Annotated in this window: 829 protein-coding genes, 8 tRNA genes, 3 rRNA genes, 5 pseudogenes and 2 riboswitches (2 of these 847 cut by a window edge); of the genes and pseudogenes, 359 read left to right on the top strand and 486 right to left on the bottom strand. The window is 71.3% G+C overall.

Translation table 11 applies throughout. The features are described 5' to 3' along the window. On the top strand, positions 1-896 hold the 3' portion of the coding sequence (locus ACT1U9_RS29625; RefSeq protein ID WP_444535685.1) for an ABC transporter permease. It extends 346 nt beyond the left edge of the window; only the last 896 of its 1,242 coding nucleotides appear in the window; its start codon lies beyond the left edge, outside the window; its stop codon occupies positions 894-896. 53 nt (positions 897-949) lie between these two features. Here the strand turns inward: ACT1U9_RS29625 and cynS are convergent, their stop codons facing one another. Together cynS and ACT1U9_RS29615 are read right to left on the bottom strand one after the other, a co-directional pair. Next, the gene (cynS, locus tag ACT1U9_RS29620) at positions 950-1,420 is read right to left on the bottom strand and encodes a cyanase (protein WP_444535684.1); all 471 of its coding nucleotides are present in this window, start codon (positions 1,418-1,420) and stop codon (positions 950-952) included. A gap of 47 nt (positions 1,421-1,467) precedes the next feature. Further along, entirely contained in the window at positions 1,468-2,082 is a 615-nt protein-coding gene (locus ACT1U9_RS29615) for a carbonic anhydrase (protein ID WP_444535683.1), read from the bottom strand. Positions 2,083-2,206: 124 nt separating this feature from the next. Between ACT1U9_RS29615 and cynR the strand changes: the two genes are divergently transcribed. Then, entirely contained in the window at positions 2,207-3,118 is a 912-nt protein-coding gene (gene cynR, locus ACT1U9_RS29610) for a transcriptional regulator CynR (RefSeq protein WP_444535682.1), read from the top strand. 3 nt (positions 3,119-3,121) lie between these two features. Here the strand turns inward: cynR and pspAB are convergent, their stop codons facing one another. Together pspAB and htpX are read right to left on the bottom strand one after the other, a co-directional pair. Beyond that, positions 3,122-3,712: a PspA-associated protein PspAB gene (pspAB, locus tag ACT1U9_RS29605; protein WP_444535681.1), complete on the bottom strand. Its 591-nt coding sequence runs from the start codon at positions 3,710-3,712 to the stop codon at positions 3,122-3,124. A gap of 79 nt (positions 3,713-3,791) precedes the next feature. After that, entirely contained in the window at positions 3,792-4,697 is a 906-nt protein-coding gene (htpX, locus tag ACT1U9_RS29600) for a zinc metalloprotease HtpX (RefSeq protein ID WP_444535680.1), read from the bottom strand. 272 nt (positions 4,698-4,969) lie between these two features. Here htpX and ACT1U9_RS29595 point away from each other — a divergent pair, with 272 nt between their 5' ends. Next, entirely contained in the window at positions 4,970-6,136 is a 1,167-nt protein-coding gene (locus tag ACT1U9_RS29595; RefSeq protein WP_444535679.1) for an alpha-hydroxy-acid oxidizing protein, read from the top strand. A gap of 34 nt (positions 6,137-6,170) precedes the next feature. On the opposite strand, the gene ACT1U9_RS29590 is transcribed toward ACT1U9_RS29595, so the two are convergent. After that, a complete protein-coding gene (locus ACT1U9_RS29590; protein WP_444535678.1) occupies positions 6,171-9,377 on the bottom strand; it encodes an amidohydrolase family protein in 3,207 nt (1,068 codons plus the stop codon). 162 nt (positions 9,378-9,539) lie between these two features. On the opposite strand from ACT1U9_RS29590, the gene ACT1U9_RS29585 reads away from it, so the two are divergent. Continuing rightward, positions 9,540-10,328, top strand: coding sequence for an alpha/beta fold hydrolase (locus ACT1U9_RS29585; RefSeq protein ID WP_444535677.1), 789 nt, complete (start codon positions 9,540-9,542; stop codon positions 10,326-10,328). A 61-nt stretch (positions 10,329-10,389) separates the two neighbouring features. Here ACT1U9_RS29585 and ACT1U9_RS29580 read toward each other — a convergent pair whose 3' ends face one another. Next, a complete protein-coding gene (locus ACT1U9_RS29580) occupies positions 10,390-11,160 on the bottom strand; it encodes a helix-turn-helix domain-containing protein (protein ID WP_444535676.1) in 771 nt (256 codons plus the stop codon). 530 nt (positions 11,161-11,690) lie between these two features. Between ACT1U9_RS29580 and ACT1U9_RS29575 the strand changes: the two genes are divergently transcribed. Further along, entirely contained in the window at positions 11,691-12,314 is a 624-nt protein-coding gene (locus ACT1U9_RS29575) for a histidine phosphatase family protein (RefSeq protein WP_444535675.1), read from the top strand. 25 nt (positions 12,315-12,339) lie between these two features. On the opposite strand, the gene ACT1U9_RS29570 is transcribed toward ACT1U9_RS29575, so the two are convergent. Then, positions 12,340-13,896 (bottom strand): cellulose binding domain-containing protein, encoded by a 1,557-nt coding sequence (locus ACT1U9_RS29570; RefSeq protein ID WP_444535674.1) that lies wholly within the window; start codon positions 13,894-13,896, stop codon positions 12,340-12,342. A gap of 176 nt (positions 13,897-14,072) precedes the next feature. Between ACT1U9_RS29570 and ACT1U9_RS29565 the strand changes: the two genes are divergently transcribed. Further along, on the top strand, positions 14,073-14,912 hold the full coding sequence (locus ACT1U9_RS29565; RefSeq protein WP_444535673.1) for an SDR family NAD(P)-dependent oxidoreductase: 840 nt from the start codon (positions 14,073-14,075) through the stop codon (positions 14,910-14,912). Positions 14,913-14,937: 25 nt separating this feature from the next. Here ACT1U9_RS29565 and ACT1U9_RS29560 read toward each other — a convergent pair whose 3' ends face one another. From ACT1U9_RS29560 to ACT1U9_RS29535, 6 genes are all read right to left on the bottom strand, one after another. Next, positions 14,938-15,945, bottom strand: coding sequence for a helix-turn-helix transcriptional regulator (locus ACT1U9_RS29560; protein ID WP_444535672.1), 1,008 nt, complete (start codon positions 15,943-15,945; stop codon positions 14,938-14,940). 161 nt (positions 15,946-16,106) lie between these two features. Further along, positions 16,107-16,892, bottom strand: a complete 786-nt coding sequence (locus tag ACT1U9_RS29555) for an ABC transporter permease (protein WP_444535671.1) — start codon at positions 16,890-16,892, stop codon at positions 16,107-16,109. Beyond that, positions 16,889-17,878 carry an ATP-binding cassette domain-containing protein gene (locus ACT1U9_RS29550; RefSeq protein WP_444539285.1) on the bottom strand — a complete coding sequence of 330 codons (990 nt, stop codon included), beginning with the start codon at positions 17,876-17,878 and terminating at the stop codon, positions 16,889-16,891. Before ACT1U9_RS29550 ends, ACT1U9_RS29555 begins: the two co-directional genes overlap by 4 nt. Positions 17,879-17,981: 103 nt before the next feature. Further along, positions 17,982-18,827: a DUF4097 family beta strand repeat-containing protein gene (locus tag ACT1U9_RS29545; RefSeq protein ID WP_444535670.1), complete on the bottom strand. Its 846-nt coding sequence runs from the start codon at positions 18,825-18,827 to the stop codon at positions 17,982-17,984. An 85-nt stretch (positions 18,828-18,912) separates the two neighbouring features. Further along, positions 18,913-19,443 (bottom strand): hypothetical protein, encoded by a 531-nt coding sequence (locus tag ACT1U9_RS29540; protein ID WP_444535669.1) that lies wholly within the window; start codon positions 19,441-19,443, stop codon positions 18,913-18,915. Between the two features lie 221 nt (positions 19,444-19,664). After that, a complete protein-coding gene (locus ACT1U9_RS29535; RefSeq protein ID WP_444535668.1) occupies positions 19,665-21,851 on the bottom strand; it encodes an RICIN domain-containing protein in 2,187 nt (728 codons plus the stop codon). Positions 21,852-22,404: 553 nt separating this feature from the next. Here ACT1U9_RS29535 and ACT1U9_RS29530 point away from each other — a divergent pair. Next, positions 22,405-23,514 (top strand): sugar ABC transporter substrate-binding protein, encoded by a 1,110-nt coding sequence (locus ACT1U9_RS29530; RefSeq protein WP_444535667.1) that lies wholly within the window; start codon positions 22,405-22,407, stop codon positions 23,512-23,514. Between the two features lie 77 nt (positions 23,515-23,591). Here ACT1U9_RS29530 and ACT1U9_RS29525 read toward each other — a convergent pair whose 3' ends face one another. Further along, positions 23,592-24,125, bottom strand: a complete 534-nt coding sequence (locus ACT1U9_RS29525) for a hypothetical protein (protein WP_444535666.1) — start codon at positions 24,123-24,125, stop codon at positions 23,592-23,594. 398 nt (positions 24,126-24,523) lie between these two features. Between ACT1U9_RS29525 and ACT1U9_RS29520 the strand changes: the two genes are divergently transcribed. After that, positions 24,524-25,201, top strand: coding sequence for a pyridoxine/pyridoxamine 5'-phosphate oxidase (locus ACT1U9_RS29520; RefSeq protein ID WP_444535665.1), 678 nt, complete (start codon positions 24,524-24,526; stop codon positions 25,199-25,201). Between the two features lie 23 nt (positions 25,202-25,224). On the opposite strand, the gene ACT1U9_RS29515 is transcribed toward ACT1U9_RS29520, so the two are convergent. The 3 genes from ACT1U9_RS29515 to ACT1U9_RS29505 all read right to left on the bottom strand — a co-directional run bounded on the left by ACT1U9_RS29515 (position 25,225) and on the right by ACT1U9_RS29505 (position 27,575). Then, positions 25,225-25,749, bottom strand: coding sequence for an ATP-binding protein (locus ACT1U9_RS29515; RefSeq protein WP_444535664.1), 525 nt, complete (start codon positions 25,747-25,749; stop codon positions 25,225-25,227). A 72-nt stretch (positions 25,750-25,821) separates the two neighbouring features. After that, positions 25,822-26,172 (bottom strand): VOC family protein, encoded by a 351-nt coding sequence (locus tag ACT1U9_RS29510; protein WP_444535663.1) that lies wholly within the window; start codon positions 26,170-26,172, stop codon positions 25,822-25,824. A gap of 275 nt (positions 26,173-26,447) precedes the next feature. Then, on the bottom strand, positions 26,448-27,575 hold the full coding sequence (locus tag ACT1U9_RS29505) for a DUF5954 family protein (RefSeq protein WP_444535662.1): 1,128 nt from the start codon (positions 27,573-27,575) through the stop codon (positions 26,448-26,450). 270 nt (positions 27,576-27,845) lie between these two features. Here ACT1U9_RS29505 and ACT1U9_RS29500 point away from each other — a divergent pair, with 270 nt between their 5' ends. Continuing rightward, positions 27,846-29,273, top strand: coding sequence for a lipase maturation factor family protein (locus tag ACT1U9_RS29500; protein ID WP_444535661.1), 1,428 nt, complete (start codon positions 27,846-27,848; stop codon positions 29,271-29,273). A 7-nt stretch (positions 29,274-29,280) separates the two neighbouring features. Here the strand turns inward: ACT1U9_RS29500 and ACT1U9_RS29495 are convergent, their stop codons facing one another. Further along, positions 29,281-30,915, bottom strand: a complete 1,635-nt coding sequence (locus tag ACT1U9_RS29495; protein ID WP_444535660.1) for a phospholipase D-like domain-containing protein — start codon at positions 30,913-30,915, stop codon at positions 29,281-29,283. Between the two features lie 187 nt (positions 30,916-31,102). Beyond that, positions 31,103-31,270: a hypothetical protein gene (locus ACT1U9_RS29490; protein ID WP_188277655.1), complete on the bottom strand. Its 168-nt coding sequence runs from the start codon at positions 31,268-31,270 to the stop codon at positions 31,103-31,105. A gap of 153 nt (positions 31,271-31,423) precedes the next feature. Between ACT1U9_RS29490 and ACT1U9_RS29485 the strand changes: the two genes are divergently transcribed. Beyond that, positions 31,424-31,954: an FBP domain-containing protein gene (locus tag ACT1U9_RS29485; RefSeq protein WP_444535659.1), complete on the top strand. Its 531-nt coding sequence runs from the start codon at positions 31,424-31,426 to the stop codon at positions 31,952-31,954. A gap of 188 nt (positions 31,955-32,142) precedes the next feature. Then, positions 32,143-34,011 carry a glycoside hydrolase family 5 protein gene (locus tag ACT1U9_RS29480; protein ID WP_444539284.1) on the top strand — a complete coding sequence of 623 codons (1,869 nt, stop codon included), beginning with the start codon at positions 32,143-32,145 and terminating at the stop codon, positions 34,009-34,011. A 7-nt stretch (positions 34,012-34,018) separates the two neighbouring features. Here the strand turns inward: ACT1U9_RS29480 and ACT1U9_RS29475 are convergent, their stop codons facing one another. The 5 genes and pseudogenes from ACT1U9_RS29475 to rpmG all read right to left on the bottom strand — a co-directional run bounded on the left by ACT1U9_RS29475 (position 34,019) and on the right by rpmG (position 35,961). Next, positions 34,019-34,540, bottom strand: coding sequence for a SixA phosphatase family protein (locus ACT1U9_RS29475; protein ID WP_444535658.1), 522 nt, complete (start codon positions 34,538-34,540; stop codon positions 34,019-34,021). Further along, positions 34,537-35,259, bottom strand: coding sequence for a hypothetical protein (locus tag ACT1U9_RS29470; RefSeq protein WP_444535657.1), 723 nt, complete (start codon positions 35,257-35,259; stop codon positions 34,537-34,539). Before ACT1U9_RS29470 ends, ACT1U9_RS29475 begins: the two co-directional genes overlap by 4 nt. A gap of 85 nt (positions 35,260-35,344) precedes the next feature. After that, positions 35,345-35,581 carry a 30S ribosomal protein S18 gene (rpsR, locus tag ACT1U9_RS29465; protein ID WP_444535656.1) on the bottom strand — a complete coding sequence of 79 codons (237 nt, stop codon included), beginning with the start codon at positions 35,579-35,581 and terminating at the stop codon, positions 35,345-35,347. Positions 35,582-35,614: 33 nt separating this feature from the next. Continuing rightward, a pseudogene (locus tag ACT1U9_RS29460) lies at positions 35,615-35,770 on the bottom strand (cobalamin biosynthesis protein CobW); the annotation flags it as partial. A 26-nt stretch (positions 35,771-35,796) separates the two neighbouring features. Further along, complete coding sequence (gene rpmG, locus ACT1U9_RS29455; protein WP_444535655.1) at positions 35,797-35,961, bottom strand: 50S ribosomal protein L33; 165 nt, start codon at positions 35,959-35,961, stop codon at positions 35,797-35,799. A gap of 85 nt (positions 35,962-36,046) precedes the next feature. On the opposite strand from rpmG, the gene rpmB reads away from it, so the two are divergent. Together rpmB and rpsN are read left to right on the top strand one after the other, a co-directional pair. After that, entirely contained in the window at positions 36,047-36,283 is a 237-nt protein-coding gene (gene rpmB, locus ACT1U9_RS29450; RefSeq protein ID WP_444535654.1) for a 50S ribosomal protein L28, read from the top strand. Then, positions 36,283-36,588 carry a 30S ribosomal protein S14 gene (gene rpsN / locus ACT1U9_RS29445; RefSeq protein WP_444535653.1) on the top strand — a complete coding sequence of 102 codons (306 nt, stop codon included), beginning with the start codon at positions 36,283-36,285 and terminating at the stop codon, positions 36,586-36,588. The genes rpmB and rpsN overlap by 1 nt, the downstream gene beginning before the upstream one ends. Positions 36,589-36,635: 47 nt before the next feature. Here the strand turns inward: rpsN and ACT1U9_RS29440 are convergent, their stop codons facing one another. Beyond that, entirely contained in the window at positions 36,636-37,529 is an 894-nt protein-coding gene (locus ACT1U9_RS29440) for a peptidoglycan-binding domain-containing protein (RefSeq protein WP_444535652.1), read from the bottom strand. Positions 37,530-38,094: 565 nt separating this feature from the next. On the opposite strand from ACT1U9_RS29440, the gene ACT1U9_RS29435 reads away from it, so the two are divergent. Further along, positions 38,095-39,333, top strand: coding sequence for an AMP-binding protein (locus ACT1U9_RS29435; RefSeq protein ID WP_444535651.1), 1,239 nt, complete (start codon positions 38,095-38,097; stop codon positions 39,331-39,333). Here ACT1U9_RS29435 and ACT1U9_RS29430 read toward each other — a convergent pair. Continuing rightward, the gene (locus tag ACT1U9_RS29430; RefSeq protein ID WP_444535650.1) at positions 39,293-40,261 is read right to left on the bottom strand and encodes a helix-turn-helix domain-containing protein; all 969 of its coding nucleotides are present in this window, start codon (positions 40,259-40,261) and stop codon (positions 39,293-39,295) included. The genes ACT1U9_RS29435 and ACT1U9_RS29430 overlap by 41 nt on opposite strands. A 249-nt stretch (positions 40,262-40,510) precedes the next feature. On the opposite strand from ACT1U9_RS29430, the gene ACT1U9_RS29425 reads away from it, so the two are divergent. The 3 genes from ACT1U9_RS29425 (at position 40,511) to ACT1U9_RS29415 (ending at position 42,437) form a co-directional block, all read left to right on the top strand. Continuing rightward, positions 40,511-40,798, top strand: a complete 288-nt coding sequence (locus ACT1U9_RS29425; RefSeq protein ID WP_444535649.1) for a DUF2087 domain-containing protein — start codon at positions 40,511-40,513, stop codon at positions 40,796-40,798. 175 nt (positions 40,799-40,973) lie between these two features. Continuing rightward, positions 40,974-41,807 carry a VOC family protein gene (locus ACT1U9_RS29420; RefSeq protein ID WP_444535648.1) on the top strand — a complete coding sequence of 278 codons (834 nt, stop codon included), beginning with the start codon at positions 40,974-40,976 and terminating at the stop codon, positions 41,805-41,807. A 66-nt stretch (positions 41,808-41,873) separates the two neighbouring features. Next, positions 41,874-42,437 carry a PadR family transcriptional regulator gene (locus ACT1U9_RS29415; protein WP_444535647.1) on the top strand — a complete coding sequence of 188 codons (564 nt, stop codon included), beginning with the start codon at positions 41,874-41,876 and terminating at the stop codon, positions 42,435-42,437. A gap of 16 nt (positions 42,438-42,453) precedes the next feature. Here the strand turns inward: ACT1U9_RS29415 and ACT1U9_RS29410 are convergent, their stop codons facing one another. After that, complete coding sequence (locus tag ACT1U9_RS29410) at positions 42,454-43,677, bottom strand: glycosyltransferase (RefSeq protein WP_444535646.1); 1,224 nt, start codon at positions 43,675-43,677, stop codon at positions 42,454-42,456. Next, a complete protein-coding gene (locus tag ACT1U9_RS29405; RefSeq protein WP_444535645.1) occupies positions 43,640-44,491 on the bottom strand; it encodes a MerR family transcriptional regulator in 852 nt (283 codons plus the stop codon). Before ACT1U9_RS29405 ends, ACT1U9_RS29410 begins: the two co-directional genes overlap by 38 nt. A gap of 145 nt (positions 44,492-44,636) precedes the next feature. Here ACT1U9_RS29405 and ACT1U9_RS29400 point away from each other — a divergent pair, with 145 nt between their 5' ends. After that, positions 44,637-45,041, top strand: a complete 405-nt coding sequence (locus ACT1U9_RS29400) for a MerR family transcriptional regulator (protein WP_444535644.1) — start codon at positions 44,637-44,639, stop codon at positions 45,039-45,041. On the opposite strand, the gene ACT1U9_RS29395 is transcribed toward ACT1U9_RS29400, so the two are convergent. Both ACT1U9_RS29395 and ACT1U9_RS29390 read right to left on the bottom strand, forming a co-directional pair. Next, a complete protein-coding gene (locus ACT1U9_RS29395) occupies positions 44,969-45,412 on the bottom strand; it encodes a signal peptidase I (RefSeq protein WP_444535643.1) in 444 nt (147 codons plus the stop codon). The two genes, ACT1U9_RS29400 and ACT1U9_RS29395, sit on opposite strands and share 73 nt — an antisense overlap. Positions 45,413-45,446: 34 nt before the next feature. Then, positions 45,447-46,256, bottom strand: a complete 810-nt coding sequence (locus ACT1U9_RS29390) for an SDR family NAD(P)-dependent oxidoreductase (RefSeq protein ID WP_444535642.1) — start codon at positions 46,254-46,256, stop codon at positions 45,447-45,449. 283 nt (positions 46,257-46,539) lie between these two features. Between ACT1U9_RS29390 and ACT1U9_RS29385 the strand changes: the two genes are divergently transcribed. From ACT1U9_RS29385 to ACT1U9_RS29335, 11 genes are all read left to right on the top strand, one after another. Further along, positions 46,540-47,616 carry a type III polyketide synthase gene (locus tag ACT1U9_RS29385; protein ID WP_444535641.1) on the top strand — a complete coding sequence of 359 codons (1,077 nt, stop codon included), beginning with the start codon at positions 46,540-46,542 and terminating at the stop codon, positions 47,614-47,616. Between the two features lie 12 nt (positions 47,617-47,628). Next, positions 47,629-48,858 carry a cytochrome P450 gene (locus ACT1U9_RS29380; RefSeq protein ID WP_444535640.1) on the top strand — a complete coding sequence of 410 codons (1,230 nt, stop codon included), beginning with the start codon at positions 47,629-47,631 and terminating at the stop codon, positions 48,856-48,858. A gap of 43 nt (positions 48,859-48,901) precedes the next feature. Next, positions 48,902-49,486 (top strand): cupin domain-containing protein, encoded by a 585-nt coding sequence (locus tag ACT1U9_RS29375; RefSeq protein WP_444535639.1) that lies wholly within the window; start codon positions 48,902-48,904, stop codon positions 49,484-49,486. After that, positions 49,483-50,715: a cytochrome P450 gene (locus ACT1U9_RS29370; RefSeq protein WP_444535638.1), complete on the top strand. Its 1,233-nt coding sequence runs from the start codon at positions 49,483-49,485 to the stop codon at positions 50,713-50,715. Before ACT1U9_RS29375 ends, ACT1U9_RS29370 begins: the two co-directional genes overlap by 4 nt. A 174-nt stretch (positions 50,716-50,889) precedes the next feature. Beyond that, complete coding sequence (locus tag ACT1U9_RS29365) at positions 50,890-52,374, top strand: peptidoglycan D,D-transpeptidase FtsI family protein (RefSeq protein WP_444535637.1); 1,485 nt, start codon at positions 50,890-50,892, stop codon at positions 52,372-52,374. 182 nt (positions 52,375-52,556) lie between these two features. Beyond that, positions 52,557-52,931, top strand: coding sequence for a hypothetical protein (locus ACT1U9_RS29360; protein WP_444535636.1), 375 nt, complete (start codon positions 52,557-52,559; stop codon positions 52,929-52,931). A 184-nt stretch (positions 52,932-53,115) separates the two neighbouring features. Then, positions 53,116-53,757 carry a hypothetical protein gene (locus ACT1U9_RS29355; protein ID WP_444535635.1) on the top strand — a complete coding sequence of 214 codons (642 nt, stop codon included), beginning with the start codon at positions 53,116-53,118 and terminating at the stop codon, positions 53,755-53,757. A 130-nt stretch (positions 53,758-53,887) separates the two neighbouring features. Beyond that, on the top strand, positions 53,888-54,190 hold the full coding sequence (locus ACT1U9_RS29350) for a hypothetical protein (RefSeq protein WP_188277682.1): 303 nt from the start codon (positions 53,888-53,890) through the stop codon (positions 54,188-54,190). A gap of 109 nt (positions 54,191-54,299) precedes the next feature. Then, entirely contained in the window at positions 54,300-54,797 is a 498-nt protein-coding gene (locus ACT1U9_RS29345) for a peptidylprolyl isomerase (RefSeq protein WP_444535634.1), read from the top strand. A 146-nt stretch (positions 54,798-54,943) separates the two neighbouring features. Continuing rightward, entirely contained in the window at positions 54,944-55,420 is a 477-nt protein-coding gene (locus ACT1U9_RS29340) for a hypothetical protein (RefSeq protein ID WP_444535633.1), read from the top strand. Between the two features lie 43 nt (positions 55,421-55,463). Then, a complete protein-coding gene (locus ACT1U9_RS29335) occupies positions 55,464-56,027 on the top strand; it encodes a DUF2165 domain-containing protein (RefSeq protein WP_444535632.1) in 564 nt (187 codons plus the stop codon). A gap of 7 nt (positions 56,028-56,034) precedes the next feature. Here ACT1U9_RS29335 and ACT1U9_RS29330 read toward each other — a convergent pair whose 3' ends face one another. Beyond that, a complete protein-coding gene (locus ACT1U9_RS29330; protein WP_444535631.1) occupies positions 56,035-57,537 on the bottom strand; it encodes an SDR family oxidoreductase in 1,503 nt (500 codons plus the stop codon). Positions 57,538-57,737: 200 nt separating this feature from the next. Here ACT1U9_RS29330 and ACT1U9_RS29325 point away from each other — a divergent pair, with 200 nt between their 5' ends. Next, complete coding sequence (locus ACT1U9_RS29325) at positions 57,738-59,099, top strand: rhodanese-like domain-containing protein (RefSeq protein WP_444535630.1); 1,362 nt, start codon at positions 57,738-57,740, stop codon at positions 59,097-59,099. Beyond that, positions 59,096-59,842 carry a sulfite exporter TauE/SafE family protein gene (locus tag ACT1U9_RS29320; protein WP_444535629.1) on the top strand — a complete coding sequence of 249 codons (747 nt, stop codon included), beginning with the start codon at positions 59,096-59,098 and terminating at the stop codon, positions 59,840-59,842. The genes ACT1U9_RS29325 and ACT1U9_RS29320 overlap by 4 nt, the downstream gene beginning before the upstream one ends. Positions 59,843-59,927: 85 nt before the next feature. Here ACT1U9_RS29320 and ACT1U9_RS29315 read toward each other — a convergent pair whose 3' ends face one another. From ACT1U9_RS29315 to ACT1U9_RS29305, 3 genes are all read right to left on the bottom strand, one after another. Further along, positions 59,928-62,804 (bottom strand): NACHT domain-containing protein, encoded by a 2,877-nt coding sequence (locus tag ACT1U9_RS29315; RefSeq protein ID WP_444535628.1) that lies wholly within the window; start codon positions 62,802-62,804, stop codon positions 59,928-59,930. Between the two features lie 172 nt (positions 62,805-62,976). After that, the gene (locus ACT1U9_RS29310; RefSeq protein ID WP_444535627.1) at positions 62,977-63,342 is read right to left on the bottom strand and encodes a hypothetical protein; all 366 of its coding nucleotides are present in this window, start codon (positions 63,340-63,342) and stop codon (positions 62,977-62,979) included. Between the two features lie 157 nt (positions 63,343-63,499). Next, positions 63,500-63,793, bottom strand: coding sequence for a hypothetical protein (locus ACT1U9_RS29305; RefSeq protein WP_444535626.1), 294 nt, complete (start codon positions 63,791-63,793; stop codon positions 63,500-63,502). 200 nt (positions 63,794-63,993) lie between these two features. Here ACT1U9_RS29305 and ACT1U9_RS29300 point away from each other — a divergent pair, with 200 nt between their 5' ends. After that, positions 63,994-64,185: a hypothetical protein gene (locus ACT1U9_RS29300; protein WP_444535625.1), complete on the top strand. Its 192-nt coding sequence runs from the start codon at positions 63,994-63,996 to the stop codon at positions 64,183-64,185. Positions 64,186-64,192: 7 nt separating this feature from the next. Here the strand turns inward: ACT1U9_RS29300 and ACT1U9_RS29295 are convergent, their stop codons facing one another. Both ACT1U9_RS29295 and ACT1U9_RS29290 read right to left on the bottom strand, forming a co-directional pair. Further along, positions 64,193-65,242, bottom strand: a complete 1,050-nt coding sequence (locus ACT1U9_RS29295) for a PHP domain-containing protein (protein WP_444539283.1) — start codon at positions 65,240-65,242, stop codon at positions 64,193-64,195. 137 nt (positions 65,243-65,379) lie between these two features. Beyond that, positions 65,380-65,838, bottom strand: coding sequence for a subtilase-type protease inhibitor (locus tag ACT1U9_RS29290; RefSeq protein ID WP_444535624.1), 459 nt, complete (start codon positions 65,836-65,838; stop codon positions 65,380-65,382). A 430-nt stretch (positions 65,839-66,268) separates the two neighbouring features. On the opposite strand from ACT1U9_RS29290, the gene ACT1U9_RS29285 reads away from it, so the two are divergent. Further along, positions 66,269-66,478: a hypothetical protein gene (locus ACT1U9_RS29285; RefSeq protein WP_188277695.1), complete on the top strand. Its 210-nt coding sequence runs from the start codon at positions 66,269-66,271 to the stop codon at positions 66,476-66,478. Between the two features lie 27 nt (positions 66,479-66,505). Here ACT1U9_RS29285 and ACT1U9_RS29280 read toward each other — a convergent pair whose 3' ends face one another. From ACT1U9_RS29280 to ACT1U9_RS29245, 8 genes are all read right to left on the bottom strand, one after another. Then, the gene (locus ACT1U9_RS29280) at positions 66,506-66,985 is read right to left on the bottom strand and encodes an ATP-binding protein (protein ID WP_444535623.1); all 480 of its coding nucleotides are present in this window, start codon (positions 66,983-66,985) and stop codon (positions 66,506-66,508) included. A gap of 333 nt (positions 66,986-67,318) precedes the next feature. Next, a complete protein-coding gene (locus ACT1U9_RS29275; protein ID WP_444535622.1) occupies positions 67,319-68,620 on the bottom strand; it encodes a radical SAM protein in 1,302 nt (433 codons plus the stop codon). Between the two features lie 207 nt (positions 68,621-68,827). Next, positions 68,828-69,763, bottom strand: a complete 936-nt coding sequence (gene hemC, locus ACT1U9_RS29270) for a hydroxymethylbilane synthase (protein ID WP_444535621.1) — start codon at positions 69,761-69,763, stop codon at positions 68,828-68,830. A gap of 88 nt (positions 69,764-69,851) precedes the next feature. Beyond that, a complete protein-coding gene (locus ACT1U9_RS29265; protein WP_444535620.1) occupies positions 69,852-70,721 on the bottom strand; it encodes a geranyl diphosphate 2-C-methyltransferase in 870 nt (289 codons plus the stop codon). A 36-nt stretch (positions 70,722-70,757) separates the two neighbouring features. Further along, positions 70,758-71,822 carry a family 2 encapsulin nanocompartment cargo protein terpene cyclase gene (locus ACT1U9_RS29260; protein WP_444535619.1) on the bottom strand — a complete coding sequence of 355 codons (1,065 nt, stop codon included), beginning with the start codon at positions 71,820-71,822 and terminating at the stop codon, positions 70,758-70,760. Further along, positions 71,822-73,249, bottom strand: a complete 1,428-nt coding sequence (locus ACT1U9_RS29255; protein WP_444535618.1) for a family 2B encapsulin nanocompartment shell protein — start codon at positions 73,247-73,249, stop codon at positions 71,822-71,824. The genes ACT1U9_RS29260 and ACT1U9_RS29255 overlap by 1 nt, the downstream gene beginning before the upstream one ends. A 144-nt stretch (positions 73,250-73,393) precedes the next feature. Continuing rightward, positions 73,394-73,759 (bottom strand): SPW repeat protein, encoded by a 366-nt coding sequence (locus tag ACT1U9_RS29250; protein ID WP_444535617.1) that lies wholly within the window; start codon positions 73,757-73,759, stop codon positions 73,394-73,396. A gap of 260 nt (positions 73,760-74,019) precedes the next feature. Next, a complete protein-coding gene (locus tag ACT1U9_RS29245) occupies positions 74,020-74,898 on the bottom strand; it encodes a hypothetical protein (protein ID WP_444535616.1) in 879 nt (292 codons plus the stop codon). A 191-nt stretch (positions 74,899-75,089) separates the two neighbouring features. Between ACT1U9_RS29245 and ACT1U9_RS29240 the strand changes: the two genes are divergently transcribed. The 3 genes from ACT1U9_RS29240 to ACT1U9_RS29230 all read left to right on the top strand — a co-directional run bounded on the left by ACT1U9_RS29240 (position 75,090) and on the right by ACT1U9_RS29230 (position 77,437). Next, positions 75,090-75,611 (top strand): winged helix-turn-helix transcriptional regulator, encoded by a 522-nt coding sequence (locus ACT1U9_RS29240; protein WP_444535615.1) that lies wholly within the window; start codon positions 75,090-75,092, stop codon positions 75,609-75,611. A gap of 52 nt (positions 75,612-75,663) precedes the next feature. Further along, a complete protein-coding gene (locus ACT1U9_RS29235; RefSeq protein ID WP_444535614.1) occupies positions 75,664-76,590 on the top strand; it encodes a ketopantoate reductase family protein in 927 nt (308 codons plus the stop codon). Positions 76,591-76,678: 88 nt separating this feature from the next. Next, entirely contained in the window at positions 76,679-77,437 is a 759-nt protein-coding gene (locus ACT1U9_RS29230; RefSeq protein ID WP_444535613.1) for a thioesterase II family protein, read from the top strand. Between the two features lie 114 nt (positions 77,438-77,551). On the opposite strand, the gene ACT1U9_RS29225 is transcribed toward ACT1U9_RS29230, so the two are convergent. Together ACT1U9_RS29225 and ACT1U9_RS29220 are read right to left on the bottom strand one after the other, a co-directional pair. Beyond that, the gene (locus tag ACT1U9_RS29225; RefSeq protein WP_444539282.1) at positions 77,552-78,229 is read right to left on the bottom strand and encodes a 4'-phosphopantetheinyl transferase family protein; all 678 of its coding nucleotides are present in this window, start codon (positions 78,227-78,229) and stop codon (positions 77,552-77,554) included. A gap of 8 nt (positions 78,230-78,237) precedes the next feature. Further along, positions 78,238-79,080, bottom strand: a complete 843-nt coding sequence (locus ACT1U9_RS29220) for a metallophosphoesterase family protein (protein ID WP_444535612.1) — start codon at positions 79,078-79,080, stop codon at positions 78,238-78,240. Positions 79,081-79,240: 160 nt separating this feature from the next. Here ACT1U9_RS29220 and ACT1U9_RS29215 point away from each other — a divergent pair, with 160 nt between their 5' ends. Next, positions 79,241-80,047 (top strand): hypothetical protein, encoded by an 807-nt coding sequence (locus tag ACT1U9_RS29215; RefSeq protein ID WP_444535611.1) that lies wholly within the window; start codon positions 79,241-79,243, stop codon positions 80,045-80,047. Here the strand turns inward: ACT1U9_RS29215 and ACT1U9_RS29210 are convergent. Beyond that, the gene (locus ACT1U9_RS29210; RefSeq protein ID WP_444535610.1) at positions 80,023-82,119 is read right to left on the bottom strand and encodes a BTAD domain-containing putative transcriptional regulator; all 2,097 of its coding nucleotides are present in this window, start codon (positions 82,117-82,119) and stop codon (positions 80,023-80,025) included. The genes ACT1U9_RS29215 and ACT1U9_RS29210 overlap by 25 nt on opposite strands. Positions 82,120-82,402: 283 nt before the next feature. Between ACT1U9_RS29210 and ACT1U9_RS29205 the strand changes: the two genes are divergently transcribed. Further along, a complete protein-coding gene (locus ACT1U9_RS29205) occupies positions 82,403-84,427 on the top strand; it encodes a histidine kinase (protein WP_444535609.1) in 2,025 nt (674 codons plus the stop codon). Next, entirely contained in the window at positions 84,420-85,112 is a 693-nt protein-coding gene (locus ACT1U9_RS29200; RefSeq protein WP_444535608.1) for a response regulator, read from the top strand. Before ACT1U9_RS29205 ends, ACT1U9_RS29200 begins: the two co-directional genes overlap by 8 nt. A 180-nt stretch (positions 85,113-85,292) precedes the next feature. Here ACT1U9_RS29200 and lanL read toward each other — a convergent pair whose 3' ends face one another. After that, on the bottom strand, positions 85,293-88,079 hold the full coding sequence (gene lanL / locus ACT1U9_RS29195) for a class IV lanthionine synthetase LanL (protein WP_444535607.1): 2,787 nt from the start codon (positions 88,077-88,079) through the stop codon (positions 85,293-85,295). Positions 88,080-88,151: 72 nt separating this feature from the next. Further along, positions 88,152-88,583, bottom strand: a complete 432-nt coding sequence (locus ACT1U9_RS29190) for a hypothetical protein (protein WP_444535606.1) — start codon at positions 88,581-88,583, stop codon at positions 88,152-88,154. Positions 88,584-88,726: 143 nt separating this feature from the next. On the opposite strand from ACT1U9_RS29190, the gene ACT1U9_RS29185 reads away from it, so the two are divergent. Together ACT1U9_RS29185 and ACT1U9_RS29180 are read left to right on the top strand one after the other, a co-directional pair. Then, the gene (locus ACT1U9_RS29185) at positions 88,727-90,793 is read left to right on the top strand and encodes a hypothetical protein (RefSeq protein WP_444535605.1); all 2,067 of its coding nucleotides are present in this window, start codon (positions 88,727-88,729) and stop codon (positions 90,791-90,793) included. Between the two features lie 71 nt (positions 90,794-90,864). Beyond that, positions 90,865-91,698, top strand: coding sequence for a helix-turn-helix transcriptional regulator (locus ACT1U9_RS29180; protein WP_444535604.1), 834 nt, complete (start codon positions 90,865-90,867; stop codon positions 91,696-91,698). 22 nt (positions 91,699-91,720) lie between these two features. On the opposite strand, the gene ACT1U9_RS29175 is transcribed toward ACT1U9_RS29180, so the two are convergent. The 4 genes from ACT1U9_RS29175 to ACT1U9_RS29160 all read right to left on the bottom strand — a co-directional run bounded on the left by ACT1U9_RS29175 (position 91,721) and on the right by ACT1U9_RS29160 (position 94,024). Further along, positions 91,721-92,113 (bottom strand): SsgA family sporulation/cell division regulator, encoded by a 393-nt coding sequence (locus ACT1U9_RS29175; protein WP_444535603.1) that lies wholly within the window; start codon positions 92,111-92,113, stop codon positions 91,721-91,723. Between the two features lie 490 nt (positions 92,114-92,603). Then, positions 92,604-92,852 (bottom strand): DUF397 domain-containing protein, encoded by a 249-nt coding sequence (locus ACT1U9_RS29170; protein WP_444535602.1) that lies wholly within the window; start codon positions 92,850-92,852, stop codon positions 92,604-92,606. Positions 92,853-92,964: 112 nt separating this feature from the next. Next, positions 92,965-93,468, bottom strand: coding sequence for a hypothetical protein (locus ACT1U9_RS29165; RefSeq protein WP_444535601.1), 504 nt, complete (start codon positions 93,466-93,468; stop codon positions 92,965-92,967). Between the two features lie 97 nt (positions 93,469-93,565). Then, on the bottom strand, positions 93,566-94,024 hold the full coding sequence (locus ACT1U9_RS29160; protein WP_444535600.1) for a nuclear transport factor 2 family protein: 459 nt from the start codon (positions 94,022-94,024) through the stop codon (positions 93,566-93,568). 120 nt (positions 94,025-94,144) lie between these two features. Between ACT1U9_RS29160 and ACT1U9_RS29155 the strand changes: the two genes are divergently transcribed. The 4 genes from ACT1U9_RS29155 (at position 94,145) to ACT1U9_RS29140 (ending at position 101,029) form a co-directional block, all read left to right on the top strand. Continuing rightward, entirely contained in the window at positions 94,145-94,702 is a 558-nt protein-coding gene (locus ACT1U9_RS29155; RefSeq protein ID WP_444535599.1) for a TetR/AcrR family transcriptional regulator, read from the top strand. 146 nt (positions 94,703-94,848) lie between these two features. Then, positions 94,849-96,267 carry an alkaline phosphatase family protein gene (locus ACT1U9_RS29150; protein ID WP_444535598.1) on the top strand — a complete coding sequence of 473 codons (1,419 nt, stop codon included), beginning with the start codon at positions 94,849-94,851 and terminating at the stop codon, positions 96,265-96,267. A gap of 107 nt (positions 96,268-96,374) precedes the next feature. Beyond that, entirely contained in the window at positions 96,375-99,824 is a 3,450-nt protein-coding gene (locus ACT1U9_RS29145; protein ID WP_444535597.1) for a LamG-like jellyroll fold domain-containing protein, read from the top strand. A 71-nt stretch (positions 99,825-99,895) separates the two neighbouring features. Beyond that, positions 99,896-101,029 carry a serine hydrolase domain-containing protein gene (locus ACT1U9_RS29140; RefSeq protein ID WP_444535596.1) on the top strand — a complete coding sequence of 378 codons (1,134 nt, stop codon included), beginning with the start codon at positions 99,896-99,898 and terminating at the stop codon, positions 101,027-101,029. A 7-nt stretch (positions 101,030-101,036) separates the two neighbouring features. Here ACT1U9_RS29140 and ACT1U9_RS29135 read toward each other — a convergent pair whose 3' ends face one another. Then, positions 101,037-101,867, bottom strand: a complete 831-nt coding sequence (locus ACT1U9_RS29135; RefSeq protein WP_444535595.1) for an alpha/beta fold hydrolase — start codon at positions 101,865-101,867, stop codon at positions 101,037-101,039. A gap of 125 nt (positions 101,868-101,992) precedes the next feature. On the opposite strand from ACT1U9_RS29135, the gene ACT1U9_RS29130 reads away from it, so the two are divergent. Continuing rightward, positions 101,993-102,598, top strand: a complete 606-nt coding sequence (locus ACT1U9_RS29130; protein WP_444535594.1) for a class I SAM-dependent methyltransferase — start codon at positions 101,993-101,995, stop codon at positions 102,596-102,598. A gap of 4 nt (positions 102,599-102,602) precedes the next feature. Here the strand turns inward: ACT1U9_RS29130 and ACT1U9_RS29125 are convergent, their stop codons facing one another. Beyond that, positions 102,603-103,331, bottom strand: a complete 729-nt coding sequence (locus ACT1U9_RS29125) for a TNT domain-containing protein (RefSeq protein WP_444535593.1) — start codon at positions 103,329-103,331, stop codon at positions 102,603-102,605. A gap of 371 nt (positions 103,332-103,702) precedes the next feature. Here ACT1U9_RS29125 and ACT1U9_RS29120 point away from each other — a divergent pair, with 371 nt between their 5' ends. The 5 genes from ACT1U9_RS29120 (at position 103,703) to ACT1U9_RS29100 (ending at position 109,366) form a co-directional block, all read left to right on the top strand. Further along, positions 103,703-105,058 (top strand): ABC transporter substrate-binding protein, encoded by a 1,356-nt coding sequence (locus ACT1U9_RS29120; RefSeq protein ID WP_444535592.1) that lies wholly within the window; start codon positions 103,703-103,705, stop codon positions 105,056-105,058. Further along, positions 105,055-106,080 carry a carbohydrate ABC transporter permease gene (locus tag ACT1U9_RS29115; protein WP_444535591.1) on the top strand — a complete coding sequence of 342 codons (1,026 nt, stop codon included), beginning with the start codon at positions 105,055-105,057 and terminating at the stop codon, positions 106,078-106,080. Before ACT1U9_RS29120 ends, ACT1U9_RS29115 begins: the two co-directional genes overlap by 4 nt. An 11-nt stretch (positions 106,081-106,091) precedes the next feature. Next, positions 106,092-106,967, top strand: a complete 876-nt coding sequence (locus tag ACT1U9_RS29110) for a carbohydrate ABC transporter permease (RefSeq protein WP_444539281.1) — start codon at positions 106,092-106,094, stop codon at positions 106,965-106,967. A gap of 69 nt (positions 106,968-107,036) precedes the next feature. Next, the gene (locus ACT1U9_RS29105) at positions 107,037-108,017 is read left to right on the top strand and encodes a carbohydrate kinase family protein (protein ID WP_444535590.1); all 981 of its coding nucleotides are present in this window, start codon (positions 107,037-107,039) and stop codon (positions 108,015-108,017) included. A gap of 29 nt (positions 108,018-108,046) precedes the next feature. Continuing rightward, a complete protein-coding gene (locus tag ACT1U9_RS29100) occupies positions 108,047-109,366 on the top strand; it encodes an alpha-glucosidase/alpha-galactosidase (protein ID WP_444539280.1) in 1,320 nt (439 codons plus the stop codon). Positions 109,367-109,374: 8 nt separating this feature from the next. Here the strand turns inward: ACT1U9_RS29100 and ACT1U9_RS29095 are convergent, their stop codons facing one another. Continuing rightward, positions 109,375-110,013, bottom strand: a complete 639-nt coding sequence (locus ACT1U9_RS29095; protein WP_444535589.1) for an NAD(P)-dependent oxidoreductase — start codon at positions 110,011-110,013, stop codon at positions 109,375-109,377. An 89-nt stretch (positions 110,014-110,102) separates the two neighbouring features. Between ACT1U9_RS29095 and ACT1U9_RS29090 the strand changes: the two genes are divergently transcribed. Next, complete coding sequence (locus tag ACT1U9_RS29090) at positions 110,103-110,600, top strand: MarR family winged helix-turn-helix transcriptional regulator (protein ID WP_444535588.1); 498 nt, start codon at positions 110,103-110,105, stop codon at positions 110,598-110,600. 149 nt (positions 110,601-110,749) lie between these two features. Further along, entirely contained in the window at positions 110,750-110,971 is a 222-nt protein-coding gene (locus tag ACT1U9_RS29085; protein WP_444535587.1) for a hypothetical protein, read from the top strand. 18 nt (positions 110,972-110,989) lie between these two features. Here ACT1U9_RS29085 and ACT1U9_RS29080 read toward each other — a convergent pair whose 3' ends face one another. Next, a complete protein-coding gene (locus tag ACT1U9_RS29080; RefSeq protein ID WP_444535586.1) occupies positions 110,990-111,730 on the bottom strand; it encodes an SDR family NAD(P)-dependent oxidoreductase in 741 nt (246 codons plus the stop codon). Between the two features lie 246 nt (positions 111,731-111,976). Here ACT1U9_RS29080 and ACT1U9_RS29075 point away from each other — a divergent pair, with 246 nt between their 5' ends. Together ACT1U9_RS29075 and ACT1U9_RS29070 are read left to right on the top strand one after the other, a co-directional pair. After that, on the top strand, positions 111,977-112,459 hold the full coding sequence (locus ACT1U9_RS29075; protein ID WP_444535585.1) for a DUF2269 family protein: 483 nt from the start codon (positions 111,977-111,979) through the stop codon (positions 112,457-112,459). A gap of 43 nt (positions 112,460-112,502) precedes the next feature. Continuing rightward, positions 112,503-112,619 (top strand): annotated as a pseudogene (locus ACT1U9_RS29070) (nitroreductase family deazaflavin-dependent oxidoreductase); the annotation flags it as partial. Between the two features lie 47 nt (positions 112,620-112,666). Here ACT1U9_RS29070 and ACT1U9_RS29065 read toward each other — a convergent pair. Together ACT1U9_RS29065 and ACT1U9_RS29060 are read right to left on the bottom strand one after the other, a co-directional pair. After that, positions 112,667-112,858 carry a ferredoxin gene (locus ACT1U9_RS29065; RefSeq protein WP_444535584.1) on the bottom strand — a complete coding sequence of 64 codons (192 nt, stop codon included), beginning with the start codon at positions 112,856-112,858 and terminating at the stop codon, positions 112,667-112,669. Between the two features lie 20 nt (positions 112,859-112,878). Beyond that, complete coding sequence (locus ACT1U9_RS29060; RefSeq protein WP_444535583.1) at positions 112,879-114,066, bottom strand: cytochrome P450; 1,188 nt, start codon at positions 114,064-114,066, stop codon at positions 112,879-112,881. 204 nt (positions 114,067-114,270) lie between these two features. Here ACT1U9_RS29060 and ACT1U9_RS29055 point away from each other — a divergent pair, with 204 nt between their 5' ends. From ACT1U9_RS29055 to ACT1U9_RS29040, 4 genes are all read left to right on the top strand, one after another. Beyond that, positions 114,271-114,933: a transcriptional regulator gene (locus ACT1U9_RS29055; RefSeq protein ID WP_444535582.1), complete on the top strand. Its 663-nt coding sequence runs from the start codon at positions 114,271-114,273 to the stop codon at positions 114,931-114,933. Positions 114,934-115,047: 114 nt separating this feature from the next. Next, complete coding sequence (locus ACT1U9_RS29050; protein ID WP_444535581.1) at positions 115,048-116,607, top strand: alpha/beta hydrolase; 1,560 nt, start codon at positions 115,048-115,050, stop codon at positions 116,605-116,607. Between the two features lie 141 nt (positions 116,608-116,748). Beyond that, positions 116,749-117,396, top strand: a complete 648-nt coding sequence (locus tag ACT1U9_RS29045; RefSeq protein WP_444539279.1) for an esterase/lipase family protein — start codon at positions 116,749-116,751, stop codon at positions 117,394-117,396. A gap of 133 nt (positions 117,397-117,529) precedes the next feature. Further along, on the top strand, positions 117,530-118,144 hold the full coding sequence (locus ACT1U9_RS29040; RefSeq protein ID WP_444535580.1) for a histidine phosphatase family protein: 615 nt from the start codon (positions 117,530-117,532) through the stop codon (positions 118,142-118,144). Positions 118,145-118,149: 5 nt separating this feature from the next. Here the strand turns inward: ACT1U9_RS29040 and ACT1U9_RS29035 are convergent, their stop codons facing one another. Next, positions 118,150-118,941 carry an ATP-grasp domain-containing protein gene (locus ACT1U9_RS29035; protein ID WP_444535579.1) on the bottom strand — a complete coding sequence of 264 codons (792 nt, stop codon included), beginning with the start codon at positions 118,939-118,941 and terminating at the stop codon, positions 118,150-118,152. A gap of 28 nt (positions 118,942-118,969) precedes the next feature. After that, complete coding sequence (locus ACT1U9_RS29030; protein WP_444535578.1) at positions 118,970-119,845, bottom strand: ATP-grasp domain-containing protein; 876 nt, start codon at positions 119,843-119,845, stop codon at positions 118,970-118,972. A gap of 199 nt (positions 119,846-120,044) precedes the next feature. Between ACT1U9_RS29030 and ACT1U9_RS29025 the strand changes: the two genes are divergently transcribed. Next, entirely contained in the window at positions 120,045-121,256 is a 1,212-nt protein-coding gene (locus ACT1U9_RS29025; RefSeq protein ID WP_444535577.1) for an MFS transporter, read from the top strand. Positions 121,257-121,404: 148 nt separating this feature from the next. Next, entirely contained in the window at positions 121,405-122,841 is a 1,437-nt protein-coding gene (locus ACT1U9_RS29020; RefSeq protein WP_444535576.1) for a PP2C family protein-serine/threonine phosphatase, read from the top strand. An 81-nt stretch (positions 122,842-122,922) separates the two neighbouring features. Here the strand turns inward: ACT1U9_RS29020 and ACT1U9_RS29015 are convergent, their stop codons facing one another. Continuing rightward, on the bottom strand, positions 122,923-124,416 hold the full coding sequence (locus tag ACT1U9_RS29015) for a DNA-binding protein NsdB (protein ID WP_444535575.1): 1,494 nt from the start codon (positions 124,414-124,416) through the stop codon (positions 122,923-122,925). Positions 124,417-124,651: 235 nt separating this feature from the next. On the opposite strand from ACT1U9_RS29015, the gene ACT1U9_RS29010 reads away from it, so the two are divergent. Beyond that, positions 124,652-125,788: an aminoglycoside phosphotransferase family protein gene (locus ACT1U9_RS29010; RefSeq protein ID WP_444535574.1), complete on the top strand. Its 1,137-nt coding sequence runs from the start codon at positions 124,652-124,654 to the stop codon at positions 125,786-125,788. A gap of 120 nt (positions 125,789-125,908) precedes the next feature. Here ACT1U9_RS29010 and ACT1U9_RS29005 read toward each other — a convergent pair whose 3' ends face one another. The 3 genes from ACT1U9_RS29005 to ACT1U9_RS28995 all read right to left on the bottom strand — a co-directional run bounded on the left by ACT1U9_RS29005 (position 125,909) and on the right by ACT1U9_RS28995 (position 130,830). Then, positions 125,909-127,243 carry an N-acetylmuramoyl-L-alanine amidase gene (locus tag ACT1U9_RS29005; RefSeq protein WP_444535573.1) on the bottom strand — a complete coding sequence of 445 codons (1,335 nt, stop codon included), beginning with the start codon at positions 127,241-127,243 and terminating at the stop codon, positions 125,909-125,911. A 179-nt stretch (positions 127,244-127,422) separates the two neighbouring features. Then, positions 127,423-127,923 (bottom strand): hypothetical protein, encoded by a 501-nt coding sequence (locus ACT1U9_RS29000; RefSeq protein ID WP_444535572.1) that lies wholly within the window; start codon positions 127,921-127,923, stop codon positions 127,423-127,425. Between the two features lie 57 nt (positions 127,924-127,980). Beyond that, entirely contained in the window at positions 127,981-130,830 is a 2,850-nt protein-coding gene (locus ACT1U9_RS28995) for an ATP-binding protein (RefSeq protein WP_444535571.1), read from the bottom strand. A 333-nt stretch (positions 130,831-131,163) separates the two neighbouring features. Between ACT1U9_RS28995 and ACT1U9_RS28990 the strand changes: the two genes are divergently transcribed. Beyond that, complete coding sequence (locus tag ACT1U9_RS28990) at positions 131,164-132,225, top strand: isoafricanol synthase (protein WP_444535570.1); 1,062 nt, start codon at positions 131,164-131,166, stop codon at positions 132,223-132,225. Positions 132,226-132,232: 7 nt separating this feature from the next. On the opposite strand, the gene ACT1U9_RS28985 is transcribed toward ACT1U9_RS28990, so the two are convergent. The 6 genes from ACT1U9_RS28985 to ACT1U9_RS28960 all read right to left on the bottom strand — a co-directional run bounded on the left by ACT1U9_RS28985 (position 132,233) and on the right by ACT1U9_RS28960 (position 137,406). Further along, positions 132,233-132,823, bottom strand: coding sequence for a CGNR zinc finger domain-containing protein (locus tag ACT1U9_RS28985; protein WP_444535569.1), 591 nt, complete (start codon positions 132,821-132,823; stop codon positions 132,233-132,235). Between the two features lie 149 nt (positions 132,824-132,972). Further along, on the bottom strand, positions 132,973-133,212 hold the full coding sequence (locus tag ACT1U9_RS28980; protein WP_188275855.1) for a DUF397 domain-containing protein: 240 nt from the start codon (positions 133,210-133,212) through the stop codon (positions 132,973-132,975). A 115-nt stretch (positions 133,213-133,327) separates the two neighbouring features. Further along, complete coding sequence (locus tag ACT1U9_RS28975) at positions 133,328-134,494, bottom strand: thiolase domain-containing protein (RefSeq protein WP_444535568.1); 1,167 nt, start codon at positions 134,492-134,494, stop codon at positions 133,328-133,330. Next, a complete protein-coding gene (locus ACT1U9_RS28970) occupies positions 134,487-135,548 on the bottom strand; it encodes a thiolase domain-containing protein (RefSeq protein WP_444535567.1) in 1,062 nt (353 codons plus the stop codon). The genes ACT1U9_RS28975 and ACT1U9_RS28970 overlap by 8 nt, the downstream gene beginning before the upstream one ends. Beyond that, the gene (locus tag ACT1U9_RS28965; RefSeq protein ID WP_444535566.1) at positions 135,548-136,492 is read right to left on the bottom strand and encodes a Zn-ribbon domain-containing OB-fold protein; all 945 of its coding nucleotides are present in this window, start codon (positions 136,490-136,492) and stop codon (positions 135,548-135,550) included. The genes ACT1U9_RS28970 and ACT1U9_RS28965 overlap by 1 nt, the downstream gene beginning before the upstream one ends. 113 nt (positions 136,493-136,605) lie before the next feature. After that, positions 136,606-137,406: a crotonase/enoyl-CoA hydratase family protein gene (locus tag ACT1U9_RS28960; protein ID WP_444535565.1), complete on the bottom strand. Its 801-nt coding sequence runs from the start codon at positions 137,404-137,406 to the stop codon at positions 136,606-136,608. A gap of 166 nt (positions 137,407-137,572) precedes the next feature. Here ACT1U9_RS28960 and ACT1U9_RS28955 point away from each other — a divergent pair, with 166 nt between their 5' ends. Further along, positions 137,573-139,195, top strand: a complete 1,623-nt coding sequence (locus tag ACT1U9_RS28955; protein WP_444535564.1) for an acyl-CoA synthetase — start codon at positions 137,573-137,575, stop codon at positions 139,193-139,195. A gap of 21 nt (positions 139,196-139,216) precedes the next feature. Here ACT1U9_RS28955 and ACT1U9_RS28950 read toward each other — a convergent pair. After that, a pseudogene (locus tag ACT1U9_RS28950) lies at positions 139,217-139,885 on the bottom strand (alpha/beta fold hydrolase); the annotation flags it as partial. A 258-nt stretch (positions 139,886-140,143) separates the two neighbouring features. Between ACT1U9_RS28950 and paaK the strand changes: the two are divergent. Further along, positions 140,144-141,448 carry a phenylacetate--CoA ligase PaaK gene (gene paaK / locus ACT1U9_RS28945; protein ID WP_444535563.1) on the top strand — a complete coding sequence of 435 codons (1,305 nt, stop codon included), beginning with the start codon at positions 140,144-140,146 and terminating at the stop codon, positions 141,446-141,448. A gap of 210 nt (positions 141,449-141,658) precedes the next feature. Continuing rightward, positions 141,659-144,034 carry a penicillin acylase family protein gene (locus ACT1U9_RS28940; protein ID WP_444539278.1) on the top strand — a complete coding sequence of 792 codons (2,376 nt, stop codon included), beginning with the start codon at positions 141,659-141,661 and terminating at the stop codon, positions 144,032-144,034. A 44-nt stretch (positions 144,035-144,078) separates the two neighbouring features. Here ACT1U9_RS28940 and ACT1U9_RS28935 read toward each other — a convergent pair whose 3' ends face one another. The 11 genes from ACT1U9_RS28935 to ACT1U9_RS28885 form a co-directional block, all read right to left on the bottom strand. Then, positions 144,079-144,921 (bottom strand): RNA polymerase sigma-70 factor, encoded by an 843-nt coding sequence (locus tag ACT1U9_RS28935; RefSeq protein WP_444535562.1) that lies wholly within the window; start codon positions 144,919-144,921, stop codon positions 144,079-144,081. A 92-nt stretch (positions 144,922-145,013) separates the two neighbouring features. After that, positions 145,014-145,964 (bottom strand): NAD-dependent epimerase/dehydratase family protein, encoded by a 951-nt coding sequence (locus ACT1U9_RS28930; RefSeq protein ID WP_444535561.1) that lies wholly within the window; start codon positions 145,962-145,964, stop codon positions 145,014-145,016. Between the two features lie 120 nt (positions 145,965-146,084). After that, positions 146,085-147,644 carry an acyl-CoA synthetase gene (locus tag ACT1U9_RS28925; RefSeq protein WP_444535560.1) on the bottom strand — a complete coding sequence of 520 codons (1,560 nt, stop codon included), beginning with the start codon at positions 147,642-147,644 and terminating at the stop codon, positions 146,085-146,087. Beyond that, complete coding sequence (locus ACT1U9_RS28920; RefSeq protein ID WP_444535559.1) at positions 147,641-148,750, bottom strand: NAD(P)H-dependent flavin oxidoreductase; 1,110 nt, start codon at positions 148,748-148,750, stop codon at positions 147,641-147,643. The genes ACT1U9_RS28925 and ACT1U9_RS28920 overlap by 4 nt, the downstream gene beginning before the upstream one ends. Before the next feature lie 278 nt (positions 148,751-149,028). After that, the gene (locus ACT1U9_RS28915; RefSeq protein ID WP_444535558.1) at positions 149,029-150,588 is read right to left on the bottom strand and encodes a phytoene desaturase family protein; all 1,560 of its coding nucleotides are present in this window, start codon (positions 150,586-150,588) and stop codon (positions 149,029-149,031) included. 115 nt (positions 150,589-150,703) lie between these two features. Continuing rightward, positions 150,704-152,899: a tetratricopeptide repeat protein gene (locus ACT1U9_RS28910; protein WP_444535557.1), complete on the bottom strand. Its 2,196-nt coding sequence runs from the start codon at positions 152,897-152,899 to the stop codon at positions 150,704-150,706. Between the two features lie 18 nt (positions 152,900-152,917). After that, complete coding sequence (locus ACT1U9_RS28905; RefSeq protein WP_444539277.1) at positions 152,918-153,739, bottom strand: oxygenase MpaB family protein; 822 nt, start codon at positions 153,737-153,739, stop codon at positions 152,918-152,920. A gap of 134 nt (positions 153,740-153,873) precedes the next feature. Further along, positions 153,874-154,164 carry a hypothetical protein gene (locus ACT1U9_RS28900; RefSeq protein ID WP_444535556.1) on the bottom strand — a complete coding sequence of 97 codons (291 nt, stop codon included), beginning with the start codon at positions 154,162-154,164 and terminating at the stop codon, positions 153,874-153,876. A gap of 54 nt (positions 154,165-154,218) precedes the next feature. Continuing rightward, a complete protein-coding gene (locus ACT1U9_RS28895; RefSeq protein WP_444535555.1) occupies positions 154,219-155,397 on the bottom strand; it encodes an acyl-CoA dehydrogenase family protein in 1,179 nt (392 codons plus the stop codon). 243 nt (positions 155,398-155,640) lie between these two features. Next, the gene (locus ACT1U9_RS28890; protein ID WP_444535554.1) at positions 155,641-155,841 is read right to left on the bottom strand and encodes a hypothetical protein; all 201 of its coding nucleotides are present in this window, start codon (positions 155,839-155,841) and stop codon (positions 155,641-155,643) included. A gap of 137 nt (positions 155,842-155,978) precedes the next feature. After that, positions 155,979-157,046, bottom strand: coding sequence for a cytochrome c oxidase assembly protein (locus ACT1U9_RS28885; RefSeq protein WP_444535553.1), 1,068 nt, complete (start codon positions 157,044-157,046; stop codon positions 155,979-155,981). 228 nt (positions 157,047-157,274) lie between these two features. Between ACT1U9_RS28885 and ACT1U9_RS28880 the strand changes: the two genes are divergently transcribed. After that, positions 157,275-158,639 (top strand): CAP domain-containing protein, encoded by a 1,365-nt coding sequence (locus ACT1U9_RS28880; RefSeq protein WP_444535552.1) that lies wholly within the window; start codon positions 157,275-157,277, stop codon positions 158,637-158,639. A 55-nt stretch (positions 158,640-158,694) separates the two neighbouring features. Here the strand turns inward: ACT1U9_RS28880 and ACT1U9_RS28875 are convergent, their stop codons facing one another. Further along, positions 158,695-159,333 carry a TetR/AcrR family transcriptional regulator gene (locus tag ACT1U9_RS28875; RefSeq protein ID WP_444535551.1) on the bottom strand — a complete coding sequence of 213 codons (639 nt, stop codon included), beginning with the start codon at positions 159,331-159,333 and terminating at the stop codon, positions 158,695-158,697. 166 nt (positions 159,334-159,499) lie between these two features. Between ACT1U9_RS28875 and ACT1U9_RS28870 the strand changes: the two genes are divergently transcribed. The 7 genes from ACT1U9_RS28870 (at position 159,500) to meaB (ending at position 168,991) form a co-directional block, all read left to right on the top strand. Continuing rightward, positions 159,500-160,543: a zinc-binding dehydrogenase gene (locus tag ACT1U9_RS28870; RefSeq protein ID WP_444535550.1), complete on the top strand. Its 1,044-nt coding sequence runs from the start codon at positions 159,500-159,502 to the stop codon at positions 160,541-160,543. Positions 160,544-161,001: 458 nt separating this feature from the next. Further along, entirely contained in the window at positions 161,002-161,424 is a 423-nt protein-coding gene (gene melC1, locus ACT1U9_RS28865; RefSeq protein ID WP_444535549.1) for an apotyrosinase chaperone MelC1, read from the top strand. 45 nt (positions 161,425-161,469) lie between these two features. Beyond that, positions 161,470-162,297 carry a tyrosinase MelC2 gene (gene melC2 / locus ACT1U9_RS28860; protein WP_444535548.1) on the top strand — a complete coding sequence of 276 codons (828 nt, stop codon included), beginning with the start codon at positions 161,470-161,472 and terminating at the stop codon, positions 162,295-162,297. An 85-nt stretch (positions 162,298-162,382) separates the two neighbouring features. After that, on the top strand, positions 162,383-163,789 hold the full coding sequence (locus tag ACT1U9_RS28855) for a pyridoxal-phosphate dependent enzyme (protein WP_444535547.1): 1,407 nt from the start codon (positions 162,383-162,385) through the stop codon (positions 163,787-163,789). Between the two features lie 154 nt (positions 163,790-163,943). Further along, positions 163,944-165,794, top strand: a complete 1,851-nt coding sequence (locus tag ACT1U9_RS28850; protein ID WP_444535546.1) for a methylmalonyl-CoA mutase family protein — start codon at positions 163,944-163,946, stop codon at positions 165,792-165,794. After that, positions 165,791-167,995, top strand: a complete 2,205-nt coding sequence (gene scpA, locus ACT1U9_RS28845; protein ID WP_444535545.1) for a methylmalonyl-CoA mutase — start codon at positions 165,791-165,793, stop codon at positions 167,993-167,995. Before ACT1U9_RS28850 ends, scpA begins: the two co-directional genes overlap by 4 nt. Positions 167,996-168,001: 6 nt before the next feature. Beyond that, a complete protein-coding gene (gene meaB / locus ACT1U9_RS28840; protein WP_444535544.1) occupies positions 168,002-168,991 on the top strand; it encodes a methylmalonyl Co-A mutase-associated GTPase MeaB in 990 nt (329 codons plus the stop codon). Positions 168,992-169,148: 157 nt separating this feature from the next. Here meaB and ACT1U9_RS28835 read toward each other — a convergent pair whose 3' ends face one another. Both ACT1U9_RS28835 and ACT1U9_RS28830 read right to left on the bottom strand, forming a co-directional pair. Then, positions 169,149-169,748 carry a sigma-70 family RNA polymerase sigma factor gene (locus tag ACT1U9_RS28835; protein WP_444535543.1) on the bottom strand — a complete coding sequence of 200 codons (600 nt, stop codon included), beginning with the start codon at positions 169,746-169,748 and terminating at the stop codon, positions 169,149-169,151. 147 nt (positions 169,749-169,895) lie between these two features. Continuing rightward, entirely contained in the window at positions 169,896-170,585 is a 690-nt protein-coding gene (locus ACT1U9_RS28830; RefSeq protein WP_444535542.1) for a hypothetical protein, read from the bottom strand. 191 nt (positions 170,586-170,776) lie between these two features. Here ACT1U9_RS28830 and ACT1U9_RS28825 point away from each other — a divergent pair, with 191 nt between their 5' ends. Together ACT1U9_RS28825 and ACT1U9_RS28820 are read left to right on the top strand one after the other, a co-directional pair. Then, positions 170,777-172,009: an MFS transporter gene (locus ACT1U9_RS28825; protein ID WP_444535541.1), complete on the top strand. Its 1,233-nt coding sequence runs from the start codon at positions 170,777-170,779 to the stop codon at positions 172,007-172,009. Next, positions 172,006-172,905, top strand: coding sequence for a sugar ABC transporter permease (locus tag ACT1U9_RS28820; protein WP_444535540.1), 900 nt, complete (start codon positions 172,006-172,008; stop codon positions 172,903-172,905). Before ACT1U9_RS28825 ends, ACT1U9_RS28820 begins: the two co-directional genes overlap by 4 nt. A 19-nt stretch (positions 172,906-172,924) precedes the next feature. Here ACT1U9_RS28820 and ACT1U9_RS28815 read toward each other — a convergent pair whose 3' ends face one another. Beyond that, complete coding sequence (locus ACT1U9_RS28815) at positions 172,925-174,112, bottom strand: acyl-CoA dehydrogenase family protein (protein WP_444535539.1); 1,188 nt, start codon at positions 174,110-174,112, stop codon at positions 172,925-172,927. A 135-nt stretch (positions 174,113-174,247) separates the two neighbouring features. Here ACT1U9_RS28815 and ACT1U9_RS28810 point away from each other — a divergent pair, with 135 nt between their 5' ends. Together ACT1U9_RS28810 and ACT1U9_RS28805 are read left to right on the top strand one after the other, a co-directional pair. Then, complete coding sequence (locus ACT1U9_RS28810) at positions 174,248-176,023, top strand: CoA transferase (RefSeq protein WP_444535538.1); 1,776 nt, start codon at positions 174,248-174,250, stop codon at positions 176,021-176,023. Then, positions 176,020-177,678, top strand: a complete 1,659-nt coding sequence (locus ACT1U9_RS28805; RefSeq protein ID WP_444535537.1) for a class I adenylate-forming enzyme family protein — start codon at positions 176,020-176,022, stop codon at positions 177,676-177,678. Before ACT1U9_RS28810 ends, ACT1U9_RS28805 begins: the two co-directional genes overlap by 4 nt. 128 nt (positions 177,679-177,806) lie before the next feature. Here ACT1U9_RS28805 and ACT1U9_RS28800 read toward each other — a convergent pair whose 3' ends face one another. From ACT1U9_RS28800 to ACT1U9_RS28770, 7 genes are all read right to left on the bottom strand, one after another. After that, positions 177,807-178,613: an ABC transporter substrate-binding protein gene (locus ACT1U9_RS28800; RefSeq protein ID WP_444535536.1), complete on the bottom strand. Its 807-nt coding sequence runs from the start codon at positions 178,611-178,613 to the stop codon at positions 177,807-177,809. After that, on the bottom strand, positions 178,568-179,437 hold the full coding sequence (locus ACT1U9_RS28795; RefSeq protein ID WP_444535535.1) for a metal ABC transporter permease: 870 nt from the start codon (positions 179,435-179,437) through the stop codon (positions 178,568-178,570). Before ACT1U9_RS28795 ends, ACT1U9_RS28800 begins: the two co-directional genes overlap by 46 nt. Further along, positions 179,434-180,069: an ATP-binding cassette domain-containing protein gene (locus tag ACT1U9_RS28790; RefSeq protein ID WP_444535534.1), complete on the bottom strand. Its 636-nt coding sequence runs from the start codon at positions 180,067-180,069 to the stop codon at positions 179,434-179,436. The genes ACT1U9_RS28795 and ACT1U9_RS28790 overlap by 4 nt, the downstream gene beginning before the upstream one ends. A gap of 138 nt (positions 180,070-180,207) precedes the next feature. Then, the gene (locus ACT1U9_RS28785) at positions 180,208-180,999 is read right to left on the bottom strand and encodes a DJ-1/PfpI family protein (RefSeq protein ID WP_444535533.1); all 792 of its coding nucleotides are present in this window, start codon (positions 180,997-180,999) and stop codon (positions 180,208-180,210) included. Positions 181,000-181,102: 103 nt separating this feature from the next. Further along, entirely contained in the window at positions 181,103-181,492 is a 390-nt protein-coding gene (locus ACT1U9_RS28780; RefSeq protein WP_444535532.1) for a luciferase domain-containing protein, read from the bottom strand. A gap of 195 nt (positions 181,493-181,687) precedes the next feature. Then, entirely contained in the window at positions 181,688-182,935 is a 1,248-nt protein-coding gene (locus ACT1U9_RS28775; protein WP_444535531.1) for a flotillin family protein, read from the bottom strand. 82 nt (positions 182,936-183,017) lie between these two features. Beyond that, positions 183,018-183,260 carry a hypothetical protein gene (locus ACT1U9_RS28770; protein WP_444535530.1) on the bottom strand — a complete coding sequence of 81 codons (243 nt, stop codon included), beginning with the start codon at positions 183,258-183,260 and terminating at the stop codon, positions 183,018-183,020. Positions 183,261-183,734: 474 nt separating this feature from the next. Between ACT1U9_RS28770 and ACT1U9_RS28765 the strand changes: the two genes are divergently transcribed. Beyond that, on the top strand, positions 183,735-185,195 hold the full coding sequence (locus ACT1U9_RS28765) for a multicopper oxidase family protein (RefSeq protein ID WP_444535529.1): 1,461 nt from the start codon (positions 183,735-183,737) through the stop codon (positions 185,193-185,195). 228 nt (positions 185,196-185,423) lie between these two features. Here the strand turns inward: ACT1U9_RS28765 and ACT1U9_RS28760 are convergent, their stop codons facing one another. The 4 genes from ACT1U9_RS28760 to ACT1U9_RS28745 all read right to left on the bottom strand — a co-directional run bounded on the left by ACT1U9_RS28760 (position 185,424) and on the right by ACT1U9_RS28745 (position 190,495). Further along, a complete protein-coding gene (locus ACT1U9_RS28760) occupies positions 185,424-186,467 on the bottom strand; it encodes a trypsin-like serine peptidase (protein WP_444535528.1) in 1,044 nt (347 codons plus the stop codon). A 75-nt stretch (positions 186,468-186,542) separates the two neighbouring features. After that, positions 186,543-188,423, bottom strand: a complete 1,881-nt coding sequence (locus ACT1U9_RS28755; protein WP_444535527.1) for a glycoside hydrolase family 9 protein — start codon at positions 188,421-188,423, stop codon at positions 186,543-186,545. Positions 188,424-188,606: 183 nt separating this feature from the next. Beyond that, positions 188,607-189,827: a sensor histidine kinase gene (locus tag ACT1U9_RS28750; protein WP_444535526.1), complete on the bottom strand. Its 1,221-nt coding sequence runs from the start codon at positions 189,825-189,827 to the stop codon at positions 188,607-188,609. Further along, a complete protein-coding gene (locus tag ACT1U9_RS28745; RefSeq protein ID WP_444535525.1) occupies positions 189,824-190,495 on the bottom strand; it encodes a winged helix-turn-helix domain-containing protein in 672 nt (223 codons plus the stop codon). The genes ACT1U9_RS28750 and ACT1U9_RS28745 overlap by 4 nt, the downstream gene beginning before the upstream one ends. A 195-nt stretch (positions 190,496-190,690) precedes the next feature. Here ACT1U9_RS28745 and dhaK point away from each other — a divergent pair, with 195 nt between their 5' ends. From dhaK to ACT1U9_RS28715, 6 genes are all read left to right on the top strand, one after another. Continuing rightward, positions 190,691-191,683, top strand: coding sequence for a dihydroxyacetone kinase subunit DhaK (gene dhaK, locus ACT1U9_RS28740; RefSeq protein WP_444535524.1), 993 nt, complete (start codon positions 190,691-190,693; stop codon positions 191,681-191,683). Positions 191,684-191,715: 32 nt separating this feature from the next. Further along, positions 191,716-192,312 (top strand): dihydroxyacetone kinase subunit DhaL, encoded by a 597-nt coding sequence (gene dhaL, locus ACT1U9_RS28735; RefSeq protein WP_444535523.1) that lies wholly within the window; start codon positions 191,716-191,718, stop codon positions 192,310-192,312. Beyond that, positions 192,309-192,722, top strand: a complete 414-nt coding sequence (locus ACT1U9_RS28730) for a PTS-dependent dihydroxyacetone kinase phosphotransferase subunit DhaM (RefSeq protein ID WP_444535522.1) — start codon at positions 192,309-192,311, stop codon at positions 192,720-192,722. The genes dhaL and ACT1U9_RS28730 overlap by 4 nt, the downstream gene beginning before the upstream one ends. Before the next feature lie 158 nt (positions 192,723-192,880). After that, positions 192,881-194,902, top strand: a complete 2,022-nt coding sequence (locus ACT1U9_RS28725) for an oxidoreductase (RefSeq protein ID WP_444535521.1) — start codon at positions 192,881-192,883, stop codon at positions 194,900-194,902. Between the two features lie 34 nt (positions 194,903-194,936). Further along, positions 194,937-195,473, top strand: coding sequence for a PadR family transcriptional regulator (locus tag ACT1U9_RS28720; protein WP_444535520.1), 537 nt, complete (start codon positions 194,937-194,939; stop codon positions 195,471-195,473). Positions 195,474-195,582: 109 nt separating this feature from the next. After that, positions 195,583-195,975 (top strand): MarR family winged helix-turn-helix transcriptional regulator, encoded by a 393-nt coding sequence (locus tag ACT1U9_RS28715; RefSeq protein WP_444539276.1) that lies wholly within the window; start codon positions 195,583-195,585, stop codon positions 195,973-195,975. Between the two features lie 49 nt (positions 195,976-196,024). Here the strand turns inward: ACT1U9_RS28715 and ACT1U9_RS28710 are convergent, their stop codons facing one another. Both ACT1U9_RS28710 and ACT1U9_RS28705 read right to left on the bottom strand, forming a co-directional pair. Further along, positions 196,025-196,693 carry a response regulator gene (locus ACT1U9_RS28710; RefSeq protein ID WP_444535519.1) on the bottom strand — a complete coding sequence of 223 codons (669 nt, stop codon included), beginning with the start codon at positions 196,691-196,693 and terminating at the stop codon, positions 196,025-196,027. A 36-nt stretch (positions 196,694-196,729) separates the two neighbouring features. Further along, positions 196,730-197,863, bottom strand: coding sequence for a sensor histidine kinase (locus ACT1U9_RS28705; RefSeq protein WP_444535518.1), 1,134 nt, complete (start codon positions 197,861-197,863; stop codon positions 196,730-196,732). Positions 197,864-198,021: 158 nt separating this feature from the next. Here ACT1U9_RS28705 and ACT1U9_RS28700 point away from each other — a divergent pair, with 158 nt between their 5' ends. Continuing rightward, a complete protein-coding gene (locus tag ACT1U9_RS28700; protein ID WP_444535517.1) occupies positions 198,022-198,798 on the top strand; it encodes a GNAT family N-acetyltransferase in 777 nt (258 codons plus the stop codon). A 16-nt stretch (positions 198,799-198,814) separates the two neighbouring features. Here the strand turns inward: ACT1U9_RS28700 and ACT1U9_RS28695 are convergent, their stop codons facing one another. Beyond that, entirely contained in the window at positions 198,815-199,984 is a 1,170-nt protein-coding gene (locus ACT1U9_RS28695) for a phosphodiester glycosidase family protein (protein WP_444535516.1), read from the bottom strand. Between the two features lie 151 nt (positions 199,985-200,135). Here ACT1U9_RS28695 and ACT1U9_RS28690 point away from each other — a divergent pair, with 151 nt between their 5' ends. Continuing rightward, positions 200,136-200,624, top strand: a complete 489-nt coding sequence (locus ACT1U9_RS28690; protein ID WP_444535515.1) for an NUDIX domain-containing protein — start codon at positions 200,136-200,138, stop codon at positions 200,622-200,624. A 55-nt stretch (positions 200,625-200,679) separates the two neighbouring features. On the opposite strand, the gene ACT1U9_RS28685 is transcribed toward ACT1U9_RS28690, so the two are convergent. After that, the gene (locus tag ACT1U9_RS28685; protein WP_444535514.1) at positions 200,680-201,291 is read right to left on the bottom strand and encodes an LAETG motif-containing sortase-dependent surface protein; all 612 of its coding nucleotides are present in this window, start codon (positions 201,289-201,291) and stop codon (positions 200,680-200,682) included. A gap of 174 nt (positions 201,292-201,465) precedes the next feature. Between ACT1U9_RS28685 and ACT1U9_RS28680 the strand changes: the two genes are divergently transcribed. From ACT1U9_RS28680 to ACT1U9_RS28670, 3 genes are all read left to right on the top strand, one after another. After that, positions 201,466-202,647, top strand: a complete 1,182-nt coding sequence (locus ACT1U9_RS28680) for an alpha/beta hydrolase (RefSeq protein WP_444535513.1) — start codon at positions 201,466-201,468, stop codon at positions 202,645-202,647. Positions 202,648-202,972: 325 nt separating this feature from the next. Continuing rightward, positions 202,973-204,373, top strand: coding sequence for a family 2B encapsulin nanocompartment shell protein (locus ACT1U9_RS28675; RefSeq protein WP_444535512.1), 1,401 nt, complete (start codon positions 202,973-202,975; stop codon positions 204,371-204,373). After that, a complete protein-coding gene (locus ACT1U9_RS28670) occupies positions 204,360-205,850 on the top strand; it encodes a SufS family cysteine desulfurase (protein WP_444535511.1) in 1,491 nt (496 codons plus the stop codon). Before ACT1U9_RS28675 ends, ACT1U9_RS28670 begins: the two co-directional genes overlap by 14 nt. A 45-nt stretch (positions 205,851-205,895) precedes the next feature. Here the strand turns inward: ACT1U9_RS28670 and ACT1U9_RS28665 are convergent, their stop codons facing one another. Then, positions 205,896-206,393 (bottom strand): response regulator, encoded by a 498-nt coding sequence (locus ACT1U9_RS28665; RefSeq protein ID WP_444535510.1) that lies wholly within the window; start codon positions 206,391-206,393, stop codon positions 205,896-205,898. A 295-nt stretch (positions 206,394-206,688) separates the two neighbouring features. Here ACT1U9_RS28665 and ACT1U9_RS28660 point away from each other — a divergent pair, with 295 nt between their 5' ends. The 5 genes from ACT1U9_RS28660 to ACT1U9_RS28640 all read left to right on the top strand — a co-directional run bounded on the left by ACT1U9_RS28660 (position 206,689) and on the right by ACT1U9_RS28640 (position 210,536). Then, complete coding sequence (locus ACT1U9_RS28660; RefSeq protein WP_444535509.1) at positions 206,689-207,471, top strand: uracil-DNA glycosylase; 783 nt, start codon at positions 206,689-206,691, stop codon at positions 207,469-207,471. 155 nt (positions 207,472-207,626) lie between these two features. After that, positions 207,627-208,181: a hypothetical protein gene (locus tag ACT1U9_RS28655; RefSeq protein ID WP_444535508.1), complete on the top strand. Its 555-nt coding sequence runs from the start codon at positions 207,627-207,629 to the stop codon at positions 208,179-208,181. A gap of 147 nt (positions 208,182-208,328) precedes the next feature. After that, positions 208,329-209,255 (top strand): NADP-dependent oxidoreductase, encoded by a 927-nt coding sequence (locus tag ACT1U9_RS28650; RefSeq protein WP_444535507.1) that lies wholly within the window; start codon positions 208,329-208,331, stop codon positions 209,253-209,255. Continuing rightward, positions 209,252-209,983, top strand: a complete 732-nt coding sequence (locus ACT1U9_RS28645) for a GNAT family N-acetyltransferase (protein ID WP_444535506.1) — start codon at positions 209,252-209,254, stop codon at positions 209,981-209,983. The genes ACT1U9_RS28650 and ACT1U9_RS28645 overlap by 4 nt, the downstream gene beginning before the upstream one ends. Before the next feature lie 115 nt (positions 209,984-210,098). Next, positions 210,099-210,536 carry an STAS domain-containing protein gene (locus ACT1U9_RS28640; protein ID WP_444535505.1) on the top strand — a complete coding sequence of 146 codons (438 nt, stop codon included), beginning with the start codon at positions 210,099-210,101 and terminating at the stop codon, positions 210,534-210,536. Here the strand turns inward: ACT1U9_RS28640 and ACT1U9_RS28635 are convergent. The 6 genes from ACT1U9_RS28635 to ACT1U9_RS28610 form a co-directional block, all read right to left on the bottom strand. Next, on the bottom strand, positions 210,499-213,543 hold the full coding sequence (locus ACT1U9_RS28635) for an alpha-mannosidase (RefSeq protein WP_444535504.1): 3,045 nt from the start codon (positions 213,541-213,543) through the stop codon (positions 210,499-210,501). The genes ACT1U9_RS28640 and ACT1U9_RS28635 overlap by 38 nt on opposite strands. A gap of 60 nt (positions 213,544-213,603) precedes the next feature. Beyond that, entirely contained in the window at positions 213,604-215,628 is a 2,025-nt protein-coding gene (locus tag ACT1U9_RS28630; protein ID WP_444535503.1) for an endo-beta-N-acetylglucosaminidase, read from the bottom strand. Between the two features lie 115 nt (positions 215,629-215,743). Next, positions 215,744-216,994: a glycoside hydrolase 5 family protein gene (locus ACT1U9_RS28625; protein WP_444535502.1), complete on the bottom strand. Its 1,251-nt coding sequence runs from the start codon at positions 216,992-216,994 to the stop codon at positions 215,744-215,746. 46 nt (positions 216,995-217,040) lie between these two features. Next, a complete protein-coding gene (locus ACT1U9_RS28620) occupies positions 217,041-217,937 on the bottom strand; it encodes a carbohydrate ABC transporter permease (protein ID WP_444535501.1) in 897 nt (298 codons plus the stop codon). After that, the gene (locus tag ACT1U9_RS28615) at positions 217,934-218,905 is read right to left on the bottom strand and encodes a carbohydrate ABC transporter permease (RefSeq protein WP_444535500.1); all 972 of its coding nucleotides are present in this window, start codon (positions 218,903-218,905) and stop codon (positions 217,934-217,936) included. The genes ACT1U9_RS28620 and ACT1U9_RS28615 overlap by 4 nt, the downstream gene beginning before the upstream one ends. A gap of 7 nt (positions 218,906-218,912) precedes the next feature. Then, entirely contained in the window at positions 218,913-220,199 is a 1,287-nt protein-coding gene (locus tag ACT1U9_RS28610; RefSeq protein ID WP_444535499.1) for an extracellular solute-binding protein, read from the bottom strand. 395 nt (positions 220,200-220,594) lie between these two features. Between ACT1U9_RS28610 and ACT1U9_RS28605 the strand changes: the two genes are divergently transcribed. Beyond that, entirely contained in the window at positions 220,595-221,608 is a 1,014-nt protein-coding gene (locus ACT1U9_RS28605) for a LacI family DNA-binding transcriptional regulator (RefSeq protein WP_444539275.1), read from the top strand. On the opposite strand, the gene ACT1U9_RS28600 is transcribed toward ACT1U9_RS28605, so the two are convergent. Continuing rightward, entirely contained in the window at positions 221,595-223,715 is a 2,121-nt protein-coding gene (locus tag ACT1U9_RS28600; protein WP_444535498.1) for a SpoIIE family protein phosphatase, read from the bottom strand. The two genes, ACT1U9_RS28605 and ACT1U9_RS28600, sit on opposite strands and share 14 nt — an antisense overlap. Positions 223,716-224,147: 432 nt before the next feature. Between ACT1U9_RS28600 and ACT1U9_RS28595 the strand changes: the two genes are divergently transcribed. Next, positions 224,148-225,755, top strand: a complete 1,608-nt coding sequence (locus ACT1U9_RS28595) for a phosphodiester glycosidase family protein (RefSeq protein ID WP_444535497.1) — start codon at positions 224,148-224,150, stop codon at positions 225,753-225,755. Positions 225,756-225,800: 45 nt separating this feature from the next. Here ACT1U9_RS28595 and ACT1U9_RS28590 read toward each other — a convergent pair whose 3' ends face one another. Together ACT1U9_RS28590 and ACT1U9_RS28585 are read right to left on the bottom strand one after the other, a co-directional pair. After that, positions 225,801-227,864, bottom strand: coding sequence for a SpoIIE family protein phosphatase (locus tag ACT1U9_RS28590; protein ID WP_444539274.1), 2,064 nt, complete (start codon positions 227,862-227,864; stop codon positions 225,801-225,803). Positions 227,865-228,004: 140 nt separating this feature from the next. Next, positions 228,005-228,910 (bottom strand): phosphatidylinositol-specific phospholipase C, encoded by a 906-nt coding sequence (locus ACT1U9_RS28585; protein WP_444535496.1) that lies wholly within the window; start codon positions 228,908-228,910, stop codon positions 228,005-228,007. A 451-nt stretch (positions 228,911-229,361) separates the two neighbouring features. On the opposite strand from ACT1U9_RS28585, the gene mgtA reads away from it, so the two are divergent. Next, positions 229,362-232,100, top strand: a complete 2,739-nt coding sequence (gene mgtA / locus ACT1U9_RS28580) for a magnesium-translocating P-type ATPase (RefSeq protein ID WP_444535495.1) — start codon at positions 229,362-229,364, stop codon at positions 232,098-232,100. 45 nt (positions 232,101-232,145) lie between these two features. Here the strand turns inward: mgtA and ACT1U9_RS28575 are convergent, their stop codons facing one another. Further along, entirely contained in the window at positions 232,146-233,060 is a 915-nt protein-coding gene (locus tag ACT1U9_RS28575) for an SDR family oxidoreductase (protein ID WP_444535494.1), read from the bottom strand. 67 nt (positions 233,061-233,127) lie between these two features. On the opposite strand from ACT1U9_RS28575, the gene ACT1U9_RS28570 reads away from it, so the two are divergent. Then, complete coding sequence (locus tag ACT1U9_RS28570) at positions 233,128-233,661, top strand: GNAT family N-acetyltransferase (RefSeq protein WP_444535493.1); 534 nt, start codon at positions 233,128-233,130, stop codon at positions 233,659-233,661. Here the strand turns inward: ACT1U9_RS28570 and ACT1U9_RS28565 are convergent. The 4 genes from ACT1U9_RS28565 to ACT1U9_RS28550 all read right to left on the bottom strand — a co-directional run bounded on the left by ACT1U9_RS28565 (position 233,658) and on the right by ACT1U9_RS28550 (position 238,116). Next, entirely contained in the window at positions 233,658-234,872 is a 1,215-nt protein-coding gene (locus ACT1U9_RS28565) for a sensor histidine kinase (protein ID WP_444535492.1), read from the bottom strand. The two genes, ACT1U9_RS28570 and ACT1U9_RS28565, sit on opposite strands and share 4 nt — an antisense overlap. Beyond that, on the bottom strand, positions 234,869-236,605 hold the full coding sequence (locus ACT1U9_RS28560; RefSeq protein WP_444535491.1) for a sodium/solute symporter: 1,737 nt from the start codon (positions 236,603-236,605) through the stop codon (positions 234,869-234,871). The genes ACT1U9_RS28565 and ACT1U9_RS28560 overlap by 4 nt, the downstream gene beginning before the upstream one ends. Before the next feature lie 29 nt (positions 236,606-236,634). Then, on the bottom strand, positions 236,635-236,991 hold the full coding sequence (locus ACT1U9_RS28555) for a hypothetical protein (protein WP_444535490.1): 357 nt from the start codon (positions 236,989-236,991) through the stop codon (positions 236,635-236,637). 75 nt (positions 236,992-237,066) lie between these two features. Next, complete coding sequence (locus ACT1U9_RS28550) at positions 237,067-238,116, bottom strand: PP2C family protein-serine/threonine phosphatase (protein WP_444535489.1); 1,050 nt, start codon at positions 238,114-238,116, stop codon at positions 237,067-237,069. 170 nt (positions 238,117-238,286) lie between these two features. Between ACT1U9_RS28550 and ACT1U9_RS28545 the strand changes: the two genes are divergently transcribed. From ACT1U9_RS28545 to ACT1U9_RS28535, 3 genes are all read left to right on the top strand, one after another. Next, entirely contained in the window at positions 238,287-238,880 is a 594-nt protein-coding gene (locus tag ACT1U9_RS28545; RefSeq protein WP_444535488.1) for a TetR/AcrR family transcriptional regulator, read from the top strand. Beyond that, positions 238,873-239,748 carry an alpha/beta fold hydrolase gene (locus tag ACT1U9_RS28540; protein ID WP_444535487.1) on the top strand — a complete coding sequence of 292 codons (876 nt, stop codon included), beginning with the start codon at positions 238,873-238,875 and terminating at the stop codon, positions 239,746-239,748. The genes ACT1U9_RS28545 and ACT1U9_RS28540 overlap by 8 nt, the downstream gene beginning before the upstream one ends. 103 nt (positions 239,749-239,851) lie before the next feature. Next, the gene (locus ACT1U9_RS28535; RefSeq protein WP_444535486.1) at positions 239,852-242,140 is read left to right on the top strand and encodes a glycosyl hydrolase family 18 protein; all 2,289 of its coding nucleotides are present in this window, start codon (positions 239,852-239,854) and stop codon (positions 242,138-242,140) included. 21 nt (positions 242,141-242,161) lie between these two features. Here the strand turns inward: ACT1U9_RS28535 and ACT1U9_RS28530 are convergent, their stop codons facing one another. After that, positions 242,162-243,685, bottom strand: coding sequence for a beta-ketoacyl-[acyl-carrier-protein] synthase family protein (locus ACT1U9_RS28530; RefSeq protein WP_444535485.1), 1,524 nt, complete (start codon positions 243,683-243,685; stop codon positions 242,162-242,164). Between the two features lie 170 nt (positions 243,686-243,855). Between ACT1U9_RS28530 and ACT1U9_RS28525 the strand changes: the two genes are divergently transcribed. Beyond that, positions 243,856-245,031, top strand: coding sequence for a serine hydrolase domain-containing protein (locus ACT1U9_RS28525; protein ID WP_444535484.1), 1,176 nt, complete (start codon positions 243,856-243,858; stop codon positions 245,029-245,031). A 13-nt stretch (positions 245,032-245,044) separates the two neighbouring features. On the opposite strand, the gene ACT1U9_RS28520 is transcribed toward ACT1U9_RS28525, so the two are convergent. The 3 genes from ACT1U9_RS28520 to ACT1U9_RS28510 form a co-directional block, all read right to left on the bottom strand. After that, positions 245,045-246,094, bottom strand: a complete 1,050-nt coding sequence (locus ACT1U9_RS28520; RefSeq protein ID WP_444535483.1) for a glutathione S-transferase family protein — start codon at positions 246,092-246,094, stop codon at positions 245,045-245,047. A 109-nt stretch (positions 246,095-246,203) separates the two neighbouring features. Beyond that, positions 246,204-247,370 (bottom strand): glycoside hydrolase family 64 protein, encoded by a 1,167-nt coding sequence (locus tag ACT1U9_RS28515; RefSeq protein ID WP_444539273.1) that lies wholly within the window; start codon positions 247,368-247,370, stop codon positions 246,204-246,206. A gap of 217 nt (positions 247,371-247,587) precedes the next feature. After that, on the bottom strand, positions 247,588-249,138 hold the full coding sequence (locus ACT1U9_RS28510) for an FG-GAP-like repeat-containing protein (RefSeq protein ID WP_444535482.1): 1,551 nt from the start codon (positions 249,136-249,138) through the stop codon (positions 247,588-247,590). A gap of 270 nt (positions 249,139-249,408) precedes the next feature. On the opposite strand from ACT1U9_RS28510, the gene ACT1U9_RS28505 reads away from it, so the two are divergent. Next, the gene (locus ACT1U9_RS28505; RefSeq protein ID WP_444535481.1) at positions 249,409-249,906 is read left to right on the top strand and encodes an Asp23/Gls24 family envelope stress response protein; all 498 of its coding nucleotides are present in this window, start codon (positions 249,409-249,411) and stop codon (positions 249,904-249,906) included. A 15-nt stretch (positions 249,907-249,921) separates the two neighbouring features. On the opposite strand, the gene ACT1U9_RS28500 is transcribed toward ACT1U9_RS28505, so the two are convergent. Further along, complete coding sequence (locus tag ACT1U9_RS28500) at positions 249,922-250,902, bottom strand: AsnC family transcriptional regulator (protein WP_444535480.1); 981 nt, start codon at positions 250,900-250,902, stop codon at positions 249,922-249,924. Positions 250,903-251,042: 140 nt separating this feature from the next. Here ACT1U9_RS28500 and ACT1U9_RS28495 point away from each other — a divergent pair, with 140 nt between their 5' ends. Further along, positions 251,043-251,825, top strand: coding sequence for an inositol monophosphatase family protein (locus ACT1U9_RS28495; protein ID WP_444535479.1), 783 nt, complete (start codon positions 251,043-251,045; stop codon positions 251,823-251,825). A 7-nt stretch (positions 251,826-251,832) separates the two neighbouring features. Here ACT1U9_RS28495 and ACT1U9_RS28490 read toward each other — a convergent pair whose 3' ends face one another. The 7 genes from ACT1U9_RS28490 to ACT1U9_RS28460 all read right to left on the bottom strand — a co-directional run bounded on the left by ACT1U9_RS28490 (position 251,833) and on the right by ACT1U9_RS28460 (position 258,020). Then, entirely contained in the window at positions 251,833-253,065 is a 1,233-nt protein-coding gene (locus ACT1U9_RS28490; protein WP_444535478.1) for a cytochrome P450 family protein, read from the bottom strand. After that, a complete protein-coding gene (locus tag ACT1U9_RS28485; RefSeq protein WP_444535477.1) occupies positions 253,062-254,309 on the bottom strand; it encodes a cytochrome P450 in 1,248 nt (415 codons plus the stop codon). Before ACT1U9_RS28485 ends, ACT1U9_RS28490 begins: the two co-directional genes overlap by 4 nt. Continuing rightward, complete coding sequence (locus ACT1U9_RS28480; protein WP_444535476.1) at positions 254,306-254,938, bottom strand: GTP-binding protein; 633 nt, start codon at positions 254,936-254,938, stop codon at positions 254,306-254,308. The genes ACT1U9_RS28485 and ACT1U9_RS28480 overlap by 4 nt, the downstream gene beginning before the upstream one ends. Beyond that, positions 254,913-255,272 (bottom strand): DUF742 domain-containing protein, encoded by a 360-nt coding sequence (locus ACT1U9_RS28475; protein ID WP_444535475.1) that lies wholly within the window; start codon positions 255,270-255,272, stop codon positions 254,913-254,915. Before ACT1U9_RS28475 ends, ACT1U9_RS28480 begins: the two co-directional genes overlap by 26 nt. After that, positions 255,269-255,691, bottom strand: a complete 423-nt coding sequence (locus ACT1U9_RS28470) for a roadblock/LC7 domain-containing protein (protein WP_188275947.1) — start codon at positions 255,689-255,691, stop codon at positions 255,269-255,271. Before ACT1U9_RS28470 ends, ACT1U9_RS28475 begins: the two co-directional genes overlap by 4 nt. Further along, positions 255,688-257,076, bottom strand: coding sequence for an ATP-binding protein (locus tag ACT1U9_RS28465; protein WP_444535474.1), 1,389 nt, complete (start codon positions 257,074-257,076; stop codon positions 255,688-255,690). Before ACT1U9_RS28465 ends, ACT1U9_RS28470 begins: the two co-directional genes overlap by 4 nt. Before the next feature lie 152 nt (positions 257,077-257,228). After that, a complete protein-coding gene (locus ACT1U9_RS28460; protein WP_444535473.1) occupies positions 257,229-258,020 on the bottom strand; it encodes an MgtC/SapB family protein in 792 nt (263 codons plus the stop codon). 109 nt (positions 258,021-258,129) lie between these two features. On the opposite strand from ACT1U9_RS28460, the gene ACT1U9_RS28455 reads away from it, so the two are divergent. Further along, entirely contained in the window at positions 258,130-258,435 is a 306-nt protein-coding gene (locus ACT1U9_RS28455; RefSeq protein ID WP_444535472.1) for a MazG-like family protein, read from the top strand. Positions 258,436-258,474: 39 nt separating this feature from the next. On the opposite strand, the gene pulA is transcribed toward ACT1U9_RS28455, so the two are convergent. The 3 genes and pseudogenes from pulA to ACT1U9_RS28440 form a co-directional block, all read right to left on the bottom strand. Next, entirely contained in the window at positions 258,475-263,844 is a 5,370-nt protein-coding gene (pulA, locus tag ACT1U9_RS28450) for a pullulanase-type alpha-1,6-glucosidase (protein WP_444535471.1), read from the bottom strand. A 145-nt stretch (positions 263,845-263,989) separates the two neighbouring features. Next, positions 263,990-265,393, bottom strand: a pseudogene (locus ACT1U9_RS28445) (alpha-amylase); the annotation flags it as partial. A 289-nt stretch (positions 265,394-265,682) separates the two neighbouring features. Further along, positions 265,683-266,330 (bottom strand): LUD domain-containing protein, encoded by a 648-nt coding sequence (locus ACT1U9_RS28440; RefSeq protein ID WP_223184933.1) that lies wholly within the window; start codon positions 266,328-266,330, stop codon positions 265,683-265,685. A gap of 181 nt (positions 266,331-266,511) precedes the next feature. Here ACT1U9_RS28440 and ACT1U9_RS28435 point away from each other — a divergent pair, with 181 nt between their 5' ends. Beyond that, on the top strand, positions 266,512-267,753 hold the full coding sequence (locus ACT1U9_RS28435) for an ROK family protein (protein ID WP_444535470.1): 1,242 nt from the start codon (positions 266,512-266,514) through the stop codon (positions 267,751-267,753). A gap of 27 nt (positions 267,754-267,780) precedes the next feature. Here ACT1U9_RS28435 and xylA read toward each other — a convergent pair whose 3' ends face one another. Beyond that, a complete protein-coding gene (gene xylA / locus ACT1U9_RS28430; protein ID WP_444535469.1) occupies positions 267,781-268,950 on the bottom strand; it encodes a xylose isomerase in 1,170 nt (389 codons plus the stop codon). 171 nt (positions 268,951-269,121) lie between these two features. On the opposite strand from xylA, the gene xylB reads away from it, so the two are divergent. After that, positions 269,122-270,603 (top strand): xylulokinase, encoded by a 1,482-nt coding sequence (gene xylB / locus ACT1U9_RS28425; protein WP_444535468.1) that lies wholly within the window; start codon positions 269,122-269,124, stop codon positions 270,601-270,603. Between the two features lie 134 nt (positions 270,604-270,737). On the opposite strand, the gene ACT1U9_RS28420 is transcribed toward xylB, so the two are convergent. Continuing rightward, positions 270,738-271,154, bottom strand: coding sequence for an SsgA family sporulation/cell division regulator (locus ACT1U9_RS28420; protein ID WP_444535467.1), 417 nt, complete (start codon positions 271,152-271,154; stop codon positions 270,738-270,740). 311 nt (positions 271,155-271,465) lie between these two features. Between ACT1U9_RS28420 and ACT1U9_RS28415 the strand changes: the two genes are divergently transcribed. The 3 genes from ACT1U9_RS28415 to ACT1U9_RS28405 all read left to right on the top strand — a co-directional run bounded on the left by ACT1U9_RS28415 (position 271,466) and on the right by ACT1U9_RS28405 (position 274,688). Next, a complete protein-coding gene (locus ACT1U9_RS28415) occupies positions 271,466-272,977 on the top strand; it encodes a carotenoid oxygenase family protein (RefSeq protein ID WP_444535466.1) in 1,512 nt (503 codons plus the stop codon). Between the two features lie 119 nt (positions 272,978-273,096). After that, on the top strand, positions 273,097-273,450 hold the full coding sequence (locus ACT1U9_RS28410) for a YciI family protein (RefSeq protein ID WP_444535465.1): 354 nt from the start codon (positions 273,097-273,099) through the stop codon (positions 273,448-273,450). Beyond that, the gene (locus ACT1U9_RS28405; protein WP_444535464.1) at positions 273,447-274,688 is read left to right on the top strand and encodes an RNA polymerase sigma factor; all 1,242 of its coding nucleotides are present in this window, start codon (positions 273,447-273,449) and stop codon (positions 274,686-274,688) included. The genes ACT1U9_RS28410 and ACT1U9_RS28405 overlap by 4 nt, the downstream gene beginning before the upstream one ends. On the opposite strand, the gene ACT1U9_RS28400 is transcribed toward ACT1U9_RS28405, so the two are convergent. Together ACT1U9_RS28400 and ACT1U9_RS28395 are read right to left on the bottom strand one after the other, a co-directional pair. Beyond that, complete coding sequence (locus ACT1U9_RS28400) at positions 274,672-274,857, bottom strand: hypothetical protein (RefSeq protein ID WP_444535463.1); 186 nt, start codon at positions 274,855-274,857, stop codon at positions 274,672-274,674. The two genes, ACT1U9_RS28405 and ACT1U9_RS28400, sit on opposite strands and share 17 nt — an antisense overlap. A 165-nt stretch (positions 274,858-275,022) precedes the next feature. Continuing rightward, complete coding sequence (locus tag ACT1U9_RS28395) at positions 275,023-275,742, bottom strand: class I SAM-dependent methyltransferase (RefSeq protein WP_444535462.1); 720 nt, start codon at positions 275,740-275,742, stop codon at positions 275,023-275,025. 148 nt (positions 275,743-275,890) lie between these two features. Here ACT1U9_RS28395 and ACT1U9_RS28390 point away from each other — a divergent pair, with 148 nt between their 5' ends. Next, on the top strand, positions 275,891-276,310 hold the full coding sequence (locus ACT1U9_RS28390) for a hypothetical protein (RefSeq protein ID WP_444535461.1): 420 nt from the start codon (positions 275,891-275,893) through the stop codon (positions 276,308-276,310). A 28-nt stretch (positions 276,311-276,338) separates the two neighbouring features. On the opposite strand, the gene ACT1U9_RS28385 is transcribed toward ACT1U9_RS28390, so the two are convergent. Continuing rightward, entirely contained in the window at positions 276,339-276,662 is a 324-nt protein-coding gene (locus ACT1U9_RS28385; protein WP_444535460.1) for a putative quinol monooxygenase, read from the bottom strand. 161 nt (positions 276,663-276,823) lie between these two features. Here ACT1U9_RS28385 and ACT1U9_RS28380 point away from each other — a divergent pair, with 161 nt between their 5' ends. Next, positions 276,824-277,600: a putative protein N(5)-glutamine methyltransferase gene (locus ACT1U9_RS28380; RefSeq protein ID WP_444539272.1), complete on the top strand. Its 777-nt coding sequence runs from the start codon at positions 276,824-276,826 to the stop codon at positions 277,598-277,600. Between the two features lie 17 nt (positions 277,601-277,617). Here ACT1U9_RS28380 and ACT1U9_RS28375 read toward each other — a convergent pair whose 3' ends face one another. Both ACT1U9_RS28375 and ACT1U9_RS28370 read right to left on the bottom strand, forming a co-directional pair. Next, positions 277,618-278,289 (bottom strand): DUF6445 family protein, encoded by a 672-nt coding sequence (locus ACT1U9_RS28375; RefSeq protein WP_444535459.1) that lies wholly within the window; start codon positions 278,287-278,289, stop codon positions 277,618-277,620. Between the two features lie 177 nt (positions 278,290-278,466). Then, the gene (locus ACT1U9_RS28370; RefSeq protein WP_444535458.1) at positions 278,467-279,294 is read right to left on the bottom strand and encodes an SAM-dependent methyltransferase; all 828 of its coding nucleotides are present in this window, start codon (positions 279,292-279,294) and stop codon (positions 278,467-278,469) included. Positions 279,295-279,517: 223 nt separating this feature from the next. Between ACT1U9_RS28370 and ACT1U9_RS28365 the strand changes: the two genes are divergently transcribed. Genes ACT1U9_RS28365 through ACT1U9_RS28355 form a run of 3 tightly spaced genes read left to right on the top strand, consistent with a single transcriptional unit; the run spans position 279,518 to position 281,935 of the window. Beyond that, positions 279,518-280,345: a transporter substrate-binding domain-containing protein gene (locus ACT1U9_RS28365; RefSeq protein WP_444535457.1), complete on the top strand. Its 828-nt coding sequence runs from the start codon at positions 279,518-279,520 to the stop codon at positions 280,343-280,345. After that, a complete protein-coding gene (locus ACT1U9_RS28360; protein WP_444535456.1) occupies positions 280,342-281,142 on the top strand; it encodes an amino acid ABC transporter permease in 801 nt (266 codons plus the stop codon). Before ACT1U9_RS28365 ends, ACT1U9_RS28360 begins: the two co-directional genes overlap by 4 nt. Positions 281,143-281,149: 7 nt before the next feature. Next, on the top strand, positions 281,150-281,935 hold the full coding sequence (locus ACT1U9_RS28355; protein ID WP_444535455.1) for an amino acid ABC transporter ATP-binding protein: 786 nt from the start codon (positions 281,150-281,152) through the stop codon (positions 281,933-281,935). Between the two features lie 65 nt (positions 281,936-282,000). Here ACT1U9_RS28355 and ACT1U9_RS28350 read toward each other — a convergent pair whose 3' ends face one another. Continuing rightward, positions 282,001-282,399, bottom strand: a complete 399-nt coding sequence (locus ACT1U9_RS28350) for a hypothetical protein (protein ID WP_444535454.1) — start codon at positions 282,397-282,399, stop codon at positions 282,001-282,003. Positions 282,400-282,446: 47 nt separating this feature from the next. Here ACT1U9_RS28350 and ACT1U9_RS28345 point away from each other — a divergent pair, with 47 nt between their 5' ends. The 3 genes from ACT1U9_RS28345 to ACT1U9_RS28335 are packed head-to-tail and all read left to right on the top strand — an operon-like array spanning position 282,447 to position 286,369. Beyond that, entirely contained in the window at positions 282,447-284,795 is a 2,349-nt protein-coding gene (locus tag ACT1U9_RS28345) for an FHA domain-containing protein (protein ID WP_444539271.1), read from the top strand. A 9-nt stretch (positions 284,796-284,804) separates the two neighbouring features. Beyond that, complete coding sequence (locus ACT1U9_RS28340; RefSeq protein ID WP_444535453.1) at positions 284,805-285,371, top strand: hypothetical protein; 567 nt, start codon at positions 284,805-284,807, stop codon at positions 285,369-285,371. After that, positions 285,371-286,369, top strand: coding sequence for a serine/threonine-protein kinase (locus tag ACT1U9_RS28335; RefSeq protein WP_444535452.1), 999 nt, complete (start codon positions 285,371-285,373; stop codon positions 286,367-286,369). Before ACT1U9_RS28340 ends, ACT1U9_RS28335 begins: the two co-directional genes overlap by 1 nt. 111 nt (positions 286,370-286,480) lie before the next feature. Here ACT1U9_RS28335 and ACT1U9_RS28330 read toward each other — a convergent pair whose 3' ends face one another. Next, positions 286,481-287,791, bottom strand: coding sequence for a streptophobe family protein (locus tag ACT1U9_RS28330; protein ID WP_444535451.1), 1,311 nt, complete (start codon positions 287,789-287,791; stop codon positions 286,481-286,483). Positions 287,792-288,009: 218 nt separating this feature from the next. Between ACT1U9_RS28330 and ACT1U9_RS28325 the strand changes: the two genes are divergently transcribed. From ACT1U9_RS28325 to ACT1U9_RS28315, 3 genes are all read left to right on the top strand, one after another. Next, positions 288,010-289,404, top strand: coding sequence for a DUF6777 domain-containing protein (locus ACT1U9_RS28325; protein WP_444535450.1), 1,395 nt, complete (start codon positions 288,010-288,012; stop codon positions 289,402-289,404). 208 nt (positions 289,405-289,612) lie between these two features. Next, on the top strand, positions 289,613-291,517 hold the full coding sequence (locus ACT1U9_RS28320; RefSeq protein WP_444535449.1) for an ABC transporter ATP-binding protein: 1,905 nt from the start codon (positions 289,613-289,615) through the stop codon (positions 291,515-291,517). A 193-nt stretch (positions 291,518-291,710) separates the two neighbouring features. After that, positions 291,711-293,411: a hypothetical protein gene (locus tag ACT1U9_RS28315; RefSeq protein WP_444539270.1), complete on the top strand. Its 1,701-nt coding sequence runs from the start codon at positions 291,711-291,713 to the stop codon at positions 293,409-293,411. A 112-nt stretch (positions 293,412-293,523) separates the two neighbouring features. Here the strand turns inward: ACT1U9_RS28315 and ACT1U9_RS28310 are convergent, their stop codons facing one another. Next, complete coding sequence (locus tag ACT1U9_RS28310) at positions 293,524-296,004, bottom strand: ATP-binding protein (RefSeq protein ID WP_444535448.1); 2,481 nt, start codon at positions 296,002-296,004, stop codon at positions 293,524-293,526. A 257-nt stretch (positions 296,005-296,261) separates the two neighbouring features. Here ACT1U9_RS28310 and ACT1U9_RS28305 point away from each other — a divergent pair, with 257 nt between their 5' ends. Both ACT1U9_RS28305 and ACT1U9_RS28300 read left to right on the top strand, forming a co-directional pair. Next, positions 296,262-296,768 (top strand): hypothetical protein, encoded by a 507-nt coding sequence (locus ACT1U9_RS28305; protein ID WP_444535447.1) that lies wholly within the window; start codon positions 296,262-296,264, stop codon positions 296,766-296,768. A 154-nt stretch (positions 296,769-296,922) separates the two neighbouring features. Then, complete coding sequence (locus ACT1U9_RS28300; RefSeq protein ID WP_444535446.1) at positions 296,923-298,290, top strand: MFS transporter; 1,368 nt, start codon at positions 296,923-296,925, stop codon at positions 298,288-298,290. Here ACT1U9_RS28300 and ACT1U9_RS28295 read toward each other — a convergent pair. The 4 genes from ACT1U9_RS28295 to lnt (ACT1U9_RS28280) all read right to left on the bottom strand — a co-directional run bounded on the left by ACT1U9_RS28295 (position 298,280) and on the right by lnt (ACT1U9_RS28280) (position 303,266). Next, on the bottom strand, positions 298,280-300,196 hold the full coding sequence (locus ACT1U9_RS28295; protein ID WP_444535445.1) for a helix-turn-helix domain-containing protein: 1,917 nt from the start codon (positions 300,194-300,196) through the stop codon (positions 298,280-298,282). The genes ACT1U9_RS28300 and ACT1U9_RS28295 overlap by 11 nt on opposite strands. A gap of 85 nt (positions 300,197-300,281) precedes the next feature. Next, entirely contained in the window at positions 300,282-301,085 is an 804-nt protein-coding gene (locus tag ACT1U9_RS28290; protein WP_444535444.1) for a 3-hydroxybutyrate dehydrogenase, read from the bottom strand. 56 nt (positions 301,086-301,141) lie between these two features. Continuing rightward, entirely contained in the window at positions 301,142-301,621 is a 480-nt protein-coding gene (locus ACT1U9_RS28285; RefSeq protein WP_444535443.1) for an NUDIX hydrolase, read from the bottom strand. A 10-nt stretch (positions 301,622-301,631) separates the two neighbouring features. Continuing rightward, positions 301,632-303,266 (bottom strand): apolipoprotein N-acyltransferase, encoded by a 1,635-nt coding sequence (lnt, locus tag ACT1U9_RS28280; protein ID WP_444535442.1) that lies wholly within the window; start codon positions 303,264-303,266, stop codon positions 301,632-301,634. A gap of 212 nt (positions 303,267-303,478) precedes the next feature. On the opposite strand from lnt (ACT1U9_RS28280), the gene ACT1U9_RS28275 reads away from it, so the two are divergent. Then, positions 303,479-304,540 carry an O-antigen ligase family protein gene (locus tag ACT1U9_RS28275; RefSeq protein WP_444535441.1) on the top strand — a complete coding sequence of 354 codons (1,062 nt, stop codon included), beginning with the start codon at positions 303,479-303,481 and terminating at the stop codon, positions 304,538-304,540. 100 nt (positions 304,541-304,640) lie between these two features. On the opposite strand, the gene ACT1U9_RS28270 is transcribed toward ACT1U9_RS28275, so the two are convergent. Both ACT1U9_RS28270 and ACT1U9_RS28265 read right to left on the bottom strand, forming a co-directional pair. Beyond that, complete coding sequence (locus ACT1U9_RS28270) at positions 304,641-305,216, bottom strand: hypothetical protein (protein WP_444535440.1); 576 nt, start codon at positions 305,214-305,216, stop codon at positions 304,641-304,643. Positions 305,217-305,263: 47 nt separating this feature from the next. Next, positions 305,264-306,049, bottom strand: a complete 786-nt coding sequence (locus ACT1U9_RS28265) for a glutamate racemase (protein ID WP_444535439.1) — start codon at positions 306,047-306,049, stop codon at positions 305,264-305,266. 58 nt (positions 306,050-306,107) lie between these two features. Between ACT1U9_RS28265 and ACT1U9_RS28260 the strand changes: the two genes are divergently transcribed. Next, entirely contained in the window at positions 306,108-307,283 is a 1,176-nt protein-coding gene (locus ACT1U9_RS28260) for a glycosyltransferase (protein ID WP_444535438.1), read from the top strand. A gap of 58 nt (positions 307,284-307,341) precedes the next feature. Here the strand turns inward: ACT1U9_RS28260 and ACT1U9_RS28255 are convergent, their stop codons facing one another. Continuing rightward, positions 307,342-308,691, bottom strand: coding sequence for a TerD family protein (locus ACT1U9_RS28255; protein WP_444535437.1), 1,350 nt, complete (start codon positions 308,689-308,691; stop codon positions 307,342-307,344). Positions 308,692-308,925: 234 nt separating this feature from the next. Between ACT1U9_RS28255 and ACT1U9_RS28250 the strand changes: the two genes are divergently transcribed. The 4 genes from ACT1U9_RS28250 to ACT1U9_RS28235 all read left to right on the top strand — a co-directional run bounded on the left by ACT1U9_RS28250 (position 308,926) and on the right by ACT1U9_RS28235 (position 313,517). Then, positions 308,926-309,381: a DUF6643 family protein gene (locus tag ACT1U9_RS28250; RefSeq protein ID WP_444535436.1), complete on the top strand. Its 456-nt coding sequence runs from the start codon at positions 308,926-308,928 to the stop codon at positions 309,379-309,381. A 54-nt stretch (positions 309,382-309,435) separates the two neighbouring features. Next, positions 309,436-310,269: an MOSC domain-containing protein gene (locus tag ACT1U9_RS28245; RefSeq protein ID WP_444535435.1), complete on the top strand. Its 834-nt coding sequence runs from the start codon at positions 309,436-309,438 to the stop codon at positions 310,267-310,269. Positions 310,270-310,411: 142 nt separating this feature from the next. Next, positions 310,412-311,020: an Rv1733c family protein gene (locus ACT1U9_RS28240; RefSeq protein ID WP_444535434.1), complete on the top strand. Its 609-nt coding sequence runs from the start codon at positions 310,412-310,414 to the stop codon at positions 311,018-311,020. A gap of 91 nt (positions 311,021-311,111) precedes the next feature. Next, the gene (locus ACT1U9_RS28235) at positions 311,112-313,517 is read left to right on the top strand and encodes a right-handed parallel beta-helix repeat-containing protein (protein ID WP_444535433.1); all 2,406 of its coding nucleotides are present in this window, start codon (positions 311,112-311,114) and stop codon (positions 313,515-313,517) included. A 23-nt stretch (positions 313,518-313,540) separates the two neighbouring features. Here the strand turns inward: ACT1U9_RS28235 and ACT1U9_RS28230 are convergent, their stop codons facing one another. Further along, positions 313,541-315,814, bottom strand: coding sequence for a hypothetical protein (locus tag ACT1U9_RS28230; RefSeq protein WP_444535432.1), 2,274 nt, complete (start codon positions 315,812-315,814; stop codon positions 313,541-313,543). A gap of 252 nt (positions 315,815-316,066) precedes the next feature. Between ACT1U9_RS28230 and ACT1U9_RS28225 the strand changes: the two genes are divergently transcribed. Next, positions 316,067-316,933: a DeoR/GlpR family DNA-binding transcription regulator gene (locus ACT1U9_RS28225; protein ID WP_444535431.1), complete on the top strand. Its 867-nt coding sequence runs from the start codon at positions 316,067-316,069 to the stop codon at positions 316,931-316,933. Positions 316,934-317,081: 148 nt separating this feature from the next. Continuing rightward, positions 317,082-317,576, top strand: coding sequence for an SRPBCC family protein (locus ACT1U9_RS28220; protein WP_444535430.1), 495 nt, complete (start codon positions 317,082-317,084; stop codon positions 317,574-317,576). On the opposite strand, the gene ACT1U9_RS28215 is transcribed toward ACT1U9_RS28220, so the two are convergent. Further along, positions 317,573-318,670, bottom strand: a complete 1,098-nt coding sequence (locus tag ACT1U9_RS28215) for a PLP-dependent cysteine synthase family protein (protein WP_444535429.1) — start codon at positions 318,668-318,670, stop codon at positions 317,573-317,575. The genes ACT1U9_RS28220 and ACT1U9_RS28215 overlap by 4 nt on opposite strands. A 298-nt stretch (positions 318,671-318,968) precedes the next feature. Here ACT1U9_RS28215 and ACT1U9_RS28210 point away from each other — a divergent pair, with 298 nt between their 5' ends. Beyond that, a complete protein-coding gene (locus tag ACT1U9_RS28210) occupies positions 318,969-319,295 on the top strand; it encodes a hypothetical protein (RefSeq protein ID WP_444535428.1) in 327 nt (108 codons plus the stop codon). Between the two features lie 182 nt (positions 319,296-319,477). Then, positions 319,478-320,029, top strand: a complete 552-nt coding sequence (locus ACT1U9_RS28205; protein ID WP_444535427.1) for an ATP-binding protein — start codon at positions 319,478-319,480, stop codon at positions 320,027-320,029. Positions 320,030-320,065: 36 nt separating this feature from the next. Here ACT1U9_RS28205 and ACT1U9_RS28200 read toward each other — a convergent pair whose 3' ends face one another. Continuing rightward, complete coding sequence (locus ACT1U9_RS28200; protein ID WP_444535426.1) at positions 320,066-320,374, bottom strand: SHOCT domain-containing protein; 309 nt, start codon at positions 320,372-320,374, stop codon at positions 320,066-320,068. A 170-nt stretch (positions 320,375-320,544) separates the two neighbouring features. On the opposite strand from ACT1U9_RS28200, the gene ACT1U9_RS28195 reads away from it, so the two are divergent. From ACT1U9_RS28195 to ACT1U9_RS28185, 3 genes are read left to right on the top strand one after another with little or no spacing between them, the layout of a single operon-like run. Further along, positions 320,545-321,123, top strand: coding sequence for a TetR/AcrR family transcriptional regulator (locus ACT1U9_RS28195; protein WP_444535425.1), 579 nt, complete (start codon positions 320,545-320,547; stop codon positions 321,121-321,123). Between the two features lie 28 nt (positions 321,124-321,151). Beyond that, positions 321,152-321,718 (top strand): DUF4865 family protein, encoded by a 567-nt coding sequence (locus tag ACT1U9_RS28190; protein WP_444535424.1) that lies wholly within the window; start codon positions 321,152-321,154, stop codon positions 321,716-321,718. A gap of 8 nt (positions 321,719-321,726) precedes the next feature. After that, positions 321,727-322,608 carry a phosphotriesterase family protein gene (locus tag ACT1U9_RS28185; RefSeq protein WP_444539269.1) on the top strand — a complete coding sequence of 294 codons (882 nt, stop codon included), beginning with the start codon at positions 321,727-321,729 and terminating at the stop codon, positions 322,606-322,608. Positions 322,609-322,623: 15 nt separating this feature from the next. Here the strand turns inward: ACT1U9_RS28185 and ACT1U9_RS28180 are convergent, their stop codons facing one another. Next, entirely contained in the window at positions 322,624-323,838 is a 1,215-nt protein-coding gene (locus tag ACT1U9_RS28180; RefSeq protein ID WP_444535423.1) for an ROK family protein, read from the bottom strand. A gap of 162 nt (positions 323,839-324,000) precedes the next feature. On the opposite strand from ACT1U9_RS28180, the gene ACT1U9_RS28175 reads away from it, so the two are divergent. Together ACT1U9_RS28175 and ACT1U9_RS28170 are read left to right on the top strand one after the other, a co-directional pair. Next, entirely contained in the window at positions 324,001-325,212 is a 1,212-nt protein-coding gene (locus ACT1U9_RS28175) for an MFS transporter (protein ID WP_444535422.1), read from the top strand. A gap of 114 nt (positions 325,213-325,326) precedes the next feature. Continuing rightward, positions 325,327-326,070, top strand: coding sequence for a maleylpyruvate isomerase family mycothiol-dependent enzyme (locus ACT1U9_RS28170; RefSeq protein WP_444535421.1), 744 nt, complete (start codon positions 325,327-325,329; stop codon positions 326,068-326,070). 103 nt (positions 326,071-326,173) lie between these two features. On the opposite strand, the gene ACT1U9_RS28165 is transcribed toward ACT1U9_RS28170, so the two are convergent. After that, entirely contained in the window at positions 326,174-326,575 is a 402-nt protein-coding gene (locus ACT1U9_RS28165) for a MarR family winged helix-turn-helix transcriptional regulator (protein ID WP_444535420.1), read from the bottom strand. Between the two features lie 87 nt (positions 326,576-326,662). Here ACT1U9_RS28165 and ACT1U9_RS28160 point away from each other — a divergent pair, with 87 nt between their 5' ends. After that, positions 326,663-328,144 carry an MFS transporter gene (locus ACT1U9_RS28160; protein ID WP_444535419.1) on the top strand — a complete coding sequence of 494 codons (1,482 nt, stop codon included), beginning with the start codon at positions 326,663-326,665 and terminating at the stop codon, positions 328,142-328,144. A 73-nt stretch (positions 328,145-328,217) separates the two neighbouring features. Next, a complete protein-coding gene (locus ACT1U9_RS28155) occupies positions 328,218-328,520 on the top strand; it encodes a DUF6332 family protein (protein WP_444535418.1) in 303 nt (100 codons plus the stop codon). On the opposite strand, the gene ACT1U9_RS28150 is transcribed toward ACT1U9_RS28155, so the two are convergent. The 3 genes from ACT1U9_RS28150 to ACT1U9_RS28140 are packed head-to-tail and all read right to left on the bottom strand — an operon-like array spanning position 328,481 to position 331,184. Further along, the gene (locus ACT1U9_RS28150; RefSeq protein WP_444535417.1) at positions 328,481-329,146 is read right to left on the bottom strand and encodes a response regulator; all 666 of its coding nucleotides are present in this window, start codon (positions 329,144-329,146) and stop codon (positions 328,481-328,483) included. The genes ACT1U9_RS28155 and ACT1U9_RS28150 overlap by 40 nt on opposite strands. Then, positions 329,143-330,423, bottom strand: coding sequence for a histidine kinase (locus ACT1U9_RS28145; protein ID WP_444535416.1), 1,281 nt, complete (start codon positions 330,421-330,423; stop codon positions 329,143-329,145). The genes ACT1U9_RS28150 and ACT1U9_RS28145 overlap by 4 nt, the downstream gene beginning before the upstream one ends. Positions 330,424-330,482: 59 nt before the next feature. Then, positions 330,483-331,184: a TetR/AcrR family transcriptional regulator gene (locus tag ACT1U9_RS28140; protein WP_444535415.1), complete on the bottom strand. Its 702-nt coding sequence runs from the start codon at positions 331,182-331,184 to the stop codon at positions 330,483-330,485. 189 nt (positions 331,185-331,373) lie between these two features. Here ACT1U9_RS28140 and ACT1U9_RS28135 point away from each other — a divergent pair, with 189 nt between their 5' ends. Continuing rightward, positions 331,374-331,841 carry a nitroreductase family deazaflavin-dependent oxidoreductase gene (locus tag ACT1U9_RS28135; RefSeq protein ID WP_444535414.1) on the top strand — a complete coding sequence of 156 codons (468 nt, stop codon included), beginning with the start codon at positions 331,374-331,376 and terminating at the stop codon, positions 331,839-331,841. A 54-nt stretch (positions 331,842-331,895) separates the two neighbouring features. Here the strand turns inward: ACT1U9_RS28135 and ACT1U9_RS28130 are convergent, their stop codons facing one another. Next, entirely contained in the window at positions 331,896-333,128 is a 1,233-nt protein-coding gene (locus ACT1U9_RS28130; RefSeq protein ID WP_444535413.1) for a geranylgeranyl reductase family protein, read from the bottom strand. A 171-nt stretch (positions 333,129-333,299) separates the two neighbouring features. On the opposite strand from ACT1U9_RS28130, the gene ACT1U9_RS28125 reads away from it, so the two are divergent. Next, the gene (locus ACT1U9_RS28125) at positions 333,300-334,664 is read left to right on the top strand and encodes a dipeptidase (protein WP_444535412.1); all 1,365 of its coding nucleotides are present in this window, start codon (positions 333,300-333,302) and stop codon (positions 334,662-334,664) included. Positions 334,665-334,775: 111 nt separating this feature from the next. Then, positions 334,776-335,456 (top strand): MBL fold metallo-hydrolase, encoded by a 681-nt coding sequence (locus ACT1U9_RS28120; protein WP_444535411.1) that lies wholly within the window; start codon positions 334,776-334,778, stop codon positions 335,454-335,456. A gap of 103 nt (positions 335,457-335,559) precedes the next feature. Here the strand turns inward: ACT1U9_RS28120 and ACT1U9_RS28115 are convergent, their stop codons facing one another. After that, entirely contained in the window at positions 335,560-336,597 is a 1,038-nt protein-coding gene (locus ACT1U9_RS28115) for an NUDIX domain-containing protein (protein WP_444535410.1), read from the bottom strand. Positions 336,598-336,837: 240 nt separating this feature from the next. On the opposite strand from ACT1U9_RS28115, the gene ACT1U9_RS28110 reads away from it, so the two are divergent. Beyond that, positions 336,838-337,014 (top strand): hypothetical protein, encoded by a 177-nt coding sequence (locus tag ACT1U9_RS28110; RefSeq protein ID WP_444535409.1) that lies wholly within the window; start codon positions 336,838-336,840, stop codon positions 337,012-337,014. Positions 337,015-337,051: 37 nt separating this feature from the next. On the opposite strand, the gene ACT1U9_RS28105 is transcribed toward ACT1U9_RS28110, so the two are convergent. Next, positions 337,052-337,426: a hypothetical protein gene (locus ACT1U9_RS28105; RefSeq protein ID WP_444535408.1), complete on the bottom strand. Its 375-nt coding sequence runs from the start codon at positions 337,424-337,426 to the stop codon at positions 337,052-337,054. Positions 337,427-337,460: 34 nt separating this feature from the next. On the opposite strand from ACT1U9_RS28105, the gene ACT1U9_RS28100 reads away from it, so the two are divergent. Then, positions 337,461-337,688: an HAD family hydrolase gene (locus ACT1U9_RS28100; RefSeq protein WP_444535407.1), complete on the top strand. Its 228-nt coding sequence runs from the start codon at positions 337,461-337,463 to the stop codon at positions 337,686-337,688. Positions 337,689-337,745: 57 nt separating this feature from the next. Here ACT1U9_RS28100 and ACT1U9_RS28095 read toward each other — a convergent pair whose 3' ends face one another. From ACT1U9_RS28095 to ACT1U9_RS28080, 4 genes are all read right to left on the bottom strand, one after another. Then, positions 337,746-338,669, bottom strand: coding sequence for a carbohydrate ABC transporter permease (locus ACT1U9_RS28095; RefSeq protein WP_444535406.1), 924 nt, complete (start codon positions 338,667-338,669; stop codon positions 337,746-337,748). Next, the gene (locus ACT1U9_RS28090) at positions 338,666-339,580 is read right to left on the bottom strand and encodes a carbohydrate ABC transporter permease (RefSeq protein ID WP_444535405.1); all 915 of its coding nucleotides are present in this window, start codon (positions 339,578-339,580) and stop codon (positions 338,666-338,668) included. Before ACT1U9_RS28090 ends, ACT1U9_RS28095 begins: the two co-directional genes overlap by 4 nt. Before the next feature lie 55 nt (positions 339,581-339,635). Next, a complete protein-coding gene (locus ACT1U9_RS28085) occupies positions 339,636-340,928 on the bottom strand; it encodes an ABC transporter substrate-binding protein (RefSeq protein ID WP_444535404.1) in 1,293 nt (430 codons plus the stop codon). A gap of 284 nt (positions 340,929-341,212) precedes the next feature. Next, a complete protein-coding gene (locus ACT1U9_RS28080; protein ID WP_444535403.1) occupies positions 341,213-342,175 on the bottom strand; it encodes an ROK family protein in 963 nt (320 codons plus the stop codon). Between the two features lie 192 nt (positions 342,176-342,367). Between ACT1U9_RS28080 and ACT1U9_RS28075 the strand changes: the two genes are divergently transcribed. Continuing rightward, positions 342,368-343,405, top strand: a complete 1,038-nt coding sequence (locus tag ACT1U9_RS28075) for a LacI family DNA-binding transcriptional regulator (RefSeq protein WP_444535402.1) — start codon at positions 342,368-342,370, stop codon at positions 343,403-343,405. A gap of 315 nt (positions 343,406-343,720) precedes the next feature. Here ACT1U9_RS28075 and ACT1U9_RS28070 read toward each other — a convergent pair whose 3' ends face one another. The 6 genes from ACT1U9_RS28070 to ACT1U9_RS28045 form a co-directional block, all read right to left on the bottom strand. After that, positions 343,721-345,262 (bottom strand): serine/threonine-protein kinase, encoded by a 1,542-nt coding sequence (locus ACT1U9_RS28070; RefSeq protein ID WP_444535401.1) that lies wholly within the window; start codon positions 345,260-345,262, stop codon positions 343,721-343,723. Positions 345,263-345,330: 68 nt separating this feature from the next. After that, the gene (locus tag ACT1U9_RS28065) at positions 345,331-346,629 is read right to left on the bottom strand and encodes a DUF6986 family protein (protein WP_444535400.1); all 1,299 of its coding nucleotides are present in this window, start codon (positions 346,627-346,629) and stop codon (positions 345,331-345,333) included. A 158-nt stretch (positions 346,630-346,787) separates the two neighbouring features. Next, positions 346,788-347,750 carry an electron transfer flavoprotein subunit alpha/FixB family protein gene (locus ACT1U9_RS28060; RefSeq protein WP_444535399.1) on the bottom strand — a complete coding sequence of 321 codons (963 nt, stop codon included), beginning with the start codon at positions 347,748-347,750 and terminating at the stop codon, positions 346,788-346,790. Between the two features lie 68 nt (positions 347,751-347,818). After that, positions 347,819-348,604 carry an electron transfer flavoprotein subunit beta/FixA family protein gene (locus ACT1U9_RS28055; RefSeq protein ID WP_444535398.1) on the bottom strand — a complete coding sequence of 262 codons (786 nt, stop codon included), beginning with the start codon at positions 348,602-348,604 and terminating at the stop codon, positions 347,819-347,821. Between the two features lie 238 nt (positions 348,605-348,842). Next, positions 348,843-349,352, bottom strand: coding sequence for a flavin reductase family protein (locus ACT1U9_RS28050; protein ID WP_444535397.1), 510 nt, complete (start codon positions 349,350-349,352; stop codon positions 348,843-348,845). A gap of 207 nt (positions 349,353-349,559) precedes the next feature. Continuing rightward, the gene (locus tag ACT1U9_RS28045) at positions 349,560-349,883 is read right to left on the bottom strand and encodes a TlpA family protein disulfide reductase (RefSeq protein ID WP_444539268.1); all 324 of its coding nucleotides are present in this window, start codon (positions 349,881-349,883) and stop codon (positions 349,560-349,562) included. A gap of 228 nt (positions 349,884-350,111) precedes the next feature. Between ACT1U9_RS28045 and ACT1U9_RS28040 the strand changes: the two genes are divergently transcribed. Beyond that, positions 350,112-350,843 (top strand): lysophospholipid acyltransferase family protein, encoded by a 732-nt coding sequence (locus ACT1U9_RS28040; protein ID WP_444535396.1) that lies wholly within the window; start codon positions 350,112-350,114, stop codon positions 350,841-350,843. A 4-nt stretch (positions 350,844-350,847) separates the two neighbouring features. Here the strand turns inward: ACT1U9_RS28040 and ACT1U9_RS28035 are convergent, their stop codons facing one another. The 5 genes from ACT1U9_RS28035 to ACT1U9_RS28015 all read right to left on the bottom strand — a co-directional run bounded on the left by ACT1U9_RS28035 (position 350,848) and on the right by ACT1U9_RS28015 (position 355,472). Beyond that, a complete protein-coding gene (locus ACT1U9_RS28035; RefSeq protein ID WP_444535395.1) occupies positions 350,848-351,546 on the bottom strand; it encodes a B3/B4 domain-containing protein in 699 nt (232 codons plus the stop codon). Positions 351,547-351,559: 13 nt separating this feature from the next. Then, positions 351,560-352,159 (bottom strand): transglutaminase-like domain-containing protein, encoded by a 600-nt coding sequence (locus ACT1U9_RS28030; RefSeq protein ID WP_444535394.1) that lies wholly within the window; start codon positions 352,157-352,159, stop codon positions 351,560-351,562. A gap of 75 nt (positions 352,160-352,234) precedes the next feature. Continuing rightward, a complete protein-coding gene (locus ACT1U9_RS28025) occupies positions 352,235-353,296 on the bottom strand; it encodes a threonine aldolase family protein (protein WP_444535393.1) in 1,062 nt (353 codons plus the stop codon). Continuing rightward, positions 353,293-354,054, bottom strand: coding sequence for an SDR family NAD(P)-dependent oxidoreductase (locus ACT1U9_RS28020; protein WP_444535392.1), 762 nt, complete (start codon positions 354,052-354,054; stop codon positions 353,293-353,295). The genes ACT1U9_RS28025 and ACT1U9_RS28020 overlap by 4 nt, the downstream gene beginning before the upstream one ends. A 23-nt stretch (positions 354,055-354,077) precedes the next feature. Continuing rightward, positions 354,078-355,472 (bottom strand): DUF6421 family protein, encoded by a 1,395-nt coding sequence (locus ACT1U9_RS28015; RefSeq protein WP_444535391.1) that lies wholly within the window; start codon positions 355,470-355,472, stop codon positions 354,078-354,080. Between the two features lie 288 nt (positions 355,473-355,760). Here ACT1U9_RS28015 and ACT1U9_RS28010 point away from each other — a divergent pair, with 288 nt between their 5' ends. After that, positions 355,761-355,886, top strand: coding sequence for a hypothetical protein (locus ACT1U9_RS28010; protein ID WP_444535390.1), 126 nt, complete (start codon positions 355,761-355,763; stop codon positions 355,884-355,886). A gap of 70 nt (positions 355,887-355,956) precedes the next feature. Continuing rightward, positions 355,957-356,640, top strand: a complete 684-nt coding sequence (locus tag ACT1U9_RS28005; protein ID WP_444535389.1) for a glycerophosphodiester phosphodiesterase — start codon at positions 355,957-355,959, stop codon at positions 356,638-356,640. Positions 356,641-356,664: 24 nt separating this feature from the next. On the opposite strand, the gene ACT1U9_RS28000 is transcribed toward ACT1U9_RS28005, so the two are convergent. Further along, positions 356,665-357,207 carry a GNAT family N-acetyltransferase gene (locus tag ACT1U9_RS28000; protein WP_444535388.1) on the bottom strand — a complete coding sequence of 181 codons (543 nt, stop codon included), beginning with the start codon at positions 357,205-357,207 and terminating at the stop codon, positions 356,665-356,667. Positions 357,208-357,407: 200 nt separating this feature from the next. On the opposite strand from ACT1U9_RS28000, the gene ACT1U9_RS27995 reads away from it, so the two are divergent. The 5 genes from ACT1U9_RS27995 (at position 357,408) to ACT1U9_RS27975 (ending at position 362,064) form a co-directional block, all read left to right on the top strand. Beyond that, a complete protein-coding gene (locus ACT1U9_RS27995; protein WP_444535387.1) occupies positions 357,408-357,986 on the top strand; it encodes a DUF5134 domain-containing protein in 579 nt (192 codons plus the stop codon). 106 nt (positions 357,987-358,092) lie between these two features. Then, positions 358,093-359,028 carry a M56 family metallopeptidase gene (locus ACT1U9_RS27990; RefSeq protein ID WP_444535386.1) on the top strand — a complete coding sequence of 312 codons (936 nt, stop codon included), beginning with the start codon at positions 358,093-358,095 and terminating at the stop codon, positions 359,026-359,028. 84 nt (positions 359,029-359,112) lie between these two features. Then, positions 359,113-359,910 (top strand): HAD family hydrolase, encoded by a 798-nt coding sequence (locus ACT1U9_RS27985; protein WP_444535385.1) that lies wholly within the window; start codon positions 359,113-359,115, stop codon positions 359,908-359,910. Between the two features lie 44 nt (positions 359,911-359,954). Next, a complete protein-coding gene (locus tag ACT1U9_RS27980; protein WP_444535384.1) occupies positions 359,955-360,572 on the top strand; it encodes a TetR/AcrR family transcriptional regulator in 618 nt (205 codons plus the stop codon). A 100-nt stretch (positions 360,573-360,672) separates the two neighbouring features. Continuing rightward, on the top strand, positions 360,673-362,064 hold the full coding sequence (locus ACT1U9_RS27975; RefSeq protein ID WP_444535383.1) for an FAD-dependent oxidoreductase: 1,392 nt from the start codon (positions 360,673-360,675) through the stop codon (positions 362,062-362,064). 4 nt (positions 362,065-362,068) lie between these two features. On the opposite strand, the gene ACT1U9_RS27970 is transcribed toward ACT1U9_RS27975, so the two are convergent. After that, entirely contained in the window at positions 362,069-362,428 is a 360-nt protein-coding gene (locus ACT1U9_RS27970) for an ArsR/SmtB family transcription factor (protein ID WP_444535382.1), read from the bottom strand. 117 nt (positions 362,429-362,545) lie between these two features. Between ACT1U9_RS27970 and ACT1U9_RS27965 the strand changes: the two genes are divergently transcribed. Beyond that, positions 362,546-363,637 (top strand): NADH:flavin oxidoreductase/NADH oxidase, encoded by a 1,092-nt coding sequence (locus tag ACT1U9_RS27965; RefSeq protein WP_444535381.1) that lies wholly within the window; start codon positions 362,546-362,548, stop codon positions 363,635-363,637. Between the two features lie 15 nt (positions 363,638-363,652). On the opposite strand, the gene ACT1U9_RS27960 is transcribed toward ACT1U9_RS27965, so the two are convergent. After that, positions 363,653-365,566 (bottom strand): neutral/alkaline non-lysosomal ceramidase N-terminal domain-containing protein, encoded by a 1,914-nt coding sequence (locus tag ACT1U9_RS27960; protein ID WP_444535380.1) that lies wholly within the window; start codon positions 365,564-365,566, stop codon positions 363,653-363,655. 207 nt (positions 365,567-365,773) lie between these two features. On the opposite strand from ACT1U9_RS27960, the gene ACT1U9_RS27955 reads away from it, so the two are divergent. From ACT1U9_RS27955 to ACT1U9_RS27940, 4 genes are all read left to right on the top strand, one after another. Then, positions 365,774-366,865 carry a WD40/YVTN/BNR-like repeat-containing protein gene (locus ACT1U9_RS27955; protein WP_444535379.1) on the top strand — a complete coding sequence of 364 codons (1,092 nt, stop codon included), beginning with the start codon at positions 365,774-365,776 and terminating at the stop codon, positions 366,863-366,865. Between the two features lie 10 nt (positions 366,866-366,875). Next, a complete protein-coding gene (locus ACT1U9_RS27950) occupies positions 366,876-367,553 on the top strand; it encodes a uracil-DNA glycosylase (protein WP_444535378.1) in 678 nt (225 codons plus the stop codon). Then, the gene (locus ACT1U9_RS27945; RefSeq protein ID WP_444535377.1) at positions 367,550-368,662 is read left to right on the top strand and encodes an N-acetylglucosamine kinase; all 1,113 of its coding nucleotides are present in this window, start codon (positions 367,550-367,552) and stop codon (positions 368,660-368,662) included. Before ACT1U9_RS27950 ends, ACT1U9_RS27945 begins: the two co-directional genes overlap by 4 nt. A gap of 95 nt (positions 368,663-368,757) precedes the next feature. Beyond that, positions 368,758-369,678: a sirohydrochlorin chelatase gene (locus ACT1U9_RS27940; protein ID WP_444535376.1), complete on the top strand. Its 921-nt coding sequence runs from the start codon at positions 368,758-368,760 to the stop codon at positions 369,676-369,678. Positions 369,679-369,738: 60 nt separating this feature from the next. On the opposite strand, the gene ACT1U9_RS27935 is transcribed toward ACT1U9_RS27940, so the two are convergent. Beyond that, positions 369,739-370,782: a lactonase family protein gene (locus tag ACT1U9_RS27935; protein ID WP_444535375.1), complete on the bottom strand. Its 1,044-nt coding sequence runs from the start codon at positions 370,780-370,782 to the stop codon at positions 369,739-369,741. A 115-nt stretch (positions 370,783-370,897) separates the two neighbouring features. Next, a complete protein-coding gene (locus tag ACT1U9_RS27930; RefSeq protein ID WP_444539267.1) occupies positions 370,898-372,412 on the bottom strand; it encodes an FUSC family protein in 1,515 nt (504 codons plus the stop codon). A gap of 279 nt (positions 372,413-372,691) precedes the next feature. Here ACT1U9_RS27930 and ACT1U9_RS27925 point away from each other — a divergent pair, with 279 nt between their 5' ends. The 3 genes from ACT1U9_RS27925 (at position 372,692) to ACT1U9_RS27915 (ending at position 374,398) form a co-directional block, all read left to right on the top strand. Next, positions 372,692-373,171, top strand: a complete 480-nt coding sequence (locus tag ACT1U9_RS27925) for an Lrp/AsnC family transcriptional regulator (protein ID WP_444535374.1) — start codon at positions 372,692-372,694, stop codon at positions 373,169-373,171. An 87-nt stretch (positions 373,172-373,258) separates the two neighbouring features. Next, positions 373,259-373,957, top strand: a complete 699-nt coding sequence (locus ACT1U9_RS27920) for a type 1 glutamine amidotransferase domain-containing protein (RefSeq protein WP_444535373.1) — start codon at positions 373,259-373,261, stop codon at positions 373,955-373,957. A 117-nt stretch (positions 373,958-374,074) separates the two neighbouring features. Then, complete coding sequence (locus ACT1U9_RS27915; RefSeq protein ID WP_444535372.1) at positions 374,075-374,398, top strand: cupin; 324 nt, start codon at positions 374,075-374,077, stop codon at positions 374,396-374,398. 51 nt (positions 374,399-374,449) lie between these two features. On the opposite strand, the gene ACT1U9_RS27910 is transcribed toward ACT1U9_RS27915, so the two are convergent. Then, positions 374,450-375,397: a tellurite resistance/C4-dicarboxylate transporter family protein gene (locus ACT1U9_RS27910; protein ID WP_444535371.1), complete on the bottom strand. Its 948-nt coding sequence runs from the start codon at positions 375,395-375,397 to the stop codon at positions 374,450-374,452. 201 nt (positions 375,398-375,598) lie between these two features. Here ACT1U9_RS27910 and ACT1U9_RS27905 point away from each other — a divergent pair, with 201 nt between their 5' ends. The 5 genes from ACT1U9_RS27905 (at position 375,599) to ACT1U9_RS27885 (ending at position 383,247) form a co-directional block, all read left to right on the top strand. Then, a complete protein-coding gene (locus ACT1U9_RS27905) occupies positions 375,599-376,651 on the top strand; it encodes a chitinase (protein WP_444535370.1) in 1,053 nt (350 codons plus the stop codon). A 369-nt stretch (positions 376,652-377,020) separates the two neighbouring features. Further along, a complete protein-coding gene (locus tag ACT1U9_RS27900; RefSeq protein ID WP_188274702.1) occupies positions 377,021-377,248 on the top strand; it encodes a type A2 lantipeptide in 228 nt (75 codons plus the stop codon). A gap of 74 nt (positions 377,249-377,322) precedes the next feature. Next, positions 377,323-378,129 (top strand): HlyD family efflux transporter periplasmic adaptor subunit, encoded by an 807-nt coding sequence (locus tag ACT1U9_RS27895; protein WP_444535369.1) that lies wholly within the window; start codon positions 377,323-377,325, stop codon positions 378,127-378,129. Then, positions 378,126-380,387 (top strand): NHLP family bacteriocin export ABC transporter peptidase/permease/ATPase subunit, encoded by a 2,262-nt coding sequence (locus ACT1U9_RS27890; RefSeq protein WP_444535368.1) that lies wholly within the window; start codon positions 378,126-378,128, stop codon positions 380,385-380,387. Before ACT1U9_RS27895 ends, ACT1U9_RS27890 begins: the two co-directional genes overlap by 4 nt. A 1-nt stretch (position 380,388) precedes the next feature. Further along, positions 380,389-383,247: an NHLP bacteriocin export ABC transporter permease/ATPase subunit gene (locus ACT1U9_RS27885; RefSeq protein WP_444535367.1), complete on the top strand. Its 2,859-nt coding sequence runs from the start codon at positions 380,389-380,391 to the stop codon at positions 383,245-383,247. Positions 383,248-383,254: 7 nt separating this feature from the next. Here ACT1U9_RS27885 and ACT1U9_RS27880 read toward each other — a convergent pair whose 3' ends face one another. The 5 genes from ACT1U9_RS27880 to ACT1U9_RS27860 form a co-directional block, all read right to left on the bottom strand. Further along, positions 383,255-383,710 carry a DUF3574 domain-containing protein gene (locus ACT1U9_RS27880; protein WP_444535366.1) on the bottom strand — a complete coding sequence of 152 codons (456 nt, stop codon included), beginning with the start codon at positions 383,708-383,710 and terminating at the stop codon, positions 383,255-383,257. A 123-nt stretch (positions 383,711-383,833) separates the two neighbouring features. After that, positions 383,834-384,820, bottom strand: a complete 987-nt coding sequence (locus ACT1U9_RS27875) for a DNA-binding protein (protein ID WP_444535365.1) — start codon at positions 384,818-384,820, stop codon at positions 383,834-383,836. Next, positions 384,817-386,031 (bottom strand): MAB_1171c family putative transporter, encoded by a 1,215-nt coding sequence (locus tag ACT1U9_RS27870; protein ID WP_444535364.1) that lies wholly within the window; start codon positions 386,029-386,031, stop codon positions 384,817-384,819. The genes ACT1U9_RS27875 and ACT1U9_RS27870 overlap by 4 nt, the downstream gene beginning before the upstream one ends. Then, positions 386,028-386,603 carry a toxin gene (locus ACT1U9_RS27865; protein ID WP_444535363.1) on the bottom strand — a complete coding sequence of 192 codons (576 nt, stop codon included), beginning with the start codon at positions 386,601-386,603 and terminating at the stop codon, positions 386,028-386,030. Before ACT1U9_RS27865 ends, ACT1U9_RS27870 begins: the two co-directional genes overlap by 4 nt. Positions 386,604-386,757: 154 nt before the next feature. Then, the gene (locus ACT1U9_RS27860; protein WP_444535362.1) at positions 386,758-387,180 is read right to left on the bottom strand and encodes a secondary thiamine-phosphate synthase enzyme YjbQ; all 423 of its coding nucleotides are present in this window, start codon (positions 387,178-387,180) and stop codon (positions 386,758-386,760) included. Positions 387,181-387,288: 108 nt separating this feature from the next. On the opposite strand from ACT1U9_RS27860, the gene ACT1U9_RS27855 reads away from it, so the two are divergent. Further along, a complete protein-coding gene (locus ACT1U9_RS27855; RefSeq protein ID WP_444535361.1) occupies positions 387,289-388,389 on the top strand; it encodes an NAD(P)-binding domain-containing protein in 1,101 nt (366 codons plus the stop codon). Between the two features lie 106 nt (positions 388,390-388,495). Here ACT1U9_RS27855 and mltG (ACT1U9_RS27850) read toward each other — a convergent pair whose 3' ends face one another. Then, positions 388,496-389,326: an endolytic transglycosylase MltG gene (gene mltG / locus ACT1U9_RS27850; protein ID WP_444535360.1), complete on the bottom strand. Its 831-nt coding sequence runs from the start codon at positions 389,324-389,326 to the stop codon at positions 388,496-388,498. A 60-nt stretch (positions 389,327-389,386) separates the two neighbouring features. Further along, the gene (locus ACT1U9_RS27845; protein ID WP_444535359.1) at positions 389,387-391,198 is read right to left on the bottom strand and encodes an ABC transporter ATP-binding protein; all 1,812 of its coding nucleotides are present in this window, start codon (positions 391,196-391,198) and stop codon (positions 389,387-389,389) included. Positions 391,199-391,347: 149 nt separating this feature from the next. Here ACT1U9_RS27845 and ACT1U9_RS27840 point away from each other — a divergent pair, with 149 nt between their 5' ends. The 3 genes from ACT1U9_RS27840 (at position 391,348) to ACT1U9_RS27830 (ending at position 396,437) form a co-directional block, all read left to right on the top strand. Next, on the top strand, positions 391,348-391,791 hold the full coding sequence (locus ACT1U9_RS27840) for a MarR family winged helix-turn-helix transcriptional regulator (protein WP_188274717.1): 444 nt from the start codon (positions 391,348-391,350) through the stop codon (positions 391,789-391,791). Positions 391,792-391,804: 13 nt separating this feature from the next. After that, a complete protein-coding gene (locus ACT1U9_RS27835) occupies positions 391,805-394,765 on the top strand; it encodes an FAD-binding and (Fe-S)-binding domain-containing protein (protein ID WP_444535358.1) in 2,961 nt (986 codons plus the stop codon). Between the two features lie 250 nt (positions 394,766-395,015). After that, positions 395,016-396,437: a Gfo/Idh/MocA family protein gene (locus ACT1U9_RS27830; RefSeq protein WP_444535357.1), complete on the top strand. Its 1,422-nt coding sequence runs from the start codon at positions 395,016-395,018 to the stop codon at positions 396,435-396,437. A 48-nt stretch (positions 396,438-396,485) separates the two neighbouring features. Here the strand turns inward: ACT1U9_RS27830 and ACT1U9_RS27825 are convergent, their stop codons facing one another. Then, complete coding sequence (locus ACT1U9_RS27825) at positions 396,486-398,099, bottom strand: peptide-N4-asparagine amidase (RefSeq protein WP_444535356.1); 1,614 nt, start codon at positions 398,097-398,099, stop codon at positions 396,486-396,488. Between the two features lie 206 nt (positions 398,100-398,305). Here ACT1U9_RS27825 and ACT1U9_RS27820 point away from each other — a divergent pair, with 206 nt between their 5' ends. The 3 genes from ACT1U9_RS27820 to ACT1U9_RS27810 are packed head-to-tail and all read left to right on the top strand — an operon-like array spanning position 398,306 to position 402,520. Next, on the top strand, positions 398,306-400,168 hold the full coding sequence (locus ACT1U9_RS27820; RefSeq protein ID WP_444535355.1) for an ABC transporter transmembrane domain-containing protein: 1,863 nt from the start codon (positions 398,306-398,308) through the stop codon (positions 400,166-400,168). Beyond that, positions 400,165-401,946 (top strand): ABC transporter ATP-binding protein, encoded by a 1,782-nt coding sequence (locus ACT1U9_RS27815; RefSeq protein WP_444535354.1) that lies wholly within the window; start codon positions 400,165-400,167, stop codon positions 401,944-401,946. Before ACT1U9_RS27820 ends, ACT1U9_RS27815 begins: the two co-directional genes overlap by 4 nt. A gap of 4 nt (positions 401,947-401,950) precedes the next feature. Continuing rightward, positions 401,951-402,520, top strand: coding sequence for a hypothetical protein (locus tag ACT1U9_RS27810; protein ID WP_444535353.1), 570 nt, complete (start codon positions 401,951-401,953; stop codon positions 402,518-402,520). A 14-nt stretch (positions 402,521-402,534) separates the two neighbouring features. Here ACT1U9_RS27810 and ACT1U9_RS27805 read toward each other — a convergent pair whose 3' ends face one another. Next, the gene (locus ACT1U9_RS27805) at positions 402,535-403,326 is read right to left on the bottom strand and encodes a metal-dependent hydrolase (RefSeq protein ID WP_444539266.1); all 792 of its coding nucleotides are present in this window, start codon (positions 403,324-403,326) and stop codon (positions 402,535-402,537) included. Between the two features lie 123 nt (positions 403,327-403,449). Here ACT1U9_RS27805 and ACT1U9_RS27800 point away from each other — a divergent pair, with 123 nt between their 5' ends. Genes ACT1U9_RS27800 through ACT1U9_RS27790 form a run of 3 tightly spaced genes read left to right on the top strand, consistent with a single transcriptional unit; the run spans position 403,450 to position 407,390 of the window. Continuing rightward, positions 403,450-405,963 (top strand): DEAD/DEAH box helicase, encoded by a 2,514-nt coding sequence (locus ACT1U9_RS27800; RefSeq protein ID WP_444535352.1) that lies wholly within the window; start codon positions 403,450-403,452, stop codon positions 405,961-405,963. Positions 405,964-405,991: 28 nt separating this feature from the next. Further along, the gene (locus ACT1U9_RS27795; RefSeq protein WP_444535351.1) at positions 405,992-406,870 is read left to right on the top strand and encodes an acyl-CoA thioesterase; all 879 of its coding nucleotides are present in this window, start codon (positions 405,992-405,994) and stop codon (positions 406,868-406,870) included. Positions 406,871-406,901: 31 nt separating this feature from the next. After that, on the top strand, positions 406,902-407,390 hold the full coding sequence (locus ACT1U9_RS27790; protein WP_444535350.1) for a glutathione peroxidase: 489 nt from the start codon (positions 406,902-406,904) through the stop codon (positions 407,388-407,390). 29 nt (positions 407,391-407,419) lie between these two features. Here the strand turns inward: ACT1U9_RS27790 and ACT1U9_RS27785 are convergent, their stop codons facing one another. Then, positions 407,420-407,641: a hypothetical protein gene (locus ACT1U9_RS27785; protein WP_444535349.1), complete on the bottom strand. Its 222-nt coding sequence runs from the start codon at positions 407,639-407,641 to the stop codon at positions 407,420-407,422. Between the two features lie 117 nt (positions 407,642-407,758). Between ACT1U9_RS27785 and ACT1U9_RS27780 the strand changes: the two genes are divergently transcribed. Beyond that, the gene (locus ACT1U9_RS27780; protein WP_444535348.1) at positions 407,759-408,505 is read left to right on the top strand and encodes a TetR/AcrR family transcriptional regulator; all 747 of its coding nucleotides are present in this window, start codon (positions 407,759-407,761) and stop codon (positions 408,503-408,505) included. A 78-nt stretch (positions 408,506-408,583) separates the two neighbouring features. Here the strand turns inward: ACT1U9_RS27780 and ACT1U9_RS27775 are convergent, their stop codons facing one another. Beyond that, positions 408,584-409,813, bottom strand: a complete 1,230-nt coding sequence (locus tag ACT1U9_RS27775) for an acyl-CoA dehydrogenase family protein (protein ID WP_444535347.1) — start codon at positions 409,811-409,813, stop codon at positions 408,584-408,586. A 185-nt stretch (positions 409,814-409,998) separates the two neighbouring features. Here ACT1U9_RS27775 and ACT1U9_RS27770 point away from each other — a divergent pair, with 185 nt between their 5' ends. Further along, positions 409,999-410,649 carry a TetR family transcriptional regulator gene (locus tag ACT1U9_RS27770; protein ID WP_444535346.1) on the top strand — a complete coding sequence of 217 codons (651 nt, stop codon included), beginning with the start codon at positions 409,999-410,001 and terminating at the stop codon, positions 410,647-410,649. A gap of 119 nt (positions 410,650-410,768) precedes the next feature. Here the strand turns inward: ACT1U9_RS27770 and def are convergent, their stop codons facing one another. Then, positions 410,769-411,323, bottom strand: a complete 555-nt coding sequence (def, locus tag ACT1U9_RS27765; protein ID WP_444535345.1) for a peptide deformylase — start codon at positions 411,321-411,323, stop codon at positions 410,769-410,771. Positions 411,324-411,440: 117 nt separating this feature from the next. Here def and ACT1U9_RS27760 point away from each other — a divergent pair, with 117 nt between their 5' ends. The 7 genes from ACT1U9_RS27760 to ACT1U9_RS27730 all read left to right on the top strand — a co-directional run bounded on the left by ACT1U9_RS27760 (position 411,441) and on the right by ACT1U9_RS27730 (position 417,777). Continuing rightward, positions 411,441-412,679: a MurT ligase domain-containing protein gene (locus ACT1U9_RS27760; protein WP_358836097.1), complete on the top strand. Its 1,239-nt coding sequence runs from the start codon at positions 411,441-411,443 to the stop codon at positions 412,677-412,679. A 22-nt stretch (positions 412,680-412,701) separates the two neighbouring features. Then, positions 412,702-413,430, top strand: a complete 729-nt coding sequence (locus ACT1U9_RS27755) for a type 1 glutamine amidotransferase (RefSeq protein WP_188274730.1) — start codon at positions 412,702-412,704, stop codon at positions 413,428-413,430. 157 nt (positions 413,431-413,587) lie between these two features. Then, positions 413,588-414,613, top strand: coding sequence for a 6-phosphofructokinase (locus ACT1U9_RS27750; protein WP_188274731.1), 1,026 nt, complete (start codon positions 413,588-413,590; stop codon positions 414,611-414,613). Positions 414,614-414,718: 105 nt separating this feature from the next. Then, on the top strand, positions 414,719-415,669 hold the full coding sequence (locus ACT1U9_RS27745; RefSeq protein ID WP_444535344.1) for a cytochrome c oxidase assembly protein: 951 nt from the start codon (positions 414,719-414,721) through the stop codon (positions 415,667-415,669). Positions 415,670-415,765: 96 nt separating this feature from the next. After that, positions 415,766-415,924, top strand: coding sequence for a hypothetical protein (locus tag ACT1U9_RS27740; protein ID WP_188274733.1), 159 nt, complete (start codon positions 415,766-415,768; stop codon positions 415,922-415,924). Between the two features lie 40 nt (positions 415,925-415,964). Then, a complete protein-coding gene (locus ACT1U9_RS27735; protein WP_444535343.1) occupies positions 415,965-416,666 on the top strand; it encodes a lysophospholipid acyltransferase family protein in 702 nt (233 codons plus the stop codon). 64 nt (positions 416,667-416,730) lie between these two features. Then, positions 416,731-417,777, top strand: coding sequence for an NAD-dependent epimerase/dehydratase family protein (locus ACT1U9_RS27730; RefSeq protein ID WP_444535342.1), 1,047 nt, complete (start codon positions 416,731-416,733; stop codon positions 417,775-417,777). Positions 417,778-417,838: 61 nt separating this feature from the next. Here the strand turns inward: ACT1U9_RS27730 and ACT1U9_RS27725 are convergent, their stop codons facing one another. The 8 genes from ACT1U9_RS27725 to ACT1U9_RS27690 form a co-directional block, all read right to left on the bottom strand. After that, on the bottom strand, positions 417,839-419,416 hold the full coding sequence (locus tag ACT1U9_RS27725; RefSeq protein WP_444535341.1) for an alpha/beta hydrolase: 1,578 nt from the start codon (positions 419,414-419,416) through the stop codon (positions 417,839-417,841). A gap of 108 nt (positions 419,417-419,524) precedes the next feature. After that, the gene (locus ACT1U9_RS27720) at positions 419,525-420,319 is read right to left on the bottom strand and encodes an urease accessory protein UreD (protein WP_444535340.1); all 795 of its coding nucleotides are present in this window, start codon (positions 420,317-420,319) and stop codon (positions 419,525-419,527) included. Further along, positions 420,307-420,984: an urease accessory protein UreG gene (ureG, locus tag ACT1U9_RS27715; protein ID WP_444535339.1), complete on the bottom strand. Its 678-nt coding sequence runs from the start codon at positions 420,982-420,984 to the stop codon at positions 420,307-420,309. Before ureG ends, ACT1U9_RS27720 begins: the two co-directional genes overlap by 13 nt. A 222-nt stretch (positions 420,985-421,206) precedes the next feature. Then, the gene (locus tag ACT1U9_RS27710) at positions 421,207-421,881 is read right to left on the bottom strand and encodes an urease accessory protein UreF (protein ID WP_444535338.1); all 675 of its coding nucleotides are present in this window, start codon (positions 421,879-421,881) and stop codon (positions 421,207-421,209) included. A gap of 12 nt (positions 421,882-421,893) precedes the next feature. After that, complete coding sequence (locus ACT1U9_RS27705) at positions 421,894-423,615, bottom strand: urease subunit alpha (protein ID WP_444535337.1); 1,722 nt, start codon at positions 423,613-423,615, stop codon at positions 421,894-421,896. Further along, entirely contained in the window at positions 423,608-423,919 is a 312-nt protein-coding gene (locus ACT1U9_RS27700; RefSeq protein ID WP_188274741.1) for an urease subunit beta, read from the bottom strand. Before ACT1U9_RS27700 ends, ACT1U9_RS27705 begins: the two co-directional genes overlap by 8 nt. A 16-nt stretch (positions 423,920-423,935) precedes the next feature. After that, a complete protein-coding gene (locus tag ACT1U9_RS27695; protein ID WP_444535336.1) occupies positions 423,936-424,238 on the bottom strand; it encodes an urease subunit gamma in 303 nt (100 codons plus the stop codon). A gap of 210 nt (positions 424,239-424,448) precedes the next feature. Next, positions 424,449-424,730, bottom strand: a complete 282-nt coding sequence (locus ACT1U9_RS27690) for a type II toxin-antitoxin system Phd/YefM family antitoxin (RefSeq protein WP_444535335.1) — start codon at positions 424,728-424,730, stop codon at positions 424,449-424,451. A gap of 84 nt (positions 424,731-424,814) precedes the next feature. Here ACT1U9_RS27690 and ACT1U9_RS27685 point away from each other — a divergent pair, with 84 nt between their 5' ends. The 3 genes from ACT1U9_RS27685 to ACT1U9_RS27675 all read left to right on the top strand — a co-directional run bounded on the left by ACT1U9_RS27685 (position 424,815) and on the right by ACT1U9_RS27675 (position 426,738). Next, the gene (locus tag ACT1U9_RS27685; protein WP_444535334.1) at positions 424,815-425,447 is read left to right on the top strand and encodes an ATP-dependent Clp protease proteolytic subunit; all 633 of its coding nucleotides are present in this window, start codon (positions 424,815-424,817) and stop codon (positions 425,445-425,447) included. 5 nt (positions 425,448-425,452) lie between these two features. Further along, positions 425,453-425,758, top strand: a complete 306-nt coding sequence (locus ACT1U9_RS27680; RefSeq protein ID WP_444535333.1) for a hypothetical protein — start codon at positions 425,453-425,455, stop codon at positions 425,756-425,758. A 506-nt stretch (positions 425,759-426,264) separates the two neighbouring features. Continuing rightward, a complete protein-coding gene (locus tag ACT1U9_RS27675) occupies positions 426,265-426,738 on the top strand; it encodes a C40 family peptidase (RefSeq protein ID WP_444535332.1) in 474 nt (157 codons plus the stop codon). A gap of 94 nt (positions 426,739-426,832) precedes the next feature. Here ACT1U9_RS27675 and ACT1U9_RS27670 read toward each other — a convergent pair whose 3' ends face one another. After that, the gene (locus ACT1U9_RS27670; RefSeq protein ID WP_444535331.1) at positions 426,833-427,264 is read right to left on the bottom strand and encodes an ATP-binding protein; all 432 of its coding nucleotides are present in this window, start codon (positions 427,262-427,264) and stop codon (positions 426,833-426,835) included. Between the two features lie 243 nt (positions 427,265-427,507). Between ACT1U9_RS27670 and ACT1U9_RS27665 the strand changes: the two genes are divergently transcribed. Then, entirely contained in the window at positions 427,508-428,365 is an 858-nt protein-coding gene (locus ACT1U9_RS27665; RefSeq protein WP_444535330.1) for a helix-turn-helix domain-containing protein, read from the top strand. A gap of 12 nt (positions 428,366-428,377) precedes the next feature. Continuing rightward, positions 428,378-428,623 carry a DUF397 domain-containing protein gene (locus tag ACT1U9_RS27660; RefSeq protein WP_444535329.1) on the top strand — a complete coding sequence of 82 codons (246 nt, stop codon included), beginning with the start codon at positions 428,378-428,380 and terminating at the stop codon, positions 428,621-428,623. A 104-nt stretch (positions 428,624-428,727) separates the two neighbouring features. Here the strand turns inward: ACT1U9_RS27660 and ACT1U9_RS27655 are convergent, their stop codons facing one another. Beyond that, the gene (locus ACT1U9_RS27655) at positions 428,728-429,870 is read right to left on the bottom strand and encodes an 8-amino-7-oxononanoate synthase (RefSeq protein WP_444535328.1); all 1,143 of its coding nucleotides are present in this window, start codon (positions 429,868-429,870) and stop codon (positions 428,728-428,730) included. A gap of 145 nt (positions 429,871-430,015) precedes the next feature. Between ACT1U9_RS27655 and bioB the strand changes: the two genes are divergently transcribed. The 10 genes from bioB (at position 430,016) to ACT1U9_RS27605 (ending at position 441,089) form a co-directional block, all read left to right on the top strand. Further along, complete coding sequence (gene bioB, locus ACT1U9_RS27650) at positions 430,016-431,233, top strand: biotin synthase BioB (RefSeq protein WP_444535327.1); 1,218 nt, start codon at positions 430,016-430,018, stop codon at positions 431,231-431,233. After that, on the top strand, positions 431,226-432,539 hold the full coding sequence (locus ACT1U9_RS27645) for an adenosylmethionine--8-amino-7-oxononanoate transaminase (protein WP_444535326.1): 1,314 nt from the start codon (positions 431,226-431,228) through the stop codon (positions 432,537-432,539). Before bioB ends, ACT1U9_RS27645 begins: the two co-directional genes overlap by 8 nt. A gap of 1 nt (position 432,540) precedes the next feature. After that, entirely contained in the window at positions 432,541-433,233 is a 693-nt protein-coding gene (bioD, locus tag ACT1U9_RS27640; protein ID WP_444535325.1) for a dethiobiotin synthase, read from the top strand. Beyond that, positions 433,178-433,585 (top strand): VOC family protein, encoded by a 408-nt coding sequence (locus ACT1U9_RS27635; RefSeq protein ID WP_444535324.1) that lies wholly within the window; start codon positions 433,178-433,180, stop codon positions 433,583-433,585. Before bioD ends, ACT1U9_RS27635 begins: the two co-directional genes overlap by 56 nt. A gap of 94 nt (positions 433,586-433,679) precedes the next feature. Then, positions 433,680-434,351, top strand: a complete 672-nt coding sequence (locus ACT1U9_RS27630; RefSeq protein WP_444535323.1) for a class I SAM-dependent methyltransferase — start codon at positions 433,680-433,682, stop codon at positions 434,349-434,351. A gap of 99 nt (positions 434,352-434,450) precedes the next feature. Beyond that, positions 434,451-435,311, top strand: coding sequence for an ABC transporter ATP-binding protein (locus ACT1U9_RS27625; RefSeq protein WP_444535322.1), 861 nt, complete (start codon positions 434,451-434,453; stop codon positions 435,309-435,311). 6 nt (positions 435,312-435,317) lie between these two features. After that, on the top strand, positions 435,318-437,882 hold the full coding sequence (locus ACT1U9_RS27620; protein ID WP_444535321.1) for an ABC transporter permease: 2,565 nt from the start codon (positions 435,318-435,320) through the stop codon (positions 437,880-437,882). A 137-nt stretch (positions 437,883-438,019) separates the two neighbouring features. Beyond that, positions 438,020-438,445: a GNAT family N-acetyltransferase gene (locus tag ACT1U9_RS27615; RefSeq protein ID WP_444535320.1), complete on the top strand. Its 426-nt coding sequence runs from the start codon at positions 438,020-438,022 to the stop codon at positions 438,443-438,445. A gap of 176 nt (positions 438,446-438,621) precedes the next feature. Continuing rightward, complete coding sequence (locus tag ACT1U9_RS27610; RefSeq protein WP_444535319.1) at positions 438,622-440,073, top strand: hemolysin family protein; 1,452 nt, start codon at positions 438,622-438,624, stop codon at positions 440,071-440,073. After that, positions 440,070-441,089: a hemolysin family protein gene (locus tag ACT1U9_RS27605; protein ID WP_444535318.1), complete on the top strand. Its 1,020-nt coding sequence runs from the start codon at positions 440,070-440,072 to the stop codon at positions 441,087-441,089. Before ACT1U9_RS27610 ends, ACT1U9_RS27605 begins: the two co-directional genes overlap by 4 nt. A gap of 75 nt (positions 441,090-441,164) precedes the next feature. Here the strand turns inward: ACT1U9_RS27605 and ACT1U9_RS27600 are convergent, their stop codons facing one another. Next, positions 441,165-441,416, bottom strand: coding sequence for a holin (locus tag ACT1U9_RS27600; protein WP_444535317.1), 252 nt, complete (start codon positions 441,414-441,416; stop codon positions 441,165-441,167). Between the two features lie 246 nt (positions 441,417-441,662). Further along, positions 441,663-442,679, bottom strand: coding sequence for a maleylpyruvate isomerase family mycothiol-dependent enzyme (locus ACT1U9_RS27595; RefSeq protein ID WP_444535316.1), 1,017 nt, complete (start codon positions 442,677-442,679; stop codon positions 441,663-441,665). A 64-nt stretch (positions 442,680-442,743) separates the two neighbouring features. Here ACT1U9_RS27595 and ACT1U9_RS27590 point away from each other — a divergent pair, with 64 nt between their 5' ends. From ACT1U9_RS27590 to mug, 3 genes are all read left to right on the top strand, one after another. Then, the gene (locus tag ACT1U9_RS27590; RefSeq protein ID WP_444535315.1) at positions 442,744-443,544 is read left to right on the top strand and encodes an SGNH/GDSL hydrolase family protein; all 801 of its coding nucleotides are present in this window, start codon (positions 442,744-442,746) and stop codon (positions 443,542-443,544) included. Positions 443,545-443,633: 89 nt separating this feature from the next. Continuing rightward, the gene (gene purB / locus ACT1U9_RS27585) at positions 443,634-445,076 is read left to right on the top strand and encodes an adenylosuccinate lyase (RefSeq protein WP_444535314.1); all 1,443 of its coding nucleotides are present in this window, start codon (positions 443,634-443,636) and stop codon (positions 445,074-445,076) included. Positions 445,077-445,119: 43 nt separating this feature from the next. After that, the gene (mug, locus tag ACT1U9_RS27580) at positions 445,120-445,665 is read left to right on the top strand and encodes a G/U mismatch-specific DNA glycosylase (protein ID WP_444535313.1); all 546 of its coding nucleotides are present in this window, start codon (positions 445,120-445,122) and stop codon (positions 445,663-445,665) included. 49 nt (positions 445,666-445,714) lie between these two features. On the opposite strand, the gene ACT1U9_RS27575 is transcribed toward mug, so the two are convergent. Both ACT1U9_RS27575 and ACT1U9_RS27570 read right to left on the bottom strand, forming a co-directional pair. Continuing rightward, on the bottom strand, positions 445,715-446,110 hold the full coding sequence (locus ACT1U9_RS27575) for a hypothetical protein (protein WP_444535312.1): 396 nt from the start codon (positions 446,108-446,110) through the stop codon (positions 445,715-445,717). Positions 446,111-446,327: 217 nt separating this feature from the next. Then, the gene (locus tag ACT1U9_RS27570) at positions 446,328-446,765 is read right to left on the bottom strand and encodes a hypothetical protein (RefSeq protein WP_444535311.1); all 438 of its coding nucleotides are present in this window, start codon (positions 446,763-446,765) and stop codon (positions 446,328-446,330) included. Positions 446,766-446,811: 46 nt separating this feature from the next. On the opposite strand from ACT1U9_RS27570, the gene ACT1U9_RS27565 reads away from it, so the two are divergent. Both ACT1U9_RS27565 and ACT1U9_RS27560 read left to right on the top strand, forming a co-directional pair. Further along, positions 446,812-447,462 (top strand): response regulator transcription factor, encoded by a 651-nt coding sequence (locus tag ACT1U9_RS27565; RefSeq protein WP_444535310.1) that lies wholly within the window; start codon positions 446,812-446,814, stop codon positions 447,460-447,462. Positions 447,463-447,550: 88 nt separating this feature from the next. Beyond that, the gene (locus ACT1U9_RS27560; protein WP_444535309.1) at positions 447,551-448,708 is read left to right on the top strand and encodes an ROK family transcriptional regulator; all 1,158 of its coding nucleotides are present in this window, start codon (positions 447,551-447,553) and stop codon (positions 448,706-448,708) included. A 250-nt stretch (positions 448,709-448,958) separates the two neighbouring features. Here ACT1U9_RS27560 and ACT1U9_RS27555 read toward each other — a convergent pair whose 3' ends face one another. Together ACT1U9_RS27555 and sigJ are read right to left on the bottom strand one after the other, a co-directional pair. Then, positions 448,959-449,720: a GntR family transcriptional regulator gene (locus ACT1U9_RS27555; RefSeq protein ID WP_444535308.1), complete on the bottom strand. Its 762-nt coding sequence runs from the start codon at positions 449,718-449,720 to the stop codon at positions 448,959-448,961. Positions 449,721-449,988: 268 nt separating this feature from the next. Further along, the gene (gene sigJ, locus ACT1U9_RS27550; protein WP_444535307.1) at positions 449,989-450,885 is read right to left on the bottom strand and encodes an RNA polymerase sigma factor SigJ; all 897 of its coding nucleotides are present in this window, start codon (positions 450,883-450,885) and stop codon (positions 449,989-449,991) included. 201 nt (positions 450,886-451,086) lie between these two features. On the opposite strand from sigJ, the gene ACT1U9_RS27545 reads away from it, so the two are divergent. After that, complete coding sequence (locus ACT1U9_RS27545) at positions 451,087-451,929, top strand: alpha/beta fold hydrolase (RefSeq protein ID WP_444535306.1); 843 nt, start codon at positions 451,087-451,089, stop codon at positions 451,927-451,929. Positions 451,930-452,091: 162 nt separating this feature from the next. Here ACT1U9_RS27545 and ACT1U9_RS27540 read toward each other — a convergent pair whose 3' ends face one another. Next, positions 452,092-452,505: a VOC family protein gene (locus tag ACT1U9_RS27540; RefSeq protein ID WP_444535305.1), complete on the bottom strand. Its 414-nt coding sequence runs from the start codon at positions 452,503-452,505 to the stop codon at positions 452,092-452,094. Between the two features lie 307 nt (positions 452,506-452,812). Between ACT1U9_RS27540 and ACT1U9_RS27535 the strand changes: the two genes are divergently transcribed. Together ACT1U9_RS27535 and ACT1U9_RS27530 are read left to right on the top strand one after the other, a co-directional pair. Then, complete coding sequence (locus ACT1U9_RS27535) at positions 452,813-454,384, top strand: alkaline phosphatase D family protein (RefSeq protein ID WP_444535304.1); 1,572 nt, start codon at positions 452,813-452,815, stop codon at positions 454,382-454,384. Positions 454,385-454,548: 164 nt separating this feature from the next. Further along, entirely contained in the window at positions 454,549-455,979 is a 1,431-nt protein-coding gene (locus ACT1U9_RS27530) for a GNAT family N-acetyltransferase (protein WP_444535303.1), read from the top strand. Here ACT1U9_RS27530 and ACT1U9_RS27525 read toward each other — a convergent pair. Beyond that, a complete protein-coding gene (locus tag ACT1U9_RS27525) occupies positions 455,906-457,120 on the bottom strand; it encodes a trans-sulfuration enzyme family protein (protein ID WP_444535302.1) in 1,215 nt (404 codons plus the stop codon). The genes ACT1U9_RS27530 and ACT1U9_RS27525 overlap by 74 nt on opposite strands. 59 nt (positions 457,121-457,179) lie before the next feature. Between ACT1U9_RS27525 and ACT1U9_RS27520 the strand changes: the two genes are divergently transcribed. Both ACT1U9_RS27520 and ACT1U9_RS27515 read left to right on the top strand, forming a co-directional pair. Next, positions 457,180-457,710, top strand: a complete 531-nt coding sequence (locus tag ACT1U9_RS27520; protein ID WP_444535301.1) for an Lrp/AsnC family transcriptional regulator — start codon at positions 457,180-457,182, stop codon at positions 457,708-457,710. 50 nt (positions 457,711-457,760) lie between these two features. Continuing rightward, a complete protein-coding gene (locus ACT1U9_RS27515) occupies positions 457,761-459,443 on the top strand; it encodes a DUF885 domain-containing protein (RefSeq protein ID WP_444535300.1) in 1,683 nt (560 codons plus the stop codon). A gap of 58 nt (positions 459,444-459,501) precedes the next feature. On the opposite strand, the gene ACT1U9_RS27510 is transcribed toward ACT1U9_RS27515, so the two are convergent. Continuing rightward, a complete protein-coding gene (locus ACT1U9_RS27510) occupies positions 459,502-459,987 on the bottom strand; it encodes a rhodanese-like domain-containing protein (RefSeq protein ID WP_444535299.1) in 486 nt (161 codons plus the stop codon). Positions 459,988-460,081: 94 nt separating this feature from the next. On the opposite strand from ACT1U9_RS27510, the gene ACT1U9_RS27505 reads away from it, so the two are divergent. Continuing rightward, positions 460,082-460,540, top strand: a complete 459-nt coding sequence (locus ACT1U9_RS27505; RefSeq protein ID WP_444535298.1) for an Lrp/AsnC family transcriptional regulator — start codon at positions 460,082-460,084, stop codon at positions 460,538-460,540. Between the two features lie 25 nt (positions 460,541-460,565). On the opposite strand, the gene ACT1U9_RS27500 is transcribed toward ACT1U9_RS27505, so the two are convergent. From ACT1U9_RS27500 to ACT1U9_RS27490, 3 genes are all read right to left on the bottom strand, one after another. Next, positions 460,566-463,577 carry an AAA family ATPase gene (locus ACT1U9_RS27500; protein ID WP_444535297.1) on the bottom strand — a complete coding sequence of 1,004 codons (3,012 nt, stop codon included), beginning with the start codon at positions 463,575-463,577 and terminating at the stop codon, positions 460,566-460,568. Then, complete coding sequence (locus ACT1U9_RS27495) at positions 463,574-464,785, bottom strand: exonuclease SbcCD subunit D (RefSeq protein ID WP_444535296.1); 1,212 nt, start codon at positions 464,783-464,785, stop codon at positions 463,574-463,576. The genes ACT1U9_RS27500 and ACT1U9_RS27495 overlap by 4 nt, the downstream gene beginning before the upstream one ends. A 70-nt stretch (positions 464,786-464,855) precedes the next feature. Next, entirely contained in the window at positions 464,856-465,482 is a 627-nt protein-coding gene (locus tag ACT1U9_RS27490; RefSeq protein ID WP_444535295.1) for a YigZ family protein, read from the bottom strand. Positions 465,483-465,782: 300 nt separating this feature from the next. Here ACT1U9_RS27490 and ACT1U9_RS27485 point away from each other — a divergent pair, with 300 nt between their 5' ends. The 11 genes from ACT1U9_RS27485 to ACT1U9_RS27435 all read left to right on the top strand — a co-directional run bounded on the left by ACT1U9_RS27485 (position 465,783) and on the right by ACT1U9_RS27435 (position 476,532). Further along, positions 465,783-466,433, top strand: a complete 651-nt coding sequence (locus ACT1U9_RS27485) for a hypothetical protein (protein ID WP_444535294.1) — start codon at positions 465,783-465,785, stop codon at positions 466,431-466,433. Next, positions 466,420-468,120, top strand: coding sequence for a GH3 family domain-containing protein (locus tag ACT1U9_RS27480; protein WP_444535293.1), 1,701 nt, complete (start codon positions 466,420-466,422; stop codon positions 468,118-468,120). Before ACT1U9_RS27485 ends, ACT1U9_RS27480 begins: the two co-directional genes overlap by 14 nt. Before the next feature lie 217 nt (positions 468,121-468,337). Continuing rightward, a complete protein-coding gene (locus tag ACT1U9_RS27475; RefSeq protein ID WP_444535292.1) occupies positions 468,338-469,195 on the top strand; it encodes a class I SAM-dependent methyltransferase in 858 nt (285 codons plus the stop codon). 1 nt (position 469,196) lies between these two features. Then, positions 469,197-470,621, top strand: a complete 1,425-nt coding sequence (locus ACT1U9_RS27470; protein WP_444535291.1) for an FAD-dependent oxidoreductase — start codon at positions 469,197-469,199, stop codon at positions 470,619-470,621. Then, positions 470,618-471,781: a hypothetical protein gene (locus tag ACT1U9_RS27465; RefSeq protein ID WP_444535290.1), complete on the top strand. Its 1,164-nt coding sequence runs from the start codon at positions 470,618-470,620 to the stop codon at positions 471,779-471,781. The genes ACT1U9_RS27470 and ACT1U9_RS27465 overlap by 4 nt, the downstream gene beginning before the upstream one ends. Further along, positions 471,772-472,590 carry a DUF6182 family protein gene (locus tag ACT1U9_RS27460; protein ID WP_444535289.1) on the top strand — a complete coding sequence of 273 codons (819 nt, stop codon included), beginning with the start codon at positions 471,772-471,774 and terminating at the stop codon, positions 472,588-472,590. Before ACT1U9_RS27465 ends, ACT1U9_RS27460 begins: the two co-directional genes overlap by 10 nt. Next, positions 472,583-473,227, top strand: coding sequence for a LysR substrate-binding domain-containing protein (locus ACT1U9_RS27455; RefSeq protein WP_444535288.1), 645 nt, complete (start codon positions 472,583-472,585; stop codon positions 473,225-473,227). Before ACT1U9_RS27460 ends, ACT1U9_RS27455 begins: the two co-directional genes overlap by 8 nt. Before the next feature lie 11 nt (positions 473,228-473,238). Continuing rightward, on the top strand, positions 473,239-474,027 hold the full coding sequence (locus ACT1U9_RS27450; RefSeq protein ID WP_444535287.1) for an alpha/beta fold hydrolase: 789 nt from the start codon (positions 473,239-473,241) through the stop codon (positions 474,025-474,027). After that, positions 474,027-474,908, top strand: a complete 882-nt coding sequence (locus ACT1U9_RS27445; protein WP_444535286.1) for a class I SAM-dependent methyltransferase — start codon at positions 474,027-474,029, stop codon at positions 474,906-474,908. The genes ACT1U9_RS27450 and ACT1U9_RS27445 overlap by 1 nt, the downstream gene beginning before the upstream one ends. A 149-nt stretch (positions 474,909-475,057) precedes the next feature. Then, a complete protein-coding gene (locus tag ACT1U9_RS27440; RefSeq protein WP_444535285.1) occupies positions 475,058-475,465 on the top strand; it encodes a CoA-binding protein in 408 nt (135 codons plus the stop codon). Between the two features lie 203 nt (positions 475,466-475,668). Then, positions 475,669-476,532: an alpha/beta fold hydrolase gene (locus tag ACT1U9_RS27435; RefSeq protein ID WP_444535284.1), complete on the top strand. Its 864-nt coding sequence runs from the start codon at positions 475,669-475,671 to the stop codon at positions 476,530-476,532. A gap of 5 nt (positions 476,533-476,537) precedes the next feature. Here the strand turns inward: ACT1U9_RS27435 and fxsT are convergent, their stop codons facing one another. The 4 genes from fxsT to ACT1U9_RS27415 all read right to left on the bottom strand — a co-directional run bounded on the left by fxsT (position 476,538) and on the right by ACT1U9_RS27415 (position 485,393). Beyond that, positions 476,538-480,515, bottom strand: coding sequence for an FxSxx-COOH system tetratricopeptide repeat protein (gene fxsT, locus ACT1U9_RS27430; RefSeq protein WP_444535283.1), 3,978 nt, complete (start codon positions 480,513-480,515; stop codon positions 476,538-476,540). Next, on the bottom strand, positions 480,499-481,857 hold the full coding sequence (locus tag ACT1U9_RS27425) for a TIR-like protein FxsC (protein WP_444535282.1): 1,359 nt from the start codon (positions 481,855-481,857) through the stop codon (positions 480,499-480,501). Before ACT1U9_RS27425 ends, fxsT begins: the two co-directional genes overlap by 17 nt. A 94-nt stretch (positions 481,858-481,951) precedes the next feature. Next, positions 481,952-484,420: an FxsB family cyclophane-forming radical SAM/SPASM peptide maturase gene (locus tag ACT1U9_RS27420; RefSeq protein ID WP_444535281.1), complete on the bottom strand. Its 2,469-nt coding sequence runs from the start codon at positions 484,418-484,420 to the stop codon at positions 481,952-481,954. A gap of 400 nt (positions 484,421-484,820) precedes the next feature. Then, complete coding sequence (locus ACT1U9_RS27415) at positions 484,821-485,393, bottom strand: helix-turn-helix domain-containing protein (protein WP_444535280.1); 573 nt, start codon at positions 485,391-485,393, stop codon at positions 484,821-484,823. A gap of 133 nt (positions 485,394-485,526) precedes the next feature. On the opposite strand from ACT1U9_RS27415, the gene ACT1U9_RS27410 reads away from it, so the two are divergent. Continuing rightward, on the top strand, positions 485,527-486,390 hold the full coding sequence (locus ACT1U9_RS27410; RefSeq protein ID WP_444535279.1) for an EamA family transporter: 864 nt from the start codon (positions 485,527-485,529) through the stop codon (positions 486,388-486,390). A 185-nt stretch (positions 486,391-486,575) separates the two neighbouring features. On the opposite strand, the gene ACT1U9_RS27405 is transcribed toward ACT1U9_RS27410, so the two are convergent. Together ACT1U9_RS27405 and ACT1U9_RS27400 are read right to left on the bottom strand one after the other, a co-directional pair. Continuing rightward, the gene (locus ACT1U9_RS27405; protein WP_444535278.1) at positions 486,576-487,319 is read right to left on the bottom strand and encodes an acyltransferase; all 744 of its coding nucleotides are present in this window, start codon (positions 487,317-487,319) and stop codon (positions 486,576-486,578) included. Between the two features lie 83 nt (positions 487,320-487,402). Then, positions 487,403-487,933: a gamma carbonic anhydrase family protein gene (locus ACT1U9_RS27400; protein ID WP_444535277.1), complete on the bottom strand. Its 531-nt coding sequence runs from the start codon at positions 487,931-487,933 to the stop codon at positions 487,403-487,405. Between the two features lie 95 nt (positions 487,934-488,028). Between ACT1U9_RS27400 and ACT1U9_RS27395 the strand changes: the two genes are divergently transcribed. After that, positions 488,029-488,469 carry an SRPBCC family protein gene (locus ACT1U9_RS27395; protein ID WP_444535276.1) on the top strand — a complete coding sequence of 147 codons (441 nt, stop codon included), beginning with the start codon at positions 488,029-488,031 and terminating at the stop codon, positions 488,467-488,469. 3 nt (positions 488,470-488,472) lie between these two features. On the opposite strand, the gene ACT1U9_RS27390 is transcribed toward ACT1U9_RS27395, so the two are convergent. From ACT1U9_RS27390 to ACT1U9_RS27380, 3 genes are all read right to left on the bottom strand, one after another. Continuing rightward, the gene (locus tag ACT1U9_RS27390; RefSeq protein ID WP_444535275.1) at positions 488,473-489,123 is read right to left on the bottom strand and encodes a DedA family protein; all 651 of its coding nucleotides are present in this window, start codon (positions 489,121-489,123) and stop codon (positions 488,473-488,475) included. Positions 489,124-489,210: 87 nt separating this feature from the next. Beyond that, complete coding sequence (locus tag ACT1U9_RS27385) at positions 489,211-491,676, bottom strand: beta-glucosidase family protein (RefSeq protein ID WP_444535274.1); 2,466 nt, start codon at positions 491,674-491,676, stop codon at positions 489,211-489,213. A 234-nt stretch (positions 491,677-491,910) separates the two neighbouring features. Next, positions 491,911-492,348: a DUF4442 domain-containing protein gene (locus ACT1U9_RS27380; RefSeq protein WP_188273340.1), complete on the bottom strand. Its 438-nt coding sequence runs from the start codon at positions 492,346-492,348 to the stop codon at positions 491,911-491,913. A 110-nt stretch (positions 492,349-492,458) separates the two neighbouring features. On the opposite strand from ACT1U9_RS27380, the gene ACT1U9_RS27375 reads away from it, so the two are divergent. Together ACT1U9_RS27375 and ACT1U9_RS27370 are read left to right on the top strand one after the other, a co-directional pair. After that, positions 492,459-493,523, top strand: coding sequence for a hypothetical protein (locus ACT1U9_RS27375; RefSeq protein ID WP_444535273.1), 1,065 nt, complete (start codon positions 492,459-492,461; stop codon positions 493,521-493,523). Between the two features lie 102 nt (positions 493,524-493,625). Continuing rightward, on the top strand, positions 493,626-494,936 hold the full coding sequence (locus ACT1U9_RS27370) for an MFS transporter (RefSeq protein WP_444535272.1): 1,311 nt from the start codon (positions 493,626-493,628) through the stop codon (positions 494,934-494,936). On the opposite strand, the gene ACT1U9_RS27365 is transcribed toward ACT1U9_RS27370, so the two are convergent. The 3 genes from ACT1U9_RS27365 to tuf form a co-directional block, all read right to left on the bottom strand. Further along, the gene (locus ACT1U9_RS27365; protein WP_444535271.1) at positions 494,898-495,743 is read right to left on the bottom strand and encodes a spermidine synthase; all 846 of its coding nucleotides are present in this window, start codon (positions 495,741-495,743) and stop codon (positions 494,898-494,900) included. The two genes, ACT1U9_RS27370 and ACT1U9_RS27365, sit on opposite strands and share 39 nt — an antisense overlap. Before the next feature lie 28 nt (positions 495,744-495,771). Next, positions 495,772-496,611, bottom strand: coding sequence for a patatin-like phospholipase family protein (locus ACT1U9_RS27360; protein WP_444535270.1), 840 nt, complete (start codon positions 496,609-496,611; stop codon positions 495,772-495,774). 75 nt (positions 496,612-496,686) lie between these two features. Then, positions 496,687-497,856, bottom strand: a complete 1,170-nt coding sequence (tuf, locus tag ACT1U9_RS27355; RefSeq protein ID WP_444535269.1) for an elongation factor Tu — start codon at positions 497,854-497,856, stop codon at positions 496,687-496,689. 409 nt (positions 497,857-498,265) lie between these two features. Between tuf and ACT1U9_RS27350 the strand changes: the two genes are divergently transcribed. Further along, on the top strand, positions 498,266-498,985 hold the full coding sequence (locus ACT1U9_RS27350) for a TVP38/TMEM64 family protein (RefSeq protein WP_444535268.1): 720 nt from the start codon (positions 498,266-498,268) through the stop codon (positions 498,983-498,985). Positions 498,986-498,992: 7 nt separating this feature from the next. Here the strand turns inward: ACT1U9_RS27350 and ACT1U9_RS27345 are convergent, their stop codons facing one another. Then, positions 498,993-499,751: a crotonase/enoyl-CoA hydratase family protein gene (locus tag ACT1U9_RS27345; RefSeq protein WP_444535267.1), complete on the bottom strand. Its 759-nt coding sequence runs from the start codon at positions 499,749-499,751 to the stop codon at positions 498,993-498,995. A 111-nt stretch (positions 499,752-499,862) separates the two neighbouring features. Here ACT1U9_RS27345 and ACT1U9_RS27340 point away from each other — a divergent pair, with 111 nt between their 5' ends. Together ACT1U9_RS27340 and lnt (ACT1U9_RS27335) are read left to right on the top strand one after the other, a co-directional pair. After that, positions 499,863-500,345 carry a nuclear transport factor 2 family protein gene (locus ACT1U9_RS27340; protein WP_444535266.1) on the top strand — a complete coding sequence of 161 codons (483 nt, stop codon included), beginning with the start codon at positions 499,863-499,865 and terminating at the stop codon, positions 500,343-500,345. Positions 500,346-500,456: 111 nt separating this feature from the next. Further along, complete coding sequence (lnt, locus tag ACT1U9_RS27335) at positions 500,457-502,049, top strand: apolipoprotein N-acyltransferase (protein WP_444535265.1); 1,593 nt, start codon at positions 500,457-500,459, stop codon at positions 502,047-502,049. Here the strand turns inward: lnt (ACT1U9_RS27335) and ACT1U9_RS27330 are convergent. After that, positions 501,973-502,878 (bottom strand): Gfo/Idh/MocA family protein, encoded by a 906-nt coding sequence (locus ACT1U9_RS27330; RefSeq protein WP_444535264.1) that lies wholly within the window; start codon positions 502,876-502,878, stop codon positions 501,973-501,975. The genes lnt (ACT1U9_RS27335) and ACT1U9_RS27330 overlap by 77 nt on opposite strands. 142 nt (positions 502,879-503,020) lie before the next feature. On the opposite strand from ACT1U9_RS27330, the gene ACT1U9_RS27325 reads away from it, so the two are divergent. The 3 genes from ACT1U9_RS27325 to ACT1U9_RS27315 all read left to right on the top strand — a co-directional run bounded on the left by ACT1U9_RS27325 (position 503,021) and on the right by ACT1U9_RS27315 (position 504,676). Further along, a complete protein-coding gene (locus tag ACT1U9_RS27325; protein ID WP_444535263.1) occupies positions 503,021-503,542 on the top strand; it encodes a DinB family protein in 522 nt (173 codons plus the stop codon). 107 nt (positions 503,543-503,649) lie between these two features. Next, positions 503,650-504,084 (top strand): hypothetical protein, encoded by a 435-nt coding sequence (locus tag ACT1U9_RS27320; RefSeq protein WP_444535262.1) that lies wholly within the window; start codon positions 503,650-503,652, stop codon positions 504,082-504,084. Positions 504,085-504,202: 118 nt separating this feature from the next. Beyond that, positions 504,203-504,676 (top strand): hypothetical protein, encoded by a 474-nt coding sequence (locus ACT1U9_RS27315; RefSeq protein WP_444539265.1) that lies wholly within the window; start codon positions 504,203-504,205, stop codon positions 504,674-504,676. Between the two features lie 25 nt (positions 504,677-504,701). Here ACT1U9_RS27315 and ung read toward each other — a convergent pair whose 3' ends face one another. The 6 genes from ung to ACT1U9_RS27285 form a co-directional block, all read right to left on the bottom strand. Beyond that, entirely contained in the window at positions 504,702-505,370 is a 669-nt protein-coding gene (gene ung, locus ACT1U9_RS27310; RefSeq protein ID WP_444539264.1) for a uracil-DNA glycosylase, read from the bottom strand. A 121-nt stretch (positions 505,371-505,491) separates the two neighbouring features. Next, positions 505,492-507,036, bottom strand: coding sequence for an ABC transporter substrate-binding protein (locus ACT1U9_RS27305; RefSeq protein ID WP_444539263.1), 1,545 nt, complete (start codon positions 507,034-507,036; stop codon positions 505,492-505,494). Positions 507,037-507,257: 221 nt separating this feature from the next. After that, positions 507,258-508,025, bottom strand: a complete 768-nt coding sequence (locus tag ACT1U9_RS27300; RefSeq protein ID WP_444535261.1) for an SDR family oxidoreductase — start codon at positions 508,023-508,025, stop codon at positions 507,258-507,260. 18 nt (positions 508,026-508,043) lie between these two features. Beyond that, positions 508,044-508,805 (bottom strand): 3-oxoacyl-ACP reductase FabG, encoded by a 762-nt coding sequence (gene fabG / locus ACT1U9_RS27295; protein WP_444535260.1) that lies wholly within the window; start codon positions 508,803-508,805, stop codon positions 508,044-508,046. Positions 508,806-508,941: 136 nt separating this feature from the next. After that, complete coding sequence (locus ACT1U9_RS27290) at positions 508,942-509,325, bottom strand: DUF3037 domain-containing protein (RefSeq protein ID WP_444535259.1); 384 nt, start codon at positions 509,323-509,325, stop codon at positions 508,942-508,944. Beyond that, positions 509,322-510,173, bottom strand: a complete 852-nt coding sequence (locus ACT1U9_RS27285) for a HipA family kinase (RefSeq protein WP_444535258.1) — start codon at positions 510,171-510,173, stop codon at positions 509,322-509,324. Before ACT1U9_RS27285 ends, ACT1U9_RS27290 begins: the two co-directional genes overlap by 4 nt. 62 nt (positions 510,174-510,235) lie before the next feature. Here ACT1U9_RS27285 and ACT1U9_RS27280 point away from each other — a divergent pair, with 62 nt between their 5' ends. Both ACT1U9_RS27280 and ACT1U9_RS27275 read left to right on the top strand, forming a co-directional pair. After that, positions 510,236-512,332 (top strand): prolyl oligopeptidase family serine peptidase, encoded by a 2,097-nt coding sequence (locus tag ACT1U9_RS27280; RefSeq protein WP_444535257.1) that lies wholly within the window; start codon positions 510,236-510,238, stop codon positions 512,330-512,332. Between the two features lie 67 nt (positions 512,333-512,399). Further along, positions 512,400-512,885, top strand: coding sequence for a Rieske (2Fe-2S) protein (locus tag ACT1U9_RS27275; RefSeq protein WP_444535256.1), 486 nt, complete (start codon positions 512,400-512,402; stop codon positions 512,883-512,885). 58 nt (positions 512,886-512,943) lie between these two features. Here the strand turns inward: ACT1U9_RS27275 and ACT1U9_RS27270 are convergent, their stop codons facing one another. After that, positions 512,944-513,594, bottom strand: a complete 651-nt coding sequence (locus tag ACT1U9_RS27270) for a cysteine hydrolase (protein WP_444535255.1) — start codon at positions 513,592-513,594, stop codon at positions 512,944-512,946. An 88-nt stretch (positions 513,595-513,682) separates the two neighbouring features. Between ACT1U9_RS27270 and ACT1U9_RS27265 the strand changes: the two genes are divergently transcribed. After that, a complete protein-coding gene (locus ACT1U9_RS27265; protein ID WP_444535254.1) occupies positions 513,683-514,159 on the top strand; it encodes a pyridoxamine 5'-phosphate oxidase family protein in 477 nt (158 codons plus the stop codon). Between the two features lie 179 nt (positions 514,160-514,338). Here the strand turns inward: ACT1U9_RS27265 and ACT1U9_RS27260 are convergent, their stop codons facing one another. Then, positions 514,339-515,244 carry a LysR family transcriptional regulator gene (locus ACT1U9_RS27260; protein ID WP_444535253.1) on the bottom strand — a complete coding sequence of 302 codons (906 nt, stop codon included), beginning with the start codon at positions 515,242-515,244 and terminating at the stop codon, positions 514,339-514,341. A gap of 75 nt (positions 515,245-515,319) precedes the next feature. Here ACT1U9_RS27260 and ACT1U9_RS27255 point away from each other — a divergent pair, with 75 nt between their 5' ends. Next, on the top strand, positions 515,320-516,273 hold the full coding sequence (locus ACT1U9_RS27255) for a DMT family transporter (RefSeq protein WP_444535252.1): 954 nt from the start codon (positions 515,320-515,322) through the stop codon (positions 516,271-516,273). A gap of 132 nt (positions 516,274-516,405) precedes the next feature. On the opposite strand, the gene ACT1U9_RS27250 is transcribed toward ACT1U9_RS27255, so the two are convergent. After that, positions 516,406-517,737, bottom strand: coding sequence for an aminotransferase class I/II-fold pyridoxal phosphate-dependent enzyme (locus tag ACT1U9_RS27250; protein WP_444535251.1), 1,332 nt, complete (start codon positions 517,735-517,737; stop codon positions 516,406-516,408). 35 nt (positions 517,738-517,772) lie between these two features. Here ACT1U9_RS27250 and ACT1U9_RS27245 point away from each other — a divergent pair, with 35 nt between their 5' ends. After that, a complete protein-coding gene (locus ACT1U9_RS27245) occupies positions 517,773-518,435 on the top strand; it encodes a pyridoxamine 5'-phosphate oxidase family protein (protein WP_444535250.1) in 663 nt (220 codons plus the stop codon). Positions 518,436-518,481: 46 nt separating this feature from the next. Here ACT1U9_RS27245 and ACT1U9_RS27240 read toward each other — a convergent pair whose 3' ends face one another. The 3 genes from ACT1U9_RS27240 to ACT1U9_RS27230 form a co-directional block, all read right to left on the bottom strand. Further along, positions 518,482-519,435 carry a DMT family transporter gene (locus ACT1U9_RS27240; RefSeq protein WP_444535249.1) on the bottom strand — a complete coding sequence of 318 codons (954 nt, stop codon included), beginning with the start codon at positions 519,433-519,435 and terminating at the stop codon, positions 518,482-518,484. A gap of 163 nt (positions 519,436-519,598) precedes the next feature. Next, a complete protein-coding gene (locus ACT1U9_RS27235) occupies positions 519,599-520,585 on the bottom strand; it encodes an EamA family transporter (protein ID WP_444535248.1) in 987 nt (328 codons plus the stop codon). Between the two features lie 31 nt (positions 520,586-520,616). Further along, positions 520,617-521,150 carry a Clp protease N-terminal domain-containing protein gene (locus tag ACT1U9_RS27230; protein WP_444535247.1) on the bottom strand — a complete coding sequence of 178 codons (534 nt, stop codon included), beginning with the start codon at positions 521,148-521,150 and terminating at the stop codon, positions 520,617-520,619. A 232-nt stretch (positions 521,151-521,382) separates the two neighbouring features. Here ACT1U9_RS27230 and ACT1U9_RS27225 point away from each other — a divergent pair, with 232 nt between their 5' ends. Together ACT1U9_RS27225 and ACT1U9_RS27220 are read left to right on the top strand one after the other, a co-directional pair. Then, positions 521,383-521,580, top strand: a complete 198-nt coding sequence (locus ACT1U9_RS27225; RefSeq protein WP_444535246.1) for a hypothetical protein — start codon at positions 521,383-521,385, stop codon at positions 521,578-521,580. Positions 521,581-521,698: 118 nt separating this feature from the next. Then, a complete protein-coding gene (locus tag ACT1U9_RS27220) occupies positions 521,699-522,127 on the top strand; it encodes a type II toxin-antitoxin system Rv0910 family toxin (protein ID WP_444535245.1) in 429 nt (142 codons plus the stop codon). An 84-nt stretch (positions 522,128-522,211) separates the two neighbouring features. On the opposite strand, the gene ACT1U9_RS27215 is transcribed toward ACT1U9_RS27220, so the two are convergent. Then, complete coding sequence (locus ACT1U9_RS27215) at positions 522,212-522,808, bottom strand: PadR family transcriptional regulator (protein ID WP_361425936.1); 597 nt, start codon at positions 522,806-522,808, stop codon at positions 522,212-522,214. 150 nt (positions 522,809-522,958) lie between these two features. Here ACT1U9_RS27215 and ACT1U9_RS27210 point away from each other — a divergent pair, with 150 nt between their 5' ends. Beyond that, the gene (locus ACT1U9_RS27210; protein WP_444535244.1) at positions 522,959-523,774 is read left to right on the top strand and encodes a PhzF family phenazine biosynthesis protein; all 816 of its coding nucleotides are present in this window, start codon (positions 522,959-522,961) and stop codon (positions 523,772-523,774) included. A gap of 100 nt (positions 523,775-523,874) precedes the next feature. Here ACT1U9_RS27210 and ACT1U9_RS27205 read toward each other — a convergent pair whose 3' ends face one another. Next, positions 523,875-524,678 carry a CPBP family intramembrane glutamic endopeptidase gene (locus tag ACT1U9_RS27205; RefSeq protein WP_444535243.1) on the bottom strand — a complete coding sequence of 268 codons (804 nt, stop codon included), beginning with the start codon at positions 524,676-524,678 and terminating at the stop codon, positions 523,875-523,877. A 185-nt stretch (positions 524,679-524,863) separates the two neighbouring features. Here ACT1U9_RS27205 and ACT1U9_RS27200 point away from each other — a divergent pair, with 185 nt between their 5' ends. After that, positions 524,864-526,636: a substrate-binding and VWA domain-containing protein gene (locus ACT1U9_RS27200; protein WP_444535242.1), complete on the top strand. Its 1,773-nt coding sequence runs from the start codon at positions 524,864-524,866 to the stop codon at positions 526,634-526,636. On the opposite strand, the gene ACT1U9_RS27195 is transcribed toward ACT1U9_RS27200, so the two are convergent. Then, entirely contained in the window at positions 526,602-528,152 is a 1,551-nt protein-coding gene (locus tag ACT1U9_RS27195) for a glutamate--cysteine ligase (protein ID WP_444535241.1), read from the bottom strand. The genes ACT1U9_RS27200 and ACT1U9_RS27195 overlap by 35 nt on opposite strands. A 485-nt stretch (positions 528,153-528,637) precedes the next feature. Here ACT1U9_RS27195 and ACT1U9_RS27190 point away from each other — a divergent pair, with 485 nt between their 5' ends. Continuing rightward, positions 528,638-529,225 carry a hypothetical protein gene (locus ACT1U9_RS27190; protein WP_444535240.1) on the top strand — a complete coding sequence of 196 codons (588 nt, stop codon included), beginning with the start codon at positions 528,638-528,640 and terminating at the stop codon, positions 529,223-529,225. A 332-nt stretch (positions 529,226-529,557) separates the two neighbouring features. Next, positions 529,558-529,764, top strand: coding sequence for a DUF5999 family protein (locus tag ACT1U9_RS27185; protein ID WP_067155431.1), 207 nt, complete (start codon positions 529,558-529,560; stop codon positions 529,762-529,764). Positions 529,765-529,911: 147 nt separating this feature from the next. On the opposite strand, the gene gcvP is transcribed toward ACT1U9_RS27185, so the two are convergent. Beyond that, positions 529,912-532,797: an aminomethyl-transferring glycine dehydrogenase gene (gene gcvP / locus ACT1U9_RS27180; protein WP_444535239.1), complete on the bottom strand. Its 2,886-nt coding sequence runs from the start codon at positions 532,795-532,797 to the stop codon at positions 529,912-529,914. 193 nt (positions 532,798-532,990) lie between these two features. After that, positions 532,991-533,088: riboswitch (glycine riboswitch) on the bottom strand. A gap of 113 nt (positions 533,089-533,201) precedes the next feature. On the opposite strand from gcvP, the gene ACT1U9_RS27175 reads away from it, so the two are divergent. Next, complete coding sequence (locus ACT1U9_RS27175) at positions 533,202-533,579, top strand: PRC-barrel domain-containing protein (RefSeq protein ID WP_361433726.1); 378 nt, start codon at positions 533,202-533,204, stop codon at positions 533,577-533,579. Here ACT1U9_RS27175 and ACT1U9_RS27170 read toward each other — a convergent pair. The 13 genes from ACT1U9_RS27170 to ACT1U9_RS27110 all read right to left on the bottom strand — a co-directional run bounded on the left by ACT1U9_RS27170 (position 533,495) and on the right by ACT1U9_RS27110 (position 548,931). After that, positions 533,495-534,961: a DNA polymerase IV gene (locus ACT1U9_RS27170; protein ID WP_444535238.1), complete on the bottom strand. Its 1,467-nt coding sequence runs from the start codon at positions 534,959-534,961 to the stop codon at positions 533,495-533,497. The two genes, ACT1U9_RS27175 and ACT1U9_RS27170, sit on opposite strands and share 85 nt — an antisense overlap. A 68-nt stretch (positions 534,962-535,029) precedes the next feature. Next, positions 535,030-535,662, bottom strand: a complete 633-nt coding sequence (locus tag ACT1U9_RS27165; protein ID WP_444535237.1) for a MerR family transcriptional regulator — start codon at positions 535,660-535,662, stop codon at positions 535,030-535,032. 222 nt (positions 535,663-535,884) lie between these two features. Continuing rightward, entirely contained in the window at positions 535,885-536,358 is a 474-nt protein-coding gene (locus ACT1U9_RS27160; protein ID WP_006123076.1) for a bifunctional nuclease family protein, read from the bottom strand. Positions 536,359-536,411: 53 nt separating this feature from the next. Next, complete coding sequence (ftsR, locus tag ACT1U9_RS27155; protein WP_444535236.1) at positions 536,412-537,155, bottom strand: transcriptional regulator FtsR; 744 nt, start codon at positions 537,153-537,155, stop codon at positions 536,412-536,414. Positions 537,156-537,215: 60 nt separating this feature from the next. Next, complete coding sequence (locus ACT1U9_RS27150) at positions 537,216-538,154, bottom strand: FHA domain-containing protein (protein ID WP_444539262.1); 939 nt, start codon at positions 538,152-538,154, stop codon at positions 537,216-537,218. 82 nt (positions 538,155-538,236) lie between these two features. Beyond that, on the bottom strand, positions 538,237-539,085 hold the full coding sequence (locus tag ACT1U9_RS27145) for a DUF881 domain-containing protein (protein ID WP_444535235.1): 849 nt from the start codon (positions 539,083-539,085) through the stop codon (positions 538,237-538,239). A 5-nt stretch (positions 539,086-539,090) separates the two neighbouring features. Continuing rightward, a complete protein-coding gene (locus ACT1U9_RS27140; RefSeq protein WP_003970459.1) occupies positions 539,091-539,423 on the bottom strand; it encodes a small basic family protein in 333 nt (110 codons plus the stop codon). Next, a complete protein-coding gene (locus ACT1U9_RS27135; protein WP_444535234.1) occupies positions 539,420-540,343 on the bottom strand; it encodes a DUF881 domain-containing protein in 924 nt (307 codons plus the stop codon). Before ACT1U9_RS27135 ends, ACT1U9_RS27140 begins: the two co-directional genes overlap by 4 nt. A 96-nt stretch (positions 540,344-540,439) precedes the next feature. Beyond that, positions 540,440-542,935: a sugar phosphate nucleotidyltransferase gene (locus tag ACT1U9_RS27130; protein WP_444535233.1), complete on the bottom strand. Its 2,496-nt coding sequence runs from the start codon at positions 542,933-542,935 to the stop codon at positions 540,440-540,442. A gap of 113 nt (positions 542,936-543,048) precedes the next feature. Continuing rightward, the gene (locus ACT1U9_RS27125; RefSeq protein WP_444535232.1) at positions 543,049-543,657 is read right to left on the bottom strand and encodes a CDP-alcohol phosphatidyltransferase family protein; all 609 of its coding nucleotides are present in this window, start codon (positions 543,655-543,657) and stop codon (positions 543,049-543,051) included. A gap of 152 nt (positions 543,658-543,809) precedes the next feature. Further along, positions 543,810-543,926, bottom strand: a 5S ribosomal RNA gene (rrf, locus tag ACT1U9_RS27120). Positions 543,927-544,003: 77 nt separating this feature from the next. After that, a 23S ribosomal RNA gene (locus tag ACT1U9_RS27115) occupies positions 544,004-547,125 on the bottom strand. Positions 547,126-547,405: 280 nt separating this feature from the next. Further along, positions 547,406-548,931, bottom strand: a 16S ribosomal RNA gene (locus ACT1U9_RS27110). The 16S, 23S and 5S rRNA genes sit together here, the layout of an rRNA operon. 755 nt (positions 548,932-549,686) lie before the next feature. Between ACT1U9_RS27110 and ACT1U9_RS27105 the strand changes: the two genes are divergently transcribed. Continuing rightward, entirely contained in the window at positions 549,687-550,136 is a 450-nt protein-coding gene (locus tag ACT1U9_RS27105; RefSeq protein WP_444535231.1) for a PTS sugar transporter subunit IIA, read from the top strand. An 81-nt stretch (positions 550,137-550,217) separates the two neighbouring features. After that, positions 550,218-551,888 (top strand): phosphoenolpyruvate--protein phosphotransferase, encoded by a 1,671-nt coding sequence (gene ptsP, locus ACT1U9_RS27100; protein ID WP_444535230.1) that lies wholly within the window; start codon positions 550,218-550,220, stop codon positions 551,886-551,888. 98 nt (positions 551,889-551,986) lie between these two features. Here ptsP and ACT1U9_RS27095 read toward each other — a convergent pair whose 3' ends face one another. Next, the gene (locus tag ACT1U9_RS27095) at positions 551,987-552,943 is read right to left on the bottom strand and encodes a hypothetical protein (RefSeq protein WP_444535229.1); all 957 of its coding nucleotides are present in this window, start codon (positions 552,941-552,943) and stop codon (positions 551,987-551,989) included. A gap of 25 nt (positions 552,944-552,968) precedes the next feature. After that, a complete protein-coding gene (locus ACT1U9_RS27090; RefSeq protein ID WP_444535228.1) occupies positions 552,969-554,243 on the bottom strand; it encodes an MFS transporter in 1,275 nt (424 codons plus the stop codon). 45 nt (positions 554,244-554,288) lie between these two features. On the opposite strand from ACT1U9_RS27090, the gene ACT1U9_RS27085 reads away from it, so the two are divergent. Beyond that, positions 554,289-555,611 carry an aminotransferase class I/II-fold pyridoxal phosphate-dependent enzyme gene (locus tag ACT1U9_RS27085; protein ID WP_444535227.1) on the top strand — a complete coding sequence of 441 codons (1,323 nt, stop codon included), beginning with the start codon at positions 554,289-554,291 and terminating at the stop codon, positions 555,609-555,611. Positions 555,612-555,661: 50 nt separating this feature from the next. Here ACT1U9_RS27085 and ACT1U9_RS27080 read toward each other — a convergent pair whose 3' ends face one another. Continuing rightward, the gene (locus ACT1U9_RS27080) at positions 555,662-557,650 is read right to left on the bottom strand and encodes an acetoacetate--CoA ligase (RefSeq protein WP_444535226.1); all 1,989 of its coding nucleotides are present in this window, start codon (positions 557,648-557,650) and stop codon (positions 555,662-555,664) included. Between the two features lie 218 nt (positions 557,651-557,868). Between ACT1U9_RS27080 and ACT1U9_RS27075 the strand changes: the two genes are divergently transcribed. Further along, a complete protein-coding gene (locus ACT1U9_RS27075; protein ID WP_444535225.1) occupies positions 557,869-560,226 on the top strand; it encodes a glycoside hydrolase family 31 protein in 2,358 nt (785 codons plus the stop codon). On the opposite strand, the gene ACT1U9_RS27070 is transcribed toward ACT1U9_RS27075, so the two are convergent. Beyond that, positions 560,177-560,749, bottom strand: a complete 573-nt coding sequence (locus ACT1U9_RS27070) for an NUDIX domain-containing protein (protein WP_444535224.1) — start codon at positions 560,747-560,749, stop codon at positions 560,177-560,179. The genes ACT1U9_RS27075 and ACT1U9_RS27070 overlap by 50 nt on opposite strands. A gap of 162 nt (positions 560,750-560,911) precedes the next feature. Here ACT1U9_RS27070 and ACT1U9_RS27065 point away from each other — a divergent pair, with 162 nt between their 5' ends. The 4 genes from ACT1U9_RS27065 (at position 560,912) to glpK (ACT1U9_RS27050) (ending at position 565,384) form a co-directional block, all read left to right on the top strand. Then, positions 560,912-561,718, top strand: coding sequence for a M15 family metallopeptidase (locus ACT1U9_RS27065; RefSeq protein ID WP_444535223.1), 807 nt, complete (start codon positions 560,912-560,914; stop codon positions 561,716-561,718). A 90-nt stretch (positions 561,719-561,808) separates the two neighbouring features. Continuing rightward, on the top strand, positions 561,809-562,270 hold the full coding sequence (locus tag ACT1U9_RS27060; protein WP_444535222.1) for a Zn-ribbon domain-containing OB-fold protein: 462 nt from the start codon (positions 561,809-561,811) through the stop codon (positions 562,268-562,270). Continuing rightward, entirely contained in the window at positions 562,267-563,466 is a 1,200-nt protein-coding gene (locus ACT1U9_RS27055) for a lipid-transfer protein (RefSeq protein WP_444535221.1), read from the top strand. The genes ACT1U9_RS27060 and ACT1U9_RS27055 overlap by 4 nt, the downstream gene beginning before the upstream one ends. A 406-nt stretch (positions 563,467-563,872) precedes the next feature. Further along, positions 563,873-565,384, top strand: a complete 1,512-nt coding sequence (gene glpK, locus ACT1U9_RS27050) for a glycerol kinase GlpK (RefSeq protein ID WP_444535220.1) — start codon at positions 563,873-563,875, stop codon at positions 565,382-565,384. A gap of 104 nt (positions 565,385-565,488) precedes the next feature. On the opposite strand, the gene ACT1U9_RS27045 is transcribed toward glpK (ACT1U9_RS27050), so the two are convergent. From ACT1U9_RS27045 to ACT1U9_RS27030, 4 genes are read right to left on the bottom strand one after another with little or no spacing between them, the layout of a single operon-like run. Continuing rightward, a complete protein-coding gene (locus ACT1U9_RS27045; RefSeq protein ID WP_444535219.1) occupies positions 565,489-566,094 on the bottom strand; it encodes a GTP-binding protein in 606 nt (201 codons plus the stop codon). Beyond that, positions 566,075-566,521, bottom strand: a complete 447-nt coding sequence (locus ACT1U9_RS27040) for a DUF742 domain-containing protein (protein WP_444535218.1) — start codon at positions 566,519-566,521, stop codon at positions 566,075-566,077. Before ACT1U9_RS27040 ends, ACT1U9_RS27045 begins: the two co-directional genes overlap by 20 nt. 10 nt (positions 566,522-566,531) lie before the next feature. Then, positions 566,532-566,972 (bottom strand): roadblock/LC7 domain-containing protein, encoded by a 441-nt coding sequence (locus ACT1U9_RS27035; protein ID WP_444535217.1) that lies wholly within the window; start codon positions 566,970-566,972, stop codon positions 566,532-566,534. Further along, positions 566,969-569,692, bottom strand: a complete 2,724-nt coding sequence (locus tag ACT1U9_RS27030; RefSeq protein WP_444535216.1) for a nitrate- and nitrite sensing domain-containing protein — start codon at positions 569,690-569,692, stop codon at positions 566,969-566,971. Before ACT1U9_RS27030 ends, ACT1U9_RS27035 begins: the two co-directional genes overlap by 4 nt. A gap of 340 nt (positions 569,693-570,032) precedes the next feature. Between ACT1U9_RS27030 and ACT1U9_RS27025 the strand changes: the two genes are divergently transcribed. The 7 genes from ACT1U9_RS27025 to ACT1U9_RS26995 all read left to right on the top strand — a co-directional run bounded on the left by ACT1U9_RS27025 (position 570,033) and on the right by ACT1U9_RS26995 (position 580,401). After that, entirely contained in the window at positions 570,033-570,473 is a 441-nt protein-coding gene (locus ACT1U9_RS27025; RefSeq protein ID WP_444535215.1) for a hypothetical protein, read from the top strand. A gap of 175 nt (positions 570,474-570,648) precedes the next feature. Continuing rightward, a complete protein-coding gene (locus ACT1U9_RS27020) occupies positions 570,649-573,114 on the top strand; it encodes a GcvT family protein (RefSeq protein WP_444535214.1) in 2,466 nt (821 codons plus the stop codon). 49 nt (positions 573,115-573,163) lie between these two features. Continuing rightward, positions 573,164-574,372: an N-methyl-L-tryptophan oxidase gene (gene solA, locus ACT1U9_RS27015; RefSeq protein ID WP_444535213.1), complete on the top strand. Its 1,209-nt coding sequence runs from the start codon at positions 573,164-573,166 to the stop codon at positions 574,370-574,372. After that, positions 574,369-575,511, top strand: coding sequence for an aromatic ring-hydroxylating oxygenase subunit alpha (locus ACT1U9_RS27010; protein ID WP_444535212.1), 1,143 nt, complete (start codon positions 574,369-574,371; stop codon positions 575,509-575,511). Before solA ends, ACT1U9_RS27010 begins: the two co-directional genes overlap by 4 nt. A gap of 118 nt (positions 575,512-575,629) precedes the next feature. Continuing rightward, entirely contained in the window at positions 575,630-577,099 is a 1,470-nt protein-coding gene (locus ACT1U9_RS27005) for an aldehyde dehydrogenase family protein (RefSeq protein WP_444535211.1), read from the top strand. Positions 577,100-577,195: 96 nt separating this feature from the next. Beyond that, a complete protein-coding gene (locus ACT1U9_RS27000) occupies positions 577,196-578,791 on the top strand; it encodes an APC family permease (protein WP_444535210.1) in 1,596 nt (531 codons plus the stop codon). A 23-nt stretch (positions 578,792-578,814) separates the two neighbouring features. Further along, positions 578,815-580,401, top strand: a complete 1,587-nt coding sequence (locus ACT1U9_RS26995; RefSeq protein ID WP_444535209.1) for a GMC family oxidoreductase — start codon at positions 578,815-578,817, stop codon at positions 580,399-580,401. A 34-nt stretch (positions 580,402-580,435) separates the two neighbouring features. Here the strand turns inward: ACT1U9_RS26995 and ACT1U9_RS26990 are convergent, their stop codons facing one another. From ACT1U9_RS26990 to ACT1U9_RS26975, 4 genes are all read right to left on the bottom strand, one after another. Then, on the bottom strand, positions 580,436-585,103 hold the full coding sequence (locus tag ACT1U9_RS26990) for a hypothetical protein (RefSeq protein ID WP_444535208.1): 4,668 nt from the start codon (positions 585,101-585,103) through the stop codon (positions 580,436-580,438). A 47-nt stretch (positions 585,104-585,150) separates the two neighbouring features. Continuing rightward, a complete protein-coding gene (locus tag ACT1U9_RS26985; protein ID WP_444539261.1) occupies positions 585,151-585,996 on the bottom strand; it encodes a hypothetical protein in 846 nt (281 codons plus the stop codon). Between the two features lie 490 nt (positions 585,997-586,486). Continuing rightward, positions 586,487-588,010, bottom strand: coding sequence for a hypothetical protein (locus tag ACT1U9_RS26980; RefSeq protein ID WP_444535207.1), 1,524 nt, complete (start codon positions 588,008-588,010; stop codon positions 586,487-586,489). Positions 588,011-588,121: 111 nt separating this feature from the next. Next, positions 588,122-588,826 (bottom strand): GntR family transcriptional regulator, encoded by a 705-nt coding sequence (locus tag ACT1U9_RS26975; RefSeq protein ID WP_444535206.1) that lies wholly within the window; start codon positions 588,824-588,826, stop codon positions 588,122-588,124. 184 nt (positions 588,827-589,010) lie between these two features. On the opposite strand from ACT1U9_RS26975, the gene ACT1U9_RS26970 reads away from it, so the two are divergent. The 5 genes from ACT1U9_RS26970 to ACT1U9_RS26950 are packed head-to-tail and all read left to right on the top strand — an operon-like array spanning position 589,011 to position 593,490. Then, positions 589,011-590,288 (top strand): MFS transporter, encoded by a 1,278-nt coding sequence (locus ACT1U9_RS26970; RefSeq protein ID WP_444535205.1) that lies wholly within the window; start codon positions 589,011-589,013, stop codon positions 590,286-590,288. Further along, entirely contained in the window at positions 590,285-591,151 is an 867-nt protein-coding gene (locus ACT1U9_RS26965; protein WP_444535204.1) for a putative hydro-lyase, read from the top strand. The genes ACT1U9_RS26970 and ACT1U9_RS26965 overlap by 4 nt, the downstream gene beginning before the upstream one ends. Positions 591,152-591,200: 49 nt before the next feature. Further along, positions 591,201-591,965 carry a LamB/YcsF family protein gene (locus tag ACT1U9_RS26960; RefSeq protein WP_444535203.1) on the top strand — a complete coding sequence of 255 codons (765 nt, stop codon included), beginning with the start codon at positions 591,201-591,203 and terminating at the stop codon, positions 591,963-591,965. After that, the gene (pxpB, locus tag ACT1U9_RS26955) at positions 591,962-592,600 is read left to right on the top strand and encodes a 5-oxoprolinase subunit PxpB (protein ID WP_444535202.1); all 639 of its coding nucleotides are present in this window, start codon (positions 591,962-591,964) and stop codon (positions 592,598-592,600) included. Before ACT1U9_RS26960 ends, pxpB begins: the two co-directional genes overlap by 4 nt. Beyond that, positions 592,597-593,490 carry a biotin-dependent carboxyltransferase family protein gene (locus tag ACT1U9_RS26950; RefSeq protein WP_444535201.1) on the top strand — a complete coding sequence of 298 codons (894 nt, stop codon included), beginning with the start codon at positions 592,597-592,599 and terminating at the stop codon, positions 593,488-593,490. Before pxpB ends, ACT1U9_RS26950 begins: the two co-directional genes overlap by 4 nt. On the opposite strand, the gene ACT1U9_RS26945 is transcribed toward ACT1U9_RS26950, so the two are convergent. The 6 genes from ACT1U9_RS26945 to ACT1U9_RS26920 all read right to left on the bottom strand — a co-directional run bounded on the left by ACT1U9_RS26945 (position 593,478) and on the right by ACT1U9_RS26920 (position 602,432). Further along, positions 593,478-597,050 carry a hydantoinase B/oxoprolinase family protein gene (locus ACT1U9_RS26945; protein WP_444535200.1) on the bottom strand — a complete coding sequence of 1,191 codons (3,573 nt, stop codon included), beginning with the start codon at positions 597,048-597,050 and terminating at the stop codon, positions 593,478-593,480. The two genes, ACT1U9_RS26950 and ACT1U9_RS26945, sit on opposite strands and share 13 nt — an antisense overlap. Further along, positions 597,047-597,967: an SGNH/GDSL hydrolase family protein gene (locus ACT1U9_RS26940; protein ID WP_444535199.1), complete on the bottom strand. Its 921-nt coding sequence runs from the start codon at positions 597,965-597,967 to the stop codon at positions 597,047-597,049. The genes ACT1U9_RS26945 and ACT1U9_RS26940 overlap by 4 nt, the downstream gene beginning before the upstream one ends. Beyond that, complete coding sequence (locus ACT1U9_RS26935) at positions 597,964-599,160, bottom strand: glycosyltransferase (RefSeq protein ID WP_444535198.1); 1,197 nt, start codon at positions 599,158-599,160, stop codon at positions 597,964-597,966. The genes ACT1U9_RS26940 and ACT1U9_RS26935 overlap by 4 nt, the downstream gene beginning before the upstream one ends. Continuing rightward, positions 599,157-600,272, bottom strand: coding sequence for a glycosyltransferase family 4 protein (locus tag ACT1U9_RS26930; RefSeq protein WP_444535197.1), 1,116 nt, complete (start codon positions 600,270-600,272; stop codon positions 599,157-599,159). Before ACT1U9_RS26930 ends, ACT1U9_RS26935 begins: the two co-directional genes overlap by 4 nt. A 91-nt stretch (positions 600,273-600,363) precedes the next feature. Beyond that, complete coding sequence (locus tag ACT1U9_RS26925; protein WP_444535196.1) at positions 600,364-601,782, bottom strand: HEAT repeat domain-containing protein; 1,419 nt, start codon at positions 601,780-601,782, stop codon at positions 600,364-600,366. 257 nt (positions 601,783-602,039) lie between these two features. Then, entirely contained in the window at positions 602,040-602,432 is a 393-nt protein-coding gene (locus tag ACT1U9_RS26920; protein ID WP_444535195.1) for an ankyrin repeat domain-containing protein, read from the bottom strand. A gap of 322 nt (positions 602,433-602,754) precedes the next feature. Between ACT1U9_RS26920 and ACT1U9_RS26915 the strand changes: the two genes are divergently transcribed. Together ACT1U9_RS26915 and ACT1U9_RS26910 are read left to right on the top strand one after the other, a co-directional pair. Beyond that, a complete protein-coding gene (locus tag ACT1U9_RS26915; protein WP_188275064.1) occupies positions 602,755-602,949 on the top strand; it encodes a hypothetical protein in 195 nt (64 codons plus the stop codon). 37 nt (positions 602,950-602,986) lie between these two features. Then, a complete protein-coding gene (locus ACT1U9_RS26910) occupies positions 602,987-604,543 on the top strand; it encodes a hypothetical protein (protein WP_444535194.1) in 1,557 nt (518 codons plus the stop codon). 21 nt (positions 604,544-604,564) lie between these two features. Here ACT1U9_RS26910 and ACT1U9_RS26905 read toward each other — a convergent pair whose 3' ends face one another. Continuing rightward, positions 604,565-606,061, bottom strand: a complete 1,497-nt coding sequence (locus ACT1U9_RS26905) for an SCO1417 family MocR-like transcription factor (RefSeq protein ID WP_444535193.1) — start codon at positions 606,059-606,061, stop codon at positions 604,565-604,567. On the opposite strand from ACT1U9_RS26905, the gene yczE reads away from it, so the two are divergent. The 4 genes from yczE (at position 606,060) to ACT1U9_RS26885 (ending at position 609,610) form a co-directional block, all read left to right on the top strand. Next, entirely contained in the window at positions 606,060-606,812 is a 753-nt protein-coding gene (gene yczE / locus ACT1U9_RS26900; RefSeq protein ID WP_444535192.1) for a membrane protein YczE, read from the top strand. The two genes, ACT1U9_RS26905 and yczE, sit on opposite strands and share 2 nt — an antisense overlap. Further along, positions 606,809-607,573 carry a glycerophosphodiester phosphodiesterase gene (locus ACT1U9_RS26895; protein WP_444535191.1) on the top strand — a complete coding sequence of 255 codons (765 nt, stop codon included), beginning with the start codon at positions 606,809-606,811 and terminating at the stop codon, positions 607,571-607,573. Before yczE ends, ACT1U9_RS26895 begins: the two co-directional genes overlap by 4 nt. Before the next feature lie 58 nt (positions 607,574-607,631). Next, entirely contained in the window at positions 607,632-608,981 is a 1,350-nt protein-coding gene (locus ACT1U9_RS26890; RefSeq protein ID WP_444539260.1) for an MFS transporter, read from the top strand. Positions 608,982-609,235: 254 nt separating this feature from the next. Continuing rightward, positions 609,236-609,610: an RNA polymerase-binding protein RbpA gene (locus ACT1U9_RS26885; protein WP_067155573.1), complete on the top strand. Its 375-nt coding sequence runs from the start codon at positions 609,236-609,238 to the stop codon at positions 609,608-609,610. Between the two features lie 174 nt (positions 609,611-609,784). On the opposite strand, the gene fxsA is transcribed toward ACT1U9_RS26885, so the two are convergent. The 4 genes from fxsA to ACT1U9_RS26865 all read right to left on the bottom strand — a co-directional run bounded on the left by fxsA (position 609,785) and on the right by ACT1U9_RS26865 (position 613,782). Beyond that, positions 609,785-610,369, bottom strand: coding sequence for an FxsA family membrane protein (gene fxsA, locus ACT1U9_RS26880; protein WP_444535190.1), 585 nt, complete (start codon positions 610,367-610,369; stop codon positions 609,785-609,787). Positions 610,370-610,470: 101 nt separating this feature from the next. Then, on the bottom strand, positions 610,471-611,238 hold the full coding sequence (locus ACT1U9_RS26875) for a polyprenol monophosphomannose synthase (RefSeq protein ID WP_444535189.1): 768 nt from the start codon (positions 611,236-611,238) through the stop codon (positions 610,471-610,473). A 414-nt stretch (positions 611,239-611,652) separates the two neighbouring features. Next, on the bottom strand, positions 611,653-613,332 hold the full coding sequence (locus tag ACT1U9_RS26870; protein WP_444535188.1) for an amidohydrolase: 1,680 nt from the start codon (positions 613,330-613,332) through the stop codon (positions 611,653-611,655). A 9-nt stretch (positions 613,333-613,341) separates the two neighbouring features. Beyond that, positions 613,342-613,782, bottom strand: coding sequence for an Lrp/AsnC family transcriptional regulator (locus ACT1U9_RS26865; RefSeq protein WP_361428293.1), 441 nt, complete (start codon positions 613,780-613,782; stop codon positions 613,342-613,344). Between the two features lie 202 nt (positions 613,783-613,984). Here ACT1U9_RS26865 and ACT1U9_RS26860 point away from each other — a divergent pair, with 202 nt between their 5' ends. After that, entirely contained in the window at positions 613,985-614,413 is a 429-nt protein-coding gene (locus ACT1U9_RS26860) for a hypothetical protein (protein WP_444535187.1), read from the top strand. A gap of 4 nt (positions 614,414-614,417) precedes the next feature. Here ACT1U9_RS26860 and ACT1U9_RS26855 read toward each other — a convergent pair whose 3' ends face one another. From ACT1U9_RS26855 to ACT1U9_RS26840, 4 genes are all read right to left on the bottom strand, one after another. After that, positions 614,418-615,512 (bottom strand): phosphotransferase family protein, encoded by a 1,095-nt coding sequence (locus ACT1U9_RS26855; RefSeq protein ID WP_444535186.1) that lies wholly within the window; start codon positions 615,510-615,512, stop codon positions 614,418-614,420. A 38-nt stretch (positions 615,513-615,550) separates the two neighbouring features. Then, positions 615,551-616,672, bottom strand: coding sequence for a hypothetical protein (locus ACT1U9_RS26850; RefSeq protein ID WP_444535185.1), 1,122 nt, complete (start codon positions 616,670-616,672; stop codon positions 615,551-615,553). A gap of 99 nt (positions 616,673-616,771) precedes the next feature. Continuing rightward, positions 616,772-617,944 (bottom strand): acyl-CoA dehydrogenase family protein, encoded by a 1,173-nt coding sequence (locus tag ACT1U9_RS26845; protein ID WP_444535184.1) that lies wholly within the window; start codon positions 617,942-617,944, stop codon positions 616,772-616,774. Positions 617,945-618,210: 266 nt separating this feature from the next. Continuing rightward, positions 618,211-618,837 carry a TetR/AcrR family transcriptional regulator gene (locus ACT1U9_RS26840; protein WP_444535183.1) on the bottom strand — a complete coding sequence of 209 codons (627 nt, stop codon included), beginning with the start codon at positions 618,835-618,837 and terminating at the stop codon, positions 618,211-618,213. A 168-nt stretch (positions 618,838-619,005) separates the two neighbouring features. Between ACT1U9_RS26840 and ACT1U9_RS26835 the strand changes: the two genes are divergently transcribed. Genes ACT1U9_RS26835 through ACT1U9_RS26825 form a run of 3 tightly spaced genes read left to right on the top strand, consistent with a single transcriptional unit; the run spans position 619,006 to position 621,372 of the window. Then, a complete protein-coding gene (locus ACT1U9_RS26835; protein ID WP_444539259.1) occupies positions 619,006-619,554 on the top strand; it encodes a DUF6230 family protein in 549 nt (182 codons plus the stop codon). Beyond that, positions 619,545-620,465 carry a DUF6114 domain-containing protein gene (locus ACT1U9_RS26830; protein ID WP_444535182.1) on the top strand — a complete coding sequence of 307 codons (921 nt, stop codon included), beginning with the start codon at positions 619,545-619,547 and terminating at the stop codon, positions 620,463-620,465. Before ACT1U9_RS26835 ends, ACT1U9_RS26830 begins: the two co-directional genes overlap by 10 nt. 19 nt (positions 620,466-620,484) lie before the next feature. After that, a complete protein-coding gene (locus ACT1U9_RS26825; RefSeq protein ID WP_444535181.1) occupies positions 620,485-621,372 on the top strand; it encodes a hypothetical protein in 888 nt (295 codons plus the stop codon). Here ACT1U9_RS26825 and ACT1U9_RS26820 read toward each other — a convergent pair. Together ACT1U9_RS26820 and ACT1U9_RS26815 are read right to left on the bottom strand one after the other, a co-directional pair. Further along, on the bottom strand, positions 621,350-621,514 hold the full coding sequence (locus ACT1U9_RS26820; protein WP_188275079.1) for an SCO1431 family membrane protein: 165 nt from the start codon (positions 621,512-621,514) through the stop codon (positions 621,350-621,352). The two genes, ACT1U9_RS26825 and ACT1U9_RS26820, sit on opposite strands and share 23 nt — an antisense overlap. Before the next feature lie 118 nt (positions 621,515-621,632). Then, positions 621,633-623,009 (bottom strand): peptidase C39 family protein, encoded by a 1,377-nt coding sequence (locus tag ACT1U9_RS26815; protein ID WP_444535180.1) that lies wholly within the window; start codon positions 623,007-623,009, stop codon positions 621,633-621,635. A 176-nt stretch (positions 623,010-623,185) separates the two neighbouring features. Here ACT1U9_RS26815 and ACT1U9_RS26810 point away from each other — a divergent pair, with 176 nt between their 5' ends. Together ACT1U9_RS26810 and ACT1U9_RS26805 are read left to right on the top strand one after the other, a co-directional pair. Continuing rightward, positions 623,186-623,815, top strand: a complete 630-nt coding sequence (locus tag ACT1U9_RS26810; RefSeq protein ID WP_444535179.1) for a uridine kinase family protein — start codon at positions 623,186-623,188, stop codon at positions 623,813-623,815. A 347-nt stretch (positions 623,816-624,162) separates the two neighbouring features. After that, the gene (locus ACT1U9_RS26805) at positions 624,163-626,058 is read left to right on the top strand and encodes an AAA family ATPase (protein ID WP_444539258.1); all 1,896 of its coding nucleotides are present in this window, start codon (positions 624,163-624,165) and stop codon (positions 626,056-626,058) included. A gap of 291 nt (positions 626,059-626,349) precedes the next feature. On the opposite strand, the gene ACT1U9_RS26800 is transcribed toward ACT1U9_RS26805, so the two are convergent. From ACT1U9_RS26800 to ribD, 10 genes are all read right to left on the bottom strand, one after another. Next, on the bottom strand, positions 626,350-627,426 hold the full coding sequence (locus ACT1U9_RS26800) for a hemolysin family protein (protein WP_444535178.1): 1,077 nt from the start codon (positions 627,424-627,426) through the stop codon (positions 626,350-626,352). After that, on the bottom strand, positions 627,423-628,763 hold the full coding sequence (locus ACT1U9_RS26795; protein ID WP_444535177.1) for a hemolysin family protein: 1,341 nt from the start codon (positions 628,761-628,763) through the stop codon (positions 627,423-627,425). The genes ACT1U9_RS26800 and ACT1U9_RS26795 overlap by 4 nt, the downstream gene beginning before the upstream one ends. A 203-nt stretch (positions 628,764-628,966) precedes the next feature. Continuing rightward, complete coding sequence (locus tag ACT1U9_RS26790; protein WP_444539257.1) at positions 628,967-629,422, bottom strand: PH domain-containing protein; 456 nt, start codon at positions 629,420-629,422, stop codon at positions 628,967-628,969. A gap of 38 nt (positions 629,423-629,460) precedes the next feature. Beyond that, positions 629,461-630,309 carry an ATP phosphoribosyltransferase gene (hisG, locus tag ACT1U9_RS26785; RefSeq protein ID WP_188275084.1) on the bottom strand — a complete coding sequence of 283 codons (849 nt, stop codon included), beginning with the start codon at positions 630,307-630,309 and terminating at the stop codon, positions 629,461-629,463. Positions 630,310-630,355: 46 nt separating this feature from the next. After that, entirely contained in the window at positions 630,356-630,637 is a 282-nt protein-coding gene (locus ACT1U9_RS26780) for a phosphoribosyl-ATP diphosphatase (RefSeq protein ID WP_188275085.1), read from the bottom strand. Between the two features lie 35 nt (positions 630,638-630,672). Continuing rightward, a complete protein-coding gene (gene ribH, locus ACT1U9_RS26775) occupies positions 630,673-631,158 on the bottom strand; it encodes a 6,7-dimethyl-8-ribityllumazine synthase (RefSeq protein WP_101387336.1) in 486 nt (161 codons plus the stop codon). Between the two features lie 57 nt (positions 631,159-631,215). After that, positions 631,216-632,505, bottom strand: coding sequence for a bifunctional 3,4-dihydroxy-2-butanone-4-phosphate synthase/GTP cyclohydrolase II (locus ACT1U9_RS26770; RefSeq protein WP_444535176.1), 1,290 nt, complete (start codon positions 632,503-632,505; stop codon positions 631,216-631,218). Continuing rightward, a complete protein-coding gene (locus tag ACT1U9_RS26765) occupies positions 632,502-633,146 on the bottom strand; it encodes a nicotinamide mononucleotide transporter family protein (RefSeq protein WP_444535175.1) in 645 nt (214 codons plus the stop codon). The genes ACT1U9_RS26770 and ACT1U9_RS26765 overlap by 4 nt, the downstream gene beginning before the upstream one ends. Continuing rightward, positions 633,143-633,751 carry a riboflavin synthase gene (locus ACT1U9_RS26760; RefSeq protein ID WP_444539256.1) on the bottom strand — a complete coding sequence of 203 codons (609 nt, stop codon included), beginning with the start codon at positions 633,749-633,751 and terminating at the stop codon, positions 633,143-633,145. The genes ACT1U9_RS26765 and ACT1U9_RS26760 overlap by 4 nt, the downstream gene beginning before the upstream one ends. A 2-nt stretch (positions 633,752-633,753) precedes the next feature. Next, the gene (ribD, locus tag ACT1U9_RS26755) at positions 633,754-634,866 is read right to left on the bottom strand and encodes a bifunctional diaminohydroxyphosphoribosylaminopyrimidine deaminase/5-amino-6-(5-phosphoribosylamino)uracil reductase RibD (protein WP_444535174.1); all 1,113 of its coding nucleotides are present in this window, start codon (positions 634,864-634,866) and stop codon (positions 633,754-633,756) included. Between the two features lie 162 nt (positions 634,867-635,028). Next, a riboswitch (FMN riboswitch) is annotated at positions 635,029-635,159 on the bottom strand. A gap of 291 nt (positions 635,160-635,450) precedes the next feature. Here ribD and ACT1U9_RS26750 point away from each other — a divergent pair. Then, a complete protein-coding gene (locus ACT1U9_RS26750) occupies positions 635,451-637,790 on the top strand; it encodes a chitinase C-terminal domain-containing protein (protein WP_444535173.1) in 2,340 nt (779 codons plus the stop codon). A gap of 155 nt (positions 637,791-637,945) precedes the next feature. Beyond that, complete coding sequence (locus ACT1U9_RS26745) at positions 637,946-639,364, top strand: uracil-xanthine permease family protein (RefSeq protein WP_444535172.1); 1,419 nt, start codon at positions 637,946-637,948, stop codon at positions 639,362-639,364. Here ACT1U9_RS26745 and ACT1U9_RS26740 read toward each other — a convergent pair. After that, positions 639,346-640,443, bottom strand: coding sequence for a glycoside hydrolase family 6 protein (locus ACT1U9_RS26740; RefSeq protein ID WP_444539255.1), 1,098 nt, complete (start codon positions 640,441-640,443; stop codon positions 639,346-639,348). The genes ACT1U9_RS26745 and ACT1U9_RS26740 overlap by 19 nt on opposite strands. A gap of 179 nt (positions 640,444-640,622) precedes the next feature. On the opposite strand from ACT1U9_RS26740, the gene ACT1U9_RS26735 reads away from it, so the two are divergent. Both ACT1U9_RS26735 and ACT1U9_RS26730 read left to right on the top strand, forming a co-directional pair. After that, positions 640,623-641,423, top strand: a complete 801-nt coding sequence (locus tag ACT1U9_RS26735; RefSeq protein ID WP_444535171.1) for a DUF5995 family protein — start codon at positions 640,623-640,625, stop codon at positions 641,421-641,423. Continuing rightward, a complete protein-coding gene (locus tag ACT1U9_RS26730; RefSeq protein WP_444535170.1) occupies positions 641,387-642,316 on the top strand; it encodes an LLM class F420-dependent oxidoreductase in 930 nt (309 codons plus the stop codon). The genes ACT1U9_RS26735 and ACT1U9_RS26730 overlap by 37 nt, the downstream gene beginning before the upstream one ends. A 76-nt stretch (positions 642,317-642,392) precedes the next feature. On the opposite strand, the gene ACT1U9_RS26725 is transcribed toward ACT1U9_RS26730, so the two are convergent. From ACT1U9_RS26725 to ACT1U9_RS26695, 7 genes are all read right to left on the bottom strand, one after another. Next, the gene (locus ACT1U9_RS26725; RefSeq protein ID WP_444535169.1) at positions 642,393-644,087 is read right to left on the bottom strand and encodes a flavin monoamine oxidase family protein; all 1,695 of its coding nucleotides are present in this window, start codon (positions 644,085-644,087) and stop codon (positions 642,393-642,395) included. A 59-nt stretch (positions 644,088-644,146) separates the two neighbouring features. Beyond that, positions 644,147-644,944 (bottom strand): carbon-nitrogen hydrolase family protein, encoded by a 798-nt coding sequence (locus ACT1U9_RS26720; protein ID WP_444535168.1) that lies wholly within the window; start codon positions 644,942-644,944, stop codon positions 644,147-644,149. A 188-nt stretch (positions 644,945-645,132) separates the two neighbouring features. Then, entirely contained in the window at positions 645,133-645,588 is a 456-nt protein-coding gene (locus ACT1U9_RS26715; RefSeq protein ID WP_188275095.1) for an Lrp/AsnC family transcriptional regulator, read from the bottom strand. Positions 645,589-645,598: 10 nt separating this feature from the next. Beyond that, on the bottom strand, positions 645,599-647,083 hold the full coding sequence (locus ACT1U9_RS26710; RefSeq protein WP_444535167.1) for an amino acid permease: 1,485 nt from the start codon (positions 647,081-647,083) through the stop codon (positions 645,599-645,601). 456 nt (positions 647,084-647,539) lie between these two features. Beyond that, complete coding sequence (locus ACT1U9_RS26705) at positions 647,540-648,925, bottom strand: GuaB1 family IMP dehydrogenase-related protein (RefSeq protein ID WP_444539254.1); 1,386 nt, start codon at positions 648,923-648,925, stop codon at positions 647,540-647,542. Positions 648,926-649,120: 195 nt separating this feature from the next. Next, complete coding sequence (locus tag ACT1U9_RS26700) at positions 649,121-649,465, bottom strand: barstar family protein (protein WP_444535166.1); 345 nt, start codon at positions 649,463-649,465, stop codon at positions 649,121-649,123. Continuing rightward, the gene (locus ACT1U9_RS26695) at positions 649,462-649,890 is read right to left on the bottom strand and encodes a ribonuclease domain-containing protein (RefSeq protein WP_444535165.1); all 429 of its coding nucleotides are present in this window, start codon (positions 649,888-649,890) and stop codon (positions 649,462-649,464) included. Before ACT1U9_RS26695 ends, ACT1U9_RS26700 begins: the two co-directional genes overlap by 4 nt. Before the next feature lie 59 nt (positions 649,891-649,949). On the opposite strand from ACT1U9_RS26695, the gene ACT1U9_RS26690 reads away from it, so the two are divergent. The 3 genes from ACT1U9_RS26690 to ACT1U9_RS26680 are packed head-to-tail and all read left to right on the top strand — an operon-like array spanning position 649,950 to position 653,953. Further along, on the top strand, positions 649,950-651,494 hold the full coding sequence (locus ACT1U9_RS26690) for an ATP-dependent DNA ligase (protein ID WP_444535164.1): 1,545 nt from the start codon (positions 649,950-649,952) through the stop codon (positions 651,492-651,494). 5 nt (positions 651,495-651,499) lie between these two features. Continuing rightward, complete coding sequence (locus tag ACT1U9_RS26685; protein ID WP_444535163.1) at positions 651,500-652,828, top strand: glutamine synthetase; 1,329 nt, start codon at positions 651,500-651,502, stop codon at positions 652,826-652,828. After that, positions 652,829-653,953, top strand: a complete 1,125-nt coding sequence (locus ACT1U9_RS26680; protein ID WP_444535162.1) for an amidohydrolase family protein — start codon at positions 652,829-652,831, stop codon at positions 653,951-653,953. Between the two features lie 54 nt (positions 653,954-654,007). Here the strand turns inward: ACT1U9_RS26680 and ACT1U9_RS26675 are convergent, their stop codons facing one another. Together ACT1U9_RS26675 and rpe are read right to left on the bottom strand one after the other, a co-directional pair. Continuing rightward, positions 654,008-655,060: a sugar-binding transcriptional regulator gene (locus ACT1U9_RS26675; protein ID WP_188275103.1), complete on the bottom strand. Its 1,053-nt coding sequence runs from the start codon at positions 655,058-655,060 to the stop codon at positions 654,008-654,010. A 79-nt stretch (positions 655,061-655,139) separates the two neighbouring features. Then, positions 655,140-655,823: a ribulose-phosphate 3-epimerase gene (gene rpe, locus ACT1U9_RS26670; RefSeq protein WP_444535161.1), complete on the bottom strand. Its 684-nt coding sequence runs from the start codon at positions 655,821-655,823 to the stop codon at positions 655,140-655,142. A gap of 180 nt (positions 655,824-656,003) precedes the next feature. On the opposite strand from rpe, the gene ACT1U9_RS26665 reads away from it, so the two are divergent. Then, a complete protein-coding gene (locus ACT1U9_RS26665; RefSeq protein ID WP_444535160.1) occupies positions 656,004-658,187 on the top strand; it encodes an MMPL family transporter in 2,184 nt (727 codons plus the stop codon). Positions 658,188-658,219: 32 nt separating this feature from the next. On the opposite strand, the gene ACT1U9_RS26660 is transcribed toward ACT1U9_RS26665, so the two are convergent. Together ACT1U9_RS26660 and fmt are read right to left on the bottom strand one after the other, a co-directional pair. After that, positions 658,220-659,674, bottom strand: a complete 1,455-nt coding sequence (locus tag ACT1U9_RS26660; RefSeq protein WP_444535159.1) for an RsmB/NOP family class I SAM-dependent RNA methyltransferase — start codon at positions 659,672-659,674, stop codon at positions 658,220-658,222. Positions 659,675-659,772: 98 nt separating this feature from the next. Beyond that, a complete protein-coding gene (gene fmt, locus ACT1U9_RS26655) occupies positions 659,773-660,702 on the bottom strand; it encodes a methionyl-tRNA formyltransferase (RefSeq protein ID WP_444535158.1) in 930 nt (309 codons plus the stop codon). Between the two features lie 325 nt (positions 660,703-661,027). Here fmt and ACT1U9_RS26650 point away from each other — a divergent pair, with 325 nt between their 5' ends. Continuing rightward, positions 661,028-661,558, top strand: coding sequence for a hypothetical protein (locus tag ACT1U9_RS26650; protein WP_188275108.1), 531 nt, complete (start codon positions 661,028-661,030; stop codon positions 661,556-661,558). 154 nt (positions 661,559-661,712) lie between these two features. On the opposite strand, the gene ACT1U9_RS26645 is transcribed toward ACT1U9_RS26650, so the two are convergent. From ACT1U9_RS26645 to pyrR, 14 genes are all read right to left on the bottom strand, one after another. After that, positions 661,713-663,863, bottom strand: a complete 2,151-nt coding sequence (locus ACT1U9_RS26645; protein ID WP_444535157.1) for a primosomal protein N' — start codon at positions 663,861-663,863, stop codon at positions 661,713-661,715. A gap of 117 nt (positions 663,864-663,980) precedes the next feature. Then, positions 663,981-665,189 carry a methionine adenosyltransferase gene (metK, locus tag ACT1U9_RS26640; protein ID WP_444535156.1) on the bottom strand — a complete coding sequence of 403 codons (1,209 nt, stop codon included), beginning with the start codon at positions 665,187-665,189 and terminating at the stop codon, positions 663,981-663,983. A gap of 241 nt (positions 665,190-665,430) precedes the next feature. Next, positions 665,431-666,648 (bottom strand): bifunctional phosphopantothenoylcysteine decarboxylase/phosphopantothenate--cysteine ligase CoaBC, encoded by a 1,218-nt coding sequence (coaBC, locus tag ACT1U9_RS26635; protein ID WP_444535155.1) that lies wholly within the window; start codon positions 666,646-666,648, stop codon positions 665,431-665,433. Between the two features lie 78 nt (positions 666,649-666,726). Continuing rightward, entirely contained in the window at positions 666,727-666,999 is a 273-nt protein-coding gene (rpoZ, locus tag ACT1U9_RS26630) for a DNA-directed RNA polymerase subunit omega (RefSeq protein WP_003970369.1), read from the bottom strand. 27 nt (positions 667,000-667,026) lie between these two features. After that, the gene (gmk, locus tag ACT1U9_RS26625; RefSeq protein ID WP_188275112.1) at positions 667,027-667,620 is read right to left on the bottom strand and encodes a guanylate kinase; all 594 of its coding nucleotides are present in this window, start codon (positions 667,618-667,620) and stop codon (positions 667,027-667,029) included. 38 nt (positions 667,621-667,658) lie between these two features. Then, on the bottom strand, positions 667,659-667,982 hold the full coding sequence (locus tag ACT1U9_RS26620; protein WP_188275113.1) for an integration host factor: 324 nt from the start codon (positions 667,980-667,982) through the stop codon (positions 667,659-667,661). 276 nt (positions 667,983-668,258) lie between these two features. After that, a complete protein-coding gene (gene pyrF / locus ACT1U9_RS26615; RefSeq protein WP_444535154.1) occupies positions 668,259-669,113 on the bottom strand; it encodes an orotidine-5'-phosphate decarboxylase in 855 nt (284 codons plus the stop codon). Further along, positions 669,110-670,219: a quinone-dependent dihydroorotate dehydrogenase gene (locus ACT1U9_RS26610; RefSeq protein WP_444535153.1), complete on the bottom strand. Its 1,110-nt coding sequence runs from the start codon at positions 670,217-670,219 to the stop codon at positions 669,110-669,112. Before ACT1U9_RS26610 ends, pyrF begins: the two co-directional genes overlap by 4 nt. A gap of 56 nt (positions 670,220-670,275) precedes the next feature. Continuing rightward, positions 670,276-673,584: a carbamoyl-phosphate synthase large subunit gene (gene carB, locus ACT1U9_RS26605; RefSeq protein WP_444535152.1), complete on the bottom strand. Its 3,309-nt coding sequence runs from the start codon at positions 673,582-673,584 to the stop codon at positions 670,276-670,278. Further along, the gene (gene carA / locus ACT1U9_RS26600) at positions 673,577-674,719 is read right to left on the bottom strand and encodes a glutamine-hydrolyzing carbamoyl-phosphate synthase small subunit (RefSeq protein ID WP_444535151.1); all 1,143 of its coding nucleotides are present in this window, start codon (positions 674,717-674,719) and stop codon (positions 673,577-673,579) included. Before carA ends, carB begins: the two co-directional genes overlap by 8 nt. Beyond that, the gene (locus ACT1U9_RS26595) at positions 674,716-675,306 is read right to left on the bottom strand and encodes a PH-like domain-containing protein (RefSeq protein ID WP_444535150.1); all 591 of its coding nucleotides are present in this window, start codon (positions 675,304-675,306) and stop codon (positions 674,716-674,718) included. The genes carA and ACT1U9_RS26595 overlap by 4 nt, the downstream gene beginning before the upstream one ends. Then, positions 675,303-676,589 carry a dihydroorotase gene (locus ACT1U9_RS26590; protein ID WP_444535149.1) on the bottom strand — a complete coding sequence of 429 codons (1,287 nt, stop codon included), beginning with the start codon at positions 676,587-676,589 and terminating at the stop codon, positions 675,303-675,305. Before ACT1U9_RS26590 ends, ACT1U9_RS26595 begins: the two co-directional genes overlap by 4 nt. A 2-nt stretch (positions 676,590-676,591) precedes the next feature. Continuing rightward, positions 676,592-677,572 (bottom strand): aspartate carbamoyltransferase catalytic subunit, encoded by a 981-nt coding sequence (locus ACT1U9_RS26585; RefSeq protein ID WP_444535148.1) that lies wholly within the window; start codon positions 677,570-677,572, stop codon positions 676,592-676,594. A 96-nt stretch (positions 677,573-677,668) separates the two neighbouring features. Continuing rightward, positions 677,669-678,244 (bottom strand): bifunctional pyr operon transcriptional regulator/uracil phosphoribosyltransferase PyrR, encoded by a 576-nt coding sequence (gene pyrR / locus ACT1U9_RS26580; protein ID WP_188271513.1) that lies wholly within the window; start codon positions 678,242-678,244, stop codon positions 677,669-677,671. Between the two features lie 227 nt (positions 678,245-678,471). On the opposite strand from pyrR, the gene bldD reads away from it, so the two are divergent. Further along, the gene (gene bldD / locus ACT1U9_RS26575) at positions 678,472-678,972 is read left to right on the top strand and encodes a transcriptional regulator BldD (RefSeq protein ID WP_067155757.1); all 501 of its coding nucleotides are present in this window, start codon (positions 678,472-678,474) and stop codon (positions 678,970-678,972) included. 179 nt (positions 678,973-679,151) lie between these two features. On the opposite strand, the gene nusB is transcribed toward bldD, so the two are convergent. The 14 genes from nusB to ACT1U9_RS26505 all read right to left on the bottom strand — a co-directional run bounded on the left by nusB (position 679,152) and on the right by ACT1U9_RS26505 (position 692,521). Further along, a complete protein-coding gene (gene nusB / locus ACT1U9_RS26570; RefSeq protein ID WP_188271514.1) occupies positions 679,152-679,583 on the bottom strand; it encodes a transcription antitermination factor NusB in 432 nt (143 codons plus the stop codon). A gap of 2 nt (positions 679,584-679,585) precedes the next feature. Next, complete coding sequence (gene efp / locus ACT1U9_RS26565) at positions 679,586-680,152, bottom strand: elongation factor P (RefSeq protein WP_444535147.1); 567 nt, start codon at positions 680,150-680,152, stop codon at positions 679,586-679,588. Between the two features lie 59 nt (positions 680,153-680,211). After that, a complete protein-coding gene (locus ACT1U9_RS26560; RefSeq protein WP_188271516.1) occupies positions 680,212-681,318 on the bottom strand; it encodes an aminopeptidase P family protein in 1,107 nt (368 codons plus the stop codon). 188 nt (positions 681,319-681,506) lie between these two features. Continuing rightward, positions 681,507-682,388, bottom strand: coding sequence for a Pro-rich N-terminal domain-containing protein (locus tag ACT1U9_RS26555; protein ID WP_444535146.1), 882 nt, complete (start codon positions 682,386-682,388; stop codon positions 681,507-681,509). Positions 682,389-682,535: 147 nt separating this feature from the next. Beyond that, a complete protein-coding gene (gene aroQ / locus ACT1U9_RS26550; RefSeq protein ID WP_444535145.1) occupies positions 682,536-682,976 on the bottom strand; it encodes a type II 3-dehydroquinate dehydratase in 441 nt (146 codons plus the stop codon). Further along, positions 682,973-684,121 (bottom strand): 3-dehydroquinate synthase, encoded by a 1,149-nt coding sequence (aroB, locus tag ACT1U9_RS26545; protein ID WP_444535144.1) that lies wholly within the window; start codon positions 684,119-684,121, stop codon positions 682,973-682,975. Before aroB ends, aroQ begins: the two co-directional genes overlap by 4 nt. After that, positions 684,118-684,636 (bottom strand): shikimate kinase, encoded by a 519-nt coding sequence (locus ACT1U9_RS26540; protein ID WP_188271520.1) that lies wholly within the window; start codon positions 684,634-684,636, stop codon positions 684,118-684,120. Before ACT1U9_RS26540 ends, aroB begins: the two co-directional genes overlap by 4 nt. Beyond that, positions 684,633-685,817 carry a chorismate synthase gene (gene aroC, locus ACT1U9_RS26535; RefSeq protein ID WP_444535143.1) on the bottom strand — a complete coding sequence of 395 codons (1,185 nt, stop codon included), beginning with the start codon at positions 685,815-685,817 and terminating at the stop codon, positions 684,633-684,635. Before aroC ends, ACT1U9_RS26540 begins: the two co-directional genes overlap by 4 nt. 143 nt (positions 685,818-685,960) lie before the next feature. Beyond that, positions 685,961-686,797, bottom strand: coding sequence for a shikimate dehydrogenase (locus tag ACT1U9_RS26530; protein WP_444539253.1), 837 nt, complete (start codon positions 686,795-686,797; stop codon positions 685,961-685,963). Positions 686,798-686,802: 5 nt separating this feature from the next. Continuing rightward, positions 686,803-688,530 carry an endolytic transglycosylase MltG gene (gene mltG / locus ACT1U9_RS26525; protein WP_444535142.1) on the bottom strand — a complete coding sequence of 576 codons (1,728 nt, stop codon included), beginning with the start codon at positions 688,528-688,530 and terminating at the stop codon, positions 686,803-686,805. 101 nt (positions 688,531-688,631) lie between these two features. Then, entirely contained in the window at positions 688,632-689,096 is a 465-nt protein-coding gene (ruvX, locus tag ACT1U9_RS26520) for a Holliday junction resolvase RuvX (protein ID WP_444535141.1), read from the bottom strand. Further along, complete coding sequence (gene alaS, locus ACT1U9_RS26515) at positions 689,096-691,765, bottom strand: alanine--tRNA ligase (protein WP_444535140.1); 2,670 nt, start codon at positions 691,763-691,765, stop codon at positions 689,096-689,098. The genes ruvX and alaS overlap by 1 nt, the downstream gene beginning before the upstream one ends. Then, positions 691,765-692,091, bottom strand: a complete 327-nt coding sequence (locus tag ACT1U9_RS26510; RefSeq protein ID WP_188271525.1) for a DUF6167 family protein — start codon at positions 692,089-692,091, stop codon at positions 691,765-691,767. Before ACT1U9_RS26510 ends, alaS begins: the two co-directional genes overlap by 1 nt. A 7-nt stretch (positions 692,092-692,098) precedes the next feature. Then, complete coding sequence (locus ACT1U9_RS26505) at positions 692,099-692,521, bottom strand: DUF948 domain-containing protein (protein ID WP_188271526.1); 423 nt, start codon at positions 692,519-692,521, stop codon at positions 692,099-692,101. 160 nt (positions 692,522-692,681) lie between these two features. Here ACT1U9_RS26505 and ACT1U9_RS26500 point away from each other — a divergent pair, with 160 nt between their 5' ends. After that, positions 692,682-694,832: an ATP-binding protein gene (locus ACT1U9_RS26500; RefSeq protein WP_444535139.1), complete on the top strand. Its 2,151-nt coding sequence runs from the start codon at positions 692,682-692,684 to the stop codon at positions 694,830-694,832. Positions 694,833-694,846: 14 nt separating this feature from the next. Here the strand turns inward: ACT1U9_RS26500 and rpsD are convergent, their stop codons facing one another. After that, positions 694,847-695,461 carry a 30S ribosomal protein S4 gene (gene rpsD / locus ACT1U9_RS26495; RefSeq protein ID WP_400108888.1) on the bottom strand — a complete coding sequence of 205 codons (615 nt, stop codon included), beginning with the start codon at positions 695,459-695,461 and terminating at the stop codon, positions 694,847-694,849. 243 nt (positions 695,462-695,704) lie between these two features. Between rpsD and ACT1U9_RS26490 the strand changes: the two genes are divergently transcribed. Then, positions 695,705-696,391 carry a DUF2470 domain-containing protein gene (locus ACT1U9_RS26490; RefSeq protein WP_444539252.1) on the top strand — a complete coding sequence of 229 codons (687 nt, stop codon included), beginning with the start codon at positions 695,705-695,707 and terminating at the stop codon, positions 696,389-696,391. Between the two features lie 66 nt (positions 696,392-696,457). Here the strand turns inward: ACT1U9_RS26490 and ACT1U9_RS26485 are convergent, their stop codons facing one another. The 4 genes from ACT1U9_RS26485 to ACT1U9_RS26470 form a co-directional block, all read right to left on the bottom strand. Beyond that, positions 696,458-697,810, bottom strand: a complete 1,353-nt coding sequence (locus tag ACT1U9_RS26485) for a replication-associated recombination protein A (RefSeq protein WP_444535138.1) — start codon at positions 697,808-697,810, stop codon at positions 696,458-696,460. A gap of 80 nt (positions 697,811-697,890) precedes the next feature. Further along, positions 697,891-698,532: a vitamin K epoxide reductase family protein gene (locus tag ACT1U9_RS26480; protein ID WP_444535137.1), complete on the bottom strand. Its 642-nt coding sequence runs from the start codon at positions 698,530-698,532 to the stop codon at positions 697,891-697,893. Between the two features lie 189 nt (positions 698,533-698,721). Then, the gene (gene hisS, locus ACT1U9_RS26475; RefSeq protein ID WP_444535136.1) at positions 698,722-699,984 is read right to left on the bottom strand and encodes a histidine--tRNA ligase; all 1,263 of its coding nucleotides are present in this window, start codon (positions 699,982-699,984) and stop codon (positions 698,722-698,724) included. Positions 699,985-699,998: 14 nt separating this feature from the next. Then, on the bottom strand, positions 699,999-700,709 hold the full coding sequence (locus ACT1U9_RS26470) for an MBL fold metallo-hydrolase (protein WP_188271532.1): 711 nt from the start codon (positions 700,707-700,709) through the stop codon (positions 699,999-700,001). 148 nt (positions 700,710-700,857) lie between these two features. Between ACT1U9_RS26470 and ACT1U9_RS26465 the strand changes: the two genes are divergently transcribed. Both ACT1U9_RS26465 and ACT1U9_RS26460 read left to right on the top strand, forming a co-directional pair. Then, positions 700,858-701,643 (top strand): peptidylprolyl isomerase, encoded by a 786-nt coding sequence (locus ACT1U9_RS26465; RefSeq protein ID WP_444535135.1) that lies wholly within the window; start codon positions 700,858-700,860, stop codon positions 701,641-701,643. Positions 701,644-701,818: 175 nt separating this feature from the next. Continuing rightward, positions 701,819-703,048 carry a DUF349 domain-containing protein gene (locus tag ACT1U9_RS26460; protein WP_444535134.1) on the top strand — a complete coding sequence of 410 codons (1,230 nt, stop codon included), beginning with the start codon at positions 701,819-701,821 and terminating at the stop codon, positions 703,046-703,048. A 100-nt stretch (positions 703,049-703,148) separates the two neighbouring features. On the opposite strand, the gene ACT1U9_RS26455 is transcribed toward ACT1U9_RS26460, so the two are convergent. The 18 genes from ACT1U9_RS26455 to pgsA form a co-directional block, all read right to left on the bottom strand. Further along, positions 703,149-704,300: a caspase, EACC1-associated type gene (locus tag ACT1U9_RS26455; RefSeq protein ID WP_444535133.1), complete on the bottom strand. Its 1,152-nt coding sequence runs from the start codon at positions 704,298-704,300 to the stop codon at positions 703,149-703,151. Continuing rightward, positions 704,281-704,733 (bottom strand): effector-associated constant component EACC1, encoded by a 453-nt coding sequence (locus ACT1U9_RS26450; protein ID WP_444535132.1) that lies wholly within the window; start codon positions 704,731-704,733, stop codon positions 704,281-704,283. The genes ACT1U9_RS26455 and ACT1U9_RS26450 overlap by 20 nt, the downstream gene beginning before the upstream one ends. Further along, positions 704,730-706,109 carry a serine/threonine-protein kinase gene (locus tag ACT1U9_RS26445; RefSeq protein ID WP_444535131.1) on the bottom strand — a complete coding sequence of 460 codons (1,380 nt, stop codon included), beginning with the start codon at positions 706,107-706,109 and terminating at the stop codon, positions 704,730-704,732. The genes ACT1U9_RS26450 and ACT1U9_RS26445 overlap by 4 nt, the downstream gene beginning before the upstream one ends. A 90-nt stretch (positions 706,110-706,199) precedes the next feature. Then, the gene (locus ACT1U9_RS26440; RefSeq protein WP_444535130.1) at positions 706,200-708,674 is read right to left on the bottom strand and encodes a RelA/SpoT family protein; all 2,475 of its coding nucleotides are present in this window, start codon (positions 708,672-708,674) and stop codon (positions 706,200-706,202) included. Between the two features lie 194 nt (positions 708,675-708,868). Beyond that, positions 708,869-709,411, bottom strand: a complete 543-nt coding sequence (locus tag ACT1U9_RS26435) for an adenine phosphoribosyltransferase (RefSeq protein ID WP_444535129.1) — start codon at positions 709,409-709,411, stop codon at positions 708,869-708,871. Continuing rightward, positions 709,408-710,517, bottom strand: coding sequence for a protein translocase subunit SecF (gene secF / locus ACT1U9_RS26430; RefSeq protein WP_444535128.1), 1,110 nt, complete (start codon positions 710,515-710,517; stop codon positions 709,408-709,410). The genes ACT1U9_RS26435 and secF overlap by 4 nt, the downstream gene beginning before the upstream one ends. A gap of 1 nt (position 710,518) precedes the next feature. Continuing rightward, the gene (gene secD / locus ACT1U9_RS26425) at positions 710,519-712,279 is read right to left on the bottom strand and encodes a protein translocase subunit SecD (protein ID WP_444535127.1); all 1,761 of its coding nucleotides are present in this window, start codon (positions 712,277-712,279) and stop codon (positions 710,519-710,521) included. Between the two features lie 146 nt (positions 712,280-712,425). Beyond that, the gene (gene yajC / locus ACT1U9_RS26420; RefSeq protein ID WP_444535126.1) at positions 712,426-712,887 is read right to left on the bottom strand and encodes a preprotein translocase subunit YajC; all 462 of its coding nucleotides are present in this window, start codon (positions 712,885-712,887) and stop codon (positions 712,426-712,428) included. 169 nt (positions 712,888-713,056) lie between these two features. Beyond that, positions 713,057-714,130, bottom strand: a complete 1,074-nt coding sequence (gene ruvB / locus ACT1U9_RS26415) for a Holliday junction branch migration DNA helicase RuvB (RefSeq protein WP_444535125.1) — start codon at positions 714,128-714,130, stop codon at positions 713,057-713,059. Between the two features lie 50 nt (positions 714,131-714,180). Then, positions 714,181-714,786 (bottom strand): Holliday junction branch migration protein RuvA, encoded by a 606-nt coding sequence (gene ruvA, locus ACT1U9_RS26410; RefSeq protein ID WP_444535124.1) that lies wholly within the window; start codon positions 714,784-714,786, stop codon positions 714,181-714,183. Continuing rightward, positions 714,783-715,328, bottom strand: coding sequence for a crossover junction endodeoxyribonuclease RuvC (ruvC, locus tag ACT1U9_RS26405; protein WP_444535123.1), 546 nt, complete (start codon positions 715,326-715,328; stop codon positions 714,783-714,785). Before ruvC ends, ruvA begins: the two co-directional genes overlap by 4 nt. Before the next feature lie 137 nt (positions 715,329-715,465). After that, the gene (locus ACT1U9_RS26400) at positions 715,466-716,218 is read right to left on the bottom strand and encodes a YebC/PmpR family DNA-binding transcriptional regulator (RefSeq protein ID WP_444535122.1); all 753 of its coding nucleotides are present in this window, start codon (positions 716,216-716,218) and stop codon (positions 715,466-715,468) included. A gap of 62 nt (positions 716,219-716,280) precedes the next feature. Beyond that, a complete protein-coding gene (gene pdxT / locus ACT1U9_RS26395; protein WP_188271546.1) occupies positions 716,281-716,868 on the bottom strand; it encodes a pyridoxal 5'-phosphate synthase glutaminase subunit PdxT in 588 nt (195 codons plus the stop codon). Positions 716,869-716,887: 19 nt separating this feature from the next. Further along, a complete protein-coding gene (pdxS, locus tag ACT1U9_RS26390; protein WP_188271547.1) occupies positions 716,888-717,802 on the bottom strand; it encodes a pyridoxal 5'-phosphate synthase lyase subunit PdxS in 915 nt (304 codons plus the stop codon). A 122-nt stretch (positions 717,803-717,924) separates the two neighbouring features. Further along, complete coding sequence (locus ACT1U9_RS26385) at positions 717,925-718,470, bottom strand: hypothetical protein (RefSeq protein WP_444535121.1); 546 nt, start codon at positions 718,468-718,470, stop codon at positions 717,925-717,927. 28 nt (positions 718,471-718,498) lie between these two features. Then, positions 718,499-719,659, bottom strand: a complete 1,161-nt coding sequence (locus ACT1U9_RS26380; protein WP_444535120.1) for a glycosyltransferase family 4 protein — start codon at positions 719,657-719,659, stop codon at positions 718,499-718,501. Then, positions 719,656-720,552 (bottom strand): phosphatidylinositol mannoside acyltransferase, encoded by an 897-nt coding sequence (locus tag ACT1U9_RS26375; protein ID WP_444535119.1) that lies wholly within the window; start codon positions 720,550-720,552, stop codon positions 719,656-719,658. Before ACT1U9_RS26375 ends, ACT1U9_RS26380 begins: the two co-directional genes overlap by 4 nt. Beyond that, on the bottom strand, positions 720,549-721,211 hold the full coding sequence (gene pgsA, locus ACT1U9_RS26370; protein WP_444535118.1) for a phosphatidylinositol phosphate synthase: 663 nt from the start codon (positions 721,209-721,211) through the stop codon (positions 720,549-720,551). The genes ACT1U9_RS26375 and pgsA overlap by 4 nt, the downstream gene beginning before the upstream one ends. Before the next feature lie 284 nt (positions 721,212-721,495). Here pgsA and ACT1U9_RS26365 point away from each other — a divergent pair, with 284 nt between their 5' ends. Together ACT1U9_RS26365 and ACT1U9_RS26360 are read left to right on the top strand one after the other, a co-directional pair. Further along, entirely contained in the window at positions 721,496-723,694 is a 2,199-nt protein-coding gene (locus ACT1U9_RS26365; protein ID WP_444535117.1) for an elongation factor G-like protein EF-G2, read from the top strand. A gap of 186 nt (positions 723,695-723,880) precedes the next feature. Continuing rightward, positions 723,881-725,536: a hypothetical protein gene (locus tag ACT1U9_RS26360; RefSeq protein WP_444535116.1), complete on the top strand. Its 1,656-nt coding sequence runs from the start codon at positions 723,881-723,883 to the stop codon at positions 725,534-725,536. A 3-nt stretch (positions 725,537-725,539) separates the two neighbouring features. Here ACT1U9_RS26360 and ACT1U9_RS26355 read toward each other — a convergent pair whose 3' ends face one another. The 4 genes from ACT1U9_RS26355 to ACT1U9_RS26340 all read right to left on the bottom strand — a co-directional run bounded on the left by ACT1U9_RS26355 (position 725,540) and on the right by ACT1U9_RS26340 (position 730,059). Then, on the bottom strand, positions 725,540-726,121 hold the full coding sequence (locus tag ACT1U9_RS26355) for an HIT family protein (protein ID WP_444535115.1): 582 nt from the start codon (positions 726,119-726,121) through the stop codon (positions 725,540-725,542). A 78-nt stretch (positions 726,122-726,199) separates the two neighbouring features. Continuing rightward, positions 726,200-728,176, bottom strand: a complete 1,977-nt coding sequence (thrS, locus tag ACT1U9_RS26350) for a threonine--tRNA ligase (RefSeq protein WP_444535114.1) — start codon at positions 728,174-728,176, stop codon at positions 726,200-726,202. Between the two features lie 120 nt (positions 728,177-728,296). Further along, on the bottom strand, positions 728,297-729,481 hold the full coding sequence (locus ACT1U9_RS26345) for a hypothetical protein (protein WP_444535113.1): 1,185 nt from the start codon (positions 729,479-729,481) through the stop codon (positions 728,297-728,299). Beyond that, positions 729,481-730,059: a DUF4365 domain-containing protein gene (locus tag ACT1U9_RS26340; RefSeq protein WP_444535112.1), complete on the bottom strand. Its 579-nt coding sequence runs from the start codon at positions 730,057-730,059 to the stop codon at positions 729,481-729,483. Before ACT1U9_RS26340 ends, ACT1U9_RS26345 begins: the two co-directional genes overlap by 1 nt. Positions 730,060-730,292: 233 nt before the next feature. Here ACT1U9_RS26340 and ACT1U9_RS26335 point away from each other — a divergent pair, with 233 nt between their 5' ends. Continuing rightward, a complete protein-coding gene (locus ACT1U9_RS26335; RefSeq protein ID WP_444535111.1) occupies positions 730,293-731,018 on the top strand; it encodes a 3'-5' exonuclease in 726 nt (241 codons plus the stop codon). Between the two features lie 75 nt (positions 731,019-731,093). On the opposite strand, the gene ACT1U9_RS26330 is transcribed toward ACT1U9_RS26335, so the two are convergent. The 3 genes from ACT1U9_RS26330 to ACT1U9_RS26320 all read right to left on the bottom strand — a co-directional run bounded on the left by ACT1U9_RS26330 (position 731,094) and on the right by ACT1U9_RS26320 (position 731,836). Continuing rightward, a tRNA-Val gene (locus ACT1U9_RS26330) sits at positions 731,094-731,165 on the bottom strand. Positions 731,166-731,204: 39 nt separating this feature from the next. Then, entirely contained in the window at positions 731,205-731,651 is a 447-nt protein-coding gene (locus ACT1U9_RS26325) for an SRPBCC family protein (RefSeq protein WP_444535110.1), read from the bottom strand. A 113-nt stretch (positions 731,652-731,764) separates the two neighbouring features. Beyond that, positions 731,765-731,836, bottom strand: a tRNA-Val gene (locus ACT1U9_RS26320). Positions 731,837-731,859: 23 nt separating this feature from the next. On the opposite strand from ACT1U9_RS26320, the gene ACT1U9_RS26315 reads away from it, so the two are divergent. The 3 genes from ACT1U9_RS26315 (at position 731,860) to ACT1U9_RS26305 (ending at position 733,377) form a co-directional block, all read left to right on the top strand. After that, positions 731,860-732,030 (top strand): hypothetical protein, encoded by a 171-nt coding sequence (locus ACT1U9_RS26315; protein WP_444535109.1) that lies wholly within the window; start codon positions 731,860-731,862, stop codon positions 732,028-732,030. A 164-nt stretch (positions 732,031-732,194) separates the two neighbouring features. Further along, the gene (locus tag ACT1U9_RS26310) at positions 732,195-732,608 is read left to right on the top strand and encodes an SsgA family sporulation/cell division regulator (RefSeq protein WP_003987206.1); all 414 of its coding nucleotides are present in this window, start codon (positions 732,195-732,197) and stop codon (positions 732,606-732,608) included. A 211-nt stretch (positions 732,609-732,819) separates the two neighbouring features. Continuing rightward, complete coding sequence (locus ACT1U9_RS26305; protein ID WP_444535108.1) at positions 732,820-733,377, top strand: CGNR zinc finger domain-containing protein; 558 nt, start codon at positions 732,820-732,822, stop codon at positions 733,375-733,377. Between the two features lie 28 nt (positions 733,378-733,405). Here ACT1U9_RS26305 and ACT1U9_RS26300 read toward each other — a convergent pair whose 3' ends face one another. Both ACT1U9_RS26300 and ACT1U9_RS26295 read right to left on the bottom strand, forming a co-directional pair. Beyond that, on the bottom strand, positions 733,406-733,585 hold the full coding sequence (locus ACT1U9_RS26300; protein ID WP_444535107.1) for a hypothetical protein: 180 nt from the start codon (positions 733,583-733,585) through the stop codon (positions 733,406-733,408). Positions 733,586-733,956: 371 nt separating this feature from the next. After that, complete coding sequence (locus ACT1U9_RS26295) at positions 733,957-734,406, bottom strand: hypothetical protein (RefSeq protein WP_444535106.1); 450 nt, start codon at positions 734,404-734,406, stop codon at positions 733,957-733,959. 156 nt (positions 734,407-734,562) lie between these two features. Here ACT1U9_RS26295 and ACT1U9_RS26290 point away from each other — a divergent pair, with 156 nt between their 5' ends. After that, a complete protein-coding gene (locus ACT1U9_RS26290; RefSeq protein ID WP_444535105.1) occupies positions 734,563-735,105 on the top strand; it encodes a DsbA family protein in 543 nt (180 codons plus the stop codon). Positions 735,106-735,196: 91 nt separating this feature from the next. Here ACT1U9_RS26290 and ACT1U9_RS26285 read toward each other — a convergent pair whose 3' ends face one another. The 3 genes from ACT1U9_RS26285 to ACT1U9_RS26275 form a co-directional block, all read right to left on the bottom strand. Beyond that, on the bottom strand, positions 735,197-736,033 hold the full coding sequence (locus ACT1U9_RS26285) for a GNAT family N-acetyltransferase (protein WP_444535104.1): 837 nt from the start codon (positions 736,031-736,033) through the stop codon (positions 735,197-735,199). 61 nt (positions 736,034-736,094) lie between these two features. Then, positions 736,095-736,916 (bottom strand): aminotransferase class IV, encoded by an 822-nt coding sequence (locus tag ACT1U9_RS26280; RefSeq protein WP_444535103.1) that lies wholly within the window; start codon positions 736,914-736,916, stop codon positions 736,095-736,097. After that, positions 736,917-737,978, bottom strand: coding sequence for a chorismate-binding protein (locus ACT1U9_RS26275; protein WP_444535102.1), 1,062 nt, complete (start codon positions 737,976-737,978; stop codon positions 736,917-736,919). It lies immediately after the preceding gene. Between the two features lie 212 nt (positions 737,979-738,190). Here ACT1U9_RS26275 and ACT1U9_RS26270 point away from each other — a divergent pair. From ACT1U9_RS26270 to ACT1U9_RS26250, 5 genes are all read left to right on the top strand, one after another. Next, a tRNA-Gly gene (locus ACT1U9_RS26270) sits at positions 738,191-738,263 on the top strand. A 39-nt stretch (positions 738,264-738,302) separates the two neighbouring features. Then, positions 738,303-738,376 (top strand) — tRNA-Cys (locus ACT1U9_RS26265). A gap of 1 nt (position 738,377) precedes the next feature. Then, positions 738,378-738,449 (top strand) — tRNA-Val (locus ACT1U9_RS26260). 47 nt (positions 738,450-738,496) lie between these two features. Beyond that, positions 738,497-738,568: transfer RNA gene (locus ACT1U9_RS26255), tRNA-Val, on the top strand. Between the two features lie 47 nt (positions 738,569-738,615). Further along, a tRNA-Val gene (locus tag ACT1U9_RS26250) sits at positions 738,616-738,687 on the top strand. Between the two features lie 223 nt (positions 738,688-738,910). On the opposite strand, the gene ACT1U9_RS26245 is transcribed toward ACT1U9_RS26250, so the two are convergent. Both ACT1U9_RS26245 and ACT1U9_RS26240 read right to left on the bottom strand, forming a co-directional pair. After that, positions 738,911-739,120: a hypothetical protein gene (locus tag ACT1U9_RS26245; protein ID WP_444535101.1), complete on the bottom strand. Its 210-nt coding sequence runs from the start codon at positions 739,118-739,120 to the stop codon at positions 738,911-738,913. 209 nt (positions 739,121-739,329) lie between these two features. Next, a complete protein-coding gene (locus tag ACT1U9_RS26240) occupies positions 739,330-739,596 on the bottom strand; it encodes a hypothetical protein (RefSeq protein WP_188271569.1) in 267 nt (88 codons plus the stop codon). 201 nt (positions 739,597-739,797) lie between these two features. On the opposite strand from ACT1U9_RS26240, the gene ACT1U9_RS26235 reads away from it, so the two are divergent. Continuing rightward, a complete protein-coding gene (locus ACT1U9_RS26235) occupies positions 739,798-741,012 on the top strand; it encodes a serine/threonine-protein kinase (protein WP_444539251.1) in 1,215 nt (404 codons plus the stop codon). Between the two features lie 19 nt (positions 741,013-741,031). Here the strand turns inward: ACT1U9_RS26235 and ACT1U9_RS26230 are convergent, their stop codons facing one another. The 8 genes from ACT1U9_RS26230 to ACT1U9_RS26195 all read right to left on the bottom strand — a co-directional run bounded on the left by ACT1U9_RS26230 (position 741,032) and on the right by ACT1U9_RS26195 (position 751,865). Next, complete coding sequence (locus tag ACT1U9_RS26230; RefSeq protein ID WP_444535100.1) at positions 741,032-741,847, bottom strand: TrmH family RNA methyltransferase; 816 nt, start codon at positions 741,845-741,847, stop codon at positions 741,032-741,034. An 88-nt stretch (positions 741,848-741,935) separates the two neighbouring features. Beyond that, complete coding sequence (cobA, locus tag ACT1U9_RS26225) at positions 741,936-743,156, bottom strand: uroporphyrinogen-III C-methyltransferase (protein WP_444535099.1); 1,221 nt, start codon at positions 743,154-743,156, stop codon at positions 741,936-741,938. Between the two features lie 132 nt (positions 743,157-743,288). Then, complete coding sequence (cobT, locus tag ACT1U9_RS26220) at positions 743,289-746,729, bottom strand: nicotinate-nucleotide--dimethylbenzimidazole phosphoribosyltransferase (RefSeq protein ID WP_444535098.1); 3,441 nt, start codon at positions 746,727-746,729, stop codon at positions 743,289-743,291. Between the two features lie 337 nt (positions 746,730-747,066). Next, positions 747,067-748,281: a precorrin-6y C5,15-methyltransferase (decarboxylating) subunit CbiE gene (cbiE, locus tag ACT1U9_RS26215; protein WP_444539250.1), complete on the bottom strand. Its 1,215-nt coding sequence runs from the start codon at positions 748,279-748,281 to the stop codon at positions 747,067-747,069. Positions 748,282-748,384: 103 nt separating this feature from the next. Continuing rightward, a complete protein-coding gene (locus ACT1U9_RS26210) occupies positions 748,385-749,029 on the bottom strand; it encodes a GNAT family N-acetyltransferase (RefSeq protein ID WP_444535097.1) in 645 nt (214 codons plus the stop codon). Positions 749,030-749,198: 169 nt separating this feature from the next. Beyond that, positions 749,199-750,062 (bottom strand): MetQ/NlpA family ABC transporter substrate-binding protein, encoded by an 864-nt coding sequence (locus ACT1U9_RS26205; protein ID WP_444535096.1) that lies wholly within the window; start codon positions 750,060-750,062, stop codon positions 749,199-749,201. 70 nt (positions 750,063-750,132) lie between these two features. After that, the gene (locus ACT1U9_RS26200; RefSeq protein WP_188271575.1) at positions 750,133-750,801 is read right to left on the bottom strand and encodes a methionine ABC transporter permease; all 669 of its coding nucleotides are present in this window, start codon (positions 750,799-750,801) and stop codon (positions 750,133-750,135) included. Next, entirely contained in the window at positions 750,798-751,865 is a 1,068-nt protein-coding gene (locus ACT1U9_RS26195) for a methionine ABC transporter ATP-binding protein (RefSeq protein ID WP_444535095.1), read from the bottom strand. The genes ACT1U9_RS26200 and ACT1U9_RS26195 overlap by 4 nt, the downstream gene beginning before the upstream one ends. A gap of 570 nt (positions 751,866-752,435) precedes the next feature. Here ACT1U9_RS26195 and ACT1U9_RS26190 point away from each other — a divergent pair. Together ACT1U9_RS26190 and ACT1U9_RS26185 are read left to right on the top strand one after the other, a co-directional pair. Then, complete coding sequence (locus ACT1U9_RS26190) at positions 752,436-752,795, top strand: hypothetical protein (RefSeq protein WP_444535094.1); 360 nt, start codon at positions 752,436-752,438, stop codon at positions 752,793-752,795. Between the two features lie 2 nt (positions 752,796-752,797). Continuing rightward, complete coding sequence (locus tag ACT1U9_RS26185; RefSeq protein WP_444535093.1) at positions 752,798-753,238, top strand: hypothetical protein; 441 nt, start codon at positions 752,798-752,800, stop codon at positions 753,236-753,238. 7 nt (positions 753,239-753,245) lie between these two features. On the opposite strand, the gene ACT1U9_RS26180 is transcribed toward ACT1U9_RS26185, so the two are convergent. The 3 genes from ACT1U9_RS26180 to ACT1U9_RS26170 form a co-directional block, all read right to left on the bottom strand. Continuing rightward, positions 753,246-753,749, bottom strand: coding sequence for a GNAT family N-acetyltransferase (locus ACT1U9_RS26180; RefSeq protein ID WP_444535092.1), 504 nt, complete (start codon positions 753,747-753,749; stop codon positions 753,246-753,248). A gap of 35 nt (positions 753,750-753,784) precedes the next feature. Then, entirely contained in the window at positions 753,785-754,279 is a 495-nt protein-coding gene (locus ACT1U9_RS26175) for a sigma-70 family RNA polymerase sigma factor (protein WP_188271580.1), read from the bottom strand. Between the two features lie 111 nt (positions 754,280-754,390). Next, on the bottom strand, positions 754,391-755,557 hold the full coding sequence (locus ACT1U9_RS26170) for a glycerophosphodiester phosphodiesterase (RefSeq protein ID WP_444535091.1): 1,167 nt from the start codon (positions 755,555-755,557) through the stop codon (positions 754,391-754,393). A 240-nt stretch (positions 755,558-755,797) separates the two neighbouring features. On the opposite strand from ACT1U9_RS26170, the gene ACT1U9_RS26165 reads away from it, so the two are divergent. Next, positions 755,798-756,472 (top strand): lysophospholipid acyltransferase family protein, encoded by a 675-nt coding sequence (locus ACT1U9_RS26165; protein ID WP_444535090.1) that lies wholly within the window; start codon positions 755,798-755,800, stop codon positions 756,470-756,472. Between the two features lie 102 nt (positions 756,473-756,574). Here ACT1U9_RS26165 and ACT1U9_RS26160 read toward each other — a convergent pair whose 3' ends face one another. Next, positions 756,575-758,119: an MFS transporter gene (locus ACT1U9_RS26160; RefSeq protein WP_444535089.1), complete on the bottom strand. Its 1,545-nt coding sequence runs from the start codon at positions 758,117-758,119 to the stop codon at positions 756,575-756,577. Further along, a complete protein-coding gene (locus ACT1U9_RS26155) occupies positions 758,116-758,667 on the bottom strand; it encodes a TetR/AcrR family transcriptional regulator (protein WP_444535088.1) in 552 nt (183 codons plus the stop codon). The genes ACT1U9_RS26160 and ACT1U9_RS26155 overlap by 4 nt, the downstream gene beginning before the upstream one ends. Positions 758,668-758,781: 114 nt before the next feature. On the opposite strand from ACT1U9_RS26155, the gene ACT1U9_RS26150 reads away from it, so the two are divergent. Further along, on the top strand, positions 758,782-759,288 hold the full coding sequence (locus ACT1U9_RS26150) for a DinB family protein (RefSeq protein ID WP_444535087.1): 507 nt from the start codon (positions 758,782-758,784) through the stop codon (positions 759,286-759,288). 46 nt (positions 759,289-759,334) lie between these two features. Here ACT1U9_RS26150 and lepB read toward each other — a convergent pair whose 3' ends face one another. The 3 genes from lepB to ACT1U9_RS26135 all read right to left on the bottom strand — a co-directional run bounded on the left by lepB (position 759,335) and on the right by ACT1U9_RS26135 (position 763,099). Next, on the bottom strand, positions 759,335-760,258 hold the full coding sequence (gene lepB / locus ACT1U9_RS26145) for a signal peptidase I (protein ID WP_444535086.1): 924 nt from the start codon (positions 760,256-760,258) through the stop codon (positions 759,335-759,337). A gap of 119 nt (positions 760,259-760,377) precedes the next feature. Then, on the bottom strand, positions 760,378-761,805 hold the full coding sequence (gene argH / locus ACT1U9_RS26140) for an argininosuccinate lyase (RefSeq protein ID WP_444535085.1): 1,428 nt from the start codon (positions 761,803-761,805) through the stop codon (positions 760,378-760,380). Positions 761,806-761,905: 100 nt separating this feature from the next. Further along, complete coding sequence (locus tag ACT1U9_RS26135) at positions 761,906-763,099, bottom strand: argininosuccinate synthase (protein ID WP_444535084.1); 1,194 nt, start codon at positions 763,097-763,099, stop codon at positions 761,906-761,908. Positions 763,100-763,306: 207 nt separating this feature from the next. Here ACT1U9_RS26135 and ACT1U9_RS26130 point away from each other — a divergent pair, with 207 nt between their 5' ends. Then, complete coding sequence (locus ACT1U9_RS26130) at positions 763,307-764,020, top strand: L,D-transpeptidase family protein (protein ID WP_444539249.1); 714 nt, start codon at positions 763,307-763,309, stop codon at positions 764,018-764,020. 128 nt (positions 764,021-764,148) lie between these two features. Here ACT1U9_RS26130 and ACT1U9_RS26125 read toward each other — a convergent pair whose 3' ends face one another. From ACT1U9_RS26125 to ACT1U9_RS26100, 6 genes are all read right to left on the bottom strand, one after another. Then, entirely contained in the window at positions 764,149-764,688 is a 540-nt protein-coding gene (locus ACT1U9_RS26125; RefSeq protein ID WP_188271588.1) for an arginine repressor, read from the bottom strand. 7 nt (positions 764,689-764,695) lie between these two features. Continuing rightward, positions 764,696-765,889 carry an acetylornithine transaminase gene (locus tag ACT1U9_RS26120; RefSeq protein ID WP_444535083.1) on the bottom strand — a complete coding sequence of 398 codons (1,194 nt, stop codon included), beginning with the start codon at positions 765,887-765,889 and terminating at the stop codon, positions 764,696-764,698. Next, the gene (argB, locus tag ACT1U9_RS26115) at positions 765,886-766,785 is read right to left on the bottom strand and encodes an acetylglutamate kinase (RefSeq protein WP_444535082.1); all 900 of its coding nucleotides are present in this window, start codon (positions 766,783-766,785) and stop codon (positions 765,886-765,888) included. Before argB ends, ACT1U9_RS26120 begins: the two co-directional genes overlap by 4 nt. Then, positions 766,782-767,942, bottom strand: a complete 1,161-nt coding sequence (argJ, locus tag ACT1U9_RS26110) for a bifunctional glutamate N-acetyltransferase/amino-acid acetyltransferase ArgJ (protein WP_444535081.1) — start codon at positions 767,940-767,942, stop codon at positions 766,782-766,784. The genes argB and argJ overlap by 4 nt, the downstream gene beginning before the upstream one ends. Beyond that, positions 767,939-768,970, bottom strand: coding sequence for an N-acetyl-gamma-glutamyl-phosphate reductase (argC, locus tag ACT1U9_RS26105; protein ID WP_444535080.1), 1,032 nt, complete (start codon positions 768,968-768,970; stop codon positions 767,939-767,941). The genes argJ and argC overlap by 4 nt, the downstream gene beginning before the upstream one ends. Positions 768,971-769,153: 183 nt before the next feature. Next, positions 769,154-769,546: a DUF5997 family protein gene (locus tag ACT1U9_RS26100; RefSeq protein WP_444535079.1), complete on the bottom strand. Its 393-nt coding sequence runs from the start codon at positions 769,544-769,546 to the stop codon at positions 769,154-769,156. A gap of 58 nt (positions 769,547-769,604) precedes the next feature. Between ACT1U9_RS26100 and ACT1U9_RS26095 the strand changes: the two genes are divergently transcribed. Further along, a complete protein-coding gene (locus ACT1U9_RS26095; protein ID WP_444535078.1) occupies positions 769,605-770,357 on the top strand; it encodes a LysR substrate-binding domain-containing protein in 753 nt (250 codons plus the stop codon). Between the two features lie 6 nt (positions 770,358-770,363). Here the strand turns inward: ACT1U9_RS26095 and ACT1U9_RS26090 are convergent, their stop codons facing one another. Genes ACT1U9_RS26090 through ACT1U9_RS26075 form a run of 4 tightly spaced genes read right to left on the bottom strand, consistent with a single transcriptional unit; the run spans position 770,364 to position 774,537 of the window. After that, positions 770,364-771,026, bottom strand: coding sequence for a response regulator (locus ACT1U9_RS26090; protein WP_444535077.1), 663 nt, complete (start codon positions 771,024-771,026; stop codon positions 770,364-770,366). Then, positions 771,023-772,396 carry a sensor histidine kinase gene (locus ACT1U9_RS26085; protein WP_444535076.1) on the bottom strand — a complete coding sequence of 458 codons (1,374 nt, stop codon included), beginning with the start codon at positions 772,394-772,396 and terminating at the stop codon, positions 771,023-771,025. The genes ACT1U9_RS26090 and ACT1U9_RS26085 overlap by 4 nt, the downstream gene beginning before the upstream one ends. Positions 772,397-772,406: 10 nt before the next feature. Continuing rightward, complete coding sequence (locus tag ACT1U9_RS26080; RefSeq protein WP_444535075.1) at positions 772,407-773,570, bottom strand: acyltransferase family protein; 1,164 nt, start codon at positions 773,568-773,570, stop codon at positions 772,407-772,409. Beyond that, the gene (locus ACT1U9_RS26075) at positions 773,563-774,537 is read right to left on the bottom strand and encodes an alpha/beta hydrolase (protein ID WP_444535074.1); all 975 of its coding nucleotides are present in this window, start codon (positions 774,535-774,537) and stop codon (positions 773,563-773,565) included. The genes ACT1U9_RS26080 and ACT1U9_RS26075 overlap by 8 nt, the downstream gene beginning before the upstream one ends. Before the next feature lie 192 nt (positions 774,538-774,729). Here ACT1U9_RS26075 and ACT1U9_RS26070 point away from each other — a divergent pair, with 192 nt between their 5' ends. After that, complete coding sequence (locus tag ACT1U9_RS26070) at positions 774,730-775,287, top strand: sugar O-acetyltransferase (RefSeq protein WP_444535073.1); 558 nt, start codon at positions 774,730-774,732, stop codon at positions 775,285-775,287. Between the two features lie 221 nt (positions 775,288-775,508). On the opposite strand, the gene ACT1U9_RS26065 is transcribed toward ACT1U9_RS26070, so the two are convergent. Together ACT1U9_RS26065 and ACT1U9_RS26060 are read right to left on the bottom strand one after the other, a co-directional pair. Further along, positions 775,509-776,087, bottom strand: a complete 579-nt coding sequence (locus ACT1U9_RS26065; RefSeq protein ID WP_444535072.1) for a histidine phosphatase family protein — start codon at positions 776,085-776,087, stop codon at positions 775,509-775,511. 69 nt (positions 776,088-776,156) lie between these two features. Continuing rightward, positions 776,157-777,605, bottom strand: coding sequence for an aminotransferase-like domain-containing protein (locus tag ACT1U9_RS26060; protein ID WP_444535071.1), 1,449 nt, complete (start codon positions 777,603-777,605; stop codon positions 776,157-776,159). On the opposite strand from ACT1U9_RS26060, the gene ACT1U9_RS26055 reads away from it, so the two are divergent. Both ACT1U9_RS26055 and ACT1U9_RS26050 read left to right on the top strand, forming a co-directional pair. Then, positions 777,604-778,542 carry a DMT family transporter gene (locus tag ACT1U9_RS26055; protein WP_444535070.1) on the top strand — a complete coding sequence of 313 codons (939 nt, stop codon included), beginning with the start codon at positions 777,604-777,606 and terminating at the stop codon, positions 778,540-778,542. The two genes, ACT1U9_RS26060 and ACT1U9_RS26055, sit on opposite strands and share 2 nt — an antisense overlap. Positions 778,543-778,637: 95 nt before the next feature. Continuing rightward, the gene (locus ACT1U9_RS26050) at positions 778,638-778,832 is read left to right on the top strand and encodes a DUF1918 domain-containing protein (protein ID WP_444535069.1); all 195 of its coding nucleotides are present in this window, start codon (positions 778,638-778,640) and stop codon (positions 778,830-778,832) included. Positions 778,833-778,860: 28 nt separating this feature from the next. Here ACT1U9_RS26050 and ACT1U9_RS26045 read toward each other — a convergent pair whose 3' ends face one another. After that, positions 778,861-780,123: a glycoside hydrolase family 10 protein gene (locus ACT1U9_RS26045; protein ID WP_444539248.1), complete on the bottom strand. Its 1,263-nt coding sequence runs from the start codon at positions 780,121-780,123 to the stop codon at positions 778,861-778,863. A 183-nt stretch (positions 780,124-780,306) separates the two neighbouring features. Between ACT1U9_RS26045 and ACT1U9_RS26040 the strand changes: the two genes are divergently transcribed. Further along, positions 780,307-781,167, top strand: a complete 861-nt coding sequence (locus ACT1U9_RS26040) for a 3-hydroxybutyryl-CoA dehydrogenase (RefSeq protein WP_444535068.1) — start codon at positions 780,307-780,309, stop codon at positions 781,165-781,167. A 189-nt stretch (positions 781,168-781,356) separates the two neighbouring features. Further along, positions 781,357-781,614 carry a hypothetical protein gene (locus tag ACT1U9_RS26035; protein WP_444535067.1) on the top strand — a complete coding sequence of 86 codons (258 nt, stop codon included), beginning with the start codon at positions 781,357-781,359 and terminating at the stop codon, positions 781,612-781,614. An 18-nt stretch (positions 781,615-781,632) separates the two neighbouring features. On the opposite strand, the gene ACT1U9_RS26030 is transcribed toward ACT1U9_RS26035, so the two are convergent. The 10 genes from ACT1U9_RS26030 to infC form a co-directional block, all read right to left on the bottom strand. Then, entirely contained in the window at positions 781,633-782,169 is a 537-nt protein-coding gene (locus ACT1U9_RS26030; RefSeq protein ID WP_444535066.1) for an NUDIX domain-containing protein, read from the bottom strand. A 51-nt stretch (positions 782,170-782,220) separates the two neighbouring features. Next, positions 782,221-783,561 (bottom strand): transcriptional regulator, encoded by a 1,341-nt coding sequence (locus ACT1U9_RS26025; RefSeq protein WP_188271605.1) that lies wholly within the window; start codon positions 783,559-783,561, stop codon positions 782,221-782,223. A gap of 252 nt (positions 783,562-783,813) precedes the next feature. Continuing rightward, positions 783,814-784,884: a PP2C family protein-serine/threonine phosphatase gene (locus tag ACT1U9_RS26020; protein ID WP_444535065.1), complete on the bottom strand. Its 1,071-nt coding sequence runs from the start codon at positions 784,882-784,884 to the stop codon at positions 783,814-783,816. A gap of 438 nt (positions 784,885-785,322) precedes the next feature. Next, entirely contained in the window at positions 785,323-787,851 is a 2,529-nt protein-coding gene (pheT, locus tag ACT1U9_RS26015) for a phenylalanine--tRNA ligase subunit beta (protein WP_444535064.1), read from the bottom strand. After that, positions 787,851-788,972, bottom strand: coding sequence for a phenylalanine--tRNA ligase subunit alpha (gene pheS, locus ACT1U9_RS26010; RefSeq protein WP_444535063.1), 1,122 nt, complete (start codon positions 788,970-788,972; stop codon positions 787,851-787,853). Before pheS ends, pheT begins: the two co-directional genes overlap by 1 nt. 160 nt (positions 788,973-789,132) lie before the next feature. Next, positions 789,133-790,257: an ATP-binding protein gene (locus tag ACT1U9_RS26005; protein ID WP_444535062.1), complete on the bottom strand. Its 1,125-nt coding sequence runs from the start codon at positions 790,255-790,257 to the stop codon at positions 789,133-789,135. An 82-nt stretch (positions 790,258-790,339) separates the two neighbouring features. After that, positions 790,340-791,176: a TrmH family RNA methyltransferase gene (locus ACT1U9_RS26000; RefSeq protein ID WP_444535061.1), complete on the bottom strand. Its 837-nt coding sequence runs from the start codon at positions 791,174-791,176 to the stop codon at positions 790,340-790,342. A 198-nt stretch (positions 791,177-791,374) separates the two neighbouring features. Further along, a complete protein-coding gene (gene rplT / locus ACT1U9_RS25995) occupies positions 791,375-791,758 on the bottom strand; it encodes a 50S ribosomal protein L20 (protein ID WP_003970214.1) in 384 nt (127 codons plus the stop codon). Between the two features lie 105 nt (positions 791,759-791,863). Continuing rightward, positions 791,864-792,058, bottom strand: a complete 195-nt coding sequence (gene rpmI / locus ACT1U9_RS25990; RefSeq protein ID WP_030754426.1) for a 50S ribosomal protein L35 — start codon at positions 792,056-792,058, stop codon at positions 791,864-791,866. A 100-nt stretch (positions 792,059-792,158) separates the two neighbouring features. Beyond that, positions 792,159-792,833 carry a translation initiation factor IF-3 gene (gene infC, locus ACT1U9_RS25985; RefSeq protein ID WP_444535060.1) on the bottom strand — a complete coding sequence of 225 codons (675 nt, stop codon included), beginning with the start codon at positions 792,831-792,833 and terminating at the stop codon, positions 792,159-792,161. 339 nt (positions 792,834-793,172) lie between these two features. Here infC and ACT1U9_RS25980 point away from each other — a divergent pair, with 339 nt between their 5' ends. Beyond that, complete coding sequence (locus ACT1U9_RS25980; protein ID WP_188271612.1) at positions 793,173-793,538, top strand: DUF1844 domain-containing protein; 366 nt, start codon at positions 793,173-793,175, stop codon at positions 793,536-793,538. 87 nt (positions 793,539-793,625) lie between these two features. Here ACT1U9_RS25980 and ACT1U9_RS25975 read toward each other — a convergent pair whose 3' ends face one another. Continuing rightward, positions 793,626-794,363, bottom strand: a complete 738-nt coding sequence (locus ACT1U9_RS25975) for an SseB family protein (protein WP_444535059.1) — start codon at positions 794,361-794,363, stop codon at positions 793,626-793,628. A gap of 61 nt (positions 794,364-794,424) precedes the next feature. Between ACT1U9_RS25975 and ACT1U9_RS25970 the strand changes: the two genes are divergently transcribed. Continuing rightward, on the top strand, positions 794,425-795,120 hold the full coding sequence (locus ACT1U9_RS25970; RefSeq protein WP_444535058.1) for a serine hydrolase: 696 nt from the start codon (positions 794,425-794,427) through the stop codon (positions 795,118-795,120). Between the two features lie 25 nt (positions 795,121-795,145). Here the strand turns inward: ACT1U9_RS25970 and mycP are convergent, their stop codons facing one another. Together mycP and ACT1U9_RS25960 are read right to left on the bottom strand one after the other, a co-directional pair. Continuing rightward, complete coding sequence (gene mycP, locus ACT1U9_RS25965; protein ID WP_444535057.1) at positions 795,146-796,330, bottom strand: type VII secretion-associated serine protease mycosin; 1,185 nt, start codon at positions 796,328-796,330, stop codon at positions 795,146-795,148. Then, on the bottom strand, positions 796,327-797,421 hold the full coding sequence (locus tag ACT1U9_RS25960) for a hypothetical protein (protein WP_444535056.1): 1,095 nt from the start codon (positions 797,419-797,421) through the stop codon (positions 796,327-796,329). The genes mycP and ACT1U9_RS25960 overlap by 4 nt, the downstream gene beginning before the upstream one ends. A 294-nt stretch (positions 797,422-797,715) precedes the next feature. Between ACT1U9_RS25960 and ACT1U9_RS25955 the strand changes: the two genes are divergently transcribed. Further along, positions 797,716-798,918: an amino acid deaminase/aldolase gene (locus ACT1U9_RS25955; RefSeq protein ID WP_444535055.1), complete on the top strand. Its 1,203-nt coding sequence runs from the start codon at positions 797,716-797,718 to the stop codon at positions 798,916-798,918. Between the two features lie 10 nt (positions 798,919-798,928). Here the strand turns inward: ACT1U9_RS25955 and ACT1U9_RS25950 are convergent, their stop codons facing one another. The 5 genes from ACT1U9_RS25950 to ACT1U9_RS25930 all read right to left on the bottom strand — a co-directional run bounded on the left by ACT1U9_RS25950 (position 798,929) and on the right by ACT1U9_RS25930 (position 804,812). Next, positions 798,929-799,879, bottom strand: coding sequence for a DUF2510 domain-containing protein (locus ACT1U9_RS25950; protein ID WP_444535054.1), 951 nt, complete (start codon positions 799,877-799,879; stop codon positions 798,929-798,931). Positions 799,880-799,901: 22 nt separating this feature from the next. Then, entirely contained in the window at positions 799,902-801,176 is a 1,275-nt protein-coding gene (locus ACT1U9_RS25945; RefSeq protein ID WP_444535053.1) for a haloacid dehalogenase-like hydrolase, read from the bottom strand. Positions 801,177-801,277: 101 nt separating this feature from the next. Continuing rightward, positions 801,278-802,060, bottom strand: a complete 783-nt coding sequence (locus ACT1U9_RS25940; protein ID WP_444535052.1) for a 3-oxoacyl-ACP reductase — start codon at positions 802,058-802,060, stop codon at positions 801,278-801,280. Continuing rightward, positions 802,057-803,439 carry an aldehyde dehydrogenase family protein gene (locus tag ACT1U9_RS25935; protein WP_444535051.1) on the bottom strand — a complete coding sequence of 461 codons (1,383 nt, stop codon included), beginning with the start codon at positions 803,437-803,439 and terminating at the stop codon, positions 802,057-802,059. Before ACT1U9_RS25935 ends, ACT1U9_RS25940 begins: the two co-directional genes overlap by 4 nt. An 8-nt stretch (positions 803,440-803,447) precedes the next feature. After that, the gene (locus ACT1U9_RS25930) at positions 803,448-804,812 is read right to left on the bottom strand and encodes a glutamine synthetase family protein (protein ID WP_444535050.1); all 1,365 of its coding nucleotides are present in this window, start codon (positions 804,810-804,812) and stop codon (positions 803,448-803,450) included. Positions 804,813-804,890: 78 nt separating this feature from the next. Here ACT1U9_RS25930 and ACT1U9_RS25925 point away from each other — a divergent pair, with 78 nt between their 5' ends. From ACT1U9_RS25925 to ACT1U9_RS25915, 3 genes are all read left to right on the top strand, one after another. After that, positions 804,891-805,616, top strand: a complete 726-nt coding sequence (locus ACT1U9_RS25925; RefSeq protein ID WP_444535049.1) for a FadR/GntR family transcriptional regulator — start codon at positions 804,891-804,893, stop codon at positions 805,614-805,616. Between the two features lie 184 nt (positions 805,617-805,800). Beyond that, on the top strand, positions 805,801-807,255 hold the full coding sequence (gene eat / locus ACT1U9_RS25920) for an ethanolamine permease (protein ID WP_444535048.1): 1,455 nt from the start codon (positions 805,801-805,803) through the stop codon (positions 807,253-807,255). Positions 807,256-807,298: 43 nt separating this feature from the next. Further along, positions 807,299-808,000, top strand: a complete 702-nt coding sequence (locus ACT1U9_RS25915; protein ID WP_444535047.1) for a gamma-glutamyl-gamma-aminobutyrate hydrolase family protein — start codon at positions 807,299-807,301, stop codon at positions 807,998-808,000. Positions 808,001-808,019: 19 nt separating this feature from the next. Here ACT1U9_RS25915 and ACT1U9_RS25910 read toward each other — a convergent pair whose 3' ends face one another. After that, a complete protein-coding gene (locus ACT1U9_RS25910; RefSeq protein ID WP_444535046.1) occupies positions 808,020-808,949 on the bottom strand; it encodes a LysR family transcriptional regulator in 930 nt (309 codons plus the stop codon). A 70-nt stretch (positions 808,950-809,019) separates the two neighbouring features. Here ACT1U9_RS25910 and ACT1U9_RS25905 point away from each other — a divergent pair, with 70 nt between their 5' ends. Then, on the top strand, positions 809,020-810,117 hold the full coding sequence (locus tag ACT1U9_RS25905; RefSeq protein WP_444535045.1) for a TDT family transporter: 1,098 nt from the start codon (positions 809,020-809,022) through the stop codon (positions 810,115-810,117). Here the strand turns inward: ACT1U9_RS25905 and ACT1U9_RS25900 are convergent. The 4 genes from ACT1U9_RS25900 to ACT1U9_RS25885 form a co-directional block, all read right to left on the bottom strand. Then, entirely contained in the window at positions 810,086-810,814 is a 729-nt protein-coding gene (locus ACT1U9_RS25900) for a helical backbone metal receptor (protein WP_444535044.1), read from the bottom strand. The two genes, ACT1U9_RS25905 and ACT1U9_RS25900, sit on opposite strands and share 32 nt — an antisense overlap. Beyond that, positions 810,814-811,365, bottom strand: coding sequence for a helix-turn-helix domain-containing protein (locus ACT1U9_RS25895; protein WP_188271628.1), 552 nt, complete (start codon positions 811,363-811,365; stop codon positions 810,814-810,816). The genes ACT1U9_RS25900 and ACT1U9_RS25895 overlap by 1 nt, the downstream gene beginning before the upstream one ends. 229 nt (positions 811,366-811,594) lie before the next feature. Next, positions 811,595-813,391, bottom strand: coding sequence for an ABC transporter permease/substrate binding protein (locus ACT1U9_RS25890; protein WP_444535043.1), 1,797 nt, complete (start codon positions 813,389-813,391; stop codon positions 811,595-811,597). Continuing rightward, positions 813,384-814,484 carry a quaternary amine ABC transporter ATP-binding protein gene (locus ACT1U9_RS25885; RefSeq protein ID WP_444535042.1) on the bottom strand — a complete coding sequence of 367 codons (1,101 nt, stop codon included), beginning with the start codon at positions 814,482-814,484 and terminating at the stop codon, positions 813,384-813,386. The genes ACT1U9_RS25890 and ACT1U9_RS25885 overlap by 8 nt, the downstream gene beginning before the upstream one ends. A 227-nt stretch (positions 814,485-814,711) precedes the next feature. Between ACT1U9_RS25885 and ACT1U9_RS25880 the strand changes: the two genes are divergently transcribed. Then, positions 814,712-815,620, top strand: coding sequence for a 5'-3' exonuclease (locus tag ACT1U9_RS25880; RefSeq protein ID WP_444539247.1), 909 nt, complete (start codon positions 814,712-814,714; stop codon positions 815,618-815,620). A gap of 82 nt (positions 815,621-815,702) precedes the next feature. Beyond that, on the top strand, positions 815,703-816,548 hold the full coding sequence (locus tag ACT1U9_RS25875; protein ID WP_444535041.1) for a siderophore-interacting protein: 846 nt from the start codon (positions 815,703-815,705) through the stop codon (positions 816,546-816,548). A gap of 164 nt (positions 816,549-816,712) precedes the next feature. Here the strand turns inward: ACT1U9_RS25875 and ACT1U9_RS25870 are convergent, their stop codons facing one another. From ACT1U9_RS25870 to ACT1U9_RS25800, 15 genes are all read right to left on the bottom strand, one after another. After that, on the bottom strand, positions 816,713-817,459 hold the full coding sequence (locus ACT1U9_RS25870) for an ABC transporter permease (protein ID WP_444539246.1): 747 nt from the start codon (positions 817,457-817,459) through the stop codon (positions 816,713-816,715). A gap of 80 nt (positions 817,460-817,539) precedes the next feature. Next, the gene (locus tag ACT1U9_RS25865) at positions 817,540-818,574 is read right to left on the bottom strand and encodes an ATP-binding cassette domain-containing protein (RefSeq protein ID WP_444535040.1); all 1,035 of its coding nucleotides are present in this window, start codon (positions 818,572-818,574) and stop codon (positions 817,540-817,542) included. Between the two features lie 199 nt (positions 818,575-818,773). Next, positions 818,774-819,433, bottom strand: coding sequence for a PadR family transcriptional regulator (locus ACT1U9_RS25860; protein WP_444535039.1), 660 nt, complete (start codon positions 819,431-819,433; stop codon positions 818,774-818,776). A gap of 168 nt (positions 819,434-819,601) precedes the next feature. Further along, a complete protein-coding gene (locus ACT1U9_RS25855) occupies positions 819,602-822,436 on the bottom strand; it encodes a DEAD/DEAH box helicase (protein WP_444535038.1) in 2,835 nt (944 codons plus the stop codon). 45 nt (positions 822,437-822,481) lie between these two features. Continuing rightward, positions 822,482-823,405, bottom strand: a complete 924-nt coding sequence (locus tag ACT1U9_RS25850; protein WP_444535037.1) for a diacylglycerol kinase — start codon at positions 823,403-823,405, stop codon at positions 822,482-822,484. A gap of 61 nt (positions 823,406-823,466) precedes the next feature. Next, entirely contained in the window at positions 823,467-824,423 is a 957-nt protein-coding gene (gene tatC / locus ACT1U9_RS25845) for a twin-arginine translocase subunit TatC (RefSeq protein ID WP_444535036.1), read from the bottom strand. A 64-nt stretch (positions 824,424-824,487) separates the two neighbouring features. Beyond that, positions 824,488-824,769, bottom strand: coding sequence for a Sec-independent protein translocase subunit TatA (gene tatA / locus ACT1U9_RS25840; protein ID WP_444535035.1), 282 nt, complete (start codon positions 824,767-824,769; stop codon positions 824,488-824,490). A gap of 210 nt (positions 824,770-824,979) precedes the next feature. Next, complete coding sequence (locus ACT1U9_RS25835) at positions 824,980-825,177, bottom strand: hypothetical protein (protein ID WP_188271639.1); 198 nt, start codon at positions 825,175-825,177, stop codon at positions 824,980-824,982. A gap of 11 nt (positions 825,178-825,188) precedes the next feature. Next, complete coding sequence (locus tag ACT1U9_RS25830; RefSeq protein WP_444535034.1) at positions 825,189-825,452, bottom strand: hypothetical protein; 264 nt, start codon at positions 825,450-825,452, stop codon at positions 825,189-825,191. 15 nt (positions 825,453-825,467) lie between these two features. Further along, positions 825,468-826,454 carry a helix-turn-helix transcriptional regulator gene (locus tag ACT1U9_RS25825; protein WP_444535033.1) on the bottom strand — a complete coding sequence of 329 codons (987 nt, stop codon included), beginning with the start codon at positions 826,452-826,454 and terminating at the stop codon, positions 825,468-825,470. Positions 826,455-826,468: 14 nt separating this feature from the next. Next, positions 826,469-827,419: a helix-turn-helix transcriptional regulator gene (locus tag ACT1U9_RS25820; protein WP_444535032.1), complete on the bottom strand. Its 951-nt coding sequence runs from the start codon at positions 827,417-827,419 to the stop codon at positions 826,469-826,471. A 137-nt stretch (positions 827,420-827,556) separates the two neighbouring features. Then, complete coding sequence (locus ACT1U9_RS25815; protein WP_444535031.1) at positions 827,557-827,931, bottom strand: FKBP-type peptidyl-prolyl cis-trans isomerase; 375 nt, start codon at positions 827,929-827,931, stop codon at positions 827,557-827,559. 80 nt (positions 827,932-828,011) lie between these two features. Further along, entirely contained in the window at positions 828,012-828,962 is a 951-nt protein-coding gene (locus ACT1U9_RS25810; RefSeq protein ID WP_444535030.1) for an FKBP-type peptidyl-prolyl cis-trans isomerase, read from the bottom strand. Positions 828,963-829,075: 113 nt separating this feature from the next. Continuing rightward, entirely contained in the window at positions 829,076-830,437 is a 1,362-nt protein-coding gene (gene pafA / locus ACT1U9_RS25805; RefSeq protein ID WP_053723508.1) for a Pup--protein ligase, read from the bottom strand. 24 nt (positions 830,438-830,461) lie between these two features. Next, positions 830,462-831,706, bottom strand: a complete 1,245-nt coding sequence (locus ACT1U9_RS25800) for an MFS transporter (protein ID WP_444535029.1) — start codon at positions 831,704-831,706, stop codon at positions 830,462-830,464. Positions 831,707-831,852: 146 nt separating this feature from the next. Between ACT1U9_RS25800 and ACT1U9_RS25795 the strand changes: the two genes are divergently transcribed. After that, positions 831,853-832,857 (top strand): LacI family DNA-binding transcriptional regulator, encoded by a 1,005-nt coding sequence (locus ACT1U9_RS25795; protein ID WP_444535028.1) that lies wholly within the window; start codon positions 831,853-831,855, stop codon positions 832,855-832,857. A gap of 75 nt (positions 832,858-832,932) precedes the next feature. Here the strand turns inward: ACT1U9_RS25795 and prcA are convergent, their stop codons facing one another. The 6 genes and pseudogenes from prcA to arc form a co-directional block, all read right to left on the bottom strand. After that, positions 832,933-833,688, bottom strand: a complete 756-nt coding sequence (prcA, locus tag ACT1U9_RS25790; RefSeq protein ID WP_444535027.1) for a proteasome subunit alpha — start codon at positions 833,686-833,688, stop codon at positions 832,933-832,935. A gap of 63 nt (positions 833,689-833,751) precedes the next feature. Further along, complete coding sequence (prcB, locus tag ACT1U9_RS25785) at positions 833,752-834,597, bottom strand: proteasome subunit beta (RefSeq protein WP_444535026.1); 846 nt, start codon at positions 834,595-834,597, stop codon at positions 833,752-833,754. Further along, positions 834,549-834,746, bottom strand: a pseudogene (locus ACT1U9_RS25780) (endonuclease domain-containing protein); the annotation flags it as partial. The gene prcB and the pseudogene ACT1U9_RS25780, both read right to left, overlap by 49 nt. A gap of 83 nt (positions 834,747-834,829) precedes the next feature. After that, positions 834,830-835,048 carry a ubiquitin-like protein Pup gene (locus tag ACT1U9_RS25775; RefSeq protein ID WP_181794039.1) on the bottom strand — a complete coding sequence of 73 codons (219 nt, stop codon included), beginning with the start codon at positions 835,046-835,048 and terminating at the stop codon, positions 834,830-834,832. A gap of 131 nt (positions 835,049-835,179) precedes the next feature. Beyond that, positions 835,180-836,691 (bottom strand): depupylase/deamidase Dop, encoded by a 1,512-nt coding sequence (gene dop / locus ACT1U9_RS25770; protein ID WP_444535025.1) that lies wholly within the window; start codon positions 836,689-836,691, stop codon positions 835,180-835,182. A 245-nt stretch (positions 836,692-836,936) separates the two neighbouring features. Further along, entirely contained in the window at positions 836,937-838,703 is a 1,767-nt protein-coding gene (arc, locus tag ACT1U9_RS25765) for a proteasome ATPase (RefSeq protein WP_188271649.1), read from the bottom strand. A 275-nt stretch (positions 838,704-838,978) separates the two neighbouring features. On the opposite strand from arc, the gene ACT1U9_RS25760 reads away from it, so the two are divergent. Continuing rightward, positions 838,979-839,257: a ferredoxin gene (locus ACT1U9_RS25760; protein ID WP_444535024.1), complete on the top strand. Its 279-nt coding sequence runs from the start codon at positions 838,979-838,981 to the stop codon at positions 839,255-839,257. A 59-nt stretch (positions 839,258-839,316) separates the two neighbouring features. Here ACT1U9_RS25760 and ACT1U9_RS25755 read toward each other — a convergent pair whose 3' ends face one another. The 3 genes from ACT1U9_RS25755 to ACT1U9_RS25745 all read right to left on the bottom strand — a co-directional run bounded on the left by ACT1U9_RS25755 (position 839,317) and on the right by ACT1U9_RS25745 (position 842,324). Continuing rightward, positions 839,317-839,898 carry a hypothetical protein gene (locus tag ACT1U9_RS25755; RefSeq protein ID WP_444535023.1) on the bottom strand — a complete coding sequence of 194 codons (582 nt, stop codon included), beginning with the start codon at positions 839,896-839,898 and terminating at the stop codon, positions 839,317-839,319. Between the two features lie 210 nt (positions 839,899-840,108). Continuing rightward, positions 840,109-840,996, bottom strand: a complete 888-nt coding sequence (locus ACT1U9_RS25750) for a tRNA (adenine-N1)-methyltransferase (RefSeq protein WP_444535022.1) — start codon at positions 840,994-840,996, stop codon at positions 840,109-840,111. 77 nt (positions 840,997-841,073) lie between these two features. Then, positions 841,074-842,324, bottom strand: coding sequence for a site-2 protease family protein (locus tag ACT1U9_RS25745; RefSeq protein ID WP_444539245.1), 1,251 nt, complete (start codon positions 842,322-842,324; stop codon positions 841,074-841,076). A 102-nt stretch (positions 842,325-842,426) separates the two neighbouring features. Between ACT1U9_RS25745 and ACT1U9_RS25740 the strand changes: the two genes are divergently transcribed. Then, the gene (locus ACT1U9_RS25740) at positions 842,427-843,317 is read left to right on the top strand and encodes a RecB family exonuclease (protein WP_444535021.1); all 891 of its coding nucleotides are present in this window, start codon (positions 842,427-842,429) and stop codon (positions 843,315-843,317) included. Positions 843,318-843,329: 12 nt separating this feature from the next. Next, on the top strand, positions 843,330-844,001 hold the full coding sequence (locus ACT1U9_RS25735) for a response regulator (RefSeq protein ID WP_053723497.1): 672 nt from the start codon (positions 843,330-843,332) through the stop codon (positions 843,999-844,001). A 99-nt stretch (positions 844,002-844,100) separates the two neighbouring features. On the opposite strand, the gene ACT1U9_RS25730 is transcribed toward ACT1U9_RS25735, so the two are convergent. The 4 genes from ACT1U9_RS25730 to metH form a co-directional block, all read right to left on the bottom strand. Then, entirely contained in the window at positions 844,101-845,687 is a 1,587-nt protein-coding gene (locus ACT1U9_RS25730) for an ABC transporter substrate-binding protein (RefSeq protein WP_444535020.1), read from the bottom strand. Positions 845,688-845,804: 117 nt separating this feature from the next. Then, complete coding sequence (locus ACT1U9_RS25725; protein WP_444535019.1) at positions 845,805-847,406, bottom strand: ABC transporter substrate-binding protein; 1,602 nt, start codon at positions 847,404-847,406, stop codon at positions 845,805-845,807. A 502-nt stretch (positions 847,407-847,908) separates the two neighbouring features. Then, positions 847,909-848,610, bottom strand: coding sequence for an HAD family hydrolase (locus ACT1U9_RS25720; protein ID WP_444535018.1), 702 nt, complete (start codon positions 848,608-848,610; stop codon positions 847,909-847,911). 132 nt (positions 848,611-848,742) lie between these two features. Beyond that, positions 848,743-852,255: a methionine synthase gene (gene metH / locus ACT1U9_RS25715; RefSeq protein ID WP_444535017.1), complete on the bottom strand. Its 3,513-nt coding sequence runs from the start codon at positions 852,253-852,255 to the stop codon at positions 848,743-848,745. A gap of 257 nt (positions 852,256-852,512) precedes the next feature. Between metH and ACT1U9_RS25710 the strand changes: the two genes are divergently transcribed. The 5 genes from ACT1U9_RS25710 to ACT1U9_RS25690 all read left to right on the top strand — a co-directional run bounded on the left by ACT1U9_RS25710 (position 852,513) and on the right by ACT1U9_RS25690 (position 858,414). After that, positions 852,513-853,277 (top strand): IclR family transcriptional regulator, encoded by a 765-nt coding sequence (locus ACT1U9_RS25710; RefSeq protein ID WP_444535016.1) that lies wholly within the window; start codon positions 852,513-852,515, stop codon positions 853,275-853,277. Between the two features lie 312 nt (positions 853,278-853,589). Further along, positions 853,590-854,381: an MIP/aquaporin family protein gene (locus tag ACT1U9_RS25705; protein WP_444535015.1), complete on the top strand. Its 792-nt coding sequence runs from the start codon at positions 853,590-853,592 to the stop codon at positions 854,379-854,381. Between the two features lie 47 nt (positions 854,382-854,428). Beyond that, the gene (gene glpK / locus ACT1U9_RS25700; RefSeq protein WP_444535014.1) at positions 854,429-855,976 is read left to right on the top strand and encodes a glycerol kinase GlpK; all 1,548 of its coding nucleotides are present in this window, start codon (positions 854,429-854,431) and stop codon (positions 855,974-855,976) included. A gap of 5 nt (positions 855,977-855,981) precedes the next feature. Next, a complete protein-coding gene (locus tag ACT1U9_RS25695) occupies positions 855,982-857,592 on the top strand; it encodes an FAD-dependent oxidoreductase (protein ID WP_444535013.1) in 1,611 nt (536 codons plus the stop codon). 150 nt (positions 857,593-857,742) lie between these two features. Beyond that, entirely contained in the window at positions 857,743-858,414 is a 672-nt protein-coding gene (locus ACT1U9_RS25690; protein WP_188271662.1) for a FadR/GntR family transcriptional regulator, read from the top strand. Between the two features lie 16 nt (positions 858,415-858,430). Here ACT1U9_RS25690 and ACT1U9_RS25685 read toward each other — a convergent pair whose 3' ends face one another. Genes ACT1U9_RS25685 through ACT1U9_RS25665 form a run of 5 tightly spaced genes read right to left on the bottom strand, consistent with a single transcriptional unit; the run spans position 858,431 to position 864,138 of the window. After that, on the bottom strand, positions 858,431-859,456 hold the full coding sequence (locus ACT1U9_RS25685; RefSeq protein ID WP_444535012.1) for an ABC transporter permease: 1,026 nt from the start codon (positions 859,454-859,456) through the stop codon (positions 858,431-858,433). Then, positions 859,453-860,949 carry a sugar ABC transporter ATP-binding protein gene (locus tag ACT1U9_RS25680; RefSeq protein WP_444535011.1) on the bottom strand — a complete coding sequence of 499 codons (1,497 nt, stop codon included), beginning with the start codon at positions 860,947-860,949 and terminating at the stop codon, positions 859,453-859,455. The genes ACT1U9_RS25685 and ACT1U9_RS25680 overlap by 4 nt, the downstream gene beginning before the upstream one ends. A 2-nt stretch (positions 860,950-860,951) precedes the next feature. Then, positions 860,952-861,983 (bottom strand): sugar ABC transporter substrate-binding protein, encoded by a 1,032-nt coding sequence (locus ACT1U9_RS25675; protein ID WP_444535010.1) that lies wholly within the window; start codon positions 861,981-861,983, stop codon positions 860,952-860,954. A 32-nt stretch (positions 861,984-862,015) separates the two neighbouring features. After that, positions 862,016-862,816 carry an SDR family NAD(P)-dependent oxidoreductase gene (locus tag ACT1U9_RS25670; RefSeq protein WP_444535009.1) on the bottom strand — a complete coding sequence of 267 codons (801 nt, stop codon included), beginning with the start codon at positions 862,814-862,816 and terminating at the stop codon, positions 862,016-862,018. Then, the gene (locus ACT1U9_RS25665; RefSeq protein WP_444535008.1) at positions 862,813-864,138 is read right to left on the bottom strand and encodes an enolase C-terminal domain-like protein; all 1,326 of its coding nucleotides are present in this window, start codon (positions 864,136-864,138) and stop codon (positions 862,813-862,815) included. Before ACT1U9_RS25665 ends, ACT1U9_RS25670 begins: the two co-directional genes overlap by 4 nt. A gap of 349 nt (positions 864,139-864,487) precedes the next feature. Between ACT1U9_RS25665 and ACT1U9_RS25660 the strand changes: the two genes are divergently transcribed. The 3 genes from ACT1U9_RS25660 to ACT1U9_RS25650 all read left to right on the top strand — a co-directional run bounded on the left by ACT1U9_RS25660 (position 864,488) and on the right by ACT1U9_RS25650 (position 868,128). Further along, positions 864,488-865,498: a PAC2 family protein gene (locus ACT1U9_RS25660; protein WP_444535007.1), complete on the top strand. Its 1,011-nt coding sequence runs from the start codon at positions 864,488-864,490 to the stop codon at positions 865,496-865,498. Between the two features lie 253 nt (positions 865,499-865,751). After that, positions 865,752-867,515 carry a S8 family peptidase gene (locus tag ACT1U9_RS25655; RefSeq protein ID WP_444535006.1) on the top strand — a complete coding sequence of 588 codons (1,764 nt, stop codon included), beginning with the start codon at positions 865,752-865,754 and terminating at the stop codon, positions 867,513-867,515. A gap of 82 nt (positions 867,516-867,597) precedes the next feature. Continuing rightward, a complete protein-coding gene (locus ACT1U9_RS25650) occupies positions 867,598-868,128 on the top strand; it encodes a hypothetical protein (protein ID WP_444535005.1) in 531 nt (176 codons plus the stop codon). 78 nt (positions 868,129-868,206) lie between these two features. Here the strand turns inward: ACT1U9_RS25650 and mshC are convergent, their stop codons facing one another. The 4 genes from mshC to ACT1U9_RS25630 all read right to left on the bottom strand — a co-directional run bounded on the left by mshC (position 868,207) and on the right by ACT1U9_RS25630 (position 871,739). Then, on the bottom strand, positions 868,207-869,436 hold the full coding sequence (gene mshC / locus ACT1U9_RS25645; protein ID WP_444535004.1) for a cysteine--1-D-myo-inosityl 2-amino-2-deoxy-alpha-D-glucopyranoside ligase: 1,230 nt from the start codon (positions 869,434-869,436) through the stop codon (positions 868,207-868,209). Between the two features lie 129 nt (positions 869,437-869,565). Beyond that, a complete protein-coding gene (locus ACT1U9_RS25640) occupies positions 869,566-870,405 on the bottom strand; it encodes an SCO1664 family protein (protein WP_444535003.1) in 840 nt (279 codons plus the stop codon). Beyond that, entirely contained in the window at positions 870,369-870,959 is a 591-nt protein-coding gene (locus ACT1U9_RS25635; RefSeq protein ID WP_188271673.1) for a DUF3090 domain-containing protein, read from the bottom strand. Before ACT1U9_RS25635 ends, ACT1U9_RS25640 begins: the two co-directional genes overlap by 37 nt. Before the next feature lie 93 nt (positions 870,960-871,052). Beyond that, entirely contained in the window at positions 871,053-871,739 is a 687-nt protein-coding gene (locus ACT1U9_RS25630; RefSeq protein WP_444535002.1) for a histidine phosphatase family protein, read from the bottom strand. 59 nt (positions 871,740-871,798) lie between these two features. Between ACT1U9_RS25630 and ACT1U9_RS25625 the strand changes: the two genes are divergently transcribed. Next, complete coding sequence (locus ACT1U9_RS25625) at positions 871,799-872,815, top strand: magnesium and cobalt transport protein CorA (protein ID WP_444535001.1); 1,017 nt, start codon at positions 871,799-871,801, stop codon at positions 872,813-872,815. A gap of 21 nt (positions 872,816-872,836) precedes the next feature. On the opposite strand, the gene ACT1U9_RS25620 is transcribed toward ACT1U9_RS25625, so the two are convergent. Next, a complete protein-coding gene (locus ACT1U9_RS25620; RefSeq protein ID WP_444535000.1) occupies positions 872,837-873,625 on the bottom strand; it encodes a ferritin-like domain-containing protein in 789 nt (262 codons plus the stop codon). Positions 873,626-873,874: 249 nt separating this feature from the next. Continuing rightward, on the bottom strand, positions 873,875-874,930 hold the full coding sequence (locus ACT1U9_RS25615; RefSeq protein ID WP_444534999.1) for an LLM class F420-dependent oxidoreductase: 1,056 nt from the start codon (positions 874,928-874,930) through the stop codon (positions 873,875-873,877). A 174-nt stretch (positions 874,931-875,104) separates the two neighbouring features. Between ACT1U9_RS25615 and ACT1U9_RS25610 the strand changes: the two genes are divergently transcribed. Beyond that, positions 875,105-876,088, top strand: coding sequence for an aldo/keto reductase (locus ACT1U9_RS25610; RefSeq protein ID WP_444534998.1), 984 nt, complete (start codon positions 875,105-875,107; stop codon positions 876,086-876,088). Further along, positions 876,085-878,289, top strand: a complete 2,205-nt coding sequence (locus ACT1U9_RS25605) for a helix-hairpin-helix domain-containing protein (protein WP_444534997.1) — start codon at positions 876,085-876,087, stop codon at positions 878,287-878,289. Before ACT1U9_RS25610 ends, ACT1U9_RS25605 begins: the two co-directional genes overlap by 4 nt. Before the next feature lie 46 nt (positions 878,290-878,335). Here the strand turns inward: ACT1U9_RS25605 and ACT1U9_RS25600 are convergent, their stop codons facing one another. After that, the gene (locus ACT1U9_RS25600; RefSeq protein ID WP_444534996.1) at positions 878,336-879,007 is read right to left on the bottom strand and encodes a hypothetical protein; all 672 of its coding nucleotides are present in this window, start codon (positions 879,005-879,007) and stop codon (positions 878,336-878,338) included. 47 nt (positions 879,008-879,054) lie between these two features. On the opposite strand from ACT1U9_RS25600, the gene ACT1U9_RS25595 reads away from it, so the two are divergent. Further along, positions 879,055-879,243: a DUF5703 family protein gene (locus ACT1U9_RS25595; RefSeq protein WP_188275129.1), complete on the top strand. Its 189-nt coding sequence runs from the start codon at positions 879,055-879,057 to the stop codon at positions 879,241-879,243. 158 nt (positions 879,244-879,401) lie between these two features. Here ACT1U9_RS25595 and ACT1U9_RS25590 read toward each other — a convergent pair whose 3' ends face one another. The 3 genes from ACT1U9_RS25590 to ACT1U9_RS25580 all read right to left on the bottom strand — a co-directional run bounded on the left by ACT1U9_RS25590 (position 879,402) and on the right by ACT1U9_RS25580 (position 882,146). Further along, positions 879,402-880,208 carry a chaplin gene (locus tag ACT1U9_RS25590; protein WP_444534995.1) on the bottom strand — a complete coding sequence of 269 codons (807 nt, stop codon included), beginning with the start codon at positions 880,206-880,208 and terminating at the stop codon, positions 879,402-879,404. Between the two features lie 138 nt (positions 880,209-880,346). Beyond that, complete coding sequence (chpH, locus tag ACT1U9_RS25585; protein ID WP_444534994.1) at positions 880,347-880,580, bottom strand: chaplin ChpH; 234 nt, start codon at positions 880,578-880,580, stop codon at positions 880,347-880,349. A gap of 201 nt (positions 880,581-880,781) precedes the next feature. Beyond that, entirely contained in the window at positions 880,782-882,146 is a 1,365-nt protein-coding gene (locus ACT1U9_RS25580; protein ID WP_444534993.1) for a M20/M25/M40 family metallo-hydrolase, read from the bottom strand. Positions 882,147-882,291: 145 nt separating this feature from the next. Here ACT1U9_RS25580 and ACT1U9_RS25575 point away from each other — a divergent pair. Further along, positions 882,292-882,379 (top strand) — tRNA-Leu (locus ACT1U9_RS25575). Positions 882,380-882,467: 88 nt separating this feature from the next. Here the strand turns inward: ACT1U9_RS25575 and ACT1U9_RS25570 are convergent. Together ACT1U9_RS25570 and ACT1U9_RS25565 are read right to left on the bottom strand one after the other, a co-directional pair. After that, positions 882,468-883,745 (bottom strand): tyrosine-type recombinase/integrase, encoded by a 1,278-nt coding sequence (locus tag ACT1U9_RS25570; protein WP_444534992.1) that lies wholly within the window; start codon positions 883,743-883,745, stop codon positions 882,468-882,470. 32 nt (positions 883,746-883,777) lie between these two features. Continuing rightward, positions 883,778-884,341, bottom strand: coding sequence for a hypothetical protein (locus tag ACT1U9_RS25565; RefSeq protein ID WP_444534991.1), 564 nt, complete (start codon positions 884,339-884,341; stop codon positions 883,778-883,780). A gap of 136 nt (positions 884,342-884,477) precedes the next feature. Here ACT1U9_RS25565 and ACT1U9_RS25560 point away from each other — a divergent pair, with 136 nt between their 5' ends. The 4 genes from ACT1U9_RS25560 (at position 884,478) to ACT1U9_RS25545 (ending at position 887,066) form a co-directional block, all read left to right on the top strand. Next, entirely contained in the window at positions 884,478-884,660 is a 183-nt protein-coding gene (locus ACT1U9_RS25560) for a helix-turn-helix domain-containing protein (protein WP_444534990.1), read from the top strand. A gap of 115 nt (positions 884,661-884,775) precedes the next feature. Beyond that, on the top strand, positions 884,776-885,150 hold the full coding sequence (locus ACT1U9_RS25555) for a hypothetical protein (RefSeq protein ID WP_444534989.1): 375 nt from the start codon (positions 884,776-884,778) through the stop codon (positions 885,148-885,150). 804 nt (positions 885,151-885,954) lie between these two features. Next, positions 885,955-886,098, top strand: coding sequence for a hypothetical protein (locus tag ACT1U9_RS25550; protein WP_444534988.1), 144 nt, complete (start codon positions 885,955-885,957; stop codon positions 886,096-886,098). Between the two features lie 134 nt (positions 886,099-886,232). Further along, complete coding sequence (locus ACT1U9_RS25545) at positions 886,233-887,066, top strand: recombinase family protein (RefSeq protein WP_444534987.1); 834 nt, start codon at positions 886,233-886,235, stop codon at positions 887,064-887,066. Positions 887,067-887,087: 21 nt separating this feature from the next. On the opposite strand, the gene ACT1U9_RS25540 is transcribed toward ACT1U9_RS25545, so the two are convergent. The 7 genes from ACT1U9_RS25540 to ACT1U9_RS25510 all read right to left on the bottom strand — a co-directional run bounded on the left by ACT1U9_RS25540 (position 887,088) and on the right by ACT1U9_RS25510 (position 892,115). After that, on the bottom strand, positions 887,088-887,942 hold the full coding sequence (locus ACT1U9_RS25540) for a hypothetical protein (protein ID WP_444534986.1): 855 nt from the start codon (positions 887,940-887,942) through the stop codon (positions 887,088-887,090). Further along, positions 887,923-888,828: an aldo/keto reductase gene (locus ACT1U9_RS25535; RefSeq protein WP_444534985.1), complete on the bottom strand. Its 906-nt coding sequence runs from the start codon at positions 888,826-888,828 to the stop codon at positions 887,923-887,925. Before ACT1U9_RS25535 ends, ACT1U9_RS25540 begins: the two co-directional genes overlap by 20 nt. Continuing rightward, the gene (locus ACT1U9_RS25530; protein WP_444534984.1) at positions 888,825-890,012 is read right to left on the bottom strand and encodes a cupin domain-containing protein; all 1,188 of its coding nucleotides are present in this window, start codon (positions 890,010-890,012) and stop codon (positions 888,825-888,827) included. Before ACT1U9_RS25530 ends, ACT1U9_RS25535 begins: the two co-directional genes overlap by 4 nt. A 14-nt stretch (positions 890,013-890,026) precedes the next feature. Then, on the bottom strand, positions 890,027-890,164 hold the full coding sequence (locus tag ACT1U9_RS25525; RefSeq protein WP_337674316.1) for a hypothetical protein: 138 nt from the start codon (positions 890,162-890,164) through the stop codon (positions 890,027-890,029). A gap of 412 nt (positions 890,165-890,576) precedes the next feature. Next, positions 890,577-891,410, bottom strand: coding sequence for a helix-turn-helix domain-containing protein (locus tag ACT1U9_RS25520; protein WP_444534983.1), 834 nt, complete (start codon positions 891,408-891,410; stop codon positions 890,577-890,579). Further along, complete coding sequence (locus tag ACT1U9_RS25515) at positions 891,407-891,922, bottom strand: DUF6879 family protein (protein ID WP_444534982.1); 516 nt, start codon at positions 891,920-891,922, stop codon at positions 891,407-891,409. Before ACT1U9_RS25515 ends, ACT1U9_RS25520 begins: the two co-directional genes overlap by 4 nt. Beyond that, positions 891,906-892,115, bottom strand: coding sequence for a hypothetical protein (locus ACT1U9_RS25510; protein WP_094794572.1), 210 nt, complete (start codon positions 892,113-892,115; stop codon positions 891,906-891,908). The genes ACT1U9_RS25515 and ACT1U9_RS25510 overlap by 17 nt, the downstream gene beginning before the upstream one ends. A 514-nt stretch (positions 892,116-892,629) precedes the next feature. Between ACT1U9_RS25510 and ACT1U9_RS25505 the strand changes: the two genes are divergently transcribed. From ACT1U9_RS25505 to ACT1U9_RS25490, 4 genes are all read left to right on the top strand, one after another. Next, a complete protein-coding gene (locus ACT1U9_RS25505) occupies positions 892,630-893,577 on the top strand; it encodes a pseudouridine synthase (RefSeq protein WP_444534981.1) in 948 nt (315 codons plus the stop codon). A gap of 71 nt (positions 893,578-893,648) precedes the next feature. Beyond that, positions 893,649-894,596 carry an aldo/keto reductase gene (locus ACT1U9_RS25500; protein WP_444534980.1) on the top strand — a complete coding sequence of 316 codons (948 nt, stop codon included), beginning with the start codon at positions 893,649-893,651 and terminating at the stop codon, positions 894,594-894,596. Between the two features lie 16 nt (positions 894,597-894,612). Next, complete coding sequence (locus ACT1U9_RS25495; protein ID WP_444534979.1) at positions 894,613-894,924, top strand: L-rhamnose mutarotase; 312 nt, start codon at positions 894,613-894,615, stop codon at positions 894,922-894,924. Continuing rightward, on the top strand, positions 894,921-895,778 hold the full coding sequence (locus tag ACT1U9_RS25490; protein WP_444534978.1) for an amidohydrolase family protein: 858 nt from the start codon (positions 894,921-894,923) through the stop codon (positions 895,776-895,778). Before ACT1U9_RS25495 ends, ACT1U9_RS25490 begins: the two co-directional genes overlap by 4 nt. On the opposite strand, the gene ACT1U9_RS25485 is transcribed toward ACT1U9_RS25490, so the two are convergent. The 4 genes from ACT1U9_RS25485 to ACT1U9_RS25470 all read right to left on the bottom strand — a co-directional run bounded on the left by ACT1U9_RS25485 (position 895,762) and on the right by ACT1U9_RS25470 (position 899,970). After that, positions 895,762-896,391, bottom strand: a complete 630-nt coding sequence (locus tag ACT1U9_RS25485) for an MBL fold metallo-hydrolase (RefSeq protein ID WP_444534977.1) — start codon at positions 896,389-896,391, stop codon at positions 895,762-895,764. The genes ACT1U9_RS25490 and ACT1U9_RS25485 overlap by 17 nt on opposite strands. Then, the gene (locus ACT1U9_RS25480) at positions 896,391-897,476 is read right to left on the bottom strand and encodes an S-(hydroxymethyl)mycothiol dehydrogenase (protein WP_444534976.1); all 1,086 of its coding nucleotides are present in this window, start codon (positions 897,474-897,476) and stop codon (positions 896,391-896,393) included. The genes ACT1U9_RS25485 and ACT1U9_RS25480 overlap by 1 nt, the downstream gene beginning before the upstream one ends. Before the next feature lie 137 nt (positions 897,477-897,613). Continuing rightward, positions 897,614-899,068 carry an amino acid permease gene (locus tag ACT1U9_RS25475; RefSeq protein WP_444534975.1) on the bottom strand — a complete coding sequence of 485 codons (1,455 nt, stop codon included), beginning with the start codon at positions 899,066-899,068 and terminating at the stop codon, positions 897,614-897,616. Between the two features lie 200 nt (positions 899,069-899,268). Further along, positions 899,269-899,970: a FadR/GntR family transcriptional regulator gene (locus tag ACT1U9_RS25470; RefSeq protein ID WP_188275140.1), complete on the bottom strand. Its 702-nt coding sequence runs from the start codon at positions 899,968-899,970 to the stop codon at positions 899,269-899,271. A 161-nt stretch (positions 899,971-900,131) separates the two neighbouring features. Between ACT1U9_RS25470 and ACT1U9_RS25465 the strand changes: the two genes are divergently transcribed. Then, entirely contained in the window at positions 900,132-900,641 is a 510-nt protein-coding gene (locus ACT1U9_RS25465; protein WP_444534974.1) for a gluconokinase, read from the top strand. A 26-nt stretch (positions 900,642-900,667) separates the two neighbouring features. Continuing rightward, positions 900,668-902,074, top strand: coding sequence for a GntT/GntP/DsdX family permease (locus tag ACT1U9_RS25460; protein ID WP_444534973.1), 1,407 nt, complete (start codon positions 900,668-900,670; stop codon positions 902,072-902,074). Here ACT1U9_RS25460 and ACT1U9_RS25455 read toward each other — a convergent pair. The 3 genes from ACT1U9_RS25455 to ACT1U9_RS25445 all read right to left on the bottom strand — a co-directional run bounded on the left by ACT1U9_RS25455 (position 902,060) and on the right by ACT1U9_RS25445 (position 904,481). Next, positions 902,060-902,755 carry a cytochrome b/b6 domain-containing protein gene (locus tag ACT1U9_RS25455; RefSeq protein WP_444534972.1) on the bottom strand — a complete coding sequence of 232 codons (696 nt, stop codon included), beginning with the start codon at positions 902,753-902,755 and terminating at the stop codon, positions 902,060-902,062. The genes ACT1U9_RS25460 and ACT1U9_RS25455 overlap by 15 nt on opposite strands. Next, positions 902,697-903,431, bottom strand: a complete 735-nt coding sequence (locus ACT1U9_RS25450) for a molybdopterin-dependent oxidoreductase (protein ID WP_444534971.1) — start codon at positions 903,429-903,431, stop codon at positions 902,697-902,699. The genes ACT1U9_RS25455 and ACT1U9_RS25450 overlap by 59 nt, the downstream gene beginning before the upstream one ends. Positions 903,432-903,509: 78 nt before the next feature. Beyond that, positions 903,510-904,481, bottom strand: a complete 972-nt coding sequence (locus ACT1U9_RS25445) for a hypothetical protein (protein ID WP_444534970.1) — start codon at positions 904,479-904,481, stop codon at positions 903,510-903,512. A 333-nt stretch (positions 904,482-904,814) separates the two neighbouring features. On the opposite strand from ACT1U9_RS25445, the gene ACT1U9_RS25440 reads away from it, so the two are divergent. The 4 genes from ACT1U9_RS25440 to ACT1U9_RS25425 are packed head-to-tail and all read left to right on the top strand — an operon-like array spanning position 904,815 to position 907,005. Further along, positions 904,815-905,708, top strand: a complete 894-nt coding sequence (locus tag ACT1U9_RS25440) for a DMT family transporter (RefSeq protein ID WP_444534969.1) — start codon at positions 904,815-904,817, stop codon at positions 905,706-905,708. 30 nt (positions 905,709-905,738) lie between these two features. Continuing rightward, entirely contained in the window at positions 905,739-906,275 is a 537-nt protein-coding gene (locus tag ACT1U9_RS25435; RefSeq protein WP_444534968.1) for an NUDIX hydrolase, read from the top strand. Between the two features lie 23 nt (positions 906,276-906,298). Beyond that, complete coding sequence (locus tag ACT1U9_RS25430) at positions 906,299-906,691, top strand: YidH family protein (RefSeq protein WP_444534967.1); 393 nt, start codon at positions 906,299-906,301, stop codon at positions 906,689-906,691. Continuing rightward, entirely contained in the window at positions 906,688-907,005 is a 318-nt protein-coding gene (locus ACT1U9_RS25425; protein WP_444534966.1) for a DUF202 domain-containing protein, read from the top strand. Before ACT1U9_RS25430 ends, ACT1U9_RS25425 begins: the two co-directional genes overlap by 4 nt. A 23-nt stretch (positions 907,006-907,028) precedes the next feature. Here ACT1U9_RS25425 and ACT1U9_RS25420 read toward each other — a convergent pair whose 3' ends face one another. Then, the gene (locus tag ACT1U9_RS25420) at positions 907,029-907,958 is read right to left on the bottom strand and encodes an NADP-dependent oxidoreductase (protein WP_444534965.1); all 930 of its coding nucleotides are present in this window, start codon (positions 907,956-907,958) and stop codon (positions 907,029-907,031) included. Positions 907,959-908,064: 106 nt separating this feature from the next. On the opposite strand from ACT1U9_RS25420, the gene ACT1U9_RS25415 reads away from it, so the two are divergent. From ACT1U9_RS25415 to ACT1U9_RS25405, 3 genes are all read left to right on the top strand, one after another. Next, positions 908,065-908,361, top strand: a complete 297-nt coding sequence (locus tag ACT1U9_RS25415; protein ID WP_444534964.1) for a hypothetical protein — start codon at positions 908,065-908,067, stop codon at positions 908,359-908,361. A 198-nt stretch (positions 908,362-908,559) separates the two neighbouring features. Further along, a complete protein-coding gene (locus ACT1U9_RS25410; protein ID WP_444534963.1) occupies positions 908,560-909,585 on the top strand; it encodes a phosphotransferase family protein in 1,026 nt (341 codons plus the stop codon). Positions 909,586-909,594: 9 nt separating this feature from the next. After that, a protein-coding gene (locus ACT1U9_RS25405) for an acyl-CoA dehydrogenase family protein (protein ID WP_444534962.1) crosses the window boundary here: on the top strand, positions 909,595-909,905 show its 5' portion. Its footprint extends 904 nt past the window's final position; 311 of the gene's 1,215 nt are visible here — the first part of the coding sequence; it begins with the start codon at positions 909,595-909,597; its stop codon lies off the right edge, out of view.

The raw sequence follows: 909,905 nt of genomic DNA, 5'->3' as shown, positions 1-909,905 counted from the left end.
AGGAGGTCGGGGCGAGCGGTGACCTCAAGCAGTCCGTCCGCCGCACCGAGAAGATCCCCAAGGACGAGACCGGCGGCATCGCCGTCAAGGCGGCCACCGAGCGGCTGATCGACGTCCTGCGCGGAAAGATGAGCTCCGGCACCTGGCTGAACGCCGCCAACGGACGCTATCCGTCCGTGGTCCTCGGTCATGTCGCCGCCGACCGGCTCGGGATCACCAAGCCCGGGCAGCAAGTATGGATCGGCGACCGCTACTTCACGGTCGTCGGCGTCCTCGACCCGATGCCCCTGGCGCCCGAGATCGAACGCTCGGCGCTGGTCGGCTGGGAGGCGGCGCAGCGGCTGCTCGGCTTCGACGGACATCCGACGGCGGTGTACGAGCGGTCGACGGACGCCTCCGTACGCTCGGTGCACAGGCTGCTCGCCGCGACGGTCGATCCGCAGAACCCGCAGAACGTGGCGGTCAGCGACCCTTCGGCCGCGTTGCAGGCAAAGGCGGCGACCGAGGGCGCGCTGTCCACCCTGCTGCTCGGGCTCGGCGGCATCGCGCTGCTCGTGGGCGGGGTCGGCGTCGCCAACACCATGATCATCTCGGTCCTGGAACGCCGCCACGAGATCGGTCTGCGCCGCTCGCTGGGAGCCACGCGGGGCCAGATCCGTGTCCAGTTCGTCGCCGAGTCCCTGATGCTCTCGGGCCTCGGCGGCCTGGCGGGCATCGGCCTCGGCGCGGCGGCCACGGGGGTGTACGCGTACTCGGGCGGACTGCCCTGGGTGGTCCCCCTGTGGGCGGTCGGGGGCGGTTTCGGCGCGACCTTGGTGATCGGCACCATCGCCGGTCTGTATCCGGCGGTACGGGCGGCACGGCTCTCCCCGACGCTGGCGCTGCACGCGGCGTAGGACAGTGGGCGGCCGGTCGTCACGTACGACCGGCCGCCCCTAGCCGTATCAGGTCAGAACGGCTTGGTCGGCAGGTACTTGCCGTCCAGGGTGATCACCGCGCGCTCGCCGCCCTCGGGGTCGGCGACCTTCTTCACATCGAGCTTGAAGTTGATCGCGCTGATGATGCCGTCGCCGAACTCCTCGTGGACCAGGGCCTTCAGCGTGGTGCCGTAGACCTGGAGCATCTCGTAGAAGCGGTAGATCGTCGGGTCGGTGGGGATGCCGCCGGGGATGGAGCCGCGGGTCGGGATGGTCGCGAGCAGCATCGCGGCATCGTCGTCCAGGCCCAGGAGCTCGGCGACGGCCTTCGCGGCGTCGGCCGGAAGGGCGTGCTGGCCGAGTACGGCGGCGGTGACGAAGGCGACCGACAGACCGGTGACGTCGGCTATCTGCTGCCAGGTGAGGTCCTTGCGCGTCTTGGCCTCGACGGCGGTGGCGGCGAGGGCCTGACGGGCGGTGGGGTCGAACTGGGCGTGCACCATGAGAGGGCTTCCTTTCCAGAGGTGAATCAGGGTTTGGGGAGGGTGGGTCAGGCGGCGAGTACGGTGCCTCGGCCCGTCGCCGGGTCGAGCTCTTCGACCGTGCCGGTGCCGATGTCGTAGACCCAGCCGTGCAGAGTGACCGTGTGCGCGGCGAGGGCGCGGGCGACCGAGGGGTGGGTGGCCAGGTTCGCCAGCTGGGCGAGCACGTTCTGGCGCACCAGCGCGTCCACCGTGTTCGCACCGGACTCGACGGTGGTGGCGCGGGCCTGCGAGGCGTCCGCGTGCCGCAGCCAGGCGTCGACCGTCGGCGCGCCGCTCAGGTCGTGGCCCTCGGCCAGGGCGGTCATCGCACCGCAGGCGGAGTGCCCGCACACCACGATGTCGGACACCCCGAGCACGGCGACCGCGTACTCGATACCGGCCGCGACACCGTGCGGGCCGGGGCCGGGGGTATAGGCGGGGACGAGGTTGCCGACTGCGCGGACGACGAAGAGCTCGCCCGGCTCGCCCTGGGTGATCAGCTCCGGCACGACGCGGGCGTCGGAGCAGCTGATGAACAGCGTCGTGGGCCGGTGGGTGTCGGCCAGGTGGGCGAAGAGCTCCGCCTTGGCCGGAAAGACGTCCCGCCTGAACCGCGCGACACCCTCGGTGAGGTCCTGCATGGTCACTCCCTTCAGTGGCTGTCCGCCCCGTGGGGCTGACGAGATCCACCATGCATGACCTGGATCTATAGTGTCCAAGACGCAATATCCATGACTTCTATCGATGACATCTATAATTGTGGTCATGGCCCTGGAACTCCGTCATCTGCGCTATCTGCTCGCCGTCGCCGAGCACGGCAGCTTCACCCGTGCCGCCGAGGAGCTGCACATCTCCCAGCCCACGCTCTCCCAGCAGATCAAGCAGCTCGAACACACCGTGGGGACTCAGCTCCTCGACCGCACGGGACGGGCCGTCCGGCTCACCGACGCGGGTGGGACGTATGTCCACTACGCCCGCCGCGCCCTGCGGGACCTGGCTGCCGCCGAGCGCGCGGTCCTGGACGTGGCCGACCTCTCGCGCGGCAGCCTGCGCCTGGCGGTGACGCCGACGTTCACCGCGTATCTCACCGGCCCGCTCGTCGCGGAGATCCACAGCCGCCACCCCGGGATCACCCTGGACGTACGGGAGATGACGCAGGACCGCATCGAATCCGGACTGCTGGCCGACGAGCTCGACCTCGGCATCGCCTTCCACGGCGACCACGCGTCCGGCATCGCCGCGACGCCCCTGTTCACCGAAACCCTGAGCCTGGTCGTCGCGGCCGACCGCACGCCGGACGCCGAGCCTCCACTGCCCGCCTCGAATCTGTCGGAACGTCAACTCGCCCTGCTCAGTGGCGACTTCGCCACCCGTACGCACATCGACGCCTACCTCGCCGCCCAGCGGGTGCGGCCGCACATCGCGGTGGAGGCCAATTCCATCCAGGCGCTCACCGAGATCGTCCGGCGCACCCCGCTGGCCACCGTCCTGCCGGACGCGGTCACCCATGACCACCCCCATCTGCGGCCCGTCACCCTCGAACCGCCCCTGCCCGCCCGGACCGTCGCCCTGCTGCGCCGCGAGAGCGCCTACCAGAGCGCGGCCGCGCGCGCCTTCGCCCGGCTCACCCGGTACGTCGTGGACGAGCGCGGCTATCCGCACCCTCGGGACGTATAGCGCTCACGCGTCCAGGCCCGGCGCGCCCCACACCGGGAACCAGCGGGCCAGGTCCTGCTCGATCCGCAGGTCGTCCCCCACCACGGCCTTGATCCGCAGCTCCAGCGCGCTGTCACGCTTCTCGGTGGAGCCGGAGAGCGGGGCGAAGGGGTAGAAGGTGCCGCGCTTGTAGAGGTAGACCAGCGCGAGGGACTGCCCCTCGGCGTCCCGGAAGCCGACCAGGGAGCACAGCAGCTGCGGGCCGAAGCCGCTGTCCTGGAGCGCGGAGTTCACGGCGTGCAGATCACCGACGAGCTCGGGCAGTTCGGCGGGGGTGCGGCGGGAGAGCAGCCAGGTGTAGCCGTACTCGTCGCGGCTGAACTCCACGGGCACATCGTCCCGTTCGGTGTCCGCGTTGAGCAGTGCCTCGACGTCCTGGCGGATCTGGGTGAAGGCGCCGCCCTCGACCGTGGTGAAGCACACCGAGCCCCGCCCGGTCGGCGTGAACCCCGCGCCCGCCTCCAGGGTCAGGGCCGCCGACGGCACCGCGAAGAGCTGGTCGAGGTCGGGGGCGACGGGTTTGGTGCGCCCGAGCAGGATGTCCAGGAAGCCCATACGGATCAGTCGCTCCGTCCTGTGCGGGATGCGTCCCGGGACGCGGATCGGGTCGTGCGTACCGGGTCCGCGCGGCCGCTCACGCCGGGCGGCCCAGCTCGGCGGAGATCCTGGCCAGCCGGTCGAGCCGCACTTCCAGGGTGGGGTGGGTGGAGAAGAAGCGGGAGAGCGAGGCGCCCGCGCCGAGGGCGGGGGCGAAGTAGAAGGCGTTGAACGCGCTGGCCGTGCGCAGGTCCTTGCTGGGGATACGGGCGATGTCGCCGTCCAGCTTGGTCAGCGCCGAGGCGAGCGCGGAGGGCCGGCCGGTGAGCAGGGCGGCGGCCCGGTCGGCGGCCAGCTCCCGGTACCGCGAGAGCGCCCGGATCAGCAGGAAGCTCAGCGCGTACACCGCCGCCGACACCACTATGACGGCCATCAGGATGGCGAACGTGTTCTGGTCGCCCCTGCGGCGGCCGCCGAACATCTGGGAGTAGAACGCGAACCGGACGATCAGCCCGGCGATGACTCCCAGGAACGAGGCGACGGTGATCACCGCGACATCGCGGTGCGCGACATGGGACAGCTCGTGCGCCAGGACCCCTTCCAGCTCCTCGGGCTCCAGGCGGCGCAGCAGGCCGGTGGTCACACAGACCACCGAGTTGTCGGCGTTGCGGCCGGTGGCGAACGCGTTGGGCAGATCGATGTCGGAGACGGCCACCCGGGGCACGGGCATGTCGGCTGTGGCGCACAACCGGTCGACGATGCCGTGGAGTTGGGGGTATTCCTCGCGGGTCACCAGCCGGCCGCGCATGGCGTACAGCGCGATCCGGTCGGAGAACCAGTACTGGCAGAAGAGCGCGACGGCGGCGATGACGACGACCAGGACCGTCGACTTGAGCAGGACCAGGAGCGCGGCGACGAACGCCACGTACAGCAGTCCGAGCAGGAACACCGTGACCAGCATGCGGGCGGTCAGCTGCCGGTCGGGCTGGAAGCGGCTGCGCATGGCCGTCATTCCTCGATCGGGGCGTCGTGGTCCACGGCGGGGGCCGTGCGGCCGCGGACGGGCGTGCCGGGCAGCCGACGACGAATCTTGTCGATCATGATGTCTCCCAGGGGCCCAGGACTCTGCTCTCACTCTCCACCATGCCACTTACGGTGCCCGTAAAGGAGCGTGGCGGCGCCCGGATGACGGGGTAGGAGCTCTGACCGGACGCCGGTCGGCGTACCGTACGGGGCGCCCGTGGCGTAGCGGGTCGCGAGGGGAAAGGCTGCTTGATGAGTCAGTCGTTTGGCTTCTATCAGAACGAGATCTACTTCGAGGGTCTGGGCGGCGTGGTGCCGCGCTTCCCGCTCACCTACGACGAGCTGGAGTCCAGAGCCCGGGCCGCGCTCGCGCCCTCCCTCTGGTCGTACGTGGCGGGCGGCGCGGGGGACGAGCGCACGCAGCGGGTCAATGTGAAGGCCTTCGAGCGCTGGGGGCTGTACCCGAGGATGTTCGTCGGGGCCGACCGGCGCGATCTCTCCGTCGAGCTGTTCGGGATGACGCTGCCGTCACCGCTGTTCATGGCGCCGATCGGGGTCATCGGCCTGTGCGCGCAGGACGGGCACGGCGATCTGGCCACGGCCCGGGCGGCGGCCCGCACCGGTGTCCCGATGGTCGCCTCGACGCTGACCGTCGACCCCCTGGAGGAGGTCGCCGCCGAGTTCGGCCCGACGCCGGGGTTCTTCCAGCTCTACACCCCCACCGACCGCGACCTGGCCCAGAGCCTGGTGCACCGGGCCGAGAAGGCCGGGTTCAAGGCCATCGTGGTCACGCTCGACACCTGGGTCACCGGCTGGCGCCCCCGCGATCTGAGCATCGGCAACTTCCCTCAGCTGCGCGGCCACTGCCTGGCCAACTACACATCGGATCCGGTCTTCCGCGCGCGGCTCGACCGCACCCCCGAGGAGGACCCCCGGGCCGCCGCCCTGCACTGGGTGCAGGTCTTCGGCAACCCGCTGACCTGGGACGATCTCCCGTGGCTGCGCTCGCTCACCTCGCTGCCGCTGATCGTGAAGGGCCTGTGCCACCCCGAGGACGTACGCCGTGCCAGGGACGGCGGGGTGGACGGTATCTACTGCTCCAACCACGGCGGCCGCCAGGCCAACGGCGGGCTGCCCGCTCTCGACGCGCTGCCCGGCGTCGTCGAGGCCGCCGACGGGCTGCCGGTCGTGTTCGACTCCGGCGTCCGCAGCGGCACCGACGTGGTGAAGGCCGTCGCCCTCGGCGCCACGGCCGTGGGCGTCGGCCGCCCGTACGCCTACGGTCTCGCCGTCGGCGGCACGGACGGCCTCGTCCACGTCCTGCGTTCCATCCTCGCCGAGGCCGATCTTCTGATGGCCGTCGACGGCTACCCCACGCTCGCCGACCTCACGCCCGAGGCGCTGGTGCGGCTCACCTGATGCCGGGGGCGGGGCCGGACCCCGCCCCCGCCCGTCAGCTCGACGGGAAATGGGACTCGATGTCGCAGCACCCGTCCCGCCGCATCAACCGCCCCACCGCCAGCCAGTCGTCCGCGGCGGCGGCGCGTCGCGGAGCCGCGGCCGGGTGCGCGAACGAGGCCACCAACTCCTCGGTCACATACGGCACTCCGCCCCTGAGCACCGCCACCGTCCGTACCAGCGTGTCGAAGTCGGTGAACGGGTCGCCGTCCACCACCGCCAGGTCCGCGATCTTGCCCTCCTCCAGCGTGCCCAGGTCCCGGTCGACACCGAAGAGCCGGGCCGGGAGCACGGTCGCCGTGCGCAGGGCCGCCGCCGGGGAGAGCCCGCCCCGGTGCAGTGCGCGCAGGCCGATGTGGAGGGAGAGGCCGACCGGGACGAGCGGTGCGTCCGTGCCGAGCGCGACGATGCCGCCGGCCGCCAGGACCCGGCGGTACACGTCGGTCTCGGTGCGCAGGGTGGCCAGTTGGGCCGGGGTCGGCGCCACGGACGCCGACTGCTTGACCACCGCCACGTCCCACGGCGGCATCACCACGGTGACCCGGGGGTCCTCGGCGAGCTTGGGGTCGGCGCCGATCAGCGGTACGGAGGTGAACGGCGTGGCGATGAGCGAGAAGTCGACGCCCCGCGCGGTGTAGATCTCGACCACGTCCTCGTACGCGCGCCCCGACGCGGTGGTGGCATGGCCGAACTCTGCGCGCTGGGTAGCTTGCAGATGGGTCGTCACATCCTGACCGCTCTGCACACCCGGCGACAGCAGATGGCTGCCGGAGCGTACGCCGAGCCGCTCGTGCGCAAACCTGGCGGCCTCCTCCATCACCCAACTGGGCGCCCGCACATAGGTCTTGACGAAGTCCCAGTCGAGCGCGGCGCCACGTTCGAGGGAGCGCCGCAGCCCGCCCTCGGTGCGGTGGGCGCGGCCCATGCTGTAGGCGACCCGGGAGCCGTCGAGCAGTTCGCCGGTGGTGAGCAGCCGGGGCCCGGCGAGCTCCCCGGCCGCCACCGCCTCGCGGATGCGGGCCTGTTCGTAGGCGAATCCGCCGAGCGAGACGGCGGTGGTGATCCCGTACGTCAGCTGGCCGACGGTCTGCCGCCCGCCGTAGGTGCTCTGCCACGGGTGGGTGTGCGTGTCCCACAGACCCGGGATGACCGTACGGGCCGAGGCGTCGATCAGCCGCTGCGCCCCGCGCCTGCGGTGCGGCTCGACGGACGCGATACGCCCGTCCCGGACGACGATGTCCACGTCGTCGCGCACGCTCTCGCCCGTGCCGTCCCACAGCCGTCCGGCGTGCACCACCGTGTCGTCGGGCGCGGGCCGCCGCCTCTCCAGGGGTACGCGGACGGTACGGGCCGGGCCGCCGTCGACGTCGATGAGCCGCAGCCGGTCGCAGGAGAGATGCAGGAGCGTCTTCGAGTCGCCCGACCAGGAGGGGTGGTCGGCCGGTTCGGTGGTCAGGGTGCGCGGCGGGCCCTGCGGGGTGCCGTCGGGCGCGACGGGCAGCAGGCAGAGGGCGGACTCGACGATCACCGCCATCCAGCGTCCGTCGGGCGACCAGACGGGTCCGGAGTCGTAGCGATCGGAGACAGAGACATGAGGTGCCACCGCGTGCAGCCGGTCGGCGCCGGTCGTGGTGTCGACGACCCGGATGAGGTTGTAGCCCTCGCGGAAGCGCAGGTTGAGCCGGTTGCGGTCGCAGAGCGCGAGGTAGCGGCCGTCCGGCGACCAGCTCGGCCGCCCGGGCAGCCCGCCCCCGCCCATGGCCGACACCAGCACGCGTTCGGTACCCGCCGCCAGGTCCCGTACGACGAGCCGGCCCGACATGTCGAGGCAGGCGAGCCGCTTCCCGTCGGGCGAAAGGGCGGGGTGGACCCGTCCGCCCGTGGCCAACGCCGTTTCCTCTCCCGTGGCCAGATCTCGCCGGTACACACCGAGCAGACCGTCGCGGTCGTCCGCGTACAGCAGGGAATGTCCGTCTCGCGACCAGACCGGCGCGAGCAGATAACGGGTGGGCTCGCCCCGACGAATCCGCTCGGGCCGCCGCCCGCCCGAAGTGTCCGCCAGCCAGAGCGAGTTGAGCGCGGCGAAGGCGACGCGCTTCCCGTCGGGCGAGAGCGCGGGCAGATGGATGCCCCGCACGGGGCGCGCCCGCCCGTCGCCGAGGTCGTACTCCTTGACCCGGTAGCGCGGCCGCTTGACCGGAAGCACGCCCTCGAACTCGACGCGTTCCGTCTCCCCCGGCTTCTCGGGGCGTACGAGGGTGAACCGGCCGTCCACGGTGAGCAGCAGCTCCCCGGCCGCCGTCCAACGCGGCGGCACCGGGGCGACGTCTCCGGCGACCGGGACGGCCTTGCCGTCGACGACGAGGACGCACGAGGCGTTGGGCGCAGCGGTGGTCCGCAGATAGGCGAGGCGCCGCCCGTCCTGCGCGAGCGCCGGGGTCATGACCTGCGCGGCCTCGGTCTCGGTGTGTTCGACAACGACCGGACCTCCCCGGGCCGGGACGGCGGTGACGGTCCGCGCCTCAAGACCGGGCCCGGTCGGCGTGGTGACGGCCCGCGCGCGGACGAACAGGATCCGCTTCCCGTCCGGCGACCAGGTGGGGTCGAAGTCCTCCCACGCACCGTCCTGCAACGGCCCGTCCTGCCCGGCGAGCCCCGTCAATCGGGTCAGTTCGCCGTTCCGCAGATCGAGTACGTGGATACGGTACGGGCCGCCCGTCACCGGGTCGCCGCCGCGCTCGGAGGCGAACGCGATCCGGGTGCCGTCGGGCGACCAGGCCGGACCCCGGTCGTCCCAGGGCCCCTCGGTGCGGCGGCGTACGTCCGACCCGTTCGGGCGCATGGTCCACACGTGATAGCCGCCGCCCTCGTACGCGCCGAAGGCGATCAGCGTGCCGTCCGGGGAGTACGTGGGCCGGTTCGGTTCGATGGCCGCCGGGGTGAGGGGAACGGCCTTGCCGCCACCGCGCGGCAGCGACCACAGCACGCTCTGGATCTCGACGATCAGCCGGTCCCCGGCGGGCGACAGCGTCGCCGAGCCGTTGGTGGTCTCGGTGAAGGTCAGCGCGGGCCCGGTACGCGTCCTGGCCCGGGCCAGTGCCGGGGGCGATCCGATGGCGGTGGCGGCACCGGCCACTCCTGCGGCGGCGAGCAGTTGACGACGGGAGAGGGAGAACGCGGCGGCGCTCCGATCACGATCCATAACGCCTTACGCTGGCGCACCTCACGGCACATCAGCAACCCTGCGATTCAGGCCAAATGGGTCGGCTGCGGATCGTGCTGGGTTGCTCGCGCCCACCGGCCCGCACCCGAAATTCGTCGGCCAACCGCGATGACTTCCACACCCACGCGCGGTCCACCCTTCATGGACGACACCCACACGATCCACTCCAAAGACGGCACCCCCATCGCCTACGACCGGCTCGGCGAGGCGGGCCCGCCCGTGATCCTCATCGGGGGCGCCTTCTGCACGCGCGACACCCACCGCGACCTCGCCCGGCTGCTGGCCCCGGCCTTCACCGTCTTCAACTACGACCGCCGCGGCCGGGGCGGGAGCGGCGACACGCTCCCGTACGCCGTCACCCGCGAGGTCGAGGACCTGGCCGCGCTCATCGGCGAGGCGGGCGGTGCGGCGAGGCTGTACGGGCTCTCCTCGGGCGGCGCGCTGGCGCTGGAGGCGGCGGCGAGCGGGCTGCCGGTGACGGCGGTCGCCGTGTACGAGCCGCCGTTCGCGCTCGCGGCCGAGCGGCGCGCCGGGAACGTCGCGTACGCGGCCCGGCTCCGGGAGCTGCTCGCCGCCGAACTCCGGTCGGACGCCGTGGAGTTGTTCATGACCCGGGTCGGCGCTCCCCCGGAGCAGATCGCCCAGGCGAGGCAGTCGCCGATGTGGCCGGGCATGGAGTCCGTGGCGCACACGCTGGCGTACGACAACGCCGTGCTCGGCGACGCCGCGCTGCCCGTGGAGCGGCTGGCCGCGATCACCGCGCCGGTGCTCGCGATCGCGGGCGGGGCAAGCCCCGAGTGGCTGCGCTCCCCGGCCGCGGCGGTCGCCGAGGCCGTGCCGGACGGCCGCACGCTGACCCTGCCGGGCCAGACGCACCAGTTCTCGGCCGAGGCGCTGGCGCCGGTGCTGACGGAGTTCTTCGACGGGTGACCGCACATCGAGAGGGGTGCCCCGGATCGGTCCGGGCGCACCCCTCGTTCACATACGGTCGTCAGCGGTTGAAGACGCTCGTGCGGCCCCCTTCGACTGCGGCCGTGCCGTCCAGCGCGGTCTGGTTGGCCAGTCCGCACAGCTGCGCGGGGGTCAGGCCCGCCAGCGCCTTGAAGTCACGGTTGAGATGGGCCTGGTCGTAGTAGCCGCACGCGGCCGCGAGTTCGGCGAGCGACGCGTGCGAGCCGTACGGCAGCGTGAGCGCGTGCTGGAAGCGCAGGATGCGCGCCACGGACTGGAGCGGCAGCCCGATCTGCTCCCGGAACAGCACCTGGAGTCTGCGCTCGCCCCGGCCGGTGGCGCCGGCCAGTTCGCCGAGCGTCATCCCGCCGTGCCGTGCGCTGAGTCTGCTCCACGCCTCGGCCACCACGGGCGACGGCACCGGGCCGTCGGCCAACAGCCGTGCCAGGGCGTCGTCGACGACCTCCCAGCGCGCCTCCCAGTCGGGCGCGGCGGCGAGCCGTTCGGTCAGCCGCTGCGTCCACCGCTTGCCCACCAGCTCATCGGGGTGCACGGTCTCGTTCGCCAGGTTGTGCATCGATATGCCGAGACACATATAGGCGCCCAACGGCGTGAAATCCACCTCGACCGCCTGCCCGGCGCCGCGATAGCCGCCGAGGACGGGCGAGGTCCGCAGGCCCCCGACCATCGCGTGCCAGGTTCCGGTTCCGCCCGCGGAACCCTTCTCACCGGCGCCGTACAGATGCAGCGGGTCTCCCCAGCCGACGATCAGCGTCACCGTCGCCGCAGGCAGCGTCAGCCGGGCCGGCATTCCGCCCGGTGTGCGCCTGCCTCGGTATTTGACCACCTGACCCCGCAACCAGTCAGGCGCCGCCCGTTCCACACTCTCCCCTCGCTCTTCGGTATTCAAGGATGCTTTGGCCTCCACCTGCAACCCTCTCCTCACCATGCGCGTGTGCCGCCGACCGGAATCCGGAAAGGCAGTGCGCCTTCTTACAAGACCAGCGGTCGGCCTCGGCAGCAGTCTGTGACGGGAGGGGTGGTCAAGGCCAGGACAGGACAGCGGTCCTGGCTCGTTATCGGCCACCGCACGGCCATTGCCGCATATGCGTATGGCGATTGGCCGAGCGAGCGGGGGGCGCGGCACGGCTTTGGGGGGAGCCGGGCCGTCCCGGTCCGGTTTCCTGCTGTCGCCCGCCCACGGGGGTGGCGGGCGACAGCAGGGAGCCGGACCGGAACCCGCAACTCCTGCGCAGGCGGCGGAGACGGAACCGGACCGGCGGATGCCGACGTCCTTCCGGACATCCGCACGATCATGAACGCCGCCGGAGGACAGCCCACATGGCCACCACAGCCACCCGTTATCTCTATCTCGCGCGGCACGGCGAGGCCACGTCCGACGAGAGCGATCTGACGGACGCCGGTCGTCGGCAGGCCGTGCTGCTCGGCGAGCGGCTCCGGGGCAGCCCGCTCTCGGCGATCTTCCACGGCCCGCTGCCGCGTGCGACCCGGACCGCCCAGCTGATCGCCGACCAACTCGACGGCGTCCCGCTGGAGATGTCGGAGATCGCCGGGGACTACATCCCGTACGTACCGCTCAAGGAAGAGCTGCCGCCCGAGTCGGCCGACGCCATGCTCGACCGGCTGGCGCAGTTCCCGGACGAGGAGCGCGAACGGGGGCGCGAGTTGGCGCCCGCCGCTCTCGCCCGCTTCGCCGGGCCCGTCGACGGGGACGAGCCGCGCCATGAGCTGGTCGTGACCCACAACTTCCTGATCGGCTGGCTCGTCCGCGCCGCGATCGATGCGCCCAAGTGGCGCTGGATGGGGCTGAATCACGCCAACGCGGCGCTGACCGTCATCCGTTACGCGCCCGACCGGCCCGCGTCCGTGGTCTTCTACAACGACATGGGACATCTGCCGTCGGAGCTGCGCTGGACCGGGTTCCCGCCGGAGCTCCGAGTCTGAGACCGGGAGCTCCGGCGGCCGCGCCTCAGCCGGTGTACGCCGCGAAGATCTTCGAGAACTCGTACGGCTGCTGGGTCACATTGGTGCACTTGTAGAGCGGACCGTTGCACGCGTTGGCGTCCCGGGTCTCCTCCCAGAAACCCAGCATGCCCAGATGGTGGCTCTGGGCGAAGGTCACCAACTGCCGGGCGGCGGCCTGGTCGTAGACGCGGCCGTCGTCGTTCTGCCCGAGCATCGGCGTCACGCCGACCATGGCCCACGCCTGCGCGTCGCTCTTCGCCGGATAGAGCGTCTTGAGCTGCGCCTGGGTGCTCTGCGCGGCCTGCACGGCGGCCGTTCCGTAGTCGGTGTCGCGGTAGTAGTCCATCGCCATCACATTGACGATGTCCAGGTCGACGCCCGCGTCCCGGGCCGACTTGACGACATTGAGGCCGTCGTCGGTCAGCCCTTCCGGCAGTACGGGCAGGGTGAGCGAGACCCGCAGGCCCGGGTGGGTCTGCTGGAGTTTCGCGAGCGCCTGGGAGCGGCGCGCGATGGAGGCGGGCTCCGCCACGGCCGAGCCCTCGATGTCGAAGTCGACATAGGTGAGGTGGTAGGCGTCGACGACGGCCGCGTACTCCGTGTACAACGCGTCAGCATCCGTGCAGGCCTGGGCGAGCTCGACGCCGTTGGCGCCGCCGAAGGAGACCTTCACGTCACCGCCGACGGCCCGGACGGCGTCGATCTGGTCCTTGGCCCAACCACTGCGCGGGTCATAGGCGTTGAACCACATGGCCTTGCAGTTGGAGGCGGTCACGAACGCCATGGTGAAGCTGCTGAGCCCGCTCGCGGAGGCCGCCGCCGGCAGGCTCGGGGTGGGCCAGGCGCCCATGTCGACATAGGGCGCGGTGTGGACGGTGCCGGGCGCGGGGCCGCCCGAACCGGAGGTCGTACCGCTGACGGCGGCGCTGTACGCGGAGGTGTTGCCCGCCGCGTCCTTGGCCCGCACCCGGAAGCTGTACGTGGTGGACGGCTGGAGGCCCGTCGCCGTGTACGAGGTGCCGCTCGCGGCGGCCGGGGCGCCGCCGCCCTGCGAGACCTCGTACGACACGGCCCCGGAACCGCCGCTGGAGGCGTTCCAGCGCACGGTGAGCGAGGAGCCCGTGGCCGAGCCGACCGTGACGCCGGTCGGCACCGAGGGCGCCGGGCCACCGGAGCCGGAGTCGCAGGAGCCGCCGTTCAGCGTGCAGTTGGCCGGGGTGCCGCTGCCGGAGACGATGAAGCCGAACGCGGCGGTGGCACCGGCGGCGACCGCGCCGTTGTAGTCGCGGTTGGTGAAGGAGTAGTGGTTGCCGCTCCGGGTGAGCAGCGCGTCCCAGTAGCTGCCGACGGTCGTCCCCGACGGCAGGTCGAAGGAGACGTTCCAGCCGCTGATCGCGGCCGACGAGCCGTTGGTGACGGTGTACTGGGCCTGGTAACCGGTGCCCCAGTCGGAGGTCTTGACGAACGCGGCGGACACTCCGCCCGCCGCGTTCGCCGGTGAAGCGAGAAACAGGATCACCGTTCCGAGCAGGGCCAGGAGAAGGGTGGGGGATCTTCGCATACCGGACTCCTAAAGGTCTGGACCAAAAGTGGTCCGGTATGTGATTAAGTGCCAGACGTCAACGTGTCAAGGCTTCGCGGGAGCGGCAGCCGGTCACAGCCTTCTGTGCGCCACACCTATGATCGGGACGACTGCTGGTCAGCGGGACCGCAGGCGACCACGGAGGCTGAACGGGCATGACTGAGCGGCAAGTTGTCATCGTCACCGGCGGCGGTACGGGCATCGGGGCGGCCACCGCACGGCTGTTGCGCGGCGCCGGGCACCACGTGGTCGTCTCCGGGCGTCGGCCCGAGCCGCTGCGTCGGCTCGCCGAGGAGACCGGGGCCCTGGCGCACCCCTCCGACATCGGCGACCCCGCCGCCGTCCAGGAGCTCGTGGACGCGGCGGTGGACACATACGGCAGGCTCGACGGTGTCGTTCTCAACGCGGGCACCGGGCGCAGCGGAGCCGTGGGCGACACCTCCGTCGAGGACTGGGAGGAGGTCATGCGGATCAACCTCACCGGCCCGTTCCTGCTGCTGCGCAGTGCGCTCCCGCACCTGGTGAAGGCGCGCGGCTCGGTGGTCGCCGTCGCTTCCGTCTCCGCGCTGCGCAACGGGATGGGCAACGCCGCGTACGCCACGTCGAAGGCGGCCCTCGTCCAGATGTGCCGCTCCGTCGCGGTCGACTACGGGCCGGACGGGGTGCGCGCCAACACCGTCTGCCCCAGCTGGGTGCGGACCGAAATGGCCGACCGGCGCATGGCGCGCTTCGCCGAACAGGCGGGTCTCGCGGACGGCGACGCGGGTTCGGCGGACGGCGGCGTCGAGGCGGCGTACGAGGCGGCCACCCGGCTCCTTCCGCTGGGCCGCCCGGGCGAACCGGCCGAAGTCGCCGAGGCCATCGCCTGGTTGCTCTCCCCCGCCGCGTCCTTCGTCAACGGCGCGGTACTCACCGTCGACGGCGGGGTGACGGCACTCGACCCCGGAACGGTGCCGTTCGGGTTCCGCGTGGAGCGCCGCGACACGACCGGCTGAGGCTCGCTCCAGCGGTACGCGGCCGTCAGGCCAAGCCCGTCAGCAGCTCTTCCCGGCTGTTGACACCCGTCTTGCGGTAGATCGCCTTGAGGTGGTCGTTGACGGTGTGCGGGGAGAGGTCGAGGCGGCGGGCGATGTGCTTGGTGGGCAGGCCCTCCAGGACCTCCTCCAGCACGGCCCGCTCCCGGGTGGTGATCCCGTACCAGACCGAGACGGCCGGCAACAGCGTGCGGCCCGGGGCGGGTTGGATCGTGACGGCCACCGCGCCCGCCTCCGGGCCTTCGAGCAGCTGCCCGTGCAGCGCGATCCAGCCGTCGCGGGTCGGGATCCGGCTCAGCGCCTGTCCGCCCGCCCTTCGGGCGAGATGGGCGACGTTCCAGACGGTGGCGGCCAGATCGCCCTCGTCGGTCGTGGTGGCCTCGGGGGCGAGCAGCCGCATCCATTCATGGGCCGAGGGCGTCGCCGAGGTGACCTTGTCGTCGGCGCCGACGACGGCGACGCCGGGCGACAGGCTGTAGCGCGAGGGCCGCAGCGGCATCCCGGCGACGAACCGCCGCAGCGCGGCGGCGAGTGGCTGGGCGAGCGCGTCCGCGTCGGCCGCCTCATCGGCGGAGAACGGCGAACTCCCCTTCTCCCGTACGAGAATGAGCCCGCCCCATGCGACCCGCGCCTGCGTGAGCGCGATCCGCAGCTCACCGCCGAACCCCTCGGGGACGGTGACATTGCCCAGTCGTACGCGATGCCCGTGCCCCACTCTTATCCCGACCCGGGAACCCGCGAGGAGGCGCTCGACGTCGTGGGCCTCGGCGTCGGCCACCGCCATCCGGCGCTCGGACACCTCGTTGTAGCCGTGCTCCTTGGTGAACAGGCAGCTGGCCCGGGCCAGCGGATCCAGCCCGGCCAGCACATATCCGTCGTGCGGCACGAGCCGGCCCAGCTCGTCCGAGAGCGCCCGCCCGAGATCCGGCACGGTCACCGCGTCCGTCGCCTCGCCCAGCAGGGCGCGGCCGATCGTTTCAACTCCCCCGGTCACCACATGAGCGTAGCCCGCGCTCGTCCGCCCACCGGGGTGAATTGCACACCGTCCACGGCCACTTGAGGTCATGCCGGGCCTCCCGCCGCACGTCAGCGCCCCATGCTTCGGATTTCGGACAAGTCGTGGCCGAACTACCGGTAGTTGGTGCACGTGTGCTTTCAGCGCTTGGTGGTGCTGTTGAACAGTGAACGCGACCAGACGTAGCCGACCAGGGTGAGGCCCGCACACCAGGCCAGAGAGATCCAGCCGTTGTTGCCTATCTCCGAGCCGCAGAGCAGTCCGCGCAGCGTCTCGGTCATCGGTGTGAACGGCTGGTTCTCGGCGAACCAGCGCAGGCCCGGCGACATCGAGTCGGCCGGCACGAACGCCGAGCCGAGGAACGGCAGGAACTGGATCAGCAGCGGCTTGTTGCTCGCGGACTCGACGGTCTTGGACTTCAGACCGAGCGCCGCGGCCAGCCAGGTCACCGCGAACGCGATGGCCGCGAGGAGTCCGGCGGCGGCCAGCCACTCCAGTGGGCTCGCGGACGACCGGAACCCGACGGCGAGCGCGACGCCCACCACCAGGACCATGCACACCATCGTCTGCACGACGCTGCCGATGACATGGCCCGTCATGAACGACGACCGGGTGATGTTCATGGTGCGGAAGCGGTTGATGATGCCCTCGGTCATGTCGGAGCAGACCGCGATCGAGGTCGACATCGAACCGGCCGCCACCCCCATGACGATGATGCCGGGCGTCAGATAGTTCACATACGCGTCCCGGCCCCCGCCGCCGATGCCGGCGCCGATCGAGTCACCGAAGGCGTACACGAAGAGCAGCAGCATCAGGATCGGCGTCATCGCGCTGCCGAACCCCACGGCCGGATAGCGGATCGCGTGCTTGAGGTTGCGCCGCAGCATCGTCATCGAGTCGTGCACGGCGTACGTGAGGGTGCTCATCGCAGGGTCTCCTTGACGTGGAGGGAGGTTCCGGTGCCGCCGTCGCCGGTCAGGGCGAGGAACACGTCGTCGAGGTCGGGGGTGTGCATGGAGAAGTCGGCGGCCCGGATGCCGACGGCGTCGAGCCGGTCGAGCAGGGTGCGCAGCGCGTCGAGGCCGCCGTCGCCCGCCACGCGCAGAGCGAGGTTCTCGTCGTCGCGGGCAGCTCCCGGGAAGGCGGCGGCCGCGCGCTCGTACTCGTCGGGGTCGGTGAACCGCAGCCGTACATGGCTGCCGGGGATCCGCGCCTTGAGCTCGTCGGCGGTGCCCTCGGCGACGATCCGGCCGCCGTCGAGGACGGCGATCCGGTCGGCCAACTGGTCGGCCTCGTCGAGGTATTGGGTGGTGAGGAAGACGGTGGTGCCGCCCGCGACCAGCTCGCGCACGATGTCGTACATGGTGCGGCGACTGCGCGGGTCGAGCCCGGTCGTCGGCTCGTCCAGGAAGATCACCTGAGGGTCGCCGACCAGCGTCATGGCGAGGTCGAGACGGCGCCGCATACCGCCGGAGAAGGTCGCGGCCCGCTTGTGCGCGACATCCGCGATGTCGAAGCGCTCAAGCAACGCCTGTGCGCGGAAGCGCCCTTCGCGCTTGCCGAGGCGCAGCAGGTCGGCCATGAGGAGCAGGTTCTCCTCGGCGGTGAGCAGATCGTCGAGCGCGGAGAACTGCCCGGTGACACCGATCGCGGCGCGCACCCCGTCCGGCGACGTGGTGACGTCGTGGCCCGCGACCTGGGCCTGTCCGCCGTCGGCGGCGATGAGCGTGGACAGGATCTGCACGGTGGTGGTCTTGCCGGCGCCGTTGGGCCCGAGCAGCGCGAACACGGACCCGGCCGGGATGCGCAGATCGATGCCGTCGAGCACGGTCTTGTCGCCGTACGACTTGCGCAGACCGATGGTGGAGACGGCGGCGGGCGACTGCGAACCGTCCCGCCGAGGAGTGGGCATGGGCATGACAGAAGAAGGCATGGCGCCCTCCTGGTCGAAGGATGGGAGAGGGACGGGGGCCTGAGGTGAGCACTCAGGCCCGGGCGCGGCGGACGTCGAGGCTTCAGGCGCGGGCGCGGCGGACGTCGATGTTGCCGTAGCGGGTCCGGGCGCGGACCTCGACGGTCTCCTCGGTCTTGTCCGGGGTCTCGGACGAGGTGAGCGTGTTGCGCACCTGCCCGTGGCCGGAGCTGGCTTCGAGCCAGGCGGCGGTGCCCTCGCGGATGCCGATCTCGATGGCGCCGTACGCGGTCTCCAACTGCACGATGCCGCGGGCGACATCGCCGACGCGCAGCGTGCCGTGCGCGGTGGTGGCGGAGACCGAGCCCTCGGCGCACGCGATGTCGATGTCGCCGTTGGCGCCGCTCACCTTCACGTCGCCGGTCGCGGTGCCGATGGTCGTGTTGCCGTGCGAGTTCTTCAGGACGGCGGAGCCGTCGACGCTGCCGACGCGCAGGCTGCCGGAGCTGGTGGTGATCTCGGCCGCGCCCTCGATCCGGTCGACGGTGATCGAGCCGTGGGAGGCGGTCAGCTGGAGCGGCCCGGTGGTGTCGAGGCGGACGTCGCCGGACGAGGTCTTCACATGGACCTCGCCGAGCCGGCCCTCGCCGACCACCTGGGCCCAGGCGCCGGTCATGTCGATCCGTGAGCCCGTGGGCAGTTCGACGGTCACGTCGACGACGCCGCTGGGCCCGACGAGGTAGCGCCCCTTGGGCGTCCTGACGATCAGCTCGCCGCCCGAGTACATGACCTCGGTCTGCTCGGCGGCCCGCACGTCCCTGTCCTTCTTCGGGTCGCGGGGCATCACCTCGACGACGGTGTCGAGGCGGTCGCTCGCGGAGAACTGGATGGAACCGGCGGCCACGTTGGCGGTGACCGAGATGGGCTGAGGAGTGTCGAAAGAAGGCATGACTGTTCCGTCCTCTTGGGTCTTGGGATCGTCCCCGCAGGTGGGACGTGGTGTGGGTGAAGTGAGGCGGTGCGGGCGGGCGCGGCTAGCGCACCCAGCCCGTGAAGCTCTGTCCGATGGTGCGGGTCTTCTCCGCCGTACGTGCGGTACGCGGCGCGGTCCCGCCCTCGACCGCGGCGGACACGGCCCGCACCAGCCACGCGTTGACCGACAGGCCCTCGCGGCTCGCGGCCTCTTCGGCACGCGCCTTGAGGTGGGCCGGAAGGCGCAGATTGACGCGGGCGGTGCCGCCCTCGTCCCCCTCGACGGGCACCTGTGCCGCGAGCGGTTCGACGGGCTCGGCGACCGCTTCTTCCATGGGGCTGCCATGGGCGATCGGCAGCATCACCACGAAGTCGGGGTCGAGCCCGCGCAGCCGTACGTCGACGGAGCCCGGGGCGAGCTCGCGGGTGACCTCATCCATCGCGGCGGAGAGCACATTGAGCATGGTCAGACGAGTCGCCGACTCCAGCGGGGCGGTGAGCCGCTCGGCCAGCTCGCGGGCATCGTCCCCGCCGGCTTCGGCGGCCACCGCGAGTTCGCGGCGGAGAGTGTCGACATACGGCGTGAGGTCCATGACGCCATCATGGCACCACTATGGCGCCATACGCAAGCACTGGCGGCACATCACGTGGGGTACGACTAAGTCTAGCCACTCTGACCTGCAGAAACGCGATGGAATCGACTTGAGCCATCGTGGCACCACAGGCACCCAGGCACCTCCGGACGCAAGAGATGGCACCACGTGGCACCACCTGGCGCCACGTGGTGCCACCCGATGTCCACCCGGGCCCGAGCTCAGGGCCCGGAAACCAGATTCACCACATTCGTACCCGAATTGGCCGTTCCACCCGAGTCGTTGATGACGTGCCCGATCGTCCCCTTACCGCCCAGCGACACGGTCACCATGTCGTGGAAGCGGACGCCCGGCGCGGTCGGCGCCTCGAAGGCGCGATCGGCCACCACCGAGGGGTCGCTGCTGAAGTAGCAGTAGCTGCCCAAGCCCCACGCCTCGTGCCGGGTCACGGAACCGGCCACCTTGTACGCGTCGTAACCGCGCGTCGAGCCGTTCATCCACGCGGCCTGGTTCGGCGGGTCGTACGGCATCTCGTTCTGGAAGAAGTACGTACGTCCGCCGTCCCCGTTCCAGATCACCTGGTGCTGCTGGTAGTGCTCGACGAACAGGCCGTACATCGTCACGTCGCTCCCGTTGACGACCAGACCGTTCGCGGCCGTGTTGCTGTCCCAGCCCACCCCGCTGCCATGGTCGGCGCGCCACAACCACATGTGGTCGCCGATGACGTCCGAGCTGTTCACGACGAGGGTCTGGGTGGCCTTGCCGACGCCCGCGCCGCCGATGCGGAAGAAGACGTCGTGCAGCGAGGTCGGGTCGGCGGTGTGCCGGGCGGTCGAGCCCGCGGCGCCCACCCGCATCAGGAGCGGGGAGTCGACGGGTCCGGCGTCGATGAGCAGTCCGGCGACCTTCACCCCGTCGACGTCGGCGACGTTCATCGCGGTGATCCCGTTGTCCGGGACCAGGGTGGCCAGGCCCAGGCCGAGCACCACGGTGTCCGGGCGGTTCACGTCGATCGTCTGGTCGAGGTGGTACACGCCCGGCGTGAACAGGAGGTTCTTGCCCTGCCCCAGCGCGCCGTTGATGTCCGCCGCCGTGGCGCCGGGCTTGACGATGTAGAACTGGTCGATCGGCAGCGAGCTGCCCGCCGGGGTCCCGTTCGCCCAGGTCGTGCCCTGGGTGTCGGTACGCAGGGCGGGCACGAACACCTTGTACGCGCCCGCGCCGTCCACGTAGAGGAACGGTTTCTCGCGCGTCACGGGGCTCTGCGGCACGGTGGTGTAGGGCGGGTTGGGGAAGGTGTTGGCCGGGGCGTTGGTGTCGCCGACGAAGACCATGTTCCAGTTGGCGCCGTTCCAGCTGCCCCACTGGCTGTTGCGGGAGAGCCACTGCTGCTGCGAACCGGAGCGCACCTGCCCGTCGATTTCGGAGTCGGCGATGAACCCGCCGCTCGACCAGCCGCCGTCGTCCAGCTGAAGGTCGCCGCGCAGATGCATCCGGCGGTACGGGGCCGCCTGGGAGACCGCCCAGCGGTTGCTGCCGCCGTTCGGCGTGACCGACAGGTTCTCGGCGGAGCGCCAGAAGTTCTGGGTGGCGTTGCCCTGGAACCAGTCGGCCTCGGCGTGCACAGCGCCGTTGATGGTCACCGCGTCCGGCGACAGACCGAGGCCGGCCACCTGGGTGTAGAAGCCGACGTTGGCGTCCACGTTGTAGCTGCCCGGCTTGAAGAGCAGGGCATAGCGCTGCGCGCCGAACTGGTTGGTCTCCTGCTGGCCGAAGACCTGGTCGAGTCGGCTCTGGATGGCGGCCGAGGACATCGACGGGTCGAAGACCGAGACGTTGGGCCCGAGGTCCGGGGTGTCGCCGGTGGGCGGCGCGGTGTCGACGGGGCTCACGTCGAACGACTGGGCAGCGCTGCCGTTGCAGGTGTACTGCTGGATGCGCGCGCCGTCGGCGGTGGAGGCGCCGGGCACGTCGAGGCACTTGCCGCTGTGCCGGTTGACGAAGTGGTACGCGCCGCTGGCCTCCCGTACGGGCTGCCACTGCTGGTTGTCGCCGCCGCCGTACGCCCAGAGCTGGACGGGTGCGCTGTCGGCCGTGGAGACATCGGTGACGTCCCACACCTTGGTGGCGTCGTTGCGGTTGTCGACCTGTACGTAGCCGTCGCCGGTGGCCCGGAACTGCCACTGCTGGGCGGCGGTTCCGTTGCAGCCGTACTGCTGGACGGCGGTGCCGTTGGCGGTGCCCGCCGACGCCGCGTCCACGCATTTACCGCTGTGCCGCGCGGACACAGTGACCAGCCCGGTGGGCAGCGCGGCCGCCCCGGCCCTGGGCGCGAAGGTGACACCGGAGGCGAGGGCGGCGGCGAGCGCGCCGACGGCCACCAAGGACGTGGTTCTGGGAATCGTCATGGGCTCCCACCTTTCTTCAGGGCGTGAAGCTAGGACCCCACCATGGACACGTCAAGACTTCAGGCTCCGAACATCTGGCCTGCATCAAAGTCTTCACAACCACCAATAGCCGCACGGGTATTTGATCTCGGACCGCGGAATGCGCGGGGTTGAGGTATAGACCATTCATGCCATGATCAACAATCCGATTCGTTCAATAAATGAACACTTCCAGGCGATCCTTCCCGTTAGTTGTATTCAAGGTGAAGGATCACCACCGCGACCAGACCACATGGGCGCCGGTCGGCGCCGCAACCGCGCGCGAACTGGGGAGTAGCCACTCGACGAGGTGTCAAACTGACGAACCATCAGGAAATATCCGGGCAAACGAAATCCCCCCGCACGACCCTTTCAGCCCGAATTGCCAGGCAGATTTGGGCCGTCGGGCCCGTAACGGATAATTCCGTTGTCATCTCGTTAAGAGCTAACTTCTTGACGCCATCACGAATGGAGGGTTGGCTTCCAGCCACCTCGGCCGATATTTAAGCGGCCATGTCAGGGAGGTTGTTTCTAAGTGAGCACGCGTACCGGCCGTGGAGCGATGACCGTGGGTGTCGTCGCGATGGCCGTCACCCTCGCCGCATGCGGCGGTGGGAGCCAGTCCGGCGACAAGGCCGGCGGAGCCGGCAAGAAGAAGGACCTCAAGATAGGTCTGCTGCTGCCGGAGAAGCAGGCTGCTCGCTACGAGAAGTCGGACAAGCCGCTCATCGAGAAGATGGTCGGCGAGCTGACCAGCAACAAGGGTCAGGTCATCTACGCGAACGCGGAGCAGGACGCGGCGCGGCAGAACCAGCAGGTCGACGACATGATCGCCAAGAAGGTCGACGCGTTGATCATCGACGCCGTGGACTCCAAGAGCATCGGCGGAGCGATCAAGAAGGCCAAGGACGCGGGCATCCCCGTCGTCTCCTTCGACCGCCTCGCGGAGGGCCCGGTCGACGCGTACGTCTCGTTCGACAACGAGGACGTCGGCCACGTCCAGGCCCGTGCCCTGCTGGACAAGCTGGGCGCGAGCGCCAAGGACGGCCAGATCGTCATGATGAACGGCGCCCGCACCGACCCGAACGCGGCCCAGTTCAAGAAGGGCGCGCACACCGAGCTGGACGGGAAGGTGAACATCGGCAAGGAGTACGACACCAAGGACTGGAAGCCGGAGAACGCCGCCGCGAACATGCGGACCGCGATCTCGGCCCTGGGCAAGGACAAGATCATCGGTGTCTACTCGGCCAACGACGGCCTGGCGGGCGGCGTCATCAGCGCGCTCAAGGCCGCCGGCGTCTCCAAGCTCCCGCCGGTCACCGGCCAGGACACGGACCTCGCCGGAGTCCAGCGCATCGTCGCGGGCGAGCAGTACATGAGCGTCTACAAGTCGTACGCGGAGGAGAGCCCGATCGCCGCGCAGATGGCCGTGGCGCTCGCCAAGGGCCAGAGCGTCACGCCGATCGCCAACTCCAAGACCAACAGCCCGACCGCCAGCGACATCCCCACCGCGCTGGTCCCGATCGTGGCCGTGATCAAGGACAACATCCGCTCCACCGTCGTCAGCGACGGCCTCTACACGATCGACGAGATCTGCACGCCGAAGTACAAGGCGGCGTGCAAGGCCGAGGGACTGCTGCAGTAACGCTTCGCCCGACCGTAACGGCCGCTGCCCCGGACTGCGATCGCAGTCCGGGGCAGCGGCCGTACTCGCCTACGGCGTCAGCCGGTGAACGCGGCCCTGGGCGGGCGGCGCAGCCGGGGCTCCGGGCGCGTCGGCCCGGAGGTGCACGGCTCGAAGCCGAAGGTCGCCAGGAGCTCCGCCTGGAAGGAGGCGGGCGCGGTGGCGTAGGCGGGCAGCCCCGCCGCGTCCACCGTGCGCAGCACCGGGTCGAGGACGGCTTCCAGGGCGCCCGGATGGGCGGTGGGAGCTATCCCGACGGCCGCGAGGAGCCAGTGGTCCTCCTCGCCCGGTATGCGGTCCTCATGGTCGCGCGCGGGCACCAGCGCGGGCCGCAGCCCGTGCAGTCGCAACAGGGCCCGATGCTCGTCCTCGTCGATGGAGACACCGGGCGGAATCCACACCGCCGCCGCCTCGGGTGCGCCGGAACCGGTCTCGGCGACCCACACCTTGCCCGTTTCCAGGCCGAAGTGGGCCAGGATGAGGCGGAGTTGGGCCTGTGAGGCCGAGACGAGAGCGGCGGTTTCGGGCGGGAGTCCGTTGTCACCGGAGAGCAGGCGAACGATCGCGTTCACATCCTGCAGGGACGCGCGTCGAGCGGTGACCCTGTGCGCAAAGGTGAGGGCCATAAGCCGTGCCTTTCGCTGTGGTGCGTGAGGACGACAGTGGCCTCACGCACCTCTTTGGCTTCTCTTTACCGAGGCTACCCGCCCAAGGGTAAGGGCTTCGTATGCATCCGGGACCCCCTGGCAGGCAAGGAATTGCGAGCACCGGTAGGAACCGCTCCGCTTGTCGCCCGCGGGCTGGGCGAGGGGCGAGGACGTCCGCCGACGATCCGGTCACGGTCCGCGTCGGAGGAGGTACTCGGGGTCGCGGAGTGGGCCGGCCCGCACCCTGGAGGGGGCACCATGGCCAAACAGACGTCGGTTTCCGTTGATACGTTCGAAGCACGGCGAACGACAAGAGGAGCGCGATGGCTGCGAGCGAGGACACCACCAGCGTACGGACGTGGCTGCGGAGCCTGGACGCCTTCCCCAGCCGTCTGCCGACGTTCGACCCGGCGGCCGCTCCCGCCGAGCCGGTCGAGCTGTTCCTGGCGTGGCTGACCGAGGCGGTGCAGGCGGGCGAGCCCGGCCCGCACGCCATGGCCCTGTCGACGGTGGACGAGCGGGGCGACCCATGGGCGAGGGTGCTGATCCTGAAGAACGTGGACGCGGCGGGCTGGCAGTTCGCCGCACACGCGGCCAGCCCCAAGGGCCGCCACCTGGCCGCACACCCTCGCGCCGCGCTGACCTTCTACTGGCCCGGCCGGGGCCGCCAGATCCGCATCAGGGGCGCGGTGACGACCGGCTCCGCCGACAGCAACGCGGCCGATTTCCTGGCCCGTTCCCCGTCGGCCCGCGCCGAGGGCCTACTGGGCCACCAGAGCCAACACCTCGACACACTCGCCCACCGCGACGAAGCCATCGCGGAGTCAGCACGGCGCGTCGACCAGAACCCCCAGCTCGTGGCCGAAGACTGGACCCTCTACACCCTCGCCCCCGTATCGGTGGAGTTCTGGCAGGCCGCCGAAACCCGCGTCCACACCCGCCTGCGCTACGAACGCGCCCGGGCGGACGCGGAGTGGGAGCGGCATCTGCTGTGGCCGTAGAGGCGGACGACCTCTGGTGGACCTCAACTCTTGACGGCCTCCGCGATCTGCGCGGCGGCCTGGGCGGGCGTGAGGTGTGTGGTGTCGACGACCTCGGCCTCGCCGTGCAGCCACGTGCGGGCTGCCTCGGCATACGGCTCAAGGTATTGGAGACGAAACGGGGAGTTGGGGCCAATGACGGTGTCGCCCGCGATACGCCCACGGAGGGTGTCCTGGTCGGCGTGGAGGACGAAGTGCCGTACTGGAATGGCGTGTTGGGCCAGACCGCTGCTGATCTCCCGCCAGTACTGCTCGACCAGGACGGTCATGGGCATCACCAGGGTGCCGCCGGTGTAGTCGAGTACGCGGCGGGCGGTCTCGACCACGAGCGGCCGCCACGGCGGCCAGTGCTGGAAGTTGTCGGTCCCGGGCAGCCCTGGCGCGATGTCCATGAGCATCTCGCCGACCTTCTCGGCGTCGAACACCCGTGAATCCGGGATGAGTTGCTGCACAAACGCACTGGTCGTCGTCTTGCCTGCGCCGTGGGTTCCGTTGAGCCATACGATCACGGGACCCGATGGTAATCGGTGAGTCGGCGACATGGGCGACCTCGCCCAGCCGAGCGCCTTCTCAGCGCCTGCTCAGAGGCTGTGCGCAACCGGATGCCGCGGCTCATAGAAGGCGAGTTCCGCTCCGCTGGGGAGGCGGATCGCGGCGATTCGGCCCCAGGGGCGGTCGTTCACCGGGCGGACGATCTCCACGCCCTTCGCCGAGAGCTCGGCCAATTGCGCCGCGATGTCGTCGCACATCAGGTACAGCTCGTGTTTGGGTTCGTCGGTCGTGGGGTGGACGGCGAGTTCGGCGGGGGGCAGTTTGAAGATCAGCCAGCCCTCGCCCGCGTCCACCCCCGGAAAGCCCAGCACGTCCCGGATGAAGGCCCGGTCGGCATCGGCGTCCATGCTGTAGAAGATGGCGTGCGTGCCACTGAACATGCTGCCCTCGCTTCGTCGTACTTCCGCATCGGCTGGTCCCGGCATCCTCGCAGTCGGGACGCCGACACCCCGTCGACACGCTCGGTGCGGACGCAAGCCAGCCGCACCCTAGGCGGATCCGGTGTCACGGCAGTGGAGCGGTGCTGGAGCAGCACGGCACCTGGCAGGCCGTTCACCCACCTGCGGGGTACGCCCTGCGAGCGGCCTTCGGCCAGGAGCAAGCACAGCCTCGGCACCCGCCGCCGCGAGGCACACCCGCAGCGGCGGCCCCGGACTCACGACCCCTCCGGCCGCCTCCGACGCTCCTTCGCCTCGGCCACCCGAGCCTGCTCCTGCTCCCACAACCGGGCGAACTCCCGCGCGTCCCCGTCGAGTTCGTGCGGAACGTCCTCGTCCTCCTCCCACAGGCCCTGTTCCTTGAGTTGGCGTACGTGGACCTCGATGGGCGGTTGGGGGTCGAAGTCGGAGGGGCGGGGGCCCTCGGGGCCGTCGGGGCCGATGCGGACCAGGCGTTCGACCCGGGTCACTCGGAGGCGATGACCATCCACCGTAAGCGAGTTGGAGCGTTTGGCGTCCAGGCGGTCCGCCGCCTCCGCGAACACCGCACGCTCGGTCTCGTCGAGTTTGCACGTGAACGGGGCCATCACCCGCAGCCAGGCCGTCAGCGAGTCGCGCGCGCCCTGTGGGGTCGAGTGGGACGCCCCGGGGTCATGGGCGCGCCACTTCCCGTCGTCGCGCTCGGAGACCATGAAGACGGCGGGCAGCAGCACTCCGCCCGGGTAGCGTTCGGCGGCCCGCCAGGCGTCCTCCGTCACCTCCCGGGGCGCACCCGGCGCCGAGCCGACGAAGTGGACCAGGTCCAGGCGGAGGATGCCGTCCGCGAGGCCGGTCCCGGTGTACGGGTCGATCACGAAACCCTTCGTCCGCGACGGCAGGCGGTGGGCCTCTCCGACCTCGGCCGGATCGGGGTCCGAAGGGCGCGGGGGTTCCGGTCCCGCCGACCCCATCCGGATGAAGCGCGAGGCCCGTACGATCCGGAAACGCTCCCCCAGGACGCGAACCTCGTCGATCACCTCCCGGTCCATGCGCCCGGCCGCCGCCAGCCACTTGCGCCGCGCCTTGTCGTCCCCGGCCTCCTCGGCCCCCTTGGCCGCCATCCGGAAGCGATGGCCGAGCGAGTCCCGCGCGCCCTGCGGTGTGTCGGTGCTGTGTTCGCACAGCTCCCAGCCGCCCTGCTCGCACTCGCGCGCGTGGAAGAACTCCGGAACCCCCACGCCCAGGATGTCCGGGTACCGCTGTCTCGCCTGCCATGCCTCCTGTTCGGCGAATGCGGCGATCGGGCCTTCCTGTGGCGTCACACGGAACGTCAGAAAGGCCGGTACTCCGTCTTCGTAGCCGTTCATGTACCGACTGTGCCCGATCCGGCGAGCCGCGCGTGCGGCAACGGGCGAAATGGACGGGCGTACCGTGGACATATGGCCGGGCCATATGTCCACGAGCAGCCCGGGGACGGCTCATGGACGAGCTGGGAGCGCCGCGAGAGCGGGCCGACGGGCGTGCGTGGTGGTGATGCCCTGCGGGAAGCGGGAAAAGCCCGCTGACCCCGAGGCACCCGTCTACGCCGTCCGACCGCTCCGCAGGCACGCGGCGTCACTCAGCGTCACAATGAAACCGTGGAGTGGTTCGTCGCACCCGACTACTGGCTGAGCCGGCTGGTCTTCCAGCGGACGCTCGCCGCGATCTACCTCGTCGCGTTCCTCGGCGCGGCGCTGCAGTTCCGTGCGCTGATCGGGGAGCGGGGCATGCTGCCGGTGCCCTGGTATGTCGAGCGGATGCCGTTCCGGCGGGCGCCGAGCGTGTTCCACTTCCACTACTCGGACCGGTTCTTCGCGGGGTGGGCGTGGACCGGCGTGCTGGTGTCCGTGGGGCTGCTGGCGGGGGTGGACGGCAGGGTGCCGCTGTGGGGCGCGATGCTGTTGTGGCTGCTGCCGTGGGCGCTGTATCTGTCGATCGTGAACGTGGGGCAGACCTGGTACTCGTTCGGCTGGGAGTCACTGCTCCTGGAGGTGGGCTTCCTCGCGGTGTTCCTCGGGAACGACGAGGTGGCGCCGCCGATCGTGGTGCTGTTCCTGATGCGCTGGATTCTGTTCCGGGTGGAGTTCGGGGCCGGGCTCATCAAGATGCGCGGCGACGAGTGCTGGCGCAACCTCACGTGCCTGTACTACCACCATGAGACCCAGCCGATGCCCGGCCCGCTGAGCTGGTTCTTCCACCATCTGCCCAAGCCGTTCCACCGGGTGGAGGTGGCCGCGAACCACGTCACCCAACTCCTCGTACCGGTCCTGCTGTTCACTCCACAGCCCGTCGCCACGGCGGCCGCGTCGCTGATGATCCTCACCCAGCTGTGGCTGATCCTGTCGGGCAACTTCTCCTGGCTGAACTGGACGACGGTCGCCCTGGCCCTGACCGCCGTCGACTTCTCCCCGCTCACCTCGGCCCACCACTTCTCGGGCACACCGATCTGGTACGAGGTCGTGGTGCTGGCCGTCGCCGCGTTCCTGCTGGTGCTGAGTTACCGCCCGGCCCGCAACATGGTCTCGCGCCGCCAGATCATGAACTACTCCTTCGACCCGCTGCACCTGGTCAACACGTACGGCGCGTTCGGCAGTGTCAGCCGGCTGCGGTTCGAGGTGGTCGTCGAGGGCACCGACGATCCGGTGCCGCTCATGGACTCGGAGTGGCGGGAGTACGAGTTCAAGGGGAAGCCCGGCGAACTGCGGTACTGGCCGCGCCAGTTCGCGCCGTACCATCTGCGGCTCGACTGGCTGATGTGGTTCGCCGGGCTCTCACCGGGCTATGCGCGGCCGTGGTTCGGCCCGTTCGTGGAGCGGCTGCTGGAGAACGACCGCGACACTCTGCGGCTGCTGCGCCGCTCCCCGTTCCCGCCGGACAGCCCGCCCCTGTACATCCGGGCCCGGCTCTTCCGCTATCGCTATACGAGTTGGCACGAGCTGAGGACGACGGGTGCGTGCTGGAAACGTACGTACGTACGCGAGTTCCTGCCGCCCACCCGCCTGGAGGGGGTGGACGACAGGATCTGACGTGGGGTCAGGCCTGGCAGATCCCGCGCTCGTAGTCGAACGTGGCGGTCGCCTGCGAGTACTGCCACTGCGGGGCGAGGAGCTTCGCCTGGAGCTGGGCGGCCGCGTCCGGGCTCTCCACCACATAGCCGAAGTCCTGGAGCCACGACGGGTACAGGTTCTTCGAGCCGAGGTAGAAGGCGGAGTTGTCGACGGAGACCAGCTTGTGGTGCTGGGCGTAGGGGTGGCCGTCGGCCCAGGTGGGGTTGGCCGAGCTGCGGAAGGTGGCCAGCTGGAGGCTGGAGCACATCGAGGTGCGGGCCTTGCCCTTGTCGCCGGTGAGCAGGGCGAGGCGGTCGCGCAGGGTGTCGCTGATCTCGTTGAGCGACTTGATCTGCGAGTAGCCGCCGCTGCCGACGGCGCCGCGGTTGGCGGGGTCGCTGACGACGATACGTACCTTCACCCCGGCGGCCATCTTCGCGGCGAGCGCGTCGTACAGCCGGATGTCGTAGCGCGGCAGCGGCGGGCAGGTGGCGTTGAGGTCCTGCTGGGAGATCTCGATGTGGTCGCGCGCGCTCGCGACTAGGGCGCGCAGGGCGCTCTCCTCGGGGTTGACCGTGTCGTAGTCGCGGTCGGCGTTGGTGTTGTCGTGCAGCCCGATCACGCACTTGGTGTCGGCGGCGGTGGGCAGGGTCGGGCGGAACGCCGAGGCGGGGTCCTTGTCCTTGATGCCGACACCGAGGCCGCCGACGGCGATGACGGGGACGTTGCCGTCGACCGGCACGGGCGCCGGGGCGTCCTTGGCCAGCGACGGCATACAGCCGGCGCCGTTGGACGAGGCGAACCAGACGCTGACGATGTTGGACTTGTTCTGGCACGTCCACGACCACAGCGTGTCGAGGTACTTGCCCGCGGACCCGGCGGCGGGTCCCTCAAGGGCGAGGTCGACGTCCGACACCGGGTGCGCGGTGTCGATGTAGTCGTCCTTCCAGCCGTTGATGCCACCGGTGACGACCGACTGGTTGTCGACCACGAGCAGCTTGGAGTGGTTCCACGAGAACGCGGTCTTCGAGGTGGTCATCGACGCCACGTTGAGCGTGATGTTCTCGGCCGCCTTGCCCAGCTTGGCGGTCAGCTCGTCGCGGTACTTCGACGGCACCACGTTCAGGTGGTAGATCGGCGCGGCGCCGACCAGGATGCGGACCCTCAGCTTGTTGCCGGACGCGGCCGAGGCCTTGAGGCCGTCGACGATCGCGTCCTCGAACTCGCCGTTGGGGAACGGCGCGAGGGTGGATATGTCGACCGTGCGCGTCGCCTTGGAGATGTTCTCCGTCATCTTGGCGAGCAGGCGCTTGGTGCCCACGCGGTCGGCGCACTTGTCGTCGCCCCAGCAGCCGGGGGTCTGGAGCAGCCAGTCGGACGGGTCAGCGGCGGAGGCGTCGAGCCGATTGCCCGCGGTGCGCTCCCAGACACTGTTCTCCAGGCCGGGCGAGACCTGGCGCAGGGCCTGTTCCACGGCGTCGAGGTGCGGGGTCGCCGAGGCGGACGGCGTGTCACCTGAGTCCGCGAGGGCGGGGGCCGCGGGCAGTACCGCGAGGACGACCGAGCCGGCCACCAGGTGACCCGCGAGGCGGAAACGACGGCGAAGCTGACGGTGAGCCAATTCTTTTCGCATTCTGGTCGGGCGGGGGCGTCGGGGAACGCCGCGCCGGCGTGCGGGGTGGGTGCGTCGGGGACGTCACCAAGATCAACACGGCGAGATTACCAATCCGGCACAAACGACCCGGCATACCGCTCGTACCGATGGCTGAAAACCAGCGCAATGATCCGCATACGTGGGCCGACCCCCGTCAGTCCCGCTTCGAGCCGCCCCGCTCCTTCTTCGCCGGGCCGGACGGCCGGGCGGGGTGCGGCTCCATTTCGTGCAGCTGGGTGCGGAGCAGCAGGTCGGCGAGGTCGGCGCCCGGCTTACGGGCCTCCGCGCGCAGGGCGTCACAGCCAGGACAGCCGTACTGCATCGCCGTCCGTCCTCTCGCGCGGGGTCATGTGCCGGTGCGGGCAACTCCATCACGCCGACCACCGTGGACCCGTACAGCGAAACGATTCATCACCCCGATGGCCGAGCTCAAATTCGGATGCCCGCCCGACGAGGCCTGTGTACGGTCCACCGAGTGGAGCCTTTGACCGAGAACACCATCCGTTCGTCCTTCGTGAACTGCACGAAGGGCGAGGCACGCCGACTGCGGCTGCCGCTCGACTTCGCCGAGTCGCCCTGGCAGGACCTGGACTTCCTCGGCTGGGTGGACCCGGGTGCGCCGCTGCGCGCGCACCTCGTGATCCCCCGGCCGGACGGACCGCTGGGCATCACTCTGCGGGTGCCCGGCACCGGTCGCACCAGCGCCTTCAAGTCCAGCATCTGCCAGGTGTGCCTGACGGCCCACGCCTCCTCCGGTGTCTCCTTGCTCGCGGCCCCGCTCGCCGGGGCGCGCGGGCGCGAGGGCAACACCGTGGGCATCTACTTCTGCGCCGACCTCGCCTGTTCCCTGTACGTACGGGGCAAGCGCCAGCCGAAGCTGCGCGCGGGACGGCCCAACGAGACGCTCGGGCTCGCCGAGAGGGTCGCGCGGACCATGGAGAACCTGGACGCCTTCGTGGCCAAGGTCGTGGCGACCGCCGACAGCACGCCGACAGCCGGAAGTTGAGCTTCCGTCAGGTTCGGGGGCGCACGGGTCTGGCCGCTTCGCGGACCCGCCGGTAACTTGTCCCTGCCCTCGTCGGCGGCGACCACGCCGAGGGGCTGCTCGTCGGGCGGCCCCCGGCGGGCACGGCCGCCCACGACCAGGCAGGTGACGTGAAGACGTTCGTACGCGCGGTGTGCCGCGCACTTGTGATGGGCCTCGCGCTGACGGGTGTCGCCGTCCCGAGCGCGGCGGCGACCCCCACCCCGTCCGCCGGGACGTGGACCGCTCCCCTGTCCACCCGGGGCCGCTACATCGTGGACGCCGGCGGGAACCGGTTCCGGCTCAGGTCGGCCAACTGGGATGGGGCGCAAGGCTCCTGGACCGGTTCGGGCGATGCGAACGACCCGGCCAACCACCACAGCGGCCAGGACTCGTACGGCATCCCGCTCGGCCTGGACCGGGTGGCCATTCCCTCGCTCCTGGGCGACTTCCACGCCCTGGGCATCAACAGCGTGCGTCTGCCGTTCTCCAACGAGATGATCCACACCACCGCCCCGGTGCCGGACGCCGCCGTTGCCGCCAATCCCGGGCTGCGCGGCAAGACACCCTTGCAGGTGTACGACGCCGTGGTGGCGGCGCTCACCGCCGACGGTTTCGCGGTCGTCCTCAACAACCACACCAACACCACCCGTTGGTGCTGCGGCGTCGACGGCAACGAACGCTGGAACAGCCGCCAGACCACCCGGCAGTGGGCCGACGACTGGGTGTTCATGGCCCGCCACTACCGGGACAACGCCCGCGTGGTGGGCGCCGACCTCTACAACGAGGTGCGCCGCGACATCCTCGACGACCCCAACTGGGGCCTCGGCGACGGCCACGACTGGTTCGCCGCCGCGCAGGAGGCCGGGGACCGCATCCTGAGTGAGGCCAATCCCAACCTCCTCATCATCGTCGAGGGCATCAACTGGACCGGCATCCCCGCCGACGGCCTCCCCCACGGCCGCCCGCTCCTCACCCCCGTACGCACGCTCTCCCACACACTCGTGGTCTCCGGAAAACTCGTCTACTCGGCCCACTTCTACGGCTACACCGGCCCCCACCACAGCGGCGCCACCGGCCTCGGAGAGACCCATGACCCGCGCTACCAGGACCTCACCCCCGACCAACTGGAAGCCGCCCTTCACGACGAGGCGTTCTACGTCTCCGCCGAGAGCGGGCAGCACTTCACCGCGCCCGTGTGGATCAGCGAGTTCGGCGTCGGCTCCGACGAGGGCGGAGCGGCCGCACGCACCTGGTTCTCCCACTTCACCGGCTATCTCGCCACCGCCGACGCGGACTTCGCGTACTGGCCGCTCGTCGGCTGGAGCACGGACAGTCAGGGGCGGCCGGGCGGGGACAGCTGGGCACTGCTCCGTTACGACCGGGACGGCCATCGCTCCGGGATCCTGGACGGCACCGACTGGCGGGCCGACGCGGTGCGCGGGCTGATGACCGCGCCGCAGAGGTCCGGTTACGTCCCACCCGTCCCCGCCTGGCACATGCTCACCACCGATCACGCCGACGCCGTCCAGTCACTGCGCGTGCGGGCCCTGGGCGACTGGGACAGCGGGGCGCGCAAGGCGGTCTGCCCGGACGGCGAACGGCTCATCGGCATCAGCCACACCCAGGGCCGGGGGCTGTGCACCGACACCGCGACCGACGAAGACCTGCGCGCGTCGGGCTCCGACCAGACCGTGGTGCGGGACGAGCGATACGTGCCCCCGGGCGGCGACTGGGCCTCGGGATACAGCAAACTCCAGTGTCCCCAGGGCCAGTTCCTGCTCGGCTACAGCCTGCGGGGAGGCGCGGTCTCCGCCGCGCTGTGCGCGCCCGCCCGCAGGACGCTCGGGAGCGCGTCTCGTACGGTCTGGTTCGACCGGGGCGACAACCGCCCGCCCGGCGGTCCCGGCGGCGACTTCGCGTACGGCAATTACAAGGGGCAGTGCTCCTCCGACGAGTACGCGGCGGGGCTCGCCTACACCAACGCCATCGGCCATTGGGGCCGCCCCGACGCGCTGCTGTGCCGCTCGCTGGTCTGACCTGCGTTCAGGGCCGTTGCCCGCGCGGGACGGCGAAGTCGGTCAGCAGGGCGGTGCCGGGGGCGAGGACCGACCAGGGCCCGCGCCAGGTCAGCACGGCGATGGCCGAGGTGGGGAACTTGGTCTGGGCCCGGTTCAGGGTGTCGCCCAGCGCCTCGCCGGTGAGCAGCAGCGTCAGGTCCTGGACGCCGGGGTTGTGCCCGACGAGGAGCAACGTCCCGATGATGTCGGGGACTTCGCGTACCGCGTCCAAGAGGTCCCGGTCCTCGGCCGCATAGAGGCGGGGGTCGTGGCGGGCGGGAGGCGGGCTGCCCAGTTCGGCGGCCGCGAGCTCCCAGGTCTCGCGGGTGCGGCGGGCGGTGGAACACAGCACGAGGTCGGGCAGACAGTCCGCCGCGCTCAGCCACCGGCCCGCCGCCGGGGCGTCGCGCAGCCCGCGCGGCCCCAGCGGCCGTTCATGGTCGGGCACTCCCTCGGGCCAGGCCGACTTGGCGTGCCGCAGGACCACGAGTCGCCGCAGCGGGCTCATGCCCGCGCCCCGGCGGGCGAGCGGCCGATCTCACGGGTCAGTTCGAGGCCGAGGACACGGTCGAGCCGCGCGAACGTCTCGAACTTCGCACCCGGCGGTACGTCCGCGTCCGCCTCCAGATCGTCGAGGAGCCGCAGCACGGCGGCCGCGTCGAGGCTGTCCTCCAGCGCGGCGCGCGCGGTGCGCACGAGGTCGGCGCAGAGCGGCTTGGACGGGTGGTCGGCCCAGCCCGCCACGGCGCGCCGCCATCGCGCGAGCCGGAGATCCGCCTCGTCAAGGGCTTCAGCCGTGACCTCGACCGGTTCGTGGTACGGGCGACCGAGCAGCACGAGCCGTACGGCGAGCGGGTCCTTGTCGGCGGGGCCGGTCGCGGTCTCGGTCACCGACGCCTCGGCGATCCGCAGACACGCGCCGCCCCCGCCCTCGTACGCCCGGCTGGTCAACTGCACGGCCGGTGGGCCGCCCAGGGCCTCGGCGATCTCCTCGGGGGTGCCGGTGGCGTCGGCCGGACGGATACCGGCGGCACCGGCCGAAGGGACGCGGGGGCCGGTCCACCCGGTGAGAACGGCTCTGCCCCGCAGCTCGACCACCCGGCCCAGCACGTCGGCGGCCAGCAGCACCCGCAGCCCCGTCAACTCACCGGGGCCCTCGCCCACCGGCACATGAGCACAGACCCGCAGCGGCCCTGGTCCGGCGAGATGATCCACGATGCGCAGCACGCCATGAGCCTAGGCGCTCGGCTCGTCGACGGCAGGTCTCGTACACCTGAGGGGCCGAAATTGATCCCGTCGGTCGCATTTCTCCTCAGCGCGAGACGTAAGGGATCAGGGCCATCTCGCGGGCGTTCTTGATCGCGCGGGCGAGTTCGCGCTGTTGCTGTGCGCTGACCCGGGTGACGCGGCGGCTGCGGATCTTGCCCCGGTCGGAGATGAACTTCCGCAGCAGGTCGGTGTCCTTGTAGTCGATGTACGTGATCCCGGCGACGTCCAGCGGGTTGGGGCGCGGGGCGGGCTTCTTGTCGTTGGTTCGGCGCGTGGGCATGGCGTACTCCTGAAGGGTCGGTGGGGGGGGATCTCAGTGGACGGGGTCGAGGAGGCCGTCGCGGTCCAGGCGCGGTGAGGTGAAGGTGAGGTGCTGGGCGCGGCCGCCGTGTGCGGAGTGCCAGTCCACGGCGGCCGCGACGCGGCAGACCGGGGGCACCAGCTCCCAGGCGGCGTCGGGCAGCTCGGCGACCAGGACGACCGGCAGCCGGTAACTCATCGCTCCTCCCGGAAGTCGACGTGCCGGCCGATGACCGGGTCGTACTTGCGGAGAGTCAGGCGGTCGGGGTCGTTTCTGCGGTTCTTGCGGGTGACGTAGGTGTAGCCGGTGCCTGCGGTGGAGCGCAGCTTGATCACCGGGCGCAGTTCGTTGCGTGCCATGTCGAAGACTATACAGAAATGGTTTTCATTACCGTTAAGGTGGTGGCGTACGGAACACCCGTCGCCCAGCGAGGAGGGCTCCCGCATGTCCGCCCACTGCCAACTCACCGGCCGCAAGCCCGGGTTCGGCAACGCCATTTCCCACTCCCACCGCCGCACCCGCAGGAGGTTCGACCCCAACATCCAGCGCAAGCGCTACTGGCTGCCCAGCGAGGGACGCCACGTACGTCTGACCTTGAGCGCCAAGGGCGTGAAGACCGTCGACAGCATCGGCATCGAGCAGGCCGTCGCCCGCATCCGGGCCCGCGGGGAGAAGATCTGATGGCAAAGAAGAGCAAGATCGCGAAGAACGAGCGGCGCCGCGTGGTCGTCGCCCGGTATGCCATACGGCGCGCCGCCCTGAAGGCGATCATCCGGGACCCGCGCAGTTCCCCCGAGGACCGCGCCGCCGCCCAGGGCGAACTGTGCCGCCAGCCCCGCGACGCCAGCGCCACCCGGATCCGCAACCGGGACAGCGTGGACGGCCGCCCGCGTGGCCATCTGCGCACCTTCGGTCTTTCCCGTATCAACGTCCGCGCGCAGGCGCATGCCGGACTGCTGCCGGGGGTGCGCAAGTCGAGTTGGTGACGCCACCGCGTCCCGGTGCACGCCGGGACGCGGTGCACCCGGTCGGATCAGACCACGGTGAAACCGTGGCGGGCGCCGAGCCGGGTGAGGGTGTCACGGCCGGGGATCCCGTCCGCGTCCGCACCCGAGTAGCCGCAACGTTTCTGCCAAGCGGCGTACGCCGTCTTGGTCTTGGTGCCGAAGGAGCCGTCCACCCAGGCGGCGCCGAGCAGCCCCTCCGCGTTGAGGGCGCGCTCCACGATCAGGACGTCCGCCTTGTACGTGGTCCCGCCCTGCGGAAGGCCCGGGTCGCGGTTGGCCGCGGCGATGACGTGCGCCAGCGACACCTGCTTGGACGGGGGCGGCGGCCCGCCGATGAACCAGGGCCAGGAGCCCGGGTCCTCGTGGTCGTTCTCCGGGACCTGCGAGTGGCCGTACCACCCGCCCCGGGTTTCCCATACGTGTTCGTCGCGGTGCGAGCTGAAGTCGACCGGCCGCCCCATCGGCCAGGTGTCGGCCACGCCCCAGGAACGCACCCATGCGTTCAGCCCCGCCCAGCCGGCGCACGGGGTGTCGACGAGCCGGGCGTAGACCGTGCCGCTCACCCGGCAGTACGGGAAGAAGTGCGCCTCGATCTGGATGACCACCGAGCCCGCTCTGTTGGTACGGGTCCCGCCGGGTAAGTCGACGAGGGACTTCGACCGGGAGTTCGCCGGGAAGAACTGGGTGAGCGCGCCGGTGAAGGGCGACCAGAGCAGATGCGGGGCGGACGATTTCCCGTCGGGGTTACGGCCGAACCAGTCCTGGAGGTTCGCGTACGGCACCTGGTCCTGTGGGTTACTGGCGGAGGCGTTCTTGTCCCAGGTGATGTGGGCGATCGCCTTGGCGGGGTAGCCGGAGTCGGTGGGGGCGTGGTCGCCCACGTCGATGCGTTGGGCACCGGGAAGCCAGAGTTCGGGCATGGGGGTCTCCAGAGCTGAGCCCCTGCGGGCGGGGCTCGCGTGTGGGGGGACGAGCCTTGGGGGGGATGACTCGTGTTGGGGATGAGCGCGAGGGGACCGGAGTCGGTCTCTACTCAAAGGTGTTCCCGCCGGTAACAGATCAACTCCCCACCGTTCGAAGGAAGTTGAAACATTCGAACTACGGGAGGCCGCCCCCAACGAGGCGGACCCGCAGACCGCGCCCTTAGGGGCGCGGGGAACTGCGCGAGCAACCCAGCACGGTCCGAGCCGCACCACGCCCCACCAGGTCCGCCATGCCCGCGTGCACGATCCGGCAACGTGCGTGCACGCATCGTCAAGGACATCTCAAGTCGGGCCTCGTTGAATGAGGCACAAGCCGACCAGGAGGGGCAGGCAGTTGAACACCCCATCGCCAGCAGACCACGGATCAGCCCACGCCGACATGTTCGTCCGGGACAACTTACCGCCCGCGTTGCTCCAGCCCGACCTTCTCCTCGGAATGCCCCATCTGCGATTCCCGACGCGGCTCAACTGCGCGTGGGAACTTCTCGACGGAGCCGGGTCGTTGGACCGGTCGAAGCGTCTCGCCGTGCTGTCGCCGCACGGCGTGCGCTGGACGTACGGGCAGCTCACCGCCGAGGTCTCCCGTATCGTCCATGTGCTCACCGAGGACCTGGACCTCGTGCCCGGCAACCGGGTGCTGTTGCGCGGGGCCAACACCCCGATGCTGGCGGCGATCTGGCTCGCGGTCGTCAGAGCGGGCGGGATCGTGGTCGCCGCGCCCACGTCGCTGCGGGGCGAGGCGCTCGCCCATGTGATCGACAAGGCGCGGGTCACCCATGTCCTGTGCGAGTCCGCGCTGCGTTCCGGACTGGCAGCGACGGGCCGCGCGCCCCGGACGATGTACTTCCTCGACGACGAGGCGGGCCCCGACACCAGCACCAGCACCAGCACCAGCACCACGCTGGAGCAGGCCATGGCGACCAAACCGGACTGGTCGCTCCCGGTCGACACCACCGCGACCGACCCCTGTCTGATCGCCTTCACCTCCGGCACCACGGGAACGCCGAGGGCCACGATCCACTCGCACCGCGATGTGATGGCCGCGTGCAACTCCTTCCCCCGGCACGTCCTGCGGGCCACCGGTGACGACCGGTTCATCGGCTCCGCGTCGCTGACATCCACGTACGGGCTCGGCGGGCTGCTTCTCTTCCCGCTGCACGTGGGCGCGACGACGGTGCTCCTCGACGACCCCACGCCGCGCCAACTCGCCCGCTCCATCTCGAAGTTCAAGGCGACCGTGTGCTTCGGCGCCCCGGACGTCTACCGCGCGGTCTGCGCCGAGCGGACCACGTACGACATGTCCTCGCTGCGCGAGTGCGTGTCGGCCGGGGAGCCGCTGCCGACCGAGACCCGCCGCAGTTGGAAGCGGCGCACGGGCAGCGGTCTCGTCGACGGGCTCGGCTCCACCGAGATGTTCCACATCTTCGTCGCGATGCGCGGCGAGGAGGCCTGGACCCGGCCCGGCGCGATGGGCCGGGCCGTGCCCGGCTATCTCATCGCGATCGTCGACGAGTCCGGGCGCCCGCTCCCGCACGGCGAGGTCGGCGCCCTCGCCGTCAAGGGACCCACGGGCTGCCGCTATCTCGACGACGACGAGCACCAGCAGGACTACGTGCGCAACGGCTGGAACTTCACCGGCGACGCCTGCTGGGCCGACGAGTACGGCTTCCTCTACTACCACTCCCGCACGGACGGCCCCCTCAGCGGTTCAGAGCTGCCTCGCGATAGTCACGCGGGCTGATTCCGTACGCGGCCCGGAACGCCCGGCTGAAGTGGGCCGGTTCTATGAAGCCCCAGCGGGCGCCGATGGCGTACACCGGCCGTCGGCGCAGGCCCGGATCGGTCAGGTCCCGGCGGCAGCGTTCGAGCCGCCGGGAGCGGATCCAGGCGGCGATGGTCATGCCGCGCGAGTCGAAGACCTGGTGGAGCTGGCGCAGGGACATCCGGTGCGCGGCCGCGACGGTCGCCGGGGTGAGGGACGGGTCGCTCAGGTGCCGGTCGATGAAGTCGCAGACCTCGACGCGCAGGGCCTGCTTGCGCGACTCCGGCGTCATCTGGTCCTCCACGGCCAGCCGACGCCCCAGCACGGCGGCGAGCAGGTCGATCGTCACCGACGCCAGGGCGGGGATGTCGTCGAAGGCGCACTCGTCCGCGCGGGCGTCGAGGTCGGCGAGCCAGCGCCCGAACACCCCGCCCATCCCGTGGTCCGCGGCGATCGGGGTCGCGGTCACCCGCTGGACCACGTCCCCGGGCAGCGGCAGCCGGGTCCGGGGCAGCTGGACCACGGTCATGGACGAGAGCTCGCCGTCGAACCCGCCCTCGAACGGGCGGCTGCTGTCCACGACCACCAGCTCCCCGGCCCGCAGAACGGCCTCCCGCCCGCCCTGCGAGACCCGGCCGCACCCCGACATGAGGACGTTGACCTGGTACACCTCGGGGTCGTCCTGCCGTATCAGCTTCGGTGTACGGGTGATCTCCACACTCGGGTACGTCAGCGTCGACACCCGTACATCGCCCAGGTCGAGCACGCGCAGCGAGGCGTGGAAGTCCGGCGACGACTCACTGCGCAGCCAGTTGCGTACGTGCGACTGACCGGCCAACTCCGTCCAGAGCGCGAACCGTTCCCTCGCGGGCACGGCCGCGGTACTGAACTCGCTCACCAGCCCCATCTCACACCCCCGCTGTGCCAGACGTCCGACCGGAGCGCGAGCATGGCACAAATGTTCGTACGGCGTCGAGCAAAGCTTGAGCCATCCCGCTCCCCGTTTCCCTTCAACTGTCGCACGGGGCGCGGTATTTCGTGGTCGTCACCGCTCGCCCGCCGCCCCTCGCGCGCATACCGACCGAGCCCCCGGTATCGCCCCCTCCCGGCAAAAATACGTTGCCGGGCCGACAACCGGTACGTCAGGCTTCCGGCCATGTCCGAGAACAGAACCAGCGGTTCCCCAGCGGCGTCACACGGCGTGGCCTCGCTCTTCTCCCATGGGCGCCTGACGGCGATCCCCCGCAAGGCAGCCCGCCGCGAGCAGTTGCTCGCGCACCTCCAGGAGACGCTGTTCGAGCCGGACCGCACGTACACCGAGCGCGAGGTCAACGACGCGCTGCTCACCGTGCACGACGACTACCCGGCGCTGCGCCGCTACCTGATCACAGCGGGCCTGCTGACCCGCACCAGGGACGGCGCCAGCTACCAGCGCGCCGCATAGCCGGGCCAGTGAGCACCGGCTGGGGTATCCCCCGCAGATGCTGACCGAAAGCTACCAATCCACCCCTTTCGTTACGTAACGTAGTCGATAGGGCAAGTGACTGGATGCGGGGCGTCCGTTTTGCGGGAAGATGGTGAGGCAGGAAGCCGTCAAGCGATAGCGATCGGCATCAGCGATGGACAGGACAACCACAGTCCCGGATTCCAAGGCCTCATCGAGTGCGGCGGTGTTCGGGGCGCCGTGCTGGGTGAGTCTCATGGCACGGGACCTCACCCCCGCACTCGACTTCTACGGGGCCGTGTTCGGCTGGACGTTCCGGACCGGACGTCTCGGCGAGCAGTTCCGGGTGGCCCTCGACAACGGCCAGCCGGTGGCAGGCATCGGAGCGCTCGCTCCGGAGCTGCAGGTGGCGGTCGCCTGGACGCCCTACTTCGCGGTCGAGGACGCCGACACGACCGCCGGGCGCATCCGCGAGCGGAGCGCCACGGTCGCCGTGGGCCCGGTCTCCTTCCAGACGGGCCGGGGCGCGCTCGCCGCCGACCGGGACGGCGCCGTGTTCGGCATCTGGCAGGGCAAGCTCGTCGCCGACTGGGAGTCGTGGCGCGACCGGGAGCCCGCGTGGCTGCGGCTGCGCACCCGTAACGCCTTCGAGTCCGCGATCTTCTACGGAGAGGTCCTGGACTGGGCCAACGAGCGGCCGGGCTGCTGCGACGTCCAGTACGAGGCCGACGAGGTCGTGCTGCGACACGCGGGCCACATCGTCGCCCGCCTCAGCTCCGGCGCCCTCGAAGCCGCACCGGACCCCACGCTCCGTCCGCACTGGGAGGTCCACTTCGTCACGGTGGACGTCCCCGCCAAGACGGCGACCGCACGTGCCCACGGCGGCGTGGTGATCGACCAGGGCACCGGCGCCACCGGCCCCTGGGCGACGGTCCGGGACCCCGACGGCGCCACGTTCACGATCAACACCCGGGCCGTGTCCGCACCGCCGCAGGCAGCCCCAAAGTAATCCGAATTAGTCATCAATTTGATTACCCGAATACTCACCTATTAACGCAAGTGATAACTTGGCGCAATGGCATTGCGCAACGCGGTCCTCGCCGCGCTCCTTGAAGGCGAGGCCTCCGGGTACGACCTGGCCAAGGGGTTCGACGCGTCCGTGGCCAACTTCTGGATGGCGACCCCGCAGCAGCTCTACCGCGAGCTCGACCGGATGGAGTCCGACGGTCTGATCGAGGCCCGGGTCGTGCAGCAGGAACGGCGGCCCAACAAGCGGCTGTTCTCCCTCACCGACGCCGGGTACGCGGCGCTTCGGTCGTTCACCGCAGAGCCGCCCAGGCCCAGCGCGATCCGCGATGAACTCCTGATCAAGGTGCAGGCCGTGGACGCGGGCGACGCCGACGCCGTCCGTGCCTCGATCGCCGAACGGCTGGAGTGGGCACGGGCCAAGCTGGCCCGCTACGACCGGCTGCGCGCCCGACTGCTCGACGGGCGCGCCGAGGACGACTTCCTCGCGAGCGCCGAACGCGTCGGCCCGTATCTGACCCTGATGCGGGGCCGTGCGTTCGAGCAGGAGAACATCCGCTGGGCCGAGCAGGCGCTGGCCGTCCTGGAACGGCGCGCGCACCACTTCACGTAGCCACCCCACCAGGGCGTCACCCCGCCAGCCGGGCCACCGCCGACGCCACCCGCCCCGCCCCGTCCTCCCCTGCCATACGGCGGGACAGGTCTCCGGCGGCGCGGGCATGGGCGGGGTCGCTCACGGCCCGGCCGAGTGCGTCGGCGAGGCGCTCGGCGGTCAGGCGTTTGAACGGGATGGCGCACGGGGCCGCGCCCAGGGCGACGAGGCGGGCCGCCCAGAACGGCTGGTCGGCCGTCACCGGCACCGGGACCGCGGGCGCTCCCGCACGCAGGGCCGCCGCCGTCGTGCCCGCTCCGCCGTGGTGGACGACCGCCGCCACTCTGGGGAAGAGCAGGGCGTGCGGGAGTTCGCCGACGGTCAGCACATCGTCGCCGGAGGCGTGCAGTCCGGCCTGGCCCGTCTGGAGGATGCAGCGCAGTCCTGCGGAGCGCAGGGCGCGTACGGCGAGTTCGCCGAGGCGTTCGCCTTCGCCCGCCGCCATGCTGCCGAAGCCGATGAAGACGGGAGGCGGCCCTGAGCGGAGGAAGTCCTCGACTGTGGTGGGGAGTTCGGCGTCCGGGGCGTGGTACGGCCACCAGTTGCCGACCGTTTCCAGGCCCTCGCGCCAGTCGCCCGGCTGCGGCACTACGGCCGGGCTGTAGCCGTGCAGTACGGCCCAACTGGGCTCGGCCCTGCTGCGCACTTCGCCCGGCGTCGCGGCGGGCAGGTCGAGCCGCACTCGCAGGCCCTTGACGGCCTCACTGAAGACACGGTCGACCATCTTCAGCGAGAAGCGTCCCATCGCCCGGTTTCCCCATGCCCCGAGCGATTTGGCGCCCGCGACGACGGGGGCGAACTCCCTTGTCGGGTGCGTCGGTTGAAGATAGACACCGAGGCCGGGTGTCCCGGTGGCCTCGGTGATGTGCCAGCCGAGCGGGGCCGTGGTCGTGGAGAGCAGCATCAGTTCGGTCCCCTGCTCGACGGTGTCGGCCAGCCCGCCGGCCAACTCCTGCACATACGCGCCCGCCGCGCGCATCAGCGCACGCTTCCCGGGCGCGGAACCGTTCCCGGATGCGGCCTTCGCCCGTGGATCGCCGGGCAGCGGCCGGAATTCGAGCCCGGCGGACTTCACGAGCGGGGCGAACGACTCCGGCGCAGCGAGCGCGACATCGTGTCCTTCGTGCCGGAGGTGGGCGCCGAGACCGGTGTACGGAACGACATCACCGTACGATCCGGCAGCGGTGATCAGAATCTTCATGGCTGTCCTCGGGGTGTCCGTCGGACGTGGGATGTCCTTCGGAGGCGGCTTGACGTGCGGCGTTGGCCTCCACGGCGGTACGCAGATACGTGGCGAGGCCGGGCCGTTGCTGTGACGCGGGCACGACGAGTGCGAAGGCGCGGGGGTCCCGGGCGAAGTCGTCGGCGATGCGCCGATGCATCTCGGGCGGGCAGGACGTGAACCACCGCGCGATATGACGGCGGTGATCCTCGGCGAGGTCCATGGCCGCCTCCGACTCGGCGGGACGGTCGTCGTCGAACGCGGCGAGCAACTTCTCGCGCCACGCCGCCGCCTCGGCCATGATCCGCGCCCAGTCCTCCTTGGTGTGGGCGGCGGCGCTGGCCATCGACTGCCGGTGGCCGTCGCTGTCCTGCCACTTGAGCTGCGCCTCCGTGGCGTAACTGAGATCGAAAGCGATCTCCCCGAAGACCTCGAACCGCTCCTGCGGTGTGAGCCGTACGCCGGTCTGCTGCACGGCCATGGCCTGCTCGGCGACGTCCATCATCCGCCGGAGCTTTCCGATCTGCTCGCTCAGCCGCTTGTGGCGGGCGCGCAGTTGGTCCAGGGCGTTGGCCTCGGGGTCCTGAAGGATCGTGGTGATCTCGTCGAGGGAGAACCCGAGCTCCCGGTAGAAGAGGATCTGCTGGAGCCGGGCGAGGTCGGCGTCGCTGTAGAGCCGGTAGCCCGCGGGGCTGCGCTCACTGGGTGTGAGCAGCCCCGCGGTGTCGTAGTGGTGCAGGGTGCGCACGGTGATCCCGGCGAACCCGGAGACCTGGCCGACGGAGTAACTCATCGCGGTGCCTTTCGTCGTGATCCAGCGTGATGCCTCACGTGACGTGAGGGTCAAGCCGATCACACGACGGCGTTATGCTTGAACCATCACATGGATGTGAAGGTTGAGCCGCCCGGAGCCGGGCGACGGGACGTGGGGCGATCGCATGCGTATCGGAGAGTTGTCACAGCGCACCGGCACGCCTCCTCGGCTGCTGCGGTACTACGAGGAGCAGGGCCTGATCGGCGCCGACCGCACGCCGAACGGCTATCGCGAGTACGACGACTCCAATGTGAACCGGGTCCTGCAGATCCGGGGGCTGCTCGACGCGGGGCTGCCGACCAGGATCATCAAGCAGATCCTGCCGTGCCTGGACGAGCCCCTGGCCACCCACTTCTCCGACATGACCCCGGAGACGATCGCGGGCCTGGAACTCCACCGCGACCGCATGACGGCCCGCATCAACTGCCTGACCCGCAACCGCGACGCGGTGGCGCACTACCTCGACGCGCTGGGCCCACGCGGGGCCGGGGCCGGGGACCCCACGGCCGACTCCTCGCCCACCCGATAGCCGGCCACCGACGGCCAGCGCACGGTGAGCACGACGGACTCCTCCTCCGCGTACCAGGAGTGATCCACCCCCCGCCCCCACACGACGTAGTCGCCCTGCTCTCTCAACGTCACATTGCGGCCGGGAAGTTCCACCCGGAAGCGCCCGCTGATCAGCACCAGCAGCGCCGTGCGCTCCTCACCGGTCACCCATCGCGCCCGCTCGTCGCCGCGCGGGTGGACACCCCACTTGATCTCGACGGCCTCGCTGTGCCGGGGATCCCCGGCGTCCTTGAAGTGTCCGAGCAGCCAGCCCCGGTCGAGCGCCGCGTCCTTGCCCGCGTTGCCCACGTACACATCGGCCACATCAGTCACATTCACCACGTCGTTCATGGCATCGGAGCCTAATCGTCCGCGGGAGGGCGCCTCAGATCAGCGTCCTCCCGCCGTCCAGCGGCACGAACGTGCCCGTGATCTTGCTGGACAGGTCGCTGGTCAGGAGGACGACCGCGTCCGCCACGTCCTCCGGCAGGATCGGCTTCGGCAGCGGGGTGACCTCGGCGGTGTGGGTGATGAGGGTGGCCTGGAACGGGCCCGCGTTGGCGTCGGTGGGGACGAAGCCCGGGGCGAGGGTGTTGACGCGGATGTTGTCCGGCGCCAACTCCCTTGCCAGGGACCGGCCTACGGCGTCCTGGGCGCTCTTCGCGGCCGCGATCTCGATGGGTACGGGGTACGGGTTGTGCGTGGTCGACGCGCCGATCAGGACGATCGAGCCGCCGCCCGCCCGGCGCATGCCGGGGACGACGGCATGGCAGCAGGCGAGGGTCGCGTCGAGCTGTGAGGCGACCGCGTCCCGTACCGAGGCGATGCCGTCAGGGGTGTCGATGAAGCACCCGCCCGCAGTCCCGCCCCGCGCCGCCCCGGCTCTCGCGCCGATCCGGTCCGTGCCCACCATCACATTGCAGACCAGGACGTCGATCGGGCCGAGCGCTTCCGTGGCCGTCGCCACCATCGCCCGCACCTGTGCCAGGTCGCTCGCGTCGCCCGCGACCGCGATCGCCCGGCCGTCCGACTTCTCGATGTCGGCGACCACGCGCGCGGCGGCCTCGGCGTTGCGGAGGTAGTTGACCGCCACGGACGCGCCGTGCGCGCCCAGGGCGCGGGCGACGGCCGCACCGATCCCACGGCTCGCACCCGTCACCAGAGCCACCCGGCCCGCCAGCAGTGACGACGACATGACGTCTCCCCCTCGTATCCCTGTGAAGCACCCCATCGCTCGGCGTCCCAAGATCGCACACGTCGGCGCACCCGGGACCCGGCACCGTCGCGGATGCGCCACCCGGCGAATCCGCGACCGTCAAGCGTCACACGCGCCATCCGAATAACACTTTTGTGTACTTCCAGAGGGATCTTGGACTTCCTGCGGCACAGGCCGGGGATGATCATCCACGGCTGTCCGGCAGCCCGCCCGCCCCACGTCACGAGGCCGGTGTCGCCTACCCCTCCAGGATGTTCCGCCCATGGCTGTCTTGTGCCGACCTGCCGTCGCCGTGCCCGAGCATGTGATCACCTCCGAGCAGACGCTCGACCTGGTGCGCACCGTGCACGCCGACCACCCCCAGCTGGCGCTCGCGCTCCGCCTGATCGAGAACACCGGGGTGGCCAAGCGGCATCTGGTGCAGCCGCTGGAGGACACCCTGCGCCACCCGGGGTTCGAGGTGCGGAACACGTTGTACGAGGTGGAGGCCAAGGCTCGGGTGCCGCAGGTCGTACGGCAGGCGCTGGACACCGCGGAGCTCACGGCGCGGGACATCGATCTGATCGTCTATGTGTCCTGCACCGGGTTCATGATGCCGTCCCTGACGGCCTGGCTGATCAACACCATGGGATTCAGGCCGGAGACCCGCCAGGTGCCGATCGCACAGCTCGGCTGCGCCGCGGGCGGCAGCGCGATCAACCGGGCGCACGACTTCTGCACCGCCTACCCCGACGCCAACGTCCTCGTCGTGGCCTGCGAGTTCTGCTCGCTGAGCTATCAGCCGACCGACCTGGGCGTCGGCACGCTGCTCTCCAACGGTTTGTTCGGTGACGCCGTGGCCGCCGCCGTGGTGCGCGGTTCGGGCGGCATCGGGATCCGGCTTGAGCGCAACGGCTCGTATCTGATCCCGCAGACCGAGGACTGGATCGCATACGCGGTCCGCGAGACCGGGTTCCACTTCCTGCTCGACAAACGCGTCCCCGGCACGATGGAGGCGCTGGCGCCCGCCCTCGGACGGCTCGCCGACGAACATGGCTGGAACGCGTCGGACCTGGACTTCTACGTCGTCCACGCGGGCGGCCCGCGCATCCTGGACGACCTCTGCAAATACCTCGGCGTTCCACCGGAGGCGTTCCGCTTCAGCCGGGCCACGCTCACCGAGTACGGGAACATCGCCAGCGCCGTCGTCCTGGACGCGCTGGGCCGCCTGTTCGACGAGGGCGGCGCCGAGCACCGGGCCAAGGGCCTGATCGCCGGGTTCGGGCCCGGTATCACCGCCGAAGTGGCGCTGGGCCACTGGACGTCGACGGCGGCGCCGAAGAAATCCGTAGAGGTATAGGAGGACAGGGCCGTGGAGGAGAAGACCGTGCAGAACGACGCGACCGCAAGTGAGTCGACCGTCCACTTCTGGGCTCCGCCGGATCTGCCCGGCCTGGCCTTCGACCCACTGCTGCACCGGCTGCTGCACGAGGAGCCGGTCGCCCGCGTCCGGCTCCCCAACGGCGAGGGGCATGCCTGGCTGGCGACCCGTTACGACGACGTACGGTTCGTCTCCGTCGATCCCCGCTTCAGCCGGCAGGCCGTCATGGGGCGCTCCGTCACCAGGCTGGCCCCGCACTTCATCCCGATGGCCGGGGCCGTCGGGTTCGCCGATCCGCCGGACCACACCCGGATGCGGCGCGTCGTCGCCAGTGCCTTCACCGCACGCTCCATGCGGCGGCTGCACGAGCACGCGCAAGGCGTGATGGACGGTCTGCTCGACCGGATGGAGCGCAAGGGCGGCCCGCTCGACCTGGTGGCCCACCTCAACCGGCCGTTCCCGCTCGCCATGGTGTGCGCGCTGATGGGCGTGCCCGACGAGGACCAGTCCAAGATGGCGCACTGGTCGGACACCATCATCTCCGCCGGGCGCGGCCGCGAGGCGAGCGAGGAGGCGAAGGCCGAGATGGCCGCGTACTTCCACGATCTGCTGGCCCGGCGCCGGGCCGAGCCGCGCGAGGACCTGGCGGGCGCGCTGGCCGGAGCCGTCGAGGACGGCACGCTCGACCTGGACGAGGCCGTCGGGCTCGCCGTGCTGATCCAGATCGGCGGCGGGCACGCGGTGCGCAACAACAGCGCCAACATGGTGTACGCGCTGCTCACCAAGCCCGCCCACCTCGCCCGGCTGCGCGCCGAGCCCGAACTCCTGCCGCAGGCCGTGGAGGAGCTGCTGCGCTACATCCCGCACCGCAACGCGGTCGGCCTCTCCCGGATCGCCCTCGAAGACGTCGAGGTGGGCGGGGTGCTCATCCCCGAGGGCGACCCCGTATACGTCTCGTATCTCACCGCCAACCGCGACCCGCAGGTCTTCGCCGACCCCGAGCAGCTCGACTTCGACCGCACGCACAACCCGCATGTCGCCTTCGGCCACGGACCGCACTACTGCCCCGGCGCCACGCTGGCCCGGATGGAGTCGGAGATCCTGCTCCGCTCGCTGTGGGACCGCTTCCCGGAGCTGCGGCTCGCCGCGCCCGAGGACGAACTGGTGTGGGAGCGCGGGGCGTTGATCCGGGGACCGAAGGAACTGCCGGTGACGTGGTGACGGATCTGATGATCCGTCAGTACCCATCCGAGAGGAGACAGCCGTGGACGACCTCGATCCTTGTACCCGCCCCATCGACGGCCTGGTGATCCCGCCCGGCGGCGGTCGCACCATCCGGACCGCCGCGCAGCAGGTGACCTTCAAGGTCACCGGTACGCACTCGACCGTCGCCTCCACCTTCGAGGTGGAGGTGCCGCCGGGCTTCGACGTCGGCGCCCACGCCCACAGCCGCAGCGAGGAGCTGTTCTACCTCCTCGAAGGCGAGCTGGACGTGATGGCGTTCGAGCCGAAGGTGCGGACCCGCGACGACTGGCGCGAGTGGGAGTCGCGCTCCGGCGAGCGCCACATCCGGGCGACGGCGGGCACGATGATCCTGGTGCCGCCCGGCTGTCCGCACGCCTTCGCCAACCCGACCGGCCGCCCCGCCCGCATGCTTTTCCAGGCCGCCCCTCCCCCGGACCACGAGCGCTACTTCGAGGAGCTGCTCGAACTCCTCAACAGCGGCGGCGAGATCGACCCGGCCGCCGTGCAGGAGCTGCGCGTACGGTACGACATCGAGCAGCTCACCCCCCTGCGGCACACCCCTCCCGTACAAGCGCCGACGGTGAACGCGAGGGTCACGTCATGACCGAGGACGTACGCACCGACGCGCCCCGCTCCTCCGACGGGGCCACCGAGCACTTCTGGCCGGTGGAGCACCTGGACGCCCTGGAGTTCGACCCGCTGCTGCACCGGCTGCTGCGGGAGGAGCCGGTCGCGCTCGTGCGGATGCGGTTCGGTGAGGGCAGCGCCTGGCTGGTGACGCGGTACCAGGACATCAAGGAGGTCACGTCCGACCCGAGGTTCAGCCGGGCGCTGACCGTCGACCGGCCGGTGACCGGCATGACCCCGCATGTGGTGGCACCCGCCGGGGGCATCGGCCGCACCGATCCGCCCGACCACACCCGGCTGCGGCGACTGCTCGCCCAGACCTTCAACCGCAAGCGGGTCGCCTCGCTGAAGGTGGAGGCCGAGGCGATCGCCGAGGAGCTGGTCGGCGCCATGCTGGCGCAGGGGGCGCCCGCCGATCTCACCGAGTGCGTGACCGGGCCGATGCCGGAGCGGGTGATCGGCAAGCTGCTCGGGGTGCCGGAGGAAGACCTCGGCCGGCTCCAGGCCTGGCGGGCCGTCATCCTCTCCAGCGACCACTCACTGGAGGAGAGCAACGCGGTGAAGGCCGAGATCGCCGGGTACTTCCGCGAGCTCGCCGCACACCGGGTGGACCACCCCGGCGACGATCTGTTCAGCGAGCTGGTCGCGGCCCGGGCCACCGACGAACTCAGCGCCCCCGAGCTGATCTCGCTGGCCGTGATGATCGTGCTGAACGCGCTCGACCAGGTCCGCAACCAGTGCTCCACCATGGTGTACACCCTGCTCACCCACCCCGAGGAGCTGGCGCGGCTGCGGGCGGATCCGGAGCTGCTGCCCATGGCCATCGAGGAGTTGCTGCGGTTCATCCCGCAGCGCAACGGTGTGGGTCTGCCCCGGATCGCCACCGAGGACGTCCGTGTGGGCGATGTGGTGATCCGCGCCGGGGAGGCGGTGTACGTCTCGTATCTCGCCGCCAACCGCGACCCGGAGGTCTTCACCGAGCCGGACCGGTTCGACCTGTCCCGCGACGAGTCGCCCAACCTCGCCTTCGGCCATGGCGCGCACTACTGCCTCGGGGCCGCGCTCACCCGGATGCAGTGCGAGGTCATCCTCGCGACGTTGCTGCGCCGCGCACCGGAGGTACGTCTCGCGGTCGCGCCGGAGCAGGTGCGATGGCGCCGGGGCTCGATCAACCGGGGCCCGGAGACACTGCCGCTCACCTGGTGAGGACGGGCGACGAGCGGACCGGAAGCCGCCCGTCCACGTTGCCTTCGAGCGGCATTTTCTGATATCGGGCAATGTCGAACTAAAGTTCATTTCTTCGCAACCATCCGCATCGGCATTCACATCTTCCCCACAAGGAAGACGCACAGCGATCGCCGGTACGGAGTGAAGACGACGATGAACAAGCCGCTGCGGCATGTGGCCGTATTCTGTGGGGTCCTCATATGCGCCCTGCTCATACGGAGCACCTGGGTCCAGTTCGTCCAGGCCGACGACCTGGACAACGACTCCCACAACACCCGGGTGAAGATCCGCCAGTACGCCCAGCCCAAGGGCGACATCATCGTCGACGGCAAGCCGGTCACGGGCTCGGTCGAGTCCCCGCCCAGCTCGTATCTCAAGTACAAGAGGGTCTACAAGAACGGCCCGATGTACGCCCCCGTCACCGGCTACGCCTCCCAGACCCAGGGCGAGACCTTCCTGGAGTCCATCTACAAGAAGCCGCTGGCCGGTACGGACAACCGGTTCTCCCTCCAGCGGGCGACCGACTTCTTCACCGGGACCAAACCACGCGGCGCGGATGTGCTCACGACCATCAACGCCAAGGCGCAGGAGGCGGCGTACAAGGGGCTGATGGACATCAACGCGCGCGGCGCGGTGGTCGCGCTCGACCCGAAGACCGGCAAGGTCCTGGCCCTCGCCTCCACTCCCTCGTACGACCCGTCGGTCTTCGCGGGCGAGTCCTTCAAGGAGAGCGACAAGTTCACGGCGCTCAACGCCGACAAGAGCAAGCCGCTGGCCAACCGGGCACTGCGGGAGACCTATCCGCCCGGCTCCACCTTCAAGATCCTCACCGCCGCGGCCGCCCTGGAGCACGGCGCGGTCACGGACATCAACGCGAGCTCCGGCGCCGCCTCCCCGTACCGGCTGCCGCTCTCCACGACCACGGTCGGCAGCGAGGCCGGGAACGAGGTGTGCGACAAGGCGTCGATGAAGACCGCCATGCAGCACTCGTGCAACAACGTCTTCCTGGACGCGGCGTCGAAGGTGGGCGCGGACAAGATGCGTGAGACGGCGGAGAAGTTCGGCTTCAACAAGGACGTCTACGACAAGGAACTCGGCGATCTGCTCGCCTCCAAGAGCCTGTACCCCGCCAAGCTCGACAAGCCCGGTGTCGCCCTCACCGGTATGGGCCAGGGCAGCCTGACCAGCACACCGATGCAGATGGCGATGGTGACGGCCGCGCTCGCCAACGACGGCAAGCTGATGCAGCCGTACCTCGTCGACGAGGTGCGCGCCCCCGACCTCTCCACGATCGAGAAGCACCGCCCCAAGGAGATGAGCAAGCCCGTCTCGCCGCAGACCGCGCGCAAGGTGCAGGAGATGATGGAGTTCACCGCCAAGGAGGGCAGCGCCAAGCGCGCCCTGATCGACGGGGTCACGGTCGGCGGCAAGACCGGCACCGCCCAGCGGGGCGTCGACGTCAACAAGGAAGTCCCGTACGGCTGGTTCGTCTCGTACGCGAAGAAGGGCGACGAACCCGCGGTCGCGGTCGCGGTGTTCATCGACCCGACGGCGATGGACATCTCGCGCGAGGACATCTCGGGCGGCAAGCTGGGCGCGCCGATCGCGAAGAAGGTGATGCAGGCGGTGCTCAACTAGGCGTGCGTGACCGGGTGTTCGACGCGTGACGACTACCGCCCAGGTTTACCCCCGATCACCGCGCTGGTTGGACGCGCGCGGCCGTGCGCCCGGCGCACGATAGGGCTCGCGTGGCGCCGACCGGCCACGCCGTTCAGGTCCACGGGAGACCGACCGGATCCACGGATACGAGGGGGAACACCATGCTCGATGTGCGCAGGAGCGCGCTCGCCGGCGCTCTGGTGGCGGTGTGTGCGGTGACGGGGCTCGGCGCCGGACAGGCGTCCGCCGCCGAACGGCCCGCGCTGAGCGGGACGTACAGCGTCGACGCCAACAGCAACGTACGGACCACCCCGCACGTCCGCGCGGGCACGGTCGTCTACACGACGACGGCGAGCCGCCCGATGGACGTCGAGTGCTGGGCGCGCGGGGACTACGTCGACTCGGGCGGGTACCACACCAGCGTCTGGTACGAGGGCTCGGTGTGGACGGGCAGCCGGTACCTCGACGAGGTGTACGTGTGGGGCGGCAACGTGAACACGCCGCACGACCCGCCGGCGGGTCTGCCGCAGTGCTGATCGCACGCGGGAGGTAGACGAGCAGGACAGGCGCGAAACCGCCCGGTACCACCCTCCGGTGGCACCGGGCGGTTTCCATTTCACCGTCCGCGTCCCCCCTTCGTCCCAGTTCGGTGACCGGCGCCCAGATGACCATTGTGTGGCGGTACGTTCACCGTGCGTACCAGACCTTGGGGGACAAACCATGCGCAAGATCCTGCTCGCGACCGCCGCTGCCGCCTGCCTCGCCCTGACCGCCTGCCACAACGACAGCAACGGCAACGCCGCCAAGTCGCCGACGACTCCGCCGTCCACCGCTCCCTCACCGACCACCCCCGCACCCTCGCCCTCGCCCACAGCGCCGGACACGGGCCCTGCCGCCCAGGCCTTCGGCGAGCCGTCCCGGACCGTGGGCGCCAACACCGTCGGCATCCTGGAGATCACGCCGATGTCCGTCGTCTACGTCAAGAAGGGCGGCGGGCAGACAGCGAAGTACGGCACGTTCGCGATCGTCACGATGGACGAGAGGTCGCTCAGCGCCAACCCCGCGAGCGAGACGCTGGTCGCCAAGGGCGGCGGCTGGCACTGGCTCGCCCCCGACGGACGGCGGATCGCCGAGGACTCGGGCAACGCCGCCAAGGTGACCCTGGCCAAGTACCGGCACTCCAACGCCATCGAGCCGGGCGCCCACCAACTCCGTGCCAAGGTCTTCGACCTCACCCCCGCCCAGGCCAAGGGCGGCCGGATCAACTACACCGACGGCACCGCCTCCTCCGACCGCTGGACCGTCCCGGCCAAGGACTCGGGCCCGCAGGTCGCCGACGTCAAGAAGGAGCTGATTCCCTGAGCCCGACCCCCTGGGGAATCCGTCCGCCCGGAAGGAGTCAATCCAACTGCGCGCGCGGTGAGTTGGCTTTCCGGTCCACTTGGCTGGGAATGGCCATATCGTTCCGCTGTGCACCAGCGAGGAGGGGCGTGTGGACAAGGACGAGGAACGCCGGTTGTGGCTCATCGCGCCGGAGATCACCCGGACCACGATCCGCCTGCTGCGAACAGTGGTCGGGCTCGAACCCGCGGAGCGGGTGCCCGAGGAGGCGCTTCGGGTGGCCGACGAGGTACTGGCCGAGCACGGCACCGACGGGCTGCGCGTGCTGCTCATGAGCATCACGGGATGGACGGCGGTCGGCATCGAGACCAACGCCCATCTGACCGGCAAGTCGAACGAGGCCTATCTCGACGAGATGGAGCTGACCTGCCTGGAGGCGAACGCCGACAGCTGATGCCCTGATCCCCGTGGGACCCGGCCTCCGACCGCCCCCGTACCCGGAAACCCGCCCGTACGAGGTGCCCGGAGAGCGGGTTGTCGGTGCAGGATGTCAGGATGGGGGCATGACGACCAAGGTCTACTTCGACATCACCATCAACGACGAGCCCTCCGGGCGGATCGTCTTCAACCTGTTCGACGACGTGGTTCCCAAGACGGCGGAGAACTTCCGCGCGCTCGCCACCGGCGAGAAGGGCTTCGGCTACGCCGGCTCCTCCTTCCACCGCGTCATCCCCGCCTTCATGCTCCAGGGCGGCGACTTCACCCGGGGCAACGGCACCGGTGGCAAGAGCATCTACGGCGAGAAGTTCGCCGACGAGAACTTCAAGCTCAAGCACACCAAGCCGGGTCTGCTGTCCATGGCCAACGCGGGGCCGAACACCAACGGCTCGCAGTTCTTCATCACCACGATCGTGACCGACTGGCTGGACGGCAAGCACGTCGTCTTCGGCGAGGTCGCGGACGAGGACAGCATGGCGCTGGTCAAGAAGATCGAGGGCCTCGGCTCGTCGAGCGGCGCGACCAAGGCGAAGATCACCATCGCCGAGTCCGGCCAGCTCTGACGGACCCCGTGGTGGGCCGCACCCCGTGTGCGGCCCGCCCGGCCACCCCTGATGTCCGGGGTGCGGCCGAACGCATGCGCCATTTCTGCGTGCGCCACCCGAGTGGGCGATCCACATCCCGTGGGATCGATGGTTGACTCGGGATCATGATCGGACGTATCGGACATACGTGTTTCCAGGCCGCCTCGCTCACGGCGGCCGCCGCGCTGCTCGGCCTCGCCGGCGCGCTGCCCGTCGCCGCCGAGCCGGTGCCCGTGCCCGCCACGGCGACCCTTTCCGCGCCCGGTGCGCAGGACCAGGTCGACACGTTCCTGACGGCCTACCGCAACGCGCGCCTCGGCACGACCGAGGACGCGACCCCGGCCGAGGTGCGCGACAAGTACCTCACCAAGGACCTCAACCAGGCGCTCACCACCTGGGCGACCGGCCACCAGGGCGCCGATCCGGTCTTCCGCGCGCCGAACGTCCCGGCTTCCTGGACCCTCAAGCCCACGGGCACGGACGGGTCGCACTTCGTCGTCACCGAGAAGTGGGGCGACGGCACCAGCGCCGATGTCGCCTATACCGTCCGCCCCGGCGACCTGATGATCACCGCGATCGCGGACCCGCCCGCCACCGGCTGATCGGTTCGGGTTTTACCCGGCGGTCCGCCGGGGAGAGTCCGGCATGCCCTCCAGGTCCACGTTCCTGTCCCGCGCCCGCGCGGCGACGCGCAACCGCGCCTCGCTGCCCGCGCTGCCCCTCGCCGCCGCGCTGCTCACCGCAACTGTCGCTCTCTATATGGCACTTGTGGCCTTCGGCAACATCACCGACTTCGACACCAACCGCGCCTTCGTACGGCATGTCCTCGCCATGGACACCACGTTCAAGGACCCGGACCTGATGTGGCGGTCGATCGATTCGACGACTCTTCAGGACATCGCGTACGTACTGATCATCGCCTGGGAGACGGTCGCGGCCCTTGTGCTCGTCGTGGCGTGCGTCGCCTGGGCGCGGGCCCTGCGCCGCTCGGGCGGGTTCGGCCGGGCCCGGCGGCTCAGCACTGCCGGGCTGCTCATGGTGCTGCTGCTCTTCGGCGCCGGGTTCATCGCCATCGGGGGCGAGTGGTTCGCGATGTGGCAGTCGAAGGCGTGGAACGGCCTGGACGCGGCGGCCCGCAACTTCATGCTGGCGGCCTTCGTCCTGATCGTCGTTCATCTTCCTGGCGTCGAGGAACGGCCGCGCAAGTAGGTGCGGCTCAGCCCCTGCCCGCCCGCACCCGCTCGGCGGCCCGGGCGATGTTGCGGGCCATTCCGCCGAACACCACCGCGTGGAACGGCGACACGCTCCACCAGTACAGATGGCCGAGCAGGCCGCGCGGGTGGAACAGGGCGCGCTGGTGGTAGCGGGTGCGGCCGTCCGCGCCCTGGTCCGCGTGCATCTCCAGCCAGGCGAGGCCCGGCAGCCGCATCTCGGCGCGCAGGCGCAGCAGTCGTGGCGGGGTGATCTCCTCGACGCGCCAGAAGTCGAGGGAGTCGCCGACGCGCAGCCGGGCCGCGTCGCGGCGGCCGCGGTGCAGGCCGACGCCGCCGGTCAGCCGGTCGAGCCAGCCGCGTACGGCCCAGGCGAGCGGGAAGGAGTACCAGCCGTTCTCACCGCCGATGCCCTCGATGACCTGCCACAACGCCTCCTGTGAGGTGTCCACGACGATCTCACGGCGGTCCGTGTAGAGGCTGCCGCCCGCCCAGTCGGGGTCGGTGGGCAGCGGGTCGCTGGGCGCACCGGGCAGCGCGGCGGATGACCAGCGGGTGGCGACGTTGGCCTCCTTGATCCGTCTGAGGGCGAGTGCGATCGCCGTGTCGAAGGGGATCGGCGTGCCCGGCGGGTCGGGGACGAAGTGCGCGATGTCGTGCTCGTGGCAGACCACTTCATGGCGCAGCGACTCCGCGAGCGGCCGGGCCAGCGCCCGGGGCACCGGTGTGACCAGGCCGATCCAGTGGCTGGACGGCCTCGGCGGCAGCATCGGCACCCGCAGGATCAACCGGTGCGGCAGCCCCGCGACCTCCGCGTACCGGCGCATCATCTGTTCGTACGTGAAGACCTCGGGGCCGCCGATGTCGAAGGTCCGGTTCACCTCGGCGGGCATCCGGGCGCTGCCCACGAGATAGCGCAGGACGTCCCGTACGGCGATCGGCTGGATCCGGTTGCTCAGCCAGCTCGGGGTGATCATCACCGGTAGCCGTTCGGTCAGATGACGCAGCATTTCGAACGACGCCGATCCGGAGCCGATGATGACGGCGGCACGCAGCACGGTCGCGGGCACTTCGGAGCGCAGGAAGATCTCGCCGACCTCGGCCCGGGAGCGCAGATGCGGTGACAGCTCCCGCTCGGGCACGCCCACGGGCGTGAGGCCGCCCAGGTACACGATCCGCCGCACGCCCGCCTTCGCCGCCCGTTCGGCGACGACGCGGGCGGCCGTGCGGTCCGTCTCCTCGAATCCTCGCCCGGCGCCGAGCGAGTGCACCAGGTAGTACGCCACGTCCACGCCCCGCAGCGCCGCCGCCATCGAAGCGGCGTCGGTGACATCTCCCCGTACGACTTCCACGCGCCCGACCCACGGGTAGTCGCGCAGCTTCTCCGGTGTACGTGCCACACAGCGCACCCGGTACCCCGCGTCCAGGAGCTCGGGCACCAGACGGCCGCCGATGTACCCCGTGGCACCGGTGACCAGGACGAGCCCCGGGGTGCCGTCGCTCTTCATGCCGCCTCCGCCGCTCGCCGTGCCCCCGGCCAACGATCTCCCGCGAGCCCGGCTTTCGTGCGGCGCGACACAGCATGCGTGCGCACCCTGTCCCACACCCGTTTTCGAATTACCCCCTGGGGTACGCGCATTCCCGCGTGCATATGGATACCCCGGGGGGTAATTTTCGGCCGCCGCGACGGAAACGAGAGGAGTACGACGTGTTCTTCATCGACACCATCGAGGTGCCGGGACTCGGCAACCGCGGCTATCTGGCGGGCGGCGCGCACACCGCCGTGGTGATCGACCCGCCGAGGGACGTCGACCGTGTGATCGCGGCCGCCGCCCGGCGGGGTGTACGGGTCGCGTACGTCTGCGAGACGCATGTGCACAACGACTATGTGTCCGGCGGTCTGGAGCTCGCCCGGCTCACCGGGGCCGCCTATCTGGTGCCCGCCGACGCCCGGGTCGCCTTTCGGCGGGTGGCGGTCGAGGACGGCGACCGCGTGGAATTGGATGCGGGGCTCGCGTTGCGTGCGATCGCGACGCCCGGGCACACCCCGCACCACACCGCGTACGTCCTCGAAGCGGCCGGAGAGGCGAGGGCCGCGTTCACCGGGGGGTCGCTGCTGATCGGCACAGTCGGGCGACCCGACCTCGTGGAGCCTCGCCTGACCGGGGAACTGGCCCGCGCGCAGTACACCTCGGCGCACCGGCTCGCCGCCGAACTGCCGGACGAGACCGCCGTGTTGCCCACCCACGGCTTCGGCAGCTTCTGCTCCTCGGCGCCCGCCGACGGCGGCCCGACCACCATCGGCAAGGAACGCGGCAGCAACGAGGCGCTGGTCAAGGACATCGGGACCTTCCTCGCCGGGCTGGCGGCCGGGCTCGACGACGTGCCCGCGTACTACACCCACATGGGCCCGCTGAACGCGGCGGGCCCCGCGCCTGTCGACCTCACCGCGCCGCCGCTCGCGGACGCCGACGAGATCGCGGGGCGGCTGGCCGCCGGGGAGTGGGCGGTGGATCTGCGCGACCGGGCCGCGTTCGCCGAGGGCCATGTCGCGGGCTCCTTCAACTTCGAGGCCGAGGGGCAGCTCGCCACCTATCTGGCGTGGCTGCTGCCGTGGGGCAGGCCGGTCACATTGCTGGCTGCCTCTGTGGGTCAACTCGCCTATTCTCAGCGGGAGTTGGTACGAGTCGGCATCGATCGTCCGGCTGCGGCCGCCATCGGCTCGCCTGCTGACTGGGTGCGGCGCGGGGAGCAGCCGCGCTCGTTCCCGCGCGCCCGTTTCGCCGAACTGGCGGCCGCCGACCGGGACGTGGTCGTCCTCGACGTCCGGCGCGACTCCGAACGAACGACGGGGTACATCGTCGGCTCACTGCACCTTCCCGTGCATCAACTGCGGGACCGGCTCGGGGAGATACCGTCCGGGACCGTATGGGTGCACTGCGCGGGCGGTATGCGGGCCGCCATCGCCGCGTCGCTGGCCGACGCCGGGGGCCGGGAGGTCGTCGCGGTCGACGACGAGTTCGCCGCCGCACGGGAGGCCGGGCTCGCCGTGACCGCCGCACGGGCGTGAGCGCCCTGGTTCTCGCCCTGGCCGCCGGGGCGGTGATCGGCCTCGCGCTCGGCGCGCTCGGAGGCGGCGGCAGTGTGCTCGCGGTGCCCGCGCTGATCTATCTGCTCGGCTTCACCCCGGTCGCGGCCACCACCGCGAGCCTGATCATCGTGACGACGACCTCGGCCACCGCGCTGTACGCGCACGCGCGGGACGGCTGGGTCCGCTGGCGCGGCGGCGGGCTCTTCGCGGCGGCCGGACTCGTCCCGGCGGCGCTGGGCGGCGCGGTCGCGGGCCGGGTGCCGGACGCGGTGCTGACCGGGGCGTTCGCGGTGATCGCGGGAGTGGCGGCGGTGCGGATGCTGCGGCCGCCGGACGCTTCGTACCGGCCGACGCCCGCCGGGTGGCGGCGTACCGTCGGCGCCGGGGCCGGGCTCGGGGCGGTGACCGGGGTACTCGGGGTGGGCGGCGGGTTCCTCGCGGTTCCGGCGCTTGTCTGCGTGGTGGGTCTGCGGATGCGGGCCGCTGTGGGCACCAGTCTGCTGGTCATCACCGTCAACTCGCTGGCCGCGCTGGCGGCTCGGACCGGTACCGCCGCGGGTCTTGACTGGGCGGTGGTCGGGCCGTTCACGGGGGCCGCGGTACTTGGGGCGTGGGACGGGAAGCGGCTCGCCACGAAGGTTTCCGGCGGGACGTTGCAGCGGGTCTTCGCGTATGTACTGCTCGCGGTGGCCGTGTTCATGTTGGTCGACGCGGTCGTATGAACGACCGGAGGCCTGTTGGCTGCGGACCGTGGGTGGCTGGTCGCGCCCACGCGGCGGAGCCGCACAATGACACAGCCCCGCGCCCCTAAAGATCAGCGCGTACCGACAGCGCCAGACGTTCCTGAAGGCGGGCGTGGCGGAACTGGTATACCGCGCCTGCCTGCCGCAGTACGCCCAGTCGGTGCGCCTCCGCCAGGAAGGCCATCAGCCGCCAGGGCAGCGCGCCCCGAGCGCACAGCCACAGGCGGGCCACGCCGAGGCGCCCCCACGCCGACAGCGCGGCCGTGACCACGCCCGTCGGGATCAGGGCGTACGCGCCGATGGTCGCGGCGTCCGGCAGGGCGAGGAGGCGGGGCAGGGCGCCGCCGACGAGAACGGCGGCGAGATAGATCAGCAACGCGCGGGCCAGCGCCGTGCCCCGGTCGGTGGCCAGGCTCGCCGACGGGCTGAGGCTGCGGGTCACGTCGGCCGGCGCGCCCAACCAGCGGTGCAACCCGGCCGCGATACCGGCGACAAGGCCGAGGCCGAGGCCGCCCGCCAGGCCGAAGACGACCGCCGAGCGCAGGATCTGGCCGGGGCTCTGCCGGGTCAGCCACTCGGCCTGCGCGGTGTTCAGCAGGGGTGACAGATCGTACGAGCCGACGGTGCGGCCGTCGGTGAGCCGGACGGTGAAGACCTCGCCGTCCGATCGGTAGTCGTGTGCGGCGATGGTGAGGCGCTGGTCTACGGGCGTGCAGCGGGCCGGTGGTGCGCACAGGTCGAGCTCGCGTACGTCGTCGGGGAGCGCGAACTCGTCCGTACCGGAGTGGTGGACCAGTGTGCCGTGGACCGGGGTCGGCAGGACGACATACGTGTCGCCGTCCGCGCGCAGGCCGTAGCGCGTGCCGTCCGGCGCGTCGGCATACCGCGAACCGTCGGGCGCGTGCGCCACCGGCCCGCTCACCGGGAAGTCGTCGCGCGCACCCGCCCGTACCGCCGCCGAGGCACCTTCGGTCACCGTGAACACGGCCCCCAGCGCCAGACCCGCGAGCAGCCCGGCGGAGAGTCCGTGCGTCATGGCCCGGCCCAGTCGGCGCGCCCGACCGGCGGGGTCGCGCTGTCTCGCCGTCTTGGCCGCCGCATCCCCCGGCTCGCCCCGCGCGACGTACACCGTCAACGCCCCCGCGACGACGGCCGCCAGGGCGACGAGGAGCAGCGATCCGGGCAGGAAGCCGACCCCGACCAGGAGCGCCCCGGCCGCCACGACGAGTCCGGCCAGCGCCCGCCGCGCCCAGCGCCGCAAAGGTCTGCGCCGACGCCGTCTGCGGCCGAAGAACGGCATCGTCGACGGAACCGGTGAGGTCGGGATGGCGATGGCGGCGAGGCCCGTCGCGATCACCAGACCGTAGAGCCCGCCCGCCGCGAGCCAGCCGAGCGCGCGTGGCATCCCCGCGAACGGCACGGTGAGATAGGGGTCTTGGCTCAGCGGCCGGGTCAGCCCGACGACCAGGCTGAGCGGAACCGCGTACAGCAGGGGCAGCAGCCACTTGCGGCGGGGCCGGGTCCCGGCGGCGTATCCCGCGCAGGCACCGGCCACAGTGGCGGCGGTGACGGCCGGGAGCGCGGGGTCGCCGCCGAGCGCCCACAGCGGCAGACACACCGCCTCCGCGAGCAGGCCGAGCAGCAGCAGCGGGCCGAGTCGCGGCAGCGGCCGGGGCAGCGCGGTGTGCAGCTCCCACCAGGCGAGGTCCCGGGTCTGCCGGTGTTCCAGATGGCGGGCGAGGAAGCGCAGCCAGTGCCCGGCCCGGCCCGCGTCCCAGCGGGCGGACCCGGCGAAGGCGGCGGGGACGAAACCGTCGAGCAAATACTCCTCAAGGGCCGTGGGATCGGCGAACTCGGGCCGCCGCACCAGCTCCATCGGGTCGTTGCCCGACTCCCCGTACACGGCTCGCGCCATCGCCACCATCAAGGGCGAGGCCAGCACCTGGCGTACCGGGTCGCCCGGCCGCGACTGGGCGAGCACCGGGTCCCAGGCGGTGGTCCGCTCCCCCGCCGGTCCGCGCAGCGGCCGTGCGGTGAGCCGCAGGAACGCGGCGGCCTCTTCGAAGGCGAGCGGCTGGAGCTCGACGACGGCCGCCGCCGTGAACACATCGCCTTCGGTGACGACTTGGCCGTACACCTGGCTGCGGCAGGTCAGGAGGACCGGACTGCCCTGGTCCAGCTCGGAGTTGAACTGCCGCACGGCCTCCGTCCGCACGGGCGCGGCGAGTTCGTCCAGGCCGTCGAGTACGGGGAGGACGCGGCCGGTGTCCAGAAGTTCCGCCGCCAGTAAGGATCCCGACGGCTGGACGGAGCCGAGCGCCGGGTAGCCGTCGGTGAGGCGGGTGGAGAGCCACGCGTACAGGCTCGTGGTGTCGGGCTGCCAGGTGGAGAGGGGAAAGATCACCGGCACGGGGTCGCCGGTGTTACGGCGCGCCAGGGCGTCCAGGGTGAAGCGGACGGCGAGGACGGTCTTGCCGCTGCCGGGCGCGCCGAGCACCACTAAGCGGCGTGAGGGGACACGGGCGAACACCCGGGTGATGTCGTCCAGTACACCGTCGAGTTCGGCCGCGCCGCCGTGGCGCAGCCCGATGTTCTCGTCGAAGTCCGCGAGCCACGGCGCCGCCGTGGTCCAGCGCACCGGCAGGGGTCGGGGGTCCTGGAGCCTGCGCAGCCGCCACTCCGCCTGCCAGTGCAGCCGCACCGCCTCGGCGAGCGCGTCGGCCGCGTGGTCCAGGTGCTCGGCCGGGGACGGCTCGCCGGGGACCGGGCCGACGCCGACGATCAGTGTGTTGCCGATCAGCCCCACCAGCGAGACGACGAAGCCGAGGACCGAGATCAGCGATCCGGTACTGCTGAGGCTGCGGTCCTGGACGGCGACCGCCACCACCGCCCCGGTGGCGAGCACCGCGCCCGCCCAGATCCCGCGCCGCCAGTACCGCATCACGCGCGCCCCCCGTCCGGGTGCCCCCGTTGGTGCGCTTCATTGTCCCAGGCATCGACCTGTACGGAACCGGGTGCGACGTCGCGTTACTGGACGCAGAACTCGTTCTGCGGCGCTGACGCACCCTCAGGGCGGCGCCCCGGTGTGCGGCCGGGGCGCGCCGTCGACGGTGTCAGGAGGTGCGGACGATCGTCCAGGCGTTGGGGTCGAAGCTCGGGGTCGCGGAGTATCTGCAGCTGCTGGAGTAGTACGTGCTGCTGATCGTCCAGCCCGCGGGCGGGTACGTCGAGGCGCAGGCGTTGACCCGGGTGCCCACCGGGAGGCCGGTGAGCTGCTTCACCGTCTTGTAGTTCGGGTTGAAGTTGCTCGTACCGCATGCGGAGTTGTAGCCCCACTGGGTGTCCACATAGCCGCTCGGGGTCAGCGTGTAGGCGCACATGTTCTGTGTGTCGCCGGGGGCCGCGCTGGCGGGGGCCACCGCGACGGCGGTGGCGGCGGCTGCCGCGAAGGCGAGACAGGCGATGCGGGTCCTGATCACGTGGGTCTCCTCGTCCTGGCATGCGTGGTGCGCCGACGACGTCGGCGTCCTGTCACATGCGACGAGCAATTACTACCGGCACTTTCACCCCTCCTGACAGTCACCTTTCGGTCCCGGGCGAACACATATTCGGCCGCGATCCGGACACCCGCGTCGGCTACTCGACGGCGGGCACCAGACCCGTGAGCGGCGTGACGAGGTCCGTGACCTGATGCAGCTGATTGAGGTCGTTCAGCTTGTTGAGCTGCGAGAGCTGCGCCTTGAGCGTGGGCATCTTGCTCCGCTGGTCCGCCGGTACGGAAGCGGCGGTGAGCCCGTCCAGGGTGCTGATCGGGGAGACGTCGATGGGCTTGATGCCGCCGATCGGGGCGGCGCTCGCCGCCGACACTCCGAGGCCCGAGACTCCGGCGGCGAGGGCGAGGACAGTGGCGATACGTCGTGTTGAGATCACGCTCTGACAACCGGCCGACGCCGCCGATGGACACGGCGTGCCTGCTGTTCGGGTGATTCATTGAACGGCGAACCGTCAACACGTTCGAGATGAACAAGCCCGGTGGCTGTTACACGGCGTACGGATGACCTTGACGGTCGGGCCGTAGCTTCGAAGACGTCGAAGGATCACCGCCCAGCCCTCCCGAAGGATCAGCCGCCATGCGTACCACCTCTCGCGTGCTCCGCACCTCTCTCGTCGCCGCCGGTGTCGCCACGGCGATCGGTCTGTCGCTGACCGGCGCCTTCCCCGAGCCCGGCCCGTCGCACACCTCGGCCATCGCCTCCCTCTCCGACACGGTGCGGGGCACGGTCAAGCACTTCCCCGCCGCCCTCGGCATACCGACCCCGTAAGCGCCCGTCAGCCCGTGCCCGACGCCCGGGCCGGTGTCCTGCCGTGCCGTGTCCACGCCAGCAGTTCCTCCGCCGTCCACGAGGTCACCACCCGCTCGACCGGGACGCCGCACTCCTCGGCCCGGGCGCAGCCGTAGACCTGCCAGTCGAGCTGCCCGGGCGCGTGCGCGTCGGTGTCGAGGGAGAACAGCACCCCGGCGTCGACCGCGCGGCGCAGCAGCCGGCGCGGCGGATCGAGCCGTTCCGGGCGGCTGTTGATCTCGACGGCGGTGCCCGACTCGGCGCAGGCGGCGAAGACCGCGTCCGCGTCGAACGCGGACTCCGGCCGCTTCCCCCGCCCACCGGTGACGAGCCGGCCGGTGCAGTGCCCCAGGATGTTCGCGTACGGATTGCGGACGGCCGCGACCATACGGCGGGTCATCGCGTCGGCGTCCATGCGCAGCTTGGAGTGCACGGAGACGACCACGACGTCGAGTACGTCGAGGAGTTCGTCCTCCTGGTCGAGCGAGCCGTCGTCGAGGATGTCGCACTCGATGCCGGTGAGCAGCCGGAACGGCGCCCAGCGCTTGTTGGCCTCGGCGACCACGGCCAGTTGCTCGCGCAACCGCTCGGGCGAGAGACCGTTCGCGACGGTGAGCCGGGGCGAGTGATCGGTGAGCACGGCCCACTCATGGCCGAGCTCCGCCGCCGTCAGGCCCATCTCCTCGATCGGGCTGCCGCCGTCCGACCAGTCGGAGTGCAGATGGCAGTCGCCGCGCAGCTCCGCACGCAGCCGCTCACCCCCGTCGGCCAGCGAACCGCCTGCGCCATCCTCCTCCAATCGCCGCAGATATCCCGGCAGTTGACCGTCCAGTGCCTCGCACACCACCTGCGCCGTCTTGGGGCCGATCCCCCGTACCGACTCCAACGATCCGGCGGCCACGCGCTTCTCGACCTCGCCGTCCGCCATCCCGGCGACGATCGCGGCCGCCGTACGGAACGCCTTCACACGGTAAGTGGGGGCCTGGGTGCGCTCCAGCAGGAACGCGATCCGCCGCAAGGCCGTCACGGGATCCATCGACACCTCCGACCGCCCTCCATTGTCCGGCACGCCCCTCCCCCTCGCACCATGACGAGCGGCGGGACACCCCTCAGAAAACGGGGTGTCCCGCCGCCGCGTTCACCCGCCCACGGGCGATGAGCCGCGCGCTCAGGTCAGAAGTTGAACACCACGCCCTGGCCCGCGAGCTTCTCGCACGGGTTGCCGAACGTGTGGCGCTCCGAGACGCGCTGGCCCTGCCAGACACCGTCCGCCGTGACCGTCACCGGCTTCCACTCCTTGGTACAGACCCTCGCCGGCTGACCGGCGATGAGCGCGGTGAAGTCGCCATTCATACGGGCGAGTTCCGCGCAGGCACCCTTGGCGTCCGGGTGTGTGCCGGAGGCGCCGGGCGCGCAGCTCAGTGTGACCGCGCGCATGACGGAGGCACCGTCGTCACCCGTGCCCGGCGCCACCGTCAGGACGAGCGCGGACGGCGCGTACAGGCTCATGGGCTTCGCGGTGACAGCCGGGGTGTTGTGCTGATCGGCGCCGGCCGCACCCGGAACGGCGACCGCAGCGCCTGCCAGCGCCAGCGCGGCCACCAGAGTCGTACGCCCAAGCGTCTTACGCATATCGAACACTCCTGTCATTCAGGGATGGAAGAACGAACGTGAGTCTTAACCAGTCCCGGGAGTGCCGCAGAACATCGTGTACGAATCCAGTCACCCTCAGCCACTTGACGATCACTTGAAGTTGCAGGCCAGACCCGGGTAAAGCCTTGACGAGCTGATGGGTGGCCATGGAGAAGAAGGCGCAAAGCCGACTCTACTTTGGTTTCTAAAGTGACCTGAACATTGAATCTTGAATGGGAAGGTTTCAGCTCGATTTCATTCCCATGCAGGGTTGTTACGTAACCGTTCGGGCACTCGCTGAGATCACCTGGACGCCCGTGGGCGACATGCGCGCGCCCGGGACCGGCGTCAGAGTGGGGACGGTGCCGCACACGGCCCGCCCGGCTCGCCCGGCTCCCACGGGTCCTGCCACACGAAGGAGCAGCAGACGATGGAACACCACATCATCGCCGAGATGACCGAGCCCGGGGGCAGCACACTGAAGGAGTGGCACATGGTCCGCGGCGACGCGGACGTGGCCATGTGCGGCCGTGAACTCGACCTGGCGGAGAAGCAGTTGCCCGCCGACGCCTGGGGGACCGAGCAGACGCGGCCGTTCTGCCACACCTGCGGTGCGCTGTATCTGCGCGAGGTCCCCTGACAGGGCCGACGGGCCGACTGTTCGCGACTACGCGATGGCCGCCACGGGCACCCGACGCTCGGTCGAGAGTGTCCGCAGGGGCGGCACGGCGGCCAGGGGCTCCCGGGCGGGCGACTCGACCCGCAGGGTGAACCAGACGACCTTGCCGTCGGCCGTGGCGTGCGTGCCCCAGCTGTCGCTGAGCGACGCCACCATGGTCAGGCCGCGGCCGGGGGCCGCGAGCGGCTCTCCGCCGCCGAGGACCGGGAGCCGGGGGTCGTGGTCGAGTACGGCGGCGGTCAGCCGCCGTCCCGTCCAGCGCAGTTCCAGCGTGCAGCGCTTGTCCTCGGCGTGCCGGTGGACGTTGCCGAGCAGTTCGCACACCCCGAGGCCGACCGGATGGATCAGCGACTCCAGATTCCAGTACCGAAGGTGTGCGGCGACGATCCGGCGGATCTGCGGCACCCGTTCGGGGGCGGCTTCAAGCTCAAGGGTGTACTGACGGTTGATTTCCACGACCACGCCCACGACTGCGCTCCTCATCAGAGCGGCCGGCGGACCGGCCGCGTCCTTGACTGGACAGCCCCGAGAACTCGGAAAGTAGTCAATCGATCACGGAGGGATCGCAACCAGCGTGACCCCATCCGGGTGAATGCGCAACACCGCCCGGGCGGCCTGTCGCGCTCCGGGCATGGAGAAGCCCCGGCTGGACGGGGGAAGCCAGCCGGGGCGGTCCATGGGCGGGCGGTGCGGCGTAGCGCTGCCGCCCTATATGTATGAACGATAAACCATGTCCGGAGGTTCCCGGCCACGGCCCTCTTTTTTTCCAGCCAACCGCTGCTTCGGACGAGCCGCCCGGAATCAGACCGGCAGGCTGTCCATGAACGAGCTCACCGAGAACACCGCCTTCCCGGGACCCGCCGGGCCGTACCCGGGCGGGGAGGTCAGGCCGTACTCCTCCATCGTCGCCCGGTAGGCCTCCAGGAGGCGGATGTGGTACTCCAGGGGAGCGCCCTGCGGGTTGGCCTTGCCGAGCGGGGTGGTGGGCTCGGGGCACCAGGTGGTGAAGCGCGGGGTGATGCCGCGCGACATGAAGAAGCGCAGGCCCTCGACCGTGGAGTCGATGGCCTCGTCGACCGTGGTGAAGCCGAACGGCTCGGCCATCTCCACACCCGCGACGAAGTTGGGGATCACATTGCGCGGCCCGAAGATCTCCGCCGAGTCGAGGATGCGCCGGTGCCACTCGTCACGGCCGACGTACTCCTCCTTGCCCGGGCAGTACAGCTCGAACAACCGCCGGTCCCACACCTCGTAGTTGGGGTGGTAGATCCGTACGCCGTAGTCGTGGAAGCGCTGCACGTCCTCCTTGGGCAGCGCCTGGGCGACGACCTTTCCGGTCCAGCGGCCGGGAAAGCGCTCCTCGATGGCCTTGGCGTACATCCCGTAGAAGTCGGCCTCGTCGCGCCCGCCCACATGTGAGGTGATCGCGCCGCCGGTCAGGGTGTACGCGGTGGACGACTTGGCGGTGTCGTAACGGTCGATGATCTCCAGGGCCTCCAGGACCTCCTCGACCGGCTTGACACCGGTGTAGGGGCGCCCGGCGGCCTTGTGCTGGCGCCAGTTGTGGTTGATGTCGCAGTACTGGCACTCCTGCTTGGCGCCGAAGTACTGGCAGACCCGGAAGACCGTGAGGTAGATCAGGTACCCCCACTGGATGGTCGGGGCCACCTCCATCACGGACTTGCCGTTGGAGAGCTTGTGCCGGTAGTACTCCGGCATCGGCGGCAGACCGACGTCCGAGATCCGCTTCCCGTCCAGATACAGGCCGAGCATCCCGTCCTCGGCGGCCGCGACCCGGTACGGCGACGTCGGGTTGACCCGCACCGACACCACCGTGCGGCGCAGGTCGTAGGGGCCGCCGGTGAGCACGATCTCCTCCGGCGGGCGGCGCAGCGCGGCCTCGCCGAGCTCGGGCAGGGTGCGGTGGTCGAAGGAGAAGATGAAGTACGACTTCGGCTTGACCTCTCCCGACTCGTTGTCGCTGAGGGCCGATTCGTCGAAGGCGATGCCTCCGCGCAGCAGGTCCTCCTTGATGACGGCCTCCCGCGGCACCTGCGGGAATCGCGCCATCAGTGACTCGATCACATCCGTACGGCTGATCATGTGCTGACGTCCTCCGGTCCAGTCGCTGTCACGTTCCACTGAACCTACGTTCTCGCCGGCTTCGCCGATGGACTGGGCATCGACGACGAAGCCGGCGAGTGACGCCATGTTAGTGGCGGGGCGATCTTCGGCGGATCGGTCTGTGGTCGGGTATCGCCTCCGACCATAGGCTTAGTCTCGGTGTTCGAGGTCCGGGCCTTCCTTGTCTCAGTGCGCGATGGAGTCGATGAGTTCACGGGCCCCCTGCCGCAGCAGGGTGACCGCGACCGACGTACCCAGGGTCGCCGGGTCGAGCGGGCCCGCCCACTCATGGGCGTTGAGCACGGTCTTGCCGTCAGGGGTGAACACACAGGCGCGCAGCGAGAGATCGCCGTTGCGGGCGGCTCTGGCGTATCCGGCGATGGGGCTGTTGCAGTGGCCCTGGAGGACGTGCAGGAACATCCGCTCCGCCGTGGCCTCCCGGTGGACGTCGGGGTCGCCGAGGTCGCTGACCAGGTCGATCAGCTCCCGGTCGCCCTCGCGGCACTGCAGCGCGAGGATGCCCGCGCCGATCGGCGGGCACATCACCTCGGCCGACAGGACCTCGGAGATCACATCCGTACGGCCGATGCGTTCGAGCCCGGAGACGGCGAGCAGCAGCGCGTCGGCGTCGCCCCCGGCCAGCTTCTCCAGCCGGCGGTTGGCGTTGCCGCGCATGGGGACACAGCGCAAGTGCGGGTGGGAGGCGGCGAGTTGGGCGATCCGGCGTACGGAGGAGGTACCGATGCGGGTGCCTGCGGGCAGCTCGTCGAGGGTGAGACCGGCGGGGTGGATGAGGGCATCGCGGATGTCGTCGCGTTTGAGGAACGCGGCGAAGACGGTCCCCGCGGGCAGCGGGCGGTCGGCCGGCACGTCCTTGACGCAGTGCACTGCGAGATCGGCCTCGCCCGCGAGCAGCGCGGCGTCGACCTCCTTGGTGAACGCGCCCTTCCCCTCGACCAGGGAGAGGTCCCCCATCCACTTGTCGCCGGTCGTCTTGACCGGGACGACCTCGGTGGCCACATCAGGATGGAGGACGGCGAGTTCGGCCCGCACACGTTCCACTTGCGCGAGCGCCATCGGCGAGTCGCGCGAGACGATCCGGATCAACTCTGCGGTAGACATGCGTCCACGATATGGGGAGCGCCCGGATCTCGCTCACATACCGCTGTGACCTCAGTGCCCTTGTGTCGCAACCGAGTTGGCGCATGGCTCAGACCCGGTCGGCGGCTATCAGAAGATAGTGGAAGCTGCCTTCGCCGTACGCGGTGAGGAACGCCTCCTCGATGCCGGTGGCGACCGGGGACTTCGCCCGCAGTTGCCAGTACGGGACCGTCGCGGCGGTGAGGTCGACGACGTCGATGGGGACCAGGCCGTGCGCGGCCATGGCCTTGAAGTAGGCGCTCCTGGGGTGGATGTTGCAGGTGTAGTGCTCGTCGATGCGGCTGACCGCCTTGGAGCGGCCGCCGGTCACATCATTGGAGCACCCGGTGACGCACACATACCGCCCGCCGCGATCGAGCAGCCGGGAGAGCTCCCCGTAGAGCTCGTGGAGATCCACGTACATGGTGGTCTCATTGGTCCAGGCGCCCCGGAACGAGCCGGTCTCGAAGCCGGTGTCCAGCATGTTGCGGAAGTGGAAGCGCACCCGCTCGTCCACCTCGCGGGCGGCGGCCGCCGCGTTGGCGAAGCCCACCTGGTATTCGGAGATCGTCACGCCGTCCACCCGGCAGCCGAAGCGGCCGTGCGCCATGAGGCTGGTGCCGCCGCGCCCGGAGCCCGCGTCGAGGAGCCGGGCGTCCGGCGCGATGTCGCCGAGGCGGTCGAGCAGCAGCTCGGCCTGCGCGGTCTCCAGGCGGTGCAGCTCGCGGATGATCCTGGCCTCGCGGGTGCGTACGTCGCCGTCGAGTACGGACGGGTCGAACTCGCCGACGCCGTAATGATGGTGGTAGAGACCGTCGACGTCGCCGAGCAGCAGGTTGACCGGATCCTGCTGATGGGTGTCCCAGTACGCGGCCACCGCCTTCTGGTAGTCGGTGCGCAGCACCGGCGGGGCCTGGGTGGTGGACGTGGTTCTGGCCATGGGGAAGTCTCCGTGGGGCGTTGGGTGCGGGGGTGTTCACACGCCGCGGTAGCGGCCACTGGTGGCGTGCCAGGCGCGGTTGCCGCCGAGCCATGCGCGCAGACCCGCCAGGAAGCGGACGAGCTCCGGGGAGGCGCCCGGGACCAGGGCGGCGGCCGCATCCTCGAAGGCGTGCATGAGGTCGTCATGGATCCGGGCGCTGCGCTCCACCGCGTTCGCGAGCGAGCAGCGCTGTTCGGCGGCGAGGACCACGGGCAGGCTGAAGTCCTGGCCGGGTGCGGCGTTCTCCCGCGCCAGCCCGTACAGGTCGTTCACGATCGCGCCGGCCAGCGCGGCGTGCAGGAACGCGCGGCGCACCCGGGGGTCCTCGTAGGTCTCGGCGGGCAGTTGATAGCCCTCGGCGGCGTCGACCAGGGCCAGGCAGCACGCGAAACTGTCGAGCTGACGGTTGACCAGGTACTCCCACACCGTCGGCAGCCGCCCGGAGGTCCGCCACGCGGCCTCCGCGCCGTTGGACTGGAACAGTTGCGACATCTCACGGCAGGCCCTTGCCACTTGGACCGGGGTGGCGCGGGCGAGCAGGCCCTCGCGGGCCGAGCGCAGCCCGGCGAGCACCGGATCGTGCCGTACGGCCCGCTCAAGGCCCAGGGCGTAGGCGGGCGAGAACGGTGGCGGGTCCAGCATCGAGGTGGCGAGGGCGAGGCGCGTGCCGAGGAGTTCCGGTGCCGCGCCGGCGCCCTCGTCGTCGCAGTAGCAGTCGTCCACGGCCCAGGCCGCCACGACGCACCTGCCGATCGCGAGCAGCAGCCCGACGTCGTCGGTGCGGGGGTACACCAGCATCAGCATCCGGCCGAAACCCGCGTCCCGCAGATGGTCGAGGCGCCCGGTGTAGTTCCCGGTCCGCGCCGCCCAGGCGACGAGGCGGTCGTTGACCTCGGCGCCCAGGGCCGGGGCGTCGCGCAGTGGCGGCGGGCAGTGCAGCTCCGGGACGGGTATGCGGGCAGCGGACAGCGGGTGCCTGCGCGCCGCCGAGGTGCCGAGGCCGGTCGGTCCCGTCAGGAACCGTCGCGCGGCGGGCGCCGTCGGGGCCGCTGTGTGCATCACGACGCCTCGGCGTAATGGCCGACTTCGACGTTCTCCAGTACGCCGAGCGCGCTGGGCAGAAGAACCGCTGCCGAATAATAGGCGCTCACCAGATAGGAGATGACGGCCTTCTCGTCGATCCCCATGAAACGGACCGAGAGGCTGGGCTCGTACTCGTCGGGAATTCCCGTCTGGTGCAGCCCTATCACCCCTTCGTCCTCCTCCCCCGTGCGCAGCGCGATGACCGAGCTGGTGAGGGACGGGGATATCTGGATCTTGTTGCAGGGCAGAAAGGGGACTCCGCGCCAGCCGAACACATGGTGGCCGTTGAACTCGACCCCGGGCACGGCGAGTCCGGCACGGGTGCACTCCCTGGCGAACGCGGCGATGGTGCGCCGGTGGGCGAGGAAGAACTTGGTCTTACGGCGCATCGACAGGAGTTCGTCCATGTCGTCCGGGGTGGGCGGGCCGCTCCGGGTGGAGATGCGCTGTTGCCGGTCGGCGTTGTGCAGCAGCCCGAATTCGGGGTTGTTGACGAGCTCGTACTCCTGGCGCTCGCGCAGTGCCTCGACGGTCAGCCGCAGCTGCTGCTCGGTCTGGTCCATCGGCTCGTTGTAGAGGTCGGCCACGCGGGTGTGGACGCGCAGGACGGTCTGGGCGACGCTCAGCGCGTATTCCCGGGGGCTGAGTTCATAGTCGGCGAAGGCGCCCGGCAGGACGAGTTCGCCCTCGTATCCGGACATGACCTCGATATCGGCCTCGCCCCTGCGGTTCATCGGCTCCGCGGGCCGGGAGGTGAATTCCTGGACGTGTGCGCGCAGTTTCGCGGAGCGGTCGGCGATCTGTCGGAATTCCTCGCGCGGCAGCACCATCAGCGTGCAGGGTGTCAGCGCCTTGGCGGTGAACTCCCAGCGGGCCTCTTCGTCGGTGAAGCCGTGCTCGCCGAAGTGGTCGCCGTCCGAGAGCGCCCCCTCTGAGTTCTCGTCTCCGTAGGGGCCCACGCCGAGGATGTCGACCTTGCCGTGGGCGATGACGACGACGCGGTCGGCCTGTTCGCCCACCTGGACGATGATCTCGCCCGCGTCGACGTCCTGTTGCTCGAATCGGTCGGCCAGGCCGGAGAGCACCTTCTCGTCGGGGAACCCGCGCAGCAACGGGAGTTCGGTGAGTTTCTGCGGGATCACATGGACGGTCGTCCCCTGGGAGTCGCACTCCACTTTGCCGTCGCCGACGGTGCACAGACGGCGCCGGTTGACCCGGTACGTACCGCCCGACACCTGCACCCATGGAAGGATCTTCAGCAGCCAGCGGGAGGAGATTCCCTGCATCTGCGGAACGGACTTGGTGGTGTGTGCCAGATTCCGCGCGGCCCGGGTACTCAGACTGGACGGCGCGAGAGGTCCGTTCGGCGAGGCAGGAGGCTGTGACGCCAACGTATCTGCCATGTGCCTCAGCGTCACACAGGCGGACTGCTTCCGCATGTCAGGCAGGGTGAGCGGGGGAACGCGGGACACGGTGCGGGCCCCCGGCCGCGCTCGGGCGCGGGCGGAGGCCCTGGGGAAGGCGGCCGTGCGGGCGGCCGCCGTGGATCAGGTCGCCCTTCTGTTCTTGCTCATCAGGATGCCGCCGGCGACGAGCGCGAGCAGGCAGGTGACGGCACCGGTGATGACGTTGCTCAGGGCTGCTCCGGTACCGGGGTGGCGTGCGACCACCCACGGAGCGACGATCAGCCAGGCGCCCATCAGCAGGGCCACGAAGTTGAGGTCCTGCGACCGCTCGGGAGCGATGGACATGCACAGACCCACCACCGCGAGAGCGATGCCGACGATCAGGTTCGTCAGGGCGAGCGTCGGAAGGGCCGCGGAGAAGTGCACGGTCCAGCCGGAGATCGCCGCGTAGATACCGGCGAGGATCACCAACTCCTCGACCGCCGCCACGCCCCTGGTCTGCAGCATGGCAGCGTATCGGTCGCGCATCTCCGATACGTCGGGGTGCCCGGATATGTCACCTGGTCGGTGAGAGACGTCGGCCATGTGACTCGCCTCCTTCTAGTGCCTGCAAGTCTTTGGCCTGCTGCGACATCCGGTCGCGACTCAAGTGTGCTCTTATCTGGCCTTTATGTGTAGGTTTGCCGGTTATCCGATATGTACAGAAATACTGGGCGTTTCGTGTACGAAAGTGATGATTAGGAACGACCGATTCCGCCCGGACGGATTCAGGCCGTGGCCCCGGCGGTCGCCTCGACCGCCGCCATCGCCCGGCGGTTGCGCCAGCGCAGGAATCTGCGGCGCAGCGCCGCCGGGCCCAGGTCCACGCGCCCGTGCAGCAGGCCGAGCACGATGGCCATGCCGACGGCGATCAAGTGCTCGCGACCCGCCAGATTGGGCTTGTACATCGCCTCGAACAGCATCGAGCCACCGGTCAGCGAGAACACGACGGGGGCCCGGCGGACCACCGAGATATAGGTGAACAGGCCCACCACGGCGGCCGACGGCCCCGTGTCGAGCACCTGCCCGATCTCCGGCGGCAGCCCGAGGCCGCCCAAGGTGCCCGGGCCGAGCGCGATCATCACACGGGCGGCCATGGTCCCGGCCAGCGTGGTGGCGTACGCGATCACCAGCGTGCGCTTGCGGCCGAGGGTGAGCTCCGCGAGCGCGAACCCGAGGAACAGCTGGGTGAGGCCCGCCCAGACCGGCAGGTCCAGGGCCGGGACGAACAGCGAGACGGGGGTGCGCAGCAGGGCCAGCCAGAGCGGCAGATCGGCCTTGACCTCCCCGGTCAGCCGGATGACCACCGAGCCCACATGGGTGGCGGCGAAGGCGTGGAAGACGATCACCGCGACATTGGCGAGGACACCCAGGAAGAGCCCCCCGATCCCCCGGTTCACCAGCTGCTGGACGGGGTCGACGACGATGCCGTGGAACTCTCCGCGCACGGTGCGCGCGACGAAACGTACACAGCGCAGCAGCACGTCGACCCATGCCCGACGACCGTCGCCCGTCGCGGCCGACTCCCCTGTCGCCCCCGCCCCCACGGCGTCGTCCGCGTGGCCGCCTTCGACCCCGTCGCGACGACCGTCGGCAACTTGAAACACTGGCTGATCAACCCCTCGCTCACAGCGCCGGGCAGTCATGTCGAATCGGCGCGTAGCTCCCCACGTACCCCCAGATCGTGCACCAGGTCGAACACGCGCTGCACACGGGGGTCCGGACCACCGTAATCGGGGCACGTCGACCGTTCAAGATTTCAGTTCACTCACCGAACTGTTTCGGCTAGGGTCGACATGTGACCCTGCCCCGCGACTACACCGGCCAGTCCTGTTCGCTCGCCCGCTCGCTCGAAGTGGTCGGCGAGCGCTGGACGCTGCTCATCGTCCGGGACGCGTTCTACGGGGTGCGGCGGTTCGGCGACTTCGCGGCGCACCTCTCGGTGCCGCGTGCCGTGCTCACCGACCGGCTGGCCAACCTGGTCGAGGCGGGCGTGCTCGCGCGCGTGCCGGGGGCCGGGCGGCGCGAGGTGTACGAGCTGACACCGAAGGGCGTGTCGCTGTGGCCGGTCGTACGGGCGCTCACGAGCTGGGGCGACGAGCACTACGCGACGGCCGGCCCGCGCCGCATCTTCCGGCACGCCGCCGACGACGCACCGCTCACGCCCGACGGCCGCTGCACCCGCTGCGACACCGCGGTGGAGGTGCGGGACACCCTCGTCACCCCTGGCCCCGGACTCGGCACGGGCGACGGGGACGACGACGTGGTGTCGCTGGCCCTGCGCCGCCCGCACCGCCTGCTGCAACCCCTGCGCGACTGATTCCCCTTCTGCTTCTTCCGCACGGCTGGAATTCGACGAAAGGTGTACGCACATGAAGATCCTGGTCGTCGGTGCCGGAGCCACCGGAGGCTACTTCGGCGCCCTGCTCGCTCAGGCGGGACGCGATGTCACCTTCCTGGTGCGCCCGCGCCGCGCCGCCGCCCTGCGCGAGCGGGGCCTTCGGCTGACCGGCGCTGGCGGGGACGAGGTGATCACGCCGAACCTCGTCACCGCGGACGAACTCACGGGCCCGTACGACCTGATCCTGCTGTCGGTGAAGTCCACCGCCCTGAAACAGGCCATCGACGACCTCGCCCCGGCGGTCGGCCCCCAGACGGCGATCGTGCCGCTCCTCAACGGCATGCGCCACCTCGACGAGTTGACCGCGCGCTTCGGTACGGGGCCGGTGCTAGGCGGCGTGGCCAAGGTGATCACCACCCTGAACGACGAGGGCGACATCGTGCGCCTGGCACCCCTCGCCGTCCTGACCATCGGCGAGCTGGACGGCTCCGCCTCGCCCCGGACCGAGGCCGTCCGCGCGGTCCTCGCGGACGCGGGCATCGACGCGAGCGTGGCGCCGGACATCCTCGCGTCGATGTGGCACAAGTGGGTCTTCATCACCACGCTGTCCACGGTGACCTGCCTGATGCGCAGCGAGGTCGGCGACGTCAACGCGGTCCCCGGCGGCTCGGAGCTCGGCCCGGCCGTTCTCGCCGAGGGCGCCTCGGTGTCGGCCGCGGCGGGCTACCCCGTGCCCGAGAGCGAACTCGCCACCAGCGCGGCCCTGGTGACCCAGACCGACACGGCCTTCGCGTCCTCCATGTACCGCGATCTCGTATCCGGCTCCCCGACGGAGGTGGAGCACATCTTCGGCGACCTGGTGGCCCGCGCCCGCGCGCTGTCGGTGGGCACGCCGCTCCTTGACCTGGCCACCCTTCATCTCCGGGTGCATCAGCGTCGGGTGGAGGCGAAGCGGTAGGTAGCAGCGGCCAGAGGTCCGGACGACCACCTGTGGGCTCTAGGCTGATCATGAATGCAGTACGTGTACGACGAGAGGGATTGAGAACGTGGCTGGAACGTCCTTGCGCAGCCCCTGGATCCGGCGGTTCCACCCCGCCCCGCAGGCCGCCACCCGGCTGGTCTGCCTCCCGCACGCGGGCGGCTCTGCCACGGCGTACTTCCAGGTCTCCCAGGCGTTGGCACCCGACGTCGACGTGCTGGCGATCCAGTACCCCGGCCGCCAGGACCGGCTCAACGAGCCGTGCATCACGGAGATATCCACCCTGGCGGACCGGATCGTCGACGAGCTGGTCCCGTGGCTGGACCGGCCCGTCACGGTGTTCGGCCACAGCATGGGATCGGCCGTCGCGTACGAGGTCGCGGTGCGGCTTGAGCGGCGGGGCGTCGTTCCGCTCGGACTCTTCGCCTCCGGGCGCCGTGCTCCCTCGGTCCGTCGCGACAGCCGTATCCATCTCGGCAGCGACGAGGACCTGTTGGCGGATCTGAAGCGGCTGAGCGGGACCGACGATCAGGTCTTCGCCCATGAGGCGCTGGTGCGGATGATTTTGCCGGCGTTGCGGGGCGATTACCACGCGCTGGAGACGTACCGGCCCGAGCCCGGGTCGTCTTTGACGTGTCCGATCGTCGCGCTGTCCGGGGACGATGACCCGGTGGTCGATCTCGATGAGGTCGCGCTGTGGGAGCGGCATACGTCGGGTTCGTTCCGTATGCAGGTGTTCGCTGGTGGGCACTTCTTTGTGGACGGGCATCTTCCGGCTATCGCCGGGGAGATTCGCGACCACATCGCTGGCGCGGGCGTTCTTTGAGCTAGGTGTTCGGCTGCGGACCGTGGGGGCTGGTCGCGCCCACGCGGCGGAGCCGCACAATGACACAGCCCCGCGCCCCTAAATGGCACCCCACTACGTACGGACCACCACCCACTACGTCCGCGCCACCACCACCGCCGTCGCCACCAGCCCCGACACGTTGCGCCACTGGCCCGTAAAGCCGTCAAGGCACACGCCGTCCACCACCGGACCCGGCACCTTCAACTCGCCCGTGAACGTGCCGTGTTCGGGGTCCGGGGTGATCACGCAGTCGGTGAAGTCCAGCCAGCGGCCCGTCAGGGGGAACCAGGCCTTGAAGACGCTTTCCTTGGCGCTGAAGAGCATGCGGTCCCAGGCCACGTCCGGGTGGGAGAGGGCGAGGCGGTCGAGGGTCGCACGTTCCTCGGGGAGGGTCACCATGTCGCGTACGCCGTCGGGGACCGGTGCGTTCGGCTCGGCGTCCACGCCCACCGAGGCCACCTGGGAGCTGCGGGCGACGGCCGCCGCTCGGTAGCCGTCGCAGTGGGTCATGCTGCCGACGATGCCGTCCGGCCAGCGCGGGGCGCGGCGGGCCCAGGCCGGGCCCTCGTCCATGGGCACGATGGGGCCCGGGGCGTGGCCGAGCCGGGACAGCGCGGTGCGCGCGCACAGCCGTACCGTCGCGAACTCGCGACGGCGCTTGTCCACCGCCTGTGCCACGATCTCGGCCTCCTGCGGGAACAGGTCGACCGACGGCGGGTCGGCGAACAGTTCCACCACGACCACGTCCGCCGGGAGCAGGCCCTCCAGCAGGCCGCCGCTCACCATCGGGCGGCCGTGACGGGCTCGGGCAGGATGCGGCACAGCCCCTGTGGCGGGGCCGACCGGCTGCCCCACTCCCGGGGGTAGCCGAGCGACACCTCGGTGTGCGCCACCCCGTCGACGTCGATGGTGCGCGGTATGTGCAGATGCCCGTAGACAACCGCGGCCGCCCGGTACCGCACATGCCAGTCGGCGGTGGCCTCGGTTCCGCACCACTGGGCGAACTCCGGGTAGCGCAGGACCCGGGTGGGCCGGCGCACCAGCGGGAAGTGGTTGACCAGCACCGTCGGCAGCGTCGGCTCGATCGCGTCCAGGCGCGAGCGCGTGTACGCGAGCCGGGCCCGGCACCAGGCGTCCCGGCTGGGGTACGGGTCGGGGTGGAGCAGATGCTCGTCGGTGCACACCACGCCCGCACCGTGTGCGGCCGCCAGCGCCTCTTCCTTGGTGTGCGTACCGTCCGGGCGGAAGGTGTAGTCGTAGAGCACGAAGAGCGGCGCGACCACGACCGGCCCGTCCGGGCCCGGCCACTGGAGATAGGGGTCCTCGGGCGTGGCCACCCCGAGATCGCGCAGCCGCTCCACCAGATACCGGTAGCGGTCCTCGCCGCGCAGCTGGACCGGGTCGCGCGGCGGGGTCCACAGTTCGTGGTTGCCCGGTGTCCACACGACGGTCGCGAAGCGCTCGGCGAGCCGTTCCATCGCCCACAGGACGTCGTCGGCCAGCTCGCCCACGTCCCCGGCGACGATCAGCCAGTCGTCGGGCGACTCGGGCCGCAACTCATCCACGATCGCGCGGTTTTCCGCATGGCGGACATGCAGGTCACTGATGGCGAAGAGACTCATGATGGATCACAGCCTACGACGGCCCACGGCGCGGCGGGCCGGGTGGCCGGTTCGCACCCGGCGGCCTATCGGCGTACTCCAGGAGTCCGATAGAGGTTCGGGCGCGGAACATCTGCCCCCAGCCTGCGGAGGTACGCCCATGAGCCGAGGAACGAGCCACGTGTCAGCGGGCAAGACCCGTTTCGACGAGATCTACGACGAGCCCGACCCACGCGCCTACTTCCGCCGGCTCGCGCCACTGGAGTACGAGATTCCGCACCATGCGCAGGAAGTCTTCCGCCGCGATCTGGCCCTCCGGGCGGCGGCGCACGGCCCGGGCGGACCGGTCACGGTGCTCGATCTGTGCTGCTCGTACGGGATCAACGCGGCTCTCCTCAACCACCACCTCACGCTCGCCGAGCTGTACGCGCACTACACCGCACCGGAGGCGGAGCACCTGTCGGTCGCCGAACTCATCGCACGCGACCGGCGGTTCTACGCCTCCCGGCGCCGGGCCGACGCCACTCCCGTCATCGGGCTCGACGCCGCCCGGCACGCCGTCGGCTACGCGCTGGCGGTCGGGCTGCTCGACGAGGCGTACGCCGAGAACCTGGAGGCCCGCCCGCCCAGCGAGCAGCTGCGCGCGGCCATGGCGCGCACCGGACTGATCACGGTCACCGGAGGCATCGGCTACGTCACGCACCGCACCTTCGAGGCCCTGCTCGGCTGCGCGGGCCGGCCGGTGTGGGTGAGCGCCTTCGCCCTGCGGACCTTCTCGTACGAGTCGGTGTGCGCCGCGCTGGCCGCGCACGGTCTGGTCACCGAGTCCGATCCGTCGCGGGCCTATCCGCAGCGGCTGTTCACCGGGCCGGTGGAGCGGGACCACGCCATCGGGCAGACCGTGCTGGCGGGGCACGATCCGATCGGCCTGGAGAGCGCGGGCCGCTATCACGCCCGGCTGTATCAGTCGCGGCCCGCACCGCGCTGACCCGGGCGCGGGAAGGCGGCCGGGGCCACGTCGATCTCCCGCATGCGGTCCGCGTACAGCGCGTAGCGGCGCCGGGCCTCGCCGTGCCGGCCCGCCTCCGCGAGCAGGGCCACCAGGCCCAGGTGGGTCTCCTCGTCGTAGGGGTCGCGTTCCAGGAGCCGCAGCCGGAAGTGGACCTCGGCGTGGTGGTCCTCGCGCTCGGCGGCGGCCGTGGCGAGCCGGACGAGCAGTTCGGTGTGGACGGCCTGGGCCTCCTCGCGCAGGGCGACCGCCCATTCCATGTACGGCTCGTCCTCCAGCACGTCGCCCCGGTAGAGGCGTTCGGCGTCGGCGAGCGCGGCGAAGGCGTGGCCGCCGGAGCGTTCGGCGACCGCGAGGGCGTGCCGGGCCGCCGCGAGGAAGTCCTGGACGTCCACGCGCAGCCGCGCGATGCCGATGACGTGTTTGTCGGCGGCGATGAAGTGGTCCTGTGCGAGGCGGCGTTCCGGGTCGAGCACCAGCCGGACGATCGACAGGGCGACCGAGAGGCGGTTGGCGCACCGGGACGGCTCCTCACCGGGCCACAGCGCCTCCACGACGACCTCGCGGGGCGTGGGCAACCCCCGCCGCGCCACCAGGAGTTTGAGCAGGTCGCGGGCCTTCTTGGACTGCCATTCCTCGGGACCGACCGGGCTGCCGTCCCGCAGCACCTGGAAGCCGCCGAGCACCCGCACGGCGGCGGAGTGACGGCGGGCCGCGGTGGCGCGGTTGAGCAGTCCGGCCGCGTCGGCGGCGGCCTCCGGGATGCCCAACTGGCGCAGCCGGGCGGTTGTTTCACGCTGTCGGGCACCACCTGAGCCCGACAGCCGGGCGCGGGCGAAGGCCGTCCTGGCCGCGGCGACCGGGCGGCGCGCGGCGGTCCACATGGCCTCGGCGTCCTCCAGGAGCCGTTCGCGCGCGCACGGTTCGCGGGTGCACATCGCCTCCAGTTCCAGGAGCTCGGCGAAGACCGTGCGACAGCCCTGGGCGCCGGGCTCGCCTGCCGCCTGCCGTACCGCATCGGCCGCTGTTTCCGGCCGTTCGTCGGCGAGCGCGACCCAGCCGGCCGCGACCAGCGCCCTGATCCGGGTGCGGCCCGCGCACTGGGCGACCGCGCGCCGAGCCAACAGGGCGGCGGCGCGCGGTTCCTCCGCGCCGCGCGCAAGCGCGAGCCCGGTGAGCGCCGCCGCCAGCACCTGACGGTCGCCGCACTGTTCGGCCCGTACCACCGCCTCCTGATAGGCGGCCCGCGCAGGCCCCAGCGCGCCGCGCTCGCGGTGCACATCGCCGAGCCCCAGCAGCGCCTGGGCACCGAGCGCGCCATGCCCCAGCGCCTCGCCGAGCCGCTGGTATCCGGCCAGCGAACGGCCGAACTCGGCTGCCGCGTAGTCGAGTTCGCCCAGCGCCAGGTGGGCTGCGCCGCGCAGGCACTCGGCGGCCAGGCGCAGCTGCGGCAGCTCGGTGCGGTCGGGTCCGGCGGCGGCCGCCGTGAGCGCCGTGTCGAGCGAGGCGAGCACATCGCGGGCGGCGCCCTGCTCGATCCGCTCCTGCGCTGCACCGGCCCTGACCAGCAGGACGAGCGCGGGGTCCCCCGACGCACACGCCGCCTGCTCGGCCAGTTCCCGGTGGTGCTCCGCGACGGCCCCCCGACCGTCGCACGCCGCCACCACGGCGGCCGCCGCGTGCCCGACCGCCTGCGCGCCCGCCTCCGCGCAGTGCCCGAGCGCCCCCACCACGAGCCGGGCCACCGTCTGCGCCCGGCCCGGCTCGCCGTGGGCGCAGAACGCGACGGCCGCCCACGACAGGGCCACGATCTCGTCCGGTGTCGCGGCCCCCGTGAAGTGCGTACGCCGGTGGATCTCCAGCACCCGGGCGGGCTCGCCGAGCAGCTGGTACGTCATGGCCAGCCGCCCCCCCTCGGCCACGTCCAGCATGCCGCCGCCCTGCGATGCCGCCGGGCGGGGCGGCACCCCCAGCTGCCGTGGCGGCCCCGCATGTTCCTCCTCCGTCGCGGCGAACTCCTGGCCGGGTGCTTCCATCTGAGCGGTACTCATCTGTCCCCCTTGCCCCGTCCCGTCGGACGGTGCTCCTTCGCCGTGTGCTCACGGGTGGGGTCCGCCGGCGCGCTGGTCGGGCGCGTGAACCGGAGGTCCGGCTCCCCGTCCCGCCGGACTCCACCGCTTCAGTGTGGGCGGCGGCACCAGCACGGGGAACGCGGGTCGCCTCGCTCCCGTATGGAGGCTGTCCGCCATACGGGCGGTGGGGCAGGCTTTCTGTACAGACGGCCCGGCGCCCCGGGAAAATGGCACAATGCAATCGCCTGGTGAGGGACGGCCGATGCGCGTGCTCGCGGTCTGTGGCGGGCTGGGGTTGCTGTACGGGATACCGGCCGGGGTGTGGATCTCCGCCGCGCAGACGCTGCCGTGGAGCCTGGCGTGCATCCTGCCCGTCTACGTGGCCGGGCTCTCCCTGTCGTGGCACACCCCGCAGCATCCGGTCGCCCGCCGGCTGCTCGCCGCCGGGTCGTTCGGGGCGATCGGCATGGCCGTGCGCTTCACGCTCCAGCTCCCCCCGGCGACCGGCTGGCGCTCCAGCACACCGCATTCCTTCGCCGTCCTCGGCATCGCCCGGATCTTCGACGTACTCGCCGCGATCATGCTCTGCCGACTCCTGGCCCTGCTCCCCGACGGGCACGTTCGCCACCGCTACGAGCGGGTGGTCCTGCGCGCGCTCTGGCTGCTCGTGCCCTATCCCGTGACGATGATGGCGCTGGGTCTTTCGGACTGGCTGCTGCCGCGACTGCTGGTCCAGCCGGAGGCGTGGATGCCGGGTCTGGGCGCGGGCCTTCTGCTCGTACGGTCCCTCCTCGACGCGCGCGAGCAGCGGGCCGGGCGGACGGAACGCACGGACCGGGTGTGGGTGATCGCGCTGATCGCCTTCGTGGTGTTCGCCGCGCGCGGTTCGGCACGGCTGTTCCGGCTGTGGCTGGAAGACCAGGGGCCCGCCTACTTCTTCGGTTCGACGCTGGGGGCGCTGCCGTACATCGTGATCTCGGCGGGCCTGGTGTACGCGGCGTTCCGGCACCGGCTGCCGGGCATGGACTTCGCGATCCGGCGCTCGCTGGTCTACGGGCTGCTGTGGACGCTCATCAGCGCCTGGTATCTGGGGCTGACCACGGCTCTCGGACTCACCGCGGGCCAGTATCTGCCGATCGGCCTCGCGGTCCTGGTGGCGGTGGGAGCGACCATGCTGTTCCAGCCCGTGCACAGGCAGCTCAACCGCCTCGCCGCGCGCCGGGTGTTCGGGGCCAGGCCCTCCAGCTTCGAACTGCTCGTCCAGTGCGGTACGACCCTGGAGCACGCCTACGACCTCAAACGGCTCGGCCCGCAGCTGGCGCTCACCCTGCGGGACGGGCTCGATCTGCGCTGGGTGTGCGTGCGCCTCGGGGCCGACGGGCGTCCGCCGTTCGGCGCCGGGTTCGCGGGCGTGCGGGCGGCGGACGGCGAGCAGCCGTGGGGCGAGGTCCGGCTGCGGTACGGGGACGACGAGCTCGGTGTCATCGAGTACGGGCCGAAGGCGGAGGGCCGGTTCACGCCCGAGGACCAGGACCTGATCGAGACCCTGGCCCGGCAGGCCGCGCTCGCGGTCCACAACGCGCTGCTCACGGCGGAGCTGTCGACCCGGGTCGACGAGGTGCAGCGTCAGGCGTGCGAGCTCGACGCGTCGCGGACCCGGATCGTCCAGGCGCAGGACATCGAACGGCGGCGCATCGAGCGGCAGTTGCACGACGGCATCCAGCAGGAACTGGTCGCCTTGGTGGCCAAATTGGCGCTCGCCCGCAACCAGCTCTGCCGCAATGGTGACACCGTGCACACCACACTCACCGAGCTCCAGGACGACGCCTGCCGGGTCATCGACGACCTGCGCGAGTTCGCGCACGGCATCCACCCGCCCGTACTGACCGACCAGGGGCTCGCCGCCGCCGTGATGTCCAAGGCCCGTCGGCTGCCCCTGCCGGTCACCGTCGAGATCGACCCCTCGGTGTCCTCGGCGCGCTTCGCGCCGGAGATCGAGGAGGCGGCGTTCTTCCTGGTCTCCGAGGCGCTGACCAATGTGCTCAAGCACGCCCGGGCCGACGGGGTGATCATCAAGATCGCCCGTGTCGACGGCTCGCTCCGCCTCGACGTCAGCGACGACGGCATCGGCCTGCCCGCCGCGTCCCGCCTCGGCTCGGGCCTCACCGGGCTGCGCGACCGGATCGAGGCGGTCGGCGGCCGGCTCTCCATCACCGGCCGCCCGGGCGGCGGCACCACGCTCTGCGCCCAGCTCACCGAACGCTCACGAGAGACGGCCCATGCCTGACGCCCCCGCGCGCATGCGCATTGTCATCGCGGAGGACCACTATCTCGTACGGGAGGGAACCCGGCGGCTGTTGGAGGACACCGGCGAAGTCGACGTCATAGCGGCCGTCGGCACGGCCGAGGAACTCCTCGACGCGGTCGACCGGTTCCGGCCGGACGCGGTGATCGCCGACATCCGGATGCCGCCCGAACACCACACCGAGGGCATCACCGCCGCGCACACCATCCGCGCCTCCCACCCGGGCATCGGTGTCGTGGTGCTCTCCCAGCACGCCAACGAGCAGTACGCCTTCGCTCTGTTCCAGCAGGGCACCGACGGTCTCGCGTATCTCCTCAAGGAGCGGATCGGCGAGCTGGAGGAGCTGCTGCGCGCGCTGCGCGAGGTCGCGGCCGGGCGCTCGGTGATCGACCCGCGCATCGTGGAGGTGCTGGTCGGCAGCCATATCCGTACGGCCGACGCACCGCTCGCGCAGCTGACGCGCCGCGAGCTCGACGTACTGCGGCAGATGGCTCAGGGCAAGAACAACCGGAACATCGCCGAGTCGCTTTCGCTCTCCGAGTCCACCATCGAGAAGCACGTCAACTCGACGTTCGCCAAACTCGGCCTGGCCGAGGAGTCCCAGGTGCACCGCCGGGTCACGGCGGTGCTCACCTATCTGCGGTACGGCCCGAACAGGGCGTCCTGACAAGGGGCTTCACGATGGGTCACCGTTGCCGCTCCCGCTCGGCAACGGTGACCGGGGACCGGGTCGTTCAGAAGGTGCTGCAACACGAGCCGGCGGTGGGCGGCGGCCAGGACTCGGAGCCGGGTGCCTCCTCTTCCTCAAGCATCTGAAGAGCGGTCACATCGGATTCCATCACGGTGTTCACCCCCTCTCGGCGTGCTCTCGGGCCGACATCGTGACGATGCCGGAGTGCTGGGCCCGTGTGGCCGTGAGCGCACGCGGCAGCCACAGCCGCGGACCCCCGTGGACGTACCGCAGCAGGAAGGCGAGCGCGCCCGACAGGCCGGTGCCGTAGTCGGCCCACACCTGGGTGCCGCTGTCGTCCGGCAGCAGCGTGCGCCCGCCGCGCCGGACCGTGCGCGCGTGGAGCGCCACCGCGAGTTCCCCGGCCCATGCGCGGTACGCGGGGTCGGCGCAGGCGTCCGCCAGGTCGAGCAGGAACTCGCCGTCCCCGGCCAGGCCGTGGCACTGGGATGTTCCGATGTGCCGGCGCGAGCGGCGCACCGCCACCGCAGCCTGGCGCGCGCACTCCAGGAACTCGGCCTCGCCGGTCTCCTGCCAGACCCGCACCAGGAACGTCCCCACCCCCGAGGAGCCGCTGCACCAGTGCGTCTTGCGCGGGCCGCCTGGCTCCCCGGAGCGCCAGTACGCGGCCCCGTCCGCCACCTCGGCCACGTCGAGCAGCGTCTGGGCCGCCTCCACGGCGAGTTCCTCGTACGCCGGGGTGCCGGTCGCCCGGGCGAGGGCGAGCAGGAACGCGCCGATGCCCGCGACGCCATGGGCGAAGCCGTAGTGGACGACGTCGTCCGGCGTGCCCAGGATCTCGCGCGGCACCGGCCACACCAGCTGCCCCCCGCGCCGGTGCGCCATGGCGGCGAGTGCGGCGCCCGCCTCCTGGGCGCGGTCCAGAAAGCGCCGGTCCCAGGTGGCCTCCCAGAACCTCAGCTGTGTGAGCCCCGCCCCCGCCACCCCATGGCAGACATCGGGGCTCGGCCAGCGGACCGGCACCCGGGCCGCCAGCTCCATGGCATGCCCCAACAGCGTGTCGTCGCCCAGGAGTTGGGCCGCGTCGAGCAGCGCCCAGGCCGTGCCCGAGCGGCCGTAGTGCAGCCCGGGCAAGGTGCGCGGCTCGCGGCCGACCCGGTGGCTGATCCAGTCGGCCGCACCCCGGACCGCGTCGAGCACCGCCGGATCCTCGCCGGTCTCGTACGCGCGCACCAGCACCCCTAGGACGCCCGCCGCACCGTGCTGGACGGCGAACGCGTCCGTCGCGGCGCCGACCGGCCCCGAGGGCCAGAGCCGGTCCGGGCAGCCCGTCTCCATGGTGGCGAGCAGATGGGCGACGCCGTGCGTGATCAGCTCCATCGACTCGGCTTCGGTACTGCCTTCGGACTCCTGCACCATGTCGCCGTGTTCGTCGGCGGCGCGGGCCGTCTCGGCCAGCCGGTCCAGGACCTCGTCGAGGCCGGGGCGCCGGGCCGGGTCCTCGTCGAGCAGGGCGACGACGAGCGGGGCGAGCAGCCGGGCCGCCGTATTGCCCGGGGCCAGCCGGGTGAGCCAGTTCGCCAAACGCTCGGCGTGGGTGCGTCCGCCCGGGTCGTCGGCGGCGAGCAGCGGATCGACCCCGGTGACGAGATGGAAGAGGGTCGCGCCGAAGCTGAAGAGGTCGGACGCGATGCCGGGTGCGGGGCCGTACCCCGGTGCGGTCAGCTGTTCCGGCGCCGCGTATCCGGGGGTGTGGATCCGCCGGGCGGGCTCGCCGGGCCGCGCGAGCATCTCCAGGTCGATCAGATGCACTTCACCGCTGTCGGCGACCATCACATTGTTCGGGTTGAAGTCCCTCAGCACCCAGCCCTCGGCGTGGACGAGCCGCATCAGACAGGCGAGGGCGCGCGCCCGGCGCAGGGCGTCGGCGAGCGGTATCCCCCATCCCTTGTCTTCGTCGAACTCCAGCCTGTCCAGGACCCATTGGCGAAGCGTCACTCCGTCCAGCGCCTCCTGGACCAGGAACAGATCGCGCTGCTGCTCGAAGAGCGCGACCAGGCCCGGCGTGAAGCCGCTCCCGGCGAACGCCTCCAGCATCGCCGCCTCGTGGCGCCGAAGATCCCGGGCGTCCTCGCCGGTCAGGGCGGCGGCCGAGTGCGGGCGCGCCTGTTTGATGATGACCGGCAGGCCGGTGGTCTCGTCGACGCCCCGGAACACCCCGCCCCCGAACGCGTGCCGTATCGCCCCCTGCACCAGATAGCGGCCGTCGAGGAGCACGGCGGCCGGGGCGGGCCGCTCCGGCGGCACCCCGGTGGACTCGCCGTGCGCGAACGGGTCGCGCGGCGCCCACGGCGGCGGCGCGAACCAGGCCCGGCGCCGGTCGGGGACGAGCCGCCCGTCGGGCGCGACCAGCATCGCCCCGAGAGCGCCGTCGTCACCGAGCGCGCGCACTCCGGTGAACACCCCGTACCGGTAGTGCACCAGGCTGTGCGGAAAACACGGCCGGTCGGAGAGGATCGCGGGCCCGGGCAGCCCCAGCGTCGCCTCGTGCAGCTCCTTCGCCAGGTTCCGCAGCCAGGCGTCACCGCCCTCCGGATAGACGGTGAGGAACTTGCCCCCGCCGCCCCGGTCGTACCGGTGGGCGACCAACTCACCGGTACGGCCGACGGTCCCGGCGAACTTGAACCGGCACCCGTGGCGGACGAGCACGGCGGCCGCCCGCGCCAGGACCAGCGGCGCCGACAGCGGCGTGGCCGCGATGTGCAGCTTCCAGCCCTGGACCCGCGACGGCTCGTCGGGAGGCGAGACGAAACACCAGAACTCCCCCTCCCTCACCCGCCATCGACCGGTGGCTGGCCCGCCCCCCGTACGGGCCAGAACCGCTTCCACGATGTCGACGAGCAGCCTGTCGGCCGCCTCGTTGCGCTGCGTCGTGGGTTCCATGAACCCCATCGTGGCCGCGGCTCTGTCGGTTGCCTTGCACCAGTCTTACGGAATGCGAACCGGTCCCGGAGTTCAGAACTCCGCGTCCGTCTTCAGCGTCAGCCGTACGTTCGTGTCGGTGGTTCCGTTGTTGGTCGCGCAGGCGGTGTAGTCGCCCGCGCCCGGGAACGTACCGCTGTCGTCGCGCAGTTCGGCGGCCCAGGCGTTCACCAGTCCGGGCGAGCCGGTGCCGGGCACGGTCGCGCCCTGGAACTGCACCTTGAACTTGGCGCCCTGCCCGGTCGCCTGGCCGTCCGCCCGCACCTTGTGGTTGGCGTGCTGCTGGACACAGCGCTGCTCACCCGGGTGGAGCGTGCCGCCGTAGAACTGGGCGGCGGAAGCCGGTCCGGCCGCCGCGAGCAGCGCGAGCGCGGCCGCCCCGGACGCCACGAACCCGGCCGCGATGCCGAGCCGGACCCGCCGCCCGGTGCCGTTCCTGACCGTCGTCGCCGTGGTGGTGTTCATCTCTGCCCCTCCTGATCTGCTGCGGGAATCCGGTCGAACTCCCGTCGACAGCAAGGACGTTACGGCCGCCGGATATCCGGTTTGCAGACCATTCGCTGTCCGGTTCACGGCCGATTCGCCACCATGACCGCCATACTGGGGACGTGACCGGCCACCAGCTCGGCGGGCGGCTGACCGACCGCTTCGCGGCGGCGCGCGAGCGCGGATTCGTCGGCCGCCGCCAGGAGAGCGCCGTCTTCGAGACACTCCTTGAACGCGGTTCGGGTTCCGTGCTGTACGTCCATGGGCCCGGCGGCATCGGCAAGACGACCCTGCTGCACCACTTCGCCGGGATCGCGACCCGGGCCGGGCGCGGCACCGCGTTCCTGGACGCCCGCGATCTGCTGCTGCCGGGCGGCCGTACGGTGCCGGTGCCCGAGCCGGGTTCCGTGCTGCTGCTCGACTCGGCGGACGGTCTTGCCGAGGAGGTGCTGCGCGACGAGCTGCCCCCGCTGCTGCTCTCCGACATGGTGACCGTGCTCGCCGCGCGCACCGCGCCCCCGCTCGCCTGGCGGGTCGACCCGGCGTGGCACGAGCTGCTGCACACGCTGCCGCTCGGCCCCCTCGATCAGGCGGACAGCAGGCGCCTGTTGCGGCTGCGCGGGATGCGGCAGGCCCAGGAGGAGGACCGCACGCTGGCGTTCGCGCGCGGCCACCCCCTCGCGCTCGCGCTGACCGCCGACGTCCGGGCCCAGGGCGCAGCCGCTCCCCTCTCCCCCGCCGATTCGCCGCACATCGTCCGGGCGCTCCTCGACTGCCTCCTGGAAGCCGTGCCCTCGCCGCTGCACCGCACCGCGCTCGAAGCCTCGGCGCAGGTCCTGGTGACGACCGAGCCACTGCTCGCCGCACTGCTCGATGTGGCGGACGCCCGGCCGCTGTTCGAGTGGCTGCGGACCCTGTCGGCCGTGGAGTACGCGCGGCGCGGCATCCGGCCGCACGATCTGGTGCGGGAGGCACTGGACGCCGAACTGCGCTGGCGCCACCCGGATCTGCACGGCGAGATCCTGCGGCGCGCCGGGGCGTACTACCACCGCCTCTTCGACGACACCGACCTGGCCCGCCAGCGTGCCGTGCTCGCCGACTACGCCTATCTGCACCGCGAAAGCCCCCTGGTCGGGCCGCTGTTGGCGCCCGCCCTTTCGTCCCACGATGTGATGGAGAGGCTGACGGTCTCCGCCACCACGGCCGACGAGGCGGACGGGCTCTGTGCCCTCACCGCGCGGCACGAAGGGGCGGAGTCGGCGGCACTGCTGCGGGCCCGGCTCGACGCGGTGCCCGGGTGCGAGGCGTACACCGTGCACGAGCACACCCGGGATGCAGGACGCCAACTCGCCGGTTTCTACGCGCTGATGTGGCTGACGGCGGACGACCCGGAGGACGCCGCGCACGACCCGGCCGTCCGGGCCGCGCGGGCGTGGCTGGCGGGTCCGGGCGGGCTGCGGGCGGGTGAACAGGCGCTGCTCGTACGGTTCTGGATGAGCGCGGACACGTATCAGAGCGTGTCGCCCGTGCAGACGCTGATCACCCTGCGGCTGACCCATCACTACCTCACCGGCCGCAGGCCCGCCGTGACCCTGCTGCCGTTCGCCGACCCTGAGTTCTGGGCGACGGGGTGCGCGTATGTCGACTTCGCGCGGCTGCCGGAGGCGGACTTCACGGTGGCGGGGACCACGTACGGGATGTTCACGCACGACTGGCGGCGCACGCCGGGGGCCGCCTGGCTGCGGCTGCTCACCGCGCGCGGGGCGACGGACGATCCGCTCTCGGTGCCCGCTCCCGCGCCCGTACAGGGATCCGAACCGCTGGACCGCGCCGCCTTCGAGGCCGGGGTGCGCGACGCGCTGCGGGGGCTGCGCCGGGCGGACGGGCTCGATGACTCGCCGCTGCTCAACACCCGTATCGTGAGCGCCCGTTGCGGTACGGATGCCGGGCCGCGCGAACGGACGGCGGCACTGCGGGAGGCGATCGACGCGGCGGCTTCGGCGCTCGAAGCCTCGGCGGCGGACCGCCGGGCCTTTCGCGCGCTGCACCACACCTACCTCAGGCCCGCCGCGACCCAGCAGCGCGCCGCCGAGCTCCTGGGTCTGCCGATGACCACCTACCGCAGGCATCTCGCGGCGGGCACCGAGCGGGTGACGGCACTGTTGTGGCGGGAGGAGATCGGGGGTTGAGCCGGAGTCCAGGGCACCCTGGTACCGACGGTCCCTGGTTCTCGCTTCCGGGTTCCGCCATTATGTGGATCATGACGACCGACCGCCGCCAGCTCGCCGATTTCCTGCGCCGCTGCCGTGACCGGGTCACCCCGCAGAACGCCGGGCTGCCCGCCGGGCCGCGCCGCCGCACGCCCGGACTGCGGCGGGAAGAGGTCGCCCAGCTCGCCGGGATGTCGGCCGACTACTACATCCGGCTTGAGCAGGCCCGCGGGCCGCAGCCCTCGCCGCAGATGCTCGGCGCGCTCGCCCGCGCGCTGCGGCTGAGTGACGACGAGCGCGACCATCTGTACTTTCTCTCCGGCCACCGGCCGCCCGCCGCGCACTCCTCTGACGGCGAGGTCAGCCCCGGCCTGCTGCATCTGCTCGACCAACTGCCCACCACCCCGGCCGTGGTGCTGAGCGACCTCGGCGACATCCTCGTCCAGAACCGGATGGCCCGGGCGCTGCTCGGCGAGGTCTGCGCGGACTCCGAGCACGGGCGCAACGTGGCGTGGCGCTGGTTCACCGTGCCGGAGGCCCGGGCTCCGTACCCGGAGGAGGAGCACAGCTACTACAGCCATCTGCACGTGGCCGATCTGCGCGCGGCGGCGGCACGTCGCTTCGGCGACGCGGAGTCGGCCCGGCTGATCTCACGGCTGCACGGCGCGAGTCCGGAGTTCACCGAGCTGTGGGAGCTGCACGAGGTCGCGGTGCGGCGGCGCGACCGTGTCCGGGTCCTCCACCCGAAGCTCGGCCCGTTCGACCTGTTCTGCCAGGTGCTGCTCGCCCCCGAGGGCGATCACCGCCTGGTCCTGTTCACCCCGCCGCCGAACAGCACGACGGCGGACCGCCTCGCCATGTTCGGGGCCTCCCCCATGCACTGAGCCCCGTGTCCGAGAGGCGATGTCACCCGGTGCCGTGGTCGTGGCACGGGCACTCCCGGCCGCACCAGCAGCTCCCCTGCACGGGCGTCGCCGCCAGCAGCATCCGTATCACCTCGTCGACGTCGATACCGTCCAACTCGCGTCCCTCCGGGACGAGTTGATACGTACGGGAGAGGAAGTCGGCCACGTCCTCCAGCTCGGCGAGCAGGTCGGCGCTGCCCTCGTCCGAGTGGAGCCGGATCCGTAACCCGCTCTCGCCGTACTGCCATACGCGCACATCGCCCAGGCCCACCGGGCAGCGGGAGCCGAGCCCCTCGGCCACGAGGTCCCGGCCCATGGTCCATGTCGTATGCATGCCATTGCCGCAGACGAATTCCACGGATACCGCGAGCGGGTCCGCGGGGTCGTAAGCCATCAGAGCCTCCACAGGGGTCATGGCATCACCCTCGTGCAGTAGTTCGACATACAGTGGAACGCAGATCTCTTCCATGTCGCCCCCCTTGTCGGGACAGTCACCGGCGGCCGCTCGCCGGGTGTTGTTCGGTATCCGCTTCTATGACGTACTCAACGGCCGTGATAGTGACCGACTTCGCGAACAAATTCGCCCACGGATGTGGAAAGTGTGCGGACGATGACGCAAATTCGTATGCCCTCGGGGATCTCGTACCCCGTACGGGGACGGCCGATCCCCGCACCGCCGGGCGTCGCAACCGCCTGTGACCCCGTCGTCACCGGGGCGCGGGGCACCCGGGCGGGCACTGGGATCTTGTGAGGACGGCTTCACAAGTGGGTGTCCGACGCCACCGATTCGGCCGGAACATTGCGCTCACCAGCACAAGATCAGAACAGCGCATCGCCCGCGGCCGTATGTCGGGGGCGGCCGCGGGCGATGCGAGGGTGCCGGCTCAGCAGAACTTGTCCAGCTGTCCCGCTTTCGCCGCACGGACCATGGCGGCGATCTCGGAGCGGCTGTAGCGGAGCACGGGCGCGTCGGCGTGCTTCGTATGGGTCACCGCGACGCTGTCACCGTCGACGGCGAATCCGACGCAATCCTTGGAGTAGTCGAGGTCACTGAATGACGACTTCTCGAATGCAAGGTGGGGGGCATTCCGGTTGACGTATTCGGCGACCGCGACAAGACGTGAGTGGTCCATGGAAGAGCTCCTTCGTCCATCAGTGGGGGCGCTTCCGACGCTACGAGCCCAAGTCCGAGCATTTCTAGTGCCCTTGACACACAGACACTCGATGCGCTAAATGCACGTGCGGTTACACCAGACCCAGGTTGGCGGCCGGCGAGCCCTGCAGGGTCGGGGCGAGCAGACCGGCGTGCGGCTCGTCGAGGGCCGGCAGCCCGAACAGCTCGGCCTTCGGCGGCGTGAGCGGCGCGCCGAGGATCGCCCCCGGGCTCTCGGCGCGCAGCGGGGACTCCGGCGTCGCGAGGGCGGCCGAGCCGAGATGGTCGTCGGTCAGCGGGTCCTTCAGAGGCGCTTTGAGCAGGGTGGACGGCACCTCGGTGGTGATCGGGAGCGAGGGCAGCACCGGGGACGGCAGCAGGGAGCCGACCACATGCCGGGGGCCGCCGGGCGAGCCGGGCATCGGGATCGGTACGCCGGTGCTCACCGTGGGGGCGTCGAGCGGCAGGGCCGTCTCCAGGCCTTCCAGCGGTACCACCACGGGTACCGACTGTCCGGCGGCGGCGGGCGCGACCGCCGCCGCCGTGGCCATGCACGTCATCATGGCCGCGAGGCCGGCCCGCTTGGTGAGCTTCATGTGTACTTCCATCCCTTTGGGTCCAAGGATTTCCGACGGACACCTACCGCCCTGGAAGAACGACCCGGCTCACCCAACCACTCCAAAATTCCCCTGTTCAGCGGAGCGGAAAGGGCACTCCTCGCTCGGATTCGGGGCGTGTTCCGAAGATCCTCCGATCCGACTGTGCGATGGCCACGTCATTGATGCTCGCCTCGCGGCGCGCCATCAGACCGCGCTCGTCGAACTCCCAGAGTTCATTTCCGTAACTGCGCCACCACTGTCCCGAGGCGTCGCGGCACTCGTACTGGAAACGCACCGCGATGCGGTTGCCCTCGAACGCCCACAGCTCCTTGCGCAGGGCGTAGTCGAGTTCACGGTTCCACTTCGCGGTGAGCATCTCGACGATCTCGGCGCGCCCGGTGACGAAGGTGTCGCGGTTGCGCCAGCGGGAGTCCTCCGTGTACGCGAGCGAGACCTTCTGCGGGTCGCGGGTGTTCCAGGCGTCCTCGGCGGCCTGGACCTTCAGCCGGGCGGTGTCCAGGTCGAACGGGGGCAGGGGCGGGCGGGCATCCATGGCGGCTTCCTTCGGTCCGAGGTTCAGAACGCTTGGGTCGGGGCGGGGAGAACGAGCGTTCTCCCTCGCTTGCGGCTACTCTAGAGAACGGTCGTTCTCATTTCAAGGAGTGGTGGAGTCATGGACAGCGCGGACGCACGGGAGCGGGCACTGGACGCCGCCGAGTCGCTGTTCTACGCCCGGGGCGTGCAAAGCGTCGGCATGGACGAGATCCGGGGCGCCTCCGGGCTCTCCCTCAAGCGCCTGTACGGACTCTTCCCCGCCAAGGACCAGCTGGTCGAGGCGTATCTGGAGCGCCGGGACACCGTCTGGCGCGGCCGCCTCGCCGACCACGTCGAGCGGCATGAGACGCCCGATGAGCGAATCCTGGCCGTCTTCGACCATCTGCACCGCTGGTTCGGCGAACCGGGCTTTCGCGGTTGCGCCTGGATCAACGCGTACGGGGAACTCGGCGCCACTTCGCCGCGCGTGGCCGCCCAGGCCCGCGCCCACAAGCGCGCCTTCCGTACGTACGTGGGCGGCCTGGTCGCCGACGCGGGGCTGCCCGCGAGCTTGGCCGACCATCTGACGCTGCTCGCCGAGGGCGCGATGGTGACCGCCGGGATCTTCGAGAACCGCAAGCCCGCGCTCCAGGCACGCGAGGCGGCGGCCGTACTGCTGCGGGCGGCGCGCGCCTGACCGCCGCATCGTTCCCACTTCCCTCATCCCGTAGGACCGTCACACCTTTGACCGGCGCGCCCGCCGCTCCCCCGGCCCGGCGCACCGGGCCCTTATGGTCGGGCGGGCCCGGGTCCCCCCTTCGGCCGGGCCGGGAGGGAACGTCCATGGCCGAGTTGACGCGACGCAGACTCCTCGGGTCGGCGGTGGGTGGCGCGACCGCGCTCTCGCTGCTGCCGCCCAGCGTGCAGAAGGCCGTGGCGGCCGGGCCGCCGCGCCGGGGGTCCGTCCGCGACATCGAGCACGTCGTGCTGCTGATGCAGGAGAACCGCTCGTTCGACCACTACTTCGGCACGCTCTCCGGCGTACGCGGCTTCGACGACCCACAGGCGCTGAAGCTGCCCGGCGGCCGTTCCGTCTTCTACCAACCGGACGCGGTCAACCCCGACGGCTACACGCTCCCGTTCCACCTGGACACCCACCACTCCAGCGCCCAGGCCATCCCGTCCACCAGCCACGCCTGGTCCGTGCAGCACGAGGCGTGGAACGGCGGGAAGATGGACCAGTGGCTGCCCGCACACCGCAAGGCCGACGGGGTCAACGGTCCCTATGTGATGGGGTATTACACCCGTAAGGACATCCCCTTCCAGTTCGCCCTCGCGGAGGCCTTCACGGTCTGCGACCACTACTTCTGCTCGGTCCTCGGCCCGACCTGGCCGAACCGGCTGTACTGGATGACCGGCACGATCGACCCCGGCGGCACCCTGGGCGGCCCGGTCATCGACAACCTGGCGCCCACGCCGTACCGCTGGACGACGTACGCCGAGCGGCTGCAGGCGGCCGGGGTCAGCTGGAAGGTGTACCAGCAGGACGACGACTACGGCTGCAACATGCTGGAGCGGTTCCAGACCTTCAAGGACGCAAAACCCGGCTCCGACCTGTACGAACGCGGGGTCCGCCCGCAGCCCGAGGGCACCTTCGAGGACGACGCCCGGGCCGACCGGCTGCCCGCGGTCTCCTGGATCATGCCGACGAGCTATCAGTCCGAGCACCCGGACTATCTGCCGGCGGCGGGCGCTGACTTCGTGGCGCGGAAGATCGAGGCCATCGCCGCGAATCCGAAGGTGTGGGCGAAGACCGCGTTCATCCTCAGCTACGACGAGAACGACGGCCTGTTCGACCATGTGGCCCCGCCGACGCCGAGGGCGGGCGCGGCCGACGAGTTCGTCCAGGGTCTGCCCATCGGCGGCGGGTTCCGGGTCCCGACGATCGTCATCTCACCCTGGACCGTGGGTGGTTGGGTGGCGAGCGAGGCGTTCGACCACACCTCGGCGCTCCAGTTCCTGGAGGCGTTCACCGGGGTCGCGGAGCCCAACATCAGCCAGTGGCGTCGGCGCACCTTCGGCGACTTCACCTCGGCCTTCCGCTTCACCCAGGCCCAGCCGCGCCCACCTCAGTTGCCCCAGAACACGGCCGAGCAGCTGGCGGAGGCGAAGAAGGAGGTGGCGACGCTGCCGAAGCCGACGCTGCCAGGCGCCGACCAGACGTTCCCGCGCCAGGAGAAGGGGCAACGGCGGCACGTGTAGACGTGGCTCCTGGATGACGGGCGACGCGCAGATTTCATCTGGCATTCAACGCCAAAACACCCGATATTGGCTGATTCCTGTACCCCGCGATCATCACCATGATCCCCATGTCGTTCACCCCGTACAACTCACCGGCCCCAGGCGGCCCATTGGCCACCCGCCTGGTCACCCGCCGCAGACGGGCGCCGTTCCGCTCCCCCGCCGTCCTGCTCGCTCTCGCCGTCGCGGCCGTCGCCGTCCTGTTCGCCGCGCCCGCCGCGCCCGCGAGCGGCCCGCTCGCGTCCTCGCGCGCCCTCGTCGGCGCCGAGCAGGTACTGTTCCGCTCCGGCGTCGGCGGTTACGGGTGCTACCGGATTCCGGCACTCGTCAAGACCAAGTCCGGGAGCCTGCTGGCGTTCGCCGAGGGGCGCAAGTCGCCCACCTGCGCCGATCGCGGCGACATCGATCTGGTGATGCGCCGCTCCACCAACGACGGCCGCACCTGGGGCCCGGCCCATGTCGTCCTCCAAGGCAGCCCCGACGACCCCACCGCGCCCTACACCCGGGGCAACCCGGCGCCCGTGGTGGACCGCGAGAGCGGCAGCGTGTTCCTGCTGTCCACCTCCAACGAGGCCACCCCGACCGGGCTCCGGCTGCCGTGGGTCCAGCGCAGCGACGACGACGGGGTCAGCTGGAGCACGCCGACGGCCCTGCCGACGTTCAGCGGGGCCAACAACGGCTGGTTCGCCACCGGCCCCTCGCACGGCGTCCAGCTCACCGAGGGCCCGCACGCGGGCCGGCTCGTCGTCGGCGCCCACCAGATCCCGGACTCGGCGACCCGGTACGCGGGCGTCCTGTACTCCGACGACCACGGCGCCACCTGGCAGGCGAGCTCCACGGCCAACTCGTACGCGGCCGGGTCCGTCAAACCGGGCGAGGTCTCGGTGACCGAACTCCCGGGCGGCAGCGTCTACTTGGCGTCCCGCAACGAGATCGGGGGCAGCGCCGACCACCGTACGCGCGCGGTGAGCACCGATGGCGGCACCACCGTCCCCGCCTCCACCGTCGTGCCTAGTCTGATCACCCCGGAGGTCCAGGGCTCCGCTCTGACACTGCGTCAGACCTGTCAGCACACCCCGGGCGACACCATGATCTTCTCGGCGCCGTCGGACCCCTCCGACCGCAAGCTGATGAAGATCCGCTATTCCACCGACCAGGGCACCACGTGGACCGCCGCCCCCAACGGACTCATCAGCAACGACCGCGCCTCCTACTCCGACCTCGCCGAGCTGGACACCGGTGAGATCGGGCTGATCTACGAGGGCGGCCCCACCAACTCCGCCGACGAGATCCGCTTCAACGTGACCACGCCCGGCGCGCTGGGCGTCCCCGGCACCTTCACCGGCAAGGGCTCCCCACAGAAGAGCCCCACGGCCGGCCGCACCAGCCCCGACGCGGGCCCGGACGCCAACGACGCCTATCTGCAAGGCAACGCGACCCTCGGCAGCGGCCGCTTCGGGCAGGGGCTCGTCCTCGACGGGACGGACGACTACACCGATGTGCCGTACGCCAGGACGCTGGACCCGGGCGCGGGCGACTTCACGTACGCGATGTGGTTCAAGTACACGGCCACGACCGCCTCCAAGCAGCAGGCGCTGTTCTGGGCGTACGGGCAGGGGGCGGGCAAGCCGCAGGTGTGGCTGCGCACCCAGCCCGCCGACGACCGGCTCTACGCCTGGGTCCGGGGCGCGAGCGGCGGGGCCCGGCTCACCCTGACCGACCCGTCGGTTGCCGTCGCGTTCGGCGACGACCAGTGGCACCATGTGGCGCTGATCCGAACGGGCGCGCAGATCCGGCTGACCGTGGACGGCACGGTCAGCGCAACGGCGACCGGCGTCGCGGGATCGGTCACCGACGCGCCGCAGAACGGCGTCGAGGGGATCCGTATCGGCGCCAAGTCCGACAGTACGGCGAGCGACGCGTTCGGTGGCTCTGTCGATGAATTCCGCTTCTACCGCACAGCGTTGACGGACCATCAGCTCACTCAAGTGCGGGCCAACGCGACCGCCCTGGACACCGACGCGGCCACCCGCTCGATGGGGGCCCGGCTGCCGTTCCAGGTGATCGACACGGCGGTCGTCCCGGACCGCAGAACGATCACCATCGAGGACGACGTCTCCGGCCACTGCGCGAGCGGCACCCTGCTCGGCGGCGCCCGGACCCTGGTGCCGGGCCGGATCGGTTCGGGCGCGGCGAGCGTCGACAGTGCGCATCCGGGCAGCGAGACCGGCTTCTCTCCGACGCTCGACGTCGGCTCGGGCGACTTCACGTACACGCTCTGGTTCCGGTACGCGGCGAGCTCCACCACCGCCGACCAGGCCCTGGTGTGGGCGTACGGCTCGGGCGCCACCAGCCCTCAGCTGTGGGTGCGCGCGCAGCCCGGGCAGGACCGGCTCTACGCCTGGGTGCGGACCGACACGAACACCGCCGCCGTCGCCCTGCCGGACACCACCTCGACGACCGCGTACGGGGACGGCGCCTGGCATCTGATGACCCTGACGCGGTCGGGCGACAAGGTCACGCTCGGGGTCGACGCCCGCACCCCGGTCACCGTCGGCGGTCTCACCGGGTCGCTCACGCCCGCCCAGGGCAGCGGGCAGCAGGGGGTGCGGGTCGGCTCGAAGCCAGACGGCACCAGCGTCCTCACCGGCGCCGTCGACGAGTTCCGGGTCTACCACCGGGCGCTGACCACGGCCGAGATCGCCTCGGTCGCGGGGTCGGCGGTCGGTTCATCGGGCTCGTACCCGGCCGATCCGCCCGCGCTGTGGTGGTCGTTCGAGAACCAGTACACCGGGGCCAAGGACGTCGTGCGGCCCCCCGCGGGTCCGGCCACGCCGGATTCCACGGTCCACTGCGGCCACGGCTTCGTGCGGGGCGGCGCGGCCACCGTCCCCGGGAAGTTCGGCAACGCGCTCGCCTTCGACGGGGTGGACGACGCGGTCGACCTTCCGTACGGCGCGGCGACCGCTCTCGGCTCGGCGGACTTCACGGTCAGCACCTGGCTCAAGTACTCGGCAACCAGCGGCAGTCCGGACCAGGTCCTCCTCCGGGCGTACGGAACAGGCGCCTCCGAGCGACAGATCCGGCTGCGGGCCCAGCCCTCGCGGGACCGGCTGTACGCGGCCTTCGAGACGGACACCGCGACCACCGTGGTGGCCGCCGTGGACACCTCGGCGGCCGCGGGCTTCGGCGACGGCGCCTGGCACCAGGTCGCCCTGGAGCGCTCCGGCGGACAGCTGCTGCTGATCGTCGACGGCGTGACCCTGGGCAGCTCGGCGGTCCTGGCGGGCTCGGTGACCGTGGGCGACACGTATGCCGTGGACGGCTTCCGGCTCGGCGCCGAGTTCGACGGGACCGAGCCGCTGACGGGGGCGCTCGATGAGTTCCGGATCACCCGCAAGGCGCTGTCGGCCGACGAGCTGACCACACTCCGCACCCGGAACAGCCTGCCGGGGACGGCCACTTCGACGTGGCTGCCGTTCCAGGTGATCACGGGTGCGGAGTTCGCACGTATGTAACCTGGGAGATCACGAAGACGGTGGCCGCACAGTGCGCGGGCGGCCACCTGCGCCACACGGGGAGAAGTGACATGACCGAGGCACCGCCGTCGAACGCCGCCCAGACGAGGGTCCAGGAGATCCTCGACGAACTCACCGCGTCCGGTGAGGAGACCGGCATCCAGGTGGCCGTCCACCTCGACGGCGAACTCGTCGTCGACGCCTGGTCCGGCCTGGCCGACACCAAGTCCGGGCGGCCCATGGACGGCGAGACGCTGGTGCCGTCCTGGTCGACCGGGAAGGGCGTCGCCGCCGCTCTCGTCGCGGTCCTCGTCGACAAGGGTGTCCTCGACTACGACACCCCGATCGCGGCGCACTGGCCGGAGTTCGCGGCCAACGGCAAGGACCGGATCACGCTCGGGCAGCTCCTCTCCCACTCGGCCGGGCTGCCGCAGCTGCCACCCGATCTCACCCCCGAGGAGCTGTTCGACATCCCGGCGGTCGGGGACTGGCTGGCCGGGCAGGCGCCGCTGTGGGAGCCGGGCACCGAAACCGGCTACCACGCCTGGACGTACGGCATCCTGCTCGCGGAGATCCTGCGCCGGGCGACCGGCCGCACCTGCGACGAGCTGCTGCGCGACGAGATCGCGGCGCCGCTCGGGATCGCCGACTCGCTGCTGTTCGCCGTCCCCGACCGGCTCGCGGACCGCCTCGCCACCTGCTACGACGGCGGCTGGGCGGCGCTCCTGGACCGCATCCCCGAGGGCGCGCCCTTCTTCGTCTGCGCGCCCCGGCAGGTGCTCCCGGTGGCCTCGCTCGCGAACCGCCCCGACTACCGCCGCGCCGCACTCCCGGCCAACGGCACGATGACCGCCCGGGCGGCCTCGCGGATGTACGCGGCGCTGGCCTGCGGCGAGATCGACGGCGTACGCCTGCTCTCCGACGCCACCCTCAAGGCGGCCACGACCCCCAGGGCTTCGGGCAAGGACCGCTCGCTCGGCTCCGAACTCCTCAAGGGCTACGGCTTCATGCTGGGCGGCCCGGGTTCCCTGATGCGCTACCCGGCCGGCGCCTTCGGCACCAACGGCTCGGGCGGCACCACGGCCTGCGCCGACCCCGCCCACCGCTTCTCGTTCGCCCTGATCAAGAACCGGATGAACGTGCCGGGCCTCGACGGGCGTGTGCTGGACGAGGCCCGGGTCGCGCTGGGTCTGCCTGCGATCTGAGGACGCTCTACCGGTTCGCGAACTCCCGCAGATCTGCGGTGAGTTGATCGGCGTGGGTGACGAACAGGCCGTGGCCCGCGTCCTCGTACACCAGCAGCGTGCTGCCCGGGATCAGTCGGGCGGCGCGCTCGCCGGTGAGGGCGATCGGGGCCGAGACGTCATGGGTGCCGTGGACGACCAGGACCGGTACGTCGATCTTGGCCAGTTCGGGGGCGACGTTCAGGGTCACGACGAGCTCCCCGAGCGCGTTCCCGGCCCGGGCGGTGGCGCCCGCACAGCGGTCCACCCAGTACTGGACGGCCGCGGGCGAGACCTCGTTGCCGGGGCGGTGCAGGGCGAAGAAGTCGTCCGCGCCGCTCGCGAAGAACGCGGGCCGATCCTTGCGGAAGACCTCGTTCCCGGCCTCGATGAGGGCCGGGTCGACGCCTTCGGGGTGATCGGCCGAGCGCGCGGGCCCGGGTGCCATCCCGGCCACCAGGGCCACGCGCGCCACCCGCCCGCTGCCGTGCAGCGTCAGATAGCGGACGACCTCGGCGGTGCCGATCGAGTGCCCGACCAGGGTGATGTCGCTCAGGTCCAGGTGGTCGACGAGTGCGCCCACATCTCCGGCCAGGGTGTCCAGGTCGAACCCGCCCCACACGTCGTCGGACCGCCCGTGCCCGCGCCGGTCGAACCCGACGCATCGGTACCCCTCGTCGGCCAGCGCGAGCATCTGGAACTCCCACATCTCCGTGCCGAAGTAGGAGCTGTTGACGAAGACGAGGGTGCGCCCGTCACGCGGCCCGTAGTCGACGTAGTGGAGGCGGGTGCCATCGGTGCTGGTCTCGAAGTACGGCATGGCGCTGGGTCCTTCCCCGTCGGTGCTCGCTCACTGCGCTGCTTACGTGATCGATGGTGCGGCAGGGACGGGGAGTTGGTCGATTACCCCGGAGGTCATGGAGGTTGATCGTTTAACCTGACGCCATGACGGAGACCACGACGGGCACCCAGGGGTACGCCGCGGAGGCGGACGCGCTGGCCGTGCAGTACGAGAGCGTGACCTTCGAGGAGGTGCACGGCGAGCTGCTGCACCTCTTCCCGGCCGCGCCCGCGCGGGTGCTGGACATCGGCGCCGGGACCGGGCGGGACGCGGCGGCGCTCGCCCGCCTCGGCCACACCGTGACGGCGGCCGAGCCGACCGCCGAACTGCGCGCCCACGCCGAGCGGTTGCACGCGGACACCGCCGTGTCCTGGCTCGGCGACGCGCTGCCGGAGCTGCCCGGGCTGCGCGCCCGGGGCGAACGGTTCGACCTGATCCTGGTCACTGCGGTCTGGATGCATCTGGACCCTGCCGAGCGCGCCCGGGCGATGCCGAACGTCGCCGAACTCCTCGCACCCGGCGGCACGTTGCTCATGCGGGTACGCAGCGGCCCGGTGCCGCCCGGGCGGCGGATGTTCGAGGTGCCGGACGCCGAGACCGTGGCACTCGCCGAGGCCGCGGGCCTGCGTGTCCTGCACCGGGGCGGCCGCCCGGACCTGCACGGCCGCTCCGGAGTGAGCTGGTCGGAGCTGGGGTTCACCCGGCCCTAGCGAGTCAGCTGCCCGTCACACCCGCGAGCGCGCTCTTCGCCGCCTCCGGGTTGTTCCCGGCCTTCAGATAGCCGTGGTCCAGGAGCCACTTCACATTGAGCTTCTGGCCCGCGCCCGGGTCGACGAACGCCGGGTCGAGCTTGACCTGCTGGCCGCCGCCACGCTGCTCGAACCAGGGGGCGATCCGGCCCTGCCAGACGGTGAAGCTCTTGGTGACCTCGTACGCGTGGTACGCGCACGGGTACGCGGCCTCGCGGGTGATCAGGCTCTGCGGCGGCAGCGCCCGGCGGGCGTAGCTCGCTCCGGCCGGGGCGAGGAAGGCGCCGTACTCGGAACCGAAGCGGTCCAGGTCCTCGCCGACGTGGAGATTGACCGCACGCTTGTCGAGGGTGCCGTCGCGGCGGTTGGCGAAGCCGTCGTTGGGCGGGTACTTCCAGCTGCCCGCCGTGGTGTCCCAGTAGGTGGCGAGGAAGGCGGTCGGGGTGAGGTGGCCGGTGCGGTGGTAGCCGAGGACCAGCGGGCCGACCGGGTCGTCCCAGGGCTTCGGCAGGTTCTGCGGGCCCAGCCGCTCGTCGCCCTCGTACGCGCCCGAGCACGCGGCCGGTGCGGAAAGCGCCTTCTCCGGGAGCGGAGCGGCCTGGGCGGGGGCCGCGCCGAGCAGGGCCGTCGCGGCGAGCGCGACGGCCGAGGTGCCCATGGCCACGAGGACCCGCAGCCTGGGGAAACGTATCATCGGTGATCTCCGAATAGTCATGCGAATTACTGACGAGTCCTCACTTCTAGTGCGCGGGAGATCACTTCGGGATCCGTCGGGGGCAAGTCGGCCGAAAGATCGCCCCGGCTCGGCCGGAAGCGCACTGTTGTGCCCCCGACGTGGTGTGTGGTGCCCGGCGGCACGTCGACAGCGCTTTCCCCGGGGTACTTGACGCGTGTGCGCCGAGGCGCTTTCATCCAGCCAGTGCGGGGCCTACGAGCGGCCCGGCGCTTCGAGTGGTGCGCCCAGCCGGTAGCGGATCCCCGACCAGGTCCGGAGTCCGGCCCGAGTCGCCAGGACGTGTGTCCCGCGTCCGAGGCGGGGCGTACCCGCTAAGGGATGGAACGACCATGCCCGCCGCTTCGGACCGCACCAGTGAGCCCCAGGACTCCCCCGGCCGCCCGCCGCGCCGACGGGTGCTGCGCGCCGGTGCGGCGCTCGCCGCCGGGGCCACCGCCCTCCCGCTCCTCGACGCCTGCGCGGCCACCACCTCGAACGGGATCGGCGCGGACGGCCGCGTCAACATCGAGATGTGGCACGGCCAGAACGAGACCAACGCCAAGGCGATCGAGGCGCTGGCCGCCGACTTCAACCGCTCGCAGTCACGCGTACGGGTGAACGCGAACGGCGGCGGTGTGGTGGCCGACGCCATGCTGCAGAAGGTGACGGCGGCGCTCGCGGCCGGGGCCTATCCCGACATCGCGTACATCTTCGGCTCGGACCTCGCGAGCATCGCACGCAGCCCCAAGGTCGTCGATCTGACCAGCGCGCTGCACGGTGGCTCACCGCCCTGGAACGACTTCTGGCCCTCCGTCAGGGAGGCCGTCACGCTGCACGGCAAGGTACGGGCCGCGCCCTCGCTGCTCGACTCGCTCGCCGTCGCCTGCAACACCACGCTCTTCAGACGCGCCGGCATCCCGCTGCCCCGCGCGGGCTGGACCTGGGCGGAGTTCGTGGCGACGGCCAAGAAGCTCACCGACTCCGGGCACGGGGTATTCGGGACCGGCTGGCCGGGCGCCGGTGACGAGGACACCGTGTGGCGGCTGTGGCCGATGGTGTGGGACCTGGGCGGAGACGTGATCGCCCCCGACGGCAAGAACATCGGCTTCGTGGACTCGGGCAAGCGGGCCCTGGAGACCGTGGCCCAACTGGTCGCCGACAAGAGCGTCTACATCGACCCCAAGCCCGGCAGCGAGCAGATGTACCAGGTGTTCGTCTCCGGCCGGATGGCCATGGTGATCACCGGACCGTGGCAGCTGCCCAACATCCTGGAGTCGAAGCTGCCGTACGACGTGGTCCCCATGCCGACGTACAGCGGCAAGCCGCTCACCATCTCCGGGCCCGACACCTGGACCGTCTTCGACAACGGCAAGGCGCGCGCGAAGGCCGCCGTGGAGTTCGTGCAGTGGCTCATCACCCCCGCGCAGGACGTGCGGTGGGACATAGGGGGCGGCAGTCTGCCGCTGAGCAAGGAGAGCGAGCGCCAGAGCACCTGGCAGCGGCACTCCGCCGACACCGTCGGTCTGCCGGTGTTCACCAAGGCCCTGGAGACCGCCCGGGTGCGGCCCATCCACCCCGCCTATCCGCAGATCTCGCAGGCCACCGGCGAGGCCGTGGTGTCCGTGCTGCTCGGCCGCGCCTCCCCCGCCAAGGCGGTGCGCCAGTGCGCCGACAAGGCCGGCGCGGCCCTGCTGATTCCCCGATGAGGAGGGACCTCGTGCCCCGAGCATCCCGAACGGGCCTGCCCCGTCCGCTCACGGTGGCCCCCGCCGACCGCGAGGCGATGGCCCGACAGCGCGCCCGGCGCCGGCGGGCACGCGGCGAGACGGCCACCGCCTGGGCGTTCATCAGCCCGTCGGTCCTGGTGATCCTGGGTCTGAGCGTGGTGCCGGTGATCTGGTCGCTGCTGCTGTCGTTCCGCGCCGACGACCTGGTCACGCCGGGCCGCTGGGTGGGCCTGGACAACTACCGGGCCCTGTCGAAGGACCCGGGGTTCCGCAAGGCCGTCGAGAACACGCTGACGTACGCGGGAATCTTCGTCCCCGTGAGCCTGGCCGGGGGGCTGGCACTGGCCCTGGCGCTGAACCGGCGGATCCGGTTCGTCGGCGTCTACCGGACGCTGGTCTTCATCCCGTTCGTGGTCTCGGCGGCCGCCCAGGGCGTGCTGTTCTCGTTCATCTTCGACCCGCAGTTCGGCGCGGCCAACTCCGTGCTGCACAAGCTGGGCATCTCGCCGCAGGGCTTCCTCACCGACCCCGGCCAGTCCCTGTACGTGCTGCTGATGATCTCGCTGTGGAGCGGGGTCGGGTTCTGCGTGGTGGTCTTCCTCGCCGCGCTCCAGGACGTACCGACAGAACTCGTCGAGTCGGCGCGCCTCGACGGCGCGAACCGCTGGCAAGTGCTGCGTTACGTCACACTGCCGACGCTCGCGCCGGTCACCGCGTTCCTGGTCCTGTGGCAGCTGATCACCGCGTTGCAGGTCTTCGACCTGGTGTACGTGACGACCAAGGGCGGGCCGCTGGGTTCGACCACGGTCATCGTCTACTTCGTCTGGGAGCAGGCCTTCCGTACGTTCACGGCGGGCTACGGCGCGGCCGCCGCGTATGTCCTGGCGGTCGCCCTGCTCCTCGCGGGCACGGCGGTGACTTTGTACCGCCGCCATCGCGAGCGTACGACCGGCGCGGCCGGAACGCCCGGGCTGCGCGGCGCGGAAGGAGTGGCCCGATGACCGCCTCCACCATGGTCGGCGAGGGCGCGGCGCCTGCGGCGGCCCCGGCCGCGCACACCGCGCGGCGTCGGCGCCGACTGCCGTTCAGCGCCTGGCACTTGCTGCTCGCGCCGCTGTCGATCGGGTTCGCGCTGCCGCTGGTGTGGCTGGTGCTCAGTTCGGTGATGACCAACGCGGAGATCAACCGCTTCCCGCCGGCGCTGTGGCCCGAAGGGATCGACCTCGGGGGCTACCGCTATGTGCTGGGCAACGCGATGTTCCCGCGCTGGTTCGCCAACTCGTGCATCGTCTCGACCGTCGCCGTCGGCGCGAACCTGGTCCTGGGCTCGCTCGGCGGATACGCGTTCGCCCGGATGCGCTTCCGGGGTTCGCGGTCGCTGCTCGTGCTGATGCTGGCGACGATGGTGGTCCCGTTCCAGCTGACGATGATCCCGACGTTCCTGGTGATGAAGTGGCTGGGGCTGATCGACACGCTGGGCGCGCTGATCGTGCCGTCGCTGGTCACCCCGTTCGCGGTGTTCCTCTTCCGGCAGTTCTTCCTGGGGCTGCCCAGGGAGCTGGAGGAGGCGGCCTGGATCGACGGGTGCTCGCGGCTGCGGGTGCTGTTCTCGATCGTGGCACCGCTGGCCCGACCTGCACTGGCGACCGTCGCGGTGCTGACCTTCCTGGCCACCTGGAACGACCTGTCCTGGCCGCTGATCGCCATCAACCACGACACCCAGTACACGCTCCAGCTGGGGCTCACGACCTTCCAGGGGCAGCACCACACGCAGTGGGCGGCGGTGATGGCGGGCAATGTCATCACCGTGCTGCCGGTGCTGCTCGCGTTCCTGTTCGCGCAGAAGACCTTCATCCAGTCGCTGACCTCGAGCGGGCTGAAGGGCTGAGCCGGGGCCGGCCCATCGGACGAACTCGCCGACGACACGTCAACTCACCGATCCAGAAAGCTCTTTGCCATGCCTGCACCCCGCTCCCGCCCTTTCGATCTGCTGGTCGTCGGGGACGCCAATCCGGATGTGGTGCTCGGCCCGGTGCCGCGCGACCTCGCGTACGGGCAGCGCGAACAGCTCGTCGAGCGAGCCGATCTCGTCCTCGGCGGATCCGCCGCGATCACCGCGTGCGGGGCGGCGCGGCTCGGGCTGCGGGTGGCGTTCGCGGGCCGCGTCGGCGACGATCCGGCGGGCGCCTTCGTGCGTACGGCCCTGGCCGCGCGCGGGGTCGACACCTCGGCCCTGACGACCGACCCCGAACTGGCCACCCCGCTCACGGCGGTCCTCACCCACGGCGCCGACCGGGCCATCCTCACCGCGCCGGGGTGTCTGGCCGCGACCGGGCCGCAGGACGTCCCCGACGCGCTGCTCGCCGGAGTCCGACATGTCCACGCGGGCTCGTTCTTCCTGATGCCGCGCCTCGCCCGGTCGCTGGCCACGGTGTTCGCGCGGGCGCGCGAGCTCGGCGCGACCACCTCGCTGGACACCAACGACGACCCGTCCGGGCGCTGGGACCGGGAGCTGATCGACCCGGTCCTGAAGGTGACCGACCAGCTGCTGCCGAACGCCGCCGAGGCGCGCGCCCTGGCGCCGGATGCCGACGGCGTGGCCGAGGCCGCCGCCGAACTGGCCCGGCGCGGACCGGGACTTGTCGTCGTCAAGAACGGCGCCGAGGGCGCGCTCGCCCACGACGGGACCCGGCTTTCGACGGCTCCGGCGGTCCCGGTCGAGCCGCTGGACACCGTCGGCGCCGGGGACAGTTTCGACGCCGGGTTCCTCGCCGCCGTGCTGCGCGGTCTCGCGCTGCCGGACGCGCTCGCCGTCGCGGCGGCCTGCGGCTCACTGTCCACCCGGGGCCGTGGCGGCACCGCGACCCAGCCCACCTGGGACGAGGCCGTCGGCTGCGCCCCTGTCAACCGCCCTACGAACAGCGGGAGTTCCGCATGACCGAGACGACCTACACGAGCGGAGTCGCGATGACCGAACCGGCCGAAGTGAAGATCGCCTTCATGGGCGCGGGCAGCGTCGTGTTCACCCAGGGGCTGCTGGCCGATCTGTTCGCCTTCCCCGAGTTCGCCCGGGCCCGTATCGCCCTGCACGACATCGACCCCGAGCGGCTCGCCACCAGCGAGGCGGCGGCCCGGCACATCGCCGGGGCGCTCAAGGTCGCGCCGATCATCACCGCGCATCCGGACCGGCGCGGTGCGCTCGACGGGGCGCACTTCGTCATCAACACCGTCCAGGTCGGCATGAACGCGGCGACCCGCACCGACTTCGCCGTCCCCGCCCGCTACGGGCTGCGCCAGACCATCGCGGACACGCTCGGGATCGGCGGCATCTTCCGCGCCCTGCGGACCTTCCCCGTACTGCGCGGCATCGCCGAGGACATGGCCGAACTCTGCCCGGACGCCTGGCTGTTGAACTACACCAACCCGATGGCGATGAACCTGCTGTATCTGCACCGGATCGCCCCCCGGCAACGCGCGGTGGGGATGTGCCACTCGGTGTACTGGACGATGCACGATCTCTCGGAGCTGGTCGGTGTGGACTTCTCCGAGGTGTCATATCTGGCCGCCGGGATGAACCACCAGGCATGGGTGCTGCGTTTCGAACGCGACGGCCAGGATCTGCATCCACTGCTCGACGCCGCCATCGAGAAGGACCGCGAACTGCTGCGCCGCGTCCGGGTGGACATGTACCGCAGGCTCGGCCACTACCCCACCGAGACCAGCGAGCACTCCTCCGAGTACGTGCCGTGGTATCTGCACCACGACAGCGAGGTGGAGCGGCTGCGGCTGCCGATCGGCGCGTATCTCGACATCATCGAGGACAACACGGTCAGCTATGAGCGCACCCGCAACGCGCTCGCGGCGGGCCGCCCGCTGCCCGTCGAGGGCACCATGGAGTACGCCCCGCAGATCATCCACAGCATCGTGACGGGCACACCCCGGACGATCTACGGCAACGTCCCCAACCACGGCCTCATCTCGAACCTGCCGGGCGACTCGGTGGTCGAAGTCCCGTGCCTGGTGGACGGGTTGGGCGTGCAGCCGACCCGCGTCGGCGCGCTCCCGCCGCAGTGCGCGGCGCTGAACCGTACGTACGCGAGCGTCACCGACCTGGTGGTCAGGGCCGCGACCGAGGGCGAGCCCCGGCATGTGCGGCACGCGGCCATGACCGACCCGGCGACCGCCGCCACCTTGCCGGTGGAGCGGATCTGGGACCTGTGCGACGACCTCGTACAGGCCCATGGGGAGCTGATCCAGCCCGAGTTGAGGACCCTGCTCGGGCACTGAGGGGCACGTCAGTACCCGACGGTGAACCTGGTGCGGTGGTGCCGGGGGTGCTCGGCCTCGTCGAGGAGTGCCACCGCCAGGTCCTCCATCGAGACGGACGACCGCCCCTCGGCGTCCATCAGCAGTTCGTCGGTGCCGAGGCGGTACGTGCCGGTGCGCTCGCCGGGCTCCAGGAGCGCGGCCGGGCTGAGGTAGGCCCAGTCCACGCCGGTCTCCGCGCGGCAGACCTCCAGCTGCTCGGTGCACGCCTGGGCTATCGGCCGCAGCTCGGCCGGGAAGTCGGGGTCGTCGACGACGGTGGCGCCGCCGGTGCCGGGCACGGTGAGCGTGGCGGCGCCGCCGACGAGCAGCACCCGCACGCCCGTTCCGGCGAGCCCCGCGAGCAGCCCCTTGGTCGCGGTGACGAGGTCGCCCTCGCTGCCGGGCGCGGGACGGGTCGCGGTGATCACCAGGTCCTGCCCGGCGCTCAGTTCGGCCGCGTCCTCGACGTTACGGGCGTCTCCCGTACGCGGCAGGGCGCCCGGGTGGAGTTCGGGGAAGCGGGCCTCGTCGCGGACGACCGCGGTGACCTCGTGCCCCCGCGAGACCGCCTCGGCCACGACACGGCTGCCGACGTTCCCGGCGGCTCCGAAGACGGTGATGCGCATGCTGTCCACTTCCTTCTGCTCATTCGCACTCAATCCCTTAGCGCTAAGAGAAAGTATCTCACCACTAAGAGATTGGCTAGTGTGGAACGGTGACCGATCACGTGGACCTGGTGCTGGAGCAGTGGGGCGCGCGCCGCCCCGACCTCGATGTGTCGCCGATGGCGGTGATCGGGCGGCTGAAACGGCTCACGCGGCTGGTCGAGGCCGAGTTGCGCCGCACCTTCGCGGAACACGACCTCGACCCGGCGTCCTTCGACGTGCTGGCGACCCTGCGCCGCAGCGCGCCGCCGCATCTGCTCACCCCGGCCGAGCTGATGCGGTCGTCGATGGTCACCTCGGGCGCGGTCACCCAGCGGCTGGACCGGCTGGAGGCGCGCGGCCTGGTGACCCGTACGCCGAGCCCGACCGACGGCCGGGTCGTGCAGGTGGCCCTCAGCGACGCAGGCCGAGAACTCATCGACGGGGCGCTGCCCGACCACCTCGCCACCGAGGAGCGGCTGCTCGCGGCCCTGGATCCGGAGCGGCGCGACACGCTCGCCGAGGGGCTGCGCGATCTCCTGGAATCCCTCGGGGACCGGCTCGACTGACACGGCGGCGGCCACGGACCCCGGGGACGGATGGAGTACCGCCGACGGGCGTGGGCACGCGGTGGAGGAGACAGTGGAGGCGGCGCCGGCGGTCGTGCTCCCGGAGCACCGCGCGGGCGCCGCCCGCACCGCACGACAGGAGGCCCCCGATGACCCACCCGCACCCCGACCCCGCCCCGCCGACGCCGGGGCCGACCCCGGGACCGCCCGATCCCGTGCCGCCGACGCCCGGCCCGGCGCCCGGGCCGCCCGCGCCCGGGCCGGGACCGCTGCCCGGGCCGCTGCCGATCCCGGAGCCCGACCCCGTACCGCATCCGCCGGGACCCGACCCCGTGCCCGAGCCGATGCCCTCGCCGGGGCCGATCACCTGAGCCGGGGGCCCGGCGCGACTACATTCCGCCCGCCACCCGCACGACCGTCCCCGTGGCGTACGAGGCGTCGGAGGACAGCAGCCACGAGACGGCTCCGGCGATCTCCTCGGGGCGGCCGGCGCGCCCCATCGGGATGGTGTCGGCGAGCTTGGCAGGGCGCTGCGGATCCTCGTGGAACTCGGTCCAGATGATGCCCGGCGCCACGCAGTTGACGCGGATGCCGTCGGCCGCGACCTCCTTGGCGAGGCCCACGGTCATGGCGTCGACGGCCGCCTTCGTCGCCGCGTAGTGCACATACTGCCCGGGGCTGCCGAGGGTGGCGGCGGCCGAGGAGATGTTGACGATGGCCCCGGCCCCGCGCCCGGCCATGTCGCGTACGGCCCGGCGGGCGCACAGCAGATAGCCGAGCACATTGACGTCGATCGCGCGGCGCATGCCCTGCGCGTCGGCGTCGGCGAGACGGCCGTTGGGGCCGCTGACCCCCGCGTTGTTGACGAGACCGGTGACCGGGCCGAGCTCGGCGGCCACGTCGAAGAGCCGGTCGACCGAGTCCTCGTCGGCCGTGTCGACGCGCACGGCGACAGCGCGTCTGCCCGCCGCGCGGACCTGTTCGGCGACCGCTTCGGCGGCCATGGCGTCGGTGCGGTAGCCGATGACGACGTCATGGCCGTCGGCGGCCAGGCGGGCGCAGACCGCGGCGCCGATGCCTCGGCTGCCGCCGGTGACGACGGTGACGAACTGCTGGTTGAGCTGGTTCAAGGGAAACCTCCGGCGCCGGGCGGGTGATCGCTCCAAGATGATCGCTCCGAGTGGAAGTGATCTTTCGCCATCCTAGGATTCGGCACCGACGGCACGTGGGGCGTCCCGGAATTCACCTCACGCCCTTTGGCGAGAACCCGTTGGATGCTGGCACTCTCGCCGCTTTCTCCCCTTCGTACGGACGGCATAGCGTTCGCCCGGGGCCCCCGGCCGGCGGCCTCGCACCCGTACGAAAGCGCTCGACCCGTGACGAAGTTCCTGCTCACCGTCCATATCCTGTTCGCGATCCTGGCCATCGGGCCGGTCGCGGTGGCCGCCAGCATGTTCCCGCCGACCGCCCGCCGCGCGCTGGCCGCTCCGACGGACGCCCAGGCACTGGCGTCCGTGCGACTGCTGCACCGGATCTGCCGGGTCTACGCGGCCGTGGGCGTCGCGGTGCCGGTCTTCGGATTCGCCACGGCGAAGAACATGGGCATCCTCGGCGACACCTGGATCATCGTCTCGATCGTGCTGACCACGATCGCGGCGGGCGCGCTGATAGCCCTCGTCCTGCCGCGCCAGGACGCGATCCTGACGGAGCTGGAGGCGACGGCCACGGGCGATGGGGAAACGGCCACCGACGTACGCCGGACCATTCAACTGGCCATGTTCACAGGCGTGTTCAACCTCCTCTGGGCCGTCGTCACCGTCCTCATGATCTTGCGGCCGGGATCCACCACAGGCGGGTGACGCCCGCGTTCCCGTACGGCAGGCTGGGAGCCGGCTCACCCCCGAGGAGAAGGCCCGGGTGTGGCCGCGGCTGGTGGAGTTGCACGCGCCCTACGAGGAGTACGACCGGCGGATCGAGCGCGACATTCCCGTGGTACGGCTGCGGCGCACCGACGGCTGAGCGCCGTGCTCCGGCGGTACGGCACACGCACCGTACCGCCGGAGCACTCACTCCGCGATCGCGATGGCCTGCACCGGGCAGGCGCGGGCGGCCTCGCGGACCATGGGGTCGCCGCCGCCGTCCGCGCGGCCGGGCAGCAACTCGCTGAATCCGTCGTCGTCCTGGGTGAACACCTTCGGCGCCGTCAGGGCGCACTGGCCCGACCCGATGCAGACGTCCTTGTCGATGCTGATTTCCATCGAATCACTCTCCCACTCCGCTACCAGGTGACCGGGAGTTCCACCATTCCCTGGAGCGTGTCGCCGGGTTTGAACGGGATGCGGTCGGCGGGCGCCGCGAGGCGCAGATCCGGGAGCCGGGCGAAGAGGGTGCCCAACGCGATCTCCATCTCGGCCCGCGCCAGGTTCTGTCCGAGGCACTGGTGGATACCGAACCCGAACCCCACGTGATGGCGGGCGGAGCGGTGCCAGTCCAGGGTGTCCGGCTCCGGGTAGACCGAGGCATCCCGGTTGATCACGGACGTGGCGAGGATGACGCCCTCACCGGCCCGGATGGTGGTACCGGCCACCTCGATGTCCGACCCGGCCACGCGGAGTATCCCGTCGGCGATGGAGAGGAACCGCATCAGCTCCTCGACCGCCGTCGGCATCAGCGATGGATCGGCCCGCAACTCCGCAAGCCGCTCCGGGTGTTCGAGAAGCGTGAAGGTCCCGAGCGAGAGCATGTTCGCGGTGGTCTCATGGCCCGCGACCAGCAGCAGGACCGCCATCCTGACCAGTTCCATGCGGTCCATGCCGCCCGTGTTCAGCTGGTCGTCGATGAGCTCGTCGAGCAGCCCCTCGCCTCGCGACCGGACCTTGCGGTCGATCAACTCGCCCAGATACGCGTCGAGCAGCTCCCGGGCGTCGTCCGTGTCGGCCGCTTCCGGCCCGCGCAGCAGCCGCCGGGACTGCACCTCGAAGAAGTCGTGGTCGTCGTAGGGAATGCCGAGCAGCGCGCAGATCACCATCGACGGCACGGGCAGCGCGAACGCGGTGACCAGGTCGGCGGGCGGGCCCTTGGCCACCATCGTGTCCAGCAGACCGTCGACAGTCCGCTGGATCATCGGCCGCAGTGCCGCCGTGCGTTTGAGGGTGAAGCCGGGGATGACCTTGCGGCGCTGGGTGTTGTGCTCGGGGTCGTCGACCCCGAGGAGTTCGGTCCGGCGTCGGCGCAGCGCCGTGAACCGCTCCATGGGCAGCGGGAAGCCGGGGTCGAGGCGGTCGGAGGAGAGCCGGGGGTCGACGAGCAGCGCCCGTGCCTCGGCGTGGCCGGTCACGAACCACACTTCCCGGCCGTCGAAGAGCGTCACGCGCGCGACCGGGCCCTCCTGGCGCGCCGGTTCGTATCCGGCGGGCGGGTGATAGGGGCAGGTGCGGTCCTGAGGGAAGGAGACAGATTCGGTCATGGGTGAACCTCGCAAGCGAAGAGTCCGTCTTGCCGATCTCCACTACATGCCCAAGGCAGCTAAGTAGTCTACGCAGAGTTCGGCCGAATCACCCGTGCGGGACGACAGGGTGGAAACCCACCCCATTCGGCTGCTTTGGAGCGCATCGCAGTGAGAGGCTGGGGGCGACCAGTGTGAGCGCGACCGGAACAAAGGGGGCCCCGAATGGCAGGCACGACCCGGGAACTGGTGGAGAGCGTCACGGCGGAGCTCGCGCCGGACAAGGACGCCAACCGGCTGGTCCCGCTGATCGCCTCGGGCAGGGCCCCCCTGACCGCACTGGCCGCGCTCGCCCTTGAGCAGCGCCACATCATCGCCTCCGACCTGCGCGCCTTCTCCTTCCTCGCCGACCGCGCGTCCGGCGCGGCGAACTCGGCGTGCGCGGAGTTCTTCGGCGCGCTCGCGACCGGCGAGACGCTGGCGCTCGACCGGCTCGGCGCGTACGAGAGCGCCTGCGGGCTCGACGCGGACGCCGTCGAGCGGTACGAGCCACTGCCCGGCTGCCAGGCCTACCCGTCGTACGTGGCATGGCTGGCACTGAACGGCGAGCCGCCACTCGTGGCGCTCGCGCTCACCGCCAACTTCGCGGCGTGGGGCGGCTATTGCGCCACCGTGGCCGAGTCGCTGCGCGCCCGCTACGGCTTCTCCGACGAGGCATGCGGCTTCTTCGACTTCTTCGCACAGCCCGCCCCCGACCTCGAACGCCAGGCACTCGCGGCCGTCGCCTCGGGTGTCCGCGGCGAGGCCGACATCGCGTTGGCACGGCGGTACGGCAGGCTCCTCCAGACGTACGAGTCGATGTTCTGGAACACGCTCGCCGAGCGCTGAACACCTGTCCGGTGGTACTAGTGCCACCCCCGATTCGGGTGCCTGCGGGATCGATCGCACCCCGCCCGCCGCAGGAAGATCGATACGTTCGATCGACCCGACGGGGAGTACAACATGAGCAAGTTCAGGAACGCGGCGCGGTGGTCGCTGGCCGCCACGGCCGGGCTCCTCGTGGCGGCGACACTGCCGCTCGCCACGGCCAACGCCTCGACCGCGCGCACGTCCGGCACCACCGCGCAGGTGCCCGACCGCTACCTCAAGCAGAAGCTGGACTGGACGTCGTGCGCGTCCGGCGCGCTGGAGTGCGCGGCCATGTCCGTGCCGCGCGACTGGCACCACGCGGACACCTCTCCCGCGATCACCGTCGAGGTCTCCCGCCACCGCGCGACCGGCACCGGTGCGCGCAAGGGGGTCCTGATGATGGCAGCGGGCGGCCCGGGCGCCTCCGGTCTGAAGCGGCCCGCGGGCCTCGCCAAGGACGAGCCGACGCTGGCGGCCGCGTACGACATCGTCGGCTTCGACCAGCGCGGGGTCGGCGGCAACGGCACCACACCGGTCGTCTGCTCGGACCAGGCCACCGTGGACTCGTTCTTCACCAGCGGCGACCTGCGCGACCGCTCGGACCAGGCGATCCGTCAGACCTTCGAGCGGGCCCGCGCGTTCGTCCGGGACTGCCGGCGCAACTCGGGCGATCTGCTGCCGTACATCACCACCGACCAGGCCACCCGCGACATGGATCTCTACCGCGCGCTGCTGGGCGTCGACAAGATCTCGTACTACGGCCCGTCCTACGCCACCTTCCTCGGCGCGTACTACGCCACCGAGTTCCCCGGCCGGGTCGAGCGCATGGTCCTGGACAGCAACATCGACTTCAGCGGCGACTGGCAGTCGTTCCTCAAGGGGCAGCCGCTCAGCTTCCAGCGCCGCTACGAGCAGGACTTCCTGCCGTGGCTGGCGAAGAACGACGCCACCTACCACCAGGGCCGCACCCCGGCCGAGGCCAAAGCGAGCTACGAGCGGCTGCGCAAGGCGCTGCACGACCACCCGCTCGACCTCGAAGGCACCCTGGTCACCCCCAACCACCTGGACGTGGCCGCGACCGGCGCGATGTACAACGCCAAGGACAACTTCGCGGACTTCGCCACCGCGCTCGAAGTCCTGGAGCACCCCGACGCCGCGCCGGCGCCCGCCCGCAAGGCGATCGCGGACCAGCTCCAGCACCCCATGTACGCCGGTTTCTTCGCCGACTTCTTCTCGGTGACCTGCGGCGACACCCCGTGGGACCGCAGCAGCCGCGACTGGATCCGCGACAGCGCCAAGGCCACGCGTGACTATCCGCTCGCGGGCGCCCGCGAGTTGACGTTCACCTCGATCTGCGCCGCCTGGCCGCACACGTCGGCGCCGCACATCAAGGTCACCGGCAAGAACCTGCCGCCCGTCCTGATGCTCAACTCCACGCACGACCCGGCCACGTACTACGAGGCCGCGGTGCGGGCCCACCGCGCCCTGCCCACCTCCCGGTTGGTGACGGTCGTCGGGGGCGGCGACCACGGCCAGTACCGGAACAAGAACGGGTGCGTGGACACGTTCGTCAACGACTATTTCCTCGACGACAAGATCCCCGCGACGGACACGACCTGTGCGGCCAACCCGCTGCCGATGCCGGGTAGCTGACGGTCCATCACTCCACTATTGCACGCGTCTGGTCATCACCGGCCCCTGGGCTCACCATGCTCCCAGCTACCCGGTCGTAACCACCCCGAGGGGGACGCTGTGCTGTCCATCCGCCGAAGAGTCGTGTCGCTGATGCTGCTGATGGCCGCTGCCGCCGGTCCGGGATTCTCCCCCGGACCGGCGGCAGCGGCCGTTCCGCACAACCCGGTGATCTTCGTGCACGGCTACAACGCCGACCCGGGCGTCTGGGGCTCCCTGCGCGCCGACCTCCGGGCCTCCGGGTACACCGACAGCGAGCTGTTCTCCTGGGGCTACGACACCAGTCAGTCGGTCAACGAGGTGCTGTCCGGCCGGTTCGCCGCCTATGTGGACCAGGTCCGCGCCCAGAGCGGCGCCGCGCGGGTCGACATCGTGGCGCACTCGTTCGGGAGCCTGGTGACGCGCTGGTATGTGAAGTTCGGCGGCGGCACCGCGACCGTCGCCCACTGGGCCTCGCTCGCGGGTCCCAACCACGGCACCTCGACGGCGTGGGCTTGCGCCCTGTGGTCCCAGGCCTGCCGTGACATGACACCGGGCTCGTACGTACAGAGGCTGCTGGCCGACGGGGACGAGACGCCGGGGGCCGTCCAGTACGCGACCTGGTGGTCGAACTGCGACGAGGTGATCAGTCCGGACAGCAGTGTGCTGCTGACGGGCGCGGACAACCATCCGGCGGGCTGCCTCAAGCACAACGACCTGCTGAGCGACAAGGGCGTCTCGCAGGGCGTACGCGACTTCCTCGCCCAGTAGGTCCTGGGTAGCGGCGGTGATCTCCGTCTCGCACCCTCACATGCAGGAATGCGCGCCCGGTCCGGCATGGTTGTCCCCTAGCGGCCCGGCGGGACGAGCCCGACGGGCCGGTCGCGGAGAACGGGAACCACCCATGGGCGAGTTGATCCTGATACGGCACGGCGAGACGGCCTGGACCCTGACCGGGCAGCACACCAGCCACACCGACCTGCCCCTCACCGAGCACGGCGAGGCCCAGGCCCGGGCGGTGGCGCCGCTGCTCGCCGGGCATCGGATCGGGCTCGTCCTGGTCAGCCCGGCGGCCCGGGCCCGGCGCACCGCCGAGCTCGCCGGGCTCACCGACCTGCGGGTGCGGCCCGATCTGAGCGAGTGGGACTACGGCGGCTACGAAGGCGTCACCACCCCGGAGATCCAGCGCACCCACCCCGACTGGAACCTCTGGACGGACGGCGTCGCCGCCGGGCCCGCCGCCCACCCGGGCGAAGAGGCCGAGGAGGTCGGCGAGCGGGCCGACCGGGTGCTCGCCGAGGCACGGGCCGCGCTCGTGTCGTCCGACGACGACGTCGTCCTGGTCGCCCACTCCCACTTCCTGCGCGTGCTCACCGCCCGCTACCTGGGGCTGCCCGCCTCGGCCGGATCGCTGTTCCTGCTGGGCACCGGGGCGGTGTCGCGACTGGGGACGGAACACGACCGGCCGGTGATCACGGCGTGGAACACGACGCTTCCGGTGGATGTGCCGGTCGGCTGAGCCGACTACTTCTTCCCCGCCCGCAGGGCGAGTTCCGCCAGGGCCTCGGGGGCACCCAATTGCCCTCGTACGCCCGGAAAGGCGTTGATGTCCACGATCAGCGGGGCGCCCTCGCCCATGTCGATGATGTCGACTCCGTAGACGTCGAGCGCGAAGACCTCGCCGACCCGCGACGCCAGCTCCGCCCAGCCGGGCGGGAGCTCGGCGAGCGGGAGCGAATGGGTCGGGCCGCGGCCGTCGGGCGAGAGTTCCGAGCGGCGCAGGGCCGCGAAGACCTGCTCGCCGATCACCCAGAGCTTGTGGTCCCAGCCGCTGTTGGGCGTGAACTCCTGGACCACGACCGGTTCGTCCGCCCACTCGGCGGCCAGCGCCTTCAGCTGTACGCGGTCGTCGGCGCGGGCCACCAGGTCATGGCGGCGGCTGTGGTGGCTCTTGACCACCACCGGACCCGCCACGTCCGGATCATCGGCGAGCGCGGCCATCGAGGCGTACGCGCGGGTCGGGGCGAACGGCAGCCCGGCCTGCCCGGCCAGCTCCGCCATCGCGAGGCGGTCCTGGCACAGGGCGGTCGCGGCCGGGGAGTTCAGCACGGCCGCGCCACGCGCCACCAGATCGCGGGCAAGCGCCAGCGCGCGGGGCGTACGCGACTTGAGCAGGTACACATCCGCGAGCGGCCCGGACAGCACGTCCACGGCCGCCGGGTCCACCGCCTCCACTTCGTGGTCGCGGCAGAGCAGCGCGGTGGCCGCGGCGAGCAGCGGATGACCGGGCTCGGGCGTGATCAGAGCGATCCTCATCCGGCCGCTCCGGGCTGCTGCGAGGTCCTCATACCGACGCTCCCGGCTGCTCCGGAATCATGGCGGGCATCGGTGTTCCCGGGGTGTTCTGGCGGCCGTGGCGAGCCAGTTCCAGGATGGCCCGGGCGACCCGCGCCGCCGCGTCCGGGACCTGGCGGAAGCTCGGGAAGTCGTTCACATCGACCACCACCGGCCCGTCGGGACCGAGCAGCACGTCCACGCCGTACAGATCCAGGCCGTACACCGCACCGACCTGCGAGACGGTCGCGGCCACTTCGGCGGGGAGCGCGACCTGGCGCTCGCGCACCGAGTGGTCGGGGTGGAGCGGTGAGCAGCGCTCGGTGGCGTAGAGCTCGCCGCCGACGCAGTACACCTTGAGGTCCACACCCGAGTTGGGCACATACGGCTGGGCCACGAGCATGCCCTGACCGGCCAGCTCCGGCAGCATCGCCACCAGATGGTCAGGCGTCGGCACCAGGCAGACCCCGCGTCCGGCGCTCCCGTCGGCGGGCTTGACCACCAGCGGGTACTCCGACTCGGGTATCTCGGTGAGCAGTTCGGGGACGGCCGCCGCGTAGGTCGCGGGCATCGGCAGTCCCCGGGCGCGCCCGATCGCGGCCGCGAGGGCCTTGTCCCGTACGCCGCGGATGGAGCGCGCGTCGTTGACGGTGGTCAGCCCGACCGAGGCGGCGGCCTCAAGCAGGGTGAGACCGGGGCCGCCGGAAACCGTCTTGAGCACCCAGGCGTCGTGGCTGCCCGCGTTCACCACCTCGGACATGCGCAGCAGGGATCCGCCGGGACGCAGTACGTCCACGCGGTGACCCCAGACGTCGAGTTGGCGGATCACCTCCACCGGCATGCCGTCGTGGCGGTAGTGCTCCTCCACCAGAAAGCAGAGCCTCATCGACCTTCCCCTGTAGCCCCCCGGACGTCCGCCAGTCTGTCTGTCCGGCGAGCTGTGACGACACAGGATGTCATGAACGCGGGCGAACCTCGTTCTCCGCCCGGAACGGGCACCTTTGCAGCTCAGCGCGGCTGCCCGCCGAGAAGATCGCCGCCGGGGCTTGCCCCTCACACTAATGTGAGGGTTTCACCATGGCCGTATGACGACCGCACCACCGGCGCCGACCGCCGCGCCGCTCTCCGTCCGACCCGCCGAGTTGCCGCTGGCCGGGCTGCTCACGCTCTCCGCGACGGCGTTCACCGCCGTGCTGACCGAGCTGCTGCCCGCCGGGCTGCTGCCGCGCATGGGCGCCGGCCTGGGCGTCTCGGAGGGCCGGGTCGGCTTCCTGGTCACGCTCTACGCGGCCGCCTCGTTCCTGTCCGCGATACCGCTCACCGCCCTGCTGCGCGGACTCCCCCGCCGTACCGTCCTGGTCGGCGCGCTCACCGGCCTCGCGCTCGCCGACGCCGTCACCGCCGTCTCCTCCTCGTATGTCCTCACGTGTGCGGCCCGACTGCTCGCCGGGGCCATGGGCGGCACGCTCTGGGCGATGCTCGCGGGGTACGGGGCCCGGCTGGTCCCCGCCGAACGCCGTGGGCGGGCCATCGCGATCGTGCTCGCGGGCATCACGGTCGCGCTCTCGCTCGGCGTTCCGGCAGGTACGGCGCTCGCGGGTGCGGTGGGGTGGCGCGCGAGCTTCGGGGGGCTCGCGTGCCTCGCCGTGCTCCTGACGGTCTGCGCGCTGCGATACGTGCCCGACTTCCCCGGGGAGCCGAGCGGCGGGCGGGTCCCGCTGCGCCGCATCGCCGCCCTGCCGGGTATCCGGACCGTCCTGTCGGTGACTCTGCTGCTGCTCCTGGGCCATCAGGCGATGTACACGTTCCTCGTCCCGTTCGCCGAGAACTGCGGCTTCGGACAGGCGAGTCTGGTCCTGTTCGTCTTCGGCGCGGCCACCGTCGCGGGCATCTGGCTCGCCGGTCTGCTGGTCGACCGCAAGCTCCGCACGACGCTGCTCGGGGCCCTCGCGCTGATCGCCGCCGTCATGGCCGCGCTCGGCGCATTGGGGCATGTGCCAGGGGTTTTGCCGGTCGCGGCGGCCCTGTGGGGCGCGGCCTTCGGGGGTGCGCCGACCCTGATCCAGACGGCGCTGGTCGATGTCTCGGGCCCGGAGCACGCGGACGTGGCGACCTCGCTCCAGGCGACCGTGTACAACGTCGGTATCGCCGCCGGTTCGCTGACCGGAGGGGTGGTCCTGGAGAACGCGGGGGCGGGCGCACTGCCCTGGACCGCGCTGCCGCTCGTGGTCGGTGCCACATTGGTGGTTTGGACCGCGCGCGGGCATGGTTTCCCTGTTCGGCGGCGGGTGCGCTGATCCCGCATGGTCGGCCTCCGGTATATGCCAGAAGCACCACCGTATCGAGTGTTGCCAAATCCCTTACGAGGCATCGCTCGCTGTGCAACAGTCGTTACCGGTCCATCCATTCAGACCTGGCACAGCCGCGCCTGTATCGGAGTACGTCATGCCGTCCCATCTGTTCGCGGACCGACCCAGCCCGCAACCTCCCGAGCGGGACACGGTCGACGCGCTGATCACGCAGACCCGTCGGCTGCGCGGTGGAGTCGACGCGGTGCGCCGGGACGCGCTCGTGGACGACGACGCGCACGGCCGGTGGCAGCGGGCGCTCTGCGATCTCGCGGTCCATCATCTCGACGACCTCGGCACGCACTTGGACCAGCTCAAGGAGGGACTTCCCGAGGCCGGACCGGACGACGAGGCCCAGGAGGAGGACGAGCAGCCCGGGTTCGAGGCCGACGCGCTCCCCGGATCCCTGCTCAGCAGGGTCGGCAGCGCCGAGTGGAACCTGCTGACCGACGAAGTGAGCTGGTCCGAGGAGCTCTTCCAGATATTCGGACGGACGCCCGAGAGCGGAGCCATGTCCCTCGACGAACTCCCGTCGATGGTCTTCGCGGAGGACCAGGGGCTGCTCACCGCGATGGTGACGGACTGTCTGGTGGACGGGAAGCCGATCGACGGCGAGTTCCGCATCGTCCGTACCGACGGACGGGTGCGGACGCTGCACATGATGGGCGAGCCCGTGCTCGACACCGACGGCTGCACCGCGTCGATGTGGGCCGTCCTGCGCGATGTCAGCGAACTGCGGCGCAGCCAGCGCGCCGTACGGGAGTCGCGCGACTCGCTCAAGCGCGAGCGGCACATCGAGCAGACCGAGCACCGGCTCGCGGTCGAGCTCCAGGAGGCCGTGCTGCCGCCGTGGCGCGGCTCCTTGCGGCTCCCGCAGGGCAACCCGGCGGCGCTCGACATCGCCGCGCACTATCTGCCGGCCGCCACCAGCGCGCTGATCGGCGGCGACTGGTACGACGCGCTCGAACTGCCCGACGGCAGGTCGTTACTGACCGTCGGGGATCTCACGGGCCACGGTGTGACCGCGACCGGCGCCATGGCGATGCTGCTCGGCGCGCTGCGCGGCATGGCGGTCGCGGGCATCCGCCCCGGCGACCTGATGAGCCACCTCAACCAGTTGCTCGACCACTCCGTCCAGCCGGCGCTCGGCAGCGCGGTCTGCTGCCAGTACGACCCGGCGACCCGCACCCTGTCGTGGGCGCAGGCGGGACACCCCGCCCCTGTGCTCTTCCGAGACGGGACGGGGTGCGCCCTGACGCCGCCTGATGGGGTGTTGCTCGGCGCGACGTCAGGTGCCGGGTACGGACAGGCCGAGGTGCAGCTCCGTCCCGGCGATCTGCTGGTCCTGCACACCGACGGGCTGACCCGTCGGGGCACCTCGGACGAGTCGGGGTGCCGCAGGCTGTTGGAGCTCGCCGGTCGCCTCGAAACCGTCCGTACCGCCCAGGACGGCGTACGGATGGTGGTCGAGGAGTTCGGCGAGACGGACCGCGAGGACGACGCGTGCGTGCTGGTGGCACGGATCGGTTCGTGAACGCCCGGCGGTCGTGGCGAAGGTAATCGGAATCGAAGGTACGGGTGTCAGGCGCCCATGGCGCCATCCGTCACGCGGGGCTCAGACCTCCATGGTCCTGCCCCGCCGGACCGGGCCCTTCGGCAGGGCCATCTGGATCTCCTCGCGCAGGTCCTGGATCTTCTGGTACCCGGCGTACTGCGCGGTCAGCCGGTACATCTCGCGCAACCGGTCCCAGGTGCGGTGGGACGAGGTCTCCCCCATCGACACCAGGGCCAGGCGGGCGTAGCGGTCCGCCTGTTCCGGGTCGTCGGCGATGAAGCAGGCCGACGCGAGCGAGATGTAGTCGAAGATCTTGGAGCGCTGACGGCCGTTGACCCTCAGCTCCAGCGCCTGCTTGGCATGGCGGGCGGCGATGCCGGCCACGCTGGGGTCGTGCTCGGCGAGCGTACGGAACGCCAGGGCCTGCATGCCGTGGAGGTCCGCCTCGTCGAACATCTGCATCCAACTGGGCGGCGGCACATCGCCCTTGTCCGAGACGAAGAGCTCCTCGGCCTCGCCGAGGGTGCGCCGCATCTGCTGGCCCTGCCCCATCGACGCCTGCGCCCAGGCCTCGATGGTGTGCAGCATCGCGTGCGTACGCGGCAGGGTCTCCTGGCCGGAACCGGACTTGGCCAGCTTCATCAGGTCCAACGCGTCGTCGGGACGGCCCAGATGGACCATCTGGCGCGCCGCGCGGGAGAGCGCTTCGCCGGCGCGCGGGCGGTCGCCGCCCTCGCGGGCCGCGTGCGCGGCGATGACGAAGTACTTCTGGGCGGTGGGTTCGAGGCCGATGTCGTGCGACATCCAGCCGGCCAGTACGGCGAGGTTGGCGGCGACGCCCCACAGGCGCCGCTGGAGATGGTCGGGGTGTCGGTAGGCGAGCATGCCGCCCACCTCGTTGAGCTGGCCCACCACCGCCTTGCGCTGGAGTCCGCCGCCCCGGGACGCGTCCCAGGCGCGGAAGACCTCGACCGAGCGCTCCAGCGCCGCGATCTCCTGCGACCCGATGGGGGCGGCCTCATAGCGGTCGTACCCGGCGGGATCGGCGTGCAGGGGATCGTCGAAGATGGGGGCGTCGGCCGAGAGTACGGGGTCGGTGTGCAGCCAGTCGTGCATGGCGCTGCTGAGTGCGGAGCCTGCGGCGAGCGCGGCGCCCGCGCCCACCAGACCGCGTCGGTTGAGCATGAGGTCCATTCCCGTGAATTCGGTGAGGACCGCCGCCGTCCGTTCGGGCGCCCACGGAAGGCCGTCGGGGTTCTGCTTGGGTCCGACGTCCCGCCGCTTTCCGGCGCGCCCTTGCCGGTCGAAACCGAGGTCCTCGATGGTCACGACACGGCCGAGTCGCTCGGTGAACAGAGCCGCCAGCACCCGCGGCACCGGATCGCGCGGGGACTCCCCCATGTCGATCCAACGCCGCACCCGCGAGGTGTCGGTGGCCAGTTGGGGGTGACCCATCGCGGCCGCCTGCCGGTTCACCAGTCTCGCGAGTTCGCCCTTGGACCAGCCGGCGAGGCCGAAGAGGTCGTTCAGGCGAGTGTTGGGTTGTCCGTTCACGTCAAGCCCCCAGGTTCTCGGCTGAGTTGACAGTAACCCCCTGTCAGATGCGGTGGGACTATTCGCCACGGTTCGCCAGGGCACGCCACATGGTGTGCCACCCGCAGTCGGGTGTCAGGTAAGAAGGCGCCACCCCGCCCCGGCAGGCGGACCCCATTCCCCAGGGTGGGATCAGGGCCACCGGGCCGGGCTGGTGGCAGGCAACTTGTCGGCGCACGAAGGGATCTGTTCGCCCATGTACACAGCATCGTCCTCCGTGTCAGCCCCGCCCCGGCCGCACCGTCACCTGGTGGCGGGTGGCGGACCGTACCTCGACCCCTCCCACGCCGCACCGGCCGCGCTCGGCGCCGGCCGGGGCACGCGCCGCCCGGGGGCGGGCATCCAGCCGCCCAGCGGGAGGATCGACCTCTCCGGCCCCCAGGGCGCGCAGCTGCGGATGGCGATCGCCTCGGTGCACCGGATCTGCCCGGAGTTCAACCCGGTGCAGGTGCTGCGGCGCAGCGGCCGGTCCGTCCTGCTCGTCGGATCCACCGGGCGCGCCACGGCGGTCGCCAAGTGTCTGCTGGACCACTCGCCCGGCTGGGCCGAGCGGTTCAGGCACGAAATAGCGGCATACCGCGCGTTCGTCCGGCACCGCCCACCAGTGCGGGTGCCGCGTCTGATCGCCGCGGACCCGGACAACTGCACGCTGGTGATCGAGCGGATGCCGGGCCGTGCGGCGGCCCTCACCCGGCACCCGGTCGAGGCTCCGCCCCGTGCCGACGTGAGGGCCGCCCTCGGGGCCATCGGGCGGGTCAACGCCTGGCGGCCGCCGGTGGAGATGTTCACGCAGCCGCTGGAGTACGCCTCCCGTATCAACCGCTACCACGAGCTCGGTCTCTTCACCGACCGGGATCTGAGCGATCTGCAGAAGCTGGTGCACGGGCTGGCCCACTCGGGCCGGCCGGTCGCCTGGCAGTTCTCGCACGGCGAGGCGCTGCTGACGAACGTCCTGCTCTCACCGGCGGGTCCGGTGCTCGTCGACTGGGAGCACGCCGGCTGGTATCTGCCGGGGTACGACCTGGCGACGCTGTGGGCGGTGCTCGGGGACGCGCCGGTGGCCCGGCGGCAGATCAGCCAGGCGGCCCAGGCGTCCGGCCCGGCGGCGCGGGACGCGTTCCTGGTGAACCTGATGCTCGTACTGACGCGGGAGATCCGGACGTACGAGACGGCCGTGCAGCGCACCATGCGCGAGTCGACGCCCTCGGGCGCGCTGGCGCAGCAGCCCGGTGTGCCCTCGGCCGGGGAACAGCAGCGGCTGCTGCTGCGCAGGCTGCACGACGACTGCGCCCTCGCGCGTCGGGCCGTGCGTGCGGCGGTCGGGACGCGCTGACCGCCGTGGGACGGGGGCCCGTCCCGTCACCTGCTCAGCGGGACGGGCCCCGGGGAAAAGGAGCGCGCTGCGCGCACGGTGCCGACACACCGTGGGCGCGGCGCGCTGCCGCGTCCGCGCTCAGCGCACCCGCACGATGTCGACGTCGTCGGCCTTCACCATGCCGATCCGGTGCCCGATCTGCACGGTCACGTACTTGGCCCGGCCCGCGAAGTACGTGTGGTCGTACGGCAGGGACGAGTCGATCGTCGGCGCGTAGAAGTAACCGGTGGGCGCCTCGCCGCCGCCCGGGTAGGACTGGCCCGCCTTGATCGTGTACGGGAGCGGGGTGCCCAGGTGCGGGGCGGTGAAGTCCGCCGGGTAGTCGGCCTTGTCGGGGTAGGCGACGCCGTACACCGCCACCTCCGCCCGGCCCGCCTTCGGCCGCACGACATAGCCTGCGGTCGGCGTGGTCACCCGGGCGTGTACGGGCGTCTCGAACCAGGCCTTCTGGCCGTACCACCAGATCGCGGTCCAGCCGGGTCTGCGCTCGGCAACGACGGCCTGCTGGGTGGCGCTGACCTTGCTGCCCCAGTCGTTGGCGCAGTTGGTGCCGGGCTGGCCGGGCGCGTGCAGGCCGGGGTCGGCGAACAGCGGGGCGGTGGCGGAGGGTTCGGTGTGCAGCGGGACGGCGCTGCTGCCCTGCACCGGCAGGTCGACGTTCTTCTCGCAGTCACGGAACGCCTGCTGGTTGGCGCTGAACTTGGGGCTGATGGTGACCAGTTGGCTGCTCGGCCGGGCCGTCGGGTGGGTGGGCTCGCCGAGGATGCTCATGAAGCGGTTCCAGTCCCAGTACGGGCCCGGGTCCCAGTGCATGTTCTTGGTGCCGGCGGCGGTGGTCGGCGGGACGTTCTCATGGCCGAGGATGTGCTGGCGGTCGAGCGGGATGTCGTACTTGGCGGCCAGATACCGCACCAGGGCGGCCGTGGAGCGGTACATCGCGGGCGTGTACCACTTGCTGCCCGCCAGGGCGAAGCCCTCCTGCTCGATGCCGATGGAGTGCGTGTTGACGTACCAGTTCCCGGCCTGCCAGGCGACGTCCTTGGTCTTCACCATCTGCGCCACGTGTCCGTCGGAGGAGCGCACGACGTAGTGGGCGGAGACGGATCTCTTGGGATCCTGGAAGATCCGGAGCGTGGTGGCGTAGTCCTCTTCCGTATCGTGCAGCACGATGTACTTGATGGCGTTGGTGGACGGCCGGTCGGCGATGTCGTAGTTCCCGTACGCCTGTTTGTTGGCCGGATCGCCGTTCTGCTGATACGCGGCCGGGACCCAGTCGCATTTCAGGACGCGGGGGCACTCGGTGGTCGCCCGCTCCTGGGCGCCGGCCGGGGAGGCGGGGGCGAGCAGGGCGAGGCCGAAGGCCCCGGTGGCGGTCAGTGCGAGCGCGAGCCGGGGCCTCTGATGGGACGTCATGACAACCCTTCCTGCCGGGAGTTCACCTCAGGTGCGGTGCGCGCACACTGTGTGACCCCGGGTGAGGGCGCGTCAAGAGTTCGCCCACAAGGGTGCGTTGTGTCAGTGGATCAGACCAGTGAAGGGGGCGGCCGACCTGCGGGTTCGGCCGTACTGGAAGAGTTCTGCGGGGAGCGGCTTCAGCCCTGCTGGAAGAGCTCGGCGGGCAGCGGCTTCAGGAGCGCGTACAGGTCGTCGGTGATCGGCCGGTCCCAGCTGGCGATGGTGACGAGCACATTGTCGCTGCGGTCGAACTGCACACAGGAGATACGGCTCTCGGAGAGCTTGAGCCGGCGCACGATGAGCAGGTTGTCGCCCTGCATCACCGGGATGTCCTCGGAGCCGACGACCTCGATGGGCTCGTCGTTCTCCAGCGCCACCAGGAGCTGGGAGACCTCGAAGGGCACCTGCCCGTCCTCCAGGTCCCGCGCCGGGGAGCCCTCCGGCAGATTGCCGATGACCATGGAGGGGCCGCGGCCGCCGAACAGGTCGTAGCGCAGGAAGACGCCCTGGCAGCTTCCGTCGGGGGCGGGCAGCAGCCCGGCACCGAGATTTCCGGGCCAGTCGCCCGGGTCCATGGCCAGGACATCGAAGTCCGGGCCCGCGGGAGTGGCGGAGCTGCGGCGGCGGAGGAACGACATGCCGCCAATGGTACGTGGCCGGGGCGCCGTGCCGGGCCCCGGCCCACGTGCGGCGGTTCAGTTGGCCGCCGCCCCCGGTTCCGGCCGGTTCTCGGTGTGCCGCAGGAGATCCGGCAGCCCGGCGAGGTCCGTGCCGATCTTGCGGAAGACGCCGGAGAGCAGCAGCTCCACGGCCCGCTCCCGGATGCCCAGCTCCTCGGCGATCCGGGTGTTCGCCCAGCCCCGGGCCGCCCGGTCGGCGGCCGTCTTCTCCTGCGCGGTGAGCGAGTCCGTACCGACGGCGCGCAGCCTCAGCGGCCGCAGGCCCGACGCGGCCAGCTCGTCGCGCGCCCGGCCCGCCAGCCCGTCGGCACCGCAGAGCACCGCGCTCTCCATGCCCCGTACAAGCAGGTCGGCGGCGTCCTGGTGCAGACCCGCACGGGTGAGCGCCGTGCCGTGGTCGACCAGCGCGCAGGCCAGCTCGTACGCGGAGGGCGAGCGCTCCAGATGGTGCACGGCCTCCGCGAGCAGCGCCAGGCTCTGCGCGCCCGTGGTGACCTTGGCCGCGGAGTGCAGGGCCCGGCCGATGGCGCCCGCCGTGCCGAACCGGCGGGCGAGTTCCACGCCCTCCTCCGCCACCGCGAGCGCCTCCACCGGGTCCGTCTGCGCCAGTGACTCGGCGAGCAGCGGCCGCCAGGGGCACCACGCCGGATTGCGCATGCTCCGGCGGTCGAGGCGCCGCCCGACCGCGCGCAGCCGCCGTTCGGCGTCACTACGCAGGCCGCGGGCGAGCAGCAGCTCGGCGTAGACGGTCTCGGAGTCGGGGTAGACCACGGCGTTGGGCACGACCTGGCCGTAGTTGTACCGGTCGGAGAGCTCCTGTGCCTCGTCGATCCGGCCCCGGGCCAGCAGGATCTCGATGAGGATGCCGAGGGCGAACCACTGGGCCGGGATGCGCTGGCCCACCCGGTCGGCGATCCGCAGCCCGCCGTGTACCAGGTCCTCGGCCTCGGCGAGCCGTCCGCGCCGGAAGCGGATGTACCCCAGCAGGGTGAGCCCGAACGACAGGTGGGCGCCGCGCCAGCCCCGGCTCTCGCACTCGGCGATTCCCTTGGTGAACAGCTCGTCGGCGCGGCCGGGCTGGTCGCAGTACATGAAGGTGAGCGCGACCAGGACGGGGACCTCGAAGCCCCAGTTCTCGTCGGTCCAGGAAAGGCCCTCGCCCAGCGCCTCCTCCGCGTACGGCAGTGCGACGGAGGCGGGCTCGCCCCGGACCATCGCGTCCCAGGCCCGCAGCCCCAGGATGTAGCGCTCGGCCATGCCACGGGTGGTGATGTGGTCGGCGAGGCGGGCCAGCCGCCGCGAGCGGGCGGCGGACTCCTCCTCGTCGGCGCGGAACGCGTTCCACATGAACCCCTCGGCCTGCATCCGCAGCCGGGTGCGGGCGCTGGTGGAGTTCCTGGCCTCGGCGGCGACGACCTCGGCCGCCTCGCCCATGCGGTCGGTGTGCGCGAGCGCCTGGGCGAGCCGGTAGGTGATCGCCTCGCGCAGGGCGGGGGCGAGCTCCGGCTCCTCCAGCGCCGCCTGGAGGTGGTTGACCGTGGTGGCGGGCTCGCTTAGCAGCGCCGAGCAGCCGAGCTCGAAGAGCACCTCGGCCCGGTCCTCCAGGCCGGGCGGTTCCCGCAGGGCGCGGGCCAGACAGCGCCGGGCAGCTTCTGGCGCACCGGCGCGCATGCACTCGCGCGCGGCCGCCCTCAGCTGCTGCACCGCCCAGCGGTCGTTGTCCGGATGCATCTCCAGGAGATGCCGGGCGGCGACCGTGGGCCCGAGGCCCGCCTCGGTGACGGAGACGGCGGCCTGTCCGTGCATCGCCACCCGCATCGCGGGCGGGATGGCGCGGTAGACGGCGGTGCCGACCAGTGGGTGGAAGAAGTCGAGGCGGTCGGGATCGCCCTGGCGGGCGGCGAGGATACGGGTGTCGCGCAGCTTCTCGATCGCGTCGACCGACTCCTCGACGCCGAGTCCGGCGACGCTGCTCGCCATGTGCGGGTCGACGGAGGTGCCCAGGATGGCGACGGCCCAGGCCAGTCTGACCGGTGAGGGGCCGAGCCGTTCCAGGCGTTCGACGAGTCCGCTGCCGCGTGCCGAGGAGGCGAGTTCGCGCAGCTCGGCGGCGTTGGCGTAGTGCGGTTTGATGTCCCGCTCGCGGATCTTGGCGATCAGTTCGACCGCCTCGAACGGGTTGCCTCCGGTGAGCGCCCAGCACTCCCGGGAGAACAGGTCGTCGGCGCCGTTCTGCAGCACTTCGTGGACGAGGCGGCTCACCCCGTGCGGGGAGAGCGGCGCCAGGTTGAGCGGCCGCGAGCCGTGCCGTTCGGCCAGCCTGCGGAACTCGCCCGCCTGCGCGGGCAGTTCCTCGGGCCGGTAGGCGACCACGATCAGGATCGGCAGATCGCCGGCCCGCAGCGCGAACGAGCTCAGCCAGGACAGCGACTCGTCGTCCGCCCAGTGCGCGTCGTCGACGATGAGCACGATGGGCGCGTGCTGGACGGCGAACCGGGTCACCAGCCAGTCGAGACCGTCCCGGACGCCCTGCGGGTCGGGCGAGCCGCCGCTGCGGTCGGCGACCAGGCCGACGGCGGGCGCCACGATGTCGTACCAGGTGCCCAGTATCCGCCGGTGTTCCTCCTCCCCGGCGGCCGCGAGCACGGGTTGCACGAGCTGGCGCACGACATGGAAGGCCACGCCCTGCTCCTGCTCGCCGCCCCGGGCCGTCAACAGGGTGCAGCCCCGTGCGGCGGCGGTTCTGCGCAACTCGGCGACCAGGGTGGTCTTGCCGAGACCCGCCGCCCCGGAGATCGCCAGCAGGCCGCCGGATGGAGCGGCCGCCTCGTCGTCGCCTCCCGCGCCGCACAAGTCGTCCAACATGCCTTGAATCAACAGGAGTTCATTGTCCCGCTCAAACAGTCGCCTGCGCGTACCACTGGTCCGCCGGCCTCTGGTGTCCGCCACAACCGTCCCCTTTTGACAGTAGGGCCGAGCCTACGCTTTCGGACACGCACCGTGACACCGATGTGACCGCTTTGCAAAGTCGGCTTGACTAACTTTCTTGGATCTGCTCGGGGTTGACGCGCCCGCGGGGGGCGCACGGCATCGCTCCGCACGCGGCTTGTGGAGTGCCGGTCAGCGGCGCACTATGTGGTTTCCGGACAGCAGCTCCGCCCATGGCTGCTCACACATCGGAGCGCGGAAGGCGGAGCGATGACGTCCCAGGGAACCCCGCGACGGCCCGAGTCGCGCACCGGGCTGGTCGACATCCCCTTCCACGCGCGATGCCATCCACGCCATGCGGTGGCGCGTCAGCACACGCTCGACTGGCTTCACCGGTTCGGGATGCTTTCCGGCCAGCATGCGACGGACGAGTACGACGCGATGGGGCTGGAACGTCTGATGGCGTACTTCTATCCGGATGCCACGGATTCCGATCTCGCGCTTGCGACCGACCTCAATGCCTGGTTCTTCGTCTTCGACGACCAGTTCGACGGGCCGATCGGACGGCAGCCCGACGCCGTCGCCCGGCAGATCGACACCATGCTGCGCACCATGAGCGACCAGGGACCGGCCCCGGGCGACCCGAGCAACCATCTCGCGGACACGCTCGCCCAGTTGTGGCGCCGCCTCAGCGACGGCACCCCGCTGCTGTGGCAGGCGCGCTTCCGCGACCACTGGCGCGACTATCTGACGGCGTACCACTGGGAAGCCCTCAACCGCACCCGTACGGGACTGCCGTCGCTGCCCGGATTCCTGCGAGGGCGCCGCGACTCCATCGGCGTGCAGCCCTGCCTGGACCTCGTCGAGCGCTGCGGCCGCTACACGCTGCCCGTGGAGCTGCACAGCGGCAGCCCGCTCGCCGAGATGCGGTGGATCACCGCCGATGTGGTGATCTTCGTGAACGACATCGTGTCCGTGGACAAGGAGCTGGCCGCCGGGGACGTCAACAACAGCGTCATCATCCTGCACAAGGGCTCCGGCCTGTCGGTGGAGCGCGCCGCCCGCGAGGTCGCCAGGCTCGCCAACTCCCGTGTGGCGCACTTCCAGACGCTCGCGGCCGAGCTGACGTCCGCACTCGCCGTGGCGGGCGTCTCGAACCGGCTGCGCGCGCATGTCGACGACTACGTGGAGGGCATGCGGGCGCTGATGAGCGGCAATCTGGCGTGGTCGCGTACGACGGCGCGCTACAACGAGACGGGCATCGAGGCCGCGACCCGGGGCCAGCGGCCGTGGGCCCACCTCTTCGAGGAGGCGGACGCGCTGGACGCCTGACCGGGCTCTAAGCGGGTACGCGGTGGCGCTGCTGGTGGCGTGCGACCCGGGCGCGGTTGCCGCAGGACGGCTTGCACCACTCCTGGCGCGGGTGCTCCTTGAGGAAGTACCGCACACAGCGCGGGCCGTGGCAGGCCCGCAGCTTCTCGCGGTCGGGCCCGGCCAGGAACTCGACGGCGGCCCGGGCGAGCGCGGCGCACAGCACCGTGACCGCGTCCGGGACCGCGTCGGCGCGGCGCTCCAGGTACGGGTCGGCGCCCTCGGGCCACTCCAGCCGGGGCACGGTGGGCACGGCCGCGGCCGCGCGGTTCACCAGATCGAGGGCCGCCCCGACGGGCGGCAGCCGGTCGGCGTCTGCGGAGCTGGGCGGGCCGGGCCGTACCGCGTGGGCGAGCAGGGCGCGCACGGCGGCCCGCAGCGCGCGCACCGAGGCCAGGGCCACCTCGTCCGCGACGAAGCCCTCGGCGCCGGGCACGGCCGCGTGCTCGCGCACCCAGCGGGTCAGCCCCTCGGCCTCGTCGAGGTCGTCGGCGACGCCCCCGTGTCCGTCGTGCCGGATCGTGAGGGCGAGGTCGAGGACGAGGGAGTGGTCGGCCATGTGTCTCATGGTAACCAGGACCACAATCGTTAGACGCGGGCATGCCCGTCCCCTCCCGTACACACGGGCACGGGGCACGGACGTGCCGGGCCGCACCAATCGACACGGGTGCGCCCGGCTCCTCCTGTCTGCGCTCTCCGCCCCGCCGCTCAGGTCAGGTCGAACTCGCCGTCCCGCGCGTTCAGTACGAAAGCGCGCCACTCGGCCGGGCTGAAGATCAGCGACGGACTGGTGGGGCTGCCGCCGTTGCGCATCGCGATGAACCCCTCGACGAAGGCGATCTGGACGTCCCCCATCCCCTGACTGCTAGACCTCCAGTCGGCGTTGCTGAGATCGAGCTCCGGCTTGTCCCAACCCACAAGGGTCTGCTGGGTGGTGCTCTCGGCCACGTCCCTGCTCCTCCCGGTTCCCTGTCGTCCGGGGCCAGACTAGCGATCGCGTCCGGTCACGGACAGGCCACGGAAGGAGTACCGCGCCGCGCCGGTGTCGACGACCGGACAGGCGCTAGTGATCCGGCTGCTCCGCCCCTACCAGCCACATGGCGAAGAACTGCGAACCGCCGCCGTAGGCGTGTCCCAGCGCCTTGCGCGCCCCGTCGACCTGATGCTCCCCCGCCCGGCCCCGCACCTGGAGGGCCGCCTCGGCGAAGCGGATCATGCCGGAGGCGCCGATGGGGTTGCTGGACAGGACCCCGCCGGAGGGGTTGACGGGCAGATCGCCGTCGAGCCCGGTGACACCGGACTCGGTGAGCTTCCAGCCCTCGCCCTCCGCCGCGAACCCCAGGTTCTCCAGCCACATCGGCTCGTACCAGGAGAACGGCACGTACATCTCGACGGCGTCGATCTCCCGGCGCGGGTCGGCGATCCGGGCCTGGCGGTAGACGTCGGCGGCGCAGTCCTTGCCCGCGCGCGGCGAGACGAAGTCCTTGCCGGCGAACATGGTGGGCTCGCTGCGCATCGCCCCGCCGTGCACCCAGGCGGGCGGATGCGGCGAACGGGCCGCGCCCGTACGGTCGGTGAGGACCATCGCGCACGCCCCGTCCGACGACGGACAGGTCTCCGAGTACCGGATCGGGTCCCAGAGCATCGGCGAGGCCTGGACCTTCTCCAGGGTGATGTCGTGCTCGTGCAGATGCGCGTACGGGTTCAGCAGCGCGTTGCGCCGGTCTTTGTACGCGACGAGCGAGCCGACCGTGTCGGGTGCGCCGGTGCGCCGCATGTACGCGCGCACATGCGGCGCGAAGAAGCCGCCCGCCCCGGCGAGCAGCGGCTGCTGGAAGGGGACCGGCAGCGACAGACCCCACATGGCGTTGGACTCGGACTGCTTCTCGAAGGCGAGGGTCAGCACCGTGCGGTGGACCCGCGCGGCCACCAGGTTGGCGGCGACCAGCGCGGTCGAACCGCCGACCGAGCCCGCGGTGTGCACCCGAAGCATCGGTTTGCCGACCGCGCCGAGCGCGTCGGCGAGGTACAGCTCGGGCATCATCAGCCCCTCGAAGAAGTCGGGGGCCTTGCCGATGACGACGGCGTCGATGTCGGACCACGTCAACTCGGCGTCCTCCAGCGCACGTTGGGCGGCCTCCCGGACCAGCCCCGCGATGGAGACATCACGGCGGGCGGCGACGTGCTTGGTCTGGCCGATCCCGACGACGGCCACGGGCTCCTTAGGCATGGGGGCCCTCTCCTTCCAGGACGGCGACGAGGTTCTGCTGGAGGCACGGCCCGGAGGTGGCATGGGCCAGCGCCCGGTCGGACTCGCCCCGGTGGATCCGGGCGGCCGCCTCACCGATCCGTACGAGGCCCGCGGCCATCACGGGGTTCGCCGCGAGCGCTCCCCCGGACGGGTTGACGCGCACATCGGCGCCGAGCCGCAGCGCCTTGCGCAGTACGACCTCCTGCGAGGTGAAGGGCGCGTGCAACTCGGCCGTGTCCACCGGCCGTTCGAAGGCCCCGGCGCGCTCGGCCGCGAGCCGGGTGGACGGCGAGTCGGTGAGATCGCGCACCCCCAGGGCGTGTGCCTCGATGCGATGGTCCATGCCCCGGATCCAGGCGGGCCGCGCACACAGTCCGCGTGCCACGTCTCCGGCGGCGAGGACCACGGCGGCGGCCCCGTCCCCGACCGGCGGGCAGTCACCGGTACGCAGCGGATGCACGAGATAATCCCCCTGCGGACGCGAACCACGCACCTGTGCATGGGAGTTGGCGGTGGCGTCGGAGCGGCTACGGGCCGCGATCCCGGCGAGCGCGGCCTCGTCCGTGTCGCCCGCGTCGATCAGCGCCTGCGCCTGGAGGGCGGCGAGTGCGACCGAGTCGGGCCACAGGGGCGCGAGGTAGTACGGGTCGAGCTGCCGGGTCAGTACGTCGCGGACTTCGCCGGGCGAGGACTTCCCGTACGCGTAGACGAGCGCGGTGTCCGCCTCGCCGGTGAGGATCTTCACCCAGGCCTCGTAGAGGGCCCAGGCGCCGTCCATCTCGACGTGCGACTCGGCGATCGGCGGCCAGGCGCCCACCCCGTCGAGCGCCATGGTGAACGAGAAGGCCCGGCCCGCGAGATAGTCCGAGGAGCCCGAGCAGGTGAACCCGATGTCACCGGTCTTCAGGCCGGTCGCGTCCAGGACCTGGTGCAGCACCGGCATCAGCATCTCGACCTCGGAGAGCTCGTCCGTGCGGCGCCGATGGTCCGTCTGCGCGAAGGCGACGACGGCGACATCCCTGGCCGGATCCATCAGATCAGCTCCTTGTACGTGTCGTAGTCGGCGTCCGGCTCGCCCGTGGGCCGGTAGTGGTCCGGGTAGCGCCCGCCCTCGCTCCACACCGGCTCGACGCGCAGCCCCATCCGCACCTGGTCGTACGGGATGCCGCCGATCCGCCCGTGCAGCGCGAGGTCGGCGCCGTCGAGCGCGATGTGCGCGTAGACGTACGGCACATCGATGTCGAGGTTCTTCGCCTTGATGTTGACGATGCAGTACGTGGTGACTGTGCCGGCCGGACCCACCTCGACCCGCTCCCCGGTGGCGACCCCGCAAGTGGGGCAGGCCCCCCGGGGCGGCACATACACCTTGCGGCACGAGGGACACCGCTCACCGACCGCACGCTGCTCGGCGAGCGCGTTGATGTACCCGGTCTGGGCACGGCCCGGGCTGTAGATGTAGTCGAGCCGGGCGGGGGCGACGATCTGGGTGACGGGATCGACGAACTCCCCACTGTGCGGCGCGGGTTGGTCCGAAGACTCACTCTCGTACGGGACGAAGCAAGCGATGTCGGTGATCGCGCCACTGCGTTCCGGGGCCCAGCGAACCTTGACCCGCATCCCGGTCCGCACGGCGTCGGGCCCGGGCGCGTCCAGAACGTGCAGCAACGCGGTGTCGGCCCCGTCGAGCCGAACCAGCACCCAGGCGAAGGGGGTATCGAGCGGCTGGTCCCGGCGGGGCGACGGGTTCCAGGCCCAAGTGGTGACGGTCCCGGTGTCGGCGACCTCGACGAGCTCGCGGATCTCCTCAGCGGTGACGGGGTCGTACTCGACGGGCGGGACGAGCGTGCGCCCGTCGCGGGCCTTCACCCCGAGAAGGACGCGCTCACGCAGCCCGGTCAGAAAGGCGCTCTGAACCTGCCCGAGAGAGCGGGTAAAGGGGAACTCGACGACGAGCGGTGCTTTAAGGACTTCAGGCATCGAGGGCGTGCCTCCTTCATCAGTACGGCGCGCCCCCATAAGGGGCGCGGGGAACTGCGCGACCAGCCCACGACGGCCCGCAGCCTCAGAGCGACCCGTGCCAGTGGCAGCGGCTACGCGCGCCGGTAAACAGGCGCACGCTTCTCCGCGAAGGCGCGAGCGCCTTCCTTCGCATCGGCCGTATCGAACACCGGCCAGCCGCGTTTCAACTCGGCCGCGAGCCCGTCGGTCTCCGTCATCTCCGCGCTCTCGTACACCGACGCCTTGACCGCCTCGACGGCCAGCGGGCCGCAGGCGTTGATCTGTTCGGCGATCTCCAGCGCCGTATCGAGCGCGCTGCCGTCGGGCACCACGCGGCCGACGAGCCCGATGTCCCGCGCCTCGGCCGCGCTGTACGGGCGCCCGGTGAGCAGCATCTCCAGGGCGTGCGTACGCGGGATCTGGCGCTGGAGCCGCACGGTCGAGCCGCCTATGGGGAACAGTCCGCGCCGGACCTCGAAGAGCCCGAAGACCGCGCTCTCCCCGGCGACGCGGATGTCGGTGCCCTGAAGGATCTCGGTGCCGCCCGCCACACACGCACCCTCCACCGCCGCGATCACGGGTTTGCGCGGGCGGTGATGGCGGAGCATCGCCTTCCAGTGGAGGTCGGGGTCGGCCTTGAGCCGGTCGCGGTACTGCTCGCCCTCCATCCCCCGGCCCGCGAGCGCCTTGAGGTCCATGCCCGCGCAGAACGCGCCGCCTGCACCAGTGAGGACGACCGAGCGGACCGTGTCGTCGGCGTCGGCCTCCAGCCACCCGTCGTAGAGGCCGACCAGCATGGCGAGCGAGAGCGCGTTCTTGGCCTGCGGCCGGTTGAGGGTGAGTACGAGTGTGGCGCCTTCGCGGCGCACGGCGAGGTGTTCGGTGCCACCCATGGGCGTGCCTCCCGTCATCGGACTGGAACAGGTTGCAGGAGCCGGGGGCCCAGTACAAGAGTTTTCTGACAGTCAGTCAGATTCTTTCGCCGGGGACCCTTCCCAGTTGCGGTCGGCTCTGCTCTGATGACGGCCACACGGGATGACGCCGGGGTCAGGAGGAGCGGTGGAGTACAACCTTGCCGACCTGTTCGAGTCGGTCGTCGACGTGGTCCCCGACCGCGAGGCCCTGCTGTACGTCGACCACCCCGGCACGGGAGCGGAGCGCCGGCTGACCTACACGCAGCTGGACGCGGCGGCCAACCGGATCGCCCACCATCTGCTCGACAGCGGCATCCGCCCGGGCGAACATCTGGGGCTGCACCTCTACAACGGCGTCGAATACCTCCAGACGGTGCTTGGCTGCCTCAAGGCCAGAGTGGTGCCGGTCAACGTCAACTACCGCTATGTGGAAGAGGAATTGGTCTACCTCTACCGCGACGCGGACCTCGCGGCGCTGGTCTTCGACGCCGAGTTCACCGAGCGGGTCGCGGGCGCGCTGCCGCACACCGAGAAGCTGCGCCATCTGATACGGGTCGGGGCGCCGCCCGAGGAGGCGCCCGCGCTCGACGCCGTACCGTTCACCGCGGCCGAGGCGGCCTCGTCCGCCGGGCGCGGCTTCGCGCCCAGATCGCCCGACGACCTCTTCATCATCTACACCGGCGGCACCACCGGCATGCCCAAGGGCGTGATGTGGCGCCAGGAGGACCTGTTCTTCTCCGGGTTGGGCGGCGGCGCGCCGACCGGTGAGCCCATAGGACGGCCGCAGGAGCTGGCCGAGCGGGTCGCGGCGGGCGGCGAGGGCATCACCTTCTTCCCCACTCCCCCGCTGATGCACGGCACTTCCACGCTCACCGCGTTCATCGGCTTCAACTTCGGCCAACGCGTGGTCATCCACCGTAAGTTCGTGCCCGAGGAAGTCCTGCGTACGATCGAAAAAGAACGGGTCACCAGTGTGTCGCTGGTCGGCGACGCGATGCTGCGGCCGCTGATCGACGCACTGAGCGGCCCCATGAAGGGCACCGACTGCTCGTCCGTGTTCAGCGTCTCCTCGTCCGGCGCGATCATGTCGGAGACGGTCCGCGCCCAGTTCAGCGCACTGGTCCCGAACGCGATGCTGCTCAACAACTTCGGCTCGTCGGAGTCCGGCTTCAACGGTACGGCGACCGACGACTCCGGCCCCGACAAGGGGTTCCGGCTGCGCGTCAACTCCCGTACGGCGGTGGTCGACCCGGTCACGTACGAGCCGGTGAAGCCCGGCGAGCCGGGCCGTATCGCCCAGCGCGGTCACGTACCGCTCGGCTACTACAACGACCCGGTCAAAACCGCCGACACGTTCTTCCAGAAGGACGGCGAGCGCTGGGTGCTGCTCGGGGACATGGCGACGGTCGACGAGGAGGGCATCGTCACCGTCCTCGGCCGGGGCTCGCAGTGCATCAACACCGGTGGCGAGAAGGTGTATCCGGAGGAGGTCGAGCAGGCGCTCAAGTCCCATCCGGATGTGTACGACGCGCTGGTCGCCGGGGTGCCGGACGCGAAGTGGGGCAACCATGTGGCGGCGGTGGTGCAGTTGCGCGAGGGCGCCGGGACGCCGTCGCTCGACGACATCCAGAGCCACTGCCGCACCCGGCTCGCGGGCTACAAGGTGCCGCGCCAGCTGGTGATCGCGCCCACCATCCAGCGCTCGCCCAGCGGCAAGGCGGACTACCGGTGGGCCCGGGCGGTGGCGGCGGAGTCGGCGACGGGGTGACGGACCGGCGGAACCGGGTGGTCAGATGCCGAACTCCCGTATCTCCGCCAGGAATTCGTCCGGACGCTCGGCATGGACGGAGTGGCCCGCGTCGATCGTGACGAGCCGGGCGCCGGGGATGCGGGCGGCCATCTCGGCTATCGCCATCTGGTCGATGTGACTGTCCGGACCGCCCGCGACGAGCAGGGTCGGGGTGGTCAGGGTCGCGTAGCCCTCGTACCAGGTGGGATCGGGGTCGTTCAGCTGGGCGTCGATGTCGCCGATGATCGCCCAGTCGAAGGAGAGCTCTCCTTCGGGCCGCTCCACGAACCCGCGCCTCGGCACGATGGGGATCAGCGGCGGGCACTCCTCCAGGACCAGCCGCCCGATCAGCCCGGGCGCGTCCTCGGCGAGCAGCACGCAGGCGGCGGCCCCCATGGAGTGGCCGACGACATCGGCGCCGGCCAGCCCGAGGGCGTCGATGAAGCCGCGCAGATCATCGCGGAACCCCTCGAACGAGTAGCTGCCGGGCCAGTCGCTGAGTCCGTGGCCGCGCAGGTCGCGGGCGTAGACGCGACGCGTCGCCGCGAGCGCTTCGGCGATGCGGGTCCAGTCGGCACCGGTGCCGCCCCGGCCGTGCACGAGGACGACGGGCGGCGCGGACTCCTCGCCCCGGACGCGGTACGCGAGCCGGATCCCCGAGCCGGTCAGCACCCTGCGGACGCCGTCACCGGCCTCGGGCCCGTCGTGCGCGGTCTCGTCATGCGTCGTGAACTCAGGCATACCGGTGATCCTCACAGCCCATGGCGATCTCACCAAGGAATTTCGCCGAGAGCGCGCACGGCGACGCGCGAAGCGGGTTGTCCACAGGTCTTGACGGTCCGGCCGGATGGCTGGATTACTGATTCCGGGAGGATCGACCGAATGATCGGTCGTCCGATTCGTACGGAGTGATGACGGGAGCGGCCCATGGCGGCACCTCTGCTGGACGCGGCGGAACGGCTCAGCAGGCCGGAGCTGGAAGCCCTGCAGCTCGACCGGCTGCGGGCCTCGCTGCGCCATGCGTACGAGCATGTGGGCTTCTACCGGGAGGCGTTCGACAAGGCGGGGATACGGCCCGAGGACTGCCGCTCGCTCGCCGACCTGGCCCGCTTCCCCTTCACCACCAAGGCGGATCTGCGCGACCACTACCCCTTCGGGATGTTCGCCGTCCCCGAGGCACAGATCCGCCGTGTGCACGCCTCCAGCGGGACGACCGGCCGCCCGACCGTCGTCGGCTACACCGAGCGGGATCTGGACACCTGGGCGGACGTGGTGGCCCGCTCGATCCGCGCGGCGGGCGGAAGGCCCGGCCACAAGGTCCATATCGCATACGGATACGGGCTGTTCACGGGCGGTCTGGGGGCGCACTACGGAGCCGAGCGGCTGGGCTGCACGGTGATCCCGGCGTCCGGCGGCATGACGGCACGTCAGGTCCAGTTGATCCAGGACTTCCGCCCCGAGATCATCATGGTCACGCCGTCGTACATGCTGACGCTCCTCGACGAGTTCGAGCGTCAGGGCGTCGATCCCCGGACCACCGCGCTGAAGGTCGGCATCTTCGGGGCCGAGCCGTGGACGGAGGAGATGCGCCGCGAGATCGAGGAGCGGTTCGCCATCGACGCGGTCGACATCTACGGCCTGTCCGAGGTCATGGGGCCGGGCGTGGCGCAGGAGTGCGTGGAGACCAAGGACGGGCTGCACATCTGGGAGGACCACTTCTACCCCGAGATCGTCGACCCGCTCACCGGCGAGGTGCTGCCCGAGGGCGAGCGGGGCGAGCTGGTCTTCACCTCGCTCACCAAGGAGGCCATGCCCGTGATCCGTTACCGGACACGGGACCTGACCCGGCTGCTGCCCGGTACGGCCCGGGTGTTCCGGCGGATGGAGAAGGTGACCGGTCGCAGCGACGACCTGGTGATCCTGCGCGGGGTCAACCTCTTCCCCACCCAGATCGAGGAGATCGTGCTGCGCACACCCGGCGTCGCCCCGCACTTCCAGCTGCGGCTCACCCGGGAGGGCAGGCTGGACGCGCTGACGGTACGGGTGGAGGCGCGCGCGGACACGGCGCCCGAGCAGCGGGAGGCGGCCGCCGCCTCGATCGCCTCGGCGGTCAAGGACGGCATCGGGGTCTCGGTCGGGGTCGAGGTCGTCGACCCGGAGACGATCGAGCGGTCGGTGGGCAAGTTCAAGCGGATCGTCGATCTGCGCAACGGTCCCGCGGCTCACGGCTGAGGATCTTCCCCGGGGGCGGGCGGTGGTGCCGGTCGGCCTGTTGACAGGTGTGCGCTCGGGCTGAATGAGTGGCTGCGGTACGCCGTATGTCATGAGCAACCACCAGTGTCACCCGCCCATTTGGGAGGAACGTTGGCTCTCCGCACGCGCACAGGAACACGTACACGTACACGCACGACGACCCGGGCCAGACGGCTCGCGCTCACCGGGATCGCCCTGTTCACCGTCGCCGCCTCGCTCTCCCCGGCGGCCGCCGCCGAGAACCGTGACCGCGACCGCCACCCCTCGGGCGGCGGCCTGTCCGCCGTCATCCGCTACACCGAGTACGGCATCCCGCACATCGTCGCCAAGGACTACGCCGACCTCGGCTTCGGCACCGGCTACGCCCAGGCGGCCGACCAGGTGTGCACCCTCGCCGACGGGTTCGTCACGGTGCGCGGGGAGCGGTCGCGGTGGTTCGGCGCCGACGGCGAGACCGACGGCTCGCTCTCCTCGGCCAGCAAGAACCTGTCAAGCGACCTGTATTTCAAGGGAGTCAGGGACGCGCACGTCGTCGAGAAGCTGCTCGCGACCCGCGCGCCCGCCGGGCCGAGCGCGCAGTCGAAGGAGCTGATGCGCGGCTGGGCGGCGGGCTACAACGCCTGGCTGAAGCAGAACCGGATCACCGACCCGGCCTGCAAGGGCGCGCGCTGGGTCCGGCCGGTGACGCTCTCCGACGTGGCCGCGCACGGCTTCGCGATCTCGGTGCTCGGCGGGCAGGGGCGCGGCGTCGACGGCATCACGGCCGCGCAGCCACCGACCGCCGCGACCCCCGCGACCGCCCCGGACCCGGCGGGCAGCGCCAAGGCGGCCAGTGAGCTGTTCGCCCCGGACAAGGCCGACATGGGCTCCAACGCGGTCGCGTTCAGCGGCGCCGCCACGGCCAACGGACGCGGGCTGCTGCTCGGCAATCCCCACTACCCCTGGCACGGCGGCCGCCGCTTCTGGCAGATGCAGCAGACCATCCCGGGCGAGCTGAATGTCTCGGGCGGCGCCCTGCTCGGCAGCGCGACGGTGAGCATCGGCTTCAACGACAAGGTGGCCTGGAGCCACACCGTCGCGACCGGCGTCACGCTCAACCTGCACCAGCTCAGCCTCGACCCGGCCGACCCGACCGCGTATCTCGTCGACGGCAAGCCGGAGCACATGACCCGGCGTACGGTGACCGTACCGGTGAAGGGCGGGGCGGCCGTCACCCGTACGCAGTGGTGGACCCGGTACGGGCCGATCGTCAGCAACCTCGGCCCCTCGCTGCCGCTCCCGTGGACCAAGACCACGGCGTTCGCGCTCAACGACCCCAACGCGCTCAATCTGCGCGCCGCCGACACGGGCCTCGGCTTCGCCAAGGCGCGCAGCACCGCCGACATGCTCAAGGCCCTCGGCCGCACCCAGGGTCTGCCGTGGGTGAACACGATCGCCGCCGACTCCTCGGGGCACTCCCTGTTCACCCAGTCCCAGGTGCTCCCGCGCATCACGGACGAGCTGGCCGCGCGCTGCTCGACCCCGCTGGGCAAGGCGCTCTACCCGGCGTCGGGCGTCGCGGTCCTGGACGGCTCGCGCGGTGACTGCGCGCTCGGCTCGGACCCGGACGCCGTGCAGCCCGGAGTGTTCGGGCCCGCCAAAATGCCGGTGCTCAAGGACGCCGCGTACGCCGAGAACTCCAACGACAGCGCCTGGCTGACCAACGCCGACCATCCGCTGACCGGCTTTGAGCGCGTCTTCGGCGCCGTCGGCACGCCCCGCTCGCTGCGTACGCGGGGCGCCATCGAGGACGTCTCGGCGATGGCGGCGAAGGGCGAGCTGACGGTCGCCGATCTCCAGCGGCAGGAGTTCGCCGACCGGGCGCCCGCCGGAAACCTGACGGCCGCCGACACGGCCAAGGCCTGCGCGGCCCTGCCCGGCGGAACGGCAACGAACAGCGGCGGCAAGGCAGTTGATGTCTCCTCGGCGTGCGCGGTGCTGGCCAAGTGGGACCGTACGGTCAACTCCACGAGCCGGGGAGCGCTGCTCTTCGACCGCTACTGGCGCAAGCTGACCGCGACCGTACCGGCGGCCGAGTTGTGGAAGGTACCGTTCTCCGCCGCCGATCCGGTCCGCACGCCGAACACGCTCAACACCGCCTCGCCGGGCGTCGCACGGGCCCTTGCCGACGCCGTGACCGAGCTGCGCGCGGCGGGCATTCCACTGGACTCGGCTCTCGGCGAGCACCAGTACGTCGTACGGAACGGGAAGCGCTTCCCGCTGTCCGGCGGCACCGAAGGGCTCGGCATCTGGAACAAGGTCGAGGGCATCTGGGACCCGACGGCCGGCTACACCGAGGTGTCCACCGGGTCCAGCCACATCCAGGCGATCGGCTGGAACGGCAGCGCCTGCCCCGTGGCCCGCACACTGCTCACGTACTCCCAGTCCGAGAACCCCAACTCCCCGCACTACAGCGACCAGACGAAGCTGTACTCGGCCAAGCGCTGGGTGACGTCCCGCTTCTGCGAGCGGGACATCCTCGCCTCGCCCGCGCTGCGGGTGGTACGGGTGCACGAGCACCGCTGACGAGAGGCGCGGCCCGCCGCCACACGGCGGGCCGCATCGGCCGGTCACACGGGTACGTGGCCGAGCTTGTCGGGGTTGAGCACGGAGTAGATCCCGTGGATGCGGCCGTCGCGCACGTCGAGCGAGGTGAGCTGGGAGCGGTCGTCGAGGGAGGTGTACAACGCGGGCGCGCCGTTGATGTCCAGGATGCGGACCCCTCCGACCTCGTACTTCTTGAGCAGACCGGTGAGGAAGGCGAGGACCTTGGCGCGGCCGAGGACCGGGCGCAGGGCGGCGCGGACCTTGCCGCCGCCGTCGTTCCAGGCGACGACGTCCTCGCTCAGCAGCTCGGTGAGCCCGGCGAGATCGCCGTTCTGGGCCGCCGCCAGGAAGCGCGTGAACAGCTTCTCGTGGTCCTCACCGGCGGGCTTGAAGCGTTCACGCCCGGCGGTCAGATGCTGTCCGGCCCGGCGGAACATCTGGCGGCAGTTGGCGACGGTCACTCCGAGGATGTCGGCGATCTCCTCGTACGGCAGCTCGAACGCCTCGCGCAGCACGAACACGGCTCGCTCCGGCGGCGTCAGACGCTCCATCAGATGCACGGTGGCGAACGCGACCGTGTCGCGGAGCTCGGCCGTGTCCATCGGCCCGAGCGCGTCGGTGGCGACCGGCTCGGGCAGCCAGGGGCCGGTGTACGCCTCACGGGTCACGCGCGCGGAGCGCAGCTGGTCGAGGGCGAGCCGCGAGACCACCTTGATCAGGAACGCGCGGGGCTCCCGGATCTCCTCGTGGTCGACGCCCCGCCAGCGCAGATAGGCGTCCTGGACGACGTCCTCGGCGTCCCACATCGAGCCGAGGAAACGATAGGCGAGCCCGAGCAGCAGCGGCCGGTACCGCTCGAACTCCACGGCGGGATCCCCTCCCCGTTCCGCTGCCGGATTCCCCTGGTGCGCGGGCGCTGCCATCGTGCGTGTCCTCTCCCCTGTACCGGCCATGGGCATCAGATCGCCGCGGCCGCCGGCCCATTCAACTCGACCGCGAAGCCGCCGCGCCACGAAGTGTGACGCGGCCGCCAGTCCAGGCTGAGCTGGGCGCGGGCGTTGTCGGCGCCGCGCAGCCGGGTCATGTACGACACCGCCCAGCCGCCGGCGACGAGCCGCGCGACGAAGGTGGGCAGGCGCTTGGGCGCGGGAGCGCCGAGCAGTCGGGCCAGCTCCGGCACCCAGGTGCTCATGGGGGCCGGATCGTCGTCGACGACGTTGAGGACGCCGGTGACGTTCCGGTCCAGGGCCGCGACCACAGCCGTGGCGGCGTCGTGCGCGTGCGTGAAGGAGAAGACCGCCGGACCGCCGCCGACCAGCGGGAACTTGCCGTCCTTGATCTGACGCGTGAACTGCCCGTCGGTGTCGAACGCCGAGCCCGGACCGTAGAGATGCCCGAAGCGCAGCACCAGACCGCCCGCGTCCTGCGTGCGCAGCTCCAGCTCGCGCAGCGCGTCCAGCGAGCGCCGGAACTGCTTGGGCGGCGCCTGCCACAGCGGGGTGTCCTCGTTGGCGAGCGCGTCGCCGTCCGGGTCGTACGCGAAGGCGACGCTCTGCGAGACGATCCGCCGCACGCCCGCGTTGCGGGCCGCCTCGACGAGATTGCGGGTGCCCTCGGTGCGCAGCCGGTCGGTGAGGGCGAACTCCTTCTGCATTTTACGGGGGTTGAGCTCGGCCGGGATGGCCGTGAGGAGATGGACGACGGCGTCCGGGGCGGCTTCGCGCACCGCCCGGTCGAGGGCTGCGGCGTCGAGGGCGTCGGCGACGACCGCCTTCGCCCCCGCCCGCTCCAGGGCCGCGGCCCGCCCGGTCGAGCGGGACAGGCCGATGACGTCGTGGCCGACCGAGGCGAGCAGCGGCACGAGGGCCCGCCCGATGACTCCGGTGGCTCCGGCGACGAGAACACGCATGGGGTTCCTCCTGATGTCCGTCCCCCGGGCGCGGATTCGCGGCCCCGGGGGTGTGTCGGCATCAGGACGGGCGAGGCCCACCGCGCGTGACACTCGCACGATGTGGCCTGGGTCACAGGGTCACATAGCCCGCTCGTGCCCCTGCCAGTACGGCTCGCGCAGCCGCCGTTTGTAGAGCTTGCCGTTGGGGTCGCGCGGCATCGCGGCGATGAAGTCGACCGACTTGGGCCGCTTGAAGCCCGCGAGCCGCTGTTCGCAGTGGGCGAGTATCGCGGCGGCGAGCGCCGGGCCGGGGTCATGGCCGGGGGCGGGTTCGACGACCGCCTTGACCTCCTCGCCCCAGTCCGGGTGCGGGATGCCGAACACGGCGGCGTCGGCGACGGCCGGATGCGTAAGGAGCTCGGCCTCGATCTCGGCCGGATAGACATTGACCCCGCCCGAGATGATCATGTCGATCTTGCGGTCGCGCAGGAAGAGGTAGCCGTCCTCGTCGAGACAGCCGAGATCCCCCACGGTGAAGAAGTCGCCGATACGGTTCTTCCGCGTCTTGCCCTCGTCCTTGTGGTAGCTGAAGCCGCCGGTCGACATCTTCATGTAGACGGTGCCGAGCTGACCGGCGGGCAGCCGCTCGCCGTCGTCGTCGAAGACCGCCAACTCGCTGATGGGCCACGCCTTGCCGACCGTGCCCGGTTTCTTCAGCCAGTCCTCGGCCGTGGCGAACGCCCCGCCGCCCTCGCTCGCCGCGTAGTACTCCTCCACACAGCTCCCCCACCACTCGATCATCGCCCGCTTGACGTGATCGGGGCACGGGGCCGCGCCATGGATGGCGTGCCGCAGCGAGCTCACGTCGTACCGCGCCCGCACCTCGACGGGCAGCGCGAGCAGCCGGTGGAACTGGGTCGGAACCATGTGGGTGTGCGTACAGCCGTACGCGTCGATCAGGCGCAGCATCTCCTCCGGCGTCCACTTGTCCATCAGGACCAGCGGATGGCCGATGTGCAGCGACGCGCCCGCGAACTGCAGGACGGCCGTGTGGTAGAGCGGCGAGCAGACGAGATGGACGTTGCCGTCGAACGGTTTGATGCCGAAGATGCCCAGGAAGCCGCCGAGATACGACTCCTCGGGGAGCTTTCCGGAGAGCGGGCGCCGGATGCCGCGCGGGCGGCCGGTGGTGCCCGAGGTGTAGTTCATCACCCAGCCCTGCGTGCGGCCGTCGGGCACCGACGCGGGCTGTCCGTCCAGGAGTTGGGCGTACGGGCGGAACCCGGCCACCTCGCCCACGGCATAGCGGTGGCTGCCCGGCAGCCTCGCCTCGTCGGCTGCCGCGGTCGCCGCCTCCGCGAACCGCTCGTGCGCGATCAGCACCTTGGCACCGGAGTCGGCGACGATCCACGCGATCTCGGGCCCGACCAGATGGTGGTTGACGGGGACGAGATAGAAACCGGCCTGGGACGCGGCCAGATACGCGGTGAAGAACTCGACCCCGTTGGGCAGCACGACGGCGAACGCGTCGCCCTTTTCGAGTCCGGCCGCGCGCAGCCCGTGGACCAACTGGTTGACGGCGGCGTGCAGTCGGCCCGCCGTCCAGCCGACCCCGTCCGGGGCCGTCAGCACGACACGGTCCGGGTCGGCGGCGGCCTGTGCCCAGAACCCGTTGGGCGGCTGCTGGTCGGCGGTCATGCCCCACCCCTTCCGGCGATGCGGTTGATACGGTCCACGGCCTGCTCGAAGCCCCGCGTCAGCTCGTCGAAGACCTCCTGCACACTGCGCTCGGAGCTCATCCGCCCGACGATCTGCCCGACCGGCGTACCGAGCAGCGGCCCGACCTCGTACTTCTGGATACGGGACAGCGCCTCGGCGACCAGCAGCCCCTGCAACGGCATCGGCAGGGTGCCGGGGCCGCTCGGGTCGTCCCAGGCGTCGGTCCACTCGGTGCGCAACTGGCGTGCGGGCTTGCCGGTCAGGGCGCGCGAGCGGACGGTGTCGCCGGAGCCCGCCGCGAGGAGCTTCTGGGTGAGCGCGCGGGAGTGCAGATCGGCCTCGGTGGTGGTCAGCCAGAGCGAGCCGAGCCAGACGCCCTGCGCGCCGAGCGCGAGCCCGGCGGCCGCCTGGGCGCCGCTGCCGATACCTCCGGCGGCGAGCACCGGCAACGGACCGACCGCCTCGACGACTTCGGGCACAAGCACCATGGAGGCGATTTCGCCGGTGTGCCCGCCGGCTTCGTAGCCCTGCGCGACGACGATGTCGATGCCCGCGTCGGCGTGGTGGCGCGCGTGCTTGGCGCTGCCCGCGAGGGCCGCGACCAGGACACCGGCGCCATGGGCCCGCTCGACGACGTCGGCGGGCGGCGACCCCAGCGCGTTGGCGAGCAGCTTGATCGGATACTCGAAGGCGACGTCGAGCTGGTTACGGGCGACCTGCTCCATCCACCCCGTGATACGCCACCCGGACGCCTCGCCCTCCGCGAGCTCGGGCACCCCGTGCTTGGCCAGGGTCGCCCGCACGAACTGCCGATGCCCGTCCGGGATCATGGCCTCGACATCGGCCTCGGTAACGCCCTCCACTCTGCGCGCGGGCATCACGACATCGAGCCCGTAGGGCAGTCCGTCGGTGTGGTCCTGCATCCAGTCGAGATCGCGCGCGAGGTCGTCGGGCGCGGTGTAGCGGACCGCGCCGAGCACCCCGAACCCCCCGGCCCGGCTGATCGCGGCGGCCACCGCGGGAAAGGGCGTGAAACCGAAGATGGCGTGCTCGACTCCCAGTCTCCTGCTCAGCTCCGTCTGCATGGGGCGCAGGATGCCGCAGCGGGGGCACCGAGGGAAGAGATTTTCTGATGCTGCGTCAGATTCTTTACGTGGGGTGGAGAGCCGCGGGGTGCGATGCGGTCCCGCGTCACCTAAGGGGCGCGGGGTGCGATGCGGCGCTACGGAGGACCGGTGCGGTTCCGAGTGCCTTTTAGGGGCGTGGGGAACTGCGCGATCAGCCCCCCACCGGGCCGCAGACGAACGACAGTCCCCGGAGGGCTTAGGGAAGGGGCGGGGTGGGGTCAAACCCCCCGGCCGCGCTACAACCCCAGCACCGCCATAGCCGCGTTGTGGCCGGGAATGCCGCTGACCCCACCGCCCCGCACCGCGCCCGCCCCGCAGAGCAGCACATTGGCATGGGCCGTCTCCACACCCCACCGACCGGTGGAAGCGTCCGCGTACGGAAAGGCGAGCGCGCGGTGGAAGATGTTGCCGCCGGGCAGCCGCAGGTCCCGCTCCAGGTCGAGCGGGGTCTTCGCCTCGATGCAGGGCCGCCCCTGCGCGTCGGTGGCCAGGCAGTCGGCGATCGGCTCGGCCAGATGCGCGTCGAGCTGGGCCAGCGTCGCGGCAAGGAGTTCCTCGCGCGTCTTGTCGTGCTGGTCGGCGGCACCGGCGAACAGCCGCGCGGGGGTGTGCAGCCCGAAGAGGGTCAGGGTCTGGTGGCCGCGCGCCGCGAGGTCCGGGCCGAGGATGGAGGGGTCCGTGAGCGAGTGGCAGTAGATCTCGGACGGCGGCGCGGCGGGCAGCTGCCCGGACAGAGCCTGGGCGTACGCGGCCGCCAACTCGCCGTATCCCTCGCCGATGTGGAAGGTCCCGGCGAACGCCTCGCGCGGGTCGACGGAGGTGTCCCGGAGCCGGGGCAGCCGGGTGAGCAGCATGTTCACCTTGAGCTGGGCGCCCTCGGCGGGCGGCGGGGGCGCGTCGCCGGTGAGGGCGGCCAGCGCCTGCGGCGAGGCGTTCACCAGGACGTGCCGGGCCGCGACCGTGCCCTCGCCCGTCCCCGTACGGAAGTCCACCTCGGCCGCGCGCCCGTCCGTACGCAGCGCGGTCGCCTCATGACCGGTGACGATCTCCGCGCCCGCCGCCCGCGCGGCATCGGCGAGCGCGTCCGTGAACGCCCCCATCCCGCCGACCGGAACGTCCCAGTCACCGGTGCCCCCGCCGATCACGTGGTACAGGAAGCAGCGGTTCTGGGCGAGCGAGGGATCGTGGGCGTCGGCGAAGGTGCCGATCAGGGCGTCGGTGAGAACGACTCCCCGTACGAGGTCGTCCGCGAAGCGCTCCTCCACCGCGACCCCGATCGGCTCCTCGAACAGCGCCCGCCAGGCCGCATCGTCACCGACGCGCTCCCGCAGGGCGGCGGCCGTGGGCAGCGGCTCGGTCAGGGTCGGGAAGACCCGCTCGGCGACCCGCCGGGTCATCCCGTAGAACTCCTCCCAAGCCGCGTACTCGGCATCGGAGCCGGTCAGCCGCCGGAACGCCGCGCGGGTGCGCTCCTCGCCGCCGCCGACAAGGAGGCCGGTGGGGCGGCCGTCGCGGACGACGGGTGTGTACGAGGAGACGTTCCGCTTGCGGACGGCGAACCGCAGCCCCAGCTCGTCCACGATCTTCTGCGGCAGCAGCGAGACGAGATACGAGTAGCGCGAGAGCCGGGCGTCGACGCCCTCGAACGGGCGGGTCGAGACGGCCGCGCCGCCTGTGTGGTCGAGGCGCTCCAGGACCAGGACCGACTGTCCGGCGCGGGCGAGATAGGCGGCCGCCACGAGGCCGTTGTGGCCCCCGCCGACGATCACGGTGTCATAGACCTGCTGTGCGGGCATGGCCCTTCCTAGCACGGGGTGATCGGCGGGGGCCAGGGTGCGATCCCGCACTACAGGGCCGTACGTGGCGATCCACGGCGGCCGACGTACGGCCCCGCATCACCGGCGCCCCGCGCTACCCGCGCCCCCCGCTCCGCCGCAGCGCCGCCACCCGGCGGTACAGCTCGACCGCCTCGGGCCCGCGTCCCAGCTGGTCCAGACAGTGCGCCTCGTCGTTCCGGCTGGCCAGGGCGTCCTGGTGGGCAGCGCCCAGGACGCGCTCGCGGGCGTCGGCCACTTGGCGGTAGGCGGTCAGCGCCTCGGGCCAGCGCCCGAGCCAGCCGAGCCCGACGGCGATCTCGCGGCGGCTGACGAGCGTGTCGGGATGGTCGGGGCCGAGGACCCGTTCGCGTACGGCCGCGACCTCCCGCGACTCGGCCAGCGCCTCCTCCCAGCGGGCCAGCCGCCCGAGGTTGACGCCCAGACCGTGCCGGGCGCGCAGTGTCTCGGGGTCGTCGGGCCCGTCGACGCGGGTGCGGTCGTCGACGAGCACGCGGTACAGCTCCAGGGCTTCGGCGCTGCGCCCGAGCCGGCCGAGGCTGATGCCGATCTCGTACCGGGTGGCGAGGGTGTCGCGGTGGTCCGGGCCGAGCACGGCCGTACGCGCCGAGGCGACCTCGCGATAGGTCTGCAACGCCTCGATCCACCGCCCCAACTGGCCGAGCGTGTAAGCGACTTCGTTCCGGCTGACCAAGGTGTCCGGGTGGCCGGGCCCGAGCACCCGGGCCCGGTCCTGCGCCACCTCGCGGGCCATGCGGTACGAGTCCTCCAGGCGCCCCAGACTGCCCAGGTTGAAGGCGAGGTTGTGACGGCAGCGCAGGGTCGCCGGATGGTCGGGGCCCATCGCGCGCTCCCGGTCGGCGAGCACCGACGCGTACACCTGGTGCGCCTCGAAGTGGCGGCCGAGGCGGCCCAGCACGTACGCGGTCTCCTGGCGGGCGTCGAGCGTGGCCGGGTGGTCGGGGCCGAGCGTGCGGGCCCGGGCCTCGGCGACCCGTCCGAACTCGCGCAGGGCGTCGGTCGCGCGCCCGGTCCTGCCGAGGGTGAACGCGACCTCGTACTGGCTGTCCAGGGTGTCGGGGTGGTCGGGGCCGAGCGCGAGTTCGCGTTCGGCGGCGACCGCGCGGTGCACCTCGCCGGCCTCCGCCCAGCGGCCGCTTCGGGCGAGGTCGAGGGCCGCGTTGTGGCGGTCGGTGAGCGCGGCCAGGAGCTCCGGTGGCGGCGGTGGGGGCCGGTCGGGCTCGGGCGGGGCGGGCGGAAGCGCGGTGGTCCACGCACCGGTCAGGCTGGCGTCGAGGTCGGGCGGGGCGGGGTCGGCGCTGCCGGTCGCCTTGTGGCCAGTGGTCATCCCGCGCGTCCAGGACGGCAGCCGGGGCGTACGCGTCACCGGCGGCGCCTCCAGCGCGGCGGCGGCCCGGAACCGCCCGCGTCCCGAGGCGAGCCGACGTGCCAGCTCCCGTGCATCGGCGGGCCGTTGACCCGGTTCCTTGGCCAGGAGATCGAGCACGACCCGCTCGAAGTACTCGGGCAGTTCGGCCCGCCGCCCGCGCGGTGGCTCGGGCGGGGTGTCGCGGTGCCCGACGAGGATCGCCCAGGCGTCGTCGAGGTCGAACGGCGGCGCCCCGGTGGCCAGTTCGTACAGGACGCAACCCAGCGAGTACAGATCGCTGCGGTGGTCGACGGGCGAGCCGCCGATCTGCTCCGGCGACATGTAGTGCGGGGTTCCCATGGCGATGCCGGTGCCGGTGAGCCGGGAGGTGAAGCCGATGTCGGCGCCGAGGCGGGCGATGCCGAAGTCGAGGATCTTCACGGTGCCGTCGCCGAGCCGCATGATGTTGGCGGGCTTCAAGTCCCGGTGGACGATGCCCTGTTCATGGGTGTACGCGAGGGCCGACGCCAGCTGCTCGGCGATGTCCACGACGTCCGCGACCGGCAGCGGATGCCCCTTGTTGTCCTCCAGGAGCTGGCTCAGATTGCGCCCGTCGAGCAGCTCCATGACGAGGTAGAGCCCGCCGTCGTACTCCCCGAAGTCATGGACGACGGTGACGCCGCGGTGCTGGAGCGCGGCCGCGACCCGCGCCTCGCGACGGAACCGCTCGCGCAGCACCCTGGCGAACGACTGCTCGTGCTGCGGACCGAGCGGCTTGAGGCACTTGACGGCGACGCGCCGCCCCAGCGACTCGTCGCGCGACGCCCACACCTCGCCCATCCCGCCGCGCCCGATCAGTTCGAGCAGCCGGTACCGGCCGTGGATCAGCCTGGTGTCCGCCATCGCGCGATGTCGCCCCCGTCACTCCGCTGCGCCCTCCCCGGCTCCGTCCAGTATGGCGGCCTGTCTGCGAAGTTTGTACGGTGAAGGGCGAGTTCCGGGCCCGAGTCGTTCGACGGCCCGCAGAATGTGCTTCGGCGGCAGCTGCCAGCGCAGGGTCGCGGGGATGCACCGCAGCAGCCGCCCGGCGACCCTGAGTCGACGGCTGACCTGCGCGGCCTTGGGCGCGGGTCTCCCGTACAGCGCATGCGCGTACGCGGGCAGCGAGTCATAGGCGAGCCGGGCGACGGGCCGCCAGAGCAGAGCGCGGACGGGCACGAGCAGCGGATGGACGGGCGGCTCCTGCAGGAAGTCGTCCACGTCCCGCGCGTCGGCCCCGGCGGCGAGCATCGGCCGCACATCCGCGAAGTAGGCGTCGAGCTGGGCGGTGGACAGCGGCACGCCGCCCGGTTCCAGCCCGATGAGCCGGGCGGCCTCGCGCTGTTCGTCGACATAGCGATCGGCCTGCGCGTCGCTGAGCGGAAACCCGGAGCGCCGCACGACGTCCAGATAACTGGCGACCTCCGCGCAATGCACCCAGAGCAGCAGCGCGGGATCATCGACCCGGAACCGCTCCCCGGTGACGGGATCGTCCGACTTGAGGAACCCATGGATACGCCTGACCCGAGCCCCGGCACGCTCGGCATCGGCCTTGGTCCCGTACGAGAGGGTCCCCACGAACCGCGCGGTACGCAGCAACCGCCCCCAGGCGTCCTTGCGGAAGTCACTGTTCTGCATGACTCCACGGACGGCACGAGGGTGGAGAGCCTGGAGATAAAGCGCCCGCACCCCGGCGACCCACATCATCGGATCCCCGTGCATCTGCCAGGTCACGGACCGGGGCCCGAAGTACCCGGGATCGCCCTCGACGCCACCCATCTCCGGCCACCTCCTGTACGGCCAGTGTGTCGAGGATTCGGGACCGATACCAGGCCGGGTTACCAAACAGCGGGCGCGCCGGAGTCCTCCAGGAGCTCCGCCACCGAGAATCGGGTGACGAACGACTGCCACGCCCCGTCGACGACGAGGAGGAACGTGTCGCCCTCCCGGAGGAGGCGGCGGCGCTTGGGCCTTCTGGGGTGTTCGGGCGAGTGGTTCCGCGCCCGCCGTTCCAGCTCCGCGAGCGCCTCCGCACGAGAGCCGGAGATGTGCGCCACCACGTACACGTCCCTGTGCTTGTGCTCGCCGTTGCCCACGGTCGTCTCGACGACCAGCCCCCACGTCGGCATGCTCCCCCGCCCCTTCGTGATCGCGTGAGCCTCTACGGTAGGAGACCCACGCGACTACCGCCGCACCCGGGGCATCCCCAACCCGATCCACGAGATGATCTCCCGCTGGATCTCGTTGTTGCCGCCGCCGAAGGTGAAGATCACGGCTGAGCGGTAGCCGCGTTCGAGGTCGCCGCGGAGTACCGCACCCGCCGAGCCCTCCTTCAGGGGGCCCGCCGCGCCGACGACCTCCATGAGCCAGGCGTATGCGTCGCGGCGGGCCTCCGAGCCGTAGACCTTTACGGCGGAGGCGTCCTGGGGGGTGAGGGTGGAGTCCTGGACGGCGTTCACCATCTGCCAGTTGAGGAGTTTCATCGCGTCGAGCTTGGTGTGGGTGCGGGCCAGGCGGCCCCGGACCCAGCCGAGGTCGATGACGCGGCGGCCGTCGGCAAGCTTGGTGTCCATCGCCCAGCGCTGGACGTCGTGCAGGGCGCGGATGGCCATGGTGCCGTGTGCGGCGAGCGTGACGCGCTCGTGGTTGAGCTGATTGGTGATCAGACGCCAGCCCTGGTTCTCCTCGCCGACGCGGCGGGAGGCGGGGACGCGGATGTTCTCGTAGTAGCTCGCGGTGGTGTCGTGCGAGGCGAGGGTGTTGATGACCGTGCAGGAGTAGCCAGGGTCCGAGGTCGGCACGAGGAGCATGGTGATGCCCTTGTGCGGCGGCGCGTCGGGGTCGGTGCGTACCGCGAGCCAGACCCAGTCGGCGGTGTCGCCGTTGGTGGTCCAGATCTTCTGGCCGTTGACGACATAGTCGTCCCCGTCCCGTACCGCCCGGGTCTTGAGGGCGGCCAGGTCCGTCCCGGCGTCCGGCTCGCTGTAGCCGATCGCGAAGTCGATCTCGCCGGAGAGGATCCTCGGCAGGAAGTACGCCTTCTGCTCCGCCGTGCCGAACCGCATCAGCGTCGGGCCGACCGTGTTCAGCGCCATCAGCGGCAGCGGGACCCCGGCCTGGGCGGCCTCGTCGAAGAAGATGAACTGCTCCATGGCGCCGAGCCCGCGCCCGCCGTACTCCTCGGGCCACCCCACCCCCAGCCAGCCGTCCGTGCCGAGGCGGCGCACGGTCTCGCGGTAGAACCGCTTCTGGGCGGCCGGCTCGGCATAGCGGGCGTACGCGTTGTCGGGCACCAGGTCGGCGAAGTAGGCGCGCAGCTCGGCTCGCAACCGCTGCTGCTCAGGCGTGTATTCGAGGTGCACGGCCCCTCCAGGCGTCTCGCTGTCCGTCCCCGTGTCCATCGCGGTCCGCATCCACGGCGGCGAACGCCGAGGCCGCGGAATGGAGGGCACAGTAGAACGTGTTGCAAGAATCTGGAAGGGTCGGCAGACGCGAAAAGCACGGACCCCGGGGCTGCGCGCAGGCGGCAGCTCCCGGGGTCCGGGGCGGATCGGCGGCTCCCGGGATCCGATGCAGGGCACGGCGCCCGGCCTCCGGGGTCCGGGTCAGGGCAGCAGCTTGTCCAGGGCGGCGGGCCCGTCGTCCGCCAGTCGGCGTTCGGCCCACTTCAGGTTCTTGGGCGTGATGTCGCGCCCGGACGCCAGCACCAGGTCCTCGGCGGTGACCTCACCGCCCGACCCGGTGTGCAACAGCGAATCGGGGGTGACCGCCTCCCGCTGGGGTGCGGAATCGGACTGAGCGTTCATGCCGCCTCCTTGTTCGTCCGGCTGGGCTCCATTCTGGTACCCGGTCACGCGGACCGCATCCGCCCCAGAGATGTCACCCGTTCGGCCCAGTCGTACGAGGCGGACGGACCGTCCGCCTCGTACGACCGCGACAGGGCTCAGGGGCGCTGCCGCCGCATGCGCTCGCCTACGACGCCGTTGTCGGACTCCCACCAAGGGCGTACGAGCTCAGTCTCAGCGGGGTCCTCGGCGGCCGGGGCCGTGGTGGCCGCGACGGCCGTGGGCGCCGCCTGGGCGGGCACCAGCTCGGCGTCCAGGCGCCGGTCGAGCGCCGCCGTCTCGGCCCGTTCGGCCCTAAACCACTGAACGAAGATCACCATCAGGAACGGCACCCCGACCAGCTCCGCGATCGTGATCATCGCGCCACCGCCGAGCTGCTGGTCGGCGTGCAGGTCCGGCGCCCAGGCGGGGGCGTGCCGGGTGTACCAGCTGCCCGCGATGACCGAGCCGCTGGTCATCACGACGATGCCCGGCACCGCGTCGATCAGCCCGTCCAGGAAGACGAACGCCGCCCGCATCGGGTGCCCGCACCACTTCGGCAGCAGCTCCTCCTTGGTGAGCAGCGGCAGGACGAAGAGGCTGCCCGCAAGCAGCAGCTGGAGGTACATCAGCTGATGCAGAGCGCCGACACGCAGCGCGGTCTCGAAGTACGGGGTGAAGTAGACGCACAGCTCGGACGCGAGCACCAGCGCCGAGCTGACCAGGGGAAACGCCAGGATGCGGGCCACTTTGCCGGTCATCGCGCGGCGCACGGGACCGGCGGTCCGCTCGGGCAGCGCGCGCAGGGCGAGCGAGAGCGGGTCGCCGAGCGCGAGGCCCAGCGGGGCGATCAGGTCGAGGAGGATGTTCTGCACGGCGGCGGGCCAGAACAGGACCTCGTCGTAGACGGCGAGCGCCGACATGGTGGCGAACATGATCGTGCCGAGACCGAGGACCGCGAAGACGGCGGTACGGGCCACCGACCACTGCTCTCCCCGGCGGCGCAGCCGGAGCACGCCCCAGCCGTACAGCGCGCCGAGCACGACGACGAGCGCGACCGCGGGCAGGTCGAGCTGCCAGTGCGAGGGGAAGTTTCCCCAGGTCAGCTGCGGTAGCTCGGTCGCCGCGACGGACTGCGACGGCGACTGTCCGGCGACGGCTTCGATCAGTTGTTGCGTTCCGGACATTCCGGCCCGGCCTCCTCACCGGCCCGCAGGGCTGACGCGGACCGCGTTCACCGTAGTCCCCGCCGCCGGGCCGCCCGTCGCGGGGTTGCCATGAACCACCCGGCTGCCCGGCAAATCGGGTACGCGCGACACGCCGGAGGCGGGAACCGGGGGCCGCCCCCGCCGCGTTCTCCCCACAGCACGGCGCGACGGCGGATCGCGACGGTGGGGCGTGAACGGGTGGTGTCGATGAGCGAGTTGGTTCCCGGAGGCAATCGGCCGCTCCCGGACGGCGTGCTGACGATCGGTGTCCCGGGACCCTTCGACCTGTCCGTACTGATCACCGACGACACCGGAAAGGTCGGCGGAGACGCCGACTTCGTCTTCTACAACCAGCCGTCGGCGCCGGGCACCCGGCTCACCGACGACGTCATCACGGTCGACCCGCGCCGTCTGCGGGCCGGGGCGAGCCGGATCACCGTGGTCGTCAGCCCGGCCGACCCGGCCACCCCGCTCGGGCGGCTCCCCGTGCCGAGCCTGCGCCTGAGCGGTCCCGGCGGCGAGGTCCTGGCCCGGTTCACCCCGCCGAAGCCGGAGCGGGAAACCGTGCTGCTGCTCGCCGAGATCTACCGGCGCGGCACCGGCTGGAAGGTCCGTGCGCTGGGTCAGGGGTACGCGGACGGGCTCGCCGGGGTGGCCCGTGACTTCGGGGTCGACGTGACCGACGAGGACCCGGCACCTCCCCCGTCCGCCCACGCTCCCACGGTCCAGATGCCCACCGCCCCGATGTCGTCGATCCCGGCCGCCCGACGACCCGGGCCGGACGGGAGCGGCGCAAGCCACGGCTTCGGCGCGCTGGTCAACGCCGAGCGGGCCCGGGCCGGGGCCCCGCCGGTGACGATCGACGCCCGTCTCGTCTCGGCCGCCGAGGCGCACGCCACGACCATGGCCGCCCAGGGCCGCCTCAGCGTCGAGAGTCCCGACGGCGTGTCCGTCTTCCAGCGGGTGACCACCCAGGGGTACGCGTATCTGACCGTCGCCGAACATCTGGTCTCCGGGCCGCGCAACCCGGCCGACTTCCTGACGTACTGCCTCAAGGACCCCCACACCCGCCGCCCGCTGCGCGACGCCGCCTTCACCGACGCGGGGATCGCGAGCGCCACCGACCGGCGTACGGGCGATGTCTACTGGACCGCGCTCTGGGCGAGGCCGCTGAGCGCGGACGGGCTGCGGCGGACGGTGGCGGAGGTGGTCGCGCTGACCAACGGCCACCGCGCCACGGCCGGATTGCGGCCCCTGGCCGACGACACCCGGCTCGCCTCGGCGGCGCAGGCGTACAGCACGGACATGGCCGAGCGCGGGTTCTACTCGCACACCTCGCCCGAGGGCCTTGAGCCATGGGACCGGGCGCGGGCGGCAGGGGCCGCGCACCGGGGCATCGGCGAGAACATCGCGTGCGGGCAGCGCACGGCGGCCGAGGTGGTGGAGGGCTGGATGAACAGCCCCGGCCACCGGGCCAACATCCTCAAACCCGACTTCACCCACATAGGCATCGGCTTCGCGGGCGGGGGCCGCGCGGGCACGTACTGGACCCAGCTGTTCGGCCTGGTCTGAGGCGGAAGGGGCCGGTCAACGGCCACCCAGCCCGGAAGCCCCCACACCAGCCGCCTCAGCCCTGTAGCTCCCGCCCCAGCCCCGCCGCGTCCACCAGCAGCACGGGCCGGTCCAGCGTGCCGAGCAGGCTTACGAAGCTGGACTCCAGGAACCCCGCCAGCTCGTCGCGCGCGTCCGGCTCCTCCAGCGGCCAGCTGGTGACGGCCTCCTCCGCGAACGCCATCCACGCGCGCGAGGCGATGTCGAGCCGGGGCGACGGCGGCAGCCCTATGCGCCGCTGCGCGTCGATCACGTGCCGGGCCACCGCCTCACGTGTCTCCCACAGGATGTCCGCGACCGCGGGATGGCTGCCGGACGCGCCCCGGACCAGGGCGACGTACACCTGGCGGTGCTCCCGTACGTACGCGACGAAGCCGTCGATGAACGACCGCAGCCAGGCGACGGGCGGCAGGGCCGGGTCCGGCTCGACGGCCTCGATGAACCGTGCGCACTCCTTCGCCACCACCGCGCGGTAGAAGTCGCGCTTGGAGTCGAAGTAGTGGAAGAGCAGGCCCCGGGAGATCCCGGCGCGGCGGGCCACCTCGTCCGTGGACAGCTCGTCGAGCGAGCGGTCGGCGAGCATCTCCAGTCCGATGTCGACCAGCTGGGTCCTGCGTTGGTCGGGGGTCAGGCGGGTGATGCGCTTTCCGGACATGCCCGCAGTGTACGAGCGGTCCGCGCCACTGCGCGCCACCCCGGCAAAGCCGACCGGCGAGCCTGTTGACAAGTGCTTAACAGGAGTCGTACAAGGGTCGTACAGATTTGTTGAGCATTGCTTAACAAGCCTTTACGGCCAACAGCGCTTTCCCGAGGAGACCGCCATGCGCACGATGCGTGCCGCCCGCTTCCACCCCGGCTCCGGCAAGCTCGCCGTCGAGGAGGTGCCGGTTCCACGGCCCGGCCCCGGCGAGGCGCTGGTGAAGGTCGCCGCCTGCGGAATCTGCCACTCCGACCTGGGCCTCCTGAACGGCGTCTTCCGCACCGAGCTCCCGGTCATCACCCCCGGTCACGAGGCCTCCGGCACCATCGACGAGCTGGGCGCGCCGACCCCCGGCTGGGAGCGCGGCGACCGGGTCGTGCTGCACGCGGGGCGCGCCTGCGGCAGCTGCACCACATGCGTCTCGGGCGCGGCGCCCGACGACTGCGAGCGCGTACAGATCATGGCGTTCGACTACGACGGCGCCTGGGCGGAGTACGTGGTGGTGCCGGTCGCCGCGCTGGTGAGGGTGCCCGAGTCGATACCGCTGGAGCAGGCCGCCGTCCTGGCCGACGCCGTGTCCACGCCGTACGCGGCGGTCGTCGACACCGCCTCGGTCCGCCCGGCCGAGAGCGTCGGCGTGTGGGGGCTCGGCGGCATCGGTACGCACGCCCTCCAGGCGGCCCGACTGGCCGGGGCCGCCCCCGTCATCGGCCTCGACCCGCTGCCGGCGGCCCGCGAGCGCGCGTTGGAACTGGGCGCGGACCACGCCGTGGACCCGACCGCCGAGGACGCGCTCGACCGGATCGCCGCGCTCACCGGTGGCCGTGGTCTGCGGGTCGCGATCGACGCGGTGGGCCGGGCGAGCACCATCGCCCAGGCCAATCGGGCACTGGGGCACCGCGGCCGGCTTGTCCTGGTCGGCATGTCCATGGACACGGTCGAACTCGGCCCGCTGGCCGCCTTCACCCGCGACCGGCACGCCGTCACGGGCCACCTCGGCTACCGCAAGGAGCACATCCAGCAGCTCGTCGACCTGGTGGCCGCGGGGCGCCTCGACATCAGCCGGTCGGTCAGCGCGCAGCTCCCGCTCACGGAGATAGCCGAGGGGGTGCGCCGTCTTGAGGAGAAGGACGGCAACCCGATCCGGATCGTCATCCGCCCCTGACAACCGTCGGATTCGCACACACCTCCTTCACCGAGACGATCACGCCACAACCCCCGCCCCTCCAGGCTCGAAACCGGCCAGCTTTCGCGCGTGAGCGCGGACACACATTGACCGCATCAGCAACAAACTCTTCACAGAATCGACAACTTCTATGAAGGATCTGCACTTTTGGAGGGCCGGGGAGCGGCGGACAGCAAGATCATCTTCGTTCAACATTGCACTTCGAATCTGGACATGTCCGTATTGCGGCCAACCGGTTGGGCGGCACTTTGCCGTTTCGTTGCCGGGCTGTAGGCATGGGTCAGCACGCTCCCTGACGGGCCCCCGGCCATGACCAAGCCGGACGAAGGCCCGTCAGCGAGGCGTCAACCGCGTTGACAGGGCCGCGAATTCGCCATGCGGGCCCTCAGCCGCGCGGGACCACCATCGAGCAACTGTTGAACCACTGGGGGTTACCCATGTCCCAACTCACCCGCCGCAGCGCGCTGGGCATCACCGCGACCGCGGTCGCCGGCCTCGGCCTGGCCGGCACCGCCTACGCCGCGACGTCGAGCACCCCGGCGCACGGTGTCGTACCCACCGGCGACGAACACAGCGGCCACATGGGCGGCATGGACCACTCGGGCCACGGCACGCCCGCGCCGTTCGACGAGGTCTACCAGGGCCGTCGTATACAGGGCGCGCCCACCATGGGCGGCGAGCACGCCCACCACGGGGGCTACTCCGTCCAGATAGACGGCAAGGAACTGCATGTGATGCGGAACGGCGACGGCACCTGGATCAGTGTCGTCAACCACTACGAGACGTATCCGACGCCGCTCGCCGTGGCTCGCGCCGCCGTGGTGGAGCTGCAGGGCGCAACCCTCGTCCCGCTCGCCTGACCTTCCGTATCGCCCCGCACGGGCACCACTATCTGGAGCATTTCCATGACCGTACGCAAGAACCAGGCGACGCTCACCTCCGACGAGAAGAAGCGTTTCGTCAATGCGATCCTCACGCTGAAGCGCAACGGCAAGTACGACACCTTCGTCACCACGCACAACGCCTTCATCATGAGCGACGGCGATGACACCGACCGCGTCGGCCACCGCTCGCCGTCCTTCCTGCCGTGGCACCGCAGATTCCTCATAGAGTTCGAGCAGGCCCTGCAGTCGGTGGACTCGTCCGTCACGCTGCCGTACTGGGACTGGACGGCCGACCGCACCGCCGCCTCCTCGCTGTGGGCCGCGGACTTCCTCGGCGGCACCGGCCGCAGCCGCGACGGACAGGTGATGGACGGGCCGTTCGCCTCCAGCGGCGGTCAGTGGGCCATCAACGTCCGCGTGGACGGCCGCAACTACCTGCGCCGCGCGCTCGGCGCGGGCGTGCCGCAGCTGCCCACCAAGGCCGAGGTCGACAGCGTCCTCGCCATGTCGACGTATGACGAGACCCCCTGGAACAGCATGTCCACCGGCGGCTTCCGCAACCACCTGGAGGGCTGGCGCGGGGTCAACCTGCACAACCGCGTGCACGTCTGGGTCGGCGGCCAGATGGGCACCGGCGTCTCCCCCAACGACCCGGTCTTCTGGATGCACCACGCGTTCGTCGACAAGCTCTGGGCGCAGTGGCAGGACCGGCACCCCAACTCGCCGTACCTCCCGGCCGCCGGGACACCGAACGTGGTGGACCTGCGCGAGACCATGCGCCCGTGGAACAACGTCACTCCGGCGGACATGCTGGACCACAAGAAGTTCTATACGTTCGACGCGGCCTGACGCGCGCGTGAGTGGCCCCACCGGGTATCCGCCCGGTGGGGCCACTCCCCTACGCGCCGGGCCCGCGCCTCGTAAGCTCACCGGCATGGACGTTCATGAGTCAGTGCTCGAACTCGTCGGCGGCACACCGATGGTGCGGCTGCGCACGCCACAGGGCTCGGCCGCGCTCTACGCCAAGCTCGAATACCTGAGCGCGGGCGGCAGTGTGAAGGACCGCATCGGTCTGCACATGATCGAGCAGGCGGAGCGGGACGGGCTGCTGCGCCCGGGCGCGACCGTCGTCGAGGCGACCTCCGGCAACACCGGGGCCGGGCTCGCCATGGTGGCCGCGGCCAAGGGCTACCGGGCCGTCCTCGTCGTGCCCGACAAGACGAGCGCCGAGAAGATCGCCACGCTGCGCGGGTTCGGCGCCGAGGTGGTCGTGCGGCCGGGCGGGCTGCCCGCGGAGGATCCGGGGAACGTGTTCAACACGGCGGCCCGGATCGCCGAAGAGACGCCGGGCAGCTGGCTCGCCGGGCAGTACGACAACCCGGCCAACCCCGGGGCGCACTACGCGACGACCGGGCCGGAGATCTGGCGGCAGACGGACGGGCGGATCACGCATCTGGTGTCGTGCGTCGGCACCGGCGGAACCATCAGCGGCACCGGCCGCTACCTCAAGGACGTCAGCGGCGGCGCCGTGAAGGTCGTCGGCGCGGACCCGGCGGCCTCCGTGTACTCGGGCGGCGACGGGCGGCCGTACTTCGTCGAGGCGACCGGGCATGTGTGCCATCCGGAGACGGTCGAGGACGTCTGGCCCGAGTCCTATGACCAGGACGTCGTGGACGAGCTGGTCCCGGTCGGCGACCGCGAGGCACTGCTGACGCTGCGTCAACTCGCCCGGGAGCAGGGCCTGATGGTCGGCGGCTCGGCCGGTCTGGCGGTCGCTGCCGCCCTGCGGGTGGCGGCCGGGCTCGGCCCCGAGTCGCTGGTCGTGGTGATCCTGCCGGACTCCGGGCGGCAGTACCTGTCGAAGTACTTCAACGACGCGTGGCTGCTGCGGCTCGGGTTCCTGGACGGCGAGGAGGACGCGGCACGGGCCGGGGACGCGGTGCCGGACTCCGTGCGGGACGTGCCCCTCCCCTATGTGAACCGGCTCAGCACGGTGGCCGAGGCGCTGACCGCGCTGCGGGCACGGCGCGATCTCGGCCTGCCGCCCGTGCTGCCGGCCGGTCCGTGCCCGGTGGGCCCCGACCGTCGGCCGACGATGCCCGAGCTCGCGGGATCCGTTTCCCTCGATGTGCTGGCGGCGGCCGTCGAGCAGGGCGAGGTGGCGCCGGACGCACTCGTACGCGACCACCTCGCCGCACCCCTGCCGCACTTCGGCGCCGGTGAGCGGGCCGACGCCGTCCTCGCCGAATGGGAGGAACGGGACGACGAGGTGGCGGTGGTGCTGTACGACGGCCATGGCATCGGGCTCATCACGCGGGACGACGTACGCAAGCTGCTCTGAGAAGCAGGGCGCCGTGGAGAAACAGGATGCCGTTGGGAAACAGGCGTCGTCGAAATAGGGCATCCACCTGGAAGGATCAAGAGAGTTCCGAAGAGGGCAAGGTCACAGCCCTTCCCCCTCCTGCACCTTTGCGCCACTGCCCTAGCATCTGGGCATGACGGTCCTGCCTGACGACGGGCTTTCTCTGGCCGCCGAGTTCCCTGATGCAACCCATGAGCAGTGGCAGCGCCTCGTGGAAGGCGTGCTGCGCAAATCGGGTAAAGATGTCTCGGGCGCGGCCGCTGAGGAAGCGCTGTCCACCCCCGTGGAGGACGGGCTCACCACCCGGCCCCTGTACACCGCGCGAGACTCCGCGCCCGATGCCGGATATCCGGGCTTCGCCCCCTTTGTCCGGGGAAGCCGGGCCGAGGGCAACGCGGCGGACGGCTGGGGCGTACGACAGCGCCACGCCGATCCGGATCCCGCCGCGGCCAACGCCGCCGTGCTCGCGGACCTGGAGAACGGGGTGACGTCGCTCTGGCTGGCCGTAGGCCGGGGCGGCGTTCCGGTCTCCGGGCTCGCCCGGGCACTCGACGGCGTCTACCTCGACCTCGCACCCGTCGTCCTCGACGCGGGCGCCGAATTCGAGGCGGCCGCACAGGAGTTGCTGCATCTGTACGCCGAGCGGGGCGTCCCCGCCGAGGCGTCGCGCGGCAACCTCGGCGCCGACCCGCTGGGCCACGAGGCCCGTACCGGCGAGGCGATCGAGGCGGCACCCGCCGTGGCACTCGCCCGCCTCTGCGGCGAGCGGTACCCGGGCCTTCGGGCGCTGACCGTGGACGCGCTGCCGTACCACGAGGCGGGCGGCTCGGCCGCGCAGGAACTCGGCGCTTCACTGGCCACCGGCGTCGCGTATTTGCGTGAGCTCACGGCTGCGGGCCTGTCCGTCGAGGACGCCTGCGCGCAGCTGGAGTTCCGTTACGCGGCCACCGCCGACCAGTTCCTGACCATCGCCAAGCTGCGCGCCGCGCGGCGGCTGTGGGCGCGCGTCGCCGAGGCGAGCGGTGCGCCCGCCGCGGGCGCCCAGCGCCAGCACGCGGTGACCTCGCCGGTGATGATGACCCGCCGCGACCCGTGGGTGAACATGCTGCGCACCACGGTGGCCTGCCTGGGCGCCGGGGTCGGCGGCGCGGACGCCGTCACCGTGCTGCCCTTCGACCACTCGCTGGGCCTGCCCGACGGTTTCGCGCGGCGCATCGCCCGCAACACCTCGACGATCCTCCTGGAGGAGTCGCAGCTGGCCCGGGTGATCGACCCGGCGGGCGGCTCCTGGTACGTGGAGCGCCTGACCGCCGAACTCGCCGACTCCGCCTGGGAGTTCTTCCGTACGATCGAGCGCGCGGGCGGTCTGGCGGCGGCCCTGCGCTCCGGTCTGATCGGCGACGAGCTCGCCGCGACCTGGGCCGAGCGGAGCAAGAAGCTGGCGCGCCGGCGCGAACCGGTCACCGGTGTCAGCGAGTTCCCGCATCTCGCCGAGCGTCCCGTCGAGCGCGCGGCGGCCCCCGCCGAGCCGTCGGGCGGACTGCCCCGGGTGCGCCGCGACGAGGCGTACGAGGAACTGCGCGCCCGCTCGGACGCGCACCTCGCCCAGACCGGCGCCCGCCCCCGGGTGTTCCTCGCAGCCCTCGGCCCGGCCGCCGCCCACACCGGACGCGCGACCTTCGCCGCGAACCTGTTCCAGGCCGGTGGCGTCGAGCCGGTCCACGACCCGGTGTCGGTGGACGCGACCACGGCCGGGGAGGCGTTCGCCGCGAGCGGCGCCACCGTGGCCTGTGTGGTCTCCTCCGACGCGCTCTACGAGGAGCAGGCCGAGGCGGTTGCGGCGGCTCTCAAGTCGGCGGGCGCCACGCATGTGTTCCTGGCCGGGCGCGGTGAGTACGCGGGCGTCGACGAGTATGTCTTCGCCGGCTGCGACGCGGTGGCCGTGCTCACCTCCGCCCTCGACCGCCTGGGAGTGGCGTCATGACGATCCCCGACTTCTCGGAGCTGCCGCTGGCGTCGGACGCCGGCGCCGACGGCTCCGACGACCAGTGGCGCACCGCCGTGAAGGAGTCCACCGGCAAGGCCGACGGCGATCTGCTGTGGGAGACCCCGGAGGGCATCGCGGTCAAGCCGCTGTACACCGCGCGGGACCTGGAGGGCCTGGACTTCCTCGGTACGTACCCGGGCGTGGCGCCGTATCTGCGCGGCCCCTACCCGACGATGTACGTCAACCAGCCCTGGACGATCCGGCAGTACGCGGGGTTCTCCACGGCCGAGGAGTCCAATGCCTTCTACCGGCGCAACCTCGCGGCCGGGCAGAAGGGTCTGTCGGTCGCCTTCGACCTGCCGACCCACCGCGGCTACGACAGCGACCACCCGCGCGTCACCGGTGACGTCGGCATGGCCGGTGTCGCCATCGACTCGATCTATGACATGCGCCAGCTGTTCGACGGGATCCCGCTGGACAGGATGACGGTGTCGATGACGATGAACGGGGCCGTGCTGCCCGTTCTCGCGCTCTACATCGTGGCCGCCGAGGAGCAGGGCGTACCGCCCGAGAAGCTGGCCGGGACCATTCAGAACGACATTCTCAAAGAGTTCATGGTCCGCAACACCTACATCTATCCGCCCAAGCCCTCGATGCGGATCATCTCCGACATCTTCGCGTACACCTCGCAGAAGATGCCGCGCTACAACTCGATCTCCATCTCGGGCTATCACATCCAGGAAGCGGGTGCGACGGCCGATCTGGAGCTGGCGTACACGCTCGCGGACGGGGTGGAGTATCTGCGGGCCGGGCAGGAGGCGGGCCTGGACGTCGACGCGTTCGCGCCCCGGCTCTCCTTCTTCTGGGCGATCGGCATGAACTTCTTCATGGAGATCGCCAAGATGCGGGCGGCCCGGCTGCTGTGGGCACGCCTGGTCAAGCAGTTCGACCCGAAGAACACCAAGTCCCTCTCGCTGCGCACCCATTCGCAGACCTCGGGCTGGTCGCTGACCGCGCAGGACGTGTTCAACAACGTCACGCGTACGTGTGTGGAGGCGATGGCCGCGACCCAGGGCCACACCCAGTCGCTGCACACCAACGCGCTCGACGAGGCGCTCGCCCTGCCGACCGACTTCTCGGCCCGGATCGCGCGCAACACCCAGCTGCTCATCCAGCAGGAGTCGGGCACCACGCGGTCCATCGACCCGTGGGGCGGCAGCGCGTACGTCGAGAAGCTGACGTACGACCTGGCGCGGCGGGCCTGGCAGCACATCCAGGAGGTCGAGGCGGCCGGCGGCATGGCGCAGGCCATCGACGCGGGCATCCCGAAGCTGCGCGTCGAGGAGGCGGCCGCCCGCACCCAGGCGCGCATCGACTCGGGGCGCCAGCCGGTGATCGGCGTCAACAAGTACCGGGTCGAGACCGACGAGCAGATCGACGTCCTCAAGGTCGACAACTCCTCGGTGCGCGCCCAGCAGATCGCCAAGCTGCGGCGGCTGCGCGAGGAGCGCGACGAGGCGGCCTGCCAGGCCGCGCTGCACGCGCTCACCGCCTCCGCCGAGCGCGGCCCGGGCCAGGGCCTGGAGGGCAATCTGCTGGCGCTCGCGGTCGACGCGGCCCGGGCGAAGGCCACGGTCGGCGAGATCTCGGACGCCCTGGAGAAGGTGTACGGCCGCCACGCGGGCCAGATCCGTACGATCTCCGGCGTCTACCGCAACGAGGCAGGAGCGTCCCCTTCGGTGGACCGCACACGCGCGCTGGTGGATCGTTTCGACGAGGCGGAAGGCCGACGTCCGCGCATCCTGGTCGCCAAGATGGGCCAGGACGGCCACGACCGCGGCCAGAAGGTGATCGCCACCGCCTTCGCCGACCTCGGCTTCGACGTCGACGTCGGCCCGCTGTTCCAGACGCCGGGCGAGGTGGCCCGGCAGGCGGTCGAGGCGGATGTGCACATCGTGGGTGTGTCGTCGCTCGCCGCCGGTCACCTGACCCTCGTGCCGGCGCTCCGCGAGGAGCTGGCCGCCGAGGGCCGGGAGGACATCATGATCGTGGTGGGCGGTGTCATTCCGCCGCAGGACGTCCCGACGCTCCTTGAGATGGGCGCCGCTGCGGTGTTCCCGCCGGGGACGGTCATCCCGGACGCGGCGTACGACCTGGTGACGCGGCTCGGCGCGGCGCTGGGCCATGACGAGCTGTAGCCGCCCGTGCGCATCGATCTCGACAGCTACGTCAAGGGTGTACTCGACGGGAAGCGGGCGTTCATCGCGCGCGCCATCACCCTCGTCGAGTCCACCCGGCCCGACCACCGCGCGCTCGCCCAGCAGTTGCTCACCGAGTTGCTGCCGCACACGGGCGCCGCGCGGCGGATCGGCATCAGCGGTGTGCCGGGCGTGGGCAAGTCCACCTTCATCGACGCGTTCGGCACCATGCTGACCGGGCTCGGCCACCGGGTGGCGGTGCTCGCCGTCGACCCGTCGTCGACCCGTACCGGCGGCTCCATCCTCGGCGACAAGACGCGGATGGAGCGGCTCGCGGTGGATCCGGCCGCCTTTGTACGGCCCTCGCCGAGCGCGGGCACGCTCGGCGGGGTCGCCAAGGCGACGCGCGAGTCCATGGTCGTGATGGAGGCGGCGGGTTACGACGTCGTCCTGGTGGAGACCGTCGGCGTCGGCCAGTCCGAGACGACGGTGGCCAACATGGTCGACTCGTTCCTGCTGCTGACGCTGGCGCGCACGGGTGACCAGCTCCAGGGCATCAAGAAGGGCGTCCTGGAGCTCGCCGATGTGATCGCCGTGAACAAGGCGGACGGGCCGCATGAGCGCGACGCGCGGTCGGCAGCGCGGGAACTGGCGGGTGCGTTGCGGCTGATGCATCCGGCGGATGCCGCGTGGACTCCGCCGGTGCTCAGTTGCAGCGCGCGCGAGTCTCTTGGGCTCGACACCGTCTGGGAGCGGCTCTCCCAGCACCGGGCGCTGCTCGACTCCACGGGCCGGCTTGCCGCCAAGCGGCGTGATCAGCAGATCGACTGGACTTGGTCGATGGTCCATGACGAGCTGTTGGGTCGGTTGCGGGCCCATCCGGATGTAAGGGCTTTGGCCCCGGCGCTTGAACAGCGTGTTCGGGATGGGGAGTTGACTGCGACGCTGGCGGCGGAGCGGATTCTTGGCGCGTTTCAGGGGGAACGCGGGGTGTAGTGATCGTTTGGCTGCGGACCGTGCTCGGCTGGTCGCGCCCGCGCGGCGGAGCCGCATAATGACACAGCCCCGCGCCCCTGAAAGCTCGCGGGACCGCATCGCGGATCCACAACTCCGCCAAGGCCCGGACCGGCAACGGTCCGGGCCTTTCGCGTGCTCAGGCCACCGCCAGTGCCGAACCCTCCGCGTCACGCAAGCGCTCGATGAGGGCTGCTCGGGCTCGGGCCACTCGGGAGCGGACCGTGCCGACGGGGCAGTTGCTGACGTTGGCCGCGTCCGCGTACGGCAGTCCAACGAGCTGGGTCAGGACGAACGCCTCGCGGCGCTCGTCCGGCAGCGCGGCCAGCAGGTCGGCGAGCGCGACCCCGTCGTCGAAGCCGGGCAGGCCCCGGGGCTGGGCGCGTTCGGCGGCGGACTGCCAGTCGTCGGTGTCCGAGACGCGGGGCCGCGCGGCGGCGTATCGCAGGTTGTCGATCACCGCGCGGCGGGCGATCGAGAGCAGCCAGGTACGGGCGGAGGAGCGGCCCTCGAAGCGATGCAGGCTGCCGAGCGCCCGCAGGAAGGTGTCCTGGGTGAGATCGTCGGCGGCCTGCGGATCGGCGCCGAGGTAGGTGACATAGCGGCGTACGTCGCGGTGCAGCGCGCGTACGAAGTGCTCGACGGCTTCGGGGTCGCCGCTTCGGGCGGCAAGCGCCCAGGCCGTTATCGCCTGGTCCGTCGACTCGTCGCGCGGGCGGCGCGGGGCAGAAGTGATCACCTGATGTCCTTCTGGGAATCCGGGTCCGGACCGGCGCGAAGAGGTGGCGCGGGTCCGGTGAAGGGGTACGGCGGCACACGGGCGTGCGGCCGATGCCCGGGGCACCGGGAGGACAACTCCCAAGGCGCCACGGGGAACCGGCTGTCGTCAGACGACAGCGGTCCCGACGGGCGGACCCCTTGAGGTGATCGCGTGAACGAGGAAGAGCCGGCGCGGCACCCGGGCCGTACGGTCCCGGCGGGCGCGCAGGCGCGGGCGGCTCGGCGGCACCGCACGGAACAGGGCCATCCGCAGCGGGGCGAAGATCCATCCCGCGAAGGCCCGCAGGATCCGGAAAGCGGCCCGCTCGCCGTACGCGAGCCACAGACCGCAGAGCAGCGCGGCGAGCAGGTGGGCGGCGAACATGCCGGTGGAGGACATCCCCGCCATGTCATGCCCCATGGAACCCATGTGACCCATGTGACCCATGGAGTCCATATGCCCCATCGAGCTCATGTGGCCCGGCGACATGTCCATGGGCATGTTCATCGGCATGCCCGGATGCCCCATCGGCATGGACATGGACGCCATCGACGGCCCCGCCGCCTCCTGCGCCACCGAGAACAGTTCGTGCAGCACCGCCTGCGCGACCACCGCGACGGCCACCACCTGACCGAAGCCGCGCTCGCGGCCCGCCAGGCACCACGCCGTACCGCCGGTCGCGACCGTCGCGCAGCCGAGCGCCCACCAGGGCACCGGGGCGCCCGACATGAGGGCGTGCCCGAAGGCCGTGAGCAGCACGCAGAGGGCCGCGAACATCGCGGCCCGCACGGTGCGGCAACAGTCTCCGGCAGTCATGGCGCGCTCATCCTCGCATCCCCCTTCCGCGCCCCGACGGCGGGTGCGTATACGAAATCCGGCGTTTCCCCCCGACACCCTCATGTGATCCAGAGCACATCAACGCACCGGAACCCGGCGGGAGTTCGGGCCGACTCCTGGGAGAGCTCGGGAGATCGCCCGGTGCGACGGACGGGAGCGGAGGGGCGCCGGTGGCAGTGGACCGGAGCGAGGAGAGCAGTCGGCCCACGGGTGCGGTGAGCAGTCGGCCGACCGGCGCGGTGACGGCGCTGCTGACGTGTGCGATGGCGTTCTCGATGCTGCAACTGTTCCTGCTCGGGGCGCTGGGGCCGCGTATCACCGCCGCGCTCGACGTCTCGCCGACCGTCCTCGGGCTCACCACGACCATCGGCTTCGGCGCCGCCGCGCTGCTCTCCCCGCTGGGCGGCCGGGTGGTGGACGCGGTGGGTCCGCGCCGCTGTCTGGTGGCGCTGCTCGTGGTGTCGGCGGTGGCCCTGGGCCTGATCGGTGCGGCGCCGGGGGCCGGGTTCCTGCTGGTGGCGGTCGCGCTCGGCGGACTTCCGCAGGCGCTCGCCAACCCCGCCACCAACAAGGCGATCCTGGCCGCCGTGGCGCCCGCGCGGCGCGGCTCGGTGACCGGGATGAAGCAGTCGGGCGTCCAACTGGGCGCCTTCGCGGCCGGGTTGCCGCTCGCCGCGCTTGCCGGGCTCACCGGGTGGCGGGGCGCGGTCTGGACGGCGGCGGGCGCCGCGCTGGTGGCGGCGGTCTGGGCGGCGCGCGTCCTGCCCGCCGATCCCCCGCCGAAGCCCGCTGCCGCGATCCGGCTGCCGCAGGGCGCGATCGCCTGGCTGACCGCCTTCTCACTGCTCCTCGGCTGCGGCATCGCCTCGGTCAACACCTACCTCGCGCTGTACGGTTCACGGCGGCTCGGCCTCGGCCCGACGGCCGCCGCCGCGCTTGTCGCGGTCCTCGGCGTCGCCGGTATCGTGGGCCGGGTGGGCTGGTCGAAGGTGGCCGGACGCCCGGACCGGGCGGTGTGGCTGCCGGGCGGCCTCGCGGCGGGCGCGGTCGGCGCGGCCCTGCTCCTCGCCGCCTCGGCGTACGCGCACCCCCTGGCGTGGCTCGCGGCGATCACCGTCGGCGTGTTCGCGGTCTCCGCCAACGCGGTCTCGATGGTCCTCGTCATGCAGCGCGCCGAACCGGGCCGCGCCGGACAGGACTCGGCCCTGGTCTCGGCCGGGTTCTTCGCCGGATTCGCGCTCGGCCCGCCCCTGTTCGGCCTGCTGGCGTCGGCCGGACGCTACGGCCCCGGCTGGCTGCTCGTCGCGGCCGAGTTCGCAGGCGCGGGCGCGGTGGCCCTGCTGTGGGCGGTACGCGAGCGCGGTACGGCCGTACGTACGCGAACTGCGGCGGTACGCGGATGAGCGCCCCGGAGTGGGCAGTTCCGGCCTTGGACGCGCTCCTCGGCCGGGTCACGGTCACCGAGGCCCAGGTCGGCGACCGCTTCCCGCTGTACGCCGACCCCGGCACCGGGACCTGGACGACGACGGGGCGCGGCTCGTGGACCGGCGGGTTCTGGGCGGGACTGCTGTGGCTGCGGGCCCGGCGTACGGGTGCGGCCCGCGACCGCGCCGCCGCCAAGGCGTGTACAGCCCGGCTCGCCCGCTGGGTGGACGCGGACACCGCCACACGCGGACTGATCCTCTGGTACGGGACGGCGCTCGCGGACGACGAAGGCTCAGCCGCTCTGCAAAGCCGGGCAGCGCGCGCCTGCCTCGACGCCTTCGACCCGGAACGGGGCATGGTGCCCTGGGGCGCGGCCTTCGGCGGCCCCCGCCTGGCCGTCCGCCCCGACGGCGTACCCGGCATGGTGCCGCTGCTCGCCACGGTCGACAAAGCCGCTGCCGAATCCCATCTGCGACGCCATCTGGAGCTGTGCACCGCACTGACGTGGTCCCGAGGCCGAGCCTGGCTGCTGCTCGGGGTCACCGAGGGGGTGCGCCACCTGGGAATGCGTGAACTGCCGCCTGTCATCGACCAGTTGACGACTTCACGGCTCGTCCCACCGGCCGACGAGGAGCACCCCGACGGACCGCTCGACACCTCCGCCGCCGCCATCACCGCACTCGCCCTCCTCCAGCTCGACCGGACGCGCCAGGCGGTCGAGGTGCTGGACGAGCTCGTCCGCGTACACCTCACCGCCGATGGACGGCTCCTTGACGGGTGTTACGACCTCGACGAAGGCAGCGCCGTCCGGCACGAGCTGATCTGGGGGACGTTCTTCCTGGCGTACGCGCTGGCGACGTTGACCGACGGATAGCGGGCGCTGCCCGGACAGGTCACCCCTCGCCGCGCAGCGCCCTCCGCGCCACCGACGCGATGTGCTGCTCGTCCGGGCCGTCGAGGATGCGGGCCGCGCGGCCGGCGCGGAGCAGGGCGGGCAGGGGCGTGTCCGGGCCGAGTCCGGCGGCGCCGTGCACCTGGATCGCCGCGTCCGCGACCTGCTGGAGCGTCCGGGCGGCCGCGACCTTCGCGAGGCCCACCTCCACATGGGCGTCGAGCCCCGTGTCCACGCGCGCGACCGCCTCGTACAGCAGCGGCCGGGTGGTCCGCAGCGCCAACAGGGCTTCGAATACGTGGAGTTGGACGAGCTGGAGGTCACCGAGACGGCCGCGTGAGCGCGTCCGGGTCGCCGCACGCTCCCGCAGCAGCTCGAACGCGCGCTGGGCCTGGCCGAGCCAGCGCAGACAGCGCAGGGTCCGGCCCAGTTGCAGCCGCTCGCCCGCGACGGCGAGCGCCCCGCCGCGTGCGCCGACCAGGTGATCGGGGCCGACCACGACCTCGTCCAGTTCGATCTCCCACTGTCCACCCGCGCCGAGCATCGGCAGTTCCCGCACCACGCGGAAGCCGGGCGAGCCGGTCGGGACGAGGAGCAGGGACAGCCCCTCGCGGTCCCCCGGTTCGCCGTCGGTGCGGGCGAGTACGGTCACCAGGTCGGCGTCAGCGGCTCCGCTGGTGAACCATTTGCGGCCACTGATATGCCAGTTGCCGTCGGCGTCCTCGCGCGCGTGCGTGGCGGTCAGGGACGGGTCGGTGCCCGGAGTCTCCGGCTCGGTCATGGCGTAGCAGGCCCGCAGCTCCCCGGCGGTGAGCCGTGCGGCGTGGGCCGCGCCGAGCCCGGAAGCGCCGTGCCGCTGAAGCATCAGCGCGTCGAGCAGGGACGCGGAACCGAGGGCCGCCGGGCCATGGTCGCTGGCGCCCTCCGCCTCGGCCACATGCGCGTACGACCGCAGGGGCAGGCCCTGTCCGCCGAGTTCGACAGGGTGCGGCAGCGCCCACAGGCCCCGCGCCCGCGCCTCCTCCTGGAGCGTGCGCAGGGTGACGCGCGCCTCCCGGCCGCCCGCGTCGAGCAACGCCTCCTGCGGCTGCACCCGCTCCCGTACGAACGCGGCGACCCGGTCCCGCAACTCCAGCACGTCCCGCGGACATTCGGGTCCGCCGCGCAGCCGGTCCGCTCGCTCGTCCACCAGTTTCCTCCAGCTTCCGGGAACCCCCTCGAACGGCGGTCCGACTGCTTCTTCCGTGGAACTGGTCGGGGGCGAGCGCCCCCGGGTTCCCGTATCGCACAAGGTCACCCACGAGGTCAGAGAAAGAGGAGAGGCATGGCAGCGACAACAGCCGGCCCTGCCGACGCGGCGAGATCGGCCGCCCGGCGGACCGCCGGGCCGCTCGACGGGCTGCGCGTGAGCACTTCGGGACCGGCCGACGTACTCGTCGCGGAACACCTGCGGCTGCTCGGCGCCGAGACCGCCGGGCCCTCGGACGGAGGACTCACGCTCTCCGGCGCCGAGTTCACCAGCCTCACCGCGCACACCGCATGGGGCTCGGGCATGCTCGTCGACGAGGCCACCGTGCAGGCCGCCACCGGTGTGATGGCCGTGCACGGCCGCCGCGACGGTATCCCGCGCGGCCTCGCGGTCGACTACGTGGCCACCGCCACCGGGTCGCTCACCGTGCAGGGCCTGCTCGCCGGGCTGCTCGCGCAGGCGCGGGGCGCGCAGGTGACCCGGGTGGAGGCCGGCGCCGAGCGGGCCGCGTTGCTGACCGTCTCGCAGTACCTGGCCGCCGCCGGAGCAGAGGAGAGCGAGGCGGCTGAACTGGCCCCCGGCGGGCCGCCGTTCACCTCGCGCGACGGCGTCGTCTTCGAGCTGGAGACCCTGGACCCGGGCGCGTGGGCCGCGTTCTGGCGCGCGCTCGAAGCACCCGAAGAAGCGATACGGCGAGGTTGGCGGCCCTTCCAGTTCCGTTACGCGACCGCCTGCGCGCCCTTCCCGCAGGCCCTGCACGACACCGTGCGGGCGAGCGGCTGGGACCGCGTGCGGCGGGCGGCCTCGGCCTCCGGCGCCGAGGTGTGCCGACTGCACTCGCTCGCCGAACGCGCCGCCGAACACGACGGGGCCGCGCCCTGGACACTGACCTCGTACGAGGCCGCGTACCGCACGACCACGGCCGCCACCACCGCCAGACCGCTCGCCGGATTCACCGTCCTGGAGGCCGGGCGCCGCGTCCAGGCGCCGCTCGCCGCGCATCTGCTCGGGCTGCTCGGGGCCGACGTCGTACGGATCGAGCCGCCGGGCGGCGACCCGCTGCGCGGTATGCCGCCCACCTGCGACGGAGTCTCGGCCCGATGGCTGGCCCTGAACCGGGGAAAGCGTGCCGTCGAGCTCGACATCAAATCCGCAGCCGGACGCCGGGATCTGCTCAACCTCGCATCCGGAGCCGACGTCTTCCTGCACAACTGGGCGCCGGGCAAGGCCGCACAGCTCGGGCTCGACCGGCCTCAGCTGGCCACTGCGAACCCCGCGCTCGTCTACGCGTACACCAGCGGCTGGGCGGACCGATTGCCGGGCGCGCCGATGGGCACCGACTTCATGGTCCAGGCACGCACGGGAGTCGGCGAGGCCGTCAGGCCCGCCGACGAGCCGCCCGCGCCCTCGCTGATGACCCTGCTCGATGTACTGGGCGGGCTGCTCGGTACGGAGGCGATCCTGGCGGGGCTGCTGCTGCGGGAGCGTTCCGGCGATGGCGTACGCGTGGACTCGTCCCTGCTCGGAGCCGCCGACATCCTCACCGCGCCCGCGCGCGAGCGCATCGCGAACGGTCAGGATCCGCGCCGCGCCGCCGGATTCCGCCGCCCGCTGCCGACGCGGGACGGCTGGGTCGCGCCCAGCGATGTCTGCGCCGCCGCGGCTTCGGCGTACGACCTGCGCGAACTGTCCACACCGGACGCGCTGGAGCTGCTGCGCGGCCACGGTCTGAGTGCCGCCGCCGTCACCACCGATCTCGCCGAACTCCCCCGCGACCCCCGGTTCACCGGGGCCATCAGCCGCGACCCGCACGGCGCGCCCGCCGTCCGCGCCCCCTGGAGCTTCCTGTGACCGTCGTCCTGCGCGATCTGCTCCCCGCCCGGCTGCGCCGCTCCTGGGCGGTCGACGGCACCTGCCCCGACCTGGACCTCTACAGCCTCTACCGAGCCCGCCAGACAGCCGATCCGCACCATACGGCAGTCATCGACGCCAAGGGCGAACTCTGCTACACGGCCCTTGAGCGCAAGGCCCGATGTCTGGCCGCCGGGCTCGCCGGGCTCGGTATCCGCGCGGGCGACGTGGTCGGCGTCCAGCTGCCCAGCGGCCGTAACGCCGTGATCGCCGACATCGCGCTGGCCGCGCTCGGCGCCGTCTCCCTGCCGTTCCCGGTCGGGCGGGGCGGGCGCGAGGCGGTGTCGCTGCTCGCACGGTCCGAGGCGGTCGCGGTCATCGCGGCCACCGAGCACCGGGGCAGCCGCCACGCCGCCGACCTGCTCGCCCTGTCCGCCGAACTCCCTTCGCTGCGTACGGTAGTGGCAGCCGGGCCCGGCACCGCACCCCAGGGCGCAGTCGCGTTGGCGGAGTTGACCCGCACGGACCCGCATACCTTCCTCCCGGCCCGGCCCAACCCCGATTCCGCTGCCCGGATCCTGGTGTCGTCGGGTTCGGAGGCCGAGCCCAAGATGGTGGCGTACTCGCACAACGCACTGGCGGGCGGGCGCGGCAACTTCCTCGGCTCACTGCTGCCGGACGGGCGCCCGCCGCGCTGTCTGTTCCTGGTGCCGCTCGCCTCGGCGTTCGGCAGCAGCGGTACGGCGGTGACCCTCGCCCGGCACGGCGGCACCCTCATCGTCCTCGACCACTTCACACCCGAAGCCGCCGTCGACGCGCTCGTCGCCCATGAGCCGACCCATGTCCTCGGCGTGCCGACGATGATCCGCATGATGCTCGACCGTCTCGCCGACACCGGCGCCCCGCGCTTCGCCCCGCCCACCGCCGTGATCGTCGGCGGCTCCCCGCTCGACGAGACCACCGCCGCCGAGGCCCGCCGCGTCTTCGGCTGCCCGGTGGTCAACCTCTACGGCTCGGCCGACGGCGTCAACTGCCATACGTCACTGGACAGTTCGGCCGTACGAGCCGACGGCCCCGGGGTACTGGCGGGCCGCCCGGACCCGCGCGTAGCCGATATCCGCATCGCTGTCCCAGACACGCGTGAGCTTCAGGAGGTACCCCCGGGAACGGTCGGCGAGATCGTGGCCCGCGGCCCGATGTCCCCGCTCTGCTACGTCGCGGCCCCCGACCTGGACGCCCGCTACCGCACCCCCGACGGCTGGGTCCGCACGGGCGACCTCGGCCGACTCGAACCCGACGGCACCCTACGCGTCGTCGGCCGCCTCAAGGACGTGGTGATCCGAGGCGGCGCCAACATCAGCCCCGCCGAGGTGGAACTGGAACTCGCCACCCACCCCCTGATACGTGACGTGGTCTGCGTCGGCGTCCCCGACCCCTTGATGGGCGAACGCCTCGCGGCGTGCGTGGTGGGGCGGGAAGGGGCGGATCCGACGCTGGAGGACCTGTCCGCACATCTGGACGCGCGCGGCCTGGAACGCCGCAAACACCCCGAACACCTGCTACTCGTAACGGAGTTCCCCCTGACCCCGGCGGGCAAGCCGGACCGGGCGAGGCTGAGGGAGCGGTGCGAGAGGGAGCCGGAACCGGCGGTGTGAGAAGGGGGAGCGGGGTGTGGACTGGTTGCCACGCCCACACCCCGCTCATACCTGCGGTCCCGAGCCACCTGCCAAGGGGCGCGGGGAACTGCGCGACCAGCCCCTACGGTCCGCAGCCGAACAGCCGCTCAGCCAGCCATGGCCTGCTTGACATCGGCCGCAGCCTTCCGGTACACACCCAGCAAGTCCATATCCCTGTCCGGATAGTTGACGATCTCGATCTGCTTCGCGCCGGAGTCGGGCAACACCTTCCCCGTGGACATATGCGCATTGTCCAGAACCAGCGCAGGCTTCTTCTTCGACAGCCCGGCCAGCTGCTGCGCGGTCACCGCTTCGGGACCGTACGTACCAACAACATCCGCGCCCGCCAACTTCGCCGACCACGTCGAGAACACCTGCGCGACGACGACGGGCGCCTTCCCTCCAGGCCAAGCGCTCTTGACGTCCTGCTGCAACCTGCCGTACTCCGCATCGAACGACGTCTTCCACTGCGCGGCGGCGGCCTGAGTACCGAACATCTTCCCCAGGCGCACCACTTCGGCCACAGCCTTGTCCGCGTCGTTGTCGAGGTTGACCTCAACCAACTCGGCCTTCGACCCCGCCGCGTCCTTGATCTTCGAGGCGTACGGCTCGAACGGCGCGTACAGCACGAAGTCGGCGCCCGCCACGGCCGCGAGGTCGGACGGCTTGGGGTCGTAGTCGGGCGCGTGGTGCACCGACTGCGGGACGATCACCTTGACGTCCTTGATGCCCGCCGCCTTGGCGAAGGCCCCCTCCCAAGCGGTGGTCGCGACGACCTTCGGTGTACCGCTGCCGCCGCCCTTCCCGGACGGGGAGTCGTCCTTCTTGTCGCTGCCGCACCCGGTCACAGCAAGGACGAGCCCGGCGCTCAGTGCCAGGAGGGAAGGGATACGGACGCGGCGGTACTGCGCCATGAGCTGATTCTCCGTTCGGGGATGAGATGGACGGCGAGGACCACGGCCCCGGCCGTCAGGACAAGCACGGGGCCGGGCGGCAGGTCGAGCCGGAGCGCGACGAGGAACCCCGTCGCGTTGACCGTCAGACCGATGCCCACCGCCCAGGCGGTGATCGAGGTGAGGGAGGCGCCGAGCCGCCGGGCCGCGAGCGCGGGCAGCAGGGTCAGCGCGTCGACGAGCAGGGCACCGGTGAGCTTGATCGCCCCGGCGACCGCGACGGCGACCAGGACCAGGAGCAGCAGGGTCAGCCGGTCGACGCGTACGCCCGCGCTGAGGGCGAGTTCACGGTCGTACAGCAGGAGCGCGAGATCGCGGCGCCGCCACCAGAACAGGGCCGGTACGGCGGCGGCCAGCACGCCGAGGAGCCACAGGTCCGCGCTGCCCACCGAGAGGATCGACCCCCACAGCAGCGCGAACGCGCCCGACGCGTTGACCCCGGAGATCGACAGGACCAGCAGCGCCGCCGCGATCGCGAGGCTCATCAACAGCCCCATCGCGCCGGAAAGGCCGTCCGGGGTACGGGCCAGCGGCGCGACCCCAGCGCCCGCGAGCGCGCACGCGACCAGCGCGCACAGCATCGGGTCGAGCCCGGTCAGCAGTCCGACCGCGATGCCGAGCAGGGCCACGTGCATCATCGCGAACCGTACCGGCATGATGTCGAGCCCGACGATCACGACCCCGACCACCGGAAGCCCGACGGCCGCCAACAGCAGTGCGGCGCCCGCCCGTTGGACCGGTACGAGCTGGAGGAGTTCGCCGAGATCGGCGGCGGCCAGGTTCACGCGACCTCCCGCAGACAGCCCGCGGCCATTTCGAGGACGCGCTCGCAACGGTCGGCGAGCGCACGGTCATGGGTGACGACGACGAGGGTGACCGGCAGGGACAGCAGGACGTCCGCCGCCTCCTCCTGACCGGCGAAGTCCAGCGCGGCGGTGGGCTCGTCGGCGAGCAGCACCCCGGCCCCGGCGGCGACACAGCCGACCGCGCGGGCCAGATACATCCGCTGGAGCTGACCGCCGGAGAGCGTATGCAGCGGGCGGTCGGCCATCGGCCCGACGCCCAGCTTCGCGGCCGCCTCGGCGGCCTCGACGGGCGCGCCGCTGCTGGCCAGCAACTCCCGTGCCAGCAGCGGGAACCGCCCGGTTGCGGGCTTCTGCGGAATCCACGCGCACACCCGACGCCGCCAGGCCCACTCGGCAGCGGTACGGGCGCTCTGCCCGCCGACCAGGATCGTCCCGCCCGCCTGCCGGTGCAGCCCGAGCACGGCCCGTACGAGCGTGGTCTTCCCGGACCCGTTCGTACCGGTGAGCGCCACACGCTCACCGGCAGCGACATCGAGATCCACACCCCGCACGGCCTCGACCCGACCGTGACGGCACGCGACATCACGCATCCGCACATCCAGCCCGCCCATCCCACCTCCTAGTTCACGACAAGGAGTCGGAAGGAAGGGTCAGGTAGTTCCCGACGTTCCGGGCCCCTTCAGGGGCGCGGGGAACTGCGCGCCCAGCCCCTACGGTCCGCAGCCGAACAGCCACACTCCCGCCGCGCGCTAGCGCCCCGCATCCGCCAACAGCTTCAACGCGAGCTTCTGCAGCTCGTCCCCCGCCTTCTCCGGCGACCCCGTGTCGTACGGCGGCTGGGGGTCGTATTCGATGGCGAGCTGCATCGCCTCGGCGATCCGGTCGTCGGACAGCCGGGCGGCGAGATGGAGCCCCATGTCGATGCCCGCCGACACCCCGGCAGCCGTGATGATCTTCCCGCTCTCGACGAACCGCCCGGGGGTGTCGATCGCGCCGAGGTCCTTGAGCGAGGGCCGCGCGGCCCAGTACGTGGTGGCGGGCACGCCTCGCAGCAGTCCGGCGGCGCCGAGGATCAGGGACCCGGTGCACACCGATGTGGTCCACACGGTGTGCCGGTGGATGCGGCGGATCCACTCGTGCACCGCGCTGTCCTTCATCATCGCGACCGCGCCCGGCTCACCGCCGCCGGGGATGAGCAGCACCTCGGCGCGGTCGACATCGCGCAGCGACCGTTCCGCCACAAGCGACAGCTCGCCCGTGTCGGTGAGGACCGGCCCGGCCTCCTTGGCCACCATGGTCACCCGTACATCCGGCACCCGGCAGAGCACTTCGTACGGGCCGATCGCGTCCAGCGCCGTGAAGCCGTCGTAGAGCAGCACGGCGACCCGGATCCGGCGGCGCCCGCCTGCGTGGGTCCCGCCGCGCTCGGCCGCGTGGGCCGGACCGCCCATCCCGACGGTGGCCGCGACCGAGGCGCCCACGCCTCCCGCCACGGCGGTTCGCAGGACCTGACGACGGCTGTGCCCGTGCTCGACGCTCATCCCTCAACACTCCTTACTGCCAAGGCCGTTGCCACCGAGTGGCGGCATATCTCAGCAGTCGGGCCGGGGGCCGGGGTGGTTCCCGCTCTGATTTCCGGAGTTCTCAGAGCGGTCTGTGCCCGTGCGGCAGGAGCCGTCCCATCGCGCGCCGGGCCGCCGGGACAAGGCCGTGCTCGACGGCCGGGGCCGCGCCCGCCGTGACCACGGCGCGCGGCCCTGGGACCGCCGATCCGTACCACTCGCACGGGGCCCCCGGATGCCGCTGCCGCGCGTCGCCATGGGCTTTGAGCGCCACACTGACCAGGCTGAGCAGCAGCTCGACGTCGGCGTCGCAGTCGAGCAGGACCGTGAGCCAGGCGGATCCGGGTGTCACCCGGATCGCGCTGCTGCGCCGCAGCTCCGGCAGCAGCCGTTCTATCGCCGTATGGGTGAGGTGCAGGTCAGCGGCATTGTCCGAGTGGAAGTGCACCACCTCGTACTCAGTCGTGCGCAAGGCTTGCCCAACGGCGCACCGGGGCGGGCCACTTACCAGATTCGGCCATGTCTCCAACTGAGCCATGGCGCGATGGGCCGCGGTCATAACCCCATCCTCGCGCACGATTCACCCGCAGGACACCCCCATCAACCTTCTCGTACGCCGCTTGACCAATCCGTGGCCGTACAAGAGGGGCTCAGGAGGGGGCGCAGCCTAGTCCAACTGCACCGGGCCGTCACCCGTTCCGGCCTGCTGGTCACCCTTGCCCGCCTGCCCCCGGGTCCCTTCCGCCGCGCCCTTACCGGCCGTACCGGGGTAACCGGGCAGCTCAAGGTAGGCACCGGCCTTGGCGGGGCCGTCGCCCTTGTCCTGGCCCTGGCCGGAACCGCTCAGGTTCTGCCGGACCGAGTCGAGGATCGTCAGGCCCTGGCCGACCAGGCCCGCCGCGATCTCGCCGAGGCCGTCGGCGCCGTTCAGTACGTTGACGTTGGCGCCCGCGAGGCCGCCGGCGGCCTCCTTCACGATCTGCGGCAGCTGGTCGATGAGCATCCGGTCGAGCGCGACGCGGTCGTGCGAGGCGGCCGCCGCGGCCTGGATCTTCATCCGCTCGGCCTCGGCCACCGCCAGCACCCGGATCCGCTCGGCCTCGGCCTCGGCGGGCTTGACGATCTCGGCCACCAGCTGCTGCTGGCGCAGCTTCGCCTGGCGAAGGGCCAGTTCGGTCTGGGCGGCGAGGACTTCCTGCTGGGCGTGGGCCTGGGCGAGCGGACCGGCCTGGGCGGCCTTGGCTTGGGCCCGGTCGACCTCGGCCGAGTACTCGGCCTTGACGACGGCGGTCTGGCGGGCGTACTCGGCCTGGTTGCGCGCGGCCTCCTGCTCGGCCTCGACGGAGGCCTGGGTGGCCTGCGCCTGGGCGATCTGGGCCTGGCGCTGGATGGCCGCCTTGTGCGGGGCCGACATCGCGTCGATGTAGCCGGTGTCGCCGTCGTCGATGGACTGGATCTGGAGCGAGTCCACGATCAGTCCGATCTTGGCCATCTCGGCCTTCGAGGTGTCCAGGACCTCGGCGGCCAGCTTCTGGCGCTCCGTCACGATCTCCTCGACGGTCATCGAGCCGATGATCGCCCGCAGGTGACCGGCGAAGATCCGGCCGGTGAGGACCGACATCTGCTCCTGGTCGGAGAGGAAGCGCTGGCCGGCGTTGACGATGCTCTCGTTGTCGTTGCCGACCTTGAAGGCGATCACGGCCCGCACGCTCAGCGCGATGCCCTGGCGTGTCACACAGGTCTCGGTGACCTCGGACTCGCACATGGCGAGGGTGAGGAACCGGGTCTTGCGGAAGACGGGGAGCACGAACTTGCCGTGGCCGGTCACCACCCGGAACGGCGCACCTCCCAGGCCCCGCCTGCCGCCCGAGATCAGCATCGCCTCGTCCGGGGCGGGAACGCGATAACCGAACATCCTTGTCTCCCTCGTGTGTTTTGCTCTGTGACTTACGTGGTGTGCCGGAACAGCCGTACGCGGTGCGGTGGAACCGCCGGTGTCAGTCGGGCTCGATGCCCAGTTCCTGGAGCGGGTCGGCCCATTCGATGACGTCGACCTGACGTATACCGCGCGATTCCACGACGAGGACCTTCGCGCCGCGCGGCAGGGGTTCCTCGGACCAGGCGAGGAAGGTCTCGGAGCCGCCCCGGACACGTACCAGGACCTCGCCGGGGCCCGCGGGGCCCCGCGTGCCGACGATCACTTCCCCCACGCAGCCGATCACGGCATCGTCCTGCTCCATCGCCCGGACCTCCTCCCATCGTCTGGATCCGGACGTGCGTACCGATCCGGACTTCTGACCATAGCTCCCCGACCGCGTACAACCCATCCTCGGGGACCTGACGGACTCTGACGTTCAGATGCCAGAGCTCCTACACAAGTGGCAAGTAATTTGCGAAATCTGACACAACTCTGAAACCAGAGTGGCTTGTTCGGCCAGAGCGCCACCAGGAGACTGGTGGACAAGATCTACTGCGTCGCGCCGGGCCCCACCCCGGAAGGGCGCCGACCACCGACGCACTACCCCGAGGCCGAGCTTCATGAACGAGGTGGGGCTGTTCCCCGGGACTGCCGGCCAGGCGGCGGCGAGCCGACCCACTCGTCGGGCCGCGTGGCGGGCCGGCGGCCGTTGCGGACTTCTCCGCACGCCGCTCGCACGAATACCGCCAGGGCGCCGCGGGGGCGTCCTCAGCATGTCTCGCTGGGAGAGTCTTTGATGATCACACGCAGGAACGCGATGAAGGCCGGTGTCGCGCTCACCGGCGCCGTGGGGGGCGCGGGTCTGCTGATGCCGGCCTTGAGCAGCGCGGCGCAGGCCGACGGCCAGACCACGACCGACATCGACCCCACCACCATCCCCAAGTTCGCCCAGGCGATGCCCGTTCCCGAGGTCACGAAGCCGGACCGGATATCGGGGACGACCGCGTACTACAGCTTTGAGATGCAGGAAGTCCAGACAGAGATCATTCCGGGCAAGCAGACGACGGTCCGCACCTTCGACGGCTACTTCCCCGGCCCCTGGATCAAGGCCTGCTCGGGCCACCGCGTGGTCGTCACCCAGAGCAACAGCCTTCCCACCCCGGCCTCCATCCACCTCCACGGCGGCCACGTCCCGGAGTCCAGCGACGGCACGCCGATGGACCTCATTCAGCCGGGCAACGAGAAGACGTACACGTACCCGAACAACCAGCCCAACGCGAACCTGTGGTTCCACGACCACGCGCACCACATCGAGTCGGAGAACGTCTTCCGCGGGCTGACCGGGTTCTACACGCTGATGGACCTGCCGGAGAAGGCGCTGGGGCTGCCGTCGGGCGCGTACGACATCCCGATCGCGATCCGTGACGCCCGGTTCGACGACAACGGGCAGCTCCTGTACGTGATGAACGACTTCCGCAACCGGAACGTCATCCTCGCCAACGGCAAGGCGTGGCCGTACTTCGACGTCGCGGCGCGCAAGTACCGCTTCCGCCTGTACAACACGTCCAACATGCGGTTCTTCACCCTCAAGCTGTCGGACGGCTCGACCGTCCAGCAGATCGGGACCGACGGCGGCCTCCTGGAGGCGCCGCTGACGACCGACACGATCTCGCTCACCTCGGGCGAGCGCGCGGACATCGTCATCGACTTCTCGAAGTACGCCGAGGGCACCACCATCATCCTCACCAACACCGAGAACGCGCCTCCCGGCAGCCCCGCCTCGCAGGTCATGCAGTTCCGGGTGACCAAGAAGGCCGCGGACTACAGCCGCGTCCCGAGCCGCCTGCGCACGCTGCCCGAGCTGAAGCCGGCCACCGTCAACCGCAACGTTGTGCTGCGCGTCGACGAGACGTCCCCGGACGGCCTCGGCTACATCGACGACAAGATCTACGACGACAAGCGCGTCGACAACACCATCCAGTACGGCGACACGGAGATCTGGACGGTCTCCAACGTCAACCAGCGGGTGCCGCACAACTTCCACATCCACCTGGTGCAGTTCCGGGTGATCGAACGCAATGGTGTGCCGGTGACGTCCGGGCCCGAGTCCGGGCTCAAGGACACGGTCCGGCTGATGCCGGGCGAGAAGGTGAAGGTGCAGGCGACCTTCACCGGCTACCGCGGCAAGTACGTCTACCACTGCCACATGTTCGACCACGCGTCGATGGGCATGATGGCGACGATGGAAGTCGTCTGACGCCCCGGCTCCACCACGACGGGGGCGTGCCGGGACTTCCCGGTGACGCCCCCGCTCGCCCCTTGAACGGCCGCCCCGCGGCCCCGCCCCCTCCTGCCTCCTGCGCCCCCGCCAGGCGGCCCCGAGGGTACCCATGGCGGTGGGCCGCGGCGCGGCCAGGACGGCGGGCGGGCCCGGATGCCCGGTGCCCGCCCGCCGTCCGCCCAACCGCCTCACGTACGTGCGGTGTCAGCCGTACTCCCCGTAGTGCGGGCGCCGGTTGTCCTGGGCGTCCCGGTAGAGCCGGAAGAAGCGGTCGCCGTAGACGGGGCTGTAGGTGATCTGGTTGTAGCGGGGGTCGGACTCGGGCACGTCCGGGCCGCCGCCGTGGAAGCCGCCGACGTTCCCGATGATCTGACCCGTCCCCGCGTCCCAGTCGATGTCGGAGAACCACGGGCCGCCGGAGACACCGCCCCACATCCCCGCGCACACCACCCGCATCTGCCGGTAGCCCGAGAGCCGCCCCGACCGCGCCGGGCACCGCACCGGCAGGTCCTCCGGATTGCGGCCCACCCGGGGGTAGCCCATCATCGTCACGTCCTGCGCGTAACCGGGCGTGCGCACCAGCTTGTTGGCGCCCACCACGTCCTGGATGTTGCGCCCACCGGGTCCCGGCGCGAGCCGCGCGAAGGCGTAGTCCAGGTCGGAGACGGCCGCCTTGGTGTTGCGGACGTACTTGTTGTCCACGTACCAGTCGGTGACCCGGTAGAACTCGTACGGCTGGTCCTCAAGATCGGCCTCCGAGGTGTACTGCGGTACGAAGACGGCCCGGCCGCCCGCGCAGTGACCGGCCGTCAGGACGAGGTTGCGCCCGCCGCTCTCCACCACGCTCGCCGAGCACTTGTGGGCCCGCATCTCCCCGTTCGTCGGGTCCGGGCCGGTGGTGGTGAACAGGACGCCGACGGACGCGAGCCCGGGGATGTGCTCGGCGGTGGGCATACCGGGCACGGCCGCCGGGGGCCCGGGCAGGCCGGTCGTGGTGCCGTTGCCGGGCCGGGCGGGGTCGGTGGCGGTGGCGATCCGGCCGGGCGTCCAGAAGCCGAGCGCGTCCGCGTCCGACCAGTCGCCGTCGCCGGGAGCCCGGTGGTGCGGCTTGATAGGCCCGTCCGCCGCGTGGGCCGTGCCGCCGGCCAGCAGGAGCGCGCCGGACGCGGCCAGGGCGAGACCGAGCCGCGTCCGGGACGTCCTCCGCCGCGGCGCCCGCCGCGACTCCGTACCGTCGTGGAAGATCATGCGGACATGGTGCACGAGCGGTCCGCTTATCTACGGGCGACTCGTGCGGCTCCCCCGGCATGCTCCCCGGACGGATCACATCGCGGTGAGGGCGAACGCCAGCAGCGCGGTGGAGGTGAAGTCGTCGGCCGGTTCCACCGTCTGCCAGGCGCCGACGTGGTCGAGGTAGCGGGCGCCCTTGCCGTCGAAGCGCTTGAAGGTGTCGGTGCCCGACTCGCAGGGGCGCATCGTGTCGAAGGAGTTGAGCTCGCCGAGCTTGGCGGCCGCGTTGGGGCCGTTGACGACCGCGCCGCGCAGGATCTTCCCCTCGCCGGTGAGGCTGCCCGCGAGGTTGGCCACCTGGTGCTCGGGGCAGTGCGGGAAGACCTCGCCGGTGCCGATCATGAAGCTGGTGCCCCAGGCGTTGGCGCCCAGCGCCCAGCCGCGCTGCCTCGCCGCGAACGCGTCGTAGCGGTGGTCGCCGGTCGCCTTCGCGTACAGCCGGGCGGTGGCGGCCAGGCCGAAGGTGTGCGGGACGGCGTCGAAGTCGGTGTAGACCGCGCCCGCCCGGAACGGGTCCTTGGCCGCGCGCTTCTCACCGTCCGTCAGCTGCCGCCGCAGATCACCGGCGGCCTCGTCGGAGGGCGCGAGACGTACGAGGTCGGCGTGGGCCAGAGCGCTGACGTCGGCGACGCCGAGCGTCCCGCGCGCGTCGGAGGAGATGTACTTCCGCGCCCAGTCCCCGGCCTCCCGCTGCCACTTGTCCGCCCGGTCGTCGTCCAACTGCCGTGCGGCAAGGGCGAGTTCAACGGCTCCGAACTCCATGTCGTCCTGCCAGGAGTCCTCCGGGTAGAAGCTGTGCGGGAAGGCGGTGACCAGCTCCCCGCTGTGCTCGGTGTCGGCCTGCCCGTACACCGCCGCCGCCTTTTCCAGCCACTGCCGGGCCCGGTCGGGGTCGCTCTTGGCGTCCGTCTGCGCGGCGAGCGCGAAGGCGGCGGCGACCCGGCCCGCGAGGTTGGGGCTGATCGGCTCGCCGGGCTCGTTCGCCCGGAACACCGGCCGGTGCTTCAGTACGTGGTCGGGGTCGCCCTCGGACGCCTTCAGCGCGTCGTCCGCCTCCGGGAGCCGCCATACGTCGTGGTCGCTGCGGAAGTCCTTGTTGCCCGCACCGATGCCGACCTGGGCATAGAGAGTGCCGGTGCGCCCGTCCCACATTCTGTCGAGCCACGCCAGACCGTGCCGCGCCTCGTCGGCGATGCCCGGCGTATCGGGCAACGCCCGCTGGGCGAGCAGCAGTTGGGCCGTGGAGTACGACGCGGTGTGAGTGAACTTCAGGAAGTCCCCCGCGTCGAACCAGCCGCCCGATGTGTCGACGGGCCCACCGACCCGCCGCAACGGCTCCGTCAGCTCGGTGCCGTCGTCGTTGTAGTGGGGTGTGGCGTAGACGGTCGCCTGACGGTCATTCAGGTGGGCGGGTCTACGGCTCAGCTCGCCGCCCGGCACGACGTCCGCGCCGTCCCGCTGGGCCTGGAAGAAGCGGACGTTGTCGGCCGCCAGGTTCTTCATCAGCTCCTTCGCGGGGGCTATACGAAAGCGCGGCGAGGTGGCGGTGGCGGAGCCGGTCAGCTTCAGTCGGTAGGTGCCGGGTGCGGTGAGCGCGGTCAGATCGAGGGTGCGTACGGAGTCGTACGTCTTGTTCCAGCTGCCGGTACGGGGGCCGGGCGCGCCGCCGAGTACCGTACGGCCGGACTCGTCCAGCACCTCGAAGCGCGCGTTCGCGAGGGCGTCGTCGCGGCCGAGGACGAACGCTTCCTTGTGCTCGCCCGTGATGTAACCGGCCTGGTCGACGCGGATCTCGGCGGAGGGCTGCGCGGCCCCCGTCGAGGGCAGTGCGTACCAGACGGCTCCGGCGCCGAGCGCGACTGCGAGGGTCAGGGATATGGCGCGGGCGCGCGGGACGGGGATTCTCGAAACCATGGCGTCAGCTTGCCGGGGGAATCATGAGGGGACGATGAGGGGCGCTCCGCGGGCAGTGCGGATATTTGGCTGCGGACCGTGCGTGGCTGGTCGCGCCCACGCGGCGGAGCCGCACAATGACACAGCCCCGCGCCCCTGAAAACGGGGCCGGAAGCGCATCGCACTTCCATAGGGCCGCCCAGATCACCGCTCTCGTTCTGGAGCGCCGATCCTCAGCTCGGCCAGCGCGCCTCCGCCCGGCGCGGGCCCCAGGGCGACCGTGCCGCCGTGCAGATCGGCGACCCACCGGACGATCGCCAGGCCGATGCCGTTGCCGCCCGCGCCCGATGTGGCCTCGAAGCCCGGGCCGTGGTCGCGGACCGCGACGCCGCCCGGGTGGACGCGTACCTCGACCGGGGTCGAGCCGCCGTGGCGCAGCGCGTTCTCGACGAGGTTGCGTACGGCCTGCTCAAGGAGGTCGGGGTCGCCCGCGACCACCACGGACTCGGCCGTCACCGCGATGTCCGCGCCCGGCCGGACCTGGCCCACCTCGTCCACCACCTGCTCCACCAACTGGTCGAGCCGGAGCGGCGTCAGCTCCACCTCCTGGGCGCCCGCCTCCACCCGCGCCCGCGTCAGCAGCCCGCCCACCAGGCGGCCCATCCGGTCGACCAGCCGGGCCGACTCCGCCGCGCTGCCCGCCTCCAGGGTCACCCGGAGCGTGGCGAGCGGGGTGCGCAGTTCGTGCGCGGCCTCGGCGAGGAACTGCTCCTGCTGGTCAAGGGCCCGCAGCGCCTCCCGCATGCTGCGGCCGGACAGCAGATGCCCGACGAGGGCGGCGGCCAGCACAAGTCCCGTACCGCCGAGGGCGAGCCAGCGGACCAGTGTCTCGTGGTCGCGTTCGCCGGGGCCCGGGTCGGCGGCGGCCAGGACGGCGGCGCCGATGCTGTCGTCGTCCCAGACGGGCGAGGCGGCCCAGCGCAGGGTGGTGCCGTCCCGGGAGGTCTCGGTCGCGTACACCGTCTCCTGCTGTTCGAGGACCTTGCGCCAGAGCCCGTCGAGGCGGCCCGCGTCGGGCAGTTCCGCCGGGCCGGGGCGCGACCAGCGGACTTCGGGGGCCTTGGACGACTTGGACCCGCTCACGACCGCGAGGGCGCCGGGTTCGCGGGCGAGCGCGTCCTCGGCGAGGGGTTCGAGGTGCAGCGTGCCCTTGTCCATCCAGACCGCGCGGGCGAGACCGTCGGCGCGGCGGGCGATCTCCTTGTCCAGGCCGCCGGCACGCGAACGGCCGTCGATGGAGGAGGCGACGAAGGCCAGGACCACCAGACATACGGCCGTTGTCGCCGCGAACAGCACGGTCAGGCGTCGGCGCAGGCGGACGAGCCGGGCCAGGGCCGGGCGCGTCCTCGTCGGCCGCGCGCTCACTCCGTACCGTTGCCGTCGATCCGGTAGCCGACCCCGCGCACCGTGCCGATCAGCTCGTCGGAGCCGAGCTTGCGGCGCAGCTGGCCGATGACGACGTCGACGACGTTCGACATCGGGTCGCTCATCTCGTCCCAGCAGCTCTCGATCAGCTCGCTGCGGGTGACGACCTCGCCCGCCCGCAGCATCAGCGCCTCCAGTACGGCGAACTCCTTGGCGGTGAGCGTGAGCAGCACCCCGGCGCGCCGCACCCGGCGGCGCGGCAGATCCACCTCCAGGTCGGCGACGCGCAGTTCGGGAAGCCGGGCGGGCCGCACGCGTCGGCACAGGCTGCGTACGCGCGCGGTGAGCTCGGCGAACGCGAACGGTTTGACGAGGTAGTCGTCCGCCCCGTGTTCGAACCCGGCGACCCGGTCGTCGACCGTGCCGAGCGCGGTGAGCAGCAGCACGGGCAGCGTGGATCCGGCGCGGCGCCGCTTTCGTACGAGGTCGAGGGCGTCGCCGTCGGGGAGCCCCCTGTCCGCCACCACGCAGTCGTACGTGTTCACATCGAGCTTGAGCTCGGCCTCGTCGAGCCGCACGGCGAGATCGACGGCGAACCCGGCCGCCCGCAGCCCCTCCACGACGACCGGGCCGAGCTCAGGGTCGTCCTCCACCACCAGCACGCGCATGAAACGGGAGCTTACGTGGGGACTCCGGTCGCGGCGTCCAGGGCGTGGAGGCGGCCGTCGTCGCTGCCTACGCAGACGATGCCGTCGGCCACAGCTGGGGACGCGGCCCCGACACGGTCCGGGCCGCGCGTGAGCCGGGGTCGGTAAGGTCCCGGTCAGCAGCCGCCCGGCTGCGCTTCTCTCCCGGAGGCACGCATGAAGATGCTGATCAACGTGGCCGAGACAGTCGTGGCGGACGCGCTGCGCGGGATGGCGGCCGCCCATCCGGAGCTGACCGTCGACGTGGAGAAACGCGTGATCGTGCGCCGGGACGCGCCCATGGCCGGGAAGGTCGCCCTTGTGTCCGGGGGCGGGTCGGGGCACGAACCGCTGCACGGCGGGTTCGTGGGGCCCGGGATGCTCGCCGCCGCGTGCCCCGGCGAGGTGTTCACCTCGCCCGTGCCGGACCAGATGGTGCGCGCGGCGGCCGCCGTGGACAGCGGGGCCGGGGTGCTGTTCGTCGTCAAGAACTACACCGGTGACGTGCTCAACTTCGAGATGGCCGCCGAACTCGCCGAGGACGAGGGCGTACAGGTCGCCAAGGTGCTGGTCAACGACGATGTCGCGGTCACCGACAGCCTGTACACGGCCGGGCGGCGCGGGACCGGCGCCACCCTGTTCGTGGAGAAGATCGCGGGCGCCCTGGCCGAGGAGGGCGCGCCGCTGGAGCGGGTGGAGGCGATCGCTCGCCGGGTGAACGAGAGTTCACGCAGTTTCGGCGTCGCCCTCAGCGCGTGCAGCACACCCGCCAAGGGGAGCCCTACCTTCGAACTGCCGCCAGGCGAGCTGGAGTTGGGCGTCGGCATCCATGGCGAGCCGGGGCGCGAGCGGCGGCCCATGATGACCTCGCGGGAGATCGCCGACTTCGCGGTGGACGCCGTACTGGAGGACCTCAAGCCGTCGAGTCCCGTACTGCTGCTCGTCAACGGCATGGGGGCGACACCGCTGCTCGAACTGTACGGGTTCAACGCCGAGGTGCACCGGGTGCTGGCCGAGCGGCACGTCCCCGTCGCCCGCACACTCGTCGGCAACTACGTCACCTCGCTCGACATGGCGGGCTGTTCGGTGACGCTCTGCCAGGCCGACGAGGAGCTGCTGCGACTGTGGGACGCGCCGGTCAACACGCCTGCGCTGCGGTGGGGTTGCTGATCCCGATGCCCACGACACCCGAAGGAGGACTTGTGCTCGACACCGCGTTCTTCCGCCGCTGGATGACCGCCACGGCCGCCGCCGTCGACCGGGAGGCGGACCGGCTGACCGAACTGGACTCGGCCATCGGCGACGCCGACCACGGCAGCAATCTGCGGCGCGGCTTCACCGCCGTGGCCGCCGTGCTTGACAAGGACAACCCGGACACGCCCGGGGGCGTACTCACCCTCGCCGGGCGCGAGTTGATCTCCACCGTCGGCGGCGCCTCCGGACCGCTGTACGGGACGCTGCTGCGCCGCACCGGCAAGGCGCTCGGCGACGCGGCCGAGGTCAGCAGGGAACAGCTGGCCCAGGCGCTGGGCGCGGGTGTGGCAGCCGTGGCCCAGCTCGGCGGGGCGGCGGCCGGGGACAAGACGATGCTGGACGCGCTGCTGCCCGCCGTCGACGCGCTCGGCGAGTCGTTCGCGGCGGCGAGCGCGGCGGCCGAAGCGGGAGCGCTCGCGACCGTACCGCTGCAAGCCCGCAAGGGCCGGGCCAGCTATCTCGGCGAGCGGTCCATCGGCCACCAGGACCCGGGCGCGACCTCGTCGGCCCTGCTCATCGGCGCGCTCGTGGAGGCTGCCGGATGAGCGGGGACGGGAAGCTCGTCGGGGTGGTCCTGGTCTCCCACAGCGCCGCGGTCGCGGAAGCCGTGGCCGGGCTTGCGACGGGGCTCGCGGGCGGCGGCACGACCGCCCCGGTCGCCCCTGCGGGCGGCACCCCGGACGGCGGCCTCGGCACCAGCTCCGAGCTGATCGCGCAGGCCGCGGCCGCCGTCGACAGCGGCGCGGGCGTCGCGGTCCTGGTCGACCTCGGCAGTGCTGTGCTCACCGTGAAGGCGCTGCTCGCCGAGGGCGACGAGCTGCCGGAGGGGACGCGGCTGATCGACGCGCCGTTCGTCGAGGGCGCGGTGGCGGCCGTGGTCGCCGCCTCGGCGGGGGCGGACCTGGACGCGGTGGAGGCGGCGGCTGTGGAGGCGTACGGCTACCGGAAGGTCTGACACCGGCACGCTGACGAGGACGGGCCCGGCGGGACTCCCCCGCCGGGCCCGCCTGCGTAAGCCATGTGACCCAGACCCTTTATGCAACTTGTTGCACAAGCGGTCGTCCATGCTCTACAACTGGAGCTGACGACACCGCCGTATCCGGAGGCCCCCCGATGAGCGACTACCCCCACCTGCTGCGCCCCCTCGACCTCGGCTTCACCACCCTGCCCAACCGGGTGCTCATGGGGTCCATGCACATCGGGCTCGAAGAGGCCGAGAACGGGTTCGAGCGGATGGCGGCGTTCTACGCCGAGCGGGCGCGCGGCGGGGTCGCTCTCATGGTCACCGGCGGCATCGCGCCCAACGACGCGGGCCGCCCGTACGAGGGCGGCGCCAAGATCACCACCGAGGCGGAGGCCGCCCAGCACCGCACCGTCACCGACGCCGTGCACGCGGCGGGCGGCCGGATCGCGATGCAGATCCTGCACTTCGGGCGGTACGCCTACCACCAGGACCTGGTCGCGCCGAGCGCGCTCCAGGCGCCGATCAGCCCGTTCGTGCCGCACGCCCTGACCGAGGACGAGGTCGAGCAGACCGTCGAGGACTTCGTGCGCGCCGCCGAGCTCGCCAAGTCCGCCGGGTACGACGGCGTCGAGATCATGGGCTCCGAGGGCTATCTGATCAACGAGTTCGTGGCGGGCGCGGTCAACCAACGCACCGACCGCTGGGGCGGCTCGTACGAGAACCGGATGCGCTTCCCGGTCGAGATCGTCCGCCGTACGCGTGAGCGGGTCGGCGCGGACTTCATCATCATCTACCGGCTCTCCATGCTGGACCTGGTGCCCGGCGGCTCCACCCTCGACGAGGTGATCACGCTCGCCCGCGCCATCGAGGCGGCCGGGGCGACGCTCATCAACACCGGCATCGGCTGGCACGAGGCACGCATCCCGACCATCGCCACCTCGGTGCCGCGCGGCGCGTACACCTGGGTGACCAAGAAGCTGATGGGGTCGGTCTCGATCCCGCTCATCACCAGCAACCGCATCAACACCCCCGAAGTGGCCGAGCAGTTGCTCGCCGAGGGCCGGGCGGACATGGTGTCGATGGCGCGGCCGTTCCTCGCCGACCCCGAGTTCGTCGCCAAGGCGCGGGCGGGGCGGGGCGAGACCATCAACACCTGCATCGGCTGCAACCAGGCCTGTCTGGACCACACCTTCAGCGGCAAGATCACCTCCTGCCTGGTGAACCCGCGCGCCTGCAACGAGACCGAGCTGGTGCTCTCGCCCACCCGGCGCCGCAAGAACCTGGCCGTGGTCGGCGCGGGTCCGGCCGGGCTCGCCTTCGCGGTGTCGGCGGCCGAGCGCGGCCACGCGGTCACCCTCTTCGACGCGGCCGCCGAGGTCGGCGGCCAGCTCAACATCGCCAAGCGGGTCCCCGGCAAGGAGGAGTTCGAGGAGACGCTGCGCTACTACCGCACCCAGCTCGAACTGCGCGGTGTGGACGTCAAGTTGAACACCTCCGTCACGGCCGCCGACCTCGCGGACGGCACGTACGACGAGGTCGTCGTCGCCACCGGCGTCACCCCCCGCACCCCGGAGATCCCCGGCCGCGACCACCCGAGCGTCGTCACCTACCTCGACGTACTGCGCGACGGGGCGCCGGTGGGCGAGCGGGTGGCGATCGTCGGCGCGGGCGGCATCGGCTTCGACGTCGCCGAGTACCTCACCGACGGCGGCGACGCGGCGAGCCTGGACGCCGAGACGTACTTCCGGCAGTGGGGCGTCGACACCACGTACGGCGAGCGCGGCGGACTGCGCGCGCCCGAGCGGCCCAAGCCGCCGCGCACCGTCCACCTCCTCCAGCGCAAGACCTCCAAGGTCGGCGCGGGCCTGGGCAAGACCACCGGCTGGATCCACCGCACCGAGCTGAAGCACCGGGGCGTGACCATGGTGCCGGGCGTGAGCTACGACCTGGTCGACGACGCCGGGCTGCACATCACCGTCGACGGCACCTCCTCCGTACTGCCGGTGGACACCGTCGTCCTGTGCGCCGGCCAGGAGCCGCGCCGCGACCTGTACGAGGAGCTGACGGCGGCCGGGGTCACCGCGCATCTGATCGGCGGCGCGGACGTGGCCGCCGAGCTGGACGCCAAGCGCGCCATCGACCAGGGCACCAGGCTGGCGGCGGCCCTCTGACCGGCGCCGCACGCGGCGAACCTAGGATGCGGTCATGTCCCTCCCGCACGCGATCCTGACCGCCCTGCTCGAAAAGCCCTCGTCGGGGCTTGAGCTGACGCGCCGCTTCGACAAGTCGTTCGGCTTCTTCTGGTCCGCGACGCACCAGCAGATCTACCGCGAGCTGGGCAAGCTGGAGGCGTCCGGGTTCATCCGCGCGCTGCCGTCACAGGCGCCGGCGCGCGGCCAGAAGAAGGAGTACGAGGTCCTGCCCGCGGGCCGTACGGAGCTCGCCGAATGGGCGAGCTCCGGGCAGGAACCCCGTCCGATGCGCGACCCGCTGCTGCTGCGGATGCGGGCGGCGGCGGTCGTCGGCACGGACGGGCTGGACGCCGAGCTGCGCCGCCATCTGACCCTGCACGAGCGCCAGTTGGAGATGTACGAGGGGATCGAGCGGCGGGACTTCCCGCCGGAGCGGGACAGCGAGCAGGACCGGCTGCGGCATCTGGTGCTGCGCGGCGGCATCGAGCTGGAGACGTTCTGGATCCGCTGGCTCACCCAGGCGCTGGACACGGTGGCCGAGCCTGAGTGACGGGCCTGAGCAAGCGGGTCCGCACCATGGCGTTGTATTATGCAACTAGCCAGTGAGAGGACCCGCCGTGCCCAGCCGAGACCAGTCGGTCGCCACCATCCAGCGCGAGATGACCGCGTTCGCCCGCCGCGCCCGGGCCGCCGCCGCGCGGATGCACCCGGAGCTCTCGCTGGTCTCGTTCACCCTGCTCTCCCATCTGGAGGACCAGCAGGGGTGCCGGGCAACTGATCTCGCCGCGTATTACATGCTCGACAAGTCGACTATCAGTCGGCAGATCGCGGCGCTGGAGCGGTTGGCGTTCATCGAGCGCCGGACCGATCCTGCGGACCATCGCATTCAGCTGCTGCATCTCACCCCTGCGGGGACGGCGAAGCTCGCGGAGGCTGCGGAGCTGCGTCAGCAGGCGTTTGATGCGCGCCTCGCCGACTGGGAGGCGGGGGATCTCGAACAGTTCGCGGAGTATTTGTTGCGGTACAACAGCACTGCCAGCAGTTGGAGTTGACGTTTGGCTGCGGGCCGTATGTGGCTGGTCGCGCAGTTCCTCGCGCCCCTTACGGGGCGCTCCCCCCACCCGGCGTTACCAACCCCGACTCGTACGCCAGTACCACCGCCTGGGCCCGGCTCGCCAGGTCCAGTTTGCTCATCGCTCGGTTGAGGTGGGTCTTGACCGTCGCCTCGCTGATGAAGAGCTGGTCGGAGATCTCCACGTTCGACAGGCCGCGTGCGGTGAGTTTGAGGACCTCGGTCTCGCGGGCCGTGAGCGCCGCCAAGTCCGGCGACAGCTGCGGGGTTTCGGCGGGGCGCGCGAACGCCTCCACGAGTCGGCGTGTCACGCTCGGCGCGAAGAGCGTGTCGCCGCCGCCCACCGCCGCCACCGCGTTGAGCAGCCGCTCCGGCCCCGAGTCCTTGAGCAGGAACCCCGAGGCGCCGGCCCGCAGCGCGGAGTACACGTACTCGTCAAGGTCGAACGTGGTGAGGATGAGGATGCGCGGCGCCGGGTCCTCGGCCTCGGCGAGGATCCGCTCGGTGGCGGTGATGCCGCTCATACCGGGCATACGGATGTCCATGAGGATCACATCGGGGCGGGTCGCCGCCGCCTGGGCCACGGCCTCCGCCCCGTCGCTGGCCTCGCCGACGACGTCGACGCCCGCCGCCCGTAGCAGCGCGACCAGACCGGCCCGTACGAGGAACTGGTCGTCGACCACGAGTGCCCTGGTCATGGCAGCGCGTCTTCCCCCTGTGTCATGCGGTCCCGGTCAGGCGGTCGACTGGGCCGAGGTCGGCAGGAGCAGCCGGACCGCGAAGCCTCCCTCGCTTCTCGGGCCGGTGCTGATCGTGCCGCCGTAGAGCTTGGCCCGCTCCCGCATCCCGATCAACCCATGTCCACCACCCGATCGATTTCTGACCGGATTCGCTCCCGTAGTGTCGTTCACGACGGCGAGCGCGACATGGTTCCGCTCGTAACAGACTTCCACCGTCGTCCGTGCGCCGGGCGCGTGTTTCAGGACATTGGTGAGCGCCTCCTGCACCACCCGGTAGGCGCACAGGTCCACGCCGGGTGCGAGCGGCCGGGCCTCGCCCTCGACGCGCAGCTCGACCGGCAGCCCGCCGACCCGTAGCCGCTCCACCATGTCGGAGAGCCGGGACAGGCCCGGCATCGGGTCCGACGGTTCGCCGTCCACGTCCTCCGCGCGCAGGAGGTGCAGCATACGCCGCAGCTCTTCCAGCGCTTCCTGGCTGGTCGCGGAGATGGTGCCGAGCGCCCCGCGCGCGGTGGGCGGATCGGACTCGAAGACGAAACGCGCGAGCCCCGACTGCACGGATATGACCGACATGTGGTGGGCGATGATGTCGTGCAACTCCCGGGCAATACGGCCGCGTTCCTCCGCCACCTCGCGCTTGGCCCGGGCCTCCTGCTCCTTCGCCAGCTGGTCGGCGAGCTTGGTGGAGCGGCGGGCCACCCGGCCGAACCGCCACAGCACGGCGGGCACGGCGAGCGCCTGCACGACGACCGAGGGCATCGCGTCGCTGCCGGTGCGGAACCCGGCGAACACCCACACCGCCGCGAAGACCGCCGTACAGGATATGGAGACCCGGGCGGGCCGGGTCGCGGCCACCGTATACCCCGCGATCAGGGCGCCATAGGAGCCCACGACCGGCCAATTTCCCAGGGAGATGTAGAGCGTCCACATCGCGATGACGAAGGCGCAGACACCCACCGGCGCTCTGGAGCGGAACGCGCACGCCATGTTGATGATCACGGCGAGGGCGTATCCGAGCACGTCGAGCGGCTGCTGCCCCTGCCGGGCCGCCTCCTGGCCCAGGAGCACGGCGACACACGTCTGTGCCAGCGCGATGAACACATCGGCGGCTACTGGGCGGATCCGCATTACCGCAGCCTAATTGCAGGTCAGACGCGTGGCGTCAACCAATGGCGGTGCACGCTCTACCGCAGGGGTTGTAGCCGGACCCGCTCCCTCCGGCGCGCTCCGCCACCGCGGTCCGAAACCCGTTTGTCAGCCGGGTCCCGCGATGTTGAAGTGTGCGAATGGACAACGAAAAGGTGCTGGCCCTGTTCGACCAGCAGATGCGCGAGGGCGCGCGGCCCGAGGGTCCCGGATCCCGGGTCGAGCGGGTGGGCGGCGTGGTGCGGTATATCGGCTCCTACCCGGGCTGGAACGGGGTCATCTGGTCGGACCTCGACGAGGCGGGCGCCGACCACGAAATCGCCGAGCAGGTGCGGTACTTCACCGAGCTCGGCCGCGAGTTCGAGTGGAAGCAGTACGCCCACGACACCCCCGGCGACCTCGGCGAACGGCTCCTGGCGGCCGGGTTCACGCCGGAGCCCACCGAGGCCCTGATGATCGCCGAGAGCGCGGCGCAGGCCGGCGAGGTGGCACTGGCCGAGGGCATCGAGCTGGTGCCGGTGACCGACGAGGCCGGGATCGACCTGATGGCGGCCGTCCACGAGCAGGCGTTCGGCACCGACTCCTCGCGGTTCGCCCGGGCCATGAAGCTCCAGCTCGCCGAGGCGCCCGACACCCTGGTCGCGGTGCTCGCGACGGCGCACGGCGTGCCGGTCTCCGGCGCCCGGATGGAACTGATCCCGGGCACGCAGTTCGCCGGGCTCTGGGGCGGCGGCACCGCCGAGGCCTGGCGCGGCAAGGGCATCTACCGCGCGCTTGTCTCGTACCGCGCCCGTATCGCCGCCGAGCGCGGATACCGCTATCTCCAGGTCGACGCCTCCGACGACAGCCGTCCGATCCTGCACCGCCTGGGCTTCGCGCAGTTGAGCACGACCACTCCGTACAACTACGAGCCGTAGGCCGTACGCGGGCGGTTCAGCGGGCGTAGACGGCGACGAAGTCGCGGGTGGCCTGGTTGTAGTAGCGCTCCGGCGGGTTCTCGAAGTCGAGGATGTTGGTGGGCACCGGGCTGTCCGGGGTGCGGCTGCCGTCGTAGCTCATGAAGGACGGCCAGGCGCGGTTCATGTCGAGCGGCATGGCCCGCACCGCGCCCGCGCGCTCCATGAGTTCGGCGAGCGTACGGGCCGACAGCGCCTGGCCGACGACCATGATGACGTCGCCGTCCGCCGTGACCCCGACCCCGGAGCGCGCCACGTACATCTTGCTCTGGTCGGTGGCACCCCACTTGGAGTCGTCGTCGATGTCCGGGACGACCGAGCCGCCGTCGACCATCAGCTCCAGACACTGCCGCACCCCGACGACATCGGGCGTCATCCGCATGTCCCGGCCCCACACCCCGATCCGGATCGAGCCGTCGCGGTAGAACACCTCGGAGGCGGCGCCGTCGCGGAGCTCCCCGGCGGTTCTGCCGTCGAGGTAGAAGCCGCCACGGGAGCCGCCGTCGGTGACCTTGAAGCCGCCGTTCCAGGACGCCACCAGGCCCGTACGCTCCCCCTTGGGGATGTTCGGCGGTACGGAGAACGCACCGCCCGGCTCGCGCAGTCCGGGGTGCAGCTGGAAGCGGGCGTCCTTGACGCTGACCCATGCGACGGCCGCCTCGTACGAGGTGTGGGCGGAGTCGGGACGGACGTACGTGCCCTGCACGATCGGGCGGCCGTGGGCCTCCACCAGCGGACGCCACACGCCCTCGCCGGGCAGCGCCGGGGCGACCAGCGGCCGCATCGGCGCGCGCAGCGGCAGTCCGCTCCGCGCGGCGGGCGGCGGGAGCGCGGCCGCCTTGCGCATCCGGGCCAGGGACTCCTGCGGCAGCGTGCCGCCGACCTTCGGCGGATCCAGTTCGTACTGCAGGTTCTCCAGCTTGTCGACGACGAAGCCCAGCCGGTGTTCGCGCGCCCAGCCCGCGAGGCGGGCCGCCGTGCTGTCATCACCCGGATAGGTCAGCGCGTCCGACACCGACCAGCCCACCGTCCCTGCGCCCAGCACGCAGACCGCAAGCGTGGACCGGACGGCTATGCGGCGCCGGCTCAGCTGGGGCGGGGTCAGATCCCTGCGGTGCTTCCACGGCAGCAGACGGCGACGGGCCACGGCGCTCCCTCTCCGAGGCGTGTCCCGGGACGACGCCCAACGGACTTCGGACTGGTTCCGGAAAGACACGCGCCCTGAATACGTAGATATCGGGCTCTTGTCTGCTATAACCCGATCGCCCGGAACCTAATCACCGGCCACACTGGTCGCCATGGCCGGGAAACGCAGCGCGGGACTCCTCTGCTATCGCCGTACCGACCTCGGTGTCGAGGTGCTGATCGGGCACATGGGCGGGCCGTTCTGGGCCGGGCGGGACGCCTCGGCCTGGTCGATCCCCAAGGGCGAGTACGAGCCGGAGGAAGCGCCGGAAGCGGCCGCGCTGCGCGAGTTCGAGGAGGAGCTGGGCCTGCCCGCCCCCGAGGGCACGCCGGTGCCGCTCGGCGAGTCCCGGCAGGCCAGCGGCAAGGTGGTGACCGTCTGGGCGGTCGAGGCCGACGTCGACCTCGCCGCCGTGGTGCCCGGCACCTTCACGATGGAGTGGCCACGGGGCTCCGGCACGATGCAGGAGTTCCCCGAGATCGACCGCTTCGCCTGGCTGGCGCCCGACGCGGCGTCACAGAAGCTGGTGGCGGGCCAGCGGGTGTTCCTCGAACGGCTGGCGGCGCTGCTGGACGACGCCGGGGACCGACCGGGAACATGACTGCGCCGGTGTCCGGATCGCGGATCACCGGCGCAGCCGTCACGGGGTGCGTGGCTCAGTGCTCTCCGGTACGGCGCCTGCGCGCGGCCCATACGATGCCGCCGCCCGCGAGCAGTACGGCACCGCCCATCCCGGCGACGAGCGGGGTCGAGCCCGACGAACCGGTCTCGGCCAGGTTGGCGCTCGGCTGGGGCGCCGGGGCCGAGGACGTGGCGGGGCCGGGGGCGGGCTTGCTGGGCTTCGCCGAGGGGGTCGGGCTCGGCTTGGCCGGCGGGGACGGCTTGGTCGACGGCTTGGTGGGCGGAGGGGTGTCGCACACCGGCGCGGTCTTGGTCTCGTCCCGCGAGTACTGGTCCCCGTCGCCCGCCTTCACGACGAGCCGCAGGGTCAACTGCTTCTCGTGGTCGGGGAGTTGCACCTTCTTGTGGAACTCGCCCTTGAACTGCTCGGTGGGCAGCAGGTCCTTGCCGTCCGCCGTGATGGTCACCGTGTTCACGGCCTGCTCGGAGTACCTGGTCAGGTCCACGGTGACCTGGGTGCAGGTCACCTGCCACACCGGGGTGTGCGCCTGGGCGGGCACCGCGGTCAGGCCGACGCCGACGAGACCCACCGCGGCTGCCCCTATGAGCGCTCCCCGACGACGCCCCGTTCCTCTGTTGACGGTCACAAAAATCCTCCACTGTTACCGCACCGCCGGATTGACGGTGCGCGCACAGTACCGCTCCCGCCCCATGGCCGACCGGCTGTCCCGCACATCACTGGCGCCACCTGTCCTGTTCCGGATGGCACAGCCGTGCTATACACGCGCCACCGCCGTCATGCACACCACCAGGGGGACACCATGAGACGAACTTTCTTGCTGCACAGAGCAGTTGGAGCCCTTGCCGTCACGTCCGCGCTCGCCCTGGGCCTGTCGGTCACGGGTGCGTCCGCAGCGGGAAACGAGACCGGATCCGTACGTTCCGCTGCGGCCGGATCCATACGTTCCGCCACGGACCTGCCACCTCTCCCCCAGCCCAACTCCCATGGCCTGACCTTGAAGAGCTGGTCACCCGTCGCCGGGTACGGGGACCGGATGGCCGACGCCACCTTCACCACCGTCGCGATCTTCACCCCGCGCGGCGGCACCCCGTGGATCAACCCGGTACAGGTCCCGGTCAAGGTCAGGATCTACCTCCCGGCCGGATACCGCAGCGATCCGGCCAGGCCGTACCCCGTGCTGTATCTGCTGCACGGCGGTGGCGCCGACTTCCAGCAGTGGTCGCAGTCGGACTCCGGCAACGTGGCCGCCACGCTGGCCGGTTCGGCGTTCGACGGGATCGTGGTGATGCCGGAGGGCGGCCGCGCGGGCTGGTACAGCGACTGGGCCGGGGGCACCGACGGCCACTTCGCCCCGCAGTGGGAGACGTTCCACGTCGAGCAGCTGCTGCCGTGGATCGACGCCAACTTCAATACGGTGAGGGGACGTTCCGGCCGCGCCATCGCCGGTGTCTCCATGGGCGGTTACGGAGCGCTGCGCTACGGCGGGCGCCATCCGGAGCTGTTCTCGGCGGTGGGCGCGTTCTCGGCGGGCACCGACCTCTACCAGGCCAACGCCCAGAAGATCATCGCCGATTCGATGTGGGAGGTGGGCGCCTCGATCGGCTGGACCGGGCTGCTCAACCCCTGGTACCGCGTGGGCGGCGACACCCTCCACCGCATGGAGACGGTGTTCGGCCCGCAGAGCGGCCGGCCCGCCGTCACCCCCGTGAGTCTCGCGCTGCACGACGCGTACAACGGATACGCCGGGAAACTCGCCGTATACGCCGGCGGGGCCGACGGGACCGGTGAAACCGATATCTACGGCTGGAACCACACCCTGCACGAGAACCTCGACAGCCGCGGCGCCCAGCACCGTTTCTGCACCGGACCCGGTGAACACAGCTATCAGTACTGGACCGAAGACCTCAAGGACTTCGTCTCGCTCGTCTACGGAACACCTTTCGCCCAGTGCCCCAATGGCTGGGGATCGCCCACTCCCTAATCGGCCGTCATAAGCCGGACTTTCAGGCGCTCATAGCCTCGCCATTGGGTCATATCACGCCTTTTCGCGGGCAATTGAATTCTCTTCAAAAAGCCCGGAAATGAGGCTCCGACCGCCGCCAGGCCAGTGCTCGCAAGCAGGCGGGCGGCAGAATGACCACTTCCATTTCACTCGCGCATTGCGTGAAGGAACGGTTTCAGGCCGGTCGGGTCCGCGCCCCGTCAATTGGCGTCTTGTGGACCCCCGTCGGGCGAGCAGACGATCGGTCCTCGTTCCTGTGCGACGACCCGGCGCGGTCGCCCCACATGTCTTCGAGGAGGGTCCTATGAGCGTTCCCGTGAACAACCGGCAGAGTCTCGGCACGGACGCGGCACGGCAGCTCGCCACCGCCACCAAGACCACACCGCAGATGCGCGGCATCACCCCGCGCTATCTGCTGCGTGCGCTCCCCTGGGTCGATCTGGAATCCGGTGTCTACCGGGTCAACCGCCGCCGGACCTTCGTACTCGGCGACGACCGGATCGACACCTACACCGACAACGACGGCACCAACCGCGTCGTCCCCGGCGACTTACGCGAGCTGCCCTTCCTGGGCGACGCGGACGACGCGCTCCTGACCGAACTCGCGGGCGCGTTCACCGAGGTCACCTTCGAGTCGGGGCAGGTGCTCGCGCAGAGCGGCGGCCCGGCCGACCGGCTGTGGGTGATCGTGAGCGGCCGCGCCGAGAAGCGCCTGACCGGCCGCTACGGCCAGGACGAACTCCTGGAGGTCGTGGGCGACGGGCAGTTCTTCGACCTGGCGTCCTGGACCAGGTCCGAGCCCATGCCGTACCGCGTCCAGGCGCTCACGCCGGGCGTGGCGCTCGTCGCCGAACGCAGCGCGCTCGCCGCCCTCACCGACCGGGACGCGGGGGTCCGGGCCGCGATGGAGGACTACGCCGCCGGGAACCACATGCCGCCGGGCGGCGAGGTGCCGGTGGACCTCTCCTCCGGACATGTCGGCGAGCCGGATCTGCCCGCCACGTTCGTCGACTACGAGGACGAGCCGCGCGAGTACCACATGACGCTGGCGCAGACCGTGCTGAAGGTCCACAGCCGTGTCGCCGACCTCTACAACGGTCCCATCGACCAGACCCGCGCCCAGCACAACCTCACCATCCAGGCGCTGCGCGAGCGCCAGGAGAACCTGCTCCTGAACCACCCCGAGTTCGGTCTGTTCAACAACGTCTCCGCGGGTCAGCGCGTGCAGGCCCGCACCGGCTCGCCCACCCCGGACGACCTGGACGAGCTGCTGACCCGGGTGTGGAAGCAGCCCGCGTACTTCCTCGCGCACCCCCGGGCGATCGCCGCGTTCGGCCGCGAATGTACCCGGCGGGGGGTGCCCCCGGTCACGGACACCCGGTTCGGCAGCCCGCTGATCACCTGGCGCGGCGTGCCGCTGCTGCCGTCGGACAAGGTCAAGTTCAGCAACGGCGGCAACGGCCACGGCACCACCGAGATCCTGCTGATGCGGATGGGCGAGGCCGAGCAGGGCGTGGTCGGCCTGCGCCCCTCCCACGTCGCGGACGAGGCCGAACCGGGCCTGTCCGTACGGAACATGGGCGTCGACCAGAAGGGCATCACCTCGTATCTGATGACCGCCTACTTCAACACGGCCGTGCTGGTGGAGGACGCCATCGCCGTGCTGCAGAACGTCGAGGTCGGCAACTACCATGACTACTCCTGACGTTGTGCGCCCCGAGGCCGCGGGCCTCGGGATACCGCGCCTGGACACGGCGCGGCCGGAGGCGACGGGGCTCGACATGACCGGCGCGGCCCGCCCGGAAGCCACGGGACTCGGGATGCCGTCTCTCGACACCGCCCGCCCGGAAGCCGCAGCCCCCGGGATGCCGCCCCTGGACACCGCCCGCCCGGAGGCCAGCGGGCTCGACATGGCGGGTCCCGGCGCGGCCCGTCCCGACATGGCGCAACGCCCTGCCATGCCGGGTGTCTTCTCGCCCGAGGCGGCCCGCGCGGACGTGCCGATCCTGCACCGCACGGTCAACGGCCATCCGCTGGTGTGGCTGGACAACGGCGCGACCACACAGAAGCCCCGCCAGGTGATCGAGGCGCTCGGCGCGTACTACGGCGCCGCCAACTCCAACATCCACCGGGGCGCGCACACCATGGCGCGCGAGGCCACCGAGATGTACGAGGCGGGGCGCGCGGCGGTCGCGTCGTTCCTGGGGGCCCCGGCGCCCGAGAGCATCGTGTTCGTGCGGGGCACCACCGAGGCCATCAACCTGGTGGCGCAGACCTGGGGCCGGGACAACCTCGGACCCGGCGACGACATCCTCGTACCGGTCCTGGAGCACCACTCCAACATCGTGCCCTGGCAGCTGATCGCCAAGGAGACCCGGGCGCGGGTGGTCCCCATTCCGCTGACGCCGGAAGGGGAGATCGACCAGACCGCGTACGCCGATCTGCTCTCCTCACGGACCCAGCTGGTCGCCCTGAGCCATGCCTCCAACGTCCTCGGGACGGTCCCGCCGGTCAAGGAGATGACCGCGCTGGCCCATCGGTACGGGGCGAAGGTGCTGGTGGACGGGGCGCAGGCGGTCGCCCACTTCCCGGTGGACGTGCAGGACCTGGACGCGGACTTCTACGCGTTCTCGGGGCACAAGCTGTTCGCCCCGACCGGCATCGGCGCGCTTTACGCCAAGCCGGAGATCCTGGAGTCGATGCGGCCCTATCAGGGCGGCGGCAACATGATCGACTCGGTGGACTTCGGCAAGACCACCTTCGCGCCGGTCCCCCACCGCCTGGAGGCCGGGACCGGCAACATCGGCGGTGTGGTGGGGCTCCTCGCCGCGCTGAACTGGCTGAGCGGCTTCGACCGCAACGCCGTCGCCGCGTACGAGGAAGGGCTGATGGCCTACGCCCAGCAGGCAATGGCCACCGTGCCCGGTCTGGAGCTGGTGGGCGCCGCGCCCGAGCGGATCGCGGTGCTGACGTTCACGCTCGCGGGCCAGGACCCGGGCACCATCGCCGACTGGCTGGACCGCGACGGGATCGCGATTCGCGCGGGCCACCACTGCGCGCAGCCCGCGCTCGCGCACTACGGCCTCGAATCGGCCGCGCGCGCGTCGCTCGCGCTCTACAACACCTCGCAGGAGGTCGACCAACTGGTGGCGTCGCTGCGGCAGTTGCAGCAGGCGGCCTGATCGCCGGACGGCTGACGGGTGCCGGACGTTCTCGTCCGGCACCCGTCAGCCGATGTCCGCCCGCTGGGGCCCGCGATGGGGATGCTGCGGCGGGACCACCGGGGGCAGCTCGGCCCGGGGCGCGCTCAGGGCGTCGACGCGGCGGCGCAGGTTCTGGTTCTCCACATAGAGGTCGGCGAGGACGCGGACCTTGGACCGCACCGCCCAGGGGTCGACCGGCTTCACCAGGAAGTCCGCGACGCCCAAGTGGTACGCGCGGGCCGCGAGGTCGTCGTCGCGGCCGATCCCGGTCACCAGGATGACCGGGAGAGAACGGGTGTGATCGAGCCGCTTAAGGTATTCGACCACTTCGAGGCCGTCCATGTGCGGCATCAGCACATCGAGCAGGATCACGGCGACACCGCCGCGCAGTACGGTCTTCAGGGCTTCGTCGCCGTTGCGCGCGCAGATCACCGGCCGGCCGATGGGACGTAACACACTCTCCATCGCGAAGAGGTTGTCCTCGCGGTCGTCCACCACAAGGATCTTCCACGTACTGTCCACGCCCCAACCACACTCCCCTGCAGCCGGACTTTCACAGTAGTGCGACCGGAGGCGGAGCGGCAGGAGGCCAGGGGTACCTGCCAACGGCATCTGCGCCCCCGCCCGATGGCCCCGGGGGTCCGGCGGCGGTCGTCTACGGGCGTCCGCCAGCGCAAACGGAAGCTTCGCGTACGATCCCTGGCACTCCGGAGCTCGTCCCGTTCGAATTGATTCGGCCGGTTGTCACTCCCCATTTTGGCTCTTCTGCGCTCCTGGTGGACCGGCGCGGCCGACCGGGCCGCCTTAGCGTGAGGGAATGACGAAGGCCCAGAAGACCGCGGGCGCGTCGGCGCGCGTGGACGATCCCGCGTTTCCCGCGCACCGGGCGCCGCACTGCCGCAGCCTCGACGAGCTCGACGCCCAGGTGATCCGCTGCCGGGCCTGCCCGAGGCTGGTGGCGTGGCGCGAGGAGGTCGCCGCCACCAAGCGGGCCGCCTTCCGGGACTGGGAGTACTGGGGACGGCCGGTGCCCGGCTTCGGCCCGCCCGACGCGGCCGTGGCGGTCGTGGGTCTCGCCCCGGCCGCGCACGGCGGCAACCGGACCGGCCGGATGTTCACCGGGGACGCGTCCGGCGACAGCCTCTTCGCCGCGCTGCACGCCGTGGGCCTCGCCTCGCAGGCGGAGTCGGTCGACGCCGACGACGGGCTCGCGCTGCGCGGCGTACGGCTCGCGGCGCCCGTGCACTGCGCGCCGCCGGACAACAAGCCGACTCCCGAGGAGCGCGACACCTGCCGCCCGTGGCTGGCGGCCGAACTGGAGCTACTGAGCCCGACGTTGCGTACGGTCGTGGTGCTCGGCGCGTTCGGCTGGCAGGCGCTGTTCCCGGTGCTGAGCTCGGCGGGCTGGGAGGTCCCGCGCCCCCGGCCGAAGTTCGGGCACGCGGTGCGGGTGACACTGCCCGGCACGGACGAGGGCCGCAACGCCCTGAACGTACTGGGGTGTTACCACCCGAGCCAGCACAACACCAATACGGGACGGCTGACGTTGCCGATGCTCGTGGACGTGTTCCGGGAGGCCGCACGGCTGTCGGACCTATGACGCGCACCGACGACTTTTAGTTGAACATCGACCGGAATTCTGACGCTAAGTGACCGTTTCCGGGGCGGATTTCCCCGCCGGATCGCATCCCGCACGGTGCGGGTGTGTCATGGAAGGGATGGGCAAAAGGGGCGGGAGCGACGAAAGGAGCCGGTATGGGTACCGGACGGATACGTCGAGCGGCCGCCACGACCCTGCTGTCGTGCGGCCTGGCCATAGGCGGTCTCGCCACCACGGCAGCGGCCGCCCCGGCGCACGACGGGGGCGACGGTCACGACCGCAATCACGACACCCAGTGGGCATGGAGCGCCAGCGGCTGGGGGTGGAGCAGCCAGGACAACGGCAGGAGCTGGGACAACCACGACGGCGGACGGGACTGGGGCGGCCACGACCACGGTGGCGACGGACGCCATGACGATGGACGTCACGACGACGGGCGTCATGATGATCATCGGCATGACGACGGCCGCCATGACGACGGACGCGTATTCGGCACGGTGACCTCCCGTATCGAGCTGAACGTCCGCGACAACCCGAGCCTGAACGCCGACGTCGTCGTCGCCCTCAGCCCGGGCAGCACGGACCGGATCGCGTGCAAGACACACGGTTCGAATGTCAACGGAACCTCGACCTGGTACTGGCTGACCGGCGCCCAGGGCTGGGCCACGGCGGCCTTCTTCCAGGCCGACGGCGACGTACCGAACTGCTGAGCACCCCTTGCGGGGACAGGGCCCGGAGGCGACTCCGGGCCCTGTCACGTGTCGCCTGTTTCATTGCCATCGCGTGAACAGCGGGCCCGGTCGGGAATAGCGGTACCCGATTCGACCTTGGAGCTGCTGAGAGCGAGGAGACGGCAGATGCCCAAGGCGTACGCGTACACCCACAACGGTGGGCCCGAGACCGAGGCCTTCATCGAGCGGGACCGGCCCGAGCCCGGCCCCGGCCAGCTGCTGGTCGCGGTCCGCGCGGCCGGGGTGAACCCGGTCGACTGGAAACTGCGCAATGGTTTCCGCAGGCCAGGGGCGCCGGAGACACCGCTGCCCGCCGTGTTCGGCAGTGAGATAGCCGGTGAGGTCGTGGCGCTGGGGCCGGATGTCACGGGCTTCGCGGTCGGGGACGCCGTCTTCGGCAATCCGGTCGGCGGCGGTTACGCGGAGTACGCGCTGCTACCCGCCTCCATAGCCGCGCACAAGCCCGAGGCGCTGTCCTTCGCCGATGCGGCGACACTCCCGGTGGCCGCAGCGACCGCGTACGACGGGCTGCGCCAGCTGGCGCTGCCGACCGGGTCGACGCTGCTGATCACGGGCGTCGGCGGCGGGGTGGGCGTGGCCGCGGCCCAGATCGCCCGGGCCTTCGGCCTGCGAGTCGTGGGCACGGCGAGCGAGGGCAAGAAGGACTTCGTGGAGGCGCTCGGCGCGCTCCACGTCCCCTCGGCCGGTGGCGCTCTCGCCGACCGCGTCCGGGCCGCGGCCCCCGGCGGCACGGTCGACGCGGTCTTCGACCTGGTCGGCGGCGAGGTGCTGGCAGAGGTGGCCGAGCTCGTCGAGGACCGTACGAAGCTGATCACGGCCGCCGACCCGCCGGCGGCACTCAAGCTCGGCGGCTCGCCCGTCCAGCGCGCCCGCACCGCCGAGGTCCTGGACGAGGTGGCGAAGCTCGTGCTCAGCGGGGCGCTGCGCCCGCACGTCACGGCCACCTTCCCGCTCCAGCGCGCGGCCGACGCGCTGCGGACGGTCGAGGACGGCCACGCGCGCGGCAAGGTCGTGATCGAGGTGGGCCGGTGAACGAGTTCACCCCGCACCCCCTCGACAACCCCGCGCGCACCTCGCTGACCGGCCCGCACGCGCACTTCGCCGAGCGCTTCGGGCGGGTGCTGCGGTATCCGCCCGAGGTGACGCCGTGGCTGGCGATCTCCGACGAGCCCGGGCCCGAGGACTGGGCCGATCTGGCCGCGCTGGCCGGGCCCGGCGGGGTGGTTCCGCTGCTCGGGATGGACCATCGGCCGCCGCCCGGCTGGGAGTTGACGTTCGAGGCGGACGGCGTCCAGCTCGTCGACGACGGGGTGCCCGACGCACCCTTCGAGGAGGCGGTCGTGCTCGGCACGGCCGATGTGCCCGAGATGCTGGAACTGGTGGAGCGGACGCAGCCGGGCCCGTTCCTGCCGCGCACCATCGAGCTCGGCACCTATCTCGGCGTACGCAGGGACGGCGCCCTGGTCGCGATGGCCGGGGAGCGGCTGCACCCGCCGGGCTGGACGGAGATCAGCGCGGTCTGCACCGATGACGCATACCGCGGCCAGGGCCTGGGCACCAAGCTGGTCCTCGCGGTCGCCGCGAACATCCGCGCCCGCGGCGAGCGCCCCTTCCTGCACACCGGCGCACGCAACACCAACGCGATCCGGCTGTACGAGTCGCTGGGATTCCGGCTGCGTCGCACCACCCGGTTCATGTCGGCCCGGGTTCCGGAGAACGTACTGGCAACCACGACCGGGCTAGTTCACTCGATCGAGTGATGAAACGGTCGTGTGAATTGTTTCTGCAACTTCCGGGCTCCGCCGAACCCTTAGCGTGCTCCTTGGCCTCCCCAGCCCCCGGTCGCCATATCGCCACGTATGAGGGGGGAATGACGTGCGCTCCGACGAACACATCGACAAAGGTGTACTGGACATCCTGCCTGCGCCCAGACGCCGCATCGGCCAGCCGCTGATGCGTGTGCGTACTGTGCGCGGGGTGACCGTCGCCGAGCTGCGCGGCGAGATCGACATCCACGCGGTGCAGACGCTCCAGCCGCGCCTGGACGTCCTCACGTCACACGATCGGCCCGCGCTCGCGGTCGATCTGTGCCGCATCGAGTTCCTGGACTGCTCGGGCCTGGCACTGCTGGTCCGCAGCCGCCGCCGGGCCGCCGAGCGCGGCGGTTTATGGGCACTGGCCTGCGACCATACGCTCACCCTGCGGATCCTGCGGATCACCTCCCTGGTGGGCACCCTGGGGCCTGCTCCCACGCTGGAGCAGGCCCTGGAGTCGTTCAGCCCCGCGCAGCGGACCGTGTCCACCGCAGAGTGACGAGCTCGAACGGCCGCAGGCTCAACTCGACTGCCCCATCGGCCAGTTCGGGCTGTACGCCCTCGGTCAGCGGCCGCTCCAGCAGGTCGGTCGCGACCACCGCGTCCGCCGCGAAGCCCACGGTGAGCCGGGCGCGGGCCCGGCCGCCGTCCGACTCGTAGAGGCGCACGACCACATCGCCGCTCGCGTCGTCCGCGAGCTTCACCGCGCTGACGACCACCGCGTCGTTGTCGACGGACACCAGCGGCGCCACCTCGGCCCCGCCCGCGACCCGCCGCTCCGGCAGATTGACGCGATAGCCCTCGCGCACCGCGTCCCCGATGCCGGCGCCCGGCACAAGCGCGTGGCGGAAGCGGTGGACGCCCTGGTCGGTCTCCGGGTCGGGGAAGCGCGGGGCGCGCAGCAGCGAGACGCGGACCGTGGTGGTCGTGCCCCGGTCCCCCGCGTCGCGGACCGTACGGGTCACGTCGTGCCCGTACGTCGAGTCGTTGACCAGCGCCACGCCCCAGCCGGGCTCCGCCAGATGCACGAACCGGTGGTTGCACGCCTCGAACTTGGCCGCCTCCCAACTGGTGTTGGTGTGCGTCGGCCGGTGGAAGTGGCCGAACTGGGTCTCCGAGGCGTAGCGCTCGGCGTGGATGTCCAGCGGGAACGCCGCCTTGAGGAACTTCTCCGTCTCGTGCCAGTCGACCTCGGTGTCGATGTCGAGCCGCTTGGCGTCCGGGGCGAGGCTCAGCAGTTGGGTCACCTTGGAGTCGCCGAAGGTGCGCACGATCCGGACCGCCGCCACCCCGCCGTCCTCCACCGCCACGAGCTGGTCGAGGTCCGTCAGATCGGTCACCGTGTTGCGGTAGAACGCGTCCACGTCCCACGCGTCCCACATGTTCGGGAAGTCCGGGTGGATCTGGAGCAGGTTCGCGGCCTGACCGGGGGCGATCGTCTCGCGGGCGGCGGCGATGTCGTACGCGGAGACCACCAGGCCACGGCCGTCGATCTCGACCCGCAGCAGCCCGTTGTTCAGGACGAAGCCGCCGCCCTCGCGCCGCGCCGCCCGGCTCACTCCCTTACGGACGGCCTCGGCCGCCGCGCCCGCCGCCACCGAAGCGCGCGCGTGCGGCGCGGAGTTGAAGACCAGCGTGCGGCCGGGGGTGGGCTCTCCGGCGAGCACGCGCTGCGATCCGTCGATGATCGTGTTCAGCTCCTCGGCGACCGCCGCGTACGTCCGCTCCGCCTCGCGGTGCACCCAGGCGATGGAGGAGCCGGGCAGGATGTCGTGGAACTGATGGAGGAGGACCGTCTTCCAGATGCGGTCCAACTGCTCGTACGGATAAGGGAATCCAGCCCGCACGGCCGCCGTCGCGGCCCACAGCTCGGCCTCGCGCAGCAGGTGCTCGCTGCGGCGGTTGCCCTGCTTGGTCTTCGCCTGGCTGGTCAGGGTGGCGCGGTGCAGCTCCAGATAGAGCTCGCCGACCCACACCGGCGCGTTGGGATACTCCGCCTGCGCCTTGGCGAAGAATTCGGCCGGGCTCTCCCATTCAACGGTCGCCGAGCCCTCCAGGTTCCGCAGCCGGGCCGCCTTCGCGACCATCTCCCGGGTGGTGCCGCCGCCTCCGTCGCCCCAGCCGGTCGGCGCCAGCGAGTGCCGGGCGGCGCCCTTGTCCTTGAAGTTCCGGGCCGCGTGGGCGATCTCGCTGCCCTTCATCGAGCAGTTGTAGGTGTCGACGGGCGGGAAGTGGGTGAAGATCCGGGTGCCGTCGATGCCCTCCCACTGGAAGGTGTGGTGCGGGAACTTGTTGGTCTGGCTCCAGGAGATCTTCTGGGTGAGCAGCCACTTGGCGCCCGCCGCCTTGATGATCTGCGGCAGCCCGGCCGCGAACCCGAAGGTGTCCGGCAGCCACGCCTCGTCGTTCTCGATGCCGAACTCGTCCAGGAAGAACCGCTTCCCGTGCACGAACTGCCGCGCCATCGCCTCCGAACCCGGCATATTGGTGTCCGACTCCACCCACATCCCGCCCGCAGGAACGAACCGCCCCTCGGACACGGCCTTCTTCACGCGCGCGTAGACCTCGGGCCGGTGCTCCTTGATCCAGGCGAACTGCTGCGCCTGCGACATGGTGAAGACGAAGTCCGGCTCGTCCTCCAGGAGCGCGGTCATGTTCGACGTCGTACGGGCCACCTTGCGCACCGTCTCGCGCAGCGGCCACAGCCACGCCGAGTCGATATGGGCATGGCCGACGGCGCTGATGCGGTGGGCGGTCGGGCCCGCAGGCACGGCCAGGACATCGGCGAGCTCGGCGCGGGCCGCGTCCGCGCTCGCGTTGACGTCCTGGAGGTCCACCACGTCCAGCGCGCGGCCGACGGCCCGCAGGATGTCCCAGCGCCGCGCGCCCTCGACGGGCAGCTCGTGCATCAGCTCGCCGAGGACCTCCAGGTCGAGGACGAGCTGCCAGACGCTCTCGTCGAAGACGGCGAGGTCCATCCGGGCCAGCCGGTACTGCGGCTCGCTGCCCGCCGTCTCCTTGTCGCCGAGCGCGGTCGGCACGAAGGGGTGGTAGTCGAGGATGACGGGGTTGGACGCGGCCTCGATGTGCAACCGCACCTCCTCGCCGCCCGCCACGGGCGCCCCGATGCGCACCCACTGGTTGCGCGGGTTGAGGCCCTTCACGGGGGTGCCGTCCGGCCGGTACACGAGGCCCTCGCACTGGAAGCCGGGCATGTTCTCGTCGAATCCGAGATCGAGGATCGCCTCCACGGTCCTCCCGGCCCACCCCTGCGGAATGGTCCCGGTCACCCTGAACCAGCTGGTCCCCCACGGCGCGCCCCACGCGTCCCCGACCGCGATCGGTTCGGGGACGCCGGCCAGCCCCTCGGCGACCGGCACGGGCTCGCCCGGCGCATGCCAGACCGCCACCTGGAGCGGTACGGATTCGGGGTACACGGCGGGGCGGATGCGCTCGTCGAGGACACGCTTGAGGCGGGCTTCGACCAGGTTGCGGTCGTCATGCATGAGGGTCTGCTCCGTTGGGTCGAGGGTCGAGCGGGGTGCAGAGGTGCTGGACTGCGGGGGCTACCAGGGATGGACGACGGAGACGGCTGCGGACGCCGTGCAGAGCTCGCCGACTGCCCGTATCTCGAACCGGGCCGACCGCTCCGCTCCTTGCGGTGTCACACCGGGAACGAAGAAGGCCGTGCCGCACGTTCCCCCTACGAAGCGGCGACTTCCGTCGGGCAGGACGCGATGCAGCTCGTAGTGGCGCACGGCTGCGGGCGCCCGGTCCCACGCGAAGCGCAGCGAGGTGCCCGTGGCGCCGGTCACGGAGTCGGTGACGCGCGCCCAGGCGGGCGCGGCCGGCGGCGTGGCTGCGCCGTCGCGCACGGCGAGGGCACCGAGCCGCCACTTCACGCTGCCCTCGGCGGTGAGTCGCACACCGAGTGAACGGACGGTCCCAGAGAGGGAGTTGAGGCGCAGGGTCGAGGTGGTCCAGCCGCTCCTGCCCGCGCGCAGGGTGCCCGCCGGGAGGTAGGCGTACGGGACGGGATCGCCCGGCCGGGCGGGCTCGCGCAGGGCGACCGCGAGCTCGACCTTGACCGTGCCCTCGTCGGCCCGATGGGTGAGCTCGACGACCGTGGACTTCGACAGCGGCAGCCGGGTCGCGTACAGCTCGATCGTGGCCGGGGCATCGAAGTCGCCGTCGACCAGGAGACTGGATCCGCCGCGCCACGCGTCGGCGAAGTCGAAGGCGACAGCGGGCCGCCGACCACCCGTGCGCACAACCCAGCGCCGACCGGGAAGCCGGTCCTGGAGCCCGAGATGGTTCCACTCGGCCGTCGAGGTGACCCGGCCACCCTCGTACCAGCGCAGTCCGTGCCCGGTGTTGAACGAAGTGGCGAACGGCAGCCGGTCGACGGTGGCCCGGTCCGCCACGACCGTCGCCGGGGCGCGCCACCCATCTGCGTCAGGCTTCGACGGGTCGAGGGAGTGCCCTGTCCAGAACCGATCGTCGGCTGCATGGAACTGCGCCGGAGTACGGCCCGCGGGCAACTGGTTGCGGGTCCACTCGGGCCGGTAGAGGCCGTACGAGACGATGTGCGCCCGGTCCTTGGGGACGATGGCGTCCCAGTCCACCGAGGTGTTCCACCCATTGGCCTCGACGTCGACGCCCGCCCACAGCTCGTAACGACTGCGGCCGAGCCGCTCCGCGAGGTCGCCCGAGGTCGCGAGCGTGGCGCGCGACCAGCGGAAGTCCACGAACATCGAGTCGGCGCTCGCGAAGAACTCCTTGTTCTCGTCGTCCAGTTCACCCTGCCAGCCGACCTCGCCGCCGGTCGTCATCGCGTCGTACCAGGTGATCCGGAGCCGGGCCGCCTTCGCCCGCGCCTTGAGGTCCCGTACGAACGCGAGCATGTCGGCACCCAGTTCGGCGTCGCCGCCGTCGGTCTCGGCATTGAGGAACCACCCGTCGAAGCCGTACGCGATGGCGGCCTCGACCAGCTTGGCGGCCAGCGGAAACCGCCCGAGCGAGTCGCGCCGCACCAGGTCACGGGTCCATCGCAGATCACCGCCCCAGGCGGTAGGCGGCAGAAAGACGGTACCGAGGACAGGCACGCCATTGCGGTGGGCGGCGTCCACGATCGGCGCGTTGGGCGCCAGGATCAGCCCCTCCCCCGCCGACCCGCCCCAGAAGACCAGCTCGTCGAGGTACGCCCAGTGGCTGAGCGCGTAGTAGTCGGCGCCGGCCGCCCCCTGGGACGGGTTGCCCGCCGTGTGATCGAAGGACACCAACGACTGGATACGGGCCTGACCCCTGCGAGCGGTCCGGTTCACCGGGACGGGGGTGAACCGCGCGGCGAGCGGCACGGAGGCGCGATTGAAGGCAAGGTCTTTGTCGTCCTCGACCCGCCACGACTTGAGACTCCGCCAGGTGATGCCGGGCCCCGGCGTCCCGGAGGGGAGCGAGTCGGGATACCAGTAGGAGGCGTAGGGCTGAAGGTCAACGGCCGCAGCGCGAGCGGCAGATGCGGGGAGGACGACGGCGGCGGCGGTCCCCGCCCCGGCGAGAACGACGGCGCGACGGGTTGGGTGCTGCTTCATGGCGATCTCCGTTTCGGCTCGACCTATCGAAGTGGGGCGACAAACCAGGGGCGCGGGGAACTGCGCGACCAGCCACGCACGATCCGCAGACGAATATCCGAACCCGCCGAGCGCGTCAGCTCACCGCATCCGGGAACACGACCTCCCCAATCCCCCGCGACGCCAAGTACGACTTGTCATCCACGCGACCAGCAAGAACAACAGCAGGCCGCACCCCATCGGCAACAAGCCGAGCGAACGCCTCGAAAACGGGCCCCCCGGGCGCACACACAGACCGCCGAGGCGCACCAACCTCGTCCCCCACGTCAACGACAAGCGCCGTAGTACGCACCGCAGGCGCACGCACCCGCCCCCGCCACGCCTCAGCGAGCCGCGCCACCACCGCACCCGCAGGTTTGACCAGCCCGCCACTGGTCAACAACCCGAGGCTGTACTCCAGTTCAGGAAAGTCCGCGAGCGACCGATCCACGTCATGCGAGCACCACCAAGTGACCCCCCACAGATCCGCGCAGTCCAGCGCGTTGACCACGGTCGCCTCGGTGAAGGCGGCCGCGTGCCCCGCCGGGATCAGCGGCGCGGGCGCCCCGACCTCCTGGAGCCACACCGGCCGGTGCGGATCGTCGGCCCACGCCTTCGACAGCTCGACGAGATACGCGGCGTGGTGCTCGGTCGCGACACCGGTGCGGCCGTGCGCCTGCGCGGTGCCGTTGAACACCCACGAGTGCACGGCGGTCATCGCGCCGAGCCGCGCCGCGTGCGCGGGGGTGAAGGGCTGGTCGTCCTGGTACCACGACGCGTCGTACTCGGCGTGCACATGAGGCCGACCGGGCGCGCCCTCCTCGCACGCGCCGAGCAGCCGCCGCAGCCACGCCTCGGCCTGCGCGGACGTGATGCGGTCGGGGTCGGGGTGCGGCCCGGAGGCGAACTGGTTGACCTCGTTGCCCAGCGTCATCCCGATGAAGTTGGGCCGGTCGGCGAGCGCGCCGGCGAGCGTACGCAGATACGCGGCCTGCGCCTCGACCACCTCGGGGTCGGTGAAGAGGTTGCGCCGGTGCCAGGTCTGCGTCCACGCGGGCAGGAAGTCGAAGCTCGACAGATGGCCCTGGATCCCGTCGACGTTGACGTCGAGGCCGCGCTCGGCCGCCACGTCCGCGAGCGCGACCAGCTGCTCGACCGCGCGCGGCCGGATCAGCGTGCGGTTGGGCTGGAAGTAGGGCCACACGGGAAAGACCCGGATGTGGTCGAGGCCGAGCGCCGCGATCGCGTCGAGGTCGGCGCGGACCGCGTCGAGGTCGAAGTCGAGCCAGTGGTGGAACCACCCCTGGCTGGGCGTGTAGTTGGCGCCGAAGCGCACGGCAGAAGGCATGCGGTTCCGTTCTGTGGGCGTGCGGTGGGACCTGGCGGCGGAGTGCTCAGCCCTTGACGGCGCCCTCGCCGACACCGCGGAAGAAGTAACGCTGCAAGGCGGCGAAGAGCACGATGAGCGGGGCCACCGCGATGACCGTGCCCGCCGCGACCAGCCGTTCGTCGTTGGCGAAGGTGCCGTGCAGATAGTTCAGGCCGATGGTCAGGGTGAAGCGGTCCGGGTCGCTGAGGACGATGAGCGGCCACAGGAAGTCGTCCCAGGCGCCCATGAAAGCGAAGATGGCGACCACGGCGAGGGTGCCCTTGACGGCGGGCAGCGCGATCAGCAGATACCGCTGCCACGCGTTGGCGCCGTCGACGTACGCCGCTTCCTCCACCTCGTACGGGAGGTTGAGGAAGGCGTTGCGCATCAGCAGGACGTTCATGGCGCCGATGGAGCCCGGCAGCAGCACCGCGATCAGGGTGTTGTTGAGGCCGAGGTCCCGCATGGTGGTGAACTGGGCGATGATGATGCCCTCGACGGGGACCAGCATCGCCAGGATGAAGGCGAGGGTGGCCGCGCGGCGGCCCCGGAAGCGCATCCTGGCCAGCGCGTATCCCGCGAGCGAGGCGCCGACGCAGTTGGTGACCACATTGGCCGAGGCGACTTTCAGCGAGTTCAGCGCGTAGTCCCAGACCGGGATGGTGTCGGCCACGCGCGCGTAGTTGTGGAGAGTGGGCTGCCCGGGCAGGAACTTCGGCGGGGAGCTGAAGATGTCCTCGTGCGGGCCCTTGAGCGAGGTGGACAGCTCCCACAGGAACGGGCCCACGGTGAGCGCGAGGACCGCGAGGAGCAGGACGTAACGCACTACGAGCTGCCAGACGGGGATCCGCCGCCCCTCGGCGTCGGTGACACCCTTGCGCGGCGCCCTGGTCCGGTTCCCGGTGTCGGAAGGAGTGCTCACGCCCCCTCCTTCCGGTCCGCGCGCAGCACGAGCAGCATCAGGACGACGGTGACGACGAAGACGACGACGGAGATGGCCGAGGCGTAGCCGACCCGGCCGGTGAGGCCGGTGCCGACACGCTGCACCAGCATCACCAGGGTGGTGTCCTCGCCCGCCGGTCCACCCGTGGGACCGGCGATCAGATAGACCTCGGAGAACACCTTGAAGGCGGAGACCGAGGAGAGCGCGGCGACCAGGACCATGGTCGAGCGGACGGCCGGGACGGTGACGGTGAAGAACCGCCGTACGGCCCCGGCCCCGTCGACCGCGGCGGCCTCGTGCAGCTCGCGCGGCACATTGGCCAGCGCGGCCAAGTAAATGATCATGTAGTAGCCGAGGCCCTTCCAGACCGTGACGGCCATCGCGCTGCACAGCAGCAGCCACTGGTCGCTGAGGAAGCCGACCTTGCCGACGCCCACCGCCTCCAGGACCGAGTTGATCAGCCCCCGGTCGTCCAGCATCCACACCCAGATCAGGCCGACCACGACGATGGACGCCACGACCGGGGTGAAGAACGCCGCCCGGAAGAAGATGATCCCGGGGATCTGCCGCTGGACGAGCAGCGCCAGGAGCAGCGGCAGGACGACGAGGGCCGGGACGACGCCGAGGACGTACAGCGTGCTGTTGCGCAGGCCCGTCCAGAACATGTCGTCGTGCCACAGCTCACGGAAGTTGGCGAGGCCGACGTAGTGGCCGGGCACCAGGGTGCGGCGGTCGGTGAAGGCGTTGGCGACGGTGCTGATGAACGGGTACAGGCTGAACACGCCGACGATCACGAGGCCGGGCGCCGCGAACAGCCAGGGGCTGGTGGGGAGATGGCGCCGGATGGAGCGGCCGGGCCGGCGGGCGCCGGAGCGAAGACGTACGGCTGCCGGGCCCGCCACGAGCGGGCCGGACGGGTTCGCCTCGGAGGCGGTGGGGCTCTTCATGAACGGCTCAGCTCTGCTTCAGCAGCCGGTCGCAGGCCTTGACAGCGTTGTCAAGCGCTTCTTTGGGGCTCTCCTTGCCCTGGAGCGCCTTGGCCACCTCGTTGCGCAGCGCGGTCTTCATCTGGTCGCTGAACAGCACCGGCGTGTAATTGACCGCCGTCTTCAGGGACTTGGCGGCGGCGATCCGCACCCGCGTCTCGTCGGTGCCGTCCTCCTTGGTGAAGTACGGGTCGTCGAGCGAGCCCGCGGTGCTGGGGAAGATGGCGACCTTCTTGGCGAACCCCATCTGCCGGGTCGCGTCGGTGACGAAGTGGGCGAAGGCGACGGCGGCGGGCTTCTCCTTGGACTTGGCGTTGACCATGACGCCCATGACGTACATGTTGGCCTTGCCGGTGCTGCTGATCTGGTCGGTGATCCCGATGTTCTTGTAGAGCGTCGGGGCCTGCTTCTTGAAGTTGGCGAGGTCGAGCGCGCTGCCCGGGTTCAGGGCGACCGACTCGGTGAGGAACTTGTGCCCGGACGACTCGGGGGTCGCGGTCAGCGCCTGCGAGTCGAGCGCCTTGGCGTCGTACAACTCCTTGTAGTGGGTGAGGAGTTCGACCCCCTTGGCATCGTTGAACGCGAAGCCGTCACCCGTCTTGTTCATCAGCTCCACGCCGTAGCGGCCGAAGTCCTCGATGGTCGGGACGTTGGCGAAGGTGGCGATCTTGCCGTTGCTCTGCTGCGCCATCTTCATCCCGGCCGCGAAGACCTCGTCGTACGTCTTCGGCGGTTCGTCGGCGTCCAGACCGGCGTCCTTGAAGAGCCGCTTGTTGTAGAAGAGCGGGCCGGTGTTCAGATACCAGGGGAAGGCGTACGTGCCCTCCAAGCCGGGCACCTGGTGGCTCTGCCAGGCGCCGGGCAGATACTCCTTGCGGTAGTCGGCGGCGGCCTTGTCGAGGTCGAGCGCGAGACCGGCCTTGGCGAGCGGGGCCACCAGGTCCGGCGAGACGTTGACGACGTCGGGCAGCGTGCCGCCGGCCGCGTCGGCGCTGAGCTTGTCGGGGTATCCGTCCGCGGGCCGGTCGACCCACTTGACCTCCGTGCCGGGGTACTTCTTGCGGAAGTCCGCGATCACACCGTTGAAGTAGTCCTTGAAGTTGGCCTGGAGGTTCCAGGTCTGGAAGGTGATCTTCCCTTCGACCTTGCCGGACGCGTCGGACGAACCGGAGTCGGAGTCGCTGGAGCAGGCGCTCAGCGGCAGGACGGTGGCGAGGACGGCGGCAGCGGCGACTGCCCTGCGGGAGATGCGCACGGTGTACGGCTCCTTTGCTCGGACCAGACATGCGAGTGCTCGGACCAGCGGTGCGGGCATGAGCGACCGGGCCGGCACCGGGGGTCGGGGGGCGCCCCCCGTAAAGGCACGGCACCGGCCGCTCACATCGGCAGACTTTGCGGTGCGAATCTTCAAAAAGTCAATAGGCAGCCCCAGTTGGATGCTGTATGTGCAGGTCAGCGTTGTACTCAAAGCCAGTTGCGGCGATCTACTAATGCGCTTTAGAGTCATGGAGCTCAAGCGCTTTAGTACGCCGGGGCATTCACCGGTCGCAGACGGCCGGATCCACCGGGAAAGGGGCACGGGTGACACACAGCCCGCCGTCCGGCAAGGACACGTCGGTGGGCCGGCGCACTCCCGCGCGCCGCCCGACCATGAAGGACATCGCCCAGCGGGCCGGGGTGTCGGAGAGCGCGGTGTCGTTCGCGCTCAACGACCGGCCGGGCGTCTCGGAGGTCACCCGCGACCGCGTCCGCCGGGTCGCCGAGCAGCTGGGCTGGCGGCCGAGCACGGCGGCCCGCGCGCTGTCGGGCGAGGGCTCGGCGACGGTCGGGCTGGTGGTGGCGCGCCCGGCCGCGACGCTCGGCGTGGACTCGTTCTTCCTCCAGTTGATCTCGGGCATCCAGGAAGTGCTGGCGGAGCGTCAACTCGGCCTGCTCTTCCAGGTGGTGGAGGATGTCCGGGCCGAGTGCGCGGTGTACCGGCGGTGGTGGGCCGAGCACCGGGTGGACGGGGTCCTGGTGGTGGACCCGCGCACCGACGACCCGCGCCCTGAGCTCCTGGACGAGCTCGGGCTGCCCGGTGTCGTCATCGGCGGACTGCCCGACGCCCACCCGAATCTCTCCCAGGTGCGCGCGGACGACACCGGGGCGATGGCGGCGGTCGTGGGACGGCTGTACGCCCTCGGGCACCGGCGGATCGTGCACATCGCGGGTCTGGAGTCGCTGGCCCACACCGACCGCCGTATCCGCTCGCTGCGCGCCGAGGCCGACCGGCGCGGCCTGACCGGGGTGCGCTCGGTGACCACGGACTACTCGGACACGGAAGGCGCCGCCGTGACCCGCCGGGTGCTCACCGGGGACACGCCGCCGACCGCGCTCGTCTACGACAACGACGTGATGGCGGCGGCGGGCGCGGCCGTCGCGGCCGGGCTCGGCTTCTCCGTGCCGCACGATGTGTCGATCGTGTCCTGGGAGGACTCGGTGCTGTGCCGCATGGTCCACCCGTGGCTGACCGCGCTCTCCCGGGACACCGTCGCGTTCGGGCGGCTGGCCGCGCGGGAGTTGACCGCGCTGCTCGACGGCGGCGCCGCCCGGTCGGTGCCCATGCCGCTGCCCCGCCTGATCGAGCGCGAGAGCACCGCTCCCCCGCCGCTCACCGGGGCCTGAGCAGCAGCAGCGCCACGTCGTCGCCGCGCTCGCGGGCCTCGGCCACATGGCGTACGAGCGCGTCGGCCACCTCCTCCAGGGGGCGGCTTCCGACGGTGGCCAGCCGGTCGGCGACGGCGGCCAGCGACTCGTCGAGGTCGACGCCCGGGATCTCGATCAGGCCGTCGGTGTACAGCGCGAGGACCGACCCGGGCGCCAGCGGCACCTCGGTGGTCGGGTAGACCGCGCCCGCCTCGATGCCGAGCAGCGGCCCGCCCGCGAGGTCGAGCACCCGCACCCGGCCGTCCGGGGTCCGCAGCAGCGGCTGCGGATGCCCGGCCCGGGCGAGCAGGGCGCGCCCGCGCGCGGTGTCCAGGTGCAGATAGATGCAGCTGGCGAAGCGCTCGGCGGCGAGGTCGACCAGGAGCCGGTTGGTGGACTCCATGACCCGGCCGGGGCTCTGTCCGACGGCGGTGTAGGCGCGTACAGCGGTACGCACCTGGCCCATCAGGCCCGCCGCGGTGACGTTGTGGCCCTGGACGTCCCCGATGACGGCGGCGGCCGCGGTGCCGACCGGCAGCAGGTCGTAGAAGTCGCCGCCGATGTCCATGCCCTGGGTGCCCGGCAGATAGCGGGCCGCGACCTCCAGGCCGGGCAGCTCGGGCAGGGTGTGCGGCAGCAGGGCTTCCTGGAGGCCGTGGGCGAGCTGGTGCTTGGCGTCGTACAGCAGGGCCCGCTCCAGGGCCTGGGCGATGAGCCCGCCCACGCTGGTCAGCACCGCGCGCTCCTCGGCGGAGAACGTGCGCTGCTCGGCGAAGCCCAGGACGCAGGTGCCCACCGGGCGGCCGGAGGCGATCAGCGGCAGATAGGCCCAGGCGGCCATGCCGTCGGGGGTCGCGTAGCGGCTGGGGTAGAGGCGTTCCAGCTGGCGCTGCGACTCGAAGAAGGCGGGCACCCCGGTGAGCAGGGCGCGGGTGCCCGGGGTGCGGGCGCTCAGCGGCATGCCGTCGAACCGCTCGACGACCGAGGGGTCCTCGTAGCCGCGCTGGCCGAGGACATGCAGGCGCCCGCCGGAGGAGCCCAGCATCACCAGGGTCCGGCTGCCGACGGCCGGCATGATCTCGCCGGCCACCAGGTCGATCACGTCCTGCACGCCGACGGCCTCGGTCAGGGCGCTGGCCAGGCTCAGGATGTGCGAGATGGTCACGAGCCGCCCCGGGCCGTCCCCGGAGTCGCGCGGCGGGCGGCCCGGGTGGGGCGCGGCGCGGGCCCGGGTGATGCGCACGCTCAGGCCCGTGGTGCTCGGGTAGAGCCGGAAGGAGAGCCAGTCGCCGGGCGGGCGCAGCGCCACGAACCAGGTGATCCGCTGGCTGAGCAGCGCCGCCCGGTAGCTGTCCTCGTACATCGGGTCGTCGAGCCACGGCAGCGCGGTCCAGGGGGTCGCCCCGAGCAGCCGCTCGGCCGGGACGCCGAGCAGATCGCCCGCCGCCTGGTTGGCGTAGCCGATCCGCCCGTCGAGATCGAGCGCGCACAGCCCGTACGGGAGGCGCGCGGCCATCCGTGCGGCCTCGGCGGCGACGTTCTCGCCCAGCTCGGTCTCCTGGAGGCGGACGCCGGAACCGGGCAGCACCGGGCGGCCCTGCGCCACCGCCCACTCCATGTACTCGGCCAGCCGGTCGCAGGCCGCCGCGAGGCGTTCGCGCTCGCGGCCGGAGAGGTCGGGCGGGTGCGAGCCGGGCCAGGTCACATAGACCGCCCCGTACACGGTCTCCGCGCTCGCCACGGGCAGGGCGGCCAGGGCGAACGGATAGGGCAGCACGACGGCGATCCGGGGGTAGCGCCCGGCCATCTCGTCCTCGCCGCCCACCCACACCAGACGCCGCTCACGGACCGCGTCGGCGACCGGGATGGGGGCGGCGAGCCCGACCCGCTCCCAGGGCGCGGCGAAGACCCGGGGCAGCCCGGCCATCGCATTCATGACCAGCACGTTCTCGCCGGGATCGAGCACATAGACGGCGCCGGAGTGGGCCTGGACGTCGTCGAGCATCCCGGTGAGCACCCGGGAGAGCACCGCCTGGTGCGGGGGCGCGCGACCGGCCGGGGGGCCGGGCGCATCCCGGTCGGACATGGCCGACCACCTCCTCCACGGCCCCGCGACACCTCTGCTCCAGGCTCCCCCTCGCGGGGCCCGCGCGCACGGCGAGAGCGCCGGGCGGCCGGACACGGCGCGGCGGACGGCAGCCGACCGGGCGAAAGCGCGACGACACGGACGGCGTTTCGCGTGGAAGATCCGCCCGACTCCGTTATGAATCGGACGAAATATCTGACAGATCATCCGATCACCTGGATGGGGCCGATGAGACGAATGCCCCGGCGGGGGGCACAGCAGCCCTTCTCCGTACCGGAGTTGACTATCCGTCCACCCCACTACTTCTGGCCTCCCGGCTCGTTCACCCATCAGTGAGAGTCACTTCACGTGGGCAGCGTGTGACGTATCAGCACAAGTCATGTCCACACCATCTAATTTTCGACGCACCTTCCCACCCATGAAGGAAGCCTCATGCGCCGAACCACCCTCGCCGCCGCGTTGTCAGCCGCCGTCGCCCTGACCACCGCGGTCGCCCTGCCCGCCGCCGAGGCCACGCCCCACAGCGTCCTTCGGCCCGCCTCCGTATCCGCCGCCCAGCCGTTCCTGCCGCCGCTGCCGACGACCGCACCGCCGGTCACCCGGACCCTGAGCCCCGGCGTCACGCTCACCGCGCTCACCTTCGGCAGGAAGAACGCGGCCGACTACTGGACCGCGCATGTCTTCCTGCCCGCGGACCCCGGCGGTCCGGTCGGGAAGGCCACCACCGAGCTCGGCCCCAAGGACACCGCGGACCAGGTCGCGGACGCCCTGCGGCAGAAGGGGTTCGCCCCGCGCGTCGAAGAGGTCCGCTCGCCCGCCTACGCCGACCTGGCGGCGGGCACGCTCGGCTGGACGGTGCGCATCGGCGCCTACGCCGAACGCGCCGACGCCACCGCCGAGCTCGCGAAGGTGAAGGCCGCCGGGTTCGTCGGCGACACGCGCTACACCGGGCAGGACGGCACGGACACCAACGCGCCCGAGAAGGTCCACGTCATAAGAGTGGACTTCCGCAAGTTCCACGGCAGCGTGGGCACCGAGTTCGGGCCCACGCTGCACGGCACCGAGCCCGCCACCGAGCTGATCTCCCTGGCACACGCGGTCGCGGGCATCAACGGCCAGTGGTTCTACAACGACGCGCCGGGCGGGTTCTACGTCAAGGACGGCAAGGTCCTCGGCAGCGCCACCCAGGGCCGCGGCGCCATCATCGCCACCAAGGGCGGCCGTTCGGTCCGCGTCGACACGCTCACCGCGCACATGTCGATGCGTACGTCCCGGGGCGCCATCCAGGAGCTGGACGGCGTCAACCGCTTCCCCGGCGACGTCTGGAACTGCGGTGGGGACAGCGACGACATCCCGACCGACAAGCCGCAGCACGACTTCGAGTGCACCGACCCGAACGAGTTCATCGAGTTCACCCCCGAGTGGGGCACCCCGCCCACCGGCACCGGCGCCGAGGTCGTCGTCGACTCCCACGGCGAGGTCACCGCGGTCAACCACTCGCGCGGGGCGGCGGTCCCGCCCGGCGGCTCCACCGTCCAGGCCATCGGCGACAGCGCCGACTGGCTGGTCAAGAAGGTGCGGGTGGGCGATCAGATCGACATCAGCACCCGGGTCAGGGACGGCTACGGCCGCCCCGTCCCGCTCACCCGCGACACCCAGATCATGCAGGTCGGCCCGACGCTGGTGCGCAAGGGCAAGGTGTCGGTCAACGCGATGGGCGACGGGATCATCAGGTTCGGCTCCGACCACACCTTCACGTACGACTGGACCAACCGCGCCAATCCGCGCTCGATGATCGGCGTCGACGGCGACGGGCGGCTGATGCTGGTGGTCGTCGACGGGCGCCAGGCGGGCTACAGCGAGGGGCTGAGCATCGCGCGGACCGCCGACCTGATGCACCAGCTCGGCGCGCGCGAGGCGCTCAACCTCGACGGCGGCGGCTCCAGCGTGATGGTCACGGCGGCCGACGGGATCATCAACCGCCCGTCCGACTCCTCGGGCGAGCGCTCGCTCGGCAACGCCTGGGTCATCAAGCCCTGAGCACTCCAGCGTACGGCCCGTGCTCCGGCGCGGGCCGTACGCTCTTCAGTCCTCCGGGGGTTCCTCCGGCGGCACCACGGGCGGCTCGGTGAACAGGTCGATCCTGGCGCCCTCCTCGATCCTGCTGCCCTCGGGGACGAACTCGCACCACACCGCCTTGCCGTCGCCCCTGGGCTCCACGCCCCAGCGCGACGACACCGCCTCGATCAGCATCAGACCGCGCCCGGAAGTGGCCGCCTCGCCCGGGGTGCGGCGGCGCGGGCGGACGCTGGAGCGGTCCTTGACCCACAGCCGTACGCGCCGCACCGGCTGCGGCAGCACCTCCAGGGTGAGGACCGCGCCGCCCTCGGTGTGCAGCAGGACGTTGCCGAGGAGCTCACCGGCCGCCAGTTCCACGTCGTCGACGAGTTCGGCGAAGCCCCAGTCCTCCAGGGCGCGGCGCAGGGCCACCCGGGACTCGGCCAGGCCCTCCGGGTCGGCCTGGTGGATGTACTGGTGGATGCGGGGCGCCTGCGGGGTGCCCGGGTCCGGCGCCCGGCGCAACACGAGGAGGGCGACGTCGTCGCCGGTGCCCCAGCGCTCCCAGAGGCTGGCGGAGAGATGGTCGGCCAGCGCGTCCGGCGACTCCGGCCCCGCCCGGACGGCCGCCTCCAGCGCGTCCATCCCGGCCGTGATGTCCAGACCCGGCTCCTCGACGAGCCCGTCCGTGCACAGCACCAGCATTTCCCCGGGCACCAGGTCGAGCCGGGTCTCCGGGAACTCCTCGTCGTCGAACTCGGTGGCGAGCCCGAGCGGCAGACCGCCGCGCAGATTGGGGCGGCCGACCCGGCCGTCGGTGTGCCGGATGAACGGCCCCAAGTGGCCCGCGCGCACGGCCCGTACACCGCCGGATTCCAGGTCCACCTGCGCGTACGTACAGGTCGCGAAGCGTTCGGTGTCGAGTTCGGCGAGGAAGCGCGAGGCCCGGGCGAGGACGGTCGCGGGCGGGTGGCCCTCACCGGCGTAGGCGCGCAGCGCGATCCGCAGCTGGCCCATGATGGCGGCGGCGTGGGTGTCATGGCCCTGGACGTCGCCGACGACGACCCCGACCCGGCCCCTGGGCAGCGCGATCACGTCGTACCAGTCGCCGCCGACCTCCCGGCCGCCCCAGGCCGCGTGGTAGCGCACCGCGATCTCGGCGCCGGTGAACGCGGGCACATGGCGCGGCAGCATCGACGCCTGGAGGCCGGTGGCGAACTCGCGCTCCTGGTCGAAGAGGATGGCCCGCTGGAGCGACTGGGCGACGATGCCCGCCAGGCCCAGGCACAGGTTGCGGTCCTCGGCCGAGAAGTCGCTGCGCCCCCGGAAGAACAGGGCGAGGCCGCCGACCGGCCGGGCCTGGGCGATCAGCGGCAGGAACGCCGCCGCGTCCACTTCGAGGCTCTGTATGTACGGGGCCAGGCGCGGGAAGGTGTCACCGAGCTCCGCGAGCGAGGTCACGAACCGGGCCTGGCCGGTCAGCACGGCCTCGGCGAGCGGCAGCGAGTCGTCGAGCCGGTGCAGCGACAGCTCCTCCAGCGCCTGCATCGAGTCACCGGCCGCCGCGATCACCTTCAGCACACCGCCCTCGACCAGGCCGAGGACGAGCCCGTCGGCGCCGAAGCGCTCCATTCCGCCGGTGCCGGTGAGCACCGCCGCGACATCGTCGACGGTCACCGCCTTGGACAGGGCCTCCGTGGTGCCCTGGACCATGCCGGTGATACGCCTGCGGCCCGCTTCCAGCGGGCTGATCACGGTGAACTCGGTGAGCTCGGTCGAGGCGTTGCGGACGATCCCGATGACGCGGTACGCGGTCCCGCGCTCGTCCCGCAGGATCCGGCCGCGCACATGGGTCCACTGCCGGTGCCCGTTGCGCCGCCGCACCTGGAAGTACGCGCCGTACGAGGAGCGCCCGGTCTGCATGGCCTCGTCGATCACCGCGGCGATCCGGACGCCCTCCTCGGGCGGGACGCGGGTGGAGACGGTCCCGGGGAGGTTGTCGTACTCCTCGGGCCGAAGGTCGAAGACGGCAAGACCGGCGTCGTCGAACTCCAGGGTCCCGGCGTCCAGGTCCCAGTCGAAGCTGCCCATGCGGTTGAGGGCCAGCCTCTCGCCCGGCCCGATCCTCCGTCGGTCGCGTCCAGCCACTGCGTCAGCTTATCTTCGCGGGTTTTTCCTCCGCATCACGGAGGAGCGCCCCGGACGCCGATCGCGGCGGGTGCGCGGCACAGTCACCCGTTCGGCCGCGATGAGCGGGCGGCGGGTGCCGGGTTGTGCCGCAGCACCGCGTCGATCAGACCCGAGGCCGCCTCCGGGAAGTCCATCGGGACGATGCCGAGGCCGGTTGTGCCGGTGAGCGCCGAACCGTTCAGAAAGCCGCGGACCTGCGGGTTGAGCCGGTCCGCGTTCCACTCGGGCGGCAGTCCGGCCGCCGTGCTGACATAGTTGATGTAGAGCTTGCCGGGCTGGTCGGCGGCCTTGCGGAACTGGGCCTCGATCTTGGGGTACTTGCCGAAGGGCTCGGCGTTGTAGTCGTCCTGGATGTCGAAGAGCGCCGGATCGCCGTAACGTACGCCCGGCAGACCGCCGTTGTCGGCGAGCAGCACGACCTTGCCCCGGGCCTCGCCGAGCGTCGGCAGGGTGGAGTCGAGCCGGAACAGCGGCCGCCAGCCCTTCTGGTCGAGGTAGATGTCGAAGATCCGGCGGAACTCGGTGTCGCTCTCCGTCGAGTACTCCTGCTTCACGCGCATCAGGACGGTCTCGGTGGGGTGCGCCGCGAGGAAGTCCCGGCAGGCGGTGAGGACATCGCCGAACATCAGGTTCTGGTAGAAGGCGGCGTGGTGGATGGCGAAGGAGTCGCCGGTGACCCGGCAGCGTACGTCCAGGAAGCGGATCCCGGCGCCGAGCTGATCGGCGATGACCGCGTTCTGGCACTTCACCCAGAGCCCGCCGAACCGCGCGCCCGAGTCGTGCGTGCCCGGAATCGTCAGCTGGCGCAAGGGAGTCGAGCCGCTGATGCCCGCCATCCAGTCACTGACGCTCACAGAGCGCGCGGTGGCCGGCGCGGCGCCCGCGTAGGCCAGCAGTCCGGCGGCCGGAAGCACGGCCGCGCCCTTGAGAAATCCCCGCCGGTCCATGCCCACGCTCCCCCTGCCGCTCGGCGGCCTCGGTCGGCACATCAGTGCGTCGCATGGAAGCACAGACGGCCCGAGGACGACAGGCATCGCGCGGCACGGATTACCGGCCGGTAGTCCCGGCGCGTCCTTCATCCATGCTACTTTCGTGAAGACGCAAATAAGGATCCGCACCCTGCGGAACCGGCGTCCTTGCCATGCCCGTGCGAGCCGAGGAGGTGTTCGGGATGAGTCCCGACCGAAGTCCTCGCCGCACCGCGCCGACCGGCTGACCTTCCGACGCCTTCGGGCTGACAGCCGCCCTTTCTCGGCATCTCCCTTGCGGCGCGCGGCGCTCTCCCGCCGCGCCTATACCCAAGTACGCCCATGTCATCGCGTACGCACGCTCATTCCTCACCACTCCATGTGACCGCACGGATGCGTCCTGCCGTCATGCTCGGAGGGAGATTTCGTCATGACCATGCTTACCCCGGAGAAGATCGCTCCGCCGGGCCGGGGCACCCCCGGCCGTCGCGAGCGCAAGGCCGCCGAGCTGGAGGCCCGCACCCGGGCCGTCGGCGCGCGGCTCGCCGCCCTCAGCGCACACCCCGCCGCCCGGGTCCTCAAGGACCTCGACGCCGACCGTACGGGTCTGGGCCACGCGGACGTCCTGGAACGCCAGGAGCGGTTCGGCGCCAATGTCGTCGCCCATGAGAAGACCCCGGGCTGGGCGTCCCAGCTGGCCAGGGCGTACGCGAACCCGTTCATCGCCGTCCTGGTGTTCCTGGCGGCCGTCATGTACTGGCAGGACCCGGCGGACCCCGGTGTCGTCATCCTCTCCGTGATGGTGGGGGTCAGCGGGCTGCTGCGGTTCTGGCAGGAGTACCGCTCGGGCCGGGCGGCGGACGCCCTCAAGAAGCTGGTGACCACCACCACCGCCGTGCAGCGCAGGGCCGGTCGGGCCGCGCAGCCGACCACCGTCGAGGTGCCGATGGACCAGGTGGTCCCCGGTGACATCGTGAAGCTGGCGGCCGGCGACCTCATACCGGCCGACCTGCGGATCATCTCGGCCAAGGACCTGATGGTCTCTCAGGCCGCCCTGTCCGGCGAGTCGTTGCCGGTCGCCAAGGCCGACACCCGTACGAACGACCAGGGCCAGCACGCCACTTCCGACCCCGTCGACGCCGACAACCTCTGCCTGATGGGCACGTCGGTGACCTCCGGGACCGCCACCGGTGTGGTCGTGGCCACCGGCGCGGACACCTACTTCGGCTCGATGGCCGGTTCGCTGGCCGGTGAGCGGCCGCAGACCAACTTCGACAACGGCGTACGCAAGGTCAGCTTTCTGCTGATCCGCTTCATGCTGGTGATGGTCCCGGTCGTGTTCGCGATCAACGGCGTCACCAAGGGCGACTGGAACGAGGCGTTCCTCTTCGCCGTCGCGGTCGCCGTCGGGCTCACCCCCGAGATGCTGCCGATGGTCGTCTCCGCCAACCTGGCGCGCGGCGCGGTCGCGATGTCCAAGCGCAAGGTCGTCGTCAAGCGGCTCAACGCGATCCAGAACCTGGGCGCGATGGACGTGCTGTGCACCGACAAGACCGGCACGCTCACCGAGGACCGGATCGTCCTCGACCGCTACCTCGACGTGCACGGCGACGACGACAACGAGGTCCTGGAGTACGGCTATCTCAACGCCCACTTCCAGACCGGTCTGAAGAACCTGATGGACCAGGCGGTCATCGACCGCGTCAACGAGGCCGAGGAGGTTGTCGTCGACGCCCGGTTCACCCTGGTCGACGAGATCCCCTTCGACTTCGCCCGGCGCCGGATGTCCGTGGTCCTCAACCGCAACAGCTTCCTGGACACCGACAGCCTCATCGGCACCAACGCCCGGCCCGAGCACGTCATGGTCACCAAGGGCGCGGTCGAGGAAGTGCTCGGCCTGTGCACCCACATGATGGACCGGGGCGAGCGCGTCGCCCTCACCGACCAACTGCACTGGCACGTCACGCGGATCGCCGAGAACAACAACCGCGAGGGGCTGCGCGTCCTGGCCGTCGCCACCCGCGCCCTGCCCGAGCCGCGCGACACGTACAGCGTCGCGGACGAGGCGGAGCTCACCCTCATCGGCTACCTGGCCTTCCTCGACCCGCCGAAGGCGGACGCGGCGGCCGCCCTGCGGGGGCTTGCCGACAAGGGCATCGCGGTGAAGGTCGTCACCGGCGACAACGAACTGGTCGCGGCGCGGGTCTGCGCCGAGGTCGGTCTGGAGGTCGGCGAGGTCGTCACCGGCTCGGTCATCGACACGCTCGACGATCGGGAACTGCGTGAACTGGCCGCCCGCACCACGCTGTTCGCGAAGGTCAACCCGGTCCAGAAGGCCAGCGTCGTGCGCGCGCTCCAGGCGGAGGGCCACACGGTCGGCTTCCTCGGCGACGGCATCAACGACGCCGCCGCGCTGCGCGACGCCGATGTGGGCATCTCGGTCGACACCGCCGTCGACATCGCCAAGGAGTCGGCGGACATCATCCTGCTTGAGAAGGACCTGACGGTTCTGGAGCAGGGCGTCGTGCAGGGCCGCACCACCTTCGGCAACACCATCAAGTACATCAAGATGACGGCGTCGTCGAACTTCGGCAATGTCTTCTCGGTCCTGGTGGCGAGCGCCTTCATCCCCTTCCAGCCGATGCTGGCGATCCATCTCCTGGTCCAGAACCTGGTGTACGACATCGCCCAGCTGGCCACGCCGTGGGACCGGATGGACGAGGAGTACCTGCGCAAGCCGCGTAACTGGGACGCCAAGGGCATCGGCCGGTTCATGGTGACGATCGGGCCGATCAGCTCGGTCTTCGACATCACCACGTTCCTGGTGATGTGGAACGTGTTCGGCGCCGACAGCGAGGCGCACCAGAGCCTGTTCCAGTCCGGCTGGTTCGTCGAGGGCCTGCTCTCGCAGACGCTGATCGTCCACATGATCCGCACCCGCAAGATCCCCTTCATCCAGTCCCGCGCCTCCTGGCCGGTGATGGTGATGACGGTCCTGGCGGTGGCGACCGGGCTCTTCCTGCCCTTCTCGCCGCTGGCGGACAGCCTGGGCTTCACGGCCCTGCCGATGAGCTACTTCCCGAACCTCTTCGGCACGCTGCTCGCGTACTGCGCGCTCACGCAGCTGGTGAAGACGTGGTACATCCGGAAGTTCAACACCTGGCTGTAGCAGGCGAGTCGAGGGCCCTCTCCGTTACGCGGAGGGGGCCCTCCGCTACTCGACCGCCGGCCAGACGTCCGGCCGTGAGCCGTCGAGGTCGGTGAAGCCGTACTCGCGGGCGAGTTCGGCGGAGGTGACCGAGCGCTGGTTCCAGCGGGCGCGGTGGCGGTCGGCGGCCAGGGCGGCGACGGCCCGGCCGACGAACCGGGGCGACTCGGAGAGGGCGAAGCCGGGCGGGGCGGCCGCCTCGCGCCAGTTCTCCTCGGTGACGCCGAACGCGTCGAGCATCATCTCCGAGCGCAGCCAGCCCGGCGTGATCGCCACGGCCGTCCCCCCGTACGGCTTGAGCTCATGGCCCTGGGAGAACGCGAGCCGGTTCACCGCGACCTTGGCCAGGTCGTAGAAGACGGAGAGCCGGTAGCGGGAGGCGTTGTACTCGGTGGTGCCGTCGGTCACCTCGACCAGCAGACCGCCGGGCTGCCCGATCAGCAGCGGCAGCAGGTGGTGGGAGGTGATGAGGTGGGTGTCGACGGCGAGCCGGAGCAGACGCAGACCGGCGTCGAGGTCGTGCTCCCAGACGGGGGTGTTCCAGTCGGCCGGGCCGCCCTTGAGGAGTTCGCCGCCCCAGATGTCGTTGACCAGCACGTCGAGCCGGCCGTACTCGTCGGAGATCCGCCCGGCCAGGGCCCGCACCTGGACCGGGTCCAGGTGGTCGACGGCGACGGCCACACCGGTGCCGCCGAGTCGGGTGACGAGTTCGGCGGTCTCCTCGACGGTCTCGGGGCGGTCGTAGTCGGACGGCATCGGGTTCGTACGGCTGCTGCGGCCGGTGCACAGGACCGTGGCGCCCGCCTCGCCGAGGGCGGCCGCGATGCCGCGTCCGGCGCCCCGGGTCGCCCCGGCCACCACCGCCACCCGTCCGTGCAGCGGCCGTCGTCCGTTTGTCGCGCCCACCGGTCGGTCGTCCACGCTCGGAGTGTGCCAGCCGGGCGGGCGCCGATTACCGATCCGGGCGCGTATTCGACAGGATGGGCGCATGACCGAGATCCACACCCCCCGTCTGCTCCTGCGCCGCTGGGACGAGGACGACCTCATCGCCATGGCCGACATCAACGCGGACCCCGCTGTCATGCAGTGGACCGGCGACGGCTCGGTACGCGATCTGGAGCAGACCGCCGACGACATCGAGCGCTGGGAGGAGGAGTGGGACGAGGAGGGCTTCGGGCTCTTCGCCGTCGAACTCCTCGGCTCGGGCGAGCTCGCCGGGTTCACCGGTCTGACCCTGCCCACCTCCCTGCCCGAGCTCATGCCCACCACGGGCATCTGCTGGCGCCTTGGACGGCAGTTCTGGGGGCAGGGGTACGCGTCGGAGGCCGCGCACGCGTCGCTGGAGTTCGCGCTCCAGGACCGGGGGCTCGACCGGGTCGTCGGCGTCGCCCGGGTGGGCGACACCGCCTCCGCGAACGTGCTGCGCAAGCTCGGCATGGCCCCGGAGCGCACGATGACGCACCCGGAGTACGGCCATGACCTGGCGGTGCACTCGATCGACCTCACGGAGTACGAGGGTTAATTCTCGCCGGGCCCCGGCGCCGGGTGGACGCCCGGCTGGTACTTGGGGAGTCGGACCGTGATCTTCATTCCGGCCCCCACCGCCGTCTCGATGACCAGGCCGTGCCCGTCTCCGTACACCTGGCGCAGCCGGTCGTCGACGTTGGACAGGCCGATGCCGCCGGACGCGCCCGCCTCGCCCGCGAGGATGCGGCGCAGCCGGTCGGGGTCCATCCCGACGCCGTTGTCCTCGATGACGACCAGCGCCTCGGACCCGGCGTCCCGCGCGGTGATGTCGATATGGCTCCGGTCCTGCGGAGCGGCGCTGCCCTCCAGGCCGTGTTTGACCGCGTTCTCGACGAGCGGTTGCAGACACAGGAACGGCAGCGTCACGGGCAGCACCTCGGGGGCGATCTGGAGCGTCACCGAAAGGCGCTCGCCGAACCGGGCGCGGACCAGCGCCAGGTACTGGTCGATGGCGTGCAGTTCCTCGGCGAGCGTGGTGAAGTCGCCGTGCCTGCGGAACGAGTAGCGGGTGAAGTCGGCGAATTCCAGGAGCAGTTCACGCGCCCGGTCCGGATCGGTGCGGACGAACGAGGCGATCACGGCCAGCGAGTTGAAGATGAAGTGCGGGGAGATCTGCGCCCGCAGCGCCCTGATCTCGGCCTCGATCAGCCGGGTGCGGGAGCGGTCGAGGTCGGCGAGTTCCAGCTGGACCGAGACCCACCGGGCGACTTCGGCAACCGCCCGCACCAGCACGGCGGACTCGCGCGGCGCGCAGGCGACGAGCGCGCCGTGCACGCGGTCGTCGACGGTGAGCGGGGCGACGACCGCCCAGCGCAGGGCGCAGCCGTCGTCGTCGCAGCGGATACGGAACGCCTCGCCCCGGCCGCTCTCGCGGATCCGGGCGAGCCGCTCCAGAATTTCGGCGCTGTGGTGCTCCCCCGCCCCGTCCCAGGTCAGCACGGTATTGCGGTCGGTGAGGCAGAGCGCGTCCGTGCCGAGCAGGGTGCGCAGGCCGCGCGCGGCCCGGCGGGCGGTGTCGTGGGTGAGCCCGGCCCGCAGCGGGGGCGCGGCCAGGGACGCGGTGTGCAGGGTCTGGAAGGTGGCGTGCTCGACCGGGGTGCCGAGGTCCCCGAGCCCGGGCCGACGCGCGGTGCGCCGCCCGGCCCAGAACCCGACGGCGACCAGCGGGAGCGCCGCCGCGGACATCCCGGCCAGGAACCCGATCACGGCTGCGCCTCCCGGGGTGCGGGGCCGCCGTACAACGCTTCCGGCAGATGGAAGCGGGCCAGTATCGCGGCCGTGCCGGGCGGGATACGGCCCGGGGTGGCGAGCGAGACGAGCACCATCGTCAGAAAGCCGAGCGGCACCGACCAGAGCGCGGGCCAGGCGAGCAGCGCGCGCAGTGGCCCGCCGCCGGGCAGTCCCGCCATGGTGGCCGTGACCGCGCACAGCGCCGAGCCGCCGCCCATGACCATTCCGGCGACCGCGCCCGGCGGGGTGAGCCCGCGCCACCAGATGCCGAGCACGAGCAGCGGGCAGAACGAGGACGCGGAGACTGCGAACGCCAGGCCCACCGCGTCGGCCACCGGCAGCTTCGCCGTTCCGCTCGCCGCGAGCGGTACGGCGACGGCGAGCACGGTGGCCAGGCGGAAGTGCCGCACTCCCCGGTGGCGTACTCCCCAGTGCCGTACTCCCCGTGCGGGCAGCACGTCCTGGGTGAGGACGCCCGCCACCGCCATGGTCAGCCCGGACGCGGTGGACAGGAACGCCGCGAACGCGCCGCCCGCCAGCAGCGCCCCGAGCAGATTCCCGCCGACCCCGCCGATCACCAGATGCGGCAGGACGAGCACGGCCGCGTCGGCCTGTCCGGTGAGGGTGAGCTCGGGCGCGTACAGCCTGCCGAGTGCGCCGTAGACGGGCGGAAGCAGGTAGAAGGCGCCGATCAGGCCGAGCACGACGACAGTGGTGCGGCGGGCGGCGACACCGTGCGGGCTGGTGTAGAAGCGGACCACCACATGCGGCAGTCCCATGGTGCCGAGGAAGGTGGCGACGATCAGGCCGTACGTGGCGTACAGCGGGCGCTCCGGACGCGCGTGGGCGGGCCGGGCGTCCGCGTCGGTGGTCGGGACCGGGTCTCCGGTGGCGAACACCAGGCGGGTGCCGCGCTCCACGCGATGGGTCCCGGCGGGCAGCAGGATCCGCTCGGCGCTGCGGCGGGTGCCGTCGACCGTGCCGGTCGCGGTGACGGTGAGCGGACGGGCGAGCCGCATGTCGAGGGTGTCGTCGACGCGTACGGTCCGCTGCTCGCGGAAGGCGGGCGGCTCGTCGAACGCGACGCGCGGGGTGCCGTCGCTGTGCCAGGCGAGCAGCAGGAAGAGCGCGGGCACCAGGAGCGCGGTGAGTTTGAGCCAGTACTGGAAGGCCTGCACGAAGGTGACGCTGCGCATGCCGCCCGCGGCCACGGTGGCGACGACGACCACCGCGACGAGCACCCCGCCGAACCAGCGCGGCGCGCCCGTGAGCACCTTCAGGGTCAGCCCAGCGCCCTGGAGTTGGGGCAGCAGATAGAGCCAGCCCACGCCGACGACGAGGGCCGCCGCGAACCGCCGTACGGAACGCGATTCGAGCCGGGCCTCGGCGAAGTCGGGCAGGGTGTACGCGCCGGAGCGGCGCAGCGGGGCCGCGACGAACACGAGGAGCACGAGATAGCCCGCCGTGTAGCCGACGGGGTACCAGAGCATGTCGGGGCCCTGGACGAGGACGAGGCCCGCGATGCCGAGGAACGAGGCGGCGGAGAGGTATTCGCCGCTGATCGCGGCCGCGTTGAGGCGGGGTCCGACCGTGCGCGAGGCCACGTAGAAGTCGGAGGTGGTGCGGGAGACCCGCAGGCCGAGCGCGCCGACGAGGACGGTGGCGACGACCACGAGCGCCACGGCCGGTACGGCGTAGTTCTGGTTCACGGCTCACGTTCCTCGGCGGCCGGGCGCGGTCAGCGGTCCTCGACGAGGCGCGCGAAGTCCCGCTCGTTGCGCTCGGCGCGCCGTACGTACCAGCGGCCGAGCAGCACGAGCGGCGCGTAGACGCCGAAGCCGAGCACGCCCCACACCAGCCCCGGGTCGTCCCGCCGCGCGGCGAACACCAGCGGCAGCGGCCCGACGAGCAGCACCAGAACGGCGAACACCGCGAGTCCGGTGAGGAGTTGACTGCGCATCAGGGAGCGCACATAGGTGTGGCCGAGAGTGGTCTGCTCGTCGATCTCGGTACGGGGACGGTAGCCGCCGGCCGTGCGGGCCCGCCGGGGCACCCCGGTGACGACTTCACGGCGTTCCGCCGGATCCTGCGGCACGGCTGCCCCCTCAGACTCTCCGACGCCAAAAGTCCCCTCGCCGCCAGAGACTAGTCGCGGTGGCGCAACGTGAGACTAGTCGCGGTAGCGCAGGAGCAGCATGGCCGCGTCGTCGAGGAGCGGGCCGCCGGTGTGCAGCATCAGGTCCTGGCGCAGCAGGGCGAGCGCGGTCTCCGGGTCGGGGTGGTCGAGCAGTTGGGTGCGCTGGTGCAGCGGATAGAAGGCGCCCGCGCGGTCGCGTGCCTCGGTGACGCCGTCGGTGTAGAGGAGGAGCTGGTCGCCGGGACCGAAGTCGACGTGGTGCGGCTGGGGCCCCTCGCCCGGCAGCAGCCCCAGTCCCAGCGGCAGGGCGTACTGGGGCGGTTCGGGGAAGCCGACCTCGCCGTCCGCGCGCAGCAGCACCGGCAGCGGATGCCCGTAGTTGAGCAGCACCGCGCCCCGTTCCGGGGTGAGCTCGGCGATGAGCGCGGTGACGAACTTCTCGCCGCGCAACGAGCGTTCGGCCGCGCGCTCGACCCGCTCGCCGACGCCTTTGAGGTCGGGTTCATCGTGCGCGGCCTCCCGGAAGGCGCCTAGGACGGCGGCCGCGGTCTCCACCGCCTCCAGGCCCTTGCCCTGGACGTCCCCGATGATCACCCGCACGCCCTCCGGCGCCGCGACCACTTCGTACAGATCGCCACCGATCCTCGCCTCGGCGACCGCCGAGGTGTACGAGACGGCCGCCCGCAGATGTCCGGCGCTGCGCGGCACCGGGCGCAGCAGGACCCGCTGGGCGACCTCGGCGATGGACCGCACACTGGCGAGCTCCCGCTCGCGCCGCTGACGCATCACGGCCGCGACCACGCCCGCGATGGTCACCCCGACGACGGAGGCGAGCGCGGCGAAGCCCCGGCGCTCCTGGAACAGCCCGTTGTACAGCCCGAGCCCACAGCCCACGAGCAGGGCCACCGCACCGACCGCCACCGTCCGCCGCCAGCCGCCCACCAGGCCCGCGAAGGCCGGGCCGAGCGAGACGAGGGCGAGCAGCCCGATGCCGGGCCCGGCCGCGACGTCGACGAACGCGACCACCGCCATGACGGCGTACGGCAGGACCAGGAGCACGCCCGTGCCCGATCTTCGCGCCATGCCGCCTCACCCCTCCCGGTACGGAGAGCCGCCGTGCCCTCTCAGTCCCCGGTGACACGCGTTCCGAATCACCCCGACCACTTGTCGGATGACCCGCACATCCATACCTATGTATATTAGGAATGAACCTAGGAGCCCTAGGAAACGATGCATTGCGGAGGGGCGGGCGCATGGCGCGTGCGGGACTGACGGCCGACCGGGTCACGGCGGCCGCCGCGGACCTGGCCGACGAGATCGGCTTCGAGAAGGTCACCCTGTCGGCCGTGGCACGCCACTTCGGGGTCAAGGACGCGAGCCTGTACTCACACGTCCGGAACGTGCGGGAGCTGCGGACCCGGGTGGCGCTGCTGGCGGGCGGCGAGATGATCGACAGGATCGCCGTCGCGGTGGCGGGCCGGTCCGGCGAGGACGCGCTGTTCGCGTTCGCCGACGCGTACCGCGCGTACGCCGTCGAGCACCCCGGGCGGTACGCGGCGACCCAGATCAGCATCGACCCCGAGGCCGCCGCCGGATCGGCCGCGCTGCGCCGGACCGCCGAGATCACGTACGGGATGCTGCGCGGCTACGGTCTCGCCGAGCCGGACCTCACGGACGCCGTACGCCTGCTGCGCAGCACCTTCCACGGCTTCAGCACGATCGCCGCCCAGGGCGGCTTCAACCACGCGCGGGACGTGGAGACTTCGTGGCGGCGGGCCGTCGCCGCGCTGCACATCGCGCTCGAACACTGGCCTTCACCGGCCGGAGGGGGAAACGACCATGCCTGAGCTGCGCGTACCCGACGCGACCCTGCACTACGAGATACGCGGCACCGGTCCCGTACTCCTGATGATCCCGGGCGGCGGCGGGGACACCGGCACCTTCGACATCGTGGGCGCGTACCTCGCGGACCGGTTCACCGTGGTCGCCGTCGACCCGCGCGGCAAGTCCCGCAGCGCGCCGCACGAGCAGGGCCTGGACCAGCGCGTCGAGGTCCACAGCGACGACATGCGCCGCCTGCTCGACGAAGTCTCCCCGGGCGGGCCCGCGTTCGTGTTCGGCACCAGCTCGGGCGCGATCACCGCGCTCGACCTGCTGGCCCGACACCCGCAGCGGCTGCGCCGCGTCGTCGCCCACGAGCCGCCGACGCTGGGCCTGCTCCCCGACGCTGACCGCTGGCACACGGCCTTCGCCGAGGTCGTCGACGCGTTCCGCCGCGACGGCCTGGGCGCGGCCATGGCCGTACTCGGCGCCGCAGCGGGCGAGGAGACCCCCGACGAGCCGGACACCCCCGGCGCACCCGAGCCCGACCCCGACCGGATGCGGCGCACGATCGCGAACATGCCGCAGTTCGTGGAACGCGAACTGCGGCAGTTCAGCGGCCATATGCCGGACCTGACTGCACTGGCAACGCACGCCGACCGCCTGATCCCGGCCGCCGGAATCGCCTCCCGCGGCCTGCTGTTGGCCCGCCCGGCGACGGTACTCGCCGAGCGATTCGGCACTGACGTCGTCGAATTCCCGGGCGGGCACGTCGGGTTGAGCACGCATCCAGTGAGGTTCGCGGAGACGCTGCGGCAAGCGCTGTGTTCCGGCGCACCTACAAGGGGCGCGGGGAACTGCGCGACCAGCCAAGCACGGTCCGCAGCCGAATAACCCCGGAAAGGGTCTGGACCAACCCGTTGACCGATTGGTCCAGACCTTCTACCGTGCGCAGCAATCCACCCTGCCCCATCCCCCACGGCACCAGGGAGGAACCATGTACATACCGCTGCGCCGAAGACTCCTCGCACTGCTCGGCGCCGTACTGCTGCCCGCCGCAGTCCTCACGGGCCTCACCGCAACGCCCGCACAAGCGGCCGGCGGACTCACCGCCTCCTTCACCACCCAGGACAACGGCTCCTGGTGGAAGGGGACATACATCATCCACAACACCACCGCCTCCCCCATCACCGGCTGGACCCTGGAGTTCGACCTCCCCACCGGCGTCACCATCAGCGGCCACTACAACGGCGACGCGACCGTCAGCGGCCGCCACGTGACCGTGAAGAACGCGTACTACAACGCCACGGTCCCGGCCAACTCGACGACGGAGCCGTACAGTTACTGGTTCGTGGCGAGCGGCCCGATAGGCACCCCCACCGCCTGCACGGTCAACGGCGACAAGTGCGACGGCACCCCCGATGTGCCGCCCTCGGCACCCGGCACACCCACGGTCACTTCGGTCACCGCACACACCGTCTCGCTCGGCTGGACCGCCGCGACCGCGGGCGACTACCCGGTCGCCTCGTACGACGTCCTGAACGGCGGCGGCACGGTCGTGGCCACCGCGAGCGCCACCTCGGCCACCGTCTCCGGGCTCACCCCGGCCACCGCGTACAACTTCACCGTGCGCGCCAGGGACACCCGGGGCAACACCGGACCGCGGAGCGCGGCGGTCAGCGCGACGACCACCGACCCGGCGTCCGACCCGGTCCCGCCGACCGCGCCCACCAACTTGCGCTCCACGGGCCGGAGTTCGACGAGTGTGAGCCTCGCCTGGGACGCGTCGACCGACAACGTGGGCGTGGTGGCGTACGACGTGTATCGCGATGGCACGCTGTCCCAGACCGTCCCGGGCACGACGCTCGCGGCGACCGTCGGCGGGCTGACCCCGGCCACGTCGTACACCTTCATCGTGAGGGCCCGCGACGCGGCGGACAACGCGTCGGCCGCTTCCGGCGCCCTCGCCGTCACCACCGACGACCAGGCGGGCAGCGGAAAATATCTGAGGGTCGGCTACTTCGCGCAGTGGGGCATCTACGGGCGCCAGTACTTCGTGAAGAACCTCGACACCTCGGGTTCGGCCGCGAAGCTGGACGTCGTCAACTACGCCTTCGAGAACCTCGATCCGGTCAATCTGACCTGCTTGGCCGGGGTCACCCAGGGCGTCGGGGCCAATCCGCAGGACCCCGACCAGGGCACCGGCGCGGGCGACGCGGACGCCGACTACGGCCGGGCGTTCAGCGCCGACCAGTCCGTCGACGGGGTCGCCGACGACGGATACGCCAAACTCCGGGGCAACTTCAACCAGTTGAAGAAACTGAAGGCCAAGTACCCGAACCTCAAGGTCGTCGTCTCGCTCGGCGGCTGGACGTACTCCAAGTTCTTCACCGACGCGGCCGCCACCGACGCCTCGCGCAAGAAGTTCGTCTCGTCCTGCGTGGACGTATGGATCAAGGGCAATCTGCCCGTCTACAACGGCGCGGGCGGCCCCGCCACCGGTGCCGGGATCTTCGACGGCATCGACCTCGACTGGGAGTGGCCCGGCTCGCCCGACGGCCACGCGGGCAACCACTACTCCACGGCCGACAAAGCCAATCTCGCCCTGCTGCTCGCCGAGTTCCGCAAGCAGCTCGACGAGGTCGGCGGCTCGCACAAGCTGCTCACCGCGTTCACCCCGGCCGACCCGGCCAAGATCGCGCAGGGCTGGGACCTCACCAAGGTCTTCTCCTCACTCGACTTCGCCAATGTGCAGGGGTACGACTTCCACGGCGCCGGAAGCGACAACTCCTGGGAGCCGAACCGCACCGGCCACCAGGCGAACCTCTACCCCGACGCCCAGGACCCGTACGCCACGCACTTCAGCGTGGACGCGGCCGTGCACGCGTATCTGGACGCGGGGGTCAACCCCCGCAAGATCACTGTGGGGTTCCCGTTCTACGGGCGCGGCTGGCAGAGCGTCGCCGACGGCGGGGCGCACGGCGCGTGGCAGTCCGCCAACGGGGCCGCGCCCGGCCAGTTCCCCGAGGAGGCGGGGGTGCGCGGCTACAACAACCTGATCACCGGTGTGCCGGGCCTCACCGTCTACCACGACGAGCAGTCCGTCTCGACGTACGCGTACACCGGGTCGGGCGGACAATGGTGGACCTTCGACGACGCCTGGTCGATCGGTCAGAAGACGGCCTATCTCAAGTCCAAGGGGCTGCTGGGCGCCATGGTGTGGGAGATGTCGGGCGACACTCCGGGTGGCACGTTGATGAGCGCGCTGGCCGGGGGTCTCGGCTGATCCTCGCCGCAATGCCCCAGCTCACCCGATGGCGCGGAACGCGAGCACGGCGTTGTGCCCGCCGAACCCGAACGAGTCGCTGAGCGCGATGTCGCCGTCGAGCGGCAGCGAGCGCGGGCAGCGCCGCACGACGTCGAGGGCGATCCCGTCCTCGACGTCGTCGCATCCGGCCGTGGGCGGAACGAGCCCGTCCCGCAGCGCCAGTACGGTCGCGATGGCCTCCACTCCGCCGGCGCCGCCCTGGAGGTGGCCGAGCGCGCCCTTGTTCGCGGTGACCGGGACGTCGGGGGCGTGGGCGCCGAGGACCCTGCCGAGGGCGCGGGCTTCGGCGCGGTCGCCCTCGACGGTGGCCGTGGCGTGGGCGTTGACGTGCACGACGTCCGCCGCCGTGGCGTCCGCGTCGGCGAGGGCCGCCCGCAGCGCGGCCTCGATGCCCCGGCCGCTCGGTTCGGGCGCCACCATGTGGAAGGCGTCGGCGGACAGACCCCACCCGGCGGCCTCGCAGTAGATGTGCGCGCCACGCGCTCTGGCGTGTTCCTCGGCCTCCAGGACGAGTACGCCGGCACCCTCTCCGAGCACGAATCCGTCGCGGTTCTTGTCGAACGGGCGGGAGGCGGACGCCGGTTCATCGTTGCGAGTGGAAACGGCCCGCATCGCCGCGAAGGACGCCAGGATCGCCGGGACGATCACCGCCTCCGCGCCGCCGGTCACCATCAGGTCGACATGTCCGGCACGGATGCGGTCGATGGCGTGCCCGATCGCCTCGGTACCGGAGGCGCAGGCCGAGACCAGCGTGCTGGCCTCGCCCCGGATGTCGAGGTCCATGGAGATCTGGGCGGCGCAGGAGGACGGCACGGTCATCGGCGCGGTGAACGGCGACACCCCGCGCGGACCCCGCTCCGCGAGGCGACGCTGGCCGTCGACGAGCACCGGCGCACCGCCGATGATCGTCCCCATCGACACTCCGGTCCGGGTGGGCAACAGCCCGCTGGCACGAGTGCCCTCAAGATCCAGACCGGCGTCCCGCCAGGCCTCGCGCGCGGCCACCACGGCCAGTTGCGCGGACCGGTTCATCCGCCGCGCCACCGTCCTGGGCAGCAACTGAGCCGGGTCGACGGCGGCCACGGCGGCGAGCCGCACCGGCAGCCCGTCGAACTCCTCGCCCGTCACCACACCCACCGCCGACCGCCCCGACAGCAGGCCCTGCCACAGTCCGGGCACATCGGGTCCGAGCGGGGTGAGCGCGCCGAGCCCGGTCACCACGACCCGCCGCCGGCCCGGACCCGGGCCGTCCGGCTTGGGGAGCTGTGAAGGGTCGACCCGGACCGTGCGCACCACCTGCCGCGCCCGCCGGGAAACAAGGCGCTCCTGGTCCGGGCCGCCGTGCACGGGGCGCAGCACGAGCCGGGTGCGGGCCTCGCTGGCGGGCGCGGTGCGCATCACCACATGCCAGCTGTCGACGCCGGTGGCGATCACGTCGCCGGGTACGAGTTCCCCCGTCGTGAGGAGACAGCACTCCCCGCCCATCACCTGGTCTTCGCTCATCGCCGCTTCCTGAGTTAGCACGTGTGAACGCTTCAAGGTCAACATGCCCAGTGTAGAGAGTCGATAAATCGACCTGCCGATATCGCCCCGCATCCGCCGCACCAGGTGGCCGCACGCATGGCGCGGACGCGCTCTTCCCCGCAGTCCGACCAGTCGGTACGGTTCGCCGCATGCCCTCTACGACTGAGCCCGTGCCGCCGGTCCACGGCCACTGCGACCCCCGCTTCTCGGCGGTCCGCACCGCCTTCGAGGAGAACTTCCGCGACCGCGCCGAGCTGGGCGCGGCGGTCACCGTCCTCGTCGACGGCGAGAGCGTCGTCGACCTGTGGGCGGGCTGGGCCGACGCCGCCCGCACCCGCCCCTGGGAGCGGGACACCGTGGTCAATGTGTGGTCCACCACGAAGGGGGTGACCGCGCTCTGCGCCCATCTGCTGGCCGACCGGGGACTGCTCGACCTGGACGCGCCGGTCGCCGCGTACTGGCCCGAGTTCGCGGCCACGGGCAAGGAGTCCGTACGCGTACGCCATCTGCTCGCGCATCGCGCGGGCCTCGCCGGGCTGCGCGAGCCGCACACCCTCGCGCAGCTCTACGACTGGGAGCTGACCACCGCGCGCCTCGCCGCGACCGAGCCCTGGTGGGAGCCGGGCACCCGGTCCGGGTATCACGCCTTCACCTACGGCTATCTGGTCGGTGAAGTGGTCCGGCGGGTCACCGGACTGCTGCCCGGCGCGTTTCTGCAGCAGGAGATCACCGGGCCGCTCGGCATCGACTTCACGGTCGGGCTGGACGAGAAGGAGGCCGGGCGCGCTGCCGAGCTGGTCCAGCCGCCGATCTCCGACAACAGTGAACTGGCCGCGCTGTTCGCCAAGTTGGAGCCGGTGGCCGAGGCCGCGCTCGGCAATCCGTTCGTGGGGGCCGCCGACGCCAACAGCCCCGAGTGGCGGGCCGCCGAGATCCCGGCGGCCAACGGCCACGGCACCGCCCGCGCGGTCGCAGCGCTCTACGGGATCCTCGCGCGCGGCGGCCGCTGCGGCGAGCGGCAGGTCATCTCGCCCGAGGCCGCCGAGCGGGTCCGCGAGGGCCAGGGCCGCTGCCGCGACCTGGTGACCGGCGCGGGGTTCCCGCACGAGACGGAGCTCGGCCTCGGCCTCTGGCTGAGCGGCGCCAACGGCTCGTACGGCCCGAACCCGCGCGCGGTCGGGCACGACGGCTTCGGCGGCTCCTGCGGCCTCGCCGACCCGGAGGCCGGGATCTCCCTCGGCTATGTCATGAACCGCATGGGCTGGCACATCGCCGACGACCCGCGCAAGATGGCGCTGATCGACGCGGTGTACAGCGCGCTCTGACGTATGCGATGACTCAAGGGCGGCCCGCCGCCGGGACCGCCTCGCCGCGCCCCACCGGCCCGGGCGCGGTGCCGTCGCCGAACGGCCTGCCGCCCAGCTCCGCGCGGTGATGGGGCGTCAGCCACCCTGAGAGGTCCGGGCCTGCGGGCACGATGCCGGTCGGGTTGATGCTGGAGTGCACGAGGTAGTAGTGCCGTTTGATGTGGTCGAAGTCGACCGTGTCGCCGAACCCCGGAGTCTGGAAGAGGTCACGGGCGTACGCCCAGAGCACCCGGTCCTCCGTCAGCTTGGACCGGTTGCACTTGAAGTGGCCGTGGTAGACGGCGTCGAACCGTACGAGCGTGGTGAACAGGCGGATGTCCGCCTCGGTGATGGTGTCGCCGACCAGATAGCGGCGCCCGGCGAGCCGTTCGGAGAGCAGGCCGAGCCGGCGGAACACATCGCCGTAGGCGTCCTCGTACTCGTCCTGCTCGATGGCGAAACCGGCCCGGTACACCCCGTTGTTGACGTCCCGGTAGACGCCCGCCATGACCTCGTCGATCTCGTCGCGCAGCCGCTCGGGGTAGAGGTCGGGGGCCCCGTCGCGGTGCAGCGCGCGCCACTCGGTGGCCAGGTCCAGGGTGATCCGCTGGAAGTCGTTGGTGACCAGCTTCCCGCTGGGCACGTCCACGATCGCGGGGACGCTGACGCCTCCGGAATAGCCGTGCTCACGGGCTTCGTACGCCTCACTGAGGTAGCGGATGCCCAGGACCGGGTCGCGGCCGTCCGGATACAGCGTGAAGCGCCAGCTGCGGTCGTCCTGGATGGGGTCGGCGACCGACAGCGACAGCGCGTCCTCCAGGCCGAGCAGCCGCCGGGAGACCAGGGCGCGGCTCGCCCAGGGGCAGGCCCGGCTGACGACCAGCCGGTAGCGGCCGTGCTCGACGGGCCAGCCGTCGCGCCCGTCGGCGGTGATGCGGTCGGCGAAGTGGCTCCGGGAGCGCGTGAAGCGCTTCGTCCCGTATCCCGCGTTGCCGCAGGTGCCCTCGAAACCCGCTGTGTCGCTGTCGTCGGGGCGGCTCATCCCCGTCTCCTTCCCGCTGGACTCGCGTACATCCTGCGAGCCTTCCCCGCGAGCGGGGTTCGCCCCGCGGAATGAGCCGCCCGGTGGAACCGCTGTCCCCCGTCAGGCCCTAGCTGAGCGGGTCGAGGGTGACGTACGCCTGCTGCGGATTGCCGTCGTTGACCAGCGACTCGTGGTGGCCGACGTCGTCGAAGGCGAACGCGTACGCCTTCGCGTCGGCCATCCGCGCATGGATCTCACGGGCGTACTGGTTGGTCACCGTGTCCTGGTAGAAGTTCGCGGCGCTCGGGTCCGGCTGGTTGGGGTTGACCAGCAGCGTGGAGCGGTTGTAGCCCGCGCAGAGCGTGCGGGAGACCGGTCCCCGTACGAGGTCGTTGGGCGCGTCGAGGAGCTTGTAGCAGCCGAAGACGCTGTCGGCGTCGGGCTTGTGGAAGCTGGTGACGACCGCGCCCGCGCTGTTGGTGAAGTTCATGGTGGTGCCAGAGACACGGCCGGAGTACTTGGTGTTCGGCTGGTCCGCGAAGGGCGTGACGGTCAGCGTCGAGGTGCTGTACTTCTGCCAGACCCGGTTGATGTAGTCGTCCATGACGGTGTTCGCGAGCGCGCCGGTCTCGATGCCGTGGCCGGGGGACAGCGCGCGCAGGATCGTTCCGTCGGACCTGGTCTGGATCAGCTTGCCCCAGCCGCCGGGCTTCGCCTTGAGCGCGCTGAACAGACCGCTGTAACCGCCGGGCTTGAGATGGCCGGTGGACGCGGTGGTGCCGTCGGCGCGTTTGACGCCCACGGCGTAGGGGGCCGAGAACATATCGACCTGTGTGCTGTTGAGCCACAGTCCGGAGTCGTTGAGTGTGTACTCGGACCAGTTGAAGAGGATGTTCCGGTTGGGGTCGCCGGGGTTCTGCACCGCGGGCTGCACCAGACCGCCGGTGGTCAGCTTGAAGACCAGCTTCTGGCCGTAGCTGAAGTAGATCCGGCCCGAGAACTTGGGTATCCGGATCGTCGTCGAGTGCCCGGTGGCCGGTCCCGCGATCGAGGCGTCGGGGGCCGGGGTGGGCGGGTTGCCCCCGGCGGGCCAGGGATGGAAGGTGCCGTTCGCGTCGGCCCAGCCCTGCTGTCCGGTCGAGAGCAGCGTTCCGAGGTTGTAGATGTAGACCGGTTCGCCGCGCCCGGAGTTGTTGGTGAAGGTGAGCGGAATGGTCGAGGGCACCGCGGCCGTGGTGGGGGCGGCGGCGCCGGTGGCCGTGCCGGCCGCCGCGACGAGCACGGCGGCGACCAGGGGTGCCAGCAGCTTCTTCTGTGGAGACACGCTCCAACTCCTCATCAGATTCGGTGGGTTCCGTGGGGGAGGCACCGCAAGGAGGAATCACCCCCTCCGACCCGTGAGAGCGCTCTCAGAATCGTGGCCGGGAGGGGGTGTGTCAATGAGCGTGCGTCAAATTCCTTGAGGGAGAAGGAGAGTTGGGTGCGGTACTGCGTTCACTTCCTGTGCCGAGTTACGGGATGTGTACGCCCCCGATGACCCGGCCCCGGTCCACCCAGCCACCGTGGCCGTCGCCGCCCGCCCAGGCGTGGACGGAGGCGGCGTTGGTCGCCGGGTCGGCCAGGACGTAGTCGGCGTTGCCGTCGCCGGTGACGTCGGCGAGGGAGACGCGCGCGGCGTCGGTGGTGAAGCCGGTGGTCGTGTTGCCCAGGTCGACCCAGCTGCCCCGGCCGTCGCCGCCCCGATTGAGGAAGCTGCGGACGGCGCCGTTCGCCGTGATCACGTTGTAGTCGGGGCGGCCGTCGTCGTCGAGGTCGGCGAAGCGCACCCGGCTCGCGTCGGCGGTCACGCCGGTGGCGACCCGGCCCCAGTCCAGCCAGCCGCCGTGGCCGTCGCCGCCCCGGTTGAGCTTGACCCGTACCTCGCCGGTGGCGCCGATCGTCACATAGTCGGTGCGGCCGTCGCCGTCGAAGTCCGCGAACACCACACGGCTCGCGTCGGCCGTCGTCCCGGCGGTCACGATGCCGAGCGGCTTCCAGCCGCCGTGGCCGTCTCCGCCCCGGTTGAGATAGACGCGTACGGCGCCGCTCGGGTCCAGGACGAGGGCGTCGGCGCGGCCGTCGCCGTCGAAGTCGGCGAACCGCAGCCGGGCCGGGTCGTTGGTGACGCCGTGCAGGACCCGGCCGAGCGACTTCCAGCCGCCCCGGCCGTCGCCGCCCCGGTTGAGGCGCACGGAGACCGAGCCCTTGGAGTCGACGGTCACGTAGTCCATCCTCCGGTCGCCGTCGAAGTCGGCCCAGCGCACCTTGCCCGTGCCGCCCGCCTCGGTACCGGCGCCGAGCGCGGGTCCGCCGGACTCCCAGCCCTCGCGCCACACGGCGTTGAGCGGCTGGTAGAACGCCCAGGCCATCCGCAGGAACCCGGCGTCGTTGGGGTGGAGCTGGTCGGTGAACTGGGCCTGGGTGAGCGCGGGCGGCTCCACATAGCGGAACTTCTGCCCCTCCTGCCGCTCCGTCTCCTCCAGCTCCTTGGCCCGTACGTTGAACGCCTTGGCGGGCTCCTCCAGGCCGCTGGTGGTCGGGATGAGGCCCATCACCAGGACGGTGACGCCCGGCTTGTCCGCGTAGATCCGGTCGACCAGGGCGGCGAGGCGGTCGGGTGCGTGCGGCAGGTCGATGCCGCGGGCGATGTCGTTGATCCCGATGTGCAGCAGGACGACGTCGGGCCGGGCGCCGGCCATCCAGCCGTCGATGCCCGCGGTGAGCTGGTCGATGACGTAACCGCTGTGGCCCTCGTTGGAGAAGTCGGGGAGGCTGCCGGACGCCTTGGAACCGACGAACCGTACGGAGTACCGCTTTTCGAGGTTCAGGATCTTGTACAGCGGCCGCCGGTACGAGGAGAGGGTGGGGCTGCCGCCGCCCCAGGTGATCGAGTCGCCGAGCGGCATCACACGCAGTACGGGAGTGCCCTTCTGCGTCGCGGCCGAGGGGCTCGCGGGCAGCGCCGCCAGGGAGAACGCGCCGACGAGTGCGAACAGAGAGCTGGCCAACCGGATACGTCTCATGTTTCCTCCAGTCGGGAAGGCGCCTGCGGCGCCCTCTCTTGACGGGGCATCAGTTGCCACGGCGGCTCGTGCGAGCACCACCGTCTCGCGTGTTCTTGTACAGCAGGAGAACCCGGCCGGTGCGGCTGACGGCGCCCGTCTTGACGCAGGTTGCACAAAGGAACGCCCCCTTGCCCGCATGACGCGCCGCGCGCACGGTACTTGCAGGACGAGAACGCGCGGATCTCGCGCCCTGCCCATTCACCCCAGGCGTCTAGGAGGTGGCTTCGTATGACGGAGCCGATCAGCCCGACCGTTGAGAAACCCGACACCGACGAATACCGCACGGGCACAACCGGCACCACCCTGCAGACCGCGCGCAGCGGTGCCGGTCAGCCACCCGCGACCCGGGGCCGCACGACCATCGCGGGCGGCGTGGTGGAGAAGATCGCCGGGCTCGCGGCGCGCGAGGTGCCGGGCATCCACGCGCTGGGCGGCGGATTCGCCCGCACCATCGGCGCGATGCGCGACCGGGTGCCGCGCTCGCGGGCCGCGGTGAGCCGGGGCGTGAAGGTCGAGGTCGGCGAGCGGCAGACCGCGATCGACCTGGACGTCGTGGTGGAGTACGGCGTGAGCATCACCGCGGTCGCGGCCGAGGTGCGGGAGAACGTGATCGCGGCGGTGGAGCGGATGACCGGCCTTGAGGTCGTCGAGGTCAACATCTCGGTCGACGACGTCCATCTGCCGGACGACGGCGGGTCCGAGGGCGGCGAGGTCCGCGTGCAGTAGCGGCGTCCGCCGCTGTTACACGTCCGGGGCCGCCGAGGTGGCACGGTGGTCCCGGACGCGGCGCCCGATCACCGTGGGGGAGCCCGGGCGCTTGACGGACTGGCCGACGATCACCGTGTCCATCCGGCTGATGCCGAGGCCGCTCAGATCGTCCGAAACGAATCGGTAGAGCGCCGCCAGATCGCGCACCCAGACGGCCGCGTGCAGATTGAACGGGCCGGTCGTCGCGAACGCGCCGTGCACGGCGGGATGGGCGGCCAGCGCGCGGCCCGCCGCGTCGAGGCGGTCCGGGGGCACTTCGAGCATCACATTGGCGTCGATGGCGAGCCCCAACAGCCGTACGTCGACGGCCACTTGGGTGAGCAGTCGGCCTTCTGCGACGAGCCGGGCGATACGGCGCCGGACCGTGGACTCCGGCTGCCCGGTCCGGGCAGCGACCGTCGCGGCGGCCGCGCGGGCGTCGGCGGTGAGCTCGGCGAGGACGGCACGGTCCAGTTCGTCGTACGCGGGGCCGTCGGCCGGGGTGGACCGGGGCGGGGTGAGCGCGGCCCGTTCGGCGGCGCTCAGCACGTCGTGGCGCCACTCGAACGCGTAACGGAAGGCGTGCAGCACGGTCGCCGCGTTGACCGAGGTGACGGCCTGGGTGGCGGGCAACTGACCGAAGAGCAGCGGATCGCGCGAGCCGGGCTCGGTGCGGGCCACCGCCCCGATCTCGTCGCCGGACGCGCTGACGTCGATGAACGGCACGTCCGGGCGGGCCGCGAGCGCCGCCGTGATCGTGTCGAGCTTGCCCCGGAGCACCTTGATGCGGAGCAGCACCGCACCGATGGTGTCCGGCACGGCGGGCAGCGCGACGACCCGTACCGCGCCGTCCGCCATGAGCGCGCGCCAACGCCGCCCCACCGTGCGGGCGCTGATCCCCAACACCTCACCCGCCCGTTCGGCGCCGAGGCGGCCGTCGCACTGGAGGGCCGCGATCAGCCGCTGATCATGCAAGTCGAGTACCTGAACCGCTGAATTCGACGCCATAAAGTGCATCATCGCTCATTCTCGCGGCCATGAGCACCCGTACCGCTCCCCGCCCACCCACCATGGAGACATCAACCCGACACCATGCCCCCCAACAGGAGCCCTCCATGCCGTACGCACACCTGCTCGCGCCGATGACCGACGCCGCCGTGGAGGCGGGCGAGTTGCTGCTCTCGGCGGAGCGCCCGGCGCGGGCCACGACGTTCGAGGAGTTCAAGTCGGCGTTCATGACGGCCGAGGCTCCTCTGGTGGCCGCGCTGCGGCCGCGTCTGGAGGCGGCGCGGCCGGGGGTGGCATGGGCCGACGAGATGGACACCGTGCTGCCGCGCGAGGGCGAGGTGTGGGTGGTCGACGCGATCGACGGGGCGGTGCAGTTCCTCCAGGACATGCCGCAGTACTGCGTGAGCATCACGCTCGTACGCGACCGAGTGCCGGTGGCGGCGGTGCTCCACTGCCCGCGCCTCGGCGAGACCTACCAGGCGGCCGCCGGGCACGGGGCCACCCGCGACGGAGTGCCGCTCGCCCCGTCCGGGAAGCGGGAGTTGGCGGCGGCGGTCGTGGCGACCAGCACTCCCCCGTTCGTCGCCACACAGCCGGGCGTCGCCGAGGCGGCGGGGCGCTCGTACACCGCCGTCGCCCCGGCCGTCGCCGCCGTGCGCAACCTCGGCCCGACCACCTGGCAGATCGCCGACACCGCGGCCGGACGCCTGGACGCCTTCTGGCAGTTCGGCCGCGACGACACCAATCTGCTGCCGGGCGCGCTGCTCGCCCAGGAGGCGGGCGCGCTGGTCACGGACGCGGCGGGTCAGCCATGGCAGGCGGGCGCGACCGGCTTCCTGGCCGCACCGGCCGCGCTCCACGCCCAGCTCCTGCCCCTGCTCCAGAGCTGATGTCGCGTCAGTCGCCGAGCTCTACCGGGATCTCCTGGTAGCCGAACGCGATGAACGACGGGACCTGGCTCAACTCGTCTGCCTTGGTGGCGAGTCGGAGGTCCGGGTAGCGGTCGAAGAGGGCCGGAAGGGCCGTCAGGGCCTCCATCCGGGCCAACGGGGCGCCGATGCAGCGGTGGACGCCGATGCCGAAGGCCAGGTGGTCGTCGGCGGCGCGGGTCGCGTCGAAGGCGCCGGCGTCCTCGCCGTAGTGGGCCGGGTCGTGACCGGCGGCGGCGTACGTGGTGACGATGGCGTCGCCCGCCGGGATGGTGACCCCGTCGATGGTGATGTCGGTGACGGCGAACCGCAGCGGCAGCGTGGCGATGGACGGGTGGACCCGCAGCACCTCGTCGACCACCTGGTCCCAGCTGATCTCCCCGGCCCGTACGGCAGCGAGCTGGTCGGGGTGTTCGAGGAGGTCGACGACGGCGTTGCCGATGAGGTTGACGGTCGTCTCGAAGCCCGCGCCGATGACGAGCAGCAGGGTGTAGACGAGCTCCTCGTTGCTGAGCCGGTCGCCGTCCTCGTCCCGTACCTTGATCAGCTCGGTGGTCATGTCGTCGCCGGGCACCTCGCTCTTGAACGCGATGAGCGAGGGCAGCACCGTGGCGATCTGCCGCTGGACGGACTCGCCGTGCTCGGGGCTGGGGTCGGAGGTGTCCATGATGTCGGCGATCAGCTTGGCCATGTCCTTGACCAAGTAGCCGGGCACACCGAAGAGTTCGCAGATCAGCCGCATCGGCAGCGGGTGGGCGTAACCGGCCTTGAGGTCGACCGGGTTCCCGGACGCGGCCTCCTGGGCCAGGCCGTCGAGGAGTTCGGCGGTGATCTGCTCCACCCGGGCGCGCATCGCCTCGGTGCGCCGGGCCGTGAAGCTGGGGGCGACGAGCTTGCGCAGCCGGGTGTGGTCGGCGCCGTACGTGGAGAGCATGTTGATCACGCCGACCCAGCCCAGGATCCAGCCCCAGTCGGGGTGTTCGCCGAGCTCCGGCCAGAGCGCCCAGTGACGGCGCGGGTCCTTGCTGACCTGGGGGTCGAGGATCAGCTTCTTGAGGGTGTCGTACCGCGTGGGCGCCCAGGCGGGGATGCCTCCGGGCAGCTCGACGGGGACCACCGGGCCCAGGGCGCGCAGCCGGGCGCTCTCGGCCGGGATGTCGGCGCCGAACGGGTCGAGGGGCACACGCGTGGACGAGGTCATGCTCGGTCTCCTGGCTGGTCGGGGGTGCGCGGGGTGAAGCGGACGGGCAGCGCCGTCAGGGAGCGGTGGAACGGTCCGGGGCGCCAGGTCAGGCGCTCGCGCGGGGTGGTCGGGTCGAGGTCCGGGAGCCACTGGGTGAGGCGTTCGATGGCCTCGGTCGCGATCAGCAGGGTGTGCTGCTTGACCGGGCAGCCGTGGTTCCCGGCCGACCAGGACAGGTGCGAGGCGTCGTGCCGGTGGTGGGCCCCGGCGAACTCCCGCTCGGCGAAGTGGCCGAGCGCGCCGAAGGAGACGACCACGGGCACGGCGGCCTGGACCCAGACGCCGTGGAAGCTCAGCGACTCGCGGGCGAAGTGGATGCCGTAGTTGGACAGCGGCGTCTCGTAGCGCAGCACCTCGGCGACGGCGTCCGCGACCGGGCGCGAGCCACTGGTGAGGGTGGAGTAGTAGGCGGGGTTGCCGAGGATGCGCGACAGGGCGTTGGAGACGAGGTTGGCGGTCGGCTCGTGGCCCGCGCCGAGGGTGAGGAACACCTGCCAGGTGACCTCCTCGGGGGTGAGGGCCGCCGGGTGGTCGAGGAGCCGGCTGGTCAGGTCCTCGCCGCGCTGCGCGCTCTTGGCGGCGACGAGTTCGAGGACGTAACGGCCGTACTCCATCTCGCCGTTGGCCGCCTGGGCGCCGCCCTCCATCATCTGGCCGAGCGCGTCGTTGAGGCGGCCGCTCTCGCTGTCGGGCAGGCCGAAGAGGTTGTTGAAGATCAGCGCCATCAGGGGGCGGGCGAAGTCGGCGACGAGGTCGGCGCTTCCGGCCGGGCCGAACCGGCCGACCAGGATGTCCACGGCCCGGTGCACCCGCTCGCGCAGGTCGTGCGGCTCCACCAGGTCGAAGGCGTCGAGCAGGGTGCGCCGGTAGCGGATGTGCGCGTCGCCGTCGGCGAACAGCGCGTTGGGCCGCCAGCGCATCATGCCGAGGATCGGCGAGTCCTCGGCGACGGTGGACTCCCAGGGCCTGGGGTCGTGCGACCAGGTGTCCGGGTCGTGCAGCAGGTCGAGGGCCGCGCGCCGGTCGGTGACCACGTACGCGGGGACGCCCGGGGCGAGTTCGGCCCAGCCGATCGGGCCCTGCGCCCGCAGCGCCGCGTAGTAGGCGTGCGGGTCGGCGGCGAAGCCCTCCTCCCAGAGCCGCACCGGCGCGGAGAGCGAGAAGGCGGCTGCGGGGGCGGGGTATGCGGGGTGGGCGTTCACCGGGTCTCCGGACGGTTGCGGGCGATCAGGTGCTGGACGAGGGCGAGCAGCGCGTCGATGGAGGAGTTGGTGTCGCGGGCGTCGCAGATCACCATCGGGGTGCCGGGCTCCAGATCGAGCGAGCGGCGCAGCTGTTCCTCGGTGTAGGGGCGGGAGTCGGGGAAGGTGTTGAGGGCGACCGCGTACGGCAGTCCGGTCTCCTCGACCAGGCCGAGCACGTCGAAGGAGTCGTCGATACGTCGGGTGTCGACCAGGACGAGCGCGCCGAGCGCGCCGTAGGCGATGTCCGCCCACAGCGAGCGGAACCGTTCCTGCCCGGGGGTGCCGAAGAGGTAGAGCACCACTCCCCCGCCCAGGCTGATCCGGCCGAAGTCGATGGCGACGGTGGTGGTGGTCTTGTCCCGTACGCCGGCGAGGTCGTCCACCGCGACGGACGCCTCGCTCAGATGCTCCTCGGTGTGCAGCGGGCGGATCTCGGAGACCGAGTCGATCAGCGTGGTCTTGCCCACCCCGAAGGGGCCCGCGACGATGATCTTCACCAACTCGCGGGCGGTGTCGGGCAGATGGATCCCGGCGGCCCCCCTCGCACCGGTGGAGCCGGGACTACTGCTTGAGGGCGCGGAGGCCATCGGCCACTCTCTTCAAGAGGTCGGGGGCGGGCAGGGCGGCGGCGGGGACCGGCGGGCGGGCGCTCACCAGACCCTGGTCGACGAGGTCGGCGGCGAGCACGCGCACGGCGGAGACCGGGAGTTCGAGCAGGGCCGCGGTCTCCACCACGGTGAGCGACCCGCCGTCCAGGACGTCGAGCAGGGCGTGCTGGGCGGCGGGCAGCCCGGCGGGCTCGGGCCCGCCCCCGCCGGTCAGCACCGAGAGCCGCTCCAGACTGTTGCGGCTCGGCCGGGCGACGCCGCCGGTGGACAGATAGGCGGGGACCAGCGGACGGCCGCCGCTACGGGCGGTCATGCCTGGACGGCGCCGTCGGCTCCGCGGGGCGCGGCCGCCATGGTCTTCTCGCCGAGCCGGGCCACCTGGGAGTGGACGCGGTGGGCGAGCAGGTCGAGCCGGACCTCCGGGTCGCCGTAGGCGGCCACACAGGTGCCGTGCGCGGTGGGCGCGACCAGGATGTAGCCGTGGTCGGACTCGATGACGACCTGGCGGATCCGGGCGTCGTCCTGGTCGGCGAAGGCGGCCGCGGCGGTGCGGCAGGCGCCCTGCACGGTGCTCATGATGGCGGCGGTGCGCTCGGCGGAGGCCTGCGAGAGCGCCTTGGTGTAGCCGGAGACGAGGCCGTCCCGGGTGAGCAGGACGGCGGCCCGCACATGCGGGATCTCCAGGATCGCGTCGAGCACCCACGCCGTCTCGCCGGTGGTTCCGCTGTTCATCGCGGTTCGTTCCCTTCGGTGGGGGCGGCGGAGCGGGCCGCGGCGGTGCCGGACTGCAGCGCGCCGAGCGCGGCGGCGGACTCCTCGGGGGTGCGGGCGGGGGCCGGGGCGGCCTCGGCGGGCAGCGCGACGGCCCGGCTGCGGCGCCGCCGCTGGGGCAGCGCGTCACCGTCGGGCGCGCTCTCGTGGGTGATCGCGCCGCTTGCGTACGGGGCGGGTTCGGGGGTGTACGGGGCCGCGTGGGCCGGGGCGGGCGGGAGCGCGGGGTGCGCGGCGGCCTGCGCCTCGGCCTGGCGCGTCGAGCGCGGGGCGGCCGCGGCGGGCGGGCGCTCGGCCGGGTCGATCCGGCTCAGCAGATGGTTCTTGACCAGCAGCACCGCGCGCACTCCGCCGTACGGCGAGGGCGAGGACAGGTCCACGGAGAGGTCGAACTGCCGGGTGAGCTGGCCGATCGCGGCCAGGCCCATCCGGGGCGGATCGCCCAGCTCGGAAAGGAGGATCGGGTCGGTCCCGGCCACCATCCGCTGCGCGTAGGCACGTTCGTCGGCGTTCATGCCGACCCCGGCGTCGTCGACGGTGACCGAGACGCCGTGGTGGGCGCGCTCCAGGTTCACCACGACCTCGGTGTCGGGCGCGGAGTGGCGCAGCGCGTTGTCGAGCAGTTCGGCGACGATGATCGCGACGGGCTCGACGGCGTGCGAGACGAGCGCGGCGCCCGGCTCCAGATGGTTGTGGACGCGGACCCGGTGGTAGCCGACGAGCCGGGACTGGCCGCCGGTCACCGCGTCCACCAGGTGCGACTCCTCACGGGCGAGCCCGACCCAGGCGCCGCAGACGACTGCGGTGACCTGGGCGCGGCGCAGCGACTGCTCGTTCTCGTGGTCGAGTTCGAAGAGCGTCTGGGCGAGCTCGGGGTCGTCGTAGCGCCGCTGGAGGCCGCGCAGTTGGTCCTGGAGGCGGTAGAGCCCGGCCTGGATCTCACGGGTGGCGCCGCGCATGCCCGCACGGGCGGCGGCGTCGACGCGCTTGCGTTCCTGGGTCACGGCGGCGAGGACGCCTGCGAGCACACCGTCCAGGCCCGCGCCGAGTTCGGTGCCCGCCACATCGGGGTGGAGCGGGCCCGGCACCTGCACATGCGGATGCGCGGCCCGCGTCGCCTCGGCCGCCACGCGCCGCTCGCCGAGATGCGCGACCTCGGCGGCGTACGCCCGGGAGACCCGGCCCACTTCGCCGCGCGCGCCCTCCACCTGGGAGCGCAGCGAGGCCATCTCCTCCTGCTGGCGGGCCTCCCGGCGCCGGGAGCGCAGCAGCCCGCCCCCCAGAACGAACGCGGACAGGGTCCCGGCCGCCAGGCCTCCGGCGGCCAGGTCCGGTATCTCAATCATCTAATGGACCTTCAGGGGGGATCAGAAGGAGGGCATGCGCACGCGCGCCCCGGGAGGCGAACGTGCCCAGTACACACTGTCATTGACCGGTCCCGCACTGTTTTACATGAAGATCGCTTCGAAAGCTGAACGCGGGGGTCCGATTTTGTTCATTAGGGGTGGTTGAAGAAGTTGCGGACCCGGTAGCGGCGGCGCCGGGACTCGCCGGGGTACTCGTCGTCGTCGTTGTCGTCGGGGTGGTGCAGCACGGTCCAGCTCACCGCCGATACGGCAGGTTCCAACGACAGCCTGCTCACCGCCTCTTCGAGCATGCTGTCGTCGCGGCGCTCGGTGGTGAGCTCGGCGGCCACGGTGACCTTGCCCGGGGTGTCGGCGTCCTGGCTGAGCACCGAGCGCAGCCGGAAGCCCGGCCGGGACAGGGCCTGCACGGCGAGCGTGCGCACATGCGCCTCCTCCGGCTCGGCGCACACCACCTCGAACAGATAGTCCGTGCCGATCTCGACCCCGCCGTGCGGCTCACGGTCCAGGCGTCGGCCCAGCGGCCGCAGCAGCAGGTTCGCCCCGACCACCCCGGTCGTCCCGAGCGCGGCCACCCCGTAAAGCCCGGCCCCCGCGAGCGCGCCGACCGCCGCCGAACACCACAGGGTGGCGGCGGTGTTCAAACCGCGTACGCTCAGCCCGTCACGCATGATCACACCGGCGCCGAGGAAACCGATGCCGGAGACGATCTGCGCGGCCACCCGCGAGCCGTCGTAGCCGGTGCTGCTGGTCGCGCCCGCGAAGCCGTAGATCGAGAGCAGCACGAAGAGCGCGGAGCCCGCCGCCACCAGCGCGTTGGTCCGCAGGCCCGCCATCCGGGCCCGCCACTGGCGCTCCAGGCCGATGATCGCGCCGTAGCCCAGACCGGCCCCGATGTTGGCCGCCGTATGCCACTCGTTGAGCATGTTCCGTACCCCTCGCCGTCGCGCCGTCCCTCTCCTATCGGCGGCTCGGGGCGCGGTGTTGAACGGGGTTAGGCTGGCCGGGCGGGGGCCGTAGGCACGGAGGGGAAGCTTGGAGATCCGGAGCGCTCAGGAGCAGGCCTGGGAGAACAAGATCGACAAGGGGTTCAACGTCACGGACGTGCCCCTGGAGTTCGGTCTGCTGAGCGCCGAGGTGGGCGAGGCGTTCACCGCCTGGCGCAAACGGCTGCCGGACTTCGGCGAGGAACTGGCCGACGTCTTCCTCTATCTGGTGGCGCTCGCCGAGATGAACGGCGTCGACCTCGACGACGAGGTCGCCCGCAAACTGGAGAAGAACCGCCGCCGACGGTACGAACGCGACGAGCGGGGCGTGCTGATCCGGGTCACGGAAGGCTGAGACGGGCCGTCCGGGGAGGACGGCCCGTCTCTTGCGGGACTACCGCTGCGCGAACACGGCGACCGTGCGCGCGGGGACGGTGAAGGTGCCCGAACCCGCCTCGTACGACGAGGACTTGACCGTCGGATCGGCGCCCGACGACTGGACCGGGTGCAGGGCGTACGCCTTGCCCGCCAGGTCCGCCACCCGCTGGGTCTGGCGGTCCGGGGTCGCGTTGAAGACGACGACCAGGCCGCCGAGCCGCATGGTGATCACACCCGGCGTCTCGTCCTTGCCCGACAGCGGGAACGAGAGCGCGGTCTGCACCTCGGCGGCGGTGGCGAGGCGGAACGCCGGGTCCGTCGTACGGATCCTCAGCAGATCCTGGTACGCGGCGGAAGCGCCGTTGATCTGCGGGCAGCCGACGGTGAGCGTGGACGCCGTCAACAGGGCCTTGGCGTAAGCCCACTTGGACTTGTTGTCCGCCGCCTGCGGCAGGCCCCGGCCGAAGCCGTTGCCGTCCTTGCAGTTCCAGTGGATCGCGTTGAACCAGTCGCCGCTGTCGAAGGAGTTGCGGTCCAGGGACTTTGAGCGCAGCAGATCCGTACCGGCCTGGGAGAGCGCCGGACCCTGCGAGAGCGCGGCCGTCGCGAGGGCGAGCACCTGCATACGGGCCCGGTCGGCCGGCGACGTCGACCGCGGCAGCTTGAAGGCCAGCGCGTCGTACAGCGACTCGTTGTCGTGCGCGTCGGTGTAGGCGAGCGCGTCGCCGGGGGCGGCGGCGTATCCGGCCGGTGCGCCGTTGTAGTCGACGTCCGCACCCTTGACCGTACGGCCCGAGGTGTCGGTGAAGGTGTACGCGGCCAGGCTGCCGGAGAGGCCGACCTTGATCAGGTCCTGGTAGTGCAGCAGCCGGGCCCGCTGCTCGGTCGGAGTGCCGTTGGCCGCCGAGGAGTTGGGGTCGGTGTACAGGCCCGAGGCGAAGCCCTGGACGCCCGGGTCCTCGTCGAAGGGGCCGCCGCCGCGCACCGCGTCCCGCGCCCGGTCCGAGAAGGTCGCGATGCCGGTGCCCGCCATGTTCTTCTGGGTGGCCTGGACGAACCGCGCGTCGTCGGCGACCTCCCCGAAGTTCCAGCCCTCCCCGTACAGCACGATCTTCTTGCCGTCCACGCCGTCCTTGGCCGGGGTCAGCGCGTCGAGCGCCTTGCGGACGGCCAGGATGTTGGCCTTGGGGTGATGGCCCATCAGATCGAAGCGGAAGCCGTCGACCTTGTACTGCTTGGCCCAGGTGACCACCGAGTCCACGACGAGCTTGCCCATCATGGCGTTCTCGGGCGCGGTGTTGGCGCAGCAGGTGGAGGTGGCCACCGTGCCGTCCGCGAGGAGTCGTTGGTAGTAGCCGGGCACGATCTTGTCGAGGATCGAGTGGTCGGCCTGGCCGCCGGCGGTGGTGTGGTTGTAGACCACGTCCATCACCGTGCGCAGCCCGGCCCCGTTCAGGCCCTGCACCATCTGCCGGAACTCGACCGTGCGCCGCGTCCCCTCGGGGTCACTGGCGTACGAACCCTCGGGCACGGTGTAGTGCAGCGGGTCGTAACCCCAGTTGTACGCGTCCTTCGCGGCGCTCTTCGCCACACACGCCTGCTGCTCGGCCGAGTCCGGCGCGTACACCTTCAAGTCACAGGCGGGCACGGCCTGGTCGGACTTCTTCTCGGGGATCGTGGCGATGTCGAAGGCGGGCAGGAGGTGGACGTACGAGGTGCCGGAGCGGGCGAGCTGGGCAAGGTGCTTCATGCCGTCCGAGCCTGTGTCCGTGAACGCCAGGTACTGGCCCGGGTGGCGGGAGGTGGGATCCGCGATGGAGAAGTCGCGGATGTGCAGCTCCTGGATCTGCGCGGCGCGCAGCGGCACGGCGGCGGGCTTGCGCAGCGTGGCCCACCCCTTGGGCGCGAGCTTCGGGTCGGCGAGGTCGACCACCAGGCTGCGGGCCGAGTCGGTGGTGAGCGCGGTCGAGTACGGGTCGGTGACCACGTTGGTGACGACCTTCTGGACGCTGGGCGCCCACACCGTCACCGCGTACCGGTACGGCTTGCCCGCCCAGCTCTTGGGGCCGGTGACCGACCAGACGCCGGAGCTGTTGTCGCGGTGCATCGCGACCGTACGGCCGCCCAGATCGAGCGCGACCTTCTGGGCGGTAGGGGCCCAGAGCGACAGGGTGGGACGGCCGGCGCGGAACACCGGGCCGAGTGCGGCCTTGGTCGCCGCCGGGCTGTACACGTCGTCGAGGACGCCCTGGGTCTGGACGCCGGTGGCCGCGAGCAGCGCGCCGTTGTCGAGGCGCTGGGTGGCGACGATCTGGCCGGTGAGGGCCTGGGTGACGCGGGCGCGGTCGCGCGGGTCGACCGTGAACGCCGCGTACTTCTTGAGCTGCGGGAACTTGGCCTTCTGGGCGTCGGTGAGGCCGCCCTTGACGGGGACGAGCCGCAGCCAGCGTCCGTCGCCGGTGAGGGTGCCGTCCTTCACGGCGAGACCGCCGTTCGGCGCGTACACCAGTTGGTAGCTCGCCGCCGTGGCACCGGTGTCCCAGGCGACGGCGTCACGGTCGATCCACTGCGCCTTGGCCTTGGTGAGGTCGAGGTCGGCGTCGGAGCCCGCGACCGAGGGCAGCAGATACTTCTCGACACCGTCCAGGAGCCATACCTCGTGCCCGTACGTCGAGAAGTCCAGGGAACGGTCGGTGGCGAACTCCTTGGTGTCGCCCTTGTGGACGATGTAACTCAGGCTGCTCGCCCCGTCCTTGAGCGGTACCTCGAAGACCGCGCCGAAGGCGTCGGTGCGCACGGGCTTGAGCGGGTTCGACCAGTCGGTGGGCGAGGCGGCACCGGTCCAGGTGTGGATGCCCCAGCCGGTGTAGTCGCCGTCGGCGCGGTGGTAGTGGACGACAGCCTTGGCGGTGTCCTGCGGCGGGTGGGCACCGGCGGGCGGTGTGGTCGCCATCCCGTCCTTGCCCTGCTCGACCCAGACCTCGCCGGTCCTGGAGAGGTCGATGGTGCGGTCGGCGGCGACGTCCTTGGTGCCGTTCTTGTCGACCACGAGGAAGCCGACGGTGGACGCGCCCGGCTTGAGCTTGACGTACGCGAAGGCGCCGTAGGCGTCCCGGCCCACGAAGTCATGGCCTGCGGGCCAGGTGGTGGACTCGCCGTCGGCGAGGTCGCCCCAGGCGTACAGGCGCCAGTCGGCGTAGTCGCCTGCGGGGCGCTTGTAGTGGACGACGGCGTAGTCACGGCTGGCGGCGGTGGGGACGGGGTCGACGGCGGGCGTGCCGCTGGTCGTGGTGGCGGTGGCGCTCGCGGTGTGCCCGGCCGAATCGACCACAACTGCCTTGTAGCGCAAGGGCGTTCCGGCGGCAACTGTGCCGGGGAGGTGCTGGGGCACCTTGTACGGGGCGTGGTCGGCCGACCCGAGCACCTGCCACTTGGCGTTGCCGACCTGGGCGGCGAAGACCACACGGTTCAGCTGACCGCCGTCGACGTCCGCCGCGATCTCGACATCACCGGTGGCACCGGCGGCCGGGGCCCGCAGGGTGAGCGAGGGCTTCGCGGCGGGGGCGGCAAGGGGCTTGGTCGCCTTGTAGACGACGGCGGAGAGGGCGGGCACGCGTACGGTGATCCGCTGGTCGGCGGAAGTGGTGGCCGTGTCAGTAGCCCCGTAGATGCCGTGGAATGCGGTGTTCGCGGAGCCGGTCGCGAACTCGGCGCTCTTCGCCTCGGTCGCGTTGTTGACCGCGACGACGTACTCGGTGCCGCTCTTCGCATCGGTGCGGGAGAACGCGTAGACGCCCTTGCCGGAGGCCGCGTACCGCTCGGTCTGCACACCGTCGGCGAGCGCCGGGTTCTCCTTGCGGAGCTTGGAGAGAGCAGCGATCTCCTTGTAGAGAGGGTGCTCCGGATCGAAAGCACTGCTCGCGTGCGTACGGGTCGTGCCGATCTCGGTGTCGGCGAGATAGTCGGGGACCTTGGAGGCGAACATGGTCTGGCGGGCGTCCTTGTCGCCGCCCGGGCCCGTGAAGCCCTGCTCGTCGCCGTAGTAGACCACCGGGTTGCCCCGGCTGAGGAACATCAGCTCGTGGGCCAGCTCGTCGCGCCGCAGCAGCTCCGCACCGTCCGCCTTCGGGTTGTCCTGGAGGAGGAACGAGCCGATGCGGCCCATGTCGTGGTTGCCGAGGAAGGTCACCTGCTCATAGGCGTTGGCCTTGTCGGTGGTGTAGCGGTAGTCCTGGCCGAGGACCGCCGACAGGTCCCCCGCCGAACCGCCCTGCGAGGCGTAGCCGCGCATCGCCTGCTGGAGCGGGAAGTCCAGCGTCGCGTCCAGCCTGCCCCTGGTGACATACGGGGAGGTGATGGCCGGGTCCCCGGAGTACACCTCGCCGTAGAGGAAGAAGTTCGGGCGCCCGTGCCGCGCCGCGTACGCGTCCAGGGCCGTCACCCACTGCGTCCAGAAGTCCATGTCGACGTGCTTGACCGTGTCCACGCGGAACCCGTCGACGCCGAACTCGCCGACCCACTTCTCGTAGATCCGCTCCATGCCGCTGACGACCTCGGGCCGTTCGGTCCACAGGTCGTCGAGCCCGGCGAAGTCGCCATACTCCGCGCTCTCGCCCGCGAACGTCGAGTCGCCCCGGTTGTGGTACATCGTCGGGTCGTTGAGCCAGGCCGGCACCTTCGCGTTCTTCTCGGCGGCCGGGACCACCGGGGTGTACGGGAAGGAGGCGGCGTTCACCTTCGGGATGCCCGCGCGGTCGTCGAAGGGGCGGCCCTCGGTGTCCAGATACGGGTAGGCGCCCTTGGAGCGGTAGCCGTACTGCTTCTCGGCGTAGTCGACGGTGTCGGCCGTGTGGTTGGTGATGACGTCGAAGAAGACCTTCATGCCCTTGGCGTGCGCCCGGTCGATCAGGTGGGCGAGCTCGGCGTTGGTGCCGAAGTGCGGGTCGACCTGGGTGAAGTCGGTGATCCAGTAGCCGTGGTAGCCGGCCGAGGCGTCCTTGCCCGTGCCCTGCACCGGCTTGTTCTTGAAGATCGGGGCGAGCCAGATGGCCGTCGTCCCGAGCCCTTTGATGTAGTCGAGCCGCTGGGTGACCCCCTTGAGGTCCCCGCCCTGGTAGAAGCCCCTGTCGGTGGGGTCGTACCCGGTCTGCAGCCGCGAACCGGTAAGCCCGCCACGGTCGTTGGAGGTGTCCCCGTTGGCGAACCGGTCCGGCAGCAGGAAGTAGAACTGCTCCCGTGTCGCGTCATGGCGGGCGGGCTCGGCGGCCAGCCGTGCGTCACTCGGCGGCGCCGGTGGCCGTGGCGCGGCGGAGACGGGCAGCGCGGGAACGAGCGCCGCGCACAGGGCGGCCGCGAGCGCGACCGCGGTTCTGCGCAGGGGGATCACCGGGGACTCCTCGGTCGTACGTGGATGGGTGCGGGGGCCGTTGGGCTGCCCGGCGCCGACAGTGCGGGCGCCGGGCAGCCCGGCCGTGGGGGCTCAGCCGCGCGAGGTGTTCGTCGCGGTGTCCCTGGCAGTGTTCGTGGCGCTAACAGGTCCTCGCGCCCACGTGCAGCGCGAGCGCGGTGTCCGGGGCGAGGGTCGCGGTGAACTGCCCGGAGCCGTCGACGGTGACCGGCTTCCCGCTCTGGACGTCGCAGTAGCCGCCCGCCGCGAGCGAGGTCTGGAAGGTCCGGGTGAGCGACGAGCCCTCGTGGTTGATCGCCACGAACGCCTTGTCGCCCCGGCCGAACGCGATCGCGTTGTTGCCGTCGTCCCACCAGTTGCTCACCGCCGCCCCGCTCGCGGTGTTGCGGAACTTCACCATGGACCGGATCTCGGGCCAGGCGTGCTGGCACTTCCAGCCGTCCTGGTAACAGGCGTTCATCTGGCCGTTGTCGGGCGGCCCCGCGTCCGTGCTGCTGAACTCGTAGCCGGAGTGGACGTCCGGCGAGCCGTACGGCCAGGCCAGCATGAAGACATGCGCGAGCGTGTACTTGGCGCCGTCCCGGTAGTTGAGGGTCTGGCCGCCGCGCTCGGTGTCGTGGTTGTCGACGAACACCGACGCCTGGCCGCTGGGCATATAGCCCCAGCCCTCGCCGTAGTTCTTCAGATACGCGAGCTTCTCGTTGTTGAACACCCGCTTGAGGTCCCAGGAGTAACGGAACTCCTGCGCGTCGCCGGTGCCGAGGTACTCGGTCGGCTGCACCGCTTCGCCCGCGCCGTAGATCGTCTCCTGCTTCCAGTAGACGCCCGGCTCGGTCAGCCGGGACTTGATGTTGGCGAGGTCGTCGGCGGGGATGTGCTTGGCCGCGTCGATACGGAAGCCGTCGACGCCGAGCGAGAGCAGGTCGTTGAGGTACCCGGCGATGGTCTTGCGGACGTACTCCTCGCCGGTGTCGAGGTCCGCCAGGTTCACCAGCTCGCAGTGCTGGACGTTCCAGCGGTCCTGGTAGTTGGTGACCGGCGAGGTGCAGTCGTCCATGTCGGCCGCCGAGTAGGTGCCCGGATAGTCGTACTTGGTGAAGGACGAACCGGCCGAGCCGATGCCCGACGCGTTGGTCATGTGGTTGATCACCGAGTCGGCGACCACCTTGACGCCCGCCGCGTGGCAGGTGTTCACCATGGCCTGGAACGCGGCCCGGTCGCCGAGACGGCTGCCGATCTTGTAGCTGACGGGCTGGTAGGCGGTCCACCACGGGTCGCCCTGTATACGTTCCTGGGGCGGCGAGACCTGGACGTATCCATAGCCGTCCGGGCCGAGTTCATCGGTGCACGCCTTGGCGACGGAGGCGAAGTTCCACTCGAACAGGACGGCGGTCACGTCCTTGGGCCCGGGCGCCGCCGCCCGGGCCCCGGGAGAGCCGACGACGAGCCCGCCGGCCGCCCCGACCAGGGCGATTGCGGCGGCGAGTGGTCTACGGGTGCGGGGGGTGCTGCGGGTCCGACCGTCCATGGGGGGATCCTCCGTGCGGGACGCGGGTGACGGAGCGGTTGCTGAATGTTCTTGCTGAAACAACCGGCAACAGGTTGCGGTCGAGACCGTAAAGCGGCCAACAGCTTTCGGTCAACCCCTTGGACACCACCTCGACATATGGCGGAAACCTCGCTCCCCGTCGCCCGCAAAAGCCTCCGCAAGATATTGCAGCCATGCGCCAAGCAAGAGCCGCCGCACGGTGACGGTCCGTACGGCGGCTCGGGCGGTCTTCAGGGGCCGTTGGCCAACGGCCCTCGGCCAGGAGGGCTCAGAAGCCGATCGCCTCGCGGACGAGGACGACCGTGCTGCGGAACGGGATGACCTCGCGGCCGTTGATGAGGATCTTGGCGAGAACACTGCGCTGGCCCATCACGGTCTGGGCGCGGACGTCCTCCTTGGGCAGCGAGTACGTCTCCAGGCGGCGCAGTGCGGTGTCCAGGTCGGCGACGACCTTCTGTGCACCGACGACCCAGATCGTCTTGCCCGCACCGAACGCGTACGCGCCGAGCTGGCTGCCACTGGCCGAGCCGGTGACCAGGCGCCCGTCCTCGGTGACGGCGTGCACGCTGCCCACGACCACGTCGGGCGCGGAGCGCGAGGTGCGCACGTCGTCGCGGCGGGCGCCGCGCTGGTCCCAGTCGGCCTGCTCGGCGCGCATGCTCTTGAAGCGGCCCGACTCGTCGATGTCCGCCTGGATGCCGGAGAGCCGCAGGGTCTCGCTCGTCGCCGCGAAGACCGACTTGTCGGTGGGCAGGGCCTCGTTCACGAGCTTGCGGGCGTCGGCCGCCGTGTCCACTATGTGCACCGCAAAGCCGTTGCCGCGCAGGGCCTCGGCCGCCCGCTCGACGCTCTCGGCGCTCGCCGGGACCGCGAAGGTCTCGTCGGCCGGCAGCGTCTGGATGGTCTTCTCACTCATGGTCATGCCCTTCACAAGAGATATCGCCGCCCCGCGCACCGGTCGCGCCGGGCGGCCCCGTGTCCGACCTCCCCGATCGGACTCCGCGTCAAAAACTAGCGACCGGGACGCGAGTCGCGTTCGAGTGGCGCCGGATCGGTCAACTGCGGCGCTTGTCCGATCGCATAGGCTCGGCCACGAGATGAAGAGCAATCCCACTCCGCTGGCGCCCAAGGCCGACAAGGACACCGTGCGGCGGCACAACCTCAGCCTGGTGCTCCGGGCGGTCCACGACGAGGGCGAGACGACCCGGGCCGCCGTCGCGGCACGGGTGGGACTGACCCGGGCCGCCGTATCGTCGCTGGTGGAGCAGTTGCTGGAGAGCGGCTGCCTGACCGAGTCGGGCAAGACGTTCAGCGGACAGGCCGGGCGGCCGGGCACCGTACTCAAGCCCGCGCGGACCGGACCCGCCGGAGCCGGGGTCGAGATCAACGTCGACTACGTCACCGTCTGCGTTGTCGACCTGGCCGGAACTGATCGAGTGCGGCTCACCGAACATCTGGACAACCGGGGCGCCGCCCCCGCCGAGGTGCTGGCCCGCGCGGCCGGGATCGCCTCACGCGCCCTGGACTCGGCCCACGAACAGGAGCTGCGCCCGGCCGGGGTGACGCTCGCGCTGCCGGGCCTGGTGACCGCCGGTAAGGTCCGCCAGGCGCCCAACCTGGGCTGGAACAAGGTGCCCGCGCAGGACCTGTTCGCGCAGGCGCTCACGCAACTGCGCCCCGGCACACGCGCGCTGCCGGTGCGTTCCGAGAACGAGGCCAACCTCGCGGCCCTCGCGGAGCTCTGGTTCGGCGGCCGGGACGAAGCCCGTACGTTCCTGTACGTATCCGGCGAGATCGGGGTCGGCGGCGCGCTGGTGCTCGACGGTGAACTCCTGCGCGGCGCCCATGGCTTCGCCGGGGAGATCGGCCATGTGCCGCTCGACCCGGCCGGACCCCCGTGCCGCTGCGGCGCGCGCGGCTGCCTGGAGCAGTACGCGGGCCAGCTCGCGCTGCTGCGTACGGCGGGCATCGACGAGAACTCCGGTGCGGCGGGCGTCGCCGAACTGGAGCGCCGGGCCCGCGCGGGCGACGAGCGCGCGGTCGCGGCCGTCTCCACGGCCGGGCTGATGCTGGGCCGGGTGCTCTCCGGCGCGGTCAACCTCCTGGACCCGGAGGCCGTCGTGCTCGGCGGGATCTACCGCCCGCTGCTGCCCTGGCTGTCGGCCCCGGCCGACGCCGAACTGGCCGAACGCGTGGTGTCGGGCCTCTGGCCCCGGGACAGCGGCAGGCTGCGCGCGTCATCGGCGGCGGGGGACGCGGCTCGGGGCGCGGCGGCGCTGGTCGTCGAGGACGTACTGGACGACCCGGCGGGGTGGGCGCGGGAGGAGTCGGCGGGCTGAGCTGATCCTGCGTACGCCCAACAGGGCTCAGCGCGTGCCCAGCAAGTGGTCCAGCGCCAGCTGGTCGAGGCGCTCGAACGCCATGCCGCGTGCCCCCGCCGCCTCCGCGTCGAAGTCCTCGAAGGCCGACCGGTCCGCGAGCAGCCCGGCGAGGCCGTCCGGAGCCGTCGGGCGGGCGAGGCCGTCGAGGCGGGCCGCGCGCAGTGCCTCCCGTACCACCGGGTCGGCGCGGAAGGCGGCGGCGCGCTCGCGCAGGATCAGATACGTACGCATGTTGCCCGCGGCCGACGCCCATACCCCGTCGGCGTCCTCCGTGCGCGGCGGCTTGAAGTCGAAGTGGCGCGGGCCCTCGTAGCCCGCCGACTCCAGCAGGTCGACCACCCAGAACGCGTCCCGCACGTTCCCCGCCCCGAACCGCAGGTCCTGGTCGTACTTGATGCCGGACTGGCCGTTGAGGTCGATGTGGAAGAGCTTGCCCGCCCACAGCGCCTGGGCGATGCCGTGGGTGAAGTTGAGCCCGGCCATCTGCTCGTGCCCTGTCTCCGGGTTCACTCCGACCAGTTCGGGGCGCTCAAGGCGCTCGATGAAGGCGAGCGCGTGCCCGACGGTCGGCAGCAGGATGTCCCCGCGCGGCTCGTTCGGCTTGGGCTCGACGGCGAACCGCAGGTCGTACCCCTGGCTCACCACGTACTCGCCCAGCAGGTCGAACGCTTCCTTCAGCCGGTCGAGCGCGACCCGCACGTCCTTCGCCGCCCCGGACTCCGCGCCTTCCCGGCCGCCCCATGCCACGTACACCCGCGCGCCCAGCTCGACGGCGAGGTCGATGTTGCGGAGGGTCTTGCGCAGCGCGAACCGGCGTACCTCCCGGTCGTTGGCGGTGAAGGCGCCGTCCTTGAAGACGGGGTGCGTGAAGAGGTTTGTGGTGGCCATCGGGACCGTGAGCCCGGTGGCGTCGAGCGCGTGCCGGAAGCGCTTGACGTGCGCGTCCCGCTCGGCCTCGGACGAGCCGAACGGGATGAGGTCGTCGTCGTGGAAGGTCACGCCGTACGCCCCGAGGTCCGCGAGCCGGTGGACCGTCTCCACCGGGTCGAGGGGCGCGCGGGTCGCGTCGCCGAACGGGTCGCGCCCCTGCCAGCCCACGGTCCACAGGCCGAAGGTGAACTTGTCCTCGGGGGTGGGGGTGAAGCGTTCCGTCATTGTCCTGGCCACCTCGGTACGCTATTTGTTTTCTAGCATGACGAATATGACATGATCGCGGCGGCTTCCGGAAGCCCGGGCGTTCACCTAATTTGTTTCTGCCGCGCGCAAATGAGGCCCGAGGGTCGCTCGTGGCCGTTGCTCGGGATCCGTCGAGGAAGGGGTGCCCGTATGCCGCCGGGCCCGGTCGTCATCGGGGTGGACAGCTCCACGCAGTCCACGAAAGCGCTGTTCGTCGACGCGGACACCGGGCGCACGCTCGCCGTGGGCCGCGCCCCGCACCGGGTCGACGGCACGGCAGGGGCCCGCGAGAGCGACCCCGAGGAGTGGTGGCGTGCGCTGTGCGAAGCTGTCGGGGCCGGGCTGAAGGAGTCGGGCGTGCCCGCCTCGGCCGTCGTCGGCATCGCGGTCGCCGGACAGCAGCACGGCCTGGTCGTCCTCGACCGGGGCGGACGGCCGCTGCGCCCGGCCCTGCTCTGGAACGACACCCGCTCCGCCCCGCAGGCCGCCGCCCTCACCGAAGCGCTCGGCGGACCCTCGGCGTGGACGGCCCGCACGGGTTCCGTCCCGGTCGCCGCCGTGACCGCCGCGAAGTGGCGTTGGCTGTACGAGAACGAGCCCGCGACCGCCGCCGCCGCGGCCGGGGTGCGGCTCCCCCACGACTTCCTCACCGAGCGGCTTGCGGGCGTCGCCGTCACCGACCCCGGGGACGCGTCGGGCACGGGGTGGTACTCGACGGCGATCGGCGCCTATGACACCGAGTTGCTTCAACTCATCGGTCTGGATGGCGAGTTGCTGCCGCGGGTCGCGGCGACCGGTTCGACCCGTGTCGGATCGCTGACGGCCACCGCCGCCTCGGCACTCGGCCTCCCCGCAGGGATCGCGGTCGCCGCCGGGACCGGGGACAACATGGCCGCCGCCGTCGGGCTCGGCCTGGGCGGCACCGGGCTGCTCGACCATCCCGTCCTCAGCCTCGGCACGTCCGGGACGGTGTTCGCGGCGACGCGCACGCGTCCTGCATCGGTAGGGCTCTCCGGTTTCGCCGCCACGGACGGCACCTACTTGCCGCTCGCCTGCACCCTGAACTGCACTCTTGCAGTGGACAAGGTTGCCTCGCTGCTCGGCCTCGACCGCGATGACGCGGTGCCGGGTGGTGAGGCGGTGTTCCTGCCCTATCTCGACGGTGAGCGCACGCCCGATCTGCCGACCGCCGCCGGGCTGCTCACGGGGTTGCGGCATGCCACCTCGGGGCGTCAGCTGCTCGGGGCCGCGTACGAGGGTGCCGTGTTCACCGCGCTGCGCGCGCTCGACGACCTGCTGCGCGTGTGCGGGCTCGACCCCTTCGACCCGGGCGTCGCGACCCGTCCGCTGCGGTTGATCGGTGGGGGTGCGCGGGGGCGTACGTGGGTCGAGACCGTGCGGCGGCTTTCGGGGCGGCCTCTGATCGTGCCCCGGGTCGCCGAGCCGGTCGCGCTTGGCGCCGCCGCGCTTGCCTTGGCGGCGGCGACGGGTGGGGATGCGGTGGGTTTCGCGAGCGGGTGGGGTGCGGGGGCTGGTCGTGCGCTGGACCCCGTGCGGCGTGATGCGTCGACGTGGTCACGGATCGCCACGGTCCTGGACCACGCCACGCCTTCGCTGCTCGGCGGGCAGTAGGAGCCTTGCTGTTCGGCTGCGGATCGTGCGTGGTTGGTCGCGCAGTTCCCCGCGCCCCTAAATGCGTCCGGCACCCATAGGGGCGCGGGCAACTGCGCGAGCGGCCCAGCACGGTCCGCAGACGTCGTTCCAGGTCAGCGGGTCTCTCGCAGCAGCTCCGCCAGCGCGCTGTCCATGTCCAGGTCCGCGTCCTCGACGTCGGCGGGGACGGCCGCGTACGTCAGGAACAGGAAGCTTCGTAGCGTCGCCGTTTCGAATTCCAGGAGTGCCCGGCCGTCCGGGGAGCTCAGTTCGACCATGGTGCGGGTGCGGCTGGTCGGCCAGAGGTGGACGTCGCCCGCGCCGACCTCGTCGCGCAGGCCCCCGTCGAGCAGATTGCGGGCGAAGACCCAGGTCACGCCCTCGTCGTGGAGGGAGACCTCGGGTGGGAACAGCATGGCGACCGCCAGTGGGTCGGCCGCGCTGTAGCTGAGGGTCACCGAGATGGTGACCGGGTGGGGCGCATCGGTGACGAGGCGGGCCAGGACGGACTGTTCGACGGTGGGTGACATCGGCTCGCTCCTTGCTGACCGGCGCTGCGGTTCCGGCTCCTTCGCCCGTACGGCCTCGGCAGACGGCCCGTGGGACGGACCCCGGCTTCCCGATCTGTGACTCGCATCACATCATCTCAATAGTCACACAATCAACACCTGGCCTTGGAATTCATGCGGAAAACCTGGACGGATTTCCGGGGGCGAACACGGCGCTTCGGGGGTCTGGCACCACCCCCGTCCGGGGTCCAGACCTCCTGACCCGGCCCCCGCTCACGGCGGACGATCGTCGGCGACAGATCGGTACGGACGACGGAGCAGGGGGCCCGGCCATGGGTGATCACAGTCGGCGGAACGTGTTGCGCGGCGCGGCGGGCGCGGCCGCAGGGGGATTTCTGGTCGCGAGCGGTGGCGTGGCGGGCGCGGTCCCGCGCGGAGGACAGACCGCCCCGGTCCGCACGGCCGCCGCGTCCCAGCCCTTCCTCCACGGCCCCTTCGCCCCCGTCACCGAGGAGCTCACCGCGTTCGGCCTCCCCGTCACCGGCCGCATCCCCCGCTCCCTGAACGGGCGTTACCTGCGCACCGGCCCCAATGTGCTCGGCCTGGAGGACCCCCGGGCGCACCACTGGATGCTCGGGGACGGCATGGTCCACGGGGTGCGGCTGCGGGACGGGCGGGCCGAGTGGTACCGCAACCGCTGGGTGCGGTCGGCCGCCGTCGCCAAGAAGCTCGGCGAGCCATACCAAGGGCCCGTCCCCGAGGACGACTTCGCCTGCAACACGCACGTCATCCCGTACAAGGGACGCATCCTCGCACTCCAGGAGAGCGGGCCGCTGCCGTACGAACTCGACGGCGAGCTCAACACCGTGCGCCCGTACGACTTCCGCTCCACCCTGAGCGGCGCGTTCACGGCGCACACCAAGTACGACGCGCGCGCCGACGAACTGCACGCCATCGCGTACTACCCCACCTGGGACCACGTACGTCATCTGGTCGTCGACCGGACCGGACGGGTCGCCCGGACGACGCGGATCCCTGTGGCCGACAGCCCGATGATGCACGACTTCGCGCTGACCGAACGGCATGTGGTCGTCTTCGACTTCCCGGTCACCTTCGACGCGGCGGCGGCCGCGTCGGGCGCGCCCGTTCCGTACGTGTGGAACGACCGGCACCCGGCGCGCGTCGGTGTGCTGCCGCGCGCGGGCGGGAGTGTGCAATGGTTCGAGGTCGGGCCCGCCTTCTACTCGCACACGCTCAACGCGTACGACGAAGGGGACACGGTCGTCGTCGACCTCACCACCTTCCCGGCGCCGTTCTTCGTCGGCGGCAAGGGCTCCGACGGGCCCACCGCGCTCGGGACCGCCTCCCTGGACCGCTGGACGGTCGACCTGACGCACGGCCGGGTCCGCACCCGGCGGCTCGACGACCGGCCGCAGGAGTTCCCCCGGGTCAACGAGGCGCTGGTGTCCCGGCGCCACCGGTACGGGTACACGGCGGCCGCCGCCGCGATGTCCACGGCATATCTGACGGCCGATGGCGTTCCCCCGGACCGCTCCTTCGGCAACGCCCTGGTCAAACACGATCTGCTGCGCGGCACTTCACAGCTGCACCGGCTCCCCCGCGACGCCGCCGTCGGCGAGGCCGTCTTCGTCCCGGCGCACGACGGCCCGGCGGCCGCCGAGGACGACGGATACGCGCTGGCGTATGTCCACAACCCGGAGCGCGGGGCCGCCGACCTGCTGATTCTGGCGGCCCAGGACTTCGCCGGGCGACCGCTCGCCCGTATCCATCTGCCGGGACGGGTGCCGCTGGGGTTCCATGGCAGCTGGGTCGCGGACGCCTGAAAGCCGGAGGCGGAAAAAGTTCACGGCCCGGCCGTGTTCCGTGTCGATCCCGGGGAGCGCCGTTCGTATAGAGGGTGAGAGACCGGCAAGGCGCCGGTCGTGCGGCCGAGGAGGACACCATGCAGCGGTATCTGCTCAGCGTCATGCAGCCCGAGGGAACGCCGCCGGCGCCCGAGGTCCTGGCAGGGATCATGCGGAACGTGGAGAGCTTCCACGACGAGCTCAAGGCGGCCGGTGCGTGGGTGTTCGCCGGGGGACTCCACTCCCCCGCCACGGCCACCGTGCTGCGGGTCAAGGACGGCGACGTGCTGATGACGGACGGCCCGTACGCGGAGAGCAAGGAGTATCTGGGCGGGCTGTGCATCGTCAGCGCGCCGGATCTGGACGCCGCGCTGCGCTGGGGCCGCAAGGCCGCCGAGGCGACGACGCTGCCGATCGAGGTGCGGCCGTTCATGGGCGGGGCCGGGGAGTGACGACCGGCACGCCGCCGGGCCCGTCCGTCGAGGGCGTCTTCCGGGCCGAGTACGGCCGCGCGGTCGCCGTCCTGGTCCGTGTCTTCGGCGACATCGACATCGCCGAGGAGGCGGTCCAGGACGCGTTCACCACCGCGCTGGAGCGGTGGCCGGTGGCCGGGGTGCCGCCGAGCCCGGCCGGGTGGATCATCACCACCGCCCGCAACCGGGCCATCGACCGCCTGCGCCGGGAGGCCTCCCGGGCCGACCGGCAGGCGCGGGCGGCCCTGCTCCGGGCCGGGCGGGCCGAGGACGAGGAGCCCGAGGAGGGACCCGTGCGCGACGAACGGCTCCGGCTGATCTTCACCTGCTGCCACCCCGCCCTCGCCACCGGCGCCCGCGTCGCCCTCACCCTGCGGCTGCTCGGCGGCCTGACCACGGCCGAGATCGCCCGGGCGTTCCTGGTGCCGGAGCCGACGATGGCCCAGCGGCTCGTCCGGGCCAAGGCGAAGATCCGGGACGCCGGGATCCCGTATCGCGTGCCGTACGAAGCGGATCTTCCGGAGCGGCTGCGAGCGGTCCTCGCCGTGATCTACCTGATCTTCAACGAGGGATACAGCGCCGGTTCGGGCGACCGGCTCGTACGGGAGGACCTGTGCGCGGAGGCGATCCGGCTCGGGCGGCTGCTCGCCGAGCTGATGCCGGACGAGGAGGAGGTCCTGGGGCTGCTCGCGCTGATGCTGCTCGTCGAGTCGCGCCGGGCCGCCCGCGCGAGCCCGGACGGGGAGCTGGTGCTCCTGTCCGACCAGGACCGCACGCTGTGGGACGCGGCTCTCATCGCCGAAGGGCAGGGGCTCGTCCGCGCGTGTCTGCGCCGCGACCGGCCGGGCCCGTACCAGATCCAGGCGGCGATCCACGCCGTGCACAGCGACGCGCCGACGGCCGCCGCCACCGACTGGGGTCAGATCCTGCGGCTCTACGACCAGTTGCTCGCGCTCGCGCCGAGCCCGGTCGTCGCGCTCAACCGCGCGGTCGCCGTGGCCGAGACCGAGGGCCCCGCCGAGGCGCTGGCGCTCGTGGACGGCCTTGACCTGGACGGCTATTACGTCTTCCACGCCGTACGCGCGGATCTGCTGCGGCGGCTCGGCCGCAGTACTCAGGCGGCGCGGGCGTACGAGGAGGCGATGGCCCGTACCGACAACGCGGCCGAGCGCGCGTTCCTCGCCGGGCGCCGGGACGGGCTCAGCCCAGCTGGCTGAGCATGCCGACGACCGAGTTGACCGCGCTGTGCAGCGACGGCGCGGCGGCGGTGTCGGCGAAGTAGAAACCGAATCCCGCGCAGATCAGCGCGTGGGAGAGCTTGGTGCCGCCTTTGCGCCAGAGGAAGAAGGCGGCTGCGGCGAGCGGCAGCATCAGAGGAAAGTGCACGGAGGGCAAGGGTGTTCACCTCGTGACCCCGAGTCTGTCGAGCACCGGACCGCCGCGGCACACGCCGGCCCGGTGGAAAGCACCTCCGTCACGCTACGACCGATGCTCACCCGACGCCACCGATGCGGTCACCGGGTGTCATTGCCGCAGGTGACACGCCCCCGATCACACGGCCGTGGCGACCACCAGACGGCAGCGCGGGGTGCCGTCCGCGCGGCGCCCCACCTCCGGCAGCTCACGCAGCTCCACAGAGAACCCCCCGCGGATCAGCTCCTCGCGGACCGCGGAGAGCTTGAAGTCCCGGTAGTACATGACGAATTGGGGCCGCCACACCGCGTTCCGCACCCGCATCGCCGAGTCGAAGGCGAGCAGTGCCCAGTAACCCGCCGAGCCGGGGCGGGGCGGCGCCGCGATCGGGAACGCGAACCGGCCGCCGGGCCGCAGCACCGAGCGGACCTGGGCGAACAGGCCCGGCCGCTCCCGGGGCAGGAAGTGCCCGAACGCGCCGAAGCTGACGACGAGGTCGAAGGCCGCCGAGAACGGGAGCGCGCGGGCATCGGCCCGCACCCAGTCCGTACGACCGGCGACGTCGGCACGGGCCCGGCCCACCTCAAGCATCCCCGCACTGAAGTCGACCCCCACGACCCGCTCGCGGCACACCTGCCGCAGCACGTCCAGGCCCGCACCCGTGCCGCAGCACAGGTCGAGCCCGTAGTCGACGGGGCCGAGCTCACTCAGCGCATGCGCGACGGCGTCCAGAACGACATCGGGCGTCCGGTACGGAGTGAGGTCGAACTTCGGCGCCAGCAGGTCGTAGCCGTGCTCGACCGACGACAGCGCCTGAACGGCGAGTTCACGGACGGTGGGGCCCTGGGGAGCGAACATCGCCCTCAGCATAGGGGCGGTACACAGCGAGCCTGGTCAGCGCGGGGGCGCGACGCCACCGGTCGCCGAATCCGCGTATCCATGGATAACCTCGGAAAAGGTTACGAATTGGCCTATTGGGGAGTCGGCCGAGACGGGAGAAACCATCGTGAAATCCACTCTGAGCAACCGCTGTGCCCGGATGGCAGCAGTGGGTGCCCTGTCCTTCGCCCTGGTGGCCGGTGGAGCCACGGGAATCGCGACCGCCGCCACGCCCAAACCGACGCCGAGCGGCAGCAAGCACGCCTCGGCGGCGACGAGTTCGCTGACCATCAGGGCCAGCAAGACCGACGTCAAGGTGGGCGACACGGTCACCTTCACCGGCCGGTCGAAGGGCCTGGCCATAGGCAGCAAGGTCGTGCTCCAGCACAAGAACAAGGGCAAGTGGACGACCCTGCAGCCCAGCACCACCATCAAGCAGGGCAGCAGTTACTCACTGGACCACAAGTTCACCGCCAAGGCCAAGGAAGAGCTGCGGGTCATGGACGGCACGACCACGTCGCCGACGGTGACCGTCACCGTGAAGTGACGGCCACCGCACTCCGGCGACGCCGGAACTAGCCGATCTTCAGCTCACCCATCTCGCTCCATCCCGCCGCACCCTCGATCGTCGTGCTGACGATGTCGGGAGTGCGGCGCAGGAGCGGGCGCATCGTCTCCATGGCGGCCCTGAAGTGGTCGGAGTCCACATGGGCCTCGCCCGCGCCGTCCTGGAACGCCTCGACGAGGACGTACGTGTTCGGGTCCTCCAGGCTGCGGGACCACTCGTACCAGAGGTTGCCCGGCTCGGCCCGGGTCGCGCTGGTGAAGTCCGCGACGTGCTGGGGCCACTCCTCGGCGTACTCGGGCTTCACGGCGAACTTGACGCAAATAAAGATCATCCAGACATTCTAAGCAGGCGCGTGCATAAGCGTTGCCTAAGCGTCGCCGTGCCGTACAGGCGTGGCCCGTGCGTGGTTAATCGCTCGGCGCTGCGCATAGGCCGGGGGTACTGTTGCCGCCGCCAAGCAGTCCTCCGCCCGCCGAACCCCAGGTGAGACCCATTACCGCACTTCCCCACTCCGCCGTCGTCACGCGGCTGCGCGCCGCCGGCTGTGTCTTCGCCGAGGACGAGGCGGAACTGCTGCTGTCGACCGCACGTACCCCGGCCGAGCTCGACGCCATGGTGCGGCGCCGGGCCGAGGGGCTGCCGCTCGAACACGTCCTGGGCTGGGCGGAGTTCCGGGGGGTGCGGGTCGAGGTGGACCCGGGGGTGTTCGTGCCCCGGCGGCGTACAGAATTCCTGGTCGAGCAGGCCGTGGCGCGCGCCGGGCCGGGCGCGGTCGTGGTCGATCTGTGCTGCGGCTCGGGCGCGTTGGGCGCGGCGCTCGTCGCGGGGATCGGGCGCGCCGAACTGCACGCGGCGGACATCGATCCGGTGGCCGTGGCCTGCGCCCGGCGCAACGTCGGCGCCGCCGGGGGCCACGTCTACGAGGGCGACCTCTTCGCGCCGCTGCCCGCCGCACTGCGCGGCCGGGTGGACATCCTGCTCGCCAATGTCCCGTACGTACCGACCGAGGAGATCGAACTGCTCCCCTCGGAGGCACGCGTCCATGAGGCGCGGGTCGCGCTCGACGGCGGCGGCGACGGGCTCGACGTGCTGCGGCGGGTCACCGCCGAGGCGGCCGGGTGGCTGGCGCCGGGCGGGCATCTGCTCTTCGAGACGAGCGAGCGCCAGGTGCCGACCGCCGTCGAGACGGTGACCCGGGGCGGCCTGGTGCCGCGCGTGACGACCTGCGACGAGCTGTACGCCACGGTCGTCATCGCGACCAGACCCTGAAATCCGTCAGCGCAGGCTCACGCCATCCAGAAGAAGACCGCCGTCATCCGGCTGTCCTCCATGGTGCTCCCCCAGTAATTGGTCGCGCTGTGGATCATGTTGGCGCTGTACAGGAGCAGCCGGTTGTACTTGTGCGCGACGCGGACGTCCTCGGTGAAGGAGTTCGGCGGCACGAACCGGGTGCCGAGCGCCTCGGCCAGGTTGTTGTGCGGGGCCGCCACCTGGTTGCCGCCGAGGACGCCGCCGGGCAGGCTCTGCCGGAAGAAACTCGTACCGCAGTCCTTCGGCACATCGGGGTTGAGATAGAGCACCGCGGCGTACCGGCACAGCGCCCGTGAGTCGGTGTGCGGGCGCTGCTCGCTCTCGTCCTTGCCGACGACCTGGACGCAGTTGTGGTTGAGGGTGGCGCCGCCCGGTGCCTGCTGGAGCCAGAGCTCGCGGGCACCGGTCGACTTCCTCACCAGCCGCTCCACCCGGCCGAGTTCGGCGGGTTCCAGACCGGGCATGGTGCGCATGCCGGGCCAGGTCTCGGGCTTGCGGGGGTATCCCTCGACCCAGTCGTCCTTGGCCAGACAGCGCGCGCGGACCTCGTCGACATTGGGCAGGACGTCGTCGAGGACCCAATAGTCCCGGCCGAGCGTGGGTTTGCGATAGGGGAGCACCGGGAGTGCGGAAGGGTTGGGGGGCATATCGCCGAACCTACTTCCGTAACCCCCGGTCGCCGTGCGCGACTTGGTCAACCTTGCGTCAAGGGGCGGCGAAACACTTCCCGTGACGAATGGCGCATTGCGGGGACTTCCTCATGGGAGGTCCCCGCAATGGCAAAGGCAGCACCAATTCCCCGCCAGGAGCGGGCCCGGAGAGGGTCAGGCCTTGCGGCCGACGCCGCCGAACATGGCCACCTCGTCCGGCTCCGGCGCCGACGTGTCCTCGGGCCGCCACCGCGAGCACGAGACGACACCCGGCTCCAGGATCTCCAGGCCGTCGAAGAAGCGGGCGGTCTGCTCCGGGGTGCGCTGGGTGAGCTTGGGCGTGCCGTGCTCGTTCCAGAACGCCACGGCCTCGTCGACGTCCGGCATGTCCGGGTGGGTGACGGTGTGCGAGAGCACCAGGAAGCTGCCGGGGGCGAGCGCGTCCATCAGGTTGCGCACCAGGCCGTACGCCTGCTCGTCGTCCCCGATGAAGATGACGACGCCGAGCAGCATCAGCGCGACCGGCTGGCTCAAGTCCAGGGTCTTGGCGGCGTGTTCCAGGATGGAGTCCACGTCGCGCAGATCCGCGTCGAGGTAGTCGGTGCGGCCCTCGGGCGTGCTGGTCAGCAGGGCGCGGGCGTGCGCGAGCACCAGCGGGTCGTTGTCGACGTAGACGATCCGGGACTCCGGCGCGATCCGCTGGGCCACCTCATGGGTGTTGTCGGCGGTGGGCAGACCGGTGCCGATGTCGAGGAACTGGCGGATGCCCCGGTCGGCGACGAGGTGGCGCACGGCGCGGCCGAGGAAGAGCCGGTCGGCGCGGGCGTAGTCGCCGATGCCCGGGTGGAGCTCGCGGATCTGGTCGCCGACCGCCCGGTCGACCTCGTAGTTGTCCTTGCCGCCCAGCCAGTAGTTCCAGATCCGGGCGGTGTGCGGCTGGGCGGTGTTGATCCTGCTCCGGACGTGCTCGGGAGCATCGAGGTGTGCCGGGTTGTCGGTCACGGGCGTCGTCTCCTGGGGGCCTGGTGGACTGTCAATGATCAGCCTAGATGGCCAAGTTGAGCCGTGTCGCCGATACCCCTCCCCCGCCTGCCCGAACTCCGGGTGTACGGATGACGTCATCGGCGCGCCTGCCGGGTTCCCGGGCGAAGTGACCCCCAGTCTCATACGATCATGGCTGAACGGTTCCGCTCCTCAGCCACCCCCGTATCCATGGAGGTCAACCGTGACCAGGACGGCTCACCGTATCCGTACATCCGCCACCGCCACAGCAGCCGCGGCAGTGCTGTTCGCGGTCGCCGGCTGCTCTTCGTCGGGCGGCGGCTCCGGGGAGGCCGCGGGCGGTGTTCCGGTGGTCAAGAAGGGCAAGCTGACCACCTGCACCCATCTGCCGTATCCGCCCTTCCAGTCGGAGCAGAACGGCAAGGTCGTGGGGTTCGACGTGTCCCTCATCGACCTCGTGGCCAAGAACCTCAAGGTCGAACAGAAGATCCTCGACACTCCGTTCGAGAACTTCAAGACCGGCGCCTTCCTCAACTCGGGCCAGTGCGACCTCGCCGCCGCCGGTATGACCATCACCGACGAGCGCAAGAAGAACGTCGACTTCTCCATGCCCTACTTCGACGCCACCCAGGCGCTGCTCGCCACCAAGAAGAGCGGGGTCACCTCGCTCGCCGACCTCAAGGCCAAGGGCAAGAAGCTCGGCGCCCAGGCCGAGACCACCGGCGAGAGCTACGCCAAGGGCAAGGGCTTCAACCCGGTCGCCTTCGAGAGCTCGGACGCGGTGCTCAACGGGCTGCGCACCGGCCAGGTCGACGCCGTCATCATCGACTACCCGGTCGTCCAGGGCTGGCTCAAGAACAAGGCCAACGCCGACGAGTTCGCGCTCGGCGAGAACATCTCGACCGGTGAGCAGTACGGCTTCTCGGTCAAGAAGGGCAACACCAAGCTGCTCGACGCCATCAACAAGGCCATCACGGACGCCAAGGCGGACGGCACGTACAACAAGCTGTACGAGGAGTGGATCGGCCCGCTTCCCAAGGCCCGGTCGTGACGTCCCGCCTGACGAGGCGTCAGCGCAGGCGCGTCTCGCAGGGCATCCAGTACGCCGTCTTCCTCGGCGTGCTGATCACCATCGGTGTGCTGGCCGACTGGGGCAGGCTGCAGAACCAGTTCGCGCAGCCGGACCTCATCCGCAAGCTCTTCCCGGACATCATCACCACCGCCCTGCGCAACACCGTCGTCTACACCCTCTCCGGTTTCGTCTTCGGCCTGGTGCTCGGTCTGGTGGTCGCGCTGATGCGGCTGTCGTCGGTGGCGCCCTACCGCTGGGTCGCGAGCATCTACATCGAGCTGTTCCGGGGACTGCCCGCCCTGCTGATCTTCATCTTCGTGGGGGTGGCGGTCCCGCTGGCGTTCCCCGGCACGGAGATCCCCGGCGGTACGTACGGAAAGGTCGCCCTCGGACTCGGTCTGGTCGCCGCCGCCTATATGGCCGAGACGATCCGGGCGGGCATCCAGGCGGTGCCCAAGGGCCAGATGGAGGCGGCCCGCTCGCTGGGGTTCTCGCACGCGCGGGCCATGGTCTCGGTGATCATCCCGCAGGCGTTCCGTATCGTCATCCCGCCGCTGACCAACGAACTGGTGCTGCTCTTCAAGGACTCCTCGCTCGTGCTGTTCCTCGGGGTCACCCTGGAGGAGCGGGAGCTCACCAAGTACGGCCGCGACCTGGCCAGCGAGAGCGCCAACTCGACCCCGATCCTGGTCGCCGGGCTGTGCTACCTGATAGTGACCGTGCCCCTGAGCTTCGTGGTGCGCCGCCTAGAGGCCCGCGCCGACCGGGCGAGGTGAGGAAGCGATGCCACAGAACGAGATCGAGATCCGCGGGCTGCGCAAGTCGTTCGGCGACAACGAGGTGCTGCGCGGCATCGACCTGGAGGTCGCCCGGGGCGAGGTGGTGTGCGTCATCGGCCCCTCCGGCTCCGGCAAGTCGACGCTGCTGCGGTGCGTCAACCTGCTGGAGGAGCCGAGCGCGGGCCAGGTGTACGTGGGCGGCACCGAGGTCACCGACCTGGACGTCGACATCGACGCGGTGCGCCGCCGTATCGGCATGGTCTTCCAGCAGTTCAACCTCTTCCCGCACATCACGGTCACCGAGAACCTGATCCTGCCGCAGCGCCGGGTGCTGCGCCGGGACAAGGTGAAGGCGGCGGCCGTCGCCCGGGAGAACCTGGACCGGGTGGGGCTCGCCGAGAAGGCCGACGCGTATCCGGCGCAGCTCTCCGGCGGCCAGCAGCAGCGGGTCGCCATCGCCCGGGCGCTCGCCATGGGCCCCGAGGTGATGCTCTTCGACGAGCCGACCTCGGCGCTCGACCCGGAGCTCGTCGGCGATGTCCTCGCGGTGATGCGGGTGCTTGCGGGCGAGGGCATGACGATGATGGTCGTCACCCATGAGATGAGCTTCGCCCGCGAGGTCGCCGACCGGGTGGTGTTCATGGACGGCGGCGTGATCGTCGAGCAGGGCCCGGCGGCGCAGGTGGTCGGCGCCCCGCGCGAGGAGCGGACCAGGAACTTCCTCAACCGCATCCTCGACCCGTCGGCCGCGGACCGGCCGACGTCGCATCTGCCCCCGGAGGACAGCTGATCTGCGATACGTGAGCGGCGCCCGCCCCGGCGGTCCGGGGGCGGGCGCCGCCCGCTGTCGCCGGGTCAGGACCCGGCGACAGCGTCCGCCATGGCGACCGAGACCAGCGTGAAGAGCCGGGCGTTCTGATACAGCGTCAGATTGCGGTCCTTGGCGACCCGCGCGGTCGTGTCGAGCGGCTGCCCCGGCGGCTTGAAGGTGCCGTTGGCGTCATTGGCCCAGAACCAGGCGGCCGCCCCTTCGAAACCGAACCCGTAGTTGATCGCCTTGAGGTACGGGTCGGAGGCCATGGTGTGCCGGCGCAGCTGGTACGAGCTCTCCGCGTCGTAGATCGCGGTGTTCATCATGGCGGCGGCCCGGGTGATCGGGCCGGGTGCGCCACCGGCGGTGCGGAACGCGCCGAGCAGCACGTCGTTCCCGTACTGCACGGGGTCGCCGGTGCAGTGCAGGGGCCGCCACCGCAAGGCGCGAAAAGGGGTGGATCGGTAGAATTCACCCCATGGGTCACCCCATGGGAGAGCGGTCGGCCGTACCGACGGCGCCCGAACTCGTCCTGGAGACCGACACCGGCTCCACGGTGATGAGTCCGAGCCGGGACTATCACGTCGGGCGCGACCCCCTCAGCGAGATCGTCATCGACGACGCGCGCGTGTCCTGGCACCACGCCGTACTGCGCGCCGAGGCAGGCCACTGGACCGTCGAGGACGAGGACAGCACCAACGGAACGTACGCCGACGGCCGGCGCGTCCACGCGTGGGACGTCGGCCCGGGCAGCGAGATCCGGTTCGGCAGCCCCGCCGACGGCCCGCGCGCCGTCCTGGTGGGCCGCGCACCGCCCGTCCACGCCCCGGAGCGGCTTTCGGCCGTCTCCATGCCATCCGCGACGGGCGCCTTCCGGCAGCCGACGTCGGTGCGCCCGCTGCCCGCCAAGACCGTACGGATCGGCCGCGCCGTCGACAACGACCTCGTCGTCGACGACCTGGTGGTCTCGCGTCGGCACGCGGAACTGCGCGCGCACCCGGACGGCGGCTACGAGATCGTCGACCTCGGCAGCCACAACGGCACCTTCCTCAACGGCCAGCCCGTCGCCCGCGCCCGGGTCGCGCCGGGCGACATCGTCGGCGTCGGCCACTCGGCGTTCTGCCTGGTCGGCGACGAGCTCCAGGAATATGTGGACACCGGCGAGGTCTCGCTCGATGTGCAGGACCTGACGGTCGCCGTGGACCGGGGCCGTAAGACCTTGCTCGACAACGTGTCGTTCCCGGTCGGCGAGAAGTGCCTGCTCGCCGTCGTCGGCCCCAGCGGCGCCGGAAAGTCGACCCTGCTGAACGCCCTGACCGGCCAGCGGCCCGCCGACCGGGGCACGGTCCTCTACGACGGCCGCGACCTCTACCGCGACTACGCGGAGCTGCGCCAGCGCATCGGCCTCGTCCCGCAGGACGACATCCTGCACGCCCAGCTGACCGTCCGCCGGGCGCTTGGCTACGCCGCCGAACTGCGCTTTCCGCAGGACACCGCCAAGGCCGAGCGCCGCGCCCGGGTCGACCAGGTCATCGGCGAACTCGGCCTGGAGCAGCGCGCGGCCCAGCCCATCCACAGCCTCTCCGGCGGCCAGCGCAAACGCGTCAGCGTCGCCCTGGAACTGCTCACCAAGCCGTCCCTGCTCTTCCTGGACGAGCCCACCTCCGGCCTCGACCCCGGCATGGACCGCTCGGTGATGCACATGCTGCGAGGGCTCGCGGACGACGGCCGTACGGTCATCGTGGTCACGCACAGTGTCCTCAGCCTCGACGTCTGCGACCGGCTGCTGGTGCTCGCGCCCGGCGGCCGGATCGCGTACTACGGGCCGCCGCGCGAGACCCTGCCGTTCTTCGGCTTCGCCGAGTGGCCGGAGGCGTTCGAGGCCTTCGAGCGGGACCGCGACCGCGACTGGGCGGGCGAGTACGACGGCTCGCCGCTGCACCGGCGTTACGTCGTCGCCGCCAGCGCCCAGCCGCACCTCGACGGGGCCGTGCCCGCCCGGACCGTGGGACCGCCGCCGAAGGCCCAGAGCTGGGGCGCCCAGCTGCGCACTCTCGTACGCCGGTACGCGGCCGCGCTCGGCGCCGACCGGACGTTCCTCGCCATCATGATCGCGCTGCCCTTCGTGATGGGCGCCATGGCGAGAGCGCTGGCGGGCGGCGAGCTGACCCGCGAGACCGCGATGAACGCGCTGCTCATCCTGTGTGTCGGCGGTGTGCTCACGGGAGCCGCCAACGCGGTACGGGAGCTGGTCAAGGAGCGGGTGATCTATCAGCGCGAACGGGCGGTCGGCCTGTCCAGATCGGCGTATCTGATGTCCAAGGTGGTGGTCCTGGGGACGGTCACCGTGCTCCAGGCCGTCGTCCTGACCCTGGTCGGCCTGTTCGGCGTACGGCTCAACGCACCCAGCGGCAAGGGCGTGCTCATGCCGCCGCTGGTGGAGATCACGGCGGCGGTGGCCCTGCTGGCGTTCACGGCGATGATGCTCGGCCTGCTCGTCTCGGCCCTGGTGCGCAAGGAAGAGGTCACGATGCCGCTGCTGGTGCTGCTCGCCATCGTCCAAGTGGTCTTCTGCGGCGCGCTGTTGAAGCTCCACGGCGTGCCGGGCATCGAGCAGCTGGCGTGGCTGGTGCCGTCGCGCTGGGCGCTGGGCGCGATGGCGGGCACGATCGGGCTGGCCAGGATCCTGCCGGGCGACCTGACCGGCGACCCGCTGTTCCAACACGACACGGGCGTGTGGCTGCTCAACATGGGCATGCTGGTGGCCCTTTCCGTACTGTTCGGCTTCGCGGTCGCGCGCCTGCTGCGGCGCCACGAGCCGTCCGTGATGCGGAAGTAGGCGGCCACGATGACCGCTCCGGTCGACTTCCGCCCCACGCACGTCGTCCCGCCCGGCGGGCTCTCGGCCTGGGAGAGCCCGGACCCGGGGCGCCCCACGGTTCCGCTGGACGCGCTGCTGCCCGTACGGCTGGCCGAGCGGCACGGCGACTGGGCGCGGATCGTGTGCGCCAACGACTGGTCGGCGTGGGTGGACGGCCGCCTCCTGGTCGCCGTCCCGCAGGATCCGCCGGTCCCGGGTGCGCCCCTGGCCCGTACGGCGGACCCGCGACCGCTCCTCGCCCGGGCCCAGGACATGATGATCCGCTACCGCAGCGCGGCGGAGGAGCTGGCCGCGGGCCGCCTCGACGGCGAGTCGTTCCGGCAGCACACCCAGGGACTGCGGGTCGGCATGATCGTCGACGGCGAGGCGGTGTGGCTGTACGACGCGGAGCACGAGCGGTGGGTGTACTGCGACGGGACGCGGCTCAGCACGTATGCGACGACGGGACGGCCATCGGGGACTGGTGAGTCGTCTCCCGACTCCGCCGTGGGCCCGACCGACGCCACCCGGATCGTCGGGCCCGGTGACGTGTGATGGCTCCCGACGGTGTGTACACCGGGCGGCCCTCCGACCTCATCGGGCGGAAGATCGCCGGGTACCGGGTCGAGGCGGAGATCGGGCGCGGCGGGATGGCCGTGGTCTACCGGGCCCGTGACCTGCGGCTCGACCGCACGGTCGCGCTGAAGCTGCTCGCACCCGAACTGGCCCGCAACGACACGTTCCGGCAGCGCTTCACGCACGAGTCACGGGTGGCCGCCGCGATCGACCATCCGCACATCGTGCCGATCTTCGAGGCGGGCGAGACGGATGGCGTGCTGTACATCGCCATGCGATACGTCTCGGGGCGCGACCTGCGCGCGCTGCTCGACCAGGAGGGCCCGCTGCCGCTGCCGACGGCGGCCCGTATCGCGGCGCAGGTGGCGTCGGCGCTCGACGCGGCGCATGCGCACGACCTCGTCCACCGGGACGTCAAACCCGGCAACATCCTGGTGGCCCCGGGCACCGACAGCGAGCACCCCGAGCACGTCTACCTCACCGACTTCGGGCTGACCAAGAAGTCGCTGTCGCTGACCGGGTTCACTACGGTCGGCCAGTTCGTCGGCACGCTCGATTATGTGGCCCCGGAGCAGATCTCCGGGCGTCCGGTGGACGGCCGTTGCGATGTGTACAGCCTCGCGTGCGTGGTGTACGAGATGTTGGCGGGGGCGCCGCCGTTCCGGCGGGACGACGACATGGCGCTGCTGTGGGCGCATCAGTACGATCGGCCGCCGGCGCTCACCGAGAGCCGTCCGCAGCTCGCGGGGGCGGTGGATGGGGTCATGGCCAAGGCGCTGGCCAAGCTGCCGGAGGATCGGTACGGGTCTTGTCTTGCGTTCGTCTCTGCGTTGCGGGCCGCTGCCGTCGGCTCTGCGGGCGGGGGCCATGCGCCGACCCAGGTCGATCTTCGGGTCGTTGCTGCGCCGGAGGCTGTGGAGCCGCCGCCTCAGCCTCCGGAGTGGGCTCGGGCTGTGTTTATCGCGCCCCGGCACTGAGTGCGCCGCTGGTCGTTTGGGTGCGGGTTGTGTGTGGCTTGTCGCGCAGTTCCCCGCGCCCCTGAATCGCGCTGCCAGACGTTGAGCCCGGGCCGACCACGCGCCGTGCGCCTAGAGGGTGCTGCCCGACGTTGGGGCCTCGTCGACCACTGGGGCCACCTCACCTCTCCGGCGTACGCCTCTCGCCAGCAGGCTCCCCAGGAAGCCCGCCACCAACCCCCACATCACCGCGAGACCCATCGCTCGCCACACGTGGGGCTGTAGGGACACCTGGCCCGCGAGGCCGCCGCCGATGTCGCCGATTCCCAGCAGGGACAGGCCGTAGTGGGCGGAGATCCGGGACAGGAGGCAGACGGCGAGGACGGTGAGGGCGAGGGCGATCGCCAGGTGCAGGGCGTGTTGCCAGGAGCGTACGTAGGCCGGGGAGCGGGCGGCCATCAGGAATCCCGCGCCCAGGACCAGCAGCGCGGCCACCACGAGCAGCCACCACACCCGGCCGTCGTGGTCGGCCAGGGTGCGCAGGTTCAGGGTGGAGAGGTCCGGCGTACGCAGCACCTCGTCCAGGACGTGCGGCATGGGCAGTCCGAACGGGCCGTCCACCCGGCCCTCCCACGAGGCGCCGAGCCCGAGGGTGAGCGCGAGCCAGACGAGGTTCGGCAGGCCGAGCAGGATCACGGCGAACGTCTCGGCCGTGTGCCCCCTGGCCACGGCGACGATGAGGCCGACCACCAACCCGATCAGGACATAGGCCAGGAGCAGGGCGACCATCGCGAAGGCGGCCGGGCGTACCGACTCCTGGAAACGCAGCAGTTGGGCGGGGAGCGGGGCCTTGCGCGAGACCAGCAGGGCCAGGAAGAGCAGGCCCGCGAGCCAGCACAGCCCGAAGAACAGCGTGGGCCACACCTCGGCCTCGAACCCGACCTTGGGCGTGGCGCCGAGGAGGTCGCCGATGTCGCCGATGGTGCCACCGAGCCCGATCGCGAACCGGTGGCGGGCCAGGAACGACAGGCCGAGCAGCGCGAGCAGCCACAGCACGGCGACCCGGGCGGCCCAGAGGGCCAGCTCGCGGGCGCCCGCGACGGCCCGGTGCCGCAGGGGCCGCAGGAATCCGGCGGCGATCACCAGCGCGCCGACGAGCGTGACCGAGAGCGGCAGCACGGTCAGCCCGGCGTGCGTATCGGCGAGCACACCGGCGTCGCCCTTGACGGCGACGGAACCGCCAACCGCCATCACCAGGACCGCCCCCACGACCTGCGGGAACGCATTGTCGGGCAGATCCCCCGCACCGGCCGCGAGCAGGCCGAGCGCGGCGACGACCGCCATGGCGACCAGCCCGCCGAGCACCGCCACGAACGCCTCGCCCCAGCCGTGGCGGGCGCGTCCTGGCTTCGCGGACGTATCCGGCGGTGTCTCCTGGCTCACGTCTGTCACGCTAAGCAGCCGCGGCGAGTACCGCCCGTCATGGAGGGCCGACCGCGTCGGCTTGCGGGCGCGGCGGGCCCGGTACACACAATGGGCAGGCCGAGGACGAACCGGATGTCATACGTGATTCCCCCCGCCGTCGTACGGAGGCGTCCCGTTCGTCCCTGTGGCGCGCGCCCCGCGTCCCCGCAGGGCCCCCGACCTGGGAAGAAGAGCTCGTGAGCGACGACGAACCGCCCCCGTCCGGCCGCCCCACCGGCCCCCCGTCCGGCCCCCTCTCCGACCCGTCCCGCCCGGGCCCGACCACAGGCCCACCGAGCGGCCCGGGCGAGGGCGACACCAGCGGGGGCGCCCACGACGACGGCGGCCACGACGACACGATCGCGGCCGACACGGGCGGCGGGACGTACGGCCCGGGCGGCCGAGGCGGACCAGGCGGACCTGGTGGCCCAGGCACCGGCCCCGGCGGCCCGGACCGGGGCTCGGGCGAAGGCCCAGGCGGCCCGGACGGCCCAGGAGGTCCCGGTGGCCCCACCGGCCCAGGCGAAGGCGAAGGCGAAGGCGAAGGCGAAGGCGAAGGCGAAGGCCCCCCGAACCGTGGCGCGGGCGACGCCCGCCCCTGGTGGCACTCCGCCCCCCGAATCGCCCTGATGACCGCCGCAGCAGTAGCCGCCGTAGCGCTGATCATCGTCTTCACCCGCCCCGGCGGCTCCGGCGGCGGCAAGGGGGCCAACAGCGAGGTCTTCCTCCAGGCGGCGGGCAAGGACGGCCCGGAGCCCTTCACACCCTCCACGGCACGGACCGGTTCACCGCCCCCGAGCCCCCCGTCCCTGCCCAACTCGTCCACGTCGGCGTCCGCCAACGTGACGCGCGGCGTGGACGGTTCGGCGCCGGGTCTCTACGGCGGTACGCGGAACGTGGCGAGCTGCGACGTCGAGAAGCAGATCACCGCGCTCGGGACGGACCCGGCGAAGACCAAGGCGTTCGCCTCCGTCCTCGGCATCGGCCCGGACGACGTACCCCGCTACCTCCGCGCACTCACTCCCGTACAGCTCCGCGTCGACACCCGGGTGACCAACCACGGCTACCGCGACGGCTCCCCCACCGCCTACCAGGCCGTACTCCAGGCGGGCACCGCCGTCCTCGTGGACGACCGGGGCGTGCCCCGGGTGCGCTGCGCCTGCGGCAATCCGCTGACCCCGCCGATCGCCCAACTGGGCACGCCCAAGCCGACGGGCGACTCCTGGCCGGCGTACCGCCCGTCGAACGTCGCCGTGGTCGCGCCCTCGACCCAAGTGGTCGATGTCTTCGTGATGTTCGACCCGGACCACGACGAATGGTTCCAGCGCCACAAGGGCGACAAGGGCGGCGGCGACAAGAAGACCACGCCGCCCTCGCAGACGTACGAGTCGCCGAGCGCGCCTCCGCCGTGCTCCCCCTACCCGTCGTCGTCGACCGGCACCCCCACACTGTGCGCGCCGACGACCGCGACACCGTCACCGTCCCCGGAGTCCAACTCCCCATCCACGCAAGCGCCTTCGGCCTCACCCGGGGCATCGACGCCGTACGCTCCCGCGACAACACCGCCGGCTTCCGCTCCCGGAGGTTACTGACCCTCAGCTGCCCGCCCGGCAATCCCCGGATCGGAGTACCCAACCCCACACGAGTGATTCGAACTACGGATGACCGGCACGCTGCCCAGTCCTCCCAAGCATCATGCCCCGAAAGTCGAACTTCCGATCGAGAACTGGCCGTTACGCCACGCTGATCAGCAGCGTTAGGCAGGTGTCACGTTCCGCGAGAGCCGACCGAGGAGCCGTCATGCAGCCGTCCCGCAGCGCCGCCGAGACCGACCGCAGTTCGAACAGCGCACCACCGGAGCCGCCCCCGCCCACCGAGATCACCTTCTCGGGCTCGTTCGGGAAGAACCCGCTCGGGGAGGCGTCGTTCCGCCATATGTGTTCCCGGCTGCCGTCCGTCCTCGGTCAGACGTGCCGGATGGCGTGGCGGATCGACCGGGGCGCGGTGGTCCTGCTGGTGGTCTGCCAGGCGGTGACAGGCCTCGCGGCGGCGCTGCTGCTCGGCGCGACAGCGCGCGCGATGCGGCCGATCCTGGGCGACGGCCGGGCGGCCGACCGGCTCGACGCCGCGTTACCGGCCCTGGTCGTCATCGCGCTCGCAGTGGCCGTCGCGCGCGTGACCTCCGCCCTCTCCTCGTACGCGGACGGCAGGATCACCCCGCCGCTGACAACGGCCGCCGACGCCGCCATGGTCGAGGCGGTGTGCCGGGTGGAGGCGTCCGCGTACGGCGAGGAGGGGTTCGCCGACCGGCAGGAGGCCGCCGAAATGGGCGTGATGCGGACCAACTTGATGGTGAAGGACGCCCAGCATTTCATGGCGGCCGTCATCCGCATGACCGCCGCCGCAGGCGTCCTCACCGTGCTGCATCCCCTGATGCTGGGCCTGCTCGTACTCGCCGTACTGCCCGCCGGGGCGGGCGCGGTCATGTCGGCGCGGGTCGACTACGAGACGCACTACGCCAATGTGGGCGACCGCAATGTGCGCGGCATGATGCGCTGGTGGGCGACCACGCCCAAACTCGCCGACGAGGTGCGGGCCAACGGCATGACCGGCTATCTGATGTTCTGGTACCGGTCCCTGTCCGAACGCATCGACCGCCGCACCCTCGCCATGGCGCCCCGGCTGCTGCGTATCTCCCTGGCCACCTCGGCCCTCGGCGGCGCCTTCCTCCTCGCCACCTGGGCCACCCTCGCGTGGCTGGCCGTGACCGGCCGGGTCGGTCTCGGTGTGGCCGCGACCGCCGTCGTCGCCGTACAGAGCTCGCTGGCGGCGCTGTCGCAGGTGGTCACCTACGGCGCCGCGATGTTCCACACCAGTCTGTACCTCGCCGACATGCGCTCGTTCCTCGACTTCGCGACCGAACGCGCCCCGAAACGCGGCGAGTTGGCCGCACCGGAGCAACCGAAGGAGATCCGGCTCGACGAGGTCGTCTACCAGTACCCCAACAAGGCGACCCCCGCCGTGAACCGGGTCTCACTCACTCTGCGGCGCGGCGAGGTCGTCGCGGTGGTCGGCGAGAACGGCTCGGGCAAGTCCACCCTGACCCGGCTCATCACCGGCCTGTACCTCGCCGACAAGGGCCGGGTGGTGTGGGACGGGGTCGACGTGGCCGCCGCCGACCCGGAGACGGTGTGGCGGCGCACCGGGCTCGTCCCGCAGTTCTTCGGCCAGTGGCCGCTGGCCGTGCGGGAGAACATCACGCTCGGCCAGCCCCGCACCAACCACGACGACCCGGTCTGGGACGCCGTCGACGCGGTCGGGATGCGCGAGGCGGTGGAGGAACTGCCGCGCGGCCTGGACACGTTGCTGGCCCGCGAGCTGTGGGGCGGCAGCGAGCTCTCCGGCGGGCAGTGGCAGCGCATCGCGTGCTCGCGCGCGCTGTACCGCCGTCCGCCGGTCCTGATCCTGGACGAGCCGACGTCGGAGATGGACGCGCGCGGTGAGCACCGGATGTTCAGTGTCCTCAAGGGCATCGCGCGCGACCGCATCACGATCGTCGTGACGCACCGCATCGAGAACACCCGGATGGCGGACCGCATCGTGGTGATGGAACGCGGCCGGATCACCGAGCAGGGCACGTACGAGGATCTGCTGCACTCCGGCGGCCTGTTCAGCGAGTTGCACGCGCTGTCCCAGGACCGCTAGCGCGGCGGCGGGGGCCGCCCGGCCAGTCCGGGCGGCCCCCGGTACCGTAGATCCCTCCGACCGCACCACCACCCGATCCCTGAAGGGTTGTCACCCCATCCGATGTGCGCTAAGCCGACGATGAGCCGCGAGCCGCGAGCCGCGAGCCGCGCGGGGCTTTGGGGCGGGCTGCGCGTAGCGTTTCGGGGTGGCCATGCACGCTAGCCAGCCCCTTCGCGTACCCGTCGGGGATGACGCCCACCGCTGGAGCACGTTTCGCGGCGAGAAGACGCTCGTCGTAGCCGCGCGCACGGTCACCTCGACCGTACGCGTACTGGAGTGCCTGCCCGCCCTGCTGCGCGGCGACGAGAAAGTGACCGTCGTCTTCGCGTACGACCCCACGTCCGCCTTCAACGACGGCGTCCTCGACCTCCTGCACGACGCCGGATGCCGGGTCATGCCCTGGTCGCAGCTGAGCGCGGTCTCGCCCGACCTCATCGTCTCCGCCAGCGAGAACATCGAGGTCCCGGACGGCGACTGCCCGGTCCTGGTCCTGCCGCACGGCATCGGGTTCCAGAAGTTCGTGCCGGATTCGCGTTCCGCGCGCGAGCGGCTGTCGGGCGTCGTGCCGGACCCGCTGCTCGAAGCGGGCCGCGCCTGGCTGGCCGTCTCGCACCCCGGCCAGGAGGAGCAGCTGCTCGCCGCGCACCCGAAGGCGTCAGGGCACACCCTGCTCGTCGGCGACCCCTGCTTCGACGAACTCCGCGCGGGCCTCGACGACGCCGAGGCGTACCGCCGAGCACTGGGAGTCGCGGACGGGCAGCGGCTGGTGGTGGTGAGCTCCACCTGGGGCGCCACGTCACTACTCGGTGGACTCCCCCACCTGCCTGCCCGACTCCTGGCCGAACTGCCCTGCGACGAGTACCGCGTGGCCGCGATCCTCCACCCCAACATCTGGTCCGGCCACGGCGCCTGGCAGATCCGTACGCTCCAGGCCGCCGCCCTCGACGCCGGGCTGATGCTCATCTCCCCGGTGCACGCGTGGCGCTCCGCGCTGCTCGCCGCGTCGGTGGTGATCGGCGACCATGGTTCGGTCACGCTGTACGGGGCCGCGCTCGGCAAACCGGTACTGCTCGGCGCGTTCGGGGAGGACGCCGTACCGGGCACGGCCGTCACCGACCTCGGCCGCAGCGCGCCCCGCCTCGACCCGCACGGCGATCTGCGCGGCCAGATCGAGGAGACCCTGCGTACGCACACTTCAGGTCGGTACGCGGAGATCGCCGACCGCGCGTTCGCCGCCCCCGGGGAGGCGCTGACCCGGCTGCGGACCTGCATGTACCAGCTCATGGGGCAGCCGGAACCCACGGACACCCCGCCGCCGGTGCTCGCCCCGCCCCTGCCGGACCCGGTGGGGGCGGCGGTCACGTCTTGGGTGGTCACCACATCGATGACCGCGTCGGTTGCGGGGCGCCCGGCCATGACGCTGCGGCGGCGCCCCGCCGCCGTCTCCGACGACGTCGGGGAGGCGCCGGACACGTACGTCCATCTCGCCTGCGACGTCCAGGAGCGCGACGGGCGCCTCACGGAGAGCGCGTCGGTCTTGGTCCGGCAGCCCCCGACGGACACGGCGTCGGCCGCCGTGCGCTGGGTGCGCGACACGCTCGACCGTTTCCCCGGCAGCCTGTTGGCCGCGGCCCCGGTGCGCGGCGGCACCACTGTGGTGGGGTTGCGGGACGGGCGGATGGTGGAGGCCACGGCCACCGGCTCGCTCGGCGACCCGGGCCTGACGGCCGCCGTCGTCTACACCTGCCTGCGGGCCGAACTCTCCCTGGACGACGCGGTGGTGACGCTGCGGATCGGGGACGTACGCGAGGAGGATGTGGTGGTGCGGCTACGGCCGGAGCCTTCTTGCTGACAACTCGGTCTGCGGGCCGGAGCCCTCATGCTGACGACTCTGGCTGCTTTACGGTCCCCGGGGCGAGGGCTCGTAAAGCAGCTCGCGCGCCTCAACCGCACCCCGTCCGCGCTCACCCCGCGTCGTCGAGCCCCGCCACCCGCTCCCGCAGCGCCTGCGCCTCCGGGTTGCCGTGCGACTCGTAGATCTCCAGAGCCCTGGCCAGATGAGCGCGGACGACCGACGGCTCCTGGCCCGTCCGTTCCTCGATCGCGGCCAGCGCCACCAGCGCCTGCGCCTCGTAGTGGTCCGCCTTCTGCTCATGCAGCGCGGCGGCCGCCTCGGTCAGGGCCGCGATCGCCCGGTCGGTGTCGCCAAGGTGGTCATGGGCGAAGGCGAGGGCGATCGTCGCGCGCGCCGCCATCCTCGCGTCGCGGCAGTCGAGCAGCGCCCGGTGCGCACCGCGCAGGGTCTCCAGAGCCAAGGCGTGCTCGCCGTGCGCGTCCTGGGCGCAGCCCAGGAAGTACGACGCGATGGCCGCACCGCGCAACTCATCCGCCCCCGTGTTGAGTTCGAGGGAACGCCGGTACGCCGCCATCGCGCGGTCGAGGTCGAAGCGCTCCCAGTACCGGCCCAGGAACTCCTGCACCGAGGCGCACACCCTCGCGTTCCCCGACACCTCGGCGCAGGCGACCGCCGCCTCCAGCTGGGCGCGCGCCGCGTCGTACTCACCGAGGTCCATCAGCGGCCGCGACAGCAGACTGCGCAGCCGCGCCTCGGCCGCGGGCTCCATGCACGCGGCCGCCGCCTCTGCCCCCAGCTCCAGGGACTCCTTCCAGGACGCCAGGTGCCTATGGTGGAGGAACAGCACGGTGTACGCCTCGGCCAGCGGCCACACCAGATCGGCGAGGCCGTGCCGCGCCCCGGCCCGCACCATGTCGAGGATGTTGTGGCGCTCGGCCTCCAGCCAGTCCAGCGGATCCGGTCCACCCTCGCCCGCGAACGGATCGGGTGCGTCACGCAGCAGCGCACCCAGCTCGGCCACCCGCAGCCGGTCCTCCCGGATCGCCCGGTCGGCGAAGGCGGCGAGTGCCAGATAGTGCCTCAACACCCGCCGTACCAGGTCCAGTTGGATCCCGTCCGCCTCCTCTCGCGCGGCACACCGGCGCGCATGCAGACGTACGAGACCGTGGAAGCGGTAGCGGCCGTCCTCCGGTTCCACGTCGAGGAGGCGCAGCTCTTCCAATGTGTCGAGCTGCACGCGGGCAGCCGCCGTGGTGATGTCGGCGGCGACCGCCGCTGTGCCCGCGTCGAAGGTGCGGGCGGGCAGGAGCGACAGCAGGCGGTACATCCGGGCCGCTTCCGGAGCGAGCTCGCGATACGTGAGATCGAAGACAGCGGCCACCGAACGCTCCTCCCTGACGGATGACGCGGACCCCACGGTCATTTCCGTCAACGGGTCGGGCACATCGGCCAGTTCACGGGCGAGCCGCGCCATGGTCAGCCCCGGCGTGGTGACCAGCCGAGCCGCCAGCACACTGAGCGCCACCGGCAACCCGCCGCACAGCTCGACAAGCCGCTCGGCGGCCGACCGTTCCGCCTCCACCGCGTCGGCCCCGCACGTACCGGCGAGCAGATGCAGTCCGCCCTCCGCGTCCAACGGCTCAAGGGGCAGCAACTTGGCGCCCTCCACGGCGAGTTCACCGAGCCGGGCGTTGCTCGTGGCCAGCAGCACACTCCCCCGACCCTTGGGGATCAGCGATCTGACCTGCGCGGGGTGGCTCACATTGTCGAGCACGACCAGCATCCGACGGCTCGCCGAGTGCGTACGGAACCGTGCGATACGGGCGTCCATGGCCTGCGGGATCGCGGACTCGTCGACGCCGATGGAGACGAGGCAGCTGCGCACGGCATCGGAGACGTCCCCGCCGCCGGACAGCCCGCCCAACGGGGCGAAGTCGACATAGATCTGGCCGTCGGGGAACAGATCCCGTCCGCGTTCCGCCCAATGACAGACCATCGACGTCTTGCCCACGCCCCGCATCCCGTAGACGAGCCCCAAGCGCACTCTCGCGGAGGTGTCATTCCGCTCGGCCCCGAACCAGTCATCGAGGGCCGCGATGTCCTTCGTACGGTTGATGAAGTCGACGACCAGGGGCGGGACTTCGTCCGGTGTGACGTCCGGTCCGGGCGACGGCTGCGGTTGTACGTGGAAGGTGATGCCGCCGTGAATCTGCGCGGCCTGCACGCTCGGCCCGTGCACCACCCCCGACAGCTCGTTGCGCACGCCGCGCGACGAAGCGCCGAGCTCGCCCAGCAACTCCCGCAACTCCTGCGCGGCGGTGGGATCCGCCCGCAGCATCCGACGGATCCGCAGCCGCCACTGCTCCTCGATGTCGGCGGCCCCCTCGTCATCCCCCGCCGCACGAGCGGCCAGCAACTCCTCGCGCGATGCCTGCAACTCATCGACCAGCCGACCCGTGTCGTCGTCCCCGCCGCCCCGGCTGAACACCCGAGCCAGCCGCCCCCGGGCCTGCGTCCAGGCGTCCGACACCATGAGCGTCACCATCGTCGTCGCCCCCGACACGGCAAGCGCCGTCAGCTCAGCTTCCATGGCTCCCCCACACCCGAGTGAATCACCGATGCCACGGTAGAGAGCGGGGGGCTGGTTCGGTAGTCGACGCTCTGCCTGATGGGGGGCGAGTTCGATCGATCTGCGGGGCGGCGGTGACTGACCCTATGGCTCTCAAGCCTGCTCCTCGCGTTCGGCCTCACTGGCCACGGTGCAAACCGTCTTGCCCGAGACAGCGTTCAGCGATGTCGCAAATATCCATGTGTGGTGTGCCGGTAGCGCCGGATACGTTGCCCCTCATGAACGTGACGTTCACCAAGCTCGGTGGCCGCCGCTATCTCATGACGGTCGTCCGCGAGCACGGCCCGGAACTGGCGCCACGGCAGGGCCCTGGCTATCACGACCACCTGCCGCATGACGCCGTCCACTTCCTGGTCGAGGCCGAGGCGCGGCTGTCCGGTGGTGCCTTCGGGCGGATCGCCGCCGGGCGCAACAACATCTTCTGGCCGACCGACCCGGCGGCGCGCAAGCGCCAGGCGCGTCATGAAGCGAAGCGCCCGCCGAGTGCGGCCGAGCACGCCGATATGGCCCGTTCCGAGGAACTGGCCTCCGTGTGCCAGCCGCTGTGGGAGTTGAGGGCGGGCCACCTTGCCGAGCCGCCGTCGTGGTTCTCCCGGGTGGATCCCGCCGTCCTCAAGTCGCCTGTGGTGGAGCGCATACTGGCGCGCTTGGACGAGTTCGCCGCGAGCTGGCACGCACTCCCGACGGGCGGCAGCGTCACCCTGTCCTGGCCGGCGCACGCCTGACGCACGTTTCCAGGATCCCGGCCCCTAGTCATGGTTGCCGCACGCACACTGCACCCTCGAAGTGTGGTGTCCCACTACATGTCCGCTTGACCAGCGCGTTTCTACGGTGTGGCGACACGTAACCGTCCCCGCCGAACCGCCGGAAGTGGTGACCATGGCCGCCCCAGCCCCCGCTCCCCCACGCCCCACCAACCTCCCCCGTATCGTCGCCGCCAGTCTCATCGGCACGACCATCGAGTGGTACGACTTTTTCCTGTACGGATCCGCCGCCGCGCTGGTCTTCAACAAGTTGTTCTTTCCCGGGTCCGACCCGCTCGTCGGGACGCTGCTCTCCTTCCTGACGTACGCCGTGGGGTTCGCCGCCCGGCCGTTGGGTGCCCTGGTGTTCGGGCACTTCGGGGATCGGATCGGGCGTAAGAAGCTGCTCGTGCTGAGTCTGCTCATGATGGGCGGGGCGACCTTCTCGATCGGTCTTCTGCCGACGCACGCCACTGTCGGCTCCGCCGCGCCCGTGCTGCTCACCGCGTTGCGGCTGGTGCAGGGGTTTGCGCTCGGGGGTGAGTGGGGCGGGGCCGTGCTGCTGGTGTCGGAGCACGGGGACGCTCGGCGGCGCGGGTTCTGGGCCTCGTGGCCGCAGACCGGCGCGCCCGCCGGGCAGTTGCTCGCGACCGGGGTGCTCTCGGCTCTCACCGCGCTCCTTTCCGACGACGCGTTCCTCTCCTGGGGGTGGCGTGTCCCGTTCCTGCTGTCCGGCGTCCTGGTGATGGTCGGTCTGTGGATACGTCTCTCTGTCGATGAATCACCTGTGTTCAAGGCCGCGTTGGCCCGCGCCAAGGCACGCGAAGTCGTCGAAGCCGACGGTGTCGCCGAAAAGCTGCCGCTCGTCGCCGTACTGCGCGACCACTGGCGTGATGTCCTGGTCGCGATGGGCGCGCGCATGGCGGAGAACATCAGCTACTACGTGATCACCGCCTTCATCCTGGTGTACGCGACGACGTCGGCCGGGATGGCCAAGCAGACCGCGCTCAACGCCGTATTGATCGCCTCCGCCGTGCACTTCGCCGTGATTCCCGCGTGGGGCGCGCTCTCCGACCGGATCGGGCGGCGGCCCGTCTATCTGATCGGCGCGGTCGGTGTCGGTGCCTGGATGTTCCCCTTCTTCTCGTTGATCGACACGGCGGACTTCGGGAACCTGGTCCTCGCCGTCACCGTCGGACTGGTCTTCCACGGCGCCATGTACGCGCCCCAAGCGGCCTTCTTCACCGAGATGTTCGCGACCCGGATGCGGTACTCGGGGGCGTCCATCGGCGCCCAGTTCGCCTCGGTCGCCGCCGGCGCGCCCGCGCCGCTCATCGCCACCGCCCTCCTCTCCGACTACGACAGCTCGACCCCCATCGCGCTCTATGTGATCGCGGCCGCCGTCCTCACAGTGATCGCCATCGCCTTCGCCCACGAGACCCGCCACCGCGACCTCGACGACATCGAACGCGCGGACCGCGCCCAGGACTCGGTCAGCGTCTGACCGCCGTCGACATCGCGTGCAGCCGCAACGCCAGCTGGATCTCCAGTGCTCGGGCCGGACACTGCCAGTCCGGCCCGAGCAACCGGCCTATTCGCTCCAGGCGTTGGGCCACCGTGTTCACATGGACGTGCAGGTCGTCCTTGGTGCGCGCCGGGCTCATCCCGCTCGCGAAGTACGCGTCGAGGGTGCGCACCAGGTCGGTGCCGCGCCTTTCGTCGTACGTCACGACCTCGCCGATGGTGCGGTCGACGAAGCTGTCGATGTCGCGGGTGTCCGCGAGGAGCAGGCCGAGGAAGCCCAGGTCCGGGGCGGCCGCGCCCTCGCCGGACCGCCCCAGCAGCCGCAGCGCCTCCAGGCACCGGCGCGCTTCCCCGTACGCCTCGGAGACCGAGCCGGGGCGCGCGGCGGGCGCCTCGACCGGGGCCGACGCGCCGACGGTGACGGGTTCGCGCAGGGCCGCGCCGAGTTGCTTCGCCAGCTGACGGGCGACGTCGGCCGGGGTGTCGGCCGGGCCGAGCGGCAGCAGCAGGACCGTGCCGCCGTCGCGGGCGGCGGCCAGGCCGTGCCGGGTCGCCGCCAGATGCGCGGCGGCCGAGCCCATGCGCTGCCGGTCGGCGGTCTGCCGCTCCGCCGTACCGTCCTCGGGCCCTTCCATGCGGGCGGCGAGGACGACGTGCGGGGCGTCCAAGTCGGCCCGCAGCCGCGCCGCGCGGTCCCGCAGCAGTCGGGGGTCGCGGCCCGGTGTGTCCAGCAGGTCGTCCAGGAGCTCACCGCGCACGCGCTGTTCGGCCTCGCCCGCCGAGCGCCGGGCGAGCAGCAGCAGCGAGGTGACCATCGCGGCCCGCTCCAGGGTGCGGCGGTCGACCGGGTCGAGCCCGGGGTGGCCGCGCAGCACGAGCGCGCCCAGCAGTTCGCCGCCGGCCGAGACCGTGGCCACCCAGTCCCGGCCGTTCCGTATCGCATGGCCGTCCGTGCCCGTCAGGTCGAGCGCGGTGAAGGCCGGTGAGTCGGCGTCAGCGAACTCGACTGCGCCGTCGAGGACTTCGGAGACCGCCCTCGCCACATCGTGGACGCCCCCGCCGCGCAGTACGAGTTCGGTGAGCCGGTCGTGGACCTCGGAGGCGCGCTCCAGGACCGCGCTGTGGTCCCGGATGATCTCGTTGGCCCGCTCCAGCTCGGCCAGGGCCGATCGGGTCTCGGCGAGGAGGTTGGCGGTGTCGATGGCGACGGCGGCGTGGGCGGCGAACGAGCCGAGGAGGGCGATCTCCTCGCGGGCGAAGACCCGGCTGTGCCGGTCGGCGGCGAAGAGCACGCCGATCACACTGCTCCCCAGCATCAGCGGTACGCCGAGGATCGCGACCAGCCCCTCGTCCCGTACGCCCGTGTCGATGGCCCGGGTGTGCCGGAAGCGCTCGTCGTCGAAGTAGCTCGATGTGACGTACGGGCGGGCGGTCTGGGCGACGAGCCCGCCCAGGCCCTCGCCCATGCCGAGCCGCAGCTGCTGGAAGCGGGCGGCCACCGAGCCTTCGGTGACCCGCATATAAGTGTCGCCCGCCACCGGGTCGTTGAGGCTCAGATACGCGACCTCCGTACCCAGCAGGGACCGTGCGCGCTGCACGATCGCCCGCAGCACCGCGTCCAGATCGCGCAGCCCCGCGAGGTCGTGGGCGGTCTCGAACAGTGCGGAGAGCTCGGCCTCCCTGCGCCGTCTGCCCTCCAGGTCGGCGCGGACCCGCAGGGCGAGCTGCCTGGCGGACTCCAGGGCGGCCAGCGCCTCGGGTCCGGCGCCGTCGGCGCGCGCCAGGAGCGCCGGCCGGTCGTACGCCTCGGCCGCCGCGCCGCGCGCCAGAAGCTCCAGGTAGGGGACTTCGGCGTACTCGGTGAACTGCGGGTGATCGTGGGACATGTTCACAGGGATACCTGCCGTACGGGCCACCGCGCCAGGCCTGTGGAAAAGTGTTGGCAGGGGCCGGTCACGTCGCGGATGTGCGTCAGTGGGCGGTCCAGCCGCCGTCGAGGGCGAGCGAGGTCCCGGTGATGAACGACGCCTGCGGGGTGCAGAGATAGGCGACCGCCTCGGCGACCTCGGACGGCTCCACGAGACGTTTTAGCGCGGAGTCCTTCAGTAGCACCTCGGCCAGGACGCGTTCCTCGGGGATGCCGTGGGCGGCCGCCTGGTCGGCGATCTGCTGCTCGACGAGAGCGGTGCGGACATAGCCGGGGCTGACGCAGTTCGAGGTCACCCTGTGCGCGGCGCCTTCCAGAGCGGCGGTCTTGGAGAGCCCTTCGAGGCCGTGCTTGGCCGATACGTAGGCCGACTTGTACGCGGAGGCCCGCAGTCCGTGCACCGAGGAGATGTTGACGATGCGCCCCCAGCTCTGCCCGTACATGTGCGGCAGCGCCCCTCTGATCAGCCGGAACGGCGCCTCCAGCATCACCGTGAGCACGGTGTGGAACATCTCGGGCGGGAACTCCTCGATGGGGCGCACCAGTTGCAGCCCGGCGTTGTTCACCAGGATGTCCGTGCCGGTGGCGGCCTGTTCGGCCGCCTCCAGGTCGGTCAGGTCCAGGACCAGCGGCTCGATGGATCCGGCGAGGCCGGTGTCCGCCGCGGCCAGGGCGTCGAGGCCCGCGGCGTCCCGGTCGACGGCCCGCACCTTGGCGCCGGCGACGGCCAGGCGCAGGGCGCAGGCCCGGCCGATGCCGCCGGCGGCTCCGGTGACGAGCGCGGTGCGGCCGCCCAGGTCGAGGGCGACGGGTGCGGGGACGGGACCAGGTGTGGTGGGCGTGGTCATGTTTCCGACCCTAGGCAGTGCGCCCGCCCACCACCCATGTGGTCCGCACCCACACTTCAGTGCTCGGTCATAGGCGCGAACCATGTCGGTCCATCGGCCAGCGCCTGTTTGATGCGGAAGAGGGCGAACTCCTGGAGCTCCGGCAGCGCGTCGACCGGGAACCAGCCGACCTCCAGGGACTCCTCGTCGTTGACGCGTGCCTCGCCGCCGACGGCCCGGCAGCGTAGACAGATGTCCATGAACTGACAGTTGTCGCCGTTGGGATAGGTGACCGGCGGCAGCGCATCGACCAGGATCACCTTCTCGACCACGCACCGCACGGCGGTCTCCTCGTACACCTCGCGCACGGCGGTCTCGGCGGGCTGTTCGCCGGGCTCCGGGATCCCGCCGATGATCGACCACTCGCCGGAGTCGACGCGTCGGCCGAGCAGTACGCGGCCCTCGTCGTCGAAGACGACGGCGCTGACGCCGGGCAGGAACAGGAGTTGGTGTCCGGCCGTGGCCCGGATCGCGCGGATGAACTCAGGTGTCGCCATGGCCCCGACCCTAACGAGACTCCGCCGCGACGTCCTGTGCGTCACGACGCGCGCGTACCGTGCGGTTCACCGCCCAGCCGAGGCCCGCCGCTGCCAGCGCCACCAGCGCCCACTCGGGCGCGGTGCCGAGCCTCGTCGCCGGGGTCTCGGAGGAGCGCAGCGGCACCTTGGCGACGAGCGACGCGGGCGTGAACATCGCCGTCTTCTGGACCACCTTGCCGTCGGGCATGATCACGGCGCTGACACCGCTGGTGACGGGCACCGTGACGGCCCGGCTGTGCTCGACGGCCCGCACGCGCGACATGGCGAGCTGCTGGTAGGTCATCTCGCTGCGGTCGAAGGTCGCGTTGTTGCTCGGTACCGAGATCATCTGGGCGCCGTGGGTGACGGTGTCGCGCACGGCCCAGTCGAACGCGGCCTCGTAGCAGGTGGCGATGCCCACCTTGGTGCCCGCCATGTCGAAGACGCCCGGTTCGATGCCCCTGCTGAAGTCCTGGCGGACCATGGAGACATAGCCGGGGCTGAACATCTTGATGAAGCCGCGCAGCGGGATGTACTCGCCGAAGGGCTGGATCTGCCGCTTGTCGTAGGTGGCGCCGGGTCCCGTCTTCGGGTCCCACAGGACCTGCTCGTTGAAGAGGCTGCCGTCGCTGCGCTGGACGACCGCGCCCACCGAGATGGGCGCGCCGATCATCTTGGCGGCGTGGTCGATGTCGTTGTAGGCCTGTGCGTCGGTGTACGGGTCGACGTCCGAGGAGTTCTCCGGCCACAGGACGAAGTCGGGCTTGGCGGCCTTGCCCTGCTTGACCTTCTCGGCCAGGCGCAGGGTCTCGCGTACGTGGTATTCGAGCACGGCGCGGCGCTGCTCGTTGAAGCCGAGGCCCAGGCGGGGCACATTGCCCTGGATCACCGCGACGGTGGCCGTGCCGTTCTCGGCCGCGTCGCTGACCAGCGGGGTCGCGGCGAAGGCGGCGCCGACAGGCGCGACCAGGGCGAGCAGCGCGCCGGCTGCGGCCCCCGTGCGCAGGACGCCGGTGGCGCGCAGGCGCAGGGCGTGGCGGACGGTCTCGTACAGGCCGAAGCCGCAGAGCACCACGGCGAAGCCGAGCACCGGCGTACCGCCGAGGGCGGCCAGCGGCAGGAACGCGCCGTCCGCCTGGCCGAAGGCCAGCTTGCCCCAGGGGAAGCCGCCGAACGGCATACGCGCGCGTGCCGCCTCGGAGGCGATCCACATCGCCGCGCCCCACAGCGGCCACCCGGGCAGCCGGGAGACCACCGCGATCCCGGCGCCTGCGGCGGCGACCCCGATGGCCTCGATGGCCGCGAGGGCCAGCCACGGGCCGGGCCCGACCTCCACGCCCGTCCACACCAGCAGCGGCAGCAGGAAGCCGAGGCCGAAGAGGTAGCCGAGGCCGAATCCGGCCTTCCAGGTACGGCCGCGCAGACACCAGCCGAGCAGCGCGAACGCGGGTACCGCCAGCCACCACAGGGGCCGGGGCGGGAAGCTCAGATACAGGAGCACACCGGACAGCGCGGCCGTCGCGGGCCGTACGAGCCGGTGCAGCAGCCGACGGCCGCGCGAGGCGGCGGCGGGCTGCGGTTCGAGCTGCTCTGGCTCGGCTGTGGGGGTGGTGGTCGTGCTCACCCGGCGGAGTCTACGGCCGCGGGCTGTGGGTGCGGCAGCCCGATTCGTACAGTAACCGTCCTTATTCGTACGATCACCGCTTTCGGGGTCCTGCGATCGCCGGTGCTCACTCGGCGAAACGGCGGCGCTGGAACGTTTCTGCACATCTGTACCCACACCACGCTCCGCGCCGTTACGGTGTGCGCCAGTGGTTGGAGCGTCGGGGGGCGGGGATGAGCGCACGGGAAGGCCGGTCCGCCGCACCCGAACGCGCGGGCGGGGTCGATCTCGTCGGCGTCCTGGTGCTCGGCGCCTGCGCGGGCTGGTCGCTGGTGTCGGCGGCGGGGCGCGAGGCCCGGCCCGAGGGAGTACTGCTCGCGGTGCTCGCGGTCGCCGCCGGGTACGCGCTGGGCCGTATCAGCGGCAGCCTGGTGCCGGTCGCGGCCGCGACGGCCGCCGCGCTCGTAGGGCTTGTCCTGGCACTCGCGTCGCGGGACGGGGTCCCGGGCGCCACCGTCGACCCCTTGCCGGGCCACATAGGCGTCTCGGCGGCGCTCCCGGTGCTCGCCGCCGGTGGGGCCTGCTGCGCTGCCTGGGCGGCCCGTACGGCGGCGGTCCGGCTCGCCCTGCGGCTGCTGGCGGTCGGATGCGCGGGCGTGGCGCTCGCTCTCGGCTCGGTGGCGGGGTGCGCGGCGGCGCTCGGCGTGCTGCTCTGCTCGCTGGCGGCGGCCCGGATGCGCCGCCGGGCGGTCGGTCTCGCGGGGCTCGCGGCGGTCACCGCGCTGGTGGCGGTGGGGTCGGTGGCGGTGGCCGAGGACGCGCTGCCCAGCGGGCTCACCGTCTCGCTGCAGGGCCAGCTGACGCCGGAGCGCGTACTGCTGTGGCGGGACGCGGTGGAACTCGCCGAGGAGCATCCCGTGCGGGGCACCGGGCCGGACCGGTTCGGCGGCCTCAGCCCCGTCGCCCAGCGATCGGCGCTGACCGCGGGGAAGCCGCACTCCGCGCTGTTGCAGCAGGCATCGGAGCAGGGCGTGGTCGGCGCGGGACTGCTGGGCGCCGCGTACGGCTGGATGCTCTACGGGCTGTGGCGCTCACCCCGCAGCACCACGGTGGTCCTCACGGCTGGCGCGGCGCTGACCGCGCTGGCGGCGTTCGCCTGTGTGGGCAACGCGCTGAGCTTCACTCCGGTGACGATGGGCGCGGGTCTGCTGGCCGGACTGGCCACCGCCCGGCCAGCAGGGGACGGACAGCCGGAGGTGGAACGGGAGGCCGAAGCGCACCCCACGCGCGCGTAGGCTTCGGGGAAGTTCGCTGCTTCGCCCACCCCTCGTCCGGCACACTCCACGCGCGCGTAGGAGTCGGCGGAACCACAACGAGGGGGCCGCGAGCCCCGTATCAGGCCTCGGCCGGCTTGGACGTGCTCAGGAGGCGCAGGCGGGCACGGATCACGCGGACCGCCGCCTCGGCGTCGTCCACCGTGACGGTGAAGACGCGGCCGTCGCCGAGACGGAGGACGACGCCCTCGCCCCGGCGCACCACGACGGCGGTGCCCTTCTCGGGGCGCCAGCGATAGCCCCATCCGCCCCACTGGCGCGGGGTGACGCGCGGCGCGAAGTCCGCGCCGACCACATCGCCGAGGGGGATACGGCGGCGCGGCAGGCCGATGTGGCCGCAGCGCACTTCGAGGGAGTCGTCGTCGACCTTGACGGCCACATGGACGAAGGCGAGGGTCCCGTAGATCACCAGGAGACCGGCGGCGACACAGCCGATCACCGACATGAGCAGGGGAGCGATGCCGGACGTCCACGTGGAGTCGACCGCCAGCTCGATACCGAGGGCGATACAGGCAGCGCCGCCCGCCGCGAGCAGCCACTGGACACGGTTGGTCGCGCGACCGGTCCAGATCGCCGGCGGAGTGGCCGCCTCGGCACCGCTTTCCTGCGCCGGGGGCTCGGGGGGCAGATCCCTCATGCTTAGCAGACTACTCAGAATCCACTGGACCGGCAGCCACCCCACGCTCAGTGAGCGGTGCTGACCGCCTGCAGCAGAAGGCCTTCCTCGTAGCCGAGCGCGGGCTCGGGCAGCGCGGCGACACGGCCGCTGAGCAGCACGGTCACGCTGCCCGTCGGCGCGGCGTCGGGGGCCGGCTCGATGCCGGCGCGGCGCAGTGCCTGGGCAGCGACCGCGGACGCGCTGCCGTAGAGCTCGGGCGCGGGCGAGCCGGGCCGGGTGACCGCCGTACGGATCCGTTCGGCGACCAGTTCGTAATGGGTACAGCCCAGGACGACGGCCCTTACATCCGAGGGGGTGCGCTCGGCGGCGGCCGCGATGGCCAGCTCGATCGCGGCCTCGTCGCCGTGCTCCAGTGCGTCGGCGAGTCCGGGACAGGGGACCTCGGTCACCTCGACGCCGTCGGCGAAGTCACCGATCAGCCCACGCTGGTACGGACTGCCGGTGGTGGCGGGCGTCGCCCAGATGGCGACGGGGCCGCCGCCCGAGGCGGCCGGCTTGATCGCCGGTACGGTCCCGATCACCGGGATCCGGGGCTCCAGTTCGGCGCGCAGAGCCACCAGGGCGTGCACGGAGGCGGTGTTGCAGGCGACGATCAGCGCGTCCGGCCGGTGCTCGGCGGCGGCGCGCGCCACGGCGAGAGCGCGCGCGGTGATCTCCTCGGGGGTGTGCGGGCCCCACGGCATGGTGTCCGGGGCCGAGGAGAGAACCAGGTCGGCGTCGGGCCGCATCCGGCGTACCGCGGCGGCCGCCGCCAGCAGGCCGATTCCCGAGTCCATGAGCGCGATCTTCACCCGGTCACCATAGTCGACCGCCCTTGCGCACCGGCTCAGGTGGTGCAGACTGCGGCGGATGAGCGCCCTCGCATGGATCGCCTCGGTGTCACTGGCCTGCTGGCTCTGGCTGCTGCTCGGGCAGGGGTTCTTCTGGCGCACCGACCAGCGTCTGCCAGCCCGTTCCGCCCCGCCCGACTGGCCGGATGTCGCCATCGTCGTCCCGGCCAGGGACGAGGCCGAGGTGCTGCCGCGCAGCCTGCCCACACTGCTCGCCCAGGACTATCCGGGCCGGGCCGAGATCTTCCTGGTGGACGACGGCAGTTCGGACGGCACCGGCGAGCTGGCCCGGGCGCTGGCCGCACGCGAGGACTGCGCGCTGCCGCTGACCGTGATCGCGCCCGGTGAGCCGGGGCCCGGCTGGACCGGGAAGCTGTGGGCGCTGCGCGAGGGGATCGCGGTGGCCCGCACCCGGGATCCGGAGTATCTGCTGCTCACGGACGCCGACATCGCCCATGAGCCGGACAGTCTGCGGGAGTTGGTGGCCGCGGCCCGCTCCCAGCGGCTCGACCTGGTGTCGCAGATGGCGCGGCTGCGGGTCGCGAGCGGCTGGGAGCGGCTGGTGGTGCCCGCCTTCGTGTACTTCTTCGCGCAGCTCTATCCGTTCCGCTGGATCAACACCCCGGGGGCGCGTACGGCGGCCGCGGCGGGCGGCTGCGTCCTGCTGCGCACCGAGGCGGCCGAGCGGGCGCGCATTCCGGAGTCGGTGCGCCAGGCGGTCATCGACGATGTGTCGGTGGCGCGCGCGGTGCGGCGCTCGGGCGGCCGGATCTGGCTGGGGCTCGCCGAGCGCGTCGACAGTGTGCGCCCGTATCCGCGCCTCGCGGACCTGTGGCGGATGGTCTCGCGCAGCGCGTACGCCCAGCTGCGGCACAACCCCTTGCTGCTGCTCGGTACGGTCGCGGGGCTCGCGCTGATCTATCTCGTGCCCCCGGTCACGCTCTTCGCCGGGCTGCTGCGGGACGACGCGGTGGCGGGCTGGGCGGGCGCGCTCGCGTGGCTGGTGATGGCCGGGACGTACGTACCGATGCTGCGCTACTACCGCCAGTCGCTGCTGCTCGCCCCGCTGCTGCCGTTCACCGCGCTGCTGTATCTGCTGATGACGGTGGACTCGGCGGTGCAGCACTACCGGGGGCGCGGGGCGGCGTGGAAGGGGCGCACTTATGCGCGGCCGGAGGCGTCGCCGGATCAGTGAGCCGGGCCAGTGCGCCGAGCAACCGACCTGAGTCGCCCGAACCACGCCCACGCGCGCGTCATTTGCGACCAGGTGTCCAGTTCATGCCCCAGCCGTACGCCTGGTCTATGGTCCGCTGCGGGCTGACCCCGCGCGCGGGCACCAGATAGCGGGCCTCGCGCTGGACGACGAGGTCTCCCCCGGTGTTGGTGATCAGCGCGAGCGCGCAGACCGTGGACGGCACGGTGCACTCGTCGAGGGAGAAGTCGATCGCCGCGCCGTGCTGGGGCTGGAGGGTGACCGTGGCGTGCAGATCGGCGAAGCTGCGCGCGCCTTCGTAGATGGTGACGAAGATGAGCAGGCGGCGGAACTGGTCCTTGTGGTCGAGGTTGACCGTCAGGTTCTCACCGGATGAAACGGCTCCGGTGCGGTCGTCGCCGTCGAGGTGGATGTACGGGGGCCGGTTGAGCGAGCCGAAGGCGTTGCCCAGGGCCTGGACGACTCCCTTGCGGCCGTCGGCGAGCTCATAGAGGGCGCAAAGGTCGAGATCGAGGTCGGTGTGGTTGGCGACGGCCCGGCCCAGCTTGGCGCCCCAGCCGCTGAACTGCTTGCGCACCTGCCAGTTGAGGTTGACCCGCAGGGCCCCGGACCCGCCGCCCTGCTTGGCGAGTGAGACCGTGGGCGCAGCCTTGGTCAGCGTCACTTTGCTCAGGCGTACAGGGGCGGGCGGCGCGGCCGGGGGCGGCGGGGCGGCCGCCGTGAAGGCGGGGACGGTCGGCGCGGGCGCGGGCTGTACGGGCGGCGCATAAACAGGCGGCGTGGTCACCACCGGCGCCACGGCCGGGACGGGCGGCGAAGGCGGAGACGGCATGGCTGGCGCCGCGGCCGGCTTGTCGACCGTGATCCCGAAGTCCGTTGCCAGCCCTTCGAGTCCGGAGCCGTACCCCTGCCCCACCGCCCGGAACTTCCAGGCGCCCTGGCGCCGGTACAGCTCCCCGAGGATGAACGCCGTCTCGACGGTCGCGTCCGTGCTGTCGAAGCGGGCCAGTTCCGCGCCGCCCTCCGCGTCGAGCACCCGGACGCACAGTCCGGGGACGCGGCCAAACGTTCCTCCGTCGGCGGAGGCCGCGAGCACCACCCGCTCCACGTCGGGCTCCACGCGCGCGAGGTCGACGTACAGCGTGTCCGTCACACCCTCGGGGGAGGTCCGCTTGCCCTCGTGGCGTACGGCGCCGGAGGCGTGCGCGGGCTGGTTGTAGAAGACGAAGTCCGCGTCCGAGCGGACCTTTCCGGTGGCCGCCGCGATCAGCAGCGCCGAGGCGTCCGCGTCCGGCACCCCTGGACCCGAACGCCAGGCCAATTCGACGCGTACGCTCCGCGCCGGCACAGGAACATTGGACCCCTTAAGCATGGACATGCTCGCCCCCATCGCGACTCCGGGTGCCGAAAAGGACTTTCCGCACCGCCAACCTAACCCCCGGCGGACGTTCCGGCACCCGGCGGTAACCCCTCCCGAGCTCGGCCTTTACACGATTCGTACGCTCCTGGGCGACCGATTTTCCCAGATTCGCTCGCATTGGGGATGGGCGGTCACTCCGAACCCGTGAAACAACCCTCTTATCGGGCTCCCCAACGACCACATCGTGGGCTTAACTTATGTGCCATGACCTCCCCCCGCTCCACCTATGGCGGCGGTTACTACTCCGCGCCGTCCTTCCCGGACACCCCCATCTACGACTCCCTCGTCGCAGAACGGGGTACGCCTCAGATCGCCCCGATCCGAGTGCCTTCCATGTACGACACCGGCAGCAGCAACTATCTGCCGGCGCTTCCGGCCGCGCTTCCCGCCCTGCCCGCCGGTCCCTCGCAGCAGCCCGCGTACGCCTCCTCGTACGGCTACCAGCAGGCGCCGCAGCCGATGCCGCTGCAGCAGGCGCCCGCGCCGTACATCCCGCAGCAGGTCGGCGTCCCGCGCGGCTACCCGGCCCCGCAGGCCCAGCAGCAGCGCCCGATGGCGCCCACCGGCTACGAGGCGATGCGTCCGGCGGCTCCCCGCCCGGCGCCCGCGCCCTCGCCGTACGACGGCTACAACCAGCCGTACCAGAACACGGGGTACTGAGCCGCCCCTTCCGCCGTTCGACCGGATGTCCGAGGCGGCTGGCAAGATTGGTTCATGGAGAGCCGAGTTCAGCCAGTCGTCCGCGATATCCACATCTACCCAGTCAAGTCGGTCGGGGGGTTCCGGCTGGACGAGGTGGAGGTCGAGCCGTGGGGTCCGGCCGGTGACCGTCGCTGGATGGTCGTCGACGCGGACGGGAAGGCCGTCACCCAACGCGAGCAGGCGCGGCTCGCATTGGCCGCCGCCGGCACACTGCCGGACGGCGGCATCCGGCTGTCCGCGCCCGGCCAGGAGGACCTGACGGTCTCCGTGCCCGAGCCGATCGGCGCGAGCGGGGTCAGCCTCTTCGGCAAGAAGGTCAAGGCGATACCGGCGGCCGACGCCGCACACGAGTGGTTCAGCGACTACCTCGGGGCACAGGTGCGGCTGGTCCACCTCGACGATCCCGCGACGCGGCGGCCGATCGACCCGGACTTCGCGCTCCCGGGCGAGACGGTGAGCTTCGCCGACGGCTTTCCGCTGCTGGTGACGACGCTCGCCTCGCTGGACGCGCTCAACTCGCTGATCGCGCAGGGCGACCGGCCGCAGGAGGGCCCGCTTCCGATGAACCGGTTCCGCCCCAACGTCGTCGTGGACGGCACCGACGCCTGGGCCGAGGACGACTGGTCGCGGATCGCGATCGGCGAGCTCGCCTTCCGGGTCGCCAAGCCCTGCGGCCGCTGTGTCATCACCACGACCGACCAGTCGTCCGCCGAGCGCGGCCGCGAGCCGCTGCGCACGCTGGGCCGCCACCGCCGCTTCGGCACGAAGCTGGTCTTCGGGCAGAACATCGTCCCCGAGCGGCCCGGCGTCATTCGCACCGGTGATCCCGTGCGCGTTCTCGCATAGCGGGCGCGGCTGCGGGAACTCGTGGGGGCAGTGGACGCGTTGTGTGGGAGGGGGCGCGGGTGACGTTGCTCTCTCTTGGTCCCGCCCGTGCGTACGCAGTGCCGTTCGGGGCCAGGACGGAAGCGGAAGGGGGTGTGATTCAGTGCGATCCGCAGTGGGGGTGTGGCGTTGGCGGAAGAACCCCTTACGCCGCCGTACGGATCTCGTGGAGGCGTGGGTGGCGCTGACCGCCCTGGTGTTGGCGGTGCTGGCCATGCCGGTGCTCGGCAGTGTGTGCGGGGTGATGAGCGACCGTGCGCTGCACCGCACGGTCGTCAGGGAGCAGCGCACGCGCCACGCGACGACGGCCGTGGTGGTCCGCGAGACGCACGACCACAGCACGGCGTCCGACTTCGACGGCCTGGGCGGCGGCCGCGAGGGCCGGGTACGGGTGGTGGCCAACTGGACGGCGTACGACGGAAGTGCGCACACCGGCACGGTCTCGGCGCCCCGGCGCTCGGTGCCGCCGGGCACCACCTTCCGTATATGGACCGACGACAAGGGCATGCGCACCAGCCGCCCGCTGGACGCCGCAACGGCGCACGCTCACGCGGTCTTCGCCGGGCTGGGCGCGGCCCTGGCGGCGGCCGGTCTCGTCGAGGGCATACGAAGGCTGGTCGTATGGCGCCTGGTGCGACGGCGGTACGCCCGTCTCGACCGCGCCTGGGCCCGATGCGGTCCGGACTGGGGCCGCACGGGAGCAGGCAGCTGACCGGTCAACTCACCGGCCCCGCGCGCGCTACGGTGGACCATCAGTCGCACGTACAGCGTTCGCACGCACGAGGTGGGGGCACAGCAGCGCCATGGCTCAGGGCACGGTCCAGGTAACCCACACCGGCACGTCGAGGTGGCGGCGCCGCACCGGCGAGTACGCCTCGCTCGCCGCTGCCCTGGAGGCCGCCGCGGACGGCGACGTCCTCACGGTCGCGCCCGGCACGTACCGGGAGAACCTGGTGCTGCGACGGGCCATAACGTTGCGCGGCCCCGAGGGGTCCGCCGGGTCGGTCCGGATCGCCCCTGTCGACGGCGTGCCGCTCACCGTGCGCGCCTCCGCCACCGTCCAGGACCTGCAGTTGGAGGGCCAGGACGCGGCGGCGCCCGCGCTGTTGATCGAGGACGGCGCGCCCGAGCTGTGCGACCTTCGGGTGGTCACGCGCTCGGCGGTCGGCATCGAGGTGCGCGGCGCGGCCCGCCCCACGGTGCGCCGCTGTGTCGTGGACAACCCGGGCGGCGTCGGCATCGGCGTACTGGACGGCGCGGGCGGGCTGTTCGAGGAGTGCGAGGTGGTCGCGGCCGGCCAGTCGGGTGTCTCGGTGCGCGCCGGGGCCCACCCGCGTCTGGAGCGCTGCCGGATCCACCACGCCTGCGGCGCGGGCCTGTCGGTGACCGGTGAGGGCAGCGGTCTGGAGGCGCTGGGCTGCGAGGTGTACGAGATCAAGGGCGCCGGGGTGCAGATCGCCGCGCGCGCCACCGCCCACCTCACCGACTGCACGGTCCACCGCACCTCGGCGGACGGCGTCACGCTGGACACCGACGCCGTGCTGACCCTGGCCGACTGCGCCATCCACGACATCCCCGAGAACGGGGTGGATCTGCGGTCCCGTTCAGTGCTGACGCTGACCCGCTCGGCGGTGCGCAACTTCGGCCGCAACGGACTGTCGGTATGGGACCCGGGGACCCGGGTGGACGCCAACCAGTGCGAGATCCACGACAGTACGGGCGACTACCCGGCGGTCTGGGTGAGCGACGGCGCGACCGTGGTCCTGGAGGCGTGCCGGGTGCACGACGTGCCGGACGCGCTGTTCGTCCTGGACCGGGGCTCGCGGGCCGATGTCGTCGACAGCGACATCTCGCAGGTGCGCAACACCGCGGTCTCGGTGAGCGACGGCGCGACCGCCCAGCTCGACGACTGCCGTATCCGCGAGGCTTCCACGGGTGCCTGGTTCCGCGACCACGGCAGCGGCGGCACCCTCGCCAACTGCACCATCGACGCGGCGCAGACCGGCGTGATCGTCACCAAGGGCGCCGACCCGAGGATCGAGCGCTGCACGGTCACCACCCCCGCCGAGGCCGGTTTCTATGTCTCCGCCGAGGGCCGGGGCACCTTCCACGGCTGCCGGGTGACCGGCAGCGGCGGCTACGGCTTCCATGTCGTCGACGGCTGCCGTACGACGCTGACGCGCTGCCGTACCGAGCGCTGCGCGCGCGGTGGCTACGAGTTCGGCGAGGACGGGCCGGTCGTCGAGGACTGCACCAGCGACGAGAGCGGTGTGCGCTCGGCCGCGCACGAGCCACCCGCCCCGCAGACCGCCACCCAGACGATGGGGCTGCTCTCCACCGTCCCCGGCCCGCGCCCGACCGGGACCGCGCCCGTCGAGGTGAGCGGCGCCGACCCAGCCCGTACCTCGCAGGCGGTCCTCGGTGAACTCGACGCGCTGGTGGGCCTGGAGAGCGTCAAGCGCGAGGTGCGGGCGCTCACCGACATGATCGAGGTGGGCCGCAAGCGGCAGCAGGCGGGGCTCAAGGCGGCCTCGGTCCGCCGCCACCTCGTCTTCACCGGCTCCCCCGGCACCGGCAAGACCACGGTGGCCCGGCTCTACGGCGAGATCCTGGCCTCGCTCGGGGTGCTGGAGCGCGGGCATCTGGTCGAGGTGTCCCGGGTCGACCTCGTGGGCGAGCACATCGGGTCGACGGCGATCCGCACCCAGGAGGCGTTCGACCGGGCGCGCGGCGGGGTGCTCTTCATCGACGAGGCGTACGCCCTGTCCCCCGAGGACTCGGGGCGGGACTTCGGGCGGGAGGCGATCGACACCCTGGTGAAGCTGATGGAGGACCACCGCGAAGCGGTGGTGGTGATCGTCGCCGGGTACACGGCGGAGATGGAGCGGTTCCTGCGGGTCAACCCCGGGGTGGCGTCCCGTTTCTCACGGACCATCACCTTCAGCGACTACGTTCCGGAGGAGCTGCTGCGGATCGTGGAGCAGCAGGCCGAGGAGCACGAGTACCGCCTGGGAGACGGGTCTTCGGAGGCGCTGCTGAAGTACTTCACGGCGCTGCCCAAGGGCCCGGCGTTCGGCAACGGACGCACCGCGCGCCAGACCTTCGAGTCGATGGTGGAGCGGCACGCCGGACGGGTCGCCCAGCTCGCGGAGGCGAACACCGACGACCTCACCCTTCTCTATCCGGACGATCTGCCCGAACTCCCTTAAGAAACAAGCTCTATGACAGTTCGTCAGCGTTGACGTGGCAGCGCCGGAGCCAGTTCGTCCAGCAGTGCCGTGCGTTCCTCGGCGAAGGCCGGGTCGGCCTGGTAGTCGGAGTGCGCCAGGATCGGCGCGGGCAGTGGCTGGCCCTGCGTGCGGCCGAAGGCGACCGGGTCGAGCAGCGGGCCCCGGTCCACGTCCGTGCCGGGCAGCACCGGGCCGCCGATCGGGTCGGTGGCCCGCCACAGATTGCGCCAGCAGTGCAGTTCACGGTGGAGGGCGGTCAGCTCCGAGGGTCCGAAGTACGCCGGGAACCAGCGCCCGTACAGCCGCTCAAGAGGTGAGCCGTAGGTGAGCAGCGCGACCCGCTGCCGGGTGTGGGCGGGCAACTGCCACACGGCGGCCGCCGACAGGACGCTGCCCTGGGAGTGCCCGGAGATGACCAGGCGCCCGCCGGTCCGCTCGGTCCAGGTGTTCATCCGCCACGCGAGGTCCGGCACGGCCCGCTCGGCGTAGCAGGGCGGGGCGAACGGGTGGGCCGCGCGCGGCCAGAACGTACCGACGTCCCAGAGGATGCCGATGGTGCGCCGGGCCGAGGCGTCCTTGTAGGCGCGGCGCCCCCAGGTGACGAAGAGCAGGAACCCGAGGCCGGTGAACCAGGAGCCGAGCGCCTGGACCGCGTCGGCGGCCGAGGCGATCACCGCGGGCAAACCCGACGCGGCCCGGCCGGGGACCTCGCCGGTGGTCCAGGAGCCGGTCAGCGCGCCCGCGCCGAGCAGCAGGGTGGCGGTGGCCACAATGCCGAGGAAGGCGGGTGCGCGGTCGGTGAGCCGGGCCATCGCGCGGGCGGTGGCGATCTGCCGGGAGCGGGCGGTGTCGGGGGGTTCGCCCGGGTAGTCGCCACCCGGCAGGGTTCGTTCCTCGGCGCGCGCGGTGCACCACGTGCGAACGGCGAAGTACGCCACGGCGGGCAGCAGGAGGGCGAGCAGGGCGGGGATCGCCGAGGCCTGCCAGGTGAGCAGGGGTGGTGGGCCCGCGAAGACGTCCCGGGCGGCGCCGGGGGTGCCGGAGCGGTCAAGCCAGTCGGCGACGCGCTGGGCGACACCGCCGGTCATCACCCCGCCGAGCGCGCACGCGAGGAGGGCGACAGCGGGCCCGCCGAGTCCGAGGAGGGCGGTACGGGCGTCGTGCGTGCGGCGCCGCAGGACGAGCGCGGCCGCCACCAGGGCGAGGACGAGCACGCCCTGGGCGAGGGCGATGATGCCGAAGATGCGGTCGCCGGGCAGCGTGGAGTGCGAGACCCAGCCGGGCCGGCTCCAGGACGCGTATCCCAGGGACAGGGCGAGCAGTGCGAGGGCGGCGGCGGGCAGGCCGGTGATGACGGCACGGTCCAGTTTCTCGTCGAGCACGGACTCGCTGCGGCCCCGGCCACACACGACCCAGAGCACAACTACCCCCGCTGCAACGACAGTTGCGGCGAGAAACCAGCCGACGGCCGCGAGCGGGGCGCTGCCGCCCGCGCGGTCATGGCGAACAGCGGCGCCGGTGACAGCGGCGGCGACCGTGAGGAACCCGGCGGCGGTGTGCGCGGCGCGCAGGCGGGCCACAAGACGCCGCCCGTACCAGAAGCCGGGGCGGCTCAGGGCGGGCCGGAGCCGAGGTTCGCCCCTGTCCCCGGCGGCCGTGAGCGGCTGCTGTGACTCGTACGCGCTCCAGGTGCGGTTGGACAGATACCAGAGCAGACCGGTGAGCGCGGCGGGCACCAGTGAGGCGAGCGCCAGGCGGCGGCCGGGCTGGCTCCACCAGCCGTGCCGCGCGGCGGAGAGGAAGCCGAGCCAGGACTTCCCGTCGGCGCAGCGCGCCACGCCCGCGCACTGCCAGGCCGCCAGATCCAGCGCGACTTCGCAGGCGGCCGCGGTGAGCAGCACGGTCAGGCTGAGCGCGACGAGCCGCGCGAGCACCCCGTACAGCCGGACCGTGCGCTCGTCGCCCCGGGCCGGTGGGCGCATCCAGTGGGCGAGGTTGACCACCATGAACGGCAGGAGCAGCAGCCACAGCGCGCGGGCGCCGTTGCCGGAGGTCAGATTGGACCAGCAGTACGCCTCGCGGACGGGCCGGCCGACAGGGTGCTCGTCGGCGTCGACGTCCTCGGCGCGGCGGTATATGGCGGCGGTCTCGTCACCGGTGACCCGGACCGTACGCGGGTCGTCGAGCATGGACTGCGGGGTGGCGCCGCCGACGCCGTGCACCAGCAGTTCGAGCGCGGGTCCGCCGTCGCCGGCGGCCGGTGTGGCACGGGACACTTCTGTGACTCGCTCTCATGATGGGAGGATCTGCGGCGGGACACGGCGTCGGCGGTGCGCGGATCACGGATCATGCGGGTCGTGCGGTCGTGCGGGCTTCAGGATCTCGGATCCGGGGCGGGAGTGCGGTGTCCTCACGGAATCTCCCCGTGACAGGATTCGGGTGCTGTACGACGACAGGTACAGCGGATGCGCACCGGCAGACGTGTGCACGGCGGATGTGTACGGCGACGTGGAAGGACCGACCCGGCAGTGAGCGACAATCAGAATCTGCTCGCGGAGCAGCGTCGCGCCCTGATCCTCGACGAGGTCAGACGGCGTGGCGGTGTCCGGGTCAACGAACTCACCCGGAAGCTCAACGTCTCCGACATGACGGTGCGCCGCGACCTCGACGCGCTGGCCCGCCAGGGCGTCATCGAGAAGGTGCACGGCGGCGCCGTGCCGGTGGTGGAGGCCTCCACGCACGAGCCCGGGTTCGAAGCCAAGTCGGGCCTTGAGCTCAACGCCAAGGAGGACATCGCGCGCGCGGCGGCGGCGATGGCCGTGCCGGGCAGCGCCATCGCGCTCTCCGGCGGTACGACGACGTACGCGCTGGCCCACCGGCTGCTCGACGTTCCGGATCTGACGGTGGTGACCAACTCGGTACGGGTCGCCGACGTCTTCCACTCGGCGCAGCGCGCGGCGGGTGGCGTCGGGGTCCGGCCGGGGGCGGCGACCGTGGTGCTGACCGGCGGCGTACGCACCCCGTCCGACTCGCTGGTGGGACCGGTCGCCGACCAGGCGATCCGCTCGCTCCACTTCGACGTGCTCTTCCTCGGGGTGCACGGCATCTCGGTGGAGGCCGGGCTCTCCACGCCCAACCTCGCGGAGGCGGAAACCAACCGCCGGTTCGTACGGTCCGCGCGGCGGGTCGTGGTGGTGGCGGACCACACCAAGTGGGGGACGGTGGGGCTGAGTTCGTTCGCCTCGCTCGACGAGGTGCACACGCTCGTCACGGACGCGGGCCTCTCGGACGCCGCGCGCGAGGAGATGGCCGAGCATCTGCCGGGCCTGGTGGTGGCGGGCGAGAACGACGCGGACGCGGAGATCGAGGAGCAGCGCCCCGCCGAAGACATGTGACGGGCCGTCGGCGGAGTCCGGCGAAAGGCGTCTGGCAGACCGCTCCGGACCCCCGCCGACGGCATCTGACGGACCGCCAGCTATGGTGTGAGCGCTCGTTGTTGCTCGCTCGTGCCTGTCGACACCGACCCGCTGGAGGTGCGGCCCAATGGCTCGCCGACTCCGCCCCGTGGAGCTCGACTTCGTCGAGTCCGCCCCGTTGCGCCTGGTCTTCGCCGCCGAAGTGTCCGCCCCGGCGGACGCCGTCTACCGGGCCCTTGCCGTCGAGACCGAGACCTGGCCCGAGTGGTTCGCGGCCGTCACGCACTCCCGGCCCACCGACGGCGGCCGCCAGATCCGGCTGCGCGGCGGCACCCGGTTCGAGGAGACGGTGATGGCCGCCGAGCCCGCCACGCGCTACGCCTACCGGGTCGACGTCACCAACGCCCCCGGCCCGCATGCCCTGTTGGAGGAGTGGCGGCTCACCCCGACCGCCGCCGGCACCCGGGTGCAGTGGACGTTCGCGGCGGCCGGGGGCGCGCCGTTCCGGTTCGTCCTGCGCATCGGAAGGGCGGGCCTGGGCCGCGCGTTCCGCGACGCGGTGACCACCCTCGACCGACGGCTGGCCGCATCCAACCCCAGGCCCGGCGCCGAACCGTCCTAGTCCGGCCACACTCCATTGGCCAGGAACGCCTCGATCGTGGCGGTGTACGGCGCGATGTCCAGGCCCTGTTCGGCCAGCCAGGCGTCCGAGTAGTACTTGTCGAGATAGCGGTCGCCCGGGTCGCAGAGCAGGGTGACGACGCTGCCGGTGCGCCCGGCGGCCACCATCTCGGAGACGATCTTCAGCGCGGACCACAGGCCGGTACCGGTGGAGCCGCCCGCCTTGCGGCCGATCGCCAGCTCAAGGGCGCGCACGGCCGCGACGCTCGCCGCGTCCGGGACCTTCATCATCCGGTCGATGGCGCCGGGCAGGAAGCTCGGCTCCATCCGGGGCCGGCCGATGCCCTCGATGCGCGAGCCGCAGTCGCTGGAGGCGAGCGCGTCGCCGCGCGTCCAGCCGTCGAAGAAACAGGAGTTCTCCGGGTCCGGCACGCAGATGCGCGTGTCGTACTGCATGTAGTGCACATAGCGGGCGATGGTCGCCGAGGTGCCGCCGGTGCCCGCGGTGGCGACGATCCAGGCGGGCTCGGGGTAGCGCTCCAGCTTGAGCTGCTGGTAGATCGATTCTGCGATGTTGTTGTTGCCGCGCCAGTCGGTGGCACGCTCGGCGTACGTGAACTGGTCCATGTAGTGGCCGCCGGTCTCCAGGGCGAGGGCCGCGGCCTCCTCGTACATCTTGCGCGAGTCGTCCACGAAGTGGCACTGGCCGCCGTGGAATTCGATCAGGCGGCACTTCTCGGCGCTGGTGGTGCGCGGCATGACGGCGATGAACGGCACACCGATGAGCCCCGCGAAGTACGCCTCGGACACGGCGGTCGAGCCGCTGGACGCCTCGATGACCGGCTTGCCGGGGCGGATCCAGCCGTTGCACAGCCCGTACAGGAAGAGCGAGCGGGCCAGGCGGTGCTTGAGGCTGCCGGTGGGGTGGGTGGACTCGTCCTTGAGGTACAGGTCGATCCCCCACCGCTCGGGCAGCGGGAAGCGGAGCAGATGCGTGTCGGCGGAGCGGTTGGCGTCGGCCTGCACCTTGCGCACGGCCTCCTTGAGCCACGCCCGATAGGCCGCGTCGCTGCGGTCCACGTCGATGGTCTCCATGCCGTTCCTCCATGTCTCGCGGGCCCCGGGAACGGGAATGACCCGAGGGGAAATACCGTGAGCGAGCCCGGTGGGCGGCTCACCGAAGTCGGCTGGAAATGCACGGCTCCGTCACTTGACAATACCGCCCCCACCTGCACAAACATTCCCTTTGAGGATCCATAGGGGTGGCTTGTGGGACGCCGGTGAAGCGGCGCACGGCGGCGGGTGACGGCCGATCCTCCGCGCGCCCTGGTGCGTACGGCCGACGTTGTGCAGACTGCCCAGCAGGATCAGGTACGAAGGGGGCACAGCGGCCATGACCGAGCCGGAGTTCAGCGCCAGGGGTGTGCGGATCGAGCGGTGGACGCGTTCGCTGACGCGAGCGGGCCAGGTCCTGATCAAGGACGGCCGACTCGCGCTGCTCACCAGCAACGGCCGGGAGATCGACAGCGCGCCGCTGCGCGCGGTGACCGCGGGCAAGCCCCGGCTGCCGTGGGGCGCCAAGGCTGACCGGACGGTGGCGAAGCTCAACGGCCACCGCTACCGGCTGACCATGGGGCAGCAGAGCGGCAGGCCGCGCGGTGCGGAACTCGCCCAGCGGTTCCTCCAGGCGGTGCGCCCGGCGGGCGGGCCGCGCGGCTGAAGGGACTGCCGGGACGCGAGGTGCGTCGCGACTGAACAGAACCACTGGGACGCGAGTTGCGGAGTGCCACCCCCTGCGCCACCCTGGTCTCACATCACTCAGGGTTCACCGGCGGTCACGCTGCGATCCAGCCCGCCGGACCAGACAGGCTTCTTCCGGACCTCAATCGGGGAGTCGCAGCCGTGATCAGCCAGCCAAGCAGGCATTGCACGGTGGAGCTCCAAGCCCTGCCGTCGCGGATCGGGCAAGTTCGCAGAATCGTTTCTGCGCAGTTGCGTTACTGGCATCTCGATCCATTGATAGACCAGGCGGCGCTCGGTGTCACCGAGCTGCTGACCAATGTCCACCGGCACGCCCAGCCGGACAAGATCTGCACCGTCGAGATCGAGCTGCTGCTCGACCGGCTCACGGTGTCGGTCCACGACCACGACCCGCGGCTGCCCGCCGTACGGGACGCCGACCCCCTCGCCACCAACGGCCGCGGCCTTGCTCTGATCGCGGCGGTCAGCGAGAGCTGGGGGGTGCGCCCGCACGGCGATTCGGGCAAGACCGTGTGGTTCACGCTCCCCGCGTCGCCCACGGTGGCGGCGCTGCCTCCCCTGCCGGCGTACAAGGCGAAGACCGCCGCCGCCAAGGCGGGCGGGCCCTGTCTGCACAAACGGCCCGCCGCCGCGCGCGCCGACGGCCGATCCGGCCATCCACGCACCCCCGCCCGGTCGCCCGTGGCGGGCTGACCGGGCGGGGACACCTCCCTCGACCTGGGGCGGCGGTCACTCCGCCCCGCTCTTGTCCCGACTGCCGAACTCCGCGTCCAGGACGGAGAGCCGGCGCCAGTACTCGTCCTCGTCGATCTCACCGGCGGCGAACCGCCGGCCGAGCACGGCGAGCGGCGAGTGCTCGTCGACGCGCGGGCGGTCGCCGTAGGGCCGACGGTCCTCGAAGGGCGGCCGCCACGGGCCGCGCCGCCCGCGCCACGCCGTGCGGCGCAGCACCGTCACGACCGTGAAGATCACGGCCGCCCACACGAGCGGGAAGAACAGGATCCAGGGTCCGGGCCCGTCGTATGCCAGCGTGTTCATCGCCGTTCAACTCCTCGGTAGCGACTGGTCTCGCACGCTCTCGTTCTCGTGCTGCTTCGAGAGTCCCGCCGAGGGGTGGTCCGGGTCGTCGTACAGCCAGCGGCTCTTGACGTACCTCCCCGGGAGTAGACCGGCACATAAGAACTGCTCTGGATTCTGTACCTACTAGTATGTACAGTACGGGCATGAGCACACCCGAGCGTCTGATCGAGGCCACCCGGGAGCTGCTGTGGGAGCGGGGCTACGTCGGCACCAGCCCCAAGGCCATCCAGCAGCAGGCGGGCGCGGGCCAGGGCAGCATGTACCACCACTTCACGGGCAAGCCCGATCTGGCGCTCGCCGCGATCCGGCGCACCGCCGAGGAGCTGCGGGCCGCCGCCGAGGCCCAGTTGGGGGCCGAGGGCACGGCGTACGAGCGCATCCGCGGCTATCTGCTGCGCGAGCGCGACGTCCTGCGCGGCTGCCCGGTGGGCCGCCTCACGATGGACCCGGACATCATCGCCAGCGACGAACTGCGCGCGCCCGTAACGGAGACGATCGACTGGCTGCGCGGGCGGCTCGCGCAGATCGTCCAAGAGGGCGTGGACGCGGGTGAGTTCAGGAATTCACTCGTCCCGGACGAGATCGCGGCGACCGTGGTGGCGACGCTCCAGGGCGGCTATGTCCTGGCCCGCGCGTCCGGCTCGCCCGCCGCGTTCGACGCGGGCGTCCGGGGCCTGCTCGCCCTGCTCGCGCCCCACACCGCCTGACCGTTTCGTACGACTCCAGGAGTACGTCATGCACGCCATGCAGTACGAGATCGTCCTGCCCGCCGACTACGACATGGACACCATCCGCACCCGGGTCGCCGCCCGGGGCCATCTGCTCGACGACTTCCCCGGGCTCGGCCTCAAGGCGTATCTGATGCGCGAACGCGGCGCGGACTCCCCCGTGAACTCGTACGCGCCCTTCTACCTCTGGAACACCCCCGAGGGCATGAACTCCTTCCTCTGGAGCCCGCCCTTCCAGGGTGTCGTGGACAGCTTCGGACGGCCCGAGGTCCGGCACTGGACGGTCCTGTCGTACGAGGAGAACGCGCCCGGCACGCTCCCGGCGTCCGCGACACGCCTGCGCGTTCCGGTGCCGGACGGCATACCTCCGGCGGACTTCGTGGCCGAATCGCTGGACCGGACGCCCGCCCCGGGCGCGGTGGCGAGCGCCGTCGTGATCGACCCCAGCCGCTGGGAGCTGGTGCACCTCACGCTCTGGGAGGGGGAGGCGCCGCGAGGTCCGGGCGACCGGTTCGAGGTGCTGCACCTGTCGGCACCGGAGCGCGCCAAGATGGCGGCGGGGAGGCAGTGGTGAGCGAGGCGATGATCCGTACGGTGCGGGGCGATGTGCCCGCGACGGACCTCGGTGTCGTGGACTCCCACGACCATCTCTTCATCCGCAGCCCGCTGTTGCCGGGCAAGGAGCTGGACGACGTCCGGGACGCGGGCACGAGGCTGGCCGCGTTCCGTGATCTCGGCGGCGGCACGGTGATCCAATGGACGCCGCACGGAATGGGCCGCAAGGCGGACCAACTCCCGGCGCTGTCATCCCGGTTGGGCGTCCATATCGTCGCCGCCACGGGCCTGCACCAGGCGGCCCACTACTCCCCCGAGTCACTCGCGGCGCTGCGCGGCTCGCTGGCCGGACTGTTCGTACGGGAGATCACCGAGGGCATCCACGGTACGGGCGTCCGGGCGGGCCTGATCAAGGTCGCGGGTGGGTTCCACGGTCTGGACGAGCACGCCCGGCTCACGATGCGCGCGGCCGCCAAGGCCCATCGGCGCACGGGCGCGGCCATCGCCGTACACCTGGAGCTCGGGACCGGCGCACTCGATGTACTCGACCTGCTCTGCGGCGAGTTGGAGGTCGCCCCCGACCGGGTGATCCTCGGCCACCTCAACCGCTCCCCCGACTTCACGGCCCACCGCCAGGCCGCCGAAGCAGGCGCGTACCTCGCCCTCGACGGCCCCTCCCGCACCAACCACGCCACGGACTGGCGCATGCCGGACGCACTCAAGGCCTTGGCGGACGCGGGCTACGCGGACCGCCTGCTACTGGGCGGCGACACGGTCACTCCCGACACCCCGGGCATGCCGCACCTGCTGCGCAGGGTCCGCCCGAGACTCGAACTCACCCTGGGCAAGGAGCTGGTGGACCAGATCCTGATCGGGAACCCACCGGGGGCGTTCAGGTTGCGGCGGTAGGGGGGGCGGGCGCCCTCAGCCCAACGCCGCCAGCGGGTCGTCAAGGACCGGCTGCCAGGCCAGCTCCGCCGCGCCGACCAGGCTGTTGTGGTCGAGGGAGCAGGCCAGGATCGGGACGCCGCCGCTGCGGCCCCAGAGGCTGCGGTCGGCCACTACCGCGCGGAGGCGGTCCGGGTCGGCTTCCAGGAGGGCCTTGTGGAGGCCGCCGAGGATGATGCGGTCGGGGTTGAGGATGTTGACGAGGCCCGCGAGGCCGAGGCCCAGGCGGTCGATCAACTCCTCGGCGGCGCGGCGGACGGACACGTCGTCGTACTCCGTGCGCAGGAGTTCACGGGACTGTTCGAGGAGGGAGACCTCGGGGCCGGGGTCGCGGCCCGCCGTCGAGAGGAAGGCGAGCGGGTCGGTCTCGACGTCCAGGCAGCCTCGGCCGCCGCAGTAGCAGGGGCGGCCCTCGGGGTTGACCGTGAGGTGGCCGACCTCCAGGGCGAGGCCCGAACTCCCGGTGTGCAGACGGCCGTCGAGGACGAGCGCGCCGCCGACGCCCCGGTGTCCGGTGGCGACGCAGAGCAGATGCGCGGCGCCCCGCCCGGCGCCGTGGCGGTGTTCGGCGAGGGCCGCGAGGTTGACGTCGTTGCCGGTGAAGGCGGGGCCCTCGATGCCCGCCGCCCGTACCTGCTCGGCGAAGATCTCGCGGACCGGGGCCCCGGCCGGCCAGGCCAGGTGCAGCGGGTTGAGCGCGGTGCCGTCGGGCTCGGCGACCGCCGACGGCACCGCGAGTCCGGCGCCGACACAGCGCAGCCCGCTGCCGCGCAGCAGTTCGGCGCCCGCCGCCACGACTTCGCCGAGCACCTGGGCCGGGTCGGCGGAGACGGTGACGCAGCCGGGCGCGGTGGCGACCGTACGGCCGCCCAGGCCCACGAGCGCGGCGCGGAATCCGTCGGCGTGCACCTGTGCGGCGAGGGCGACGGGGCCGGAGTCGTTGACCGCGAGGCGGTGCGAGGGGCGGCCCTGGGATCCGGCGGCCGCGGCGGGACGTGAGTCGACCTGGATGAGTCCGAGCGCTTCGAGTTCGGCGGCGACCGCTCCGGCCGTGGCGCGGGTGACACCCAACTCGGCGGTGAGGACGGCGCGGGTGGGCGCGCGGCCGGTGTGGACCAGTTCGAGCGCGGGGCCGAGTGCCCCACGGCCCCTGTCCAGCCTCGTCTTGGTGTGCGTCGCCTTGCCGTTCATGGGGGCGAGTCTCCCATGATCCAGGACGGAGGCCGCCCTTCCGGCCGTTGCCCCGGTCACACATCGGCCGACACGCAAAGCCGAGCATGCGGCCCGGTGGCCGGATCCCGGCGCGCGTCATCCGGGTTGTCCCCGGACCCCGCCGCCCCCTATCCTGAGTTTGTGCCGCTACTAAACAAAGTCCGGACGGCCGCCTCGGGGGGACCTGGCGCGGAGACCGCCACACCCTCCCTGACCCGCCTCCGCACCGCCGTGACCGTGTTCTTCGCCCTCGACGGATTCCTCTTCGCCGGCTGGGTGGTCCGGATTCCGGCCATCAAGCAGCAGACCGGCGCCTCGACCGGTGACCTCGGCCTCGCCCTGCTCGGCGTCTCGGCGGGAGCCGTGGTGACGATGGTTCTCACCGGACGGCTCTGCCGCCGCTTCGGCAGCCACCCGGTCACCGTCGCGTGCGCCGCGCTGATGGCGCTGGCCATCGCGCTGCCGGCGCAGACCCACTCCGCGCTCGCGCTCGGCTCGGTGCTGCTGCTCTTCGGCGCCGCGTACGGCGGTATCAACGTGGCCATGAACAGCGCGGCCGTCGACCTGGTCGCCGCGCTGCGGCGCCCGGTGATGCCGGGCTTCCACGCCGCGTACAGCCTCGGCGGCATGTTCGGCGCGGGCGTCGGCGCGCTGGTCGCGGGCAGCCTCTCCCCCGCCGCGCACCTGTTCGCGCTCACCGGGTTCGGCCTGCTGGTGACCGCCGTCGCGGGGCCGGTACTGCTGCGCCACCCGGCACCGGCGCACGCCGCCACCCCGCACGCCCAGGGGCGCCGCCCGGACGGCCGCGCCCGGCGCCTGGTGCTGCTGTTCGGCGTGATCGCGCTGTGCACGGCGTACGGGGAAGGGGCCATGGCCGACTGGGGCGCGCTCCATCTGGAGCAGGACCTCGACGCCGCACCCGGGATCGCCGCCATCGGCTACTCCCTCTTCGCCCTGGCCATGACGGCGGGCCGGCTCAGCGGCACCACCCTGCTCGAACGGCTCGGCCAGACCCGCACCTTGGTCGCGGGCGGCACGACGGCCGCGGCCGGAATGCTGCTCGGCGCCCTCGCCCCGACCCTCTGGCTCGCGCTCGCCGGTTTCGCGGTGATGGGCCTCGGCCTCGCCAACATCTTCCCGGTCGCGGTGGCCCGCGCGGGCGCGCTGGCCGGACCCGGCGGGGTCGCCGCCGCGTCGACACTCGGCTACGGCGGCATGCTCATCGGCCCGCCCGCCATCGGCTTCCTGACCCAGTGGTCGTCGCTGCCGATCGCGCTGACGACGGTCGCCATGCTGTCGGCGACGGCCGCGCTCATCGGATACGGCTCGCGGCACGCGACGGCCGGGGTGTGACGAGCAAGCCGTACTCAGGGGCTACTTGACGGAGCATCACACTATGTACGCCACGTGACGGGGAGCACTCCGCCAAGCAGGCCGCCGCACCCGCCCCGCTGGCAGAATTCCGACATGAACACCGCAGAACTCATCGACATCCTCGGCCGCGAGGGCCGGTTGCTGGCCGATGCCGCCGCCTCGGCCGGCCCGGACGCCGCCGTCCCCACCTGCCCCGACTGGCAGGTACGGGACCTGGTGCGGCACACGGGAACAGTGCATCGCTGGGCCACGACCTTCGTCGCCGAGGGCCGTACCGAGTTCCACCCCGCCCCCGAGGAGCCGGACCTCGACGGCGCCGAACTCTTCGACTGGTTCCGCGAGGGCCACGGCGCACTCGTCGACGCGCTTGCCAAGGCTCCCGAGGATCTTGAGTGCTGGCACTTCATGCCCGCGCCGTCGCCGCTGGCGTTCTGGGCCCGTCGCCAGGCGCACGAGACGACGATCCACCGGGTGGACGCCGAGTCCGCGCGGGGCGGTGAACTCACCCTTCCGACCCCGGAGTTCGCCGCCGACGGCATCGATGAGCTGCTGTGCCAGTTCCATGCCAGGGAGAAGAGCCAGGTGCGCACGCGCACCCCGCAGGTGCTGCGCGTACAGCCGACGGACACGGACGCGGTGTGGACCGTGCATCTGTCGGACGGGGTGCCGCGCACCGTCCGGGACGACGACGGCGCCGCCGACTGCGAGCTGAGCGGCACGGCGTACGAGCTGTATCTGACCCTGTGGAACCGTAGGCCGCTCTCATCCGTTGCCCTTGCGGGCGACGCGTCGCTCGCCGAACTGTGGCGCGACAGCTCGGCCATCGTCATGCGGTAGCAGCCGCGAGTGGTCGTACGACCACCAAAAGGGCCGGTCCACCAGCAGCTGTCAGGAGGGCCGGTCCATCGGCACCCAGCGCATGGACCGGTCCACGAACGACTTACGCGGCCCGCTCCGCCAACATCCGGGCCAGTACCGCCCGCTGCAACGGCCGCACCTCGGCATGCCGCGCCCGGCCCGCGTCCGTGATCGCGACCCGGACGCCCCGCCGGTCCTCGCTGCACATCCCGCGCGTCACCAGGCCCACCTTCTCCAGCCTGCCGATCAGGCGGGAGAGCGCGCTCTGGCTGAGATGGACGCGCGCGGAGAGCTCCTGCACGCGGTAGGCCTCGCAGCCGTCCTCCGCGCACCCTTCCACGAGGACGTCGAGCACCTCGAAGTCGCTCGCGCCGATCCCGTACTGATGCAGCTCGCGATCGAGCTCGCACGTCGTGCGCGCGTGCACCGCGAGGATGCCGCGCCACTCGTCCACGAGCATGCGCTCGGACTTCTTGGCCGCCATGTCCGCACGTTAGCAGAGAAGACGGCCTTTGTTGCATCGGAATTAAATGCATTTGCATCTCATGCATATGCATGTACTGTCCTCCGCATGACCACTCCGCTCAACGCCCCGTCCACCCAAGAGCGTTGGAGTCCCCGACTGTGGGGAACCCTCCTGGTGCTCTGCGCCGCGATGTTCCTGGACGCCCTCGACGTCTCCATGGTCGGCGTCGCACTGCCCTCGATCGCCACCGATCTGCACCTCACCACCTCGACGCTCCAGTGGATCGTCAGCGGCTACATCCTGGGTTACGGCGGCCTGCTGCTGCTCGGCGGACGCGCCGCCGATCTGATGGGCCGCCGCCAGGTCTTCCTCATCGCGCTCGGCGTCTTCGCACTCGCCTCCCTACTCGGCGGACTCGTCGACTCCGGGCCGCTGCTTATCGCCAGCCGTTTCATCAAGGGCCTCAGCGCGGCGTTCACCGCGCCCGCCGGACTCTCGATCATCACCACCACGTTCAAGGAGGGCCCGCAGCGCAACCGCGCGCTCTCCATCTACACCACCTGCGCCGCCACCGGCTTCTCCATGGGTCTGGTCCTGTCCGGTCTGCTCACCGAGCTGAGCTGGCGCTGGACCATGCTGCTCCCCGCCCCGGTCGCGCTGATCGCCCTGTTCGCGGGCCTCAAGCTCATCCCGCGCAGCGGCCGCCCCGAGGGCAAGCGCCACTACGACGTACCGGGCGCCGTCACCGGCACCGGCTCGATGCTGCTCCTCGTCTACACCGTCGTCCAGGCACCCGAGGTCGGCTGGGCCTCCGCCCGTACGCTCCTGTCGTTCCTCGCCGTCGCCGTACTGCTGACCGTGTTCGTCCGCATCGAGCAGCGCACCGCGAGCCCGCTCATCCGGCTCGGCGTGCTCCGCTCCGGCGCCCAGGTGCGCACCCAGCTGGGCGCGGCCGCGTTCTTCGGCTCGTACGTCGGATTCCAGTTCATGGTCACCCAGTACATGCAGTCGGTCCTTGAGTGGACCGCGCTGCAGACCGCGCTCGCCTTCCTGCCCGCCGGTGTGCTCGTCGCGCTCTCCTCGGTGGGGATCGGCTCGATCGTGGACCGCTTCGGTACGCCGAGGATCCTCGCCGTCGGCTTCGCGTCGCTGGTCGTGGCGTACGCGCTGTTCCTGCGCATCAGCCTGACTCCGCAGTACGCGGCCGTCATCCTGCCGTCGATGCTGCTGCTCGGCGCGGCCTGCGCGCTCGTCTTCCCCTCGCTCAACATCCAGGCCACCACCGGCGTGGACGACAGCGAGCAGGGCATGGTCTCGGGGCTGCTCAACACCTCGATCCAGGTGGGCGGCGCGATCTTCCTGGCCGTGGTGACCGCCGTGATCACCGCGGGCCACAAGGGCGACTCGCCGCAGGCCATGCTGGACAGTTTCCGGCCGGGTCTGTGGGTCGTCACCGGCATCGCGTTCGCCGGACTCCTCATCACCCTGACCGGTCTGCGCACCCGGCCCGACCGCCCGACGCTGGTCGTCGCGGCCTCGGACGCGGTCGCGGCCCAGGAGCCCGCGAAGGTCGCCGTCCGCGACTGACGCGCCCACGGGGGGAGATGCGGCCGACGGGTGCTTCTTGCCCGTCGGCCGCATCTGTGCGGACACTTCTCCCATGGGGAATCGGAGCCGGGCCGACCGCGATGCCGTCACCGTCGAGATCGGCTACGCCGTGGTGACCGCCCTGTTGGGGGCGTTCCTCGCGTTCGGCGCCGTCGCCGGACCCGTCTTCACCTTCGAACTGCGCCATCCCGCCCGGGGGTTACTGCTCCTCGCGGGCACGGCCGCCGCCGTCCTCGTCTTCGTCAGCCGGACCGTACACGTGCTGTGGCGCTTCTCGTACGCGGGTGAGAACCGCCGGGGAGAGAGCCGCCCGAATCAGCCGAGCCAGCCCGGCCGGACCAGGCCCGACTCATAGGCGAGCACGACCAGTTGGGCCCGGTCGCGGGCGCCGAGCTTGACCATGGTGCGGCTCACATGGGTCTTGGCGGTGAGCGGGCTGACGACCAGGCGGCGCGCGATCTCGTCGTTGGACAGCCCCATTCCGACCAGCGCCATCACCTCGCGCTCCCGCTCGGTCAGATGGCTCAGACTTTCGGCCGTGGCCGGCTCCTTGGAGCGGGCCGCGAACTCGGCGATCAGCCGCCGGGTCACCCCCGGCGAGAGCAGCGCGTCCCCGCCCACCACCGCCCGTACCGCACGCAGCAGTTCCTCCGGCTCGGTGTCCTTGACCAGGAACCCGGAGGCACCGGCCCGGATCGCCTCGAAGACGTACTCGTCGAGCTCGAACGTGGTGAGCATGACCACCTTCACCGCCGCGAGCTCCTCGTCGCCGGTGATGAGGCGGGTGGCGGCGAGCCCGTCGAGCCGGGGCATCCGGATGTCCATCAGCACGACGTCGGGCCGCAGTTCGCGCACCCGGCCCACCGCCTCCTCGCCGTCGGCGGCCTCGCCCGCCACCTCGATGTCCGGCTGGGCATCCAGCAGCGCCCGGAACCCGGCCCGGACCAGCGACTGGTCGTCGGCGAGCAGTACGCGGATCACGGTGTCTCCCTGGGTGCGGTGCGGGTGAGCGGGAGCCGGGCGACCACCCGGAAGCCGCCGTCCGGGCGCGGGCCCGCCTCGATGGTGCCCCCGAGCGCGGCGGCCCGCTCGCGCATGCCGATCAGCCCGTTCCCGCTGCCGCCCGCGTCGCCCGGCGTTGCGGGTCCGTCGTCGTCGACGCGCAGTTCGAGCGCGCCCGGCGTGTATCCGACCAGGACCCGGGCGGTACGGGAGCCGGAGTGGCGCACCACATTGGTCAGCGCCTCCTGGACGATACGGAACGCGGCCAGATCGGCGCCCGGCGGCAGGTTCTTGCGTACGCCGGTGGTCTCGGTCTCGACGGTGAGCCCGGCGGCCGCGGCCTGTTCGACGAGTTCGGGCAAGCGGTCCAGGCCGGGCGCGGGCGAGCGGGGGGCGTCGCCCGGGGTGCGCAGGGTATCCAGGACCTGGCGGACCTCGCCGAGCGCCTCCTTGCTGGCCGACTTGATGGTGGTCAGCGCGGTGCGCGCCTGCTCCGGGTCGGAGTCGAGCAGCGCGAGGCCCACGCCCGCCTGGACGTTGATGACCGAGATGCTGTGCGCGAGCACATCGTGCAGCTCCTGGGCGATCCGCAGCCGCTCCTCGTCGGCGCGCCGCCGGTTCGCGGCCGCCCGCTCGGCCCCCGCCCTGGCCCACTGCTCACGTCGTACGCGCATGAGCTCGGCGACCGCCAGGACCGCCAACACCCAGGCGGTGACGACGAGTTCCTGCCCCCAGGGCGCGGCCCGGTCGCCCTGCGGGGGCAGCCAGCGGTAGAGCCAGTGGGCGACGAGGAGATGGCCGAGCCAGAGCATCCCGACCGCCGCCCAGGCGGCCCGGCGCTGCCCGGCGACGATCGCCGCGAAGCAGCCGACGGCCACCGCGATCAGGATCGGCCCGTACGGGTAACCGGCGCCCAGATAGAGCATGGTGGCGCCCGCCGTGCCGAAGACGGCGAGCACGGGGTGGCGGCGGCGCAGCAGGAGCACCGCGCAGGCCGCGACGATGAGCAGCCGCGCGAAGAGGTCGAGCGCGGCGCGGTCGGGCTGGTCGTGCGCGGCGAAGCCGGAGCCTCCCAGGACGAACAAGGTCAGCAGGACGGTCGACACCCACGGCAGCCGGGAGCGCCCATCGGCCCCCACTCCACCACCCGGGCCCCAGGCCCGCGCGCCCCCGAACCGCGCCCAGGGCGGCACCGCCTCCCGGGGCCGGGCCGGGGCACCGCAGCGGGCGGGGCGCGGTGGCTGCTGCTGTTCCATACCGGCCACGCTAGCCCCGGGCGGCGGGCGCGGGCGTCAGCCCGGCGTGGTGATCACGGCTACTCCCCGGGGAGTACCAAGCCGACCGTGGCCGCGAGCCCGGCGGCCGCGTGCGCGAAGAACGCGTCCCGCTCCTCGACGATCCGGTGGAACTGGCCGAACAGCTCGAACGAGATCAGCCCGAACAGCTGCGACCAGGCCGCCACCAGCGCGACGGCGATGGCCGGGGGCAGCTCGGGGGCGAACTCCTCGGCCATCCGCTCCGCCTCCGCCCGCAGCTCGGGCGCGAGCCGGGGCACGGCGACGCCCCGGCCCCGGTGGGCGTCGCTCACGATCGAGATCAGCACGAACCCGACCCGGCCGGCGGGGGCGATCGTGGTCTGGGGGGCGGTGTAGCCGGGGACGGGCGAGCCGTAGATCAGCGCGTACTCATAGGGGTGGGCGAGCGCCCAGCCACGCACGGCCCGGCAGACGGCGACCCAGCGCTGAGCGGGCGACTCCTCGGGATCCGCTTTGGCGAGGGCGCGCTCGGCTGCTTCACCCACCGCGTCGTAGGCGTCGACGATGAGCGCGGTCAGCAGGTCGTCGCGGCTGGGGAAGTAGCGGTAGAGGGCGGAGGACACCATGCCGAGCTCGCGGGCGACGGCGCGCAGCGAGAGCTTCGCCGCGCCCTCGGCGGCGAGCTGTTTTCTCGCCTCGTCCTTGATCGCGGCGGTGATCTCGGTACGTGCGCGGGCTCGGGCGCCCTTGACGGTGCTCATGGGGGCATTCTGCCATCGGCGAGAGCGGTGCCCAAGAACGAGAGCATTGATCCGGCCAGAGACTCCCGCACAAATTCGAGAGCACTGCTCTTGCTTTGGATCACCGATCCCGTGCACACTGCTCTCAAGCGAGAGCACCGCTCTCGAAATGCCGAGAGAGCACCGCTCTCCAAACCTCAGGGGTTCCCCATGTCGTCGCAGCCGATGCCGTCGCAGCCGTACTACCTCAAGGGCAGCAGCTTCACCGTCCGGATGAACAGCGCCATCGGCTGGCTCGCCCGCCACGGCCTCAGCCTGGCCGGCACCGCCGAGCTCTCCGTACGCGGCCGCAAGAGCGGCAAGATGCAGCGCGTGCCGGTCAACCCGCACACGTACGAGGGCGCGCAGTACCTCATCTCGGCGCGCGGGCACTCGCAGTGGGTGCGCAACATGCGGGCGGCGGGCGGCGGCGAGCTGCGGGTGGGCCGCAAGGTCCGCGCCTTCACGGCCGTGGAGATGTCGGACAGCGAGAAGACCGCCGTCCTGCGCACCTACCTGGAGCGCTGGGGGTGGGAGGTGAACCAGTACTTCCAGGGCGTCACCGCGAAGTCGAGCGACGACGAACTGCTCGCCGCCGCGCCCGACCACCCGGTCTTCCGCATCACCGTCGACGCCTGAACGGGGCCCGGCCTCCCGGGCCCGGGCCCGCGTCCGGCCTTCCTACGAGGCCCGCTACGAGCTGCGGCGGTCCACCGCGTCCAGCACACGCCGCGCCATCGGATGCGTACGCACCAGACCTGCCAGCGTCGTCGATCCCCGGGTGATGTCGGCGAAGGCCTTCCACGCCGGGCGGAAGCCGGTGATCGCGGCGTGCATCATCGCCGGGCGCTTCTCGAAGAGCGTCAGCATCCGGCGGCCCACGCCCATCTCCACGCCGAGGCCCGCCTTGATGGCGAAGGCGTAGTTCAGCGCCTGGCGCCGGGCGTCCACCGCGTCCTGCGACTCCGCGATGCGCACCGCCCACTCGCCCGCGAGCCGCCCCGAGCGCAGCGCGAACGAGATGCCCTCGCGGGTCCACGGCTCCAGCAGCCCCGCCGCGTCCCCGCACACCAGCACCCGGCCGCGCGAGAGCGGCGAGTCGTCGCTGCGGCACCGGGTCAGATGCCCGGACGAGACGGCGGGCTCGAATCCGGCCAGGCCGAGCCGGGCGATGAAGTCCTCCAGATACCGCTTGGTCCCGGCGCCCTCGCCGCGCGCGGAGATCACGCCGACCGTGAGCGTGTCGCCCTTGGGGAAGACCCAGCCGTAACTCCCGGGAATCGGGCCCCAGTCGATGAGCACCCGGCCCGCCCAGTCCTCGGCGACCGTCGCGGGCACCGGGATCTCGGCCTCCAGGCCCAGGTCGACCTGGTCGAGCTTGACGCCGACATGGGCCCCTATCCGGCTGGCGCTGCCGTCCGCGCCGACGACCGCGCGCGCGAGGACGGTCTCGCCGCCGGCCAGCACCACCGCGACCGTGCGCCGGTCGGGGACGGCCGAGCCGTGCTGCTCGACCCGCTGGACGGTGACCTGGGTGCGCAGCTCGGCACCCGCCTTCTGGGCCGCCTCGACCAGTCCGGCGTCGAACTCCGGCCGGTTGATGAGCCCGAAGAGCATCTGCTTGGAGCGGCGCGTACGCGTGAGGCGGCCGTTCAGCGAGAACGTGACCGCGTGCACCCGCTCCTTGAGGGGCAGTTCGAACCCGGGCGGCAGCGCGTCCCGCGAGGGTCCGATGATGCCGCCGCCGCAGGTCTTGTAGCGGGGCAGCTCGGCCTTCTCCAGGAGGAGCACCCGACGGCCCGCGACGGCCGCCGCGTAGGCCGCCGAGGCGCCCGCGGGCCCGGCGCCGACCACGACGACATCCCATACGGGCGCCGTCCCCGGCTCGCCGTGCTGCGTCCCGGCATCTGCGTTCTCGCTGCTCACGATGTGCTTCTGCTCCCGATCCGACCCGTGGCCAAGCTGATGACCGCATCCTACGGCGCGGTAGGTCCCGCTCGACCGTGTGGGAGGATCGGCCATACCTTCGTAGTACATACACGTGCGCGTACATACGCGTTCACGTACCTCAACGTCGCACCCACGAGGAGCGTGCCCATGACCGCGAATCCGATCGCCGAGACCGTCGCCTCTCTCATGCCCCGCGCACAGGCGGAGCTCACGGAACTGGTGGCGTTCCATTCGGTGGCGGACGAGGCAGTGGCGCCCAGGAGCGAGTGCGAGGCGGCCGCCGCCTGGGTCGCCGGGGCGCTGCGCGCAGAGGGCTTCCAGGACGTGGCCCTGCTCGACACCCCTGACGGGTCCCAGTCGGTGTACGGCTTCCTGCCCGGCCCGGCCGACGCGCCGACCGTTCTGCTGTACGCGCACTACGACGTACAGCCGATGCTGGACGAGTCCGCCTGGCTGAGCCCGCCGTTCGAGCTGACCGAGCGCGACGGCCGCTGGTACGGGCGCGGCGCCGCGGACTGCAAGGGCGGCTTCATCATGCACCTGCTGGCGCTGCGCGCGCTGAAGGCCAACGGCGGCGTCCCGGTCTCGGTGAAGGTCATCGTCGAGGGCTCGGAGGAGCAGGGCACGGGCGGTCTGGAGCGGTACGCCGAGGAGCACCCCGACCTGCTCACCGCCGACGCCATCGTCATCGGCGACACCGGCAACTTCCGCGTCGGCCTGCCCACGGTCACCGCGACCCTGCGCGGTATGACGATGATCCGGGTCAGCATCGAGACGCTCGAAGGCAACCTGCACTCGGGCCAGTTCGGCGGCGCGGCGCCCGACGCGCTGGCCGCGCTGATCCGCGTACTGGACTCGCTGCGGGACGAGAACGGGCAGACGGTCGTCGACGGCCTCGCCGCCGACTCGGCGTGGGACGGACTCCAGTACCCGGAGGCCGAGTTCCGCAAGGACGCCAAGGTCCTCGACGGGGTGGAGCTGCCCGGCACCGGCACGGTCGCCGACCGTATCTGGGCGCGTCCGGCCGTCACGGTGGTCGGCATCGACTGCCACCCGGTGGCGGGCGCGACCCCGTCCATCCCGGCGAGCGCGCGGGCGCAGATCAGCCTGCGGGTGCCGCCGGGCGTGGACGCGACCGAGGCCACCAAGCTGCTGTACGCACACATCGAGAAGAACGTGCCGTGGAACGCGCGGGTCTCCTTCGAGCAGGTCGGCCAGGGCCAGGCGTTCCGCGCGGACATCACCAGCCCGGCGTACACCTCGATGGCCGAGGCCATGCGGATCGCCTACCCGGGCGAGGAGATGCAGTCCTCCGGCATGGGCGGCTCGATCCCGCTCTGCAACACCCTCGCCGCGCTCTACCCGCAGGCCGAGATCCTGCTGATCGGGCTGAGCGAGCCGGAGGCGCAGATCCACGCGGTGAACGAGAGCGTGTCGCCGCAGGAGCTGGAGCGCCTTTCGGTCGCCGAGGCGCACTTCCTGGTCAACTACGCGCACTCGAAGCAGTCCTGACGGTTGGTCATGAATCCGCCCGGAGCGTGACGACCCCGCTCACGCTCTGGGCGGAATCGCGCAGAGCGTAGATCCACGCCGGGTGCGACGGGCGCGACGTACGTTCGCCGCATGGATCTCGTACGAGTGACGTCGCATCTGCACATGTTCCGCTTCCCGACCGGCCAGGCGTATCTGTGGCAGGACGGGGACGAGTTGACGCTGGTGGACGCGGGTGACGTGAATGCCGCCGCGCCCATCGAGGAGGCGATTGGCGGCCTCGGGCTCGACCCGGCCGCGATCCGCCGGATCGTGATCACGCACGGCCACAACGACCATTACGGGGCGGCCGGCGAGCTGGCCGAGCGGTACGGGGCCGAGGTGATCGCCCATCGGCTGGACGCGCCGGTGATCCGGGGCGAGCGGCCGAGGGCGGACCCGGTTCTGCTGGACTGGGAACTTCCGCTGTGGGAACACGCGTTGACGGTGCCGGAGGCACCGTCGACCAGGATCGACCGCGAGGTCGAGGACGGGGATGTGCTCGACTTCGGCGGCGGCGCGGTCGTGGTCCACTCCCCCGGCCACACCGACGGCTCGATCGGCATCCATCTCCCGCGCCACGGCGTGCTGTTCACGGGCGACTGCGTGGCCGGGGTGGGCCAGGTGATGCTGGGCGTCTTCAACGTGGACCGGGCCCAGGCCCAGACCTCGTTCCGGCGCCTCGCCGCCCTCGCCCCATCCGTGGCGTGCTTCGGTCACGGGGACCCGCTGACGACGGACACGGCGAAGGTACTGACGGAGGCGTCTGCCTGACCGGGCGCGCGGGTGCCGGCGGAGGAGTCCCGGGGCGACCGCCTGACGCGGGGCGCGCGGGTCCGCCTAACCGAGGCCCGCCCCCACCCGACGCCTTCCCGCCTCACCCCACCGGCACCCCCGCCTCCAGGTTGAACACCGTCGACTTCTCGCGGGCCCGCAGCGCCCAGCGGAGCCGTTCGTAGCGGGCGGGCGGCAGCAGATCGGCGGCCTCCTCCTCGCCGACGAACCGCCAGCCGCGCAGCTCCGGGCCCGGCAGTTGCACTTGCCCGGCGTCGGCGTGGTCGAGCCGTCCCCCGTCGAAGAGCATCCGAAGACCGCCGTATCTGGGCGGCGTCGGCGGCTCCCAGTCGACGACGAGGAGGCGCGGCACCCGGTCGAGCCGTATGCCGATCTCCTCCTCGACCTCGCGCATGCCCGCGCGGGCGGGCGCCTCGCCGCGTTCGACGACGCCCCCGGGGAACTCCCAGCCCGGCTTGTACGTCGGGTCCACCAGGAGCACCCGGTCGCTCTCGTCGAAGAGCAGCACCCCGGCGGCGAGGGTCTCGGCCGTGGGTTCCGGCGTCTGGACGATCTCGCATTCGCGGGCCGCTCCGCTGCGTACGGCCTCGGCGATGAGCTCGGCGGTGCGGCGCGGGGTGAGGGCGCCGTTGTCGACGACGTGGGCGTCCTCGGTGAGCCAGCCGAGGGCCGCGCGATAGGGCGCGATGTGCTCGTACGCCCACTGGCGGCAGCGCTCGCTGGCTTCAGGGTCGTCGGGCACTTCGACACGGGCGGCGATCCGGTTGCGCAGGATCGTTTCCTCAAGCGTAAGAAGCACATGCCGTACGGATATACGGCGGGAGGCGAGCCCGCCGAAGATCTCATCGCGGTACTCCTGCCGCAGCAGCGACATGGGCACCACGAGGACCCCGCCGACCTCGGCGAGCAGCGCGGCCGCGCCGTCGACCACGAGGCGGCGCCAGATCGGCAGGTCCTGGTAGTCGCTGACCTCGGCGAGTCGTTTCTGCGGCAGCAGATGCCGCAGCGCGCCGCCGATCACCTCGGGGTCGTACAAGGTGCTGTTCGGGATCAGGTCGACCAGTTCGCGCGCGGTGCTGGTCTTGCCCGCGCCGAACGCACCGTTGATCCAGACGATCACGGTTCCCCCTCTTCCGTAGCCCCCAGTGGATTGCCCGCAACAGAGTGCCACGGAAACCCCCGGGGGGAACCGGGCGCCCTGATCTTGCCCACAACTGTGGCGATGCCGTTGCACGTTGAACGCGCCGTTCCGGCCGCGCGGCGCGTCCTTCTTGGTGGAGCACCGGCCACGGGGGGCCGTAACGCAGGCGGTGGGGACATCGTTGTGCGAGTGCCGGAAGAGATCGAGGGGGTGCGACGAATGCGTCGTACAGTGCTGGAACGCTTTCCCGCCGGCGGCCCGCGCGGCAGCTGGCCCGCCGAGGAGTTCGCCCGGGACCGCCGTGACGAGGGCGTCGCGGCGGAGGTCGTGATGGACCTGGAGTCGGACGCGTTCCTGGTCGTGGTGCGCCAGTACGTACCGGAGGCGGTGGGCTGAGCCACGCGCCCGACTACCGGCAGGGCATCGAGGGGCATCAGGCGAGTCGCGGTGTTACCTCCGCCGCGCCCCACTCCATGGCCTTCTCGACACGCTCGGCCGCGACAGGCAGCCACAGGGTGCAGTCGGTGAGTCCTGCCTCGGCAAGGCGACCAAGGTCGTCGACGACGCTCGCTGCGGTGGGCTCAGCTCCACCGAGCGGCCGCCCGGGTGGCGGAACCACAGCGGGAACGCCGGGCGGAGTGAGGAACACAGCCGAAGCGAGCGTCAGGCGGTCCGCGTCTTCGGTGCCGCCGAGGTCACGCAGGCGGTCGCGGACACCGGTGACCTCCGCGGCGCCGACACCGCTGCCGTACCAGCCGTCGCCGAACCGCAGCGCACGGCGCAACGCGGCGTCGCTCCGTTCGGGCACGCAATACGAGGAGGCCGACGAGCGCGCCGACCTGGTGCGGCTGGCCCTGGAACGGGCCGAGGTGCAGGCTGCCGACGCGGTCCTCATCGGCGACACACCTGCGCACGTGGCAGGGGCTCACGCACACGGCGTACGGGCCGTGGCCGTCGCCACCGGCAGGAGCAGTGAGCGGGAACTGCGCGAGGCCGGGGCGGACTTGGTGCTGCCCGATCTCTGCGACACCGAGGCGGTGGTGGCCGCAGTGCACGGCTGGGCTGGCTGACCGGGCGGTTCGATGCCCCGCCCGAGCCACCTGACTCCAAGTCCCCGCAGCCCAGCACTACCCCTTACTGGACCCCAACGTAAGCCCCGCAATGAAGTGCCGCTGCAGCAGCAAGAACACCACCAGCGTCGGCAGCGCCACAATCACCGACCCCGCCGCCAGCAAGTTGTAGTCCGTGAAGAACTGGCCCCGCAGGTTGTTCAGGGCCGAGGTGATGGGGAGTTTGTCGCCGTCCGACATGAAGACCAGGGCCCACAGGAAGTCGTTGTACATCCAGGTGAACTGGAGCGTGGCCAGGGCTGCCAGGGCCGGGCGGCACAGGGGGAGGGTGATGCGCCAGTACTGGGTCCAGACGCCCGCGCCGTCGACGATCGCCGCCTCCAGGATCTCCTGCGGCAGCGTCCGCATGAAATTGGCCAGGACGAAGACGCAGAAGCCGATCTGGAAGCCGATGTGGACGACGATGACGGCCCAGTACGAGTCGAACATCGTCATCGAGTCGGACATCCAGTACGGCAGCGGGATGCGGTTGAACAGTACGTACAGCGGGGTCACGATGACCTGTTGGGGCAGCAGGTTGCCCGCCGTGAACAGCATCAGGAGCACGATGCCGCCGCGCAGCTTCAGGCGGGAGACCGCGAACGCCACGAACGACGCCAGGAACAGCGTCACCAGCACACCCGGCACCGCGATGATCAGTGTGTTGACGAAGTACTTCGTCATGCCGGAGTCGGTGAATGCCTGTTTGTAGTACGTGAACGACAGGTGTTTGGGGAGGGAGAAGTAGCCGTCCTTCGATGTTTCGTCGTATGGGCGCAGCGACGCGTACACCGCCAGCAGCAGCGGCGCCAGGAACGCCAGCGAGACCGTCATCAGGAACGCGTGCACGCCCAGGCGGCCGGGGCGGACGCGGCGGCGCCGGGACGGGGGCGGCACCGGCGGGGCGGTGGCGGGGGCCACGGGTGCGGTGTCCACGGTCATCTGCTCTTCTCCCCTCGGATCTCCTGGACCAGGTACGTCACGACGAACCCGAGGGAGACGGTCAGCAGCACGACGGCGATCGCGGAGCCGAAGCCGATGCGGCTGGCCTCGCCGATGATGTTGTCGGTCACGAGCACGGACAGCACTTCGAGGCCGTTGCGGCCGTGGTTGACCGCGTACACGATGTCGAAGGCGCGCAGCGACTCGATGACGGTGATCACGCCGACGATCACATTGACCGGGCGCAGGGTCGGTAGTACCACCCTGAAGAACGTCTGCGCCTCGCTCGCCCCGTCGATCGCCGCTGCCTCTTTGAGCGTGGGGTCCACCGCCTTCAGGCCCGCCAAGTACAGGATCATGACGTAACCCGTGTGCCGCCAGGCCGCCGCCAGCAGGATCATCCAGATGTTGAGGTGCGGATCGCCCAGCCAGTCGGTCGGGTTCTGCTTGTCGCCGATCATCGCGTTCAACGCGCCCTGGTCGCGCGAGAAGACGAGTTGCGCGATGAAGCCGACGACGGCGAGCGACAGGACGACCGGCATGTAGAGCGTCGACTGGTAGAAGCGGCTGAAGCGGACGCCCCGGTCGATCAGTACGGCGAGCAGCAGCCCGAACGGGACGGCGACCAGGCCGAGGAAGGCCAGCCACAGCAGGTTGTGGCGGACCGCCGGCCAGAACGGCGGGTAGTTGGTGAAGATGTTCGTGTAGTTCTGCGTGCCGACCCATTTGATGTCGCCGATCCCGTCCCAGCTGGTGAAGGAGAGGACGACGGACGCGAGGGTCGGGCCCCACACGATGGCGAGGTCGAGCAGGACGGGTATGCCGAGCAGCACGCCGAGGACGACGAGGTCACGGGCGGTGAACCGCCGCGGCCCTCGTCGTCCGGCGCGCCGTGCGGAGATGAGCGACACGGCTGAGTACTCCAAGTCGGGGCAGGGACAGGCCAGTTGACGCACACCCGGCGTATCAGTCCGCGGCGAAGATCGTCTTTCGCTGCCGCTCGATGTCGTTGACCAGCCCGTCCACGTCGTTCGGGTTGCCGATGAACCGCTGGAGTGCCGGGATCATCACGGTGGAGGAGAAGTCCGGCCGGGTGTCGCGGTCCATGAACTGCGAGATCTGCTTGGCGCCGGAGATCAGCCCGACGGACTTCTTCTGGAGCGCGCTGTACTTGGTCGTGTCCGCCCCTCTGTTGACCGCGATGTTGTTGGGGTCACTGGCGAGGTAGGTGTCCTCGGCCTTCGGGGTGGCGAGCCACTTCAGGAGGTCCTTGGCGCTCTCCATGCTCTTGGCGTTCTTCAGGCTCTTCGCGTTCTTGGCGAGCAGGAACCCGTCGATGGGCGCCTCGACCGCGTCCTGGCCGTGCTCCGGGTTGATGACGGGGAACGGAAAGAAGTCGACGTCGTCCTGCTCGGACACCGGAAACTGCTGCCCCACGTGCGGCAGTCCGAAGACCGCCATGCCCGTCTCCTTCTTCTGCAGGCTCTGCGCGGCCTCCTGCCAGGTGCGGCCGTTGGCGCCCTTCTGGCAGTACGGAAGGATTCTGCGCCAGGTGTCGAAGACGTCCTTGACCCGCTTGTCCGTCCACGACTCCTTGCCCGCCATCAGATCGCGGTGGAAGTCGTAACCGTTGCTGCGCATGTTGATGTAGTCGAAGGTGCCCATGACGGGCCAGCCGTCCTTGTCGCAGAACGCGATCGGTACGAGCTTGTCCTTCTGCATCTGCTTGGCGAGCGCGACGTAGTCGTCGAGCGTCTTGGGCGCCTGGTAACCGTGTTGCTGGAAGACGCTTTTGCGGTGGAACACAGCCCATGGGTAGTAGTAGTACGGCGTGAGGTACTGCTTGCCGTCCTCACCCGTCGACTGCGCCTTCAGCGCCGGGGAGAAGCCCTGGAAGCCCTGCCACAGGTCGCTGATGTCGTGCAGCAGCCCCTTCTTGGCGAAGAACTGCATACGGTTCCCGGCGAACCACATGAAGACCTCGTCGGGCTTGCCCTGGAGATAGCGGTTGATGTTCTCCTGGAAGGTGTTGTGGTCCACGGTGTTGACCTTCACCGTGCGGCCTTCCTTGGACTGCTGCTCGTACGCCTTGAAGGCGTCCGCGAAGGCCTTCTTCGGCACCGCGTCCGAGGAGTTGGAGCCCATCCGGATCGTCTTGCTGTCACCGCCGGGTCCGCTGGAGCAGGCGGCGAGCAGCGAGGGGAGCGTGACCGCCCCGGCGCCGATCGCCGCACCGCGCAGGAGACTTCGCCGTGACATCCGATGTCCCGCGACGCTCCCGGGCACAGCAGGACCTCTGAACGATGACTGCGCCATGTCCCCCTCCTTGGGGTGCAACCCAACACAACCGAACGCGTGGCTTGGATCACACCCCCAAGTGAGGGCGCCGTCAAGGGTTTTGACGCGACACCGGGTAACCGTTACCAGTTCTATTCCAACAGACTCCAACAAGCTCTACCGCAAACGCGCGTCGCCAGCGAGCGCAGCACGAAGTGCGTCTCATCGGCTCAACTGCCGTGAATCCGGCGGAAGGTGATGAGACATCACCTTCCCGCCCGCACCGCCCGGCGAGCAGTCGTCGGAGCGCTGACGGCCGCGGCGGCCGCGCCCACCAGACCCGCGTCCGTACCCATCAGCGCGGGGGCGACCTTGAGGCCCTGGACGAAGGACAGCGTGGCGTAGTCGTGCAGGGCCCGGCGCAGCGGGGCGAAGAGGATGTCGCCCGCGCCCGCCACTCCCCCGCCGATCACCGCGATCTCGATCTCCGTCAGGGTCGCGGTCGCCGCGATGCCCGCGGCCAGCGCCTGGGCGGCCCGCTCGAACGAGGCGAGCGCGACCGGATGCCCGGCGCGCGCGGCCTCGGCCACGGCGGCGGCCGAGGCGTCGCCGTCGGGGCCCGGGGTCCAGCCGCCCGCCAGGGCGCGGCGGGCGATGTTCGGGCCGCTGGCGATCCGCTCCACGCAGCCGCGCGCCCCGCACGGACACGCGTCCCCGTCCAGGTCGACGCTGATGTGACCGATGTGGCCCGCGTTGCCGGTGGGTCCGGGGTGCAGTCGGCCGTTGAGGACGAGACCGCCGCCCACGCCCGTGGAGACGACCATGCACAGCGCGTTGTCGTAGCCGCGGGCCGCGCCCAGCCAGTGCTCGGCCGCGGTCATCGCGACACCGTCGCCGACCAGCTCGACGGGGAGCCCCCCGGTCGCCGCCCGTACCCGCTCGACCAGCGGAAACCCACGCCAGCCGGGGATGTTGACCGGGCTGACGGTCCCGTTGGAGGCGTCGACCGGGCCCGCGCTGCCGATGCCGACGGAGGTGACCCGCGCCCACAGCGCGGATCCGGCCAGCTCGGCGAGCACCTCGTCGACAGCACGCGCCACCGTCTCGCCGTCCTCCTGCGCGGGGGTCGGCCGCTGCGTCCGTACGAGCAGACGGCCACCGGCGTCCACCAGCGCTCCGGCGATCTTGGTTCCGCCGATGTCGAGCGCGGCGACGAGGTCGGTGTGCATCGGTGTCGGATCTCCTGGTGGGCGCGGGTACGAAGCTAGTCGGATCAACAGTCTCCATTCACCTGACAACGTTGTCCAGGGCCTATGCTCGACGCCACACGGCGATCCCCCGCGATCCGCTCCGCACACCACCCGTAACCCCCCGTATCCCTCGCACCCCTCGATCCTCCCGACGACGACAGGACACCGCACGTGGCCGAGACCACCCGCCACCATGAGCCCCGTTACGGCATCCGGCCCACCATGAAGGATGTCGCCTCGCGCGCCGGTGTGGGGCTGAAAACGGTATCCCGGGTCGTGAACGGCGAGGCCGGGGTCACCCCGGACACCGAGCGGCGCGTCCAGGAGGCGATCGAGGCGCTGGGGTTCCGCCGCAACGACAGCGCGCGCGTGCTGCGCAAGGGCCGCACCGCGTCCATCGGGCTCGTCCTCGAAGACCTCGCCGACCCGTTCTACGGGCCGCTCAGCCGCGCGATCGAGGAGGTCGCGCGGGCGCACGGGGCGCTGCTGATCAACGGCTCCAGCGCCGAGGACGCCGAACGCGAGCAGGAGCTGGTGCTCGCCTTCTGCGCGCGCCGCGTCGACGGGCTCATCGTCATTCCGGCGGGCGGCGACCACCGCTATCTGGAGCCCGAGATAAAGGCCGGGGTCGCGACGGTCTTCGTCGACCGTCCCGCCGGGCAGATCGAGGCGGACGCGGTGCTCTCCGACAGCTTCGGGGGTGCGCGCGAGGGCGTCGCGCATCTGGTCGCGCACGGGCACCGGCGGATCGGGTTCATCGGTGACCAGCCGCGTATCCACACCGCGACCGAGCGGCTGCGGGGGTATCGGGCGGCGATGGAGGAAGCGGGGCTCGTCGTCGACGACGCGTGGGTCGCGCTCGGCTCGACCGATCCCGAGCGGGTGCGGTCGGCCGTCGAGGCGATGCTCAGCGGGCCGTCGCCGGTCACCGCGATCTTCGCGGGGAACAACCGGGTGACGGTGACGGTGGTACGTACGCTGGCCGGGCGTTCGCGGCCGGTCGCGTTCGTCGGGTTCGACGACATCGAGCTCGCCGATCTGCTGGGGATCACGGTGATCTCGCAGGATGCGGCGGCGCTTGGGCGTGTTGCGGCGGAGCGGTTGTTTCGGCGGCTCGACGGGGTCGATGAGGCGCCCGCTCGGGTGGTCGTGCCTACCGCGCTGATCGCGCGGGGGTCCGGGGAGATTGCGCCGCCCGGCGATCTCTGAGTGCGGGGCGCTCCGCGGGGTGCTGGTCCTTCGGCTGCGGACCGTGCCGCGCTCCGTTGGAGTGCCCGGCATTCGGCTGCGGACCGTGCGTGGCTTGTCGCGCAGTTCCCCGCGCCCCTAAGAGCCTGTCTTTGAACCCCCGCCTGCGCCCCGACGCCCGGTGCGCACGCTCGCCGTGCGGTGTCCCAGGACAGGTGGCTCCGCCACATGACCTGGCACACCGCACGCCGATCGCACGCACCGACCGCCGCTGCGCCCGCCTTCCGGGCGGACGACGGGGGTTCAAAGACAGGCTCTAAAGGCGGCACCTCCACGTCAGCAGATCTTTAGTCCCGGCACCGGGTGGTTGTTGGTGCCGCCCTTTATGTAGACCACGCTGACGTAGACGTTGTTGTTGCCGTTGTCGTCGTCCGTCTTTGCCCAGTACGTGTTGGTCCACTTGCCGTATGTCTCGCGGCGGCCCAAGTCGGCCTGGCAGAAGAAGTAGTTGGTGCCCGCGCGCAGCGTGCCCGCCGCGCCGCCGTCGTGGCGGTAGCTCTTCGCGGTGCGCCACACCTGGCAGTTGTACCTGCCGCCGCCGATGGGCTCGCACGCGGAGGCGGGGCTGCCCGATGGCTTCTTGCTCGGTTCCACGGTGCTTTTCTTGTGCTCTTTCTTGCCCGCAGGGTGGGTGCTGGTCGCGGTGGACGGGTGGGCGCCGCCGTCCCAGGCGCGGCCCGTGCCGTCATCGGCGGTCGACCCCGGGCTCGGGCTGGTCGCCGAGCCGACGGCCTGCTGATGGGTGCCCTTGTCGTCGCCCGTGCCGACCAGCGCGTACGTCACCCCGGCGCCCGCGAGCACGACGGCCGCCGCGCCCGCCGCCACCATCGCCCGCGCGCGTCCCCGCTTGGGGGCGGGCGGTGCGGGCAACGGTGCGACCACCGGGCCGAAGCCCTCGGGGCGGTGCGGCAGTACGTCTCGTACGGTCGCCTCCCGCGGCGGGGCGGCGGGCGCGCCCAGCGGCTGCGTCACGGCCGGGGCGTGGCCCTCGGCCACCGCCGACAACAGGCGCGCGGCAGTCTCCGCGTCGGGGCGCTGGGCCGGGTCCTTGTGCATGAGTTGGCGCAGTACGGTCCCGAGCGGCCCCGCCCGGACCGGCTCGGGCAGCGGCTCCACCACGATGGCGTTCAGCGTCGACCAGGTGGAGGTTCGGCGGAACGGCGAGGAGCCCTCCACCGCCGCGTACAGCGTGGCGCCGAGCGCCCACACGTCCGAGGCGGGGCCCGGATCCTGGCCCTTGGCCCGCTCGGGCGCCAAGTAGTCGAGGGAGCCGACCAGTTCACCGCTGCGGGTCAGATGCGTGGCCGAGCCGTCTCCGGGGTCGTCCATGGCGGCGATGCCGAAGTCGGTGAGCACCACCCGGCCGCCGCGCTCCAGCAGGATGTTGCCGGGCTTCACATCTCGGTGCAGTACGCCGACGCGGTGGGCGGCGGCCAGCGCTTCGAGGACGCAGGCTCCGATGACGGCGGCCTCGCGCGCGTCGAGCGTGCCGCGCTCGCCCAGTACGCCGTCGAGCGAGGGGCCCTCGACGAGCTCCATCACGATGACCGGGCGGCCGTCGTGTTCGGTGACGTCATGGACGGCGATGACCGAAGGGTGCCGCACGCGCGCGGCCGCGCGTGCCTCGCGCTGCATGCGCAGCCGCAGGTCGCCGAGTTCGGGCCCCGAGGCGTCGCTGTACGTCCGCAGTTCCTTGACCGCGACCTCGCGGCCGAGCACCTCGTCGACGGCGCGCCAGACGACGCCCATGCCGCCCCGGCCCAGCTGTTCGACGAGCCGGTAGCGGCCCGCGAGCCGGTCGTTCTCCCCCGATGACACCGCTGCCCCGTTCCGTGTGGCGGTTGTGGTCGCGTACAGACTACGGGGCAGCGGTGACAGCGCTCGGGCTACGGGGTGGTGACGGTGAGGGCCGCGCGGCGCGGGGAGGCGAAGCCGTCGAGGTCGGCGCGGGTGAGGCCGGTGAGGCGGGCGACCTCCTCGTTGTCGAGGGCGCCGCAGTCCAGGCCGCGCAGCAGGAAACCGCTGAGCGCCTTGGCGGTCGCGGGCTCGTCCATGACGTCGCCGCCCGCCTTCGCCACATACGCGGCGAGCCGCGCCGCGGCCTGCTCCAGGCCCTCGCGGTAGAACGCGTAGACGGCCGCGTAACGGGTCGGCAGATGGCCCGGGTGCATGTCCCAGCCCTGGTAGTACGCGCGGGCCAGGGCGCGCCGGGTGAGGCCGTAGTGGAGCCGCCAGGCCTCGTGGACGTGCGCGGTGGAGCCGATGGGCAGCACGTTGGTGGAGCCGTCCGAGACCCGTACGCCGGTGCCCGCCGCCGCGACCTGCATCACGGCCTTGGCGTGGTCGGCGGCCGGGTGGTCGCTGGCCTGGTAGGCGGCGGAGACGCCCACGCACGCGCTGTAGTCGAAGGTGCCGTAGTGCAGGCCGGTCGCGCGGCCCTGCGCGGCGTCGATCATCTTGGCCACGGCGGCGGTGCCGTCGGCGGCCAGGATGGACTGGCTGGTCTCGATCTGGATCTCGAACCCGAGGCGCCCGGCGGGCAGGCCGTGCGCCTTCTCGAAGGCCTCCAGGAGCCGTACGAACGCGCTGACCTGCTCGGGGTAGGTCACCTTCGGCAGGGTCAGGACGAGCCCGTCGGGCAGGCCGCCGTGCTCCATGAGGCCGGTGAGGAAGACGTCCGTGGTGCGGATGCCCCGGTCGCGTACGGCCGCTTCCATGCACTTCATACGGATGCCCATGTACGGGGCCGCCGTGCCGTTCGCGTACGCCTCGTGGATCAGGCGGGCCGCGCGGGCGGCGGTCGCGTCCTCCTCGGCGTCCGGGCGCGGGCCGTAGCCGTCCTCGAAGTCGACGCGCAGGTCTTCGATCGGCTCGCGCTCCAGCTTGGCGCGCACCCGGTCGTAGACGGGGGCGGCGAGCTCGTCGGCGATGCCGAGCACCTCGGCGAAGGAGGCGGCGGCCGGGGCGTGCTCGTCCAGGGCGGCCAGCGCCTGGTCGCCCCAGGTGCGGATGGTGGCGGCGTCGAAGACGTCACCCGGTACGTAGACGGTGTGCACGGGCTGGCGGGTGCCGGGGTCTCCCGGGTAGCGGCGGGCGAGCTCCTCGTCCACGGCCACCAGCGAGGCGCTGATCTCCTCGCTGACGCCGCCGGCGAGGCTCGTCGCCACCTTCTCCTGCTGACCCATCCTGCACCCTCCGCGTTCAGGTTTCCACGTGGCGGAATCAATGCTCCGCATAGCAGAATTTAGTAACGGGGTACCTCTGCCGTCAATGGTTGCCCAAAACGGCCGGGGGCCGCGCGGTGAAGATCACCACGCGGCCCCCGGTCGAGCGAACGGGCAGGTCAGCCCTTGCGCGCCTTGACCTCGTCGGTCAGCTGCGGGACGACGTCGAACAGGTCGCCGACCACGCCGTAGTCGACCAGGTCGAAGATCGGGGCCTCGGAGTCCTTGTTGATGGCCACGATGGTCTTCGAGGTCTGCATGCCCGCGCGGTGCTGGATCGCACCGGAGATGCCGGACGCGATGTACAGCTGCGGCGAGACCGACTTGCCGGTCTGGCCGACCTGGTTGGAGTGCGGGTACCAGCCGGCGTCGACGGCGGCGCGGGAGGCGCCGACGGCGGCACCGAGCGAGTCGGCCAGCGCCTCGATGATCGCGAAGTTCTCGGCGCCGTTGACGCCGCGGCCGCCGGAGACCACGATCGCGGCCTCGGTCAGCTCGGGGCGGCCGGTCGACTCGCGCGGGGTGCGGGCGACGACCTTGGTGCCGGTGGCCTGCGCGGAGAAGGTGACCGACAGGGCCTCGACGGCGCCCGCGGCCGGGGCGGCCTCCACGGCGGCCGAGTTCGGCTTGACCGTGATGACCGGGGTGCCCTTGGAGACACGGGACTTGGTGGTGAAGGAGGCGGCGAACGCGGACTGCGTCGCGACCGGGCCCTCGTCACCGGCCTCCAGGTCGACGGCGTCGGTGATGATGCCGGAGCCGATGCGCAGCGCCAGGCGGGCCGCGATCTCCTTGCCCTCGGCGGAGGACGGCACGAGCACGGCGGCCGGGGACACGGCCTCGTACGCGGCCTGCAGCGCGTCGACCTTGGGGACGACGAGGTACTCGGCGAACTCGGGGGCGTCGACGGTCAGGACGCGGGTGGCGCCGTGCTCGGCGAGCACGGGCGCGGTGGCCTCGGCGCCGGCACCGACGGCGACGGCGACGGGCTCGCCGATGCGGCGGGCGAGCGTCAGCAGCTCCAGGGTGGGCTTGCGGACGGCGCCGTCCACGTGGTCGACGTAGACGAGAACTTCAGCCATGGGACTCAATCTCCTGCGAAGTACGAAGAATCTGGGGGCAGTTGGGCTCTACGAGCTGTCGACGAGCCTTAGATGAACTTCTGGCTCGCGAGGAACTCGGCCAGCTGCTTGCCGCCCTCGCCCTCGTCCTTGACGATCGTGCCGGCGGTGCGGGCCGGACGCTCGGCGGCCGAGTCGACCAGGGTCCAGGAGCCTTCGAGACCGACCTCGTCGGCCTCGATCTCCAGGTCTTCCAGGTCCAGCGACTCCACCGGCTTCTTCTTGGCGGCCATGATGCCCTTGAAGGACGGGTAGCGGGCCTCGCCCGACTGGTCCGTCACGGAGATGACGGCCGGCAGGGACGCCTCCAGCTGCTCCGACGCGGAGTCGCCGTCGCGGCGGCCCTTGACGGTGCCGTCCTCGACCGAGACCTCGGAGAGCAGCGTGACCTGCGGAACGTTCAGACGCTCGGCGAGCAGGGCCGGCAGCACGCCCATGGTGCCGTCGGTCGACGCCATGCCGCAGACGACCAGGTCGTAACCGGTCTTCTCGATGGCCTTGGCGAGCACCAGCGAGGTGCCGATGACGTCGGTGCCGTGCAGGTCGTCGTCCTCGACGTGGACGGCCTTGTCGGCGCCCATGGAAAGCGCCTTGCGCAGCGCGTCCTTGGCGTCCTCGGGGCCGACGGTCAGCACGGTGATCTCCGCGTCGTCCGCCTCGTCGGCGATCTGCAGTGCCTGCTCGACCGCGTACTCGTCGAGCTCCGAAAGGAGGCCGTCGACGTCGTCGCGGTCGACGGTCAGGTCATCGGCGAAGTGCCGGTCGCCGGTGGCGTCGGGCACGTACTTCACACAGACAACGATCCTCAAGCTCACGCCGGCTCTCCTACTGCATCGTCATTTCTGGGCTGCCTTGTTGCACGCAGCATAGGCGCCTGATGGGGCGGTTTCCGGTCGGGGCGACCGACGCTCCGAACGAAATATTACTCGCCAGTACACCCACTGTGTTCCCAGTAAGCAAGCGCTTTGAACTGTGACGTTTACAACGCTGAGTAACCGGCGAGTACGGAGACTTTTCGGCCCTCGCGGACGTTGAGTCGCTCCCGGAGCGAGGTCAGTCCCGCAGCCCGTTGAAGCGGCCCTGATGGTAGAGGAGCGGGCGGCCGGCGCCCGCGGGCTCGCCGACGACCGCCTGGCCGACCACGATGCGGTGGTCCCCGGCCGGGATGCGGGCCACCACGCGGCACACCAGCCACGCCAGCACCCCGTCGAGGACGGGCACGCCCTCGGGGCCCGGTTGCCAGCGGGTGGGAGCGCCGAAGCGGTCGGCGCCGCTGCGCGCGAAGGTCGCGGCCAGCTCTTCCTGGTGCTCGCCGAGTATGTGGACGCCGATGTGCTCGGTCTCGGCGACCACGGGCCAGCTGGAGGAGGCGGTGCCGATGCCGAAGGAGAGCAACGGGGGCTCGGCGGCGACCGAGTTCAGGGAGGTGGCGGTGAAGCCGACGGGCCGGCCGTCACGCTGCGCGGTGATCACCGCGACGCCCGCGGCGTGCTGGCGGAAGACAGCGCGGAAGAGCTGGGGGGAGGCGAGGCGTACGGTGCCGAGCTCGGGCGAAGCCGTCATGGAGTTGTCCTTCTGCGGTCGGTGCGAGGGGGCCGGAAGATGCTCAGCGGCCCGGACAGCGCGCACTTGCGGTGCGGACGAGGTCCACATGGACGCGCCCGTGGAGAAGGATTCGGATCGGCACATCGTCAGACTGACGATTGCGGACGGGCGCAGTCAAGTGCGTTCTACGATGTGGGAGATCCGTCACGGGACGCTCCACGCAGCTCACACCGCCTTTCCCAGCGCGGCGATCACATCGGCGCGACGCGGCTGCCCGGACGCCCGGCGCACGATCCTGCCCTCGCGGTCGAGGACCAGGACGGTGGGCGTGGCCCGGATGCCGAGGTCCCGTACGAGCGCGAGATGGTCCTCGGCGTCGATCTCCACATGCTCGACCCCCTCCACCATGGCGGCAACTTCCGCCAGAGTGCGCCGAGTTGCCCGGCAGGGCTGGCAGAACGCGGTGGAGAACTGCACCAGGGTGGCCCGCTCGCCCAGCTCCCGGCCCAACTCCCCCGCTCCGAGCCTCGGCTCGTCCTCGCGCACCACGGCCTCTCCCCTTACTTCGATGTCCGGCCGGTACAGCGCCCGGGACCGGCCGGAAGATTCCCTCACGGCCCCGACCTGGGCGTACGTGATGAGAATCTCCCTCGCACAAGGCCCCAGGACTGGCCAGCACGGCGCGTATCGGGCACGATCTGCCCAATGCCGAAAACCTACGGCTGCGTAACTTCCACCGGGAGAACCCTCCCCCGGGATCAGAAGGGCCTCCCCCAGATGGCAGAACTCGTGTATCGGCCGGTCGTCGGCGCCGCCCTGACCATGTTCAAGGCGCTCGACCTGAAGATCGACACGCAGGGTTCGGAGAACATCCCCCGCACGGGCGGGGCGGTGCTCGTCAGCAACCACATCAGCTATCTGGACTTCATCTTCACCGGTCTCGCCGCGCTGCCGCAGAAGCGTCTGGTGCGCTTCATGGCCAAGGAGTCGGTGTTCCGGCACAAGATCTCGGGCCCGCTGATGCGGGGCATGAAGCACATCCCGGTGGACCGCAAGCAGGGCGAGTCCGCGTACGCGCACGCCCTGGCCTCGCTGCGCTCCGGTGAGATCGTCGGCGTCTTCCCCGAGGCGACCATCTCGCAGTCGTTCACGCTCAAGAGCTTCAAGTCGGGTGCGGCCCGGCTCGCCCAGGAGGCGGGCGTCCCGCTGATCCCGATGGCGCTGTGGGGCACCCAGCGGGTGTGGACCAAGGGCCGCCCGCGCAACTTCAAGCGCAGCCACATCCCCGTCACCATCCGGGTCGGCGAGCCGGTGGAGGCCCCCGCCGACCAGTACGCGGGCGCCATCACCCGTCGGCTGCGCGAGCGGTGCCAGGAGCTCCTGGAAGCCGCCCAGCGCGCCTATCCGGTACGCCCGAAGGACGCCGCCGACACCTGGTGGATCCCGGCGCACCTCGGCGGCACCGCACCCACGCCCGAAGAGGTCCGCGAGCGCGAGGCCAGCCGCTGAATCGTCACGCCCCGACGCCCACCGGGGCGTGCACGGTGATGCGCGCACCGGGACTGGCCTTCTCCAGGAACTCGGCGAGCTCGGCTCCCGCCGCCTGAAGATCGCAGTGCGGCGCCATCCCCTCCAGCAGGAAGAGCGCACTGGTCGACTCCTCGGTCAGCCGGGTGCGCACCCCCTGGCGCCAGTTCCAGCGACGGCAGGTCACGCCCTCGTCGTCGCACCACACCACCTCGCCCGCGTCCGGGTGCTCGATCACCGTCTCGCCGCCCGCGACCGTGGGGAACGGCTCGTCGCCGACGGCTCGCACCAGCCGCATCGACCCCTTGATCAGATCGGCGTCCTCGCCGCCGACCGGGATGAGATGCGCGACGCTGATCGCGTTGTAGACATCGACGAGCCGGTTGACGCGCGGCAGCCCGCCGTCGGCGAGCGCGCGCTTGGCCAGCGCCTCGGCGGAGTTGCGTGTACGGGACGGCTTGGCGCCGAACGCGGTGTACGCGGCGCGCCAGGCGACCATGTGCGGGTCCTCGTGCGGGGCGAGGCCGCCGAGCCGCTCGCGCAGCCGCCGTGCGGCCTCGTCCAGCAGCGCCGAACTCACCGCGTCACTGGGGCCGTTGACGAGTTCGCGGGCCTCGACGGCGACATGGGTGAAGCCCGGCGCGAGCGCGCGGACCTCGTCGGACACGGTGAGCGTGAGCGTCATGATCGGTCGTGCCTCACAGTTCGGTCGGGAGCGTCCGCCAGAGATACGGACGGTCAGGCGCGGCCTTCAGGGCGGCCAGCACCACGGGATGTGGTACATCATAGAGTACCTGGTAGTCCACCTCACTGAACTCTGGACGAGCCTTCCAGGCCAGCCGCTCCTCCCCCAGGGAGAACTGGGCGTCGACTCCGGGCTTGTTCCCGCGCACGTCCTGCCGTGCCCACTCCCGCTCACCGGGCAGCTTCACGGCGACCAGGCCATGAATGGCGGGGTTCGAGCCGTCGTCGTCCGCGAGCCGCTGATAGCAGAGGGCGGCCGGAATCCCCTCGGCCCGCAGCAGCGCGGCATAGGCGTGCGACTTGGCGTAGCAGATACCGGTGCCCTGCTCCAGGACATCGGAGGCCCGCCAGGTGACGCGCATATCGCCCGAGTCCTGGGAGTGCGGGATGGTGTCGCGGATGAATTCATAGGCGAGCTTGGCGTATGAGTATACGTCAGGGACATCGGACGCGAGCTTCGCCGCGAGGGTGCGTACGAGCGGATGGTCATGGTCGATGACCTCGTCCGCTACAAGATAGGCCGCGAGTTCAGGGTTCTGCTGGGTGAGTCGCATGGCACGGGAGCGTACGAAAGCGGCCGACCGTAAGTCAATGACTTTACGGTCGGCCGCATATATATTCAGTTACCCCTAGCGCGACATCTCCTCCTTGAGCGCCGCCAGGAAGCCGTCCACGTCGTCCTCGGTGGTGTCGTACGAGCACATCCAGCGGACGTCGCCGGCCGCCTCGTCCCAGAAGTAGAAGCGGTAGCGCTTCTGCAGCCGCTCACTGACGTCGTGCGGAAGGCGCGCGAAGACCGCGTTCGCCTGGACCGGGTAGAGGATCTCGACGCCGCCGACCGCACTGACGCCGTCGGCGAGCCGCCGGGCCATCGCGTTGGCGTGGCGTGCGTTGCGCAGCCACAGGTCCTTGGCGAGCAGCGCCTCCAACTGCACCGATACGAAACGCATCTTGGAGGCGAGCTGCATCGACATCTTGCGGATGTGCTTCATCCGGCGCACCGCGTCCGGGTTGAGCACGACGACGGCCTCGCCGAACATCATCCCGTTCTTGGTCCCGCCGTACGAGAGCACATCGACGCCCACCGCGTTGGTGAACGCCCGCATCGGTACGTCGAGCGAAGCCGCGGCGTTGGCCAGCCGGGCGCCGTCGAGATGGACCTTCATGCCCAGTTGGTGGGCGTGGTCGCAGATCGCGCGGATCTCGTCGGGCGTGTAGACCGTGCCCAGTTCGGTGTTCTGGGCGAGCGAGACGACCTGCGGCATCGCCCGGTGCTCGTCGTCCCAGCCCCAGGCCTGCCGGTCGATGAGCTCGGGGGTGAGCTTCCCGTCCGGCGTGGGCACGGTGAGCAGCTTCAGGCCCGCCATGCGCTCGGGAGCGCCGCCCTCGTCCACGTTGATGTGCGCGGTCTCGGCGCACACCACCGAACCCCAGCGGTCGGTCAGCGCCTGGAGGGCCACCACGTTGGCGCCCGTGCCGTTGAAGACCGGGAACGCCTGCGCGTCGGCGCCGAAGTGGCTGTGGATGACCCGCTGGAGGTGGTCGGTGTACTCGTCCTCGCCGTAGGAGATCTGGTGACCTCCGTTGGCGAGGGCCATCGCGGCCAGGATCTCGGGGTGCACACCGGCGTAGTTGTCGCTGGCGAAGCCGCGCACCTCGGGGTCGTGGTGGCGGCGCGCGTCCGTCCTCACGGCTTCGGGGTCAGCCACAGACGCTGTCCGTTCACTTCCGCGGCGGGCTTGTTCCAGACCCCGGCGATCTCCCCGGCGAGTTCCTTGACGTCGGTGAAGCCCGCGAACTTCGCGTTCGGGCGCTCCTCGCGCATCGCGTCGTGCACCAGCGCCTTGATCACCAGGATGACGGCGGCGGCGCTCGGCCCTTCCTCGCCGCCCGCCTTGCGGAAGGCGTCGGCGAGCGCGAGCGTCCACGCCTCGGCGGCCGCCTTGCCCGCGTTGTACGCGGCGTTGTTGGCGGTCGGCTTGTGCGCGCCGGACTGGCTCACCAGCACATAGCGGCCGCGGTCGCTGCGCATCAGTCCCTCGTGGAAGGCGAGCGAGGTGTGCTGAACCGTCTTGATCAGCAGCTTCTCCAGGAGCTCCCAGTCGGCGAGGTCCGTCTCGGCGAAGGACGCGCTGCCGCGCCAGCCGCCGACGAGGTGGACCAGGCCGTCGATGCGGCCGAACTCCTTCTCCGTGCGCGCCGCCCACTCGCGGGTCGCGTCCAGATCGAGCAGGTCGACGGTGTCGCCCACCACGGTCGCCCCGCCGTGCGCGTAACGCGCCGCGTCCACGGCCTCCGCAAGGCGTGCCGCGTCCGCGTCGGACGCCACCACGACGGCACCCGCCTCGGCGAGCCTGAGCAGGGCGGCGCGGCCCGCCGGACCCGCCGCCCCGGCCACCGCGATCACGGCGCCGCTGAGCGGGCCGTTGCCATTCCCATTGCCGTTCATGATCGTCTCCTCCGCACGAGCGCTCACGCGGCGGCTCGCTCGGCACTCGCCGCGGTGATTCCCTTGGTGGAGGCAATCACGTCCTTCAGCTTCTTGGCGAGGGCCTCATAGAACATGCTCAGGGGAAACTCGTCCGCAAGCACGTCGTCGACGAGTTTGCGCGGCGGCTGCGAGAGGTCCAGGGCGTCCGGGCCCTTGGCCCAGCGGGATCCCGGGTGCGGCGCGAGATAGGTCGAGACCAGGTCGTACGCGGCGAACCAGTGCACCAGCTTCGGGCGGTCGATGCCGTCCCGGTAGAGCTTCTCGATCTCGGCGCAGAGCTGGTTGGTGACGGCCGGGGCCTGCTCCCAGTCGATGTGCAGCTTGTTGTCGGTCCAGCGCACCACGTCGTGCTTGTGCAGGTACGCGAAGAGGAGCTGGCCGCCGAGGCCGTCGTAGTTGCGCACGCGGTCGCCGGAGACGGGGAAGCGGAACATCCGGTCGAAGAGCACCGCGTACTGCACATCACGGCCGTGCTGGTTGCCCTCGGCCTCCAGCTTCACGGCCTCCTTGAAGGCGGTGAGGTCGCAGCGCAGCTCCTCCAGGCCGTACATCCAGAACGGCTGGCGCTGCTTGATCATGAACGGGTCGAACGGCAGGTCGCCGTGGCTGTGCGTGCGGTCGTGGATCATGTCCCAGAGCACGAACGCCTTCTCGCAGCGCTCCTGGTCACCGACCATCTCGGCGATGTCCTCGGGCAGTTGGACGCCGAGGAGGTCGACCGCGGCCTCGGTCACGCGGCGGAAGCGCGCGGCCTCGCGGTCGCAGAAGATGCCGCCCCAGGTGAAGCGCTCGGGCGCCTCGCGCACGGCGATGGTCTCCGGGAAGAGGACCGCCGAGTTGGTGTCGTACCCGGCGGTGAAGTCCTCGAAGGCGATGCCGCAGAACAGCGGGTTGTCGTAGCGCGTGGCCTCAAGATCGGCCAGCCACTCGGGCCACACCATGCGCAGCAGGACCGCTTCGAGGTTGCGGTCCGGGTTGCCGTTCTGCGTGTACATGGGGAAGACGACCAGGCGCTGCAGGCCGTCGGCGCGGTCCGCGGCCGGGTGGAAGGCCAGCAGCGAGTCCAGGAAGTCCGGCACGTCGAAGGCGTCGTCGGCCCACTTGCGCAGGTCCGCGACGAGCGCACCGTGATACGCGGCGTCGTGCGGCAGCAGCGGCGAAAGCTCCTCGACCGCACCGACGATCCGCTCGACCACGGCCTCGGCGGCCGCGCGGGTGGGCGCGCCCTCGGCGTCGAAGTCGATGGATCCGTCCTTGGACTGCCAGGGCCGGATCTCCTCGACGGAACGCTTGAGCACGGACCAGGCAGGGTGCTCGACCACCGGTCGGTCGGCGATGGCGCCGGCGACCACGTCCTGCACAAGAATTTCCGTCATGTCACTTCCTCCACGGGAGAACCTCGCGTTAAGACACCGTATCCGTGTTCGGTTCACCGGCTCAAGAGGGATATCGGGAAATTATCCTGCACACCTTCACGTGGGCCGCTGTTCTTCCTGCCATCGGCACCCGAGGCGCACGCTTCTATCACGGCGCGGACGTAGTGCCAACCCCGTCAAGCTCCGGGGGACTCGCCCACCCCCGGGTGACACCTCTGGCTGCGGGACACCCCGGACGGGTAGGACGGGAAAGTCCCTCCAGTCCCCCGAGTGCGGAGGCGTAACCCCATGAGTACCCGCGCCGTCCTTGTCGCAGCCCTCATCACCGGACTCGTCCTGGGCATCGCGGCCACCCGGGGAAACGACTCCGCCGCCCCGCGCGAGCCGGGGTCCAACGTGCGGGCGGGCCGTTAGGCTGCGGCACTGCCGCGTGGGCACGGGACCGCCCGCGCGCGATCCGCCGTCGACGGAAGCGAGGCCTGTCTTGACGTTCCTCACCATCGGTCATCGCGGGGTCATGGGTGTCGAGCCGGAGAACACCCTGCGTTCGTTCGTCCGCGCCGAACGCGCGGGCATGGACGCCATCGAACTCGATCTGCATCTGAGCAAGGACGGCGCCCTCGTCGTGCTGCACGACGCGGATGTGGACCGCACCACGGACGGGACGGGCCCGGTCGCCGAGAAGACGGTCGCCGAGCTGCGCGAGCTGGACGCCGGTCAGGGCGAGCGCATCCCGCTCTTCGAGGAGGTCCTGGACGCGGTCGGCTCACCGCTCCAGGCCGAGATCAAGGATGTGGCGGCCGCCGTCGAGCTGGCGCGCGTCATCCACGCGCGCGACCTCGTCGGCCGCGTCACGGTGTCGTCGTTCCACGACGAGGCGCTGGCCCGGATGGTGTCGCTGGTGCCGGGCGTACGGACGGTACTGATCGCGAGCCGGTGGGAGGACGACCTCACCGACCGGGCCAGGGCGGTGGGCGCGCACGCGCTGTCACTGGACATCCGCCACCTCACGCTGGCGGCCGTCGAGCGCGCACACGCCGAGTCCTTGCAGGTGATCGGCTGGGTGGTGAACACCCAGGACCATCTGCGACTGGTGCGCGCGCTCGGTCTGGACGGCGCGACGACGGACTGCCCGGAGATCCGCCGCACCGGCCGCTTCACCGCCTGAACCGGCCGGGGGCCGGGCGGTCGGTCAGGCCAACTCCTTGACCAGCAGCTCGAATTCGAGGTCCGCGCGCTGCGGGATGCCGAAGCGGTCGTCGCCGTACGGGAAGGGCGTCATCCTTCCGGTACGGCGGTAGCCGCGCCGCTCGTACCAGGCGATCAGCTCGTCCCGTACGGAGATCACCGTCATGTGCATCTCGGTGACGCCCCACGCCTCGCGCGCGGTGCGCTCCGCCTCGGCGATGATCTCCTTGCCGAGGCCGCTGCCCTGGAGCTCGGGGCGGACCGCGAACATGCCGAAGTAGGCGGCGTCGCCCCGGTGTTCGAGCTGGCAGCAGGCGACGATACGGCCGTCCAGCTCCACGGTGAGCAGTCGGCTGCCCGGGCTGTGGATCACCTGGCGCACGCCCTCGGGGTCGGTGCGCTGCCCTTCGAGGATGTCCGCCTCGGTGGTCCAGCCGGCCCGGCTGGAGTCCCCGCGATAGGCCGACTCGATGAGCGGTACCAGCTCCTCGACATCGGCTTCGGTGGCGTCCCGGTAGCTCAGCTCTCCGGCGCGGGTGGTGTCCATGGCGAACCTTCTCCCAACTGCATCAATACGTCGTACGTCACGGGGGCACCACGAGCGTATCCCTCTCCCCCGCACCCCTTTGGACGGCTCCGGATCGCGGACGTGCGCTCCCCCCATGTGCCCTTGCGCCCGCGTGCGCGGCGCCTCGCATGGGCATCGACTCCTCGGCAGGGCCACACGTCGAGCGGGGAGGTGGGGCCATGCACGGATCCGCGCTGTCCAGCTGGCTGCTCGTGGCGGTGTGCGCGGCGGCGGGCGCGTACTGCCTGATGCGGTTGCGCAGCGACTGCGAGCGGGCGCGCAGTGCGGCCGGCGGCGAGGCCGTGATGGGCTTCGGCATGGCCGCGATGGCCGTCCCGGCGGCCTTCGCGACGCCGCCGTCCTGGCTGTTCGCCGCCTACGCCGCGGTCTTCGGCGTCGCGGCCCTGCGCGCGGGCTGGCTGATCCTCGCAACGACCGCGAAGTCCGCCGGAACACATCATCTGCACCACGCCGTCGGCTCGCTCGCCATGGTCTACATGGCGCTGGCCATGAGCGCGCCCGGCGGCCACACCTCGCACCACGACCACGCAGGCCCCGCCGGGGGCATTCCGCTCGTCACCGGGGCGCTGCTCGTCTACTACGTGGGATACGTGCTCACCACGGGAGCGCGACTGCTGCCGGCGGCGGGACCGGCCCGTGAGGGCGCGGCGATCGCCTGGGGCGCGCGGCCCGAACTCACCCTGGCCTGCCGGTTGTCGATGGGAATCGCGATGCTCGCCATGCTCATCGCACTCTGAAACCCAGCCGCGCGCCTTGGTCGATGATCGTGATCAAAACGTGGCGTGCGTCACTTGGCGCACGAGGTCATACCTATGGGCAGGGCCCCGCTCATAGGCTGAGGCCATGATGGTCTCCCTCGCGCTGCTGGCGCTCGGCGTCGTGTCCGCCGTGGTGGCCCCGCGGCTGTTCGCGCGCGCCCACTGGGCCGAGCGCGAGCCGGTGGTGGCGCTGTGGGTCTGGCAGTGCGTGGTGGCGGCGGTGCTGCTCTGCTTCGCGCTCGCGATGGTCTTCAGCGCGGCGGCGGCCTGGCAGACGGTACGGGGGCAGGTGTTCGCCCCGGCCCCGCGCGCGGTGGTCGACGCGTACGCGCTCGGCCCGTACGGCCCGTGGTCGGCGGCGCTCGCGGTGCTGCTGTTCTGCGGCGGCGCCTGGAGTGCGGCGATGCTCACCCGGGAGATCCGCGAGGCCCGTGCCCGGCGCCGGGCACGCCGCTCCGAACTGCTCGTCCGCGCGCCCCTGCTGCCCGGCGAGGAGCCCGGCGGAGCGCCGCTGGTGGTCCTGGAGGCGCAGCGCCCGGACGCCTGGTGGCTGCCCGGGCCGACGCACCAACTGGTTATCACCACGGCGGCACTTCGCCGCCTGAAGGGCCGTCAGCTCGATGCCGTGCTCGCCCATGAGCAGGGCCACGCGCGCGCCCGGCACGACTGGCTGCTGCACTGCTCGGCCGCGCTGGCCAACGGCTTCCCCAAGATCCCGGTGTTCGCCGCGTTCCGGGACGAGATGCACCGCCTCGTCGAACTGGCCGCGGACGACGTGGCGTCGCGGCGCTACGGGCGGCTGACGATCGCGCTCGCGCTGGTCGAACTCAACGAGGACCGTGGGCTGTTCGGCCCCTGCCCGGCTCCGCACGGCCAGGTCCCGCAGCGCGTGAAGCGTCTGCTGGGCGGCGCCCCCCGGCTCCCCGCGGGCCACCGCCTCCGCCTCACGGCGGCGGCCGCGCTGGTCCCGGTCGTCCCGCTCCTGGTGGCCTTCGTCCCGGGCCTGCGCGCGCTGGGCTAGCCGTCCGTACGTCGTCGACGACGCGAACCTCCCGAGTCCGACAGGGCTTGATCCGGCCGGGCCGCGCGGGGAAGGATCGCGACCATGGCGATCGAGGGTGTGCTGTTCGACTTCTCCGGGACACTGCTGCGCGTCGAGTCGACCCATGAGTGGCTGTCCGCCACTCTTGACGAGTCCGGGATCGCGGCGCCAGAGGAACAAGTGACGCTCTGGGCACGGCAGTTAAAGGAGGTTGGCGCGCTGCCGGGCGGCAGCAACCCCCTTCGCGTACCGCCGCATCTGACCGAGCTGTGGGCGACCCGCGACCAGAGCTCCGCGCTGCACCGGGCCGCGTACACGGGCCTGGCGCGGGAGGTGACATTGTCAGATCCGCAGTTGTACACCGCGCTCTACGACCGGCACATGACACCGGCCGCGTGGCACCCGTACCCCGACACGAAGGCGGTCCTGACGGGGCTGCGGGAGCGGGGCGTCAAGGTGGCCGTGGTCAGCAACATCGGCTGGGATCTGCGGCCGGTCTTCCGTACGCACGGCCTGGACGGCCTGGTGGACGCCTATGTGCTGTCGTACGAGCACGGGGTCCAGAAGCCGGACGCGCGGCTGTTCCGGGCGGCCTGCGAGGCCGTCGGGTGCGATCCGGGCGAGGTGCTGATGGTCGGCGACGACCGCCGGGCGGACGGCGGTGCGGCGGCTCTCGGCTGTGCGGTGCACTTCGTCGACCATCTGCCGGTCGGAGAACGGCCCGCGGGGCTCACGCCCGTACTGGACCTCGTCGACCAGGGCAGATTCGGGCCGCCCTTTCTGGGTGATCCCCCGCGTCACCCAGAAAGGGCAGCAAATCCGCAGGCCAGAACCCCCGGGAGGGGTTCCCGCATACGGTGACCTGAGTATATTGGCTCAGAGCCAGTCAACGCAGGAGTTACAGCATGTCCCCGCGAAGCGCATCGGTCAATGAAGAGTTGCGCCGACGTTCCCGTGAACGGCTGCTCCAGGCGACAGTCGAGCTGGTTGCGGAGCGCGGCTACGAGGCGACCACCCTCGGCGACATCGCCGACCGGGCCGGGTCGGCCCGCGGTCTGGTCTCGTACTACTTCCCGGGCAAGCGCCAACTGCTCCAGTCGGCGGTCCACCGGGTCATGCACCTGGCCCTGAACGCGGGGCTTGAGCAGGAACCGCACACCGACGACGGCCGCGAGCGCCTGGCCCGGGCCATCGACGCCATACTGGCCCTCACGTACGTGCACCCCGTCCTGATGCGGGCCCATATGGCCGGCATCCTCCAGGCCGAGGGGTTCGTGCAGTGCCCCGAGCAGCAACGGTTGTCCTGGCTGCTGCGGGACACCATGGAGCGCTACGGTTCTCAGGACGTGGAGGCCGACTATCCGATGCTCCGCGCGCTGCTGATGGGCGCGGTCTTCGCGGCACTGCTGCCCGGAGCGCCCATGGAGGTGCCCCGGCTGCGCGCCGAGCTGTTCCAGCGGTTCGGGCTCGACTGGGAGCTCGGGAACCCGCCGCCGCAGGGGAAACCGCTCCCCGTGCCGTGACGCCCGCGGCGAAACCGTTCGCCGTCCCCTGACGCCGCGCGCGCACCGGTGCGATGCTGGAGTCCCTGGTGGGTTCCACCCGCGGAAGGGAGCTCCCTTCGTGCTGCGTATCGCCGTCGTCGGTTCCGGGCCGAGCGGGGTCTACACCGCCCAGTCACTTCTCACCCAGAGCACGGTGCCCGGGCTGCGGGTCGATGTCCTGGACCGGCTGCCCTGTCCGTACGGCCTGGTGCGGTACGGGGTGGCGCCCGACCACGAGAAGATCAAGTCGCTCCAGAACAATCTGCGGGCCGTCCTGGAGGACGAGCGGATCACGTTCCTCGGCCATGTCCAGATCGGGCCCGGCGGCATCGCGCCCGAAGCACTCCTCGGTCTCTACCACGCGGTGGTGTACTGCGTGGGCGCGGCCGCCGACCGTCGGCTCGGGATTCCGGGCGAGGACCTGCCGGGCAGCTGCTCGGCCACCGACTTCGTCTCCTGGTACAGCGCCCACCCGGACGCCGAGGGCAACGGCTTCTCCCCTGCCTGGCTCGACGCGCGCGCGGCGGTCGTGATCGGCGCGGGCAATGTGGCCGTCGACGTCGCCCGGATCCTCTCGCGCGGCGCCGACGAGCTGCGGCCCACCGACGTACCGCACGCGGCCCTGGACGCGCTGGCCGCCGGACGGGTGCGCGCGGTGCACATGACCGCCCGGCGCGGCCCCTCGCAGGCGAAGTTCACCACCAAGGAACTGCGCGAACTCGGGGCGCTGCCGGGCGCCGAGGTGAGCGTGGAAGGCGCCGAACTGGCCCTGGATCCCGGCTACTTGGACCCGTCCGCGCTGCCAGCCGCCGTCCGCCGCAATGTGGAGGTGCTGCGCGGGTGGGCCGGGGGCCGCGAGCCGCGCGAGGTGGAGCGTCTGCTGCGGCTGCGGTTCTTCCTGCGCCCCGTGGAGATCCTGGAGCGGGACGGGCGAGTGGGCGGCGTCCGGTTCGAGCGGACGATGCCGGACGGGTCCGGTGGCGTGCGCGGCACCGGCTCGTACGAGGACATCGAGGCCCAGCTGGTCCTGCGGGCCGTCGGCTACCTGGGGGTCCCGCTCGCCGGGCTGCCGTTCGACCCGTCGAGCGGAACGGTTCCGCACGCGGCGGGCCGCGTGCTGCGCGACGGGGTGCCCTCGCCCGGCGAGTACGTGGCCGGCTGGATCAAGCGCGGCCCGACCGGCGTGATCGGCACCAACCGCCCGTGCGCCAAGGAGACAGTGACCTCGCTCCTGGAGGACGCCCCCGCGCTCGCCCTGCGCCCGGTCCAGGGCGAACCTCTGGACTCCCTGAGGGAGTCGGGGCTGCGACCGGTGGAGTGGCGCGGCTGGCTGGACATCGAGCGCGCGGAGGCGGAGCTTGGGCGGTCCCTCGGCCGGGGTTCGGTGAAGATCCCGGACTGGGACGGGCTGTTGACGGCGGGGCTGGGGGCGACGTCTGTGGATGAGCGGTTGGGGCAGGTGCCGGGCTAGCCGTCTACGCGGTGTCGCCGCCCACCCGGGCCGCCTGTCGGGCCGCCGCGTCCAGGACGCTGTCGAGCAGGCCCGGGAAGAGCGCTTCCAGGTCCTCTCGGCGCAGGCCGTTCATCTTGGCGGTGCCCCGGTAGACCTGCTGGATGACGCCGTTCTCGCGCAGCACGCGGAAGTGGTGCGTCGTCGTCGACTTCGTGACGGGCAGCTCGAAGCACGAGCAGGAGAGCTCGTCGTCGCCGGCCGCCGCCAGGTCGCGGACCACGCACAGCCGGATCGGGTCGGAGAGCGCGTGCAGCACCCCCTCCAGACGGATCTCCTCGCGCGCCGGGTGGTCGAGTTCACGCTTGCTCGTTGCTGTGGACACGGTCCCATTGTACGAGAGTCATCGTAGTTTGACATTCCTCGTACTACGATGGGTATCGTACGAGGCGTACCCGGCGCCGCCCTCCCGGCGCCGCGGCCGTCCTGAATGGAGTCTGCCGTGTCTGCTGCGAGTGCCCTGTTCGAGCCCTACACCCTGCGGTCGCTGACCTTCCCGAACCGGGTCTGGATGGCCCCGATGTGCCAGTACAGCGCCGAGTCCTTCGGCCCGAACGCGGGCGTGGCGACCGACTGGCACCTCGCCCACTACGGGGCCCGCGCGGCCGGCGGCACCGGCCTGATCCTCATGGAGGCGACCGCCGTCAGCCCCGAGGGCCGCATCTCCCCCTCAGACCTCGGCATCTGGAACGACACCCAGGTCGAGGCGCTGCGCCGGATCATCGCGTCCATGGAGAGCCAGGGAACGGTCCCGGGAATCCAGATCGCCCACGCCGGGCGAAAGGCTTCGACGGACCGCCCCTGGCAGGGCGGCGCGCCGCTCGCCCCCGGCAGCGAGGAGGGCTGGCAGCCGCTCGGCCCGAGCCCGGTCGCCTTCGGCCCGGACCACACGGTACCGGCGGAGCTGACGGTCGATCAGATACGGGAGATCGTCGGCCAGTTCGCCGACGCCGCCCGGCGCGCACTGGACGCGGGGTTCAAGGTCGTCGAGATCCACGGCGCCCATGGCTATCTGATCGGCGAGTTCCTCTCGCCGCACTCCAACACGCGTACCGACGCGTACGGCGGCTCGTTCGAGAACCGCGTCCGGTTCGCGCTCGAAGTCGCCGACGCCGTACGGGCGGTGTGGCCCGAGGAGCTGCCGCTGTTCTTCCGGATCTCGGCCACGGACTGGCTGGACGAGGGCGGCTGGACGGCCGACGAGACCGTCCGCCTCGCCGCGCTGCTCAAGCAGCACGGCGTGGACCTGCTCGATGTATCGACCGGCGGCAACGTGGCGGGCGTGCGCATTCCGGTGGCGCCCAACTACCAGGTCCCGTTCGCGACCCGGGTGCGCAACGAGAGCGAGCTGCCCGTCGCCGCCGTCGGCCTGATCACCGAGCCCGCCCAGGCCGAGAAAATCCTCGCCAACGGCGAGGCGGACGCGGTCCTGCTCGGCCGCGAACTCCTGCGCAACCCGTCCTGGGCCCGCGAGGCGGCCCGCGAACTGGGCGGCGAGGTGCACGTCCCGAACCAGTACTCCTGGGCGATCTGACACCGACCGCCGCGTTCAGTCGATGGCGAAGGGCTCGCTCACTCCGGTGAACGGGCCCTTCGCCGTGTCCCCGTGATACGCGAGCCGGTAGCGGCCGGGCGGGGTCGCGGGCGGTGCGGTCCAGGTCACGGTGGCGATCGACGTCGAGCCGCCGGAGCGGGACCAGCGGAAGGTCGTCGACCAGTCGCCGTCATCCGCTATGCGCTTCCAGCCGTCGGCCTTCCGGTGCTCGACGGACAAGTAAGTTCCGTTCCTGCGCAGGTCGTTGCCCGGGTGGGCGGCCACGAACGAGGCCGTGGCGCGGCGGCCGATCAGGGCGAAGGAGAGCACGTCGCCGAAGGCGCGGCCGGGGTGCGGCGCGTCCGAGGTTTGGTGGCGGTGCCGCCTGCGTACGGGCACGGGCGGCTCGGGAACCCCTCGGTCGACGGGTACGCCGTCACGTAGGGCGGTGGCGAGCGCGGCCATGGTCTGGCAGAGCGCGGGCAGCTCCCAGCGCCCGAAGAGCGTGCTGCCGCCCTCGTACTCCTGGGCGTCGTACTCCTCGGGCGTCGTCACGTAGTGGATGTAGCCGTTGCTGTATCCGGCGACGAGGACGTTCTCCAGGGGCGCGCCGAGGATCGCGGCGGCGGTACGGCGCAGTCGGAGACCGGCGACGATGGTGACCTCGCCGGGGATCCCGATGAGGAACAGCGGCCCGATGCGCAGGAGTTGGACGGGCGCGCGCTCCTGAACCATGGGCCGGACCCGGTTGACGGGCCCGGCGGGCAGGGCCAGCGCCTTGGGGTGCTGCGCGTCGCGCAGCCCCGGCGCGAGCGGGTAGAGGAGCCGCCGTGAGAGCGCGTCCCAGAGGGGGTTGGCGCCTGGCCGGAATCCCTTGAAGCCGGGGCCGTCGACCCACGCGCCCGCGAACGCCGCCGCGCCGCCGACGGGAGACGAGGTCCGGTGCGTACGGCCGTCTCCGGTGTACTCGGGGCGCACCTCGACGGCCGACAAGTGCACGTACGTAGTACGTGTGTCGATGCCGCCGGACATCTCGGTGCCGTGCAGCGCCGCCGCGGCCTCGTACTGGCGGGTGCCGATCACCCGGGTGTTCTCGAACTGGTCGCCGGTCGGGCCGCTGCCCGGCGACAGGCCCAGGTTGGGCGACATGTCACCCGCGTTGGTCTGGGCGAAGGCGGTCACCAGCTCCGGCGTGCCGTCCGCGAGGTAGTCGGCTCCGGCCACCAGGCGCTCCCAGTGGTACGCCGCGTAACCCTTGTTGTCCGCGCTGATCAGGCGGTTGCGGTTGGTCATGCTGGTGTTGTGGGTGGCGAACCAGTTGACGGCGCCCACGAGTTGGCCGTCCCGTTCCAGGGTGAGCAGCGTGGTCTGGGGGTCGACGGCCGCCGGGAAGTACGCGCGGTCGGCGGCGGGGTTGCGCGCGAAGGCTCGGTGGGAGCGGTTGACGCTGGCGCCGGTCAGCTCGCCGTGCGCGAGGCGCAGCACGGTCGGCGCCAGGTCCGCGATCGCCGCGTGCGCCGCCTCGGTGATCCCGTCGGTGATCGCGGCGAACGTACGCTCCCGGAAGCCCCCGGTGTTGCTGTTGTACAGCTCGTGGTGGAAGTAGCCGCCGGGGCCGCAGTGGGTGTGGGTCGCGGTGAGCATGACGTTGGACGCGTCGTACCCCTCGGGCAGCCGCGGCAGCACCTCCCGTACGACGCTGTCGGCCATCAGCGGCAGCTCGCACACCACAAGGAGCACCCGGTGACCCGCTGCCCGGTCCACGAAGGCGAAGGCGCGGGCGCGCTGGCGGGTGTGGATCCCGGCGCTCTGCTGGGCCGCCTTGCCGTACCCGAGCATGCCGCACTCGGCGGCCTCACCGGTGATGTCGGCGATGCCGCGCCCGGCCAGGAAGGCGGGGGCGGCCGGGCCGGTCGTTCCGTACGTCATCGTCGCTCCGCTCTCGTCGGGCCCGTACGGGGTGACTCGTACCGGTGACGCATACCAGTGACTCGTACGGGTGAAAAGGGCGCCGGGGCGTGGAAGCGACCGGTCCACACCCTCCGACCTGCGCGGATGCCGTCTGCGGGGGCCGCTGTCAGTGGTGGGGTGCAGACTGGCCACTATCCGGAACAACGGCGTTTTGGAGGGGTCGGGATGACCGACGTTCTGCTCACCGTAGGGACACGCAAGGGACTCTTCGTCGGCCGCAGGCACGGCGGCGGCAGCTGGGAGTTCGACGGTCCGCACTTCAATGCCCAGGCGGTCTACTCGATCGCCATCGACACCCGGCGAGCGGTCCCCCGGCTGCTCGTCGGCGGGGACAGCGCGCACTGGGGACCTTCCGTGTTCCACTCGGACGACCTGGGCAAGACCTGGGTCGAGCCACCTGAACCGGCCGTGAAATTCCCCGAGTTCACAGGGCGCTCCCTGGAGCGGGTATGGCAGCTGCACCCGGCGGGCCCGGAGGCGCCCGACGTGGTGTACGCGGGGACGGAACCGGCCGCGCTGTTCCGCTCCGAGGACGGCGGCGTGAGCTTCGAGCTGGTGCGGCCGCTGTGGGAGCACCCGACGCGCTCGCAGTGGGTGCCGGGCGGCGGCGGTGAGGGGCTGCACACCATCGTCACGGACCCCCGGGACGCGCGGGCGGTGACGGTCGCGGTCTCCACGGCCGGGGTGTTCCGCACCCGGGACGGCGGCGAGAGCTGGGCGCCCGCCAACAAGGGCGTCTCCGCGGTGTTCCTGCCGGACCAGCACCCCGAGTTCGGCCAGTGCGTGCACAAGATCGCCCAGGACCCGGCCGACCCGGACCGGCTGTATCTGCAGAACCACTGGGGGGTCTACCGCAGCGACGACGGCGGGGGCGAGTGGCAGGACATCGGCGACGGACTGCCCTCCACCTTCGGGTTCGCGGCCGCGACGCATCCGCGCCGCCCGGACACGGCGTATCTCTTCCCCATCACGGCCGACTCCGACCGGGTCCCGGCCGGGAACAAGTGCCGGGTCTACCGGACCGAGGACGCGGGTCGCAGCTGGGATCCCCTGACGGCGGGGCTGCCTCCCGAGGCGCACTACGGGACGGTGCTGCGCGACGCGCTGTGCACGGATGACGCCGACCCGGCCGGGGTGTACTTCGGCAACCGCAACGGCGAGCTGTACGCGAGCGCCGACGACGGGGACAGCTGGCACCTGCTCGCCTCGCATCTGCCGGACGTGCTCTGCGTACGGGCGGCGGTGATCCGCCAGTAGAGTGACGGCCGTGGCAGCACGACCGTTGAAAGAGATCGTCGAGCCCGGCTGGGCGGACGCTCTGGAGCCCGTAGCCGGACGGATCGCCTCGATGGGCGACTTCCTCCGTCAGGAGATCGCCCAGGGGAACACCTATCTTCCCGCCGGACAGCATGTGCTGCGGGCGTTCCAGCAGCCGTTCCACGAGGTACGGGTCCTGATCGTGGGGCAGGACCCGTATCCGACGCCCGGCCACGCCGTGGGGCTCTCGTTCTCGGTGGCCCCCGAGGTGCGGCCGCTGCCCGGCAGCCTGGAGAACATCTTCCGCGAGATGCACACCGACCTGGGCCTGCCCAGGCCCTCCAACGGGGACCTGACGCCCTGGACCCAGCAGGGCGTCCTGCTGCTCAACAGGGCGCTGACCACGGCGCCGCGCAAGCCCGCCGCACACCGGGGCAAGGGCTGGGAGGAGGTGACCGAGCAGGCCATCCGCGCGCTGGTCGCGCGCGGGACACCGCTGGTCTCGGTGCTGTGGGGCCGGGACGCCCGCAATCTGCGGCCGCTGCTCGGTGAGCTGCCGGCGATCGAGTCCGCGCATCCATCGCCCATGTCAGCGGACCGGGGCTTCTTCGGGTCGCGGCCGTTCAGCCGCGCCAACGACCTCCTGGCCCGCCAGGGCGCGCAGCCGGTCGACTGGCGTCTGCCGTGACCTCCGGCGCCGGCGCCTGGGTGCTCGGGGTCGACTCGGGCGGGTCCGGGGTGCGCTTCGCCCTCGGCCGGTCCGAACCGGGCTCCCCGACCGAGGTGTTGGCATCGGCGGAGCCGGTACGGACCGGCCCCGCCGGGATCGACGCCGGGCGGCTCCTTGCCCAACTGCTGCCCGCAGCCCGGGAGTTGCTGGCGCGGACCAGGGCCGAGCGGGTGGCGGCGGTGGCCGTGGGCGCCGCCGGGATGGCCTCGCTCGGCGACGACCTGCGGGCCCGGCTGCCCTCGGCCCTCGCCGAATCCCTCGGCGTGACGCGCCTCGCGCTGGCCGCCGACGCCGTGACGGCGTACGCGGGGGCGCTCGGGCAGCGGCCCGGCGCGGTGGTCGCGGCGGGCACCGGGATGATCGCGCTGGGCACGGATCTGACGGGGTGGCGGCGGGCCGACGGCTGGGGGCATCTGCTCGGCGACTGCGGCGGCGGCGCGTGGATCGGCCGCGCGGGCCTGGAAGCGGCCCTGCGCAGCCATGACGGCAGGCCCGGCGGGTCGGCGGCGCTGCGCGAGCGCGTGGAGGCACTGTTCGGCCCGGCCCCGGAGCTGCCGGGGCTGCTGTACCCGCGCACCGACCGGCCGGCGGTGCTCGCGTCCTTCGCCCCCGAAGTGGCCCGCTGCGCACCGTCCGACCCGGTCGCGGCCGCGATCCTGCGCCAGGCGGCCCGCCACATCGCCGAGGCGGCGGCCGCAGTGTGCCCGGACGGGGTGCGCGGGGGCGGGGAGCCGAGCGCCGACTCGTCCACCGGCGGCGTCACCAGCGGCGCGGGCGATGCCGGTTCGCACGTTTCCGGCAGCCTCCCTTCCAGCCACGCGAGCCCGGGCGAGACCGTGAGCGAATGCGAAGTCGCGCTCACCGGTGGGCTGTTCAAGATCGGTGATCCGCTGCTCGTCCCCGTACGAGAAGAGCTCGCCGCGCTGTTGCCGCGCGCGCGGCAAGTCGACGCGGCGGGGGATCCGCTCGCCGGAGCGGTGCTGATCGCCGCCGCGCTGGCCCGTGGCGAGCTGCGACTGCCGCACGACCCCCGCATGTTGTGCGTCACGACAGAGCAGGACACTTGAGGGCAATATCACTGACCGGATAAATGCGGACAGATACCGCTCACCTGCCCCCTACCCGAACAGCCGCGCCCGCAAAGCCAGTAGCATGCGGCGCCATGAGCTCCCCCACTGGGCCCGCATCCGGCCTGCCTGTACGAATGCCGCGACCCCGCCAGCCAGGGCGGCACCGCCGCCCGGAACCGGTGGTCGCTCCCGAGGGCGCGCCCGCCCTCGTTCTCGCCGTTCCCGGTACTCCTTCCCCGGCCGTGCGCTCGCTGGCCGAGGAAGTCATCAGCATCGCGCGCTCCGAGCTGCCCGGCCTCGACGCCCGGATCGGCTACCTGGACAGCGCCGACCACGAGTACCCCACGCTCGACGCCGTGCTCGCGCACACCGCCGCCGAGCGCACCGCCCGCTTCGAGCAGGCCCGTGCCGCCGGTCAGGACGTCACCGCGCCCGACGGCCCCGTCGCCGTCGTCGTGCCGCTGCTCGCGGGCCCCGACAGCGCGCTGATCCGCCGCGTGCGCCAGGCCGTCATGGACAGCCGCGCCGCCGCCGAGCTGACCGACGTCCTCGGCCCGCACCCGCTGCTCGCCGAGGCGCTGCACGTACGCCTCTCCGAGGCCGGTCTGGCCCGCGCCGACCGCGCCCGGCTGTTCACGGTCGCGACCGCCGCCGACGGCATCATCCTGGCGACGGTCGGTGGCGACGAGGCCGTGCAGGCCGCCGGGATCACCGGCATGCTGCTGGCCGCCCGCCTGGCCGTGCCCGTGATGGCCGCCGCGCTCGACCAGGAGGGCTCCATCGCCGCCATGGCCGACCAGCTGCGCGGCTCCGGCTCGATGCAGCTCGCGGTCGCCCCGTACCTGATCGGTCCCGAGGTCGCCGACGGTCTGCTCGACGCGGCCGCCAAGGAGGCCGACTGCCAGGCCGCCGACCCGCTGGGCGCCTACCCGGCCATCGGCAAGCTGGTGCTCTCGCAGTACGCGGCGGCGCTCGGCATCACGCCGCAGCCGCAGGGCTCCCCGGTGCACTGACGCACGCACCACATGAAGGGCCCGCACCGGACGAACGGTGCGGGCCCTCATGCATTCGCCTCAGCCGAAAATCACGCACGAGGCCGCGGGCGCCGCGACCGAACCGGCCCGGCGCGGGATGCCGCTCTCCTCGTAGAGGTCGAACCAGGTGACGTCGCCGGAACGCTCGTTGGCGGCGTAGAGGCGGCGGCCCGAAGGGTCGAGGGCGAGGTCGCGCGGCCAGTGGCCGCCGCAGTCCACCGTGGCCACCAGCGCGGCGCGCTCGCCGTCCGGGTCCAGGGCGAGCGTGGCGATCGAGTCGTAGCCCCGGTTCGCGACCCACAGGAAGCGCCCGTCGGGCGCCACGACGACCTCGGACGGGTACGTCCGGTCCGCCACCCCCTCCTGGACCACCCGGGTCTCCCCCAGCGGCTCCAGGACCCCTCGGACGGCGTCCCAGCGGCAGACGACAACGGTGGGCGCCAGCTCGTTCAGTACGTACGCGTGGCGGCCGTCGGGATGGAACGCCAGGTGGCGGGGGCCGGAGCCGGGGCGCAGCGCGCACTCGCCGTGCGGCCGCAGGACGCCCGTCACCGGGTCGAGCGCGCAGACGCGCACGGAATCGGTCCCGAGGTCCACGCTCACCAGCCAGCGCCCGCTCGGATCGGGCAGCACCTGATGCGCGTGCGGGCCCTTCTGGCGCTCGGGGTCCGGCCCGGAACCCTGGTGCTTCAGTACGTACGCGGCGGGGCCCAGGCGGCCGTCCGGGCGCACCGGGAGCGTGGTGACGCTCCCCGACGTGTAGTTGGCGGTCGCGAGGTGGCTCGCGAACAGGGCGAGGTGGGTCGGGGCGGCGCCGTCCACCGGCACCGGATCGCCGAGCGGGACCGGGGTGCCGCCGGTGACGTCGAACGCGGCGGCCGTGCCGTGCTCGCTCTCGCCGACCGCGTACAGCACGGTGGCGTCGGCCGACAGGGCCAGGAACGACGGGTCGGCCAGGGCGTCGGTGGCGCCGAGCGGGGTGAGCGCGCCCGTCCCCGCGTCCACGGCGGCGACGGTGATCCCCCGTCCGCCCGCCGTGGTGAACGACCCGATGAATGCCCGCCCGGCGCTGCTCTCGGCCACCCTGCTTCCCCTCTCGCGCGACTGTGCGCACCGGGGCCGCGCCCGGCGCTGATGGCCGCGACGGTAGCAGGCGGTCTAGACCAACTCCGCGAGGCGGGCGGCCGGTCGGTGCGGGTCAGCCCGTGAGGGCCGGGGCGCGCGTCGGGGTGCGCAGGGGCGTGGCGAGGTCGGCGAGCGCCCGCTCCAGGTCGTGCAGATGCGCGAGGGCGGCCTCGGCGGCGTGGTGGTGCTTGGCGGGTGCGGGGTCGGCCTGAGTGGCAGCCACCGGCACCTCGCCCGTGACCGCCGCCGGGGTGACCAGCGCCTCCACCGCCGCCTCGACGCGGCGGCAGGCCGCCGTCAGGCGGGCGTCGTGGGAGGCGGCCGGGTCGGCGGCGACGGCGGTCAGGCCGCGCACCTGGCGGGCGCAGTCGTCGAGCAGCGCGATGATCTGGCGGGCACGCGACTTGCGGCCCTTGAACGGGCTGAGCGGGTGGACCAGCGGGGCCAGCGAGAGGCGGACCCGCCCGAGCAGCAGCTCCAGCTCGGCCGCGTGCGGCGTCGGGTCGGCGCTGTCGTCCCCGGCGAGCCGGCGGGTCGCGGCGCTGGTGCAGCCGCGTACGCAGTGCAGGGCGCGCTCGATCCAGGCGTCCGTCGCCGCGTGCGTGGTGACCGGCAGGACGAGCCCGACGGCCGCGGCGGCACCGAGCGCACCCACCGCGGTCTCCTCGAAGCGCAGCACGAGCAGCCCGGGGTGCAGCACGCCGAGCAGCCCGTAGAGCAGTCCGGCCATGACGGTGACGAAGAACATCATCCAGGAGTACGACACCGGAGCCGTGTAGAAGATCCCGAAGACGCAGACGGCGACGCCGAGCGCGGTGGGCGCGGGCGCGCCGTGCAGGGGCAGCGCGACGACCAGGCCCGCGGCGATGCCCACGACCGTGCCGAGCACCCGCCGGAAGCCCCGGACCAGGGTCTCGCCGCGCGACGCGGTGTTCACGAAGATCCACCAGGCGGTGCCGACGGCCCAGTACCAGCGCTGCTCGGAGAGCATCTGGCCCACGCCCAGCGCGATGGCGCAGGCCACCGTCGCCTGGAAGGCCTGGCGGGTGGTGGGGCGGGCGAGTCCCCGGCCGGTGAGCGGGGCCGGGGCGGCGGGCGGCGGCATGTGCCGCTCGAAGCACCAGAGTCCGAAGCGGACCAGGGCCGAGGCCGCGATCGCCAGCGCGATGGCCCCGTACAGCTCGGGCAGCTGTGCCGGGACGGCGTGCAGGAACTGCGTCGTGAAGAACATCATGAAGCCGAACACGCCCAGCGCGTGGCCGCGCGGGCCCCAGCGCCTGGCGTAGACGCCCGCGAAGACCACGGCCAGCCAGGCCGCGTCGCGCAGCAGCGGCACGCCGTGCAGCGCGGTGGCCAGGGCGAGGACCGGGAATCCGACGGCCGGGAGCAGCGCGGTGCTGACCGCCTGACCTCGGACGGTGGGGTCGGCGACGGTGAAGAGGGCGAGCAGCGCCGCCAGGCCACCGGTGATGGAGGCGGGCAGGGACATGCCGCACAGCTCGGCGGCGGTGACCGCCAGAGTGATGCCGAGTACGGCACGCGCGGAGACCCTCAGTCGCACAAGCCCCGGATCCGGAGCCACAAACATCCTCTTCACGGCGGTCGCCGCGCCCCCCTTCGCTGAGAAAGCCGTCCGCTCGGGCCGCGCCCGCAGGGGCGCGCGTCGACGGACATGGCAAAGGCGCCGCGTCCGGGACCGGCGTCGTCGCCGCCCGGCGCTGTGCGGCGCCGTCTATTTGCTACGTACAACTTGCTACGCACAAGAGGAAAGCATCCGCAGTGACACTGGCTCAACTGCTCTCCTTTCGACTGAGCCATTGGTACAGTTGAATCGCGTATAACAGGACCACGAAGGGGCCAACGGACCATGGCGGTGGACGCGCTCGACACCCGCATCCTGCGGCTCCTCATCGAGCAGCCGCGCACGAGCGTGCGGGAGTACGCGCGTCAGCTCGGCATCGCGCGGGGCACCCTCCAGGCGCGGCTCGACCGCCTTGAACGGGACGGCGTGATCACCGGAACCGGGCCGTTTCTCTCCCCCGCGGCCCTCGGCCACCCGGTCCTCGCCTTCGTCCACGTCGAGGTCACCCAGGGACATCTGGACGAGGTCGGCGACGCGCTGGCGGCCGTGCCGGAGATCGTCGAGGCGTTCTCGATCACCGGTGGCGGTGACCTGCTGACCCGGGTCGTGGCCCGCGACGCCGGTCACCTGGAGGACGTGATCCAGCGTCTGATCCAACTGCCGGGCGTGGTGCGCACCCGCACCGAGGTGGCCCTGCGCGAACGGGTCCCGCACCGGCTGCTGCCGCTGGTGGAGGCGGTGGGGCGGGACGCGGGCACGGCATAGCGCGGCGTCCTGAATGGCCGCCGTCCGGCCACGGGGCTACGTTCGAGGGCATCGGCACGACTGCGACCACCCCGGAGAACATCTGCCATGGCAAAGATCCTTTTCGTGATGACCGGCGCCGACCAGTGGACGCTCGCCGACGGCACCAAGCATCCGACCGGCTTCTGGGCCGAGGAGGCCGTCGCCCCGTACGAGGCGTTCACCGGAGCGGGCCACGAGATCACGGTCGCCACGCCCGGCGGGGTCGTGCCGCCCGTCGACAAGGGCAGCCTCGCGCCCGAGGTCAACGGCGGCCAGGAGAACGCCGACCGGGTCGCGAAGGTCCTCGCCTCGATGGACGAGCTCCGGCACCCGGTCAAGCTGGCCGAGGTCGAACTCGACGCGTACGACGCGGTGTTCTACCCCGGCGGCCACGGCCCGATGGAGGACCTGGCGGTCGACCCCGACTCCGGCAAGCTGCTCATCGACGCGCTCGGCTCCGGCAAGCCGCTCGGTGTGGTCTGCCACGCCCCGGCCGCGCTCCTCGCCGCCACCCGTGCGGACGGCTCCAACGCGTTCGCGGGCTACCGCCTCACGGGCTTCACCAACGCCGAGGAGACGCAGGCGGGCCTCGCGGACAAGGCGAAGTGGCTGCTCCAGGACCGTCTGGAGGCGGCGGGCACCGACTTCCGCGAGCGCGAGCCGTGGACCCCGCACGTGGTCGTCGACCGCAACCTGGTCACCGGCCAGAACCCGGGCTCGGCCGCGCCGCTCGCCGCCGAGATGCTCAAGATGCCGGGTTCCTGACCCGGCCGAGTTGCGTACCGCGCAGGAGCCGGAAGGCTGGAGAGCGTTCGAAGGCCGGGAAACGTCCGTACGTACGGACGCGGACCCGGCCGTCCGACTCAGCGAGGGGACACACCCATGCAGGACCTCGCGGCGCTCGCCGGGGAGCATCTGACCAAGGCACGCCTCGCCTCGCACGGCCGCAGCGCCCATCTGATCGTCCACGACGGCGCGCTGCGGCAGAGCGTGATCGCCCTGACCTCGGGCTCGGCGCTCGACGAGCACAGCGCCCCACTGGCGTCCAGCCTCCAGGTGCTGAGCGGCCATGTGCGGCTGACGTCGAACAGCGGCAACAAGGAGCTGAAGGCCGGGCAGCTCTGCGAGATCCCCAAGGAACGGCACGGGCTGCTCGCTCTGGAGGACTCGGCGGTACTGCTGACGGCGGTCACGGCCGTGATGTAGGCGTACGGAGACGGCTGCGGCCGACGCCACCTCACCCGGGCACCGAAGCCGTCACCGAGCCGCCCCGACCCCCACCCCCCGTACCGCGACGAACACCGCCACCGTCACCGCCCACGCCGCCACCGCGACCCACAGCAGCACCTCCCCCGGTGTGCGCAGCGCCCCGATGCGCGCCGCCACGCCCGTGGAGAGCGCCGCCACGGCGGTCATCCCGAGGGGGAACACGGTCGCCCAGCGCCGTACGTCGTAGTGCGGCCGTGGCCGGACCACCTCGGCCGTCAGCAGGATGGCGTACGCGGCGAAAGCTAGCCCGAGCAGGACAAGGGTGGCCGTACGCAGCACGTGGTGCGCGGTGCCGGTCCACAGCGGGGACGCGGTGAGCTTCGATCCGGCCAGCGCCGAGATCGCCAACGCGCCCCCCGCGATCCACTGGTCGCCCGCCCCCGTCCACACCTGCCGTACGTCGAACCGGACCAGCGCCTCCAGATAGAGCAGCACCCCGAGGCAGAAGAGGACGAGCGCCGCCCACCCGAGCCAGTCGCCGCGCCCCGCCGCCGCGAGGTTCGCCGCGAGGACCGCGAGCGCCTGGGTGGCGACGCACACCAGGAAGACCCCGCCGGGCATCCGGCGCCGCCAGTGCCGTACGACTCCGTAGAGCAGAACGGGCCACAACGCGGCGGCCAGGGCGAGGAGGACGGCGGCGGCGGGCTGCCAGCCGAGCAGCGAGAGGCGGGCGCCGAGCACGGCGGTCGCCGCGACGGCGGTGAGCGCGGGCGGAGTGTCGGCCTCCGCCTCCCAGCGGGGGCGGTCGCGCAGGAACCGTACGGTGAACCGGACGGCGAGCAGCAGCCACACCGCCGAGGCCAGCGCCAGCGCGATCCTGGAGAGGGTCTCGTGGCCGATGAGGTGCAGGCCGACCGAGACGATGCCGGTCGCCATCACGGCGGCGCCCGCCGCTGCGGGGAGGTCGGCCCACCAGTGGCCGGAAGGACGGTTCACCGTGTCATCGGTACGCGGCGACCGCCGGGGCCGCCACCCGGGTGCGCCAATGGGGGCATTCCGGGCACCCCGCACCCTCGGCCGGACACCCCGACTCCCGCTTGGTCCAGACCTATTGACGAAAGGTCTGGACCTCCTTACGGTGTGGCGCAACCGGACCCCGTACGTCTCCAGGTTCCCCACGACCCAGGAGGTACCGCCATGCTCGGTCGGACATTACGTCTGCTGGGGGCCGGCCTCGCGCTGGCCTGCGCCGCGCAGTTGCCCGCCGTTGCGGCCGACGCCGCACCCTCGGCCGACACCTGCGCGGTGAAATCGAAGCCCGCGGGCAAGGTGCTCCAGGGCTACTGGGAGAACTGGGACGGCTCGTCCAACGGCGTCCACCCGCCGTTCGGCTGGACCCCGATCACCGACTCCCGGATCCCCGGCCACGGCTACAACGTCATCAACACGGCCTTCCCGGTGATCCTTTCGGACGGCACCGTCCTCTGGGAGGACGGGATGGACTCCACCGTGAAAGTCCCCACACCGGCCGAGATGTGCCAGGCCAAGGCCGCCGGGCAGACGATCCTGCTCTCCATCGGCGGCGCCGCTGCCGGGATCGACCTCAGCTCCAGCGCGGTGGCCGACCGGTTCGTGGCGACCGTGGTGCCGATCCTCAAGGCGTACAACTTCGACGGCATCGACATCGACATCGAGACCGGCCTCGTCGGCAGCGGCTCGATCACCGAGCTGTCGGCCTCGCAGACCAACCTCGTCCGCATCATCGACGGCGTGCTCGCCCAGATGCCGTCGGACTTCGGCCTGACCATGGCCCCGGAGACGGCGTACGTGACCGGCGGCAGTGTGGCGTACGGCTCGATCTGGGGCGCGTATCTGCCGATCGTGAAGAAGTACGCGGACAACGGCCGGCTGTGGTGGCTGAACATGCAGTACTACAACGGCAACATGTACGGCTGCTCCGGCGACTCCTACTCCGCCGGCACCGTCGAGGGCTTCACCGCACAGACGGACTGCCTCGACAGGGGGCTCGTCGTCCAGGGCACCACGATCCGGGTCCCCTACGACCAGCAGGTCCCGGGCCTGCCCGCCCAGCCGGGCGCCGGGGGTGGCTATATGCCGCCGGACCTGGTCTCGCAGGCGTGGCAGTACTACGGCGGCGGCCTGAAGGGCCTGATGACCTGGTCGATCAACTGGGACGGGTCGAAGGGCTGGACCTTCGGCGACAACGTGAAGGCGCTGCAAGGGCGTTGACAGCCCGGCACGCACTCCGGAATCCCACCTTCCGAAAACCTGCACACCGCGTGCGCAGACCGGTCACCGCACTCCTGTTCTCACCCTGGTCCGTACCAGTCGGTGAGGGCCTTAACAGCCGGAGTGTCCCAGTTGAGCAATTGGATATCCGGGGACGAGGAATTCATGAAGTGAAGCTCGTGAAGAAGCTGCCCCCAAGTGATGAACACCTCTGCACGCGGCGGTAATAAGCACGGCGGATAACCCCTGATCAGGGCCGGTGGGGATTGGCTGTGTACGCCGTCGGCATGCTTTGATCCTGCCCCATACGGAGGCCCCGCCAACGGGCTCTCCGTAGTGAATTCCCCCCGAATGAAGGGCAGTTTCCCCATGAACATCACCCCGCAGGTCGAGACCCGCGAGATCTCCGACGCCGACCTCGACAACGTGTCCGGCGGCCTCGTCGGCACCGCGCTCGGCAACGTGACCGGCACCGCCGACTCGCTCCTCCCGGTCTCGGGCATCGTGGGCTCGGTCACGGGTCTCGTGCAGTCGACGACCGGTGTGAACGTCGGCGCGGTCACCGGCATCGCCTCCGGCCTCACCGCCGGTCTCTGAGACGCCGTGTGAGCCCCGGAACCCGCTCGGTTCCGGGGCTCCCCGCATCGTTACGCAGGTAAGGGCAGCGTCCCGTGCAATTTCGTCAACAGGCCCTGTCCAAGCTGCAGTCACCGGAGGATCTCGACCTGCCGGTGCGTTTCGCGCGCCCGCAGGGCCGTCTCGTCCTCCTCGTCACCGTGGCCGTGATGGCCGCCGCCTGCTTCTGGGCGCTGACCGGCTCGGTCTCCGCCACCGTGAGCGCACCCGGCATCCTCACGCACGCGCAGGGCAGTTACGTCCTGCAGAGCCCGTACGCGGGCCAGGTCACCGGGGTGCTCGCCAAGGAGGGCCAGAGCCTTTCCGCCGGAGCCCCGCTGCTCACCGTCCGTACGGAACGCGGCGACCGGATCGTGCGCGCCATCGCCTCGGGCCGTCTCACGGCGCTGAAGGCCACCATCGGCGCGGTGGTCGCCACCGGCGCGGACGTGGCGAGCGTGGAACGGATCGGCTCCAGCGACGACCCCCTGATGGCGATGCTGTACGTATCGGGCGACGCGGGCGCCTCCGTCCCGGTGGGCGCCAAGGTGGACCTCAGCGTCCAGTCCGTACCGTCCGGGCAGTTCGGCGTGGTGCGCGGACACGTGGCCGCCGTCGGCAGAACGTCCCAGACCCGTGAGCAGATCGCCGCCTTCCTCGGCGACGCCCAGCTCGGCGAGCAGTTCTCGCAGCACGGCAGGCCGGTCGCGGTCCTGGTGCGCCTCGATCGCTCGGCCGCCACCAGGTCCGGCTACGCGTGGTCGTCGGCGCAGGGCCCGCCGTACGCGATCGACTCCATGACCCCGGCCGACGGCACCGTCCATCTGGCCGACCAGCGCCCGATCGATTGGCTGCTCCCGTGACCGCCCCGCACACCGCACCTCCACAACTGCCGCCGCCCGGGCGGCGCCGCCGCGACAACCCGCCACCGGACAGGCGCCGTTCGCGGTCGGCGCCCAAGGCGAAGAAGACCAAGACGGTACGCACCCCCACCATCCTGCAGATGGAGGCGCTGGAGTGCGGCGCGGCCTCGCTCGCCATGGTGCTCGGCCACCACGGCAGGCATGTGCCGCTGGAGGAGCTGCGCATCGCCTGCGGCGTCTCACGCGACGGCTCCCGGGCCAGCAACGTCCTCAAGGCGGCCCGTAGTTACGGCCTCACGGCCAAGGGCATGCAGATGGAGACGGCCGCGCTGGCCGAGGTCCAGGGCCCCGCCATCCTCTTCTGGGAGTTCAACCACTACGTCGTGTACGACGGCCCGGGCCGTCGGCTCGGACGGCGTGGCGTGTACATCAACGACCCCGACAAGGGCCGCCGTTTCGTGCCCGCCGAGGACTTCGACACCAGCTTCACCGGTGTCGTCCTGGTCCTCGAACCGGGCGAATCGTTCCGGCGCGGTGGGAAACGGCCCGGCGTGCTGGCCGCGCTGCCCGCCCGGCTGCGCGGCACCACCGGCACGATGCTCGCCGCGCTCCTCGCCAGCCTGCTCCTGGTGGCCGTCGGCGCGACGCTGCCCGCGCTGAGCCGTACGTATATCGACATGTTCCTGATCGGCGACCAAACGTCGCTGCTCGGTGTGCTGTTCGCGGCGATGGGGACCATGGTGGCGCTCACCGCCGTGCTGACCTGGCTCCAACAGGCGAACCTGCTACGGGGACGCGTCATCTCGTCCACGCTGGGCGGCGCCCGCTTCTTCCGGCATCTGCTCAGACTGCCGGTCACCTTCTTCGCGCAGCGCAGCCCGGCCGATCTCGTCCAGCGGCTCCAGTCCAACGACGCGGTGGCCGAGACCCTGGCCCGCGATCTCACCGCCGCCGCCGTGGACGGGGTCGTGGTGCTGCTCTACGCGTTCGTGCTGTGGAGCTACGATCCCCAGCTCACCGTCATCGGCATAGGCATCGCCCTGCTCAACGTGGTCGCGATGCGCATCGTCGTACGGCTGCGGGCCACCCGTACGCAGAAGCTGCGGGCCGACAGCGCGCGGCTGACCAACACCTCGTACACCGGCCTGCAGTTGATCGAGACGATGAAGGCGACCGGCGGCGAGGACGGGTACTTCCGGCGCTGGGCGGGGCAGCACGCGACCACGCTGGAGGAGCAGCAGCGGCTCGGGGTGCCGAGCGCGTGGCTGGGGGTCGTCGCACCGCTGCTCGCCACGCTCAACAGTGCGCTGATCCTGTGGATCGGCGGGCTGCGGGCGGTCGAGGGGCATCTCTCGATCGGTCTGCTGGTCGCCTTCCAGGCGCTGGTGACCCGCTTCACCGCGCCGGTCACCCGGCTCAACTCGGTGGCCGGGCGGGTCCAGGACTTCGCGGCCGACGTCGCCCGGCTGAAAGACGTCGAGAACTTCCCGGTGGACGCGCTGTACTCGCGCGGCGAGGTGGCCGAGAGCACCCGCAGGCTCAAGGGCCATGTGACGCTTGAGGACGTCACCTTCGGCTACAGCCCGCTGGACGCCCCCCTGCTCACCGGATTCTCGCTCTCCGTGGGACCGGGGCAGCAGGTGGCGCTGGTCGGCGGCTCGGGCAGCGGCAAGTCGACGGTGTCCAGGCTGATTTCGGGGCTCTACGCGCCCTGGGAGGGCACGATCCGTATAGACGGGCAGCGCCTGGAGGACATCGCGCGCGGCGCGCTCGCCGCGTCGGTCTCCTTCGTCGACCAGGACGTCTTCCTCTTCGAGGGGACGGTCCGGGACAACGTGGCGCTGTGGGACCCGTCGGTCCCCGACGACGCCGTGGTGGCCGCGCTCCAGGACGCGGCGCTGTACGAGGTGGTCGCCCGGCGCCCCGGCGGCATCCACAGCCGGGTCGAGCAGGACGGCCGCAACTTCTCCGGCGGGCAGCGCCAGCGCCTGGAGATCGCCCGTGCGCTGGTGCGCCGCCCCAGCATCCTGGTGCTCGACGAGGTCACCAGCGCCCTGGACGCGCAGACCGAGCAGGTCATCATCGACAATCTGCGCCGCCGTGGCTGCGCCTGCGTGGTGATCGCCCACCGGCTGAGCACGGTCCGCGACAGCGACGAGATCGTCGTCCTCGACCACGGAACCGTCGTGGAACGCGGCCGCCACGAGGACCTGGTGGCCGCCGGGGGCCCGTACGCCGAGCTGGTCAAGGAGCATTGAGGTGACATCCGTCCACCACCTCCCGAACGCCGGCGCGGCCGGGCCCGACGCGGTCATCGGCGCTCTCGGCGGCCTCGGCCGGCACATCGACTGCACCGGACTGCGCGGCCTCGCCCTCGAAGGCCCGCAGGTGCTGTGGCTCGTCATGGACGGCGCCCTGGACCTGTTCGCGGTCGACGCGGTGGAGCAGGGCCACTGGCACTTCCTGGGCCGCCTCGAACCGGGCACGCTGCTCCTGGGCCCCGTCGAGGGCCCGCGCCACACACTCATCGGCCGCCCGCTGCGCGAATGCGTCCTGCGCCGGATCCCGCTGCGCGAGCTCTATCGCCCGTACGACACGGAGTACGGCGCGTACGAGGGCCAGTACCCCAGTCAGTACGACACCGGCGACGCCGCCCTCAGCCTCCTTGAGCACGCCTTCTCGCTCGGCGTCGGGCGCGGCCAGCGCGTGTTGTTCGAGGCCCCGCTCGACGGGCGTACGACGGTCGACGAGACGGTGGCCGACGACGACGTGCTGTGGCTGCCGATGTCCCCGGGCAGCGTCCAGTACGGCGCCGCGTTCAGCGCGGAGGCGGCCGGTGACCTGCTCGTCGACGGCGCGCTGTGGCAGGGCATGGTCAACCGGCAGTACCGTCTGCTGTCCGCCCTCGACCGCTGGATCGAGCGCCTTGAGCGCGCCCACGAGGACCGGGCGGCGGCCGGGATCAAGGCGGGCGAGGCCGTCCGCGACGAGGCCGACCGGGCTCTGGTCACCTCCATCGGCCGCCCCGGTAAAGCGAGTTCGGCCAAGACGGCGGCCGGGGACGACGCCACATACGCAGCATGTCGACTGGTGGCCGAGGCTTCCGGGATCACCCTCACCGAGCCGTCGCGCGGCGGCGCGGTGAGCGAGCGGATCGACCCGGTCGAGCAGGTCGCGGTCGGCTCGCGCGTCCGCACCCGTCCGGTCCGCCTCGACGGGCGCTGGTGGCGCGAGAACGCCGGACCCCTGGTGGGACACCGCGCCGCGAGCGGAGCCCCGGTCGCGCTGCTCTGGCGCCGGGGCGGATACGAGGCGGTCAACGCGGTGACCGGCCGACGCACCCGGGTCGACGACACCAACGCCGACGAGTTCGAGCCGCGGGCGGTCATGTTCTACCGTCCGCTTCCCGAGAAGCCGTTGAGCACCTGGCGACTGCTCCGATTCAGCCTGCGCGGCACCCGCGCCGACCTGCGCAATCTGATCCTCGCCGGGCTGGTGACGGTCGGGCTCGGCGCGCTGGTGCCGCTGGCGACGGGGCAGGTGCTCGGCGTCCTCGTACCCCGGGCCGAGAGCGGCCTGATCGTGCAGGTCTCGCTGGCGGTCATGGTCGCGGGGATCGTGGCGGCGGCCTTCACCCTGCTCCAGAACCTCACCATCCTGCGAATGGAAGGACGCATAGAGAGCACACTCCAACCGGCGGTGTGGGACCGACTGCTACGCCTCCCAACAAAATTCTTCGCCGAACGCTCCACCGGTGAGCTGGCGAGCGCGGCGATGGGGGTCAGCGCGATCCGCCGGGTGCTCTCGGGCATCACCCCGGTCGTCGTCCAGTCGGTCACGATCGGCGTGGTCAACCTCGTGCTGCTGCTCTGCTTCAGCGTCCCGCTGGCGCTGACGGCGATGGCGATGCTGCTCGTCATCGCAGGCGTGTTCCTGGCGCTGGGGATGTGGGAGCTGCGCTGGCAGCGCCGACTGGTCGCGCTCGGCAACAAGCTCAACAACCAGGCGTTCCAAACCCTGCGCGGGTTGCCGAAGCTGCGGGTCGCCGCCGCGGAGAGCTTCGCGTACGCGGCGTGGGCGCGGGAGTTCGCCCGCAGCCGCGAGCTCCAGCAGCGCGCGGACCGCATCAAGAACGTGACGACGGTGCTCAACGCGGTGTATCTGCCGCTGTGTTCGCTGATCGTGTTCGTCCTGTTGGCAGGCCCGGCGCGAGGTTCCCTCTCGGCGGGCGCCTTCCTGACCTTCAACACCTCGGTGACGATGCTGCTGACGGCGGTCACCCAGCTGACCGGCGCGTTCCTGTCGGCCGCCGCGGCGCTGCCGATGTACGAGCAGATCAAGCCGGTACTCGACGAGGCCCCCGAGACCCACGGCACCAGCACGCAACCAGGCGCCCTGACGGGCGAGATCGAGGCGCGCGGCCTGTCCTTCCGCTACGGCGAAGACGGCCCGCTGGTGCTCGACGAAGTTTCTCTGAAGGTCCGGCCGGGTGAGTTCGTGGCGATAGTAGGCCCCAGCGGCTGCGGCAAGTCGACACTGCTGCGCCTGCTGATCGGCTTCGACAAACCGGTCTCGGGCAGCGTCCTGTACGACGGCCAGGACCTGTCGGCACTGGACCCGGCGGCCGTGCGCCGCCAGTGCGGAGTCGTCCTGCAGAACGCCCAGCCGCTGACCGGCTCGATCCTCGACTGCGTCTGCGGCGCGGAGGTGTTCAGCCAGGAGGAGGTGTGGCAGGCCATCGCGATGGCGGGCCTGGCCGAGGACGTCCAGCGGATGCCGATGGGCCTGCACACCATGATCGCCGGCGGCGGCGCGGTCTCCGGCGGCCAGCGCCAGCGCCTGATGATCGCCCAGGCCCTCGTCCGCCGCCCCCGCGTCCTCTTCTTCGACGAGGCGACGAGCGCGCTCGACAACGAGACCCAGCGCGTGGTCATCGAAAGCACCCGCGCGCTGGCCGCCACCCGCGTGATAATCGCCCACCGCCTCTCCACGGTCCTGGACGCGGACCGCGTACTGGTGATGTCAGAGGGCCGAGTGATCCAGGAGGGGCCGCCTGGGGAACTATTGGCGGATACGGGTGGGGCGCTGCATGAGCTGGTGCGGCGGCAGTTGCGGTGACCGTCTGTCAGAAATCCGCCTGAGCCCAAACATCCGCCCGACCGACCGACTCCAAGGCATACTTCGTGCAGTACAGATGCCGGATGTACTCGATCGCCGGGTCGTGAACACGGAACTCCCCCACCGGATACAGCACCGTCAGCTCGTACGAGCGCTCGTGGTTGATGCTGCCGTTCTTGTCGCGCCACTGGCCGCGGCCCTCCTGGATGGTCAGGCCGGAGGGGAAGCGGGGGGTGATCACGTCGGCTACGAACTTCATGAACTCGTCGTCGGGGATGGGGGGTTGGCCGCCGTGGCGGCCGGAGCCGAAGTAGAGGTGGGTGGCGATGTACGGGCTGCCGTGGCCACCGACGGGCCGCGAGGCCGAGGGGGCGGCTGTCCCGTAGGCGACGTCCGACGTGGGGCCCTGGGTGACGAAGAGGAGCGCGACCGCCACGAGGGCGGCGGCCGCGGGCGTCGACAACCGTATGTGCAGCATGGTGTCCCTGTCTGTTGGTGTGGTCCTGGTGGGGGTGTTGCTCAGTGGCGTGACGCCGACCTGGCTGTGGCTGTGGCTGTCAGCGGCCTGACGCCGACCTCGTACGCGTTACGGGGAGCCCGGCACGCACTTCAGCAAGTACGCTGCCGCGTCCCGCAGGTTCGCGGGGGCGGTGGTGCGTTCCAACAGCTGAGCGGCCGTCCTGCCCAGCGTCTGCGTCGTGCGTACCGAACCGATCGCGCCCGCGCGCGGCGCGATGTCCGCGATCAGGTCCTCCGCCTCGGACCATGCCCCGGATCCGACCAGCGCGGCGAGCAGTTCGGCGGTGAACAGGTGCCGGTAGGACGGGCCGGGGGCCGTGGCCGCCTCGTGGAGGAGGGGGACGGCCGTGTCCCATTCGCGCAAGCGGGCGTACACCCAGCCACGGTGGCCGAGCAGTTCGATCTCGTCGATCCACCAGGCCCAGTGCGGGTCGTCGGCCGAGACGCCGTCCAGGAAGCGGCTCCGGGCGCGGGAGATGAGGTCCACGGCCTCGCGGCGGCCGCCCAGCAGCGCGCTCGCGTGCGCCTGCCTCACCAGGACGAGGCTGCTGACTCTGGCGGGGAGCGGCCTCGGACCGGCGACGCGGGAGGCGGTCTCCAGTGCGCGCCTCGGGCGGCCGGTGTGGGCGTCCAGCATGCTGTCGTTCAGGAGCACGAGACGGGCCATGCCGCGGTCGCCGCAGAGTTCGGCGAGCGCCAGCGCTCGGGCGTTCATGTGGTGGGCGCGGCCGTAGAAGCCCGCGTCGAAGAGGACCCAGCCGATGACCTCGCACAGTTCGGCGAGGGCGGCCAGGAGGTCGCTCTTGCAGTCGCGCAGCCGGGCGGGGTCGGCGGTCAGTTGTGGAATGTTCCGCAGCGCCTCGCGTACGGCCGGTACGGCGGCCGTCGCCCCGTACTCGGCGTCGATCGACACGAGCCGCTGGACGGTGCCCAGGGCCAGCGGGATCAGCGCGCCCGGGTCGGCGTCGGGAGCCGTTGCGGGACGCGGTCGAGCCGTCGACGCCGTGGCCGGGCGCGGCCGAGTCTTCGAAGCCCTGGCGGACCGTACGGTCATGAGCTGAGCTGCGCGTTGGTGCGCCGGGGCCGGGCCTGTGCGAGGGCGGTGAACGACGACGCCACCTCGGTCAGCCACTCGACCTCGTCGCGGAAGTCGTCGTACGGCGGCCGTGCGGGGATGTCGGACGCGTCGGCCCGCTCGGCCCGTTCCTCGGCCGGAATGCTCAGCACGGCACGCACCTGCAACGCCTCGCCGAGCGGCGAGGTGGGGTCGTCGGGCAGGTCCAGGGAGCGGGCCTCACGGGAGAAGTCTGCCAGGGACAGCGTGGTGCGCAGCATCAGCTGGCCGTCGCGGATCTCGATGACGCGGCGGTAGAGGCTGTAGTGCGGATCGCGGGGCGGGATGAGGTCGCGCGGCCAGCACCGGGGCGGATCGAGGGCGATGTCGGGCGAGGCCTGGTACAGCGCCCACCACAGGGGACGCAGCCGCAGATACGAGCGGTAGCTGCGTAGCCAGCCCAGCGCGCGGGTGAGGTGGATGCCCCAGGACGGAATCGTCCACCCCAGGATCTGGAGCAGGGCGCCGACGCTGCCGCAGGTCCACTGGATGGGGTCGAGCGCGGAGGCGTCGAAGTGCAGCCGGGTGCCGGCGATCTGGATGCTGCGCGTGACGCAGTAGACCATGATCAGGCTCGCGCCGACGGTCACCGTACGCATACCGAACCGCAGCCATTGCCGGTTGGCCATCTTGGTGAAGCGCAACGACAGCCGTACGGTCTCGAATTGACCGATGCCGCAGATCAGGAGATAGAAGGACATGTACAGGGCGTAGTGGCCGTCCTGAATGCTGAGCAGGATCGTCGATGTGGCCGATTTCGACTTGGCGAACGGGGTCGCCACGAACGACGCCACGAAGAGCACGGCCAGCGCGACGCCGAAGAACAGCATCCGCCGCCGGGCCCTGAGCGGGGCCTCTTCGGGGGGCGAGGACCAGTAGACGAGAACCACTTGCTGGGCGGCGGTCAGGACGACCACCGCCACCTGCACGATCAGCGACGTGATGTTGGGGCGGCCGAAAAGCGCGGAGATGTGCAACCGCAGAACGTCGAGGTCGACCAGGAAACTGATCCCGGAGCAGAGGAAATACGTGCACAGCGCCCACAGCGCCGGGTCGTTCCTTCTGCGCAGGAGATCCGGAAGGCGATAGGCGAAAGCCGCGAGCCCGCCGATGGCACAGGTCCACGACAGGAATCCATAGAAGTCGTTCATCCGTGATCCGGTTTGCCGACGCCGTTCTCGATACGCGCGACGACCTCCGCGGCCTCCGCCGGGACGCCCCAGGCGGGTTCGAGCCATCGCTTCGTGGCCCTGGCCAGGATCAACGAGGCCATCATCTCGGCCTCCTGCTCCTCGTCGTCGCTGTAGCGGGAGCGCATCAGCATGCTCTGGACGACGCCCGGGTCGACGTCCGAGAACAGCGGACCGGTTCCGCTCTCCTCGAATTTCACCGAGCCGCGGTGCTGAAAGGCGATATGGGCCAGTTCATGCGCGATGATGTGTTCCTTGTGCGACGCCGAGGCCGCCTTCTCGTACGCGATGATGTCGAAGTCGTCCATTTTCAGCCAGAGGCCGAAGAGATGACGTTCCGGGAACGGCATCGGAATCAGATGGATGGGGCGCTCGTTCTGCGCACTCAGATAGCGGTGGAGTTCATCGATGCCGCAGCCGTGCTCCATACCCCACTGGGCGAGCAGAGCCTCACACGTCTGGCGAACCTTTTTCAGGCGACGCCTGCGCCGACGGTCCTCCGGCGACGGCAACGCGGAATCGGACACCTTCATCCCCGGCCCTGACCTCGCTGATTCAACACGCCCACGATTCAGGGGTCCCGAACCCCGAGCAGACAACGCGGCCATGATGCCACACGGTCAACTGGCAGACGATTGGCGCGAGTTCGCCCGGTGTACGCGTTGGCGAGAATTCGCCCCTCGCATATCAGCCCAGAAAGCTCAGCCTTACCTGCCGCTGCGGGTTGTCCTTGTTCGTGTCGACCAGACACACCGACTGCCACGTCCCCAGCTCCAGCCGCCCGGCCACGACCGGAAGCGTGGCGTGCGGCGGGACGAGGGCCGGCAGCACATGGTCGCGGCCGTGGCCGGGGCTGCCGTGCCGGTGCTGCCAGCGGTCGTCGGCCGGAAGGAGCGTGTGCAGCGCCGCCAGCAGGTCGTCGTCACTGCCCGCACCCGTCTCCAGAACGGCGATGCCGGCCGTTGCGTGCGGGACGAACACATTCAGGAGCCCGTCCCGGCCACGAGCCGCCTCCTGGAGGAACCGCTCGCAGTCGCGGGTCAGATCGATGACGGTCTCAGAGCTTCCGGTGGTGACACGGAGTACTTGGGTGGTGAAGGCGTCGGGCATGCCTCCATCCTGCCGCCCGGTCCCGGGTGGCGCGCTACGGGTACGGCGCACGTACGACCCGGGTAGCGCCCGGGGAAGATCTGCGCCCGCCCCTTGGTTAGTGGAACCGTGAACGACTTCGTGGCGCAGGAAGCGCGGGACGTGGACGTGGTGGTCATCGGTGCCGGACAGGCGGGCCTGTCCGGGGCCTACCACCTGCGCCGGGCGGGCCTTGAGCCGGACCGCGACTTCGTGGTCCTCGACCACGCGCCCCGGCCCGGCGGCGCCTGGCAGTTCCGCTGGCCGTCCCTCACGTACGGCAAGGTGCACGGAATGCACGCGCTGCCCGGCATGGAGCTGACCGGCGCGGATCCGGCGCGGCCCTCCTCGGCGGTGATCTCGGAGTACTTCGCGCGCTACGAGGACACCTTTGGGCTCCGGGTCCACCGGCCTGTGGACGTGAACGCGGTACGGGAGGGCGAGCGGGGGCGGCTGCTCGTCGAGACCTCCGAGGGGACGTACGCCACGCGCGCGCTGCTGAACGCGACCGGCACCTGGGACCGGCCGTTCTGGCCCCGCTACCCCGGCCAGGAGACGTTCCGGGGGCGCCAGCTGCATACCGCGAATTATCCGGGACCGGAAGAGTTCGCAGGTCAGCGTGTTGTGGTGGTGGGTGGCGGGGCCTCGGGCACCCAGCATCTGATGGAGATCGCGGAGTACGCGGCCTCGACGACCTGGGTGACACGGCGGCCCCCTGTGTATCGCGAAGGCCCCTTCACCGAGGAGCTGGGGCGGGCGGCGGTCGCCATGGTCGAGGAGCGCGTACGGCTCGGGTTGCCACCGAGGAGTGTCGTGTCGGTGACGGGGCTGCCGCTGAACGACGCGATTGTCGCGGCGCGGGCGAAGGGCGTGCTCGATCGGTTGCCCATGTTCGACCGGATCACCCCGGGTGGGGTGGTCTGGGACGACGGGCGGTCGGTGGACGCGGACGTCATCCTTTGGGCCACTGGGTTTCGGCCCGTGATCGACCATCTGGCGCCGTTGAAGTTGCGTACGGCGGGTGGGGGTATTCAGATCGACGGCACTCGTGCGGTGCGGGATGCTCGGGTCCATCTGGTGGGGTATGGACCCTCGGCTTCTACGATCGGAGCGAACCGCGCTGGGCGCGCGGCTGTTCGGGAGATCCGGATGTTGCTCGGGCGGACGCCAGCGGCGGCGGATGCGGGGTGACCCCTGCGTTGTGCTCCGCGCATGGCGTTTAGTGCAGTCTGCGGGCCGTCCTGGGCTTGTCGCGCAGTTCCCCGCGCCCCTGAAAAACGGCGGGGACGGGGTGGAGCTAACCCGTGGGCTTGCTCCGGGCCTTGTTGAACTCCCTTACGTTCCGCTGCTGTTCCGCGTAGTTGCTTGTGAAGCGCGTGTCGCCCGGGGCCACCGTGACGAAATAGAGCCAGTCCCCCGGTGGCGGTGCGATCGCCGCGTTCAGGGCCTGTTGGCCCGGGTTGTCGATCGGGGTCGGGGGCAGGCCGTCGCGCGCGTACGTGTTGTACGGGCTGTCGGTCCTGGTGTCGGCGCGGGTGGTGGACAGGGTGGAGCGGTTCAGGGCGTAGTTGAGCGTCGAGTCCATCTGCAGCGGCATGCCCTTGGCCAGCCGGTTGTAGATGACCCGGGAGACCTTGCCCATGTCGGCCGTGGTGTCGGCCTCGGCCTGCACGATGCTGGCGACGACCACAGTCTGATAGACCGTCATCTTGTTGCGCCCGGCACCGGCCGCGATGTGGTCCTTGCCGAAGCGTTTGTTGGCGGTGCTCACCATGTAGGCGAGCAGTCCGGTCGGGGTCGTCTTCTTGGTCACCGGGTAGGTGGCCGGGAAGAGATAGCCCTCGGGGTTGCCGTTGGCGTCGGACGGGAGTTCAAGGCCGGCCGACGACGCCGCCTGGCGGGTGGTGCCCGGGGCCACTCCGAGGCGCTTGTCGACCGCCGCGTACACCTGTCCGGCCCGCCAGCCCTCCGGGATGACCAGGGACTTCACCTTGCCGCCGGTCTCCCGCAGCACCAGGACGAGCACCACGGCGCCCGCCACGAGCGTCAGGGCGAGTGCGGCCAGCAGCAGTCGACCTCGGCGGGTCAGCCGGGTCCGGGTCCCGGCACTACGCGTGGACTCCGTCATACAGGCACGGTATCCCGGTCCCCCCGGCCCGGGCGGGACCGTCGCCCGCCCGGCCCACCGTCATGAGGCGACCGGTGCCAGACGGGCGTCGCGGCGGACCAGGGCCGCGTACCGGCCGTCCTGTTCGAGCAGTTGCTCGTGGGTCCCGCGCTCGGCTATGCGGCCACTGTCGAGGACCACGATCTGGTCGGCGTCGCGGACGGTGGAGAGCCGGTGCGCGATGGTGAGCGTGGTGCGACCCACCGAGAGCGCGTCTATGGCCTGCTGCACCGCGTGCTCGGTACGGGTGTCCAGCGCGCTGGTCGCCTCGTCGAGGATGAGCACGGGCGGGTCGCGCAGAATCGTCCGGGCGATGGCGAGCCGTTGCTTCTCGCCGCCGGAGAACCGGTAGCCGCGCTCGCCGACCAGGGTGTCGTAGCCGTCGGGCAGGGACGCGATGTGGTCGTGGATCTGGGCCGCACGCGCGGCCGCCTCCAGCTCCTCGTCGGTGGCGTCCGGCTTGGCGAAGCGCAGGTTGTCGGCGACGGAGGCGTGGAAGAGGTAGGTCTCCTGCGAGACGACGCCGACCGCGCGCGCGAGGGTGTCGAAGTCGAGGTCGCGCACATCGACCCCGTCCAGGGTGACCCGGCCGCCCGTCACGTCGTACAGGCGCGGCACCAGATAGCTGAGCGTGGACTTGCCGGAGCCGGTCGGGCCGACGACGGCGAGGCTGGCGCCGGCGGGCACGGTCACGTCGACCGCGCTCAGGGTCGGGCCGCTCTTCTCGTCGTATGCGAAGTCGACCGATTCGAAGCGGACTTCGCCGCGGATCTTCTCCAGCCGGACCGGGTGCTCGGGCTCGGTGATGTCGACCGGCAGGTCGAGGTATTCGAAGATGCGCTGGAAGAGCGCGAGCGAGGTCTGCATCTGGACGCCGGTGCTCAGCAGGCTCACGGCGGGCCGGAACAGGCCCTGCTGGAGCGAGACGAAGGCGACCAGCGTGCCGATGGAGATCGAGGGCCCGCCCTGCTGGAGGGTGAGGCCCGCGGCCCAGTAGATGAAGGCGGGCATGGCGGCCATGACGATGCCGATGGTCGACATCCGCCACCGCCCGGCCATGCTGGAGCGCACTTCGAGGTCGACGAGTCGCTCGGACTCGGCCGCGAAGGACTTCGTGAGCGAGTCCGAGCGGCCCATGGTACGGCCGAGCAGGATGCCGCTGACCGAAAGCGACTCGGTGACCTCGGCGGCCATCGCGGCCATCTGCTTCTGCCGCTGGGTCGTGATCTTCTTGCGCTCGCGCCCGACCTTGCGGCTGATCCAGACGAAGACCGGGAGCAGCAAGAGTGAGACGGCCGTGAGGCGCCAGTCGAGGGCCAGCATGGCGACGACGGTGGCTATGACGGCGGTGAGGTTGGAGACGAGCGAGGTCGCGGTGGAGGTCACGGTCGCCTGCATGCCGCCGATGTCGTTGGCGATGCGCGACTGGACCTCGCCGGTCCGCGTCCTGGTGAAGAAGGCGAGCGGCATCCGCTGGAGCTGCGCGTAGACCCCGGTGCGCAGATCGTGCATGACGCGCTGGCCGACGGTCGTCGAGATCAGCGTCTGTAGGACGCCGAAGACGCTGTTGACGACGGCGGTGAGAATCATGCCCAGGGCGAGCAGGCTCAGCAGCCCGGTGCGGTTCTGCGGAATGGCGACGTCCAGGATCTCGCGCAGCAGGAACGGCGAGGCGACCGAGACGAGCGAGGACGCGCCGACCAGCAGGCCCACGATGGCGAGCCGGCCACGGTAGGGGCGGAAAAGCCCGAGGATGCGCCGCGTCTGCCCGGGCGGCTGCTCGCGGACGCGGTCACGGGACGGGGGTGTCCAAGAGGATTCTTCGGGGTGCATGAGCTCCTTCGACAAGGGGTGAGGCGACAGGACGGCGCCGATCGCGAGGTCGTTCCGGCCACCGCGACGACGCCACTGACAAGACTTTGCAGAGCATAGCTCATTGTTACCTATACTCACAATGCACAAGGTCCTGATATTGTTCCCGCATGAGCACTACCGACGCCGACGGCATGCTGGCCGAACAGCTGCTCCGGCTCACGCGCAGACTGCACCGCATCCAGAAACAGCACTTGGAGCCGGTCGGCATCACCCCCGCCCAGTCCCGGCTCCTGCGCATGGTGGCGCACCACGAGCAGCCGCCCCGCATGGCCGATCTCGCCGCCCGTCTGGAGGTGGTCCCGCGCGCCGTGACCAGCCTGGTCGACGGGCTGGAGGAGAGTGGGAACGTGCGCCGGGTCCCCGACCCGAGCAACCGCCGGGTGGTGCGGATCGAGCTCACCGACACCGGCCGGCAGACGCTGCGTGCGCTGCGCGGCGCACGCCGGGGCGCGGCCGAGGAGATCCTGGCGCCCCTGACCGCCGACGAGCGCGAGGTGCTCGGCGGTCTGCTGTCCGCTCTGGTCGACGGAGTGCCGGAGCGCCGCTGCTGAATGGATTCGCCGCATGCCGCTCCTGGAGCCGACGCCGCAAGCACTGCGACCCCCGGGGCTGCGCGCCCCCTCCCCCGACCGGGTCCCGGACCGGCTGGCGGGCGGCACACCGGAGCCGCTGCGCGGCGAGCTGACCGCGCTGCTCGGCGCCGACAAGGTGCTGTGGAAGATCTCCGATCTGGTGCGCTACGCGTCGGACGCCAGCCCGTACCGCTTCGTCCCCCAGGTCGTGGTCGTCGCCGAGGACATCGACGACGTCTCGGCGGTGCTCTCGTACGCGCACGGCAAGGGCCGTGAAGTGGTCTTCCGCGCGGCCGGGACCAGCCTGAACGGGCAGGCGCAGGGCGAGGACATCCTGGTCGACGTGCGCCGCCACTGGGCCGGCATCCAGGTCCTGGACGGCGGCGCCCGCGCCCGGATCCGGCCCGGCACCACGGTCGCCCGGGCCAACGCGGCGCTCGCCCGGCACGGGCGCGTCCTCGGCCCCGATCCGGCGAGCGCGCTGGCCTGCACCATCGGCGGGGTCGTCGCCAACAACGCCTCCGGCATGACAGCGGGCACCACCCGCAACTCGTACCGGACACTCGCCTCGCTCACTTTCGTCCTGCCGAGCGGCACGGTCGTCGACACCGCCGACCCCCGCGCCGACGAGGATCTGGAGCACGCCGAACCCCGGCTCTGCGCGGGCCTGTTGGCGCTCAAGGCGGAGATCGAGGCGGACCCGGAACTCACCGCCCGCATCCGGGCCAAGTACGAGATCAAGAACACCAACGGCTACCGGCTCGACGCCTTCCTGGACGGCTCGACGCCGGTGGAGATCCTGCGCGGCCTGATGGTCGGCTCCGAGGGCACGTTCGGCTTCATCTCCGAGACCGTCTTCGACACCGTGCCGCTTGAGCGCGAGCTCTGTACGGCGCTGCTCTTCTTCCCCACGCTCCCGGCCGCGGCGGCCGCCGTGCCGCTCTTCAACCGGGCGGGCGCGCTCGCCGTCGAGCTGATCGACGGCAACACCCTGCGCGCCTCGGTCAGTGTCGAGGGCGTGCCGGCGGACTGGGCAGCCCTCCCCGGGGAAACGGCCGCGCTGCTCGTGGAGTTCCGTGCCGCCGACGAAGAAGGCCGTGCGGCGTACGAGCGGGCGGCGGCCGAGGTGCTCGCCGGGCTCGAACTGGTCGCGCCCGTCGCCTCGGTGACCAATGAGTTCACCCGTGACGCGCGGACGATCGCCGGGTACTGGAAGGCCCGCAAGGCGTTCGTGGCGGCGGTGGGCGGCGCCCGCCCGGCCGGGACGACGCTGATCACCGAGGACTTCGCGGTGCCCCCGGCCCGGCTCGCCGAGGCCTGCGAGGCACTGCTCGCACTCCAGGAGGAGCACGGCTTCGACGCCGCCGTCGCCGGGCACGCGGCCCACGGCAACCTGCACTTCCTGCTCGCCTTCGACGCCTCCAGAGAAGACGACGTGGCCCGCTACGCCGCGTTCATGGACGCCTTCTGCCGGCTGACGGTGGAGCGCTTCGACGGCTCGCTCAAAGCCGAACACGCCACCGGCCGCAACATCGCGCCGTTCCTGGAGCTGGAGTGGGGCCCGCAGGCCACCGAGCTGATGTGGCGGACCAAGCAGGTCATCGACCCGGACGGGGTGCTCGCGCCCCGGATCGTCCTCGACCGCGACCCGCAGGCCCATCTGCGCGGCCTCAAGACCATCCCGAGGATCGAGGCGATCGGCGACCCCTGCATCGAGTGCGGGTTCTGCGAGCCGACCTGCCCCAGCCGCGATCTGACCACCACGCCCCGCCAACGCATCGTGCTGCGGCGGGAGATGACCCGGCAGAGCGCCGGCTCGCCCGTCGAGGAGGCGCTGCTCGGCGCGTACGGCTATGACGCCGTGGACACCTGCGCGGGCGACTCGACCTGTGCGCTCGACTGCCCGGTGGGCATCGACACCGGCGCCCTGATGCGGGAGTTGCGCCATCGGCGGCACAGCGCGCGCGAGGAGCGCGCCGCGGCCCTGGCCGCCCGTCACTTCAAGGCCGTCGAGGCCTCGGCGCGCCTCGCGGTCGCGGCGGCGCGTACGATCGGCGACCGGCTCGGCGACCGCGCCCTCGCGCGCGCGACGGGCCTCGCCCGCAAGGCCGTCCGCCCCGATCTCGTCCCCGAGTGGCTGCCGGAGATCCCGGGCGCGGCCGCCCGCGCCCTGCCGCGTACGCGACGGGTGGGCGCGGTGGCCGTCTACTACCCCGCGTGCGTCAACCGGATCTTCGGCGAACCCGAAGGCCACCGGGGCCCGTCGCTGCCGCAGGCCCTGGTGGCGCTCGCCACGCGCGCGGAGCGGCCCGTATGGATCCCCGACGATGTGCCGGGCACCTGCTGCGCCACCATCTGGCACTCGAAGGGCTACGCCGAGGGCAACGCGGTGATGGCCAACCGGATCGTCGAGGCCGCCTGGGGCTGGACCGCGGGCGGCACGCTTCCGCTGGTCGTCGACGCCTCGTCCTGCACCCTCGGCATCGCGCGCGAGGTGGTGCCGTATCTCACCGACGACAACCGGGAGTTGCATGCGGCAATGAAGGTCGTCGACTCGGTGGTGTGGGCCGCCGAGGAGCTGCTGCCCCGGCTCACCGTGCTGCGCAGGGCCCGCTCGGCGGTGCTCCATCCGACCTGTTCCATGCGGCATTTGGGCGACGAGCCGCAGCTGCGGGCCGTCGCCGAGGCGTGCGCCGACGAGGTCGTGGTGCCGCACGACGCCGGGTGCTGCGCCTTCGCGGGCGACCGGGGGATGCTCCACCAGGAGCTCACTGCGTCGGCCACCGCGCGCGAGGCCGGGGAGCTGAGTGGCCGTCACTTCGAGGCGTATCTCTCGGCCAATCGCATGTGCGAGCTCGGCATGGAGCGGGCGACCGGCCACGGCTATGTCTCCGTACTCCTGGAGCTCGAACGGGCCACCAGGCCGGGGCCGGAGTACCTGCGCCGCACCTGAGCCGACGCACTTCTGACGTATCGTCAGTGACCCGGCCGCGCCGTTCCCTCACGCCTCCCACGCCCCGGACGGATCCGGACGTACCGTGACGTCGTGCAGCGGTGTATCTCCCCAGGGCTGCCCCTGGCGTCGACAGGCCCCCTTGCGCGGCAGCAGCCCCAACAACCATGGTCCTTACCGAGGTTCGTGTAACGCCGCGCAGAAATCAGCTCCCTCATTCAGGAGACTCGCTCTCTTCCCAGGAGACTCGATGAACGACGCAGCACCGCACAACCACGACATCAGCCGGCGCACCGTCCTGGGCGCCGCGGGGGCCGCGGGCGCAGGGCTCGGGATCGGCGGCCTGGGCGCGGGCAGCGCCGCCGCCTCGGAGCACACGGGCGTCCCGGCTCAGGCCCACGAGGCGCCCGCGCCGAAGCGCCAGGGCCGGTCCATGATCGGCGTCCCGTTCCAGCGGCGCTCCACGGTTCGGGTCGGCCTCATCGGGCTCGGCAACCGCGGCGGCAGCATGATCGACCTGTATCTCGACGTGCCCGGCGTACGGGTCGTGGCGCTCTGCGACCCGGTGAAGGCCAAGACCCAGAGCGCCGCCGCGAAGGTGACCGCCGCCGGACAGCCCGCGCCCGCGCTCTACATGAACGGCGAGCACGACTACGAACACCTGCTCAGACGCGGCGACATCGACTTCGTGCACATCGCCACGCCCTGGGACTCGCACTTCGAGATCACCAAGGCCGCGCTCCTCGCGGGCGTCCACGCGGGCGTGGAGTGTCCCGCCTCGATGCACCTCGATCAGCTGTGGGAGCTCGTCGACCTCTCCGAGCGCACCAGACGCCACTGCATGCAGTTGGAGAACTGCTGTTACGGCAGAAACGAGATGCGTGTGCTGCGGATGGCGCACGCAGGCAAGTTCGGCCAACTGCTGCACGGCGCGGGCGCGTACATCCACGATCTGCGCGGCCTGATGTTCGACCCGAAGTACTACGAGGGCCCCTGGCGGCGGCTGTGGCACACGCGGATGCGCGGCGACCTCTACCCGACCCATGGCTTCGGCCCGGTCGCCAACTACATGGACGTCAACCGCGGCGACCGCGTGGTGTCCATCGTCAGCGTCGGCTCGCCCACGCTCGGACTCGCCGAGTACCGCGCCGCCCATATGCCGGCGGGCGACCCGAGCTACAAGGAGTCGTACATCGAGAGCGACCGCACGATCAGCCTGGTCCAGACGGCGAAGGGCCGCGTCATCCGGCTCGAACACGATGTGTCGACGCCCCACCCGTACAGCCGGATCAACAGCCTCGGCGGCACCAAGGGCCTCTTCGAGGACTATCCGGAGCGGATCTATATCGAGCCGGACCAGCACGACGACAACTGGGGCGACTTCTCGAAGTACACGGAGTGGGACCACTGGCTCTGGAAGGAGCACGCCAACCCGCCCGGCGGCCACGGCGGCATGGACTACATGCTGGTGTTCCGGCTGATGCAGTGCATCCGGCTCGGCCTGGTCCCGGACTTCGACGTGTACGACGCCGCCACCTGGTCGGCGCCCGTGCCGCTCAGCAACCAGTCGCTCAAGGCGAAGGGCATGCCCCAGCAGATCCCCGACTTCACCCGGGGCGAGTGGCACAAGTCCCGCCCCGGGATGGACTCCGAGAAGCCCGAGGAAGCCTGAGAGACGGGGCCCGCCCTCATACGGAACGGGCCCCGCACAGCAATCCGCTCAGCAGCGCCGCAGGTCCTCGATGAGCGTGCCCTGGGCGGTCTTCAGGCTCCGGTCGTAGCAGCCGTCCGAGCCGTAGAGGCGGTAGCGCTCGGCGGAGGTGCCGGTGGCGTGCCGCTGGTCGCGCGGCACGTTCATCGTCCAGGAGGCGTCGCCCCGGTAGGTGTCGTCGAGGTGCGACCAGGCGGTGACGTGCCCACCGCGCGCGGTGGCCGTCTCCGCCCGGTCCCCGAGGGTGATCACCGTGCGCAGCCGGTTGTCCGTGCCGATGGTCGTGGTGCCGTCCATCGTGTACGTCCGGTCGACGCGGGCCGTCACCGCCGGGCCGCGCCCGTGCGTGGTGACCGCGCTGTCGTCGGTCCAACTCCCCTTCAGGCCATCGGTGTTCTCCCCCTCGATCCACCGGTGAACCGATTCGGCGGCGACGCTCCGGGCGACCGTGGTCGTGACGCGGCCGTGCGAGGTGTTCAGATACCCGGCGGTCGTCAGCCGGTGGCCCGCCGTGGCGTCGAGGCGGAGTTCCGTGCCCGGTGTGTACGTGGTGGACGCGGCCGGGGCGCCCTCGTCGTGGCGGGTGAGCGCGCCGGTGACGACCTCGCTGCCCTTGTCCTGCCACACAAGGACGTTCGTCGGCGTCGACCAGCCCGACTGCCCCTCGGGCACGCCCGCGACGGACACCTCGACGCGGTGCGCACGGCCGTCGTTCAGGAGCGCCGCGTACGGCGTCAGGTCGTACTCGATCGGCCGTACGTCGAAGGCGTGGGGCGCCGGGACGACGTACCAGAGGAAGGGGTTGGACCAGCCGCCGGTCCATACGTTCGGGAACGGGGCGGCTATTCCGGCGAGTTGGCCGTCGACCTTGATCTGCACCTCGCGGTTGGGGCCCGCGGGCGCCTTGCAGGAGTACGGCGCGGGCTCCGGCACGGCGAGGTACCAGAACTCCTCGCAGCCGCCGCCCGACCCGGTCGCGTACACCTCGGCGACGATCCGCTCGGAGTTGCGCGGGGTGGTGAGCTGGGTGCCGTCGAGCGGGAGCACCTTGTCGGGGGCCGGGGCGGGCTTGGCGCGGCCCTCGGCGGCATAGAACGTCAGCGTGACCTTGACGTCGATGACACCCGTGTACGTGCTGTCGACGACGTTGCCGATCAGCATCTCGACGGGCTGCGCGGAGCGGAACGTGTCGCTGTAGCGGGTGACGTCCTTCTCCACGTTCCAGGCGATGCCGTCCGGCGACGGCTCCGGCGTGGAGGTGCGCAGCACCTCGACCCCGCCGACGTGGAGGTAGCCGAGGCGGTCGTACTGACGGCCCTTGACCTTGCCGTCGAGCCGCAGCACCACCTTGCTCCACCGGTCGCCGCACCCCTTGGGGGGCGCGTAGGAGCCCTTGTAGGGCGTGAAGTCGCGGAACTGCGCCTCGGCGAGGGTGACTTGGCAGGACGTGGTGTGCGGGGTCGTGACCGGCGGCGCGGCGGTGACCGGGTCGTGCCAGCCGGTTCCGAACTCGGCGGGCGGCACGGGCGGCTGTACGGCCGCCGTCGCCGGTCCGGCGCCCAGCAGCGTCCCCGCCGCGAGCACCGCACCGCCGATCATGGACATGATCCTCAGTCGTCTCATGCGTCAGGAGTGAAGCGTGAGAGGGGCCCTCGGCGCCAGAGGTGAACTGCGGACCTTGGCGCGTTCCGGTCCCGCGGACCGGAAAATCGATTGCTTCCGGGTGCCCGAAAAGGCGAACCTTGATCGGAATCAGCCGCTCATCCGGCCACCCTCACCGAACTCATTCCGCGGCTCATGAGGCCGCTCTTTACGATCCTTGGGACGTCATGCAGATTCGCGATCTTCCTTATACGGATCCAGGCGAACCGGACGTCCGCTCGGGTCCCCGGTTCCTGCTCTGGCTGGGCCGCAATCAGCTCGCGGGGCAGCTCAAATCCATGGCCTGGGGGCTGCTGCACCAGTGCGGCATCGCCGGGCTGCCGCTCGGCGTGGGCGTGGCCGTACAGGCCGTCGTCGACCGCTCCGGGACGCGTCTGGCGCTCGCGGGCGGCCTGATCGCGCTGCTCGCCGCGGCCATCGCCATCGGCGACACCATGCTGCACCGCACGGCCGTCACCAACTGGATCACGGCCGCCGCCCGCGTCCAGCAGCTGCTCGCCCGCAAGACCGCCGAGCTCGGTTCGGTGCTCACGCACCGGGTCGCCGCGGGCGAGGTCGTCGCGGTCTCCACGGGTGACGTGGAGAAGATCGGCTGGTTCGTGGAGGCCCTGTCGCGGTTCGCGGCAGCCGCCACCACGCTGGTGATCGTCTGCGTCGCGCTCGTCTTCTACCAGCCCGCGCTCGGCGTCGTGGTGGCGATCGGCGTGCCGGTACTGGCCCTGGCCGTACTGCCGCTGCTGCCGCGCGCCACCCAGCGGGCGGACATCCAGCGCGAAAAGGCGGGCCGGGCCACCGAGTTGGCCTCGGACACCGTGGCCGGGCTGCGCGTGCTGCGCGGCATCGGCGGCGAGGAGCTGTTCCTCGGCCGCTACCGCGAGGCCTCCCAGGAGGTCCGCAAGGCCGCCGTGCGCAGCGCCCGCATGTGGTCGCTGATCTCCGCGCTGCAGGTGCTGCTCCCGGGGATCCTGCTGATCACGGTGGTCTGCTACGGGGCGGTGCTGGCCCGCGACGGCCGGATCGCGGTCGGCGAACTGGTCACCGTCTACAGCGCGGTGACGCTGATGCTCTTCCCGCTGAGCCACTTCGAGGAGATCGCCATGGCGTACTCCTTCTCGCGGCCCTCCGCCAAGCGCGCCGCGCGCGTGCTGGCGCTCCAGCGGGTCGCGCGGCCGTCCGGGACGGACACGGGGGTGTCGTCCGGGGCGGTGGCGCAAGCGGTGGAGGAGCCGTCCGGGACGGCTACGGGGGTGTCGTCCCGGACGACCGCGATCCCCTCCGGGGATCTGTACGACCCGGCGACCGGGCTGCTCGCGCCGAAGGGCCGGTTCACGGCCGTCGTGTGCGGCGACCCGGACGCGGCGGGACGGCTCGCCGACCGTCTGGGCGGTCATGCCGCCGAGGCGGGCGGGAAGCCGTCCGTGCTGCTCGGCGGGGTCGCGCTCGACGAGCTGCCGCTCGACGGGGCGCGTACCGCGGTCCTGGTCCAGGACAAGGACCCGGTGCTGCTCTCGGGCACGCTCCGCGAGCTGCTCGACGTGCCGTCGTCCGGGCAGGTAACGGCCGACGAGGCGCTGACGGCGGCGCAGTGCGCCGACGTCCTGGACGCGCTGGCGCAGGCGTCGGTGGACACCGGCGGCGACCCGATGCGGACCCGGATCACCGAGCGCGGCCGGTCGCTCTCCGGCGGACAGCGCCAACGCCTGGCCCTGGCACGGTCGTTGGTGACCGACCCGGAGGTGCTGGTCCTGGACGAGCCGACCTCGGCGGTCGACTCGCACACCGAGGCGCGGGTCTCGGCGGGCGTCAAGCGACTGCGGACCGGCCGTACGACGGTCGTGTTCTCGTCGTCGCCGCTCCTGCTGGACCTGGCCGAGCGCGTGGTGTTCGTGCACGACGGCGAGGTGGCGTCGGTGGGCGTGCACCGCGAACTGCTGCACACCGACGACCGCTACCGGGCGGTCGTGACCCGAGAGACGGACGAGTCGGCGCAGGCCGAGAAGACACTGGAGAAGTGGGAGGAGACGGCATGATCGGCGTGGCGGCACCCGTATACGACCCGGCGGCCCCGGAGTCGGCAACGACCCTGCCCGTCGGCACCCCGGCGACGGTGCGCGCTTACGTACGTGAGCTGATGCGGCGTCACCGCAAGGCGTTCGCGCTGCTCGTCGGGGTCAACGCGGTCGCCGTGATCGCCTCGATGGTCGGCCCGTATCTGCTCGGCTCGATCGTCGAGGACCTCTCGCACGACGTGCGGGAGCTCCATCTGGAGCGCACCGCCGCCCTGTTCGCGGGCGCGCTGCTCGTGCAGACCGTGTTCACCCGGATGGTGCGGCTGCGCGGGAGCATGCTCGGCGAGGAGATGCTGGCCGATCTGCGCGAGGACTTCCTGGTGCGGTCGGTCGCGCTGCCGCCGGGCGTCCTGGAGCGCGCGGGCACCGGCGACCTGCTGTCGCGGATCACCACGGACATCGACCGGCTGGCGGAGGCGATGCGGGAGGCCGTGCCGCAGCTGGCCATCGGTGTGGTGTGGACGCTGCTGCTGATCGGCGCGCTCGGGGTCACCGCGCCGCCGCTGGCGCTCGCGGTGCTGGTCGCGGCTCCGCTCCTTGTGGTGGGCTGCCGCTGGTACTTCAAGCGGGCGCCCTCGGCGTACCGCTCGGAGGCGGCCGGTTACGCGGCGGTCGCGGCCGTGCTCGCCGAGACCGTCGACGCGGGCCGCACCATCGAGGCGCACCGCCTCGGCGCCCGCCGCGTCGAGCTGTCCAATCAGCGGGTCAAGGAGTGGACCGCCTGGGAGCGGTACACGCTGTGGCTGCGGTCGGTCTTCTTCCCGGTCATCAACCTCACGCACACCACGATCCTGCTGGCGGTCCTGATGATCGGCGGCACGTTCGTCCTCAACGACTGGATGACGGCAGGGCAGTTGACCACGGGCTCGCTGCTCGCCCTAATGATGGTCGAGCCGGTCGGCCTCATCCTGCGCTGGTACGACGAGTTGCAGGTGGCCCAGGTCTCGCTGGCCCGGCTCGTCGGCGTCCGCGACATCGAGCCGGACGCGGGCGACGCCGGGGTGCGGCCGGACGGCCGCGACGTCGAGGCCGACGACGTACGGTTCGGCTACCGCGAGGGCGTCGACGTGCTGCACGAGGTGTCGCTCTCCGTGGCACCGGGCACCCGGCTCGCCCTGGTCGGGCCGTCCGGAGCCGGCAAGTCCACGCTCGGCCGACTGCTCGCGGGGATCTACGCCCCGCGCGAGGGCCGGGTCACGCTCGGCGCGGCCGAGCTGTCCCGGATGCCGGCGGAACGGGTGCGCGAGCATGTGGCCCTGGTCAACCAGGAACACCATGTGTTCGTGGGCTCGCTGCGGGACAACCTGCTGCTTGCGAGGACCGGCGCCCAGGACGCCGAGCTGTGGGCGGCGCTCGGCGCGGTCGACGCCGACGACTGGGCGCGGGCGCTTGACGACGGCCTCGCCACCGAGGTCGGCTCGGGCGGGCTCGCGCTCACCCCGGCCCAGGCCCAGCAGATAGCGCTGGCCCGGCTGGTGCTCGCGGACCCGCACACGCTGGTCCTGGACGAGGCGACCTCGCTGCTCGACCCGCGTGCCGCCCGCCACCTGGAGCGCTCACTGGCCCGGGTGCTCGACGGCCGCACGGTCGTCGCGATCGCGCACCGGCTGCACACCGCGCACGACGCGGACGTCATCGCGGTGGTCGAGAACGGCCGCATCAGCGAGCTCGGCAGCCATGACGCCCTGGTCGCGGCGGACGGCGCGTACGCGGCGCTGTGGCGCTCCTGGCACGGGTGAGGGCATGGCACGCAGAAGCAAGCGGCGTCCGTACGTCGACGCCTTCGTCGAGTTCGGCCGCACCGGCCGCCTCGGCGCGCTGCACGGCGGGGCCTCCCTGACGGAGGTCGCCGCCGTGCACGGCACGCCGTGGACCGGCGGTCGGGTGTACGACAAGCGGCGGTGGCCGCACTGGTTCGGCTACGGGGACGTGTCGCTGTGCGTGTGCGGCTGCCGCCGGATCGAGATGATCATTGTGCCGACCTGGCACCGCAAGTGCCTGGTCCCCGGGGACCGGCCGGACCGGCTGCGCCGGGTGCCGCCGCTCACGTACGGGATGATCGTGCCCGCGCTGGATGCGGCGGGTGTCGAGTGGCGCTTGGACGAGTACCCGGGCCTGCCGCAGCGCACGGTGGTCACCGAGCCGGACGGCGGCCGGATCGAGTTCGTCTTCGCCACCGAGAAGTACTGCCACGAGGCCCGACAGGACATCCCGCTGCGCACCCCGGTGCTCAACAAGATCGTGGCCGCCGCCGCGCCGCACGAGTGCCCGCCGATCCCGCCGGGCACCCCGGACGACGGCTGGGGGTCGTGAGCGGAACCCTGGGACTAGATGAAGTCCAGGGCTCCGGCCGCGCCGATGCCGCCGAGCACCATGAACGCCGGCATCAGCACCTTCAGCTCCACCCAGCTCCCGGCCCGGAACCGCATCGCCTTCGGCGGGCCCAGCGGGTACCAGCGCTTGCGGCCGAGCGGGATCGGCCACAGGATCGGGCAGCCCGAGACGGTCAGGGCGTCGCCGATGTCGTGGACGAGCGCGCCGAGCACGATCGGCAGACCGAGCCACAGATACTCCTGGCCGGAGCCGCTGAAGAGCCAGTCCGAGCCGTTGCCCGGCTTGTCGAGGACCCCGGCCATGATCCAGGCACCGGCCGCGCCGAGCAGCCACACCAGGACGTCGCTGGACATCCGGGCGGCCCGCCACAGCAGGCCCTCCACCGCCAGCACCACATGGACGAAGAGGATGCCGAGCACCGCCCAGCGGCCGCCGAACATCGCCGCCGCCGAGGCGCCCGCCCCGATCAGGACCGCCCACAGCCAGGTGTGGGTGAGCGTGCGGTGGCCGCCGTTGCGACGCGGGTCGCCGGGGCCCCGGGTCGCCTTGTAGACGGCGTGCGAGAGGTCGTCGACGATGCCGCACAGCGCCCGGGAGACCGGGCCGAAGGCGCGCGATATGGTCGCGGACTTGTGGTCGAGGTCGGGCGCGAGCGCCGCCCCGGCGCTGATCAGCGCGCCGACGACGAGCACCGGCCAGGGCATGGCGTGCCCCGCGGCCGCGGTGGCGGCCCCCACCCCCAGCCAGGCTGCCGCTCCTGACAGTGAGTGCGCAGGTCCCATCATGACCGTGCCCCGCCCCATTTCCTGTTGTCCCATGGCCGAGTTGAGAGGGCAGCCTATCGTTCATGATCTTCTTGCCCCTCCTCCGGTTCCCTCTTACGCGGTGAAGCCAGGCAAGATGGGGGCGTGACCCTTATCGATCAGCTGCCGCCGAGTGCCGACCCCGATGCCCTTTTCGAGGCCTTCTCCACCTGGGCCGAGGAGCGGGGTATCTCCCTGTACCCGGCCCAGGAGGAGGCGCTGATCGAGGTGGTCTCGGGCGCGAACGTGATCCTGTCGACGCCCACCGGATCGGGAAAGAGCCTGGTGGCGGCGGGTGCGCACTTCGCGGCGCTGGCCCGGGACGAGGTCACGTTCTACACCGCGCCGATCAAGGCGCTGGTCTCGGAGAAGTTCTTCGACCTCTGCAAGCTCTTCGGCACCGAGAACGTCGGCATGCTGACCGGCGACGCCTCCGTGAACGCGGACGCGCCCGTCATCTGCTGCACCGCCGAGGTCCTCGCCTCCATCGCGCTGCGCGACGGCAAGCACGCCGACATCGGCCAGGTCGTGATGGACGAGTTCCACTTCTACGCCGAGGCGGACCGCGGCTGGGCCTGGCAGATCCCGATCCTGGAGCTCCCCCAGGCGCAGTTCGTCCTGATGTCGGCCACCCTCGGCGACGTCTCGATGTTCGAGAAGGACCTGACGCGCCGCACCGGCCGCGAGACCGCGGTGGTCCGCTCGGCGACCCGCCCGGTCCCGCTCTCGTACGAGTACGTGACGACGCCGATCACCGAGACCCTGACCGAGCTCCTGGAGACCCGGCAGTCGCCGGTCTACATCGTGCACTTCACCCAGGCCCAGGCGGTCGAGCGGGCGCAGTCGCTGATGTCGATCAACATGTGCACGCGCGAGGAGAAGGACGCGATCGCCGACCTGATCGGCAACTTCCGCTTCACCACCAAGTTCGGCCAGAACCTCTCCCGTTACGTACGCCACGGCATCGGTGTGCACCACGCGGGCATGCTGCCCAAGTACCGCCGCCTCGTCGAGAAGCTGGCGCAGGCGGGCCTGTTGAAGGTGATCTGCGGTACGGACACCCTCGGCGTCGGCGTCAACGTGCCCATCCGTACGGTGCTGTTCACCGCGCTGACCAAGTACGACGGCAACCGCGTGCGCACCCTGCGCGCCCGTGAGTTCCACCAGATCGCGGGCCGGGCCGGGCGGGCCGGGTTCGACACCGCCGGGTTCGTGGTCGCCCAGGCGCCCGAGCACGTCATCGAGAACGAGAAGGCGCTCGCCAAGGCGGGCGACGACCCGAAGAAGCGCCGCAAGGTGGTCCGCAAGAAGGCTCCCGAGGGCTTCGTCGCCTGGTCGGACACCACCTTCGAGAAGCTGATCGGCGCCGAGCCCGAGCCGCTGACCTCGCGTTTCCGGGTCACCAACATCATGCTGCTCTCGGTGATCGCCCGGCCTGGCAACGCCTTCGAGGCCATGCGCCGCCTCCTGGAGGACAACCACGAGCCGCGCAAGGCGCAGCTGCGCCACATCCGCCGCGCCATCGCCATCTACCGCTCGCTGCTCGACGGCGGTGTGGTGGAGCAGCTGGACACCCCGGACGCCGAGGGCCGCACCATCCGCCTCACCGTCGACCTCCAGCAGGACTTCGCGCTCAACCAGCCGCTCTCCACGTTCGCGCTCGCTGCCTTCGACCTGCTCGACCCCGAGTCGCCCTCGTACGCGCTCGACATGGTCTCGGTCGTCGAGTCGACCCTTGACGACCCGCGCCAGATCCTCGCCGCCATGCAGAACAAGGCGCGCGGCGAGGCCGTCGGGCAGATGAAGGCGGACGGCGTCGAGTACGAGGAGCGCATGGAGCGGCTCCAGGACATCTCGTACCCGAAGCCGCTGGAAGAGCTGCTGTGGCACGCGTACAACGTCTACAAGAAGTCGCACCCGTGGGTCGGCGACCACCCGGTCTCGCCGAAGTCCGTCATCCGTGACATGTACGAACGGGCGCTCACCTTCACGGAGTTCACCTCCTGGTACGAGCTGGCGCGCACCGAGGGCATCGTCCTGCGCTATCTGGCGAGCGCGTACAAGGCGCTCGACCACACCATCCCGGACGACCTGAAGACCGAGGACCTGGAAGACCTCATCGCCTGGCTCGGCGAGATGGTCCGCCAGGTCGACTCCAGCCTCCTCGACGAGTGGGAGCAGCTGGCCAACCCGGAGATCGAGACCGCCGAGCAGGCCCAGGAGAAGGCCGACGAGGTCAAGCCGGTCACCGCGAACGCCCGCGCCTTCCGCGTCCTGGTCCGCAACGCGATGTTCCGCCGCGTGGAGCTGGCCGCGCTCGACAACGTGGACGCACTCGGTGAGATGGACGCCGAGTCCGGCTGGGACGCGGACGCCTGGGGCGAGGCGATGGACAAGTACTGGGACGAGTACGAGGACCTGGGCACCGGCCCCGACGCGCGCGGCCCCAAGCTGCTCGCGATCGAGGAGGACGCGGCGCACGGCCTGTGGCGCGTCCGGCAGACCTTCGCCGACCCGAACGGCGACCATGACTGGGGAATCAGCGCGGAGATCGACCTCGCGGCCTCCGACGAGGAAGGCCGCGCGGTGGTCCGCGTCACCGATGTAGGCCAGCTCTGACCGTCCGCTTCGAGAGGACCGCGACGCCATGACCAACCCCGCCGAGAGACTCGTCGATCTGCTCGACCTGGAGCAGATCGAGGTCAACATCTTCCGCGGCCGCAGCCCGCAGGAGTCCCTGCAGCGCGTCTTCGGCGGCCAGGTGGCCGGCCAGGCGCTGGTCGCGGCCGGGCGCACGACGGACGGCGAGCGCCCGGTGCACTCGCTGCACGCCTACTTCCTGCGCCCCGGCCACCCCGGCGTCCCCATCGTCTACCAGGTCGAACGGGTGCGGGACGGCCGGTCGTTCACCACCCGCCGGGTCACGGCGGTCCAGGAGGGCCGCACGATCTTCAATCTGACGGCCTCCTTCCACCAGCCGGAGCCCGGCAGCATCGAGCACCAGCTGCCGCCGCGCCTGGACTTCCCGGAGCCGGAGTCGCTGCCGACGGTTTCCGACGAGATCCGCGAGCACCTGGGGGCGCTGCCCGAGGCCCTGGAGCGGATGGCGCGCCGCCAGCCCTTCGACATCCGGTACGTGGACCGGCTGCGCTGGACCCCGGACGAGATCAAGGACGCGGATCCGCGCAGCGCGGTCTGGATGCGCGCGGTCGGCCCACTGGGCGACGACCCGCTGGTGCACACCTGCGCGCTGACGTACGCGTCTGACATGACGCTCCTGGACGCCGTGCGCATCCCGGTGGAGCCGCTGTGGGGGCCGCGCGGCTTCGACCTGGCCTCGCTCGACCACGCGATGTGGTTCCACCGCCCGTTCCGGGCCGACGAATGGTTCCTGTACGACCAGGAGTCCCCCATCGCGACCGGCGGCCGGGGCCTGGCCCGCGGCCGCATCTACGACCGCGAGGGCCGCCTCCTGGTGTCGGTGGTCCAGGAGGGCCTGTTCCGCCCGCTGTCCATCCAAGTTTGATCAACTCGCTTACTGCCATGAGGAGTTACGCATGTCCCTGTACGACATCCCGCTGCGCACCCTGACCGGCGAGCCCACCTCGCTCGCCGACTACAAGGGCAAGGCGGTGCTGGTCGTGAACGTGGCGTCCAAGTGCGGTCTGACCCCGCAGTACGCCGGTCTGGAGCGCCTGCAGAAGCAGTACGGCGAGCGCGGCTTCACCGTGCTCGGCGTGCCCTGCAACCAGTTCCTCGGCCAGGAGCCGGGCACCGCCGAAGAGATCCAGACCTTCTGCTCGACGACGTACGGAGTGACGTTCCCGCTCCTGGAGAAGACGGACGTCAACGGCGACGACCGCCACCCGCTGTACGCCCGGCTGACCGAGGTCGCGGACGCGGAGGGCGCGGCCGGGGACATCCAGTGGAACTTCGAGAAGTTCCTGATCTCGCCGTCCGGCGAGGTCGTCTCCCGGATCCGTCCGGCCACCGAGCCGGAGGCCCCGGAGCTCGTCGCGGCGATCGAGGCGCTGCTCGCGGTCTGAGGCGCGTACGTACCGGGTCGGCGTGGGCGTCAGCCCCGCCGGCCCAGCGCTTTCGCGCGGCTGTGGGCGTAGCCGCCGATCAGGACGCCGACCGCGACCAGCGCCAGGTGGGCGAGCAACCGGCCCGGGAAGCCGCCCGGGACCCAGCCGAGCAGACCGGTGTTGTCGTGGTTCACCAGGATGCGAAAGGCGCCCTGCGCGAAGACGACCATCAGCACCGCCCCCACGATCTGCAACGCGTCGTACTTCATGCGAATCCTCCCGCTCCACTCACCTGGCCATTGATACGAACGTATCAGCGCGGATGTGAGGATTTCCTGGCCAGAGACGGCTTACGTCACACAATTTTCCGGCGTACGGTCAGTTGCATGCGTGACGAAAAGGAAGGCCGCTGCCAGGTGTGCGGGGCCGCGATCGCCCCGGCCGGGCGGGGGCGGCCGCCCGTCTACTGCTCGCGGAGCTGCCAGGCACGGGCGTACCGCGCCCGCAAGCGGCCGCCTTTGCCGGAGCCCGAGCCGCGGGCGCCCGGGGAACAGGCCGGGCGGCGACGGCAGATCGCGGCGGCGGTGTGGCGCATCGCGGCGGGGCGGGGGCTGCACGAGGCGAGCATGCGGGAGGTCGCGGCGGAGGCGGGGGTGTCCCTGCGGTCGGTGCAGTACCACTTCGGCGGCAAGCACCAACTCCTGGTCGGCGCACTGCAGTTGCTGCACCGCGAGAACGAGCTGCGGGCCCGGGGCCGTATCATGTACGACCCCTCCGACCAGCGGGCGCTGCTCAGGGCGGTCCTGGAGGAGTTCCTGCCGCTCGACGACGAACGGCGCCTGGCGCTGCGGTGCTTCGCGGCGTACTACGCGCGCAGCCTCACCGATCCGGCCCTGGCCGCGGTGTTCCTGAGCGCCGAGCACCCGCTGGAGGACCTGGTGGCCGGGATCATCGCCCAGGCCCAGTCCGACGGCGCCTGCCCGCCCGCCCTCGACGCCCGCCACGAGGCGGATCTGCTGGTGTCGGGGGCGGTGGGACTGGGCGCGGACATGCTCCACGAACGGCGCGATACGGCCGAGGTGGTGGCCACGCTGGAGTACCACCTCGACCGGATCTTCACGGTGGCGCGCTGAGCGCTCCGCATGGGGGATCGTCTGCGGGCCGGTGGGGGCTGGTCGCGCAGTTCCCCGCGCCCCTTTCGGGGCTCGGACTCAGCGGATCGGCATGCCCGACAACGTGCGGGCGATCACCAGGCGCTGGATCTCGCTGGTGCCCTCAAAGATTGTATAAATCGCCGCATCCCGGTGCATGCGCTCGACCGGGTACTCGCGGGTGTAGCCGTTGCCGCCGAGGATCTGGATCGCCTGGGCGGTGACCTTCTTGGCGGTCTCGCTCGCGTACAGCTTGGACATCGAGCCCTCGGCCGAGGTGAACGGCTTGCCCGCGGTGGCCATCCAGGAGGCGCGCCACACCAGGAGGCGGGCCGCGTCGATCTGGGTGCGCATGTCGGCGAGCTGGAAGGCGACGCCCTGGTTGTCGATGATCGGGCGGCCGAACTGCTCGCGGCCCTTGGCGTATTCGAGCGCGTAGTCGTACGCGGCCCGGGCGGTGCCGACCGCCATCGCGCCGACGGCCGGGCGGGAGGCCTCGAAGGTGGCCATCGCCGCGTTCTTGACGCGCTCGCCGCCGCCCGCCCTGGCCTTCTCGTGGGCCCGCGCCAGGCGCTCGTCGAGCTTCTGCTTGCCGCCGAGCAGACAGTGGCCGGGGACGCGCACGTCCTTCAGGACCACCTCGGCGGTGTGCGAGGCGCGGATGCCGTGCTTCTTGAACTTCTGCCCCTGGGACAGACCCCGGGTGTTCGGCGGGACGATGAACGAGGCGTGCCCCTTGGAGCCGAGCTCGGGGTCGACGACCGCGACGACGACGTGGACGTTGGCTATGCCGCCGTTGGTGGCCCAGGTCTTGGTGCCGTTGAGGACCCACTCGTCCTTGGCCTCGTCGTAGACGGCCTTCGTACGCATCGAGGCGACGTCGGAGCCCGCGTCCGGCTCGGACGAGCAGAAGGCGGCCACCTTCACGTCGTCGACGTCGCCGTACATCTGCGGGATCCAGGTGCCGATCTGCTCCTCGGTGCCGTTGGCGAGCACGCCGACGGCGGCCAGGCCCGTCCCGACGATCGACAGGGCGATGCCCGCGTCGCCCCAGAACAGCTCCTCCATCGCGACCGGGATACCGAGGCCGGTCGGGTCGAAGAACTGCTGGGCGTAGAAGTCCAGGGAGTAGATTCCGACCTTGGCGGCCTCCTGGATCACCGGCCAGGGCGTCTCCTCGCGCTCGTCCCACTCGGCGGCGGCGGGCCGGATGACGTCCTTGGCGAATCCGTGCAGCCAGTCCTGGACCTGCCTCTGGTCGTCGTTGAGTTCCATCGTGAACTCGGCCATGTCGTCTCCACCACTCCCTGTGCCACGAGCAAGCGTTACTTGCGGTAACAGCAGTATGTTACCGGTCGGTAGAACATGTCAACCAGCCGTTCACCACTCAGCGGACGACCTGGTCGGGGTGTTACGTTGCGCAGGCATCGCGCAAGACCGAAAACGCACAACGCAGTACGGGCGGGGAGACAGCCATGGACACCACCAACCAGGCCGAGCAGCAGCGGACGTCGGCCGAAACCCGCCGGCGCGAACTGCTGGAGGCGGCGGACCGGGTGGTACTCCGGGACGGGCCCAAGGCGTCGATGAACGCGATCGCGGCGGAGGCGGGGATCACCAAGCCGATCCTGTACCGCCACTTCGGCGACAAGGGCGGGCTGTACCGGGCGCTCGCCCAGCGCCACACCGACGCGCTGCTCTCCGCGCTGCGGGCGGCCCTGGACGCGCCGGCCGAGCGCCGGGAGCGGGTGGAGGCGACGCTCGACACCTACCTCGTGGCGATCGAGGCGCGGCCGCAGGTGTACCGGTTCCTGATGCACCCGGCGGAGGAGTCCGGTTCGGGCGAGCAGCCCGGGTTCGACGTGGGGCGGCACTCGGCGCCGCTGCTGCGGCGGATGGGCGAGGAACTGGGCGTCGTGATCGCCGAGCGGATCGACCTCGGGCCCGGGAGCGAGGCGCTCGCGCGGGTGTGGGGGCACGGGATCGTCGGCATGATGCACGCGGCGGGCGACTGGTGGCTGGGCGAACGCCCCTGCTCGCGCGCGGAGTTGGTCCGCGGCCTGGCGGACCTGCTGTGGGGGCGGCTGGCAGCGGCGGGCGACCGCGCGGGCGGCCCGGGGTTCTAGAAGGCTGCGGATCGTGCTGGGTTGCTCGCGCAGTTCCCCGCGCCCCTTATTGGGCCCTTCGGGCCCTCCTAGGGGCCCACCGGCGGTCAGCCCACAACCCCGGCCGCCCGCCCAGGGCTTCAGGTGACGGGTGGGGTGGGGGACAAACCCGCCTTGGCGGCCGCGCGGAGCAGCCGGCGGTGGCGCCAACCCGTCAAGCGGTCCGCGTACATCAACCCCTCCAGGTGGTCCACCTCGTGCTGGAGGCAGCGGGCGAAGAAGCCGGTGCCGAGCACACGCAGCGGCTCGCCGGACACCGACACCCCCTCCACCACCGCCTCGTCGTACCGCTCCGTACCGGCCTCAAGACCCGGCAGGGACAGGCAGCCCTCGGAGCCCCGCACCACGACCCCGTCCGTCGACACCAGACGCGGGTTGACGATGTGTCCGAGATGCCGGACGTCCTCGTCGTCGGGGCAGTCGTAGACGAACACCCGCAGCCCCACCCCGATCTGATTCGCCGCGAGCCCCACCCCCTGCGCCGCGTACATCGTCGCGAACATGTCCTCGACCAGCCGGCCGAGGGACGGACCGAAGTCGGTGACGGGCTCGCACGGGGCGTGCAGGACCGGGTCGCCGAGGAGAGACATCTCTCGTACGGTGCCGGAACTGCCGGGAATCGGACGGTGGCGCATGGCCGCAAGCGTACGTTCCGGGCCACCCCGAGCCGTCCGCGTGGTGGCGCGGTTCGGGCCGCTGTCCGGATCTCGATAGGCTGAGGTCCGACCCAGGCGCAAGGAGGATCAAGGACGATGGCAGGCAACGCGGAGCCGCTGTCACCGCGGGCCAAGCTCGCCGTGACGGCGGGCAAGGCCGCTGCGGCGGTGTCGCGCGCGGCGGGGCGGGGCAGTGGATCGGTGATCGGCGGCCGGGTGGCGCTCAAGCTGGACCCCGATCTGCTGGGGCGGCTGGCGAACCACCTGGACGTGGTCCTGGTCTCGGCGACGAACGGCAAGACGACGACGACCCGGCTCATCGCCGAGGCACTGCGGGCCAGCGGCCCGGTGGTGTCGAACGCGCTGGGCGCCAATATGCCCGCGGGCATCACCTCGGCGCTGGCGGGCGGCTCGGACGCCCGCTTCGGCGTGATCGAGGTGGACGAGAAGTACCTCTCGGGGGTGGCGCGGGATGTGACGCCCAAGGCGATCGCGCTGCTCAACCTGAGCCGCGACCAGCTCGACCGGGCCGCCGAGACCCGGATGCTCGCCGAGAAGTGGCGCGAGGGACTCCAGGGCACCAAGGCCGTGGTGATCGCCAACGCCGACGACCCGCTGGTCGTCTGGGCGGCGTCCTCCTCCCCCAATGTGGTGTGGGTGGCGGCCGGCCAGGAGTGGAAGGACGACGCCTGGTCGTGCCCCGCCTGCGGCGGTGTGATGCAGCGCCCCGGCGACGACTGGTTCTGCGGTGAGTGCGGCTTCCGCCGCCCCGCCCCGAGCTGGGTGCTCAGCGGCGACTACGTCCTGGACCCGCACGGTTCGGCCTGGCCGATCCACCTCCAGCTGCCCGGCCGCGCCAACAAGGCCAACGCCGCCACCTCCGCCGCGGTCGCCGCGGTGTTCGGGGTGCCGCCGCAGGTCGCCCTGGAGCGGATGTACCAGGTGCAGGCGGTCGCGGGACGCTATGACGTCGTCTCCTTCCAGGGCCGTGAGCTGCGGCTGCTGCTCGCGAAGAACCCGGCGGGCTGGCTCGAAACGTTTTCCCTGATCGACCCGCCGCCGACGCCGGTGATCCTCTCGGTCAACGCCCGGGGCGCGGACGGCACGGACACCTCGTGGCTGTGGGACGTCGACTACACCCGGCTCGCCGGTCACCCGATCTTCGTGATCGGCGACCGCAAGCTGGACCTGGCGGTCCGCCTGGAGGTCGCGAACCTGGACTTCCGGGTCTGCGAGAGCCTGGCGGAGTGCGTACAGCTGGCGCCGCCCGGGCAGATCGAGCTGATCGCCAACTACACCGCCTTCCAGGACGTGCGCCGCACGGTCGGCAACTGAGACCCCCGAAGGAGAAGCGAGCATGAGCGACAACAGCCTGCGCCTCGTGTGGGTCTACCCCGACCTGCTGAGCACCTACGGCGACCAGGGCAACGCGCTGGTCGTGGAGCGCCGGGCCCGTCAGCGCGGCCTCGATGTGGCGCGCGTCGACGTCCGCAGCGACCAGCCGGTGCCGTCGTCCGGCGACATCTACCTGATCGGCGGCGGCGAGGACCGGCCGCAGCGGCTGGCGGCCGAGCGGCTGCGCCGCGACGGCGGGCTCCAGCGCGCCGCCGCCAACGGCGCGATCATCTTCTCGGTCTGCGCCGGGTACCAGATCCTCGGCCACGAGTTCATCAACGACCTCGGTGAGCGCGAGCCCGGCCTCGGCCTGCTCGATGTGGTCTCCACCCGGGGCGAGGGCGAGCGCTGCGTCGGCGACGTCCTCGGCGACATCGACGAGCGCCTCGGCCTGCCCCAGCTCACCGGGTTCGAGAACCACCAGGGCGTCACCCATCTCGGCCCCACCGCCCGCCCGTTCGCGCGGGTGCGCCTGGGCCGGGGCAACGGCACCGGTGACGGCACCGAGGGCGCGTACAACGAGACGGTCTTCGGCACGTACATGCACGGTCCCGTGCTTGCGCGCAACCCTCAGATCGCGGACCTGCTGCTGAAGCTGGCCCTCGATGTGAACGCGCTGCCGCCGACCGACGACCGCTGGTACGAGGCGCTGCGCGCCGAGCGCATCGCCTCGGCGACCCAGCCCGCCTGACCCGACGCCGCTCCCCGGAGCGGCGTCGGACGTTTCCACGACGTCCATCAGTCGGACGTCTGATTCGGCCCCGTCACCCTGCGCCGGTAGGGTGGCGGGGATCCAACCGGACGACGTGGTCCGGTCGTCGGCCCACGTTGCAAAGGTTTTCCGGGCAATGCGAATTGGTGTGCTCACCTCCGGCGGCGACTGCCCCGGCCTGAACGCCGTCATCCGTTCCGTCGTGCACCGCGCGGTGGTCGACCACGGCGACGAGGTCATCGGCTTCCACGACGGCTGGAAGGGTCTTCTGGAGGCCGACTACCGCAAGCTCGACCTCGACGCGGTCGGCGGCATCCTCGCGCTCGGCGGCACGATCCTCGGCTCGTCCCGGGTCCAGCCCGCGCATCTGCGCGACGGAGTCGAGCGCGCCAAGGGCCATGTCGCCGAGCTCGGCCTCGACGCGATCATCCCGATCGGCGGCGAGGGCACGCTCAAGGCCGCCCATCTGCTCTCCGAGGCGGGCCTGCCGATCGTCGGCGTGCCGAAGACCATCGACAACGACATCGCCTCGACCGATGTCACCTTCGGCTTCGACACGGCCGTCGGGGTCGCCACCGACGCGCTCGACCGACTCAAGACGACCGCCGAGTCCCACCAGCGCGTCCTGATCGTCGAGGTCATGGGCCGTCACACCGGCTGGATCGCGCTGCACTCCGGCATGGCCGCCGGCGCCCACGCGATCGTCGTGCCGGAGCGCCCCTTCGACATCGACGAGCTGACCGAGCTGGTCGGCCGCCGCTTCTCGGCGGGCAAGAAGTTCGCGATCGTGGTGGTCGCCGAGGGCGCCAAGCCGCGCGAGGGCTCGATGAGCTTCGACGTGGGCGGCACCGACATCTACGGCCACGAGCGGTTCGCGGGCGTCGCCAGCCAGCTCTCCGTCGAGCTGGAGCGGCGTCTCAACAAGGAGGCCCGCGCGGTCATCCTCGGCCACGTCCAGCGCGGCGGCACCCCGACCGCGTACGACCGCGTCCTGGCCACCCGGTTCGGCTGGCACGCCGTCGAGGCCGTGCACCGCCGCGAGTTCGGCATGCTGACCGCGCTGCGCGGCACCGACATCACCATGGTGCCGCTGGGCGAGGCGACGGCGACGCTCAAGACGGTCCCGGCCGAGCGCTACGCCGAGGCGGAGTGCGTGCTCTGACGTACGGGTAGTTTCACACGCAACGAGCCGCCCCCGGTCGCACCAGCGACCGGGGGCGGTTCTACTCTGGGTCCGGACAACCGGTACGAAATCAGGAGTCAGCGGATGGATCACAGCGGGCACGGCATGACCATGGATCTGCCGCCGTTCACGCTGGCGCGGGGTATGGAGTGGTCCGCGGACCCGTTCTTCCTGATCGGCTGCGTGCTCGGGCTCGGTCTGTACGGCTACGCGGTCGTGCGGTTGCGCAGGCGCGGCGACAGCTGGCCGGTCAGCCGGATGATCTTCTGGACGCTCGGTGTCCTGAGCATCGCCCTGGTGATGTGCACCAAGCTGAACGACTACGGCATGGTCATGTTCAGCGTCCATATGGTCCAGCACATGGTCATCAGCATGCTCTCGCCGATCCTGCTGCTCCTGGGCGCGCCGATCACGCTGACGCTGCGGGCGCTGCCGGTCGCGGGCCGGGGCCGCAAGGGCCCGCGCGAGCTGCTGCTCGCGCTGCTGCACAGCCGGTACATGAAGGTCATCACGCACCCCGCGTTCACGATCCCGCTGTTCATCGCGAGCCTGTACGCGCTCTACTTCTCGCCGCTGTTCGACTTCCTGATGGAGTCGAAGACCGGCCACATCGCGATGATGGTGCACTTCCTCGCCGTCGGTCTGGTCTTCTTCTGGCCGATCATGGGCGTCGACCCGGGCCCGCACCGCCCCGGCTACATCATGCGGATGCTGGAGCTCTTCGCGGGCATGCCGTTCCACGCCTTCTTCGGCATCGCGCTGATGATGGCGACCCAGCCGATGATCGGCACGTACAAGAACCCGCCCGCCTCGCTCAACATCGACGCACTCTCCGACCAGGAGGCGGCCGGCGGCATCGCCTGGGCCTTCAGCGAGATCCCGTCCGTGGTCGTCCTGATCGCGCTGGTCTTCCAGTGGTACGCGACCGAGAAGCGCGAGGCCAAGCGCCAGGACCGGGCCGCCGACCGCAACGGCGACAAGGAGCTGGCGGCGTACAACGCCTATCTCGCCTCGCTCAACGCACGCGGGCAGTAACCGCTCGTACGCCGCCCGTGCGCGCGTCTGGCGCCCAGGGCGTTCCCGGGGCGACCATGGACTTCCACGGCAGCGGCCGGTCGGAAGGGGACGCCCATGCCCGGCACGACGAAGGCGATGGTGGTGCTCACCGTCGTGGCGCTGGTGGTGATCACTGCCTACACGGTGGCGCTCGGCAGCAGCGGCTGGCTCTGGTTCGGCTGGGTGGTCCTCGGCCTGTCCACGGTCGGCATGGCGGCTTCGCGCAGCGCCTGAACGGCGGCCCGGCGGGCGGGCCGAGTGAGGAGCCGGTGCGTTGCTGTACTACGTGCTCAAGTACGTCCTGCTCGGGCCGCTGCTGAGGCTGCTGTTCCGGCCGAGGATCGAGGGCCTGGAGCACATTCCGCCGGACGGCCCCGCGATCGTGGCGGGCAACCATCTGTCGTTCTCGGACCACTTCCTGATGCCGGTGATGCTGAAGCGCCGCATCACCTTCCTCGCCAAGCAGGAGTACTTCACGGGCCCCGGCATCAAGGGCCGCCTCACCGCCGCGTTCTTCCGCGCGATCGGTCAGATCCCGGTCGACCGCTCCGGCAAGGAGGCCGGGCAGGCCGCGATCCGCGAAGGTCTGGGCGTGCTGGCGAAGGACGAGCTCCTGGGCATCTACCCGGAGGGCACCCGCTCGCACGACGGACGCCTCTACAAGGGCAAGGTCGGGGTCGCCGTGATGGCGCTCAGGGCGCAGGTCCCGGTGATCCCGTGCGCGATGGTCGGCACGTTCGAGATCCAGCCGCCCGGCCAGGTGATGCCGAAGATCCGCCGGGTCACCATCCGCTTCGGCGAGCCGCTGGACTTCTCCCGCTACCTCGGGATGGAGAACGAGAAGGCGGTGCTGCGGGCCGTCACCGACGAGCTGATGTACAAGATCCTGGACCTCTCCGGGCAGGAGTACGTGGACCGGTACGCGGCCGACGTGAAGGCCGAGGAGGCCGGAAAGTTCCCCAGGATCCTCGGCTGACAGCGGATCCGCCCACGGCGCAAACGGCTGGTCGCCGAGATCGTGCGGTCGTAGCGTCCCGTCCATGGACACGGGAGACAAGGGAACGGCGTTCGTCGTAGGGGCCACGGGACAGATCGGGCGGGCCGCCGTGCGCGCGCTCGCCGAGGACGGCTGGCAGGTGCGGGCCGCCTCGCGCGGCGGCGGGAGTGATGCCGGCTGGCCGGACGGGGTGGAGGCGGTCACGCTCGACCGCGACGCGGACGGGGCGCTGGCCACCGCGCTGGGCGACGGCGTCGACGTCCTGGTCGACATGGTCGCGTACGGCCGCGACCACGCCCGCCAGCTGACCGGACTCAAGGACCGGATCGGCTCCGCGGTGGTCATCTCCACCGGCGCGCTCTACGAGGACGACCAGGGCCACAGCTTCGACACCCAGGACGAACCGGGCAAACAGCTGCACTATCCGGTCCCGTTGCCGGAGACCCACCGTACGGTCGCGCCCGGCGACGCCACGTACGCGACCCGGAAGGTGCTCCTGGAGCGGGAGTTGCTGGCTTCCGGGCTGCCGACGACGCTGCTGCGGGCCGGTGCGATCCACGGGCCGCACTCGCGCTTTCCCCGCGAGTTCTACTTCGTGCAGCGGGCGCTGGACCGTCGGCCCGTGCGGATCCTGGCGTACGGCGGACGCAACCGGTTCCATCCGGTGCATGTCTCCAACCTGGCCGAGATGATCCGCCTGGCGGCGCTCCGGCCCGGCGCGCGGGTGCTCAACGCCGGGGATCCCGAGGTGCCGACGGTCGCCGGGATCAGCGCAGCGATCGACGAGGTGACGGGCGTACGCAGCGAGCTGGTGACGGTGGAGGGACCGGCGCCGGTGGGCACGGTCGGGCTCACACCGTGGAGCCTGGAACATCCGATGGTGTACGACATGTCCGCCGCCGAGCGGGAGTTGGGCTACCGGGCGGTGACCGGGTACGAGCAGTCGCTGCCGGGGACGGTCGCGTGGCTGGTGGACCAGGTGCGCGAGCGCGACTGGCGCAGCGCGTTCCCCAGGATGGTGGAGCTGTACGGCGCGGTGGACCCGTTCGACTACGCGGCCGAGGACGCGTGGCTGGCGGGACGCGGGTAGCGAAAGGGGCGGCCGGAGTTCCGGCCGCCCCTTCTCACTGCTTCTTACCGCTGATTCGCCGTTACGGCTTCGGCGTGGCGTGCGGGGTGCACGTCACATCGGCGGCGTCGACCTTGCCGGTGAGGAAGTAGGCGTCCACCCGCGAGTTGATGCAGGGGTTGACCAGACCGGTCACACCGTGCGAACCGGCGTCCTTCTCGGTGATCAGACGCGATCCCTTGAAGCGCTGGTGCAGCGAGACGGCGCCCTGGTACGGCGTGGCCGCGTCCCGGGTGCTCTGGACGATCATGACCGGCGGCAGGCCCTTGCCGGTCTTGACCTCGACCGGCGTCTGCTGCGGAGCCTGCCAGGTGGCGCACGGCAGGTTCATCCAGGCGTTCGCCCAGGTCATGAACGGGTTGGTCTTGTTGAGCCGGGTGTTGTCCCGGTCCCACTTCTTCCAGCTGGTGGGCCACTTGGCGTCGGCGCACTCCACGGCCGTGTAGACCGCGTTGCCGTTCTCGGAGCTGATGTTGCCCGCGATGTCCGACATATCGGCACCGGCGGCCGCGATCAGCGCCTTGCTGTCACCCGCGACGTGCTGGCTCCACGCCTTGGCGACGGGCGCCCACGACGAGTCGTAGTACGGGGCCTTCTGGAAGTACCCGATGAGCTCGGCCGGGCCGACCACACCACCGATGGGGCTCTTCTTGGCCGCGGCGCGCAGCTTGACCCACTGCTGCTCGACCTTGGCCGCCGTGTCGCCCAGGTGGTACGTGGCGTCGTTCTTGGCGACCCAGTTCTCCCAGTCGTTCCAGCGGCCCTGGAAGGCGATGTCCTGGTTCAGGTTGGCCTGGTACCAGATGTTGTCGCGCGACGGGTCGACGACGCTGTCCACCAGCATGCGGCGCACATGCGACGGGAAGAGCGTGCCGTAGACCGCGCCCAGGTAGGTGCCGTAGGAGACGCCCAGGTAGTTGAGCTTCTTCTCACCGAGCGCGGCACGGATGACATCCAGGTCGCGGGCGGTGTTCGGGGTGGTCATGAACGGCAGCATCCAGCCGCTGCGCTCGGCGCACCCGTCCGCGTACTCGGCGGCGAGCTTGCGCTGGGCACGCTTGTCGGCCTCGCTGCCGGGCACCGGGTCGGCCTTCGGCGTCTTGACGAACTCCTGCGGATCCATGCAGGAGATCGGCGTCGAGTGGCCCACACCGCGCGGGTCGAAGCCCACGAAGTCGTACGCCTTCGCGGTGTTGGCCCACAGCGGGTTCTTGCCGGTCACCCGGGTCGGGAACCGCATTCCGGAGGCACCGGGGCCACCGGGGTTGTAGACCAGGGCGCCCTGGCGCTCGGCCGGGGTGCCGGTCGAGGCGATCCGGTCCACGGCGAGCTTGATCTGCTGGCCGTACGGGTGGGCGTAGTCGAGCGGGACGCTGACGTAGCCGCACTGGATCGGCTTGGCGAAGCCCCAGTCGGCCGGGCAGTCGGTCCAGTCGATGCCCTTCTTGGCGGCCCGCTCGGCGGCGAGCTGCACGCCGCGCGCCTCGGACGTGCCGTGGTGACGGCTCTCGGCGGTGGCCGCCGGTGCCGCGATCGCGCCGGCTATGAGCGTGCCCGCGATCAGAGTGCCGGCCGAACCGAGCACTGCGGTGCGTCTCAAGTGGTTCCTCCCCCTGCTGCTGTGCGCCACCTGTGGCAGCGCTTTTTGTGGTCTCGGGGGATCCTCGCGCCTGTGACCTTGTCCGGAACAGGTCGTACTGGCGTTTCTTTACCGAACCGATAGACGGGACGCCGGGTCCCGCTGAGCGGTCAGGACCTCATTCAGCACGCGATCGAGTACGCGCCGGAGCAGCCGGGCGTCCGGCGCGAGGGCGGTCACCAGGAAGGCGGGACCGACCAGCGGCGTGAGCACGGCGTTCTCGCCGAGCACCCGGGCCTCGGCGGGCTTGTCCGCCAACTCCGGGTCCACGACGAGCAGTTGCCCGGCCGCGCGATGGCCGCCGAGCACCGCCCCGCCGTCCCATCCTCCGGGCGCGCCGGGCCCGTACGCGAGTTCCTGGTCGAGCAGCGGGCGGCCCGCCAGGTGGACGGTGAGGCGGGTGGCGAGCGTACCGGGGTCCTCGCCGTGGCGTCCGAGGATCTGCTCCTCGCGCAGCACGAGGCGCGCGCCCGGCGCGAGCTCGACACGGGTGCGCATCCGCAGATCGCTACCCCGGGCGGAGATGAGCTGCTCGGGCAGCCAGTGCAACTCGGCATCCTGACGAACCGTCAGACGTACGTCGTAATGAGCCCGCTCCTCACCCCTCCCGGGCAGGGCGATGGTGGCGGCGGCCGAGTCCACGGTGAGCCGCGCGCCGTCCATCACCTCGGCCTCGACGGCGATGTGGTCGCCGCCGAGCGGGGCGCTCATCGCGCCGACGACGGTGACGCGATGGCGGTCCGGGGTCCCCCGGGTGCGGCGCAGCGCGAGCGGCCCCTCCCCCGTCAGGACCGGCAGACCCTCGGGGGTGGCGACGATCCGGGCGGTGGCGCGCACCCCCGCGCCGGTGGTCAGCCCTGCCATGCGGCGAGCCGCTCCCGTACCCACTCGGCGACCGCGTCCACACCGTCGTCGGACCTCAACGACTGGAAGACGACGGGCAGTTCGGCCCGCTGCTCCTTGGCGTCCCGGGCCATCCGCTCCAGGTCGGAGCCGACGTACGGGGCGAGGTCGGTCTTGTTGACGACGAGCAGGTCGGCGGTGGTGACACCGGGCCCGCCCTTGCGCGGGATGTCGTCGCCGCCCGCCACGTCGATGACGAAGATCTGCGCGTCGACGAGGCCCTTGGAGAAGGTGGCGGTGAGGTTGTCGCCGCCGGACTCGACCAGGATCAGATCGAGCGGCCCGACCGCGTCCTCCAGATCCTCGACGGCTTCGAGGTTGGCGGAGATGTCGTCCCGGATCGCGGTGTGCGGGCAGGCCCCGGTCTCCACGGCCTGGATCCGCTCGGGCGGCAGCACCGCGTTGCGCAACAGGAACTCGGCGTCCTCGCGGGTGTAGATGTCATTGGTGACGACGGCGAGCGAGAACTGCTCGCGCAGGGCGCGGCAGAGCGCGGCGACGGTGGCGGTCTTCCCGGACCCGACGGGCCCACCGAGCCCGACGCGCAACGCACGCCGCGTCCCGTCGGGCCGATGGGCATCGGCGCTGATGGCGGCGGGGCCGGATGGGGAGTGATCGAGATGCATAAGGCGGCTCCACTTTCGGTTCGCCGGGCGACTTCGGTCATTTCAGCCCGCCCGGGGCACTTCAGCCCGTGGGGGTCCCCCCTGGACGAAGTCCTTGGGGGAGTTTGAGGACGAGCCCGTCAAGGGCGACAAAGGGGGGTCCGGGGGCAAAGCCCCCGGCAACGGCGCCCCACCCCCACCAGCCCCCGGCAGGGTTTCGGGAAGGGGCGGGGTGGAGGAAAGCTAGGACGCGAACAGCCGCACCGCCCAAGCCGCATGCGCCTCAGCCATGACATCGAGCAGCGGCGCAGAGGCGGCAGGCAACACCCCCACCCCCTCCACAGCGGCCAGGGCCGCCGACTTCGCGGCCTGCGAGGCCACGACATCCAGCTCGGGCGCCAGCCCCGCGAGCACACGAGTCGCATCGAACGGATCAAGACTCAACAACCGCACCACCGCGGTCGCGGGCCCACTCACACACTCGTACGCCACACAGTGCGCCGCATCCTCCGCCCCCAGCCCCGCCGCCCGAGCGGCAAGCCCGAGCACGATCGGCTGATGCGCCCCACGCGGCCGGGCCGAAGCGAGCGCGGCCAACTCCTCGCTCGGCCAGGTGGCCCGGGCCGCCCGCATCATCTGCCGCCCGAGCCGACGCGCGGTCGCCCGCAGCGCGGGAGACGGCGTACGCGCGTCGGCGGCGTCGTCGAGGGCGAGCGGATCGAGACCGAGAGCCGCCGCCGCGGCGAGCGAGGCGGACACCAGACCCGCCGTGTGCAGCCGCCCCCGGCAGAACTCCGCCAGAGAGGCCGCGTCCCGGACGCGCCCCGCCTTCACGGCGGGTTCGGCCCCGCCCGAGTGGGCGTGGCCGCCCGCCGGGAAGCGGCCGTCGGCCAGGACGAGCAGAGCTGCGCGAGACATAGACAGCTGCTCTCAGAAGAGGAAGTACCGCTGGGCCATGGGCAGTTCGGCGGCGGGTGCGGGTTCGACCACGTTGCCGTCGATGGTCACCGTGAAGGTGTCCGGGTCGACCCTGACGTCCGGCAGTGCGTCGTTCTCGCGCATGTCGGCCTTGCCCACCCGCCGGGTGTTCTTGATGGCGACGAACTCCTTGTCCAGGCCGAGCCGTTCGGGCAGTCCGTCGTCGAGGGCCGCCTGGGACACGAAGTTGAGCGAGTTGGCCGCGGGCGCCTTGCCGTACGCGCCGAACATCGGGCGCGGCAGGATCGGCTGCGGAGTGGGGATGGACGCGTTGGCGTCGCCCATCTGCGCGTACGCGATCTGGCCGCCCTTGATGACGAGCTGCGGCTTGACGCCGAAGAACGCGGGCTCCCACAGCACCAGGTCGGCCAGCTTGCCCGGCTCGACCGAGCCGATCTCGCCGTCGAGGCCCTGCGCGACCGCCGGGTTGATCGTGTACTTGGCGACATAGCGACGCGCCCGGTGGTTGTCGGCCCGTCCGTCACCGGCGAGCGCGCCCCGGCGCACCTTCATGACGTGCGCGGTCTGCCACGTACGCATGATGACCTCGCCGATCCGCCCCATCGCCTGGGAGTCGGAGGACAGGATCGAGATGGCGCCCAGGTCGTGCAGGATGTCCTCGGCCGCTATGGTCGACGGCCGGATGCGGGACTCGGCGAACGACAGGTCCTCCGGCACGGCCGGGTTGAGGTGGTGACAGACCATCAGCATGTCGAGGTGTTCCTCGATGGTGTTGACGGTGTGCGGCCGGGTCGGGTTGGTCGAGCTGGGCAGGACGTACGGCTCGGACACCACGGTGATGATGTCGGGCGCGTGCCCGCCGCCCGCGCCCTCGGTGTGGTACGCGTGGATGGAGCGGCCCGCGATGGCGGCGAGGGTGTCGCCGACGAAGCCCGCTTCGTTCAACGTGTCGGTGTGGATGGCGAGTTGGGCGCCGGTCTCGTCGCAGACGCTCAGACAGGCGTCGATGACGGCCGGGGTCGCACCCCAGTCCTCATGGATCTTGAACCCGAGGGCGCCGCCGCGCAGTTGGGAGTGCATCGCCTCGCGCGACATGGTGTTGCCCTTGCCGAGCAGACCGATGTTGACGGGCGCGTTCTCCAGCGCCGCGAACATCCGGGCGAGGTGCCAGGGGCCGGGCGTGATGGTGGTCGCCTTGGTGCCCTCGGCGGGGCCGGTGCCGCCGCCGACGAGGGTGGTGATGCCCGAGGAGAGCGCCTGGTCGATCAGGGTCGGCGAGATGAAGTGGACATGGGTGTCCACCGCGCCGGCCGTGAGGATCTTCCCGTTCCCGGCGATGATCTCGGTCTCGGGGCCGATGACCAGGTCGGGGTGGACCCCGTCCATGGTGTCGGGGTTGCCGGCCTTGCCGATCGCGGTGATGCGGCCGTCCCGGATGCCGATGTCGGCCTTGACGATCCCCCAGTGGTCGAGGACGACGGCGCCGGTGACAACGGTGTCGGGTGCGCCTTCGGCGCGGGTGGTGCGGGCCTGGCCCATCGACTCGCGGATCACCTTGCCGCCGCCGAACACCGCCTCGTCGCCGGAGCGTCCGGGCCCGCCGCAGCGGTCCTCCTCGATCTCCACCAGCAGATCGGTGTCGGCGAGCCGGATGCGGTCGCCGGTGGTGGGGCCGAACAGGTCGGCGTACACGGCACGGTTGAGCTCAGCCATCGAGAGGACCTCCGATCTCGCCGCGCAGCCCGGGCACGACCCGGCGTCCCGTGAAGGGGACGAGTTCGACGTCCACGGGGATACCGGGTTCGAAGCGCACGGCGGTGCCCGCGGCGATGTTCAGCCGCAGCCCGCGGGCGGCGGCGCGGTCGAAGTCCAGGCCGGGGTTGGCCTCGGCGAAGTGGTAGTGCGAGCCGACCTGTACGGGCCGGTCGGCGGCGTTGAGGACGGTCATCCGGGTGACCTCGCGGCCCTCGTTGAGGGCGACGGGCTCGTCCGCGAAGAGGATCTCTCCTGGGATCATCGGCTCCGCTCCCCCGTCAGACGATCGGCTCGTGCACGGTGACGAGCTTGGTGCCGTCCGGGAAGGTCGCCTCGACCTGGACGTCGTGGATCATCTCCGGGATGCCGGGCATGACCTCCTCGCGGGTGAGCACCTTGCGTCCGGACGCCATGAGTTCGGCGACCGTACGGCCGTCGCGGGCGCCTTCGAGGATGTGCGAGGTGATCAGCGCGACGGACTCGGGGTGATTGAGCTTCACCCCGCGCGCCCGGCGCTTCTCCGCGACGTCCGCGGCGACATGGATGAGCAGTCGTTCCTGCTCGTGCGGCGTCAGTTGCACGCTTTCCACCTCACTGTCGTGCCCCGAGCGGGTGACTCCCGCCTCGACGCTGCGGGACCCTATCCGAGTTCAACACTCTGTTGACCTGGGGTTCCCTGCTCCGCAGCGAGGCATTGCACGTTACGGCGGAAGTTTTTCCGGCTCGTTAACTGACGCTTTGCATATTCATGGCCAATGCATCCATCGTCGGCTCCGGCGATCCGGAAGCCTTCAGTCACCCGCCGGCGGCCGCCGGTGCTCGGCGGCGATGCCGAACCGGCGCCGTTCGCCGGGAGCGGACGCGACCTGGCGCACCGACGACACCGAGCTGATCACCCGCTCCTCGTCCGGCTCCGTCGCACCTTCGAGTCGTTCCAGGTCAGCGGCGGACACCAGGGCGACAAGCGGCTTGCCGTGCCGGGTCACGACGACGCGCTCCCCGCCGTACACCACGCGGTTGATCAGCTCGGCGAGCTCAGCTCGGGCTTGCGTCACCGGAATCTCATAGGCCATGCTCCCCATCATAACGGCCTGTACGTCCTGTACATTTTTTACAGAGACACCGGGTCATGAGTCCGGTACGAGATGAGGTACGTCATGCACGGCCCAGTCGCCCGCTATGTCCTGCCCGAGTTCACCGAGCGCAGCTCGAACGGGGTACGCACCCTCGACCCCTACTCCAAGCTGCTCGAAGAGCGCATCGTCTTCCTCGGCACCCCCGTCGACGACACCACCGCCAACGATGTGATGGCCCAGTTCATGCATCTGGAGCACGCGGACCCCGACCGCGACATCTCGCTCTACATCAACTCCCCCGGCGGCTCGCTCAGCGCGATGTCGGCGATCTACGACACGCTCCAGTTCGTCACCTGCGACGTGGAGACGGTCTGCATGGGCCAGGCCGCCTCCGCCGCCGCGGTGCTGCTCGCCGCGGGCACGCCGGGCAAGCGGCTGGCGCTGCCGGGTGCGCGGGTGCTCATCCATCAGCCGTCCGTCGAGGAGCCGTTGCGGGGTCAACCGTCCGACCTGGAGATCTACGCGGCCGAACTCCAGCGCGGGCGCGCGATGTTGACCGAGCTGCTCGCCAAGCACACCGGCCGGACCTTCGAGCAGGTGAGCGCCGACATCGAGCGGGACACCATCCTGGACGCCAGGGGCGCCGCCGCGTACGGCCTGGTCGACCATGTCGTCTCCAGCCGCAAGAACTCCCGTACGGACTCGGGGAGGTAGAGCTCGTGGTGCCCGAACTGCCGCCGCTGCCCGCGCTCACGCGCGCGGAGGGCGAGTTCATCGACACATATCTCGACGCCCTGGACCAGTTGGGCCGGATCAACCCCGCCCGGCACTCGGACACCTACGGTGCGCTGCGGGCCGCGCAGGCGCTCGTGGGGCGGGCGGTGGCACTGAGGGACGCGTTGACGACGATGCATCTGCGCGGCGAGAGCCAGTTGCACTCCGAGACGCTGGCGCGGGCCCTGCGGGTGCTCGACGGGGAGCGCCGGGCGGGTCGTGTCACGGTGCCGCCGCCCCCGACGAGTTGACGTCGGAGCAGCGCCCGGACGGCACCTTCGTTGGTACGAGTCGGTGTCCCACGTTCGGACCATCGGATGGTCCGAACGACGTATCAGTTCCCTTGCGCCATATGGGCAGACACTTGGCGGAACCTGTCATTCCGACGCTGGTACGGGGCTGGTCGGACCCCCTGCGGAAAGCTTCAAAACATCCGCGTCCACCCGAACGGGTCAGTCGTGAGGAGCCTCACAAAACGCCGTTTCGGCTCGGAAATCCGACACTTCGTGGGTCAAGATCCCTTCCGACGACAAGCCCCCGCCACCGAGGCGGGGCGGTCCGGGCGGACGCCGAGTCCTGCCGCCGTACCCGGATGACTGGTCGACTGATGGATCGGCAGGAGTGGAGGACCCGAGCAGTGCGGGCCGACCGGGCAACCGGAAGGCCCTTGGGGTGAAGCCGCGCGAGCGGCCGGGCATCTTCGCCAGTCCGAACCCGACAGGTCATCCTTCGCAGGCGGTTTGACGAAGGGTCGCGCATGTCTGCGCAGAATCACGTCCCGTCCCTGCTGACTCGTGTCGGCGCGGTCTCCGCGCTCACTCTGGCCGCCGTGGGCGGCACCTTGCTGGCGCCGGGCGCCACGAGTGAGGCCAGCGCCGCGACACTCGCGACGAAGGCGCTCAATGTCGCCGCGTCGAAGAAGGGATCGCCCTACCAGTACGGAGCCAGCGGCCCGTACCGGTTCGACTGCTCGGGGCTCACCGTCTACTCGTACAAGCAGGCGGGCAAGAAGCTGCCGCGCACCACGCAGCAGCAGTACAACAGCACACGCCACATCTCGTCGTCCTCGCGTCAGCGCGGTGACCTGGTGTTCTTCCACTCCGGCTCGAACGTCTACCACGTGGGGATCTACGCCGGCGAGGGGAAGATCTGGCACTCCCCCAAGACCGGGTCCGTGGTCCGGCTGGAGAAGATCTGGTCCAGCAGCGTCTGGTATGGCCGCGTGCGCTGACAGTGGCCCGTACGGGGCGGTGAGCGCGGGCGCCCGCGCTCACCGCCTTCGCCCGGCGGCCGGCCCCGGCTCCGGGCGTTCGGTTCCGGACCGCTCAGCTCTGGACGGGGGCCGTCCACGGCAGAGCGATCCAGACGGTCTTGCCGCCCTCGGGCGTCGGCGTCACCGACAGACGCCCCCCGCACTCGGCGGCCAGCCAGCGAATGATCACCATGCCCCGCCCGTTGTCCTGCTGGACGGCGGCGGGAAGACGTTTCGGCCAGCGTGGATGGCTGTCGGTCACGCCGATGTGCAACTGCTCGTCGCACTCAAGACGCATGTCCACGGTGAATGTGGGCGACTGGCCGAAAGTGTGCTGTACGGCATTGGTCGCGAGTTCGGAGACGATCAGGCGGATCGTATCGGCGGTTTCGCCGTCCGACGCGAGCCCCCACTCGGCGAGTACGCCGGCGACATATTTACGGGCGGCGGAGACCGAGGCGGGATCGCTCGGCAGAGTGACGGTTGATTCCTGGTGGTCTGCCATGGCGACGCTGTCCCTTTCCCACCCGGGCCGGCCTGCTTGACTCGCGGCGAGCGGACAAACGCGAGGACGGCCCGGACATGTGCTTCGCGCCAGAGTGCCACTCATCGTGCCGTTGGATGCGCCGATCCACCAAGATATGCATATATCTGTCGCTCAAAGCGGTGAACTCTGCGACGAAGGACCGTATTTGGGCGCCACACTTGCCCATCGCCCGAATCGCCGCCGGGTGGGAGGAGACCCAAGATGTGGCACGGTCCCGCGGTACGCCGCCGCAAGCTCGGTGAGGAGCTGCGGCGGCTGCGCGTCGCGGCCGCCCTCACCAGCGCCGAGGTGGCCCGGCAACTCGGCTGGCACCAGTCCAAGGTGAGCCGGATCGAGACCGGCCGCAGCGGTGTGAAGCCGGCCGACGTGGCCCGGCTGCTCGAACTGTACGGCGTCGACGACCCCCGCCTGCGCGCCCTGCTCGCAGCGCTCGCGGGCTCGGCCGACGGGCGCGCGGACCAGTGGTGGCAGGCCTATCGTGGGCTGTTGCCGCCGCAGTACCGGGACTTCATCAGCCTGGAGTCGCAGGCGTCGGCCGCACGCACCCTGGAGACGTCGGTGGTGCCGGGGCTGCTCCAGACGCCCGAGTACGCCCGCGCGGTGACCCGGGCCGCGCTCCACGGGCTCGACGCGGCACGGGTGGACTCACTGGTCCAGGTGCGCCTCGCGCGTCAGGAGGTGCTGCGGGCGGATCCGCCGCTGCGGCTGAGCGCGGTGGTCGACGAGGCGGCGCTGCGACGCGAGGTGGGCGGGGCGGCCGCGATGCGACGGCAGTTGCGGTATCTCGTGGACATGGCGCAACTGCCGCAAGTGCGGCTCCGGGTGCTGCCTTTCAGCAGCGGTGGCCATATCTGCCTCACCGGGCCTTTCGTTATCTTCTCCTTTCCGCACATTTCTGATCTGGACGTGGTTGTTATCGACCACTTGACGAGTAGCCTCTATCTCGAACGGAAAGAAGACCTTGAGGCGTACGGCGCCGCGTTCCACACGGTCGAGGCGCAGGCCCTTTCGTACAAGGAATCGTTGAATCTCATCGCCGGGCTCGCTGACGGCGCGTAAGGGAGGCATGTGATGCCCGAACCCCCCGCGCATGTACCTTCCAGCACTTCTCTGAACGGCGCGCAGTGGCGGCGCAGCAGCCGCAGTGTAGGAATGAACAATTGCGTCGAGACAGCACCAATCGACGCCGCGACGCTGGCCGTCCGTGACTCCAAGCGGACCACCGGACCCGCGCTGCTCTTCGGAACGCGGGCCTGGCACGGTTTTCTTGCGGGTCTGTCCACCGGGCTCGACGAGGCGCCCGACAGCAGGAGTTGAGTACGTGAACGGGGGAACGGGGGACTAGGGCCTGTCCGGTGGATCTGGCCTGGGACGCGAGGGTGTGGCACGCACCGAAGGCGGCCAGATCCACCGGACAGACCCTAGGCGGTGGGCGCGGTCCGCAGGATCGTGTCCACCGCCCACTCGATCTGACTCTGCGTCAGATCGGCTCGGGCGGTCAGCCGCAGCCGGGAGATGCCGTCCGGCACCGACGGCGGGCGGAAGCACCCGACCACGAGCCCGGCGGCCCGGCAGTCGGCCGCCCAGCCCACCGCCGCCTCCGGCGAGGGTGCCCGCACCGACACCACGGCCGCGTCCGGACGTACCGCCGTCAGACCCGCGGCCGTCAGCCGTCCGTGCAGCTCGGCCGCCACTTCGCGGGCCCGGCCCGCCCGTTCGGGCTCGCCGCGCAGCAGCCGCAGCGCCGCCAGGGCGCCGCCGACGGCGGCGGGCGCGAGGCCGGTGTCGAAGATGAACGTACGGGCCGCGTTGACCAGGTGCTGGATGACCTTGGCCGGGCCGAGGACGGCGCCGCCCTGGCTGCCGAGCGACTTGGACAGGGTGAGGGTGGCGACCACGTCGTCCGCGCCCGCGAGAGACGCCCCGTGCAGCGCGCCGCGTCCGCCCTCACCCAGGACGCCGAGGCCATGGGCGTCGTCCACCATCAGGGCGGCGCCGAACTCTCGGCAGGCGCCGATGAGTTGGTGCAGCGGGGCGGCGTCGCCGTCCACCGAGAAGACCGAGTCGCTGACGACGAGCGCGCGCCCGCCGTGCGCCTCCAGCGTCTTGCGCACGGCCTCCGGGTCGGCGTGCGGGACCACGGCGGTCTCCGCGCGCGCGAGGCGGCAGCCGTCGACGATCGAGGCGTGGTTGGCCGCGTCGGACACGATCAGCGCGTCGCGCTCGCCCAGCGCGGTCAGCGCCGCGAGGTTGGCCGCGTAACCGGAGGAGAAGACCAGCGCCGCCTCGAAGCCGCAGAACTCGGCGAGCTCCGCTTCGAACTCCGCGTGCAGCGCGGTGGTGCCGGTGACCAGGCGGGAGCCGGTGGCCCCGGCGCCCCAGCGGCGCGCGGCGGCCGCCGCACCCTCGGTCACCGCCGGGTGCCGGGTCAGCCCCAGGTAGTCGTTGCTCGCCAGGTCCAGCAGATCCTGGTCGGCGGTACGCGGCCGGAGCACCCGGACCAGACCGGCGCGCTCGCGCCGCTCGGTCGCTCCGTCGATCCAGTCGAATGGCACTCGGGGCATGGTGAAGATCCCTTTTGTAGGCAGCGCACAGACCCTATTCCGCCGCAACCGAGGTCAGGGTGTGGCAATACACACACCTTCCAAGGGCGCAGTTGTACGATCCCTCCTTGGCTGGAAGCGGTGTCTTGGGCAAGGATCTGGTCCCATGGATCTGCTGAACACGCTGGTGGACAAGGGGCTGCGGCGCGAGCTGCCCAGCCGCGAAGAGGCGCTCGCCGTACTGGCGACCTCCGACGAGGAACTGCTCGATGTGGTGGCCGCGGCCGGCAAGGTGCGCCGCCAGTGGTTCGGGCGCCGGGTGAAGCTGAACTACCTGGTGAACCTGAAGTCCGGGCTGTGCCCCGAGGACTGTTCGTACTGCTCGCAGCGGCTCGGCTCCAAGGCCGAGATCCTGAAGTACACCTGGCTCAAGCCCGACGAGGCGTCCAAGGCCGCCGCCGCGGGTGTCGCGGGCGGCGCGAAGCGGGTCTGCCTGGTGGCCAGCGGCCGCGGCCCGACCGACCGTGACGTGGACCGCGTCTCGCAGACCATCGAGGCGATCAAGGAGCAGAACGAGGGCGTCGAGGTGTGCGCCTGCCTCGGTCTGCTCTCCGACGGCCAGGCCGAGCGGCTGCGCGCGGCGGGCGCCGACGCGTACAACCACAACCTCAACACGTCCGAGGGGACGTACGGGGACATCACGACCACGCACACCTACGCCGACCGTGTGGACACCGTGCAGAAGGCGCACGGGGCCGGGCTCTCCGCCTGCTCGGGTCTGATCGCGGGCATGGGCGAGAGCGACGAGGACCTCGTCGACGTGGTCTTCGCGCTGCGCGAGCTCGACCCGGACTCGGTGCCGGTCAACTTCCTCATCCCGTTCGAGGGCACGCCGCTGGCCAAGGAGTGGAACCTCACCCCGCAGCGCTGCCTGCGCATCCTCGCCATGGTGCGGTTCGTCTGCCCGGACGTCGAGGTGCGTCTGGCGGGCGGGCGCGAGGTGCATCTGCGCTCGATGCAGCCGCTGGCCCTGAACCTGGTCAACTCGATCTTCCTCGGCGACTACCTCACCAGCGAGGGCCAGGAGGGCAAGGCCGACCTGGAGATGATCGCGGACGCCGGTTTCGAGGTGGAGGGCGCGGGCACCACGACGCTGCCCGAGCACCGCGCCGACGCGCTCGCCGACGCCGGCTGCGGCTCGCACGCCCAGAGCGGCTGCGGTTCGCACGAGGCCGGTGCGTGCGGCTCGCACGAGGGCGGCGGCTGCGGCCCGTGCGGCGAGAGCGCGCCGGTGGCCGCTGCCGCCGAGGTCCCCGAGGCGCGTACGGACCTGGTCGCGGTGCGCCGCCGCGGCGCGGGCACGGATCTGGCCCCCAATGCCTGATCGGACGCCTTCGTACGACGTCGCCGAGCTGCGGGCGCTGGACCGCGCACACGTCTGGCACCCCTACGGCCCGATGCCGGGCCGTCAGGAGCCGCTGGTCGTGGAGTCCGCGTCCGGGGTCCGGCTGCGGCTGGCCGAGGAAACCCACGGACAGCGCGAGCTCGTCGACGGCATGGCCTCCTGGTGGTCGGCACTGCACGGCTACAACCACCCGGTCCTCAACGCGGCCGCGCACAGCCAGCTGGACCGGATGAGCCATGTGATGTTCGGCGGGCTCACCCACGAGCCCGCCGTCCGGCTCGCCGTGAAGCTCGTCGAGATCACCCCCGAGCCGCTTCGGCACGTCTTCCTGAGCGACTCGGGCTCGATCTCGGTCGAGGTCGCCATCAAGATGTGCCTGCAGTACTGGAAGTCGGTCGGCAAGCCCGCCAAGCAGCGGCTGCTGACCTGGCGCGGCGGCTACCACGGCGACACCTGGCAGCCGATGTCGGTGTGCGACCCCGACGGCGGCATGCACTCGCTGTGGTCGGGCCGGCTGCCGGAACAGGTCTTCGCGGACGCGCCGCCGACCGGCTACGACGCGGGGCCCGACGAGGCGTACGTACGCCATGTGCGGGACCTGATCGCCGAGCACGCCGATGAAGTGGCGGCGGTGATCGTCGAGCCGGTGGTGCAGAACGCGGGCGGGATGCGGTTCCACACCCCCGCGTATCTGCGGGTGCTGCGCGAGGCGTGCGACGAGCACGGCGTGCTGCTGGTGTTCGACGAGATCGCCACCGGCTTCGGCCGCACCGGAACGCTCTTCGCCTCCGAGCACGCGGGCGTCTCCCCCGATGTGCTGTGCGTCGGCAAGGCGATGACCGGCGGCTATATGACGATGGCCGCCACGCTGTGCACCACCGAGGTCGCCCAGGGCATCTCCTCGGGCGAGGTCCCGGTCCTGGCGCACGGCCCGACCTACATGGGCAACCCGCTCGCCGCGTCCGTCGCCTGCGCCTCCATCGACCTGCTGCTCTCGCAGGACTGGCAGGGCGAGCTGAAGCGGCTGGAGAACGGGCTGCGCGAGGGTCTGGGCGAGCACGCCGGGCTGCCCGGCGTGAAGGACGTACGCGTCCTCGGCGGCATCGGTGTGGTCCAGCTCGACCACGAGGTGGACGTGGCGGCGGCGACGCGGGCGGCGGTGCGGGAGGGCGTCTGGCTGCGCCCGTTCCGCGACCTCGTCTACACGATGCCGCCCTATGTGACCGACGACGCGGATCTGGCGCGCATCTGCCGAGCGGTGGGCGCGGCGGCTCGGGAGGGCTGAGATGACGGTACTGGTCGTGAGCGGTACGGGCACGGAGATCGGCAAGACGGTCGTCACGGCGGCCGTCGCCGCCCTCGCGCGCGCCGCAGGGCGCAGCGTCGCCGTCCTCAAGCCGGCCCAGACCGGGGTCGCCCCCGGCGAGGACGGCGATGTGGCGGAGGTGCGGCGCCTCGCGGGCGACGACATCACCGGGACGGAACTCGCCCGGTTCCCCGAGCCGTTGGCCCCCGATACCGCCGCACGCCGGGCCGGGCTCACCCAGGTGCGCCCGGTCGACGTCGCCGAGGCGGCCGAGAAGCTGGCAGCCGAGCACGATCTGGTCCTGGTGGAGGGCGCGGGCGGGCTGCTCGTCCGCTACGACGACGAGGGCGGCACGCTCGCGGACGCGGCGCGTCTGCTCGGCGCACCCGTCCTGGTCGTCGCCCCGGCCGGACTCGGCACCCTCAACATGACGGCGCTCACCGCCGAGGCACTTGAGGCCCGGGGCCTGGCGTGCGCGGGCGTGGTCGTCGGCAGCTGGCCCGCCGAGCCGGACCTGGCATCGCGCTGCAACCTGGCGGACCTGCCCAAGGCGGCGGGCTCGCCCCTGGTCGGCCTGGTGCCGGAGGGGGCCGGGCGGCTGTCCGGCCCCGACTTCCGTGCGGCGGCGCCGAGTTGGCTCGGCCCGGAGCTCGGCGGCGACTGGAGTCTGTGATGGCGGTTTACGGGCACGGCTGCGCCAGATCGTCGTCGACTGCGCCGCCCCGGACCGCCTCGCGCGGTTCTGGGCGGCGCTGCTCGGCGGCACACCGGTGGTACGGGACGCGGGCTGGACGTATCTCGACGCGCCCGGCACTCCGCGGCTCGCCTTCCAGCGGGTGCCGCAGCCCAAGGCGGGCAAGAACCGGCTCCATCTCGACCTCACGGTGCAGGACGTCGCCCGCGCCCGGGCCGCCGCAGTGCGCCTGGGCGCCACGGCGGTGGGGACGACGGTGACCGATGCCCAGGGCTCCTTCCAGATCATGCGCGACCCGGAGGGGAACGAGTTCTGCTTCGTGGGCGGGTGACGGCTTCGTGAGCGGGTGACGGCCGGGCGGGGCGGGGACAATCCCGGTGACCGCCTCCGCCCGTCCGCCACCCGTCCGCTGGGAGGGTCCCCCCATGGAGCAGCGTGCCAAGATCGCCCCGGACGCCGTGCACCACCCGCTGTTCGCCCGGTTCTACGCCCGGTTCAGCGAGCTGGCCGACCGGCGTGGCGACGTCGCCGCATACCGCCGCGACCTGCTCGCCGGGCTCAGCGGCCGCGTCATCGAGATCGGCGCGGGCACCGGCCTCAACTTCCCGCACTATCCGGCCGCCGTGGCCGAGGTGGTCGCCATCGAACCCGAACGCGCGCTGCGCATGCACGCGGTCCGGGCGGCGCTGCGCGCCGACGTGCCGGTGGACGTGGTGCCCGGGGCCGCCGAGGCGCTGCCCGTGAAGAGCGAGGCGTTCGACGCGGCCGTGGTGTCGCTGGTGCTGTGTTCCGTACGCGATGTGCCGCGTTCGCTCGCCGAGATCCGCCGCGTGCTGCGCCCCGGTGGCGAGCTGCGCTTCTTCGAACACGGGCTGGCCGAGGGGCGCGTGGCCTCGGCGGTCCAGCGCGCGGCGGACCGGACGCTGTGGCCGCTCCTCTTCGGCGGCTGCCACACCGCACGCGATCCCCTGGTGGCGATCGAGGCCGCGGGCTTCGCGCTGGTCGAGTTCCAACGGCTGCGCCTGCCCGCGAGAGGGCCGTGGCACCCCGCCTCGCCCTGTGTGCTGGGCACGGCCCGGCGCCCGGATCCGGACTGATCTCCCCCTTCCGCCGGATGGCCCCGCTGTCTGCGCGGCTCTACGCTCGTATGCCGTACGGGAGTCCGGCCCAGCAGTGCCACGACCCGGGAGGCGGCCTTGTCGACAGCTGCGAGTGAAGGGGTCGCCGCCCGGGCGCGGGCGCTGACCAAGGCGTACGGCACGGGCGAGACGACGGTCCTGGCGCTCGACTCGGTCGACGTGGACATCGCGCGCGGCCGGTTCACCGCGGTCATGGGCCCCTCCGGCTCGGGCAAGTCCACGCTGATGCACTGTCTGGCCGGGCTCGACTCGGTCTCGGCGGGCCAGGTGTGGCTCGGCGACACCGAGATCACCGGGCTGAAGGACCGCGAGCTGACCCGGCTGCGGCGCGACCGGATCGGCTTTATGTTCCAGGCGTTCAACCTGCTGCCGACGCTCACGGCCGCCGAGAACATCACGCTGCCGATGGACATCGCCGGGCGCAAACCCGACCGGGAGTGGCTGGAGCAGGTCATCGACACGCTCGGGCTGCGCGACCGGCTCAAGCACCGGCCCGCGCAGCTCTCCGGCGGCCAGCAGCAGCGGGTGGCGTGCGCCCGGGCACTGGCCTCCCGACCGGAGCTGATCTTCGCGGACGAGCCGACCGGCAACTTGGACTCGCGGGCGGGCGCCGAGGTCCTGACGTTTCTGCGGGAGGCCGTGGACCGGCTTTCGCAGACGGTCGTGATGGTCACGCATGACCCGGTCGCGGCGGGCGGGGCCGATCTGGTGCTGTTCCTGGCGGACGGGCGGATCGTCGACGAGATGCCCCGGCCGACGGCGGAGGCGGTCCTGGACCGGCTACGGATGTTCTCGGGCGGGCCCGGAACCACCTCCGGCGAATCCGGAACCACTTCCGGCGGACCCGGATCGACGGGAGCGGCCGACGCCGGCGATCCCGACACCCGCCCCGGCTTCGACTCGTTGCGCAAGGGCTGAGCGGCCGTGCTGAAGGCGACCCTGCGCAGCTTCCTCGCCCACAAGGGACGGCTGCTGCTGTCCGCGCTCGCGGTGATCCTCTCGGTGGCGTTCGTCGCCGGTTCGCTGATCTTCTCGGACACCGTGGCCCGTACCTTCGACCGGCTCTTCGCCTCGACGTCCGCCGATGTGACGCTGGCTCCGGCCAAGGAGTTCGACGAACAGGTCTCGTCCGGTGTGACCCGTACGGTCCCGGCGTCGCTCGCGGACCGGATCGCGTCCGTCGACGGAGTGGCCGGTACCCACATCGACGCCGAGGTCCAGAACATCACCGTCGTGGACTCCGCGAACAAGTCGGTCGGCCCGACCAGCGGCGCCCCCACCATCGCCACCAACTGGTACGTCACCAAGCGCAGTCCGGTGAAGCTGACGAGTGGTCATGAACCGCACGGCCCGGGCGAGGCGCTGCTCGACAAGGACACCGCCGACAAGAAGCACGTGCACATCGGCGACTCACTGACCGTGCTGGCCCAGCCCGGCTCCTTCAAGGTCCAGGTCGTCGGCATCGCCACCTTCACCACCACCAACCCCGGCGCGGCGCTGGTCTTCGTGGACACCCCGACCGCGCAGACCAGGCTGCTCGGCAAGGCGGACGCCGCCAGCGCCATCTCGGTCGACGCGGCCCGGGGCGTCTCCGACGAGGTCCTGAAACAGCGCGTCGCCGCCGCCGTCGGCCCCTCGTACGACCTCAAGACCGCGGCGCAGCAGGCGAAGTCGGCCACCGACCAGCTCGGCGGATTCCTCGACGTCATCAAGTACGTGATGCTGGGCTTCGCCGGGGTCGCGACGCTCGTCGGCATCTTCCTCATCGTCAACACCTTCTCCATGCTGATCGCCCAACGCACCCGGGAACTGGGCCTGTTGCGGGCGCTGGGCGCGGACCGGCGCCAGGTGCGGCGGTCGGTGCTGCTCGAAGCGCTGCTGCTCGGCCTCGTCGGCTCCACGCTGGGACTCGCGGCCGGGATCGGTCTCGCCACCGGGCTCATGGCCCTGATGGGCCTGCTCGGGATGAAGCTCAGGGCCACCGAGATGGTGATCGGCTGGGGCACCCCGGTGGCGGCGTACGCGGTCGGCGTCGGCGTGACATTCGTCGCCGCGTATCTGCCCGCCCGCCGGGCCGCCCGGGTCTCGCCGATGGCGGCCCTCGTGGACGCCGAAGTGTCCGGTATCGGGCGGCCGTTGCGGGTACGGGCCGTGGTCGGCACGCTGCTCGCGGCGGCCGGTGCGGCGGCGATCGCCGGGTGCGCCGCGGCCAAGAAGACCGCGACCGCCTCCTCGCTGCTCGGACTCGGCGTCCTGCTCACCCTGATCGCGGCCGTGGTGGCGGGTCCGCTGCTGGTACGGCCGGTGATCCGGGTCCTCGGTGCCGCCTTCCCGCGTCTGTACGGCCCGGTGGGCCGGATGAGCCAGCGCAACGCCCTGCGCAACCCGCGCCGCACGGGCGCCACCGCGTCCGCGCTGATGGTGGGGATCGCCCTGGTCGCCGGACTCTCGGTGGCCAGCGCGTCGATGACCAAGTCGTTCGACCAGGAGATCGACCGGACGCTGGGCGCCGACTTCGTCGTACAGAACCGCAGCTTCCAGCCGTTCCCGCAGGAGATCACCGCCAAGGTGCGGGCCGTGAAGGGTGTGGACACGGTCGTACGCCAGCGGTACGCACCCGTGCGCCTCACCCTGCCCGACGGCAAAACCCCCCGTACGACGGCGTCCGGCTACGACCCGCAACTCGACGACGTCGCCCATCTCACCTATGCGTCGGGCGGCTCGGCCGAGGCACTGGCCCCGGGCAATCTGGCGATGGACCGCGGCTACGCGCGCGACCATCACATCCGCCTCGGCGACTCGCTGCCCGTCACGTTCTCGACCGGCAGCCGGGCGAAGCTGAAGGTGGCGGCGCTGACCAACATGGACACGTCGGGCGGATTCGGCGTGGAGGGCGGGGTGTTCATGGGGCTCGCCACCGTGGAGCGCTATCTTCCGGGCGGTCAGGACGCGGCGGTGTTCGTCAACGCCGCGAGCGGCACCAACCCCGAGCAGCTGCGGGCCTCCCTGGAGAAGGCCCTCGACCCGTATCCGCAGGTGCAGGTGCGCAACCAGGCGGACTACAAGAAACTGATCCGCGATCAGATCGCCGTGATGCTCTACCTCGTGTACGCGCTGCTCGGCCTCGCGATCGTCATCGCGGTCCTCGGCGTGGTCAACACGCTCGCCCTGTCGGTGGTCGAGCGGACCCGGGAGATCGGACTGCTGCGCGCCATCGGGCTCTCGCGGGTCCAGCTGCGCCGCATGATCCGGCTGGAATCCGTGGTGATCGCGGTGTTCGGGGCGCTGCTCGGGCTCGTTCTGGGCCTGGTGTGGGGCGTGGGCATCCAGCAGGTGCTCGCACTGCAGGGCCTGAAGGCGTTCGCCGTGCCGTGGACGACGGTGATCGCGGTGGCGGTGGGCGCTGCGGCCGTGGGCCTGCTGGCGGCCCTGCTTCCGGCGCTGCGGGCGTCGCGGATGAATGTGCTGGCGGCGATCGCGCACGAGTAGGGGGCGGCGCGCCTTTCCGTGAGGCGCGCGCTGTGGGAGGCGTGCGCTTTCCCGGGGCGCGCTTCGTGGCAGGCGCGCGCTTCCCACATCCTGAAATCGGGTCGCCCGGGGCGCGGCGGCGGTGATGGGATGCCGGCATGGACGATCTTCGGATACGTACGGCGGGCCCCGACGACCTCGACGCGGTCCTCGCGTTCTGGAAGACGGCCGCCGAGGGCACCAGCATCAGCGACGACCGCGACGGCGTCGAGCGCCTGGTCACCCGCGACCCGCAGGCCCTGATCCTGGCCGAGCGCGACGGTGAGCTGGTCGGCACGGTGATCGCGGGCTTCGACGGCTGGCGCTGCCATCTGTACCGGCTCGCGGTCCACCCGGACCACCGCCGGCGCGGCATCGGCGGCGCGCTCCTGGACGCGGCCCACGAGCGTTTCGTACGCCTGGGAGGGCGGCGCGGAGACGCCATGGTCCTGGACCGCAACGAGCAGGCGCATCACGCCTGGCGCGCGGCCGGGTACGCGCCGGAGCCGCAGTGGTCCCGCTGGGTCAGGCCACTGGGTGACTGAACCGGCCTGCACCGGGCACCCCACTTTGCCAGTGCTTTACCATGGGTGGACCATCCCACGACTGAAAGGTGTGAGCGTCCGCCCATGGGCGAGCCTCCCAGTACCCGTCCCCGTACCGGTACACGACATCGCGCGATCCTCCTGGCCCTGTCCGATCATGGGACGGAGGTGAACCGATGACCGAAGTGCTTCTGCTCCTGGTGGCCGTCCTCCTTTCGCTGGCCTGCGGGGCCTTCGTGGCGGCCGAGTTCTCGCTCACCACCGTCGAGCGCAGCGAGCTGGAGCGGGCCGTCGAGCGCGGCGAGCGGGGTGCGGGCAGCGCCCTCAAGGCCGTGCGCAGCCTCACCTTCCAGCTCTCCGGCGCACAGCTCGGCATCACCGTCACCAATCTGGTCATCGGCATGCTCGCCGAGCCCTCGATCGCCAAGCTGATCAGCGGCCCCCTCGGCTCCCTCGGCCTGTCCGGCGCCACCGCCCACTCGGTCGCGCTGGTCCTCGGCACCGCCCTGTCGACCGTCTTCCTGATGGTCGTCGGCGAGCTCGTCCCCAAGAACTGGGCCATCTCCGCGCCGCTGACCGTGGCGAAGGTCGTCGCGACGCCGCAGCGCGTCTTCAGCGCGGCCTTCCGCCCGTTCATCAGCCACCTCAACAACACCGCCAACCACATGGTGCGCCGTCTGGGCCTGGAGCCCGCCGAGGAGCTGGCCTCCGCCCGCACCCCGCAGGAGCTGGTCGCGCTGGCCCGCCACTCCGCCAAGGCGGGCGCGCTTGAGGCGGACACCGCCGAGCTCTTCGTGCGTACGCTCAACCTGGCGGAGCTCGACGCCGAGAACGTGATGACCCCGCGCGTACAGGTCACCGCGCTTGAGGTGCACGCCACCGCCGAGGACGTCGCCAACGCCACGCGCGCGACGGGCCTGTCCCGCTTCCCGGTCTACCGGGGCAGCCTCGACACGGTCGTCGGCATCGCCCACATCAAGGACGTCCTCGCCATACCCGCCGAGCAGCGGCCCCGCCACCCGGTGACCGAGCTGCTGCGCGAGCCCCTGCTCGTACCGGAGACGCTGACCGTGGACCGGCTCCTCGACCAGCTGTACGGGCGGCGGACCATGGCCGTCGTCATCGACGAGTACGGCGGCACCGCGGGCGTCGTGACCCTGGAGGACATCGTCGAGGAAGTCGTCGGCGAGGTACGCGACGAACACGACCCGCACGAGACGTCCGACCTGGCCCGCACCGGCGAGGACGCCGACGGCCGCCCGCTCTACTCGGCCGACGGCGCCGCCCGCACCGACCAGCTGGAGACCATCGGACTGCGCGTCCCCGAGGGCCCGTACGAGACGCTCGCGGGCCTGATCGCGACCGTGCTCGGGCGGATCCCGACGGCAGGCGACAGCGTGGAGCTGGCCGGCTGGCGCCTCGACGTGCTCGACGCGTCGGGCCGCCGCGCCGCGCGCGTACACCTGCACGCACCGCTGCACGCGGAGGAAGACGAAGACGGCGACGAGGGCACCGGACGTCGTGGCCGGGGCGCCGGGCACCACGGCAAGGGAGCCGGACGCCATGGCAAGGGCAGCGCCCGCGACGGCAAGGGCAGCGGGCGCCGTGACAAGGGGGCCGGCCGATGACCGTCATCCAGTTGATCATCGGTCTGGCGACCCTGGTCGTCAACGCCTTCTTCGTCGGCGCCGAGTTCGCGCTGATCTCCGTGCGCCGCAGCCAGATCGAACCGCTCGCCGAGCAGGGCAACCGCCGTGCGCGCAGCGTGATCTGGGGTCTGGAACATGTGTCGGCGCTGATGGCCGCGGCCCAGCTGGGCATCACGCTGTGCACCCTGGTGCTCGGTGTGGTCGCCGAGCCCGCCATCGAGCATCTGCTTGAGCCGGTGTTCCACCTGGTCGGGATGCCCGAGGGCGCGGTGCGGCCGGTCTCGTTCTTCATCGCGCTCGCGGTGGCCACCTATCTCCACATGCTGCTCGGCGAGATGGTGCCGAAGAACATCGCGCTCGCCGAACCGGCCAGGACCGCGCTGCTCCTCGGGCCGCCGCTGGTGACGCTGGCGCGGGCGCTGCGCCCGGTGATCTTCGCGATCAACGCCTTCGCCAACACCCTGCTGAAGCTGCTGCGCGTCGAGACCAAGGGCGAGGTCGCCGCGACCTTCTCGGACGACGAGCTGGCCCGGATGGTCACGGACGCGGGCGACGCCGGTCTGCTCGACGACCGCGCCGCCGAGCGGCTGCACGACGCCCTTGAACTGGGGCGACGGCCGGTACGGGACGTGGTGGTCCCGCTGGAGCAGGTCGTCCACACCCCGGCGGGCACGACCCCGGAGGAGCTGGAGCGGCTGGCCGCGCTCTCGGGTTTCTCCCGCTTCCCGGTCGTCGACCCCGGCAACCGCATCCTCGGCTATCTGCACGTCAAGGACGCGCTGGACGCGGCACCGCGCGATGTGGCGTTCCCGGCGACGGCGCAGCGGCCGATCGCCCGGGTCAAGGCCTCGACCCCGCTGGACGACGTCCTGACCGCGATGCGCCGCAGCCGTACGCACCTCGCGGCGGTACTCGACGACGACGGCCGCCTGGCCGGCCTGGTCACGATGGAGGACGTCCTGCGCGAGCTGGTGGGTCGTCCGGAAGGGGCGTAGGTCTACGGGGTGTGGGACTGCTGTTGCGCGTGAAGCCGGGGCGCCATGTGAGGCGCCCCGGCGGCGGGACGCCGCTTAGGCAACGTTCTTGGCAGGCGCGTCGGTTCCCGTGGTCTCGGTGAGGCCCGGGCCCGGCCGCCCCACCCCCGCCGAGCCGACCGCCATCAGTATGGAGAGCAGCGTCGCCATGCCCGCGGTCGCGAGCGCCGCCTTCCAGTCGACGTCGAGCAGATTGGTCGCCCCCGCCGTCAGCACCGCGGCGAGCGACTGGGCGAAGGTGCGGATGGCCCGCTCGGCGGTGGCCTTCCAGAAGGCTTTGGTGAACATCGATCGCTCGCTCTCTCGTCGCGTCGGCAGGTGGTGCGGTGATCAGTCAACCAAGTGGGGCAGCGAAACCGTGAGTTGAGGTGCTCCTGGCATACCGCGGAACGCGCCACGCGGACAGGGGCCCTGCGGCAGCCGGGCCGCATCGATACGACACCCGGGATCCACCGTCCGCGAGGATGGCCTGAATTCGCCGTCGCGCCACAGGACATGGCAGGTCGGCAGAGGCCGCCCGAGGCCCACCGGACGTCAGAACGCCATCGCCGCCAGCCACGCGTCGAGCAGTTCACGGTCGCCCGCGACCGTGAACTCCGCGTCGCCGGGCGCCCGTCGGCCGTACACCAGGAGCAGCAGGTCACCCGAGGCGCCCTCGACGCTCACCGTGGCCTCGCCGCGCGCGGTGTTCTCCCAGCAGAAGCCGCCTTCACCGCCGAGGACGACCGTCCAGGCGGCGCCGGTGTCGGTGGCCCGCAGTCGCAGCGAGGCGCCGTCGCGGCCGAGCGCGGCGACGCGTTCGGCGATCCAGTCGAGGCACGGCAGGTTCTCCAGGAACTCCTCGATGCCGTCGCCCGCCGTACACGCCTCGATGCGCGGCACCCGTCCCAACGCGAGCTCCGCGTCCGCGAGATGCACCACGGCCTCGAAGAGCAGCCGCCGGGCGTAGAAGCGCACATGCTGGTCGGCGCCGTACGACCACATCGGCGTCTCGGGATCGGCCGCGCGCAGCACCCGCAGCGACTCCTCGACCCCCGCCGCCAGCCACTCGGGGTACTCCTCCGCCTCGTCCGGCACCTCCATCGGCACGTCCCGCACCCAGACGCTCTCGGTGACCCGGTGGCGTACGAGATGGGCCGCCCAGCGGTGCGCGACGGCGTGGTGACGGGTGAGGTCGGCGATGGTCCAGCCCGGACAGGTCGGCACCGGCGTCGCCGGATCGACCGCGCGCACGGTCTCGACGAACCGCCGCACGTTCACCCGGAGCGCGTCGCAGTACAGCTCGTGCTGGTCCTCGTCGAGCCCGAAGCCGTCGCCGACCTTGAGGAGGTCGTCGCGCCAGGGCCCCTCGGGCTCGCGCAGCGCGGCCGCCCGGAACAGCGCGGAAAGCCGCCGCCGGTCCGCCGGAGCGAGCCGGTCCAGGATGTACGCGCTGCCTTCCAGCCACTTCACGGCGGTGTCGGGGTCGAGTACGTCGTCGTCGCAGGTGTCCACCGCGGTCACCAGGCCCGCGAGCGCCTCCGCCAGCGCCTGCTCGAGTGCCTCGCTCATCGGCTTCCCTTCACTGTCTCCACCCGGACCGCGCGACACTACCGCGCGGTACGATCGCTCCGCCATGGAGATGCATGCCAGCTACACAAGCTTTGTCGCGGTCGGCGATTCCTTTACCGAGGGCATGTCCGACCTGATGCCCGACGGCTCGTACCGCGGCTGGGCGGATCTGCTCGCCGCCCGTCTCGCCGCCCGGACGCCCGACTTCCGGTACGCCAACCTCGCGGTGCGCGGAAAGCTCATCGGCCAGATCGTCGACGAGCAGGTCGCCCCCGCGGCCGCGATGCGGGCCGACGTGGTGACCCTGGTCGGCGGCCTCAACGACGCCCTGCGCCCCAAGGTCGACATGGGCCGGGTGCGCGGACTGCTCACCGAGGCCGTCGAGAAGCTGACGCCGTCGTGCGGCCAACTCGTCCTCATGCGCAGCCCCGGCCGCAACGGCCCCGTGATGGAACGCTTCCGGCCGCGTATGGAAGAGCTCTTCGCGCACATCGACCAACTCGCCGCCGAACACGGCGCGTTGGTCGTCGACCTGTACGGCGCCCCGGTGCTCGGCGACCCCCGCATGTGGGACGTCGACCGACTCCATCTGACCGCCGAGGGCCACCGCCGGGTCTGCGAGGCGGTCTGGCAGACACTGGGACTCCCGGCCGAAACCGACTGGCTCGCCCCGCTCCCGCCCGCCCCGCAGCCGCGCTGGGCGACCCGCCGCGTGGCCGACGCACGCTTCGCCCGGCAGCATCTGGTGCCCTGGATCGGCCGCCGCCTCACCGGCCGCTCCTCGGGCGACGGCCGCCCCGCCAAACGCCCCGAGCTCCTGCCGTACGAGACGACCCCGCCGGCCGATCCGGCCCCGCAGCCATAGAGGTGCGACCGGCGCCGGACGCTCTCGTAGCAATCCACAAACCGGACCGGGGCACTGGCCTGCAGAAATCACCAGTAGAATCCGGACACGTGACTGCTGTGTCTGCGAAGCCTCGCATCCCCAATGTCCTGGCCGGCCGCTACGCCTCCACGGAGCTGGCCGTCCTCTGGTCCCCCGAGCAGAAGGTGAAGCTGGAGCGTCAGCTCTGGCTCGCCGTGCTGCGCGCGCAGAAGGACCTCGGGATCGAGGTGCCGGACGCCGCTCTCGCCGACTACGAGCGCGTACTCGACCAGGTCGACCTCGCCTCGATCGCCGAGCGCGAGAAGGTCACCCGGCACGACGTGAAGGCGCGGATCGAGGAGTTCAACGCCCTCGCCGGCCACGAGCAGGTCCACAAGGGAATGACCTCCCGCGACCTGACCGAGAACGTCGAGCAGCTGCAGATCCGCCTCTCCCTTGAGCTGATGCGCGACCGCACGGTGGCCGTCCTCGCCCGCCTCGGCAAGCTCTCCGGCGAGTACGCCGAGCTGGTCATGGCAGGCCGCTCCCACAACGTGGCCGCGCAGGCCACCACCCTGGGCAAGCGCTTCGCCACCGCCGCCGACGAGCTCCTGGTCGCCTACGGCCGCCTGGAGGAGCTGCTCGGCCGCTACCCGCTGCGCGGCATCAAGGGCCCGGTCGGCACCGCCCAGGACATGCTCGACCTGCTCGGCGGCGACGCCGCCAAGCTCGCCGACCTCGAACAGCGCATCGCCGGTCACCTCGGCTTCGCGCACGCCTTCACCTCCGTCGGCCAGGTCTACCCGCGCTCCCTCGACTACGAGGTCGTCACCTCGCTGGTCCAGCTCGCCGCCGCTCCTTCCTCGGTCGCCAAGACGATCCGCCTGATGGCCGGCCATGAACTGGTCACCGAAGGCTTCAAGCCCGGCCAGGTCGGCTCGTCCGCGATGCCGCACAAGATGAACACCCGCTCCTGCGAGCGCGTCAACGGCCTGATGGTCATCCTGCGCGGATACGCCTCGATGACCGCCGAGCTGGCCGGCGACCAGTGGAACGAGGGCGACGTCTCCTGCTCCGTCGTACGCCGGGTGGCCCTGCCCGACGCCTTCTTCGCCTTCGACGGCCTCCTGGAGACCTTCCTCACCGTGCTCGACGAGTTCGGCGCCTTCCCCGCCGTCGTCGCCCGTGAACTCGACCGCTACCTCCCCTTCCTCGCCACCACCAAGGTCCTCATGGCCGCGGTACGCGCCGGGGTCGGCCGGGAAGCCGCGCACGAGGTCATCAAGGAGCACGCCGTCGCCTCGGCACTGGCCATGCGCGAGCAGGGCGCCGAGCGCAACGAACTGCTCGACAAGCTGGCCGCCGACGACCGCATGCCGCTCGACCGCGCCCAGCTCGACGCGCTCATGGCCGACAAGCTGTCCTTCACCGGCGCCGCCGGCGACCAGGTGGCGGCCGTCGTCTCCCGTATCGAGGAGATCGTCAAGCAGCACCCGGCCGCCGCCGGATACACCCCCGGCTCGATCCTCTGACCCGGACCACGGACCGAGCCGACGGGACCGACGGGACGCCCCGATGACTCCCGAGGAACTCCAGGCCGCCCGCGACCACGTCATCCCCGACGTGGTCGCCGGCGGCCTATCCGTACTCTTCTGCGGCATCAACCCGAGCCTGATGTCCGGCGCAACCGGCCACCACTTCGCCCGCCCCGGCAACCGCTTCTGGCCCGTCCTGCATCTCTCGGGCTTCACCCCGCGCCAGCTGAAACCCTGGGAACAGGGCGAGTTGCTGACCTACGGCCTCGGCATCACCAACGTCGTCGCCCGCGCCACCGCCCGCGCCGACGAGCTCACCCCCGACGAGTTCCACGAAGGCGGCCGCGTCCTCACAGCGAAGGTCGAACACCTCCGCCCCCGCTTCCTCGCCGTCGTCGGCATCACCGCCTACCGCACCGCCTTCGACCGCAAGGCCGTGATCGGCCCCCAGGACCGCACCATCGGCGAGACCCGCATCTGGGCCCTCCCCAACCCCAGCGGCCTCAACGCCCACTGGACGGCCCGCACCATGGCCGACGAGTACGCGAAGCTACGGCTGGCGGCAGAGTCGGAGTCTCAGGGCTAGTCGAGCCTGGAAGGGTGCTGCCGCGAGAGGGGGACGACGCATGCGGCTGCTACCTTGCGCTCTGCGGCCCCCGCCGCTTCAGCAGGATGTCGGTGTCCATCGCATAGCTCTGCGTCCAGGTGCGCCCCACGTCCGACTTCCAGGTGACATGGGCCGTCGAGATCGCTTCATCCACCTTCACCCGGTCCACGGCCATCGACCGCTCGCCGTCCCGTACATCGCCCCGCCTCAGATCCTGAGCCTTGACCGACACCGGCTCCGTCGCCACCACACTCTCCGCCTCACCCGCCGCCCGCACGAGCACGGCCGCGAACTCCCGAGCCTGTGCGGGACTGAAGTCGGCGGCCAACTGACCGCCCGCGATCCGGCTCACCCGAACCACGCCATCCGCCACGACGGACACCTCCGTCGTACCGCCGCCCTGCTCCGCCACCGCGTACGCCATCACCATCTCCTCACCCGCCGACGAGCGACGGCGACGAACCAGGACGTTACGCCACGGTGGCCACCCACCCCGCTCGCCCATCCGCCGCCCGGCGAACGACTCGCCGGACCCCTCGCCGGTCAGCCGCTACGGGCCATCCTCGGCCCGCCCGCCAGTCCGGCCCCGCCAGCCCGCGCAGTCGGCCCGCCTGACCGGCTGGGTCCGCAGCGCCCCCCGACTACGGCGGATCGATCTCGGTAACCACGGCCATCAGCTGGAACTCCAGCTCGGTGTCCCACTGCGAGACCCCGACGGCGACCCAACGGCCGTCCACCCGCCACAGGTGGAGATACGAGACGCTGTTGCTCAGCCCGTCCCATGGCTCCGCTATCTCCTCTCCCTCCATGCTCCGGGTCAGCACGCTCCAGAGACTGAACATCCGCGCCGCACCCCAGCGATCGCTGAGCCGCTCCGCGAGCGCCTCGCACTCCGCCTCGTACTGCTCCTCCGCTTCAAGGCGCCTGCTGCCGTCGTCGTCCCAGAGCTCCTCGCTGGTGCTGAGCTCCGCCACGTGGTAGCCGGGTCCGCTGGTGATGGTCCCCGCCCTGCCGCGCTCCGCCGGAAAGTCGCGGGCGCGCAGCAGGTCGATGACTTCGAGATGCCGTGCGGTGGTCATGCGGTCAGTAAACCCGTTGCCACTGACAATTGGCCTCCAGTCAGGCGTGCTGCCGGCTGTCCTGCTGGTGCCCTGTCAGGCATCCCGCCGCCGCAACGCCGACCAGCCCGCCCCGACGGCCAGCGCCACCCACCCCGCGAGCACCGCCATTCCGCTCCATGCCCCAAGCGGCCCCTCCGAGTTGAGGAGCAGGACCTGCTGCCCCGCCCGGTCCGGCAGGAAGTCGACGGCGCAGCAGGGCCGCGAGTCCGGCCGCCAGGAGGCTGGTCAACACGAGGTCGAGGGAGCAACCGACACCACGTTCGAGAACGACGAGTACGTCTACGAGGCGCTGCGGGCCGGTGCCGACGGGTTTCTGCTGAAGCGGGCCCGGCCCTCGGAGATCGTGCACGCGGTGCCGCTGGTGGCGGAGGGCGAGTCGCTGTTGTTCCCGGCGGCGGTGCGCTCGCTCGCCGCCGAGTACGGCAACCGTGACGCGCGGGCGGCGCTGGACCGGGCCGCCCTCACCGAGCGTGAGGCGGCGGTGCTGAAACTGATGGCGCGAGGGCTGTCCAACGCGGGGATCGCCGCCCGGCTCATCGTCGGGACAGAGACGGTGAAGACGCATGTGAGCGCCGTGCTGGCCAAGTTGGGAGCGCGGGACCGGACCCAGGCGGTGATCGCGGCGTATGAGTCGGGATTCGTGGCTCCGAGCTGATGCGTCTCCGTGACCACCCGCCACTCGCCGTATACCTGACCAGCGAGTACGATCCGGCAGACACGCGTACGAGCTGGGAGGACACACGTTGGGGCGGCTGACCGGCGGGGATCCCTCTCTGCTGCGGCGGATCAATTCCGCGGTGGTGCTCCATGCGCTGCGTGGGGCGGAATCCCCCACTTTGACCGACCTGACCCGGATCACCGGCCTGTCGCGGCCGACGGTCGAGGGTGTGGTCGAGGGACTCATGGAGGGCGGGCTCGTCGTCGAGTCGGCTCCGGAGGAGGGCGAGGCTCGCCGTCAGGGACGGCCCGCGCGCCGGTTCCGGTTCCGGGCCGAGGCGGGGCATCTGCTGGGTATCGAGATCGGCCCGCACCGGGTGGCCGCGCTGCTGTCGGGGCTCGACGGGCGGATCGTCGGCGCCGGGACGCGTGAGGTGTCGGAGACGGCGTCGGCCGACGAGCGGCTGGAGCGGGTGCGTACGACGGTCGCGGATCTGCTGCGGCGGGCCGGGGTGGCGCGCAGTTCGCTGCGGGCGGTCGGGGTCGGCAGCCCGGGCATCGTCGAGGCGGACGGCACCGTGCGGCTCGGGACGGCGCTGCCCGACTGGACCGGTCTGCCGCTCGGTGAGCGGCTGCGGCGCTCGTTCCGCTGTCCGGTGCTGGTCGAGAACGACGCCAACGCGGCGGCCGTGGCCGAGCACTGGAAGGGCGCGGCGACCGACTCGGACGACATCGTGTTCGTGCTGGCCGGGCTGAGTCCGGGGGCCGGGTCGCTGATAGGCGGTCGGCTGCACCGGGGGTTCGGTGGCGCGGCGGGCGAGATCGGCGCGCTGCATCTGCTCGGCCGTGATGTGACACCGGAGAAGCTGCTCTCGACGACCGAGGAGCCGCTGCACCCGCTGGACGAGCAGGCGGTCGCCGATGTGTTCGCGCTGGCCAAGCGCGGCGACATCGGTGCCCAGGAGGCAGTGGAGCGGTTCATCCAGCGGCTGGTCCACGATGTGGCGGCGCTGGTGCTGGCGCTGGATCCGGAGCTGGTCGTCGTGGGTGGCTGGGCTGCCGGGATCGACGGCGTGCTCGACCCGCTGCGCCAGGAGCTGGCCCGGTACTGCCTGCGGCCGCCGCGCGTGGCCCTGTCGATGCTCGGCGAGGCGGCGGTGGCGACGGGTGCGTTGCGGCTGGCGCTCGACCATGTCGAGGAGCAGTTGTTCGCGGTCGAGGGCACGGTGACGGCCCGCCGCTGAGCGGGAGGCGGGAGGATCCCGTGGAAAACCGAGCAGTGGAGCCCGGGAGACACGCGGGCCCGTCGCGAAGCACATCGGCTCATCACTGAGTGAGTGGGACCGGCGGGGCCCGAGCGCTGAGCGGCTGGATCCTCGGAAGCCGAGCGGTGCTGGACGGCTGGGCTTCCGAAACCCGAGCGGTGATGCCCCCGGTAGCACGCAGGCCCGCCGCTATGTGGGCGGCGGGCCGTACGGCAAGCGGGAGCGGGGCTCAGGAGGCCTGGCGTTGGCCCTCATGGCTGATGTGCAGGTCGCCCGAGTCGCCGAAGGTGAGGCGGCAGGTGTCGGCGCGGTAGGTGGCCACCGAGACGGCGGCGGTCCGGCCGAGGGCGAAGTAGCGCGTGGTCACGACGAGGACGGGCGCGCCGGGCAGCCGGTCGAGCTCCTTGGCGTCGTCGGCGCGGGCCGAGCCGAGCTCGACGGCGCGGTCCTGACCCTCCAGGTCGAGACGCTGCAGTTCGCGCAGGACGCCGCGCGCGCGGGCCGGTCCGGAGGGCGCGTCGATCGCGCTGAGGTCAGGCACGGACGACGCGGGTACGTACAGCAGCTCGGCGGCGACGGGCTGGCCGTGGGTCGTACGGATCCGGCGGACCGTGTGCATCTCCTCGGCGGACTCGGCGTCGAAGAGCCGGGCCGCCGCGAGCGGCGGAGCGGTGACAGTGCAGTCGACGGCCTGCCAGGCATCGCCAGCCGAGCCCGGCCAGTCGTGGCGCGCGGTGGAAACCGAGACGCCCATGCGCGGCGGGGCGACGGTCGTGCCGACGCCACGGCGGCGCTGGAGGCGGCCTTCGAGTTCCAGCTGCTCCAGAGCCTGGCGGAGCGTGGCGCGCGCGACGCCGAAACGAGCGGCCAGTTCACGCTCGTTGGGCAGGATCTCGCCCACCGCGAAGTCCGAGTCGAGCGCCTCGCTCAGCACGGTCTTGAGGTGCCAGTACTTCGGCTCCGGCACCGTTTCCAACTGCGTGGTCCCCACCCTGTCCTCCGCAATCGCCGTGCCCCGGCGGCTTTTCTGCGCCCTTGTTTATTAAAGGTTCCTGCACTAACTCTGCGACCATAGGGCGACCCACCCCCTTGGTCAAGACCAATCCTCGTTCCGTTACGGAACGAATCCGACCTCTGGCGCAGAGCGTTCACACGACGTTCGCGGTCCCGTGAGCAGTGCGCAGCAAACGGCCCCGCACCCGTGCGGACGCGGGGCCGGGGCTCGCCGAGACCCATGGGGTCAGGGGGGGCCAAGGAGGCTATTCAGCGGCACCTTCGGGAATGAGCGCGGCCATTTTGTCCGGGTTGAGCACGACATAGACGCACTGGATCAGCCCGTCCGCGACATCCAGTTGCAGCACGCTGTCCGGTTTGCCGCCGGACAGACCGAGCACCGCCGGGCCGCCGTTGATCTCGGTGATGCGGAAGCCACCCTCGGGCGCCCCGTCCTGCGACACCGCGTACAGGAAGCGTCCGACCTTGTCGGCGGTCTCGATGATGCGCATGGGGGCCTGGGCCTTGCCGCCGCTGTCGCCGATGAACCGTACGTCCGGGGCGAGAAGGGAGATCATCGAATCCAGGTCGCCGCCGCCGGCCGCGGCCAGGAACCGATCCGTGAGATGGCGGCGCTGGACGGGGTCGACGTCGTAGCGGGGCTTGCGCTCGTCGACGCGGCGGCGGGCGCGCCCCGCGAGTTGGCGCACGGCGGGCTCGGTGCGGTCGAGTACGGCGGCGATCTCCGCGAACGGGAAGCCGAACGCCTCGCGCAGCACGAACACGGCCCGTTCCAGGGGCGACAGCGATTCGAGGACGACCAGAACGGCGAGCGAGACCGAGTCGGCCAGCATGGCCTGTTCGAGAGTGTCGGGTACGACAGGCCCGAAGTCGGTGGCGATCAGCTCGGGCAGCCAGGGGCCGACATACGCCTCGCGGCGTGACTGGATCCGGCGCAGCCGGTCCAGGGCGAGCCGGGCGGTGATCCGTACGAGAAAGGCGCGCGGGTCGCGCACGTCGTCGCGGTCCTGCGCCGACCAGCGCAGCCATGCCTCCTGCACCACGTCCTCGGCATCGCTCACGCGGCCGAGCATGCGGTAGGCCACGCCCGTCAGGACGGACCGGTGGCCTTCGAAGATGTCGGCGTCAGAGGAGGCAGTCACCGCCCCATCCCAGCCGACCGGCCAACGGCTGTCCAGGCAAAAACGCTGAACTGTTCGATTCCCGGTGACCCTTACGACGCCGGGCGTCGCCCCCTTGAACTCCAAGCTACCGAAGGGTAATTGTTGTTGACAGGGTGTCTACCGTCGCCCCGGGTCCACCGTCGACCTCGGGGCGCCACGTCCACGACCGGGAGCAGCAGCATGGCCGAAGAGGTCTCCTTCACGATCGACTCCCCCAGGGGCAGCCGCACCGTCACCATCGCCTATCGGCGGGCCGGTGCCGGTGAACCGCTGCTCCTGCTGCACGGTATCGGCCACCACCGCCAGGCCTGGGACCCGGTGTTCGACGTGCTGGCCGCCGAACGGGACGTCATAGCCGTCGATCTGCCGGGGTTCGGCGAGTCCCCCGCGCTGCCGGACGGCGTCGCGTACGACCTGGCGACGGTCGTCCCGACGCTGGGCGCGCTCTGCACGGAACTCGGCGTCGACCGGCCGCATGTCGCGGGCAACTCGCTCGGCGGGCTGCTGGCACTGGAGTTGGGGCGCGAGAAGCTGGTGCGTTCGGTGACGGCCCTGTCCCCCGCCGGTTTCTGGACGCAGGGCGAGCGCCGGTACGCCTTCGCGACGCTCACCACGATGCGGCGCACGGCCAAGCTGCTGCCGCTGCCGGTAATCGAGCGCATGTCCCGTACCGCCGCCGGGCGTACGGCGCTGACCAGCACCATCTACGCGCGCCCCGGGCGCCGTTCGCCGGAGGCCGTCGTCGCCGAGACGCTGGCGCTGCGGGAGGCGACCGGGTTCGCCGACACCCTGGCCGCCGGGGTCGCGGTCCGGTTCACCGACGATGTGCCCGGTATCCCGGTGACCGTGGCCTGGGGCAGCAAGGACCGGCTGCTGCTGCGGCGCCAGGGGGTGCGGGCGAAGCAGACCATTCCGGGGGCGCGGCTGGTGCGGCTGCCGGGGTGCGGTCATGTGCCTATGAACGACGATCCTGCTCGGGTCGCGCGCGTGATCCTTGACACGAGTCGCGTTGGTGCGGCCTGAAGGGGCGGTTGTTCGGCTGCGGACCGTCGTGGGCTGGTCGCGCAGTTCCCCGCGCCCTTTTAGGGGATGGTGGCCCGGGGGCCGCAGGGGCGTCGCGTCTGGTCGCGTCCACGCGTCGGAGCCGCAACTGTCACAGCCCGCACCCCTATGGGGCCCGGAAGCTCAGGAGTTGCTCCAACCCCGCATACACAGCACCAACCGGTACCCATCCGGGTCCTCGACGGTGACGCCCCACTCGTTCCAGTACGGGTTCGGCGACTGCACCCGCCTGCCCCCGTGTGCCACAAGACGCGCCACCAGCTCCTCCGGAACCTCCTCGTCCACGTAAACGACGAGGAGGTCTTCTTCCGTCGGCCGGGGCTCGACGGGGGCGGCGGGCTCGTGGACCAGCTCCAGGTGCCAGTCGGCGTCCGGCCAGCCGACCATCAGCAGGGCGTGCTCGCCGGGCGCCGTGCTCTCGGCGTCGTGCCGCCATACGACGTTCAGGCCCAGGCCCTCGACCCAGAAACGTTCCGCCGCGGTCAGGTCGCGGGACGGGCGGGCGATGCGGATGTGGGAACGGCCTCCGACAGGCATGACGGGCCCCTGTGCTTTCTCTGTTGGCGCCGCCGCGCCGGTTCGCGCGGCGGGGCCGCCGTTCGGCGGCCCGTACGGCAACGTACTCAACGAAGATCACCGGGTCGATGGTTCCTTCGTCGCAGGCCGCTGGTCCTACGCCGTCCGGTTCTGCGCCCCCACGCCCGCCCCTGCGCCCCCGCCCCGTCGCTCCCGCTGTTCACCTGTGGTTCGCGCCCGCGCCGCAGCCGGGCAGTAGGCATGGCGGGGACCGACACACCGGGATCACCCGTCCCTGCCGTACCCGACCGCCCCTGGAGGCGCCCCGATGCCGTACCGTCCGCGGATCTCCTCGCCCAACCGCCGTACCGTACTGAAGGGTTCGCTCGCCGCGTCGGCGGGATTCGCCGGGCTCCCGGCGGCGCCCGCGCTGGCGCTGTCCGGGCGGCCGAGCGCCGGGTGGGGCGTGCAGGCGGGCGACATCACGGCGTCGTCCGGGCTCATCTGGGTCCGCTCCGACCGGCCCGCCCGGATGCTGGTGGAGACGTCCGCCACCGAATCGTTCCGGCGGGCGCGCAGTTGGGTGGGGCCGGTGGTCGGTCCCGGCACCGACTTCACCGGGACGACGCAGCTGCGGGGCCTGCCGCCCGGCGAGCAGATCCACTACCGGGTCACGCTCGCCGACCCGGACGACCCGCGCCGTACGGGCAAGCCCGTGTCCGGCACGTTCCGCACCGCGCCCGCCTCGCGCCACCGCGACGTACGGTTCCTGTGGTCGGGCGACATCGCCGGGCAGGGCTGGGGCATCAACCCCGACCTCGGCGGCTTTCGTGTCTACGACGAGATGCGCCTGCTGAACCCGGACTTCTTTCTCTCCAGCGGAGACAACATCTACGCGGACGGGGTGATCCTGCCCAGCGTGACGCTCCCGGACGGGCGGGTCTGGCGGAACGTCACCACCGAGGAGAAGTCCAAGGTCGCCGAGACCCTGGCCGAGTACCGGGGCAACTTCCGCTACAACCTGCTCGACGACAACGTACGGCGGTTCAACGCGCAGGTCCCCTCGATCGTGCAGTGGGACGACCATGAAGTGCGCAACAACTGGTACCCCGGGCAGATCCTGGACGACGCCCGCTACACCGAGAAGAACATCGACGTCCTGGCGGCGCGTTCGCTGCGCGCCTTCAGTGAGTACTTCCCGGTCTCCACGCTGCGGCCCGGCAGCCGTGAGGGCCGGGTGCAGCGGGTGGTGCGGCACGGTCCGCTGCTCGATGTGTTCGTGCTCGACATGCGGACGTACCGGAACGCCAACTCGCCCGGCCGGCAGGCGGACGACACGGTCGGCATCCTCGGCGCCGAGCAACTGGAGTGGCTGAAGCGGGAACTGGGGCGCTCGCGCGCGGTGTGGAAGGTGATCGCCGCCGATATGCCGCTCGGTCTGGTGGTCACCGACGGTCCCACGGACTTCGAGGCCGTGGCGCAGGGCGACCCGGGCGCACCGCTCGGCCGCGAGCTCCAGATCGCCGAGCTGCTGCGGTTCATCAAGCACCGCAGGATCACCGGCACCCTGTGGCTGACCGCCGATGTGCACTACACGGCGGCCCAGCACTACGCGCCGGAGCGGGCCGCGTTCAAGGACTTCGCGCCATTCTGGGAGTTCGTGTCCGGGCCGCTCGCCGCGGGCGGCTTCCCGGCGAACCAGCTGGACGGCACGTTCGGCCCCGACCAGGTGTTCGTGCACGCGCCGGCCCGGGCCAACGCCTCGCCGATCGAGGCCCCGCCGAACTTCGGCGAGATCGAGATCGACGGCGGCAGCGGCGAGCTGACGGTACGGCTGCGCGCCGAGGGCGGGTCGGTGCTGTTCACCAAGGTCCTGAAGCCCGGGCTGGTGGGGCAGTGATCTGACATGGGGCCGTTACCTCGTACGGTGGTTACGCAGCCGGCGCCCGGCCTTCACGGCGTCTCATCCCGTAAGAAATAGTCCCAAAATCACCAGAACCACGCTTAACCCATCAGTCACAAAGCGTTCGTGATCACGCAACACCGCTCGGTCACAGTGAGGGCATGACCGATATGCCTGAGCGCAATGTCCCCACTGACCCCAACAGCACCCACCGCCACCACTGGCGACGGGACATGACCGAGCTGGCCGCGCTGTTCACGGCCGTGGCCGTGGCCGACGGACTCGCGAATCTGGTCGCGCACGGGCCGGACGGCCCCTTCCTGCTGGTCGCCTCCGCCGTCGCGCTGGTGGCCTCGGCGGCGTTCCACACCTGGTGGGCCCGGCGCCACAGCCACGCGCCCCCGGGCGAGGCCGCCATCGATACGGGCGCGGCGCCCGCCACCACCGGCGCCGCGCCCACCGTCCACGCCGGGGCGGACGCGCCGGCGCGCGAGAGCCAGCTGTGGCGGATGCGCACCACCGTGCGGGACGAGCCGGGCAGCCTGGCTTCGCTGTGCATCGCGCTCGCCCACAACCGGGTGGACATCCTGACCCTCCAGACGCATCCGCTGGCCGACGGCACCGTGGACGAGTTCCTGCTGCGGGCGCCCGCCGACCTGCCCGCCGCCCAGCTCACCCGCGAGATCGCGGCGGCGGGCGGACACGACACCTGGCTGGAGCGCGCCGACGCGCACGACCTGGTGGACACGCCGACCCGGGTGCTCTCGCTCGCCACCCGCACCGCCCTCGACGCGGCGGAACTGCCGCTCGCACTGCGCCAGTTGCTGGGCCGGTGCAGCATCCACTCGCTGCCCGCCGTGTCCGTGACGGGCCGCCCGACCGGTGAGAGCGCGCCGGTGGAGGGCGTACTCGAAGCGACCACCATGCGGCTGCGCGATCCCCGCGGCGGGGTCATCACCATCGAGCGGCCCCATCTCCCGTTCACCCCGACCGAGTTCGCGCGGGCGCGCGCCCTCGTCGAGCTGGACGCGCGCCTCGGTCCCCGCATCCCGCGCAGCCAGGACGTGCTCACCCTGCCCGAGGGCAACGAGATCACCGTCCGCCGCGCCGGTCAGGACGATGTCGAGGCCGCGAAGGCGATGCACGAGCGCTGCTCGGACCGCACGCTGAGCATGCGCTACCACGGCCCGGTGGGCGACGCCGACCGCTACATCAACCATCTGCTGAGCCCGCGCTACGGCCGTACGCTGGCCGTGCAGACCGCCTCGGGGCGGCTCGTCGCCCTCGGCCATCTGCTGTGGGACGGCGACGAGACCGAGGTGGCGCTGCTCGTCGAGGACTCCTGGCAGCGCCGGGGCATCGGCTCCGAGCTCCTGGGCCGACTGGTCGCGCTGGCCACGGAGGCGGGCTGCGAGAGCGTGTACGCCGTGACCCAGTCGTCCAACACCGCGATGGTGGCGGCCATGCGCGGTCTCGGACTGCCCCTCGACTACCAGATCGAGGAGGGCACGCTGGTGGTCACCGCCCGGCTGCCGAGGACTCCCATGCCGGCACGACCGTCGCTCGGCTCCCTGGAGCAGGCGGAGCGCTGAGCGCCCGGTCCAGGTCGCGCCACAGGTCCTCGACGTCCTCCAGGCCGACCGACATGCGCAGCAGCCGGTCGCTGACACCGGCGGAGCGCCGGTCCGTCTCGGCCACGATGCGGTGGCTGATGGAGGCGGGGTGCTGGATGAGGGTGTCGACGCTGCCGAGGCTGACGGCGGGGGTGATCAGGCGGACGCCCGCGATGACGCGGTGCGGGTCGCCGTACACCTCGAAGGAGATCATCGCGCCGCCCACCGACGGATGATGGACCCGGGCGACGCGCGGGTCGGCGGTCAGCCTGCGGACCAGTTCCGCGGCGCTCGCCGACGCCGCGCGGATCCGTACGGGAAGCGTCGCCAGCCCTCTGAGCAGCAGATATCCCGCGAGCGGATGCAGTACGGCGCCGGTGGCGAACCGCACCTGGCGCAGCCGCCGGGCGAACTCCTCGTCGCAGGCGACGACGCCGCCCATCACGTCTCCGTGTCCGCCCAGGTACTTGGTCGCGCTGTGCAGCACGATCCGTGCGCCCTGGGTCAGCGGCCGCTGGAGCACCGGGGTGGCGAAGGTGTTGTCGACGAGCAGCGGGACCGTGCCGCAGGCGTGTGCGAGGGCCCGGATGTCGACCTCGGCGAGCGTGGGATTGGCCGGGGTCTCGACGATCACCAGGCCGGTGCCGGGCCGGATCGCGTCGGCGACGCCGGCCGGGTCGACCCAGGTCACCTCCGTACCGAGGAGCCCGGCGTCGAGAAGGTGGTCACTGCATCCGTACAGCGGCCGGACCGCGATCACGTGCCGCAGGCCCTCGGCGGCCCGGGCGAGCAGGACCGCGGTGAGCGCGGCCATGCCGCTGGCGAAGGCGACGGCGCTCTCGGCGTCTTCCAGCCGTGCGAGCGCTGTCTCGAAACGGCCTACGGTCGGGTTGTCGAGCCGGGCGTATACCGGCGGCCCGTCGGGCAGGACGCCGGTGGCCGCGAAGGCGTCGATACGGGCCGCCTCGCCCGCACTGTCGTACGAGGGGTAGGTCGTGGAGAGGTCGATCGGCGGGGCGTGCAGTCCGAGTCCGGCGAGGTCGTCGCGGCCGGCGTGCACGGCTTCGGTGGCGAGGGCGCGGGGTGCGGCCGGGCCACGGTCCTGCGTGTCGGTGTCCATGGCGGCACTGTGACCTCATGACCGGAATTGATCGGTGGACTCCGTGCTACGTTCGGCCAATGGCGGATTCTGTCGCACTGGACCCGGTGGATCTGGACATTCTGCGCCTGTTGCAGAACGACGCCCGGACCACGTACCGAGATCTGGCGGCGCAGGTGGGTGTGGCGCCCTCCACCTGCCTCGACCGGGTCGCCCGGCTGCGCCGCTCCGGCGTCATCCTGGGCCATCAGCTCCGGCTCGACCCGGCCAAAATGGGCCGTGGCCTGGAAGCACTCCTCTCCGTACAGGTACGACCACATCGGCGTGAACTGATCGGCCCGTTCGTGGAGCGGATCCGGGCGCTGCCGGAGTCCCGCGCCCTGTTCCATCTCACCGGCCCGGACGACTACCTGGTCCACGTGGCCGTGGCGGACACGGCCGATCTCCAGCGGCTGGTGCTCGACGAGTTCACCTCGCGGCGCGAAGTCGCCCGGGTGGAGACCCGGCTGGTCTTCCAGCACTGGGAGTGCGGCCCTCTGCTGCCTCCCTCGTCGACATCTCCGTCAACTTCCGCTTCGTCCCCTCTCTCCTCTTCCGCCCCCGGTGGCTGAAGGTCGACAGTGGGTGACGCGGAGCCCGTGGGCGTACCAGGATGTGGTCCATGCCAGACACTTCCAGCAGCGTGCTGCCCCGCCAGGTCGCCGACGCGTACGTCGACGCACTCATCGAACTCGACCCCATCACCGGTACGTATCTGGGCGTAAGCAAGAGTTCCCGTCTGCTTCCGGACTTCACCCCCACCGGGCAGGAGGCGCAGGCCGCGCTCGCCCGCGCCACGCTCGCGCGGCTCGACGCGGCCGAGCTGCTGCCGGGCGCGGACTCCGACTCCGAGCGGCGCTGCGCCAGACTGCTGCGGGAGCGCCTGTCGTCCGAACTCGGCGTCCACGAGGCGCAGGAGGGCCTGCGCCTGGTCAGCAATCTGCGCTCGCCGGCCCACGCGGTCCGCCAGGTGTTCACCATGATGCCGGTCGCCGACGACGAGGACTGGGCGGCGGTCGCGGCCCGGCTGAGGGCCGTCCCGGCCGCGCTGGAGGGCTACCGCGTCTCGCTGGAGACGGGCCTGGACCGCAAGCTGTACGCGGGCCCGCGCGCCACCGAGACGTTCATCGGGCAGCTCACCGAGTGGATCGGCACGGACCACAACTGGTTCGAGGACTTCGTCGCGCCCGGCCCTCAGGGCCTGCGCGACGAGCTCGACGCCGCCGCGCGCGTGGCGGGCGAGGCGCTGGTCGCGCTGCGCACCTGGCTGAGCGAGGTGTACGCGCCCGCGATCGCGGGGGCGCCGGACACCGTGGGCCGCGAGCGGTACGCGCGCTGGGTGCGGTACTTCAACGGCACGACCCTGGACCTGGACGAGGCGTACGCGTACGGCTGGTCCGAATACCACCGCATCCTCGGCGAGATGAAGACCGAGGCGGAGAAGATCCTGCCGGGCGCGGGCCCTTGGGAGGCGCTGGCCCACCTCGACGTGCACGGCGTCCACATCGAGGGCGTCGACGAGGTCCGCGACTGGCTCCAGGCTTTGATGGACGAGGCGATCGAGGCCCTTGACGGCACGCACTTCGAACTCGCCGAGCGGGTACGGAAGGTGGAGTCGCACATCGCGCCGCCCGGCAGCGCGGCCGCGCCCTACTACACCGGCCCGTCCGAGGACTTCTCGCGCCCGGGCCGCACCTGGCTGCCCACCATGGGCGAGACCCGCTTCCCGGTGTACGACCTGGTCTCCACCTGGTACCACGAGGGCGTCCCGGGCCACCATCTGCAGATCGCGCAGTGGCGGCACGTCGCCGACCGGCTCTCCCGCTACCAGGCGACCATCGGCACGGTCAGCGCCAACGCCGAGGGCTGGGCCCTGTACGCGGAGCGGCTGATGGACGAGCTCGGCTTCCTGCCCGACCCGGAGCGGCGGATCGGGTATCTGGACGCGCAGATGATGCGGGCGTGCCGGGTCATCGTCGACATCGGCATGCACCTGGAGCTGGAGATTCCGGACCACTCGCCGTTCCATCCCGGCGAGCGGTGGACGCCGGAGCTGGCACAGGAGTTCTTCGGCAGCCACAGCGGGCGTCCGGCCGACTTCGTGGAGAGCGAGCTGACCCGCTACCTGTCCATGCCCGCGCAGGCGATCGGCTACAAACTGGGCGAGCGGGCCTGGCTGTTGGGCCGTGAGAACGCCAAGAAGCACCACGGGGACGCCTTCGACGCCCGTGCCTGGCACATGGCGGCGCTCTCCCAGGGGCCGCTGGGCCTGGACGACCTGGTGGACGAGCTGTCCAAGCTCTGACGCCGATGCGGTGGTGGGCCGCTCCCGGCCCACCACCGTGTCCGCCCGCGCCCGCCGGTCAGCAGCCGCAGTTCTCCGAGTCGACGGGCGCGGTCAGCGGGTCGGCGTCGCGCTTCTCGCGGCCCTCCCAGGTCTCGAACTCGAAGCCCTCACGCACCCAGTACTCGAAGCCGCCGAGCATCTCCTTGACCTGGAAGCCGAGTTCGGCGAGCGCCAGTGCGGCGCGGGTGGCGCCGTTGCAGCCGGGGCCCCAGCAGTAGGTGACCACGGGCACCGACTTGTCCAGAATCTGCTCGGCCTGCTCGGCGATCAGCGCGGTCGGCAGGTGGACGGCGCCGGGGACATGGCCCTGGTCCCAGGACTCGGTGGAGCGCGAGTCGAGCACGACGAAGCCCGGGTCACCGCCCGCGGCCAGGGCGGACGCCACGTCGGAGACATCGGCGTGGAAGACCAGGCTGGCGCGGAAGTACGCGGCGGCATCGGCGGGAGCGGCCGGGGCGACGCGGAGAACGGAGTTGGTGGCGGCGAGCTGCGTTGTTGTCATGGCCAGAAATCTACGGCCATCGCTCCGCCGCGAGAAGGTGCGATCCCCGGAACATCTCTTGATTCGCCGGTGATTTCACGGTTGTCTGGCAACCATGACCGAGTATTCCCCTGACGCCACGGACTGGCGCATCCTGGACGCCCTCCAGCAGGACGGCCGCGCCAGCTTCGCCGAGCTGGCCCGCACCGTCGCCATGTCCCCGAGCGCCGTCACGGAACGGGTGCGCCGCCTCGAAGAGGCGGGGGTGATCTCGGGCTACACGGCGGTCGTCGACCAGGAGCGGCTCGGCCGCTCGATCCTCGCCTTCGTACGGCTGCGGTATCCCAACGGCAACTACAAGCCGTTCCACGATCTTCTGGAGACGACCACCGAGATCATGGAAGCGCACCATGTCACGGGCGACGACTGCTTCGTGATCAAGGTCGCGGCGCGGTCGATGAACCATCTGGAGGAGATCTCCGGGAAGATCGGCACGCTGGGCTCGGTGACGACGAGCGTGGTCTACTCGTCGCCACTCCCCCGGCGCGCGATCAGCATCCCGTCGACGGGCTGACCTGCACGCGGGACCGGCGGGCCACTCAGCCCGGTATCCCGGCCGAGCGGTGGCGCACCTGTGAGCCGTCGCGCCCCTTGACGATCTCCAGTTGGGTGGGGATGCGGCGGCGCAGGTCGCCCACGTGGCTGACGATGCCGACGCTGCGTTCCCGCTCGCGCAGCGAGTCCAGTACGTCCAGGACCTCGTCGAGGGCCTGGTCGTCCAGGCTGCCGAAGCCCTCGTCGATGAAGAGCGTGTCCAGGCGTACGCCACCGGCCTCGTCGGTGACCACATCGGCGAGGCCGAGGGCGAGCGCCAGAGAGGCGAAGAACGTCTCGCCGCCGGAGAGCGTGGCGGTGTCCCGCTCGCGGCCGGTCCAGGCGTCGACGACATGCAGCCCGAGCCCGGAGCGGCCGCGTCCGCCCTTGGCGTCGGAGTGCACCAGCGTGTAGCGCCCGCCCGACATCCGGCCGAGCCGGGCCGTCGCGGCGGCGGCCACCTGCTCAAGCCGCGCGGCCAGTACGTACGACTCAAGGCGCATCTTGCGTTCGTTGTCGGCGGAGGTGCCCGCCGCGAGCCCGGCGAGCCGCGCCACCCGGTCGTACTCGATACGCAGCGGTCCCATCCGGCGCGTCTCCTCGGCGGCCCGGCGGCCGAGGGTGGCGAGCTCGTCGCAGCGGGCGCGCGCGGCGGCGAGCGCCGAGGCGGCCTCGCGCAGGGCGCGGGCCACGCGCGCGTGGGCGGCCTCGGCCTGTTCGGTCCGCGCGGGCGGGCGGGCCGCCGCCGCGACGGTGGCGGGCTCGGCGAGCCGGTCGGCGACGGCGGCCTCCTCGCGCTGCCAGTCGTCGAGCCGGTGCTGGAGCTCGCTCTGCTGCCGCTCGTCCAGGAAGGCGGCGGCCGCGGCCCGGGGGGTGTCGAACCCCGCCCGGAAGGCCGCTTCCGACAGCCGTCCGTCCGCGTCCTTGAGGCGCTGCGCGCTCGCCTCGACCTCGCGTACGTCGGTCGCGGCCGCTGCGAGGAGTCCGGCGCGGTGCTCCAGGAGCGCCGCCTGCTCGGCGACGCTGCCCGCCTCGCCCCTGGCCTGCGCCAACTCCTTTTCCAGGGCGCCCTGTTCCCGGTCGAGGAGTTCGCGCTGGGCCATGAGGGCCGATGCGCGGTTGGTGGCCTGCTGCTGTTCGGTGCGCCGCCGGCCGTGCTCGCGCTCCGCGCTCTCGAACGCCTCGCGGGCGGCGTGCAGCCCGGCGGCGAGCGAGCGGACCTCGCCGTACTCGGCGTCCAACTGCCGCACCTCGTCGGCGAGCTCCGCAAGCGCCGCCACGCCCGCCTCCGCGCGCTTCGCCGCGTAATGCTCGCGGACCGAGGCGAGCGCGCGCTCGGCGTCGGCGCGGGCCGCGTCGGCGCCCCGGTACGCCTGCTGCGCGGCCTCCTCCGTCGTACGGTCCACTTGACCGGCGCCCACGCGCGCGGGGGCGGGGTGTTCGGGCGAGCCGCAGACGGCGCACGCCTCTCCGTCGCGCAGCCCGGCGGCGAGCTCGGCCGCGATGCCGCGCAGCCGCTCCTCGCGCAGTTCGAGCCAGTGCTCATGGGCCGCGTTGGCCCGTTCGCGGGCAGCGCTCTGCTGCGCCTCGGCGGCGTTCAGACGGCCTTCGAGCGTGTCCCGGTCGCGGGCTGCGGCCAGTCGGCGCCGGGCCGGGTCGAGCTGTCCGGCGAGCTGTTCCGCGCGCGTGGCGGCCAGGTGGGCCGCCTCCACGCACTCCTGGTGGCGCAGGCGCTTGGCGTCCCAGGAGGCGAGCCAGGCGCCCGCCTCCAGGAGCAGTTCGTCGTCGGCCCTGGCCTGGCGGTCGAGGTCGGCGCGTTCGGCGGTGATCTCGGCACTTCGGCGCTCGGCCCGGCGGGCGGAGTCGAGCGCGCCGAGATCTTCGCGCATCTTCCGTTCGAGCGCGGCCAGTTGCTCGGCTCCGGCCTCGGCGAGGTCGGGGGGCAGCTGGGCCCGGGAGCGCTCGCGTGCACCGCTCGCCGCGTGGTGCTCGCGCTCGGCCTGCTCCCGCAGCGCGAGGGCGGGCGCCACGAGGTCGGCCTTACGGGCCTGCTCCAGGCGGTCGCGTACGGCATCGCGCCGGGGCGCGGCGGCGGCCAGCTCGTCGGCGCGGCGGCGGGCGTCGGCGTAGCCGCGCTGGAGTTCGGCGAGGCGGCGCTCGTCGTCCAGGGCGGTGCGCGCGGCCGCCTCACGGCTCTCGGCCGCGGCCAGCGCCGAGTCGGCGACGGCGAGCCGTTCACGGGCCCCTACGCGCGCGACGGCGGCCCAGGCGAGGACATCCTCGGCGAGCCCCGGCTCGCCCGGGCGGCTGTCGGGCAGCGGCCACTCGCGCGCGTCGGCGCTGTCCCCGGCGGCCTGCGCCATGCGCTGGGCGAGGGCGAGCAGCCGCTCGTCACCGCCCCGCACCTGCTGTTCCGCGGCCCGGCGCAGCTCGGCCAGGCGCTCCTCGACGGCCGCGAACCTGCCGGTGTCGAAGAGGCGCCCCAGGAGCTTGCCGCGCGCCTCGGCGTCCGAGCGCAGGAACTTGGCGAAGTCCCCCTGCGGCAAGAGCACCACCTGGCAGAACTGCTCTCGGCTCATCCCGATGAGCTGCCCGATCTCCTCCCCCACCTCCTGGTGGGAGCGGCTCAGCGCCTGCCAGCCGTCCTGGCCGTCGTACTCGCGCAGCCAGGTCTGCGCTTTCTCGACGGTGAAGCCGGTGCCGCGCTTCTTGGGGCGGTTCTGCTGCGGCCGCCGGGTGATCTCCAACCGCCGTCCGCCGACGGTGAGTTCGAGCAGCACCTCGGTGACGCTGTCCGGCGCCGCGTGGTCGCTGCGCAGCGTCGCGCTAGGGCTCTGGCGCGCCCCGGGCACGGCTCCGTACAGGGCGTAGCAGACGGCGTCGAGCACGGAGGTCTTGCCCGCGCCGGTGGCGCCGTGGAGCAGGAAGAGTCCGGCGTCGGAGAGCGCGTCGAAGTCGACTTCCTGGGTGGCGCCGAAGGGGCCGAACGCGGTGACGCGCAGCCGGTGGAGCCTCATCGTCCGGCCTCCTGTCCGGCGTCGGCCACACCCGTGCGTACGCGCGCGTGGTCCAGCGTCAGCGCCTCCTCGACCCGTACGTCGTCGAAGGCGCCGCGCAGCACCGTCCGCTCGTGCTCGTCGGGGCCGCTGCCGCCGCGCACATGGGCGACGAAGTCCTCCGCGATCTCCTGGTCGGTGCGGCCCTGGAGGCGTCGCGCGTACGAGGCGAGCGGGTCCTCGGGGGCGCGGTCCGGCTCGAAGACGAGGCTGAGGGTGTGCGGGAAGCGGGCGGCGAGGCGGGCCATCGCGTCGTCGGGGCGCACCGGGTCGGTCAGCGTCGCCTCGACCCACGCCTCCTCATGGCGCTCAAGCGCCGGGTCCTCCAGCAGGTCGTCCAGCCGCCCCCGAATGCGGGCCAGCGCGCGCGGTACGGGGCAGTCGATCCGCTCGGCGGTGACGGCGCCGTCGGCGGCGAGGTCGACGAGCCACATCGACTTGCGGTGGGTGGTCTCGGAGAACGAGTACGCGAGCGGGGAGCCCGAGTAGCGCACGCGCTCGGTGATGCTCTGGCTGCCGTGCAGATGCCCGAGCGCCACATAGTCGACGCCGGCGAAGACTCCGGCCGGGACGGCGGCGACCCCGCCGACCGTGATGTCCCGCTCGCTGTCGCTCGGCTCCCCGCCCGCCACGAAGGCGTGCGCGAGGACGACGGAACGGGTGCCCGGCGCGCGGGCGGCGAGGTCGGCCCGGACGCGCTCCATGGCGGCGCTCAGCACCTGCTCGTGCCCGGCCTTCGCGGTCTTGAACTCGTCCCGGACCAGGGCCGGTTCGAGGTACGGCAGCCCGTAGAACGCCACGTCCCCGTCCGCGTCGGCCAGCAGCACCGGGGTGGCGCACCCCGCCGGGTCGGTGCGCAGATGGATACCGGCGCGCTCGATGAGACCCGCGCCGACGCCGAGGCGCCGGGCCGAGTCATGGTTCCCGGAGATCATCACCGTGGGCACGCCCGCGTCGGCGAGGCGGTGGATGGCCCGGTCGAAGAGCTCCACGGCCGCGAGCGGCGGCACGGCCCGGTCGTAGACATCGCCCGCCACCAGCACCGCGTCCACGGCGAACTCGCGCGCCGTCGCCACCAGGTGGTCGAGGAACGCGGCCTGGGCGTCGAGCAGGCTCACCCGGTGGAACGACCGTCCCAGGTGCCAGTCCGACGTATGCAGGAATCTCATGATCCCCGAGGGTAACGGTGGGGTCGGACATCCCGGGCGGCAACTGCCTTACCGGTACGGCGCAGAGCTGTCACGCGTCCCCGTACGCCTCTCCGCCGAGCTCCAGCGTCGCGGTGCCCGCGGTGGTGTCGGCGAGCCAGGCGCGCAGGGCGTCCACGTCCGCCTCGGGGATGCCGATCTCGATCGTCACGGCCTCCGCGTAGCGCACCTCGCGCACGGCGCGGCCGGTGGCCCTCAGATCGTTCTCCAGCTTGCCCGCGCGCTGGTGGTCGACCGTGACGGTGGCCAGGCGGAAGCGTTGGCGCACCACGGTGCCGAGCGCGTCCAGGGCCTCGCCGACCACGCCCCCGTAGGCGCGGATGAGGCCGCCCGCGCCGAGCTTCACACCGCCGTAGTAGCGGGTGACGACGGCGACGGCGTAGCGCACCTCGCGGCGGGTGAGCATCTGGAGCATGGGGACTCCGGCGGTGCCGCCGGGTTCGCCGTCGTCGCTGGCCTTCTGCACGGAGGCGTCGGCGCCGATGACATAGGCGAAGCAGTTGTGGGTCGCCGTCGGGTGCTCCTTGCGCACGCGCGCGATGAACTCCTGCGCCTCCTGTTCGGTGGCGGCGGGCGCGAGCGCGCAGATGAACCGCGATCGGTTGATCTCGGTCTCGTGCACGCCCTCGCGGGCGATCGTCCGGTACTGCTCCTGCATACGGCCACCCTATGCGGTGCCGCGCACCCGCCCGCCCGGCTCACGGGCCACGCGCGCGTAGCGGCCGTAAGGGTGCGGGATCGGCGGTCCACCGGGAGTCGCAAGGTGATGCGTATCACGCACTTCAGGACGAAAGCTTCTGGATCGCCTCGCCGGGATGACCGTCGGACGGCTGTCACATGAACCCCCACCTGCGGCTCCCCCTTGATCCTCAACTCTCGCTATAGCAAGAGGCGACAGGCTGCGGGGAGGAGTCGTGTCACAGCAGAGAGTGCGCCGGTTCACAAGGAGCAGCCCTATATGTCACCACATCTGCCGTTATTCACCGTCCTCCTGGGAGGCGATTACGCGGGCAAGTCATCGGCGATGTCCCGGCTCGCGGCCGACCCGGAGCCGGTGCGGGTCGTCTCGGTCGACGACCGGTTCCTGGAGGCCCGGCACACGCTGATCGGACGGCTGCGGCGCGATGTGGTCAAGACCGTCGCCGCGCCCGACGGCGCCTACTCACCGGACTTCATGGCCAGCATGCTCCAGACGGCGGTGGTACATCTGCGCGACCAGCTCCTGACCGCGGCGGAGAGCGCCGACGGACGGCCGCTCGTCGTGGACTCGTACTACTACAAGATCCTTGCGAAGTGCCGTCTCGCGGGGGTGCGCGAGAACCCCATGTACGACTGGTGGCGCTCCTTCCCGCAGCCCTCCCGTGTCGTCTACCTGAAGGTCTCGCCGCGCGAGGCCTGGCTGCGCAGCCGCCGGGGGACGCGGCTCAACTCGCTTGAGTACTACGGCGACCGGCCGGACCGGGCCTCCTTCGAGCGCTACCAGAGCGACCTGGACAAACTGCTCTGGGACGAGATCAGCCACCTTCCCGTCACGGTGATCGAGCAGCACCACTCGGCCGAGCGCACCGCCGAAGTCGTACGGGAGGCGGTCCGTCATGACCACACCTGACCCGCGCCGGGACGACACCTCGTGGGCGAACCCGGAGCGCGTACGCCGCTACCACGCGCGCGTGCTCGGCGAGCGGGCCCGGCTGCGCGCCGCGTTCGCGGACGCGGCCGGCCACCAGCAGCGCACGCTCACCGACCTGCTGGCCTTCAACGCGGACACCGAGTACGGCCGCGCCCACGGCTTCGGCCAAATCCGCACCCTCGACGACTTCCGCAAGGCCGTCCCCGTACAGGACTACTCCGCCCTCGCGCCCTGGATCGAGCGGGCCGCGGCGGGCGAGGAGAACGTCCTCACCGCGGACCGGCCCGCCGTGTTCTTCACCAGCAGCGGCAGCACCGGCGCGCACAAGAAGATCCCGGTCACCCCGCGCTTCATGCGGACGACGTTCTTCCCGTTCTACTACGCGGCGTGGGCGCCCCTGATCGAGCACTTCCCCGATGTCCTCGCGCGCCCGGACGCGGTGCTCAACCTGAAGCACGACCCGCTGGCCGCGCCCCCCACGACCGCCTCCGGCAGCCCCCATGTGGGCGCCAGCCAGGTCGACTTCGGCACGCGGTTCGGCGAGCCGCTGTCCGCCGAGCCCGGCACCGGCGCGCCCTGGGCGACCCTGCCCGTGCCCGTGGCGGCGGGCGAGCACCTGGAGAAGATGTATCTGCGGCTGCGCATGGCCGTGGAGAGCGATGTGCGCTGCGTCATCGGGATCAACCCGGCGATGGTCGCGGCCCTTCCCTACCAGCTGGACCTGTGGTGGCCCCGGATCGTCAAGGAGGTCCACGACGGCACGGTGGGCGGGCTGCCGCACGGCGCCCCCAACCCGGCGCGCGCCGCGGAACTCCAGCGGCTGGCCGATCGTTTCGGAAGAGTACGCCCAGCCCATATCTGGCCGAACATGCGCGCCTTGTTCTGCTGGACCACCGGGCTCGCCTCGCTGTATCTGCCCAGGCTGCGCGAGGAGTTCGGGGCCGGGGTGACCGCGCTGCCCGCGCCGGTCGCCGCGTCCGAGGGGCCGGTGGGGGTGGCTCTCGACCGCCATCCGTCGGCCGGCAGCCTGGTGGTGACCGCGTCGGTGTACGAGTTCGCCGACGCCGACGCCGACCTCGCGCCGGACACCGCGACGCTCGGGCCCGACGAGCTCGAACCGGGCCGCGACTACCACGTGATCTTCAGCCATGTGGGCGGGCTCTACCGCTACAGCGTGGGCGATGTGGTGCGCGTGGTGGACCGTGAGGACGGCGTGCCGCGCGTCGAATACACCGGCCGCAGCACGCTCTCCGACGCGGCCGGGGAGCGGCTGCGGGACGCCCAGGTGATCCGGGCGCTCGGCGAGGCTCTGGCGGCCGGCGGGCTGGAACTGCGCAACGCGGCGTGCCGGGTGCGGGACGCCGAACAGGGCGCCCCCGCCTACGAATTCGCCGTGGCCCCGCAGACCCCGTGGAGCGACGACGAGTCCCGGCGGTTCCTGCCGCGCCTGGACGACGCGCTCGGCCGGGAGTCGGCCGGGTACCGCCGGGCCCGTGCCGAGCACCGGCTCGGCGCGCCCACCCTGGTACGGCTGCGGCCGGACGCGTTCCTGCGCGACTGGCAGGCGGCCGTCGCCACCGGCATCCGCCCCACCCAGGTCAAGGACCGGCTGCTCCGCCAGGACCCGACCCAATGGCACCGCCTCACCGACGGGGCCGGTGCCTGACCGACGCCACTCGGGTGCACGGCCGGATTACCCGACCGGCCGTCCCCCGACCGGCGGTCCTGGGCCCGCCGGTCCCTTCCAACGGCACGCGCGCGTGGGCTACGAACGTCCTCCACGCGCGCGGCCGTCGCACTCCCCGAACGCCGTACCCGACTCCGCCGCACTCCCGCCCCCACCGTCCGATCGCCATCCGACCGACCGAAGGAGACGAGCCCGCGTGACCGAACTGCTCGACGCCGTCGAACGCACCGCCCTGCTCACCGCCGCCCTGCGCGCCGCGGAGACACGCCGGCCCGACCGCATCTACCAGGATCCGTACGCGGACGCCCTGTGCGGCGACATCGGGCCCGAACTGCTCTGCCAGATCCGGGCGGCGACGTTCCCCGCGGACTCCACCCGTACGCTCCCCAGCACCCCCGACTACAACGCGATCCGCACCCGGTTCTTCGACGACTACCTCCAGGAGGCAGCACGTGAGCCCGGGATGCGGCAGATCGTGCTGGCCCCGGCCGGCATGGACTCGCGCGCGTACCGCCTCGACTGGCCCGAGGGGCTGCGCTACTTCGAGATCGACCGGCCCGCCGTCCTCGCGTACAAGGAAAGCCGCCTTGAGGGGATCACGCCGCTGCCCGACCACCGCACGGTGGCCGTCGACCTGACCTCGCCCGACTGGGAAGACGACCTCAAGGCGGCCGGATACGACCCGTCGCTGCCCTCCACCTGGCTGCTCGAAGGGCTGCTGTACTACATCCCCGAACCGGACACCCACCGCATCCTGAGCCGGGTCGCCGCCCTCTCGGCGCCGGGCAGCCGGATCGCCGCCGATCTGGTCAACGCCGCCGCTCTGACGCTGCCTCATATGCGCGGTCTGCTGGACATCTTCGCGGGCTGGGGCTGCCCCTGGCTGTTCGGGACGGACGAGCCCGAAGCGCTCTTCGACGGCCACGGCTTCTCCGTCGAGGCGCTCCAACCCGGCGAACCCAGGGCCGACTTCGGCCGCTGGCCGGACCCCGTACCGCCCCGGGACGTCGAGAACGTGCGCCGGGTGTTCTTCCTCCACGGTCGGCGGCGCTGACATGGCCAACGCGTTGGTCGTGGGAGGCAGCGTCGCGGGCCTGGCGGCCGCGCTCGCCCTCGCCGGGTCCGGCCGCAAGGTCGTCGTCCTGGAGCGCTCGGCCCCGCCGCCCCGGGGCGCGATGGCCGATCTGCACAACCGCTGGCAGCGCCCGACCGTGCCGCAGGCCCAGCAGTCGCACACGCTGACCTCGCTCGGGGTGCAGACGCTGCGCACGCGCGCGCCCGAGGTCCTGGAGCGGCTGCTGGCGTCCGGTGCCCCGCTGTTCGACCTCACGCGCGCGTTGCCGCCGGGAGCCACCGACCGGGGCCGCGAGGTCGGCGACGACGACCTGGTCGCGGTCGGCTGCCGCCGCACCACCCTCGAACTCGTCCTGTACCGGACGGTCGAGGCGCTGCCGCAGGTCGAGATCCGGCACGGCACGACCGTGCGCGGACTGCGGCTCGACCCCGAAAAGCGTTCCGTACGCGGTGTGGTGACCGCCAACGGCGCGCATCTGTCGGCCGACGTGGTCGTGGACGCCACCGGCCGGCGCGCGGCCTCCCGCACCTGGCTCGCCGACGCCGGGGTGGGCCTGGGCAACGATCTGACCACGCCGTCCGGCCTGCGCGGCTTCACCCGGTTCTACCGGCTCAGAGGCAGCTCGCTGCCCGGACCGCTCACCCGGGGCCACGCCGCCGGGGACATCTGGGACCACTACGCGGGCGTGCTCCACCCCGGCGACGCGGGCACCTTCGCGATCGCCCTGGGCACCCTGCCCGGCGACCTCGAACTGGACCGGCTGCGGCACCCGGCCGTCTTCACCGCCCTCGCCCGCGCGACACCGGGTCTGTCGGCGTGGCTCGACGACAGCGTCAGTGAACCGCTCTCCGGCGTCCATGTGATCACCGGCCCGGCCAACGCCCTGCGCGCCGCCGCCGTACGGCCCTCCGTGGCGGGTCTGTTCCCGGTCGGCGACGCGGCCTGTGTCACCAACCCGCTCTTCGGACGCGGTATGTCGCTGGCGCTCGCCCAGGCCTTCGGCCTCGCCGACGCGCTCGCGGCACACCCGGCGACGGAGCGGCCGGAGGCGGCGGCCCGGTTCGCGGACACCCTGCTGCGCCCGTGGTACGAGCACGCCGCCGGAAGCGACCGCGAGCGGATCGGCCAGTGGAGCGCCGCCGTGCACGGGCGCCCCCAGCCGCCCGCCGACCCCGGCTGCCCGAGCGGCCAGATCCGCGCGGCCGCCGCGCACGACGGCATGGTGTGGCGGGGGTTGATGCGGGTCCTGATGGGGCTGAGGACTCCGGACGAGGTGTTCGGGGACGAGAAGTTCCACCACCGGGTCGCCCACGCACCGCGCGGCACCACACCCTCGGGCACCGCGCCGCTGCCCCGCCAGGAGCTCCTGAGGGCCCTCGACGCGGCCGAGGAGGTCCAGCCGTGACCACACCCGCCCTCGCCCCCTCCCCGCGCCCCCGGCAGGCCGCCAGCACATGCCGCCGGGTCCTGCTCGCCCCGGTCACGATCACTCCGTCCAAGCCGCTCGGCCCGTCCCACCTCAAGGGGCTGTTCTGGACGGACGTGATGTACCGGGCGACCGGCGCACTCGCCGAGGTCGACTACCGCTTCAGCCACACCACGTACCACCTCACCGAACAGACCCTGGCCTTCTGGGAGTTCCTGGACCGCACCCAGGGCGACACGGACTACTCGGGGCTGTCCGAGGACGACATCGGCATGCTCTACGTCCGTCACCGCGCGGCCCGGGAACAGGCTCCGGCCGCCGCGCTGCGCCCGTACGCCGACGCCGTCGAGCACCACGGCTGGGTGCACCCGGCCGCCACCCGGGTGCTTGAGCTGTGGCGGGCGCAGTACGCCCGTCTCGGTCTGCACGACCCCGGGCTCCTCGCGCACCAGCCGCCGGGCCTCGGCCTGGAGGAGATGCTGGACCACCTGCGCGCGCGTGGCCTGTGTCTGGACCACCGCGACCTGGGCGGCCCGGTCTACCTCGATCTGACCCGCCACGGGCTCCCGCTGCGCCGGATCGTCACCGCCGACGGCCGCCCCAACTACCTCGCCTGCGCACTGCGCGAACTCCTGCCGCTCGCGCCCGAGTACGACGAGGTGGTGTTCCTGTACGACCCCGACCTCGACCCCGACTACCAGTTGCTCGCCCGCGTGCTCGCACCCCTGGGGCCGACCGTGCACCGGGTTCCGGTCGGCCGGGTGCCGGTCGACGGCGAGATCCGTTCGGCGCGCAAGGGCGGCTGGCGGGGGCAGGACGCGGCCGCGCTCCTGGACGCGACCGCCGGGCACGACGAGGCGGCGACCCGACTCGGCATGCGGCTCTACTTCATCGCCACGCTGGGCCCGGGCCAGGGCCAGTCCCATCGGCCGGACCTGCTGGGCCAGTGCCTCAAGCGCGCCGAACGTCTGCTGGCCGGCGCCCCGCCGACCGCAGAGGACGGCCTGCCCGAGCGGCTGGGTGTCCACCGCCGCGACCACGTGTACGTGGACCCGTACCGGCTCACGACCAGTCTGCTGGCCCGGCACCGCGCCGCGCCCGCCCGCGATCTCCTCTCGGCGGTGTTCCTGTGCCCCTGACCCAGCGACGACTGCACGACGAGGCGTACCGGCGACTGCGGGACGTCCGGCCCGAACTCGCCACTCCGGCGGGCGAGTCGGACCTCGCCGCCCTGTTGCGGGCGCGGGCCGAGGCGGTCGAGCGGCCGGGGGCGGACGCCGTCCAGGCGGTGGCGGTCCTGCGCGGCTTCGACCCCGCGGCCTGGGTCCGGGACGCGACCGCGTTCGCGCTCGGGCTCGCGCCGGACACCGCGGCAGCCTGGCGGCGCTCATTCACCCGAACGGTGTACCTGGCCGGGAACCCGGAGAACCTGCTGGGCCGTTACTCCTTCGACCACCTGGCCGAGGACGGGTCGGTCGGCTGGTGCGGACCGGCACCGGCCGCGAACAGCGCGGGGCTGCGCCGCCTGCTCAAGCTGTTCCTGTCCACGGCCCCGTTCCCGGTCGGCCCCCCGACCACGATCACCGTGCCGCCGCCACACGGGGCCGCGGCACGAGGCCCCGCGTCACGCGGGTCCGCGGCACACGGACCGGCGCCTCACGGTCCTGCGTCACACGGCCCCGCGCCGAGGGCCGCCGTGCACCGCGATCTGTACGTCGCGGCGTCCGGCGTGCCCGTGCCCGAGGCGCTGGTCCACCTCAACCACCTGGTGGTCGAGGCGGCCCTGGACGGGCTGATCGGGCCGGGCGACCGGCTGACCCTGCGGTCCGTCCCGAGCCTGACCGGGGCGGTCACACCGTTCGCCGCGCTCCGTGTCGACGTCGACCGCGCCCATCCGCACCAGCTCCGCGCGTTCGCCGCGCTGACCGAGGAGACTCCCGATGTCTGACCCGTCCACCCGCAGCGCCCCCGGCGCACCGCCCGTTCGCTTCGGCATCCACGGCTCGCCCCACCTCGCCTCCACCGTGGTGCGCGCGGCGGGCCGCGACGGGAGCGACGTACAGATGGTCGGATACGACGTCGAGGACCCGTTCCGGGGGCTGCGGGCCAAGGAGCTCGACGTCATGATCGTCAAGTACGGGCTGCGCGAGCCGGATCTGGCGGTGAGCCGTCCGGTGGCGTACGACCCGCGTGCCGCGATCGTCGGCGCCCACCACCCGCTCGCCACGCGCGCGTCGGTGTCGGTGGAGGAGCTGGCCGACTACGACGCGTTCCGCTGCCCCGGCGCCTTCCCCGCCTATGTGTGGGACGAGGTGGTCCCGCCTCGGACCCCGGGAGGCCGCGCCATACGGCGGCGGTACGACATGGGCACGGTGCAGGGCCTGATGGAGCTGCTGGCCGGGACCGACGCCGTACACATTTCGTTCCAGTCGCTCGACACCATCACGCCGCCGCACATCAAGGTGGTCCCGATCGCGGATCTGCCGCCCGCGCCGGTGGCGCTGGCGTGGCTTCGGGAGCCCGAACCATCGGGACATGTAAGGCAGTTCATCACGGACGCGGAGAACGGGAGCACGGCGCGATGACGACGCAGGCGATGACACAAGCGACAGCGGGCGGCGTCCCCGTGGTGCTGCTGCACGCGCTCTCCCTCGACTCCACGATGTGGGACGCGCAGCGGTACGCACTGGAGCGGCGCGGGCATCCCGTGATCGCCCCCGACCAACGCGGCTTCGGCACATCCCCGCTCGGCGACGGGCCGCCGTCGCTCGACACGGTCGCCGACGACCTGGCCCGGGAGCTGGACCGGCGGGGCGTCGACCGCGCCGTGCTGGTCGGGGTGTCCATGGGTGGCTATGTCGCGATGGAGTTCCTGCGCCGACACCCCGGGCGGGCTCTCGGTCTCGCGCTGATGTCCACGCGCGCGGAGGCGGACGACGAGGCGGCGCGGGCGGGGCGGGAGGGCTTCGCCGCGCTGATGGCGGATCCGGCGAAGGCCCGGGCGTTCATCGAGTCGACGGCGCCCCGGCTGGTGGGCGCCACCACGCACGCCGAACGGCCGCAGGTGGTGGCCCGGTTGCGTGCCGTACTGGCCGGGGTCTCCCCCGTCTCGCTGGCCTGGGCCCAGCAGGCGATCGCGGCGCGCGTCGACGCCACGGACGTACTGCGGGCCGCCGACATACCGGCCGTGGTGATCACCGGCGCGGAGGACCAGCTGGTCTCGTCGGCGGACGCGCGCGCGATGGTCGAGGCCCTGCCCCGGGGACGCCACTCGGTCATCCCGGGCTCAGGCCATCTGCCGCCACTGGAGGTCCCGGCGGCGACCCTGGCCGAGCTGGACACCCTCATAAGCGAAGTGGTCGCCGAACGGGAGGAGGCACGCTGATGCTGACGGACGACCACCGGGCCTGGGGGTTCACCTCCTCCACCGGGCTCGGCTTCACCCACCACACCATCGTCGACGCCCACTTCGACGCCTGCCGGGACGCGTATCTGGGGCTACTCGGACAGGCGGGGATCCAGCCGGGCGCGCACGTCCTGGACGCGGGCTGTGGCGGCGGGGACTTCCTGCCGTGGCTGGCCGATCTCGTCGGGCCCGAGGGCCGAGTCTCGGCCGTCGACCTGGCCGAGGAGAACGCCGCCCTGGCCACCGAACGCCTGACGCGGTGGTCCCCGGCATGTCCGGTGGAGGTGCGCCGCGCCGATCTCCTCGAACTCCCCTACCCGGACGACTCGTTCGACGCCGTGTGGTGCGCGAACACCGTCCAGTATCTGGGCGACGCCGAACTGGCCCTCGCCCTGCGGGAGATGCGGCGGGTGGTCCGGCCGGGCGGGACGGTGGCGGTGAAGGACCTGGACGCGCATCTGATCACCGCCCGGCCCATCGATCCGTACCTCTTCGCGGACTTCTTCCGCGCGGCCGGACGGACCCCGGGCTACGCGGCCCAGCTGCTGCGCACCCGGGACCTCTACCGCCATCTCAAGGCAGCGGGGCTGACGGGGGTGCGGCAACAGACCGTCCTCATCGAGCACTTCGCCCCGCTCACCCCGCAGGCCCGGGCGTTCTACGCGCCCACCTGCGCGCAGCTCGCCGGGCAGGCCCTGGAGCTGGGCCTGAGCGAACAGTGGCGGCGCTTCGTGGACCCGGACGCGGCGGACCATCCGCTCGACTCGCCCGACGGGTACATCAGCGAGGGCAATGTGCTGGCGGTCGGGACGGTTCCGGGCGACGGGACCGTGCCGGGTGACGGGACCGCCCCCCGCTGAAGGACCGTTCCCGGTGGCAGGAAATGTGCCCGGTGTCGGGGAATTCCAAGACCATCCTGTTCGTTCCCAGGGAGAGGAGAGCATCCAGACGCAAGAACATCCAGACCACCAGACCAGCTGATGGACCCGAAGTCCGCAGGAGGCACGGCGTGAACAGCGAGCAGGAGACGATCCACCGGGTCCTCACCCAGAGCGGGGACACCTGGGCGATCGTGGGGCTGTCCTCGAACGAGCGGCGGGCCGCGCACGGGGTCGCGGACGTGCTCCAGCGGTACGGGAAGCGGATCGTGCCCGTACATCCCAAGGCCGAGACGGTGCACGGGGAGCAGGGCTATCCGTCGCTGGACGCGATTCCGTTCAAGGTCGACGTCGTGGACGTCTTCGTGAACAGCGAGCTGGCCGGGGACATAGCGGACCAGGCCGTCGCGGTCGGCGCCAAGGCCGTCTGGTTCCAGCTCGGGGTCATCGACGACGCGGCGTACGAGCGGACGCGGGCGGCCGGGCTCGACGTGGTCATGGACCGGTGCCCCGCGATCGAGATACCCCGGCTCGGCTGAGCCCTCGGCCGCGCCACACCTCCGTCACTGCCACACATCCACCGCCGCCACGCCTCGGCCCCGGCCGCGCGTCGGTCGCCTCCCAGACGCAGAACTCCCGCGATACGGAACACCCGGAACCGGTAGCCGCTGTACCGGCCGCGTTCCGTACGCGCATACTGGCGCCAGCCGCAGCCTGCGAACGGACGCACGGGAGGCGCTCCTTGCACAAGGTGATACGCACCCCGGACGGCCGCAAGCTGGCCGTCGAGACCCGTGGGCACCCTCTGGGCAGGGCGGTCTTCCTGCTGCACGGCACACCCGGAAGCCGACACGGCCCGGCCCCGCGCAGCACCGTCCTGTACCGGATGGGTGTCCGGCTGATCACCTTTGACCGGCCGGGATACGGGGACTCAGACCGTCGGCCCGGACGTCGGGTGGTGGACGCGGCCGACGACGTGGCGGCGATCGCCGACGCGCTGGGCATCGACCAGTTCGCCGTGGTGGGCCGCTCGGGCGGGGCGCCGCATGCGCTGGGGTGCGCCGCGCGGCTGCCGGACCGTGCGGCCAGGGCGGTGGCGCTCGTTCCGCTCGCGCCGCGCGATGCGGACGGGCTCGACTGGTTCGAGGGCATGACCGAGGACAACGTGCGCGCGTATACGATCGCGGCGGGCGGGCCCGAGGCCGTGACCGCCGCGCTGGAGGTGCGGGCCGAGGCGATACGGGCCGACCCTCGGGCCACCGTTGCCGCGATGCACGGCATGGTGCCGGAGCCGGATCGCGGGGTGCTGACCGACGCTGCGATCAGAGCGCTGCTGGTGCGCAACTTCGCGGAGGGGCTGCGCACTTCGACCGATGGATGGGTCGACGATGTGCTGGCGCTCAGCTCGCCGTGGCGCTTTCGGCCCGAGGACATCCGGGTGCCGGTACTGCTGTGGCACGGGGCGCAGGATGTTTTCGCGCCCGCGTTGCACACGCATTGGCTGGCCGAGCGGATCCCTGGGGCGCGGTTCGAAGTGCCTCCGGACGCCGCCCACTTCGGTGCACTGGAGGTGTTCACCCGGGCCCTTCGGTGGGCGCGGTGGTGACCCGGCTAGACCGGCTGGATCTCGATGTCCCGGTCCAGCCGTCGCCACGCCCTCGCCGCCTCCGCTATCGGGTGGTCCACGCCCAGTTGCTCCGCGGCCGGTTCCAGGACCGTGGCGCGCAGGCGGGCGGCCTCCTCGCCCCGGCCTGCCGCTCGTAGGGTGACCGCCAGGTTGGAGCGGCAGATCAGGACGTCGGGGTGGCGGGGGCCGTGGGTGTCCAGCAAACGGTCCAGTACGGCTCGCTCCCAGCGTTCGGCGAGGTCGGGGCAGCTCAGATCGCCGTACACATTGGCCAGGTTGACGCCCGCCGCGTACACGAAGGGGTGCTCCGGGCCGAGTGCGCCCTCCAGTGCCGCGCGGACCTTCTCGGCGGCGTCGGCCGCCGCCTGCGCGCCCTCGGTCGCCCGCTGGTAGACGACCACGTTGTCCCGGCAGGCCAGCGTGTGGGGGTGGTGCTCGCCCAGCTTCTGGCGGTAGCCGTCCAGCATCCGGCAGGCGAGGTCCAGGGCCCGGCCCGGATCGCCGACGGCCGCGTGGTCGGCGGCGAGGTTGAGGCCGCAGGCCAGGGTGTCGGGCGCGGTGGGCCCGTACCGCTCGTAGAGGCGCTCGTACGACTTCGTCGTGATACGGATCGCCTCGTGCGGGTGGCCGGCGCGGCGCAGGGAGACCGCGAGGCTCTTCGCGGTGCGCAGCACCTCGGGCGCGCGCGGGTCGAGGACGCGGCGCAGCCCGTCGAGGACTTCGCGCAGTACCTGCACGGACGCCGCGTACTCGCCGTTCTCCCGCAGGTCCGTCGCGAGGTGGCCGGTGGTGGCGAGGGTGAAGGGGTGGTCGTCGCCGAGCAGCAGGGCGAGGCCCTCGACGGTCCGCTCGTCGAGCCGCCGCGCGGCCTCGCTGTTGCCGGTGAGCCGGTAGTCGATGGCGAGGTTGTTCGCCGCCATCAGGGTGCGCCGGTGGTCCTCGCCGAAGAGCCGGCGCATCCCCTGGTAGATCCATAGATCGCGGTCGAGCGCCTCGGCGAAGCGGCCGACGGCGCGCAGGTCGGCGGCGAGGCTGCCGGTGACGATCAGGACGCTGGGGTGGTCGTCGGCCGGATGGTCCGCGTGGAAGTGCTGCCGCTGGCGCTCCAGGGTGTCCTCGTCCAGCTCAAGGGCCTCCTGGTACATCCCCTGCGCCCGCAGCGCGTTGGCGAGCTCGAAACGGATGCTGAGGGTCTGGAGGTCGTTGTCGCCGAGCCGCCGGGTCCAGAGGTCGTCGAGCTGGACGCCGAGGGTGCGGGCGCTCTCCAGTTCGCCGCGCTTGAGCAGGTAGCGGATCCGGTCGACCATCAGCTGGCGCACGCCCTCCTCGTCGCAGTCGGCGACGCCCGACGCGCTCAGATGCGGCCAGATCAGCTCGAACTCGGGCCAGCTCCTGGGGTCGCTGACCGGGTCGTCGCGGCCGACGCCCTCGGTGGGCCGCGCCTGGGCGAGCACGCGGTGCACCACGTGTTTGGCATCCGTCTGCTGCTGGGGGTTGAGTCCGGCCCGTACGGCGGCCTGGACCAGGCGGTGCACCTGGATGCTGCTGTCGGCGGGGTCCACCTTGGCGAGGGCGAACCGGTTCAGCGTCTGGATGACGCGGCCCAGCATGTACCGCTCGCGCAGGTCCGGGTCGTACGGAAGGAGCGCGTCGACCATCACGTCGCTACCGATGAGCCGCATCGAGACCGAGTCGGCCGAGAAGAACGACAGCAGCTCCAACAGCCTTACGGCGGACCGGGATTCCTCGCGCAGCCTGCTGATGGAGATGGCCCAGGTCGCGCTGATGCGATGGCCGTAGTCCTCGGGTGTGCCGAGCGAGAGGACTTGCGTGCTCTGCTCCCTGAGCTGTTCCAGGTACGCGTCGACGGGTGTCGCGGTCTCGGCCAGCCAGGCCGCCGCCACCTCCACCGCCAGCGGCAGATCGCCGACGGCGGCGGCGACCTGGTCCCCGTCCGCGCGGGGCAGCCCCGCGACCCGCCAGGTCAGATGCTCGACGCTCTCGGCCCGGGTGAAGACCTCGACCTCGATGTTCTCGGCCCGGGCGGACGCGGGTTTGCTGCGGCAGGTGGCGATGACGTGCCCGTACACCCGGCCCGGCAGCGGGGCGACGCTCGGCGGCAGCCGGCGCAGCGCCGAGTCGGGGTCCTCCACATTGTCGAAGATCAGCAGCCAGCGCGGATAGCGCTCGCCGCTCCACAGCTCCTGGAGCGCCGCGAGGGCCGCCACGCCGACCACGTCGCCGGCCTTGAGGTCCATCTCCACGGCGAGTTGGGCGAGCGAGGCCACCACGCGGTCGGGCCGCTCGGCCTCGACCCACCACACCAGGTCGTAGTCGGCCCGGAACCGGTGCGCGTACTCCAGGGCCACCTGGGTCTTGCCGACGCCGCCGAGGCCGTGCAGGACCTGGACGCGGCGCTGGGTGGAGCGGCTGTCGCCGCGCAGCTGGTCGCGCATCCGGTCGAGCAGGGCGGTGCGGCCGGTGAACCAGCTGTTGCGCGGCCGTATGTTGGAGATCCGGGGCGCGGTGCCGGGAAAGCGCGGCCGGTCGGGGCCGGTCGGCAGAGCGGGTATCGCCTCGGTCCGCTCCAGGGCGCCGAGCAGCGCGGCCGCCGCCCGGGTCTCGTCGACGCGCACCAGGTCGACCGGGCCCCGGCTGCCCGGCGGCGGGGTCAGGCGGACGTCGCCGACGCGCACCGGGAGCATCCTGCGGCGCCCGCCCGAGCGGTCCTGGGCTGAGCCGCCGTCCCACAGGCCGCGCCCCTCGCGGGACTTGAGGTAGGCGGCGGACGCGATGTGCAGGACGCGGTAGGCGCCCTCCTTGGCGAACTCCTCCTCGATCCGGGCCGGTTGAGGGGTGCGGGCGTCGGCGGCCACCGGGTGGAACCCGGCCGCTTCGAGTACGGAGGCGATCCAGTCCACCCACATCCGGTCCTCGGAGACATGGCTCAGCACGATGTTCACCGGCGACTTGGGGCGGCGCCGGGTGAAGGCGCCGACATGCGCGGTCCGCAGCGACTCGTCGATCGGCGGCAGCCCGTTGACCTGGCCGTGGGTGAGCACCGAGGTCAGCCGCTCGCAGGCGGCGAGCACGGAGCTGGCGACGCCCGGCGGGTCGCCGAAGGTGGCCAGGACCTCCTCGTACGCGTAGAACGGCCGGTACGGGATCTCGACGGTGCCCCAGTAGGCGCCCGCGCCCTCGATGCCGAGGCCGGTGGGGAAGCCCGCGAACGCCTCTCTGGCCAGCGCCCGCCCGGCGTCCGCCTTCTCCTTCTCGCCGTCGTCGATGCGGGTCGGCACCGGCAGGATGCGGATGTTCCGCTCGCCGTAGCGCTCCTCGATGTCGCGGGCGACGGCGGAGGCGCCCTCGATGCTCTGGTCGCTCAGGGTGAAGCAGACGACGAGGACCTGGGGCATCTGGACCGTACAGATGTCGGCGATGTCGCTGAGGCCCGTCCTGCTGTCGATGAGGGTGTAGTCGTAGCGGGCGCGCATGTCGGCGCGCATGGCGTCGAAGAACTGGCCGCCGCCGGAGTGCTCGTAGAAGTGGTCCCAGTCCATCCGGCCGACCACCGAGGCGTAGTCGCGGTTGCGGCGGCCCGCGGAGAGGAAGTCCAGGCTGCCGCCGCCGGGGAAGGACCAGTCGAGGGAGACGGCGTGCGGGCGCACGCGCGCGTAGCCGCGGTACCAGTCGGGGTCCCGGTCGGCGGCGGGGCGGCGCACCTCCTCCTGGTACTCGGTGATCAGGTTGATGAGCCCCGGCGTCGCCTCCAGGGCGCGCAGATCGAGGAAGGGGTGGAAGAAGCGGTGCAGTCCGGGCGCTTCGAGGTCCCAGTCGACGGCGAGCACGCGATGACCGTTGGCCGCCAGGATCCAGGCGCAGTTGGCGAGCGCCATGGTCCGCCCGGTGCCGCCCTTGTACGAGTAGAACGTGATGACGGTCCCGTCACGGTTCTCGGCCATCTGAGGGGCCCTCCACCCGGTCGGCCTTGCTCTGGTCGGCGGCTCGCCGCTCGCGCCGCTCCTCGGCCTCCTGGGACCGCCCGTATCCGACTCCGCGCGGCAGGACCCGGGGAAGCGGTGTGCCCGGCCCGGGCGTCGCGTCCGTGCGGCCGGCGCTCTCGTAGTGCCTGACAGCCGACCGTACCGCCCGGGGCAGCTCCTGGCTGAAGGCTTCCAGAGTAGGCAGCCCGCCGCCGCGCGTCAGGTGTCCTTCGCTGTCCCAGGCGCGCGCGGCCAGCACGTCGTCGGCGGTGTCGCGCAACTCGCCTTCGTGCAGCCGCGATTCGGGGTCCACCCGGTTCCAGGGGATCATCACGCTGATCCAGGGCCGAGGTTCGGCCGAAAACCGCCGTACCAGGTCCCGGTGGCGGGCCGAGCCGAGCGCCCAGCGGTCGAGCAGCAGCAGCCCGGGGGCTTCGGGCGGCCCCGGGCTCAGTATCCGCTCGGCGTTCTCGTCGAACTCCCCCAGCACGACCGAGTAGTTGAGGTTGCTGACGAGGTCGGCGGTGTGGCTGGCCAGGGGTCTGGCGGACATCGGGTGGTACGGGTTCCAGTCCTGCGGCCGGGAGCCGTAGCAGTCGGGGCCGCGCCCGGGCGGCAGACCGTCGCGCGAGCACGCGAGGACCGTGACCTCAAGCTGTCGCCCGGGCCCGGGGGCGGAGCCGAACGCGGAGGTCAGCGTGGCGTAGTCCTGGTAGGGGTCCCCGTCCGCGATCCGGGTCTGCTCGGCGACGCTGACGACGCGCTTGGCCAGCCGGTAGACGGCGTGTTCATAGTGGTCGCGCAGATAGTTGAGCTTGATCATCCCGTAGAAGCCCTCGTCCGCGTACTCGTCGCCGAAGTCGGCGTGGTCGAACCTCAACCTGCGGGCGGGCTCAGGCAGTTGGTGCGGCAGTACGGGGGTCCACAGCGCGGGGATGATCGCCGGGGGTGTGCGGCGCTCGCTGCGCGACTGGTGCAGGGTGTCGCGGCCCGCGAACGCGAACCACTCCCGGCCGCACTGCTCGCTCAGGAAGTAGCGCGGCGAGTAGAGCGGCACGAAGACCCGGCAGAGCGCCAGGGCCTCGGTGATCTGCCCCTGCCAGTCCTCGCCGGGGCGTACGTGCTGGTCCATGAAGCCCGCGGGCACCCCGGCCGGGAGCGCGGTCAGCTGCATCACATGCGCGGACAGGTCACGGAAGAAACGCTGCACCCACAAGTCGGGGTCCCTGTCCCGGGGGTCGTTCTTGGGGGTGTGCGCATAGCTCAGGAAGAAGTACGGCCTCGGCTCGCACCCCCTGCCCCCAGCGGCTTCGTGCGGCACCGCTCCCTCCCGGTCCGAGTGGGTGGGCTCTCAGTGTAGAAAGCCGACGATCCACGGCGGAACCGCCTGTACGCGCCGAATCGACGGCTCCCGGTCAAGCGCGCGGCGCGTTGCGGGCGCGCCAGGCGTCGCGGTGGCGCCGGGCGGCGTCCGTCGCGCCGGTCAGCGCCCGGGGCGGCACCTGTTCGGCCCGCCAGGCGGCCGCCGTCTCGCCCATCGCGGCGACGAAACGCTTGCCGGGCGCGGTGAGCGAGCCGCTGCGGGCGAGCGTGTCGATGGCGTCGGTGGTCTGCCGGCGCCAGCGCGCGAACTCCGTCTGCGCCCGGTCGCGCGCCGCCGGCCCCTCGGCGGTGGAGCGGCGCACCCGCCAGAAGTCGGTGACGGCGAGGTGCGCGTAGGCGCCTTGCAGCAGCCCGCCCAGGGGCCTCGGGTCATCGCGCCAGGGGGCGTAGTAGCGGCTGTGGTCCTCGGGGTCGTACAGGTCGCAGACGTCGAGCACCGCGCTCAGCTTGACGTGCTGGAACTCATGGACGATCAGCAGGGCGAGCAGGCCCGGGTCGGACGGGCGGGCCGCCGCGACCGCCCCGAAGGCGTCCCGGCAGGTGGCACTGGTGTCGCAGCCGAGCCGGGGGGTGAGCGGGGTGATGACCCGCAGTCCGGCGGCGACTCCGGGTGCGTACGCGGTGAGTTGAAGCTGTATCAGGGACCAGGCGGCGGCGAGCCCCTGGGCCCAGGCGCGCGCCCCCGGCGCCGGGAGCCGGTCCGCCACGGGCCACTCGTAGCGGTCGCGCAGCGGGTCGGTGTCCTCCAGGGCGACCGTCCAGCCGTCCGCCTCGAAGAGCCTGACGGGCTGCCAGTACGGGGTGCGTCCGTCGAGCCCCTCGCCCCAGCCCATCCGCAGCCGCTGACCGCCGGACCGTACCGTGAACCCATAGGACTCGGCGGTCACTTCGGCCTCCTCGGCGCCGCCCGGCAGCAGGGCGCGGCCGATGCCGGGCAGCCGCAGGGTGCCGGCTCGCAGCGGGACGGTGACGGCGTCGGCGCGGCGGGCGCGCAGCGCGGCCGCCGCCGCGAGCTCGGCGAGTCCGGTGGCGGGCGTGCCCCGGGCGTCGTCGCCGAGAACACGCAGCGCCCATGACCGGAAGTAGGGGTGCGCGAGCGCTGCCTCAAGGGCCTGCGGCGCGTCCGCGTCCAGGTCGACGAGGAGCTCCCAGGCGGCCATCGCCCGTCGGTCCGAGTCCCGGACGCGGCCGCCGACGGCGGCGAGCAGGTCCCGGTTGAGGTCGAGCTGTGCGAGGGCCAGGCGCCGGACGGTCGCGGCGCCGCCGAACCCGGCCGCCAGCTCGTCGAAGTCGCCCGGTTCCAGAGGGTGTTCGGCCATCTCGACGGCTTCCCCGACCGCCGCGTGAGCGGTCGCCTCGTGCGGACGGGTGTGTGCGTCCTCAGGTATCTGCTCGTACGTACGGATGCGGGTGATCAGGGCCAGCAGGTCCGGGCAGAACACGGACGGGTTGTCGAAGCCGTTCGCGGTGCGGTAGCGGTGGGCGTAGAGGCCGCCGCCGCAGGACTCGGCCACCGGACACGCGGTGCACTGGGCGCACAGCGACTCGATGCCCTTCTGCCGGGCCAGCATTCCGGGATGGCGCAGGACGTCGTCCAGCGAGTGCTCGAAGACGTTCAGTCCGGTGGCCGGGGCGCCGTCGTACGACGTCTTGAGGCTGTCCGCCTGCTCGTAGGTGCCGTCGGTCTCGATCACGACGAGGTCTGCGGGGGCGAGGCCGAGCGATTCGGTGAGGCTGCTTCCGCCGCGCAGGGTGCGGTGCACGGACGCGAAGGTCCGCACCGGGACCGGTCGGCCCGCCGCGTCCCAGCGCCGGTACACGGTGTCGAGCCAGTCGGCGTACGGGGTGGGGCGTCCGGCGGGGCGCGGCGGCGGGGTGTCCCACGTGGCGTGCGGCAGCAGGAAGTCGATGTGCGGCGGATCGAGGGCGAGAAGCGCGTCGTAGACGGCGACGGGGTCGTTCTCGATGTCGATGGTGCAGAGCAGCCCGGCGAACAGCTCTCGGTAGCGGGGTCGGCTCAGCAGGGCGACCGCGTCGAGGACCTTGGTGTAGCTGCTGCGGCCGTCGGCGTAGCGGCGGTGGCGGTCGTTGGACTCGCGGTCGCCGTCCAGGGAGATGCCGACGCGGACGCCGAGTTCGCGGAAGAGCTCGCAGAACTCCTCGTCGAGCAGGACCCCGTTGGTGTGGATACGCAGATCCAGGGCGCTGATCCCGTCCAGGGCGCGGCCCAGTTCCTCGGCGGCGCGGCGCAGCAGGACCGGTCCGGCGAGCAGCGGTTCGCCGCCGTGCAGGACGACATGGACGGTGGGCAGCCGGTGGAGGAGGGCGTGTTCGGCGATCCTGGCCGCCGCGGCGGCCAGGATCGCCTGCGACACCGCTCTGGGCCGGCCGCGCCAGCTGGTGTCGGCGTGCTCGTAGACATAGCAGTGGTCACAGGCGAGGTCGCAGCGGCTGTGCGTTTTCAGCACAACCTGCGACAACGCCGGCAAAGGCCGGTCCACGGCGGATGCCCGGCGCTAGAGCGACGACTGGAAGGCGGCGACCCGTACCGTCGAGCCGTCGTCGGCCGCCATCAGTCTCCGTACGCCGACCGGCAGTTCGCCGGCGCGTGCCTTGACCGCCTGCACTTGCAGCTGCGACCGCTCGCGTCCCTGCCGGTCGATCCTGGGACAGGGCCTTTCGGCGGCCGTGACGAGGTGTTCCAGGGGAGCCCCCTCAGTCAGGTGTGCGGAGGATCGAGGGCGGATGCCCTCTCCGCACATACTTTTCCCCGCTCAGTGCGAAGAATCGCACAGCAGTCCGTGCAGCAGTACAACCCCTTTACGGGGACGGCTTGTTCGAGCCACCGCACGAGGTGTCCGTGGTCGACCCCCCGGCCACACCAACACCACGACCCACGTCTCAACGCTCGAACGGGACCGAGATCGCCATGGTCATCTCGACCGGTTCCGTGCCGTCGTTACGGTACGTGTGGGGCGCGTTGGCCTCGAAGGACGCCGAGTGGCCCGACGGGACGGGGTGGTCGGTGCCGTCCACGACCAGGGTCAGGGTGCCCTCGGTGACATGGATCAGCTCGATCGTGCCCGCCGGGTGCGGGTCGGAGGCGCTGCCGTCACCCGGCATCAGATGCCACTTCCACATCTCCAGCGGACCGGGCGCCTCCGTGCCCGCGAGGAGCGTGGAGTAGCTGCCCCGCTCGGTGGACCAGAGCCGGACGGCCTGGTCCGGCGGAACGATCCGCACGCTGGGACCGCTCTCGTAGTCGAGCAGCGTCGTGATGCTCACGCCGAGCGCGTCGGCGATCTTCACCACGGTGCCGACGCTGGGGTTGGTGCGCGCCTGCTCGATCTGGATGAGCATGCCGCGGCTCACCCCGGCGCGGGTCGCGAGCGCTTCCAGGGTGAAGCCGCGCTCGCTGCGCCAGTGCTTGACGTTGCGGGCCAGGGACTGGGTCAGCAGGTCGAGGTCCGACACATTCCGTCCATCGTGTGGGCCGCGGTGGCGGCCGATCAATCCCGCCATCCAATATTCTGGATGACAGGTCTAATATATTGCACTACGGTGCGGTGCACCCCACCGTTCACCGCACTGTACTGCGAGGCCCCCCATGACAGCACTGTTCGCCCTGGCCACCAGCCTCCTGTGGGGGCTGGCCGACTTCGGCGGCGGGCTGCTCACCCGACGCATCCCCGCGCTGACCGTGGTCGTCGTCTCGCAGTGCATCGCCGTCGCGGTGCTCGGCGCGATCGTGGTGGCGACCGGCGGCTGGCACCAGGCGGACCACCGGCTCTGGTTCGCGGTGGCGGCGGGCGTGGTCGGCCCGGTCGCGATGCTCAGTTTCTACAAGGCGCTGGCGCTCGGCCCGATGGGCGTGGTCTCCCCGCTCGGCTCGCTCGGCGTGGCCGTGCCGGTCGGCGTCGGCCTGGTGCTCGGCGAGCGCCCCGGCGTCCTCCAGTTCGCCGGGATCGCGGTCGCCGTGGCGGGTGTCGTGATGGCGGGCGGCCCGCAGTTCCGGGGCGCGCCGGTGCAGCGGCAGGCGATCGTGCTCACGCTGCTCGCCGCGTTCGGGTTCGGGGCGGTGATGGCGCTGATCGCCGAGGCGTCGACCACCGTCACCGGGCTGTTCCTCGCGCTGTTCGTGCAGCGCGTCACGAATGTCGCCGTCGGCGGTGCGGCGTTGTACGTGTCCTTGAAGCGCGGCGGGGAGGCGCTGCCCTCGGGCGGGATTGGCGTCGTGCGGGCGGCGCTGCCCGCGCTCGCGTTCGTGGGGCTCGCCGATGTGGCCGCGAACGGTACGTACGCGATGGCCGCGCGGATGGGGCCGGTCACCGTCGCGGCCGTCCTCGCCTCGCTGTATCCGGTGGTCACTGCGCTGGCCGCGCGGGGAGTTCTCAAGGAGCGGCTGCGCGGGGTGCAGGCCGCGGGGGCGGGCATTGCGTTGGTGGGGACGTTGTTGTTGGCGGCGGGGTGACGGCCACGTGGTGGGGTGCGGAGTGCGTTTCCGGGTGCGGTGTCGTCGTTCGGCTGCGGACCGTGCGTGGCTGGTCGCGCAGTTCCCCGCGCCCTTTAAGTGACCCGGGACCGCATCACCCCCGCGCCCCTTAGGTGACCCGGGAACGTTAAGTGACCCGGGACCGTGTCGGACCCCCACACCCCCTACACCTCGTCCGGTGTCAACTCCGCGACCGCCAGGAGCTGTTCGGGCGTCACGCCCTCCGGGATCGGGATCGGGGTCGGGGTGCGCAGTGGGGGCTGCCAGCCGTTCTGGTCGTCCCAGGTGCGTACGACCCTGGCGGGGGCGCCCGCCACCACCGCGTGGTCCGGGACCTCGCCCCGGACGACCGCGCCCGCCGCCACGACCACGTTGCGGCCGAGCCGGGCGCCCGGCAGCACCACGGCGCCCGTGCCGAGCCAGCAGCCCGGGCCGATCTCCACCGGCTCCATGCGCGGCCACTGCTTGCCGACGGGCTGGTGCGGGTCGTCGTAGCTGTGGTTGGTCGAGGTGATGTAGACGTACGGGCCGCAGTACGTGTTGGAGCCGATGGTCACCGTGGTGTCCGCGATGACATGGCTGCCCCGGCCGAGCACCACGCCGTCGCCGAGCCGCAGTATCGGCTCGGCGCCGAGGTCGAGGCCCGGCATCATCCCGGCCGTGAGCGTGACCTGTTCGCCGATGATGCAGTGGTCGCCGAGCTCGATCCAGGGCTCGCCGAACACCGTGCCCTGGGGGAACGCGAGCCGGGTGCCGTGGCCGATGCGGCCGAAACGCAGCCGCCCGGGGTGTTCGGCGGTGACCGCGCCCGCGTTCTGGACCCACTGCCAGCCGCGCTGGACCGCGCCCGCGACGGTGCGGCGCCGCCAGGCGCTCAGGGATGAGAACGTGTTTCTGTTCTTGGGCACCCGCACACGGTACTCACCGGCGACTGCGCTGATCAGCGGCCGGACCTGTGATCTTCCGCTCAGCCACGCCCGTCCTCCTGGCCTCAGCTCCCGTGCGCTTCCCGGTGATCCCGTGCCAACCCGAGGTACATCGCCGCGTTGACCTTGATGCCCTCGCGCTCCTCCTCGGTCAGCTCCCGGCGGACCTTGGCCGGGACGCCCGCGACCAGCGAGCCGGGCGGGACGACCATGTTCTGCGGCACCAGTGCCTGCGCGGCGACCAGCGAACCCGCGCCGATCACGGCCCCGTTGAGCACGGTGGCGCCCATGCCGACCAGCACGTCGTCCTCGACGGTGCAGCCGTGCAGCACGGCGTTGTGCCCCACCGAGACGCGCTCGCCGACGGTGACCGGGAAGCCGGGGTCGACGTGGACCGTGCAGTTGTCCTGAATGTTGCTGTCGGCGCCGAGCACGATCGGGCCGCAGTCGGCCCGCAGCACCGTGTGGTACCAGACGCTCGCCCCGGCGGCCAGGGTCACCTCGCCCAGCACCACGGCGGTGGGTGCGGTGAACGCCGCCGGATCGATCTGCGGCTTCTTGCCGCCCACGCCCACGACCAACGCCCGCTCTGCCATGCGCCACTCCTTCGTACGGATCTCATCGCACCCAGGGGGCACGGTAGGCGACGGCGCTGCGGGGCGTGCGCGCGGGTGGTCCGTACGATCGTCGAATGGCACTCTTCCGGATCGAGAGGCGTACAGAGCTGAGCTGCGGCGAGGCCTGGCGGCGGCTTACCGACTGGCCCCGCCACTCGGGGAGCGTGCCGCTGACCCGGATCAGCGTCGCCACCCCGCCGCCGACCGGCGTCGGCACGGTCTTCGTGGCGCGGACCGGCATTGGACGCCTGGCGTTCGAGGACCCCATGGAGGTCGTGGTGTGGGAGCCGCCGCAGGCGCAGCGGCCGGGGCGCTGCCGGTTGGAGAAGCGCGGGCGTGTCGTCATCGGCTGGGCCGAGATCGAGGTGCGCCCCGGTCCGTCGGGGACCGGGGCGCGGCTCGTCTGGCGCGAGGATCTACGGGTGCGCGGACTGCCGCGCGCGCTCCACGCGCTGATCGCCCCGGCGGGGCGGCTCGTCTTCGGGCGGGCGCTGACCGTGATCCTGAAGAACTGACGGTCAGTCGGCGGCCGGCACGTTCTCGGCAGGGGCCGACTCGACCTCGGCCGACGCCTTCTTGGCACGGTTCTTGACGACCAGCATCGAGACCACGCCGAAGACCGCCGCGAGCCCGAGGCCGACGTACGAGAAGTTCTTCAGATACGACTCGGCGACCGTGCCGATGTAGTAGATGGCGGCCGTGGTGCCGCCCGCCCAGCAGATGCCGCCGAGCAGGTTGGCGATGAAGAACTTCCAGTACGGCATGTGCAGCACGCCCGCCAGCGGCCCCGCGAAGATCCGCAGCAGCGCGATGAAGCGGCCCACGAACACCGCCCACATGCCCCACTTCTGGAAGGACTTCTCCGCCATGGCGACATGGCCTTCGCTGAAGTGCTTGGGGAACTTGGCGGCGAGCCAGGCGAGCAGCGGTCTGCCGCCCTTGCGGCCGATCGCGTAGCCGATCGAGTCGCCGACGACCGCGCCGATGACGGCGGCGGCGCCGAGGATCACCGGGTTGATGTGTCCCTGCTGGGAGGCCAGCAGCGCCGAGCTGACGAGGACGATCTCGCCCGGCAGCGGAATGCCGAGGCTCTCCAAGCCGATGACCAGCCCCACCAGGAGATAGACACTGACGGCGGGGATGTTCTCCAGCCACTCCTGGATGTGCAACGCCCGTTTCCTCCCGATAGCGACGGGCTGACGCCCGGCGTGCGCCCCCCTTGGCGCACGTCGGGAAGCCTACCCGCTCGGGTCCGCTCACCGACGGCCCGCGACGCGCACCTCCCCGTACCCCGTGAGCTTGAGGTCGCGCGCCGAGGCGCCCACCTCGATACGGCGGCGCCCGGTTCCGAGCACCCAGCCGTGCCGCGCCGGGTCCCAGGACGAGAGCGAGCGGGGCGCGATGCGGACCGTGATCCGGCGCGAGTCGCCCGGGTCCAACTCCAGACGCCGGTAGCCCGCGAGCGCGCGCTCCACCTGGTCGAGCCGCAGCTCCGGCGAGGGCCCGACGTAGACCTGGGCGACCTCGATGCCGGTGCGCCGCCCGGTGTTGCGGACGGTGAAGCCCACCACCAGTCCCCCGTGCTCGGCCCGCACCTCCAGATCGTCGTACGCGAACGTCGTGTACGAAAGCCCGTGGCCGAAGGGGAACAGCGGCTCCACACCTTCCGCGTCGTACCAGCGGTAGCCGAGGTGGATGCCCTCCGAGTACTCCTCGACACCGTCGACGCCCGGGTAGCGGCGCGGGTCCCCCGCCACCGGGTGGCGCTCGTCGGAGACCGGGAACGACTGGGTGAGGCGGCCGCCCGGGTCGCAGTCGCCGAAGAGCACGGCGGCGGTGGCGGCCGCGCCCTCCTGGCCCGGGTAGTACATCTGGAGCACGGCGGCCGTCCGCTCCAGCCACGGCATCGTGGTGCTGGAGGAGGTGTTGAGGACCACGGTGGTACGGGAGTTGACGGCGGCCACCGCGTCGATGAGCGCGTTCTGGTGGCCGGGCAGGGCCAGGGTGGTGCGGTCGGCGCCCTCGGTCGCGTCCTCGTACGCGAAGAGCACGACGCTCGCGGCCGCGCGCGCCACGCGTACCGCCTCGGCGACATCGGCGGCGCGGGTCGCCCCGGTGATCCGGCGCAGCCGGAAGAGCTGCCCGTCGGCGCCGCCCTTCGCGGTGATCTTCAGGGTGTGCGGCCCGGCCGCCAGCCGCAGGGTGGCCCGCCGCACGGCAAGCCCGTCGGGGGCCGCGCTGACCAGGCCACCCGCGAAGTACTCGCCGTAGCCCGGGGCGAGCGGGAAGAGGTCGGTGCCGTCGAGCAGGACGACGGGGCGTTCGCGACCGGAGTAGTGGATGACCAGCGTCCACTCGTCGGCCTCGGCGACGGTGAGCGTTCCGTCGTACGTCCAGGTCGTCCCGGCCGCCACGTGCTGGCCCTCGAAGTCGGCGCCGGGCGAGACGGCGGTGGCGGGCAGGGCGCGGCCGAACAGGTCCTCGCCGAGCGCGTACCGCACGCGCGCACCCTCGCCCGCCCGTGCGGTGATCGCGTCCAGCGGGCTCTGCGCCCGGTCCGGCACCACATGGGCGCTGCCCCCGCCGCTGACGAACGGGAGCGCGCCGGTCGGGCCGATGACGGCGAGCGAGCGGGCGGCCGCACCGGTCAGTGGCAGGGCGCGGTCCTCGTTGCGCAGCAGGGTCGCGCCCGCCTCGGCGACCTTCAGGGCGGTACGGGCCCCGGCCGCCGCATCGCGCGCTGGCCGGGGCGGGGCGCTGCCGTCGAGCAGCCCGAAGCGGTCCATGACGGACAGGACGCGGCGCACCGAGCGGTCGACCAGCGCCTCGGGAACGCTGCCGTCCCGGACGGCCCGCTTCAGCGCCGCGCCGAAGTAGGCGTCGTTCGGCATCTCCATGTCGAGCCCGGCACCGATCGCGGCGGCCGTGGAGTGCGCGGCGAACCAGTCCGTCATCACCCAGCCCTCGAAGCCCCAGGCATCCCGCAGCACCCCGGTGAGCAGACTCGCGTTCTCGCAGGCGAACGTGCCGTTGACCTTGTTGTACGAGCCCATCACCGCGCCGGTACGGGCGGCGATCGCGGCCTCGAAGCCGCGCAGCTCCGTCTCGTGCAAGGTCTGCTCACCGGCCCGCACATCGATCGACATGCGGTCCTTCTCCTGGTTGTTGAGGGCGAAGTGCTTGACCGTGGCGATCAGTCCCTGCCCCTGGATGCCGCACACTTCTTCGGCGACCAGGTCGGCCGCGAGCAGCGGGTCCTCGGAGAAGGTCTCGAAGTTGCGGCCCGCGTACGGGGTGCGGATCAGGTTGACCATCGGCGAGAGCAGCACGTCCTGGCCGAGCGCGCGGCCCTCGCGGCCGATGACCTCGCCGTACTCCCGGGCGAGCGCGGGGTCGAAGGCCGAGGCGAGCATCACGGGCGCGGGCAGGGCGGTGGCGTGCCGGGTGACCCGGACCCCGGCGGGGCCGTCGGCGAGGCGCAGGGGCGGGACGCCGAGGCGGGGGACGCCCGGGAGGTAGCCGGCCTGGCCGAGGCTGTGCGGGTCGTCGGCGCCGTGCAGGAGGGTGAGCTTCTCGTCGAGGGTGAGGCGGCTCAGCAACGCCTCGACGCGGTGGCCGGACGCGTGGGCGGGCCGGGCGCTCCAGCCGGTGGCGGCCGCGGCGACCGTGACGGCGCCGCCGAGCAGCCACAGGGCGGACCGCCGGGAAACGGTGTCGGACATGACCGTCACTCCTCTACATGCGGGCACGACGAGATGACACGTGCGAACGAGCGGACGTGCTTCGACTTGTGAACCCACCATGCGGCACAACAGTGTTGACACACCGTCAGGCGTCACGTGTTGTCCGAGAAAGCTAGGACCGCCCCCTGAAGGAGTCAATAAGTTGAACAAGAAACAGCCCCGGCCCCGAGCGCGTCAGCACTCGGGGCCGGGGCAGGTCCGGACGCGGGTCCGTCAGGCGTTGGGCCGCAGGGTCCACACCACGGTCATCTCGCCGGTGACCGCGCCGTCCTCGCGCTGGATGGCGATGGCGACGGGGAACTCCGGGCGCTGCCCGGCGTCCAGCTCCGCGACGACGTCGGCGATCGGGCGGCCCAGCGTCGCGGTGGCGGTGACCACGCCCATCGCGAGCTTCTTGTAGCCGATTTCCGCCTTGACGGCGAGCGGCACGGCACGGTGCATCTGGTCGCCGAAGGCCGCGATCACGATCGCGCCGCTGGCGGACTCGGCGAGCGTGAACATCGCGCCGGCGTGCGGTCCGCCCACGTGGTTGTGGTAGTCGGCCTGGTCGGGCAGGCGGACCACGGCCCGCTCCGGGGTGGTCTCCAGGAACTCCAGGTTCAGGGTCCTGGCCATGGGAACGGTGGCGGCGAGCATCTCGCCGACGGACATCTGATCAGCGCTCATGGAGGGCGATGTTACCCGCGAGTAGTAGACCTTGGCCATCCCCCCACAGGGGCGGACGTAGCAGGAGTGACGTGGCCCCTCTATGGTTACTCGCCATGTGGCAAGGACAGCAGCCGCCCGGGGGCGAGCAGAATCCGCAGGACCCTAACCAGAACCCGTATCAGCAGCCGGGGTACCAAGCACCCAACCCGTACCAGCAGCCGACGCAGCCGGGGTACCAGGCTCCGGCCGGCGGCTACCAGCAGCCGGGTTACCCGCAGCAGCCCAACCCGTACCAGCAGCCGACGGTGCCGCAGTACCCCGTCGCGGCCCCGCCCGGACCGCCGATGCCGGGCCAGGACGGGGGCGGGAACAAGAAGAAGACGACCCTCATCGCGATCGTCGCCGCGAGCGCGGTCGTGATCGCGGCCGTCGTCACCGGCGTCGTGGTCATGAAGGACGACGGCAAGAAGGACGACAAGGCCGACAACAAGCCGACCAATCGCGCCGCGCCGCAGCAGTCCGCGTCGCCCGGCGCCCCCACCGACAACCCGCGCGGCGGCTCCACCGTGGAGGAGAAGCCGACCATCGAGGGGTGGAAGGTCATCACCAACCCCAAGTGGGGCACGTCCTTCGACGTCCCGGCGGACTGGGACTTCAAGGGGCCGGGCTGGACCGGTGGCTTCGAGGACCACAAGGACCCGACCGGCAAGCCGCTGATCGTGCAGTCGGCGCCCGCGTACTACAAGCCCAAGTGGTGCTCGGAGGACTCCAACCACGACGGCAACCTTGAGTACACCGATCTCGCGGGCACCGGCACCAAGGGCGCCGACGGCGCCAAGAACACCGACGAGGTCGCCGACAACCAGGTGCCCTGGTGGGTGTACGGCGCGTACACGCAGCCGGACAAGAAGATCATCAAGACCGTCAAGGCGGTCCCGTACACCACCAAGTCGGGCATCACCGGCAGCGTCGCGCGTGCCTCGGCGACCGGGGTCAAGAAGACCGGCAAGTGCTCCACCGACGGCCAGGCGATCGTCTTCGGCTTCAAGAACGCCAAGGGCGACTTCGTGGCCTGGAACCTGTACGCGGCCACCGGCGTCAACGGCGCGGTCTCCGAAGAAACGATCCAGAAGATCCTCAGCACCGTCCGTCTGGCGAGCACGGCGCCCACCGGCTGATCCGCAGCACCGACCGCGGAATCGGCCGGTTCCGAGCGCGGTAGCACCCCCGGTACCGCAATCGGTTTGGCACTTCGAGGCGGCGGCGGCGATAGTCCACACGTGACATCTGCCGCCGCCGCTTCCCGTTTCCGCCGTCCCACCTGGGCGGGCCGCAACTACTCCTTGCTCACCGCCGCCGCGATCGTGACCAACCTGGGCAGCCAGGGCGCGCTCATCGCCTCGGCGTTCGCGGTGCTGCAGTCGGGCGGCGACGGCGGCGACGTGGGTCTGGTGGCGGCGGCCCGTACCGTGCCGCTCGTCCTCTTCCTGCTCGTCGGCGGCGCGTTGGCGGACCGGATACCCCGGCACCGGGTGATGGTCGCCGCCAACACCCTCAACTTCCTCTCCCAGGGCGCCTTCGCGCTGCTCGTTCTGGGCGGCACCCCCGCGCTCTGGCAGATGATGCTGCTCAGCGGGCTCGGCGGAGTGGGGCAGGCGTTCTTCAGCCCGGCATCCGAAGGCATGCTGCTCTCCAGCGTCGAGGGCGAGCAGGCCGGACGCGCCTTCGCGCTCTACCGGATGGCGATGCAGGGCGCCGGGATCGGCGGCGCGGCCCTCGGCGGCGCGCTCATCGCCGCGGTCGGCCCCGGCTGGGTCCTGGCCGTCGACGCCGCCGCGTTCGCGGTCGCAGGCGCGCTGCGCGCCTTCATCGACGTGAGCGACGTCCCGGCCCGCGCGCCCGGCGGCGGCATCCTCGCCGATCTGCGCGACGGTTGGCAGGAGTTCATCGGCCGCCCCTGGCTCTGGGCGATCGTGGCGCAGTTCTCCCTCGTCAACGCCGTGGTGGTGGCCGCCGACGCGGTGTACGGGCCGCTGGTCGCCCGGGACCATCTGGGCGGGCCGGGGCCGTGGGGCCTGGCGCTCGCCGCGTTCGGCGCGGGCACGGTCGGCGGGGCGCTGGTGATGATGCGCTGGAAGCCGCGCCGGCTGCTGTTCGTCGGCACGCTCTGCGTCTTCCCGCTCGCCCTGCCGTCCGCCGCGCTCGCGGTGCCCGCGCCGATCGGGGTGCTGGTCGCGGTGATGTTCGTGACCGGTGTGTCGATCGAGGTGTTCGGCGTCTCCTGGATGACCGCCATGCACCAGGAGATCCCCGAGGAGAAGCTGTCCCGGGTCTCCGCGTACGACTGGCTGGGCTCGCTCGCCATGGTGCCGCTGGCCACCGCTCTCGCCGGCCCGGCCGAGAGCGCGTTCGGCCGGACGTCCGCGCTGTGGGGCTGTGCGGTGGTGATCGTGGTCCTGACGGCCGCGGTGCTGCTTGTCCCGGACGTACGCAATCTGGTGCGCCGCACCACGCCGGTGGCGTCCGGGAGGCCTTCGGACGCGGCTGCCGACTCAGCCGATGCCGAACGCCCCGTCGGGGGGCTCGGGTGACGGCTGCGCCTCGGCGTCCGGTACCGGCACCGCGGCACCGATGAACCGCCGCAGCGCGTCGCCGTGTTCGACCCGCGCCGGGAACGCGTCCCCGGCGGTCAGCCGCGCGAGCTCCGCGATCGGCAGCGGCCGCTGCGAGGCGAGCAGCACCACGTTCCCGAACCGCCGCCCGCGCAGCACCGCAGGCTCCGCGATCAGCGCGACCTCGGCGAACACCGCCCGGAAATTGGCGAGTTGGGAGCGCAGGAAGGCGAACGGCGCGCCGTCGGCGAGGTTGGCCGCATAGAGCCCGCCGGGCTTCAGCACCCGCTCGGCGACCCGCGCGTACTCGACCGAGGTGAGGTGCGCGGGCACCCGGGACCCGCCGAACACATCGGCGACCAGCAGATCGACCGAGTGGGCGGGCGCCTTCTCGGCCCAGCCGCGCGCGTCCGCCGCGTGCACCCGGATGCCGCAGCCGTCGGGCAGCGGCAGATGCTCGCCGACGAGCCCGATCAGCCCCCGGTCCGCCTCCACCACGTCCTGGCGCGAGCCGGGCCGGGTGGCCGCCACATAGCGGGGCAGGGTGAGCGCGCCGCCTCCGAGGTGCAGGACGTCCAGCGGAGCGCCCTCCTCCCCCGCGCGGTCGACGACATGGGCGAGCCTGCGGGCGTACTCGAACTCGATGTACGTCGGGTCGTCGAGGTCGACGTACGACTGGGGCGCCCCGTTCACCGTGAGCAGCCAGGCCCGCTCCCGGTCCACGTCGGGCATCAGCTTGGCGGTGCCCCAGTCCACTGTCCGGCTGACCGGTATCGGCTCGTTCACCGTCCCATTGTGCGTCAGCAGATGGTCGCTAGGACCACAGCTCGGCCACCGCCGCCGCGTGGGCTGCGGCCTGCGCGCGACCGGCTCGGGCGGCCGGGGCGCGGCGGGACGGTTCGAGGGAGTTGCGGCCGAACGACCTGCGGGCGGCCGCGTCGGGCGTGATGAGCTGGACGCGCGCGCCCGCCGCGATCAGCTTCGCCACCTGGGTGCGGGGCGAGTCCAGCGGGCCGCCGCCCATCGCCAGCGGGGCAAGGACCACCACCCGGTCGTACCCGGCGGCGAGCTGGGCGTTGGCCGGGGAGTGCACGCCCCCGTCGATCCACCGGCGGCCCTCCACGCCGACGGTCGGCCACACTCCGGGCACCGCGCAGCTGGCGGCGACCGCGTCGACCAGCTCCACCCCGCTCTCCCGGTCGAAGATCCGCAGCTCACCGCTGTCCGCCGCGACCGCCGTGATCCGCAGCCGCCGCCGGGGCCACTCGTGGGACACGAGCCGCCCCGCGATCACCGCGCGCCGCTCGGCCTCGCCCGGTGTGTCGGCGGCGAGCGCCATCCGGCCGAGCTTGCGCCCGTACTCCTCGGGCGTACGGGAGGTCAGCGCCGCGCGGGCGAAACGGAACACCGTGGCGGGGCCGAGGTGGGCCGGGATCTCGCCGTCGGGGCGGGCGAGCTGGCGCTCGTACAGCGCGGGCAGGCCGATGCGACCCGAGGTGATCTGCGCGGCGACCACCGAGCCCGCCGAACTGCCGACGACGAGCTCCGCGCCGCTCACGTCGGCGCCCGCCTCGGCGAGCCCGTAGAGCATGCCGATCTCCCAGCCGACGCCGGTGATTCCGCCCGCGCCGAGCACGAGTGCCGTGTCTCCCATACCGCAGAGTCTGACGGAGCGCGCGGAGCCCGCCTCCTTCGGGGTACCGAAGAAGACGGGCCCGCTGTTGCTCGCTCAGAGCACCTCGGTGACCGTGCCCGCGCCGACCGTGCGGCCGCCCTCGCGGATGGCGAAGCCGAGACCCGGCTCCAGCGGGATGTCCCGGCCCAGCTCGACGGTCATGGTGACCGTGTCGCCGGGGCGCGCGACAGCCGTCTCGCCGAGGTCGACGTCGCCGACCACGTCCGCGGTACGGAGGTAGAACTGCGGGCGGTAGCCGGTGGCGACCGGGGTGGTGCGCCCGCCCTCGCGCGCCGACAGGACGTACACCTGCGCCGTGAACCGCCGGCTCGCCGTGGTGGTGCCCGGCGCCGCCACCACATGGCCGCGCCGCACCGCGTCACGGGGCACCCCGCGCAGCAGCAGCGCCACGTTGTCCCCGGCCTCGGCGGACTCCATCGGCTTGCCGAAGGTCTCCAGACCCGTGACGACGCTCTCGACGTCCGCGCCGAGGACCTCGACGCGGTCGCCGACCTTGACCGTGCCGCGCTCGACCGCGCCGGTGACGACGGTGCCCCGGCCGGTGATGGTCAGGACGTTCTCCACCGGCAGCAGGAACGGCGCGTCGGTGTAGCGGACCGGCATCGGCACATAGGTGTCGACCGCGTCGAGCAGCGCCTCGATGGCCGCCGTCCAGCGCGGGTCGCCCTCCAGGGCCTTCAGCCCGGAGACGCGGACGACCGGCACCGAGTCGCCCCCGTACCCGTGCGCCGAGAGCAGGTCGCGGACCTCCAGCTCGACCAGGTCGGTCAGCTCCTCGTCACCCGCGTCCGCCTTGTTGAGCGCGACCACGATGTGGTCGACGCCGACTTGGCGGGCGAGCAGCACGTGCTCGGCGGTCTGCGGCATGATCCCGTCGAGCGCCGAGACGACGAGGATCGCCCCGTCCAGCTGGGCGGCGCCGGTGACCATGTTCTTTACGTAGTCGGCGTGACCCGGCATGTCGACATGGGCGTAGTGGCGGGTGTCGGTCTCGTACTCGACGTGCGCGATGTTGATGGTGATGCCCCGCGCCGCCTCCTCCGGCGCCCGGTCGATCCGGTCGAAGGGGACGAACGTGCCGGTGCCGCGCTCGGCGAGCACCTTGGTGATGGCGGCGGTCAACGTGGTCTTGCCGTGGTCGACATGGCCCATGGTGCCGATGTTCAGATGGGGCTTGGTGCGTACGTATGCCGTCTTGGGCATGGCTGTGTCCCTCGGGATGCTGATGGCTCGAAGCCGCGACGGGACCCCTGAGTCCGACCGACCCTCCCCCTGCGGGGTCCGCCGGTCTCTCCGGGAAGGGTCAGCTTCGGGCGCCGTCGAGGGGCGCTGCGGCAGCGATGAACGCTGCGGCGGCTGCGACTGCCGCCGCCGCGAGGGCAGCCTTCGGCGCGTCCGCGACTGCGGACGGCGCTGCGAGGAAGGCGTGCCGGAACATGTGGCCGATCATGCCCCGGCGGGCGGGGCGGCGTCGAATGGTTTTCCCCGGTGGGGAGTTGGGATGGCACCCCGCCGCGTGGGGCCGTGGGGGCTCCGGGTGTTCACCTCGCCGTCCGGCCCGGTGCGACACCCGTTACGGCGATCACACACCCCTGTCGGTTAGTCTCCCCGGATGCTCGACGACCCCGTCGCCCGCCCGTCCGCCGGGCTCGCCGTGCGCTGCACCAGGGCCCTGCTCTCGCCCTGGTCCCGGCTCGCCCTGCTGGTCCTGGTGCTCGCGGCGGCCGCCACGACCGTGCTGCTGCTCCAGCCGCAGCGGCTGCTCGCCACGGGCTGGCCGCCGCAGCTCAGCGGCGGCGCGGCGGTCGTGCTTTTCGGTGTGGCATACGGGCTGTGCACCGCGGCGTTCGTGCCGCGCCCCCTGCTGAACCTCGCGGCGGGCGCCCTCTTCGGCTCGTCGGCGGGCCTCGCCTCGGCGCTCGCCGGGACGGTGCTGGGCGCCGGGATCTCGTTCGGGCTCGGCCGGGCGCTCGGCCAGGACGCGCTGCGGCCGCTGCTGCGGGGCCGCTGGCTGACGGCGGCGGACGGCCAGCTGAGCCGGCACGGCTTCCGCTCGATGCTGGCGATCCGGCTCTTCCCGGGCGTCCCGTTCGCCGCGGCCAACTACTGCGCGGCCGTCTCGCGGATGGGCTGGCTGCCGTTCCTGCTGGCCACGGGGCTCGGCTCGATCCCCAACACCGCTGCGTACGTGGTCGCGGGCAGCCGCGCCGCGTCCCCGAGTTCGCCGGTGTTCCTGATCGCGATGGGATTCATCGCGGTGACCGGCGTGGGCGCGGCGGTCCTGGCCTGGTTCAAGCGCCACCGCCTGTCGGGGAAGCCGACGGACGGCTGAGCCGGGGTCAGCCGAAGGAGCCGTGCCGCCCCTCCCCCGACGCGAACCGCGCCACCCCCTCGGCCGCCGCCTTCAGTGACCGTACGCCGTGGGCGAGTTCGTTGCGCAGGGCCTCCGGCTCGCCCATGCCCTCCTGTTCCAGCATCGAGAGGCGGTCCTCGCGCAGGCACAGCTGCGGGAACGCGGCGATCTCGGCCGCCAGTGCCTCGGCCGCCGCCCGGGCCGTCCCGGTCGCCACCACCCGGTCGGCGAGGCCGATGGCCAGCGCCTCGGCGGCGTCCACCGGGCGGCCGGTCAGGACCAGGTCCATCGCGCGCCCCGCGCCGATCAGCCGGGGCAGCCGTACCGTACCGCCGTCGATCAGCGGGACGCCCCAGCGGCGGCAGAAGACGCCGAACACCGCGTCCTGTTCGGCCACCCGCAGATCGCACCAGAGCGCGAGCTCCAGACCGCCCGCCACCGCGTGGCCCGCGACCGCCGCGATCACCGGCTTGGAGAGCCGCATACGGGTCGGGCCCATCGGGCCGTCGCCCTCGTCGGTGACCACGTTGCCGCTCCCGGTGCCGAAGGCCTTGAGGTCCGCGCCGGCGCAGAACGTGCCGCCCTCGCCCCAGAGCACGGCGACCGCCGCCTCCTCGTCGGCCTCGAAGGCCCGGAAGGCGTCGGCAAGCGCGCGGGCGGTGGGGCCGTCGACGGCGTTGCGCGCACTGGGGCGCGAGAGCACCACGGTCGTGACGGGGCCATTGCGTTCACTGCGTACGGTCATGGCGCCCACGGGTAGCACGTACGTTCCGCCGCCCACAAGAGCCACCCCGCCACCGCGGCCGGGCCCGTCGGCACTCTTGGCCTGTCGCCCCCGCTGCCCGAGACTGACCCGATGACCCAGCGTGTGGAACTCGCGACCGTGATGGACCGGCTCGCCATCGACGAACTCATCACCGGCTACGCGGCGGCCGTCGACGACGCCGACTGGGCCGCGTACGGGGCGCTGTTCACCCCCGACGGACGCGCCGACTACCGCGCGGCGGGCGGCACCGAGGGCCCAGCCGCCGACGTGGCGGCGTGGCTCGCGGAGACCATGCGGCTCTTCCCCGTCCGCCAGCACCTGATCGTGAACCGGCTGCTGACCCTCCAGGACCTGGGCGGCTACCCGGGCGACCGGGCGCGCGTGCGGGCCGACTACATCAACCCGATGTGCTTCGGCCCGGGCGCCAACGGCGACGGCGGACCGGCCGGGCCCAACTTCGTCTCCGGCGGCCGGTACGCCTTCTCCCTGCGGCGTACGGAACCCGGCTGGCGCATCGACGCGGTGACCGTCCAGGAGAAGTGGCGGCATGTGTCGGGGGCGCTCGGCACCTGACCCGCACATGTGAAACGCGGATCGGGGCAGACACCCGGAAAGCACACTGAAGACGCACACTGGGGGCGGACACGCGAAAAGCACCGCTCAGGGTGGTCGAGGAGGCGCGGCATGCGGATTCCGGTCGGGCTGCGGCATCCGCTCGCGGGGCTGCGCCGCCGCGTGAGGGTCTCGCGGTGGTGGCGCGGCGCCGCCGCCCTGCTCGCCGGGGCGCTCCCGGCGCTCGCGTTCCCCGCGCCGAGCCTGTGGTGGTTCGCGTATGTCGCGCTCGTGCCGTGGCTGCTGCTCATCCGCTCGGCCCGCGACGGACGGCGGGCGGCCGTGGACGGCTGGCTGGGCGGGACCGGGTTCATGATGGCGGTCCACCACTGGCTGATGCCGAGCCTGAACATGTTCATCGTCGTCCTCGCCGCGCTGCTCGGGCTGCTGTGGGCGCCCTGGGGTGCGATGGCGCGGTCGCTGCTGCGGGGCAGGGTGTCCACCGGCCGCGCGCTCGCCGCGCTCGCGGTGCTGCCGTCGGGCTGGCTGATGGTCGAACTGGTGCGGTCCTGGCAGGGGTTGGGCGGCCCGTGGGGGCTCCTCGGGTCCAGTCAGTGGCAGGTGGTGCCCGCGCTGCGGCTCGCCTCGGTCGGCGGGGTCTGGCTGGTGAGCCTGTTCGTGGTGGCCGCGAATGTCGCGGTGACGGTCCTGGTGGTGGCGCCCCAGGCCCGTACGCCCGCGGCGGCCGCGGTGCTGGCCGGGGCGGTGGCCACCGGGGCGGTGTGGCTGTGGGCGCCGCACACCGAACGGGCGGGCCGGGTGCGGGTCGCCGTCGTCCAGCCGGGCGTCTACGAGAACGGCGACGCCCGCTTCGCCCGCAGCGAGGCGCTGACCCGGTCGCTGGTGGGCAAGGACGTCGGGCTCGTGGTGTGGGGCGAGAGCAGCGTCGGCACGGACCTGACGGCCCGGCCCGATCTCGCGGCCCGGATCGCCACGCTGTCCCGGGCGGTGGGCGCCGACATCCTGGTCAACGTGGACGCGCGCCGCGCCGACCGGCCCGGGATCTTCAAGAGCACGGTCCTGGTCGGGCCGGACGGGCCGACCGGTGACCGCTACGACAAGATGCGCCTGGTCCCGTTCGGCGAGTACATCCCGGCCCGCTCCCTGCTCGGCTGGGCCACCTCGGTGGGCAAGGCGGCGGGCGAGGACCGGCGCCGGGGCACGACACCGGTGGTGATGACGCTCCCGGACGGGCTGCGGGTCGGCCCGGTCATCTGCTTCGAGTCGGCGTTCCCCGACATGAGCCGCCATCTGGTGCGCGACGGCGCCCAGTTGATCGTCGCCCAGTCGTCGACGTCGTCCTTCCAGCACAGCTGGGCGCCCGCGCAGCACGCCTCACTCGCCGCCCTGCGGGCCGCCGAGACGGGCCGCCCGGCCGTGCACGCCACGCTGACCGGGATCAGCGCGGCGTACGGGCCGGACGGCGAGCGCATCGGCCACTGGCTGGGCACCGACCGCAGCGCCACGGCCCTCTACGACATGCCGCTGGCGCACGGCTCCACGCTGTACGACCGGTTCGGCGACTGGGCGGTGTACTCGGCCCTGGCCGTCCTCGCCCTCTACTGCGCCGCCGAGGGGCGGCGCTCGCTCAGGAGGCCTGCTCCAGAGCCTCCCGTACCACTCGCTCGCACAGCTCATGAGTCGCCAGCGCGTCGCGTGCGCTGAGCAGCTTTCCGGCCCGTACGGCGTCGAGGAAGGAGTGCACCGACTGCTCGATGCCGCGCTGGCGGGCCACCGGCACCCAGTCGCCGCGCCGGCGCAGGGTCGGCTGGCCCTTGTGGTCGACGATCTCGGCGAGGTTGAGCACCTGCCGCTTGGTGTCCTGCCCGGAGACCTCCAGGATCTCCTCGGTGGAGCCGTTCATCCGGTTCATGGTGCCGATCGCGGTGAAGCCGTCGCCGGAGAGCTGGAGGACGACGTGCTCCATCAGGCCCTCGCGGACCCGGGCCCGTACCACCGTGTGCTCGACGGGACCCGGCGCCAGGAAGCGCAGGGTGTCGACGACATGGATGAAGTCGTCGAGGACCATGGTGCGCGGGTCCTCGGGCAGGCCGACGCGGTTCTTCTGCATCAGGATGAGCTCGCGCGGATGCTCGGCGCACTGAGCGTAGCCGGGCGCGAGGCGCCGGTTGAACCCGACGGTGAGGCTCACCCCGCGCTCCTCGGCGAGCTCCACCAGCCGCTCGGAGTCGGCGAGTTCATACGCCATCGGCTTGTCCACGTACGTCGGGACGCCCGCCTCCAGGAGCCGGGTGACGATCGCCGGATGCACGGCGGTCGGCGCGTGCACGAAGGCCGCGTCCAGGCCCTGCGCGATCAGCGCGTCGAGCTCGGTGTGGCGCCGCTCGGCGGGAATGTGGTGGGTGTCCGCGACGCGCGCGAGGGTGGCGGGGGTGCGGGTCTGCAGATGCAGCTCCGTGCCGGGGAGTGTGGTCAGGACCGGCAGATAGGCCTTCTGTGCGATGTCCCCGAGTCCGATGCAGCCGACCTTCACGAAGTCTCCTGTCGCCGTCCGACGTCACGCTTGCTTGCCTGATCAGCATACGTGTGCCGGGCATACCGCCCGATGGACGGCCGGATCCGCCCGGGCCCTAAACCCCTGGCGGCCGCGTCGCCCATCCGTGAGGATGACCGCCATGACGACGACTCAGACGCCCGACCGCCATGAACCCGCCCTCGACGCCGCCGAACTGCCCATGCTCGTGGGGTGGCTCGACTACCACCGCGAGACGCTGGCCCTGAAGTGTTCCGGGCTCACCGACGAACAGCTCAGGACGGCCTCGATGCCGCCCTCCACGCTGACCCTGATGGGCCTGGTACGGCACATGGCCGAGGTCGAGCAGCACTGGTTCAGCAATGTCTTCGGCGGCGACAACGGCAAGGCGCACTTCTACACCGACGAGGACCCGGACGGCGACTTCCACCCCGGGCCCGCCGACACCATGGAGGTGGCGCTGGCCACCTGGCAGGGCGAGATCGACAAGGCCCGCGCCCACGCCGCCGGCCACTCCCTCGACACCCTGAGCAAGGGCACCGCCCGCCGCGGGCAGCACTTCAACCTGCGCTGGATCTACACGCACATGATCGAGGAGTACGCGCGCCACAACGGCCACGCCGACCTGCTGCGCGAGGGCGTCGACGGCACGACCGGCGACTGACCGCCGTCACGCCCGAAGGAGCCGTCAGCTGATCGCCGTCACTCGTGCGGGCCAATCCGGGCCCGCACCCTCCCCCAACGGGCCCCGCAACCACCAGAGTTGAGCGGGTGCACCGAACACGAAACGCAGCGAGGCTCCTGGTCGGCGTGGCCGCCCTGACGGTATCCGGGTGCGTCACCGTCGAGCGCGGACCCGGCGAACGGCCACCGGCGCCGCCTCCTCCCCGGCTCACCAGCGAGCGCGCCGACCGCAGAGTGGCGCCGCAGATCGTCCAGGCTCCGGCCCGCGAGGCCCTGGACACGGCGCTGCCGCCGATGCCCTCACCCCGGGCCTCGACCCCGGCTCCCGCACCGGCCCCGCGCCGCCCCGACCGGGTGCCCCACCCCCGCCCGCGCCCCACGGCCCACCGGGCCGCTCCCCCGCCCGCCCCGGCACCACCGCCGGTCACCACCGACGACGTCTGCGCCATGGGCAGGTCGCTGGGCGGCTGGACCCCGGACAGCCCCGCGTCCCGTATCTGCGACGAGGCGTACGGGAAGTGACGGGAGACAAGGGGAAGTAGCGAGACATACGGGAAGTCGTGAGATGAGCCCGATTGTCAGTGGGTGCGGTTAGCGTCGCTCTGATCGGATGCGTACGAACAGGTCGGCGGAGGACGCGGTGACGGAGCAGCAGGAGACGTCGGAGGACGTCGTCATGACCCGGATCGGGCAGGCGCTGATGCTCCTGCACGGCGGCGACCGCGAGGAGGCCCGCAACCGCCTGGGCGCCATCTGGGCGGAGATCGGCGAGCACGGCGACCCACTGCACCGCTGCACGCTGGCGCACTACATGGCGGACGCGCAGGACGACGCGGGCGACGAACTCGCCTGGGATCTGCGGGCGTTGGCGGCCGCCGACGGCCTGAGCCAGGACCGGCTCGACGAGCACCACGCGTCGCTGGCGGTCAAGGCCCTGTACCCCTCGCTCCACCTCAACCTGGCGGCCGACTATGTGAAGCTGCACCGCCCGGACGCCGCCCGCATCCATCTGGAGCGGGCGCACGCGGCCCTGGACGCGCTCGCGAACGACGCGTACGGGAACGGCATCCGGGCCGCGCTCGACCGCCTGGAGCGGCAGCTGGAGGGCGCGTAGAGGCGCCCTCCGGCGGCCGCCCGGGTCAGCCCAGGTCGGGGATGCGCCAGTCGATCGCCGCGTGGCCCTGGGCCGCGACCGCCGCGTCGATCTGGGTGAAGGGCTTCGAGCCGAAGAACTTCTTGGCCGACAGCGGCGAGGGGTGGGCGCCCTTCACCACGGTGTGGCGCTCCTCGTCGATCAGGGGGAGCTTCTTCTGCGCGTAGTTCCCCCACAGCACGAAGACGGCCGGGTCGGGGCGCTCGGCGACCGCGCGGATCACCGCGTCGGTGAACTTCTCCCAGCCCTTGTTCTTGTGGGAGTTGGCCTCGCCCGCGCGGACGGTGAGCACCGCGTTGAGCAGCAGGACGCCCTGCTCGGCCCACGGCATCAGATAGCCGTTGTCCGGCACCGGGTGCCCGAGCTCCTCCTTCATCTCCTTGTAGATGTTGCGCAGCGAGGGCGGGGTCTTCACGCCCGGCCGCACCGAGAAGCACAGGCCGTGCCCCTGGCCCTCGCCGTGGTACGGGTCCTGGCCGAGGACCAGGACCTTCACCTTGTCGTACGGAGTCGCGTCCAGAGCGGCGAAGACCTCCTCGCGGGGCGGGTAGACGGGACCCTTCGCCCGCTCCTCCTCGACGAACTCGGCGAGCTCCTTGAAGTAGGGCTTCTGAAGCTCCTCGCCGAGGACGCCGCGCCAGGACTCGGGCAGCATGGCGATGTCGGTCACGTCAACAACCTCCGTGGGACGTACGGTTCCCGCACTCTTCGGTGCGGATTCCCGAACCTACCGGCCCCCACTGACAACGCCCCCGCCGCCCACCTCCGCAAGGCCTCTACCAGCTGGTCTTGCGGTGCAGCTCCCACATGCACATGACGGTCTGCGGGTCGATCGCGCGCTCGCCGCCGGCGATGTCGTCGCTGGCCGCGACATAGAGCTTGCCCTGCCACAGCGGCAGCAGCCGCACGTCGTCGACCAGGATGTCCTGGGCGCGCTCGAACTTCTTGCTGACCGCGCCCCGGTCGGACACCTCACGGGTCTGGGGGATCAGCTGGTTGACGATCTCCTTGGGCTCGTACGGTGTGCCGACGGCGTTCTCCTTGCCCACGAAGGGCGCGATGAAGTTGTCGGGGTCCGGGAAGTCCGGGAACCAGCCACGCCCGAAGATGGGGTACTCACCGGCCTGCATGCCCTGCGTGTACGTCTTCCAGGGGCGGCTCTGCAGCGTCACCGTGAACAGCCCCGAGGCCTCCAGCTGCCGCTTGAGCTCGGCGAACTCCAGCGCGGTCGAGGAGCCGTAGCGGTCGGTGGTGTACCAGAGGGTCAGCGGCACCGGGTCGGTGATCCCGGCCTTGCGCAGGATCGCCTTCGCCTTGGGGGCGCTCGGGGCGCCGAAGGTGTCGAAGAAGCTCACGGTGTGCCCGGCGACACCCTTGGGCACCATCGAGTACAGCGGTTCGGCGGTGCCCTTGTAGACCTTGGCCACCAGCGCGTCCCGGTCGACGAGCTGGGCGATCGCCTTGCGTACGGCGGGGTTGGCGGCGGCCGGGTCCTTGGGATTGAAGACCAGGAAGCGGATCTCGGTGCCGACGGTCTCGACCAGTTGGAGCGGCTTGCCCGCGGCCTTCTGGTTCTGGACGTCCAGGACCTCGTCGGCGGTCAGACCCCGGTAGGTGACGTCGATCTGCTTCTTCTTGAGGGACTCCACCATGGCGGAGGAGTCCTTGAAGTACCGGATCGAGACGGCGTCGTTCTTGAGCTGCGCGAACCCCTGGTAGTGCGGGTTCTTCTTGAGGTCGGCCCGGTCGCCCGCGTGGTAGGACTCCAGGGTGTACGGGCCGGAGCCGGTGAGCCCGCCGTCGTCGCGCACCGCGTCAGCGGGGTACGCCTTGGGGTCCACGATCGACATCGCGGGCGCGCCCAGGACGTACGGGAAGGTCGCGTCCGACTTGTTCAGATGGAAGGTGACCGTCCGCCCGTCCTCGGCGGTGACCTTGTCCAGGCTGGTGAGCAGACCCTTGGGGCCCGCCTTCACATTGATCTTCACAATGCGGTCGATGGAGTACTTGACGGCCGCCGCGTCGAGTTTGTCGCCGTTGGAGAACTGCAGGTCCTTGCGGAGTGTGCACTGGTACGTACGGCTGTCGGGGTCCTTGAACTCGCAGGCCTCGGCCGCGTCCGGCTGGGGTGTGTTGCTGCCGGTGGGGAAGGAGAGCAGGGTCTGGAAGACGTTGCGGTACAGCTCCCAGGAGCCGTCCCAGGAGGCGGCCGGGTCGAGCGTGCTCGGCTCGCTGACCGTGCCGACCTTGATCGTCTGCTGGGTGTTCGAACTGCCCCCCGAGAGCAGTCCGCAGCCGCCCGTCAGGGCCACCGACGACATGGACGCAAGGGCCGCGGTGGTGCGCAGGCATATGGTCCGGTTGAACACGTGCACGCTCCTCGTTCAGCCATGGATCGGCAGACCATACCGCAGCGCCCCGCCCGGTCAACTGAGCGACCAGACGGGGCACTTGGGGTCATTTAGGAGCAAACCGGTTCACTACTCGCCGGTACCAAGATCAGCGTACCCGGCAGGTGATCAACGAACCCCGCTGTTGACGATCAGTGGACCCCGACGTTCAGGAACAGCCCGCCGTCGACCAACAGGGTCTGCCCGGTGATCCACTCCGACTGGTCGGAGGTGAGGAAGGCGGCCGCTCCCCCGATGTCGGACGGCACCCCGAGGCGGCCCATCGGGTAGGCCGCGGCGGCCTCCTCCTCGCGGCCCTCGTAGAGCGCCTGGGCGAACTTGGTCTTGATCACCGCCGGGGCGATCGAGTTGACCCGCACCCCGGGCGCGAACTCGTGCGCCAGCTGGAGGGTCAGGTTGACCATGGCCGCCTTGCTCATGCCGTACGCGCCGATGAAGGGCGAGGCGGAGACGCCGGCGATGGAGGCGATGTTCACGATCGCGCCGCCGTTCGCCTGCTGCCAGGCCTTCCACGTCTGCTGGGCGAAGCCGAGCGCGGAGATCACATTGGTCTCGAAGACCTTGCGGGCCACATTGAGGTCGAGCTCGGCGATCGGGCCGAAGACCGGGTTGGTGCCGGCGTTGTTGACGAGGAAGTCGACCCGGCCGAACGCCTCCATCGCGCGCGCCACGGCGGCGGCCTGGTGGGCCTCGTCGTGGGCCTTGCCGGCGACGCCGATGACGCGGTCCGGGCCGAGCCTGTCGACGGCCTCCTTGAGGGCGTCCTCGTTGCGGCCGGTGATGCAGACGCGGTCGCCGCGCGCGACCAGCGCCTCGGCGATGCCGTAGCCGATGCCCCGGCTGGCGCCGGTGACCAGGGCCGCCTTGCCGGAGAGCTCGGGGAGCTGAGTGTCAGTCATGTTCGTATGTCCTCGGCCTTAGTTGAGCGGTCCGCCGGCCACGTACAGCACCTGGCCCGAGACGAAGCCCGCGTCGTCACCGGTGAAGAAGGCGATGGCGTTGGCGATGTCCTCGGGCTTGCCGACGCGCGCCACCGGGATCTGGGTGGCGGCCGCGGCCTGGAAGTCCTCGAAGCCCATGCCGACCCGGGCGGCGGTCTGCGCGGTCATCTCGGTGACGATGAAGCCGGGGGCGACCGCGTTGGCGGTGACGCCGAACTTGCCGAGCTCGATGGCGAGGGTCTTGGTGAAGCCCTGCAGACCGGCCTTGACGGCGGAGTAGTTCGCCTGGCCGCGGTTGCCGAGCGCGGAGGACGAGGAGAGCGAGACGATACGGCCCCAGCCCGCGTCCACCATGTGCTTCTGGACGGCCTTCGCCATCAGGAACGCGCCCTTGAGGTGCACGTTCATGACCATGTCCCAGTCGGACTCGCTCATCTTGAAGAGCAGGTTGTCCCGGAGCACGCCCGCGTTGTTGACGAGGATGGTGGGCGCCCCGAGCTCGGCGGCGACGCGCGCCACGGCGGCCTCCACCTGGGCGCTGTCGGAGACGTCGCAGCCGACGGCGATGGCCCGGCCGCCCGCCGAGGTGATCTTCTCGACGGTGTCCTTGCAGGCCGCCTCGTCGAGGTCGAGTACGGCGACCGCGCGGCCCTCGGCCGCGAGCCGGACGGCGGTCGCGGCGCCGATGCCCCGGGCCGCCCCGGTCACGATGGCTACGCGCTGCTCGGTGGTGGACATGCTGTTCTCCTCGCCCTGGGGATCCGCGGTTCCTCGTCCCTGAGCAACCGCTTAGTAGCTTCAGCAGTCGAGACGCTAGAAGCCCTGGCACTCGGTGTCAACGGCCCACGGATCCCCCACGGCAAGGTCACACCCGTCAGCGCACCAGCAGGTCGAGCAGCCGGTCGGTCTCGGCCGCCGGGTCGGCGGTCAGGCCGGTGTGCACCGGGCCGGGCTGGACGACGGTGGAGCGCGGCGCGATCAGCCAGCGAAAGCGCCGCCCCGCGTCGTCGCGCGCCGCCTGCCCGGCCGCCTCGCCGCCGTGGCAGACCCCCTCCACGGCCTTGAGCGCCGCCCGTACCCCGACGACGTCCGCGTTGGGGTCGAGCGCCCTCAGCTTGGCCTCGTCCAGATGCGTACGGGCCGCCACGAACGACTGCGCGCGGCAGTAGACCAGCACCCCGGCGTTGAAGCACTCCCCGCGCTCGACGCGTGGCACCACGCGCAGCAGCGCGTACTCGAAGACATGGCGGTCGTTCACTGGCCGTCCTTCTTGCTGTTCTTGGTGGGGTGCGGCCAGGGGGTGAGGTGGTCGGTGAGCCAGCCGGGCGCCTGCGACGGGCGGTCCTTAGTGGGCGCCTCCAGCGTGATCCGCTCATGGATGTCACGGGCGCGGGAGAGCAGCGGCGCAACATACGCGCGGCGCAGCGCGCCGGTCGTCTCGAAGCCCGGCTCGTCCACCAGCCACTCGTCGGGCACCAGGGCGGTGACCTCGGTCAGCAACTCCTCGGTGACCAGTGGCGCCAACTCGGCGGCAGCGGTGGCGACATCGGGCCCGAAGGGGGCGAGCGCGTGGTCGGAGGCGTTGTACGGCTTGGCCGCCGAGGCCTGCGCGCCCGGCCAGTTGTGGTGCCAGATCATCGTGGCGCCGTGGTCGATGAGCCACAGATCGCCGTGCCAGACCAGCATGTTAGGGTTCCGCCACGACCGGTCGACGTTGTTGATCAACGCGTCGAACCAGACGACCCGGCCCGCCTCGGCGGCACTCACCTCATAGGCGAGCGGGTCGAACCCGATCGATCCGGGCAGATAGTCCATTCCGAGATTCAGCCCGCCGCTCGCCTTCAGCAGCTCCTGCACCTCCTGGTCCGGCTCCGAGAGCCCGATGACCGGGTCCAGCTGAATGGTGACCAGCTCGGGGACCCGCAGCCCGAGCCGCCTGGCCAGTTCACCGCAGATCACCTCCGCGACGAGGGTCTTGCGCCCCTGCCCCGCGCCGGTGAACTTCATGACGTAGGTGCCGAGATCGTCGGCTTCGACGATGCCCGGGAGCGAGCCGCCCTCACGCAGCGGCGTGACATAGCGGGTCGCTGTGACTTCATTGAGCATCCGTCCAGGCTACTGGGGCGGATGGGACTGTTCGATCACTTATTCACGAGGGGACGTCAGCCATGTCAGCACCGCACACCACCGAGAAGGACACGACCACCGAGGACCTGCCGCTCCAGTTCGCCCGCACCAAACGCTTCTCGCTCGGTGTGCCCAAGCAGTTCACGGCCTCCCCCGACGGCGAGCGCGTCCTGTTCGTCCGCACCGCCGACGGACGCTCCCCGGTGAGCTCGCTGTGGCTCCACGAGAGCGGCGAGGAGCGGATACTCGTCGACCCGCTGACGCTCGCCGGGGCCGACGACGACGTCCCCGAGGCGGAGCTGATCCGCCGCGAGCGGGCCCGCGAGACGAGCGCCGGGATCGTCGCGTACGCCACCGACGCGGCCGTCCGCACGGTCGTCTTCGCCCTCTCGGGCGCGCTCTGGCTCGCCGGAACGGACGGCTCCGCCCCGCGCCCGCTCCCCACTGCGGGCCCGGCCGTCGACCCGCGCCTGTCCCCCGACGGCACGCTCGTCTCGTACGTGACCGGCGGCGCCCTGCACGTCGTACACGCCGACGGCACGGGTGAGCGCCAACTGGCCGCGCCGGAAGGCCCGGAGGTGACCTACGGGCTCGCCGACCACGCCTCGGCCGAGTCGATCCACCGCGAGGCCAGCTCCTGGTGGTCGCCGGACGGCAGCGCGCTGCTGGTCGTACGGGCCGACAGCGCGCCGGTGCAGCGCTGGTACCTCAGCGACCCGGCGAACCCGACGAAGGCCCCGCGCACGATGGCGTACCCGGCGGCGGGCACGGCCAACGCGGAGGTGTCGCTGCACCTCGTCCGCGTCGACGGCACCCGGATCCCGGTCCGGTTGCCCCGCGCGGCGGACCTCGACACGCACCCGGCGGGCGCCTGGACCGACCCGGCCTTCGAATACATCGTCGAGGGCGGCTGGGACGCGGGCGGCGCGTTCGCCACCGTACAGACCAGGGACCAGCGCACGGCGTACCGGCTCGGCATCGACGCGGAGACCGGCGAGGTGGAGCTGACAGACCGTCAACACGACGATGCCTGGCTGGAGTTCCTGCCGGGTGCGACCCGGCTCGCCCGCTCCGGTCTCGTACTCGGCGACGGTCTTCCCGCCGCTCTGGACGTACGCGCGGTGCTCGGCACGGTCGGCGGGACGATCTACTTCACGGCGAGCGACGAGCCCACCGAGACGCATGTCTGGACCTACGCACCGGAATCAGGCTACGCCCGGCTCACCGAGGAGCCCGGTGTGCACACGGCGGCCCTCGGGGGCGACACCGTCGTCCTGGACAGCCGCACGCTCGACGGGCAGACCGTCACCGTGCTGCGCGACGGCAAGCCCGCCGGTCGGATCGAGGTGCTCGCCGAACAGCCGCTGGTGACGCCCCGGCCCGAATTCCTGGTCCTGGGCGAGCGCGAACTGCGCACCTCGCTCTATCTGCCCTCGTGGCACAAGGCGGGCTCGGCGAAACTCCCGGTCGTCGTCCACTCGTACGCGGGTCCCGGCGCCCAGACCGTCCAGCGCGGCAACGGCTGGCAGCACGCGGTGAACCAGTGGTTCGCCGAGCAGGGGTTCGCGGTCCTGTCCATCGACGGGCGCGGCACCCCCGGGCGCGGCGTGGAGTGGCGCAAGGCCGTCCACGGCGACCAGTTGACGCCGGTCCTGGAGGACCAGGCCGACGCGGTGCGGGCGGCCGTCGAGCGGTTCCCGGACCTCGACGGGGACCGGGTGGGCATCCGGGGCTGGTCGTTCGGCGGCTATCTGGCGGCGGCCGCCGTGCTGCACCGGCCGGACGTCTTCCACGCGGCCGTCGCAGGTGCGGCCCCGACCGATCTCACGCTCTACGACACCCACTGGAAGGAGCGGTTCCTCGGCCACCCGGACGTCCTGCCGCAGAACTACGAGCGCTGCTCGCTGGTGGCGCACGCCCACAAGCTGACCCGGCCGTTGCTGCTCGTCCAGGGAATGGCCGACGACAATGTGGTGCCCGCACACATGCTGCGGTTCTCGCAGGCGCTGGTCACGGCGGGACGGCTGCACAGTGTGCTCCCGCTGCCGGGCGAGACCCATCTGGTCACCAAGGAAGGTGTGGCCGACAGACTGCTCTGGCTGAACGTCGAATTCCTGAAGAAGTCCTTGAACGCCTGAACACCGGGCGGGGCAGGGCCGTATCCCTTCACGCAGCCCCGTGTAGCAAGGTGAAGGGAAAGCCAGTATGACGACCCAACCGCTTGTGTCCGAGCCGAGCCCTGCCCGCCGTACCGTCGTCGCGGTGGTGGGCGCGGCCGGGCTGGCCGCCGCGCTGACCGCGTGCGGCAGTTCGGACAAGTCCAGTGATGCCGCCCCGCCCTCCGGCAACGGGGGTACCGGAGGGACGGGCGGCACCGCCGGGGGCGACACCGGGTCGGCCGGCGGCGGGGTGCTGGCGAAGACCGCCGACATCCCGCAGGGCGGCGGCAAGGTCTTCCCGGACCAGGGCGTGGTGGTGACCCAGCCGACGGCGGGCACCTTCAAGGCGTTCTCCGCCACCTGCACCCATCAGGGCTGCACGGTGAAGGACGTCGTCGGCGGCACCATCAACTGCCCGTGCCACGGCAGCAAGTACGACCCGGCGACCGGGAGCGTGAAGGCGGGCCCGGCACCCCGCCCGCTCCCGGCGAAGAAGATCACGGTGGAGGGGGGCGCGATCAAGCTCGCTTGAGCTCAGGCGCTCAGTGCCGGGCGTCGGGGCGCAGGCGCGGGGGTTCAAAGGCAGGCTCTCAGGCCCGCCCGGCCCTGCGCGGCCCTTTCCAGCAGGCGACGATGTCGTCCGTGGTGGCGACCGTAGCGACCAGGGCCAGCGTGTTGCGGATCATCGCGGGGGTGTACTCGGCAGGCACCCCCGCGATCGCGTCGGCCGGAACCACCGCCGTATAGCCGAGGTTGACCGCGTCGAAGACGGCGTTGGGGATCGCCACATTGGCCGAGACGCCGGTGACGATCAGGGTGCGGCAGCCGAGGTTGCGCAGCAGCGCGTCGACGTCGGTCCCGGCGATCGGCGAGAGCCCGTGCAGCCTGCGCACCACGATGTCCTCGTCCGCCACCTCGATGCCCTCGACGATCCGTACCGCCGTCGAGCCGGAGTGCTGCTGTACGGGCAGTCGTTCGGCGGCTCGGAAGAGCCGGGCGTTGCGGGACGCCCCGCGCCCGTCCGGCCGCCGCTCGGCCACCGCGTGCAGCACCTGTACGCCCGTCTCATGGGCGACCGCGACCAGCCGCGCGATGTTGTGGAGGGCGCCCGACGACCGTGCCACCTTGGCGAGTTCGGGCAGCGCGCTGTCGACGCCGACGACTCCCCGCTGACACTCGACGGTCATCAACACCGTCGACGCGGGGTCCAGCTGCTCGGCCAGATGTTCGTGGGTCGCCATGGCGCGGGAGGCTAACGGCCATTGCGCGAGGGGGGAAGAGCGCGCATGATTTCTGACGACCTATCAGACACCATGGTGGGAGCCACAGATGGCCGCAGTCCAACGCCGGGGCCGCCGGATCATGATGACGGACGGGGAACGGGACGCGTTCCTCGCCGAACAGCGCACCTGCCGCGTCGCCACCGTGGCCCCCGACGGCCACCCGCACGTGGGCGCACTCTGGTACGCCTGGGACGGCACCTCGCTGTGGCTCTACTCGATCACCCGCAGCCTGCGCTGGTCCCAGCTGCGCAAGGACCCCCGGATCGCGGTGGTGGTGGACGCGGGCGAGTCGTACGGAGAACTGCGCGGCGTGGAACTGCGCGGCAAGGCCGTCCCAATCGGCGAATCCCCCCGCACCGGCGAGCCATGCCCGGAACTGGAAGCTCCCGAGCGCCAGTTCGCCCGCAAGAACTTCGGCCTGGAAGAAATGCCCCACGACGGCCGCCACGCCTGGCTACGCCTGACCCCGGAGGCGATCGTGTCGTGGGACTTCAGGAAGCTGGGGGGAGCGTTCGACGCTTGAGGAGCGATGCCTTTCCAACCCCTCCGGCGGTCATCTATTCAGCCCCTCCGGCGTTTGAGAAGCGGGCGCCCGGGGGCAGAGCCCCCGGCAACGGCGATCAACCCCCACCAGGCCGCCCGCCCAGGGCTTCCGGGAAGGGGCGGGGAGGGGCAAAAGGCCCGCCGCAGGCGCAACCCACCTCAACCAGCAACCGCCGCCCCCGCCAGGGCCAACGCATCCACCGCCGCCCGAATGGACGGCCGCCGATCGGCATCGGCACGCCACACCGCGTACACATGCCGCCGCATCGCACCACGCACCGGCACCAGCCGAACCCCCGCAGGAACCGGCCCCCGCCCGAGCCGAGGCGCCACGCTCACCCCCAGCCCCGCCGACACCAGCATGAGCTGCGTCGCATGCTCCCGCGCAACATGCCCGATCCGAGGCTCGACCCCCTTCCCCCGCAACGTGAACGCCAGCCACTCATGACAGAACTCCCCCTCGGGCCAAGTGATCCACTCGTCCTCGGCGAACTCCTCCAGATCCACCGCCTCCCTCCCCGCGAGCCGATGCCCGACAGGCATCGCCACATCGGCGAGGTCATCCAGCAGCGACCGCTTGGCCAGACCATCCGGCAGCGGCAACGGCTTGTTGTTCCAGTCGAGGACGACCGCCAGATCGAGATCACCGAGGATCACCCCCCGTACGGAATCCTCGGCCTCCAACTCATCGGAGCGGACGGCAAGTTGGGGATGCTCAGCGCGCAGAGACGTCAGCGCGGCCGGGAACAGCCCGCGTGCGGCGGTGGCGAACCCCGCGATGCGCAGCTCGCCGACGACCTGCCCGCGCTGCGCCTCCAGATCGGCCTGGGCGACCTGGACCTGGGAGAGGATCCGGGCCGCGTGCTCGGCGAGCAGCCGCCCCGCGTCGGTGAGCCGTACGCCCCGGCCGTTCTTGGCGAGCAGCGGCTGTCCCGCCTCCCGCTCCAGCTTCGCCAGCTGCTGGGAGACGGCCGAGGTCGTGACGTGCAGATTGTCGGCGGCGCCACCCACCGAGCCATGGCGGGCCACCGCGTCGAGGGTCCGCAGGCGCTCCAGGTTCAACATATAAGCAACACTAACCGATCCCATCAACATCTTCTCGCTTGTGCTACGAGGTTGAAGGGTTCAAGGTTGGGTGTCATGAGCACCGTCACCTCATCCAGATCATCCAGATCCCTGTCGACCCCCTCCCCCACCCTGCGCCGCCCCTCGCTGGACTGGCGCGTCCGGTTCGCGGTGCTCTCGCTGATCTGGGGGTTCAGCTTTCTCCTGATCAAGGTCGGCACCGACGGCTACGCGCCGTTCCAAGTCACCTTCGGGCGGCTCTTCTTCGGCACGGCGGTGCTCGCCGTAGCGATGATCATCAAGCGGGAACGACTGCCACACGGCGCACGCACCTGGTTCCACCTGACCGTCGCGGCACTGCTCCTGAACGCCCTGCCGTTCTCGCTGTTCGCCTACTCCGAGCTGACGATCCCGTCGACGCTGGCCGGGATCTGCAACGCCACCTCACCGCTGTGGGGCATGGCCCTGTCACTGGTGGCGCTCTCGGAGGACCGCCCGAGCAGACGCCGCGTCGCGGGCCTCGGCCTCGGCTTCCTCGGGGTGCTCACGGTCCTGGGCGCCTGGCAGGGCTTCCACGGCCTGGACCCGGCCGGCACGGCGATGGCCCTGCTCGCCTCGCTCTGCTACCCGATCGGCTGGATCTACGTCCGCCGTACGCTGGCGGGCAGCAGCCACTCCAACCTCTCCCTCATCGGCTCCCAACTGGGCGTGGCGACCCTCCAACTGGCCCTGGTCACCCCCCTGTTCGCAGGTTTCCCGACCTCGTTCCACCCGGTCTCGCTACTCGCCATCGCAGCCCTGGGCGCCTTGGGCACGGGCCTCGCCCTGCTGATCCAGTACGGCCTGGTCAAGGAGGTCGGCCCGACGACGGCCCAGATGGTCACGTACTTCATCCCGGTCATCGCCACCGCAGCGGGCGTCCTGGTCCTGGGCGAATCCCTGAGCTGGAACACGCCGGTGGGAGCGGCAATAGTCCTGGCAGGAGCGGCACTGACACAGAGCCGCACTCCCAAGGCACGCACTCGCTAAAGGTGCGTCCGGGGCCACTTAAGGAGCGCGGGGGCTGGCCGCCCGATACGCCCCCGGGCACTTAAGGGGCGCGGGGAACTGCGCGACCAGCCCAGCACGGTCCGCAGCCAAACAACCCCGCCGCGAGCGCAGCTAGTCGTACCGCCGCCCCGGCAAAGACCCCATGGCAGCAGCCACAGCATCGGCCGCAGCCCCGACGTCGGCCGGGGCGAGCGACGAAACGGTCAGCCGAATCCCCGGCGGCGCCGAAAGCCGAAAGCGCGCCCCCGGCGCCACGGCCCACCCCGCGTGCAACAGCCGCGCCACCACCGCCGTCTCGTCCCGCACCGGCACCCACACACTGAACCCACTGCGGCCGTGCGCCTCGACACCCCGCCGCCGCAACGCCCGTACGAGCGTGTCGCGCCGCTCCCCGTAGGAGCGGGCCACCCGCGCGGAGTCGACAACACCCGAGGTCCACAGATGGACGACGGTCCGCTGGAGCAGCCGGCTGACCCACCCGGGCCCGAGCCGCTGGCGCCCCCGCACCCGGTCCATCGTCACCGCGTCCCCGGTGAGCACGGCGAGCCGCAGGTCCGGCCCGTACGCCTTGGCCACCGACCGTACGAACGCCCAGTGTTCGGCGACCGGTGAGAGCGGGGCGAGCGGCACGTCGACCATGCCGTGGCCGTGGTCGTCCTCGATCAGCAGGACACCGGGGTGACGCGCCACGACCTCGCGCAGCGCACGCGCACGGGCCGGACCGACGGCCGCGCCGGTCGGGTTCTGCGCCCGACAGGTGACGACCAGCGCCCGCGCCCCACCCGCCAGCGCGCTCTCGACGGCCTCGGGCAGCGGACCCTCGTCGTCCAGCGCCATCGGCACCGGCCGCAGCCCGAGCGCCGGAACGAGGTCGAGCAGCGCACCCCAGCCCGGGTCCTCGATGGCGACCGCGTCGCCCGGCCGCAGATGCGCGGCGAGGACGCGTTCGATCGCGTCGAGCGAGCCGGAGAAGACACCGATGGGCCCGTCGGGAACGGCGTCGGCGTCCAGCGCCGCGCGGGCGAGCCGGGCCAGCTCGGGGTCGACCGGGTCCTCGCCGTACAGCGCGGGATGCTCGGCGTGGTCGCGCGCGGCGGCCGCGAGCGCGTCGGCGAGCGGCGGCAGCAGCGCCGGGTCCGGGTTGCCGTCACCGATGTCGCGCACCCCGGCGGGCACGTCGATCCGCTGGACATCGCGCGTGGTGCTGGCGGGTCGCGGCCGCACCCGGCTGCCCCGGCGGCCCGAGGTCTCGATCACTCCACGGTCGCGCAGCAGCCGGTACGCGGCCGCGACCGTATTGGGATTCACTCCGAGATCCGTCGCCAACTCCCGCAGGGGCGGCAGCAGTTGGCCCGGTTCCAGCTCTCCGGTGCCCACCGCGCGCTCCACATCGGCGGCGATCTCCGATGCGCGACGGCCCACAATCCGATACTCTCCTAGCACAAACAATATTATGCACTAGTGCAATGGAGAGCGCAATGTCGGAGACCGCTTCCTACGAGCCCACCGGGCGCACCGTCCCCACCCGCTCGCGCGAGCGGGCCTCGTACGACCGCGAGGTGGTGCACTCGATACTCGACGAGGGGTACGTCTGCCACCTCGGCTTCGTCCGCGACGGCGCCCCGGTCGTGCTGCCGACGCTCTACGGCAGGATCGGCGAGCGGCTGTATGTGCACGGCTCGACGGGTTCGCGGCCGCTGCGCATGACCGGCCAGGCCGACCCCGGGCTCCCGGTCTGCCTCACCGTCACCCACGTCGACGGCCTGGTGCTTGCCCGCTCGGCCTTCCACCACTCCCTCAACTACCGCTCGGTCGTGGTCCACGGCATCGCGCACCAGGTCACCGACCCCGAGGAGCGGCGCGTCGCGCTCGACGCGCTGGTCGACCAGGTGGTGCCCGGCCGGTCGTACGACTCGCGCCCGGCCAACGCCAAGGAGCTCGCGGCGACTTCGGTGATCCGTCTCGACCTGGACGAGGTGTCCGCGAAGATCCGCACCGGCGGCCCCAACGACGAGCCCGAGGACGGCGGCCTGCCGCACTGGACCGGTGTCGTACCGCTGACGCAGACGTACGGAGTCCCGGTCCCGGCCGACGACCTCGACCCGTCCGTGGCGCTGCCCGACTACCTCGCCGCGCTCTGACACCGAACGGGGGCTTCCGGAACACCTTCCGGAAGCCCCCGTTCGGTCAGGCCGCGACCGGCTCCCGCCGGGCCCGCGCCGCGAGCCGCGCCTCGGCCCCGGCGAGCCCGACCACGGCGACCAGCAGCAACAAGGTGCCCAGGACCGTGGCCGTACTCAGCCGTTCACCCAGTACCGACACCGCGAGCAGCGCCGCGCTCACCGGTTCCAGCAGCATGATCACGGAGACGGTGGTGGCCCGGACGACGGCCGCTCCCGCGAAGTAGAGCGCGTACGCCAGCGCCGTGGGCACCGCCGCCACGTACAACAGCAGCCACACCACCCGGACCGGGTCGGCCGAGTGCGGCATCAGCCCTTCCGCACCCGCCAGCGGCAGCAGCGCCACCGACGCCACGGCGAACGCCCAGGCGGTGGTGGCGGAGGGGTCGATCGCCGCGCCATCGCGGCCGAGCCACCGGGTGAGCAGGGTGATCCCCGCGTAACCGGCCGCCGAAAGCAGTGCGAGCAGCACCCCGGCGGGGCGGACGGTGCCGCCGCCGTTGCCGAGGACGAGGACCGCGAGCCCGGCGAGCGCCCCGGCCACGGCGGTCAGCCCGGCGCCGCCGATGCGCTCGCCCATGGTGAGCCGTGCGCCGAGCGCGATCAGCACGGGACCGGCGCCGAGGGTGACCACCGTCGCGACCGCGAGGCCGGTCGAGGCGACGGCAGCGAAGTAGGCGCTCTGGAAGACCGTCAGACCGATGCCGTTGCCGAGGATGCGCAACAGCCGCCTGCCGCGCGGTTCGACGACGGCCGGGGACTTACGGCGGCGCAGCGCACGCGCGCCGAGCAGCAGCACCAGGCCGCCGACGCAGCGCCAGAAGGAAAGGGCGAGCGGGCCCATGTCGCTGGCTCCGAAGACCAGCGCGGCGGCGCCGCCCGCGGTGCCCCAGGCGACACCGGCGAAGACGAGATAGAGCAGGCCACGCCCGACGGGCAGGCCGGAGGAAGGGTTCGACACGTACGTACTCCGAAGAGGAAGACGGGAAAAGGTCGCATGCCTGGAGTACGCGGGCAGCGACGAGCCGCTCGGGGACTGCCCGAGCCCGGTCTTCGTCGGGGAGGTGGCCGCCCGCGCTTACGCGGCGGGAGGCGGCAGTACGGTCGAATGCATGATCGGCACTTTACGGGGCGGTCGAGCCCGCCGACAACCGACCTTCTTCGGCGGGCACCGGTTCCCCACCGGCCACCGGTCCTGACGCTTCCTTCGGCGCCGAGGACTGCGCGATGAACGCGCCGACCAGGACCACCGCACCGCCCGCGATCTGCGGCGCGGCAAGGTGCTCGCCGAGCAGCACCCACGCGAGGACGGTCGCGATGACCGCCTCAAGACAGGCGACCACGCCCGCGACCTGCGGCGACAGCTTGCGCACCGAGATCACCCCGGTGACGTACGCGATCACGGTCGCGATCAGCACGATCCAGCCGAGCAGCAGGGCCGCGGGCACCTGGGTGCCGTTCATGTCGGCGCTGCCGCCGAGCACCGACCAGTCCATGTTCCAGGGGCGGGCGACCAAGGTGAGCAGGACGGATCCGATGAGCAGTCCGTACGCGATGACGCCGAGCGGGTCGGGTGCGTCGGCCGCGTCGCCGCCCTGGTCGGAGAGGACGAAGTAGCCGACCTGGCAGCAGGCGGCGCCGAGCGCGAGCAGCAGGCCGAGGACGTCGAAGCTCAGCCCGGACCAGATCTGGACGACACAGGCAAGCCCGCCGACGGCGAGGACCACACCGACGGCCGCGGCCCGCGTCACCGGCCTGCGCTGGACGAACCGGACCCAGCCGAGGACGAGCGCGGGCGCCAGGTACTCCACGAGGAGCGCGACACCGACGGGGATGCGGGAGATGGCCGCGAAGTAGCAGGCCTGCACTCCGGCGACGGCCAGCAGGCCGAACCCCACGAGCAGTGCGGGACGCCGCAGCAGCAGGCTCCGATGGCGCCAGGCGACCGGCAGCATCACGAGGGCCGCGCCGGTCACCCGCAGCCACACCACGTGCAGCGGGTCGAGGCCGGCCTCGATCAGCGGCTTGGCCGCGACACCTGAACCACCGAATGAGAACGCCGAGGCCAGGGCCAGTCCCAGGCCGACGTTTCTCCCCTGAGACGCCTGCATCGGCACATCATGACAGGAGAAGTCAGCACCGTCACCCCTGTGACACCTGTCGAGACAGCGGCTCCTCGTCGAGCCTCGCGCACAGGGTGTCCGCGTCGGCTCCGGCGTGCTCCAGGACCTCGACGGCACGGCACGCGGGGTCGGCCGCGAGGGCCGCGAGCAGGTCGGTGCCGCGCACCCGCGACTGCCCCCGGGCGGCCGCGCGGGCGAGGGCGCACTCCATCGCGGTGACCGCCGACGGCGACCAGCCGGGCTGGGTGAGCAGCGGGATCGCCCCCGAGTCCTCCACCGAGCCCTGCCAGCGCAGCCCGTATCCGATCGAGCGCTGGACGAGGTAGCCGAGCACCCGGGCGACCTGCGGCCCACCGTCGAAGGCCGCCCGCACCTCGGGGTCGGTCTCCATCAGCGAGTGCAGCAGATGGGCCGTGTCGATCTGCCGGTCGCCGTCGCGCAGCGCCCGCCTGCGGGCACCCGCGACCACCGAAGCCATCTCGTCGGTGAGGCGGGCTTCGAGATCCGGGGCGGCGGGGACCGGGGCCGGTATCCGCGGGAGGGGGAGGTGCACCCTCCTACCCCATCAGGCACGGACGCCCGGAACATCCCCGCGCAGAAGCATTCCGCATCCCACGTTGGGTGGGGGTGGCTGACCGGGTTCTCCTCCTTCTGGATGAGATTTGCGGTTTTACCCCTCGGGGGCGCACACGGCCCGGCGTACGCCCTGCGAGCAACCACACCGCCGCCGCACACGTCCCCTCCCGTACGACACAGCCGCCACGGCAAGCGCGGGAGGGGGCCCGATGTGCTGGATGGTCGCCCTGCTCGCCGAGGACGGGATGCAGTACGTGTACCGCGTGTACGCCCCGGGCGACGCCCTGCGCGGCGATCTGTTCTGGGCCGCGTTCCACTGCCACGACGAGTCGTCGCGCCCGCGCGCGTGCGACCTCTTCGACTCGGCGCAGATATGGGCGTTGGCGGTCGACGGTTCGGTGATCTGACACCAGATGGATCTGACGGTCCATCAGTATTGAGTATTGCCGTCACCCCGGCTACGTTCCGCGACACGCTCTCAACGCGTGTTCACGATTCGCGTTCCCGACTCGAAGGGGTGGTCGCATGGCCGAGGTCGGCGCCGAGGCGCGCCTGAAGGCTCCGGCGGAGAAGGTCTGGGCCCGGTTGACAGACTTCACCGCGTACGGCGAGTGGAACGCCACCCACACCGACTTCCCCCAGGGCGGCCCCGAGAAGCTGGAGCTCGGTGCCACCTACACCGAGAACATGAAGCTCATGGGCTTCCCCGCCGAAGTCACCTGGACCGTGGACGAGTTCGAGGCGGGCCGCCTCCTCGGCATCAAGGGCAAGGGCCCGATGGGGGTGAGCGTCGGCAACCGCTACACGCTCACACCCGACGGCGACGCGACCGTCGTCCGTATCGAGGGCGAGTTCACCGGCGCTGCCGTCTCGCTGATGGCGGGCAAGCTCAAGGACTCGGCGACGGCCGCGCTGACCGAATCGCTGCGCAAGCTCGCCGCCCTGGTGACCTGACCCCCTCAGTACGCACGGGAAAGCCCGCACATACGGAAAAGCCCCGCGACCTCACGGTCGCGGGGCTTTCGGCGGCCGGCGGGGTCAGTCCTCGTCGGCCAGGATCAGATACAGCTTCTTACGGGCGTCGTTGATGACCCCGAGCGCCTTCTGGCGCTGCTCGGCGGTGCCGGTCTTCCAGACCTGGCCGAACGCCTCCATCAGACCGAAACCAGCCTGCCGGATCTCGTTCATGCTCTCCCAGTCGACTCCGCGCCCGGCCTCTTCCCACGGGGCCTCGGACCCCGATTCGGCCTCGGTGCGCCCGGAGTCGGTCAGCGTGAACAGCTTCTTGCCGCCCTCGCTCTCACTGGTGATCAGGCCCTCGTCCTCCAGCAACTGGAGGGTCGGGTAGACCGAGCCGGGGCTGGGCTTCCAGGCCCCGCCGCTGCGCTCGCCGATCTCCTGGATCATCTCGTAACCGTGCATCGGCCGGTCCTTGAGGAGGGCCAGGATCGACGCGCGGACATCCCCGCGCCGGGCCCTTCCCCGCGGACCGCCCCGACCGCCGCGGCCGGGCCCGAACGGTCCGCCGCCGAAGCCGGGACCGAAGGGACCGAACGCGGCACGCCGCCCCTCGAAGTCGCCCCGACCGCGATGGTCGGGTCCGTGCTGTCCGCACCCATGTCCATGTGAACGCATCGCTACGCTCCTTCCATCGTTGATCTGTCGCGATGCCTCAACGATATATCGGGACTGTTCTTTCGACAAGTCCTTTCGGGAACCTCTTCGGGCCAGACATCCCGGATTGGCCTTGGCCTGCTGGTTTGTCCGAGCCGTACGGTCCAGGGCATGCGGATTCGAATCGTCGACGCCTTCACCGATCGCGCCTTCGCCGGGAACCCGGCCGGGGTGCTGCTCCTCGACTCCTTCCCGGACGACGCCTGGCTCCAGGACGTCGCCCGGGAGGTCAACCTCTCCGAGACCGCGTTCGCGCACCCCCTGCCGCCCGGCGGCGAGGCCGACTGGGCACTGCGCTGGTTCACCCCGGCGACCGAGGTCGGCATGTGCGGGCACGCCACCCTGGCCACCGCCCATGTGCTGCGTACGACGGGGGCAGCGACCGGCACCGTACGGTTCGCGGCCCGGTGCGGCATCCTCACGGCCACCACCCACGAGGACGGGTCGATCACGCTCGACTTCCCGACCTCGCCGCTCACCCCGGTGAAGATCCCGGACGGGCTCGGCGAGGCGCTGGGCGCGGAGCCGGTCTCGGCGCACGACACGTCCGAGCACATCGGCGACCTGGTCGTCGAGCTCGCGGACGAGCAGACGGTGCGCGGCCTCACCCCCGACTTCAAGGCGCTGATCGCGCACTCCGCGCGCGGCATCATCGCCACGGCCGCGGCCGACGACCCGTCCCAGGGCTACGACTTCGTCTCGCGCGGCTTCTTCCCGGGTGTCGGGATCGACGAGGACCCGGTGACCGGCAGCGCCCACACGGCGCTCGCGCCCTTCTGGTCGCCGCGCCTGGGCCGCACGGAACTGACCGGCCTCCAGGCATCCGCCCGCTCCGGGCTCGTCCGCGTGTCCCTGCGGGGCGAGCGCACCCTGCTGACCGGCACGGCGGTCACCGTCATCGACGGCGAGCTGCTGACGGCACCCTGACGGGCGGGGGCTCCGAGCCCGTCCTCAACTACGCGGTCCGGTAAGGGGCGTTCACCATTGCGGTGCGCCCCTTACGCACGCTCCACGCGTGCGTGGCCGTTCACAGCGTCGGCAGCCAGCTCACCTTCCCCGCGAGCAGCGCGTACCCCACGAACGCCCCGATATCGAGCAGCGAATGGGCCACCACGAGCGGCCCGACCCGCTGCCAGCGGCGGTAGAGCAGTACGAAGACCACACCCATCGCCATATTGCCGAGGAAGCCGCCGATGCCCTGGTAGAGGTGGTACGAGCCGCGCAGGACCGAGCTCGCGGCGAGCACGGCGAGCGGGCTCCACCCCAACTGGCCGAGCCGGCGCAGCAGATACCCGACGACGATCACCTCCTCCAGGACGGCGTTCTGCACCGCCGACAGGACGAGCACCGGGTACTTCCACCACACGTCCGGCAGCGACTCCGGGACGACCGTCAGATTGCCGCCGACCGCCCGCGCCACCAGATAGAAGCCGAGCCCCGCACTGCCGATCCCGGCGGCGACGAGCGCGCCCCAGCCGAGGTCCGGCCACGGCCGCCGGCGGTCGAACCCGAGGACCCGCAGCCCGCCCGCGCCCTCGCGCAGCAGCAGATGCGCGACGAGCGCCACAGGCACCAGCGCGGTCGCGATGCCGAAGAGCTGCCAGGCGAGATCGAGCCAGGGCCGCCCGGGTGCGTACGAGGTGTTGAGTTTGGCCGCCTGCTCCTTCAGACCGCCGGGTTTGGTCACCGATCCCACAAAACTGATCAGCGCCGACACACCGCTCGCGCCGAGCGAGAGCGCCAGAACCAGCACCGTCTCGGACCGCAAGATCCGCGGTGACACCCCTTCCCCGGGAAGAGAATCAGCCACGCGCCCCGCCTCCACCTGCACACCTGCCTCCAGTTGACCGAACCCGTCCCACGCCCACCACTGCCCCGCTAGGGTCTCGAATGAAAGTACGAAGATCGCGCGCGACAGGCCGGGGGCGGGCACCATTTCGGTGGCGCGGTCCCCCTTTTTCCCTTCTACGGGATTCACGTTTTCCTTGTTCAGGGTTCAAGGAGGGCACCACCGCCATGGGACGTCACAGCTTGCCCGACGACCACTCCGCAGCGGGAACCAGGGCCCGTCCGGCCGTCGGCCGCCGCCGTACCGTGGTGGTCGCCACCCTGCTGGTCCTGGCCGTGGCGGGCGGCGCTGCCGTCGCCGTCGACAGCGGACTGCTCTCCTTCGGCGACTCGTGCCGGGACTCCGCCGTACGGCTCGATCTCGTCGCCTCCCCCGACATCGCCCCGGCCGTCCGGTCGATCGCCGACCACGCGCGCGAGGACAAGGTCACCTCCGACGGCTCCTGCATCGACGTCCGGGTCACCGCCCGCGAGTCGTACCAGGTGTCCGACGCGCTCGCCGCCGGGCGCGCCCCCGACTTCGCGGTGTGGATACCCGACGCGGCGATGTGGGTCGACCGTGCCAAGGACGGCGGCGACAGCATCCCCGTTGCCACGGCGGGCCATGTCGCCGCCTCGCCGGTCGCGCTCGCCATGGTGAAGCCCGCCGCGAACTCGCTCGGCTGGCCCGCGAAGACCTACACCTGGGCCGAACTGGCCGCGGCCGCCAGCCAGTCGCGGAAGCTGCGCCTGGGCGCCGCGGACCCGGCCCGCTCGGCCGCCGGGCTCCTCGCCCTCAGCAGCATCGGCCGGTCCGAGGCCCGGCAGGGCTCCGACGGTGGCACGCAGACCGCGGCGCTGGCCAGACTTCTTTCCCGGCGCACCTCGAACAGCGACTCCCAGGTCGCCGCCACGCTGGAGCAGGGCGATTCGGGCGCCGGGCGCGGCAACCAGGCCGTCGTCCTCTCCGAGCAGGCGGCGTTCACGTACAACAGCGGTCCGGGATCCGGCCGACGGCTCGCACTCTTCTACCCGAAGGACGGGACGCCGCTGCTCGACTACCCGTACACCATCGTCCGCGAGAGCGAGCTGAGCACCGACGAGAGCCGGGCCGCGATGCGGTTCATGACGCTGCTCGGCGCGCCCGGCTCGCTGCGCACGCTGGCGCGCAGCGGCTTCCGCGCGCCGGGCGAGGAGGTGGCGGACGCCATGGTGCGCACGGCGGGCGGCAGTTCACCGCAGCCGTACGCCACGTCCACGGCCGACGCGCCCTCGGCCAAGGAGCTGGAGCAGGCGCTGGGCATGTGGACGATCACCGTGCAGAACGCCCGGATCACCACCGTCGTCGACGCCTCGGGCTCGATGGCCGCGCCGGTGCCCGGTACCGGTGGCACCTCCCGGATGGACGTCACCAAGGCGTCGCTGCTCCAGGCGCTCGCGCAGTTCACGCCCGAGGACGAGATCGGACTGTGGGAGTTCGCGACCCGACTGGACGGGTCGCGCGCCTACCGCACGCTGGTCCCGACCGCCCGGCTCGGCGAGCGGGCCAAGGGCGGCGGCACCCAGCGCGACCGGCTGGCCGCCGCCTTCGCCGCGCTCCAGCCGGTGCCGGACGGGGCGACCGGTCTGTACGAGACGGCGCTCGCCGCGTACCGGGAGGCGACCAGGACGTATCGCCCCGGGAAGTTCAACGCGCTGGTGATCCTCACGGACGGCGCCAACGAGGACCCGGGCGGCATCTCGCGCGGCGAACTCGTCGCGCAGTTGCAGAAACTCTCCGACCCCGCCAGACCGGTGCCGATGATCGCCATCGCGGTGGGCCCGGACGCCGACAAGGACGCGGTGACGGAGATCGCCCGGGCCACCGGCGGCGCGGGCTACCAGGTCAGCGACCCGGCCGAGATCCAAGGCGTGATCCTCAAGGCCATCATGACGGTGGGCCGGGGCGGGGCGAAGGGGTGACGCCCGGCGGGCACGGGCCCGGGCAGCCGGCCGGCCAGGTGTGGACCGGCTCGCCCTGGTGCATCAGCTCGGTGTAGCGGCGGGTGGTGGTGGCGAGCGCGTCCTGGCGCCCGAGGCCCGCTTCTAGGGCGCGGTGGTACGTGTCGACCTGCCAGGACGCCCCGTTGACCCGGCGCCGGCAGCGCTCCTCGATGACGCCGAGGTAGCGGTCCCGGTCGGCCGGCTCGACTCCCCACGCGTCGAGACCGGAGTACGCGAGGGGCAGCAGCTCGTCCCGTACGAGCTTGACGGCCGGTACGCGCGCGACGCCGCCGGCCCGACGCGGCACCGGCCACAGCAGCTCCGCGTCGATGCCCAGCCGACAGGCCGTCTCGAAGTTGGCGGCGGCCACCGCGAACGGCAGCCGGGTCCACACGGGCCTGCTGTCCTCGGCGAGGGCGCGCACCAGCCCGTAGTAGAAGGCCGCGTTGGCGATGACGTCGGTGACGGTGGGCCCGGCGGGCAGCACCCGGTTCTCCACCCGAAGATGCGGCACCCCGTCCGCGATCCCGTACACCGGACGGTTCCAGCGGTAGATCGTCCCGTTGTGCAGCACGAGTTCCTGGAGCCGGGGCACCCCGCCCCCGGCCAGCACCCGCAGCGGCTCCTCCTCGTCGCAGATGGGCAGCAGCGGCGGGAAGAAGCGCAGGTTCTCCTCGAAGAGCTCGTACGCGGAGCTCACCCAGCGCTCGCCGAACCAGGTCCTCGGACGCACCCCCTGGGCGCGCAGTTCCGGCGGCCGGGTGTCGGTGGCCTGCTCGAACAGCGGTGGCCGCGACTCGCGCCACAGCTCGCGGCCGAACAGGAAGGGCGCGTTGGCGCCCACCGCGATCTGCACGGCGGCGACGGCCTGCGCCGCGTTCCACACGGCCGCGAACCGGGCCGGGGTGACCTGGAGGTGCAGTTGCACAGAGGTGCAGGCGGCCTCCGGAGTGATCGAGGTGGAGGTGCAGACGAGGCGTTCGACGCCCTCGATGTCGAGGGTGAAATCCTCGCCGCGGGCCGCCACTATCTGATCGTTGAGCAGCACATAGCGGTCCACGTTGGAAAGGTTGGCGGAGACCAGGTCCCGCTGCGTGATCGTCGGGAGAATTCCGATCATCACGATCCCGGCGCCGACCTCGCCTGCTTTGCGCTCGGCGTACCCGAGGCCGGTGCGCAGCTCCTCGGAGAGCTGATCGAAAACCCGGCCGCCGAGCCGGTGCGGAGCGATATTGACTTCAAGATTGAACATGCCGAGTTCGGTCTGGAAATCCTTGCTGGCTATCCGTTCGAGAACTTCGGCGTTCATCATCCGGGGCATGCCGTCCGGGCCCGCGAGATTCAGTTCGATCTCCAGGCCCATCAGATTCCTCGGACGGTCGAACCTCCGTTCCGCCAGGAGCCGCCCCAGCCCCTCCAGGCACTGCTGGAGCTTCTGCCGGTACGCGTGCCGATCGGACAGGTCGAACTCGCCCGCCACGACCTTCTCACCCATCGAAGCGTCCCTCCTCGAATGGGCAGCCGGCACGGCCGGCCGCGTGCGTCACGGTCGATAATGCCCAGGCTGGCTGATCCATAACGCCCCATGACAGGGGGCCGGTTGGTAAGCTGGTACGAACCGGCCTCGGGCACATGCATTCGGCATACAGCAACGTGCTATTGCCACGGATTCGGCAATGGTGAAAAACACCGACGGGTTTCGGCCGACCGCCGCAGTTGCACCTTTCCAGGCCAGCGGCGTATCCCGTTCTGAAATCGGGAGATAAGCCGCATCAGCGGGTCCGGATACCGACTTGCCGGTAATGCTGACGACCGCTAGCCGAAACACGCCCTGAACACGTGTCGTATAAACTCCGCAAACGAGGCAGAGAGTTGGCGCCCCGGCCACTGTCCCCCGGCCCCCCTCTGACCCCGCACGCAGACAGCGCCGTCCGCACTGCCCACGCTCCACCGTGTCTCCGAAGTGAGAGGCGACCCACCATGCCGCTGCATGTCCCCCCGGCTCCCGCGCCCGCCCTGCGCAGCGTCCTCGCGGCACTCGGTTCCCCCACCGCCGTCCGCGCGGCCCGCACCCCGGCCCTGCGCTCGGCGCAGGGACCGCTCACCCCCGAACTCCCGCTCCCCGTCCACGTCCTGGACCGCATCACCCCGAGCGCCCGCGCCCCGCGCAGCCGCCTGGCCGGCTGGCGCTTCCTCATCAGCGACGCGGACCGCGCGGTCGCCGCGGCGGACACCATGCTCACCCCGGACGGCTGGGCCTTCTCGCACTTCTTCGAAGGCCCCTACATCGCTTCCACCCAGCACGCGCTGCGTCAGGCCGAGGCCCTGCCACGGGACTTCGAGCCCCGGCTGCTCTCCGTGCCGGAGCTGTACATGCTCACCCTGTGGCTGCGCCGCGACATCGGCTCCGACCCCGCCGACGGCGCCCCCGACCCGGCCGATCTGCTGGTGCCGCTCGCACCCGCGCCGCCCGGCATCTGCGCCCACCGGCCGCGCCGGGTCTCCGAGCTGCTGCCGGTCATGACCCTGCGCCTCACACCCGCGCCCCTGCTGAGCCAGCCGGTCTGACCTGCCTCGGTCGTCACACCCGAAACCCGCAGCGCCCCGGATCCCGCCACGCGGCCCGGGGCGCTGTATTGTGCGCCCGGCGCGTCCTCCGTACGGGCTAGCCCGTCCCGGCCACGCCGAACCACCCGAAGGGACAGGGCAGTTGAGTTGAACCGGCCGCACGAGTGATGCGTCAATATGCAGTAGGAAGTGGTGCCGCGAAATCCCTGCGGATTGACGCCCGTGGGGCAACACTGGGAGCGGACCGACCGACTTACCAACGGGGGGCGGCCATGAACACCGCATCGAGCCGCAGGACACTCAACTCTACGACGCAGCGAAAGAACCCATCCATGTGCCAGCACCAGCCAGCCTGCCCGACAGCCGACTCCGCCGACCGGGAGGCCGCGCAGCTCGTGGCGCACCACCCGGAACAGGGCTGGAGCCTGCTGTGCAACGGCGTCCTGATCTTCGAGGACACCGGTGAGCTGCTGCCGGACGGGCGGATCATCGCCCCGCACCGGGCACTGACCGCCGGGCAGGTGGCGAAGGCCGCATAGCGCGGCAGCGCGGGCGCGGGCTCGTGGTGCGCACCGGCGAACGGCACGGCACGGGGAAACACCTGCACAGCACGACAAAAAAGGGGCCGGCCCGGGGAATCACCCCCGAACCGGCCCCGACGTATGTCAGCCGTGGACGGCCCTACGTCAGTTGTCGTACTCGTCCAGCGGCGGGCAGGAGCAGACCAGGTTGCGGTCGCCGAAGGCGCCGTCGATCCGGCGCACCGGCGGCCAGTACTTGTCGGCGGCCGAGACACCGGCCGGGAAGACGGCCTCGTCGCGGCTGTACGCGTGGTTCCACTCGCCACCGAGGGCCGCCGCCGTGTGCGGGGCGTTGGCCAGCGGGTTGTCGTCGGCCGGCCACTCGCCGGAGGCGACCTTCTCGATCTCGGCACGGATCGCGATCATCGTCTCGCAGAACCGGTCGAGTTCGATCAGGTCCTCGGACTCGGTCGGCTCGATCATCAGCGTGCCGGCCACCGGGAACGACATCGTCGGCGCGTGGAAGCCGTAGTCGATCAGACGCTTGGCGATGTCGTCGACGCTGACACCGGTCGCCTTCGACAGCGGCCGCAGGTCCACGATGCACTCGTGCGCCACCAGGCCGTTGGGGCCGGTGTAGAGCACCGGGTAGTGCGGCTCCAGGCGCTTGGCGATGTAGTTGGCCGCGAGCACCGCGACCTGCGTCGCGCGCTTGAGGCCCTCGCCACCCATCAGACGCACGTACGCCCAGGAGATCGGCAGGATGCCGGCCGAGCCCCACGGGGCGGCCGAGATCGGGCCGACACCCGTCTCCGGACCGGCGGTCGGCTGGAGCGGGTGGTTGGGCAGATACGGCGCGAGGTGCGCGCGCACACCGACCGGGCCGACGCCCGGGCCGCCGCCGCCGTGCGGGATGCAGAACGTCTTGTGCAGGTTGAGGTGCGAGACGTCGCCGCCGAACTTGCCCGGCTTGGCGAGGCCCACCAGCGCGTTGAGGTTGGCGCCGTCGACGTAGACCTGGCCGCCCGCGTCGTGCACCTCGCCGCAGATGTCCGCGACGTGCTCCTCGAACACACCGTGCGTGGACGGGTAGGTGATCATCAGCACCGAGAGCTCGTCGCGGTACTGCTCGATCTTGGCGCGCAGGTCGGCGATGTCGACCTCGCCGTCGTCGGCGGTCTTCACCACGACGACCTTCATACCGGCCATCACGGCGCTGGCGGCGTTGGTGCCGTGCGCGGAGGACGGGATGAGGCAGACCGTGCGCTGCTCGTCGCCGTTGGCACGGTGGTAGGCGCGGACCGCGAGCAGACCCGCGAGCTCGCCCTGCGAACCGGCGTTGGGCTGGATGGACACCGCGTCGTACCCGGTGACCTCGGCCAGGCGCTCCTCCAGCTCGTGGATGAGCGTGAGGTAGCCACCGGCCTGCTCGATGGGCGCGAAGGGGTGGATCTGCCCGAACTCGGGCCAGGTCACCGGCTCCATCTCGGTGGTCGCGTTCAGCTTCATGGTGCAGGAGCCGAGCGGGATCATGCCGCGGTCCAGCGCGTAGTCGCGGTCGGCGAGCTTGCGCAGGTAGCGCAGCATCGCGGTCTCGGAACGGTGCTGGTGGAAGACCGGGTGGGTGAGGAACTCGTCGGTGCGCAGCAGCGCGGCCGGCAGCGTGTCGGCGGCCGCGGCGTCCAGCGCCTCGATGTCGCCCTCGGCGCCGAACGCGGCCCAGACGGCGGCGACGCGGTCGCGGTCGGTGGTCTCGTCGCAGGCGATCGAGACGGTGTCGGCGTCGACCAGGTGCAGGTTGACCCCGCCCTCACGGGCGGCGGCGACGGCCTCGGCGGCCTTGCCGGGCACGCGGACGGTCAGCGTGTCGAAGTACGAGCCGTGCACGACCTCGACACCGGCGGCACGCAGCCCCTCGGCGAGGATCACCGCGTAGCGGTGGGTGCGCCGGGCGATCTGCCGCAGGCCGTCGGGGCCGTGGTAGACCGCGTACATCCCGGCCATGACGGCGAGCAGGACCTGCGCGGTGCAGATGTTGCTGGTGGCCTTCTCGCGGCGGATGTGCTGCTCGCGGGTCTGCAGGGCCAGGCGGTACGCCTTGTTGCCGTCCGCGTCGACGGAGACACCGACCAGGCGGCCGGGCAGGCTGCGGGCGAACTTCTCCTGGACCGCCATGTAACCGGCGTGCGGGCCGCCGAAGCCCATCGGGACGCCGAAGCGCTGGGTGGTGCCCACCGCGATGTCCGCGCCGAGCTCGCCGGGCGAGGTCAGCAGGGTCAGGGCGAGCAGGTCGGCGGCGACGGTGACGATCGCGCCCAGCTCGTGGGCCGCGTCGATGACGGGCTTGAGGTCGCGGACCTCGCCGGAGGCGCCCGGGTACTGGAGCAGCACGCCGAAGACACCGCGCTCGGCGATCTCGGCCGGGATGCCGTCGCTCAGGTCGGCGACGACGACCTCGACACCGGTCGGCTCGGCGCGCGTCTGTATGACGGCGACGGTCTGCGGCAGCGTGTCCGCGTCGACCAGGTAGACGCCGCCCTTGACCTTGCCGACCCGGCGGGACAGCGCCAGCGCCTCGGCGGCGGCGGTGCCCTCGTCCAGCAGCGAGGCGCCGGAGGTCGGCAGCCCGGTGAGGTCGGCGACGACGGTCTGGAAGTTGAGGAGCGCCTCCAGACGGCCCTGCGAGATCTCCGGCTGGTACGGCGTGTACGCGGTGTACCAGGCCGGGTTCTCCATGACGTTGCGGAGGATCACCGGCGGCGTGAAGGTGCCGTAGTAGCCCAGGCCGATCATCGGGGCCAGGACCTGGTTGCGGTCGGCCAGCGTGCGCAGCTCGGCCAGGACCTCGGCCTCGGTGCGGGCGCCGGGCAGGCCCAGCGCCTCGGCGCTCTTGATCACGTCCGGCACCGCGGCGGCGGTCAGCTCGTCGAGCGAGCCGTAGCCGACCTGCGCGAGCATCTTCGCCTGGGCCTCTGCGTCGGGCCCGATGTGACGCTGCTCGAAGGGGATGCCACGCTCGAGCTCGGTGAGCGGCATGCGGTTGGCGGTCATTACGGAGGCCTCCTGGTCAGCACGACCTGCGAGGGGCACCACGGCGCGGGTGCCCGGACGGCCTCCCCCTCTGTCATCTCAACCTGAGAGCTTCACCGGGGCGCGTGGGGGCGACCCGGCTTTCACCGTCGGTGAGGGTGAGGTGCGCGCGGGCCTGTGCCCGTACGTCCCCCGCCCTGCTTTCCAGAGTGACCTCGTCCGCGCGGTACGTGTGCCTGAGAGATTCCGGGGAGGATTTGCTCCTTCGGCGCCTTCGGAGATCGTTCCGAAGGACTCTCCCGCACGGGGTCAGCAGCCATCGCCAGCGTACCAGCGAGTCCCGGCCCTGATCCTTCGAGTGGCCGACGCCCGCGATGTGCACTTTCGTAGTGGTTAACGAGCAGTTGCGACCAGTTGGAGGGACCGTGCAGACCGATATCGATCCCCGCAGCCTGATCGGCCGCAAGGCGTTCGACCGCAATGGCACCAAGATCGGCACCGTGGACGAGGTCTACCTCGACGACGCCACCGGGGTGCCCGAGTGGGCAGCCGTGCGCACCGGCCTCTTCAGCCGGGACGCGTTCGTCCCGCTGGAGCCCAGCAGCCTCGTCGACGAGGCCCTCCACATCCCCTACGACCGCGCGCTGATCAAGGAGGCCCCCGACTTCGGCGTCGGCCGCCATCTCTCGCCCGAACAGGAGCTGCAGCTCTACCACCACTACGGTCTGGACATCGCCGCCCCCGATCCGCCCGCGGGTCCCGACCGCGACTTCGGGAGGCTCGCCGGCGACGACGACGCCTGATCCACCCCGTCCTCCCCCTCCGGCCCCTCCGGCGCCGCCACCAGCGGCAGCGGCTCGGAGGGCGCAAGGGCGGGGTCGTCCACCATGAACGTCCGTACGCGCCCGGGCGCCGTCGAGGCGGGTGTCTCGAACCGGACGGTCACCCGCCCCACCCCGCTGCCCTGCACCCACCCGGGCCCGAACTCGGCGTGCCGCACATCGTGCCCGGCGACCCAGCGGCGCTCGGCCGGGTCCTCGGGCTCGGCCTGCTCGGCGACGGCCGTATCCGCCTCGTCCGCCACCGCGGGCTCCTCCTGCCCCGCCTGCTCACCGGCGGCCTGCGCGAACAGGTCCTCCTGCGTGAAGTCCGCGAGGCCGCTCACACCCACCCCCAGAAGCCGCACACCGCCCGTGGTGTCCACGGAATCGAGCAGGCGGCCCGCCGCCTCACGGACCACCGCCGGGTCGTCCGTGGGGCCTCTGAGCGTCTCGGAGCGGGTCAGGGTCGAGAAGTCGTACCGCCTGACCTTGAGCACGATCGTGCGGCCCGAGTGCCCGGACGCCCGCAGGCGCTGCACACACCGGTCGGCGAGGCGGCCCACTTCGTTCATCACCCGCACCCGGTCGTGCAGATCCACGTCGAAGGTGTCCTCGACCGAAACCGATTTGGTGTCCCGCTCGGCCACCACCGGCCGGTCGTCGAGGCCCAGCGCCATGCGGTGCAGCGACGCCCCGTGCGCCTTCCCCAGGAGCCGTACGAGCTCGTCCTCGCCCGCCTCGGCCAGATCCGCGACCGTGGTCATCCCGGCCCGCCGCAGATGCTCGCCAGTGGCGGGCCCGACGCCCGGCAGGGTCCTGACCGGCATCGGCGCCAGGAGCTCGCGCTCGGTGCCCGGTTCTATGAGCACCAGGCCGTCCGGCTTCGCCTCCTCCGAGGCGATCTTCGCCAGCATCTTGGACCCGGCGAGCCCCACCGATCCCGTAAGGCCCGTCACCGCCCTGATGTCCGCGCGCAGCCGCTCACCGGCCTCCCGCGCCGATGCGGCGTCCCACGCGACTCCCCCGGCCTCCAGGTCCACGAAGGCCTCGTCCAGGCTCAGCGGCTCGACCAACGGCGACAGACGGCCCAGAAGCTCCATCACCTGCTCGCTGATCGAGCGGTAGAAGTTGAAGCGCGGCACCAGATAGGCACCGTTCGGACACAGCCGTCGGGCCTGGGCCATCGGCATCGCCGACCGCGCCCCGAACCGCCGCGCCTCGTACGACGCGGTGGCCACCACACCGCGCGGGCCGAGGCCGCCGACGATCACCGGTTTTCCGCGCAGGCTGGGCTTCGACGCCTGCTCTGCGGCGGCGTAGAAGGCATCCATGTCCAGATGCAGAATGGTCGGCGCGGCTCTCACATCACCGATGCTGCCTCACGCCACTGACAATCGGCCCCCGACGGCCCCGCGCCCGGTCCCGTGCCTGCTCAGACCGCCCGGTTACGGCGCCGGGCCAGCTCGTCGGCGGGGTTGTGCCCGACCAGGGTCTCGCCGGTGTCGACGCGCTCGCCGTGCAACTGCGACAGGGCCGCCTCGACGTCCCGCCACACCACACCGACCGCGATGCCGAAGACGCCCTGGCCGCCCTGGAGCAGATCCACGACTTCGTCGGGCGAGGAGCACTCGTACACGGTGGCCCCGTCGCTCATCAGCGTCATCCGCTCCAGATCGCGGAAGCCGCGCTCGCGCAGGTGCTGGACGGCGGTGCGGATGTTCTGCAGCGCGACACCGGTGTCGAGGAAGCGCTTGACGATCTTCAGGACGACGACGTCCTTGAAGCTGTAGAGCCGCTGGGTGCCCGATCCGTACGCCGGACGCACACTGGGCTCGACCAGGCCGGTGCGGGCCCAGTAGTCGAGCTGCCGGTAGGTGATCCCCGCCGCCGCGCACGCGGTCGGCCCCCGGTATCCGACGGTCTCGGTGCCGGTGTCGGCCACGATGTCGTCCATGGGGTGTCCGCTGCTCGGGCCCGGCCGAGAGCTCGGGGGAGGGTACGGCCCGCTCTCCCCCGGACTGCGTCCGGGAGCCTCCCCTGCCGTACTGTCGCCGCTGCTTCTCACGCCGACCCTCCGTCCTAGAACTGCCCTCACGACGGTAGGCAGTCACTCGGGGTGCGTCAACGATCGCCACACTCGGCACGCCGAGTGATAATCACCCTGAGAGTGGTTTCGCGTACCCCTCTTCGGGGAAAGGCTACTCGAATGCGCCGGAGCCGCCCGGCGCGTAAAGCCGTTGGCGCGTACGGCTCATCGGCTTCCTGGAGCCCATCGGCCGCGTACGGCTCACTGGCTGTTGGTGCCGAAGTCCTCGGGCGAGATCTGGTCGAGGAACTCGCGGAACTTCTCCACTTCGTCCTCCTGCTCGTCCGGGATGGCGATCCCCGCGTCGTCGAGCACCCCGTCACTGCCGTAGATCGGCGTTCCGGTGCGCAGGGCCAGCGCTATGGCGTCGGACGGACGCGCGCTCACCTCGACGCCGCTGGCGAAGACCAGCTCCGCGTAGAAGACACCTTCGCGCAGGTCCGTGATGCGGACCTCGGTCAGCTCCTGGCCCACGGCCTCCAGCACGTCCTTGAAAAGGTCGTGCGTCAGCGGCCGCGCCGGAGCCATCCCCTGCTGGGCGAAGGCGATCGCGGTCGCCTCCCCTGGACCGATCCAGATGGGGAGGTACCGATCGCCTCCCACTTCACGCAGGAGCACGATCGGTTGGTTGGAGGGCATTTCCACCCGGACACCCACGACGTCGAGCTCGTTCACACAGCAACCCTAGGACGTGCCCGGCAGGTTTGGGTAGTCGGGCACCCCCGAGGTCAGTGCAGCCGGACCCCGAGAGCGGTCTGGACCAGGGCCGCGTGCAGCCGTACGGACAGCGCCGCCAGCTCCTTGACGGTCGCCTCCGCATGGGCCCTGGTCTGCGGGTTGCGGTGCCGCCGCAAGGGTGCGACCACCTGTTCGACCAGTCCGGCCTCGCGGTCGGCGGCGGCCTTCATGGCGCGAAGATGACGCGGTTCAAGACCGAATCGGCCGAGATCCGCCACCAGCCGGGCCACATTCACCGACTCCGCGTCGTAGCCGCCCTCGGGACCGGCCGAGATGAGCCCGTACGACTCCCAGTCGGCCAGCTCCTCCTCGGTGATCTCGGCGGCCACCAGCAGCTCCGCACGGCCCAACCGGGCCGCCGTGGGGCGGTCCGGGTCGGGATCGACCACACCGTCCAGGAGCTCGCGCGAGCCGGCGGGAGCGGGCAGCGCGGGCTGCTCGCCCCGGCTCAGCGCCTCCAGATGCTCCCGGATGACCTTCAGCGGAAGATAGTGGTCCCGCTGCATCCGCAGGACCTGGGCGAGCCGCTCGACGTCCTCGGGGCTGAACTTGCGATACCCCGACGGCGTGCGCCGCGGCTCGACAAGGCCTTCGGACTCCAGAAACCGGATCTTGGAGATGGTGACTTCGGGAAATTCGTCACGCAGCTGGTTCAGGACGGTGCCGATGCTCATCAGCCGGTCGCCCGCGGCGGCGGTGCCGTGACCGGCACCGCCCGTCGATGTATGCAGCATGGGCCTTCCCTGGATGGGTCTTCCCCCCTGAGGTCCCCCCGGACCGAGTCCGGGAGAGGGTCAGACCGCGCGCTGGCTCGCGTAGAACACCAGCCGGTACTTGCCGATCTGCACCTCGTCGCCGTTGGACAGGGTGATCGAGTCGATCCGCTCCCGGTTCACATACGTGCCGTTGAGGCTGCCGACGTCCGAGACCGTGAAACGGCCGTCCGAGCCCCGGCGGAACTCCACATGGCGCCGCGACACCGTCACGTCGTCCAGGAAGATGTCGCTCTGCGGATGCCGACCCGCCGTCGTCAGCTCGCCGTCCAGCAGGAAGCGGCTGCCCGAGTTCGGCCCGCGCCGCACCACCAGCAGGGCGGAGCCCATCGGCAGCGCGTCCACCGCGGCCTGCGCCTCCGGCGACAGCGACGGCAGCGCCGTCTGGCCCGTCACCTCGGAGTCGTACGCCTCAAGTCCGGAGATGGAAATGGTCGACGTGGTCTCCGCGGCCCGCTCCGGAACCGCGCCCGCCCGCAGCGGAGCGCCGCAGTTGGAGCAGAATCGGCTCGCCGCGGCATTGCTGTGCCCGCACCTCGTACACACCGGCATGGACGGATCCTCCTGACCCGGCTGGACCGCGTGGGAGCTGGTCGCATACGGGTCAGGAACAAACCCTCCACCCGTACTTGATGGTTCCCCGAAACCTATGCGGCCGGGACCGGCAGGGTCAACAGAAGACGCGCCCGGACCGCCCGGAATGTCACCACCGTGCGCGCCGACCTCGTCGCGGAACAGCGGACGCCCGCCACCCTGCTCATCAGGCCCTCCAGAGCCCTGAGCACGGTGCCTGGCGGCGCCGCCGCCGTCCCGGCGTGCGCTCTTGCCGAACAACTTCGCAAACAACTTCACGGGCGATTCCCCTTGACCGAAACAGACCCGCCCGTGGGGCAGGACGAACCCACATTCAACACACCGGCCGACCCGGACATCCTCACAACGTCCGTATCCGCCAAACAGTTTCCACCACGCACCACGAGTTGGGTGCGCCGACCCCCCGCAAGCTCATGCCCTTGTACGACAGCTCGCATGCGGCCCCGCGTCACCGCGAGGTCGACCGAGCGTAGTCAGGCCGCTTCGCCGGTCGCAAGGCATCCACAACGATCTTCTCCGAACGGACCACAGTGGCCGTGGCCTGCTCCTTCTCCAGAGTCTGCACCACACCACCAGGGATGTTGAGCGCGGGTTCGAGATCCTGTGGCTTCCCGATCACCTTGAAACGGTACGGCGCGCTCACCTTCACACCGTCCACCGCGATCCCGCCGTCGGCGTCCGAGAAGTACGTGTTGGCGACGACTCGTACGTCGTTGATCTGGATCGCCTCCGCGCCCGCGGCCCGCAGTTCCTGGATCGTGTCGAGCAGTTTGTCCGCCTCGACCGCCTTCTTCGGATCGCTGATGGTCAGCGTGATGCCGGGACCCTGTGCAGCGACCGTACCGGCCAAGATGCCCAGCTGACGCTCCTTCTCCAGGGTCTGCTTGCGCGCCTCGGCCGCCTGGTTGGAACTTGTCTCCAGCTCCGTGCGTTGGCCTTCCAGACGAGTCTTCTCGTCCTCAAGGCGTTTCGTACGGGAGTCGAGTTCGTCCAGGATCCGCACCAGGTCTTCCTGGCGGGCGCCGCGCAGGGCGCTGTTGTCGCTGTTGGAGCGGACCTGGATGGCCAGACCCAGACCGAGCACGAACAGCAGCAGGGCGACGACCAGTTGGGCCCGGGTCACCCGGGGCGGCCAGAGCCCGGCGGCCAGCCGCTGGCGGCCGGTCAACTGCGGCGCGCCCTCGGCGGCCGGGGCGGGCTCGGCCGCGGTGGGCGCGGGCTCGGCCGGGGCGGGCTTCGGCGCGGCCGGTTCCGGCTCGGGAGCCTTGTCGGGCTCGGGCGTGTCGTCGCTGCTCATCGGCCTCACGCCCGGAAGACATGCCGGCGGATGGCCGCGGCGTTGGAGAAGATGCGGATGCCGAGCACGACGACCACGCCGGTCGACAGCTGCGCGCCCACGCCCAACTTGTCACCCAGGAACACGATCAGCGCCGCCACCACGACGTTCGACAGGAAGGACACCACGAAGACCTTGTCGACGAAGATGCCGTCGAGCATGGCCCGCAGACCGCCGAAGACCGCGTCGAGCGCGGCGACGACGGCGATGGGCAGATACGGCTCGACCACCGCGGGCACCTCGGGCCGGACCAAAAGTCCGACCACGACTCCCACGACGAGGCCAAGTACGGCGATCACGATGTGCCTTTCCTTGTGGCGGCCGCGCCTGGGCCGGCGCCCGTGGTCTGCGGCTGTGCGGTACGTACGATCAGGCTCGGCGCGGCCGGCAGGCGCACCTCGCCCTGGTCCGAAATGCTGGAGCGGATGCCGTAGTTCTCCTGGAGCACATGGAGATACTGACCGTCGGCACTGTCCTGGAAGGCGGTGCTGAGCTTCTTCCCGTCGCCCACGGCGAGCACCGTGTACGGCGGCACCAGCGGCCGGTTGTCGACCAGTATGGCGTCGCCCGCGGCCCGGATCGCCGAAAGGGCGGTCAGCCGCTGCCCGTTGATGGCGACGGCCTCGGCGCCGGACTGCCACAGGCCGTTGACGATCCGCTGCATGTCCCGGTCGCGCACCCGGCCGGTGTCCGCGAAGGTGGTGTTCTCGCGCGGCCCGCCACCGCCGCCCGTCTCCGTGTTCTTGGCGTCGTCGACGACCAGCTTCACGCCCGGCCCGTGCACCTCGGTGGCGCCCGAGAGCAGCGCGACCAGTTCGGCCTGGTCACCGCCGTGCTTCTCCAGGGCCTTGCGCTGCCGCTCACCGACCTGGTCGCGCAGCGTGTTCACCTGCTTCTGCAGGTCGTCCGCCGCCTTGGTCTCGGCCTCCACGCGGCCGATCAGCTCCTGGCGCTCCTTGGCGACCACGGGTGCTGTTATCCGCGCCTGCGCGGCGCCGATGGTGACCACGACGGCCGCGAGCACCAGACCCGCGGCGAGCCCGAGCTTGGCGCGCAGCGGCCGGGGCATGCCCTCGTCGCCCTCGGCCTTGCGCCGGGCGGTCGCCTCCGCGTAGCCCTCGTCCAGCGCATGGTCCATCACATTGGTCAGCAGCGACATGGACGCGTCGGGGCGAGAGGGTGGAGCGGGGGTGCTCCGAACGGGGGGCTGCTGCGACATGCCGCACATCGTCGCACGTCGGCGCCCCGGCCGCCGAATGGCCCCACCGGTGCACCGGACGGCGTCCCACGACCCCGCCCGGCACCGGCTACTACCTCAGTGACCTGCGCTGTCGACGATCGCCGACCACTCGTCGAGCAGTGCCTGCGCGGAGGCGTCGTCGGGGCCCTCGGCCCACAGATGAGTGACCGCCTCGGCCGGGTCGGGCAGCACCATCACCCAGCGGCCGTCGGCCTCCACGACCCGTACGCCGTCGGTCGTGTCCACCGACCGGTCCCCGGCGGCCTCCACGACCCGCCGCATGACCATGCCCTTGACCGCCCACGGCGTCGCCAGGTCGCGCCGCAGCACATGCGCCCGGGGTATCCGCGAGTCGATCTGACTGAGCGTCAGCTGGGTGCGCGCGACCAGACCGATGAGCCGTACGAACGCGGCGGCCCCGTCGAAGACACTGCTGAACTCGGGAATGATGAATCCGCCGCGCCCATCCCCGCCGAAGATCGTCGACTCCTCGCGGCCGACCCGGGTCAGATCGTCGGGCGAGGTCGTCGTCCACTCCACCTGCGTACCGTGGTACGCCGCGACCTGCTCGGCGATACGGGTCGTGGTCACCGGCAGCGCCACCCGCCCGCTGCGCCGCTCGGCCGCGACCAGATCCAGCATGACAAGCAGCGCCCGGTCGTCCTCCACGATCCGCCCGCGCTCGTCGACCAGCGACAGCTTCTCCCCCACCGGGTCGAACCGCACCCCGAACGCGGCTCGCGCCGACGCCACGATCTCACCGAGCCGCACCAGACCGGCCCGCCGGCCGTCGGCCGTCTCGGTCGGCCGCGACTCGTCGAGCCCGGGGTTGATGGTCAGCGAATCCACCTGGAGCCGCCCGAGCAGACTCGGCAGCACAAGCCCCGCGCTCCCGTTGGAGGCATCGACGACGACCTTCAGCCCGGCCTCCGTGACCCCGGTCGTATCGACCTTGCGCAGCAGGGACCCGGTGTACGAGTCGAAGACGCTGGACGGGAACTGCAGATCACCGATCTCGCCCGGGAACGCCCGCCGGTACTCCTGACGTGCGTACACCCGGTCCAGCTTGCGCTGACCGGCCTGCGAGAGATCCGCGCCCCGCTCGTCGAAGAACATGATGTCCACCGAGTCCGGCACACCGGGCGAGGTCCGCAGCATGATCCCGCCGGCGCTGCCCCGCGCGGTCTGCTGCCTGGCCACCGGCAGCGGTACGTTCTCCAGATCCCGTACGTCGATGGCACTGGCCTGCAGCGCCGAGATCACCGCCCGCTTCAGCGCCCGCGCGCCACGCGAGTGGTCGCGCGCGGTGGTGACGGTCGACCCCTTCTTCAGGGTCGTGGCGTACGCACCGGCCAGCCGCACGGCGACCTCCGGGGTGATCTCGACATTGAGGATGCCGGAGACACCGCGCGCCCCGAAGAGATGGGCCTGACCGCGCGACTCCCAGATCACCGAGGTGTTGACGAAGGCACCCGCCTCGATGGTCTTGAAGGGGTAGACGCGAACGTTGCCCTGGACAATGGATTCCTCACCGACCAGGCACTCGTCCCCGATGACGGCGCCGTCCTCGATCCGCGCCGCCCGCATGATGTCGGTGTTCTTGCCGATCACACAGCCGCGCAGATTGCTGTGCTGCCCGATGTAGACGTTGTCGTGGACGACGGCCTTGTGCAGGAACGCCCCGGTCTTCACGACGACGTTCGACCCGATGACCGTGTGCTCACGGATCTCTACGTCGGCCTCGACCTTCGCGTAGTCACCGATGTAGAGCGGCCCCCGCAGGACCGCGTCGGGATGCACCTCGGCGCCCTCGGCGACCCAGACGCCGGGAGAGATCTCGAATCCGTCGATGTCGACGTCGACCTTGCCTTCGAGCACGTCGGCCTGCGCCTTGACGTAGCTCTCGTGTGTGCCGACGTCCTCCCAGTAGCCCTCGGCGACATAGCCGTAGATCGGCTTGCCCTCCTTCATCAGCTGAGGGAAGACGTCACCGGACCAGTCGACGGGCACATCGGCTTCGACGTAGTCGAATACCTCCGGCTCCATCACATAGATGCCGGTGTTCACCGTGTCCGAGAAGACCTGCCCCCAGGTCGGCTTCTCCAGGAACCGCTCGACCTTTCCCTCTTCGTCGACGATGGTGATGCCGAATTCCAGCGGGTTGGGTACGCGGGTCAGGCACACCGTGACCAGCGCGCCCTTCTCCTTGTGGAAGCTGATGAGATCCGACAGGTCGAAGTCGGTGAGGGCGTCGCCCGAGATCACCAGAAAGGCATCGTCCTTGAGGGCTTCCTCGGCGTTCTTCACGCTGCCGGCGGTGCCGAGGGGCTTCTCCTCATTGGCATAGGTGAGCTCCATCCCGAGCTCTTCACCGTCGCCGAAATAGTTCTTGACGAGCGAGGCGAGGAACTGCACGGTTACGACGGTCTCATTGAGCCCATGCCGCTTGAGCAGCCTCAGCACATGCTCCATGATCGGCCGGTTGGCCACCGGCAGGAGCGGCTTGGGCATGCTAGAGGTCATGGGGCGAAGGCGGGTACCTTCGCCACCGGCCATCACGACGGCCTTCATGTCGGAAGCGTCCTCCTTGACGAGACGACGGTCTAGCCGACTGCACCCGTCCGGGTGGGCCCCCTGGCATCATGCGCGGTTCCGTCGACTCCGACGGAACCGCTTCGACGAGCTCAATCGGCCGCTGGGTCCGCCTTGACGAGCCGGCGGACCTGAACCACGTAGAGGATTCCTGCCCACCAATACAGCGTTGTACCCCATCCGGCGAACGCCCATCCGAAAATCGCCGCCAGATCGGCGAGCCACCCACTTCCGTCGCTCAGCAGAAGCAACGGGAAGGCGTACATGAGGTTGAACGTAGCGGCCTTACCGAGGAAGTTCACCTGCGGCGGCGGATAGCCGTGCTTGCGGAGGATTCCCACCATCACCAGAAGCATCAGCTCCCGGGCCAAAAGGGCAGCAGTCAACCAAATCGGCAGGATCCCCCGCCAGGTGAGACCGACGAGCGTGGAAAGGATGTACAGCCGGTCGGCCGCCGGATCGAGCAGCCGGCCAAGGCTGCTGATCTGGTTCCACCGCCGGGCGAGCTTCCCGTCCAGGTAGTCGCTGACACCGCTGAGCGCCAGGATGAGCAATGCCCAGCCATCGCTCTTCGGCCCGCCGAACTCGGGGCGGAGGATCAGCCACAGGAACACGGGTACGCCGACGAGACGCGCCATGCTGAGGATGTTGGGGATGGTGAGCACCCGGTCCGTCTGAACGCGAGTCTCCTGGACCTCCACCCGGGGGCCTCCTGTGAACGTGCCAACGATGCCTCATGACCTTACCGGCAGGGAGGAGGGGTGGGTGCACAGGGGTATGGGTCGGATAAGGTCCTGAACGCAAAAATGCCTCAGTCCCCGACCAAAACGGTCGGGGACTGAGGCTAAAAATTGTTCGGCGGCGTCCTACTCTCCCACAGGGTCCCCCCTGCAGTACCATCGGCGCTGAAAGGCTTAGCTTCCGGGTTCGGAATGTAACCGGGCGTTTCCCTAACGCTATGACCACCGAAACACTATGAAATTAACGAAGCTGGCATTGACACAGCTGTTCGTTATTTCAGAACTAACACAGTGGACGCGAGCAACTGAGGACAAGCCCTCGGCCTATTAGTACCAGTCAGCTCCACCCCTTACGAGGCTTCCACATCTGGCCTATCAACCCAGTCGTCTACTGGGAGCCTTACCCTCTCAAGGAGGTGGGAATACTCATCTCGAAGCAGGCTTCCCGCTTAGATGCTTTCAGCGGTTATCCCTCCCGAACGTAGCCAACCAGCCATGCCCTTGGCAGGACAACTGGCACACCAGAGGTTCGTCCGTCCCGGTCCTCTCGTACTAGGGACAGCCCTTCTCAATATTCCTACGCGCACAGCGGATAGGGACCGAACTGTCTCACGACGTTCTAAACCCAGCTCGCGTACCGCTTTAATGGGCGAACAGCCCAACCCTTGGGACCGACTCCAGCCCCAGGATGCGACGAGCCGACATCGAGGTGCCAAACCATCCCGTCGATATGGACTCTTGGGGAAGATCAGCCTGTTATCCCCGGGGTACCTTTTATCCGTTGAGCGACGGCGCTTCCACAAGCCACCGCCGGATCACTAGTCCCGACTTTCGTCCCTGCTCGACCCGTCGGTCTCACAGTCAAGCTCCCTTGTGCACTTACACTCAACACCTGATTGCCAACCAGGCTGAGGGAACCTTTGGGCGCCTCCGTTACTCTTTAGGAGGCAACCGCCCCAGTTAAACTACCCATCAGACACTGTCCCTGATCCGGATCACGGACCCAGGTTAGACATCCAGCACGACCAGAGTGGTATTTCAACGACGACTCCACAACCACTGGCGTGGCTGCTTCACAGTCTCCCACCTATCCTACACAAGCCGAACCGAACACCAATATCAAACTGTAGTAAAGGTCCCGGGGTCTTTCCGTCCTGCTGCGCGAAACGAGCATCTTTACTCGTAGTGCAATTTCACCGGGCCTATGGTTGAGACAGTCGAGAAGTCGTTACGCCATTCGTGCAGGTCGGAACTTACCCGACAAGGAATTTCGCTACCTTAGGATGGTTATAGTTACCACCGCCGTTTACTGGCGCTTAAGTTCTCAGCTTCGCCACACCGAAATGTGACTAACCGGTCCCCTTAACGTTCCAGCACCGGGCAGGCGTCAGTCCGTATACATCGCCTTACGGCTTCGCACGGACCTGTGTTTTTAGTAAACAGTCGCTTCTCGCTGGTCTCTGCGGCCACCCCCAGCTCAGAGTGCAAGACTCATCACCGGTGATGGCCCCCCTTCTCCCGAAGTTACGGGGGCATTTTGCCGAGTTCCTTAACCATAGTTCACCCGAACGCCTCGGTATTCTCTACCTGACCACCTGAGTCGGTTTAGGGTACGGGCCGCCATGAAACTCGCTAGAGGCTTTTCTCGACAGCATAGGATCATCCACTTCACCACAATCGGCTCGGCATCAGGTCTCAGGCTTCATGCTGTCCGGATTTGCCTAGACAGCGCCCTACACCCTTACCCCGGGACTACCACCGCCCGGGCTGGACTACCTTCCTGCGTCACCCCATCGCTTACCTACTACAAGTCTGGTTCGTCGGCTCCACCACTTTCCTTTCCCCGAAGGGTCCGGAACGGCTTCACGGACTTAGCATCGCCTGATTCGATATTGGGCGTTTCAAAGCGGGTACCGGAATATCAACCGGTTGTCCATCGACTACGCCTGTCGGCCTCGCCTTAGGTCCCGACTTACCCTGGGCAGATCAGCTTGACCCAGGAACCCTTAGTCAATCGGCGCACACGTTTCTCACGTGTGTATCGCTACTCATGCCTGCATTCTCACTCGTGAACCGTCCACAACTAGCTTCCGCTGCTGCTTCACCCGGCACACGACGCTCCCCTACCCATCACAGTCCCCGTTGGGGGTATGTACTGCAATGACACGACTTCGGCGGTACGCTTGAGCCCCGCTACATTGTCGGCGCGGAATCACTTGACCAGTGAGCTATTACGCACTCTTTCAAGGGTGGCTGCTTCTAAGCCAACCTCCTGGTTGTCTCTGCGACTCCACATCCTTTCCCACTTAGCGTACGCTTAGGGGCCTTAGTCGATGCTCTGGGCTGTTTCCCTCTCGACCATGGAGCTTATCCCCCACAGTCTCACTGCCGCGCTCTCACTTACCGGCATTCGGAGTTTGGCTAAGGTCAGTAACCCGGTAGGGCCCATCGCCTATCCAGTGCTCTACCTCCGGCAAGAAACACACGACGCTGCACCTAAATGCATTTCGGGGAGAACCAGCTATCACGGAGTTTGATTGGCCTTTCACCCCTAACCACAGGTCATCCCCCAGGTTTTCAACCCTGGTGGGTTCGGTCCTCCACGAAGTCTTACCTCCGCTTCAACCTGCCCATGGCTAGATCACTCCGCTTCGGGTCTAGAGCGTGCAACTCAAACGCCCTGTTCGGACTCGCTTTCGCTACGGCTTCCCCACACGGGTTAACCTCGCTACACACCGCTAACTCGCAGGCTCATTCTTCAAAAGGCACGCAGTCACGACATACGTGCAAGCACGTATGCGACGCTCCCACGGCTTGTAGGCACACGGTTTCAGGTACTATTTCACTCCGCTCCCGCGGTACTTTTCACCATTCCCTCACGGTACTATCCGCTATCGGTCACCAGGGAATATTTAGGCTTAGCGGGTGGTCCCGCCAGATTCACACGGGATTTCTCGGGCCCCGTGCTACTTGGGTGTCTCTCAAACGAGCCGTCAATGTTTCAGCTACGGGGGTCTTACCCTCTACGCCGGACCTTTCGCATGTCCTTCGCCTACATCAACGGTTTCTGACTCGTCTCACAGCCGGCAGACTGTGAAAGAGAGATCCCACAACCCCCACGACGCAACCCCTGCCGGGTCTCACACGTCGTAGGTTTGGCCTCATCCGGTTTCGCTCGCCACTACTCCCGGAATCACGGTTGTTTTCTCTTCCTGAGGGTACTGAGATGTTTCACTTCCCCTCGTTCCCTCCACATGCCCTATGTGTTCAGGCATGGGTGACAGCCCATGACGACTGCCGGGTTTCCCCATTCGGAAACCCCCGGATCAAAGCCTGGTTGACGGCTCCCCGGGGACTATCGTGGCCTCCCACGTCCTTCATCGGTTCCTGGTGCCAAGGCATCCACCGTGCGCCCTTAAAAACTTGGCCACAGATGCTCGCGTCCACTGTGCAGTTCTCAAACAACGACCAGCCACCCATCACCCCACCAACAAGTAGTGAGTGCACTGGGGCCGGCAACTGAAGACTTTGGCCTTACCGGCCGCACCTTCAGACACCCAACAGCGTGCCCGGCCTCAACCCCTGGTCTGTTCTGTTCCACGCCGAAGCAGTACTGGGAACAACCAGGTGATGATGCCGAATAGTCAACGTTCCACCCATGAGCTGACCGTGCAGAACATTTGCCTGCAATCGGTACTGTGCTCCTTAGAAAGGAGGTGATCCAGCCGCACCTTCCGGTACGGCTACCTTGTTACGACTTCGTCCCAATCGCCAGTCCCACCTTCGACAGCTCCCTCCCACAAGGGGTTGGGCCACCGGCTTCGGGTGTTACCGACTTTCGTGACGTGACGGGCGGTGTGTACAAGGCCCGGGAACGTATTCACCGCAGCAATGCTGATCTGCGATTACTAGCAACTCCGACTTCATGGGGTCGAGTTGCAGACCCCAATCCGAACTGAGACCGGCTTTTTGAGATTCGCTCCGCCTCACGGCATCGCAGCTCATTGTACCGGCCATTGTAGCACGTGTGCAGCCCAAGACATAAGGGGCATGATGACTTGACGTCGTCCCCACCTTCCTCCGAGTTGACCCCGGCAGTCTCCTGTGAGTCCCCATCACCCCGAAGGGCATGCTGGCAACACAGAACAAGGGTTGCGCTCGTTGCGGGACTTAACCCAACATCTCACGACACGAGCTGACGACAGCCATGCACCACCTGTATACCGACCACAAGGGGGGCACTATCTCTAATGCTTTCCGGTATATGTCAAGCCTTGGTAAGGTTCTTCGCGTTGCGTCGAATTAAGCCACATGCTCCGCTGCTTGTGCGGGCCCCCGTCAATTCCTTTGAGTTTTAGCCTTGCGGCCGTACTCCCCAGGCGGGGAACTTAATGCGTTAGCTGCGGCACCGACGACGTGGAATGTCGCCAACACCTAGTTCCCAACGTTTACGGCGTGGACTACCAGGGTATCTAATCCTGTTCGCTCCCCACGCTTTCGCTCCTCAGCGTCAGTAATGGCCCAGAGATCCGCCTTCGCCACCGGTGTTCCTCCTGATATCTGCGCATTTCACCGCTACACCAGGAATTCCGATCTCCCCTACCACACTCTAGCTAGCCCGTATCGAATGCAGACCCGGGGTTAAGCCCCGGGCTTTCACATCCGACGTGACAAGCCGCCTACGAGCTCTTTACGCCCAATAATTCCGGACAACGCTTGCGCCCTACGTATTACCGCGGCTGCTGGCACGTAGTTAGCCGGCGCTTCTTCTGCAGGTACCGTCACTTGCGCTTCTTCCCTGCTGAAAGAGGTTTACAACCCGAAGGCCGTCATCCCTCACGCGGCGTCGCTGCATCAGGCTTTCGCCCATTGTGCAATATTCCCCACTGCTGCCTCCCGTAGGAGTCTGGGCCGTGTCTCAGTCCCAGTGTGGCCGGTCGCCCTCTCAGGCCGGCTACCCGTCGTCGCCTTGGTAGGCCATTACCCCACCAACAAGCTGATAGGCCGCGGGCTCATCCTTCACCGCCGGAGCTTTCCACCCGGAAGCATGCGCTTCCAGGTCGTATCCGGTATTAGACCCCGTTTCCAGGGCTTGTCCCAGAGTGAAGGGCAGATTGCCCACGTGTTACTCACCCGTTCGCCACTAATCCACCCCGAAGGGCTTCATCGTTCGACTTGCATGTGTTAAGCACGCCGCCAGCGTTCGTCCTGAGCCAGGATCAAACTCTCCATGAATGTTTACCGGTAATCCGGTGCACACACACGAAAGAGCGGAACAACCCGGTCGGAATATGACCAGTTGTCCTCAGCGTCCTCGCTGTGTTGTTGCCACCCGCAAGCGGATGGACTTTTCAAAGGAACCTCCAACCCACCATCACTGGCAGGCCGGGGTTGTCAATCTGGCGTTGACTTTTGGCACGCTGTTGAGTTCTCAAGGTACGGACGCTTCCTTTGTTCCCGTTTCCGGGCCCTCCGGGCGCTTCCTTCGTTTCCGACTCTATCAGACTCTTTCGCGTCCGATTCCCGTGTCGGCGGGATTTACTTTCCGGGGTTTTCGCTTTCGCGCTTTCCCTTTCCGGCGGCTCCGACTCTATCAGTGCTTTTCCGTCTCCCTGACCACTTCGATTTGCGACGCACGGCAGTACCGGCACAGCAATCGACGCTCAGGTCAAGATCAGGTTCAGCAATGAAGATCAAGAAGATGAGGAGCCTGCCCGCTGATCCGCATTCACGTGAAGTTCACGTTTGGCGACTGAGCGGGACTTAGGACAGTACAGGCCCCGGCGTGGTCCGGGCAAATCGACGCAGGGTCTATGGTCTAGTCCACTAGTGCACCGGTCTAGTCCAGTAGTCTCCGTCCGAGGGAAGCCCGGGCTGCGTTCATACCAGGCGAAACCGGACTTCCTATGACTTACCCTTCTGAACAGTACGCCGGGTCACTGCAGGTAGTGGCCGCGACACGAAGAAGCCCCACCCCTGGGAGGCCATCCATGACCACCGTGACGTCCCCGCTCGCCGGGCGTGCCATCGGACTCGCGGCAGTGCCCGATCCGGTGTTCTCCGGCGCAATGGTGGGCCCCGGTACCGCCATCGACCCCGTGCGTGAGCCCTCGGAGGCGGTTTCCCCCGTCGACGGCGTCATCGTCTCCCTGCACCCGCACGCCTTCGTGGTCGTCGACGACCAGGGCCACGGTGTGCTGACGCACCTCGGTATCGACACCGTTCAGCTCAACGGCGAGGGCTTCGAGCTGCTCGTCAACAAGGGCGACACCGTGACGCGCGGCCAGGCCGTCGTGCGGTGGGACCCCGCCGCCGTCGAAGCCGCCGGAAAGTCCCCCATCTGCCCCATCGTGGCGCTCGAAGCCACCGCGGACTCCCTCTCCGGTGTCGTCGAAAGCGGCGACGTGAAGGCCGGCGACACGCTGTTCGGCTGGCAGTGACGTCTGCGCCGCGGCGACGGCGCGCTGGACGGACAACCACTGCGGCGGCACTGACCGCCGCGACTATCGGAGACGGGTGAGATGGAGACAACGCTGCGAGGCGTCGGCGTGAGCCACGGTGTGGCGATCGGCGAGGTACGGCATATGGGCACGGCGGTCCTGGAGCCGCCGGCCAAGCAGATTCCGGCGGAGGAGGCGGAGCGCGAACAGGGGCGTGCCCGCAAGGCCGTCGAGGCTGTGGCCGCCGACCTGAACGCGCGCGGGAACCTGGCGGGCGGCGAGGCGCAGGCCGTCCTTGAGGCCCAGGCGATGATCGCCCAGGACCCCGAGCTGATCGCCGACGTCGACCGGCGCATCGCCGTCGGCAGCACCGCCGAGCGGGGCATCTACGACGCGTTCTCGCACTACCGCGAGCTCCTCGCGGGCGCCGGCGAGTACATGGCCGGGCGTGTGGCGGACCTCGACGACGTACGGAACCGCATCGTGGCGCGCCTGCTGGGCGTGCCGATGCCGGGCGTTCCGGACAGCGACGAGCCGTATGTACTGATCGCGCGCGACCTGGCTCCCGCCGACACGGCGCTGCTCGACCCCGCGCTCGTGCTCGGGTTCGTGACCGAGGAGGGCGGGCCGACCAGCCACAGCGCGATCCTGGCGCGGGCGCTCGGCGTTCCCGCGATCGTGGCGCTGCCGGGCGCCGGTGAGCTCGCCGAGGGCACGCTGGTCGCCGTCGACGGCAGCACCGGGGAGATCTTCGTCGACCCGAGCGAGGAGAAGCGGGCCGAGCTGGAGCGGGCCGCCGCCGAGCGCAAGGCCGCGCTGGCCGCCTCCTCCGGACCGGGTGCCACCTCGGACGGGCACAAGGTGCCGCTGCTCGCCAACGTCGGTGGTCCCGCCGACGTCCCGGCCGCGGTGGAGGCGGGCGCCGAGGGCGTCGGTCTCTTCCGTACCGAGTTCCTCTTCCTCGACGACTCCGCGAAGGCGCCGTCGGAGGAGAAGCAGATCGAGGCGTACCGCAAGGTTCTGGAGGCGTTCCCCGAGGGCCGTGTGGTCGTGCGGGTGCTGGACGCGGGCGCGGACAAGCCGCTCGACTTCCTGACCCCGGCCGACGAGCCGAACCCGGCGCTGGGAGTGCGCGGCCTGCGGTCGCTGCTCGACCACCCGGACGTGCTGCGTACCCAGCTGACCGCGCTGGCCAAGGCCGCCGAGGGGCTTCCGGTGTATCTGGAGATCATGGCGCCGATGGTCGCCGACCGTACGGACGCGAAGGCGTTCGCGGACGCGTGCCGGGAGGCCGGGCTGCGGGCGAAGTTCGGCGCGATGGTGGAGATTCCCTCCGCCGCGCTCCGCGCGCGCTCGATCCTCCAGGAGGTCGAGTTCCTGTCGCTGGGCACCAACGACCTGGCCCAGTACACCTTCGCGGCCGACCGGCAGGTCGGTGCGGTGTCGCGGCTCCAGGATCCGTGGCAGCCGGCGCTGCTCGACCTGGTCGCCCTGTCCGCCGAGGCCGCCAAGGCCGAGGGCAAGAGCTGTGGTGTCTGTGGTGAGGCCGCCTCCGATCCGCTGCTCGCCTGTGTGCTGACCGGTCTCGGTGTGACCAGCCTGTCGATGGGTGCCGCCTCCATTCCTTACGTACGCGCGACGCTGGCGAAGTACACGCTCGCCCAGTGCGAGCGTGCGGCCGCCGCCGCGCGTGCAGCCGACACGGCCGACGAGGCCCGTGTGGCGGCGCAGGCGGTGCTGTCCGGGGAGTGACCCGGTCCGCCGCCTGAGTGCGGTGTCCGGGTGGGAGGGGCTTCCCGTCGCTGATGCGGCGGGGAGCCCCTTTCGCGTGCCGGGTCCCGGCGTGCCCGTCAGTGGTGGGTGTCCGGTTGGTCGAAGGGGAAGCCCGGGCGGTAGTCCACGCCGGGCTCGGGCGAGACCGGGTCGCCGGTGTCGGCATCGGTGCAGTAGGCGCTGAACACCTCCCCGGCGGTCAGCGGGAGCAGGCTGCCCTCGTGGAGCCGCCACCCGTGGACGCGGTCGGGGGCCTCGGGTGCGGTCGTCCGCAGGACGAGCCCGCCGGGGCTGTGCTGGGCGATGCCCGCGGCGAGAACGGTGACGAACTCGGCGACGTCCGACTCGTCGAGCAGCGCCGGGCCGCCGTCGCGGTGCTCCGCGTGGAGCACCGCGATGAGCTGTTCCTGCTCGGCCTGGACGCTGCAGACAAGGTGGTGCAGGCCGGGGCCTGCTGCCTGGAGCAGGTTCGTCAGGAGCGCCGAGGCCCGTTCGAAGGCGGAGCGGCCGATGTCCTGTCCGCACTGTGCACACTCCCCCAGTTCGGTGAGCAGGAGTGTCGCGTAGTCCCAAGTCGCCTGGCGTACCGCTTTGTTGATGAGTGCGGGGACCAGGCTGTCGATCGGTTGTCCTTCGTAGCGGACGCGGGCGCCGCCGGTCGCGATCTCGGCGGTGAAGCGGGTGCGGCTGTCCGCGCTGTCCGGGTCGAGGCCCGTCAGGGTGCAGAACTCGGTGAACTCATCCGGGTCGAAGAGGGCAACCGTGGTGTGCAGGCCCTGGGCGGCCCGGGCTCTGAGCAGGCCCTCGACCTGGTGGAGATAGACGGTGTGGTCGTCGAAGGCGAAGGACCGGTACCGGGTCATCACTTCGAAGTCGTAGGCGTCGGCGAGCACTCCGATGGTGCTCGGTGCCTCCCGGCACAGTGTCCGCCGCATGGCTCTGGCCGTGTGGGGCGGGCGGGAGCCGTGGGGTGTCCTGGAGCGGGTCGTGGTCGTCGGGCCGCCGGAATTCCTGGAGTTATGCCTGTGCGCCATGATTTTTCCCCCTGAGCGCTGTCGATCAGTGCTCACTCACCGTAACCGGGGGCACTGACAACGCCGGTCGGGGCAGTCGGTCGCGGACCAGTCGGTGCTGAATTCCGCAGGTCACGGCGATGACGGCGCCGAAGGCCGTCCAGCCGAGCGGGCCGGTGGCGATCGCGGCGGTGACGGCGAGCGGCCCCAGGCTGCGCTGCGCGGACTGGGCCAGGCCGTGCACACCGAGGTAGGTGCCCTGGGCGTCGCCGGGGGCCAGGGCGATCGAGAGTTCCCAGGAGACGGTGGCGTGGATCATCTCGGCCAGGGTGAAGGCGGCCGTGGCCACGATGAGGAAGATGCTCGCGGGCACGGCTCCGCCGACCGCCGACGCCGCCATGGTGACTCCCGCCGCGGCGAACACGGCGGAGAGCGGGAAGAGCAGGCGGTGTGCCGCCCGGGTGGTCGCGCCGAACTTGGCCAGGGGTACCTGGAGTCCCACCACCATCACGTTGTTGAGCACCATCAGGAGCGGTACGAGGCCGTGCGGCGCGTCCGTGGCGTGCACGGTCCACAGGGGCAGGCCGACCTTGAAGACGGCGTCGTCCATGAAGAGGATCGCCTCGGTGGCCACGTACGCGAGGTAGGTGCGGTCCCGCCACGGCCCGGTCGGTCGCGCCGCGGGCGCCGGGTCGCCGGACTTGGCGACCGTGCGGGACGGCGAGGGCGGTTCCGCGCAGCGCGCGGTGATCAGCGCGGCGCCGACGAAGGAGAGGGCGTCTCCGGTGAGGAGCCACTGGTAGACGGCGGTGCTGCCCATGGCGAGTGCGGCCGCTGCGGCGAGGCCGCCGACCGCCCAGCCGGCGTTGGCGAGGGTGCGGCTGACGGCCTGGTAGCGGACGCGGTCGGGACCGGCGACGCGGGCCGCGTACAGCTTGGTGAGCACATTGGCGGAGCGGTCGCCGAAGCTGCCGACGGCCGAGTAGACCAGCAGCAGCGCGTAGTTGTCGGTGGTGAGCAGCGCGGCCGAGGCGAGGGCCCGCAGGAGCTGGAAGACGATCAGTACGCGGGAGAGCGGCAGCCGGTCGGCGAGGCGGCCTCCGATGGGGGCGCCCGCGATGCCGACGGCACCGGCCGCCGCGACCAGGGTGCCGACCTGGGCGATGGACAGCCCTGCCACATAGGTGAAGTACAGGACCGAGACGGCTGCCCACAGACCGCTGCCGGTCCGGTCGACGAACGCGACCCAGAGCATCAGGCGGCCGTCGCGGCCTCCCGGTACGCGTTCCCACAGGGCCGCACGTCGGCTGCGCAATGTCACTGCTCCCCCTTGACGTCATTTATGTATTGATACATAATTCAGTACGTGGCAGAACAATATGCGATCACGGGTACATCAGCCAAGGGCATTGCCGCGTCCGTCGAACGAGGCGTCGCCGACGGCGGGTTGGGCCCGGGGGACGCGCTCCCTCCGGTTCGCCGGCTCGCCGACGACCTCGGGGTGAGCCCGGGGACGGTCGCGACCGCGTACAAGGAGCTGCGCCAGCGCGGGGTGATCGTCACGCGCGGCCGGGGCGGGACCGTGATCGCCGCCGCGCCTTCGGTGGCCTCCAGGCGCCCGCCGAAGGTGCCGGAAGGGCTGCGGGATCTGGCGGGCGGCCACCCCGACCCGGCGTTCCTGCCCGAACTGCCCGCGCCGGTACGGATGTCGGCGGGGGCGCGCTCGCACCGGTCGACGCCACGGCTGCCGCTGCTGGAGCAGCGCGTCCAGGAGTGGCTGGGCGCCGACGGGGTGCCCGCCGAGTCGGTGACGTTCGCCCATGGCTCGCTGGACTGTGTGGCGCGGCTGCTCACCACCGAGCTGCGCCCCGGGGACGCGGTGGCCATGGAGGACCCCGGATATCACCATCTGCTGGACCTGGTGCAGGTGATGGGGCTGCGTACGGTGCCGGTCGCCGTCGACGACGAGGGGATGCGGCCCGCCGCTCTGCGCGAGGCGCTGCGGTCGGGGGCCCGGGCCGTCGTGTGCAGCCCGCGCGCGCAGAATCCGTACGGCGGCTGCTTCTCGGAGCGGCGCAGGGACGAACTGGTGGAGGTCCTGGCGCAGGCGCCCGATGTGCTCGTGATCGAGAACGACCACGCCGCGGACATCGCGGGGGCACCGTTGCACTCGCTGACGGTCGGCGGGCGGTTGGCGCGCTGGGCGCATGTGCGGACCGTGACGAAGTACCTGGGGACGGACCTGCGGTGGGCGGCCGCGGCGTGCGATCCGGCGACGCTGGCCCGCCACGACGGACGGCTGCTGCTGACCTCGGGATGGGTCAGCCATCTCCTTCAGGGCACGGTCCTCGGCCTGCTGACCGACCGGATGGCCCAGGAACTGGTGGCACGCGCGCGTGAGACCTACGCGCAGCGGCGCAGCGCTCTGGTGGACGAGCTCGGGCGGCGCGGGATCGCCGCGCACGGGGCCAGCGGGATGAACGTGTGGGTGCCGGTGCGGGACGAGTCCGCGGTGGTGAACGGGCTGCGCTCGCGCGGCTGGTGGGTGGCCGCCGGGGCGCGCTTCCGGATCGCCACGGAACCGGGCGTACGGATCACCGCGGCGGAGCTGAAGACGACGGAAGCGGCGCTCCTGGCCTCGGACTTCGCGGACACGCTGGGCGAGTCCGAGGCCACGTACGGGGGCTGAGAGCGGGCCCGGCAGGCCTGTGAGTGCCGCCTGGAGGTCCCGGACAGGCCTCAGCCGTGCTTGCGGGCCACCGCTTCGTAGAAGCGGAGGAGGTCGAGGTTGTCGACCGAGCCCGGGTTGACCGCCTTCTCCAGCGGCGTGCCCTGGAGCAGCCGCTTGACCGGGACCTCGATGCGCTTGCCCGTCAGGGTGTGCGGGACGCCCGGGGCCTCGATGATCTCGTCGGGGACATGGCGCGGGGAGAGCTCCTCCCGGATCGCCTGCTTGATCTTGGTGCGCAGGGCGTCGTCCAGTACGGCCCCTTCGGCGAGATGGACGAAGAGCGGCATCCAGTAGCCGCCGTCCGGCTCCTCCAGGCCGATGACCAGGGATTCGCGGATCTCGGGGAGGCGTTCGACCACTTCGTAGATGTCGGCCGAACCCATGCGCACGCCCTGGCGGTTGAGCGTGGAGTCGGAGCGGCCATGGATGATCACCGAGCCGTGGCCGGTGATGGTGATCCAGTCGCCGTGGCGCCAGACGCCGGGGAACATCTCGAAGTAGCTGTCGCGGTAGCGGCTGCCGTCCGGGTCGTTCCAGAAGCGGATCGGCATGGAGGGCATCGGGTTCACCACGACGAGTTCGCCGACCTCGCCGACGACCGGCTTGCCCTGGGGGTCCCAGGCCTGGAGGTCGGTGCCCAGGCAGGCGGCCTGGAGCTCGCCGATGTGCACGGGCAGGGTCGGCACCGCTCCCGCGAAGCAGGAGCACACATCGGTGCCGCCGCTGACCGAGGCGATCCACAGGTCGTCGCGGACCTCGTCGTGGAGCCAGCGGAAGCCGTCGGGCGGCAGCGGGGAGCCGGTGGTGGCGACGCACTTCACGCGCGCGAGGTCGTAGTCGCGGGCCGGGTGCACCCCGGCCTTGCGGCAGGCCATCACATACGCGGCCGACGTCCCGAAGAGCGTGGCCCCGGTCCGCTCGGCGATGCCCCACTGGGCGCCGGTCTCCGGGTAGCCCGGGCTGCCGTCGTACAGGACGACCGTCGTTCCGGTGAGCAGTCCGGAGACGAGGAAGTTCCACATCATCCAGCCGGTCGAGGTGTACCAGAAGAACCGGTCCTCGGGGCCGAGGTCGCAGTGCAGTCCGAGCTGCTTGAAGTGCTCCAGGAGAATGCCGCCCTGGGACTGGACGATCGCCTTGGGCAGGCCCGTGGTGCCCGAGGAATAAAGAACCCAGAGCGGGTGGTCGAAGGGAACTTGCTCGAAGACCGGCTCGTTGTCACTCTCAGTGAGCGAAGACCATTCGAGAGTTCCTTGGGGGGCAGCGGTGCCGAGAAGGGGAATGTGGACGACAGCGCGCAGGGTGGGCAGTTCGCGGCGAAGTTCGGCGACGACGTCGGTGCGGTCGTGCTCCTTGCCGCCGTAGCGATAGCCGTCGACGGTGAACAGGACGACGGGTTCGACCTGCTGGAAGCGGTCCAGGACGCTGCGCGCGCCGAAGTCGGGGGCGCAGGAGGTCCAGACGGCGCCGACGGCGGCGGTGGCGAGCAGCGCGGTGACGGCCTGCGGGATGTTCGGCAGATAGCCGCTGACGCGGTCCCCGGGCCGTACGCCCAGGGCGCGCAGTTCGGCGGCGAGCGAGCCGACCTGGCGGCGCAGCTCTGCCCAGCTGGTGGCGACCGGTTCGTGCGACTCGTCGACGTGCAGGAGGGCCGCGTCGTCGGCGCGGGCCGGGTCCTCGGCGGTGCGCAGGGCGTGCTCGGCGTAGTTGAGGGTCGCGCCGGGGAACCACTGGGCGCCGGGCATCGAGCGGTCGGCGAGGACCGTCTCGTACGGCGTCGAGAAGCGCACGTCGAACCAGTCGGCGACGGCCTTCCAGAACGTGTCGAGTTCGGCGACCGACCAGCGGTGCAGTGCCTGGTAGCCGCCCTCGGCGGGTGCGCCGTAGCGCTCGGCCGCCCAGGTCTGGAAGGCGGTGATCCGCGCGCCGGAGATGCGGTCGGGGCCCGGCTGCCACAGGGGCTCGGGCTGCGGCGCGGCGTTCGCTGGTGAGGTCATGGGTCGGCTCCCGGGCTGGTACGCGTCGTGTGCGTGCGTCGCGCGCACACGCGTAGGGGTGTGCGCGTGCGGCGGCTCACAGGGACGATGCCATGTGATCGTCTTCCGCACCAGGGTGGGCCACCCATAGTCCGGCGGCTGACAATGTGGCGACACCACGGGTGAACGGAAGTTGAACGGAGCACACAGGTCGTCGGCCGAATGGCAGGGTGAGCCGCATGGACGGCAATGACCTGGTGCGCTCGGTGAAGGCGGTCGGCTCGGTGCAGGGGCGGCGGGCGGTCCGCTCGGCGCTGCGACGCCGCCGGGCGGACGCCCAGGGGCTGCCGCCGCGCGGTCCCGAGCGGGCCCGGGTGCCGGGCCAGGTGCAGGATGCGGAGCCCCGGCCGGGCGGCGGGGTGGTGCGGTTCGCGCGCTCCGAGCTTGAGGTGCGGGTGGCGGCGGGCGGCGCCGTGTTCTGGGGCTGGGACGGCGCCGGGCCCGAACCCTCGTACGCGCTCGTGGGGCCGCCGCCCGAGCCCGATGCCCGCGCGGTCCTGGAGCCGGACACGGACGGCGGCTGGCGGGTGGTCTCCGAGCGGGTGATGGTGGCGGTCTCCCGGCACGGGGCCGTGGAGGTCCGCACCCCCGGCGGGGTGGTGCTGCGCCGTGAGCTGCCGCCCCGGTGGTGGGACCCGGTCGGCGGTGGTCCGGCGCGCTGGGCGCAGCGCTACGAAGTCGCCGCGGACGCGCGCGTGTTCGGGCTGGGCGGGCGCGCCGACGGCCCCCGGCTGCGCGACGGGTCGTACCGCCTGTGGAACACCGATCCGCGCGGCGGCTTCGCGCCCGGTGACGACCCGCTGTACATCACCATGCCGGTGCAGCTGGTGGTCGCCGACGCCGGGACCCATCTGGCGTTCTACGACAACACCTGGGACGGCCGGGTCCAGTTGCGCGAGGGCGAGGAGGGGCTGGGTTCCGGGCACGACCGGCTCGGCACCGGTGAGGTGCGCATGGAGGGCGGGCCGCTGCGCTGCTGGGTGGTCGTCGGCACCCCCGCGCGCGTGCTCCAGGGCTGGACGGCCCTCACGGGCGCGCCCGCGCTGCCGCCGTCCTGGGCGCTCGGCCCGCAGCACGCCCGCTGGGGCTTCGGCAGCGAGGCCGAGGTCCGGCGGATCGTGGCCGGGTACCGCGAGCGCGACCTGCCCCTGTCGGCGCTGCATCTCGACATCGACCACTACGACGCGCACCAGGTGTTCACGGTCGACCGCGAGAACTTCCCCGAACTGCCGCGCCTGGCCAAGGACCTCGCCGAGGACGGCGTACGGCTGGTGTCGATCGTGGACCCGGCGGTGAAGGCGGAGCGCGGCAACGCGGTGTACGAGAGCGGTCTCGCGGCCGGGGCCTTCGTGAAGGACGCGCGCGGGCAGGAGGTGCGGGGGGTGGTGTGGCCGGGCGAGTGCGCCTTTCCCGACTTCACGGATCCCCGCGCCCGCAAATGGTGGGGCGGGCTCTACCAGGAGCGGCTCGACCAGGGCTTCGCCGGGGTGTGGCACGACATGAACGAGCCGACGTCGTTCGCGCCGTTCGGCGACACGACGCTGCCCCGTTCGGCCCGGCACGCCCTGGAGGGCGGGGGCGGCGACCACCGCGAGGCGCACAACGTGTACGGCCTCACCATGGCGCGGGCCGGCTACGAGGGGCTGCGCGGGCTGCGCCCCGACGAGCGGCCCTTCCTATTCAGCCGCTCCGGCTGGGCGGGGATGCAGCGCTACGGCGGCACCTGGTCCGGCGATGTGACCACGGGCTGGCCGGGGCTGCGGGCCTCGCTCTCGCTGGTCCTCGGACTCGGGCTGTGCGGCGTGCCGTACTCGGGACCGGACGTGGGCGGGTTCACCGGGAGCCCGTCGCCCGAGCTGTATCTGCGCTGGTTCCAGCTGGCGGCCCGGCTGCCGTTCTTCCGTACGCACTCGGCGATCTCGGCGGGACGCCGGGAGCCGTGGGAGTTCGGTCCGCAGGTCCTGGAGCACGCGCGCGTGGCGCTCGCCGAACGGGAGCGGCTGCGCCCGTACTTCATGACGCTGGCGCAGCTGGCCCGGCTGACCGGGGCTCCCTACGCCCGGCCGGTGTGGTGGGGCACGCCGGGCGACCGGGCGCTGCGGGACTGCGAGGACGCCTTCCTGCTGGGCGACGCGTTGCTGGTGGCACCGGTGTTGGAGCGGGGCATGGACCGGCGGGCGGTGCGGCTGCCGCGCGGCCGCTGGTACGACACGGCGACCGAGGAGCCCTACGAAGGCCCCTGCCAGGTGCTCCTCGACGCGCCGCTCTCCCGTATCCCCGTGCTCGCCCGGGCGGGTTCGGTGATCCCGGTGTGCGGCGCGGGCGGTGCGGTGGAGCTGGAGGTCTGGGCGCCGGCGGCCGGGCGCACCGGCGGCGGCATCGTCGTACGGGACGCGGGCGACGGCTGGGCGCAGCCGGTGGTGGAGCGTTTCACCACCCGGGCGGCGGGCGACCGGGTGGTGGTGGAGCGGATCGCGGACGGGCGCGCTACGCGGGATCTTGGCTATGCGGTACGGGTGCGCGGCCGTACGCGCTGAGCGGGTGGCGGCCCTCGAACCACGCCCGTACGGCCTGGGTGTGCAGCGGGAACGCGAGCTCCGCGGGCTCGTGCAGCACCTGGCGGCCGAAGGTCTCCTCGGTCGGCACGTCCGGCGGGAGACCGGCCGCGTCCCGTACCGGCAGCAGGCCGAAGAGGAGGACGTGGTGCGGGGAGCTGAGCGCGTCGGCGAGGCGGACATCGGCGGCGGACGCTTCGATTCCGGTCTCTTCGCGGAGCTCGCGGACGACCGCGTCCTGCCACAGTTCGCCGTCGTCCACGAAGCCACCGGGCAGGGCGAGTTCGCCGATGTGGGGCGCTATCGCGCGCGTGATGACGACAAGCCCCGTACCGCGCGCGTCCGTCACGGGTTGCAGGGCCAGGGCGACCGGCAGCGGGTTGCGGTACGCGGTGTCGCCGCAGGCCGCGCAGGTGCGGGGCCAGGCGGCGGACAGTACGGGATACGGCGAGCCGCACGCGGCGCAGTGCGAGTCCCTGACAGGCTGTTTCGAGGTCCCGGTCACGCGCGGACTGTAACCGATGACCTCACGCTCGGACGGATGGCCTCATGCGCGGGCTCTGACGACGGCCACGCGCGCGTGCCGCGACCGACACTCTTCGGCCATAGATCACATTGCCCCAACTCCCCCTTTCTTCCCTCCCATTGACTGCTGAATGGTGTGCGCATGACACTTCGTACGACCGTGCGCGGCCTGGTCGCCGCTGCCGTCGCCCTGCTCGCCGTGACCGTCCCGGCGCCGATCTCGTACGCGACACCCGAACCCAAGGCGCCCGCCGAGTTCGTGGCACTGGCCACCGTCGACCCGACGATCATCCAGGAGCTGCGGTACATCACCCCGCACAACTTCGTGGGCGAACCGATCAACGGCTACCGCCAGCCGGTGTGCATCCTGACCCGCGCGGCGGCGCGGGCGCTGCACCGGGCGCAGCTGAAGCTGCTCACCGAGGGCTACTCCCTGAAGGTGTACGACTGCTACCGGCCGCAGCGGGCCGTCGACCAGTTCGTCAGCTGGGCCAAGGATCTCGACGACCACAAGATGAAGGCCGAGTTCTATCCCCTTGTCGACAAGTCGCGACTGTTCGACGACGGGTACATCGCGGCCAAGTCCGGGCACAGCAGGGGCAGTTCGGTGGACCTCACGGTCGTCAGGCTGCCCGCGTGGCCGACGCCGCCGTACCGTCCCGGTCAGCCGCTCGTGCCGTGCTTCGCGCCGAAGGGCGAGCGGTTCCCCGACAACTCGCTCGACATGGGCACCGGCTTCGACTGCTTCGACACCCTCTCGCACACCGACGACCCGCGCATCCAGGGCGTCCAGCGCGCCAACCGCCAGTTCCTGAAGGGCGTGCTCCAGGCCCAGGGGTTCGTGGGCATTCCCCAGGAGTGGTGGCACTTCACCTTCCAGCCGGAGCCGTTCCCGGACACGTACTTCAACTTCCCCGTGGCGTGGCGCTCGGTGGCCGGCCACCACTGAGCGGGGCCGGTCGGCGACAGCCCCTCCCGGAGTGCGGCCACCCGTGCCACACTTCTGACGTTCCGTCAGATACAAGTATCGGGAGGGGCCTTGACGCGCACACGCACACCCGCAGTGGCGGGCTGGTTCACCGAGGTGCGGGACGAGGCGCGGGATCAGGAGTTCCGGTTGCTCGGCACCCGGTGCTCCGCCTGCGCCTCGGTGTTCTTCCCGCCCGAGGACGTCCTGTGCCGCAACCCCGCCTGTTCCGGCGGCGAGCTGACCCAGGTGCCGCTCTCGCCGCGCGGACGCGTCTGGTCGTACACCGACGGCCGCTACCGGCCGCCCGCGCCCTACGCGTCCGACCCCGAGGCCCCCTGGCAGCCGTACACCCTGGTCGCCGTGGAGCTGGCGGCCGAGCGCATGGTCGTCCTCGGACAGGCCGTGCCGGGCGTCACCCCCGCCGATCTCGCGGTGGGGATGGAGGTCGAGGTGGTGCCGGGCGTGCTCAATGAGGACGCCGACACCACCTGGACCACCTGGCACTGGCGGCCCGTGGAGGCGGCGAAATGAGCGGCGCAGCACAGGACATCGCGGTCATCGGGGCCGGAATGCACCCCTGGGGCAAGTGGGGCCGCTCCTTCGTCGAGTACGGGACGGTCGCCGCCCGGGCCGCGCTCGCGGACGCCGGACTCGGCTGGACGGACATCCAGTCCGTGGTCGGCGCGGACACCGTGCGCGGCGGCTACCCCGGGTATGTGGCGGGCGCGACCTTCGCGCGGGCGCTCGGCTGGCAGGGCGCGCGCGTGACGAGCGTGTACGCGGCCTGTGCGTCCGGGGCGCAGGCGATCAACGCGGCCCGCGCGCAGATCCTCGCGGGCATGGCCGAGGTGGTCCTGGTCGTCGGGGCGGACGCCGCGCCCAAAGGTTTCTTCGCCCCGGCCGGAGGCGACCGGCCGGACGACCCGGACTGGCAGCGCTTCCGCGTCCTGGGCGCCACCAACCCGGCGTACTTCGGGCTCTACGCCCGCCGACGCATGGCCCTGCACGGCGACACGCTCGACGACTTCGCGCAGGTCAAGGTGAAGAACGCGGCGGCGGGCGCGCTCAACCCGTACGCCCGTTTCCGTAAAGCCGTCACCGTCGAGGAGGTCGCCGCCTCGGCCGTGGTCGCCGATCCGCTGCGGCTGCTCGACATCTGCGCCACCTCCGACGGGGCGGCCGCGCTGGTGCTGTGCAGCATGGCCTACGCGCGCGTGCACGGGGTCAAGGATCCGGTCCGGATCCGGGCCGTCTCCACGGTCACCCCCACCTACCCGAACACCGTGCTCGACCTGCCCGACATCGCCACCGACTCGGCCGTCGCGGTGGACCCCTCGCCGAACTCCTTCCGCGCCTCCATCGCGCGCGCCGCCTACGAGGAGGCGGGCGTCGGGCCCGAGGACCTGTCGCTCGCGGAGGTGTACGACCTGTCCACCGCCCTGGAGCTGGAGTGGTACGAGGATCTGGGGCTGTGCGGCGCCGGTGAGGGCGCGAAGCTGGTACGGGAGGGTGCGACCGCGCTCGGCGGTCGCGTTCCGGTCAATGTGAGCGGGGGGCTCGCATCGTTCGGCGAGGCGGTGCCCGCGCAGGCCATCGCGCAGGTCTGCGAGCTCACCCGGCAGCTGCGCGGCACGGCGGGCGAGCGGCAGATCGAGGGGGCGCGGACCGGGATCACCGCCAACCAGGGCCTGTTCGGGCACGGCTCGTCGGTGATCGCGGTGCGCTGAGCGGGCGGGCCCGCAGCCCGTACCGGAGCGGGCCGCGCCCCGACCGCCCGCGCCGTCCGCCGTGTACCCCAACACCCGTTGCTGTCGGCCACCTTGACGCTCCATCACGGCCGGTGAACACTTCCCGTTGTCTCTCGGCATCGCCGCTCCGCGGCTCCCGGCCGCGCCGTCGTACGCGGTCGCCGGGCCACTCCCCCACGGGCGATTCCGCCGGACGAGCACGCTCGTCACGGAAGCCGGGCGGGGGCCCGTACCCCGCCCCCGGCTTCGTGGCCATGGGAGAGCACGCACCCTGCACGGCGGACCGGGGTCCTGCCCCGGGCGAGGGCATAGGAGCAGCCATGAGCGACCCGGACATCGTTCTCGGTGGCGGCTGCTGTTGCGGCATTTCGACCCAGGAGTAGCCATGACGGACAAGTTCGTCGCAGCGATCGACCAGGGCACCACGTCGAGCCGCTGCATCATCTTCGACCAGGCGGGCGCCATCGTCGCCGTCGACCAGCGCGAGCACCGGCAGATCTTCCCCAAGCCCGGCTGGGTCGAGCACGACGCCACCGAGATCTGGTCCAAGGTGCAGGCCGTCGTGGCGGGCGCGCTCGCCAAGGCCGGGATGCGGGCGGAACAGCTCAGCGCGCTGGGCATCACCAACCAGCGCGAGACGACCGTGCTGTGGGACCGGGCGACCGGCAAGCCGGTGCACAACGCGATCGTCTGGCAGGACACCCGGACCTCCGCGCTCTGCGAGCGACTGGGCGGCACGGACGGCCAGGACCGTTTCCGTGACACCACCGGACTGCCGCTGGCCAGTTACTTCTCCGGTCCCAAGGCGGCCTGGCTGCTGGACAACGTGCCCGGTCTGCGGGCCCGCGCCGAGCGCGGCGAGATCGCGTTCGGCACCATCGACTCCTGGCTGATCTGGAATCTGACCGGCGGCACGGACGGCGGGGTGCACGTCACCGATGTCACCAACGCCTCGCGGACCCTGCTGATGGACCTGGAATCGCTCCAGTGGGACGCCTCGATCCTGGCGGCGATGAACGTGCCGGAGGTCATGCTTCCGCAGATCAGGTCGTCGGCCGAGGTGTACGGAACGGCCGTCGGGCAGCTTGCCGGAGTGCCGGTGGCGTCCGCGCTCGGCGACCAGCAGGCAGCGGTCTTCGGGCAGGCCTGCTACGACACGGGCACGGCCAAGAACACGTACGGGACCGGCAGTTTCCTGCTGCTCAACACCGGCAACCGGCCCGTGCCCTCCAAGAACGGGCTCATCACCACGGTCGGCTACAAGATCGGCGAACAGGCCCCGGTCTACTGCCTCGAAGGCTCGATCGCGATCACCGGAGCGCTGGTCCAGTGGTTCCGGGACCAGCTCGGCATCATCCGCAGCGCCGCCGAGATCGAGACCCTGGCGGCGAGCGTCGACGACAACGGCGGCGCGTACATCGTGCCCGCCTTCTCCGGCCTGTACGCGCCCTATTGGCGCTCCGACGCGCGCGGGGTCATCACGGGCCTGACCCGCTACGTCACCAAGGCGCATCTGGCCCGCGCGGTCCTGGAGGCCACCAGCTGGCAGACGCGCGAGGTGGTGGACGCGATGTACCAGGACTCCGGGGTGCGCATCACCACGCTCAAGGTCGACGGCGGTATGACGGTCAACCGGCTGCTGATGCAGCATCAGGCGGATGTGCTCGGCGTACCGGTGATCCGGCCGAAGGTGTCCGAGACGACCTGCCTCGGCGCCGCCTACGCGGCCGGGCTCGCCACCGGCGTCTGGTCCGACCTCGACGAGCTCAAGGCGCACTGGCAGCAGGACGTCCAGTGGGTGCCCGCCCTGGATCCGGAGCTGCGCGAGCGCGAGTACGACAACTGGCGCAAGGCCGTGGAGCGCAGCCTCGGCTGGCACGAGGAGGACACCGAATAACCGCCCCGTACCAGCGGAATAACCCCTCCCACAAGGCGCACGGCCCGTACCCCAGTCGGTGGGGGCACGGGCCGTGTCTCACCCGGCGTACGCGAGGAACCGCATCAGATCGGGACCGGGCGGCGCCGCCGCTCCGAGTGGACCATCGCGTGCTCGACGACCGCGACCAGGACGTCCTTGACGGCCTCGCGGTCGCGCGCGTCCGTCATCATCAGCGGAACGTCGGGGTCCAGGTCGAGCGCGGAGCGGACCGCGTCGGCGGGGTAACGGGCGGCGTCGTCGAAGCAGTTGACGGCGACCGTGAACGGCAGCTGACGCCGCTCGAAGTAGTCGATCGCGGCGAAGCTGTCCTCCAGACGCCGGGTGTCCGCGAGGACGACGGCGCCCAGGGCGCCCTGCGCCAGCTCGTCCCACAGGAACCAGAAGCGGTCCTGGCCGGGTGTGCCGAACAAATAGAGGACCAGGTCCTCGCGGAGCGTGATGCGCCCGAAGTCCATCGCCACGGTGGTGGTGCTCTTGGCCTCCACACCCTCGACGTCGTCGACGGGCCGCCCGGCCTCGCTGAGCCGCTCCTCGGTGCGCAGCGGCCGGATCTCGCTGACCGCGCCCACCAGAGTGGTCTTGCCGACGCCGAAGCCGCCCGCCACCAGGATCTTGAGCGTCACCGGATCGACGGGCCGCTTTCTGCGGCTAGAGCGCCCGAAGGCCATTGATCACCTCGCGGAGAAGGGACTCGTCCGGCAGCTCGGCCGGCGGGACGGGTCGGGAGACGTGCACCAGCTGGTCCTGGACGAGATCGCCGACCAGGACGCGTACGACCCCCACGGGGAGGTCGAGTCCGGCGGCGAGCTCGGCGATGGACTGCGGGGTGCCGACGCAGCGTTCGACGATCTCGACGTGCTCGGGCGACAGCGAATGGTCGCGCCGGGGGTCGTCGGCGGCCGGTTCCGGCACCACCACCGCGATCAGATCGAGGCGGTGCTGCCCGGCGCTGCTGGTCCGGCCGCGGGTCATCGCGTAGGGACGCACCACCGGTCCGGCGTCGTCGTCGAACCAGTGGTGCGGCGCGGGCGGCGACTGCTGGGGCAGCCGGTCGGGCTGCTGCGGGTCCGCACCCCGCTGGTCTGCTTCGCTCATGCCGTCCCGCTCACCCGGCGGTGGGCAGGCCGGTCCGTGGTGCCGTGGTGAGGTGGACCCCTACGCGCTTGACCATCAGGGTCATCTCGTACGCCACCTGGCCGACGTCGGAGTCGGCGTCGGAGAGAACGGCCAGACAACTGCCGTCGCCCGCCGCCGTGACGAAGAGGAACGCCTCGTCGAGCTCCACGACGGTCTGGCGGACCGAGCCCACCTCGAAGTGGCGGCCGACGCCCTTGGCCAGGCTGTGGAACCCGGAGGCGACGGCCGCCATGTGCTCGCCGTCCTCGCGCGTCAGATCCCGCGAGGTGCCGGTGGGCAGGCCGTCGCTGGAGAGCACGAGCGCCTTGCGGATGGAGCCGACCCGGTCGACCAACTCGTCAAGCAGCCAGTTGAGCTCCCCGGCGCCCTTCCCCATGGCGTCGTGTGCTGCGGACTTCGGTGCGGTCATCGACCGTCCCCCTCCGGTGTGTTACGTCGTACTGAGTCGCCGCGGGCCGTCTCGGGCCCGTCGGCTGTGGTCTCCGCGCCGGTCAACGCGTTCTGCCGACGCCCGCGCTGCCAGCCGCGCTGCATCGACGCCATACGGTTGCGCACTTGTTCCGCATCGCGCTCGGGCTGCGGTGGAGCACCCGGGTCGCTCCGCCCGGGCCGGGCCGCGGGAGCGGCGGAGGTCTCTTTCAGCTGGGGTGCCAGGCTGGCCTGCCGCACCCGCCGGGGCAGGGCGTCGCCCGCGGGCGGGGCCGGGTCGGGGGCCGGGCGCCGCAGCGGCCCGGGCGCGGGCGCCGGCATCAGACCGCTGGCCCGCAGCGCGTCCGCGCGCCCCTGCCCCGGCACCAGACCGGTCGGGCGTACGGGCTCGGCCGCCGGGGCGGGATGGGCCCGGCCGTCCTGGTCGTCGACCCGGCGCCCGTGGTCGCTGACCAGGGTCGGCGCGGGCGGACGGCGGCGCGGCAGCGGGACCGGGCCGTCGGGACGGGGCGCGGCGCTCTCGTCGGCGCTCTGGTCATGCTGCTGGTGCTGCTCGTACGGCTGGTGGGCAGCGTCGGCCGACAGGCGGCGCGGGGCGCCGAGGAGGCCGGTGTGCGCGTGGGCGTCGGTCTCCAACGGGTCGACCGGCGCCTCCAGTTCGACCGGCCCGTCGAGCACCGCGCGGTCGGGCACGCCCGCCGGCAGCGGGGAGAGCGCGCGCGGCCCGCCGTCCCGCTCGCGGCGTCCGGAGCCGTTGCCACCGGCCGCCTTGCGGTCGAGGCGGAAGCCGGTGCCGTTGGTGTCGGGCGCGTCGGTGAGCAGGGCCGCCGGAATGAACACGACCGCCGTGGTGCCGCCGTACGGGGACTGCTGGAGCGATACGCGCACGTTCTGGCGCTGGGCGAGCCGGCTGACCACGAACAGGCCGAGCCGGTCGGTGTCGGAGAGCTCGAACTCGGGGGTCTCGGCGAGCCGCAGATTGGCGTCGAGGAGCGCTTCGGGGGCCATGCCGAGGCCCCGGTCGTGGATCTCCAGGGTGAAGCCGTTGGCGACCCGCTCGCCGTGCACCTGGACGGCGGTGTGCGGGGGCGAGAACACCGTGGCGTTCTCCAGGAGTTCGGCCACCAGGTGGGTGAGGTCGGCGACGGCCGGGCCGCCCACCCCGAGCCGGGGCAGCCTGCGGACCTCGATGCGCTCGTAGTCCTCGACCTCGGCGACCGCCGCCCGCACCACGTCCATCAGCTGGACGGGCTTGCGCCACTGGCGGGAGGGGGCGGCGCCGGAGAGGATCACCAGGCCCTCGGCGTGGCGGCGCATACGGGTGGTCAGATGGTCGAGCCGGAACAGGTCGGCGAGCTCGTCGGTGTCCTCGGTGCGGCGCTCCATGGTGTCCAGGAGCGTGAGCTGGCGGTGGAGCAGGACCTGGTTGCGGCGGGCGAGGTTGACGAAGACCTCGGCGACCCCGCGCCGCATGTCGGCCTGTTTGACGGCGGCTTCGACGGCGGCGCGCTGAAGGGTGTTGAGGGCCTGGCCGACCTGGCCGACCTCGTCCTTCTCGTAGTCGAGGCGCGGCGCCTCGGTCTCGACGTCGACCTGTTCCCCGGCGGCGAGGCGGCGCATCACGCTCGGCAGGCGCACCCCGGACACCTCGTGCGCCTCCTTGCGGAGCCGGGTGAGGTCGCGGACCAGCTCGCGGCCGATGCGTACGGAGAGGAAGAGCGAGAAGACCAGGGCGAGGAAGCCGAGGACGCCCGCGACGCCCGCCTTGATCAGGACGTTGAAGGCGACCGGGTGGACGCGGTCGCGGTAGCGGTCGTCGGCGTCCGAGACGGCCTTGGTGAGCCGGGTGAGCATCGGGGTGGCGATCGCCTGCCAGCGGCCCAGGTCGACCCGCGGGTTCTTGGTGGGGCCCGCGGTGATGATGCTCTGCTCCGCGGCGACCAACTGCTCGGCTCCGGCGTCGTGCCACAGCCGTACGAAGATGTCGTTCTCGCCCGCGGGCAGGTTCTCCAGGCTGGTCTCGTACAGAAGCGTGCGGTTGGCCACCAGGTTGACCACCTGGCGCAGTTCGTTCCAGGTGAACTGGGGCGACCCGGCCAGCGAGGAGGCGACCAGAGCGTCCTCGCGCGCCACCATCTCGCGCGCCCGGGCCAGGCCCACGACCGCGCGGCCCTGCTTGTCCATGTCCACGTTCTCCAGCGCGTGGAGATTGGTCAGGAAGGTGTAGCAGGGGTCGATGACGCTGCTGTAGGCGTCCAACGCCTGGGCGCGGTTGACGGTTCCCCGGTCGACCGACTGGCGCAGCGCGCCGATGCCGTCGAACTCCTCGATCACGGTCTTCAGCCGCGCCTTGGCGGCGGACCGCAGATCGCCGCGCACCTGGGAGTCGTTGGCGGCGGAACGAATCTTCTCGACGGCGGCGTCGGTGTCACGGCGGCGGCTCTGCAGCGCGGCGAGCGCGTCCGAGGCGCGCTGGTCGGCCAGGTACACCATCGTCTGACGGCGCTCCTGCTGGATGACCTGGACCGTGTCCTCCATCGGGGAGCCGACCTTGTCCACGATGTACGAGACGTTCAGCAGCTCGTTGGCCTCGCGGCCGGTGATGTAGGTGGTGAATCCCCACAGGGCGGTGAGGGAGACGAGCGGCACCAGCAGCAACGCCACGATCTTCCTGCGGATGGACTTCCCGCGAAAGCGCATGGCCTCCCCCAGATCAACCGTCAACAAACGGCGCGAGCCTACTACTGCCACACAGACAACTCGAAGGCACGTCCGGACGATTTTCGGCCGCCCTCACAGGAGTTGATCACGGGTTGTCCAGCTATTCCGTGAGATGACCTACCCGCTGTGGCCGAAGACGCCCGCCCCGCCCGTACTTCGCCCACCTGCCCGGATGGCTGGAATTATGCGTTCCAGGCAAATCCGGGGAATCTTCCGGGAGTTCCGTTCGTCCTTCTGTGCGGGGGTTGTTACGGGGATGTTCGGACCCGCGCGCAATCGGTAGGCATCCGAGGCGCCGGGGGTGGGGAGATGAGTATCCATGGGCACTGAAGGCATGAGTGCGGATGGTAGGTGGGCGGGTGTTGATGAGCCGGCGCCTCTGTGGGTGGAGGAGCCCGCGATCCGGCCGCGCCTGCCCGACCCGATCAGGACCGCCGCCGTACGTGCGGTACTGATCGTCGCGGTCACCCTGATCCAGGCCGTGATCGCGTTCCTGTGCACGCTGGCCGACTCCTGGCTGGCCTTCCCGATGGTCCTGAGCAGCGTGGCGAGCACGGTGGTGGCGACCTGGGCGGTCCTGGACGTCTGGGTCACCCGCCAGGTGTGGAACCAGCGCAACGGCGTGGTGTCGGTGCCGAGCAGCACCGCGCGCCAACTGCGCCGTGAGCGCCGCCGGGTGCGGCGCACCACCCGGGCCGCCGAGCGCGGCAGGACCGGACGAATAGGCCGACGCGAGACGGGCGGGCTGTCCCGGGCATAGGCACGTCTCACACTGCCTGACACCCCATCACCACACCTTCAAGCCAAAGGAGTTCGCATGCCGCAAAGCGCCCTGGCGCGCGACTGATCCGACCCTCTTGACGCTCCTGAGAGGCGTCCCCAGGATGTCTCACACCGCGCAACCGGGCAGTACAGCGCAACAGGAGGGTGAGGCCGTGTCCCAGGAGGTCCGCACCACCTCGGCACCCGACCCGGGCCGTGCGCGCGTGGTCGTCATCGGCGCCGGAATCGTGGGGTGTGCGCTCGCCGACGAGCTCACCGCGCGGGGCTGGTCGCACGTCACCGTACTGGAGCAGGGTCCGCTGCCCGCGCCGGGCGGCTCCACCTCGCACGCGCCCGGTCTGGTCTTCCAGACCAACGCGTCGAAGACGATGACGGAGTTCGCCGCGTACACGGTGCGCACCTTCCGTGACCTCGACGTGGCGGGCGAGCCCTGTTTCCGGCCGGTGGGCGGTCTGGAGGTCGCCACCACACCGGAGCGCTGGGCCGATCTGCACCGCAAGGTGGGGCTCGCCGCCTCCTGGGGTGTACGGGGCGAACTGCTCACCACACGCCAGTGCGCGGCGCTGTGGCCGCTGCTCGCCGAGGACAAGGTGCTGGGCGGCTTCCACACGCCCGACGACGGTCTCGCCGACGCGGTGCTCGCCTCCCGGGCATTGCAGGCGCGCGCGGCCGCCCGGGGTGCGCGGTTCCTGGAACGGCACACCGTCACGGGTATCGAGCGGGTCGACGGCCGGGTGACCGGCGTCGTCACCGACCGGGGCACGTTCCCGGCCGATCTCGTCGTCTCGGCGGCCGGGTTCTGGGGGCCGGTGATCGGGCGGCTCGCCGGGGTGGCCGTGCCGCTGCTGCCGCTCGCCCATCAGTACGCGACCACGTCCGTGCTGCCCGCCCTCGGCGCACGGTCCGCCGCCGCGCTGCCGATCCTGCGCCATCAGGACCGGGACCTGTACTTCCGTACGCATGTGGACGCGGAGGGCGTGCGGCTGGGGATCGGCTCGTATGCCCATCGGCCGCTGCCGGTCGATCCGTTCACGGTGCCGGCGTACGACGACGCGCCCGTGATGCCGTCGTCGCTCGCGTTCACGCCGGACGACTTCGCGCCGAGTTGGGCGGACGCGGCGGCGCTGTTGCCGGGCCTTGCCCAGGGTGCGGTGGCGGACGGGTTCAACGGGGTCTTCTCGTTCACGCCGGACGGGATGCCCCTGCTCGGCGAGGCGCGGGAGTTGGGCGGGTTCTGGCTGGCGGAGGCGGTGTGGGTGACGCACTCGGCGGGGGTGGCGCGGGCCGTCGCCGAGTGGATGACGCACGGACGGCCGGGCATCGATGTGCATGCGTGCGACATCCGGCGCTTCGAGGACGTCCAGCTCACCCCGGGCTACGTGGAGGAACGCGCGGCCCGCAGTTTCGTCGAGGTGTACGACGTCATCCATCCGCTCCAGCCGATCCACCGCCCGCGCCCGCTGCGGACCAGCCCCTTCCATCCGCGCCAGCAGGAGCTCGGGGCGTACTTCCTCGAAGGCGGCGGCTGGGAGCGGCCGCACTGGTACGAGACGAACGCGCCGTTGGTCGACGGGTTGGACATACCCGTGCGCGACGCCTGGTCGGCGCGGTACTGGTCGCCGATCGCGGCGGCCGAGGCGAAGGCGACGCGCGAGCGGGTCGCGCTGTACGACATGACGCCGCTGCGGCGCCTGGAGGTGACGGGTCCCGGCGCGCTCGCCTTCCTCCAGCGGATGACCACCAACCAGCTGGACCGCAAGCCGGGTTCGGTGACGTACACACTGCTGCTCGATGAGGCGGCCGGTATCCGCTCCGATCTGACCGTGGCGCGCCTGGCCCCGGACCGCTTCCAGATCGGCGCCAACTCCCCCGCCGACGCCGACTGGCTGCGCGAGCACGCGCCCGACTCGGTCACCGTCCGGGACATCACCTCGGGCACCTGCTGCATCGGCGTCTGGGGCCCGCTCGCCCGGGAGTTGGTCCAGCCGCTGACCAGGGACGACTTCTCGCACACCGCCTTCGGCTACTTCCGTGCGAAGGAGACTGTGATCGGGCATGTCCCGGTCACCGCGCTGCGGCTGAGCTACGTCGGCGAGCTCGGCTGGGAGCTGTACACCGGCGCCGATCTGGGGCTTCGGCTGTGGGACACGCTCTGGGAGGCGGGGCAGCGGCTCGATGTGATCGCGGCGGGCCGCAGCGCCTTCGAGTCGCTGCGCCTTGAGAAGGGCTACCGCGCCTGGGGCCGCGACATGACGGCCGAGCACACTCCGTACGAGGCGGGGCTCGGCTTCGCGGTGCGGCCCGGCAAGGGCGGGTTCATCGGACGGGACGCGCTGGGCGAGCCCGGTCGGGTGCGGCGCAGGCTCACCTGTCTGACCCTCGACTCCCGCTCGGCGGTGGTCCTCGGCAGCGAGCCCGTGCTCGTCGACGGCGCGCCCGCCGGATATGTGACCAGCGCCGCCTACGGCTACACGATCGGCCGGTGCGTCGCCTACGCCTGGCTGCCCGTGCTCGCGCCGGGCACCCCGGTCCACATCGAGTACTTCGGCGAGAAGGTCGCGGCGACCGTCGCCGAAGAGCCGCTGTTCGACCCGCGGATGGCCCACCTCATGCGATGACGGGCGTCATGGGGTGGGCCCGGCCGGTATCGACCCTCCGGGAGGAAACATGGCTCCGACGTACGACGTGATCGTTCTCGGCCTCGGCGGCATGGGCTCGGCCGCCGCCCATCAACTCGCCGCGCGCGGGGTGCGCGTGCTTGGTCTGGAGCGGTTCGGGCCGGTCCATGCGCATGGCTCCAGCCACGGCGGTTCGCGGATCACCCGGCAGTCCTACTTCGAGGACCCGGCGTATGTCCCGCTGCTGTTGCGGGCGTACGAGCTGTACGAGCGGCTTGAGCGGGACACCGGGCGCGAGATCGCGCTGCTGTGCGGCGGGATGATGGTGGGCCGCCCCGAGTGCCGTACGGTCGCGGGTGCGCTGCGCTCGGCCCGCCGGTGGGACCTGCCGCACGAGATGCTGGACGCCCGCGAGATCCGGCGCCGTTTCCCGACGATGAACCCGGCAGACGACGAGGTCGCGCTCTACGAGGCACGGGCCGGGCTGCTGCGGCCGGAGAACACGGTGGGCGCCCACCTCCAACTCGCCGCCAAGGCGGGCGCCGAGCTGCGTTTCGAGGAGCCGGTGACCCGCTGGGAGGAGCTGCCGGGCGGCCGGGGCGTGCGGGTGCACACGGCCGAGAACACCTACACGGGCGGCCAGTTGGTCATCTGCCCGGGCGCCTGGGCACCGGATCTGCTGAGCGATCTGGGGGTGCCGATCACGGTCGAGCGGCAGGTCACGTACTGGTTCGGGCCCGAGGGCGGCGTCGAGCCGTTCCTGCCGGACCGGCATCCGGTCTTCATCTGGGAGGACGCGGACGGGGTCCAGGTGTATGGATTCCCGGCCGTCGACGGGGCGGACGGCGGGGTCAAGGTCGCGTTCTTCCGCAAGGGCGGCGTGCCCTGTACGCCCGGGACCATCGACCGTACGGTCTCGGCGGCCGAGGTCGAGGCGATGGCCGCAGCGATGCGCCGGGTGACACCCTCGCTGCCGGAAACGTTCCTGCGGGCCGTGACCTGCATGTACTCCACCACCCCGGACGAGCACTTCGTCATCGCGCGGCACCCCGCGCACCCGGAGACGGTCACGGTGGCCTGCGGATTCTCCGGCCATGGTTTCAAGTTCGTGCCCGTGGTCGGCGAGATCGCCGCCGACCTGGCGCTCGACGGCACCACACCCCATCCCATCGAGCTCTTCGACCCGCGCAGGTTCGGCGGCGAAGGACAGGCGCATGCGGGCTCGGCCCAGCCTCGGTCGAGAGGAGCCGCGCGATGACCTCCGAGGCCACCGAGATCGGCCCCAGCCTGCTGCGGACCCTGCCCGGCCGCTACTACTGCGACCCCGTCGTCTTCGCCCGCGAGCAGGAGCACGTCTTCGAGTCGCTGTGGTTCTGCGCGGTGCGCGCGGCCGAGCTGGAGCGGCCGGGAGCCTTCCGCACGGTCCAGGTGGGCCGCGAGAGCGTCCTGGTGGTGCGCACCCGGCAGGGCGCGCTGCGGGCGTTCCTCAATGTGTGCCGCCACCGGGGCGCCCGGGTGTGCGTCGAGGAGAGCGGCACGGTGCGGCGCACCTTCCAGTGCCCTTATCACGCGTGGACGTACGACCTCGATGGCCGCCTCGTCGCGGCGCCGAATCTGGTGCGGATGCCGGACGTGGACCGCGAGGAGCGCGGACTGCTGCGGGTCGCGCTGCGCGAATGGCTCGGTTACGCATGGGTGTGCCTGGCCGAGGAGCCGCCGTCGTTCGAGGACACGGTGATCGGCGCGGCCACCGAGCGCCTGGGCGATCCGGAGGCCGTGGAGCGCTACCGGACCGGCGAACTGGCGCTCGGCCGCCGGATCTCGTACGACGTACGCGCCAACTGGAAGCTGATCGTCGAGAACTTCATGGAGTGCTACCACTGCGCGACCATCCACCCCGAACTCACCCATGTGCTGCCGGAGTTCGCGAAGGGGTTCGCCGCGCAGTACTACGTGGGCCACGGCGCCGAGTTCGCGCGGGGTGCCGAAGGTTTCACCGTCGACGGCAGCGCGGGTTTCGGTCGCCTGTCCGGCCTCGTGGACGCACAGGACCGCCGTTACTACGCGATCACCGTGAAACCGCAGGTCTTCGTGAATCTGGTGCCCGACCATGTGATCGTCCTGCGGATGTTCCCGGCCGCCGTCGACCACACAGTGATCGAATGTGACTGGCTGTATGCACCGGAGGTCGTCGCGTCCGGCGCCGACGTCTCCCGGTCCGTCGAGCTGTTCCACCGCGTCAACGCCCAGGACTTCGCGGCGTGCGAGCGCACCCAGCCCGCCATGGACTCCCGGGCCTACCGGCACGGCGGCGTCCTGGTCCCCAGCGAGCACCACATCCGCGCCTTCCACGACTGGGTCCTGGGGCGCCTGGGTCCCGAAGCGGACGGGCCCTGAAGCGGAACGCATGCTTCCTGACCTGCACCGTTCCTGAACTGTCGGAATCGTCACATGTCTGAAGTGTGAATCCCTGGGTAGCGGCGCAACTGTCCGTGATCGGAAGTCAAGGAGCGTCATGCCTGAACTGTTCATCGGCGGCCGGTGGAGTGCCGCCGTCGACGGGGAGACCCGCGAGATCCGCTGTCCTGCGGACGGATCGCCGGTCGCCGTCGTCGACGAGGGTGGTCCCAAGGACGCGGCGGCCGCGGTGCTCGCCGCCCGCGAGGCCTTCGACCAGGGTCCCTGGCCCCGGTCGGCGGTCGCCGAGCGGGCCGCGCTGCTGCTGCGCGTCGCCGATCTCATCGAGCGCGACGCGGCCGCACTGGCCCGCGCGGAGTCGCTGGACACCGGCAAGCGGCTGGTCGAGTCGGAGTACGACATGGCCGACATCGCCAACTGCTTCCGCCACTTCGGCACGCTGGTCGCCTCGCAGGACCCCGGCCGGGTCGTCGACACCGGCAACCCGGAGACCGACAGCCGTACGGTCGTCGAGCCGGTCGGGGTCTGTGCGCTGATCACGCCGTGGAACTACCCGCTGCTGCAGACCGCGTGGAAGGTCGCGCCCGCCATCGGCGCGGGCAACACCTTCGTCCTCAAGCCCAGTGAGCTCACCCCGCACACCGCGATCATGCTGATGCGGCTGCTCACCGAGGCCGGACTGCCGGACGGCGTGGGCAATCTCGTCCTCGGCACCGGCCCCGCGGTCGGCGCGCCCCTCACCGAGGACGAGCGTGTGGACCTGGTGTCGTTCACCGGCGGACTCGCCACCGGGCGCCGTGTGATGGCGTCGGCGGCGGCCACCGTGAAGCGGACCGCGCTCGAACTCGGCGGCAAGAACCCCAACATCGTCTTCGCCGACGCCGACTTCGAGGCGGCCGTCGACTACGCCCTGACCGCGGTGTTCCTGCACTCCGGGCAGGTCTGCTCGGCGGGCGCGCGGCTCCTGGTCGAGGACTCGCTGCACGACCGCTTCGTCGACGAAGTGGTGCGCCGGGCGCGGGAGATCCCGCTGGGCGGCCCCTTCGACGAGCACGCCAGGACCGGCCCGCTGATCTCGGCAGGCCATCTGGCCAAGGTCGAGGCGTATGTGGCGGCCGGGATCGCCGAGGGCGCGGTACTGCGCTGCGGCGGCACGCGCCCGGACGACCCGGCGCTGGCCAACGGCCATTACTACCTGCCGACCGTCCTGGACGAGTGCACGGCCGCGATGTCCGTCGTACGCGACGAGTCGTTCGGGCCGGTGCTCACCGTGGAGCGGTTCCGCGACGAGGACGAGGCCCTTCGGCTGGCCAACGACACGATCTACGGGCTGGCCGGCGCCGTGTGGACGAGCGACGAGGCACGCGCGCGACGCGTCGCGGCCCGGCTGCGCGCGGGCACGGTGTGGATCAACGACTTCCACCCGTACGTCCCCCAGGCCGAGTGGGGCGGGATGAAGCAGTCCGGTACCGGGCGTGAGCTCGGACTCGCCGGGCTCGCCGAGTACCAGGAGATCAAGCACATCTGGCGCAACACCGATCCGCGCCCGCAGCGCTGGTTCGAGTGAACGGCCCCCGCCCCGGCGGCCGTTGGACCCACTCGCCGGAACCCCACCCTCCCCTGCCCTCCCCTCTACGCGACCCTGTACGAGGAGTGATCCCCCGTGACCGCTACCACACCCCCGCCCCCGTCCCCCTCCCCAGCCCCGGCGGGCGCCGACGCGGATGACGCCGCGCTCGCCGAACTCGGGTACAAGCCGGGCCTCAAGCGCACCCTCGGCAACTTCCACACCTTCGCCGCCGGGATCAGCTACATCTCGATCCTGACCGGCACGTTCCAGATGTTCTACTTCGGCGTCAGCCTCGGCGGACCCGCGTACTGGTGGTCCTGGCCGATGGTGTTCATCGGCCAGCTCATGGTGGCGCTCTGCTTCTGCGAGCTCGCCGCCCGCTATCCGGTGGCCGGTTCCGTCTACAACTGGGCCAAGAACCTGGGCGGTCCCCATGTCGGCTGGCTGGCCGGCTGGATGATGACGCTGGCGAGCATGGTCTCGCTGGCGGCCGTCGCCCTGGCGCTTCAGCTGACGCTGCCTCAGATCTCGTCGTGGTTCCAGTTCGTGGGCGACGGCAGCGGCAAGTACGACGCGGCCGCCAACGCCGTCGTGCTCGCCTGTGTGCTGATCCTCTTCACCACGCTGGTCAACGCCTTCGGCGTCAAGCTGATGGCCCGGATCAACACGGCGGGCGTCTTCATCGAGCTGGTCGCCGCGGTGATCCTGGTGATCCTGCTGGCCGCGCACATCACCCGGGGCCCGAGCGCCATCGTGGAGACGCACGGCATCGGGGCCGGCCAGAACCTGGGTTACTTCGGCGCGTTCCTCACCGCCTCGCTCGCCTCCGCGTACGTCATGTACGGCTTCGACACCGCCTCCTCGCTCGGCGAGGAAGCGCTCGACCCGAGCCGCAACGCACCGCGCGCCATCCTGCGGGCCCTGATCGCCTCGTTCGTCATCGGCGGTCTGATCCTGCTCTGCGCACTGCTCGCCACCCCCGACCTGAGCGCGCCGGAACTGTCCGTCGACGGGCTCCAGTACGTGGTCCTGAGCACGCTGGGCCACACCATGGGCCAGGCGCTGCTGTGGTGCGTGGTGATCGCGGTCGTCGTCTGCGAGCTCGCCGTGCACACTGCGGGCATCCGGCTGATGTTCGCGATGGCCCGCGACAACAACCTGCCCGGCGGCAGCCGGCTCGCCAAGATCAGCCCGCGCTTCCAGACCCCGATCGCGCCCGCCGTGGTCTGCGGTCTCGTCGCCATCGCGATCCTGCTGGTCAACATCAAGCAGCCGCAGATCTTCTCGGTGGTCACCAGCATCGCGATCATCATGATCTACATCGCGTATCTGCTGGTCACCATGCCCATGCTGGTGCGCCGGCTGCGCGGTACCTGGCAGCCCGCACCTGGGCGCTTCTCGCTCGGCCGCTTCGGGCTCCCGGTCAACATCCTCGCGGTCCTGTGGGGCCTGGGCATGACCGTCAACCTGCTGTGGCCGCGCGCCGCCGTCTACAACGCGGCGGCCCCGTACCACTGGTATCTGCGCTGGGGCGGGGTGCTGTTCGTCAGCGCCGTCACCGTGGGCGGCTTCGCCTACTACTGGTTCGTCCAGCGCCACCGTACGGGCGTCCTCGCCGACCACGCCGCCGAGCAGCAGAACACCGATCCCTCCAGCACCACCGGCAACACCGCCGCCGCCACCGGCTGAACGTCACAAGGAGCAGAACACTCATGAACGAGGCCAACACGGTCAACGCCATCGAGAACACCGACGAGTTCGACTATGTGGTCGTGGGCGGCGGCACGGCGGGAAACGTTGTCGCGGCCCGGCTCAGCGAGGACCCGTCGGTGACCGTCTGCGTCCTGGAGGCCGGTCCCTCCGACGTCGGCGACGACAACGTCCTGCGCCTGGAGCGCTGGATGGGACTGCTTGAGTCCGGTTACGACTGGGACTACCCGGTCGAGCCGCAGGAGCGCGGCAACAGCATGATGCGCCACGCGCGCGCCAAGGTGCTCGGCGGCTGCTCCTCGCACAACTCCTGCATAGCCTTCTGGGCACCCGCCGAGGACCTGAACGGCTGGGCGCAGGCGGGCTGTACGGGCTGGGGCGCCGAGGAGACGTTCCCGCTCTACCAGCGCCTGGAGAACAACGACGCGCCCGGCGAGCACCACGGCCGCAGCGGCCCGGTGAAGCTGCGCACCATCAAGGGCGAGGACCCGTGCGGCAGCGCGCTGCTCGACGCCTGCGCGCAGAACGGCATCCCCACCACGCCGTTCAACTCCGGCCGTACGGTGATCCGGGGCGCCAACTGGTTCCAGATCAACTCGGACGAGAACAACATCCGCCAGTCGTCCTCGGTCGCCTATCTCCACCCCATCCTCGGCAAGCGCCCCAACCTGGTGGTACGCACCGGGATCCGGGCCAAGAAGCTGGTGATCGGCGAGGACATGCGCTGCACCGGCGTCGAGTACCTGGACCCGGACCTGGTGCACACCCGTACCGTCTCCGCGCGGCGCGAGGTCGTCGTCAGCTGCGGCTCGATCGACACCCCCAAGCTGCTGATGCTCTCCGGCATCGGCCCGGCCGACCATCTGCGCGAAGTGGGCGTGCACACCCTGGTGCACTCCCCCGGCGTCGGCGAGAACCTTCAGGACCACCCCGAGGGCGTGATCATGTGGGACGCGAAGCGGCCCATGCCGACCCGCTCCAACCAGTGGTGGGAGATCGGGATCTTCGCGGACACCGAGCCGGGTCTGGACCGGCCGGACCTGATGTTCCACTACGGCTCGGTGCCGTTCGACATGAACACGGCCCGCCACGGCTACCCGACCAGCGAGAACGCGTTCTGCCTCACCCCCAACGTCACCCGCGCCAAGTCGCGCGGCACGGTCCGGCTGCGCACCCGCGACTACCGCGACAAGCCGATGGTCGACCCACGCTACTTCACCCATGAGCACGATGTACGGGTGATGACGTACGGGCTGAAGCTCGCCCGCGAGATCGCGGCGCAGCCCGCGCTCGCGGACTGGGCGGGCGCGGAGCTGGCGCCCGGCCCGGACGTGCGCACCGACGACGAGCTCTTCGAGTACATCTGCACCACGCACAACACCGTCTACCACCCGGCGTGCACGGTGAAGATGGGCGCCGACGACGACGCCATGGCGCCCCTGGACGCCCGGCTGCGCGTCAAGGGTGTACGCGGACTGCGCGTCGCCGACGGTTCGGTGATGCCGGAGCTGGTCACCGTCAACCCGTGCATCACGACGATGATGATCGGCGAGAAGTGCGCCGACATGATCAAGGCGGACGCCAGCTAAGAGGGATGGGGGCGCGTGACGCGCCCCCATCCGGTTACGCCGGCTTCTTGAACATCCGCGTCGCGGTGATCTCGCCGTGCACGGTCTCCCCGGCCGGGTCCTGCTGCGGCAGGCCCGGCCGCAGGTGTTCCTCGACGCTGATGTACTTCAGCCCGGCCCGCAGGTCCGCGTCATTGCGGAGCCGGATGACCAGCGGGAACTCCGCGAGCGCCGTGGTGTCGAACAGGCCCGTGGTGTACAGCAGCTGGACGCCGAGCGCGTCCGACACGGCCCGCTGGAGCTCCAGGAGATACGTGGCGTTGGCGCGGCCGATCGGGTTGTCGAGGAAGAGCGTGCCCGCGTGGCGGTGCTTGTCGCGGCCCCGGTCGTTGCTGCGCAGCGCGGCCATCGTGCAGTACAGCGCGATCGCGGCGGTGAGCAGCTGCCCGCCGGAGAACACATCGCCCATCTGCCCGACGGGGACGCGCTCGGCCCGCAGCACCGCGTCGGGCTTGAGGATCTCCACGGCGATGCCACGCGGTTCGAGCGCGGCCTGAACTCCGCGCAGCAGCAGGGACATTCCGTCCCGGCGCAGGTCGGAGTTCTTCTTGACGGCCGCGCGGGTCGCCTCGTCGATGACCTCGCCGAGGCGTTCGGTGAGCGTCGCCTGGTCGGGCTCGTCGAAGCGGATCCGCAGGAACTCCTGGCCGGACCACTCGCCAAGGCCCTCCGGCAGCTGCGAGAGCCGCTGGGCCGAGCGCAGGGTCGTCAGCGCCGACTCGACGAGCCCGCGCAGGCGGTCCACGATCGAGTCCCGGTTGCGCTCCAGCTGCGCCAACTCGTCGGTGAGGACGCGCAGTCGGGGCGCGAAGGCCGCCGCCCACGCCGCCGCATGCTCGGGCAGCGCGGCCGCGGGCAGCTCCCGGATCTGCTGGCGGGCGGGGGTGCGCACCTGCTCGTACCGGGTGGCGTTGGCATGACGTACGAGCACGTCCGAGGCTTCGCGGACGGCGGCCTCGGCACCCGACAGATCGGCGGCGCAGCCGCGCAGCGAGCGGCGGGCCTCGGCCGCCGACTGACGGGCCTCGGCGAGGTCGCCCGGGAACAGCTCGGGCGTCTGCTCCTCCTCGTCCTGCTGGTGGTCGCGGAGCAGATCGCGCAGAAGCGCTGCCGTCTCGTCGAAGCCGCCCGCCGCGTCCTCGGCGGCCCGGTGGGACGCCAGGAGCTCGGCGTGCGCGGCGCGCGAGGTCTCCAACGCTTCGGTGCGCGCGGCCAGTTCACCGGTCGCGGTGCGCAGCAGGGCCTGCGCCTGCTCGGCGTCGCCGGGCACCTGGTCCTCGGGCAGCTCAGTGTGCGCCTCGCCGTCCTCGGGGGCCAGCCGCTCGGCCTCGCCGCGCAGCCGCCCCAGCTGCTCGCTCGCCGTGGACGCACGCGTCTCAAGCAGCTGTACGAGGGATTCGGCGCGGGCCGCGGCCGCCTGGCGGGACGGGCCGTCGGCGCCGTCCGTGCCCTCCAGGAGCTGGGCGGCGCGGGTGCGGACCTTGTTGGTGAGCCGGTCGAGCTCGGCGAGCGCCGCGCTCTCGTCGCTCTCCGCGCGCGCCTGCTCGGCGCGCAGATCGGCGCCGACGCCGACCTTCTCGTACAGCTGAGAGGCCGCGCGGTAGGCCTCGCGCAGGGCGGGCAGCGCGGCCTTGGGGGCGTCGCCGTCCGGCTCCGGCAGGTTCTCCGGCGCGCCCGCGATCTCGGCACGCTCGGCCCGCAGCGCGCGGGCGGTGCGGTGGGCGTCGTCGGCGGCGCGCTGGGCGGCGCGGCGGTCCTCGTCGGCGGCCCGGGCCCGGTCGAGCGAGGTCTGGGCGCGGGCCTCGGACTCGGCCGCCTCATCGGCGAGTTCGCGCAGCTTGGCCTGCCAGCCGGCGCGCTCGCGCAGCCGGAAGGCGAGCCCGGCGAGCGCGTCGGCGGCGCGCCGCGCGCGCTGGGCCGCGTCCTGGCGCTCGTCGCGCACCTTGGCCGCGTCGGCGGCGGCCTCGTCGGCCTCCGCCCGTGCCGTACGGGCCTCGGCGAGCTCGGCGGCCGCTGCCGTGGCGGCCTCGCGGGCCGTCCGCGCGGCCGTGGCCAGCTCGGCGAGCATCCCGGGCGGGCAGTCGGCGCGCCACGACCCGATGCGCGCGGCGAGCCCCCGGTCGCCCGCCAGACGCGCGGCGAGCGTACGGATCTCCTCGTCACGCGCGCCCGCGCGGGCGCGCAGCGCCTGCCGCTCCTCGTCGGCGGCGTGCTCGTCGTGCATGGCCGGGTTCGGCGGTACGAGGAAGACGCCGCTCTCCTCGCCCTCGCCGCCCTGACGCGGTACGGGGGCGAGCAACGCGGCGGCGGTGCCGACGGCGACGGCGGAGCGGGGCAGCAGCGCGGCTCCGGCCAGCACCTCACGGGCCCGTACGTGCGAGGCGGGATCGGTGATGACCACACCGTCGACGAGCTCGGGCCGGGCCGCGAGCACGGAGGCGTGGTCGGCGGGGTCGACGGCCTGGGCGAGATAGCGCCAGCCGGGCAGCGCCGGAATGCCGTGCTCGCCCAGGTACTCGACGGTGGCGAGCACATCGGGGCCGGGCGGCAGCAGTCCGCCGTCGCCGAGCGCGCCCAGGATGCGCGAATCGTCGGCGGCGGCGGTCCGCAGCTCGAAGAGCTGCCGCTCGGCCGAGGTGATGTTCTGGTCGAGCAGCTGGCGCAGGTCGTCGGCCTGACGGTCCAACTCTTCGGCGCTCAGCGGGGTTTCGCGGGGGCCCGACAGGGGAACCGTGTCGGCGCCCTGCACGGCCGCGCGGACGGCGTCGGCCGCGTACATCGTTCCCTGGCGCGGCAGCGGAACGCCCGCCACCGGCGCCGACGGCAGGCCGAGGAGCTCGGCGAGGCGTTCGTCGGCGGCGATCGACTCGGCGGCGCGGTGCTCGGCGTCGTACGCGTTCCCGGCGGCCTCGGCCGCGTCCTCGGCGCGGGCGGCGGCCAGTTCGGCGCGGGCCTCGGTGGCGGTCGCCTCGCGCGCATGGTCGGCGGTGGCGCGGGCGCGCTCGCGGGCCGTGTCCCAGGCCGCGACCGCGGTCTTCTCGGCGTCGCTGGCGGCGAGGGCCGCCCTGGCCGGGTCGGCGTCCGGCGCGCTGTCGTCCAGCCAGCCCGCCCGGACCGCCTCGGCCGTCTCCTGCTCGACCTCGGCGAGGCGCTGGCGCAGATGCCCGGCCTCGCTGCGGGCGCGCTGGGCCTCGGTGGCGGCGGCCGTGGCATCGCGGTGGGCGGCCTCGCTCGCCTCCTGGAGGGCCGCGGAGCGCTCCTCCTCCTCGGCCGCGACGCGCTCGCCGTCCTCGGCTGCCGTGTGCAGCGCCCGTACGAGATCGGCGGCGGCGGTGGCGCGGGCGGCGAGCGCCGGGGCGGCGTCGCGCTCGGCCTCGCGGATCGCGACGGCCACGCGCGCGGAGCGGTCGGCGGCCGCCTTGTGCCGCAGCACCGCCTCGGCGGCCTGCCAGGCCGAGTGCAGCGTACGGGCGTCGGCCAGCTCGCGGCGCTGCGCGGTGGCGGCCTTCTCGGCCACCGCGAGCGCCAACGAGGCGTGCCGGTAGGCGAGTTCGGAGGCGATCAGGGCGCTGCGGCCGCGCGCCTGCTCGGCCTCGGTGACGGTGTGCGCGGCGGCGGTGACCCGGTTCGCGAGGTCACCGGCGCGGCCGCGCTCCTCGGCGGCGCGCGCGGAGAGGCGGCGCGCCAGCGTACGGGTGCGGCGTTCGGAGGCGGCGTGGATCTCGCGCGTACGGGAGCGGGTCTCGGCGGCCTCCACGATCCGGGTCAGCAGATCGACGGAACCGGCCGTGAAGTCGCGCTCGGCGGTGAGCTCGGCGCGGCGGCCCAGCTTGTTGCCGAAGCCGCTGACCAGGTCGGCGAGGCCGTCCGTGTCGCGGGTGTCGGTGACGGCGCGCAGCAGCAGGTCGGTGAAGTCGGAGTCCTTCTTGACCGCGAAGAGACCGGCCGCCTCGCCCTCGTCGGCGTTCATCTCGCGCTGGTAGCGGAAGAGTTCGGGGTCCAGGCCCAGGTCGCCCAGGTGCTCGTTCCAGCGGTCGTGGATCTCCTCCCAGACCACGTCGAGGTGCGGATACGCCTTGCCCGCCTCGGTGACCGCGTCGCGGAAGCCCTTCATGGTGCGGCGCCTGCCCTGGGCGCCGGACGCGCCCTCGACGGGCGGGCGGACGGCGGAGGACTCGGCGACCGGCAGCGAGTCGAGGCTGAGCCCCGGTCCCGGCCGGAACGAGTACCAGGCCTCGGCGAACTTGCGCGGGTCGTTGGAGACCTGGCGCCCGCGCCACTCGCTCACCTTGCCGACCACGACCAGCTCACCGGTGAGCGTGTGCTGCCATTCCAGGGCGACATGGCCGCAGTCGTCGGCGAGCAGGAACTTGCGCAGCACGCCGGAGCTTGCGCCGCCGAGGGTGTTGCGGTGGCCGGGCAGCATCACCGAGAAGATCAGCTTGAGCAGGACGGACTTGCCGCCGCCGTTCTCCAGGAAGAGCACGCCGGCGGGCGCGGGGCGGCGCGGCGGGCCGACCGGCTCGTCCTCGAAGAACTCCGCCTGCGTCGGCGCCGGCTGGGGCACGGGCGCGCCCACACCGCGCAGGTCCAGCACGGTGTCGGCGTAACGCGCACCGGCGGGACCGATGGAGTAGAGGCGGACCCGGGACAGCTCGTACATGGCGGACTCTCGTAGATGTGGCGGGTGGAGTGGGGGTGCGGTGCCGGTCAGGCGTGGAACGGGAGCCCGGCGTCGGCGGCCAGTTCCAGGTCGTCGGCGTCGGGCGGCGGCAGCAGGGTGGCGCTGCCGTCGCTGACCGCGACGACGCCGAGCTCCAGGAGCTCGGTGAGCGCGGCGCTGCCCGCCATGTCGCGGACCTGGAGCTGATAGCGCGCGGTCGTACGGTACGCGCCGCCCGCGTCGTCGCCGGTCCGCTGGAGGAAGCCGGAGTCGGTGAGGAACGCGACGGCCTTGGCGACGATGCCGGTGGTCGATCCTGCGAGGCGCCGGGCGTCCTTGGTGGCGCCGGTGGAGCTGCGCCGGGCGTAGATCCGCCAGGCGGCCTCAAGACCCGGGGCGTCGGTCTCGGGGTCGGTGTTCTCGCCCTGCTCCTCGGCGCGCTCTTCGAGCCGGCGGCAGGCCTGCCGTACGAACGCGTCCACGCCGTTGACCGTGATCCGCCCGATGTAGCCGTCGTCGGCCAGGTCCTCGGGGCGGGGGAAGGCCATGGCGGCGACCGCGAGGTGGGCGAGGCCGTGCAGGAAGCGGTCCGCGGCGTCGGTGGCGGCGCGGCGGGCGTAGTCGCCCATGCGGACGGCGAAGACGGAGTCCTCGGCGGCGGTCACGGCCATGCCGGCGCGGGGGGAGACTTCGAGGACGACGAGGCCGAGGCCGGCGGCGACCGCGTCCGCGAGTCTGGCGAACGCCGGGTCCTCGCGGTGTCTGCGCAGCAGTTCGGCGTACTCGGCGTCGCGGGCGGGGAGGAGCTTGGGCTGGAGCCCGAACGCGACGAGCCGGGCGGCGTCGGCGGCGTCCGCCGGGGTGATCCGCCGCTCCCCGGCGTCCCCGGGCACGTCGACGCCACCCTCGCCCGCCTCGGGCTCACGCTCGGCGTGCTGGTCGATCACTGGGGGTCTCCTTGGTACGGGTGGTACGACGTGCTGGCGCCTGCGGCGGGCGTTTTCCCCACCCCGCCCCTTCCCGAAAGCTCTGGGCGAACGGCCGGGTTCTTCGGCTGCGGGTTCTTCGACTGCGGACCGGTGGGGGCTGGTCGCGCAGTTCCCCGCGCCCCTGGGTATTGAGGGGCGCGGGGCTGTGACATTTGCGGCTCCGCCGCGTGGGCACGAGCAACCCAGCACGATCCGCAGACAAACGAGCTCCGGGGCGCAGCCCCACTGCCCACCCACCCCAGCCGGGGTCGGGGGCGGAGCCCCGAGGCGGGGTGCAGGGGCCGCAGGCCCCGCGAAAGGGGTCCGGGGGCGAAGCCCCCGGGAACGCCCCTCCGTTCCCCTTCCCCCCCACCGACCCCCGGAGGGTTCAGGGAAGGGGTGGGGTGGGGAAAACTCACGCTGCCTCCCTCGCCGCCGCCATGCCCGCCGCGTCGAGACGGGCCATTCCCACGATCAGGTCCGCCCCGCCGAACTCCGGGTCGTCCAGCTGCGTGCCGTCGTCCACTGCGAACAGCAGGCGCTCCTCGCCCTGGCGGTACGCCGTGCCCACCGGCGGGCTCGCCGCGTGGACCGCGAGCAGGGCGACCAGGTAGGGCAGGTCGGGGTCCAGACCGCGCGCCTCGGCCAGCAGGCCCGAGAGGCGGCGCGGCGCGTCGTGCTCCAGGTCGAGCAGCTCCATCGCCGCCGCCAGCTGCTCCTCGCTGAAGCGGCTGTCGTCGGGCGTGGCGATCAGATCGGGCTCCGGCATCTCCGCACCCAGGTGCTCCCGCTCTATCGGCGGCGTGAGGAGTATGTCGACGAGGTCGGCCACCCGCACCGAGACCGGCGTGCGCAACCCCGTCCCGTACGCGAAGAACGCGTCCGTCACCCGCGTCGCGGACTCGACCGGCAGCGGCAGCAGCGGGGCGACCAGCTGCCCGTACAGGTCGAGGCCCGAACGCGCGGCCGGGCGCGCGAACGCCTGGCGGTCCTGCTCGGCACGGAACAGCGGCCCGGCCTCAAGGAGGCGCGACTGGAGCTGCGTATGGCGCCGGATGCAGTCCTTGACGATGTCGACGAGCTCGGCGGCCCGCCGCTTGTTCTCGGGCTCCTCCGCCTCGTCCCGCGCCTTGCGGATGTTGGTGAGGATCGCGTTCTCATGCCGGTAGCGGTCGGCGACGTGGTCAAGCGCTTCGGCGATCATGTCCGGGACCGCGTTCAGCCAGTCGACCGCGCGGACGTTGCGCCGGGTCGCCTCCAGAGTGCGGCGCAGCGTCTCCGCGTACTGCACGGTCCGGTAGCGCGCCTGCTCGGCGGCGAGCTGCGCGTCCGCGAGGCGACCGCGGCTGATCAGCACCTCCAGCTTCACCTCGGCGGCGATCTGGGCGCTGGTCACATCGGTGTCGAGCGCGCCCACCAGCACATTGACGGCCTCGTCCGTCGTGCGGAGGTAGACGCTGCCCCCGTAGCCGGGGACCTCCTCGATCAGCTTGAAGTCGTAGTCCCGGCGCACATACGCGCCGTCCTGGCCGAACGTCCCGTACACCGCGCGGAAGCCGCGGTCCACGCTGCCGACGTTGATCAGGTTCTCCAGGACCCAGCGCGCCACCCGCTCGTGCTCGGCGGCGGGGCGGCCGGGGGCCTGGGCCGCGACGCGCGGGATCAGCCTGGCCACTATCTGCTCGTGGTCGGCGCCCGTGTCGAAGTCCATGTTCAGCGTGACGAGGTCGATCGAGGCGAGCGCGACCTCCGCCATCGCGTACACCGAGAACTCACCCGCGAGGTTCGCCTTGCGCACGTCCAGGTCGTGCAGCGGCGCGGTGCAGGCGAGCGCGCGCAGCCTGCGCGCCAGCCCCTCGTCGGCGGCCGGGCCCGGTGCGGGGCGCGGCCCCGCGCTGAGCTGGGGCGGAACGGGTTCCGTCGAGGCAGGCGAAGTCACGCTGCACAGATTAGGTCCTCGCACTGACAACGGTCGAAACGGCGCAGATACGACCGCCCGGCGGCGCCCCGACCACCTGCCCGGCGGCCCCTCCCACCACCTGCCCGCCGCCTAATCCCCGTCCGTCACCAACCCCGCGTACGCCTCCACCAACTGCCGCCGGGAGTCGTCGAGATAGTCGGCGAGCAACCGGACCGCCCCCGTCCGCTCCCCCGCCCGCAGCGCTTCCAGAATCTCCCGATTACGTACGAGATAGGGCTGATGGAGCCGTTTCGGGTCGTCCACCACATGGAAGGCGAGCCGCAGTTCGGCCAGGACTCCGCGCATCAGCTCGTCCGTGCGCGCGCTGCCCGCGAGGCCGACCAGTTCGCGATGGAAGTGGATGTTGGCGGTGGAGACGCCCTTCCAGTCGTGCGCCCGGGACGCCCGCTCCCCGCTCGCCACCGCCGCCGCCAGCGCGTCGAGCGCGTACGGGGGGCGGCCGAGGCCCTGCACGACCGCGCACTCGACCAGCCGTCTGGTGCGGTAGATGTCCTCGACGTCGTCGACGGCCAGGATCCGTACGAACACCCCGCGGTTGAGCTCATGGACGAGCAGCCGCTCATGGGTCAGCAGCCGGAACGCCTCGCGCAAGGTGTTGCGCGAGACGCCGAGGGCCTTGCCGATGGCGTCCTCCGCGAGGCGTTCGCCCGGCGGGAAGTAGCCCTCGGCGATACGGCTGCGCAGGATGTCCGCGACCCGCTCGGCCGTACTGGTGCGGCCGAGCAGCGGGCGGTCCGCCGCCAGCCCGCCGACCTCGGAGTCCGTCGTTGCCACGGCATCCTCACTCCCTCGCCGGCCTCCCGGCGACACGCGGCCTCCATCGTAGAAGGCGGGCACGGAAGGCAGAACGTCTCGACATGAGTCTTGTCGGATTGTTCAACGATCCTCTAACTTGGGCGTCACCGCACACACCCGCCCGCTCTCGACCGCACCCTCCCCCCTCTCCTGCGAGGTGCAGATGAGCACGACCCAGGCACAGCCGAAACAGGGTGAACTCCCCGACAGCACCGGCCCGTTCGGATGGCTGCGGGCGCTCGGCCCACGTGGCCGCCGCGCCTTCGGCGGCGCGTTCGGCGGCTACGCCCTCGACTCCTACGACTACTTCACGCTGCCGCTGAGCATGGTCGCGATCGGCGCGTACTTCGGCCTCGACCACGGCCAGACCGGACTGCTCACCACGGTGACGCTGGTGGTCTCGGCGGTGGGCGGCGCGCTGGCGGGCATCCTCGCCGACCGGATCGGCCGGGTGAAGGCCCTGATGATCACGGTGATCACCTACGCCGTGTTCACCGTCGCCTGCGGCTTCGCGCCCTCGTACGAGACGCTGATGGTCTTCCGCGCCCTCCAGGGCTTCGGGTTCGGCGGCGAGTGGGCGGTCGGCGCGATCCTGGTCGCCGAGTACGCCTCGGCCAAGGAGCGCGGCCGTACCCTCGGCGCCGTGCAGAGCGCCTGGGCGGCGGGCTGGGCGCTCGCGGTCATCGTCTACACGCTGGTCTTCCACTACCTGGATGCGGACATCGCCTGGCGCGTGATGTTCTGGACGGGCGCGCTGCCCGCCCTTCTGGTGATCTACATCCGGCGCAGCGTCACCGACGCCCCCGAGGCCTCCGAGAAGCGCGCCGCCAGCACCGAACGCGGCTCCTTCACCGCCATCTTCAAGAAGGACCTGCTGCGCACCACGCTCTTCGCGACGCTGCTCTCGACCGGCGTCCAGGGCGGCTACTACACGCTGGCCACCTGGGTGCCGACCTATCTGAAGAGCGACCGGGGGCTCACGGTCGTCGGCACCGGCGGCTATCTGTCGTTCCTGATCTCCGGCGCCTTCCTCGGCTATCTCACCGGCGGTGTGCTCTCCGACCGGCTCGGCCGCAAGCGCAACATCCAGCTCTTCGCGGTGCTCTCGGCGATCTGCATTCTGGTATACACGCACATCCCGTCCGGCGCGAACACCCTCCTCCTGGTGCTCGGCTTCCCGCTCGGCTTCTGTATGTCCGCGATCTTCAGCGGCTTCGGCTCGTTCCTGAGCGAGCTCTACCCGACGGCGGTACGCGGCACCGGCCAGGGCTTCACGTACAACAGCGGCCGGGCCGTGGGCGCGTTCCTGCCCACCTTCGTGGGCTACCTCTCCGACAGCTGGGGCGTGGGCGGCGCGCTGGCCTTCGGCGCGATCGGCTACGCGATCGCCGTGGTGGCCCTGTTCGGACTGCCCGAGACCCGTGGACGGGAGCTGGCATGACCGCCGCCGAGCCTTTGACGCCTTCCGCCGCCCACGCGCGCGTGGAGTCGCCCGCGTCCCACGCGCGCGTGGAGACCGCTCCCGACCCCTCCACCGTCACCCCGCGCGACGCGCGCGCGTACTTCCGTACGGGGCTCGGCGGACCGACCTCCGGTTGGGCGCCCGGCTACGCCCAGGCGAACCTGATCGCCGTACCGGCCGACTGGGCCGAGGACGTCCGGCTGTTCTGCGCACGCAACCCGCAGCCCTGCCCGGTCCTCGACGTCGTCGAGGCGGGCGGCTGGACGACGCCGCTCGCCGAGGGCGCCGACCTCCGTACCGATCTGCCGCGCTACCGCGTGTGGGAGGACGGCGAACTGGTCGCGGAGCCCACCGACGCGCGTGCGTTCTGGCGGGACGACCTGGTCAGCTTTCTGATCGGGTGCAGCTTCACCTTCGAGTCCCAACTCGCCGCCGAGGGCGTGCCGTTGCGCCATGTCGAGCAGGGGAGCAACGTCTCGATGTACGTCACCAACCGCCCCTGCCGACCCGCCGGGCGGCTCAGCGGGCCCCTGGTGGTCTCGATGCGGCCCGTTCCCGCGCGCCTTGTGGACACGGCTCGCCGGGTCAGCCGGGCGATGCCCGCGGTGCACGGCGCGCCCGTGCACGCCGGGAATCCGGCGGGGCTCGGCATCGCGGATCTGTCCCGGCCGGACTTCGGCGATCCGGTACGCGCGGAGCCCGGGGACGTGCCGGTGTTCTGGGCCTGCGGGGTGACCCCGCAGGCCGCCGTGATGGCCTCCCGGCCGCCCTTCGCCCTCACCCACGCACCGGGCCGGATGTTCCTCACCGACGTCCCGGACAGCCGGTACCGCACGGGCTGAACCCCACGTAACCCCTTGCAGACTTGCCGAACAGGAGACACCCCCGACCATGACCTCGGCGCCGATCGACCTCAACGCCGACCTCGGTGAAGGCTTCGGCCGCTGGCGGCTGACCGATGACGAGCAGTTGCTGTCCGTCGTCACCAGCGCCAATGTGGCCTGCGGCTTCCACGCGGGCGACGCGGTCACCATGCGGCGCGTCTGCGCACTCGCCGCCGAGCGCGGGGTGCGGATCGGCGCACAGGTCTCGTACCGCGATCTGGCCGGGTTCGGGCGGCGGGCGATGGATGTGCCGCCGGACGAACTGGCCGCCGAAGTCGCCTACCAGATCGGCGCGTTGGAGGTCTTCGCGCGGGCGGCCGGGAGCCGGGTGGCGTATGTGAAGCCGCACGGCGCGCTCTACAACCGTGTCGTCCACGACGAGGAGCAGGCGGCGGCCGTCGTCGAGGGGGTGCGCCTTGCGGGCGAGAAGCTGCCCGTCCTCGGGCTGCCGGGCTCCCGGCTGCTCGCGCTGGCCGCGGAGGCTCAACTTCCGGTGGTCTCCGAGGCGTTCGCGGACCGGGCGTACACCGCGCACGGCACGCTCGTGCCGCGCGGGGGCGACGGCGCGGTCGTCAGCGACCCGGACGCGGTGGTCGAGCGGTCCGTCGCCATGGCCCGGTCCGGGACGGTCCTCGCCCGGAGCGGCGAGACGGTCGCGGTACGCGCGCGTTCGCTCTGTCTGCACGGCGACACCCCGGGCGCGGTCGGCCTCGCGCGACGCGTGCGTGAACGTCTTGAGGGCGCGGGCGTGCGCGTGGAGGCGTTCGCATGAGTGCGGCACCACGGCTGCGGACGCTGCCGGTCGGCGACCGCGCGCTGCTCGTCGAGCTCGACAGCGGCGAGGAGGCCGAGGCGTTCCACGCCGAGCTGCTGCGCCGCCGCGCCGCCGGAACGCTGCCGCCCGTACGGGAGATCGTCCCGGCGGCCCGCACGGTCCTGCTCGACGGCCTGGAGGACCCGGGGCGCCTCGCGGCCCTGCTGCCCGGCTGGGAGATCCCGCGGCCGCGTACGGACGTCGGCGCGGCCGTGGAGATCCCGGTCCGCTACGACGGCCCCGATCTGGCCGACGTAGCGGCCCTGTGGGGCGTCTCGTCGGAGGCGGCCGTACGGATCCACAGCGCGGCCGAGTTCCGGGTGGCGTTCTGCGGGTTCGCGCCCGGCTTCGGCTATCTGACGGGGCTCCCGGAGCGGTACGCGGTGCCGCGCCGGGCCACCCCGCGCACCGCCGTCCCGGCGGGCTCGGTGGCGCTGGCGGGCCCGTACACGGGTGTCTACCCGCGCTCCTCGCCCGGCGGCTGGCAGCTCGTGGGCAGCACGGACGCCGTGCTCTGGGACCCGGCCGCCGAGCCCGCCGCGCTTCTCTCGCCCGGCACCCGGGTGCGCTTCGTCCCGCTGGAGCGGCCGTGACGGACCGGGCGCTGGGTGTCGTACGGGCCGGGGCGCTCACCTGCGTCCAGGACGAGGGGCGGTACGGCTACGCGCACCTCGGGGTGCCGCGTTCGGGGGCGCTCGACCTGCCCGCGAGCCGCCTCGCCAACCGTCTGGCCGGGAACCCGCCGGACGCCGCCGTCCTGGAGACCACCCTCAACGGCTGTGCGGTGCGCCCGCGTTGTGACGTCACGGTCGCGGTGACGGGGGCACCCTGCCCGGTCACCGTCGACGGGCGGCCGGTGCCGTGGGGCGCGGCGGTGCGCGTACCGGCGGGGGCCGTGCTCGATGTGGGTCCGGCCGTTCGCGGTGTGCGCTCCTATGTGGCGTTCTGCGGCGGGATCGAGGTCGAGCCCGTCCTCGGCAGCCGCTCCACCGATCTGCTCTCGGGGCTCGGCCCGGCGCCGCTCGCGTACGGCCAGGTACTGCCGCTGGGCCGCCTTGTCGGCCACTACGCGCGCGTGGACGCCGCGCCCGCCCCGGGGCCGCCGTCCGAGCTGGTGCTGCGAACGCTGCCCGGCCCGCGTCTGGACTGGTTCACTCCGGACGCCCTCGCCACGCTCGCCACCGGCCGCTACCGCGTCTCGTCGGCGAGCAACCGCATCGGCCTGCGCACCGAGGGACCGGCGCTGCGGCGTGCGGTCCACGGTGAGCTGCCCAGCGAGGGCATGGTGTGGGGCGCGGTCCAAGTGCCGCCGGACGGGCGGCCGGTGGTGTTCCTGGCCGACCATCCGACGACCGGCGGCTATCCGGTGCTGGGCGTGGTGGCCGGGCCGGATCTCGCCGCCGCCGCGCAGGCCGCGCCGGGCACACCGGTGCGGTTCGTGCCCGTGCGCCGCTCTGCGGTACGGGGCCGTCAGGAGCCGTAGCCGCCGCCCCCGGGAGTGCGGACGACCAGGACGTCGTCGGGGCCGACCTCCACCGTGTCCACCCCGCCCAGCTCCTCTGTGCGGCCGTCCGCGCGCTCCACCAGGTTGGCGCCGCGCTCCCCCGGCCCGCCGCCCGCCATGCCGTACGGCGGGACGCGGCGGTGTCCGGTCAGCAGGGCGACCGTCATCGGCTCCAGGAAGCGGATCCTGCGCTCCACGCCGCAGCCGCCCGTCCACCGGCCCCGGCCGCCGCTTCCCTCGCGTACACGGAACGCGTCGACGCGGACCGGATAGCGCCATTCGAGGATCTCGGGGTCGGTGAGGCGCGAATTGGTCATATGGGTCTGTACGGCGTCCGCGCCGTCGAATCCGTCGCCCGCGCCGGAGCCGCTGGCCACCGTCTCGTAGTACTGCACCCGGTCGTTGCCGAAGGTGATGTTGTTCATCGTGCCCGAGCCCTCGGCCTGGATCCCGAGCGCCGCGTACAGGGCGCCCGTTACGGCCTGCGAGGTCTCCACGTTCCCGGCGACGGTCGCCGCCGGGTGCACGGGCGCCAGCATCGAGCCCTCGGGCACCCGCACGTCCAGCGGCTTCAGACAGCCGCTGTTGAGCGGGATGTCGTCGTCGACCAGCGTCCTGAAGACGTACAGGACCGCCGCCGTCACCACCGACTTGGGCGCGTTGAAGTTGCCGGGCTGCTGGGGCGAGGTGCCGTCGAAGTCCAGTACGGCGCTGCGGCTCTCGCGGTCCACGGTGACCGCGACCTTGATGACCGCGCCGCTGTCCGTCTCGTACGCGTACGAGCCGTCTTCGAGCTCGGCGACGATCCGCCGCACGGACTCCTCGGCATTGCGCTGCACATGGCCCATGTAAGCGCGGACGACGTCGAGCCCGAACTCCTCGGTCATGCGCCGCAGTTCGGCGATGCCCTTCTCGTTGGCGGCGATCTGGGCACGCAGATCGGCGAGGTTGGTGTCGGGGTCGCGCGAGGGGTGGGCGGCGCCGGTCAGCAGCTCCCGCGTCTCGGCCTCGCGCAGGCGCCCGTCCCGGACGAGCAGCCAGTTGTCGAAGAGCACGCCCTCCTCGTCGACGGTACGGCTGAAGGCGGGCATGGAGCCGGGGGTGATGCCGCCGATCTCGGCGTGGTGGCCGCGCGAGGCGACCAGGAACCGCAGCTCCTCGGCCTCGAAGACCGGGGTCACCACGGTGACATCGGGCAGATGGGTGCCGCCGTGGTACGGGTCGTTGATCGCATACACATCGCCCGGCCGCATGGCGCCCTCGTTGCGGCGCAGCACCTCCTTGATGGAGTCGCCCATCGACCCCAAGTGGACCGGAATGTGGGGGGCGTTGGCGATCAGATTGCCCTCGGCGTCGAAGAGCGCGCAGGAGAAGTCGAGGCGTTCCTTGATGTTGACGGAGTGGGCGGTGTTCTCCAGGCGTACGCCCATCTGCTCGGCGATCGCCATGAAGAGGTTGTTGAAGACCTCCAGCATCACCGGGTCGACGTCCGTGCCGACGGCGGTGCGTCCCGGGCGCGGGCGCACCCGGGTGAGCAGCAGATGGCCGAGCTCGCCGACGGTGGCCCGCCAGCCGTCGTCGACCACGGTGGTGGCGTCGGCCTCGGCGAGGATCGCGGGGCCGTCCACGGCGTCGCCGGGCCGCAGGTCCGCGCGCCGGTGCAGCGGGGTCGGGCGCCACTCGCCCGCGACGAACATGTCGACGTGCGCGGGCGGCCCGGCGGCGCCCTCGCGCGCGTAGGCGTCGGCCTCATGGGCGCCGTGCGGTCCGGCGACGCCGACGGCCTCCACCGACACCGCCTCGACGACCAACGGTTTGTCCATGGTGAAGGCGTACCGCGCATGGTGGTCGCGCTCGAACGCCTCCTTCATGGCGGGTGCCTCGTCCAGCGCGACCGGCAGGCTCGCGTCCGTCCCGGCGTAGCGCAGCAGTACGCGCGCGTGGGTGGTGATCGCGTCGTCGGGGATGCTGTCGGCGCGCAGCTCGGCCCGGGTGCGCGCGGCCAGTTCGTCGCAGAGCTCGTGGACGCGATCGGCGGCCGCCTCGTCCAGCGGCGCCTCGACGGACTGCTCGCGCATCGCCGTGGCGTCGGCCAGTCCGATGCCGTACGCGGACAGGACACCGGCCAGCGGCGGTACGAGGACGGTGTCGATGGACAGCGCGTCGGCGACCCCGCACGCGTGCTGGCCGCCCGCGCCGCCGAAGCTGGTCAGCGCGTAGCGGGTGACGTCGTGGCCGCGCTGTACGGAGATCTTCTTGACCGCGTTCGCCATGTTCAGGACGGCGATCTCCAGGAATCCGGCGGCGACCTCCTCCGGTGTTCGGCCGCCGATCCTCTCAGCGAGCGCGCCGAACCGTTCCCGCACCACCTCCGCGTCCAGCCGCTGGCCCCCGTCGGGACCGAACACCGCCGGGAAATGGGCGGGTTGGACGCGGCCGAGCATCACATTGGCGTCGGTGACGGTGAGCGGGCCGCCGCGCCGGTAGCAGGCGGGGCCGGGGACCGCGCCCGCCGAGTCGGGGCCGACCCGCAGCCGCTGGCCGTCGAAGTGCAGCACCGAGCCGCCGCCGGCCGCGACAGTGTGGATGTTCATCATCGGGGCGCGCATCCGCACCCCGGCGACCTGGGTGCCGAACTCGCGCTCGAACTCGCCCGCGTAGTGCGACACATCAGTGGAGGTGCCGCCCATGTCGAAGCCGATCACGCGCGCGTGGCCGGCCTGCCCGGACGTACGCGCCATGCCGACCACGCCTCCCGCTGGTCCGGAGAGCACGGCGTCCTTGCCCCGGAAGTGCGCGGCCTCCCGCAGCCCTCCGTTGGACTGCATGAACATCAGCCGTACGCCGTCGAGTTCCTTGGCCACCTCGTCGACATAGCGACGCAGGATCGGCGAGAGATAGGCGTCGACCACGGTGGTGTCGCCGCGCGGCACCAGTTTGATCAGCGGGCTCACCTCGTGCGAGCAGCTGACCTGGGTGAAGCCGAGCGCGCGGGCGGCCTCGGCGACGGCCTCCTCGTGGGCGGGGTGGCGGTAGCCGTGCATCAGGACGACGGCGGCGCTGCGAAAGCCCTCCGCGTGGGCGGCGCGCAGCCGTTCGGTGACGTCCGCGAGGTCGAGCGGGCGCACGGTCCGCCCCTGCGCGTCCACCCGCTCGGCCACCTCGACGACCCGCTCGTACACCGCCTCCGGCAGCACGATGTGCCGCTCGAACAGGCGCGGGCGGTTCTGGTACGCGATCCGCAGCGCGTCCCGGAAGCCCTCGGTGACGACCAGGACGGTGGGCTCGCCGCGCCGCTCCAGAAGGGCGTTGGTGGCGACGGTGGTGCCCATCTTGACCACGGAGATCCGCTCGGCCGGGACCGGGTCGTCGTGGCCCACGCCGAGCAGCAGCCTGATCCCGGCGACGGCCGCGTCCCGGTAGCGCTCCGGGTCGTGGGAGAGGAGCTTGCGGCTGACCAGGCGCCCGTCGGGCCGTCTGCCCACCACGTCGGTGAAGGTGCCGCCACGGTCGATCCAGAACTCCCAGCGCCCTGTCATCCCCCCATTCTGGCAAGGGGGACGGCTCCCGGGGGCTCTGGCGCGCGGTCCTGCCGGGCGCACGCGACGGTGGCGAGGGCCGCGGACAGCGCTTCGGCGGCGCGCGCGTCGAGGTGTGCGCCGGTGCCGCGTGCGGCGTGGCGCAGCTCGGCCCCGGCCAGGCCCAGGAGTTCGGGCAGCAGATCCGTGGAGCGCCGGGCCAGCCAGGCCGTCCCGGCCGTGGCCAGCCACAGCAGCGAGGCGGAGGTGCCGGGCGGCGGGCGGTCCGGCTCGGCCGAGGGCGGCCCGCCGGGTGCGACCCCGCGCTCGGCGAGCAGGGCGTGGCAGCGGACCGCGATCAGCCGGTGGCCGCGCTCGCCCGGGTGCAGCCGGTCCGCGCCCCACAGCGAGCGGTCGGCGACCCAGGCGTGCTCGGCCAGATGCAGATGCGCGGCCCCGTACCGCGCGGAGAGCGCGTGCACCACGGCGTTGACGGCCCGCTGGCGGCGGGCCAGCGGGCGGGCGAGCGGCCCGGGCAGCGCGAGCATCGCGCCCGGGTCGGGCAGACAGGCCGTGAGCAGCACGGCACCCTGCGTGGTGAGGTCGCCGTACACCGCGTCGAGCCGGGCGGCGATGCGGTGGATGTCGAAGGACCGGCGCAGGGTGTCGTTGACGCCGACCATGACGGACGCCAGGTCGGGCGCGAACTCCCGCGCGCGTGGCGCCTGTTCCGCCGCCACGTCCCGGGTGAGCGCCCCGCTGACGGCGAAGTTCCGGAACTCGCACCCGTCCCCGGCGAGCAGCGCGGCCCATCCGCGCCACCCGCCGGGGACGGGGTCGCCGACGCCCTCGGTGAGCGAGTCCCCGAGCGCCGCGAACCGCAGGGGGCGTACGGCGGGCACGGCGACGGACGGCTGGGCCGCGTGTACGGCTGTCACGCCGCCACACCCGGCGGCCGAACCGGAACAACCCGCTCCACGCAAGCCCGCGCCACAAGCGCCCGCGCCCCCACCACCGCGTCATGCGCCCCCAGGAACGCCGCCACCGACGCCTCCCACCCGAAGAGTTCCGCACGCGCGCGTGCCGCCGCCCGGCGGGCGCCCTCCGGACGGGCCAGCACCTCCAGGACGGCCTCGGCGAACGCCGCCCCCGTGTCGGCCGCGGCCTCGCCCGCCGCCCCCACCACCTCGGGCAGCGCCGAGGACCGGCTGCACACCACCGGCGTCCCGCCCGCCAGCGCCTCCAGGGCGGCCAGACCGAACGTTTCGGCAGGGCCGGGCGCCAGACACACATCGGCCGCCGACTGCAGATCGGCGAGCCGCGCCCGGTCGCGTACATGCCCCAGGAACTCCACCGGCAGCCCCTCGGCCCGCGCCCGCCGCTCCAGACCGCCCGCCAGCGGCCCGTCCCCGGCCACCACAAGGGCCGCCCGCACACCTCGGCGACGCAGCTCGGCGAGGGCGTCCAAAGCGGTGCCGGGCCGCTTCTCGACCGAGAGGCGCGAACAGAGCACCAGCAGGACGCGCTCCCCGCGCGCGTAGCGCTCGCGCAGCGCGAGCGAGCGCCGCCCGGGCCGACAGCGCACCAGGTCGACGCCGAGCGGCGCCCGCACCACATTGCCCGCGCCGATCCGCGCGAACTCGCGACCGGCCCACTCGGTGGTGCACACGATCCGCGAATAGGCCCAGGCGGAGCGCCTGTTGAGCCGGTCGGCGGCGCCGCGCGCGACCGCCTCCGAAACACCCCAGGTCCGCAGCACGCCTTCCGCCGTCTCGTGCGAGACCATCACCGACGGCACCCGCGCCCGCCGCGCCCACTCGCCGGTCCAGCGCAGCGTCGTACGATCCGACACCTCGATCCGGTCGGGCGCCAGCGCCTCCAGGACGCGCCTCACCCGGCGACGGTCGGCGAGCACCCGGTAGCCGCCGGTGCCGGGCAGCACCACACCCGGCAGGGTGATCACCCGTCCCTGGTCGGTGAGTTCGTCGCGCGCGTGGGCGCCGGGCACGATCAGCACGGGTTCATGACCGGCGGCGAGATAGCCCCGGCCGAGCTCGTGCAGCGCCGTGCGCAGCCCGCCCGACGCGGGCGTCACGAAGTTCGCCAGGCGGACGATCCGCAGCCCGCTCATGCCGCCACCGCCGTACGGTCGCACAGCACATCGGCGTAGTGGTCGAGCAGTTGGTCGCCGACGGCCGCCCAGGTGCGGCCCGCCACCGCCGCACGGCCGGCCCGTCCGTACGCGCCACGCACCTCGGGATCGGCAAGGCGCAGCACGGCGTCGCGGAGCGCGTCCGCGTCGCGGGGTGCGACGAGCAGCCCGGTGCGCCCGTGTTCCACCAGGTCGAGCGGCCCGCCGGCCGCCGGGGCGATCACCGCGACCCCGCTCGCCATGGCCTCCTGCACGGTCTGGCAGAACGTCTCGTACGGGCCGGTGTGCGCGAAGACGTCCAGCGAGGCGAAGACGCGGGCGAGTTCGTCGCCGGTGCGCCGGCCCAGGAACAGCGCCCCGGGCAGTGCGCCGCGCAGCGCCGCCGCGCTCGGCCCGTCGCCGGTGACGATCACGCGTACCCCGGGCAGCCGGCAGACCCCGGCGAGCAGTTCGACGTGCTTCTCGGCCGCGAGCCGGCCCACGTATCCGACGATCAGCTCGCCGCCGGGCGCGAGTTCACGGCGCAGTGCCTCGTCGCGCAGCTCTGGCCGGAATCTTTCGGTGTCGACGCCGCGCGGCCACAGCCGGACCCGCTGCACGCCGTGGTCGGCCAGATCGCGGGCGGCGGCCGTGGAAGGGGCGAGGGTGCGGTCGGCGGCGCCGTGGACGGCCCGCAGCCGCCGCCAGGCGGTGTTCTCGCCGGTGCCCATGTACGTACGGGCGTAGCCGGCCAGGTCGGTCTGGTAGACGGCGACGGCGGGTACCCCGAGCCGGGTCGCCGCCGCCATCCCGCGCACCCCGAGCACGAACGGGCTTGCCAGATGGACGAGTTCGGCCCGGTGCGCGGCGATCGCGGCCGCCACCCGGCGGCTCGGCAGAGCCACCCTGACCTGCGGATATCCGGGCAGCGGCAGGGAGGGGACGCGGATGACGGGACAGGGGGCGGCGCTGTCGTCCCCGGCCGCGACGGCCGGGGCTATGACGAGCGGTTCATGACCGCGGGCGGCGAGGTGCCGGGCGGTCTGCAGGGCGCAGTGGGCGACGCCGTTGACATCGGGCGGGAAGGATTCGGTGACGATGACGACACGCATACCCGTGTTTTCGTCGGCGCCGGGGTGGCCCCGCCGTCTTCGATCTTTCCGCCCGGGGAACGTCCCATGAGCGTTTCGGACAGCGTGTCTTTCAGACAGCCGGCATGTCCGGACCCATCCGGTTGTGGATCGCGTCCTGTACCTCGGCCTCCTCGGCCGGGTCGTCCGCGAGCCGTCGCAGCCGCTCCGCCACGCGCGCGTCGACGAGCTCGGCGTGCTGGGCGGCCACTTCTCTGGTGGTCTCCTCGCAGTCCCACAGGCACTCGACGGCGAAGCCGGCGGCGAAGGAGGGATCGGTGGCGGCGAGCGCGCGGGCGGTGCGGCCGCGCAGCTGGGAGGAGGCGGTCTCGCGGTAGACGTGCCTCAGTACGGGTGCGGCGCAGCCGATGCCGAGGCGCTCCGCGCCGTCGACGAGGGGGCGCAGCAGGGGCGCGTCGGGTCCTTCGGAGCGCACGCACTCGCGCAGTGCGCCGAGCACGAGCTGGGCGTCGTCGGCCTCGCCCCGGCAGGCAAGGACGCCTGCGGCGGCGGCCCCGAGCGCGTCGGGCCGGTGCACCCAGCCGCGCGCGCGGTCGACGGCCTCGGGCCCGCACATCCGCTCGAAGGCCTGAACAGCGGCTTCGGCGACGGTCGGTGAGCCGGCGCTCACGGCGGCCTCGACCAGATCCAGGACGCGGGCGTCGCGCGACTCGGCGAGATAGTGCAGGGCGGCGCAGCGGGCGCCGTCCGAGCCGGTGCCGGCCGCTTCGACGATCTCCTCGCGGTCGTCGGGTCCGGCCACCGCGCCCAGGCAGCGGGCGGCGGGCAGCGACAGGTCGGCGCCGCGCTCGCGGCCCTCCTCGGCCCACTGCAGGACCGCCGCGACGCTCCAGCCGGGGCGGGGCCCGGACGGCCGCATCTGGCGCTGCCATCGGTCGAAGGACCCGGCTTCCTGGGCGGCGCGCACGCGCGCGCCCACCGCGTCCCGCATGTCCTCGGCCCACAGCCGCCAGGGCCGGGGCTCGAAGGCGTCGCGGACGGTGGCGGCGAGTTCGGCGTCGCCCTCGGGGGTGCCGGGGAAGCGGGCGAGCACGGAGTCGGCGAGGGCGCGCAGCCCGGCGTCGTCGTCGCGCAGCGCGAGCTCGTCGAGCGCCCAGCCCCAGTTGGCGCCGTGCACGGCGTACCGGCGCAGCAGCAGCAGCGCGTCGTCCCTGCCGTAGGAGGCGAGGTGGCCGAGGACCGCGAGGGCGAGCCCGGTGCGGTGCTCGTCGCCGTCCAGGACGTCCTCGGTGCTGAACAGATGGGCCTCGATCTCGTCGAGTCCGCCGTCGAGATCCAGGTAGAGGCGCGCGTAGTACAGGGAGCGGTTCTCCACCTGCCAGTCGTGGCGGGGGTCGCTCAGTACACAGTGGTTCAGGGCCGCCAGGGCTTCTGGGCGCGGGGCGGCGAGCGCGTGCAGGGTGCCGTCGCCGCGGCCCCTCTGCAGCAGGCCGAGCAGCGTACCGCTCGGCGCTATGACTGGATCGAACATGGAAATAGCCTCACATCAAGCTGTCGACGCAACCGGGATTCGTGCCGTGCCCTAGTAGGCCGCGCGCCAACATGTTCGGCCGTCCGTCGTCTTCCGCTTGTTGTGGACCATCTTCCTGCCTCTCGTCGTGGCCCCCGATGTAAGGACCCTGCCCCGGATGTAGGGGCTCGTCGTCATGATGACCCAGGCATTTCGCCACCGCGACCACATTTACGAGCCCCTCTCACCAGGTACGCAGGGGGCACCCGGCGCAAACCTCAGCGTTCGCCGAAGAGTGCGAGCAGTTCCGTCTTGCCGAACATGCGTGCGGTGTCGAGCGCGGACGGCGTCCCGGCGGAAGGATCAGCTCCGCCTGCGAGCAGGGCCTCGATCACCGCCTGTTCGCCCTTGAAGACCGCACCCGCGAGCGGGGTCTGGCCGCGGTCGTTGGGGCGGTCGGCCTCGGCGCCGCGCGCGAGCAGCGCGGACACCGCCTCCGCGCGCCCGTGGTAGGCGGCGAGCATGACGAGCGTGTCGCCCTTCTCGTTGGTGAGGTCGGGCGAGACCCCGGCGTCGACGTACGCGGCGAGCGCCTCGCTGTCGCCCCGGCGCGCCAGATCGAAGATCTTGGTCGCCAGCTCGACCACCTCGGGATCGAGGGCATCGCTCATCGGACGGACCGCCTTTCACACCGCTGAGCCGCCGCTCGCGACGCCGGTGACCTGGCCCGTACGGCACCGACGCCGTACGAGTGAATCGACAGGGTACTGCCCGCCGGGGCACATGACCCGGCCAGCCCGGGGCAGAGCTCACCGCGAGTGACACCCGCTCGCCCGGCGGCCGCACAGTGTCCCGCTCCCGACCCCGTTCCGTATCCGCCACTCCAGTGAAAATCGCAGAATTTCACTCGATTGCAGCTTTTATCACATAGATACTTCCTGTGATCCTGGAAGAACTCATGGTGACTGTCCCCATCTACCAGGAGAACTCCTCATGATCCTGTCCATCTCCGGCGTCGTCCTGCTGGGCATCATCACCTTCCTCTTCTTCAAGAAGGACGGCCTGAAGCCGTCGCACGCCCTGGTCTGCTCGCTCTTCGGCTTCTACCTCGCGGGCACGGCCATCGCCCCGAGCATCAAGGCCGGGGGCCAGAGCCTCGCGAGCCTGCTGGGCGGGATCAAGTTCTGACCTGCCGCAGTCCCCATCACCCCCACAGGAGACCGACGTGGCCCGGCGACCGCTTCCCCGCATTCTGAGCAGCACCAGCGTCCCGATCGCCCGCAGCCGCGAGATCGCGCGCACGGCCGCCGACAGCGCCACCGACGTCCTCCATCCGCTCATCACGATCAGCCGCGGCCTGCGGCGGATCGCCGCGGGACTGCGGGGCCGGTGGGCCGCCACGCCCAAGGAACGGCGTGGTCCCGCGCTGTTCCTGGTGGCGGCCGTCGTCCTGGTGGTCGCGCTCATCCCGTACGGGCCGCTGCTCGCCCTGATCACGGTGATGGCCGCGGCCGCCTGGCAGGGCCGCGAACGCACCCCGGTGAAGACCGGGCCCGACGACGCGGAGCTGGGCCGCCTGAAGGCCCTCTACGAGGCCCTGGTGCCCTACTTCTCGGTACCGGAGGACCCCAGTCCGCTCTTCGCCCACGGCGGGGAGTGGACGACGGCCTTCAGTGAGTACGCGTTCGACGACGCGGGCCGGATCACCTGCCTCCTGATCCGCTACCCCGCGTACTTCATGGACGGCGAGCCCGAATGCCGCGCCCGGATCGAGCAGCTGCTGCACGCCAAGTCGGGACGCGGCCGGGAGTACCGCTTCGAGTGGGACGAGGAGGGCAACCAGCTGGTCATGCGCGTCCTGGACGCGCTCTCCACCTCGATCGCCGCCCAGCACTTCGTCGTCGGCCCCGGCGAGACGGTCCTCGGCTTCACCGACGCCGACGCGGTGCAGCGGACCGTGCCGGTCGTCGACGGCGAGGGCGGGCGGGACGCGCCGCCGGTCGTCTGGCGCACCGGCCCGCGCTCCACCGAACCGCATCTGCTCGCCGTGGGCGAACCGGGCAGCGGCACCACGACGTTGCTGCGCTCCATCGCCCTCCAAGCGCTCCAGCACGGTGACGTACTCGTCGTGGAGGGCAGCGGCACCGGCGAGTACGCGTGTCTGACCGGGCGTACGGGAGTGCTCGCCGTGGAGTGCGGGCTCGCGGGGGCGCTCGCCACCCTGGAGTGGGCCGCGCACGAGACCGAGCGCCGGCTCATCTCCGCCAACCGCGCCCGCCAGGCGGGCCATCCGACCCCCGACGACATCAAGCGGCCGCTGTGGATCCTGCTCGACCGGCCCAGCGTCTTCGGCCACCTCGCGGCCGCCGACGGCCGCCCCGACCCGCAGCAGTTGCTCCAGACCCCGCTGCGGCACGGGCGCGCGGCGGGTGTGACGGTGGTGGTCGCGGAGCAGTTCGACAGCCTGGAGGCGCTGTCCGAGCCGGTACGCACGCACACGCGCGCGCGGGTCGTGCTCGGCCCGTGCACCACGGACCGCGCCGAGTCGGTGCTCGGCGCGCCTCCGCACACCACACCGACCGCGGCCGTGCCGCCCGGCCGCGGCTACGCCCGCCTCGGCACCGGCCCGGTCCTGCGCCTCCAGGTCCCGGCGACCCCGGACCCGTACGACGACGCGACCAGCGAGGCACACCGCCAGGCCGTCCTGGAGCTGCTGCCGGGGCGCGATGTGCCGGTGGAGGCGGTACCCCGCGAGCAGGAGGCGGTGCCGGCGGAGGGCTGAGACACCCTCCGCCCCACGGGCCTAGGCCACGAACGTACGGGGCGACTCGCCCCCGTTGCTCGCGCCCTTCTCCACCAGCCGCGCCGCCGCCGCGAGCCGCGCGGCCGCTTCGTCGGCGACCGGCCCGCTCACCGTGAACGGCAGCCGTACATACCCCTCGAAGGCACCGTCGACGCCGAACCGGGGGCCGGACGGGACGCGTACGCCGACCCGCTCCCCCACCTCCGCGAGGCGCGAGCCCGACACGCCTCCCGTACGCACCCAGAGCGTGAGGCCGCCCACCGGCACGTCGAACTCCCACTCCGGCAGCTCCCGGCGCACCGCCGCGACCAGCGCGTCACGGTTCTCCCGGGCCTGGGTGCGGCGCAGGTCGACCGCCTGCTCCCAACCGCCCGTCGCCATCAGCCAGTTGACGGCGAGCTGTTCCAGGACGGGCGTGCCCAGGTCGGCGTAGGCGCGGGCGGCGACCAGGGAGCGGATGACGTCGGGGGCCGCGCGCACCCAGCCGATGCGCATCCCCGCCCAGAACGCCTTGCTCGCCGAGCCGACGGTCAGCACGGTCGAGCCCGCCGGGTCGAACGCGCAGACCGGGCGCGGCATGTCGACCTCGTCCAGCCACAGCTCCGACATGGTCTCGTCGACGACGAGCACCGTGCCGGCCGAGCGGGCCGCGTCGACGAGCGCGCGGCGCTGGTCCTCGTCGGCGAGCGCCCCGGTCGGGTTGTGGAAGTCGGCGACGACGTAGGCGAGCCGGGGCGCGGAGTCGCGCAGCACCTGGCGCCAGCGGGGCAGGTCCCAGCCGCGCAGCCCCTCGGCCATGGCGACCGGCACCAGACGGGCCCCGGCCTCGCGCATCAGCTGGAGGATGTTGGCGTACGAGGGCGACTCGACGGCGATCCGCTCGCCGCGCCCGGCGAAGAGATGGCAGATCGCGTCGATGGCGCCCATAGCACCGGTGGTGACCATGATCTGCTCGGGCATCGTCGGGATGCCGCGCGCGGTGTAGCGGTCCGCGAGCATCTGGCGCAGCGCGGGCAGCCCGGCCGGGTAGTCGCCGTGCGTGTGCGCGTACGGCGGCAGCTCCTCCAGGGCGCCCTGGACCGCGCGGGTCAGCCACGGCTCGGGCGCGGGCAGCGCCGCGCAGCCCAGGTCGATCATGGAGCCCAGTGACTCCGGCGGCAGCGGTTCCAGGCCGCGCGCGGGCAGCGGATTGCCCGCCGGGACCGCGGTCCAGCTGCCCGCGCCCCGGCGGGACTCCAGGAACCCCTCCGAGCGCAGCGCCTCATAGGCGGCGGCGACGGTGGTGCGGCTCACCGAGAGCGCGAGCGCGAGTTCGCGCTCGGCGGGCAGCCTCGCGGCCACCGGAACCCGTCCTTCCAGGACCAGGAGCCGGATCCCGTCCGCGAGTGCCCGGTAGGCGGGCGGCTTGCGCGTGCCCGCTCCCGCCGGGCGGGGCTGCTGTGCGTTGAGCTGACGGGCGAGCTGTGCCGGCCCGACCGCCGAGGTCCACTGCGCCATGGAAGTCAGTCCACCTTCCCCGAATTGGCCATGGTTGGGATGGGTTTCCCAGCCACAGAGTGTCACGAGTCGGTCCACCACCACCAGACAGGGGGGCATTCACGTGTCCACGCATCTCACCCGGAGACTGCTTCAGCTCTACGTCGGCCTGGCGCTGTACGGCATCAGCGCCGCGCTGCTGGTGCGCAGCGGACTCGGGCTCGAACCGTGGGGCGTGCTGAACCAGGGGGTCGCCGAGCGCGCCGGGCTCAGCATGGGGACCGTCTCGATCATCATCGGCGCGCTCGTCCTGCTGCTCTGGATCCCGATCCGGCAGCGGCCCGGCCTCGGCACGGTCTCCAATGTGTTCGCCATCGGCCTCTCGATGGACGCCACCCTGTCCCTCGTACCGGACATGCACGGCCTGCCCGCCGAGATCTCCATGATGGTCGCGGGCATCGTCCTGAACGGCGGCGCGACCGGTCTGTACATCGCGGCCCGGTTCGGACCCGGCCCGCGCGACGGTCTGATGACCGGGCTGCACCGGGCGACGGGCGGCTCCATCCGTCTGGTGCGTACCTCGATCGAGGTCGTCGTCGTGGCGACCGGCTTCCTGCTCGGCGGCACGGTCGGCGTCGGCACGGTCGCCTACGCCCTGGCCATCGGCCCGCTCGCCCAGTTCTCCCTGCGCCTGTTCGCCGTCCCCGAGCAGCCCGCGGAACCGGTCGCCGTCATGGCGCCGACACCGGAGCGGGCGATACTGCCCGGGTGACTCGCGTACGCCACCCCTACCTTGACCACCCGACGCCGATCCCCTTCGCCCACCGGGGCGGGGCGGCGGACGGCATCGAGAACACCGCCGCCGCCTTCGCACGGGCGGCGGCGGCCGGTTTCCGCTACTTCGAGACCGATGTGCACACCACGGTCGACGGCCGCCTCGTCGCCTTCCACGACGCCACCCTGGACCGGGTGACCGACGCGGTCGGCAGGATCGCCGATCTGCCGTGGGCCGAGGTGAGCCAGGCACGGGTGGCGGGCCGCGAGCCGCTGCCGCTCTTCGAGGACCTGCTCGACGCGTTCCCGGACGCCCGCTGGAACGTCGACCTGAAGGCCGGGTCCGCGCTCGTCCCGCTGATCGAGCTGATCCGCCGGACCGACTCCTGGGACCGGGTGTGCGTGGGCTCCTTCTCGGAGGCGCGGGTCGCCCGTGCACAGGAGCTGGCGGGCCCGCGCCTGGCGACCTCGTACGGGGTACGAGGGGTGACCGCCCTGCGGCTGCGCTCCTTCGGAGTGCCCGCGCCGCTGCGGCGGGGCGCGGTGTGCGCGCAGGTGCCCGAGTCCCAGAACGGGATCAAGGTGGTCGACCGGCGCTTCGTACGGACCGCGCACGCCCTGGGCCTGCAGGTACACGTATGGACAATCAATGATCCCGATCGGATGACGAAACTCCTGGATCTCGGAGTCGATGGCATCATGACCGATCATCTGGAGACGCTGCGCACGGTACTGACCGACCGGGGAGTCGGGTTCTGACACCCCGCGCGCGCCCGACGGGGACAAGTGAGAGGGCGCGGGCTTGACCGCCGAGACCATGGGCCGGGCCGCCGAGGCGGCGCCGGACACCGACCGCCGCCGCGAGCAACGCGGCTGGTACTTCTACGACTTCGCGTGCTCGGTCTACTCCACGACCGTACTGACCGTGTTCCTCGGTCCGTATCTCACCGCGATCGCCAAGGACGCCGCCGACGCGGACGGCTTCGTCCACCCGCTGGGCGTCCCGGTCCGCGCCGGATCGCTGTTCGCGTACGCGGTGTCGGCCTCGGTGATCCTCGCCGTGGTGCTGATGCCGGTGGTGGGCGCCGCCGCGGACCGTACGGGCCGCAAGAAGCCGCTGCTCGCGGCGGCCGCGTACACCGGGGCCGCCGCGACCACGGGCATGTTCTTCCTCGACGGCCACCGCTATCTGCTCGGCGCGGTGCTGCTGATCGTCGCCAATGCCTCGCTCTCGGTCTCGATGGTGCTCTACAACGCCTATCTGCCGCAGATCGCCGGGCCCGAGGAGCGCGACCAGGTCTCCTCGCGCGGCTGGGCCTTCGGCTACACGGCCGGCGCCTCCGTCCTGGTACTCAACCTGATCCTCTACTCGGGTCACGACAGCTTCGGGCTCTCCGAGGGCGCGGCCGTACGGATCTGTCTCGCCTCGGCGGGGCTGTGGTGGGGCGCCTTCACGCTCGTACCGCTGCGGACGCTGCGCGACCGGGGCGTGCCCGCCGGGCACACGCCTGCCGAGGGCCGGGTCGGCGCCGGGTGGCGGCAGCTGATCTCGACGCTGCGCGACATGCGCGCGCGTCCGCTGACGCTGGCCTTCCTCTTCGCGTATCTGATCTACAACGACGGCGTGCAGACGGTGATCTCGCAGGCCTCTCTCTACGGCTCCGAGGAGCTGGGGCTCGGCCAGAACACGCTGATCGTCGCGGTGCTGCTGGTGCAGGTGCTCGCGGTGGCGGGGGCGCTCGGGATGGGCCGCCTCGCCCAGACGTACGGCGCCAAGCGCACGATCATGGGCTCGCTCGCGGTGTGGGCGGTCATCCTGGGCACCGGCTTCTTCCTGCCCGCGCACTCCCCCGTGCTCTTCTTCCTTCTGGCGGGAGCCATCGGGACCGTGCTCGGCGGCAGCCAGGCGCTGTCGCGGTCGCTTTTCTCACACCTGGTGCCCAGCGGCAAGGAGGCCGAATACTTCTCGGCCTACGAGATGAGCGACCGTGGACTGAGCTGGCTGGGGCCACTGGTGTTCGGCCTCGCGTACCAGCTGACCGGGAGCTACCGGGATGCGATCATCTCTCTCGTACTGTTCTTCGGCGTCGGTTTCGTCCTGCTCGCCCGGGTGCCGGTGCGGGCCGCCATCGAGGCCGCCGGGAACCCCGTTCCGGCGCGGATTTAGACGTTGAAGTGAAAGGCCGGTAGTGTACGCCTTTGGCCTGCCAGGCGGACCGTTACTGCGTGCTCAAGTAGTGAAGACGCTGGGTGACATCTGCTGCCAGATGTGACAAACCGGGCACTGGTGGGTACAACAAGGGGCGGCACGACGGCGACACATGACCCACAACGGGAATCTTTAACGCCGACCGGACGTTGACCGGATGACGACGACAGCGACACCTGTCCTGTGGGCGACAAGCCCGGGAGGCACGATTCATGAGTGAGCGAGCTCTTCGCGGCACGCGCCTCGTGGTGACCAGCTACGAGACCGACCGCGGCATCGATCTGGCCCCGCGCCAGGCGGTGGAGTACGCATGCGAGAACGGACATCGATTCGAGATGCCGTTCTCGGTGGAGGCGGACATCCCGCCGGAGTGGGAGTGCAAGGCGTGTGGCGCCATGGCACTCCTGGTGGACGGCGAAGGTCCCGAGGAGAAGAAGGGCAAGCCCGCGCGTACGCACTGGGACATGCTCATGGAGCGGCGCACGCGTGAGGAGCTGGAGGAGGTTCTGGCCGAGAGGCTGGAGGTTCTCCGTTCCGGCGCGATGAACATTGCCGTGCATCCGCGCGACAGCCGTAAGTCCGCGTAGGCGCGCAAGCGCTCCGGCGGACCTGTGAGTTGAGGGCCGGCCACACCGTTTCGGTGTGGTCGGCCCTCAGCGTTTTTCTGAGGCCGTCGGCCGACGTGCTCCCGGGCCCGTCGGCCGACGTGCTCCCGGGGCCGTCGGCCGACGTGTTTCAGAGCGTCGGCCGACGTACGTGTCTCAGGGTGTCAGCGGCGGGCGGGAGCCCTGGTCGTGGCGGTCGCCGGGGGACGCGGGGCCGGCGTCCTCGCGGATCACCTCACCCTGCACCACCTTGCCGTCCGGCTGGTGAATACGGGCCTGCGTGAAAGCGTCGCCGAGGCTTCCGGGAGCGGCCATGCGCATCCGCTTCTCCAGCGAGCGCTCGGCGAACCGGCCGACCGCCTTGCGCACCGGCGGGACCAGGCAGAGCAGCCCCAGCACATCGGACATCAGGCCAGGCACGATCAGGAGCAGGCCGCCCAGCATGGTGAGCGCGTTGCCCTCGCTCGCGCCGCGCGGCCCGGGGCCCGGCGCCCCGAACTGCTGCTGCTGGAGCTGCTCGGTGAGGCTGCTGAAGGCGCGGCGCCCGGCCCGCTTGATCACGTATCCGCCGAGCACGGCGCCGCCGACCAGCAGGGCGAGGACCGTCAGGCCGCCGGCGGCGCTCGCCACCATCATCAGCAGCCAGATCTCCACGAGGAGCCAGGCGGCGATCCCCAGCGGGACCAGGGTGCGGGCGCGGGACCGCTTGGGCGCGGTCGGGGGCGGTGTGCCGGTCATCATGCTCCCAGTGTGCCTGGGAGCATGACAGGACGGCGTAAAGGGGGGATGAGGGCCCGGGGATCAAAGCCCCCGCAGGCGCCCGGTGGGCTCGCAGCCCGGGGTCAGGAAGGCTTGCGGCCCAGGAGCTTGTTGGCGCGGGAGCCGACGCCCCACGCGGTGACCCGCCACAGCGCCTCGACGACGATGTCGTTGCTCATCTTGGAGTCGCCGTACTCGCGCTCCATGAAGGTGATCGGCACCTCGACCACGTGGTACCCGGCCGCGACGGCCCGGCGGGCCAGGTCGACCTGGAAGCAGTAGCCCTGCGAGGCGACCTCGTCGAGCCCGAGGCCCTCAAGCGTCTCGCGCCGGAAGGCCCGGAAGCCGCCGGTGACGTCGCGGATCGGGACGCCCAGGAGCAGCCGGGAGTACGTGGAGCCGCCGCGCGAGAGGAACTCGCGGGACTTGGGCCAGTTCACCACCCGGCCGCCCGGCACCCAGCGCGAGCCGAGGACCAGGTCGGCGCCCTTGAGCGCGGTGAGCAGCCGGGGCAGCTCCTCGGGCTGGTGCGAGCCGTCGGCGTCCATCTCCACGAGGACGCCGTAGCCCTTGTCCAGGCCCCAGCGGAAGCCCGCGAGGTAGGCGGCGCCCAGGCCCTCCTTGCCCTTGCGGTGGAGGACGTGGACGTGATCATCCGTGCCGGCCAGCTCGTCGGCGATCTTGCCGGTGCCGTCGGGGCTGTTGTCGTCGGCGATCAGGACGTGGGCCTCGGGGACCGACTCTCTGACGCGGGAGACGATCGGCTTGATGTTCTCCGCCTCGTTGTAGGTCGGGATGATCACCAAGGCTCTGCCGAGCGGGCCGTATCGCCTCTGACCGCCGTCGTTCACTGCTGCCCCTTATTGTCCGTACGCAGGGCACCACCATAGCGAGCGGTCCGGGTGGCGGTGCACCGCGAGGTCCCGGGGTGTCGGAATGGGGGCCCGGCGCCCTTCGGGCCGGCCTGGGACCCGCTGGCTGCGGGTCGAACTGGAGCCGTTGTCTACTGAACGTCCGGGCCCCATCCGGGTCGCACCCTCCCCCGCGCTCCCGGGGGAGCAGGGGGGATCCCCCGAGCGGCAGAAACCTTCTGCCGACCGGACGTCCTGTGGTGGACCCGGCCGAACCTACCGGCCGGTGGCCGCTTCCTGTCAACAGTCGTGCGACCTGCGGTGTCGAGGGAAACCCCCAGGTCAGTACGGAGGATCCGCAGGTGGCGACGGCGCCGGGAGGGCAGCCTGTCGGCCGTACGAATCGCCCTTACGTCACTCGTTCGGCCGGACGAAGACCGTTTGTCCGAACACCACCGTGCGCAGACAGACGGGCAGCTCCGCGCCCGGCGTGAGGTCCGGCAGACCCGGGGTGCCCGAGCGCGGGTCGGTCGACCAGCGCGCCACCCGGTCGTCGGGCGCCTGCACCACGAGCTCGTCCGTGCGCCACACCGCGTAGTCGGCGGGCGCGCCCGGGACCAGGGTGCCCGCGTCGTCCCGGCCGACCGCGCGCCAGCCGCCCCGGGTGTGGGCGGTGAAAGCGGCGCGGACCGAGACGCGGTGCTCGGGGGTGCGGTGGAAGGCCGCCGCGCGCACGGTGCCCCAGGGGTCGAGCGGGGTGACCGGCGAGTCGGAGCCGAAGGCGAGCGGCACCCCGGCACGCAGCAGGGCTGCGTACGGGTTGAGGGTGCGGGCCCGCTCGGCGCCCAGGCGCTGGGCGTACATGCCGTCCTCGCCGCCCCACAGCGCGTCGAAGGCGGGCTGTACGGAGGCGGTGAGGCCGAGCTCGGCGAAGGCGGCGACCGTCTCGGGGGTGAGCATCTCGGCGTGCTCGACGCGGTGCCGGGCGGCCCGCACGCGCGCCAGGCCCACCTTCGCGGCGGCCGCGCGCACGCCCTCGACGACGGCGGTGACGGCCGCGTCCCCGATGGCGTGGAACCCGGCCTGGAGCCCCGCCTCGGTGCAGGCGGCCACATGGGCGGCCACGTCGGCCGCGTCCAGGTGGGCGGTGCCGGTGTGGGCGGCGTCCGCGTACTGGGTGTGCAGGCAGGCGGTGTGCGAGCCGAGGGCGCCGTCGACGAACAGGTCGCCGGCCGCGCCGATCGCGCCGAGTTCCCGGATACGGTCGGCGTCCTTGGGGCCGGTGACGCGGTCGGCCCAGTAGCCGAAGACGCGAGGGCCCGCCTCGTCCCGGGCGAGCTTCAGGAGCGCGGTGAAGTCGTCCTCGTCGGAGATCTCGGGGCCGCCGCACTCGTGGACGGTGCCGATGCCGAGCGAGGCCGCCCGGGCCAGCGCGGCCCGCTGCGCCTCCTCGCGCTGGCGCGGGGTGACGGCGGCGTGCGCCGCGGCCCGTACCGCGTGGTGGGCGGCGGCGGTCAGCGGGGCGTCCGGGTGGAAGCCGTCGAGGGCGGTGACGCCCGGGACGCGGTCGAGCAGCGCGGTGCTGGCGACGGCCGAGTGGACGTCGATGCGCGGCAGGTACAGCGGGCGCCCGCCGGTGGCCTCGTCGAGCTCGGCGCGGCTGGGCGGCGTCTGCTCGGGCCAGCGCGCGGAGTCCCAGCCGTGGCCGAGCAGTACGTCGTCGTCGGGCCGCGAGACGGCGTACGCCCGTACCGCCGCCAGTGCCTCGGTGCGGGTGCGGGCCGACGACAGGTCCAGGCCCGTGAGCGCCAGGCCGGTGGCCGTGGTGTGCACATGCGCGTCGGTGAACGCCGGGGTGACCAGGGCCCCTTCGAGGTCGATCACCTCGTCGACGCCGGACGCGAAGGCGTCGGCCGCGCCCTCCGAGCCGACCCAGGCGACATGCCCGCGCTCGACGACCATGGCGGTGGCGAACGGATCGGCCGGGCTGTGGACGTCCCCGCCGCGCAGCAGCACGGTGCGGTGTTCGCCCTCACGGTCGGGCAGCGGGGCGACGGTTCGGGCCGGCAGGGCGGCGGCGCTCTCGGAACTCATGGGAACAGCCTAGATACGCGGCGGCCGTGCCTCGTACGGGGTCGAGAGAACCACGGTCGTCCGGGTGGAGACTCCGGCCAGGGTGCGGATGCGGGTGAGCAGGTGCTCCAGCTCCAGGGGGGTCGCGACGCGCACCTTGAGGATGTAGTTCTCGTCGCCCGCGACGCTGTGGCACGCCTCCAGTTCCGGCACGCCCGCCAGGCGGTCCGCGATGTCGTCGGGCGCGCTCGGGTCGAACGGCTTGACCGAGATGAACGCGGTCAGCGGCAGCCCCACCGCCTCCGGGTCGACGACGGCCGCGTAGCCGCGGATGACTCCGCGCTGCTCCAGGCGGCGTACCCGCTGGTGCACCGCCGAGGTGGACAGGCCCGTGGCCTTGCCCAGGTCGGTGTAGCTCATCCGCCCGTCCTTGACGAGCAGATCCACGATCTGACGGTCCAGCTCCTCCATACGGATCAACCTATTCCCCCAGGTCCCCTCCGGCACAGTCGGCGACAACCGGAAGGGGCACCTGCGGGCGGCATGTGACGAATACCACAGGGCTGTGAGGGGCTGCGGCGGGGTCGGGCGGTTACGGCGGGGGCATGGCGGGAATTGCTTGCTGTGGTCGCGGCGACGGCACCAAGCCGGCCCACCCGAGGGGGAGAACCCAATGCAGAACATGAAGCGCGGCGGACGTGTGTCGGATGAACGCACCGGTCCGGAGCCCGTCGATCCCACCGTCGAGGACGACCTCGACGACGAGGTGACGGCGGACGCCTACGACACCTTCGAGATGTACCGGGTGATCTGCCCGGACTGCGCGCAGCCGATCGCGCTGCTTGCGGACGAGACCGTCCTGCCGGAGCACGCGCTGTGCCCGAGCCCGTGGAACCCCTTCGTCCTCACCGTGTGCGCCGGGACCGGCCGCGCCGCCGCGCAGAGCCGGCCCGCGGACACCTCCCTGGACGTGCAGGAGCAGGACACCGCGCTGCTCCTGACGCTCCCCCAGAGCTTGGACTGGCGCACCCAGCCGTTCTCCCACGTCGGCGGCCCGGGCTCGCGCCCGCTGCGCGTCCCGGGGATGCGGCGCGCCGCCTGACACCTCACTCCCAGTACGTTCCGCGCACCATCGCCTCCAGGCTCGCCCGGTGCAGGATCAGTGCGTCCGGGTCCTCGGGGACCCGGACCTCGCCGAAGTGCAGCTGGCGGTAGGCGATCCTGAGCATCACGATCGCGTGCCGCAGCGCGGCGTAGAGCGTGTGGAACTCCATCGCGCGCGGGGTGTGCCCGGTCAGCTCGGCGTAGCGCGCCTCGATGTCGGCGCGCCGCAGGAAGTCCGGCAGCCCCGACTGGCCGAAACTCACCGTCAGATCCTGGAAGAAGCGGTGCAGATAGACGGTCCAGCCGAGGTCGAGCTCGCGCGGGCCGAACGCCGCCATCTCCCAGTCGAGTACGGCCGCGGGCTCGAAGCCGTCGTAGACGATGTTCCCGATCCGCGCGTCGCCCCAGCAGAGCACTGCGGGGCCCTCGTCGACGGGCCAGTGTGCGTCGAGCCAGGAGAAGGCGGACTCGATGAGCGGGGATCCGGACAATCCCTCAACTACCCATGCGTAGTACGCCCGTTGAGAGGCGACATGACGTCGCAGTGGTGAGCCGTCGCCCTCCGGGAGCAGGAAGGCGGCCGCCTCCGCCGGGATCTGGTCGTGCAGCCGGGCGAGGACATCGACCGTGGCGTCCTGGAGGCGCGCCCGCTCGGCGTCGCTCGCGGAGTGCAGCCAGTTCCCCTCGTACGTGTACGGCATGACGTCGGGCGGCACGCGCCCCTCCGCGCGCTCCATCACGAAGAACGGCGCACCCAGCGCCGTGGGGTCCTCTTCCAGCCACAGCACCCTCGGCACCGGGACATCACTGTGTTCGGCGACCAGCCGCATCACCCGGTGCTGGCGGGCCATGTCGTAGACGGGGAAGACGGTGTACGCGGCCGGGTCGGCGGCCAGCCGCAGGGCGCAGCCGCGCACCGGCGCACGCGGGTGGTCGAGCCCGAAGAGCAGGGTCTCGCTCGACATGCCGTTGGAGGACGGGACATGGACGTCGATGACCTTGGCTCCGGGCAGTTTGGCGTCGAGCCAGCCGGTGAGCCTGCGGCCGAGCGCGTCGGGGTCGCGCGTGGTGGTGCGGGGGCGTGGCGCCGTGGCCATGGCGTTTCCCTTCTCGGGGAGGGCGGGACCGTACGGGCTCAGGGCGCGACGGACGTGAAGTCCGTGAAGCCGCTGGGGTCGTGGCGGCCGAAGCTGCCGTGCTCGAAGATGCCGTAGCCGGTCCGCCCCTCCAGCGTGAAGCGGGCGGCGTGGTCGGTGACTCCGTAGGCCGCCATGGGGTGGGCGGCCGGGTCGGAGAGGTCGTAGACCCGCCGGTCGGTCCAGGCCCGGCCCTGCCAGGTGCCGTGCTGCCAGTCGTCGGCGGGCGGATATCCGGCGCCGACCGCGAGCGGGGACGAGGTGAGGACCTCGACGCCGAGTTCGAGGGGCTTGCCGGCGGCGTCGGTGAGATGGACGGCCGCGCGTTCGGGGTGGCGGGTGCCCGGGCGGTACGCGATGTCGGCCCGGGGCCAGCCGAGTTGGGCGTCGGGGTGGCCGTCGCGGACGAGTACGGCCTCGTTGAGGGCGCGGTAGCCGTCGGCGTCCTCCTGGGTGATCACCATCAGGAAGCGGTCGTCGAAGCGGACCGGGACCCAGAGCCAGTGGAACCCCTCGGGCCGGTACTCCTCGCCCCGCCCCGCCTCCTCGCCCGGGATCGGCCGCACCCCCCAGCTGCGGTCCCGGGTGCCGGTCCACTTCCCCGAGGCGACGGGTATCTCCTCGCCCCCGACCCGGATCACCCCGTCGCAGCGGCCCGCCTGCACGAACCGCCGCCCTTCCAGGGTGAGCCGGTCGCCCCGGCGCTGGACGTGGTGCGGCTCCCACACGGCCGGGAAGCCGGCCTGCCAGGTGATCTCGTACGAGAGCGAGTCCGGGTCGGCCGGATCGGCCGCGCAGTGCAGGGTGAGGCGGCGCAGCGGCTCGTCGACGGTGATGCGCAGCGGGCCGACCGAGAGGTCCATCCGGTCGTCGCCGAGCGCGTCCGAGGCGCGTACGGCGTGCAGCCGCTCGCCCAGGCGCAAGGTCGCGTAGGCGTCGATGACCCCGGTGTTGGGGTAGACGCCGAGCCCGGCGATCAGCAGGGCGCGGCCGTGGTGGTCGAAGACGTGGAAGATGCAGCGGTCGTAGGCGTTGCGGTCGCCGGTGGCGACGTGTTTCAGCGAGAGCGGGACCTGGTGGATCGGGTATTCGTCGAGTGCGATCGGACGGTCCTGGGACACGGCAAACCTCCTGGACGACAGGAAGGTGACGGTACGTCAGAAGCCGTGAAAATCCAGCCCCTTGGACCGGTCGACCCATGCCGACCGGTCCCTGGGGCGTCAGCGGGTCTCGGGCCCCGCGAGGTGGCGGGCGATGACCATGCGCTGGATCTGGTTGGTGCCCTCGACGATCTGGAGGACCTTGGCCTCGCGCATCAGGCGCTCGACCGGGAAGTCGGCGGTGTAGCCGTAGCCGCCGAGCACCTGGACGGCGTCGGTGGTGACCTTCATCGCCGCGTCCGTGCAGAACAGCTTGGCCATCGCGGCCTGCCGCGAGAACGGCCGTCCGGCGTCGCGCAGCCGCGCCGCCGCCAGATACAGCGCCCGGCCCGCCTCGATCTGGGTGGCCATGTCCGCGAGCATGAACCGCAGGCCCTGGAAGTCGGCGATCGGCCGGCCGAACTGCTGCCGTCCGGTCGCGTACGACAGCGCCTCGTCGAGGGCGGCCTGGGCGACGCCGACGGCGCAGGCGGCGATCCCGAGGCGGCCCGAGTCGAGCGCGGAGAGCGCGATCGCGAAGCCCTGGCCCTCCTCACCGATGCGGCGGCTGTCCGGCACCCGTACGCCGTCGAAGTGCAGCTGGGCGGTGGGCGAGCCCTTCATGCCCATCTTCTTCTCGGGCGCGGCGGCCGTCAGGCCCTCGGCGTCGCCGGGGACCAGGAAGGCCGTGATGCCCTTGGAGCCCTCGGCGCCGGTGCGGGCGAGCACGGTGTAGAAGTCGGCGATGCCGCCGTGCGTGATCCAGGCCTTGGTGCCGGTGATCACCCAGTCGTCGCCGTCTCTGACGGCTTTGGTGCGCAGCGAGGCCGCGTCGGAGCCGGAGGACGGCTCGGAGAGGCAGTAGGCGCCGAGCAGGCCGCCGCCGAGCATGGCGGGCAGATGGTCGGCCTGCTGCTGCTTGGTGCCGTAACCCGCCAGCGCGTGGCAGGCCAGCGAGTGCACGCTGACGCCGAGGCCGACGGTCAGCCGCGCGGCGGCGAGCTCTTCGAGGACCTGGAGGTACACCTCGTACGGCTGGTCCCCGCCGCCGAACTCGGAGTCGTACGGGAGACCGAGCAGCCCGGACTCGGAGAGCAGCGAGAAGACCTCGCGCGGAAAGGCACCGGCGTCCTCCTGCTCGGCGGCGTGCGGAGCGATCTCCCGCTGGACTATGTCGCGTACGAGCGCGACGAGGTCGCGGGCCTCCTCGGTGGGCAGCTGTCGGTCCACCGGCTGCGGGGCGCGGTCGGGCATGGCGGCGCTCTCCTCCCTGTCGGGCGCTTCGGCGGTCGCGCGCGCAGGGTGTGGCGGCGCCGCCGGGTGACTCTGCCGATCAGCCGATACCTACCCTCCCGGATCACGGAAGCCGCAGGTTGGTGGCCGTGGCGCTGTGAGTATGCCCGATCGGACGCGTCCCGTCACGGGGTCCAAGATCACGGTTGAGCATGGGCCGAACGGGGGAACGGCGAGTCCCACGGGGCGACCGGCCGGGTGGCCCGGCCGCCCCGTCCCCGCCGTGGCTAGCCCGGCTCGGGCGACGGGCAGGTGGGCTCGAACTCTCCGATCGTGTCCAGTGTCTGCCGCAGCATCCGCACCAGCAGCTCCCGCACGGTCTCGCGAGCGGGCTCAAGGGATCCCAGCCACTCCAAGGTCACGCTCTCCACACACCCCATCCAGCCGAGCAGCGCGAGCCGCGCGACCACGGGGATGTCCCGTCTGCCGTAGGCGCCCTCGGCGATGGTGGCGATCAGCTCCGCGCGCACGGCGTCGCGTATCGCCTGCACCTCGGCGTCGAAGCCGACGCCGCCGGTGACGATCGTCCGGTACGCGGCCTGATGGTGCTCGGCGTAGAGCAGATACCCCTCCATCGTGCGCCGGACGCGGTCCGCGCGCGGCAGCTCGGTGTCGCTCGCGGCCCGGGCGACCAGGTCGGCCACCGAGTCCTCGACGATGGCCAGGTAATAGCCGCGTTTACTTTTGAAGTAGTAGTAGATCAGGCCCTTGGCGACCCCCGCGTGCTTGGCGATGTCGTCCATCGACAAGGCGTCGTACGAGGTGTCGGCGAACAACTTCCGGCCCGTTGCGATGAGTTCGGAGCGACGGACCTGGGATCTCTCGGTCGCGCCTCGCTGTTGACTATTATTCAAATTCGGCCCTAGTCTCCAACTGCCACAGGATCTCCGCAGTATGGCAGACCTGCGCACGCACTCCCCCTGCACCGCTGGACGACGGACGTACGGGAGGATCAAGTGAGGGCAGACAGGCGGCCGTTGGCCGAGGGTAGAACCGCCTGGAAGAAGACCGCGCTCGTCGCGATGCCGGCGGTTCTCGCCGTCGGGATCATGGCGAATGTGATGGCCGAGGGCGCGCTCGCCGCCTCGTTCGCGGTCTCCGGCACCAGCTTCCAGGTGTCGTCGGGGAAGCTGACCAGCCAGGGCCTCGCCTCGTACGTACAGACCGACAGATCCGTCGACGGCAAGGGCCACCCGGTGGCGCTGCTCGGCATCGGTGACGCCAAACTCAGTGACATCTGCCAGTCCGCCCAGGTCAAGACCCCGCTCGGCACGGTCGTGTTCAAGCTGACGGCGGGCGGCGACGCGGGCGAGGTGACCGCGAGCAATCTGGTCATCGACGGCGAGGACCTGGTCGGGGACGCCCGCTTCGGCACCGCCGAGATCGGCCGGGACGCCTCGGCGCTCGACCAGGTGCCCGGCGTCCACGGCGAGAAGGGGAAGTTCGGCCTCCAGGCCGGGGACATCGAGGTCGCCGGGGTGCGCTCGCACGCCTGGTCCGCGACCGGCGGGAACTTCCGGCTGAAGGGCATGCGGGTCGCTGTGAGCATCGGCGGGAAGCAGTGCTTCTGAGCGAGGGGTGGCTGGAGAGGCGGCTGCCGCTGCCGGACGCCCGCCGCCTCGCCCGACGCTGGCGCCGCACCCGCCCCTTCTGGGCCGGGCTGCTGCTGATCCTCGGCGGCGCGGAACTGCTGCTTGTGCCGCTGTCCCCGCTGACGATCCTGGTCAGCCTGGGGCTCGGCGGGATCGCGGCCATCGGCATCGGGCTCGCGCTGATCGTCGCCGGACTCTTCCTGTGGTTCCTGCCGCACACCCGGCACTATGTGTCGATCAACGCGCTGCTCCTGTCGGTACTCTCGTTCGTCGCGACCAACCTGGGCGGGTTCCTGGTCGGGATGGGGCTCGGCATCATCGGCAGCGCCATGGGGTTCGCGTGGACGCCGGTGCGCGAGCCGGAGATACCGGACGCGGTGGAGGCGCGCGGCACACGTACGCTCGCGGCCGCGCTGCCGGTGGCGCTGCTGATGACCCTCGGCGCCCCGGCCACCGCACGCCAGTCGCCCGCGCCCGGCACGGTCGAGGTGCCGCGCGTCACGCCGACGGTGACCACGACCCTGTTCGCACCGAACGGCTTCCTGCTCGCCGGGGTGCGCACGGTGCCGAGCGCGGGCGGCCCGGTCAAGGTGATGGTCCTGAAGATGAACTCGGCCTCACTCACCGACTACCGCCTGAGCACCCACGACGGCCATGACGAACTCGCCCTGGGCGCCGACTCGTTGGACCTCAGTGGCGATGTGACGCTCTACCTGACCAAGTTCAGCGGCTGCCTGGAAGGCGTCCTCTGCCTCACCTTCACCCCGGACAAGCTGCCGGTGCCGCCGGTCGTACCGCCCTTCGTCTTCATGACGAACGTGCGCGCCGAACAGGCCCTGGTCACCTCGGACTTGATCGTCGCGGGCGCGCTCAAGCTGGCGGCGTCATAGGAAACGGAGAGGAGGCGCGATGATCCAGATCCAGGCGGCCCTCTTCTGGGCGTACGGAACGGGCGCGGCCTTCGCCGTCTCGGCGGGCCGCCAGCTCCAGTGGTGGGAGCGCTCGGTGTACGGCGAAGGGGTCCGCACCCGCAGCCGCGCCGCCAACCCGTATCTCGCACTCACCCTGCTGTACGCGGCGGTGCTGCTCGTCCCGAGCGGACTGTTCATGATGTGGCACAACCCGTCCTGGGCGACCATGCAGGTGGCCGCCGACCACGGTGACCTATGGGCGGGGTTCGTGCTCTTCTACGCGGGCGGCATCGTCGTCGCCACCCTGCTCGGATTCCTCGCGGCCCAGCTCCTGGTCCTGGTCGGCGCGGGCTACTGGGCCTACCTCCAGAGCGTCGGCGGGCACTTCCTGCTGTTCGGGACGCTGATCCACGGCTGGGACGGCAACGGCTACCGCAGAACGCTCACCACGAGCGTGCGTGCCTATGCCGACTGGCCGCAGGACAGCGTGGTCAACAATGTGCTGCGCTTCGCGACCTCGGGGACGTTCCTCGCGCTGCTCGTCCTCGGCTCGGCGGTGCTCGGCACCCTGTTCCTGACCGAGATCGGCTGGCTGATCGAGGGCTGGCAGCTGCCGGGCGCCGACGAGGACCGCAAGGTGCCCCGGGTGGTGGCCGTGGGCATCGCGGCCGCCGGGGTCTACGGCCTGCCGTTCGCGGGCGCGCTGGGCGCGAGCCTTCTCGTACATCTGACGGGATGGGCGGTGGGCCTGCCCGTCTTCGCGGTGCTCGCGGGTGTGACCCTGCTCACCCGGCGCTCGCCGGTGCGCCGGCTCTACGGCCTGGTGGGCGTCCCGGGCCGGCACTGGAAGGCCGGCCTCCAGGTCACAGCAGCCCGACCTGGGTGACCAGCATCGCGAGCACGACGACGAGGGTCCAGCCGAGCACGTGCTCAAGGAGGCGGGGGCCGTCGTCCTGGGGGCCGCCGGTACGGGCCCTCAGCTCGGCCAGGGCGCGCGGGTCGTCGGCGGTGGTCGCGTGCAGGGTCATGGGAACTCACTCGGTCGTCGAGAGCGGACGGTCCCCCCGGGTGACCGTCTCAGAGTGCCAGCGGATGCGGCCCCGGCGGTAGAGACGTTGGTCACGCCCCCGGGGCCGCACTCCCAGCTCAGGTCCGTACGCCCACCGAGGCGAGCGCCCTGCGGATGTGCTCGCCGGGGTGCGCGGGCCAGTACAGATAACAGACGCCGCCGGTGCCCGAGACGACCTTGCCGCTCGCGTTGTACCGCTTGGTCCGCAGCCAGATGTTCTCCCACTCGCGCCGCAGATAGACACGGCGCACGGCCGGGTCGTTCGGCGAGGCCGGGTCGTTGGCGATCACGTCGCCGCCCGGCGTAAAGCCGATGACCGTCATCAGATGGCCGGAGGTGCCGTAACCGGCGCCGGTGAGCTCGGTCTTGAGGAACGACTGCGACGTTATGGCGGCGACGCCCGCCCGGATCAGCCTCTCCAGGTCGTTCAGCGAGCCGAGCCGCGTCACGACGGCGCTCATGTCGCGGTACGTCGTGGCGTACGCGGCGTTGAACGGCCAGTTGCCGCAGCCCTGGTACTGGTAGTCGTACGTGAACCGGGCCGCCTGGCAGACCTGGGGGTCGGCGAAGGAGGGGTCGACCCAGGCGAGGTCGGCCGGGGTGGGCTTGCGGCCCCAGTACTCGATGATCATCTGCGAGGAGGTGGGGCTGCACCAGGCCTCGCCGCCGTTGTCGTACTGCGGGTACTGGCCCTTGTGGATCTCCTGCGAGTAGCGCGGCACGATCAGCTCGCCCGCGTGCGTCGGGGTGGAGGCGGGCACGGTGAAGCGGTCCGGGATGTCCGAGGCCATCGCGCCGAGCCGCCACACCGTCGGGGTGAGGCGGGTGCCGGGGGTGCGGTAGAGGGTGAGGCGCAGCCGGTAGGCGGCCAGGCGCAGCCCGCTCGCCGCGTTGTCGATGGAGAACGTGTCCGTGTAGATCGTGCTCTTGCCGTCGCTCTGGCCGTCCACCGAGGTCCGCCGGATGTCGGCGTCGCTGTCACCCGCCGTCCAGCGGCCCATGACGTACGCGGGGGTCGCGGTGGAGTCGGAGTACGTGCCGAGCAGCTCGACCTGGAGCCAGGTGCCGGCCGGGGTGTGCGCGTTCCAGTGCGCGATGACCTCGGTGGCCGGGACGGCCGAGCGGTGCACCGGCGAGGTCCAGGTGGCGTACTCCCAGGTGGCCGTCTTCTTGGTGTGCGGGTCGGTGTAGTCGGTGCGGCCCGCCGGGCGGGCGATGACCAGGCCGGGACGGCGGCCCGGCACGGCCCGCGCGCCCTCCTCCTCACCGGAGCGCCAGTCGGGGTACGAGGTCCAGGCGCGGTTGTCCACCAGCGAGGGGATGCCTTTCGAGGGGCGGCTCGCGGCGGGCCGCGCGGCCTGCGGGGCGGCGGCCGCCGAGGCCGGGACGGCCGTGCCCGCGGCCGCCGCCAGCGCGGCGGCCAGGACGGTTCTGCGCGGGGTGGAACTGGTCATGATCGGGACCCCCAGTCGGAAGGATGGGGCGGTGGGCGCACGACAGTGGGCCAACTATCGCGGGTCCCGGCCGACTTCTGCCAGTGACGCGCACCGCGCCGCACCACCAATATGGGTCTGGACCACTGGCGTGACCTGCGGCGCCGATGTGGATCCAGGGATCTAGGGTGGAGGGCATGGCAGAACTCGACGCGATCGCGGCCCTGGTGCGCGCCTCGGCTCCCTCCTGCGGGCCGGTCCGGCTGATCGGTGTCGACGGCCACGCGGGTTCCGGCAAGTCGACCTTCGCCGCGCGGCTCGCGGCGGCGCTCGGCGGGGCGCCGGTGGTGCATCTGGACGACCTCGCCACGCACGAGGAGTTCTTCGCCTGGACGCATCGGCTGCGCGAGCAGGTGCTCGACCCCTACGCACGAGGGGAGGCCGGGCGGCTCGCCGTATACGACTGGAATGTGCGCCGCTTCGGGGAGCCCGCCGCCCTGGAGCCCGCGCCGGTGGTGATCATCGAGGGCGTGGGGGCGGGCCGGCGGGCGGTGCGGCCGTGGCTGGCGCTGCTCGTGTGGATGGAAATGGCCGCCGAGGCGTCCTGGGAACGCGGACGCCGAAGGGACGGAACGGCTCTTTCCGGCTTCTGGGACGAGTGGACGGCGGCGGAGATGCGCCATTTCACCGCGGATCCATCCCGTCCGTATGCCGATGTGCTGGTACGTCAGGGTCAGGTGGGGTATGAGTGGCACCAGAGGCGCGATTCCGCACCCACCGCACACCGTTCCGTCACGGACCGTGATGACCTCCCCCCACCCCGCTGAACCGTCGTAAAACCGCCCCTCCCAGAGGCTCAACTCCGCTTGACCCAAGGGCCGTACAGGTCTTACGTTCTGAATGTGCGGCTTTCCGGAGCCGCCGCAGACGCGAAGCCCCCGGTTGTTCCCCCGTGATCGGGGGCTTCGTTCTGCCATTCCAGCGTCTTGATCGCACCGCGTCGACGCTTTTCGCTCACCCTCGGTCACCGGCCACGTCGTGCTGCCGCTCCCCTCTCCGCACCCTTCGGTCCGGGGCCCCCTCGCGGGTACGATGCACCTGGTGCGGTCAATTCCCGTCAATTCCCTTCTGTGAATTGGCGGTTCAGCACGGGGGCACGGTGGTGGGGGACGTGATGGACTTCGGCACGCAGGGCTCGCACGCCCCGGCCGATCTCGCCTGGCTGCGGGGCATCGACGCGTACACCATGGGCGCGTATCCGCAGGCCGAGGAGGAGTTCCGGACCGCGGTGCGGATGGACCCGGGGATGGTGGACGGCTGGCTGGGACTGCATGCGCTGCGGGTGGACACCACCACGGCGCTGCTGCGCATGTACCGCCATCGAGAACGTTTCGGCGAACAGCGCGCCCGGCACCGACGGACCCTCAACTCCTGGTACTGGCTGGGCTGGTGGGTCCAGCCGGTCCTGGAGAGCCCGCGCGATCTGCTGCTCGCGCACGCCTCGCACTGGCTGGACGGGCGCCATGTGCCCGAACTGGACCGCGCACTGGCCGGTCTGCCGCCGGTCGACGCCGACCCCCAGGTCCGCTTCCTGCACGCGTGCCGCGCCTATCTCGTCAAGGACTGGGACCAACTGGTGCGCCACACCGAGCCGTTGCTCGGTGATCCGCTGCTGGGGATCGAGGCCGGGCTCTTCGGCGGGATGGCGCGGGTACGGCTTGAGATGTTCGGGCAGGCCGAGCCGCTGCTCTCGGCGGCCCTGATGCGCTGCCGCAGCGAACAGCCGCAGCGCAAGGAGCTGCGGTACTGGCTGGCCCGGGCCCATGAGGGCACCGGCCGCTCGGCCGCCGCGCTGCCGCTGTACCGGGCTGTGCACCGGGTCGACCCGGCGTTCATGGACACGTCGGCGCGGCTGGCCGCGATCACCGAGTCGGACGGCCTCGACGGCGCGTACGGCCCCGACGACCCGGCCGATCTCGCGGCCGTCTCGCTGGCAGGGCTCGGCCAGGACAGCATCGCCGACGGCGGCCCGGTCGAGAGCGAGGCGGCGCCGGGGCTCGAACCGCCGGAGGGCCGCGAGGTGCGGGTGCCGCTCGGGGGTCCGGCCGGGGTGCCGCCCCGCCCCGACGGTGTACGGGAGAAGCCGGGCATCCCGGCACAGGCCGGGCCGCCGCCGGTCCCGACCGGCCCGACGGACTCGACACTGCTCGCCCAGGCCCTTGCCGAGCTGGAGCGGATGGTGGGCCTTGAACCGGTCAAGCGCCAGGTGAAGGCGCTGTCGGCGCAGCTCAACATGGCACGGCTACGGGTCCGGCAGGGTCTGCCCGTACAGCCGCCGAAACGTCACTTTGTCTTCTCCGGCCCCTCCGGCACCGGCAAGACCACGGTCGCGCGCATTCTGGGCCGGGTGTTCTACGCCCTCGGCCTGCTCGGCGGCGACCATCTGGTGGAGGCTCAACGGGCCGATCTGGTGGGCGAGTTCCTGGGCCAGACGGCAGTCAAGGCGAACGACCTGATCGACTCGGCGCTCGGTGGCGTGCTCTTCGTGGACGAAGCGTACAGCCTGTCCAACTCCGGCTACAGCAAGGGCGACGCGTACGGCGACGAGGCGCTTCAGGTGCTCCTGAAGCGGGCCGAGGACAACCGCGACCACCTGGTGGTGATCCTCGCGGGCTACCCCGAGGGGATGGACCGCCTCCTCGCCGCCAACCCCGGCCTGTCGTCCCGCTTCACCACCCGCGTGGACTTCCCTTCCTACCGTCCGCTCGAACTGACCGCGATCGGTGAGGTGCTGGCGGCGGAGAACGGGGATGTGTGGGACGAGGAAGCCCTTGACGAGCTGCGCTCGATCAGCGGGCACGTGGTCGACCAGGGGTGGATCGACGAGCTGGGCAACGGCCGCTTCCTGCGCACCCTGTACGAGAAGAGCTGCGCGTACCGTGACCTACGCCTGTCGATGTACCCGACGACCCCGGGCCGCGACGACCTGTCGACCCTCCGCCTCCCGGACCTGATGCAGGCGTACGGGGAGGTACTGTCGGGCCGCGGCGGCCCGGTGGACCCGCTGTAGTGGCCCCACCCCGCCCCTCCCCGAAAGCCCTTGGCGGGCGGCCGGGTTCGTCGGCTGCCGGCCGGTGGGGGCTGAGCGCGCAGTTCCCCGCGCCCCTGACTGCCTAGGGGCGCGGGGAACTGCGCGAGCAACCCAGCACGATCCGCAGACAAACGGGGTCCGGGGTGCAGGGGCCGCAGGGGCCGCAGGCCCCGCCCAGGGGTCCGGGGGCCCGCCCCCGGGAGAACCCCCTTCCCCCTCCCCGCCCCCGGCAGGGTTCAGGGAAGGGGTGGGGTGGGGCAAAACCCCCGGTCAGCCCGCCAGCGCCTGTTCCGCCGGGTCCTTCCTCGGCTGGATCGGGAACATCCGGTGGGACGGGTCGCGGACCTCTCCGACCAGCATCTCCAGGACGTCCTCCAGGGCCACCAGACCAAGGACCCGCCCCGACGCATCCGCCACCTGCGCAAGGTGCGCCGCAGCCCGCCGCATCACCGTGAGCGCGTCATCCAACGGCAGCTCCGCCCGCAGCGTGGCCAGCGGCCGCCACACGTGCTGCGGCACCGCGCGCTCCCGGTCCTCCAGGTCCAGTACGTCCTTGACGTGCAGGAACCCCATGAAGGCACCGCTCTCCGCACACACCGGGAAGCGCGAGTACCCCGTACGGACCGTCAGCTCCTCCACCTCCCGCGGCGTGACCGAGCACCCGACCGTGACCAGCGACCCCCGGTCCAGGAGCACATCCGTCACCGGACGGCTGCCCAGCTCCAGCGCGTCCTCCAGACGCTCCTGCTCCTGCGGGCCGAGCAGACCCGCCTGACCGGAGTCCTCCACCAGACGGTTCAGCTGCTCGCTGGTGAACACGGCCTCCACCTCGTCCTTCGGCTCCACCCGGAACGCCCGCAGCACCAGACGCGCGCACGCGCCGAGCGCCACCGTCACCGGACGGCAGACCCGGGCGAAGGCGACCAGACCCGGGCTGAACCAGAGCGCGGTCTTCTCGGGCGCCGCCATGGCCAGGTTCTTGGGGACCATCTCGCCGATGACGAGGTGCAGGAAGACGACGAGCGCCAGCGCGATCGCGTAACCCAGCGGATGGACCAGACCGTCGGGGACCTGCGCCGCGTGGAACACCGGCTCCAGGAGCTTGGCCACCGTGGGCTCGGCCACCGCGCCGAGCGTCAACGAGCAGACGGTGATGCCGAATTGGGCCGCCGCCATCATGCGCGGCAGATTCTCCAGACCGTGCAGCACCTGCCGGGCCCGCGCAGACGTCGCGGCGAGCGGTTCGATCTGGCTGCGGCGCACGGAGACGAGGGCGAACTCGGCCCCTACGAAGAAGCCGTTCGCCAGCACGAGAAGCAGGGCGAACAGGAGTTGCAGCAAGCTCATCGCACGGCCTCCGCCACACTCTTGACGTCGGCCGTACGCACGAACCGCACCCGCTCCGCCCGGTACCGCTCGACCTGGCGGACCTGGATCCGCCAGCCGGGCAGTTCGGCGCGGTCACCGGGGACGGGGATGCGGCCCAGGAGATCGGCGACGAGTCCGGCCACGGTCTCGTACGGGCCGTCCGGCGCGTCCAGACCTATGCGCCGCAGGGTCAGCACCCGGCAGCTGCCGTCGGCCTCCCACGCCTGGCGGCCGTCCTCGCCGGCCACCACGGCGAGTTCGGGCGGGGTCTCGCCCTCGGCGTCGTGCTCGTCGCGCACCTCGCCGACGAGCTCCTCGACGATGTCCTCCAGGGTGACGACCCCGGCCGTGCCGCCGTACTCGTCGACGACGACGGCTATCGGCTGCTCGCTGCGCAGCCGCTCAAGGAGCTGCTGCACCGGCAGCGTCTCCGGAACCAGCAGCGGCGGCACGGCGATCCGCGCGGCCGGGGTGCGCAGCCGGTCCTGCGGCGGGACCGCGAGCGCGTCCTTGAGGTGGACCATGCCGACCACCTCGTCGATCCGCTCCCGGTAGACGGGGAAGCGGGACAGACCCGTGGCCCGGGTGAGGTTGAGGACGTCGGCGGCGGTCGCGGACGTCTGCAGCGCGCTGACCTTCACGCGCGGCGTCATCACGTTCTCGGCCGTCAGTCGGCCGAGCGCGAGCGTACGGACGAACAGGTCGGCCGTGTCCTGCTCGATCGCCCCGGCGCGCGCCGAGTGGCGGGCCAGGGAGACCAGTTCGCCGGGGGTGCGGGCGGAGGCCAGCTCGTCGGCGGGCTCCACGCCGAGCGCCCGTACGAGACGGTTGGCGACGGTGTTGAGCAGGGAGATCACCGGCCGGAAGAGACGGGAGAAACGGCTCTGCGGGCCGGCGACGAAGCGCGCGACCTGGAGCGGCCGCGAGACCGCCCAGTTCTTCGGCACCAGTTCGCCGATCACCATCTGGACGGCGGAGGCGAGCAGCATGCCGACGACGACGCTCACCCCGGGCACCACGCCGTCCGGCAGTCCGGTCGCGGCGAGCGGCCCGTCGAGCAGTCCGGCGAGCGCGGGCTCGGCGAGCATGCCGACGACGAGCGAGGTGATGGTGATGCCGAGCTGGGTGCCCGAGAGCTGGAAGGAGAGCTCGCGCAGGGCGTTGACCACGGTGCCGGCGCGGCGGTCGCCGTCGGCGGCGGCCTGCTCGGCGTCCGGCCGTTCGACCGTGACCAGGCCGAACTCGGCGGCCACGAAGAAGCCGTTGGCGAGGATCAGAAGGAATGCCGCGGCGAGCAGCAGAAGCGGGATGGTCATGCCGCCGCCTCGTACGAGGGGGCGGCGCAGGTACTACCGGACGATCCGTCCATTGCTGGAGGGAGTCACTCCTCGGGTCGCTGGTGCCCCGTCGGCCGATCGTGCTGCCAGTGCGCGGGGCGGGGCGCGATGGGCGCCACCGTCACCAGGGTAGCCATTGAGATCGTCGCCGCAATGCTTGCCCCGGTGCGCAATGCGGCGGGTCAGCCGTCCTGGCGGGTGCCGTGGGAGTCGGCGAGGGCGCGCAGCGCGCGGGCGTCGCGTATGGCCTGCTCCTTGGCGATGCCGGGCTGGATGCCGAGCGCGGGCAGGCTGGTGCCGTCGCTGAGGTCCAGGAAGACCCAGGGGTCGCCGGGGCGCAGGTTCACGCGCAGGATCTCCGCCCAGGCGAGCCGCCGCGTACGGGTGAGGTTGACGACCGTGACGCCCGTGTCGTCGGCGACGACCTTGGGCCGGCTCAGCAGCGCGAGCACCGCGAAGAACATCGCCGCGGTGAACACGAAGCTGGCCCGCTCGCCCCCGCTCATGTTCTCCAGGAGCAGGGCGACTCCGGTGAGCACCGCGAACATCACGGTGCCGACGGTCAGCAGGACGGCCCGGGTGCGGGTCGGCCGGAACGTGACCGGGAGAACGGGGAGTTGGGGCGCGGGGGCGGACACGGGGTACGTCACTTCCGTACGGGGGTGGAAAAGGTCGGTCAGAGACGGCAGGCGTGGATGGCCGTGGTGAGGATGGCCCGGGCGCCCAGCTCGTACAGATCGTCCATGATCCGCTGGGCCTCCTTGGCCGGGACCATGGCGCGCACCGCGACCCAGCCCTCGTTGTGCAGCGGCGAGACGGTCGGCGACTCCAGGCCCGGGGTGAGGGCGACGGCCCGCTCCAGGTGCTCGGCACGGCAGTCGTAGTCCATCATCACGTAGCTGCGGGCCACCAGGACACCCTGGAGGCGGCGCAGGAACTGCTGCACCTTGGGCTCTTCGATGTCCGCGCCGGTGCGCCGGATGACGACGGCCTCGGACTTCATGATCGGCTCGCCGATCACTTCGAGGCCCGCGTTGCGCAGCGAGGTGCCGGTCTCGACGACGTCCGCGATGACGTGGGCGACGCCCAGCTCGATGGCGGTCTCGACGGCCCCGTCCAGGTGCACGACGGAGGCGTCGACGCCGCTGTCCTTGAGGTGCTGGGCGACGATTCCCTCGTACGAGGTGGCGATCGTCATCCCGTCGAAGTCGCCGACGCCCTTGGCCGTGCCCGGCTTGGTGGCGTAGCGGAAGGTCGAGCGGGCGAAGCCGAGCGGCAGGATCTCCTCCGCGTCGGCGCCGGAGTCGAGCAGCAGGTCGCGGCCGGTGATGCCGATGTCCAGGCGGCCGGAGCTGACGTAGATCGCGATGTCGCGGGGGCGCAGATAGAAGAACTCGACCTCGTTCTCGGGGTCGACCAGGACGAGTTCCTTGGACTCCTTGCGCATCTGGTAGCCGGCCTCATGGAGCATCGCCGACGCAGGTCCGGACAGTGAACCCTTGTTGGGGACGGCGATGCGCAGCATGAGGTCAGCTTCCTTCTACGTAACGGAGTGGGATGTTCGGGTGTGCTCAGAGGTGGGCGTAGACGTCGTCGAGGGAGATCCCGCGCGCGACCATCATCACCTGGACGTGGTACAGCAGCTGGGAGATCTCCTCGGCGGCGGCGTCCTTGCTCTCGTACTCGGCGGCCATCCAGACCTCGGCGGCCTCCTCGACGACCTTCTTGCCGATGGCATGCACACCCTTGTCCACCAGCTCGGCGGTGCGGGAGGTGGACGGGTCGCCGTTGGCGGCCTTGAGCTGGAGCTCGGTGAAGAGCTCTTCGAAACTCTTGGAGGGTTTGTTCGCCATGATGCTTCTTAGGGTAAGGGGTGAGTCCCGGCCACTCAGCGCCAGGGTTCGCTGACGGTGCGCAGCGTGGCGGCCGTGGCGACGGCGGCGGTGACCGCTTCGTGCCCCTTGTCCTCGTTCGACCCTTCGAGGCCGGCCCGGTCCAGGGCCTGCTCCTCGGTGTCGCAGGTCAGCACGCCGAACCCGACGGGTACGCCGGTGTCGATGCTGACCTGGGTGAGACCGTTGGTCACACCCTGGCACACGTAGTCGAAGTGCGGGGTACCGCCCCTGATGACGACGCCGAGCGCGACGACCGCATCGTACCCGCGCCCCGCCAGCACCTTGGCCACGACCGGCAGCTCGAAGCTGCCGGGGACGCGCAGCAGCGTCGGCTCGTCGATGCCGAGCTCGTGCAGCGCGCGCAGGGCGCCGTCGACGAGTCCGTCCATCACCTTCTCGTGCCACTGCGCCGCGATCACGGCGACCCGGAGGTCTGCGCAGTTGCGTACGGACAGTTCGGGTGCGCCCTTGCCACTCACGTGCTTGTCTCCTCGGTGCTTCGGTGCTCGTTCTCGTCGGTGTCTTGCGTGCTGTGCTTACTGGTTGCCGCAGGCCGACGCGGTCGCGTCCAGCCAGGGCAGGTCATGGCCCATCCGGTCCCGCTTGGTGCGCAGATAGCGCAGATTGTGCTCGCCCGCCTGGACCGGCATCGGCTCGCGGCCGCTGACCTTGAGGCCGTGCCGCACCAGGGCGGTGGTCTTGTCGGGGTTGTTGGTCATCAGGCGCAGGCTGCGCACGCCCAGGTTCTGCAGGATCTGCGCGCCGGCCGCGTAGTCGCGGGCGTCGGCGGGCAGCCCGAGCTCCAGGTTGGCGTCCAGCGTGTCGCGGCCCTGCTCCTGGAGTTCGTACGCGCGGAGCTTGGAGAGCAGGCCGATGCCGCGCCCCTCGTGGCCGCGCAGATAGACGACGACGCCGCGGCCCGTCTCGGTGATGCGCTCCATGGAGGCCTGCAGCTGGGGGCCGCAGTCGCAGCGCTGCGAGTGGAAGATGTCGCCGGTCAGGCACTCGGAGTGGACGCGTACGAGCACGTCCTCGCCGTCGCCGATCTCGCCGTGGACCAGGGCCACGTGCTCGACGCCGTCGACGGTGGAGCGGTAGCCGAAGGCGGTGAACTCGCCGAAGGAGGTGGGCAGATGGACCTCGGCCTCGCGGCGCACGGTCGGCTCGGCGGAGCGGCGGTAGGCGATCAGGTCCTCGATGGAGATGATCGTCAGACCGTGCTTGCGGGCGAACGGGATGAGCTCGGGCAGCCGCAGCATCACGCCGTCCTCGCCCGCGATCTCCACGATCGCGCCGGCCGGGGCGAGCCCCGCGAGCCGGGCGAGGTCGACGGCGGCCTCGGTGTGGCCGTTGCGCACCAGCACACCGCCGGGCTTGGCCCGCAGCGGGAAGATGTGCCCGGGGCGCACGAAGTCCCCGGCGTCCGAGCGCCCGTCGGCGAGCAGGCGCAGCGTGGTGGCGCGGTCGGCGGCGGAGATGCCGGTGGAGACGCCGTGCGCGGCGGACGCGTCGACCGAGACGGTGAACGCGGTCTTCATCGACTCGGTGTTGTGGTCGACCATCTGGGGCAGCTGGAGCCGGTCGAGCGCCTCGCCCTCCATGGGCGCGCAGATCAGACCGCGGCACTCGCTCATCATGAAGGCGACGATCTCGGGGGTGGCCTTCTCGGCCGCGATGACGAGGTCGCCCTCGTTCTCGCGGTCCTCGTCGTCGACGACCACCACGGGCCGCCCGGCGGCGATGTCGCGGATGGCCTGCTCGACCGGGTCGAGGGACAGGTCCTCACGGTTGTCGGTGGAGTACCAGGTGGGTGTCGTGGCGCTCATGCCGCCGCTCCTTCCAGGACGGGCTGCGTACTCGTACGGGTGCGCAGCCACCAGTCGCGCAGTCCCCACAGGACGATCGCGCCGTAGATGACGTAGACGAAGCCGGAGAAGGCGAAGCCGTTGGCGAAGTTGAGCGGTACGCCCACCGCGTCCACCAGCAGCCAGGCGAGCCAGAACTCGACCATGCCGCGCGCCTGCGCGTACATGGCGACGATCGTGCCGACGAAGATGTACGCGTCGGGCCACGGGTCCCACGACAGCGTCGGGAACGCGGTGAACAGGTAGCCGACCGTGAGGGTGCCGAGCGCCGCGCCCGCGACGAGCAGTACGCGCTCGCGCCAGGTGGCGAAGCGCACCGCGATGGACCCGTCCTGGCCCTGCCGCTTGCCGCCGTTCCACTGGTACCAGCCCCACAGCGCGACCACGATGACCACCAGCTGCTTGCCGGCGCTGCCGGAGAGGTGGGCCGTGCTGAACGCCGCCAGCAGGATGACGCCGGAGAGGAACTGGGCGGGCCAGGTCCATATGGAGCGCCGCCAGCCGAGTGCGAGGGCGGCCAGACCGATCGTGTTGCCGATCATGTCGGACCACATGATGTGCTGGTCGAAGGCGGTGAAGGCCTCGGAGTTGAGCCAGTTCACTTGGGGTCCTCCTGGCCGCGTGCGCCGAGCAGGCGCTCGACGTACTTGGCGATCACGTCGACCTCCAGGTTGACCGGGTCGCCGGGCTGCTTCAGGCCGAGCGTGGTCAGCGCGAGGGTGGTCGGGATGAGGCTGATGGTGAAGTAGTCGGGGCCCGCGTCGACGACCGTGAGGCTGACGCCGTCGACGGTGATCGAGCCCTTCTCGACGACATAGCGGGTGAGCTCCGGCGGCAGCGAGACCTTGACGATCTCCCAGTTCTCGGACGGCGTGCGCGAGAGAATGGTGCCGGTGCCGTCGACGTGGCCCTGGACGATGTGTCCGCCGAGGCGGCCGCCGACGGCCATCGGCCGCTCCAGGTTGACCCGGGAGCCGACTTCGAGCGCGCCGAGGCTGGAGCGCTTGAGCGTCTCCTCCATCACATCGGCGGTGAACTCGCCGTCGCCGAACTCCACGACGGTCAGACAGACACCGTTGACGGCGATCGAGTCGCCGTGCCCGGCGCCCTCGGTGACGACGGGGCCGCGCAGACGGAAGCGGGAGGAGTCGCCGAGCTTCTCGACGGCGGTGACCTCACCCAGCTCTTCGACGATTCCGGTGAACACGCTCATCGCTCCTTGGCAGTGGACGTAACGGCAGTGGCAGATACGGGAGTTGCGGTGATACGGAGATCCGCTCCGATGCGGACGGTCTCGGTCAGTTCGAGCCGCAGCGCGTCGGTGAGGGTGGTGATGTGGGACCCGGCCAGGGCCGCCGGGCCCGCGCCGAGCAGGACGGGGGCGAGATAGCCGACGACCTTGTCGACCGCACCCGCGGCGACGAAGGCCCCGGCCAGGGTCGGCCCGCCCTCCAGGAGTACGGACCGCACGCCGCGCCCGTGCAGGGCGGCGAGCAGTGCGGGGATGTCCAGTCCGGTGGCGGCGCGGGGCAGCCGTACGACATCGACGTCCGCGAGGTGGCCGGTGTCGGCGTCCTCGGCGACCGCGATGAGGGTCGGTGCCGCGTCGTCGAGGACCCGGGCGCCGGGCCGTACGGCCTTGGCCTCGGTGTCGACGACGACCCGCAGCGGCTGGACCGCGCCCTCGACGCCGCGCACCGCGAGGTGGGGGTCGTCGGTGCGGGCGGTGCCGGAGCCGACGATCACCGCGTCGGCCTCGGCGCGCAGCCGGTGGACGTCGGCGCGGGACTCGGCCGAGGTGATCCAGCGGCTGGTGCCGTCCTGGGCCGCGATCCGCCCGTCGAGGGTGGCCGCGTACTTCCACAGGACATGGGGACGGCCGAGGCGTACGGAGGTGAGCCAGGCGGCGTTGCCCGCCTCGGCCTCCTCGGTGAGCAGACCCTGCTCGACCTGGACGCCGGCCGCCCTCAGGGTGTCCGCACCGCCGGTGGCCTGCGGGTTCGGGTCGCCGACCGCGTACACGACACGGCTGACACCGGCCTCGATCAGCGCCTGGGCGCAGGGGCCGGTGCGACCGGTGTGGTTGCAGGGTTCGAGAGTGACGTACGCGGTGCCGCCCCGGGCGCGCTCGCCCGCGTCGGCGAGTGCGTGGACCTCGGCGTGCGGGCCGCCCGCTCTGCGGTGGAATCCCTCGCCGACGACGGCGCCGGAGGCGTCGGTGATGACGCACCCGACGACCGGGTTGGGGCTGGTGGAGCCGAGTCCGCGCGCGGCGAGCCCAATGGCTCGGCGCATGGCGTCTGCGTCGGCTGCGGTGGCCACCGGGTCCTCCTGCCTCTTCGGGCACGGACTCCGGGGCCTGTCGATGACGACAGAGAGCGGGAAATGGACCGTGAATACAGCTCACGCATGGCCGAAGGACACCGATCGCCACGGAGGACGAAACGGAACAACGGCCGACGTGACCCTTTACAGGTCCGCCCGCCGCGCACTGCCTCCCATCCGGACTTTCACCGTCGGTCCAGGAATTCCACCTGGTCAACCGGCCACTGGATGCGGCCGGGTCGCGGACTATTACCGCCGGTTCGGAATTACACCGACCCCGGAGTGCGCTGCTGCTGGTACAGGGTCAGTGTGCCACGACTGATCGTCGGCCATACGAGCGAACCTCTGTGGCCTGAGTCACAGCGCATAGCGGAGCGTCACCCTCCACCCTCGGGCCCCTTCCGTGAGACCTCCCCAAGCATCCCGGCCATTGGTCCGTACCTATTGACCCCACTGGTCTAGTCCTCTTAACCTCTGCGTCACCTCCGAGGTGAGGCCCGCCGGTGTGCGCACACCGGGGCCGCCGCACGACCGCCCTCTGTTCGCTGTGCTTCGCCGACCTCCCCCAGGAGGAACAGATCGTGCCGTCCCCCACACGTGCGAGAGCCACACTGCTCACGACCGGTGCCGCCGTCGCCGGGCTGCTGCTCTCCTCGCTCGCCACCGGCGTCTCGCACGCCGCCGACAACGAGTCCTGTCGCCCCGACGGGCTCTACAAGACGCCCGGCGTCGACGTCCCGTACTGCTCGGTGTACGACACCGACGGCCGCGAGAGGATGGGCGCCGACCATCAGCGCCGGGTCATCGGGTACTTCACCGGATGGCGCACCGGCCAGGACGGGACCCCCGCCTATCTCGCCTCGGACATTCCGTGGGACAAGGTCACCCACATCAACTACGCCTTCGCGCACATCGGTTCCGACAACAAGATCTCGGTCGGCTCCGACAGCGAGAAGAACGCGGCGACCGGAATGACCTGGCCCGGTGTCGCGGGCGCCGAGATGGACCCCGCGCTCCCCTACAAGGGCCATTTCAATCTGCTGAACAAATTCAAGAAGCAGCACCCGAACGTGAAGACCCTGATCTCCGTGGGCGGTTGGGCCGAGACCGGCGGATACTTCGGTGACGACGGCAAGCGCGTCGGCTCCGGCGGCTTCTATTCCATGGCCACCAACGCCGACGGCTCGGTGAACCAGCCGGGCATCGACACCTTCGCGGACTCGGCCGTCGCGTTCATCAAGAAGTACGGGTTCAACGGCGTCGACATCGACTACGAATACCCGACGACCATGAAGGACGCGGGCAACCCGCTGGACTGGTCGCTCTCCAACGCCCGCCGTGCGGGCCTGGTCAAGGGCTATGCGGCGCTGATGAAGTCGCTGCGCGAGAAGCTGGACCGCGCGGGAGCGGCCGACGGCAGGCACTATCTGCTCTCCGTCGCCGCACCCTCGTCCGGCTATCTGCTGCGCGGCATGGAGACCTTCCAGGTCCAGAAGTACCTGGACTACGTCAACATCATGTCGTACGACCTGCACGGCGCCTGGAACGAATACGTGGGCCCGAACGCCTCGCTCTTCGACGACGGAAAAGACGCGGAACTCGCGGCGGCGGGTGTGTATTCCACCTCCCAGTACGGTGGAACCGGCTATCTGAACGCGGACTGGGCGTACCACTATTTCCGCGGCTCGATGCCCGCCGGACGTATCAACATGGGCCTGCCGTACTACACCCGCGGATTCCAGAACGTGAGCGGCGGGACCAACGGACTGTGGGGCAAGGCGGCCACGACCACCTGCCCGGCGGGCTCGGGGCTCACCAAATGCGGTGACGGCGCAACCGGTATCGACAACCTCTGGCACGACCTCGACGCCAACGGCAAGGAGGCCCCGGCGGGCTCCAACCCGATGTGGCACGCCAAGAACCTGGAGAAGGGCGTGGTCGGCGACTACGTCACCAAGTTCGGCTTGCCCGCCGACACCAAGCTGACCGGCACGTACGTCCGCAACTACGACTCGACGCTGGTCGCGCCCTGGCTGTGGAACGACCAGAAGAAGGTGTTCCTCTCCACCGAGGACGAGCAGTCGGTGAACGCCAAGGCCGATTACGTGGTGAACAAGGGCATCGGCGGCACCATGGTGTGGGAGCTCGCGGGCGACTACCAGTACAACGCGGCCAAGGGCCAGTACGAGCCGGGCTCGACGCTGACGAGTGCGATGTACGACAAGTTCAAGTCGGCGACCCCGTACGGCGCCAAGCGCTCCACGATCACCCTGCCCACCCAGGCGCTCGACATCGGTGTGGACTTCGGCCAGTTCCCGCTCGGCGACTCCAACTACCCGATCAGCCCCAAGGTGACGATCACCAACAACACCACGGCGACGCTGCCGGGCGGCACGGAGTTCCAGTTCGACTACGGGACCTCGGCCCCGGCGAACGCCAAGGACCAGTCCGGCTTCGGCACGACGATCGTGCGCAGCGACCACACCGGCAGCAACGCGGGCGGCCTGAAGGGCGACTACAACCGTGTCTCGCTGAAGCTCCCGGCCTGGCAGACACTGGCGCCCGGCGCCTCGGTGACGCTGGACTTCGTCTACTACCTGCCGGTCTCCACGCCCTCCAACTGGACGGTGAGCTTCGGCGGCCAGACATACGCGCTGGCCGGTGACTTCACGCGGGGCGCGACACTGGTGGACCCGGGCACGGCGTCCCCGTCGCCGACGCCGACCCCCACGCCGACTCCGACCCCCACTCCGTCGGGCGGTACGTGCACGGCACCTGCCTGGTCGGCGACGGCCGAGTACGGTGGCGCCACGACCGTCTCGTACAAGTCCCACACCTGGAAGTCGAAGTGGTGGACAAAGGGCGACGAGCCCGGCACCACCGGCGACTGGGGCGTCTGGCAGGACCTGGGAGCCTGCTGATTCCCCGCCCCCCGAGCGCCCGGCGGCGCAAAACGGCCCTTGCCGCCGCCGGGCTCCCCCATCCGGCTTGCCCGCCCAGGATTCACGGAGGGGACCTCCGGTCGCACTAAAATTGCTCTGATTCTTCTCGGTACGGAACGAACTGGAGCAAATTCATGGGCCTCGGCGTGCGCTGGACCCTGCACGGTGACGGGCGGACCCCCGCCCCGGGTGCCGTCGTACGCCCGGACGAGCGGCTTTCGTGGCCGCGGACCATCGGGCTCGGCGCGCAGCACGTGGTGGCCATGTTCGGAGCGTCGTTCGTGGCGCCGGTCCTCATGGGTCTGGACCCCAACCTCGCGATCATGATGTCCGGTGTCGCCACGGTCATCTTCCTGCTCGCGACCCAGGGCCGGGTGCCCAGCTATCTCGGCTGCTCCCTCTCCTTCGTCGGCGTCGCGGCCGCGATCCGGGCCACAGGCGGCACCAGCGCCACCGTCACCGGCGCGGTCCTCGTCGTCGGCGCCGTGCTGTTCGTGGCGGGCCTGGCGGTACGGCGGTTCGGCGCGCGGATCATCCACGCCGCGATGCCGCCGATCGTGACCGGCGCGGTGGTCATGCTGATCGGCTTCAACCTGGCGCCGGTCACCGCGGCCACCTACTGGCCGCAGGACCAGTGGACGGCGCTGCTCGTGATGCTCTTCACGGGCCTGGCCGTCGTCTGTCTGCGCGGCTTCTGGTCCCGCGTCGCGATCTTCCTCGGCCTGCTCTTCGGCTACGGCATCTCCTGGCTCTTCGACCGGGTCTTCGGCAAGATCCACTCGGTGCCGGGCGCGGGCCCGGCCACCGACCACTGGCGCCTGGACCTCTCGGGCGTCGGCAAGGCCGAGTGGATCGGGCTGCCGTCCTTCCACGCCCCTGGCTTCCAGTGGTCCGCGATCCTGGTCGCGCTGCCCGTGGTGATCGCGCTGGTCGCCGAGAACGCCGGACACGTCAAGGCCGTCGGCGAGATGACCGGCGACAACCTCGACGACAAGCTGGGCACCGCGATCGCCGCCGACGGCGCCGCCTCGATGCTCTCCACCGCCGTCGGCGGCCCGCCCAACACCACGTACTCCGAGAACATCGGCGTCATGGCCGCCACCCGCGTCTACTCGACGGCCGCCTACTGGGCCGCCGCCGGCTTCGCGCTGCTCTTCGGCATCTGCCCCAAGTTCGGCGCGATCGTCGCCGCGATCCCGGGCGGCGTCCTCGGCGGCATCACCGTCATCCTGTACGGCATGATCGGCCTCCTCGGCGCCCAGATCTGGATCAACGCCAAGGTCGATCTGAGCAATCCGCTCAACCTGGTCCCGGCCGCCGCGGGCATCATCATCGGCATCGGCGGCGTCACCCTGAAGTTCACCGACAACTTCCAGCTCAGCGGGATCGCGCTCGGCACCATCGTGGTCATCACCGGCTACCACGTGCTGCGCGCCCTGGCCCCGGCCCATATGAAGGAGCAGGAGCCGCTGCTCGACGAGGGCACGTCGTCGTACGACGAAGACTCCGAAGCCATGGCCGGGACCGAAGCGGCTCAGCGCGCCAAGTCGTAGGCGTAGTCGGGGCTGAAGGTGCCCGCCGCGCCCCGGCAGCCGTCGGACTCGCCGGGCAGCTTCACCCACAGATACGCGTCGATCCGCTCCTCGCCGGTGTCCGTCGTCGGGGCGCGCCCCAGCGCCCGGCCGGCCGGGTCGCACCACTGGCCGTCGGGCGGCGCGCCCCGGCCGTTGCGGCTGGTGTCGATCACCGCGCCCAGCCGGGAAGGACCGCCCAGCGCGGCCAGCACCCGCCGGGCGAACGCCACTTCGTCGGCCGTGGCGCGGAAGTTGGACACATTGGTGAAGATGCCGTCGCTGCTGGTGGCCGCACCGGCCGCGCGCAGCAGGGCGGCCATCTCCTCGGCGTCGTGCCATCCGGAGTGGCCCGCGTCGAAGTACACCCTGGCGCGGGGGTCGGCCGCGTGGATGCTGCGCCCCGCACCGGCCAGCGAGGCGAAGCGGGCGGTGCGGTCACCGTCCGAGAGGCAGTCGGACTGGGCGATCGCGTCCGGTTCCAGGATGACGATGACCGGTGAACGACCGAGCCCCGCCGAGAAGTTCCGGATCCATCCGTCGTACGCGTTGAGATCCGGCGCCCCGCCCTGCGACGCACCGCCGCAGTCCCGGCCGGGGATCGCGTACGGCACGAGCACCGGCACCCGGCCCTCACCGGCCGCCGCCGACGTCACCTGGCGCACCTCCCCGGTGATCTGGTCCGGGTCGTACTCGGTGAACCAGACCGCGGCGGGCCGGTCCGCGATCCGCCGCTCGATCAACGGCCGCCTCGGGTCGTCCGGATGGTCCCGGATCCAGTCGAGCACCTGCGAGTCGGGCGAGCGGTAGAGCGCGGCCGAGACGGCCTCCGGCGGCTGCGTCGGGGAGGGCTTCGGAGAAGGGGACGACGCCGGGGTGCGCGAGGGACTCGGCGCACGGGACGCGCGCGTGGGGGACGGCGTGGGCACGGCGGGCAGCGGCGCGAGCGAGGGCGACCTGGTCACCTGCGGCCGCGCCGATACGCCGCCACCGTCTCCGAGCGCCGAGACCGCGCCCGACACGGCGCCGACCGCCGCGACCGCGAAGGCGAACCCCACCATGGCGTTGCGGCGCGCCGCCCGGCGCCGGGCGGTGCGGCGTCTGCGCGCGCGTGTGTCCGGCGTCCCGGTCACCGTGAACTCCCCTCCCCCGCAGGTGCGATGGCCCCACGTTCACCCGTTCCGGGGAAGCCCCGGGCCCGGCGGCGTCCGGCCAAGCGTAGGGCTGGGACGCTGCCCTCATGGCGCAGATCGAACAGTTGGCAGGTGGGACGGGGCTCCTGGCCGGTGGCACGGGCCTCGCCGGGCCGTCGGTGAACGTCTCGGTGGACACCGTGGTGGCACGGATGCGGGCGCTGCGCGCGAGCCTGCCGCCCAAGGACGGGCTCGCCGTCTTCAACCGGGTCTATCTGGCGGTCACCGAGGAGATCGGCCGGGGCGTCACCCGGGGCGCGTTCGCCGACCCCCGGGCCACCGCGACGCTGGACGTGCTGTTCGCCGGGCGGTATCTGCGGGCGGTCGACACGGTGGCGACGGGGCTGCGTCCGCCCGCCTGCTGGCGGCCGCTGTTCCAGTACCGCCGCCACCCGGGCGTACGCCCGCTCCAGTTCGCGCTCTGCGGCATCAACGCCCACATCGGGCACGACCTGGCGCTCGCCGTCGTCGACAGCTGCCACCGCCTCGCCTGTGAACCGGCCGACCTGGAGGACGACTTCGACCGGGTGGGCGACCTGCTCGTGGCGCTTGAGGAGCAGGTGCGCGAGGAGCTGATGCCGGGGCCCGACCTGCTGGAGGTCGCGGACCCGCTGACCCATCTGCTGGCGTCCTGGAGCCTGGAGCGGGCCCGGGACGCGGCCTGGTCGTCGGCGCGGTTACTGTGGAGACTGCGGGAACTTCCGGACCTGTCCCGGGAGTTCAGGGAGAGGATGGACGCGGGTGTCGGCCTGGTGGGGCGGTGCCTGCTGACGCCCCACGTTGGTCCTTCTTCCGTACGAGGAGTTCTCCCATGGCAATCCGGCTCGGGCTCGGCATCCCGCAGATGAGGCAGTACGACATCGGCCGTGACATCCCGGCTGTGGCGCGCGCCGCCGAGGAGACGGGCTACGAGAGCCTGTGGGTCTTCGAGCGGGTGATCTTCCCGACCCCGGCGACCCAGGGGTTGTACGGGATACCGGGCCTGGCCTGGCCGGACGGCTACCGTTCGGTGGCCGACCCGCTGGTCTGCCTCGCGCTCGCCGCCGCGGCCACCGAGCGGGCCCGGCTCGGCACCAGCGTGCTGGTGGCGCCGCTGCACATCCCGTTCCAGCTGGCCCGCTCGCTCGCCACCCTGGACGCGGCCAGCGGCGGCCGGGTGGTCGCGGGGATCGGCACGGGCTGGTCGCACGACGAGTACGCGGCGGCGTCCGTGGCGCCGTTCGAGAAGCGCGGCAAGGTGCTCGACGAGACGCTTGATGTGTTCGCGGCCGTGTGGGGCGCGGACCCGGTCTCGTACGAGGGCGAGTTGACGACCATCGCCCCCTCCGAGGTCGGCCCCAAGCCGGCCCGGCCGATCCCGGTGTATCTGCCGGCGGGCAGCCCGAAGGCGGCCCGCCGTCTGATCGACCGGGCGGACGGCTGGATGCCGGGCGCCTTGGGAGCCGCGCAGCTCGCCGAGGAGTGGACCGTGATCCAGGCCCTGGCCGCCGAGCGCGGCCGCGAGCGCCCGGTCGAGGTGTGCGTGCGGGTCAACGCCCGCCATATGCCGAAGCCGTACGACGGCGCCGACCGCCCGCCCTTCACCGGCAGCACGGCCCAGATAGTCGAGGACCTGGTGGCCCATGCGCACGACGGCATAGGCGAGTTCCTGATCGACCTCCAGGCCACGCCCCGCGACGCGGAGGAGCTGAAGGACGTGGCGGCGGAGGTCTACGCGCAGGTGCGCGCGGCGGGGCTGTAGCCCGGAGCGAGCGGGACGGCGAAGGGCCCGGGGGCAACAGCCCCCGGGCCCTCAAGTCCCGTATCGCGCCCCGGAATCAGTCCTCCGGCAGCTCGACCGGCGCGATCTCGTCGTACACGTCGCCCGGACCGGGGTTGGTGCCGTCCGTGCCGCCGCCGAGGTGGTGCATGACGCCCCACACCGCGTTCAGCGCCGTCTGCACCGCGCCCTCGGCCCAGCCGGCCGTCCAGGAGATGTCGTCGCCCGCGAGGAAGATGCCCCGCTTGTCCTCGGGCAGCGTGTCCTGCATGAAGTGCGTGAACAGGCGTCGCTGGTAGCGGTAGTGGCCCGGCAGGTTCGCCTTGAACGCGCCCATGAAGTAGGGCTCGTTCTCCCACGACACGGTCACCGGGTTGCCGATGATGTGCTTCCGGATGTCGACCTTCGGGTAGATCTCGCCGAGCGACTTGAGCATGACCTCCATGCGCTCGTTCGCCGACAGCGGCAGCCACTTCAGGCTGTCGTCGCACCAGGTGTAGGACAGGCAGATGACGGCGGGCTTGTCCGGCCCGTTGTCGAGCAGATACGTGCCACGGGTCATCCGGTCGGTGAGCGTCATCGACATGACGTCACGGCCCGTCTCCTCGTCCTTGTCCAGCCAGAACGGCCGGTCAACGGGGACGAACAGCTTCGAGGACTCCATGTAGTGGGTGCGCTCGATCGCCGTCCAGTGGTCGATCGGGAAGAGCGAGTCATCGCACTCGATCTTCGAGAGCAGCATCCAGGACTGGGCGGTGAAGATCGCGGCCCGGTACGTACGGATGTCGCCGGACGCGTCCGTGACGGTGATCCGGTTGCCCGCGGTGCGGTGCAGCCGGGTCACGGCGGGCTTCGGCGCGCCCTCGTGCAGCGAGGAGAGCGAGGTGCCCTGCGCCCAGTGCACGATCTTCTCCGGCTCGCGCTCCCACAGCCGCAGCGGCAGCTGCTGGGAGCCGCCGACGATGCCGCGGTGGTGGTCGTCGGCCTCGGTGTAGACGACCCGCAGGATCTCAAGGATGGAGTTGGGGAAGTCGGTGTCCCAGCCGCCGGTGCCGAAGCCGACCTGGCCGAAGATCTCGCGGGCCCGGAAGGACTTGAACGCCTCGGACTCGCAGAGGAAGCCGTAGAACGTCTGGTTGTCCAGCTTCTCGACGAGCTTCGCCCAGATCTCGCGGATGCGCGGGACATCGCGCTCGCGCATGGCGGTGTTCATGTCCGAGAAGTCGGCGCCCTCGTCCAGGCACGCGTTCCACGCGGCGGCGACGTCGCGGTAGACCTGCGGCAGGTCGGCGATCGTCTCGGCGTAGTGCGACTCGCCCTTGAGGTCGACGACGGTCGAGGGGGTCGCCTCGGCCAGCGGGTTCGGGAACGGCTCGGTGACCAGGCCGACGAGGTCGATGTAGTGCTGGAGCGCCGTGGAGGACGGCGGGAAGCGCATCGCGCCCATCTCGGCGGTCAGCTCGTCGGTGCCGGTGCCCTCGAAGCCGACGGTGCGCAGCCGTCCGCCGATCTGGTCGGCCTCGTACACGACGGGCTTGAGGCCCATCTTCATCAGCTCGTACGCCGAGATGATGCCGGAGAGCCCGCCGCCGATGACGGCGACCTCGGTGCCGTGCTCGGTCGCGGGTATCTGGCCGAGCCCGGCCGGGTGGGCCAGGAAGTCGTCGTACGCGTAGGGGAAGTCCGGACCGAACATGGTGATCGGCGGCTGGCCGTCGGTGTGCGGGACGGCAGTGGGCACCGTGGACGTCATGGGGTACGGACTCCTTGCGCAGGACGAAGGGGGGTGGGGGGCGGCCGGAGGGGTCCGGGTCAGACGAGGGAGGTGTAGAGGCCCGGGCGGCGGTCGCGCAGATACGGGTTGTTCGCGCGCGAGGCGGCCAGGAAGTCGGGGTCGGCCTCACCGATCACGAGCTCGGCCTCGCGGCCCGCACGGGCCCGGGCCGTTCCGTCGGGGCCGGCCAGACAGCTCAGCCCGACGAACTCGAACTCGCCCTCGGGGCCGGTCCGGTTGACGTACGCGATGTACATCTGGTTCTCGAAGGCGCGCACCGGGACCAGGGATTCGGCGACGAACTGGAAGGGGTGCATCTGCGCGGTGGGCACCAGGAGGAGGTCGGTGCCGGCCAGCGCGTGCGCGCGGACGTTCTCGGGGAACTCCACGTCGTAGCAGATCATCATCCCGAGCCGCAGCCCGCCGAGCTCGGCCTGGACGACCTGCGTCTCGCCCGGCGTGAACCACTCCTGCTCGAAGCAGCCGAAGAGATGGGTCTTGCGGTAGTTGGCCAGGCGCGTGCCGTCGGGGCCGATGAGCTGCGCGGAGTTGTAGACGGTCTCGCCGTCGCGCTCCGGGTAGCCGTAGACGACCCCGAGCCCGTGGCGCACGGCGATCTCGGCGACGGCCTGGGCGCCGGGCCCGTCGGCGGCCTCGGCCAGCTTGGGCACGTCGTCCCCGATGGCGTAGCCGGTCAGGAACATCTCCGCGCAGACGAGCAGCCCCGCACCGGCGGCCGCGGCCTTGCCCGCGGCCTCGTCCAGCACCCTCAGGTTCGCGGGGACGTCACCGGGACGGCCGGAGCTCTGGAGCAGGGCGGTGCGCAGCGGGGGCATGGCAGTCCTCGGAGGCGAAAGTGGTTGAAGGTGTCACGTAGACGGTACGTTCCGCCGTTCGACCCCGACAAGGCACGACTGTTGCGCGCCGGAGGATGATTCGTTGCGCGTCCGGGGCCCAGGGCGGCGATTCGTTGCGCGGCCCTGACGCGGCCTTGACGCCCCTTACGCCTTCAAGATCAGCAGGATCAGGCGGGCGAGCCCGAGGAGAAGCGCCTGAGCAGGGGCGAGAGCACCAGGACCGACTTGGTGCGCTCCACATACGGCTCGCCCGCGATCCGCTCCAGCACCCGCTCGAAGTGGCGCATGTCGGAGGCGAAGACCTGGACGATCGCGTCCGCCTCACCGGTGACGGTGGAGGCGGACGCGACCTCGGGGTACCGCTCGAGCCCGCGCTTGATGGACTCGGGCGAGGTGTTGCGACGGCAGTAGATCTCGATGAAGCCCTCGGTCTCCCAGCCGAGCGCCGCCGGGTCCACCCGGACGGTGAATCCGGTGATGGCCCCTTCGGCGCGCAGCCGGTCCACGCGCCGCTTCACGGCGGGCGCGGACAGCCCGATCAGCGAGCCGATGTCGGCGTAGGAGCGGCGGGCGTCTTCAGCGAGCGCGTGGACGATGCGCTCGTCGAGGTCATTGAGTCGCACTGCGGGTGGATCACTTCTCTGCGGATACGGTGTCCGAGGCCGTGGCCAGTCGGGAGCGGCGGATGCCGTATCCGAAGTAGATCACGAGACCGGCGGCCATCCAGTATCCGAAGTACTGCCATGTGATGCCGGAGAGGTTCCACATGAGGTAGCCGCAGGTGGCGAAGCCGAGGATGGGGACGACCCAGCCGAGGGGCACCCGGAAGGTGCGCGGCATGTCGGGGCGCGTACAGCGCAGGACGATGACCGCGATGTTGACCAGCGCGAAGGCGAAGAGCGTGCCGATGCTGGTGGCGTCCGCGAGGTTGCCGAGCGGCACGGCGGCGGCGAGCACACCGCAGAACAGCGAGACGACGACCGTGTTGGCGACCGGCGTGCCGCTGCGCGGGTTGACCTTGGCGAACACCTTGGGGACCAGACCGTCGCGGGACATCGCGAAGAGGATGCGGGTCTGGCCGTACAGCACGGTCAGGACGACGCTGGCGATGGCGATCACGGCGCAGGCCGCGAGCAGCGTGGCCCAGAACGAGTGGCCGGTGACGTCCTTCATGATTCCGGCGAGCGCCGCCTCGGAGCCCTCGAACTGCTTCCAGGGGCGGGCGCCGACCGCGACGAAGGCGACGAGGACGTACAGCGCGGTGACGATGACCAGCGAGAGCATGATCGCGCGCGGCAGGTCCCTCTTGGGGTTCTTCGCCTCTTCACCGGCCGTGGAGGCCGCGTCGAAGCCGATGTAGGAGAAGAACAGCGTGGAGGCGGCGCCGCTGACGCCGGCCCGGCCGAGCGGCATGAAGTCGGAGTAGTTGCCCGACTTGAAGCCCATGAAGCCGATCACGCAGAAGAGCACCAGGGCGGCGATCTTCACACCGACCATGATCGTGTTGGCGCGTGCCGACTCGCGGGCGCCGCCGAGCAGCAGGCCCATCGCGAGGACGACGACGAGCAGGGCCGGCAGGTTGAATATCCCGCCGTCGCCGGGGGGCGCGGACAGCGCGTCGGGGATGGTGACGCCGATCGTGCCGTCCAGGAACTCGTTGAGGTACTGCCCCCAGCCGACGGCCACCGCCGCCACCGAGACGCCGTACTCCAGGATCAGACACCAGCCGCAGATCCAGGCGACGAGTTCGCCGAGCGTTGCGTAAGCGTACGAGTAGGAGGAGCCCGCGACGGGGATGGAGCCCGCGAGCTCGGCGTAGGACAGGGCGGAGAAGAGCGCCGTGAGGCCGGCGAGCACGAAGGAGATCGTGACGGCGGGTCCGGCCTTGGGGACGGCCTCGCCGAGGACGACGAAGATGCCGGTACCGAGCGTGGCGCCGATGCTGATCATCGTGAGCTGCCACATGCCGAGGGTGCGGCGCAGGGTGCCGCCCTCGCCCTTGCCACCCTCGGCGACCAGGAGTTCTACCGGCTTGCGCCGCAACAGCGGATTGCTGGGCCGCCGCGCCCCCGTGGCCGGTTCCGCTGCGGTGGGGGGCGCTGTGCCGTGGTCCAACACTTCAGTGGGCTCCTTGTCGCTGCCTGGGGACAGCGACGACCGCGACGTTCCGGCCTTCGCGCACGAAGGGGCAAATCGGGCATGACGGAAGCACACCGTGGGCCGGTACCGCCGAGCAGGCGGTCGCCGCCACTCCACGTCTCGCGAGAACCATACGAGGTTCCGCTTCTCAGTCGTAATGCAGCAACCTTGCGCATCGGTGAATGATCATTGCGCACAAGGGCGACGCATGGGTGTTTGTTGCGCATCAGCGTTCGATCCATGCGTCAAGGGGCTTTGCCCTGGGGCTTCGTCAGTAGCGGTTACAGGGGCCCTGAGGGCTCGTATGGGAATGGCCCCCCGCGCAAAGCGCGGGGGGCCATTCCTCAGGGGCGCGGGGCTGTGACATTTGCGGCTCCGCCGCGTGGGCGCGACCAGCCACAACGGGCCAGCCGACGAACAACCGCCCCCGGAGCGCTAGCTCCAGCTGGCGTGCAGAGGCTTACCCTCCGCGTAACCAGCCGCAGACTGGATACCGACGACGGCCTTCTCCTCGAACTCGGCCAGCGAGCTTGCGCCGGCGTACGTACAAGACGACCGCACGCCCGCGATGATCGAGTCGATCAGGTCCTCGACGCCCGGACGGGTCGGGTCGAGGAACATCCGCGAGGTGGAGATGCCCTCCTCGAAGAGCGCCTTGCGGGCGCGGTCGTACGCCGACTCGTCGCTGGTGCGGTTGCGCACCGCGCGGGCCGAGGCCATGCCGAACGACTCCTTGTACAGGTGACCCTCGGCGGACTGCTGGAGGTCGCCCGGGGACTCGTACGTACCGGCGAACCAGGAGCCGATCATGACGTTGGAGGCACCGGCGGCGAGCGCCATGGCGACGTCGCGCGGGTGGCGCACACCACCGTCGGCCCAGACGTGCTTGCCGTACTTCTTCGCCTCGGCGGCGCACTCCAGGACGGCGGAGAACTGCGGGCGGCCGACGCCCGTCATCATCCGGGTGGTGCACATGGCGCCGGGGCCCACGCCGACCTTGATGATGTCGGCGCCCGCCTCGATGAGGTCCTTGACGCCCTCGGCGGCGACGATGTTGCCCGCGACGATCGGGACCTGGGGGTCCAGGCCGCGGACGGCCTTGATCGCGGAGATCATCGACTCCTGGTGGCCGTGCGCGGTGTCCACCACGATGGTGTCGGCGCCGGCGTCCAGGAGCTGCTTGGCCTTGCCCGCGACGTCGCCGTTGATGCCGACGGCGGCGGCGATGCGCAGCTTGCCGTTGGCGTCGGTGGCCGGGGTGTACAGGGTCGCGCGCAGGGCGCCCTTGCGGGTGAGGATGCCGGCCAGGCGGCCGTCCTTGTCCACGGCCGGGGCGTAGCGGCGGTTGGCGTTGTCGAGCTTGTTGAACGCCTCGCGCGGGTCGATGTCCGCGTCGAGCAGCAGCAGGTCCTTGGACATGACCTCGGAGAGCTGCGTGAAGCGGTCGACGCCGGTCAGGTCCTCGTCGGTGACGACGCCGACGGGCCGGTGGTCGCCGTCGACGACGACGCCCGCGTTGTGGGCGCGCTTGGGCAGCAGCACCAGCGCGTCGGCGACGGTCTGCGTCGGGGCGAGGACGATCGGGGTGTCGAGCACGTGGTGGCGCGTCTTGACCCAGGTGATGACGTCGGTGACGACCTCGATCGGAATGTCCTGCGGGATGACGACGAGCCCGCCGCGGCGGGCCACGGTCTCGGCCATGCGGCGGCCCGCGATCGCCGTCATGTTGGCGACGACGAGCGGGATCGTGGTGCCCGTGCCGTCGGGCGAGGAGAGGTCCACGCCCTGGCGGGAACCGACCGCGGAGCGGCTCGGCACCATGAACACATCGTCGTACGTCAGGTCGTACGGCGGCTTGATGTCGTTGAGGAAACGCACGTGCAGAACATCCCAGTCGATCGGAGTTACCCCAGGCATTTCAGCCGGGGCCAAACGCACGTACTTCATTGTCCCATGTCGACACGATTGCGCTGCCCGGGCCGATCGTCCAGGACTCGGGCAGGGCCCCTGGTGCGATCATCCGAAGGCGCCGAGCGCGAGCACCACGGCGAGGGTGCCGTCGCCGCCCGTGACGGCCGCCTCGGCCAGCACCTCGCGCGCGGTCAGCCACTCGTCCGGCCGCGCCTTCTCGTAGTCCTGCCAGCCGGTCACGACCAGCAGCCGGCCGGGCTGGGCGGGGCCCCAGTCGGGGTCGCCCAGGCAGTCGGCGAGGGCGTCCCAGTTGCGGCCGAACCACTCCGGCAGCCGCAGCGCGCGGGCGCAGCGGTCCATGAAGCCCGCCTTGTCGCCGACCCCGGCGAGGTCGAGGATGTCGACCTGCCAACCGCTGGCCCGTACGCCGTCGAACGCGTCGGCCGTCATCGCAGCACCGCCTTGAACGTCTTGTAGTGGTCGCCGGTGTAGTAGATCTCGCCACTCTGGCCGCTGATGAGGCGCCGGGTGCCCCGGTCGCGCGACTTGGGGGTGATGACCGTGTACTCGTGGTAGTAGCCGCGCTTCTGCTGCGGCAGGGCCTTCTCGAAGTTACCGAAGACGGTGCCGTCCTTGGCGTACGGGAACGGGCCGCCCTTGTCGATCAGGGTCAGGGTCTGCTGCGCCTCGGGCGGCAGCTGCGCGGCGCGGACCGTGGCCATGCCCTTGACCCAGCCGGGTGTGGCGGCGGTGCTGGAGGCGGTGGTTCCGGACGGTTTCACGTCGTGTTTGGACTTGCCGCCGCATCCGGTGAGCAGCAGCGCCAGACACGCAAGCAGGACGGGGACGGTCGTTCGGGCGTACCTGGTGAGCATGCGCACGATGGTCCCATCGCGGGACTGCGGACGCGAACGCGCCGGGTGACGATGGGGACATGCTCCTCGCCGACGTGGCCAGAACCTCCCGGGAGATCGCGGCGACGTCCTCCCGTACGGAGAAGTCCGCCCTGCTCGCCGGGCTGTTCCGGAACACCGCGCCCGACGAGGCGGCGCTGGTGGTCACCTATCTCGCCGGACGGCTGCCGCAGCGCCGCACGGGGCTCGGCTGGAGCACGCTCAAGGACCGCCCGCCGCCCGCCGGTTCCCCCACTCTGACGGTCCGCGAGGTCGACGCGACCCTGGACCGCGTCTCGGCCGTGGCCGGAAAGGGCGCGCAGGGCGAACGCGGGCGGCTGGCCCGGGAGCTGATGGCCGCCGCCACCGAGGACGAGCAGCGCTTCCTGTTCGGCCTGATCACCGGCGAGGTCCGCCAGGGCGCCCTGGACGCGGCGGCCGTCGACGGGCTCGCCGAGGCGACCGGCGCCCCGGCGGCGGACGTGCGGCGCGCGGTGATGCTGGGCGGTTCGCTGGGCACGGTCGCCGAGGCACTGCTCGGCGGCGGCGCCTCCGCTCTTGCCGCGTTCCGGCTCGATGTGGGCCGTCCCGTGCTGCCGATGCTGGCGCAGACCGCCAAGGACGTGGACGACGCGCTCGACCGGCTCGGCCCGTGCGCGGTGGAGGAGAAGCTGGACGGTATCCGGGTCCAGGTGCACCGCGACGGCGACGAGGTGCACGTCTTCACCCGTACGCTGGACGAGATCACCGACCGGCTGCCCGAAGTGGTGTCCGCCGCACGGGAGTTGACGGCTCGGCGGGCGATCCTGGACGGCGAGGTGATCGCGCTCGACCCCGAGGGGCGGCCGCGCCAGTTCCAGGACATCGCGGGCCGGGTGGGCTCCCGGCTCGACGTGGCGGGCGCGCAGGCCCAGCTGCCGCTGTTTCCGGTCTTCTTCGACCTGCTGTCCGTCGACGGCCGCGACCTGCTCGATCTGTCGGTACGCGAGCGCGGCGCCGAGCTCGCCCGCGTGACGCCCGAGCCCCGGCGCGTACGCCGGGTCACGGTCGAGGATCCAGACGATCCCCAACAGCGCGAAGCGGCACGGGAGTTCGCGGCCCTCACCCTTGAGCGAGGTCACGAGGGCGTGGTCGTGAAGGAGCTGGACTCGGCGTACAGCGCGGGCCGGCGGGGTGCGGCCTGGCTGAAGGTGAAGCCGGTGCACACCCTCGACCTGGTGGTGCTCGCCGCCGAGTGGGGGCACGGGCGGCGCACCGGAACGCTCTCCAACCTGCATCTGGGCGCGCGCCGCCCGGACGGCTCGTTCGCCATGCTGGGCAAGACTTTCAAGGGCCTGACCGATGCCCTGCTGGCCTGGCAGACGACACGGCTGCGGGAGTTGACGGTGGCCGAGGAGCCGTGGGGTGTGCGGGTTCGGCCGGAACTCGTCGTCGAGATCGCCTTCGACGGGGTGCAGAGATCGTCCCGCTACCCGGAGGGGGTGACACTGAGGTTCGCGCGGGTAGTGCGCTATCGCGAGGACAAGAAGGCCTCGGACGCCGACACGGTCGCGGCAGTGGTCGCGCTGCGCGCCGGGAGGGATTGAATCAGGTGCGGTCGCAACAGACACGGGAACACGAGCAGCGGGCACGGCAGGAGGCGGCACGGCTGGGCGCCGAGGGGGTCCGGGCGGTCGCGCTGACCTTCGTGGACAACGCGGGCATCGCCCGGGTGAAGGCCGTGCCGACGGCCCGTCTCGCCGCCGCCGTCGCGCGCGGGGTCGGCGCCTCGCCGTGCTTCGACGTCTTCCTGGTGGACGACTCGGCCACCGCGAGCCGGGACAGCGGCGGCCCGGACGGCGATCTGCGGCTCTTCCCGGACCTGGACCGGCTGACCGTGCTCGCCGCGCAGCCCGGCTGGGCGTGGGCGCCGGTGGACCGCTACGACCAGGCGGGCGCCGAACACCCGGGCTGCCAGCGGCTGTTCGCCCGCCGGATGGCCGAGCGGGCCGCCGAGCGGGGCATCTCGCTGCGGATGGGTTTTGAGACGGAGTGGACGGTCTCGCCGACCCTCGGAGGTCCGGCGTACGGGATGGCGCGGCTCGTGGAGCGGTCCGCGTATATGAACGATGTGGTCGCCGCACTGGTGGAGCAGGGTGTCAATGTGCTCCAGATCCATCCCGAGTACAACGAGGGCCAGTTCGAGGTGTCGGTGGCGCCCAGCGACCCGGTGGGCGCGGCGGATCTGGCAGTGCTGGTGCGCGAGACGATCCGCGCGGTGTCCGTACGGCATGAACTCACCCCGTACTTCGGCCCGATCGTCACCGCGGGCGGCGTCGGCAACGGCGGCCACCTCCACCTCAGCCTGTGGCAGGACGGCCGCAACCTGTGCCGGGGCGGCGACGGCCCGTTCGCCATGACCGCCACCAGCGAGGCGTTCCTGGCGGGCATCCTGACGGCCCTGCCCGCCCTCCTCGCCGTCGGCGCCCCCTCCCCCGCCAGCTATCTGCGCCTGGAACCCTCCCACTGGGCCGGCGCGTTCCAATGCTGGGGCCTGGAGAACCGGGAGGCCGCCCTCCGCTTCATCGCGGGCGCCCCCGACGACCCGGACGCCGCCAACGCCGAGGTCAAGTGCTTCGACCCGGCCGCCAATCCGTACCTCGTGGTCGGCGCGACGATCGCGGCGGGCCTGGCGGGCCTGGACGCCAAGGCGTCGCTGCCCGAGCCGGTCTCGGGCGACCCGGCGCACGACAGCGGCCAGCAGCGCCTGCCCGCCTCCCTGCCGGAAGCGCTCGCCCACTTCACCTCCTCGGACCTGCTGCGCGAGGCCATGGGCAGCAGACTCTTCGAGGCGTTCGCGGCCGTGCGGCACGCGGAGGCGGCCCTGTTCGAGGGCAAGTCCCCGCAGGAGATCGCGGACGCGACGCGGGGACGGTACTGAATGGCCCACGAGACGCCCGGGGAGACCGTGGCGGGCACGCTCCTGGACCAGCACTGCCACGGGGTACTGCGCACCGACCCGGACCTGGGTGCCTTCGAGGCGTTCCTGACCGAGGCGGACGCGCCCGCCGCGCCCGGCACCAGCTTCTTCGACACCCAGCTGGGCTTCGCGGTGCGCCGCTGGTGCCCGCCGCTGCTGGGCCTTGAGCCGCACAGCTCGCCGGAGCGCTATCTGGCCCGGCGGCGCGAGCTCGGCGCCCCGGAGGCGACCCGGCTGCTGCTCGGCGGCAGCGGCATCGGCGGCTACCTCATGGACACCGGACTGCCGGGCGACCTGACGACCCCGGGCGAGCTCGCCGAGCTCAGCGGCGCACCGGTGCACGAGATCGTCCGCCTTGAGCTGCTGGCCGAGCGGGTGGCCAACACGGCCCGGGACGCCGACCGCTTCCTCGCGGAGCTGGCGGCGGCGATCCGCTCGGCGGCGACGCAGGCCGTCGGCTTCAAGTCGATCGCGGCCTACCGGTACGGCCTGGATCTCGCCCCCGAGCCGCCCGCGCTGGCCGATGTGCGCGACGCCGCCGCGAAATGGCTGAAAAAACGTCCGGCGGGCGGCCGTCTGACCGATCCGGTGCTGCTGCGCCATCTGCTGTGGTCGGCGGTGCACACCCGGCTGCCGCTCCAGCTGCACACCGGTTTCGGCGACCCGGACCTACGGCTGGAGCGCTGCGACCCGCTGCTCCTGACCGACTTCATCCGCGCCTCGCGCGCGTCCGGCACCCCGCTGATCCTGCTGCACGGCTACCCGTACCACCGCAACGCAGCCTATCTCGCCCATATCTACCCGCATGTGTACGCGGACATGGGCCTCACCCTCAGCCACACGGGTGCCCGGGCCGGGGCCGTACTGGCCGAGATGCTGGAGCTCACCCCGTTCGGCAAGCTCCTGTTCTCCACCGACGCGTACGGGCTCCCCGAGCTGTACGTGGTCGGCGCCCGCCTCTTCCGGGAGGGCCTGGACGAACTGCTGGCCTCGTGGACGGCGTCGGGTGCGTGGTCGCGGGGCGACGCGGCCCGGGTGGAACGGCTGATCGCGGCGGACAACTCCCGCCGGGTGTACGGGATTTGACCGGTCTCGTACACGGGGCGTCCCGGGGCGACGGGCCCCGGGCGCCCTTCGGGCTCAGTCCCCGTCCGGGTCCGCCCGGTCGAGGGCGGGGCGGGGCTGCGGCCCCGTCTCGTGCAGCAGGAAGTCCGCCGCGGCCGTGTCCGTGACCAGGCTGGTCACCAGGCCGGACCGGAGCACCGCGTCGATCGCCGACGCCTTGCGCTGGCCCCCGGCGATCGCCACGACCTCGGGGATCCGGCGCAGCCGGTCCGCCTCGACGGTGATGCAGCGCTCCCCGAGGTCGCGGCCGACCCGGCGGCCGTCGGCGTCGAAGAGGTGCGCGGACATCTCGGCCGCGACGCCGAGCGAGGCGTAGTGCGCCCGCTCCTCGTCGGTCAGCATGTCGTGCACCGTCGAGATGCCCGGCTCCCACGACCCGATCGAGACCGCGGCGACCGTCACCTTGTCGAAGTACTCGAAGGCCCGCGCGATCCCGGTCTGGTTGCGCAGCGCGGCCGCGGTGGCCGCGTCCGGCAGCAGCATGGGCGCGTAGATCGGGTGGGCGTCACCGCCGGAGACCTGGGCGGCGCGCCGTACGGCCTCGACCGAGCCGCGCTCGGCGGTGCCCGCGTCGTACACACCGGTGAGCTGCACGACCGTGCACGGGGGCAGCCGGTCCAGGGCCGCCGCCATGTGGATGGTGGACCGGCCCCAGGCCAGGCCCAGCACATCGCCCTCGCTGACCAGCTCGCCGAGCAGGTCGGCGGCCACCTCGCCCAGGTTCTCCGGGTCCGGCGACGACTCGTCCTCGCCGGCCTCCGGGGACTCGACGACGACCGCGTGCCGCAGCCCGTACCGGGCGCGCAGCGCGTCCGAGCGCTCCGCGTCCAGCTCGGCCGGGACACGGATCTCGATCCGGACCAGGTCGCGCTCCAGGGCGGTCTCCAGGACCCGGGCCACCTTGAAGCGGCTGACGCCGAACTCCTCGGCGATCTGGATCTTGGATTTGCCCTCCAGGTAGAAGCGGCGGGCCATGGCCGCCGCCTGCACCAGCTCCGCGGGTCCCATCCGCAGGGCTGACCGACCCGCCGACATTGCAGACACCGCGATCTCCTCACTGCTGTTCACACTCTGGACTCGCTGTTCATCCTGTCAGATCCAACGGTCCTTGATCAGCCCCGTAGGGCCGCGTTCACCGAGCCGTGGCTCAGTGGCCGCATGCCCATGGGGCGCTCGCCGTGCTCTGTTCCGCCATGTTGCGCAGGGTACGCACCGCCTCGGCGGGGTCCTTGGCTCCGTATACGGCCGAGCCCGCGACGAAGACGTCCGCGCCCGCCTCCGCGCACCGCTCGATGGTGGTGGCCGAGACGCCGCCGTCGACCTGGAGCCACAGTTCGAGGCCGTGCTTGGAGATCAGCTCCCGGGTGCGGCGGATCTTCGGCAGCATGATGTCCAGGAACGGCTGACCGCCGAATCCGGGCTCCACCGTCATGATCAGCAGCATGTCCAGCTCGGGCAGCAGGTCCTCGTACGGCTCGATGGGCGTGGCGGGCTTGAGCGCCATGGACGCCCGTGCCCCCTTCGCCCGGATCTCCCGCGCCAGCCGTACGGGCGCGGCGGCGGCCTCGGCGTGGAAGGTGACCGATCCGGCCCCCGCCTCTACGTACTGCGGGGCCCATCGATCCGGGTCCTCGATCATCAGATGGCAGTCCAGCGGGGTCTCCGTCGCCCGGCTGAGGGATTCCACGACCGGCACGCCGAGCGTGAGGTTCGGCACGAAGTGGTTGTCCATGACGTCCACGTGCAGCCAGTCGGCGCCTTCGACGGCCTTGGCCTCCTCGGCGAGGCGCGCGAAGTCGGCGGAGAGAATGCTGGGGTTGATCTGAGCCATGCCCCAAGCCTGCCATGCCTCGCACCACTTGCCTGCCACGGTACGGATTCGGGGCCGCCGACCTGTCCGACGTACACCTGTCCTACGACTCGCCGGACCGGGACGCTCCGTGCAATCCTGGTGATTCAGGCCATCTCGGGAGCGGCACCCCGCGCCGAACGCGGGGCCATGGGGGACGTGATGTCCGACGCGCGCACTCGCCAGAACCGTGAGCAGGAACGCCCCGGAGCGACCGGGCAGGGCCCGGGCCCGCGCGGGGTGGCATGGCTGGTCTGCGGACGCCGTACCAAATGGCTCGTCCTGATCCTGTGGCTGATCGTCGTCGCGGTCGCCTTCCCGCTGGCCCAGAAGCTCAGCGACGCCCAGGACAACGACGCCACCTCATGGCTGCCGGGCAGCGCCGAGTCCACCCAAGTCTTCGACTCCGCAAAGGCGTTCAGGCCCGAGGAGGTCCCGGCGATCGTCGTGTACGCGCGCGACGGCGGCCTCACCTTCGCCGACAAGCGGAAGATCGGCGCGGACGCGACGGCGATGCGCGCGCTGAGCGCGGACGGGATCCAGGGCGCCCGCGTCCAGGGCCCGCAGTTCGACGCCAAGGCGACGGCCGCGCAGATCCTCGTGCCGATCAAGCTGGACAAGAACGGCTGGAACCACATCGCGGACGCCGTCGACAAAGTACGTGACCGGTCGGGCACCACGCAGAACGGGCTCCAGGTGCACATCACCGGCCCGGGCGGCGTCTCGGCCGACTTCGCCAAGGCCTTCTCCGGCATCGACTCGACCCTGCTCTTCTCGGCCCTGTCCGTGGTCGTGGTGATGCTCCTGATCACGTACCGCAGTCCGACGCTGATCCTGGTGCCGGTGATCTCGGTGGTCTGGGCGCTCTCCGCCGCGCAGGCGCTGATCTATCTGCTGGCCCGGCACGCGGGCCTGACCGTCAACGGGCAGAGCGCGGGCATCCTGACCGTGCTCGTCTTCGGCGCGGGCACCGACTACGCGCTGCTGCTCGTCTCCCGCTACCGCGAGGAACTGCGCCGCCACCAGGACCGCCATGAGGCGATGGCGCTGGCCCTGCACCGGGCCGGGCCCGCGGTCCTGGCCAGCGGCGCCACCGTGATCCTCGGCATGCTGGTGCTGATGACGGCCGAGATGAACTCCACCAAGGGGCTCGGACCGGTCGCCGCCATCGGCGTCGGCGTGGCACTGCTCGCCATGCTCACGCTCTTCCCGGCCCTCCTGGTGATCTTCGGCCGCTGGATCTTCTGGCCGGCCCGGCCCGTGTACGGCTCCCCCGACCCGACGGCCCACGGCGTCTGGGCCCGGGTGGGCGGCCGGATCGCGGCCCGCCCGCGCACGGTCTGGGTGACCGCCGCCGTGATCCTCGCGGCCCTCTCCTTCGGCCTGCTCCAGCTGAAGGCGAACGGTCTGAGCAACGCGGACTCCTTCACCGGCAAGCCCGACTCGATCGTCGGCCAGGAGGTGCAGGCCGCCCACTTCCCGGCGGGCAGCGGGGACCCGCTGGTGATCGTCGCCTCGTCGGACAAGGCGGCGGACGTCGGCCGCGTCGTCGCCGCCACCCCGGGCGTGGTGCCCACCTCGATCGGTACGCCCCCGGGCACCGCCGCCGAACACGACGGCAAGGTCCTGCTCGAAGCCACCATGACCGCGCGCCCGGACAGCTCGGCCGCGCACCAGACCGTCGTACGGGTACGGGACGCGGTCCACGCGGTGCCGGGCGCCGACGCCAAGGTGGGTGGCGGCACGGCCTCCGTCCTGGACATGGAGAAAGCCACCACGCACGACAACAAGCTGGTCATCCCGCTGGTCCTCGTGGTGGTGCTGTGCGTCCTCGGCATCCTGCTGCGGGCGCTGGTGGCGCCGCTGCTGCTCATCGTGACGGTGGTGCTGTCGTTCGCGGCGGCGCTCGGCGTCAGCGCGCTCGCCTTCCGCCATGTCTTCGACTACGCGGGCGAGTCCACCGACTTCCCGCTGTTCGTCTTCGTCTTCCTGGTGGCCCTCGGCATCGACTACAACATCTTCCTGTCCACCCGCATCCGCGAGGAAGCCGCCCGCCAGGGCACCCGCCCGGGCGTCGTCACCGGCCTGGCCGCCACCGGCGCCGTGATCACCTCGGCCGGTCTGGTCCTGGCGGGCACCTTCGCGGTCCTGGGCACGCTGCCGATGACGGGCTTCGCGGAGATCGGCTTCGCGGTGGCGCTCGGCGTCCTGCTCGACACGTTCGTGGTCCGCTCGATCCTGGTGACGTCGCTGTTCCTGGACGTGGGGCGGAAGGTGTGGTGGCCGCACCGGCTGTCGCACGAGCGCGAGGAGGTGGCGGTGGCCCCGGACCGGACCACCGCCTGAGCGGCGCGTCTTCTGTCAGCCCGTGCGGCTGGTCAGGCCGTACGACGCAGCAGCGCCAGATACATCGCGTCGGTCCCGTGCATGTGCGGCCACAGCTGGACGTCGGGCCCGTCGCCGAGGCCCGCGACACCGGGCATCAGCGGCCGCACGTCGATCCACTCGGCCTCCACGGGCGCGCCGCCCCGCCCCTTGAGCACGTCCTCCACCACGATCCGCGTCTCGGCGAGGTGCGGCGAGCAGGTCGCGTAACCGACCACGCCGCCCACCCGCACCGCCGACAGCGCCTCCCGCAGCAGCCCGCGCTGGAGCGGCGCGAAGCCGTCCAGGTCCTCCGGGCGGCGGCGCCAGCGGGCCTCGGGACGGCGGCGCAGGGCGCCGAGGCCCGAGCACGGCACATCCATCAGGACGCGGTCGAACGAGCCCGGCAGCCACGGCGGCCGGGTGCCGTCGGCCGCGATGACCTGGTACGGGCCGGGGTTCCCGGCCAGCGCGCGCTCCACCAGCCGGGCGCGGTGGGGCTGCTTCTCGGAGGCGAGCAGCGCGGCGCCGCGCTCGGCGGCCAGCGCGCCGAGCAGGGCGGCCTTGCCGCCGGGCCCCGCACACCCGTCCAGCCAGCGCTCGTCCCGTCCCTCGATGGGAGCGTTCGCGAGTGCGACGGCGACCAGCTGGCTACCCTCGTCCTGCACACCGGCCCGCCCGTCCTTGACGGCGTCGAGGGCGCCCGGCTCACCGCCCTCGGCCATCCGTACCGCGTACGGGGACCAGCGGCCGGGCAGGCCGCCGCCCTCACCCAGCGCGTCCATGAGCTCATCGGTGGTGGACCGGCCGGGGCGCGCGACCAGGGTCACCTCGGGCCGCTCGTTGTCCGCCTCAAGCAGGTCCTCGATACCGGCGCGACCGCCGCCAAGGGCGTCCCACAGCGCCGAGACGACCCATCGCGGATGCGAATGGACGATGGCGAGATGGTCCTCGGCGTCCTCGTCGTAGGGCGGCGCGACCTTCTCCAGCCAGGCGTCCAGATCGTTCGCCGCGATCTTGCGCAGTACGGCGTTGACGAACCGGGCCCGGCCGTCGCCGAGCACCACGCGCGCGAGCTCGACGCTGGCGGAGACCGCCGCGTGACTCGGAATACGGGTGCCGAGCAACTGGTGCGCGCCGAGTGCGAGCACGTCGAGCACCGGCGGGTCGACCTCGCGCAGCGGCCGGTCGATGCACTCGGCGATGATCGCGTCGTAGGTGCCCTGGCGGCGCAGCGTGCCGTAGACGAGCTCGGTCGCGAGCGCCGCGTCGCGACCGTCGAAGTTCCCGCCCTCGCGCGCCTTGCGCAGCAGCGGCGGCAGTACGAGGTTGGCGTACGCGTCCCGCTCGTCCACCGCGCGCAGCGCCTCGAAGGCGAGGATGCGGACGGGGTCCTTCTTGGGGCGGCGGTACGGCTTGCCGCCGCCCTTGCCGTTGTTCTGGGGACGGCTGCGCGGCTGATCGTTCACGTGAAAGGTGCTCCGCTGGTCAGATGGTGCGAACCCGACCAGCGTACGACTGTTGACCGCGCGCCCCCACCCGGGTCGCACCCCCGATGCGGCGTGGGTCAGCCGACGTGCTCGCCGGGCGCGATGCGCACGCCGCGCGCCCAGTCCGCGCCCTTCATCGGCTTCTTGCCCTGCGGCTGCACCCAGAGCAGCTCGACGGCGTGCGAGCCGGTGCCGACGTACACATTGTTCTTACCGGCGGACAGCTCACCGGGCGCCAGGTCCGTACGGTCCGCGACCGGCACCGCCTGGACCAGCTTCAGACGCTCGCCCCGGAACACCGTCCAGGCGCCGGGGGCCGGGGTGCAGCCGCGCACGACCCGGTCGACCCGCAGCGCGGGCGCGGACCAGTCGATCTGCGCGTCCTCGACGGTGATCTTCGGGGCGAGCGTGATGCCGTCGGCGGGCTGCGGAACGGCCTTGAGCGTGCCGTCCTCGATGCCGTCCATGGTCGCGGCGAGCAGCCCGGAGCCCGCGAAGGCGAGCCGGGTCAGCAGATCGCCGCTGGTGTCGGTGGGGCGTACGACCTCGGTGACCGTCCCGTACAGCGGACCCGAGTCGAGGCCCTGCTCGATCAGGAACGTCGAGGCGCCGGTGATCTCGTCGCCCGCCATCAGCGAGTGCTGCACGGGGGCGGCACCGCGCCAGGCGGGGAGCAGCGAGAAGTGCAGATTGACCCAGCCGTGGGCCGGGATGTCGAGCGCGACCTTCGGGAGCAGCGCCCCGTACGCGACGACCGGGCAGCAGTCCGGGGCGATCTCGCGCAGCCGCGCCAGGAACTCCTCGTCACGCGGCTTCACCGGCTTCAGCACCTCGATGCCGGCCTCCTCCGCGCGCTGGGCGACGGGGCTGGCCACCAGGCGCCGGCCGCGCCCGGCGGGAGCGTCGGGCCGGGTCACCACGGCGGCGACCTCGTGCCGGCCGGAGGCGATCAGGGCGTCCAGGGCGGGGACGGCGACCTCGGGGGTGCCTGCGAAGACGAGCTTCACTGCGGGATACCTCGCTTTGTAGAGAGCGCCGCCAGTCTATGGGGTGTCAGGCCCGTGGGCCCGATCCGGTGGTGGGTCCGGGGACGAGCCGAGGAGGGGTCCGACGGCGGGTCGGATGACGGGTCGTGCAGTGGGTCTGACGGTGGGTCGCGTGGCGGGTCGGACGGTGGGGGCGTACGAAGCGTCGCGCGCCCTCTGCATATGCCCATACGCCCCCGCAGCGTGACCACAACACCAGGTGGCGCGTTGGTCAAGAGAGATTGACCGAAACGGGCCGCGCTGCGGCCCATCCCTTTTCAACAACGCCGGTTCGAGAGGCTTGTTCATGGCCGACCACGCAACCCACGACGCCCAGGCACGGGCCAGTCTGCACCTGTTGGTGCGGGACATCGAGCGGGTCCGCCGGCAGGTGGACGCGCTGCGCACCCTCACCGCGCAGCTCGGCAACGTCTACCGCCCGCGCCGCTCCGGCCCCTCCACGGGCTTCGTCGTGTACGGGCGCGCGCCCGCCCCGACCGTCCGGCTCGCCCAGGAGCTGCGGGACAGCGTCGAGACCCTGGTGACCGCCGCGGTCGACTTCGACCGCTCCCTGGGCTTCTCGTGGGACGCGGTGGGCTCGGCGCTCGGGGTCACCAAGCAGGCGGTGCACCGGCGTTACGGGGCACGGCGCGCCGCGGCCCAGGCCGCCGAGGCCGAACGTCCCGCCGAGGCGACCGTGCCGCGCGCCCTGCCGGTCCCTGCCGGGGTCCCCGCGGTGCCCGCCGCGCGCTCGATGCCGCCCCAGCCGACGGCGACTTCACAGTCGCTCCGCGAGGAGGCCCGCGCCACGGCGTTCCCCGGCCCGCGCAACGGTTGACCCACCCCTTTCCGTGCCCCTGTCGTACGTGCCGTACGCCGGGGGCACCCGTCTGTGCGGTAGCGGTCGTACGTAGGTGAGGACGGGGCGTGGCGGGGCACGCGAAGGTGGGCCCGGGGCACCTGAGGGCGGGCCGACCGCCAACCGGCACCGCTCAGCCGATGTCCGGCGGATCCACCCTGATCCGCACCGGATCGCCGCCCCCGCGCGCGAGGCGGCCCGCCTGGGCGGTCTTCAGGGCTGCGGCCAGGGCCGAGCCGCTGCCCGGGGGCACCCGCAGCAACGCCCTTTCCCAGACCTCGCCGACCGGCGGGGCGCCGGGGCGCCGCACCCGGCCCGGCTCGGTCGCGGGCACCGGGACCGGCCCCAACACCTCGGCGTCGGGCGGCAGTTGGGCACTGGCCAGATACGCCTCCACGGCCTCCGGACGGCCCGTCACCTCGGCCATCCGGGAGACCGGCGGGAAGCCCAGCTCGGCCCGTTCGGCGAGCTCGCGCAACGCGTGGCCGACCGGGTCCCAGCGGACCAGGGCCTGGACGGGCCGCAGGGTCGGCTCGGCGACGACGACCACCGTGCCGCCCTCCTCCTGCCCGCGCACCAGCGACGCCGCCCCGATCCAGCGCCGCAGCGCCTCCTCCCCGGCCCGCAGATCGGGCCGCCCGAGCATCGCCCAGCCGTCGAGCAGCAGGGCCGCCGCGTAACCGCCCTCGGCGACCGGCTCGGCGCCGGGTGTGGAGACGACAAGCGCGGGCCGTCCGGGCACGCTGTCCAGCACATGGTCGCGCCCCGACGTACGCACCGGCACCGCCGGGAACGCCCGCCCCAGCTCCTCCGCCGTACGCCGGGCGCCCACCACGCTCGCGCGCAGCCGTATGCCGCCGCACTCCGAGCAGTGCCAGTCGGGCTCGCCCCGCCCGCACCACCCGCACGTCAAGTCCCGCTCGTCCGGCGCCTCCAAGGGCCCCGAACAGTGCCTGCACCGCGCGGGCGCACGGCACCGCTCACAGGCCAGCCGGGGCACGTACCCCCGCCGGGGCACCTGTACGAGCACCGGCCCGTGCTTGAGCCCTTCCCGAACGGCCTGCCAGGCGAGGCTGGGCAGCCGCGCGGCGCGCGCCGCCTCGTCCCGGGCCAGCTCGCCGTCGCCGACGGTCCGCACCAAAGGCGCGGCGGCCCTTATGGTGGCGCGGTCGGCGACCAGCGGCGCCGCCCAGCCGCTCTCGACGAGCTGGGCGGCCTCGACCGTACAGCTCGTACTCCCCAGCAGGAACGCGCACTTGTCGTGGGCGGACCGCAGCTCAAGGACCTCTCGTACGTGCGGGAAGGGCGCGTGGTCGTCGCTGTGGCTGGAGTCGCCGTCCTCCCAGACGACCACCAGGCCGAGGTTCTCGACCGGCGCGAACATCGCGGCCCGCGTCCCCACCACGGCCCGCACCGAGCCCCGGCGCACGGCCAGCCACTGCCGGTAACGCTTCTCGGGCCCCGACTCGGCGGTCAGCAGCGCATGCCGCCCCTCGCCGAGCAGCGCGGTCAGCGCGGCGTCGACCCGCCCGGCACTGCGCCCGTCGGGCACCACGACCAGCGCACCCCGCCCACCCGACAGGGTCGCCGCGACGGCCCGCGCGATCTCCTCGGCCCACGCGGGCCCGGGCAACGCGGTCCACACGGCCCGGGGCACCCCTCCGGCAGCGAGCGCCCGCAAGAACGCAGCCCCGTTCCCATACCGCCCCCACGACCCGGCGTCCGGCACCGGGGGCGCCTGCGGCGCCGGGGGTGACGGCTTGCTCTCCGCCCTCCCATTGCGCGGCGGCACGGCAAGCTGCAGCACATCGGCCAGGCTGCCCGCGTACCGGTCGGCCACGGCCCGGGCGAGCGCCAGCATCGCGGGGCTGAGCACCGGCTCCGGCGAGACCACCCCGGCCAGCGCGGCGAGCGGCCCCGAGTAGTCGGACTCGGCCACCCGCTCGACCAGGAACCCGTCGATCAGCCCACCGCCCTCGCGACGCCCGTCCCGTACGTTCCGCGACCCGGCCCCGAACCGCACCCGCACCCGCACCCCCGGCCGCGCGTCGGCGTCGAGCTCCTTCGGCACGGCGTAGTCGAAGAACCTGTCGAGGTGCACCCCACCCTTGTCCACCACGACCCGGGCAACAGGCAGCACCTCGGCCAGCGCGGCCCCCCGCCAGGTCCGCGGCTTGGCCTTGGGCACCTTGGCCTTGCGCACGGTCTCCCGAATGAGCGCAAGCTGCTCCGCCCCACCGCCCCCCACGGCGCCCCCACCCGGCTTCTCGTTCTCGCTGCTCACGTCCAAATTCCTACCAGACGTCACTGACAGCGGCGGTCGCCGAGCGGGCCGGGCGAATGCACGGCAGCCCCGGACCACCAGGTCCGGGGCTGCCGTACAGGCGGATGACCTACAGGCCTACAGGCCCGCTGCCGCGCGCAGCGCGTCGACGCGGTCCGTGCGCTCCCAGGTGAAGTCGGGGAGCTCGCGGCCGAAGTGGCCGTAGGCGGCCGTCTGGGCGTAGATCGGGCGGAGCAGGTCGAGGTCGCGGATGATCGCGGCCGGGCGGAGGTCGAAGACCTCGGCGATGGCGGTCTCGATCTTGTCCGTGTCGACTGTGGCGGTGCCGAAGGTCTCGACGAAGAGACCGACCGGCTCGGCCTTGCCGATCGCGTACGCGACCTGGACCTCGCAGCGGGCCGCGAGGCCGGCGGCGACGACGTTCTTGGCGACCCAGCGCATCGCGTACGCGGCCGAGCGGTCGACCTTGGACGGGTCCTTGCCCGAGAAGGCGCCGCCGCCGTGGCGGGCCATGCCGCCGTACGTGTCGATGATGATCTTGCGGCCGGTCAGCCCCGCGTCGCCCATCGGGCCGCCGATCTCGAAGCGGCCGGTCGGGTTCACCAGCAGGCGGTAGCCGTCGGTGTCCAGCTTGATGCCGTCCTCGACGAGCTGCTTCAGGACGTGCTCGACGACGAACTCGCGGATGTCGGGCGCGAGCAGCGAATCGAGGTCGATGTCCGAAGCGTGCTGCGAGGAGACGACGACCGTGTCGAGGCGGACGGCCTTGTCGCCGTCGTACTCGATGGTGACCTGGGTCTTGCCGTCGGGACGCAGGTACGGGATCGTCCCGTTCTTGCGGACCTCGGACAGGCGGCGCGACAGGCGGTGCGCCAGGTGGATCGGGAGCGGCATCAGCTCGGGCGTCTCGTCGCACGCGTAGCCGAACATCAGGCCCTGGTCGCCCGCGCCCTGCTTGTCGAGCTCGTCCTCGTCGCCCTCGACCCGCTTCTCGTACGCGGTGTCGACACCCTGCGCGATGTCCGGGGACTGCGCGCCGATGGAGACCGAGACGCCGCAGGACGCGCCGTCGAAGCCCTTCTTCGACGAGTCGTAGCCGATCTCAAGGATCTTGTCGCGGACGAGCTGGGCGATCGGCGCGTACGCCTTGGTCGTGACCTCGCCCGCCACGTGGACCAGGCCCGTGGTGATCAGGGTCTCCACGGCGACCCGGGAGGTCGGGTCCTCGCGCAGAAGCGCGTCGAGGATCGTGTCGCTGATCTGGTCAGCGATCTTGTCGGGGTGACCCTCGGTCACAGACTCCGAGGTGAACAGACGACGGGACACAACGCTCCCTGGGGTTGCAGCGGCTGCTGGCTGATCATGGGTGGGACGGGCCGGGAGCTGCGCCCGGCGTCGTTCCACCACCAGTTTATCGGTCGGTACCGGTCGACGGACCACTTGTCTCGCACAATGAAAGCTCTGTGACCTGCGACACCGCATTCTGCAGTACGAAGATCTGCCCTCACCAGAGGCTCCGGCACCTGATTTTGGCGGGTTTCGGGCGCCCGGAGGGGCGAACGTGGATTTACGCGAAACGCGGCACGACGAGATCCCACACCACGTCCGCCAGCATTTCCTTCGGGCCGTACGGAACGGGGGTCTCGGAGCCGTCGGCGGCCAGGACGACCGCCTCGTTCTCCTCCGAGCCGAACGTCTTGCGCTCCCCCACCTCATTGACAACCAGCAGGTCACAGCCCTTTCGCTGCAACTTCCGGCGTCCGTTGGCGAGCACGTCGTCGGTCTCGGCGGCGAAGCCGACGACCACCTGCCCGGGGCGCGGCCGGTCGCCGGAAAGCTCGGCGAGAACGTCGGGATTACGCACGAGGGTGAGCGGCGCGGGCTCCTCGCCGTCCTTTTTCTTGATCTTCCCGGCGGCGTACGACTCGGGCCGGAAGTCGGCCACGGCGGCGGCCATGACCACCGCGTCCGCGTCGGACGCGGCCTTCAGAACCGCCTCCCGCAGTTGAACGGCGGTCCCCACATGGACCACGTCCGCGCCCGCCGGATCGGGCAGCCCGGTGTTGGCCTCGATCAGCGTGACCCGGGCGCCACGGGCGACGGCGGTGCGCGCCAGGGCGTACCCCTGCTTTCCGGAGGAACGGTTCCCCAGATAGCGGACCGGGTCCAGCGGCTCGCGCGTGCCGCCCGCGCTGACCACCACATGGCGGCCCTCCAGGTCCCGCTCGCCGGTCCCCCGGGCAAGGACCCGGCGGCAGACCTCGAAGATCTCGGCGGGCTCGGGGAGCCGTCCCTTGCCGGTGTCGACGCCGGTGAGGCGGCCGACGGCGGGCTCGATGACGACCGCGCCCCGGCGGCGCAGCGTCGCCACGTTCTCCTGGGTCGCGGGGTGCTCCCACATCTCGGTGTGCATCGCGGGCGCGAAGATCACCGGACAGCGGGCGGTGAGCAGGGTGTTGGTGAGCAGGTCGTCGGCGAGGCCGTGGGCGGCCTTGGCCAGCATGTCGGCGGTGGCCGGGGCCACCACCACCAGGTCGGCCGCCTGGCCGATCCGTACGTGCGGGACCTGGTGGACGTCGTCCCAGACCTCGGTGGACACGGGGTGCCCGGAGAGCGCCGACCAAGTGGCGGCCCCCACGAAGTGCAGCGCCGACGCGGTCGGCACCACCCGGGTGTCGTGCCCGGACTCGGTCAGCCGGCGCAGCAGCTCGCACGCCTTGTAGGCGGCGATCCCGCCGCTGACCCCCAGAACGACCTTCGGCTTGTCCACCGCGTCTCCCCGCATTCGGATACGTACTCCCCAATGACACACCACAGGCCCGGCAGTCGCGCTGCCGGGCCTGTGGTCACACGTACGGAGGCCTTACTGGGCCGGGCCCTCGATGGCCTCGGAGGTCAGCAGACCCGCGTTGATCTCGCGAAGCGCGATCGAGAGCGGCTTCTCGTGGACGTGGGTGTCCACCAGCGGGCCGACGTACTCCAGCAGGCCCTCGCCGAGCTGCGAGTAGTACGCGTTGATCTGGCGCGCGCGCTTGGCGGCGTAGATCACGAGGCTGTACTTCGAGTCGGTTGCTTCAAGCAGCTCATCAATCGGCGGGTTGATGATGCCCTCGGGCGTGGTGATGGAAGAGGACACTCTCTGCCTTCCGAAGGGGATTAAAGATCAAAGAACTTTCATCAAGGCTAGCAGCTCACGAGCTACATCCTCGACGGAGGTATTGACCAGGGTCGTATCGAACTCGGCCTCGGCGGCCAGTTCGACCTTCGCGGCGGCGAGCCGGCGCTCGATCACGTCGGGCGCCTCGGTCCCCCGGCCGGTGAGCCGGCGGACCAGCTCGTCCCAGCTCGGCGGGGCCAGGAAGACGAGCAGCGCCTCCGGCATCGACTCGCGCACCAGCCGGGCGCCCTGGAGGTCGATCTCCAGGAGAACCGGCTCCCCGGCCTCCAGACGCTCAAGAACGGCGCGGCGCGGCGTGCCGTAGCGGTTGCCCGCGAATTCGGCCCACTCAAGAAGTTCGCCGTTGGCGACCATCTTGTCGAATTCCTCGTCGTCCACGAAGAAATAGTGGACGCCGTGCCGCTCGCCGGGGCGCGGCTTGCGGGTCGTCGCCGACACCGAGAGCCAGACCTCGGGGTGGACCTTGCGCATATGAGCGACGACCGTGCTCTTGCCGACCCCTGACGGGCCGGAGAGCACGGTCAGCCGCGGACGTGCGTCCGGGGGTACGGGGGATGACCCCCGGGGTGCTACTGCCATGCAGCGATTATTCCAGCTTCCCGGGGGTGCCCGGAACGTCAGGCCCCGGCGCCGCCGAACTCGCGCTCAAGGGATGCGATCTGGTTGGAGCCGAGACCCCGCACTCGGCGGCTCTCGGAGATCCCCAGCCGCTCCATGATCTGCTTGGCGCGGACCTTGCCCACGCCCGGCAGGGACTCCAGGAGCGCGGAGACCTTCATCTTGCCGATGACGTCGTTCTTCTGTCCCTGCTGGATGACCTCGTGGAGGGAGGCACCGGAGTGCTTGAGTCGATTCTTGACCTCGGCCCGCTCCCGGCGAGCCGCGGCGGCCTTTTCGAGCGCGGCTGCGCGCTGTTCAGGGGTAAGGGGCGGAAGAGCCACGCCTACGTCACCTCGGATGTCGAACTGTCGGATACGGACCGGTGAGGAACCTAGTCGCCCCACACCAGGCGAGCAACGAGCGACGCACAACGCCCGTTCGCTCGTCGCTGCTCTCGTCGGAGACTAGCGGCCTAGACCGCTCCAGTCAGCGAGAACAAGCGAAAAGTCCTGGTCAGCCTCTGCCGACCAGGACATTCGCGACATAACACCCGGGTTTTGGGTAAGGAATGCGTCAACATTCGACGCCCGAGTCCGAATGCCGGACCCGAAGGACCGTCAGGCCGAGGCCACGGCGGTGCGGATCTCGTCCGCGAAAAGGGCCGCGGACTCGCGCAGGGCGCCGGCGTCGGGACCGTGACGCAGAACACCCCGGCTCACGTTCGGGACGACATTGCGGACGGCCGCGCCGAACACCGCCGGAAGGTCGGAGGCCTTGGCGCCCTGCACCCCGATGCCCGGAGCGAGCAGCGGGCCGTTGATGTCCAGGTCGAAAGTCGACAAGTCGCCAAGGGTCGCCCCGACCACCGCGCCGAACGAGCCCATCGGGACCGCGCCCGCGTTCTCGTCCGCCAGGTGCGCCAGCATCGTCGCGCCGATCGTGCGGCCGTCCTCGCGCACCGCGCGCTGGACCTCCGCGCCCTCCGGGTTGGAGGTGAGGGCGAGCACGAAGAGCCCGGCGCCGCTCTCGCGGGCCAGCTCCACGGCGGGCTTGAGCGAGCCGTAACCGAGGTAGGGCGAGACGGTGAGCGCGTCCGAGAACAGCGGCGAGCCCGGCCGCAGGAACGTCTCGGCGTACGCGGCCATCGTGGAGCCGATGTCGCCGCGCTTGGCGTCCATCAGAACCAGCGTGCCGGCCGCGCGGGCGTCCGCGACGGTCCTCTCCAGGACCGCGATGCCCCGCGAGCCGAACCGCTCGAAGAAGGCGGCCTGTGGCTTGAAGACGGCGACGTGGTCGGCCAGCGCCTCGACGACCGTCCGCGAGAACCGCTCCAGGCCCGCGACGTCGTCGTTCAGACCCCAGTCGGCGAGCAGCGAGGCGTGCGGGTCGATGCCGACGCAGAGCGGCCCGCGCTCGTCCATCGCGCGGCGCAGGCGCGCGCCGAAGGGCTCCAAGGTGCTGCTGGTGCTCATGCGTTCGCCTTTCGGGTGTCGGCGCCGACGGCCTCGGCGAGGGTGGCGTACGGGGAGGCGGCGAGCCGGGCCGCGAGGCCCTTGTGGACCGCCCGGCCCCAGAAGGGGCCCTCGTAGATGAACGCGCTGTACCCCTGGACCAGGGTGGCCCCGGCGAGGATCCGCTGCCAGGCGTCCTCGGCGCTCTCCACGCCGCCGACGCCCACCAGGGTGATCCGGTCGCCCACGCGCGCGTAGAGGCGGCTCAGGACCACCAGGGAGCGCTCCTTGAGGGGCGCGCCGGACAGCCCGCCGGTCTCCTTCACCAGCGCCGGGTCCGAGGTCAGGCCGAGGCCCTCGCGCGCGATGGTGGTGTTGGTGGCGATGATGCCGTCCAGACCGAGCTCGACCGCCAGGTCCGCGACCGCGTCCACGTCCTCGTCCGCGAGGTCGGGGGCGATCTTGACGAGCAGCGGCACCCGCCGCGTGGTCACCGTGCGGTCGGCGGCCTCGCGCACGGCCGTGAGCAGCGGCCGCAGCGACTCGGTCGCCTGGAGGTTGCGCAGCCCCGGCGTGTTCGGCGAGGAGACGTTCACGACCAGGTAGTCGGCGTACGCGGCCAGGCGCTCGGTCGACTTCACGTAGTCGGCGGCGGCCTCCGCCTCCGGTACGACCTTGGTCTTGCCGATGTTGACGCCGACCGTCGTACGGAAGACGGCCTTGCGGGCCGCCAGGCGCTCGGCCACGGCCGCCGAACCCTCGTTGTTGAAGCCCATGCGGTTGATCAGCGCGCGGTCCGGCACAAGGCGGAACAGCCGCTTCTTGGGGTTGCCCGGCTGGGCCTCCCCCGTGACGGTGCCGATCTCGATGTGGTCGAAGCCGAGCATCGCCATGCCGTCGATCGCCACGGCGTTCTTGTCGAAGCCCGCGGCGAGGCCGAACGGGCCGTGCATGCGCAGCCCGAACGCCTCGGTGCGCAGCTCCTTGTAGCGGGGCGCCAGCGCGGCCGCGACGAACGTGCGCAGCACGGGGACGCGGGCCGCCAGACGGATCCAGCGGAAGGCCATGTGGTGGGCCTGCTCCGGGTCCATCCGCTTGAAGACGAGATTGAAGAACAGCTTGTACATGTCGGTGTCCTCATGCGGAGGGGGACACCGTTTCCGGTGTCCCCCTCGGGCGGTTGCTAGTCGCGGGCCGCGGTCAGGTGTTCCGCGTGTTCCTGGAGCGAACGGACGCCCACGTCACCGTGGTTGAGCGCGTCGATGCCCTGGACGGCTGCTGCGAGTGCCTGGACGGTGGTCAGACACGGTACGGAGCGGGCCACCGCCGCGGTGCGGATTTCGTAGCCGTCGAGGCGGCCGCCGGTGCCGTAGGGGGTGTTGACGATGAGGTCGACCTGGCCGTCGTGGATGAGCTGGACGATGGTCTTCTCGCCGTTCGGGCCTTCGCCTTCGGACTGCTTGCGTACGACGGTGGCGTTGATGCCGTTGCGCTTGAGGACTTCGGCGGTGCCGGAGGTGGCGAGGAGTTCGAAGCCGTGGGCGACGAGTTCGCGGGCGGGGAAGATCATGGTGCGCTTGTCGCGGTTGGCGACCGAGATGAAGGCGCGTCCCTTGGTCGGCAGCGGACCGTAGGCGCCGGCCTGGGACTTGGCGTAGGCGGTGCCGAAGACGGTGTCGATGCCCATGACTTCGCCGGTGGAGCGCATCTCCGGGCCGAGGACGGTGTCGACGCCGCGGCCGTGGACGTCGCGGAAGCGGCTCCAGGGCATGACGGCTTCCTTGACGGAGATCGGCGCGTCCAGCGGCAGCGTCCCGCCGTCACCGTTCTTCGGGAGCAGACCCTCTTCGCGCAGCTCGGCGATGGTGGCGCCGAGGCTGATGCGGGCGGCGGCCTTGGCGAGCGGGACGGCGGTGGCCTTGGAGGTGAAGGGGACCGTGCGGGAGGCGCGGGGGTTGGCTTCCAGGACGTAGAGGATGTCCCCGGCCATCGCGAACTGGATGTTGATCAGACCCCGGACGCCAACGCCCTTGGCGATGGCCTCCGTTGAGGCCCGCAGGCGCTTGATGTCGTGCCCGCCCAGGGTGATGGGGGGCAGGGCGCAGGCGGAGTCACCGGAGTGGATACCGGCCTCCTCGATGTGCTCCATGACGCCGCCGAGGTAGAGCTCGGTCCCGTCGTAGAGGGCGTCCACGTCGATCTCGATCGCGTCGTCCAGGAAGCGGTCCACCAGCACGGGGCGGGTCGGGGAAATCTCCGTCGACTCGGCGATGTAGGAGGACAGTCGCTCCTCGTCGTAGACGATCTCCATACCGCGTCCACCCAGCACGTAGGAGGGCCGGACCAGGACGGGGTAGCCGATCTCGTCGGCGATGGCCTTCGCGTCCGCGAAGGTGGTGGCGGTGCCGTGCTTGGGCGCCGGCAGCCCCGCCTCCGCCAGCACGCGGCCGAAGGCGCCGCGGTCCTCGGCGGCGTGGATCGCCTCCGGCGAGGTGCCCACGACGGGGACGCCGTTGTCCTTCAGTGCTTGCGACAGGCCGAGGGGGGTCTGGCCGCCGAGCTGCACGATCACACCCGCCACCGGGCCCGCGAGGGTCTCGGCGTGGACGATCTCCAGCACGTCTTCGAGGGTGAGGGGCTCGAAGTAGAGACGGTCGGAGGTGTCGTAGTCGGTGGAGACGGTCTCCGGGTTGCAGTTGACCATCACCGTCTCAAAACCCGCATCGCTGAGCGCGAAGGAGGCGTGGACGCACGAGTAGTCGAACTCGATGCCCTGACCGATCCGGTTCGGCCCGGAGCCGAGAATGATCACTGCGGGCTTCTCACGCGGGGCGACTTCGGACTCCTCGTCGTAGGAGGAGTAGAAGTACGGGGTCTTCGCCGCGAACTCCGCCGCACACGTATCGACGGTCTTGTAGACGGGGCGCACGCCCAGGGCGTGGCGGACCTCGCGCACCACGTCCTCGCGCAGGCCCCGGATCTCGGCGATCTGGGCGTCGGAGAAGCCGTGCCGCTTCGCTTCCGCGAGCAGGTCGACGTCCAGACGCTCAGCACCGGCCAGCTCGTCCGCGATCTCCTTGATCAGGAACAGCTGGTCCACGAACCACGGATCGATCTTCGTCGCGTCGAAGACCTCGTCGGGGGTGGCACCGGCACGGATCGCCTGCATGACCGTGTTGATCCGCCCGTCGGTGGGACGGACGGCCTCGGCCAGCAGCTCGGCCTTGTCGCCGACGGGGCCGGTGAAGGCGAACTGCGAGCCCTTCTTCTCCAAAGACCGCAGCGCCTTCTGCAGGGCCTCGGTGAAGTTCCGGCCGATCGCCATCGCCTCACCCACCGACTTCATCGTCGTCGTCAGCGTCGAATCAGCGGACGGGAACTTCTCGAACGCGAACCGCGGGGCCTTCACCACGACATAGTCGAGGGTCGGCTCGAACGAGGCCGGGGTCTTCTCCGTGATGTCGTTCGGCACCTCATCGAGCGTGTAGCCGATGGCGAGCTTCGCCGCGATCTTCGCGATCGGGAAACCCGTCGCCTTCGACGCCAAAGCGGAGGACCGCGACACACGCGGGTTCATCTCGATCACGATGACGCGGCCGTCGACCGGGTCGATCGCGAACTGGATGTTGCAGCCACCCGTATCCACACCGACCTCGCGGATGATCGCAATACCGATGTCCCGCAGCCGCTGGTACTCGCGGTCGGTGAGCGTCATCGCCGGGGCCACCGTGATCGAGTCACCGGTGTGCACACCCATCGGGTCGAAGTTCTCGATCGAGCAGACGACCACGACGTTGTCACTCTTGTCGCGCATCAGCTCCAGCTCGTACTCCTTCCACCCCAGGATCGACTCCTCCAGCAGCACCTCGGTGGTCGGCGACAAAGTGAGACCCTGCCCGGCGATACGGCGCAGCTCGTCCTCGTCGTGCGCGAAGCCGGAACCGGCGCCGCCCATCGTGAACGAGGGGCGGACCACGACGGGGTAGCCGCCGAGGGTGTCCACACCGGCGATCACCTCGTCCATCGTGTGGCAGATCACCGAGCGAGCGGACTCGCCGTAACCGATCTTCGCCTTGACGGCCTCGACCACACCCTTGAACAGGTCCCGGTCCTCACCCTTGTTGATCGCCTCGACGTTCGCGCCGATCAACTCCACGCCGTACTTCTCCAGCACACCGTTCTCATGCATGGAGATCGCCGTGTTCAACGCCGTCTGACCACCCAGCGTCGGCAGCAGCGCGTCCGGGCGCTCCTTCGCGATGATCTTCTCCACGAACTCCGGCGTGATCGGCTCCACGTACGTGGCGTCGGCGATCTCCGGGTCGGTCATGATCGTCGCCGGATTCGAGTTCACCAGGATGACGCGCAGGCCCTCGGCCTTGAGGATGCGGCAGGCCTGGGTGCCGGAGTAGTCGAACTCGGCGGCCTGACCGATGACGATCGGGCCGGAGCCGATGACCAGGACGGACTGGATATCGGAGCGCTTAGGCACGCTGGCCCTCCATCAGGGAAACGAAGCGGTCGAACAGGTACGCGGCATCGTGCGGGCCGGCGGCCGCCTCGGGGTGGTACTGGACGCTGAAGGCCGGCTGGTCGAGCAGCTGGAGGCCTTCGACGACCTGGTCGTTCAGACAGACGTGGGAGACCTCGGCACGCCCGTACGGCGTGTCGGAGACCTTGTCGAGCGGGGCGTCGACGGCGAAGCCGTGGTTGTGCGCGGTGACCTCGACCTTGCCGGTCGTACGGTCCTGCACCGGCTGGTTGATGCCGCGGTGGCCGTACTTCAGCTTGTACGTGCCGAAGCCGAGCGCGCGGCCCAGGATCTGGTTGCCGAAGCAGATGCCGAAGAGCGGGGTCTTGCGCTCCAGGACCGCCTTCATGACGGCCACCGGGCCGTCGGCGGTGGACGGGTCGCCGGGGCCGTTGGAGAAGAACACGCCGTCCGGGTCGACCGCGTACACGTCCTCGACGGTGGCGGTCGCGGGCAGCACGTGCACCTCGATGCCGCGCTCGGCCATCCGGTGCGGGGTCATGCCCTTGATGCCGAGGTCGACGGCGGCGACGGTGAACTTCTTCTCGCCGATCGCGGGGACGACGTACGTCTCCTTGGTGGCGACCTCGGCGGAGAGGTCCGCGCCCTGCATCTCGGGCGCCTGGCGCACCTCGGCGAGCATCGTGCCCTCGTCGGGCAGCGCGTTGCCGGAGAAGATGCCGACGCGCATCGCGCCGCGCTCGCGCAGATGGCGGGTGAGCGCGCGGGTGTCGATGCCGGAGATCCCGACGACGCCCTGGTGACGCAGCTCCTCGTCCAGCGAGCGCTGGGCGCGCCAGTTGGACGGGATGCGGGCGGGGTCGCGGACGACGTAACCGGCGACCCAGATCCGCTGCGACTCGGGGTCCTCGTCGTTGACGCCGGTGTTGCCGACGTGCGGCGCGGTCATCACGACGACCTGGCGGTGGTACGACGGGTCGGTCAGCGTCTCCTGGTAGCCGGTCATACCGGTGGAGAACACGGCCTCGCCGAACGTCACCCCCGTGGCCCCGTAGGCGCGGCCGCGGAACGTGCGGCCGTCCTCCAGGACGAGTACTGCGGGAACCTTTGTGGCTCCCCGGGTGGAGGTCGTCATCGTGCGGCGCCTTCCGTCGTGGTGGTGGGGTGGTTCATGGAGTTGATGGCCTCGATCCAGGCGGCGTGCTCGGACGCCTGGTCGGACCGGAAGCCCGAGTCGATCAGCTTGTCGCCGTGGGCCCAGGTGACGACCAGCAGGCCGCCCTCCGGGAGCACCTTTCCGGCGATCGCCTTCTCGGACCTGGCCTCGCGCAGTGCCTCGGCCGGGATGAAGAAGTCGTTCGCTCCGGGCCGTACGACGTGTACGCCCTCGGCCGACAGGGTGAGCTCGGCCTTGCTGCGGACGCCCAGACCGTGCGCGACGATCCGGTCGAGCCACTGCCCGGCCGTGGTGGAGCCGTGGTAGCGGCCGCTCATGCTCAGTGTCGCCGGGCCGGTCGCCTTGGGCACGGCGGGCAGCTCCGGCAGGTCCGACTGGAGGGTGCCGCGCCACTTCCAGCCCTGGCGCATCAGCCAGTACACGAAGCCCACGAAGATCAGCACGCCGACGACCCAGGCGATCCGGGCCCCCCAGTGCGTCACTTCGGCCGACTTCTGCTCGGCGGCCAGCGTCGATACCCCGAGATTGAAGAGTGCAGGTGTCATGCCAGCTTCCCGTCCACGACCGTCGCCCTGCCCCGCAGGAAGGTGTGGGTGACGCGCCCCGGCAGCTCACGGCCCTCGTACGGGGTGTTGCGGCTGCGGGAGGCGAAGCCCGCGGGGTTCACGGGACCACGGTATGCCGGATCGACCAGCGTGAGGTTGGCGGGCTCGCCTGCCGAGACGGGGCGGCCGTGGTCCTCGGCGCCGCCGATCCGCGCGGGCTTGACCGACATGCGCTCGGCGACGCCCGCCCAGTCGAGCAGGCCCGAGTCGACCATGGTGTGCTGCACGACCGAGAGCGCGGTCTCCAGGCCGACCATGCCCATGGCGGCCGCGGCCCACTCGCAGTCCTTGTCCTCGTGCGGGTGCGGGGCGTGGTCGGTGGCGACGATGTCGATCGTGCCGTCGGCCAGCGCCTCGCGCAGCGCCATCACGTCGGCCTCGGTGCGCAGCGGCGGGTTCACCTTGTAGACCGGGTTGTACGAGCGGACCAGCTCGTCGGTGAGGAGCAGGTGGTGCGGGGTGACCTCGGCGGTGACGTCGATGCCGCGCGACTTGGCCCAGCGCACGATCTCGACCGAACCGGCGGTGGAGAGGTGGCAGATGTGGACGCGGGAGCCGACGTGCTCGGCGAGCAGCACATCGCGCGCGATGATCGACTCCTCGGCGACGGCGGGCCAGCCGCCGAGCCCGAGCTCGGCCGAGACGACGCCCTCGTTCATCTGGGCGCCCTCGGTCAGCCGGGGCTCCTGGGCGTGCTGGGCGACGACGCCGCCGAACGCCTTCACGTACTCCAGGGCGCGGCGCATGATCACGGCGTCGTCGACGCACTTGCCGTCGTCGGAGAAGACGGTGACCCCGGCGGCCGAGTCGTGCATGGCGCCGAGCTCGGCGAGCTGCTTGCCCTCCAGGCCGACGGTGACGGCGCCGATGGGCTGAACATCGCAGTAGCCGTGCTCGCGGCCGAGGCGCCAGACCTGCTCGACGACGCCCGCGGTGTCGGCGACCGGGAAGGTGTTGGCCATGGCGAAGACGGAGGTGAACCCGCCGCGCGCGGCGGCCTGGGTGCCGGTCAGGACCGTCTCGGAGTCCTCACGGCCCGGCTCGCGCAGATGGGTGTGCAGGTCGACGAGACCGGGGAGCAGGATCTGGCCGTCGGCCTCGATGACCGTCGCGTCCTGAGCGTCGATGCCGGTGCCGACCTGGGCGATCGTCTCGCCGTCGATCAGGACGTCCTGGACTTCGCCGCCGAGTACCTTCGCGCCACGGATAAGGATCTTGCTCATGATTACTTCGTCTCCTCGGTACGGGCGTGACTGACGGCGGACTCGTTGCCGCCCAGAAGCAGGTACAGGACGGCCATCCGGGTGTGCACACCGTTGGCGACCTGCTCGACGACGGTGCAGCGGTCGGAGTCGGCGACCTCGGCGGTGATCTCCATGCCGCGGACCATCGGGCCGGGGTGCATCACGATGCCGTGCTCGGGCATCTTGGCCATGCGCTCGCCGTCGAGCCCGTACCGCCGCGAGTACTCGCGCTCGGTCGGGAAGAAGGCGGCGTTCATGCGCTCGCGCTGCACACGAAGCATCATCACCGCGTCGGACTTCGGCAGCACGCTGTCGAGGTCGTAGCTGACGTCGCAGGTCCAGTGGTCGACGCCGACGGGCAGCAGGGTGGGCGGGGCCACCAGGGTGACCTCGGCGCCCAGCGTGTGCAGCAGGTCGACGTTGGAGCGGGCCACCCGGCTGTGCAGCACGTCGCCGACGATCGTGATGCGCTTGCCGGCCAGGTCCTGGCCGAGCCCGGCGTCCCGGCCGACCAGGCGGCGGCGCATGGTGAAGGCGTCGAGCAGGGCCTGGGTGGGGTGCTGGTGGGTGCCGTCGCCCGCGTTGATGACGGCCGCGTCGATCCAGTCGGAGGTGGCGAGCCGGTAGGGCGCGCCGGAGGCGCCGTGGCGGATGACGACGGCGTCCACGCCCATCGCCTCCAGCGTCTGCGCGGTGTCCTTCAGGGACTCGCCCTTGGAGACCGAGGAGCCCTTGGCGGTGAAGTTGATGACGTCCGCGGACAGCCGCTTCTCGGCGGCCTCGAACGAGATCCGGGTGCGGGTGGAGTCCTCGAAGAAGAGGTTGACGACGGTACGGCCGCGCAGGGTGGGGAGCTTCTTTATCGGCCGGTCGGCGACCCGGGCCATCTCTTCGGCGGTGTCGAGGATGAGCACGGCGTCGTCGCGGGTGAGGTCGGCGGCCGAGATGAGGTGACGCTTCATCTGGGTTCTTCTCCAGGATCGTGGAGGTCTGGGCATGCGGGCGCGCAGAAGTGCCGTACGGGACGGTGCGACCCGTACTCCGTACGGAAGGTGGCTTTACTGCTCGCCGGCCGGAGCGGCCTGCTTGGCACCGAGCAGCACGGCGTCGCGGCCGTCCTCCTCGGCGAGCAGGACCTTGACCGTCTCCCGCAGCGACGTCGGGAGGTTCTTGCCGACGTAGTCGGCGCGGATCGGAAGTTCGCGGTGGCCGCGGTCGACGAGGACCGCGAGCTGCACGGCGCGCGGACGGCCGATGTCGTTCAGCGCGTCGAGGGCCGCGCGGATGGTGCGGCCGGAGAAGAGCACGTCGTCGACGAGGACGACCAGGCGGCCGTCGACACCGTCACCGGGGATCTCGGTGCGGGCCAGCGCGCGCGGCGGGTGCATGCGCAGGTCGTCCCGGTACATGGTGATGTCGAGGGAGCCCACCGGGATCTTGCCTTCGGTGATCTCTTCGAGCTTGTCGGCCAGCCTGCGGGCCAGGAAGACGCCCCGGGTGGGAATGCCGAGGAGCACCACATCGTCGGCGCCCTTGGCGCGTTCGACGATCTCGTGGGCGATGCGGGTCAGTACCCGCGCGATGTCGGGGCCCTCGAGCACGGGGCGCGCCGCATCGGTCTGGTGCGTGTCCATAGGAAACGGACCTCCTTCTCCGCCTCACGGGACGGACCTTAAAGGACGTCGGAATTACTCCGTCCACGGTACCAGGGCATTCCCCGGTCCTCACACGGGGTCGTCACCCGTCTGGGGTGGGGGTATGGACCATTCGGCTTGACGCAGCCAAGTAACGCTGCGTAACCTCACAGTGAGTTACCGCCACGCGGCGGAGCCGAAAAGTGTTCCAGCGTCCGGGGAGCTATATGTCCAGCGAATACGCAAAACAGCTCGGGGCCAAGCTCCGCGCCATCCGCACCCAGCAGGGCCTCTCCCTCCACGGCGTGGAGGAGAAGTCCCAGGGCCGCTGGAAGGCCGTCGTGGTCGGGTCGTACGAGCGCGGCGACCGTGCCGTGACCGTCCAGCGCCTCGCCGAGCTGGCGGACTTCTACGGGGTCCCGGTCCAGGAGCTGCTTCCGGGCACCACGCCCGGCGGCGCGGCCGAGCCGCCGCCGAAGCTCGTCCTCGACCTTGAGCGTCTTGCCCACGTCCCGCCGGAGAAGGCGGGCCCGCTGCAGAGGTACGCGGCGACGATCCAGTCCCAGCGGGGTGACTACAACGGCAAGGTGCTGTCGATCCGTCAGGACGACCTGCGCACCCTGGCGGTCATCTACGACCAGTCGCCCTCGGTTCTCACCGAGCAGCTGATCAGCTGGGGCGTCCTCGACGCGGACGCGCGCCGCGCGGTCGCCCACGAGGACAACTGACACGCTGACGCCTCAGCAGAAACGTGCCGCCGGGCCGGCCCGATCCCCCAGGGAGCGGGCCGGCCCGGCGGCGTTTTCATGCGACCTCATGGATCATGCCCGCGCTCGTCTCCGGGTACGGCGAAGGGCCCGCCGTACGTGCGTACGGCGGGCCCTTCGGGTGCCGGGTGAGCCGAGGCTCAGGCGTCCCGGCGAAGACTCGGCTTGAGCTCCTTGAAGCGGGCCAGCAGCCCGTTCACGAAGGCCGGGGAGTCGTCCGTGGAGAACTCCTTCGCCAGCTGCACCGCCTCGTCGATCACGACGGCGTCCGGCGTCTCGTCCATCCACACCAGCTCGTACGTGCCGAGCCGCAGGATGTTCCGGTCGACGACCGGCATGCGGTCGAGCGTCCAGTCGACGGCGTACGTGGAGATCAGGTCGTCGATCCGCGCGACATGCTGCGCGTACCCCTCGACGAGCTCCATCGTGTACTCGTTGACCGGCGGCTGACGGTCGTCGGACCGAGAGTGGCGCACCCAGTCCGCGAGGACCGTCTGCACGGACTCACCGCGCTGGTCGGCCTCGAAGAGGATCTGGAAGGCGCGCTTGCGCGCCTTGTTCCGGGCAGCCACGGTTAGCTGTTCACCCGGCCGAGGTAGTCGCTGCTGCGGGTGTCGACCTTGACCTTCTCACCGGTGGTGATGAAGAGCGGGACCTGGATCTGGTAGCCGGTCTCCAGGGTGGCGGGCTTGGTGCCACCGGTGGAGCGGTCGCCCTGGACACCCGGCTCGGTCTCCTGGATGACGAGCTCGACGGCGGCCGGGAGCTCGACGTAGAGCACCTCGCCCTCGTGCTGCGCCACGGAGGCGGTGAAGCCCTCGATCAGGAAGTTGGCGGCGTCACCGACGTTCTTGCGGTCGATGTGCAGCTGGTCGTACGTCTCCATGTCCATGAAGACGAAGTACTCGCCGTCCATGTAGGAGAACTGCATGTCGCGGCGGTCGATGGTGGCCGTCTCGACCTTCGTACCGGCGTTGAAGGTCTTGTCGACGACCTTGCCGGAGAGCACGTGCTTGAGCTTGGTGCGCACGAAGGCCGGGCCCTTGCCGGGCTTGACGTGCTGGAACTCGACGACGGACCAGAGCTGGCCCCCGTCGAGCTTGAGCACCATGCCGTTCTTGAGGTCGTTCGTGGAAGCCACGGTTGCGGAATCTCCTGGACTGAAGCTGGTGGGACCGAGGGTGCGCGTTCACAGCGGTGCTAGAGCGCGAGCAGTTCCTTGGTCGTAATGGTGAGTAGCTCTGGCCCGCCGTCCGCCTCGGGACGGACGACGAGCGTGTCATCGATTCGGACACCACCCCGGCCCGGGAGGTGGACCCCCGGTTCGACGGTGACCGGCACGCAAGCGTCCAGTTTACCCATGGCTCCAGGTGCGAGCTGCGGGTCCTCGTCGATTTCGAGGCCCACGCCGTGTCCGGTGCACGCTCCCAGGCCCTCCGCGTGCCCCGCCGCGTCCAGCACCTGACGTGCCGCGCGGTCCACCGCCCGGTACTCCGCGCCCGGCGCCAGCGCCTCCCGGCCGGCCCGCTGAGCGGCGAAGACGACCTCGTAGAGCTCGATCTGCCAGTCGGCCGGGGTCGTCCCGATGACGAACGTACGGCCGATCTCGCAGCGGTAGCCGCGATACGTGGCGCCCAGGCACACGGAGAGGAAGTCACCCTCCTCGACGCGGCGGTCCGAGGGGCGGTGGCCGCCCCGGCCGGAGTTGGGGCCGGTGCCGACGGAGGTGGTGAAGGCCGGGCCGTCGGCGCCGTGGTCGACGAGGCGGCGCTCCAGCTCCAGGGCGAGATGGCGTTCGGTGCGGCCCACCAGGATCGACTCCAGGAGCTCGCCGAGCGCCTGGTCGGTGATCTCGGCGGCGATCCGCAGACAGGCGATCTCCTCCTCGTCCTTGACGAGCCGCCGCTGCTCCACCGCTCCCCCGAGGTCGCCCAGGAGCAGCCGGGGCGCGACCGAGCCGAGCGCGCGGTGGCGGACCACGGTCAGGTCGTGCTCCTCGACGCTCAGCGAGTCGGCGCCGGACGTCTGGGCGAGGTCGGCTGCGGCCACCGCCGGGTCGCCCGAGGGGGTGGGCAGCACGGTGACCCGTAGATGCTCGTCGAGCCGGCCCTCCACGAGGTCGCCGGTGGGCGTGCGGGGGCACAGCAGTACGTCCTCGGCGGGGCCGAGCAGTAGTACGGCTCGGGGCGGGGCGCCGCCCGCGAGATAGCGGACGTTCGCCGAGCGGGAGACCAGCGCGGCGGCGCTCCCCGCGGCCGCGCAGCGGTCGCGTAGCCATGCGCGGCGGGCCGCGTACACCTCTGACATGCGTCGAGCGTATTTGGGGGGCGGGGGGGTTGGCCGCTTCTGCTCGTCCGACCGGGGGCCGGGCTTTGACTGCGGGCCGTCTTGGGCTGGTCGCGCCCGCGCGGCGGAGCCGCGAAATGTCACAGCCCCGCGCCCCTAAACGGCCCTCCGGGCCTCGTCCTCAAACGCCGGACGGGCTTTTTATGCCCCTACCAGCTCGGCGGGCTCGCGATCGCCCTCGCCAATACGTCGTCCAGGAGGCGGGCCGTTGTCGGGACGTCGTATTGGGAATTGTCGATGATGGGGAGGCCCGAGCCGTACCAGCCCGCCATGCGGCCGTGGATTCCGGCGACCTCCTCGTCGCAGAGGCGGCGGTTGCCGGAGCGCTCCGCGTTGCGTTCCAGGACGATGTCCAGGCCCGGCAGGAGGACGACCGGGAGCAGGCCGGGGCCGACGTGGCGCTTCCAACCGCCGAGGCCGACGACCGGGCGGTCCGGGAAGACCGCGTCGTCGAGGATGCAGGAGATGCCGTTGGCCAGGAAGTTGCGCGCGGCAAAACCGCAGGTGCGGCGGGCCAGGCGGTACTGCGCCTCGGAGTGGTCGTTCCACCCCGCCTGTGGATCCGCGAAACCCGCGCAGACCCATTCGCGTACGTCGTCGAGGCTTATGTGCGCGGTGGGGACGCGGCGGTGCTGGGCCCAGTAGCGGGCGACCGTGGTCTTGCCCGCGCCCGCCGGGCCTATGAGCAGTACGGCGAGCGTGGTGACCCCGGTGCCGCCCGGTGCCTGCGGCAGCGGGACGGGCCCGCCCGGCGGCAGCGTGACGTGCCCGGTGGTTTCCCGGGAGGGCGGCGCGGGCGCGTGGTGGGGCGCCGGGGCGTGCCAGCCCGGTGCGGGCGGGGGCGGTGGTGCCTGTGGTGCGGGCTGCGGTGGGCCGGGGAACGGGGGCGGCGGGGGCGGCTGGGCACCCTGGACCGGGGACGGCGGGGCGTCGTGGACCGTCGGCTGGTGGGCGCCGAGGGCCCAGTCGGCGCCCGGTCCGTGCCCCGGGGCGTGAGGCGGCGGAAGCGGAGCCCCCGCTTCGTGCTGCATCCGGTGCCACTCCGTCTCGTACAGGCAACTGGTGCTGGTCCGGGCGCTCCCCCGCGGCCCGAGGGACCCCCATGGCGTCCCGGTCCAGAACCGTACCTTCCCCGGCCGTCGCAGTGTGAACGGCCGGGGCGCGGCGAAGGTGCCCGCTCAGCCGCCGAGTTCGTCGGCGAGCGCGCGCAGTGCCAGGCGGTACGAGCCGATGCCGAAGCCCGCGACGGTGCCGCTGGCGACGGCCGCCACCACGGAAGTGTGACGGAACTCCTCACGCGTGTACGGGTTCGAGATGTGCACCTCGATGAGCGGGGCGGTGCGCTGGGCGGCCGCGTCCCGCATTCCGTACGAATAGTGGGTGAACGCGCCCGGGTTGAGAACGACCGGAATCTTTCCGTCGGCCGCTTCGTGCAGCCAGCGGATCATGTCGCCCTCTTCGTTGGTCTCGCGGACCTCGACGTCGAAGCCGAGCTCCTTGCCCAGCGACTCGCAGACCTCCACGAGACCCGCGTACGTCGTCGCCCCGTAGACGTCCGGCTCGCGCGAGCCCAGGCGGCCCAGGTTGGGGCCGTTCAGCACGAACACCCGGCGGCTCACGCCGACACCTCCCCGTACGCGGCGAGCAGCACCGCCGGGTCCGGGCCTTCCAGGACCGTCGGCTTGGCGAGGCCGTCGAGGACGATGAAGCGCAGCAGGTTGCCCCGCGACTTCTTGTCCAGCTTCATGTTCTCGACCAGCTTGGGCCACTGGTCGCCGCGGTAGGTGAGCGGCAGGCCCACCGACTCCAGGATCGAACGGTGCCGGTCGGCCGTGGCGTCGTCCAGGCGCCCGGCCAGGCGGCCGAGTTCGGCCGCGAAGACCATGCCGACCGAGACGGCCGCGCCGTGGCGCCACTTGTAGCGCTCGTTCTTCTCGATGGCATGCGCGAGGGTGTGCCCGTAGTTCAGGATCTCGCGCAGCCCCGACTCCTTGAGGTCGCTGGAGACGACGTCGGCCTTCACCTGGATCGCGCGCTCGATGAGCTCGGCCGTGTGCGGGCCCTCGGGGGTGCGGGCGCCCGCCGGGTCGGCCTCGACCAGGTCGAGGATGACCGGGTCGGCGATGAAGCCCGCCTTGATGACCTCGGCCATGCCGGACACGTAGTCGTGGACCGGCAGCGAGTCGAGCGCGGCGAGGTCGCACAGCACGCCGACGGGCGGGTGGAAGGCGCCCACCAGGTTCTTGCCCTCGGCCGTGTTGATGCCGGTCTTGCCGCCGACGGCCGCGTCGACCATGCCGAGCACGGTGGTCGGGACCGAGACCCAGCGCACCCCGCGCAGCCAGGTCGCGGCGACGAAGCCCGCGAGGTCGGTGGTGGCGCCGCCGCCGACGCCGACGACGGCGTCGGTGCGGGTGAACCCGGACTGGCCGAGCGCCTTCCAGCAGTAGGCGGCGACCTCGTAGGTCTTGGCCTCCTCGGCGTTGGGCACCTGGATGGCGATGGCCTCGTAGCCCTGGGCGGCCAGGTCCTCGCGGATGGCGTCGCCGGTGCCGGCCAGCGCCTCCGGGTGGATGACGGCGACCTTGAGGTTGTCACTGCGGCGCGCAGCGCCTCCGTTGAGGGTGGTGGTGGGCGACGGGCGGGACTTGGTGCCGATCAGGCCGGGGAGTTCGGCGAGGAGGTTGCGGCCGACCAGCACGTCGTACGGGTCCGCCCCGGCGCTGCCGCCGACGTGGATCCGGGTGGGTGCCTGCTCGCTCATGCGGTTTTCAGCTCCAGTGCGTCGAGGACCGCCTGGGCGACCTCTTCGGGGGTGCGGTCGTCGGTCGCGACGACGACCCGGGCGACTTCGGTGTACAGATGGCGCCGGGCGTCCATCAGCTCGCGCCACTGGCGGCGCGGGTTGACCGCGAGGAGCGGGCGGGCGGTGTTGAGGCCGACCCGCTTCACCGCCTCCTCGACGTCCATCGACAGATAGACGACCGGCCGGCCGGCGAGCAGCGCGCGCGTGGAGGCGTCCAGGATCGCGCCGCCGCCGAGGGCGAGTACGCCCGTGTGCTCGGCGACGGCGGCACGGACCGCCTCCCGCTCCAGCTCACGGAAGTGCGCCTCGCCCTCGTCGACGAAGATGTCGGCGATCTGGCGGCCCTCGGCGGCCACGATGTCGGCGTCGGTGTCCCGGTAGGGCGCGCCGAGCCGCTCGGCGAGCAGCGCGCCCACGGTGGACTTCCCGGAGCCCATCGGGCCGATCAGGACGACCAGCGGACCGGTGCTCACCGGATCTGCAGGTTGTCGAGGTAGGACCGGACGTTACGACGGGTCTCGGGGACGCTGTCGCCGCCGAACTTCTCGGCGACCGCGTCCGCGAGGACGAGCGCGACCATGGCCTCGGCCACGATGCCCGCGGCGGGGACGGCACACACGTCGGAGCGCTGGTGGTGGGCCTTGGCGGCCTCGCCGGTGGCGACGTCGATGGTCGCGAGCGCGCGCGGCACGGTCGCGATCGGCTTCATCGCGGCCCGTACGCGCAGCAGCTCACCGGTGGTCAGACCACCCTCGGTGCCACCCGCGCGGCCCGAGGTGCGCTTGACGCCCTCGGCCGTCCGCACGATCTCGTCGTGGGCCTTGGAGCCCGGCACGCGCGCGAGGTCGAAGCCGTCGCCGACCTCGACGCCCTTGATCGCCTGGATGCCCATGAGGGCGGCGGCGAGACGGGCGTCCAGCCTGCGGTCCCAGTGGACGTGCGAGCCGAGGCCGACGGGCACGCCGTACGCCAGGACCTCGACCACACCGCCGAGGGTGTCGCCGTCCTTGTGGGCCTGGTCGATCTCGGCGACCATCGCCTTCGACGCGTCCGCGTCCAGGCAGCGCACCGGGTCGGCGTCCAGCTTCTCGACGTCGGCGAGGGTCGGGTAGACGCCGTACGGCGCCTTCGCGGCGGCCAGCTCGACCACGTGCGAGACGATCTCGATCCCGGCCGTCTCCTTCAGGTAGGAGCGGGCGACCGCGCCGAGCGCCACACGCGCGGCGGTCTCGCGGGCGCTGGCGCGCTCCAGGATCGGACGCGCCTCGTCGAAGCCGTACTTCTGCATACCCGCCAGATCCGCGTGTCCCGGGCGGGGACGCGTCAGCGGGGCGTTGCGGGCGAGGTCGGCGAGGATCTCGGGGTCCACGGGGTCGGCCGACATGACCTGCTCCCACTTGGGCCACTCGGTGTTGCCCACCATGATCGCGATCGGCGAGCCCATGGAGAGGCCGTGGCGGACACCGCCCAGGAACGTGACCTCGTCACGCTCGAACTTCATCCGCGCGCCGCGCCCATAGCCCAGGCGCCGCCGGGCCAGGTGGTCGGCCACCATCTCCGTGGTGATCGGCACGCCGGCGGGAAGGCCCTCCAGCGTCGCGACAAGTGCGGGACCGTGGGACTCCCCGGCGGTCAGCCAGCGCAACCTGCTCAACGGTGCTCCTCATGCTCGCGCGTTCGGTACTACGGCGCGGCCGGGTGCGCGGCCCTGGCCCGCCACCACTGATCCTCCCACGTCCGCGATGGTGAGCCGGGACCCGGTCCAGGAAGCGGACGCAGAATCCGTTGGCCGGACGCTCAGCGGGCGGTGAGCGCCGCCTCGCCCGCCGCGCGCATGACGTCCAGCGGCGCCTTCGCCACGCCCGTCATCTGCTCGATCTGGAGGACCGCCTGGTGGACCAGGAGGTCGAGGCCGCCGACGACCGGAGCGCCGCGCTCGGCCCAGGCGGCCGCGAGCGCGGTCGGCCACGGGTCGTACAGGACGTCGAAGAGCGTTCCCGGGCGCTCGGGGACGGCCGCCGCGAGCGCGTCGGTGGTGCCCGCCGGGGTGGTGGCGATCACGAGCGGCGCCTCGAAGGCCCCGGCCGCGTCCGCCCAGTCCGCGGTCCGGACGGCGACGCCGAGGCGCTCGCCCCAGCCGCGCATCTCGTCCGCGCGGGCCGCGCTGCGGACGTACGCGGTGACCTCACCCGTACAGATACGGGCGAGGGCGGCCAGCGCCGAGGACGCGGTGGCGCCCGCGCCGAGGACGGCGGCCGAGGTGACCCGCTCGACGCCGCGCTCGCGCAGCGCGGCCAGCATGCCGGGGATGTCGGTGTTGTCGCCGTAGCGGCGCCCGTCGCGGGTGAGGACGACGGTGTTCACCGCCTCCACCGAGGAGGCGGTGTCGCTGATGCCGTCGAGCAGCGGGATGATCGCCCGCTTCAGCGGCATCGTGAGCGAGAGCCCGGCCCAGGAACTGTCGAGCCCGTCGATGAATCCGGGAAGAGCGGCCTCGTCCACCTCGAAACGGTCGTACGACCAGTGGGTGAGGCCGAGTTCCCGATAGGCGGCGCGGTGCAGTACCGGGGAGAGCGAGTGGGCGATGGGCGACCCCAGTACGGCCGCCCGTCGCGCACCGCTCTCCTGGCTCACGGAACTCACTGGCCGGATTTCCCCTGTTCGTACTTCTTGCGGTTCTGGTTCTGCTCTTCGTTGGTGACCGCGAACAGCGTCTCGTTCTCGGTGACCGAGACGAAGTAGTACCACGGGCCCGGCGTCGGGTTGAGCGCCGAATGCAGCGCGGAATCACCGGGGTTGCCGATCGGACCGGGCGGCAGACCGTGGATGTAGTACGTGTTGTACGGGTGGTGGAAGTCCCGCAGGTTCTTGACCGCACCTGTGTCCAGGGTCGATTCGCTCTTGGCGTAGTTGACCGTGGAGTCGAAGTCGAGCAGGCCGTAGGTCTCGGTGTTGCCGGGCTTCAGACGGTTGTAGACGACCCGCGCGACCTTGTCGAAGTCGTGCTTGTACTTGCCTTCCGCCTGGACGAGGCTCGCGACCGTGATCACCTGGAGCGGCGACTTCAGGCCGAGCTTGACGGACATGCCCTTCAGGTCGACCTTGGCGTACTCGCTGTTGGCACGCGAGACCATCTTGCGCAGGATGTCCTCGGGCTTGGCACCCTTGGCGACCGGGTAGCTGGCCGGGTAGAGGAACCCTTCCAGCGGATCCTGGATCTCCTTGTTGTCGTTCGCCCAGTCGGGCAGCCCGAGATTCTTCGCCTGCGCCTTCGCGACGTCCTTGGTCGTGCCCGGCTTGAGTTCGAGGCGCTTGTCGATCTGCTCGTAGACCCAGGCGTTCCGCTTGCCTTCGGGAATGATGAAGTTGCTGCGGCTGGCCGGGTTCAGCATGGCCGCGACCGCGTTCGCCGCCGACATTCCCTTGTTGAGCGTGTAGACGCCCGCCTGAATGGTCTTGCCCTTGGGGTTGTCGTTCTGCGCGGAGACGAACGCGCCCTGGCTCTTGACCACTCCGGCCTTCGTCAGAATGCTGCCGATTTCATATCCGCCGGCCCCCTGGGGGATTTCCACCTGAATCGGGGTGGAGCCGGTCCCGACATAGTCGGGAGCCGTGCCGAATTTCTTCTGCCAGAACTGGTAGCCGAAATACCCGGCGCCGCCGACGCCGAGGGAGAAGACGACGACGAGCACCAGACAGGCGCGCCCGCTCTTGCCCTTCTTCTTCCCCTTGCCCTTGCCGCCCTTGCCCCGCCGGGAGCGCGGCTCGTCCTCGTCGGCGTCGCTGTCGGCGCCGTCGGTGAAGAAAGGATGCGTCTCCTTCTCCGGCTCCGGTTCGGCCTCCGGCTCCTCCGGCGTCCACTCGGGCGCCTGCTCCGGCACCGTCTGACGCTGGTTCGGCGGCTGCGGCGGCGGATACGCCTCGGGCGTGCCGTAGTAGTCCTGCGTCTCGGCGCCGTAACCGGTGTAGCCGTCCGGCTGCTGCCCGGCGTAGGGCATGGCCGCCTGCTGGCCGGTGTCCCATCCCGCGTTGTACTGAGCCTGCTGTACGTACTGCTCCTGCGGGTAACCCTGCTGGGGCTGCCCGCCGTACTGCTGCTGCGACTGCTGCGGGTGCTGGTTCTGCTGGTGCACCTGCTGCTGGTGCTGCTGCTGCGCGTACGGGTCCTGCGGGTGCTGGGCCTGCTGCGGGTGCTGCTGGTACTGCGGATGCTGCGGCTGCTGCTGCGCGTACTGCTGATGCGCCTGCTGGTCGCCGTACGGAGCCTGACCGGAGGCAGCCTGCTGCGCTCCCCATCCCTGGTCCCCGTACAGAGGATCCTCGGGATGCCACGGTTCGGAGCCTGCGCCCCGGCCATACTCAGTCATCGGTCCCCTAGAGCCGCGAGGCATCCGGACGGTCCGCCTCTTCCGCTGTGCGGCAGCTGTTCGAATGTCGCCGCATCGCGCGGAACGTTACCGTATCGCGATCAGATAACCACTTCGACGCCCTCGCCAGGCGGTCTGCCTGACACCCGTTCGGCCTCAAGCGCGGTCTGAAGAATGATCACTGCGGCCGCCTGATCGATGACCGACCGGCCCTTTTTCGACTTCACGCCGGAGGCGCGCAGTCCCTGAGTGGCCGTCACCGTCGTCATCCGCTCGTCGACGAGCCGGACCGGAATCGGCGCGATGCCCTTCGCGAGTTCGTGGGCGAATTTGCGGACCTTGACGGCCGCCGGGCCCTCGCCCCCGCTGAGGGAGCGAGGCAGCCCCACGACCACCTCGATCGGCTCGTACTCCTCGACGAGCCGGCGCAACCGCCGGTGGGCGGCCGGGACATCACGTCCCGGCACGGTCTCCACCGGCGTGGCGAGCACCCCGTCGGGGTCGCACGAGGCGACCCCGATCCGGGCGTCCCCGACGTCGATCGCGAGGCGGCGTCCCCGTCGCATCAGGCCGTCTCGGCGACGAGGCGCTCGACGGCGGCCATGGCGTCGCCGACCGCGTCCGGGTTCTGACCGCCGCCCTGGGCGACGTCCGGCTTGCCGCCGCCACCGCCGCCGAGGGTCTTGGCAGCGGTACGGACCAGGTCACCGGCCTTGAGACCGCGCTCGCGGGCGGCCTCGTTGGTGGCGATGACGGTCAGCGGGCGGCCGTTGGCGGTGGTGAAAAGCGCCACAACCACCGGGCGGTCGCCCGGAATGCGGCCGCGCACGTCGAGGACGAGCTTGCGCAGGTCGTCGGCGGAGGTGCCGTCCGGCACCTGCCCGATGGCCAGGGCCACGCCCCGGACGTCCTTGGCGCCCTCGGCGAGCCCGCCGGCGGCGGCCAGGACCTTCTCGGCGCGGAACTTCTCGATCTCCTTCTCGGCGTCCTTCAGCTTGCCGAGCATGGTGGAGATCTTCTCCGGCAGCTCCTCGGGGCGGCCCTTGACCAGCTCCTGGAGCTGGGCGACGACCGTGTGCTCACGGGCGAGGAAGTTGTACGCGTCCACGCCGACCAGGGCCTCGATGCGGCGCACACCGGAGCCGATCGAGGACTCGCCGAGCAGCTTCACCAGGCCCAGCTGGGCGGTGTTGCCGACGTGCGTACCGCCGCAGAGCTCCTTGGAGAAGTCGCCGATGGTGACCACGCGCACGCGCTCGCCGTACTTCTCGCCGAACTCGGCGATGGCGCCCTGCTTCTTGGCCTCGTCGATCGACATGACCTCGGCCTGGACGTCCAGTTCGCGCGAGAGGACCTCGTTGATCTTCTGCTCGACGTCGGTGAGGACCGTGCCGGGAACGGCGGCGGGCGAGCCGAAGTCGAAGCGGAAGCGGCCCGGCGAGTTCTCCGAACCGGCCTGGGCGGCCGTCGGGCCGAGCGCGTCGCGCAGGGCCTGGTGGGTCAGGTGCGTGGCGGAGTGGGCGCGGGCGATGGCGCGGCGGCGCTTGATGTCGATGGTGGCGTAGGCCGAGGCACCGAGCGTGACCTCGCCGACCTGGACGACGCCCTTGTGCACGTGGACGCCCGGGACCGGCTCCTGCACATCGCGGATCTCGATGACCGCGCCCGTGTCGAGCTTGATGCGGCCCTGGTCGGCGAGCTGGCCGCCGCCCTCGGCGTAGAACGGGGTGCGGTCCAGGACGACCTCGACCTCGTCGCCCTCGGAGGCGGCGGGCGAGGGCACGCCGTCGACGAGCAGGCCGACGACCGTCGACTCGTTCTCGGTGAGCGTGTAGCCGGTGAAGTCGGTCTCGCCCGAGTTGTCGGCCACCTCGCGGTAGGCGGACAGGTCGGCGTGGCCGGTCTTCTTGGCCTTGGCGTCGGCCTTGGCCCGCTCCCGCTGCTCCTTCATCAGGCGGCGGAAGCCGTCCTCGTCCACGGAGAGGCCCTGCTCGGCGGCCATCTCCAGGGTGAGGTCGATCGGGAAGCCCCAGGTGTCGTGGAGCAGGAAGGCCTTCTCGCCGGCCAGGACCGTGCCGCCGGCGGCCTTGGTCTCGGTGACGGCGGTGTCCAGGATGTTGGTGCCGCCCTTGAGGGCCTTGAGGAAGGCGGCCTCTTCGGCGAGCGCGACCGTCTCGATGCGCTTGCGGTCGGTGATGAGCTCCGGGTACTGCTGGCCCATCGTGGTGATCACGACGTCGATCAGGTCCTGGACGACCGGGCCGGTGGCGCCCATGAGGCGCATGTTGCGGATGGCGCGGCGCATGATGCGGCGCAGGACGTAGCCGCGGCCCTCGTTGCCGGGGGTGACGCCGTCGCCGATGAGCATCGTGGACGTACGGATGTGGTCGGCGACCACACGCAGCGAGACGTCCGTGTGGTGCGCGGCGCCGTAGCGGACACCCGTCAGCTCGGTGGCCTTGTCCATGACCACGCGCAGGGTGTCGGTCTCGTACATGTTCTGTACGCCCTGAAGGATCATGGCGAGGCGTTCGAGACCCAGACCGGTGTCGATGTTCTTCGACGGCAGGTCGCCGAGGATCGGGAAGTCCTCCTTGCCGTCGCCCGCACCGCGCTCGTACTGCATGAAGACCAGGTTCCAGATCTCCACGTACCGCTCGTCGTTGACGGCCGGGCCGCCCTCGACGCCGAACTCGGGGCCGCGGTCGTAGTTGATCTCGGAGCAGGGGCCGCACGGGCCCGGGACGCCCATGGACCAGAAGTTGTCCTTCTTGCCCAGGCGCTGGATGCGCTCGGCGGGGACGCCGATCTTGTCGCGCCAGATGGCCTCGGCCTCGTCGTCGTCGAGGTAGACCGTGATCCAGAGCTTCTCCGGCTCCAGGCCGTAACCGCCCTTGTCCTGCGGCGAGGTGAGCAGCTCCCAGGCGTACCGGATGGCACCTTCCTTGAAGTAGTCGCCGAAGGAGAAGTTGCCGCACATCTGGAAGAACGTGCCGTGGCGGGTGGTCTTGCCGACCTCTTCGATGTCCGGGGTACGGACGCACTTCTGCACGCTGGTCAGCGTGGCCGCCGGGGGCTTGACCTCACCCAGGAAGTAGGGCTTGAACGGCACCATGCCCGCGGGGACCAGGAGCAGAGTCGGGTCGTCCGCGATGAGCGACGCCGAAGGGACGACGGTGTGCCCGCGCTCCTCGAAGAAGCTCAGCCAGCGGCGGCGGATTTCAGCCGACTCCATCAGTGGTCCTCATTCCGGTTGTACGAGATCGTCTTGTACTGCTGCTTGGGGTGGTCGAGTGCCGCGAGGCGGCGCTGCGCCGGGAGTTCATGCACGTTGGACGCGTTGAGCCCCAGCGCGTCGTTGAGTTCCGACTCGCGCTGGACCATGCCGGCCTTCACGTCGAGCGCGAAGTCCTTCAGCTTGTGGCCCGCCTCGATCGCCTTGTCGGCGGTGCGCGCGGCCAGGGACTCCGGGGTGAGCTGCTTCAGCTTCCGGTTGACCTTGGTGGTGGCCCACACACCGGCTGCGGCGCCCGCGGTGAACCAGAACGTACGGCGGAACATCGCAGCGTCAGCCCTTTCGCTTGCTCCGCCGCGCGGACGGCAGAGTCCGCCCGACGATCACCGTGCGAGGCGGCTCGGCGGGCCCGGTTTTCCGTCCGATGGCCCGGCGCACCCCGTACCCGAAGGCCGCGACCTTCACCAGCGGGCCGCCGAAGGTCGAGGCGACCGTGGTGGAGAGCGCCGACGCGTTGGAGGTGACCTCCTGGACGTCCGAGGCGATGGCGTCGACCCGGTCCAGCTGGGTCTGCGCCGAGCGCACCGCCGAGGAGGCGTCCGCGAGCAGCGGGACGGCCTGTTCGGTCACGTCCGCCACCAGCTTGGTGGTCGCCTTCAGCGTCTGGGCCAGCCTCACGAGGACTACGGCGAGGAAGGACACCAGGATCGCCCAGAAGACGGCCACCAGGATCCCGGCCACCTCTCCACCGGACACTTCGCACCGCTCCCTGCGCATCGACCGTCGGACAAGAAAAGTTGTCCCCCGACCCTATCGCGCCGAGGGTCTTGCCCCCTACCGCATTAGGGCCTTACGGAAGCGGAGTCGAGCAGGCCGATTGTACGCAGTGCATACCCTTGAGTACTCTGCGTGTCCCATGCGCTCCAATCTGCCATCGGAGCTGAACGGCTTCGTCGGGCGAGAACGTGAACTGGCCGCCCTGCACGGGCTGCTGGCCGAGGCGCGGCTGACCACCGTGGTCGGGGTCGGCGGCGTCGGGAAGACCCGCCTGGCGCTGCGCGCGGCTGCCGCCGCGGCCGCGCAGGAACGCTACTGCGACGGGGTGTGGCTGGCGGACCTGTCCACGGTGACCGACCCGGACCTGCTCGACCACGCGGTCGTCGAGGCCCTGGGACTCACCGACCACACCACCCGCCCGCCGCGCCGCACCCTCCTGGACCACCTCGCCGAGCGCGCCCCGCTGCTCGTCCTGGACGGCTTCGAGCAGCTGGTGGACGCCTGCGCGGAGCTGGTGTGCGAGCTGCTGCGCCGCTCCCCCGGCCTTCGTGTGCTCGCCGCCGGACGGCTGCCGTTACGTGTGGACGGCGAGCGGCTGCTCGCGCTGGCCCCGATGGACGACGAGGACGCGGTGGCGCTCTTCACCGACCGCGCCCACGGCTCGGCGCTCACCGACGAGCGGACGGCCGCCGTACGGGAGGTGTGCCGGCGCCTCGACGGGATCCCGCTCGCCCTGGAACTGGCGGCCGGACGTCTGGGCGCGCTCTCCATCGGGCAGGTGCTGCACCGCCTGGACGACCGCTTCCGCCTGCTGACCTGCGGCGGACGCGGAACGGTGGCCCGCCATCAGACGCTGCGCACCACCATCGGCTGGAGCCATGAGCTGTGCACCGGGCCCCAGCGGCTGCTGTGGGCCCGGCTCTCGGTGTTCGCCGGGCAGTTCGACCTGGAGGCCGTCGAGTACATCTGCGTCGGCCCGGACCTGCCGCCCGAGGACGTGCTCGACGTACTCCAGCAGCTCCTCGACCACTCGCTGGTGGTGCGCGAGGACGGCCCGGCGGGCGTGCGCTACCGGATGCTCGACACCGTACGGGAGTACGGCGCCGAGTGGCTGACGGCGACCGGCGACGCCGACCGGCTGCGCCGGCGCCACCGCGACTGGTATCTCGGGCTCGCCACCTGGTGCGAGCTGGACTGGTTCAGCCCGCGCCAGGCCGAGGTCGCGGTGCGGGTGGAGGCCGAACTGCCCAATCTGCGGGCCGCGTTGGACTACTCGCTCGACTCGGAGCGGGACACGCATCTGGCCCAGTACCTGGCCGGGACGCTCTGGTTCTGCTGGGTCGGCTGCGGGCGGCTGGCCGAGGGACGGCACTGGCTGGGCCTGGTCCTGGAGGCCGGGGGCGGCGACCACGACGGCGCCCGGCTCAAGGCGCTGTGGGTGCTCGGCTATGTCTCGGTGCTGCGCGGCGACTCGGTGGCGGCGATCGCGGCGCTGCACGAGTGCCGTGAGGACGCCGAGCGCACCGGCGACGCGGTGGCCCGGGCATACGCGGTGCACCGGACCGGCTGTCTGGCCCTGGTCTGCGACGACATGCCGCGCGCCGAGGAACTGCTGCGCGCGGCGCTCGCGCAGTACGAGGAGATCGGCGAGCTCAACAGCAATGTGCTGATGGCGCGGGTGGAGCTCGCGATGGCGGTGGCCTTCCGGGGCCATCTCGACGAGGCCGTCGTGATGTGCGAGCACGTGGTCGAGATCTGCGCGGAGCACGGCGAGCGCTGGGCCCTCGCGTACGCGCTGTACGTCCTCGGGTATGCGGCCTGGCACGCCAAGGACCTCGGCGGGGCCCGGCGGCTGCTGACCGAGTGCCTGGAGATCGACCACGCCTTCCACGACCTGCTGGGCACGGTCCTGGCCCTTGAACTGCTCGCGTTGGTAGCGGTGGACGGCGGCGATCCGGCGCAGGCGGCGGTGCTCCAGGGGGCGGCCGAGGGGATCTGGCCGTCGGTGGGGCTGCCGCTGTTCGGCTCCGCGTCCTTCAACGCCGCGCATGTGCTCTGCGAGCAGCGGGCGCGCGAGCGGCTGGGGGACGGTGCGTACGAGACGTTCCGGCAGCGGGGCAGGGGGCTCGACCTGGACGAGGCGGTGGCGCGGGCGCTGACCGGCTCGGGCGGCGAGGACCCCGTACCGGAGACGCCGGCGCCACCCGGACAGGCGCTACAAACGCGGAAGCCCGCCGCCTCCCGCTCCGTGCGGAGCGAGGGGACGGCGGGCCGAAGCGCGGAGCGCTGAATACTGCGCCTGACTCAGCGGGCGTAGTACTCGACGACGAGCTGCTCGTCGCAGATGACCGGGATTTCCTTGCGGTTCGGGTCACGGTCCAGGCGGAAGGCCAGGGCCTTCAGGTTCACCTGGAGGTAGCGCGGGGTCTCGCCCTCGCCGGCGTAGCCACCCTCGCGGGCAACCTGGAAGGGGTGCTTCGCACGGCTGCGCTCGCGGACGGTGACGACGTCGTCCGGACGGACACGGAACGACGGCTTGTCGACCTTGCCACCGTTGACCTCGATGTGGCCGTGGACGACCATCTGGCGGGCCTGGTAGATGGTGCGGGCGATGCCCGAACGCAGGACCAGGGCGTCGAGGCGACGCTCAAGCTCGACGACCAGCGCCTCGCCCGTCTTGCCCTCGGCCTTCTTGGCGCGGTCGTAGGCACGCGCCATCTGACGCTCAGAGATGTCGTACTGGGCGCGCAGACGCTGCTTCTCCAGCAGACGGACCTTGTAGTCCGAGTTCTGCTTGCGGCCACGGCCGTGCTCGCCCGGCGGGTACGGACGGGCCTCGAAGTACTTGACGGCCTTCGGCGTCAGCGCGATGCCGAGCGCACGAGACTTCTTGACCTTGGGACGCGACTGGTTAGGCACGTTCTCCAAACCTCCATGGTTGGGTTAGGTTAGGCTCACCTTACTCAAGGAGATCGTATGTCTCGTCCGGGGAACACCAGTCACATCACGGACAGCACGAAGAAGGCCGAACCCGCAGAAGGGGTCGGCTCCACCGGCCCGCACAAGGGGGCCGGTACCGGTGCGCAGCATGCCACCGGTCACGTGACGGAGGTCCGATCAGATCGTGGTCAGCCGCGTCCCAGCGGACTTGAAATCGCGCGGATGCCGTCAGCAGCCGAGCGCACACGAACTCTCGTACATAGTACCTGCTCGTCAGTGCTGCTCATCACCGGTCTCGACGGCGCCCGTCCGGAGCAGCTGACGCCCAGGCTGTGCAACGTGGGTCCGGACGGTGATCTGTTCCTGCTCTTCCCCGCCGACTCCCCGGCCGTACGGGCCGCCACCCACGCCCACGACGACGAGCTCTCGGCCGTCCTGGAGCTCACCGATGTGGCACCGGTATCGGTCCCCCACCGTATCCGGGGCCGCGCCTGGATCACCGGCTGGCTGACCCGCGTCCCGGGCCTGGCCCCGCCCGGCAGCATGACGCTCCGCCTGGAGGTCAACGAGGCGTACGTGGACGACCTGTGGGGCGCGACCTCGGTCGCGCCCGAGGACTTCGCGGCCGCCGAACCGGATCCGCTGGCCTCCCACGAGACGGAGCTCCTGCAGCATCTGCACGCGTCCCACGGGGAACAGGTGCGCTCGTTGTGCGGCCTGGTGGAAAAGGGGCCGGGCGGGATGAAGTCGGTCACGCCGCTGGCGCTCGACCGGTTCGGGCTGCGCGTGCGCTTCCAGGACCACGCCGGGCACTGCTTCGACGCGCGCTTCGAGTTCCCGGAGCCAGTGACGGACCTCACGGGACTGCGGCGCGCGATGCGGCGGCTGTTCGAGGCGGCGGAGGGCTGAGGACGGCAGGGCGGGCGCGGGTCGCCGTCGGCCGGGCGGGGTGCCCGTGCCGCTGCTCCCGGACGGCTACTCCGCCCGCCCCAGCCGCTCCCTGACCTTCTCCACCACGTCCGCGTACCGCGCCTCCGCCCCGTACCGCGTCGGCTCGTAGTAGCGCTTTCCGGCCACCGCGTCCGGGGCGTACTGCTGGGCCGCGATCGCGCCCGGCACGTCGTGCGGGTACACATACCCCTGGGCGTGGCCGAGCTTGGCCGCGCCCTTGTAGTGGCCGTCGCGCAGATGCGGCGGAACGGGGCCGGCCAGGCCCGCCCGGACGTCCGCCATCGCCGCGAAGATCGCGTTCGTCGCCGCGTTGGACTTCGGCGCGAGAGCCAGGGCGATGGTGGCGTGGCTGAGGGTGAGGGCCGCCTCCGGGAAGCCGATCAGCGCGACCGCCTGGGCGGCGGCGACGGCGGTGGGCAGCGCCGTCGGATCCGCGAGGCCGATGTCCTCGCTCGCCGAGATCATCAGGCGGCGCGCGATGAACCGGGGGTCCTCGCCCGCCTCGATCATCCGCGCCAGATAGTGCAGCGCCGCGTCCACATCGGAGCCCCGGATGGACTTGATCAGGGCGCTCGCCACGTCGTAGTGCTGGTCGCCGTCCTTGTCGTACTTCACCGCCGCCCGGTCGACCGTCTCCTCGACGGTCTGGAGCGTGACCTCCTTCTCGCCCTTCGCGAGCGCCGAACCGGCCGCCGCCTCCAGGGCGGTGAGCGCGCGGCGGGCGTCGCCGCCCGCGATGCGCAGCAGATGCGCCTCGGCGTCCTCGGGGAGCGTCACCGCGCCGCCGAGCCCGCGCTCCTCGGTGACCGCCCGGCGCAGAAGATCGCGCAGGTCGTCGTCGGTGAGCGGTTCGAGGGTGAGCAGCAGGGAGCGCGAGAGCAGGGGGGAGATCACCGAGAAGTACGGGTTCTCGGTCGTCGCCGCGATCAAGGTCACCCAGCGGTTCTCCACCGCCGGGAGCAGCGAGTCCTGCTGGGCCTTGGAGAAGCGGTGGATCTCGTCGAGGAAGAGGACGGTCTCCTTGCCGAATCCGCCGATCGCCCGGCGGGCCCCGTCGATGACGGCCCGTACTTCCTTCACGCCCGCGGTGATCGCGGAGAGCTCGACGAAGCGCTTGTTGGTCGCCTTGGACACCACGTACGCGAGGGTCGTCTTGCCGATGCCGGGCGGGCCCCACAGGATCACGGACGAGGGGCCGGCGGGACCGCCGCTGCCCTCCCCCACCAGGCGCCGCAGCGGCGAGCCGGGCTTGAGCAGATGCTGCTGCCCGACCACCTCGTCGAGGGTGCGCGGGCGCATCCGGACGGCCAGAGGGCTGCCCGCCGGGTCTTTCTCCTGGCGGTCCTCTGCGGCTGCGGTGAACAGGTCGGGCTCCACGTCGAGAACCCTAAGCCACGGCACTGACAACGCGGTCAGCGCAGGCAGAACACCTGGTCAGCAGGGTCGTACGCAGACGGTCAGCTCGTCCAGAAGTCCCACCAGCGGGTCAGGATCAGCATCCCGATGATCCCGACGTGCAGCACCGGCAGCACCCAGGTGAACTCGCCGAAGAAGCCCTTCAGCCAGTTCGGCGCGGGCAGGAAGCCGTGGCGGACGTTGAACGACGTGACGTACCAGAACATGAAGATCGTCGCGACCCACGCCAGGCAGCACCACAGGCACAGCGCGTTGATCCGGTACAGCGACTCGAACTGCAGCCAGGAGCAGAACCCGACGCCGAAGAGCGTGCCCGCGTTGAAGGTCAGCCAGTACCAGCGCGGGAAGCGGGCCCGGGTGAGCAGGCTCACGCCGACGCAGATGACGATCCCGTACGCCACCAGACCCAGCATCGGGTTGGGGAACCCGAAGGCCGACGCCTGGGCGCTCTTCATGATGTTGCCGCAGGACACGACCGGGTTGAGGCTGCACCCCGGCGTGAAGTTCGGGTTCTCAAGCAGCTTGAACTTGTCGATCGTGATGACCCAGGCCGCGAGCAGTCCGGCGGCCCCCGTGATCACCAGGAGCCAGGCGAACGAGCGGCTCCCGCCGACGCCGCGCGGGCCGTCCGCCCCGTCGGGGCCGGAGGAGACACTGTCCTTGGCTGTCGTCGTCTTGCTCATCACGCCGATCCGTCAGTCGAGTCATGGGCCTGAAGGGGCCTGGGGGTGGGGCTCATTGTGCCGTACACACGCACGTGCCCACCGTTCGTTCGACATAAGGGCGTACGCGCAGGACCGGAGTTGACGGTTCGGGAAACGGGAGACGGGCCGGACAGCCCTGGCTGTCCGGCCCGTCCATCGCACGGGTGGTTACGCGAGTCGTTCGCGCATCGTCTCCACGACGCTCGCCAGCGGCACCGCCGTCTGGTCGCCGGACTCCATGTCCTTGAGCTGCACGACACCTTCGGCGAGGTCGCGCTCGCCCGCGACGATCGCGTACTGCGCACCGCTGCGATTGGCCGACTTCATGGCCGACTTGACGCCCTTGCCGCCGAACGCGAAGTCGGTGGCGATGCCCGCCTTGCGCAGCTCGACCACCACACCGAAGAGGACCCGCCGGGCCTCCTCGCCGAGCGGCACCGCGAAGACGCTGGTGGCGGACGGGATGTCGAGCGTGACGCCCTCGGCCTCCAGCGCCAGGACCGTGCGGTCGACGCCGAGCGCCCAGCCCACCGACGGCAGCGCGGGGCCGCCGATCATCTCGGAGAGGCCGTCGTAGCGGCCGCCGCCGCCCACCGCGGACTGCGAGCCCAGACCGTCGTGGACGAACTCGAAGGTCGTCCGGGTGTAGTAGTCGAGGCCGCGCACCAGCTTCGGGTCGTCCTCGTACACCACGCCCTGGGCGTTCAGCAGCTCGCGGACCTCCTCGTGGTACGCCTTGCAGCCGTCGCACAGGTAGTCGCGAAGGAGCGGCGCGCCCACCAGCTGCTGCTGCACCGCGTCCCGCTTGTCGTCGAGGACGCGCAGCGGGTTGATCTCGGCGCGGCGCAGGGTGTCCTCGTCGAGGTCGAGGCCGCGCAGGAAGTCCTGGAGGGCGGCCCGGTAGACCGGACGGCACTCCTGGTCGCCCAGCGAGTTCAGCAGGATGCGGAAGTTGCGCAGGCCGAGCGAGCGGTACGCGTCGTTGGCCAGGATGATCAGCTCGGCGTCGAGCGCCGGGTCCTCGGCGCCGATCGCCTCGGCGCCGACCTGCGAGAAGTGCCGGTAGCGGCCCTTCTGCGGGCGCTCGTAGCGGTAGTACGAGCCCGAGTACCAGAGCTTGACCGGCAGGTTGCCCGCCTTGTGCAGATTGGCCTCAAGGGCCGCACGCAGCACGGAGGCGGTGCCCTCGGGGCGCAGGGCGAGCCTGTCGCCGCCCTTGGTCTCGAAGGCGTACATCTCCTTGCTCACGATGTCGGTGGACTCGCCGACACCGCGCGCGAAGAGCTCCACGTTCTCGAAGCCCGGGGTCTCGACATAGCCATAGCCGGAGTTGCGCAGCGGCGCCGCGATCGCCTCGCGGACCGCCAGGTAGGTCGCGCTGTTGGGCGGCAGCAGGTCGTACGTGCCCTTGGGGGCCTGGAAGGTACTCATGGGGAAGCTTCTCGTCACATTCCTCGTCGGGGAGAGGCGATGCCCTCTCCGAGGCCGGCGGCCACCTGCCGCAGATACGGGTTGGTGGCGCGCTCCTGGCCGATGGTGGTCTGGGAGCCGTGGCCGGACAGCACCACGGTCGAGTCGTCGAGCGGCAGGCACACACGGCCCAGCGATTCGAGCAACTCGGCGTGGCTGCCGCCGGGCAGGTCGGTGCGTCCGACGGAGCCGGCGAAGAGCAGGTCGCCCGAGAACAGGATCGGAGGAATGTCCTCCGCCTCGGGCAGCCCGAACGTCACCGACCCCTTGGTATGGCCGGGCGCGTGCGACACGGTGAGCTCCATACCGGCGAGCTGCAGCGTCGCGCCGTCGGACAGCTCCTTGACGTCGTCCGGTTCGCCGATGGTCAGCTCGCCCATGATCTGGGCGCCGAAGGAGCGGCCCAGCGCCTTCTCCGGGTCGCTCATCATGTACCGGTCCGAGGGGTGGATCCACGCGGGCACGTCGTGCGCCCCGCACACCGGGACGACCGAGGCGCAGTGGTCGATGTGGCCATGGGTGAGGACGACGGCGACGGGCTTGAGCCGATGCTTCCGGAGCGCGTCCTCGACTCCCTGGGCCGCCTGGTGGCCCGGGTCGATGATCACGCACTCCTCGCCGGCGGCGGGGGCGACCAGGTAGCAGTTGGTCCCCCAGGCCCCGGCGGGGAACCCGGCAATGAGCACGATCGTCCTCAGTTTCTCGTACGACGGGTGATTGCGGCTGTTCAGAGCCTACCGGCGCTGCTCCCGTCACAGCGAACCCATATACGGTACGGGCACAGTCCGCGCGTACACGCGTCCGTACCCCCTACACCGCACAAGGAGACCACCGGTGGTCAGCAGCGAACAGCGCCGGCGCCAGCTCGCCCGGGAGAAGTTCGAGCGTCAGCAGCAGCGCCGCGAGACGGCCCGCCGCAAGGCCAAGCGCCGCAACACCGTCATCGCGGCCGCCCTCGCGGTGGTCGTCGCGGCGGGCGGGGCGGCCTTCGCCACGGGCGCCTTCTCCAGTGACGACAAGAAGTCGGACGCCGCCGCGCCCTCCGACGCCCCGACGCCCTCGGCGAGCAAGGAGTCCGCGCCCGAGCCGAAGATGGCGATCGACCAGAAGGCCGCGTACACCATGTCGCTGAAGTCCAGCGCCGGTGACATCGCCATCACGATGGACGCGGCGAAGACGCCGCACACCGTCAACTCGTTCAAGTCCCTCGCCGACAAGGGCTACTTCACCAACACGAAGTGTCACCGCCTCACCACGCAGGGCATCTACGTGCTCCAGTGCGGCGACCCCAAGGGCGACGGCACCGGCGGCCCCGGCTACACGATCCCGGACGAGAACCTGACGGGCCTCGGCAAGGCGGGCGCGGACGGCACGGTCACCTACCCGGCGGGCACGGTCGCCATGGCCAACACCGGCCAGCCGCACACCGGCGGCAGCCAGTTCTTCCTCGTCTACAAGGACAGCAAACTCCCGCCCACCTACACGCCGTTCGGCACGATGGACGCGGCGGGCCTGAAGGCCGTCGAGGACGTGGCGAAGGCCGGGGTCACCGGCGGCGGCGCGGACGGCGCTCCCAAGACGCCCGTCACCATCGCCAAGGCCACCGTCAACAAGGACTGACCCGCGGAATTCGGCCGCGCTGAGTGCGGACAGCCGGGCGGCGAGTCGCCTAGATTGGCGTTGTGCAGCGCGGTGACAAACGCGTTGTGGAGGGCGGGCGAGGCCCGTCCCGGAAACTGTGGACGATGCCACGAGGGCCGAACCCCTCGCGTCGGCATCATGTGGAGGAGGCGCTGTGAGCAGCGACCCGTGGGGCCGCGTCGATGAGACGGGCACCGTGTATGTGCGTACAGCCGAGGGCGAAGTCGTCGTCGGATCGTGGCAGGCGGGGACTCCCGAGGAGGCCCTGGCCTACTTCGAGCGCAAATACGAGGGCCTGGTTGTCGAGATCGGCCTCCTCGAACGACGGGTGAAGACCACCGACCTGTCGGCGAAGGACGCGCAGACCGCGATCGACCATCTGCGCACGCAGGTGGACGAGCATCACGCGGTCGGCGACCTGGCGGCACTCGGCAAGCGGCTCGACAAGCTCGTCGAGACCGTGGAGTCGCGCCGCGAGGAGCGCAAGGTCCAGAAGGCCAAGCAGACCGACGAGGCCAAGCACGCCAAGGAGGCGCTGGTCGCCGAGGCCGAGGAGCTGGCGCAGAGCGAGCAGTGGCGCTCGGCGGGCGAGCGGCTGCGGGCGCTCGTGGACACCTGGAAGGGCCTGCCCCGGCTCGACCGGAAGTCCGACGACGAGCTGTGGCACCGCTTCTCGCACGCCCGCTCGGCGTTCTCCAAGCGCCGCAAGGCGCACTTCGCGTCGCTGGACGCGCAGCGCGAGGACGCCCGCAAGGTCAAGGAGAAGCTGGTCGTCGAGGCCGAGGCGCTGTCGTCGTCGACGGACTGGGGCACCACGGCCGCCCGCTACCGCGAGCTGATGGCGGACTGGAAGGCGGCGGGCCGCGCCCAGCGCGAGGCCGAGGACGAGCTGTGGAACCGCTTCCGCGGCGCCCAGGACGTCTTCTTCGCCGCGCGCGGCGAGGTCTTCGCGGAGCGTGACGCCGAGCAGACCGAGAACCTGAAGCTCAAGGAGGAGCTGGCCGTCGAGGCCGAGAAGCTCGTCCCGGTGTCCGACCTGAAGGCGGCCCGCGCCACCTTCCGGGGCATCAACGAGCGCTGGGAGGCGATCGGCCACGTACCGCGTGACGCGCGTCCCAAGGTCGAGGGCCGCATGCACGCCGTGGAGCGGGCGCTGCAGGAGGCCGAGGAGTCGGAGTGGCGCCGCACCAACCCGGAGGCACGCGCGCGTGCCGCGGGTCTGACGGGCCAGCTCCAGTCGGCGGTCGACAAGCTGCGCGGCCAGATCGACGCGGCCCGCGCGGCCGGCAACAACGCCAAGGCCGACAAGCTCGCCAAGGAGCTCGAAGGCCGCCAGGCGCTGCTCGACCAGGCGTTGAAGGGTCTGGAGGAGTTCGGCGGCTGACGCCGTCGACTGCGACGAGGGTGTACGTATGAGGGCCCGGCCGTGACATCACGGCCGGGCCCTCGGCGTCCGTGACCTCGCTGCGCCTGCCGTGACTCGCTTACGCGGCCGGGCCCGGCCCTCTGCTCCCCCGCTCCAGGGTGTCGAGCGCGTGCCGCAGCACATCGCAGGCCTGGCTGTGGTTTCCGGCCGACTGCAACAGCTCGGCGAGGCGGCGGCAGACCGTCAGGGCTTCGGGGCCGAACCTCTTGTGGGTGAGGTGGAACGCGCTTTCCAGGACCTCGATCGCCTGGTCGTCCAGGCCCGACTCGGTGAGCAGTTCGGCAAGTTCGAGATGGACGATGACGCCGTCGCCCTCCGCGTCGGGCACCCGGTCCTGCCGGATCATCCGCAGCACCGGCAGCGCGTCCCTGCCGCGCCCCACCGATCTGAGCAGCCGGGCCAGCTGGAGCCCCGAGGAGATCATCGCGGCCTCGACCTCGGCGTCCATCACGGGCCCGGCCGGGGCGCCCGGCTCGGCCTTGGCGCGGTTGCGCACCAGCGGGAGGCGCCCCACGTCGTTCTCCTGGCTGCGCTGCGGGCGCGGCCGGTTCCGGGCGCCGAGCCGGGCGTCCACGGCCCGGTAGACGGTCTCCAGGTCCAGGGTCTCCGGCGCGTCCGGCAGCCCCTGGCTCAGGACGTGCAGCAGCTCGCCGGTGAAGGCGGTGTGCCGCTCCCCGTCGGGGGCGAGCGCCACATGGTCCTTCGGGGAGGCGGTGAGGACGTACGCGCCCTCTATTCCGGCCTGTGCGGCAAGGGCGTTGGGGCTGGTGAGGGTGCGGGCCGCGCGGCCGCTGAAGCAGCAGTCGAGCACGACGATCTTGCGCCGGGCCGGGGAGGCGAGGATCGCGGCCCGCAGATGCCGGTACTCGACCGCCGTGTACCCGGCGCCTTCGCGCGAGCCGGTCAGAGCCACGTACAGGTCCGCCGACTCGGAGTCCCGCAGCCCGTGACCGCAGTAGTAGACCAGCAGCGTGTCCCGCGCCCGCTCGCCGGCCGCGTACACCGGGTCGAGGAGGGCGGCCGGGGTCTCCGGCTCGGCCACCGTCAGGGTGTGCGCCTCCGGCAGCCCCCAGATCGTGGAGTCCCGCAGGACCGTCGCCAGTTCCGTGAGGTTGGCTTCCACGGCGGGCAGTTGGGGCAGATGCACATAGCCGGCGGTGCCGATCAGTACGGCGGCCGACGCCGAGGGGTCAGGCAGATCCGCCGTCACCGGACCGCTCCTCACCGGCCAGCAGTGCGGTGATCTGCGCGATGGTGGCCGGGTCGGCCCCGTCGATCTCGATCTCCACCCCGTCCCTGCGTACGACGACGCGCGGGGAGGCGCGGCGGGCGGTGCGCCACTGGTCGACGGCGAGCGCCAGTTGGCCCGCCGAGAGGCCGCCGCTGACCACCAGCGAGATGACGTCGAGCACGGCGCCCATGTGCTCGGGGTCGGCGGGCGCCGAGCTGGCGAGCGTGCCGTGCGCGGCGCGGCGCACCTCGTCGTCCGCGTGGAGCCACTTCAGCAGGGAACGCAGTTCCGCCTCGGGGTCGGCGGTGCCGCGCACCCGGATCTCGATCTTCGACACCGGTTCCTCGGTTCCCTTCAGCCATCGGTCGTACGGGTGCGCGCTCGTGCGCAGCCCTGGTGCGGGCCGCGTCATTCGAGCTCGCGTGCTTCGCGTGCGGCGAGCACGGGGGTCACCACCGCGGACACCTCCGCGAACTTGGCCACTGCCTCGGGGCCCGCGCCGAGCCGGGCCAGGCACACGCCCTGCCAGTACACGCAGGCCAGCGTGGTGGGGTGGTCGGGTCCGAAGGAGGCGCGGCTGACCTCGGCGACCGTGCTCAGCAGCCCGATGGCCTCCTCCAGCGAGCCGCGCAGCACCAGGTTGACGGCCTCGCGCTGACGGGCCTCGGCGACGGACGGGGTCATCGCGCGCAGGATCTGGTTCCTGGTGGCACCGCTGAGGGCCAGCCCCGTGTAGGTGGCGTCGTGCCGCTCGGGGACGGCCGAGGGCTGCGGGGACGCGTGGGAACCAGGCTGCTGGATGGCGCCGGTCCCGGTGCTCTGAGGCGCGGGCGGCCCGGCCTGGGGCTGAGGCGGCTGGACAGGGACGCCCCACAGCACGGGCGGTCCGACGGTCGGGGCCTGGGCGGCGGCGGGCGGCCCGAAGTCCCGTACGGCCCGTCTGCGCAGGTGTCCGGTGACCGCGTCCTCGATCAGCTCGCCGGCGTTGGGCGGGCAGCGCAGCCGCTCCAGCGTCTGCGCCGCGGTGGGGCGGGCGGCCGGGTCCTTGGCCATCAGGTCGGCGACCAGGTCGGCGAGGTCGTCCGGTATGCCCGGCATGCCCTTCAGGGGAAGCGGGGACTCATGGAGGATCTTGTAAATGACCGCCACCATCGTCTCACCGCCGTAGGGCTGGATCCCGGAGAGCATCTCGTACACGCAGACACCGAGGGCGTACAGATCCGTGTGAGTCGCGGGGGTGTCTCCGACCACTGCTTCCGGCGCCATGTACGACGGCGTGCCCACCACCATCCCCGTCATGGTCTGCCGGGAGGTGTCGAGCAGGTGGGCGATGCCGAAGTCCTGGAGGACGACCCGGCCTTGTCGGGTCAGATGCACATTGCCGGGCTTGACGTCCCGGTGCAGGATGCCCGCCTCGTGCACGGCGTTGAGCCCCGCGCACACACCGCTGGCGATGGCCCGTACGAGGGCGTGCGGCAGCCGGGACTCCGCGATGAGGGTGCGCAGGTCCACGCCCTCCAGGAGCTCCATGACGAGGAAGGGCGCGTCGCCATGGAGGCCCACGTCATGGACGATGACCGTGTTGGGGTGGGTGATCCGGGCCAGGGCGCGCGCCTCGCGGTCGAAGCGGTCGCGCATCTCGGGACCGGCGAGGTCGGAGCGGATCATCTTCAGGGCCACGCGCCGCCCGAGCGCGGTGTCCAGGGCCTCGTACACCTCGCCCATGCCGCCGGAGCCGAGCCGCGTGCGCAGCTCGTACCGCCGGTCGATCACGGTCGGCCCGGCCATGTCACCCCCTGTGCCCGAATCCCCCGATCATCGCTCTCAACTCCCCTGTCGAGCAAGGGAATCGGGCAAGTCGGGGGATCCGGAAGGGCGTTACGGCCTGCGCGCCGAGGTCACCCGGTACACGTCGTACACACCCTCCACTCCGCGCACGGCCTTCAGGACGTGTCCGAGGTGCTTGGGGTCGCCCATCTCGAAGGTGAAGCGCGAGGTGGCCACCCGGTCGCGGGACGTCTGCACGGCCGCCGACAGGATGTTGACGTGCTGGTCCGAGAGGACCCGGGTGACGTCCGACAGGAGCCGGGAGCGGTCGAGCGCCTCGACCTGGATGGCGACCAGGAAGACCGAGGACTGGGTGGGCGCCCACTCGACCTCCAGGATCCGCTCCGGCTGCTGCGAGAGCGAGTCCACGTTGACGCAGTCCGCGCGGTGCACCGAGACGCCGCTGCCGCGGGTCACGAAGCCGATGATCGGGTCGCCGGGGACAGGCGTACAGCAGCGGGCCAGCTTGACCCACACGTCCTCGACGCCCTTGACCACCACGCCCGGGTCGGCGTTGGCGCGGCGCTTGCTGCGGCCGCGCGAGGGCGGCGCCGACTCGGCGATGTCCTCGTTGGCGGCCTCCTCGCCGCCGAGCGCCTGCACCAGCTTCTGCACGACGCCTTGAGCGGCGACATGGCCCTCGCCGATCGCCGCGTACAGCGACGAGATGTCGGGGTAGCGCATCTCGTGGGCGAGGGTGACCAGGGAGTCGCCGGTGAGGATCCGCTGGATCGGCAGGTTCTGCTTGCGCATGGCGCGCGCGATGGCGTCCTTGCCCTGCTCGATCGCCTCGTCGCGGCGCTCCTTGGAGAACCAGCCGCGGATCTTGTTGCGGGCGCGCGGCGACTTGACGAAGCCCAGCCAGTCGCGCGAGGGTCCGGCGCCGGCCGCCTTGGAGGTGAAGACCTCCACCAAGTCACCGTTGTCCAGGGTCGATTCGAGCGGCACGAGCCGTCCGTTGACCCGTGCGCCTATCGTGCGGTGGCCGACCTCGGTGTGCACCGCGTACGCGAAGTCGACGGGCGTGGCACCCGCCGGGAGCGCTATGACGTCGCCCTTGGGGGTGAAGACGAAGACCTCGTTGCGCGAGAGGTCGAAGCGCAGGGACTCCAGGAACTCGCTGGGGTCCTCGGTCTCCTTCTGCCAGTCGAGCAACTGGCGCAGCCACGCCATGTCGTTGATGTGGTCGTCCTTGCCGGCCTTCTTCGGTACGTCGGTACGCACCTTGGAGGCACCGGCGACGGCCTCCTGCTTGTACTTCCAGTGCGCGGCGATGCCGTACTCGGCGCGGCGGTGCATGTCGAACGTACGGATCTGGAGCTCGACGGGCTTGCCGTTGGGGCCGATGACCGTCGTGTGCAGCGACTGGTACATGTTGAACTTCGGCATCGCGATGTAGTCCTTGAACCGGCCGGGGACCGGGTTCCATCGCGCGTGCACCGTGCCGAGCGCCGCGTAGCAGTCGCGGACGGTGTCGACCAGGACACGGATGCCCACCAGGTCGTAGATCTCCGCGAAGTCACGGCCGCGGACGATCATCTTCTGGTAGACGCTGTAGTAGTGCTTGGGCCGGCCGGTGACGGTCGCCTTGATGCGGGCGGCGCGCAGGTCGGACTGGACCTCGTCGGTCACTATGGCCAGGTACTCGTCACGCTTCGGTGCCCGCTCGGCCACCAGCCGTACGATCTCGTCGTACATCTTGGGGTAGAGGATCGCGAAGGCGAGGTCCTCCAGCTCCCACTTGATGGTGTTCATGCCAAGCCGGTGCGCCAGCGGGGCGTAGATCTCCAGCGTCTCGCGGGCCTTCTTCTCCTGCTTCTCCCGCTTGAGGTAACGCATGGTGCGCATGTTGTGCAGGCGGTCGGCGAGCTTGATGACCAGGACGCGCGGGTCCTTGGCCATGGCGACGACCATCTTGCGCACGGTCTCGGCCTGGGCCGCGTCGCCGAACTGCACGCGGTCCAGCTTGGTGACGCCGTCGACGAGCAGGGCGACCTGGTCGCCGAAGTCGCGGCGCAGGGTGTCCAGGCCGTACTCGGTGTCCTCGACGGTGTCGTGCAGCAGCCCCGCCATCAGCGTCGCCGGGTCCATGCCCAGCTCGGCGAGGATCGTGGTGACGGCGAGCGGGTGCGTGATGTACGGGTCGCCGCTCTTGCGCTTCTGGCCGCGGTGCCAGCGCTCGGCGACCTGGTAGGCCTTCTCGACCTGGCGCAGCGTCGCGGTCTCGATCTTCGGGTCGTTGCTGCGCACTATCCGCAGCAGCGGCTCCAGGACCGGGTTGTACGCGGAGGAGCGCTGCACACCGAGCCGGGCGAGGCGGGCGCGGACCCGGTTCGAGGAGCCGCCCGAGCGCGAGACGGGGCCCGCGGGCGGCGTGGGCTTGGGGGCCGGGGCCGCGGCGAGGGGCCGCTGGGGCGCGGGCTTGGGCTCCACCGCGGGCTGCTGGGGCGCGGCGGGGGCCGCCGTGGCCTGCTCGGCCTGCTGGTCGGGCCGCTCGGCGGAGAGTGGCTGGGCCTCGTCTGGCAAGAGCGCTCCTCTGGGGTCCCCCCGGACGCGGTCTGGGGGAGGATCCGGGTCCCCCGGTCAGGCCCGGAAAGGCCATGGTATCGATCCTGGGCGGCCGGTTCGTGTCGGGCGGCTGTGACTGCCCGTATCCGGGAAACACGAGAGGCGGGTGCCGGATTCCTCCGGCACCCGCCTCTTGGTGTTCGCTGCCCTGGTCAGAGCGTGATGAGAGCCTCCAGCGGGGCCCCGCGCAAGGCGGGTTCCAGCCGGTTCCGCCCGGCCAGGAAGCCCAGCTCCATGAGCACCGCGACGCCGGCCACCTCGGCTCCGGCCCGCCGGATCAGCTCAAGCGAGGCCTCGGCGGTGCCGCCGGTGGCGAGGACGTCGTCGATGACCATGACGCGGTCGCCCGCGGCCAGGTCCTCGGCGTGCACCTCGATCTCGGCGGTGCCGTACTCCAGCTCGTACGCCTGCGAGAGCGTCGCTCCGGGGAGCTTGCCCGCCTTGCGCACGGGGATGAAGCCGATACCGGCGCGGACGGCGACCGGGGCCGCCAGGATGAAGCCGCGCGCCTCCAGGCCGACGATCTTCGTCGCGCCGTGCCGTACGCACAGCTCGGCGAGCGCGTCGGTCAGGGCCGTGAACGCCGCCGGGTCCGCGAGCAGCGGCGTGATGTCCTTGAACAGCACACCGGGCTTGGGGTAGTCCGGTACGTCACGGATGCGGCTGAGCAGCAGTTCCTGGGTGGAGACCGTCATCGCCGCTTCCCCCGGTTGTTGCGGGAGGGCTGGCGGCGCTGGCCGACGACGGCGCCCGCGGTCTCGGCCGCGTCCTCGGCGTCCTCGCCCGCCTGCTCCACCGCGTCCTGCGGCTCGTCGTCGCTCTCGCCCTTGGCGGCGGCCGCCGCCCGCTTGGCGAGCACCCGCTTCTTGAGGGCCTGCATCTGCGGCTCGCGCTCCTTGAAGTCGGCGACGAGCGGCGTGGCGATGAAGATCGACGAGTACGCACCGGCCGCGAGGCCGACGAACAGCGACAGCGAGATGTCGTTCAGCATGCCGGCGCCCAGGACGCCGCCACCGATGAACAGCAGGCCCGCCACCGGCAGCAGCGCGACGACCGTGGTGTTGATGGAACGCACCAGGGTGCCGTTGAGGCTCTTGTTCGCCATCTCGCTGTAGGTGATGCGGGTCTGCTTGGTGATGCCCTTGCCGCCCTCCTTGAGACCGTCGAAGACGACGACGGTGTCGTAGAGGGAGTAGCCGAGGATCGTCAGCAGACCGATCACGGTGCCCGGGGTGACCTCGAAGCCGACCAGTGCGTACACACCGACGGTGATCGTGAGGTCGTGGATCAGCGCGATCAGGGCCGCGAGCGCCATGCGCCACTCGAAGGCGATCGCCAGGTAGATCACCACGAGGATCATGAACACGATCAGGCCGGTCCACGCCTTGTTGGCGATCTCGTCGCCCCAGCTGGGGCCGACCAGGTCCGCGTTGATGTCCTCGGCCGGGACCTTGAGGTCCTTGGCGAGCGCGGTCTTGATCTGGTCCGACTTCGCGGTGTCGATGTCGGTGATCTGGATGCGCAGACCCTTGTTGCCGAGCTTCTGGACGATCGCGTCGTGGCCGGAGGCCGACTTCGCGTAGCTCTCCGCCTGGCTGACCGAGACGCTGGTCTTCGGGGTGGTGAAGACGGCACCGCCCTTGAACTCGATGCCCATCACCAGACCCCGCACCGCCAGGCCCAGGATGGCCGTGATGGTGATCAGGATCGAGATTCCGTACCAGATCTTCCGCTTGCCGACGAAGTCGTAGCCGACCTCACCGCGGTAGAGCCGGGCGCCGAGATGACCGAGTCGCGACATCTCACGCCTCCTTCGGGTCGGTGGGGGCGGAGGAGGTGCGGCGCGCGCGGCGCAGCGGCGGCTTGGCGCCGAGCCGCTTGGGGTCCAGACCGGACCACGGGTGGCCGCTCGCGAAGAACTTCTTGCGCGCGAGGAGCGTCATCACCGGCTTGGTGAACAGGAACACCACGACGATGTCGAGCAGGGTCGTCAGACCCAGCGTGAACGCGAAGCCCTGGACCTTGCCGACGGTCACGATGAACAGCACCGCGGCCGCGAGGAACGACACGAAGTCGGAGACCATGATCGTGCGCCGGGCGCGCGGCCAGGCCCGCTCGACGGCCGGACGCAGCGTGCGGCCCTCGCGGATCTCGTCCCTTATGCGTTCGAAGTAGACGATGAACGAGTCGGCGGTGATACCGATGGCGACGATGGCACCACAGACCGCCGGCAGGTTCAGCGCGAAGCCGATGGCCGGGCCGAGCAGCGACATCAGTACGTACGTGAGGATCGCGGAGACCGCGAGGCTCATGATCGCGACGAGCGCGAGGCCGCGGTAGTAGATCACCAGGTAGATGATGACCAGCGCCAGGCCGATGGCACCGGCGATCAGACCGGCGTGCAGCTGGTCGGCGCCGAGCGCGGCGGTCACGGTGGTGACGCTCTGCTCCACGAAGGAGAGCGGGAGCGCGCCGTACGACAGCACGTTGGCCAGGTCGGTGGCCGAGCGCTGGGTGAAGCTGCCGGAGATCTCGGCGCTGCCGCTCAGCGTGGTGCTGACGGACGGGGCCGAGACGACCTGGCCGTCGAGCGCGATCGCGAACTGGTTCTGCGGCGACTGCTGCTTGGAGAGCTTGCCGGTGATCGTCTGGAACTTCTTCGAGCCCTTGCCCGTGAAGTCCATCTGGACGATCCACATGCCGCGCTGCTGGTCGATGACCGCCTTGGCCTTCTTGACGTCCGTACCGTCGACCTCGGCCGGGCCGAGGATGTACTTGGCGTCACCGGTCTGGCTGCAGGCCACGACCATGTCGGTGGCCTTGGTGCCGAACGCGGCCTTGCTGCGGGACTCCTTGGTGGAGCAGTCCAGGGCCTCGAACTGCTTCTGGATCTTGGCAGCGGCGGCCTGGTCGCTCGCCGACGGGGGCGGCGTCGCGGAGCCGGGCGGGGTCGCCGGCGTCGTCGGCGTGGCCTTCGGGCTGGGCTTGGCGTCCGCCTTCAGCGCGTCGGTGACCGCGCGGCCCTGGGGCGTCGGCTTCGCGTCCGGGGTGGCCTTCGGCGTCGAGGACGGCTTCTTGTCGCCGTTCTTGTCCGGGCTCTTGCTCCCCGACGGGCTCGGCGAGGTGCTGGGCGCGGGCTGCTTCTGCGCGGTGCCGGCGGCCTCCGTCAGGACGGGCCGGAAGTAGAGCTTGGCGGTGGTGCCGACCTGCTGGCGGGCCTGCTCCGAGTTCGTCCCCTTGGGGATGTTGACGATGATGTTGCTGGAGCCCTGGGTCTGGACCTCGGCCTCGGAGACGCCGAGTCCATTGACACGGCGGTTCATGATCGAGACCGCGGTGTCCATGTTGGCCTTGTTGATGGCCTTCTCCTGGCCCGGCTCCGCCTTGGCCTTGAGGGTGATGCTCGTGCCGCCGGCGAGGTCGATGCCGAGGCGCGGCGTGTTGTGGCCGGAGGCGAACATGCCGCCCGCGAGGGCCACCATGGCGATCAGGAACAGGACCAGGGTGCGCCCCGGCCTGCCCTGGGCCCCCGCCGGCCTTCGGCCCTTCTTCGGTGCTGCCACCTTGTCGTTTCTCCCTGTCCAACCGCCCCGCGCTCGGGTGTGCGCCTGGGCGGCCACGAAGTGTTGTGGGGACGTCCCCCGTAGAAGTCGTCAGCTCCGCCAGAGCCGCCCGGCGCGGGTACGCACCGAGCGGTCACCGCGAGTGACTACTTCGCGCCCGACTCGCCGTCCGCCTTGCCGTTCTTGGGCTCGGCGGCGTCGTCCGCCTCGTCCTTCTTGCCCAGGTCGATCTTGGCGTCCTGCGCGGCGTCGGCCGCGTCGTCCGCGCCCTCCGTCAGCGACGAGGCGTCGTCCGGCACGACGGGGAGATCGGACGCCTCGTCCGTGTCGCCGTGCACGATGCGGTTGTACTCCTCGTCGGAGAGCACCGCGCCGATCGCGTTCTTCGCGTAGACGGCGTGGACGCCGGGCGCCACCTCCAGAAGCACCGTGTCGTCGCCGAGCTCCTTCACCGTGGCGTACATGCCGCCGATCGTGCGGACACCGGTGCCGGGCTGCATCTCACTGCGCATGGAGGCTGCCTGCTGCTGCTTCTTCTTCGCCGAGCGGGTCATGAGGAACATGGCCCCGATGAGGACGATGAAGGGGAGAAGGGTCACGAGACTCACGGGACGAACTTCCTTCGCACGACCGCGCAAGGAGTGCGGCCTGATCTGGGGGTGGGTATGCCGCCCGGTAAATGTAAGGGCGGCATCGGCGGAGTCTAAGCGAGTCCGCACAGCTGGAACAACGCCCAGCATCCCACCCGGGTTCCTCCCGGCGCACCCACCCGCGCCGTCACGGCCGGAAGAGCCCCTGTTGTCCGCTTCCCGCGGCACCGCCCTGCTGCGGCGGTACGAGGCCCAGGTGCTCCCATGCGGCGGGCGTCGCCACGCGCCCGCGCGGGGTCCGGGCGAGCAGCCCCTCCCGTACGAGGAAGGGCTCGGCCACCTCCTCGACGGTCTCGCGCTCCTCCCCCACCGCGACCGCCAGGGTCGACAGGCCCACCGGGCCGCCGCCGAACAGCTTGAGCAGGGCCTGGAGCACCGCCCGGTCGAGCCGGTCCAGGCCCCGGCTGTCCACCTCGTACACCCGAAGGGCTGCCGCCGCGATCTCCTGGGTGATGACGCCGTCGGCCTTGACCTGGGCGTAGTCGCGCACCCGGCGCAGCAGCCGGTTGGCGATACGGGGCGTGCCGCGCGAGCGGCCGGCGATCTCGCCCGCGCCCGCCGGGTCGATCTCGACGTCGAGCAGGCGGGCCGAGCGGTGCACCACGCGCTCCAGCTCGGCGGCGTCGTAGAACTCCATGTGCGCGGTGAAGCCGAAGCGGTCGCGCAGCGGGGGCGGCAGCAGCCCCGCGCGCGTGGTGGCGCCGACCAGGGTGAAGGGGGGCAGCTCCAGCGGAATGGCGGTGGCGCCGGGGCCCTTGCCGACGATCACGTCGACCCGGAAGTCCTCCATCGCCATGTACAGCATTTCCTCGGCCGGGCGCGACATCCGGTGGATCTCGTCGAGGAAGAGGACTTCACCCTCCTGGAGGGAGGAGAGGATCGCGGCGAGGTCGCCCGCGTGCTGGATGGCCGGGCCGCTGGTGATCCGGATCGGGGCGCCCATCTCGGCCGCGATGATCATCGAGAGCGTGGTCTTGCCGAGGCCGGGAGCACCGGAGAGCAGGACGTGGTCGGCGGTGGCGCCGCGCGCGCGGGCGGCCCGCAGCACCAGGTCGAGCTGTTCGCGGACCTTCTCCTGGCCGACGAACTCGTCGAGGTCCTTGGGGCGCAGGGCGGCCTCGACGGCCTGGTCCTCGCCGTCGGCCACCGGCCCGACCAGCCTCGGGTCGGCGGTCTCGGCTGCGGTCTCGTCCCAGTTCATCAGTGCCGGTCTCTCGTAGGTTCTCGTCGGGTCGGTCGGCGTCGGCGCGGTCAGCGGGCCCGGTTGAGGGTCTGCAGCGCGGCCTTCAGGAGCGCTCCGACGTTGGGGCTCGCCTCCGCCTCGGCCTGCGGGGCGACGGCGGCGACCGCCTCGTCGGCCTCGCGGGTCGCGTAGCCGAGGCCGATCAGGGCCGCGTGCAGCTGGTCGCGCCAGCCCTGGGTGACCGGGGCGCCGACGGACGGGGCGCTGCCGACGGGCGCGCCGAGCCGGTCCTTCAGTTCGATGAGGAGCTTCTGGGCGCCCTTCTTGCCGATGCCGGGCACGGCGGTCAGCGCCTTCTCGTCACCGGAGGCGAACGCCCGGCGCAGCGCGTCCGGCGTGTGCACCGAAAGGACGGCCTGGGCGAGCCGGGGGCCCACACCATTGGCGGTCTGCAGCAGCTCGAAGACCTGCTTCTCGTCGTCGTCCGCGAAGCCGTACAGGGTCAGCGAGTCCTCCCGTACGACCAGGGAGGTGGCGAGCTTGGCGTGCTGGCCGAGGCGCAGGGTGGCCAGGGTGTTGGGCGTGCACTGCAGGGCCATGCCGACGCCGCCGACCTCGACCACCGCGGCGTCGGGGGCGAGGGCGGCGACCGGGCCGCTGACGAAGGCGATCATCGGGTGACCTTCCTTACGGAGAGTTGGGCACGGCGGGCCTGCTCGTGCGCCTGTTGCAGGCGGTTGACGGCGGGGGCGCGCCAGATGTGGCAGATGGCGAGGGCGAGCGCGTCGGCCGCGTCGGCCGGCTTCGGCGGGGCGTCGAGCCGCAGCAGCCGGGTCACCATCGCGCCGACCTGCGCCTTGTCGGCGCGGCCGCTGCCGGTGACGGCGGCCTTGACCTCGCTGGGGGTGTGCAGCGCGACGGGGATGCCGCGGCGGGAGGCGCAGAGCATGGCGACGGCGCTCGCCTGCGCGGTGCCCATCACCGTACGCACGTTGTGCTGGCTGAACACCCGCTCCACGGCGACGAACTCGGGGCGGTGCTCATCCAGCCACCGCTCCATGCCCTGCTCGATGGCGACCAGGCGGTGGCCCAACTCGGCGTCCGCCGGGGTGCGCACGACGCCGACGCCGAGCATCGTCAGCGGGCGGCCCGCCACGCCCTCGACGACGCCGACACCGCACCGGGTCAGCCCCGGGTCCACGCCCAGTACCCGCACCCCGCCCCCCCTTCGATCGTTCAATCGCTTGCTCGTGCAGGCTATCGGGTGCCACTGACAACGGGAGCCACCGACAGCGCGACGGGCCGACGGGAGGTGTCCCGTCGGCCCGTCGCGTACTGCTGTCTGACTGTGCGTCAGGCGTCGACCTTCTCCATGACCTCGTCCGAGACGTCGAAGTTGGCGAAGACGTTCTGCACGTCGTCGCTGTCCTCCAGGGCGTCGATCAGCTTGAAGATCTTGCGCGCGCCCTCTTCGTCCAGCTCGACCTGCATGGTCGGGACGAAGTTCGAGTCGGCCGAGTCGTAGTCGATGCCGGCGTCCTGGAGCGCGGTGCGGACCGCGACCAGGTCGGTGGCCTCGGAGATGATCTCGAAGGACTCGCCGAGGTCGTTGACCTCCTCCGCGCCCGCTTCCAGGACGGCGTCCAGGACGTCGTCCTCGGAGAGCTCGCCCTTGGGCAGGACGATGACGCCCTTGCGGTTGAAGAGGTACGAGACCGAACCCGGGTCGGCCATGTTGCCGCCGTTGCGGGTCATCGCGACACGTACGTCCGAGGCGGCACGGTTGCGGTTGTCGGTGAGGCACTCGATGAGCACCGCGACACCGTTCGGGCCGTAACCCTCGTACATGATCGTCTCGTAGTCGGCGCCGCCCGCCTCAAGACCGGCACCGCGCTTGAGCGCGGAGTCGATGTTCTTGTTGGGCACCGACTGCTTCTTCGCCTTCTGCACGGCGTCGAAGAGGGTCGGGTTGCCGTCGATGTCGGCGCCGCCGGTGCGGGCCGCGACCTCGATGTTCTTGATCAGCTTCGCGAAGAGTTTGCCGCGCTTGGCGTCGATCACGGCCTTCTTGTGCTTCGTCGTAGCCCATTTAGAGTGGCCGGACATCTGCCTGTCTCCTTCGCGTAACCAATTCTGCGTCGTTCGGCAGAGATCCTACCGGGATCGGCTCAGTGGGCGTCGCGCACCATGTCCACGAACAGCCCGTGCATGCGGTGGTCGCCGGTCAGCTCGGGGTGGAACGAGGTCGCGAGGGCGTTGCCCTGGCGCACCGCGACGATGTGACCGCCGTGCTCGGCGAGGACCTCGGTCTGCGCGCCCACCGACTCGACCCAGGGCGCCCGGATGAAGACACCGTCGACGGGGCCGACCCCGGAGACCTCGACGGTCGCCTCGAAGGACTCGTTCTGGCGCCCGAAGGCGTTGCGGCGCACGATCATGTCGATGCCGCCGATCGTCTCCTGGCCCGAACGCGGGTCGAGGATCTTGTCGGCGAGCATGATCAGTCCGGCGCAGGTGCCGTAGACGGGCATGCCGTCCGCCACGCGCGCGCGAAGCGGCTCCATCAGGCCGAACAGGACCGCGAGCTTGGAGATGGTGGTGGACTCGCCGCCGGGGATGACCAGGCCGTCCACCTCGGCGAGCTCCTCGGGGCGCCTCACCGGCCTGGCCACGGCGTCCGCCGCGGCCAGGGCGATCAGGTGCTCCCGTACGTCGCCCTGGAGGGCCAGGACGCCTATGACGGGTGTGTTGCTCATGTCCTTCGGTACCTGTGCCTTACCAGCCGCGGTTGGCGTAGCGCTCGGCCTCGGGGAGGGTGTCGCAGTTGATGCCGACCATGGCCTCGCCCAGGTTGCGGGACGCGTCCGCGATGATCTTCGGGTCGTCGTAGAAGGTGGTGGCCTTCACGATGGCGGCGGCGCGCTTGGCCGGGTCGCCCGACTTGAAGATGCCGGAGCCGACGAAGACGCCCTCGGCGCCGAGCTGGCGCATCAGCGCGGCGTCGGCCGGGGTGGCCACGCCACCGGCGGAGAACAGCACCACCGGGAGCTTGCCGAGCTCGGCGACCTCCTTGACCAGCTCGTACGGGGCGCGCAGGTCCTTGGCGGCGGCGAACAGCTCGTTGTTGTCGAAGCCGCGCAGCTTGGCGATCTCGTTCTTGATCTGGCGCAGGTGGCGGACGGCCTCGACGACGTTGCCGGTGCCGGCCTCGCCCTTGGAACGGATCATGGCCGCGCCCTCGGCGATACGGCGCAGGGCCTCGCCCAGGTTGGTGGCGCCGCAGACGAAGGGGGTGGTGAACGCCCACTTGTCGGAGTGGTTGACCTCGTCGGCCGGGGTCAGGACCTCGGACTCGTCGATGTAGTCGACACCGAGCGACTGCAGGACCTGGGCCTCGACGAAGTGGCCGATACGGGACTTGGCCATGACGGGGATGGAGACGGCCTCGATGATCTCTTCGATCATGTTCGGGTCGGACATCCGGGCCACGCCGCCGTCCTTGCGGATGTCGGCCGGGACCCGCTCCAGGGCCATGACCGCCACGGCGCCCGCGTCCTCGGCGATCTTCGCCTGCTCGGCGTTGACCACGTCCATGATCACACCGCCCTTGAGCTGCTCGGCCATGCCGCGCTTCACGCGCGCGGTGCCGGTCTCGGGGGTCTGGGCGCTGCTGGAGAGGGTGCTGGACACGGGACCTCGCTGGAGTGAAGAAGGGGGTTCTCTACTGCCCAGAGGGTGTCTTCGCGGACCAGTCCACAGCAAGGGCCAATGTGGAGGCGGTGGATCGTTTTGAGGCCTGTCCTGTTTTACGGTTACGAGCCCGGGCGGTCGGCCAGGGCCGTCGGGGGCTCGTCGTCCATCTCGAAGGCCAGCGGGAACGGCGCGTGCCCGGCCAGGCGGAACCAGCGGACCTTGCGGTGCCTGCGCAGGGCCCGTGCGGCGCGTACGGCGTCGTTGTGGAAGCGGCGGGCCATCGGGACGCGGCGTACCGCCTGGGCCAGCTCCTCCGCCGCGTCCACGCCGCCGGGGGCCTCGCGGACCGCCTCGACCTGGGCCTGCTCGCCGAACACGGCCCGCAGCGCCTGGCTCAGCTCGCTCTCGGCGACCTCGCGCTGCTCCTCCTCGGCCTGGCGGGCCGCGTGCGCCGCCTCGTACAGGACGATCGACGCGGCGGGGTCCAGTACGCCGGAGGTGGCCAGCTCCTGGGTGACCGAGGCGCGGCGCAGAAGCTGCGCGTCCAGGGCGGCGCGGGCGGCGTCGATACGGGTGTGCAGACGGTCCAGACGCCCGGCGGTCCAGCTGAGGTAGAGGCCGATCGCGATGAGGGCGACGACGGTCCAGATGAGGGTTACGGTCACGGGCCGCAAGGCTAGCCCAGCCGCGTCCTCAGTCCCGCGCCAACCCGAACCGCGCCCGCAGGCCCGGGCGCTCGTCCGTGGCCACCGATGCCGCGCCGTCCGTCACCGTCTCGTACACCGCCAGGATGTCCGCGCCGACCGTCGACCAGTCGAAGCGGCGGACGTGGGCGGAGCCGCGCGCGCCGAGTTCGGCCCGGCGGGCCGGGTCGGCCAGCAGGCGCAGGGCCGACGCGGCCAGCGCGTCCGCGTCCTCGTTGGCGAAGAGTTCGCCCGCGTTGCCCTGGTCCAGGACCTGCGCGAACGCGTCCAGGTCGCTCGCCAGGACCGCCGCGCCCGCCGACAGCGCCTCGACCAGGATGATGCCGAAGCTCTCGCCGCCGGTGTTGGGCGCCACGTACACATCGACGCTGCTCAGGAAGCGCGCCTTGTCCTCGTCGCTCACCATGCCGAGGAATTCCACCCGGGAGCGCAGCTCGGCGGGCAGGGAGGCCACCGCCTCCTGCTCGTCGCCCCGGCCCGCGACCAGGAGGCGGGTCTCAGGGCGCTCCGAAAGGATCTTCGGCAGCGCCTTCATCAGGACCGGCAGGCCCTTCCTCGGCTCGTCGATGCGGCCGATGAAGCCGAGCGTGTCGCCCTGCCACTCGGGGCGGGGCTCGGCCTTGGCGAAGAAGTCGACGTCGACGCCGTTGGGGATCACCACCGCGTCGCCGCCCAGGTGCTCCACGAGCGTGCGCCGCGCGTACTCGCTCACCGCGATCCGCGCGCTGATCTTCTCCAGGGCGGGCTGGAGGATCGGGTAGGCCGCGATCATCGCCCGCGAGCGCGGGTTGGAGGTGTGGAACGTGGCCACGATCGGGCCCTGCGCCGCCCAGCAGCTCAGCAGGCCCAGCGAGGGCGAGGCGGGCTCATGGATGTGGATGACGTCGAACGTGCCCTCGTGCAGCCACCGCCGCACCCGCGCGGCCGACAGGAAGCCGAAGTTCAGCCGCGCCACCGAGCCGTTGTAGGGCACCGGCACGGCCCGGCCCGCCGAGACCACGTACGGGGGCAGCGGCGTCTCGTCGTCGGCGGGGGCGAGCACGGAGACCTCGTGGCCGCGCCGGATCAGATGCTCGGCCAGGTCCCTGATGTGGAACTGGACGCCGCCCGGCACGTCCCAGGAGTACGGGCAGACGATGCCGATCCTCACGACCGGCGCTCCTCGAGGTCGGCGAGCCACAGGCGCTGGAGCATGTGCCAGTCCTCCGGGTGTTCGGCGATACCGGTGGCGAAGGCGTCGGCCAGCGCCTGGGTCATCACGGACGTCTTCTCCGCGCGCGTGCCCGTCTCGGGCACGTCGATCGGCGGGTGCACCCGGCCCTGCATGACGGGCGACTCGTCGTACCAGAGGGTCACCGGCAGCAGCAGCGCGCCGGTCTGCTGGGCCAGCAGGGCGGGACCGGCGGGCATCCGCGCGGTGTCCCCGAAGAACTTCACCTCGACGCCGGACGCCGACAGGTCGCGGTCGGCGACCAGGCAGACCAGACCGCCGTCGCGCAGCCGCCTCGCGAGCGTGCCGAAGGCCTGGCCGCCGGTGTGAGGCAGGACCTCCATGCCCAGGCTCTCGCGGTAGGCGACGAACCGGTCGTACAGCGTCTCGGGCTTGAGCCGCTCGGCGACCGTGGTGAACGGCGTCTCCAGCTTGGTGGTGACCCAGGCGCCCGCCAGGTCGTAGTTGCCCATGTGGGGCAGCGCCAGGACCACGCCCTTGCCGGAGGCCAGGGCGTCGGTGAGGTGGTGCAGGCCCTGCGGCTCGAAACCGGTCCTCATCCGGTCCTTGCTCCAGGCCGGCAGCCGGAACGACTCCATCCAGTACCGCATGTAGGAGCGCATCCCGGCCTGCGACAGCTCGGCGAGCCGCTCGGGGGTGGCGTCGGGCACCACGCGCGCGAGGTTGGATTCGAGCCGCAGCACGCTCTTGCCGCGCCGCTTCCACACCGTGTCCGCGATCCGCCGGCCCAGGCCCGTGGCCATGGGTTCGGGGAGCTTCTTGACGGAGGCCCAGGCGAGCCCGTAGAGCGAGTCCGTCAGCCGCTCCCTCATGAAGCGGCCCCGCCGGTACGGGCCGCCTCGGCGTCGGCCTCCGCGGACTCGCGGCGCACCGTCACCACCCGCTGGATCAGCGTGATCAGACTGCCCACCGCCACGATCCACAGCGCGATCGGCAGCAGGATCTGGATGCCCGGGACACCGAACTTGTGCAGCCCGGCGAGACCGGCCGCGACCAGCGAGATCACCAGGCGTTCGGCCCGCTCGATCAGTCCGTTGACGGCGACCGGCAGCCCGATCGACTCACCGCGCGCCTTGGTGTACGAGACGACCTGGCCGCTGGCGAGACAGAAGATCGCGACCGCGCACAGGGCGTTGTTGTCGCCGCTGCCCGCGTACCAGAGCGCGAAGCCGCCGAAGATCGCGCCGTCCGCGACACGGTCAAGCGTCGAGTCGAGGAACGCGCCCCAGCGGCTGGAGATCCCCGCCTGGCGGGCCATGTTGCCGTCGACCAGGTCGGAGAAGACGAACAGGGTGATGACGATCGTGCCCCAGAAGAACTCTCCACGGGGGAAGAAGACCAGCGCACCCGCCATCACTCCGGCCGTGCCGAGCAGGGTCACGGCATCCGGGCTCACCCCCCGGCGGAGCAGAAACGCGGCGAACGGCGTGAGGACACGCGTGAAGAATGCACGCGCGTACTTGTTCAGCATGGCCTTCCCGACGGTCGGTGTGGCCGCGCGGCCCTGCTGGCCACCGGCTGGCCCATCGTAGCCAGGCCCGGACGGCTCCACCGCCGCGCACCCTCGACCGGCCCGCGTTCCCGTACGACGTATGGACGCACAGTGACCGGAGTGGAACGCTGGAAAGACCGCGGGCGACGCGAAGCCGCCCCGGCCGGGGACGTTCACGGCCGGGGACCGGGGGAGGATCCGCGCGGCCGCGCCCTTTCACCACCTCACCGTGCAAGAAACGGAAGCCATACGGGAGGAACGGCATGGGCGACAAGGCGAGTGCACATCCCGGAGCCGCCGGCAGGGCAGCTACGGCCGACCACCCCTCATCCGTACGGAATGTGGTGCTGGTCGGCCACAGCGGATCCGGGAAGACGACATTGGTGGAAGCGCTCGCGCTGACGGCGGGGGCCGTCAACCGCGCGGGCCGGGTCGAGGACGGCGGGACCGTCTCCGACTACGACGAGATCGAGCACCGCCAGCAGCGGTCGGTCCAGCTCTCGTTGGTCCCGGTCGAATGGGCCGGATGCAAGATCAATATTCTGGACACCCCCGGATACGCCGACTTCGTGGGGGAACTCAGGGCCGGTCTGCGGGCAGCGGACGCGGCCCTTTTCGTCGTCTCCGCCTCCGACGGCGTGGACGGCGCGACCAGAATGGTGTGGGAGGAGTGCGCCGCGGTCGGCATGCCGCGGGCCATCGTGATCACCCATCTGGAGGCGGCCCGCGCGGACTTCTCCGAGATGACCCGGGTGTGCGCCGAGGCGTTCGGCGGCGACGACCCCGACGCCGTACTCCCGCTCTACCTGCCGCTGCACGGACCGGCCGGACCCGACGGGCACGCACCGGTCACCGGCCTCATCGGGCTCCTCACACAGCGCGTGTTCGACTACGCCTCCGGTGAGCGCAAGGAGGCCGAGCCCGGCCCCGAGCAGCTCCCGCTCGTCGAGGAGGCCCGCAACCGGCTGATCGAGGGCATCATCGCCGAGTCCGAGGACGAGACCCTCATGGACCGCTACCTCGGCGGCGCCGAGATCGACCTGAAAACGCTGATCGACGACCTGGAACGAGCGGTCGCCCGCGGCACCTTCCACCCGGTCCTCGCCGCCGCACCGGCCGCCGAGGGCGCCCGCCAGGGCATCGGCACCGTCGAACTCCTGGAACTGATCATCGGCGGCTTCCCGACCCCGCTGGAGCGCGCTGCACCCGACGTCACCACCCCGCAGGGCGGCGCGCGCCCCGCGCCCGTCTGCGCGCCCGAGGGCCCGCTGGTCGCCGAGGTCATCAAGACCTCCTCCGACCCGTACGTGGGCCGCGTGAGCCTGGTACGCGTCTTCTCCGGCACCCTGCGCCCCGACGAGACCGTCCATGTCTCCGGGCACGGGATGACCGACCGGGGCCACGAGGACCACGATGTCGACGAACGCGTCGGCGCGCTCTCCTCCCCCTTCGGCAAACAGCAGCGCACCCTCACGCACTGCGTCGCGGGCGACATCGCGTGCGTGGCCAAACTGGTCCGCGCCGAGACCGGGGACACCCTCTCCGGCAAGGACGACCCGCTGCTCATGGCGCCCTGGGACATGCCCGACCCGCTGCTGCCGCTCGCCATCGAGGCCCACAGCAAGGCCGACGAGGACAAGCTCTCCCAAGGGCTCTCCCGGCTGGTCGCCGAGGACCCGACGATGCGCCTGGAACAGAACCCGCACACCCACCAGCTCGTTCTGTGGTGCCTGGGCGAGGCCCACAAGGACGTCGCCCTGGAACGGCTGCGCAGCCGCTACGGCGTCCAGGTCGACGTCGTCGCGCACAAGGTCTCGCTGCGCGAGACGTTCGGCGACACCGCCACCGGGCGCGGGCGCCACGTCAAGCAGTCCGGCGGTCACGGCCAGTACGCGATCTGCGAGATCGAGGTGCAGCCGCTGCCGCCCGGCTCCGGCATCGAGTTCGTGGACAAGGTCGTCGGCGGCTCGGTCCCCCGCCAGTTCATCCCCTCCGTCGAGAAGGGCGTACGCGCCCAGGCGGCCAAGGGCGTCGCCGCCGGCTACCCGCTCGTCGACGTACGGATCACCCTGCTCGACGGCAAGGCCCACTCCGTGGACTCCTCCGACGCCGCCTTCCAGACGGCCGGGGCACTGGCACTGCGGGAAGCCGCCGCGGACGTACGCATCCACCTCCTGGAACCGGTCGCCGAGCTCCAGGTGCTGGTCCCCGACGACTACGTCGGGCCGGTCATGAGCGATCTGTCCGGCCGCCGGGGCCGCGTCGTCGGCACCGAACAGGCCGGGCCCGGACGCACCCTGGTGCGGGCCGAGGTGCCCGAGATCGAGATCGGGCGGTACGCGGTCGACCTGCGCTCCGTCTCGCACGGCACCGGACGCTTCGACCGCGCGTACGCCCGGCACGAACCCATGCCGCCACAGCTGGCCGACAAAATCCGCGAAACACCCGAAAAGACAGCATAGGGAAGGCAATTGACGGACCGTCGGAACTGCCGCACCGCCCAACTTCCTTACGGCGGGCGGCATTCCGACGTCCCCTGACGCGCGGGGACCGACCCCGATACGCTGAGGTCCCAGCTCAGCAGGTGTGCGGGGAACGGCAGTCGGGAAGAGGCCGCAGAGCAACAGAGTGCGGCGATGGGGGCGGCAGTGGCGGACGAACCATTCGATTTCTCACCCGGGGCCCAGGTCCCGCTGCAGGGCTCGGCGGGCCAGACGGCCGCGACCCAGGCCCTGGCCTCGGCGGCGTACCGGGACAGCCCCGTCGCCGACATACTCAAGGCCAACAACGAATGGCACGAGTCGGCCGTCACCAAACCCCGACTCTCGCTCTTCGAACCCAACCTCGGCGAGGCCTTCTCCCGGGCCGTACAGTCCCGCATGCTCGGCGCCACCCGCAAAGCGCTCATCCAGTCGTTCGGCACCGAACCCCAGACCGTCGTCGAGCACTGCCTCGCCGCCATCCGCATCCGCAAGGAACGCGACACCAAACTCACCCTCATCACCGGCGTCTTCGGCGTGCTCTTCCTGCCCGGACTGCTCCTCTGGCTCGGCGTGTTCCAGCTGCGCCGCACCCTCGCCGGCGCCAAGGACCGCCGCGTCGGCGCGCTCGGCAACCTGCTGCTCATCGCGTTCGCCGTGCTCGCCGTGGTCTTCCTGGTCAAACTGCCCTTCGGCGGGATCCTCGCGATCTATCTGCGCGCGATGATGGTCATGCCCGTCCTCGGCTGGTTCTGGGCCAAGTGGATCTGCGAATCCACCGCCAAGGACCTGCGCGACCGCTGGAGCGGCCTGCTCTCCGGCGGCGGCGTCGGCGCCAAGATCCCCGAAGCCGTACCCAAGAACCCGCACGAGACCGCCGCCGAACAGCTCCGCCAGAACCTCGCCAAACTCACCGCCGAACAGCAGAGCAACGCCGTCTTCTACGCCGGCCCCAAGGGCATACTCGGCATGGGCACCCGCTGGGGCAGCTGGCAGCTCGCCGAGGAACTCGTCCCCAAGGACCCCGGCAAGGAGATCCACGGCTTCCGCAGCTGGGACGTCATACGGTCCATCCAGGACCGGCTGCGCCTGCTTGAGCGCGGCCCCCTGCACACCGGCGGCTTCCCCAAACCCTCCGTCAACAACTGGGTCGTCTCCCCCGTCGGCGAGAACGCCAAGGACGTTTCCCGGCCCACCGGTCAGGACGTCGACAACTTCCAGGTCCGCCAGCACGAAGTCCAGCGGATCTGCAACGAGCAGCAGTTCGGCAGCGGCAACCGCCACTACCTCGGCGTCCAGTTCACCCTCTGGGACGGCCAGCTGGTCATCACCATGATGATCACCGTGACCGTGCTCCACGAGACCCTGCGCATCGAGGTCACCGGACACGCCCTCGGCCCGGTCCACTCCCTCTTCACCACCAAGCCCTCCCCCAAGACCAAGGAGGTCGACAAGACCTTCAAGTTCTGGGAGAAGCGGACCGTCCAGCTCCCGCTGGTCGAGCCGCGCGAAGTCGTCCGCCTCGCCGCCCGCGCCCCGCTCACCTGGTACCCGCCGCTCCTGGACTACCTCGGCGGCAAACTGGTGCTGCCCGAGCCCTTCGGCCTGCGGCACGCCTGGGCCGACAGGCCCTGGCGCCACCGCTTCATGGCCGACGACGCGATGCGCGCGGCCACACCCGTACTGCGGGTGGTGCACGCGGCCGCGATGAAGGTCCTGGACGAGAACGGCGTGGACACCGCGCGCTTCACCAGCCGCGCGGTGATGCTGAGCGGCGCGGTACAGGACCCGGCACCGCGCAAGGCCGACTCGTACGACGCGTAACGGCTATGCCTGGTCCGACGCCTGGCCCGTCTGCGGCCAGGCGTCGGCCAGCATCTTGCGGGTGTCGCCCAGGAGTTGGGGCAGGATCTTGGTGTGCCCGACCACCGGCATGAAATTGGTGTCGCCGCCCCAGCGGGGCACGATGTGCTGGTGGAGGTGGGCGGCGATGCCCGCGCCTGCGACCGTTCCCTGGTTCATGCCGATGTTGAAACCGTGCGCCCCGGAAGCCGTCCGCAGCGCCTTCATGGCGTGCTTGGTGAGCTCCGCCAGCTCGATGGTCTCGGCGGCGTCCAGATCTGTGTAGTCGGCGACGTGCCGGTAGGGCACGACCATCATGTGCCCGCCGTTGTAGGGGTACAGATTCAGCACGGCGTACACGTACTGACCTCGGGCGACGATGAGCCCGTCCTCGTCGGACTTGGCCGGGATCGAGCAGAAGGGACAGCCGTCGCCGGCGTCCGGGCCGGTCGGCTTGTTCTCACCCTGGATGTACGCCATCCGGTGGGGCGTCCACAGGCGCTGGAACGCGTCCTGGACACCGACCCCGATCTGCTGTTCCGGCTCACTCGTCATGTTGTGCAGCATATGACTTCACGCTGGAGGGACGACAAAGGCCCCCGGGAAACCCGGGGGCCCTGACGCCCCGCTCGCGCGGGGAACACCTCACACCTGTACGCGGCGCTCCACCACGTCGACGAGCTTGGCGATCGCCTCGTCGCGCGCGATGCCGTTCTCCTGCGAACCGTCGCGGTAACGGAAGGAGACCGTGCCCGCCGCCATGTCCTCGTCGCCGACGATGATCATGAACGGCACCTTGAGCTTCTGGTGGTTGCGGATCTTCTTCTGCATCCGGTCCGAGGACGCGTCCACCTCGACCCGCAGGCCCTTCTTCTTCGCCTCGGCGGCGAACTCCTGGAGGTACTCGATGTGGGCGTCGCCGATCGGGATGCCGACCGCCTGGACCGGGGCCAGCCACGCCGGGAACGCACCCGCGTAGTGCTCAAGAAGCACCGCGAAGAAGCGCTCGATGGAGCCGAACAGCGCGCGGTGGATCATGACCGGCCGCTGCTTGGTGCCGTCGGGGCCGGTGTACTCCAGGTCGAAGCGCTCCGGCAGGTTGAAGTCGAGCTGCACGGTCGACATCTGCCAGGTACGGCCGATGGCGTCGCGCGCCTGGACGGAGATCTTCGGGCCGTAGAAGGCCGCGCCACCCGGGTCCGCGACCAATTCGAGCCCCTGCTTCTCGGCCACCTCGCGCAGCGTCTCGGTGGCCTCCTCCCAGATCTCGTCCGAGCCGACGAACTTCTCCGGGTCCTTGGTGGAGAGCTCCAGGTAGAAATCGTTCAGACCGTAGTCGCGCAGCAGGTTCAGGACGAAGGTGAGCGTCTTGTCGAGCTCCTCCGCCATCTGCTCCTTGGTGCAGTAGATGTGCGCGTCGTCCTGGGTGAAGCCACGGGCACGGGTCAGGCCGTGCACGACGCCGGACTTCTCGTACCGGTAGACGGTGCCGAACTCGAACAACCTCAGCGGCAGCTCGCGGTACGAACGCCCGCGCGCGTCGAAGATCAGGTTGTGCATCGGGCAGTTCATGGGCTTCAGGTAGTAGTCCACGCCCTCGTCGAGCTGCATGGGCGGGTACATGCCGTCGGCGTACCAGTCCAGGTGGCCCGACTGCTCGAAAAGCTTCCCCTTGGTCGCGTGCGGGGTGTAGACGAACTCGTAGCCCTCCTCCTCGTGGCGGCGGCGCGAGTAGTCCTCCATGACCCGGCGGATGATGCCGCCCTTGGGGTGGAAGACCGCGAGGCCCGAACCGATCTGCTCCGGGATGGAGAACAGGTCCAGCTCGTTGCCCAGCTTGCGGTGGTCGCGCTTCTCCGCCTCCGCGAGGAAGTCAAGGTGCGCCTTGAGCTCGTCCTTGGACGGCCACGCGGTGCCGTAGATGCGCTGGAGCATGGGGTTCTTCTCGCTGCCCCGCCAGTACGCGGCCGCGTTGCGCATCAGCTTGAACGCCGGGATGTTGCGAGTGGTGGGCAGGTGGGGACCGCGGCAGAGGTCCTTCCAGCACAGGTCACCGGTCTTGGCGTCCAGGTTGTCGTAGATGGTCAGCTCGCCGCCGCCCACCTCGACGTCCGCGCCGTCCTCGCTCGAAGCCGAGCCCTTGAGGCCGATGAGCTCCAGCTTGTACGGCTCGTCCGCGAGCTCCACGCGCGCGGCCTCGTCGGTGACCACTCGGCGGGAGAACTTCTGCCCCCGCTTCTGGATCTCCTGCATCTTCTTCTCGATGGCCTTCAGGTCCTCCGGGGTGAAGGGCCGGGCCACGTCGAAGTCGTAGTAGAAGCCGTCCCGCACCGGCGGGCCGATGCCCAGCTTGGCCTCCGGGAAGAGCTCCTGGACGGCCTGGGCCATGACGTGCGCGGTGGAGTGGCGCAGGATGTTGAGGCCGTCCTCGGAGGAGATCTCGACGGGCTCGACCTCCTCGCCGTCCTTCACCTCGTACGCGAGGTCCTTCAGCTCGCCGGCCACGCGGGCCGCGACGATGGTGCGCTCACCGGCGAAGAGCTCGGCGGCCGTAGTGCCCGTCGTCACCACGCGCTCTTCCCGCTCGGAATCGCGTTGGATGATCACACGGACGTCTGACACCGGTCTCTCCTGCCTGAAGGGGTACGCACGCTCGTACTGCGGACGCGGTACGAATCCTACCGAGCCGCCGGGGTCGCCCGCGAAACGGTTTACCGGGCCGGGGCCCGATGGCGTCCCCCTTCAGTCCTCCCCCGCGCACGCCTCCTCGAAGAAGTCCAGGTTCTCCTGGAGCGACTTCATCAGGCGGTCCCGTTCCGCGTCGTCCACCTGGACCGGGACCACACCCGTCGCCCCGGCCAGGCGCCTAAAGCCGCCCCGGCTCTCCAGGCGCCCCACCACCCGCACCGGCAGGCCGACGAGATGGGCGTGGCCCGCGATGCGGTAGGCCTCCTCGTCGAGCTCGACGCGTACGTACGGGATCTCGGCGCCCGCGAGCACCCGCAGCCGGACCGTGCCGGGTCCCCGGGGGCCGGAGCGGCGCAGTCGGACCACCGCGCCGGTGACGCGGACCGGTACGGCGGGCTCGTCGCTGAGGTAGCGGGCTCCGGCCTCGCGCAGGGCGGGCAGGTCGCCGGGGGAGAACTCCACGGGTTCGGGACGCGGGGCGCAGCCTGCCGGGACGCCTGCCGCCGGTGCCCATTCCAGGGCGACGCGGACTCCTTCCGAGCCCTGGACCAGGGAGATCACGGCTTCGGTGAGTTCGCGGCTGGCTCCGGCGCCGACAGCGGTGTCGAACGCTTCCATGCCGCCGGTGGTGCGCAGGTAGTCGACGGCTTCGCGGACCGCGTGCAGTGCCTCGTAGAGCCGGACGACGGCCGCGCGGCCGGTCTCCACGGGGACGAACGCGGTGAGCCGTCCGCCGGGTGCGGGGTCGACGAGGACGCCGGTGAGGGTGGCGAGGGCCTGGCTGCGGTGGCGGGCGCCGTAGTACCCGGCGCGGCCGCGTGCGGCGAGGGCGCCCGCGAGGAGCATGCGGTGGGCGGCGCCGCGCAGCTGTTCCTGTTCGGTCCAGGCCGTGGCGCCGGAGGGGCCGAGCGGGGTGTCGCGCCACCAGCGGACCTCGTCGCTGGGGACGGCGAGCGAGACGAGTACTTCGCGGGCGGAGGGCGCGCCGGAGCGGGCGAGGGCAGTGAGCGCTTCGCCGAGCAGGTCCTCGCTGTCGGGGAAGTCGCGGCTCTCGGGCACCAGGAGGCTGGTGCCGGATCCGCCGCCGGGCGGTGTCCAGCGCGCGTACCGTCCGGCGGCGCCGCCGCGCCGCTGCCAGCCGTGGCGGTGGAGCAGCACGCCGAGCACGGCCGGGTCCACCTGGGCCGGCACCGGTTCGACGGCGTCGGGTCCGCCGAGCTCCCCGCTGGACAGACGCATCAGGGCCTCCCTCCCACCCCGACCCGGGTCATGATCTCGCAGAGCGCGTGATCGTCGAAGATCCGCGAGGTCGGTATCCGCACGTTGGTCCTGCGCCGGCCGGTCACCGGGTGGCCGGCCAGATTGGTCCAGTAGCAGCAGTGCCGCAGCGCGAGCCGGTCGTGGCCCGCGCGCAGCCACTCGTCCCGGCTTCTGGGCACGAGCATCACGACCAGGATCTTGTGCACCGAGACGGGTGTGCGGGCCAGCTTCACCAGGTGGTCGTTGTCGAGGGTGAAGGAGAAGGCCCCGCCCGGGGGGTGCGGCGGTATCTGGTACGTGCACTTGAGCTGCACCTTGATCGTGACTTCGTCGTCGACCGTGTGGCCGGGAGCGCTGTGGCTCACGTGCCAGTCGATTCCGTTGTCCGGAAAGGGCTGCGAGAGCGAGCAGCCCGCGGCGGCCGCCACCGCGTGGAGATAGCCGACCTGGAGGGTCTCCATGCAGGCCGTGGTGGCGAGTGAGCCGCGCGGCGGCGCGATCCGCTCGGGCAGCAGAGTGCTCTCCGGCAGGGCCGGATCGGGCTGCGCGAGCGCCATGGCCGTCGTACGCCTTCCGGACTTGTGCCGACGCTTTCCGGACTGTGCCGAACGTGCCGGACTTTGCCGATCCTTGCCCGTCCTTGCCGATCGGGTCCCCCGCGACGGTCCGTCAACTCGCGGGCCCGTCACCTGTGTTGTTGCCGGGGGGCGTACGTCGCAAACAGCCCGGGTATCACGGAATCGGGCAGGGGACGCACGCCATCTGCCAAGGGCACAAAAGGAGTTGCACCATGACGTGCTGGTACGAAGGCCCCTTGGCCGCTTTCGACACCGAGACGACCGGCGTGGATGTGGAGCGGGACCGCATGGTGTCGGCCGCCCTTGTGGTCCAGGACGGGCCCGCCGCACGGCCCCGGGTGAGCCGCTGGCTGGTGAATCCGGGCATACCCGTGCCGGAGGGAGCGACCGCCGTGCACGGGCTGACCGATGAGCATCTGCGGCTGAACGGGCGGTGGCCCGCGCCGGTGATGGAGGAGGTGGCGAGGGCGCTGGCCGAGCAGTGCGCGGCGGGGCGGCCGCTGGTGGTGATGAACGCGCCGTTCGATCTGACGCTCCTGGACCGGGAGTTGCGCCGCCACCGCGCGTCGTCGCTGGCGCGCTATCTGGACGGGGCGCCGCTGTGCGTGCTGGATCCGCGCGTCCTGGACAAGCATCTGGACCGCTACCGCAAGGGCCGTCGCACGCTCACCGATCTGTGCGCGCACTACGAGGTGGTCCTGGAGGGCGCGCACGACGCGGCGGCGGACGCGCTGGCGGCGCTTGAGGTCGTACGGGCGGTGGGGCGCCGGTTCGCGGCCCGCCTGGAGCGGCTGACGCCGGCGGAGATCCACACACTGCAGACGGGCTGGCACGCGGCCCAGGCGCGGGGGTTGCAGGCGTGGTTCACGCGCAACGGCACTCCGGAGCCGGTCGACCCGGCGTGGCCGCTGCGGCCGGAGCTGCCTGCGGCGGCCTGAGGTCGCAGGGGCGGGGAAACACCGTCAACACAGCGGAAAGGCCGGTCCGTCGACGACGGACCGGCCTCTTCCCGGTGGGCGATACTGGGTTCGAACCAGTGACCTCTTCGGTGTGAACGAAGCGCTCTCCCACTGAGCTAATCGCCCGGGAACGGGTTGAACCATACAGGCCCGGGCGCCCTGGGTTCAAACTCCGTTCAGGACGGCCGTGAGCCCGCGCCGCCCGGACCGCATCATCGCCGCGTGGTTGGCGCGGAAGACCGGCCGCCCGGGGACCGCGAGGCACCGCATCAGCTGCTTGCGCACCTCGACCTCCTGCTCGTAGAGCGCGCGGGTGCCGCCGCCGTACGGGCTGAGCGTCCAGCGGGCCCAGCCGTCGAGGTCGCCGCTCATCGCCACCTCCAGGACCCCGGCCATCGGGTCGCGGCGCCGCTCGCTGGCGGTGACGACGAGTTCGTACGGCAGGAAGGAACGGAAGCGGGCGGTGCCGGTGCGCTCGTCGACGGCGGTGACCTCGCGGACCTGAGGCCACCAGCGCGGGTACTCCTCGGCGCGCTCCAGGACGGCGAACACGGCGGCGGGCGCGGCGGGCAGCTGCCAGACGTTGCGGAAGCGGTAGTGGCTCCAGTCCATGGCTCAAGTCTGCGCCGGGGAACGGGAGACGAGCAGGGGTCGTGGCGTGATCCGGACCGGGGAACGCCGAAGGCCCGGAGATCGGTTTCGATCTCCGGGCCTTCGGTCCGGGGTGGGCGATACTGGGTTCGAACCAGTGACCTCTTCGGTGTGAACGAAGCGCTCTCCCACTGAGCTAATCGCCCGGGCGCACCGCAAACATTACCGCATGTCAGCGGGGCGTTTGACCACGCTCGGCGCCCTGCCGGGCCACTCGTCGATCCTCCACGGCCCGACGGGCTCGAACGTACGAAGGCAGACCGCGGCGAGCGCCTTCTCGGCCGGCACGACCCGTTCGTCACTCCCCGTATTCACGCGCTCCGACCTGCCCACCGCGTGAGCTCACCAGAATGGCCGCATAACCGAAAGTAATACTCGGCCGTACGAGCTACCTGAAGCGCCGCAAAACGGCCAGAGGGGTTTACAACGGCATCGTAGGTGGCATGTCGATTTCGCCGACGTGCGAATCCCCGAGCGCACACTGAGCGAAAGGCCCTGGCGCTTATGAACACCACGGTCAGCTGCGAGCTGCACCTGCGCCTCGTTGTGTCGAGCGAGTCCTCACTGCCTGTACCCGCGGGCCTGCGGTATGACACGGCCGATCCCTACGCCGTGCACGCCACCTTCCACACCGGAGCCGAGGAGACCGTCGAGTGGGTGTTCGCCCGCGACCTTCTCGCCGAGGGCCTGCACCGGCCCACCGGCACCGGAGACGTCAGAGTCTGGCCGTCGCGCAGTCACGGCCAGGGCGTCGTCTGCATCGCCCTCAGCTCCCCGGAAGGAGAGGCCCTGCTCGAAGCCCCGGCGCGGGCTCTGGAGTCGTTCCTCAAGCGGACCGACGCCGCGGTGCCACCGGGCACCGAGCACCGTCACTTCGATCTCGACACGGAGCTCTCGCACATCCTGGCGGAGAACTGAGCCAGACCGAGAGCCGTACGGCGCCGTCCGACTCGGGGAGACGGCACCGCGCGGACAACCGCATAGGCACGCCCACCTCATGGGCACCCCACCGGCGCCCGTCCCGCGCACACCCGCGCGGGACGGGCGCCGGTGCGCCGCGCGCGCGAGCCGCTAGAGTCGGCCAGCATCGGCGGGCACCGGCCCCCCGCAGCAGGCCAGGGAGCGAATCGTGCTGATCCCTCACGACACCCGGATCGCCCTCGACATGGTGGTCGATCTGGTGAACACCGCACCGGAGAGCGAGGAGCTCGACCGCCTCGCCGACGTGGAGGCGCTGTACGGCTTCGTACGGGACCACGACGTCAGCGGGGTGGGGACGCTCACCGCGCGCGATCTCGCGGGCGTACAGACCGTACGCAGCCGTTTCGCGGGGGTTTTCGAGGCACCCGACGCCCACACGGCGGCCATGCTGGTCAACGAGATCGTGGCGGAGGCGGGCACCACGCCGCAGCTCACCGACCACGACGGCTACGACTGGCATGTGCACTACTTCGCGCCCGGCGCCTCGATCGGGGACCATCTGGCCGCGGACGGCGGGATGGCGCTGGCGTTCATCGTGGTGGCGGGCGAGCAGGAGCGGCTGCGCCGCTGCGAGGCGCCGGACTGCGGCCGGGCCTTCGTGGACCTGTCCCGCAACCGCTCGCGCCGCTACTGCGACAGCCGCACCTGCGGCAACCGGCTGCATGTGGCCGCGTACCGGGCCCGGCGCAAGGAAGCCGCGGGCTGATCCGGTTCGAGCCATCGCGTACGGCCGGTCACAGCAGATACAGGTCGTGCAGCGCCGCCATCAGCAGCAGGCAGCCGATCACCCCGAGGAAGATCATCAGGGGTGGCTGGGAGAGGGCGAAGAGGCAGCCGCGCGACTCGTCGGCGGGGAGCTCGGCATGCGGCTCGTCGGGCGGGGCGGGGACCTGCCCCGGGGAAGTGTCCAGCATCTCGGGGTGATGATGGACCAGCCGGAGCACGCCCGGGGGCCAACACGCCCACATCGGACGGGAGTTACTTCGATCTTGCCCGCCCGGACGCGCCGGTCCCGCGCCCCGGCGCGCGCCTCGTGCGCCCGGCCGCTCACGACGCGGAACGAAAAGGAAAACGGGTTCCGGGAACGGACCCGGAATCGGACTTGAGAGCGCTCCCACCGGTGTCCGGAATTCGCTCCAACTCGAATTCCGCATAGGGGAATTCACAGCCGCCGGAATTTCCCGTGGCGACGGGGTCCGGAGCCGGTTACGGCAAGTTACGGAGTGTCAGATTCCGACGCTCTTTCAGATTCCGTACGCCGCTCCACATGGGGTTCCGTATGGCGTCAGATGCCGTGCTTCTTCAAGATGGCCTCGATGTCGCTGAAGTCCTCCCCGCCGCCCGCCTTGCCCTTCGCCTTCGGCTGGGGCTGTGCGGCGGCACGGCGGCCGGCGCCGAGGGAGGGCGCGGAGGCCGCGGGGGCGATGGCGTCGGCGCCGCGCGCCCCGGTCACCTCGCGCCCCTTCTCCTCTCCTCCGACCCTGCGGCGCTCCACGAACCGCGTGATCGAGAAGAGCCCCCAGGCGATGCCGAGCAGGGCGAAGCCCGCCCAGACGGTCGGCTTGAAGACGATGCCGGACACCCATCCCACGATCCCGGTCATGACCAGGGCCACGGGGACCAGCGAGTAGGCGGCGATCCGCGTGGCCGACAGGAAGCGCTTGCGGTACGCCGTGACGGCGGCGATGCCCAGTCCGGCCGCGGACGCGGCGGAGCAGACGGTCTCGGCAAGCATCCGGTTCCTCCAGACATGGGGGTTGTGGCCCTTCCATCCTGCACCGGACCCGGCCGTTGCGGCCACGATCCTTTCGGGACATCAGGGAGATCTCCGGGACGCATCCTCCCCAGGTCCCGGTTGGGGCGTACGGGAGCGGACTGGGAGACTGGCCCCATGAGCGAGACCACCCCCGAGTCCAGCCCCGCGTCCACGCCCGGCTCCCCCGCCGCGCCCGTCGTCCTCGACGTCTGGTGCGAGCTCCAGTGCCCCGACTGCCACACCGCCCTGGACGACGTCCGCGCGCTGCGCGAGCAGTACGGCGACCGGCTCGACATCCGGCTGCGGCACTTCCCGCTGGAGAAGCACAAGCACGCGTACGCCGCCGCGCAGGCCGCGGAGGAGGCGTTCGAGCAGGGGCAGGGGTGGCCGTACGTCGAGGCCGTGCTCGCCCGCACGGAAGCGCTGGGCGCGGGGGGAGAGCGCGTGCTGCTCGATGTCGCGGGTGAACTCGGGCTTGATGTCGAGGAGTTCGACACCGCGCTGATCGACGGGCGGCATCTGTTGATCGTTGACGCCGACGTCGCCGAGGGCAAGGCGATCGGCGTCACCGGGACGCCCACGTACGTCATCGATGGTGAGCGGCTCGATGGCGGGAAGAGCCAAGCGGGCCTTCGGACCCGTATTACCGAGATCGCGGACCGAGTCCTCGGCTCGTAGCGCTCCGCGAGCGGGGCGCGTTTTCGTCTGCGGGCCGTCTTGGGCTGGTCGCGCAGTTCCCCGCGCCCCTGAAAACCATGGGGCACCCCACTCAGAGCAGCTGCTTCCCCCTGTTGTACTCCGTCGGCTCGTACCCCAGGGACTCGTACAGCCTCAGCGCCTTGGTGTTGTCGGCGAAGACGTGGAGGGCCAGGACCGGTAGGCCGTCGGTCACCGTGAGGCGTTCGGCGAGGAGCATCAGGGCGCGGCCGTGGCCCCGGCCTCGGTGCTCCTCCGCCACCGCCACGTCGTAGATGTACGCGCCGGGGCCGGTGTCCAGCTCCTTGCGGGCGAGCCAGAGGTGGCCCACCACGGCCTCTTCGCTGAGCAGCACCTGGAGGTGCGTGCCGGGGGTCGCGAGGCCGGTGGGGAGGTTCTTGCGGTGGTCGGCCTCGGCCTTGGCCCGGGCCTGGTCGGGCGCCATGCCCCGGGCGATCCAACCGCCGGCGTAGTTCTGCTGCTCGGCGTGGTGCCAGACCGTGTACTCGGCCTCGGTCATCGGGCGCGCGCTCACCCCGGCGGGCAGCGCGGGTGGCTCGGCCGGGAGGCGCTTGGCCATGTTGCGGCTGCGGTCGGTGTAGCCGAGGGCCGTGGACAGGCGCAGGGCCGCCGTGGCGCCCGCGGGCACCGACGCGTACACCTGGGCGCAGCCCCAGCCCCGCAGCACCTCCTCGGCGGCGAGCGCGGCGACGGTCCCCCGGCCGCGGCCCCGGTCTCTTTCGTCGATCGACAGCCCGCTGATCACTCCCACGGCGGAGCCGAACCCGGCGTGGGTGGCGACCGTGATGGTGCCGACGCGGCGGCTGTTGACGCAGACGTCGTACGTACGGGAAGTGGCGCCGTCGGCGCCCTGCTGGAGCGGCCCGGTCGGCCGAATGGTCGTGGTCATCAAGGCCGTTGTACCTGCCGGGCCGCCGCACGTCACCGGGTTTGACCGGTACTCGCCGGGTCTACGGGTCCAGGTCGGACGCCGCCCGCTCGTCGAAGACCCGCATCGCCTTGGCGGTGACCGGTCCCGGCGTGCCGGTCAGCTCGCGGCCGTCGACGCGGTGCACGGCCTGGATGTCGCGGAGCGTGGAGGTCAGGAAGACCTCGTCGGCGCGCTCCAGGACGTCCAGGGGCAGCTCGCTCTCCTGGGCGCCGGTCCACTCCACGACCAGCTCGCGGGTGATCCCGGCGAGGCAGCCGGAGGCGAGCGGCGGGGTGTGCAGTTCGCCGTCGAGCACGACGAAGACATTGGAGCCGGTGCCCTCGCAGAGCGCGCCGACGGTGTTGCCGAAGAGCGCCTCGGTCGCGCCGCGCTCATGGGCCCTGGCCAGTGCGACGACGTTCTCGGCGTACGAGGTGGTCTTGAGCCCGGCGACGGCGCTGCGCTCGTTGCGCGTCCAGGGGACGGTGATGACGGCGGTGGTGTCGGGGCGCCGCTTGCTCTCGCCGAGGGCGACGACCAGCGTGGGGCCCGAGTCTCCCCGGTCGGAGCCGAGCGGGGAGAGGCCGCCGGTGTAGGTGATCCGCAGCCGGCCGAGCGCGACCGGGTTGGCGTCGACGACGGCGGCGCACGCGCGGCGGACCTCGTCGAGGTCGGGGTCGGGCAGCCCGAGGCCGCGGGCCGAGCGGGTCATCCGGGCGAGGTGGCGGGTGAGCGCGAACGTGCGCCCCTGCTCCGCCTTCACCGTCTCGAAGATGCCGTCGCCCACGGTCATCCCGTGGTCGAGCACGGACACCTGTGCGGCGTCGGCGTCCCGCAGCCCGCCGTTCACCCAGATCTGCATTTACGCGGTCCTCCCACTCTGCGTGTACGCGCCGGACGCATACGAGCCCGACGCTACCGCGAGCAGCCGGGCCGCCTTCAGCTCGGTCTCGGCCCACTCCCCCTCGGGGTCGGAGCCCCAGGTGATGCCCGCTCCCGTACCGAACCGCAGCACGCCTTCGGCGCGGTCGATCCAGAACGTGCGTATACCGACGGCGAGCTCGCCGGTGCGCCGGTCGGCGTCCACCCAGCCGATGCCGCCGCAGTAGGGGCCGCGCGGGGCCGTCTCCAGGGCCTCGATGATCCGCAGCGCGCTGGACTTGGGCGCGCCGGTGACCGAGCCGGGCGGGAAGGCCGCCGCCAGGAGCTCGCGCCAGCCCGCGTCCTCGCGCAGCTCTCCCCGTACGGTCGAGACGAGGTGGACCAGGCCCGGGTGGGGCTCCACGGCGCAGAGCGCGGGGACGGTGACCGAGCCGGAGGCGCAGACCTGGCCGAGGTCGTTGCGGACCAGGTCCACGATCATCACGTTCTCGGCGTAGTCCTTCGCCAGGAGGTCGGCCTCGGTGCGGCCGGTCCCCTTGATGGGTCCGGACTCCACGGTCCGTCCCGTACGCCGCAGGAAGAGCTCGGGCGAGGCGGTGGCGATCTCGACGCCGTGCGCGGGCAGCCGGATCGTTCCGGCATAGGGGGCGGGGTTGCCCCGGGCGAGCAGTGCGGTGAGGGCGTCGACGTCGGCGGCGGCCGGATCGGGCAGCGCGGCGGTCAGGACGCGGCAGAGGTTCGCCTGGTAGACCTCGCCGGCCGCGATGTGCTCGCGGATGCGGTGGACGCCCGCGATGTACGCGGCGCGGTCGAGCGATGACGTCCAGTCGTCGGGGGCGGGCCCGCGCCAGGCGCCCGGGACGGGGGCCGGCACGGGATCGGGCCGTACGTCCCCGAAGCGGGCGCAGACGAGGCCGCCCTCGAAGTCGGCGGCGACGGCCCAGAAGCCCGCGGAGTCCAGGGCCTCCGGGTCGCTGGTCACATCGCGGAGATCGGTGGCGAGAAGCCCGCCGAAACGGGCCAGAGGAGCGAGGTCGTGCACGGTTGTGAGTCTAGGGGCGCCGCGGTGGCGCCGCCGTGGAGCGGGTCGTACCGGGCGCGGACCAGGGACGACGTCGGCGCCGGACCGGCCACGACGAGGGTGGCGGACCGGGCACACCGCAGCACGCTGCACAAACGCGTTTTTGTACTGGCCCGGGAATCCGCTAGAGTTCAACACGTCGCCGGGACGCGCAAGCGAAACGGAAACGACAAGCGGACGTGGCTCAGTTGGTAGAGCATCACCTTGCCAAGGTGAGGGTCGCGAGTTCGAATCTCGTCGTCCGCTCGATGTGGGGGATCTTCCCGAACCCCCATCTTCACTCCTGGTGGAGTGGCCGAGAGGCGAGGCAACGGCCTGCAAAGCCGTCTACACGGGTTCAAATCCCGTCTCCACCTCCAAGCGCGATTAGCTCAGCGGGAGAGCGCTTCCCTGACACGGAAGAGGTCACTGGTTCAATCCCAGTATCGCGCACGCAGTAACAACGAGTAACACCGGTCCTGTATGGTTCAGGACATCCCGCGCGATTAGCTCAGCGGGAGAGCGCTTCCCTGACACGGAAGAGGTCACTGGTTCAATCCCAGTATCGCGCACGCAGTAACAACGAGTAACACCGGTCCTGTATGGTTCAGGACATCCCGCGCGATTAGCTCAGCGGGAGAGCGCTTCCCTGACACGGAAGAGGTCACTGGTTCAATCCCAGTATCGCGCACCGCCCGGAGCCCCCGGCCTTCTCGAAGGCCGGGGGCTCCGTCGTCGCCACCTCTGCTCATGACGCTTCGGCCCATCGTCCGCGCGTACAAAAGGCGTTGCCCGGTCGGCTCCCCAGCCGACCGGGCAACGCCTTTCTGCCGTCCGCCGCACCCCCGTCCCCACGGGGCTGAAATGGCCGGATGTCCCCGACCCGGTCCGCTCTACCGGGTCCGGGGCGCCGCTCAGCGCCCCAGCATCACGCCCACGGACGACGCCTGTGCGACCACCGCGTCCCAGCCGCCGAAGACGACTGTGAGCAGGGCCGCCAGGGGAAGGGCCATGGCCGTCGCCACCAACGGGTGGCGCGGACCGGACCGGCTGGCGCCGAACGCTGCGGCATACGCCTTGCGTCCCTGCGTGCGGAGAACCGTCCGCGTTGCCGTGTCCGCCATGGTCCCTCTCCTGTCGTATCGACAGCGGCGGGCGTCTGACCTCGGGGGACGAGTGCTGCGCCCGCCGCTTGACTTCAACATTAGGGAAGCGGCGGGCACCGGGCGTCATGCCCTCGTACCGATTGCCGGGCCTCCCAGGGGATGAGTGGGCCCCTTGTCGCGTACTCCCCTGGGTGGAGACAGCCCTAGGACCGTCCTTAGGGCCGGGACTAGGACTTGGGCTCCTCGCGAGGTGAGCGGGGCTCCGCCTCCGACGCGTCCTGCCTCGGGACGGGCTGTTCGACCAGGGCCAGGACCCGGGTCGCCATGAAGCGCGCGGTGCGCACGACCGTGCCGCTGCGGGTGACTTCGCTCACTTCCACCACCCCTCTGCGGACCGCTGTTTCCACCCTGCGGCCCGCCCGGCTTGCCACCACTTCGTACGTACGAGTCGTGTCACCCGCGTCCACGACTATCTCCACTCGGTCACCCTTCACCGAATCAATCCCCCTTCTGCGACAGACCGTTGAGATCTCGCCAGGGTCAGCGAGCGCCGCGCCGGGGCTCTCTGACCACTCTTCAAGTTTCCCACCGGGCACTGACAATCGATCGGTCCACGAGGGCGCGGCCTATGAGCACACCGGCCCGGGGGTACGTAAGCTGTGCCACGTCAACAGGACCGGGCAGCGGGGATGAACATGGCGATGATGCGGCTCCGGCGCGAGGATCCGCGTGTCGTCGGCTCGTTCCGGCTCCACCGGCGCCTCGGCGCGGGTGGCATGGGTGTCGTCTACCTCGGCTCCGACCGGCGCGGCCAGCGCGTCGCGCTGAAGGTGATCCGCCCGGACCTCGCCGAGGACCAGGAGTTCCGCTCGCGCTTCGCCCGCGAGGTGTCGGCGGCCCGGCGCATCCGCGGCGGCTGCACGGCCCGGCTCGTCGCGGCCGATCTGGAGGCGGACCGCCCCTGGTTCGCGACCCAGTACGTGCCGGGGCCCTCGCTGCACGACAAGGTCGCCGAGGAGGGCCCGCTGGCGGCGGCCGAGACGGCCGCGATCGGCGCCGCGCTCTCCGAGGGCCTGGTGGCGGTGCACGAGGCCGGTGTGGTGCACCGCGACCTCAAGCCGTCCAACATCCTGCTCTCCCCCAAGGGCCCGCGGATCATCGACTTCGGTATCGCCTGGGCGACCGGCGCCTCCACGCTGACCCATGTCGGCACGGCGGTGGGCTCGCCGGGGTTCCTGGCGCCCGAGCAGGTGCGCGGGGCCATGGTCACGCCCGCCACCGACGTCTTCTCGCTGGGCGCGACGCTGGCGTACGCGGCGATGGGCGACTCGCCCTTCGGGCACGGCAGTTCGGAGGTCATGCTCTACCGCGTGGTCCACGAGGAGCCGCAGCTGCACGGGGTGCCGGACGCGCTGGCGCCGCTGGTGCGGGCCTGCCTCGCGAAGGACCCGGAGGAGCGCCCCAGCACCCTCCAACTGTCCATGCGGCTCAAGGAGATCGCGGCCCGGGAGGCGCAGGGCGGCCTGGACGCGCGCCCGCCGGCCCAGCGCGACCGCTCCGAGGCGGACCGTCCGACCGGGCGGCTCGGCGAGCGGTACGAGCACGACGAGCGCACCCAGCGCTACACCGAGACCGGCCGCTCCACCGGCGCCGGGCAGCGGGCGCAGGCACCGCGCGCGTCGGCGCCCCGCACCGGCGGCTCCCGCCCGCCCGCGCCGCGCGGCGCCAACCGCTCCTCGGGCAGCCGCACCAACGGGACCAACGGCCGCCCCGGCACCCGTCCGGGCGCCCGCACGGGCACGGGCAGACTGCGGCCCGCCAACCCCCGGCTGCTGCGCCAGCGCCTCATCGTGTTCTTCGTGGTCACGCTGATCGTGGCGCTGGGCATCGCGGCGGCCCAGCAGCTGTAGCGGCGTTACGCGAGGGGCTTTACGCGGGGCGGCCCGTCGCCACGGCGTAGAAGGCCACGGCGGCGGCCGCGCCCACATTGAGCGAGTCGACGCCGTGGGCCATCGGGATGCGGACCCATTCGTCGGCGGCGACCAGCGCCTGCCGGGAGAGCCCGTCGCCCTCGGCGCCGAGCATCAGGGCCACCTTGTCGAGCTTGTGCGGCGCGACCTCGTTGATGGCCGAGGCCTTCTCGTCCGGGGTGAGGGCGAGCAGCCGGAAGCCCGCCTCGCGTACCGTCGCCAGGCTCTTGGGCCAGGACTCAAGACGCGCGTACGGGACGGAGAAGACCGCGCCCATGGAGACCTTCACCGAGCGGCGGTAGAGCGGGTCGGCGCAGTCGGGCGAGAGCAGCACGGCGTCCATGCCGAGGGCGGCGGCGCTGCGGAAGATCGCGCCGATGTTGGTGTGGTCGTTCACGGCTTCCATCACCGCGACCCGGCGGCTCGTCGCCAGGATCTCCTCGGCCGTCGGCAGCGGCTTGCGCTGCATCGAGGCGAGGGCGCCGCGGTGCACGTGGTAGCCGGTGACGCGCTCGGCGAGGTCGGGGCTCACCGCGTAGACGGGCGCCGGGAGTTCGTCGATGACGTCGCGCATGACGTCGACCCACTTGGCGGAGAGCAGCATGGACCGCATCTCGTAACCGGCGTCCTTGGCCCGTCGGATGACCTTCTCGCCCTCGGCGATGAACAGGCCCTCGGCGGGCTCGCGCCTGCGCCGCAGCTCGACGTCGGTCAGGCCCGTGTAGTCGCGCAGGCGCGGGTCGTCGGGGTCGTCGATGGTGATGAGATCAGCCACAGGGTGATACTGCCTTGTCCTGGGTGTGGTGCCAACGGCTGGGACCGAGATCCGTTACCGCCGGTTACATGGTTCGGGGCGACCGAGCCTAGCTGGCGGCGCCGACGGTCACGACCTCGCCGATGACGATGACGGCCGGCGGACGCACGTCCTCGGTCACCACAGTCTCCCCCACCGTCGCGAGCGTCGCGTCCACCCGGCGCTGGGCGGCCGTGGTGCCCTCCTGGACCAGGGCCACGGGGGTCTCGGGGTTCTTGCCGTGCGCGATCAGGGTCCGCGCGATCGCGCCGATCTTGTCGACGCCCATCAGGATCACCAGCGTGCCGCGCAGCTTCGCCAGCGCCGGCCAGTCCACCAGGGACCGCTCGTCGTCGGGCGCCACATGGCCGCTGACCACGGTGAACTCATGGGCCACACCCCGGTGCGTGACCGGGATCCCGGCCGCGCCCGGCACCGAGATGGAACTGGAGATGCCGGGCACGACCGTGCAGGGGATGCCCGCCTCGGCGAGCGCGTTCAGCTCCTCCATGCCGCGTCCGAAGACGTACGGGTCGCCGCCCTTGAGCCGGACGACCGCCTTGCCCGCCTTGGCGTGCTCGATCAGCGCGTTGTTGATGGCCTCCTGGGCCATGAAACGGCCGTACGGGATCTTCGCGGCGTCGATCACCTCGACGTGCGGCGGGAGTTCGTCGAGCAGGTCGCGGGGGCCGAGCCGGTCCGCGATGACGACGTCGGCCTCGGCGAGCAGGCGGCGCCCGCGCACCGTGATCAGGTCGGGGTCGCCGGGGCCGCCGCCTACGAGGGCGACGCCGGGGGTACGGGTGCGGTGGTGCGGGGCGACCAGGGTGCCGTCGCGCAGCCCCTCGACCACCGCGTCGCGGACGGCGGCGGTGCGGCGGGGGTCGGGGGCGCCGCCGGTGAGCACGGCGACGGTGACGCCCTCGCTGCGGCCGGTGGCCGGGGTCCAGGCGGTGGCCCGGCTCGCGTCGTCGGAGCGTACGCACCAGACGCGGTGGCGCTCGGCCTCGGCGGACGCCCGCTCGTTGGCGGCCGTGTCGCTGCTGGCGATCAGGGCGTACCAGGCGTCGGCGAGGTCGCCGTCCTCGTACGCACGGCGGTGCCAGGTGATCTCGCCGGTGTCCGCCATCGCCTCCACGGAGGGGGTGGCGTCCGGGGAGACCAGGACGATGTCGGCACCGGCCGCGATCAGCGCGGGGAGGCGGCGCTGCGCCACCTGGCCGCCGCCGACGACTACTACGCGGCGGCCGGTGAGGCGGAGTCCTACGGGGTAGGCAGGGTGTTCGGCCATGGCGGGTGGCTCCTGGTGCGGCGGCGTCGAAGGCCGGGGCGTCGCCCCGGACCCCATTGTCTGCGGACCGTCGTCCGGTGCGCCCCCCGTTCCGTACTGCGGAACAAGCGGGCACACCGGGTACGACAGTGGCTACTTCTCGGTAACTCCGGCCGAGTCGAAGGTCGCGACCTCGTGCATCGCGCGGGCCGCGCTCTGGACCAGGGGGAGGGCGAGCAGGGCGCCCGTGCCCTCGCCGAGGCGCAGGTCCAGGTCGACCAGCGGGCGCAGGCCGAGCTTGTTGAGGGCCGCCACGTGGCCGGGCTCGGCGCTGCGGTGGCCCGCGATGCACGCCGCCAGGGCCTCGGGCGCGATGGCCCGGGCGACCAGGGCCGCGGCCCCGGCCGAGACGCCGTCCAGGATCACCGGCGTACGCAGCGACGCGCCGCCGAGGATGAAGCCGACCATGGCCGCGTGCTCCAGGCCGCCGATCCCGGCGAGGACGCCGATCGGGTCGGCCGGGTCGGGGCTGTGCAGCTCCAGGGCGCGGCGGACCACGTCGACCTTGCGGGCGTGCGTCTCGTCGTTGATGCCGGTGCCGCGGCCGGTGACCTCGGCCGGGTCGACGCCCGTGTACAGGGAGATCAGGGCGGCCGACACGGTGGTGTTGGCGATGCCCATCTCGCCCGTGAGGAGCGCCTTGTTGCCCGCCGCCACCAGGTCGCGGGCGGTCTCGATGCCGACCTCGACGGCCGCGACGACCTCCTCGCGGGTCATGGCGGGACCGGTCGTCATGTCGCCGGTGCCGGGGCGCACCTTGCGGGGCAGCAGGCCCGGGGTGGCCGGGAGTTCGCTGGCCACGCCCACGTCGATGACGCAGACCTCGGCGCCGACCTGGTTGGCGAACGCGTTGCAGACCGCGCCGCCGCCCAGGAAGTTGGCGACCATCTGGCCGGTGACCTCCTGCGGCCAGGGGGTGACGCCCTGGGCGTGCACACCGTGGTCGCCCGCGAAGATCGCGACGGCCGCGGGCTCCGGGATCGGCGGCGGGCACTTGCGGGACAGGCCGCTGAGCTGCGCGGAGATGATCTCCAGCATGCCGAGCGCGCCGGCCGGCTTGGTCATCCGCTTCTGCCGCTCCCACGCCTCGCCGAGCGCCTTGGCGTCCAGCGGGCGGATGTTGGCGACGGTCTCCTGGAGCAGGTCGTGCGGGTCCTCGCCGGGCAGCGCACGACGGCCGTACGTCTCCTCGTGGACCACCCACGACAGCGGACGGCGCTTGGACCAGCCCGCCTGCATCAGCTCGGGCTCCTCCGGGAACTCGTCCACGTACCCCACGCAGAGGTAGGCGACGACCTCCAGGTGCTCGGGCAGGCCGAGCGCGCGGACCATCTCGCGCTCGTCGAAGAACGAGACCCAGCCGACGCCCAGACCCTCGGCGCGGGCGGCGAGCCAGAGGTTCTCGACGGCGAGCGCCGAGGAGTACGGGGCCATCTGCGGCTGGGTGTAACGGCCGAGGGTGTGGCGGCCGCCGCGCGTCGGGTCGGCGGTGACCACGATGTTCACCGGGGTGTCGAGGATGGCCTCGATCTTCAGTTCCTTGAACTGCTTGGCCCGGCCCTTGGGCAGCGACTTCGCGTACGCGTCGCGCTGGCGCTGGGCGAGCTCGTGCATGGTGCGACGGGTCTCCGCCGAGCGGATGACCACGAAGTCCCAGGGCTGCGAGTGGCCGACGCTGGGCGCGGTGTGGGCCGCCTCCAGGACGCGCAGCAGCACCTCGTGCGGGATGGGGTCGCTGCGGAAGCCGTTGCGGATGTCGCGCCGCTCGCGCATCACGCGCAGCACGGCCTCGCGCTCGGCGTCGGCGTAACCGGGGGCGGGAGCGCCCGCGTCACCGTCGGCCTGCGGGTCCGCCACGACCTCAAGGGGCTCGGCCTGCTCGGACGCGACGGCGGCCGGGGCGATCTCCTCGGCCACGTCGTCGTCCTCGTCGTCGTCGATGAACACGGGGGCGGGGGTGACCTGCTCCGGAACCTCGGCCACCAGCGGCTCGGGCTCGTCCGTCACGAGTACGGGAGCGGGCACGGCCTCCGGAACGGCCGGGGCCGCCTCGGGCTGCTGCTCCGGTACGGACTCGGACCGGGGTACGGGGACGACGGGGGTCGCGGCGACGGGCTCGGCCTGTTCCTGAGCCTCGACGACCGGCTCGGCCACAACGGCCTCGGCCACCTCGGCCGGCTCGGCAGCCACGGGCTCCACCACGATCGGCTGCGCGGGAACGGCCTCGGCGACCGGCTCCGGAGCGGCCTCGGGCACGACGGCCGGGGCGACGACGGGCTCGGCCACCGGCTCGACGGCGATGGGGGCGGCAGGCTCGACGGGCTCGGCCTCGACACGTACGGGCTCAACTGCCGCCGCTTCCACGGCAACCGGGGCCTCGACGACCGGAGCCACGGGCTCGGGCGCGGCCTCGGCAGGCGGCTCCGCCGACGCGGCGACCACGACGGGCTCGGCCACAACAGGCTCGGCCACGGGCACGGAAGCGGGTACGGACACCGGCGCGGGCTCGGCGGCCACCGGCACGGCGACCGGCTCCACCGGCGACGGCGCGAGGTGCGGCCCGGTCGGGACCGAACCCTCGACCGGCACGAACTGACCGATGGCGGGCGCCGGTACGGGCGGCACGGGCGCGACCGGGGCGACCGGCTGCACGGGCGCGACGGGCGACGGCTGCTCCACGGAAGCGGAGGCGGGGACGGCGTGCGCGGGCACTCCGACCGCCGCGAGTTCTTCCGGGACGACCGTTTCTGCAGGGGTGACCGGGGCGTTCGGAGCCTGCTGGGGCACGGGCTGCGGCTGGGGCACCTGTGACTGCGCCTCCACCTGCTGCACCTCAAGCGGCTGCTGCACCTCAAGCGGCTGGGGCTCGGGCTGGACCTCCGCCTGCTGCGCCTCGTGCTGCGGCGGGAGCGGCTGGGCCGCCACCTGCTCCTGCACCGGCTCCTGCGGCGGCAGGGACTCCCACGGCGTCGCGCCCTGCGGACCGAGCTCGCCCAGCGGCGGCACGGCCGCGCCCGCCTCCTGCGGCACGTCCAGGTATTCGGGACCGGTGGTCGCAGGGCCAGGCGTGCGGACCGGCGCCGGGTTCACCGGGGCGCCCGCGGCGGGACCCCGGTCGGCCAGCGACCGTACGACACCGCCGGTGGCGTCCGGGACCGGCGGGCCCATGTGCAGCGGGCGGCGCGGGGGCGCGGCGGCGGGCGGCATGCGCACGCCGCTCAGGTCCACCGAGCCCGAGTCACGGCCACCGGCCTCGTGGGCGCCCGGCTCGGCGGGCTGCGGCGGCACGGGGGCCGCGGTCGTCGACGGCGCCGGTACGGCGGCGGCGAGCGGGGCCGGGGCGGCCTGCGGGTCGATCCAGGCGCCCTGGGCGCCCGGCATCAGGAGCAGGTCGTCGTCGTCCGCGCCGATCGCCGAACCGTCGGTGGGGTCGAGGAAGGTGTACGCGCCGGGTGCGGGGACGCCCGGCTGCTCCACCATGCCCGCGTCCCTGTGAGGCAGTCCCTCGCCCGGGACCTGGCCGGTGTCAGTCATGCGTACCCCTCGCCCATCTGTAAGTGCTTCCTCGGCCTGCGCCCGGGAACCGCCCGCGCACGGCGCGTCCCGCACCCGTCGACAAGAACGAGTGGGCACGCCACGCGGTGCGAACGGCACGCGAACACACAGCATTCTCGCGGGAGATCGCCGAGCTGGCGCCCTGTCTCGGCCACGGAACGTGTGGGGTGCGCCACGTTGCGCTTCCCCGGGATCCGACGTACCGCGACAGAGCCCCAAACGGGTTCCCCATTCCGGACATTGACGAACGTAGCGCCTAACGGCCCGGTGCGGTACAACAGTCGGCCAGCCTACCCCGGACGACACGCCGAAGAGATCACGGGGACCTTTCTCCACGCCGCCCGGAGAGCAGGAAAGCGACCGAGCGTTCGCGCTCCGACCAGACGCTCGTGTCCAGTTCCACGGACTGCAGGAGCGCGCACTCCACCTCGTAACCGCCCTCCGCGAGGGCCGCTCCGATCGCCTCGGCCTCGTCGCGGGTGGCGGCGTGCGCCACGATCCGCCCGGGCCGCCGGTCGGCGCAGGCGGAGACGACCGCCGCTCCCCCGCCGCCGATCCGTACGACATCGGGCTCGGGCAGCGACTCCAGTACGTGCGGGGCGCGGCCCGCGACCACATGGAGCTGCACGCCGAAGCGCCGCGCCAGGGCCTCGGTGCGGGCGCAGGCGGCCGTGTCGGCGTCGACGGCGATGACGGCGGCGCCGAACCGGGCGGCCTCGGCGGCGAGCGCGCCGCTGCCGCAGCCGATGTCCCAGACGAGGTCGCCGGTGCGCGGGCCGAGCCGGGCCAGCTGGGCGGCGCGCAGATCGGCCGACTCGCCCGCGCCGAGCTCGCCGTACTCGTGCGCGGGCAGCGCCCAGCCCCGGACGGACTGCGGGTGGGCCGGGTCGCGCCCGGCGATCCAGCCGGGGCCGGCCACAGGGTGGCCGCTGCCGCCGATGACGATGACCAGATTGGGGTCGCGCCAGGTGTGGTCGGCGACCTTGTCGGAGGTGAGGACGGTGACCTGTTCGCGCTCGCTGCCCAGCTCCTCGCAGATGACGAAGGTGCGGTGGACGCCGTCGAGGAGCAGCGCGAGCTCGGCGGGTCCGGCGCCCGGCGAGGTGAGGACGGCGACCTTGGGGTGCGCCCGGCACACGTTGACGGCGCGGCGCAGCGTGCGGCGGTGGGCGACCACGACCTGGGCGTCGTCCCACGGCATCCCGGCCCGGGCGAAGGCGGCGGCGACGGCCGAGACCGCGGGCACCACCTCGACCTCCAGGCCGTGCTCGGGGGCGCGCAGGGTGCGCACGACGCCGAAGAACCCGGGGTCACCGTCGGCCAGGACGACGGCGCTGCCGCGGTGTCCGGCGATCCGGCGGGCGGCGAGGTCGACGCTGCCGAGGCGGATCCGTTCGGCGCGCGGCGGCACTTCGGGCAGCGCCAGGTGGTGGGCGGCGCCGGCCACCAGGGTGGCGGCGGACAGCGCGGCCCCGGCCGCTGCGGTGAGCGGCGAGCCGTCCCAGCCGATCACCGTGACGCGGTCGGCCATCGTCGTCAGTCTCCAGGAGTCGTCGCAGGTCGGGGCGGCCTCGATGGGCCGGACCACGGTGAGAGTACCTGCTGTGGCGGGGCCGGGCGCCCCGGCGGCCGGGTCAGTTCCAGTCGGCGAACGAGGCGTATCCGGCGTCCGCGAGCTGGTCGGCGACGCCTTCCAGGTCCTCGGGGAGCAGGCTCCACACGATCATGTCGGTGCGGATGTCGGCCCAGCCGCCGTCCGCCGTCTGGGTCCGCGCTATGCAGGCGTTGCGCAGCACGCCCTCGCTGATGCAGCCGATCTTCTGCGCGACCTGCTGGGAGGCGGTGTTGTCGGCGGCGGTGCGCAGCTCCATGCGCTCGAACTTCTGGTCGCGGAAGAGCCATTGGGCGGTGGCGAGCGCCGCCTCGCAGGCGTAGCCCTCGCCGCGGGCCCAGGGGGCGATGACGTACGAGATCTGGGCGGAGCGCACCCGCCAGTCGGTCTCGTCGAGCTGGACGATGCCGACCAGGCGCTGGGTGAGGAACTCGGTGACGGCGAAGTCGATGCCGCGTCCGGCGCGAAGCTGGGCCGGGGCGTACTCGGTGACCCAGGTGCGGGCGGCCGCCTCCGTGTAGGGCTGGGGCACCGTGGTCCAGGTGGCGACGAGTTCGTCGTTCATCATCGCGGCAAGGTCGGGGATGTCGTCCTCGTCCATTGGGCGCAGCACGAGCCGGTCGGTGCTGATGGAGATGTCCGGGAAGACCGGGGTCGGGCTAGTCATGTTCCGCTCCATGCCGGGGGGGACGGTCGTCAGGCCGTAAAGGCACAGCATGCAGCATCGGGCCGAGGACGTGCATGGCCGGGGGACGGCTGTGCCGTGAACGCCGGGGCCCCGCGCACCTGGTGGTGTGCGGGGCCCCGGCGTCAACGCGGCAAGTGCCGGGCGGGCGTCAGGACTTGACGGCACCGAAGGCCGGGATGACCGAGCCGTGGTACTTGTCCTGGATGAACTTCTTGACCTCGTCGGAGTTCAGGAGCTTCGCGAGCTTCTGGATCCGCGGGTCGGCCTCGTTGCCCTTCTTGACGGCGAGGAAGTTGGCGTACGGGTTGCCGTCCGCCTTCTCCAGGACGAGGGCGTCCTGGGACGGGTTGAGCTTCGCCTCGATGGCGTAGTTGCCGTTGATGACCGCGGCGTCGACGTCGTTCAGGGCGCGGGGCAGCGTGGCGGCCTCGATCTCCTTGAACTTCAGGCCCTTGGCGTCCTTGATGTCGGAGAGCTTGGCGGAGGAGGTGACGCCGTCCTTCAGCGTGATCAGGCCCTGGGAGGCGAGCAGCTGGAGCGCGCGGCCCTCGTTGGTGGTGTCGTTCGGGACCGCGACGGTCTTGCCGGAGGTGAGGTCCTTGGCGGACTTCACCTTGTGGGAGTAGAGGCCCAGCGGCTCCAGCTCGACGTTGACGACGGGCACGATGGTGGTGCCGTTCTTCTTGTTGAAGTCGTCGAGGTACGGCTTGTGCTGGAAGAAGTTGGCGTCGACCTGGCCCTGCTGGGTGGCGGTGTTCGGCAGGACGTAGTCCGTGAACTCCTTCACCTCCAGCTTCAGTCCGGCCTTCTCCGCGAGGTTCTTCTTCACGAAGTTGAGGATGTCGGCGTGCGGCGTCGGGGACGCGGCGACGACCAGCGTCGCCGAGGGGTCGGCCGAAGCACCCTTGGCGGACGACGACTTGGGGTCGGAGGACGTGCCGCAGGCGGTGAGGCCGAGAGCGAGCGCGGCGGTGGCGGCAGCGGCCGCGGCGAGCTTGATGTTCTTACGCACGAAAAGTGCCTCTTTCTGGTGGTGCGGGTGTCGCCCGGACAAGGAGTTCGGGCCGCTTTGGGGGGAAAGTTCAGGAGGTACGGCCCCGACGGGCGAGGAGGCGTACGGCACCGTCGCCGATCAGCTGGATCACCGTGACGATGGCGATCAGCAGGACGACGGTGATGAGCATGAACTGGGTCTCGAAGCGCTGGAAGCCGTAGGTGATGGCCTTGGAGCCGAGGCCTTCGCCGCCGACCGCGCCGGCCATCGCCGAGTAGCTGACCAGCGTGATCACGGTGGTGGTGAGCCCGGCGATCAGCGAGGGCAGCGCCTGCGGGAGCAGCACCTTGCCGACGATGGTCGGCACACCGCCGCCCATCGACTGGACGGCCTCGACGAGCCCGTGGTCGACCTCGCGGATCGCGGTCTCGACGAGCCGCGCGAAGAACGGGATGGCGCCGACGGCGAGCGGCACGATCATCGCGGTCGGGCCGATGAAGGTGCCGACCACCCAGGTGGTGAAGGGGATGAGCGCGATCAGCAGGATGATGAACGGCAGCGAGCGGCCGATGTTCACGATCACGCCGATGACCTTGTTCACCGGCCGGTTCTGCAGCAGCCCGCCCTTGTCGGTGAGGACGAGCAGCACCCCGAGCGGCAGGCCGCCCGCGACGGTGACGAGGGTGGACCACAGCACCATGTACAGGGTGTCGACGGTTCCCTGGGACAGCAGCGGCTGCATCTCGGACCAGCTCACTTGGCACCTTCCTTGACCGCGGCGGCGGCCTGCGCCTGCGCCGGGATGTCTGCTGTGTCTTCACCCTCGACCACGTCCACCTGGAGCCCCTGCTCGCGCAGGAATCCGACCGGGACGACGTTCTCCTCGTACCGTCCGGGCAGCTCGATGCGCATCCGGCCGATCTGGCGTCCGCCGACGGTGTCCATGGCGGCACCGAGGATCGAGATGTCGATGTTGTACGTACGGGACAGCTGGGAGATGACCGGCTGGGTGGCCGTCTCGCCGTGGAAGGTGACGTCGACGACGGTCCGCTCGGGGCCGGTGGCGGCTCCGGTGACCGGGAACAGTTCGGCGGCGAGCTCGGAGCCGGGGGTGGCGAGCAGTTCGCCGACGGTGCCGGACTCGACGATCCGCCCGCGCTTCATCAGCGCGGCCGAGTCGCAGACGGTCTTGACGACGTCCATCTCGTGCGTGATGAGCAGCACGGTCAGGCCGAGCTGCTGGTTGAGGTCGCGCAGCAGCTGGAGGATCGAGCGGGTGGTCTCCGGGTCGAGCGCGCTGGTCGCCTCGTCGGAGAGCAGCACCTTGGGGTCGCCGGCGAGCGCCCGGGCGATGCCGACGCGCTGCTTCTGGCCGCCGGAGAGCTGGGAGGGGTACGCCTTCGCCTTGTCGGCGAGGCCCACCAGGTCGAGCAGTTCCAGCGCCTTGCGCGAGCGCTCCTTGCCGGAGACGCCGAGGATTTCGAGCGGCAGCTCGATGTTGTCCTGGACGGTGCGCGCGGAGAGCAGGTTGAAGTGCTGGAAGACCATGCCGATACGGCTGCGGGCCTGGCGCAGCTCCTTGCCGGCGCGGCGGCTGCGTCCGGCGAGCGCGGTGAGGTCGACGCCGTCGACGGTCACGGTGCCGCTCGTCGGCCGCTCCAGGAGGTTGACGCAGCGGATGAGGGAGGATTTTCCGGCGCCGCTCTGGCCGATGACGCCGAAGACCTCGCCCTCGCGGACGTGGAGATCGACGCCGTCCAGGGCGGTGACCTCACGGCCGCGCGACTGGTAGACCTTGGTGAGGCCCGTAGTGGTGATCACAGGATTTCCGTCACTGTCGAGTGCGCGGCGCGGTGTCCGCCGGGCACGGTGCATTCGTGTTCGGGACGCGTCACAGCCACATCGGTGGTAACCGGGAGGCATGGCGTGCGCGGGCATGGCTCATGGGTCTCGCTTCGGGGCGCGAGGCTCAGGCGGGGGCCCTCAGAAGGCGCACATTCGACACATACAACGAGCACCGGGCGTGTTCATCGCCTCGGTCGCAAGGGTGCGGCTGCTCGTCGTGGTCATGCATGAAGTAAAGCAGAAGGAGCGAACGACGGATCAAGGCTGTCCGGATAGCGGACAGCATTCGCCCGTCATACGGACGTTTCACGGGCGCCCGACGGACGGCGGAAACACCCCGGACACCCCCCCTCTCCCCCGCCTGGCCTGGGGTGATGTGAGCGGCAGCGGCTTCCCGGCGATGGCCACCGCGTACTACCGGGCGGCGGCGCCCTGTGGTCAAGACCACGGTGGCCGGATCCCGCCTGTCGGTCCGGCCGGATCGCGTTCCCCGGTCTGCCCGGGCCGCGCGCAGCGGGCGCTTCGGCCCGTAATACGCTCGTTCTCATGCTTGACGCCCTGACGGTCGCGGTCGCCGCCGCCGCGCTCGCCCTCGCCGCCTGGTGCGGCTTCGCCGCCTACCGGGACCAGCCCACCAAGGACTGGCACTTCATCGGCATGGCCGTCGTCTCCGTGCTGGCCCTGGCCCAGCTGGTGATCGGCCTGGTGCAGCTCGGCCGCGGCGAGCGGCCCGACCAGGGCATGGCGATCTTCATCGCCTATCTGGTCGGCTCGTTCGCGGCGGTCCCGGCGGCCGGTCTGCTCTCGCTGAGCGAGCGGACCAAGTGGGGCTCCGTGACGGTCTCGGCCGGCGCGGTGGTGCTCGCGGTTCTCGAAGTGCGTCTCTACGACATCTGGGGAGGGTGACCGTGGCCGAGTCCACCACCGAGTCCACCGGGCGCGACGAATCCGCGCCGAAGAAGCTGGGCAGCGGCCCCGGCCGCGTACTGGTCTGGTTCTACGGGGTGTTCACCGTCGCCGCCGCCTCCCGCTCGATCGTCCAGATGATCCAGGACTTCGGCAAGGCGCCGCTGGCCTATGTGCTCTCGGCCGTCGCCGCCGTGGTCTACGCGTTCATCACGTACTCGCTGGTGCGCGGCGGCGAGGGGTTCCGGCGGGCGGCGCTGGTGTGCTGCGCCGCCGAGCTGGTGTTCGTGCTGACCGTGGGCACCTGGACGCTGGCGGACAAGTCCGCCTTCCCGGATGCCACGGTCTGGTCGGACTACGGCGTGGGCTATCTCTTCATCCCGGTGATCCTGCCGGTCCTCGGCATGATGTGGCTGCGCCGGAACCGGGACGCGAACGTCTGAGGACCGGTTACGCGCTGGCCATGAACTCCGTGGCCGCCGCCTCCTTCTCCAGGGTGACCATCGACAGCTTCGCGGTCAGCGCCTCGGTGGAGACGGGCGCGTAACCGTGCCTGCGGTAGAGCCGCAGGTTCGACTCGCTGCGGTGGCCGGTCAGGAGCTGGAAGCGCTTGGCGGACAGCTCGCCCGCGAAGTGCCCCTCTATGGCGGCGAGCAGCCGGCTGCCCAGACCGTGGCCCTGCATCCGGGGGTGCACCATCAGCTTGTCGATCCGGCCGGTGCCCGCCGCGTCCACGCTGCCGCGCACCGAGGCGACCACCTCGTCGCCGAGCCGCGCCACCAGCGCGTAGCCTCTGCCGAGCTCGGCCCGCAGACCGTCGAGGGTCTGGGTGAGCGGCTCGATCGAGTAGTCGCCGTACAGCTCCGCCTCGCTCTGGTAGCAGAGGTACTGAAGCTTGAGGATCTGCTCGCAGTCGCCGTCACGCGCCGCAGAGATGGTCACGCTCATGCCCATGTGTGCATGCCTTCCGCTACCTGTCCGCCGGTTGTCTAACGCTCCTTTCCCCGCAGTTCAGGAGCCGCAACCTCCGCCGCCAGCATTCTGCGCAGGCATCCCAGGCAACGGGAACGCATCGGCCCTAGACTCCCCTGTGAGATATCCAACTCCCCTGCGATTTCCCGGTAAGTGAGGTCGCTGGGCGAAAGAAGTGCGGTCAGCAGACGCGGGCAGTTTCCCGGCGTTCTGGCCACGGCCGTTCGCAGCACACGGCTCAGCTCCTCGCTGAGAACCCGGCGTTCCGGGCCGGTTTCGGGGTCGGCGGCGGGCTCGGCGACGAACGGCTGTTCGTGCCGGGCGCGGCGCCGGGCCCGGCGCACTTCCGCCCGGACGGCCCAACGGACATAGGGGACGGGATCAGCCGGATGGCGCTCCAGCAGGCGCACCCAGACGTCCTGTTCGAGGTCGGCCGGATCGACACCGGCGCCCGGAGCCTCCGCGGCGGCCTCGGCGGCCAGCAGCGGGCTCAGCACTTTGACGAGGTCCATGCCGGGCGGGACGCGGCCGCCGTCCGGGACGGTTTCGACGACGGCCGCATCTCACCCGTACGTGAAGTTCCGTATACGGGCGGGGCTGGTGAATACGGGCGGTGCCCGGGACTACCGGCCGGCGCGGAAGTCGGCGGCGGCGAGCAGCGCGGTGTCCGCGTTGTCGGAGAAGACCGCGTCGATACCGGTCGCGTAGTACGTCTTGAACGCCCCGAAGGCGTCGCCGTACGCGTTGGGGTCCGTGCCGCGCTGGAAGTCGGCGGGCAGGAAGGTGTTCTCGTTGCGCATGGTGTACGGGTGCAGGACCAGCCCGTGCGCATGGGCGTCCTCGACCAGCGTGGTCGGCTTGGTCAGCCTCCCCTTCGCGTCCTTGGGGATGATCAGGTCGAGCGTGGGGCCGATGCCCTGGGCGTAGGAGGCGATCCACTTCAGGCCCTCGGGCTTGACCAGGTCGTCGACCGTACGGGGGTCGCCGCTGGTCACGAAGTCCCAGGGGCGGGTGCCGGTGCCGGAGAGCAGCACCACCGACGGCGTGTCGACCAGCTTCGCCAGCCGCTGGATGCTGCTGGGCTCGAACGACTCCAGGAACTGCGGGGAGTCGGCGCGGTGGCGCCCGTAGCGGCGCAGCAGCCTGGCGACCCGGTCCTCCAGGGGCAGGCCGATGGAGCGGAAGTAGGTGGGGTGCTTGGTCTCGGAGTGCAGCCAGATCCGGCGGCCCAGGCGCCGCCCCTCGCGCTCGGCCCAGCGCAGCACCTCCTCGAAGGTGGGCACGTCCCAGCGGCCGTCGTACATCGTGTTGCGCTGGCGGTTGGCGGGCAGCCGCTCCTTGGCCCGCAGGGTCTTGAGCTCGGCGAGCGTGAAGTCCTCGGTGAACCAGCCGGTGACGGCCGTGCCGTCGATCGTCTTGGTGGCCTTGCGGGACGCGAACTCGGGGCGGGCGGCGACATCGGTGGTGCCCGAGATGTCGTTCTCATGACGGCACACCAGATGCCCGTCCTTGGTGGGCACGAGGTCCTGCTCGATGACGTGCGCGCCGAGGTCGAGGGCGTGCTGGTACGAGCCGAGCGTGTGCTCGGGGCGGTAACCGGCGGTGCCCCGGTGCCCGATGACGTACGGGACCGGCAGGTCCTTGTACGAGCCGTGGCGGCCCGCCGCGCCCTCGCTCTCCCGGGGCTGCGCGCTCGCGGCCCCGGCCGGAAGACCGGCGGCAGCCGTGCCCAGAACCGCCGCGCCGAGCACGGTGCGCCGCCCGGGGCTCATCCGCTCACCCTGTGTCATGAACGCTCCTTCGCATACGTGTCCACTTGATCACGAGTTCGTTGGAGCCTAGGCGGCCGCGCCTTAAGGAGGGGAGCCCCGGGAGCCAAGCGGGGCGGAACGTGACGGAAACACACGTCAACATCGCGTATCCACTCCATGAACCCGATGTGCGATCAGCGCTGACCCGCGAGTATCGTCCTCACCTGCGGCGGACCTCATTCCGCTCGGACCCGTCAGCCCACGACCCCGGAGGAAGCGTTGTCCCGACTCGCGCTCATCAAGGCAGTGCTCGGACCGATCATGCGCCTGATGTTCCGCCCGAAGGTGGAAGGCGTCGAGAACATCCCCGGGACGGGTCCGGTCATCCTCGCGGGCAACCACCTGACCTTCATCGACTCGATGATCATGCCGGTGTGCCTGGACCGTCCGGTGTACTTCATCGGCAAGGACGAGTACGTCACGGGCAAGGGCTTCAAGGGCCGCCTGATGGCGTGGTTCTTCACCGGCGTCGGCATGATCCCGGTGAACCGCGACGGCGGCCACGGCGGTGTCGCAGCCCTCATGACGGGCCGTCAGGTCCTGGAGGACGGCAAGGTCTTCAGCATCTACCCCGAGGGCACCCGCTCCCCCGACGGCCGCCTCTACCGGGGCCGTACCGGCATCGCCCGGCTGACCCTGATGACCGGCGCGCCGGTGGTGCCGTTCGCGATGATCGGCACGGACAAGATCCAGCCGAGCGGCGCGGGGTTGCCGCGGCCCGGCAAGGTGACGGTCCGCTTCGGCGAGCCGATGGAGTTCTCGCGGTACGAGGGGATGGACCGCGACCGGTATGTGCTGCGGGCGGTCACCGACTCGGTGATGGCGGAGGTCATGCGGCTGTCCGGGCAGGAGTACGTGGACATGTACGCGACCAAGGCCAAGGAGGCCGCGTAAGCGGCCACTTAGGGGCGCGGGGAACTGCGCGAGCAACCCAGCACGGCCCGCAGCCGAAGGCTCAGAAGAGTCCTTCGACTGCGGGCCATCGCCCTTTAGGGGTTACGGGTGCTCCAGGCCCTCCTCCAGCTTCTGGCCCCGCAGCAGGAACCACGCAGCCACCGCCGTCGCGAACAGCACCGCGCTGCCCACGGCCGCCGCCGTCTGGAAGCCGTCAGTGAACGCATCCCGGGCTGCGGACAGCAGCGGGGTTGCCTGCTCCGGCGGGATCTTCGCCGCCGCCTCCACCGCGCCGCCCAGCGAGTCGTGGGACGCCTCCGAGACACCTGCCGGAAGCGCCTCCGGGACCGTGAAGCCCCGGTAGATGCCGGTGACCACCGAGCCCAGGAGCGCGATGCCAAGGGCCGCGCCGAGCTCGTACGCCGTCTCGGAGACCGCCGACGCCGCACCTGCCTGCTCCTTCGGCACGCTCGACAGGATGACGTCGGCGGTGACGGTGAAGGCGAGCCCCGCGCCCAGGCCGCCGACGAACAGCGCGAGCCCGAGCGCCACGACGCCGGTGTCGGCCGATATCGCCATACAGGCCGCCAGCGCCGCGCCGACCGCCGCCAGGCCGACCGCCACCGCGCTGCGCACGGAGGCCCGGCGTGCCACGTAACCCGCCGCGAGCCCCGCGCCCACCGCGCCCACCGCGGCGGGCAGTTCGATGAGTCCGGCCTCCAACGGCGAGCGCACCTGGACCAGTTGGAGGAACTGGGAGAGGAAGAAGACCAGGCCGGACAGGCCGAGGATGGTCAGCAGATCGGCCAGGACCGCGCCGGAGAAGCCCCGGTGGTGGAAGAGCCGCATGTCGAGCAGCGGCGATTCCAGGGTGAGCTGGCGGCGTACGAACCAGGCGAGCGCCAGCACGCCGACGACCGCCACCCCGAGGATGTCCCAGCGGAAGCCGTTGACCGCCGCCTCCTTCACCGCGTACACGATCGAGACCATGCCGACGAGCGAGAGCAGGACGCTGACCAGGTCCCACGGGCCCGGGTTGGGGTCGCGCGACTCGGGGAGGAGCTTGATGCCGACGAGGACGAGCACCGCCATCACCGGCAGGTTGATCAGGAAGACCGAGCCCCACCAGAAGTTCTCAAGGAGGAAGCCGCCGACGACCGGTCCGACAGCGGCGCCCGCCGAAGCCGCAGCGCCCCAGATGCCGACGGCGAGGCTGCGCTCCTTGGGGTCGTGGAAGATGTTGCGGATCAGCGCGAGGGTGGACGGCATGAGGGTCGCGCCCGCGACGCCGAGGAGCGCCCGCGCCGCGATCATCATCTCCGGGCTGGAGGCGTACGCGTTGAGCACCGAGACCGCGCCGAACGCCACGGCGCCGCAGAGCAGCAGCCGCTTGCGGCCGATGCGGTCGCCCAGGCTGCCCATGGAGACGAGCAGACCGGCGATGACGAACGAGTAGACGTCGCCGATCCACAGCAGCTGCGGGCCGGACGGCTTCAGGTCCTCGCTGAGGAACGGGGTGGCCAGGCCGAGGACGGTCGCATCCACCGCGACCAGGAGGACCGCCAGCACGAGCACGGCGAGCGCGAGCCAGCGGCCGGGATGTCGGGTGTCGTGGGCGGTCTCGGCCCGTCGGTCGGTGCTGGTCATTTCTCCACGCTCCGTCGCGCTCCGCCGAGCAGCAACTCGACGATCATGTACTGGAAGTCCTTGGCGGCGACCCGGCCGTCCTGCACGGCCCAGGCGCCGGTGCCGATCAGCCCGTACAGGGCCTCGGTGAGCCAGGCCGGGGTGAGGTCGATGCGGAACTCGCCCTGCTCCTGGCCGCGCCTGAAGAGCGCGGAGACGCGCGCGTCCAGGCGGGCCCAGCCCTCGTTCATCGCGTCGCCCTCGAAGAGCTGGTTCTCGGTGACCAGGAAGGCGAGCAGCCCGGCGCCGGGCTCCACCTCGGCGATCAGGCGCCGCAGCCCGTCGGCGGCGAGGCCCTCGTCGAGCCGGGCGGCGTCGAGGGCGGCCTCGAACTGCTCGATGCCACGGTTCTCCAGCGCCCTGACCAGCGCGTCGCGCCCGGCGAAGTGGCGGTGCAGGGTGGCCCGCCCGATGCCGGCGGCCCGGGCCACCTCGTCCATCGTGGCGGTCGATTTACGGGAGAGCAGGGCGGCTGCGGTACGCAGCACCTGCTCGCGATCCACGGTCATGAGACAACCATAGACCGAATGAGACGTCGATGTCTCATTCGAATTACTGTCGACTCATCAGCTGTTGCTCACTAGCCTGGCGTCGACCCGTCCCATCCACGAGAGGAAACAGCAATGGCCGTCGAACGCGTCGCAGGGCCCCTGACCGGCAACGAGCGCGAGACGCTGCGGGGGTTCCTCGACTTCCACCGCGCCACGCTCGCCATGAAGTGCGAGGGCCTGACCGACGACGAGCTGCGCAGCAGGTCGATGCCGCCGTCGACGCTCTCGCTGCTCGGTCTGGTGCGGCACATGGCGGAAGTGGAGCGCACCTGGTTCCGCAAGGTCGTGGCCGGCGAGGACATCCCGCTGGTCTACTCGGACGTGAACGACTACCAGGTGGCGTACGACGCGAGCAAGGCCACTCGGGAGGACGCCTTCGCGAAGTGGCAGGCCGAGGTCGAGGAGTCGCGCCGGATCGAGCGCGAGGCCGAATCGATGGACACGGTCGTCCACGCGGCCCGCTGGGGCGCCGATGTGTCACTGCGCCTCGTCATGATGCACGTAACCCTTGAGTACGCACGGCACAACGGCCACGCCGACTTCCTGCGGGAGGGGATCGACGGGGTGGTCGGGGCATAGCGAAAAGGGGCCCCGAGGGGCCCCTTACCGTATGGAACTCGCCGGATCAGCGCGCGAGTCGGCGGCGCCTGCGCACCAGCACGATCGGCAGCGCGCCCAGCAGGCCGAGCGCGGCGGGCGCCGCGGCCGCGGCGTGGCCGATGCCCGACTGGCCGAAGGTGCCCGGCACGCTCAGGGTGTTCAGCCGGTCGAGCGGCCAGGCGATCACCAGCGCGCGTCCGACCACCTTGTCGACCGGGACGGAACCGCCGCCGGGCTGGTCCTGGTGGTAGCGGGAGTCCGCCGAGTTCTGCCGGTGGTCGCCCATGACCCAGATGCGGCCCTTGGGCACGGTGATCTTGAACTGGCCGTCCTGGTCCGTGCTGCACGCGGTGTTCCCGGCGAAGACGTACGGCTCGTCGAGCGCCTTGCCGTTGACCTTCAGGGGGCCCGCGCCCTTGCACTCGACCGTGTCGCCGCCGACCGCCACGACCCGCTTGATCAGGTCCTTCTCCTCGGCGGACGGCATCAGCCCGACGAAGCTGAGCGCCTTCTGCACCGCGTTGGGCTGCGGGGTCGGCTCGCCCTGGAGCCAGTTGTTCGGGTCGTGGAAGACGACGACCTCGCCGCGCTCGGGCTCGGAGCCGAACCACGGCGTCAGCTTGTCCACCAGGACCCGGTCACCGCGCTGCAAGGTGTTCTGCATCGAGTCGGACGGGATCGAGAACGCCTGCACCAGGAACGTCTTGATCAGCAGCGCGAGGACGAGTGCGATACCGATGAGCAGCGGCAGTTCCTTCCAGAAGGAACGCTGCTTCTTGTCCTTGGCCTCGTCGGGTGCCGGGGATCCCTCGGACCCCATGGGCTCCTTGGGTTCCTGAAGGCCCTCGGGCCCCTCGAAACCCTGGGGCCGGCCGAGCCCTTCGGGTCCCTGGTGAGGCCGCTCGGCCTCGCCGTGTCCTTCTTGCGCGCCGACCGCCACGTCCCCCACGTCCACTCCCTCACCGCCGAAGGGACCATGGTCGCACGAAACGGGCGCCGCTGATCGACATGGCGGCGCACACCATCCGTACGGGGCACACGCGGCGCGTACACCCCGTACGGGCGGAATCAGCGCTTGGCCGTGGCCCAGGCGTGCTGGACGGCCAAGTCGGCCTCGACCTCGATGAGTTGCGCGACGACGGCCGAGGGGGCCGTGCCGCCGCGCCCGTTGCGGGACGCCAGCGCGCCGGGGACGTTCAGGACACTCCGGACGTCCGGCGTCAGATGCTCGGAGATCCCGGCGAACTGCTCGTCCGTCAGCTCGTCCAGCTCGATGCCCTGGGCCTCGCAGACCTTGACGCACTCCCCCGCGACCTCGTGCGCGACCCGGAACGGCACACCCTGCTTGACCAGCCACTCCGCGATGTCGGTGGCGAGCGAGAAGCCCGCCGGGGCCAGCTCCTCCATACGCTCGCGGTTGACCGTGAGCGTCGCCATCATGCCGGTGAAGGCGGGCAGCAGCACCTCCAGCTGGTCGCAGGAGTCGAAGACCGGCTCCTTGTCCTCCTGGAGGTCGCGGTTGTACGCGAGCGGCAGCGCCTTCAGGGTCGCCATCAGGCCCGTCAGATTGCCGATCAGGCGGCCCGACTTGCCGCGCGCCAGCTCCGCGATGTCCGGGTTCTTCTTCTGCGGCATGATCGAGGAGCCGGTGGAGAAGGCGTCGTGCAGGGTCACGAAGGAGAACTCCTTCGTGTTCCAGATGATGATCTCCTCCGCGATCCGCGAGAGGTTGACGCCGATCATCGCGGTGATGAAGGCGAACTCGGCGACGAAGTCGCGCGAGGCCGTGCCGTCGATGGAGTTGGCCGCGCTGCCGTGCTCGAAGCCGAGGTCCTTCGCCACCGCCTCCGGGTCCAGGCCGAGGGAGGAGCCCGCAAGGGCGCCCGAGCCGTACGGGGAGACCGCCGTGCGCTCGTCCCACTGCCGCAGCCGCTCGGCGTCCCGGGACAGGGACTGCACATGGGCGAGAACGTGGTGGGCGAAGAGGACCGGCTGGGCGTGCTGGAGGTGGGTGCGGCCGGGCATGGCGACGTCCGCGTGCGCCTTGGCGAGGCCGACGAGCGCGTCCTGGAGCTCGGCAATCAGGCCGCCGATGATCCGGGCGTGGTCGCGCAGATACATCCGGAAGAGCGTGGCCACCTGGTCGTTGCGGGACCGGCCGGCCCGCAGCTTGCCGCCGAGGTCGGGGCCTAGGCGCTCAAGAAGGCCGCGCTCCAGGGCGGTGTGCACGTCCTCGTCGGCGATGGTGCCGACGAAGGAGCCGTCGGCGACATCGGCTTCGAGCAGGTCCAGGCCCGCGATCATCCGCTGGAGCTCGTCGGCCGTGAGCAGGCCCGCCTTGTGGAGCACGCGCGCGTGGGCACGCGATCCGGCGATGTCGTACGGCGCGAGCCGCCAGTCGAAGTGGACCGACGCGGACAGCTTCGCCAGCGCCTCGGCGGGTCCGTCGGCGAACCGGCCGCCCCAGAGCCGGACGTCACCGTTGTTGCTGCTCACAGCTGCTGCTCCTCACAAGGCTGGATGTATCGGAGGGTGGATATGCCACCGCCTCCCCGCCGCGGAGGAACGGGGAGGCGGCACGTACAACGAGTCGTCGTTACGCGAGGTCGCGCCTGGCGGCGATCTTCGACGAGAGGCCGAAGATCTCGATGAAGCCCTGCGCCTTGGACTGGTCGAAGGTGTCGCCCGAGTCGTAGGTGGCGAGGTTGAAGTCGTACAGCGACTCCTCGGACTTCCGGCCGGTGACCACGGCGCGGCCGCCGTGCAGGGTCATCCGGATGTCACCGGTGACGTGCTGGTTGGCCTCGTTGATGAAGCCGTCCAGGGCGCGCTTGAGCGGGGAGAACCACAGGCCGTCGTAGACCATCTCGCCCCAGCGCTGCTCGACCTGCCGCTTGTAGCGGGCCAGTTCGCGCTCGACGGTGACGTTCTCCAGCTCCTGGTGGGCGGTGATCAGCGCGATCGCGCCCGGCGCCTCGTACACCTCACGGGACTTGATGCCGACGAGCCGGTCCTCGACCATGTCGATCCGGCCGATGCCCTGGGCACCCGCCCGCAGGTTCAGCTGCTGGATCGCCTGGAGCACCGTGACGGGCTTGCCGTCGATGGCGACCGGGACGCCCTCCTTGAAGGAGATGACGACCTCGTCGGCCTCGCGCGGCTCGGCCGGGTTCGAGGTGTACTCGTAGATGTCCTCGATCGGCGCGTTCCAGATGTCCTCCAGGAAGCCGGTCTCGACGGCCCGCCCGAAGACGTTCTGGTCGATCGAGTACGGCGACTTCTTGGTGGTGGCGATGGGGAGGTTCTTCGCCTCGCAGAAGGCGATCGCCTTGTCCCGGGTCATCGCGTAGTCACGGACCGGGGCGATGCACTTCAGGTCCGGCCCTAGCGCCGCGATACCGGCCTCGAAACGCACCTGGTCGTTGCCCTTGCCGGTGCAGCCGTGGGCCACGATGCCGGCGTTGTGCTTCTTGGCGGCGGCCACCAGGTGCTTGACGATGGTCGGCCGCGACAGGGCCGAGACCAGCGGGTAGCGGTCCATGTAGAGGGCGTTGGCCTTGATCGCCGGGAGGCAGTACTCGTCGGCGAACTCGTCCTTCGCGTCCGCGACCTCGGCCTCGACGGCACCGCAGGCGAGCGCGCGCTTGCGGATGACGTCCAGGTCCTCGCCGCCCTGGCCGACGTCCACGGCAACGGCGATGACCTCGGCGCCCGTCTCCTCGGCGATCCAGCCGATGGCGACGGAGGTGTCCAGACCGCCCGAGTAGGCGAGTACGACGCGCTCGGTCACGGGTTTCTCCTTACGGTGCATTCGGTGATGGGTATAACTATGCAGTCGACCGTATGTTTTGTCAATGTGGGAGGAGGGAGTGGTTCCGGAAGGGATCCGGGGCAGCGGAAATGCCGGTCGGACGGACCACCGGGCCACGCGGCCGGGGTAACGCTTCGGCCCCCTGAGAGGACGTCAGCGGGCGGGCCGCGTACGGTCTCCGCCATGATGCGTACCGCTCTCGCGCTGAGCGCTGCCCTGCTCGCGCTCGCGACCCCGGCCGCCACGGCCGACTCCGCCCACCCGTTCCCCTCCACTCACCTGCCCCACCGCATGGCGGACACCGGCGGCGGCACCCAGCTGATCACCGCCGAGGCCGCGTCCCCGGGCTCCACCACGGGCCGGGTGACCTGGTGGACCAAGCGCGGCCCGCTGTGGGTGCTGTCGGGCTGGACCGAGGCGCGGTTCGGCGCGAACGGGCTGGTCGAGGGCGGTTCCCGTAAGCAGGGCACCAGCACGACGCCGACCGGTCTGTACGACCTGCCGTACGCGTTCGGCACCGAGTCCGCGCCCTACGGGACCCGCTACAGCTACCGCCACGCCACGGACAAGTCCTGGTGGTGCGAGGACAACGCCTCCAAGGCGTACAACCGCTGGGTGGAGGGCCTGCCGGGCGACTGCCGCGCGAGCGAGTCGGAGCGGATCACGGCGTTCGCTCAGCAGTACTCGCACGCCCTGGTGATCGGCTTCAACTACGACCAGCCGGTGCGGGGCCGTGGCGCGGGGATCTTCCTGCACGTCAACGGCCGCGGTTCGACGGCCGGTTGCGTATCGGTCCCGCCGTACGCGATGGAACGCATCCTCGCCTGGGCGGACCCGGCCAAGCACCCCCACATCGCGATCGGCACGGCGTCGGGACCGACGGCGATCACGCGGTACTAGACGCTCCGCTGGAAGCGGGGAATTTCGGCTGCGGACCGTGCGTGGCTGGTCGCGCAGTTCCCCGCGCCCCTAAAAACAGGGAAGGGGCGAGCGCCGGATTTCCGTGCGCCCGCCCCTTCCCCGTCGACCTACCTGTCGTTCTGTGCCAGCCGCAGCAGATGGTCCGCCAGGGCCTGGCCGCCGCTCGGGTCGCGGCTGATCAGCATCAGGGTGTCGTCACCCGCGATCGTGCCCAGGATGTCGTGGAGTTCTGCCTGGTCGATGGCCGAGGCGAGGAACTGGGCCGCGCCCGGGGGCGTACGCAGGACCACCAGGTTGGCCGAGGCCTCCGCGGAGATCAGGAGCTCCGCGGAGAGCCGGCGCATCCGCTCCTCCTTGGCCGACTCGCCGAGCGGCGCCTTGGGAGTGCGGAAGCCGCCCTCGCTGGGCACCGCGTAGATCAGCTCGCCGCCGGTGTTGCGGATCTTCACCGCGCCCAGCTCGTCGAGGTCGCGGGAGAGCGTCGCCTGGGTGACGCTCAGCCCGTCGTCCGCGAGCAGCTTGGCCAGCTGGCTCTGGGACCGCACCGGCTGCCGGTTGAGGATGTCCACGATCCGGCGGTGGCGGGCGGTGCGGGTCTGCGGTACGGCGGGGCCGCCCGGCTCGAAGTCCTGCGCCTCGTCGGTCATCGTCGTCTCATTCTCCGGATCGTTCGTCCCCGTTGGTCACCGCGTCGAGGATGCCGGGCAGCGCCCGGAGGAACGCGTCCACCTCCGCGTCACCGATGATCAGCGGCGGCATGAGCCGTACGACATCGGGGGCGGGCGCGTTGACCAGGAAGCCTGCATCCTGAGCCGCCTGCTGCACCTGGGCAGCCACGGGCTCGGTGAGCACGATACCCAGCAGCAGGCCCGCACCACGGACATGGGAGACCAACGGGTGCGCCAGCGCCTCGATTCCGCCGCTCAGCCGCTCGCCGCCGCGGCGCACTCCGGCGAGGAATCCGTCGGCCGCCAGCGTGTCCAGGACGGCGAGTCCGGCCGCGCACGCCACCGGGTTCCCGCCGAACGTCGTGCCGTGCTGGCCGGGCTTGAGCAGCTCGGCGGCCCGGCCGAAGGCGACGGTCGCGCCGATGGGCAGCCCGCCGCCCAGGCCCTTGGCCAGGGTGACGAGATCGGGCTCGACGCCCTCGTGGCGCTGGTACTCGAACCACGCGCCGGTCCGCCCGATGCCGGTCTGCACCTCGTCGAGGACGAGCAGCGTGCCGGTCGCCGCGGTGATCTCCCTGGCGGCCCGCAGATAGCCCTCGGGGGGCACCACGACGCCGTTCTCGCCCTGGATGGGCTCGATGATCACCAGCGCGGTCTCCTCGGTCACCGCGGCCCGCAGCGCCTCGGCGTCCCCGTACGGCACATGCGTGACATCGCCGGGCAGTGGCTTGAACGGTTCCTGCTTCTTCGGCTGGCCGGTCAGCGCGAGCGCGCCCATGGTCCGGCCGTGGAAGCCGCCGTGGGTGGCGACCATGTGGGTACGCCCGGTCAGCCGCCCGATCTTGAACGCGCCCTCGTTGGCCTCGGCGCCCGAGTTGCAGAAGTAGACCCGGCCCGGCCGCCCGAAGAGCTCGATCAGCCGCTCGGCGAGCGCCACCGGCGGCTCCGAGATGAACAGGTTGGAGACATGGCCGAGCGAGGCGATCTGCCGCGACACGGCCTCGACGACGGCCGGGTGGGCGTGGCCGAGCGCGTTCACCGCGATGCCGCCGACGAAGTCGGTGTACGCGGTGCCGTCCGCGTCCCAGACGGTGGCGCCCTCGCCGCGTACGAGCGCGAGCTTCGGCGTGCCGTAGTTGTCCGCCATCACCTGCTGCCAGCGCTGTGCGAGGCCGCTCATGATTCCCCCTGTCCGTCCGGCACGACCATCGTGCCGATGCCGTCGTTGGTGAAGATCTCCAGAAGGATGGAGTGCTGGACCCGGCCGTCGATCACGCGCGCGGTGGTGACGCCGTTGCGCACCGCGAACAGACAGCCCTCCATCTTCGGCACCATCCCGCTGGAGAGGTCGGGCAGCAGCCGTTCCAGCTGGCTGGCGGTGAGCCTGCTGATGACCTCGTCGCTGTGCGGCCAGTCCTCGTACAGCCCCTCGACGTCGGTCAGGACCATCAGGGTCTCGGCGCCCAGCGCAGCCGCAAGTGCCGCAGCCGCCGTATCAGCATTGACGTTGTAGACATGTCCGTCGTCCTGGGAGCGGGCGATCGAGGAGATGACCGGGATCCGGCCGTCCGCGAGCAGCGCCTCGATGGCGCCGGTGTCGATCGCGGTGATCTGCCCGACCCGGCCGATGTCGACGAGCTCGCCGTCGATCTCGGGCCGGTGCTGGGTGGCGGTTATCGTGTGCGCGTCCTCGCCGGTCATACCGACGGCGAGCGGGCCGTGCTGGTTGAGCAGTCCGACGAGCTCGCGCTGGACCTGCCCGGCGAGCACCATCCGTACGACGTCCATCGCCTCGGGGGTCGTGACCCGCAGCCCGGCCTTGAACTCGCTGACCAGGCCGTGCTTGTCGAGCTGGGCGCTGATCTGGGGGCCGCCGCCGTGCACCACTACGGGCTTGAGGCCGGCGTGCCGCAGGAAGACGACGTCCTGGGCGAAGGCTGCCTTCAGCTCCTCGTCGACCATGGCGTTGCCGCCGAACTTGATGACGACGGTCTTGCCGTGGTGCCGGGTCAGCCAGGGCAGCGCCTCGATGAGGATCTGCGCCTTCGGGAGCGCGGTGTGCTTACGAGTGCTCATGAGCTGTACGCGCTGTTCTCGTGGACGTAGTCGGCGGTCAGGTCGTTGGACCAGATGACGACGGGCCCGGCGGATCCGGCGGCGAGGTCGGCGGTGATCTTGATCTCCCGGTAGCGCATGTCGACGAGGTCGCGGTCGTCGCCGACCGAGCCGTTCCTGCAGACCCAGACGCCGTTGATGGCGACGTTCAGCTTGTCCGGGGCGAAGGCGGCCTTCGTGGTGCCGATGGCGGACAGGACCCGGCCCCAGTTGGGGTCCTCACCGTGCAGGGCGCACTTGAGGAGGTTGTTCCGGGCGATGGAACGGCCGACCTCGACGGCGTCCTCCTCGCTGGCCGCGTTGACGACCTCGATCCGGATGTCCTTGCTGGCGCCCTCGGCGTCGCCGATGAGCTGCCGGGCGAGGTCGTCGCAGACCGTGCGTACGGCCTCGGCGAACTCCCCGTATTCCGGGGCGACTTCGGAGGCTCCCGAGGCGAGCAGCAGCACCGTGTCGTTGGTGGACATGCAGCCGTCGGAGTCGACCCGGTCGAAGGTGGTCCGGGTGGCGTCGCGCAGGGCGCGGTCCAGGACCGGCGCGTCCAGGTCGGCGTCGGTGGTGACGACGACGAGCATGGTGGCGAGACCGGGAGCGAGCATTCCGGCACCCTTGGCCATGCCGCCGACGGTCCAGCCGTCTTCGTGGGCGACGACGGACGTCTTGTGCACGGTGTCGGTGGTCTTGATGGCGATGGCGGCCTTCTCGCCGCCGTGGGGGGAGAGTTCGGCCGCGGCCTTCTCGATGCCGGGCAGGAGCCTGTCCATCGGCAGCAGTACGCCGATGAGTCCGGTCGAGGCGACCGCGACCTCCCCGGCACTGTGCCCCTCCAGCACCTCGGCGGCCTTCTCGGCGGTGGCGTGGGTGTCCTGGAAGCCCTTGGGGCCCGTACAGGCGTTGGCGCCACCGGAGTTGAGGACGACGGCGGAGACCTCGCCGCCCTTGAGGACCTGCTCGGACCACAGGACGGGGGCGGCCTTGACGCGGTTGGAGGTGAAGACGCCCGCGGCGGCGCGGCGCGGCCCGGTGTTGACCACGAGGGCCAGGTCCGGGTTGCCGTTCTCCTTGATCCCGGCGGCGATGCCCGCCGCCGTGAACCCCTTGGCTGCCGTCACGCTCACGGCGCAACTCCGATCGTGGTCAGGCCCGTGGTCTCGTCGAGCCCTAGGGCGATGTTCATGCTCTGCACCGCGGCGCCCGCGGTGCCCTTGGTGAGGTTGTCGATGGCGCTCACCACGACGATCCGGTGCGCGCTCTCGTCGTACGCGACCTGGATGTGCACGGCGTTGGAGCCGTATACGGAGGCGGTGGCGGGCCACTGCCCCTCGGGGAGCAGATGGACGAACGGCTCGTCCGCGTACGCCTTCTGGTACGCCGCCCGTACGGACTCCCCGGTGACCCCCGGCTTCGCCTTGGCGGAGCAGGTGGCGAGGATGCCGCGGGGCATGGGGGCGAGGGTCGGCGTGAACGAGACGGTGACGCGCTCCCCGGCGGCGGCGCTCAGGTTCTGGATCATCTCGGGCGTGTGGCGGTGCCCGCCGCCGACGCCGTACGGGGACATCGACCCCATCACCTCGCTGCCGAGCAGATGCGCCTTGGGCGCCTTGCCCGCGCCGGAGGTGCCGGAGGCCGCGACGATCACCGCCTCGGGCTCGGCGAGGCCGCTCTCGTACGCGGGGAAGAGGGCGAGCGAGACGGCGGTGGGGTAGCAGCCGGGCACCGCGATACGCCGGGCACCGGCGAGCGCGGCCCGCCCGCCGGGCAGCTCGGGCAGCCCGTACGGCCAGGTCCCCGCGTGCGCGGACCCGTAGAACTTCTCCCACTCCCCCGCGTCCTTCAGCCGGAAGTCGGCGCCCATGTCGACGACGAGCACGTCGTCGCCCAGCCGCTCGGCGACGGCGGCGGACTGCCCGTGGGGCAGGGCCAGGAAGACGACGTCGTGGCCGCGCGCGAGCACGTCGGGGTCGGTCGGCTCCAGGACGCGTCCGGCGAGCGGCAGCAGATGCGGCTGCACCGCGCCGAGCCGCTGCCCGGCGTTGGAGTGCCCGGTCAGGGCGCCGATCTCGACGTCGGGGTGCCCGACGAGCAGCCGCAACAGCTCCCCACCCGCATACCCACTAGCCCCGGCCACTGCCGCCCGTACCGCCATCGAAGCCTCCTCGTCGATGGCATGACTATACGGGTCTATGCAGTTTTATGCAAAGGTCATCGCGAGGACCGGCGCACAGCCGGGACGCGGACAGGCTCGGGTGCGGGGCGATGGCCTTGGCCACTAACGACACGACCCGCGCCACCGAAGGGGCGCGGGTCGTGTCGGGGTTCTGGAGGCTACTCAGCCGTTCTTGGCCGCGCGCTCCGCGTTCCGCTTCTTGATGCGGACCGTCTCCGCGCGCACCTCCGACTGGGTGGCGCGCTCCTTCTGGAGCCACTCGGGGCTCTCCTGCTTGAGGGCCTCGATCTGGTCGGTGGTGAGGGGCTCGGTGACCCCGCCCCGGGCCAGGCCCGCGATGGAGATGCCGAGCTTCTCCGCGACCACCGGGCGGGGGTGCGGGCCGGTGCGGCGCAGCTCCTGGAGCCACTGGGGCGGGTCGGCCTGGAGCGCACTCAGCTCGTTGCGCGAGACGACACCCTCCTGGAACTCCGCGGGGGTGGCTTCGAGGTACACACCCAGCTTCTTCGCCGCGGTGGCGGGCTTCATCGTCTGGGTGGTCTTGTGCGACGTCATGGTGTCAAGGGTAGCGAGCGTGTGCGATGCCGCCGACCACGACCGGTAACCTGGCGGAGTGACAGGCTCCCAGGTTCCCCCCTCTTTCCGGCTCGCCTACGTCCCTGGCGTGACGCCGACGAAGTGGGTGCGCATCTGGAACGAGCGGCTGCCCGACATCCCGCTGACCCTGGTCGCCGTGCCCGCGGCCGAGGCGTTCGAGCTGCTGCGCGGCGGCGGCGCCGACGCCGGTTTCGTCCGGCTGCCGGTCGACCGTACGGACCTGAGCGCGATCCCCCTCTACACCGAGACGACCGTCGTGGTGATCCCCAAGGACCACGCGATGGCCGCCGTCGAGGAGGTCCCGGCCGAGGAGCTGGCCGACGAGGTCGTGCTGCATCCGCTCGACGACACCCTCGACTGGGAGCGTCCGCCGGGGCAGCCCGCGTTCGAGCGCCCGGCCACCACGGCGGACGCCGTGGAGCTGGTGGCGGCGGGCATCGGGCTCCTCGTGGTGCCGCAGTCGCTCGCCCGGCTGCACCACCGCAAGGACCTCACGTACCGGACGATCACGGGCACCCCGGAGTCGCGTATCGCCCTGTCGTGGCCCGAGGACAAGACCACCGACCTGGTGGAGGACTTCATCGGGATCGTCCGGGGGCGGACCGTCAACAGCTCCCGGGGCCGCAAGCCCGCCCCGGAGCAGTCCAAGGCGAAGCCCCCGGCCAAGCGCAAGCCCGCGCCGGGGAAGTCCGGCGGCAAGCCCGTCGGCAAGAAGCCCGCGAAGGGCGCCAAGGGCGCAAAGCCCGGCAAGCCCCGCGGACGCCGGTAGTCCCCCTCAGTACCCCGTCGGCCGCACCAGCCCCGTCTCGTACGCGAAAACCGCCGCCTGCGTCCGGTCCCGCAGGTTCAGTTTCACCAGCATCCGGCTGACATGCGTCTTCACCGTCTGCTCCGCCACCAGCAGCCGCGCCGCGATCTCCGCGTTGGACAGGCCCTGGGCGATCAGGGACAGGACCTCCGTCTCGCGTTCGGTCAGGGCGCCGACGCGGTCCTTGAGCGGGGCGCGGGGGCCTGCCGTCGTCCGGGAGAACTCGGCTATCAGGCGCTTGGTGATGTTCGGGGCGAGTAGCGCGTCCCCGGCCGCCACCACCCGTACCGCCTGGGCGAGTTCGGCGGCCGAGGCGTCCTTGAGGAGGAAGCCGGAGGCGCCCGCGCGAAGCGCGTCGTACACGTACTCGTCCAGGTCGAACGTCGTCAGGATCAGCACCTTGACCGAGGATTCGGCGGTCACCCGGCCGGTCGCCTCGATGCCGCCGACGCCGGGCATGCGGATGTCCATCAGGACGACGTCCGGGGCGAGTTCGGCGACCTTGGCCACCGCGTCGAGGCCGTCGACGGCCTGGCCGACGACCTCGATGTCGGGCTCGGCGTTGAGCAGTACCGTGAAGCCCTGACGGACCATCATCTGGTCGTCGGCGATCAGGACGCGGATGGTCATGCGTGACCCTTCAGGGGAAGCGCGGCGGTGACTTCGTAACCGCCGTCGGGGGTGGCGCCGGCGGCCAGTTCGCCCCCCAGCATGGCAGTGCGCTCGCGCATGCCGAGCAGCCCGTGCCCGGCTCCCGGTGAGGGCGCGACCGGCCGGTCGGGTGCGGTGTTGGCGACCCGGACCACCAACTCGGCGCTCTGGTGGGCGAGTTCGACCCGTACGGCCGAGCCGGGCGCGTGCCGCATCGCGTTGCTCAGCGCCTCCTGGACGATACGGAACGCGGACAGCTCGACGCCGGGCGAGAGCGGCCGGGGTGTGCCGGTGCGGTCGACGGTGACGGTGAGCCCGGCGCCCCGGACGTTGGCCACCAGCTCGTCGAGCCGGTCGAGGGAGGGCTGCGGGGCGTGGGGAGCGCCCTCGGGATCCTCGGAGCGGAGCACGCCGAGTACGCGGCGCAGTTCGGTCAGTGCCTCGACGGCGTTCTGCCGTATGCCGGCCAGGTTCTCCTTCAGCTCGTCGGAGGGGTTCTCGACGAGGTGCGGGGCGACCTGGGCCTGGATGGAGATGACCGACATGTGGTGGGCGACGACGTCGTGGAGCTCGCGGGCGATCCGGTTGCGCTCCTCCAGGAGGGTGCGCCGGGCGCGTTCCTCGGCGGTCACCTCCTCCTGGACGACCAGCTCCTTGCGGGCCACCCGGCGGCCGCGCAGGGCCGCGCCGAGCAGGGTGGCGGCGGCCAGGACGCCGACCGCGAGGCCGAAGTCGATGTTGTACTGCGCGGTGAAGGCGAGGGCGACGAGCCCGGTGGCCGAGCTGATCAGGAGCGCCGACACGGCGGCCCGGGGCCGGACCCGCAGGGCGAGCAGGAAGAGCACCATGGCCTGCATCGCGACACCGGCCGACGTCCACGGGTAGTCCGGGCCGGGGCCGAAGAGCGGGCCGAGCGACCCCGAGGGAACCGGCGGCACGGGGCGCCCGGTGGGATCCCACGGGCCCCCGGGCTGCGGCGTCGGCATGATGATCCGCCCGTCCGCCGCCCGCGCCGCGAACAGCATGACCGCGGTCACCGCCCACCAGGCGGGCACCGGGCGGTACAGCGCGGCGACGACCGCGACCGCTTGGACGCCCCCGAGCAGGATGCCGAGGTTCAGACCGAGGTTGTAGCCGATGTCGTACTGACGGACGTCGAAGACCATCGTCGTGGCCGCGAAGACGACGAGGACCATCAGCGACACCGGCCGCCAGACCGGATACCCCGGCTCGCCCACCCGTGGCACCGGGTCGGACTTCATCCGCCACAGGTCCTCGCGCAGGGCCTCCGGCACCCCGCGCAGCGCGGCCGCGATCCGCCGCCCCGTCACCCTCCCCGTAAGGTCCACAAGATCAACCCTAGGCACTGTGCACCGCCTTCATCCGCGCAGGGTGACCTTCGCGGACCACGACGGTACGGCTGCCGCGCCTGCTGTGCTCGTACGTGTGGAACGCCGCCCAGCACACCATGAGCGCGGCCGCGAACACCGGCAGCCAGGCGAGGCGGGCCAGCACCCAGCCGGTGCCGTCGGGCACGGTGTGCAGACCGGGCAGCACACCGCCCGCGAACAGGGCGGTCGCGGTGACCGCCATCATCGCGGTCTGGTGCCAGAGGAAGATCGTCATGGCGTTGAGGTTGACCAGCGCCACCGCCGCCCACAGCGCCGGGCGGCGCAGCAGCTTACGCAGCGGTCCGCGCACCAGGAGCGCGAGGCCGCACTGGGCGAGGCCGAAGGTGACGGCGGCGAGGGTGGGCGGGTTGAGGTTGGAGATCGGGGCGCCGGGGACGCCGACCATCGACGCGGGGTAGCCCGCGAACAGGACGAGCAGCACGGTGGTGGCCGCGCCCCCGATGAGCAGCACCCAGCCGGTCGTCCGGCTGGTCAGTCCGCCCCGCGCCCAGGCGGCGCCCAGGCAGTACGGGACCAGCCAGCCGGCCGCCACGTTGATCCAGCCGGTCCAGGCGGCGCCGCCGTAGCCGAAGCGGTAGAGGTCGACGTAGAGGACGACCGCGAGCGGCCACAGCGGGTGCACCTTGGCGACCAGCGGGGTCGCCGCCGTCAGGGCTGTGAAGACCAGCAGGAACCAGAGCGGCGAGAGCACCAGTTTGACCAGGGTGTGCACGGTGTCGATGCCGACGCCGCCGATGAGCATCGCGCCGACCACCACCGACCACACCGCGAGGACGGCCGCGACGGGACGGAAGAACCTGGTGAGGCGGGCGCCCAGCCACCGCCGATACGTCGTGCCCCGGGCCCGGGCGCAGGCGTAGCTCTGCGCGCCCATCTGCCCGCCGACCAGGAAGAAGACGGCGAGGGTCTGGAACACCCAGGAGACCGGGATGAATTGGGGCAGATGTTGCAGCGGGCTCGCGGCGCGGACCGTGCCGCTGTCGGCGACCAGCGCGGTCACCAGCCAGTGGCCGAGGACCACACCGAGGATGGCGAGCGCGCGCAGGGCGTCGACCGCGCGGTCGCGGTCGGGCGGGGTGGCGGCGTCGATCCGCCGGACGAAGTCACGCATGGCTCTCCTTGGTGGGACGCTCGCCGGAGGCGATCAGGGCGATGTTGCGCAGGGATGTGGAGCCGGGTCTCAGGTAGTCGCTGTGGCCGCCGGGGCCCGCGTCGAAGACGTGGGCCCCGAAGTCCTTCGACACCGGGTCGGCGCCGAACCCGACGGTGGTGAACAGGAGCGGGAGGCGCAGATGGGGTACGTCGGCGATCCAGTCGCCGCTCCCCCGCCCCGCCCAGACGGCCGCTTTCGTGTGCAGATGGCCGACGTCGGGGACGCCGGTGCCCGGGCTGCCGTACAGGACGACGGCGGCGACCGGCAGGTCCGGGGCGGCCCGGGCGCAGACGACCGTGCCGTAGGAGTGGCAGAGCAGCGAGATCCGGGCGGAGGGTTTCGCGGCCACCAACTGCCGTACGAACTCCCGGAGTCGGGGGGCCGCGCTGTCGGCGCGGCCGGATGTCAGCGCCTCGGGGCTGAACGTGGCCGGGGTCGCGTAACCGAGCCAGGCGACGACGGCGGCCCGCCCGCCCATCTGCCGCTGGAGCGCCTCGGCTCCCGCCCGCAGCCGCCCGTACGTGTCGAGGCTGGTGTCCGAGCCCGGCACCAGGACCGCGACGCGGTCGGCGTGCGCGAGGTCGCCGAACACCTCGGCGGTGCGGCCGCCGTCACGTCCGTCGAAGGCGAGGAAGTGCCGGTCCGGCGCCTCCATCACGTGCAGCTCGGCGGCGCGCTTGCGGTCGCCGTGGTCCTCGGCCATCCGCTCGGCCGCCTCGATGCCCGCGCGGTTGACGGCGTAGCGCGCGTCGAGCGCGGCGGGGGTCGCGGCCGTCAGCGGGACGCGGGCGGCGGCGACGGGCGCCGGGGCCGGTACGGCGGCGGGACGCGCCACGCCCGACAGCGGCACCGCGACCGACGCGACGACGAGCGCGGCGAGCAGGGTGCGGGTCGGGCGGCTGCGGCCGCTGAGGCGGAACGCCATGGAGGCTGGTCCTTCCGTACCGGGTGTCCTGGTGTCTTCCGGTACCGAAGCTATGGATCACGTGCCGTCGCCCGCGTCCCGCCTGGGAGGGCATCTGCCGTGTAGCTCTCAGGTACTACGGGTTGCGGGTGGGACCCAACGGCCGTCCTGGGGTGGTGACATGCTGCGTCGTGAGACGACGGAGGGATGCCCATGGGCGAGAACAAGCGGCGCATGCTGGCCGGTGAGTGGTACCTGCCGGACGACCCCGATCTGCAACGGGACACCGAGCGGCGGGTGCGGCTGTGCGCCGCGTACAACGCGGCGGCTGCGGCCGCGCCCGGCGAGCGGTACAAGTTGCTCGCCGAGCTGCTTGGCTCGGTGGACGAGTCCGTACGTGTCCGGGCGCCGTTCCACTGCGACTTCGGGTACAACATCAGCATCGGGGCGGGGACGTTCGTGAACTTCGGGGCGGTGTTTCTCGATACGGGGCGGATCACGGTCGGCGCGGATGTTCAGATCGGCCCCAACGTCCAACTCCTCACGCCCAGCCATGAGTTGGATGCGGCTCGGCGGCGGGCCGGGTGGGAACGGGCTTCGCCGGTGACAATCGGGGACAACGTGTGGCTCGGGGGTGGGGTGATTGTCTGTCCCGGGGTGACTATCGGGGCGAACACTGTTGTGGGGGCCGGGTCCGTGGTCACCCGGGATCTGCCTGGGGGTGTGCTGGCTGTGGGGAACCCGGCGAGGGTTGTGCGGGAGTTGAGCTGAACGCGGTTTGTCTGCGGACCGTGGAGGGCTGGTCGCGCAGTTCCCCGCGCCCCTGAAAACCCGGGGCGCAGCCACTTCGCCAGCCGAGGGGCGCAACCAGGTGCGCACAGCCGCTCCTTGGCTGAGCGGGCCTGTGGGGATTCGACACGGTCCGGAGCAACTCAAGGGGCGCGGGGAACTGCGCGGCCAGCCCCCACGGTCCGCAGCCGAATCAACGCGCCCTACGAACCCGCCAGGCTCGGCAGGCTCAGATGCCAGCGACGGGCGCCGCCCGTCAAAGTGACGGTGGACAGGGGGCGGACCTCGACGTTCCAGTACGCGGACGGCGGCGCCTTCAGGGCGTACACCAGCGCCGCCCGTACGACCGCCGGTTCCGCGACCGCCACCATCGAGCCGTCCGACGCGGGCCGCGTATCCAGCCAGCCTCCTATCCGGGCGATGAAGGTGAACAACGGCTCGCCGCCGTGCGGGGCCGAGCGCGGGTCCGCGAGCCAGGCGTCGACCGCGGCCGGGTCATGGGCCGCGACCTCGGCCAGGGTGTGGCCGCGCCAGCGGCCCATGTCGCAGTCGCGCAGCGCGGGCTGCGCCATGGGGGCGTACCCCAGGGCCTCGCCGGTGGCCCGGCTGCGGGCGGTCGGCGAGCAGTAGCGCAGTTCGGCCGCGCCGAGCGGGACCAGGGCGGGCGCGGCGAGGCGCACCTCGTCCCAGCCGGACCCGTCGAGCGGGCGGTCGTCGTCGAAGCGCTCGGCCAGCAGCGCCGAGCTGCGTGCGGCCGTGACCAGCGTGAGCCGGACAGTCATGGCCGAGATCGTGCGACCAGACGGGCCGATGGGTCAAGGGGTTGCGGGAGGTGGAGGTGTTGCGGCAGGTCAGGGCGTTGTCGTCGCTCTCGTCTCCCCGTATGCCGTGCGCAGCCTTCGTACTCCCTCCGCGATCTCCGATCGGCCCGCTACTCCCGCGAAGCTCAGGCGGAGGTGGGGGGCGGGGGGTTCGGCGCTGAAGTAGGGGCGGCCGGGGGCCACGGCCACGCCTGCGCGGAGGGCCGCGGCCGTAAGGGCGGACTCGGGGGTGCCGTCGGGCAGGCGGAGCCAGACGTGGTAGCCGCCGAACGGGAGGTGCGGCAGGTCCACCTCGGGCAGGTGCTCGGCCAGTGCCGCCGCCATGGCCTGGCGGCGGGCCGCCAGTTCGGCCGAGACGGAGCGCAGATGGCGGGGCCAGGCCGGGGAGCCGACCAGTTCCAGGGCCGCCTCCTGGAGCGGGCGCGGCACGAAGAAGCTGTCGACGACCTGGATCGCGCGCAGCCGTTCCAGGACCGGGCCGCGCGCGGCGAGCGCGCCGACGCGCAGACTCGGCGAGGTCGCCTTGGTGAGCGAGCAGACATGGACGACCACGCCGTCCGGGTCGTCGGCGGCCAGCGGCGCGGGCAGCGGCCCGGCGTCCGCGTGGACGAGCCGTCGCGCGAAGTCGTCCTCGACCACGAACGCCCCGAACTCCCGCGCGATGCCGAGCACTTCGGCCCGCCGCGCCGGGGAGAGCACCGCACCCGTCGGGTTCTGGAAGAGCGGCTGGCAGACCAGTACGCGGGCCCCGGTGGCCCGGAACGCGGCCGCGAGCAGATCGGGCCGCATCCCGTCGGTGTCCACCGGCACCGGCACCGGCCGCAGCCCCGAGGCGCGGGCGACCGCCAGCATGCCGGGGTAGGTGGGCGACTCCACCAGTACGGCCGCACCCGGCGGCGCGAGCGCGCGCAGCGCGGTGGTGAGCGCGGACTGGCCGCCGGCGCAGATCAGCACCTCGGCCGCGGTGACCGCACCGCCGATCTCCCGCGCGAACCAGGCCCGCAGCTCGGTCAGGCCGTCGACCGGCGGCCGCCCCCACGCACCCGGGCGGCGCCCGGCCCGGGCCAGGGCGGCGGCCATCGCGCGCTCGGGTTGCAGCCCGGGGGCGAGGTAGCCGCCGTTGAACTCGATCACGCCGGTCGACGGGGCCGCGAGCGTGACCAGGACCCCGGCGGCGTCGACCGCGCGCGGCACCAGCTCGGTGGCGCCCTCGGCGCTGAGCGCGACTTCCTGCCAGGAGGTGTCGCCGGGGCGGGACGTACGTTCGCGGGGCTCGGCGCGGAAGACTCCGGCGCCGGGCCGGGTGACGACCAGGCCCTCGGCGGCGAGCTGCGCCAGCGCCCGCGAGACGGTCACCGGGGAGACCCGGTACCGCTCGACGAGCGCCCGGCTCGACGGCAGCTTTCCACCTACGGAGTAGCGGTCGAGCTCATCTTTGAGGGATTTCGCCAGTTCGGCCACACTGCTACGCTCTTGCATGACAGCACAGGATAGCGCTACCGCCCCAACCTCGATAGCAGTTGCCGACCACCCGGCAGACCGTTCGCCCGCCCCGGCCACCTCCCGTAACGGCTCGCTGCTCGCCGGGCTCGGTGTCGTCACCTTCTCGCTGACCTTCCCCGCCACCGCATGGGGTCTGGAGAGCTTCGGGCCGTGGTCGCTCGTGACCGTCCGCTGTCTGCTCGCCGGACTGCTCGCGGGCACGTTCTTGCTGGTGGGACGGGTGTCACTGCCCGAGCGCAGGCACTGGGCCGGGCTCGCCGTGGTCGCCGCCGGAGTGGTCGTCGGCTTCCCGCTGCTCACCACGCTGGCCCTGCAGACCTCGACGACCTCGCACGCGGCCGTAGTCGTTGGCCTGCTGCCGCTGACCACGGCCGCGCTCTCCGCCGTGCGCACCAAGCGGCGCCCGTCCCGCGCGTTCTGGGCGGCCGCGCTCGCCGGGGCCGGGGTCGTGGTCGCCTTCACGATCGGGCAGAGCGGTGGCGCCCTGTCCACCGGCGACCTCTACCTCTTCGGCGCGCTGCTCATCTGCGCGGCCGGATACACCGAGGGCGGCCGACTGGCCCGGCTGATGCCGGGGTGGCAGGTGATCGGCTGGGCGCTGATCCTCACGCTGCCGCTCGCCGCCGTGGGCGCGGCCTTCGCGCTCGCCGCCGAGCCCGTCCACCTCACCGCGCACGGCGTGGCCGGGGTCCTGTGGGTCGCGGCCGGGTCGCAGTTCTTCGGCCTGTACGTCTGGTACCGGGGCATGGCCGCCATCGGTGTCCCCCGGGCGAGCCAGCTCCAGCTGGCGCAGCCGCTGCTGACCCTTGTCTGGGCGGTCCTGCTGCTCGGCGAGCACCTCTCCCCCGCCGCACCACTGGCCGCCGCCGGGGTCCTGGTCTGCATCGCGGTCACCCAGCGCGCGGCCGCGTGAGACCCGTACGAAACCGGCCAACACAGGCCCCGGACAGCCCCCGGATGGCTCTGCACAACGGGCTCAACTCGGGCCCTCGCCCTTAGAATGAGGACATGCGAGCGAGTGTGGGCGACCGGCTGCTGGTCCACGGCAGGACCGTCGGACAGCACGACCGGAGCGCGGAAGTGATCGAGGTACTGGGCCCCGAGGGGACACCGCCCTACCGGGTGCGCTTCGAGGACGGGCACGAGACGCTGATGTCCCCGGGCCCCGACACCGTCGTACGCCACCTGACGAACGAGGAGTAGCGGCCCCGGAGCCGGGGACGGTCCCACGTCAGGTGTGCACCCTGCCCGGGTAGTGGTCCGCGATCACGCGTGCCATCGCGCCGATCCGGTCCTCGGCCACGTCCTTCGCCGAGAAGAAGCAGTGGCCCTGCACCGAGCGGTACTTGCGCGCGAGCGTGAGGTGCCGGGACAGTTCGGCCGGGTCCTGCCAGGCGGCGGGCTGCGCCGGATCGCCCGCCTTGTACAGGGCCTCGCCGATGACGAGACCGGTGCCGCTGCCCCGCGCGACCGCATCCCACCAGGCCACGAGCTTGGCGTAGTCGGCGGCGCGGAAGCCGATGTTCCAGTACACCTGCGGGCAGATGTAGTCGATCCAGTGCTCGCGGACCCATTTCCTGGTGTCGGCGTGCAGATCGTCATAGGTCTGGACGCCCGCCGTGGTGGGCGAGCCCAGCGGGTCGGTCGCCGCGTTGCGCCACACCGCGAACGGGCTGATCCCGAACTTCACCCGCTTGTTGACCGCCTTGATCCGCGCGGCCGTCTCCCGTACCAGCTTGTCGATGTTGTCGCGCCGCCAGGCGTCGCGGTCCGGGAAGCCCGCGCCGTAGCGGGCGTACGCGTCGTCGTCCGCGAAGCTCTGGCCCGCCACCGGGTACGGATAGAAGTAGTCGTCCCAGTGCACCGCGTCCACCGCGTACTTGGAGACCGCGTCCAGCATCGCGTCCTGCACGAACCGGCGGACCTCCGGCATCCCGGGGTTGTAGTAGAGCCGTCCGCCGTACGCCACGACCCAGTCGGGGTGCACACGTGCGGGGTGGGTGGGGACGAGGCGCGAGGGGTCGGTGTGGTTGGCCACGCGGTACGGGTTGAACCAGGCGTGCAGCTCCAGGCCGCGCCGGTGCGCCTCGCGGACGGCGGTGCCCAGCGGGTCCCAGCCGGGGTCCTGGCCCTGGGTGCCGGTGAGGTACTGGGCCCAGGGCTCGTACGGGGACGGCCACAGGGCGTCGGCGGTGGGGCGGACCTGGAGGACCACCACATTGAGCCGGTCCGCGACCGCCCGGTCGAGGTGGACCAGGAGCTCGTCGCGCTGCTCGACCGCGGAGAGCCCGGGTCTGGAGGGCCAGTCGAGGTTGGACACCGTGGCCAGCCACACACCCCGGAACTCACGCACCCTCGGCGGGTTCCACGGCCGGGCCGCCGCGGGGGCCTGCTGCGGCCCCCTCGCCTCGGCCGCACCCACCGTGACCAGGCCGTTCACCGCCCCCGCCGTCCCGGCCACCACAGTGCCCGCCAACAGTCCCCGCCGAGTGATCCGTCCCACTTCACGACCTCCGCGTCGCAACGAATGTCCGGTGTTGCGCACAGCATGCCCGCCCCACCCCGTGATCCATACGCAGGCGCGGAGTAACGTCGTGCGCTGGGACGGGCGCCGGAATCATACGGGGGACCCGCCGGGAAGTTTCGTAGAGCGATTCGTAGAAGCGAAAGGCACGATGTGACCGACATCGAACGCGTCGGAGTGGTGGGCTGCGGCCAGATGGGGGCCGGCATCGCGGAGGTCTGCGCCCGCAGCGGCCTGGACGTGAAGGTCGCCGAGACCACCGGCGAGGCCCTGGAGATCGGCCGTACCCGGCTGCACAACTCCCTTTCGAAGGCCGCCGAGCGCGGCAAGATCACCGAGGCCGAGCGCGACGAGGCGCTGGCCCGGCTCAGCTTCACCACGGACCTGGGCGAGTTCGCCGACCGTGACCTCGTCATCGAGGCCGTCGTCGAGAACGAGCAGGTCAAGACCGAGATCTTCCAGGTCCTGGACCAGGTGGTGACCCGCCCGGACGCGATCCTCGCCTCCAACACCTCCTCCATCCCGCTGGTGAAGCTGGCGGTCGCCACCTCGCGGCCCGACCAGGTCATCGGCATCCACTTCTTCAACCCGGCGCCGGTGCAGAAGCTCGTCGAGCTGATCCCCGCGCTGACCACCTCCGAGGGCACCATCTCGCGCGCCCAGGCCGTGGTGGAGAAGATCCTCGGCAAGCACGCGATCCGCGCCCAGGACCGCTCGGGCTTCGTGGTCAACGCGCTCCTCATCCCGTATCTGCTCTCCGCGATCCGGATGTTCGAGTCGGGCATCGCCAGCCGTGAGGACATCGACAACGGCATGGAGCTCGGCTGCGCCCACCCGATGGGCCCGCTCAAGCTGTCCGACCTCATCGGTCTGGACACCGTGGCCTCGGTGGCGGACTCGATGTACGACGAGTTCAAGGAGCCGCTGTACGCGGCGCCTCCGCTGTTGCAGCGCATGGTGGACGCGGGGCGCCTGGGCCGTAAGACGGGGTCCGGTTTCTACTCGTACGCCTGAGTACGTCCGTAAGCCCTGATGCCGGGCCCGGTTCCTCTGTGTGAGGGCCGGGCCCGTCGCGTTCACACCGGGTGTGCACGGCGAGCCCGCATATGCGCGTCGCACACTCTCCCGCCCCTGGAACAGGGCGAGTTGACTCCGTGACGAAAAGTCAATGGCACCCTCCCACAACGACGAAGGAGCCTCGCCGTGCCGAGCGACCCCGGCCGTCCGATGGCCGTCGACGAACTGTCCGAGTTACGCCGCTCCCTGGAAGTGGGTCTGGCCCGTATCGACGGGCAGCTGACCCTGCTCACCCACCGGGACGACCAGAGCGACCGCGAACTGACCGAACTGGGCGTACGGGTGGCGTCCCTGGAGCACACGAGGTGGCCGCTGCCCGCGATCACGGCGCTCACCGCCCTCGGCGCACTGACCGTGGCGGTGTGGCAGGCGCTGGGGCGGTGAACGGGTGACGGCGATCGACTAGCCGTCGCCGAGCCGCATATGGTGGAGCATCAGGAGTCCGGCCGCCATGTTGGCGGCCGGGACCTCACCGCGGGCGATCATGTCCGGTACCAGCTTGAGCGGTATCCACTCGCGCCGTGACGACTCGAAGTCGTCCTCCGGGTAGCCGATGTACTCGGCCGTTTCCGACCAGTACAGATGGTGGCGGGCGTCGATGAGCCCGTTGGCGGGCTCGACGGTGATCAGATGGCGCAGCGGGCCCGGCCGCCACCCGGTCTCCTCCTCCATCTCGCGGGCGGCCGCGGCCTCGATGTCCTCGCCGTCCTCGACGACGCCGGCGGCCAGCTCCCAGCCCCAGCTGTCGGTGATGAACCGGTGCCGCCACAGCAGCAGGACCTCGTTGGCCTCGTTGACGGCGGTCGCGACGGCGACCGGGCGCAGCCGGATGAGGAAGTGGTCGAGGTGCCGCCCGTCCGGCAGGGCGACGTCGGCGAGATTGACCCGGAACCAGCGGTTCTCGTACACAGTTTGCTCACTCAGATTCGTCCACTGCACGTTTTTGCCACCTTCCGACAAGAGGATGGCAACATCGCAGCAGGCACACGCTCACAGGGGAACGCGCAGTGCCCCGTCGATCAGCTCGGCGGCTTCATCGGCGCCGGCGCAACCGCTCTCGACCAGATGCTCGCGTACGACGCGCAGCCGGTCGCGAAGGCGCTGCGACTCCATCCCCCGGGCCCGCTCGGCCATTTCGACCGCCGTCGCGACGGCCCGGTCCGCCTCGCCCTGCCTCAGCTCGATCTGCGCGAGCATCGCCAGGCGGTGCACCCTGCCCCGGTCGTGCGAGGGGGCGTGCGCCGCAAGGCCCGCCTGCTCGCGCGCGGCCGGCAGATCGCCGAGCCGCAGCAGGGCCTCCGCCACCTGGACGTTGACCAGGCCCGGCTGGACGTAGCCGGTCTCGGCGGGCTCGTACTTCGGCCGGATGCGCTCGGCCGCGCGCTCGGCGCCCCGGATCGAGGAGAGCGCGCTGCGCCCGTCGCCGAGGTGCGCGTACGCCTTGGCCTGCATCGCGTGCAGATCGGCGGCGAGCGCCGGAGTGAGCTGATGGCCCGCCGCCCGCAGCGCCGCCTCCGCGAAGGCGACCGCCTGGCGGTAGTCCCGCATGAACAGCGACTGGTTGACGAGCAGGGCGATGACATAGGCGCCGAGCCCCCGGTCCCCGCTGGCCTTCGCCAGGCGCAGCGCCTGGTGGAAGTAGCGCTGGGCGAGGCCCTGGGCATTGGAGTCGTACGCGCAGATCCCGGCGATCGCGACCAGTCCCCCGGTCGCGCGGTGCAGCTGGCGGCCGGTCGCGTCGGTGTAGCAGCCGCGCAGCAGCGGCGCGGTCTCGGAGTTGAGGAAGCCGACGATGCGCGAGCGGGTGGCGATGCCCCCGGCCTTGCGGTACATCAGCTCGTAGTGCGCGCGGGCCGCCCGCAGCATCTCGATGTCGGAGTCGCCGACCGCGGTCTGGCCGTGCCGGGACACATCGGTGTCCTCCGGCGGGTTCTCCCACTCCCACACCGGCATCACGGCCGGGGTGCCAGTGACGGCCGGCGCGCCCAATATGTGCGGGCGCTGCTGCTCGTCCGAGCGCCACAGCGCGGTGGCGCGCTCCACGAACCCGGCGAGCGGCGAGCCCACCGGCGCGACCGGCTCGCCCGGCACCCCGAGGCCGATGTCGTCGAGGGTGACCGGCCGGTGCAGCCGGGCCGCGAGCACCTCGCAGATCAGATCGGGCACCTGGCCGCGCGGCCGCTGCCCCTTCAACCACCGGGCCACGGCGGTGTGTTCGTACTTCAGCGCGAGCCCTCGGGCGCGCCCTGCCTGGTTCACATGGGCGGCCAGACCGGCGTTGGAGATGCCGGCCTCGTCGACCAGCGCGTCGAGCAGGGTATTGGGCTGCATCAGGCCCTCCGTTGGCTCGGACCCAGCGTAAAGGAGGCGCGTTCACACGGGGTGTGAAGGGAGTACTCGCATTTATGCGCCGCGCACTCTGCCGCGGGGGGCGGGCTGCCGGTTGACTGAACTGCCTCTCCACAGAGGCGTGTCGGGCCGCCGGCTCCCCCTCGTACAGTGCGGCGGCCCGCTCCCGGCGCCGCCGGTCCTGCCGAACTGCCCGTCACTCCGCGGCAGGGCCGACGGCGCCTCATCTCCGCCTCAGCGCCGTGCCCGCACGGCCGGTACGGCTCCGGGCTGTGCGGGCACGCGCACCCGGTCGTTGCGCAGCACCATCAGCGCCACATCGTCGGCGAGGTGTCCGCCGGTGTGCCGCAACAGCTCCCGCTGTACGCAGTGGATCACTGCTGCGGGGGACAGCGGGGTGTCCAGGGCCGCCCGGGCGAGTACTTCCTGCAGCCGGAAGAACCGCCCGGAGCGGTCCCTGGCGTCTTCGGCGCCGTCGGTGTGCAGGCACAGCGCCTCGCCGGGCAGCAGCCGGGTGCACAGGCGCGCGGGCAGCTCGGCCGGGAGCGGGAACGGGCCGAGCGGCGGCAGCGGATCGCCGGGCAGCAGCGGTTCGGCGCCGCCGCACAGCCGATGGGGCCAGGGATGGCCGCAGTTGAGGGCGAACACCCGGCCGTCGGGCCGGATCTCCAGGAGCAGTGCGGTGACGAACTCCTCGGCGAGCGGACTGTCGGGCTCGTCCGCGCGGTTCGCGGGGTGCTCGGCGCGGGCCCGCTCGCGCAGATGGCGCTGGAGCGCGCGCTCCAGGCGGCGCAGCACCCCGCCGAGTTCGGGCTCGTCGTGGACGGCCTCGCGGAAGCTGCCGAGGACGGCGGCGACCGCGCCGAGCGCGCCGAGACCGTGGCCGCGCACATCGCCTATGACGACCCGCACCCCGTACTGCGTGGCCATCGCCTCGTAGAGGTCGCCGCCGACGGTCGCGCCCGCGCGGCCCGCGCAGAGCTGCGCGGCGGCCACGGTCAGACCGTCGATACGGGGCGGCGGCGGGCGCAGCAGCACCCGCTGGGCGGCGTCCGCGACCTCCTGCACCAGGCGCAACTCCCGTGCCGCGCTTGACCGTACGGCGTGCAGCAGGAAGACGAGGGCGATCAGGAAGGCGGCACAGGTGGCGATCCGCAGGCTCATCGAGTCGTCGGTGGCCAGCGGGCAGGTGAGCTCCCAGAAGACGACCAGGACCAGCCACAGGACCGACAGCGTCAGGGCGAGCCCGCGGCCCGTGGCCAGGGCTCTGGCACAGACCGCCGCCCAACTCCCGGTACGGATCATGCCGTCGGCCCCCCTAGGGCCTGTCCGGTGGATCCTGCCTGGGACGCGGGGGTCTGGCACGCACATCCGCCGCGTTGTCGTCGGTTGCCATGGCTCCGCCATGCCGCCCTCCTCCGCCTTGCAGCTGCACGCACCAGACCCCCGCTCACCAGCACCGAAACGGCATCCGGAACCGCCGGCGGCCAGATCCACCGGACAGGCCCTAGGCCTCTGCGCCCCATCGCCCTCCGCCTGGCCTTCAAGGCCGGGTTGATTCTTTCGACGGTCCGCCCCTTTTTGCGTATATCGGCCCCTGTTCTCACCCGAACGAGTGAGAAGGTTCCGGTTAGCTGAAGAAAGGATTCCGGTTCGCCTAAGAATGCGAGGCAGCAGCCCGGGACAACGCGAAGGGCGCACCCGGAGAACCGGATGCGCCCTTCGATCGTCCTGCCCCGCGGGTTACGCCCCGCGCAGCACCACGCCGGTGTGCTCGGCCGCGAGGGCCACCGCCGCGTCGCGGGCGGCCGAGGCCTCCTCGACGGTCAGCGTGCGGTCGGCGGCGCGGAAGCGCAGCGCGTACGCCAGCGACTTCTTGCCCTCGCCGACCTGCTCGCCGGTGTAGACGTCGAACAGCCGGATGGACTCGAGGAGTTCACCCGCGCCACCGCGCAGGAAGTACTCCACGACACCCGCCGGGACCTCCGCGTCGACGACCAGCGCCACGTCCTGGGTGGCCACCGGGAAGGTGGAGATGCGCGGGGCCACCAGGGCGCCCTCCCCCGCCTTCGCCAGCGCGTCCAGGTCGAGCTCCATCGCGCAGGTGCGCTCCGGCAGGCTCAGCGCCTTGACCACGCGCGGGTGCAGCTCGCCCGCGTGACCGATGACGACGATCTCGCTGTCGATGACGACGGCGAGCTCGGCGCAGCGGCCCGGGTGCCAGGGGCCGTACTGGCCGTTCTGGACGATGAGTTCGGCACCGGCCTCGCGGGCCAGGGTCCGGGCGGCCTCGACCGCGTCGGCCCAGTCCGCCGGGCGGCCCTTGCCCCACCAGCCGGCCTGCTCGCGCGCACCGGCGAGGACGACGGCGGCGTGCCGGGGCTGCGCGGGCAGCACCGCGTCGAGCGCCGCGATCTCCTCGTCGGTGGGACGGCGGTCGACGGGCAGCACGGCGGCGACGCCCTGCTGCTCGCCCGGCAGGAAGACCAGACCGGTCTCGAAGAGCGCCAGGTCGTGGCTGCCGCGGCCGTCGTTGCGGCGCAGCGTGGCGAGCAGGCCCGGCAGCAGCGTGGTGCGCAGCGCCGGCTCCTCGTCGTTGAGCGGGTTGACCAGCTTCACGACACGGCGGGCCGGGTCGTCCTTCTCCAGGGCCAGCTGGTCGAAGACCTGCTCGGAGACGAACGGGTAGGCCAGCGCCTCGACGTAGCCCGCCCCGGCCAGCGCGCGGCCGGCCCGGCGGTGCAGCCGCTGGCGCTCGGTGAGCCCGCGCCCGGCGGGCGGCTTCGGCAGGGTGGAGGGCAGGTTCTCGTAACCCTCCAGCCGGATGACCTCTTCGGCGAGGTCGTTCGGCTCGGTGAGGTCGGGACGCCAGGACGGCACGGTGACGACGAGCTCGTCCTGCCCGTACACGTCGCAGCCGATCTCCTGGAGGCGGCGCACCACGGTCTCGCGGCCGTAGTCGACGCCCGCCACGCGGTCCGGGTGGTCGGCCGGGACGGAGACGGTGCGCGGCGCGGAGGGCGCGATGACCTCGGTGACACCGGCCTCGGCGGTCCCGCCGGCGAGCAGCACCAGCAGGTCGACGGTCCGCTGGGCGGCCGCGGAGGCGGCCTGCGGGTCGACGCCGCGCTCGAAGCGCTTGGACGCCTCGGAGGTCAGCTTGTGGCGGCGCGCGGTGCGGGCGATGGCGACCGCGTCGAAGTGCGCGGCCTCGATGACCACCTCGGTGGTGCCCCTGACCTGTCCGGTCTCGGGGTCCGTGACCGAGTCGGCGATCTCCGTGTTGGCGCCGCCCATCACACCGGCCAGGCCGATCGGGCCGCGGTTGTCGGTGATGACGAGGTCGGCGGCGTCCAGCTTGCGCTTGGCGCCGTCGAGGGTGGTGATCACCTCGCCGGGCTCGGCACGGCGCACGCCGATGGGGCCGTCGACCAGGCTGCGGTCGTAGGCGTGCAGCGGCTGGCCGAGCTCGATCATCACGTAGTTGGTGACGTCGACGGCGAGCGAGATCGGCCGCATGCCGGCCTTCTGCAGCCGGCGCTGGAGCCAGATCGGCGAGCGGGCCTCGGGGTCGAGGCCGACGACGGTGCGCGCGGTGAAGCGGTCGCAGCCGATCGGGTCGGCGATCTTCACCTGGTAGCCGTACGAGTTGGGCGCGGGCACGTCGAGCAGCGCCGGGTCGCGCAGCGGCAGGCCGTACGCGATGGCGGTCTCGCGGGCCACACCGCGCAGCGACAGGCAGTCGCCGCGGTTGGCGGTGACCGCGATGTCCAGGACCTCGTCGACGAGCTCCAGGAGCGCGATGGCGTCGGAGCCGGCCTCGTGCTCGGGCGGCAGGACGATGATGCCGCCGCTGCCGTCGTCACCCATGCCCAGCTCGTCGCCGGAGCAGATCATGCCGTGCGAGGTCTTGCCGTACGTCTGGCGCGCGGCGATCGCGAAGTCACCGGGCAGGACCGCGCCGGGGAGCACCACGACGACCTTGTCGCCGACCTGGAAGTTGCGCGCGCCGCAGACGATCTCCTGCGGCTCGCCGGTGCCGTTGGCCGTGCCGACGTCGACGGTGCAGAAGCGGATGGGCTTCTTGAAGCCCTCCAGCTCCTCGATGGTCAGCACCTGGCCGACGACCAGGGGGCCCTTGAGCCCGGCGCCGAGCTGCTCGACGGTCTCGACCTCAAGACCGGCGGACACGAGCTTGGCCTGGACGTCCCGGCCGGTCTCCGTCGCCGGCAGGTCGACGTACTCCCGCAGCCAAGAAAGCGGGACCCGCATCAGATCTCCATCCCGAACGGCCGGGTGAACCGGACGTCACCCTCGACCATGTCTCGCATGTCTTCGACGTTGTGGCGGAACATCAGCAGGCGTTCGATGCCGAAGCCGAAGGCGAATCCGCTGTACTTCTCGGGGTCGACACCGCAGGCGACGAGCACCTTCGGGTTGACCATGCCGCAGCCGCCGAGCTCGATCCAGCCCTCGCTGGAGCAGGTGCGGCAGGGGCGGTCGGGGTTGCCCACCGACTCGCCGCGGCAGACGTAGCACACCATGTCCATCTCGGCGGACGGCTCGGTGAACGGGAAGAAGTTCGGCCGCAGCCGGGTCTTCATGTCCTGCCCGAAGAGCGACTGGACCATGTGGTCCAGGGTGCCCTTGAGGTCCGCCATGGTCAGGCCCTCGTCCACGGCGAGCAGCTCGACCTGGTTGAAGACCGGGGTGTGCGTGGCGTCCAGCTCGTCCGTGCGGTAGACGCGGCCGGGGCAGATCACGTAGACCGGCGGCTCGCGGTCGATGAGCGAGCGGATCTGCACGGGCGAGGTGTGCGTGCGCAGCACGACGCCGGACTCGGTGCCGCCCTCGGGGCCCTGCACGAAGAACGTGTCGGCCTCGCCGCGGGCCGGGTGGTCCGGGCCGATGTTGAGCGCGTCGAAGTTAAACCACTCGGCCTCGACCTGCGGGCCCTCGGCCACCTCGTAGCCCATGGCCACGAAGATGTCCTCGATGCGCTCGGAGAGCGTGGTGAGCGGGTGGCGGGCGCCGGCCGGTACACGGTCGTACGGCAGCGTGACGTCCACCGCCTCCTCGACCAGGACGCGCGCGTCGCGCTCGGCCTCCAGCTCGGCCTGGCGGGCGGCCAGGGCCTTGCTGACGGCGCCGCGGGCCATGCCCACGAGCTTGCCGGCCGCGGCCTTGGCCTGCGGCGGCAGGGCGCCGATCTCGCGGTTGGCGAGCGACAGGGGCGAGGTGCCACCGGTGTGCGCGGTCTTCGCGTGTGCGAGCGCTTCGAGGTCACCGGCCGCGGCGAAGGCGGCGAGCGCCTCGTCCCGCATGCGCTCGATCTCTTCCGGTTTCAGTGCCTCGACCTCAACAGGGTCGTACGACTTATTGGGTGCCGACATCTCTTCCCGTACTTCCGATTGGCTTGGCTGGGGGTCCCGCCACCGCGACAGCGACTCGGCCGCGCGATATCGCGCGCGATGACACGGACACGAACGCGCCAAAGGTCGAGTCTAACGGGGTGCGGGAAGACGGATGCGCCCGTGGGCGGCCCGGTGGCTGCTACTGGAGGTAGGCCGGGGCGCCGACGGGCAGGATAAATCGGAACTCGGCGCCGCCGCCGGAGCCCCGGCCGACCGCGATCGTCCCGCCGTGCGCCTCGACGATGCCCTTGACGATGTAGAGGCCCAGGCCCGTCCCGCCGCGTTTGCTCCCCCGCCAGAAGCGGGTGAAGACACGGCCCATCGACTCCTCGGGGATGCCGGGGCCTTCGTCGCTCACGGTGACGGCCGTTCCCTTCTCGTCGTGCTCCTCGATACGGACCGGGGCGGGTCCCACCTCGATGGTGACGGTTCCCTCGCCGTGGCGCACCGCGTTTTCCAGCAGGTTGCCCAGTACCTGATCGATCTTGTCCGGATCCGCCCACAGATCGGGCAGCGGGCGCTGGATGCGGACCAGGAAGCGGTCGGGGGCCTGCCCGGAGGCGACATGCGCCTGGATGTGCCGGCCGACGGCGGCCGCGACGTCCACGGGCTGGCGGCGCACCTCAAGGCGGCCGGAGTCGATCCGGGAGATGTCGAGGAGTTCGGCGATCAGCCGGGTGACGCGGTTGGCGTCGGCGTCGACGGTCTCCAGCATCAGCCGCTTCTGGTCGTCCGTGAACCGCTCCCACTTGGCGAGCAGCGTCGCGGTGAACCCCTTGACCGAGGTCAGCGGCGAGCGCAGCTCATGGGCGACGGTGGCGATCAGCTCGGCGTGGCTGCGCTCGGTGCGCCGGCGCGCCTCGGTGGAGCGCAGGCTCACCACCACGCGCCGCACCGGCCCGGTGGGGTGCTCGCGCACGTACCGCGCGGACACCAGCACCTCGCGGCCGCCCGGCAGCAGCAGGTTGCGCTCGGGCTGGCCGACGCGGATGGCGAGTCCGCCGTACGGGTCGGTCAGCTGCCACCAGCGGCGGCCCTTGAGGTCTTCGAGCGGGAGCGCGCGCTCCAGCTGTACGCCGAGCGCGTCGCGTTTGGGGACCGCGGTGATCCTGGCGGCGGCCGCGTTGAAGCAGATGACGCGGCCCGTCTCGTCGGCGACGACGAGTCCGTCGGGCAGGTCTTCGGGGTCTATCCCCAGGGCGTCCGGGCTACCGGAAGGGCACACCAGGGCATTCTCGCCGATGGTCCTCACGCCGACAGCCATCCCCGTATCCCACCTCTCCGAAGCACACAGTGGGCCCCCGAGCCCGTCACACTACTAGCTACAGGTGACGGTGCGGACCCCCTCAGCGAGGAGTACGGGTGCGCTGGGCCCGCGCCGAGGCGTACAGGCACACCGCGGCGGCCGTCGCCAGGTTGAGGCTCTCGGCCTTCCCGTGGATCGGCACGCGCACCACGGCGTCCGCGAGCGCCCGGGTCTCCTCGGGCAGCCCCCAGGCCTCGTTGCCGAAGATCCAGGCGGTGGGGCCGCCCATGGTGCCCGCGTCGAGCTCGTCGTCGAGGTCGTCCTGGCCCGCCCCGTCGGCGGCGAGGATGCGCACACCGGCGTCCCGCAGCCCCCGTACCGCCTGCTCCACCGGGACGCCCACGGCGACCGGCAGATGGAAGAGCGAACCGACCGAGGCACGCACCGACTTGGGGTTGTAGAGGTCCACGGAGGCGTCAGTGAGGACGACCGCGTCGGCGCCCGCGGCGTCCGCGCAGCGCAGCACGGTGCCCGCGTTGCCGGGGTCGCGCACATGCGCGAGGACGGCGACCAGCTTGGGCCGCGCCTTGAGGATGTCCTCGAACGGCGAGTCCAGGAAGCGGCAGACGCCGACCAGGCCCTGCGGGGTGACGGTCTGCGAGACCTCGGCGAGCACCTCGTCGTCCGCGTAGTGCACCTTGGCCCCGGCGTCGCGGGCGGCGGCCACGATGTCCGCGTACCGCTCGGCGGCCTCGACGGTGGTGAACAGCTCGGTCAGCGTCGCCTCGCCGCCGGACCGGTGCTCGACGGCCTCCCGGACGGCCTGCGGCCCCTCGGCGATGAACCGGCGCTCCTTGCCGCGGAAGTTGCGCCGCGCAAGCCGCTTGGCGGCGGCGACGCGCGGGGAACGCGGGGAGATCAGCTCGGGGGTGGGCATGTGCGGTCTCTCTACGAGGGGGGGCGGGGCCGTGGGCGGCCCGGAGGGGCGCTTCCAGGGGCGCGGGGAACTGCGCGAGCAACCCAGCACGGTCCGCAGCCAGAAGCGGGGCCCCGGGGGGGCAGGACCGCCGGAACGCGCAGACCCGCAGGCCAAAGGCCTGCGGGTCCGGGTCCGGCTCAACAAGCCGTCAGGCGCTTACGCGGCCTTCGGGGCGTTGACGTCGCTCGGGAGCGCCTTCTGGGCGACCTCGACGAGCGCGGCGAACGCGTTGGCGTCGTTGACCGCGAGCTCGGCCAGGATCTTGCGGTCCACCTCGATGTTGGCGGCCTTCAGACCCTGGATGAGGCGGTTGTACGTCATGCCGTTCTGGCGGGCAGCGGCGTTGATGCGCTGGATCCACAGCTGACGGAAGTCGCCCTTGCGCTTCTTGCGGTCGTTGTAGTTGTAGACCAGCGAGTGGGTGACCTGCTCCTTGGCCTTGCGGTACAGGCGCGAGCGCTGACCGCGGTAGCCGGAGGCCGCTTCCAGGATCGCCCGGCGCTTCTTGTGGGCGTTGACTGCCCGCTTGACGCGTGCCACTTGTTAACTCCTTGTAGCGGGGCCGTGGTGGGTGATCACACGGCCCGAATTCGAATAGGTCCCGGTCTCGACGTTCCGCCCCCGGTCACCGGAGGCGGAGCAACGTCACTTGCCGAGAAGCTTCTTGATCTTCTTGGCGTCGCCCGGGGCCATCTCGGCGTTGCCGGTGAGGCGACGCGTCAGCTTGGACGACTTGTGCTCGAGCAGGTGGCGCTTGCCGGCACGCTCACGGAGCACCTTGCCGGAGCCGGTGATCTTGAAGCGCTTGCTGGCACCGCTGTGCGACTTGTTCTTCGGCATAGCGCCGTTATCTCCTCGTCAGTGGCGCTCCCAGCCGGTCCGGGGACCGGCGCACGGGAGCGTCATATGTATCGGTTGTCCTGGGCCGGCGGCCCGGGAATCAGGCCTCGGCGGGTTCCTCGGCCGACGCCTCGACGACGGGCTCCTCGACGGAGCCGTCCTCGTCGGCGACGGGCTGACCCTGGCGCTCCGCCTTGCGGGCGGCCTGCGCCTCGCGGGCTTCGGCCATAGCCTCGGTCTTCTTCTTGTGCGGACCGAGGACCATGATCATGTTTCGGCCGTCCTGCTTCGGGTTCGACTCGACGAACCCGAGGTCCTGGACGTCCTCCGCGAGACGCTGCAGCAGTCGGTAGCCGAGTTCCGGCCGGGACTGCTCGCGACCACGGAACATGATCGTGATCTTGACCTTGTCGCCCTGCTTGAGGAACCGGACGACGTGACCCTTCTTGGTGTCATAGTCGTGCGGGTCGATCTTCGGCCGGAGCTTCATCTCCTTGATGACCGTGTGCGCCTGGTTCTTGCGCGCCTCACGGGCCTTCATGGCCGACTCGTACTTGAACTTCCCGTAGTCCATGAGCTTGCACACGGGCGGACGGGCGTTCGCCGCGACCTCGACCAGGTCCAGGTCGTACTCCTGTGCGAGCTCCAGGGCCTTGGCAAGCGGAACAATCCCGACCTGCTCGCCGCTGGGACCGACAAGTCGCACTTCGGGAACGCGAATCCGGTCGTTGATGCGGGGCTCGGCGCTGATGGATCCTCCTCGGTAGCACCACACGCCTGTCTGGCAGACAAACGCGTACTTTCACTCGGGACCAACCATCGCGGCACATGAAAAATGCCCCGGACGGGACACAGGCGGGGCTCCAAGACAACCGGAACACCGCCGCGGTCAACCGCGGGGCGCACATCGGACGGCTCCATCGTCCGTACGGAACGATGGCTACCGTCTGACCGGGTGACCCGCCGTCCCTGGGGGCGGTCGGGTGGGAGATCGGAGCCTCCACTTGTGGGCCGGGCACATGGGAGTACCTGGCCGGTCGTTACACAAGGTTAGCAGGCCCCCGGCACGGGGGCCAATCGTGCGCACAGCACCGCAGCGCCTATCGTGTGGGGCATGAGTGAGACCTCCCCCCAGTCCCCCCAGACCACCGACTTCGACACCATGACCCGCGACATCGCGGAGGTCCCGGCCGTCGAGGTGATCGTGACGGTCGCCGTGAACCTGATGAGCGCCGCCGCGGTGAAGCTCGGTCTGACGGAGGAGGGCGACGAGCACAAGGACCTGGACGAGGCCCGCAAGCTCGTGCACGCGCTGGCCGGTCTGCTCGACGCCAGCACCACCGAGGTCAGCTCCTTCCACGCCGCCCCGCTGCGCGACGGCCTGAAGTCGCTCCAGCTCGCCTTCCGCGAGGCGTCCCTCGTCCCGGACGAGCCGGGCCAGGGCCCGGGCGAGAAGTACACGGGCCCGGTCTACGGCTAGTCCGACCCCTTCTTACGACGCGAAGCGCCCCCGGAATCCCGTTCCGGGGGCGCTTTCCGTTGCTCAAGTGCCGTTGCCCAGCCGCCGTCAGCGCGTGAACAGCGGCTCGTTCGGGGGCGGGGCCTGGGCCGGGAGCAGGGCGAGGTCGAGGCCCCGGACCAGGCGGGCGCGCAGCACCTCGTCGGCGGCGAGCAGATCGACGACCCGGCGCGCGGCCTCGGCCGGCACCGCGCCCTCGGCGAGCACGAGCACGAGGGTGCCGTCGGCGCTGCCCGGGCCGAGGTGGGCGCGCAGGACGGCCGGCTCGGCGGCGACGGCCTTGCGCACGGCCTCGGTCACCGCCGGGTCGTCCAGCGGGTCGGTGCTGGTGCGCCCCTCGGCGAGCGCCAGCAGGGCCGAGCCCTTCAGTTCGTACGCGACCGGGCCCGCGAGGTCGAGGACGACCGTGTCGGCCTGCTCGTGCGCGGCGGCCTGGAGGGCCTGGTGCAGCGGTACGGCGACGGGCCGGGCCGCCGGGTCCCAGAGCGCGAGCGAGGCGGTCGAGGTGAACGCGGGCAGCGCCTTGCGGTCGCCCGCCCGGAGCGTGGGCACCGCCATGTCGCTGGTCTTCTCGCGCCGCAGCCCGTTCTCGTCGGTCTCCACCTCGCCGAGGACGGCGACGATGGGCACGAGGAGCCGCGCGCCCTTCAGTGCGGCGAGCACGCGCGACTCGGCGGCGGCGTCGCCCTTCGCCCCGGCCCAGGCGGCCAGCGCCGCCGTGAGTTCGGGGTCGGCGGTGCCGTCGTCGTCGGAGAAACCGGGGTCCGGGATGTTCTTGAGCTCCACGCCACGAGCCTAACCGGGGCGCGCACCCGCTCCCGCCGGGCCCGGCCCGTAACCTCGCCGGATGGATCTGGACGCGGTGGCGCCGGCGGCTTGCGGGGGTTCGCTCTCGGTCGGTGTGTACGACCTGACGAGCGGCGCGGGCGCGGTGTACGGCGGCGAGGGGCGTACGTACGACACGGCGAGCGTCGTCAAGGTCGACATCCTCGCGGCTGTGTTCCTGCGGGCCCAGGACTCGTCCCGATCGCTGTCCGCGAGCGAATGGGATCGGGCGGCCGCGATGATCGAGCGGAGCGACAACGACGCGGCGACCGCGCTGTGGCGGCTGATCGGCGGCGCGCCCGGGCTTGACGCGGCGAACCGGCGACTGGGACTGACGGAGACGACCGGGGCGGCGGCGTGGGGGCTGACGCAGACCACGGTCCGGGATCAACTGGCGCTGCTGAAGGCGGTGTTCGGGGCGGATTCGGCGCTGGACGCGGGCTCGCGGGGGCGGCTTGCCACCCTGATGAGCCGTACGGTCGCCGGTCAGGACTGGGGCGTCTCGGCGGCGGGCACCGCGTGGGCCCTGAAGAACGGGTGGCTGCCCCGGACCGCGACGGGGCTGTGGGTCGTCAACAGCATCGGCCGCGTGACGGCCCCGGACGGCCGCGCGTATCTCGTGGCGGTCCTGTCGGACGGGCACGCGACGAAGGAGGCGGGGGTGTCGGCGGTGGAGGACGCGGCGCGGGCGGCGGTACGGGCGATGCCGGGGTCTTAGCGCGGCAGCGTGGCGAGGAGGCCCCTCACCTTGGGACCCTCGTGCGACTGCCGCGCCAGAAGGTGATCGAGGCGGCGAGCAGGAGGACGCCCGCGCCCGCCGCGAGCGCGGCCAGCCAGTCGCTCCGGTGGTCGGGCGCGCTGGGCTTGTCGGGGCCCGGGCCGAAGTAGGTGCTGCGGTTCGCGCGCTCGGCCGAGGTGTTCGTCCGTACGTCCGGCTTGAGGCGGGCGCCCGCGGCGAGCGCGGCCGCCGGGTCGACCATGCCGTATCCCCGGGAGTCGTCGCGTCCGCCTTGGGGCGCGTTGCGGGCGGTGTCCGCGAGGAGGGTCTTGATCTGCGCCGGGGAGAGTCCGGGGTGGGCCGAGCGGATCAGGGCGACGGCGCCGGAGACGAAGGCGGAGGCGGCGCTGGTGCCCCAGCCCTCGTAGTACTTGCGGTCCGGGTCCGCTATCACCACGTCGACACCGGGCGCGGAGACGGTGGCGTACCAGCGGCGGGTGGAGAAGGCGGCGTGCGTGCCGTAGCGGTCGACGGCCGCGACCGCGATGACGCCCGGGTAGGCGGCGGGGTAGGAGACGTGGTCGCCCTGCTCGCCGCCGTTTCCGGCGGAGGCGACGACGACGGCGCCCCGGGCGAGGGCGTACTGGATCGCGGCGTCCTCGGCGGGTTCGGGGTGCGCGGAGGCACTGTCGTCGCCGAGGGAGAGGTTGATGACGTCGGCGCCGTGGTCGGTGGCCCAGCGGATGCCCTCGGCGAGCGCGCCGCCACGGGTCTCGCGGGCCTTCTTGCGGGCCGGGTCGGACGATTCGAGGATCACCCGGACCGGCAGGATCTTGGCCTCGGGGGCGATGCCGAGCACGCCGTCCTGCCGGCCGGGGCCGTGTCCGTGGCCCGCGATGATCCCGGCCATGGCGGTTCCGTGCCGCGCCCAGTCGCGACTGCCCCGGCCGGCCCCGAACCCGATGAGGTCGTTGCCGGGCAGGACCGATCCGGCGAGGTCGGGCTGGGTGGCGTCGACGCCGGTGTCGAGCACGGCGACGGTGATGCCCTTGCCCTTGGTCGTACGCCAGGCCTCCTGCGTATGCATCGCGGCCAGCTCCCACTGCCGGTCCCGGATGGTGTCCGCCTGCGCGGGGGCGGCGGGGAGCAGCAGCGCGAGGATGGCGGCGCAGACGAGTGCGGCGGCGCGGGCGCGGCGGGGCTTGGTCATCGCTGCTTCTTCGTTCCGGTGGCGGCGGTCTTGCGCAGGGTCCGTTCCACCCGGTCGGCGATGCCCTTGGCGTCGTGGGTGAGCCCGGCCTCGACGGGGGCGTCGGTGGCACCGTCGGCGACGGCGCGGTCGGCGGGCTGCGGGTCGGTGACGGTACGGGCGTCGGCGAAGCCGGTGACGGAGTAGACGACGACGGGGGCGTCGGTGAGGACGCGTACGGTCCAGCTCGCCCGCTGCTTGTCGCCGAAACCGGCGGCGGGCGTGCCCTTGACCGGGTACGGGCGCGGCATCAGGTCGGTGCGGTCGCCCAGCGACTCGTCGCCGAACCGGGTGCGCAGCGCGGCCATCGCGGTGGCGTCGGCCTCGGTGAACACCAGCCCGACGGTGGTGACGGCGCTGGACGTGGCGTCGGTGTACGTGGCCCGCAACAGCCGTACGCAGCCGACCGGTTGGAGCACCTTGAGCAGCAGCGGGTCGAGCGCGCCCGCGCAGCCGCCGTCGGGCGCGACCCCGACCCGGGTCCAGACCCGGTCGGCGCCGCCGGGCCCCGCCCCGTTCCCGCTGATGGTGGGCGGGAAGAGGGTGTCCACGGGCACGTTGTGCCATAGGTCGCGGGCGGCGGTGTACCCGGTACGGGAGTCCCCGTCCCCGGATCCGCTCCCGATCCAGCTCCCGGCCGCGGCCCCGCCGATGAGCCCGAGGCCCAGCACGAGGCATATGGCGGCCGCGACGACCCGTCCGGCCCGGCGGTGGCGCGCAGGCTCAACACCGGGCGCGCCTTGGTCCCCGCCGACGGGTATCAAGGGCGGGATGTCGGGTATGGGGGGCGGGGACGCAGGCGGTGGCGTGGGCATGGCCGCCGTCGCGGGCACACCATCGCCGGACGGCACGGCGGGCGCCGCCATCGGGCGCGGCCCGGGCACGTACGCCGGAGGCCCGGCGGGCAGCCTCGGCGGGATGGACACGGGCGCGGCCGGACCGGCCGCCGGTGTCGCCACCGGCTTCGGCGGAACGGCAGGACGCGACGGCGTCGCCAGGGCGGCGTCCAGCAGATCGATGGCGGAACGGCGCTCGGCGGGGGGCGCGGGCACGGGCCGACCACCGGTCGGCGAAGCCGCTGGCGCCGTCTCGCCACGGGGCCGGGCCGCCGCACCCTCGTCCGGGGTCGGTGTCGTCGGGGGCCGTTGCGCGTCCGTGGTCAATGGCCCCCCTCGTACCCTTCGTGCCTGCGCTGCGGATCGGCTTGGCCGGCAGGGCCGTTCGTTGCCGCGTTGGCGATACTTTACGGGCTGGGCAGGCCGGGCAGGGCGCGGGACCGGACGGGCGGGGGATCTGCCCCGATCGTCCCCCTACCCCCGGGTAGGACGTTCTGGCAGGCTCTGCCCATGACTCCGCGCGCAGCCGACCGGGCCCGCTACGACCGGGCCACCGCAGCTCTCGACGCCCCGCTCGCGCTCGTGGACCTGGAGGCGTTCGACGCCAACGCCGACGACCTCGTCCGGCGCTCCGGCGGCAAGCCGATCCGGGTCGCCAGCAAGTCCGTACGCTGCCGGGCCCTGCTCGAACGGGTGCTGGCGCGCGACGGGTTCGCCGGGATCATGTCGTTCACGCTCGCCGAGTCGATCTGGCTGGCCCGGGCCGGGTTCGAGGACGTCCTGCTGGCCTATCCGTCCGCCGACCGGGAGCGGTTCACCGAGCTGACCGGCGACCCCAAGCTCGCGGCCGCGATCACCGTCATGGTCGACGACCCGGCCCAGCTCGACCTCATCGACCGGGCCCGGGAGCGCCACGACCTCGTGGTCCGCGTCTGCGTCGAGCTGGACACTTCGCTCCACTTGCTCGGCGGGCGCGTACGCGTCGGCGCCCGCCGCTCGCCGCTGCGCGACCCCGCGCAACTCGCCGACCTGGCCCGCTCCATCGACCGCCGTCCCGGCTTCCGGCTGGTGGGGATCATGGCGTACGAGGGTCATGTCGCCGGGGTGGGCGACGCCATCGCGGGGCGGCCGGTGCGGTCGCGGGCGATCCGGCTGATGCAAAGCGCCGCGCGCAAGGAACTGGCGGCGCGCCGGGCCGAGGTGGTGCGGGCCGTGCGGGCCGTCGTGCCGGATCTGGAGTTCGTCAACGGGGGCGGAACGGGAAGCGTCCAGCACACCGCCGCCGAGGACGCCGTCACCGAGATCGCCGCCGGTTCCGGGTTGTACGTGCCGCGCCTGTTCGACAACTACACGTCGTTCACCGGGCGGCCCGCCGCCCTCTTCGCCCAGCCGGTGGTGCGCCGCCCGGGCGTCGGGGTGGTGACCGTGCTCGGCGGCGGCTACCCCGCGTCGGGCGCGGCGGGCGTGGACCGGCTGCCGGTTCCGTATCTGCCGGAAGGGCTCCGCTACGACCCGCAGGAGGGGGCCGGAGAGGTGCAGACGCCGCTGCTCGGCTCGGCCGCCGACGATCTGCTGATCGGCGACAAGGTGTGGTTCCGGCACGCCAAGGCGGGTGAACTGTGCGAGCGGTTCGACGAGTTGCACCTGGTGGAGGGCGACCGCGTCACCGCGGCCGTGCCCACGTACCGGGGCGAGGGCCGCACCTTCCTCTGACACCGGACGATCACGGCGCCGGGGGCGCCACGCTGCTGCCGACTCCGCCGTTCTGCGTTCCCCCGATGACCCGGATGCCCTCGGTGATCCGGTCCATGCCGGTGGGCGGCACGGCGCCCGCCCCCGCGTCGAAGGCGAACCGGACGATGATCATCGACTCGCTGCCGACGCTGGACGGAAACGCCAGCGACTCCACGTAACCCCCGGCCCCCGCACCGGTCTTGACGCTCCACCGGACCAGATAGCCGGTGCGCCCGGCGACCACCACGGACGCGGAGCGCACCTCGCGGTGCGAGACCATCCCACCGTAGTGGCGGCTGCCGAGGATGTCCTTGTCGTACGCGTCGTCGGCCGCGTCCGTGATGTCGTGCTTCGCGATGGCCTCGGCCGTCTTGAGGTCGGTCGCGGTGGCGGTGCGGCTGGTGACGATGGCGTGGTGGCAGAACTGGCCCTTGTCACCGGGGCAGTCGAAGGTCTCCTTGGTCCACATCGTGGGGTAGCCCCCGACCGTGGAGTCGGGCTTCTCCCAGCCGGACATGACCGGCAGGGTGATGCCGTTGAGCTGGTCGACCAGGACGCCCGGGTCGTCCGTGGGCGACGCGCTCGGGGCCGGAACCGTGCTCTGCCCGTGCGAGGTGGCCGCCTGCGTCGGCTGGTCCGGCGCCGCGACGGCCGCCGGGCCGCTGTCGTCCTTGCGGAGCAGCGCGACCCCGGCGACGATCGCCGCGACAAGGACCACCGCGGCCACGACCACCGCGACGACCCGGCCCCGCCCCGGCGGCCGCTCCCCCACGGGCGGCAGCGGAACCGTGACCGCGGCCGGTGGCGCGGGCGGCACCACCGGCACCATCGGCTGCCCCGCGGCTCTGGTGTACCCGGTCCATGCGGTCCCGTCCCACCAGCGCTCGATGGCGGGACTGCCCGGATCCGGGTACCAGCCGGGCGGCGTCGTCATGCTCATCGGGCCACCCTATGGGGGCGGTTCAGCCCCCGTACACCGTGTCCTGCTGGTCGGCCACGACCGTGCCGTCGCCCCGGCGGACGGGGGCGGGGGTGCCGTCGTGGTCCGTGTACGCGGTGGTGGAGCACGGGTAGGCGGCGCTCTTGCGGCCCTTGGGCTGGATGAACATCGGGTTCACGATCCAGCGGCCGTCGTTGTTGTCGTACGCGCGGCACATCAGCTCGTTCTTGTTGCGGTTCAGGACGAGCCGCAGCGCGGTCGCGTCCCGCAGGAACGACACATCGGTGTCGGAGTCGCCCGCCGCGAACACCTGGCGCCGCGAGGCGGGTTGGACCTTCTCGGCGGCCGCGCCGCGCACCCCGAAGATCTCCTGGTTGATCCAGCACCGCTTGCCGTCGATGTACGTGATCATCCCGTCCTCGCCGTCGGCTACCGTGCCGCAGCCCTTGATGTGCGGGGTGATCCGGCCGTGCGAGGTGACGCTGCGGATGCCGATGGCGTGGTCCTTGGCGACGCCCACGCCGCCCACCCACTCGTCGACGACCGTCTCGGGCGACGCCGAGGTGATCCAGACGTCGAACCCGGCCTTCTGGAACGTACGGATGAGATCGCGCTGCTGGTCGTAGTAGCGCACCCAGCCGGTCACCTTGGCCGTGCCGACCTGCTGCTCGGTGCCGATGGGGGCGGCCAGGTTCTCGGCGCGGGCGGCGCGCGCGAACGCCTTGATGTCGGCGGTGCGCCAGCCGTTCATCAGCTGGGCGAGCCAGGCGTACTGCGGCTCGATCCGGCGGCGGTCGAAGCCGGTGAAGGCGGTGGCGCCCTTGGTGGTCGTGCCCTCGCCGTAGACCGTGCGTATCTCGTCGGCGCAGCGGGTGTCGGTGGCCGTGGGCAGGGTGGCGCCGCCGGACGGGCAGGCGGCGGCGAGCGCGGTGGCGGCCTGGTCGGTGAGGTAGCGGCTGGTGGTGTGCCAGTCGCCGTGCTGCGGGCGGCGGATCTTGGAGTGGCGCAGCATCCAGTACATCGTGGCGTCGCCGACGTCGTTCTTGACGACGGTGTTGTCCCAGTCGAAGACCGCGACGGGCCCCAGCCCCTTGGCCGCGCCCGCGCCCTTGCCGCACTTGCCGTAGCTGTCGATCAGCTCCTGGAGCCGGGCCTGGTTCTGCCCGTACCAGCCCTGCGAGACGGTCAGCGTGGGGCACGCGCCCGTGTGCGCCTGGGCGGTGGGGGCGGCGGCGAAGGCACTCCCCGCGATCGCCAGAGCGGCGGCCGCGGCCTGCCAACGACGTGCATTGCGCATGAACACTCCTGTCACCAACGGAAGATCGGTGGAACGCTAGACACGACAGCCGGGCGTCGTGCGACGCCCGGCTGTCTGAGGGGTGGAGTAAAGGTGAACGGCTAGAGCGGCGTCACGTACGCGCCCGAGATACCGCCGTCGACCAGGAAGTCCGTCGCGTTGACGAACGACGAGTCGTCACTGGCGAGGAACGCTACGGCGGCGGCGATCTCCTCGGCCTGGGCGAAGCGGCCGAGCGGGATGTGCACCAGGCGGCGCGCGGCCCGCTCGGGGTCCTTCGCGAACAGCTCCTGGAGCAGCGGGGTGTTGACCGGCCCCGGGCACAGCGCGTTGACCCGGATGCCCTCGCGGGCGAACTGCACACCCAGCTCACGGGACATCGCGAGCACGCCGCCCTTGGACGCGGTGTACGAGATCTGCGAGGTCGCGGCGCCCATCCGGGCCACGAACGACGCCGTGTTGATGATCGAGCCGCGGCGCTGCTCGCGCATGTACGGGATGGCGGCCTTGCAGCACAGGTAGACCGAGGTGAGGTTGACGTCCTGGACGCGCTTCCACGCCTCAAGCCCGGTCTCCAGGATCGAGTCGTCGTCGGGCGGCGAGATGCCCGCGTTGTTGAAGGCGATGTCCACGCTGCCGTAGGTGTCGTACGCGGCCTTGAAGAGGGCGTCGACCTGCTCGGCGTCGGTGACGTCGACGCGTACGGCCAGTCCCCCGACCTCGTCCGCGGCCTTCTTGGCGGCGGCCTCGTCGATGTCGCCGCACACCACGTGGGCGCCCTCGGAGGCGAGGCGGCGGGCGGTGGCGAGGCCGATGCCGCTGCCGGCTCCGGTGATCACGGCGGTGCGGCCGACGAGCCGGCGGCAGATGCTTTCCTGGGTCACAGTGCGGGGCCTTCCGTGCTGATGAAGACGTTCTTGGTTTCGGTGAAGGCGGCCAGCGCGTCCGGACCGAGCTCACGGCCCAGGCCCGACTGCTTGTAGCCGCCGAAGGGGGTCCAGTAGCGCACGCTGGAGTGCGAGTTGACGGAGAGGTTGCCCGCCGCGACCGCACCGGACACCCGCAGGGCGCGGCCCACGTCACGGGTCCAGACGGAGCCGGACAGGCCGTATTCGGTGGCGTTGGCCAGGCGTACGGCGTCCGCCTCGTCCTCGAACGGAAGCACCACGGCGACCGGCCCGAAGACCTCCTCGGCCGCGACCGGCGCGTGCGGGGCGACCCCCGTCAGGACGGTCGGCGGGAACCAGAAGCCGGGGCCGTCGGGCGCGCTGCCCCGGATGCCGTCCATGCCGCCGTCGACGTACGCGCGTACGCGCTCCAGCTGGGCCTTGGAGATCAGCGGGCCCATCTGGGTCTTCTCGTCGGCCGGGTCGCCGACGACGACGGACTCGATGCCGGGGGCGAGCAGTTCGAGGAACCGGTCGTAGACGGAGCGCTGGACCAGGATGCGGGTGCGGGCGCAGCAGTCCTGGCCGCTGTTGTCGAGGAACGACATGGGCGCGGCCGCGGCGGCCGCCTCGATGTCGGCGTCCGCGAAGACGATGTTGGCGCTCTTGCCGCCGAGTTCGAGGGTGAGCCTCTTCACCCGGTCCGCGCACTTGGCCATGATCTGCTTGCCGACCCGGGTGGAGCCGGTGAAGACGATCTTGGCGACACCGGGGTGCTCGACGAGGGCCGCGCCCGCGACGGCGCCCGCGCCCGGGAGCACCTGGAACAGATCCTCGGGCAGACCCGCCGCCACCGCGAGCCCGGCGAGGCGCAGGGCGGTGAGCGGGGTGGTCTCGGCGGGCTTGAGGATCACCGCGTTCCCGGCCGCGAGCGCCGGGGCCATGCCCCAGGCGGCGATCGGCATCGGGAAGTTCCAGGGCGCGATGACGCCGACGACGCCCAGCGGTTCGAGGATGGTGATGTCGAGGCCGCCCGGAACCGGGATCTGGCGTCCCGTCAGGCGCTCCACTCCCCCGGCCGCGTAGTCCAGCAGATCGCGGACGTTGCCGGCCTCCCAGCGGGCGTTGCCGACCGTGTGCCCGGCTTCGCGGACCTCCAACTGGGCGAGTTCTTCGAGGTGTTCGTCGACCGCGACGGCGAAGCGGCGCAGCAGCCGGGCGCGGTCGGCCGGGGCGAGTGCGGCCCACTTCTGCTGCGCCCGCGCGGCCCGTACGACCGCCGCGTCCACGTCTTCGGCACTGGCACCGGGGACGGTCGCGATGACCTCCTCCGTCGCCGGGTTGAGCACCTGGTGCTCGTACGGTTCATCGGACAACGGGGGCCTCACAGGCGTTCGAAGGAGCGGCGGAGCTCCCAGTCGGTCACCGCGGCGTCGTAGGCGTCCAGCTCGACGCGCGCCATGTTGCGGTAGTGCGCGACCACCTCGTCCCCGAAGGCGGCCTTGGCGATGGGGCTGTTCTCCCACAGCTCGGCGGCCTCGCGCAGGGTGGTCGGGACGTGCTCGTACTCCGACGTGTACGCGTTCCCGGCGCAGGCGTCCGGCAGTTCGAGCTGCTGCTCGACGCCGTAGAGACCGGCCGCGACAAGTCCGGCGACCGCCAGATGGGGGTTGACGTCACCGCCCGGCAGCCGGTTCTCGAACCGAAGCGAGCGGCCATGCCCGACCACCCGCAGCGCACAGGTGCGGTTGTCGTAGCCCCAGGCGACGGCGGTGGGCGCGAACGAACCCGGCTGGAAGCGCTTGTACGAGTTGATGTTCGGCGCGTACAGGAGGGAGAAGTCCCGCAGCGCGGCCAGCTGTCCGGCCAGGAAGTGGCGCATCAGCGGGGACATGCCCCCCGGGCCGTCGCCCGGCATGACATTGCGACCGTCCTCGTCGGCGAGCGAGAGGTGGATGTGGCAGGAGTTGCCCTCGCGCTCGTTGTACTTGGCCATGAACGTGAGCGAGACGCCCTCCTGGGAGGCGATCTCCTTGGCGCCGGTCTTGTAGATCGCGTGCTGGTCGCAGGTGACCAGGGCCTCGTCGTAGCGGAAGACGATCTCGTGCTGGCCCGGGTTGCACTCGCCCTTGGCGGACTCGACGGTCAGGCCCGCGCCCGCCATGTCGTTGCGGATGCGGCGCAGCAGCGGCTCGATCCGGCCGGTGCCGAGCACCGAGTAGTCGATGTTGTACTGATTGGCCGGGGTCAGCCCCCGGTAGTCCGCGTTCCAGGCCTGCTCATAGGTGTCCCGGAAGACGATGAACTCCAGCTCGGTGCCGACCTGGGCGCTCAGGCCGAGCTCGGCGAGCCGGTCGAGCTGGCGGCGCAGGATCTGGCGCGGGGCGGCGACGACGGGCGCGCCGTCCTCCCAGCCGAGGTCCGCGATGAGCATGGCCGTGCCGTCGTTCCAGGGGACGCGGCGCAGGGTGGAGAGGTCGGGGAGCATGGCGAAGTCGCCGTAGCCGCGCTCCCAGGACGACATCTCATAGCCGTCGACGGTGTTCATCTCGGTGTCGACGGCGAGGAGGTAGTTGCAGCCCTCGGTGCCATGGGCGACGACCTCGTCGAGGAAGAAACGTGCGGCGAACCGCTTGCCCTGGAGCCGCCCTTGCATATCGGGGAAGGCCAGGACCACAGTGTCGATCTCGCCGCTCTCGACGAGCGCGCGCAGCGCGTCGATGTCGAGCGGGGGTGTGCGGTCTGCCACGGGAAAAGCCTCCTTCGGTCAGCCGAGAACCCATAAGGTATTGCCGAGAACCATTGCTTGGGAAGGGGGTGCGGCCAGATGTCGCAGCCGGATTTCGAGGACCGGCTCGCCCCGGTGCTGCGGACCGTACGGGCCGGCAACGGCTTCGAGGAGGCGCTGGAGCAGATCCTCCAGGTCGTCCGGCTCGGTCTGGTGCCGGCCGGTGAACGGCTGCCGTCGGAGCGGGAGTTGGCCGAGCGCCTCGGCATCAGCCGGGTCACGCTGCGCGAGGTCCTGAAGGTCCTCACCGACCAGGGCCTGGTGGAGTCGCGGCGCGGCCGGTACGGCGGCACGTTCGTGCTGCCGCGCGCCTCCTCGACCGGCGAGGACGAGCTGCGGCGGCGGATCGCGGAGGTCGACGTGGAGGACGTGCTGCGCTTCCGCGAGGTCCTGGAGGTGGGCGCGGCCGGGCTCTGCGCCGCGCACGGGCTCACCGACGAGCAGGCCGACCGGCTGCGGGACGCCCTGGCCCGCACCCATGACGCGCCGCTCACCGACTACCGCCGCGCCGACACCCTGCTCCACCTCACGCTCGCCGAGCTGTCCGGCTCGCCCACGCTCACCGCGCGCTACGCCGCCGTGCGGGCCACCGTGAACGACCTCCTGGACTGCATTCCGCTGCTCGTACGCAACTTGGAGCACTCCCAGCGGCAGCACACCGCGCTTGTCGAGGCGGTGCTCGACGGGGACGCGGATGGGGCGCGGGAGATGATGCGGGAGCATTGTGCGGGTACCGCTGCGCTCCTGCGGGGCTTCTTGACGTAGCGCGCCATTGGACATGGGGGATCTTTCAGCTGCGGACCGTGCCGGGTTGCTCGCGCAGTTCCCCGCGCCCCTATGGGGCGCACCCGTTTACCTCGACGTAACGCCAGGGTCTTGATTTACTGCCGCCTCCCCGCAAAGGTATGGCCCCAGTCCATTGACCCCATCCCCCGTCGGGAGCCGCGTCATGACCATGGAGTCCACGGAATCCGCCGAGACCCGCGCCGCCGAACCGGCGGACGACTATCTGGAGCGCAGGACGCTGCGCCGAGGCAGTGCCGGCTGGCTGCTGCTGACCGGGCTCGGCGTGGCGTACGTCGTCTCCGGCGACTACTCCGGCTGGAACTTCGGCCTGGCCCAGGGCGGTTTCGGCGGCCTCGCGATCGCCATGGCCCTGATGGGCCTCATGTACGTCTGCATGGTCTTCTCGCTCGCCGAGCTCTCCTCCGTCCTGCCCACGGCGGGCGGCGGCTACGGCTTCGCGCGGCGCGCGCTCGGCCCCTGGGGCGGCTTCCTCACCGGTACGGCCATCCTCATCGAGTACGTGCTGGCCCCGGCCGCGATCTCCATCTTCATCGGCGACTACGTCGAATCGCTGGGTCTGTTCGGCCTGACCTCCAGCTGGCCGGTCTACCTCGCCTGCTTCGCCGTCTTCATCGGCATCCATCTGTGGGGCGTCGGTGAGGCGCTGCGCTTCAGCTTCGTGGTGACCGGGGTCGCGGTGGCCGCGCTGCTGGTCTTCGCCGTCGGCGCGTTCATGGACTTCGACGCGTCCCGGCTCGACGACATCGCGGTGCACAAGGACGCGGTCGGCGCGAGCTCCTGGCTGCCGATGGGCGTGATGGGGATCTGGGCGGCGTTCCCGTTCGGCATGTGGTTCTTCCTCGGCGTCGAGGGCGTACCGCTGGCGGCCGAGGAGACCCGCGACCCTGCCCGTACGCTCCCGAAGGCGATCCGCTGGTCCATGGGCATCCTGGTCGTCCTCGCCCTGCTCACCTTCTTCGCCTCGGCAGGCGCGCGCGGCTCGGCCGCGATCCAGGACGCGGGCAACCCGCTGGTCGAGGCGCTGCAACCGCACGGCAAGGCCACCGCGCTGAGCCGGATCGTCAACTACGCCGGACTCGCGGGCCTGGTGGCGTCGTTCTTCTCGCTGATCTACGCGGGCTCGCGCCAGCTCTTCGCGCTTTCCCGGGCCGGGTATCTGCCGCGCTTCCTGTCGCTGACCAGCCGCCGCAAGGCGCCGTACCTGGGTCTGCTCGTGCCCGGCGCGATCGCCTTCTCGCTGGCGGCCGCGACCGGCGACGGGGCGCGGATGCTGAACGCCGCCGTCTTCGGCGCCACCGTCTCGTACGCACTGATGTCCCTCTCGCACATCGTGCTGCGCCGCCGTGAGCCGCATCTGGAGCGCCCGTACCGTACGCCGGGAGGAGCGCTGACCTCGTCGGCCGCGCTCGTCCTCGCGTGTGCGGCGCTGGTCGCCACGTTCCTGGTGGACGTGACGGCGGCGCTGATCGCGCTGGGGGTGTACGCGGTCGCCGTCGCCTACTTCGGCCTCTACAGCCGTAAGCACCTGGTGGCCAGGGCACCCGAGGAGGAGTTCGCGGCGCTCGCGGCGGCGGAGGCCGAGCTGGAGCGCGAGTGAGTGTCCATTCAGCAGCACTCGTCTCAAGGAGAGGGAGAACGCGGTGGGACGGCCACTGATCGGTGTGAGCACATATCTGGAGAGCTCGGTGCGCTGGAGCGTATGGGACTGGCCCGCCGCGCTGCTGCCCGCGTACTACCCGCGCCTGGTGCGGGCGGCGGGCGGCCTCACCGCGATGCTCCCGCCGGACGGCCCGGACGCGGCGGCCCAGGTGGTGGCGCGTCTCGACGGCCTGGTGATCGCGGGTGGGCCGGACGTCGAGCCCGTACGGTACGGGGCCGACCGCGATGCCAGGACCGGGCCGCCCGCGCCGGAGCGGGACGCGTGGGAACTCGCCCTGATCGAGGCCGCGTTGGCGTCCGGGACACCGCTGCTCGGCATCTGCCGGGGGATGCAGCTGCTGAACGTCGCCCTCGGCGGCACGCTGATGCAGCACCTGGACGGCCACACCGGCGGGACGGGCGTCATCGACCGCCACACCGTGCGCCCCGTGCCCGGGACGCTCTACGCCGGGATCGAGCCGGGCGAGACGTCCGTACCGACCTACCACCACCAGGCGGTGGACCGCCTCGCGGACGGCCTGGTGGTGTCGGCGCTCGCCGGGGACGGCACCGCCGAGGCGGTCGAACTCCCGGGCGCCGCCTGGGTGTTGGGCGTGCAGTGGCACCCGGAGCTGGGCGAGGACACGAAGGTGATGGAGGCGCTGGTGGCGGCGGCGCGGACGAGAGCCGACTGCCCCGCGTAAGGCTCAGTGGGCCAGGGTCTCAGTGGGCCCGCGTCAGCGACAGCAGGTCGCGGGCCGGGCCCGTGGGGCGGTGGCCCGTGCGCCACACCGCGCGCAGGTCACGGCTCAGCCGTACGCCCTCCAGCGGGATCCGTGCCAGGCGCCGGCTCGCCAGCTCCTCGCCGAGGGCGAGTTCGCTGAGCACCGACGGGCCCGCGCCGCTGACCACCGCCGCCTTCACGGCCGTGGTGGAGGCGAGTTCGAGCAGCGGCGACGCCGGCCCACCGGCAGCGGCGAGCGCCGCGTCCAGGACCTGACGGGTGCCGGAGCCCTCCTCGCGCAGGATCAGCGGGGCGGCGGCCAGTTCGGCGGCGGTGAGCGGGGTGCGGCGGCGGGCCCACGGGTGGGAGGGCGCCGCGACCACCACCAGACGGTCGTGGCCGATCACCGCCCCGTCGAGCCCGCTCGGCACCGACAGGCCCTCCACGAACCCCAGATCGGCCTCGCCCGCCAGCAGCCGCTCGGCCACCAGCGCCGAGTTCCCGGCGTGCAGCGAGACCGCCGTGCCCGGGCGCTCGGCGCGCAGCGCGATCAGCCACCCCGGCAGCAGGTACTCGGCGATGGTCATGCTCGCGGCGACCCGCAGCCGGGAGTCGCGGCGCCCGCGCAGCGCCTGGGCGCCCGCGTCGAACGCCTCGGCCGCCTCCACCACCCGCCGCGCCCAGTCCGTCACCAGGACGCCCTCGGCGGTCAGCTTCGACCCGCGCGGCGAGCGGTCCACCAGGGCCACCCCGAGCCGGCGCTCCATCGCGCGGATGCGGCTGCTCGCGGCGGGCTGGGTGATGCCGAGGTCGCGCGCGGCCCGCCCGAGGCTGCCGTGCCGGGCGACCGCGAGCAGCAGTTCCAGGGCGCCCAGATCGGGCACCCGCCGGAACACGGGACCGGACTCCTCAGCGCTCGCCATACTCATAAACCCAGCTTATGGCCTCATAGAAAGATCCGGTCTGGCGGGCCTCCGCAAGCAGGGCGAAGGTGGACACATGGTCACCCTTATCCACTCGCGCACACAGGCACCGGCGACCCCGCTGTCCGCACTGCGCCACCTCGGTCCCAACTGGTACGCCGCCGTCATGGGCACGGCGATCATCGCCAACGCGGGCGCCGGACTCCCGTTCCACATCCCGGGGCTGACCGTGATCTGGGCCCTGTCGCTGACCATGCTGGTGGTGCTCGCCATCGCCCGGGCCGCCCACTGGGTCCACCACCGCGACCAGGCCCGCGCCCACCTCATGGACCCCGGCGTGGCCCCGTTCTACGGCTGTATGTCGATGGCGTTCCTGGCCGTCGGCATCGGCACCCTCGTCGTCGGCAAGGACGTCATCGGCCAGGACGCGGCCGTCACGCTCGCCTGGATCCTGTACGGCATAGGCACCCTGACCGGGCTCGCGGTCGCCGTGGGCATCCCGTATCTGATGGTCGTGCGCCACAAGGTCCCCTCCGGCACCGCCTCGCCGGTGTGGCTGCTCCCCGTGGTCGCCCCCATGGTCTCGGCGACCCTCGGCGCGCTCCTGGTCCCCCACCTGCCCACCGGCCAGCCCCGGGAGGCGATGCTGCTCGCCTCGTACGCGATGTTCGGCATGAGCCTGCTCGCCACCATGGTGATGCTGCCGCTGGTCTTCTCGCGGCTCGTCCACGAGGGCCCCCTGCCGCTCGCGCTGACCCCGGCCCTGTTCCTGGTCCTCGGCCCCCTCGGCCAGTCGACCACCGCCGTCAACAAGCTGGCGGACGTGGCCACGGGGGCGATCGACGCCCCGTACGCCAACGGCCTGAGCGTGTTCGCCGTCGTCTACGGCGTGCCGGTGATCGGCTTCGCTCTGATGTGGCTGGCGCTCGCCGTCGCGATGGTGGTCCGCGCGGCCCGCGCCGGAATGCCCTTCGCGATGACCTGGTGGGCCTTCACCTTCCCCGTCGGCACCTGCGTGACCGGCGCCGAGGGCCTGGCCCGCCACACCGGCCTGGCCGCCTTCGACTGGCTCTCCGTCGGCCTGTACGCACTGCTCGCGTCGGCCTGGCTGGTGGCGGGCTTCCACACCGTTCGGGGCCTGGTCAGCGGCAGGCTGCTCGCAGCGCCCCGATAAGTGCGGCCGGGGCCTCGGCCAGCGAGGGCCCGTACCAGGTGAGCAGCCGGCCGTCCACGAGGGCGGCCGGCAGCGCCGGGAACGCCTCCGGGCCGTCGTCGGGCGTGAAGCGGTACGGCTCGTCGGGCAGGACCACCAAGTCGGCCCCGGCGGCGTTGAGTTCGTCGACGGGGATGCGCGGATAGCGCTCGGCGTGGTCCGCGTACACATTGCGGACGCCGAGCCGGGACAGCAGATCGCCCGCGAAGGTGTCGCGGCCGAGCACCATCCAGGGGCGGCGCCAGATCGGCACGACGGCCGTCAGTGGCTGGCCAAAGGACGCGCTCACATCCCACTCCCGGCGGGCCTCGTCGAGCCAGCTCGGACGTGCGAGACCGCACCCCTCGACCAGGACCCGGGCCAGCTCGGTGAACGCCTGCTCCAAGTCGCGTACTTCGGTGACCAGGACCTCAAGCCCCGCCGCACGCAGGGCCGCGAGGTCCTGTTCGCGGTTCTCCTCCTCGTTGGCGATCACCAGGTCGGGGCGGAGCGCGACGATCGCGGGGACGTCGGGGTTCTTGGTGCCGCCTACGCGTACGGCGTCGAGAGCGGCCGGATGCGTACACCAGTCGGTCGCGCCGACGACGAGCCCGGGGGCCGTGACCGCCACCGCCTCGGTGAGCGAGGGCACCAGCGAGACCACCCGGGGCGGGGTCATCAGTGCCGGGTCTCCTCGATGGCCTCGATGTGGTCGGCCACCGCCACCAGCAGGATCCGGGTGCCGGGCACGGCCGCGCGCCAGCGGTGGCGGACCCCGCCGGACAGGCACAGCGTGTCGCCGCGCTCAAGACGGTAGGCCCGGCCCTCCGCCTCCACCTCGGCGGCGCCGTCGGCCACGTACATCAACTCGTCGTTGCGGTGCTGGAACTCGCGGGCGGTGTCGTGCTCGCCGGTGAACTCCATCGCGTGCAGCTGGTGGTGACCGCGCAGCAGCTGGCGCACCCCGCCCTCGCCGTCCCCGTCGGCGCGCGCGACCTCGACGGTACGGGCGGTGTCCGCCGCGTCGTAGAGCTCGGGGACGGTGGTGCCGAGCGCGTCCGCCACGCGCGCGAGGGAGCGGGCACTGGGGCGGGCGCGCTCGTTCTCGATCTGGCTCAGGAACGGCACCGAGAGGCCGCTGCGCTCCGCGACCGCGGCGAGGGTGAGCCCCAGCCTGCGGCGCAGCCGCCGCACGGCCACGCCCACCCGAAGAGTTTCCTTGTCGTCCATCTCTCCGGCTCCTCCCCGTCACCATGGCTCACTCGGCCGCCGCGCTGCCTGCACCCTACGCAGCTTCGGCGTCCGGGGGCACCATCGTGCGGAAGAAGAGTGCCCTCGGGTAAAGCCCTGCACACCTTGCGACAACGGGGCCCCGCCGGTACAGCGGCGGGGCCCCGTTGCGGGCGAGGACGGCTGAAACCATTCGCCCTTTCGCGTGTCAACGCGCGCGTGGCAGGTGTCAGCCCTTCACGGGCGTCCACTTGTCGGCCAGGCCCGGGTTCTCCTTGAGCCAGGCGCGGACGGCCTCCTGCTCCTTGCCCTTGCCGGTCGACTGGATCTTCGCCTCAAGACCGGTGAGCTGCTGCTCCGTCATCTTGAAGTTCTTCAGCCAGGCGCCGACCTCCGGGTTGTCGGCCCCGAAGCCCTTGCGGGCCAGGGTGTGCACACCGTCGCCCTTGCCCCAGCTGCCCTTGGGGTCCTTGAGCTTCTTGAGGTCGTACGTGCTGTACGCCCAGTGCGGCGACCAGAGCGTGACGACGACCGGCTCCTTCTTGGCGTACGCGCGCTTGAGCTCGGCGAGCATCGACGGCGTCGAGCCGTCGACGACCTTGTACTCACCGTCCAGGCCGTACTCCTTGAGGACCTTGTCCTTGAGCAGCCCCATCATTCCGGCGCTCGGCTCGATGCCGATGATCCGCCCCTTGAACTGGCCGGACTTGCCCTTGAGGTCGTCGAGCGAGTCGATGCCCTTCATGTACGAGGGCACGGTCAGCTCCAGCGAGGTCGGGCCGTACCAGGAGCCCAGGTCCTCCAGCTTGTCGTGGTACTTCTGCCAGTACGTGGCATGGGTGACCGGCAGCCAGGAGTCGGTCTCGAAGTCGATCTGGCCGCCCGCCATACCGGTGTACAGCGCGCCCGCCTCGTACTGCTTGGTGTCGACCTTGTAGCCGCGCCGCTCCAGCAGCTCCTTCCAGAGGAAGGTGGAGGCGATGCCCTCGTCCCACGGGATGTAGCCCATGGAGACCTTCTTGCCCTTGCCGACGTTCTCGGCGCCGGAGGCGGTGGTCGTGGAGGACGAGCCGAACATGCCCATGCCGCCCGCGACCAGCGCGAGGACGACCACGCCGACGACCGCGACGGCGGGCTGCGGACGGTGGTTCCACAGCTTGGCGCCGGAGGTACGGGCCTTGGCCAGCGCGCGGCGGCCCACCGGCGAGACGGCGCGGCCGAGCGCGCCGGTCATCCGGTCGAGGTACATGGCGAGGACGACGATGGAGATGCCCGCCTCGAAGCCGAGCCCGATGTCGACGTTGCCGATGGCGCGGTAGACCGCACCGCCGAGCCCGCCGCCGCCGACCATGCCCGCGATGACGACCATGGACAGGCCCAGCATGATGACCTGGTTGACGCCCGCCATGATGGTGGGAAGCGCCAGCGGGAGCTGCACCCTGAGCAGGGTGTTGCGCGGGGTGGTGCCGAACGCCTCGGCCGCCTCGACCAGTTCGGGGTCGACCTGGCGGATGCCGAGCTCCGTCATCCGTACGCCCGGGGGCAGCGAGAAGACGATGGTGGCGATGATGCCGGGGACGACGCCGACGCCGAAGAAGATGATGCCGGGGATCAGATAGACCATCGCGGGCATCGTCTGCATGAAGTCGAGCACCGGCCGGCTGATCGCGCTCACGGTCTTGGACCGGGACGACCAGATGCCCAGCGGGATGGCGAGTGCCAGCGTCACGACGGTGGCGACGAGCACCAGCGACAGCGTCGACATGGCCTCGTCCCACAGCTCGATCGAGTCGATCAGCGCGAACCCGCCGAAGGCGAGCACACCGGCGACCAGACCGCGCAGCCACCAGGCGACGACGGCGAGGATGCCCGCGAAGAGCAGCGGCTGCGGCGCGGACAGGACCGCGTCGATGCCGTCGTACATACCGTTGACGACCTTGGTGATGGCGTCGAACAGCCAGGAGAGATGGTTCTGCAGAAACGTGACGGCGCTGTCGACCCAGTCGCCGAGGGGAAGCCTAGGCACGGGCCACCTCCTGCGCCGAGCAGGCCATGGGCCCGCGTTCGTCGTCGCCGAGGAACGCGATCAGGCGCTCCTGCGGTACGACGCCGAGCAGCGCACCGTCGGCGCCCTTGACGGAGACGGCGTGCGGCACCCGGGCCGCGACGGCGCACAGGTCGGCCACCGAGGTGTCCAGGGTGACGCTCTCGCAGTCGCACTCCCCGGCGTCCGCGCGCTCCGGCTCGGTCATCACCGACACGGCGGTGAGCACCCGGGAGCGGTCGACGTCCTGGATGAACGAGGCCACGTAGTCGTTGGCAGGGGTGAGGAGGATGTCCTCGGCGGTGCCGAGCTGGACGATCCGCCCGTCGCGCATCACCGCGATGTTGTCGCCGAGCCGCATGGCCTCGTTGAGGTCGTGGGTGATGAAGACGATGGTCTTCTTGAGGCGCTTCTGCAGTTCGAGCAGTTGGTCCTGCATGTCGCGGCGGATCAGCGGGTCGAGCGCGCTGAACGACTCGTCCATCAGGAGCAGATCGGCGTCGGTGGCGAGCGCGCGGGCCAGGCCCACGCGCTGCTGCATACCGCCGGAGAGCTCGTCGGGCCAGGAGTCGCCCCAGCCGGCCAGCCCGGTGAGCTCCAGGGCCTCGGCGGCGCGCTTCTCGCGCTCGGCGCGCGGGACGCCCTGGACCTCCAGGCCGTACGCGGCGTTCTCCAGGACACTGCGGTGCGGGAAGAGCGCGAAGTGCTGGAAGACCATGCTGATCTTGGTCGAGCGTACGGTGCGCAGCTCGCTCGCGGACAGGCTGGTCAGGTCCTGGCCGTCGAAGAGGACTCGGCCCGAGGTGGGCTCGATGAGCGCGTTGAGCATCCGCAGGAGGGTGGACTTCCCGGATCCCGAGAGTCCCATGACCACGAAGATCTGGCCGGGCTCCACCGTGAACGAGGCGTCGATCACCGCCGCGGTCGTCCCGGCCGCGCGCAGCTCGTCGCGGTCGGCACCGCCTGCGAGCTTGCGCACCGCTTCGTCGGGTCGTCTGCCGAACACTTTGTAGAGCTGCTCGGCTTGCAGCCTGGACACATACACCTCACGGGTAGAACGGAAAACGGCCCGCATCCCCCGCGCGCGGGCCGTGGAGCGGTACGGAATCGGTCCGTGTCCTGATGCAGTAGTTGAAACTGACACCTAGGGCCACTCCAGCGCCGCGCCTGCCCGGCTTTACCTGGAGCAAACGCAAAGGTGATCCAGTTCACTGCGCGAGGGGGTTGCCGACAGCGGCGTGGGCGGCTTCAGAGGTGACTGTCAGTGGGGTGCGGCATCATCGGGGTGTGACGCGACGCCTGATGCTCCTCGACACCGCTTCCCTGTACTTCCGGGCCTATTTCGGGGTCCCCGACACCGTCCGGGCCCCGGACGGCACCCCGGTCAACGCCGTGCGCGGCCTGCTCGACTTCATCACCCGCCTGGTCCAGGACCACCACCCGGACGATCTGGTGGCCTGCATGGACGCGGACTGGCGCCCGCACTGGCGGGTCGAGCTGATCCCCTCCTACAAGGCGCACCGGGTGGCGACCGAGACGGGCGAGGGCGTCCCGGACGAGGAGGAGGTCCCGGACACGCTCGCGCCGCAGGTCCCGGTGATCGAGGCGGTCCTGGACGCGCTGGGTATCGCCCGGGTCGGCGTCGCGGGCTACGAGGCGGACGACGTGATCGGCACCCTGTCGGCGGCGGCCCCCGGCCCGGTCGACATCGTCACGGGCGACCGCGACCTGTTCCAGCTGGTCGACGACAAGCGCGGGGTGCGCGTGCTCTACCCCCGCAAGGGCGTCGGCGACTGCGACCTGATCGACGACGAACTCATCCGTACGAAGTACGGAGTGCGGGCCGATCAGTACGCGGACTTCGCGGCCCTGCGCGGCGACGCCAGCGACGGCCTGCCGGGCGTCAAGGGCATCGGCGAGAAGACGGCGGCGCAGCTGATCTCGGAGTACGGCGACCTGGCGGGCGTGCGCCGGGCGGCCGGGGACCGCACCTCCAAGCTGACGCCCGCCAAGCGCAAGGGCATCATCGAGGCCGCCGACTACCTGGACGTGGCGCCGAAGGTGGTTCGGGTGGCCCTGGACGTGCCGCTGCCCGACTTCGACCCGGCCCTGCCGGACGAGGCGCTGCACCCGGAGACCCTCGACCAGCTGGCCGAGCGCTGGGGCCTGGGCAGCTCACTGCCCCGTCTGCTCACCACCCTGCGGCCGTGACACGTATATCGCTTGAGCGAGGTGCTAACTTAGGTAAACCTAAGAAGATATGAACAGCAGAGCTGAAACAGGGGAGAGCACTGTGGCAGAACGAGCGGCCCGCAAGGCACCACGGGCCCATGAGGCGCGCGTGGTGCGCACGGAGTGGATCAGCGAGCACATGATCCGCATCGTTCTCGGGGGCGCGGGCGGCGGCGGTTTCACCGTGGGCGAGCACACCGACCACTACGTCAAGCTGCTCTTCCCGGCCGAGGGCGTGACCTACCCCGAACCGTTCGACATGGAGCGGATCCGCGCCGAGTTCCCGCGCGAGCAGTGGCCCAGCCAGCGCACGTACACGGTACGGACGTGGGACGCCGAGCGCGACGAGCTGACCGTCGACTTCGTGGTCCACGGCGACGAGGGCCTGGCCGGTCCGTGGGCCGCCCGCGCCCAGGTCGGCGATGTGATCCGGTTCGTCGGCCCGGGCGGCGGCTACGCCCCGGACCCGGCGGCCGACTGGCACCTCCTGGTGGGCGACGAGAGCGCCCTCCCGGCGATCGCCGCCGCCCTTGAGCGGATCCCGGCCGGCGCCCTGGTCCACGCCTTCGTGGAGGTCGCGGGCCCGCAGGACGAGCAGGAGATCCGGACCCCGGACGGGGTGTCGGTGACCTGGCTGCACCGGGGCGAGACCGCGGTGGGCGACCAACTGATAGCAGCGGTGCGGGAGTTGGCGTTCCCCGAGGGCGACGTCCACGCCTTCGTCCACGGCGAGGCGGGCTTCGTCAAGGACCTCCGCCGCCACCTCCGCCTCGACCGCCAGATCCCCCGCGACCGCCTCTCCATCTCGGGCTACTGGCGCCTCGGCCAGGACGACGACGCATGGCGAGCGGTCAAGCGCGAGTGGAACGAGCAGGTCGAGCGCGAGCAGGAGCAGGCGGCGGCCTGACACTTCCGGGTGCGGGGCCGAGGCCCCGCACCCGACGGGCTGAGCGCGCCAGTGGCAGTCCGCTACGGTTCCTGGTCACTCAAGGGGCGCGGGGCTGTCACATTTGCGGCTCCGCCGCGCAGGCGCGACCAGCCCACCACGGTCCGCACCCGACCAACCGGCCCCTAGACGGACTTCTGATACGACCGAAACGTCCGAGTCGACAGCCACACAGCAGCAACGGCCAGGGCCAGCAACGCCCCACCCCGTCCAAGGACGAGCCCCCAGTCCGGGTCGGCGGACGAGGCCGAACGCCCCACCGCGATACCCCAGTTGAGCGGATTGAAGTCGGCGATGTGCCGCATCCACCCCGGCATCTGCGACGGCGCCATGAACGCCGAGGACAAGAACGTCAGCGGCAGCAGCAGGAACGTATTGATCCCGATGATCGACTCCCGCTCCCGCACCAGCATCCCCAACGCGTTGGAGAGCGCGCCGAACACCGTACCGACGAGGATCGCCCCGACGGTCAGGATGACCATCCCGACGAACCCCCCGGGATAGTGCGCCCCACCGATCCGCCCGAGCAGCAGGATGATGACCGACTGCACGGCGATGCTGATGCCGTTCTGCGCGACATTGGCATTCATCAGCGCGCTACGGCTGACCGGCGTGGTCAGGAACCGGTTGAGCGTGCCCCGCTCGATCTCCTCCAGCGTGCCCATACCGGCCCACATGCTGGACCCGAGCGCGCTCATCACCACGATGCCCGGGACGAGGTAGTCCAGATACGTCGTCGTACCGAACCCACCGAGCTCGACAATCTTCTTGAACAGGCTCCCGAACAGGAACAGCCAGATCACCGGCTGGATCAGCGTGATGAGCAGATACGCGGGCTGCCGCACGATCGCCATCAGCTGACGCTGCGTCATGAACCAGGTATGGGCGAGGGTCTGGGCGAGGCTTCCCGAGGAGGCCCGCGAGGACGCGGCCAGGGGAGCGGTCTGTGTGCTCATCGGGCATCTCCGGCGGTGACGAGGGCGGCAGCGGAGGCGGACGCGTCGGCGGAGGCCGCGGCCTCGGCTTCGGAGAAACGGCGTCCGGCGTACCGCAGATAGACGTCGTCGAGGGAGGGCCGGGCGACGGTGGCCGACGCGACGGCCGCCCCGGCCCGCTCCAGCGCGCCGAGCAGCGCGGGCACGGCGGCGGCGCCGTCGTCGGCGCGGGCGCTGACCCGGCGTCCGTCGATCAGGATCTCGTGCACACCCGGCAGCCCGCCGAGCGCGTCGCGCAGCAGCCGACCGGAACCGCCGCCCACCGCCTCGCGCAGCTCCAAGTGCACGGCATCCCCGCGCAGTTCGCCCTTGAGCTCGTCGGGGGTGCCTTCCACTACCACCCTGCCCCGGTCGACGATGGCGATGCGCTCGGCGAGCCGGTCGGCCTCTTCGAGGTAGTGGGTGGTGAGCAGGATCGTCAGCCCCTCGTCCCCGGCGAGCCGGGAGATCTCCTCCCACATGGCGGTGCGGGCCTCGGGGTCGAGCCCGGTGGTCGGCTCGTCCAGGAACAGGACCTCGGGCCGATGGACGAGCCCGAGCGCCACGTCGAGGCGGCGCTGCATCCCACCCGAGTAGCCCTTGACGACGCGCTGGGCGGCGTCGGCGAGGTCGAACCGTTCGAGCAGCTCGTCCACGCGCCGGGTCAGGGCCGCGCCCCGAAGCCCGTACAACCGGCCCTGGAGCCGCAGGTTCTCGCGTCCGGTGGCGACCGGGTCGGCCCCGGACCGCTGGGCGACGACCCCGATCGCGCGCCGCACCCGGTCGGGGTGGCGCAGCACATCGTGTCCGGCGACGGTCGCGGTGCCTGAGTCGGGGCGGGCGAGGGTGGTGAGGATCTTGACGGTGGTGGACTTGCCGGCGCCGTTCGGCCCGAGCAGCCCGAAGACCGTACCGGCCTCGACGGCGATCTCCATCCCGCTGAGCGCGGTGACGTCACCGGGATACGTCTTGACGAGGTTGCGCGCCTGGACCGCGGGCGCTTGTGTGTTCATGACGGGGGCTCTCCTGTGGTGAGCGTGGGGTCGGGTACGACGGACCGATCCACGTGAGAGCGCCGGGCTATCCTTGGTGTGCCGCACCTCGATCGCCTGGCCTGCCACGTTGTGGGCCCGGTCCGGGGTTCGAACCCCGGTGGATGCTGCTGCAACAGCGTTCGCCGGGGTTTTCTTTTTTGTTCTCCTCGCGCGTCAGCTACTCGCGGGAGTGGTCCTCATCCTCCAATTCCCGCCATTCGGCGGGGACTTCACCGGTCGCGTGCCACTGGCGCCAGCCCGCGACGCCGCTGAGCGTGCCGTCCGCGATCTCCTTGCGGAACCCGCGGACCCACTCGGTCTCGGCCTCGGTCATATGGAGCTGGTACTCGGTCTCCACCAGGAAGATCCGGGGCAGCGTCTCGCTCAGCTTGCCCAGGACCGCCCGGGTCGCGGCGGCCCGTACCTCCAGCGTGCTCAGACGCTGGTCGAGCAGTTCCATGACCTCGTCGGGCGGCAGCACCCCCAGGAGGGAGAGCGCCGTCTCGAAGATCGGGAACTCGTGCACCGGCACGGAGATGATGTCGGCCATCCAGTCGGCCATCTCCTCGCGCCCGGCCGCGGTGAGCGCGTACAGCGTCCGCTCGGGCCGGTTGCCCTGCCGCTGCACCTCGGCGACCTCGACGAAGCCGTGCTTTTCGAGGTTCTGGACGACGGTGTACAGCGATCCGTAATTGATCTTGATGCTGTACTCCTTGCCGCGTCGGCGCAGAGTCTGGGCGATCTCGTACGGGTGCATGGCCGCGCGCTCCGAGAGCAGCACCATCACGGCCAGCGCCAGCGGATTGCGGAGCTTGCGCCGTCCGGTCGCCACAGCCATCACCTCGCCTCCGAATACTCGTCAACGAACATATCGCGAGTTGGATCGTCCGTCAACCACGACATATCGCGTCGTGGGTCCAGGCGCGCGCTCACAACGCGTACACAACAAGGTGGCCCCCGCCGGACGCATCCGACGGGGGCCACCCGTTACGTACACCTGCCTGCGTCAGCCCACCGAGCTGTACGCCACCACTCCCCTGAGCAGCCCGTCGACCGCCTTGCGGGCGTTCTTGGCGACCGTGCTGCCCGCCGAGGTGCCCGGGGCGGCCGCCGCGATCTGGCCCAGTACGTCGATGACCTGCTTGCACCAGCGCACGAAGTCGCCCGCGGGCATCTCCGCCTCGCGCAGCACCTCGTCCAGGCCCTGGCCCGAGGCCCACTGGAAGGCCGCCCAGGCGAAGCCGAGGTCGGGCTCGCGCTGGCCGACACCCTCCGCCTGGTTGATCTTGTGGTCCTCCTCCAGCGCGTCGAGGCGGCCCCAGATGCGGACCATCTCGCCGAGCGCCGCCTTGGCCGCGCCGGAGGGCAGCTTGGGCGCCACCGCGTCGTCTGCCTGGCGGGCCTCGAACACCAACGCCGAGACGCACGCGGCCAGTTCGGCCGGGCTCAGGCCCTCCCAGACGCCGGCGCGCAGGCACTCGCTGGCCAGCAGGTCCAGTTCGCCGTAGAGCCGGGCGAGGCGGCGGCCGTGCTCGGTGACCTCGTCGTCGCGCAGATAGTCCAGCTCGGTGAGGAGCGCCACGATCCGGTCGAAGGTGCGGGCGATGGTGTTCGTCCGCCCCTCGATGCGCCGCTCCAGCTGCTGGGTGTCGCGCTTGAGCCGGTAGTAGCGCTCGGCCCAGCGCGCGTGGTCCTCGCGCTCGTCGCAGCCGTGGCACGGGTGCGCCCGCAACTCCGCGCGCAGCCGCGCGATCTCGCGGTCGTCGGCGGCCTCGGCGCGGCCCCTGCGGTGCCGCTCGGGCACGATGTGGCCCGCCTTGGTGCGCAGCGCGGAGGCGAGGTCGCGACGCGACTGCGGGGAGCGCGCGTTGAACGACTTCGGGATGCGCATCCGCTCGACCGCTTCCACCGGCACCGGGAAGTCGATGGAGGCGAGCCGCTTGACCTGCCGCTCCGAGGTCAGCACCAGCGGGCGCGGCCCGTCGTGCTGGTCGAAGCCGCGGTGGCCGTTGGAGCGCCCGGCCGGGATGCCCGGGTCGAGCACCAGCGCGAGCCCGGCGAACTTGCCGGTCGGCACATGGATCACATCGCCGGGCTTCAGCTTCTCCAGCGAGGCGGCGGCTGCGGCCCGCCGCTGGTGGGCGCCCTGCTTGGCGAGCTCCGTCTCGCGGTCCTTGAGGTCACGGCGCAGGCGCGCGTACTCCTCGAAGTTCCCCAAGTGGCAGCTCATACCCTCCTGGTAGCCCTCCAGGCCCTCCTCGTTGCGCTGCACCTGACGGGAGATGCCGACGACGGACTTGTCCGCCTGGAACTGCGCGAAGGAGGTCTCAAGGAGCTCGCGCGAGCGGTGCCGCCCGAACTGCTCGACCAGGTTCACCGCCATGTTGTACGACGGCTTGAAGCTGGAGCGCAGCGGATACGTACGGGTGCCGGCCAGGCCCGCGAGCGCGCCCGGGTCCATACCGCGCTGCCACAGCACCACGGCGTGGCCCTCGACGTCGATGCCGCGCCGCCCGGCCCGGCCGGTGAGCTGGGTGTACTCGCCGGGCGTGATGTCGGCGTGCTGTTCGCCGTTCCACTTGACGAGCTTCTCCAGGATCACGGTCCTAGCGGGCATGTTGATGCCCAGCGCCAGCGTCTCGGTGGCGAACACGGCCTTCACCAGGCCCCGTACGAACAGCTCCTCCACGACCTCCTTGAAGGTCGGCAGCATGCCCGCGTGGTGGGCCGCGATGCCGCGCTCCAGGCCCTCCAGCCACTCGTAGTACCCGAGGACGTGCAGGTCCTCGCCGGGGATGGAGGCGGTGCGCTCCTCGACGATCTCGCGCACCTTGTGGCGCGCCTCCTCGTCGTTGAGCCGAAGGCCCGCGTACATGCACTGCTGGACGGCGGCCTCGCAGCCCGCCCGGCTGAAGATGAAGGTGATCGCGGGCAACAGGCCCTCGGCGTCGAGCCGTTCGATGACCTCGGGGCGGCCCGGCGTCCAGATCCGGGAGCGCTGGCGCCGCTCGCGCTCGCGGTCGGCCTCGCGGACCATCTTGCCGCGTCTGCGGTCGCGCGGGTTGTACGTCTTCTGGTTCTCCATCCGGGCCATGCGCAGCAGGTCCGGGTTGACCTCGCGCCGGGCGCCGCCGCGGCCGCCGTGGTCGGTGGACTCCTCGAAGAGGTCGTACATCCGCCGCCCGGCCAGCACGTGCTGCCACAGCGGAACGGGGCGCTCCTCGGCGACGATCACTTCGGTGTCGCCCCGGACCGTGTCCAGCCAGTCGCCGAACTCCTCGGCGTTGGAGACGGTCGCCGAAAGCGAGACCAGCGTCACCGACTCGGGCAGGTGGATGATCACCTCTTCCCAGACGGCGCCCCGGAAGCGGTCGGAGAGGTAGTGCACCTCGTCCATGACCACATGGCCGAGGCCGAGCAGCGACTGGGAGCCCGCGTAGAGCATGTTGCGGAGGACCTCGGTGGTCATCACGACCACCGGCGCCTCCGAGTTGACGCTGTTGTCGCCGGTGAGCAGGCCGACCTTGTCCGCGCCGTACCGCTTGACCAGGTCCGCGTACTTCTGGTTGGAGAGCGCCTTGATGGGCGTGGTGTAGAAGCACTTGCGGCCCTGGCTCAGGGCCAGGTGGACGGCGAACTCGCCGACGATGGTCTTGCCGGAGCCGGTCGGGGCGGCCACGAGCACACCCTTTCCGGCTTCGAGTGCCTGGCAGGCCTCGATCTGGAAGGGGTCCAGATCGAAGTCGTACAGGTCGCGGAAGGGTGCGAGCGCGGTGGCCTGCTCGGCGGCGCGGAGCCGGGCAGCTGCGTACGCTTCGGCTGGTGAGAGGTCCTCTGTCATCTTGTCTTCGAGCCTACCCGCCCCCTCTGACAGAGGTCTCGATCTTTATCCGGGAGCGGTCCCGGCCTGCGGTTCCTGTACGGGGGCCAGTACCCGCACCGCACCGCGCACACACTCGGCGGTCAGCGGCAGGCCTCCGAGCGGCTCCCCGTCCGCGTATCCGGTGACCTGCGGGGCGTCGAGCGTGATCGAGGCCGCCCGGTAGGTGGTGACCTTCGGGTGGCTCAGGTGCGTGCCCTTGTAGACCTTCGGGAAGACCTTGACCAGGGTGGCGCGCGAGCAGTCGCCGACGACGGTGATGTCGAAGAGCCCGTCGTCCATGACCGCGTCCGCGCAGATGCGCATACCGCCGCCGTACGACGACCCGTTGCCGACCGCGACGAGCGTCGCCTCGATCTCGCGGACCTCGCCGCCGTCGAGCGTGACGCGGTACGGGATGGGCTTGAAGGCCGCGAGTTCGGCGACCATCGCCAGGTCGTACTTGAAGCGGCCGGTGGGCCAGCGCATCCGGTTGCCCCGGTCGTTGACCCGGGAGTCGAAGCCGGAGGCGAGGACGGTCCCGAACCAGGAGTTCCCGGCCCGACCGAGGTCGATGTCGCGGATCTCGGCGCCCTTGAGGGCGTCGGCGGCGAGCCGGCCGGCCGCCGCCGGTTCGCGGATCGGCAGCCCGAGCGCGCGGGCGAAGTCGTTGCCGGTGCCCACCGCGACCACGCCGAGCGGGGTGCGGGTGCCCGCGACGGCTTGCAGGGCCAGGTTGACCATGCCGTCGCCGCCGACGGCTATGAGGGCTCCGGTGCCGCCCGCGACGGCCTCGCGGGCGCGGCGCAGCGCGTCGTGCGCGTCCTCGCCGAGCACCGTGCGCACGGAGAATCCCGCGGCCCGCAACGCGGAAGCGGCCGGCTGCGCGGCGTGCGCGCCCCGGCCGCGTCCCGCGGTGGGATTGACGAACAGAGTGATCTCGCTGGTCACTGAGGGTCCCCCCGGACAGAGTCGGACGGAAGGACCCTACAAGACGCCGTCCTGCGCAAGATCAGGTGATGTCGTCGTACCCGTTGACCCTGTTGTTGGAGCGGCCGCCGTCGGCCTGCTCGGGCAGCGCCGGTGTGGTCACCGGCTCGATCTCGCCGACGTCCTCGGGCGTGAGGTCGAGCTCGGAGGCCTCGTCGTCGGCGGGCCCGGAGTCCCGGCGCTCCTGGCGTCGCTTGTCGTTGAGGATCGCGATGCCGACGGCCACGAAGTAGAGCAGCACGATCGGGGCCGCGAGCGACAGCATCGACACCGGGTCGACGGTCGGGGTCGCGAACGCCGCGAAGATCGTGACGCCCATGATCATGCCGCGCCACCAGCCCAGCATCCGGCGGCCGGTGAGCACTCCGCCGAAGTTGAGCATGATCAGGAAGAGCGGCAGCTCGAAGGAGAGGCCGAAGACGACGATCATCCGCAGCACGAGGTCGATGAGCTCGTTCAGCGGGAGCAGGTTCAGCGCGCCGTCGGGGGTGAACTCCAGGAGCACCTTCGCCGCGGCGGGCAGTACGTGGTAGGAGAACCAGCCACCGGCGACGAAGAGCGGGAAGCCCGCCGCGACGAAGCCGAGCGAGTACTTCTTCTCGTTCTTGTGCAGGCCCGGGGCGACGAACGCCCAGAGCTGGTAGAGCCAGATCGGGCTGGCCGCGACCACGCCCGCCACCAGCGACGTCTTGATCATCAACGTGAACGGCGACATCAGGCCGGACATCGTGACGTTGCCGCAGTGGTCCTTGCTGTCCTTCTTCGCGAGCGCGTCGAAGGCTTCCTTGCAGCCGACGGACTCCCTGACCGGCTTGATGATCAGGTCGACGATGTCCTTGTAGTAGAACGCCGCCACCACGGCGCAGACAAGGATCGCGAGAACCGCCTTCGCGAGCCGGTTGCGCAGCTCACGGAGGTGGTCCGAGAGAGGCATCCGCCCCTCCGGGTCCCTCTGCTGTTTGCGGGCAGACTTCAGCAACCCACGTCCTCATCTCGTGCGGCAGGCCACCCCTTGGTGAGGAGCGCCTGCTGGGGCCCAGGTGTCAGCGGGTGGAGTCGGTCGGCTCGGTGACGGGACGCGAGCTGCTGACGTCGCCGGGGGCCGACTGGATGGTGCGCTGGACCGGCGGCTGCTCGCCCGGGTGCGGCGGGTCGGCGGGGGCGGTCTGCTGGCCGTCCGACTTCATCGCCTTGGCCTCGCTCTTGAGGATGCGGGCGGACTTGCCGAGCGACCGAGCCATGTCCGGAAGCTTCTTCGCGCCGAACAGCAGGACGACGACCACGAGGATGAGAATGATCTCGGGGGCTCCGAGCCTTCCGAACATAACCTTTTACCTTCTCACCGAGGCGACATGGGGTGGGGCTGCGTATGACGGCCGGACTGATGTCCGACCGGTTGCGTACAGCGATCGTAACGCGCAGGGGTTAACGCTGGGCAATCCCCGTGCGTACTCCCGTACACGGCCCACTGCCTCGCTCCGTGGCCCGCGCATTGAAGCGTACCCAACCGCACGGACGGACAGGAGTACGCACCGTCAGCGCAAGGTCTCCGAGGTGGCCGAGAGTTCAACTGCGGCGCGCTCCAGGTCCTCGGCGGCGCTGTTGATCTTCCGTGTGGTGTCGGCCACTTGACGGCCGAGCCGCTGCGCCTCGACGAAGACCTTGATCGCGAGGACGCCGAGGACGGCGATGGTGAGGAACCCGAGGGCGATGGCGGTCATCGGCCAGAACATGAACACAGACCCTAGACGGTGGAGTGGAGGCGGAGGGTGCGCACGCCGCCGCCGGTGAGCAGTTCGACGATGCGCTCACCGGCCGGTTTACGCACGGCCGAGCCGCACTCGGGGCAGGTGAAGGAGTAGAAGGTGGTGCGGCGGCTGGCGCCGATCGCGAGGCGCAGGGCGCCCGCGGCCAGCTCGAAGCGGGCGCGGCAGTCGGGGCAGGCGGCCTTGAAGAGGACCGACTGGACCGCCGACACCTGACGCGAAATACCGGGCATTACCGACATGGTCCGCTCCTCTCCTCAGCTCTGTCCGTCGTACGCGCTCGGTCCCTCGTACGCCGCGAGCGCCGCCCGGGCCGCGCTGCGCGCACTGTGCGCCAGCTCGTCCGGCGCCACGATCCGGCCGTCCGGGCCGAGCCGCAGCGCGAGTCGGCGCAGCGACGCCGGGTCCGGCGTGCGCAGCGTGATCCGCAGGCCCCCGTCCCCCAGCTCCTCGGCACTGTCGTGCGGGTAGTACTCGGCGACCCAGCGCCCGCCGGGCCCGACCTCGACGATCACCTCGGGGTCCTCGGCGGACGGCTGCACAAGGCCCTCCGACAGATCGCGCAGCTCCAGCTCGGGCGGCGCGGCCGGTTCGTCGAGCAGTCGGATTTCGGCCACCCGGTCCAGACGGAAGGTGCGCCGGGCCTCCGAGGTCCGGCACCACGCCTCCATATAGGTGTGGCCGACGGCGAAGAGCCGGATCGGGTCGACCTCGCGCTCGGTGAGCTCGTCGCGCGCGGGCGAGTAGTAGCGCAGCCACAGCCTGCGCCGCTCCGAGATCGCCCGGTCGACGTCCGCGAAGACCCCGCCCTCCGACTCGAAGGTCACCGAGAGCCGGGAGCTGGCGCCCGCCGCCTCCCCGGCCGCCGCCTCCAGCTTGGCGGTGGCGCGCAGCAGGGCCTGCCGGTCGCCCTCGCGCAGCCCCGGCAGCGTCGCGACCGCGCGGGCGGCGACCAGGAGCGCGGTCGCCTCGTCGGCGGCGATCCGCAGCGGCTCGGCCGCCTCGGCGCCCAGAGCGCCGGGATTGCGCCACCAGATGCGGTCGCCGTCGGTGTCGATGTCGAGCAGGTCGCCGCCGCGGAAGCTGGTGCCGCACATGGGCAGCACGTCGAGGTCCGAGATCAGCTCGTCCTCGGTGATCCCGAAGGCGCGGGCGACATCGGCGACGTGCGCCCCGGGCCGCTCGCGCAGATATGTGACGAGCGACAGCATGCGGCGCGTCTGGTCGATGGCGTTGGCAGCCATGTCGTAGGTCCCCCTCAGCCCTTGGCCACGGCGCGCAGCCGCTCCACCACGTCGGCCCGCAGATCCGCGGGCTCCAGCACGACCACATCGGGGCCGAACTCCACGAGCCAGGCGTCCAGCCCGTGCCCGTACGGAATCTCCAACTCGTCCCACCCGTCGCCGAGTTCGCGCGTCGAGGTGGCCCGCGAGCGCAGCGGGTAGCCGGCCCCGGCGCGCAGCCTGATCCGCGCGGAGCGGGTGGCGGTCTCGCCCGCCCAGCTCTCCACGGTCTCGCGCACGGTCACCACGTCCGGCACCGGCGCGGTGAAGGCCGCGGCCCGCGAACGCACCTTTCCGGTGATCCGGGAGAGCCGGAAGACCCGCTCGGCGCCCCGGTCGCGGTCCCAGCCCGCCAGATACCAATGGCCCCGCCAGCACTCAAGCGTCCACGGCTCGACATGGCGCGCCTCGGGGCGTACGGCGGTGGCCTTGCGGTACTCGAAGACGACCGGGCGGCGGTCGCGGCAGGCCAGCATCAATGGCTCGAAAGCGGCCTCGTGGACCGGGATGCGTGGCTCGATCGCGCTGTGCTCATACGGATTGTCGGCTTCCGGCATTCCGGCGGCGCGCAGCTTCTGCAGTGCGCCGCTGGCCGCGCCCGCGAGCCGGGCCTGCTGCCAGACCCGGGCGGCCAGCCCCAGGGCGGCGGCCTCCTCCGCGTCGAGCTGTACGGGCGGCAGCCGGTTGGAGTCGCGGCGGGCCAGATAGCCGGTCTCGCCGTCCAGGTTCTCCACCGTCTCGATGACCAGGCCGAGTTCGCGCAGATCGTCCTTGTCGCGCTCGAACATCCGGTTGAAGGAGTCGTCGTTCCCGGCTTCCAGATAGGCCTCAATGGAACCGCGCAGCTCGCGCTTGCTGAGCGGACGGCGCGTCCCCAGCAGACACAGCGCCAGGTTCATCAGCCGCTCGGCCTTGGCAATCGCCATCGACGCCCTTCGCCTCTTCTCGTATCCGCGGAGCGGCACCGCTGCTCCCGACCGTTGACCGTACCGTCCCGGGGTGTCGTGGCAAAAGCCGAGGGCCCATGCCAGACGGCATGGGCCCTCGGTGTGATCGGGTGTGATCAGACAGCGATCAGGTCGCAGACGAAGATAAGCGTCTCGCCCGGCGCGATCAGGCCACCGCCGGCGCCGCGCTCCCCGTAGGCCAGGTGCGCGGGAATCGTGAGGCGGCGGCGACCGCCGACCTTCATGCCCTGGATGCCCTTGTCCCAGCCCTGGATGACCTGGCCGGCACCGAGCTGGAACTGCAGCGGGTTGCCGCGGTTCCAGGAGGCGTCGAACTCCTCGCCGGTGGAGAAGGCCACACCGACGTAGTGGACCTTCACATAGTCGCCGGCCTTGGCCTCGGCGCCGTCACCCTCCCAGATCTCCTTGATCTCAAGGTCCGCCGGCGGCTCGCCCTCAGGGAAGTCGATCTCGGGCTTGTCGATGCTCACTGAACTGCTCCTCTTGACTACGTACAGGGCAACCCGGACAGTCTTACATCTTCACCGTCAGGTCTTGGCCAACGCCTCGATCAGGTCTTGGCGAGGATGTCGATCGAGAAGACCATGGTCGAGTTGGCCGGGATGCCCGACTGCTCCTTGTCGCCCAGACCCTGGTCCGGCGGGATCACCAGCATGATCCGGCTGCCGACCTTCTTGCCGATCAGACCGGCCTTGAGGCCCTTGAGGGTGAGGTTCGGCAGCGCGAACGTCTGGGTCTTGCCCTGGTCGTAGGTGCTGTCGAACTTCTTGCTGTCCTTCCACAGGAAGCCCTCGTACGCGAGCACCAGGCTGTCCGTGTCCTTCACCACGTCCCCGTCGCCCTCCAGGACGTAGTTGGAGACGAGCTTCTTGGGCGCGTCGCCCTTGGGGATGGTCAGCGAGGGCGCCTTGCCGTCGGTGTTGGTGCCCACCTTCGGCAGGCTGGTGTCGTCCTGCGCGACCTCCTTGCCCTTGGCGGCGGTCGGGATCGTGGTCGACTTCACGATGTCGACGACGAAGACCAGCGTCGCGTTGGGCTTGATGTCGCCCTGGCCCTGGGCGCCATAACCGAGCTCCGGCGGAATGCCGATCTCCACACGGCTGCCGACCTTCTGGCCCTCCAGGCCCTGGTCCCAGCCCTTGATGACCTGGCCGGCGCCGAGCGTGAGCGTGAACGGCTCCTTCCGGTCGAAGCTGTTGTCGAACGGCTTGTCCGAATCCCAGGCCTGGCCCAGGTAATTCACGGAGACGGCGTCGTTCTTCTTGAGCGGCGCGCCCTTGCCCTCGCTGATGACATTCACCTTGAGGGACTTGGTCGGGGTGCCGTCGCCCTTGGAGAGCGTCGGCTTCTCCCCGAACTTGGCGCCCGCGGTGATGGCGGGCAACCCGTTCTTCATCGAAGCGGAGTCGGAGGTGGAGTCGGAGCCCTTGTTGTCGCTTCCACACGCGGCTGTCGCAAGCAACAGCAGGGGGACGGCGAGCAGGCCGGCAAGTCGGCGCACGTGTTCCTCAGATCTCAGACGGCACAGTAGTTTGCCCGCCACTCTAAAGCGTGCGACGGGCCCCGTACGAGGAACGTACGGGGCCCGTGTTCGCGTTGCTCGGTCGCATTCGGTCACATACCGGCGATGAGCTTCTCCACCCGGTCGTCGACGGAACGGAAGGGGTCCTTGCACAGAACAGTGCGCTGCGCCTGGTCGTTGAGCTTCAGATGCACCCAGTCGACCGTGAAGTCCCGGCGCTGCTCCTGCGCCCGGCGGATGAAGTCGCCGCGCAGCCGGGCCCGAGTGGTCTGCGGGGGCACGGACTTGCCCTCGAAGATCTTCAGGTCGTTGCAGATCCGGGCCGCCTGCCCCTTCCTCTCCAGGAGGTAGTACAGCCCGCGCCGGCGGTGGATGTCGTGGTACGCGAGGTCTATCTGGGCGACCCGCGGATGCGACATGGTCATGTTGTTCTTCGCCCGGTACCGCTCGATGAGCTTGTACTTCATCACCCAGTCGATCTCGGTGCCGATCCGGTCGAGGTCCTCGGCCTCGATCGCGTCGAGGGTGCGGCCCCACAGCTCCAGGACCTGGTCGACGGTGCCGGTGCGGATGCCGCGGCGCTCCACGAAGTCCACGGCCTTCTCGTAGTACTCGCGCTGCACCTCAAGGGCGGAGGCCTCGCGGCCGCTGGCCAGGCGCACCTTGCGCTGGCCGGTGATGTCGTGCGAGACCTCGCGGATGGCCCGGATCGGGTTCTCCAGGGTGAGGTCGCGCATCACCGTGCCCGCCTCGATCATGCGCAGCACCAGGTCGGTGGCGCCGACCTTGAGCAGCATGGTCGTCTCGGACATGTTGGAGTCGCCGACGATCACATGCAGGCGCCGGTAGCGCTCGGCGTCCGCGTGCGGCTCGTCCCGGGTGTTGATGATCGGACGGGAGCGGGTCGTCGCGGAGCTGACGCCCTCCCAGATGTGCTCCGCGCGCTGGCTGACGCAGTAGACCGCGCCACGCGGGGTCTGCAGGACTTTGCCCGCGCCGCAGATCAGCTGACGGGTGACCAGGAACGGGATGAGAATGTCCGCGAGCCGGGAGAACTCACCATGACGTGCCACGAGATAGTTCTCATGGCAACCGTAGGAGTTTCCCGCCGAATCGGTGTTGTTCTTGAAGAGATAGACGTCGCCCGCGATTCCCTCCTCGTGCAGGCGGCGCTCGGCGTCGACGAGCAGGCCTTCGAGAATGCGCTCGCCCGCCTTGTCGTGGGTGACCAGCTCGGTCACGTTGTCGCACTCGGGTGTTGCGTATTCCGGATGCGAACCCACGTCGAGGTAGAGGCGGGCGCCGTTCCGCAGGAAGACGTTGCTGCTGCGGCCCCATGACACAACACGGCGGAAGAGGTAGCGCGCCACTTCGTCAGGAGACAGTCGGCGCTGTCCCCTGAACGTGCACGTGACGCCGTACTCGTTCTCCAGCCCGAAAATGCGGCGGTCCATGACTGAACATTACGCCCGATGCCCTCAGCTGAAACCGGGTTCGACAGCACGGGTTGGATCATTTTCGGCAACGCCCACGACGCTTTGTGTACGCCCGTCAGCTGCGAGGACCCGCTGGGTCGCGAGCAGTACGAGCAGGGCGGCCGCCCCGCCCGCGCCCGCGACGGCGAAGCTCGCGGCGGTGCCGCCGAGTTCGACGGCGGGCCCGGCCACCGCCGTACCGAGCGCGGTGCCGACGCCGAACGCCGTCACCAGCCAGGAGAACGCCTCGGTCACGGTGCCGCGCGGGGCGTGCCGGTCCACCACGATGAACGCGCAGGCGATGCACGGTGCGAGGAAGACGCCGGAGAGCATCGCGAGCGCCGCCATCGCCACAACGCCCGGCACCAGCATCAGCGGCAGATACCCCACAGCGAGCAGCGCGACGAGCGATTTCAGCCGTTTCTCGGGAGTTCCCGACCACTGACGTGCCCCGTACACGAGACCGCCGAGCAGCGCGCCCAGACCGTTGGCCGCCATCAGCCAGCCGTAGATCGCGTCCCGGCCGTGGTCGTCGGCGTAGGCGGACGAGGCCACGATGATCGCGCCGAGCGCGAGCCCGACGAAGAAGAACGACCCGAGGAGCGCGAGCAGCCCCTTGGAGCGCAGTGCGCCCAGCCAGTGCGCCTCGCGCGGGGCCGAGCGCCAGGCGCGGGACGGCTCCGACAGGACCACCGAGAGCGCGCCGAGCACGCCCAGCGCGTTGATCGCCAGCAGGGCGGTCGCGGGCGACCAGAGGGCGATGCCGAGGGTGACCAGCAGCGGGCCGACCGTGAACATCACCTCCTGGGCTATCGCGTCCATCGCGTACGCGGTGTGGACCTGCTCCTCACGGGTCAGGACGCTGGGCCACAGCGCCCGCAGACCGCCCTCCAGGGGCGGGGTGCAGAACCCCGCGACCAGCATCGCGGCATACGCCACCGCGACCGGCTCGATGCCGACGAACGCGAGCCCGGCCATGCCGAGCGCGCTGGCCAGCGACGCCGGAAGCATCACCCTGGGCTGCCCGTACAGGTCGACGGCCCGCCCGAGCAGCGGCTGCCCGGCCGCCGTCGCGAGCCCGTACACCGCCGTCAGCGCGCCCGCGAGCGAGTAGCTGCCGCCCTCGGCGCGCACGAACAGGACCACCGCGATGGCGGCGGTGGCGTTGGGCAGCCGCCCCGTCAGTGTCCCGACGAGCAGCCGGGCGGCGTGCCGCGTCCGGAGGATCTCCAGATATCCCGCCGCCATGATCGCCCTTCGGTTGGATTAGTTGTACGTATAACGTTCGGGGTCATACGTACCATGGCCACATCCCCGGGGTCCACCCCGGAACACTGGGGGATCGGGTCCGGCCCGGACCGGTCAGCAACGTACGACAGCCCCCGGAGGCATCCGTGAGTACCCAGCCGACCAGCCGGGACGTCGCCCGCGCGGCAGGGGTCTCGCAGGCCACCGTCTCCCTCGTCCTCGGCGACAAATGGCGCGGCCGCGTCTCCGAACGCACCGCGGGGCTGGTCCGCGAGGCCGCCCGCGAACTCGGCTACCGGCCCAACCTCGCCGCCCGCAGCCTGCGCCTGGGCCGCACCAGGACGGCGCTCCTGGTGGTCCCCGCGCTCACCAACGAGTTCTTCGCCCGCGTGTACTCCGGCGCCGCCCGCGTCGCCGCCGAACACGACTTCGGCGTCGTGCTCTACCCCTCCCCCGACGGCATCGGCCGCGCCCGCGACCCCTTCGACTCCGCCCGGGCCGCCCTCGACGGCGTCATCGCCTCCTCCATGGCCGCCGACGCGCTCGCCGCCCTCCAGGGCACCGGCCTGCCCCTGGTCATGCTGGACAGCGACCCCGCCGAACCCGGCCCCGCCGCCCGCGTCAACCTCGACATCGCCGACGGCATACGGCAGGTGACGGGCCATCTGCTGGGCCTCGGCCACCGCCGCTTCGTCCATCTCGCCTCGGCGGTCGACTCCTGGACCTTCGCCGTACGCGCCCGGGCCCTCAGCGAGGCCCTGCGCCACTCCCCCGACGCCGAGGTCCGCACCGTCCCCTCCGCACTCGCCGTCGACGCCGCCCGCCAAGCCGCCGAACAGGCCCTCACCGCACCCGGCCCCCGGCCCACCGCGCTCATCTGCGACGACGACATCCTCGCCGCCGGCGCCTGCAAGGCCGCCCGCCGGCTCGGACTGCGCATCCCCGACGACATCTCGGTGGCCGGATTCGACGACCTCGCCCTCGCCACCGCGCTCGAACCCGAACTCACCACCGTCCAACTCCCCGCCGAACAGGTCGGGGAGCGGGGCATGGCCGCACTGCTCGCCGTGCTCGAAGGCCGCGAGCCGGAGACGGGCGACCTGCCGGTCAGCCTCGTCGTACGCGGCTCCACGGCCCCGCCCGCGCCCTGAGCGCAAAAGGCCCGCGCCCCGCCGTACGAAACGGCAGGGCGCGGGCCCCTACGTCAACAGCGAGCCGGAGAAGGCCTATTCGTCGTTCTCCTCGTTGTCCGACGGCACCTCGGTCGGCTCGGCGCTCGCCTCCTCGGTCTGCAGCAGCCGGGACAGCTGGCGGCCCACGATGCGCTTGAACTTCCGCTGCTGCGGCCGCGTACGGTCGAGGACCGCGACCTCAAGGCGCTCCGCGGGGATCTCCCGCTCGGCCCCGTTGGTCTGGTTCGACAGCGCCTGCACGGCCAGCTTCAACGCCTCCGCCAACGACATGCCGTCGCGGTGGCGCTGGTCCAGGAACGTGCCGATCTGCTCCGCGTTGCCGCCGACCGCGACCGAGCCGTGCTCGTCCACGATCGAGCCGTCGTGCGGCAGCCGGTAGATCTGGTCCTCCTCCGGCGTACCCCCGACCTCGGCGACGACCAGCTCCACCTCGTACGGCTTCTCGCCGACGCTGGAGAAGATGGTGCCCAGCGTCTGGGCGTAGACGTTGGCCAGACCGCGGGCCGTCACATCGTCACGGTCGTAGGTGTATCCACGCAGGTCCGCGTAGCGCACACCGCCGATCCGCAGGTTCTCGTACTCGTTGTACTTGCCGGCGGCCGCGAAGCCGATCCGGTCGTAGATCTCGCTGAACTTGTGCAGCGCGCGGGACGGGTTCTCACCGACGAAGACAATGCCGTCGGCGTACTGCAGCACGACCAGGCTGCGGCCGCGCGCGATGCCCTTGCGGGCGTACTCGGCACGGTCGGCCATGGCCTGCTGGGGTGAGACATAGAACGGCGTCGACACCGGCTATCCGTACCTTTCTGTCAGTGGCGGGGTCGTCATCAGGGGGCCTCGGTCTCCGGGGCCTCAGAGCAGCGCGGCACGCGGGCCGTCGGGCTGCTCCAGACGACGCTCCAGGATCGAGCGGGCGATCTCGGAGGACTCCGCATCGGTCAGCCGCCGGAAGCCCTCGTCGCTGATGACGGTGACGATCGGATAGATCCGGCGGGCCACATCGGGACCACCGGTCGCCGAGTCGTCGTCCGCCGCGTCATAGAGCGCCTGGACCACCAGGGTGGTGGTCTGCTGCTCGGTCAGATCGTCGCGGTAGAGCTTCTTCATGGAGCCCCGGGCGAAGATCGACCCGGAGCCGGTGGCGGCGAAGCCGTGCTCCTCGGAACGGCCGCCGGTGACGTCGTACGAGAAGATCCGGCCCTTCTCGCGGTCCACGTCGTACCCCGCGAAGAGCGGGACCACGGCCAGGCCCTGCATGGCCATGCCGAGGTTGCTGCGAATCATGGTGGAGAGCCGGTTGGCCTTGCCCTCCAGCGAGAGGGTGGCGCCCTCGACCTTCTCGAAGTGCTCCAGCTCCAGTTGGAAGAGCTTGACCATCTCCACGGCGAGACCGGCGGTGCCGGCGATGCCGACCGCCGAGTACTCGTCGGCCGGGAAGACCTTCTCGATGTCGCGCTGGGCGATCATGTTGCCCATCGTCGCCCGGCGGTCACCGGCGAGCACGACGCCGCCGGGGAACGTGGCGGCGACGATGGTGGTGCCGTGCGGGGCCTCCACATGCCCCTGCACCGGCGGCAGGCTCCGCTTGCCGGGCAGCATCTCCGGCGAGTGCTCGGACAGGAAGTCCATGAACGAGGACGAGCCCGGCGTCAGGAAGGCAGCTGGTAGACGCCCTGTGCCACGAGTGTTGGCTTCCACGAGTTTCCCTCCAGGTAGGCGGCAGCCCGACGAACTGTGTCGGGATCGTCTCCCAACTTGCCGATGGCCGAATTGCAGTTGAAGCACCGTACGCCAGGGACCTTACCCGTCCCGTGGCGGTGATCCACATGAACGGCGAGGGCAGAAAGGCGGGTTGGGCACGCCGGGTGCCGCCCTTCGGAAGGGAACCGTCGTTCCCTCACACACACCCCCCGCCGTTCACATGCGTGGACTACTGTCCACCCTTCTGAACGAAGGAGCGCACGAAGTCCTCCGCGTTCTCCTCCAGGACGTCGTCGATCTCGTCCAGCACCGAGTCGACATCGTCGGACAGCTTCTCGTGCCGTTCCTTCAGATCGTCCGAAGCCTGCGCGTCCTGGGCCTGCTCCTCGACCTCCTCGGTCGAGCGCGTGGCCTTCTGCTGTCCGCCGCCGGTGTCCTTGGTCGCCATCTACCTCACCCCGCTCGGTTCGATGTCCTTGATCAGACCCTACAAGCAGGGTCTGACATCGGCCCCGCACTTGGTGGAACGTGCGGGGCCTACCTCTGTGTTTCCCACGCCGCCGAGTTTTCAGCCGCCGCTCAGCCGCCCGACAGCACCCGGACCAGATCCTCGGCCGTCCGGCACCGGTCAAGGAGCTCCTTGACGTGATTACGCGTTCCGCGAAGCGGTTCCAGGGTTGGGACGCGCTGGAGCGAGTCGCGGCCGGGCAGGTCGAAGATCACCGAGTCCCAGGAGGCCGCGGCCACGTCGTCCGCGTACTGCTCGAGGCAGCGGCCGCGGAAGTACGCCCTGGTGTCCTCCGGAGGCTTCGTACCGGCCTCCAGGACCGCCGGCTCGTCGAGCAGGCGCTTCATCTTGCCGCGGGCCGCCAGGCGGTTGTAGAGGCCCTTCTCGGCCCGTACGTCGGCGTACTGGAGGTCGACGAGGTGCAGGCGCGCCGCGTCCCAGTCGAGGCCGTCGCGGCGGCGGTAGCCCTCCATCAGCTCCCGCTTGGCGATCCAGTCGAGCTCCCCGGCCAGGCTCATCGGGTCGGTCTCCAGACGGCCCAGGACGTCCTCCCAGCGGACCAGGACGTCCTTGGTCTGGTCGTCGGCGTCGGCCCCGAACCGCTCCTCCACGTATTTGCGCGCGAGCTCGAAGTACTCCATCTGGAGTTGTACGGCGGTCAGCGTGCGGCCGCTGCGCAGCGTGACGAGGTGGCGCAGGTCGGGGTCGTGGGAGACCTGGTGGAGGGTGCGTACGGGCTGGTCGACGGCGAGGTCGACGTTGATGAAGCCGTCCTCGATCATGGACAGGACGAGCGCCGTCGTGCCCAGTTTCAGGTACGTGGAGATCTCCGAGAGGTTCGCGTCGCCGATGATCACGTGCAGGCGGCGGTACTTCTCGGCGTCGGCGTGCGGCTCGTCCCGGGTGTTGATGATGGGCCGCTTCAGGGTGGTCTCCAGGCCCACCTCGACCTCGAAGTAGTCGGCGCGCTGGCTGATCTGGAAGCCGTGCTCATGGCCGTCCTGGCCGATGCCGACGCGTCCGGCGCCGGTGATGACCTGGCGCGAGACGAAGAACGGGGTGAGGTGGCGCACGATGTCCGAGAACGGGGTCTCCCGCTTCATCAGGTAGTTCTCGTGCGTCCCGTAAGAGGCGCCCTTGTTGTCGGTGTTGTTCTTGTAGAGGTGGATCGGCTGGGCGCCGGGCAGTTGGGCGGCGCGTTCGGCCGCCTCGGCCATGATGCGCTCGCCCGCTTTGTCCCAGAGCACCGCGTCGCGCGGGTTGGTGACTTCCGGTGAGCTGTACTCGGGGTGGGCGTGGTCGACGTAGAGCCGTGCCCCGTTGGTGAGGATGACGTTGGCGAGGCCGATGTCCTCGTCGGTGAGCTGGCTGGAGTCGGCGGCCTCGCGGGCGAGGTCGAAGCCGCGGGCGTCCCGCAGCGGGTTCTCCTCCTCGAAGTCCCAGCGGGCGCGGCGCGCCCGGTGCATCGCCGCCGCGTAGGCGTTGACGATCTGGGACGAGGTGAGCATGGCATTGGCATTGGGGTGGCCGGGGACGGAGATGCCGTACTCCGTCTCGATGCCCATTACTCGCCGTACGGTCATGCGGCCCTCCTTGCCCGGCGGCGCTCCCCTCCGGGAGCGGCGCTCAAGTACCGCTGTTTCTCCGGTGCGTGTGCGGTGCCCGTCCCCGCACTGCGCGACTCGGCGGTACGGAAGAGCCTAGAACGCCTTTGCGCTGGTGGGGAGATCAATTCCGTCATTGCTCTTGGTCTGTCTGTGGCCTGTTTTTGGCCGGAAAAGCAGTCGGCTGCGGATGCCCGGTCGGGCACCCGCAGCCGCCCTGTGTTCTACAGGTACTGACCGGTGTTGGCCACCGTGTCGATGGAGCGTCCGGTGTCCGCGCCCTGCTTTCCGGTGACAAGGGTGCGGATGAACACGATCCGTTCGCCCTTCTTTCCGGAGATACGGGCCCAGTCGTCGGGGTTGGTGGTGTTGGGCAGGTCCTCGTTCTCCTTGAACTCGTCCACGCAGGCCTGGAGGAGGTGGGAGACGCGGATGCCCTTCTGGTTCTGGTCGAGGAAGGCCTTGATGGCCATCTTCTTGGCCCGGTCCACGATGTTCTGGATCATGGCGCCGGAGTTGAAGTCCTTGAAGTACAGGACTTCCTTGTCGCCGTTGGCGTAGGTGACTTCGAGGAAGCGGTTTTCTTCCGTTTCCGCGTACATCTGCTCGACGACGGACTGGATCATCGCGTGTGCCGCGGCGTCCTTGGAGCCGCTGTGCTCGGACAGGTCGTCCGCGTGCAGCGGCAGCGAGGCGGTGAGGTACTTGGCGAAGATGTCCCTCGCCGCCTCCGCGTCCGGGCGCTCGATCTTGATCTTCACATCGAGCCGGCCGGGGCGCAGGATGGCCGGGTCGATCATGTCCTCGCGGTTGGAGGCGCCGATGACGATGACGTTCTCCAGGCCCTCCACACCGTCGATCTCGGCGAGCAGCTGGGGGACGATGGTGTTCTCCACGTCCGAGCTGACGCCGGATCCGCGGGTGCGGAAGAGCGATTCCATCTCGTCGAAGAAGACGATGACGGGGGTGCCCTCGCTCGCCTTCTCCCGGGCACGCTGGAAGACGAGGCGGATGTGCCGCTCGGTCTCGCCGACGTACTTGTTGAGGAGCTCGGGGCCCTTGATGTTGAGGAAGTAGCTCTTCCCCGCGGGCTGGCCGGTCACCTCGGCGACCTTCTTGGCCAGCGAGTTGGCGACGGCCTTCGCGATCAGCGTCTTGCCGCAGCCGGGCGGGCCGTAGAGCAGGATGCCCTTGGGCGGCCGCAGTTCGTGTTCCTTGAAGAGGTCGGGATAGAGGTACGGGAGCTCGACCGCGTCGCGGATCATCTCGATCTGGCCGCCGAGGCCGCCGATCTTGTCGTAGTCGACGTCCGGGACCTCTTCGAGGACCAGTTCCTCGACCTCGCTCTTGGGGACCACTTCGTAGACGTAGCCGGAGCGCGGTTCGAGCAGGAGGGCGTCGCCGGGGCGGATGGTGATGTCCAGGAGCGGCTCGGCGAGCCTCACCACCCGTTCCTCGTCGGTGTGCCCGACCACCAGGGCGCGCTCGCCGTCCTCAAGGATCTCCTTGAGGGTGACGATGTCCCCGGCGCGCTCGAACTCCATGGCCTCGACCACGTTGAGCGCTTCGTTGAGCATGACTTCCTGGCCGCGCCTGAGCTCGTCGAGCTCGACGCTGGGGCTGACGTTCACCCGGAGCTTGCGGCCCCCGGTGAAGATGTCGGCGGTGCCGTCCTCGTTGGACTGCAGGAAGACACCGAAGCCGGCCGGCGGCTGCGCGAGCCGGTCGACCTCCTCCTTGAGGGCCACGATCTGGTCCCGGGCCTCGCGGAGGGTGTTGGCGAGCCGCTCGTTCTGCGCGGACACGCCCGCCAGGTTGGTCTGCAGCTCGACGATCCGCTCTTCGAGAATCCTCGTATGACGCGGAGAGTCGGCGAGCTTGCGTCGCAGGACGGCGATTTCCTGCTCTAGATAGGCAACCTGGCCGGCTGGGTCCTCAGACCCCCGCCCCGGCCGGATGCCGCGGTTGATGTCGTCGTCGTGGGCTGCCACGGTCCTCACCTCCTCCAAGGGGAGCTGGACGCTTCCTGACCCTACCTGGGCGGGTGGTGATTGAAACCCCTAGATCACAAAGACTGCGGGGTGTGTCCGATCTTCACCCTTGCGCTCTCCCTCACGCCAGGGGAATACCCACCCATCAACATCGGAAAGCGGGCGGTTGTATCGTCGAGTCGGTCAACACCCGTCAGGACTGGTGCCGATTGCTCGGCGGTCCCCCGGGTGGGACACCTGAAAGAACACAGCACCGCGCAGGAACGGCAGGCGACATGAACGACGCTCTTGAGGTCTGGATCGACCAGGAGCTCTGCACCGGCGACGGGATCTGTGTCCAGTACGCGCCCGAGGTCTTCGAGCTGGACATCGACGGGCTGGCCTATGTGAAGAGCGCCGACGACGAGCTGTTGCAGGAACCGGGGGCGGTGACCCCGGTGCCGCTGCCGCTGTTCCAGGACGTCGTGGACTCCGCGAAGGAGTGTCCGGGCGACTGCATTCACGTACGACGGGTTTCGGACAGGGTCGAGGTGTACGGACCCGACGCCGACTGAGACGGCTGCCTACGCGCGCCGGGACCGTATGCGACTAATCCGGGACAGTACGTGACGGATCAGGCACCCAGCGCCTGGGACTGGATGCTGCGGACGAACTTCCCGCCCTGCCAGCGCCACTTGGCCTGCTGCTCCTGGTCGGGGCAGCAGCGCGGCACGCTCGGTGACGAGTAGCCGTACAGGGTGGCCGTGACGGCTCCCTCGCGGATGGCCAGCGCCGAGACGGTGAGCTTCTCGCGGGGGTCGGTCAGGGTGGCCACCAGGCGCGGCGGGGCGCCTTTGACGGCGGGCCGCGTCAGTACGTAGACGCCGCTGGGCGGGGTGCCCGAGCCCGCGTCGCAGTGGACGACCGCCACGGTCTCCGGGATGCCGTCGCCGTCGAGGTCGCCGGAGGCCTGCGCGGCGATCTTGATTCCCACCGGCCCGCACTGGAGCGGGAAGACGACCGCCGAGGCGTCCGGGGCGGGCGCGGACTGCACGACCGCTCCGGCGGCCGGTGCCGGTGTCTGGGACGCCTTGGCGGCGTCCGGTTGCAGCCAGCCGGCCAGGGCCACGACCCCGGCCATCGCGGCGGCCGTGGCCAGCCAGTGCACCGGGCGGGCGTGGGTGTGCGCGAGCTCGGGGACGGCGGCAGTCTGCACGCGGGAGGTCTCCTGTGAAGGGCGGCGCGGGTGTGGGGGTGGCCAGCATCGTGCCACACGTCACAGCAAGGCGGAACAGCGGGGTCCGGAGGTTGTGTGCCGCTTCGGCGCAGCCGTACCCACACATCCAACGGAAAAGCGCCGCCGCCGAGTTCCCGGTTTCGTACGGGAACTCGGCGGCGGCGCCGATGCGTTGAGCTGACGGGCTCGTCAGTCCTTGTTGGGGCCCTCGTAGTCGTCGCCGTAGGCGCCCTTGGCGGGGCGGCGGCGGCGCAGCGGGGGCTCGACGCCGTCCGCCAGGCGGCGGGCGGTGACGAGGAAGCCGGTGTGGCCGATCATCCGGTGGTCGGGGCGCACGGCCAGGCCCTCGACGTGCCAGTTGCGGATCATCGACTCCCACGGCTGCGGCTCGGCGAAGCAGCCGATCTCGCGGATCGCCTCGACGGTGCGCGAGAGCTGGGTGGTGGTGGCCACGTAGCAGCAGAGGATGCCGCCGGGCACCAGCGCCTTGGAGACGGCGTCCAGGCACTCCCAGGGGGCGAGCATGTCCAGGACGACGCGGTCGACATCGGTGTCCGACAGGTTGTCCTGGAGGTCGCCGACGGTGAGCTGCCAGGCGGGGTGCGGCTCGCCGAAGTAGCGCTCCACGTTCTGCTGGGCGATCTCGGCGAAGTCCGCGCGGCGCTCGTAGGAGTGGAGCATGCCGTGGTCGCCGATGGCGCGCAGCAGGAAGGCGCTGAGCGAGCCGGAGCCCACGCCCGCCTCGACGACGCGCGCGCCGGCGAAGATGTCGGCGAAGGCCAGGATCTGCCCCGCGTCCTTGGGGTAGACCACGGCGGCGCCGCGGGGCATGGACAGGACGTAGTCGGGGAGCAGCGGGCGCAGCGCGAGGTACGCGACGTTCCCGGTGGTACGGACAACACTGCCCTCGGGAGCGCCGATCAGCTCGTCGTGCGGGAAGGAACCCTTGTGGGTGTGGAAGTTCTTCCCGGCTTCGAGCGTGAACGTGTAGTGGCGTCCCTTGGGGTCGGTGAGCTGGACCTGGTCCCCGACCTTGAAGGGCCCGCGACGGCGGGCGGCACCGGTCGGTTCGGACATACGACCAGAGTACCGGCCCTGTTGAGCGGGGTGCGCCACGGCCGTACCCGTTCGGTACGGCGGCGGTGGAGCGGGTCCTACGCGGTGGGCCGTGCCATGGCCGCGACGAACGCCTTCTCGACGTCGGCGGCCGACAGTACGCCGTAGATCTCGCCGGTCTCCTCGACCACCAGGTACTCGGTGGCCGGGGTGGCGCGGAGCTTGTCGAGCAGCGGCTCACCGGCGAGCTCGGCGGGCACCCGCATCCCGTCCGTGAGGTCCTGGGCGAGGCCGCTGACCGCGACCCAGGGGCGGCGGTGCTCGGGCACGCCGACGATGGCGGCCTCGCGCACCAGGCCGGTGGGGTCGCCGTGGCCGTCGACGACGACCAGGGCGCGCGCACCCGCCTCGTTGGCGCGGCGCAGCGCCTCGGAGAGCGGGGTGCTGGACTCGACGGGGACGGCGCGGCGGGTGAGGTTGCGGGCCCGCAGCTCCGGCAGGTGTTCGCGCAGCCGGGCCATGCGCAGGCTGTTGCCCGCGCCGGTCCAGATGATCGCGGCGAGGATGGCGGCGAGCAGCGCGTCGGTGACGGTGTCCATGCCGTCGACCTCTTCGGGCGCGTTGCCGAGGACGCCGGTCTGGGTGAGCAGCGGGAGGCCGATGAGGACGGTGACGGCGAGCGCGCGGCCGACCCAGGCGGCGGCGACGGTGCCGCTCATCGGCTTGCCCGTGATCTTCCACACGACGGCGCGGAGCATCCGGCCGCCGTCCAGCGGCAGCCCGGGCAGCAGGTTGAAGCCCGCGACGATCAGGTTGGAGATCATCAGCCCGGCGAGCAGCACACCGGGGACGGTGCCGGGCTCGACGGCGAGCATCCCCAGGTAGAACAGCCCGGCCAGCACCAGCGAGAGCAGCGGGCCGACGAAGGCGAGCACGAACTCGCGGCCCGGGGTCTCGGTCTCCTTCTCGATCTCGGAGACACCGCCGAAGAACTGGAGCTGGATGCGGCGCACCGGCAGTTTGAAGCGCAGCGCGGCGACCGTGTGCGCGAGCTCGTGGACGAGTACGGAGGCGTAGAAGGCGACCGCGAAGAAGAGCGACACCAGGTAGCGGGCGGCGCCGAGTTCGGGCAGGACGCGGTCGAGCTGGCCGCCGAAGACCCAGGTGATGAGGGCGGCGACCAGGAACCAGCTGGGTGCGACGTAGACCGGCACGCCGAAGGGGCGCCCCATGAGGATCCCGCCGCCCGGTTCGCGGCCACGGGGCGACTTGCCGCCGTCGGGCGCGGCGCCGGGACTGCCGTCCTCCGCGCCGGACTGCGGCCTCTTGCGCTCGCCGCTCTCGTCCACGGTGTCCCTTCGTAGGTGCTCTGTCACGATCATGCAGTGTGAGGGGGTCCGTCGTCGATGGTATTCCGCTCGCTGTCAGTGGCGGGTCGTAGGGTCTGTGTCATGACTACGAGCACCGAGGGGGCCGCGGCGGACCGCCGGCCCGTGTCGTTGTCGCCGTCGCGGGCGAACGACTTCATGCAGTGCCCCTTGCTGTACCGGTTCCGGGTGATCGACAAACTCCCGGAGAAGCCCAGCGAGGCGGCGACGCGCGGCACGCTGGTGCACGCGGTGCTTGAGCGCCTGTTCGACGATCCTGCGGCGGAGCGGACGGCTCCGCGCGCGAAGGCGATGATTCCCGGCCAGTGGGACCGGCTCCTGGAGTCCAAGCCGGAGCTGACCGAGCTCTTCGCCGAGGACGCGGACGGCGAGCGGCTCACGAAGTGGCTGGCGGAGGCCGAGCGCCTGGTGGAGCGCTGGTTCTCGCTGGAGGATCCGACCCGGCTCGAACCGGTGGAGCGGGAGTTCTTCGTCGAGACGGAGCTGGAGTCCGGGCTGCGGCTGCGCGGGGTGATCGACCGGGTAGACGTGGCGCCGACCGGCGAGGTCCGGATCGTCGACTACAAGACGGGCAAGGCCCCGCGTCCGGAGTACGCGGAGGGCGCGCTGTTCCAGATGAAGTTCTACGCGCTGGTGGTGTGGCGGCTGAAAAACGTGCTGCCGCGCCGCCTTCAGCTGGTCTATCTCGGCAGCGGTGACGTGGTCACGTACGACCCGGTCGAGGCGGATCTGCACCAGGTGGAGCGCAAGCTGCACGCGCTGTGGGAGGCCATCCGGCTCGCGACCGAGACGGGCGACTGGCGGCCGCGTCCCACGAAGCTCTGCGGCTGGTGCGACCATCAGGCGGTCTGTCCGGAATTCGGGGGGACTCCCCCGGTCTATCCGCTCCCGGTGCTCCCAGCAGGGGTGGCGCAGGATGAGCAGGGCAGAATGGACCCGGTCCAGCAATCCTGATGAGGAGTACCCGTGGCGATCCGCGTCCTACTGGTCGACGACCAGCCGCTGCTGCGCACCGGCTTCCGGATGATCCTGGAGGCCGAGCAGGACATCGCGGTGGTGGGCGAGGCCGGTGACGGTCTGCAGGCCCTCGACCAGGTGCGGGCGCTGCAGCCCGATGTGGTGCTCATGGACATCCGGATGCCCCGGATGGACGGGGTCGAGGCGACCCGGCAGATCAGCGGCCCGGGCAAGGACGGCCCGGCGAAGGTGCTGGTCCTGACCACGTTCGACCTCGACGAGTACGTGGTGGAGGCGCTGAAGGCGGGCGCCAGCGGCTTCCTGCTGAAGGACGCGCCGGCCAACGAGCTGGTGCAGGCGATCCGGGTGGTCGCGGCGGGCGAGGCGATGCTGGCCCCGTCGATCACGCGCCGTCTGCTCGACAAGTACGCGGACCACCTTCCGTCCGGCGAGGAGCCGGTCCCGGACACGCTGCACACGCTGACCGACCGCGAGGTGGAAGTCCTCAAGCTGGTCGCGCGCGGGCTCTCCAACGCGGAGATCGCCGCGGACCTGTTCGTGAGCGAGACGACGGTGAAGACGCACGTCGGGCACGTACTGACGAAGCTGGGCCTGCGCGACCGGGTGCAGGCGGCGGTGTACGCGTACGAGAGCGGGCTTGTGCGACCGGGAGCGCAGTAACGGGGGCTCCGCCCCCGCACCCCCTCGGGGCTCCGCCCCGGAGCCCGGTCCGGAGGCGCCGGACGGGCTGGATTTCCTCCCGTCCGGCGCCCCTTTTCCCTACGCCTTGCTGATCTCCCAGAACCGGAAGACGGTCGACGGGTCGAGCGTCCACTCCAGGCCCACCACGCCCTCGTGGGCGACCGCGTACTGCTTGCCCTGCCACAGCGGCAGGATCGGCAGGTCGTTGGCGACCATGTCCTGGAGGCGGTTGAAGTCGGCCTCGGTGGCCGAGCGGTCCGTCGTGGCGGCCGTCGACGGGATGATCTCTTCGGTGATCGTCTTGTTCGTGTAGTGGTTCGACAGGACGTTGTCCTTGCCGAAGAACGGCGAGGTGAAGTTGTCCGGATCCGGGTAGTCGGGGATCCAGCCCTTCACGTACACGCCGTACTTGCCCGCCTCGACGTCCTTCTCGTACTGCTTGAACTCGACGGACTTCACATCGGCCTCGAACAGCCCGCTGTCGTTGAGCTGCTTGGCGATGGCCTTCATCTCGTCGTCGGTGCCCGGGCCGTAGCGGATCGGCGTGGACCACAGGGTGAGCTTCACCTTGGAGGTGATGCCCGCCTTGTGCAGGACCTGCTTGGCCTTGGCGGGCTGGGGGCTGCCGCCGTACATGTCGAACAGGGACGTGCTGTGGGCGGTGATGCCCGACGGGATGATCGAGTAGAGCGGCGTCGCCGTCTCCTTGTAGATGTCCCGCACCAGGGCCTCGCGGTCGACGAGGTAGGCCATCGCCTTGCGCACCGCGGGCTTCGAGGCGACCGGGTCGTTCATGTTGAAGACCAGGTGCTGGACCTCGGCGCTGGTGCCCTCGACGACCTTGATGCCCTTCTTGTCGGACACGCTGGACGCCTGGAGGTCGGCGATGTCCTTCGCGGTGAGACCGCGGTAGGCGAGGTCGATGTCGCCCTTCTTCAGGGCGGCCGCCAGCTCCTTCTGCTTGCCGTGGTAGAGCTTCAGCGTCATGCCGGAGTTCTTGACCTTGGCGGTGCCCTTGTAGCCGGAGTTGACCGAGAACGAGGCCTGGTTGTCACCGAAGGCGTCGAGCTTGTAGACGCCCGAGCCGATCGCCTTGCCGTCGGTGCGCAGCTTGTCCGTCGGGTACACGGCGTGGTCGACGATCGAACCGGCGCCGGAGGCGATCTTGCTGGGGAAGTTGGCGTCCGGGACCTTGAGGTGGAAGACCACGGTCTGCGGGTCCGGGGTGTCGATCTTCCCGAGGGTGGAGAGCAGCGGCGCCGGACCGTTGGCGTCGTTGATGCGCAGCACCCGCTCGAACGAGAACTTGACGTCCTCGGAGGTCAGCGCGTGGCCGTTGGTGAACTTCAGGCCGTCGCGCAGGGTGCAGCGGAAGACCTGGGAGCCGCCCTTGTCGAAGGAGCAGCGGTCGGCGGCCTCGGGCTGCGGGGTGGCGCTGCCCTTCGGGAAGCTGAGCAGCGACTGGAAGACGTTGTTGAACAGCAGCCAGGAGCCCGGGTCGTAGCCGGAGGCCGGGTCGGTGGCCAGGATGTCGTCCGACATTCCCATGACCACCGACTGGCCGTTCCCGGACGAGGACCCGTCCTCGGAGCCGCAGCCGCTGAGGAGACCGGCCGCCAGCCCCGCCGCCAGGGGTGCCGTCAGCCATCGGTTCCGTATCTTCACGTGCAAGTGCCTCACAGTCATGGTCCGGCCGGGGCCCGGGGGGTGTGGTCCCCCGGGCCTGTGCGGCCTCACTGATATCGCTTGCCGGCACGTGAATGTCGCGGCCGGGTCCTGCGGTTACTTCACGCCGCGGCCGAGCTCCCAGAGCTGGAGGTCGGACGAGGAGTTGACGGCCCACTCGGTGCCGGTGATGTCACTGCGGGCGGCGACGTACTGCTTGCCCTGCCACAGCGGCAGCACCGGGACGTCGTTGGCGACGATGTCCTGGATCTTCTCGAACGGCTTGGCGGCCTGGTTGCGGTCGGCCGCGACGCGGGACTCGGGGATCAGGGTGTTGCGGACCTCGACGTTGGCGTACGGCGAGTTGAGGAAGTTGTCGCGGCCGAGGAAGGGCGCGACGTAGTTGTCCGGGTCCGGGAAGTCGGGGAACCAGCCGAGACCGTAGACGGCGTAGTCGCCGGCCTTCTGGGCCGGGCGGTACTTGGGCCAGTCGGTCGCCTTGAGGGTGGTGGCGAACAGGCCGGTGGCGTTCAGCTGGTCCCGCAGGATCGTGAACTCCTTGGCGGTACCCGGGCCGTAGTGGTCACCCGTGTAGTTGAGCGTCAGCTTGACCGGGGTGGAGACGCCGGCGGCCCTCAGGATGGACGCGGCCTTCTGCTTGCTGGGCTCGCCGTACTTGTTGAAGAACGAGTTGGTGTGCCCGGCGATCGAGGTCGGGATCAGCGAGTACAGCGGCTCGGCGGTCGCCCCGTACACCTTGGAGGCCAGCGCGCCGCGGTCGACGACGGCGGCCATCGCCTGGCGGACGGCCTTGTTCTTCACCGACGGGTCGTTGGTGTTGAAGCCCAGGTAGCGGATCTCCAGGCCCGGCATCTCGACCAGGTTGACGTTCTTGGGCGGGGTGACCGAGTACTTCTGGATCTGCTCCGGCGACATGGAGCGGGTCATCATGTCGATCTTGCCGGCTTCGAGCTCGGCGCCCATCGAGTCGGCGTCTGGGAACGAGCGCAGCTCGACCTTGCTGTTGTCGACCTTCAAGTCCCCCTTGTAGTTGGGGTTCTTGCTGAAGACGGCCTTGACGACCTGGTCGCCCTTGTACTCGGCCTTGAGGGTGTACGGGCCGGAGCCGTCCACCTCGAAGCCGGGGCGGAGCTTCTTCGCCGGGTACTTGTCCTTCTGGACGATCGCGGCGGCGGGCGTCGCGAGCTTGTACGGGAAGGTGGCGTCCGGCGTCTTCAGATGGAAGACGATCTCGTCGTCGCCCTTGGTCTCCATCGTGTCGATGTTTTCGAGGAGCGCGACGGGGCCGTTGCCGTCCTTGATGTTCAGGACGCGCTGGATCGAGTAGTGGACGTCGGCGGCGGTCACCTTGGAGCCGTCGGCGAACTGGAGGCCGCTGCGCAGCTTGCAGCGGTAGCTCTCGTTCTCCTTGTCGGTGAACGCGCAGCTCTGGGCGGCGTCCGGGACCGGCTCGCCGCCGCCGCGCGGCACGTGGACCAGCATCTGCACGGTCTGGCGCAGCACGTTCCAGGCGCCGGTGTCGTACGCGTAGGCGGGGTCGAAGGGAGCGGGCGCGTCCTTGGTGGTCACGAACTGGTCCGTGGTGCCCACGACGATGGCCTTGCCGCCGTCACCCCCACTACCTGCCCCGCCACAAGCGGCGAGTACGGGGGCGAGCAGGCCCACTACGGCCGGCAGCACCAAAGTCTTGCGGTTCATCCTGGACGTTCTCCCTATGTGTCCGGCACTGGGGTACAGCGGTGTACGGAAGACTCCGCCGCGGCCGCCCGGTCGGGGCGGGGGCGATCGGGCCGGTACGTACGATCGGACCTGCGCGCCCGGCGGCTGATGGGTGCCGGGGCAGTTGAGGGTGCGGCGAAGTTCTCGCGACGAGATTAGTGGGCGGGCCGGGAAATGCCGTACTGGGCCTGCTCCATTCACTCCCCGCGCAGTGGCCGGAAAAAGCGGCCGCTGATATCGAAGCCGGGGGAATCTTTCGTACAGGAGATCACCAAATGGGACACAAGGGCGCCTCCGGTGGGCCCGGAGACGCCCTTGAGGGGGGTCACTGACGACGGATCAGGTGATGAACGTCACCTGGTTGACAGGCGCGTACCCGTCGTGAATTCAACCGCCGCCGTGCATGCGCGAGGTCACGGAAAAGGCACGGGCGGATGCGATGAGTTTCGGTTCGATTCACAGGGCACGCTGTGTGTCCGGATCAGTTCATCCTGGTGATCAGCGTGCGCAGAAAAGCGAGATCGACCTGTTCGAGGGAATCGACGACGACCCGGCCCGAGGCGGGCTCGATGGGCGCCACGGAAGGCACCGCCACCACCCGGCAGCCGGCCGCCTCGGCGGCCGCCACACCGGTCGCGGTGTCCTCGACGACCGCGCATCTGGTGGGGTCGGCGCCGAGCCCGGAGGCGGCGAGCAGATACGGCTCGGGGTGCGGCTTGGTGCGCACGACCTCGTCACCGGCGACGGTGAGCGCGAAGTTGCCGGGGCCCAGCGAGTGGACGATCCGGTCGATGATCCGCCGGTGCGAGGCGGAGACCAGCGCGGTCGGCACGGAGTGCGCGGCGAGCTCCCCGAGGAGCCGGGCGGCCCCCGGCATCAGCGGCACGCCACGGCTGATACGGGCCTCGAAACGGTCGTTGAGCAGCACGCTCAGCTCGGGGACCGTGATATCGGCGCCGGTCGCCTCGATGAGGAACCCGGCGCTGCGGCTCATGGGCCCGCCCACCACGATGTCGCGCCAGCTCTCCTGGAGCGGATGGCCGAGCGCCGCGAAGACCTCCACCTCCGCGTCCCACCAGAACCCCTCGGTGTCCACCAGGGTGCCGTCCATGTCGAGGAAGACGGCCTGCAGAGCGGAGCCTTCGGTCGTACGCGAACCGGGCGCGGGAACCGTGGTGGTCATCCGGGCACACCTCCTGGAGGGACGAGAAGGCCGGTTCCCAGGGTGGGGGAACCGGCCTGCACTGGACCGACCAGTGTACGTCCCGGCCTCGAAAAGCGCTCGTGAGAAAGCTCGCGGTTGCCCGTGGGCGCTCTACCGGGCGTTGAAGTACTTCGCCTCGGGGTGGTGGATCACGATCGCGTCCGTGGACTGCTCGGGGTGGAGCTGGAACTCCTCGGAGAGGTGGACGCCGATGCGCTCCGGCTGGAGGAGTTCGGCGATCTTCGCGCGGTCCTCCAGGTCGGGGCAGGCGCCGTAGCCGAGCGAGAAGCGCGCGCCCCGGTACTTCAGGGCGAACATGTCCTCCACGTCGGCCGGGTCCTCGCCCGCGAAGCCGAGCTCGCTGCGTACGCGCGCGTGCCAGTACTCGGCCAGCGCCTCGGCCAACTGCACGGACAGGCCGTGCAGTTCGAGGTAGTCGCGGTAGGAGTTGGCCTCGAACAGCTCGGCCGTGGCCTCGCCGATCTTCGAGCCGACGGTGACCACCTGGAGCCCGACCACGTCGGTCTCGCCGGACTCCTCCGGGCGGAAGAAGTCCGCCAGGCACAGGCGCCGGCCGCGGCGCTGGCGCGGGAAGGTGAAGCGGGTGCGCTCGGAACCGTCCTCGTTCAGGATGATCAGGTCGTCGCCCTTGGAGACGCACGGGAAGTAGCCGTGCACGACGGCCGCCTCCAGCAGGTTGCGCGTGTGCAGCTGCTCCAGCCAGCCGCGCAGCCGGGGCCGGCCCTCGGTCTCCGCCAGCTCCTCGTAGCTCGGCCCGTCACCGGCCCGGTTCTGCTTGAGGCCCCACTGGCCCTTGAAGAGGGCGCCCTCGTCGAGCCAGGACGCGTACTCCTTGAGGCCGATGCCCTTGACCACCCGGGTGCCCCAGAACGGCGGCTCGGGGACGCGGTTGTCGACGGCCACGTCGGAGCGGACCGCGCCCTCGGGCTCGTCGGCCTCGGGCAGGGCCGCCGTCCGCTTGGCGACGCGGCGCTGCTTGAGCTCCGGCAGGGTTGCGCCGGGCACGCCGCGCTTGACCGCGACGAGGGCGTCCATCAGGCGCAGGCCCTCGAACGCGTCCCGGGCGTAGCGGACTTCGCCCTCGTAGATCTCGTGCAGGTCCTGCTCGACGTACGCGCGCGTGAGGGCGGCGCCGCCGAGGATCACCGGGTACTGGGCGGCCAGCTTGCGCTGGTTCAGCTCCTCCAGGTTCTCCTTCATGATCACGGTCGACTTCACCAGCAGGCCGGACATGCCGATCACATCGGCCCGGTGCTCCTCGGCGGCCTCCAGGATCGCGGAGACGGGCTGCTTGATGCCGAGGTTGACGACGTTGTAGCCGTTGTTGGAGAGGATGATGTCGACGAGGTTCTTGCCGATGTCGTGGACGTCGCCGCGCACGGTGGCCAGCACGATGGTGCCCTTGCCCTCCGCGTCGGACTTCTCCATGTGCGGCTCCAGATGGGCCACGGCGGTCTTCATGACCTCGGCGGACTGCAGCACGAACGGCAGCTGCATCTGGCCGGAGCCGAAGAGCTCGCCGACGACCTTCATGCCTTCGAGCAGGGTGTCGTTGACGATGTCGAGCGCCGGGCGGGTCTCAAGGGCCTCGTCGAGGTCGGCCTCCAGGCCGTTCTTCTCGCCGTCGATGATGCGGCGCTGCAGCCGCTCGTCCAGCGGCAGCGCGAGCAGTTCCTCGGCCTTGCCCGCCTTCATCGACTTGGTGCTGACGCCCTCGAACAGCTCCATGAGCCGCTGGAGCGGGTCGTAACCCTCGGAGCGCTTGTCGTACACGAGGTCGAGCGCGACCTTGACCTGCTCCTCGTCCAGGCGCGCGATCGGCAGGATCTTGGAGGCGTGCACGATCGCCGAGTCGAGCCCGGCCTTGACGCACTCGTCCAGGAACACCGAGTTGAGGACGACCCGGGCGGCCGGGTTGAGGCCGAAGGAGATGTTGGACAGGCCGAGCGTGGTCTGGACGTCCGGGTGGCGGCGCTTGAGCTCGCGGATCGCCTCGATGGTGGCGATGCCGTCGCCGCGCGACTCCTCCTGGCCGGTGCAGATGGTGAAGGTGAGGCAGTCGATGAGGATGTCCGACTCGTGCACGCCCCAGTTGCCGGTGAGGTCGTCGATCAGCCGCTCGGCGATGGCGACCTTGTTCTCGACGGTACGGGCCTGGCCCTCCTCGTCGATGGTCAGCGCGATCAGCGCCGCGCCGTGCTCGACGGCGAGCGCGGTGACCTTGGCGAACCGGGACTCGGGTCCGTCGCCGTCCTCGTAGTTGACGGAGTTGATGACCGCGCGCCCGCCCAGCTTCTCCAGACCGGCCTGGAGGACGTTGACCTCGGTGGAGTCGAGGACGATCGGCAGGGTGGAGGCGGTGGCGAAGCGGCCGGCCAGCTCCTCCATGTCGGCGACGCCGTCGCGGCCCACGTAGTCGACGCAGAGGTCGAGCATGTGGGCGCCCTCGCGGATCTGGTCGCGGGCCATCTCCACACAGTCGTCCCAGCGGCCCTCCAGCATGGCCTCGCGGAACTTCTTGGATCCGTTGGCGTTGGTGCGCTCGCCGATCGCCATGTACGAGGTGTCCTGGCGGAACGGCACGGTCTGGTAGAGGGAGGCGGCGCCCGGCTCGGGGCGCGGGTCGCGCGCGGTGGGGGCTACACCGCGGACCCGCTCGACCACCTGGCGCAGATGCTCCGGCGTCGTACCGCAGCAGCCGCCCACCAGCGAGAGGCCGTACTCGCGGACGAACGTCTCCTGGGCGTCGGCGAGTTCCGGCGCGGAGAGCGGGTAGTGCGCGCCGTCCTTGCCGAGCACGGGCAGACCGGCGTTGGGCATGCAGGACAGCGGAACGCGGGAGTTGCGGGCGAGGTAGCGCAGGTGCTCGCTCATCTCGGCCGGGCCCGTGGCGCAGTTGAGGCCGATCATGTCGATGCCCAGCGGCTCCAGCGCGGTCAGGGCCGCGCCGATCTCGGAGCCGAGCAGCATGGTGCCGGTGGTCTCGACGGTGACCGAGCAGATCAGCGGGACGCGGTAGCCGGCCACGTCCATCGCGCGCTGGGCGCCGAGGATGGCGGACTTGGTCTGGAGCAGGTCCTGGGTGGTCTCCACCAGGAGCGCGTCGGCGCCGCCCGCGAGCATGCCCTCGGCGTTCTGCTGGTAGGCGTCGCGCAGCAGGGTGTACGGGGCGTGGCCGAGGGTGGGGAGCTTGGTGCCGGGGCCCATGGAGCCGAGCACCCAGCGCTGCTGCCCGGTGGAGGCGGTGAACTCGTCGGCGACCTCGCGGGCGATCCGGGCGCCCGCCTCGGACAGCTCGTACACGCGCTCCGGGATGTCGTACTCACCGAGGGCCGAGAAGTTCGCGCCGAAGGTGTTCGTCTCGACGCAGTCGACGCCGACCGCGAAGTACTCCTGGTGCACCGACCGCACGATGTCGGGGCGGGTGATGTTCAGGATCTCGTTGCAGCCCTCAAGGTCCTGGAAGTCCTCCAGGGTCGGGTCCTGGGCCTGGAGCATGGTGCCCATGGCTCCGTCGGCCACCACCACACGGGTGGCGAGCGCTTCGCGGAGCGCGTCGGCGCGGGTCCGGCTGTCAGCGGAAGGGGTCGGCAACGAGGCCATGGATGTGCTCCCTGGAGTGCGACGGCTGTCGGCTTTGCGGCATCCAAAGGGAGGCCGCACCCGGCCAGCGTAACCGGGGGCGGCTCGGGAGGGCACAGGTGTCCCACGGGCCGGACGGGCGCGTCGCCACCGCGCACTGTCGGCCAGTGGCTGTCCGGAACTGCCCTGCTATTGCCGATCACGGTGACAGGGGGTCGGCAACGGCCGATACTGTTCAGCATTGTCGAACTCAACGTTCCGAAGTGGGAGGAAGCGCGATGGCGCGGAACATCCAGTCGCTCGAACGGGCGGCCGCCATGCTGCGGCTGCTCGCGGGCGGCGAGCGGCGGCTCGGCCTGTCCGAGGTGGCCTCCGCGCTCGGCCTGGCGAAGGGCACCGCGCACGGCATCCTGCGGACCCTCCAGGCGGAGGGGTTCGTCGAGCAGGACCCGGCGTCCGGCCGCTACCAGCTCGGCGCCGAGCTGCTGCGCCTGGGCAACAGCTATCTGGACGTCCACGAACTGCGGGCACGCGCCCTGGTGTGGACCGACGACCTGGCGCGCTCCAGCGGCGAGAGCGTGTACGTGGGGGTCCTGCACCAGCAGGGCGTGCTGATCATGCACCACGTCTTCAGGCCCGACGACAGCCGGCAGGTCCTCGAAGTCGGGGCCATGCAGCCGCTGCACTCCACCGCGCTCGGCAAGGTCCTCTCCGCGTACGACCCGGTCGCGCACACGGAAGCCGTCGACGGCGAGCGCACCGCGTTCACGCCCCGGACCGTGACCGGGCCCGCGGACTTCGAGGAGCTGCTCGACCTGATCCGCGCGCGCGGCTGGGCCGACGACATGGAGGAGACCTGGGACGGGGTGGCCTCGGTCGCCGCGCCCATCTTCGACCGGCGGCGGATGCCGGTGGGCGCCGTCGGCGTCACCGGGGCCGTGGAGCGGGTGTGCAAGGCGGGCGAGGTCCGCTCGGACCTGGTGGCTGCGGTGCGCGACTGCGCCCGCTCGGTCTCCCGCGACCTGGGCGCCGGGCGCTTCTGAGGAGTCCGCGCGCCCTGCGGAAACCCGCCCGGCGCGCCTGACCAGCCGCTTCGCCGACTGGCTGAAACATAACGATCAATGTGGCCGGAACATACCGGGTGGTAACGATCGGGATACCGGCCACAGAACCCTTGACGTCGACTTAACCCCGGAGCAACACTGCCGTTCATCGGTCGGCATTGTCGAACACCTAACGGCAATACGAGTTAGAGTGTGACAACGCCAAGGGCCGCCAAGCCCTCGACGTGAGGGCGCGGACCACCGGATTTCCGGGGTTCGGCTTCCCCTGGACGAAGGACAAAGGAGTCGCGGGTGTCCAGCTCCGACATCTTCATCGGCGAGACCATCGGTACCGCCGTACTCATCCTGCTGGGCGGTGGCGTGTGCGCCGCCGTCACACTGAAGAGCTCCAAGGCACGCAACGCGGGCTGGCTCGCCATCACCTTCGGGTGGGGCTTCGCGGTGCTCACCGGCGCCTACATCTCCGCCCCGCTCTCGGGTGCGCACCTCAACCCGGCGGTGACGCTCGGCCTCGCCATCAAGGGCGGCACCGAGTGGAGCGATGTGCCCACCTACCTCGCGGGACAGCTGCTCGGCGCGATGATCGGCGCCACCCTGGTCTGGCTGACCTACTACGGCCAGTTCCAGGCGCACCTGACCGACCCGGAGATCGTCGGCGACCCGGCGGACAAGCCGGTCGAAGGCCCGCACAACGGCGCGTCCCACGCGGGCCCGGTGCTCGGGATCTTCTCGACCGGCCCCGAGATCCGCAACGCGATACAGAACCTCACCACCGAGATCATCGGCACGGCCGTGCTGGTCCTGGCCATCCTGACCCAGGGCCTGAACGGCGACGGCAAGGGCCTCGGCGTCATCGGCGTCCTGATCACGTCGCTGGTCGTCGTCGGCATCGGCCTCTCGCTGGGCGGCCCCACCGGCTACGCCATCAACCCGTTCCGCGACCTCGGTCCGCGCATCGTGCACTCCCTGCTGCCGCTGCCCAACAAGGGCGGTTCGGACTGGGGCTACGCCTGGGTGCCGGTTCTCGGCCCGCTGGCCGGCGCCGCCCTCGCCGGTGGCCTGTACAACATCGCGTTCGCCTGACCCGTACAGCTCAGAGCCGTAGAGACCTTCAGACTCCAGGAGATTCCGTGAGCGACACCCACTCCACCCAGGCCGCCTCGCACGGTCACGGTCCGTTCATCGCGGCCATCGACCAGGGCACGACCTCCAGCCGCTGCATCGTCTTCGACAAGGACGGCCGGATCGTCTCGGTCGACCAGAAGGAGCACGAGCAGATCTTCCCGAAGCCGGGCTGGGTCGAGCACGACGCCGCCGAGATCTGGGCCAACGTCCAGGAAGTCGTGGCGGGCGCCATCGACAAGGCGGGCATCACGGCCGCCGACGTCAAGGCGATCGGCATCACCAACCAGCGCGAGACCACGCTGCTGTGGGACAAGAACACCGGTGAGCCCGTCCACAACGCGCTCGTCTGGCAGGACACCCGCACCGACGCGCTCTGCAAGGAGCTCGGCCGCAACGTCGGCCAGGACCGCTTCCGCCGCGAGACGGGCCTCCCCCTCGCGTCGTACTTCGCCGGACCCAAGGTCCGCTGGCTGCTCGACAACGTCGAGGGCCTGCGCGAGCGCGCCGAGCGCGGCGACATCCTCTTCGGCACCATGGACTCCTGGGTCATCTGGAACCTGACCGGCGGTGTCGACGGCGGTGTCCACGTCACCGACGTCACCAACGCCTCGCGCACCCTCCTGATGAACCTGCACGAGATGGCGTGGGACGAGAAGATCCTCGCCTCCATGGAGATCCCGGCGGCCGTGCTGCCCGAGATCCGCTCCTCCGCCGAGGTCTACGGCCACGCCAAGGGCGGCGTCCTGGACGGCATCCCGGTCGCCTCCGCGCTCGGCGACCAGCAGGCGGCCCTGTTCGGCCAGACCTGCTTCTCGGAGGGCGAGGCCAAGTCCACGTACGGCACCGGCACCTTCATGCTGATGAACACCGGTGACAAGCCCGTCAACTCCTACAACGGCCTGCTGACCACCGTCGGCTACCAGATCGGCGACCAGAAGCCGGTCTACGCCCTCGAAGGCTCGATCGCCGTCACCGGCTCGCTCGTCCAGTGGATGCGCGACCAGATGGGCATGATCAAGACCGCCGCCGAGATCGAGACGCTCGCGCTCTCGGTCGAGGACAACGGCGGCGCGTACTTCGTGCCGGCCTTCTCCGGCCTGTTCGCCCCGTACTGGCGCTCCGACGCCCGCGGTGTGATCGCCGGCCTCACCCGGTACGTCACCAAGGCGCACATCGCGCGCGCCGTGCTCGAGGCCACCGCCTGGCAGACCCGCGAGATCACCGACGCCATGACGAAGGACTCCGGCGTCGAGCTGACCGCGCTCAAGGTCGACGGCGGCATGACCTCCAACAACCTGCTGATGCAGACCCTCTCGGACTTCCTGGACGCGCCCGTCGTGCGTCCGATGGTCGCCGAGACGACCTGCCTCGGCGCCGCCTACGCCGCCGGTCTGGCCGTCGGCTTCTGGCCGGACACCGACGCGCTGCGCGCCAACTGGCGCCGGGCGGCGGAATGGACCCCTCGCATGGACGCCGACAAGCGTGACAGCGAGTACAAGAGCTGGCTCAAGGCCGTCGAGCGGACCATGGGCTGGATCGAGGACGAGGAGTAATCGAAATGACCACCCTGCAGAGCGTCCCTGCCCTTGGGACGCACCCGGCCTCCGGCTCGACCCCGAGCCGCGCCGAAACTCGGGAGCAGCTTTCCAAGGCGACGTACGACCTCCTGGTGATCGGCGGCGGCATCCTGGGCATCTCCACCGCCTGGCACGCCGCGCAGTCCGGGCTGCGGGTGGCCCTGGTGGACGCCGGCGACTTCGCCGGCGCCACCTCCTCCGCCTCCTCCAAGCTCCTCCACGGCGGTCTGCGCTACCTGCAGACCGGCGCGGTGAAGCTGGTCGCGGAGAACCACTTCGAGCGGCGTGCGGTGTCCCGTCAGGTGGCCCCGCACCTCGCCAACCCGCTGACCTTCTACCTGCCCGTGTACAAGGGCGGCCCGCACGGCGCGGCCAAGCTGGGCGCGGGCGTCTTCGCCTACTCGGCCCTGTCCGCCTTCGGTGACGGCGTCGGCCACCTGCTCTCGCCCTCCAAGGCCGCGCAGGACGTGCCGGAGCTGCGCACGGACAACCTGAAGGCCGTGGCCGTGTACGGCGACGACCAGATGAACGACGCCCGCATGGCCCTGATGACGGTGCGCGCCGCCGTCGAGGCCGGTGCCGTCGTCCTCAACCACGCCGAGGTGAGCGGTCTGCGCTTCACCAAGGGCCGGGTCACGGGCGCGGACCTCAAGGACCGCCTCTCCGGCGAGGAGTTCGGCGTCAACGCGCGCCTCGTCCTCAACGCCACCGGCCCATGGGTCGACCACCTGCGCAAGATGGAGGACCCCGACGCGGCCCCCTCCATCCGTCTGTCCAAGGGCGCGCACCTGGTCCTCAAGCGCACCTCCCCCTGGAAGGCCGCGCTGGCGACCCCGATCGACAAGTACCGCATCACCTTCGCCCTCCCCTGGGAGGACATGCTCCTGCTCGGCACCACCGACGAGGAGTTCGAGGGCGACCCGGCGGACGTCGCGGTCACCGAGGCGGACACCGCGCAGATCCTGGACGAGGCCGCGTTCTCGATCCGCGACCAGCAGCTCTCGCGCGATCTGATCACCTACTCCTTCGCCGGTCTGCGCGTCCTTCCGGGCGGTCCCGGCGACACCTCCAAGGCCAAGCGCGAGACGGTCGTCACCGAGGGCCGCGGCGGCATGCTGTCGGTCGCGGGCGGCAAGTGGACGACCTTCCGCCACATCGGCCGTACGGTGATGAAGAAGCTGGAGGCGCTGCCGGGCCGTCCGCTCGGTGACGACTTCGAGCCCATCTCCGAGCTCCCCGGCAAGCTGCCGCTGCCCGGTATAGCCAACCCGCGCGCCGTCGCCCACCGCCTGATGGTGGACGGCCCGGCCCCCGGCCCGCGCATGGCCGCCGACACCGCCAAGCACCTCGCCACCCACTACGGCTCGCTGTCCTTCGACATCGCGCGCCTGGCCAACGAGGACGCGGCGCTCGCCGAGCGCATCCACCCGGACGCGCCGGAGATCTGGGCGCAGGTCGTCTACGCGCGCGACCACGAGTGGGCCGAGACGGCCGACGACGTGCTGCGCCGCCGCACCACGCTCACGATCCGGGGCCTTGCCACGGACGAGATCCGCGGCAAGGTCGACGACCTGCTCGGCAAGAAGAACTGACGTATAGTTAGTCGAGCCAGTCAGCGCCGGAAGGGGCGGTTCCCACGGGGGGAGCCGCCCCTTTCGCATGCGCTCGTATGCGCTCGTATGCGCCGACGCGGTTCGGACGCATAATGGGGAGCGATTCATCGGATGTATGGAGGTCGCCCCATGGCAGTCACCGACGAGGCCATCGAGAAGATCAAGGAAATGATCGTCTCCGGTGCGCTGCGCCCCGGCGACCGGCTGCCCAAGGAGAGCGAACTCGCCGCCGAACTCGGCCTGTCCAGGAACTCGCTGCGCGAGGCCGTCCGCGCGCTGTCCCTGATCCGCATCCTGGATGTGCGCCAGGGCGACGGTACGTATGTGACCAGCCTGGACCCGCAGTTGCTCCTGGAGGCGATGAGCTTCGTCGTCGACTTCCACCGCGATGACACGGTCCTGGAGTTCCTGGCGGTACGGCGGATCCTGGAACCGGCGGCGACCGCGATGGCGGCGGCGCGGATCGAGGACGCGCAACTGGACGCGCTCTCGGCCCAATTGGACGCGCTCGGCCCGAACCCGTCCGTGGAGGAGCTGGTCGCCTGCGACCTGGAGTTCCACCGGGGGATCGTGCAGAGCGCGGGCAACTCGGTGCTCTGCTCCCTCCTGGACGGCCTCTCGGGCCCCACGACCCGGGCCCGCGTCTGGCGCGGCCTCACCCAGGAGGACGCGGTCTCCCGCACCCTCCACGAACACCGAGCCATCCTCGCGGCACTCCGCGACCGGGACGCGGAGGCGGCGAGGTCGTGGGCGACGGTACACATCGCGAGCGTGGAACAGTGGCTGCGCTCAACGCTGTAGCGCTTCGTCTGCAAACTCAGTCCTGCTTCTCCCCACTGGCGAAGCGCGATATCACCAGCGCAACAATGATGATCGCCCCATTAAGGAACTGATTCCACAGAGCCGGGACCCCGCCCAACGTCATCACGTTGACGACAAGTTGCAGCGTCAGCACACCGGTGAGCGCACCGAAGAGCGTGCCCCGGCCGCCTTTCAAGCTGATCCCGCCGATCACAGCCGCAGCGAACACCTGAAAGATCCACCCGTTCCCCTGCGTCGCGGCGACCGACCCGTAGTGGCCCGTATAGAGAACCCCCGCGAACGCGGCAAGCAGGCCGCCGAGCGCCAGCACGACCCATGTGATCCGCTCGACCCGGATCCCCGCGGCCCGCGCCGCCTCCGGGTTGCCCCCGATCGCGTACAGCGCGCGCCCGTGCCGCAGCCAGGCGAGCGCCGCGCCGCCGACGGCGAACAGGGTCAGGCAGATCCAGACGGCGGCCGGGGCGCCCAGCCAGTCGGTCATGCCCAGATAGCGGAACGACCGGGGCACATCGGTGATCGACTTGCCCTCGGTGATGCCGACATGGAGCCCGCGCAGCATCGTCAGCATGCCGAGCGTGGCGATGAACCCGTTGACGTTCAGCTTCAGCATCAGGAAGCCGTTGACCGTACCGATCAGCAGGCCCACCAACAGGCACAGCGGGATCGCGGTCCAGGTGGGCAGCAGCCCGAGCCCCGCGAACCGGCCGCCCTCGGACGGCAGGACGAGCCACATCGCGATCACCGGCGCGATCCCGATCGTCGACTCCAGGGACAGGTCCATCCGCCCGCAGATGAGGATCAGCGCCTGCCCCAGCACCAGCAGGCTCAGCTCCGAGGACTGCTGGATGACGCTGATGAGGTTGTCCGAGGTGAGGAAGACCGGCGAGACGATGAAGCCGATCACCATCAGGACCAGGATCACCGGGACCAGCGAGAAGTCGCTCCACCGGATGTGCGCGAGCCGCCGCAGCGGGCCGGGGTCCGCGAGATCGGCGGGCGCCGTGGTCACCGTGTCGGTCATGGCCGCTCCCCCACACCTTCCATGGCGGCGACCAGTTCCCGGTCGCTCCATCCGCTGTCGTATTCCGCGACGACCCGCCCGTGGAAGAGCGCGAGCACCCGGTCGCACACCCGCAGGTCGTCCAGCTCGTCGGAGACGATCACGGCCGCTCTCCCCTCGTCGGCGACCCGCCGTACCACCGCGAGCAGCGCTTCCTTGGACTTGACGTCGACCCCGGCCGTCGGGCGCACGGCGACCAGGACCACGGGTTCGCGGGCCAGTGCCCGGGCCACCACGACCTTCTGCTGGTTGCCGCCGGACAGGCCGGAGACCGCCTGTCCCGGCCCCTGGGTCTTGATGTCGAGCGAGGCGATCACCGACTTCGCGAACTCCCTGGTACGGGACGGGAGCACGGTCCCCCATGGCCCGAGCTGGTCGGTGACCGTGAGCGTGGCGTTCTCGGCGACCGAGCGCTGCGGCACCAGGCCCTGGCGGTGGCGGTCCTCGGGGATGTAGCCGATCCCGGCCGCGAGCGCGTGCGGCACGCTGCCGGGTTTCACCGCCCGGCCGCGCACGGACACCCGGCCCGCCGTCGCCCGGCGCATCCCGGCCAGCGTCTCGCCGAGCGCGGTGTTCCCGCTGGCGGCGGCCCCCGCCAGGCCGAGCACCTCGCCGGGGCACACGGCGAGGTCCAGCGGCTCGAACTCCCCGTCCAGGGCGAGTCCTTCGGCCCGCAGGACCGGTTCGCCCTCGACCACGGTACGGGCGGCGGCCCGCCAGGACGTGGCCGCGGCCGACTCGCCCGTCATCGCCACCACCAGGTCGTCCTTGGCCAGCTCGGCGACCGGTGCGGTCAGCACATGGCGGGCGTCGCGGTAGACGGTGACCGCCGTGCACAGCTCGTACACCTCCTGGAGGTGGTGCGAGATGAACAGGAACGCCACACCCTGGCCCTGGAGTTCGCGCACCTTGGTGAAGAGGCGCTGGATGCCGCGCGCGTCCAGCTGGGCGGTCGGCTCGTCCAGGACGATCAGCCGGGCGCCGAACGACAGCGCGCGGGCGATCTCCACGAACTGGCGCTGTTCCACGGTCAGTTCACGCGCGCGTACGTCCGGGTCGACCCGTACCCCGTACTCCGCGAGCAGATCCGCAGCGCGCCTGCGCAGCCGTCCCCAGCGGATCCGCTGGCCCTCGAACCGGTTCAGGAACAGGTTCTCGGCGACGGTGAGGTCCGGGACCACCATGGACTTCTGGTAGACGCAGGCCACCTTGGACTGCCAGGCCGCCCGGTCGCCGAAGGCGGGGGCTGGGGCGCCGCCGAAGGTGAGCGTGCCCGCGTCGGGGCGGTGAAGGCCGCTGACCACCCCGACCAACGTGGACTTGCCGGCGCCGTTGCGGCCCACCAGAGCGTGGGACTCACCTGCCCGTATGGTCAGCGAGACGCCGTCGAGCGCCAGGGTCGGGCCGAAGCGTTTGACGACTCCCTCGGCGTGGACGGCTGGTTCGGCTGTCATCGTCAGCTCTTCTTGGTCAGCTGGTTGGCCCACAGCGCCGGGTCGTCCACGTTGGCCTTGGTGACCAGCGGCGCCGGGAGCTGGTCCTCGTAGCCGTTCGGGATCTTGACGATGGTGGAGCCGTGGTCGGTCGGGCCCGCCGTGAAGGTCTTGCCGTCCAGGGCCGCCTTGGCGTAGTACAGCGCGTACTTGGCGTACAGGTCGGCGGGCTGGGAGACGGTAGCGTCGATCTTCCCGGCCTTGATGGCGTCCAGCTCCTCGGGGATGCCGTCGTTGGAGACGATCGTGATGTGGCCGGGCGTGCCCGGCGGTCTGAGCAGGTGCTTCTGTTCCAGGAGGGCAAGCGTGGGTTGCAGGAAGACGCCGCCCGCCTGCATATAGACGCCCTTCAGGCCCGGGTGGGCGGCGAGCGTCGACTGGAGCTTGGCGGAGGCCACGTCGCCCTTCCAGTCGGTGGCCAGCTCATAGACCTTGATGCCGGGGTACTTCTTGGCCATGCACGCCTTGAACGCCTCCGAGCGGTCGCGGCCGTTGATGGAGGACAGATCGCCCTGGAACTCGGCGACCTCGCCGCTCCCCTTCAGCTGCTCGCCGAGGAACGTGCAGGCCTTCTCGCCGTACGCCTTGTTGTCGGCCCGTACGACCATGTAGACGTCGCCCTTGTCGGGGCGGGTGTCGACGCTGATCACCGGGATCTTCTTCTGGTGGAGGGTGTCCAGGGTCGAGGCGACGGCGCCGGTGTCCTGCGGGGCCATCACGACCGCCTTGGCGCCCTGGTCCATGAAGGCGGTGACGTTGGCGACGAGCTTGCCGATGTCGTTCTGGGAGTTGGTGAGCGGCAGGGCCGAGATCCCGGCGGCCTTGGTGCCCTTGGCGAGGTACTGCTGGTAGGAGTTCCAGAAGTCGCTGTCACTGCGCGGCAGGTCGATGCCCACCTTGTCGCTCCCGCCGCCCGACTCGCGGTTGCAGCCCGTCAGTGCCGCGACCGCCACAAGCGCGGTGCAGACGGCGGCGGTTGTCGTACGCACTCTCATGGTTTCGTCCTTCGTGGCTCGCGGCTCGTGGCTCAGGTGTGGGGGCGAAGGCGCAGGCCCTGCATGCCGCCGTCGACGGCCAGGGCGGTACCGGTGACGGCGGCGGCGGACGGGCTCGCCAAGTACGCGATGGCTGCGGCCACTTCGTCGGCCGAGACCAGCCGCCCCATCGGCTGACGGGCCTCAAGCGCGGCCCGCTCGGCCTCGGGGTCGTCCGCCCGGGCGAGCAGTCGGCCGATCCACGGGGTGTCCGCCGTGCCGGGGTTCACGCAGTTCACGCGGACCCCTTCGCGTACGTGGTCGGCGGCCATGGCGAGGGTGAGGGAGAGCACCGCACCCTTGGCGGCGCTGTAGAGGGCGCGTTGGGGCAGGCCTGCCGTGGCGGCGATGGAGCAGGTGTGGGTGATCGAGACGTGGCCGGGCCGCGCGGCGGCCGCGCGGCGCAGATGCGGAAGCGCGTGGCGGGCGGTGCGGACCATGCCGAGGACGTTGACGTCGAGCACCCGGTGCCATTCGGCGTCGTCGTTGTCCTCGACGGTGCCGATCGCGCCGATCCCTGCGTTGGATGCGAGCGTGTGCAGCGCACCCAACTCCCGTACCGCCCGGCCCACCGCGTCCCGTACGCCCGCGTCGTCGGTGACGTCCGCTTCCAGGGCGAGGGTGCCCTGCGGGGCGCCCTTGATGTCCTGGTCGAGCACGGCCACGCGCGCGCCCCGGGCGACCAGCAGCCCGGCGGTGGCCGCGCCGATCCCGGAGGCGCCGCCGGTGACCAGTGCGGCCATGCCCGCGAAGTCCTGCGATGCGGCGTCGGCCGGCGTGAACTCGCGCTTCATGAGACGACCTCCTGGGCGGGGCGGCGGGCCTGCCACTCGGGCCCGTCCGGATAGCGGTAGGCGGCCAGGGACTCGGGGCGCATCCGGGCCGAGAAGCCGGGGGCCCTGGGCGCCCGGTAGCGGCCGCCCTCGATGACGGCCGGGTCGGCGAAGTGCTCGTGGAGGTGGTCGACGTACTCGATGACCCGGTCCTCGCGGCTGCCGGAGACGGCCACGTAGTCGAACATCGCCAGATGCTGGACGAGTTCGCACAGCCCCACCCCGCCCGCGTGCGGGCAGACGGGGACGCCGTACTTGGCGGCGAGCAGCAGGATCGCCAGGTTCTCGTTGACCCCGGCCACCCGGGCCGCGTCGATCTGCACGAAGTCGACCGCGCCCGCCTGGAGCAGCTGCTTGAACACGACCCGGTTGGCGACGTGTTCACCGGTGGCGACCTTCACCGGCTGCCCGGCCCGTACCGCCGCGTGCCCCAGGATGTCGTCGGGGCTGGTCGGCTCCTCGATCCAGTGCGGTGCGTACGGGGCGAGCGCGGCCATCCAGCGCAGTGCGTCCGGCACGTCCCAGCGCTGGTTGGCGTCGACGGCGATGCGTACGCCGGGACCGACGGCCGCGCGGGCGAGGCGCAGTCTGCGGACGTCGTCGTCGAGGTCGGCCCCGACCTTCAGTTTGATCTGCCCGAAGCCGTCCGCGACCGCCTCCTTGGCGAGCCTGACGAGTTTGGCGTCGTCGTAGCCGAGCCAGCCCGGCGAGGTGGTGTACGCGGGATAGCCCTCGGCGCGCAGCAGCCGGGCCCGCCCGGCCCGGCCCGGTTCTGCGGCGCGCAGGATGGCGAGGGCGTCGCTCCTGGTCAGTACGTCGGTGAGATAGCGGAAGTCGACGAGCGAGACCAGCTCTTCGGGGGTCATCGCGGCCAGGAACTCCCAGACGGGCACTCCGGCGGCGGTGGCCGCGAGGTCCCAGGCGGCGTTGACGACGGCTCCGGCCGCCATATGTGTGACGCCCTTGTCGGGGCCGAGCCAGCGCAGTTGCGAGTCATGGGTGAGGTCGTGGTGGAGGGCGGCGAGATCGGCGGCGGTGCGCGGCGCCGGGCGGCCCACCACGTACGGCCGCAGGGCCTCTATGGCGGCGGCGGTGACATCGTTGCCGCGGCCGATGGTGAAGACGAAGCCGTGCCCCTCCGTGCGCGCGGGGCCGTCGGTGCGCAGCACCACATAGGCGGCCGAGTAGTCCGGGTCCGGGTTCATCGCGTCCGAGCCGTCGAGCTGTTCGGACGTGGGGAAGCGGATGTCGTATACGTCGAACCCGGTGACACTCGGCCTCATGCGCGCCCCCTGTGGCTGAGTCCTGCTCGAAGGTCCTGCTGGAGTCCTGCTGAAGAACTCTTGCGACGAACGTCTGCTCGGACATCCGACCTCTCGTGGTCATCCGATGTATTCCGATGTATAGCGCCGGGGAAGCGCCGGAGTCCAGGGTCGGGACGGAACATTCCTCGCCGCATTCGTCGAACAGCTCGGATGAATCCGGGGATCGGGAGCCCGTTTCCCCGGCTGCTGCCCGTTCATGCGGGGATCACTCCGGCGGGGAGAGGGCCGTGCACGGGGGCTGCGGCGGGGTATGGCTGAAGCCGTAAGGTTGGGGCGTACGCAAGAGAACTTCGGAGGGAGGCACTGGGTGATCGAGCTGGAGGGAGTTCCCGAGCTGGTCGACCCGGTCATGATCGCCGCGTTCGAGGGCTGGAACGACGCGGGCGACTCCGCCTCCTCAGCGGTCGCCCACCTGGAGCGCGAGTGGAAGGGAGAGGTCTTCGCCGCGCTCGACGCCGAGGACTACTACGACTTCCAGGTCAACCGGCCGACCGTGTTCCTGGAGGCCGGCGTCCGGCGGATCACCTGGCCCACCACCCGGCTCTCCGTGGTGCGCGTCGGCGGCGACAAGCCGCGCGACCTGGTGCTCGTGCGCGGGATCGAACCGTCGATGCGCTGGCGCTCGTTCTGCAACGAGATCCTGGGCTTCGCGCACGAGCTGGGCGTGGAGATGGTGGTGATCCTGGGCGCGCTGCTCGGCGACACCCCGCACACCCGGCCGGTGCCGGTCAGCGGCGTCACCTCGGACCCGGACCTGGCGCGCACGATGGATCTGGAGGAGACGCGGTACGAGGGGCCCACGGGCATCGTCGGCGTCCTCCAGGAGGCGTGCACCCACGCGGGCGTCCCGGCCGTGAGCCTCTGGGCCGCGGTGCCGCACTATGTGTCGCAGCCGCCCAACCCGAAGGCCACGCTCGCCCTTCTCAACCGGCTTGAGGACCTGATCGACCTGCGTATTCCGCTGGGCGAACTGGCGGAGGACGCGCGCGCGTGGCAGCTGGGGGTGGATCAGCTCGCTGCCGAGGACAGTGAAGTGGCGGAGTACGTCCAGACGTTGGAGGAGGCGCGGGACACCGCGGATCTGCCCGAGGCCTCCGGGGAGGCCATTGCCCGGGAGTTCGAGCGGTATCTGCGGCGGCGGGACGGTGGGCCTGGGGCCGGCCCCGGACCCGGGTCTGTGGCTGGTGGCCACGCCACGGACGGGGGTGAGTCCACGTCGTATCTGCGTGATTCCGGTAGTGGGCGTACTCGGCCGCCCAAGCCTCCTCGGGAGGAGCCTGAGGATCCGGGTGACGGTGCGGAGTCGTCGGACGACTGACGCTTTGTTAGGGGTGCGGTCGTTTGGCTGCGGACCGTGCGTGGCTTGTCGCGCAGTTCCCCGCGCCCCTGACCATGCGGGCCGATGAGAAGGTGCGGCCGCGGCAGGCCTATTCCAGACGGATTTGCACCGGCTGCCCAACGCACCATTATTTCAAACATCGTTCGCCTGACGGGCTGGACGAGTCGGCGTCGTGGTAGCAGGGTGTGCCGGGTAGGGAGCGACACGGCACCGGATGGGAGTTGCAGCGGCCATGACCGATCAGGCACTCCCGGGCCAGGGCCCCGGCACTGCGGGACCCGGACCCGATGGAGCTGGATTCACCTATCAAGGCGCCGAGCCGGAACTGATCGTCGTCGCACGGGCCGAGGCACGGCTCCGCGTCGACGCGCAGGGCATCGGCTCGGCCTCCGGAGCGGACACCACGGCGCTCACCCTCTTCCTCGGCGACGAACAACTCGCCCTGGAGCCGCTGTTCGGCCGCGAGGAGCGGCTTCGTGAGGAGCGGCTGCACGCGGCGGAGCGGGCCGGCCGGCCGGGCGTCGATCAGGGCACCCTCCCCGACCTGTCGCTGTTCTACCGCGTACGCGGCGGAGCCGACCGGGCCGAGGAGTTCGCCGCCCGGCTGGCCGCCCTGCCCGAGATCGAGACCGCGTATGTGAAGCCGGGAGCCGTCCCGGCCTCGTACCCGGCACAGAACGGGGCGACCGGCACGCGGCTGAAGGAAGGCACGCCCGCCACCCCCGACTTCACCGGCCGCCAGGGCTATCTGCGGGCCGCGCCCGAGGGCGTGGACGCGTACTGGGCCTGGCAGCGGCCCGGCGGTTCCGGCGAGGGCGTCACCGTCGTCGACGTGGAGGGCGCCTGGCAGTTGGGGCACGAGGACCTGGCGGAGAAGCTCGCCGGGATCGTCGTCGGCACCCCCGTGCAGGACCTGGCGTGGCGCAACCACGGCACCTCGGTCCTCGGCGTCGTCGGCGGCGACCGCGACGACAAGGGCATCACCGGAATCGCACCCCAGGCCGTCACCGCGGCCGCGTCCTTCCGGTCCATCGGCACCGCCGCGGCGATCCACGCCGCCGCCGAACGGCTCGCCCCCGGCGACATCGTGCTGATCGAACTGCACCGGCCGGGGCCCCGGTTCGCCTATGAGCAGCGCGACGACCAGGCCGGGTACATCGCGATCGAGTGGTGGCCGGACGACTTCGCCGCGATCCGCTGGGCGACCGCCAGGGGCGTCCTGGTGGTGGCGGCCGCGGGCAACGGCGCGGAGAGTCTCGACGACGCGCTGTACGAGCGGCGGCCGGAGCGGTTCCCAGAGACCTGGCGCAACCCGTTCAACCCCTCCAACCGGTCCTCCGGCGCGGTCCTGGTGGGCGCGGGCGCCCCGCCGCCCGGCACCCACGGCCGCGACCACGGCCCGGACCGCTCACGGCTCGCGTTCTCCAACTACGGGGCGCGGATCGACGCCCAGGGCTGGGGCCGGGAGACCACCACGACCGGCGGGTTCTGGGACCGGGCCGGTGAACTCCAGGGCGGCACCGAGGAGATCGCCTGGTACACGGACACCTTCTCCGGTACGTCCTCGGCGGCCCCGATCGCGGTCGGCGCCCTCGCCTGCCTCCAGGGCATGCTGAAGGCGGCCCATCTGGCGCCGATGACCCCCGAACGCGCCCGTGAGGTGCTGCGCTCGACCGGCTCGCCGCAACAGGACGCGCCCGGGCGGCCCGCCTCGCAGCGCATCGGCAGCCGCCCCGACATCAAGGCGGCCGTGACCCGGCTGATGCCGTCCACGGTCGGCACCGGCCAGGCCGAGCGGTACTGGGACGAGTTGATCCCGTATCCCCATGAACTGCCCCCGAGGCTCCGGCTGTTCGTCGCCGGGGCGTGGCGCAACCTCAACGACCCGGCGCCGGAGCTGCGTCAGGCGGTGCACTCCGCCTTCGCGCAGGGCCGCCCCGACGTACGCGTCTGGTTCTCGGACGACGAAATCGTCGGCCTGGTCGTCGCGGGCTGAGCGTTCCGCAAGCCCACCAACCATCCAACCGACCCCAACCCATGACCGACCCACGCATCGACACAGGGAAGGTGACACCACTATGAGCACCACCCCGCAGATGAGTCAGCAGCAGTACGGTCAGCAACAGGGCTTCCCGCAGGCCCAGCAGGGCTACTCACCGGGCCAGCAGGGCATCCCGCAGCAGGGCTACCCGTACGGCCAGCAGGGGTATCCGCAGGGTCAGCAGCAGGGCCCGAACACCTCGCCGCCGCAGATCCAGCAGCAGCTCCAGCAGCTCGGCCAGCAGCCGCCGTTCCAGCAGCTGCTCCAGCAGATGGGCGGCATGCAGCAGGGTCAGCAGACCCAGCAGCCGCTCGTGCTGCCGAGCGCGGTCGAGGCCGCCACGATCACCAGCGGCATCGCCACCAAGTTCTGGGACGTGGTGACCCCGCTGCCCGGCCAGCCGTCGATCCTGTATCTCTTCATCGCGGGCAACTGGCACCCGCTGGTGAACCCGAACCAGGTCACGCATGACGCGGTCCAGGAGGCGTTCGCGTTCGGCCAGCAGGTCATCGGGTTCTACGACACCAAGACGGGCGCGGTCCAGGCCGTCGTGGTGAACCGGCAGTAGGGGAACCGGCAGTAGCGCCGACCGCACGCAGAAGGCGCCGGATGGGCAGTGCCCATCCGGCGCCTTTGCCTTGGGGTTCTACAGGGCCACGCCGAGCAGTGCGTCGACGGCGCGCGAGACCACGCCGGGCGCGCCCTCGTCCGTACCGCCCTCGCTCCGCTGGCGCTCGGTCCAGCGGTCCACGGCCAGGAGCGCCGCCGGGGCGTCCAGGTCGTTGGCCAGGGCCTCGCGGATCTCCTCGACCAGGGCGTCCGCGGACGGCCCGTCGGGGCGGGAGACGGCCGCGCGCCAGCGGCCGAGCCGCTCGGCGGCGTCCTGGAGGACCTGGTCGGTCCACTCCCAGTCGGCCCGGTAGTGGTGCGAGAGCAGCGCGAGCCGGATCGCGGCCGGGTCGACGCCCTCGCGGCGCAGGGTGGAGACGAAGACCAGGTTGCCCTTGGACTTCGACATCTTCTCGCCGTCGAGCGCGACCATGCCGGCGTGGACGTACGCCTTGGCCATCGGGAACTCGCCGGTGAGCACCTGGGCGTGCGAGGCGCCCATCTCGTGGTGCGGGAAGGCGAGGTCGGAGCCGCCGCCCTGCACGTCGAAGCCCATGCCGAGGTGGTCCAGGGCGATGGCGACGCACTCGATGTGCCAGCCGGGCCGGCCGGGGCCCAGGCTCGCGCCGTCCCAGCTCGGCTCGCCCTCGCGGGCGGCCATCCAGAGCATCGGGTCCAGCGGGTTCTTCTTGCCGGGGCGCTCGGGGTCGCCGCCGCGCTCCGCGGACAGGCGGCGCATGGCCTCCGCGTCCAGGTTGGAGACCTGGCCGAAGTGGGCGTCGCTCTCCACGGAGAAGTAGACGTCCCCGTCGAGTTCGTACGCGGCGCCCGCGTCCCGCAGGCGTTCGACGAGCGGGACGATCCCGGGTATCGCCTCGACCGCGCCGATGTAGTGCTGCGGCGGAAGCATCCGCAGGGCGGTCATGTCCTCGCGGAAGAGGGCGGTCTCGCGCTCGGCGAGCTCGGTCCAGTCGTGCCCGTCGCGGATGGCGCGCTCCAGGAGCGGATCGTCCACGTCCGTCACGTTCTGGACGTAGTGAACCTGCCGCTTGGTGTCGAGCCACACGCGCTGAACGAGGTCGAACGCGTTGTAGGTCGCCGCGTGACCCAGGTGGGTCGCGTCGTACGGGGTGATGCCGCAGACGTAGATACGGGCGACGGGACCGGGGTCGAGGGTGACAAGACCGCCGGTCGCGGTGTCGTGGATCCGGAGGTCGCGGCCCTTGCCGGGCAGGGCGGGGACCTCAGAAGCGGGCCAGGCATGCATGTCTTGAGCGTAACCGGACGCACGCTCCATATTCGAACCGGATCCGCGCACTTGGCCGAATGACCCCTCTTGCGCGAGATCCGGTTCCATGCAGGGCGGGCACATATCGGGCGGACCGGTGACCCGCTGCTAGACCGGGGGCCAGGGAATCGGCGGCCACTCCCCCGACGGGCTGCGGTGCACACCCTCCGCCAGCAGCGCCGCCACCCGCTCGCGCAGCGCGTCCGCCTCGTCCGCCGTGATCAGCTCGGCGATGCGGGCGGCCAGCGGCTCGCCGGGGGCCAGCGCGGCGGTGAGGCCGGTCAGCGCCCCGACCGCCTCCTCGGTCAGCGGCTCGCCCGCCCAGCCCCACAGCAGGGTGCGCAGCTTGTCCTGGACGTTGAAGGAGACCCCGTGGTCGATGCCGTACAGGCGCCCGTCCCCGGCGGGCAGCAGATGGCCGCCCTTGCGGTCGCCGTTGTTGATCACGGCGTCGAGCACCGCGAGCCGCCGAAGGCGCTCGTCGTCGGCGTGCACGAGCAGCGCGGTGCGGCCCTCGCCGACGTCCGCGAGCCCGACCGCCTTCCAGCCCTCGCCCGGCTCCTCCCCCTCGACGAGCGCGAGCAGCCCGTCCTCCTCGGGGCCGTCTGTGTTCTCAGGGGGTCCCTCGATCCACAGCTGGACCATGCCCTCGCCGTACGGCCCGTCGCGCAGCACGGTCGGCGGCACCAGGTCCCAGCCGAGCGCCGCGCACACCTCGTAGGCGGCGACCTCGCGCTGGGCGAGCGTGCCGTCGGGGAAGTCCCACAGCGGCCGCTCGCCGGCGACCGGCTTGTAGACGCAGTGGGCGCTGTGCCCCTCGTACGAGACGGAGCAGTAGAGCACCGCGTTGGACGCCTCGCGGATCCGGCCGCGGACGGTGAGCTCGCCCTTGGCGAGCAGGTCCACCGCCGTCAGGCTCCCCGTCGGTATCCGTTCTGGCGCGGGCATACGTGTCCTTCCGGGTCGAGCGGCAGGCTGCACAGCGGGCACGGCGGGCGGCCCGCGTTGACCACGTCGAGGGCGCGCTTGGCGAACGCGCGGGCCTGCGCGCCGGTCAGGCGCACCCGCAGCATCGGCGGACCGTTCTCGTCGTCCTGGAGCAGCCGCTCCTCGGCCTCCGCGAGGTCCTCCTCGGAGTCGGCGTCGAGCTCGACCAGGGCCTGCGCCTCGATCACCATGCGCTGTTCCTCGCCGTCCCAGGCCAGCGCCATGGTGCCGACCCGGAACTCCTCCTCGACCGGCGAGTCGAGGGGGGCGGTGTCGGTGACGTCGGCGGGGGCGACGGCCGGGACGGGCGCGTTGCCGCCGGTGCGGCGCACGACCTCGTCGAGCAGCTCGTCGATCCGCTCGGCGAGCGCCGCCACCTGGGTCTTCTCCAGGGCGACGCTGGTGGTACGGCTGCCCGCGGACGCCTGGAGGAAGAACGTCCGGCGTCCGGGCAGCCCGACCGTGCCGGCCACGAAACGGTCCGGCGGGTCGTAGAAGAACACCTGACGGGGCACGTCCTGGTCTCCCTAGGTCGGATGGTGCGATCGGTGCCGGGCCGCCGGGCAGAGCGCGGGTTTTCGGCCCGTCCACCCTACTGCGCCCGGCGATCACGGTGCTCCCGCGCCACCCCCGACCTCGGCGTCGCTCGTGGCGGGCGACTCCTTCGGGGCGAGCGCGCCGAGGTCACCGGTCTCGCCCAGGCGCACCAGGAACGGGCGCAGCCGGGTGTAACGGATCGCGGTGAGGGAACACGGTTCCACCGAGATCCGCTGAAAGAGGTCGAGATGCATACCGAGGGCGTCGGCGACGATCGACTTGATGATGTCGCCGTGCGAGCACATGACGAAGACGGCGTCGGGCCCGTGGTCCGCCTCCACGCGCGCGTTCCACTCGCGTACCGCCTCCACCGCGCGTGTCTGCATCGCGCGCATGGACTCGCCGCCGGGGAACGCGGCGGCCGACGGGTGCTGCTGGACCACTTCCATCAGCGGGTCGTCGGAGAGCTCGGCGAGCTTGCGGCCCGACCAGTCGCCGTAGTCGCACTCGCTGATCCGCTCGTCGGTGTGGAGCGCGAGCGAGGGCCGGGCGTCGAGCAGCGGCCGCAGGGTCTCCCGGCAGCGCTCCAGGGGGCTGGAGACAACGGCGGCGAGCGGCAGCGCGGCGAGCCGGTCCGGCAGCGCGGCGGCCTGCGCGGCACCGCGCTCGTCCAGATGGACACCTGGGGTGCGCCCGGCCAGCAGGCCCGAGGTGTTGGCGGTGGAGCGTCCATGACGTACGAGGATCAGCGTGGCCATGCCCGCCAGGGTAGGCCGAGCGGACCGCAGGGGTGCGGGCGGTGCCGCTTCGCGGAAGAATGCGCGCCGTGATCGTCGACTGCGCCATCTACCGGGACGGCCGCCGCACCGAGGGCCCGCCCGACTACTCGGACGCGCTGGAGGAGGCCAGGGCGGCCGGGGACGCGTTCGTGTGGCTGGGCCTGTACGAGCCGACCGAGGACGAGTTCGACCTGGTCAGCCATGAGTTCGGGCTGCACGCGCTGGCCGTGGAGGACGCGCTGCTCGCCCATCAGCGGCCCAAGCTGGAGGTGTACGACGACTCGCTGTTCGTGGTCCTCAAGCCGGTCTCGTACGAGCCGCACAGCGACACGGTGACCACCGGGGAGCTGATGCTCTTCATCGGCGACTCGTTCGTGGTGACGGTCCGGCACGGCAAGGGCTCGCCGCTGCACGCCGTGCGCAAGCGTCTGGAGGCGGAGCCGGAGCTGCTGCGGCACGGTCCCACGACCGTCCTGTACGCGGTGAGCGACGCCGTCGTCGACCACTACACGGAGGTCGCGGCCGAGCTCCAGACGGACCTGGAGGAGCTGGAGACGCAGGTCTTCGCGCCCTCCGGGAGCGACGTGAAGGGCCGCGCGCAGCACAACGGGAGCACGGTCGCCTCGCGGATCTACACCTTCAAGCGGCAGGTCCTCGAATTCCGCCGGGCCAGCGTCCCGCTCACCGAGCCGATGCAGCGCCTTTCGGGCGCGGGGGTGCCGTTCGTGCACGACAAGGCGCAGCCGTTCTTCCGCGATGTCAGCGACCATCTGATCCGGGCCAACGAGGGCGTGGAGGGCCTGGACCGGCTGGTCTCGGACATCCTCTCCGCCCATCTCGCGCAGATGGGCGTGCGGCAGAACGACGACATGCGCAAGATCTCCGCCTGGGCGGCGATGGCGGCCGTCCCGACGATGGTCGCGGGGATCTACGGCATGAACTTCGACCACATGCCGGAGCTGAAGTTCGTCTGGGCGTATCCGGCGGTCCTCGCCCTGATGGCGGCCCTTGAGGTCCTGCTCCACCGCATGTTCAAGCGCCGGGGCTGGCTCTGAACTCCCGTGGCAGCGGCGGTTCTACGCGAACTCGGGCGCGCGCGTGGCCGGTCCGCCGAGCGCGTCGCGCCGCTCGGGCATCGTCAGGCTCACCATGCGCCGCCACCCGGCGGCCCGTTCGTACGCGTACACGCCGTGGATCCCGGCGGCCAGAGCCGCGGACTTGGCCTTCGGCCAGCGCAGGATGCGGCCCATGTGGTCCATCACGGCCAGGCTGACGTCCCGGTAGATACGGATCTCGGCCAGCGCGCACTCGCGCAGCACGCGCTGGATGGTGCGCCCGTGTCCGGCGTAGGCGAGCCGCAGCAGTTCCTCGTGGCAGTACGCGAGGTGGTTGTCCTCGTCGGCGCTGATCATCCGGATCGCCCTGCCCACTTCCGGGTGGTCCCCGAAGTACCGCACCAGCATGACCATTTGGTCGGCGGCCCGCTGCTCGGTGACCCGGCTGTGGGCGAGGTAGGTGACGATGTCCTGCTCGGTGAGCGGCTTTTCGCCACGCAGCAGTTCATGGGCGAGGCCGATGCCGCCGCGCTCCAGGAGCATCGTGTAGTCGGTCTCCGCCGGCACCGGGACCGGGGTGAGACCGCGCTTCTTCAGGAGCGCGTGGAAGATCCGCCCGTGCTTGTCCTCGTCGGCGCCGTGCCGGGCGATCTTGGGGGCGAGGCCGCGCTGCTCCGGCGGGACGAGCGCGGAGATCCGGCCGTTCTCCCAGCCGCCCTGGCTCTCGCCGCTGGCCGCGATCGAGCAGAAGAGCCGGAACGACTCGTCGTTGTCGAGGATCTCCTGGAACAGGCTCTTGGCCGAAAGCATCGCCGTACCTCCGCATGACTCCCGCACAGACATCTGCAAAGAGCAAGTCAAATACGGGGGACAGAACGGGGCAACAGGGGTGTCGGCGGACTAGGCCGAACGAAGGAACGCGCACAGGTGTGTCCGCCCGTAACCCGACCGGCGCGCGGCGCGTTGTTCGGGATGACGGCCGTGGCGGGGAAGACCCCCCGAGCCCCCACCACGGCCGCAGGCTTTCCTTCGTACGACTGCCGTACGACGCCTGTACGACTACGCCAGACCGGCGTGCTCCAGCGCCTCGGTGCCCGCGCGCAGGGCCGCGATCCGCTCGTCGAGCGTGAAGCCGGCCGGGGCGAGGGTGAGGGTGGTGACCCCGGCGGCGGCGTAGGCCCGCATCCGGTCGGCGATGCGCTCCACCGAGCCGAGCAGGGTGGTGGAGTCGATCAGCTGGTGCGGAATGGCGGCGGCCGCGCCCGTCTTGTCGCCGGACAGGTACTTGTCCTGGATCTCGGCGGCTTCCTTCTCGTACCCCATGCGCTGCGCGAGCTGGTTGTAGAAGTTCTGCTTGCGGCTGCCCATGCCGCCGACGTAGAGCGCGGTGTACGGGCGGAACATGTCGGCGAGCACGCTGACGTCGCTGTCCGCGCCGAGCGCGAGCGGCAGCGTCGGGCAGACGTCGAAGCCCTCCATCGTCTTGCCCGCCTTCTCGCGGCCCGCCCGGATGTGGCGGATCGCGGTGTCCTCCAGATGGTCGGCGGACGGGAAGATCAGCAGCGCGCCGTCGGCGATCTCGCCGGTCTGCTCCAGGTTCTTGGGGCCGATCGCGGCGATGTAGAGCGGGATGTGCTCGCGCTCGGGGTGGACGGTGAGCTTGAGGGCCTTGCCGGGGCCGCCGGGCAGCGGCAGCGTCCAGTGCTCGCCCTCGAACGACAGCCGCTCGCGGGTCATCGCCCGGCGGACGATCTCCACGTACTCACGGGTGCGGGCCAGCGGCTTGTCGAACTTGACGCCGTACCAGCCCTCGGAGACCTGCGGGCCCGAGACGCCCAGGCCCAGGCGGAAGCGGCCGCCGGAGAGCGAGTCGAGGGTGGCGGCGGTCATCGCCGTCATCGCGGGCTGGCGGGCCGGGATCTGGAGGATCGCCGAACCCACGTCGATGCGCTCCGTCTTGGCGGCCACCCAGGCCAGTACGGTCGGCGCGTCCGAGCCGTAGGCCTCGGCGGCCCAGCAGACGTCGTAGCCGAGCCGGTCGGCTTCCTGGGCGACGGCGAGGTTGTCGCCGTCCATTCCGGCGCCCCAGTAGCCGAGGTTGATCCCGAGCCGCATGGCGGTCCCCTTACTGATCAGTAACGTCCCTGTGCCGGGGACTCTAGCGCGCGGGCGGTCGCTGCGGCAGGCCGCACGGGGCGCGGGTCCGTCCCGGGGCGCGTTCTGCGGCGCGGGCGCCGGTTGTCCACAGGCTCTCACCGGTCGGCGCCGGGGCCAGTACTCTCAGCGCCCATGGAGCAGAGGCACCTGGGCCGTACGGGCCTGCGCGTATCCCGGATCGGACTCGGCACCCTCACCTGGGGCCGGGACACCGACGAGCACGACGCCGCCGATCTGTTGAAGGCGTTCTGGGAGGCCGGCGGCACGCTGGTCGACACGGCGGACGTGTACGGGGGCGGGGACGCCGAATATCTGCTCGGGCAGCTGGTGGAGCGGCTGGTGCCGCGCCGGGACCTGGTGATCGCCACCAAGGCGGGCAGCGTGCCCGACCCGGACCGCCGCTTCGACGGCTCGCGCGGCCATCTGCTCGCCGCGCTCGACGAGTCGCTGGAACGTCTCGGCACGGATTACGTGGACATCTGGCAGGTGCACGCGTTCGATGCGGCGACCCCGCTCGACGAGACGCTCCAGGCGCTGGACATCGCGGTGAGCAGCGGCCGCGTGCGGTACGCGGGCGTGTCCAACTTCTGCGGCTGGCAGCTCGCGAAGGCCGCGACGTGGCAGCTGGCCGCGCCGGGCGTACGGACCCGGCTCGCCAGTACGCAGATGGAGTACTCGCTGCTCCAGCGGGGTGTGGAGCGGGAGGTGCTGCCGGCCGCGCTCGACCTCGGGATCGGGCTGCTGCCGTCCTCGCCGCTGGGGCGCGGGGTGCTGACGGGCAAGTACCGCAACGGCACCCCGGCCGACTCGCGCGGGGCCTCCGAGACCATGGCGCCGTTCGTCGCGCCCTATCTGGACGAGGCGGCGAGCCGGATCGTCGACGCGGTGACGATAGCCGCGGACGGCCTCGCGGCGACGCCGCTGCAAGTCGCACTCGCCTGGGTCCGGGACCGGCCCGGGGTGGCCGCGCCGATCGTCGGCGCGCGCAACGCGCAGCAGCTCGCGGCGGCACTGTCAGTGGAGACGCTTAGTCTTCCAGACGAGATCTGCCGGGCGCTCGACGATGTGTCGGCGCCCGTGCACCGCTATCCCGATCAGGACTGGAGCACCTTGTGACCGCGCTTCCCCCGGGGACGGCCCCCGGAACCCCGGCCGATGGCGCCTTGGGCGCCGAGAGCGGCGAGGTGGAGGCGACCGTCCCCGCCGATGTCGCCGACGACGCTGCTACGGAGGGCGAGACCGCCGACACCTCTGTGGAGGGCGAGACCGCCGACGCTGCCGCCGCCACGGGTGAGGCTTCGGCGGAACTCTCCGAAGCACAGGCCGAGTTGGCCGCTCAGCGCGAGCTGCGGGCGCGGATCGAGGCGCGCAAGGCCGAGAAGGAAGGGCCCGTCGACGCCGGGACCAAGCTCAGTGGCCAGGCCGCCGACCTGCTCGCGGCGGTACGGGCGGTGGAGAGCGGCGAGAAGTCGGGCTCGGCCTTCTTCGCCGCCGCCCCGGCCCCCCGCCGCCCCGCTCCTTCGACGGCGCCCGCGCCCGTACGTACGCAGGTGCCGCAGCCCGCGCGCGCGGCGGCCGGACCGGAGGCGCTGGCGGCGGTCCGGGCCGTGCTGACCGAAGGCGGCGCGCCGGATTCGCTCGCTCCGCAGGTCACGGACGCCCTGGGCGAGCAGGCGGCCGACGTCCTGCGGGCCGACCCCTGGCAGCTGCTCGCCGTCCCCGGGGTGCGGCCCGAGCAGGCCGACGGCTTCGCGCGGGCGGTGCTCGGCGCCGGATGCGGCCCGGACGACCCGCGCCGGGTGGCCGCGCTGGTCGGCTGGGTCCTGGAGCGCGCGTCCGCCCAGGGTCACACCGCGCTCACCATCGAAGCGGTGAAGGCGGCCCTCGCCGAGCGTTCCGTGCCCGAGCCGGACGAGGCCGTGCAGCACGCGATCACCGAAGGCGTGGTGCTGGTCTTCCAGGACGGAGAGGCCGCGCTGGACGGCGAGGAGAGCGAGCCGGACGACGAGACGGGCGAGGACGTTCCCGAGAGTGCCCCCGTCGAGGTGCTGCTCGGCCTCGACCGGTACGCGCTCGCCGAGGAGAGCCTGGCCGACGGCCTGGCCCGGCTGGCCAACGCCCCGGTGAAGGACGACGGTTCGGACTGGGCGGACGCGGCGGCCTCGGCCCCCTCGCCGTCCGCCGCCGAGCTGATCCGGGCCGTGGCGGGCAACGGCCTGGTCACCCACTCCGGCGGCGAGGCCGCCCGCGCCGAATCGGCCGCCGTGGTCGCCGCCGCGCACGGCCTGGGCCTTCGGGCGGCCGCCGCCGCGCACAGCCGGGACGGGCGGCGCAGGCTGGCCGAGGCGGTGGGGCCCGAGCGCGCGTTCACCGTGGCCGCGCTGCTCGGGGCCGAGGGGCCGGGCCGGGACGAGGACGGGGCGCTGGTCCTGGACGTCCTGGTCGTGCAGGACGCCCCGCAGCTCGACGTGGAAACCGCCGCGATGCTCGTCGAGTCCCTGCCGGACGGCTGCCGTCTGGTGCTCGGCGGCGACCCGCAGGTGCTCGGCTCGGCGGGCGCCGGGCAGGTGTTCGCCGATGTGCTGGCCGCGCGGGCCTTCCCGCATGTGGCCTCGCGTACGCCCGACCCCGGGCCGATCGGCGAGCTGGTCTCCGGGATCGGGGCCGGTGAGCTGGGCCAGGTGGACGCGCCGGGCAAGGAGGTCGTGATCGTTCCGGTGCGGGACGCGGGCGAGGCCGTGCACCGCTGCGTGCAGCTCGTCGCGGACTCGGTGCCGCGCGCGATCGGCGTGCCGACCGAGCAGACCCAGGTGATCACCGTCGGCCACGGCGGCTCGGCGGGCACGCGCGCGCTCAACACCGCGCTGAAGCAGCGGCTCAACCCCGGCCCCGGCCGGTTCGCGGGCTTCGACACGGGCGACCGGGTGGCGTACGCGGAGGCTCCTGGTCGTACCGCCGTGGGCGTCGTGGCGTCGGCGGGCCCGGACGGGCTGCATCTGGACTGCGGCGGCGAGGAGGTCGTCGTACCGAAGGAGCGGGTCGGCTCCGCGCTGCGCCACGGCTGGGCCGTGACCGCCCACCAGGCGGCCGGGACACGCTGGCCGGCGGCCGTGGTCGTGCTGCCCGGGGACGCGGCGCAGGGGCTCAGCCGGGCGTGGATCTACACGGCGTTCGGCCGGGCCGAGCGCCATCTGTCCGTGGTCCACGGGGTGGACCAGGCACTGCCGCGCGCCGTCACGGAGGGGGTGGCCCCGGCGCGTACGACCCGTCTGACGCCGCTCCTGAAGGGCCTGCTGAGGACGCCCGAGTCGGAGTAGACGCGAGAACGGCGGGCCCCGGTGGGCCCGCCGCTCTCCTCTGAGATCAGGAAGGACCGGACAGCTCGTCCTCGTCCTCCAGCTCCTCCTCGTCGAAGACCGCGCTCACATCGAACCGGCACACCACCCGCTGCGGATCGGCGTGGTCGAACGGGGTGCTCAGCCACTCCCCCGGCTCCGGCAGCTCGTCGGCCGCCGACACCCACAGCGTGGAGTCGCCCTCCTCCAGGCCGAACTCCTTGTGGCGGGAGGCGATTTCATCCGGTTCGTACTCGCCGAAGAGCACCCCGAGCGCCGCGTGCACGCTCGTGCCGACCACGGCCGCCGCACGGTCGCCGGCCGCGCCCTCGGCCTCGTCGGCCTCCGGATCGAGGTCCGCGATGCGCTGGGCCTGGGCGAGCAGGCGCTGTGGCTCCACCACGGCGTAGTCGCGGCGGATCAGCACGCTCAGCGCGTTCGGCTCCTCCGGGCCCGTGTAGGGCGGCAGGGAGTCGTCGGCGCCCGGGATCTCGAAGGGGGTGACCTCGTCGTACCGGTCGTAGAGCCGCTCGTCGTACGCCTCGGCAGCGGCGGCCAGGGCGTTGAACGCGTCGTACACGGCCGGATCGTCGTCCCCGGTGCGGCGTTCCACCGCCTCCAGGTGGCGGTCCAGCGCGGCTTTCACCGCGTCGGCGGCGGCACGTACCTCGGCAGCGGAGGGCTGCGCAGCATCAGACATAGTGCAGACGCTATCCGTACCGGGCCTGTGCCCGCACAATAGATGCGATGCCGGAATACGAATTTGTCGACGTGTACGTGCCGCGCGGGGTCTCCCGCAAGGACGCCACACGCCTGCTGACCGACCACGCCGAGTACGGACACTGGGAGTTGGAGCGACTGAGTCTGCTGCGTGACGGCAGCCGCAGGGTGCGGCTGCGCAGGCGGATCATCCGCCAGCTGCGCGCCACGTGGTGACAGGACTCGTGTGACGAAGATCGTGTCACGGAAACGGATCGGGCCCCGCGAAAGCGGGGCCCGATCCGTTCCACGAGCTTTCTGCTGACCGACCGATTCCGGGCGGTACGAGAACGACCGGTACCCGTACCGTCCGAGAACGTCCCGTACCCGTACGGTTACGCCCCGGCGCGGGCGCGGCGGTACAGGGCGGTTCCGGCGATCACCAGGCCCGCACCGGCCGGCAGCGCGACGCCGACCGCGTCGGACCCGGTGTGCGCGAGCGCGGCGACCGAGCCTGTGGAGGGCGTCGTGGTGTGGGTGGCCGGGGCGGTCGTGCCCGGGGTGCTCGGGCTACCCGGCTTGCCCGGCGCGTGCGGGTGCCGGCCGGGCTTGGTCCCGTGGATCGGGCTGACGTCGCCGGGCTTGCCCGGGTGGTGCGGGGTGCCCGGGTGCTCCGGCCCGCACGGCTCACCGGGCTTGCCGGGGTGGCCCGGCTGTCCCGGGTGGCCGGGGTGACCCGGGTGACCGGGGTGGTGCGGGGGCTGGTGGCCGGCGTCGGAGACGTTGGCGCAGTCGTTGCCGAACACGGGGTTGAGGCCCCCGATGACGGTCACGTTGTTGCCGCACGCGTTGACCGGCACGTCGATCGGCGCCTGGACGCTGTTGCCGGAGCCGACGCCCGGCGAGTCACTGGCGTGGCCGTTGGCCGTGGCACCGCCGCCGTGGCCGTGGTGCGAACCGCCGTGGTTCACACACTTGTTGCCGACCGCCGGGTTGAGCACCCCGATGACGTTGACGGTGTTGCCACAGGCGTTGACCGGCACGTGCACCGGCGCCTGGATCGCGTTCCCCGACAGCACGCCCGGGGAGTCGGACGCCGAGCCGTTGGCCGCCGAGTCGGCGTGCGCGGAGCCGCCGGCCATGGCGATGACGCCGGTGGCGGCCGCGAGGGTGATCAGGCCTTTTCTGGTGACCTGTCGCATAGGTTGAATCCCTGCCTTCTGCCTTACGGATGCTCCCCGGGCACCGTTGCGCCCGGGATGAATGCCGGGCGGCCCCGGAGCGCATGGCGCGCGCTCCGGGGCCGCCCGGATCAAACCCTCACGGGTTCGGGCACAACGTCAGTCGTTGACGCAGGTGTTGCCGAAGGCGGGGTTCAGCAGCCCGACCACGGAGATCGTGTTGCCGCAGACGTTCACCGGGATGTGAATGGGCGCCTGGATGACGTTGCCCGACACGACACCCGGGGAGTGCACCGCGGCACCCTGGGCACCGGCGTCGGCGACGGCCAGTCCCGCACCCGCGAGAACCAGACCACCAGTGGCAGCCGCAGCAGCGACGACCTTCTTGATCATTACTTCCTCCTTGTTGGCAATGTGCGATCCCAGCCGCGGACCGCACACCCTGTAACGAGGCGAAAGTTATGGGGCTACGAGCTTATGAACGCATTCACTCTTTTCAGTCAAGTGCGCACGGATGGCCGATTGTTGGCGTGTCGTTTCGCCAAAACCGCGTACGCGGCGGTACGGGTGCCGTGCGGACACGGCACCCGCTGGTCAGGACGCGTCGATGAACCGGTCGAGGACGCGCACGCCGAACTTCAGACCGTCCAGCGGCACCCGCTCGTCGACCCCGTGGAACATCCCGGCGAAGTCCAGCTCCGGCGGCAGCTTCAGCGGCGCGAAGCCGAAGCAGCGGATGCCGAGGTCGGCGAAGGACTTGGCGTCGGTGCCCGCCGAGAGCATGTACGGCACGGCGCGCGCGATCGGGTCCTCGGCGACCAGGGCGGTCTGCATGGCGTCGACGAGCGCCCCGTCGAAGGTGGTCTCCAACGCCTTGTCGGCGTGCACGTCCTCGCGCTTGACCCGGGGCCCGAGGATGCGGTCCAGATCGGCGAGGAACTCCTCCTCGTACCCCGGCAGGAAGCGCCCGTCGACGTGCGCGGTCGCCTGCCCCGGAATCACGTTGACCTTGTAGCCGGCGCCGAGCTGGGTCGGGTTGGCGGTGTTCTGCAGCGAGGCGCCGATGAGCTTGGCGATGCCGCCGAGCTTGGCCAGCGTCTCGTCCATGTTCTCGGGGTCGAGCTCGGTGCCGAGCGCGTCGCCGAGCTCGTCCAGGAAGTGCCGCAGGGTCTTGGTGACCCGCACCGGGAACCTGTGCCGCCCGAGCCGCCCGACGGCCTCAGACAGCTCGGTGATGGCGTTGTCCTTGTGGATCATCGAACCGTGCCCGGCGCTGCCGTCCACGGTCAGCTTCATCCAGTGCATGCCCTTCTGGGCCGTCTCGACAAGGTAGAGCCGCAGCTGCTCGTTGACGGTGAAGGAGAACCCGCCGACTTCGCTGATGGCTTCGCTGACACCCTCGAACAACTCGGGATGCTTGTCGACGAGGAAGCGGGCCCCGTACGTACCACCGGCCTCCTCGTCCGCGAGAAAGGCGAGGACGATGTCACGAGGAGGCTTGCGCCCGGAGCGCAGCCGATCCCGTACGACCGCGAGGGTCATCGCGTCCATGTCCTTCATGTCGACCGCGCCGCGCCCCCAGACGCAGTCGTCCGCGATCTCGCCCGAGAAGGGGTGGTGCGTCCAGTCGTCCGCGTTGGCCGGGACGACGTCGGTGTGGCCGTGGATGAGGAGCGCGGGCCGCGACGGGTCCTCGCCCTGGATCCGGGCCACGGTGGAGGCCCGCCCGGTGTGCGACTCGAAGATCTTCGGTTCGAGCCCGACCTCCGCGAGCTTCTCGGCCACGTACTCGGCCGCCTTGCGCTCGCCCGGCCCGGAGTGGTCCCCGTAATTGCTGGTGTCGATCCGGATCAGCTCGCGACAGAGGTCGACGACCTCGTCCTCGCCGCTCGGACCCCGCGTCGCCGTCGACTCGCTCACGCTGCTTCCTCCCGCTGCCGCTTGTGCTGTCCCCCTCATCCTCCCTCGCGCCCCCGCCCGACCCAAGGGCGGCTCCCGGTCGACATACGACGTTCACGCAGGCCAGGGGGGTGATCGAGCACCCCCAGATGTTTGCTATTGTTTTCCACGTCGGAACGGGCACGGCCCGCGAGACAGACACCTTGTCCGGGTGGCGGAATGGCAGACGCGCTAGCTTGAGGTGCTAGTGCCCTTTATCGGGCGTGGGGGTTCAAGTCCCCCCTCGGACACCAGCAGATACCCCAGTTCACCTGGGGTTTTTCTGTTTCTCCGGCTGTGGCGTGACCAACCACGTGACCAACAGCCGAGCGAACTTCCTGGTCAGACCAGGGATGACAGGCCGAGTCGGCTGGCACTCGAAGCGGCCAGCTTCTTCGCTCCCTCAGCGCGACGCCTGCCGTACCGCGCCATCGTGTAGCCCGGCGAGTGGTGCCGGGCGTTGGCTGAGACCTCTACCGGGTTCTCGTGGTTGTCGAGATCGTTCGTGATCTTCGATGCCCGCCAGTCGTGCAGCCGGAAGTTGTCCGGCAGGTGCAGACGGTTGCGTGCCGTGCGCCAGCGGGCCGACACCTTCTCAGGGTCTTGTGGTCCGCCTGCCTCACCCCGGTACAGCTTGAAGCCGTCGCGGGCGAACACGAGGTCATGGTCCACCCAGAGATCCCCGAGCCGTTCCCGCTTCTCGTCCTGGCGTTCCCTCTGCCACTTGAGGATGTTCATCAGGGCTTGGTCTACGTAGATGATCGCGTTGTCGTCTCCGTCCTTGGTGAGCTTGCGCAGCCGGTACGTGTTGCCTTCCTCGACCACGACCCAGCCCAGTTCGATGGCGCACTCATCCCAGTGGACGAGCGACCACTTCCACCCCAGAACTTCGCTGCGGCGGCACGAGGTGGCCGCGTAGGCGGTCCACAGCGGGGCGTCCCGAAGGCAGTGGTGGGTCAGTCCGTCGTCGCACGCCCGGTTGCCGCACGGCTTCCATATCTCTTTGAGGAAGTGCGTCGTCTCGTGATCGTTGAGTGTGGGGAAGTCCGGCTGTGCCGCCTTGATCTGCCGCTCCGTGGGCGGGTTGGCAGTGTGGGCCGGGTTGACCGTGAGGAGCTTCCTCGGTCCGGTCACCGAGTCCAGCGCAGCCGAGATGATGTTGTGGATGTGGCGGACACTCTTGGGGCCGAGCGGCTTGTTGCCGTTGGCCTCGATGGGCGTGGCCTCCAAGAGCCGGTACAGCTCGTCGAGCCGCTCGTCCGTCACCTCCACCACCTTGACCTTGCCTATGTGCGGCTTGATGTGCAGCCGGATCTTCGGCTCGTACCCCTCCTTGGTCGTGTCTTCGCCCCGATGCTTGGCAAGCCATCCGTCCATGAGCTGTCCCATGGTCATGTCGGAGCGGGGCGTGAGGGTGCCTGCCTCGTGGTCGGTGTGCCACTTGCGCAGCGCCCGTTCCGCCTCGGTTTTGTTCTTGTACTCGCGTCCTATCCAGTAGCGCTCCTTCCTGCCCGTTGCCGGGTTGAAGTGCAGGGGCGTACGCACGCCCCAGGTGTTCGGTCGTCCCGTGCGCGGGATCTCCACCGGAGTCCCACCGAGCCCGTTGCCGCGCTTTGCCACTCGGCTAGCTCCCCCTCGCTCTGCCCCAGCCGTTACGGCTGTCGCACCTGTTCGACATCGATCCCCCTCAGCGTTTCGATCGCCTTGTCCGTGAGCTGTCCGCCCGCCTTGCCTTCGACCTTGGTCAGGAAGGCGCGCTGACGCGCCGCCCGGAGGTGGCCCTTCAACGTCGCCTGCTTCGTCCCCGTCCACAGCTCAAGGTCTTGAGCGGGTGCCGTCCGTCCAAGGTTCACGAAGCGCACGTACAGGGCGGAGAGCACCGCGAGGTACTCGTCCGACACTCCCTTGGGGAGGCCGGCCAGCTCACGCCGGAAGGTCTCGATCGCCTGTTGGCCAGCGCGGGTCAGCCTTGTCATCGACCCTGCGTCCTTCGCGAACGCGGCGGTGTCGACCTGCCGCAGGACCGTGCTGGTGATGCCGCGCGCTACCTCTTGCGGGGCGGCTTCCTCGTGCGGCTCGATCTGGATTTCGCGGGGGTTGCCCGAGGTGGAGTCGAGCGGAAGCCACATGGTGACCTTCCACGCCCCGATGCGCTGGACGTGTTCGATGCCCGCACGGGGCGCAGCGCTGCCCTCGTGATCGTTGGTGTTCGTCATGGGCGACAACGTACGGAACTGAAACGCGTCAGGCAAGTCAAGGTGTGACGCATCCGGGTTTGACGGAACTGGACTGATATCCCAGGATGGACAGCCCCGAGGGGACCCCTCCCCTCCGCTACCGAGGAGCTGTCCATTGCAGAACGCCCGCCTGATGAGCGTCGCCGACCTGGCCGAGTACCTGGGCGTGACGCCCGCGTGGGTCTACAACAACCACCGACCGCTCAACATCCCCGCCTGCAAGATCGGCGGACATCTCCGCTTCCGGCCGTCCGACGTGGAGCACTGGCTTGAGCGGGAGTGCCGCGCAGCCGCCTGACGCGAGCCCCAACCTCCATGTCAGTCCGATGGCTGGCCGTGCCTACCAGAAGGGAGCGCATGCGAACCACCGACTACCGGCGCTCGTCGCGCCACACGGAAAGGACCACCACTCAGTGCGCATCGACTTCGGACCCGGCGTTGAATGGGGCGGCATCTCTCAGGCTCATTGCGAACTCATGGCCAGGAACGACGGGCACCGACTTCACTACCGCGTCTACTTCGCCGCCCTGTGGCGGGCGAACCAGATAGGTCATGCCGAGTTCCGCATGGGTGAGCTCGCCACGATCCTCGTCGCGGAAGGCGGAGTCATCCCGTCCCGGCAGAGCGTCACGAACGCGGTCGGGCGAGCCAAGGCACTGGACCTCATTGGACCGGACTCAACCGTCCGATGCCTCACCCTGCCCCATCACCACTTCCAGAAAGGCGGCCGAGGTGGCCGCAAGTGCAGCGTGCACGGCGACGCCACGCCTTGGGCGTGGGCTTCCTGAACGCTCGCCCGTCCAGGCCGACACGCACCACGTGTACAAACACGCGAAACGTACACGCCAGGCGTGGCCGAGGGACACGCCACCCGTGTCGCGGTACATCACCTGACCTGCGGAAACGTTCGCTGCTCTTTATCTATCTCAGTAGGTTCTCAGCCTCACAAGCCTTGAGCACCCGGCCCCTGCCGGGGCCGACATCGTGAAGCCACTTACGTGCAGCGGCGAAGCGAAGGAAGGGCGCACAGCGCCCCCACGGGCGAAGACCCAACGGCGAAGGCGTGAGCAGAGAGGGCGGCCATTCGGCCGCTCAACCCGAAGCCACTTACGTACGTGTTCAGCGGCGAAGAGGTAAGCGACAGAAGAGGTAAGCGACAGGGGCGGCCTCCGGCCGCACAGACAGAAGCCGCTTCGACAGGGCGGCCCCGAAGGGGACCGACATCAGGAAGACCAGGAAGGTAGCCAGGTGGGGCGCTGCCGCGCCCCCAGAGCGCGAAGCCCCTTCGACTTGCAGCAAGAGGCGTGGGCCGCTTACGCGGCGACAGAGCGAAGCCACTTACGGTAAGCCCAGAAGGTGCCATTCTCGTGCAGGCTCCGAGTGCCGGCCAGGCTAGGCGCAGCGCCCCCACCTGCTACTTCTCCGCCGCTGCCTGCGATCGCCGCTGCCCTGACGAGGTCTGGAACCGTGGCAGGATCTGAGCTGCTAAGACGTGGCGGTCGGGCTCGCCTGCTTTAGGGGGTCATACCCCACCCCCTGGCATCCGCCGTCGGAACCGTGACGGCGCGGGCGCCGTCGACGTTGCCTCAGTCATGACCGATGACGAGTGGCTGCACTACTGGCTGGCGTGTGCGCCCAAGCTCAGCGATGAACAGGTGGACGAGATCCTCAGCCTGATGGGCTTGGAGCGGACGCCGGGCGGCTGGGTGCTATGCCAGCAGAGTCCCGTCTCATAAACCTTCGATAGTGAGACGCTCGGCGCAGCATCGGGCCATATCCGTTTCACCCCCACTCTCACGTCTCGAAACCCGTCTCAAAAGATCCGTCTCGCGACTGGCTTTCGAGACACGTTTATGAGACTGTCTCGATCATGACCACGAACACCCCGGCCGATCAGGTCGAGCGTCACCCCTGCCCGAAGTGCGAAGCCCCCGCCGGTAGCCCCTGCCGGACGGGAGCGGGCAAGGTGGCAGCGAACTACCACACGGGCCGCTTCGCCCTCGTGCCCGCGCTCAAAGCCGAACTCACGGTGAAGACCCCGGCCGACCGCAACCCCGGTAAGCCATGGACGCAAGGCGCACCCGTCCCCGAGGTGGCAGAGGTGGCGCCGGGCGCAGCGATACGGATCGGCTACGCCCGTTGCTCCACGGTCGGGCAGGAACTCGACAGTCAGTTGGACCTGTTGGGTCGCGCCGACTGCCACCGTGTCTTCTCGGAGAAGATCAGTACCCGTGTGAAGGAACGGCCGGAACTAGAGAAGGCCCTCAGCCTCGCCCGGGAGAACAGGACAGCCGCACCCAACCAGCCCGTCATCCTGACCGTGGTCGAGATGAAGCGCCTGGCCCGCAACGCAGCGGAACTTATGACGTTGTCGGCCACGTTGCAGGCGGACGGCATCCAACTCGAACTCCTCTCCGGCCCGTTGCAGGGGGTCTACGACCCCAACGGGGCAGGCGCCATCGTCTTCGCCGTCCTGGCCGTGAGCGCCGAGGTGGAGCGGGAAGGCATCCGGGAGAAGACGTTGGAGGGGCTGGACACTGCGGCCCGCAAGGGCAACCACGGTGGACGCCCCTCCGTCGTAGACGACGACAAGCTAGCCGTAGCCCGCGCTCGACACGCCAAGGGAGAGAGCGTCACGGCCATTGCCAAGGCCTTGGGGATCTCCCGAGCCACCTTGTACCGGCACATCGGCGAGAGCGCCTGAGACGGGCGCACAGCGGCGGAGTCAGGCGCTCACCTCGGAGTGCACCGGAACGGGCGGGCGCACTCCCGTGAGCGCCTCCGCTCGGGCAACCAGGTGGAGAGCAAGGTCGGGGTACCAGCCACGGGCTACGGCTTGCAGCATCTCCGCCAGGGCCGCGAGTTCTCCGATTCGGCCAGCGGGAGTGTCAAGGATCGCCGCGAACTCCTCGCGGATACGGGCGGCAACGTCGGGAACGAGCAGGCTGTTGACGTGGAGGAGCCCCGCGTCATAGCCGAAGGGCACGAGGCCCCACCGCTCCCAGTCCAACAGGGCCAGGGGCATGGCGGTGAGGTTGCCCCAGTGCAGGTCACCGTGACCGGTCACCCGCTCCACCTTGGCGGGGGCCGGGATGCCAAGGAACTGGGGGAAGGCTCGTTCGATCCACCCGTCCCGGACGGTCGTCTTCACACCCTCCGCTTCAGCGAGTAGATCAAGGGCTTGGCGAAGGTCCGCCCACCACTCGTCAGGCAACCCGGGGTCGTGGTCGATGTCGGCTCGGTCCGGGGACACCACGGGTTGCGTGAGGTAGTCCAGGACTTCGGCCTCGAAGGCCCACTCACCGTCAGTCCAGTCGTGTACCCCGTGCAGGCGGGGGCGGGGAACGCCGTCGGGTACCAGCTCAGAGGCGCCGACGATGCCCTCTCCCTGCTTCCTGCCTGCGTTCCTCTTCGCCGTCCGGCTCACCCGTAGCCACCGGTTCCCTGCCCGACGCCCGAGGGTGACACCGAGGAAGCCCCACGCCAGCGGTCCCGTACATGTGAGACCCAGCGCCTTGGCCGCCCGGTCGTGGGCGGCCTCCATCAGGGCCTGTACCTCCTTATTCAGAGGCGAGTTCATCCGTCACCCTCCTGAGTTCCTGGGCCGTCAGCGGCGCAGCCAGAGCCTTGGCCACATCGTCCCAGTGCTCGCGGGTACTAGCGGAGGTGAGGACGACATCGAGGCCAGGGCACGAGCCAGCGGCCAGCAGGGCAGCGGCTGCGGCCGACAGGCAGGGGCGGATGAGGTTCACCAGTTCGGGTGTCATGGCATCGAGGAGTTCGCCCCCGTGCAGGGGAGCAGAGCCGAACGTGATCAGCCCCGCTTCGTTCGCCTGCACCAGTGGCCCGCCGCCGTTCAGGGCCTGTGTGATCGGAGCATCCATGATCAGGCTGACGGGCATCTGCAAGCCGGTGAAGTGGTGCTCGGCGGAACCCGCCGCCTGGCGCGCGAGCGCGAGCAACTCGGGAACGCTGAACGCTCCGGAGGCCAGGCCCGACCAGGTGGCGACGCCGTACCCGCCGATCCTGCCCGCATGGGCGAACTCCTCCAGCGCCGTGAAGGCTTCCCGTACACGCCCGTGCAGAGAGGCACGGTCACGGCCGTGCCCCTGGTGCTCCGGGTTGTGCACGAACACCAGGTCCACGCGCCCGAGCGCGGCCAAGGATCGCTCCGTCTGCCAGCGGACAAAGCCCCGCTCAAGGCTGTGCCTACCGGCCGCCTCTTGCCGGGTGAGCACTTCCTCAGCCAGGGCGGTGCGGCCCTGCTCCTGCGTGAAGAACCCAGTCTTCGTGGCTACCCGCACGGTCGGGTGCTCCCCGAGAACCGGGCGCAGTTCCTCATGCGCCCCACCACGGGCGTAATTGGGTGCCGTGTCCACCCAGGGGCTACCGGCAGCCAGGGCGGTGCGTGCCGCCTGACTGACGGCACGCACGCGGTATGTCCCCAGGCAGAGCGCGGCGGTCACAGCGCCGTCCCCACGACGGCGACGGCGTGGCCGTCGATGAGGACGGAGACCAGTTCGGCCACCTCCTTGACCTCCAGCCCGGCGGAGTCGGCCATCTCCCCAAGCGTGGTCGGCTGGTTGGTCAGCAGCGTGCCCAGCGCGGGAGCGGCGGACTCGGCGAAGTCCCAAGCGGTACCGGCCGCCGAGAGGGTGACCGTGCCCTCTTCGCGGTTCGCCGACAGGCGGCCCCTCGGAGCAGTGAGCTTGACCGCGATCTCCCGCCGTGCGGGCAGCCCGTCTACGTACGGCAGGGACGGAATCGCGTGGCCCGGGTCCGTTGTGTCGATCGACTCCGCCCACCGCTCAACGAGGCGGGGGTCCGCCATCATGTCGGCCACCTCACGGCGTATGGCGTCGATGAAGTCCGACTGTTCCGCCAGCGAGCCGAAGCGCGGGATGTCCCTGCGCAGCGCGAGGGACGCCCGGAGCTGATCGACAACCCAGAGCATCAGGTCAGCGCCTGTGTGCGGGATCGTGCCGAACGTGAGGTGAAGGGATTCTGTCCCCTGGTCGGCGGTGACCGAGTGCCACCAGCCGCGCGGCAGATAGAGCACGTCGCCCGGGGACAGAACGAGGTCCGCCACCGGGTCGCCCTCCGGCTCCTCCGGCGACTCCACGTCCCGGAAGGTGGGCGCCTCACGGGTCATCCCCCACAGGCGCCACCGTTTCGAGCCGTGCAGTTGCACCACGACGACATCGTGGTCGTCCCAGTGCCGGCCGAAGCCCTCCCGCTCGGTCCACGAGGCGTACACGTTGGCCTGCACGGAAGTCCCGAGGAAGCGTTCCAGTGCCTCCGCAGCCGCCCCCACGGCGGGGTGGATCTTCTCCACCGCGTCGAGAACCAGCGACGCCCCGTCTTTGAGCTGGGCGTGGAAGTCGGACGGCTGGATGCGGGACCAGGTGACCGCTCGGCGGTTCGTGGTCGGGATCGCGTAGCGGTATAGCGGGACCATCTCGCCGTCGACCGACAGGCGCAGCCTGGGCGGCTCCAGCCGCTGCGTGGCGATGATCCGGTTCAGGTCGTCCCAGGAGAACAGGCCCGCCGTGTCGGCGGCCCGGGGGAAGTGCGCGTATGAGCGGTGGTACGTCTGGGCGAGGAACCTGTCCCCGCCCAGACGCCCCGCCCACGAGGCTGCATCAAGCAACGTGGGCGCTCCCGTCAGTCGTTGCCGTCGGAACGGCCACTGCTGACGTCAGACTCCTGCTCGGCACGCGTACGAGCGGCCACGATCTTCCGCTTCGCGACGAGCAGTCCACCCCCCTCGGGGGCGGCCGACATGGTGTTCTCTTCCACCATCGGACTTACCTCTCTCTTCTCGGGGACTCCCACCGGGATTCCGGCAGGAAGCAAAGGGACAGCGACGAGCGCGGCGGACGCCGACCTCGACGACGACGGACGCCCCGTGCACCGAGGGCACCCGCACGGCGGGTACTTGGTCGGTGAACCCAAGATCACTGCGTTGCGCGGGTTCACCTGCACCGTGCGCACCGGGCCGTACGTCCGGCCGCCGTCGTATGACACCCGGAGAGTCATGCGCCCGGTCGTCATGAGCGCACACCAGCGTCAGGGCCGAACCTCCGCCGGTACCCCAGCCGCCATCCCACGCCGTAGCGGACCCACTTTTCGTTTCGCTCGGTCGCTGCCATGGGGGAAAACATTGGCCTAGAAAGTGACGGCTGTGTAGTTCTTTCCCGTCATGGACTAAAGATCATGAACGACAGGCGGCGGACCACTCCGCCAACAAGGCTCGCGCTTCGTCCCCGAACAGCGCATAACCCTCCAGAGTAGAGAACAGTTCCAAGTGCATTTCGATGTCGCGTGGATCTCTCAGAATCACGACACCGGTGGTGTTCTCCACGGTGGCCAGGGTCTCGTCATAGATGGTGAAGGTGTCCATCGGTGCCATGGGCTTGTACCCCGCGATGGGGATGACACCGAGCTTCACGTTCGTAAGATGAGTCAGTGAGGCCAGCCGGTCAATTTGCATCGCCATCGCAGCCGGGGGCAGGAGTGGCCACCTCACAGCCTGCTCAGTGAGAATGAAAGTGAACCGCTTCTTCGTGTTGTAAAGAACCTCCTGCCGCTCCAGCTTCCTAGCGATCGTCTTTGTTACATCGGCCGGAGAATGGGAAAGGCTGGCCCGGATGTACTCAGGGGTGGACAGTAGTCCTGTAATCATTGAGAGCAGGAAGAAGCGGAACTCCGCCGACGAAGATTCAAGGGCGGCAAGTTCGTTCTGCTTCTTCTCCAAGCCCCTACGCCGCAGCGAGCGCAGGTCTTGCCATTCGGTGTTGGCCAGCCTCGCGAGGGCGATGACCTCCTCGATGACCTCGGGCGGAGCCACGACAGCCCGGAGGATTCTTTCGAGGTCCAGCAGGCTCGGTTGGGCTTTCCCATTCTCGATCCGACTGATCTTCGATTGGGACATGTTGCAACGCCGAGCGAGCCGGTCCCCAGTGAGGCCGGCTCGCTTGCGTAGTTCTTTCAGCAGGGCCGCCAGTTCCTGTTTCGGCTGCCCGAGCTGCTCAGGATCGAACGTCACCCGCTGCTCACGTACTCCAGGAACGGCACGGATTCGGCAATGGCAATCTGCTTCCACTGCCGGTACGGCTCCGGGTCACCCTCGTACAGTTCCCGGTTGATCTGCGTCCCGTCTTCCCGGTAGTTCATCAGGACCACCTTGGACTCGTCGAACATCCAGAAGTCCTGATCCGGCAGTCCGGGATTCTCCCGGTCGGTGAGGTCGAGGATGCGGATATCCTCGCCCGCCTTCACGTGGTGCCGGTAGTAATACTCGAACTCGAACCGAAGGTAGTCCGAGAGCGGGCGGGTCACGACGTGCACCCTGCCGACGCCCTTTCCTTCCGAGGCCCATTGCCGAACCTCGTCCATCCAGGCCGACGTGTAATCGTCGGGGGATTTCTCCCCGGCGAGGAAGCGCTTCAGCTTCTCCGCTTCCTGGGGCATTGTGTAAACGGGCAGCGTTTCCAGCCGCCACGCCTCACGCTCCATGGAATCGAAGCAGTTATTCCACGCGTCACCATCCAAGTGCACGGAACGCCTCCCTGAGAACCGCTTCCGGGATTTCCACGAGCCCTTCCCCGGCGGGCGGGGTGAAGGCGTCGGACACGTCGCCCTGCACCACGAACGATCCAGTCGCCTTGCGGTACACGTTCGGGCAGTCCTTCTCTCCGCACTCGCCGTTGCCGTTGCCCGTGAGCCGGGTGAGTGCCGAACGTTCGGACATGCCAAACCCCCTTGCTCTGGCCCCGTTTGGGCCGCCTGGCCAACGACAGTAGAGGGGGTGGCGCCACGCGTCTATGCGTGAACGCGACTATGCGCGTCCTTGCATAAATAGGTCTCCGACCGCCCCAGCCCACCCCTTACGTGGTCACGCACGCGCCCGTGCAGGCTAGGCGAAGCCCCGTGGCGCCATCCGGGTAGCCTGACCAGGGACGGACCGCCTCGGAGGAGGGTTGGTCACGTGACCAACGCATGACCAACAGGGACCCGAGAGGGCCTGAAACAGCAGGAAAGAACAGGAGAAACGCCCGCCGAAATCAAGCCTGTCGACGGGCGTTTCCCCAGGTCAGAGCGGATGTGGGCTGGCGCCCGAGAGGAGAGTTCAAGTCCCCCCTCGGACACCACCAGCGAGAACCCCACTTCGGTGGGGTTCTCTGCGTTTATGGAGCATGCGGCGGTCCACTCGGGAACCCGCCACGTGCCGCAGCCCAGGGCCCCGTGGCGGCTACCGTTGCCCGGTGACGCGAAGATCCAGGACGCCTGCCTCCCCACTCCCCCAGCGCGACGGCATCGACCCCGTGCGGGTGCGGCTGCCCGATGGGGCGTGGGGCACGGTCGGGGAGCATCTGGTCGAGCGGTTCCAGGGGGCGATCGGGGCCGAGCGGGTGGTGGGGATGCTGCGCGAGGGGCGGTTCGTGGGTGCCGACGGGGTGGTGGACGCCGAGCTGCCGTACCGCCCCGGGATGTACATCTGGTTCCATCGCGACTTCGCGCCCGAGGTGCCGGTGCCGTTCGGGATCGGGATCGTCCACCGCGACGAGCGGATCGTGATCGCCGACAAGCCGCACTTCCTGGCCACCACCCCCCGGGGACGGCACATCACCGAGACCGCCCTCGCCCGGCTGCGGCGCGATCTGGAGCTGCCCGCGCTCCAGCCCGCACACCGCCTCGACCGGCTGACCGCCGGCCTCGCGCTGTTCGTCGTGCGCTCCGAGGACCGGGGCGCGTACCAGAACCTGTTCGGGTCGCGCCTGGTGCGCAAGGAGTACGAGGCGGTGGCCCCGTACGACGAGAAGGTGGCGCTGCCGGTGACCGTGCGCAGCCGGATCGTCAAGGAGCGCGGGGTGATCGCCGCGCACGAGGAGCCGGGCGAGCCGAACGCCGAGAGCCGGATCGAGCTGGTCGAGCGCCGGGGCGGCCTCGGCCGGTACCGGCTGCTGCCCGCCACCGGGCGCACCCATCAGCTGCGGGTGCACATGAACGGGCTCGGGCTGCCCATCCTCAACGACCCCGTGTACCCGGTGGTGGCCGAGGAACCCGCTCCCGACGACTTCACCCAACCCCTCCAACTGCTCGCCAGAGTACTTGAGTTCACCGATCCGGTGGACGGGCGGACGCGGAGGTTCGAGAGCGGGCTGCGTCTGGAGAGCTGGCCTGCCCTCGATGCGGATACATCGGATCAATAGCCGCCCCGCACCCCCGAAATCCCGCTCCCAGGGGTCCCTCAACCCCTCAAAGGTCTGATAAATATGCGGGCATGCGGGTCACGAAGCTCGGTGGCAGTGGCTGTCCCGTCAGCGTGCTGTCCTTCGGCGCGGCCGGGTTGGGGAACCTCCTCGGCCAGGTGTCCGACGCCGACGCCCGGGGCGCGGTCGACGCCGCCTGGGACGTCGGCGTCCGCTACTTCGACACCGCCCCGCACTACGGCCTCGGCCTCTCCGAACGCCGACTCGGAGAGGCCCTGCGCGGCCGCCCCCGGGACGCGTACACCGTGTCCACCAAGGTCGGCCGCATCCTGGAGCCACTGGCCGAGTTGTACGGCGACGACCGCGCGGAGGGGTTCGCCGTCCCCGCGACCCACCGCCGCCGCTGGGACTTCAGCGCGGACGGCGTCCTGCGGAGCATCGAGGACAGCCTCGTGCGGCTCGGGCTCGACCGGATCGACGTCGTGTATCTGCACGACCCCGACGGCCACGGCGAACAGGCCCTGCGCGAGGCGTACCCGGCGCTGGAACGGCTGCGCGCGCAGGGCGTCGTACGGGCCATAGGGGCCGGGATGAACCAGGCCGACATGCTCGCCCGGTTCGTCCGGGACACGGACGTGGACGCGGTGCTGTGCGCCGGGCGGTACTCGCTCCTTGACCGGCGGGCGGCCGACGAACTGCTGCCCGAGGCGGCCGCGCGTGGCAAGAGCGTGGTGGTCGGCGGGGTCTTCAACTCGGGGCTGCTCGCCGATCCCCGGCCCGGCGCCACCTTCGACTACGCGGCCGCGCCGCCCGATCTGCTCGACCGGGCACTGTGGCTCAAGGCGGTGTGCGAGCGCCATGGCGTACCGCTGCGGGCCGCCGCCCTCGCCTTCCCGCTGCGCCACCCGGCGGTGGCGAGCGTGCTGGTGGGGGCCCGTTCGGCGGCCGAAGTCAGGGACGCCGCCGCGCTGTTCGCGCGCCCGGTCCCGGACGCGCTCTGGGAGGAGCTGGGCTTATGAACGAGGAGTCGGGCTTGTGAGAGTCGCGCTGCACACCCGCGTACGAGCGGACCGCATCGAGGCGTACGAGTCCGCGCACCGCGAAGTCCCGGCCGAGCTCACAGCGGCGATCCGGGCGGCCGGGGTCACCGCGTGGACGATCTGGCGCAGCGGCACCGAGTTGTTCCACGTCATCGACTGCGCGGACTACGCCCGCCTCCTCGCCGAGCTGGAGCACCTGCCGGTCAACATCGCCTGGCAGGCCCGGATGGCCGAGCTGCTGGATGCAGTTCACGATTACTCGGGCGCGGGGGCGGAGGCCGGGCTGCCGGTGGTGTGGACCCTATGACAGGCGTGGTCGACGCGCACCATCACCTCTGGGACCTCTCCGTCCGCGACCAGGACTGGCTCGCCTCTCCTGAACTCGGCCCCATCCGGCGGGACTTCCTCCTCGAAGAGCTGCGGGCCGAGGCTGCGGCCGCCGGTGTCACCGCCACCGTGCTCGTCCAGACCGTGACCGTGGCCGAGGAGACCCCCGAGTTCCTGGCGCTCGCGGCGGGCAACGACCTCGTACGCGGAGTCGTCGGCTGGACCGATCTCACCACGCCCGGAGTAAGAGACGAGCTGGCTCGCCTCGCCGAACTCCCGGGCGGCACACGGCTGGTGGCGATCCGGCACCAGGTGCAGGGCGAGCGCGACCCCGAGTGGCTGCTGCGGCCGGACGTGGACGCGGGGCTCGCGGCGGTCGCGGCGGCCGGACTCGCGTACGACCTGGTGGTGCTCCCCCATCAACTACCGGCCTGCGTACGGGCCGCCGAGCGCCACCCCGGGCTCACCTTCGTCCTCGACCACCTGGGCAAACCCCCGGTCGCCTCCGGCACGCAAGAGCCCTGGGCGTCGGCCGTCCGCGGCCTCGCCGCGCTCCCCAACACCGTCTGCAAGCTGTCGGGGCTGGTCACGGAGGCGAACTGGGCGAAGTGGAGCGTCGACGATCTGCGGCCGTACACGGACACCGTCCTGGACGCCTTCGGCCCCGCGCGGCTGATGTTCGGCTCCGACTGGCCGGTGTGCCTGCTCGCGTCCTCGTACGGTCACGTCATCAACGTAACAAGGGAGTTGGTACAGGACCTGAGCCCGCACGAGCGGGCCCAGGTCCTCGGTGGCACGGCCGACCGGGTCTACCGGCTCAGTGGCCGCGCTTGATCCACTCGTCGAGGTGGGGTGCCTCGGCGCCGATCGTCGACGAGTCGCCGTGACCCGTCCGTACGACCGTCTCGGGCGGCAGCGTCAGCAGCCGGTCGCGGATCGAGTCGACGATGGTCGGGAAGTGGGAGAAGGAGCGGCCGGTCGCGCCCGGGCCGCCGGCGAAGAGCGTGTCGCCGGTGAACACCGTGCCCAGGTCGGGCGCGTGCAGGCACACCGCGCCCGGGGCGTGGCCCGGGGTGTGCAGCACGTCGAGGCGCGTACCGGCGATGGACACGCTCTGCCCGTCGGCCAGTTCGCCGTCCGGGGCCCGGTCCGGGTGCGTGAGCTTCCACAGCGGCAGGTCGTCCGGGTGCAGCAGCACCGGCGCACCGGTGGCGTCGGCGAGCGCGGGCGCCGCGTCGATGTGGTCGTTGTGGGCGTGGGTGCAGAGGATCGCGCGCAGGGTACGGCCGCCCAGCGCGGCCAGGATCGCCTCCGCGTCATGGGCCGCGTCGATGACCACGGCCTCCTCGTCGTCGCCGACGATCCAGACGTTGTTGTCGACGTCCCACGTGCCGCCGTCCAGGGCGAACGTGCCCGAGGTGACCAGCTGCTCGATACGGGCGGTCATCAGAACGCCACCACCGAGCGCAGGACGTCACCCTCGTGCATCCGCTCGAAGGCCTTCTCGATGTCGTCGAGCCCGATCGTCTCGGTGACGAAGGCGGCGAGGTCGATCCGGCCCTGCTGGTGCAGATCGATCAGCATCGGGAAGTCGCGCGACGGCAGGCAGTCGCCGTACCAGGAGGACTTGAGCGCGCCACCCCGCCCGAAGACGTCGATCAGCGGGAGCTCCAGCTTCATGTCGGGCGTCGGCACCCCGACGAGCACGACGGTCCCGGCCAGGTCGCGGGCGTAGAACGCCTGCTTGTACGTCTCGGGGCGGCCGACCGCCTCGATGACGACGTCGGCTCCGTGGCCGCCGGTGAGGGCGCGGATCGCCTCGACGGCGTCGTCCGTGCGGGAGTTGACCGTGTGCGTGGCGCCCATGGTCTTCGCGGTGGCCAGCTTGCGGTCGTCGATGTCGACGGCGATGATCCTGGCCGCGCCCGCGAGCCGTGCGCCCACGATGGCCGCGTCCCCGACGCCGCCGCAGCCGATGACAGCGACCGAGTCCCCGCGCCCCACGTTGCCGGTGTTGATCGCGGCGCCGATGCCCGCCATCACCCCGCAGCCCAGCAGCCCGGCGACGGCGGGCGAGACCGACGGGTCGACCTTGGTGCACTGCCCGGCCGCGACCAGGGTCTTCTCCGCGAACGCCCCGATGCCGAGCGCGGGCGAGAGCTCGGTACCGTCGGTGAGCGTCATCTTCTGCTTCGCGTTGTGGGTGTTGAAGCAGTACTGGGGGCGGCCGCGCAGACAGGAGCGGCACTGGCCGCACACCGCGCGCCAGTTGAGGATCACGAAGTCGCCGGGCTCGACGTCGGTGACGCCCGCGCCGACCGACTCCACCACTCCGGCCGCCTCATGGCCGAGCAGGAAGGGGAAGTCGTCGTTGATCCCGCCCTGCTTGTAGTGCAGATCGGTGTGGCAGACCCCGCAGGCCTGGATCTGCACCACGGCCTCGCCGGGCCCCGGGTCCGGCACCACGATCGTCTCCACCCGCACGGGCTGGTTCTTCCCCGGCGCGATGACCCCTCGGACCTGCTGCGGCATGCGTGAACTTCCTTTCTCGCACCGCCCGTACGTACGGAAATGTGTACGGGCCCGGCCTTGGCACGTTACCCGGCCCATGCCGAAGGGCGGCACCCCGCGCCGGGGGGTGCCGCCCTTCTCGTACCGCTGTGTGGCGCCTACTGCTTCGCCGCGAGCTCCGTGACCCGCTTGCGGACCAGGTACCAGCCGCCGACGAGCATGGCCGCGATGATGGGCAGGCAGTAGGTCGTGGTGCGGCCGACGCCGCCGCCGTACCACATCAGGAAGACGACCGAGGCGAGGAAGAACAGCGTCACGATCTGGGTGTAGGGGGCCCAGGGCAGCCGGTAGGCGGGCCGGGTGACCTTGCCCTCCTGGGCGCGGCGCCAGAACAGCAGCGAGCAGATCATGATCATCGCCCAGGTGCCGAGGATGCCGATGGAGGCGAAGTTCAGCACGATCTCGAAGGCCTTGCCGGGCACGATGTAGTTCAGGCCGACGCCCAGGACGCCGAAGCCGGCGGTGAGCAGGATGCCGCCGTAGGGGACCTTGCCCTTGTTCATGACGCCGACGAACTTGGGCGCGGAGCCGGCGAGCGACATCGAGCGCAGGATGCGGCCGGTGGAGTACAGGCCCGAGTTCAGGCTGGAGAGCGCGGCGGTCAGGACGACCAGGTTCATCACACCGGCGGCGCCCGGCACGCCGAGCTTCTCGAAGACGGTGACGAACGGGCTCTCGTCCCCGGAGTACTGGGTGTACGGGAGCAGCAGCGCGAGCAGGACGACCGAGCCGACGTAGAAGATGCCGACGCGCCACATGATCGAGTTGATCGCCTTGGGCAGGATCTTCTGCGGGTTCTCGGTCTCACCGGCCGCGACACCGCAGAGCTCGACCGAGGCGTACGCGAAGACGACGCCCTGGATGACCAGGAGCATCGGCAGCATGCCCATCGGGAAGATGCCGCCGTGGTCGGTGATGTTGGCCAGGCCCGGGGTGTTGCCGTCGACGCTGTGCTGGGTGACGACGAGGTAGATGCCGACCAGCATGAAGGCGACCAGGGCCGCGACCTTGATGATCGCGAACCAGAACTCCATCTCGCCGAAGTACTTCACCGAGATCAGGTTGGCGGTGAGCACCACCGCGAGCGCGATCAGGGCGAGGACCCACTGCGGGATGTCGCTGAACATGGCCCAGAAGTGGGCGTAGGTCGCGGCGGCCGTGATGTCGGCGACGGCGGTGGTCGACCAGTTCAGGAAGTACAGCCAGCCCGCCGAGTAGGCGCCCTTCTCACCCATGAACTCACGGGCGTAGGAGACGAACGCGCCGGAGGAGGGGCGGTAGAGCACGAGCTCGCCGAGCGCGCGCACCACGAAGAAGGCGAAGACGCCGCAGACCGCGTACGCGATCGCGAGGGAGGGGCCAGCGCCCGCCATGCGGCCGCCGGCGCCGAGGAACAGGCCGGTGCCTATCGCGCCGCCGATGGCGATCATGTTGATATGGCGGGACTTGAGGTCCTTGCTGTAACCGGCGTCACCGGCGTCGATGTGGGGGGTGCCCTGCGTCGGCGTTGCCGCCGTCGTCTCGGCCGCAGGCATGGCGGTGCGGTCACTCATGTAGCTGTATCGCCTTCGTGAGGGGTCATGCGGTCGTGCGATACCGGGCGATGCCGGTCATGCGTCCCGTTCCGGTGAGCTCGTCGAGGGTCACCGCGGCATGGCTGATTCCGGATATGGTCGCGGCTCGACGTGCGTTTTGGCAGTGGCCAATGTCACGTACGGGCAGATCTGTGATGAATCTGAGGTAAATCTGAGCTTTATGGGGCGAGTACGTCCAGTTCTCTCAGCGCCCCGACGGCGATCTCGCGGGTGAGTCTCTCGGCCCGTTCCGCGTCCCGCTCCCGGACCGCCTCGGCCACCCGGACATGCAGGGTGACGGCCGCCGGATCGGGGTCCTCGAACATCACGTGATGGTGGGTGCGCCCGGTCAGTACCTCGGCGACCACATCGCCGAGCCGGGCGAACATCTCGTTGCCGGAGGCGTTCAGGACGATCCGGTGGAACGCGACGTCGTGCACCAGATAGCCCTCCAGCTGTCTGCCCCGTGAGGTGGCGACCATGCCGAGCGCCTGCTCGGTGAGGTCCGCGCACTGCTCGGGAGTCGCGTGGTGGGCGGCGAGCCCGGCGGCGACCGGTTCGACGGCCGATCTGAGCACGGTCAGCGAGCGCAGCTGGCGCGGCCGGTCGGCCCCCGCCAGGCGCCACCGGATGACCTGCGGGTCGTACACGTTCCACTGCTCGCTCGCCCGTACCGTCACGCCGACCCGGCGCCGGGACTCGACCAGCTGCATGGACTCCAGGACCCGGATCGCCTCGCGGATCACGGTGCGCGAGACGTCGAAGCGCTGCGCGAGCTCGTCGCCGCGCAGCACGCTGCCGGGCGGGTACTCGCCCGCGGTGATCGCGCGGCCGAGGGTGTCGAGCACCTGCGCGTGCAGTCCCTGGGCCTGTGTGGTCATGGGCGTAAGCGTAAGCGCAGGTGGACGCGCGCCAGGACGAGCGCGCGGGGGCAACCCCTGAAAAGTATTACTTATTCATCACGAGGTCTTGAATACGTCGCACCTTTTGGGTTTCAGTAGCGCGACACATCGATGTCGACGAAGACAGCGAGGCACCACCTATGAGCACCCCCCACGTCGTCGTGGTGATGGGCGTCGCCGGCACCGGCAAGACCACGATCGGCCCCCTGGTGGCCGAGGCCCTGGGCGTTCCGTACGCCGAGGGCGACGACTTCCACCCGGCGGCGAACGTCGCCAAGATGTCGGCCGGCACCCCGCTGGACGACACCGACCGGTGGCCCTGGCTCGACGCGATCGGCCAGTGGGCGCACGGCCGGGCGGGCCTGGGCGGAGTCGTCAGCAGCTCCGCGCTCAAGCGGGTCTACCGCGACCGGCTGCGGGCGGCCGCCCCCGGGCCCGTCTTCCTGCATCTGACCGGCGAGCGCGAGCTCATCGAGCGGCGGATGCGCGAGCGCAAGGGCCACTTCATGCCGACCGCGCTGCTCGACTCCCAGTTCGCCACGCTCCAGCCGCTGGGCGCGGACGAGGCGGGCGTCGCCGTCGATGTGTCCGGCACCCCCGAAGAGATCACCGACCGGGCCGTCGCCGCGCTGCGCCGGCTCGCCGGCTGACCCGCCACCAGCTAAGGAACACCACCGTGACCAGTCTCAGCGTCGAGATCCTGGCAGCGGGCGCCACCGAGCCGATCACCTCGGCGGGCAACGCCCGGTTGGGGATCGCCGTACTCGCCGGCATCGCCGTCATCGTCCTGCTCATCACCCGGTTCAAGCTCCACGCGTTCCTCGCCCTGACCATCGGCTCGCTGGCGCTCGGCGCCTTCGCGGGCGCGCCCCTCGACAAGGCGATCACCAGCTTCACCACGGGCCTGGGCAACACCGTCGCCGGTGTGGGCGTCCTGATCGCCCTCGGCGCCATCCTCGGCAAACTGCTCGCCGACTCCGGCGGCGCCGACCAGATCGTCGACACGATCCTGGCCAAAGCCGGGAAGTCCGGCGGGCGCGCGATGCCATGGGCGATGGTCGTCATCGCCTCGATGATCGGGCTTCCGCTGTTCTTCGAGGTCGGCATCGTGCTGCTGATCCCGGTGGTGCTGCTGGTCGCCAAGCGCGGCAACTACTCGCTGATGCGGATCGGCATCCCGGCGCTCGCCGGTCTCTCGGTGATGCACGGCCTGATCCCGCCGCACCCCGGCCCGCTGGTCGCCATCGACGCGGTCCACGCCAACCTGGGCGTCACGCTCGCCCTCGGTGTACTGGTCGCGATCCCGACCGTGATCATCGCCGGGCCGGTCTTCTCCAGGTACGCGGCCCGCTGGGTGGACATCCCGGCGCCGGACCGGATGATTCCGTCGCGCCCCTCCGAGGACCTGGAGAAGCGCCCGAGCTTCGCCGCGACCGTGTCGACCGTGCTCCTGCCGGTCGTGCTGATGCTGGCGAAGGCGCTGGTCGACATCGTGGTCGACGACCCGAAGAACCACCTCCAGCGGGTCACCGACGTGGTCGGCTCGCCGCTGATCGCGCTGCTCGCGGCCGTGCTCGTCGGCATCTTCACCCTCGGCCGGGCCGCCGGGTTCTCCAAGGAGCGGATCTCGTCGACCGTCGAGAAGTCGCTCGCCCCGATCGCGGGCATCCTCATGATCGTGGGCGCGGGCGGCGGCTTCAAGCAGACGCTGATCGACGTCGGCGTGGGCCAGATGATCCTCGACCTCTCCAAGAACTGGTCGATCCCGGCGCTGCTGCTGGCCTGGCTGATCGCCGTCGCGATCCGGCTCGCGACCGGCTCGGCGACCGTGGCCACGATCTCGGCGGCCGGTCTGGTGGCACCGCTCGCGGCCGACATGTCTACCGCGCACACGGCCCTGCTCGTCCTCGCGGTCGGCGCGGGCTCGCTCTTCTTCAGCCATGTGAACGACGCGGGGTTCTGGCTGGTCAAGGAGTACTTCGGGATGGACGTCGGCCAGACGCTCAAGACCTGGTCGGTGATGGAGACGATCATCTCGGTGGTGGCCGGAGGCCTGGTCCTCCTGCTGTCACTGGTGATCTAGCGACTTGTCGGCCTCTTCCTTACGCTCCAGCTCCTCCAGCCACAGGCGGTGTTCCCGCCGGGCCCAGGGGCGCTCCACCGACCCGGTGCGCATGCCACGGCGTGCCTCCGGGTCGAGGAGCGCCATGGTCACATGGCCGATGAGCACGATCCCGACGGCCAGCGCCAGCCAGTCGTGCACGAAGGTGGAGCCGACCCGTACCGGCAGCGGCGCCAGATGCGTGAACCACATGAACAGGCCGGTGCCGAGCAGGACCAGGGTGGCCCCGGTGATCCAGCCCGCGTAGACCTTCTGCCCGGCGTTGAACTTGCCCGCCGTACGCGGGCGTTCGTCGCGGGTGAGCGCCGAGCGCAGCCAGGCGCGGTCGTGCGGCCCGAAGCGGTTGAGCCGCCGCAGATCGGCCCGGAAGGCCCGGGAAGCGAGCCCGAGCAGTACCGGTACGGGCAGCAGCACCCCGGAGATCTCGTGCACCCGCACCACCAGCTCGCGCCGCCCCACCGCCTCGGCGAGCTGCGGCAGATACAGCACCGCCGCCGAGGCGACGCACACCCCCATCACCAGGTAGTTGCTCCGGTGCACCCAGCGCTCGGCGCGGCCGAACCTCCGTACGCGCGCGGCGGGTTCAGCTCGTGGGGTGGTCCTCGCGTCCGTTGGACCGGCCGACCCAGGCGTCCGTGTCATAGCCCCGCTCCTCCCAGAATCCCCGCTGCACCTTGCCCGTCACGGTGATCCCGGAGAGCCATTTCGCCGACTTGTAGAAATACATGGGCGCCACATAGAGGCGGACCGGGCCGCCGTGCGCATGGGAGACCGGTTTGTCCTGCATGCTCAGGGCGACCAGGACATCGTCGCGCCGGGCCTGTTCGAGCGTAAGACTCTCGGTGTACGTGCCGTCGAAGCAGGTGAAGCGGACCGCTCCGGCTCCTGGGCGCACCCCTGCGGCGTCGAGGAGCCGGGACAGCCGCACCCCCGCGAACGGTGTGCCGGGCACCCGCCACCCCGTCACGCACTGCACGTCCCGCACCAGCCGCGTCTGCGGCATCGCGCGCAGCGCGTCGAGCGTGTACGTGCCCGGGCGCTCGACCAGACCGTCGACGCTCAGCCGGTAGTCGGCGGCGCTGCGATGCGGTACGGAGTCGGCGACCGAGTAGTAGCGGAAGCCGCCGCCGTTGGGCAGCAGCCCGGTCAGGCCGGTGGGGTCCTTCCCGGCGGCGGCGCCCAGGAACGCTTCGAGGCCGCGCTGGAGCACCGGGGCGGCGGCGACCCCGGCGACACCGAGGCCGAGCATGCCCAGCACGATGCGACGTCCGACCGGCGCGGTCTCGGCGGGGGGTGGTTCGGGTGGTTCCGGTTTCACACCCCGATTCGAGCACCAGTGGCCCCGGGATGCCAGGGGCCGCGGCCCGCCGTCATGATTCCGTCAGATCTCCGGAGGTCAGGCGGTGCCGAGTGCGGCCTTGCGGGCGGCCTGGAAGGCGCGGTACGGGTCCCGGTCCGGGTACGACCAGGGCGCGGGCGTGAAATGGCGGCCGATGCGCTGGAAGAGGGCGGCGGCCTCGGCGGGGCGGCCCTCGCAGTGCTTGGCGTGGGCGAGGAAGTTGAGGTCGACCCCGGCCCGGGGGTGGTCCTCGCGCTCCCACTCCAGCCACCAGTCGAACGCCGACCTGATCACCTGCCGGGCGCGCCGCCCGGTCCAGTGCCCGGAGTCGGCCGGGTCCTTCGGCGCCGCGCCCCGGGCGGCGAGCACGCGGTAGCGCTCGGCGTGGGCGACCAGCGGGAGCAGGGCGAGCGGGGAGTCGGCGGGGGCGCGGGCGACGGAGGCGGCCGCGAAGGCGTACACCTCGTGCGTCGGGTCGGCGCCGTCGCCGGCGCGGCGCTCGGCGAGCCGGGCCGCCATCAGGTGGTGGGCGTGGTGGTGGTCCGGGTGCCGGCCGCACACCTCGGCGAAGATCTGCTCGGTCTCGTTGTCCGAGCCCAGGCCCCGGGAGAGGGCGAGCAGGGCGAGCCACGGGGTGGGGTCGGCGGGGGCGAGCCGGGCCGCCTCCAGACAGGCGTCGCGGGCGCGGTCCTGCTTCTCCTTGCCGCGCAGGGCGCGCGGGACGAGGGCGCAGGCGTACAGGGCGGCCGCGTCCGCGCTGTCGGGCTCGGCGAGCAGCCATTCGCGGGCCCAGCCCGCCGACGTGTTCGGCTCACCGAGGACGGTGAGGCGGTGTCCGCGCCGGTCCCAGTCGTCGCCGGTCGCGGTGAGCAGCGCGCGGACCCTGGTCCACCGGCCCTGCGCCAACTGGGCGCGCACGGTGACCAGTTCGACGTCGTCGAGCGCCGGGTCGAAGGATCTGCTGCCCCTCCCCCAGGGACTGCGTCCGGAGGGGACCCCCAGGGGGCGGCCGAGCGGGGGCGGGGACATCCGCGTACTTCCCATGGAGTCGTATGGATGCGGGTGGGGGGTGAGTGGTGTATGGGACTGGCGGGACGAGTCACAGGGTGATCGCGCACAGCAAAGCGGTACCCAACGCTCCACGTCAAGGTCGGGCCGGGCTCCTTGCGGCTTCAACTTGCCTGACCGGGACGGAAGTTGGCCCTGACCTGCACCGGGACCGGACTCGGTGGGCGGGTGGGCCGGACAGGGCCGAAAGTGGTGCGGTGCGCGCCCCCGGTGGGTACTCGGGAGGCGCCTGCCGCCCCGGAGCGCTATGGTCAAGCAAGTTCGCACCCCCCGGCCGTACTTGAGGTGTACGACGTGTCGGTTCTGGTCCTCGCTCTCGCCGTGGGCGCGGCCTGCTGTCTGGGCTTCGGATTCGTCCTCCAGCAAAACGCCGCCCAGCACGCCCCGCTGAGCGACTTCCTCTCGCCGCGCCTGCTGCTCGACCTCATCCGGGTGCCCCGCTGGCTGGCCGGGATAGGGCTGATGGTCGCGGGCATGGTCCTTGGGGCGCTGGCGCTCGGCCACGGCGAGGTCTCCCAGGTGGAGCCGCTGCTCGCCACCAACCTCTTCTTCGCGATGGCGCTCTCGCGCTGGCAGACCAAGCAGTCGCTGGGCCGACAGGGCTGGGCGGGGCTCACCCTGCTGGCGGGCGGGGTGACCGCGTTCATGGTGGCCGGGCAGCCGCAGGGCGGGAACGAGGTGGCCGGACCGCTGCGGCACTGGCTGATCATCGGCATCGTCGTCGGCATCGCGATGCTCCTCACGGTGGCCGCGCAGCGCTCCCGGCTGAGCGCCGGACCCACCCTGCTCGCCCTGGCGGCCGGGACGCTCTACGGACTCCAGGACGCGCTCACCCGGGTCACCGGCGAGCGCCTGTCGGCCGGCGGCTGGTCGCACGCGCTCACCGGCTGGCAGCCGTACGTCGTGGTGGCGCTGGGGGTGAGCGGGCTGATCCTGGTGCAGAGCGCCTTCGAGACCGCCCCGCTGCGGATGTCGCTGCCCGCCCTGACGGCCGCCCAGCCGCTCTCCGGGATCGCCTGCGGCATCGGCTTCCTGGGTGACCGGCTGCGTACCGACATCGCCGCCCTGACCTGGGAGGCGATCGGTCTCGCGGCCATCGTGGGCGGCATCGTGCTGCTCGGCATGCACCCGGCGATGCCGTCCGGGACGGCGCCGGAGGAGCGGACGAAGGACCTCCAGTCCCACTGACGCGCGACCCGGCGGTGCTTGGATGGGTCCATGACGAGCCAGACTCCCCCGGACCCCGCCCAAGAGATCCTCGACATCGTCGACGAGCACGACCGCGTGGTGGGCCGGTCGCCGCGCGGCGAGGCGTACGCCCGTGGCCTGCGCCACCGGTGCGTCTTCATCCTCGCCCGGGACGCCGAGGACCGGATCTTCGTTCATCGCCGCACCCCGACCAAGCTGGTCTTCCCGTCGCAGTACGACATGTTCGTGGGCGGTGTGGTCGGCGCGGGCGAGACGTACGACGACGCGGCGCTGCGCGAGGCCGAGGAGGAGCTGGGGGTCAGCGGACTGCCCCGGCCCGTACCGCTGTTCAAGTTCCTGTACGAGGGCGGTGCCGACGGGCGGCAGACCTGGTGGTCGGCCGTGTACGAGGTGCGCTGCACGCTGCCGGTGAATCCGCAGGTCGAGGAGGTCGCCTGGCACGACTTCCTGCCCGACGCCGAGGTGGAGCGGCGGCTTGAAAGCTGGGAGTGGGTGCCGGACGGGCTGGAGGCGTACCGGAGGCTGCGCGTGCACCGGGCCCGGTGATCCGCTGCGGGTAGTGTGCAAATGTGATCAGCATTGCGCAGACCCTGCGGCTGTGGTTCGCGCCGCAGCGCATCGGCGAGGAGGGCGAGACCCCGGACTACCGGTTCTCGCTGGCCAACGAGCGCACCTTCCTGGCCTGGATCCGCACCTCATTGGCCCTGGTCGGCGGCGGCTTCGCGGTCGACCAGTTCCTGCCGGACCTGCGCTGGGGCGTACGGGTCGGGCTCGCGCTCGCGCTGCTCGGGTCCGGGGTGCTGTGCGCGCTGCGGGCCGTGAACCACTGGGTGCGCTGCGAGCGGGCGATGCGGCGCGGCGAGGACCTGCCGGTGTCGCGCTTCCCGACGGTGCTGAGCGTCGCGGTCGCGGTGGTCGCCGTGGTCATGGTGGTGGCCGTCCTCTTCGGCTGGGCCGGGTGACCGGCGCGCCCGCCCGCGACCCCGGGCTCCAGCCCGAACGGACCCGCCTCGCGTGGCGGCGTACCACCTTGTCCTGCACGGTCGCGGCGGTGCTCGCCGCCCGGCAGGCGCTGCACGGCGGGCTCACCGCGGTGAGTCTGATCGCGGTGGCGTTGAGCGTGCTTGTCTGGCTGGGCTTCCTGGCGGTGGCCCACCGCCGTATCCAGTCCCTGTCGGGTGTGGCGCGCCCGGAGGTGCTGCGGGCCCGCGAGGCGGTCACGGCGATGGCGTGCGTGACGGCGCTGGCGGGGTTCGCGGTGGCGGTATTGGTGTGAGGTGGCTGGGTTCCCGGGCCCGCCTACTCCCAGTCCACTGTCACCACGATCTTGCCCCGGGTGCGGCCCTCCTCGCTGAGCCGGTGGGCGTCGGCGGCCCGTTCCAGCGGGAACGTGGCGTCGACGTGGACGGAAAGGACGCCCTGCTCGGCCAGGTCGGCCAGTTCGCGCAGGTCCGCCGCGTCCGGGCGGACGAACAGATAGTGCCCGCCGAGCCCGATCACCTCGCCGGACGCGATGGACGCCAGTCGGCCCTCGGGGGCCAGGAGTTCCGCCGAGGCCCTCAGCGCGTCGCCGCCCACCGTGTCGAACGCGGCCGTCACACCGTCGGGCGCCAGCGCGCGGACCCGGTCCACGAGCCCGTCCCCGTACTCCACCGGCTCGGCGCCCAGCTCCCGCAGGAAGTCGTGGTTGCGCTCGCTGGCGGTGCCGATGACGCGGGCGCCCCGATGCGCGGCGATCTGCACCGCGAGCGAGCCGACACCCCCTGCTGCCGCGTGCACCAGGACCGTGTCGCCCGCGCGCACCTCAAGGGCCCGCAGCACCTGGTACGCGGTGAGCCCGCACAGCGGCAGCCCCGCCGCCTCCTCGAAGCTCAGGTTGCGCGGCTTGCGGGCGAGGGTGCGCACGGGCGCGGCGACGTACTCCGCGAAGGTGCCCCGGGACAGGAAGTCCTCCCGCGCGTACCCCATCACCTCGTCCCCGACCGCGAACTCCGGCACGGACACGCCCGGCTGGACCACCACCCCGGACACGTCCCAGCCCGGGACGACCGGGAAGACCGCTTCGAGCACCGGGTCCATATAGCCCTCGCGGACCTTCCAGTCGACCGGGTTCACCGCGGCCGCCCGCACCTTGACCAGGACCGAGTCGGGTCCGACCTTGGGATCGGGCCGGTCGCCGTACTCCAGGACCTCGGCACCGCCGTACCGGCTGTAGCTGATCGCCTTCATGGCAAAGAGCCTCTGACCTGCGGCGCGTCCGCGCAAGCGGAGCCGTGTCCGGCGGATTACGGTGGAAGTGACGTCGTACCGGGCGTCGCACCGGGAGGTGAACGGCATGACCGTCGGTCATGAGGAGCACCCGACGCACGAGCATGTGCATGGGCCCACCTGCGGGCATCGCGCGGTGCCGCACGGCGACCACACCGATTATGTGCACGACGGGCACATGCACCGGGAGCACTCGGGGCACTGGGACGAGTGCGAGCCCGCTGGTCATGTGGCGCATGACGGGCACGCTCATGAGCATGGCGTGGGGTGCGGCCATCAGTCCGTCGAGCACGGGGACCATGTGGATTACGTCCATGACGGGCATCGGCATGCTGCGCATGATGGGCATTGGGACGACCATTAGACGTTGACTGCGGACCGTGCTGGGCTGGTCGCGCAGTTCCCCGCGCCCCCCTGAAAGCGGCGGGTACCCCACTCCCTCAGAGACGGCGGGTTCCACGCGCCCCCTAAAAACGGCACCGCACCTGGACGACATACCGACTGGTCGGTAGCGTGTCTGTGACACCCTACCGACCATCGTCGTTCCCGGAGGTACCCCGCCATGAGCTCAGTCCCGCCAGGCCTCGACCCGGAGCGGCTGCGCGCCCATCTCGACCTCGTCCGGCCGGGCCTGGTGAACGGGCCGCTCAGTGCCCGTCTGGTCGAGGGCGGCCGGTCGAACCTCACGTACATCGTGACGGACGGGACCGGCCAGTGGGTGGTCCGGCGGCCGCCGCTCGGCCATGTGCTCGCCACCGCGCACGACATGAAGCGCGAGCACCGGGTGATCAGCGCGCTGCACCCGACGGCCGTACCGGTCCCGGAGCCGATCCTGCTGTGCGAGGACGAGTCGGTGCTCGGATCGCCGTTCTACGTCATGGAATACGTGGCCGGGACCCCGTACCGCACGGCCGAGCAGCTGGCCCCGCTCGGCCCGGAGCGCACCCGGGCCGCGATCCTCGGCCTCGTGGACACACTGGTCGAGCTGCACGCCGTCGACCCCGAGGCGGTGGGGCTCGGTGACTTCGGGCGCCCGGAGGGCTTCCTGGACCGGCAGTTGCGGCGCTGGGGCAAGCAGCTGGACGCCTCCCGCAACCGTGACCTGCCCGGCATCGACGAGCTGCACGCGGCGCTCGGCCGGGCACTGCCCAACTCCCCCGCCCCGACCGTGATCCACGGCGACTACCGGCTCGACAACGTCCTGGTCGGCGACGACGACCGGATCAAGGCGGTGCTCGACTGGGAGATGTCGACGCTCGGCGACCCGCTCACCGACCTCGGGCTCCTGGTCATGTACAGCGCCGAACTGAGGGTGAAGGACTCGCCGGTCTCCACCACGGCCGGGGCCGCCGGGCACCCCGCCCCCGCCGAGCTGATCGAGCGGTACGCCGCCCGCTCGGGGCGGGACACCTCGGCCATCTCCTGGTACACGGCGTTCGCCTGGTTCAAGCTCGCCGTGATCCTGGAGGGCATCCACTACCGCTACACGCTGGGCCAGACCGTCGGCGCGGGCTTCGACCGCATCGGCGACCTGGTGCCCGTCTTCATCGAGCACGGCCTCACCACCCTCCAGTCGCAGGAAGGCTGAACTCCCGCCATGGACTTCGCATTCGACGCGCGTACCGAAGAACTCCGCGCCAGGCTCCTCACCTTCATGGAGCAGTACGTCTACCCGGCCGAGACGACCGCGCACGAGCAGCGCGCGCTCCTGAAGTCGCCGTGGGACACGCCCGCGGTGGTGGAGGAGCTGAAGGCCGAGGCCCGCAGCCAGGGGTTGTGGAACCTGTTCCTGCCGGACGCCGAGCACGGCGCCGGGCTCACCAACCTCCAGTACGCGCCGCTCGCCGAGATCACCGGCCGCTCCCCGCACCTGGCGCCCACGGCGCTGAACTGCGCGGCGCCGGACAC

The organism is Streptomyces sp. BR1, assembly GCF_052373795.1.
Lineage (GTDB): Bacteria > Actinomycetota > Actinomycetes > Streptomycetales > Streptomycetaceae > Streptomyces.
Note: the sequence above shows the minus strand (reverse complement) of the source record. Positions and strands in the feature narration are given on the sequence as shown.

Coding starts and splice junctions, on each gene's coding strand:
- cynS (WP_444535684.1), bottom strand. CDS start 1,420: ATGGTGCACGCCCAGTTCGACCCCACCGCCCGTCAGGCCCTCGCCGCC.
- ACT1U9_RS29615 (WP_444535683.1), bottom strand. CDS start 2,082: ATGCAGGACCTCACCGAGGGTGTCGCGCGGTTCAGGCGGGACGTCTTT.
- cynR (WP_444535682.1), top strand. CDS start 2,207: ATGGCCCTGGAACTCCGTCATCTGCGCTATCTGCTCGCCGTCGCCGAG.
- pspAB (WP_444535681.1), bottom strand. CDS start 3,712: ATGGGCTTCCTGGACATCCTGCTCGGGCGCACCAAACCCGTCGCCCCC.
- htpX (WP_444535680.1), bottom strand. CDS start 4,697: ATGCGCAGCCGCTTCCAGCCCGACCGGCAGCTGACCGCCCGCATGCTG.
- ACT1U9_RS29595 (WP_444535679.1), top strand. CDS start 4,970: ATGAGTCAGTCGTTTGGCTTCTATCAGAACGAGATCTACTTCGAGGGT.
- ACT1U9_RS29590 (WP_444535678.1), bottom strand. CDS start 9,377: ATGGATCGTGATCGGAGCGCCGCCGCGTTCTCCCTCTCCCGTCGTCAA.
- ACT1U9_RS29585 (WP_444535677.1), top strand. CDS start 9,540: ATGGACGACACCCACACGATCCACTCCAAAGACGGCACCCCCATCGCC.
- ACT1U9_RS29580 (WP_444535676.1), bottom strand. CDS start 11,160: ATGCCGGCCCGGCTGACGCTGCCTGCGGCGACGGTGACGCTGATCGTC.
- ACT1U9_RS29575 (WP_444535675.1), top strand. CDS start 11,691: ATGGCCACCACAGCCACCCGTTATCTCTATCTCGCGCGGCACGGCGAG.
- ACT1U9_RS29570 (WP_444535674.1), bottom strand. CDS start 13,896: ATGCGAAGATCCCCCACCCTTCTCCTGGCCCTGCTCGGAACGGTGATC.
- ACT1U9_RS29565 (WP_444535673.1), top strand. CDS start 14,073: ATGACTGAGCGGCAAGTTGTCATCGTCACCGGCGGCGGTACGGGCATC.
- ACT1U9_RS29555 (WP_444535671.1), bottom strand. CDS start 16,892: ATGAGCACCCTCACGTACGCCGTGCACGACTCGATGACGATGCTGCGG.
- ACT1U9_RS29550 (WP_444539285.1), bottom strand. CDS start 17,878: ATGCCCACTCCTCGGCGGGACGGTTCGCAGTCGCCCGCCGCCGTCTCC.
- ACT1U9_RS29545 (WP_444535670.1), bottom strand. CDS start 18,827: ATGCCTTCTTTCGACACTCCTCAGCCCATCTCGGTCACCGCCAACGTG.
- ACT1U9_RS29540 (WP_444535669.1), bottom strand. CDS start 19,443: ATGGACCTCACGCCGTATGTCGACACTCTCCGCCGCGAACTCGCGGTG.
- ACT1U9_RS29535 (WP_444535668.1), bottom strand. CDS start 21,851: ATGACGATTCCCAGAACCACGTCCTTGGTGGCCGTCGGCGCGCTCGCC.
- ACT1U9_RS29520 (WP_444535665.1), top strand. CDS start 24,524: ATGGCTGCGAGCGAGGACACCACCAGCGTACGGACGTGGCTGCGGAGC.
- ACT1U9_RS29510 (WP_444535663.1), bottom strand. CDS start 26,172: ATGTTCAGTGGCACGCACGCCATCTTCTACAGCATGGACGCCGATGCC.
- ACT1U9_RS29505 (WP_444535662.1), bottom strand. CDS start 27,575: ATGAACGGCTACGAAGACGGAGTACCGGCCTTTCTGACGTTCCGTGTG.
- ACT1U9_RS29490 (WP_188277655.1), bottom strand. CDS start 31,270: ATGCAGTACGGCTGTCCTGGCTGTGACGCCCTGCGCGCGGAGGCCCGT.
- ACT1U9_RS29480 (WP_444539284.1), top strand. CDS start 32,143: ATGGGCCTCGCGCTGACGGGTGTCGCCGTCCCGAGCGCGGCGGCGACC.
- ACT1U9_RS29475 (WP_444535658.1), bottom strand. CDS start 34,540: ATGAGCCCGCTGCGGCGACTCGTGGTCCTGCGGCACGCCAAGTCGGCC.
- rpsR (WP_444535656.1), bottom strand. CDS start 35,581: ATGCCCACGCGCCGAACCAACGACAAGAAGCCCGCCCCGCGCCCCAAC.
- rpmG (WP_444535655.1), bottom strand. CDS start 35,961: ATGGCACGCAACGAACTGCGCCCGGTGATCAAGCTGCGCTCCACCGCA.
- rpmB (WP_444535654.1), top strand. CDS start 36,047: ATGTCCGCCCACTGCCAACTCACCGGCCGCAAGCCCGGGTTCGGCAAC.
- rpsN (WP_444535653.1), top strand. CDS start 36,283: ATGGCAAAGAAGAGCAAGATCGCGAAGAACGAGCGGCGCCGCGTGGTC.
- ACT1U9_RS29440 (WP_444535652.1), bottom strand. CDS start 37,529: ATGCCCGAACTCTGGCTTCCCGGTGCCCAACGCATCGACGTGGGCGAC.
- ACT1U9_RS29430 (WP_444535650.1), bottom strand. CDS start 40,261: ATGGGGCTGGTGAGCGAGTTCAGTACCGCGGCCGTGCCCGCGAGGGAA.
- ACT1U9_RS29425 (WP_444535649.1), top strand. CDS start 40,511: ATGTCCGAGAACAGAACCAGCGGTTCCCCAGCGGCGTCACACGGCGTG.
- ACT1U9_RS29420 (WP_444535648.1), top strand. CDS start 40,974: ATGGACAGGACAACCACAGTCCCGGATTCCAAGGCCTCATCGAGTGCG.
- ACT1U9_RS29415 (WP_444535647.1), top strand. CDS start 41,874: ATGGCATTGCGCAACGCGGTCCTCGCCGCGCTCCTTGAAGGCGAGGCC.
- ACT1U9_RS29410 (WP_444535646.1), bottom strand. CDS start 43,677: ATGAAGATTCTGATCACCGCTGCCGGATCGTACGGTGATGTCGTTCCG.
- ACT1U9_RS29405 (WP_444535645.1), bottom strand. CDS start 44,491: ATGAGTTACTCCGTCGGCCAGGTCTCCGGGTTCGCCGGGATCACCGTG.
- ACT1U9_RS29400 (WP_444535644.1), top strand. CDS start 44,637: ATGCGTATCGGAGAGTTGTCACAGCGCACCGGCACGCCTCCTCGGCTG.
- ACT1U9_RS29395 (WP_444535643.1), bottom strand. CDS start 45,412: ATGAACGACGTGGTGAATGTGACTGATGTGGCCGATGTGTACGTGGGC.
- ACT1U9_RS29390 (WP_444535642.1), bottom strand. CDS start 46,256: ATGTCGTCGTCACTGCTGGCGGGCCGGGTGGCTCTGGTGACGGGTGCG.
- ACT1U9_RS29385 (WP_444535641.1), top strand. CDS start 46,540: ATGGCTGTCTTGTGCCGACCTGCCGTCGCCGTGCCCGAGCATGTGATC.
- ACT1U9_RS29370 (WP_444535638.1), top strand. CDS start 49,483: ATGACCGAGGACGTACGCACCGACGCGCCCCGCTCCTCCGACGGGGCC.
- ACT1U9_RS29365 (WP_444535637.1), top strand. CDS start 50,890: ATGAACAAGCCGCTGCGGCATGTGGCCGTATTCTGTGGGGTCCTCATA.
- ACT1U9_RS29360 (WP_444535636.1), top strand. CDS start 52,557: ATGCTCGATGTGCGCAGGAGCGCGCTCGCCGGCGCTCTGGTGGCGGTG.
- ACT1U9_RS29355 (WP_444535635.1), top strand. CDS start 53,116: ATGCGCAAGATCCTGCTCGCGACCGCCGCTGCCGCCTGCCTCGCCCTG.
- ACT1U9_RS29345 (WP_444535634.1), top strand. CDS start 54,300: ATGACGACCAAGGTCTACTTCGACATCACCATCAACGACGAGCCCTCC.
- ACT1U9_RS29340 (WP_444535633.1), top strand. CDS start 54,944: ATGATCGGACGTATCGGACATACGTGTTTCCAGGCCGCCTCGCTCACG.
- ACT1U9_RS29335 (WP_444535632.1), top strand. CDS start 55,464: ATGCCCTCCAGGTCCACGTTCCTGTCCCGCGCCCGCGCGGCGACGCGC.
- ACT1U9_RS29330 (WP_444535631.1), bottom strand. CDS start 57,537: ATGAAGAGCGACGGCACCCCGGGGCTCGTCCTGGTCACCGGTGCCACG.
- ACT1U9_RS29315 (WP_444535628.1), bottom strand. CDS start 62,804: ATGCGGTACTGGCGGCGCGGGATCTGGGCGGGCGCGGTGCTCGCCACC.
- ACT1U9_RS29300 (WP_444535625.1), top strand. CDS start 63,994: ATGCGTACCACCTCTCGCGTGCTCCGCACCTCTCTCGTCGCCGCCGGT.
- ACT1U9_RS29295 (WP_444539283.1), bottom strand. CDS start 65,242: ATGGATCCCGTGACGGCCTTGCGGCGGATCGCGTTCCTGCTGGAGCGC.
- ACT1U9_RS29290 (WP_444535624.1), bottom strand. CDS start 65,838: ATGCGTAAGACGCTTGGGCGTACGACTCTGGTGGCCGCGCTGGCGCTG.
- ACT1U9_RS29285 (WP_188277695.1), top strand. CDS start 66,269: ATGGAACACCACATCATCGCCGAGATGACCGAGCCCGGGGGCAGCACA.
- ACT1U9_RS29275 (WP_444535622.1), bottom strand. CDS start 68,620: ATGATCAGCCGTACGGATGTGATCGAGTCACTGATGGCGCGATTCCCG.
- hemC (WP_444535621.1), bottom strand. CDS start 69,763: ATGTCTACCGCAGAGTTGATCCGGATCGTCTCGCGCGACTCGCCGATG.
- ACT1U9_RS29265 (WP_444535620.1), bottom strand. CDS start 70,721: ATGGCCAGAACCACGTCCACCACCCAGGCCCCGCCGGTGCTGCGCACC.
- ACT1U9_RS29260 (WP_444535619.1), bottom strand. CDS start 71,822: ATGCACACAGCGGCCCCGACGGCGCCCGCCGCGCGACGGTTCCTGACG.
- ACT1U9_RS29255 (WP_444535618.1), bottom strand. CDS start 73,249: ATGGCAGATACGTTGGCGTCACAGCCTCCTGCCTCGCCGAACGGACCT.
- ACT1U9_RS29250 (WP_444535617.1), bottom strand. CDS start 73,759: ATGCTGCAGACCAGGGGCGTGGCGGCGGTCGAGGAGTTGGTGATCCTC.
- ACT1U9_RS29235 (WP_444535614.1), top strand. CDS start 75,664: ATGAAGATCCTGGTCGTCGGTGCCGGAGCCACCGGAGGCTACTTCGGC.
- ACT1U9_RS29220 (WP_444535612.1), bottom strand. CDS start 79,080: ATGAGTCTCTTCGCCATCAGTGACCTGCATGTCCGCCATGCGGAAAAC.
- ACT1U9_RS29210 (WP_444535610.1), bottom strand. CDS start 82,119: ATGAGTACCGCTCAGATGGAAGCACCCGGCCAGGAGTTCGCCGCGACG.
- ACT1U9_RS29205 (WP_444535609.1), top strand. CDS start 82,403: ATGCGCGTGCTCGCGGTCTGTGGCGGGCTGGGGTTGCTGTACGGGATA.
- ACT1U9_RS29200 (WP_444535608.1), top strand. CDS start 84,420: ATGCCTGACGCCCCCGCGCGCATGCGCATTGTCATCGCGGAGGACCAC.
- lanL (WP_444535607.1), bottom strand. CDS start 88,079: ATGGAACCCACGACGCAGCGCAACGAGGCGGCCGACAGGCTGCTCGTC.
- ACT1U9_RS29190 (WP_444535606.1), bottom strand. CDS start 88,583: ATGAACACCACCACGGCGACGACGGTCAGGAACGGCACCGGGCGGCGG.
- ACT1U9_RS29180 (WP_444535604.1), top strand. CDS start 90,865: ATGACGACCGACCGCCGCCAGCTCGCCGATTTCCTGCGCCGCTGCCGT.
- ACT1U9_RS29175 (WP_444535603.1), bottom strand. CDS start 92,113: ATGGCTTACGACCCCGCGGACCCGCTCGCGGTATCCGTGGAATTCGTC.
- ACT1U9_RS29170 (WP_444535602.1), bottom strand. CDS start 92,852: ATGGACCACTCACGTCTTGTCGCGGTCGCCGAATACGTCAACCGGAAT.
- ACT1U9_RS29165 (WP_444535601.1), bottom strand. CDS start 93,468: ATGAAGCTCACCAAGCGGGCCGGCCTCGCGGCCATGATGACGTGCATG.
- ACT1U9_RS29160 (WP_444535600.1), bottom strand. CDS start 94,024: ATGGATGCCCGCCCGCCCCTGCCCCCGTTCGACCTGGACACCGCCCGG.
- ACT1U9_RS29155 (WP_444535599.1), top strand. CDS start 94,145: ATGGACAGCGCGGACGCACGGGAGCGGGCACTGGACGCCGCCGAGTCG.
- ACT1U9_RS29150 (WP_444535598.1), top strand. CDS start 94,849: ATGGCCGAGTTGACGCGACGCAGACTCCTCGGGTCGGCGGTGGGTGGC.
- ACT1U9_RS29145 (WP_444535597.1), top strand. CDS start 96,375: ATGTCGTTCACCCCGTACAACTCACCGGCCCCAGGCGGCCCATTGGCC.
- ACT1U9_RS29140 (WP_444535596.1), top strand. CDS start 99,896: ATGACCGAGGCACCGCCGTCGAACGCCGCCCAGACGAGGGTCCAGGAG.
- ACT1U9_RS29135 (WP_444535595.1), bottom strand. CDS start 101,867: ATGCCGTACTTCGAGACCAGCACCGATGGCACCCGCCTCCACTACGTC.
- ACT1U9_RS29130 (WP_444535594.1), top strand. CDS start 101,993: ATGACGGAGACCACGACGGGCACCCAGGGGTACGCCGCGGAGGCGGAC.
- ACT1U9_RS29125 (WP_444535593.1), bottom strand. CDS start 103,331: ATGATACGTTTCCCCAGGCTGCGGGTCCTCGTGGCCATGGGCACCTCG.
- ACT1U9_RS29120 (WP_444535592.1), top strand. CDS start 103,703: ATGCCCGCCGCTTCGGACCGCACCAGTGAGCCCCAGGACTCCCCCGGC.
- ACT1U9_RS29115 (WP_444535591.1), top strand. CDS start 105,055: ATGAGGAGGGACCTCGTGCCCCGAGCATCCCGAACGGGCCTGCCCCGT.
- ACT1U9_RS29110 (WP_444539281.1), top strand. CDS start 106,092: ATGGTCGGCGAGGGCGCGGCGCCTGCGGCGGCCCCGGCCGCGCACACC.
- ACT1U9_RS29105 (WP_444535590.1), top strand. CDS start 107,037: ATGCCTGCACCCCGCTCCCGCCCTTTCGATCTGCTGGTCGTCGGGGAC.
- ACT1U9_RS29100 (WP_444539280.1), top strand. CDS start 108,047: ATGACCGAACCGGCCGAAGTGAAGATCGCCTTCATGGGCGCGGGCAGC.
- ACT1U9_RS29095 (WP_444535589.1), bottom strand. CDS start 110,013: ATGCGCATCACCGTCTTCGGAGCCGCCGGGAACGTCGGCAGCCGTGTC.
- ACT1U9_RS29085 (WP_444535587.1), top strand. CDS start 110,750: ATGACCCACCCGCACCCCGACCCCGCCCCGCCGACGCCGGGGCCGACC.
- ACT1U9_RS29065 (WP_444535584.1), bottom strand. CDS start 112,858: ATGGAAATCAGCATCGACAAGGACGTCTGCATCGGGTCGGGCCAGTGC.
- ACT1U9_RS29060 (WP_444535583.1), bottom strand. CDS start 114,066: ATGACCGAATCTGTCTCCTTCCCTCAGGACCGCACCTGCCCCTATCAC.
- ACT1U9_RS29055 (WP_444535582.1), top strand. CDS start 114,271: ATGGCAGGCACGACCCGGGAACTGGTGGAGAGCGTCACGGCGGAGCTC.
- ACT1U9_RS29050 (WP_444535581.1), top strand. CDS start 115,048: ATGAGCAAGTTCAGGAACGCGGCGCGGTGGTCGCTGGCCGCCACGGCC.
- ACT1U9_RS29045 (WP_444539279.1), top strand. CDS start 116,749: ATGGCCGCTGCCGCCGGTCCGGGATTCTCCCCCGGACCGGCGGCAGCG.
- ACT1U9_RS29040 (WP_444535580.1), top strand. CDS start 117,530: ATGGGCGAGTTGATCCTGATACGGCACGGCGAGACGGCCTGGACCCTG.
- ACT1U9_RS29035 (WP_444535579.1), bottom strand. CDS start 118,941: ATGAGGATCGCTCTGATCACGCCCGAGCCCGGTCATCCGCTGCTCGCC.
- ACT1U9_RS29030 (WP_444535578.1), bottom strand. CDS start 119,845: ATGAGGCTCTGCTTTCTGGTGGAGGAGCACTACCGCCACGACGGCATG.
- ACT1U9_RS29025 (WP_444535577.1), top strand. CDS start 120,045: ATGACGACCGCACCACCGGCGCCGACCGCCGCGCCGCTCTCCGTCCGA.
- ACT1U9_RS29020 (WP_444535576.1), top strand. CDS start 121,405: ATGCCGTCCCATCTGTTCGCGGACCGACCCAGCCCGCAACCTCCCGAG.
- ACT1U9_RS29010 (WP_444535574.1), top strand. CDS start 124,652: ATGTACACAGCATCGTCCTCCGTGTCAGCCCCGCCCCGGCCGCACCGT.
- ACT1U9_RS29005 (WP_444535573.1), bottom strand. CDS start 127,243: ATGACGTCCCATCAGAGGCCCCGGCTCGCGCTCGCACTGACCGCCACC.
- ACT1U9_RS29000 (WP_444535572.1), bottom strand. CDS start 127,923: ATGTCGTTCCTCCGCCGCCGCAGCTCCGCCACTCCCGCGGGCCCGGAC.
- ACT1U9_RS28995 (WP_444535571.1), bottom strand. CDS start 130,830: ATGTTGGACGACTTGTGCGGCGCGGGAGGCGACGACGAGGCGGCCGCT.
- ACT1U9_RS28990 (WP_444535570.1), top strand. CDS start 131,164: ATGACGTCCCAGGGAACCCCGCGACGGCCCGAGTCGCGCACCGGGCTG.
- ACT1U9_RS28985 (WP_444535569.1), bottom strand. CDS start 132,823: ATGGCCGACCACTCCCTCGTCCTCGACCTCGCCCTCACGATCCGGCAC.
- ACT1U9_RS28975 (WP_444535568.1), bottom strand. CDS start 134,494: ATGCCTAAGGAGCCCGTGGCCGTCGTCGGGATCGGCCAGACCAAGCAC.
- ACT1U9_RS28970 (WP_444535567.1), bottom strand. CDS start 135,548: ATGGATCCGGCCAGGGATGTCGCCGTCGTCGCCTTCGCGCAGACGGAC.
- ACT1U9_RS28965 (WP_444535566.1), bottom strand. CDS start 136,492: ATGCCTGAAGTCCTTAAAGCACCGCTCGTCGTCGAGTTCCCCTTTACC.
- ACT1U9_RS28960 (WP_444535565.1), bottom strand. CDS start 137,406: ATGGGTGGCACCGAACACCTCGCCGTGCGCCGCGAAGGCGCCACACTC.
- paaK (WP_444535563.1), top strand. CDS start 140,144: ATGGCGGCACCTCTGCTGGACGCGGCGGAACGGCTCAGCAGGCCGGAG.
- ACT1U9_RS28930 (WP_444535561.1), bottom strand. CDS start 145,964: ATGCGTGTTCTCGTCGCCGGAGCCACCGGAGTCATCGGGCGGGCCCTC.
- ACT1U9_RS28925 (WP_444535560.1), bottom strand. CDS start 147,644: ATGACCGCCGACCAGCAGCCGCCCAACGGGTTCTGGGCACAGGCCGCC.
- ACT1U9_RS28920 (WP_444535559.1), bottom strand. CDS start 148,750: ATGCAGACGGAGCTGAGCAGGAGACTGGGAGTCGAGCACGCCATCTTC.
- ACT1U9_RS28915 (WP_444535558.1), bottom strand. CDS start 150,588: ATGCCCGCACAGCAGGTCTATGACACCGTGATCGTCGGCGGGGGCCAC.
- ACT1U9_RS28910 (WP_444535557.1), bottom strand. CDS start 152,899: ATGGCGGACACCAGGCTGATCCACGGCCGGTACCGGCTGCTCGAACTG.
- ACT1U9_RS28905 (WP_444539277.1), bottom strand. CDS start 153,739: ATGTGGGTCGCCGGGGTGCGGGCGCTTTATCTCCAGGCTCTCCACCCT.
- ACT1U9_RS28900 (WP_444535556.1), bottom strand. CDS start 154,164: ATGCCGACGTGGGGGCTGGTCGTCGAGACGACCGTGGGCAACGGCGAG.
- ACT1U9_RS28890 (WP_444535554.1), bottom strand. CDS start 155,841: ATGAACGCTCAGTCCGATTCCGCACCCCAGCGGGAGGCGGTCACCCCC.
- ACT1U9_RS28885 (WP_444535553.1), bottom strand. CDS start 157,046: ATGTCCGGAACGCAACAACTGATCGAAGCCGTCGCCGGACAGTCGCCG.
- ACT1U9_RS28880 (WP_444535552.1), top strand. CDS start 157,275: ATGAGCGAGTTGGTTCCCGGAGGCAATCGGCCGCTCCCGGACGGCGTG.
- ACT1U9_RS28875 (WP_444535551.1), bottom strand. CDS start 159,333: ATGTCCGGAAAGCGCATCACCCGCCTGACCCCCGACCAACGCAGGACC.
- ACT1U9_RS28870 (WP_444535550.1), top strand. CDS start 159,500: ATGCGCACGATGCGTGCCGCCCGCTTCCACCCCGGCTCCGGCAAGCTC.
- melC1 (WP_444535549.1), top strand. CDS start 161,002: ATGTCCCAACTCACCCGCCGCAGCGCGCTGGGCATCACCGCGACCGCG.
- melC2 (WP_444535548.1), top strand. CDS start 161,470: ATGACCGTACGCAAGAACCAGGCGACGCTCACCTCCGACGAGAAGAAG.
- ACT1U9_RS28855 (WP_444535547.1), top strand. CDS start 162,383: ATGGACGTTCATGAGTCAGTGCTCGAACTCGTCGGCGGCACACCGATG.
- ACT1U9_RS28850 (WP_444535546.1), top strand. CDS start 163,944: ATGACGGTCCTGCCTGACGACGGGCTTTCTCTGGCCGCCGAGTTCCCT.
- scpA (WP_444535545.1), top strand. CDS start 165,791: ATGACGATCCCCGACTTCTCGGAGCTGCCGCTGGCGTCGGACGCCGGC.
- ACT1U9_RS28830 (WP_444535542.1), bottom strand. CDS start 170,585: ATGACTGCCGGAGACTGTTGCCGCACCGTGCGGGCCGCGATGTTCGCG.
- ACT1U9_RS28820 (WP_444535540.1), top strand. CDS start 172,006: ATGAGCGCCCCGGAGTGGGCAGTTCCGGCCTTGGACGCGCTCCTCGGC.
- ACT1U9_RS28810 (WP_444535538.1), top strand. CDS start 174,248: ATGGCAGCGACAACAGCCGGCCCTGCCGACGCGGCGAGATCGGCCGCC.
- ACT1U9_RS28800 (WP_444535536.1), bottom strand. CDS start 178,613: ATGGCGCAGTACCGCCGCGTCCGTATCCCTTCCCTCCTGGCACTGAGC.
- ACT1U9_RS28790 (WP_444535534.1), bottom strand. CDS start 180,069: ATGGGCGGGCTGGATGTGCGGATGCGTGATGTCGCGTGCCGTCACGGT.
- ACT1U9_RS28785 (WP_444535533.1), bottom strand. CDS start 180,999: ATGAGCGTCGAGCACGGGCACAGCCGTCGTCAGGTCCTGCGAACCGCC.
- ACT1U9_RS28775 (WP_444535531.1), bottom strand. CDS start 182,935: ATGTTCGGTTATCGCGTTCCCGCCCCGGACGAGGCGATGCTGATCTCG.
- ACT1U9_RS28770 (WP_444535530.1), bottom strand. CDS start 183,260: ATGGAGCAGGACGATGCCGTGATCGGCTGCGTGGGGGAAGTGATCGTC.
- ACT1U9_RS28765 (WP_444535529.1), top strand. CDS start 183,735: ATGATCACACGCAGGAACGCGATGAAGGCCGGTGTCGCGCTCACCGGC.
- ACT1U9_RS28760 (WP_444535528.1), bottom strand. CDS start 186,467: ATGATCTTCCACGACGGTACGGAGTCGCGGCGGGCGCCGCGGCGGAGG.
- ACT1U9_RS28755 (WP_444535527.1), bottom strand. CDS start 188,423: ATGGTTTCGAGAATCCCCGTCCCGCGCGCCCGCGCCATATCCCTGACC.
- ACT1U9_RS28745 (WP_444535525.1), bottom strand. CDS start 190,495: ATGCGCGTGCTGGTGGTGGAGGACGACCCTGAGCTCGGCCCGGTCGTC.
- dhaK (WP_444535524.1), top strand. CDS start 190,691: ATGAAGATGCTGATCAACGTGGCCGAGACAGTCGTGGCGGACGCGCTG.
- ACT1U9_RS28730 (WP_444535522.1), top strand. CDS start 192,309: ATGAGCGGGGACGGGAAGCTCGTCGGGGTGGTCCTGGTCTCCCACAGC.
- ACT1U9_RS28725 (WP_444535521.1), top strand. CDS start 192,881: ATGAGCGACTACCCCCACCTGCTGCGCCCCCTCGACCTCGGCTTCACC.
- ACT1U9_RS28720 (WP_444535520.1), top strand. CDS start 194,937: ATGTCCCTCCCGCACGCGATCCTGACCGCCCTGCTCGAAAAGCCCTCG.
- ACT1U9_RS28715 (WP_444539276.1), top strand. CDS start 195,583: ATGACCGCGTTCGCCCGCCGCGCCCGGGCCGCCGCCGCGCGGATGCAC.
- ACT1U9_RS28710 (WP_444535519.1), bottom strand. CDS start 196,693: ATGACCAGGGCACTCGTGGTCGACGACCAGTTCCTCGTACGGGCCGGT.
- ACT1U9_RS28705 (WP_444535518.1), bottom strand. CDS start 197,863: ATGCGGATCCGCCCAGTAGCCGCCGATGTGTTCATCGCGCTGGCACAG.
- ACT1U9_RS28700 (WP_444535517.1), top strand. CDS start 198,022: ATGGACAACGAAAAGGTGCTGGCCCTGTTCGACCAGCAGATGCGCGAG.
- ACT1U9_RS28690 (WP_444535515.1), top strand. CDS start 200,136: ATGGCCGGGAAACGCAGCGCGGGACTCCTCTGCTATCGCCGTACCGAC.
- ACT1U9_RS28680 (WP_444535513.1), top strand. CDS start 201,466: ATGAGACGAACTTTCTTGCTGCACAGAGCAGTTGGAGCCCTTGCCGTC.
- ACT1U9_RS28675 (WP_444535512.1), top strand. CDS start 202,973: ATGAGCGTTCCCGTGAACAACCGGCAGAGTCTCGGCACGGACGCGGCA.
- ACT1U9_RS28670 (WP_444535511.1), top strand. CDS start 204,360: ATGACTACTCCTGACGTTGTGCGCCCCGAGGCCGCGGGCCTCGGGATA.
- ACT1U9_RS28660 (WP_444535509.1), top strand. CDS start 206,689: ATGACGAAGGCCCAGAAGACCGCGGGCGCGTCGGCGCGCGTGGACGAT.
- ACT1U9_RS28655 (WP_444535508.1), top strand. CDS start 207,627: ATGGGTACCGGACGGATACGTCGAGCGGCCGCCACGACCCTGCTGTCG.
- ACT1U9_RS28650 (WP_444535507.1), top strand. CDS start 208,329: ATGCCCAAGGCGTACGCGTACACCCACAACGGTGGGCCCGAGACCGAG.
- ACT1U9_RS28635 (WP_444535504.1), bottom strand. CDS start 213,543: ATGCATGACGACCGCAACCTGGTCGAAGCCCGCCTCAAGCGTGTCCTC.
- ACT1U9_RS28630 (WP_444535503.1), bottom strand. CDS start 215,628: ATGAAGCAGCACCCAACCCGTCGCGCCGTCGTTCTCGCCGGGGCGGGG.
- ACT1U9_RS28625 (WP_444535502.1), bottom strand. CDS start 216,994: ATGCCTTCTGCCGTGCGCTTCGGCGCCAACTACACGCCCAGCCAGGGG.
- ACT1U9_RS28615 (WP_444535500.1), bottom strand. CDS start 218,905: ATGAAGAGCCCCACCGCCTCCGAGGCGAACCCGTCCGGCCCGCTCGTG.
- ACT1U9_RS28605 (WP_444539275.1), top strand. CDS start 220,595: ATGAAGGACATCGCCCAGCGGGCCGGGGTGTCGGAGAGCGCGGTGTCG.
- ACT1U9_RS28600 (WP_444535498.1), bottom strand. CDS start 223,715: ATGTCCGACCGGGATGCGCCCGGCCCCCCGGCCGGTCGCGCGCCCCCG.
- ACT1U9_RS28595 (WP_444535497.1), top strand. CDS start 224,148: ATGCGCCGAACCACCCTCGCCGCCGCGTTGTCAGCCGCCGTCGCCCTG.
- ACT1U9_RS28590 (WP_444539274.1), bottom strand. CDS start 227,864: ATGGGCAGCTTCGACTGGGACCTGGACGCCGGGACCCTGGAGTTCGAC.
- ACT1U9_RS28585 (WP_444535496.1), bottom strand. CDS start 228,910: ATGGACCGGCGGGGATTTCTCAAGGGCGCGGCCGTGCTTCCGGCCGCC.
- mgtA (WP_444535495.1), top strand. CDS start 229,362: ATGACCATGCTTACCCCGGAGAAGATCGCTCCGCCGGGCCGGGGCACC.
- ACT1U9_RS28570 (WP_444535493.1), top strand. CDS start 233,128: ATGACCGAGATCCACACCCCCCGTCTGCTCCTGCGCCGCTGGGACGAG.
- ACT1U9_RS28550 (WP_444535489.1), bottom strand. CDS start 238,116: ATGGCGCGAAGATCGGGCACGGGCGTGCTCCTGGTCCTGCCGTACGCC.
- ACT1U9_RS28545 (WP_444535488.1), top strand. CDS start 238,287: ATGGCGCGTGCGGGACTGACGGCCGACCGGGTCACGGCGGCCGCCGCG.
- ACT1U9_RS28540 (WP_444535487.1), top strand. CDS start 238,873: ATGCCTGAGCTGCGCGTACCCGACGCGACCCTGCACTACGAGATACGC.
- ACT1U9_RS28535 (WP_444535486.1), top strand. CDS start 239,852: ATGTACATACCGCTGCGCCGAAGACTCCTCGCACTGCTCGGCGCCGTA.
- ACT1U9_RS28530 (WP_444535485.1), bottom strand. CDS start 243,685: ATGAGCGAAGACCAGGTGATGGGCGGGGAGTGCTGTCTCCTCACGACG.
- ACT1U9_RS28525 (WP_444535484.1), top strand. CDS start 243,856: ATGCCCTCTACGACTGAGCCCGTGCCGCCGGTCCACGGCCACTGCGAC.
- ACT1U9_RS28520 (WP_444535483.1), bottom strand. CDS start 246,094: ATGAGCCGCCCCGACGACAGCGACACAGCGGGTTTCGAGGGCACCTGC.
- ACT1U9_RS28510 (WP_444535482.1), bottom strand. CDS start 249,138: ATGAGACGTATCCGGTTGGCCAGCTCTCTGTTCGCACTCGTCGGCGCG.
- ACT1U9_RS28505 (WP_444535481.1), top strand. CDS start 249,409: ATGACGGAGCCGATCAGCCCGACCGTTGAGAAACCCGACACCGACGAA.
- ACT1U9_RS28495 (WP_444535479.1), top strand. CDS start 251,043: ATGCCGTACGCACACCTGCTCGCGCCGATGACCGACGCCGCCGTGGAG.
- ACT1U9_RS28490 (WP_444535478.1), bottom strand. CDS start 253,065: ATGACCTCGTCCACGCGTGTGCCCCTCGACCCGTTCGGCGCCGACATC.
- ACT1U9_RS28480 (WP_444535476.1), bottom strand. CDS start 254,938: ATGGCCTCCGCGCCCTCAAGCAGTAGTCCCGGCTCCACCGGTGCGAGG.
- ACT1U9_RS28475 (WP_444535475.1), bottom strand. CDS start 255,272: ATGACCGCCCGTAGCGGCGGCCGTCCGCTGGTCCCCGCCTATCTGTCC.
- ACT1U9_RS28470 (WP_188275947.1), bottom strand. CDS start 255,691: ATGAACAGCGGAACCACCGGCGAGACGGCGTGGGTGCTCGACGCGATC.
- ACT1U9_RS28465 (WP_444535474.1), bottom strand. CDS start 257,076: ATGATTGAGATACCGGACCTGGCCGCCGGAGGCCTGGCGGCCGGGACC.
- ACT1U9_RS28460 (WP_444535473.1), bottom strand. CDS start 258,020: ATGCTCAACGAGTGGCATACGGCGGCCAACATCGGGGCCGGTCTGGGC.
- ACT1U9_RS28440 (WP_223184933.1), bottom strand. CDS start 266,330: ATGAGTGAGAAGACCATCCAGACGCTGCCGGCCGACGAGACCTTCGCG.
- ACT1U9_RS28435 (WP_444535470.1), top strand. CDS start 266,512: ATGAAGAGCAATCCCACTCCGCTGGCGCCCAAGGCCGACAAGGACACC.
- xylA (WP_444535469.1), bottom strand. CDS start 268,950: ATGACGGAACGCTTCACCCCCACCCCCGAGGACAAGTTCACCTTCGGC.
- xylB (WP_444535468.1), top strand. CDS start 269,122: ATGCCGCCGGGCCCGGTCGTCATCGGGGTGGACAGCTCCACGCAGTCC.
- ACT1U9_RS28420 (WP_444535467.1), bottom strand. CDS start 271,154: ATGTCACCCACCGTCGAACAGTCCGTCCTGGCCCGCCTCGTCACCGAT.
- ACT1U9_RS28415 (WP_444535466.1), top strand. CDS start 271,466: ATGGGTGATCACAGTCGGCGGAACGTGTTGCGCGGCGCGGCGGGCGCG.
- ACT1U9_RS28410 (WP_444535465.1), top strand. CDS start 273,097: ATGCAGCGGTATCTGCTCAGCGTCATGCAGCCCGAGGGAACGCCGCCG.
- ACT1U9_RS28395 (WP_444535462.1), bottom strand. CDS start 275,742: ATGTTCGCTCCCCAGGGCCCCACCGTCCGTGAACTCGCCGTTCAGGCG.
- ACT1U9_RS28385 (WP_444535460.1), bottom strand. CDS start 276,662: ATGATCTTTATTTGCGTCAAGTTCGCCGTGAAGCCCGAGTACGCCGAG.
- ACT1U9_RS28375 (WP_444535459.1), bottom strand. CDS start 278,289: ATGCCCCCCAACCCTTCCGCACTCCCGGTGCTCCCCTATCGCAAACCC.
- ACT1U9_RS28355 (WP_444535455.1), top strand. CDS start 281,150: ATGCCACAGAACGAGATCGAGATCCGCGGGCTGCGCAAGTCGTTCGGC.
- ACT1U9_RS28345 (WP_444539271.1), top strand. CDS start 282,447: ATGGGAGAGCGGTCGGCCGTACCGACGGCGCCCGAACTCGTCCTGGAG.
- ACT1U9_RS28340 (WP_444535453.1), top strand. CDS start 284,805: ATGACCGCTCCGGTCGACTTCCGCCCCACGCACGTCGTCCCGCCCGGC.
- ACT1U9_RS28335 (WP_444535452.1), top strand. CDS start 285,371: ATGGCTCCCGACGGTGTGTACACCGGGCGGCCCTCCGACCTCATCGGG.
- ACT1U9_RS28320 (WP_444535449.1), top strand. CDS start 289,613: ATGCAGCCGTCCCGCAGCGCCGCCGAGACCGACCGCAGTTCGAACAGC.
- ACT1U9_RS28315 (WP_444539270.1), top strand. CDS start 291,711: ATGCACGCTAGCCAGCCCCTTCGCGTACCCGTCGGGGATGACGCCCAC.
- ACT1U9_RS28310 (WP_444535448.1), bottom strand. CDS start 296,004: ATGGAAGCTGAGCTGACGGCGCTTGCCGTGTCGGGGGCGACGACGATG.
- ACT1U9_RS28305 (WP_444535447.1), top strand. CDS start 296,262: ATGAACGTGACGTTCACCAAGCTCGGTGGCCGCCGCTATCTCATGACG.
- ACT1U9_RS28300 (WP_444535446.1), top strand. CDS start 296,923: ATGGCCGCCCCAGCCCCCGCTCCCCCACGCCCCACCAACCTCCCCCGT.
- ACT1U9_RS28295 (WP_444535445.1), bottom strand. CDS start 300,196: ATGTCCCACGATCACCCGCAGTTCACCGAGTACGCCGAAGTCCCCTAC.
- ACT1U9_RS28290 (WP_444535444.1), bottom strand. CDS start 301,085: ATGACCACGCCCACCACACCTGGTCCCGTCCCCGCACCCGTCGCCCTC.
- ACT1U9_RS28285 (WP_444535443.1), bottom strand. CDS start 301,621: ATGGCGACACCTGAGTTCATCCGCGCGATCCGGGCCACGGCCGGACAC.
- ACT1U9_RS28275 (WP_444535441.1), top strand. CDS start 303,479: ATGAGCGCACGGGAAGGCCGGTCCGCCGCACCCGAACGCGCGGGCGGG.
- ACT1U9_RS28270 (WP_444535440.1), bottom strand. CDS start 305,216: ATGAGGGATCTGCCCCCCGAGCCCCCGGCGCAGGAAAGCGGTGCCGAG.
- ACT1U9_RS28260 (WP_444535438.1), top strand. CDS start 306,108: ATGAGCGCCCTCGCATGGATCGCCTCGGTGTCACTGGCCTGCTGGCTC.
- ACT1U9_RS28255 (WP_444535437.1), bottom strand. CDS start 308,691: ATGGGGGCGAGCATGTCCATGCTTAAGGGGTCCAATGTTCCTGTGCCG.
- ACT1U9_RS28250 (WP_444535436.1), top strand. CDS start 308,926: ATGACCTCCCCCCGCTCCACCTATGGCGGCGGTTACTACTCCGCGCCG.
- ACT1U9_RS28245 (WP_444535435.1), top strand. CDS start 309,436: ATGGAGAGCCGAGTTCAGCCAGTCGTCCGCGATATCCACATCTACCCA.
- ACT1U9_RS28235 (WP_444535433.1), top strand. CDS start 311,112: ATGGCTCAGGGCACGGTCCAGGTAACCCACACCGGCACGTCGAGGTGG.
- ACT1U9_RS28220 (WP_444535430.1), top strand. CDS start 317,082: ATGGCTCGCCGACTCCGCCCCGTGGAGCTCGACTTCGTCGAGTCCGCC.
- ACT1U9_RS28215 (WP_444535429.1), bottom strand. CDS start 318,670: ATGGAGACCATCGACGTGGACCGCAGCGACGCGGCCTATCGGGCGTGG.
- ACT1U9_RS28210 (WP_444535428.1), top strand. CDS start 318,969: ATGACCGAGCCGGAGTTCAGCGCCAGGGGTGTGCGGATCGAGCGGTGG.
- ACT1U9_RS28200 (WP_444535426.1), bottom strand. CDS start 320,374: ATGAACACGCTGGCATACGACGGGCCCGGACCCTGGATCCTGTTCTTC.
- ACT1U9_RS28195 (WP_444535425.1), top strand. CDS start 320,545: ATGTACAGTACGGGCATGAGCACACCCGAGCGTCTGATCGAGGCCACC.
- ACT1U9_RS28190 (WP_444535424.1), top strand. CDS start 321,152: ATGCACGCCATGCAGTACGAGATCGTCCTGCCCGCCGACTACGACATG.
- ACT1U9_RS28185 (WP_444539269.1), top strand. CDS start 321,727: ATGATCCGTACGGTGCGGGGCGATGTGCCCGCGACGGACCTCGGTGTC.
- ACT1U9_RS28180 (WP_444535423.1), bottom strand. CDS start 323,838: ATGAACGGCAAGGCGACGCACACCAAGACGAGGCTGGACAGGGGCCGT.
- ACT1U9_RS28170 (WP_444535421.1), top strand. CDS start 325,327: ATGAACACCGCAGAACTCATCGACATCCTCGGCCGCGAGGGCCGGTTG.
- ACT1U9_RS28165 (WP_444535420.1), bottom strand. CDS start 326,575: ATGGCGGCCAAGAAGTCCGAGCGCATGCTCGTGGACGAGTGGCGCGGC.
- ACT1U9_RS28160 (WP_444535419.1), top strand. CDS start 326,663: ATGACCACTCCGCTCAACGCCCCGTCCACCCAAGAGCGTTGGAGTCCC.
- ACT1U9_RS28155 (WP_444535418.1), top strand. CDS start 328,218: ATGGGGAATCGGAGCCGGGCCGACCGCGATGCCGTCACCGTCGAGATC.
- ACT1U9_RS28145 (WP_444535416.1), bottom strand. CDS start 330,423: ATGGAACAGCAGCAGCCACCGCGCCCCGCCCGCTGCGGTGCCCCGGCC.
- ACT1U9_RS28140 (WP_444535415.1), bottom strand. CDS start 331,184: ATGAGCACCGTCAAGGGCGCCCGAGCCCGCGCACGTACCGAGATCACC.
- ACT1U9_RS28135 (WP_444535414.1), top strand. CDS start 331,374: ATGTCGTCGCAGCCGATGCCGTCGCAGCCGTACTACCTCAAGGGCAGC.
- ACT1U9_RS28125 (WP_444535412.1), top strand. CDS start 333,300: ATGACCGCGAATCCGATCGCCGAGACCGTCGCCTCTCTCATGCCCCGC.
- ACT1U9_RS28120 (WP_444535411.1), top strand. CDS start 334,776: ATGGATCTCGTACGAGTGACGTCGCATCTGCACATGTTCCGCTTCCCG.
- ACT1U9_RS28110 (WP_444535409.1), top strand. CDS start 336,838: ATGCGTCGTACAGTGCTGGAACGCTTTCCCGCCGGCGGCCCGCGCGGC.
- ACT1U9_RS28095 (WP_444535406.1), bottom strand. CDS start 338,669: ATGACCGTGGACACCGCACCCGTGGCCCCCGCCACCGCCCCGCCGGTG.
- ACT1U9_RS28085 (WP_444535404.1), bottom strand. CDS start 340,928: ATGTCACGGCGAAGTCTCCTGCGCGGTGCGGCGATCGGCGCCGGGGCG.
- ACT1U9_RS28080 (WP_444535403.1), bottom strand. CDS start 342,175: ATGCACACCGACCTCGTCGCCGCGCTCGACATCGGCGGAACCAAGATC.
- ACT1U9_RS28065 (WP_444535400.1), bottom strand. CDS start 346,629: ATGGGTCAGCAGGAGAAGGTGGCGACGAGCCTCGCCGGCGGCGTCAGC.
- ACT1U9_RS28060 (WP_444535399.1), bottom strand. CDS start 347,750: ATGGCTGAAGTTCTCGTCTACGTCGACCACGTGGACGGCGCCGTCCGC.
- ACT1U9_RS28050 (WP_444535397.1), bottom strand. CDS start 349,352: ATGACGGCTTCGCCCGAGCTCGGCACCGTACGCCTCGCCTCCCCCCAG.
- ACT1U9_RS28040 (WP_444535396.1), top strand. CDS start 350,112: ATGGCAGAACTCGTGTATCGGCCGGTCGTCGGCGCCGCCCTGACCATG.
- ACT1U9_RS28035 (WP_444535395.1), bottom strand. CDS start 351,546: ATGACGCTCACGCTCACCGTGTCCGACGAGGTCCGCGCGCTCGCGCCG.
- ACT1U9_RS28030 (WP_444535394.1), bottom strand. CDS start 352,159: ATGCGACTCACCCAGCAGAACCCTGAACTCGCGGCCTATCTTGTAGCG.
- ACT1U9_RS28020 (WP_444535392.1), bottom strand. CDS start 354,054: ATGAACGGCAATGGGAATGGCAACGGCCCGCTCAGCGGCGCCGTGATC.
- ACT1U9_RS28015 (WP_444535391.1), bottom strand. CDS start 355,472: ATGACGGAAATTCTTGTGCAGGACGTGGTCGCCGGCGCCATCGCCGAC.
- ACT1U9_RS28010 (WP_444535390.1), top strand. CDS start 355,761: ATGAGTACCCGCGCCGTCCTTGTCGCAGCCCTCATCACCGGACTCGTC.
- ACT1U9_RS28000 (WP_444535388.1), bottom strand. CDS start 357,207: ATGGACACCACCCGCGCCGGAGAGCTGAGCTACCGGGACGCCACCGAA.
- ACT1U9_RS27995 (WP_444535387.1), top strand. CDS start 357,408: ATGCACGGATCCGCGCTGTCCAGCTGGCTGCTCGTGGCGGTGTGCGCG.
- ACT1U9_RS27990 (WP_444535386.1), top strand. CDS start 358,093: ATGATGGTCTCCCTCGCGCTGCTGGCGCTCGGCGTCGTGTCCGCCGTG.
- ACT1U9_RS27985 (WP_444535385.1), top strand. CDS start 359,113: ATGGCGATCGAGGGTGTGCTGTTCGACTTCTCCGGGACACTGCTGCGC.
- ACT1U9_RS27980 (WP_444535384.1), top strand. CDS start 359,955: ATGTCCCCGCGAAGCGCATCGGTCAATGAAGAGTTGCGCCGACGTTCC.
- ACT1U9_RS27960 (WP_444535380.1), bottom strand. CDS start 365,566: ATGACGTACGGAACGACCGGCCCGGCCGCCCCCGCCTTCCTGGCCGGG.
- ACT1U9_RS27955 (WP_444535379.1), top strand. CDS start 365,774: ATGACCGACGTTCTGCTCACCGTAGGGACACGCAAGGGACTCTTCGTC.
- ACT1U9_RS27940 (WP_444535376.1), top strand. CDS start 368,758: ATGAGCTCCCCCACTGGGCCCGCATCCGGCCTGCCTGTACGAATGCCG.
- ACT1U9_RS27930 (WP_444539267.1), bottom strand. CDS start 372,412: ATGTTTGTGGCTCCGGATCCGGGGCTTGTGCGACTGAGGGTCTCCGCG.
- ACT1U9_RS27925 (WP_444535374.1), top strand. CDS start 372,692: ATGGCGGTGGACGCGCTCGACACCCGCATCCTGCGGCTCCTCATCGAG.
- ACT1U9_RS27920 (WP_444535373.1), top strand. CDS start 373,259: ATGGCAAAGATCCTTTTCGTGATGACCGGCGCCGACCAGTGGACGCTC.
- ACT1U9_RS27915 (WP_444535372.1), top strand. CDS start 374,075: ATGCAGGACCTCGCGGCGCTCGCCGGGGAGCATCTGACCAAGGCACGC.
- ACT1U9_RS27905 (WP_444535370.1), top strand. CDS start 375,599: ATGCTCGGTCGGACATTACGTCTGCTGGGGGCCGGCCTCGCGCTGGCC.
- ACT1U9_RS27900 (WP_188274702.1), top strand. CDS start 377,021: ATGAACATCACCCCGCAGGTCGAGACCCGCGAGATCTCCGACGCCGAC.
- ACT1U9_RS27875 (WP_444535365.1), bottom strand. CDS start 384,820: ATGACCGTACGGTCCGCCAGGGCTTCGAAGACTCGGCCGCGCCCGGCC.
- ACT1U9_RS27870 (WP_444535364.1), bottom strand. CDS start 386,031: ATGAACGACTTCTATGGATTCCTGTCGTGGACCTGTGCCATCGGCGGG.
- ACT1U9_RS27865 (WP_444535363.1), bottom strand. CDS start 386,603: ATGAAGGTGTCCGATTCCGCGTTGCCGTCGCCGGAGGACCGTCGGCGC.
- ACT1U9_RS27860 (WP_444535362.1), bottom strand. CDS start 387,180: ATGCCCGACGCCTTCACCACCCAAGTACTCCGTGTCACCACCGGAAGC.
- mltG (WP_444535360.1), bottom strand. CDS start 389,326: ATGACGGAGTCCACGCGTAGTGCCGGGACCCGGACCCGGCTGACCCGC.
- ACT1U9_RS27845 (WP_444535359.1), bottom strand. CDS start 391,198: ATGCACCCCGAAGAATCCTCTTGGACACCCCCGTCCCGTGACCGCGTC.
- ACT1U9_RS27840 (WP_188274717.1), top strand. CDS start 391,348: ATGAGCACTACCGACGCCGACGGCATGCTGGCCGAACAGCTGCTCCGG.
- ACT1U9_RS27835 (WP_444535358.1), top strand. CDS start 391,805: ATGCCGCTCCTGGAGCCGACGCCGCAAGCACTGCGACCCCCGGGGCTG.
- ACT1U9_RS27830 (WP_444535357.1), top strand. CDS start 395,016: ATGAACGACGCAGCACCGCACAACCACGACATCAGCCGGCGCACCGTC.
- ACT1U9_RS27825 (WP_444535356.1), bottom strand. CDS start 398,099: ATGAGACGACTGAGGATCATGTCCATGATCGGCGGTGCGGTGCTCGCG.
- ACT1U9_RS27820 (WP_444535355.1), top strand. CDS start 398,306: ATGCAGATTCGCGATCTTCCTTATACGGATCCAGGCGAACCGGACGTC.
- ACT1U9_RS27815 (WP_444535354.1), top strand. CDS start 400,165: ATGATCGGCGTGGCGGCACCCGTATACGACCCGGCGGCCCCGGAGTCG.
- ACT1U9_RS27810 (WP_444535353.1), top strand. CDS start 401,951: ATGGCACGCAGAAGCAAGCGGCGTCCGTACGTCGACGCCTTCGTCGAG.
- ACT1U9_RS27805 (WP_444539266.1), bottom strand. CDS start 403,326: ATGATGGGACCTGCGCACTCACTGTCAGGAGCGGCAGCCTGGCTGGGG.
- ACT1U9_RS27795 (WP_444535351.1), top strand. CDS start 405,992: ATGACCAACCCCGCCGAGAGACTCGTCGATCTGCTCGACCTGGAGCAG.
- ACT1U9_RS27790 (WP_444535350.1), top strand. CDS start 406,902: ATGTCCCTGTACGACATCCCGCTGCGCACCCTGACCGGCGAGCCCACC.
- ACT1U9_RS27785 (WP_444535349.1), bottom strand. CDS start 407,641: ATGAAGTACGACGCGTTGCAGATCGTGGGGGCGGTGCTGATGGTCGTC.
- ACT1U9_RS27780 (WP_444535348.1), top strand. CDS start 407,759: ATGCGTGACGAAAAGGAAGGCCGCTGCCAGGTGTGCGGGGCCGCGATC.
- ACT1U9_RS27775 (WP_444535347.1), bottom strand. CDS start 409,813: ATGGCCGAGTTCACGATGGAACTCAACGACGACCAGAGGCAGGTCCAG.
- ACT1U9_RS27770 (WP_444535346.1), top strand. CDS start 409,999: ATGGACACCACCAACCAGGCCGAGCAGCAGCGGACGTCGGCCGAAACC.
- def (WP_444535345.1), bottom strand. CDS start 411,323: ATGCGCCACCGTCCGATTCCCGGCAGTTCCGGCACCGTACGAGAGATG.
- ACT1U9_RS27760 (WP_358836097.1), top strand. CDS start 411,441: ATGGCAGGCAACGCGGAGCCGCTGTCACCGCGGGCCAAGCTCGCCGTG.
- ACT1U9_RS27755 (WP_188274730.1), top strand. CDS start 412,702: ATGAGCGACAACAGCCTGCGCCTCGTGTGGGTCTACCCCGACCTGCTG.
- ACT1U9_RS27750 (WP_188274731.1), top strand. CDS start 413,588: ATGCGAATTGGTGTGCTCACCTCCGGCGGCGACTGCCCCGGCCTGAAC.
- ACT1U9_RS27745 (WP_444535344.1), top strand. CDS start 414,719: ATGGATCACAGCGGGCACGGCATGACCATGGATCTGCCGCCGTTCACG.
- ACT1U9_RS27740 (WP_188274733.1), top strand. CDS start 415,766: ATGCCCGGCACGACGAAGGCGATGGTGGTGCTCACCGTCGTGGCGCTG.
- ACT1U9_RS27730 (WP_444535342.1), top strand. CDS start 416,731: ATGGACACGGGAGACAAGGGAACGGCGTTCGTCGTAGGGGCCACGGGA.
- ACT1U9_RS27720 (WP_444535340.1), bottom strand. CDS start 420,319: ATGGCAGGGCTGACCACCGGCGCGGGGGTGCGCGCCACCGCCCGGATC.
- ureG (WP_444535339.1), bottom strand. CDS start 420,984: ATGCATCTCGATCACTCCCCATCCGGCCCCGCCGCCATCAGCGCCGAT.
- ACT1U9_RS27710 (WP_444535338.1), bottom strand. CDS start 421,881: ATGTCTCGCGCAGCTCTGCTCGTCCTGGCCGACGGCCGCTTCCCGGCG.
- ACT1U9_RS27705 (WP_444535337.1), bottom strand. CDS start 423,615: ATGGCTGAGCTCAACCGTGCCGTGTACGCCGACCTGTTCGGCCCCACC.
- ACT1U9_RS27700 (WP_188274741.1), bottom strand. CDS start 423,919: ATGATCCCAGGAGAGATCCTCTTCGCGGACGAGCCCGTCGCCCTCAAC.
- ACT1U9_RS27690 (WP_444535335.1), bottom strand. CDS start 424,730: ATGGCCTATGAGATTCCGGTGACGCAAGCCCGAGCTGAGCTCGCCGAG.
- ACT1U9_RS27685 (WP_444535334.1), top strand. CDS start 424,815: ATGCACGGCCCAGTCGCCCGCTATGTCCTGCCCGAGTTCACCGAGCGC.
- ACT1U9_RS27675 (WP_444535332.1), top strand. CDS start 426,265: ATGTCTGCGCAGAATCACGTCCCGTCCCTGCTGACTCGTGTCGGCGCG.
- ACT1U9_RS27670 (WP_444535331.1), bottom strand. CDS start 427,264: ATGGCAGACCACCAGGAATCAACCGTCACTCTGCCGAGCGATCCCGCC.
- ACT1U9_RS27665 (WP_444535330.1), top strand. CDS start 427,508: ATGTGGCACGGTCCCGCGGTACGCCGCCGCAAGCTCGGTGAGGAGCTG.
- ACT1U9_RS27660 (WP_444535329.1), top strand. CDS start 428,378: ATGCCCGAACCCCCCGCGCATGTACCTTCCAGCACTTCTCTGAACGGC.
- ACT1U9_RS27655 (WP_444535328.1), bottom strand. CDS start 429,870: ATGCCCCGAGTGCCATTCGACTGGATCGACGGAGCGACCGAGCGGCGC.
- bioB (WP_444535327.1), top strand. CDS start 430,016: ATGGATCTGCTGAACACGCTGGTGGACAAGGGGCTGCGGCGCGAGCTG.
- ACT1U9_RS27645 (WP_444535326.1), top strand. CDS start 431,226: ATGCCTGATCGGACGCCTTCGTACGACGTCGCCGAGCTGCGGGCGCTG.
- bioD (WP_444535325.1), top strand. CDS start 432,541: ATGACGGTACTGGTCGTGAGCGGTACGGGCACGGAGATCGGCAAGACG.
- ACT1U9_RS27630 (WP_444535323.1), top strand. CDS start 433,680: ATGGAGCAGCGTGCCAAGATCGCCCCGGACGCCGTGCACCACCCGCTG.
- ACT1U9_RS27615 (WP_444535320.1), top strand. CDS start 438,020: ATGGACGATCTTCGGATACGTACGGCGGGCCCCGACGACCTCGACGCG.
- ACT1U9_RS27610 (WP_444535319.1), top strand. CDS start 438,622: ATGACCGAAGTGCTTCTGCTCCTGGTGGCCGTCCTCCTTTCGCTGGCC.
- ACT1U9_RS27605 (WP_444535318.1), top strand. CDS start 440,070: ATGACCGTCATCCAGTTGATCATCGGTCTGGCGACCCTGGTCGTCAAC.
- ACT1U9_RS27600 (WP_444535317.1), bottom strand. CDS start 441,416: ATGTTCACCAAAGCCTTCTGGAAGGCCACCGCCGAGCGGGCCATCCGC.
- ACT1U9_RS27595 (WP_444535316.1), bottom strand. CDS start 442,679: ATGAGCGAGGCACTCGAGCAGGCGCTGGCGGAGGCGCTCGCGGGCCTG.
- ACT1U9_RS27590 (WP_444535315.1), top strand. CDS start 442,744: ATGGAGATGCATGCCAGCTACACAAGCTTTGTCGCGGTCGGCGATTCC.
- mug (WP_444535313.1), top strand. CDS start 445,120: ATGACTCCCGAGGAACTCCAGGCCGCCCGCGACCACGTCATCCCCGAC.
- ACT1U9_RS27575 (WP_444535312.1), bottom strand. CDS start 446,110: ATGGCGTACGCGGTGGCGGAGCAGGGCGGCGGTACGACGGAGGTGTCC.
- ACT1U9_RS27570 (WP_444535311.1), bottom strand. CDS start 446,765: ATGACCACCGCACGGCATCTCGAAGTCATCGACCTGCTGCGCGCCCGC.
- ACT1U9_RS27545 (WP_444535306.1), top strand. CDS start 451,087: ATGGCCGAAGAGGTCTCCTTCACGATCGACTCCCCCAGGGGCAGCCGC.
- ACT1U9_RS27540 (WP_444535305.1), bottom strand. CDS start 452,505: ATGCCTGTCGGAGGCCGTTCCCACATCCGCATCGCCCGCCCGTCCCGC.
- ACT1U9_RS27535 (WP_444535304.1), top strand. CDS start 452,813: ATGCCGTACCGTCCGCGGATCTCCTCGCCCAACCGCCGTACCGTACTG.
- ACT1U9_RS27530 (WP_444535303.1), top strand. CDS start 454,549: ATGACCGATATGCCTGAGCGCAATGTCCCCACTGACCCCAACAGCACC.
- ACT1U9_RS27525 (WP_444535302.1), bottom strand. CDS start 457,120: ATGGACACCGACACGCAGGACCGTGGCCCGGCCGCACCCCGCGCCCTC.
- ACT1U9_RS27520 (WP_444535301.1), top strand. CDS start 457,180: ATGGCGGATTCTGTCGCACTGGACCCGGTGGATCTGGACATTCTGCGC.
- ACT1U9_RS27515 (WP_444535300.1), top strand. CDS start 457,761: ATGCCAGACACTTCCAGCAGCGTGCTGCCCCGCCAGGTCGCCGACGCG.
- ACT1U9_RS27510 (WP_444535299.1), bottom strand. CDS start 459,987: ATGACAACAACGCAGCTCGCCGCCACCAACTCCGTTCTCCGCGTCGCC.
- ACT1U9_RS27505 (WP_444535298.1), top strand. CDS start 460,082: ATGACCGAGTATTCCCCTGACGCCACGGACTGGCGCATCCTGGACGCC.
- ACT1U9_RS27500 (WP_444535297.1), bottom strand. CDS start 463,577: ATGAGGCTCCACCGGCTGCGCGTCACCGCGTTCGGCCCCTTCGGCGCC.
- ACT1U9_RS27495 (WP_444535296.1), bottom strand. CDS start 464,785: ATGAGATTCCTGCATACGTCGGACTGGCACCTGGGACGGTCGTTCCAC.
- ACT1U9_RS27490 (WP_444535295.1), bottom strand. CDS start 465,482: ATGCAGGAGCAGTACCGGACGATCGCCCGCGAGGGCGTGCACGAGACC.
- ACT1U9_RS27485 (WP_444535294.1), top strand. CDS start 465,783: ATGTCACCACATCTGCCGTTATTCACCGTCCTCCTGGGAGGCGATTAC.
- ACT1U9_RS27480 (WP_444535293.1), top strand. CDS start 466,420: ATGACCACACCTGACCCGCGCCGGGACGACACCTCGTGGGCGAACCCG.
- ACT1U9_RS27470 (WP_444535291.1), top strand. CDS start 469,197: ATGGCCAACGCGTTGGTCGTGGGAGGCAGCGTCGCGGGCCTGGCGGCC.
- ACT1U9_RS27455 (WP_444535288.1), top strand. CDS start 472,583: ATGTCTGACCCGTCCACCCGCAGCGCCCCCGGCGCACCGCCCGTTCGC.
- ACT1U9_RS27450 (WP_444535287.1), top strand. CDS start 473,239: ATGACACAAGCGACAGCGGGCGGCGTCCCCGTGGTGCTGCTGCACGCG.
- ACT1U9_RS27445 (WP_444535286.1), top strand. CDS start 474,027: ATGCTGACGGACGACCACCGGGCCTGGGGGTTCACCTCCTCCACCGGG.
- fxsT (WP_444535283.1), bottom strand. CDS start 480,515: ATGGCCGAGAACCGTGACGGGACCGTCATCACGTTCTACTCGTACAAG.
- ACT1U9_RS27410 (WP_444535279.1), top strand. CDS start 485,527: ATGACAGCACTGTTCGCCCTGGCCACCAGCCTCCTGTGGGGGCTGGCC.
- ACT1U9_RS27400 (WP_444535277.1), bottom strand. CDS start 487,933: ATGGCAGAGCGGGCGTTGGTCGTGGGCGTGGGCGGCAAGAAGCCGCAG.
- ACT1U9_RS27395 (WP_444535276.1), top strand. CDS start 488,029: ATGGCACTCTTCCGGATCGAGAGGCGTACAGAGCTGAGCTGCGGCGAG.
- ACT1U9_RS27385 (WP_444535274.1), bottom strand. CDS start 491,676: ATGTCCGACACCGTTTCCCGGCGGTCCGCCCTGTGGCTGCTCGGCGGC.
- ACT1U9_RS27380 (WP_188273340.1), bottom strand. CDS start 492,348: ATGTCCGTCGGCGAGATGCTCGCCGCCACCGTTCCCATGGCCAGGACC.
- ACT1U9_RS27375 (WP_444535273.1), top strand. CDS start 492,459: ATGTGGCAAGGACAGCAGCCGCCCGGGGGCGAGCAGAATCCGCAGGAC.
- ACT1U9_RS27360 (WP_444535270.1), bottom strand. CDS start 496,611: ATGGGAGACACGGCACTCGTGCTCGGCGCGGGCGGAATCACCGGCGTC.
- tuf (WP_444535269.1), bottom strand. CDS start 497,856: ATGCCCAAGACGGCATACGTACGCACCAAGCCCCATCTGAACATCGGC.
- ACT1U9_RS27350 (WP_444535268.1), top strand. CDS start 498,266: ATGCTCGACGACCCCGTCGCCCGCCCGTCCGCCGGGCTCGCCGTGCGC.
- ACT1U9_RS27345 (WP_444535267.1), bottom strand. CDS start 499,751: ATGACCGTACGCAGTGAACGCAATGGCCCCGTCACGACCGTGGTGCTC.
- ACT1U9_RS27340 (WP_444535266.1), top strand. CDS start 499,863: ATGACCCAGCGTGTGGAACTCGCGACCGTGATGGACCGGCTCGCCATC.
- lnt (WP_444535265.1), top strand. CDS start 500,457: ATGCGGATTCCGGTCGGGCTGCGGCATCCGCTCGCGGGGCTGCGCCGC.
- ACT1U9_RS27325 (WP_444535263.1), top strand. CDS start 503,021: ATGACGACGACTCAGACGCCCGACCGCCATGAACCCGCCCTCGACGCC.
- ung (WP_444539264.1), bottom strand. CDS start 505,370: ATGCTGCCCGAGTCCTGGCGCGGCGTCCTCGGCGAGGAGCTTCAGAAG.
- ACT1U9_RS27305 (WP_444539263.1), bottom strand. CDS start 507,036: ATGTCGTCGGTGGCCCTGACGGGCGGCTGCGGACTGCTCTCGGGGGGC.
- ACT1U9_RS27300 (WP_444535261.1), bottom strand. CDS start 508,025: ATGACTGACACTCAGCTCCCCGAGCTCTCCGGCAAGGCGGCCCTGGTC.
- fabG (WP_444535260.1), bottom strand. CDS start 508,805: ATGTCCACCACCGAGCAGCGCGTAGCCATCGTGACCGGGGCGGCCCGG.
- ACT1U9_RS27285 (WP_444535258.1), bottom strand. CDS start 510,173: ATGCTCAATGAAGTCACAGCGACCCGCTATGTCACGCCGCTGCGTGAG.
- ACT1U9_RS27280 (WP_444535257.1), top strand. CDS start 510,236: ATGTCAGCACCGCACACCACCGAGAAGGACACGACCACCGAGGACCTG.
- ACT1U9_RS27275 (WP_444535256.1), top strand. CDS start 512,400: ATGACGACCCAACCGCTTGTGTCCGAGCCGAGCCCTGCCCGCCGTACC.
- ACT1U9_RS27270 (WP_444535255.1), bottom strand. CDS start 513,594: ATGGCGACCCACGAACATCTGGCCGAGCAGCTGGACCCCGCGTCGACG.
- ACT1U9_RS27265 (WP_444535254.1), top strand. CDS start 513,683: ATGGCCGCAGTCCAACGCCGGGGCCGCCGGATCATGATGACGGACGGG.
- ACT1U9_RS27260 (WP_444535253.1), bottom strand. CDS start 515,244: ATGTTGAACCTGGAGCGCCTGCGGACCCTCGACGCGGTGGCCCGCCAT.
- ACT1U9_RS27255 (WP_444535252.1), top strand. CDS start 515,320: ATGAGCACCGTCACCTCATCCAGATCATCCAGATCCCTGTCGACCCCC.
- ACT1U9_RS27245 (WP_444535250.1), top strand. CDS start 517,773: ATGTCGGAGACCGCTTCCTACGAGCCCACCGGGCGCACCGTCCCCACC.
- ACT1U9_RS27235 (WP_444535248.1), bottom strand. CDS start 520,585: ATGCAGGCGTCTCAGGGGAGAAACGTCGGCCTGGGACTGGCCCTGGCC.
- ACT1U9_RS27225 (WP_444535246.1), top strand. CDS start 521,383: ATGTGCTGGATGGTCGCCCTGCTCGCCGAGGACGGGATGCAGTACGTG.
- ACT1U9_RS27220 (WP_444535245.1), top strand. CDS start 521,699: ATGGCCGAGGTCGGCGCCGAGGCGCGCCTGAAGGCTCCGGCGGAGAAG.
- ACT1U9_RS27215 (WP_361425936.1), bottom strand. CDS start 522,808: ATGCGTTCACATGGACATGGGTGCGGACAGCACGGACCCGACCATCGC.
- ACT1U9_RS27210 (WP_444535244.1), top strand. CDS start 522,959: ATGCGGATTCGAATCGTCGACGCCTTCACCGATCGCGCCTTCGCCGGG.
- ACT1U9_RS27200 (WP_444535242.1), top strand. CDS start 524,864: ATGGGACGTCACAGCTTGCCCGACGACCACTCCGCAGCGGGAACCAGG.
- ACT1U9_RS27195 (WP_444535241.1), bottom strand. CDS start 528,152: ATGGGTGAGAAGGTCGTGGCGGGCGAGTTCGACCTGTCCGATCGGCAC.
- ACT1U9_RS27190 (WP_444535240.1), top strand. CDS start 528,638: ATGCCGCTGCATGTCCCCCCGGCTCCCGCGCCCGCCCTGCGCAGCGTC.
- ACT1U9_RS27185 (WP_067155431.1), top strand. CDS start 529,558: ATGTGCCAGCACCAGCCAGCCTGCCCGACAGCCGACTCCGCCGACCGG.
- gcvP (WP_444535239.1), bottom strand. CDS start 532,797: ATGACCGCCAACCGCATGCCGCTCACCGAGCTCGAGCGTGGCATCCCC.
- ftsR (WP_444535236.1), bottom strand. CDS start 537,155: ATGCTGCATACATCGACGGGCGGTGCCGGTCACGGCACCGCCGCCGCG.
- ACT1U9_RS27145 (WP_444535235.1), bottom strand. CDS start 539,085: ATGAGCAGCGACGACACGCCCGAGCCCGACAAGGCTCCCGAGCCGGAA.
- ACT1U9_RS27135 (WP_444535234.1), bottom strand. CDS start 540,343: ATGTCGCAGCAGCCCCCCGTTCGGAGCACCCCCGCTCCACCCTCTCGC.
- ACT1U9_RS27130 (WP_444535233.1), bottom strand. CDS start 542,935: ATGAAGGCCGTCGTGATGGCCGGTGGCGAAGGTACCCGCCTTCGCCCC.
- ACT1U9_RS27105 (WP_444535231.1), top strand. CDS start 549,687: ATGACCACCGTGACGTCCCCGCTCGCCGGGCGTGCCATCGGACTCGCG.
- ptsP (WP_444535230.1), top strand. CDS start 550,218: ATGGAGACAACGCTGCGAGGCGTCGGCGTGAGCCACGGTGTGGCGATC.
- ACT1U9_RS27095 (WP_444535229.1), bottom strand. CDS start 552,943: ATGGCGCACAGGCATAACTCCAGGAATTCCGGCGGCCCGACGACCACG.
- ACT1U9_RS27080 (WP_444535226.1), bottom strand. CDS start 557,650: ATGACCTCACCAGCGAACGCCGCGCCGCAGCCCGAGCCCCTGTGGCAG.
- ACT1U9_RS27075 (WP_444535225.1), top strand. CDS start 557,869: ATGGACGGCAATGACCTGGTGCGCTCGGTGAAGGCGGTCGGCTCGGTG.
- ACT1U9_RS27065 (WP_444535223.1), top strand. CDS start 560,912: ATGACACTTCGTACGACCGTGCGCGGCCTGGTCGCCGCTGCCGTCGCC.
- ACT1U9_RS27055 (WP_444535221.1), top strand. CDS start 562,267: ATGAGCGGCGCAGCACAGGACATCGCGGTCATCGGGGCCGGAATGCAC.
- glpK (WP_444535220.1), top strand. CDS start 563,873: ATGACGGACAAGTTCGTCGCAGCGATCGACCAGGGCACCACGTCGAGC.
- ACT1U9_RS27045 (WP_444535219.1), bottom strand. CDS start 566,094: ATGGCCTTCGGGCGCTCTAGCCGCAGAAAGCGGCCCGTCGATCCGGTG.
- ACT1U9_RS27040 (WP_444535218.1), bottom strand. CDS start 566,521: ATGAGCGAAGCAGACCAGCGGGGTGCGGACCCGCAGCAGCCCGACCGG.
- ACT1U9_RS27035 (WP_444535217.1), bottom strand. CDS start 566,972: ATGACCGCACCGAAGTCCGCAGCACACGACGCCATGGGGAAGGGCGCC.
- ACT1U9_RS27030 (WP_444535216.1), bottom strand. CDS start 569,692: ATGCGCTTTCGCGGGAAGTCCATCCGCAGGAAGATCGTGGCGTTGCTG.
- ACT1U9_RS27025 (WP_444535215.1), top strand. CDS start 570,033: ATGGGCACTGAAGGCATGAGTGCGGATGGTAGGTGGGCGGGTGTTGAT.
- solA (WP_444535213.1), top strand. CDS start 573,164: ATGGCTCCGACGTACGACGTGATCGTTCTCGGCCTCGGCGGCATGGGC.
- ACT1U9_RS27010 (WP_444535212.1), top strand. CDS start 574,369: ATGACCTCCGAGGCCACCGAGATCGGCCCCAGCCTGCTGCGGACCCTG.
- ACT1U9_RS27005 (WP_444535211.1), top strand. CDS start 575,630: ATGCCTGAACTGTTCATCGGCGGCCGGTGGAGTGCCGCCGTCGACGGG.
- ACT1U9_RS26995 (WP_444535209.1), top strand. CDS start 578,815: ATGAACGAGGCCAACACGGTCAACGCCATCGAGAACACCGACGAGTTC.
- ACT1U9_RS26990 (WP_444535208.1), bottom strand. CDS start 585,103: ATGTACGAGCTGTCCCGGGTCCGCCTCTACTCCATCGGTCCCGCCGGT.
- ACT1U9_RS26970 (WP_444535205.1), top strand. CDS start 589,011: ATGAGCACGACCCAGGCACAGCCGAAACAGGGTGAACTCCCCGACAGC.
- ACT1U9_RS26965 (WP_444535204.1), top strand. CDS start 590,285: ATGACCGCCGCCGAGCCTTTGACGCCTTCCGCCGCCCACGCGCGCGTG.
- ACT1U9_RS26960 (WP_444535203.1), top strand. CDS start 591,201: ATGACCTCGGCGCCGATCGACCTCAACGCCGACCTCGGTGAAGGCTTC.
- pxpB (WP_444535202.1), top strand. CDS start 591,962: ATGAGTGCGGCACCACGGCTGCGGACGCTGCCGGTCGGCGACCGCGCG.
- ACT1U9_RS26945 (WP_444535200.1), bottom strand. CDS start 597,050: ATGACAGGGCGCTGGGAGTTCTGGATCGACCGTGGCGGCACCTTCACC.
- ACT1U9_RS26935 (WP_444535198.1), bottom strand. CDS start 599,160: ATGAGCGGGCTGCGGATCGTCCGCCTGGCGAACTTCGTGACGCCCGCG.
- ACT1U9_RS26930 (WP_444535197.1), bottom strand. CDS start 600,272: ATGCGTGTCGTCATCGTCACCGAATCCTTCCCGCCCGATGTCAACGGC.
- ACT1U9_RS26925 (WP_444535196.1), bottom strand. CDS start 601,782: ATGTTCGATCCAGTCATAGCGCCGAGCGGTACGCTGCTCGGCCTGCTG.
- ACT1U9_RS26920 (WP_444535195.1), bottom strand. CDS start 602,432: ATGAGCGATGCCCTCGATCCCGAGGTGGTCGAGCTGGCGACCAAGATC.
- ACT1U9_RS26915 (WP_188275064.1), top strand. CDS start 602,755: ATGATCCTGTCCATCTCCGGCGTCGTCCTGCTGGGCATCATCACCTTC.
- yczE (WP_444535192.1), top strand. CDS start 606,060: ATGGAAGTCAGTCCACCTTCCCCGAATTGGCCATGGTTGGGATGGGTT.
- ACT1U9_RS26905 (WP_444535193.1), bottom strand. CDS start 606,061: ATGGCGCAGTGGACCTCGGCGGTCGGGCCGGCACAGCTCGCCCGTCAG.
- ACT1U9_RS26890 (WP_444539260.1), top strand. CDS start 607,632: ATGGGCCGGGCCGCCGAGGCGGCGCCGGACACCGACCGCCGCCGCGAG.
- ACT1U9_RS26885 (WP_067155573.1), top strand. CDS start 609,236: ATGAGTGAGCGAGCTCTTCGCGGCACGCGCCTCGTGGTGACCAGCTAC.
- fxsA (WP_444535190.1), bottom strand. CDS start 610,369: ATGATGACCGGCACACCGCCCCCGACCGCGCCCAAGCGGTCCCGCGCC.
- ACT1U9_RS26870 (WP_444535188.1), bottom strand. CDS start 613,332: ATGAGTTCCGAGAGCGCCGCCGCCCTGCCGGCCCGAACCGTCGCCCCG.
- ACT1U9_RS26865 (WP_361428293.1), bottom strand. CDS start 613,782: ATGGAGGAGCTGGACCGTCAGATCGTGGATCTGCTCGTCAAGGACGGG.
- ACT1U9_RS26860 (WP_444535187.1), top strand. CDS start 613,985: ATGCAGAACATGAAGCGCGGCGGACGTGTGTCGGATGAACGCACCGGT.
- ACT1U9_RS26855 (WP_444535186.1), bottom strand. CDS start 615,512: ATGGCCACGGCGCCACGCCCCCGCACCACCACGCGCGACCCCGACGCG.
- ACT1U9_RS26845 (WP_444535184.1), bottom strand. CDS start 617,944: ATGCCCGACCGCGCCCCGCAGCCGGTGGACCGACAGCTGCCCACCGAG.
- ACT1U9_RS26835 (WP_444539259.1), top strand. CDS start 619,006: ATGCCGGCGGTTCTCGCCGTCGGGATCATGGCGAATGTGATGGCCGAG.
- ACT1U9_RS26825 (WP_444535181.1), top strand. CDS start 620,485: ATGATCCAGATCCAGGCGGCCCTCTTCTGGGCGTACGGAACGGGCGCG.
- ACT1U9_RS26820 (WP_188275079.1), bottom strand. CDS start 621,514: ATGACCCTGCACGCGACCACCGCCGACGACCCGCGCGCCCTGGCCGAG.
- ACT1U9_RS26815 (WP_444535180.1), bottom strand. CDS start 623,009: ATGACCAGTTCCACCCCGCGCAGAACCGTCCTGGCCGCCGCGCTGGCG.
- ACT1U9_RS26810 (WP_444535179.1), top strand. CDS start 623,186: ATGGCAGAACTCGACGCGATCGCGGCCCTGGTGCGCGCCTCGGCTCCC.
- ACT1U9_RS26805 (WP_444539258.1), top strand. CDS start 624,163: ATGGACTTCGGCACGCAGGGCTCGCACGCCCCGGCCGATCTCGCCTGG.
- ACT1U9_RS26800 (WP_444535178.1), bottom strand. CDS start 627,426: ATGAGCTTGCTGCAACTCCTGTTCGCCCTGCTTCTCGTGCTGGCGAAC.
- ACT1U9_RS26795 (WP_444535177.1), bottom strand. CDS start 628,763: ATGACCATCCCGCTTCTGCTGCTCGCCGCGGCATTCCTTCTGATCCTC.
- hisG (WP_188275084.1), bottom strand. CDS start 630,309: ATGCTGCGCATCGCCGTCCCCAACAAGGGTTCACTGTCCGGACCTGCG.
- ACT1U9_RS26780 (WP_188275085.1), bottom strand. CDS start 630,637: ATGGCGAACAAACCCTCCAAGAGTTTCGAAGAGCTCTTCACCGAGCTC.
- ACT1U9_RS26770 (WP_444535176.1), bottom strand. CDS start 632,505: ATGAGCGCCACGACACCCACCTGGTACTCCACCGACAACCGTGAGGAC.
- ACT1U9_RS26745 (WP_444535172.1), top strand. CDS start 637,946: ATGGGCCTCGGCGTGCGCTGGACCCTGCACGGTGACGGGCGGACCCCC.
- ACT1U9_RS26740 (WP_444539255.1), bottom strand. CDS start 640,443: ATGGTGGGGTTCGCCTTCGCGGTCGCGGCGGTCGGCGCCGTGTCGGGC.
- ACT1U9_RS26735 (WP_444535171.1), top strand. CDS start 640,623: ATGGCGCAGATCGAACAGTTGGCAGGTGGGACGGGGCTCCTGGCCGGT.
- ACT1U9_RS26730 (WP_444535170.1), top strand. CDS start 641,387: ATGGCAATCCGGCTCGGGCTCGGCATCCCGCAGATGAGGCAGTACGAC.
- ACT1U9_RS26725 (WP_444535169.1), bottom strand. CDS start 644,087: ATGACGTCCACGGTGCCCACTGCCGTCCCGCACACCGACGGCCAGCCG.
- ACT1U9_RS26720 (WP_444535168.1), bottom strand. CDS start 644,944: ATGCCCCCGCTGCGCACCGCCCTGCTCCAGAGCTCCGGCCGTCCCGGT.
- ACT1U9_RS26705 (WP_444539254.1), bottom strand. CDS start 648,925: ATGGTGCCGAGCCGCTCCGCGGTCGGTTCCCGCCAGGGCGTGGACCTC.
- ACT1U9_RS26700 (WP_444535166.1), bottom strand. CDS start 649,465: ATGACGGCCGACGCGTTCGACGGCGTACGGGCCAGCGGTTGGCAGGTC.
- ACT1U9_RS26695 (WP_444535165.1), bottom strand. CDS start 649,890: ATGCTCACCAGGTACGCCCGAACGACCGTCCCCGTCCTGCTTGCGTGT.
- ACT1U9_RS26690 (WP_444535164.1), top strand. CDS start 649,950: ATGCTCCTCGCCGACGTGGCCAGAACCTCCCGGGAGATCGCGGCGACG.
- ACT1U9_RS26680 (WP_444535162.1), top strand. CDS start 652,829: ATGGCCCACGAGACGCCCGGGGAGACCGTGGCGGGCACGCTCCTGGAC.
- rpe (WP_444535161.1), bottom strand. CDS start 655,823: ATGGCTCAGATCAACCCCAGCATTCTCTCCGCCGACTTCGCGCGCCTC.
- ACT1U9_RS26665 (WP_444535160.1), top strand. CDS start 656,004: ATGTCCGACGCGCGCACTCGCCAGAACCGTGAGCAGGAACGCCCCGGA.
- ACT1U9_RS26650 (WP_188275108.1), top strand. CDS start 661,028: ATGGCCGACCACGCAACCCACGACGCCCAGGCACGGGCCAGTCTGCAC.
- coaBC (WP_444535155.1), bottom strand. CDS start 666,648: ATGCGGGGAGACGCGGTGGACAAGCCGAAGGTCGTTCTGGGGGTCAGC.
- gmk (WP_188275112.1), bottom strand. CDS start 667,620: ATGGCAGTAGCACCCCGGGGGTCATCCCCCGTACCCCCGGACGCACGT.
- pyrF (WP_444535154.1), bottom strand. CDS start 669,113: ATGAGCACCAGCAGCACCTTGGAGCCCTTCGGCGCGCGCCTGCGCCGC.
- ACT1U9_RS26610 (WP_444535153.1), bottom strand. CDS start 670,219: ATGTACAAGCTGTTCTTCAATCTCGTCTTCAAGCGGATGGACCCGGAG.
- carA (WP_444535151.1), bottom strand. CDS start 674,719: ATGACGACCTCCACCCGGGGAGCCACAAAGGTTCCCGCAGTACTCGTC.
- ACT1U9_RS26595 (WP_444535150.1), bottom strand. CDS start 675,306: ATGACACCTGCACTCTTCAATCTCGGGGTATCGACGCTGGCCGCCGAG.
- ACT1U9_RS26590 (WP_444535149.1), bottom strand. CDS start 676,589: ATGAGCAAGATCCTTATCCGTGGCGCGAAGGTACTCGGCGGCGAAGTC.
- ACT1U9_RS26585 (WP_444535148.1), bottom strand. CDS start 677,572: ATGAAGCGTCACCTCATCTCGGCCGCCGACCTCACCCGCGACGACGCC.
- pyrR (WP_188271513.1), bottom strand. CDS start 678,244: ATGGACACGCACCAGACCGATGCGGCGCGCCCCGTGCTCGAGGGCCCC.
- bldD (WP_067155757.1), top strand. CDS start 678,472: ATGTCCAGCGAATACGCAAAACAGCTCGGGGCCAAGCTCCGCGCCATC.
- ACT1U9_RS26560 (WP_188271516.1), bottom strand. CDS start 681,318: ATGTCAGAGGTGTACGCGGCCCGCCGCGCATGGCTACGCGACCGCTGC.
- ACT1U9_RS26555 (WP_444535146.1), bottom strand. CDS start 682,388: ATGCAGCACGAAGCGGGGGCTCCGCTTCCGCCGCCTCACGCCCCGGGG.
- aroB (WP_444535144.1), bottom strand. CDS start 684,121: ATGAGCGAGCAGGCACCCACCCGGATCCACGTCGGCGGCAGCGCCGGG.
- mltG (WP_444535142.1), bottom strand. CDS start 688,530: ATGACTGAGTATGGCCGGGGCGCAGGCTCCGAACCGTGGCATCCCGAG.
- ruvX (WP_444535141.1), bottom strand. CDS start 689,096: ATGCGACGGGGACGCCGCCTCGCGATCGACGTCGGGGACGCCCGGATC.
- alaS (WP_444535140.1), bottom strand. CDS start 691,765: ATGGAGTCGGCTGAAATCCGCCGCCGCTGGCTGAGCTTCTTCGAGGAG.
- ACT1U9_RS26510 (WP_188271525.1), bottom strand. CDS start 692,091: ATGTTCCGCCGTACGTTCTGGTTCACCGCGGGCGCCGCAGCCGGTGTG.
- ACT1U9_RS26500 (WP_444535139.1), top strand. CDS start 692,682: ATGCGCTCCAATCTGCCATCGGAGCTGAACGGCTTCGTCGGGCGAGAA.
- ACT1U9_RS26490 (WP_444539252.1), top strand. CDS start 695,705: ATGCCGTCAGCAGCCGAGCGCACACGAACTCTCGTACATAGTACCTGC.
- ACT1U9_RS26480 (WP_444535137.1), bottom strand. CDS start 698,532: ATGAGCAAGACGACGACAGCCAAGGACAGTGTCTCCTCCGGCCCCGAC.
- hisS (WP_444535136.1), bottom strand. CDS start 699,984: ATGAGTACCTTCCAGGCCCCCAAGGGCACGTACGACCTGCTGCCGCCC.
- ACT1U9_RS26450 (WP_444535132.1), bottom strand. CDS start 704,733: ATGACGCGGCCCGCACCAGGGCTGCGCACGAGCGCGCACCCGTACGAC.
- ACT1U9_RS26445 (WP_444535131.1), bottom strand. CDS start 706,109: ATGGCCGGGCCGACCGTGATCGACCGGCGGTACGAGCTGCGCACGCGG.
- ACT1U9_RS26435 (WP_444535129.1), bottom strand. CDS start 709,411: ATGACGGTCTCCACCCAGGAACTGCTGCTCAGCCGCATCCGTGACGTA.
- secF (WP_444535128.1), bottom strand. CDS start 710,517: ATGTCGCGACTCGGTCATCTCGGCGCCCGGCTCTACCGCGGTGAGGTC.
- ruvB (WP_444535125.1), bottom strand. CDS start 714,130: ATGAACTGGGACGAGACCGCAGCCGAGACCGCCGACCCGAGGCTGGTC.
- ruvA (WP_444535124.1), bottom strand. CDS start 714,786: ATGATCGCCTTCGTCAGCGGCCCGGTCGCCGCCCTCGCCCCCGACGCC.
- ACT1U9_RS26400 (WP_444535122.1), bottom strand. CDS start 716,218: ATGTCCGGCCACTCTAAATGGGCTACGACGAAGCACAAGAAGGCCGTG.
- pdxT (WP_188271546.1), bottom strand. CDS start 716,868: ATGAGCAACACACCCGTCATAGGCGTCCTGGCCCTCCAGGGCGACGTA.
- ACT1U9_RS26375 (WP_444535119.1), bottom strand. CDS start 720,552: ATGAGGGAGCGGCTGACGGACTCGCTCTACGGGCTCGCCTGGGCCTCC.
- pgsA (WP_444535118.1), bottom strand. CDS start 721,211: ATGCTGAACAAGTACGCGCGTGCATTCTTCACGCGTGTCCTCACGCCG.
- ACT1U9_RS26365 (WP_444535117.1), top strand. CDS start 721,496: ATGGGCGACAAGGCGAGTGCACATCCCGGAGCCGCCGGCAGGGCAGCT.
- ACT1U9_RS26355 (WP_444535115.1), bottom strand. CDS start 726,121: ATGCTGCACAACATGACGAGTGAGCCGGAACAGCAGATCGGGGTCGGT.
- ACT1U9_RS26345 (WP_444535113.1), bottom strand. CDS start 729,481: ATGCGTCTGTCCAGCGGGGAGCTCGGCGGACCCGACGCCGTCGAACCG.
- ACT1U9_RS26340 (WP_444535112.1), bottom strand. CDS start 730,059: ATGGCGCTCGCGCAGCCCGATCCGGCCCTGCCGGAGAGCACTCTGCTG.
- ACT1U9_RS26335 (WP_444535111.1), top strand. CDS start 730,293: ATGACGTGCTGGTACGAAGGCCCCTTGGCCGCTTTCGACACCGAGACG.
- ACT1U9_RS26325 (WP_444535110.1), bottom strand. CDS start 731,651: ATGGACTGGAGCCACTACCGCTTCCGCAACGTCTGGCAGCTGCCCGCC.
- ACT1U9_RS26315 (WP_444535109.1), top strand. CDS start 731,860: ATGTCAGCGGGGCGTTTGACCACGCTCGGCGCCCTGCCGGGCCACTCG.
- ACT1U9_RS26310 (WP_003987206.1), top strand. CDS start 732,195: ATGAACACCACGGTCAGCTGCGAGCTGCACCTGCGCCTCGTTGTGTCG.
- ACT1U9_RS26300 (WP_444535107.1), bottom strand. CDS start 733,585: ATGCTGGACACTTCCCCGGGGCAGGTCCCCGCCCCGCCCGACGAGCCG.
- ACT1U9_RS26295 (WP_444535106.1), bottom strand. CDS start 734,406: ATGCTTGCCGAGACCGTCTGCTCCGCCGCGTCCGCGGCCGGACTGGGC.
- ACT1U9_RS26290 (WP_444535105.1), top strand. CDS start 734,563: ATGAGCGAGACCACCCCCGAGTCCAGCCCCGCGTCCACGCCCGGCTCC.
- ACT1U9_RS26285 (WP_444535104.1), bottom strand. CDS start 736,033: ATGACCACGACCATTCGGCCGACCGGGCCGCTCCAGCAGGGCGCCGAC.
- ACT1U9_RS26280 (WP_444535103.1), bottom strand. CDS start 736,916: ATGCAGATCTGGGTGAACGGCGGGCTGCGGGACGCCGACGCCGCACAG.
- ACT1U9_RS26245 (WP_444535101.1), bottom strand. CDS start 739,120: ATGGCGGACACGGCAACGCGGACGGTTCTCCGCACGCAGGGACGCAAG.
- ACT1U9_RS26235 (WP_444539251.1), top strand. CDS start 739,798: ATGGCGATGATGCGGCTCCGGCGCGAGGATCCGCGTGTCGTCGGCTCG.
- cobA (WP_444535099.1), bottom strand. CDS start 743,156: ATGGCCGAACACCCTGCCTACCCCGTAGGACTCCGCCTCACCGGCCGC.
- cobT (WP_444535098.1), bottom strand. CDS start 746,729: ATGACTGACACCGGCCAGGTCCCGGGCGAGGGACTGCCTCACAGGGAC.
- cbiE (WP_444539250.1), bottom strand. CDS start 748,281: ATGGCCGACCGCGTCACGGTGATCGGCTGGGACGGCTCGCCGCTCACC.
- ACT1U9_RS26210 (WP_444535097.1), bottom strand. CDS start 749,029: ATGACTAGCCCGACCCCGGTCTTCCCGGACATCTCCATCAGCACCGAC.
- ACT1U9_RS26190 (WP_444535094.1), top strand. CDS start 752,436: ATGCTTGACGCCCTGACGGTCGCGGTCGCCGCCGCCGCGCTCGCCCTC.
- ACT1U9_RS26180 (WP_444535092.1), bottom strand. CDS start 753,749: ATGGGCATGAGCGTGACCATCTCTGCGGCGCGTGACGGCGACTGCGAG.
- ACT1U9_RS26175 (WP_188271580.1), bottom strand. CDS start 754,279: ATGGACCTCGTCAAAGTGCTGAGCCCGCTGCTGGCCGCCGAGGCCGCC.
- ACT1U9_RS26170 (WP_444535091.1), bottom strand. CDS start 755,557: ATGACACAGGGTGAGCGGATGAGCCCCGGGCGGCGCACCGTGCTCGGC.
- ACT1U9_RS26160 (WP_444535089.1), bottom strand. CDS start 758,119: ATGACCAGCACCGACCGACGGGCCGAGACCGCCCACGACACCCGACAT.
- ACT1U9_RS26155 (WP_444535088.1), bottom strand. CDS start 758,667: ATGACCGTGGATCGCGAGCAGGTGCTGCGTACCGCAGCCGCCCTGCTC.
- ACT1U9_RS26150 (WP_444535087.1), top strand. CDS start 758,782: ATGGCCGTCGAACGCGTCGCAGGGCCCCTGACCGGCAACGAGCGCGAG.
- ACT1U9_RS26130 (WP_444539249.1), top strand. CDS start 763,307: ATGCGTACCGCTCTCGCGCTGAGCGCTGCCCTGCTCGCGCTCGCGACC.
- ACT1U9_RS26125 (WP_188271588.1), bottom strand. CDS start 764,688: ATGACCGACGAGGCGCAGGACTTCGAGCCGGGCGGCCCCGCCGTACCG.
- ACT1U9_RS26120 (WP_444535083.1), bottom strand. CDS start 765,889: ATGAGCGGCCTCGCACAGCGCTGGCAGCAGGTGATGGCGGACAACTAC.
- argB (WP_444535082.1), bottom strand. CDS start 766,785: ATGAGCACTCGTAAGCACACCGCGCTCCCGAAGGCGCAGATCCTCATC.
- argC (WP_444535080.1), bottom strand. CDS start 768,970: ATGGCGGTACGGGCGGCAGTGGCCGGGGCTAGTGGGTATGCGGGTGGG.
- ACT1U9_RS26100 (WP_444535079.1), bottom strand. CDS start 769,546: ATGACGTCGCACAAGACCACCCAGACGATGAAGCCCGCCACCGCGGCG.
- ACT1U9_RS26090 (WP_444535077.1), bottom strand. CDS start 771,026: ATGACCATCCGCGTCCTGATCGCCGACGACCAGATGATGGTCCGTCAG.
- ACT1U9_RS26080 (WP_444535075.1), bottom strand. CDS start 773,570: ATGCGTGACTTCGTCCGGCGGATCGACGCCGCCACCCCGCCCGACCGC.
- ACT1U9_RS26075 (WP_444535074.1), bottom strand. CDS start 774,537: ATGGCGTTCCGCCTCAGCGGCCGCAGCCGCCCGACCCGCACCCTGCTC.
- ACT1U9_RS26070 (WP_444535073.1), top strand. CDS start 774,730: ATGGGCGAGAACAAGCGGCGCATGCTGGCCGGTGAGTGGTACCTGCCG.
- ACT1U9_RS26065 (WP_444535072.1), bottom strand. CDS start 776,087: ATGACTGTCCGGCTCACGCTGGTCACGGCCGCACGCAGCTCGGCGCTG.
- ACT1U9_RS26055 (WP_444535070.1), top strand. CDS start 777,604: ATGACAGCACAGGATAGCGCTACCGCCCCAACCTCGATAGCAGTTGCC.
- ACT1U9_RS26060 (WP_444535071.1), bottom strand. CDS start 777,605: ATGCAAGAGCGTAGCAGTGTGGCCGAACTGGCGAAATCCCTCAAAGAT.
- ACT1U9_RS26050 (WP_444535069.1), top strand. CDS start 778,638: ATGCGAGCGAGTGTGGGCGACCGGCTGCTGGTCCACGGCAGGACCGTC.
- ACT1U9_RS26025 (WP_188271605.1), bottom strand. CDS start 783,561: ATGCAGCCCAATACCCTGCTCGACGCGCTGGTCGACGAGGCCGGCATC.
- ACT1U9_RS26020 (WP_444535065.1), bottom strand. CDS start 784,884: ATGATCCGTACCGGGAGTTGGGCGGCGGTCTGTGCCAGAGCCCTGGCC.
- pheT (WP_444535064.1), bottom strand. CDS start 787,851: ATGCGGGTCCCGCTTTCTTGGCTGCGGGAGTACGTCGACCTGCCGGCG.
- pheS (WP_444535063.1), bottom strand. CDS start 788,972: ATGTCGGCACCCAATAAGTCGTACGACCCTGTTGAGGTCGAGGCACTG.
- ACT1U9_RS26005 (WP_444535062.1), bottom strand. CDS start 790,257: ATGGCTGTCGGCGTGAGGACCATCGGCGAGAATGCCCTGGTGTGCCCT.
- ACT1U9_RS26000 (WP_444535061.1), bottom strand. CDS start 791,176: ATGCCCACCCCCGAGCTGATCTCCCCGCGTTCCCCGCGCGTCGCCGCC.
- rpmI (WP_030754426.1), bottom strand. CDS start 792,058: ATGCCGAAGAACAAGTCGCACAGCGGTGCCAGCAAGCGCTTCAAGATC.
- ACT1U9_RS25980 (WP_188271612.1), top strand. CDS start 793,173: ATGAGTGAGACCTCCCCCCAGTCCCCCCAGACCACCGACTTCGACACC.
- ACT1U9_RS25970 (WP_444535058.1), top strand. CDS start 794,425: ATGGATCTGGACGCGGTGGCGCCGGCGGCTTGCGGGGGTTCGCTCTCG.
- mycP (WP_444535057.1), bottom strand. CDS start 796,330: ATGACCAAGCCCCGCCGCGCCCGCGCCGCCGCACTCGTCTGCGCCGCC.
- ACT1U9_RS25955 (WP_444535055.1), top strand. CDS start 797,716: ATGACTCCGCGCGCAGCCGACCGGGCCCGCTACGACCGGGCCACCGCA.
- ACT1U9_RS25950 (WP_444535054.1), bottom strand. CDS start 799,879: ATGAGCATGACGACGCCGCCCGGCTGGTACCCGGATCCGGGCAGTCCC.
- ACT1U9_RS25945 (WP_444535053.1), bottom strand. CDS start 801,176: ATGCGCAATGCACGTCGTTGGCAGGCCGCGGCCGCCGCTCTGGCGATC.
- ACT1U9_RS25925 (WP_444535049.1), top strand. CDS start 804,891: ATGTCGCAGCCGGATTTCGAGGACCGGCTCGCCCCGGTGCTGCGGACC.
- eat (WP_444535048.1), top strand. CDS start 805,801: ATGACCATGGAGTCCACGGAATCCGCCGAGACCCGCGCCGCCGAACCG.
- ACT1U9_RS25910 (WP_444535046.1), bottom strand. CDS start 808,949: ATGAGTATGGCGAGCGCTGAGGAGTCCGGTCCCGTGTTCCGGCGGGTG.
- ACT1U9_RS25905 (WP_444535045.1), top strand. CDS start 809,020: ATGGTCACCCTTATCCACTCGCGCACACAGGCACCGGCGACCCCGCTG.
- ACT1U9_RS25900 (WP_444535044.1), bottom strand. CDS start 810,814: ATGACCCCGCCCCGGGTGGTCTCGCTGGTGCCCTCGCTCACCGAGGCG.
- ACT1U9_RS25895 (WP_188271628.1), bottom strand. CDS start 811,365: ATGGACGACAAGGAAACTCTTCGGGTGGGCGTGGCCGTGCGGCGGCTG.
- ACT1U9_RS25885 (WP_444535042.1), bottom strand. CDS start 814,484: ATGCGGGCCGTTTTCCGTTCTACCCGTGAGGTGTATGTGTCCAGGCTG.
- ACT1U9_RS25880 (WP_444539247.1), top strand. CDS start 814,712: ATGCTCCTCGACACCGCTTCCCTGTACTTCCGGGCCTATTTCGGGGTC.
- ACT1U9_RS25870 (WP_444539246.1), bottom strand. CDS start 817,459: ATGACGCAGCGTCAGCTGATGGCGATCGTGCGGCAGCCCGCGTATCTG.
- ACT1U9_RS25865 (WP_444535040.1), bottom strand. CDS start 818,574: ATGAACACACAAGCGCCCGCGGTCCAGGCGCGCAACCTCGTCAAGACG.
- ACT1U9_RS25860 (WP_444535039.1), bottom strand. CDS start 819,433: ATGGCTGTGGCGACCGGACGGCGCAAGCTCCGCAATCCGCTGGCGCTG.
- ACT1U9_RS25855 (WP_444535038.1), bottom strand. CDS start 822,436: ATGACAGAGGACCTCTCACCAGCCGAAGCGTACGCAGCTGCCCGGCTC.
- tatA (WP_444535035.1), bottom strand. CDS start 824,769: ATGTTCGGAAGGCTCGGAGCCCCCGAGATCATTCTCATCCTCGTGGTC.
- ACT1U9_RS25835 (WP_188271639.1), bottom strand. CDS start 825,177: ATGTTCTGGCCGATGACCGCCATCGCCCTCGGGTTCCTCACCATCGCC.
- ACT1U9_RS25830 (WP_444535034.1), bottom strand. CDS start 825,452: ATGTCGGTAATGCCCGGTATTTCGCGTCAGGTGTCGGCGGTCCAGTCG.
- ACT1U9_RS25825 (WP_444535033.1), bottom strand. CDS start 826,454: ATGGCTGCCAACGCCATCGACCAGACGCGCCGCATGCTGTCGCTCGTC.
- ACT1U9_RS25820 (WP_444535032.1), bottom strand. CDS start 827,419: ATGGCGATTGCCAAGGCCGAGCGGCTGATGAACCTGGCGCTGTGTCTG.
- pafA (WP_053723508.1), bottom strand. CDS start 830,437: ATGGACCGCCGCATTTTCGGGCTGGAGAACGAGTACGGCGTCACGTGC.
- ACT1U9_RS25800 (WP_444535029.1), bottom strand. CDS start 831,706: ATGGCGGCGGGATATCTGGAGATCCTCCGGACGCGGCACGCCGCCCGG.
- ACT1U9_RS25775 (WP_181794039.1), bottom strand. CDS start 835,048: ATGGCGACCAAGGACACCGGCGGCGGACAGCAGAAGGCCACGCGCTCG.
- dop (WP_444535025.1), bottom strand. CDS start 836,691: ATGACCGTACGGCGAGTAATGGGCATCGAGACGGAGTACGGCATCTCC.
- ACT1U9_RS25760 (WP_444535024.1), top strand. CDS start 838,979: ATGAACGACGCTCTTGAGGTCTGGATCGACCAGGAGCTCTGCACCGGC.
- ACT1U9_RS25750 (WP_444535022.1), bottom strand. CDS start 840,996: ATGTCCGAACCGACCGGTGCCGCCCGCCGTCGCGGGCCCTTCAAGGTC.
- ACT1U9_RS25740 (WP_444535021.1), top strand. CDS start 842,427: ATGACTACGAGCACCGAGGGGGCCGCGGCGGACCGCCGGCCCGTGTCG.
- ACT1U9_RS25725 (WP_444535019.1), bottom strand. CDS start 847,406: ATGAACCGCAAGACTTTGGTGCTGCCGGCCGTAGTGGGCCTGCTCGCC.
- ACT1U9_RS25720 (WP_444535018.1), bottom strand. CDS start 848,610: ATGACCACCACGGTTCCCGCGCCCGGTTCGCGTACGACCGAAGGCTCC.
- metH (WP_444535017.1), bottom strand. CDS start 852,255: ATGGCCTCGTTGCCGACCCCTTCCGCTGACAGCCGGACCCGCGCCGAC.
- ACT1U9_RS25710 (WP_444535016.1), top strand. CDS start 852,513: ATGGCGCGGAACATCCAGTCGCTCGAACGGGCGGCCGCCATGCTGCGG.
- ACT1U9_RS25695 (WP_444535013.1), top strand. CDS start 855,982: ATGACCACCCTGCAGAGCGTCCCTGCCCTTGGGACGCACCCGGCCTCC.
- ACT1U9_RS25690 (WP_188271662.1), top strand. CDS start 857,743: ATGGCAGTCACCGACGAGGCCATCGAGAAGATCAAGGAAATGATCGTC.
- ACT1U9_RS25685 (WP_444535012.1), bottom strand. CDS start 859,456: ATGACCGACACGGTGACCACGGCGCCCGCCGATCTCGCGGACCCCGGC.
- ACT1U9_RS25680 (WP_444535011.1), bottom strand. CDS start 860,949: ATGACAGCCGAACCAGCCGTCCACGCCGAGGGAGTCGTCAAACGCTTC.
- ACT1U9_RS25675 (WP_444535010.1), bottom strand. CDS start 861,983: ATGAGAGTGCGTACGACAACCGCCGCCGTCTGCACCGCGCTTGTGGCG.
- ACT1U9_RS25670 (WP_444535009.1), bottom strand. CDS start 862,816: ATGAAGCGCGAGTTCACGCCGGCCGACGCCGCATCGCAGGACTTCGCG.
- ACT1U9_RS25665 (WP_444535008.1), bottom strand. CDS start 864,138: ATGAGGCCGAGTGTCACCGGGTTCGACGTATACGACATCCGCTTCCCC.
- ACT1U9_RS25655 (WP_444535006.1), top strand. CDS start 865,752: ATGACCGATCAGGCACTCCCGGGCCAGGGCCCCGGCACTGCGGGACCC.
- ACT1U9_RS25650 (WP_444535005.1), top strand. CDS start 867,598: ATGAGCACCACCCCGCAGATGAGTCAGCAGCAGTACGGTCAGCAACAG.
- mshC (WP_444535004.1), bottom strand. CDS start 869,436: ATGCATGCCTGGCCCGCTTCTGAGGTCCCCGCCCTGCCCGGCAAGGGC.
- ACT1U9_RS25640 (WP_444535003.1), bottom strand. CDS start 870,405: ATGCCCGCGCCAGAACGGATACCGACGGGGAGCCTGACGGCGGTGGAC.
- ACT1U9_RS25630 (WP_444535002.1), bottom strand. CDS start 871,739: ATGGCCACGCTGATCCTCGTACGTCATGGACGCTCCACCGCCAACACC.
- ACT1U9_RS25625 (WP_444535001.1), top strand. CDS start 871,799: ATGCGCGCCGTGATCGTCGACTGCGCCATCTACCGGGACGGCCGCCGC.
- ACT1U9_RS25620 (WP_444535000.1), bottom strand. CDS start 873,625: ATGCTTTCGGCCAAGAGCCTGTTCCAGGAGATCCTCGACAACGACGAG.
- ACT1U9_RS25615 (WP_444534999.1), bottom strand. CDS start 874,930: ATGCGGCTCGGGATCAACCTCGGCTACTGGGGCGCCGGAATGGACGGC.
- ACT1U9_RS25610 (WP_444534998.1), top strand. CDS start 875,105: ATGGAGCAGAGGCACCTGGGCCGTACGGGCCTGCGCGTATCCCGGATC.
- ACT1U9_RS25600 (WP_444534996.1), bottom strand. CDS start 879,007: ATGTCTGATGCTGCGCAGCCCTCCGCTGCCGAGGTACGTGCCGCCGCC.
- ACT1U9_RS25595 (WP_188275129.1), top strand. CDS start 879,055: ATGCCGGAATACGAATTTGTCGACGTGTACGTGCCGCGCGGGGTCTCC.
- ACT1U9_RS25590 (WP_444534995.1), bottom strand. CDS start 880,208: ATGCGACAGGTCACCAGAAAAGGCCTGATCACCCTCGCGGCCGCCACC.
- chpH (WP_444534994.1), bottom strand. CDS start 880,580: ATGATCAAGAAGGTCGTCGCTGCTGCGGCTGCCACTGGTGGTCTGGTT.
- ACT1U9_RS25580 (WP_444534993.1), bottom strand. CDS start 882,146: ATGAGGGGGACAGCACAAGCGGCAGCGGGAGGAAGCAGCGTGAGCGAG.
- ACT1U9_RS25565 (WP_444534991.1), bottom strand. CDS start 884,341: ATGACGAACACCAACGATCACGAGGGCAGCGCTGCGCCCCGTGCGGGC.
- ACT1U9_RS25550 (WP_444534988.1), top strand. CDS start 885,955: ATGACCGATGACGAGTGGCTGCACTACTGGCTGGCGTGTGCGCCCAAG.
- ACT1U9_RS25545 (WP_444534987.1), top strand. CDS start 886,233: ATGACCACGAACACCCCGGCCGATCAGGTCGAGCGTCACCCCTGCCCG.
- ACT1U9_RS25540 (WP_444534986.1), bottom strand. CDS start 887,942: ATGAACTCGCCTCTGAATAAGGAGGTACAGGCCCTGATGGAGGCCGCC.
- ACT1U9_RS25525 (WP_337674316.1), bottom strand. CDS start 890,164: ATGGTGGAAGAGAACACCATGTCGGCCGCCCCCGAGGGGGGTGGACTG.
- ACT1U9_RS25510 (WP_094794572.1), bottom strand. CDS start 892,115: ATGTCCGAACGTTCGGCACTCACCCGGCTCACGGGCAACGGCAACGGC.
- ACT1U9_RS25500 (WP_444534980.1), top strand. CDS start 893,649: ATGCGGGTCACGAAGCTCGGTGGCAGTGGCTGTCCCGTCAGCGTGCTG.
- ACT1U9_RS25490 (WP_444534978.1), top strand. CDS start 894,921: ATGACAGGCGTGGTCGACGCGCACCATCACCTCTGGGACCTCTCCGTC.
- ACT1U9_RS25485 (WP_444534977.1), bottom strand. CDS start 896,391: ATGACCGCCCGTATCGAGCAGCTGGTCACCTCGGGCACGTTCGCCCTG.
- ACT1U9_RS25480 (WP_444534976.1), bottom strand. CDS start 897,476: ATGCCGCAGCAGGTCCGAGGGGTCATCGCGCCGGGGAAGAACCAGCCC.
- ACT1U9_RS25475 (WP_444534975.1), bottom strand. CDS start 899,068: ATGAGTGACCGCACCGCCATGCCTGCGGCCGAGACGACGGCGGCAACG.
- ACT1U9_RS25470 (WP_188275140.1), bottom strand. CDS start 899,970: ATGACCACACAGGCCCAGGGACTGCACGCGCAGGTGCTCGACACCCTC.
- ACT1U9_RS25465 (WP_444534974.1), top strand. CDS start 900,132: ATGAGCACCCCCCACGTCGTCGTGGTGATGGGCGTCGCCGGCACCGGC.
- ACT1U9_RS25455 (WP_444534972.1), bottom strand. CDS start 902,755: ATGACACGGACGCCTGGGTCGGCCGGTCCAACGGACGCGAGGACCACC.
- ACT1U9_RS25445 (WP_444534970.1), bottom strand. CDS start 904,481: ATGTCCCCGCCCCCGCTCGGCCGCCCCCTGGGGGTCCCCTCCGGACGC.
- ACT1U9_RS25435 (WP_444534968.1), top strand. CDS start 905,739: ATGACGAGCCAGACTCCCCCGGACCCCGCCCAAGAGATCCTCGACATC.
- ACT1U9_RS25420 (WP_444534965.1), bottom strand. CDS start 907,958: ATGAAGGCGATCAGCTACAGCCGGTACGGCGGTGCCGAGGTCCTGGAG.
- ACT1U9_RS25415 (WP_444534964.1), top strand. CDS start 908,065: ATGACCGTCGGTCATGAGGAGCACCCGACGCACGAGCATGTGCATGGG.
- ACT1U9_RS25410 (WP_444534963.1), top strand. CDS start 908,560: ATGAGCTCAGTCCCGCCAGGCCTCGACCCGGAGCGGCTGCGCGCCCAT.